Origin of the sequence: Geomonas limicola, from assembly GCF_014193675.1 — a bacterium.
In the GTDB taxonomy this organism is placed as follows: Bacteria; Desulfobacterota; Desulfuromonadia; order Geobacterales; family Geobacteraceae; genus Geomonas; species Geomonas limicola.
On sequence record NZ_BLXZ01000001.1, the window covers coordinates 230,686 to 931,772 of the forward strand.

Consider the following 701,087-nt stretch of genomic DNA (forward strand, 5'->3'; position numbering starts at 1 on the left):
TTGTTGCCGGTACCGGGCTGGGTGTCCAACAGGCAGATAACCTGGTACATCTTGAGATCGATAATGGGAAACGGGGTCAGCGGAATCTGCAGGGACTTCGCCATGGCGAGGTTTTCACTACGGCCGATCATCCCGGAGAAGGCGATCACCGCCTCCTTGTTCAGGCGGACCGCAAAGAGGTGCCGGAGTGCCATCGCCGAGGCGAGCGAGTCGGGGTCGGGATTGTCGTGCACGATGATCAGGATGCGGCCGCGGCCGCTGACCCAGGTGAGCATCGAGTTGGTATAGGTCAGAAGGTCAGGAAGTCGAGCATTGAGTGTCACGAAATCACCCCCCGAAAAGCGTCTACCATGTGTGAGTGTAGCCCACCGGTACCGGTTAGGCAAGACTCTCATTATGACAGAGAGGGGTGGCTGCACGATGAAGGGCTGCGAGCGGAAAAGCCCGCGATATGCGGTGGGAATGCCATCCTGATCGGGCTTCAAAATTCCGGAGAAATTCATTAAGCAGTTTCATCGGGTGTCCCGCCTGCAGCGCCCTTCCCGGCAAGGTGTCATAAACCATACGGGTCCTCGGGGGAGTTTCCGAAAGTACCAACGAAAAAGGGGGGGCAATCGCCCCCCCTTTGAATCTAACCGCTGGTTCGACGACCTTAGAACCGGCCGCGAATCAACTCCGCCGTAGCCACGATGGAGGTCTGCCCCTTGGAGTTCGCTTCACGAATTTCCGGACGTATGGTCGGCATGGAGAAGTGCACCGTGCCATGATCGTACTCGGCCAGCGACCGGGTCGCCATGATGGTACCATAGGTCGCGCCAGCAAGTACCCCAGCCGCGGCCCCGTAGCCGATGTAATCGAAGTGCTTGCTCGGTTTCTTGGTAAAAGCCATCACTGCGGCACCGACCAGCCCGCCGGAGAGTCCGCCATAGAGGCAGTCCTCGAAAAACGACTTGAGACTGGTATCAGCCGCCAAGCAGGGCGTCGCGAGAAAAACCAGGGTGAGCGCCATGGCGATGCTGCGTTGAAGCTTGTACATGCAAAAACCCCTCGTCTGCTGGTGTGGCACTTCGCACACCGTATTAGCAAAAAAGGGGCCATAAAACAAAAACATAGCCAGAGAGATGGGTATCCACCCGGTATTTAAGGGTTTTATTTTGATGCCACATGAGTGACAATTATAAAAAAGGGTGCTGAAGGATTCTCATGTGTCCTTTGCGCCTCACCTGTCGGCAAGATTGACTGAAAAGTGACTGATTTTCAGCTATTTGGCTAACCAACGTCAAAGCACGGCAAGGTGTGTCAATTTTGCTACAGCCCTGCAATGAGCCCCTGTACCAACTGAAGCTCATCCTCCCGACTGTGCACCGAACCGTTCAGCCGCGCGCTCAATACCGCGTCCAGGATCTCGCGGTAGCGCGGTCCCTTGGCCAAGCCGAGCTTTTTCAGGTCGTCCCCGCGGACCAGGGTGCGTACTCCCTGCAGCTTCGTGAAGTAGAGCGAGATGCAGCGCCTGAGCTCGGCGTTTCGGGTTTTCGCCATCTGGTAGAGCAGCACCTCTACCGGAAGCCCGCGCAGGAAGAAGTAGATCTCGCTGTTGTCGAGTTTTCCCTGCTGGATGAGTTTGCGTTCCAGGCCCGCCAGCAGTTCGTTTCCCTGGCGCCGCGCCAGGGCCAACTTTTCCTTGAAGTGCTCGCTCACCGCAAGCCGGTTGCAGGTACTCAGGAACTCATCGTCGTTCAGGCTGTCGCACAAGACCAGGAAAAAAACTGACCAGCTCTCGTAGCTTGCCTCGAGGTAGAGCATGTCGTACCAGGAGACCACGTAACGGGCGTCTTCCAGCATCTCCTGCAGGGTAAGGGAGAGTTCGAGGTCGGGGTGGATGAAACGCAGCAGCCCCAAGGAGGCCATGCGCCCGATCCCCTTGAGGGGTTCCTTCTCCTTGAGGATCTGGATCAGTTCGGTCAACAGGCGACGCCCGCCCAACTTCTCGAGAAACTCCATCTTCACCGCGTTTTTGATCAGGTCCTCGGTGTGGCGCGCTATCTTGAAGTTGAGGCGCTGTTCGAAACGGATGGCACGAAACACCCGGGTGGGGTCTTCCACGAAGGAGAGGTTGTGCAGCACCCGGATCACCTTGGCCTGCAGGTCCCGGTAGGCTCCGAAGTAGTCGATGAGGGTACCGAACGAGGCGGCATTCAGGCGGATGGCGAGCGTGTTCACCGTGAAGTCCCGGCGGTAGAGGTCCATCTTGAGGGAGGAGTGTTCCACGGTCGGGAGCGCACCGGGTGATTCGTAGTATTCCAGGCGCGTGCTGGCGACGTCGATCTTGCTGCCGTCCGGGAGGACGATTACGGCGGTGCCGAACTTCTGGTGGCTTTTGACACGACCGCCGTGCTGCACAGCAAAGGCCTCGGCGAAGAGGATGCCGTCACCCTCGACGGTGACGTCCATGTCGGCGTTGTCGTGCCCCAAGAGGAGGTCACGCACGAAGCCGCCCACGGCATACACCGGAAGCTCCAGACGGTCGCCGACCCGCCCGAGATCGTGCAGGACCCGCACGGCAGCCGGCGCGAGGTTGCGGTTCATCAGGCTCTCGATCTCGCGGTTTTTCACCTGCTGGGCATCCCGCGCCAGGTCGTAGAGGGCCTCGCCCCCCAGGCTGTAGCGCAACAGGTCGGTGCGGGTGATCACCCCTACCAGTTGCGCGTCCGAGAGGATCGGAACCAGTCGCACGTCGCCCCCCACCATGTACGCCTGGATCTCGCTGATCGGCGTATCGGGGGTGGCGGTCAGGAATTCGGAGTGCATGTAGTCGGCAACCGGCACCTGCCCCAGGTTGTGGTAGAGCGCCTTCTCCACGATCTTGCGCGAGATGATGCCACGCACCTTCTTGCCGGCGACCACGGGCATGGCGCTTACGTTGTAGCGCACCAACTGCTCCTGGGCCTGCTCGATAGTGCAGGTAGGCGGCAGGGTCTTGACCGGCGAGGACATGATGTCCCGGGCCAGGCGACGCGGGTCGACACGCTGACGGAGCACCGTTTCCAGACGCTCCAGCACCTGAATCAGCGTAAGGCCGCGCACGGTGGCCGAAGCCGCGCTGGCGTGGCCGCCCCCCCCCAACTCCTGCAGGATCTCCCCTACCCTCACCTCGGGGATCCGGCTGCGAGCGATCACGTAGACCCGATCTCCCATGCCGACCACCAAAAAGAGCGCCTGGAGGTTCTCCATGTCCCGGATCATGTGGGCGAGCCCCGCAATTTCCCCGACGTAGCGATCTACCGAGGCCTGCGCGATGGAGATATCCACCCCCTTGTAGGAGGTGGTTTTCAGGGAGTTCAAAAGGTCGTTCAAAAGCGAGACCTGCTCGGCGGTAAGCTCCTTGCCGATCGAGTTGGCCACCTCGTTCAGGTTGGCCCCGCGCTCCAAAAGCCAGGCAGCTGCCGCGTAGTCCTCCGCGGTGGTCGAGGGATAGGTGAGGTTGCCGGTATCCTCGTGGATGCCGAGCATCATGAGGGTCGCCTCGAAGGGGGACACCTCGATGGCGCGCTGCATGAGGAAACTGACCAGGATGGTGGTAGTCGAGCCGCAGGGGCGCACCACCCCCCCGGTGGGATTCAAATCCCCGGTGGAGCGCGGGTGGTGGTCGAAGATATGGATCTCGAGCCCCCCCGCCTTGGCGAGTTCGCCGAAGCGGGCGATGCGCGAGGAGTGCTGGCAATCGACGATGATCAGGCGGGTTATGCGGGAAAAGTCGATCTCTTTCAGGCGGGTGAAATCCGGAAGGGGGCCGGGCTGTTTCTGGAAGAAGTCCCGCACCCCCTTTTCCTGCGCCCCCGAGAAGACCAGCAGGGCCTCGGGGTAGAGTTTCTTGGCTGCAACCATGGAGCCGATGCAGTCGAAGTCAGCGTTGACGTGGGTAGTGATTATCTCCATCAATTAACCGTCAGTCCGGCGTAGGCCACGACCCGGTTCAGGTCGCCGTTCACCTCGCCGCTCGTGGTATAGCGCAACAGGCGCGCTGCGCTGGCGCCCAGTTCCTTGGCAGCCACCAGCATCACCGCGGCCGGGACCACGCCGCACATGGTGATGTTGCGCTGGCGGCACACCCTGAATAGCCCCTCCGGGTCCATGGCCGCGATCTCGGCGAGGGCGAGGTCGTCTTTTTCCTTGGCGGATCGGGCATTTTCGTAGTGAGTCATATCGGAACTTGCCACGATGAGGACCGGGGCGCCGTACTCTTTGATCGCCTCGGCGATGCCGTGCCCCACCTCCTGGATCGAGGGGAAGTCGCTTAAAGAGAGGCAGAGCGCGGCGATGCAGACCTGGGGATTGCGCTGCTGCAGAAAGGGGAGCTGGACCTCGAGGGAGTGTTCGAAGCGGTGCGCCGAGGGGTCTTCCTGGACCCGGGGGGTGTGCTTCAGGATCAGCCCGGCGAGTTTGCTATTGATGGGAACCGGCCCCAGCGGAGTGAGCCACTCCCCGGCCGGGGCCAGGGCGACCGGCGCACCAAAGCCGGTATGGTTGGGGCCGAGTACCAGCACTGCATCGGGGACTTCCACCACGCCGTAGACCTCGCCGGCCACCTTGCCGGAATAGATGTATCCGGCGTGCGGCACGACGATGCCCAGCACCGGGGTCGGCTCTCCCGGGGCAATCATGGTATTCACCTCCTCGCGCAACTGGTCCGGGTCTTCGGTGTAAAACTTACCGGCTACTGCGGGCTGACGTATCATGGAAGCCTCCCTTGGTGCCGTGAAACCGGAATGGGCGCGGCCTAAGCAGCCGGGCATGGTGCTTATTCTAACAGAGGGCTACGGGGCTTCAACAGGATCGAGCGGCAGCGCCGGCTGGTCCGCGAACGGGTCGGGTGGCGCCAGTTCCTGAATCTCCTTCAGGGTGGGGAGCGCGTTCAGGTCCTTAAGCCCGAAGAGTTCCAGGAACTCGCGGCTGGTACCGTAGATGAGCGGCTTGCCCGGCACGTCCTTCTTCCCGAGAATGCGGAGAAGCTTCTTTTCCAGAAGGCTCTTGAGCACCCCGCCGGAATCTACGCCGCGCAGGTACTCGATCTCGGCACGGGTGATGGGCTGGCGGTAGGCGATGATGGCGAGCGTCTCCAGCGCAGACTGGCTGAACTTGACGCCGCGGCTCTTGGTGAGCCTGCGGATGTAGTCGGCGTGCTCGGGTCGGCTGCGCAACTGGTACCCGCCGGCCACCTGGGCCAGCACGATACCGCGCTGTGCCTCCTCGTACTCCTGCACCAGCTCCTCGAGCGCACTGCGGATCGCCGAGCGTTCGAACTCCTCCAAAAGGAGCGCCAGGCGGTCCAGGGTAAGCGGCTGGTCGTACACGAAGAGCAGACTCTCGATGATGGTTTTCAGCGTCCTAGCCGACAAGAATCTCCTCCTGTTCCAGCTCTTCCTCGAGATACTCGGATTGAGCCGACGAGGTGAGCCAGATGGATCCCAGGCTCTCCGCCTGGGTGATCTTGATGAGTTTCAGCTTGCAGAGCTCCAGGATGGACAGGAAGGTGACCACCAGGAGGTCCCGGGTCATCCCGTCGTGAAACAGCGAGTCGAAGCTGATGGTCTTGCCGCCGTGCAAAAGCGTCAGCACCTGGCTGATGCGGTCGGCGATACTGATGCCGTCGGTGATCACGCTGTGGAAGGTTTCCACCGACACCCTGCCGAGCACGCGCCGAAAGGCGTCGATCAGCTCGAAGAGTTCCACGTCGATCGGCTCTTCCTTCGGGGCGTTCTCCGAGATCTCGTCCGAGTCGAATTTCCGGGCGAACACCTCGCGCCCCAGGAGGTTTCGGCTGGTGAGCTGGTAGGAGGCGTCCCGGTAGCGCTGGTACTCGAGGAGCCGGCGCACCAGCTCGGCGCGCGGGTCTTCCGGTTCGGCGTCCTCTTCCTCCGGGGTGACCGGCAAGAGCATGCGGGATTTGATCTGCAAAAGCGTCGCTGCCATCACCAGGAACTCCCCCGCTATGTCCAGGTTGAGTTCCTTCATCAGGTCGAGGTATTCCAGGTACTGCTTGGTGATCGAGGCGATGGGAATATTGTAGATGTCCAGCTCATTCTTCTTGATGAGGTGGAGCAAAAGGTCGAGCGGCCCCTCGAACTCCTCGATCTGCACCCGGTAGGCGTTCTCGAGGGAATCGGCAAACAGGTTGGATTGCATCGTTTCCAGGGGCAAAGGCAACTCCGGGGAAAGGCGTTGGGTGGTTGAGTCGTTGAGCAGGTTGACGGCAGTTCTTGCCCCTACTCAACGACTCGGCACGTCTACCGTGGTTCTAGACCTTGAGCGCGGCGCGAACCTCGCGCATGGTTTCCTTGGCCACCGCTTCCGCCTTGCGGCTTCCCTCGGTCAAAACCTCCTCGACCAGGCCATCCTGCGCCGCCAACTCCTCGCGCTTGGTGCGGAACGGCTCCAGGGTGTCGATCATGCACTGGGCCAGGATCTTCTTGCAGTCCACGCAGCCCAGGGTCGCGTTGCGGCAGTTAACCACGATCTCCTCGCGCTTCTCCTGGGGAACGTACAGAGAGTGTAGCGTGAAGGCGACGCAGCGGTCCGGCTCGCCCGGGTCCTTCTTGAAGGGACGCAGGGTGTCGGTCATCATCGAGAGCACCTTCTTGCGGGTCTCTTCCGCGCTATCGGAGAGGAAGATCGCGTTGCCGTAGGACTTGCTCATCTTGCGGCCGTCCAGGCCGAGTACCTTCGGGGTTTCGGTCAAAAGCGCCGCCGGCTCGGGGAACACCGGGCCGTAGAGGTGGTTGAAGCGTCGGGCGATTTCGCGGGTGATCTCCAGGTGGGGGATCTGGTCCTGCCCCACGGGGACGCGCGCAGCCTTGTAGACGATGATGTCCGAGGCCATCAGGACCGGGTAGCCCAAAAAGCCATAGGTGGAGAGGTCCTTGGTCTCCAGGTTCTCCTGCATCTCCTTATAGGTAGGGTTACGCTCCAGCCAGGCGACCGGGGTGATCATGGAGAGGATCAGGTTCAGTTCGGCGTGCTGCGGCACCATGCTCTGCTCGAAGATCACGCTCTGCTCGGGGTCGATGCCGAAAGCGAGCCAGTCCAGCACCATCTCGCGGATGCTGTCCTTGATGCCATCCGTGTTCGCGTACTCGGTGGTCAGAGAATGCCAATCGGCTGCAAAGAAGAAGCACTCGAAGTTTTTCTGCAGTTCCAGCCAGTTGGACAACACCCCGTGGAAATGTCCCAGGTGCAGTTTCCCGGTGGGTCTCATGCCGCTTACGATACGCTTGTTGTTCATGGGTACGGACTCCTTTGTGGCTGTTGCTATCGTTAAGACGATGAGGTCGAAATTTACCTCATCATCAACTTGGTTACGCCGAAGACTAGGTTAGCGTGCGGACCGGCCAGGAGGCGAATCCCGAAGTTGAGGGCCGGAAAGATCACGTAGCTGAAGGCATCGGTAAAGAAAACCAGGGCGATGATGATGATCATGCCGAAGGGTTCGACCCGCGCCAGGAGCATCGAGAGGCGGTACGGCAAGATCCCCACCGCTACCCTCCCCCCGTCCAGGGGCGGCACCGGAATCAGGTTGAAGACCCCTAAGAGCAGGTTGACGTAGACCGAGAAGGCGAGCATCAGGGTGACCGGATCGACGATGCTGGAGGCCGGCGAGTGATCCGGCAGTCCTGCGCTTGCCGCGATGAGTCCCCGCATGGCCAGGGCCGAGACGCAGGCAAGGGTGAAGTTGGTGATGGGGCCCGCGATGGCGACCCAGATCATGTCGCGTTTGGGATGACGCAGGTTGTGAAAGTTGACCGGCACCGGCTTCGCCCAGCCGATCCCCACCACGAACACCATGAGGGTACCGAGGATATCCAGATGCTTGAGCGGGTTGAGGGTCAGCCGTCCCAACATCCGCGCGGTACTGTCACCGAATTTATCCGCGATGAAGCCGTGGGATACTTCGTGGCAGGTGATGGCCATCAGTGCGGGAACCAGCATGATGGAGAGTTTGACGAAGAATTCTTCCATGTTGTCCTAGCCAAAATTCAGTATAAACATAGTCCTCTAGCAGATTGGTGTCGGAAAGTCAACGAAAGCCCCGGCCACCTGGAAGGGTCGCCCCGAAGAAGCAGAAACGCTTGCGTATAGATCAATACCGTCCGGGACGTGACCACCGCGGGGTGGTATGAAACGGGAACAGCTTGCTCGTCTGGCAGAGAGGATTGTATCTGGCAAGCAGTCGGGCAAGCAGAACTGTGTCCTCTTAAATAGTAGGTAACAGTTACGTAACAAAGAGCTCAAGAGATGAGCAAGGTCGTCTCCACGAGAGACTTCCAGAGACATTTTATCTGACAATACGCGTCCTTAGAGGTCCAATCCCGACTCAGCACGGCCGTTCACCGTAGAAACTGTAAGCACAAGAAATATTTGCAAGAAACCCCATTTTGTATATGATGAGTCTTCACGCTGATACACAACCTCGGCACAACCCTTTACCTGATAGAAAGGATCCTCTGGTACTACCGGAATGAATATCTCTAACAGCAACACTTCTGTTGAAAATCACGCGGGAAAGAGAGCAAACGAAACCAGCAGATCGACCGTCCTCGGCAGCGTCTCCCTGCTTGCCGCGGTGCTGGCCCTTTCGGGCTGTGCGGTCGGACCTGATTTTCGGAAACCTGCCTCCCCTGCGGTAACCAGCTTCACCGCGCTCCCCCTCCCCGCCTCCACAGCATCGGCGCCGGTCCCCCAGGGCGAAGCACAGCGCATCGTCAGTGGGCGGAACATCCCGGCCGAGTGGTGGACACTTTTTCACAGCCAGCCGCTCAACGACTTGATCACCCAGGCGGTGCAGCAGAGTCCGAACTTGGCGGCCGCGCAAGCGGCGCTGCGCGAGGCGGCCGAACTGCGCCGCGCCCAGTACGGGACACTGTTCCCCACGGTCGACGCAGGTTTCTCGGCGACCCGGCAGAAGATCTCGGGGGCCTCTTTCGGCCAGCCCAACGCCGGGAGTTCCCTCTTCAGCCTGTACAACGCCTCGGTGAACGTCTCGTACAACCTGGACCTGGCCGGCGGCACGCGCCGTGCGCTGGAGGCCTCACAGGCCCAGCTCGACTACCAGCGCTACCTCCTTGAAGGGTCCTATCTCACCCTCACCTCGAACCTGGTGACCACAGCGGTGCAGCAGGCCTCGCTCAAGGCGCGCATCCAGGCGATCAACGAGATGATCGCGGCCCAGGAGGAACAGGTACGGCTCACCGAGCGGCGCCTGGAGTTGGGAGCCGGGACCCGTCCCGAGCTTTTGGCGCAGCAGTCCCAACTGGCCCAGACCCGCACCAGCCTCCCGCCATTACAGAAGGAACTGGCGCAGTCCCGGCACCAGATGGCGGTTTTGGCCGGCCGTTTCCCGTCCGAGGCGGCTGCCCTTCCCGAGTTCGACCTGAACGGATTGAAGCTCCCCGAGGAAGTCCCCTTGAGCCTCCCCTCAGAGTTGGTGCGCCAGCGCCCGGACATCCTGGCGGCCGAGGAACAGCTGCACCAGGCGAGCGCACAGGTCGGAGTCGCGACTTCAAACCTCTTTCCGAAGATCACCCTCACCGGAGGCTTCGGGCCGCAGGCGGTCTCCTTCGCCGACCTTTTCACCAGCACCTCGCTCTGGTCCATCGGGGCCAACGTCTTGCAGCCGATCTTCCACGGCGGCGAACTGCAGGCCCGGCGCCGCGCTGCCAACGCGGCATTCGAGCAGGCCGGGGCCCAGTACCGCGTGACGGTGCTGCAGGCGTTCCAGAACGTAGCCGACGTCTTGCGGGCACTCGAGATGGACGCCCAGGCGCTCAAGGCCCAGGCCGAGGCGGAACAGGCGGCACGGGCCAACCTGGAATTGACCCGCAGCCAGTACGCCCTCGGGGCGGTGAACTACCTCTTCCTGCTCGACGCCGAGCGCCAGTACCTGCAGGCACGCATCACCCTGGCGCAGGCCCAGGCGGCACGGCTTGCCGATACGGCAGCGCTCTTCCAGGCACTGGGGGGCGGCTGGTGGAACAGGGATAGAGGGGATACGGCACATCAGGACCAGAACAAACAGGGATGAATGGGATACACGGGATACTGCAAGATCCTTTAAGCGACCCGGGAAGCCTTTACACAACAGAATCTATTCCACCATTGGAGCCGTAGCACATGAAGAAACGGATCATATACGCAATCATCCTCCTCATTCTCGTCGTCGCCGTCCTTGCCGGTATCAAGGCCCTCCAGATCAAAGCCATGATCGACGGGGGCAAGAAGTTCGTGATGCCGGCCGAGACGGTCACCACCACTACCGCCCACCCGGAAACCTGGGACTCCAGCCTTAATGCCGTCGGAACGCTGACCGCGGTCCAGGGGGTAACCATAGCCGGTGAACTTGGCGGCAAAATCGTCAGCATCGGTTTCCAGCCCGGCAGCCTGGTGAAGAAAGGCGACATCCTGGTGGCCCAGGACGTCAGCGCCGAGCAGGCGCAGCTCCAGGGGGCGCTCGCCCAGGTACAGCTCACCCGCTCCACGCTGGAGCGCGACAAGAAGATGCTCGCCGAGCGGATCATCTCGCAGGCCGACTACGATACCGCCCTGGCCCAGAAGGAACAGGCCGAGGCCCAGGTGGCCAACATCCGCGCCACCATCGCCAAGAAGACCATCCGCGCCCCCTTCACCGGCAGGCTGGGAATCCGCCAGGTGAACCTGGGCCAGATGCTGCGCGAAAACGACCCGGTGGTGACCCTGCAGAGCCTCAACCCGATCTTCGTCGACTTTGCCCTCCCCCAGCAGCAACTGGGACAGCTCAAGGTAGGCCAGACCATTCGCGTCACCTGCGACGCGATTCCCGGGCTCAGCACCACGGGCAAGATCACCGCGATCAACCCGCTGGTCGATGCCGACACCCGCAACGTGAAGGTGCAGGCCACCATCGAAAATGCCTTGGAGCGACTGCGCCCGGGAATGTTCGTCAACGTGGCGGTAGGACTTCCGGTACGCCAGAAGGTGCTCACGATTCCGACCACCTCGGTCCTCTACAACCCGTACGGAGATTCGGTCTTCCTGGTGGTGGACGCCAAGGAACAGCAGGAACTGGAAGCCAAGGAGGCCAAGGCGTCCAAGGTGCCGGGCAAGCAGCCGGGACCGCAGGGCCCGCCGCAGGCCCAGACCGGCAAGGTACTGCGCCAGCAGTTCGTGCGCCTGGGCGAGAAGCGCGGCGACCTGGTGGTCGTCACCAGCGGGCTCAAAGAGAGCGATGTGGTGGTCAGCACCGGCGTCTTCAAGTTGCGTAACGGGCAATCGGCCATTATCGACAACAAGCTCGCACCGAATTTCCAGAAGGCACCCAAACCGGAGAATAATTAGCCGTGAAGATAACCGATCTTTTCATACGCCGCCCGGTCCTGGCCGCGGTGGTGAGCCTCGTCATCATCATTGCCGGTCTGCAGGCGATCAAGACTCTGCAGGTGCGCCAGTATCCGCGCAGCGAAAACGCCACCATCACCGTCAGCACGGTGTACGTCGGCGCAAGCCCGGAACTGGTACGCGGCTTCATCACCACCCCGCTGGAGCGCGTCATCGCCGCTGCCGACGGCATCGAGTACATCTCGAGCCAGAGCACCCTGGGTCTCTCCACCATCTCGGTGCGCCTCAAGCTCAACTACGATTCCACCAAGGCGCTCGCCGAAATCTCTTCGAAGGTGGACCAGGTGCGCCGCGACCTGCCGCCGGAAGCGGAGGTACCGACCCTCAACATCGAATCAGCCGACAGCCAGTTCGCTTCGGCCTACCTCACCTTCAACTCGGAGATCCTGAAGCCGAACGAAATCACCGACTACCTGGTACGCGTGGTGCAGCCGCGCCTCTCGGCAGTTCCCGGCGTGCAGCGCGCCGACATCCTGGGCGCCCGAACCTTCGCCATGCGCATCTGGCTCAAGCCGGACCGGATGGCGGCCCTTGCCATCACCCCTGCACAGGTGCGCCAGGCCCTGGCCGCCAACAACGTCCTCTCCGCCCTGGGGCGCAGCAAGGGGTCCTACATCCAGGTGAACCTCACCGCCGACACCAACCTGAGCACGGTCGACGAGTTCAGGAAGATGGCGGTGCGCCAGTCCGGCGGCACCATCGTGCGCCTGGGCGACATCGCCGACGTCACCTTAGGCGCCGAGGACTACGACACCGAGGTGCGCTTCTCCGGGCAGAATGCCGTCTTCATGGGGATCTGGCCGCTCCCCAACGCGAACTCCCTCGACGTCATCAAGGCGGTGCGCGCCGAGATGGCCAACATCCAGCGCGACCTTCCTACCGGGCTTAAAGCCGGCATCGCCTACGACGGCACCAGCTACATCTCCGACGCGATCCACGAGGTCTTGAGCACCCTGGGCGATACGCTGCTGATCGTCATGCTGGTGATCTTCCTCTTCCTGGGCTCGTTCCGTTCGGTGCTGATCCCGATCGTCGCCATCCCGGTCTCGCTCATCGGCGGGGTGTTCCTGATGCAGTTCTTCGGGTTCACCGTGAACCTGCTGACCCTTTTGGCCGTCGTTCTCTCCGTCGGCCTGGTGGTCGACGACGCCATCGTCGTGGTGGAAAACGTCGAGCGCCACATGCGCGAAGGAAAGACGCCGCTCGAGGCGGCACTCGTCGGCGCGCGCGAACTGGTGGGTCCCATCATAGCAATGACCATCACCCTTGCCGCCGTGTACCTCCCGATCGGCCTGCAGGGTGGTCTCACCGGAAGCCTGTTCCGCGAATTCGCCTTTACCCTCGCCGGTGCGGTTACCATCTCCGGCATCGTCGCCCTCACCCTTTCGCCAGTGATGTCGGCGACCCTGTTGCGGCCGGGCGCCGAGGAGCGCGGTCTTGCCGGGCGCATATCGCGCGACTTCGAGCGGCTCAAGAACCTCTACGGCCGGATGCTCAGCTGGACCCTGTCGGCGCGTCCCGCGGTCTACACCGTCTGGCTGGTGATCTCGCTTTTGAGCATCCCGATGTTCACTATGTCGGCCAAGGAACTTGCCCCGATGGAGGACCAGGGGGTCATCTTCGGCATCCTCGATTCCGCGGCTAACTCGACCATCGACCAGAACGTCCACTTCTCGAAGGCGATCAACGACATCCTCATGAAGGTCCCGGAACGCGAGTTCACCTTCCAGATCACCATGCCCAACTCGGGCTTCAGCGGCCTGGTCACCAAACCGTGGAACGAGCGGCACCGGACTGTGTTCCAGATCCTCCCCGAGGTGCAGGCGAAGCTGCAGGCACTCCCCGGCGTGCGGATCTTCCCGGTGACGCCCCCTGCCCTCCCCGGTGGCGGCGACTTCCCGGTGGAATTCCTGATCACCTCGACCGCCGACGCACCGGAGATCCTGGGTTTTGCCCAGCAGCTGCAGGCCAAGGCCGCGGCAAGCGGCATGTTCGCCTTCCCGCCGCTCATCGACGTGAAGATCGACCAGCCGCAGACCGATATCAGCATCGACCGCGACAAGGTGGCGTCGCTTGGGCTCAACCTCTCCCAGGTCTCCAACGATCTTGGTGCCCTGGTGGGCGGCAACTACGTGAACCGCTTCGACATCTCCGGCCGCAGCTACAAGGTGATCCCGCAGGTGCAGCGCACCGACCGGCTCAACCCCGACCAGATCGAGAACGTCTACGTAACCGGTCCCAACAACTCCGTGCTGCAGCTCTCCACCATCGCAAAGCAGCGTGACTCGGTAGTTCCGCGCTCCTTGAACCGGTTCCAGCAGAAGAACGCGGTAAAGATCAGCGGCGTCGCCATCCGGCCACTGGACGAGGCGCTCAAGTTCATGGAAACTGAAGCTGCCAAGGTCCTGCCCCAGGGCTACCTCATCGACTACACCGGGGAGTCGCGCCAGCTGCGCACCGAAGGGAACAAGTTCCTGCCGGCGTTCGGTCTCGCCATTATCCTGATCTTCCTGGTGCTGGCGGCGCAGTTCAACAGCTTCCGCGACCCGTTCGTCATCCTGGCCGGATCGGTGCCACTGGCGATGTTCGGCGCCCTGCTCTTCACCTTCCTGAAGATCCCGGACCCGAACACTCCTTTCTGGACCAAGGGGTGGACCACCACCCTCAACATCTACTCCCAGGTCGGCTTGGTCACCCTGGTCGGGCTGGTATCGAAGAACGGTATCCTGATCGTCGAGTTCGCCAACCAGTTGCAGATGAAGGGGTTGAGCAAGCTCGAGGCAGTGCACCAGGCGGCCATGACCCGTCTGCGCCCGATCCTCATGGTTGCCGCTGCCACCATTGCCGGCCACTTCCCGCTCACTCTGGTGACCGGCGCCGGCGCCGCCGCCAGGAACTCCATCGGTCTCGTGCTGGTGGGCGGCATGGCAATCGGCACCATGTTCACCCTGTTCATCATTCCGTCGATCTACATGCTGATCGCGAAGGACCACGAGAAGGACCGCAAACGTACCGAGGAGGTCAACGCCGCCGCGGCACAAGGGTAAGAGAAAAACGTTTTGTTACATAAGAAGGGGATGCAGGGGGGTAACCCCGGCATCCCCTTTTTTTGTTTTGCGATGATACCGATAAGTCTGATCAGCAGGCCCCAGAAAGCTATGCTTCGTTGACGGTAACCCTGCGCCCATTGCCCCACAGTTGCAGGACCACCGCACCGGCAAGCAGCGTGGCGCCCCCCAGCCCTTGCAGGGTGCTGATGCGTTCCCCCAAAAGGACGGCGGAGAGCAGCACGGTGATGAGCGGTTCGAGGGTGCTGATAATGGAGGCGTTGGTGGCACCGATGAGGCGCAGGCCGGCGAAAAAGCCGATGACACCGAAGATGGTGGGAAACACCGCGATGCCAACAATGGCGAGCCAACCGTTCGGGCTTACCCGGTAGATAAGATCCCCGGTCGCAGCGCCGTAGCACAAAAAGGCCAGCCCAGCAGCAGTACAGACGTAGAGCGAGGTGACCAGCGGATCGATATCCTTGAGTATCCGGTTGCCGATCAGGATGTAGCAGCTGTAGATGACGGCCGCCCCCAAGGCTGACAGCACCCCCTCCAATTGCACCCCATCGAACGACGCCCCCAGTAAGAGCACCAGTCCTCCGGTACACAAAAGCAGTGCCGCCCCCTTGGTCAGGTTGAACTGCTCCACACGGGTCAAAACGGCGAGGACGGTAACCAGCGCCGGATAGGTGTAGAGCAGCATTCCGGTGAGCGAAGCGGGAAGGAAGTGGATGCTGTTGGCGTACAGCCCTGACATCCCCCCGTACCCTACCGCTCCCATCAGGATGAGCTGCACCGCAGTCTTTCGGCTAACGGTGAGTCGGGTCCGGTTCAAACGCAGGATGCAGAACAGGAAAGCGCCGGCCAGCAGGAACCGGCCAGCCAAAATGGTGGTGATGTTCGCGCCGCCTTGGAAGGCGAATTTGATCAGGATGCCAAGCGTGGCAAACCCGGCGGCTGATGCGACGATGAACCAGGCACCGCGGTTTTGGTCGGTCATAACAAAGGTTTGTCCTTCCTCATGAAATTAGCTCGGTGGTTATATTTATCCACCCAAGGGTGACGATGATTGCTGATGGTGTAGAGTGAGGCTTCGAAACACAAAACTCATTTTTCAGTGGCGAAATGAAGTTTCGTGAGGCGAAGTGAAGTTTCGAGTCTTCGAAATGAAGTTTCGCGGCGCGAAGTGAAGTTTCGAGTCTCCGAAACGAAGTTTCGTGGCGCGAAGTGAAGTTTCGACCTTCCTAAATGAAGTTTCGCGATGCGAGGTTTGAAGTTGTCTCCTCCCTCAGGCGCAACGGGTTCCCCGCTTCAATTTTTTGGTGGTTCCAGGTGGATCATCTGGTCGGTGATCTCGGTAAAGCTCACATCGTGGCTCACCAGGAAAAGCTGATCATACCAGTGCTCGGTGACCTCTTCTTTTCCCACGTCGATGGCACGGAAGGCGCGCGCCAGGTTTTCCCTGCGCTCGGCGTCGAGGTTGGAGGTCGGTTCGTCAAAGAAGGCGATGCGGGCGCCGATGGTCTGCAAGAGTGCCAACCTTAAGGCAACCACCGCGCTCATCATCTGGCCGCCGGAAAGCTGGTCGTCGCTGCGCTCGCGCAAAGCGCCATCCACCATGTCCTTCAGGATGATCTGGTAGTTCTCACCCCAGAAGAGCTCCTCGTCGGACTCGGCTATGCTGCGATAGATCCGATCCGCACGGAAACTGATCTCCTCGCGAAACCGCTCGGACAGCTGGCTGGAAACATTCTTGAAGAGTTGGGTGCGCAGGAACTTGACCAGGTTGCCCTGCTCCCGCAGATCCTCGACAGCGGCCAGTTTCTCTTCTATCTCTGCCGCGATCCGGGTGAGCACCGTGATCTCTACCTCAAGCCTCTTCGTCTCGCCCTGCGCAGCTGCGATCTCTGCCTGCAGCCTGGCCACAGCCGCGGTCAGGCGCTCACGCTCGCCCTTCGCCAACTGGTGGGCCTCCGCCTGATAGCTATCCTGGAGTTCGCGCACCTCGGCGCTCTTCGCCGCCAGATCTTTTTCCAACGCTGCCAGGCGCTCCTGGTACTTGCCCAAGGTCTCCTGACGTTTCCCCAACTCCAGGGCCGCCTGCTCATGGGCGATGAAACGGTCACGATCGGCCTGGTAGCGGGTCAGTTCGGCTCCGGCCTCCTCGATCTGCCGGTCCAGTCCAATAAAGGCTTCCAGCGAGGAGCGCTTGTGGTCGGTACTCACCTGTAGCTCGGACAGCCTCTGCTGCTGGGCGGCAACTGCCTGCTGCCGCTGTGCAAGTTTCTCACGGTTGCCTTGCAGATCGCGCTTCCTGCGCTCCAGTGTCTCGCCGCGCACCCCGAGTTCCCGGAGTTTCAGGAGGCAGGACTGCACGGGTTCCTCGGCCGTTTTCACGGCCGCGACGACCGCCGCTTCGACCTTGCGGAGGGTCTCGCCCCAGGCACCGCTCCAGTCGGCAAGCTGCTGACAGCGCTCGGAAGGGGCATCTTTAAGTGCCAGCTGAAGAGGCGCAACCGGAGGCTCGGGAACTTCGAGAGAAGCCAGGAAGGTACGCAAGGTTTTCAGGAGATCCGCAGGTTCTATCTCGGCGAGGCGGGCCTGAAACTCCTTTTCCAGGGCCGCACGCTCCCGAACACCCTGCTCCAGTTCCCGTGCTACCTGATCGATCCCCGCCAGCTCGAGTGCGGCTTCCTGGGCCTTCTGCACCAGCGCTGCAACCTCGCACGCCTTAGCATCCAGACGAGCCAGCTCGGCTTCGGTCTCGGCAATGCGCGACGCGAAGAGCGCGGTGCCTCCCAACTCGTGCAGGTTCTGGCAGGGTTCCTGGAAAAACGGGCAGTCCCCCTCCCCTATCTGCTGGCAACCTTCCACCAGGGCCTGGTGCCGACCGGCGAGCAACGACTTTTCGTGTTGCACCCGCTCCAGATCCTCCCTGCGGGTGGCAAGTGCTGCGGCAAGATCCTTCAGCTCGGCTCCGGCATTTACCCGTTTCTGCTTCTGCTCGAGTTGCGTGTCGAGGGACTGGATCCGGTCCAGGGCTACCTCAAGGTACGGCAGGGTGTTCTCGATGCGCTGGGCCGGAAGCTCCCGGAAGCGTGACTCCTTCCGGGAAGCCGCCTCCAAAGCGGCACGTGCGGCACTCTCCTCTTCCTTAAGCCCGCTCTGGAGGCTTCCATGCTCCTGCTCCTCCAGGGCCAGCTTTTGTTCTTCCGCCGTGATGGTGCCTGCCAGCGCATCTATCTCGCGCTGTTCGATCCCCAAGGCAGCCGCTAGACCGGACTGTTCCTTCTCCAGCGCAGCCAGCTCCTTTTCCAGGCGATTTTTCTGCGACTCCGCCTCCCGCAACCCTTTAAGCCGCTGCTCGGTTGCGACGTACGCCTCTTTGCCGGCACGTGCCGCCTCCACCACCGAGCTGGCTTCGACCGCCTGCTGCACCAGGAGCTGCTGGTTCGCCACGTGATCGTTCCCGGAACGGACCCGCTCCTGGATTGCCTGGAGACCGCTTTGCGTCTCATCCAACTTCGCCTTGTGCGCATCCCAATTAGCCACCTGCGCGGCTATGGCATCATGTGCGGCACGTTCCCGTTCGAGCTCCCCACGCTTGGCGGCCAAGGAAACCGAAAGGGTGCGCAGTTCGACTTCCTTGGCGGGGAGTACGGCGACCTGGTCCTGCTTGCCGGCAACCTCGGCCTGCAGGGTCTCGATCTTGGCAGCGATGGCGCTGTTCAGGCTCTTGGTGCCGTCGAAGGTCTTGCGCCAGGCGTCGATGCCAAGAATCTCGTCGAAGGCATCCTGCCTTTTGGTGGGCTGGCGGATCACGAAAGGTCCCAGGAAGTCGTTCTGGAACGGGCCGATGACCAGCTTGAACTGGTCGGCGAGCGAGCGGTTCCCGGAGAGGCCCAAAAGCTTCGCGATGCGCGCCTCGGTCTCCTGCAGGTTCGCGTGGTCCTCGACCTCGAAGCCGTCCCCCAGTTGCTTGGCAAGGAGCCACTTGCCGGCAGTTCCCACGGTCCGGGTCACCCGGTAGGTCTCGCCATCAGCCCCTTCGAACACCACACCTATCTCGCCTTTCTTGGCGCCGATGGAGAGGAAGCGTTCGGCCTTGGTCACGAAATCCTGGGCGCTCACACCGAAGAGGGCATAACCGATCGCCTCGAAGATGGTGCTCTTTCCCGAGCCGTTGGCGCCGCTCAGGACATTGATCCCCGGAGCGAAGGCGAGATCGGTTTCCCGATGAGACTTGATGTTCCTGAGCTGAATGGAGATCAGTCGCACGAGCCACCTCTGCGAGAGAGCAGTCCAAGGAGCTCCTCCCCTTCTGCGTCCCCTTTCAGCACCAGGTCGCGCAACGCCAGCGACAGCTCGATGAGCTCACTCTCCCGGTCGCGGTAGCTGCTGTTCGCCCGGATCAGCTCGCCCAGCACATCGCGCTCGATCTCGGCAAGGCTCTTCTTGACCTTCTCCTCGCCACCCGAAGACGCGATCTGCGACAGGTGGTTCTTTATTTCCAGGTGCAGCGGCTGGCGGATCTCCTCCAGGGCGCAGCGCAGTCGGTCACGGCTCAGTTCGAAGGGATGGAAGGCCACCTTGCCGATCAGGCGCACCTCTATGAGCGGTGCACGATCGTCGGCCAGCGTTGCGAGTCGCTCGCGCATCCGCGCGCCGAAACGCTCCAGCGCCTCGCCTGCAGTCAGGGCGCCATCGAGGTCGACGGTGAGCACCAGCATCGGACGTGGCGAGCTCGCCTTGAACAGGTGACGTATCCCATCATCGTCCATGGTAACGAGGTAGTACCCCTTGTCGTAGCGCTCTTCCCCGAAGTTGACGCACTCCGGCGAACCGGGGTTGAAAGCGTAGGGGCGCCCCTCGGGGGTCTCCACGATGTACGGCTTGTGACCGTGTCCCAGCGCCACGTAGTCGAAGCAGTCGGCAAGCGGCAGGGCTTCTTCGGGCTTTATATTGCCGATCTCGACCGGTGAGTAGCTCCAGACCCCGACATGGAAAAGCAGGATGTTGCGCCGCGTGGTGACCGCCTGGCAGATCCGCTCGATGTGGGTTCCCGCCTGGGAGCCGATGTAGCCCAGCCCATAGACGTTAACCCCGGCAATCTCCAGGTAGCCCCCGCTCCCCTCTTCAGGATCGAAGGGGTCGAAGCAATAGCCGCTGTCGGGTGTGCGCGAGGGGCGCAACAAGGAGAGGTACCCCAACTGGGAAAGCGCCTCCATCCAGGAGACCGAGTCGCGCCGGTGGATCCAGTCGTGGTTCCCTTCGACCGCCACGCAGGGAATGCCGGCATCCTTCAAAGGCTGCAGGATTTCGATGGTCTTCGCAAAGGTCTTGGGGAGGATCTGACCGGTGTGGAAAAGGTCGCCTCCGATCAGCAGGAAGTCCACCTTTTCCCGGATCGCGTCGGCAACGATGGCAGCGAAGGTGGCGAAAAAGTCGCCGTAACGCTCGCCAGCCGCACCGCCGGAGCGGTAGGTTTTACCCAGGTGGATGTCGGAGGTGTGGATGAATCTGATCGGCAAAGAGATGCTCCCGGAAGGTGATGTACTGGTATAACGCGTCGGGCAACGTCAAGTCAAGGAGGGGGACAAGCCACCAACGACATTCATCTGCACTACAGCGGGAGTGAACGGGCTTCAGCTAGAGTCGAACCGGTGTAGCGGCGTCGGCACCGACCACCGTGGTCCAGGGACGCACCCGCCAACTCAGCACCAGACCATTCCTGACGTAAGGATCTGCCTGGGCAAAGCGCTCGGCCACGTCGGGAGAATCTCCCTTGAACAGCAGCAGCGCACCGTCCACCGGGTCGGCCAAAGCGCCACCCAGCACCAGTTCTCCCTTCTCATGTGACTGCCAGGCAAGTTGCAGGTGCTCTTCCCGGAACTCGCCGCGCCGGGAAAGGTAATCTTCAGAAACCTCGTAAAACAAAAGGTAGTGCATGATCATCTCCTCGCTTCTGGTTGTTGCCGTAACTCCTCGGCTGCCGGTACCGTGAACTCGAAACTCTGGGACCAGGTCGTGCCGCCATCCCCCCCGTCGGAACCGCGATAGCGATAGGTGAACTGGAGCCTGGTGCCGGGCGGCAGCGCCAGCGGCAGCCTGATGGCGAACTGGGCGGTATCGCCCTGCCTGAGCAGGTTTGGCAACAGGTAGCAGACCTCCCGCGCCACGTTTTCACCGGTTGCGTCAAGTGCCGTGATCCAGAGTTCCGCCCCTTCCAGGTGAGCCCAACGTAGATTCTTGACCTCTCCTGACAGTAGCGTCCCGGTACCGGTCGTCGAGACGTTCCAAGCCAGCTGCAGATCGAACTCCGAGTGGCTGAAGGGGAGCGGAACGGCTGGCTCCTTTTCGGTGACACGATCCTGAAAAAGCCTCTGGAAGAATCCACGAACTCCCACTACCACACCTCGAACTGGAACCATGCTCTGTTGATACTATAGGACTGTCGGAATGTGACGTTAAGGGACGTTTATCACACAATTTATCCCGGGGTCAATTGCAGAAGGTTGATGACCATGAGTATCGCGAGGCTCCGATCCAAAAATCCCCAAAGGAACCAAAAAGAAAGGGGGAACTGCCAGGCAGCTCCCCCCGTGGGAATGAGGTACGTAGAGGTCTACTTGCCAAAGATCTCGTTGAAGAACAGCTTCATCTCGGCCCAGGATCTGCGGTCCGCTTCTGCATTATAGGCTGCCCCTTTGGAGTTGTCGTTTCCGGAGTCGGGGTTGGTGAAGCTGTGCACTGCTCCACCATAGAGGACCATCTCCCAGTCCACCTTCGCCTGCCGCATCTCGTCCTGGAAGGCGGCAACCTGGGGCGCCGGCACAAAGGGATCGTCGGCACCATGCAGTGCCAGGACTTTCCCCTTGATGCTTCTGGCGTCCGCAGGATTAGGGGTATCAAGCCCGCCGTGGAAACTCACCGTCCCCTTGAGGTTTGCTCCGCTGCGCGCCAGTTCGAGCGCTGCGGTGCCACCAAAGCAGTAGCCCATGACTGCCAGCCGATTGGTATCGACGTTGGGGGCCGCAGCCAGGGTGGCGAGGCCAGCGGCAGCACGGGCCCGGATCAGGCTGCGATCCTTGCCACGATATTTCGCCGCCTCTTTAGCGGCAAGCTCAGGCGTAGAGGGGCGCACCCCCTTGCCGTAGATATCGGCAGCAAACGCGACGTACCCAAGACCGGCCAGTTGATCGACCCGTTTTTTCACATAGGCGTTGACGCCGGTCCACTCGTGGATGACCAGGACTCCCGGGCGTTTTCCTTTCACGGCATCGTCATAGGCCAGGTATCCTTCGAGCGTGGTCGTCCCCTCCTTGTATTCGACAGTCTTCGTTATCAGGCGGCCCTGTGCCGACTGGGCAATCAGGAGCATCATCAAAGCAAACAGACACTGTTTCATGGCTTAACCTCCGGGTGGTAAGGCTTTTGTTCAAACAGCACGTAGGCTGAATTTTACCAAAGAAACAGGGAGATGCAGCAGAGGGTACCCGATTGAGCTGAATCGGTTTCATTGACTCTGCCAGATTGTTATATATTCTTAATCCTCGTAATTCTGCACGGTCGCTGTTCCATTCCTTTCCCAGCCCGGCAGGCGAAGACGCGTGCCAGGTAGTCGTCGGCGGGGAGAACCTGTCACTACCGTCCCTGCAGTGACAGCAAAGGAGTTACCCAATGAAATCATCCACGAAAGGCCGGGCAATTTTGGTGTTCCTTCTTACCGCACTCGTTGCCGGGTGTGCCGGAACCGGTGCCTCACGCAATACCTCCTCCCCTTACGGCAGTGCCACACTGCAAGGAATCTCCGACGACTACCTCTGGGCCCTCCATCAAACTCAGGCTACCGAGGAGGCACTCCTGGGAATCACCCTGGCCGCCCCACCGGACTTGCGCCAGGCCTTCCGCTTCTACCTGGCGAACGCCGAGCTCATGATCCAGGCCGGGGATCACCTGCTGCACCACGCGGACGGGATGTTCTATCGGGGTACCTTTTACCTGGTCGAGTCGGGGAGATCGCTCGAGGCGTGCGCCCTGCCACGGACCGGCAGAAACGACGAGCAGCGGGTGATTGATTTGGGGGATGATTTCGACCGGGTTTCCGAAGCGGGGGGGGAGATAAAACGTGCCTACCGGGCGTTTCAATTCGACGTGGTACAGTTGCGCGATGTTCTGGACAATAACCTGACCCTCGCCATGGTCGATGAGCTCGACCCGATCTTCGAAAAGGCTCAAGTGGACAGTACCAGCCTGCAGGAAGCTCTGGAGCGGGGGCTCGGGGTTCTCGAAGAGACGCAAGCAACCCTGGCCAGGCGGCAAGCGCTGCCTGCTTCACCACTCCCTATGCCGCTTGTTCCTCAACGATAGGCGTCACTGCCGTAGGGGTCGGCGGTATCCTGGGCAGCACCGCCGGCCTTGAGCGCGCCTCCCTCTTTAGGGTGTTTTTTCTCTCCCCCACGAACCTTGGACTCCCGCCTACCCTCAGTTTCTTCAAAAGCCCCCGCCTCGCTGTCTGACCGCCTCGCCTCAGGTGTGGCAACGGCAAACGGTTTCAACGGGGTACGATCCTTCACCGCGAAAACCTCGATACCTGATTTACCTTCCAACGGACAGACGTTCTCGCAGATGCCGCAGCCATTACAGAGTTCCTCCACCACGTAGGGCTGTTGCAGGCGGACCGGCTTCCCCTCAAGATCGAGAGCCTCCACGATCTCGGAGCGGATCGCTTTTTGCGGGATCGGGCAGTGTTCTTCGCAGACGATGCAGTTGCTGCGGCGTGCGAAAGGGAGACAGTGGTTCTTGTCGAGGACCGCCTTGCCGATCACTGCCCGGCGCTTCTCGGCAACGGGGAGGCTGGGAATGGCGGCGGTGGGGCATACCTGGCCGCACAGGGTGCAGTTGAACTCGCAGTATCCCAGCCGCGGCGTGACCACCGGCGTATAAACCCCTTCGATGCCGGCTTGGTCGATGGCCGGGTAGAGTGCCCCGGTCAGGCAGACCTTCAGACACTCGCCGCAGCGCACGCACTTTTTCAGAAATTCGTCCTCGGATCTGACTCCGGGCGGGCGCAGGAGCCTCGCCTCGGCCTCGGGCCGCCGGAACCTGAAGAGCCCGGAGAGCAGAAAACCGGAAACCATGCCGCCCAGTAGCACGCGCCTCTGGGGGACGAAACCGGCACTGAGCGTGGCGGATGGTTTCCAGGCGAAGCGGGCCCTCCCCTTCTCGCACCCTTTCAGGCACTCAAGGCAAAGGACACACTCCTCCTGGAGCAGTTCATCCCTTTCAAACGAGGTGGGACAGACGGAGCGGCAGTTCGAGCAGTCGCCGCAAAGGCGGCCCGGCAGACGTTTGAAGGGAGAAAACCGGCTGAAGATCCCCAGGACCGTCCCCAGCGGACAAAGGTTGCGGCACCAGTTGCGGGTCTCGTAGCGTTCGAGAAAGAGGATACCGAAAAAGAGCAGTGCGGAGAGAAAGGCAAGCGGGTAGAAGGTTTCCCGAAACGGCAGCAGGTTGCTGCGCACCACGTTGAACCCGGGCTCGAGGAGGTCCCGGTGCTCGCCGATCAGGCGGTAGAGACCGACCCAGCCACCGCGCAGCGTGTTGCCGAAGAGCGGGTACAAAAAGAAGGTGAGCGCCCGTACCAGGATGGCGAGCGGATCCAGGATCCCGGCCAGGTTCACCTGAAAAAGTGCCGCGGAGAGCAGCGGTAAAAGAAGATAGTACTTGAGGTTCCCCTTGAGGAAGCTAAGGGGGACGGTCTTGCGGATCCGCCCGGTTACCAGGTCGAGCACGGTACCGAGCGGACAGATCCAGCCGCAGAAAAAGCGCCCCAAAAGCAGGGTGAACCCCAGCATGAGGAGCGCCGGAAAAAGCAGCCAGGTGAAACTGCGGTTCGCCGCCAGGTAGCTTGCCAGCACCAACGGATCGGCGCGGAAAAAGCTGTTGATGGCGGCGGAGATGGTATCGGATCCGCGATACTCGGTCTTTACGAACAGGACCACGAAGATCAGCAGAAAGAGCCACTGGGAAAGACGCGCGGTGCTCGGTCGTTTCATGCGCAATCAGGCCTTTACGATGCGGATTTTCTTGAGGTCCATCTCGCCCAGTCCGCGCCGGTGGGCGGCAACCGTGACGGCGATCTCGTCGGGACGATGCCCGAAGAGCGTGGTGGCGTAGGCGTCCGCCGCGACGATGTCGGTGGAGGCGATCACCTTGTGCAGGTACTTCACGTCCTCGAGGCTGCCGCCCTGCGGGCCGTGGGCCACCAGCACCCGCGTCGCGTCCACCAGTACCAGGTGGCTCTTGAGCACCCTGTTCACGTCGGTCAAGGCCTCGTCGATCTTCTTGTGGATGGCGCCGCGCTTGCCCCCCATCACCCCCATGACGTTTTTAAGCCCCAGGGTCACCTTGGTAAGCTGGTGGTGCTTGGCGACCGGAACGTTGATGAACACGTCGGCGTTCAGGGCCTCGTCGTAGAGTTCCCACTCGTCCAGCACCTTCCCCTTCAGGTCGACCTTCTTGAAACGTTCATTCTCGATGTACTTGAGCTCGACGTTCTTCATCCCCTTGAGGGCCGCAACCATCCCGGAGTTGACGTAGCAGCGCCGGTCATCGTTGCAGGTCCTGTCGAAGACCTTAACCTTACGGGCGCCGGCCTTCAGCGCCTCCTCAACCACGGTGCGCACCACCACCGGATTCGTGTTGGCCGCCTGCTCGGGACTGCGGTCCCATCCCATATTCGGTTTCACCACGACCACGTCGCCGCTCTTCACGAAGCGCTGCATCCCCCCCAAGGCGGCAATGGCGTTGCGGGTGATCTGGGCGTGGTCCTTGCCACTAGCCACGACAACCACCGGCCCCTCGGCGGCAGCCACGTTGCGCAGCAGCCACTGGTGGAACAGGGCAGCAAGCCCCATCAGCTTCAAAAACGCTCGTCTTCTCATCGTTCACCCCCTGGCTCTGGTAAGACGGGAACTGCTCCAACGAAAAAACTCAGACGAAACCTGCTGAAGAAATTGGAACTACGGCGAAGGCTTGGGCAGAAACTTACGCGGGTTCACCAGCAGGATATTTTAGTCGGCAAACGAGAGTTGTCTAGAGAAATCGGCGAGTGCACGGTTTGAACCTTATTTCTCATCCTGGTGAGTACTGGTCGTCCGCCAGTGGGTCCCTCCCCTGAAAGGGAGGGAAATTTACGAGCGAAAGATGGGCATTAATCAGATTTCTTATGGTCAGCGGCAAGAGGAAGCTGGCAGTGCAGGCAGCGGCGCAGGTACAAAAGCATGAGGCCGTTTACGTGGTAGTAGTTGCCGCAGCGCGGGCAGCGAACCGTGGCGGACCAGGCAGTCGCCACGATCAGCAGGAGCACCCAGGCGAAAAAGACCGGCAGTGCCCCCTGAAAAGATCGGGTGATCTGCTGGGCGGACCACATGGTGGGAAGGTAGATGATGAGTACCGTCCAAAGGGCCCAGCGCCTGAGGCGGATCCGGCGCAGACCACGGGCGATCACTGCTGGATCGGGAGTTTCAGAGCGGTTGGTATCCACAGTTTCCTCATGGGGAGAACGCCGGTTCGCCCCCCTCCCGTCCGACTCAATTCTGTGCGGCATTGTCGCGGTACTTCAGGGTGAGCCCCTTGAGAAAGTTCCTGAGCAACTGGTCGCCGCACTCCTTATAGTTGGCATGCCCCTTGGTGCGGAACAGGGCCCCCAATTCTGACTTCGAGGTGGGGAATCCGGCCAGCTTGCAGATCTCGAGGAGGTCCCCTTCCTTGAGTTCCAGTGCCACGCGCAGTTTCTTCAAGACGTCGTTGTTGCCGATCTTCCCGGTGCGGGGGACCGGTGCGGCATCCTCGCGTTTACCGCGGCGCAGGGCGATAAGGCCGTCGAGAAAGGCCTCCAGAAGAGCATCACCCAAGGGAAGGTACCCTTCGTCCTCTTCTTTTTTGAGAAAGGCAAGGAGTTCCGTCTGTGATACATCCTGGTCGGCCAGGCGGAAGATCTGCAGTGTGGTGGGATTACTGAGGTCGAGGGCGTAGCGCACCCTGCGCAGTACATCGTTGTTAGTCATCAAGACTCCGGGTTCTGAGAATGGGACCGTCTTTCCTGCCGCCATTCATAGCATGGAGCGCCCAAAGCGGCAACGGTTTTGAAGCGACACGTCCCAGAACCTGCCGGACTTGGGCAGGCTCAGCCCCCCTGTGCTCTCCGAAAGCCGCTACCCGATGGGAAAGCCGAGTGTTTCCCGGGGGACACGTGGTACCAGCCACCGTTTGATCACCTCGAACAGTTCGTCCAGGTCGATCGGCTTCGCCAGGTGATCGCTCATACCGGCAGCGAGGCAGCGCTCCCGTTCATCACCGATGCCGTTCGCGGTCATGGCGATGATGGGGATGGTCTGTCCCTGGGGCTCTTCCCGGATCAACCGGGTGGCCTGATAGCCATCCATCACCGGCATCTGGATATCCATGAGTACCAGGTCGAAAGGCTGGCTCGCCTCAAGCACCGCCTGCACCGCCTCCTCCCCGTTTCCCGCGATGCTGACCTGCGCCCCGCTGGTGGTCAGGATTTCGCGGGCGATCTCTTGGTTGATCGGGTGATCCTCAACCAGTAACACGCGCGCGCCCATGAGCGGGTTTCTCCTCGCGGCGCGCGCATCCCGAGCCTCGCGCAGTTCACGGGTCCGTTCGCGGTCGACAGGGAGTTCGAAATCGGGAGTGAGCGGCGTTTCCAGATTCATGGCTGAAATACTCCATCGGATACGGCCAAAGCTGTCCTAAGGGGGCGCGTTCCGGGCGCCTGCCGGTGCATCTCAGGGGTCGAACACCACCGCGGTGGTCAGGTTCCGCCCCTCGTCCTTGGACCGGTACAGGGCGGCATCGGCCTGGGCGAGAAACCAGTGGGCCTTACGCTCTTCGGAGGCGTTGGCGCTCACCACGCCGACGCTCAAGGTGACACACGCGGCAACGTCGGAATAGGCATGGGGGAGCCCCTCCTCAACCATGGAGCGACGCAGGTGCTCTGCCAGATGCGTGGCCTGTTCGGATCCGGTCTCCGGCAGGATTACCGCGAACTCCTCGCCACCGTAACGGCAGGGGAAGTCGCTCCCTCTCTGGAAGACCCGCTGCAGCAAGGCACCGATGCGACGCAGGGCATCGTCCCCGGCCTGGTGGCCGTAGCGGTCGTTGAAGCGCTTGAAGAAGTCGATGTCACACATGATGAGTGACAAGGGGGTACCGCAGCGCTGGGCCCGGCGTACCTCCGAGTCCAGGGTCTCGTCCAGGAAGCGCCGGTTGGCGAGTCCGGTAAGGCCGTCCATGCGGGCAAGCATCTGCAACTGCCGGTTCTTGCCCGCCAACTCCTCGCTCAGGGTCTCGAGCATCCGGCTGCGCCGGGTAAGTTCCAGATGGTTGCGCACCCGAAGGGCCACCACCGGCGGGCTGATCGGCTTCGCTATGTAGTCCGCGGCGCCGCACTGCAGCCCCCGGACTTCTTCCTCGTGGCTTACCGCGGCGGTGACGAAGATGACCGGTATGCGCGCGGTCAGCTCGGTCGCCTTGAGCTCCCGGCAGACCTCGAAACCGTCCATCTCCGGCATCATGATATCGAGGAGAATGAGATCGGGTTCCAGGGTAACGGCGACCTGCAGTCCCTCGGACCCACTTATCGCAAAGTAAACGTCGTACTCGTCTTTGAGGGTTTCATTAAGGATGGCGATGTTGGCGGGGGTATCATCAATGATCAGAATCTTGGGTCTGGGGTGCTTCCTCTGCATGGCCACCTCGGAATCATCAGTCTGATCGACCTGTTGCTCCGAAGCACGAGCACAGGTAAACGGGGTCCCCGAAAGTATAAAACAAAAATTGTAAAATACTCGGCTCCGTCTTCATTATATTACAGCCCCCCTAGAAGAGTCCACGGGGCCGGAATTCTGCACTGCAAAGGCAGGTAGGAATCCCCGCGGTCGACCAAGCAGCAGGCCCTCAAGTTCCAGAAACGACAAAGGCGCCCCTGGGGGCGCCCTGTCCTGAGACTGAATAGCGGTGAATGGCTATTTGCGCAGCAGTTTCACGATGGCGGAGAAGTCCTCCTCGCCCCTGCCGTCCTCTACCGCCTGGGCGTACACATCGCGCACCGCCTTGGCAGCGGGAAGTTCCAGGCCGAGGCTCTCCGCGGTCTCCAGTACCCGGTTCATCTGGCTGTGCACGTACTTGAGCGCCAGGTTGCGGCTGAAGTCACCACGCTGGATGCTGCGTCCCTTGGAGTGGAACAGCGGCGAGGCGACCCCGCCGGAGTCGAGCACCTCGAGGATTTTGTCGGCCTTGAACCCCATCTTCTCGCCCAGCACCAGTCCCTCTGAGAGCGACTGCATCATCTCGGCCTGCAGCAGGTTCACGATCAGTTTCATCCTGGTGGCGGCGCCGATCTTGCCGACGTGAATGATGTTCAGGCCGAAGTAGGAGAAGGGCTCGCGGCAGCGCCCCAGCAGCGACTCGTCGCCCCCGGCGATGATGGTGAGAAGGCCGTTGGACGCGTGCTCCTTGGTGCCCCAGACCGGCGCCTCCAGGAACATCACCCGGCGTTTCACCGCCTCCTGGCTCATCCGCTCGATGGTCTCGATGCAGTGGGTTCCCATGTCGACCAGGATGGTCCCCGGATCGATCCCCTCCAGAACCCCATTCTCCCCGAAGACCAGGAACTTGCTCTCGGGAACGATGACGATGACCAGGTCCTGCCCCTTGGCGGTTTCCGCCGGAGTGGTGCCGACCTTCACCCCAAGCTTGGCGAGTTCGCCGACCGCTTGGGAGTCTTCGTCGAATACGGTAAGTTGATAGTCCGACTTGGCAAGGTTGGCCGCCATGTGTACGCCCACAGTCCCCAGCCCTACAAAACCGATCTTTCTCAGCATAGCTTCCCCCAAGGTGCTGATGCGCCGCATCAGTAGATCACAGCCAAACCCGCCCGGGGCGGATCTGATCATGTTGAATTTAAAACAGGGTTTGCATTATAACCGCATTGCGCTAACTATGCAACGTTAATCAGCGAAATTTCTCCACGCCGACCCGGTCGCAGAGCGCCGTCAACGGACAGCTGCTGCAGCGGGGAGATACGGGTGTGCACTGGTTCTGGCCGAAACAGACCAGCAAATCGTTGATCACGATCCAGTATTCGGGGGGGAGCTGGGCGCGCAGGGCGAACTCGGTCTGCTCCGGGGTGCGGGTCTTCAGGTACCCCCAGCGGTTGGTGATCCGGTGCACGTGAATGTCGACGCAGATCCCGGGCTTGTTGTGTCCCAGGGTGATCACCAGGTTGGCGGTCTTGCGCCCTACCCCCTTGAAGGTGAGCAGCTCCTCCAGGTCGTCGGGGACCAGCCCCGCGTAGCGCTCCACGAGGAGCCGGGAGATCTCCTTGATCTGCTGGGCCTTGTTGCGGTAGAAGCCGACCGGGTAGATCGCCTCCTCGATCTGCTCTACCGGGACCAGGGCGAGCGTCTCCGGGGTGGCGGCGAGAGCGAAAAGCCGGGCCGAGGCTTCGGCTGTTACCTGGTCGCGGGTGCGCAGCGAGAGTATGCAGGAGACGAGCACCTTGAAGGGGTCGTGGTCCTGGGTCGCCACGATGGTGACCGCCGGCGTGACCCATCCCCTGACCTTGACCGCCTCGGCCAAAAGCGCCATCGCCTGGTGAATCTGGTCGCCGTGCATGGCTAGAACCGGTTGCGGCAAAAGCGCATGATGAGGACGCCGAGGATGGAACCGAAAAGACCCATGATGATGAGGGAGATGCCGATGCTGCGCCCGTCTCCCATGCCGAGCACGTCCTTGTGTTTCATGAACCCGACGAGCGCGAGCCCCGTGAAGGTGGCCAGGCCGCCAATGACGAAGGTGACCAGAGCACTGATCCCCAGAAAAAGTCCCATCTTATCCTTGACCACAAAATACCCCTCTGCACCCAGTGGGTGCGCGTGTCGCTGACAGTCAGCCCCGTTATACAAGAAGCGGCGGGCTCAAGGCAACTGATAAGTGAGCCGGCGCTTAAGAGGTTGCACATCGAGGCAAAACCCCTATAATGGCCGGGCTGGAAAAAGGAGACATCATGAATGGTCTGATCGATTTACACCTGCACTCGACCTTTTCCGACGGTGTGCGCACCCCTTCCGAGTTGGTAGCCATGGCCTGCAAGCTGGGGCTTTCCGCCATAGCACTCGCCGACCACGACGCGGTGGACGGCATCGACGAGGCGCTCGAGGCAGGCAGGGCCTGTAACCTCGAAGTGCTGCCTGCCCTGGAACTCTCCGTCGCCTTCGGTCCCTACCGCGACGTCCACCTCCTGGGCTACCTCCTGGACCACCGCGACCCGGAACTGCTCGCGACCCTCAAGGAGTTCCGGGACAAGCGCGAGCGGCGCAGCGAGGCGATCGTCGACAAGATCAACGAGAAGCTCTCGGTGGAAGGGCGCGCCCCCATCGACAGCCAGGAGGCGGCAAAACTTGCTGGCGGCGCGCTCGGGCGCCCGCACATCGCGCAGGTGCTGGTCGCCAAGGGGTACGCTACCAACATGCAGGACGCCTTCGTGCGCTACCTGATCCCCTGCGACGTTCCCAAGCGGTATTTCCCGGTCGACGAGGCGCTCGCCACCATCCGCAGGTTGGGCGGGGTCGCCGTGCTGGCGCACCCGACCAGCATCACCCAGGAGCGCAGCACACTGCTCCAGGTCATGGACCAGTTGTGCGCCCTGGGGCTTCAGGGGGTGGAGGCCTACAACAACATCTGCAACGACCAGGACAGCGCCTGGCTGGTGAACTTCGCCGGGAAGCGGGGACTGGTCTGGACCGGCGGCTCCGACTACCACGGCATCGAGGAGGGGATCATGATGGGAACCGGCCGCGGGTCGATGGCCGTCCCCTACTCCTGTGTGGAGGAGTTGAAGCGGCGCCGGGCCTGAGGTACCGTGGTCACCTGAAAAAAAAAGGGCCCCCGGATCTTCCGGGGGCCCTTTTACTTTCTCTAACGTCTACCCGCTTAATCCTTGGCAGGCTTGAAGCTGATCACATCCATGGCGCTTTCCGCGTCGGACACGCCGTCCACCGTCAAGGCCAGGCGCAACGCCTCCTCGATCTCTTCCTCGGACTGGACGTGACCGGAAATGGTCACGACACCGTCCTCGGCGGTGATCCGGGACTGCAGGATGCGCACGCTGCTGGAGCGCAGGATCTCCACCTCGACCCGCTTGGCGAGGATGATGTCCTCGAGAAGCGCCATCGACTCCTCTTCGTGCTCCTTGAGCCGGGGATCCTTGACCGCCGTCATCACGCAATCGATCATGGCGCCTTGCGAGATGCGGGTGGTGTTGAACACGATGTCGTAGGCCAAGGGATCGTTCCAGTCCCGGTTAAAGTAGAAATGGATGAACCCGCCCAACTGGTGATCGCTCTTGCGGATCAGGTCGCGCGCCAGTTCGGGGTCGATCCACTCCCTCTCGGCGAATTTCTCGACGCGGTCCTCGAAGGGAGCCACGAAACGGACCTTCAATACGTTCTTGAGCCCCTCGATGAGATCCTGGCCGCCACGACCGTACAGGATCACGTTCCCCTTGCGGGCGCTCTCCAAAAGGATCAACTCCATGGTGCTCAGGTAGGCCGCCTGCAGCCGGTCTTCCGCGGTGCGGTAGGAGGGAGGCTTCTCATCGACCCTCTCCAGGATTTCAGTGGTCAGTCCATAGGCAGGAGCCAGTTCCTCGATCTTCACCCGGTCCACCAGGGTGTACTTGAGTTTCTTGGCCAGTTCCTTGGCGATGGCGTAGGCGCCGGTGCCCATTTCACGGGAAATGGTGATGATTGCCATGCGTGCCTCCTTTGCTAATGAAAACCGGGGCCATCATAGCACGCCAGGTTGCTCGTATACAAGGCTTTAGTAAGGATAAGTTGGGGAAACCCAAGTGATGCAGGGGGGATGGAGGGTATGGCGAGGGGGGTGGATTCCCCTCGCCGGATCGGTTAGAAGTTGTCGGAAGCCCGCTCGAAATGTGCACGGGGGTGCAGACAGACCGGGCAGAGCTGGGGAGCCTCGGTCCCCTCGTGAATGTGGCCACAGTTGCGGCACTTCCAGCGCACCGGTTCCTCGGCCGTGAAGACCGTGCCGTCTTCCAGCGAGGCAAACAGTGCCTTGTAACGCTCCTGGTGCTCCTTCTCGATCTTGGCGATGTTCTCGAACATCACGGCGATGGCGGTGAACCCCTCTGCGCGGGCCTCCTTGGCCATGCGCGGGTACATGTCGGTCCACTCGGCGAACTCGCCGGCCGCGGCAGCCTTCAGGTTGGTGAGGGTATCGCCAATCCCGCCCAGCGCCTTCAGGTGCAGCTTGGCGTGCTCTCGCTCGTTCTCGGCGGTCTCCATGAAGAGCGCGGAGATCTGCTCGTACCCCTCCTTTTTCGCCACGGCAGCGTAGTAGGTGTACTTGTTGCGCGCCTGGGACTCGCCGGCGAAAGCTTCCAACAGGTTCTGCTCGGTCTTGCTTCCCTTGAGTTCTGCCATGTACATCCTCCTTTGATGGTCCTTCCTTGTGCCGTCCGCTACTCCTCGTCCAGGCTCAGGGCAAGCGTAAGCAGCACCGACTTGGTGCGCGCCCCGCAACGGATGGTGAGCGGGACCTCGATCTTGCCACCGGCCAGCGGTCGCGCCGTACCGCCAAGCTCCAAGGTGAGCGGCTCGTCCGGGCCAGCACCCGCCGCGTCCCCCCCCCCTTCCCCGGGCGCAGCCGCACCGGTCGAACCGGCGGCAGCTTCCGGGGTCTCCATCAGCCCCTGCAGCGTATCGGTTCCGGCAACCCCTTCAAGACCCTTGGTGCGCAGTTCGTTCAAAACCGCCTTCACCAGGGCAAGCAGGGTCTGCAGGACACCCTCGCCGCTTTGGCTGCTCGCCTGGAAGCTGGGAAGCCGGGACGGGTTCAATAGGCGGTCCAGGTCCTGCTGCGCCACGGCGTCGGGAAGGTCCGACTTGTTGTACTGGAACACCAGCGGCACGCTGGAGAGGCTCTGCCCGTACCCTTTTAAAAAGGCGTCCAGGTTGTCCAGGCTCTCACGGTTGGCGGCGGCTCGCCCGGGAGCGACGTCGGCCACGAAGACCAGGCCATCCACCCCCTTGAGCACCATCTTCCAGGCCGCCGGTTCCACCACCTCACCCGATACGGTGTAGACGTGGAAGCGGACCCGGTAACCGAGCACGTTGCCATCGCCGGGCGGGGTGAAATCGAAGAAGAGCATGCGCGCTTCCTGGACGCTCATCACCTTCATGGCCCCCCGGAACTCGGGTCTGAGCTTGCTGTGCACGTGCTTCAGGTTGGTGGACTTTCCTGAAAGGCCGGGCCCGTAGAAGACGAGCTTGGCGTTGATCTCGCGTTTTGCCTGATTAACCAAGGCCATGACGATCTCCTTAGATTACCTGTCTTTGTTTTTGTTCAGCAGAATGCGTCGTGCCTGGCCGGCAATTACCGACGAGATGTTCTTACTCTTGGCCATCAGGGCGAGGTCCTTCTCGGACAGGGTCGCCACGAAGCGAAGTGCGGACGGCAGCGGAGTCTTGTTGTTCTCGGCGAGCGCCTTGCGGATCTGGGCGTTTTTCACCCACTCCTTGTTGGCGCAGATGAGCCGCAGGATCTCGTCGTTTTGCACCGCCGACTTGGCGATGGTAAGCACCTCGGCGTCGGTGATGCGCGGGTTTTTCATCACGGCCGAAGAGACCAGCTTGTTGGAGTCCTTGATCAGAAGGCCCCGCCACTCCTTGTCGCCGGTCATGGCCATCTTGATCTTGTCGCCGATCCCCATCTCCTGGGCCATCTGGAACTTGGACTGGTACTCCTCCTCGTTCAACTCCTGCTCGCCGTCGGTCTCGGCAGCCTCCTCGGGTGCCGCCTCCGGGTCCACGTCTGACTCCTCAGCGTCACTCTCGGCTGCGGGCTCGGGCTCAGAGAGAGCTGACACGGAAGGGGAAGCTGTTACACCCTGGGCCGGCTGGGCAAGAAACGCAGCGGCAGCCGGGGTGAGCGCGGGGTGCGCCAGGAAAAGCGGGACCAGATCCCCTTTGTCGCGGTGCAGCTTGACGAGCAGGTCCAGGATGCGCGGGTGCAGGTTGGGATCTTGGAGCAGCTGGCGCAGGAAGTCGGTGGAAAGCCCCTTGAGCGTCTCGAGAGCGGTCCTTTTCACCGCGGGGTCCGCGTCGTGGCAGAGGTAAAAGACCAGGAGCAGCGCATCGCGCGCCGGCAATCCTGCCTTGCCGGCTGCGGCCTTGAGACGCTCGGCGAGCGGCTTGTCCGCACCGATGTACGGAGCAGCCGCCGCCGAGACCTTGAAGGTGACCTTATCGGCCGGTTGACTCATTACTTCGCCTTGGAGGCTTTAACCACACCGGCATCCAACCCGGATTTTTTCAGTGACTTTGCCGCCTTTTCGGCTGACGCCATATCGGCGAAAGCACCGGCGCGCAGCTTGTAGACCGCCACCGGCAGGGTGGCAGTCTTGGGCAGCAGCTGGACCCCCTTGGCCTGGAGCCGGTTCTGCTCGCTGGCTGCCTTGCTCTCGCGCAAATAGGAGCCGGCATAGACGGCATAGCGGCCGTTTTCCTTGAGCATGAAGGCGTCCGGTGCGGCAAGCTTCAGGCGCTCCAGCTCTTCGAGCGCCTCGTCGCGGTTGGCGAAGTCGGCAAGGAAGAGCCGGTGCATCGGTTCGCCCTTCTGGCTCTTGGTCTTCACCACCTGCGCGATCCCGGCCTTTTTCAGTTTCGCCAGGGCCGAGGTTACCTCGCTCTCGGCGAGGTCGCCGTTGATCTCCAGGGCATAGGCTGCCGCAGCAACCTTCTTGACCGGTACTGCAGCCTCTTTCCCCGCCGCTTTCGCCGCGGTCTTCTTCTCCTTAGCCTGAGCGGGCTTGGCCTCCTTGGCGGGCTGTCCCGGCTTGGCAGCGGCAGCCTTCTTCTCCTCAGGCTTACCGGCCGGAGCCTTGACAGCTTCCTTGGGCGCCCCCGGCTTGGCAGCTTCCTTGGCGGGAACCGCGGCGGCCTTCTTCTCTTCCGGTTTGGCCTTCTTCTCCTCGGGCTTGCCGGCTGCTGCTTTCTTCTCTTCGGGCTTGGCAGCAGGCTTTCCTGCCTCAGCCTTCTTCTCTTCCGGCTTGGCAACAGGCTTTCCAGCCTCGGCTTTCTTTTCTTCAGGCTTGCCGGCCGTTGCCTTGGCGTCCTCCGGCTTGCCCGGCGCAGCCTTGGAGGTATCGGGACGCGGCGGCAGCGGTTTTTTCACCGGTGCTTCGGCGGCCGGCGACGGCAGCGGCTTGGGCTCCTCGCCGCGCGGCTTGATGAGCCCGGTGAAGAAGTAGAGATAGGCGAAGACAAGGATGAGCAACAGGAGGATGAGCAGGAGCAGTTGCTGTGAACTCTTTTTTTCCGGCAGCTGATCCTCTGCATCCGGGTTGAAATCTTTGGCCATGTTGCTGATCCTCCTCTTTGTAAATGGTAGTACTCAATGTTCAGCCGGAAAGAGACGTCTGGTAGACGTCCCGCCCCGGCCGCCTGGTCCCCGCGAGGTTCAGGCGGCCGGGAGTTCCGATAAATTAAAGCAAGGTGCCTGCAGCAAATCGAGGAGCCACGCGGTTTTTAGTGGGCACCGTTACCGTTCCCCTTCTGGTTCAGCGACTCGGTAATGATCTTTTGCGCCAGGTGACTCGGCACCTCCTCGTAGTGCGAGAATTCGGAGGTGAACAGGCCGCGGTCACTGGTCATCGAGCGCAGGTCGTTGGAGTAGGTGAGGACCTCGGACATCGGGACCACCGAGCGGATGATCTGGGAGTTCGCCTTGGGCTCCACCCCGACCACCTTGCCGCGGCGCGAGTTGAGGTCGCCGATCACGTCACCCATGTTCTCGTCGGGAACCGTGACCTTCATGTTGACGATCGGCTCCAAGAGCACCGGTTTGCAGAGTTCCATCGCCTTTTTGAAGGCCATGGAGCCGGCCACCTTGAACGCCATCTCAGAGGAGTCGACCGTGTGGAAGGACCCGTCGATGAGCGCCACCTTGAAATCGACCACCGGGTTGCCGGCGAGGAACCCTTCCTTGGCGGCATCCTGGATACCCTTGTCGACCGCCGGGATGTACTGGCGCGGGATCACGCCACCCACGATCTTGTCCTCGAACAGGTACCCTTCACCGCGCGGCAGCGGCGAGAGCTCGATCCAGCAATCGCCGTACTGGCCGCGGCCGCCGGACTGCTTCTTGTATTTCCCCTGCACCTTGGCGCTCCCCCTGATGGTCTCCAGGTAGGGGACCTTCGGAGTCTTCAGGACCACGTCCACGCCGAACTTGCGCTTCATCTTCTCGACGATCACTTCAAGGTGCACCTGCCCCATGCCCGAGATGATGAACTCCTTGGTCTGGGTATCGCGGTGCGACTCGAGGGTGGGCTCCTCCTCGATCATCCGGTGCAGCGCGTTGTGGATCTTGTCCTCGTCGGCCTTGGTCTTGGGCTCGATGGCGTAGGAGATGACCGGGGCAAGCTGCTGGGCCGGCTCGTAGAGGATCGGCTTGGCCTCGGCGCACAGGGTATCGCCGGTCACCGTCTCCTTTAACTTGGAGACCGCAACGATATCGCCGGCGACCGCCTGCTGGACCGGGTGCTGCTTTTTCCCTTCCAGCTCGTAGATCTGTCCGATACGTTCCTGAACCCCTTTGCTCGGGTTCCAGACCGTGGAGTCGGAGTTGAGTACCCCCGAGTAGACCCTGAAGATGGTGATCTTGCCGGTGTAAGGATCCGAGGTGGTCTTGAAGACCAGCGCCGAGAACGGCTCGTTCTCGGAGGGGGCGCGCTCGATGATCTCCTGGCTCTTGGGATCCATGCCGACCGCGTTGGTGCGGTCCAAGGGGGACGGCAGGTAGTCGCAGACCGCGTCCAGCAACTGCGCCACGCCGATGTTCATGGCGGCGGAGCCGCACAGCACCGGGGTGAAGGTGTTGCGCATGGTGCCGACCCTCAGGCCGTCCAGGATCTCCGCCTCGGTGAGCTCCCCAACCTCCAGGAACTTCTCGGTGAGCGCGTCGTAGGCCTCGGCCACCGTCTCAACCATCATGTCGCGCAGCCGGTTCGCCTCGTCCAGGTACTCGCCGGGGATCTCCTCTTCGCTGAACTTGCCGGAGAGGTCGTCCTTGTAGACAAAGGCCTTCATCCGGATCAGGTCGATGACCCCCTTGAACTCTGCCTCCAGCCCCAAGGGGATCTGCACCGCGACACCGCGGGCACCCAGGGCCTTTTCCATGTCATCGATGGCGCGGAAGAAGCTGGCGCGTTCCCGATCCAGTTTGTTAACGAAGGCGATGCGCGGGATCTCGAACTCGTTGGCCCACTGCCAGACCTCTTCGGTCTGCACCTTCACCCCCGAGATGGCGGAGAGGATGACCACGGCGCAGTCCAGGGCGCGCATGCAGGCGCGGGTATCGGCGATGAAGTTGCCGTAGCCCGGGGTGTCAACCAGGTGAATGGAGTGCCCTTTCCACTCGCAGTGGTCCAGGGAGGAGGTGATGGAGATGCGACGCTTGATCTCCTCAGGCTCATAGTCCATCGTGGAGGTGCCATCGTCGACGCGCCCGAGGCGGTCGATCATCCCGGCGTCGAACAGGATCGCCTCGGCAAGCGAGGTCTTCCCGGCACCCCCGTGAGCTACAATTCCCAGATTGCGCAGTTTTGCCGTTTCATACCTTCCCATAGTGCCCCCCGTTGGAATTTAATCAGTCACTGACCTACTTCGAACGAAATACGAGCTTTGAGAGAAACGAACTCCAGTTTCCGGTACTATCCTCCTGCCGCGACCTCCTTTGAAAAGGTTCTCTGTGGTGTGTGTTCTCCGTTTAAAAAGCATGGGCTCATCTTGCAGCCTGCCGGTCGTTTCCATCCGTCAGTTTAACTTTGGCACCGAAGCGGTTCAGATGTTCACCATAAAACAAGAGAACGTAGAACTAAGAACCGCTTTATTTGTTCCTGCGGTAGATGATGCGCAGCCCCTCCAGGGTGAGGAACTCGTCCACATTCTCGATAGTGGTCGATTCCGGCGCGATCAGCGAGGCGAGACCGCCGGTGGCAATGACCTTGGGGTTTTCCTTCCCCTCCCCTTTCATGCGCTGCACGATCCCGTCCACCAGGCCGACGTAGCCGAAGAAGATACCGGCCTGCATCGAGTTCACGGTGTTCTTGGCGATGATGCTGGCCGGGCGGGCGATCTCCACCCGGGGGAGCTTGCTCGCCTTCTGGAAGAGCGCCTCCATGGAGATCATGAGCCCGGGGGCGATGGCGCCGCCGCAGTACTCGCCTTTCTTGTTCACGTAGTCGAAGGTGGTGGCGGTGCCGAAGTCGACGATGATGAGCGCGGTTTTGTACTTCTCATAACCGGCAATGGCATTGACGATGCGGTCTGCCCCCACTTCTTTGGGGTTATCGTAGTGGATCGGCATACCGGTCTTGATGCCGGGGCCCACCACGTACGGGGTTATCTCGAAGTACTGGCGGGAGAGTTTCTCCAGGACGCCGGTAAGGGTTGGCACCACCGAGGAGATGATGATGTCCTTCACATCCGAAAAGACGATCCCGGCGAGCCTGAACAGGTCGTGAAACAAGATACCGTACTCATCGGTGGTCTTGAACTTGTCGGTAGAAACGCGCCAGTCCTTAACCAGCCGCTCTTCGTGGTAGATACCCAGTACGATATTGCTGTTTCCAACGTCGATAACCAGCAGCAAAACAGACCCTCCAACAGGGATTGATAGAAAATCTCAAATATGAACAGGGATGAACAGGATAAAGGGGATAAACCCAAAATCTTCAGGGTCGAGCCAAACCTGAAAAGACCAGGCAGTAAAGACTGACAGCTTCAGGTCGTACTAAAGGATGTCGTGGTTCAAGCCTTGTGCTTTTATCCCGCTTATCCCGTTCATCCCTGTTGGTTGTTTTTTGGTTAGGTATCCCTGTCCAGCAGGGTTACGTCCCCGGAGAGCACGGTTTCCAGCGGCCCCTGTTCCGGCTGTACCAGGAGGGCGCCGAAGGCATCCACCCCCTGCACGGTTCCCCGGAACTCACGGTCGCCGGAACTCACCTTGACGCGACGCCCGCCGATTGCCGAACGCTCCAGCCATTCGGCCCGTATAGGGGCCTCCCCCTCCACCAGGAACCGGTCGTAGAGTACGTCAAGTTCTTCGAGGAGCGCCCGGGTGAACCCGACGCGCTGCACCGGTTGGCCCGAGGCCTCGAGGAGCGAGGTGGCAGGATGGCGCAGGGTGCTCCCCAACTGCCCCAGGCGCATGTTCAGGTTCACCCCGATCCCCAACACCACGAAGTTCACCTTCTCGGTCTCGGCGTTCATCTCGTTTAACAGCCCCGCGACCTTCTTCCCGTCTACCAGGATGTCGTTGGGCCACTTGATCTGCGGCGAAAGCGTCGTTACGCGCTCGATGGCACGCGCCACGGCGACCACGGAAAGAAAGGTGAGCTGGCAGGCGGCAACCGGAGAGATCGGGGGACGCAACACCACCGAACAGTACAGGTTAACACCGGGCGGAGAGAGCCAGACTCGACCGAGCCTCCCCTTCCCCGCCGACTGCGTGTCGGCGATCACCACAGTGCCCTCGACGGCACCATCCTCGGCCATACGGAAGGCGACGGAGTTGGTCGAATCAGTCTCTTTCAGGCAGACCACGCGGCCGCCGACCCGCCTGGTGGCGAGCCCGCGCGTCAGGTCCGCCGGGGTGATCAGGTCGGGCGCAGTCACCAGGCGGTATCCCTTGGCAGGCACCGACTCGATCCGGTACCCCTGACTGCGCAGCCCCTTGATGTGCTTCCAGACGGCGGTGCGCGACACCCCGAGTTCACGGCTCAACGCTTCGCCCGAGGCAAAGCCTGCCCCAGCCAGCATGATCTCCAGGATCCTGGCGTCGACACTCTCCTCTAGCAACACTCCTCCATCAACATGGAAATGTCGGCGGCCCTTACCGAGTGGGTGAGCGCTCCGACCGAGATGATGTCGACTCCGGTGAGGGCGATGCCGCGAATGGTCTTCAGGTTCACCCCACCGGAGGCCTCAACCAGCGCACGCTTGTCGATCAGGGCCACCGCCTCGTTCATCTGCTCCAGGGTCATGTTGTCCAGCATGATGATGTCGGCACCGGCCTCGAGGGCCTGGCGCACCTCGTCGAGCGACTCGGTCTCCACCTCGATCTTCAGGGTGTGGGGGATGAAGGCACGCGCCCGACGGACCGCCTCGGCGATCCCGCCAGCTGCGGCGATGTGGTTTTCCTTGATGAGCACCCCGTCGTAGAGGCCGGTGCGGTGATTGGTACCGCCGCCTACGCGGACCGAGTACTTCTCAAGTACCCGCAGGCCGGGGGTCGTCTTCCTGGTATCGACCACACGGGCACCGGTCCCCTCGAGTTCCTTCACGAAGGCAGCGGTCTGCGTGGCGATGCCGCACATGCGCTGTAACAGGTTCAAGGAAACCCGTTCTCCCTGCAGAAGTGCCGCGGCGTCACCCTCGATGCGGGCGATGACCGTTCCTGGCTCGACACGGGCGCCGTCCTCGTATACTGCCTGGAATTCTGTGCTGGGATCCAGTCGAGAGAAAACACGCGCGGCTACTGAGAGACCGGAAAGAACCAGCGGTTCCTTGGCAACCAGGCGTGCCCGCATGCGACGGGCCTGGGGAAGCATGGCTTGAGTGGTGATGTCGCCGGTATGAATGTCCTCGGCGAGTGCTACTTCGATTATCTTGTCAATTCCGTTCATGTATTTAGGCATCTCCATCGTCTAAAGCGGCAGTTTTTTATAGCACAGCTTAACCAACCCCGCAACCGCTAATAGAGTCGGGCAAACCGCTACTGACGCAGTTCTGACGGCACCCCGGCCTGGGTTGCCTGACGATCGAGATCGGCCAACTGTTTCTGCAGTTCTGCGATGTGCAGTTCATCGGCCGAGACCTCGGCCTGCATGCTGTTTACCGCGACCCGGTCTTGCACCCTGGTATAGATAATCCGTTTGCGCCTGAGTTCGGCAAGCTTGTTCTGCTTTTCAGGGAGCCCGTCCTGGAGGGTTTTCAGCCTGTTGCGCAGCGCGGCGAAGGAGTCGCGCCACCAGCCAGCCGACTTTCCACCGTAGCTCGCAGGCTCCGCCTGCAGGACGGAATCGGTCTGCGTGGACGGTCCGGAAGGGCTTGCCGGCACCGGCGGTTTCACGGCGCTGGGCTCGTCGGCAATATTCATTTCTTTGGCACGGTGACGGTACTTGGCGGGGATAGTATCGGGGTTATCGGTGAAGTGGGTGACGCCCTGGGCATCGACCCAGGTGTAGAAGGCTGCCTGTGCGTCCGGGGAGTGAATGGTCAATAGAAACAACAACGCGACGAAAGTCATCTTCATACTTCCCTCCAGAATCTCCAGTGCAAAAAATCGGCTAAACATGAAAAACGATAAAGACTTTTGAATTGACGCTGGTGCGATCCGTGTGTATATTATGGCGGCTTCTGCCCGGGTCGGCAAAGCAAATCATAACTTTCAACGTCAGAAGGAGTGTACCATGCAGTTTCGCCTTTCCGTTCTAACGCTGTTCATTCTTTGTGCTTTGCCGATTTCTGGTTGGGCTCTTGAGACCAAGGACATCAAGTTCCCTATCAAAAACGCCGATCCGGTTACCTTCAGCCACGACGTTCATCTGAAAGCCTATAACAACAACTGCAAAATCTGTCACAACGCCATCTTCAACCTGAAGGACAAGCGCCACTATACCATGGCCGAGATGGAAAAGACTAAATCCTGCGGCGCCTGCCACACGGGCGTCAAGGCTTTCAGCGTTGCCGATGGCAAGAGCTGCAACCGCTGCCACAAAGGCAAACCGCGCAACGTCGAGTACAAGGTGAAGGGCGCTGGGGAGATCGTGTTCAGCCACGCAAACCACCTGGCCAAAGTCAGCAACGATTGCAAGGCCTGCCACAGCAAGATCATCACCGGCAAGGACGGTCGCGTCACCATGGCGCAGATGGAAAAAGGGAAAACCTGCGGTGCCTGCCACAACGGCAAGCGCGCCTTCACGGTGGCCGGTAACTGCGGCAACTGCCACAAAGGGATGAAGCCCCACGACATCACCTTCAAGATGAAGGGGATCAACCAGGTGGTGTTCAGCCACGATGTCCACACTTCGGCCTACAGCTGCAAGGAGTGCCACACCAAGGTCTTCGCCTTCAAGGCCGGTGCAAAACACTACACCATGGCCGAGATGGAGAAGGGTAAATCGTGCGGCACCTGCCACAACGGCAAGGACGCCTTCTCGGCGGCCGGCGATTGCAACAAGTGCCACAAGGGCTTCAAGCCGGGCACCATAATCTTTAAAACCGACAGCGGTGACGCCAAGTTCAGCCACGACTTCCACCTGGAAGCCTACAAGTGCGCCGACTGCCACACCAAGGTATTCCCCTACAAACGCGGCGTCCAGCGCGCCACCATGGGTGACATGGAGCACGGCAAGTCCTGCGGTGCCTGCCACAACGGCAAGGACGCCTTCAGCGCCGCGGGCGATTGCGAGAAGTGCCACAAGATGTAAGCTGTCGAAAATCGACGAGCACACACAAAAAGCGGGGTCCCCAGGGACCTCGTTTTTTTCATGCCTACCCTCCTCCCCCCGCCAGTTCTCACCCGCTACCGCACTAGCCTGAGCCCCCTGCGCGAGTATACTTGAGCTGGCCTGCTCTCGTCTGGATGCGGACCGACCCTGCAAAACAGTCTTGCCATTATCAGGTACCCGGGAGGTAGGTCATGGCAGAACTCTATATAGGATGCAGCGGCTTCAGCTACCGCCATTGGCGCGGCAACTTCTACCCCGAGGCTCTCCCTACCAAATCCTGGTATGCCCACTACCGTAGTGCCTTCTCCACGGTCGAACTGAACGTAACCTTCTACCGCACCCCACGGGCGGAAGCCTTCGACACCTGGTACGCCAACAGCGAGCCCTGGTTCAGTTTTGCCGTCAAGGGGAGCAGGTACATCACCCACCTCAAGCGCCTCGTAGATACCGAGAGTTCTCTCGAGCACTTCTTTACACCGGTGCTTCATCTCAAGGAAAAGCTGAAGATGGTGCTCTGGCAGCTGCCGCCGGACTTCAAATGCGATCCGGGACGCTTGAAGGGCTTTATTAAAGAGTTGATGAACTACCCGGTGCGCAACGTCTTTGAGTTCCGCAACGAGAGCTGGTTGACGCCTGAAATCGTTGCGCTGTGCCGGGAACACCGGGTGGGTCTTTGCATGGCTGATCGCCCCTCGTTTCTGGACGCGCCCCCGGTGACCGCGGACTTCGTCTATCTGCGCCGGCACGGCGCGGAAGGGAACTACATCGGCGAGTATTCCGAGGAGCAGGTGACACGTGATGCAGAACGGATCAGGCGCTACCTGGCCGATCAGCTCGACGTCTTCATCTACTACAACAACGACGCCGGAGGTGCCGCACCACGCAACGCCCTGCAACTGCGCTCCCTTTTAGGCGCTGCGGGCACCCCCCACCCTGCCCCAGGTATTTCTAGGCCTTCGCGAGAAAACTGACCGGCTTTTCCGCCGGTATCTCAGCGCACAGCTTTGCGACCTCACCTCCTTTCGCAGCATAGGCAACCACGATCTCATCCGAGAGTTCCACGATGAGCCGGTTTCTCTGGCGACACTTGTCCCTGCAGGGGTGGGAGACACTCTCCGCGTATCGGGTTACCACAAGTAGATCCCCCTTTGCCAAGGCTCGATCCGCTCCGGGGAACGAGGGTAGAGCCAGACCGCGAGCCAGCACCCAGACCAGCGGGTGTCCCGCAACGAGTAACCAGTCAAGCAGCACCTTCTCCAGCGGGACCTGAAACCCGGAGACGATGCAGCCATTATCCCTGCAACGCTTTTCGAACCAGCCACGGGCCAAGGTGACCGCTTCGCTCGGGCTACTTCGAGAGGCAAAAAAGGCAGTCTTGTGCAGGCGCAGCAGTTCTGGATTCCCCAACATTGCCCCCAATCCCACCAGTTCCATACCCCCTCCGGGCTGCCTGTTTCCGAAATCATAACGCTTCAGTGTAGCAGAGGTCTGCTGTCGAAAAATGAGGTGCGTCCCAGGTTTTCCAGTTTCCAGTAGGATAAAAGGCAAGGGCCTGCCCCTTTTAGGACAAATGCTTATTTTTGAGCACCCCTTAAAACGCTCCGAATTGCCATGAGTTAGCACCTGCACCAGTGCGCGACTGTCGTGATATGGGCACCATTCATCCGGAAGAGCATCGGCATATTTGAGGCCATTCCCATGCTATTCCGGTTACTTATATTAAATTCCGGGCTCTGGCATGACTGTTGTAGAACAGATTGTGCTTTCACTCTGGCGCTTCTGAAACTGACAGCAACGGTCACTCAACACCAGGAAACAGTGTAAGGAATTTCGACAGAGTAGCGAAGGCTCTTACGACCCTCTCCCGAGCGCCTCACAAAGACCACGAACAGCCAAGTATGAAGTAAATCCTAATTTATTACCATTTAATTAGGATTTGCGCATTATTGCGTCAGCAATACGCCTACCCCCTACTTTTTCCCTTCCAATCCCACTGTAAAAGTTTGTAAAGAAAATCGACAATTCGTAAGAGAATGTCCCACTGATATTTCTCCTAAACAGTGCCCCAGTTCAGAGCCCCTCATCTCTATTTATCTAAATATCCACAGAAAAACCAATCCTTACGATATCTTTCCCTGAGTTACACCCGGTTCTTTTGTGTCGAATAAGTTAACAAACCAACCGTCCAAGACCATTGTGAGCGCGATTTACAAGCTCACGCCACACTTAACTCGACACAATTAAAAGAAATTTTACCCTTGGCACCGAACTTGCTCAGGGGTTGCAAAACAGTAATCAACTTTTGTGAAGGCTGGCACACACACCTTTTTTTGGAATGAACAGCTGTAATTACCAGGACCTGTTGTCACCGGCAGGAACTACATCAAACAGGAGGCAGAAATGAAGAAGACCACCGGAACCGTTTTAGCACTGCTTACATTGATCTGTGCACTTTGGGTCGCGCCAGCCTTCGCGACCAACTACAACATCACGGGCTACACCGCCTCGCTCTTGGTCACTGACCCGGTCGGTAACGTCCTGGGCGGCGATACTGGTCTAAACGGCTACTACAGCCTTGATCTGGTGGGCAGCGGCGGGGCAAACCTCTCTGGAACCCTCACCCTGTTCCAGGCAAATGCCGATTACAGCCGTAACTTGGTGATTCCCGCCGTGCTCTACAGTGCCGCGCTGATCGACAAGTTTTATTTCACCCTGGTAGGTGACGACTTCACGTTGGGTAGCGACCTAGGGGGTGACATGCTCCGGTTTAACTACGCCGCACTTCCCACAGACCCTAACTACCCGGATGTCTTTACCGCCCGCGCGCTGAATTTGGGCAACGGTAATGTCTTCGTAAACCAGTTCTTCAACGAGCAGTATTATGCCAGTGGTCCTGATGGCAATCCGACCAACCCTATTACCGCCTACGGCGCCATACTTTCTGACGGTTTCACTGCCACTGACGTGAACGGCAACTTCATCGACATGGTCATCGACGATGCGTCTGCCCCGGTTCCCGAGCCGTCCACCTTCCTGCTTTTGGGCTTGGGCCTCGCTGGCCTTGGCGTGCTGCGGCGCCGCAACTCCTGCGCCTAATGCCCCGCCGTAGGTAACAACTGGCACGCAGTGGTATTCAGCTAACGAACGATTTTCTTGACCAACGAAAGGAGTCGCATATGAAAGAGATTTCCCGGAGAAAGTTCCTGCAGATATCCGCACTGACGGCCGGCGCGACCATGCTCCCGATGCCGCTTAAGTGGTTGGGAACGGGCAAAGCACATGCCTTCGCCCAGAGCAACAACACGCTTTTGAAAAAGGACGCCTACCCGCTGCGCGGCCTTGCGTTCTCCGGCAACGTACTGGGCGCCATCCCGCCCGATGCCTTTTACGCCAACGACCCCAACGGGATCCCGGTATTAACCGGCGCTCCTGACAAGTACTTCGCGAACACCATGCAGTACGACATTACGTTGGGAGAGTACCAGGACCAGTTGCACCCCGGCATGCTGCCCACCACCCTTTACGGCTACCACGACACCAACAACCCGGCGGCGAAAAAGCACCTGGGCGGCATCATTATTGCGGCGCGTGGCACCGCTTCGCGCCTGCGTTTCACAAACAAGCTCCCTTCCACCCACATCATACCCTTGGACACCACCGTGCCGGGCGCCATCCAGCGTCCGGACCGCACCGCGACACACCTGCACGGCGGCTTCATCCCCTGGGTGAGCGACGGCGGGCCGTTCGACTGGTTCTCCCCGGACGGAACCAGCACCGGATCCACCACGGGCAGAGGGACCGCCTGTGCAGGGATGAGCTTCCAAAACGGCAAGGGTGGCTTCCTGGATATCCTGACCGAGAACACCATGAAGGCCGGCCAAGGCGACTACTACTATCCCAACGACCAGAGCACCAGGCTCATGTGGTACCATGACCACGCCTGGGGCATCACCCGCATCAACGCCTACGCAGGTATCGCCACCGGCTACCTCTGCCTCGACCTCGCCCAGGAAATACCGTTTGCAGCCGGCGCCGTCCTCGACATAGTAACCGGCACCAAAGGTAACGCAGACGGTCCCAAGTGCGGTCAGATGCCGCAACTCACCCGCCTGGTCCCGCTCGTGTTCCAGGACAAGATTTTCGTGAACAGCACAACTACAGCAACCGACCCTTCTTGGGCCAACGTGGCACCCTCCCGGGTCCAGGGGGACGGAAGCCTTTGGTACGCCCACATCTACGAACCGAACCGCTGGCGCCTCAAAACTGGCCGCGGCTACAAGACCCCGCCGAACCCGTCCTGCATCGCGGAGTTCTTCGGCGACACCATGCTCTGCAACGGGACCGTGGCTCCAGTAGTCCAGGTGGAAGCGAACCGTTTCCGTTTTATCCTGCTCAACGCCTGCAACGCAAGGTTCCTCAACATCAACCTTATGAAGGTACAGCCGGGATGCGAGATCACCACCGACCCGGTCACCCTCGTACCCAACGGTCAGTACGACTACATCAACAACGTTGCCGTTCCTGCTCTCCCCACTCCGGGACCCAAGATCATCCAGATGGGCACCGAAGGTGGTTACCTGCACAAAGCGGTCGAGTTCCCGGCCACCGCTCCGACTACGGCTAACGGCAACATAATTCCCTTCAACCCGGCAACCTTCTCCGGCAACCTGATTGTCGGGTGCGCCGAGCGCGTGGACTGCATCATCGACTTCACCGGCGCGCAGGATGGTGACGAATTCATCTTCTACAATGACGCCGCCGGCCCCTACCCCGGTGGTGACCCGCGCAACGATTACTTCGTCGGCAACCCGAACACCCCGGCAGCGCTTCCCGGGAGCATCATCGACACCCGTAACATCCTGCGTTTCCGCGTCAAAAAACAGGGTAATTCGGACCCGCAGCTCGTTCCGGCTTCCGGGATCGAGCTCCCGCCGCTCGACCCCAAGGAGATCGCTCCCTTTGGCGCCCCGGGGGCACCGCTCCAGGTTCCCGCGGGAACCTTCGTGCGCGACCTGACCCTCAACGAGGACTTCGACGCCTACGGCCGTCTGCGCCAGGTGCTGGGGACCACCAAAAAGGCACTGGTCGGTTCCGGCTTCGGCTTGGAGTACCTCGCCCCGGCGACCGAGATTATTGCCCAAGGAACCACCGAGGTCTGGCGCATCTTCAACACCACTGCTGACACGCACCCGATGCACTTCCACCTGCAGACAGGACAAATTATCTCCCGCCAGCCTTTCAGCATCGTCAACGGCATCTTCGTCCCGACCGGCACGCCGCGCGGCCCCGAGCCCAACGAACTGGGTTGGAAAGAGACTGCCAAGTGCAATCCGGGCGAGGTAATCTCCATCGTATTCAAGTGGGACCAGGTACCGGTACCTTTCGACGTCCCCTACTCCGACCGCCAGATGGGCTCCCTGGGTGCCGCCATCGCTCAAGCGAACGAGTACGTATGGCACTGCCACATCCTCGAGCATGAAGAGCACGACATGATGCGCCCCTTGGTCATAACCGGAAAGAACCCGATGCGGCCGAACATCGTCCCCACCGGTGGCACCCTTGCCAAAGCACCGCAACTCTTCAAGGTAACCTTACCGGCTAACCACAGCTTCACCGTTACTTCAAGCGCAGGCGCCCCGGCGGTCGTGGGACAAAGCGCTACCAACTTCACGGTTGACTTCACCGGCGCTACCGGTACCTTCACCTACACAGTTACGGACAGCGGAACCGGTCTGAGCTCCACGGTTACCGTAACCGTCTAACGGTCTCTCCATATTCAATGGGCACTGCCAACCCCGGCGCTTCCTGCGCCGGGGTTTCTTTACGCCAAACCCCAGCCTTTCATGAAGGCTTCAGACTTACCCCTACCCCAAACCGCCTGAAATGGTTGACCTTTTTTACGACAATGGTGAAAAAAGAGCAGCATCAGAAATCCTCCCACATCGGGTGTTTTTTCACCGTCAGAGAATCGGGAAGCTATAGTTCCGGAGCACCCCTTTCCCCAACGGTGATGTGCCCCGTGTCCCGGTAACCCTGCACCAAAAGGACTTTTTTGATCCGGTTTCTCTCCTTGGCATGTTTTCTGTATTCAGTCGAATCAGACTTCGGCCCATCAGCATCTCCCGGCGTCGAAATCAGCAATACCTGTTGCACCTGTACCTATTTCATGCCATCAAAAGGAGAACTACCATGGTCAAAGAGATGTCGCGCAGGAAATTCTTGCAGATAACAGCGCTGGCTACCGGAGCCACCATGCTCCCGCTACACTGGATCGGATCTACCCAGGCCCAGGCCTTCGCCCAGAGTCTGCCGCTTTTGAAGAAGGACGCCTACCCGCTGCGTGGCCTCGCCTTCTCCGGCCCGGTGCTGGGGAGCATCCCCCCCGCCGCGTTTTACGCGAACGACCCCAACGGTATTCCGGTCCTCTCCGGCACCCCTGACCCCTACCTGGCCAACACGCTCAAGTACGACGTGACGGTTGAGGAGTTCCAGGATCAGCTGCACCCGAAGATGGGCCCGACCACCCTGTACGGCTACCGCGACACCAACAACCCCACGGCTCGTAAGCACCTGGGTGGGATCGTGATCGCCTCTCGCGGGACCGCGTCGCGCATGCGCTTTACCAACAACCTGCCGTCCACCCACATCATTCCCGTCGACACCTCGGTTCCCGGCTCCAACCAGGCACAGAACCGCACCGCGACCCACCTGCACGGCGGCTTCATCCCCTGGGTGAGCGACGGCGGCCCCTTCGACTGGTTCACCCCGACCGGAACCAGCACCCTCAGGGGTACCGGAGCGGCAGGTCTTAGCTTCCAAAACGGCCAGGGGGGCTTTCTGGACGCCTTGACCGGCAACACCATGCAGCCGGGGCAGGCCGACTACTACTACACCAACGACCAGAGCACCCGGCTCATGTGGTACCACGATCACGCCTGGGGCATCACCCGGATCAACGCCTACGCAGGCGTCGCCACCGGTTACCTCTGCCTGGACCTGGCACAGGAAGCGCCCTTTGCTGCCGGCGCGGTGCTGGACCTGGTCACCGGGACCACCGGCAACGCAAACGGCCCGAAGTTCGGTCAGGTCCCCCAACTCACCGAGCTGATCCCGCTGGTGTTCCAGGACAAGATCTTCGTCAACTCGACCACCACGGTCACCGACCCGACCTGGGCCACCGTGGCGCAACCCCGGGTACAGACCGACGGCAGCCTCTGGTACGCCCACGTCTACGACCCCAGGCTGTACCGGCTCAAGTCCGGCCGCGCCATCGCTGCGCCCCCCAACCCCTCCTGCGTGCCGGAGTTCTTCGGCGACACCATGCTGTGCAACGGCACCGTGGCGCCGGTAGTACAGGTGCAGGCGCGCCGCTTCCGTTTCATGATGCTGAACGCCTGCAACGCCCGCTTCCTGAACCTGAACATGCTGCAGGTGAACCCCGGGTGCGAGGTGAGCACCAATCCGAAGACCGGACTGCCGGTCGGCCAGTTCGACTACGTGAACAACGTAGCCGTGGCGACGCTCCCTGCCGTGGGTCCCAAACTGATCCAGCTCGGCACCGAGGGGGGCTACCTGACCAAGCCCGTGGTCTACCCGAAAGTCGCCCCCACCGCAGCTACCGGCAACATCGTACCCTTCAACCCGGCGACCTTCACCGGTAACCTCCTCTTGGGCTGCGCCGAGCGCGCCGACATCATCATCGATTTTTCCGGTTATCCGGTTGGGACCGAGTTCGTGCTCTACAGCGACTCCCCGGGCCCCTTCCCGGTGGGCGCCCCCACCAACGACTACTACGCCGGCAACCCGGCGACCCCGAGCGCCGTGGCCGGTTCCACCGTAGACACCCGCAACGTGCTGCGCTTTAAAATTGTGGCCGGCGGTGCCGCCGACCCGCAGCCCGCAGCCACCGGCATCCAGCTCCCCGCCATGGACCCGCCGGCCCTGGCCAGCGGAGCGGGGGGTATCACCCCGCTTACCGTTCCGGCTGGCGCGGTGGTACGCAACCTGACCTTGAACGAGGACTTCGACGTCTACGGCCGTCTGCGCCAGGTGCTGGGCACCACCACCATGGGTCTGGTCAACAAGGCCTACGGGCTTGACTACCTGGCCCCGGCTACCGAGGTGATCGCCCAGGGGAGCACCGAGGTCTGGCGCATCTTCAACCTGACCGCGGACACGCATCCGATCCACTTTCACCTGCAGACTTGCCAGATCGTGTCGCGTCAGCCCTTCAAGCTGCTGGGCGGCGTCTTCACCCCGACCGGCGTGGCCCGCGGCCCCGAGGCCGAGGAGCTCGGCTGGAAGGAAACCGTCAAGATGCACCCCGGTGAGGTTACCAGCGTCATCTTCAAGTGGGACCAGGCCGCGGTTCCCTTCGACGTCCCGTTCAGCGATCGCCCCATGGGTTCGGCGCTCGCGCCGCTCATCGCCCAGGCCAACGAGTACGTCTGGCACTGCCACATCCTGGAACATGAGGAGCACGACATGATGCGGCCGCTGGTCATCACCGGCAAAAACCCGCAGCGCCCCAACGTGGTCCCCACCGGCGGAGTGGTTCCCAAAGCGGCGCAGCTCTTCACCGTGACCCTCCCCGTCGGTTCCGCCGGCTTCACGGTCACCGCGAGCGCCGGCGCCCCGGCACCGATCGGTTACAGTGCGAACAGCTTCAGCGTCGACTTCAGTGCCGCCGCCGGAACCTTTACCTACAGCGTCCAGGACACCACGACAGGGCTTGCCTCGACGGTAACGGTAACGGCTTAATGAGCATCGGCGGGGGACTTGGAACGTCCCCCGCTATTCCCTGTTGGGTTGGCTGGCCCCGGTGCTCCTGCATCGGGGCCCTTTTTTGGCGGAATACCGCATACTAAGCTTGACAAATGTGAAGGAAAACAATATTGTTTTCATTAGCTCAAACTACACCACGAGTAGCCCCACCCCTCGGAGATGCCATGAAACGACAGTCGACAAAGAACGTGCTCAAGAAGGTGTTTGACAATCTGGACTGGCCCATTCTGGAAAGTGGGACGGACATGCCCATGATCCGTATTCTGTCCGATTACAAGAACAAGTCGCACTTCAAGTACGTCCCGGACAAGGAGCAGAACAAGAGCAGTGATCTCGACCACCTGCACGAACTGGGGCACGCAACATTCTGCGAAAAGGTGCATCCGGTGTTCGCCACCAACAGCCAGTTCCCTGCCCTGGCAAACAAGAAGCAGTTCCTGCCGATGCTTCCCGCCTTGAGCACGGCAAGCGACTGGTTCGTCTGCCATTGGCAGCAGGAACTCCTCCCCGAGGAGATGTGCGGGGTGATTCGGGAGAGTATGCCGCTGGTAGAGGAGATCCTCGGCAAGGAGGAACTCCCCCCCATCGAGATCATCCTGGATGCCTCGCTCCTGATCGCTCAGGCCAAGCGCTACCTTGACGAACCGATCGACTGCGGCGGCCCGCTCAAGGACCTGGTGGACGCCTTTCTATCCGTCCCCCCCGAGGCCCCCTCGGCCGAAAACCTCACCCTGCTCATCAACAAGCTGATGGCAACCTACAGCGAAGAGCGGGTGTGCCTGGTGCCGGAGGCTGACGCCCTCGTCTGGAACATCGAGAAACTCGAGGCCGTTGCGCCGGCGGGCATCGTGTCATGAACCGGCTGCTGGCCGGCGCCGCGCTTCTCGTCCTGGTCGGCGCCTCCTTTTTGGCCGGCGCCTGGGTAAGTCATCGCGCGGCACCGCAAGCCGGGACAGCCGCAGCTCGCAAGATCCTGTACTGGGTCGACCCGATGCACCCCTCCTACACCTCGGACAAACCCGGGATCGCCCCGGACTGCGGCATGCCGCTCGAGCCGGTGTATGCCGACGGCAAGTCTGCCAGTGCGGGGAAGGAAAAACTGCCACCGGGGACGGTACAAGTCTCGGCCGGGCAGCAGCAGCTCATCGGGGTGAAACTCGGGACGGTGGAGCGCAGTGGTGCGAACCAGACCCTGCGGCTCAGCGGCCGGGTGGTCCCCGACGAGCGGCGCACCTACGTGATCAACGCCACCATCGACGGTTGGATCACCGGGGTGGGCAACAACACCACCGGCTCGATCGTGAAAAAGGACGAGGTGCTGGCGACCTTCTACAGCTCCGAGTTCCTCTCGGCCGGGCAGGCGCTCATCTATGCCCTGACCTCCATGGACCGCTCCATGGGGAGCACCGCCACCACCCAGGCCCAGAAAGACCAGATGCAGCAGTTCAACGTAAGCCTCAAGCAGTACCGTGACGCCCTGCGCAACCTGGGGATGGGCGACGCCCAGATCCAGCGCATGATTACGACCCGCAAGTACATGGAGAACATCGACGTCGCCTCGCCGGGAAGCGGCCTGGTGCTGGTTCGCAACGTCTCCCCGGGCCAGCGCTTCGAGCGCGGCAAAGAGCTCTACCGGATCGCCGATCTCTCCCGGATCTGGGTACTCGTCGACACCTACGGCGCCGAGGCCGACCTGATGAAGCCCGGCAGCACGGTTGCCATCTCCCTCCCCAACCGCAACGCGCATTTCACCGGCAAGGTATCGGCAACCCCAGCCATTTTCGACCCGGCCAGCCGAACCCTCAAGGTCCGTGTCGAGGTCGACAACCCCCACTACGTTTTGCGCCCCGACATGTTCGTGGATGTGGAACTCCCCAACCGACTCCCCGACCTTCTGGCCGTCCCCGCCGAGGCCGTTCTCGATTCCGGGCTCAGGAAGGTGGTCTACGTCGAGCGGGCCCCCGGGCAGTTCGAGCCGCGCGAGGTGGAGACCGGCAGGAGCTTCGGTGGGCGCGTGGAAATCATCTCCGGCCTCAAGCAGGGGGAGCGCATCGCCCTCTCCGGCACCTTCCTGCTCGATTCCGAGAGCCGGATGAAGACCTCGGCGGCCGGCATCACGAGCGTGGCACACCAGGACCCGTTCTGCGGCATGTACGTCGACGAGGCGAAGGCGACGGCCGCTGGGCACCAGCTCCAGCGTGCCGGAGTCACCTACTATTTCTGTTCCGACGACTGCATGAACAAGTTCCGGAAAAACCCCGCCGCCAAGGCCCCCCACCAGTCGATGTCGCCCTCCCCCGCCCCGGGGCAGGCAACGGCAAAAGAGCACGGCGAGCACCGGATGCCCCCAAAGGGCGCAGCGACCGGCCACCCGGATCATGAACCGGGGAAAAAGGATCACCCCACGAAACAGGAGAAGGGGCAGCCGGGGCACGACATGGGCCAGATGGAGATGGGCCAGATGGACCACAAGCCATGATAGACCGGATCATCGAGTTCTCGGCACAGAACCGCTTCCTCATCCTCATCCTGGCGACAGTCCTTGCCCTGTGCGGCTGGTGGTCTTTAAAGCACCTCCCTCTGGACGCCATCCCCGACCTCTCCGACACCCAGGTGATCATCTACTCGCGTTGGGACCGCAGCCCCGACCTCGTCGAGGACCAGGTCACCAACCCGATCGTCTCCTCCATGCTGGGTGCCCCGAAGGTGAAGACCGTGCGCGGCTTCTCCGACTTCGGCTACTCCTTCGTCTACGTCATCTTCGAAGAAGGAACCGACATCTACTGGGCGCGCTCCCGAACCCTCGAGTACCTCTCCGCCGTGCAACAGCGCCTCCCCCAGGGGGTGCGCACCGAGTTGGGGCCCGACGCGACCGGCCTTGGCTGGGTGTTCCAGTACGCCCTGGTCGACACCACCGGGACCCGCAGCCTGGCCGAGATCCGCTCCTACCAGGACTGGTACCTGCGCTACTACCTGAAGTCCGTTCCCGGCGTAGCCGAGGTGGCGCCGATCGGTGGTTTCGTACGCCAGTACCAGGTGAACGTCGACCCGAACCGGCTCCAGTCCTACCGGCTCTCCATCAACAAGGTGGTGGAGGCGGTGCGCGGCGGCAACGCCGAAAGCGGCGGGCGCCTGGTCGAGTTCGGCGGCACCGAGTACATGGTGCGTGGCCGCGGCTACGCGAAGAGCCTGGAGGATTTCGGCAACATCGTGGTTTCGGTGAACGAGGAGAGCGGCTCGCCGATCCGGGTCAAGGACCTCGGGACGGTAACCCTGGGGCCCGACTTGCGCCGCGGCGTCGCCGACCTGAACGGCACCGGCGACGCGGTCTCCGGCATCGTGGTCATGCGCGAAGGGAGTAACGCGCTCCAGGTCATCGACCGGGTCAAGGCGAAGCTGAAGGAGATCGAACCGGGGCTGCCGCACGGGCTCAAGGTGGTCCCCATCTACGACCGTTCCGACCTGATCCTGCGGGCCATCGACACCCTGAAGGGGACCCTGGTCGAGGTGATCCTCACCGTCATGCTGGTGATCGTGGTCTTCTTGTGGCATCCCCCCAGCGCCCTTATCCCTGCGCTCACCATCCCCTGCGCCGTACTGATCTCCTTTATCCCGCTCAGGATGATGGGGGTGAACGCCAACATCATGTCCCTAGGCGGCATCGCCATCGCCATCGGGGCGCTGGTGGACGCAGCTATCGTGGTGGTGGAGCAGACCCACAAAAAGCTCGAGGCCTGGGAGGCCGGAGGGAGGGTCGGCGACCAGCGGGCCATCGTGCTGAGCGCTCTCAAGGAGGTGGGGGGGCCGAGCTTCTTCGCCCTGCTGGTGATCGCGGTCGCCTTTCTCCCGGTCTTCGCGCTGGAGGCCCAGGAGGGGCGTCTCTTCAAGCCGCTCGCCTACACGAAGACCCTGGCTATGGCAGCGGCCGCCTTCCTGACCATCACCCTCGACCCGGCGCTGCGCGTCATGCTGAGCACCACGCGCCACTTCTCTTTCCGGCCGCGCCCCTTGAGTCGGCTGCTCAATGCCGTCACTGCCGCCCCCTTCAGAAACGAGCAGGATCACCCGGTAAGCCGGACCCTGATCCGGATCTACGAGCCGGTGGTACGCTGGGTCCTCTCCCAGAAACAGCTCGTATTGGGGACCGCTCTGCTGCTCGTGCTCCTTACCGTCCCCCTCGCGCTTAAACTGGGGAGCGAGTTCATGCCCCCCCTGGACGAGGGGAGCCTCCTCTACATGCCGACCACCATGCCCGGCATATCGGTCGGCGAGGCCCAGAAACTTCTGCAGGTAACCGACCGGATCATCAAGGGCTTCCCCGAAGTGGACCAGGTTTTGGGTAAGGCCGGTCGCGCCGAGACCCCCACCGACCCAGCGCCTCTTTCCATGCTGGAGACGGTGATCACCCTGAAGCCGCGCGAACAATGGCGACCGGTGGAGACCTGGTACTCCGGCTGGGCGCCCGAGCCGCTCAAAAAGGTGTTGCGCCGCATCACCTCCGACCGGCTCTCCCAGGAGGAACTGGTCGACCAGTTGAACCAGGCCCTGAAGATCCCGGGGGTATCCAACGCCTGGACCATGCCCATCAAGGGTCGCATCGACATGCTGACCACCGGCATCCGCACCACCCTCGGGCTCAAGATCTCCGGCGCGAACCTGGTGGAGATGGAACAGATCGGCGCCCAGGTGGAGGCCACGCTGCGCCCCATCAAGGGGACCCGTAGCGTCTTCTCCGAGCGCACCGGCGGCGGCTATTTCCTGGACATCACCTGGAACCGCGAGGAGCTGGCCCGCTACGGCCTCAGCATCGACGAGGCGCAGTCCGTGCTGCAAAGTGCCATCGGCGGCGACAACGTGACCACCTCGATCCAGGGGCGCGAGCGCTATCCGGTCAACGTGCGTTACCAGCGCGACTTCCGCACCGATCTCCCCGCCCTGCGCCGCGTGCTGGTCCCCGTGGCCGGCGGCACCCGGCAGGTCCCCCTGGGTGAGCTTGCCGAGGTGAGCGTGGCGAGCGGCCCGTCGATGATCCGCAACGAGGACGGCCTCCTGACCGGCTACGTCTACGTCGACCTGCAGGGGCGCGACCCCCAGGGGTACATCGACGAGGCGGCACCGCTTTTGCGCAAGCAGGTGGAGCTTCCGCCCGGCTACGCCCTCTCCTGGAGCGGCCAGTACGAGGCGATGCAACGCGTGAAGGAGCGGCTCACCATGGTGGTTCCGGTGACCCTCTTGCTCATCATGGGGCTTTTGTACCTCAATACCAGGAGCCTGGTGAAGACCTCCCTCATCCTGCTGGCGGTCCCCTTCTCCGCGGTAGGGGCCTTCGTATTCCTCTGGCTTTTGGGGTATCACCTAAGCGTCGGGGTCTGGGTCGGTCTCATCGCGCTGTTGGGGGTGGATGCCGAGACCGGCGTCTTCATGCTGCTCTATCTGGATCTCGCCTACCAGGAGGCCAAGAAGGCGGGGAAGCTGAACAGCCTGGTCGAGTTGCACGAGGCAATCGTCGAGGGTGCCGCCAAGAGGATCCGCCCCAAGTTCATGACGACCGCGACCATGTTCCTGGGGCTGGTTCCGGTGATGTGGGCAACCGGCAGCGGTGCCGACGTGATGAAACACATCGCGGCGCCGATGATCGGCGGCATCTTCACCTCCTTCTTGCTGGAGCTCCTGGTCTACCCGGCACTCTACGAGATCTGGAAGTGGCACTTCGAGTTAAAGGGGGCCGTTGCGGCAGCCTTGCCCGAGGCAGAGCCGCCACGTGCCGAACTCGCCTAAGGGCGGTCCCGTTGAGAACGGAAAGATGCCAGCCAGGGTCTTCCGTATGAGGAATGAGTTATGGAATGGAAAGTCTTGAGACGTCTCGCTGCTGCGCTACTGCCGTTTTGTGCCGCAGTGGTCCTCGCCGGCACCCTCTCTCCAGTTGCCAGCGCCCGTACCCCGTTGCGCGTCGGTGACCCGCCGCCGGCGGTGAGCCTCCCCGACCTGGCGGGCCACTCCTTGCGCATACCCGACGATGTGCGGGGCAAAGTCGTGGTTATCCATTTCTGGGCTGCCGGCTGCAGTTCCTGCAAGGAGGAGATGCCGGCCATGGAGAGTTTGTACCGGAAGTTTCAGAGCAGGGGACTTGCGATTCTGGCGATCAATGTCGGACAGCCGCGCGCTGCGGTAAAAAGCTACCTCCAGGGGTTGGGGGTGAGCTATCCGATCTACCTCGACCAGGATACCCGCGCGGCACGCGAGTACGAGGTGGTGGGAGTCCCGAAAACCGTGATTCTCGATCGTAACGGCGTGGTGCGCTACAAGATCATGGGGAGCGCCACCGCCGCGGCACTGACCAAGCTGGTGACGAGCCTTATGTAACTTCCGCGTCCACCGGAAACCGGAGCGCCACGGAGAAACCACAGCGTAACCGAGCGAAGCCCTACCTCGAAAAAAACCTTTGCTGCCGTATTCCGTGCTCTCCGTGACTCCCTGGCAAAAACAAAAAGGCGCCTGCAACCGTTACGGTGCAGGCGCCTTTTATGTCTCGTGAAGGTAGCTGCTCTGGGTGAGCCTCAACCCCGGACCGGGGTCCTCAGCCTCATCAGGCGCCCTTCCCCGTCGCCTGTTTCTCACACTGTTCGACCACTTCCTTAAGCCAGGCGATCTCCGCCGGGATGAACGGCTTGGCAAATTCGGTCTCCACGTTGAGCGCCCAGTGCAGCGGATCGGCACTGGTGGCCGCCAGGACATGCCCCGGCACCTCCACGTAGGTTACCTCCTTCTTGGCCCAGCCGTTGAGCCGCTCCAACGTGTCGAACAACAGAAGGTAGTCGTTCCCCTCGTATTCCAGGATGAGCGGAGCCACCCGGTTCTCCCCTTCTGGGGCCACCTCCTGCGTGGGATCTTGCTCCTCCTCCCAGGTCGGCACAAAGAAGCTGGCGTTGAGGAAGAGGTCATAGTACTTGGATTGGCACTTGGGGTCGTCCATATTCTGGCGCAGTTCAACCAGCGCCTCGTCGAGTTTGGTCATGGGATTCCTTTTAAAGAAGTTCTGGATTATGCGTTCTAGATTGAAAGTATGGGGAGCCAGAGGGCGCTCCCCCTGGCCTTCTGCGTTAGCAGGCATCAACCGGCACGGTAGCGGTATACGGCATCTTTGTCAAGCGAATCCCGGTGATTGCGAGGCCTCCCCCTCCTCACGGGACAGCACGCTGGCAAGCTTTCGGTAGCCGTCTTTCATGACCACGCGGGCCAGTGCGAGCGCCAGCGGGTTGATCTTGCAATAGGCCGGCAGGTTGAGCAGCTTGCATCCTTTTTTCGATTTCGAGTTGTCCAGGGTAGGCACCCCGCTGGGAAGACCGGTGAAGACGTAGCGGGCATCGGTTTGCGCGGCGCCCAGGCGCAGTTCATGGGTGATGAAGTCCACCACGTTGAGTTTAAGGCTCACGTCGTCGGAAAACAGGTTGTCGCCAAAGATCACGTCTTCCACCTGGTACGAGGTTTCTACCGCACAGAGCCTCCCCTCCAGGTAGATGCCGAGCTTGTAGATCCTGGGATGACAGTAGAGGTTTTCCGACCACGCCCTGAACCTGTCTTTGATGATCCGCTCCTTCTTGTACCAGTACCCGGTACGCCGGTAGAAGTTGCGGTACACCTGGTAGCCTGCCTCCACGAACTCCTCGAGATCGGCAATGGGTCGGGCGGTGAAATACGAGAGACTGTCGCGGGTGATCTTGCGGCGGCGGGTGCTCAGGGTATCGAGGGAGTAGTTCCTCAGGTCGTCGTGGACGTGGAAATTCATCGTGGTTGCCTTGGCGTACTCCGGCGGCACCAGGTGCATCACGCCCCCCAGCAGGGCTTTTGTAGGATAGCGACGGCTCCAGGGGCGGATCTCGTGAAATAGGAACAGCGGTAGAAAGAAACAGGGACGCGGCTCCATCCACCAGACACCATCGACCTTCACCAGCTTGAGTCCCTCGCGCAGCCGGTAGCCGGCATACTCATCGACGGTCATCGGTTCCCAGTGCATGCAAACCTCCAGGATTAGACCTTTACAACCCAGGGAAGTCTACTTTATGGCTTCCGCGGTGTCCACCTCGACGACAGGAATCCCCAATTGAGATCCGCAACGCGAAGGGGTTCGCCTGACGGGAAGACAGTTCTTGATGGTGATACCATCCCCCTCGTCGGACCGGCAGCAGGATCACCTACCGGTAACTAACAACACACTCAACTGAACCGACACCGGTTCGGCATAAACGGAAAATGCCACTGTCACCCTTCAAAAGCCGGTTTTGCTCGACCGAACAGAAAAGCCCTGTCACAGCGACAGGGCTTTTCTTGTTTCGCGATCCTGAGAGGCTTCCGGTTACCGGAACGTCAGAACTTCTTCGGGAACTGCTTGGCAAGGCCGCCGGCCAAGGCGTCGGCGATCATGTACATGTGGTCCTTCATCATTTCCCAGGTCCGGGCTTCCGAAGCGTAATCCTTGGCCGCGAAGGCATCGATCTGCTGCATGTGGTGCGCACCGTGGGCGTAGAGGAGCCCTTCCAGGGTTTCCTGTGGCCAGTTCTTCGGGTTCGCTTTACTGAGGAAGCTCGCGATCTCCGTCGCATTCCCCTTGATCCTGTTGACCGCGGCATCTTTACCTGCCTGGCTTCCGGCATAGGAGGCCGTCAGGTACTCCTTGATCGCGCCGTAGTGGCCGGCCAAAAGCCCGAACAGCTTGTCGGCGGCCGGTTTGCCGTAGAAGGGGACCACGGCGTCGGCGATGGCCCGCGCGTTCTTGACCACGTTCTCCTCAGCTACCTTGGCGGCGGCGGTGTCGCCCACCCTGGTGCTATAGGCCACGTTGCGCACCCAGAAGATGTGCCCGGCCCACAGGTCGTGGAGCACCTGGCGGGTTTCTACCAGCTTGGGAGACTCGGAAGCCACCTTTCCCTTGTCCTTGGCGAGCGCCGGTGCTACTGCCACCACTACCAGCGCCGACAACATCAGAACCGATTTTAAAGCATGCCGTAACATGGTGATTCCTCCTCTTGCTGCGCGGGGAGAGCGTCCCGCTCCCCCGCACGTTCCTTGGCACCGGCCTCAGACGGTCTACTGTGACCGCCCTTCCCGGCAACCGATCTCCAACCGCAGCAGCACCTTGTGGACGATTCGGTCACAACGGACCCCGTCGAAGGAGAAGGCATCCACGGCCGAGGTATCCAAAAGCTCCAGAAGCTGCTGCTGCAGGATCTTCTTGGCCCGGTGGTACCGGGTCTTCACCGTATTTTGTTCCACCCCAAGGCATTGCGCCGTTTCCGCCACCGACATCTCCTCGACGCCGCACATGATAAATGCCATTCGGTAAGCCTCCGGGAGCGCATCGATGGCATTCTCCAGTATCCTGCGCATCTCGCCTCGAGCAGCGAGCAGTTCCGGGCTGGGTGGGGTGTTAGAAAGCTGAGCCATATAGTTCGCCTCCTCGCTCCGGATCGGGTCGTCGAAGGAGACCCCCTCGCCCGCCGGTTCCGCGCGGCGCAGGCGCCCCAGCGCCACGTTTACCGTTATCTTGGCGAGCCAGGCCGACAGCGGCCCCGTCCCCTGGTACTCCCCGAGCTTTTGGTAGGCGTGGACATAGGCGTCCTGTACCGCATCCTCTGCATCAGCGTCGCTTTGCAGAAGGCCGCGGGCGATGCGGTACAGGCGCCGGTTGTTCCTGCGCATGATCAGTTCGAAGCGGCGCGGATCCTCCTCGAGGACCTGACGGACGATTTCCCCATCAGAAAGTGCTGCTGTCATATCCAACCCGCCCTTCTCTGCCATGAGCCTAACCTCCCTGGTTAACCCTTTCACTACCATAGATGCATGGAATACCAAAAAGGTTCCCGTCTGCGAAACTTTATTTTCGCGTAGCGGTGTACTTCATTCATTGGGGTGATTCAAATGGGCGATGACTTCGAGTGGGCCGCCAGGTTCCCGGTGCTCTGACCAGGTTTTGATCTGTAGTTTATAGGAGGAGTTTCAGGAAGAGTATGACACGGAAACGGATAGGGCACCCCAGGGGAGCACGGGACTACCTCTGCCCTCTGCGGACCTCGTGACCTATCTCGTCCAGACAGGCACGGATCGCGGTGACCAGTGCCTTAAAATCGATCGGCTTCAGTATGTAGTCGTTTATCCCCAGTTCCATGGAAAGGCTGAGGCGCCTCTTGTCACTGTGGGCGGTGAGCAGGATGATCTTGGTCTCCGGTTGGAGGGCCTTGATCTCCGCTGCCAACGCGATGCCGTCCATCCCCGGCATGGTGATGTCGCTGATGACGATGTCCGGAAGGTGTTCCCTGAAGACCTCCAGCCCTATTACCCCATCCGCAGCCTGCAAAACGGTGAGGTAGGCAAACTCGTGGGAGATCAGGCGACAGCTGAGCTCCAACGACTCCGCATCATCCTCAACCATTAACAGCTTCATCCGGGTCTCCCTTCCCGACGGCGCTGCGGCAGGTTATGCTTACCAGCGCCGCCTGGCGAACATCTGCTCGACTCGTGCGTCTGCGGTTTTCAGCTGAACTACCTGTTATACCCATTATCTTCCGATGGCCCACGTTTTGCCATGTATCCGAACAGCCGGGTCGCGCCCGGCCGCTCACAACTCCCAGTGAGGTCGGTACGCTCAGGATTTTTCACGACGAGGTTCGCGGTACTTGATCGTGGAAATGTACCAGGCGGGGTGAATTGAGTGCGATGGAGAAAAGCTGACAGCGGCAATCGGTGGTTGCAGGCGCCGTTACCGCTGTCAGGCTGGCTGCTGAAGCGGATCAGATGCATTCCGGATCGGAAATCCTTGGTGAGTGCTGGGGAGTGCCAGGTCTTGATACGCCTGCTCCGGAATTACCGAGCATTCAAGACCTGGCACCGCAGAGCCTTCGGCGGGTGGTCCTTCACGGCCGCCCTCGTGCCGGTGCGACTTCGTTAGAGCATCATTTCCCAGTTAAAGGGATAATTTCCCGTGCTGCTCTTCCCGGATGCGCCAAGGTATATCCCCTTTGCTTTCAGCCACCAGGAGCCTTTACGGTCATAACCGCTTTTGAAATGGAATGCCAGATGATCCCGCCCCAGGGACGGGTGGTTGTCGTCCCAGCAGTCGTCACTACGGGTGCTGCTGTCGACGTCGATCTTGATGTAGCAGACGATGGAGTTGGTACCGGGTGCCCAGCTGGGATACCACTCGCGATACCCGACATGCCACCCTTGGTGGTACTCCGTGTTGAAGGTATCGCCCTTGCTCGGCTTGAAGATGTCGTCATCGACGACCTTGCTCAGGTAGTACGACTTGAAGCCGCTCTCCCGCGCCTGGTGCTCGGTGTGGTAGGGCCAGTTTTTCTGCAGCTGTACCAGTTTCAGGAAGAAGGACTGCCGGTCGATGAGGGCCGAGTACTTGTCCAGCGCGTCCTTGACGTTTGCACCGTAGCTCTCGATCAGCGCCCTGTCCTTGAATATGGTCTGCCGGTTGTCGCTTATCTCGTTGACCAGGTTGTCATAGGCAACTGCGTAGTCGTTCTGGACTCCCGCCTGGAAGGTACTGGGATCGAGCCCCACGATGGTCTTCATCCGCGAGGAAAGCGCCAGGTAGTCCTTGGTAAGGTTCCGGGTCGCACTGAAAACACAGGAGTTGACATTGATCTCGGTGGCGACGGCAGCCCCGTCCGGCATCTGGTTGAACCTGAGCATGTAGGCATCGAGCGGCGCGCGGTTTTCCTTGGTGCAGGACTGGATGAACGCCTTCAGCTCGTCGAACATCTGGTCCGGGGTGGTTCCCGCGGAAAGCTTGGTCTCATCCCCCCCGATGGTGCTGCGCTTCACCTCGACGGTAGAGTTCTGCGTCGCCTCCCTGAACTTGGCCTTGAACTCCTCAGTGGCATCGAACTTGTAAGTTTTCGACGCCTCGGTCAGCTTCGTCTCGATGATCCGGAGCTGTTCTGCGGAGGCGGCGGTGATGTGGAGGGTTGCGATGTACTGTGCGCCGTACCGGGCACCGGCAATGAAATAGTCGCCGTATTGGTTCCGGAAGTCGCTGTTATTTTGTGCCAGGTACGTCTTGGCGGCGGGAAGCAGGGTGTAGGCACCGCCAGCCGGATCGAAGAGGCGGTATTCGGTCTCCTTGATGTAGTACTTGAGAATAAGCGTGGCTTCCTTCTCGGAGTACTTGATGTTATCCGTGTACGAGCCGGAGGCCTTGAAGGTTACCCCGAAACTGCTGAAGGTCGTGTTGAGCCCGGCCTGGATCTCCTGGGTGTAATCTGAATCGGTCTTGATGAAATAGATGTTGGTGTCCGTCTTGGTGCTGGCATTGACAGGGGCCGGTGGGGTGAACGAGGAGACGGCCTGCAGCTTGTTCGCCGGAAGCCCGGTGGTCGCATCGATCCCGTACCCGAACTTGTAATCGGAGTTCCAGGGGATATCCGCAACAAACGGGCTCAGGGAGGTCTTGTCGTTGCACAGGGAACCACTATGGGCGACGGTCAGGTAGGTGACCGCTGCGTCGAACGCCGGTTTTGCCGAGGCCAGGAAGGTCTTGGGGCTGCCGTCACTGTACCACTGGTCGACATGCTGCCGCATCTCCCCCCTCAGGTACACGATATCTTCCGGCGTGTAGGTGCTCCCGTCCGGCGCCAGGTAGTCGACCGCCAGTCCGTTTTTGTTCTCGTCCTCGATGAGGTCGAAGCGGTACTGGCTGAGTTCGCCCAGGTCATTTGGCTGCTCGCTTTTCACCGAGAGGTAGTGCACCCGGCTCTCCTGCGCAGTAAAAGAAAGGACCACCATCTCCTGACTGTCACCGGACGAGTTGGTAACCGGGAGCATCTCGGTGTCGCCGACTACGCTGGCGACCCCCTGGATCATCTCCTCATCATCCGGGATGCCGAGCAGGTAGCCAACCTTCCCCGTATAGACGCTGAGGTCAGGGGCGAAGGTCAGGGCGCGCCCGTCCAGCTTCTGTGGATCGTAGAAGACCACGCTGTAGGTCTTGCCCGCCTCCAGCTTCACGGCGTAATAATCCGGCGTGTTAAGTGCATCCACCGATCCCTTGAAGGTGGTCTGGGCAGGGTACGGCGCGGCTTTGCCCAGGGCGGTGTCCATGGTGTCATGCGTTGAGGTTTGATCAGCCTCGCTGCAGACCGCGAAGGCGGTGTTGCCGGAGTCGGCCGGGTAATCGTCCAGGACGTCCGGCGTTCCGTCTCCGTCGGCATCAAAGGCAAGCGCCACCGCCTTGACTGTTGTTGCAGCGCCCCCCCCTCCTCCGTCGCTGCACCCTGTCAAAGCCAGGGGTACAGCGATCAGCAGCATGAGAATCGTACCCTTAACGTAGCTTCGTCTCATAGGTCACCCCCACCTTACTGCATGGCAGCGCTGCGGGAACGCTCGCCAGGTAATGGTGGACGCCCTGCAACTGGTACAGGAAGCTCGCTCGTATCGGCTCCGGGTCTGTAAAGTGTTCGACAGGGGAAGGTGGTGGGGGAAGCAAGGGGCGTGCGGTACCGGGGAGAGGCGTCCTGATCGAAGAAACTGCAGTTACCAAGGGCCAGAGCCGCTCAAGGCGGGTGACTCTCAAGGCTTGCCGGGCTAGGGCTTGGCAACGACAGCCGGGCAAGCCGGGATGTGTACCGGTCAGGAGGCGCACGGGGAATCGCCCTCATTCCAAAACTCCCGTGTCCGGCGAGAGCTTGGAGATAGACCTGGTGTTCATCGGGCACGACATATAAGACAAATCTTACCAAACCTGAAACAAATAACAACTCTTCTTAAATAAAAACAAGAAAACAGAGAGCGCTAAAACGGTCACTGACAGTGGGAAAAACTTTTCTCACAGCAGGCGCCCTCTCCTTCTTGCCTGTCCGACTTCCTGAGTATCTTTCCCCTACCCCAACAAGTTCGGAAAGGTCGTTGAGAGACCGGTAAGGATAAACTGGACTCCCAGGGCCAGGGTGATGAGGCCGAAGATTTTGGTGAGCACGTCGAGCCCGGTGGACCTGAGCACCCTGGCAATAATCGGCGCTTTCAGAAAGGAAAACCAGATGACTGCCGTAACGATAGCGATAGCCAGCAAGATCAACAACTGGGTGTTGATGTCCCGGGTACTCGTCGAGGAGAACAGGATGATGGTCGACATGGTGCCAGGCCCGGTAGTCAGCGGTATGCCAATCGGGATGATGGCGGTGGAGACCACATCCGAAAAGCTGTTATTCACCACCGACGGCTCCAGCTTCTCGTTGCTGACACTCATCATGGAAAATCCGGTCTTAAGAAGCAGCAGTCCACCTGCAATCCTGAAGGCAGGAATGCCTATCTCGAAAAAATTGAGCACCGCAACACCGGTAAAGAGCGAGACAACCATGGTGGCAAACGAGGTCAAGGTGGCGATGTTGCAGACCTTCAGGTGTTCCTTGGGAGAGAGGTTCCTGGTAAGCGCGAGGAAGAGAGGAATTGCCGCTACGTTATTTGCTACCGCGAACAAGGCAAGTACGTAGTGTTGCAGAGAGGTTCCGATCAAAGTTCTTGTCATAGTAGAGTTACTTTCTTTATTTTCATGTGCGCCAAGCTGCGCATCTTTCCCGCCCCTCATTTAAGCGGCGGTTCTGCTGTCCGACGTTACACTCCTACCCATCGGCAGAAGGCCATGTAACATAAAGGTCGCTGCCAGTGAAGTCAATAAGGGAGAATCGCTTAGCCATAGCGCTTTTGGGAGCAGTCCTCCTCGCGCCGCGACCGTCACGTGTTGGAATCGACGTTCACGGGTATCAGTATTTCGTTGCGCCGCAGGAACCAGAGGGTAAAGGGAGGATTGTAACGGGCCCAGACCGGTTCACCGACCGCGCTGAGGTTGTTTTCGCGCAACCACCCCTCCAGCAGGTTCCTGTGCGCCAGATACCTTTTCTCACTCCAGAAACCGGAATAACGGACAGCGGCAACCTTGCGAGCCGGCACCCAACGCAGCTTCAGCTCCGGATTATCCGGCACGGGGATGGTTTCCATGGTGTACGAAGCCGGCATCACGAAGCTGACGGCCCATTTGCCCTGACGCGGTTCCTGGCTCACCGGAGCAGTCATGGCAATTTTTTCACCTGTGGCCCCCTGCGCTACCGGTGCGGTCATGGGAATTTTACTCCGTGAATGGTTTTTGCCCGAGATGTAATCGAACAACGGCCGGAATGCCTTCCGGCCGGCATCCTCAAGATCCCCGTCGACCGCGATCTCAACCAGGATCTGCGCTTCATAGTGCCGCAGTTCAAATATCCCGTCACTCTTCAACACCGTGTAGGGTGCTTCTTCCGTTGCCATAGCCTTAGGTACCCCCGTCAGCAGAAGTGCCACCATACCAACTACCGTAAGAAGATGTTTCATGTCACCCCTCTCCTGGCGCCCGTGCAGGCTCGTGAGATATTTCCAGCGACCTAACTTCTCCATCCACGTTTGTTCCCTGGCCCGGGTGTCGCTAACGCCGTTCCCGCTTACTAAGGGAAACGAAACACCGCAACCTCCTGAAAGGAGGTAACCAGATTGATGCTGACAATCTGCACCCGAAACAGCGCATTGCCTGGAGACCGGGCGAAATCGCACAGATCGGGGTGGCGCTCAAGGTAGCGTTCCAATGCCTCTTCGCGCAGGCCATCGACCAGTTCCTCGGCGCTTCCGAGCAGGGTTGCTGCCGCCGCCCGTTGGAAATCGAGGGCGGTATTGCTGCGGTTGTCGATGAGGAGCGAAACCTGAGGGTTACTCGACAGGTTGGCCCATTTGCGGCTGGAGCGTGGCGTGACAAAAAAGAGCTGGTGCAAATCCTCGCTCATGGCAAAAGCGACCAGGCTGGCATAGGGGTGCTGTCCGGCAGCAGTGGCCAGTACAGCCAAAGGTTGGCTGGTGCAAAGATCACGCAGCACCTGGTTTACTAGTATTTCCGTCATCGATCTCGTTGCTCCTGACTGTTCGGCTACCTGCGCATCCTGTATCACTCAACCAGGGCAGGATAGTCGGTGTAGCCTTCCCTGCCAGGGGTATAGAAGGTCGCCTGGTCCGCAGCCGCAAGCGAGGCACCGGCCCGGAAGCGCTGCACCAGGTCGGGGTTCGCTATGAAGGGCCTTCCGAAGGCCACCAGGTCCGCCGCGCCGCGCTCCAGGTCGGCGGTCGCACGCTCAGGAGTGTACCCACCGCTTAAAATGATGGTTCCCCCTCCGGTGTTGCGAAAGGCCTCACATAAGGCGGACATCACGACTCTATCCGGTTCGGGCGCCCCCATGTCGGAATGATCCACCAGGTGGAGGTAGGCCAGCTCCAGGGCACCGAGCCCCGCCACCAGTTCGGTGTACTGTTCGGCAATACCCAGGTAGGCTCCGCTCATGTCGTTGAACACCCCGTACGGGGAGAGACGGATACCGGTTCTGGCGGAGCCGATGGTGTCGACGACGGCCCGAGCCACGTCCAGGGCGAACCGGTTGCGACAGGTGGCATCCCCTCCGTACCCGTCGTCCCTGTTGTTGGAGCCGGGGTCCAGGAACTGGGTGATGAGATACCCGTTGGCGCCGTGGATCTCGACACCGTCGAAGCCAGCTTCAATGGCAAATTCTGCGGCACGGGCGTATTCGGCGACCGCCACCGCGATGTCATGCTCGGTCATGGTCCTCGGGACGTCGTACGGGACCTCCCCCTTGACGTCGCTCCAGACCTTCCCTGCCAGGGGGATTGCAGAGGGGCCGATAATTTCCGCGCCTGTCTTCAGGTTCACAAGCGAACCGACCCGGCCGGTATGCATGATCTGCAGGAAGATGCGCCCCTCACGTGCGTGAACCTCATCTGTCACCCTACGCCAGCCTGTTCTTTGTTCCGGGGTAAAGATGCCCGGGATACGCGCGTAACCGAGGCCATTTGGGGAGGGAGAAGTCCCTTCGGTAATGATCAGCCCCGCCGATGCCCGTTGCCCGTAGTACTCTGCCATGAGGGGGCCCGGGATGTTGTCGGTTGCCCTGCTGCGGGTCATGGGAGCCATGACGATGCGGTTTTGCAGCGGAATGCCGCGAAGCGAGAATGCACTGAACAGTTTCACGTAAAGCCTCCTTGGATGCAATGCACAGGACCTGAGGCCATCTATAGCCTTGGCAGGTGATAGGCAGCCGGAACGATAGGATGAAGTCAAAAGCGCCTGTGACAATAATTCCTACAGTGCAGGACCTTGTACCACAGAATAATGTCTACACAAGAATACAGACCAGTACTTCAGACAGAAATCGGGGAGCCACCATAGATAAAGTCCCCCTCGATGTCTGAAAAACAGCGCTAACCCGGGCACTGCGTGGCCAGAAGTTGCCCCTTCAGTTGATTTCCTGGCCTACAGTGCGTTTGCTAAATTTGACAGTTTCCGGTAAATTGCACTCATGGTCCGGTCCCGCCGGTGCCGTTTGACTTTGTAGCATCATTCCCCTGCATACCCTGCCGATGAGGCGATCACACCAGGAGGCACTACTCGAAAATGATCTGCCCGTACTGTAAAGAAACGATTCTCGATGGAGCCATCAGGTGTCGCTACTGCGGCTCGATGCTGAACACTGCGCCGGACGGGTTCAGTGCCGATTTGGTCGATGACGCAGAACTCCGTGCCTTCATCGGGAAGAACTCCAATTACTACACCGACCAGTTCGAGAAGTTCACGGTAACCGGCCGTGAGGAGTTCGCCCCTACCTGGAACTGGTCGGCCTTTGGCTTCACCTTCGTCTGGATGCTGTACCGCAAAATGTACTGGCAGTCGGGGATCACCTTCCTGATCTTCTGTGTTCCAGGCGTCAACCTACTGCTCCACATCGCCGTGGGTATTGTCAGCAATTACCTCTACTACCGCCATGTGATGGGGAAGATCACCGAGCTGAAACAGACCTCGACGCCGCAGAACCTGGCCCCTGCCCTCCTGCAGTTCGGCGGGGTTCACAACTGGGCCATCACGGTCGGCATCGTGGCACTGGTGATTCTGGTACTGTCGATGTCCTTCATGTTCGCCATGTTTTCGACACTCGTCTTTGGTGGTATGCACTGAGAATAGGCCCGTTCCTTACCGCGAAACCCCACTTGCACCCGTTCGGATTCCCGCAATTGGCAAACCAACAAAAAAGGGGACAGGCACCTTACGGAGCCAGTCCCCCTCTCCCACCGCTAGTCGCCCTCTTCAGATCATCTCCTTAAGGACTCTCCAGCTTCAGCTTACGATACAGTGTCGCCAGACTGATGCCGAGCTTCTCCGCGGTGCGCGCCTTGTTGTCGCCTAAGGCATGCAGTACCGACTGGATGTACTCCCGCTCCACGGATTCCAGGGACCGGATACCGCAGGCAACGGAAGGCCTGAAGGTGGCCTCGCGTACCTCGGGCGGCAGGTCCTCGACCTCTACCTGGTTGCCCCGACACAAAACCACCGCGTACTCGATGGCGTTTTGCAGCTCGCGGATATTCCCGGGCCACGAATAGCCGAGCAGCTTGTCGGCCGCCTTGTGGGTGAAACCGGTGACCTTTTTGTTCATCCCCTTGGCCAGCGGCGTCAAGATGAAACGGGCCAGGGGCAAGATGTCCTCGGTCCGCTCGCGCAGGGGCGGAATCTTCAACTCGATCACCTTTAAGCGGTAGTAGAGATCCTGCCGGAACGTCCCCGCAGCTACGGCATCGTTCAGGTTCCGGTTGGTCGCCGAGATGATGCGCACGTCGATCTTGCGCGACGCGTTCTCCCCGATGCGCCGGATCTCCCTTTCCTGCAGGGTCCTCAAAAGCTTGACCTGCATGGCCGGCGAGACCTCGCCCACCTCGTCCAAAAAGAGCGTCCCTCCGGCCGCCGCCTCGAAAAGTCCCACCCTGTCCCGGTCGGCTCCGGTAAAGGCCCCCTTGACGTGACCGAAGAGCTCGCTGTCCAGCAGGGTCTCCGAGAGAGCGCCGCAGTTGACCGCCAAAAACGGTTTCTTGGAGCGGTTCGACTGCCGGTGCACCTGCAACGCCATCTGTTCCTTGCCGACGCCGCTTTCTCCCGTGATGAGCACCGAAGAATCCACCTCGGCCACCAGTGCGGCGAACTCGAGCACCTTCTGCATGGCGGCACTCCTTGAGATGGAATAATAGGAACCCTCGCACTCGTTGCGCAAATAGCCGAGGTCGTGCCGGTAGTTCTTGAGGCGTTTCTCTGTCCCCAAAAGCTTCCTGCGCAGGTCGTCGCAGATCGACTCCACCGGCTTCATCTGGTAGTACGCCAGGTGCGGCTCCAGCTCCGGTCCCCACTGCTCCCGGAATTTCCCCCTGATCCTGCAGAACTCGTCCCCCTTCGCGATGCACTTGTCCTCGATGAAATAGACCTCGCGCCCCTCCAGGTACGATACGTAGCCGCTGGCAAAGGCAGCATGCCGCCAGCAGACCGCCTCCTTGGAAAGCCCGGAGAGCATCAGGTGCTGCTCGGCTTCGTAGGAGTCCTTCATGACGGTCTCGACCAAGGGTTCGTCACCCAGACCGTCGGTACGACGCCGGCCGATGACCTCGCCGATCCCGTGAAAGGCGCTGAGCATCGGCCCCAACTCCCCCTGCTTCGCCTCCGCCCAGGCCTCCGGCATCTCCTTCTGGACGGTCTGCGCGAGCCGCCAGCCGTGGGCGTACGAAGCCCGGGTGAAGATGATGCGGAAGGTCTCCGGTCCCAGGACCTCCAAAAGATCCTTGCGCAAGAGACTCTGCGCCGCGGCATCCACCAGGTAGACACGCTGTCCCAGGAACCGGATGACTCCTCCCTTGGGGTTGAAAGAGAAGAGTTCGCGGAAATCAAGAAGGGATGTTTTCATCGATGATTCTCCATGCCGTATACAAAATAACCTGATTTTGAATGGTTATAAGACTTCATTCTCAAATTTGAGAAGACCTTTCTCAGATTTAAAGTCCCAGGTCAATAGGAAATTTTGAAAGTCACGTAAAGACAACCACCTACAAGGGAGGGGGTTGCTGGCACAGCTGGTGCTATCTCCAGTGCACCGCCCGACTCGAAAGTAACTGCCAGCGCCCGCTTTGGGTGTTCGAGGTGAGTACCCCAAAGGGGGTGCGGATCATCACTACACAGGAGGAAAGAATGGATCAGGATACTCCGCAGCATGAAAAGGAAATGGACAACTACACACAGGAAGTGCTCGAGCGCGGCGTCTCGCGTCGAAGCTTCCTGTCGCGCACCGCGCTCGGTGCAGCCGGCGTAGGTCTGCTCGGGGTTGCCGGCTTTGGGGCCAAGAAAGCCGAGGCGGCCGAAGGCAGCGAGGCGCTCGAGTTCGCCAAGAGCTCGGACGGGGGTGCCACGCTCTCCTTCATGCCGAAGCCCAGGCCGATCTCCGAGAAGGAGATCAAGACGACCCTCACCTTCGACGTGATCGTCGTCGGCGCTGGTGCCTCGGGCGTACCGGCGGCCCTCTCCGCCGCGGAGAACGGCGCCAAGGTGGCCGTGATCCAAAAGCACCCCATGCCCGTTTCACAGGGGAACACCGGCTCAGGCATCGATCTCGCCACCAGCGACAAGGCGGGTATCGAAGCACTGGTCGCGAAACTGATGTCGGACAACAACCACCGCTGCAACCCCGCGCTCTTGAGGCAGTGGGCCTACAACTCCGGAGAGGCAGTGCGCTGGGTGATCAGCCGTGCCAAGCAGGCCGGCTCGCCGGTAGTGGACCAGGGGACCGCTCCGCAGCACGGCATCGCCAAGGTGAACGGCTACACCTTGAACTACGTCACCTCGTTCTTCGGTCCCAAGCCCTACACCGCCGGCGACGGCATGCGTCACCTGGCGAAGACCGCTGAGAAGGCCGGCGTCAAGTTCTTCTTCAACACACCTGCCCAGCAGCTGGTGCAGAACAAAAGCGGCGAGGTAATCGGGGTCATCGCCAAGGGACGGGACGGCAAATACACCAAGTTCCTTGCCAAGAAAGGGGTGATCCTGGCGACCGGGGACTACCAGAACAACGAGGCGATGTGCAACTACTTCATCCCCGACCTGAAGCACTTCGGACGCAAGCAGATGGACCGCACCGGCGACGGCTTTGCCATGGCGTACTGGGCAGGAGGGGTCATCGAGCCTATCGGGCACACCAAGATGCTGCACGACTTCGACGCGGGTCCGGCATCCATGTGCGACATGCCGTTTCTCGCCGTGAACCGCGAAGGCAAGCGTTTCGTGAACGAGACCGTCGACATGTCCCTTTTCAACAACTACCTGCGCGATGCCAAGAACGCCGGGCACTACTGCCAGGTCTTCGACGCGAACTACATGACCCAGGCTGCCAAGTGGCCGGGCAAGCTGGTACCGCCCGAAGGGCTGAAAAACTACATGCCTGACGACCCCAGCCCGAAAAAGGGTGTCTTCGATTCCCTGATCAACACCCACGTAGCCGACACCCTCGAAGAGCTCGCCAGGAAGCTCGAGATCGACCCGAGGAACTTCGTCACCACCGTCAAGCGCTACAACGAGGTGGTCGCCTCGGGCAAGGACAGTGATTTCGGCAAGCCTGCCGACCGGCTGATCCCGGTCCTGCAGCCCCCGTTTTACGGCATCCACCGCCGGGTCCGCGTGTCGACCATCTGCTCCGGCATTCTGGTCAACGAAAACCACCAGGCGCTCGACGCCGACGGAAAACCGATCAAGGGGTTGTACGCGATCGGCAACCTGGGAGGCGGATTCTACGGTGGCGTCGATTACCCCCTCACCGTGTTCGGGCTGTCCCTCGGGCGCTGCTACACCTTCGGGTACCTGACGGGAAAACACGTGGCAAAGCTGTAATCGAGGGCGCCTGACCTTTACGAGCTAGAGGTCGATGTGAGCCGTCGACCCAAATTTACTGATCGGAGGAGTAATGAAGAACACAACTGAACAAAGGCGGGGCTTTCGCTATGGTCCTGCACTGATTGCCCTGGTGATCGGGATCTGCGCCGGTGGAGTTGTTGCGGCCCACGCAGCTGAAGCGAAAGGTGAGGAGCTGGGTAAGGTGCACGCCGGTGCCGGCATTGCCTGCGCGATGTGTCACGTCGACGCCCAGCACCCCCAGCCGGTACCGATGGAGAAGTGTCTGAGCTGCCACGGCGAGACCAGGAAGCTTGCCGAGAAAACGGCCAACGTAAAACCGCGCAACCCGCATGAGAACCGGCACTACGGTACCGAAGCCGATTGCAACATCTGCCACCACCAGCATAAAAAATCGCAGAACTTCTGCCTCCCGTGCCATGAGCGGTTCGACTTCGTCGTCCCCTAGCCATCCGGTTCAGAAGAGCATTCCCGCCCAAGGGACCGACAACCGTCTTAGATTGACCACTACTTTAAGGATTACGGGAGAACGATAGATGAAAAAGCAGCTTTTAAGTGCGTCCCTTATCGCAGCAGCCCTTGCCATGACCACACCGGCCCTCGCCCTGGAAGTCACCCCCTACGGCGCGGTGCGGGTCGGTACCTGGTACACCGCCAGCACCTATTACGCCTATCCCGGCAGCGCCACCGCAACCAGCCCCGCACGCGGAACGGCACAGCACGACGGCGACTTCAGTCTCGACCTGCAGGGGGACAGCCTGTTCGGTTTCCGCGCCAAGGAGGGCGAATTCTCCGGTGTGGCCGAAATCGGTGCCTACAACCCGAAAAACCGCAGCGCCGGACTTGAGCTGCGCCTGTTGTTCGGCGAATGGGACTTCGGCGGCGGCAAACTGCGTGTCGGCTACGCGCCGAGCCCGTACGTCTTCCGCTCCGAGCAGACCTTCGACAGCGACGGCGGCTTCAACGGGTACGGCTCTTTGTGGGACGGCCGCTGGGCGCAGATCAAGGTCACCGCGAATAACGGCCTCTATCTCGCCCTCATGAAGCAGGGGACCGGCACCGCGCCGCCAGCTACCGGCAACGACCTCATCGTGGTCCCGGGAAGCACCACCGCCGCTGTGAACGGCAACAACTGGAACGGCACCGCCTTCACCAATACGGCGACCCAGTACGCTGCAACCAATACCAACTACGACACCTTCATGCCGAAGACCATCCTCGGCTACGAAGGGAAATCCGGCGTGGTCAGCTACGGCGGCGGTGTCGCGGGTAACTTCTTCAAGGTGACCTCCAGCACCAATGACGCGGTCGCGTACCAGGACGAGATCTACTCGTACCTCGCCTTCGCGCACTGCAAGATCGATCTCGCCCCGGTGGAGATCAAGCTGAACGCCTACAGCGGACAGAACATCGGCAACCTGATGAGTAACCCCGGTGCGGCCAACGGCTCCCTGTACTTCAGAAACAACGCCGGCCAGACGGCCAACGCCTATACCTACGGTGGCTGGGCCCAGGTAGGGTACCTGATGAACGAGAAGGTCAAGATGTTCGCCGGTGCCTCGTACGAGTCCAACGACACCCATCTGACCTCGGCTGACGAGCGCATGGCGGCCTTTGCCAACGTGCAGTTCGCGGTGACCAAGAACCTGAAGATCGTTCCGGAGTTCTCCTTCCTGAACGACATGACCAACCGCCTGGGCCAGAAAGAGCCGCGCATCTACGCTGCCGGCGCCAAGTGGGAGATGACCTTCTAAACGTGTTTCACGACGGTTCACCCTAGGTGAGCCTCCTCGGTTCCGGGGGGAGCGATCCCCCCGGCTTTTTTCCCCGGGATCTCGAGATTCCGGGGAGCACCCGAGTTCGACCGGCCCCAACCGGCCGGTCACAGCAGGAGGTAGTATGCTGCGCCGCACACCGTGGTTCCTTTTCGCACTGCTGTTGGTCATCCTGGTCAGTGCATCCGTACAGGGGGCCAGCCTGGGTCAAGAGGTTGCCGACGACTTCGCCCCCCGCTCCGGTTACCTGGTCCGGCCGGCAGGGGACAATTACCTGATCGACCTGGACGCGCGGCAACAGGTTGTCGCCGGCGACCTCTTTGCGGTGGTGGTGCCGGGCGACCCCGTCGTGCATCCGGTCACCAAGGCACTGCTTGGCAGTGAGGACATCGTGAAGGGGCTCTTGCAGGTGACCCGCGTGAAGGCAGGGTACTCCGAGTGCCGCGCGCTGGGGACCGTCTCCGGCATGAAAGGGGGCGATACGATCCGTCGCTTCCAGAATATCGAGGCGAAGTTCTGGGACTACACCGGCAAGGGTAAGAGCCTCTTTCGGGAATTGCAGGCCCGCTTGCCGCTTCTGCAGTGGCAGGATTACCGCTCGACCCAGGAGCACCGCCCTGCCCAGCCTGCTCTTGCCGCGGGCGAAACCGCACTCTACTTCATCTTGGCGGGGTCAGGACTCGAAGTCCGGGCCCCCGATTTTTCGCTGCTGCACCGCTATCAGCTGCGTGCTGAAACCGGAGCAGCCGACACCTCCGCAGCAGCAACCGTCCCGGTGCCGGCAGCCGGGTCGGCAGCGACACCAAGCACTCCGGCGCCCTCTCCTGCCTCCTCGACCGTCCCACAGCGCATCTGGAGCGGGCCAATGGTACAGGGAACCCCCGTCGGCCTGGAAGTCGGCGATTTCGACGGCGACGGCAGGCAAGAGATAGCGGTTGCCTTCGGGGACCACGTGGAGATCTTCCGCCTGGTCAGGGAGAACCTGCAGCAGCTGGCAGTGGTTCCCATCGAGAGCTCACTCAGGGCCTACCATCTGGACGGTGCCGACCTCGAGAAAACCGGCAGGATGCAACTCTACCTCTCGGCGCTCACCGGCTCCGGGAACCCGGCGGGTCTCGGTATCGCCTGGCAGGACGGGAGCTATCGTATCACCCGGACCAAGATCCCCTGGCACCTGCGCCGCATCAGCGTACCCGGCGAGGGACCGGTGCTGGCCGCCCAGAAGATGGGGATCCAGGGGCGGGAGTACGCCGGCCCGGTGTTTCGGGTAGGGCTCGCAGGAGGCCGATTGGTCGAGGGGGACCGCATCGCAGGGCCCGCACACGCGAACCTCTACGACTTCATTCCGGTGGGCACCAAGGAGCTAGCCTCCTTTGCGAGGTTAGCTGCCGACGGCTATCTGAAGCTCAGCACGGCAGATGGTCAGGAGCTTGGGGAAACGGTCGAAAAAACGGGAGGGAGCGAAGCACATCTGGAATTGGACGACGAGGCCGCAAGCGGTGGAGAGACCCGCATCTCCTACCTGCCGGCACGGTTCGAGGCAACTGAACGGGGCGAGATCCTGGTGCCGGTGAACAGCTCCCCGAGCCTGCTCGCCCGGGTTAGGAGCTTTTCCAAATCCCAGCTGCAGGCCCTGGTGTTGCGCGGCGGGACGCTGCAGGAGGCCTGGCATACCGAGCCGGAAAAGAGCTACCTGGCAGATTTCCGGCTGGCGGAGGCAGCCAACGACGGGAAGCTGCGTCTTATTACCGTGGCAGCATTTCCGGAACGCGGGCCGTTCACCTTCTCGCGCAAGGCCGCGTTGCAGGTCTACTCGCTGCCTCAAACCGGCACCACACCCTGATCCCGGAGCACCTGGCGCTAGCCAGGACGTCTGCAACGTCCGCCTAACAAAAGAGGCGGGGAGCTACTCTGGCTCCCCGCCTCTTTTGTTGTGTGCAGCAACGCGTGCCTCAGTATCCGCCGTTGGGGGCGTTCCTGTCGAGGTACTCGCGCATGGCCTGGTACTGCTGCAACTCCTTCTTCAGGTAACTCAATTCCTCGGCACTGTAGACCTGGTTTCCCTTGGCAATTTCCCGCTGCAGCCGTGTGATCCGGTTATCAATGGAGTCAACATGGTTGGAGCAATCGGCGTTGTCGAGCCTTGCCACCAGCAGGCATTCATCCCGCTGGGGCTCGGGTTGTCCGGGCTCCGCGCTTGCGGGCCACACTGGCAAGATCCAGATGCCAAGTGCCGCCGTCACCGACAGTAATCGGGCAGTTCGCATCGTGATGCCTCCTTATCCACTGGTTCAGTGGGTATTTCCGGAGGAGCGTAGAGACGGTTGGGGCCCTGCGCTTACAGCCGGCCAAGCGTCCCCCCTTTGCGAAGGGGGAGGGAAATTTGCCGGTAGGTGAGCTCTCCGAAATTCCCGGATGAACCTCATAAATAGGGGAACCGAGAGCTCCAAGAGCCTCGGGACCCGCGTTTGGATGCTTCCAGGAATTCATGGTAGGAGTGTCGTTGACGGTTGTCAAGGAAGCGGTTCCCGGGAGCGTGGAGCTCGGGTCTGTCACCCCCGACTCATTTCATGCTGTTTGCCAGGTCGAGCATCACCTGGTCGGCGCTGTCGATGCGGATCAATCCGGCACGGGGGAATTCGAGGTCGAGTATGACATACACGGTGAGCGAGATGATCGCGGAAAAGCAGACCACGTGGAGCAGGCTGCGGCGCTTGCCGCAGGCCATGCCGTACCCGGCAAGGAGTGCCCCCGCCAGGCTCAGCCCGCACAGCATGATGAAGACGATCCGGGGTGGGTGGTTCTGGGTCGCCACCTGGCGGGTGGTGGTTATGTCGATCATGTCGTTGAGCGCCGGCAAGAGGAGCATGGCGGTCTGGGACGGTACGCCGGGCTCGTGGCTGGCGCGAACTGCCTTGTCCCAGATTTCGCCCTGCAGGCGCCCCGCTTCGGTCAACTTGGGGCCCCACTGTGAGACCGGGCTACGGTAGGTATCCGTGCGCAGTTTCAGGTAGCGGCGCATCAGGTCGCGCAGCTCAGGCTGCCTGTCCTGGGGTACCAGGTCCAGTCGCAGGTAGGCGGTGCCGATGCAGTTGGCCTCCTGGCCGATCAGGTGGCGCCGGTCTTCGAAGCGGCTGGCAGCCCCGGAGAAGGTGAAGGCGATCAACAGCCCCAAGAGACCAAAGACCGCCCCCTCGATGGCGCTCACCCCCTGGTTGGCCGCCGGATCGTGCTGTAGAAAGGCAATGCCGATGCGGCGCCCCACTTCGAGGCAAAACAGCATACCGACGAAAAGCGCTGCTGCAGTTGACAGCGCGAGGTAAACCTGGTCCATGTGGATCCTCCCAAAAGGCCCGGAAAATGCGGGGCCGCAAGCCGCGTCTCGGCTCACTAGGCGGTAACACCCGGAGCGCCGCTGGCCTCTTCGAACATGCGCGCCAGACGCGCGATGGCGGGCCAGTCGGCATTGGCTATCTGCTGGCCGTGGGCCAGGTTGTTGCGCAGTGACTCCAGGTCCGCCACCACCCGCTTGGCTGCCTTCACCGAGGCAAAGCCCAGCACCTCAAGGAATCCGTCGTTGTCCATGAGGATCTGCAGCTTGTCGGAAAACTGCAGGCAGTCCAGGAGGGTGCCGGGCATCTTGCGCCGCTGACGTTCCAGGTAGAGGGCTTCGGCCTTGCTGCGCCGTCCTTCGGTGAGCAATTCCTGCCAGGCCGACGGGTGCCAGTATTCCCTGATGGCGCCGGTGGCGAGGTTATCGATCACCATGATGAGACCGAAGAGCCACATGCGTGCCGCAGGTTTTTCGATATCGAACCGCCCGATCACCCCGATGATCTCCCGCTCCAGGGTCACGAAGCAGTGCGAATGGTAGGTAAGGGAGTGGATAATTTCCGCAAGCGGTGTTTCCAGAGAGACCAACTGCAGCGAAGCAAAGCCGCGCGGCTCCCCTACCCCACCCTCGTCGTCAATATCCTCCTCGAGGAGGTATCCGGTAAGGTACCCCTCTTCGCGAACCCCCACTACGCCTACGCCGGGCTTGCTGAAGCTTTCCCGCAACTGTTCCCAGGACACGCCGCGGTCGAAGGAGCAAAGCGGCTCGAAGATGCTGCGGGCGCTGAAGCTTTCGGTGAACAGTTGCAGGCCGCGCATCTGCCCCAGGGCCTCACTCAAAGGGGACACGGGGGTCGCGTCCCGCACCGCGACCGGCAGCAGGGCCGGCGGCACGTCGAGCCCCAAGCTTCGTGCACATTCCGTCACGGCACGCTGCGCTTTCTGGTACAGCTTGGTGTTCCCCTCGGTGAGCACCTCGAGAAGCTGGAACATCTCCGGGAGGTAGGTACGTGCGAAGCGGGGATCGTGGCGGGCGATATCACGCGTGTTGTCGATGATGTCGGCAAGCTTCACCGTCTTGGCGCGCGGCGAGGCCGCGGCCAGGTGCCGGCGGTCGATCTCCTTGCGAGCGGCACGGTTGCCGTCGCTGACTCGGCTGATGTCAGTGAGTTCCGCAACCAGGGTCATCACCACTTTCCCGAAGTCCCGTTCCAGTTCCTCGAAGGTAGCCGGGGTGTCCTCCACTGTGTCGTGCAGCCAGGCAGCCGCGACGACTTCAGGTTCACAGCCAACCTGCGCCACCAGATCGGCGACAGCTTTAAGGTGCACCGGGTAGGGCTGATGCGTGTACTTGCGGCGCTGGTTGATGCGCTCGTGCATTTCGGTGGCGTAGAGTCGTGCGCGCTGTATCAGGTCGTTAGTCATAATCTATCCTGCAGTGGTGTTTATAAAAATCGGCGTTACTCTGGACAATTGTGCTAATCAAGAACCGTGAGTGACAGATATGTAAAGTTCAGCCACTTCTAGCACCAAGCTTCTGTAAGCAATAAACAACCGGAGCGGAAGTTTATGAGTATGGAAAGTCGTTCAATAGTAACACGTAGTGAAGAGGACTCAAGGTAGATGTTGTACTGTTGTAGGAGCAGGATAGACGTGGTGGGATCAGAAGTGATTGGTGCGGAGGGAAAGAATCAACAACCTAGCGCAAGAGGCCCGTGCCGGAACGGGTTGAGCCCGGAATTTCAATGCGGAATTCAGCACCTTCTTCTGTATTGTGGGCCGTGATACTTCCGGACATGTTGTCTTCGATTATGTTTTTGGTCATAAATAGACCAATACCGGTGCCCTGGACAGCCTTGGTACTAAAATACGGCTCAAAAATTTTCTCTATTATCTCTTTAGGAATTCCCCCGGCGTTGTCGGTGATAGTGACAACTGCGTGGTCACCCTGCATCGAGGATGCAATAACAACTTTTCCGCCTTCTACTTGTCGTTCCAAAAGGGCATCGCGTGCGTTTTGCAGGATGTTGAGAAGGGCATGGCAGAACTCATTGAAGTACCCGGTGACGGTAGCTTGCCCCTGCAACTGGGTCACAACAGCAATGTGATTGTTCCGCAAACTGTCACCGACCAGCGATAGTGTCCGCTCAATAGCTGCATCAATGCTGAAGGTGGTCTTCTCTTTGTTCGATACAAAAAAGTTCCTGAAATCGTCTATCGTCTGTGACATGTGCTTGAGCAGCAGCATGGCCTGCTCTGTGCTCCTGCGCACCCTGCCCGTGTCCAGAAGCCCCAACTCGTAATCCAACTCCAGTGACTGGATGTGCAGACCAAGAACGTTCAGGGGTTGCCGCCACTGATGGGCGATGTTATGAACCATGTCTCCCATTGCCGCCAGGCGGCTTTGTTGGATAAGCAACTTGTCCTTCTGGCGGCTTTCCTCCACGGCCTTCATGCGCTCGGCATACTCTACCTGCAAAGAATTTACTGCTTGCGCCAGCTCCGCTGTACGCTGCTCCACCCTGCTCTCCAGCTCTTGGTTTATCCTTTGCAAATCACTCTGCGCCTGCCGCAACGACTCCGTTTGCACCTGTTCCAACTCCCTCGACGCCGCCAAGGCGGAGTTCATTGATGCAAAGCTACAGGCAAGTTGGCCCAGTTCGTCCCGACCTTCCATCTCCCCACGAAAGTTAAGATCTCCGGCTGTAATTGCCTGCGCCCAGCGGTTGAGGGAGTGGATAGGGCCGCTGATGCTCTGCACCGTACGCAAGGCTACGTACAGCATGGAGGCCGAAACGGTGACCATCAGGAAAAAGATGGCGTACTTTGCCCACTCCTGTACGAGTTCGAGACGGTTAGTGCTCGATCTCGACAGGCGGAGGGCGTCGCTCGTCAGGTCGCGGCTTTTTACCAGGAGTTGGCCGACCACACGGTCCTTGCGGTCACGTAACACCTGATCAATAGGGTCCACGTTGATCTGCTGCTGGATCGCCTCGAGGAGGGTAAAAAGTTCGGTCTCCACCTCATGGCTCTGGCGCAGGGTGCCGACCAAACTGCGTTGTTCTGCAGTGCTCGACGGGTACTGAGCCAAGCGCAGCCGTAATTTGTCTAGTATGGCATGGCACTGAACCCGGGGACGTTCTTCAGGCTGGCGCAGGTATTCCTGGAGCGAGGCGTTCAGCTCGAATAGGTTTTTAGTAATATCGGAGGAAGTTTGGTCGGCGACCCGCACTTTAGCCGCTTCTTTGTTTGCCAAAAAAACAGCCAACGCAGCAACCAGCGCCAGCACCACAGGCAAAAAAGCAAGTACGTATAACCTCGCACGGATCGTCATGATTTTCCTTGGTACACTGCCGATGGGGTATAATGCGGACGGCTAGTGGATGATCGTCACCTCACCTGGAGCTACCGATTCAAGGCCGTTGAAGCTGATGTAGTCAAGAAAGTTCGGAATCTGCCCCCCCGACGTCAACTCCTTCTTTACGGCCCAACGCGCCTCATTTTCCAGGTTTTCAATGAGCAAGGGGTTCAGCGACAAGGCCAGCTTAACCCGTTGCCAGGTTTCTCGCGCGGCTCCAGGCTCCATTTCGGAATACTTGGTGGCTATTGCCAATGATTCTTCCCCATGTTCCTTTATGAACGCGCAAGCCGTTGACAACGCGCGCAGAACCCGTTTGACATCCTCGGGATTTTTCCGGATGTACTCATCCGTGGCGACCAGGTTCCAGGTCTGGGTGTAGATTTGCTGCTCATCACCGTCAAAAACCACCGCTTTGTCTCCAAGCTGCCTTATAAGTCTCGCCAATGGAGGCCCCCATAGAATAGCCGCCTGTATTTGCCCCTTCTTGAGGGCTTCGGCCATCCCATCTGCCGTGAGGTCCACCAACCTCACCCTTCCCTCGGGTACTTTGTGATAGAGGAGGAAGCTGTCCAGAATGAAGTGCCCGTTGGTTCCCAGGGAAACGCCGATATTTTTGTCTGCGAGATCCTTCGGGGAGGAGATATTGTACTGTTTGAGGGCTACGATAGAGTGGGTTCTGGACTGGCGGGCGATTGTGGCGATTACGGAAATTTTCCTGCCTTTCAGGGCCTCCATGGCAATGGGGTAATCCGCAACCGTGCCGATATCAGCTTTCCCCTCAATAACAGCCTTCAAAGCCTCCTTGCCAACCCAGAAAAAGGCATGCGAGACCTCAATTCCCTCTTGGCGGAAGAGATTTTTTTCCAGTGCAGCATAGATGGGAGCGGAGCCAAGAAAGCGGACATCGGCCACCCGGACCTGGTGCAGCCCGGCACCAGAGGGAGCGACACGCTGCAACAGCAGGTAGCCGCCAAGGGCAGCCAACAGAAGGATGATGACGATAAGGGCTTTGACCTTTCGCGCGTGTTTTTCGATCATCAGTATGACCAGTGACATAGCAACCTTCCTGCATAGCGCCTTGTACAAAGTTCATCGCGTAAGTTACCACAGCCAGATATTGTGATTCAATGCATTTGTCTTAACAATCCTGAGACCTACATCTATGTACGAAAATAGCTCACACCTGAAGTAGTATTTGGATGTGCCGAGTATTACGGATAGAGAGATTCTTGGATATGACAGTTACGAAGCGGGAGTTGGAGCACTGAAAGGAAGGACAACCGCCCTGCAGATTGATATGAGCGGCGCTGGTTAGCTGAATAAGAGTCCTCTCGCCACTCTATGGAAGTTGTGGGAGCGACTTTTGAATAAACATTGATACAAGGGTACACCGACTTATACGGCTACGGCGCCCTCAACCGGACCGGGAAGGAGCTGCAGAATCGATGAGAGAGATTGCGTAGTCAGCGGCTTTTGGAAACAGCCAAGGACACCGAGGCTGCGACAGGTCGCCAAGACGTGGGGTTCTTCGCTGGAACTGACAATCACGACGTTTAATCTGCTGGTCGCAGCCTCGGACCTCAGTTTCCGCAGCACCTCGACTCCGTCCATTTTCGGGAGTTTCAGATCGAGCAGGACCAGGTCAGGCAGAACCGTCACATTCCGCGCCGCCGAAGACAGCCACGAGATAGCCTCGCAGCCGTCGCGCACTACGGCAACCTCCTGCATCCCCGCTTTTCTTAAGGCCCTCAGAGCAAGCCATTCGTCGTCAACGTTGTCTTCAACCAGCAAAACTGACAGGTTGTCCATCACCACCTCCCCTGGGTCCAAACCACTCTACAAAATCGCCGGTGCCAAGCGTGAAAAAGAAGGTAGCCCCCTCACCTGGCGCCCCCTCGGCCCAGATCGACCCGCCGTGCCGCTCGATGATCCTCTTCACGATGGTCAGTCCCATGCCGCTTCCTTCAAACTGGCTATCGTGATGCAACCTGGAAAATGGCTCGAACAGCCTGTGGCAAAACTCCATATCGAAGCCGACGCCACCGTCGCGGACGTAATAGGCGCCGCTGCTTTCTTGCCAGCCGACCTCGATCGTCACAGTCTGTCTGGTCCCGCTGTACTTCACCGCGTTATGCAGGAGATTGCGCAGACAGATGTTCAGCATCCCCTGGTCCGCCTGTGCCGTGAGTGCCGGGGTTACCCGCAACAGTACCTCGCGCCCGGGCAACTCGGTGCACAACTCGTTCACGATCTGACTCGCCAACTCCGACAGGTCGATGGCCTCCCGCGACAGGTGCGCCCGGGACAACCGGTTTATCAGTAGCAGGCTGTCGATCACGGTGCGCAGTCGCCGACTGGCAACTTCAATACGATCACTCAGATAGGGAAGCTCTTCCGTATCCCCCCCAGCCACGGCCTCTTTCACAAGTCCGCTAAAAGCGTTCAGCCGCGCGATCGGCCCACGCAACTCGTGGGAAATGGAGTGGCAAAAGCTCTCCAGGTCGGCATTGAGCCGGGAAAGTTCCGCCGATCTTTCGGCCACCCGCTGTTCCAGGTTCGAGTTGAGTTGCAGCAGCTTGCCTTCCATCTGCTTTCGGCTGGTAATGTCGGTACACATGGCGAAGGTGCCATCCACGTTTGCGCCGTCCATCCTGGGCGCTGCCGAGACCTGAAGCCAGATGACGGAGCCGTCGCTGCGAGGTATCCGCACCTCGAATCTGGCTACGCCACCCTGCCGCAGGGCCTTCAGCTGGTGCAGAAAAACTGACCGATCTTCGGGGTGCACGAACCCCTCGGCGGGCCGGCCGAGCACGCTGTTCTGATCGAGAATCCGAATCATCCGCTCATTCACATAGCTGCTGGTTCCATCGGCCTCCACTACCCAGATACCCTCGTTGGCGGTGTTGACCAGCGTGGGAAAATACTGCTCGCTCTGCTTAAGTCGGGAGGTAGTCTCACGGAGCTTCTCTGCGGCCGCGGCACGATCCGAGGCGTAACGGGCTTCCGCTTCAGCCTCCACGACTTTTTGTTGGTGCTGGTGAATGCTGTGCCAGCCCCACGAGAAGGCGCCGCCGAGGCCCGCAAAGGCTAATAGACGCAGGGGGTGGAAGGTCTCTGCTCCGAAGGGTATGCCGGCAGTCAATTTCATCCAGAAAAGCATCCCGATCGAGAGGCCGGTTGCGGCGAGTCCGGGGACGAGCCCTCCGTATGCCGCGGCCACCAGGACGGCAGGGAAAAAGGTGGCTAAGGGAAGTTTCCTCCCAGGTAGGGCAGCAACAGGAGACGGGCCGCCGCACCCATGCACACCAAAACCGCGGCAATGGCGGCAGAAATTGCCCACTTCTGCCGCATCTCGGTAAGAGCCCTCCAGAAGGGAACTCCTTCGGGTAAAGGCACCATGTGTGACACCAGTGCCCCTATTACCAGGTAAAACCCTCCCAGCGACTGGGTCCCGCGTCCCAGCCAGCCAACCCAACCGCCGTTGACCTTCTGGACCAATACTCCTGTGACCCCGATAGCCAAAAGCATGAGTGCGGGGGGGTACCAGCGCAGTGCAGAAGATGCCGACCGGTTCAGCCAGAGTAGGATCAATGCCGCCAAAGCGAGCATTGCAACCGCTGAACCGAGCACAAACTGCCGCACCATGGTTCCCCCCTTCCCTGCGATGAAGAAGACGGGAAGCCCCCCCGAGTAGGCGAGCACCACAATCAGGCCGGCTACCGCTCCCGCCAGGAGGTAGGTCGTGGCCAACGCCGCGCGGCCGTTACCCTCGGAGAGTTGCCACTTCGGTGAAAGACCGGCACCGGCAAGATGGCAGAAAGAGGATCCCCAGAGGCAGCAATTATGCATGGTTATCAGGCTGTTGATGTCAACCGTCTCCCTGAAGAGCCCCAGTCCACTCACCGTTCCCACGAGTCCGGAGCAGTTCCAGATTATCGCCCCGCATCCCATCATCAGCAGGCCCGGCCGACGCTGTTCCAGGAAGGTTTTGGCAATAACAGCCGCGGCAATGGCATTGAAAAGGGTATAGCCCAAGAAGGCGTTGGCAGCCATGAGGCCGAATGATTCGTGGGAGGCGAGCGGGGCGGGTTGCCAAGGTGAGGTGAGCAGAACGACAAGAAGCACCGGGACCGGTAGCCAGAAGAAGGGTTGAACCATGGAAGCATGTTGGACGATTTCTTGGAGGAACCTGCTGAATTTCATCCTTGTAGGCCTTATGAAAGCATTTTTTGCGCCATCACCTGAGACGGAAAGCGTAGAGTGTATTGCAAGAAGGCAATGAGATGCAGTTCATTTTAGGACGCATCTTATATCAAGCGCGACCGGTAAAAGTCAATATATATCCTCCGAAAAAATATTTAGAAATTCAGGGAGAGTTGGAGAAGAAGCACGAGATTCGGCAGGAAACAGCGAGAGGAAAGGTTGTACTGCGAAAACGCAGAAAAGCCCCGCAGCGATACGCTGCGGGGCTTTCTATATGGTGGCGGTTCAGGGACTTGAACCCCGGACACTACGGATATGAACCGTATGCTCTAACCAACTGAGCTAAACCGCCGAAACTCATAATTATTTCTTAGCTTTTAACACCGCAGTGCAGCGCCTCAAGAGTTTTCCTTTATAGACGAGCAGGCCTTTTTTGTCAATTAAAAAATCTGGGTCGCCGTTTTTTTCCAGCTAACGGCTACGGCGACCCAAATCGGCTCTATTTGCTGACCTCGAGGAGCTCGACGTCGAAAACGAGGGTGGAGTTTGCCGGTATCGCCCCGGAACCGCGCTCGCCATAGGCCAGGTCCGGCGGGCACACCAGTTTCGCCTTGCCACCCGGTTTCATCATCTGCACCCCTTCGGTCCAGCACTTGACCACCTGGTTCAGCCGGAATTCGACCGGCTGCCCAGTCGCATAGGAGCTGTCGAATTCCTTGCCGTCCACAAAGGTGCCGCGGTAGTTCACCTTCACCTTGTCGGTCGCCGCCGGAGAAGTGCCGGTGCCTTCCTTGACCGGCACGTAGACCATGCCGGAAGCGGTCTTGACCGCACCCTTCTCTTTGGCCGCCTGATCGATCACCTCTTTGGACTTGGCGGCAAGCTTGTTGCCTTGGGCATCGCGACGCGCCACGGCAAGCTGCTGGATCTTGTTCTTGTAGGCCTCCATCTCGACGAGGGGCTTGCTCCCCATGACGCCGTCGCTCAGCCCCTGCTTCACGATTTCGAGTTCCTGGGGGGTGAGATCGAAGACACTCAACTGGCGCGCTATAACCTGACCGACGGCGTAGAGTGTCTTCTGATCATCGGTTTGAAGCGATTTCTGATCCTGGCCGGCTGCACAAACAGGCAGAGCCAGAACCGTAACGAGTGCTGCTGTGACGAATGAACGCATTGTCGTGGTCTCCAGTGTCATGAAAGTAGGTATGCCATACGCATGAGAGCGAATTATAGCAAGGAGCCGCTCTGTGTAAAGGTATTAGCGCCTGTGACAGGATTGGTTAAGACTGAAAAGGCAAATCCCCCCTGCCCCCCCCTTCGCAAAGGGGGGAACTCTTGGGCTGCTTTTAGCCGTTGTGGGGATGGAGCTGAGCTCCCGGCTGATTCGGCAAAACTGTATGAGCAGCTATGCGGGCGTAAAAAAAAGCACCCCGTGAGGTGCTTTTTCTCGATCTGGTTACCAAGCTCAGGCTATTTCTTTGCCTTGGGGGCCTTTGCCTTGGGTGCTTTGGGAGCCTTGGCTGCGGGCTTGGCAGCCCCACCCTTCTTGGCCTCGATGTTGGCCATGCGCACCTCGCGCGCCTTGGCGAGGTTGTCGGCCAGACCGCGGTCCTGGGCCATCTTCCTTCTCGCCTCGGAGTAGCTCTTCGCGGAAAGCGCCTGCTTGCTGGATATGCCGAACTGCTTCTTGTAAGCACCCGGCTTCATGCTGTGGGCAGTGCTCAGGTGACGGGCCAGGGTCTTGAAGCCCCCTTTGCCACAGATAAGACAAACTACTTCGTTCTTCTTGAAGGCTTCCTTGACGCTCACCGACGGTTTGGCCTCCTCGGCACCCTCCACCGGCTGTCCCGCCTCGAGACCTTTGAGTGCTGCATGTACTTTGGCGATTTCGGCGAGAAGCTCGTCGGAAGTCATCGGTGTACTGGAAGCGTGCGATGCTACAAGTTGTGCTGCGATTTCAACTAAGGTCGCCATCCGCTACCCTCCTTTATATAGAAAATAATGAGGAAGATTATGGACAGTGAAAATACGAATGTCAATAGCTATTTGGTAGATAAACTGTCAGAGAGGATCAATAGAAAGGAAAAAGTTGTCTCAAAGAGGTGACAGCGAGCTGTTAGAGTGTCAGGGCTAGATCATTTACGGTAGAGCAGTGGTTCATTTTGATACATCTCGGTTTCGGACAGAGGGTGACTCAGAGGATATAGCGGGGAGTTTCAGACACGACCTGCAAAGATTTGTTAGCCAGGTACTCTCCATTTCTTCCATTGTCAATTGTCGATTGTCAATCGTCAACTGCTCTGAACCAGATACTGTCCATGTTCAGACAAGCGCTGCGCATGCGGCACCAAGGAGTGCCGTGCGGTCGTTGAGGATCACCTTTACCGGGATGGTGGTGAGCAGACTTCCCAGGCGCCCCTTGGTGTGGAAGGCGTCCCAGAAAACCGGTTCCTGCAGTTTGGAGAGGATGCGCGGCGCGATGCCTCCCCCCAGGTAGACACCGCCGGTGGCCAGAAAGCGCAGGGCGGCGTTTCCACACTCGGCGCCATAGACGGCGACGAAGATCTCGAGCGTCCAGGCACAGAGGGCCGAGCTTCCGGTGAGGGCCGCGTGGGTGATTACCGGGGCCGGATCCCCCTGACTGAGTGCCGCCGCGACTGAGGGATCTTCGCTCGCGTAGCGCCGGTCGCGCAGGAACCGGTAGATGTTGACCAATCCCGGACCAGAGACGATGCGCTCATAGCTTACCCGCCCAAACTCACCTTTGAGGTACTGCAGGAGCTGCGCTTCCTCGTCGGTGCGCGGCGCGAAGTCGGCATGCCCCGCCTCGCTGGGAAGGGGCCGATGCCGTTCCCCGTCCCAGTAGGCGAGCGACTCACCCAGGCCGGTGCCGGCGGAGACCACGGCAATGGTTCCGGTCGGGTCCGGGGTGCCGGCATTGAGAACCACCACATCCTCGTCCTTGAGCGCGGCGATGCCGTAGGTGTTGGCAGCGAGATCGTTGATGAGGAGCACCCGGGGAAGCCCCACCTCGTGTGCCAACAGGGCGCCGTCGATGTGCCAGGGGAGGTTCGGAGTCTGGACCGCCTCATCGAGGATCGGCCCGGCGATGCCAAAGCAGGCGCGCTCCGCGGTGAATCGGTGTTCGCCCATGAAACGCGCCACGATCTGATAGAGGGTTTGGTACTGGGCACTGGGGTAGTGCGATTCGGCGAGCGCCACGAGTGCGCCCTCCTCCACCCGAAAAAAGGCCAAGCGGGTCGAAGTCCCCCCCACATCCCCGGCGAGAATCACCATGACTGCCTCCTTGTCTAAACGCCCTGCCCCGCCGCCTCGAAGGTGACGAGATAGTCGGTACCTTCCCAGGTACCGGCATCGGGCCAGTAGAAGGTGAAGATAACCCGTTTGCCTGCCGCAAGCGCCGCCGTCTCCAGATCGGTCATTTCGAGACCCAGACCGGTTGCGCACGAGGCGGCGTGACGTACCGTTTCCCAGCCATCGCAGCTCCAGTAGATAAGGGCCGGAGCCAGCGTCTCGATACGCAGGTCGAGGCCGGCATCCATGGTGCGCAGCTTGTGATTGAAACGCCAGATGCGGCGCGGTGAGTTGACCTTATCCTTCAGGTAACGCTTTACCGTCTGAGGTGGCAGATCGAACACCTTGCCGTCGGCCAGGGAGCGCACCAGTTTCAGGTACTCGGCGTGGGCCCAGACCAGCGGCTGGGCAGAGCCGGTCGGCCCGCCGCGGTAGAGTTTCCGCGCCGGGAGGTCCCGGTCGTCCCAGATCTGTTCGGACAACAAACCTTCCCGGGAAGCGAACCCCTCGAGGGTCCCCTTGAGACGCCTGGCCTCCTCCTGACGCCCGGCTGCCAGTTCGAAGTGGGCCCGCTCGCCGGTCAAAAGCGGCCACGGCCGGCCGCGACCGGTGCCGTCGAAGGGGGTGCCGTCCTCGTGCTCACCGTAGCCGTCGCCGTTGTAGCGGTACCAGGCGGGCCCCTTATCGGTCTCGAGCTTAAGGAGCGCATCCACCAGGTGCAGGGTCGCCACGATGCGCGGATCGTCTGCAGCGCGCAGCCCGAAGCGGACCAGGGCCAGGGCGTCCGGGCTCACCAGGTGCGCCACCGGGAGCATCGCCTCGGCCGCGGGACGATTGCGCAGCGGCACCAATTCCGGGGTGCGTCCTGACTCGACCGCGGGATCCCGAACCGCTACCCTGACGTAGTAGCCGGGGAGGTCGAACTCCCGGCACCAGTCGCTGTCGGTCTGGTACATCCAGCGCTCCAGCGAGTCGTTCCAGACATCCGCCGTCTCACGCAGGTAGCGGCCAAGTGAAGGTTCGCCAGCAGACTCGGCCAGGTCGGCACCGGCCAAAAGGGCTGCCACTTGAGCTGCGACGGTGAAGGGGGAATAACCTGGATCCTCCTCCCAGCGGTCCTGCCCACTCACCGGGCCGACACGCACCAGGTAACCAAGGGCCTTGCGCACCATGGGCCAGAAGCGCTCCAGGTCGCCCGGCTGCAGCCCCCCTTCGCGCCGGGCCAGGTCGACCAGGAGCACCGGGAGCGCGGTCTCGTCCAACTGGATACCGTTTTGCCCGGGGGTACCGTCCAGCCAGAGGTTCTGCACCCAGTGCCCATCGGCTTCCTGGGTCGCCTCGAGAAAACCGAGTGCCCGGCGCGCATCATCCCTGGCGCCCACGGCCAGAAAGCCTCCCGCTGCCTGCACCAGGTCGCGCGGCCAAGCCAGATGATATCCCCCGAGATCGTTATCACCACGGTTTTCTCCCCAGGGAATCGAGAGGCTCGCGATGACGCCGCCGGGAAAGTGCCCGGCCTCATGGCAGCGCAGAAGCGCCGTGCTCACCCGGTACAGGGCGGGGAGCGGCGCCGGCTCGTCCAGGGGGAGCAGACCTTGTTGCCACCCGTTCCAGCGTTTCAGGTACTCGTCGCGCGCCGCAGGAAATCCCTCGCAGAGGGCGGATCGGGCACGCTGACCGGCCTCGGCCGCACCTTCGCCGAAACCGAGGGCGAGCAGGAAGGAGCCTTTTTGCGCCGCCAGGTCGATCTCGGCGCAGAGCGCTACGTTCCCGTTATCGGCACGGCTGTACTGCCAGGAAAGGGAGCCGTGCTGCTTGAGATCCTGCCAGCCGTCCGAGCGACCGACATAGCCTGCCGAACGCACGAGCCAGGGGACCGAGCAGGCCAGTGCAAGCGCCAAACCGTTGCGCTCGGCGCAGAGCAGTTCCACTCCCTTGTACTCGCCGAGCCACGCGTTGTTGCCACCACCCTGGTTTCCCAGGTGCGGGGCCAGGAGCACGAAAAGCCGGTAGCCGTGCAACCCTCCCTCAAACGGCCTGAAGCTGGTCTGTTGCAAAAGCACCGGGCGGCGTGGGTCGCTCAACAGCTCTTTCTCGACAAGGTAGCGCCCTTGGTTGCAGCGGGTCACCACCCGAAACGCAGGGACTCCCGGAGCAAGCCAGGTAAGTTCGGCGGAGGTGTCGCGCTGTTCTTCGGAGAAAAAACGGGCGCCGTCGGTGACCACGAGCCCCAGGTCACGCACGCAGGCGCGATCAATGCGCGGGTAGTAGATTTCGTTCACGATGCCGTGCCCCACGGTAAACCAGAGCGGACTTGCTCCGCTCAGCGCGGTTCCCACCCCGGATTTGGCACTGGAGGTCCAGCGTGCCGCAACTCCCGGCCAGCCAGGTGCATTGTACTCGTCAGGTCGCATGAGGTTCTCCCGGACGACGTTATCATTAGCATTTGTCTATTTTTACCTCCGTTATGATAGCGGCAATTAGCGGCAAGGCAAGGGATTGGGTCGGCGGGATGGGACGGCAAAAAGCCGCCAAAGCGGTTGCTTTGACGGCTCAGAAAAAGGGGGCGGAATCGGCTGTTGTTAGTCGGACCTCGCCGGGCCCAATAAGGGAGGGAGTGCGGCGCGGCGAAACCTAAAAAACGAATCCCCCTTGCCCCCCCTTTTCCAAAGGGGGGAACGTGAGGGCTCGGTTACCGGCTGAAGCTCGGGCATGCCTTAGTCCCCATCTATCAGGGGGCGGTACCCGGGGCTTTCGCTATTGCCTGGGCTATTGCTCGGCTGAGCGCGGAGAGGGCGCGACTGTAGGCTGCTACCAGGGAATCGTACCCCTCCCCTGCCGCCTCCTTGAGCTGCAGTGATCCGCTGCGCGGTGCGCTGTCCGGGGCACCGCGTAAGGTCCAGGAGATCTGCAGGTCGATCCCCTGCCCTGGCAGGGCCTCGAAACGTTCCACGTCGAGAAGCAACCGCAGATCGGCGCTGGCACCTGCATGTTCCTGGTGGGTGAAAACTCGCCCCGGTCCGAGCAGGCGCCCGAGATCAGCGGCAACCACTCGCGCGATCCCTGCCTTGAGCGGCTCGGCCCAGCGCTGCTGCTCGAGGATCTCGACTCGGTTGTCGGCTTGCCGCACCACGAGTTGCGGCCGATCGACCAGTTCGGGAAGGGTCACCGGACCGACCGCGACACGCGGCTCGGCCAAAGCGGCAGCGGGAGCCGGGATCGGACGACCGGGAAGCCGCCCGGCGGCCGGCGCCGGCTGCCCCTGAGAAGCGAGCGAGGGGGCAAGGGGCTCAAGGGTGTAAAAGCTCACCTGGGGCGACCTCGAACAGCCGGAAGCAAGCGTGAGGAGGGCCAGCGCCCCCGCGAAGTAGATGCGCCTCATTTCTTGTCCTCCTGTTTGCCGCGGACCAGCGATTCGGGGTGCTGCTCCAGATAGTCACCCAGAACCCTGAGCGACTGTGCGGCACGGGAGACCTCACGCAGGGTGTCGCGCAGGTCGAGTTGCAACGGCGCGTCGGGGGCGAGCACACCGTTCGCCTGTCCCAGCGTACCGCGTGCCTGGCCCAGGGTGCGTTTCAGTTCGTCGAGGGTACCGCGCACGTCCTCGAGCGATTTGCGGGCTTCAACCAGCGTGGAGCGGGCCTCAGGGACCACCGACTGGTCGACGTTCTTCAAGAGCCGGTCCGCACTCTTGAGCGTGGCATCCAGCGACTGCACGGTCTTGCGGGCGTCGCCACCCAGCTCCTCGAGCGGCATCTTCTCGAACTTCTGCACGATGCGCATGAGCTGTTTCTGCAACTCACCCATGGAACCGGGCACGGTCGGGAAGTGCGGAGGGTTTGTGCTCCAGTCGATGTGAGCCACTTTCGCCTTCGGGAAGAAGTCGAGCGAAACGTAGAGCTGCCCGGTCACCAGGCTGCCGCTTTTGATCTCGGCCCGAAATCCATGCGCCACCAGGGAGTCGATGAGTTGGCGGGAACTCAGGGGTGCCACCTGGCGGTTCTTGTCGCGCCCCTGTGCCTTGAGCCGTTCCGGGTAGAGCTGGATCTCCACCGGGATGGCCACGTCGGAGTTGTTGGCGTTGAGGGCGACATCGATCCGGGTCACCTCCCCTACCGTCACCCCGCGCAGGTCGACCGGCGCGCCGACCGCAAGTCCGCGCACCGATTCCTGGAACACCAGGGTGTACCGCTCGGCGACCTCGGCATGCTTGAAGGCTTCTTCCTTGGTGCCGTAGAGTGCAAATACCGAGTTCCCCTGCGCAGGCGGGGCGTTGAAGCGGTCCTCCGGTGTCTGGAAGGCAATTCCGCCCAGGAGGATGGAGACCAGCGACTCGGTGTTCACCTTGATGCCGCTTGCGTTGAGCGATACATCGACGCCGCTGGCGTGCCAGAAGACCGAGTTGGTCTTCACATACTGGTCGAAGGGGGCCCTGATAAAGGCACGGATGGTGACCCCCTTGCCGTCCGGGTCGAGTTCGGTACCAATCACGTGCCCCACCTGCAGGCGCCGGAAAAAGACCGGGGCCGAGGCGTCCACCGAGCCGACGTCGTCGGCATGCAGCACGAACTGGCGTCCGGGGACCTCGAGGGAGACCGCGGGGGGGGCATCCAGCCCCACGAACTCGTCGCGGCGCTCGGAAGAGGTGCCGGCGTCCACCCCGATGTAGGAACCACCGATCAGGGTACCAAGCCCGGTCACGCTCCCTCCGGAGATGCGGGCACGCACCACGTAGAAGCGGGTGTCCTTCACCAAAAGTCCCCGGGCATCCTTGGTCATCTCGGCGGTGACCACCACGTGCGAGCGGTCCTTCGAGATGGCAAGCCCCTTCACCTCGCCGATCTGCACGTCCTTGTACTTGATCTTGGTTTTGCCCGCCTCCATCCCCTCGCCGGTCTTGAAGATGATGGTGATGGTCTCCCCGCGATCCAGGATCGCCTTGGCGGCGATCGAGAGCCCTACCAGAGCGGCGACGATGGGGATGATCCAGACCAGCTGGATCGAGAAGCGGCGGCGCGGTTCGCTGACCGCTTCGGGGATCTCCGGGAGTTCCGGATTAGTGGGCGTCTCGTTCATGGCCTCTCTCTTTGTACAGGGGATCCCAGATCAGCCGGGGATCGAATTTCAGTGAAGCTAACATGGTGAGCACCACGACAGCGCCGAAGGCGACCGCGGCGGGACCCGCCTTCACCGTGGCCAGCGCCCCCAGCTGCACCAGGGCTGCCAAGAGCGTCACCACGTAGATGTCGAGCATGGACCAGCGTCCCACGAGTTCCACCATCCGGTAGAGCCGGGTGCGCTGGCGCGGCTCCCAGGTAGAGCGGCGCTGCACCGAGATGAGCAGCACGGTGAGCGAAACAAGCTTCATAAGCGGGATCAGGATGCTCGCGATGAAGACCACCGCGGCGATACCCCACGAACCGGTCTTCCAGAGGTGGATCACCCCGCTCATGATGGTGTCCTTGCGGTAGCTGATCAGCGAGCCGGTCTCCATCATGGTGAGCAGGTTCGCCGGTATGTAGAGGATGTAGCCCGCGATCAGAAAGGCCCAGCAGCTGGCGATGGAGCCGGGCTTGCGGGCGTGCAGGTACGCGCCGCAGCGCGGGCAGTGCGCGGCCTGGCGCGGGTTTCTGACCCGGGAGACCAGGTTGCAGACATGACAGGCACAAAGACCCAGGCTGGCGGCGCTTCCGGAGAGCCCGTTCATGGCGCCACCCTGCGGCCGTTGATCCGGTCCACGCAACACCAGACGTCCCGCGTACTGAAGGAGGCAGCTGCGGCGGCGATGAGCAAGGTCAACACAGCAAAGGACCAGAGCGCCACCCCGGGGATGACCCGGAAGTTGCTGGTGAGCTTCACCAGGGAGACCAGGATCCCCAGCATGAAGACCTCCACCATCCCCCAGGGTTCGGCGAGGCGCAGCAGGCGCAGAAGCTGGTTGTAGCCCGGCGCCAGCATGGTCAGCCGCAGCGGCAAAAGCAGGTAGACCAGGGAGAGGATCTCCAGAGCCGGGATGACGACGGCGGTGATGAAGACCACCGTCGCGACCGCCTGCATATCCTGCCCCCACAGCGAGTGCACCGCACCCATGAGGGTAATCCCCTTGAGTGAGCCCTGGCTCTCGATAGCGAAGATGGGGAACCCGTTGGCGACCAGGAAGACCAGCGCGGCGCTCATCGCGTAGGCGAGTGTCCGGTTGATGCTGTCGGTGGCGTTACGGTACAAGACCGCACCGCAGCGCGGGCAGGTCGCCGCGCATCCGGGTTTGAGCGTGATCTCGCGCTGCAACAGGTCGCAGTCGTGACAGGCTATGAGGGGTGCAGGTTGGGACATAATGTATAGGCTCGGTTCAACCGGGCGCGTTCTTGAATGACAAAAGGGCCGCAGCCTGAGCAGCAACCCCGAAGACGAAGGACATTATAGCCACGGAGCCACCAAGGGCACGGAGAAAAACCGTTCTCAGTCACTAACAAGAGGGACCACAGATCCGGGAAGATAACCGTATAACGTTCAAGCTTAAATATCCAAAGATTGAGTATACCTTCAAAATGTTTTGCTTACAGCCAAGCCGAAACCCTTTTATGCCTGGAGGTTTCTCTCCGTGTGCTTGGTGGCTCCATGGCAAAACAGATTGTTCCCGAAATTCTGATTCATCAGGAATTTCTATTACCGTATTTCATGATAACAGGCAAGCGGCATTTACTGCCAGCCTGAAGCGCTAACCCCTATCTTAGGGCGGGGTTACTCTTCCTCCGACGGGCACACCTCGTCCATGAGCTTGCAGGCGGTCTCCCACCAGATCGGCTCAACCCGCACGAACGCCTCGACCACGTCCGGGTCGAAGAGGCTCCCCTTGCCGGCCACGATGATATCAACCGCAACCTGGTGCGGTATCGGCTCCTTGTAGACCCGCCGCGAAATAAGGGCGTCGTAGGTGTCAGCGATGGCCATGACGCGCCCCGCCCAAGGGATCTCCTCCCCCTTGAGCCCCTGCGGATAGCCGGACCCATCCCAGCGGTCGTGGTGCGAATAGGCGAGGTCCTTGGCAAAGGCGAGCAGTTGGTCACCCCGCATCCCGGCGCGCTCCTCGGCGCGGGCGATGGTATCCCGCCCGTAGGCCGTGTGCCTTTTGACCTCCTCGTACTCCTCTGCACTGAAGGGGGTGGTCTTGTGCAAGAGGTGATCGGGGAGCCCGACCTTGCCGATGTCGTGCAGCGGGGCGAGTTTGGCGAGGAGCTCGATGGTCTCCGGATCGAGCAGCGCCCGGTAACGCGGTGCGTTTCTGAGTTCCTCGCAGAGTACCGTCAGGTAGCGCTGGGTGCGCAGGATGTGGGCGCCGGTCTCGGTATCCCGGATCTCGGTGAGTGCGGAGAGCGAGGTCATGATGAACTCCCGGGTCGCCGCAAGGTCGCGCGTCTGCCCGAGCTCGCGACGCTCTCCGAAGAAGAGCCGCACGGGGAGTGCTGCACAGAGGGCACCGCCCAACGCACAAAGTGGCAGAACCGGAGAGAGGAAAAGGCCGTGGGCCTGATAGATCGCCCCGGCGCCGAACCAGGCGCCCAGGCCCGCCAGCGAGCTGAGGAGGGTCGCCGCCAGGATCGGGATCCAGGCTCCTGCCAGGCTCCCCAGGGTGCCGGCCACCAGCGTCGCCAGCGGACGGAATAGCCAGGGTGCTCCCCGCGCAACGTCGCCGTTCAACAGGTTCTCCACGGCGATGGCGTGCACCTGGACCCCGGAGAGCAGCGCATCTGTCTGAACCGGCGTGGTGATCGTCTCCCCCATCCCGGTCGCCGTCGCGCCGACCAGCACCAGCTTCCCCCTGAGCGTGTCCGGCGCCAGGGTACCGTCCAAAAGCCCCCGCGCAGAGACCGGTTGTCGTACCCCCTGCCAGCCCCGGTAACGCAGGAGCAGCCGCCCCCGCTCGTCCAGCGGGATCTGCCGCGCACCGACCCGAAGCTGCACGTCGCCCAGCCAGCTTGCGCTCAGTACCGGTTCCGTGAGCGCCGGGTCGGCCCGCAAGAGCGTTGCCAGCGCGAGGCTCGGGTAGACCCGATCGGCCTGGCGGATCAGTACCGGCATGCGGCGCAGGACCCCTTCGGACTCGAAGGAGGCGTTCAGGAATCCGGAACGGGCCACGCTCCGGGTGAACTCGGGGCGGCTGGTCAGCGCGCCGCGTGCATCCCAGAGACCGGACAGGGGATCCGCTCCGCCGGGAGCGGTGAGCGAGGCGAGGCTTAGGTGCTGGGGTGGCTGCCGGGTATTGGAGCGGCGCTCCTTCGGGTCGAAAGACATCTCGTAGCCAAGAACGAAGGGGCCCGAGCGCAGGGCACGCTCCAGCGCAAGGTCACCCTCCGCCCCGGCCCCCTCCGGTTCGGCAAAGATGATGTCGATGCCGACACTCGCCGGGCGCTGGGCGGCGATCCGTTCCAGGAGTTCCGCCACCCGGGTGCGCGGCCAGGGCCAGCGTCCGTAGCGCGCCAACGTGGCGTCGTCAAGGGCAACCACTACCGGGAGTTGCTGACCGGCAGGCGCTTGCTCGTTGCGAATGAGGTGATCCTGAAACCGGCCGTCCAGGTTATCGACCCAGGAGAGCTTCACCAGGGATACCAGGGTGAGGAGCAGGGTCAGGGCGAGTCCCGCGGCAAGAGCGGCCGGCTTGCCGCCGGGATAGCGGGCGCGCCAGCCGGTGGAGGGGGAGTTGCGGGGGATATCGCTGTGGGATCTGGCTGCCACCGTTACAACCTCCGGCTAGCGGATGGTGATCTCGGCCCGCCGGTTGCGGGGTTCCGGGGTCTCATCGGGTGTCTTTACCTGCGGGTCGTTCTTGCCGCGCGATGCCGCATCCACCCGCACCGGAGCTGCTCCGAGCGCGGCGAGCCTTTCGGCTACCGCCGTCGCCCGCCTGAGGCCGAGGTTGTAGTTGTACTCCAGGGTTCCTACCGTATCGGCATGACCTTCCACGGATACCTCGGCGGGGCGCCGGGCGTTCACCGCGCGGGCAATCTCGGGGAGGAGCTGTTCAGACTCGGGCAGGAGTTGGGCGGAACCGAACTCGAAGTAGAGGAGGTAGTGCAGGGGAGGCTGCGGCAGGGAGGCCATGAGCCCGCCGTACTGCTGGCGCACGGAAGCAGGGTCAAGTTGCACCGGCGGGCTCGGCTCGCGGTGTGTTCCCTCCACCTCGACCGACTGGAAAGGCCTGGTCAGGCGTTCGTCCCCCTGCCGGTTTTGGATAATCACTTCGCCGGCAGGATGGTTCTCTTCCGGAAGGAGGATAAATGATGCCTTGGGTCCCGCGCAACCACCGCTGACAACCAGGAAAAAGAAGAGGAACAGATGGAGTTGGCGGGGGAGCGGATTCATGGCTCGACTCGCGCAATGAGGTGGGTGCCGCGTATGCCCAGGGTGGCCACCGGCGTTTCGATGTGCACGGACCCGGGCGAGAGCTTGGAGATCTTTCCGGAGAGGTACTCGATGAGGCCCCGGCTGAGCCGCAGCACCATCGCGAAGGCGCCTCGAGCAGGATCGAAGGTAAACCGCTCGATGCTGATGCGGCTCGAAGAACCCAGGGACAGCAGGGTATCGTCGCTCAGGATGACGCCCAGGGAGCCTTGGGCTCCGGTCATGAGGACATCACCCTCCCTGAGGCCCGCGCCCGGAGTGGCTCCCAACCGCTGCCCGTCGCGGATGATGAATGCTTCGCCGTCGGCGGATTTCACCAGCCCGACATGCGGCCGGTCCGCTGCTTGGAGCAGGCCGGTGCTCGCCAGGAGGGCTATCAATAAAAGGAATATGGTGCGCATCGGTTTTGCCCTGCTGCTGCATTAGGACCATTCGGACTACGTTCGTCTTTAATGTAACGCTTTTGGCACGGGCAACGCTAGACCTTTTCAGGAAGGCTGGATCTGCCCACGGAGACACGGAGGGCACGGAGAACAATCGAAAGGGACAACCGGGGAACCGAGGATCAAGGAGGACCAGCTTCCGGCTAGCCTGAGGTGGCAGTTTCCCCCCTCCCCCTGGCCCTCTCCCGCAAGGGGAGAAGGGACGTTTCACCGAGGGACAACGGTTAGAGAACCGGCTCAGGCGGATACGAAGTAGACGTCGGTCACCTTGAACTTGCAGTTGCGCAGGAAACGGGCCCGCACCTTGAGACCGATCGAGACCTCTTCGGGAGCCGCACCGACCAGGCGGGAAAGAAAGAGGGTGTCGACGCCGGTGAACTCCACCAGGATGAGGGTGTAGGGAGTCTCTTTCAGGAAACTTTCGCTTCCGTAGTAACAGGTGGTGTAGGTGTGCACCCGCCCCTCGTGGGGAAGCTCGCACCAGGTCGTGGCGCTTCCGCACTCCATGCAGTGACCGCGCGGCGTTGCATACCGCCTGCCGCACCCCTGGCAGTGACTCCCCATGAGTTTGCCGCGTGCCAGCCCTGCGAAGAAGGGGGAATCCTGCGCGTAGCTGTGCCGATAATCGATCTCGTAGTGGTCCTTGATGACGATGGGGTCGGTATTGAAGAGGACGGTCCCCTCTTCGCTCTCGGGGAGCTTGGCGCGCGGATCCATGTCACACCCTCTCCATGATGGTTACGGTGATGGTGGTGCCGGTGCCTGCATGGCTGTGGATCAGCCCGCGGCGCGGCTCGGGGAGTTGCAGCATGGAGTTCCCCAGGTGTTTAGCCAGGCTCCCCTGCAACTGCCAGAAGGCGAACACCGCCTGCATGAGCCCGGTGGCGCCGATGGGATGGCCGCAGGCCAAAAGTCCTCCGGAGGGGTTGACCGGGACGGGGCGCCACTGCTCGGAGCCGGAAAACTTGAGACCGTAGTTGAGGTTGGGGAGAAAGCTCGCGCCGGAATCGATGTAACTCCCCCCCTCGCCGTAGCGGCAGAGCCCCAGGTCCTCGCAGGTCTGGATCTCGGACGAGGTGAAGGCATCGTGCAACTCGACGAAATCAAGGTCGGTACCGGGATCGGTGATCCCCGCCATCCGGTAGGCGCTCCTTGCCGCCATCCGCCCGCCGCGGAAGGAGTGCACGCCCGGAAAACGCAACCCCTCGTAGTCCTCAGGATTTTCGTGCGGCAAGATGAGCACCTCGCTGTGCGGGCGATCTGCCAGGCGCATGGCGTCGGAACCGCTGCCGATGCCGGTGATGCGCACCGGGGTGCCGCCCAGCGCCGAGGCGGCCTCCTCGGAAGCCAGAATAGCCACCGCGGCGCCGTCGGACATGGTGCAGCAGTCCAGCACGGTAAGCGGCGTGGCAACCATGGGGGCGGAGCGCACCTCGTCGACGGTGAGCATGGCGGGGCTTTGGGCGAACGGGTTGTGCAGGGCGTTGCCGTGGTTCTTCACCGCGACCTTGGCCATCTGCTCGACCGTGGTGCCGAACTCGTGCATGTGACGCCGGACCATCATCGCGTAGTAGCCGGTGTAGAAGCCGCCCAAGGGGTAGTCGAAGTTGGTGTCGGAAGCGAGGGCGATGAATTCGTTCCCCTTCCAGGTGTTCACCCGGCTCATGGTCTCGAATCCCATGGCGAGGCAGACCTCGTGGCGCCCTGAGGCAACCGCCTCCCAGGCGGACTGGAAGCAGATGCCGCCGGTGGCACCGCCACCCTCGACGCGCCGGGAGGGTTTCGGGTTGAGCCCCAGGTAATCCTGCACCATGGCGCCAGCCATAACCTGCCGGGTGAAGTGATCCGAGAAATAGGAGCAGACGCTGCCGTCGATCGTTTCGGGGGTGAGGCCGGGAAGGTCGGCCAGGGCGTAATCGTAGGCCTCGCGCACCATGAGCCGGAAATCCTTGTGCGGCTGGGCCTTGACGAACTTGGTGATGCCACCGGAGATCATGTACACCGGCCTCATGACGGACACTCCTCACGCAAGAGGTGGCGGGCGATAATCAGGCGCTGGATCTCGCTGGTCCCCTCCCCTATCTCGCAGAGTTTGGCCTCACGGAAATAGCGCTCGACCTCGAAGGAGCGGGTGTAGCCGTGACCGCCGTGGATCTGTACGGCCTTCAGTGCGGCGCGCATGGCGCTCTCCGAGGCGAACAGCTTGGCCATAGAGGCCTCGGCGCTGAAGGGGCGACCGGCGTCGCGCAGGCGGGCAGCGCGCTGCAATAAAAGCCGCGCGGCGTCCAGTTCGGTCGCCTGGTCGGCGAGCATCCACTGGATTCCCTCGAATTCTGCCAGAGGCTGCCCGAAGGCGTTACGCTTGCGGGCATAGACCAGGGACGCTTCCAGGCAGGCCTGCCCAATGCCGATGGACATGGCCGCCATGCCGAGCCGTCCAAGATCCAGCACCTGCATGGCCTGGTGAAAGCCCTGGTCCGGGCTGCCGATCAGGGCAGCTTCGGGAAGCCGGACCTCTTTGAAAAAGAGGGGAACGGTATCGGAGGAGCGAAAGCCGAGCTTGTCGAGGTTTTTGCCGTGGCTGAGGCCGTTAGTGTCGGAGGGGACGATGAAGGCGGCAATCGCCCTGTCGCAATCGGCGAGATCCCCCGTCCGTGCCATCACTACCAAGGTCCGGGCCCGGGAGCCGTTGGTGATGAAGTACTTGTTACCGTCCAGGCGCCAGCCGCCGGCATCCCGGAGCGCCACGGTCTGGATCCCTCCGGCGTCGCTCCCCGCACCCGGCTCGCTGAGCGCCCAGGCCCCGATCCCCTCGCCCCGCAGGAGCGGCTCGAGAGCCCGCACCTGCTGCTCCTCGCGGCCAAAGGCCGCCAGATGGCTCAGGCAAAGGGTGTGGGCCAAGAGGGTGATGGTTAAGGAGGCGTCGACCCGGGCCAGCTCCTCTACGGCCACCAGGTAGCTCACCATGTCGCGCCCTCCTCCGCCGTACCGGGTCGGGAACGGGAGGCTGAAGATACCCATCCGCTGCAGTTGCTGCACGAGCTTTTCGGGAAACTCCCCGCTCGCGTCGCGCTGCGCCGCCCCGGGACGCACCTCGACTTCGGCAAAGGAGCGCACCCGCTCCCTTAGTGCCAGCTGCTCCCCGTCGAGTTCCCACGCTGTGTCAGGCATGGTGCGGCACGCTCGAAAGGACTTCCCGCAATCCGGAGATGCATTTCTCCAGTTCGGTCAGGTCCGCCTCGATGGTCTGGATATCATCCCCCATGCGCAGTTTCCGAGCCGCCTGCTGCACCATCCCGATATGAATCCCGATGGTCTCGTTCACCCTCGAACTTTCCAATCGTGTCATCGCGGTCCTCCTTTTAGCGCACGGGCTGACCCGCTAGTTCTTGGCCCCGCCACCGAGTGCGGAGCGCACCGTTTTGAGGGTATCCAGGTTCTTCTGCATGGCGCTCAGATGCTTCTCCATGTCGGTAATGGCGCCGCCCAGTTTGGCTACCGTGCCGATGGTGCCGCCGCTTTCCGAGGCGCGCTTCATGACGTCGCTGCCGATCTCGCCCAGGTCGGCCTCGGCGCGTTGCGGGGCAACCGACCCGCAGAGATACCCCGCGCTAAAGACGGCGGTGAGGACAACGACGCGAACCAGGTTCCAGGTTGTACTGTTGGGCATGGGACACCTCCTTTGCTCATGATTCCTCAGTGAATACCGGTAAAGCCGTGCAGCGGAACCCCCTCGCCGCAGCGGGACGGACAGGTTGAGGGAGCAGGCGCCGCATCGTTCTCGATGATGGCTTCCCCCTGGGCCGTCCCGACGGCATCAGGCTCAGGCCCGGCAGCATGGCGTGCCCTTGCAGTGGTTTAAGGTCGGGGGAAGCCGGCTCGCGCAAACGTCCCCCTTCCCAAGGCACGTTTTCAGACGCCAAGACACGGGGTTTTGATCAGGTACGGGATGCTATCAGGCGGTGAAACGGGAGATCAGCTCCTGGCACGCCCTCTCGCAGTTCTGGCAGGCATTGCGGCAGATGCGGCAGTGGGCGTGCATCTCTGCATGGTTGCCGCACTCCTCGGCACAGACGCGGTAGGCGGTCACGCAAGCTTCCAGTTGAGAACGCACCAGTTGCGCGTTGAACTGGGTCTGGCGCCCCAGAACCCGGGCGGTAGCTTGGCAGATGTCGGCGCAGTCCAGGTTCAACCTGATACACCGGGTCAGGTTCTGGACCATCTGCTCGCCCAGGCAGGCGTCTGCGCAGGAGGTGCAGACCACGGTGCAGTCCCAAAGGGCCTCGATGCATTGGGTGAGTCCGGAGATTTCAACGGCGGGGCGCTGGGGGTGAGTACTCAACATCTCTTGTGTCTTCATGGGTATTCTCCTTGTTGGCGAGGGCCAGGTCATTGGGTCAGAAAACATTGGAGTATGCTAACACAGGCGACCGGATGCGCAATGAATGGATGTCAACCAGTGGGAGGCTGGCCTCTTGAAACGGTTGGCACTTTTTTCGCGCCGACGGCTTTTCACCCACCGTATTGCGCCTATACTGTACCCGTTATAATTTCCTAACCTTTTCTTTGGAGGCGTGCATGGCAAAAATCGTGTGGATAGTCGGCGGCGGTCTCTGCCTGCTGCTCGCCTCGGCAGTCGCCACGGCGTGGGCCGAAGAGGGTAAAGAACTCTTTCAGGGCAAGTGTTCCAGCTGCCACAGCATCGGCGCCGGCCCGGGCGTCGGTCCGGATCTCAAGGGGGTGACCGCACGGCGTTCCGCCGAGTGGCTGGTCCGGATCATCACGGAGCCGAACAAACTGACGGCAGAGAAGGACCCGACCCAGACCGCGCTGGTGAAACAGTTCGGCATGGAGATGCCGAACCTGGGGGTGAACCGGGAAGATGCCCAGAGGATCGTTGCGTTTCTGGGAGGGGTGGCAGCACCTGCTGCGGCCGGTGCCCCCGAAGGCGCTGCAGGAGCCGGCAGCGGTGCCGAGACACCGACCGCCGCGCCACCACCCGCTCCCGTAGTTCCCACTCCGGCGCTGCTAACCAAGGGCCGAGCCCTATTTACCGGGGCGGCCCGTTTCGCAAAAGGTGGCGCCCCCTGCGTTTCCTGCCACCGGTTGCGCTATCCCGGCATCGAGGGGGGAACGCTGGCCGCCGACCTCACCGACATCTACACCAACATGGGTGACGCCGGTGTACGCGGGGTACTGCAGAGTCTCAGCTTTCCGGTCATGAAGCGGGTCTATGCCGATCGCCCGCTGGCCGAAGGTGAAGCCGAGCCTCTAATCGCGCTCTTCAAGGACGCCTCGGCACGACATGCCCAGGCCTCCAACAGCTACCCCTTTATCGGGCTGGGCTTTTTCGTCCTGTTCATCGTGGCCGCCATCGTCATCAGGAGGAGGATCAGATAATGTCGTCAGACCGCTTCAAGGACGAAGAGTGCCGCGGCAGGTGCGGCTGGGAGGAGTTTTACCGGAACCGCGCCCAGTACGACAAGGTGGTGCGCAGTATCCACGGGGTGAACTGCACCGGAAGCTGCAGTTGGATGGTCCACGTGAAGGACGGCATCGTCGCCTGGGAACTGCAGGCCACCGACTATCCCCAATTCAATGCGGAGATCCCGAACACCGAGCCGCGCGGCTGCGCACGGGGCATCAGCTTCTCGTGGTACCTGTACAGTCCGCTCCGGGTGAAGTATCCCTACGTGCGCGGGGCCCTCTTGGACCGCTGGGAGGAGGCCAAGGGGCGCAATCCGGACCCGGTGCTCGCCTGGCAGAGCATGGTGGAGGACCCGCAGGCACGCGCGTCCTGGACCGAGCGGCGCGGCATGGGTGGCTTTAGGCGCGCCAGCTGGGAGACGGTCGAGGAGATCATGGCCGCTTCCACGGTCTATACCGTAAAGAAATACGGCCCGGACCGGGTGATCGGCTTCTCTCCCATCCCGGCCATGTCCATGATCAGCTACGCGGCGGGGACCCGGTTCCTGTCGCTTTTGGGTGGTGTGGCGCTGAGCTTCTACGACTGGTACTGCGACCTGCCCCCCGCCTCGCCGCAGGTCTGGGGCGAACAGACCGACGTGCACGAGTCGGCCGACTGGTACAACGCAAGCTACATCGTGGTGAGCGGCTCCAACGTCCCGATGACCCGCTCCCCCGATACCCACTTCCTCTCCGAGGTCCGCTACCGCGGCGCCAAGGTGGTGGTGATGTCGCCGGACTACTCGATGGCAAGTAAATTCGCCGACAACTGGCTCCCGGTGGCACAGGGGCAAGATGGCGCCTTCTGGATGGCGCTTTGCCACGTGATCCTGAAAGAGTACTACGTCGACCGCCAGGTCCCCTTCTTCACCGACTACGTCTCGCGCTACTCGGACCTCCCCTTCCTGGTGAAGCTCCAGCCGGGCGAGGAAAACGGTAGCTACCTCGCCGGGGAATTCCTGCGCGCCGAAGAGCTTGAGCGCGGGGCCGGCCTGGAGAACGCCGCCTGGATCCTCTGCATGGCAGACCGCTCAGGCCAGGTGCGTATCCCCAAGGGGAGCATCGGATCGCGCTGGAGCGAAAAGAAGGGGGACTGGAATCTCGACCTGGTGGACCTGGTGGACGGCGCTCCCATCGATCCGGCCCTCAGTTTTCTGGGAGGCGAGACTGCACCGGTCCTGTTCCGCTTCGCCGGAAGCGCGGACGCCGTCCGTTCGGTACCGGTACACCGGGTGGCAACCGTCGCAGGCGATACCCTGGTCACCACGGTGTTCGACCTGTTGCTCGCCCAGTTCGGCGTCTCGCGCGGCCTTCCCGGCGACTACCCGGCCGACTACGACGCCGACCTCCCCTTCACGCCCAAGTGGCAGGAGAAGTACAGCGCCCTGAGCGCCGAGACCGTGATCACCATGGCCAGGGAGTGGGCCGAGAACGGCATCGACAGCGGCGGCCGCAACCTGATAATCATCGGCTCGGGGGTGAACCACTGGTACCACAACGACCTTCTGTACCGCGCGGCGATTACCGCCCTCATCCTCACCGGGAGCGTGGGAAGAAACGGCGGAGGGTTGGCGCACTACGTGGGACAGGAAAAGGTGGCGCCCTTCGCCTCCTGGATGGCGCTCGCCATTGCCTACGACTGGGTGAAACCGATGCGGCAGCAAAGTGCCCCCAATTTCTATTACCTGCACAGCGACCAGTGGCGCTACGACCGCCCCATCGGCGACTACTTTCCCGGCGAGTTGGGACCTGAGTTCCCGCAGCACCTGGCCGACCTGAACGCCAAGGCGGTCCGGATGGGGTGGTACCCGTTCGCGCCCCACTTCAACCAATCGACCCTGGCGCTCATGCGCGAGGCCCAGGCCCAGGGGTGCCGCAGCGACGAGGAGATCAAGACCTGGCTTGCCCAACGCTTGAAAGCGGGAACGACGAAGTTTGCCAGCGACGACCCGGACGACCCGGTCAACTTCCCGAGACTCTGGTTCATCTGGCGCGGCAACGCCATCGCGGCGAGCGCCAAGGGGCACGAGTACTTTTTAAAGCACCTGTTGGGAACCACCAACAGCTCGGTGAGTGCCAGCGAGGCCGCCAAGGGAAAGGTTAACGACGTGCGCTGGCACGAAGAGGCGCCCACCGGCAAGGTCGACCTGGTGGTCGATCTCAACTTCCGGATGGACACCTCTGCCGTCTACTCGGACATCGTGCTCCCCTCCGCCACCTGGTACGAGAAGAGCGACCTGAACACCACCGACCTGCACTCCTTCGTGAACTGCATGGACGCCGCGGTGCCACCGGTATGGGAGTCGCGGACCGACTGGAAGATCTTCACGAACCTGGCCCGCAAGGTGAGCGAGCTTTCGGAAGAGCACCTCCCCGAGCCGGTGAAGGACGTCATCGCCCACGCGCTTTCCCACGACTCGCCGGCCGAGATCTCCCAGCGCACGGTCTGCGACTGGAAGCTCGGCGAATGCGAACCGGTGCCGGGGAAAACCATGCCGCAGCTCTCCATCGTGGAAAGGGACTACCCGAAGCTCTACCAGCGCTACCTGTCGCTGGGCCCCAAGATGACCCGACTGGGCGCCCACGGCATCAGCTACGACACGAGCGACGTCTGCGAGAGCCTGGCGCGACAGCTCCCGACCCGCAGCTGGCAGGGGGAGCGCTACGTCGACCTCTCTGACGAGCGGGTGGTGGCGGACGTGATCCTTTCGCTTGCGCCGGAGACCAACGGCGAACTCGCCCGGCGGGCCTACCAGAACCTGGGCGAGCGGGTCGGCAAGCCGCTGGAGGAGTTGGCCCGGGGCTCGGAAAACTTCCGGCTCTACTGGGAGGACATCGTCAAGAAGCCACGCCGGGTGATCAACTCCCCGGTCTGGAGCGGCCTGGTGAACGGCGGGCGCTGCTACGCCCCGTTCGTCCTGAACGTCGAGCACGGCGTCCCCTGGCGCACCCTCTCGGGGCGGCAGTCGGTCTACCTGGACCACCCCTACTACGCGCTGTTCCACGAGGGGCTCCCCACCTTCAAGGGGAAACTGGATCCGGCCATGCTGGACGAGACCCAGGGGGAGACCGGGCTCATCCTCAACTACCTGACGCCGCACGGCAAGTGGAGCATCCACACCACCTATCGCGACAACCTGAAGATGCTCACCCTGTCGCGCGGCGGCGTGGAGCTCTGGGTGAACGACCAGGACGCCGCCGGCGCCGGGATCGAGGACAACGAGCCGGTCGAGGCCTACAACTCAAACGGCGTGGTGACCTGCCGTGCCATCGTCTCCTCGCGCATCCCGCGTGGGGCCTGCATCCTCTACCACGCTACGGAGCGGACCGTGGACATGAAAAAATCGCGCAAGACCGGCAAGGTGGGCGGGGTGCACAACAGCCTGACCCGGATCAGGCTTAAGCCGACGCTCTTGGTCGGGGCCTACGCGCAGTTAAGCTACAACTTCAACTACTGGGGCGCCACCGGGGTGAACCGCGACTGCTACGTGGTGGTCAGAAAGCTAAAGGGGTGAGGCATGGATGTCAGAGCTCAGATCGTGATGGCGTTTCACCTGGACAAGTGCATCGGCTGCCACACCTGCTCGCTTGCCTGCAAGAACATCTGGAGCGACCGGCGCGGCACCGAGTACATGTGGTGGAACAACGTGGAGACCAGGCCCGGTGTGGGATATCCCAAGCGCTGGGAGGACCAGGAGCGTTTCCGGGGGGGGTGGAAAATCGACGGCAAGAAGGTGACGCTGAAGTCGATGCCCAAGGGGCGCACGCTGGCGAACCTGTTTTTCCAGCCCAACCTGCCGCGCATCGAGGACTACTACGAGCCCTTCGACTTCGACTACGGGAACCTGGCAGGCGCGCCGGAAGGTAACGACCAGCCGGTAGCCGGAGCCCTCTCCCAGGTCTCAGGGGAGCCGATCGAACAGATCAAGGGGAGCGCCAACTGGGACGACGACCTCGGTGGCTCTACCCTCTACGCCGAGTGGGACCCAAACCTCCCCAATCGCGAGCTGGTGCAGAAGTTCGACACCATCTTCATGCAGTACCTGCCGCGCATCTGCAACCACTGCCTGCACCCCTCCTGCGTCGCCTCCTGCCCGTCCCGCGCCCTGTACAAGCGCGGCGAGGACGGCGTGGTGCTGGTGGACCAGAACACCTGCCGGGGGTGGCGTTTCTGCGTGAGCGCCTGCCCCTACAAGAAGGTCTACTTCAACTGGAAAAGCGGCAAGGCCGAGAAGTGCATCTTCTGCTATCCGCGCGTGGAGACCGGACAGGTGAACGCCTGTGCGCAGAGTTGCGTAGGGAGGATCCGCTTCGTCGGTGTCGTGCTCTACGACGCCGACCTGGTGGAAGCGGCACTCTTGAAGAAGGACGCCGAATTGGTGGAGGCGATGCGCGGCCTCATCATGGACCCGCACGACCCGCAGGTGCAGCAATCGGCCGCGCGTAACGGCGTGAGCATGCAGTGGCTCGATGCCGCCAAGAATTCGCCCATCTATGCCCTGGTGAAAAAGTTCCGGGTCGCCCTCCCCTTGCATCCCGAGTTCCGCACCCTGCCGATGACCTGGTACATCCCGTCGCTTGCACCGGTCCTCTCCGTCTTGGGCGACACGCACCGGCTCCTGGACCAGGGGATCATCCCCAAGGTCGAGAACCTGCGGGTGCCGGTCCAATACCTGGCGCGTCTTCTGGCCGGCGGCAATGGGGCGGTGGTCGAGGAGGTCATGCAGAAGCTCCTTGCGCTTCGGACCTTCATGCGCGGCGAGAACCTGGGGAAACCCGCGGACCCGGAGGTCCTCAGCCGGGCCGGGCTGGACCGGGAGGCGGCGCTGCAGCTCTACCGGCTCTTCACCACCGCCGGGTTCAACGAAAGAAACGTGATTCCGCCGCAGCAGCGCGAAGACCAGGCACCCGAGTTGCGCAGGAAGGAGGCGGGCTTCGGGATCCTGACCCGGGTAAAAAGCGAGCGGACCGATCTCACGCAGCGGGGAGGCAAGGATGACTAGCGCAGAGAGTTACCAAGCACTTGGCGAGCTCTTCGCCTACCCGCTGGAGCTTGCCCGGGTGCGCGCCTGCCTGAACAAGGTGGCAGCCGGTATCGAGGAAAACGGAGCCGAGAAACCGCTGCAGCCGTTCGCGACCTTTCTCGAAGATGTAAACCTGGGGCGCCTCCAGGAGAATTACGTCGCGACCTTCGATTTCGACCCGGCCCGCGCGCCGTACCTCGGTCACCACCTTTTCGAGGACCACGAAAAGCGCGCCGCCTTCATGATCAGTGTGCGACAGCTCTTCGCACGGCACGGGTTTACCCCGCGGGGGTGCGAGCTTCCCGACCACCTGTCGGTGCTGCTGGAATTTTTGGCCCACCTGGGGCGGAGCGCGGTGCCCGAGGTGCGGCGCAGCGTGGCCGCCGAACAGGTGCTGCCGGGGGTCAAGAAGCTCGTGGCGCGTGCCGAATTTCGGGACTCCCCCTGGTACTCCCTGGTACGCGCCGCCGAACTCATCCTCGAGGCCGATACTCAGGAGGTGGAACCATGCTGAATACGCTCATCTTCGTGGCGCTCCCCTACGTGGCACTGGCGCTCCTCTTCGGCGTCAGCATCAGCCGTTACCTGACCAACCGGCTCACCTGGTCGGCCTATTCCACGGAACTTCTGGAGAGGAACCTGCTCTACTGGGGGTCCAATCCCTGGCACTACGGGATCATCCCGCTTTTGTTCGCGCACCTCATCCCGGTTATCTTTGCCACGGCGGTAGCTCTGCTGCTCGGCAACCAGGCAACGCTTCTCATCCTGGAGGGGATCGCTCTCGGTTTGGGGCTGCTGGCGCTGCTGGGGATCCTGCTGCTCTTGTTGCGCCGGGTCAACTCGTCCATCCTCAAGCGGGCCACCTATTTCTCCGACTGGCTCATTCTCATCCTGCTCCTGGTGCAGACCGGCACCGGCGTCTACATGTCGGCCTTTTTGCGCTGGGGATCGTTGTGGTACCTGCACGCGGCGGTTCCCTACTTCAGATCCATCTGGTACTGCAACCCGCAGGTCGAGTACCTGGCGGATTTCCCCCCAGTCGTGAAACTGCACGTTGCCTGCGCCATGGTGATCCTGGCCGTACTCCCTTTCACCAAGCTGGTGCACCTGCTCTACCTACCCATCGATTTCCTGAAGGATGCCCCTATTTTGTACCGCTGGCGAGGCGGGCGCGTGGCAAAAAGGGAGTTTTAGAGCCCATGATTCGCGCCGTCACGTCGGGTTCCCCTCTCCCCCCCACCCCTTGCGGGAGGGGGTCAAGGGGGGTGGGGGAAGCTGCTGCAACGCAGGGCCGCCGGTTTACGCGATGACAGACGACATCGGCGCATGGCAGCCCCCTCACCCCAGCCCTCTCCCGGAGGGCGAGGGGGAGTTTGGTCTAGGGCGGTAACGGTTCTGTACTCAAGGAAGCGAGGAGCATGAAATGGCGTCACGCGAATTAAAAGACTGGGACCCGGAAGACGAAACGTTCTGGAGAAACGAAGGGAAGGCCATCGCCAGCCGCAACCTCTGGATTTCCATCCCCTGCCTCTTTCTCTCCTTTGCCGTCTGGATGGTCTGGAGCGTGGTGGTGGTGAACCTGGAAGCGGTGGGTTTTGGGTTCGATGCCGACAAGCTCTTCTGGCTGGCCGCCCTCCCCGGCCTCTCCGGCGCGACCCTCAGGATCTTCTACGCCTTCATGGTCCCCATCTTCGGAGGCCGCACCTGGACCACCCTCACCACTGCATCGCTTTTGATCCCTGCGGTGGGTATCGGCTTCGCGGTGCGCGACCCGCATACCAGCTACGGCGTCATGCTTCTCCTGGCGCTGCTTTGCGGTTTGGGGGGTGGCAACTTCGCCTCCAGCATGTCCAACATAAGTTTCTTCTTTCCCAAGTCCCAAAAAGGGATCGCCCTCGGCCTCAACGCCGGTCTCGGCAACCTGGGGGTGAGCGCCATGCAGTTCCTGGTGCCGCTGGTGATCACCACCTCTATGTTCAGCCACCTCTGCGGGGATCCCCAGATCTGCATCGTCAAAGGGGAACAGCGCACGGTGTGGATGCAAAACGCCGGGTTCGTCTGGGTCCCCTTCATCATTGCCGCAGCGCTGGCCGCCTGGTTCGGCATGCACAACCTGGCCAACGCCCGCGCCTCGTTCCGGGAACAGGCGGTGATCTTTAGACGCAAGCACAACTGGATCATGTGCTGGCTCTACCTGGGAACCTTCGGCTCCTTCATCGGCTACTCGGCCGGCCTGCCACTGCTCATCAAGGCGGAATTCCCGGGGGTGAACCCGGTGCAGTACGCTTTTCTGGGACCGCTGGTCGGTGCGGCGCTGCGCCCGCTCGGGGGATGGATGGCGGACCGGTTGGGAGGCGCCCGGGTCACCTTCTGGAATTTCATCGCCATGGCCGTTTCGGTGTTCGGGGTGCTCCACTATCTGCCCCAGCAGGGTTCTCCCGGTAACTTCGCCGGTTTTCTCGCCATGTTCATCCTGATCTTCGTCACCACCGGGATCGGCAACGGTTCCACCTTCCGGATGATCCCCATCATCTTCCTGACCGAACAGCAGCGCAAAGCCGCGGGCCTAGGTGCCGAGGCTGAACGGGCGGCGACCGCGACGGCAGCCAAGGAAGCTGCCGCAGTCCTCGGGTTCAGTTCGGCCTTCGCCGCCTACGGAGCCTTCTTCATCCCGAAAGGTTTCGGCAGTTCCCTCACCCTCACCGGTTCGCCGGCAGCCGCCCTCTACGGGTTTGTCGCCTTCTACCTGAGTTGCATGGTACTCACCTGGTACTTCTACTCCCGCAAGAACGCTCCCATGCCCTGTTGATCGCCACGGCCTGCGCGCTCAGCACAAGGTCCGCAAAGAGTTTCGCTTTCTTGACCTGGATCATCATCGGAATCGCCATTGGTGCTAGGATAGACCTTGAAGCGACGCATGGACTGGGGAGGTACCCTTCCCAGCTGTGTGCGCACCAGGGACCGCCTTTTGAGCGGATCCCCCAACGGTGAAGGAGACTATTACCATGACAGATACAGTACGCAGGGATAACGAAACGGTGGGTGAACTGGTAGCTCGGGATTATCGCACCGCGCAGGTCTTCGAGAAACACGGCATCGATTTCTGCTGCGGCGGCAACGTGGAGATCGCCGCGGTCTGTCGGGAAAAGGGGATCGACCAGGACCGCCTGCAGCAGGAACTGGCGGAGGCGACCTCGACGCCGGTCGAGCGCAGCCAGAACTACGGAAGCTGGGAGCTGCCGTTCCTCGCCGACTACATCGTCAACACGCACCACGCCTACCTGAAAGAGAACACCGCCCGCATCGTAGGGTACGCGAACAAGATCGCCGAGGTACACGGCCCCCACCATCCGGAGGTGATCGAGATCGCCAAAATCTTCCGGAAGATCGCCACCGACCTGGGTGCCCACCTGCGCGAGGAGGAAAACGTCCTCTTTCCGGCTATCAGAAGGCTAACTGAACTTGCCAAGGGAGGCTCGGTAGAAAACGCCCAGGAGGTTGCCGCTCTGAAGAAATCCTTAAGCACGCTCATCCATGAACACGACGAGATCGGCGCCGCCATCCACGCCATCAGGGACCTGGCCCACGGGTACCAGATTCCCGACGACGTCTGCCCGACCTTTGCCACGACCTACCGGATGCTCGAGGAGTTCGAGGACGACCTGCACAAGCACGTACACCTGGAAAATAACATCCTCTTTCCCAAAGCAGGCAAGATCTAGCTGCGGGAGCAGGGTAACCGATACGATAGGACGACCCGACCAGTGCACGCGCGGCGACACCACGTGACGTTTCTCTGCTGGTTCGGGGGCCGAGACAACCTGGAGATTCAAGAACAAGGGTCCAACCCCAAGGGAAGGACCCTTTGTCGTAGCTGTACTGCCACAATTTGCTCGGCTACCAAAGTACCTCCCGGCGCAGTGGCTCCGAACGCCTGGCCTGCCCCTTTTTGCCTACCGACCATTTCACTTCCCGCCGGATTCGACCAGTGACCACTCAAGAGAAACATCACGCTCCAAGGCACCTCGCAGATAAAACGCTAACCTTTTTCTGGTACCGGCCGATACTACCATAAAGCACACCCGACTCTAACCGACGCAGATCCAGCACACTGTGTCGCTGACTTAGGGGTGTCGCAGTCGAAAGGACGGGATATGGCCATCAGCGATAAAGATTTCGAGCAGCTTCGCGATTTTATCTACCGCCACTGCGGGATTTATTTCAACGCTGCCAAAAAATACTTCCTGGAGAGTCGAGTCACGCACCGGTTGGCGGCTACCGGCATCAAGACGGCGGCGGAGTACCACGCCCTGCTGTCCTCGCCGGCCGGCGCGAACGAGCTCAAGTTCTTCATGGACGAGATCACCACCAACGAGACCTACTTCTTCAGGAATCCGGCGCAGCTGAAGGCGCTGGAACAGAAGCTCTTCTCCGACATCGTGGAAAAAAAGAACAAGATCGGTTTCCGCAAGTTGCGGATCTGGAGCGCCGCCTCCTCATCCGGAGAGGAGGCCTATACCCTGGCGATGGTCCTCCTGGAGCACCGCTCGACGCTGTTCAAGGACTGGATCATCGAAATCGTTGGTACCGACATCAACGAAACCGTCATTGCGCAGGCCAAGGAGGGGGTATACAACGCCTACTCTGTGCGCAACGTTCCGCCGCACCTGAAGAGCAAGTACTTCAAGGAAGACGGCGGGAAATTCATCCTGTCGGCCGAGGTGAAGAAGTTCGTCACCTTCAACAAACTGAACCTGTTCGACGACACCAAGATGATCTTTATGAAGAGCTTCGACCTCATCTTCTGCGCGAACGTACTCATCTATTTTGACCTGGCCGCGAAGGCGAAGGTCGTGCAGCACTTTTACAACAACCTGCAGCCCTACGGTTACTTCTTCATCGGGCAATCGGAGTCGCTGCACGGTGTCAACGAGATGTTCAAGCTGGTTCACTTTCCCGGAGGCTTTGCCTACTGCAAGTAGTAGAGGTATCGAGGAGGTTGCATATGAAAGAGACGACGTTGGCCGCCAGGGCCGAGCACCTGATCGGGGCTTCCGATACCTTGCCCACCATCCCGACCGTCGCCACGCGCATCCTGGCGCTTCTGGACCAGGGGGAGGTGAACCTCGACGAGGTGGCGGACCTGATGCTGGCGGACCAGATCCTCACCGCCCGGGCCTTGAAGATCATCAACTCGCCGGTGTTCCGTCCCGCCGCTCCCATCACCTCCTTGAAAGCCGCCGTGGTCTACCTGGGTGTGGCACACATCCGGGAAATCATCCTGACCACCTCGCTCATCGACATCTTCGACGGCGGTTCGGCCATTGGACTGAGCTCCTTCTGGGAGCACTCTTTCGGGGTGGGCATGGTCGCCAAGGTCATCGCGGGGAAAGCCGGTTACCGCGACGTCGACAAGGCGTACATCGCAGGGGTGATCCACGACATCGGGATCGTCTTCTTGAGCAGCTATCATGGGGACGGCGTCAAGCGGGTGCAGAGCCGCGTCGAGAAAGGGGCTGACCTTTTAGCCACGGAAGTGGAGGAGTTCGGGGCGACACACTGCGAAGTCGGCCTCTGCCTCGCCCAGCGCTGGAACTTCCCGGAGGCCTACTGTGAGGTCATCGCCTGCCACCACGATCCCTACCAGGCGACCCTCGACCCGGTGCTGAGCGCACTGGTGAACCTGGCGAACCTCTTCTGGAGCATGCACCTCCCCGATTACGGCGGCTGGGTGAGCTTCAACCTGGCCACGGAACCCGCCTGGAAACTGTTGAAGGAGCGCTGCCCCGACCTCAAGATGGACGAGGAGCGCTTCCGCTACGAACTGGAAGAGGCCGTGCAGGAAGTGCAGCAGCTGGTGGCCTCCATCTTCAGCAGTTAACCGGCAGCGCATACCCCGTACAACAACAAAAGGGTCCGCCCCCCAGGGGAACGGACCCTTTGTTTTTTCGAAACTGATCTACCCCGTGATCATCTGGGGTTAAGCCGCCGGTTCTCGCCTCTCGGGGCTACCCGAACACGTTGTGCAGCGCTCCGTCGACAAGTACCGAGATCTCCCGGGCAACGGGATAGTCGCGCTGCAGCCGGTCGGCGCGCTCCCGGTAGGGTGCCAGGAATTCCGGACGAGCTTTACGCATAAGGCGCAGGGTCTGCGCGTAGAGCATCCGGACCGTGGGGTTGCGCGGCTGATCGAGGCACAGGCGGAAAACGCCATCCAGGATCTCGCGCTCACCGCGCAGCACGGCCCCCTCGAGGAAATCCAGGTTCAGGCAGGAAAGGCGCAGTTGCTGTTCCAGGCGCACCAGGTAATCGGCAACGTAGGCTTCTACCGGGAGGTAGTACCAGGAAGGTGCCGAAGCCATCCGTACCCCGACCTTGGCAGAGAGTAACTTGCTCATCTCGGTACACAACTCGTAGATCCACTCTCCTGAGCCGTCATTGCAGGGGATGGCCTTCTCCGCCAACCGCTCGGCATCGGCAGCCCGAATCAGGCTAACCTCCAGCTTCCCTTCAGGCGACGACCGATCAATGGTGACTCCAATCACGAAATCGGGGACGTCCCCTTCGCTGCCGGCCATCCTGCAGAGCACTTCGTCACTGCAGGGTGTGCCGAACCTGGCGAATCCCTCCCTTTGCCTCCACGGGATGAGGGCGACGCCGACCGCATCGGAGGCGATATGGATCACCTCTGCCAGCAGCAGGGGCACGGCGCGGCTCAGATGATCGGCAGGTCCCTCCTGTGCGGCCTGATCCCCCACTACGGTGCTACCGATGACCATGAACCGCGGTGCGCCCGTTGATTTGAGACCTAGGAGCCTGGCGAAGGGTGAGCGTTGCCGCATCCACAGGGGCCCCTCGATGGTCAGGGTGGTGAGCCCCGTCTCCGTAGCGGGGAAGGATGCAGGATCGACCGTTTCCTCCTCGTGTTCACGCTGCAGCTCCTGGAGCAGGCACCGTGCATCATCCAGATCAGGCTCAACCTCCAGTGCGGCCACCAGACTCGCTTCAGCAGCTTCCCGGTTGTCGAGCTGAAGCTGAACCTTGGCCAGCATGGTCAAGATATCGCTGTCCTCTCCCTCCTCATCCAGGTACTCCTCGAGAAGCAGTTGAGCGTCCTCGGGTCTGTCGTTGGCGAGGTAGACCTGTGCCAGCAGCAACGTGCCACGCGAGGGAAGCAGGTCGGTGTGGAAGAGATGCTCTGCATAGGGGACGATTTCCGCGCCGAAGCCGTCGTCAAGCGCCTTGACCAGCAGACCGTGAAGTTCATCCGACTGGTCGCGGTGCCGTTCCAGATCTGTCAGCAGTACGTTGTCGAGCCACTGGTTCCTGGAGATGAAAAGCTCCCGACCCGTTTCGTCGAAGACCTTGATGGTCCTAGCTTCGTCGGCCGGCGCAGGTGCTTCCTTCCGTGCGGCAGACTGGGTGAGAGGTGAAGGTTCCTGCGGCTTTACAGGATCAGGCTTCTGCCCGAAGAATTTGCTGAAGATGCCCATCGATAGCCCTTCCAATTAAAGAGGTAGCATGCCAACGGTGTGCTGCGCCTGTGACTATATGAACTTTTGTCGGGCATTTCAATAAGAAGCTGTTCTTTTTCATTCAGACTACCGCTCTCTGGAGTTCGTCTGCGGTGGCAGCTACTCCATGGAATCACGTAAAAACAGCCACCGAGGTTAAAGCTCGGTGGCTGTTTCATGTCCTGCGCGGAGCAAGCCAAGACGGTTGCCTCACCAGAAGACGCGGGTCACGATCGTAGCCCCCGCGCCACTACCTCGGCAACGTCCCGCACCTCGATCATGCCACTGGCCAACTCCTTGACCCCGTCCTCGATCATGGTCATGCAGTAGGGACAGGTAACGCAGATGGTATCCGGGTGGCTATCGAGGGCCTCCTCAACACGGTTCAGGTTGATCCGTTCCCCCAGGTGCTCTTCCAGCCACATGCGCCCGCCACCGGCACCACAACAAAAGGACTGTTCCCTGTTTCTGCGCATCTCGAGCGGCGCGTTGCCGGTGGCCAATTCCAGCACCGCCCGGGGAGCCTGGTAGACGCCGTTGTGACGCCCCAGGTAACAGGAGTCGTGGAACACCACACTCCCTGCATCGACCTCCTGAAGTTGCAGCCTCCCCTCACGCAGAAGACCTTCGATGAATTCGGCGTGCGGGATCACCTCGATTTCCAGGCCATACTGCCGGTAGTCGTTTTTAAGCGTCGTGAAGCAGTGCGGGCACTGGGTGATTACCTTGGTCACCCCTCTTGCCTGGAAAGCGGCTACGTTGTCACGGGCAAACTGGTCAAAGAGGTACTCGTTCCCCAGTCGGCGCAGGCTGTCGCCGCAGCACTTCTCCTCCTTGCCGAGGATGCCCCAGGACACCCCCGCCGCGTTCAGTATCTGCGCCAGCGCCAGGGTCACCTGTTTGCTCCTCGGATCGAAGGAGCCGGAGCAGCCGACGTAGAGCAGGTACTCGGTCCGGCCCGCCTCGTAGGTCGGCACCTGCAGGGAGCCCGACCACTTGGTCCGCTCAGCGGGGGCAATACCCCAAGGGTTGCTGCGCTGCTCCAGGTTCTCGAAGAGCAAGAGCAGTTCCCGGGGGAAATCGGCATGCATCTGAACCTGGTGCCGGCGCAGCTTGGTGAGTTTCGGTAACTGTTCGATGCAGACCGGGCAGGCGGCCAGGCACGCCGCACAGGAAGTACAGGACCAGATGGCGTCGGCCGCCACGCTCTGCCCCCCCTCTCCTACCAGCGGGATGGAGCGGGAGCCACCAGCCTTGATGAGCGGGCCGCTCACCAGGAGGTTTTCCTTGATGCTATGCATGACTAGGCGCGGGTTGAGCGGCTTGCCGGTCGTGGTTGCCGGGCATTGCTGCTGGCAGCGACCACACTCGGTACAGGAGAAGGAGTCAAAGAGATCCTTCCAGGTGAAATCATCGATTCGACCGGCACCCAACCTTCCACCTTCGACGAATTCCTCGCGCGGAGGTACCGGGATACCGTCCAGCTCCTTGAGGTAGCAATTGGGGAGCGCCGCCAGGATGTGCAGGTGTTTGCTGAAGGGGAGATAGTTGAGAAAGAACAGAAGGGCTGCAGCGTGCAGCCACCAGAAGCAGGCTCCGGCCAAACCAAGCTGGCTTGCGCCCAGGTGGCCGCCGAGCAGTCTGCCGGCGGCCGAACTGACCGGCATGGCTGCCGCTGCGGGTTCGGTCCCTGCTGCTATTTCGGCGCCGTGCAGACCGAAGTAGGCAATCATGAGTACGCCGATCAGGGCGAGGATGCCGAAGGCCTCCAGGCTGCGCGCTTCCCGGTAGGGAGGATTAATTGCGCGGCGACAGGCGGCGACGCACACCGCAACCAGGGCGGCGAGGGATACCAGGTCGAAGACGGTCAAAAGCGGCCCGTACCATGCGGCGGGCAAGAGCGAGAAGCGGGCGGGCGGGAAGATTCCGGCCAGCAGGAATTCGCCGTTGGCCAGGGCCAGGACGAGAAAGGACCAGAAGATCAGCAGGTGGTTCAGGCCAAAGGGACGGCTCAGCACCCGCTGCTGCAAGAGGGCGAGGCTGAACATCGCCTTGAGACGCTGCCCCGGGTTGGAGAAGCGGTCCTCAGCGCCACCCAGGGCGACCAGCCCCAAGCGGGTGTAGCAACTCCAGCAGAACAGGAGACTTGCGCCAATCAGAAGCGGTGCGAAGACAATGGGATCAGGTTGCATAGGGTTCCTCTTTTTCTGGGCTGGGCGACGCGGTGCAATCTCACCTGACGCCCTTCAGCTCCCTGAGGTAGCTGGTGATTGCCGGAACGACCTTGAACAGGTCGCCGACGATACCGTAGCCTGCTACCTCGAAGATGGGGGCCTGCGGGTCGCGGTTGATGGCGATGACCAGGTCGGAATCCTGCATGCCGACCAAGTGCTGGATAGCCCCGGAGATCCCGCAGGCGAGATAGATCTTCGGACGCACCGTCTTGCCGGTCTGCCCCACCTGGCGCTCCGCCGGCATCCACCCGGCGTCCACCGCGCTGCGCGAGGCAGCCACAACCCCGCCAAGCTCGTCCGCCAATTCCTGCAGAATGCCGAAGTTCTCCTTGGACATCATGCCGCGTCCGCCGGAGACGATGAACTCGGCGCCGGCGACATCCACCTGGTCACCCCGATTCTCCCGGATCACCTCGAGCACCTTGGTGAAAACCAGTGCCTCGTTGATGGGGAGGGTCTCGTGGACGATGCTTCCGGTAGCGAAAGGCTGGCGTTCGGGGAGTGTCATGACGTGGGCACGCACGGTGGCCATTTGGGGGCGAAACCGGTCGCACATGATGGTTGCCATGATGTTGCCGCCAAAGGCCGGGCGGGTCTGCATCAGGTTGCGGTGCTCATCGATGTCGAGACCGGTACAGTCGGCGGTGAGCCCGGTCCCGACCCTGGTCGCCACCGCACCAGCCAGATCGCGCCCAAGGCCGGTCGCCCCCATGAGAACCACCTCCGGGCGGTGTTTCTCAATCAGGTAGCAAAGGGCGTCCAGGTAGGGATAGGTACGGTAGTGGCGCAAGACCGGCTGGTCCATGAGGTAGACCTTCTGGGCACCGTAGCACAGGGCTTCCTGGCACAAATGCTCCACCCGGTCGCCAAGGACCACCGCGCAGAGCTCGACACCGAGCTTTATTGCGAGCTCGGCACCTTTGCCGAGGAGTTCCCAGGAAACCCGGGCGGCCTCACCGTCGGTCTGCTCGACGAAGACCCAGACACCGCGGTATTGAGCCACCAGGTCGCGTCGGGCCTTTTCCTCCGGATCGGCATCCTCTTCCGCCAGGGTCTTTTGGCCATCCAGGGCTGCAAGGATCTCAAGCTCCTCCGGCGAGTAGAAGATCTCCAACGCGCCGCCCGGACAGGCTTTCACGCACTTCAGGCAGCCGATGCACTTGGCAAGCAGGATCTCCGGCTCGCCCGCAGCGTTCATCTCGATGCCGTCTACCGGGCAGCTCCCCTGGCAGCGGGCACCACAGGCGATGCACTTGCCTTCTAAAAGGCGCACCTTCCCGCGTGGCTTCTTGATTTTCGTTGTGACCTCGGTCATAGGGATTCCTTCGTTACAATCTGTTTTGCCACGGAGGCACGGAGCTCACGGAGTACGCCAACGGCAATCACCCCTGCCCTCCCCTGCGCAATGGCTCATCGAGGTATTACGGCAAAGAACGTCTCCCCCTCCCTTGACGGGAGGGGCCGGGAGGTGGGTGAAGCTGCCATCTGCACAGATGTGGCACCTGCCCCCTCACCCTGTTCCTCTCCCGCAAGACCGTTTTCCGAAATTCCAGAAGAACCTGCGCAAGGGGGATGTGAGATCACCTGCCATTTACACGGTCAAAAGGTCCCGCGCCAGGAGACGCTCGACCAGGTCGCGCGCGGTGCCGGAGGGGTCCTTGAGCCCGTCACCCACGATCTCACCCTGGCTGCGCTCCGGCGAGAAGATTCGGCTCACCCAGGTCGGGGACCCCTTGAGGCCGATGCTGTTGGTATCAAGTCTCAGGACACCGTTGTCCCAAACATCAACGTCGCTCTGCACGGCCTTGAGCCGCATGGGAACCGTCGGATAGCGCGGCTGATTCAACTCCCTCACCACGGTAATCATGGCCGGAAGCTTGGCCTCGACGATCTCGTAACGCCCCTCCAGCTTGCGGCGCACCCGGATCTTGCGAGCAAGGAAATCCAGGTGCTCGATCCGATCCACCAGGGTGAGTTGCGAGATGCCCAGCCGCACCGCGATTCCCGGCCCCACCTGCGCCGTGTCCCCATCGATGGTCTGCTTGCCGCAAAATACCAGCCCCACTTCGTCCTGCTCGGCCAGTTTCCTGATCGCGGCGGCCAGGACGTTACTGGTAGAGAGGGTGTCGGCGCCGCCGAAGGCACGGTCGGAGAGCAGGATCGCCCGGTCAGCACCCAGCGACAGCGCCTTCCTGAGGGTGGCTTCGGCATTGGGGGGCCCCATGGAGAGTGCCACGGCCTTGAAGCCGTAGCGGTCTTTCATGCACAGACTCTCTTCCAGAGCGTGGCTATCGTAGGGGTTGACGATGAATGGGATGCCATCGCGCACCAGGGTGTTGGTGACCGGGTCGATCTGCACCTGCGTGGTGTCGGGAACCTGCTTGATACAGGCAACTACGTACATGGCGTGCCTCCTGGATGGTCGATCAGTTCTCTGTCGCCGTTTCCAAGCGCCGGGAGCGCTCCCACTGCTCCTTGAAGAGCGTCAAGGCTTCGCGTAACACAGCCGAGGCCTTGGTTTTCCGTGCATTCATGATGGTCTGAAAAACACTGAATTCCTCTTCGTTCATCCTGATCGAAACGATATTGCTCTTGATCCTGCGCTGCACTCCCATGGTCCCGCTCCTCGTTTTTGATTTCGCCGTGTGGTCACAGCAGAATTAGTTCGTCTCCCGGCCGGATTATCCCGCCGCTCACAACCTTCGCAAAAACACCTTCCTTGGGCATCACGCAATCCCCCGCCTGGTAGTAGATGGCACAGCGGGTATGGCAGACCTTGCCGATCTGGGTTATCTCCATCTCAACCAGCCCCACGGCCAGGCGGGTTCCCACCGGAAGTGCCACCAGATCGATACCGCTGGTGGTCAGATTTTCTGCGAAATCACCCGGCCCCACCGACAACCCGAGTTGCCGCATCTTCTGGATGCTCTCCTGCGCCAGCAGGCTCACCTGCCGGTGCCAGTCCCCGGCATGGGCATCGCCGATGATGCCGTAGTTCTCTCTGAGGTGCACCGCGTCCTTCGGGGTCTTTTTCTCCCCTTTCGACTCGCTGACACTTACCGCCTCTATGCGTCCTTTCTGCATGCGGACCTCCTGAAACGTCAAAAACTTTTGCCACGGGGACACGGAGAACACGAAGTAAATCCAGATTCGGGGAAGCAGTAAACCCATGCGAGGCGTTCACTTGCCTGCGATTTTCTCAGCAGCCTCCGTGGCATCGAAAGCGCCGAACGCTACACTCGGCACGGACCTGCAGCAGAAAGTCTTTCTCCGTTTATCGCCTTTCTCCGTGATCTCCGTGCCACCGTGGCAAAATAATGCCTCTATCCGCCGATGCGCGACATCGCGATGCTGGCCGCCTGCACCCCCTCTTCAGCCAATTTGTGCTGCCCCGGTTTCTCGCGCACGATGCGTCGCAGCGTCTGGCGCAGCAGCCCCGAGTCTCCGTAGGCCAGGAGTGCCTTCAGGTCTGCCGATTGTTTAGAAAAGAGACAGCCACGCACCTGGCCGGACGCACTCATCCTGATCCGGTTGCAGCTCTCGCAAAAGTGCCCGGACACCGGGGTGATAATCCCGATGGCACCGGGCGCCCCTTCGATTTTGAAATTCCGTGCCGGTCCGGCCATCTCACCGCTCACCAGCGGCAGCAAGGGATACTTCTGCGCAATCAGCTGCAGTATTTCGGCGCCGGGCACCGATTGAACGTCCCAGTCCTCGTCGCGCAGGGTCGGCATGTATTCGATGAAGCGAACCGTACACGCCTTTCTCCTGGTGAGCGCTGCGAAATCGAGTATCTCGTGGTCGTTCACCCCGCGCATCACCACCATGTTGATCTTTACCGGTGGGAAGCCAGCCCGTTCAGCCGCCTCGATCCCTGCCAGTACCCGGAAAAGGTCGCCGCCCCTGGTGATTCGGGAAAAGTTTCCCGGATCAAGAGAGTCCAGACTCACGTTGAGGCGCGCCACTCCGGCATCCCGCAGAGGGAGCGCCAACTCCTCGAGAAGGATTCCGTTGGTGGTGAGGACCAACTCGTGCAGGCCCGGTATCTCCGTCAGGCGCTTCAGGAACGACACCAACCCCTTGCGTACCAAGGGCTCGCCACCGGTGATCCGGATCTTTCGAATGCCACAGGCCAAGCTGGCACAGGCCATCCGGTACAGCTCCTCATAGGAGAGCACCTCCTGGTGATCGAGCTTGGCTACCCCACCGGCCGGCATGCAGTAGCGGCAGCGCAGGTTGCAACGGTCGGTAACCGAGAGTCTCAGGTAATTAATCCGCCTGCCGTAGCCATCGATCATTTCCATGTCAGATCCTCCGCAAACTCCGCCCCCACCTTGCCATGACCATGCGGGCCGTTGTTCGCTTGCACATGGCAATTTCGATACCAACATGCAGCCAGAATTCACCAAGGAAGTCGTAGAGCGGACGGAACAGGGTTGCCAGGTACCTTATCTGACTATGTTTTTGCTCTTTTTAACCGGAAAGGCGTTGGAAAGACCAGGGGGGAAATCGGATCAGGAGCAAGGGGGAGAGCGCACGTTCCACAATGTAGCATGCGTTCCGCTTTGGAGCATCGCAAGTGTTCTATTCTGGAGCGCACCCTTTTCGGTCACCACCCCACCGCACCGTTGGCAATTGCATGTAAGGTGCCGTTTTAAAACCCCTTTTCCATAAACACTGCATCTTAACGGCATTCTGGTATGCGGTTTGCGATGCCCTAGAAAACCGTTTTACGAAACCGTATGCACAAATTCACACCAGGCAGGACAGACACGGGTGGTGACGCCCGAAACTACACGAGGGGGACAGACACAATGGCATTAGGAAAACAGACGTACGGCTTTTTCATCCCGACAGTATCTCTTATGGGCATCGGTTCGGCCGAGGAGACCGGCCCGCAGGTGAAGGCGCTGGGCGCGTCCAAAGCGCTTTTGGTCACTGACAAGGGGATCAAGGCCATGGGTATGGCCGACAAGATCAAGGAGCAGGTCGAGGCGGCCGGCGTCCAGGTGGTGATTTTTGACGGTGCCGAACCGAACCCCACCGACCTCAACGTAGCTGACGGCGTGAAGGTGTACCAGGAAACCGGCTGCGACGCCATCATCACCCTGGGGGGCGGCAGCTCCCACGACTGCGGCAAAGGCATCGGCCTGGTGATCGGCAACGGCGGCGTGATTCGCGACTTCGAAGGGGTCAACAAGAGCACCAAGCCGATGCCCCCGTTCATCGCCATCAATACCACCGCCGGCACCGCCAGCGAGATGACCCGTTTCTGCATCATCACCAACACCGATACCCACGTGAAGATGGCAATCGTCGACTGGCGCTGCACCCCGAGCGTCGCCATCAACGATCCCTTGCTCATGGTCGGCAAGCCGGCGGCACTCACCGCAGCTACCGGCATGGACGCCCTGACCCACGCAGTCGAGGCGTACGTCTCCACCATCGCCACCCCGATCACCGACGCCTGCGCCATCAAGGCCATCGAGCTGATTGCCCAGTACCTCTCCCCCGCAGTCGCCAACGGTGACGACCTGGAAGCCCGCGACAAGATGGCTTACGCCGAGTACCTGGCCGGCATGGCCTTCAACAACGCAAGCCTCGGCTACGTGCACTCCATGGCGCACCAGTTGGGCGGCTTCTACAACCTGCCGCACGGCGTATGCAATGCGATCCTTCTGCCGGCCGTTTCCGCCTACAACCTGATCGCCTGCCCGCAGAAGTTCGCCGACATCGCGGTGGCCCTCGGCGAGAATATCGACGGGCTCTCGGTGACCGAAGCGGCCGAGAAGGCCATCGCCAAGATCCGCAGCCTGTCCGCCTCCATCGGCATCCCGACCGGCCTCAAGGCGCTGAACGTGAAGGAAGAGGACCTGAAGGTCATGGCGGAAAACGCCAAGAAGGACGCCTGCCAGTTCACCAACCCGCGCAAGGCAACACTCGAGCAGGTTATCGACATCTTCAAAGCGGCGATGTAGTTCGTCGTCGCCACGGGCGGCAAATCCCCCCTGTCCCCCCTTCGCAAAGGGGGGACGCGGGGGCGCCAGCGGCGCTTCGTGGCAACACCTCGGTGTCCGACAAGCTTTGAATGGCGGCCCCGGCAGCAACTTGGCAGCGTACACCGGGCACGGTGTGCGGCACCCATATCTGACAGACACGGAAATCTCCGAGCCATGCAGCCTACAAGGGAAACCTCAGGGCGCCAGGCCAACGGGTTTCGCTGGAAACGGCGGAGCCTCCCTTTTGGAAAGGAGTGCCCGCGCGGGCGACGCGCGGCTATTACATATTTAACAGGGAGCTCGATCAAGCATGGACAAGATATTTCGCGTTAACATGACGGACCTCAGCACCAAGATTGAAGCGGTACCGGCAGCCTGGGCTGGGCTAGGTGGCCGCGGCCTCACCTCGACCATCGTGGCGGCCGAAGTCCCCCCCACCTGCCATCCGCTCTCGGCACAGAACATCCTCTGCTTCGCACCGGGGCTTTTGACCGGCACCCCCGCCGCCAACTCCGGCCGCCTCTCCGCCGGCGCCAAGAGCCCGCTTACCGGCGGAATCAAGGAAAGTAACGCAGGCGGCACCGCGGCCCAGATGCTGGCAAAACTCGGCGTCAAGGCCCTGATCATCGAGGGCGCACCGAAGGACGGCACCTGGTACAACCTGAGCGTCGGGGTGAACGGGGTCACCATCAACGAGGAGAAAGAGCTTTTGGGGCTCGGCAACTTCGCCGTCATCGACGCCGTGGAGGCGCGCCTGGGCAAGAAGACCGGCGTCCTCACCATCGGCCCGGCCGGCGAATTGAAGATGACTGCCGCGAACATCTCGGTGAAGGACCCGGATTCCAAGATCCGCAGCCACGGCCGGGGCGGCTTGGGCGCGGTCATGGGCAGCAAGCAGATCAAGTTCATCTCCATCGATGGCGAGGGCGCACCGGGCGTTAAGATCGCCGATCCGGAGAAGTTCAAGACCGCAGCGCGTGCCTTCTCGAAGGCCCTCCTGGAGCACCCGGTTTCCGGCGAAGGGCTGCCGACCTACGGCACCAACGTCCTGGTCAACATCCTGAACGAAGCCGGCGGCCTCCCCACCAAGAACTTCAGCATGGGGCAGTTCGAGGCGCACGACAAGATCTCCGGCGAAACCATGAACGAGGTGATCGCCTCCCGCAGCGGCAAGGTGAAGCACGGCTGTCACGCCGGCTGCATCATCCAGTGCTCCCAGGTCTACAACGACAAGGACGGCAAGTACATCACCTCCGGCTTCGAGTACGAGACCATCTGGGGGCTGGGCGCCGACTGCTGCATCGACAACCTGGACGATATCGCCCGCGCCGACAACCTGATGGATGACATCGGCATCGACTCCATCGAGACCGCGGTCATGTTCGGCGTCGCCATGGAGGCGGGTATCCTGAACTGGGGTGACTCGAAAGAGATGCTGCGCATGTTGCGGGAGGAGATCGGCAAGGGAACCGCACTGGGCAGGATCCTCGGGGGCGGTGCCGCCTCGGTGGGACGCACCTATGGCGTGACCCGGGTCCCGGTGGTAAAGAACCAGGGGATCCCGGCCTACGACCCGCGTTCGGTGAAGGGGATCGGCATCACCTACGCGACCAGCACCATGGGTGCCGACCACACCTCGGGCTACACCATCGCGACGAACATCCTGAACGTGGGCGGCTACGTCGACCCGCTCAAGAAAGAAGGCCAGGTGGAGCTGTCCCGTAACCTGCAGATCGCCACCGCAGCGGTCGACTCGACCGGCATGTGCATCTTCGTCGCCTTCCCGGCCCTCGACATCCCGGAGTGCCTGCCGGCCCTGATCGACATGATCAACGCCCGCTTCGGCATCGCCCTGACCGGCGACGACGTGACCAACCTCGGCAAGCACATCCTGAAGCTCGAGCGCAAGTTCAACACCGAGGCCGGTTTCACGAACGTGCACGACCGCCTGCCGGACTTCTTCAAGAACGAGCCGGTAGCTCCGCACAACGCGGTCTGGGATTTCACCGACGCCGAGATCGACGCGTTCTGGGACTTCTAACAGCGGCGCAAAAACAGGCGGACGGGGCGATTGGCGTCCCCGTCCGTCAGCGAATCTCATCGGTTACCGGGCGTTAGCAGCACGGCGTCCGATTACCGCCCGATCGTTCAAGCTGCCTGTGCCCATCGATCTCCGGGGGTCCTCTCCCTCCCCTTCAAAGGGAGGGCCGGGGTGGGGATGGGGTCAACCAGGTCACCGCTGGCCCATCCCCCGCCTATCCTCCCCCTTGAAGGAGGAGGGACGCGCTGCCGACGGATTGGCTGGCCGGGTTAACCTGTTTCACGCAACAACCTAAGGTACCGCCATGCAAGTAACGGTTAAGCTGTTCGCCACATTCAGAAACGGCAGGTTCAAGCTCGAGGAGCGCGAACTGCCTGAGGGGACGCTGGTCCGCCAAGTGGTGGCCGACCTGAGCCTCACCGACGACGAGATAGGGATCATCATGATCAACGGCCGGCACGGCATGTTGGACCAGGAACTACTGCCGGGGGACGTGCTGTCGCTCTTCCCCCTGGTGGGCGGAGGCTGACATGAACGAAGCCCTCACCTTTCTTGAGGAGTGGTCCCGCGAGGGGATGCTCCCCTGGGCGGCACACTGCGCCGCCGTCAAACACTTCGGACTGAGTCACGCCGCAGTGGAGCGTCTTGCACTGCAAAACGGACTTTTCCCCGCGCGCTACCAGCGTAACCGGATGATGATCGACGTCCACGAGCAGTTGCGGCTATTTTCCAGCGGGGTTGCCGTCATAGGCTGCGGTGGCCTGGGTGGCTACGTCATCGAAGAGCTGGCTCGCCTGGGGGTGGGTCACCTGGTGGCTGTCGACCCGGATGTCTTCGAGGAGCACAACCTGAACCGCCAGATCCTCGCCACGCCCAACAACCTGGGGCTGGCCAAGGTGGAAGCGGCCCGGCAGCGGGTCGAGCAGATCAATCCCGCGGTCACGGTAACGGCGGTGCAGGATGCCTTCGGTCTGGCCAATGGACGCGAACTGCTGGCCGGGGTCGAGGTGGCGGTTGACGCCCTGGACAGCATCTCCTATCGCCTGGAATTGGCCGAAGTAACCGGCGCGGTAGGCATCCCCATGGTGCACGGCGCGATCGGCGGCTGGTACGGCCACGTCGCCACCCAGTTTCCCGGCGAGGAAACGGTACAGGGCATCTACCGGCACTGGGTCGCCGGCAAGGGGATCGAGCAGCAGTTGGGCAACCCCGCCTTCACCCCTGCGGTCATTGCCAGCATCGAGGCCGCCGAGGTCTGCAAGATACTGCTGGGGAAGGGGGAACTTTTGCGCAACCGCAAGCTTTCCATCGATCTTTTGGAGATGGAGGTCCACGAGATCCCCTACGACCAACCGGTCAAGCTGGTCCGCGCCGCCTAAGGAGCTCCACCGTCGGCAACGTTGGAAATATTTTTGCCACGGAGACACGAAGTACACGGAGAACGGCAAAAAAATCTGAGAGGAACCCTACGTCTTTAGTTTTTGCTTTGCTCCGTGCTCTCCGTGTCTCCGTGGCAACATAGATTGCAGGTAGGTTTTTCGCACATGCCTGCTGGTATTATCCCCTCTTCATACCTTCGAAGCGCTTCCATTTGATTCCAGGTTTGTGTATTCCCCCGGTTGTGGTTTCTCCTTGCCGTCCGTGCCTCCGTGGCAAAGCCGCTTTTCGAATCCTGCACCCTCGGTATACTCATTTGAGCCCGATGCACCTCTTGTGATAGGTTGAAGTTGCAGCCGTGCTAGAACCTTGTGCGCTGCGGTCAAAGGAGAGGGTATGCTACTGGAACAGCTCGTGGAGAGGGAACAGAGAAAACCGGAGTATGACTGGGAATCCTACTACCAGTGGTTTTTCAGCGCGCAGGCCGGACACAACGTCGACGCCTACACGTTCTGGGAATGCAAGAAGTGCCTGACTATCAACCTGCTGCTTTTACCGGCACGCTATGGGAAATGCCGCTGCTGCGAGTTGATCTACCTGCCGGGCACCTCCCCAGCCTGACAGGTCAATCGCGCCAGCGCAAACCCCGCAGGCTCAAAAAACACCGATCATACCAGCCAAGGGACGTGCGCCCTGCCCTCCCCTACTCGGTCAGCTCGAATTCCTTGATCTTGCGATAGAGGGTGTTGCGGGCAATCCCCAGGGCCCGTGCGGCCTCGGTGATGTTGCCGTCGCACTGGGCGAGGGCGGTACGGATGGTGTGAGCCTCGCTGTCCTTAAGATCGAAGAGCGGCGGCGCGATACCTTTTCGCGCCATCACCGCCAAAAGCCCCGACTCGGCCTCGCGCAGGTTCACCAGGAGCCGGTCCAGTTCCCCGTCCCCCATCTGCTCCAGACAGCGTCCCTGGGCGTAGCTTTTCAGCAGCGCCTCGACCCCCTTGCCCTCCTCAAGCAACCCATCCGACCCGGCCGCGGCACCCATGCTGCGCGGCGTAAAACTGGGGCCGTACATGAAGGTCCCCCCCAGGTGCTCGGGGAGGATGCTGCCACCGTTGCAGATGACGACCGCCCGCCGCATTACGTTGGCAAGTTCGCGGATGTTCCCCGGCCAGGCATACTGCTGCAAAAGCTCCACCGCCTCCGGGCTCAGCTTGATGCTGCGGTTTAACTGCTGCACGAAGTGCTCGGCCAAAAGCGGTATGTCCCCGGAACGGGCGCTCAAGGGCGGGATCTCGAGCCGGACCACGTTGAGCCGGTAGTAGAGGTCTTCCCGGAAGCTCTTGTCGCGGATCGCCTGTTCCAGGTCCACGTTGGTTGCGGCGATCACCCTGACGTCGGTCTTGATGGGGCGCTCGCCCCCTACCCGCATGAACTCGCCGGTCTCCAGAACCCGCAGGAGTTTGACCTGGATCTGCGGCGTGGCGTCCCCGATCTCGTCCAACAGGAGGGTGCCGTGGTTGGCCAATTCGAAGATGCCGCGCCGGGTCTGGTTGGCGCCGGTGAAAGCGCCCCTTTCGTGGCCGAAGAGTTCGCTCTCCAGGAGGTTCTCCGGCAGCGCCCCGCAGTTCACCGGAATGAAGGGCTGGCCGGCACGCTCGGAAGCGGCATGGATGAAGCGCGCCAGTACCTCCTTGCCGGTGCCGGTCTTGCCCTGGATCAGCACGCTGATGTTCTTGCCGGCGACCTTGTAGGCAAGCCCCACCATCTGCCGCATCGCCTCGGTTCTACCCACCCGGAAGCCGACCCCCTGGGCCACCTCGGCCCACTCCTCGTGCCCTCCCTCGCCCCGCGTCGGGTTGACGCCGGAACTGGCGGCCCGGGCCACCAGCCGCTCGATCTCCGCGATATCGTCGAAGGGCTTTTCCAGATACTCGTAGGCTCCCATCTGCATGGCGGCGACGGCGGTCTTCACCGTGCTGTAGCCGGTCATGATGATCACCTCGCAGGCGGGCTGGCGCGCCTTCACCGCCTTGAGCAGGGTGAGGCCGTCGGTGTCAGGTAGCTTCAGATCCACCAGGGCCACGTTGAACGGTCCCCCGTCGAGCGCGGCGAGCGCCTCCGGGTGGTTCGAGGCGGTCACCACCGCGTAGCCGGCCCTGGTCAAGAGCCGCTTGAAGAAGGTGCAAACGTCAGATTCGTCGTCGATGATCAGGACCCGCACGGGCAACTCTGGCATGCTGGCTCCCCCCTTTTCACGCTGCATTATCATTTTCTACCGGGAGGACCAGGCAAAACCGGCTCCCTACCCCGAGTTTGCTGTCCACCTCGATGCGCCCGCCGTGGGATTCCGCGATCCCCAGGCTCACCGAAAGCCCCAGCCCCGTCCCCTTGCTCGATTCCTTACTGGTGTAAAACGGGGTGAAGATCTTGGAGAGGTTCTCGGGGGCGATGCCGGTACCATTGTCCAGGACACTCAGGACCACCCAGCTCTTGCCCCCTTCGATCCGGACACTGGTCGACACCTCGATCACCTTCTCTGCGCGCTCGACATCGGACAGGGCGTCCCGGCCGTTGATCAGGAAATTGGTCAGAACCTGCTGGATCTGCGGCCCATTGGCGAAGACCCGCGGCAGTTCCGGGTCGAGATGCTCGATGATCAGGATCTGGCTGCGGTTGATCTGGTACTGGATCATGCCGAGCACCCGGTCGATCTCGGCATTCAGGTCGATGGCTGCCTGAGGCGCCTGGTCCTGGCGCGAGAAGGTGAGCAGGTTCTGGATGATCCGCTTGCAGCGCAGCCCGCAGTTGATGATGTCCTCCAGCGCCTCGCCACGCTCCCGCTGCCCCTCGTCCTGGAGTTCCCGCGCCAGCATCTGGGCCGTGCCGATGATAACGGTCATCGGGCTGTTCAGCTCGTGCGCGACACCCGCCGCCATAACCCCGAGCGCCACCATTTTGGCGGACTGCACCAGTTGGGCTTCCATCTTGAGCTTCTTGGTGACGTCCTTCAGGATGATGGTGACGGCGGAGAGCTGCTTCTCGTCATTCAAGACCGGGTAGTAGGAGAGGTCCACGAAGGTGTCCCCCTCGGTCTGCCAGCGCTGGAACACCGGCTTGCCGTTTTTCTTGATCTCCTCGATCGGGCAGTTCTCGCAGGGTCGCTCGCCGCCGCGCAGGCGGGCGAAACACTTGTCGGAAATGGCCCGGTTCCAGGCCTCAGTCATCTGGGGCGGCAGCCTGTCGTTGTGCAAAAGGACGTTGTAGTCGGTGTCGATCAGGAAGATCGGGTCGGTCACCGCCTGGAAGGTCTCCTCCCACTCCTTCTTGGCACGCGATACCTGTTTGTAGAGCCGGGCATTCTGCAGGCTGATGGCCAACTGGTCCGCAAGGTGCTGCACGAAGTTCAGCTCCGCCGCGGCATAGGCCGACTCGCGGGTGGAACCCAAGAGCAACAGCCCGGTCACCTCGGCACGCTCGAAAAGCGGTGCCACGGCGAGCGAACGCAGCTGGTCAGGGTTCTCCGGGTTGGCCTGGCCGAAAAAGACCGGGGCGTCCTCGGGCCGGTAACAGGTGGCGCCCACGCCGTTCAAGGCGTCCCTCAGCCGGGAATCCTCCGCCACTAGCGGATTGCTGAAGAAATCACGCGGGGCCATGGCGAAGATCCTGAGCTCGCCCTTCTGCATCTTGGCGAGCCCCAAAAAGTCGCAGGGGAGCGCCTTGGGCAGCTGCTTGAAGGCCCGCTCGATGATGTCCCCGATGGACATGTCGATGTTGATGTCCCGGGTCAGCTGCTGCAGAATCTCCAGGCGGCTGTTTTGGGTCAACACGTCCTGGTTTCTCTTTTTCAGCTCGACGTAGTAGTTGAGCTTGGAAGAGTCGACACCAGTCAGTTGTTCGAGCAGTTTGCCGCGGTCCGTCACCTGTGTGGCCCCCCTTTGGCGCCTGAACCTCTCGATACCTTGTCCATCATGATTGTTGCGGGTGCGTCTTCGGTGGCACCGGCCGTGATCGAACGGTTGAAGACGCAGCCTGCGGCGAATAAGCCTCTAAAGAGCGGCGTGAAAGATCTGCTCGATGTCGGCACAGGTGGCACTGCGCGGGTTGGTAACCAGGCAGGCGTCCTTGGTGGCGTTGCGGCTTAATATCGGGATGTATTTCTCCTCGAGCCCCAGCTGGGCCAACCCCTTGGCCAGCCCGATGTCGGCGATGAGCCGTTGTACCGCCTCTATGGAGCGCTCTGCGGCCGGCAGCAGATCGAGCCCGGTCACGTCTTCTCCCATGGCGATCGCGATGTCACGGAAGCGCTCGGGGCAGGCAGTGAGGTTGAAGCGCATGACGTGGGGCAGGATGGAGGCGTTGGTTTCGCCGTGGTGCTGGTCCAAAAGACCGTCCACCTGGTGGGTCATGGCGTGGGCCGCCCCCAGGATCGCGTTGGAAAAGGCCAGCCCGGCGGTGAGGCTCGCCATGGCCATGCTGGCGTTGGCCTCCATGTCGGCGCGGTCGGCCACGGCCTTCCTCAGGTTGAGCGAGATGAGCTGGAGTGCCTTCAGGGCGTGGATATCGGTAAGCGGCGTCGCCGCCAGCGAGACGTAGGACTCGATACCGTGGGTCAGCGCATCGACGCCGGTGGCCGCGGCGAGTTTGGCGTCCTTGGTCCTGAGCAGTTCGGGATCGACAATGGCGATATCCGGAATAAGGGAGCGGGAGATGATGGACATCTTGAGTTTACGCTCGGTGTCGACGATGATGGTGAACTGGCTCACCTCGGAGCCGGCACCGGCCGTGCTGGGCACGATGACCATCGGTGGCAGTGGCATGGTGATCCGGTTGATCCCCTCGTAGTCGCGCAGTTGGCCGCCGTTGGAGGAGAGGATGGCGATCGCCTTGGCAACGTCCGTGGGACTGCCCCCCCCGACCGACACGATGCCGTCGCAGCCGGACTCCAGGTAGCGGGCAGTTCCCTCGCTGACCTCGCAGTCCTTCGGGTTGGTGGTGAGCGACGAGAAGATCACGCTGTCCAGCCCGACCGCGTCCAGGTATTCGACAGCGCGATCCACCCATCCGGAAGAGATGACGTCCTGGTCCGAGACCAGGAAGACCTTGGAGACACCGAGTCGCACCACGCTCTCGCCGATCTGGCTTAGGGAGCCCCGGCCGAAGATGATTTCAGGTGCGACGAATTTACTGATTTCCATGGGTTCTCCTTGGCATGCCCAGCGGTTCCGCGATTCTGGCGCAGCAGTGCGTGCATGGGGCAACGGCGCCTGTTGCATAATAAAACAGTAGACGCGAAAATGCGAGAAATGATGTATACAGAACCATCTCCCTTGGCAAGATGTATACCTAATCGGGCCGAAGCGAGGAACAGAGGAAACCGCGCGGTTAACAAGAGGGGACGACGGGGAAGGATTCGTTTCTGCGAGACTTTTCGGGCTGCGCGCTGCGCTGCCGACCTCCAGGGGCACCTTACCTGGTGGCGCTTTACTGTTCCATAGTGGAACGGCCTGTTAGTTTTTGGAGCGCTGGGCGTTCCATTTTAAGACATCGGCATCGCTGGGGCGTCGCAAACCTGTCACACGGAAACAGGGTCGGCAGTATAAAAAAACAAAACAGCCACCCCGTCGTTATCCTGGGTGGCTGTGCTGCACAAAAAAAGAGGGGCTACGAATTTCTCGTAACCCCTCGTTTAATGGTCGGTGCGACTGGATTCGAACCAGCGACCACTAGACCCCCAGTCTAGTGCGCTACCAGGCTGCGCTACGCACCGATTATGCCTGTTACTGTAGCAGGTCCCGCAATGCCTTCAGTTCCCCTTTCACCTCCTGGAGCAGGACGGCGAGTGTTTCAGGGGGCTGTTCGGGCTTGTGGTACCTCTTCCTCACCTCGAGACGCTTGCGCGCTCCTTCGATGGTGAGTTTCTCGGCGTACAGCAGCTTTTTAATTTCTGTTACTTGCTCGATGTCTTTCTTGGTGTAAAGACGCTGGCCGGTCGAGCTCTTCTTCGGCCGTAAAAACTCGAACTCCGTCTCCCAGTAGCGCAAAACCGAAGCGGGAAGTCCCGTAACGTGGGAGACTTCACCGATCCTCAGGTAATGCTTGTCCGGGATCCCGGTGTCCATTACTGCTGGGCGTTGATCGCGCTCTTCAGAACCTGGCTGGGTTTGAAGGTAAGGATCTTTCTCGCCACAATGGTGATTTCTTCCCCGGTCTGGGGATTCCTGCCGCGACGATCGGACTTCTCTTTCACAACGAAGTTACCGAAGCCGGCAATCTTGATCTTGTCCCCATCTTCCAGGGTCGTCTTGATCAGGTCGAATACAGTTTCAACGAGTTCGGCGGATTCTTTTTTGGAAAAACCGACCCTCTCATAAATCTTCTCAACGATGTCCGCTTTGGTCATAACCCCCTCAACAGGTTCAGCATTTCAATAGTTTTTCCACAACGTTCACGGCGGCTTAATCTAATACCATAGCGTTTCTATTTTCGCAACCCCTTTTTATCTAAAGGAAACATTTAATTTTTTCTGCAGGGTAGCGATGACACGCTGGTGCAGCTTGGTCACCTCGTCGTCGGTCAGGGTGCGCTCTTTGGAGCCGTAGCGGACCCTGATGGCGATGCTCTTCTCCCCCTTGGGGATGTTGCCGCCGGTGTACAGGTCGAAGAGTTCCACCCCCTCGAGTTCGTCGGCCTTGACGCTCTTCACGCTGGCCAGGATCTCGGCTGCGGGAGTGGTATCCGGCAGGAGCATGGCGATGTCGCGGAAGGTGGACGGGAAGCGCGAGGGGACCTGTGCGGAGCCCATATCCTTGCGGCAGCCGATCAACTTCTCGAAGTTGAGCTCGAGGTAGTAGAGGGGCTGGTCGATGCCGTAGTTCTCCTGGACGCTTGGGTGCAGCTCGCCGAAGGAACCGAGCTCGCGGTTGCCGCTCTTCACCCGGCAGGCCTTGCCCGGGTGGAAGTAGGGATCCAGCTCGTCGGCTACGTAGTTGACACCCCCGATGTTCAGCTCTTCGAGGATGCTCTCCACGACCCCCTTCACGTCGAAGAAGTCGATGTTCCCCTTGGCCTGGTTCCACCCTTCCGGATCGCGACGTCCGGTGAAGAGGGCGGCGAGGCACATCGGCTCGTCCGGCAGCCCCAGATCGTTGGTTTCACTGGGGATGTAGATGCGACGCATCTCGAAGATACGCAGATCGAGAGTACGGAAGTTGATGTTCTTGACCGCGGTCTCCAGGAGGCCCGGCAGGAGCGTGGTGCGCATCACGGAGAGCTCGTCGGAGATCGGGTTCAGCAGGGGCACCCCCTTGCGGCGGAAGTCGTCCTCGGCAAGCAGGATCTTCTCGCAGCTGGTGGGGGCCACGAAGCTGTAATTGATCACCTCGGAGAGCCCGTGCGAGACCAGGAGGTCCTTGATGCGGCTTCCCAGGCGCAGCTGAGGCGAGGGGAGATCGGAAAGAACCGAGGCCTGCGGCAGGGTGGCCTGCACCTTCTCGAAGCCGTTCAAGCGCACCACCTCTTCGACCAGGTCAATCTCGCGCTCGAGGTCGACGCGGAAGAGCGGTACCTGTACCTTGAAGACGCCCGGCTCGGTCTCGGTGACCTGGAACTCGAGGCGCTCGAACATCTCCTGCACCTCGGCGGCCGTGAGCGAGAGCCCGGAGACCGCGTTGATGCGGGCCAGGCGCGCGGGAATGGTACGCGGTGCGATCGGCTCGGGGTAAACGTCGATGACACCCTTGGCGATCTTGCCGCCCGAGAGCTCGGCGATAAGCTGGGCGGCGCGGTCCAGGGCGCGGGTCAAGCCCGCCACGTCGGTGCCGCGCTCGAAGCGGTGCGAGGACTCGGTGTGGATACCCAGGCGCTTGGAGGTGCGACGGATGGCCGACGGGTTGAAGTAGGCGCTCTCGAGGAGCACCTCGGTGGTCGCGTCGTTGATCTCGGAGTTGCCGCCCCCCATGATGCCGGCGAGCGCCACGGCCTTCTCGCCGTCGCGGATGGTGAGATCCGACGCGGAGAGGGTGCGCTCCTGGCCGTCCAGGGTGTGGAACTGCTCGCCCTCCCCTGCCGCGGCGACCACGATCTTGCCGCCGGAGAGCAGCTTGAAGTCGAAGGCGTGCAGCGGGTGGCCGTACTCGAGGAGCACGTAGTTGGTGACGTCGACGATGTTGTTGATGGAGCGGATACCGGCGTCGCGCAGACGGTTGGCGAGCCAGGTCGGCGACGGCGCCAGGGTGCAGCCGGTGATGTGGCGCGCGGTGTAGCGCGGGCAGAGATCCGGCGCGTTGATGGCGACCTGCGCGATGCTCGCGATAGGTGCACCGGTCTCATTCACCTCGAGACCCGGGTAGTGCACCTTCTTGCCGAGTTTTGCGGCGATCTCGCGAGCGACACCCACCACGCTCAGGCAGTCGGCGCGGTTCGGTGTAAGGCCGATTTCGAAGATGACGTCCTTAGTCCCCAGGGCGTCGAAGAGCGGCATGCCCAGTTTGAAGTCCTCAGGGAGGATCATGATACCGGAGGACTCCTCAGAGAGCGCCAGCTCACGCTCGGAGCAGAGCATCCCGAAGGACTCCTCGCCGCGGATCTTGGAGCGCTTGATCTTGAAGTCGCCGGGAAGCGTCGCGCCGATCTTGGCCAGGGCCACCTTGTCGCCGGCCTTGAAGTTCTGGGCGCCGCAGACGATGGAGAGGAGCTCTCCGCCGCTGCCGTCATCCACCTTGCAGAGCGAAAGCTTGTCGGCGTTGGGGTGCAGGTTTCTCTCCACCACCTGGGCCACCACCACGTCGTCCATGCCGCCGCCCACTTCTTCCATGCGCTCGACCTCGAGGCCCAGCATGGTCAGAAGGTGGGAGAGTTCGGCCGCCGGCAGATCGCAATCGACGAATTCCTTGATCCAGTTGTAGGTAACTATCATTTCGAATCCCGTGAACCTTCCCTCGCCCCGTCCCTCTCCCGGAGGGCGAGGGGGAGTTCGAGTGAGTTAGTTGAAGTGTGCGCGTTTTGTATTCGGGGGAGGAGCATCACCAAGTGGCAGCCCCCTCACCCCAACCCTCTCCCGGAGGGCGAGGGGGGATCGGATCTCGAGAGGCGGCAGAAGATAGGGCGGTTTCCCTAGCCCCTAGTCCCTAGCCCCTTGTCCCTGCGGTTAAAACTGCTTCAAGAACCGCAGGTCGTTCTCGAAGAGAAGCCGCATGTCGGCAATGCCGTACTTGAGCATGGCGATCCTCTCGATCCCCATGCCGAAGGCGAAGCCGGTGTACTGCTCGGCGTCGTAGCCCACGTGACGGTAGACTTCGGGATCGACCATGCCGGCGCCGAGAATCTCGAGCCAACCGGTCTCCTTGCAGACCCGGCACCCCTTGCCGCGGCAGATGACGCAGGCGATGTCGACCTCGGCAGAAGGCTCGGTGAAGGGGAAGAAGGAGGGACGCAGCCTCACACCGATGTCAGATCCGAAGAGCTGGCTGGTAAACAGGGTCAGGATCCCTTTCAGGTCGCCGAAGGTGATCCCCTTGTCGACCATGAGTCCCTCAACCTGGTGGAACATGGGCGAATGGGTCGCATCGGAGTCGCAGCGGTACACGGTCCCCGGGGCGATGATGCGCACCGGCGGCGGCTGCTTCAGCATGGTGCGCACCTGGACCGGCGAGGTGTGGGTACGCAGAAGCACGTTCTCGGCCACGAAGAAGGTGTCCTGCATGTCGCGCGCAGGGTGATCCTTCGGGAAGTTGAGCGCCTCGAAGTTGTAGAAGTCGTGCTCGATCTCGGGGCCCTCGGCCACACCGAAACCAAGCGCGGAGAAGATGGAGCAGATCTCCTCGGTCACCAGGGTGATCGGGTGCTTGGAGCCGGTCACGCTGCGGCGGCCCGGGAGCGTCACGTCGATGCGCTCATTGGCCAGACGCTCGTTTTTCACCTGCTCGCGGATCAGCGAGGCGCGGCTGTCGAAGGCCTCCTCAAGCTGCCCCTTCACGGTGTTGACCACCTGGCCGATGACCGGGCGTTCTTCAGGGGTAAGCCCCCCAAGCCCCTTCATGACGGCGGTCAGCTCGCCCTTCTTGCCCAGGTACTTGACCCTGAGTTCCTGCAGCCCGGCCTCGGTAGAGGCGGCTGCCAACTCGGCCAAGGCATCCTTCAAAAGTCCTTCGAGTTTTTCCTTCATGATTTGACCCTTGATGCGTGGAGTTGTGTGGCTAGGTATCAGGCAACCAAAGCTGCCGGCTTCCCCCCCCCTACCCCCTCCCGCAATGGGCGGGGGAGAAAAGCGGCGAAAAGCTAACCCTGTGTAAATACACCATTGGATAAAAAAAAGAAATGAGATATCGCTATCTCATTTCTTTTTCGATGCCCGCGGTATGTATTAGAAGCTGGCTTTGGCAGCCGCCGCGATTGCTGCGAAACCTTTCGGATCGGAGACGGCCAGGTCGGCCATCACTTTCCGGTCGATTTCAACCTTGGCCACTTTGAGGCCGTGGATCAGTTTGCTGTAAGACAGGCCGTTCAAGCGGGCCGCAGCGTTGATCCTGGTGATCCACAGCGAGCGGAAGTCCCGCTTCTTGACGCGACGGTCGCGGAACGCGTAGTTAAGTGCGCGATCCACAGCCTCGGTCGCGCTGCGGAACAATTTGCTCCTCGCGCCGCGGTAGCCCTTGGCAAGCTTCAATACCTTGTTTCTTCTCTGTCTCGCTTTAAAACCGCGCTTTACTCTTGGCATACATACTCCTTCTGGTTTTTAATTTGCCGGATCCGCAAGGGGAGACGTTTCCTCACGGTTCTCGGACTTCGTCAAAGGGACAGGCACCAAAAGGTGTCGATCCCTGGTAGTACAGTCTCCGGAACGAGAAACGCAGACAACAAAAGAGAGCCCGCAGGCTCTCGTAGGTTCTGTTTGTTCTAGTCCCTAGTCCCTAGCCCCTAACCCCTGGGTTACTTGTAGGGAATCAGTGCAGCGATGTTCTTGTGATCGGAAGCAGCAACGATCGCGCCCTTACGCAGGTTACGCTTGTTCTTCCTCGTCTTGCTGGTGAGGATGTGGCTGGTGAAGGCGTGATTCATCTTGATTTTGCCTGTGCCGGTCTTGCGAAAACGCTTGGCGGCGCCCCTATGGGTCTTCATTTTAGGCATTGGTTACTACTCCTTTTCCTGGTGGTGTTTATTTTTTTGCCTTGGGGGCGACGATCATGAACATGCTGCGCCCTTCCATTTTCTGGCGTACTTCCACTACGGCGATGTCGGCGAGTTCGGCGGTGATCCTCTCCAGGGCGGCCATGCCGAGTTCCTGGTGGGTGATCTCGCGGCCGCGGAACACGACGGTTATCTTCGCCTTGTTCCCTTCCTCGAGGAAGCGGCGCACGTGCTTCACCTTGAACTCCAGGTCGTGCGTGTCGGTCTTGGGACGGAGCTTTACTTCTTTAAGCTCGACCTGGATCTGCTTCTTCTTGGCTTCCGCCTGTTTCTTGGCCTGCTGATATTTGAATTTGCCGTAATCCATGATGCGGCAAACCGGAGGTACGGCGGTCGGCGAAACCTCTACCAAATCCAGTTGCTGGCTCTCGGCCAGCGCCAGGGCCTCGCGCAGCGGAAGGATTCCCAGCTGCTCGCTGTCGGCACCTACTACCCTTACTTCTCTGGCCCTGATGGTCTGATTGATGTTGACTGTAGGTTTAGCTATGACGCCACCTCCTGTAGCAAGCTTTTATCTGAAGCTCTTGGTTTCTGACTCGATGAACGAGACAAACTGTTCCGGGGTCATGCCGTCGAGGTTCTTGCCATCGCGGAAGCGCGGTGCCAGAAGGCCGCTTTCCACCTCTTTATCCCCTACGACCAGCATGTACGGTATCTTCTGCAACTGGGCCTCACGGATCTTGAAGCCGAGTTTTTCGTTACGGAAATCCTTTTGAACGCGCACGCCCGCAGCCCTAAGCGTATTGAAAGCGGCTTCGGCGTACGGGATCTGGTTATCGGTGACCGTAAGAACGATCGCCTGAACCGGTGCGAGCCAGGTCGGGAAGTTACCTGCGAAGTGCTCGATGAGGACGCCGATGAAGCGCTCGATGGCACCCAGGATAACGCGGTGCACCATGACGGGGCGCTTCTTTTCACCGTTCGCATCGACATACGTGAGGTCGAAACGCTCGGGCAGGGTAAAATCGCACTGGATTGTAGCACATTGCCATCTTCTGTCAAGGGCATCGCGCAGCTTGATGTCGATCTTGGGACCGTAGAAGGCGCCGTCGCCCTCATTGATTTCGAAGGGGCGGCCGGAATCTTTCAGTGCCGAGAGGAGCGCACTGGTGGCAAGTTCCCAGGCATCGTCGGAGCCGATCGACTTCTCCGGACGGGTGGAAAGCTCCATCTCGTACTCGAAGCCGAAGATCCCCATGACGTCTTTGACGAAGCCGAGTACACCCTTGATCTCGGCATCAAGCTGGTCCGGAGTGCAGAGGATGTGGGCGTCGTCCTGGGTAAAGCCGCGGACGCGCAAAAGGCCGTGCAGCACGCCGGCGCGCTCGTGACGGTGCACGGTGCCCAGCTCGAAGTAGCGCAGCGGCAGGTCGCGGTAGCTTCTCAAGGAAGACTTGTAGATCATCATGTGCGCGAGGCAGTTCATCGGCTTCACGCCGTAGCCCTGCTCGTCCACCGTGGTGAAGTACATGTTCTCGCGGTAGTTCTCGTAGTGGCCGGAACGCTGCCAGAGCTCGGTCTTCAGGATCTGCGGACCCAGGACGATGTCGTAGCCGCGCTTTAAGTGCTCTTTGCGCTCGAAGTCTTCGAGGATGGTACGGAGCATGGCCCCTTTCGGGTGCCAGATGACCAGACCCGCGCCGACTTCGTCGTTGAAGGAGAAGAGATCGAGTTCGCGGCCCAGTTTCCTGTGGTCGCGTTTCTTGGCCTCTTCGATGCGGGCGAGGTACGCCTCGAGCTCCTTCTTGTCGGTGAAGGCGGTGCCGTAGACGCGCTGCAGCATGGCGCGCTTCTCGTCGCCGCGCCAGTAGGCACCCGCGATGGAGGTGAGCTTGAAGGCCTTGCAGAAGGAGGTGCTGGGCAGATGGGGCCCGCGGCAGAGGTCGGCGAAGTCGCCCTGGCTGTAGAGCGAAACCGTCTCGGCGCCCAGGTCTTCGATGAGCTCGACCTTGTAGTCCTCACCCATCTTCTTGAAGAGCGCGATGGCCTCGGCGCTGGACATGACCGAGCGCTCGATCTTCAGGTTCGCCTTGGCGAGTTCTGCCATCTTGGCTTCAATCTTCTCGAGATCTTCCGGGGTGAAGGGATGATCCACGTCGAAATCGTAGTAGAAGCCAGTCTCGATGGCGGGACCGATGGTAACTTTCGCCTGCGGGAAAAGCGCCTTCACCGCCTGGGCCATCAGGTGGGAGGTCGAGTGCCGAACGATCTCCAGCGCCTCGGGGCTCTTCTCGGTGATGATTTCCACCTTGTTGCCGTCGGCAAGCTTGGTGTTGAGGTCGACCAGGTTGCCGTCCACCTTGCCGGCGATGGCAGCCTTGGCGAGACCTGCGCCTATGGAAGCCGCCAGATCGTAAATCGTGGCGTCTTTCTGGAGGGATCTTTCTGAACCGTCGGGAAGCGAAACCTTAATCTGATCCATGTCAAGCCCCTTTGTACAAACAGAAAGAGGCATCGAAACTCGATGCCTCCGTCGAACCTCGCTATGAAGGTTTTCTTTGATGGTAGGCGCGGGCGGTTTCGAACCGCCGACCCCTAGCGTGTCGAGCTAGTGCTCTACCCCTGAGCTACGCGCCTGCTTTGCTGCTTCGTGGAACTCGAACTTTGTACCAATTCGCTAATACAAAGTCAACACTTTTTCTCGGGACGCTCTTTTTTTCTCATTGGACATTGCTTCCCCTCCGCACCCCCACCGGCACCTTTGACTAACCCTACCTGAAAATTCTCAGGAAATTACGGAGTTGCTTTACAAATACATTTTTTGTCATATATTTCCTACAGCACTCTGCGTTGAGCACCCATAAACAAAAAAGCAGCCACACATTCACTCATTCCGCCGCCTGCAGCATCAGGGTCAACCCCGGTAGCACCTGGTATCACCCGTATCCTTTACCGTCTCACCCGTCGTCGTCTGTCAGGCCATGTACAGTAAGGAGAGAATCATGTCGAAGAATATCGTCTTCTGTGCGGATGGAACCTGGAACAGTCCCAGCCAGGACGAGAACCACGATCAGTTGCCGGATCAAACCAACGTGTACAAACTCTTTCGGATGCTCGAAGGCGAGCTGTCCGCTCAGACACCGGATAATTCCAAAGAACAGGAGAAGGTGCTTACCTCGGGCACCATCATCCGACAGGTAGCCAAGTACCTGCATGGTGTGGGTGATGACAGCAACGCCCTAACCCGCCTGCTCGGCGGCGCCTTCGGAGCCGGGGTCATCACCCGAATCGTGCGCGGCTACACCTTTATCTCGCGCAACTACAAGCCCGGGGACCGCATCTTCATCCTCGGTTTCAGCCGCGGGGCCTATACCGCACGTGCCCTGGCCGGATTCATTGCCAGCCAGGGGCTGCTCTCCCCTTCCCTGGCCGCTAATAAAGAAGATGCCTACCGCGCAGGGGCCCAGGCCTGGTACCGCTACCGCGACCAGTGCGCCAGACCGGACTTCTGCGCACGGCTTGCCGAGGTGGCCACAAATCTTCCCGCCTTTATCACCCGAGCGTCTCTCGAAGCAACGGATTTTGCCGCCGTGCCCGAGATCGCGGCCGTTGCCGTGTGGGATACCGTAGGTGCCCTGGGAATCCCGCTCTTCGTCGGCGACGCCCGCATGGACGCTTTCCGGTTCTGCGACACCAAGTTGAGCGATAAGGTCACCTGGGGGTTGCACGCCCTCGCCCTGGATGAGCGGCGCTGCGATTTCACCCCCACCCTGTGGGATACCCGGGAGCAGATCAAGCAGGTGCTCTTCCCGGGGGCCCATGCCGACGTGGGGGGCGGCTACCCGACGCTGAACACCGAGAGCAACCTCTCCGATGGCGCCCTCGAATGGATCCTGGAAGAACTTCTTGCGCTCGGTTTGATCGCAAACGACCTGGCATACCCCGACTTCTTCCCGAGTGTGGGCGGTGTGGCACACCAGCCTTGGCGCGGCACCTTGTACAAGACCGCCGCGCGGGCCTTCCCCGAGGACCTGGTGGGGCACCATTCCCTGGCGCTTCGTACCAGACTCACCGAGGTGCAGTCCGACCCGGGGGCAGCGGCGGCTCCCTATCGACCTGAGAACCTCCCCCGCGATATCTGCACCGTCGGCCTCGACCCTGTCACTCCAGACACCGCCGGTATCTGCGCTCGGTGCGTGTTGCGGGATTGACCGACAGTCGACCAGGATTTCACCAGCCACGCAAGGATCAGCCATGGGCAAGAACATCATGCTATCGTGCTGTGCTCGGACGGTACCGGCAACCAGGATATCACGAGCCGCGCGACCAACCTCTTCATGATCTCGCGGGAGCCTGCACCGCGAGTAACCAGTCGATGCGCGGAGAAATGCAAGGCGTGGTTCGATCCGGGAAAGGGTCCGACTACGCCTTTTTCGCCCTCACCCTCCTCTTGTTCGGCACTGTTATCACCATGCTGATCCTTTCCTGGTGCTACTGTGACACCAGTGCCTGTGGCTGCTGGCTGGGCTCTGCAGGAGCCGTACTCGCGATCTTCCTGTTGGGAAGTGCCGTGATTCACCGGTGGGCCGACCAGTCGATACCGCCCTTTGCAAGCACTACACAGCTTTCTGGCATAAATTGAGAGGCCACCTGCGCAGGATGCTGGCAGTTCCCTGACAGGTACGACCACCTGCTGATTGAGAGAGTCCCTCCCGAGAGTGACAATCTGTCAGTTCTCCACTCCCCCTCTCTGTCGTTCTCACTTCGTCCACTGCATCCCTATAATATATTCATCCGGTTATTTTGAACTATCCCGTAATCCTGTTGCCTTTTAGCTTAAATCGCACTATAAGCAGAATCAGTCAAAAGCGAAGACATCGTAGGCACTGGAGAAGCAATGAAGATTGAGTGTCCCTCCTGTCATCTCACCGGAACCATCAACGAGGTAGAACTTCCACCCTATGGGCGCCGGATGAGCTGTCCGCGCTGCAAGCACGAGTTCCACGTCGAAAAACCCGCCGCGCCAGCTGCCAATGCACGCCTGATGAACAGTTGCCCGGCCTGCCAATACTCCACCTTTACCGAAGAGATGTTTGCCGTCTGCCCCAAGTGCGGCATGAGCGCCGAGCAGCACCAGTCGCTGGCCCGCAAGCAACAGGAGCGGGAACAGGACCGTCGCAACCAGGAGGCGTTGCAGCGCTCGTACCGAAACCCTGACCTGGTGGTGCCCACGCCGCACGATGCGCAGCAAGCAGCCGAGACTCCTCGCGCTGCGAAACCTGTCGAAATCACCTCATGGAGTTGCCTGGCTGCCGGCGCCATCCTCTTTTTCTATGCCGTCTCCGGCATCGTCAAGTACTACAGCCGCGACTGGCAGGCGATCCTTTCCGAACCGGTACTGGAGCCGTTCTCCAAGTTCTACGTGTTTGCCCATCTGGGACTGGTCCCTTGGCTGGTGCTCTTGTTCAGTCTCTATCTCTGCTGCGCAGCCTACCTCTTTGGAAGGCTCAAGGACGGATCGCTGCGGCGCCTGACGGAGGCCGCCTGGTTCGGCGCGGCAGTTGCCGCCGTACACCAGTCGGTCGCCTTCTATGACTGGGTCACCATCTCCTCGAGCAGCCCGGGGTTCTCCTACTACGCGATAGGCATCTTCAACGCGCTGTTATTTATGGCGCTGCTGACCGCTCCCTGTGCCGTCCTGCTCTGGGTCCTGAGAAGCGACCTGATCACTCGCGAGTTCCGCTAGGCGGACCGGTCCGCGTCGGCCCTCCTCTGAAAGCCCCGGCAGTCTCCGCAGAGCCCCGGATTATCCTTGCAGAAGCAGTGTCCTTCGGCTAGATTCAGTGGACCCGTCGGTCCCCTGTCCGAACCGGGCCACCTACCCCCGAGGAGATCCCATGCTGAAAAACGTCGTCACCGCGTGCCTGGCCGTTACCATGTTGCTTTCCCTTTTCCTGGTACCGCAGGCCCTTGCCTCCGAGAGTGCCGCCGGCAACCTCCTTGGTTCCTGGAGCATCACGCACCGCCCGGTAAACGGAGCAGGCAAGCCCTGTCCTTTCATCCCCGAGGGGATCGAGTTCTTCAAGGATCAGACCCTGGTGATGTCCAACATGCCCGGCCGGCACTTCCCGTTCAAGTTCGAACTGAGCGCCGAGGAGCGCAAAGCCATCGAATCGAGGTCTGCAGAGTTCCAGGGTAAACAGCTCTTACTGGTGAAGCCCGTGCCGAACATGCCCTGGGAGAAGACCCCCATGGCCTACGCCTACTCGGTTACCGCAAACGAGCTTACCCTCGAGGTACTCGGCTGGGAACCGGCAACCTTCAAACGCAGCAAGTAAGCAATGGTCCCAGTACCTGACAAAGGCCCTACCGCGAGGTAAGGCCTTTTTTGCGTCAGCGCCATCCCGCTCCCTTGCACAACCGAGGAACCCCTATGGTCTTGTCCCGTATATCCCCCCTCCTGCTGTTGCTGTTCACCCTGACCGCAAGCGCCTGCTCCACGGTAAAACCATCCCTGACCGCGCAGCCCCCGGATGCAGCACCGTTTCGATCGGCCCTGCCCAAGGAGCTCTCGAGCATCAGCGTCCCGATAGAGGCCTCCGCCGAGGAAATCGGCAGGACCCTTAGCAAGGTAGTGCCCGCACGCCTCTACCAGGGAGCAACCAAGACCGTCGGGATCAGCGCGGACCTGCGGCGCAACGGCCCCATCGAGGTCGCGGCACAGGACAATGCCCTGTTCCTTACCCTCCCCATCACCGCTTCGCTCAGCTATGCCGGGTTCCAGACCCCTCCCCTCCCCCTCAAACTACGCTTTCGTGCAGCTGCCAGCATCGGCTCCGACTGGAGGGTAAGCGTGGACCTCCGCTACCTGGGACTTAGCGAACTGCTTACCGAGCAGATCGGCAGTGGGCCGTTTGCCATCAAGCCGCGCGCGGCTATCGAAGGGTTGACCCAGCCGCTGCAACAGCTGCTCAGTAACCAGGTCAACAAGCAGCTCAACGACAGTTTCTCCCTGAAAGCCAAAGTTGCCCAGATATGGGACACCGCCCAGAAACCGATCTTGGTGGACCGAAAGCTGAATGCCTGGCTGAAGCTTTCACCCCGCGAGGTAACCCTTTTTCCTCTCAAGGCGCAGGGCAACCGGGTGAGCCTGGCAATCGGGATCATCACCTATGCAGAGGTGGTGCTGGGGCAGCAGCCCGAGACCGGTGCGCCGCTCCCCCTGCCGCCGCTCAGGCTGGTCAACAGTCTGGACCGGACCTTCCGGCTTACGGTCAATGCCGATCTCTACTACAAGGATCTCAGCTCGGCAGCCGCCCCGTTTCTGCTCAACAAGGAATTCAACTCGGATGGAAGAATGATCGTCGTGAAGAGTTTCGAGGTGTACGGTAACGGCGACAGGTTCGTGATCAAGGTGGTGACCGAGGGCTCACTGGACGGCACCTTTTACCTCACCGGCAAGCCGCGCTTTAATGCCCGCAGCAAAGTCCTATCGGTCGAAGAGGTGGACTTCGATCTGCAGAGTAAAAGCCTGCTGGTACAGTCGGCGGACTGGCTCCTGCACAGCACCATCCGGGATCGGATCCAGGATAGACTGAACCTCGACCTGTCACGGCAACTGGAAGAGTCGCGGGAGTTGGCAGGAAAGGCGATCGCACAGCGCAAACTGCTGGACCAGGTAAGTCTCAAGGGGGAGATCAAGACGTTGAAGATTGGTGAGTTTCTGCTGGGGCCGGACAGGATTTCCTTGCAGGTCGTGGCGGAGGGAGAATCGGCGCTGGTGCTGCACTGACAGGGATATACAAGACTGAACCTGAACAGGGATAAACAGGATTGAATCTAAACAGGGATGAAGGGGATGAATGGGATAAAACCTTAAAAACGAGGACGGGACCTACGGAGCCTTCACACTCAAACTACGACATTAAATGGGTAACCTAGAACCAGAAACGAAGAAAATAGAACCTAGAACCTGACGCTGAGCAGTTCCTGCGCAGCGGCCAGAACCTCGTGCACGGCGATTTCGGAGAGGCAGCGGGCGCCCTCCGGGCAGCGCGGCGTGGTGCCGAAACGGGTGCAGGGGGAACAGGCAAGATGGCGGTTGACTATGCGGTGCTGGTCGCCGCGGGGTCCCCATTTGGCCTCCATGCCGGGACCGAAGAGTGACACGGCAGGAACACCCAAACCGACCGCAATATGCAGTACTCCCGAATCTCCCGAAATGAGCAGCCGGGTCCTCGCAAGGACGGCCGCACTTTCGACGAGGCTGGTCCGGCCCGCCAGGTTAAGACCGCCGCAACCTGAGACGATCAATTCCCCTTCCTCCCGGTCACCGGGGCCGCCAACCACCGCAATACGGAATCCTGCCAGAGTGAGCCGCTGGGCAAGTTCGGCAAAGCGCGCAGCCCCCCAACGCCGCTCCGGAATACTGGCACCGGGAAAGATGGTGACCAGCCGCCCCTCGTCCCCCCTGAGCAAGGCCTCGGCACGGACAGCCGCCTCGTTGGGGACGGTCAGAAAGGGCACGGTGAAGCTCTCCGGGGCAGTGATTCCCAACGGCGCCAGGAGCTTGAAGAAGCTGAAGAGTTCGTAGTCATCGTGCGAGTAGGGAACGCCGTTGGAGAAGAGGCGCTTGCGGTTGTTGGTAGCGTACCCGATGGAAAGCGGCGCACGGGCCAACCGCGCCACCACCGCCGAGAGGCGGTGCCACTGCTCAGTATCGATGACAAGGTCAAACCCGCCCCGCAGCACCTCAAGGAGATCGCCCGGCCTGTCGTACAGCATCAGCCTGTCCACCTGCGGACACAGAGCAAACGTCGCTCCGTTGCGCCCTTCGGCCAGCACCACCAGTTCGGCATGGGGATAGCGCTCCTTCAAGGCAGCGAGCGCGGGAATCAGCAGGACGGCGTCGCCGATGCCGCCGGGCCGGATCACCAATAGGCGCTTTGGCGTCACGGTTTCCGCGGCACGGGGAGCAGGAAGCATGGCAGCCGCAACCCCGCCGATGAGCTTGTCGATCTGCTTCAAAAGTGCGATGCGCACGCGGTTACCCCTTGCCGTTCCAGGTCGGTTCTACCCCACCCGCCAAGATCCGCTCCACCACCTCCACACCCTGCATGAAGCTGTGGTCCATGTTGCCGACCTCGTACCTCCAGGCTCCGAACCTGCCCCGTGAATAAATGCCGCGCTCTGCCAGGTAGGGTTGAATTGCAGCCAAAGCCCGGTCGCGCCCAAGCGTCGGCACCGGGTAGGAGTACGGGATGTCGATAAGGTAGCGGCTCACCACCTTCCCCCGCTCCGGTATTGACAGCAACCCGGTATTCACCAGTCCCAGCTCCGTGGTCTCCACGATGCGCGCCTTGTCCTCGGGCTTGTGCTGCGAGTAGGTGGTTTCACACATGAGCGCACTGAAGCGCTCGGTTGCGCCACCAGGGACATTTGCAGAGGCGTAGTTGTGGAAGTTGGTGACCCGGTAGAAGGGAGAGTTCGACTCGGGGAAATACATCCAGCACTTGGTGTCGTTGCGGGGCGCCTCAATACCAAGACCTACGATGAGCCCGCTGTTGTGCACCAGGTCGCGGGCTGCCTCGTGCAGTTGCTCCGGGGCGGCGCAGGCTGCGACCAGAAGGTCGAGCGGCGAGGTGTTGATCAGGATGTCGTAGTTCTCGACGCGGCCGTTGGCGAAGCTGACCTGCTTCAGGTCGGTATCGACGGATACCATCGCGTGCTGCAGGTGGATCCGGTCCCGGAACTTCGCGGAAATCCCCTCATAGATCGCGCCAGTGCCGCCGGCCTTGGGGAACTTGAAGGTGTTGTTGGGACCCCAGCTCAAATCGTCGCGCTTTTCGGCGATGTTGCGCTCTATCCGCGCCAGGTCCACCACGCTCACCCGTTCGGCAATCCACTGTTTGCTCATCTGGGAGAGCGGCACGCCCCAGACCTTGCGGTTATAGGGTTCCATGAAGTGCTTCACGATCCCCGCGCCGAAGACTGCGTCCATCCAGTCCCGGAAGTGCAGTGCCCGGTCCGGCGCCCCCGCAAGATTTTTAAGCCCTTCCACGCACTCCTTGAGGGCATGGTCCGGCAGGTAGCGCACGTTGTTCTGGAAGGGGTACGGGACCCAGGTCTCAAGGATGCGCACCCAGCTTTCCCGCAGGTGTTCGTGGTACGCCTCGCCCAGAGCATCGGCGACCGCCCGGTCGAAGTAGTCGTAGTGCGAGAAGAGCACGTGCCCGCCCACGTCCCAGGTGAAGCCGGCAGGGTCGACAAAGGAGGCCGAGAGCCCCCCGACATAGGACTCCTTTTCGAAGAGCTGCCAGTCGGTTTGACCCAGTTTTTCCAGATGGTAAGCAGCACCCAACCCGCAGGGGCCGGCGCCGAGGATGAGGATCTTTGTATTCATAGAGTCTGAGGTCGAGACTAGTTAAGGGTAAACGAAGGACTTTCGACAACGGTTAGCAGATCTGTCAAGACAGCAGCACCTTCACCGAGAACATGCTGAGGCGCTGATCTTCAGTACCGCGAATAGATACTCCAATACAGCTTCGCAACCAGGCTATCGTTGTCGTTGAGCCAGCGGCGCAGGCTTTCGACCCGGTGCCCGCCAAGGAGCAGTTTTATGCCAACCACCAGGACATCGATGTAGAGGAAGGGGTACCTTACCAAACCCTGAACCAGCAGTTTCAATGCCTGGCCACTTTTCCCCGCATGCACCGATCGGTCGGCATTAAGGCAGTAAATTTTTGCCAGCCGTTTGCGAAGTGCCCAAGCGGAGACACCAGCCGCATTTTTCTGCACCGCGGCAATCTCGTTGTTCAGCATCCTCGGTATGTTGAGGCTCATGTTGGAGCCATGCTGCCTGATCCACACCAGGTGCGCCGTCACTCCCGCAACTTGGGAAACCCTGGCCACCCTGAGCCACATATCGTAGTCTTCAGCAGATTTGAGTGAGGTATCGAAGCCACCGACCTGCTCAAGCACAGTTCGACGCACTATGACCGTAGAGGGATACATGAAGTTGTTTCGGCTGAATAGCTGCGAAAACTCGGGCAGACTCAGTCGCTCCAGAATGGCCTGGTTCTTCTGGGCCGCGATGGTCCCTCGGTCGTCGAAGGTGGCAAAGTCGGAAAACACCAACCCGCACTCCGGCAGATTGCCGAACACCGTGAGCTGGCGCTCAAGCTTCTCAGGCTCCCAGATATCGTCGGCATCGAGCAGTGCCACGAACTCGCCTCGCGACAGTTCGATCCCCTTGTTGCGTGCCGCGGAGAGCCCCTGGTTGTCCTGACGGACGTAACGCACCCGGGGATCCTTGAGGAAAGAGGCGGTAACCTCGGGGGTACTGTCGGTCGAGCCGTCATCAATTACCAGCACCTCCAGGTCCTCACAGGTCTGGCCGAGGGCGGAGGCAATGGCGTCACCGAGGAACTGCGCGGTGTTATAGCAGGGTACAATGACGGATACGGCAGGCGCGGAATTATCCTTCCCCGGTGGCATGTCCTGCACAATCACCCCCTTGAGGCACTCAGCCACCTGCGCAGGTCGTTGTACCGAATGAGACACTGACTGCACATGGTCAGGAAGAGATTGACATGCCAAGCAGACCGCACTCTGCTGCCATGCAGCCAAAAGGTAAGGCCGAACCGGTCCAATCCTCCAAAGCGGCGTATGTAGCTGACGGATTCGCCCAGGCTAAGGGGCGGGGCAAAGGGCCTGAGCACCGTTTCCCCTTGGTCACTGGAGAAGCGGTACTGCCCAAGCGCAAGCGCTTCGTCAGGGGTCGGGGTGAAGAAAAGTCGCTTCATCAGGGAGAACATGCGCTCGCGCAGATCGCTGCCACGGTGCCACCCGTCGGGTGAAAGCGCCTCGGCAAAGCTGAGCGCTCCGGCCCTTAAATGGCAAAGTCCCCAATCATCGATCCACTCGGAGCGGTCTTTAAGGACCGGGGCGTAGCTGCTCCCCTCGTTTCGGTAGCAGAGGGTGCTGCCGTGGTCACCGGAAGCAAAAAGCTCGGCAATCTGAACAAAGCAGGAGCCCAGTGCAAAGCGGTCGGAGTCCGAGGTCGGCGAGAACAGAAACGGATGCTTTAACTTGCCCGGCTGGGGCTGCTTCAACAACCCGAAGTAGAAGCCGCGTACTTCGGTCCGACAGCCGGTCTCATTCAACATCTTCTGCAGAGAGTCCTGCATATTGCCGAACCAGCCGAGATCGACCAGTGCCCAAGGGACCTCGTCGAACAACCCTTCCTGGCGCAGGTAACCCACCGCATCGTGCCGTAAATCAGCAGCCCGAGCCTTCACCCTGGTGGCAAGTTCGCCCGGCTTCACCAGAATCTCCCGGAGCAGACGGATGTCCCGATCATCGAAAACGATGTCCACGTCACGGTCCAGGCCATCGGCCCTCAAGGCTTCCTGTACCACGAGTGGGTCCAGCAGCAGCCTGCCGGCCAGCACCCGGATGGACAGGTGCGGGTCGGCGATGGTGATCCAGTACAGCTCCTGCTCGGTTATCTCAGTGAGCGCAGGAAGATGCCAGGCCTGACGCGAACCGTAGAGATAGCGAAGCTCCAGGTCCTCGTTGCGGAAAAGGACCTGAGCAAGTTCATGCAGGATCTGCCCGTCACGCGACACGAAGTAGAGCCTGCGGACCCCGGTTTCTCGAATACGCGCGGCGATCCAGAAGAGATAGGAAACAAAGACGGGCCCGGCTAGGGCAGCACCGAGTTGGTAAAGGGCCTCGTGGTCGGCCCGGGAAGGGCCACGTTCTTTAAGTCTGGCCAGTCGTGCGGCACCCGCCAGATACTGTCCGGCAAGGTCGCCTTCACCTAGCAAAATCTCCTCGTTTTTGGTGAGAAAGGCGCCCGTAACGTGGACCGCGGAGATCCCCAGCGCCTTGGGTACGGTGAAGTCGCTGTGTCGATTGTCGCCGATATGCCACAGTTCTTCAGGTCGGCACCCCTCATGCTCCAGCACCACCCGGAAAAGGCCGCCCCCCCCTTTGGTTTGCTGCTGCTCCGAGGAGATGTAGAGGGTATCCCCAGAGTCGAACAGTCCGAGTTTCTGCAACATCCCCTGGACTACGGAGCCGGGAAGGTACATATCTGAGACGAATATGACCTTTTTTCCCAGTTCGCGGCAACGCTCGACGCACCGCTTCAGGGCCGGCACAGCAAAAACCGACGCGGTCTCGAGTTCGATTTCCAGGTGGGCGATCCGGTCCGCGAGGTGAGGGTCGAGGCCATGAGACTGTGCCAGTACCTGATAGATCTCCCGCAGGGTAACCTCTGCAACGCCGTTGTTGCGGGCCGTACGCTCCGCAGCGATGCGGTAGGCGCAGAAGTTCTCTACGAAGGGACCACTCAGCGCTTCAAGCCGGTCGGCCAGGCACCGGGACATGATCTGGAAGATCCCTTTCGGTTGGGCGGTCACCCTGGTGAGGACGGTGTCGAACACATCGAACGACACGACCCGAACCTTTTCGGAAGCTATCAATGTCTCAAACATGGGATCGGATCCTGTCAAAGGTACCTGGCGACCCAGCCGAACCGGGTGCGAGACAACACCCTCTTGAAGTTTTGCCAGCTGGCAATGCTGTCGAAGCCCTCGTACTCCTTGACCAGGTTGACGAGAACCCCCAGCCCGGTTTTGTTCTGGCGCAGGTCTTCTCTTAGCAGCCGATTGCGAACCATCGCGTCGTAGGACTTGTGGGAGCGGTCACCTTGAAGCACCGAATTGCCGTAGGTCGAGGTCTGCTCCACCCGGTGGTGGTAGTTCGCCAACAGCTCTTCGATTACGTGGATGTCGTGTTCGAGCAGGAAGCGGAGATTGAAGTCCCAGTCGCCCAGCACCGGGAGGTTTTCATTGAAACCGCCCACTTCGTCATAGACCGAGCGCCGGAACAGAAAGGATATGGGAGGAAAGCTGTTACTTTTTGCCATGTCTACCAGATACACCACCTGCATCCAGCGGTTAAAGTCGTGCTTGCTGACGAATTCGCACACCCCGTTGTGAATCTTTTCCTTTACGAGCACTGACTGGGTAACCACTCCGCCGAACCGCTCACCGGCCGGACTGTCAAGGAAGCCTGCCGTGCGCTCCAGGAAGGTGGGTTGCCAGGAGTCGTCGTCGTCATGAATGACCAGGTACTTGCTCTGGCAGGCCGCAATACCAGCATTCGAGGCTGCTTCCATCCCCAGCGAGACTGGATGATGGCGCAGATTTACCTCCAGCTCACCGGATACCGTCGCGACGATCTCCTCTACGGGACCGGGGTCACCTCCATCGTTGACGACCATCCAGACAAAATCGCGCATCGTCTGCCGCCTAACGCTCTCAGCTGCACGTTGCAACAGAATCGGCCGATTCTTGGTCCTCGTTATCACGGCTACTTTTTTCATATCGGTACCTTTCCTCGCTGATTATTTCCGGGCAACTGCCATGAGATTGAGCGACAGCGGGATGTTTCTCCCCTCTTCACCCAGTTCAGCCAAAAGCTCCATGCGCCGCCACGAACGAACGACCTTGAGCCTCAAGGTCGACACGAACCGCGCCCAGGATTTGTACACGATCTTGAGCGGCCACTCTGCAGGAGCGATGGTGATATCCGAGAAGCCGGCCTCGCGCAGCAGATAATCCAGGGTGCATTCCGTGAAACTGGTTCGGTGGGTGGGGTCGATGTAGCGCATCCGTTCACCGACTACAGAGTTCGCATTAGGTACCGTGCAGATAAAGACCCCACCTGGCGCCAGTGCGGCGTGGAAGGTACCACACAACGCGGCTGCAGTCGCCGAATCGAGGTGCTCGATCACGTCAAGGCAGGAGATCACCTGGAATTCGTTCCCCAGTTCCCGGACAGCCTGTCCGTCCTGCCCGTGCATCACGTGATAACCGCGCTCGCGACAGGTGCGCACCATCTCCGGCTCGGCATCGAAACCGGCGACCGGCGTAAAACCGGTACGTGTCAGGTACTCGAGCATCAACCCGGTGCCGCACCCGGCATCAAGGGCGGGTCCGCGCGGGTGATCGTGGAGGGTGTTCCAGAAAAGCCCGGTGTAAAATTCGATCATTTTTTCCCGGTCCGCGTCGTCGTCGGGATGCCACCGGCGGTAGTGCGAGATATACGACATAGGATCCTCAACCAATGGAATAGCTGAAAGGCTGGTAGACTTTGGTACTTTGCGGATTGAAGTTGTAGAAATAGTCGACTTCGTGATTATGGAGCACGTCAAAACGCAGGCAGTTACGGTCCCAGAAGTACTCTTCGATCCGACCTCCCTGCCCCAGCCAGACCCCGATCGAGTAGGAACCGGGATAGAGGTTGAGGGCATCCACCCTGCAGGTCAGCTTCACCGGACAGTTCGGCTTCAGTTGGAGGTACTCGCGCTGCGGATAGAGCCAGAACAGGTTGTGCCCCAACTGATCGATGACCTCGATGCCGATCTGGGTCGACATCCCCCGCCGGGAGCACACCTCGACCACCACCTCGACCGGGTCTCCGATACGGACAGCCCCTCCGTTGCTCCCCAGAATTGTCACACGACTCGGCCAACAGTCGGCATCGGGGCGCACGGCGTCCGGCCCGGCCCCGACCGAGGAATCTAGGTAACATTCGATGGCCTGATCCATTGGCCCTGTCAGGCGAACCTCCCCCCGGTCCAGCACAACACCCCGGTCGCACAACTGCGCCAGCGCCTGAATGTTGTGGCTCACGAACAGGATGGTGCGCTGCTGCCGGGCGGAGATCTCCTGCATCTTGCCGAGGCACTTTTCCTGGAACTGGGCATCGCCCACCGCCAGCACCTCATCGACCACCAGGATCTCAGGCTCCAGGTGAGCCGCCACCGCAAAGGCAAGCCGGACGTACATTCCGGAAGAGTAGCGTTTAACGGGGGTATCGAGGAACCGCTCGATCTCGGCAAAGGCGACGATTTCGTCGAATTTCTTTTTGAGCTCCGCGCGAGACATCCCCAAAATAGCGCCGTTCAGGTAGATGTTCTCACGGCCGGTCAGTTCCGGGTGGAACCCGGTTCCTACCTCAAGCAGGCTCGCAACCCGCCCCCTGAGTTGGACCGAACCGGTGCTGGGCTCGGTTATCCGGCTGAGAATTTTAAGCAGCGTCGATTTTCCGGCACCGTTACGTCCAATAATCCCCAACCGTTCTCCCTGCTGAACCTCGAAAGAGACGTCACGCAAGGCCCAGAACTCTTCGGGGGCTCCGGTGTGCTCTCCCCCGGTTAAACGCCGCCCGATAGACCTCATCCCTTCAGTGAGCGTCTCCCGAAGCGTTGGCTGTCCCTGACCGGTGCGGTGCTGCAGGAGGTATTTTTTGCCGAGGTTATGTACGCTGATCGACGTCGACATACGCTACACCAGATCCGCAAAGCTGCGTTCCATGCGCCGGAAGAACACGATTCCTCCGATCAACACGGCAAAGACCAGCAAGGCCGAGACGAAGAGCCCTGCCCCGTTGATTTTGAAGGCGGGTCCCAAAAGGGCCCAACGAAAGCCGTCGATGACGCCGACCATGGGGTTCAGGTAGTAGAGAACACGCCACTGCTCGGGAACAATGGCACTCGAGAAGCCTACCGGGGACACGAAAAGACCGAACTGGACGAGAAAGGGAACGACATAGCGGAAGTCGCGGTAGCGAACATTGAGCGCGCAGAACCACAGGCTGACCCCGAAGGAGGCGAGCAAGGCCAGCAAGAAAAACAGCGGAAACAGGATGGCATGACCGTCCGGTGTGAACCCGTACCAAATCATGATCCCCGCCAAAATGACGCAGGAGATCGCGAAATCGACCAGATTCACCAGTATCGAACTTGCCGGGACAATCATACGGGGGAAGTACACCTTGGTAAGGAGATTGGCATTGTCGACCAGCGAGTTGCTCCCCTCGCTGAGGGCATTGGCGAAGAACTGCCAGGGGAGCAGCGCGGTGTACACCATAACCGGGTAAGGTATCCCGTTGGAGGGGAGCTTCGCCAACTTCCCGAAGACCACCGTGAAAACCAGCATGGTTAAAAGCGGACGGATCACACTCCAGGCGATGCCGATAGCTGTCTGCTTGTAGCGCACCAGGATGTCGCGCCAGGCAAGGAACAGGAACAGCTCTCGGTAACGCCAAAGGTCGCGCCAGTAGTGAGCGGCCCCCATTCCTGGCCTGATGGTAATTTCGTGCTGGTCGCCCATATCAGCCGTACCGGAACCCTTTCCTTTTAAAGATTGCCGCCAGCGCCCCTGCCAGGAACCCCAGGCCAAAGCGCCCCATCTCGCGGCTTCTGCGGCCAGGCAACAGGTAGAGCGGCGCGTGGCGGGAGCAACTGGCCAGGACCGCCAGCCACAAAACCAGCGGGTAGCGCCGCTTCAGACGGAAAAAGGACTGCCCCACCGCCATGGGCTTGCGGAAATTGCCGACCAGAAGCGGCGGGTGGTAGTACTCGAGGCCCGGGCAGTTCGCACTTTTGCGTCCGTCCATGACGAAACGGATCACGAACTCCACGTCCTCCTGACCGATGAACTGATCAACGAACCCGGAGAGGTCGGCCAGCACCCCGCGCCGATAGGCGGTGCAGCGGCTGGTCATGAAGTAGGGATCGTGATAGTCGTAGCGCCCCTCGACAACGGCGAAGCTGGCGCGGCCGTGGGGCACCAGGGCGTCGGCCTCGGGATGGGCGTCGAATTCCGCAAGAACCCGGCTCAGGAAGTCCGTTTGCAGCAGTACGGTGTCGTCGTCCAGGAAGAGCACAAACTCTCCCCGGCTTGCGGCCAGCCCGTGGTTGCGGGAATACCCCATGGAGCCGAAGTTTTCGGGGAGCGGAGCGTAGACGACCGGCAGGTGCTGGGCAAAGGCGTTCGCCATGGCCTTACCGGCGTCGGTGCCGTTACGGTCCTCAACCAACACCACTTCGAACTGTTCGCGGGGCAGATCCTGCTGGGCGAGCGAGTAAAGTATTCCCGACAGGAGGTCCAGCCGTCCGTAAAAGTTGATGACGCAGGAGAGCCGTATCCCGTCGCGAGCCGGGGGAACGCTACAGTCACCCTTCAGGTCGAAGGGGAAGGCCTGGTATAGTTTCCTGAGAATTGCCGTGCGCATCTATTCCACCTTCCTGCCTTTTTGCGGTACTCCGCCTTTAGCGACCGTACAATCCCCACCCGGTCATGGCTGCCCACAACACCCCCACGACGAAGAGCGGGACGTCGGTGAGCAACGATTCGGTCGGGTCCCCCCCCTGCCCGCTTTGCACCCTGAGAATCAGCCGCAAAAGCCCGAAGCAGCAAAGCGGCACCGTGTACACCAGGACGTGTCGGGCGATGACATACTGGGTATAGGTGACCAGTACCGCACCGCCGGTCATGTACATCGCCCCTTGCAGAAACCCCTCCGGATAGTGCAGCAAGGACTTGCGATGCCCACCCGCCTCTTCCCCCAGGGATTGCTTCTCGCCGAGCCTTTTTCCGGTAGCCAGAAATATGGCCAGCAAGAAGACCGAGAGAAAAAGCCACTCGGAGATCTCGATGCCGAAGGCGACGCCCCCTGCCTCGAGCCGCAACAGGAAGCCGGCGGCGATGCAGAAGAGGTCGACCACCGGGAGCTCCTTGAGCTTGAGCGAATAACAGGAGGTGATAACGAGGTACGCTGCCAGGACCTGAAGGAAAAGGGGCGAGATCTTGAGCGCCGCGACAAGCGCCACGACGAGACAGACCGCGCCAAGTAGCAGCGCAGCCCAAACCGGGACACGACCGGAAGCGATGGGACGGAACTTTTTACGCGGATGCCGGACGTCGCGCTGCCGGTCGAGAACGTCATTGAGGATATAGGTCGCACTGCTGCCCAAGGAAAAACTGACCAGCGGAAGGATCCCCTTGTACACCACACCCGGATTGAGCAACACTCCGCCGAGAAAGGGGGGGAAGAACAGCATCAGGTTCTTCAGCCACTGGTGCGGGCGCAGCAATCTTAGATAGTTTTTCAAGGCAACGATGGCGTGCTTACCTCATGAAAATTGCGTGGGTGCGAGTATGCCACAGCGCCGCCGCTTCGAGCAAGCGTTTCCCACGGAAAAGCGTGGAACCAGCGAAGAAACATCAGGGACTTACACCGCGGTCCCGGTGACGATCTCCAGAAAGAAATCCTCTAGGCTCTTGCGCCTTGGTTCGAGGAGCGTGATCTCAACTCCCTGAACGGCCAACTCCCCGACAGTCGTGGTCAGCTGCTCGCGCGGCACGTAGAGTTCGCGACTCCCCTCCCGATCTTTCAGCGTCAGCTGGTAGCCGACCACGCCTCGCTCGAGAACCGCCTCTACACGCTCCACACTACGAAGCTCCCCTTTGGTGATGATCCCGACGCGGTCGCACACCGATTCGACATCCGAGACGATGTGGGTACTGAAAAAGACGCATTTGCCGCGCTGTTTCAGCTCGGTCATGATCTCCTTGACGAGCGCACGTCCCACCGGGTCAAGGCCGCTCATCGGCTCGTCCAGGATATAGACCTCCGGGTCGTGGATCAGCACCTGGGCGATGCCGACCCGCTGCACCATACCCTTGCTGTAGCTGCGCATGGGGCGCTTGCGGGCATCCCAGAGCTGAAGCCGCTGCAGTACCTCTGCGCAGCGCTGCCCGAGCAGTCCTTCCGGCATCCCGAAGCTGCGCCCGACAAACAGGAGATACTCCTCGGCGTTGAGGTAGTCGTAGAAAGCGGGGTTCTCGGGAAGGTAGCCGACGTGCTTGCGGGCAGCGGCAGTGCCGATGTCCTCACCCATGAGGCGTGCGGACCCCGAAGAAGGGCGGATGAGCCCTAACAGCGTCTTGATGGTGGTGCTTTTACCGGCCCCGTTGGGTCCCAGGAATCCGAAGATTTCACCTTGGGCAACCTCGAGACTCAGATTCTTGAGTGCGTCCACCCGGGTCCATTTCTTTCCGGTATAGGTTTTGGAGAGCCCTGCTATTTCAATTGCGTTCATAGGATCCTCATTGCGGTGCAGACTTCGTTTTTTTGACTGGGGAGGCATAGTTGCTGGTGGTCTTCACCTTGCCGTCCGGATCCAGGTAGAACTTCCCGCCGTAGGGATCCCGAGGAACTTCGGGCAGGTAGCCCTGGCGCACCAGTTCCTCGACCGATTCGGCAGGAATGCCCGTGGCCTTGGCATAGGCAGCCGCGGCAACTTCGATGCTGCGCGCTTTTTTCAGGGCCTCGAGCCGCACCTGCAGGGTCTTTTTGATCGAAGGGTTGGTGGCGCTCAGCACCATGGTGTTCAGGTAGGCGATAGCGAGGTCGCTTTGTCCGGCATCGTTCAGGTACCGCCCGGCAAGGGTGGCGAAGAGCGGGTTCTTGCTCAACTCCGCGGCGCGCATGTAGTTGCTGGCGGCCTTCGGGTAGTCCTTCAGGAAGTAGCCGTAGTTGAAACCGGCGAAGAAGGGAAGGTAAAAGTCCCAGGTCCGGTACTTCATCCCGTACTCAAGGAGCGCATTGGCGATCTTGATCTGCTTCACGTCCCACACCAGGATCGACTGGGCGAAGTAGTAGTCGTCCATGTTGTAGGGGTCGAGTTTGACCGCGGCATGCAGCAGCCGGGACATGGCCTGGTAATCGGGGGGAAGCTGGAGCTCGTTATTGCGCTTTTCCGCGAGGGTCCCGAAGTAGAGCAGGACCTTGAGGGTAAGTCCTTCCGCGACCAGCTGTTTCTGGTCGGCCGAAACCAACTGCAGGAACTCGGCCTTGGGAACCACCCCCAGTTTCTCCTGCACGGGTTTTTGGTGCAGGTAACGAGCGAACGGGAAGATCAGCGCGAGATAGCACGCCACCAGGATGCCGGCGGACACGGACCAGACAATCGGCCTGGGCAAGGAACGATTGGCAGCCATCTATTTCATTTCCCTGCGCGAGAACAGCACGGTGGCAACCAGCAGCAGCATGGCCACATAGACCGCGAAGTACAACACGGTAAGGAGGGTCCCCTGGCCGGAGAGCGGCACGCCGTAGATCGCGTTGACCTTGAGATCAAAGGCGCTGAAGTTGGGGAGGACGTAGTACAGGGCGTTGGCACACTGGCGCAACAAAGGAGTCAACTTTTCGCCGGCCGGGCTTTGCACGTACTCGTAGACCTGCTGCGAAGCGCTCCCGACGAGCATGGTGGCTATGGTGCCAAAGACCGGGAGAAAGAACGAGGTGCTGACCGTGGAGAGCGCCACGGCGGCAGCTACCAGCAGGATGTATTTCAGGGCATCGAAAACGATGGCTGCAAACACGTTGCCCCAGACTACCGGGCGGTCCGGCGGATAGTTCCCCGCAGTGATGGAAACCACCACGCAGGCAACCACCCCAAGGACGAGTGCTGCAAGGAGCAGGAAAGCGGCAAGTCCCAGGAACCGTCCCAGGAGAAACCTGGTCCGGCTGATGGGGAGGGAGAGCACGCTAAAGGTGTAACGGCGGTCGATGTCCTTCCACAGCGAGGTCCCACCCAGAAAAACGGAAAGCAGCAGCAGGATAAACGATATGAGCGACAAGGAAAGCGTAATGGAAAGCTCGGTTACCTGGCGCATGGAAAGCTGACTTACCGAGGGGACCAAGGGGAGCAGCACCGCCGCCACCAGGATCCCGTGGAACACGCGATCCCTGAAGATCCCTTTGAGGGTGATCCGAAAGACTTCGAACATGTAGAAACGCTCCTGTGGCGGTCACTCCGCCATTTTTTTCGCGAGTTTGAGGGCCGGCTGGCGGTACACGGCGTTTGCCGGGGCATGGGCGGCTGCCTGGGCAAAATTCACCTGGGCGAGCTGCCGCTTTTTTTGCATCATGTGCACCACGCCAAGCCGGTAATGGTAGAACGGGTCACGGGTGAGTTCATAGAGTCGGCTGAGCAGCCGCACCGAATCCGGGTACACCTGGGCCCTGGTGGTACGCCCGGCGTCCACCTGCATTTCATAGAGCTTCAGTATCTGGTTGCACACCGCGATTTCATGCTGCCCGGGGTCTTTCAGGACCTCCTTGAGCACGGCCACCGCCCCCTCGAAATCCCCCGCCGCGGCCAGTGCCGACGCCTTGGTTCTCAGGCCGTACTGGTAGTTGATGAGGCTCGCATTGACCTGCATCGAACTGACCACCGCCCGGGCTTCGGCGTCCCGCCCTTTCTGGTACAAGGCGTTGGCAACCTCGTTTTGAGCCGGGGTGAAGTTGGGAGATTTCTTAAGGGTGTCTTGAAACAGCGCCAAGTTATCCTGCCAGAGCAGGGTGCGCTCGGCAGTTCCGTACCCGGCAACCGCCAGAACAACAAAAACACCGAGCGCAAGCCACTGCCTGCCGCGCTGCGACAATTCCAGGGTCTGCACTGCCAAAACGCCCCCCACCACGAAGAAGGCGCCAGGTATGTACATGTAGCGCTCGGCAAGCGGCGTCCAGGTAAGCCCCAAAAGGGGAATCATGAGCGCAGAGCAGCCGACAGCCGCGGCACTGACAAAGAAGAAAGCGCTCAGGGTGCGTCTGAATACCAGCCACACCACAACCAGGCAGACCAGGACCCCGAGAGGAAGATAGAGATCGGAGACCTGGATGATCCCGAAATTAAGCGGAAAGGGCTGGACCAGCTTTTTAAGGTAAAAGCCGGCAGCCTTCAGCGGAAGTTTCAAAGTAAAGAAAAGACCGACGCTTTTTTCACCCACAACGTGGGTGACAACCCGCGCCACCCCGGCGTCCCGGACCGGAGCTGCCAGGGCGCGGAACGCAAAGAAGCCGACGCCGGTCCCCACCCAGACAAAAAGGTGGATCCAGTGCTGTTTAGCGACCTGGAGCAGCGAAGGACGCTCGGACGAGTCGGCAAAATAAGGATAGATAAGCGCTGCGGGGAGGAAGAAGATCGCCGTTTCCTTGGCGAGGCAGGCAACCAGCAGACTCAGGGCGGCCAGCAGGCTCGACAGCGGAGTGAGCCGGGATCTGACCAGGAGGAAGACCGATAGCAACACGAAGATGCACGCCAGGGGATCGGTCCGTCCGGAAACCCAGTTGACCGACTCGGCGTTGATGGGGTGCAGACCGAAAAGCAGACTGGCGACAAGCGCCCACAGCGGGGTTTCGATCCCCCGCAACCTGCTCAAACGCAGGGTAATGGCAAAAACAAGGAGTGCATTGACAAGATGCATCAGGATGTTTTCCAGATGCATGAAACTTTCCAGGAGCCCCCACAGGTAGTTGTCGGCCCAGAAAGTCAGGAAGAGCAGCGGACGATAGTAGGTGTTGCCCGGCGTGAAGACTTCGCGCAGCGTCAGGTTATCCGCGTTGAGCAGAAAGTTGACGGTGCCCGGATCGTCCATCGAGTTGAACGGGGAGAAGATCGCGGGGTAATAGGTCCCGAGCACCACAAAGGTGAGAAGCAGCAGGCAGCTGCGCGTATTCAGGTCACGGCTCATACAATCCAAAAAAAAGGCGGGGTGCCAGAACACCCCGCCGAGGTACGTGCACCTTTAATGCTACATCGAAGTCCAGCCGTCGAACTCGGACTTATCGGTTTTCGAGACGGTGGTTTTTACGGCGGTCCCGGCAGTAGCTTCCTTGTAGAAGACGGAGGTGCTGTCGTACGCGGTAGCGAAAGCCCTGGTGCCGGATTTGTGCTGGGTGACGACAGCGTAGCCGCCTGCACCGGTTTTAGCAGCAACGGAAACGCCGGTGGAGGTCTTGCCGATCAGCACGGCGGCGGTGTTGGTAGCGGTAGCGTCGGTCTTGTCGCCGTAGACGGATTTGCCGTTCAGCGAAGCGGAGTCGGTCAGTGCCGAGGTCATATCGATGTTATCAGCGGCCAGAACCTGCCCGGAGATCATCAGTGCGAGAGCAACAAAAGCAGCAATCTTTTTCATGAGTTAACCCCTCTTAGATAGTTTAGTCGCGGTAAGCAATAGCAGACGGATATTCCTGCTTGTCGGCCATGTAGGCTTCCATGCCGGTCTTCAGGTTCTTCAGGTCGGCATTAGAGGCGCTGTTGTAGGCCTTGGCGCGGTAGGAGGAGAACTGCGGAATAGCAATTGCTGCAAGGATGCCGATGATCGCAACGACGATCAAGAGCTCGATCAGGGTGAAGCCTTTGTTGCTTCTGAGTTTACGTAACATGAGTCTCTCCTTTACGGGTGTGGTGTTACCGATTGTTGTAAGGTCGCGGACGACCTGTCCTCCGAATTCGTAACCACGACCACTATAGCAACATGCACGCCAAGAAAGAGGAACCCGTCACTCCACAATATTACAGACACTTACACGGACACCGTCTCAAAACACCGCAACCGATGGCCCAAAATGGACACCTGGAGCCGCCAAAGGTGACAAATTTCGTCACTTCACTCGTCATCCATGCCGAATTTTGCCAGCCGGTACCGGAAGGACCGGAAGGTCATCCCGAGCAGGGCTGCAGCCTTCTTCTTCACCCCGCCGCTTTTCTCCAGCGCCTGTACCAGGAGCCGGCTCTCCAGGGTGTCGAGGTAGGCCTGCAGGTCGATCCCTTCGGGCGGAATGTCGACCGGATCGAGTTGAGTACTGACCGGGACGAAGTTGCGCACCTTGGGCGGCAGGCAGTCGAGCGTGATGACCCGGCTGCCGAGCACGACGCAGCGTTCCACCAGGTTTTCCAGTTCCCTCACGTTGCCCGGGAAGGGGTAGTTGAAGAGGGCCGCCGCCGCGTCGGGGGTTACGATGTCGCCACTGCCCGACCAGATCGCATACTTCTTGTAGAAATGCTCCACGAGCGGCAGGATGTCCTCGGCCCGCTCGCGCAGGGACGGCATGCGCACCTGGACCACGTTGAGCCGGTAAAAGAGGTCTTCGCGGAAGGTCCCCTCGGCGACCTGCTCCTCGAGGTTGCGGTTGGAGGCCGCCACGATGCGCACATCCGCCTTGAGCGAACTGCTCCCCCCTACCCTGCGGAATTCCCGTTCCTGCAAGACCCGCAAGAGCTTGGCCTGAAGCTGCAGCGGGACCTCGCCGATCTCGTCGAGGAAGAGCGTTCCCCCTTCGGCCTGCTCGAAGAGGCCGGGGCGATCGGCTATGGCACCGGTGAAAGAGCCCTTGGTATGGCCGAAGAGCTCGCTCTCGATGAGCGTCTCGGGAATGGCACCACAGTTGACCGCGAGGAAGCTGCGGTCGCGGCGCGGGCTGTTGAAGTGTAGCGCCTTGGCTGCCAGTTCCTTGCCGGTGCCGCTCTCGCCGAGGATCAGGACGTTGGCCATGCTCTCGGCGACCTTGGCAATGAGGTCGTACACCTCGCGCATCTGTTTGCTCTTACCGACCAGGCCGCTAAAGCTGAAACGTTCCTGTACCTGGGCCTTCAGGCGCTGGTTTTCCTGCACCAGGGTGCGCTGGTCGAGGGACTTCGACACCAGCACCTTTACTTCCTCGACCTTGAACGGTTTGCCGATGTAGTCGTAGGCCCCGAGCTTCATCGCCTCCACCGCCTGTTCCGCAGTAGAGAAGGCGGTGATCATCAAGACAGCGGTCTCAGGGGTCTGCGCCTTGATGCGCGAGAGCAGTTCGATACCGTTGAGGCCGGGCATGCTGACGTCGGAGATCACCAGGTCGAACTTCACCTGTGCCAGCAGGTCAAGGGCGTCCTCGGCACTTTCGGCCTGGTCTACCTGGTACCCCTCACCTTCCAGCAGAATCGCCAGAAATTCCCGCATACTCAGTTCGTCATCAACAATCAAAATCCTGGCAGGCATGTGTACCTCGTAAAGCAGGGGCTAGGGTAGTAAAAGCAGGGATTAGGGACCAGGGACTAGGGGGTGGTAAAAACCATGCACCAGTCGCTTCATTGTCCCGCACCACCTGTAGCACCGCTCGTCCCGTCTCCTCTAACTATTTCGTCCTATCTATAAATCATGTCGCATCTTCCGCGACCTATCACCTATCCAGTCGGCAAGCCTCAGTCCCCAGTCCCCAGTCCCCAGTCCCCAGTCCCCAGTCCCCAGTCCCCAGTCCCCAGTCCCCAGTCCCCAGTCCCCAGTCCCCAGTCCCCAGCCCCCAGCCCCCAGCCCCTGCCCCTGCCTCTAAGCCGGCAGGAAAAGGGTCATAGTGGTCCCTTTGCCGGATTTGCTCGAGACGGCGATGCGGCCGCCGTGGGTTTCCACGATGCGGTACACGGTGGCGAGCCCCAGGCCGGTCCCCCCCTTCTTGGTGGTGAAGAAGGGTTCGAAAACGCGTTTCACATCGGCATCGGACATACCCTGGCCGTTGTCTTTCACCCGGATGCGCACCTGGTCGGCTTCCCCGCCGCGCTGTACCGAGGCGTCGATCACGATCTTCCCCTGCCCGGACATGGCCTCGGCACCGTTCACGATGAGGTTCCAAAAGACCTGCTTGCACTGGTCCTTGTCGAAGACGACCACGACGTGGTTGGGCACCCGGTTTTCGATGTCCACCCCCTCAAGCCGGGGATCCCTGGCCAGCAGCGGGCTCAGCTCGGAGATCAGGCCGCTCAACTGCAGGGGGACCTTGGCCGGGGTGGCGGGCTTGGCATAGAGGAGGAAATCACGCAACAGGCCGTCGAGCCGATCGGTCTCCCTCAGGATGATGGAGAAGAGCCGTTTGTCCTTCTCGTCCGCCCACTCCCGCAGCGCTACCAGTTGGACCGAGCCACTGATGGCCGCCAACGGGTTGCGGATCTCGTGCGCCATACGTGCCGAAAGGGCACCGACCGCAGCGAGCTCGTCGGCACGCTTCAACTCGCCGGCCAGCCGTTTCATCTGGGTCAGGTCGTGCAGGTCGAATACGGCGCCGTTGGGTTCGCCGTCCGTGCCGGTAAGCGGGACCGATTTGAAGGAGAGCAGCATCAGCTCCCCGTCCGGCCCCAGGTGCTCGAACTCCCCCTGGCGGGCCGCCTGGGCAAGGAGAGCCTGATCGGCCAGCCCCGGAAAGACCTCGTTCAACGGCCGATCGTAAGCCTCCTGCTGGGTCAACCCGGCCAGGGTTTCCGCGTACCGGTTGAAGACCCTGATGCGCAGCTTCGGCGTGACGGTCACCAGTCCGCTTTGGATGGTGGACACGATCGAGCTGTTCAAGCGCTCCAGCTCGGCGTAGTCGATCTCCTTCTCCTGCAGGGCGCTCTCGCTGCGCCGGGCACGTTCGGCGAGGCTGCCGGCCAGAAACGCGGTGAGGAAGAAGGAGGTAGCGTAAAGAAAGATCAGGTAGAAGATGTAGCCGGGACCGCTCGATTGCGCTGCCGACGGCGGAAGCCCCAGTCCGGTCAGGCGACCGTAGAACTGGAAGTCGAGGATCGCTCCGTAGAGGATGACGCAGAGCGAGGCCGTGTAATAGGCCTCCGATCGGGCCAAGAGCACGCTCGCACTGACAATGGAAAGAAAATAGAGAAACGCATAGGGGGAACTGACACCGCCGGTAACCAGGATGAGCGTGGTCACCAGCAATAGGTCCCAGACGATCTGCGCGTAGCTCAAGGTCCGGACCTGGCGCGTGGAAAGCTTCAGGACTGCGTAGGAAATAAGGGAAAACAGGTAGGTCGCCAGGACCAGCCGGATAACGACGCTGCGCGCCCCTTCCGCGGCACTGTCCAGGTGCAGGTCGAGGAAAAGGGTGGAGGCGAGAAATGCTGAGACGACCACCACCCTTAACAGGATGAACCAACCGATCCTTCTGCGATCGGGCATACCCTACCCGCCGACCGTGCCGGCCAGCTTGAAGATCGGCAGGTACATCGCGATGACCAGGCCGCCGACCGTGGTCCCCAGGAACACCATCAGCATAGGCTCCATCATCGAGGTGAGCGCGCCCACCGCGTCGTCGACCTCGTCATCGTAGAAGTCGGCGATCTTGTTCAGCATGGCGTCCATGGCACCGGTTGCCTCGCCGACCGAGATCATCTGCACCACCATGGGGGGAAACACCCCGCTCTCCGCGAGCGGCTCGGCGATGGTCTTACCTTCGGAAATCGACTGGCGCACCTTGTAGATGGCCTCCTCGACGATCTTGTTCCCCGCGGTCTTGGCAACGATCTCCAGGCCATCCATGATGGGGACGCCCGAGCTGATCATGGTTCCCAGGGTACGGGTGAACTTGGCGACGGAGACCTTGCGGACCAGGGGACCGATCACGGGAGTCTTCAGGGCCAAACTGTCGATTACCCGGCGCCCCTTGACCGTCTGGTAGTACCTGCCGAGGGCGTACTTGATCCCGAAGATCATGGCGATGATCACCAGGATGTACTTGGTGAGGAAGTTACTCAGCGCGATGACGATGCGGGTAGGCGCCGGGAGCTCGCCACCGAAGTCGGCAAACATCTTGGCGAAGGTCGGGATGACGAAGACCAGGATGACGCCGACCACGACCACCGCGATGGCCATGATGGTGGCCGGGTAGACCATGGCACCCTTGACCTGCTTGGCGAGCTTCATCGCCTTCTCGATGTAGGCCGCCAGGCGCGACAGGATGGTGTCGAGGATACCGCCCACCTCGCCGGCGGCGACCAGGTTCACGTAGAGCTGGTCGAAGACCTTGGGGTGTTTGGCAAGGGCATCGGCGAAGGTGGAGCCGCTCTCCACGTTCTCCTTCACCTTGAGGAGGCAATCCTTGAAGGTCTTGTTCTCCTGCTGGCTACCGAGGATGTCCAGGCACTGCACCAGCGGCAGGCCGGAGTCGATCATGGTGGCAAACTGGCGGGTGAAGACCACCAGGTCCTTGGTGTCGACCTTGCCACCCTTGCGGCCCGGGAGCTTGAGCTCCATGTTGAGCCCGCGCCCCTCTTCCTTTACGGTGATGCCGGTGAAACCGTATCTCTTAAGCTGGGCTTCGACCTGCAGGGCGCTGCCGGCCTCCATAACACCCTTCTGGGTGCTGCCGGCCTTGCTCCTGGCCTCCCAACTGAACTTAGGCATAGGGTTCTCCTTTGGTAGTAACTGGTGCCAGGCCTAGCGCGACGGACGGGGGCGCGGCTGTCCCAGCACCGCACTCCCCGGAGACAGCATCTGCTTCAGTTCGTCGGGCTCGGAGGAACGCGCCAGGGCGTCGTCCACGCTGATGATGCGCTTGGCCAAAAGCGCCATCAGGCTCTGGTTCATGGTCTGCATGCCGAACTTGTCCTGGCCGACCTGCATCTGCGAGTAGATCTGGTGCACCTTGTCGTCGCGGATCAGGTTGCGGATCGCGGGGTTCGGGACCATGACCTCGAGGGCGAGCGCCCTCCCCTGCCCGCTGGCCCGGGGAATCAGGGTCTGCGAAAGCACCCCCTCGAGCACGAAGGAGAGCTGCACCCTGACCTGGGTCTGCTGGTAGGGGGGGAAGACGTCGATGATCCTGTTGATGGTCTGGGCGCAGGAGTTGGTGTGCAGGGTCGCGAAACAGAGGTGGCCGGTCTCGGCAAGGGTGAGCGCCGCCTCGATGGTCTCCAGGTCGCGCAACTCGCCCACCAGTACCACGTCGGGGTCCTGCCTCAGCACGTACTTGAGGGCGTGCTTGAAGCTCTTGGTGTCGGCGCCGACCTCGCGCTGGTTCACGATGCACCCCTTGTGCGGGTGCAGGTACTCGATCGGGTCCTCGATGGTGACGATGTGGTCGTGGCGCTCGGTGTTGATCCGGTCGATCATGGAGGCGAGCGTGGTCGACTTGCCGCTACCGGTCGGGCCGGTGACCAGGATGAGGCCGCGCGGCTTGTCGCAGAGTTCCTTGACGACCGGCGGCAGCCCCAGTTCCTCGAAGGTGAGGATCTTGTAGGGGATGACGCGGAAGACGCCGGCCACCGCGCCGCGCTGCACGAAGATGTTCCCCCTGAAGCGGGACAGCCCCTTGACGCCGAAGGAGAGGTCGAGCTCGTTCTCCTCCTCGAACTTGTGCTTTTGGCTGTCGGTGAGGATCGAGTAGCAAAGCTGCTTGGTCTCGACGGGGGTGAGCGGCGGGATGTCCATCGGGGTCAGCTGACCGTCGATACGGATCTGCGGCGAGGTGTTGGTGGTGATGTGCAGGTCCGAACCGCCCCGTTCCACGAGTTCCTTCAGCAACTGATGAAAATTGATCATGATATCCTCACCCGGTTATTCATCGGAAACGGTGACCCTGAGCACTTCCTCAAACGAGGTGACACCTTCGGCAAGCTTGGTAAGACCAGACTGGCGCATGGTTTTGACACCGAGCCGCATCGACTCGCGCTTGATTTCGGCGGTATTGGCGCCGTTTAAGATCAGTTCGCGGATAGGTTCGAGCATCGGCATGACCTGGTAGAAACCGACGCGCCCCTTGTAGCCGGTGTTGTTGCACTTGCCGCAACCGGCACCCCGGTAGCAGACGATGTGCGGCGCGTCCGCCTCGGGGACCCCGGCGGCGATGAGCGAGGCTACCGGGATCTCCTCCACCACCTTGCACTCCTGGCAGACCCGGCGTGCCAGGCGCTGGGCCGTGATCAGGTTCACGGCACTCGCCACCAAAAACGGCTCGATCCCCATGTTGAGGAGGCGGTTGATGGTGGAGGGGGCGTCGTTGGTGTGCAGCGTGGAGAGCACCATATGGCCGGTGAGCGCGGCCTTGACGCCGATCTCGGCGGTCTCGAAGTCACGGATCTCGCCGATCATGATGATGTCCGGGTCCTGGCGCAGGAAGGCGCGCAAGGCGGCGGCGAAGTTGAGCCCGATGTCGTCGTGCATCTGCACCTGGTTGATGCCGGCGAAGTTGAACTCGACCGGGTCCTCCGCGGTGGAGATGTTCTCGGTCACCTTGTTCAGTTCGGAGAGCGCCGAGTAGAGCGAAACGGTCTTGCCGCTGCCGGTCGGCCCGGTGACCAGCACCATGCCGAAGGGCTTGTGGATCTCCCGCTGGAAGGCCTCGAGCGCCTCGGGCTCGTAGCCCAGCTTGGTCATGTCGAGCTGGAGGTTGGACTTGTCCAAAAGCCGCATGACGATCTTCTCGCCGAACAGGGTCGGGAGCACCGAGACGCGGAAGTCCATGTCCTTGCCGCCCCCGAGCTTGATCTTGATCCTGCCGTCCTGGGGGAGCCGGCGCTCGGCGATATCCAGCTCGCTCATGATCTTGATGCGCGAGGTGATGGCGTTTTTCAGCTTCAGGGGGGGCTTCATCACCTCGTAGAGCACGCCGTCGATGCGGTAGCGCACCCTGAAGCTCCGCTCGTAGGGCTCCACGTGGATGTCCGAGGCCTTCTTCTTGATGGCGTCGGTGAGGATCAGGTTCACCAGCTTGACGACCGGGGCGTCCTCGGTGGCGCGCTCCAGAGAGGAGACGTCGACGTCGGTCTCCTCCCCCACCACCTCGAAGTCCTCCAACTCGGAGAGGTCGTTCATGACGTCCGCAAGCGAAGCGCTCTGGTCGTAGAACTTGTCGATGGCGGTCTTGATGGCGCTCTCGGACACCACCACGACCTCGACGTTGTAGCCGGTCATGAACTTGATGTCGTCGATGGCGAAGATATTGGAGGGGTCGCTCATCGCGATGATCAGGGTCGAGCCGGCGCGGTTCACCGGGACGATCTGATACTTGTGGGCGATCTCGGCGGGGATGACCTTGACGACTTGGGGATCGACGTCGTAGTCCGCGAGGTTGATGGTCGGCACGCCGTACTGCTTGGAGAGAAACGAGGTCAGGTCGGCCTCGGTGATCAGGTTGTCCCGGATCAAGATGGAGCCCAGGCGCAGCTGCCCGCCGGAGGACTTCTGTTCGGCAAGCGCCTGCTGCAGCTGCTCCTTGGTGATCAGGTTGTTCCCGACCAGCAGCTCTCCCAATCTACTGATATGCATGAAAAACCCTCATTGGCGGCGTTAACACCCCGTGAATGGTATTTTGTAACGGCGGTATTGTCAAGGGTTACCTGGACTTGGCAGCGCCGCGAGGGCCTGTGCCATGCACCCCTCGGGCGGCGTGCGGCCGGTCCAGATGGCAAAGGCCGCCTCCCCCTGGGCCACCAGCATGCTGAGCCCGTTGGCGCAAGGCACCCCGCAGGCGGCAGCTTCCTTCATGAGCGGGGTGACCGGCGGGGCGTAGACCATGTCGTAGACGCAGAGCCCGGGCTTCAACCCGGCAAGCGATAGGCCGGGGAAGGAATCATGGGCCATCCCGACGCTCGTCGTGTTGACGATGAGGTCGAACTCCGCGAGAAACGCCGGATCGCCGAGTGCGCCGAGGCCGTGCTCGCTGAAGGCGGTCCCGGTAAGCCGGGTACCGAGCTCCTGGGCAAGTCCGTAGGCGGCAGCGAGGCTGCGGTTGGCGAGCGCGATGCGGGCAGCCTGCGCGCTCCCCAGCGCGGCAGCCGCGGCGCGCGCCGCTCCGCCGGCACCCAGCACCAGGATTCTTTTTCCCGCCGGATCGAAGCCGAACTCCTGGTGCAGCGCCGCCAGGAGCCCGATCCCGTCGGTATTGTAGCCGGTCAGGACGCCGTCGCGGCTGTCCACCACGTTCACCGCGCCAATCAGTTCCGCCTCGGGGGAGATCCGGTCCAAAAGCGGCATGATGGCCACCTTGTGGGGGATCGTCACGTTGAAGCCGATGACCCCCAGCGCGTTGAGCCCCGCGACCGCCTCAGCTAGCCGCTCGGGAGCGACCGCGAACGGGACGAACCTCCAGTCGAGCCCCAGCGCCTGGAATGCGGCGTTGTGCATGACCGGCGACAGCGAGTGCCTGATCGGCCAGCCGATGATCCCGGTCAGCATGGTCTTGCCGGTAATGGGCGTCATCAGCGCACCCCGTAGGTGGTACGCAGCTGGTCGATCTGCTTCGCCAGGTCGGGCTGGATGCGCTGCGCTGCTGCCAGTTCGACGATCCCCTGCGGGTACCCCATCTTAAGGAGGGTTTCTCCGGCCTCCAGGTGCGCCGCGGCATAGATCCGGATCGCCGTGCCGGTGTCGAGGTCCCGGAAAAAGAGGTCGTCCCCCAGTACGCCACGCAGGGTATAGATCTGCCAGAGATCGGTGGGGGGCGGGGCAAGCGGCTGCGAAGCGGGGAGCAGCTGGTAGCAGATGCCGTTTTGGTGCGGCTGGTAGTGGGTGAACTCGACGGAATAGCGCGTGGAGAAGTCGATGTACACCGGCCTTTTGTCCATCATCTCGGAAGCCGACAGCATGACCGCGTCTTCCGGTGCGATCTGCCCGGGAGGGATAGTGCGCAGCCTCGAGTTCTTGAAGAGTTCCGGAAAGCTGTCCAGGTACCACTTGAAGACCAGGTGCGGGGTGTGCAAGAGGTCGAGGTCCTCGCGCATCCGCTCCACCCCCTGGATGTACCAGAGCGGGAAGGCACCCGAGTCGCCCCAGGTGTAGAGCGCGGTCCCCTCGGGGAGCGACTTCAGCACGTTGGAGGCGTAGTCGAAGGCAACGTAGTTTTCGTGCTGGTCGTTCTCCTGGTAGTGCAAAAGGCAGACGGAGACCGGCAGCACCATGAGCAGGGAGAGGAGCGTGCGGCACAAGGGGCGTTTCTCGGCCCAGGCAGCGGGGAGCCGGGCCGCCAGTTCCTGCACCAGGTGAAAGGTGCCGAGCGCGATGAAGACGGCGCTCAACAGGTAGAGCGGCGTGAAGAACTCCTCGGTCAAGAAGATGAACTCACGGCCGGTGTTGAAGTACCCGACGATCACCAGCAGAAACGAGGCGAGACCTATGAGGTAGGAGAGGACCGCGTCGCGCTGGCGCTTGGCGAAGCTCATGAGGCCGATCAGCAAGAGCGCCAGACCGACGACCGTGAACTCCCGGGGGACGTTGAGTGCGTTCACCTGGTCCCAGAGCAGGGCAAGGTCCCGGTCCGGCTTCACCGTCGGGTACCCCTTGCGGAGCAGGGTCCAGAGGAACTGGCTCAGGGTCTGGGGATCCCCCCAGTTCAAAAGCGGCCGCTGCGTGGCGCGCACGATCAGGTGCAGGTGGATCCCGAAGCCCAGGATCCCGAAGGCCAGGGCGATCACGAACTCCTTCACCCTGAAGAGGATGCGCCAGTTCTTGGAGACGATGAGCCAGCCGTACACCGGGATCATCAGCACCATGATTTGGTGGGCGCCGGTCCCCAGGCCGCACAAGAAGGCACCGAGGTAGACGTAGGCCGGGCACTCCTCGCCACGGTCGTAGCTGTCGCGCCACAAGAGCATGAGGTAGTAGACCACCGCGCAGATAAAGGCCAGAAGCGGATAGGGCTTGTCGTGGTTGGACTGCAGCCAGAGCCGGGAGGTGCCGGCGAAGGTCACCGCGGCGCAGAGGCCGGTGAAGCCGCGGGCGGTGCGGAAGAAGTTACCCGGGATCTCCTCGTCCTTCAAGAGGTGGGTGACCAGGAGGTAGACGCCGTAGCAGGCAAGCGCCGCCGAGATCGCCGTGGCCAGGTTCACCCTGAAGGCGATGGAGCCGAACGGGAGCCAGGTGAAGGGCTTCGCGTAGTTGATGAACAGCGGGTAGCCCGGCGAGTGCGAGGCCCCCAAGGAGGCCGTGGCGGTGATGAACTCCCCGGAATCGAAAAAGGTGACCGAGGGCGCCAGGGTCAATAGGTAGAGGAAAAGGGGGATCAGAAACGAGAGGATGGCAAAGGCGTCGAGCCTTTTAAGGGCGACCCTGGTGCTCACGCGGAGGCTCCTGACTGGCTGTCGTTTGCAGCGCTTATGTTCTTAAGGCTCAGCTTGTCTCGCCACACGCAGTACAGGCCGGCCACGATCACCGGGAAAAAGCTGAGGCCATGGGTCACCAGGGCGATGCTGAGCGCCTTCTCGGAGCGCAGTTCGAACGCCGAGAGCGCGGTGACGCAGGCGAAATGGTAGGTGCCGACGAACCCCGGGGAGGCCGGGACCATGACGGCGAAGACCAGGAACACCATGATGAACATGCTGGCGGTGATGGGGAGTGCCACCCCGAAGGAGCGCAGCACCAGGTCGACCGGCCAGATCGCGCTGGCCCAGATGAGAAGCGAGCTCACGACCACGGCACCGATCTCGCGGGGACGGCTGGGGATGAGGATCCCGGAAATGAAGTGGCGCAGCTGGGTCGCCACCTGCTCGGCGAAGCGCGGGGCCACCGGCTGGAGGATCCGGGTGACCAGGCGGACGGTCCACTCGGTGCGCGTTTTCAAAAGGGCCAGGAAGGCGAGCACCCCGACGTAGAGCCCGAAGGTCACGTAGCCGCCGGTCACGAGCCCCCTCTGGATGTGCTCCATCCCGGGGGGCAGCTTGATGGTGAAGAAGGTGACCAGCAGCACCAGCAGGATGGTGAAACCGTCGCAGAGCCGGTCGACCACCAGCGAGGCGAACACCGCCGAGGTCCCGATCCCCTCCTTCTGTCCCAGCGAGTAGGCACGCACGAACTCGCCAAGCCTGGCCGGCAGGAGGTTGTTGGCCATGTAGCCGATCAGGGTGGAGGGGAAGAGATTCCCCATGCTGGTCTTTTTGATGGGGAGTAGCAGGTACTTCCAGCGCACCGCCCGCAGGTAGTAGCTCACGAAGGTCAACAGGATGGCCGGCGGGATGAAGCGGTAGTCCAGCTCGCGGAAGGCGGCGCCCAGCTTGCTGAAATCAATCTTCCTGAACAGCAGGAACAGGAAGAAGACGCTGATGCCGATGCCGATCCAGAGCTTTAAATCCGGTTTTTTCTTCAAAAGGTACTCCCTAACGGTAGACCGGACCGGCCGGGTGGACGGCTCAGGCAGGTGGTCTCAGGTTACTCGGTGTCGTGGTACTCGATGATGGAAGCGTCCCTGAGGATCTCCTTGCAGTGCGCTACGTCGGCGGCGATGGCGGCCTTCAGCGCGTCGAGGTTCGGGAAGCGTTGCTCGCCGCGCAGGCGGTCCAGGAAAAAGACCGAGACCTCCATGCCGTAGAGGTCGCCGTCGAAGTCGAAGAGAAACACCTCGAGGGTGACCCGTTCGTTTTGGAAGGTCGGGTTCGAACCGATGTTGCAGGCACCGTCGAAGAGTTCGGTGCCGATGCGCACCTTCACCGCGTAGACGCCGACCTCGGGGAGCAGGTCATCCTCGGTCTCGAGGTTCGCGGTGGGGAAACCGAGTCCCCGCCCCCGGTGCTGGCCATGCACCACGGTCCCGGTGATGAAGTAGTGCCGTCCCAGGACCGCCACCACGCCCTTCACGTCTCCCCGGGTCACCAGCTCGCGCACCTTGGTGCTACTGTAGACGGTGTCGCCGTTGGCGACCGCCGGCAGGAGCTCCACGGTGTAGCCGAAACGTCCCCCCAGCTCGCGCAGCAGGGTAACATCCCCTTCCCTTCCCTTGCCGAAGGCGTAGTCGTAGCCGATCACCAGGTGGTCGATACCCAAGGTTTCGACCAGGACCCGCTCCACGAACTGGCGGGCCGACAGGGCGGCAAAGGCCGCGTCGAAGGGGATTTCCAGCAGGTAGTCGATCCCGGAGGCCTCGATGAGGGCGGCCTTCTCGCGGGGGCTGGTGATCAGCTTGACGCCGCGCTCGGGGGCCAGGACCTGCAGCGGATGGGGGGCGAAGGTGATCACCACCGAGACCCCGCCCGCCTTCCTGGCCAGTTCGCGCACGCGCTTGAAGATCTCGCGGTGCCCCAGGTGCACCCCGTCGAAGTTGCCGATGGTCGCCACGGGATGCCGGAGTTTTTCCGTTACCTCGGCGATGCTCTTATAAATAATCATCTGCTGCAGACCTTTAAGGACTAAAGCGCGCTCCGTGAGGGAACGCGCGCATCGCTAGAATAGTTGACCGGCATGGCAGTGGCGAAATGCCTTTCAAAAGGACATAGACCGGGGTCGGAGCTCATTCTCCACGCAGCGTTGCAGCCGAATTCTCGTTCCCCCCTTTGCGAAGGGGGGACAGGGGGGAATTTAACGCGGCGGCAAAGGTGGAATTGGAAGCAAGCTGCCTCAAATCCCCTCTGTCTCCCCTGCGCAACGGGGAGGGCGTGACGCCAGCTGCGTTGCCTCATTTAGCCGTGAGCCCTCGGAATCCGGTTGTCTTACCGGAAGCAGGGACACCAACACTATGCCTCGGCCGGCTCCACGTCGTCATCGTCGGTTACCGCCGGCGCCCGCTTCTTGCCGAACACCAGCGCCACCCAGATGCTGATCTCGTACATGAGGTAGAGCGGGATCATGATGACGAACATGGTCACCAGGTCGGCATGGAAGGCGGCGATGATGGAGCTCGCCAAAAGGGCGTACTTGCGCCGGGCGGCGAGCATCCGGTAGTTGACCAGGCCGAAGCGGGACAGCATGAAGGCCAAAACGGGGAGCTCGAAGATCAATCCGAAGATCAGGATGAGCCTCAGGCAGAAGTTGATGTACGCCGAGATGTTGAACCAGCTCTGCAGCCCGAGTTCCTCGTAGGAGAGCGAGAAGTTGATGATCACCGGCCAGATCACCACCAGGAAGAACAGGGCGCCCACGCAGAAACTCACCGAGGCGACCGTGACAAAGGGGACCACGTAACGTCGTTCCTTGCGGGTAAGCCCCGGCGCCACGAAGAGCCAGACCTGGTAAAAGATCACCGGCAGTACGATGACCATCCCGGCGAGCATGGAGATCTTGCACTGCACGAAGAACGGTTCGAGCGGCGCGCTGTAGTTGAGGGGGCGGACCTTCTCGGCGACGCCGTGCTCCTCGCCCAGCTTGTAACGCTGGTAGGCCGCCGGGTAGCGCTGCTTCACCTCGTCGTACACCTTCTTCTTGATGTCGTTCAGGTAGGTTTTGCCGGTAAGTGGTTTTTCCACGAAGCCCAGGAGGTCGTTGGAAAAGTTCCAGGCCACCCCCATGCCGATGATGATGGCGAAAACACATACAATAAGCCGCTTGCGAAGCTCAACCAAGTGCTCCATGAAGGGCAGGACTTTTTCCTCAGCCATATTGGGGAGTTCTCCTCATGAGTACCGAAAAGTTCAAACAAATTCTATACCACAGCGGCCAAAGCGAGTGCAACCTGTTTCAGCGACGCCGCGGCTTGGGACGCTTCCCCTTGATCGGGATGCGCGCGTAGCTCTCACCGCCAACCGGCCGCTGGATGGGACGCGACTCGAGTGAGCCCACCAGGGCAAACTCCACCTGCCGGCGCGCCTCGTTGATGGCCGCCACTTTCACCCGTACCTTGTCGGCGATCCGGTAGCTCACCCGGCTCCGCTCGCCTACCAGCGAATGGCTTTTCTCCAGGTAGACGTAGTAGTCCTGGGGGAGCGTGGCGACCGGCACCATCCCCTCCACGAAGAGATCGACCAGTTCCACGAACAAGCCGAAGGAGGCGACCCCGGTAATGAAACCGTCGTACTCCTCGCCGATCTTGTCGCGCATGAACTGCATCTTCTTCAGGTCGACCATCTCGCGCTCGGCGTCCATGGCGATCCGCTCGCGCCGGCTGGTGTGCAGCGCGGTCTCCGGCAGCCTCGCTTCCAGCGCCCCGCGTTCCTTCCCGGCGAGTTTGCCGGAGAGCACCCTTCTCAGGATGCGGTGCACCACGAGGTCCGGGTAGCGCCTGATGGGGGAGGTGAAATGGGTATAGGAGGTGGCAGCGAGGCCGAAGTGCCCCAGGTTCTCCGCCGAGTAGCGCGCCTGCTTCATGCAGCGCAGGAGCACCTCGTTGATGAGGCGCTCCTCGGGTTTCCCCTCCACCTCGGCCAGAAGCTTCTGCAGCGCCAGCGGGCTTACCTTGTCATCCTCCACCGTGAGCTGATAGCCGAAACTGAAGACGAACTCGGCGAGGTCCTTCAGCTTCACCGGGTCGGGGTTCTCGTGCACGCGGTACAAGGCGGGGACCGGGATCCCCTCGAGGTGGCTTGCCACCGCCTCGTTGGCCGCCAGCATGAACTCCTCGATGATCCGGTGCGCGAAGTTGCGTTCGGCCTTGACGATCGCCGTGGTCTCCCCCTGCAGGTCCAGGACGATCTGGGGCTCGGGGAGGTCGAAGTCGATGCTGCCGCGCAGGTTCCGTTTCTTGTTGAGCCGCAGTGCCAGCTCCTCCATCACCTTGAGGTGCGGCACCAGGGTCCTGTGCTGCGCGATTGCCTCCGGGTCGGCGTCCACCACGATCCGCTTCACGATGGTGTAGGTAAGCCGGGCGTGGCTTTTGATGACGCTCGGGTAGAAACGGGACTCGACCATCTCACCGGCGCTGTCGAAGAGCATCTCGGTGGTCATGGTAAGCCGGTCCACCTGGGGGTTCAGGGAGCAGATCCCGTTGGAGAGCTCTTCAGGGAGCATCGGGATGCAGCGGTCGGGAAAGTAGACCGAGGTTCCCCTTAGGTAGGCCTCCAGGTCGAGGGCCGACCCTTCCGCAACGTAGTGGGAGACGTCGGCGATGGAGACCCAGAGCCTGATCCTTTCCCCTTCGCGGGAGACCGAAACAGCGTCGTCGAAGTCCCGCGCCGTCTCGCCGTCGATGGTGACCGTGACCCGCTCGCGCAGGTCGACCCGTCCCGCGGTCGCCTCGGCCGGAACCTCCTGGGGCTCCTTGCTCGCCTCGGCAAGTACCGCAGGGCTGAAGACATGGGGCAGGTCGAACTTCTTGATCACCGTGAGCACCTCGACCTCGGGGTCGTTCACGTCACCCAGCACCTCGGTGATGCGCCCCTCGAGGCCGCGCACCTTGCTGGGATAGGTGGTGATCTGCGCCTGCACCACCTGGCCGTCGCGTGCCCCGCCCAGGGCGTTGGGGGGAACGAAGAGGTCGTGCCCCAGACGGTCGTCGTCCGGGATAACCCGCCCTCCCCTGCCGACCGACTCGAAGCGCCCGACGACGGAGGTGACTCCGCGCTGGACCAGGGCGGTCACCCGCCCTTCGCGTTTGCCGTCCCGGCGCACCGAGACCACCTGGGCCTCGACGAGGTCGCCGTTCATATAGTCGCGCAGGTAGCGGGCCGGCACGTAGAGATCGCCGTTGCCATCCTCGGCCATGACGAACCCGTAGCCGTCGCGGTGCATGGAAAGCTTGCCGCGCAGCGCACCGGCCGCACCGGGGAGTGCGTAGAACCGCCCCGGGAGTTTTACGATCTCGCCCGCCTCCAAGAGGTTGTCCAAAAGTTCGTCCAGCCGGTTGCGCTCTTGGCCGCGCGCCACCCCCAGCATCTTGAGGAGTTGCCGATACGGCACCGGCTCGCCGTTTCTGAGAAGTTTTAAAACCGCATCTTTTCCTTTACGCATGGGCTACCCTTTCGGACCGGACGGTTTATGGGAAACGAGGACGCAGCCGGCCAATGAAAACGCCCTCTCATTTCGGATAATGCAGAACCCCCTGACCGATGTCAACGATTTAACCCGGTTGCGCCGACAGTGCCCGGAAACTGGCCGCACCGTCACGCTTTTTAGCGGCAAAAAAGCTTTGCTATTTCCCGGCAGCTCCGCTAATAATGTCGATTTAGCTTCCGCATTTACGCGCATGGAGTCCACGATGTTGTGCCGCACCTTGGCAGGAGCCGCCTGCCTCATCTCTCTTTCCTTTGCAACCTACGCCGCAGGCCTTACCCCCCCCGGCGATGCGGCCCTCAGCCAGGCCGCCGGCAGGATGAAACAGAAGGACTTTGCCGGCGCCCGCGAGGCCGCCTTGAAAAGTACCGCTACCGGCCCGCGTGCCTTCCTGCTGGGGATGGCCTGCACCAAGCAGGAGAAGTGGCAGGAGGCAGCGGACTACCTTGCCCAGGCGGCCGAGAACTACCCGCTTTTGGCCGACTACGCCCTGTACCACCAGGGCAGCGCCCTCGCCAAACTCGGTCAGGTCGATCAGGCTCTTCAGCCGCTCTACAAGCTGCTCAAGAACTACCCGGACAGCCGGCTGACCCGCCAGGCGACCCTCCTCTACGCGGACACCCTGGTCGCCGGCAACTACCACAAGCAGGCCCTGGACAGCTACACGGTGTTCATTGAGCGCTACGCCTCCGGATCCGATGCGCTCAACGCGCAGTTGGGGGCCGCCTTGTGCCGTGACCGGCTGGGCAACCCGGCGGGCGCCGCCGTCATCCTGAGAAACCTCTGGCTCAACCACCCCTCGTCGCCGGTCGCCGAGCGCGCGGCGGCGGAGTTGCAACGTATCATCCAGGCCGGGACCGCGGTACAGCCCTACAGCCGTGCCGAACTCTTCAAGCGCGCCGGGATCCTCTACGACCTGGGACGCTATGCCCAGGCGGCCAAAGCCTACCAGGAGATCACCCTTACCGGAGAAAGCGCCGAATTTGCCGGCAAGGTGCGGTTCAAGGCCGGGCAGGCCCTGGTGAAGGCCAAGAAAGGTCAGGACGCTGAGCAACTGCTCAAAGATCTCACCCAGCAGGCCGGCAGCCCCTCCGAAGCGAGCTTTTGGCTTGCCAAGGCACTGGACCGAAACGGCAAGACCGACCAGGCCCTCGAGCTCTTCCTGAAAATTGCGCAGGCTCCGGGGCCCCTAGCCGACGACGCACTTTTGGAGGCTGCCTACCTGAAGCGCCAGCAGAAGCGCTGGGGGGAAGCGGTGCAGCTGTTCCAGAAGTTCCTCGCCGGCCACCAGGACCCGCAGAAGTTCGGCGGCACCTACTGGGACGCCGCCTGGACCAGCTACCTCGGTCGCGATTTCCAGGCCGCCACCGGCTTTCTCAAAAAGTCGGCAACCAGCCCGGAGTACCGCGAGCGCTCGCTCTACTGGCTGGGGAAGGCCCTTGCCAACCTCCAGGACGCCAAGGGGGCCCAGCAGGCCTTCGACAGCCTCGCCAGCGAGTACCCCTTCGGCTACTACGCCCTGATCTGCAACCGCTGGTGCGACCTCGGGTCCTTCCCGGCTCCGCCGAAGAACGTGGTCGAGGAACTCCCGATGCCCGGCGGATTCGAGCGCGAGAAGGCGCTCATCGCCCTGGGGCTCTACGACGAGGCAGCGCGGGAGCTCTGGGCTTCCAAGAAGAAGAATCCCCTGGGGATTGCCCGGCTCTTTCTGGAGATGGAGAACTACAACGGCGCCTTTCACCAGGTCGCCCGGGACAACGGCAAGCTGCCGCCCGAGCGGAACAACCTGACCGCATGGGCGCTTACCTACCCGCTCGCCTATCGGGAGGAGGTCGCCCGGAACGCTGCGCTGACCGGGCTGCCGGAAAGCCTGATCTGGGCCATCATGCGTGCCGAGAGCAACTACCATCCCGGCGCGCTCTCGCCGGTAGGCGCCGTGGGGCTCATGCAGGTCATGCCGGGAACAGCCGAGGCGATGTCCAAGGGGGACTCCGTGCGTCTTGCCCGTCCCGAGCTGAACATCAAGCTGGGGGCGCGGTACCTGAAGGACCAGATGAACAGCTACGACCGGAGCATCGTCCTCACCGCCGCGGCCTACAATGCGGGACCGGGGAACGTGAAGCGCTGGCAGAAGGCGTTTGGCGGGCTTCCCCAGGACGAGTTCATCGAGAGCATCCCCTTCAAGGAAACCCGCGAGTACGTGAAGAAGGTACTGAGCAACATGGAACTCTACCAGAGGCTCTACCGGCTCCCGGTGGAGAAGAAGAACTAAGCAGGACCGCCGGCAATAAGAAAAGGGGACGGGCACCATCAGGAGCCCGTCCCCTTTTTGCGTTTAACATGGTGAATCAGGCTGACGACTCCTGCTCAGGCCCGCGTTCCCCATCTTCAATCGTCAATTGTAAATCGTCAATTGCCTTCCTACCCCTGCATCTCCAGAAGCGAGTGATCCCCGATGTTCATGCGGCGGGTCGAGCCGATGAGGTGCACCGAGTCCCCCAGGATGGAGTCGTGCAGGACGATGTTGCACACGTGGGAGTTGCCGTTCACGATGGAGTTCTTCAGGATGCTCGACTCGACCACGCTGCGTGCCGCGATGGAGACGTTGGGTCCCAGGATGCAGCCGCGCACCACCGCCCCCTTCTCCACGTGCACCGGCGGGATCAGCACCGAATCCACCACCTCGCCGTCGATGTGGTGTTCCCGCGCCAAAAGGTAGCTGTTGGTACTGAGCAGCGTCTCCGGGGTACCGCAGTCCAGCCAGGCATCGATCTCCGGCGCCCGGAAGCGGCGGCCGTCGCGGATCATGCGCATGAAAACCGCCGGAAGGTAGTACTCACCCTTCACGGTCTCGCCCAAGCGGATGGTCTCCTCGAGGTACCTCATGAAGTCCTGGCCGTCCTTCAGATAGTAGAGCCCCACCTGTGCCAGTTTGGAGATCAGGGTTTCCGGCTTTTCCACCATGTCGACAATCACGCCGTCGCGTACCACGTTGACCCCGAAGCGCTGGTAGTCCTCGACCTCTTTCGAGTAGATGAGGCCGTCGCAGTCGGCGCTCAGTGCGGGGATGCGGGTCAGGTCGGCGTCGAAGATGGTGTCGTTGAAAACGATGAGCAGGTCCTCGCCTGGCCCCACGTGCGGTGCGGCCAGGGAGACCGCGTGCGCCGGGCCGCGCCGCTCCTTCTGCACCAGGTAGCGGCAGGTGAGCTCGGGGAAGGTGCTGCTCATGAACTCCTGAACCTGTCCGCCGTTTTCGTCGGTTATGAAGAGAAACTCGCTGGCGCCCAGCGGCACCAGGCGACTGATGATGTGCTCAAGAACGGTTTTCCCCGCGACGTGCACCAGCGATTTCGCCTTGGTATGGGTGTGCGGTCTGAGACGGGTGCCTTTACCGGCGACCGGAAGCAGTATCTTCATTGACATTCTCCTTGAGAGCCTGAGGCATAACAACATGCAGAACAGGTGCTACTGACAGAGCAGCGACTTTCGAAGCAGGTGCTGCCACCAGCGCACGACATAACCGCGGCATCCTACCACAGGTCCCCGGGCATTTGCCAGTGACGAATTGGGAAATGTCGGAGTGAAGACGGCACGTCAGGAGAAGGTATGAACTCTGCCGACGACCTGCACGGTACTTCGTCGAACCCGCACTCCTCGCAAAGGCGGCCCCCCAATACACGCACGATCATGTCAACTTTATCCTAATTTTTTCTTTACCTTTTAACTATTTTTATCTTGACCATTCTCGACCGAACAGGTTAATAATGTCCCCACGTCATTTTTTTGCAACTCACGGGAGGACACTTGAAACCACGGGCATTGAGAGCATTGTTGACTATTACACTTGTTTTATCTATCTCCACCTGGGCATCGGCTGCGCCGGCAAAACCCGGGTACAAAGGGTACGCCCGTGGCAATGCCCTGATCACTCCCAAGGAGCTCAAGGCGCTCATCGACTCCCATGATCCCAAGCTGGTGGTCATCGCAGCCGAGAACGAACTGGAGTACCGTCTGGGTCACCTGCCCGGCTCGTTCAAGGTGGATAGGCCCGATTACGAAGCTCCTGCCGAAACCCAGAATGGCATCACCGGGAATCTCATCGATGCAGCGGGCTTCAGCAAACTCGCGCAACGGCTGGGGATCAACAAGGATTCCAAGGTCGTGGTCTACGACACCAAGTACGATGCTACCCGGTTGTGGTGGGCTATTTACTACTACGGCAAGACCGACGTGCGGGTGCTGGACGGCGGGGTGAAGGCCTGGAAGGAGAGCGGATACGACACCGATCTTCTGGCGGCTGAACCGAAGCATACCGGCAACTTTGTCGCCAAGGTGGCCTACCCCGCCCTGCGGGTGGATACCCCGGAGATCGTGGCACTGAGCGATCAGGCCAAGGGGCAGCTTTGGGACGAGCGCGACACCAAGGAGTTTTGCGGCGAGGAGCTGAAGAAGGGTGCCTACCGCAAGGGGCACATTCCCTGGGGCAAGCACGCGGATTGGGAACTCTTCAAGAGAAAGGACAACAAAGCGGAGTGGATCCCGGCGGCCGAGGCACAGGCACTGCTCCACCGGCTCGGTGCGGACACTAAAAAGCACCAGTACTTCTTCTGCCAGTCGGGCGTGCGTTCCACCCAGGCACTCTTCACCTACTACCTCCTGGGCTGGTCGCTCGACAAACTGCACAACTACGACAGTTCCTGGATCGGCTGGTCCAAAGACCACGCCCTGCCGATCGTCAACAGTTGCAGCGAGCCGGCTGTTGCAGGACTGAGATAATCAACCGAACTGCCTTGTTCCGACTACTCAAAAGGCCCATCTGACACAGGTGGGCCTTTTGTTGTATCCGGTAGCTTTGCACCGTTTGTCCGCTGAGTGACACTACCTCACCTGCCGGCGTGAACTGTGCCACGCAATTGCTCTTCACGAGAGGAGTGTCGAGCTACTAAGAGCCTGTCGTAGGAGCCCTCTGGCATAACACTAACAATCATTGACAGTATACTGATTGTATGCATAATGGCCTAATTAGCTTCGATTCGGCACTTTATTAAGGATTCCAGCCACTCGCCGGACTGGCACGTTAGTCCGGCCTTGCCCGCAAGACTTCCAATGAAAGCACATGAGCCCATCTGACAATCGACAGCTCGACATCGGCAAGAGCGTCGGATTCCTGCTTGCCAAGGCGTACCAGCGGGCCAGCCTCCTGTTCAAGGAGACCTTCGAAGGTCACGACCTAACACCTCAGCAGTTCGGGGTGCTTGGCTTTCTCTGGCAAGAGGATGGCCTGAGCCAGTCGGAGCTTTCTGCCCGCAGCCAGATCGACCGGACCACGATGGGTGGACTGATCGACCGACTGGAAAAGGAAGGACTGGTGTCGCGCCGCAGTCATCCCGACGACCGGCGTGCCTACCGAATCTGCCTTACCCCGCGCGGCAAGGCCCTCCAGTCCGAGCTAACCCCGCTTGCCTACTCCGCCCTTGCCAAGCTGACCGCCAAGCTCGACCCGCAGGAAATCGAGACCCTGAAGTCCCTTTTGGAGAAGCTGCGCAGTTGATCCCGGAGAATCCCATGCGTACCACACTGCTTTCCCTGGCAGCGCTGCTGCTCTTTATCGGCACTGCCTGGGCCGACCCGCTTACACTCAAGGAGTGCCTGAACCGGGCAGCCACCCAGAACCAGGCCCTGCGCGCCACCTCGCACGACACCGCGATCGCGCAGCAGCAGGTGGAGATAGCCCGCAGTGCCTGGCGGCCGCGCATCGACCTGCAGGCCGGCTATCAGGCCCAGCAGGCGGCACAGGCGGTCCAGTTGGGCCCGATCGTCGAAGAAACCCAACAGGCTGATTTCCCCTTCCTGAACCTGACCCTGAACAGCACCCTCTACGATTTCGGCAGAACCGAGGCCCGGGTCTCGGCCGCGAGGATGCAGCGCGAGGCCGCCCGGCACAGCTACTCCGGTTCCGAGCAGGACCTTTTCCTCCAGGTGGTGCGTGCCTACTACGGCATCCTGGAGGCGCATAAGGTGGTACAGGCCGCCGAGGACGAGGTGGTGCAGATGACCTCGCACCAGAAGACGGCCCAGGCACTCTACGACCAGGGTGTGGTGACCCGGAACGACCTGCTCCAGGCCGAGGTGCGGGTCGCCGCCAGCCGCCAGAAGCTCTTGAGCGCACAAAACGCCGTGGAGAACGGTTGGCTGCTGCTCAACTACCTGACAGGAACGCCGCCCCAGCAGCGCGCCGAGCTGCAGGAAGACCCCCTCCCCTTGCTGGCCCCGACCGTCGAAGCTCCCACCGACATCTCCCGGCGCGGCGAAATCCTCGCCCTGAGAAGCGCGGTGAGTGCCAGTGATTACGCGGTCCAGGAAGCCAAGACCAACTACTACCCGGAAATCTTCGCCAGGCTGGGGCTCGACTACGTGCAAAACGACAGGGTGCGCGAGCAATCGATCATGTACGCTACGGTCGGCGTGAAGGTGAACCTGTTTGACGGTCTGGCCACCACCTCCCGGCTGCGACAGGCGGTTGAGGCGAGATCGCGCGACCAGGAGCGCCTGCGAGACCTGGAGGCGCGCGTGGCTCTCGAATTGGCCCAGGCGCAAAACGATGTGAAGGTTGCGACGGCCCGTATCAAGGTGGCCGAAAAGGCGATCCAGCAGGGGATTGAAAACCTGCGCATCACCAAGGACCGCTACCAGGAGAAGGTCGGTACCGCGACCGAGGTCGTCGACGCGCAGACCCTGCTCACCCAGACCCGTACCGATTACTACCAGAGCGTCTTCGACCTCCAGGTAGCAGATGCCCGGGTGCGTCGTGCGGCAGGCAACTTGTAGCAGCGTTTAACGGCAATGGACAATTGACGATGGGCAATTGACAATTATCGCCATTGGTTTAGCGCCGGCTTCCCAAGTTACCTCATCATCGCCACGGTCACTCTTGTTCACTTAAACCACTACCAATTGGCAACACCATTGCCAATTACTTGTAAAAAACGTTGTCAATTGTCAATTATCAATTGTCAATTGCCTCTCCTCGGGGGTTGTAATGGCTGAAGGAAGTGAACTGTCTGCAGAGACCGAACAGGCTCCCGCGGACAGGAAAGGTCTCAACAAGAAACAACGCGGAGGAATCATCCTCCTTGTCATAATCATCTGTGCCGGGGTCTTCGGAGCCAGGCAGTGGGTCAAGAGCAAGACGCATATCGAGACGGATAACGCCTTCGTGGAATCCCACGTGCACTCGATCTCCAGCCGCGTCCCAGCCCTGGTGAAAAAGGTGGCCGTGGTCGACAACCAGTTCGTCCACAAGGGCGACCTTCTGGTGGAACTCGACGCGTCCGATTACCAGGCGAAGCTTAGAACTGCGGCGGCATCCCTCGAGATGGCCAAGAACGAGACTTCGGGCGACTACGCCCAGGTGGAAAGCGCTCGCGCCAACGTGGGTCTTGCCGCCGCCAAGCTGGACCAGGCCAAACTTGACCTCTCGCGGGGCGAGGCGCTCTTTGCCAAGGAAGTGATTCCCAAGGAGCAACTGGACCGTTTGCAGACTGCCAAACGGGTCGCCGAACTGCAGCTCAAGGAAGCCCAGGAAAGCGAACGCCGCGCCCAGGCGTTGATCGGCATGTCCGGCAACGGGTCGAAGGATGCCCGCATTGCCCAGAAAAAAGGGGAGCTTGACACCGCATCCCTCAACCTTTCCTATACGCGCGTCGTTGCCCCCAGCGACGGCTACGTCACCCGCAAATCGGTGGAGCCCGGCAACTACATACAGCCCGGTCAGGCCCTGATGGCCCTGGTTACCCTCGAAGACTCCTGGATCACCGCCAACTACAAAGAGAGCCAATTGACCGACGTGCGCCCTGGGCAGAAGGTCGAGTTCACCGTGGACAGCTATCCCGGCAGGACCTTCACCGGCTACGTCGAGAGCATCATGGCCGGCACCGGCGCCGCCTTCTCGTTGCTTCCCCCGGAGAACGCCACCGGCAACTACGTGAAAGTAATCCAAAGGATCCCGGTGCGTATCGCCATCGACAAGAACAGCGATCCGACCCACCTCCTGCGCGTCGGCATGAGCGTCGTCCCCACCATCCTCACCGGCAAGAAATATCAGGACGTCATCAAGGGATATTGAGTGGTTGAGTGGTTGAGTGGAGGTTACCGTTGTAATTGTCAATTATTCATTGTCAATTATCAATTGATTCTATTATGGCTGCCGAGAAAACTGTCAACAAGTGGCTGATCACCCTCACGGTGATGCTGCCGGCGATCATGGAGATCGTGGACACCTCGGTGGCCAACGTCGCCTTGCCCCACATGCAGGGCAGCCTCAACGCCGGCACGGACGAGATCACCTGGGTACTCACCTCGTACCTGGTGAGTAACGCCGTCGTGCTCCCGATGACCGGCTGGCTCGCCCGGATGTTCGGCAGGAAACGCTTCCTCATCACCTGCATCACGCTCTTCACCATGGCCTCGTTCCTCTGCGGGGCTGCCCCCAGTCTCGGCTTGCTCATCTTCTTCCGGGTGCTGCAGGGAGCAGCCGGCGGCGCCCTTATCCCGATGAGCCAGGCGATCATGATGGAAACCTTCCCACCCTACCAGCAAGGCATGGCCATGGCCATCTTCGGGGTCGGCGCCATGTTCGGCCCGATCATCGGTCCCGCACTCGGCGGCTGGATCACCGACAACATGACCTGGCGCTGGATCTTCTATATCAACATCCCCATTGGCATCGTTGCCGTCATCATGGCGACCTTCTTCATCTATGACCCAAGCTATCTGAAACGTGCCAGGACGAGCATCGATTACTGGGGGCTTTCGCTGCTGGTGGTTGGTTTGGGCGCCCTGCAGATCGTGCTGGACAAGGGGCAGCAGGAAGACTGGTTCAATTCTCCCTTTATCCTCGTGTTTTCCGCGGTATCCGCGATTGCCCTGCTCTGCCTGGTCTACGTGGAACTCACCCATCCGCACCCAATCGTGAACCTGCGCCTGTTCAAAAACGTCTCATTCTCGGCCGGGAACCTGATCATGTTCGCGGTGGGTTTTTGCCTGTACAGCTCGATCATGCTGATACCGCTGTTTTTGCAGACCCTGATGGGCTACAACGCGACCATGGCCGGCATGGTGCTCGCACCGGGCGGCGTTGCCACGCTGGTCTGCATGCCCTTTGTAGGGGCCATCATCCAGCGCTATGACGGGCGGAAGGTCGTCCTGATGGGGTTACTGGTGGGGGCCTGCTCGATGTTCATCATGCAGCGCTTTTCGCTCGATGCCGCCTACGCCGACTTCGTCTGGCCGCGCATCGTGCTCGGGGTGGGACTTGCCATGACCTTCGTTCCGCTCACTACGGTGACCCTGTCGACGATCGCGAAGGAGGAGATGGGAAACGCCACCGGCATCTTCAGCCTGTTACGCAACATCGGCGGCAGCGTCGGCATCGCCATTTCGGCGACGTTGCTCGCCCGTTACAGCCAGTTCTACCAGACCAACCTGGCCGCACAGGTCACCCCGTACAGCCTCATCGTGCAATCCCGGATCAACCAGTTGAAGCAGGCAACCATGATGCGCGGGGTCGATCCGATAACCGCCGAGAAGAGCGCCTACGCCATCATCTACGGCACCGTCCGCAAGCATGCCGCCATGCTCTCCTACAACCGGATCTTCTTCATCGTCGGCATCGCCTTTCTTATCATCATCCCGCTGCTACTGCTCCTCAAGAAACCGGTACGCCACGTCCGTCCTGCTGCACACTGACGTGCCGAGTTCGCACCTCCTGCTCGATCTTCAACCCATGCTCGTTTTCAGCAATTTTCAGATCGTAACTCGTTTGGAGATTCATCCAAAACTGCGCCGTTGTCCCAAAGTAGCGAGCTAGGCGCAGTGCTGTATCAGGCGTAATGGCGCGACGCTCACGCACGATGTCATTGATACGAGGGGCTGGCACTTTCAGTTCCAAGGCAAGTGCATGAGCAGTCAAACCGAGCTCTGCCAGGAATTCATCCCTCAAAACCTCCCCGGGGTGGATCGGACGCATTTTGTTAACGGTTTCCATGTTCGACCTCAATGGTAATCGACCATTTCAACATCGAAGGCGTTGCCCTGACGAAAGACAAAACTGAGCCGCCACTGATCATTTATTGGAATGCTCCACTGGCCAAAGCGATCGCCACGCAACGCTTCAAGCCGGTTGCTGGCGGTGACCGCACATCCTCAATCGATGCCGCGTCGTTAAGCATCTGCAGCTTGCGCTCGGCAACGCCAGCAAAAGCTCGGAACTCCTTGGGGCATTGTCCCTCAAAAAGAGCCCGTGCCTTCTTGGATTTGAACGATGATCATCCTGACAGCATAACGCGCCGCGTTAAACGTCAACATCCGGGCCGATACGAAAAAGGCGGGGAGTTGTCTCCCCGCCTCGTTTTCACTGCTCTTTTTTCTTGTCCCGCTGTTCTGCTTCCAGGCGCTGCTGGTGTGCGTCGTGCAGTCGGTTGTGTTCCGCCCAGTGGGCGTCCCAGTCCTTCTTCTTCACAAAGTGCAGCGCGACGCTGCCGCCGACTATGCACAGCCCGAAAAAGAACTGCATCACCTTGAAGCCATCGGCCAGACCGTAGACGATGCAGGCGACCCCGATGCAGAAGATGGCACCCTCGGCGGAAAATAGCCGACCCAACAGGGACTGTTTAGGCTTCGTGGTGTTTGGCTCTTGAGCGTCCATGCTTTCCCTCGTGCCGCCTAGGCGGTGCGGCTGGTAACCTCGACCAGGTGGTAGCCGAACTGGGTACGCACCGGCCCGAGTACCTTGCCGACCTCGCCGCTGAAGACGACTTCATCGAATTCGCGCACCATCTGACCGGGGCCGAACTCACCCAAGGCACCACCCTGACGGCCGGAAGGGCAGGAAGAGTACTGGCGTGCTATCTCCGCGAAATCCGCGCCCTCTTCGATCTGTTTTTTCAGCTCGAGGCACTGGGCCTCGGTGGATACCAGGATGTGACGTGCTGCCGCTCTGGACATACGATCTCCTTTGAAAGGCAATTGACAATTGACGATTGACAGTTGACGGTGAGAAAGCCGATAAGCAATTGCCACTACCTAGTTGGCAATTGGCAGAGGTTAAATGTACAGGGACACTTTGACAAGGAAAACTGTGCGGGACGCCGCACGGACTGTGACGTTAGTTGTCCATTGTCAATTGTCCATTGCTTTACGCGTAGCGTACCAGTTCGGACATGTCGCGCACCGCGCGGTCCAGGCCGACGAAAATGGCCCGGGACATGATGGAATGGCCGATGTTGAATTCCTCGATCCCGCCGATGGCCGCGATCTTCTTCACGTTGGTGTAGTTGAGCCCATGACCGGCGTTGACGCCGAGATCGAGCTTCTTGGCGAGCTTCACCGCATTCTCGATCTTGATGATCTCCTGCTGCTCGGTTTTCCAGTCTACAGCATCGGCGAAGCTCCCGGTGTGGATCTCGATGTAATCGGCACCGGTCTTGTTGGCGGCCTTGATCTGGTCCGGATCTGGATCGATGAAGAGGCTCACGATGATCCCCCCCGCCTGCAGCCGCTCGATGAACGGCTTGAGCGCCTCCTGGTGAATCCTCACGTCCAGCCCACCCTCGGTGGTCAACTCGGCGCGCTTCTCGGGCACCAGGGTGCAGCACTCGGGCTTCACGGCAAGGGCGATGGTGACCATCTCCTCGGTTGCCGCCATCTCCAGGTTCAACCGGGTCTTAACGGTCTGGCGCAAGAGTTTCAGGTCGCGATCCTGGATATGACGCCGATCCTCGCGCAGGTGAATGGTGATGCCGTCGGCACCGGCCATCTCGGCCAGCGCTGCCGCGGTGACCGGATCCGGCTCGACGCCGCCCCGGGCCTGGCGCAGGGTCGCCACATGATCGATATTCACGCCTAATCTAGCCACGAGCTTCACCTCCCAGGGCGCAGGAAACCGCACCAGCGATCTCGTTGGCCCAGTCCTTGATCTGCCCTGCATCACTTCCTTCAAGCATGATGCGCAAGAGCGGTTCGGTCCCGGAGTAGCGGATCAGCACCCTCCCCTCCCCTTTGAGTTTCTCCTCCACCGAGCGGATCAGGTTGGCGATCTCGGGAACCTGCATGATGTCGGACTTCTGGGCCAGGCGTACATTCACCAGCACCTGGGGCAGCGGGTCCATGACCAGCGCGAGCTCCGAGAGACGCTTTTGGTGGCGCTGCATGATGGCCAGGACCTGCAAGGCGCTCTGCACGCCGTCGCCGGTCGTGTTGTGATCCAGGAAGATCATGTGGCCGGACTGCTCGCCCCCCAGGTTGTAGCCACCTTTGAGCATCTCCTCGACCACGTAGCGGTCGCCCACGGCGGTCTTGATCACTTCGCCACCGGCACGCTTAAGGGCGATGTCGAGCCCCATGTTGCTCATCACCGTGGCCACCAGGGTGTTGTGCTTCAGGGTTCCTTGCTTGAGCATCTCGGTGCCGCAGATCGCCATGATCCGGTCACCGTCGACCACGTTGCCATACTCGTCGACGAAGATGACCCGGTCGGCGTCGCCATCAAGCGCGATCCCCAGGTCGGCGCCATGCTTTTTGACCGCCTCGCTCATCACCTCCGGGTGCAGCGATCCGCATTCGGCATTGATGTTGGTGCCGTTGGGCTTGACGCCGATGGTGATAACCTCGGCGCCCAGTTCCTCGAACACGGCCGGAGCGACCTTGTAGGCCGCGCCGTTGGCGCAATCGAGCACGATCTTGAGCCCGGAGAGGTCGAGATCCTTCGGGAAGGTGCTCTTCAGGAACACCACGTAGCGCCCGGCGGCGTCATCGATACGGTAAGCCTTACCGACCTCTTTCGCGGTGGGGCGCAGCGAGTCGATACGCTTGGAGAAAATCAGCTCCTCCATCATGAGCTCCATCTCGTCGGGCAGTTTGAAGCCGTCGCGCGAGAAGAACTTGATGCCGTTATCCTCGAAGGGGTTGTGCGATGCGGAGATGACCACGCCGGCATCGGCGCGCATCGAAGAGGTGATGTTGGCAATCCCCGGAGTCGGCAGCGGGCCGACCAGGAGCACGTCCACCCCCATGGAGCAGATGCCGGCCACCAGGGCGCTTTCCAGCATGTAACCGGAGAGTCGGGTGTCCTTGCCGATCACCACACGGTGGCGGCGCTTGCCGTTTTTGAAGATGTAGGCCGCGGCCCGGCCGATCTGCATCGCCATCTCCGCGGTCATCGGGTACACGTTGGCAACGCCACGCACCCCATCCGTACCGAAAAGTTTTTTCATGTGATATCCACCTCGAATTTATGTGTGTGCAACGCCGCTGGTACTGCGGCTCTCAACATCCTGTCATCCGGAGCTGCCGGAAGACCTGGTTTTGCGCACTGTCCGGCTATTTCGCATCTACCGCCGCGAAGTCCAAATGAATCGTCTGGGGGATGGCCCGCACGACTTTGAGCTCACCATCCATGTCGTACCGGCAATCGTTGGTGGTGAAGCTCATGCTCCCCGGAACAGCCGAGGCAAGGTCCAGGGTGCAGCGTGCCCCGAGCAGAAAGGGACGCGCCAGCAGGATCCGGGGACCGGACACGGTGACCTGCACCACGCCGGGGGGCGGCGAGACCATCCTGATCCCGCGCGGCAGGCGCTCGAGGTTCACGGGGACCGGGATGGTCACCTCGCCGGAACGCTCTACCGCTACGGTGAGCCAGATGAGCAGCGCCAGCAGCACGGCGAGGAACTTCACCCCGTAGACCTCTTCAAGTGGTCTGGTTTCACTCATTTAAGCCACCTCTGTTCCACCAGCCTTCTCAGCAACTTGCCCAGCGCAGGAGGGTCAAGGTTGGTAGTTTTCTTCCCTCCGACGAACACCGAAACCGTGCCGGTCTCCTCCGAAACCACGATGACCACCGCATCCACCAGCTCGCTCAGCCCCATCGCTGCGCGGTGCCGGGTTCCCAGGCTCTTGCTCACCTCGAGGTTCTGGGTAAGCGGCAGGAAGCAGCCGGCGCGGGTCAGCTTGCCCCGCTGGATGATGACGGCTCCGTCATGGATGGGTGAGTACGGCAGGAAGATTGAGGAGATCAGCTCGCTGGTGACCTTGGCGTCGATCTCGGTGCCCACCGCGAGGTAGCTGTCCACCTGGATGCTGCGCTCGATGACGATGAGGGCGCCGATCCGCTTCTGTGCGAGCCCCGAGACCGCGAAGACCAGCTCGTCGATCAGGTCGGACATCTCGACGTCCTTCACGGCACGGCTGCGGATCAGGGCGGCAAAGGCGCGCCGGATGTCGGTCTGGAAGATGACCGCAAGCACCACGACCGAGGAGACCAGGAAGGTATCGAAAAGGAGCCGGACGGTATGCAGGGAGAGAAGCCGCGCCAGGAGGTGCCCGACCACCAGCGCCGAGAGGGCCGTCAGGATACGCAGGGCCAGCACGGTCTTCATGAGCCTGGACAGGCGCACCAGGATAAGGGCCGTCAGGGACAGGTCCAAGAGGTCCTGCAGCACGCCTATGTTTTGCAGGAAAAAGGTCATCTGCTCCGGGTTGGCTGGCAAAAGGCGTTAGGCGAGCGCCCGCGTCATCAGTACGATATCCCGCATGGCCGCCACGTCGTGTACTCGCACGATGGCCGCGCCGTTTAAAATCGAGACGGCGACTGCCGCCGCCGTTCCGTAGGTTCTGTCCCGGTCCCGGTCCCCGAGCACCGCGCCGATGAACGACTTGCGGGAGGGGCCTACCAGTATCGGGCAGCCGAGGTCCTCAAGCTCCCGAAGCCGGCGGATCAGTTCGAGGTTCCCTTCGACGCTCTTGGCAAACCCGATGCCGGGATCGACCACGATACGACTTTTCGGGATGCCCGCCTGCCGCGCCAGCTCCAGCGATTCTGTAAGGTAGAGCTTCACCTCGCCGAGCAGGTCGCGGTAGCCGGTGTCCTGTTGCATCTGGTCTGGTGTCCCCCGGGTGTGCATCAGCACCACACCCGCCCGGGCCTCGGACACTGCAGCTGCCATCCCGGTATCGAAGCAGAGGCCGCTTACGTCGTTGACGATCTCGGCTCCGGCAGCGCAGGCGGCGCGGGCCACCTCCGCCTTGTAGGTATCTACCGAAATGGGGACCTTTAGCTTGCCGGCGAGCCCCTCGATGACCGGGACTACCCGGGCCAGTTCTTCCTCCAGACTCACCTTTGGCGCGTTGGGGCGGGTACTCTCACCACCGATGTCGATGATGTCGGCCCCCTCCCCCTCCAGCTCCAGTGCCCGCTCGACGGCGCGCGCCGTCGAGAAGTAGCGGTTGCCGTCCGAGAAGGAATCCGGCGTAACGTTCAGGATCCCCATCACCAGGGGACGCTCAAGCGACAGGGTGCGCCGGGAGAGATCCCAGCTCATACAGCTTCCCGACATCCTAGGCGGTCGCCTCGGGTGCGGGGTCCTTGCCGGCCATGATCTGGTCGATCTCCTCGCCGGAGAGGTTTTCCTTCTCGATCAGGGCGTGCGAGATCTTGTGCAGGTTCTCGAGGTTTTCCGCCAAAAGCGTCTTGACGCGGGCGTAGTTCGACTCGACGAGCAGCCTGATCTCGCTGTCGATCTCGACGGCGGTCGCCTCCGAGTAGTTCTTCTGGTGCGCCATGTCGCGCCCAAGGAAGATCTGCTCGTCCTTCTTGCCGAAGGAGACCGGTCCCAGCTTGTCGCTCATCCCCCACTCGCAGACCATCTTGCGGGCGATATCGGTGGCACGCTCGATGTCGTTGCCGGCGCCGGTGGTCATCGAGTTGAAGATGATCTCCTCGGCAGCGCGCCCGCCCATGAGGACGGCGATGCGGTCCAAAAGCGACTCCCTCGAGTAGCTGTGCTTGTCCTCGATGGGGAGCTGCATGGTGACACCCAGTGCGCGACCGCGCGGAATGATGGAGACCTTGTGCACCGGGTCGGTCCCCGGGATCAGCTTGGCGATCAGGGTGTGCCCCGCCTCGTGGTACGCGGTGTTCTTCTTCTCTTCGTCCGAGATCACCATGGAGCGGCGCTCCACGCCCATGAGCACCTTGTCCTTGGCATCATCGAAGTCGATCATCTCGAGGCAGCTCTTCTCCTTGCGGGCGGCCAGAAGGGCGGCCTCGTTCACCACGTTGGAGAGGTCGGCGCCCGAGAAGCCCGGGGTACCGCGGGCGATGACGCCGAGGTCGACGTCCGGGGAGAGCGGGGTCTTCTTGGTGTGCACCTTGAGGATCATCTCGCGCCCCTTCACGTCGGGACGCGGCACGACCACCTGGCGGTCGAAACGACCCGGACGCAAAAGAGCGGGGTCGAGGACGTCGGGACGGTTGGTGGCGGCGATCAGGATGACCCCTTCGTTGGACTCGAAGCCGTCCATCTCAACCAGCAACTGGTTCAGGGTCTGCTCGCGCTCGTCGTGGCCGCCGCCCAGGCCGGCACCGCGGTGGCGCCCCACCGCGTCGATCTCGTCGATGAAGATGATGCAGGGAGCGCTCTTCTTACCCTGGACGAACAGGTCACGCACGCGGGAAGCACCTACGCCGACGAACATCTCGACGAAGTCGGAACCGGAGATGGAGAAGAACGGCACCCCTGCCTCGCCGGCGATGGCGCGGGCCAGGAGGGTCTTGCCGGTGCCCGGAGGGCCCATGAGCAGCACACCCTTGGGGATACGGCCCCCAAGCTTGGTGAACTTCTTGGGGTCCTTCAGGAAGTTGATGATCTCTTCCAGCTCGTCCTTGGCCTCTTCGATGCCGGCCACGTCCTCGAAGGTTACGCGACCCTGCGCTTCGGTCAGCAGTTTGGCGCGGCTCTTGCCGAAAGCCATGGCCTTGCCGCCGCCACCCTGCATCTGGCGCATGAAGAAGATCCAGACCGCCACCAGGAAGATGATGGGGAACCAGGAGACCAGGAGCGAGAACCAGGAGAAACGCTCCTCTTCGGGGCGAGCCGAGGTGGAAATATGCTTCTCGATCAGCTTGTCGGTCAGGTTCGCGTCGGCCGGCTTGTAGCTTCTGAACTCCTTGCCGTCCTGGAACTTGCCGATGATTTCGTTACCTTGGATGACAACCGAGGCGATCGGGCGTGCAACGTTCTTGACCTTGCCGGTCTCTACTGCCTCGATGAAATCGCTGTAGTCAAGCTTCTCCATGGAAGGCTTCGGCTTGTTGAACAGGTTGAACAGCAAGATCATCATGAGACTGATCACCAGCCAGAGCGCCAGGTTCTTATAGAATTGGTTCAAGTTTCCTCCCGATGATGTGTATGCGGCAAGCTCCGACAGTCAACACGTTGCACTGTGTCAGCCGGAGCTGGTTGACGTTTCAGATCGAGTTCCGCTGCTAGAATGGGACCTCGCCCAGTGTATTCAAATGAAGAAAAGGATTACCACAAAGGGGGCGCATTGACAAGAGCTTTAGAGCGTAATATCAAGAATTTCAGCCTTTAGAACCAGTCCCAGACTACCTGTGACGCGAGCCTGCTCCCCCATTTTCACACCGCCCAACCAGATAATCCTGTCCCGGCTGATCAGCACCGGGATACGCCCCCGTTCCGGCACCGGGATCTTGGAGTTTATGAACACGTCCTTCACCTTCTGGCTACCGGCCATCCCCAGCGGAGCGAAACGATCGCCGGGACGAAACGAGCGCACGGTCCAGGGGAAGGTAGCCGCCTCGGGATCGAAATAAGCCACCGTCGACGCTCCCGCGAGGCGCTCCGGGCGCTCCACGAGGGATACCGTGAGCATCCTTTCCCCGGGAAGCCGGTAGCTCCCCGGCCCGGCAACGGCGAACTCGAACGCCCCTCCAGCAGGCACTGGGGCAGCGAACCAGAGCCGGTCGTAGCCGCGCCACACCAGGCAGGCGCCGGGGAGTTTCAGTTGGGCGTTGGGGCGCTCCGCCAGGACCAGGTGGTCGATGGCCTCCAGGTGGGAAAGTGCGATGCGCTGCAGGTCGCCGCGCTGCGCAGCGAGGGCACGGCGGTAGAGACGCAGCCTGAGACCGCGCGGTTCGGCGGCCAACCCCGCTACCGAAAAGCTGGGATCGGTTGCTCCGGGAACCGTCAGCCGCCGGTAGGCGCTTTCGGTCACCTGCTCGAGCACCTCTTCGTCGGCGGCCAGTATCTCGGCGGTCGCCGCCAGGCGTTCTGAGACCTTCGGGTTGTACCGGCCAAGGATCGGCAACAACTCGTGGCGGATGCTGTTGCGCAGGATCGCGGTGTCGGCATTACTCGAATCGGTACGCCAGGTTAGCCCCCTTCCCTTCAGGTAGCACTCGATCTCGGCGCGAGAGAGGCGCAGCAAGGGGCGCTTCAGCATGCCGCGGCTCAGCCCCATGCCGCGCAGGCCGGTCGCCCCGGCACCGCGCAGCAGACGCATCAGCACCGTCTCGGCCTGGTCATCGCGGTGGTGGGCGAGCGCGATGCACCCGGCCTGGTACGCCCGGGCCACCCGGTACAAGAACTCGTAGCGCGCCCGTCTTCCGGCATCCTCAAGCGAGGTCCCCCACTCTTTGGCCAGCGCGGCGACCTCCCGGCGCTCACCGGCAAAGGGGAGCCGATAGCCGGCGGCAAGCCCGGCCACGAACTCCTGGTCCTTATCGGCGTGTTCGCCCCGCAGGGAATGATTGAGGTGGGCAACGACTAGTCTCAGGTCCCCATCGAACCGGTGCAGCAGATCGAGCAGGGCGACCGAGTCTGCCCCGCCGGACACGGCGACGACAACGGTGGCGCCCGGTGCGAAGAGCTTCAAGGCTTTGATGTGGGCTAAGAGGTCAGTCAAGCAGGCAGGCTCCTGTCGGACGACGGCCGCGTGCTTTCGGTGGGACGGGTCGAGCGGGTAAAGGTTTCAGGCATTCTTGAGCGTGCACTCCTTCTCCCAGGCGAGGTAGCCGTCGCCGGTGATGGCCCAGAAGGATTCGATACGCCCTTCGTAGTAGTCGCGTTCCGCGCATTCCGCCTCGATCGCCTGCAGGAACTTGAGCGAAATGAGCTGGTGTCCGTGCAGGAAGCGGTAAAAGGCCTTGATCCCCGCGAGAAACCGGTCGATCTCGGCAATGAGGGGGTCAATGGTATTGACGATGTACCAGTTGCCGGCGAACTGGCGCACGATGCCGGGGCGCTCATCGAAGATGCTGCGGGACTTGATGGAGACCACGAAATCCCTGACGAAGTAGTCGGCGGCGCCCGCCAGCGCGGTCGCCTCCTCCGGAGAGAGGCCGGCATCCATGCTTTCGTTATAGAAGCGGTGCAGGAGGTCCTTGCAGAGCCTGTCCACGCGCACTTCGTCGTCAAGCGTGGCCGGTACGAACTCCCGCTTGTCCACCTTCAATAACTCGAAACCTTCCTGGCAACGCTCTCCCATGAAATCCTCGCGCAAAAAAATCTAGGTTCTACGTTCTATGTTGTTGGGGACTAGCTCCGCAGGTGCCTGTCCCCTTTTGTTGAACTTTTACCGGCTGCCCTCGCAGTAGGGGCGAATATTTATTCTCCCCTACGGAGTGCCAAGCCAAGGCCCGTGGTTTCTCCGTGTCTCCGTGGCTAACCCGCCTCTACTGCTGTTTCCTCGGATCCAGCGCGTCCCGGATCCCCTCCCCCACCAGGTTGTAGGAAAGGACGGTGACCAGGATGGCAAGACCCGGGAAGAGCGACAACCACCAGGCAAACTCGATGTAATCCTTCCCCGAGGTGAGGATGTTCCCCCAACTCGGCGTGGGGGGCTGCACCCCGATCCCCAGGAAGGAGAGTGCACTCTCGGTAAGGATGGCACCGGCCACCCCCAAGGTCGCCGACACCAGCACCGGCGAGAGCGCGTTGGGGAGGATATGCCGGAAGATGATGCGCCGGTCCGACGCCCCCAAAACCCGCGCCGCCGAGACGAAGTCACGGCTTTTCAGCGAAAGTACCTCGGCACGTACCAAGCGCGCGACCCCCATCCAGCCGGTGAGCCCGATGATCACCATGATGTACCAGATGGAGGGCTCCAGCATGGCGATCACGGCGAGGATCAGGAAGAAGGTCGGGAAGCAGAGCATGATGTCCACCAGGCGCATGAGCACGGTGTCCACCCACCCGCCGTAGTACCCGGAAACGAGCCCGACCACGGTCCCGATGGCAACGGCAATACCCACCGCGACGAAACCGACCTTGAGCGACACCCGCGCGCCGTACACCACCCGGGTGAAGACGTCGCGCCCCAGCTCGTCGGTCCCGAAAAAGTGGGCAGCCGACGGGGGGAGCAGGACGTGCCAGGCATCGATGGCATCGGGGTCGTAAGGGGTCAAAAACGAGGCGCACACTGAAAGCACGAAGAGCGCCACGATGATGCAGAGCGCCGCGACGGCAAAGCGGTTCGCCGTGAAACGCCGCCAGAACTCCTGGAAGGGTCCGCGCCCGGGTTCGCTCATTTCAGCTCCTCCCGTGCCGGATGCGCGGATCGGCAACCGCGTAGCAGAGGTCGGCCAACAGGTTGCCGACGAGCGTCAGGCAGGCACCGATCACCAGGATCCCCATGACCAGCGGGTAGTCGCGTGCCATCACCCCCTGGTAGAAGAGCTGCCCCATCCCGGGAATGGCAAAGATTGTCTCGAAGATGACCGAACCGCCGATCAGCCCGGGGAGCGAAAAACCCAGGAGGGTGATCACCGGCAAAAGTGCGTTTTTCAGGGCGTGCTTGAAAATCACCACGCGCTCCTGCAACCCCTTGGCGCGTGCCGTGGTGATGTAGTCCTGGGAGAGCACCTCGAGCATGGTCGAGCGCATGTAGCGCGACAGGCCCGCCAGGCTTCCGAAGGTGGCGATCGAAATCGGAAGCACCAGGTGCTTGGCGAGGTCCCAGACCCGGCCGGCTGCGGAGAACTTTTCGTACCCCAGCGAGTGAATCCCGGAGATGGGGAGCCAGGAGAACTTAACGCCGAAGAAGTACATGCACAAAAGCGCGAGCCAGAAGGTAGGCACCGCGAATCCGACGAAGACGAAGACCGAGATGCCGCGATCCAGGAGTGAGTCGCGGCGTACCGCGGCAAGGATGCCGATTGGGATGGCCAGCCCGAATTCCAGGATGAGCGCGATCACGTTGAGCGACAGGGTGATCGGGATGCGCTCGACGATCTTGTCGGTCACCGGGCGGTTATCGGGTGCGAAGGAGCGGCCGAAGTCGAGGTGTGCCAGGTGGCCGAGCCAGCGCAGGTACTGCACGTGCAGCGGCTTGTCCAGCCCGTAGAACTCGCGCAGGCGGGCCCGCGAGGCCGCCGAGACCTTGGGGCTCATGGCGGTCTGCATCTCCACCGGCTCGCCCGGGGCAAGGTGGATCACCGTGAAGGTGATCAGCGTGATCCCGAGCAGCAGCGGAAAGAGCATGGCGATGCGTTTTATCAGATAGTTGGCCATAAAAACCTAAGAAACTGTTCTAAGTTCTACGTTCTACGTTAAACCCGACCTGATTGACGCCAATCTTCCCTTCGCGAAAACGCTCCCCCCTTCAAGGGGAGGGTCGGGTGGGGATGGGGCAAACGCCGACACGAATTAGTGCTGCTGTTCCGCCTCGGGCACGTACCACTTGATCAGGTTGTACATGATCCCCGCGGGTGCCGGCTCGATCCCCTGGAAGCGAGAGGCGACCGCCGGCAGCGCGTCGGGGACATAGAGGAACGTGTAGGGCTGCTCCTGGGCCAGGATGTCCTGGATCCCCCAGTAGCACCGCTTGCGCTGCTCCTGGTCGAATGTCCCTCTCCCCTCGATGAGCAGGCGGTCCACCTCGGCGTTTTTAAAGCCGATGAAGTTAAGTTCCTTGGGCTCGGTCTTGGAGGAATGCCAGACGTCGTAGAGGTCCGGGTCCTGACCGATGGTCCAGCCCAAAAGCACCGCCTCGAACTTCCCCTTGTCGATGAAGTTGGTGAGGAAAGAGGCCCACTCCATGACCCGGATCTTCACGTCGATCCCCACCCGTTTCAGGCGACGCTGGATGATCTGGGCGCACTTCATGCGCTGGTCGTTTCCCTGGTTGGTCATGATGGTGAAGCTAAACGGCTTGCCGTCCTTCGCCAGGATGCCGTCGGGTCCCATGACGAACCCCGCCTCTTTGAGAAGTTGTTGCGCCTTGGCCGGGTTGTACTCCGGATCGGCCACCTGCGGTTTGTAGGCCCAGGTCCCCGGCTTGTACGGCCCGTGGGCGATCTGCCCCATGCCGAGCAGGACCCCCTGGATGATCTCTTCCTTGTTGATGGCGTGGCTGATCGCCTGGCGCACCCGGCGGTCCTTGAACAAGGGGAGGCGCAGGTTGTAGCCGAGATAGGTATAGGCCGAGGCCGGGTAGCGGTACTTGTTGAAGCGCGCCAGGAACTCCGGGGTGTTGGTCTGGCGCTGGTACTGCACCGGGGAGAGCCCCATGGTGTCGATGCCGCCGGCCTTGAGCTCCATGTACATGGTGGAGTTGTCCGGGATGATCCGGTACACGAAGCGGTCCAGGTAGGGGCGCCCCTCCCAGTAGGCCGGGTTTGCCTCCAGGGCGAGCTTTTGCCCCGGGATCCATTCCTTGAAGGTGTAGGGACCGGTGCCGATGGGGCTTCGGGCGAGCGGGCTCTTGGTGATGTCCTTCCCTTCCAGTAGGTGGGCGGGAAGGATCGCGATCCCCCAGGAGGCGAGCGCCGGGGCGAACGGTTTATCGTAGGAGACCTGGAAGGTGTAGGTATCCAGCGCCTCGGCCTTCTTGACCTGCTTGAAGTCCTCGGAGTAGGCGGTGGGGGTCTTGGGATCGACGGTGACCCGGTAGGTGTAGAGCACGTCGCGGGAGGTGAACTCCTTGCCGTCGTGCCACTTCACCCCGGGCCGCAGGTGAAAGGTAATGGTGAGGCCGTCCGGGGAGACCTCCCAGGAGCGGGCCAGGTCACCCTCGAGCTTGAGGTTCTTGTCGTAGCGCACCAGCCCGTTGTAGACCAGGCCGGCCACTTCGTGCGAGGCGGAATCGGAGGCCAAAAGCGGGATCAGGGTGTTGGGCTCACCAATACTCCCGGTGATCAGCGCATCGCCATAGGCCGGTGCCCCCCCCTTGGGGCGGGCCAGCGACTTCTGTTCGGGAGCACTCTGGCCGCAGGCGGAAAGCTGCAGGGCGACCAGAAGCAGGGTGAACAGGCGACGCAGGGTCATTTATCGCTGCTCTCCTGACGGCAGTGCTTGATCTTCTCGGCCAGGTCGGTACGTTCCGGCTCGAGCTTCTGCAGCTTTTTGTAGATGGCAATCGCCTTCTTCGCGAGATGACCCGCGCAATAGGCGTCGGCCAGGTGCCCGAGCACCGTGGCGTCCTCGTCGGAGAGTTCGGCCGCGCGTTCCAGCTGGTAGATCGCCTCCTCGTAACGCTTGAGCTTGAAGTAGGTCCATCCCAGGCTGTCCAGGATGAAGCCGTCGTCGGGCTTCAACTGCACCGCCTTTTTCAGGTAGCCCAGCGCCTCTTCCAGGTTCACCCCCATCTCGGCGTAGGTGTACCCGAGGTAGTTGAGCGCCTGCGGGTCGTTCGGGGTCGCGGCAATGGTCTTCTTCATCATGGCGACCGACTGATCCCGCTCACCGAGCTTGTCGTAGAGGATCCCCAGCCGGAAGGTGACCCGCGGATCGGCCTGCATGGTCTCGTTCATCGACCTGAGCACCTCGACGCCGTCCTTGAAACGCTCCAGCGACTCGTAGAGACCGGCGAGCACCAGGTAGGGTTCGATCTTGGTGGGATCGCGCTTCACCTCGTCCTTCAAAAGCCGCAGCCCCCGGTCCACCTCCCCCTTCTCCTTGTAGAGGTAGGCCAGGTGTCCCAGCGCGTCCAGGTAGTAGGTGGAGCCGACCGGGACCTGGGCAAACTCCGCAATGGCCGAATCAGGCTCTTCCATCTCCTCGTAGGCGGACCCCAGGTAGAAGCGGACCTGGTGCGCGTTCGGCTCGACCGCCAGGATCCCCTTGAAGGTGGTCACCGCCTCGTCGTAGCGCTCGAGCTCGAGGAGCAACAGGCCGATCTTGCGCTGGGTCTCCAGGCTCTCGCCGCCGTCGCGCTGCAAAAGGGCGAGCGCCTCGTCCAGTTGGCGCTGCTGGATGTAGAGCTGCGCCAGGTGCTGCACCACGTTCACGTTGGAAGGGTTCACCTCGAGGAGGTTCTTATAGGTCTCGACGGCATCGGCCAACTGCCCCTGGGTCTCCTGCTGGATCGCCATCTCGATGAGGGCCTGCTCGAAATCGGGCTTGAGTTCGACCGCCTTCTTGTAGTAGGTCAGCGCCTCGCGCGGCAGCCGCATCTGGTCGTAGGTCTTGGCCAGGTAGTAGTAGCCAAGCGGCGAATCCGGCGCCGCCTTAATGAGTGCCTTAAGGGTGTTGACCGCCTGCTCGTACTCGAAGTTCTTCAGGTAGAAGATGGCGACGTGCAGGTAGACCTCTTCGCGGGTCGGGTCGAGTTCCATCACCTTCTTCAGGTAGGGGATCGCCTCCTTCTCGCGCTGCATGGTCACCAGGATATTACCGGCCAGAAGCTGGGCCTGCACCAGGGTCGGGTCCAGCTTGATGGCGGCCTCGCACTCGGCGAGCGCCTCCTCGGGCTTACTCTGCTGCAGGTAGATCTGGGCCGCCGCGGTGTGCAGCGAGGGTGCGGTCGGGTCCGCTGCCATGGCGCTCTTCAAAAGGGTGAGCGCCCCCTCGGTGTCCCCCGCCCCGGCACGCAGCCTGGCGAGTGAGAAGAAATAGAGGGTGCGTCCCTCGGTGGTGGTCGCCTCGTAGGGGATCTCCTGGGTGGGGACGGCAGCGGCATGTTCGGTGGCGCAGGCGGTGAGCAGGGAACACATCAGCAACAGCGCGAGATACTTCGTGGTCATGGGGTACCTTGGATTCCGTGGTAGGTATGGGCGCGAACCAAAAAAACGCGACACCGGCCAGGACACATTATCCTGCAGATGGCGCGATATCACATGAAAAACTAGCATAATTAGGTAGCAGCGTCAAACACCAATTGCTTTCCAATTAGCGACTTGCGACGCGTCGCTACCGTGGTACAATTCTCAAATAAAATCATCAGGTTAAGGCCAGCCATGATCCGCAAGCTGAAAAAATCGCTACTTAAACCTACCGCATATCCGGCACCGACGACGGCCGTTTCTCTCATTGAGACGCATGTTTCGTATATTTTCATTACAGATGAGCTGGTGTACAAGGTCAAAAAGCCGGTGGATTTCGGTTTTCTCAACTTCACCACCCTGGACCGCCGCCGCTTCTACTGCGAAGAGGAAGTGCGCCTGAACCGCCGGCTCTGCCCCGATATCTACCTGGGTGTCGTGGAACTGCGTCAGGGGCAGGAAGGGCTCCGCTTCGAGGGGACCGGGACCCTCGTGGACTATGCCGTGAAGATGAAGCGACTCCCCGAGGAGCGCATGCTGCAGCGCATCGTCGAGCGCGGTGAGCTCGCCCTGGAACAGCTCGATGAGCTCGCCCGGGTAATCGCCGCCTTTCACCTGGAAGCGGCGCGCGGCCCCCACATCGACGAGTTGGGGAGTGTCGCGGCCATCCGGGCCAACTGGACCGAGAATTTCCAGCAGATCGCACCCTACCTGGGACGCACCATAAGCCGCGGCGACCTCGCCTTTATTGAGCAGTGGATAGCGGAGTTCCTCGATACCCGGCAGGGGCTTTTACAGCAGCGGGTCGCCGAGGGGTACATCCGCGAGTGCGACGGCGACCTGCACCTGGGCAACATCTGCCTGACCGACCGGGTCTGCATCTTCGACTGCATCGAGTTCAACGAACGTTTCCGCTACAGCGACACGGCGGCCGACGTGGCCTTCCTGCTCATGGACCTCGACAACCTGGGACACCCGGAGTTCTGCGAGCCGTTTCTCCAGCGCTACCAGGAGACGACCGGCGACCACGGTCTCACCGAGGTGCTCGACTTCTACCGGATCTACCGGGCCTTCGTGCGCGGCAAGGTGACCAGCCTGAGGCTTTCGGAGGAGCTTTCCGAGGAGGAGGCCGGCAAACTCGCGGCAGCGGCGAACCGCTACTTCCGCCTGGCCCGCGGCTACTGTCTGCGCGAGCGTCTCGCCCCCATGCTCATCGTCACCTGTGGGGTGATGGGAAGCGGCAAGAGCGCCCTGGCGGGCGAACTGTGCCGCGACCTGGGGCTCACCCTTTTGAGTTCCGACCGGGTGCGCAAGGCGCTTGCCGGCCGCGCCCCCACCGAGAGGGGCAAGGAAGGTTACGGCGCAGGGATCTATTCCCCGGAGAGTAGCGAGGCTACCTACCGGGCACTTCTGGAACGCGCACGGGAGGAGCTGGTCCGGGGACACGGCGTGGTGGTGGATGCCACCTTCCGACGCCGCGGGGACCGCGCCGCCTTTCAGGCACTGGCCGAAAGCCTCGGGGTGCCCTACCACCTGGTCGAGATCCGCTGCGAGCGCGAAGTGCTGGCCCGGCGCCTGCGCGAGCGCAGCCTGGATCCCAGCGTCGTTTCCGACGGCCGAGTGGAGTTCCTGGAGCGCCAGCTGGCCGAGTTCGAGGCACCAGGCCCGGGAGAGGCGCTGGTGGTGGACAGTGGCCTGCCGCTTGACCAGGAGGTGGACCAGGTGCTCGAGGGGCTGGGGGTATTGCCATGAAGACGCGGCTGAGGGACGGGGTCATCAAGAAGCTCAAGCTCACCGACAGCTGGGTGATCTGTTTCGTCCTGGGCTTCATCATGATGAACTACCCCTTCATCAGCATTTTCAACAAGCCGCTGCGCCCCTTCGGCATCCCCCTGCTCTACCTGTACCTGCTGTTAGGCTGGGTCTGCTCCATCTTCATCGTGTACCTGTTCAGCCGCGCCGAGCGGCATAAAAGCGACAAGGAACGCAGCTGATGCTGAATGTCGATCTGGTCTGGGGCACCGCGCTCCTCTACATTGCGCTTTTATTCCTGGTCGCCTACTACGCCGACCAGCGCCAGAAGCAGGGGCGCTCGCTCACCGCGAACCCGACGGTCTACGCCCTCTCCATCACGGTCTACGCGACCTCCTGGACCTACTACGGCAGCGTCGGCAAGGCGGCCACCAGCGGCATCGACTTCCTCCCCATCTACCTGGGCCCCACCCTCACCGCATTCTCCTGGTGGTTTTTGCTGAAGAAGATCGTGAGGATCTCCAAGCAGAACAACATCACCTCCATCGCCGACTTCATAAGTTCGCGCTACGGCCGCAGCCAGTGGCTGGGCGCCCTGATCACCGTGATCACCCTGATGGGGATCATGCCCTACATCGCCCTCCAACTGCGGGCCGTCTCCACCTCGTTCGCCATCATCACCGGGTACCACGACTTCCACTTCGGCTTCTTGGAGAGCATCTCCCCCTTCTCGCCGCATCCGGGGATTTTTTCGGCCCTCCTGTTGGGGATCTTCAGCACCATCTTCGGCGCGCGGCACCTGGTCTCGGCCGAGCGTCACGAGGGGCTCGTCGCGGTCATCGCGCTCGAATCGATCGTCAAGCTGGTCGCCTTTTTGAGCGTGGGGATCTTTCTCACCTACGGCGTCTTCGACGGCATGGCGGACCTCTTTGAGCGACTGTACGAGCGCGACCCGGCACTTCTCGTCCGGCTCACCACACTGGGGAGCCCCGGCGGCAACTCCTACGCCTCGATGTGCACCGTGCTACTCCTCTCCATGAGCGCCGTGATGCTGTTGCCGCGCCAGTTTCAGGTGATGGTGTTGGAAAATTCCGACGAGAGCCACCTGAACCAGGCAGCCTGGCGCTTTCCCGCCTATATGTTCCTGATGAACCTCTTCGTGATGCCGATCGCACTTGCCGGTATCCTGTTGACCGGCGGCGTGCGCGGGGCGGACTACTTCGTGCTCACCCTCCCCATGCAGGAAGGCCACCAGTGGCTTGCCCTGGTGGCCTTCCTGGGGGGCTTCTCCGCCTCCGCCGGCATGGTCATGGTGGAAAGCGTCGCCGTGTCCACCATGCTCTTCAACCACGTGCTGATGCCGGTGGTGACCAGCTTCAAGCCGCAGAACTGGTTCCCGGCGCTGCTCATCACCCTGAAGCGGGCCGGCATCATCCTGGTGGTGCTTTTGGGGTACCAGTACCAGGCCATCGTGGGTGACAGCTACACGCTCGCGAACATGGGGCTCATCTCTTTTTCGGCGGCGACGCAGTTCGCCCCGGCGCTCATCGGCGGTCTCTACTGGCCGCGGGGTAACCGCACGGGCGCCATCGCCGGGCTCGTATTGGGCTTTGCCATCTGGTTCTACACCCTGTTGCTCCCGTCACTGGTACACGCCGGCTGGTGGGACACCAACCTCCTGGTCTCCGGCCCCTTCGGGATCGAACTGCTGCGCCCCCAGGGGCTCTTCGGGATGACCGCCCTCGACCCCTTGAGCCATGCCCTGTTCTGGAGCATGTTCCTGAACATCTCGGCCTACCTTGCCTTCTCCATCCTCTGCGGCCAAAGCGAGAAAGAGCGCGACCAGGTGAAGAAGTTCGTCCAGGTCTTCGCACCGGAGAACGGCTCGCCACACCGCGAAACCAAGAGGCTCTCCAAACCGGTCACCATCGTACAGTTCGTCAACCTCATGTCCAAGTTCATCGGAGAGCCCCAGGCCCACGCGGCGATCGCCGAGTACCTGGGCGAGCGGGAGATCGACGGGCGCGGCGGGGTCTCCGAGTTCGAACTTCCCAACCTGAAGCGCTTCGTGGAAAAGACGCTGGCGGCGTCACTGGGTGGAGCTGCGGCCGGCGCGGTAGTTGAGAGTTTTCTCTCCGACATCGGCAGCCGCATGGAGTCGGTCTACGATATCTTCTCGACGGTGCGCACCTCGCGCGACCAGAGCCGCGAGGCCCTCTACGTGCGGCTGAGGGCCTCGGAAATCATGAACCGCTCCCTGGATCTCGACATCATCATCGAGGACCTGCTCACCCTGATTCTGCGCGAATTCAAGCTCGACCTGTGCGTGGTCAGGCTTTTGAACGAGACAGGGCGCCTGGAGGTGCGCACCTACAAGGGCGAAGGTGGCGCCGAGCTCACCGCCGAGGAACGCCTCCTGGAGATCGACACCCACGTGGGGGAGGCCTTCTTGGGACGGCGCCCGGAGTTTTTCAACGACACCGCCTTCATCAGCAAACCCTTTGCCAAGGAGATCTTCCAGCGCGAGGGGATCAAGTCGTTTGCCCACATCCCGATTGCCAGCGAAGGCGCACCGCCGGTGGGGGTCCTCTCGGTGTTCTCCCGTTCCATCGTAGGGCTTTTCACCGAACAGTTCGTGGAGCTTCTGGAGAGCCTTGCCGGGCAGCTCGCCCAGGCAGTGCATATCGTCAACGAACGCGAGGCGCGCGAACGGGAACGCGAGCAGAAAGAGGCGGCACTTCTGGAGAACGCCCGGGTGACCCGGGACCTCGAACTCGCCAAGCAGATCCAGCTGTCGCTCTTGCCCCTCGAGCCCCCCGGCGTCCCCGGGGTGAGCCTCGCCTGCCGCTGCGTGCCGGCAAGCCACGTGGGGGGCGACTACTACGACTTCTTCCCGCGCGGCGGGGAACTCGTCGACCTGGTGATGGCCGACGTCTCCGGGCACAGCGTCGGAGCCGCCCTCATCATGGTCGAGACCCGCAGCGTGTTGCGCGCCCAGATGCAGGCGATCCGCTCCCCGAGCGAGGTCCTGGGGGTGTTGAACAACCTGCTCTACGACGACCTGAGCCGCGCAGAACTCTTCATCACCATGTTCTGCGGCAAGTACGACACCGCACGCCGGGTCCTCACCTTCTCCAACGCCGGGCACACCCGTCCCCTGCTCTTGCGTGAGGGGGGATGGCAGGAACTCGACGCCGACGGCCTGATACTGGGGGTGGAGAAACGGGTGGTCTTCGAGGAAAAGACTGTGCAACTCGCCCCCGGGGATCTCCTGTTCCTCTACACCGACGGCATCATCGAAAACGAGAACAAGGAAGGCGAGTTTTTCGGGGTTCCCCGGCTGTGCGACCTGTTGACCGAACTGCACCACGAGCCCGCCGAGGCGATCATCGAGGAAGTGCTCGCAAGGCTCAATGCCTTCTCCGCCCCGCGTCCTTTACAGGATGATGTTTCCATGGTAGTCATGAAGGTGCATTAGCCGGAGGCTTTAGGCGTCCTTGCCAAAAAGCACCGGTTATAGCACAATGATTTTGAGCTTATCGGACCTCACAAAGGAGAATGCCATGAATCTGGAACAAGAAACGAGGAACGACATAGTCATTCTCTACGTAAAGGAGGAGCGTCTGGATGCGCACAACTCGGTCGATCTGAAAGCTGCGGTCCAGAAGCTGTTTGAGGAAGGCAAGAAGAACGTACTGGTAGATCTTAAAGAAGTGCGTTTCATTGACAGTTCCGGATTGGGTGCATTGGTCTCCGGCTTCAAAAATGCCATCTCGCACCAGGGCAACCTGAAACTGTCGTCGCTGCAGTCCCAGGTCAAGTCGATGTTCGAGCTGACCCGTCTGCACCGGGTTTTCGAGATATTCCCCTCCGCACCGGAAGCCGTCGAGAACTTCCAGTAAGAGCGAGGCACCAGATGGAAGGCAATGCGATCGAGGTGGACATCAAGGTCCCCAACAAGACCCGGTACCTGAGCCTGATCGGCAGGATCGGGGAGGACATCGCCCGCGAGCTGGAGCGCTACAGCGGGGACCGGGAGACCTTGGCCTACCACCTGAACCTGGTGCTCACCGAGGCGATGGTGAACGCCATCAAGCACGCCGGCCCCAAAGAGCCGGAGAAGCTGGTCCGCATCGTCATCACCATCCGCCTCGATGACCTGACCATCCGGGTCTACGACGACGGCCAGGGTTTCGACATCAACTCGATCCCGCCGCCCAACTTCGAAGAACTTGAGGACCGGGGGCGCGGCATCTTCCTGATCCGCTCGCTGATGGATTCGGTTTCCTACCGAAAGAACTGCAAGGAGAACATCCTGGAGATGAAGAAGAAGCTGGTGTAACCCACCTACCCCTTACGCACGCGGTAGATCACCATCGCGACCCCCACGAGAAACATGGGAAGACTCAAAAGTTGCCCCATGGAAAGCCCCCCCGCCAGAAAGCCGAGCTGAGCGTCGGGTTCCCGGACGAACTCCACCAGGAACCGGAAAAGCCCGTAGAGCCCGATGAAGGACCAGAACACCACCCCTTCCTGTTTCACCCGGTGCGAGATGATCCAGAGCACCAGGAACATCACCGGCCCTTCCAAGAACGCCTCGTAGAGCTGCGAGGGGTGCCGCGGCAGCGGTCCGCCGGTCGGGAAAACCATACCCCAGGGGACGTCGGTGATCCGGCCGTAGAGTTCGCCGTTGATGAAGTTGCCGATGCGCCCAAGCCCCAGCCCCACCGGACCGGCCAGGAATCCGATGTCGGCGATCTGGTAGAAGCGGATCTTGCGTTTGCGCAGGTAGATGAACCCGCCGACGATGGCGCCGGTGAGCCCGCCATGGAAGGACATCCCCCCTTCCCAGACCGCGAAGAGTTTCAGGGGATGCTCGAGATAGTAGGAGAAGTTGTAGAACAGGATGTAACCCAGGCGCCCGCCGAGGATGACCCCCATGGCCACGGTGAAGATGAGGTCAGCGACGTCGTCCTTGGTAAGCGGCAGCCCCTTCCGCTTCACGCCTGCCGAGATGATGAAGTAGGCGGCGATGAAGCCGCAGATGTACATCAGTCCGTACCAGCGAAATTCCAGCGGTCCCAGTTTGAGGAACACCGGGTCGATATGGGGAAAAGTCATGCACGTGCTCCAGGTTGTAGTGGGGCTGCTAAGCTAGCAGCAAACTGGCGGGGTGTCAATCGCGGCCGCCAACAGGCACCCCGCCGTTACAACGACGGCGGGGGCACCCTTTGGAAAACTGGCGAGAGAGGTAGGGTCTGCGGCTACTTAGCGTCCAGGCTCGCACCGGACCGGGCAGCGCTATCGCGCAACTGTTCCACCCGTTTTTTCTGTTCCAGTACCCGGTACTCTTCCTGCTTCAGGGTGTTCTGCAGAGAGAGGTACTCGGAGCGCGACATCTTCGAGTTGTCGGCGAGGCGGGCTTTCAGGTCGGCCACGTTGTTCTCCATCGCCTGCAGATTCACCTTGGCACTCAGGTACTCGTTGCGCTGGGCCGCATCTTCCTTGGCGCTGGTCCCCGTTTTCTCCTTGCCCGCCGGGGGGTGGGCCACAGGATCCTTTCCCTTGCCCTTGGCCGACTCCACCGAATCGATGATCTGCGGCGCGCCGCTCTCGTCGACCCCCAGCACCTTCACCTTCTTGCGGTATTTCTTGGGCACCTTACCGAGGTCCTCGGTGAAGTTGATGGTCCCCCGGCTATCGGTCCATTGATAGGTGACGGCACCGGCGGTAAACGGGCAAAAAAGGAAAAGCAGCACAAGCAGTTTCTTCATTTCCCTCTCCTTTGGCGTAGCGGCTACGGGATGGTACCACTGCAGTCAAGCAGGTGGCCCCCTCCCCTTACGGGGGGTTCTTCCAAGCCCGGTTAGCCCGGAGGCCACCCGAGGTTGCGGCCGGCCAGCAGGTGGAAGTGGATGTGGAAGACCGATTGTCCCGCTCCGGCGTTATTGTTGTTCACGATGCGGAAGCCGTCTTCGGCGACGCCGCGCTCCCGCGCCAATTGCGCCGCGGCCCGGTAGACCCGGCCGATCAGTTCGTCGTTGGCCGGAGCGAGATCGAGCGAGTTCACCAGGTGTTCCTTGGGGATCACCAGGATATGGACCGGCGCCTGGGGGTTGATGTCCTCGATGGCGAAGAGCGCATCGTCCTCGAACACCTTCTTGACCGGTATGGCCCCGCTGGCCATTTTGCAGAAGAGACAATCATTCATAAAGCCTCCTTGAACTCAATTGACAGTTGACGATTGACAATTGACTATGAATAAGCCGAAAAAGCACCCAATGGCAGGTTGGCAGGGAACAGTAGCCGTGCCAGTTAACTGCGGCAGAAAAGGGGACAGACACCCTGCGGAGCCAGTCCCCTCCACCAGCGCAAACATTGTCAATTGTCCACTGTCAATTGTCAATTGCCTTTAGAGTCTTCTTCAGGTAGATCAGGAACTCTTTGTTCCCCTTGGGTCCCAGGATCGGCGATTCGCAGACGCCCAGCACTTCAAGCCCCAGCCCCACGGCGAGCTCGGTGATCCCTTCCACGACTTCCTCGTGCTTCTTGGCGTCGCGCACCACGCCACCCTTCCCCACCTGGCCGCGCCCCACCTCGAACTGCGGCTTGATGAGTGCCACGATGCGCCCGGTCGGGCCGATCAGGCGCAGGGTCTGCGGCAATACCTTGTCCAGCGAGATGAAGGAGGCGTCGATGACCGCCAGCTCCGGCAGCTCGGGGAGTGTTTCCGGCTCCAGGTAGCGGATGTTGGTCTTCTCCAGGTTCACCACCCGCGGGTCCTCGCGCAGCTTCCAGGCGAGCTGCCCGTAACCCACGTCCACCGCGATGACCAGGCGCGCCCCGCGCTGCAACAAGCAGTCGGTGAATCCGCCCGTGGAGGCTCCCACGTCGATGGCGGCCAGCCCCGCGACCACGATGTCGAAGTGCTCCAGTCCCTTGGCGAGTTTCAGCCCACCGCGGCTTACGTAGGGAAGCGGCTCCCCCTTGAGGCGGATCTCCGCCTCGACCGGCACCATGAGGCCTGCCTTGTCGGCTAGGTGGTCGTCCACCACCACCTGCCCGGCCATGATGAGTGCCTTCGCCTTCTCGCGCGACGGCGCCAGCCCACGCTCGAAGACGAGTTTGTCCAATCTCTCTTTAGTCACCGTCTCCCTCGCTAGTACAGGCCGTGCAGCGGCCCGCCCGGGGCAGCCAGTTGATCCACGCGACGCTCCACCTCCGGATCCTCGACAAGCGGCGGCGCGTGGTGCGGTTTCACCCGCGCGTCGATGACCAGGGGGCCTCGGCAGCCCCAGTGCTTGGCAGCGGTAAAGGCGCCTACCCCGTAGAGGTCGGCAGCCGGATCGGAGCGGGTGAAGGTAACCCAGAGGAAGTTGTTGAGACTTTCGGCCGTGAAGCGGCTGTCGTCACAAGCCACGATGAGCGGGAAGGCCTCGAGCCCCGGCACGCTCTCCAAGAAGCTGCAGAGCTTTTCGAGTTCAGGATCCGCCTCACCCTTGGCAAGCCGGCAAGGCGGGCCTTGCAGTGCCAGCACGCCGGGAAGACAGATGCCTGGGGCGCTCCACCCTGCCGGGAGACGGAAGTCGGCGGGAAGCTCGGTCCCCAGTTCGCGACGTTTCTCACCCACACCGGCGAGCACCAGTTTCGAGCCGCTGTTCAGCCCCGATCCCGAGTAGTCCAGGGTATCCATGGTGGTGGCGGTCTGGAAGTGCAGGTCGCAGCGCGGGTCGAAGCGCTCCAGCACGTGCGAGAGGAAGGCCGGGATGTCGTGGATATCGAGCTGCGGCGCATCTTCGTGGGTCGCGATCATCAGGTACTTCGCCAGGGAGAGCTGCCCCTGCCCGAGGATGGCGTTCGCGATGGTGAGGATCTCCTGGGGGGTGCGCTTTTCGCAGTAGGGCACGTAGCGCTCGCTCCCTACTGCCAAAAGCAGCGGGTGCACCCCCGCGGCGTCCACCGCGTGGACCGCGCGCACGCCGGGGACCACGGTCGGGATGAGCGGACCGGTCAGTTCGTGAATGAAGGCGCCGAAGGAGGTGTCCTCCTGGGGGGGGCGTCCCACCGTGGTGAAGGGCCAGATGGCGCCATCGCGGTGGTAGACGTTCTCCACCTTAAGGACCGGGAACTTGTGTGCCAGGCTGTAATAGCCGAAGTGGTCACCGAAAGGACCTTCGGGGAGGGTTTTCTCGGGGTCGATGATGCCGGTGATGACGAAATCGGCCTCGGCGGGCATGGGCAGTCCCCCCTCGCGCTCGACCATCTCGATGCGGTGCCCGGCCAAAAGACCGGCAAAGGAGAGTTCCGGCATCCCCTCGGGAAGCGGCATCACGGCAGCCACCGTCATGGAGGGGGCGCCCCCCACAAAGATGCTCACCCGGAAGGGGGCCTTCTTTTCCAGAGCCTCGGCGTGGTGAAAGCCGATGCCGCGGTGGATCTGGTAGTGGATGCCGATCTCGGCGTCCTGGCGGTACTGGCCACCGGAGAGTTGCACCCGGTACATGCCAAGGTTCGAGTGGCGCACCCCGGGTGCGTTGAGGCTTTCCGAGTAGACCTGGGGGAGCGTGATAAAGGCGCCGCCGTCGTCGGGCCAGGATTTGAGCTGGGGGAGGCCGCTTATCGTGGTGCGATTGGCGAGGATAGGACCGTCCGTCACCTTCTTGGGGAGCAGGTGCCAGGCCGCGGGCAGCACGGAGGCGAGCGCGGCAGGTTCCTTTAAAAGGTAGCGCGGGTCGATCTTGAGCTGAACCAAGCGTTCGATGGCCTTCAGGGTGTCGCGGAAGATGAAGCGGGTGCGTTCCAGGGTGCCGAAAAGGTTTCCCAGCATCGGGAAGTTCGAGCCTTTGACCCTGGTGAAGAGGAGTGCCGGGCCGCCGGCCTGGTAGACCCGTCTCTGGATCGACCCGATCTCCAGGTCTGCCGAGACTTCCTGATCGATGGGGATGAGCGAACCGTTACGCTCCAGATCCGCAACGCACGCGGCAAGATTTCGATATCCCAACCGTACCCTCCGGGGAAAATGATGGCTAAAATTGCAGGGTTATTTTTAAAGCACCCCCGCTGGCAAGTCAACCAAAACCTGAGCAGGGATGAAGGGGATAAAAGGCAAAACCGTTAACAGGGATGAAAGGGATACAGGGGATAAAACAAAACCCTGTCAAACTGGACCGGCCTTAACCGCCAACGATCAAGGCCGAATGGTTGGCGGGTATTATTTAACAGGGATGAAGGGGATACATGGGATAAAGCAAAACCTTGTCAAACTGGACCGGCCTTAACCACCAACGACCAAGGCCGAATGGTCGGCGTGGATTTTTAACAGGGATGAAGGAGATACATGGGATAAAGCAAAGCCCGGTAAAACCGGTCCGGCCTGTACCGTCAACGATCAGGGCCCAACACCTCGCCGTGTTTTTATCCCATTTATCCCATTCATCCCTGTTAGATTTCTGAAGTTATCCTCCCCTTCATCCCATGCATCCCTGTCAGGTTTACGTGGTTTTTATCCCATTCGTCCTATTTATCCCTGTTAGATTTTCCTGGTTCTCATCGCCTTCATCCCATGCATCCCCGTTAAAAACTTGACCGCACCGCGACATAAGTAGTATCAAGCAGATACCCCGAACGACAGAACCCTTTGCCGTACCGGAGTCTCTTTGCCGCGCTACACGATCTTCAGAAAGATCCTGATCATCACCCTGCTCCTGTCGCTGGCGCCGCTCCTTGTCACGTCCACCATTCTGCTCATCAACCTGCAGTCCATCAGCTCCAGTCTCTCTGCCGAAATCTCCGAATCCGACGACCTCCAGGCCTCCGAATCATTGAAGATGCGCGCCCGACAGGTGGCGGAGAACGTCTCAGATTTTCTGCACCAGTGCGAAAGCGACCTGGTATTTCTATCACGCACCAAGCTGGACCGCCCCACCCTGCTGGAGTTCTACCGCACCCGGCGTTCGGAGGTCTGGCAACGTAACGGCAACGGCAAAGCCCCCCAGGAGGTGCGCGGCCTCTTGCCGCTCTACCGGTCGGTAACCCTCATCGACGCCACCGGGCAAGAGCAGATGATGATCAAGGACGACCGGTTCGTCCCCGCCGCCCAGTTGCGCAACATCGCAGACCCTGCCCGCACCGAGTACCTGAGCGAGGATTACTTCAACCGTATCAAGCGGCTCAAACCCGGCGAAATCTACGTCTCGCATTTAACCGGCTTCCACGTTTCACGCCAGGAGCAGTTGGCCGGCGCCACCACCCCCGAAACGGCCTACAACGGTACCACCTACCAAGGGGTGATCCGCTTCGGCGCGCCGCTCTTTGACCCGGACGGGCGCTTCGCGGGAATGGTGCTGCTCTCGCTGGACCACCGCCACCTGATGGAGTTCACCCAGCACATCGATCCCGGCAAGAACTTCTCCACGGTGTTCCCCTCCTACAACAGCGGTAACTACGCCTTCTTGTTCGATGACGAGGGATGGATCATCACCCATCCCAAGTTCTGGGACATCAGGGGGCTCGACCGTAACGGCAAACCTGTTCCGGCCTACACTGAACACTCCAGCAAGATCGACATCGATACCGGTCGGATCCCCTTCAACCTGGACCGGGCCGGATTCGTGCACCCAAGTTACCCCAAGGTGTCGGCCGCGATCCGGCACAAGCAGATCGGCTACGTCGACATCACCAACGTAGGGGGAGCCAAGAAGATCATGGCCTACGCCCCGATCCCCTACGACACCGGTGACTACCAGAAGTACGGGATCTTCGGCGGAGTTACCATCGGCTTCCAGGTGGACCAGTTCCACGAGGCGGCCCGCAAGGGGAGCCGGCTCATCAACCGGCAACTCGGCCGGCACCGCTCCACCTCGGCCATCATCATCCTGGCCACCGCGCTGGTCTCGGCGCTCACCGCCTGGCTCCTGTCGCGCGGCATCAGCATCCCGCTCAAACAGTTGAACGAGGGGGCCCACAAGCTCGCCGCCGGCGACAGCCACGTGCGCGTCCCGGTCACCTCGGCGGACGAGATCGGCGAACTGGCCGGGACCTTCAACTTCATGGCCGACGAGTTGGAGTCACGCAAGCAGAGCATCCTCTCGACCCTGGACGAGCTCAGGAACTCGCGGCTGGAAATCCTGGACGAGCGTAACTTCAAGACCAGCGTCCTCGAGAGTATCTCGAGCGGCATCGTCACCTTCTCTCCCGACGGGAGGATGACCTCGATCAACCGGACCGGACGTCTGTTCCTGGGGGATTCGGCACAGGAAGGGGACCATTACCGAGAAGTGTTCGCCGGGTGGGAGGGGCTTGCCGAGCACATCGACCGGGTACTCTCCGGCGCGCAAGGTTTCGGGCGCGAGCCGTTTCGCTTCGAGCGCGGAGCCGGCCGGACTAACTTCGATGTCGGGTGCTTCCCTATCGGCGCCGAGGCGGAGAAGGGGCTCACCGTTACCCTGCGCAACGAGACGGAAAAGGAGAAACTGCGCGAGGAGATGATGCGCCTGGATCGCCTCGCCTCGCTCGGCAAGCTCGCGGCCGGCATCGCCCACGAGGTAAGAAACCCGCTCACCGGGATTTCGCTGCTGCTCGACGACCTGCACGACCAGGCCGCCGCGGGTTCCCAGGACCAGCTCATGATCAGCAAGGCGCTCGAGGAGATATCCCGGGTGGAGGGACTCATCAACTCGCTGTTGAACTACTCCTCCCCGGCGCGCGCCGAGTTCCGTGAGACCGACCTGAACCGGGTGGTGCACGACACCGCTCTCCTGATGCGGCGCCCTTGTGAACGCGGCGAGGTGTTCCTGACGCTGGAAGAGCAACCGATCCCCCCGTTCAAGCTGGATCCCGAAAAGATTAAGCAGGCCCTCATGAACATCATCCGCAACGCCCAGGAGGCCCTGCCGCAGGGTGGCAGGATCACCATTAGCACCTTTACCCGTGGGGAGTTTGCCATCATTGAGATCGGAGACGACGGCCCCGGGATCGATCCCGAGGATCTGCCGCTCATCTTCGAGCCGTTCTTCACCAGAAAGGGTGCCGGCACCGGTTTGGGGCTATCCATCACCCAGCGCATCGTGGAAGAACACCGGGGAAGGATCAGCGTGAAGAGTGACCCCGGCAGCGGCACCCTCTTTAGCCTCGAACTGCCGATGCGACGGGGACAGGAGACGTCTCCGGGACAGGTGCCAACGCCACCTGAGACAGGGGAGCCTCGGTGACGCCAGGTCCCAAATAAGTACAGGCTGCCAAGCTCGGATGATTTCTTTTTACTGAGCAGTAACGACGCTGAGAGGAGAAAACTCGAAGCTGTGGCCCACGGACTTGAAGCAGAGGTCTGCTGACTTGAAGGCAAGGTTAACCTGTTACCCGTACAGCCGCCGGGTTGCCAGGGCACCAGGCAACCGCTGAAGGAATAAACCATGGAAAAAATCCTCATCATCGACGACGAAGCCTTCATCTGCGAAAACGTGGAGCGGATTCTCTCCAGCGAAGGATTCCAGGTTCTAACTGCAGCCTCCGGCCAGCAGGCACGCGACATCGTCTCCAGCGAGGAGATCGACCTGGCGCTACTCGACCTGAACCTGGGGCGCGAGAACGGCATCGAGATCCTGAAATCCCTGAAAGAGCTCGACCCTGAGCTCCTGGTGATCATCATAACCGGCTATGGATCGGTGGAGAGTGCGGTGGAGTCGCTTAAACTGGGCGCCTTCCACTACATGAAGAAGCCGTTCAAGTCGGACGCCCTGCGCCTCATCGTCAAACTGGCCTTGAAAACCCAGACCCTGAAGCGCGAGGTGCGTAAACTCAAACAGACCGGCGGGATGTTTCCGGGGCGCTCACCCATCATCGGCCGCAGCGAGGCCTTCCACGAGATCGCAGCCCAGGTGAGGGAGATCTCCCGCATCCCGTCCACGGTCCTCATCACCGGCGAGTCGGGAACCGGCAAGGAGTTGGTGGCTCGCGCCATCCATGATTACTCCGACCGCAAGGACGCCCCATTCATCGCCATCAACTGCGCCTCAATTCCGGCCGCACTTCTGGAAAGCGAACTCTTCGGGCATGAAAAGGGCGCCTTCACCGGTGCCAGCAGTCGCAAAAAAGGGCTTTTCGAAGAGGCTCACCAGGGGACAATCTTTCTTGATGAGATCGGCGAGATGGACATGGCGATGCAGGTGAAACTCCTGCGCGTACTCCAGGAGCGGACCTGCCGCCGTGTCGGAGCCGTGAAAGATATCGGCATCGACGTCCGGGTGGTCGCAGCCACCAACCGCGACCTGAAGGCGCGCATCGCCGACAAGAGCTTCCGCGAGGACCTCTACTACCGGCTCAATGTCTTTCCCATTCACATCCCGCCGCTTAGGGAGCGCCCGGCCGACATCGCCGCCCTCGCCTCGTACTTCCTGGACAGCTTCAGCCGCTCCTTCGGCCGGGGCTTCCGGGACGTTTCACCGGTAGCAGAGCGCCTGATGGAGCTCTACAGCTGGCCAGGCAACATCAGGGAGCTGAGAAATGTCATCGAGCGCATCTGCATCATGCGCAGCGGTCCTACCCTGCTCCCCGAGCATCTCCCCCAGGAGATCAGGGGCGGCCAGCCGGCGCAGACCAGCGAAGGGCTCGGTTCCATCACGCTTGCCATGCTCCCCCCGGACCTCGGTCTCGAGGAGGCCATGGGCGCCATCGAAAAGGCCCTGATTGCTGAGGCCTTGCAACAGACTGCCGGCAACGTGCTGCAGACGGCACAGATCCTGAGAATCCCGCGCGGCACCTTGCGGTACAAGATGGAGAAGTACGGGCTGTAATTCACACCACCGACATGGACGCCCTGTTACCCCCGTCTGATTTTAAAGCCACGACCTCACGTGCTGAGATCCCCGTGAGACACGGCAGGCGAACTAACGCCCTCCCCTTTGCGAAGCTTCCTCCAAACTCTCGGTACGTATCGATCCTTTTACCGTGCAGCGCTGTAGGGCCCCCCAGGTTCTCCCCTATAGAAATGGGGAGCCAGAGGGTATTCGTTTCCCTTTTCCTAAGAGGAGAGCGCACGGAATCCATCAGCACCTTGTTCTATTTTTTCACACCCCATCCAAAGCTCCCAGACTTCAATTAGTCACCGTTTATTGGTGAGCCTGTGGCTCCGGTTTTGGCAACTATCCGCCACAGGGTTGGCCAATTTCCGCCACCACACCCTTCCTCCAACCTCCCTAAACCGTCTTTCTGAACTTTTCAACTCCACCTTTTAAGCTACTTAGCGAAGATCAACGATGGTACCGCAATTGCAATAGAACCATGTCTCGTATACGCATTCAGCACTCCTCACCTAGCCGCACGTTTTAATGTTGAATGTTGCACCTGCACCTCAAAAAATAAAACAACGAGCCATTTCACCATCACACCAAGGAGGAAGACAATGAAATTTAACGCCCTGCTGAAAAGCCTGGTCGTAGGCGCCGTAGCTCTCGCCCTGCCGATGACCGCAGCCGCCGCACCGATCGTCATCAAGTTCAGCCACGTGGTAGCCCAGAACACCCCGAAAGGCCAGGCAGCAGATTACTTCAAGAAGCTCGCCGAAGAGCGCACCAAAGGGCGCGTGAAGGTCGAGGTCTACCCGAACAGCCAGCTCTACAAGGACAAGGAAGAGATGGAAGCCCTCCAGCTGGGCGCCGTACAGATGCTGGCACCGTCGCTCGCCAAGTTCGCCCCCTTGGGCGTGAGGGAGTTCGAGGTGTTCGACCTCCCCTACATCTTCGACAACTACCAGGAGTTGCACAGGGTAACCCAGGGTCCGGTCGGCCAGAAGCTCCTGAAGAAACTCGAGCCCAAGGGGATCCTGGGGCTCGCCTACTGGGATAACGGCTTCAAGGTGATGAGCGCCAACAAGCCGCTCAAGCACGTCGCCGACTTCAGAGGCCAGAAGATGCGCATCCAGTCCTCCAAGGTGCTCGACTCCCAGATGCGCTCCTTAGGCGCCATCCCGCAGGTCATGGCGTTCTCCGAGGTGTACCAGGCACTGCAGACCGGCGTCGTGAACGGCACCGAGAACCCCCCTTCCAACCTGTACACCCAGAAGATGCACGAGGTGCAGAAGTACGTGACCGTATCGGACCATGGCTACCTGGGCTACGCCGTTATCGTGAACAAGAAGTTCTGGGAAAGCCTCCCCAAGGACATCCGTGCCGCACTGGAAAGCGCCATGAAGGACGCCACCAAATTTGCCAACGACGTGGCTAAAAAAGACAACGACGAGGCCCTGGAAGGCGTGAAGAAGTCCGGCCGCTCCCAGATCATCACCCTGACCGCCCAAGAGAAGAACGAGTGGAAAAAAGCGATGGACAAGGCCCACAAGGAAAACGTGAGCCGTATCGGTGCCGACATCGTCAAAGAGGTCTACCAGGCCACCGGTTACACCTCAAACTAAAGAAACAGTGCGTAAAAGGCCGCTGCCGTAACGGCAGCGGCCCCAGGTATTAGCGATCGTTCCAGGAGACACGTCATGATGAAATACCTTGACCACCTAGAGGAGTGGATCATCACCTTCCTCATGGGCGCAGCAACGCTCGTCATCTTTCTTTCGATTATTCATCGGTATGCCGCGGGATTTCCCATCCCGGGGCTCCAGGACTGGCTGATCAACATCCGCTTCAGCTGGGCCCAGGAACTCTGCATTTACATGTTTGTCTGGATGGCGAAGTTCGGGGCCGCCTACGGTGTGCGCTCCGGCATCCACGTGGGCGTCGATGTCCTGGTGAACCGTCTCCCCGTCGACTGGCGCACCAAGGGGGTCATGGTTTCCATCATCTGCGGCACCCTCTTCACCGGCATCATCGGCACCCTGGGTGCCACCTTCGTGTGGGAAAACGGGCTGCACTACGCCCTGTTCCACAAGCTGGGGCTGGCCACCGGGGACATCCCCGAGGGTCCCATCACCCCGGACCTCGAGTGGCCTACCTGGTTCATCTACTCGGCGGTTCCTCTCGGCTCCTATCTCATGTGCTTCCGGTTCATACAGGTCGGCTGGCGTTTCCTGAAGACCGGGCAGTTGCCGCACAACCATCATGACGAAGCCCACGTCGAAGGGCTGGAGGAAGAGTCCATCGAGAAGTCCGAGCTGTACCCGGCCAATTCCGATGCCGCCGCGGGAGGTACCGTAAAATGAGCATGGAGAATATCGCAGCATTACCTCTTATGAGCAAACCGAAGGCTGCGGGCTGGCTGATCGGCATCTCGGTCGTCCTGCTGGGCGTCGGGTTCATCTATGGAAACGTCGGCATCGTCTTCGCCCTGCTCCTGGCACTGATGCTGACCGGGGTTCCGGTCTCCATCGCGTTGGGCCTTACGGTACTGACCTTCCTCTACCTGTTGACCAACGTCCCTATCGAGGCCGTGGCACTCAAGCTCTTTACCGGCATCGAGAAGTTCGAGATCATGGCGATCCCTTTCTTCATCCTGGCCGGCAACTTCCTGACCCACGGCGGCGTGGCGCGCAGGATGATCGAATTCGCCACCAGCATGATCGGGCACTTAAACGGCGGTCTCGCCCTGGCCGGCATCGTCGCCTGCGCCATGTTTGCCCTGGTCTGCGGATCGAGCGTCGCTACCGTGGTCGCGATCGGCTCCATCATCCTGCCGGCCATGGTGCAGCACGGCTACCCGATGCGCTTTGGCGCGGGGGTGATCGTCTGCGCCGGATCGCTGGGGATCCTGATGCTCCCATCCATCCCCAAGGTCATCTACGCCATCTCGACCAACACCTCCATCGGCGCGCTCTTCGTCGCCGGCCTCTTCCCGGGGATGCTTTTGACCGCCATGCTCTGCGTGGTGACCTGGTACGTCGCCAAGAAGCGCGGCTACCCGCGGCTGCCCAAGGCCAGCTGGGGGCAACGACTGGTAGCGTTCCAAAAGAGTGTCTGGGGGCTCATGCTGGTGGTAATCATCATCGGCGGCATCTACTCCGGCATCTTCACCGCCACCGAAGCGGCCGCCATGTCCGCCGTGTACGCCTTCTTCATCTCGGTCTTCATCTACAAGGACATGGGGATGAAGGATGTGCCGCGCGTGCTCTTGAAGTCCGCCAACCTCTCCGCGATGCTGCTCTACATCATCACCAACGCGGTGCTGTTCTCCTTCCTGATGTCGCATGAGAACATCCCGCAGGCGATGGCCGACTGGATCCTCGGTAAGGACCTGGGTGTGGTCACCTTCCTTATCTTCGTCAACATGGTGCTGCTGTTGGCCGGTAACGTCATGGAGCCCTCTTCCATCATCCTGATCTTCGCGCCGATCCTGTTCCCGGCGGCGATGAAACTGGGGATCGACCCGGTGCACTTCGGCATCCTGATCGACGCCAACATGGAGGTGGGCCTGTGCCACCCGCCGGTCGGCCTCAACCTCTACGTGGCGAGCGGCATCTCAAGGCTCAGTATCACAGAGTTGACAGTGGCGGTCATGCCATGGCTCATGACGATGGTGGTCTTCCTGATCATCGTCACCTATTGGCCGTCACTGTCCATTTGGCTACCGAAGATGATGGGGATGATGTAAGCGAGGAAACGCCATGTCCAATGCAGCAAACAACCTGTCCATCTACCTCATCGTGCTCTGTAACGCCCTGTGCCACGCCATGCTGATCTGGCGGCTGAAGCTCGATACCGCTAGCAAGCTCAGGTTCTGCGCGCTAGGCGGCGGTATTCCCCTTGCGGTCATCCTGGCCATGCGGCTCATGGTCGCTATCGGGGTGATGCACGCACGGGTTGCCGAGCAGGGGATGTTGGAGCGCAGCATCACGATGCTGGGGAGCGTCCTGCTCCTGGCCGGGCCGTTTCTGGCCACGGGTGCGGCCCTCATGTACCGGAGGAGGAGCCAGGTGGAGGTCTCAGCAGGTTGAAGAGGATTTGAGTAAGTTGCAAATTAAAGGGGCACCCTGGTCACTACACTGGGGTGCCCCTTTAATTTGTCATCAGGGAAGTCCGGTAAATATTGCCCTACCCACCACGTCACTCACTATGTCCCACACCCCGCTTTCCATTGCAACGGGAAGACAGCAGGGTGTTGCTCGTTCTTGACCTGAGTTTCTGTGGCCTACTCTCTGAATTGCTTCAGCGCCTTTCGGTTTGACTGGCATTACTGCGCCTCAATGAGTATAGTAGCCAGACTCAGGGGCCCTGTGTCCCTTCCCGAGCCTCACTTCCCTGCCGCTATCGGCCCGTGCTGGAGTTTTTTTGATGTCGACATTGCTGGTGGTCATCTTCGTCGTCGCCTATGCCGCAATCGCCCTCGAGCACCCCATCAAGGTGAACAAGTCCTCGTCGGCGCTTCTGGGGGCCGGCCTGCTCTGGACGGTGTACGCGATGCTTTCCCCGGACCAGCACCTGGTGGCGGAGCAGCTCGGGGCATCGCTCTCTGCGACGGCCCAGATCGTCTTCTTCCTGATCGGCGCGATGACCATCGTCGAGGTGGTCGACGCCCATAACGGGTTCGACATCATCACCGCCCGGATCAAGACCAACCGGCTTGCCACGCTGATGTGGCTGGTGGGCTTCGTCACCTTCTTCCTCAGCGCAGTGCTGGACAACCTGACCACCACCATCGTGATGATCTCGTTGATGAAGAAGCTTTTGGATCGTCAGGAAGATCGCCTGTTCTTTGCCGGAATGATCGTGATTGCTGCCAACGCGGGCGGAGCCTGGACCCCGATCGGCGACGTTACCACCACCATGCTCTGGATCGGCGGGCAGATCACCAGCGTCTCCATCATCAAGAGCCTGTTCCTCCCCTCGCTGGTGAACCTGGTCCTGCCGCTATGCGCGGTAGCCTTGATGCTTCGGGGGCGCGACGTCGTGGCACCGCTGCGAACCGACGAGAACGGGCTTTATCAGACGACCCTCTTCGAGCGGAACCTCATGTTCTGCACGGGAATCGGCATCCTCGTCTGTGTACCGGTCTTCAAAACCGTCACCCACCTCCCGCCCTTTATGGGGATCCTCTTCGGGCTCGGGATCCTCTGGCTGGTCGGAGACCTGGTGCATCGCAAGAAGGAAGAGCTGGACAAGCAGCACCTCACCCTGGCCCACGCCCTCATGAAGATCGACATGAGTTCCATCGTGTTTTTCATCGGGATACTGCTTGCCGTGGCTACCCTGGAGCACACCCACCTGCTGGCGGCCTTGGCCAGTTGGCTGGACCACAGCTTCGGGCGACTGGACGTCATCGTCACCCTGATCGGCCTGGCAAGCGCGATAGTGGACAACGTCCCGCTCGTGGCAGCCTCTATCGGGATGTACCCGCTCGCCCAGCACCCGGTCGACAGTTTCCTGTGGCAATTCATGGCCTACTGTGCCGGCACCGGCGGTTCGATCCTGGTAATCGGTTCCGCTGCAGGGGTGGCGGCGATGGGACTGGAGAAAATCGAATTTTTCTGGTACTTGAGAAAGTTCTCGGTACTTGCCCTGCTGGGGTATTTCGCAGGGATCGGAGTCTACCTGGTGCAGCGAGGAATGGCACCCTAAACGGCAGGACTAGGCGCTGGGCGCCCACAGCAGGCGAATCGATATGACCAACATCGGGACTCAGGTCCAAAAGTTCAAGCAACTCTTCCTCGACTTTCTGGCGAACGAGCAGACCTCGGGGATCTTGCTGATCATCTGCACGGCGGTTTCGGTTGCGCTGGCAAACTCACCGCTCGGACACACCTACCAGGAGTTCTGGCACACGACGCTAGGCTTCGATCTTGCCGGCATCGAGGTCCGGCAGTCACTGGTACACATGATCGACGACGGTCTGATGACCGTGTTCTTTCTGTTGATCGGCCTGGAGATCGAGCGTGAAGTGTACGTGGGTGAACTCTCCAGCCTGAAGCACGCCTCGCTCCCTATCTTCGCTGCCCTAGGCGGCATGGCCGTCCCGGCGCTAATGCACTACCTCTTCAACGCGGGGATTCCCACGCAGGCGGGATTCGGCATCCCTACCGCCACCGACATCGCTTTCGCCCTCGGGATCCTGGGGCTTTTTGGCAACAGGGTGCCGCTCTCACTCAAGGTTTTCCTCACCGCCCTCGCCATCATCGACGACTTGGGAGCCATCCTCCTGATCGCCATTTTCTACGTCAGCGACTTTTCCTTCTGGTATCTCTCGCTGGCCCTGGGAATCTTCGCTTTACTCGTCGTCCTGAACCGGATGAGGGTGCTCTGGCTCCCAGCCTACCTGCTCCCCGGCGCCGTCATGTGGTACTTCATGCTGAAGTCCGGGATCCACCCGACCATTGTCGGCGTGCTGCTCGCTTTTGCTATTCCCTTCGGCGGCGGGAGCGAGAATTTCCCCTCCTACCGACTGCAGCACGCCCTGCACAAACCGGTTGCGTTCCTCATCATGCCGATCTTCGCCATGGCCAACACCGGCATCGTGGTAGACCGTGAGGCGTTCACGCAGCTGCTCTCTCCCAACGCCCTGGGTATCCTGTCCGGCCTGGTCCTGGGCAAGCCGTTGGGCATCGCGCTGTTCAGCCTGCTCGCGGTGTCGCTGGGGCTCTCCCAACTTCCCAGCATGGTGAATTGGAAGCAGCTGATCGCTGTCGGATTCCTGGCCGGCATCGGGTTCACCATGTCCATTTTCATCACCCTGCTCGCCTACAATGACCCCGGCACGGTACAGGTCTCCAAGCTGAGCATCCTGGTAGCTTCCCTCATTGCCGGTAGCCTCGGTTTCCTCATTCTGCACCGTACCACCTCATCTGGTCCCCCCTCGACATAGGCACCTCCAATGCGGCCCTTCCGTAGGGTGGTCGACACGGATGAATCGGTTATCCGTTCGCACACCGGCTACCTCTACTAACACCAGCTGCACTCTTGACTTTGGAAAGCTTCCCTTTAAGTTTCTTAAGTCGCGCTAAAGATGGTACAGAGCCAAGGTGTACGGGAGAAGCATGCGCCAGCGCATAGCTCAAGACATCTACGACCGGATCAACAACGGCATCTACGATTCGGAGCGGGAACAGTGGTGGGAACCAGGCTCGGCGCTCTACCTGATCAAGGGGTCACTCAACCCGGCGCGCCTCGGGTTCGTGAAGCGGGTGCTGGAGCGTGAGCTGCGCTGGAGCCTGCCGGGGCGCTCCGCACTCGAGGTTGGCTGCGGCGGGGGGATCCTCACCGAGGAGATCGCCCGCCTCGGCTTTCGAACCGCGGGTGTGGACCCAGCCGAGCACTCGCTGCGCATCGCCGAAGAGCACGCCACCCAAAACGGCCTCGCCATCAGCTACCGAAAAGGAAGCGGCGAGGCCCTCCCCTACCCTGACGCCAGTTTCGATGCACTCTTCTGCTGCGACGTCCTGGAGCATGTGCGCGATCTCCCCCGGGTCGTCGCGGAAATCTCCCGGGTGCTGAGGCCGGGCGGCGTCTTTTTCTACGACACCATCAACCGGAGTTGGGCCTCGAAGCTCATCGCGATAAACCTGGCGCAGCGCTGGAAACGCTGGGCCTTTTTGCCGGAAGACCTGCACGTCTGGGAGATGTTCATCAAGCCGACCGAGATGAAGGCGCTCCTGGCCTTGAACGGGCTGGTCTGGCGCGAGCACCGGGGGCTCCGTCCGAACGCCTCGCCCCTCACCGTGCTGCGCTGCCTCAGACAGCGCGCCCGGGGCGAGCTCGATTTTGCCGAACTCGGCAGGCGCCTGAGCCTGGTCGAGTGCGGGGCTACGGGGCTCATGTATCTCGGTTACGCGGTGAAAGGGTAGAGGGCGCAGAAACACCCGCCCTTCATGTGAGTAAAGCTGACTCCCGTAGACACGTCCCCTCTCCCAGAGAGGGGGGGGAAACGCCCCCGAGATCGTCCCTTGCCTGAAGAACAGGGGTGAAGGTGTCGGCCAAGGCACGGAGGGATTATGAAAGCACAGGAATTTCAAGAAGCTGCAGGCTGCACTGACGAGGTCCTCAGCACCGCGCACAACTGCCGACACTACGCCATGTGTAAGGTGGACTTCCTGGGCAACGGCGTCTGCGCCTCGGGGCCGCAACGCGGTTTCGTAGCATTTTACCCCCAGGGGCACATGGACCTCTACGCGGCGCTCAGGGACGGGGGAGCACCGGTCACCTCCGGTGCCCTGGCGGTGGCGGACAGCTGCGACCTCTGCGGCAAGTGTGATCACCAGTGCTATTTCGTGACGGAGTTGCGCCCCACCCGGGTAATGCGAGCCTTGAAAGAGCACCTCGCCGCCTATCTCCAAGCCGGGGGACGCGTGGAATCCGAGGCCGAGGATCCGGTATTGGCGAGGATCCGCGAGATCGTGGGGGACCAGTGGGCGACGAACGATCGGGCCATCGCCGTCACCTACTCGCACGACCCCAGCCCCATCGCGGTCCCCAAACTTCCGGCCTACGTGGTGCTGCCAGGGTCCGCCGAGGAGGTGGCGTCCCTTTTGCGGCTCTTCAAGGAGACAGGTATCCCTTGGACGGCACGCGGCAACGGCAGCAACATCCTGGGCTTCGAGCTTGGCGAGGGAGCCATCATCGACTTGAACCGAATGCGGGAGATGAGCTTCGACGAGAAGAACTGGTCGGTACGCGTCGGCCCGGGAGTGTCGGCCTTCGAGCTGCAGAGCGCGGCTGTAGCCCGCGGCTTCCGGGTCCACGTCGCCGAACCGGCGGCACTGGTCCTGGCGAGCATCATGTGCTCAGGGATCCTCTCCCTGTTCGCGACGAGCTACGGCACTTCCGCCGAGGGGGTGCTTGATGCACGCTTCGTCGCTCCGGACGGTAGCACCTTTTCCATGAACCAGAAACAGGGCCCGAACCTCTTCGCCTTCGCCCCTGCTCCCCAGACCACGCCGGGAATCTGCGTATCCGCAGACCTGAAGCTGCACCCGAAGACGGACGACGAAGAGGGAGCCCTGATCCCCTGCAGCACCCTGGCGGCCGGGCTCGAGCTCTCCCGGGAGCTGGCCCAGCGGCGCATCGGCTTTGCCGTCGGTGTCCTGGGAATCGAGTACGTCGCCTCTTTCATGGCGCCTACCCAGGAGCTTGCCAACCAGGCGAAGCAGGTCTTCGGGGAGCGCCTGGGGATGGCCTGCCTGGTGTTGGTCCTGGGGGACCGCTACGCAATGGGAAGCCTGAAGCAGATGGGGCACCCGCTCATCGACCAGCGCCTGTTCCGAACCCTCAACCTGGGACTCCCCCACCTGGCGAGCGCCCCCTGGCTCGACCTTTTGACCCAGCTTGCCCTGGACGAGCCCTTTGGGTACCTGAAGGCGGAAGGGTTTGCCGAACTCGCCGAAACGGCACTGGCCCCATCACCGCAGCGGCTCGCCCGTGCGGTGCACCCGGAGCTGCGCGAGTTCCACGAGAAACTCTACGCGCGTCCCGAGCTCACCGACCTGGTCTGGCTCAACATGTTCCGGATCACCAGTTCGCGCATCGGCCGAGAGAAGCATTTCTTCCCGATCCTTTTGTACCTGCCGCTGGAGGCCGGGCTCATCGAAGAGCTCTGCGCGCGGTTCCAGGCGATCGCCCAGTCACGCGGCATCAAGCACGAGGTCGGATTCCTGGCCCCCATCGACAGCGGCAAGCGCTGCATCTTCGAGTACGACTACTACGTGGACCAGTGTGATGCCGGGGAGATCGAACGGGTGCGTGAGGCGGTAGGTGCGGTAGCCGCCGTCATCGACGAGGTTGGTGCCAGGACGGGGACGCTGCGCTGGATGCGCTACGTGCTCTACCAGGGATTTTGCCGGATGGAGAACCTGCTCTATACCGAAGTACCGCGGGGGTGACTCCAACAAGAATAAGGAGCAGATCTGATCTTTAGCCAGCGACAGGGTTCTCGCGTCTCCCCCTTTGGAAAAGGGGGGACAGAGGGGATGCACCTTTCTGACTACCTTACTACTGAGCAGGGTGAATCTATGCTCGTCGAGGTTTTCCTCTGGCAGGGCTTGGGATTGCTGGGTTGCGATTTGTTAGGCAGGTGCTGTTAGAGACGGAGGCTGTGCTTGAGACGATTTCTCAAATCAGCAGGAAAAAGCGAATCCCCCCTGTCTCTCCTTTTTCAAAGGGGTGAACGTGAGGCTGCCTGCAGTGCAGCGGGGAACCGACACGCGCAGGCAAAATTCGTCCTGACAGGCGCCACCGGTTTCCTGGGTAGCCACCTGATGGCGGAGTTATTGCGCCGCGGCCATGCGGTGCTGGCACTGGGAAGGTCGGCGGGGGGATCAACCCTTCAAGAGAGGATCGCCCGGCAGCTCGACTGGTTCGGGCTTCAACCGGCAAGCGAGCAGTTACAGTGCGTCGAGGCGGACCTGCTCAAGCCTCACCTCGGACTGGCCCCGGCTGCCTACCGCGCTCTCTGCCGCCCGGCAACCTTCGTGCACCTCGCCTCCGATACCAGGTTCGCCGCTGCCAACCGGGCGGCGTCCCTGGCTACCAACGTCGGAAGCCTCGCCGCCGTCCTCGACTTCGCCCGGGACTGCTCAGCCCCCTTCTTCCACTACGTCAGTACCGCCTACGTCTTCCCCGCCGAATCCGCCCTGTGCCGCGAAGAGCCGGTGGCACTGGGGGAGTTCGCCAACATCTACGAGGAGAGCAAGGCGCGCGCCGAGCTCGAGGTGATCAGCCGCTGTCGAGATCTTGCCCTCCCCTACAGCATCCTGCGCCCTTCCATCGTCTACGGCGACTGCCAGACCGGCCGGTCCAACAGCTTCACCGCCCTCTACCACCACGTCAAGGCCCTCGAGTTGATCCGGGACATCTACCTGAACGACCTCACCAACCAAGGGGGCGCCAAGTCCCGGTTAAGCGGCATCGAACGCGCTCCCGACGGCACCTTGAAGCTCCCCTTGCGTATCGTGCTCCCCCGCAAAGGGCACCTGAACCTGATACCCATCGACTTCTTCCTTGCCGCGACGCTGCAGATCCTCAGCGCCCCCCGCCCTGACACCATCTACCACCTCACCAGCCGCACCCCGAGCACGATGGAAGAGCTGGCGAGCTTCTGCGAGAACTTCCTCGGCATCGAGGGGATCGAGATCTGTTATGGCGCAGAGCCCGGCAACTGGCGCCCCAACCCTGCCGAGGCGCTCTTCAACAAGCTGATCGAACCCTACCGCCCCTACCTGAGCGACACCCGCAGCTTCGACAGCGCGAACCTGGATGCCGTTGCCCCAGAAATCGTGGCACCCACGCTCAGCTACCCGATCTTCGAACGCTGCATGCGCTACGCGGTCGAGGTGAACTGGGGTGCCACTCACAGAAACGGCAGCGGTTTTCCCGTCCGATAGGCCAGGGCCTGGCAAACGGCCATGAGGCGTCCCTCCTGGTCGGTGACCCTGATCTCGTAGTTGGCGGTCTTGCGAGTGGCGGATATCTCGCGCGCCTCGGCACGCAGCCTCGCCCCGCTCTCCGGGCTCGCCACGAAGTTCACGTTCACGCTGAGCGCCACGGTCACCTCGCCCGAGGTCTGGCAGACCGTCTCGAACGCCTCATCGATGAGCGAGAAGATCGCTCCGCCGTGGGCTCTGCCGAACAGGTTGTTCATTCGTTCGGGGTGATACTGCATCTCCACCGCGGAAAATCCCGCCTCCAGCTCCTGCAGTTCGAGGCCAAGCGTCCGTGCATAAGGTTCCTCGATCACTGACCGGAATATCGCCTCGCGTATCTTTTGATCCATTGGTTCCCCCCATTCAACGTTCGTCCTGGCGCACAGTAACACAGGACGCCATGCCTACCAAGCAATGGTGACTTCTACTGCGGTCACCTCATCAGTCAATCGGCGCAATTGCCGTTCTCTTATTAACAAATTATTGAATCAGGCAACCTCTTCCTGTATAAGGGAAAAACCGGAAACAGGCAGCGCCCGAAGCCCCCCTAGTAACCACTCCGGTACCATTCTCAGAAGCTACGCATCATGTAACGAGTGGCGACACCACACAGACGTGGGTTACCGTGCTAAAAATTTGAATTTCTGCGCCATTTAGGATAACATCCAGCCCGATTACGGGAAGAGGATATGCCAGAGAGCCCACAGACAACCATCCCGCAGAAGGTATCCAGTGCCACCGCAACAGCGTACCGTACAGCGCTGGCGGCCACCTACAAGGCACTGAAGGCCTACACCTTCTACCCGGAGGGGCATCCCCTCAGGGACCGGATACTTGCGGGCGCACACCAGGCAGTGGCGAGCGCAGCCAAGGGGGGCGCCCTCTCTGTCCTGGTTTCCCGCAACGGGTTCACCTGTGCCGACGGGCGCACCCCGGTCCCCAGCACCCCGATGACCAAGGCCCTGGTCCAGGAGCTCTTCGCCCGCGAGATCCAACGGCTGAACATCCTCGTCGGCGTAACCCTCGCCGATTACCTCAGCTTCCTCTCCCTGCTCTCGCTCGATCCCCCCAGGTTGCTGGCCTCCGGCGGACTCGCCCGGCTCATGCAGCAGCAGGGGATCATCAACATAACTCTCAACGAAATCGATATCAGCGCGGTTTTCACCAAGGTGCGCGGCGAACAGGACGCGGAAGGGGCCGAAGACGGCAGTGCCCCGGGCTCCGGCAGTACCGCTTCGGCCCAAGGCAGCGCCACCCCCGGTTCCGGCAGCGCGTTCGACTACCCGGGAGTCAGCACCGACCGACTGAACCAGCTCTCGGTGAGCGAACTCGTCGAACTGATGGCGCAGGAAACCGATGACGACAAGTACCGCCAGATCGGCCGGATCCTGCTGGTCAAGGTGCAGCCCCTGCGCCAGGAGCGCGACTTCGATGCGCTGTTCTGCGTGCTGGTCGCCCTGCTGGAACAGCACAGCGACCCGACCCGCCTCGAGCCCAGCCGTGACGAGGCGCTGGTCCTGCTGAGGCAGCTAAGCGCTGGAGACCTGACCGAACACCTCTTAGATCACCTGGAGGACGGCGAGTTCACCCAGAAGGAACTGGTCTTCCTGATTCTCAAGACGATCGGGCCCGAGGCAGTCGACCCGGTGATCCGCCGCCTGATCGCGGTCGGACTCAAGGCCGCGCGCCGGACGCTCAGCACTGCGCTGCTGCGTATCGGGGCACCTGCCGAACCTGCACTCATAGCGCTTCTCAAGGATGGCCGCTGGCAGGTAGCCTTGAGCGCCGCCTCCATCCTGGGTGAACTGGGGAGCCGGGAAGCGGTGAAGGGGCTCAGCCAGGCGGCGGTTCAGCACAACGACAGCCGGGTGCGTCTCGAAGCGATCCGGGCCCTGGCGCTGATCGGCGGCAAGGAGGCGAACGTCCAGCTCCTGGCCTTCCTCAACGACCCGAACCCGGCGGTGGCCCAGCACACGGCGTTGTGGCTCGGAAACACCAAGAACGCCCGCGCGGTCGATCCGCTCTGGCAGTTGGTGCAGCGCAGGGACCTGCGCGGCAAGCTCACCCCCCTCAAGAAAGAGGCGCTCCTGGCCATCGGCCGGATCGGCGACCGGCGCGCCCTGGAGCCTTTGGACCACCTGCTGCGCCGCAGGTTCATCCTCTTCCCGGGGCGCTGGAACGAGTTGAAACTGGTCGCCCTGGAGGCGATCGGCACCCTGGGCGGCGAACAAGCACGCCAGTCCCTGTCCCGGACCGCCGAGTTGGGCGGTCACCTGGGACGCGTCGCCTCGGCCGTCCTGGACGCCATGGCCAAAAGGAACACGGAACACCATGAGTGAGATTTCCCCGCAAATTGCGCAGCGGGTCGCCATACTGCTCGCCTCCTCGGTACGCACCGTCATGCTCTACCCCCTGGCACACCCCGCGGTGGGGCAGCCGCTCCAGGAACTTACCGTGATCCTGGGCGAGTTGCTCGAAGAACACGGCCAGCTCCACCTGGGGCAGGTCGAAGGGACCTTCTTCCTCAACAACCGCCTGCTGGTCACCCCTCCCCCCGCCGTATCCGACCTGGCCGAAAGGCTCACCAAGAAGAAGATCGAGGCGCTCACCGTGTTGCGCGGGGTGACCCGGGACGAGCTGTTCGGCTTCGCCACCCTCTTGGGGCGTCGCGAGGTGGGGGTGGAACAGCTACCCGAGGAACTGGAACACAAGGGGATCCGCAGCATCCGGGTCGGTATCGAGCAGGAGGATCAATCAGCTGAGGTGGATGCGGGACTTCCTGCGCGCACCTACCACCAGGCACTGCAGGCGGTAAAGGAAACCATGCGCGAGGTGGAATGCGGGCGCATTCCCAGCGGCCACTACATCAACACGGTGGTCGACAACATGGTGTCGGTCACCATGCGGGATCCCACCACGCTCCTTGGCCTCTCCATGATCAAGGACTACGACAACTACACCTTCAGCCACAGCGTGAACGTGGGGATCCTGGCCCTCAGTCTCGGTTCCTTCCTGGGGATGGCGCAGGAATCGCTGCGCGACCTGAACACCGCGGGTCTTTTACACGACATCGGCAAGACTACGGTGGACAAGGCGATCCTCAACAACCCGGGCAAACTCTCGGCCGAGGAGTTCGAGCAGATGAAGCGCCACGCCGAGGCGGGTGCCGAGATCGTCGGCAAGATGAAAGAGATCAGCCCGCGGGTCGCGGACGCCGTGCTTGGCCACCACATCAGGTTCAACCGCACCGGCTACCCGGAGTGGGCCTGCAACCGGGAATTCAGCGAGTTCACCGAGATGGTGGCGGTCGCCGACTGCTACGATGCCATCACCACGCTGAGGACCTACCAGGTGCCGACCCTCCCCAAGGAGGCGATGGACATCATGCGGCGCCTGGCCGGCACCACGCTGAACGCGCGGCTGGTTGAAGAGTTCGAGAAGATGATGGGAGAATACCCGGTGGGGACCTTGGTCAGGCTGGACAACAACGAGATTGCGCTGGTGGTGAAGCCGCACCCCATGGAGAGCCAGGTGCCGGCGATAAAGGTTGTTATGGACCCGCAGGGGAAGCTTTTAGAACAACCGAGGCTGGTGAGCCTTGCCGAGCAACGCGGGGAACGCTACGCCAGCATCGTCTCGCCGGTGGACCCCCTTTTGAAGAACATCGACGTCGCGGGCTACCTGCTCGCCTGAAACTCGAGCTTCTGCGGACCAGAAAAGCCGATCAGCGCCCCCGGCGTCACCCTGGCCGTGCTCCCCGGCAGGGTGAAGTAGATGGTGGCACCCTCGTCCACCGCCCCTTCGGCCCAGACCCGCCCCCCGTGGCGCTTGACGATACGCTTCACCGTCGCAAGCCCGATGCCGGTTCCCTCGTACTCCGGCCCGTGCAGCCTCTGGAAGGCGCCGAAGAGCTTGTCCCGGTACGCCATGTCGAAACCGACCCCGTTGTCGCGCACGAAGTAGACCGCTTGGTCCCCCTCCCCGTCTCTCCCCACCTCGATCCTGGCCGCATTGCGTGTCTTGGTGTATTTCCAGGCATTGTCCAACAGGTTCACCAGTGCCTGGTGCAAGAGCACCCGGTCCCCGTGCACCACCAGTTCCGTGGCCACCTGAAACTCCACGCGTCGCTCAGGCTCCACATTTTGCAGCCGCCGACAGATCTTCCAGACCATTTCGCTTAGATCGACACTGCTCTTCTGCATCTGCGAGCGCCCGATCTTGGAGAGTTCGAGCAGGTCATCGATGAGTTGCCCCATGCTGCGACTGGAACTGCGAATCCGCTCCAGGTAATCGCGCCCCTCGGGAGGGAGGTGGGCCGCGCACTCTTCCACGAGAATCGCGCTGTAGCTGTTGATGTGACGCAGCGGCGCGCGCAGGTCGTGGGATACCGAGTAGCAGAAGGCCTCCTGCTCCTTGATGGCGGCTTCCAGGCGCAGGGTGCGCTCGGTCACCCGGAGGTCAAGCTCGGCGTTCAAAAGGCGGATTTCCTCCTCCACCCGCCGGCTGTCGGTTACGTCCCGGGAGATCCCGAAGACCCCGACGACTCGGCCGTCTTCATCGCGCAGCGGCCCCTTGGTAGCATGCACCACCACGGTCTGTCCGCCGCCGTTGGTCAACTGGTGCTCGGGATGGCAGATGGCACCGGTGCGCAGGATCTCCCGGTCCAGCTCAGTAATCTGCCTAGCCTCATCGGCGCGGAACAGGAACCAGTCGTCCCGCCCCAGGATCTCCTCCACTGACTTACCGGTCAGCTGAGCTGCCGCCGAATTGATGAGGATGTAGCGACCCTGGGCGTCCTTGGCATAGATACAATCGGAGGTCCCGTCGATGATGGAATGCAGCAGCTCGCGGTTTTGGCGCAGCGATTGCTCCGCCTCCACCCGTTCGGCGATGCTCTGTTCGAGATCCGCGTTCGCGGTTTTCAGGTCGCGGTGTTCACGGTCGTAGCTCGAGAGCAGTGACCCGAGCATGATGGAGCAGGAAGTGCCGGTGAGCCCGATGGCAATCATCAGGTCGATGAGACGCGACGCGCTGCCGGGATAGCCGATTATCCACTCGGGATGGAGGTACTCAGCCAGGAGCAGGAGCGCGATGTCGCCCATGGCGGCGGCAAGGCAATACCAGCGTTCACGGCCGCGGAAGAATATGAGGGCGTAGACGAATCCGGTGAAGTAGAAGAAGGGAATACTTCCTTGCGACCCGTTCACCCCGAACCAGCAGAGGCTCAAGTCGACCAGGTAACAAAGAAGCAGGGTCTTGCGCAGGTAGCGCCCCCGGCGGGCTTGCCGGTACAGGACGAGGGCGCACAGGCCGAAAGCGACGTCGAGAATGACGATGTGACGCGGCAGATCGATGGTAAAATCTATCGGCGCGATGACTAACAGACTAAGGAGGGCTGCGCACAGACACAGCAGCCGGAAAAGACTCTGTTCCATATCGCGCTCTTTCAGTGATCGCGGCTCGGGTCTTTCACTCATGACAGCACTACCCCGCAGGTTCGACCTGGCTGCCATAGCACAACCGAAATTCAGAGTTGCCATGACAACCTGAAGGTGAAGTAACTCAAAGCCACTTTTGATGTACCACATGAAATTACTTTTACAAAGCTAATTTTTATCCCCTACGAGAAAATCCCCCCAAATCGCGCAAATCACCTACTACTCCGTAGGCTTTCCCTTACTTTATTCCAAAAATATCAGAGATTGTCGCAAGTTGTAACGTTATGCACCTCCGTATTCCTGTTGCCCATTCGCCCCCCGCCGGGCTATACTTCCCCTTGACCTGGCAGGAGCGGAGACATCTCATGAGTTCACCGATACAGGACAGTTTTCATCCCCTTATCAGGAGTTGGTTCGCCGCAACCCTCGGTAACCCGACCGAGATTCAGCTGCGCACCTGGCAGGAGGTGATGCAGCGCCGCCACGTGCTGGTGAGCGCACCGACCGGCAGCGGCAAAACGCTCGCCGCCTTTTTGTGGTCCATCAACCAGTTGGTGAGCGGTTCCTGGCCCAGGGGGGCCACCCGGGTCATCTACGTCTCACCGTTGAAGGCCCTCAACAACGACGTGAGGCGCAACCTGCTGGTGCCGCTGGAGCAGCTCAGGGAGCGTTTCGCAGCTGAAAAGGTCCCTTTCCCGCAGTTGCAGGTGGTGACCCGGAGCGGCGACACCCCGGCCGGGGAGCGGCGTCGCATGCTGCGCTCCCCCCCCGAGATACTCATTACCACACCGGAAACCCTCAACATCCTGCTTGCCTCGCGTGGCAGTCGGGAACTTTTGACCGGGATCGAAACAGTAATCCTCGACGAGATCCACGCCGTCGCGGGCACCAAGCGGGGCACCCACCTGATTACTGCCGTGGAGCGGCTCACCCTGCTAAGTGGCGAGTTCCAGCGCATCGCCCTGTCGGCCACGGTGCGCCCGCTGGAGCCGGTGGCGGAGTTCGTGGGGGGCTACGAGGAGCACCACGGCAGCTACCGCAGGCGTCCGGTCGCCCTGGTGCGCGGGGAGCGGACCAAGCGCTTCGAGCTCACGGTGAGCGCACCGGAGGCATCCCGCGAGGGAGACCGGGAGCTCTGGCCCCGCCTGGCGGCACGTTTTGCCGAGATCATCGCCGCACAACGCTCCACCCTGCTCTTCGCCAACAGCCGGCGCACCACCGAGCGGGTGACCCGGCTCATCAACGAACAGGCCGGGACCGAACTCGCCTACGCCCACCACGGTTCACTCTCCCGGGAGATCCGGCTTGCGGTCGAGGAGCGCCTGAAGCGGGGCGAGTTGAAAGCGATCGTGGCGACCAACTCGCTGGAGCTCGGGATCGACATCGGCCAGCTCGACTCGGTGGTGCTGATCCAGACGCCGCGCTCCATCTCCTCGGCCATCCAGCGCATCGGCCGCTCGGGGCACGGGGTCGGCGAGGTGAGCCGCGGCCGCCTGTTTCCCACCGTCGGCCTCGATTTCGTCTCGGCCGCCGTGATGGCTCGCGCCATTGCCGACGGCGAGATCGAGGAACTGCACCCCGTCGAGGCCCCCCTCGACCTGCTGGCACAGCTCATCCTTTCCATGGCGCTCACCGAGCCCTGGGACCTGGACGAGCTCTACGGCTTCCTGAAAACGAGCTACCCGTACCGGCACCTCTCCCGCGCCCAGTTCGACCTGGTGATCGGCATGCTCGAGGGGCGCTATGCCGACTCGCACATCCCGGAGTTGCGCCCGCGCGCCAGCGTGGACCGCCTGGAGAACACCATCGCCACCCGCCCTTCCCTGTCACTGCTCATCTTCCTGCAGGGAGGCACCATTCCGGAGCGCGGCTACTTCGACCTGCGCCTGAAGGAGAGCGGCGCCAAGATCGGGGAACTCGACGAGGAGTTCGTTTGGGAGCGCCGCCTGGGGGAGACCTTCGCCCTGGGCGCCCAGGTCTGGCAGATCACCGAAATCGGACACTCGGCGGTGCAGGTGGTCCCGGTCGCCCAGAGCCACCAGGTCATCCCGTTCTGGCGTGCTGAGGAACTGGACCGGGATTTCTACTACTCGGAGAAGCTCGCCCTCTTCCTGGAGCACGGCGCGAGCCTGGCTCCCGACGCCCTGGAGCGCGAACTCACCGAGCGCTACTTCATGGAGGCCGAGGCGGCGCGTGCCCTGGTCGAGTTCCTGATGCGCCAGCGCGAGGCGACCCGGGCCGAGTTGCCGCACCGGCACCACCTCCTCATCGAGGAGTACCACGATCCCAATACCCACGCCGGCGAGCGCCAGGTCATCCTGCATACCCTGTGGGGCAACGCGCTGAACCGCCCCTTCACCCTGGCCTTGCAGGCGGCTTGGGAGAAGACTTTTTCACACCCCCTGCAGGCCTTTTACTCGAACGACGGCATTGCGCTGTTGGTACCGGCTGATACCGACCCGCGTCGCCTTTTGGACCTGGTGCTTCCCGAACAGCTGGAGACGCTTTTGCGCGCCTCCTTGGAGGGGAGCAACTACTTCGGTGCCCGCTTCCGGGAGAATGCCGGACGCGCCCTGCTGCTCCCCAAGAACAACGTGAAGCGTCGCATGCCCCTTTGGCTGAACCGGCAGCGTTCCAAGAAGCTCCTGGCCGCGGTGCAGCGCTACGGCGACTTCCCGGTGCTCTTGGAAACCTGGCGCTCCGCTTTGCAGGACGACTTCGACCTGGAGCATCTAAAGCAGCTCTTGCGGGAGATCAAGGACGGCGAGATCCAGATCACCCGCTGCACCACCAACGCCCCCTCCCCCTTCGCCCACGGACTCATCTGGAACCAGATCAACAGCTATGTCTACCAGGATGACAGCACGGTGCCCAAGGATTCCGGACTGGGGGGCGACCTCTTGAAGGAGCTTGCCGGCCAGGCCCAACTCCGCCCGCGACTTCCTGAGCCACTTATCCGCGAGTTCCTGGCCAAGCAGCAGCGCACGGCACCGGGGTACCCACCAGAGAACACGCAGGAGCTGGTTGATTGGGTTAAGGAGCGCCAGCTGATTCCCGAAACCGAGTGGCACGTCCTTCTCGAGGCAGTGAGCCGGGAGCATGGGCTGGATCCGGCAGACCTGCAGGCGGAACTCGCCAGTCGGCTGGTACGACTGCTGCTTCCCGGTGCGGCGCTGCCGCTCATCTGCGCAGTGGAGCGGCTTCCAGAGCTGGCACGCGGCCTGAGGCGGCACCGGGATGAACTTGGGCTCCTCCCCCTGGTCGAAGAGCCCGCGGCGCACCGGGCCCTGGCGCGCTCCCTGGATAAGGTCGCCGGCTGGCCCGGAGCGGAGGCAGGCACACAGAGCCAGGAACAAGGGGAGTTGGCGGCTACCCGGCTGGTGGGAGCCTTTCTGAGCTACTACGGGCCGGTGCCGGTCGACTGGGTGGAAAAGACGCTGGCGCTGCCGGAACTCGTGCTGGCCGAGGTGCTGCACGAGCTGGAGGAGAGCGGGCTGGTCCTGGTGGACCGGTTCGGGGAGGAGGCACGCAGTACCGAGGTCTGCGACGCAGCGAACCTCGAGGCCCTGCTGCGCATGCTGCGCCGCTCACGGCGGCCGACGTTCCAGGCACTGGAACCTGGCGCCCTGCCCCTTTTCCTGGCCCTGTTCCAGGGGATTGCGCGACCCGGCAGGACGCTCGAGGAGTTGAGGGAGCGGCTCGACCAGTTGCTCGGCCTGCCGCTTGCGGCGAGTCTGTGGGAGCAGGAGGTGCTGCCGGCGCGCCTGGAGCCCTACTTCGGCTCCTGGCTGGACAGCTTGATGCAGAACAGCGACTTGATGTGGCTGGGCTTCGGCGAGCAGCGGCTCTCCTTCGTCTTCCCCGAAGAGCTCGTCCTCTACCGGCAGGACACCGAGACGCAAGGCGAGGATCCGGAGCCCCTGCAGCGCCTGTTCCCGGACCCCAACGGCCGCTACAGTCTCAGCTCTATCTGTCTGGCCAGCGGTATTTCTTCGGCCCAGGCGGCTGCCGAGCTCTGGGAACACGCCTGGCGGGGAGAGGTGAGCAGCGACGGTTTTACCAGCGTGCGCAAGGGGATTCTGACCAAATTCAGCGTGCAGCCCACCCGGGAACGGAGCGGCTTCCGCCCCACCCTCGCCCGGCGCTGGCACAGGGAGCAGGAGGGGACGGGAAACTGGTTCCTGGTGCCGCGAGAAAAGCAGCCCCTTGATCCGCTGGAGCGGGAGGAGTTGAACAAGGAGCGGGTGCGAGTGCTCCTGAACCGCTACGGAGTCCTCTTCAAGGAGCTTTTGCAGCGCGAGCCGGCCACCCTGCAGTGGCGCGCCCTGCTCCGGACGCTGCGCATCATGGAGCTCTCGGGCGAGGTGCTCGCAGGGCACTTCTTCGAGGGGATCCCTGGGCTGCAGTTCGTCTCTCCGGATGCCTTCCGGATGCTCAACGAAGAGTTGCCGCAGGATGTCGTGTACTGGATAAACGCCGCCGACCCCGCATCCTTATGCGGCAGCGGACTGGAAGCTCTGCCGGATCGCCTGCCGCCGCGGCTCCCCTCCACGCACCTGGTCTACCTGGGAACCCGGTTGGTGCTGGTGTCCCGGCGCTACGGTAAAGAGCTTGATTTTCTGGTGGGACCGGATCATCCCAGGGTTAACGAGTACCTGGAGCTGTTCCGGGCGCTCTTAAGCCGCGAGTTCAACCCGGTGAAGCGCGTGGTGGTCGACACGGTGAACGGCGTCCCGGCAGCGACCTCCCCCTACGCCGGCCCCCTCAAGGCCTTCGGCTTCCAGGCCGCCTACCAGGGACTCGAACTGTGGCGGCAGTACTAGGAATGGCGAGTGTTTCGGTGTACAGTCAGGTTAGTCGGGAGGGAGTGAGATGACCGTAAAAGAACTTGAAGAAAAGGCTCTCGGTTTGGGGTGTGAAGAACGGGCGCGGCTGGCGGCACGACTTCTTCTTAGCCTGGAAGAATCGACGGAATCGGATGTGGAGAAACTGTGACAGGATGAAGCGGAACGGCGCCTGGATGCCTACCAAAAAGGTGCCGTTCAGGCGATCCCAGCTGAGGATGTCTTTGCCCGAGTACTCGAAGAGATAAAATGAGGGCAAATTTTTGCCCGAGGCAGCCGAGAAATTTCGTGAAGCCGCCAAATACTATGAGCAGAAAGCCCCCGGCGTTGGATTTACTTTTGTAGCTGAGATCCACCGAGCCGTGGAAATAGCGAAATCCCATCCCTTGTCCGGCAAGGCAATCGGCCGGCACCTGCGTAGCACCCCACTGCATAACTTTCCCTTCTCCATTATCTATGCACCAAATCCGGAGTTGGTTCTTATCGTCGCCGTAGCTCACCAGAGGCGGCGTCCGGGCTACTGGAAACACCGCATCTAATCCAGCCCCCCCCTTTAGTGGCTCTCTCCCCTGAGCAGCAACTGCTCGGCGTCAGTGAAGGCGTGGCTGCGGACCAGCATGGTGCACAAAAGCGAGGTGAGGCCGGAGGAGGCGAAGATCATGGCCATCACCACGAACTGGTAGATCGCGGCGTAGATCGGGCGCGAGCCAGACACGAGCATCCCCGCCATCATTCCGGGGATCCAGACGATCCCCAGCGAGCGCAGCGAATCGATGGCAGGGATCAGGCTGCTCTCGAACGAGCTCTGCACGTAGGGCGCAATACTCTCGTTGGGCTTGGCACCCAGGGCGAGCGCCGTCTCGATCTCCCCGACGTGGGCCAGCACATCGGAGCGGAACCGGTTCAGGGCAAGCCCGGTGGTGTTCATGGCGTTGGCGATCAGCATGCTCCCCACCGGGATGAGGGCAGTAATGGCGGTGTCGATGACCCCCAGAATGGTCATCACGGCGATCACCGAACCGGCGCCGCAGCTGATGGACCAGGCGGCGATCCGGTAGCTCCCGGGGATCCCCTTGGCGCGCTTGGCGGAGATGGCCGCGGCGGCCAGCACCATGGCGACCAGCAGAAAGATGCTGGTCCACTGGGGTCCGCGCAAAAGCGCTACCAGCACCGAGCCGACCGCGACGATCTGAACCAGCCCGCGCAAAAGCGCCACGGCCGCCTCGCTCTCCAGGTGCACCTTGCGCGAGCGGGCCAAAAGGACCACCCCGAAGGCGACCAGCCCGGCTGCTGCCGACTGTGCCAGTCCAAGGTAGAGCTGGTCGGTAAAAAAACGATTAAGCATGGAGCACCTCCCCTACCGTACCGTGCCGCTGCACCCGTCCCTGCTCCAGCACCAGTACCGAGGTTGCCATCCGCTCGGCCTGCGCCACGTCGTGGGTGACCATCACGCAGGTAAGCTCGCGCTCGGCGATGATCTCCTTGAGGAGGCTCTCCACCCCGGACTTGCTCGCCTCGTCGAGCGCGGAGGTCGGCTCGTCCAGAAGCAGCACCGTCGGCTCGTTGGCTAGGGCACGGGCGATGGAGACACGCTGTGCCTCGCCCCCCGAAAGGTGCGCCACATCGTGCTCCAGGTAGCCGGGAAGCCCTACCCGATCCAGAAGTTTCCGGGCGAGCTCCGGGGCCAGTTGCTCGCCGCGCTGTCTCGGTCCGAAACCGAGGTTGTCGTAGACGCTCCCCGGAAAGAGGACGGCACGCTGGGTGACCATGCCGACCCGGCGTCGCAACTCGCTGGGGGGAAGCTGCCGGTAATCGGTCCCCTGCAGGAACACGGTGCCGGAGCTCGGCTCGTCCAGGCGGTTCAACAGGCGCAGAAAGGAGCTCTTTCCCGAACCGCTCGGCCCGACCACTGCCAGCACCTCACCGGCACGAATTTCGACACTCACCCCGTCCACCAGCTTGCGCTCGCCGATTAAGCGGGTAAGCCTCTCCGTCCTCAACACGACGGGCATCATGTTCTCCTTATCGCGTCGCTGAGATCGTGCTTGCGCCGACCTCACCAGCAACCGTTCCCTGGCCATGACCTAGCTCCATCGGCAGCGCATCGAGTCCCAGCCACTCCAGCGCCTCATCGATACTCCGGAAGGTTTTGGTGCTGACCGGGATCTCCTTCGCCTCGCCGAGGTTGTTCAACATCCTGCCGAAGCCGAATGCAAGGGTGGCCTCGGCAACGAAGGCGGTTTTCCCCTCTTCGCGCCCTTGAAGGTTGTCCTTCACGAAGTCCGCAATCCGCCTGAGGTCGCCACCGTTTAACTGCAAGAGAGCGCCTTGCGGTACGATCCATATCACGAATTTGGTAGGTTCACCTTGGTAAAAAAGTCGGAGTTCGTTGAGAACTTCCTCGCAGGTCACAGTACCTTCCAACCTTTTTACAGTGAGGTCCTTGGTACAGAAAGTAGTTATCGACATCTGGGGCAGCCTCTTCAAGAATCTGTTAGCATACCTGCAAGCAGCAACAATCTATGACTGTGAAGTTATATCACAGGATGCCCGGCAATGCAGCCAACGATCGGTCTGAGACAGTATTCGGAAGAATTTAAAGAGAAGAACAACTGAAGGAAGCGCCAAACAGGTTCCTTACCGTTCCGCATCTGGCGTTTTCAGGATGATCAGAACGCAAAAAGGGGTGAGCCTTTGGAGCCCACCCCTGTGTTTTCTGCTACGCTGTCGACAGGTTACTGCTTGGCGAGGAATTCCCGGCCAAACGGGGACATGTCGCGCAGCCGCTTGATGATCGGGGGGAGTTCGCGGATCACGGTGTCGATCTCCTCCTCGGTGGTGAAGCGGGAGAGGGAGAAACGGATCGAGCCGTGGGCACAGGTGAAGGGAACACCCATGGCGCGCAGCACGTGGGACGGCTCCAGAGAGCCGGAGGTGCAGGCGCTGCCGGAGGAGGCGCAAATCCCCTTCTCGGAAAGCAGCAGCAGGATCCCTTCGCCCTCGACGAATTCCATGGCGATGGAAAGGGTGTTGGGGAGCCGGTCGGCCCCGCCGCCATTGATCCGGGTGTTCGGGATGAGGGCGGTCAGCTCGCGCTGCAGGCGGTCGCGCATCTCGCGCACCCGGACGCGCTCCTCTTCCATGTGCACGTGGGCCAGTTCGCAGGCCTTGCCCAACGCGATGAGGGAAGCGGTGTTCTCGGTGCCGGCGCGACGGCCGCGCTCCTGGTGACCGCCGACCAGCAGCGGCCTGAACGGGGTGCCACGACGCACGTAGAGGACGCCGATCCCCTTCGGGGCGTGCAGCTTGTGGCCAGAGAGGGAGAGCATGTCGATGGACGACTCCGCCATGTTGAGCGGGATCTTGCCCACCGCCTGCACGGCGTCGGTATGGAACAGCGCACCGTGCTCCTTGGCGATCTTGGCGGCTTCCTCGATCGGGAAGATGACGCCGGTCTCGTTGTTGGCGTACATGAGCGTGACCAGAGCGGTGTCGTTATCGATGGCCCTCTTCAGCTCTTCGAGGTCCAGACGCCCCTCGCTGTCCACGTTCAGTTCGGTGACCCGATAGCCGCGCTTGGTGAGGTTGCGGCACTGGGTCAGGACCGCCGGGTGCTCGATACGGCTGGTGATGATGTGGCGCTTCTCGGGGAACACCTCAAGCGCCGAGCGGATCGCGGCGTTGTCGCTCTCAGTGCCGCAGGCGGTGAAGACGATCTCGTCCGGGAGGGCGCCCAAAAGCGCCGCCACCCGGCTACGCGCCTCGTCGACCTTCTTCTGCACCTGGCCACCGAAGAAGTGCATGGAACTCGGGTTGCCGTACAGCTCGCAGAAATACGGGCGCATCTCCTCGAAGACTCGCTCGTCCACCTTGGTGGTGGCGTTGTTATCGAGATAGATCTCCTTCATCCCTGAACCTCCTGGACCACGATATCGTTGGAAACCAACTCGCGCAGCTTCTGCTCAACGAACTTGGCGGTGTAGCCGGAAGAGGCGCAGCCGGCGCAGGCCTTGCGGAAGGCGACCTGAACGGTGGCGCCGTCGATGTCGATCAACTCGAGGTCGCCGCCATCGGCCCACAGCTGGGGACGCACCTCGTTCTCCAGCACTTCCTGGATCAGCTGCATTTTTCTCATGTTGGTGAGCTTGACCGGTTTTTCCTGGGCTGCTTTCTTCTCTTCGCCCAGCACCTCGGAAATGAGTTCCTTGATCTTGGGAATGCAACCGCCGCAGGCGCCGCCGGCCTTGGTGAAGTGGGTGACCTGCTCCGCGGTGGTGAGTTTGTTGGACTGGATCACCTTCTTCAGGAAGACGTCGGTGAGCCCGAAGCACTTGCAGACCAGTTGGCCGCCGCCTTCGACGTGGTCGTGGTCATGATCGTGACCGTGGACCGGGGCTTCCACGCCGCGGTACTTGGCTATGGCAACCTCAAGCGCCTCCTGCCCCATGACCGAGCAGTGCATCTTCTCTTCGGGAAGTCCGCCGAGGAAATCGGCGATCTCTTGATTGGTGATCTTCAGCGCCTCTTCGAGGGTCTTGCCTTTCACCATTTCGGTGAGAGCCGAGGAAGAGGCGATGGCGCTGCCGCACCCGAAGGTCTGGAACTTGGCGTCGACGATGCGCTCTTTGCTTTCGTCCAGTTTCAAAAAGAGCTTGAGGGCATCGCCGCAGGCCAGGCTCCCCACCTCGCCGACCGCGTCAGCATCAACTATTTCGCCCACATTCCTCGGGTTGAGGAAATGTTCTTTAACCTTATCAGTATAGTCCCACATAGACCCTCCTCTAATTTGTTCCGGTAATCATAGCGTAAAGATCAAATAAAGAGAACCCCTAAACCGGCCTTGAACTCCAGCAAATCACTGGGGTATCTTGTTTGATCCTCCACCTGCTACCAAGCAATTCCCGTTCCGCGGGAAAGGCGGGATTCAGTATACCCACATGGAGGCACTTCAACAAGACAAAAAAGGACCGAATTGCGAGATAGTGCTACCAACGTCTCGCTTGCTACCCCCGCGGCGGCCTCCAGGGTCCCGTATCTCCAGCCATTTCGGCTGCTCATTTCCGCTCCAGCTGCCTCTTTAAGCGGCACCGTTAACACCAATCGGGGGATCCCGGCGGCCTGCAGAGGCAGGAGGTGGGGTTCACTCTACCGGAACAAAAAAGAGCGGCCCCGACCGCATCCGGTCAAAGCCGCTCCCAATTTACCATCTCGTTACCCGTTACCGCTAGCCGACGATGAACTCCCTACCCGCGGCGGCGAGTGCCTGCAGGCGCTCCTCGCTGGCGGCCTCGCAGTAAAGCCGCACGACCGGTTCGGTTCCCGACTTGCGGAACAGGAGCCAGCTGCCGTCCTCGAGGAGGAACTTGTTGCCGTCCACCGTAATGAGCTGCTTCACCGGCACGCCGGCAAAACTCGCGGGGGTGGCCTTGATCCGCTCCGGGAAAGCCTCTTCCAGCTCGGGCGAAAGCGTGATGTTGACCCGTTTGGTGAGATAGCGCCCGACCTTCTGGTAGAGCTCCTCGAGGAGCACCTTCACCGGTTTTCCTTCATGGGCCACCATCTCGGCCGCCAAGAGGCAGGCGAGGATGCCGTCTTTCTCGGGCACGTGCCCCTTGATGGTGAGGCCGGCGCTCTCTTCGCCGCCGATGATGATCTTGTCCTGGGTGATCAGCTCCCCAATATACTTGAAGCCGACCGGCGTCTCGTACACCGGAACGCCGTGCAGTTTGGCAACGGCGTCCACCAGGTGCGAGGTGGCCACGCTGCGCCCCACCCCACCGGTCATCTTTTTCACCCGGATCAGGTAGTCGAGGAGCAACGCAATGATATAGTTGGGCTCGATGAAACCGCCGTCACCATCCACCACGCCGAAACGGTCGGCGTCGCCGTCAGTGGAGATCCCCAGGGGGATGGCGGGGTCGTTTTTCACCAGGGTGATGAAATCCTGGATGTACTTTTCCGAGGGTTCCGGCGGGAAGCCACCGAAGTAGGGATCGCGGTGGGCGTTGATCTGCACCACCTTCACGCCGTGCGCCTCGAGCGGCTCCGCAAGATAGCCACGGCCGGTACCGTAGAGCGGGTTGACGGCGATGGTCCCGAGCTTCGCGATGGTCCGGAAATCAACCTTCTTCGCCAGGTCGTCAAGATAGGGCTGCATCGGGTCGATCTCTTCCAGGAGCCCGTCAGCCGCGGCCTTTTCCAGGCTGCACTCCTTGTAGCAGATCTCGCCCAGCATCTCGTTGGCGCGCCGCTCGATATCCTTGGTGGTCTCGGGGAGCGCCGGGCCGCCGGAGGAAGGAGAAAACTTGATGCCGTTGTACTCGGGAGGGTTGTGGCTCGCGGTGAAGTTGATGGCACCGGCCGCCTTGCGGCGCAGGACTTCGAAGGCGATGACCGGCGTCGGCGTGTCGCGCGTGCACAGGAAAACTTTGATACCGGCGCCCGCCAGCACCCGGGCGGCTTCCCGTGCAAAGCCCTCACCCATGAAGCGGGAGTCATAGCCGACGATGATTCCCTTGCCGGCCTCACCCGACGCCTTCACGTTGTCGGCAATGGCCTGGGTCACAACTTTCACGTTTTCAAAGATAAAATCCTCGCACAAAATACCGCGCCAGCCCGAGGTGCCAAAGGTGATGCGCTGCATAAAAACCCTCCTAATCTAATGAATGGACCTTTTTGGAAACGACTCGCGGGGGTGAAACTGAGTGTGATCCAGCCCCTACGAAATCGGTCCTAAAATGAGAATTGGTAAAGGTTACTGCATCCCCCTTGGAGAGTCAAGTAACTGCAAAAAAAGTAGAAACATTTTGGGTTGACATTTTTCTTTCGAAATTGGTAGAGTAACTTTCGTCAACGATTTCAAAGTAATTCAGGAGGTTTTCCCATGCAGTGTCAAACAGTTATTCCTGGTGCCGAGTGCACGTTCTGGGGCAAACAGGGTTGCGTCTTTACCGAAGGCTCGTGCCAGACCATTGTCGAGAATTGCGAAGGGTGTGACCGCGTCGTGACCGGCAGCATCGGTCAGGTATGCAGCGCCTATCCGGCCCCGGAGAAGAAGTGGGCCAACGGTATTTGCAACTTCGCGACCCACGTCAAGGTCGAGATCAAAACCGACGATGCCAAGATCAACCCGCTCAAGGCATCCAAGAAAGCAGCCGGCGCCAAGAAGAAGAAGTAATTCCGCTTCGGCAAACGCTCTCGAAGGGAGGACACTCGTCCTCCCTTTTTTTGTGCCCAAACAGGGATAAACAGGATAAAAACAAGAACCTAACAGGGATACATGGGATGAATGGGATAAAATCTAAGCTTAAAACAAAACATCTTAAACAGGTTCCAAGATTGTAAGACAATAAGATTCCAAGATTTAGGCTTTAAGGCTTTACGACTTTAAGGCTTTAAGGCTTTAAGGCTCTAAGGCTCTAAGGCTCTAAGGCTCTAAGGCTCTAAGGCTCTAGGTTTTATCCCATGTATCCCATTCATCCCTGTTTTTTTAGGTTTTATCCTGTTCATCCCATTCATCCCTGTTCTATCGGTTTATCCCTGTTACACTACCCCCGGAGGAGGAACTTATGGCCTACGATTACCTTACCTGTCCTGCCTGCGGTGCTCGCGTCAAGGACTACCGCAACCCGCACCCCACCGTCGACATCATCATCGAACTCACTGAAGGCATCGTGCTCATCGAACGACGCAACGAACCTTTCGGCTGGGCGCTCCCCGGCGGCTACGTCGACTACGGCGAAATGCTCGAGACGGCTGCCATCCGTGAAGCCAAGGAAGAGACGGACCTCGACATCAGCGACCTGCGACTGCTCGGTTGCTACTCGGACCCCAAACGCGACACCCGGGGCCACAACATCTCCACCGTCTACGTCGCCAAGGCTCAGGGCACTCCCCGGGCGGGCGACGACGCCGCCGGGCTCAAGGTGTTCCCCCTGGAAGCGCTCCCCGAGCCGCTCTGTTTCGACCACGCCCAGATCCTCGCCGACTACCGCGCCCGCAAGGCTGCCGGTGCCCTTTAAAACAAACGGGGCGGAAGTTTCTGACTCCCGCCCCGTCGCATTCTCGGCTGGTTTACCTGGCTAGCAGTACCCCCCAACCCTGGCATGTTCGCAGCTACCCCTATCTCACCCGGCCAGTTCCTCGAGAAAAACCAATTCGGGCTGCGAGGGGACCAATCCCATCTCGAATGCATGGCGGAAGAACGTGCGCGCCCCTTCCAGGTGAGCCGGGGTCAGTTCATAGGAGATGGTCTGCCAGTAGTCGACCAGCTCCGGCGAACTCATCCAGGCGTTCTCGGTGCACCCTGCGGCGATCTCGGCGTAGGAGGCGTAGGCCAGTTTCTTCGCGGCCACCAGGTCCCGCCCCAGGGCGACCAGTTCGGCAGCCTTGCCGCGTACCGCGTCGCGGCGCACGATCCAGAGCGCGAAGACAAAGGGAAGGCCGGTGAACTCGTGCCAGAGCTCACCTAAATCGTAGACGCGCCAGTCACCTACCAGCCGGGCCCCCTTCAGGGCGGCATCGCCGATCAGAAGCACCGCGGGGTACTCCTGCAGGGCCATGGTGAGCGGCGACTGGGTGCGTTCATAGGTGTTGGTAAAACCGTACTTGCGGGCCAGGAGCACCTTGAGGAGGTTGACGGAGGTGTCGGATTCGGCGCTCAGCCCCACCGTGGCGCCGTCCAGCCGCTCGATGGGGACGCGGGAGAAGAGCAGCACGCTCTTCACCGGGCCGATGGCGCTTATCGAGAGCTCGGGGAGCAGGCAGTACTGCTCATGGGCCGAAGCGTACTCAATGGAGGAGGAGGGGCTCAGATCTAACCCACCCGACCTCAACAGGGCGTTCAGGTGGGCCGGGACGCCGGGAACGAAGCGGTACCCGGAACAGTCGAAATGGGCGGCAAGCGCGGTGAAAATGGGGGTGCAGTTGGCGTAGCGGATGTGTCCGATGTTAAGTGTCATGTTGTACATCCAATCTTTCAAAGAAATCGAGGCCAGACTATACCAAGGCCCGGTCAATATCAAGACGAAACTGGCTTACTCACTGAGCCGCACCGGGTAACAAATAACTGGCAACCGTGGCTCTTTTCGATGCAGAAACCGCACGGTACGACTCAGTGCCGGCAAAAGAAAAAGACGGAAGGCACCTTCCGTCTTTTTCAGCACTGCACCAAGTTGTACCGAGCTACTCGCCGTTGGTCACGTAGTCTTCGTAGACGTCCGCAGCCATCAGCAGGTTCATCTCCTCGGCGTCCGGGACCTCGAGAACGACCAGCCAGCCGGCGTCGTAGGGGTCGTCGTTGATGAACTCCGGGGCGTTACTCAGTTCCGAGTTCACCTCGAGCACCGTCCCGGAGAGAGGTGCGTACAGCTCGGCGACCGTCTTGCGCGCCTCGATCGAGCCGAAGGAATCGTCCTGCTCCAGTTCGTCGCCCGGTTCGGGAAGTTCTACGGAGCTGATGTTGCCCAGTTCCGCCTGCGCGTAATCGGTGATGCCGATGACCGCACGGTCCCCTTCCAGACGTACCCACATGTGTTCCTTGCTGTACTTAAGTTCCTCGGGAAAATCCATACGTTACTCCAATACTAATCGTTCGATGAAGCCTGTGTCGATGTTGCCTTCGATGAAATCCTTGTTGGACATGATGCGCTTGTGGAACGGGATGGTGGTCTTGATGCCGTCGACGATGTACTCGTCGAGAGCGCGGGCCATCCGCTTGATCGCCTCTTCCCTGGTGTCGGCATGCACGATGAGCTTGGCGATCAGGGAGTCGTAGTGCGGCACCACAGTGTAGTTCGTGTAGACGAAGGAGTCAACACGCACGCCGAGTCCGCCCGGGGTGTGGTGGTCGGTGATCTTGCCGGGGGACGGGGTGAACTTCACCGAGTCCTCGGCGTTGATGCGGCACTCGATGGAGTGGCCCTTGATCTTGATGTCGTCCTGGGTGTAGCGGAGCTTCAACCCGTAGGCGGAGCGGATCTGCTCCTTCACCACGTCGACGCCGGTAACCATCTCGGTGACCGGGTGCTCGACCTGGACGCGGGTGTTCATCTCCATGAAGTAGAAGTTGTTGTTCTTGTCGACCAGGAACTCCATGGTGCCGACCGAGTTGTAGTTGACCGCCTTGGCGGCGGCAACCGCTGCGGCACCCATCTTCTCGCGCAGCTCGGGGGTGGTCACCGTGGAGGGGGCCTCCTCGATCACCTTCTGGTGGCGGCGCTGGATGGAGCAGTCGCGCTCGCCCAGGTGCACCACGTTACCGTGCTTGTCGGCCAGGATCTGGATCTCGACGTGGCGCGGGTTCTCGCAGTAGCGCTCGATGTAGACCTCGGGGTTGCCGAAGCCGGTCTGCGCCTCGGCACGCGCGGTGGCGAAGGCATTGGGAAGCGCCGCCGGCGAGTGCACGATCTTCATGCCACGCCCGCCGCCGCCCGCGGTCGCCTTGATGATGACCGGGAAGCCGATCTCCTTGGCTACGCGCACCGCCTCGTTGACGTCGTGCACCCCTTCCTTGGTACCGGGGAGGATGGGGACGCCGACCTTGATCACCGCCTGGCGGGCCGAGATCTTGTCGCCCATGATGCGCATGCTCTCGGCCGTCGGTCCGATGAAGGTGATGCCGCACTTCTCGCAGACATCGGCGAAGACCGGGTTCTCGGAGAGAAAGCCGTAGCCGGGATGGATCGCTTCGGCGTCGGTCAGTTCCGCGGCGGAGATGATGGCGTTGATGTTGAGGTAGCTTAAGAGGCTGGGAGCGGGTCCGATGCAGACGCTCTCGTCGGCAAGTTTCACGTGCAGCGAATCCTTGTCGGCGGAGGAGTAGACGGCGACCGTCTTGATCCCCATCTCTTTGCAGGTCCTGATGATCCTCAGGGCAATTTCACCCCGGTTGGCGATAAGAACTTTATGAAACATGTTGATCTCCCGGGGAAGCGACGACGGGACCGCAGGCGCGGGAATCGGATGATCCTCCAGGCGCGGGCTGCCGGTACGGGTCGCCTCCCTGTTCCTTGTGGTAGCGGCGAGGGTCCACTCGCCCTCCCCTTGTGGCACGCGCCTCAGGCGGTGCTGCCGTCAGGGGCCAGCTAGGGCAGGAGGGGGTAAACCGTAAACCGGGTCCCCCCCCTCCTCAGCCGACTAGAGTTTTTCGACGATGAAGAGCTGGTCGCCGTACTCGACCGGCTGCGCGTTTTCTTTGCAGATGCGCACGATCTTGCAGCGGTACTCGGCTTCTATCTCGTTCATGAGCTTCATGGCCTCGACGATGCAGAGGACCTGCCCCTTCTCGACGACCTGGCCGACTTCCACGTAGGGGGCTGCTTCCGGAGACGGCGCGCGGTAGAAGGTGCCCACGATCGGGGAGGTGACGGCATCCCCTTCCTCTGCGGAAGCAGCGGGGGCGGCGGCCGGAGCTGCGGCGGCCGGAGCGGCCGGTGCGGCAGCCTGGGGAGCATACGCGAAGGGAACCGCCTGCGGCATCTGGAACTGGGGTGCGGCCACGGTGCAGCCACGCTTGATGACGATCTTGTCTTCGGCGTTTTCCAGCTCGAACTCGGTGATGTCGGTTTCGGTTACCATCTTGATCAGGGTCTTCAGGTCTTTTATATCCACGTTGCTCTCCTTTTCATTCCAGTGTTAAACAATCATCAACTGCTTGGGTACCTGCGTTATCCTGCGGCAGCCATCGGATTCGACGACCACGCTGTCCTCTATCCTCACCCCGCCGAATCCGGGGAGGTAGATCCCGGGCTCCACGGTGAATACCATCCCTTCCTCGATGACCTGGGTGCTGCGCGGCGACGCCGTGGGGGGCTCGTGGATGTCGATGCCGATCCCGTGCCCCAGGCCATGCCCGAAGTACGGGCCGAACCCCTTGGAGGCGATGTAGTCGCGCGCCTTGGCGTCCACGTCCTTGAAGCTTACCCCGGGGCGCACCGCCTCGATGGCCAACTCCTGCGCCACCCGCACCGTCTCGTAGACCTCGCGCTGGCGGCTGTCGGGCTCGCCCAGGCTCACCGTCACCGTCTCGTCGGAGCAGTACCCCTCGAAGAGTGCACCGTAGTCGAAGGTGACCAGCTCTCCTGCGGCCAGCCGCTTTTCCGAGGCCCGGCCGTGCGGCAGGGCGCCGCGCTCACCCGAGGCCACGATGAAATCGAAGGATTTTCCCTCGGCGCCACGCTCCCGCATGGCAACCTCGAGTGCCCAGGCGAGTTCGCTCTCCACCGCTCCGGGCTTAGCCAGCGGGAGGATCTCCAGAAGCGACTGGGAGGCGATCTGCGCCACGCGCTCCAGGGTCCGCAACTCCTCGGCGTCCTTGACGGCCCGCAAGAGGGTGAGTTCATTGTCAGCCGGTATGAAGCGCAGACCGGGGAGGCGCCCTTCGAGGTCGCGGAAGGCCTGGACGCTCATGTGCCCCGCCTCGAAGGCGAGGCTTGCGGCGCCCGACTCACGGACCAGCGCGACCACCGAGTCGAGCCGGTTCGAGAACTCGACGACCTGGGCTCCCTTCACCTGGGCGCCGGCCTGGGAGGTGTAGCGCGAGTCGGTGAGGAACCACCCGGCGCTCTGGGATACCAAGAGTGTCCCTTCACTTCCGGTGAAGCCGGTGAGGTACCTGATATTGCTGAGGTTGGTGATCAACAGGAGATCCGCGCCGACGTTCTGCAGGGCCCCCCGGGCCTTCAAGACTCTGTTTGATAGCATAAAAGCCGCCTCGATGACAATCTATTTCTCCAGCACACTTACCAGCGCGCGAAGCCCCAAAAGGTAGCTTTCCGGGCCGAATCCGCAGATCTGGCCGACCGCAATGGGAGCCAGGTAACTGTGGGTGCGAAACGCCTCGCGGGCGTGGATGTTGGAGAGGTGTACTTCGACGGTGGGGAGCGCCGTGGCCGCCACGGCGTCCCGGATGGCAACGCTGGTGTGGGTGTAGGCTGCCGGGTTGATCAGGATCCCCTGGCAGTCCCCCATGGCCTCTTGGATGGCGTCCACCAGGGCCCCTTCCGAGTTGGACTGCAGGGTTTTAAGCTCGACCTCCAGTTCGCGGGCCAGCGCGGAGAGAGCGCTGTTGATCCCTTCCAGGGTCGTGCTGCCGTACACCCCGGGTTCCCGGACACCCAGGAGGTTCAGGTTGGGGCCGTGCAGGACCAGGATCCGCTTCGGGGCGACACTCATGGCGCTCATTGCAGCGACTCCCTAAGTCCGGGGGCCTCGCGTTTGAGGAGGTAGCGGGCCTTGCCGAAGTTGCCATCCGAGGCAAGGACCAGCGCGACGAAGAACTCGTCGCTCACCCCGCGCACCAGGACGATGCAGTTGTCGGCGATGATGGAAACCTCCTGCAGCTCACCGGTCTTGAGGACGCCTACGGTCCGCTTGATCTCCTTGAGCACCGAGGCGTACTCAACCGCCAGGGTCGGCACGTCGAGCTCGGTGGTCGCCGCACTGTATTCCTCGATGGCGATGCCGTCGTAGCCCATGATGACTCCGCCCAGCGCGCCGATGTTATCCTCGACCAGGGCCTGCAGGATCTTCTTAAAGCCCATCTTTTCTTCTCCTTATGTTGTCCAGCCAACGGGAAAGTTCTGTCACCAGTTCGGCCTCCTCCCCTGCCCCTCCGGTTGCCGCAGCAGATACGGCAGCGGGTTGCACGGTTGCCGGCTCGGCCTCGAGTGCGCCCGGCGCGGGAGACGCCGTAACGGGCTCCGGCTCTTCAAGGATACCGAGATCTTCAAAAGCGGGAAAGGCATCGTTCGCGGTGAACTCGTCGGGTCCCGACGCGTCGAGAGGTTCGGGATCGGACAGCACGGGAGCCACGGCAGGTTCGGGCTCGACCTCGAAGACAGGGGTTTCGAACAGAGCAGCGGCAGGTGCTGCGCTCGGGAACGCCGGGGCCTCGACAGGTGCAGCGGAGAGTGGTGTCGCGGGCGGGGATGCCGGTTCATCAGGGGTGAAGAGGGCATCGAGGCCGGACTTGGGAGCGGCGACCGGCTCCCAGGCGGGGGCGTCCTCGTCCAGTTCCAGTTCCTCATCGGAGGCGGGAAAATCGAACGTGACATCGGCGGCGGGAAGCGTGCCTGCCTGCTGGTGGTCCAAGGCCGTCTTCAGCTCGGCCCAGCGCAGACGGTACCCCTGGTTGGCCGGAGCCGCGGCGGAGAGCTCCTGGTAGATAGCGATCGCCTTATCGAGAAAGCCCTGCGAGACGTAGAGTTCGGCGAGGGTCGCCGTGGTGAGCGGATCGCGCACCCCCGTTCCGGCTGACGGGAACTCCTCCGGCTCATCCTCCAGAGGTTCGAGGTCCTCGATGACCTCGACATCCTCGATGATCTCCTCCTCGTCTTCTTCCGGGGCGGCGCTTACCAGGGCAGGCGAGAGATCCGGCATGCTCTCCAGGGACTGCAGGAGCAGTACGCTCTCGGCATCCTCCGGGTTTTGCACCAGTACCTGGTTCAGGACCTTCTGGGCGAGCCGCAGATCGCCCTCATCCACGTAGAGTTGTGACAAGAGCTTCAAGGCCCGGACATGTTCGGGGTTGAGTTCGGCGGCCCGCTCCAGTGCGCTGCGCGCCTCGTCCTTGATCCCCTTGTCGAAGAAGGCGGCCCCCAGGGCGAAGAAGCCTCCCGGGTAGTCGGGGTGAAGTCTGCAACCTTTTTTGGCGACCAGGATGGCATCGTCCAGCAGTCCCAGTTTGCGGTACAGCTCAGAGAGCGGTGCAAAGCTGAGCGAGCGCGGGTCGGCCTCCAGCATGTTCTCGAAACGCTGGATCTCGCTCCAAAAAGAAATTGCCTCTTCTACCATGTCACTCTCCTATGCCACAGATCTCCAAAAGCGCGTTCAGGTCTTTCACTCTCTCCATATGGTAGGCACCGATTCCCTGGTTGCAGATGAAAAGCAGTCCCTTGTCACGGACCTTCTTGTCGTGGGAGAGGGCCTCGGCATAGGCTGCGGCCGGGAAACACGGGAGTTCCCGGGGGAGCCCGAAGCGGGCCAGGAGCGCCTCGATGCGCTCACAGTCCGCCTGGCTGCAGGTGCCGAAGGCCTTAGATATCCTGGCTGCCTGGACCATGCCGATGGCAACCGCCTCGCCATGCAGGAACTGCGAGTAGCCGGTCAGGGTCTCGACGGCGTGCCCCAGGGTGTGCCCGTAGTTGAGGACCGCGCGCACCCCCCCTTCCCGTTCGTCGGACTCGACGACCCGGGCCTTGATGGCGCAGGACCGTCCGACCGCGTGGATCAGGGCCTCCTTGTCGCGTGCCAGGAGACGCTCGGCGTTGTCCTCGAGGAAGCTGAAGAAGTCGGCATCGAGCACCGCCCCGTACTTGATGATCTCGCCCAGCCCGCAGAGGAACTCGCGTTGCGGCAGGGAGTCGAGCGTGGTCACGTCGATGAGCACGGCGCGTGGCTGGTAAAAGGCGCCGATCAGGTTTTTCCCTTTGGGGTGGTTGATGCCGGTCTTGCCGCCGACGCTCGAGTCGACCTGGGACAACAGCGTGGTCGGCACCTGGATGAACGGGATACCGCGCAGGTAGCTTGCTGCCGCGTACCCGGCCATGTCGCCGATCACCCCGCCTCCCAGGGCGACGATGAACGAGCCACGGTCGAGGGCGGCGTCCACCAGGCCGTCAAAGATGAGATTCAAGGTGGTGCTGTTTTTGTGCTGCTCGCCATCGGGGAGTTCGATCAGGACGCTGCGGAAACCCGCCTGCTCCAGCGCAGCGCGGACCCGGTCGTAGTAGAGAGGAGCCACGGTAGTGTTGCTTACCACGGCTGCGCTACCCGAGAGTTCCAGTTCGCGGCAGACCCGGCCCAGGGTATCGAGGTTTCCGGCCCCCAGGGAGATGTCGTAGCTGCGCTCTCCGAGAGCAACCCTCACCGTATCTGTTCGCACATTCCCCCCTGTGACACTGCGGATGATCTCATCGGCTACGGCCTCGATGCTCTTCGCGTCGGTCGCGATGCGCAGGTCGGCATCGGCGTAGCACCCCTCCCTGGCCTCCAGCATGGTGCGGATCCGCTCCAGAGACGGGTCGTTTTGCAAAAGCGGTCGTTCGCTGTCCCCCGAAACGCGCGCGGCGATGGTTTCCACCGAGGCCGTCAGGTTGACAATGGTGCCCGAGGCGCGCATCAGGGTCCGGTTGGCACTCGAGAGCACCGCGCCACCGCCGGTGGAAACTACCAGGCCGTTTCCGGCGACAACCCGCCCCAGCACCCGGGATTCCAGCTCGCGAAAGGCAGGTTCACCCTGGTTGGCGAAGATCTCTTTGATAGTGACGCCGGCTTCCTGGACGATCGCCTCGTCGAGGTCGAGGTAGCGAAACCCCAGGCGCGTGGCAAGTACCCGCCCCACGCTGGTTTTGCCGCACCCCATGAAGCCGGTGAGGATGATGTTTTTCAAGGTTCTGGTTTCCGTTTGTTCAGCGGCCCGATCCGTCGACCGGTCGGACCGGGCTAACCGGACAGTTAAGGTCGAGACCCTAGAACTCGCGCAAATACTCGATGTACCCGGCGTAGTTGCGGGCGGTCTCGGCAATGGAATCGCCGCCGAACTTCTCCATGAAGGCGTTGGCTACCTCGATGGCCACCACCGCCTCGGCAACCACCGAGGCTGCCGGCACCGCACAGACGTCGGAGCGTTCCACGGTTGCCTCGAAGGGCTCCTTGGTGACGATATCCACCGACTGCAGCGGGGTGTACAGGGTCGGGATCGGCTTCATGGCGCCGCGCACCACGATCTCCTCGCCGTTGGTGATCCCCCCTTCGAGGCCGCCGGCGTTGTTGGTGGTGCGGTAGAAGCCGGTCTGGTCGCCACGCAGCACCCGCTGCGGATCGAAGAAGAGCTCGTCGTGCACCTGGGAGCCGGGTTTGCGGGCCGCCTCGAACCCGAGCCCCACCTCGACCCCCTTGAAGGCCTGGATACTCATAACGGCTGCGGCCAGCCGGGCATCGAGCCGGCGGTCCCACTGCACGTGGCTCCCGAGGCCGACCGGAGCCCCGGTCACGCGGACCTCGACGATACCGCCTAGGCTGTCGCCCTTGGCCCTGGCCTGGTCGATCACCTCGATCATGCGGGTCTCGGCCTCGGTGTCGTAGGTGTAGAGCGGGGAAACGGCGATCAGGTGCTGCAGTTCCTTGAGGCTTACCTCGGGGCGGGTGGCAACGATGCCGCAGAGTTCCACGACACATCCGGTGACCGAGATGCCGAAGCGGTTCAGGTAGCTCTTGGCAACCGCACCGACCGCTACCCGGACCGCGGTCTCGCGGGCGCTGGAGCGCTCCAGGATGTTGCGCACGTCGCGGTGCTGGTACTTGAGCGAACCGGGCAGGTCGGCGTGCCCGGGCCGGGCACGGGTTACCGCGATGCTCGGGTCGCGGTGTTCCTCGAAGGGAGACATCCGTTTTTCCCAGTTCACCCAGTCCGAGTTTTCCACCACGAGGGTGACCGGCGAGCCAAGCGTCTCGCCCCAGCGCACGCCGGAGAGGATCCGCGCCTTGTCCGTTTCGATGAGCATCCTGCCGCCGCGGCCGTAGCCCCCCTGCCGGCGCGCCAGGTGCTGGTTGATCTCGCTTTCGGTCAACTTAAGTCCGGAGGGGAGTCCTTCCACGATGGCCGTCAACTGCGGCCCGTGCGACTCGCCTGCGGTTAGGTATCTCAACATGCCTGCTCCTTAAGAAGGGTCCTCAGCCAGGGGTAAGTGCCCGGAGTGCACGGGCGAGGAGGCTGGTCCCCAGACTGCCGTTCGGATACTAACAATATTTTTAATTACAATCAAAAAGAAAGTGCCAATTTTACTGTCTGCCGGACTGACTGGAATTTTGCAGCCCCACAAACAAATGCCAGGGATTAACCTGGCATTTGATACTGCGGTTACAAGTTGTCGTTCAACTACCGTGGAAAGCGTTGCTGTCCCAGGTTAGGCCCTGACGCTGCGCCGCACCCTGAAGGTACGCCTCAAGCCCCTAAACAGGCCGGCAAACACCAGTGCCACCAAGGCCAGCGGGTACTTCACCGCGAAGATGAGCGGGGTGAGTGCCAAGCGGGTCAGGACCCGCAACAGACCATGCTCGCGGATGAAATCTGCGACCGGAGGACTGTAGCGATAGTAGAAGTGCACGAAGGCGGTACCCGGCTTGGTCTGCAGCAGGACATCGTCGCGGAAGTGACGCAGCACCATAACGTGCGGGTCGAGATAGCTGCCATAGGCGGCGGTTGCGATAAAGCAGCCGCTCTTGCCACCGGAGGAAGCAGGCGCCGCATTGGCTCCGCCGCCGCTGTTGGTTCCGCCACCACCGCTGCCGCTGGGAGCAATGGCCAAAGCCATCTGCTTAGACACGGTCCCCCCCACCGAATCGCCTACCGAAATGGAGAAGCTATAGTTGCCGGCAACGGTCGGCTTGCCCGAGATAATTCCCGAGGCCGAGTCGAGGGTAAGCCCCGGCGGGAGTGCCGGGCTGACACTGTAGACCAGGGGCGAAGTACCGCCGGTGCCCTGAATCTGCTGGGTGTAGTTAATGCCGACGATTCCGTCGAAAAGGGTCGTCCCGGTGCTGATTCCCAGGGGGCCGTTGATTATTATGGTGAGGCTACGGGTGGCGGTGTTGGCGTTGCCATCGGTAGCCAACGTAGTGAAGGTATAGGTCCCCGCGGTAGTGGGCGTACCTGAAATTGTGCCATTGGTAGCATTGAGAGTAAGACCGGGCGCAGGAGACAGATTACCGGCGCCGCCAGAAGTTATCGACCAGATGACCGGATTGGCCCCACCGGATGAGAGGAGTTGCTCGGTGTAATTGGAGACAGCTACGGTCCAGGTTTTAAGGCTCGTGTTGGTGATACTGAGGGAGGCGATCTTCAAGGTGAACGCCTTGGTAATGGTGCTCCCGGCATTGTCCGTAACCGAAACCGTAAAGGTGTACGAAGGGAGCGGGTTGCTGGACGCCAGGACGGTGCCGCTGATCACCCCGGTAGTCGGATTAAGGGTCATGCCGGGAGGCAGGCTTCCGGAAGTGACCGTCCAGGTGCCGTAAGGCACAACACCTCCGGCGGCAACGAGGGTGTCAGTAGTGTTGGCACCCAAAACGATGTCCGGCAGCTGCGTGGTGCTGATGGATAACGCCTTATTGCCAATTCCCGCGCCGGAGAGGTAGATGACGGACTCCCCACCATTGGAGTTGAACACCATCTTGTACCCGTTTGCAGGACTTCCCGAGAAGGAACCGGCACCGGTCGGCGCAAAGCGGATGGTCATATCGGCACTGGTACCCGGGCTGATAGTAACCGGCTTGGGTGTAGTGAAGGAGAACGGCGCCGTCGGTTCCAGAATCGAGTTGATGGTGAGAATGGCGTTGCCGTTGTTCTGAACCTTGAAGTTGTAATCCTTGTACGGAGTCGCTGACGTGATGTCGACATTGCCGAAATCAATGGAACCGCTGGTAATGGGAATGGAAGTGCTGTCGGCAATTACCAGTTGCGGCGAAACGGAGAACTCCAGAAGCTGTGCATAGATATCAGAGTTGTTGTTGAGTCGGCCATCTTTCCAGACCACCAGGAATTTCCGGAAGTAAACATCACCGAAGATGACCGCGGGTGCCAATTGGTTGCCCGGGGCCACGGTAACAATGGCGTTGCTACCGGAAAGCTGCCCCTGAGGGTCGATAAACTGGCTGTAGATATCCATGTTCGAGATGTTGACGTTCTGGTTTCTGGCATCTTCCCACGCCACCAGGAAGCGCTGGTTGACGTTGTCGAACGCGGCAACCGGTGAGGTTTGATCGCCTGCTATGGCAGATACGTTGATCCCGTTTCCGTAGCTGGTGAAGCTGTTCAGGTCCAGCAACTGGGCGAGGATATCCTTCCCCGTGGCATCCACGTTGTCTTCCCAGGCAACCAGCATCCTCATGGTGTTGGGATCAACCGCAAGGGCAGGATAGGTAGCGGTGCCTCCCAAACTGATGTCTTTGACGAGTCCCAGTCCCTGATCACGCCGGATCTTGATTTTGGTGGCGGAATCGGCATTGGAGGTTGCAAACCCAGCCGAGCTGTAGGTACAGCTTGTAGCCGGATCGGGATCCTTGGAGTAAAGAACGTTTACCGTCACCGTTTGATTAATCCCACTCCAGACACGATAGACCTCGCCAGTACTGGGGTTACACGCCAGCTTCGCTTTCGATTCGGAAGTCTGTACCGAGTAACCAAGGGCGATCACGCTTCCGTTATCGGTGGCACCGGTACTCACCAGAGTCGAAACCCACTCCGGGTTCCCTACCGCACCGCCTACAGGGTTGACCTGAATCATCCTTACTACGTTGTTGTCGACGTACGGGTACGGAATGATGTTGAGGGTCGCCGAATTGCTGCAGACCTGTCCCTGTACCGTAATGGTGTGGTTGGTGTCGATGTCGCTCGTTTCGACGTACCCGATGACGAAGCGCTTGGTGACCGGATTGTAGAGGATGTCCGGTTCACCCTGAGCCTGGTGAGTCGTTATCTGGTAAGAGTATCCGCTGGCCGTGTAGTTGTACTCGGCAGGCATGGTAAGGGTAAGGTGCGTCTCGTCCTCGACGGAGGCCACGTCATAGTAGAAACCACCAACAAATAGTGCATCACCAGGAAGCACGTGCTCCGACACAAACTTCGTACCGGTGCCCGTAATGGTCGCAGAGGGAGTATTGCCTCTATAGGCAGTGAACCCGTAGGTCCCGGTGGCACCTGTAAAGGTGCTCGTCAAGGTGAGCGAGGTATTGGACAAAACTGAATTGACAAAGTAAACGCTCTTGCCAATAAGGAAATAATCACCGACCTGCACGCTGGACAGGAAGCTAGTTCCAACACCGCTGACCGTGGCTGCATCCTTTGTTAAAGTCACAAATCCAGTAACCGGTGCGGATCTGGAACCCTGGACACTCACTGTCCCCGAAACTGAAACGAGGTTATTAGTTATTGCGAAATTGTCGGGTGAATTGGAAGTAGTTGTGCCGTCTTTGGCCAGATAACTGCCGTCCGGCGCAAGGAACTGGCCAAAAATCTGGCTGCCGCCATTACGGGAGTCCACCCAGATAACAAGGTACTTTCCAGTTTTGCCCTGATAGTCCGGATAAAAGGCAACTTTGGGCAACCTCTGAGAGGAACCGGTAGGCCCCTCGCTTATTTTGATCTCCGGCGATACAAAGGACATCGGGGGGGTCGAAACTTTGGGCACCGACGAGGTGGTGTTGTCGAAACGCAATTTCCCGTCGGAATGAAGGTTTTTGCCCAGGGTAATTCTTCCGTAGATATCGGTGGAACCATCGGGGTTCCGCGAATCGGTCCAGACGGACAGGTACTGATGGTTGATCGGGTCGAAGGCAACAGCGGGCTGCGACTGGTCGTTGCTATCGGTCGTAAGTTGTTGATCGCTGGTGAGGACTTTCCCCAACTTTCCCTTGCCGCTGGCAGAGCTCACCGTACTCTTCCCATTGCATCCAAACAGCACGCAAAGTGCCAGAAGCAGTAAAATCCAGCTTTTCCCTCGTCCTAAAGTCATCGTAGTACCCCATTCAAAGTGCAACTAAGTTAAAAACAGCCGAAGGTATCGATCCTGAACCGTCGCCGCTTACCAACGCGGAATTATCAGCTATTGGTAAAGGTAAGTTTGAGCGAGTTGTTGAAGGTGATGGTGCCAGGCTTGCCGGTGCCATGTTCACGGACGTCAAAGGTCACCACTACCCAGTAAGAGGCACTCGCACCGGCACTGAGCACACCCTGCAGGTAGCTTTTTACCGAATCGGTGTCGATATCGATGGCAACAGTGGTCGTGGCACCAGGTGCGATAAGAATCGGGTTGGCTGCTGGATACTGCGGGGTAGCGGACGCCGGAAGGGTGAGTGCGACGTTGCCGGCAATGGCGGGGACCAAAGTAACGGTGGTCTTTTCGATGGTAAGATTCTCCGCCGTGGTTGCCGAAGGGTACACCGTGGTCGTAATAACGAGGTTGGCGGTTACCGGGCTGGTGGTACTCAGGTTAACGGCTCCGCCTCCTGTGACAAACGTTCCGCTGGTGGGCATAGCGTACACCGTGGCGAACTCGGCGGTACTACCGGACTTGCCGTCACCACACCCGGCTACGGCAAGAACACCTATAACAAGCATCAATCTAGCAAGTCGGCTCAACAACATAGTATCTCCTTAGTTCACCAGCTTGGGCGTAATGAAAATGAGCAGTTCGGATTTGGTCTTGCTCTTCGCGTTGGACTTGAACAGCCAGCCCAGAAGCGGGATGTCTGCCAGGAACGGCACGCCGGTGTCGGACTCGGTGTCGCTGTCCACGTAGATGCCGCCGATGACCGTGGTCTCGCCGTTGGCGACCACGAGCTCGGTGGTTGCTTCCTTCTTGTTGATCGGCGGCGGCGACCCGGTACCCGGGGAGTTGTTGCTCGCCTTGATCTTCATGCTCACCGAACCGTCGGCGGTGATGTGCGGTGTCACCTCGAGGGTGAGGGCTGCCTCGACGAACTCGGTCTTGGTACCCTCGGCGGAGGTGGTCTGGTAGGGGATCGACTGCCCCTGGGAGATCTTGGCGGCCTTGTTGTTGAGCGTCACCACTTTCGGGGTGGAGATGATCTTCACCTGGCCGATGGTCGCTGCAGCGGCAAGACGCATTTCCAGCTGGATGTTGCTGGTCAATTTGCCGAAGGACATCCCCATCCCGATGCCGCCAGCGCCGGTGGTGCCGGGGCCGGTGGTGGAGACCACGCCGCCGAAGGTGGTGTCGACGGCGTTGATCCCGAGGGTCGAGGCCGAGCCGTCGCGGTAGGTGAGTCCCCACTGGACACCGAGGTCCCGGGTGAAGGAGTTGGTCGCCTCGACGATGCGGGCCTCGATCATCACCTGTTTCTCGGGGGTATCGAGGTTTCTCAGCAGGGACCGCATCTCGTCGAGGGCAGTCTGGATGTCCTTGACGATGACCCGGCTGGTGCGGTCATCCTTGGTGATGGTCCCCCGCTCGCTCTTAAGGGCGGCGAACTGGGTGGCGACATCGTTGGTCGAGGCGTAGTTCACCTCGAAGACCATGGTGCGCAGCTCCATGTTGCGCTCGGCAGCCTTCTTGGCAGCCATGTCCTCGTCGGCCTGGGTCTGGATCTTCGCCCTGGGTTTAATCTGTACGATGTTCCCCTCGCGCTGCATCCCGAGCCCCTTGGCGTCGAGGATCACGTCGAGTGCCTGGTCCCAGGGGACGTTCACGAGCTTGATGCTGATGGTACCGGTGACGTCGTCGGCGATCAGGAAGTTAAGGTTACTCACCTCGGCAATAAGTTGGAAGATCTTCCTGATGTCCGCGTCAGAGAACTCCAGGGTTACCCGGCGCCCCTTGTACACCTTCTTATTGTGGTGCTGCACCGAGGGGATCTCGGTCACCATGTCGTCCTGGCGCGGGGCCGGCAAGAGCTCTTCGGCAACCTGCGGCTCGACCGGCTGCGCTTCATGGGCACGCGCCGGTGCAGCCGGAAGCTTGGCGGCAGGGAGCGGACCCGGATTGGTGATGTCCCAGAACAGCATGTCACCTTCGCGACGCACGCTGTAGGGCGGGTTGCCGCGCAGCCGCACCAAAAGCTTCGCGACGTTGTTCCCCTTCACTTTCACCTGGTAGGGGGTCACCGAGAGGACCGGGGAACCGAACTGGGTGGTGTCCAGGGCGCGCTGCAGTTTCTTGGGAACCTGGCAGTTCGCGATGCTCAGCGAAATCCCCTGGACGCCGTGCACCGGTTTACCTGCCTCGCAGCCGCCGGTAAGTTTCATGGTGATGCGGGAGACGCCGTCCACCACGTTGAAGTCGAGGGATTCCAGGGTCCCCTTGCCGTGCGCGGCATCGGCTGCAGCCGCGGTCTTAGTGACCTTGGGAGCCGGGGCAGCGGCTACCGCCTTCGCAGGTACCGCTTTGGGGGCGGCGGCCGGTTCGGCAACCGGAGCAGGTGCTGCGGCTGCAGCCGGTACGGACTCGGCAGCCGGTGCAGCGGCAACCGCTTTCACGGCCGGTGCCGGCTTGCCGGTGGCGGCACCCAGACGGATTTTAAGCCCTGCGTCGGTCTTCACGACATCAAAGGCCGGGGTCTTTTCATCGGCGGAATCAAGAACGATGCGCAGCTTGTCGGGGGTGCTCCCGATGCGCACGTTGGCGATTCCCAGCGCGCCTACCGGCACCACCTTTTGCCCGATGGCGTTCTTCACACCGAAGAGGTCCACCACGATGCGGTCGGGCTTGGCAAGCTTGAAGGAGTTGAAGGTGAGGACGCCCCCGGCCACCTGGAGCTCAACCCCGTCGGTTCCGGCAGTTACCGCGGTGAGCCGCCGGCCGCTTTCCTGGGCTGCGGGCTGCGGGGCAGCTTCGCTCACCACGGAACCGGCAGCGACGCCAGCGGCGGCTGCCACGGCGGCGGGATGGTCGGCCGGTTTTTCCGGAACTGCGGGGGAGTTGGCCGGATCGGCCGCCGCGACTGCAGGTTTTGCGCTTTCGGCTGCGTGGGCGGCCTGTTGCTCGGCCGGGAGGCTCTTCTCCTCGATACGCGCCTCGGCAAGCGGCTGCTCCTTCGCTTCCGGAGCCGGTTTGGTCTCGGCAAGCGCCGGTTTCGCGTCGGGTTCCGGTGCCACCATTGCCACGATGAGCCGGGTCTTGTCCGCGGGGTCGGTCGCGACGGTGAAGTCGGCATCCTTGAAGAGCGAGATCTCCACCCGGGTCAGCAGACCTCCGCCGACCGGTTGGCGAACGACGTCGATGCGCCGCACGTTGCCGCGGTTCACCTCGACCGAAGAGGCTACCTGGCCGGGATCGGTCTGGGAGATGTCCACGACCACCTTGGCCGGGTCACCGGCCTTATAGGAGGTATAGGTAAAGGGTTTGTCGCTGGCCAGTGCGATCTGCGAGGCGTCAGGGGAAACGGTCACCGAACGCAGGGTTGCGAAGCCGGGGCTTGTCGCGCGACTTGGCTCGTTGGCCGCCGACATCCTTTTGACACAGCCGGCAGATGACATGACCAACATGCTGAGTGCCATGGAAACACATATGACCCTGCTCGGAAACACTCTCATCAGAAACGCTCCTTACCTTTTCTTGGCCAGCGTAAGTACTATAGTTCTCTTCCGGATCTTGCCACGGTCGCCCTTGAAGGTTTCCACCACCTCGACGCTGTTCGCCGTGATCCTGCTGATGTGGCCGTTACCGGAACCGACCTGCATCCCGACCTGCACCACGTACCCCTTGCCGTTGGGATCGATGATGAGGGCGCGGTTTTCCTTGAGCCCGGCGATGATGCCGGACACCTTGAACTTGCTCGCATCGAAGCTCTGGATCGGCAGGACGTCCTCGGAAGGACGCTGCACCGGCGCCTCACCCGCCTTGGGCGGCGGCGCAGCCACCGTCGGTGCGTAAGGCTTGAAGGGATCGGTGCGCCGCCCGAATTCGAGCTGGGTAGTGATCCTGGTGGCACTGGACATCGGCTTTTGCACCGGTGCCGCCGGGGCCGGAGCCGGGGTCGGCTTGGCCGGCGCGGCCGGCTTGGGGGGCGGAGGCGCAGGTTTCTCCTCCGTCTTGGAACAGCCGGACCAGACCAGGCAGACCAGCGCTGCGACGACGAGCAGCCTGTTATTTGGGTTTCTTTTCATCCTTGATCTCTTTTTTGTCGAGGAATCGGAAGGTGGTGGCAAGGCAGTTCACCCTCACCGTGGTTCGGCCGTTGGCGGTCCTGATATCGGAGAAACTGACGTTGTTGATGTTGACGATGCGCGGCAGCTTGCTGACCGCAACGAAGAAGTCGGCCACGTTGAAGAAGGTGCCCGAAACGGCGATGTCGACCGGCACCTCGGCATAGAAGTCCTTGGGCACCTCGGGCTTTGGCCTGAACAGAAGGAACTCGAGCCCGGCACCCTTGCCCGCGCTGGAGATGCTGGTAAGCAGCGACGGGATCTCCTTCTGGTTGGGAAGCTCGGTCAAGGCAGCCTCGAGATCTTTCTTGAGCTGCTCGTACTCGGCCTTGAAGCGAGGCAGGTTGTTGGCGATGCGCCGGTTGTCCTGGATCTGGCGCTGCAGATCCTCAAGCTTGTTCTGGAGCTGGGCATAGGCGTCCATCTTTGGCTTGTACAGACCGTAGAAGAGCCCGGCCGCTTCGAGCAGCAAGACCATTACCAGGAGGGCCACTCTCTGCTTGACCGGGAGTTTGAGAACCTTTTCTATCTGTGGATCCATAGTAAAGCCTCAGCGACAGCAAGACGGTTGATGTGTGACGCGGCGCGTTACCAGCCAGCGAGGTGCGCGGCTGTTACGGTTTCTTCAGTTGGAAAACGATGTCGAACCGCTTGGCGAGCTCGGTGCCGACGTTGGCCTGCTCCGAGACCTGCAGTTCCACGTTGCTGAAGGCACCCGAGGCCTGAAGGTTCTTCATGAACACGGCGATGAGTTCCTCGCTTAAGGCAAAACCCGAAATGCTCACGTTGCCGCCATTTTCCACGTACTTGGTAAGCCACAGCTTCTCGGGTACCGAATCGGAGAGAGCCGCCAGGCGACTGGCCGGGCCGGTCTTCTCACGACGCAGCTGGCTCAGGACGTCGAGCTTCTTCTTTACCTCTGCCTGCAGCTTCTTGATGTTGTCGATGGCGCCGATCTTGGTCTTCAGGGCACGCAGCTCGCTTTCCGAAGACTCGATCTGGGTGGTGGTGGCGGAGATCTTGGCCACCAGCATGAAGTAGAGGGAGAGGCCGACCAGCAGGACCCCCCCGACCGAGAGGGCCAGGATCGAAATCTGCTGGCGGATGGTTTCCTTTTTCTTGGAGGCCCTGACGGGCAGGAGGTTTATGCGAATCATTTATCCCCGACCCTCCTTGTGGCAAGTCCCACCGCAACGGCCATTACCGGGGCGATCTCGTCGAGGAACACGGTGTCGAACTCCTTCTCGTTCACCGCAACCCGCAAAAACGGGTTGAGCAGTTCCACCGGCATGCCGAGTTTCTGCTGCACGGTCTCCACCAGTTGGGAGGTTTTCGCCCCGCCCCCCGAGAGGTAGACCTTGCTGATGCGGTCCTCACCGGCGGTCGAGTTGTAGAAGTCGAGCGAGCGGCGCATCTCCATGGCGACCGTTTCGTTGACCCGCTGCAGCACCTCGGCAAGGCGCGGGTCCTCCACGCGGCCCGCGGTGACCTTTTTCACCTCGGCCTGCTGGGTGTCGATGCCGAACTGCTTCTGGATCTCCTCGGTGTAGAGGCTGCCGCCCAGCTGCACGTCGCGGGTAAAAAGCGAGACCCCGTCGCGCACCACGTTGAGGTTCATGATGCTGGCACCCAGGTTCACCAGGGCCACCACCTCGCTCTCGGCGCCGTAGTTGCTCTCGTAGGCGCTCTGCACCGCAAAGGCATCCACGTCGACCACCACCAGCTTGAGACCCGCCTCGGCAAAGACCGTCAGGTAGTCGTTGATGATGTCCTTCTTGCTCGCGACCAAAAGGACGTTCATCTTGGAGAGGTCCTGCTCGTCCGGGAAAAGGATCTCGAAGTCGACGTTCACGTCGTTGATGTCGAAGGGGATGTACTGCTCGGCTTCCCAGTGGATCTGGTCCTCGAGTTCTTCGGCCGGCATGACCGGCAAGGAGATCTTGCGGATGATCACGGCGTTGCCCGAGATGGAGCAGGCCGCATCCTTCACCTTGACGTCGAGGCTCAAAAGGAGCTTCTTCACGGTCTCGACGATCGAGGAACTGTCCATGAGGGTGTTGTCGACGATGGCCTCGGGGGGGAGCGGGAGCACGCCGACGTTCTGCAGCTGCCAGCCCCCCTTGAGCTCGCGCAGCTGGACCAGCTTCACGGCGCTCGAGCCGATGTCTACTCCCACAATATCCTTGTTCTTTGCGAAAAGCATCACGCGGTCCTATCCCTTAGTCCTGAAACACCTTGGTCTTCTCGGCGAGGGAGAACCCCAGGGCAAGCAGGATCTTGCGCTTGGTCTCCATTCTGCAGTCCTCGCCGCGCTCGATGCGGTCGATCGTGATGGGAGAGACACCGGCCATACGCGCCAGTTCGGCCTTGCTCATCAGACGCTCTTCGCGCAACTTTTTGACGCTGTTCGTGATCGTAACGGGCATGCGGTTCACCTGGACCCTACGGATTTTGGGGTACATTTGCACCAAATAGAAGATAAGTCAAGAAATTATTCCAAGTTATATGTAATTATATTTCAGTGTGGGTAATTGTTGCATTTTTAAGCCCAGATCTACTTACTTTGACGCGGCTGCCCAGACCGTCAAAGTGGCCCCTTCCTGGAAACCCATTGGTGACAGGGAGTTGACTCCGCGGCGCCACAACGGGGAACTCAATTTTGGACCCAGCCGAATAGCGGAGCACCATGCCAGGTCACTCCTCCTATCGGATGGCACGCGAGGGACTCAAGGGAAATTGTGGGGGGTCAGTAGGCGTAGAGCAGCGAAAGACGGGCCTTTTCCCGCGGAGCTCCCCCCACCCCCTGAACGGCGATGTTGAAAAGCCCCGGGACGTGCTGCGGGCGGATCCCCTCTTCCGTTCCGGTAACCGCACTCCCCGGGTCCAGGAGGTCGTTGGCGGCGCTGTCGGTGTTACCGGGGACGCTATCGAGGATCTTCACGGCAACCTGGTATCCCCCCTGGTGGGAATCCTTGGCGCCGCCGAGGCTGAAGGCGAAATCGGGGGAGAGCGCCGGGTCGGCGTTACGCTGGGCGGGGGAACAGGCGCTCCAGGCGCCAGGTGGTAAGGCGAGTTTCTGCTGCAGGCAGCTGTATCCGGGAAGCCTGAGGCTGATCAGCTCGAACTGGTTCTGCAGGGAGTTTGGGGTCTCGAGGCTGTTTTGCAGGATCCGCGGCATCAGTTCCTGGGTCACCAGCTCCACCCCGCCGTGCGCCGCGGCGAGTGCGGTCCGGTAGCGTTTCTGGCTTGCCGAGATCTTGGTCCCCGCGGTGATGGTGTACAAAAGGGCGAGCGCGATGACCAGAGAGAGGACCGTCAACATGAGCGCGGTAACCAGCGCGGCACCCTTTTCCCGTTCCCGGACCATGCTCCCCTCCCCTACAGGTTCTTGGGATACACCACGATGCTGTAGACCTTCCAGTGGTAGTGGCGCCACTCCGGACTGATCTCGCGGGAGAGGCGGGAATCGCTCCAGATGCCGCCGAGCTCCGCACCGAGACGGGGATCAACTACCATGATGGCGTGCTCCGGGTCCTGTACCGGATACCGGTAGCTTACGTCCTTGCGCCCCTGTTGGGCCAGCATGTAGACCCGGATCTCCTTGATCTGCTCGCGCAGGACAGCGGCGGGGTACTCGTCTCTGCTCAGGAGTTCCGCGTTCGTGTAGTAATCCTTCTGCCCATCGCCGTTGGTGTCCAGGAAGAACACGACCTGAAGGTCGGCGACACAGTCGAGCAGCGGATAGTAGGTATGCCATGGGCTGTTGTGGCTTATCACCTTCTTGTAGAGGACACCCGTGCCGTGGCTTTTGTCGACCCCCGCGCAGTAGGCGGGGATGGTGTCGGGACGGCTCAGGTAGTACTCGGCGCGATTGAAAGGGAATTCCAGGGGTTCGGGGGGCAGGTTCTCTACGGGGTCCCCGGGGGGCGCAATACCGTAGACCAGGAAGCTCTCCCCCCGGCTGGTCGGGGTGAAGGGGGGCGTCAGGGGCGGAACAAAGAAGAGGGAAAAGCTCGTGCCGCCGGGGACGGTGACGAGCTCCCGGGTGATCTTCCCGTCGCTCGCGGCCCCCTGCTTGACCACGATGGTGCGGTCGCCGCTCCCCAGGACCAGCTCCGACCCGGAACCGCTCGACTTGAGCACGGTCCCGGTCGAGGAGTAGCTGAGGTAGGCCCAACTGCGCGACGTGGTACTCATCCCGAGGGCGCTCCCCTTCAGTACCAGGTAGTCCGAGCCATTGAACCCCTTGTTGTCCCCCACGACGACGGCGCGCGGTGGTTCGTCCGGTGCATCGTAATACTCGCCACAGTTGTTGTGGCAGCCGGCCTCGCTGTAGGTGAACCCTTTGGGTAGTTGCCAGGGGAGGCCGAATCCGGCCAGTTCGAGGTCCGAGCGGAGCAGTTCGAGCCCTATCAAGCCGCCGATGTCGGTCTCTGCCGCCTTGACGAGCATCGACGAACTGGCCAGGATCCGGTTGAAGGACGACGAGATGAGCAGCATCACGATCGAGAAGATTAGGATCACCACCACCAGTTCGACCAGGGTGTAGCCGCGATTTCCGGTCATCCGCCTCACGAGCGCATCCTTTTCATGGTGTAGATCTTGTGGGTGGTGCTGAGGTTCTTGAAGTGCCAGGTCACGCTCACCGTGAGAAGGTAGGTCTCCCCCTGGGTGCTGCGGTCCCTGATGACACCGAACGACTTGGTCCCGCCACCGATTCGGCGGGTTGCGGTGGTGGTGGTGGGAAAGGTCGTGCCGCTATCGCTTGCCCTCCGGCGCAGCAGGTTCATCTGCTCCTCCCCCACCTGGAGCGCCTGTTCCCGGTACATTGTGCGCAGGGAGTAGTCGTAGGCCACGGTGACCGTCTGCAAGAGCCCCAAGAGTCCCACCGTCATGACGAGCATCGCCATCATCAGCTCGACCAGGGTAAATCCCGGTTCACCGCTTGGTAATGCAGGCGCTTTTGCAGTCATAGCCCAAGTCCCTCTGACCGATGCTGAGCCTGGTGGAAGAAATCACCACGCTGTCCAGGGCGCCGGTAGGCCCGGCAGAGTCCACACAAATGGAGAAATCCTGGTTGGCGAGGCCCCTCTGGTCGAAGTCGACGTAGTTCTTCTCGCATTGTACCGGGAAGCGCAAGAGGCAGCTGCGCAGCGGTTCCGGGCTGTTGTCGGCTGCCGAGGAGTAGATATCGTAGCGTGCCGGGGAGAACTTCACCCGGGTAGCCCGTCTCTGGTACAGGGCATCGGCCCGCACCTGCTGCAGGTCGGCCAGAAGCGCACGCGTCTGGGACTCCATGCGGTAGTGCGTCAGTAGACGGGAAAAGGCCGGGACGGCGATGACGGCCAGTACCGAGAGGATGGCAATAACCACGACGGTTTCTATCAGGGAGAAGCCACGCTGCCACATCTGAAGCCCCCCGGCACCGGTACCGCTGCCGCATCCGTTTGGACCCGCCAAAATTACAGCTCACCAATATTACCATCGGGCCGTTGAATGAAAAGCGCTCCTGTCTCGAACTGGGAGGCTCTGATAGTACTGGGGAGACAGCGCCGGTGCCGGCGCTGGCCGTGCAGGGATTGATTGTGTCGCAGTGGTGGTTGGGGGTAAGGGCGTGCGGTGGGGGGATTGGAGCGTTTAAGGGGCGAAAGGGGCAAAACGATCTGCCAGATGGGCGGGGCCACAGCCCCACCCCGGGGCGTTCCTGCTACTTGGCCTGGAGCCCTTCCAACCCGCTGTCGTTGGTCGACTGCGCCGGCGTTCTGCTGTTCAGAAAAAAGATCGCCCCGGCCACCAGGACCGTCACGACCGCGTACAGCACGAGCATCCGCTTCGAGAAAACGGCCAGAAACAGCCGCTCGACGGGGGTGTACAGGCGGGACTTGCAGATGGGGCAGACCTTGCGCCCATGGGGGACTTCGCCGTTGCAGCGCGGGCACCGGAAGGTCTTTTTCAGCTCCGCAGTGCGCTGCATCTTGATGGGCGCCTCGCGCAGGGGTTGTCCTGCGTCCTGACGCTTTTGCTGCTCCCGCTCTGCGGCGTGGTAGGTTACCGAGCCTCGGATCTTCTCGTACATCGCGTTGACCTGCTCGAGACTCTGGCGGGCCTCCTCCCGGTTGGCCGGACTCCCTACCGAAAGTTGTTTGCGGTGTTCCTCGCTCAACGCCTTGTACAGCTTCTCGATCTGAGCCGGCGAAGCATCCATGGGTAATCCCAGTGCCTGGTAGCACAGGACCACGTCGGTCAGTTCGTTCTCTTGCTCGGTTCCCATCAGGGGACCTCCTCGGGGCAATGGTATCTGCGGCCAGGTTATTTCTTCGAGAGGGTGACCCTTCCCGTGGCCGTCATCTTGAGCTGGTACAGCTGTCCATGTGCATCGTTGATCGACACGTAATTGTCGCTGGTACTTTTGTCGGGCGCCACGAATGCCGCGGTGCCGTTGGGATAGAGCTGGACATAGACGTTGGCCCGGGAGGCTCCCGTGCTGCCGCTGCGCAGCACGACCGAACTCGAGGTCACCGTCTTGCTGTCGGCTGCGGAGAATCCGGTGGAGGGGGTGTTGTACGCCTGGTTTCCCTTGAAGACCTGGAAACTGCTGCTGTTGGGCTTGAACACCACCATGTACTGGATGTTGTTGGTGATCGCCTTGGAACGTGACTCCCGGACCGACATTTCCATCAGTTTGGCGCTGGCACGACAGTTCAGCTGGCCGCGCCACACGACCAGGTTTGGCAGCGCGATGGCGGTCAGGATAGCCATCAGCACCATGACGACCACGAGCTGTATCAGGGTAAATCCGGCCTCGGATGCAAGCTCCCCAACGAAAGGAGCGGACGAGCGTTCCGGAAGCGCTGCTGTAAGGTGCCCCGTCCTCATCGCTGTCTCCAGTAAAGCGGGAAGCTGATCAGCCCCGCCTTGGGCTTGTCACTGGCAAGACCGCCGCCGATACCGGTCAGGATGTTGACCTGGCCGCTGGTCGGAATCATCAAGACGACACTGGACGGTATGCCGGAGCCGGTCGTTTTGACGCGATCGCTGCGCAACAGCCTGCTGAAGGTGGCCGTGGCACCGGAGCCGCTCAGGATGGGCCCTTGCGAGCGGGGGTTGGCGACCAGCGTGCTGTCGTTGGTCGTGTCGTAGTTGAGAACCGCCTCGCCGGTCAGGTAGTTGAGCGCGTACTGCCGCGAGGTGCCGAGATTGCCGGTAAGGCAGACGTCCGTGCTGGCGGCGCCCGGGGCGTAGGTGGTGAAGTAGGCGACCTTGCTGAAGACCAGCGGGGCTGCCAGGACCTTCTCACCGGAGTTCTGGTTGAGCTTTATGTACCAGCCGTAATTCGTCGAGGCGTTCAATTTGCTCATGATATCGGAGATAGACCCGGTACCGCTGGCCACCGTGGTGCTCTGCAGCTCGTCGCCGGTGACGTCCAGCATGCTCGATTCGGTGACGGTACCGGTTTGCCCGACGTCCTTCAGCGCATAGATCCTGTCGACCACGTTGGTATTGAGCGGATGCTCGCGGTCGCCGGTTCCGAAGTAGATCATGGTGTACCCGGGCTCCACGACAACCGACGGCTTATAGAAGATCTTGCGCCCGACGTCCGAGCTCCCGCCCAACCCGGGATTGGAACTGAAGAGCTTGCGGGCGCTCCAGCTGCCGGTACTGGAGGCCCCCACGTCGAAACGCCAGATATTGCCGCCGGTATCGGCAGCATAGAGCCGGTCCGCGAAGCCGCTGCCGGTCGAATCGATCGCTGCCACCTCTCCCGGGAAGGAGAAGGCCAGGGCGGAGTTGTCTGCGTTGGTATAGCCCCAGATCTTGCTGCCGCCGTTGGTGAAACTCGGGACGCCGGCTGAGTTGAGGGTGGCCACTTCGACGACGTAGAGGCCCCGTCCCTTGGGAGTGCCGGGGCTGGAACTCCCCGAACTGGTCACCGCACCGGAGCCGGTATCCGTGAGGTTCAAGGCGGTGCCCGTGAAGGTCTGGGTAGCGCCGTAGCGCTGGTCTTCGTTCACGTTGTCGTAGCCTCCGCCGAGCACGGCTACGATCTTGGTGGCTCCGCCGATCTTCATGCGCAGCAGTTTGGGCTCGCTCCAGGTCTCGGCAAGTTCCCCGAAGATAGGTGAGCCACTTGCCGTCGGGCTCGTGTTCGAGATGCGCCACAAAACGGTCGGGCTGGTGGAGGCACTGCTTACGTCCAGCGCGTAGTAGGAGCCGGTCGTGGGACCGGTGCTGCTCCCGCCGCCCCTGCGGGTCCCGAAGACCAGCACGACCTTGTCGCCCGACTCGATGTTGCCGTTGTTGTTGGCGTCGTAGACGTAGGCCGCCGCCGTCGAATCAACGAAGTACACGTGGTTGCCGCTGTTGATGTACTTCAGGTTGGGGAGCAGGTCCGGCGGGATGAAGGACCACACCTCCTGGCCGTCACAGTCCCTGATTGCGTGCAGCATCCCGTCGTTCGCACCGACGTACATCATGGTCTTGTTGGTGCTGCAATTCGTCTCGTTGGTCGAGTTGAACGTGTAGGAGGAGTAGTTGATGACCATGGGGCGCGAATGCAACACGTCCCCCATGATCCAGCCGCGGTTGGCGCTGGTCACCCCGTTCAGGTTTTCATCGTAGGAGTCCAGGCCGTAGATGAAGTTCACCAGGTTGTTGCGCGAGGTGGTGTCCGTGGCGTCGTACCCGAGCATGTCGGGGGTGACGTTGGCTGCGTTGAAGGCGACCAGCGACCCGGCGGAGTTGACCGTGTAGATCTTCCTGGTGCTCGTGATATTTGAGAGCCCCTGGAGCACCTCGCCCGCTCCCCCCTTGGCGACGTCGCCGCCGTCGGCACTGAGACTCCAGAAGGACTGCGACGTCGACTTGAAGGAGCCGTTCACGGCACCGGCAGGGAGCGCGGTACTGGAATTATCGTCCACCTGGTCGTTGTTCATGTCCATGTAGGTGGCCAGCGCCCCGTTGGCGTCGATGATCCGGTTACTTGAATCGATGCCGAACTTCTTGAGGTTGCCGATCCAGTAGGAACCGTTGACCGGCTTGAAGAACCCCATGAAGACACGGCTGCCGCCGTAGGTGCGGTTCTCCGGACTCACCGGGACCACCGGCGCCACGTAGGACGAGTTGACGGTGAAGATCTGGGCCATGACCTTGTTGAAGGCGGCGCTCAGGTCCATCTGGTTCAGCGCCGAGTAGTAGGCCCCTTTGCCGTGACTAGTGTCGGCTGCCCGCTGCAAAAGCGCGACGGCGGGGTCGCTGGCGGCCAGGCCGTAGCCGATGGTGAAGGTGGTGATCTTCTGGGTTCCCGCGTTGAGGTACTTGGCGACGTCGTCCAGCGAGTGGTTATAGGTGTAGGTGTACCCGGTGTAGTAGGAGTAGGTGGAGACGGGCTCCTTGCCGTCACCGTCGCAGTCTGCTGTCGGGTGCCCGGCAGCATCGGTGCAGATGGTCCCGAGGACGCTCTGGTCGTCTGCGTTGGCCATGCCGTCGGTTACGAAGACCACGTAGTTTTTCTGGCAGTTCGCCTCCATGGGGGAGACGTAGGTGGAGTTGCCTCCGGCATCAGTGGAGACACCGACCGTGGAGCCAAAGGCGGGTGCAGCTCCGGCGAAGTAGCGTCCCGCCTCGTAGAGCGTGGAGGCGAGCGGGGTATTGCCGATGGTGTCGATGCTGTCGACCGCCTCCAGAAGCGCGGTGCGGTTGGTGATCGTGCCGGTGAAGATGTCGTCCATCTTCTTCACCTCGGTCACGTACTTGGCGGTGCCCGCCCCCGTCACGCTGGAAGAGACCAGCCGTCCGCCGTTGGGGTTCGTGCTGCTCGTGCCGCTGCCGTATTCGTAGTTGAACACCATCAGGCCGAACTTGACCCCCGAGGTGCTGGTGATCAGGTTCTTCACGACCTCCTTGGCGATGTCGATTTTCGGCCTGGGTTGCAGATCAGGGTTCTGCAGCCAGTTGATGTAGTTCCCGGTAAAATAGCTGCCGCTGCCGGACTTGTTGCTGCCGCAGGTCCCGTTGGCGTTGAGCGTCCTGCCGCTGTACTGCCCGGTTGTCGTAAGGAGGCTTTGAGGGTTTTTGTTGTTGCACGAGGTGGTTATGCTGCTGACTGCGGAGTTGAGCAGGGTGTAGACGCCGTTGTTGTACGAATAGACGGCATTGGTACTGCACGCGGTCCCGTTGGTGCCGCAGCTGTTGGTGCTGTCGTAGTTGGTCGAGGGTGTATAGGTGCTCCCCCCGATGTTGTCGGCCATACTCCCCGAGTTGTCGATGATGATGAGTACGTTCGCCTCCAGGGTGGCGGGCGTGCCGTAGATCGAGGAGTCGCCGCTGTAGGTGTCCGGTGCAGCCAGGGTGGGTGCCGCAGGAAGCGTCAAGGCGAGCCCGAAAGACATCAAGGTTAACAGTTTACGCATAGTACACCCCGAGATAATGATAGATGCGGCGCCCTTACGGATTCACCGGAGCCGGTGCTTGTTGCGCGTCGTAGTTGAGCCTGTTGCCAAGGGCCCAGGACGAGGGCTCGTAGGGGGTACCGCAGGCCCCACCCTTTTTGAGGTGACCGCTCCAGTAGCCGGTGCTCCTCAGCTTCTGGAGCGCATCCGGGCAGGTTACCACGGCGGGAAAACGCCCGGCGATCCCGGGTGCCCAGGGGTCGATATCCCTCGCCCGCATGTAGACCACATCGACCCGGTAGGGTCCCGGGTAGCTCGCGCTCGGGTGGTACACGCGTTGTGCCGCCGCGGGGAGCGGGTTCGCCGCAAAGGCCGGCACGGCACCGGTTAAAAGTCCGGCCATGGCGACGACGCGGCACAGATAGATCCATGTATCAGGTAGCTGGTTCATGACTCCCCCCGGGTTCTCACTGCTGGGCCAGCCGGGCCACCCCGGCCTCGAGGCTGGTTTCGTTCGAGCTGTTGTCCCCCGGCCCCTTGGCGATGACCGTGACGACGAAGTTGTTCACCTTGAGCGTGTTGCCGGGACTAAGCCCCGCGTCTTCCTGGGTTCCGGTTCCGGCAGGCATCTTCCCCGAGCCGACCAGCTCCACCTTCACGTAGGCCTTGTCGCTCGTGCCGGGAATGGCGATCTGGTTGTAATCCTTGTACTTCATGGGCGTGGTCGTGGTGGTCTCGGCGAAGCTGCCGTCGAGGACCTTCCCCTGCCCTGCGACCGGCCAGGTGGTGGAGACCGCCCCGGGGAAGAGCTTGGCATAGATGTCGGTGAAGCTCTCCCCGAAACTCAGTGCCGCCTCGGCGGAGTAGAAGGTCTCCTGGGAGTTGCGGTAGTTGCCGGCAATCTTGATGTCGCTGGTCGAGGAGGCGAGCATGGTAGTTCCCAGGATGGTCAGTAACAGCAGCATCCCCATCACGACGATGATGGCGACCCCTCGCTCGTTCCCGACGACCGCCGCGACCCCGGCGCTTGCCACCTTAGGCGTAGCGTTCATTTAGTAGCCTCTCCTGTTGCGCAGCCCAACGACCGTGCTCAGCTGCTTGGCGGATGCCGCGGAGCCCCCCCTGGGGGTGGTTCCGGTAATCGTCACCCGCACCGCCTTGATGCTCGAGAGGTTGCTGCTGGTCACCGCGTTGGTCTCGGCTACGCCGCTTACGTCGTCGAACAGGTAACTGAACCGCAGGCTCTTAATGTTGGAGGCGACGACCTCCGCGGTCCGGGAATTCACCGAGCGCGCCAGGCAGGCCATCCCGGTCGGGCAGTCCGGGTTGCTGGCCGAGGTCACCAGCGAGTAGTCCACGGTGTCGAAGGCCCGGGATCCGGCGGCCTTGGCGAGCATGTCGCTGCTGTTGACTGCGCTGCCCACGGGGAAGGCGGCACCGGAGCCGTACTGCAGCGAGATGCTTCGGGTGACGCGGTTCGGGGCCAGGACGGGAGAGATGACCATGGTGCTGTAATTGGCCTGGACGACGCTCCCCAGGGGCTGGCTGTTGTCGAAGGGGCGGATGAGCCGCACCCGGTCGCCGACCTGGAAACCGTCCACGGCCTCGGAGGTGTCGAGCTGGGTGCTGAAGTTGCTGTAGCCGGAGGTCGACCTGCTGATGCCGATGCGGGCATAGGTCCCCGTGGGGGAACTGGTGTTGATCCGGAGGCAGCTCGAGTAGGCGCCCCAGACCCCGGCGGCCAGCGGCGGGGTGGTGATCGGCACCAGCATCCCTGCCATCTTCAGGTCGCGGGTCAGCGCGTCGAGGGCAATCCGGAGGTTCTGCTGGGTTTCCACGGCATCGTCCTGCTTGTAGGCGTTCTTCATGTGGGTCAGGTACACGGAGAAAACCGAGGCCATCACGATCCCGAAGATGGCTACCACCACCATGATCTCCACAAGCGTGAAGCCGCTGTCGCGTCGCACCTTCTTCATACTCTCCTCTTGAACCCGGTAATGCTGATCGATCTCCCCGCGCCGGTCACGGTTACCACCACCTTGGTCACCCCGGTCGGGACGCCGTTGCCTCCGGTGCCCAGGGTCGTGGTGTAGGTGGGGGTGAAGGTCCCGGCACCGGGTACCGTATAGGTCGCCGCGCTGGGGTTGTTGGGGTCGGCGTAGTAGGGATAGGTCCCGGCGCTGACGAAGCACTGCCCCTTGGCCGTCGCCGGGTCCCAGAGCATGATGTCCTCGAACACCTGCTGGGCGAGCGAACTCGCCACCGTGAGGCGGTGGGCGATCCGGTCGGAATTCATCGAGAAGAGCTGCATGCCGATCACGGCGAAGATGCCGATCGCCATGAGGCTCATGGCGACCAGGAGTTCCACCAGGGTGAACCCCTGCTGCCCCCCCAGAACCGGTTTTGTGCCGGAACAAAGCCGGGTGCGCAGGCACCGGTACAGGATGCTTATCGATGTTGATTCAGCTGCCACGTCGCCTCCGGTTGGCGGTGCTCGCCCCACCGCGCCATTAAGGGGCTGAAGAGTGGGTTGAGGGTTCGGCTGGGCTCGTCGTCCAGCACCCGGAGGCGATTGAGCAAGTTACATGCCGAGCGGCGACTAAAGGGGGTGCAAGGGTAAAACCCCGCGAAATCAGGCCATCACCTGACCAAATACTGTAGCATTCCCAATCTAGCTATGAATTTTTTTCACACCTGGGGAGTTGCACTACGCAAAAACTGCTGGAACTGCAGGGGAGTGACACGGGGGGCTTGAGGGCTCGGCTGGGGCGTGATGGATCGGGAACGGAGCGCTGCTGATGAGGGGGAAGCTCGAGAAGGACCCCGGGAACGGGAAAGGGGAAAAGAGCGGAGGGCCGGGTCGGGCCGACCCTCCGCGGGTGCGACGAAGTGGGATCAGTAGGCGTAGACGACCGAGAGGCTCGCCTTTTCCTTGGGGTTGGTCGCCTTCTCCCCCTGGACCTCGATGGTGTAGATGTTGGGGGTGCGCATGGTCTGGGTTGCCGAGCCGGCCCCCGCTACCCCGATACCGCTGTCCAGGTAGTCGATGCCGCTGGCGTCGACCAGCCCCACCCCCTTGGTGGTGTCCACGATCTTGGTGTAGACCTTGTACCCTGGGGAGCCGTTTTGTCCGGGCAGGGTGAAGGTGATGTCCGGCGACTGTTTCGGGTTGGTGGTCTTCATGGCGAGACCGCTCCAGTCGGCGGTATCGGTGAACATCTTCTCCTTGAGGACGCTCTTGCTCCCGATGGTCATGTTCAGCGTGTTGCTGCCGCCGAAATCCTGCATGAGCGAGAGGTACCCGGTGGAGTAGTTCGAAAAAAGGCGCGGAATGACGGTCTTGGTCAGGAGATCGGTGCCGCCGTAGGAGGCCTCGAGCGAGCTCCGGTACCTGGTCTGCGCCCCGGTGTTCTTCGTGGTTGCCAGGACGAAGTACAACAGGGCGAGAATCATCGCCAGGCAGATCAGGGCGAACATCAGGGAGACCACCAGGGCGACGCCCTTTTGATTTTGCAGCTGTTTCATACCGATTCCTTGCCAGTTAGAAGAGGTTCTTCGGGCGCACCACGATGGTGTGCACCTTCCACCGGTAGTGCTGCCAGTCCGTACCAACCTGGGTTTGCAGATCGAAGGTCCTCCCCTTGACCGAGCCACCAAAGTTCTCACCCACCGTGACGTAAGGCGACGGATAGGTGTAGCCGAGGTCCTTCTTCCCCTCGTGGGAGAGCAGGTACACCCGGATCTCGCACACCTGGTTCCGGATGTCCTCGGCGGACTTGCCGCTGAGATCCGTGAGGTGATCGTTGACGGTGCCGGTCCCCGAGAGGGAGGCGTCCACGCCGTAGACCACCTGGAGATCTGCCACGCAGTCGAGCAGCGGAATCTGGGTGAAGCTGCCGGTGGCGTGGTTCAACACCCCCTTGTAGAGGATCCCGGTGTGCGGTGCACACTCCGCGGGCATCCCGGAGGCAGGGGTCATCACGTAGAAGTCGGCCCGGTTGAAGGGGGCACTGGGGTCGACCCGGTCCACCCCGTACACCTCGTAGGAGTCGCCGTCCAGGTGGTTCGTGGTCAGGGTGGTGAAGTTTGCGAAGGTGGTGGAAAAGGTGCCGGCGCTGGTCAATAGCTGCCGGGCGGGCGGAACCGAGGTCAGCGAGTTTTTCACCACGACGACCCGGTCGTCGCTTGCGAAGTTGCGGCTGCTGTCGGTCCACTGCAGGGTGGCCTTGCGCGTGCCGTTGGCATAGGCGACGTTGGTCCACTTCCTGGCCGCGGTGCTGGTCCCCACCAGCATGCTCTTGATCACCAGGTACTTGGAGCCCTGACCGTCGCTCCCCACGTTGAAGGCGGTGTTGGCGCTCTGCACCGCACGCGGCGCACTGGAGGGGGCGTCGTTGAACGAGGTGACCCAGTTGGTCGCGGAGCCCGGCGGGGTCGTCGCGGGCCAGAAGCCGGCCGCGGGGTAATCGCCCGTGGCGATCTGCGCCTCCTTGTAGCCGGCGCCGATCCCGGTCACCGTCCAGGGGAGGCCGAACCCGGCCTGCTTCAGGTCCGAGCGCAGGACCTCGAGCCCCACGATTCCCTCCTGGAGCGTCTCGGCCGACTTGGACTGCTGGACCGTGTGCTTGGCGATCGACTCGAACGAGCTGGCGGTGATCATCATGATGGTCAGGAAAATCCCCATCGCCACCAGCACCTCGACCAGGGTAAAGCCCCGGTTGTTTCGCAGATACATCGTCGTTTCCTTGTCTTGATCGTGCTCTGCCCGGCAAGCCGGACGGTTCCGGCGCAAACGCCGGGTGCGGCCCGGGGTCAGGAGGGCGCCACGGACACCGTCGCAGTCACCCGGTTCTGGTACTCGACCTGCTTGAAGGTCCACTTGACCGTCACGATAAGCAACTTGGTGAGGTTGTCCGCGGAATACTTGTCGCCGGTGCGCTCCACGGTGTAGCGGGTCCCGCCCCCACGGACCCCACTCCCCACGGTAAACGGCGTGTAGGGAGAGGAATAGGGATCGAACGTGGCGTCGAAACGCTTCCCCCTTAATTCGTTCAGGTACTTCTCGCCGAGGAAGACCGCTTCCTCGCGCTGCTGGTTGCGCAGGTTGTGCTCCAGGGCGATGCCGATGGCCTGGAGCAGTCCCACCAACCCGACCATCATGATCACCAGGGCCACCATCACCTCGGTCAAGGTAAAGCCGGCCTTATTTTTGAGTGATGGCGGACACGTCACAAGTGGTCCCCCCCCTTTTGCCTAGTTTGATGCGGGCGGTCGAGACGACGATGCTGTCGACCGACCCGGTAGTTATGCCGAGGCTGCCGTCCGGGTCGACACACAGCGGCAGGTCGGTGTCCCCGGTGTAAAGCCCCGAGGCATCGAAGGTCACCGTGAGGGAGCTCCCCCCGCCCCCCCACTTGAACGGGTACTTGAAGGGCTTCTTGGTGCTGGCCGGCTGGATCCCGCTGCCGGTCTCGGTCGAGGAGTAGATGGCAAAGGTGGAGCCGGAGAAGATCACGCTGCGCGCCCTCTTGGTGAACAGGGCATCCGCGCGGACCGACATGAGGTCGCTGTAGGTCTGCCCGGCCTGGCTCTCGACCCAGTTCTTCTTCTGCATGCTGTTCCAGTTGGCCGTGGCGATCGACAACAGGATGCCGATGATCACGATCACAATCAGGACTTCCACCAGGGTGAAGCCGTTGCGAGCCATGTCAGTGCTCCTGGATGTGCAGGATCTTCTTCACCGGCTTGTTGCTCGAGCTGCTGATGATCGGCGGCGCGTCTGAGGGTGGCTTCCCGGTAAGCGGCTGGGCCATCCTGCGGAAGAGCTTGTCGGTAAAGGCCGTGGCCAGGTCGACCTCCTTGAACTCGCCGGTGGAGAGCTGGATGAGCGCCTTGCCGGTAAGCGCCTTCGAGGGGGGGGCGTCGCCGGTGTCGTACTTCACCCCCCACAAAAACGAGTTGCCGCCGTACCCGCAGGCGTCCATCGTGGGCTCGAAGGTGGTGAAGTAGACCGTGCCGTTCACCAGTGCCACGGTATCGGTTACCAGTCGCTCGGCCCCGGTGGTCGTAGTGTTGGCGTCCAGGTCGATGCGCCAGCCCGGGTCGCCCGAAGAGAGCGTCGAGATAGAGCTGGTCTGGTTCACCAGAGAGCCGCTCACCGGGTCGGTGCAGCTTGCCTGGTGGTTCATGTAGTTGCCGATGTTCCCCTTGTTGTAGCAGGGCTCCTTCACCCCGAAGAGCATCCGGGAGCCGCTGTAGTCGTCCAGGGCGATCGAGTCGCGGAAGTAGTAGCGGCCGGTGCCGCCGTAGAGCCAGAGGTTGCGGTTCTTCTTGTCCTGCAGCTTCGCGATGGCGACGGTCACCGGGCCGACCCCGTCCATGACCTGGCTCCAGTGCCAGGCGTTGGCCACGTTGGCATCGGTCGGGTCGCTCACCGGGTCGATCAGGATGCGCCCCAGCCCGCCGTCGGTCCAGGAGTTCCCCGAGGCGCTCTTCTTCACGTACCCCGCGTAGACCGCGTCGTCCTGGTAGTTGCCGGTGACGGTGGGGTCCCAGCGGTCGGTGTCGATGGCCGAACCGATCAGGGAGCCGGAGAAGGCGTTCTGGATCCCGGTTTCGATGGTGGTGACGAGCGCGCCGGTGCGCAGGTCGACCACGAAGAACTTGAGGCTCTGGCTGGAGCGCCCCAGGAACTGGTGCGAGACGGTGTCGATGGGGCCGGTGGGGCCCGAACCGAAGATGGCGAACCACCTGCCGTTTTTCTGGGACGCGCCCAGGCGCACGATGGCCGGCCCGCTGGTGGCAAAGCCCAGGTCCGGGTTGCTGAATTCCCACAGGAGCTTGGGGCTTCCCGGGTCGGTCACGTCGAGCGCGAAGTAGGACGAGTAGCCGAGCGCCTTGCTGGCATCGGCAGGGTCGGCGGTCGGGGCCGTCACCTTGTTGGTGCCGGTGCTTGCCGCGGAGGCCCCCCCCAGCCCCATGCCGCCGATCACGATGGTGCGCCAGGTGTTCAGGGTGGGGTCCAGGTCACCGGCCGCGGTGGTCACCTTGAGCGAGATCGGCTTGTCGCAGGTCCAGTAGTCGTCCTTGGTGCACCCCGAGATGTCGCCGATGGCGGCGTCCACCAAGAGCGTCCGGCCGTCCACGGCGTAGAGGTGCTGGTAGGCCGGGTCCTGGGAGTACTTGAGGTACGGGAGGAACTGCTTCGGGATGAAAGCCCACTCCTCGCGCCCCAGGTTGGTCCCCCCCAGGGTCGCCTTGGTGAGCCCCGAGGACTTCACCGAGAGGATCCCCAGGTTGAAGGCGTGCAGCATGCCGTCGTTCGCCCCCACGTAGACCATGCCGCGGTTTTGGTACTGGTTCGACTCGACGAAGTAGCGGTAGGACTGGTCGTTGTAGCCGCCGGGCGCCGTCAGGTTGTAGGTGCCAAGCCGCACCGTGGACTGCACGCGCGGCGTCGAGGTGATGATGTCACCCAGCTTCCAGACGCCGAGCCCCTTGTCGCGGGGGTTCGTCACGTACGCCGAGGTCGGGTCGGTGCTCACGGTAGCCGCAGGGATGGAGCCGATCTGCACGGTCCGGCTGCGCATGGTGCTGTCGCCGGGGAAGTCGAAGCCGTGCACGTACTTCATGATCTTCTGCGCCTCGGAGTTGCTGGAGGCCTGCAGGTAGGGTTGCAGCACGCTCGAGTTGTCCGGGCTGCTCCAGGAGAACTTCATTAGCCCGGTACCCGAGACGGCGCTGCCCCCCGAAAGGGCCGGGGTGTAGATGGTGCGCGGGCTGAGACTCAGGTCCCGGCTCCAGAGGAGCTTCCCGGCGCGCCAGAGGCTCTTCACCTGGTCCGGGTCCACCAGGCCGCCGATGGCGGTGTCGCCGGAGCCGTCACCGTTGGAGTCCTTGAAGAGCTGTACCATGGTCCGGTTCGAGGCGGTGTCGAAGGTAAAGCGGACCACGTTGTCGTTCACCAGGTTCAGCTTGTAGTCGCCGTCGCTGTCCTCGCGGATCGTCGAGTTGTTGATGTAAGGATCGATGTAGTACCAGAGGTTCTGCATCTCCCCGATCCAGTTGGCGGCGGTCTGGTTGTCGAAGATCTTCTTGGGATAGAAGACCGCCTGCATGATGTTGGCGCCGCTCCCCTCGCTGTTGCTGAGGATCGAGGCGGCGGTGCCGGATGCCGCCTTGGCGGCGACGTCGGTGAACACCGAGGTGAGGGCCGCCTTCAAGTCCTCGGGCCTGCTGGCCAGTTTCAGCGAGGTGCCGCCGCTCGCTGCGGTCTTGGTGAGCAGGGTGAGCGAGTTGCAGTCGCCCGAGGCGCCGTTGGCCTCGCCGTTGAAGACCACGTAGCTCGTGAAAGAGTCGCGGGCGTTACTGGGGGACGCGGTCGAGGCGCTGCCGCTCGTGTTGAAGGTGGCGATGTTGCGGTTCTTGGCGATCCAGGACATGATCGGCAGGTTGTTGTTGCCGCCGTAGTCCGCGCTCGAGCCGCTGGAGGCACCGGTGCAGCTTACCTGGGTGATGCCGGCCTGCCCCGCGTAGAGCGTGGCCAGGGCGCCTACCGAGGCGTTGCGGTCCGCCGTGGAGGAACCGTCGCTGATCAACAGCGTGTAGTTTTGCTGGCAGCGGTACTCCGAGGGGTTCAGGTTCTCGTTGAAGTCGATCGGCGGCGAGCTCACCCCGGTGAAGTCGGTACTCGAGGTGGAGTACGCGTTGAGACGCAGGTCGGTGCGGCTCTTGCCGGCGTTGGCACCGCTGGCGATCTGGGCATAGTAGCCGATGGCATTGTAGTAGGCCTCGGCGAGCGGGGTCCAGGTGTTGGCGACCACGTCGTCGATGGCGCGGGTCAAGGTGCCGGCAGTATGGGCGCCCACGTCGTTGGCGATGCAGGCCTGGTTCGAGCCGCTGCAGTTGCTCACCGTGGTGCAGTCCGTCGTCCCCTTGGTGCCGCAGTAGTTGTTGAGGCAGGTCCCCACGCTGCAGTCGCTGTCGGTCAGGCAGGCGGTGCCGGTCATGGTGGCGCAGACGCCGAGACCTATGGGGTAGATCACCTTGCCGCCGTCCAGGTTGCCGGTGCCGGCGTCCACGCAGTTTTTGTTGCTGCAGTCGGCGTTAACGGTGCAGACCTGGCTGGTGCCGCTGCAGACCTTGGTGGTAAGCGCAGTCGCCAGGCCGGAGAGGCTCTTCTCGGTGGCCGAGCCGAACTGGTTGAAGCTCATGGCCCCCAGCCGGATCTGGTTGCCGAACTGCTGCACCAGCCCGGCGGGTGCGGTCGCGGTGGCAAGCTTTACCCGCATCTTGCCGATGGGGGGACCCACCTGGGCCTCGACCCCTACCCCGCTGATGATGGCGGGGAGGTTATCCGCCACGGTGGTGTCGGACGGGGCGTCGGTCGGGTCGGTGACGTTGGGGGTGGACATGTCGTTGCAGAACTGGGTGTGGGTCGCGATCATGTTGGCCGTGGTCGCGCTGGAACTGAGGACCCAGGCACCCGAGGAGTTCTGGGTGTAGTACTGCCCTTCGTAGGTGGCGCCGCACAAAAGTGCCGGGTTCCCCGGGCCGATGGCCTGCGGTCCCCCCTGGCAGGTGTTGCCCGAACCGCAGTTGGCGTCGGTAGTACAGGTCTGCAGGTGGTTGTTGGAGCAGGTCTTGAAGCTCCCGTAGACGTCGGAGCACTGGTTGGTAACCGTGTTGATGTCGTCGGTGCCGATGGCGTGCCCGTTTCTCAGCTGCCAGCAGGCCTGCATCGACTGCTGGAAGGAGACCTTGGTCTTCACCACGGCCGCGGACGCCGGGAGCACGCAGGGGCCGGTGTAGTTGGCCACGCAGCTGCCGTAGTCGGGGGCCAGCGTGGTACAGGGGCCGTAATCGGTGGTGCTGGATGCCGTATAGCCGTTGCAGGCCGCCGTGTAGGTCTTCCCCTTGTAGGTGTAGCTACAGGGAGCGCTGCAGGTGGTGGGCACCTTGCCGGAGATGGCGTTCGGCAGGGTCGGCGACCAGGTGCCGCAGGTACCGGCAACCGCAGCGGTGGTTATCTTGCAGCTGGTGGTATCGGTGGCGCCGGTGCAGCTGAGGCTGTTTTTCAGGGAACAGATGTTCTGCGCGGCCGGTTTGCAGGTGGTGGTATCGGTGAGGCCGGTGCAGGCAAGCGAGGTGTTCAGGCTGCACAGAAAGCTCACCTGGGTCTTGGCGCTGTTGTAGACGCAGTCGGTGGAGGTCGTGCAACTCTGCGTGTTGAGCTGTTGACAGTAGCCGGTGCTGGGCGAGGCGGACGCAAGGCAGGCGGCGACCGTCTGCTTGATGTCGGCGTTGCCGCCGGTCGCCAGGGCATTGACTGCCGCCTGGCAGTCGGCGTAGCGGTAGGCGTTGCCGGCAAAGAGGTTGATATAGGTGGTTCCGCCGGTCGAAGGGGCCGAGGCGTTCAGCGTGTTGCTCGGCCCTGAAATGGTAAAGGTGACCCCGAGCGGAACGTTGTCGTCGTTGGTGGCGTCCCCCGAGAAGTTCACGAAGTCGCCGGACATGGCGTTCTTCACGTACCCCTGCCCCACGCAGCCGCGCGATTCGGCAATAATCCCGGCACCGTCCCACTTGCCCCCGGTCAGGATCTTCTTTTCGATGTCGAGCTTCGAGGCGGTGAGCCAGTTCAGGTAGTTCCCCTTGGCGGCGAAGTGGGTGAGCGTGCCGCTGGCGGCAACGTACTGCACGCACATGGCATTGGGGAGGGTCTTCACCGTCTCGCCGGTTGCCCCCGGGCAGCCGGTGGCAAAGTCGGCCAGCACCGCGAAGTCACCTTCGGAGAAGTTGGTGGCGCCGGAACGGTAGTAGTAATAGGTGGCGGGATCGAAGTAGCCGGTGTAGGTATTGGCGCTGCTGTAGGTCTCGTCGTAGCAGTAGTAGGGCTGCCGGTCGAACACCGAGCACTTGTCCCCGGTCGTGGTGCAGTCAGCATCGTACTGGCAGGTTTTCGTCGTCTCGATGGCGCAGTGTTTGAGCCCCTTGTCCACGAAGGAAAGGTCGTACATACTGGCCGAGTTGTCGATCATCAAGAGCAGGTTGGGCTTGATGCTCGCCGTGATGAACGCCGGCGTCACGCAGTAGTCGTTACCCGGATCGGCTGAGGCAGTAAGGGGTAGCCCCCAGAGGACCAGGGCGAGCAGGAAACCGTAGCGCCTGTTTCTGACCGTGTGCCTGTTCAAGAAAGTATCCCCCTTCGTTAGGTACCCGAGCGGAATCTGGCCTGCCCCTTCTCAGGGAAAACGCATCAGGAATTCCGCATCCAGTCGTAGTACTTTATCCACGCATTTATAGTGAAATGGAGCTGAAGAGCACTACTACGGTGCACGAGCACTAGTTACAGAATCTTTACAAACTCTTGCGCAGCATTAACACTGCCTCGTTACTGACGCTGCATTGATTGATCCGCCATTTCGCGGGACAAGATATCACAAAGGAATGCGGAAAATCCATGCCTTTGTCCTTTGGAGGGGGGTAAAACAGTAGGTATTTTGGAAGGATGCACATTTTTTTACATCTAATTCAGCAATTAGAGCAGCTGTGATAAGCATATCCCTGATAGCCATTTTACTCGATACTATAATCCTTCAATTTATAGAGCAAGGCGCGGTGGCTGATCTCCAGCAGTTTCGCGGCATGGGTGCGATTGCCCCCGGTCTGGGCCAGGGCACGCCGGATCAGTTCGCGCTCCAGTTGCTCGGCACCCGCCTTTATGGAGAGCGATTCGGGCTGCGGCGGCTGCTGCCTCCTGCGCTCCAACCCGATGCTGCGGCGCACCGCGTCGGGGAGGCTTGCCAGGTCGAGAGCCTCATCGCACAGGACCAGTCCCCGCTCGATGCAGTTCTCCAGTTCCCGGACGTTCCCGGGCCAGGGGTACTGGACCAGGACCCTGAGCAGTTCCGGGGTAGCGACCACCCCCCGCTTGCCCATCCGCTCGCCGTGCTTTTCCAGGAAATGCTCCACCAGAAGCGGTACGTCCTCCAGGCGCTCCCTCAGCGGCGGCACCGTAAGGGAGAAGACGTTCAGCCTGAAGTAGAGGTCTTCACGGAAGCTACCGGCGGCGGCCAGGGCCCCGAGATCCTTGGCCGTGGCCGAGATCACCCGGACGTCGACCTTCTTCGAGGTGCCCCCCCCTACCCTGCGGATCTCCTCGTCCTGCAAGACCCTCAAGAGCTTGACCTGCAAGGGGGCGGGCATCTCGGCGATCTCGTCCAGGAACAGGGTGCCGCCGTCGGCCTCCTCGAAAAGCCCCCGCTTGTCACTGGAGGCGTCGGTGAAGGCCCCCTTCACGTGGCCAAAGAGCTCGCTTTCCAGAAGCTGTTCCGGGATGGCCCCGCAGTTCACCGCGACAAAGGGGGCCTCCTTGCGCGAACCGTGGTAGTGCAGGGCGCGGGCGATCAGTTCCTTGCCGGTTCCCGATTCTCCCAGGATGAGCACCGTCGTCTTGTAATCGGCGAGCTTGCGGATCAGCTGGAACACTTCCGCCATCCGCTCGCTGCGGCTCACGATGTTCCCCAGCGATCCAGCCTCCTGCATTTCTCGCCGCAGCCGCTGGTTCTCTTCCTTGAGCCGCTCGCGCTCCTCGGCTTTCTTGAGCACCAGCGCGATCTCCTCCGCGTTGAACGGTTTCGAGATGTAGTCGTAGGCGCCCAGCTTCATGCAGTCGATGGCGTCGTCCACCGATCCGTAGGCCGACATCATGATGATGGTCGCGCCGATCCCCTGGCTGGCGCACTCCGTTAAAAAGGCACGGCCGTCCATGTTGGGCATCCTGATGTCGCACAGGATGAAGGTGGGGTCGCCGCGGCGCGCCTTCTCCAGTGCCTCCGCACCGTCCGCAGCCGTCTCCACCAGGTACCCCTGCTTTTTCAGCATGACCTGCAGCATGTGGCGCAGGTTCTCCTCGTCGTCCACCACCAGGATCCTGGTTTTCTCGCTCTTGTCCACGCTCATCTTCAGGCACCTTCCTGGTTAGAACTGATCTCTTTTGTACCTGACTGCTGGTGCTCCGAGGGGCGGCGCAGCGGTATGCGGTACACGAAACGGCTCCCCTTGCCGAGGGCGCTCTGCACGGTGATCCTCCCGCCGCAGGATTCGGCGATGCGCGCCACGATGGCGAGCCCCAGCCCGGTCCCCTTCCCCGGCTCCTTGGTGGTGAAGAAGGGATCGAAGACGCGGGAGAGTTGCTCCGGCGGCATCCCCTCGCCGTTGTCGATGACCTCGACCAGCACCTCGTCCCCTTCCTGGCTCCCCTTGAGCCAGAGGTCGCCACCTTTGGGCATGGCATCGCGGGCGTTCATGATCAGGTTGATGAGGACCTGCTGCAGCTGGTGCGGGTCGGCGGCGAAGCACGGGAGTGCCGGGTCCACCTCGACCCGGACCCGGAGCAGCTTCAGGGCCCCCTGCGCCTGCAAAAGTTCCACCGTCTTCTCGATGAGCTCCCTCAGGGCGACCTCTTCCTGGAGCACCCCCTTGGGGCGGGCGTAGTCCAGAAGGCCGCGCACGATGCGGTCGATGCGGCGCGATTCGTCGGCAATGCGGCGCAGGTAATCCGCCTTTTCCGTGTCCTCCGCCAGTTCCTCGGAGAGGATCCCGGTATACCCCATGATGGCGGCAAGCGGCGTGCCGATCTCGTGCGCCATGCCGGCAGCCAGGAGCCCCACCGAGGCCATCTTCTCCGAGCGGATGGTTTCGTTGCGCGCCTCCAGGATCTCCTGGTTGGCCCGGTTCAGGGAGGCGACCTTCTCTTCCACCTCCTCGCGCTTGCGTCCCAGCGCCAGCACCATGGTGTTGTAGGCGTGGCAGAGTTCGGCGACCTCGCTGCTTCCCGGCACGTGCACCAGCCCGCTCAAGTCACCGGCCTCGATGCGGCGGGTCATGGCGACCAGGCGTCGGATCGGGGTCACCACCGAGCGCGACAACAGGAAGGAGCCCAACAAGAGCAGCAGCAAAAAGTCGAGTACGAAGTACCAGAGCATGAGCCGGCGCGAAGCCTTGAGCCGCCCCTGCTCGGCTGCCAGCGACACCGTCAGGCGCGCGGCGCCGATGACCGTACCGTTTTCGGTGACGGGGGCATTGAAGCGGAGGAACAGGCCATCCGGCGAGAGCTGGGAGCTCTCGTGTGCCGCACGCAGCGTGGCGACCAGCGGGGCATCAGGCTCCCCCTGGTCGGATATCTTCACCACGGCCCGCCCGGAGCTGTCCACCACGGTAAGCCCGCCGAAGCTCTTGTCGCTATCGAGCAGTGCCAGGTACTTCCCCGCCGGAGTGGCCGGACCAGGCAGGCCGAGCGGGCGCGGCAGCAGTTCGACGATGGCAGCGAGTTGCAGTTTGCCGGCATCGCGCTTCAGGGCGATGAGATCGTTCTCCGAGGTCTTGAACCAGATAAGGGAAAGCAACAGCCAGGTGAGCACCAAAAGGCAGCTCAAGGCGGAGAGGATATAGAAGGTGAGGCTGAAGCGAAGGGTCAATTGATCCTCAAGTACCAGTTGACGATCTCACTGCCGAAGAAGATGAACAGCAGGGCACCGCTGGCCAGGAAGGGGCCGAAGGGGATTGCCAGGGTGGAATCCTTCTTCTTAACCAGCATCAGCGAGAGGCCTATCACGGAGCCCAAGAGGGAACCGGCAAAGACGATGAAGAGGACCCCTTTCCACCCCAGAAAGGCTCCCAGCATCGCCAAGAGCTTGATGTCGCCGCCCCCCATGCCGTCTTTCTTGGCGATGGCCTGGTAGCCGTAGGCCACCAGCAGCAGCGAACCGCCGCCGACCAGGATGCCGATGAGCGAATTGAGCCAGCCGAAACCGGTGATGAACGAGCAGGCAAAACCGACCACGATGCCGGGAAGCGAGATGACGTCGGGAATGATCTGGTGTTCGAGGTCGATGAAGGTGATCACCACCAGCGCCGAGCAGAGCAGGAAGAGGACCAGGAACCCGATGCTCAACCCGAACTTGAGGAAAAGGGCCAGGGTGAGCGCACCGTTCAAAAGCTCCACCAGCGGGTACTGAAGCGAGATAGGGTCTCCGCATTGCCGGCACTTGCCGCGCAGGAGGAGGTAGCTCAGGATCGGGATGTTGTCGTACCAGCGGATCTTGTAGTCGCAGTTCTGGCAGTGCGAGGGGGGGAAAACCACGGACTCCCCCTTGGGAAGGCGATAGATGCAGACGTTCAGAAAGGAGCCGACCACCGCGCCGAAAACAAAGGTGATGACACTAAAAACGAAAACAGGAGCAATCAAAGAAGACCTCGCAAACAGGCATAGGGTGCCGGCGAAACGGTGCAGGATCGCGGGCTGAAGCGCATTATACAGAAAGCACCAATCATTTCATAGGAATAATGACAGAAACGGGTAGGAGCGATAAGTCAACCAAGGGTTCCTGTAAGTGCCCAAGCGTCCCCCCCTCCCGCAAGGGGCGGGGGAGAAATCGTTGTCCCTGTTCCGACCTCACAAAAGGGGATGGGGATTCAAGGTTCTTGATCACCTTCAGGAAAAACCGGATAGCTTTCCTCCGAATAAAAAGACCGCCGTCTCCTCTTCGGAAACGGCGGCCTCTCTCATCCTGCATCTATCACGCGTTACCAGCTACTTCAGTCGCTGGATCTTCACCAGGTTCTCTTCCAGAAGGCGCTTCTTGTTGGTGAAGTCGGCAATCTTCTCGCGTTCCTTCTCGACCACCTCGGCAGGCGCGCGGTCGATGAAGCTCGGGTTCTCCAGCTTCTTGGAGAGGAACTCGATGTCCTTGTCGATCTTGGCGATCTCCTTGTTGAGGCGCTTCTCCTCTTCCTCGACGTTCACCAGCCCCTTGAGCGGCACGATGATCTCGACGTCACCGGCCACCTGCAGGGAGGCCTCGGCGGGACGCTCGATCCCCTGACCGATGGCGAGGTCGGAGAGGCGCGCGAGGCTCATCACGTACACCTCGTTGCGTTTCAAAAGTGCCAGGCTCTCGGCCGAGCCGCAGTCCAGGATGGCGGCGATCTGCTTGCTCGGTGCCACCTCCATCTCGCCGCGGATGTTACGGATCCCCTTGATGACGTCCATCACCAGTTCCATTTCGGCGGCGGCGCCGGCAAACTCGGCCCAGGCGGCGCGCGGCGTCGGGAACTCGGCGACCATGATGGAGTCCGCCCGGCCCGGAAGCGCCGGCAGAGCCTGCCAGATCTCCTCGGTGATGAACGGCATGAACGGGTGCAACAGGCGCAGGAGGTTTTCCAGCACCAGCCAGAGCACGTACTTGGCACTCGCCTGGCGGTCGGCATCACCCTTGTAGAGGTCGTCCTTGGCAAGCTCGATGTACCAGTCGCAGAACTCGCTCCAGGTGAAGCGGTACAGGTCGCTCGCCGCCTCGTTGAACTTGTAGGAGGTAAGCCCCTCCTCAACGGTGCGGGCCACCTCGTTCAGGCGGAAGAGAATCCAGCGGTCCGCGTTGGAGAGTTTCAGCTGCGAGAGCTCGATGCCGGCGGGATCGAACCCTTCCAGGTTCATCATGGCAAAGCGCGAGGCGTTCCAGATCTTGTTGGCGAAGTTACGGTAGCCGGCGATGCGCTCCTCGGCAAGCTTCACGTCGCGCCCCTGCGCCGCGAAGGCTGCCAGGGTGAAACGGAAGGCATCGGTGCCGTAGGCGTCGATCACGGTCAGGGGATCGATCACGTTCCCCTTGGACTTCGACATCTTCTGCCCCTGGGCGTCGCGCACCAGGGCGTGGATGTAGACGTCGGTGAAGGGAACCTCGTCCATGAAGTGCAGCCCCATCATCATCATGCGGGCCACCCAGAAAAAGAGGATGTCGAAGCCGGTGATGAGGCACGAGGTCGGGTAGAAGGCTGCCAGCTCCGGGGTCTTCTCCGGCCACCCCAGGGTCGAGAAGGGCCAGAGGGCCGAGGAGAACCAGGTGTCCAGCACGTCGGTTTCCTGGCGGATCTCGTCGGAGCCGCACCCCGCGCAGGTGCTCGGATCTTCCTTGGCGACGGTGATGTGACCGCAGTGGTCGCAGTACCACGCCGGGATCCGGTGCCCCCACCAGATCTGGCGCGAGATGCACCAGTCGCGGATGTTCTCCATCCAGTCGTAGTAGGTATTCTCCCACTGCGCCGGGACGATCTTGGTCTTGCCGTCCTTCACCGCGGCCAGGGCGCGCTCAGCGAGGGGGCCCACCTTCACGTACCACTGCAGCGACATGTACGGTTCGACCACGGTCTTGCAGCGATAGCAACCGCCTACCGACAGGGCATGATCCTGGATCTTTTCCAACAGGTCCTGGGCCTCGAGGTCCGCCACCACCTGCTTGCGGGCGGCGAAACGGTCCATCCCTTCGTACTGCTTGCCGGCGGCGTTCACCACGCCGGACTCGTCGAAGACGTTGATGCGGTCCAGGTTGTGCCTGACCCCCATCTCGAAGTCGTTGAAGTCGTGGGCCGGGGTGATCTTCACCACGCCGGTGCCGAACTCCATGTCGACGTAATCGTCGGCGATGACCGGGATCTCGCGGTTCACCAGGGGGAGCAGCACCTTCTTGCCCACCAGGTGGCTGTAGCGCTCGTCAGCGGGGTTCACCGCCACCGCGGTATCGCCCAGCATGGTCTCCGGACGGGTGGTCGCCACGACCAGGTACTCGTCGGTCCCCACGACCGGATAGCGCAGGTGCCAGAGGTTCCCCGCCTTGTCCTCGTGCTCGACCTCGATGTCCGAGAGCGCGGTGTGGCAGCGCGGGCACCAGTTGATGAGCCGGTTGTCGCGGTAGATGAGCTTCTCGTCGTAGAGGCGCACGAACACCTCGCGCACGGCCTTGGAGAGCCCGGCGTCCATGGTGAAGCGCTCGCGCTCCCAGTCGCAGGAGGCGCCCAGCCGCTTCAGCTGGCCGATGATCTGCCCCCCCGATTCACCCTTCCACTGCCAGACCCGCTCGATGAAGGCCTCGCGCCCCAGTTCGAAGCGGTCCTTCCCTTCGGCAGCCAGCTGGCGCTCCACCACGTTCTGGGTGGCTATCCCGGCGTGGTCGGTGCCCGGCATCCAGAGCACGTTGTAGCCGCTCATCCGTTTCCAGCGCACCAGGATGTCCTGCAGGGTGTTGTTGAGCGCGTGCCCCATGTGCAGCACACCGGTGATATTGGGGGGCGGGATGACGATACTGTACGAGGGTTTCTCGCTGGGGACGCTGGCATGAAAATACCCTTCGCGCTCCCACACCTGGTACCAACGATCTTCCACGCTCTTCGGCTCGTAGACCTTTTCCAGCTCTTTGTTTGCCATCTGCCTTACCTCTTTTTGAATAGCCGGATCGACCTGGGCACCGTTTCGTCATCCGCGTCGGAGTTACCGGCGGGGTGCGGGCGAATGAATCGTTCGCGCCTACGGGTGGGTCAGGTTGAGTCGGCTTAGTTATCTTGTTTAGGGCGTTCCTCCCTCCCCCCTGGCGGGGAGGGGGAGAGCTGGGACCTGTCGGCAACGCCTCACACGCCACCATAAAAAAAGGGGATCGGAAAATCCCCTTGTGAGACGGGTGCCGCGGGACCGGCGGGGTTACTCCTTGATACCGGCCTTGAGCTTTCTGATCTCTTCCTTGATGATCACCTCGGCCAAATCCGGCACCACCTCCCAGACGATGCGCTCGATGACCTCGCGGGAGACCTTGGAGAGCGCCGCCACCAGGTCGGCCTCGCTCAGGGTCGCCGGACCTGCTGCCGGTGCCGCCTGGGCTGCGGGAGCCGGCACGGGCTCGCAAACCGCCGCAGCCACAAATTCGGGTTGGGGCTCGGGGGGAGCTGCCTGGGGAGCCACCGTTTCAACCGGGGCGGAAACGGCCTCGGTAGGCGCGGTAACCTCCGGTTCGAAGGAGAACGGCTCTTCTGCCGGGAAGTTGAAGGGATCGGGTTGGGCTGCGCTGGGCGCCGGTTGGTCGAGATCCCCGAGACTGAAGAGCTGCTCCGGCGAAGGCTGTTCCATCGGGGTGACGACGCTGTCGAGGTCGAGCGCGGGGCCGGTTTCCAGGACGTCCTCGTCATCTTCGAAGCTGAAGAGCTCGGCCTCGAACTGCGGCTCGACAACCCCTACCTGCACGGGCTCCGCGGGGGCTGCGGCCGGGGTGGGAATCTCCTCGAGGTCGAAGGCACCCCAGAGATCGTCGTCCGGCGTCGCCTCCAGCACCGCCTCGAAGGCGGCAGCCGGCGCGGCAGCAGGAGCGGCCGCTGCTGCGGCAGGAGGAGCCTGGGGAGCTGCTGCGACCGGTTCCGGTGCGACAGGTGCCGCGAAGAAGGCTTCCGCCTCGGAAATCGGCTGGGAAGCCGCGGCCGGGGCAGCGGGTGCCGATACATCGAGGGAGGAGAGATCCCCCCAGAGTTCCTCGGCGGCGGCCGCGTCAACCGCAGCTGCGGCGGGTGCGGCCGCGGCGGGGGCCGCAACCGGGGCACTCGGCCGGTTCTTGCCCAGCTCCAGGAGCTCCTTGACCCGGTCGATGAGCTGCTGGGACTCGAACGGTTTGGTGATGGAGGAGTCGGCGCCGCACTCGCGGGCCTTGGCCTCGTCGAACGGCTCGAAAGCGCCGATCAAGAGGAGGACGGGCGTACCGGCCAGCGCCGGGTCGCGCCGGATCTCGGCACAGACCTCGTAGCCGGACTTGCCGGGCATCAGGGCGTCGACCAGCATGACGTCCGGACGCATCTCGCGTGCCTTTTCCAGGGCCGCGATGCCGTTGTCCACGACGGTCAGCTCGAACAACTCCTCATTGGCAAAGATGATCGCCACGACCTTTTGTATGGTGATGCTGTCATCTGCCAGGAGCAGTCTATTGCCCATCTATCCCTCCTCCGCGTGAATCTTCGTTTTCTGGCCTGTTTAGAGACGAAAATGGTCGCAAAAAGCTAACATACCCGCAGCTAACCTGTCAAGGTTTTTACCCTTTCCGATTAGTCCACCATCATGGAAGCGGCCATCTCGCGCAGCTCGGCCGGAAGCCCGAAAAGCTCCGAGGCCAGGGTGGATAGTTCGCCGCGCAACCTGCTGAACTCCTGAACCTTCTTGTAGTCGAGCCGAGCGGAGAGGAGCACGACGAAGGTGTCGGAGACCGGGTCGATCCAGATGGAGGATCCCGAATACCCGGTGTGGCCGAAGGAGACCCGGGAGAACTTCTGCCCCCGCGGCGAAGAATACGGCGAGGCGATGTCCCACCCCAGCCCGCGCACCACCTCGCCGCCGCGCGAGAAGTAGGGGGCCGTCATCTGGTCCACGGTGCGCTGCGCCAGGACCCGCCTCCCCTCGAGGCTCCCGCCCCCCAGCATCATGCGGCAGAACCGGGCCAGGTCGTGTGCCGTGGAGAAGAGTCCGGCGTGCCCGGCCACCCCGCCGAGTTGGCGCGCCAGGTAGTCCTGCGCCTCGCCGGTCAGCACCCGGTCCTCGCAGACGGTCGAGGAGCAGCGCTCCCGCTCCTTCGGGTTGAAGCCGGTGTTGGACATTCCCAGCGGCTGGTAGAACGAGGCGTGGGCATAGAGATCGAGGCCGGCTCCGGTGGCCCGGCGGGTCAACTCGGCCAGCAGGATGAAGTTGAGGTCGGCGTACTTGAAGCGGCTCCCCACCTCCCCTTTCAGCCTCTGGGCCGCGGCCCCCTCGATGGCACTCGCCAGGGCATTCCCGGAGACCAGCGGGATGTCGTCGAGGCCGGAGGTGTGGGTGAGCAGGTTCAGCACCCGGATCTCGTCCTTGCCGCGGCCGACGAACTCCGGGAACCACTTGGTCACCGGGTCGAGGAGCGAGATGCGCCCCTCCTCGGCAAGTTTCAGGACCGACGGGGTGGTGGCGACCACCTTGGTCAAGGAGGCGACGTCGAAGACGGTGTCGACGCTCATGGCGCGCGCCTCGGGGCTTGCGCCCACGCGGCCGTAGGCGCGCTCGAAGAGCACCCGGTCGTGGCTGCCGATCAATACCACGGCCCCGGCCACCAGGTTGCGCGCCATGGCGTCGGCAACGAGGGCGTCGATGCGGGCGGTGTCGGCGGCAAAACAGGGACCGGCGAGGGAGATCAGGAGAACGAAGAGGAAACTTCTGAGAAAAAGCATGACGTGCCTGGAGGAAGATCCGTGCTGCGGCGGGAACGAGGGCGCCGCGCGGTACGAGTTACCCGCGCGGCGCCGATCCCGGTGTCGGTTGAGGTCAAAACTGGAGACTGCTGGCGGGCCGGTCAGTTTACCCGGAAGCTCACCGACTTGAGGAGGGTGCCGTCGGCATCCAGCGCCTCGCAGCGCCACTCGCCGGCCTGTCCCTTTTCCATCCCCTTGCGGCTGTAGGTGCGCCAATGGGCACCTTTGACCGGCATGGTGTCTTCGGCCACCTGCTCGTCGTTGATGTACCAGACGTGCTTGATGGTGGTTTCGGTGTCGGCGGGGGCGCTGATCCGGGTGAAGCAGTAGAGTGCCTTCACCGAGGACGAGGAGATGCGGCGCACGGAGTCGATCGGGTTACCCTTTACGATCTTCGTGGTGACCGCCATCTCGGTGATCTTCATATCGCTTGCCAGCGCAGGGGCCTGGCCGATCGCGATTGACAGAAGAACCGCACTCAGCGCGCCAAGAAGCCTGGAATGAATCATCTATGCCTCCAGCAATCAAGGTACGGGCCAGGGCCCGATCACATCACTGCACAGCTGATCAGGTCCGGTAGTCGGCGTTGATCCGGACATAGTCGTAGGAGAGGTCACTGGTGTAGACGGCGGCCTCGGCGGAGCCCAGGTGCAGGTCGACGGCAACGGTGAAATCGGGGCGCTTGAGCACCTCGGTCCCGTCGGCCTCGGCACTGCCGCCGACGAAGATGCCGTTTTTCGCCATCACCACGTCGTCGAAACGGATCTCCACCCGGTCCTGGTCCACCTGTACCCCGGCGTAGCCCACCGCCGCGATGATCCTTCCCCAGTTGGCGTCCTGCCCGAAGAAGGCGGTCTTCACCAGAAGCGAGTTGGCGATGGCGAGTGCGGCCTTCTTGGCGTCGGGCACGCTGTGAGCCCCGCGCACCTTGACGGTGACGAACTTGGTGGCCCCTTCGCCGTCTTTCACGATCAGCTTGGCAAGCGAGAGCGTGACCTCGTTCAGCAGGGTGAGGAACTCGGCCGCTTCGGGAGTCCCCTCCTTGATGACCGGGTTGCCGGCGGCACCGTTGGCGATGATGAGCGCGGTGTCGTTGGTGGACATGTCGCCGTCCACGGTGATCGAGTTGAAGGATGCCTCGACCGCCTCGCCGAAGGCCTTACGCAAGAGGGCCGGCTCGACGGCGGCGTCGGTCACCAGGAAAGAGAGCATGGTCGCCATGTTGGGCTGGATCATCCCGGCACCCTTGGCGACCCCTTCGATCTGGTAGCTCACCCCGCCGGCCTGGCCGGTGCGGCGCTCCAGCTTGGCGAAGGTGTCGGTGGTCATGATGGCGGCGGCCACGTCCTCGAGGGAGCCGTGGTCCAGGGCGTCCACCAGGGGCTGGATGCCGGCCTTGAAGCGCTCCATGGGGAGCGGCTGGCCGATGACGCCGGTGGAGGCGATCAGGAGCTCCTCGTCGGGGAGCCCGAGAGCCTCGGCGGTGCGCCGGCCGCAGGAAAGCGCGTCGCGCATCCCCTGCTCGCCGGTGCAGGCGTTGGCGTTACCGGAGTTCACCAGCACGGCGCGGGCGATGCCGTTTTTGGCCCGCTCGCGGGAGATGATAACCGGCGCCGCCTGCACCTTGTTGGTGGTGAACACCGCGGCGACGTGGGCCGGCTGGTCGGAAAAAAGGAGCGCCAGGTCGCGGCGTCCGGGCTTTTTAATGGCCGCCTCGACGGCGGCAAAGCGAAAACCTTTAAGTGTCATGTGAAACCTCTCCTAACTTCGCGCCCCTTGTGTGGCAGGACCGGACCGAGCGGTCCGATCACAACGACCAGGCCGCCCCTACTTGCCGCAGCACTTCTTGTACTTCTGGCCGCTGCCGCAGGGGCACGGGTCGTTCCTGCCGACCATGCGGCGGCTTTTGGCCGGCTGTTTCTGGGCCGCTGCCTGCTCCTGCTCGTCGTAGTTGTCGCCCAGGTTGAAGACCATGCGCTGCGGCTGGCGCTGCTGCTCGATCTCGATCTCCTCCATCTCGTCCTCGTGGGCTACCTGCACCCAGAAGATCTTCTCGACCACCTCGGCCCTGATGCGGGTCATCATGTCCATGAAGAGCTGGTAGGCCTCGCGCTTGTACTCCTGCTTGGGGTCCTTCTGGCCGTAGCCGCGCAAGCCGATACCCTCTTTCAGGTGGTCGATGGAGAGCAGGTGATCCTTCCACTGGGCGTCGATGACCTGCAGCATGATCACCTTGATCAGGTGATCCATGAGCTCCTCGCCGAACTCGTCGAGCTTCGCGGTGAAACGCTGACGGCAGCTCGCACGCAGGAACTCCTCGAAGTTCACCGGGTTGAGCCGCGACAGGGTGTCGGCGGTCAGGTCGAGGTGGTAGCCGAAGGTCTTGCCGATGGTGTCCTCGATACCCGGCCAATCCCACTCGCGCGCCGGCACCTTGTCGATGGCGTAGACGGTCACCACGTCGGTAACCAGGTCGTCCACCATCCCGATGAAGCTGTCCCGGATGGCGTTGCCCGCCAGGATCTCCTTGCGCTGGGTGTAGATCACCTCGCGCTGCTTGTTCATGACGTCGTCGTACTCGATGAGGTGCTTGCGGATCTCGAAGTTGTGCGCCTCGACCTTCTTCTGGGCGTTTTCGATCGCGCGGGTGATGAGCCCGTGGGTGATCGCCTCGCCTTCCTCGATTCCCAGCTTGTCCATGATCATGGAGACGCGCTCGCTGCCGAAGATGCGCAAGAGGTCGTCCTCCAGCGACAGGTAGAAACGCGAGGAACCCGGGTCGCCCTGACGGCCGGAACGGCCACGCAACTGGTTGTCGATGCGGCGCGACTCGTGGCGCTCGGTCCCCAGGATGTGCAGGCCGCCCAAACCGACCACCTCGTCGTGCTCGGCCTGGCAGGTCGGCTTGTACTTCGCCACGATCTCGTCGAACTGCTTCTGGAACTCGGCGCGCACCACCTCCTGCAGCTCGTCGTAGTCCGGCTCCTCGGTACTGTTCAGGTACTCGCTGACCACCTGGGTCACGCCGGGGAACTCGTTGTCCAGCGCCTGCACCTGCTCGGGCTGGGGGCGGTCGCTGTCCGCCATCTTCTGGAAGGCCTCGATGAACTGCTCGGCGCGGGCGTCCGGGGTGCCGCCGAACTCCTGGCGTGCCAGGCCGTCGGGGTTACCACCCAAGAGGATGTCGGTACCGCGGCCGGCCATGTTGGTGGCGATGGTGACCATCCCCTTGCGGCCCGCCTGGGCGACGATCTCCGCCTCGCGCTCGTGCTGCTTCGCGTTCAGGACGAAGTGCGCGATCTGGTGCTGTTTCAAAAGGTCCGAGAGCACCTCGGACTTCTCGATGGAGATGGTACCGACCAGGATCGGCTGCCCCTTCTCGTGCAGCTCCTTGATCTCGTTGATGACCGCATTGAACTTCTCGCGCTCGGTCTTGTAGATGACGTCCGGGAAGTCCGGGCGCAACAGCGGCCGGTTGGTCGGGATCACCACCACGTCCAGGTTGTAGATCTTGTGGAACTCGACCGCCTCGGTGTCGGCGGTACCGGTCATGCCGGAGAGCTTCGCGTACATCCTGAAGTAGTTCTGGAAGGTGATGGTGGCGAGCGTCTGGTTCTCGTTCTCGATCTTCGCCCCTTCCTTGGCCTCGATGGCCTGGTGCAGGCCGTCGGACCAGCGGCGCCCCGGCATGAGACGGCCGGTGAACTCGTCGACGATGAGGACCTCGTTGTCGCGCACCACGTAGTCCACGTCGCGCTTGAACAGGGCGTGGGCACGCAGGGCCTGGTTGGTGTGGTGCAGGATCTCCATGTTGCGCGGGTCGTAGAGGTTATCGACCTTGAGGAGCTTCTCGACCTTCAGGACCCCTTCCTCGGTCAGGGTGGCGCTCTTCGCCTTCTCGTCCACGGTGAAGTCGCCGGTGTAGGTCTTCCTCTTGCCGGAGAGGGTATTCGCCTCGACCTCGATCACCTCACCCTTCTTCAGGAGCGGGATGATGCGGTCGATGATGTAGTACTTGTCGGTGGAGTCCTCGGTCGGGCCGGAGATGATGAGCGGGGTACGCGCCTCGTCGATGAGGATGGAGTCCACCTCGTCGACCACCGCGAAGTTATGGGGACGCTGGACGTAGTCGCCCAGGTCGAACTTCATGTTGTCGCGCAGGTAGTCGAAACCGAACTCGTTGTTGGTGCCGTAGGTGATGTCCGCGGCATAGGCATCGCGACGTTCTTCGTCGTCCAGGCCGTGCACGATGACCCCCACGGAGAGTCCCAGGAATTTATGAATGCGCCCCATCCACTCGGAGTCGCGCTTGGCCAGGTAGTCGTTCACGGTGACGACGTGCACCCCCTTGCCGGAGATACCGTTCAGGTAGGAGGGGAGCGTCGCTACCAGGGTCTTACCCTCGCCGGTCTTCATCTCGGCGATTTTTCCGGAGTGCAGCACCATGCCGCCGATCAGCTGTACGTCGAAGTGGCGCATGCCGAGGACGCGTTTACCCGCCTCGCGGCAGACGGCGAACGCCTCGGGAAGCATCGAGTCGAGACTCTCGCCACGGCTGTAGCGCTCCTTGAACTGCGCAGTCTTGCCCCGCAGTTCCGCGTCGGTGAGCTTGACCAGCTCCGGCTCCATCTTGTTGATCTGATCCACGATGGGCCAAAGTCGCTTCAGTTCCCGCTCGTTCTTACTCCCGACGAATTTCTTAATAAGCGCACCGAACATCTATAAAATCTCCTTAGAATTTACAAAAAGGGATGTAAAAACAGGGTAACCTACCACACCTGTGAAGATCGCTCAATAGAAAAGGCGCCCACCAGTCCCTGCCCCGGCGGCGCCCGGTCATCGAACGTCCTCATTATACATCAAAGGCGTACGCGATTCTTGCATTAATGGGAGGCTCTCCCTATAATGGCCGGCTTGAGGAGAACACCGTGCCAGCCACTACCCCGTTTAGTCCAGACCTGCTCGACAGCCACCTGCCCGTCGACGTCCGCACCCCGCTCGAGTTTGCCGAGGACCACCTCCCCGGCGCCGTCAACGTCCCACTTTTAACTAATGAAGAGCGGGTCGAAATCGGCATCCTGCACAAGCACGAGGGGCCTCCCGCCGCCCGCAAGCGCGGGCTCGAGCTTACGGCGCACCGTTTCCCGGAAATGGTGGCCACCATCGCTCAGGCAGCCCAGGGGAGACCGGTTCTCGTCTACTGCTGGCGCGGCGGCCTGCGCAGCAAGACCGTCACCTCCATCCTGGACCTCACCGGGCACCAGGCCGTGCAGCTGATCGGCGGCTACAAGAGCTTCCGCAACCGGGTCGCCGCATACTTCACTCCGTTCCAGCCGCCGGCGCCGCTGGTGGTCCTGCACGGCATGACGGGGATCGGCAAGACCACCCTGTTGCAAAAGCTTGTGGACAAAGGGGAGTCGGTGATCGACCTGGAGGGTCTTGCCTGCCACCGCGGTTCAGCCTTCGGGCAGTTGGGGCTTACCCAGGACCTGACCCAGAAGCGTTTCGAGACCCTCCTGTGGGATGCCTTCCGCAAGGTTCCCGCAGGCCGTCCCCTGTACCTGGAGGGGGAGAGCGAGCGGATCGGGCGGGTCTCCCTTCCCGGCGACCTTTACCAGAAGATGGCTGCGGGAATCCGGGTCTGGTGCTACGCCGAGTTGGAGACGCGCGTGGACCGGCTCATCGAGGAGTACGGCAGGTTCGAGTACCGGGAGGATATGGCGGCGGCCCTGCAGCGGATCCGCAAGAAACTGGGCGGGGTGAAATGCGAGGAGTTGGCGGGCCACCTGGAGCGCTGGGACCTCAGGCCGTTCATGAGGGGGCTCGTGCTCGATTACTACGACAAGGTCTACTATAAAAACCGTGACTGGGAGGGGGACTTCGACCTGAGCCTGGAAGACTTCGACGCCGCGGCCGACGAGCTGATCATAGAATCGGTAAAACGGACGAACAGCTCAACTTAGCCACGGAGTCAGCAAACCCACGGAGAAAAACAGGTCTTTGGCACGACCGGCAGCCTCCGACGCCCCCCCTGAAACCCATGAAAGGTTCGGCCTCAAGCGTTAACGCACGAGGCCGAACCGTCATTCCCGTTTCTTGTCCCTTCGTTTTTCCTTTTTACTCTCTTGCCAAGGTGCGGAGCAAACTGCACGGCCTTGCCTTTTCTCCGTACCCTTGGTGACTCCGTGGCAAAAAAGCCTTTTAGTCTTTGCGCCTCACCCGGTACTTCTGCACTAACTCCACCGGGTGGTAGGAGAGCTTCGTCTGCCTCAAGGAGAGTTCCCCCAGGTCCTGCTCACGGTTCACGAACTCGCAATCCATAAAGAGCAGCCGGCAGAATTCCCGGTCCACCAGCTGGTACAACCCCTCCATGAAGAGGTCGGCCTTCTCGAAATGGCAGACCGCGGTATTCCGGTTCAAGAGCTCCCCCAGGGCAAAACCCTTCACCTCCCCTTCCACCAGCACCACGATCCCGGAGAGCCCCAGTTCCCGGTAGAGCCTCAGCGCTTCCGCCGCTCCCTCCACCTCGCGCTCCAGCGAACTCGGCCCCATCGAGGTCCTGATCCGCTGCCACTCGTCGAGAACCTTAAGCGCCCCCTCCAGATATTTCTCTTCGTAGGCCTCCACCGAATAACGGTGGCGCACCGCGAAGTAGTTCACCCGGTTTTTCTTCTTGTGGTAGTTCTTGCCGGAAAGCTCGGCCATCTCCTGGCGCAGGTGCAGGTAGTCGAAGTTGTCCCGGTCCTCGAGCACCTCGAGTGCGTCCCAGTCCGGGAAGTGGCACTCCAGGAAGCCCTGGTCCGCCCCGTAGAGGGTGCGCCCCGCCCCGATCAGGGTGCGGGATGCGGCACCGCGGTCTCCGGAAAAGGGGGGGAGAAAATAGGGGGTGCCGTCCCAGCCGCAGCCAAGCGCCACCACCGAGTCGCCGACCCGGGTGAGCCGGTAGTCGTGGACCAGCCGAAAGAGGTACAGGTTCGCGAAGGTGAGCTCGGAAACCCGGGGCTGCAGTTCCCACAAAAGCGGGTCAAGCTGTGATTTATCCTCCAGGAGCAAGGGCCTGGACTCGGGATAACGGGGGATTTCCATGATGACTCCACGGCAAGAGCAGGTTCTCTGGCAAGCAAAACGGGCGGCGCCCCACAGGTGCTGGCGCGAACCGCCAATGGTCCCGGCAGCTTCCGGATTTGCCCTGTCAGACAGTACCAGTTTTTGCGGCAACTGAGAAAAGAAATTTAAGGTGGCGCAGCCCCGCGTGCCACGCTCCGCGCTTTTTTTGCAGATTTGCGAAAAAGGGCTGGCGTTTTACCCATCCCCTGAGCTAATATCCCGTTTACGCTATGCGTTGAATCTCATGAGCCCCCCTTTTCCACCGGGCGATTGCCCTCCGGACCTCTGGCAGCCGTTTCCCGAAGCTCGCATGCCGCATGAACCGTCGCCGGTAAAGGACCCCGATGCAAAGCCTCTTCAGCTACGTGAACAACCTGAAACTGCGCTGGAAGATGATGGTGCTGGTGCTGCCACTGGTCACCATCCCGATCTTCATCGTGGGCGGGGTCATCGGCTACATCTCCACCAAGCAGGCCTATCTCGGCATCACCCAGACCAGCAAAGACGACCTGGAGCACATGGCCGGCTTCACGCTGGACCTCTTGAACTCACACTACCAGCAGTTCCAGGTCTACAAGCAGGACAAGGAGAAGAGCTTCAACCAGGAACTCGCCACCCTCACCGACCTCTCCTACAAGGTGCTCGAGTCGCAACAGCGCCAGGTCCGCCTGGGGCGCATCGATCTCGCCACCGCGCGGCGCGAATCCCACAACGCCCTGGTCAAGGTGAACGTCGGGAAAACCGGCTACATCTACGCCATGAACAGCAAGGGCGACCTCATGGTGCACGTCGCCATGGAGGGGAAAAACGTCTTCAACAGCCAGGACGAAAGCGGCCGCTACTTCATCAGGGAGATGTGCGAGAAGGCGGTGCGCTCCAAGCCGGGCGAGGTCCTCTACATCGTCTACCCGTGGAAGAACACGGCACTGGGCGACAAGGTCCTGCGCAAGAAGGTGGTCGCCTACCGCTACTTCCGCGAGTGGGACTGGATCATCGCCGCCGGCGGTTACCTCGAGGAGACCTACGACGACATCGATTTCGAGAGACGCTCCTTTGCGGCCCTCAAGGAAAAGATCAAGAGCAAGAAGGTTGGAAAAACCGGCTACATCTTCTGCCTGGATACCGCCGGCAACTTCATGATCCACCCCACCGGGGAGGGGAAGAATTTCCTCAAGGCCACCGACACCGACGGCAACCACTTCATCAAGGAGATGTGCCAGACCAAAAGCGGCTGGATCCGCTACCCCTGGAAAAACGCCAGCGACCGTGCCCCCCGCATGAAGATCGTGCGCTACGAGTACTTCCAGCCCTGGAACTGGATCGTCGCCGTCGGCTCCTATGAGGACGAGTTCTACCAGGAGGCCAACGCCATCAAGGGGCGCATCATGGAGAGCATGGTGGTGCTCACCATCTTCGTCTCCATCCTCGCCATAATCATGGTGTTCCTGGCGGCGCGGATCTTCACGGACCCGATCGCCGGCATGATGACCGTGATCCGCAAGGTGAAGCAGGGACGGCTCGACGAGCGGATCGAGGTGACCACCAACGACGAACTCGGCGAACTGGCCACGGCCTTCAACCGGATGACTGCCATCATCAAGCACAACAAGGAGCTCGAGGCGAACCTGGCACAGCAGGGGAAGATGGCCTCGCTCGGGGTCCTCTCTTCGGGGGTGGCGCACGAGATCAACAACCCGCTCGGTGTCATCCTGGGCTACGCCGGGTATATCGAGGGGAAGATCGGCCCCGACGACCCCAACTACAAGTACATCCACGAGATAAAGCGCGAGAGCAAACGCTGCAAGAAGATCGTGCAGGACCTGTTAAGTTATGCCCGTACGCCTCAACCGGTACTCGAAGAGACCAACATCAACCAGCTCCTCGAGCAGATCGTCGATTTCGCCGCCAACCACACCGATATGCACCACGTCTCCGTGCAGAAGGAGTTCGACCCTGCGCTCCCGGTGATCATGGTGGACGGCGACCAGCTGCGCCAGGTGGCGATCAACCTGATCCTCAACGCGGGTGCTGCGATGCAGAAAGGCGGCAAGCTGGTGGTCTCCTCCACGCTCGGCGTGGACGGCTGCGTGAGCCTCAAGTTCAGCGACAACGGGGGCGGGATCCCGCCCGAGCACATGGAAAAGATCTTCGAACCCTTCTTCACCACCAAGGTGAAGGGTACCGGCCTGGGCCTTGCCATTACGCGCCAGATCATCGAGCAGCACCACGGCAAGATCGCGATCCAGAGTAACGTCGGCCAGGGGACTACCGTCGAGGTCCGCCTCCCCATCAACCGCGACGCCTACTGATTCCTGGCGACCCAACTGTTCGGGTCCCCCGATCCAGGAATCCGGGAGAGATAACTCCCCTCGCCTACCGGGAGAGGGCGGCGGTGAGGGCGCCGGCAGCTGCGGTAATCTGCCCCGGTACGACCTCAAACGCACCACCTGCAGTACTACTTTCGACCTGCCGAGGTAATAAAGCGTGACTGCACAAAAAAGGATCATGGTGATCGACAACGAGGAGGGGCTGTGCCGCATGATGGAGGCGGTCCTTTCCGACAACGGCTACGCAGTAACCGCGCACACCCGCTCCTTCGAGGCGGCCGAGTCGTTTCAGGCCGGCCAGTGGGACCTGGTGGTGACGGACATCAAGATGCCGGGGATGGACGGCCTGGAACTGCTGCAGCGCGTCAAGCAGAAGGATCCCGGCATCCCGGTCATCATGGTCACCGCCTACGCTACCGTGGAGATGTCGATCCAGGCCCTGAGAAAAGGGGCCTACGACATGCTCACCAAGCCGTTCGAGCCCGAGGAACTCCTCTACCGGGTCAAGAACGCCCTGCAGCACACCAAGCTCATCGAGGAAAACCGCGAACTGCGGGAGGAGCTGGTGGGCCGGTTCCACTTCGACAACATCATCGGCGCCTCGAAGGGGCTCAAGGACGTGCTCGAGAAGGTGGAAAAAATCGCGGTCCGCGACACCTCGGTGCTGGTCACCGGGGAATCCGGCACAGGGAAGGAGCTGATCGCCCAGGCGATCCACTACAACTCGCCGCGCAAGGACAAGAAGTTCGTGGCCATCAACTGCGGCGCCCTCCCCGCTTCGCTTCTGGAAAGCGAGCTCTTCGGCTACCGCAAGGGTGCCTTCACCGGTGCGGCCGAAAACCGGCGCGGCCTGTTGGAGACCGCCGACGGCGGGACCCTCTTTCTCGACGAGGTGGGCAACCTCCCGATGACGGTACAAAAGACCCTCTTGCGCTTTCTCCAGGAGCAGACCTTCAACCGCCTCGGTGACCCCACCCCCACCCAGGTCGATGTGCGGGTGCTCTCGGCAACCAACGCCGACCTGAAGGTGGCGGTGAAGGCCGGAGAATTCCGCGAGGACCTCTACTACCGGCTCAACGTGGTGAACATCCAGCTCCCCCCCTTGCGGGAGCGCCGCGACGACATCCCGCTTTTGGCAGCGCATTTCATCACCCTGCAGAACCAGAAGTTCGGCACTCAGATCCGCGGGCTGGACCAGCAGGCCCACGATGCCGCGGTGGACTACGCCTGGCCCGGAAATATCCGCCAGTTGCGTAACGTCATCGAGGCCTCCATGGCCATGGAAGGGAGTAGCTACATCACCTTGCCGGTACTCTCCCAGTTCATTGAAGTTGCCGTACCGGAAGGCGAAGCAGAAACGGCTAGCGTCGAGGAGGGAGATTACAACCAGGCGCTGTCCCGCTTCGAGACTGATTACCTCCGGGGGCTTTTGCGCAAGCACAACGGCAACATCGAGGCCGCCGCCAAGGAGGCGGGGACCAACATGGCAACCATTTACCGCAAGATCAAGAAGTACGGCATCCGAAAGGACGAGTACAACGCTGCCGGCTAATGCAGCAGCCACCCGGCCCGCCAACTCGGCGGGCTTTTTTTTGTCCCACCAGGGTTCGATACCAACCTTTTGCAATGCTGCAAAAACGTGCGTTTCTCTCTTTGCACATCTGCAAATAGCCGTAAATTCGCGCCCCTCCTCAATGCAAGCCATTTAAATACCAAGCTTTTTGACCACCACCCTCCAACTGCCTCACCCTCCAGGTGCAAGAGAACTTTAGGAAATCCTTCACAGGATCTTTTGCGAATTTGCAAATACGCATGAATCCCCCCCTACCCATTACCTCCGGCGATTCTTGCCAAACGCCCGTAAATGCAGCCATTTTAAGCTACACATCACTTTTCTCATCATTTGGTACGGTCGTTGCTGAATGAGACACGTCACCTTTTTTGGTCAGGTATTTCTTTAGTGGATGCAAAGGGGTCGAGGTCTTATGCCCAAAGATACCGTCTGCCCTTTCTACGGCATTAACGATGATTACTGCGATGTGGGATGTGGTTACATCTCGCCCCACGACGTACGGCAGATCATCAGTTTCTGCAGTTGCCGCTACCATGAATGCCTGAAGTACCGGGAACTCTCCGACCGATTCCCGATTGCAGCGATGGAATCCGGGCTCTGCGCGGTCTAACGACACGGCGTGGGGCGGCTGGTTGCGGCGACGGCCGCACCAGCCCGGCTTCCCACCTCTTGCCCTTGTTATCCTGAGCCCGGGGAGAACGGCGATGAGCGAAAAAGAACTGGAACTTCTGGCCCGCATCGAGGAGCTGGAGCGACACACCTGGCGCAACAGCGCCATCCTGCGCGCGGTAGCCATGGTGGCCCTGACGGCCCTCATCGGGGTCGTGGTCGCCTCCGGCATAGCCGCCGGCGGCCGCGGCAGCCACTGGTCCGGCCCGGCCTGGAACACCATGTGGATCTACGGCCTCTTCGCCGCCAACGCGGTCTCCATGTTCTGGACCACGCACAAGGAGTAACCACCACCCCCGCTGAGGGTGCGACATACCGAGGTAGAAACGGCGCCCGAGGGCCCGCACCAGGAGGAACGATCCATGCCGATGAAACTATCGAACGTGATGCTCTTACTGGTTGTGGTCACCATCTGCGCCGTTTTTTCGTTGCGGATCTTCCAGGGGATCGACGAGATGATGGGAGATCAGTACTGGGTCGTGGACACCACCCAGGGAGACCACGGCTGGTACGCCATGGGGCTCCTCCCCTGCGTCGTGAAAGTCCCCAAAGACGTGGTACATGCCGCAAACAGTAACCCTGCCTCTCCCACCAAGTACCTGATCTACGCGCAAAACGGCGACTTCGCGGGTAATACCGTCTACGGCATCTCGCTCGGCATCCCGCTCATCATGTACCTGATCTGGTTCGCCTGCATCCTCGGTTTTCCGGACCGGGTGGATCCCTACCTGCTGCCGCGCCGCATCTTCACCACCACCGTCATCATCACCTGCTCCATCGTGGTTAACCTGTTCCTGATGCGGGTTGCCGCCGACTTCTCGCGCGATCCCCTTTCGCGCATCGCCAACGTGTCCGGCACTCAGGCCTCGCTCTTGTTTCACAGCGCCGGGATCTGGTTCGCCATTCTCTTCTCCGCCCTCGGGACCACCAACCACAGTGCCCGCGAGACGCGTGCCCCCGACAGCCGCAACTGGCAGCCCCAGGCAAACGAGAAGTTCAACTGGATGTTCGTGCTCCTGTTCGGCGCGACCATGCTCGAGGTAGTCTTCGTACAGAGCCGCCTGGCCCTGCCGGATGCCGCACTGGACTACGCACTGTGGCTCATGGCCACGGTCATCTTCATGCGGATGTTCGGCTTCTCGCCCAAGTACTGGGTCAAGAGGGGCCGCGGCATCGCCATCGCGCTGACCGGCACCCTCTGTACCCTCCCGGTCTTCTACCTCCTGGAACGCGCCACCGGTACCCTGGGCGCCGGTTTTGCCTCACCTATCCTGGCGGCGACGCACGGCCCGGAAAACGCCAACATCGGACTGTCGCTCATGCTTTCCATTTACCTCATCTTCTGGATGGAGTTTGCCGCGGCAATCCGGCGCAACGGCCCGGTACGCCCCCTGAGCGGAACCAGGAGCTGAGTTTTGGCTGTTTTATTCCTGCCTGCCCTACCCTCGAAACAGTTGCCACGCGCGCCCCAACGCCTCGTTTTCAAGCCCCTTCCCACCCGAGGATAAACCGAAGTTCTACGAATTGCCCTCGCTGCGACCTATAGCCAGCAGCCCAAACTAAAACAGTGTCGCAAAGTTTCCTGCCTAAACCTTTCCTGCAAAGCCTGCCAAAACGTAAGAAATCGCCTCACCAGCCCGAACCGCCGCCCCCCGTGCCGCCCTGACCGTACCCGTCACGTCCACGCGCCTACCCCGCGTTTTGCGGTGCAAAACCGTCAGTTTCACCCCGGCCTACCCCCTGGTCCACTGCCAAGTTCTGATTATTTTTGGTGATAAATTTACTTTTGGCAGGAACCGGTTATCATTAGCTGTAACGCGCTCCGATCCTTATGAGAACCAAACGCGGAAATTAATGCGACACTGTTTTGTATACGTGTAGGGCATTTTCACCCCCTTTGGCGCCACGGGGCCTACGGCCGCCCTTCACGAGGGGAGATAAAAATATTTTTCCGGCAAAAAGTCGAATATAATCCGTGTTTTCAGGTTATTATGCCAGACCAGATACCGCCGGTTTTCTACAAAATGTATGACGTTTGTTTAAAACGGTGTTTATTTTTTGTTGTGGTTTACGAAATCTTGTGGTAAAAGAAAACCATCCGAGGCCCCAGAAACGAGCCAAAACGAGACTTCCCGGACGGTTTCAAGGCCCCGAACACAAGCACAACACCCTGTTTTCACATCTGTTTTATTGCTGGCGTCTTTATCAAAACAGCTTGACATTTTTTAAGACGTATTGAAAGCGCAGTGTTTACCAAAAAACAAAATGACGAAAGGGGGATCTATCGAGAACTGAACCACGTGGGCGGGACGCCGCTCAGACAACCGGGCATCTTTACCAAGAAAGGAGTGACAAACCATGGCAGAGAAAAAGTACGATTGGTCGGCAATCGCCAAGAACCCCAAATTTGTAGAACTGCACCATAAGAAAACCGCCTTCCTTTTCGGCTGGTGGATCTTTTCGTGCGTCTACTACTTCCTCCTCCCTATCGGAGCGGCCTACACGCCCGGGATCTTCAAGGTGAAGATCATCGGCGCCGTCAACTTCGGCTACCTGTTCGCCCTATCCCAGTTTTTCGTCTCCTGGGGTTTGGCTCTTTACTATGCACACGTAGCCAACAAGGACTTTGACCGCCTGACCAGGGAACTGATCGACGAGTTACATCTCTAACGTAAAGGAGGATAGGACATGACCATGAAGAAGATCATCATCGCCGCATCGTTGGCACTCTCCGTCGCCGCCGTCGCCTTTGCCGAAGAGAGCAAGGCACCCGCCGGCGCCCCGGGTGGCGCACCGGCCGCGAGCGCACCGGCCGCAACGTCTACCCCGAGCGCCCCCGTCATGAAGGTCGAGACGGCACAGCCCGCAGGCCCCGCAGCCGCGACTCCCGCCGCTCCCAAGAAAAAGGAACTCAAGGCTGACCGCACCATCACCATCTCGATGTTCGCGATCATCATCGCTATCACCATGGGAGTCGTGGTCTGGGCTGCCAAGCAGACCAAGTCCGCTGCCGACTTCTACGCCGCAGGTGGTGGCATCACCGGCACCCAGAACGGCTGGGCCATCGCCGGCGACTACATGTCGGCTGCGTCCTTCCTGGGTATTTCCGGCCTGATCTCGCTCTACGGCTACGACGGGTTCATGTACTCGGTCGGCTGGCTGGTAGCCTACATCACGGTACTCTTGATCGTGGCGGAGCCCTGCCGTAACGCCGGCAAGTACACCCTGGGGGACATCCTCTCCTTCAGGACCTCGCCCAAGCCGGTGCGCGCCTTCGCCGCCATTTCCACCGTTTCGGTCTCCACCTTCTACCTCACCGCCCAGATGGTCGGTGCCGGTAAACTGATGGCCCTGCTGGTCGGCATCCCCTACAAAACCGCCATCATCGGCGTGGGCATCCTCATGGTCGGCTACGTCGTGTTCGGCGGCATGGTCGCCACCACCTGGGTACAGATCATCAAGGCAGGCCTCCTTATGTCTGGCGCCTTCCTGCTCTCCTTCCTGGTCATGATGAAGGCCGGCTTCAACCCGATCGGCTTCTTCGACCAGATCGTCGCCAACCCGGATATCCAGGACCACGTCTCCAAGATGGTCCTCAAAGACGGCGTCATCCTCGCCGGCATGGACGCAGGCCAGCGCTTCCTGGAGCCGGGCCTCTACCTGAAGAACCCGCTGGACCAGATCTCCCTGGGTATGGCCCTCGTGCTTGGCACCGCAGGCATGCCGCACATCCTGATGCGCTTCTTCACCGTACCGACCGCGCAGGCGGCCCGTAAATCCGTCATCATCGCCATGTTCATCATCGGCGGCTTCTACGTGCTGACCACCCTCCTGGGCTTCGGCGCCGCCATCAACCTGACCCCGCAGGGGATCATCTCAGTGGACCCGGGCGGCAACATGGCTACCCTGATGCTGGCTCAGCAGATGGGCGCCGAGATCGCACCGATCCTGGGCGACCTGTTCCTTGCCTTCCTGTGCGCCGTCGCCTTCGCCACCATCCTCGCCGTGGTCTCCGGCCTGGTGCTGGCGGCCTCCGCGGCCATCGCCCACGACATCTACGTGAACGTGATCAAGGACGGCCACGCCGACCAGCACGAGCAGGTCTTCGCAGCCCGCGTCACCTCCTTCGTGGTTGGCGCCTGCGGCATCCTGATCGGTATCGCCGCCGAGAAACAGAACGTCGCACACCTGGTGGCACTGGCCTTCGCCGTGGCCGCCTCGGGCAACCTCCCGGTCGTCGTGCTCTCGCTGTTCTGGCGTAAGTTCAACACCGCCGGCGTCATCTCCGGCCTGGTGGTCGGCACTGTCGCTTCCATCGCCCTGGTGATGGTATCCCCCAACATGACCTACCCGAAAATGGAAGCTGCCAAGGCCCACAAGGTGGTCGTGGCCATGGAGAAGAAGATGGCCTCCCTCGCTCCGGGTGCAGTCCTCCCCGAGAAGGACCTGAAGGCCCTCGAGAAGGCCCGCAAGGACGAGAAGCAGGACGGCTCCTCCGTCGTCGGCCTGGACAAGCCGCTCTTTACCCTGAAGAACCCGGGTATCGTGTCGATCCCGCTGGGCTTCATGGCCGCCATCCTTGGCGCGCTCGCCTTCCCGAGCCGCCGCTCCGAGGAGATGTTCGACGAGGTGTACGTCCGTCAGAACACCGGACTGGGCATGGCCAAGGCCGTAGAGCACTAATAAAAGCTCGTTCGATCTGCTATCATGGGGAAGGGAAACCTTCCCCATTTTTTTATTGGAGCAGTCATGCCCCCGCTTTCCCCTCCCCCGATGCTTACCGAGAAAGACCTGGTGCAGGATCTCATGGACCGGGTGCACGCCTTTTTGCCCCTTCTGGAGCTCAACGAGATTACCCCGCTCCTCGAGGGGATACGCGCCAGCGCCGAGCAGGAACTAGCCCAACTGCGCGGGTTTACCAAAAGAGAAGCCGAACTCCTGGGCGCGATTCCGGTCACGACCAGCTATCCCGAGCTGCTCGCCCTGCACGAGGAGCTGAACCACCTGGAGATGGAGCGCTTCCTGCGTTTTCTCTCGGTCCCTGCGCTGCACGACAACTGCACCCACTACCGTGACCTTTTGGCGCGCCGGGCCCAGGAACTGGTGCTCAAGGAGATGCCCACGGCCGCGCCCCTCCCCTTCGCACTGGTCAGCATGGGAAGCGACGGCCGCGAAGAGCAGACCCTCATTACCGACCAGGATTACCTGATCGTCTACGGCGACGGCGGCACCGAGGAAGCCGAGGCCTGGTTTCGGGACTACGCCCTGATCCTCGTCGAGCGGCTGGCCGAGATCGGCTTCAAGAAGTGCACCGGCGGCATCATGCCATCCAACGACGACTGGCGGGGTTCGCTCTCCCAGTGGCAGCGCCGCCTGCTCTCCATCGTGCGCTACGAGTGCGAGGACATGGGGAAAAACCTCATGGACCTGATCGTCATCTCCGATGCGCGCTACGTGGCGGGTGACCGCCCCCTCGCCGACGAACTGGTGAGCAGGATCCGCTCCTTGGGCCAGGACTATTTCATCGCGCTGTGGGGAATGGCCAAGGCGGCCACCGAGATGCGGCTCGCCCTTGGTTTCCTGAAGCGGATCTGGACCGAGGGGAGCGGCGAACACAAGGGTGAATTCAACCTGAAACTCCTGGCCTGGGCCCCCCTGGTCATGAACGTGCGCATCCTGGCGATCAACCAGGGGATCCCGGCCACCTCCACGGTCCAGCGCATCGAGCACCTCCAGCGGGAGAAGAGCCTCTCGGCGACGACGGCAAAGGGGCTCATCGAGGCCTACCGGATCCTCACCAAGCACCGCATCCTGTTGCAGGTGAAGGTCATCAAGGGGATTCAAAGCGACGCCTACCACCTGAACCCCTACGCCCTGGACAAGGACGAGCGCGAGCGGGTGCGCCAGGCGCTGTTGCTCATCGAGGAGCTGCAGAAGATCATCCACACCAATTTCTCGATCATGTAATGAGGGAGCGGGGCCCGCACCGGGCTTACGCCCCCTTTTTCGCCTTCACCCGCGCCGGCGCCTGTGCTATGCTGCCCGCACCGTAGGCAGGACACCGACAGGAGGGAGATCATGAGCCGCCAGGACCCGCGCTACCACGTCAACCTGTTCCGCCCCAAAGAGGGACACATGAAGGATGAGGTTCTCATCATCCTCATCGTCCTCATCGGCTGGGCGACACTCACCTTCGGGTTCCAGGTCCTCCTGGCCTTCAGCCGCGGCAGGGGGATCGGCGATCTGCTGACCGGCCTTACCCTGTTCGGCCTCCCCCTGCATTTCTGGTTCACCGGACAGTTCCTGCCGCTTTGGTTCATCATCCTCTGCCTGGTGTTCAACGTCTACATCGACCGGATCACCGCCTACCACAGCCGCAAGAGGGACCGTACCTATGACTGATTCCCAGTGGACCATCGGCATCGTCATCCTGGTCCTGGTCTCCTTCATCCTGGTGGGGCTCAAGCAGAAGGCGCGCGAGAGCATGGAGTACGGCTTCGGGGGGCGCTACACGGGGCGCATCGGAGGGGGAGCTGCCATCGCCAGCAACTGGATGAGCGCGGCAAGCCTCATGGGACTCGCCGGGCTCATCTATCTCAACGGCTACCAGGCCCTCGCCTACGTGGCGGGGTGGACCGGCGGCTACGTCCTCTTACTAGTGCTTCTGGCCAGCCAGATCCGGCGCTTCGGCAAGTTCACGGCGCCTGACTTTGTGGGGGAGCGCTACGGATCGCCTGCAGCACGCTTTCTCACCGCGGTCATCTGCATCGCCATCTCGGTCATCTACTGCGTCGCCCAGTTCAAGGGGATCGGGATGATCTTCTCGTTTCTCTTCGGAATCGACTACCGGCACGGGGTGATCTACGGGGGGCTCGCGGTGATCTCCTACCTGGTGCTCTCCGGGGCACTCGGGGTACCGCGCAACCAGCAGCTCCTCTACTTCGTGATCATCACCTCCTTCATCGTGCCGCTCATGTGGCTGGCCCACCGTTTGGGTTACTTCTGGCTGTTGCCCCAGTTCGGCTACGGCGAGGCGGTGTCCGACCTGTCGCGCCAGTTCCAGGTTGACTTCGCAGCCCCCTTCGGCACGGGGAGCGTCTACGAGTGGTGCGCCCTCTGCTTTACCCTCATGGTGGGGACCGCCGGGCTCCCCCACGTGCTGTCGCGCTTCTACACGGTACCCAACCTGCGCGATGCCCGCTGGAGCGTGGTCTGGGGACTCTTCTTCATTGCGCTCGTCTACTGGTCCGCGCCGGCCTACGCGGTCTTCGGCAAGCTCATCGAGGCGCGCATGGGGCACGTGCTGCCGCCGGCGGCTGCACGCACCATGGCGGACATCGTGGTGCTGAAGACTGCGGTCCTGGCCGGGGTTCCGGGCTGGCTTGCCGGGGTCCTGGCGGCCGGTGCCCTTTCTGCGGCCTTCTTCACCGTGGCAGGGCTCCTGATGAACGGGGCCGCTTCGGTTTCCTTCGACCTCTACTACCGGGTCTTCCACCCCCAGGCGAGCGAACTCTCCCGCATGAAAGTCGCCAAGGGGGCGACCCTTGCCCTGGGGGGGCTGGTACTTCTCTTGGCGCTCAACCCGCCCGGGCTCATCGCCGAGATCACCGCGGTCGCCTTCGCCCTGGCCGGCAACACCATCTTCCCGCTCCTGCTCTTGGGGATCTGGTGGGGACGCGCCAACGACGACGGCGCGGTGGCAGGGATGCTGGTTGGTGTGGTGTGCACCTTTGCGCAACCGCTTTTCGGCTCGCTGTCACCCCAGGTGGCCGCCCTCTTCCCCCTCACCTCCTCGGCACTCTGCGGAGCTCCCCTGGTGATCCTGGTGATGATCGCGGTAAGCCTCGCCACGCCGCCCCCTCCCGATGAGATGCAGCGGTTCCTGGCGAGCGAGGTGCATGGGCATCTGGATTAGGGGGCACATCGGACTATGAAACGGTGGGTGGCGCTGCCGCAAAGGAGGCGCCGCAGGATGGTTTGACCAGACCGGCCAGGTCACCACGAGCCTGTCGCTGGGGGAAGTTGGCGGAGGCCTTTCGAGCAAGGGGAAGAGTCGAACGGTTCCCTTGAAGAACCTTGAGGTTGCCCAGCCGCTTCCGGGGTTGCTGCAACCTTGACCTCGTTTTTGGAGTGTTTGTTATGCCGATGCTGCTGGGGAGCAAAGGGAGCGACGTACTATCGTGGCGGGCCAGCACGGAACTGCTGGCGGGGCTTAAGGACGCCCTGACCCGACACTGGGAGCAAAGCCCGGTGCACTCGGCCGAGTCGTTGCTCGAGCAGTTCATCGCCGCCCTGGACCAGGAGCTCGCCTTCGACAAGCGCCTGGAAACCGCGCGGGCGGCCCTGGAGCGGGATCTCGAGGCCGCGGCCACCGCGGCCGACCTGCTGCTGGCCGCGGGACGGTTCCGCGACGCGATCACCCGGCACTTCAAGAGGCGCCGTTCGGTGCTCGCCCTCTGCGGGCTTTGCAACACCCTGCACGACCTTCTGGTGTCCCGGGCCGTCACCCTGGTCCAGGAGCGCCTGAGCGCCTCGGGTCGTGCCGGCGCGCCCCCCTGCGCCCTCCTGGTGGCCGGCGACCGGGGCCGGGGGGAGAGCACCCTTTTCTCCCGTAACCGCTACTACCTGCTGCACGACGGCGCCCCGCGCCTGAACCAGTTCCGCGACCAGCTCGAGGGGCTTTTCCAGGAGCTCGGCCTGGTCGACCCTGAGCGCCCCCTCTGGCACGGCTCGCTCAGGGAGTGGCAGGCCCAGTTCGAGTTGGTGCCCGCGCCCAGCGTACCCCCACCACAGGAAGAGTTTCTCGCCGCCCTCCCCCCGTTTGCCGCCCCCAACAAGAGCACAGCCCCGGTACGCGCCGAGCGCGACTGGCTGATCGGCCTGGCCGACCTGGGGTACCTGTGGGGGAGTGAGCAGCTGGCCTCCCCGACCCTCGAGGCGGCGGCAGCGGCGCTGGCCGCCGAGCGCGACAGCGAGTGGTTCCTGCAGTACGCACGTCGCGGCATCTCGCAACCGCTGGGAGTCGGGCGTTTCGGCCGCTGGCGCCTGGAGCGCAGCGGCGAGCGGCGCGCCCTGCTCGACCTCAAGCGCTACGCCCTGGATCCCGTGCAGGGGACCCTGCGCATCCTTGCCCTGGCCGCGGGGTCGACCCGGACCGGAAGCGTGGCGCGCCTCACCTTTCTCCTGGAGCGGGGCATCCTCGACGTGGACCTGGCCGGACGACTTTTGAACGGCTACCAGTGCATCATGCAGCTCAAGGTGCTCCTGGAGATCCGGGGAGCGCGCAACGGCCTGTTCCTGAACCCCGAGGAGTTCAGCGACGAGACCGAGACGCGCTTTCGCGCCGCCCTTGAGGCCGTGCTCGGCCTGCAGAAACTGGGCTACCAGTTCCTCATCGGACCGGTGTAGGGGGAATCCGCCATGCGCATTTCCATCTCTGCCGGTACGCTGTTCATCTTCCCGCTGGAAAAGGTCTTCGATATCGCCGCGCAGGTGGGGTTCGACGGGGTTGAACTGGTGATCAACCAGGAGTTTCAGAAGGTAAACTGCCGCAGGCTCATCCAGCGCCTGGCGGAGGTCCACCCCATCCTCTCCATCCACGCCCCCTTCATGCCGCTGGACGGCTGGGGGAACCCCAGTGATTCGCTGAAGCGCTCGGTGGAGCTCGCCGGAGAGTGCGGCATTCCGCTGGTCAACTTTCACCCCCCCTCCTGGCTGGGGTGCGAGCTGGGCTACTGGCGCTGGTTGTACCGCATCGGGGATTTTCAGAGGGAGATCGGGGGGGACCGGGTCACGCTTACCCTGGAGAACATGCCGTGGACCGGCAAGTACCGGATAAACGGCTACATCCTCTCGGACACCCGGAAGATGATCGAGTTTTTAAACGCCCACAACGTCTATCTCACCTTCGACTGCACGCACATGGGGTCGGGGCGGGCCAACTTCATCAACGACTTCTACCTGTTCTACAACTCCGGGCGCATCCGCAACATCCACTTCTCGGACTACGGTCACGGCCGGCAGCACCTGCTGCCGGGTCACGGCATCCTGCCGCTCACCCGTTTCTTGAACCACCTGAGAAACACCGACTACAACGACACGGTGACCCTCGAACTCTCCCCCCACGAGTTCCCGAAAGGGGAGCAGATCATCATCGAGAGCCTCAAAGAGATTCTCGCCTACCTAAGGGCAGAGACCGAGCGTCCCGCTACCCCCTGACCACGTAGACCGAACACTTCGCATCGCGCACCACCTTGTGCGAGACACTCCCCAAAAGTTTCCGCTTCAGAAAACCCTTTCCGGTGCTGCCGATCACGATGACGTCGATCTCCTCCTTCTCCGCGAAGTGCAGGAGCTCCTGGGCCGGGTCGCCGTAGACCACCGCCATCTCCAGCGGCACCCCCATCTCGCCGGCGATCTTCTCGATAACGAAGAAGATCCGCTCCTTCAACTCGGCCCACTGTTCCTGCTCGGTGATCGGGCGGTTCGGCACGAAATCGGTGAAGGTGCTGCGCGGCGCGTTGGGAAGTACCAGGAGCCCGTACACCTTGCTCTTGAACTGGCTCGGGATTCCCGCGGCAAAGCGGATCGCCTCCTCGGCGGCCTTGTCGGAAAGCGGCGAGCCGTCCACGGCTACCAGGATCTTCTTGCGCAGATTGAGCATTCGGGGTCACCTCGTAGGTAGGTGCAACACCAGGAGTTGGCTCGGCAAAAAACGGCTCCACTATAAAACATGTCCTTCGATTTTTCAAACAGGTATTTCGGTGAGCTGACACGAGAGGGTGAGGCAGGGGAACGGGAGAGGACGCGGCTGTGCTGCCAGGTTCGGCAGCACAGCCAGTCGGTGGGGTGGCACCCGGGGGTGCCCTGAGGGCTAGTCGGCCAGTCCGTGCTTGATGGCGTACTTGATGAGCTCCGCGTTGTTGGAGAGCTTCAGCTTGGTAAGCACCCGCGAGCGGTAGGTGCTCACGGTCTTGATGCTGAGCGAGAGCTCGTCGGCAATCTGCGACGGGGTCTTGCCGGACCCGATCATGCGCAGGAACTGCGCCTCGCGACTGGAAAGCGCGTCGTGGGGGAGAGCCCCCTTGTCGAGGCCGGAACCCAGGTGCACCGCCACCGTCTCGGCAAGCGAGGGGCTGATGTAGCGCCCGCCGGACAGCACTTTCTGCACAGCGGCCTCGATCTCATCACTGGCGCTTTCCTTGGTAAGGTACCCGCAGGCGCCCAGGCTCAGGGCCCGGATCGCATAGTCCTCTTCGGGGTACATGCTGAGCATCACCACCGGCAGGGCGGGCTGTTCGCGGTTCAGCTGTTTCAGGACGTCCAGGCCGCTGCGCCCGGGAAGCGAGATGTCCAAAAGCACCATGTCGTACTTGCGGGACGCCACCTTTTTGAGCGCTTCCTCGCCGTTGGACGCTTCGTCGCAGCTGATACCCAGGCGGGTATCCTCGAGGCTCCGGATCACCCCTTTGCGCAGAATCGCGTGGTCGTCGACTATTAAAATAGTATGCATAGGCTCTATCCTCTCTTGGTAAGCTCGAGTACGGCCGAGTCCGGGCAATGTGTGCGGCGGGTCGGTCCTTGGTGACTTTCCATCAATAGCACCCCTGAACGCAAAAGTGAATCAGAGCTCAGCTGTATTTGGGAGTGGATTGCGCGAAGCGTCGCGTAAGGAAAAGACCTACTCTTCGGGATGTTGAGTGATCCAGTACCCGATCAACTCCGCGTTGCTGCGCAGCCGCAGTTTCTCCAGCACCCGGCTGCGTACCGTACTGATGGTCTTGACACTGAGGGAGAGTTCGTTGGCGATCTCGTTGGTGGTACGCCCCGCCGCCAGGAGTGAGACGAACTGGCACTCGCGGTCGGAGAGCTGCCGGTGCAACGGTGCCCCCTGGGGTTCCTCCACCAGGGCCTCGGCCAAGAGGTCCGCCTGGCTCGGGGTGATGTAGCGGCCACCGGAGAGCACCTTCTCGGCCGCGGCCTGAAGTTCCTCGGCAGCACTACCCTTGTTGAGGTACCCCGCGGCACCGCCACGCAGGGCACGCACCGCGTAGTGTTCCTCGGGGTACATGCTGAGCACCAGGACCGGAAGCTTGGGGTTCAGGCGGTGCAGCTGTTTCAAAAGGTCGAGCCCGTTGCGCCCGGGAAGGGAAAGATCCAGGAGCACCATATCGAAGGGGTGGGCGGCGATCCGCTCCAGGGCCTCGGCGCCGCTGGCGGCTTCCTCTATGGCCACCGGCTTCGGCAACAGGTCCTGCAAGAGCCGGATAATCCCCAGGCGCACGATGGCATGATCTTCCACGATGAGAATCTGTTTCACCTAACCTCCATTCTCGGCCACCAGGACCGAGTCAATCGGGACCGTCAGGGTAACGGTAGTACCTTTACCGGGGCGACCGGTAATCTCCAGCTCCCCTTGACACAGCCTGGCACGCTCCTGCATCCCCATGACGCCGTAGGCCGTGGTGGAACCGATCTCCTCGGGAGAGATCCCCGAACCGTTGTCGGCAATCTCCAGCTCGAGGTACCCCTCTCCGAAGTAGAGCGATACCTCCACGAGGGTTGCGTGGGCGTGACGCAGGATGTTGGTCATCGCCTCCTGGAAGATACGCATCACGGCCGTAGCGGTCTTCTCATCCAGGGGGTGCGCCCCCTCGGGCGGCAGGTAGCGGCACTCGAGGCCGCTGCGCTTGCGGAACTGGCGCACCTGCCATTCGATCGCGGCAACCAGACCCAGGTTGTCCAACAGGGGGGGGCGCAATTCGGCGGTGATGTGCTGTGCCTTGGCAATCAGGTAGTCGAGCCCCTTGCGCATCTCGGTGAGGCGTTCTTTCAATTCCGGGTGCGGCTTGGCCACGCGGTTTTGGATCCAGGAGAGATCGAGCTTGAGCGCCGTGAGGGACTGTCCCACCTCGTCGTGGATTTCGCGGGAGATGGCCAGCCGTTCCTGCTCCCGAACCGTTTCCAGGTGCGCGTTCAGGTCGCTCATCTTCTCGTGGAGTCGTTTCAGGTCTTCCTGGGTTTTCTTTTGATCAGTGATGTCGCGTACCGTCCCGATCAACCGCAACGACTTGCCGCTTGCGTCGTAGCTGGGCCGGCCGCTGTCGCTTACCCAGCGCACCAGTCCGTCCGGGCGGATCATCCGGTATTCGGCCACAAAGTCGGCATGGTCGGCAAAGGCTCGGTCGATGGCGGCCAACACCCGGGGGAGATCATCCGGGTGCACCATCCTCGTGAAACTGTTCACCGTACCGTCGAAGTTCGCGGAACCGTGCATGGCGAGGCACTGGGGCGACCAATACACCGCGTTGGTCTGCACGTCCCACTCCCACACTCCCATCTGGGTGGCATTCAAAGCGATGTTGAGCCGCTCCTCGCTGCTGCGCAAGGCAGCCTCGGCCTGTTTCAGCGCCGAGATGTCGCGTCCCACCGCCTGCACCTCGATCAGGTGTCCCTTTTTGTCGAAGAAACCGCGGTTCACGAACTGAAACCAGTGTACGGCTCCGGTTCCGGAGTAGACGCGGTTTTCCACCACGACCACCGGGTGGTCCGGGGACAGGGTGGCAAGCTTCGCCTCGATCATCGGGATATCTTCGGCGTAGGCTACCGGCTGCCACCTGCTCCCCAGAAGTTCCTCGCTCGACTTTCCGAAGAAGCGGCAGTAAACCTCGTTGACGAAGCTGTAGGTGCCGTCAGCGTTGAAGCGGCTGATGACCTCGGTGAGATCCTCGACAACCAGGCGGTAACGATCCTCGTCGTTTGAACACTTCATGGGGTACCTCGACTGATGACAAAAGAACAGGGGGTGGCCACAGAAACAGGTTCTCAGTACTCCCCCACGCTCTCATGTGTCTCTTCAAAGTAGCACAAAGTTTAGTGGTATACAACCTGCATATTTCTTACAAATACCGTCATCCTATTAGAACCATTAGCACTTCAGCCCCCGAGACCACTCCGGGGTATTCCTGAGACGCACATTGGAACCCCGACCCGCGGGGTACTGCGGGCACCGGTTCCCTGTCGCAAGAAAGATCATGATTTGTCCCGGAGAATCCGCTATACTGCGCCCCACTTACCTCCGCCCAGGATTTCCCATGAATACCGTCAAGCTCCAGATTGCCGGCACCGACCGGGTCGGCATCGTCGCCAACATCGCCACGGTCATGTCCGACCGGGGGGCCAACATCCTCTCCATGGAGGTCGAGGTGGTCGGCGACCGTGCCATCGTTTACCTCGAGGCGCAGCTCACCCCGCCGCTTGACCTCAACGAGCTCTTGACGGGCCTGCGCACGATCGCAAGCCTCACCGAGATCTCCCCCATTCATACCCTGCCGCTTGAAAAACGCGAGAAACGGGTGCAGATCGTTCTGGACAACATACGCGACGGTATCCTCGCCGTCGACGAGACCGGGAAGATCACCATGGTGAACCAGGTGGCGCGGGAAATCCTCGGTACTCCCGAAGACGACCTGATCGGTCGGGAGCTGCGTGCACTGGAACTGAGCGGCTCCCGCATCCTCGACTGTCTGACCGGCCCGGGGTACCGCCAGGTGAATCGCGACCTGATCACCGAGCGCGGCCGTTTCCAGTTTCTGGCGACCGGCAAACCGATCCGGGACTCCCGGGGACAGGTGGTGGGGGCCGTGGAGATCCTCAAGGAGCTGCGCGAGATCAAGGAGATGGCCCATGCCGTCTCGCACCCCCTCCAGGTGACCTTCCGCGAGATCATCGGCTCGAGCCCCGCCTTGCGCGACGTCATTTCCATCGCCCAGAAGCTCGCCCGCACCGACCCGGTGGTCTCCCTGCGTGGCGAAAGCGGCACCGGCAAAGAGCTCTTTGCCAGCGCGATCCACGCGGAAAGCGGCCGCCCGGGCCCCTTTGTGCCGGTGAACTGCGCGGCACTTCCCGAGACGCTTCTGGAAAGCGAGCTGTTCGGCTACGCCGGCGGTGCCTTCACCGGTGCACGCCGGGAAGGCAAACCGGGACTCTTCGAGATCGCCCAGGACGGCACCCTGTTCCTCGACGAGATCGCCGAGATCCCGCTTACCCTGCAGGCGAAGATGCTCCGGGTCCTTCAGGAGCGCCGGGTGCGCCGCATCGGCGGGACTCGGGAGATGCCGGTCAACGTGCGCATCATCACCGCCACCAACAAGAACCTGGAACGGATGATGGATCAGGGGCTTTTCCGTGAAGACCTCTACTACCGGATCAACGTTTTCCAGATTCAGATACCGGCGTTGCGCGAGCGTATCGAGGACATCGGCCCCCTGGCCGAGCACTTCCTGTTTCACCTGAACTCCACCCTGGGAAAGACCGCCCAGCGTCTCGCCCCGGCCGCCCTGGCCAAACTCGCCGGACACCGCTGGCCGGGAAATATCCGCGAGTTGCGTAACGTCATCGAGCGGGCCTCCATCCTCTGCCCGGGCGCGGTGATCGAGGCGGAGCACGTGCTCTTCGGTGCCGGAGCCCCCGCCGCCCTCGCCGGAGAAGCGCTACGCAGCGACACGGAGCAGCCCGGCGATTCGCTCGGCCAGCAGGTCGACCAGTTCGAACGCCAGGTCATCTCCCAGAGGCTCCAGATGTCAGGCAGCATTCGCGAGGCGGCACGGGCCCTCGGGGTGTCGCACACCACCTTGCTGAACAAGATCAAAAAGCTCGGCCTGACACTGGCACGATAACTTTCCACTGGTTCATTTTATTGCCACATCGCAAGATACTGTAAAGACGTGGTTTAGCAGTTACCACCAGCCATATTGGCACGTTTTCGTTCCATTCCTCAGATACGATACCTCACCTCCCACGCCCCCTCAAGCAGGCAATCACTGCTGCACCATTTGAAAAAGAGGTTATATTTAGGTCATTTGCACCACATAACTCAGAAACCGTGTGGCGAGTCGCGTCCCGTGACGCCTGGTTGGCATCCGTCTTGTAAACAGGAGCGTCAGACAATGACAGCGCCCCTTGCGGGCAATTCCAGTGAAGAAGGAGAAGCGATCGTGATCGTCGGGATTTTGAAGGAGATTAAGACCGAAGAAAACAGGGTATCCATGACACCGGCCGGTGTGGAAGTGATGACCGCCAAAGGTCACCAGGTGCTGGTCGAGTCGCTTGCCGGCGTGGGGAGCGGGTTCAGCAACGAGGCCTACCAGGCAGCCGGCGCTGAGATCGTGGCGACTGCCGCCGAAGTCTACGCGCGTTCCGAAATGGTGATGCACGTCAAAGAGCCCCAGCCCAGCGAGTACGAACTGATCCGTCCCGGCCAGATCGTCTTCACCTACTTCCACTTTGCGGCCTGCGAGGAGCTGACCCGCGCCATGCTGAAGACCGGCGCCATCGCCATCGCCTACGAGACCATCGTCGACGCCGACAACACCCTGCCGCTGCTTACCCCGATGAGCGAGGTGGCCGGGCGCATGGCGGCTCAACAGGCAGCCAAGTACTCCGAGCGGGCCCAGGGTGGGCGCGGTATCCTCCTGGGTGGCGTCCCCGGCGTGCCGCCGGCGAACGTCCTGGTCATCGGCGGTGGCGTGGTGGGCACCCACGCAGCCCAGATGGCCTGCGGCCTGGGTGCCAAGGTGTACCTCCTGGACACCAGCCTGAACCGTCTGCGGCACCTCTCCGAGGTGATGCCCAAGAACTGCTTCCCGATGATGTCGTCGCCGGCCACCATCCGTGACCTGGTACAGCAGGCCGACGTGGTGATCGGCGCGGTCCTGGTGCACGGGGCGAAGGCCCCCAAGCTGGTGACCCGCGAGATGCTGAAGACCATGAAAAAAGGCGCGGTGCTGGTGGACATCGCCATCGACCAGGGGGGCTGTTTCGAGACCTCGCGTCCGACCACCCACACCACCCCGACCTACGAAGTGGATGGCATCCTGCACTACTGCGTCGCCAACATGCCCGGTGCGGTACCGCTGACCTCGACCGTGGCGCTTACCAACGCCACCCTCCCCTACGCGGCCGCCATCGCCGCCGAAGATTGGCGCGAGGTGGTGCGCAAGCACGCCGGCATCCGCGCCGGGGTCAACGTGGCCTGCGGCAAGGTGACCTACCAGGGGGTCGCGGAGGCCTTCGGCCTTGAGTACACCCCGGTCGACCAGCTGCTCATCTCCATCCCCTAGCTCGGCACCGCATCGTCACACACCAGCGCCCCCTCCACCCGAGGGGGCGTTTTTCGTTCAAGCTGCCACCAGGTGCCGGCCGCTCCAGGGCTCACCGGCAAGCCCCCCTACCAAACTATGTGTTTAGGGCGAGGCTTCCTAAGGTACGGAAAAACCCCTGCGCCGCGCGGGCGACCAGGGGCGATGAAGGGGGGACTCTGCGGCACCGGCCGCTGCTCGACTCAACGAGCAGACCCGGCCCGTTTCAGGGCCTCGAGCATCTCGTCGTGAATCCCGCCGTTACTGGCGAGAATCCGGTGGTCGTAGACGGTGTACCCCGCTCCTTCCTGGTTGGTGACCCGCCCCCCGGCTTCGAGGACCAGGAGCGTGCCTGCCGCCACGTCCCAGGGTTTCAGCTTCACCTCCCAGTAGCCGTCAAGCCGTCCGGCGGCGACGTAGGCCAGGTCGAGCGCCGCGGCTCCGGCGCGCCGAACGCCGCGCGCCGCCAGTTGCAGTTCGAAGAAGTTCGCGAAGTTGTTCTCGTTGTCGCGGGCCACGTCGTAGGGAAATCCCGTCGCCACCAGTGCCCGCCTCAGCGGGGTCCGGGTGGAGACCCGGATCGGCCGGCCGTTCAGGAAGGCGCCCCCCCCTTTGCAGGCCGTGAAGAGTTCGTCCATCATGCAGTGGTAGATCACCCCGACAGCCAGCTCCCCCTGGAACTCCAGTGCTATCGAGACGCAGAACCAGGGGAAGCCGTGGGCAAAGTTGGTGGTGCCGTCCAGGGGATCGATGATCCACTTGTAGCGGGAGTCGCTGCGCTTGGCCCCCTCCTCCTCGGCGAGAAAGCCGTGCCCCGGGAAGGCGGCCGCAAGCCGGGAGATGATGAGCTCCTCGCAGGCCCGGTCCACCTCGGTCACCAGGTCGATATCCCCCTTGAAATCAATGGCAAAATCGCCCCAGAGGCGCTCCTTCTGCAGCTTGCCTGCCTCGAGCGCGGCCGCGCTTGCGGTTGCGAGAAATTGCTCCAGTTCCTGCTCGGTCGGCATCCGGTACTCCATCAGTGTTTGGGTAGGTCCTGCACGTCCTCGGGGAGAATTTCCAGAAGCTCCCGCATCTGCTCGAGCAGGGTAAAGTGCATCTCGTCATCGGCGGCTATCTTCAGGTAGAGTTCCTTCTCCCAGTGGTGCTGGGCCTCACGGGCCAGTTGACCGTAGAGCCTGACGCTGGCAGCCTCGAAATCCATGGCGCGGCTCACGCAAACCAGTTCTTCGTCGAGCTGCTCGAGCCCGGAGAGCTGCACCGCCAGGTTGCGCAGGATGAAGCGCGCCCCGTCCAGGGTACGGGATTGGGGGAGATCGACCAACACACCCTCCTGTTGAGCCTTGAGGGCCTCGGCGTGCCGTTCTTCATCCTCGGAGAGCAGGGCGAACATCCCTGCGACCCCAGGCAGACCGACTGCGGTCTGGCACCCCTCGTAGTAAGCTCTCCCCTCGCCAGTCTTTCGGAGCACCACGTCATGTGATTCCATACGCCCTCCCATGCGAAGATTTGCGGCTGGAAAACAGTACCAGAAATTCTGTCAAATACAAAAAAACCAGAAATTCTGGATCAGGAGTTCCACTGACAGAGAACAACTGGCACTACCGACAGCCAAGCCTCCTCTAGTGCCGACCGTGCTGCCTCCTGAGCCAGTGCGCCGAGGTCCTGTGAGAGCCCCGGCCGGGAGAGCAGCATATAGTTATTCCGGGAGCACACCCTTTGCCAAGGAAATGCTCCGCCACAGGAGGGTGCGCCCGACGCCGGGCACAAAAAAAGGAGGGATCCGAAGATCCCTCCCGTTGGGGGGAAGCCTTTACTGAAGACCGGTTAGTTGTACGCGGTCTCGGAGTGCTGGGTCTGGTCGAGGCCCATGATCTCGTCTTCCTTCTCGACGCGGAAGCCGATGGTCATCTTGATCGCGAAGCCGATGATGAAGGTTACCACCACTGCGTAGGCTGCTGCGGCGCCGACTGCGATCAGCTGGGTGACGAACTGCTTGCCGTTGCCGGAAGTAAGGCCGGTGGCGCCGACGGTAGCAAAGACGCCGGTCAGGATGGCGCCGGTGGTGCCGCCGATGCCGTGCACGCCGAAGGCATCCAGGGAGTCGTCGTACTTCAGTTTCGCCTTCACCAGGACGCCGAGGTAGCAAACCAGGCCGCCGGCGATACCCATCAGGATGGCGGCACCCGGCTGTACGAAGCCGGCTGCGGGGGTGATGACAACGAGGCCTGCCACGACGCCGGAGCCGAAGCCCAGGGCGGAAGGTTTGCCGGCGTGGATCCACTCGGCGATCATCCAGGTAAGGCCTGCCACGGCAGGGGCCACCATGGTGGTGGTGAAGGCGAGGCCGGCCAGGCCGCCTGCTGCGTCAGAGCAGTTCGGACCGACGATGGCGGAACCCGCGTTGAAGCCGAACCAGCCGAACCAGAGGATGCCTACGCCGATCAGGGTCAGCGGGAGGCTGTGCGGAGCCATGCGCTCCTGCGGGAAGCCGTGACGCTTGCCGAGGAAGTAGAGGATGACCAGGGCCGAGATACCGGAGGAGAGGTGTACGACGGTGCCGCCTGCGAAGTCCAGTGCGCCCAGCTTGAAGAGCCAGCCGTCGCTCATCCAGACCCAGTGTGCGATCGGGTCGTAGACCAGGGTGGTCCAGAGCAGCACGAAGACGCAGTAGGCGGAGAACTTGATGCGCTCGGCGAGAGCGCCGGAAACCAGGGCCACGGTGATCATGGCGAACATGCACTGGTACATGGAGAAGACGAACTCGGGGATGGAGCCCGGCTCGGTCGGCACGTTCTGGAACAGCGCGTAGACCGGGTTGCCGTCCTTGAAGGTGATCAGGCCGTTCAGCATCGCCTTGCTGAAGTTACCCAAGAGCCCGTGACCCAGGTCGGGACCAAAGGAGAGCGAGTAGCCGATGATGACCCACTGCACGCCGACGATCCCCATGGCGACCATGGAGTGCATCATGGTGGAGAGCACGTTCTTGGAGCGCACCATGCCGCCGTAGAACAGGGCGAGGCCGGGGGTCATGAAGAGCACCAGCGCGGCGGAAACCAGCATCCAGGCAGTGTCGCCGGTGTTGAGGACCGGGTCGACGTTCTTGGGAGCAGGGGCTGCGGCCGGTGCGCCCGGAGCCGGGGCTGCTGCGGCTGCGGCCGGTGCTGCGGCCGGGGCACTTGCTGCCGGTGCGGCGGCGGGAGCTGCCGGCGCTGCGGCAGGTGCGGCAGCGGCAACCGGAGCGGCTGCTGCGGGAGCTGCCTTCTCTTCGGCCTGGGCCAAGAGCGGCGCAGCCATCAGGCAGGCGAGCAGTGCGTACTTGGAAAGGGAAAGGACCATCTTACCGCTTGCAGAAGCGGTGTCTCCTGCCACCCGGGCAGCCACGTTGCGGATACCTCTTCGTATCATTGTCTTCTCTCCTATAGGGATTTTTTCTGGTTCGAAAAAATGGTGATTGAATTAAATAGCCTCGTCGCCTTTTTCCCCGGTCCTGATCCTGATCGCCTCGTCGAGGGGCATCACGAAGATCTTGCCGTCGCCGATCCGGCCGGTCTTGGCGGTCTGTTCCACAGCGCCCACGACCTTGGCAACCAGTTCGTCGGCAACCGCGATCTCGATCTTCACCTTGGGGATGAAATCCACGACATACTCGGCGCCGCGGTAGAGTTCCGTGTGCCCTTTCTGACGGCCGAAGCCTTTCACCTCACTGACCGTGATCCCTTCGATGCCGATCTCGTTCAAGGCATCTTTTACTTCGTCCAGCTTAAACGGCTTGATGATCGCTTGAATAAGCTTCATTGCTTGCCCCCTCCCCTTTGATGTAGTTGCCTCGCTGCAGTCAAATGATTAGCACGCCGCGTGCCAGTTTTTAAAATGGCGTCGTTACAGCACCTTACAAATAATGCCCTCCGGGGCGCACCAGTGCGTGCACATTTTTGAGGCAGGACGCTGCATCGCAAGGCAGTCGATAGCGGTTTTTTTAGGCTGTCGCTTTTGTAGGCAGGAGGTAGGCGGGGGGGAGGAGGGGAGCACGGCGGCGCAGGGGAACGGGTTCCCCTGCGGCCATCAGGCGCCTGAGGAAAGGGAGCTGAAACCGGTCAACAGGGGGGGGATGCCCTCCGGGGGGAGCGGCCGGCTGAACAGGTAACCCTGGTAGGTGTCGCAGCCGTGGCTCACCAGGAACTCGAGCTGGTCGGTAGTCTCGACCCCCTCGGCGATCACCTGCAGCTTCAGGGTGTGCGCCATTTCGATGGTGGCGAGGGTGATGGCGGCGTCGTCGGGGTCGGTAGTGATGTCGTTTATGAAGGTGCGGTCGATCTTCAGGACGTCGAGGGGGAACCGTTTCAGGTAGGAGAGCGAGGAGAAGCCGGTACCGAAATCGTCGATCGCCAGGCGCACCCCCATCTCCTTGAGGGCCTTCAGGGTCTTCACGGTCTTCTCGGTGTGGGCCATGAGCACCCCTTCGGTGAGTTCCAGCTCCAGGAGCCCCGGGTCCAGCCCGGTCTGTCCCAGTACCGCGGTCACCGTGTCGAGCAGGTCGTTTTTCAGGAAGTGCTGCCCCGAGATGTTGAGCGCCAGGGTAACAGGGGCGAACCCCGCATCGATCCAGGCCTTGTGCTGCCGGCAGGCCTCGCGCATCATCCACTGGTCGATCTGGATCACCAGGCCGATCTCCTCGGCAAGGGCAAGGAAGCGCCCCGGTTCGACGATCCCCAGTTCCCGGCTGTTCCAGCGTACCAGGGCCTCCAGGCCGACCACCTCGCCGGTGCGCGCGCAGACCTGCGGTTGGTAGTACACGGTGAACTCGTTGTCCTTCAGCGCCTTGTGCAGCTGGCTCTCCAGGATGATGCGCTCCAGGGCCTTGGCGTTCATCGACTCGTCGTAGATCTGGTAGCCGTTTCTCCCCTGTTCCTTCGCCTGGTACATGGCGCCGTCCGCGTTTCGAATCAGGTCGCTCGCGGTACAGGCATCGAAGGGGTAGAGGCTGATGCCTATCGAGGTGGAGAGGAAGACCTCCTGCCCTTCCAGCGAGTAGGGGAGCGAGATCGCCTCCAGGATGCGCCGGGCCACCTTGGCGACGTCCTGGAAGTGGTCGATATCCGAGAGCATGATGGTGAACTCGTCCCCACCCAGGCGGGAGACCAGCGAGGGGGGGCCATCCTCGTCACCGCGCGCCAGGCAGTCGCTGCGCCTCACGCAGCGCAGCAGGCGGTCCGCCACGTCCTGCAAGAGGCGATCCCCCACCCCATGCCCCAGGGTGTCGTTCACCAGCTTGAAACGGTCCAGGTCCAGGAAGAGCACCGCGAGCAGCCGGTCGTTGCGGTTGGCATAGACCAGCGCCTGTTCCAGCTGCTGCAGGAAAAATCGCCGGTTGGGAAGGCCGGTGAGCGCATCGTAGTAGGCAAGAAGCCGGATCTGTTCCTCGGCGTGCTTTCTCTCGGTTATGTCCTGGATGGTGCCGGTGAGCGAGACTGGTTTCCCCTCGTGGTCAAGGACGGTCACCAGTTCGGCGTGCAGGGTGCGCTCCACCGCATCGTCCAAAAGGATCCGGTAGTCGAAGCTCAGCGGCGCGCGCCTGGCGATGGCGTCCTGCACGGAGCTCTCCACGAAGCTGCGGTCCAGCTGGTGCACCGGGTCGAGGATCGGGTTGACCAGTCTTAAGCGGTCCGAGCAGCAGATGTTGTAGACCTCCTCGGAGCAGTGGATATCCCCGCTGGTGAGGTCCCACTCCCAGGAGCCGATGTGGGCGAGGCTCTGGGCGTGCGCGAGCCCCTCCCGGCTTTCCCTGAGCTGGTCCAGCGCCGTGCTGGCCCTCAGCATGTAGTTGACCCGATAGCGCAGGATGTGCCAGTTGATCGGCTTGGTGATGAAGTCGGTGGCGCCGGCCTCGTAGGCGCAGTTGATCGACTCCAGGTCGTCGAGCCCCGTCATCATGAGAACGGGGGTATCGCGCCCAGCCAGGGTGCGCCTGATCGCACTGCAGACTGAGAACCCGTCGATCCCCGACATCATCACGTCCAGCAGGACGATATCCGGACGACTCTCCTCGAAGGTTTCCAGCGCCTCCTCGCCGCTACCGGCGTCGCGCACCGTGAACCCCGAGTGCTCCAGGGTCTCCCTGGCCAAGAGCCGCACCGCGTGGTCGTCGTCCACCACCATCACCAGCGGGGTCGCCCGTTTTGTCTTCCTGGTCAGCATAGTGCGCCTCCCTGCAAGGCCTCGCGTACCATCCGGTACTCTTCCTCGACTTGCATAAGTAGCGGCAGGGCCCCCTCGGTGGAACCGGCGCGGCCCAGCGTCTCCAGTTCCAGGCAGACGTCGGCCAGGCGCAGGGCACCCAGGTTGGCACTGCTCGATTTGAAGCTGTGCGCCGCCGCCTTGAGTTTCTCGGGATCCTTGCCGGACTCCGCCTCCCGCAAGGTCTGCAGCAGCGTTGGGGTACTCAAGAGGTAGAAGTCCACCACCTTGCGCAGCACCTCCTTGCCGCGCTCGCCGGGGAGCATCGTGATCATTTCGATGGCACCGCTGTTGTGGCCCCGGCTGATCGCCCCCTCTTCCGGCAGCGCGGCCACCATGTTCAGGTACCGGCGCATGACCCGGGAGAGTTCCTCGCGGCTGAAGGGCTTGGAAAGGTAGTCGTCGGCCCCCGAGGCGATGCAGTTCTCGCGGTCTCCCTTCATGGCGAAGGCGGTGAGCATGACGATGGGGAGCCGTTTGCCAGACGTACCCGGGCTGCCGCTCACGGTTATGGGCTGGTCCCCCTTTTCCGCCGTGCCGCACCCCCCGGGTTTCCCTCCGGCCGCTTCCCACTCCCTGATGCGCCGCGTGGCTTCAAGTCCGTCCAGTTCCGGCATCTGGCTGTCCATAAAGACCAGGTCGTAGGGGTTGCGCCCCACCCAGTCCAGGGCCTCCAGCCCGTCCTGGGCCAGCTCCACGCTGCACCCCAGGCTCTCCAGCATGCCGCGCCCTACTTCCTGGTTCACCGGGTTGTCCTCGACCAGCAGCACGTGGGGCGCCCGTCTCAGGCAACCGGCGCCCGGTCCGGCTTCGCTCTCCGGTTCCATCCCGAGGGCCCGGACCAGGGTGGCGTAGAGTCTCTGCGGGGTGAGCGGCCGGGAGAGCGCCACTGCGACGCCGCTCTCCCGCTCCAGGAGTTCCCGGCGCGGCTTGCGGTCGTCGGGCAGGAGAACCAGGCGCAGCGAGCGACCGGCCGGCAGGGCGCGCACCGAGGCGGCCAGTTCCAGGCCGTCCGCCCCCCCCAACACCTCGTCGATGATCACCAGGTCGAAAGGTGCTGCGACGACCCGGCAGAGCGCCCGGGAGGCGTCTTCGGCACGCTCGACGTCGACTCCCCAGCCGCTCAGCTGTTCGAGGAGCGCGTGGCTCACCAAAGCGTCCGCCGAGGCAAGGAGCGCCCGCTTGCCGCGCAGGGCACCCAGGTTGCCGGTCGCGGGCCAGGTGAGCGGTTCGGGCGGGGTCTCGGTCAGGCGCACCGTGAAAGAGAAGGTGGAGCCGCACCCGGGGGCGCTTTCCAGGGTGATAGCCCCCCCCATCAGCTCGGTGAGTTGCCGTGCGATCACCAGTCCGAGTCCCGTACCGCCGTAGCGCCGGGTGATCGACTCGTCGGCCTGGGCAAACTGTTCGAAGATACGCCCCTGCTGCTCGGGCGGGATCCCGATGCCGGTGTCGCTGACCCGGAAGCGGACCAGGGTCGCCTCCACCCGCGAAACCTCGAGGGTCACGCTCCCGGCCGGGGTGAACTTGATCGCGTTCCCCAGGAGGTTGATCATCACCTGGCGCAGCCGGCCCGGGTCCCCTTGGTACACCCCCGCGACATCCTCGCCCACCAGGCAGCACAGCTCGAGCCCCTTACGGGCGGCGTCCTCGGCAAAAAGCCCCACCGTCTCGGCCACCAGTTCGCGCAGGTCGAAGGGGATCGACTCCAGTTCCAGGCGCCCCGCCTCGATCTTGGAGAAGTCCAGGATGTTGTTGATGATGGTAAGCAGCGCCTCCCCGGAACGGCGCACCGTATCGACGAACCGGGTCTGTTCCTTGCTGAGGTCGGTGCTCTGCAAAAGCTCCGTCATCCCCAGCATGCCGTACATCGGGGTGCGGATCTCGTGGCTCATCTGGGCCAGGAAGCCGCTCTTGGCCTCGTTGGCCGCCTGGGCCGCTTCCATGGCCCGGCTGGCACGCTCCAGGCTTTCCTCGAGCCGCCGGTTCACGCTGGAAAGCTCCCGGGTCCGCTCGGCCACCTCGAGCTGGAGTTCCTCGGAGTGCAGGGCGAGCCGCTCGTCGCGCACGGCGATCTCGGCAAGCATGCCGTTGAAGCAGTCGAACAGGAGCCCCAGTTCGTCGTCATGCCAGCTGGTAACCCGGACCTGGTAGTCCTGGCGCTCGGAGACGATCTCCATCTTTTCGGTGAGGTGACGGATCGGGTCGGATATCAACAGGGTGATGCGGCCAGCGAGCAGCTTCAGGGAGCCGAACACGGCGAGGGCGGAGAGGGCGAGAAACCAGGCGCTGAAAACCAGGGTGGAAGGCTCCAGGGACCGGAAAGCGAGGGAGCCGGTGAGCAGGATGAGGCAGATGAAGGTATTGGTGGCGAGCAACAGGGTCGAAAGCTTCCCCTTGATGGTCTGCGTGGAAAACCAACGATCAGTCACAGCCCCCCCTTCCCCCGCTCAAGCAAACGGTGTCATGGCGCCGCCCCTCGCGGTGAGGGGCGGCAGGTAGGTCCGGCGCGAATCGTTAGAACTTTACAATAATCGGTTAGGAATTCAAGGGCGGCGCAAACCTGCGGCGAGGCGGACGAAATTGGCGAGTATGGTGCGGGAAGCGGCGTCGAATACCGCTTTTTGGGCGAGGAAGCCGGTGAGGAGATCCAGCTGCGGATCGGGTAGGTTCCCCCAGCAGGCGACGATCTCCGGGTCCACCTCGGGGTGAAACTGGACCCCGTAGGCACTGCGGCCGAGGCGGAAGGCCTGGGCGGGGCAGGCGGGCGAACTGCCGAGCAGCAGGGCCTCTCCGGGAGGGGTGAAGCTGTCATTGTGCAGCTGGAAGGTGACAAAACTCCCGGGCAAGCCGGCGAAGAGCGGGTCGGCCGCGCCGCGGTCGTTCAGGTCGACGCGCTGGATCCCCTTTTCTCCGTGGGGTGACGGGGAGGCGACGCTGCCGCCGGCGACCTGCGCCAGGAGTTGCCCCCCCAGGCAGATCCCCAGGAGCGGAATCTCCGCGTCGAGTGCCCGGCGCATGAACCCGCGCACCCCTTCCAGGTACGGGAAGCGCTCGGTCTCGTGCACCCCCATGTCCCCCCCGAGGACGATGATACCGGTCACCTCGGCCAGTTCGGGGAACGGCTCATTCGCAAAGGCGGCGACGGTCTGCACGGCAAATCCGGCGGCCGCGATGAGCTCCGGGCAGCTGCCGGCGGGACACTGGGGATCGTTCTGGATCAGGACAAACATCTGGCGTTACTCCTTGGGTTTTGGGGTGCCTGCGGCACGGAACTCGCCGTCGGGGCCGAAGCTCAGGGGCGAGCCGGGGAAGTCCTCGGTGCTCAGCCGGCGCATCAGGCGGTAGGCGCGCTGTTTGGGGTCACGCACCGGTCCGCGCTGGAAGGTCTGCAGGAAGGAATCCACCCTCCCCTTCTCGAAGGAGCCGTCCCGGGAAAGCTGCACGGTGATAAGCGGCGCGTAACCGCTCTCCCCGACCACGCTCACCCCGCCATAGGTGGCGAAGTTCCCCAGGCTGTAGGCGATCAGGCGCCCCTTGTAGAGCTCCAGGGCGCGCGGCACGTGGGGGCCGTGGCCCAAGACCAGCGCGGCGCCGCGGTCGATGGCGGCATGGGCGAAGCGGACCAGGTCGCCGCGCGGCTCGTTCAGGAAGGTCTCCGGCCCCGGGGCGACGTGCAGCGCGCCGCGTCCCTCGGCCCCGGCATGCACCGAGAGGATCAGGATGTCGTAACGGGGCGCCAGTTCCGCCACCTCGGCGAGCGCCCGTTCCGGATAGACGATGGAGCGCGGGCCAGCGCCGAATCCCAGGGCCAGCACCGCGACCTTCAGCCCGCGCACCTGGAACTCGGCCACCTGGCCCGACTTGCCGGCGTAGGCGACCCCCGCCGCGTCGAGCGCCTCCCTCGTGGAGGTAAGCCCGTCGCGCCCGAAGTCCAGGGCGTGGTTGTTGGCCAGCGAGACGAAGGAGATCCCGGCCTTTTTGAGGTTTCGCGCGTAGGAGGGGGGAGTGCGAAACAGGTAGCGGCGCCCCTTGAGGGGTTCCTTGGCCGGGTCACCCCCCGAGAAGAGAGGTCCTTCCAGGTTGGCGAGCGCGAGGTCGGCACCCTGGAAAAGCGGAGCGGCCGGGGTAAGTAGGTTGCGCCCCTGGTCCTTGGGGAGCCGCGGCGTGGGGAAATCGCTCCCCATCATGACGTCGCCGACCGCGGCCACCGTGAGACCGGCGGTCTGGGCGCTGGCGGTACCGGCCACCAGGAGCACCAAGAGCGTGACGAGAACGAGGCAACGGCAGGAGTGCCGCAGGGTAAACGGAACAGGCAGGGGACGGGAGTCGGACTGGGGTAACGGGGTGTACAAAGGTTTCTCTCGGGGCAGTTTCTGTCCGGGGCACGGCAGCTGCACTAAATATAAGATGAACCAGGTTCCGATCTGCGCTCCTGCTGCCCCGTTGCACCAGGAGGCGACGCTTTCCGGATCCTGCCGGGCGCGGGATGCAGCACCCGCCCGACCGGCTGATGGGCCGGCCGGGCAGGAAAATACCTTACACCTTGCGCAGACTTTCGGCAATCACTTCCGCGATGTCCCGGACCTGCACCTTCTCGGCGCCCCGGTCCTTCAGGCCGTCCTCGAACATGGTGAGGCAGTAGGGGCAGGCTACGCAAACCGTGTCCGGGGTCTGGGTAAGCGCCTCGTCCACCCGGGCGTGGTTGATCCGCTCACCGGTCAGCTCTTCCATCCACATGCGCCCGCCACCGGCACCGCAGCAGAAGGAATTTTCCCGGTTGCGCTCCATCTCCTTGACCGGTTTCCCGGTCGCCTGCTCGATGAGGGTCCGCGGTTCGTCGAAGACGCCGTTGTGGCGCCCGAGATAGCAGGGGTCGTGGTAGGTGACGGTCCCAAGCCCCGCAGCACCACCGGTGAGCTTGAGGCGCCCGGTCTGCACCAGCTCCGTGATGAGCTCGCTGTAGTGGCGCACCTCGAGCTCCAACCCGAACTGGCGGTAGTCGTTTTTCAGAGTGGTCAGGCAGTGCGGGCAGAGGGTGATCACCTTGGTTACGCCGCGCTCCTTGAAGAGCTCCACGTTCTCCCGGGCCATCTTGTCGAAGAGGAACTCGTTACCGAGCCGGCGTAGGCTGTCCCCGCAGCACTTCTCGTCCTTGCCCAGGATCCCCCAGGAAATACCGGCCGCATCGAGGATGGTGGCGAGCGCCACGGTGACCTGCTTGGTGCGCGAGTCGAAGGAGCCGGCGCACCCGACGTAGAAGAGGTACTCAGTCTCGCCTGCGGCAAACGGTTTCACGTCGAGGGTGGAGACCCACTTGGCGCGCTCGCCGGGGGCGATCCCCCAAGGGTTGGAGCGCTGCTCCATGTTCTCGAACAGGTTCAAAAGCTCCTCGGGGAAGTGTGCCTTGGTCTCCACCAGGTGCCGGCGCATCTTGATGATCTTGGGCATCTGCTCGATCAGGACCGGGCAGGCCTGCATGCAGGCGCCGCAGGTGGTGCAGGACCAGATGGACTCTTCGGTGTTGGTCCCCTCCCCTTCGTCCCCGATGAGCGGCAGGGTCCCCGGGCGTCCCTCCTTGAGAGCCGGCCCGTTTTCCAGCAGGTTCGTCTTGATGGCGTGCACGATCTGGCGCGGGTTCAGGGGCTTGCCCGTGTTGGTGGCCGGGCAGGCCGCCTGGCAGCGACCGCACTCGGTGCAGCTGTAGGAGTCGAAGAGGTCCTTCCAGGTGAAGTTCTCCACGCTCCCCACCCCGAAGGTCTCCCCCTTCTCGAAGCGCTCGCGCGGCTGGGTGTTGGGCCAGTCGAGACTCCCGAAGTAGCAGTTGGGGATGGCGGTCAGGATGTGCATGTGCTTTGAGTGCGGCAAGAAGCAGATGAAGGCCAGGAGCACCACGGCGTGCAGCCACCAGGAGATGAGCACCACGCCGTCGAGCCCTGTTCCCAGGGGGGCAAGCCAGGAGCCGACCAGGGTGGATACCGGCATGGCAGCGGTCGCAGTTTCTACCCCTTGCGCGATCAGCGCGCCGTGCATCCCGAAGTAGGCGATCATCAAGAGCGCGATGAAGCTGAGGATCAGGAACGCCTCGGGGCTTCTCCCCTTCACGTAGCGGCTGTCCAGGTACGGGGGTTGGATAAGCAGACGCCGCCCGAAGGAAAAGGCGATGGCGACCAGGGTAAAGAGCGAGACCAGGTCGAAGAGGAAGAGGAGCGCGTGGTGCACCCCCGCCGGGAGCAGCCCCAGGTTGATTCCCGGGACGACCCCGGCCACCAGGAACTCCCCGTTGGCGATCGCCAGGATCATAAAGGACCAGAAGATCACGAAGTGGTTGAGGCCGAAGGGTTTTTTAAGGACGCGCGCCTGGGCGAAGGCGTAGAGGAGCATGTCCTTCAGACGGCGCCCCGGCTGGTCCAGGCGCTCTTCCGGCTGGCCTACCAAGACCAGCGAGAACCTCCGGTAGACGCTGAAGAGAAAAAAGACCAGCGAAGCGGCCAGCAGCACGGCAAATAGGGGGGGATGCGGCATCATGAAAAACCTCGTATGCGTCTATGCGGCCCGGGACCGCGTTATATCAAGTAACAACGACTCGTCCACGCTCAATACTGCGTAGCCGGCCTGGGAAGATTCTGCAGGGGGCACCCGATCATGCGCCCTCACCAACCGGTTCCAACTCTCCCCCGCCCCTTGCGGGAAGGGGTCGGGGGGTGGGGGAAGCCGCCATGCAGCAATCACCTAACCACCTGTTGCAGCCCGGCGTCCCCCATCGCGAAGTTCTCGCTCACATCCAGGGAAGCCGTAGTTCGATCCACCTTTCAGCCGGCCTCACGTCCACCCCTTTGCGAAGGGGGGACAGGGGGGATTTGCCTTGGAGATCCGCAGTTGCAGACCCAAGCTTACGCCCGTTTCCCCGAGCGCGCCTCCTTGAGCGTCTTCAGCTTGCGGGTGAGCGCCGGAATCACCTGGAACAGGTCCCCCACGATGCCGTAGCTCGCCACCTGGAAGATCGGCGCCTCGGGATCACGGTTGATGGCGATCACCACGTCGGAGTCCTGCATGCCGACCAGGTGCTGGATCGCTCCGGAGATGCCGCAGGCGATGTACACCTTGGGGCGCACCGTCTTACCCGTCTGCCCCACCTGGCGGTCCTGGGGCATCCAGCCGGCGTCCACCGCGCTGCGCGAGGCCCCCACCACGCCACCCAGGACGTCGGCCAACTCCTGGAGCATCGAGAAGTTCTCCTTGTTCATCATTCCCCTGCCACCCGAGATGATGAAGTCCGCGCCAGAGATGTCCACCTGGGAGCCGGAGCCGCCGTCCATGAGGATCTTCAGCACCTTGACCTTCATTTCCTCCTCGGTCACCGGCACGCTCTCGCGCACGACCTCGCCGGTCAGCGCCGCGTCGAAGGGGGGCATCGGCATCACGTGGGGGCGCACGGTGGCCATCTGGGGGCGGAACTTGTCGCAGATGATGGTGGCCATGATGTTGCCGCCAAAGGCAGGGCGGGTCTGCATCAGGTTCCCCTTGTCATCGATGGAGAGCCCGGTGCAGTCGGCGGTGAGACCGGTAGAGAGTTCGGTGGCGACCACGCCGGCCAGGTCGCGTCCGAGCCCTGTCGCCCCCATGAGGATCACCTCGGGACGGTACTTCTCCACCAGGGCGCAGACCCCGCGCTGGTAGGCGTCGGTCCGGTAGTGGCGCAACACCGGCGCGTCCATCGAAAAGACCCGCTGCGCGCCGTAGCCGATCGCCTGGCGGCAGAGCTCCTCGACCCCCTCGCCCATCACCACGGCGGCGAGTTCGCAGTTGCGCGCCTCAGCCAGTTCCTTCCCTTTGCCGAGCAGCTCCCAGGAGACCTTGGCGGCCTCACCCTCGGTCTGCTCGATGAATACCCAGACGCCGCGGTAGGCGGAGAGCTTGCGGGCGAGTTCCGCCTCCTCGGCGTCCACCTCCACTACCGGCGCGCCGGCCGCAGCCGAGGTGGCCGCCAGTTCCTGGAGGATCCGGAGTTCCTCCGGGGTAAAGGACATCTCCAGCGCCTGGGCCGGGCAGACCTTGACGCATTTCACGCAGCCGATGCACTTGGAGGTATTGATGATCGGCGCGCCGGCGTCGTCCATCTCGATGGCGTCGACCGGGCAGGCACTCTGGCAGCGCGCACCGCAGGCGATGCACCGCCCTTCCAGAAGGGAGGCGACGCCGCGCGGTTTTTTGGGAGGTTTCACAGCATCAGTCATGTCAGGTTCCTTGGTGGTCCGTCAATAGCTTGTAAAGTTCGGGGACTGGCTCCGTGAGGTACCTGTCCCCTTCCCCCACCTCTCCCTTAGCCTCGCCTCCCGCTCGTCGAAAAAATGGCGGGTGCGTCAACTGGAAAGGGGCCGGGGCGTTTAACTCTGGTTACAGCGCCAAGAGGTCTTTTTCCAGCATCTTGTCGATCAAGAGCTGCGCGGCCCCTTCGGGATCGCGGGCGCCGTCGCCCAGCATCTCCCCCTTGGCCCGCTCCGGGGAGAAGATTCGGCTTACCCAGGTCGGGGAGCCCTTGAGGCCGATCTGGTTCACGTCGAGGTTCAGGACCTTGTTGTCCCACAGCTCCACCTGGGCGTCCACCGCCTCCAGACGCTGGGCCACGGTCGGGTAGCGCGGCCGGTTCAGTTCGCGCACCACGGTGAGGAGGACCGGCAGCGGCGCCTCGACCTCCTCGTGCCGCCCCTCAAGCTTGCGGCGCACCTGGATGCTGCCCCGGGTGGGGTCCAGCGCCTCGACCCGGTCCACCAGGGTGAGCTGCGCATACCCCAGGCGGGTGGCTATCCCCGGGCCGACCTGCGCCGTGTCGCCGTCGATGGTCTGCTTGCCGCAGATCACCACGCCGACCTCCTCTTCCTGGGCCAGCCGCTCGATGGCTGCGGAGAGCACCTTGCTGGTGGCCAGGGTATCGGCGCCGCCGAAGACCCGGTCCGACAACAGGATGGCGCGATCCACCCCCAGCGCCAGTGCCTTGCGCAAGGTGGCCTCGGCATTGGGCGGGCCCATCGAAATGGCGGCCACCCTGAAACCGAAGCGGTCCTTGAACTTGAGCCCCTCCTCGACGGCATGGGTATCGTAGGGATTCACGATGAAGGGGACCCCCTCGCGGATCAGGGTGTTGGTGACCGGGTCGATCTGGACCTGGGTAGTATCGGGAACCTGTTTGACACAAACGACAACCAGCATAGTAACCTCGAACGTTGGGGTGCCTCTGAAGCTACAGCAGTGCTGTTAAAAGGAATTGATCTAAGTCAATAAATGGCGATCCAAGCAATGCTGGAATATGTACCATCATTTACACGGTGAGGCAACCGTGAAGCAATATCAACCAGTTCGCTCTTGCAATTTGAGGGTCGATCTTTTACCATTTCGATTCGTGCCCGCACTCTAAGCGTCCTAGCGCGCTTTCTGCCAGCCTTTCATACTGTTAGTGTCCTTTCCTCCCCGGCGGAGCTGATGTCCGACAAATATATAGAAAAAACTTTTCTCTACCTGGTCCTGCTCTCCGTCCTGCTGCACGCAGCGGCGTTTTGGGCGGTGTCGAAACTCCCCAAGGAGCCGCCGCACCCCGAAGAAGCGACCATCGTGGACCTGAAAGATATCCCAGACCTCCCCCTGCCCCCCCCTCCCGCCCTGCAGCCGGGACCTCCCAAGGCTGCGCCGCCGCTCACCCGCCAACCCCGTCCCGTTGAGCGCCCGCGCCTCTCCCCTGCCCCGGTACTGCCCCGGCAGCCCCAGCAGGCACCCCCCCAGAGCGAGACAAAAAGCGCCAAAGCACTCCCAAGCAAGGGACTTCCCGCGCAGCCCAAGGCAGACCTCGGGACCCCGGCGCGCCCGACCGGCAGGGAGGAAGCGCCGCGCCGCGAGAATGCGGGTCGCGAACCGAGCCGCGGCGAAGGGCTCTTCAAGCCGCAGCGCGGCAAAAGCGATGAATTGGCCCGGCTCTTCCCCTCGGCACGCGGGATCCAGCGCATCGAAGAGAACTTCCGCAAGAAGTACGAGGACGCCGAGCAGGGTGACACCCGGCTCATGGACACCGATGATCCGAACATCGGCACCTTCACCCGGCGCTTCGCCATTGCGCTGCGTGACCGGCTCAATTCCATCGACCGCTACGAGAAAAAGGGGGTGGGGATGACCGTGCTCAACATCCGCATCGGCCGGGATGGCATGGTGGAGGGGACCCGGATACTCTACACCAGCGGCAACGCGAAGCTCGACGAACTGGCCACCAAGGCAGCCAGTTCCGCGAGCTACGTGGGACCACTCCCCAGAAGGTGGGAGCACGACACCCTGAACCTGATCTGCTCGTTCGTGATCCGGGAAGGTGGCGGGATCTCGGCAAGCTGGGAACTCACCAACCAGTAGCGCTTTCCCGGAAACGAAAAAAGGGGACCGGCTCCCTTGGTGCCCGTCCCCTTAATCAACATCCCCTATGCCAACCGGAGCTGCCGGAGCCCGTTCAAACGCGCGTCCAGTTTACCCGAAGTACTGCAGCCGCCCCTGGCCCCCCCTTTGAAAAAGGGGGGCCAGGGGGGAGGTCGCCTTTACCCTGCCCGCCCCTCCCCCATCCCCTACCTGCAGAGCCGCATCCTCAGGTAATCCTGGAAGGCCCCGTTGAACTCGTCGCGCTTCAGCGCCATATCCACCGTCGCCTTCAAAAAACCGAGCTTGTCGCCGCAGTCGTGGCGCAGCCCCTCGAACTGGCAGCCGAAGATGGACTCCTGTTTGCTGAGCCGCACCAGCGCGTCGGTGAGCTGGATCTCGCCCCCCTTCCCCGGCGCCTGGTCCTCGAGGATCGGGAAGATACCCGGGGTCAGGATGTAGCGGCCGATGATGGCCAGATCAGACGGGGCGTCGATGATGGCCGGCTTCTCGACCAGGTCGAGCACCTCGTAGACGCGCTTGGCAAGCTGGTTCGCCCGCACGCAGCCGTAGGAGGAGATGTTTACCATGGGGACCTTCTCCAGGGCGAGCACCGGCGCGCGGTAGCTTTCGTAGACGTCGAGGAGCTGTCCCAGGCAGGGCACCGGGGCGTCGATGATGTCGTCGCCCAAAAGGACCGCGAACGGCTCCGCCCCCACGAACTCCTTGGCGCACAGGATGGCGTGCCCAAGGCCCAGGGCCTGCTTCTGGCGCACGAAGAAGATCTTGGCCATCTCGGCGATCTGGCGCACCTCGTGGAGTTCGGCGGTCTTACCCTTGTCCTCGAGCAGGGTCTCCAGCTCGAAGGCATGGTCGAAGTGGTCCTCGATGGCCCGCTTGCCGCGCCCGGTGACGAAGAGGATCTGTTCGATGCCCGAGGCGACCGCCTCCTCGACCACGTACTGCACCAGCGGCTTGTCGATGAGCGGCAGCATCTCCTTGGGGGTCGACTTGGTGGCCGGCAGAAACCTGGTGCCCAGGCCTGCTACCGGGAAAACCGCCTTTTTCACCCGCATGACACCCTCCTCTGCAAGAATTTTCTAATGCAGAAAGATAATAAGGAGTGCCGTCGGGTTTGTAAAGAGCTGCGCGGGGCGGGCAAAAAAAAACCCCCGAAGACGGGGGCTCTTTTTCATGGGTAGCAGGTGGTTTAGCTGGCCGAAGGGCAACCGGCGCAGCTGCCGCCGGAGGGGCAGGCAGGGGCTGCCGCGGACTTAGTGCCGCCGTAGCCGTCACTGTACCAACCCTGCCCTTTCAGGGCGAAACCGGTCTGCGATATCAGCTTCTCGACCTCGCCGCCGCACGACGGGCAGGAGGAGGCCGGAGGATCGGAGAATTTCTGGCGCAATTCGAACGTGTTGTTGCAGCTTTTGCACTGGTATTCATAAAGTGGCATAGCTTGTACTACCTCCTGTCGCATACTGCGGTGTAGAGAAAAACATTGCTGCGCTTACTATAGGAATCCCACCCCGTTTTTGTCAAGGGGTCGGTTGTTCCTCGAGGCTGCGGGTCATGGCGAAGAGCAGGCGGGAGCGGTAGATGATCCCCACCACCTTCTTGCCGTCCACCACGGGAACCCTCTGGAAGCGGTGGGTCAAGAAGAGCGAGGCGACGTCGCTCACCCGGGCGTCCTGGGTGACCGAGATCGGCTGGTGCTCCATGATGTCGGACACCGGCAGGTCCTTGATCTTCGCGCAGAGCGACTCGAAGTACGGCGCGTCCGAGCCGCCGGTGGGGGCTCCGTCCATGAGGGCCGTGATGATGCTCAAGGGGGTAAGGATGCCGGCCAGCCCGCCACGCTCGTTGAGGACGATGAGGCCCGGAGCGGCATTAAGGAAGCTTTCGTCCCCGAAGTTGCGCTTCATGGTGCGGACCGCCTCGGCGACGGTAGTGCGCACCGAGATGGTGGGGACATCGGTTACCATTATGTCTTTGGCTTTCATCAAAGGGTCTTCTCCTCTTCCCTGAAAAGTATGGCGAGCGCGTCCGGGGCGATTCCCTCGACCTGGACTACCTTGTGCCGGGACTTGCCACCCGACCGGATCGTGACACGGGACTTGGCGATCCCCAGCGTCTTGGCTATCAGTTCCACGCACTGCTTGTTGGCGGCGTCCTCGACCGGTGGCGAGGTGAGCCTCAGCCTCAGTTCACCGTCCTTGGGGCCGCAGATCTCGGCGCGCGAGGCCCTGGGCTGGACGTGCACGCCGAAGCATACTCCATCCGGCGTCGGGGTCACACGCACAACGTCACTCATCTTTCAGGGCAAGCAGCTTGTAGTAGGTATCGAGCAGCGCCTTGAAGCCGGACTCGAACTGCACCTTCTCGCGGCGCAGTTCCTGGATCTGGTTCGAGAGTTCCACCAGCTTCTTCTCCGCCTCCGCGACGATCCGCTCCCCCTTCAGTTCCGCCTCCGAGATGAGCAGCTGCGCCTCTTTCTGGGAGTTGGCCTTCATCTCCTCGGTGACCCGTTGCGCGGCGAGCATAGTCTCGCGCAGTTGCACCTCGCGCGCCTCCATCTCGGCCACCTGGTTCGCCTGGCGGTTCAGGCGCTCCTTGAGGTCGTTGTTCTCGCGGATCAGCTCTTCCAGCTCGCCTGCCACGGCCTGCAGGTAGGCGTCGACCTCCTCGGCGTCGAGGCCGCCGAACATCTTCCCCTTGAACTGTTGTTGCTGGATGTCCACCGGGGTTATCTTCATAGTGCTTGTCCCTTGAGCTGGCTGCTGAACATCATCAGGTAGGTGTACGCCGTGTCGAACACCACGATCTGCACCAGGTAGATCAGGATGAAGACCACGACCGGAGAGAGGTCGAGCATACCGGTGTCCGGCATGTAGCGACGCACCCGGCGCAGCACCGGTTCCGTAGTACGGTAGATGAAACTGACAATGGGATTGTAGGGGTCGGCGTTAACCCAGGATATGATGACATTTGCCAGGAGGATGTACTTATAGATCGTCAAAATCCCGCTTGCCACTTCGACTATCTTTGCCAGGGCCAAGAGGACATTGGCTAGCAGAATCATTAACCCTCCCTTATCAAACATTGGATAGCATGCCAAGCTATACAGAAATTCGCATAGTTTGTCAAGCCGAGGTCCCGCCTGAGAGAGCGGCCCCGGTAACTTTCAGAGGGTACTACAGAACCGTTGCGGCTGACAACCTCTTCTTGGCTTTATACAAGAAAATCAGCCAGAAAATCCACGCCCTGAGGCGATACTACCTTGCCTGATTCAACATTCTGGCAGAATGGTCGAAGTAGCTAAGACCTGCGCCGTAAAAGCCAGCTGGTAGAGAGCCGGCAGCGCAGCCATTATTCCCGGTCCGGGAGTCACAGGAGTTAGCAGTTGACTTAGCATCGGCGATGTTTTAAAAGAGTCGGGCTGGGTGCTCCACTGCCCGCGTCCTCAAAAGATTCGATCAAGATGGAAACGCAACCGTCGCTGGTGGGCGGCCCGGTCTTCAAAACCGGTGTGGGGGGTGAGAAACTTCCCAGGTGGGTTCGATTCCCATGCGTTTCCGCCATCCTGCTGTAACGCCACGGCTTTAGTCCCCCCCCTCCTCTTTACCACTATGCGCTCCACAGAAAGAAAGTCCCCTGGTTTTGGCTTGTCGTTTACCGTAAGAAGAGAGGCAATCAACCGGCTTCTTGTTACCTCGTCGCCTGGTAGTATGCAGCTATCTCGGCCCCGGAACGCAGCTTTTTACTGATCCTCAACTCGTCTATCACGCCTAAAAGTTGATGGTCTGGACCTTCGCCGATGTCTGCTACATAGAGAGTGTTGTAGTTGGTCGGAATCTGGTAGGTTATGTTGTTCGTTGCATCGGGGGCACCGTCGATATAGAGGGTGGCGAGTGTGCCATTGTAGGTAACCGCAACGTGGTGCCAGGCTCCAGCGGTCAACACCTGGTTGCCCAATATCACGCTCTTCCAAAGGAAATTGTCATTTACCGCCAATTCCAGTTTCCCGTTGTTGATCTGGAATCGGAAGGAGGTGAGTCCTCCGTCTCCACTGCCGACTATCTGGTGTATGCTGTTGAGGCTTATACTGTCCAGGCTGATCCAGGAATCGATGCTGATCGTGTTTGTCTCGAAAGGCAACTGGAGATAGTATCCAGGCTGGCCGGCTTTGTTCGGATCGAGCATGGGGATCTCCACCCGTGCACCAGAACTGCCGAAGTGTAGAGCGTTACCACTTTTGCCCGCGACCCTGTTGGCGCCATAAATGGTGCCATTGAAGAAACTGGCACTCGAGTTTGCAGCCGTTGCCCCGCTGCTCTCGTCAAATTTGTAGGTTAAATCGGTAACCCCCGTAGCAGAGTTGCTGCCACCACCTCCTCCGCATCCCACGATCAGGCTCAAGATAAAGCAGATCACCACCAACCTCATTTCAACCTCCTCAAAAGAAATTATCAGCCCGGCAGTCTGGGGGACATAACCTGGTACCCCGCCGTCCACCAGTACGTCATGGCTAGGTCCAGGCGGTACGCCAGAGTGTCAGGCTTTTGGAAACCAGCTTCTCCCCTACCTCAAGATACTCACTTACTCATTTATCGGCAGAGAACTTTATGGGCTGTAGGGAAAGGTAGAGAATGAACAAACATCGGACTCCCATTTCCAACGTCAAATTGCACACTCCCCTATTGACTAAAACTGAACATGTTTCCGTTCCTGCTTGATTACCGTTAGCGACGGCCCAACTTCCCCGTAAGGAATAAAATCAGCAGATAAATGAGGTAGATCTGGAATGCTATTGACGCAGCAAAGCCGCCTGCCAGAACCAGGATTTCTCCCAGTGGTATGCCATCCCCTTTGGGGTTAGAAAGAAACAACGCCTTGCATATCACCAAAGGCCAGAAAAAAAATTGAAAAAGTAATTTTGAGCCAGCCTGGACATACAAAATGGAGAAGAGAGTGAACCCGCTTATCAGGCCGAGAAAAGTGGCCAGCACCTTTTCCTTCGTAGTTGATGTTGTGCCTCCCGTGGAGCCTACGTTGCTCTCACGACCAGAAGTTTTCGGCGGCAAAACCTCGCGTTGGACCGGGATCCCGTCGCCAGTTTTCACGGGCTCAGCGGGATTGACCAGGAACACAGCCGAGCAGCGTGGACATGTGGCCCGCGCAGTTTGGGAGGGAATCTTCTCAGGATTCACATCCGTAGAAAAACCGCACGAAGGGCACTCGATCATCATACGTGAAGTACCTTCATTACGTGATTCCTCCATCTGAAATAGAATCGACTGGCGCCCCAAGGCGGTCCCGCCGTTTTCCCTCGATTTTTATTTCGCTAGGGGGGCCTGAGAAAAAAGGGCCCATGCCTTCAGGCGTTTCATTGCCAAGGCATGTCAGAAACGCATCAGCGCATGGACGTCCCCTCCTGCTTCCCCAAAGTCACCTGGCCTGAGGGCCGGAGCACGACAACTCTCATCCCCCAACTCTTCTGTCTGAAGCCTCTTATGCAGTTGACATCTCAGCGTTAATTCAATTATAACTATACTTCATGTTAACGGGACCTCAGGTCACAGCAAGAGTCATTCTTACTGTGCTTTCGTGCCGTTAGCGCCCCCCCACTATCAAGACTCACTCCCGGAGGAGCAAAATGGCAGACTGCGAACTTGTCACCAAATGTCTTTTCTTCAACGATCAGATGGCCAACATGCCTTCTACCAGCAACGTCTTCAAGCTCATGTACTGCAACGACAACTTCCCGGCCTGTGCTCGGTTCATGGTGCGCAGCCAGCGCGGCCCCGACGTCGTGCCCGGTGACCTTTTCCCCAACCAGACCGATCGGGCCAAGGCCATTATTGCCGGCTAGCTAGTAAGGGCTGCGGGGACGTTGTTAAGCGGACAACATCCCCCTAGCTCTGCCCTGTCATGCACCCTTCCAAGGCTTTCTCACCGTTCACAAGCTACCAGCGTCTCTCCACCCCTCGCAATGAAGCCCCCCCCCACTGACCAGTAGTGAAGGAAAAGGTCGCTTGCTCAAGCGCATTACCAAAGATGTCCGTGAGGCTGCGTGCGTGTCCCGGCGTATTCAGGGTGCATTGGATCAGCGTCTCAGCCGGCAAGAGGGAGGTCGAGTTGTCTCGCGAAATGAAGAAGGCTGTGTGATCCGCCGACCACCTGGCTGGCGTTGAGTTGGAAAGAGCCCAACTGGCGTCACAGCTTATGTTGATATCAGGTCCCATTTCCTTGTTGAACTGGAACTTCAACTCCTGAAGGCTCCTGGAAACACCGGTGGCCCCGCGGGCAGGGACGACTGCGGCGACCACGGGATTGTCGTGAGCCGCAACCTCGCCGTAGTTGGCGAGTATCCCCAAGTCGCCGGCCCCGGCACTGATGGATTCTAGGCTGCTCCAGGTGGAACCTGCGTATCTTACGAAACTGGCATTGCCAGCATCGAGGTGGCTGTCGGTGCGTAAGAAGAAGGCATTGCTCCCCGAAGCGGAAGCCAGGGGCTTGGTGACCCACTCAACAGCGATATAGAAGCTGCCGCTGGAAATAGTGGTGGGAGGAATCGTAATGGTCTTGGCAGCATAGGCACCCCCGGTGTCCGGAATAGCCTGGTTCAGCACGGGTGGGAACATCTCTGTTTGCGCGGAGAGGTCGCTGAAGCCACGAACATTGAATGCCTGATCCGAGCCGGTGGTATTGGAGGGATAGATGGTTACCGATGTGAAGGTCACCGGATAGAAGGAAGGGGTTAATTTAACAGCCATTGCAGGCTGCAAGGACGCCGAGCCATCACCCCAGGGAGAAGTGAAGGTGCCGTTCTGCCCAACGGAGAAATTCCTGATGGTGCCGCTACTGGCGGAGCCGCCATTTTGCCCCCCACCGCAGGCGTTCAAGCTAAATGCAAGCAACAGGCAGAAAAAGTCTCTAAAGCAGACAAATCTCATTCTCATACCATCCTTTTATAGATGTGACATCTGCAGTACGGCTTTTATCGGCTCGTCCCCGCTAGGTAAAATGGGCCCCACCAAGTTTTTACCGTCCCTCGGAAAGTTCCGTGAGTCTGCAAAACCCAATAAAGCGACTCTTTTTTACAAAAATAAGCATCCTTTGCAATGTCCGTATAGCTATTTGCAGCGGGCAGCGTAAAAAGTAACAATGGTGTTCCATCATGGGGACATTTATGCTGCCCCAACATGGTGAAATCATCTTGCGATGGGTGGCGGGTGCGAAAATCCGGTTTTTTCTTTTGGCCTTGCCAGTCCTTATAGATTGAAGTGATCAATGCCTGATCCTGTTCACCTTGCACCAGCGAAGCCATGGGGAACAGGATTGCGGTAAGAAGAACGACTGTACTGGCCAGGATTTTTTTCATAGTCCTTCCATTTGCCTCAACGCCCGGATACTGCAGACAACTGCTACCGTTACTTCGGTTGATCCACGTAGAATATCTTCATCTCGGCCCCTATCGGGGTATTCACCACCCCATCGGTGATGTAGATGCCTTTGCCGTTGGTGACCGACACATTCCTGATGCTCGTTGCCGTGCCTATCGTTTTCACCAACACAGGAGACTTCGGATCGGTAATATCGAAGATCCGCAACCCTCCGGTTCCGCAGGCCACATACAGGTTGTTGCCGTGGGATGTCATGGCGTAAATCGAGTCGGGCAAGGTAACCGTGGTGACTAGGGACGGGGCCAGCGGGTCGCTGAGATCGACGACCCGCAACCCTTCGTCTGAAACGTAGGCGATATTCTCCTTCACGACGATGGGGGAGAACGTGATGTTTGCGGAAACTCCGGGATCGGCAGGTCCGATGAGAGCCGGTGCCGAGGGATTTGATACGTCGATCACCCTGATGTTTTGCCAGTCCCAGCCAAACGTATCGGACACGAGGCTGAGGTAGACAAGGTTTCCCACTTTGGCCAGGCGACCTGCACCGTGAATATCTACCGCACCGACCTTTTTGGGGGCTTTGGGATCGCTGATGTCGACGACCGCGAATTGATCGTGGGACATTCCGTAGGTTCCCGTTACGTAGAGATAGTTCCCTTCAGCCAACAGTACCTCTGGGCCGAGAGCATCGGCAAGCGTTGCCAGGTACGTGGCCTTGGTTCGGTCACTGATGTCATACAGCCTGAGTTCTCTTGTTTCCCCGGCGCAAAAGCCGACGCAGCCGGGAATTACGGCGACTGCAGCGATGTTTCCGTCCAGTGCGACGGAGAGCATTTCGTCGAAGCTGCCATGCACTCCATCCGAAATTTCTGACGCAACAAGTCGCCTGGGAGCCCCGACCTGCTCCAGATTGCTGTCGTCCACCAGACTTAGTCCGTTGTAGGTATCGCTATAGAAGACTGCATCTGCGGTCTGTGTTGCGGTGCGTGTGGAACTGTCCACCGCGATCACCTGCACGGTCGACCAGTTAACGAACTGTTTGGCAACGGGGGGTGGGGGCGACTGTGTGCCGGCAGGTGAGGTGCCGCCGGAACACGCTTGAAGCACTAGCAATCCGCATAGACTGGCAAACATCTTCAACCACATGAGTCACCTCCAGTAGTTCTGATTTGCTGGGAGCGCGGGACGTTGGCAACGTAAAACACATCATTTGGCAAGCTTTATCACCTGAGCTTTGAGCCAGGGAAGGCAGAGGGGGACGCGTATAAGAATATAAGATTCCGGTGACGGAGGGTCAGGTCTGGACATGGACAAAGCTACAAGCTTTTCGTTCAGTCTTGTCAGACTGTGTCAATGTCCAGACCTGACCTTGCTAGATCCTCCCAGTATCAGACCAGACTCAGGAAACTCCTTTGGGGATGCAGTCGGTAATCATCAAGAAACTGGTCATCCTCGTGTTAGTTCAGCCGGTGGCTTTGTTGAAGCACGGTACTTACGGCCCCATTGACCAAAATTGATATCGTGTTTTTCGCTTCAGCGCGTATGTAACCGGCGGCAGTGATGCGGCAACCACAGTGAACGAGGATTTGGGTGGTGGAAGGTTGGAGAACCGAAACCATATGCAGCTTTCTTTCTCTACCAGGACTGGCTTAGACAAGTCCACGACGATAGCAGTTTTCTCTCCGCCACAAACTGCCCCCATTTTTGCTTCTGAAGGTTTATGTAGATGTCCATTCGCATCTACTTGAAGCGTAGGGTAGAAAGTGGCTTTATCCCTTTTGGGTTTTACCCATAAATTGACGGTTACTCGAAGATCATCCTTGCCTATGCCTGTCAGCCACTTCCACTGCCCAAATGGAATGAACGGTACAATAATCCCTACCAGTCCAAAATCAGGGGTGTAGCCTTCCACTTCTTGAAAGGCCTCAAAGTCTCCACCGTCGAGTTTCGCCATTGTATTCTTTTCTGGAACGACCTCAACTCCGGAGGGGTACGGAAACCTACCGGTAGTTAAACCGGCACAGCCGGACATATATAGTATGACCATCAAAAGAAAGAGGGGTTTCATCATCGTTCCTATTTACGACCAACGCCTAAGTGAGCACCGGAGCAACCCAACTATCATCAGCTTCTCTCAACTTCCGTAGGCTGCGGAGTGTGCTCTACCTTTTGTGGTTGGCGCGTTTTCCTGTTACTGGCTTTGGCTCAACCTCGCCCTTCCATTCACTTCCATCAGCTTGATCAGCTCTCACAGACTTTCACCGACATCTACAGACTCAGCCTGCTTAATTCAGCGAGCCTTTGAGCCGACAGTTTTCTCGTGGGGTACAGGGAGACGTTGTTAAGCTCGTTGCGATCTCCAGTTACTTAACACCTTCACAACGTCCAACGTAGCCCCCCAATGACGTGTTAAACGTTCCGCTTCAGCTTTGGCTCGAATTTCCGATATGCTCAACGGAGCAGGCGATCACGGTTCAGGTGGTTACCAGGGACGAACCAAGTGCGAAAAGGATCTGACATGAAGAAATGTCTGATAGTTGACGATGAAATCCTCTGCGGCGAACTGCTTGCGCATATGTTGAGAAATCATTTCGAATGCAAAACGGCAACCAGCGGCAAAGAGGCCTGGGAGATTATTGAATCGAGTTGGCACAGAGGCGAATTTTTCGAGTTCATCTGCTGCGACCTCGAAATGCCGGGGTTAAGCGGTCACGGATTGATCAGAAAAATCCGCTCGTTGGAAGATACCGCTTGCCGACCGGGAGTGGCGGCGGCCAAGATATTCGTGGTGACTGCCGGCACCTCAGTCTGGGAGTCTGGGAAGACGTTGCTTGACGAGGCTGCCGACGGCTACATCATCAAACCCTGCGAACCCGGGCACTTATTCGAGCAACTGCAGGAACATGGCCTCCTTGAGTAAGGAAAAGACGTACATAACCTCCCTCCCTGTTCTTTCGCCAACAAGTTATTATTCATAAGAAAAAAGCATCTAATATTATATACCGGCATCTAATATTAGATGCATGTTTATAACTTTAGATGCTTTTGTGGTATCTAATATTATATCCTTTTATCCGGCTTCTCTGCCGTGGAGGCATCTAATACTATATGCTATTCAAGGTCGCTACCCTTGATCTTGCCATAAGGGATGCGCCACACTTTCGCATTGGAATCCCACTTTCCACTGGCAGCCTTAGCCATGGCCTGCAATGGTTTATCTTCTCTACCAATCCGCACCGAGACAATCTGCTCGGCCGTTAAATGCGGCGCTGACTGTTTCCACGGCTTGCGCTCCACGATTATCTCTGCCGTCTTGATACGCTGACCTGCCTCTGCTTCGTACCGGTAGCGTAGGCACACCAGATCATCACCGTACGTGGCCTGCAACTTCCAGGTCCCCTTCTGGCCCGGCTTCAGTTTCAGCCGGATAGTCATATCTTTCCCTTCGGCGGCAGGTTCGCCACGTGACTATATGTTAATATTTACACAGTGTAAATTAAAATTTACGAAGGTCGCTCTCATCTATTCCTAAATGACCTTATTTCGTGATCATGCATAATCTCCGAAGCTAGCTACGGATGCGTTCGCTCATTCTGCATCAGTATGAGTCTCCGCTCTGCCTCAGAGAAGAGGCGCCTGTTGCAGTACTGCAGGTACGGTGCTGACAGAACTTGCGCCGGGAACAGCTCGTAGCACGGTGTACTTCGGTCACGAGCCGAGGAATCCCTTCCTTCAAAACTAAAAGCCCAAGATCATCGGCAACCGCTTTCACCTCCCATCCCAGGTCCCAAACGACACCGAAACCTTTTAAGTTCTTTCTAACCGTCCTCTTGCAATTCCCTTCAACTCCTTTTACCCTTCTTGAGCCCCTTAGGGGACCCCCCAACTCAACAACGCCAAACCGGAAAAGGAGACGGGATATCTGCCTCCGCATGCAGCAAAAAGAACTGGGGCGAGGCAATGGCGTCCACCGGACTGGGCTCCCTCCCTTTTGCGCAACCGACTCAGCAGGAGATATCGGCCATAACCGGTGGCCGGGTACGTCAACTCCGACCCCATCCTCTCCCCTCCACCGGACCGCCCCCCCTCACAGCCGTTATACGCGCCACCTTATGTACACGTGTAGCTTTATCTTTGAATAACCGTCGTGTGATCGATACCCACAAGGCAACCCCCCCCTGTTCCCCCCTCGCAAAGGGGGGGAACGCGGCGGCGCTGGCATTAGGTGCACAGCTACCGTCTCGATGCTTCACCGGAAATCCCTGAAGGGCTTTGACCAAGAAGTCATGCGGATCCACCGGGGTCTGGCTAGCCGGATACTACAGGCTTCGAACTCCCCTTGATTGAACAGTCTCAGGTTAATAATGAATTAGGTTGTCAAGCTCCACTAATAATAAACTGATATCTTGTGCAATAATGAATAGAAAAAAGTTATGTAAGCTGTTGCAAACTTCTCAATACCTATTAATCTCATCTCTCGTAATGCAGTAACCAAGACCGTTCGCAATTCACACACGGCACAGTATTAATTCAGCAGCACTATAAGGGCTGAGGGTAGAGGGAGATGAGATGGTTAAAACACTATCCTCGATACTGTGTATCCTCTCTTTCCTTGCCGGCTGTTCTTCGGCGCCACGTACCGTCGTGCCGCCGGCCTGGAACTTCGAGCAGGGTGCCATCGATCTGAACCTTGACAGCACCTCTCAGCTCAACCTGTTCCAGAAAAACCCTCACTCTCTTTTGGTCTGCCTCTACCTATTGAAAGATCCCACCGCTTTTAACCAGGTCGTCGGCGAGCAGGACGGCCTCGTTAAACTGCTACAGTGCACGCCGTTCGACCAAACCGTCACCTATTCCCGGCGCCTGGTGCTGCAACCGAGTCAAAGCCTCCACGAACAGCTCGACCGTAGCGATGGGGCACGTTTTGTCGGGGTGGTGGCCGGCTACTACAACCTGCACCGCGAAACCTCGGTCCGCTCGTTCGCCATACCACTCACCGAGATGGAACAGGGCTCGCAACTGGTGCAGCGCCCCGCACGACTCGCCATCGACCTCACCCTCGGAGCCCAGCAGATCGAAACCGGAACCACAAGCAGCACCCCCTAGCCAAGCCGGAGAGAGCCATGCACACCCCACTGTTCTGGCAACAGGGAACCCTGCTGCAGCCGCAGCACTTCCAGCTGATGGAGCAAGCTGCCGCGGAGCGCCTGTTCCCGTACCACACCTACCTGCAGCCGTACCTCTGGGGAGTGGGATCCTTGAAAATCAGGAAGGCGGCGCTGAACCTGGGGAGTTTCGAGGTGACGGAGGGGGAGTTCCTCTTTCCCGACGGCAGCTTCGCGGCCTTCCCGCTCAACGCCCGGCTCGCCCCGCGCAGCTTCGATACGAACCTGCTGGAAGACGGCAAGCCCTACCCGGTCTACCTGGGACTCAAGAAATGGCAGGAGCACGCCGCCAACGTGACCCCCTCAGCGGACCACGATATTGCAGCGACAGCGACGCGCTTCGCCGCAGGGACGCAGGGGGCCATGGTGCCGGACCTCCACGCAGGGGGACCCGAGGTGGAGGTGCAGCGGCTCGATCTGGTGCTGCGCATCTTTTGGGAAACGGAGCTTGACCAGTTGGGGGAGTACGAACTTATCCCCCTGGCACAGCTGGAGAGAAACGGCGCGGAGATCGTCTGCTCGGAGCGCTTCGTACCGCCGAGTCTTTGCTGCTCGGCCTCGTCGGTGCTCAACCAGTTGATCCGCGAAATCCGTGACCAGGTCATGGCGCGGGCCCGCCAGCTCGAGGAGTACAAAACCAAGCGCCGCATCCACGGCGCGGAGTTCGGCTCGCGCGACATGGTCTTCATCTTGGCCCTGGGAGCGGTGAACCGCTATCTGCCGCTTTTGGTCCACTTCGTTGAGGCGCCCCGGCAACACCCCTGGCAGGTCTTCGGGGTGCTGCGCCAGCTGATCGGGGAGTTGAGTACCTTCTCCGACACCATCGACCTGCTGGGACAGGGGCCGGGCGATCAGGGGCTGCCGGGCTACCGGCACCGCGACCTCTGGGGGTGCTTCGCCGCGGCGCAGCGCCTGATCCTCAGGCTCCTCGACGAGGTGAGTGCCGGGCCGGAGTACGTGATCGGCCTGCCGTTCGACGGCAGGAACTACAGCTGCGACCTGAAGCCAGCCATCTTCGAAGGGCGCAACCGGTTCTTTCTGGCGGTGAAGACCGAAGAAGAGCGCCAGACCGTGTTGCAGGAGTTGGAGCAGGGAGCCAAGGTGAGCTCTCCGATCCACCTGGAACTCCTGGTGAACCGGTCTTTGCCGGGAATCCCTCTGCAGTACCTGCAGATCCCGCCGCAGGAACTTCCCCGGCGGGCAGACACGCTGTATCTGGCCATCGATCACAGCGATCCCCAGTGGGACGGCATCCGCAAGGAACGCAGCCTCGCCCTGCACTGGGCCGGGGCCCCCGAAGGGGTGGTTGTCGAGCTGATGGTGGTGGGGAGGTGAAAGGCCATGCACCTGGTGGAATGTTTCCTGCCGCTCTTTAACTTCCAGCTCCGCCTCCTGGAGCGCCTGGACGCCGAGCAACCCGAGTACCCGGAGGTTCGCGCCGAGGTCGAGCGCCTGATCGGGCACAGCCAGGAGCACCCCGCACATTCGGTGGTGAGCGCCAAGGAGTACGCCGACGCGCGTTTCGCCGTCTGCGCCTGGGTCGACGAGGGGATCCTCAACTCCGGGTGGCGGCACAAGGAGCCCTGGCTTGCAGCCCAGCTGCAGCGGGTCTACTACGGTACGAGCGATGCCGGTGAGCTCTTCTTCAAGCATCTCAAGGAACTCGGCGCGGAACAGCAGGAAGTACGCGAGGTGTACTATCTTTGCCTGGCCCTCGGCTTCTCGGGTCGTTTCTGCGATGAGGAAGCCGCCTGGCACCTGGAGCAGGTGCGGGCATCCACCCTCAAACTTCTCCAGCACGGGCACCTGGCGGCTCTCGACCAGGAGGCGCCGGGACTCTTCTCCGCAACCCGCCCCGTCCCCGCAGACTCCCCCTCCCTGCAGCGCCCGCGCAGCGTGTTCCTCGCTCCCGGCCCTCTCTGCGTCGCCGCCTCGCTGCTCCTCTTTGTGGTCCTGTACCTCGTCTATTCCTTCATCCTGAACGGCATCGGCAACAATTTCCTGAAAACGGTGGGGACCTGAAGATGCAAGCCCTTCGTGGAACGTTCGGTACCTCCTTGCGCTGGTTTCTTACCGGCACCCTCTTGTTTCTGACCGGTTGCGCGTTCGCACTCGTGGTCGCCTGGCCCTGGTGGGTCGGCGCCTGCCTGGCGCTCACCACCCTGGGCCTCGCCCTGGGTGTTCTCATTCTGGTGAGGTTCTGGAGGCGCCGGCGCGGTGCCCCGGTTGCGGAGGAGCCGGAATCGGCCGACACACGGGCGGCGCTGGAGGCCAAGGATGCGGATCTGCGCAGCGTGGAGCACTGGTTCGCAGCAGGAGTTGCCGCATTGCGCCGCACGCAATTGAAGCGCCTGGGGAACCCGCTCGACGCCCTCCCCTGGTACCTGGTGCTCGGGCCGACCGGCGCGGGAAAGAGCACCGCACTCAAGGAGGCCCGGCTCGCCGCACCGATTCCGGAACCAACCTGGCAGGAGGAGAGCGCGGCACCCTGGAACTGGAGTTTCCTGGAGCGGGCGGTACTTCTCGACCTGCCGGGGTGCTACGCGAGCGCGACCGGGAGCGCGGCGCACCGGCACAAGTGGCATCGCCTGGTGGCCCTCCTGGCGCGGCACCGCAAAAAGCCGGTCAACGGCGTGCTGCTCATGGTAGGGGCGGACCACCTGTGGGAGGCCACGGCGGAGCAATTGGAAGAGGACGCCCTGACGGTGCGGCAGCGCATCGACGAACTGATGGGATCGGGCAGGGTCCGGATCCCGGTGTACCTCGTGGTGACCAGGTGCGACCTGATCCCGGGGTTCGGCGACCTCTCCCGCCTGTTGCCCCCCGGCCGCCTCGGCGAACCGATGGGCGAGCTGGTCCGCGAACCGGCCGCTCCCAACCTGGTCGTCGCGGGTCTCGTGGAAGCCCTCCAGGAGCGCCTGAGAAGCCTGCGTCCCGTGCTCCTGGCCCGCGCGGCTGCCGACCCGGCACGCTCCGCTGTGTTCGAACTCCCCGAGGCGTTCGGCCAGCTGCAACTGGGTCTGGAGAACTTCGCCGGCCATTGTTTCGGGACAAGTCCCTACCGCGAGACGCCGCTTTTGCGCGGTATCTTCTTTACGGCATCAGCGCTCGAAGCTGCACCGGGCCCGGATGCCTCAGCCGGCCAGCGGCGTTGCGGGCTCTTTCTCCACGACCTGCTCGGGTCGCTGATTCCCGCGGACCAGGCAGGACTCAGGCACACCGAAAGCTGGCTGCGTTGGCGCCGGGGCACCTGGCGCCTTGCCCTCGGCGGTACCCTGGCCTTGAGCCTTGCCCTGAGCGGCCTTTTGACCTTTTCGTTTGTGAAGAACCTGGAGGTGCTGCGCTCCCTGGGCGGTTTGGCAGCGGTATCCCCCTCGTCGGGAAGCACACCAGGCGGGGCGGCACGGCTCGAGCGTTTCCGGCAGGGGATCGTCGAGGTCGAGGCGCAGAACCGGGCGTGGTGGCTGCCGCGTCTCGGCCTCACCGCGAGCCTCAAGGTCGAAGAGGATCTCAAGGGACGCTACTGCAGGGAGTTCCGCCAGACGGTGCTGAACCCGCTGGACGAACAGCTGCAGAGTACCGCGGAGCCCGCGCTCCCCAGCTCTTCCGACGCGGACTACGGGCGCCGGGTCATGTACCTGGTGCGGCGCGCCAACCTGGTCCGGCAGGCCCTGCTGGTCCGTACCCCCGAGCAGCTGGCCCGCCTCCCCCAGCCAGATTTTGTTCCCTTGCAGGGGCCGACCTCCGCGTCTGGAGTGCAGCTTGCCACCCTGTACCGCTACTATATTGCCTGGAACCGTGACCGGGGTGCCGTCGGAGAGGAGCTCGCCCGGCTGCAGGGCTCTGTGAAGCGCCAGTTGGCGGCCCGGGGGGGGCGGCTGGAGTGGTGCCTCGCCTACCTGGAACAGGATGGCGGAATACCGGGAGTGACCCTCAAGGAGTTTTGGGGCGGCAGCCGCGAATTCAGCGCTGCGCCGACGGTCGCAGGCCCCTGCACCGGGCAGGGACGCCAGGCGGTGGCAGCGCTGCTTGACGAGCTGGAAACGACGCTCCCCGACCGGCAGGAATTTGCTAGAACGCGCGGAGCCTTTCTTACCTGGTACCAGGGAAAACGGTGGGAGGCCTGGTACCGGTTCGCCGCGCAGTTCGGGCAGGGGAGCAGGCGACTGGCCGGCAGGACCGAATGGCAGCAGGTGGCGGCGCGCATGGCAACGGACCAGGGTCCCTATTTCGCCCTCGTAAACCGCATCGAGCGCGAGGTGGGAACCGACGGGCAGGCGCCCGATTGGCTGGCAACGGTCCGCGAGTTCGGGCGCATCCGGCGCGAAGCCCAGACCACCGCGGGGGTCAACCGGATGGCAGAGACCGGGAAGCTGGTCCTCACCACGGTGCGCAAGAGTGCGGGGCAACAGGCGGGTGCGGAGCGCCTGGAGGCCGAGGTCGCCACGGCGCGCGCGGGGCGGGACTACCTGGAGGCCCTGGCGGCCCTGGCCGCGGCGAGCGCTTCCCGCAGCGAATCCTTCAGACTGCTCGCCCAGGCCTACCAGGAGGACCCCGCGACCGGGACCTCTTCCCTGGCCGGCGCACTGCGGGCCGCAGCGAGGCTCAAGAAGGGGCTGCCGCAAGGAGGCGGGGATACGCTGGCCGCGACGCTGGTCAGCGGGCCGCTCGACTATCTCCTGGGCTACCTGCGCCGGGAGGGGGCCAGCCAGCTGCAGGAACTCTGGGAGGAGCAGGTACTCGCGGCGACCCAGGGCCTTTCCGGGCAGCAGGCTGCAGCGCTATTGTTGGGGCCGGATGGTGCGGTGTGGCGCTTCGTCAAGGGTCCCGCAGCCCCCTTCCTGACCGCGTCCCTCTCCGGTTTCCGTCTCCGGGAGCTCACCGGGGCCAGCCTCCCCATCGATGCCGCTCTGCTGCGCTACCTCGGCAAGGGGGTCGAGACTCGGGCGGCAGTTGCCGCGCTCGCCAAACCCGTGAGCTACCCGGTTGGGATCCGGGGACTTCCCACCGACAGCAACAGGGACGCGAAAGTGCGGCCGCACGCCACCCGGCTCGAGCTCCTCTGTAGCGGATCCAGCCAACAATTGGTGAACCAGAATTACCCGGTCGCCAGGACCTTCCAGTGGTCGCCGGAGAATTGCAGCGATGTGACGCTGCAGATCGAGGTCGGCGACCTGGTGCTGACCAGGCACTACCCGGGGGCGCAGGGATTGCCCGATTTCCTGCGGGACGTGCAGGGAGGCAGGCGCAGTTTCCCGGCGCACGAGTTCCCCAGCGAACAGCAGGCCTTGAAACGGCTGGGGGTGAAGACCATCACCGTCAACTACCAGATCACCGGGAGCGCGCCGCTGCTCAGGCAGGCGGTGGTCTTGAGCGGCCAGGCGCCGCGGGTCATCGCGCAGGGGTGGTAGCCGGACCCCACGAGGGATTGCCATGGAGCACGAGCTTTCTCAACTAGGCCGTCACCCGATCAGCCCGGAGGCTCCCGCCGGAACCGAGGTCCGAGAAGACCCCCTCTTCGAGGCATTGCAGGCCGAGGTGGAGAAGCTCTCGGCACCGGCTGCGGCGGAACCGGTGGACTGGCCCAAGGTGGCGCGCCTCTCCGCGGGGCTCCTGGCGGAGAAGTCCAAGGACCTCCTGGTGGCAAGCTACCTCTGCGTGGCGCTGGTCCACACCGAGGGGTGCGCCGGATGTGCCCGCGGGCTTACCTGCTACCGGGAACTCCTGGAGCATTTCTGGGAGAAGCTCTACCCGCAGAAGAACCGGCTGCGGGCCAGGGTGCGGGCCCTGGAGTGGTGGGTCGAGAAGACGTTGTGCGCCCTGGAACAGCTGGGATCGGTCAGCTGGTCCTCGCAGGTGCGCGATGGGGTGCTCGACGAGTTGACCCGCCTGGAGCGCCTGCTGCACGACCACCTGGAAACCCCGCCGTCGCTCGCCCCGCTAATCGACTATTTCTGCAGCGTGCAGCTGGTGACCGCCGGCGAATCGACGGAACAAACCATCCCCGCGGAAACGGAGCGGGCTTTCCAGCCAGCGGCACTGCGGGAGGGTGCGGCTGGCCGGGAAGGCACGCCGGAGGAAGTCGGGAGCATCGAGGCGGCCATTACGGCGCTCTCCCGTGCCACCTTCCAGGGCTGGCAGCACAACCTCGCCAACCCGCACCCCTACCGCCTCAGGCGCCAGCTCGCCTGGTCCGCGCTCGAGGACCTGCCGCCGGCACAGAAGGGGCGCACCAGGCTCGCTCCCCCGCCCCAGGCGCTGTTGACCCTTTTGGAGGACCTGCAGCGCAGCGGCGAGCCGGAGGCGCTGCTGCGGGCCGCCGAGACCCGGCTGGACGAGTACCTCTTCTGGCTGGACCTGAGTTTTTACGCCTACCGGTCCTTGCAGCGCCTGGGGGAAGGGTACCTGCAGGCGGCAGAGGCGGTACGCCAGGAAACCGTCTTCCTGGTGCGGCGGCTCCCCGGCCTGGAGGAGCTCTCCTTTGCCGACGGCACCCCCTTTGCCCGCAGCGAAACCGCCGGCTGGCTCGCCGCGGGAAGCGCGCTCGCCCCCCTCACCTCCTCAAGCGACGCACCGGAGCCGGCGCTCACACTGCAAACACACGCGGCCGGCGAAGAGCAGGTCCGGCACCTGGTCAGGTCCGGGAGGCTCACGGAAGCGATCGAGCAGAGCCAGCGACGACTCAAGGAGTGCGGCTGCGGCAGGGAGCGGCTGTTCTGGCGGGTCACCATGGCCGGGATGCTCATGGCGGCCGGTCAGGGGCGCATCGCCCTCCCCTACCTCGACCAGGTACTCGAGGAGCTGGACCGCCACCACCTGGAGGAGTACGAACCCGAGCTCGCCCTGCGTGCCCTGGAGCTTGCCTGGCGCGCCTACCGTGAGCAGTCGGAATCCCAGGCCCAGGAGATAGCCAACACGCTGTTACTCAGGATCGGGAGGCTCGACCTCCCCGAGATGCTGAGACTCACCCACCGCTCGTGAACATCGCCGCTACAGGCCGCCTGAGGGGGCCGGGAGGTTTCCATGACCAAAGAGACAACGGTAGCACCACGGGAGCGGGTCAACATCGTCTACCGCCCCGCACTGCAGGACGCCCGCGAGGAGGTGGAGCTCCCGCTCAAGATGCTGGTGTTGGGTGATTTCACCGGCAGAGCGGACGAGCACCCGGTGGAACTGCGCACCCCGATGAACGTCGACCACAATTCGCTGGATGAGGTACTCAAGGCGCAGCAGGTCAGCCTCGCCATCACGGTGGAGGACCGGATCTCTGGTGCAGGAGAGCTCACGGTGCAGCTCGACATCGAGTCACTGCGGGATTTCACCCCTCAGGCCATCGTCGAGCAGGTTCCGGAATTACGACGGCTCGCCGAACTGCGCGAGGCACTGCGGGCGCTCAAGGGACCGCTGGCGAACCTCCCGGAATTCCGCAAGAAGCTCCAGGAGGCCATCGGCGACCCGGCGACCCGCCAGAAGCTTCTCGGCACCGCTGCGCCGGAATAGGGGGACACCATGAATAACAACTATCCATTCCCGACGCAGACCCTGGACATCCCGATCCCGACCGTCGACTTGGTCCAGGAGATCGTCCAGTCCACCCGCATCGAGCCCGCCGACGAGGCCTATGCCCTCACCTGCCGCGGGGTCGAGACGCTCATCACCCAGCTGGCCGCCAGGGAGAGCGGGCCGGTCCGGGTCTCCAGCGCGAGCCTCGACCAGCTGATCGCCGAGCTGGACCTGAAACTAAGCCGGCAGCTCGACGAGATCCTGCACCACGAACAGTTCCAGAAGCTGGAGTCGGCCTGGCGCTCACTCGAGTTCCTGGTCAAGCGGGTCGATTTCCGGGAGAACATCAGGGTCGAGATCCTGCAGGTCAGCAAGGAAGAGCTTGCGGAGGACTTCGAGGACGCACCCGAGGTGGTGCAGTCCGGCCTCTACAAGACCGTGTACAGCGCCGAATACGGCCAGTTCGGCGGCACCCCCTACGGCTGCCTGATCGGCAACTACCAGTTTTGCGCAGCCGCCGCGGACGTGAGACTGTTGCAGCAGGTGGCCCAGGTGGCAGCCCTGAGCCACACCCCGTTCATCGCCGCCGCGGCAGCGCAGTTTTTCGGGGTGGCAGAGTACGGCGCCCTTCCCCTGCTGAAGGATCTTTCCTCGACCCTCGAGGGGCCCCAGTACCTGAAGTGGCAGGCCTTCAGGGAGACCGAGCCGGCACGCTACGTGGGGCTTACCCTGCCGCGCTTCCTGCTGCGCCTCCCCTACGGCCCGGACGGGATCCCGGTGCGCCACTTCGACTACCGGGAACAGGCAGGGGCCGACCCGCGCCACTACCTGTGGGGCAACGCCGCCTTCGCCTTGGCGAGCTGCCTCGCCGAAAGCTTCGCGCGCTACCGCTGGTGCGCCAACATCGTCGGCCCGCAGGGGGGCGGCGCGGTCCGGGACCTGCCGCTCTACCACTACCAGGCGCTCGGCTCCCTGCAGACCAAGATACCGACCGAGGTGCTGGTCTCGGAGCGCCGCGAGTTCGAACTGGCGGAGCAGGGTTTCATCGCGCTCACCATGCGCAAGGGGAGCGACAACGCGGCCTTCTTCTCCGCCAACTCGGCGCAGAAGCCGAAGTACTTCGGCAGTTCGGCCACCGGCAAGGAAGCCGAGCTCAACTACCGGCTCGGGCTGCAGCTCCCCTACCTCTTCGTGGTGAGCCGGCTCGCCCACTACCTCAAGGTGATCCAGCGCGAGCAAATCGGCACCTTCAAGGAGCGCGACGACCTGGAACAGGAGCTCAACAGCTGGATCAGGCAGTACGTCTCGGACATGGACAGCCCGATGCCGGGGGTACGCAGCCGCCGCCCGCTGCGCCAGGCCGAGGTCTCGGTGGAGGAGGTCCCCGGGGAGGCGGGGTGGTACCGGGTCTCGCTGCAGGTCCGGCCGCACTTCAAGTACCTGGGAGCCTACTTCACCCTGGCACTGGTGGGCCGGCTGGACCGCGAGAAACGCTAACGCACGCAGATAAGGAGGAAGCACCATGGCCATGCCGGCACACCTCACCCTGGAGGGGGAAAAACAGGGGAAGATCGAGGGTTCCTGCGACATGCAGGGACGGGAAGGGAGCATCCTGGTCTACGGGATGGACCACGCGGTCAACATCCCGCGCAGCCCCACCGACGGGCTTGCCACCGGCAAGAGGGTGCACGGGCCGCTGTCGGTGGTGAAAGAGTACGACAAGAGCTCACCCAAGCTCTACCAGGCGCTGTGCACCGGCGAACACCTGAAGAGGGTGACCCTCAAGTGGTACCGCATCACCAAGCAGGGGACCGAAGAGCACTACTTCACCCACACCCTGGAGGACGCCATCGTGGTCAGCGTGAGCCCGTTCATGCCGACCACCCTGCTCTCGGAGAACGACCCCTACCGCCACATGGAGAAGGTCTCCTTCACCTACAAGAAGATAAAGTGGACCTGGGAGCCCAGCGGCATCGAGGCGGAGGATTCCTGGTCGGCACCCAAGTGAGGTGAAGAAAGATCTTAGGGATTTTCTGGAGCTGCCCGTGGCTGAAGCTGCCACCGGCGGTGAAATGGCACCTTCCCCCTCACCCTGTCCCTCTCCCGCAAGGGAGAGGGGACCCGAGCTGGCCGGTTTTCCCGGAGATCCTGGCAGCCTAAAAAAAGCGGGGCCGCCTTGAAGGCGTGCCCCGCTTTGTCGTTTTCTCTTCGCTTCGAACACCTACAGGGTAAGCGCCTTCGGGCGGTCGTACTCGGTTCTCAGCGGCACAAAGGGGCCGGAGGACGGTGCCGGCCCCGCATTGGGGTCCGGGAAAAGGATGGCCAGGGCAAAGTAGCCCAAAAAGAGGTAGGCAAGCAACAAAGCGGCAAGCACCATGGCGAGCGGTGAAGGATCGCTGGCCAGAAACCACCAGACAGCTCCCCCCAGCGCGCAACTCACCAAGGTCGACGTCCCCCCTACGCTCTGCTCTTCGGCACTTCCCCGCATGTTCTCCCCTTGTGCACCGCAGGCGTCCCGTTACCCGCAGGTAGTTGTGAATTTGCGAAAACTAGTTCGACTCGGCCTGCTGCTCGTCCAGGTAGCTGTAGAAGGCCTGCAGGAATTCGGCGGGGTGCATCCCGGAGCTGTGCAGGAGGTTGCTGAAAAAAAGCAGAGTCTCCGGATCGAGTTCGTTACAGCTGCAACCGATGCCGGAGCCCGAGACCCGGGCCACCGAGCACGGTACGGTAACCGACAGGGAGCGCCCGGCGTGTTTCAGGATGATCGAGACGGACGCGCTCCCCCCGGCCCCGCTCGGCGCCGGCATGTCCACAAAAAGTCCATGCCTGCTGATGTCGCGGATCTCGCTGGCAAAGGCACTGCCGTTTTGTACCACAAAGGCCGGCGCCTTGAAAGGAATCCTTGTTGATTGTCTGCGATCCATGACTGTCTCCCTTCTTAGTACCGGAATTGCTCCTACTCTAGCACAATCCCCGCCCAGAAACAGTCATTAGTTACTCAAAGAGCGCTCGCTCTGTCAGAAATCGTTCCCAACGTTGAGATTAGAGGGGCCGCCGCCTCGGGAGAGACCTCCCTAAAGATCGCTATCGGCACGGCTCGAAGCGTACTGAAGCAGAATTCCCGACAGTGTCGGGTGAGCCTTTGACAATGAGTGAAGCAGGTAAAAAGCAGATAGGCAGGTGGGAACGCCGCGGAGGGAGCAAGGGGAGCACGGCCCGGAGGCTTGTGGATCAGCTGGGAGTATAACCGGTGCTGTCTTCCTCGACGATGAGCTGGTTCAGGTCGGTACCGGTTTCCAGGTGGCGCACGACCAGCTTGATCGCGACGGAGACCTCGTTCAGGCAGGTCTTAGGACCGTGGTGACAGGCGATGCCGGAAAGGGCCTTCACCGCGTCGCACGGGTCGAGACCGGAGCGCAGCCCGTAGGAGACCAGCCGGGCCACGCCGTCTGCCATGGCGGAGCTGCACCCCCCCGCCTTGCCGAAGCGGATGAAAACCTCGAAAGGTTTCTCGTTGCGGGTGGTGACCGTGATGAAGAGTTTGCCGCAATGCGACCTGCGCTGCACGGTAAAGCTCAGCGTGGCCGAGGGGCGCGGGGCCTTGCGCGTCATGTGCCCTCCCTGCGAGCGGGTAACGGTCCCGCCCGCGCTACCGGGTAACCATACCACCTGACGCGGCTTTTGGCAGCAAGTTTCGCAGCTCCCGGCTCGGTGCGCGGGGAGTTGTCGGGCTCGCTAGCGGGGCCGCGCCCCCGGTCACCAGCGCTACGCTTTCCCCTAGGCGATTCACTGTCAGATAATCCGACATAGCGCATCATCATGTAAGGTTTTTCGACATTCGAGACTGAACCGTCACTCACCTTTTCGGCGATTAGCCGGCGCACCGCGTGCCGGCTCGCGAAAAGGACGGTCACGCAGCAGGTTAGCACCCCCACCTCGGCATTCCCAATGAGCGACCGGACGGCCTACCTCGCCAGGTGAGGCTACCGGGCCGGGAGCCGCACCCGTGAGCCGGAGGGGAAAACAGGGGCGCTAGGGAGGTTTCCCTGTCGGTTTTTTTTACACGCCACCTGCACCGCCTGCCACGCCGGCGAAAAGAGGCGGGAAAACGGGATATTCCGAAGGTGGCACTGCACTTGCTTACATAACGCTAATGGCAGCACAGGGCAAAGGAGCATCCGGGCTTCGCAAAGCCGTACCGGATACCTTACCCGCCACTTTGTTGGAGGAGGAAATCATGAGAAGAGGTCTTGAACGAGCCTTGAGCAGCTGCTCCGCGGCATCCCGCGGCTGGACGATCCTCATTCTTGCTGTCCTGGTACTTGCCTGCGCCACGCCGGCCCGGGCAACACTGATCGGCAGCCCGGTGTCCCATCCGGACCTGACCATCTCCTACCTCGAGGTAACCCCCAGCGCGGGTACCATCTCTGCGGCGAGCAGCAGTTTAAACCCCTACCTCGACCTCTGGTTGAACCCGTTAGTCGATGTCTTCCTCACCGGCAGCTACCTCCTGAGCTACAACGAGATCAGCCATTCCGGGCACCTGACCATACAGGGGACCATCGATGACACCCAGGAAAACTTCCTGATCTCGGGTGCCATCATCCAGTTCGGCAGCTCCGGGGACGGCAAGGCCTACGACTTCCTGGTGCAGCTCGACGCCATCGACCCGGTGCTCTCCGCCTGTGGGTTCGGCGGGGTCGGCTCGGTGATCTACACCGACCTCTTGCACAACGGCGACATCTGGCAGTCGGACACCGTGCCCGCCGCGGTTCCCGAGCCCGGGACGGTCATGCTGGTGGCAAGCGGGATGACCCTGGCGGCCCTGTGGCGTCGCCGGGAATCCTAGCCCCACTTTTTACCGCAGCACGAGCGCGGACAGTTGAAAGCTGCCGCGCTTTTTTTACGCGCATCGTCACGGCGTGAGTCACGCCGGGGAGGCCCTCCATGATCCGACTCAGATTCCTCTTCGTTTGCCTTGTCCTGCTCCTGACCGCCCAGCCCGCCTGGTGCGACATCCTCGGGGTGACGCCGGGCTACCCGAACACCACCTTCTCGAGCGTCACCGGCACGAGTTTCTCGCCGACCAGCGGGCTCTTGAGCGTCGCCACGACGCCGCAACTCACCACGCTCAGCTCCGGCACCACGGCAGTGAGGGTCGGCACGCCGCGCTCGCTTACCATCGCGGTCCAGGTGGACAGCTCCGGGCGGCTGGTGGGCGGGGTGAACGGCGACGACCTGGTGTTGATCGGCACGGTCGGGAGCTACACCGGCACCCTGTTGACCGGGGAGATCATCGAGTACGGCATCACGAACTCGGGGGCCATCGACTACCTGGACTTCAGGTTCCGGGTGACCGGCGGCGCCCTGGCCGGGCTCTACGCCGGGCAGGACATCGGGGTGACCCAGTCGATCGAGAACTCAAGCTTCAACGGCTCCTTCCTGGCGGCCTTCGCGGGAGGGGCCAAGGGGAACCTGGGACCCATCCCCCAGAAACCGGTCTGCAACGGGGCGATCGGCGACTTCGTCTGGAACGACCAGAACCGCGACGGCATCCAGGACGCGGGGGAGCCGGGACTCGACAACGTGCGGCTCACCCTTCAGGACGCCACCGGCAACCAGCTGGCCAGTACGCTGAGCGGCCCCAACGGCGCCTACCTCTTCAGCGGGCTGTGCGCCGGGAGCTACACGGTGAGCGTCGACGCGACCACCCTCCCCGCGGGCTTCGTCCCCTCGCCGGCCTACCAGGGTGGCGATACCACCCGCGACTCCAACCCGACAGGCACCCAGGTGACGCTCCCCACCGGGAGTACGGTGGAGCGCAGTATCGACTTCGGCTACAACTCCCCCTGCACCGGTTCCCTCGGCGACCTGGTCTGGCACGACCAGAACCGTAGCGGCATCCAGGATCCGGGCGAACCCGGGATCAACGGGGTGACGGTGAACCTCTACAATCCGGCGAGCGGGGCCCTTATCGGTGCCACCACGACCAACGGCACGGGCAACTACCTGTTCACCGGCCTGTGCGCCGGCAGCTACCGGGTGGAGGCGCTCCCCCCCGCAGGTTTCGTGGCCTCCCCTTCTCTCAAGGGGAGCGACCGGGCGGCGGACAGCAACCCCAACCCGGCCGAGATCACCCTCCCCAGCGACTTCACCAGCGAGCCCACCGTCGACTTCGGATTCAACACCCCCTGCACCGGGTCGATCGGCGACTTCGTCTGGCAGGACCTTAACCGTAACGGCATCCAGGAACCGGGCGAGCCCGGGATCAACGGGGTGCGGGTGCTCCTCAAGGACAGCTTCTCGAACCTGATCGCCAGTGCGAGCACGACCGGCAACGGCTTCTACCAGTTCACCGGCCTGTGCGCCGGGAGCTACCGGGTCGAGGTGGATGCCACCACGCTCCCCGCCGGCCTGGTGGCCTCGCCAGTCCAGGCCGGGGGCGACCGTGGCGCCGACAGTAACCCGAGCCCCGCCCCGGTTGTCCTCGACAGCGACGCGAGTAGCGACGCGACCGTCGACTTCGGCTTCAACACCCCCTGCTCCGGGTACATCGGTGACCTGGTCTGGCTTGACGCCAACCGCGACGGCATCCAGAACCCCGGCGAGACCGGCATAAACGGTGTTACGGTCCTCCTGAAGGACGCCGCCAACACGACCAGCGCCACGGCCACGACCGGAACGGGCCCCCTGGGGCAGGCGGGATACTACGGTTTCTCCGGCCTGTGCGCCGGCAGCTACACGGTCGAGGTGATCACCCCGGCGAACCTGGTCCCCTCGCCGAGCCTGGCAGGCGCCGACGTCAGCGTGGACAGTAACGGCAGCCCCGCCGCGCTCTACCTCCCGGCCGACGACAGCGTGGAGCCCACCATCGACTTCGGCTTCAATCCCCCCTGTTCCGGGAGCATCGGCAACCTGGTCTGGGACGATGCCAACCGGAACGGGATCCAGGACGCCGGCGAAGCAGGGATCGACGGCGTCACGGTGAACCTGCGCGACGCCTCCAACGTCCTTATCTCCTCCACCACGACGGCCGGCGGCGGGCTCTACCAGTTCGCCGGCCTGTGCGCGGGGAGCTACCAGGTCGAGGTCATCCCCCCCGCCGGGCGTGCCGCCTCACCGGTACTTGCCGGCAACGACCGTGCTCTCGACAGCAATCCGAACCCCGCACCGGTACTGCTCGCCGGCGATTCCAGTTCGGACCAGAGCATCGACTTCGGATTCAACACCCCCTGCACCGGCACGATCGGCGACCTGATCTGGCACGACACCAACCGCGACGGCATCCAGGGTGGTGCCGAGCCGGGGATCGCCGGGGCACAGCTTGTCCTGAAGAACGACCAGGGGACGGTGATCGCCACGACGAGCAGTAACGCCTCGGGCGCCTACCGGTTCGCCGGCCTGTGCCGCGGCAGCTACACGGTCGAGGTGGCCACCCCGGCCGGCTTCGTCCCCTCGCCGAGCCTCGCCGGGAACGACCGCGCCCTGGACAGTAACCCCGTCCCGGCGCCGGTCGTCCTCGCCGACGACGCGAGCCAGGACCTCGGCATCGACTTCGGCTTCAACACCCCCTGCACCGGAGTCATCGGCGACTTCGTCTGGAACGACCTGAACGCGGACGGCATCCAGGATGCCGGGGAACCCGGACTCGCCGGTGTCACCGTGAACCTGCGCGACGGGCTCAACACCCTCTTGCGCACCACCCAGACCCTGGCCGACGGCTCCTACCGCTTCATCGGGGTGTGCGCCGGCGACTACCGCGTCGAGGTGGTGCCCCCGGCGGGGCTTACGCCTGCTCCGGTCCAGGCCGGCAGTAACCCCGCGCTCGACAGTAACCCGAACCCCGCGGCAGTCAGCCTCTTCGAGGACAGCGCCAGCGACCTCAGCATCGACTTCGGCTACTTCCGTGCCCTGCCGGGGCTAAGCGTCAAGGCCTCCTGCCAGAGCGCCCCGGCTCCCGGCCTCCCGATCTCTGTCACGGCGCTCGTCACCAACACCGGCAACGAGACGCTCACCGGGCTCGGCTGCTCGGACAGCCAGGGGAGCCAGCTTTCCGGGATGCCGACCAGCCTCGCACCGGGGCTTAGCTTCACCCTGACCGGCAGCTACCTCCCGGCGGGAAGCGGCTCGCTCGACACGGTAACCTGCAGCGCCACCGGGGCCCTCGACCAGGCCGGCGTCTCGGCCTCCTCAAGCGCCAGCTGCGGCATCCTCACCGCGCCCGCCTTGACCGTGACGGCGAGCTGCGCCAGCGCCCCGGTACCCGGCCTCCCGGTGACCGTGAGCGCCGTCCTGACCAACGCCGGCAACGAGACCCTGGCCGGCTTTAGCTGCACGGACAGCCAGGGCGCTTCCCTCTCCGGGATCCCGACCCTGCTCCTCCCCGGTGCCAGCGCGACCGTAACCGGCAGCTACCTCCCGGCCAGCGCCACTTCCAGCGAGACCATCAGCTGCAGCGCCCGCGGCACCATCAACGGGGTCACGGTGAGCGCCGACTCGAGCACGAGCTGCGGCACCGACGGCACGGTCTGCATCAAGGTGAAAAAGCAGGTGAGCACCACCTGCACGGTAACCGGCGGCAAGGACAAGCACTGCCGGTCCGACGAGGGGAAAGAGGAGCACTGCAAGCGCCACGATACGGACCACGGCTACTGCCGCGACAGTGCCGCGACCAAGGCGAGCTACTGCCACGAGGTCTCCCGCAAGCAGGCCCACTGCCAGGCATACGAAACGAAGGCGAGCCACTGCGCCAAGTCCGACTGCGACAAAAGCTACTGCGAGCGCCCCGACCTGGACAAGGACGACTACTGCAAGATCCCGGCGGTGCCGGTCTGCGTGCCGGTCTGGCTCGACGCCGACACCCAGGACACCGGCGCCCCGGTACTTCCGGTCCTGAAGGGCGAGCTGGCGAACGGTGATGATCTGCTGGCCAAAATCTCCAGCGGCTCGCTCGCCGACAGCATCCCCGGCTGGCTCGCGAAGATCCTCCAGGCACTGTCGCGCGACGACAGCGACCAGGCCGAGGTGAAGGAGAGTACGGAGAGCGAGGCGACCGTCTCCCTTACATGCGACAGTTCCGAATACTACCAGGGGCACCAGCGCCAGTCCGGCCTCGCTTTCCGCTTCATCGTCGAAAACTGCGGCACGAGCGACCTGACCCAGGTCTCCCTGGACGACCCGCGGCTGGGTATCGCCGGTTACCAGGTGGGTGCCCTCGCCGCCGGGGAGAGCATCACCATCGGCGCCGACGCCATCCCGAAGCTCGCGCAGCCCGATTTCACCTGCACCAGCTCCTTCGTGAACACCGTGACGGCGACCGGCACTGACCTCTTCGGGCACAGCGCGAGCGCAAGCGACGACGCCTTCGTAATCTGCAACACGAAGAGTTGCACCTTCACCCAGGGGTACTGGAAGAACCATCCGGCGCACTGGCCGGTAACAAGCCTCAAGCTGGGGAACACGAGCTACACCCAGAGCCAGCTGATCGCCATCTTCGAGACCCCCAACGCCGGCAACGGCCTCATCAGCCTCGCCCAGCAGCTGAGCGCCGCGAAACTCAACGTCGCCAACGGGACCCGGCTGCCGAGCGGCGTACAGCAGGCGATCACCAGCGCCGACCAGTTGATCGGGGCACTGGTGGTGCCGCCGGTGGGGAGCGGCAGCCTCTCGAGCGCCCAGACCGCGGCGCTCACCCAGACTCTCGAGAGCTACAACAGCGGCAGCTACCCCGGCGGCCCGAGCCACTGCGGCGAGGCCCCGCCCCCCAGCTGCAGCGGGGTGATCGGGGACTTCGTCTGGAACGACCTCAACAAAAACGGCAGCTACCAGGCCGGGGAGCCGGGGCTTGCCGGGGTGAAGGTGACCTTGAGTAACGGCAAGAGCACCACGAGCGACGCGACCGGTCACTACCAGTTCACCGGACTGTGCCCCGGGAGCTACCAGGTGAAGGTGGTCCCCCCCTGCGGGTACCAGCCGACTTCCCCGGGTACCGTGAGCGTCACCCTGACCGCCAGCGCCGCGAGCAACCTCTCCGCCGACTTCGGCCTCGCCAGGCCGGGCGTTTCCTGCAGCGGCAAGATCGGCGACTTTATCTGGAAGGACCTCAACAAGAACGGGATCCAGGACTGGGGCGAACCGGGTCTCGCCGGTGTCACGGTGAGCCTTGGTAACGGGGCCTCCACCACGAGCGACGCGAACGGCTACTACCAGTTCACCGGGCTGTGCGCCGGCGAATACCAGGTGAGCGTCGCCACCCCGACCGGCTACACCCCGAGCCCGGCGGGTCAAGGGACCAACAGCGCGAGGGACAGCAAGCTGAGCCCGACCAAGGTGACCCTCTCCAGCAACGCGAGTTCGGTGCAGAACCTCGACTACGGGTTCTTCAAGAGCACGGCCCCCGAGTGCACCGGGGTAATCGGCAACTACGTCTGGAACGATGCCAACAAAAACGGCCTGCAGGACTGCACAGAAAAGGGGATCGCGGGCGTGGTGCTGCGGCTTAGTACCGGCCAGAGCGCGGTGACCGATGCCGAGGGTCACTACCAGTTCACCGGCCTTTGTGCCGGGAGCTACACGGTCAGCGTGCTGACCCCGGACGGCTTTACCCCCTCGCCGACCCTGCAGGGGGGAAGCCGTGCCTCGGACAGTAACCCCACCCCGGCCACGGTGACCCTGGGCGACAACCGCGGCTCGGATCTCGGCATCGATTTCGGGTTCTGGAAACTCCCGAAACCCGGACAGGGTGAGGGGTGCAGCCTCGGGTACTGGAAAACCCACAGCGCCAGCTGGCCTGCGGCACACCACGGCTACGACAGCTTCGACGGCACCTTCGGGGTAAGCGCCTTCAGCCCCGACCTCACGCTCTTACAGGCAGTGAACCTGGGGGGCGGCGGCCTCAACAACCTGGCCCGCCAGGCCGCAGCGGCGCTGCTCAACGCCGAGGACGGCCGGATCAAGGGGTTCCCCCTCTCGGTGAGCGAGCTCAAGGGGGCATTGGCGGCGGCCCTGGCGTCGGGAAGCTACGACGCCCTGGCGGCAACGCTGGACGCCTACAACAACCTCTGCTGCCCGCTCAAGTAGCCGCGAAGAGGGGTGCCGGAAACAAACGAGGCTCCCGGGAAACCGGGAGCCTCGTTGCGTGTAACGTCTCAAGCGATGGGAGAAAAAGGGGGGAGGTTGCGGCACCGCAGCGGCAGGTCCGCGTCCCCTAGACCTCGATGCAGAACTGGGCACCCGAGGCGGTATTGCGCACGGTGAGCCTGCCGTTCATGTTCTTTTCGATGATGTTTTTGGACATGAAGAGCCCGATCCCGCTCCCCTGGGGCCCCTTGGTGCTGAAGTGCGGCTCGAAGATCTTGGGGAGGTGTTCCTCGGGGATGCCGCCGGCGTTGTCCTCGATGGTGAGCAGCGACCTGCCGTCCCGTGCATCGAGGGTGAGCAGGACCCGGGGCTCGGCAACCTGGCGCGTCTCGAAGGCGTCCTTCGCGTTATTAAGGATGTTCACCACCACCTGCGAGTACTCGCCCGGATAGCCGTACACCACGCAGTCCGCCAACTCGGCGACCTCGATCTGCGCAGAGCGACTGTTAAAAGCACCCTCCATGAGCTTGGTGGCGGCAGTCACCACCTCGCTCAGCCTGAAGTGGCTCTTCTCCTTGTCCGGCTTGAAGAAGTTGCGGAAATCGTCGATGGTGCGCGACATGTAGAGGATGAGCTCCATGCAGCGCTCGGTGGTCTCCCTAATCACCTCCGCGCTCGCCCCGCCGGTCTCCTCCATGAGGGCCAGCCCCTGGATGTTGAGCCCCAACAGGTTGAGCGGCTGGCGCCACTGGTGCGAGATATTGCTGAGCATCTCTCCCATGGCGGCAAGCCGGCTCTGCTGCAAGAGGAGGTGTTCTTTTTCGTGCAGCGCCTCCAGGGTGTTCTCGAGTTCGGCGGTGCGCTCCAGGACCCGGATTTCCAGGAGTTCGTGCGCCTTGCGCAGTTCGTCCTCGGCTCGCCTGCGGTCGGTGACATCCCGGGTGGTTCCGGCAATCAGTTCGACCCCGCCGTCGGGTCCCAAAACCGGGGTAAAGATGTACTCGTAGATGCCGTAGACCCCGGTCAGCGGCGCCTTGAAGGGGACTTCCCCCTTGAGCGGGCACCTGGTCCGGATGACCTCCCGGATCTCGTTCATGTGCATGTCGTGGTGCCAGCGCTGGTACCCCAGTTCCAGGCAGGTCTTCCCCACCACCTCGGGGAGCTGCATCCCCAGGACCTCGAGGAGCCTCTTGTTGGCATAGAGGAAGCGCCCCTGGCGATCGAAGACATAGACGAAATCGGGGGTGGTGGCGGCAACACCGTCGAACAGGCGCACCTGCTGCTCGTAGCGCTCCTGGATGCGTTTGCGTTCCGTGACGTCGATGAGACAGGAGACTACCACGGTCTGGCCGGCGACCTCGATGAGCTGCGCGGAGAGCTGGGTACTGAAACGCTCGCCGGACCTCTTGAAAAAGTCCTTTTGCCAGCCGTTGAGTCTCCCCCACTGTTTCAGTTCCGCGACAAAGTGCGCCGCCTCGGCGGGGTCGGGCCAGATCCCCAGCTGACGGGCCGAGACCCCCAGGACCTCGTCGCGCCGGTACCCAACCAGCTGGCACCAGGTATCGTTGACATCGAGAAAGGTGCCGTCTTCGAGCAGGGTGAGGGCGATGGCGGCAGGGTTGGTGGAGAAGATCTTGGCGTATTTTTCCTCGGACAGGCGCAGAGATGCCTCGGCCTGCTTCTGCACGGTGATGTCCCGGCTGAAGCTCACCACCCAGGCCACCCTCCCCCCGACGTCCCGGACCGGCGACAGGCTGTGGTGGAAGGCGATCCCCGTGCGCTCGTCCTCGAACTCCAGCGGCTCCCCGGTTTCCAGCACCTGGCGAATCATGGCCCAGCGAGCCTCCCACAGCGCAGGTTCCAGGAACTCCGCGGGAGAACGGCCATTCATCTCCTCTTCGCTCTTCCCGAAACGGCCGAAGGCGGTAGGGTTCGCCAGCCGGATGCAGCCGTCCTTGTCAAAGAGCACGATGGCTTCCTCGATGGCCGCATCCAGAATGCCCCGCAACATCACATTTTCAGCCTGGTCTGCCTGCACCGCCGTTTCCTCCCCAGGGTCCCGAGTCCCAACCCCGGCATTCTTACCAGATCTTACAGAAAATGTGGCGGGATAGGAAGCAAAAACTGGTGAAGTTGTGAACGTTTTCATCAAGAATTGTTACCTGCTTCGCCACCTCCCGACGGAGCGACCGGCGACAAAACGCCGTGTTTCACCCTGCGTTCCGAGGAGAATTACCCCAGGTTTATGAAGTGACCACGCTGGAAGGGGTAGAAAAAAGAGAACGATTCCCGTGACCTGGGGACCACGCCCCAAGCCGCCCCTGCACCAGGAGCTGCCAGTTTGCCAGCGAGGAACTGGTGGACCAGGCCCGGGCGTCGCTTTGGGGTGCGTCTTCGAGGTGGAGCCGCCGGGAACCGGAATCGACACGACAGGCTGCAGCAAACTGGCTATCGTGGATGCACCTACACCGGCTATCGGACCCGCAACCTCAACCGGGTGCGTTTTCCCGTAAGGCAACGAATCGGCTTACATATTCCTACAAATATTCAAAATTGCTAAAGTTTTTGAAACTGAGGCCGACAAGGGAGGGAACCGTTTACAGAAAACGGTATCGTTTTTCAAGGGGTAACAACCGTTTCCAGGGAGGATGCAGATGTCGTTTGCAGATTTGAAGATGAGCCTGAAACTCGTGTCGCTTTGCTCAGTGGGCATTCTCGGGATGCTGATCATCGGGATCACCAGTACCAGCAACCTGACCCGCTCCACCCACCACCTCCAGGAACTCAACAGCGGCATCAACCAGGTGGTGGGTTTTTCGGAACTGAAGAGCCGCCTTTTGACCACCCGGCTTGATGTCGTGTACATGATGTCCCTGGAGGACGACGCCAAGCTCAAGGAAAAGCACCAGGACATGAAACAGCAGCTCACCAGGATCACCGAGTTGGTCGCTAAACTGGAGGCCGACAAGCTCGAAGGTGAGGAGAAACAGCTCCTGACCGACTACAAAAGCGGTGCCGAAGCCTATGCCGCGCAGGGGGAGAAGCTGGCCGAACTGCTGCTCGCCGCGCACCGGACCAACGACGGCGCGGCGCTCAAGGAAGCCATCAGCTTCGGGGTCGGGCAGGTGGCGCCTTTGTACCTGAAACCGGCCGAGGCGATCGACGCCCTCCTGAAGTTCAACATCGCCCAAAGCGAAAAGGCCTACCAAACGAGCAGCGCCGCGGTCCGTCGCGGTATCGGGATGAACCTGGCCATCGTCGGGATCATCCTGGCCGCCACGCTGGCGGTCGGGGTACTGATCAGCCGCGGCATTACCGGAGCCGTGACCAAGGTCTTCGGCGCCATGGCCGCCATAGCCGAGGGCGATCTCACCGTCGACCCCGGAGTGCAGTCGAAGGACGAGATGGGGATGCTCGGGCGGGAGATGAACCTGATGCGCGGCAAGCTCTCCGACATGGTGCGCCGCCTGTCCGGCAACAGCCTCTCGGTCTCCTCCGCGGCAGTGCAGATGCACTCAACCGCCCAGCAGATGGCGACCAGCAACGAAGAACTCGCCTGCCAGGCGACCACCATAGCCACCGCCTGCGAGGAGATGTCGGCCACCTCGCAGGACATCGCCAGCAGCTGCCACCGGGCCGCCGAGGACTCGGCCCACGCCAACGACGCGGCACGGCACGGGGTCCGGGTGGTCGAGGATACCCTGGGGGTGATGAACCGGATCGCGGTCAAGGTACAAGCTTCGGCAGCCACCATCGAGGGGCTCGGTGCCAGCTCCGACAAGATCGGCGCCATCGTGGAGACCATCGAGGACATCGCGGACCAGACCAACCTGCTGGCCCTGAACGCCGCCATCGAAGCGGCACGGGCCGGCGAGCAGGGGCGCGGCTTCGCCGTGGTGGCGGACGAGGTGCGTGCCTTGGCCGAGCGGACCACCCGGGCCACCCGGGAGATCGCCGAGATGATCAAGACCATCCAGTCCGAAACCCGCGAGGCGGTAAGCGTCATGGACGAGGGGGTTCAGGAGGTCGAACAGGGGACCTCGGAGGCGGCCAAGTCGGGGGCGGCGCTCCAGAAGATCCTGGAGCAGATCGGCAGTGTGACGCTGCAGGTGAACCAGATCGCGGTGGCGGCCGAGGAGCAGACCGCCACCACCCTCGAGATCAACAAGAACGTGCAGCAGATAACCGACGTCGCCAGCCAGACGGCCAACGCTTCGCACGAGGAGGCGGCCGCGGCGAACCAGCTGGCCCGGCTTGCCGAGGATCTCAAGGGGATGGTGCAGCAGTTCCGCTGCTGACCGGCTCTTCTCGCGCGGGGGAAAAAGAAAACGGCACGGGTAATACTACCCGTGCCGTTTTTCGTGCCCGGTGCGAGGCCGGGGGGTGCAAGGCCCCGGGGCACGGCAGCTGCCGAGGCCGGGGGGGACTTGGAGCCTGCCGCAGAACCCCCGGGGCGCCTTCTAGTGGATGAAGTTGAAGTAGGTCTTCGGCTCCTGCTGGGGCGCCGGAACCGCACCCTTGCCGTGCTCCACCAGTTTCATGAGCCAGGCCATATTCTTCCCCAGAACCCGCATGATCTGGGTCCCTTCGCTGTCCTGGTGCACCTCGCCGGGGCGGGTGCCGTGGATCACGTTCCAGTAGTTGGAGGTGGGGAGCAGCATCTCCGAGTAGAGCAGGTAGTTGTTGAGCTGCTGGAAGGTGGGAAGTCCCCCGGAGCGGCGCACCGCGACCAGCGCGGCACCCACCTTGTGGCGGAACAGCCCGCCGTTTGAGCCGCTCACGTAGAAGGCGCGGTCCAGAAAGGACTTCATGGTGCCGGCGATGGCCGAGTAGTAGACCGGGGAACCGAGCAGGATGCCGTCGGCCTCCTTCATCTTCTGGATCCACTGGTTCACCTGGTCGCCGGGGAGCACGCACCGCTCGTTCCTGTTCTTGGCGCACTGGCCGCAGGCGATGCAGCCGCGTACCTCCTGGCCTCCCACCTGGAGGATCTCCGTCTCGATCCCCTCGTTAGCCAGTTCTGCCGCCACCAGGCTCAGTGCCTGGAAGGTGTTTCCGTCGGTCTTGGGACTGCCGTTGATTGCCACTACCTTCACGCCGATGCCCTCCTGTTCGGGGATGTGTCTCAAAGAGAGCCTTCCCTTTTGGAATAGTTTGGGCTACATTCGCTCATACGTGCCGATCGGTCAATAACGAACTTATTGGTAACGTAGTATGTGTTTCAATACTGAGTACCTTTTTGGTAACTATGAGAGACGGAGCAAGCTATGCAGGCAAACCAATCAGTGGCAGACGTCATGACCTTCCGCGAAAGGGAGTACAAGTGCGGCATCGACATCACCCTTGCCGTGGTGGGAGGTAAGTGGAAGGCCTCCATCCTGTGGCACCTGGCCCAGGGCACCATGCGGTTCTCGGATCTGCAGCGCCAGTTCTCGGACACCACCCGCAAGATGCTCACCCAGCAGCTGCGCGAACTGGAAGAAGACGGCCTGGTGTACCGCAAGGTGTACGCGCAGGTCCCCCCCAAGGTGGAGTACTCGCTCACCGAAAGCGGCAGGAGCATCCACCCGATCCTCGAGCAGATGTGCAGCTGGGGCAAGCAGTTTCTCAAGGAGAGTTCTTAAGACAGTGAGGGAGGTTTCAGGTACTTCTTGAAGCTGTAGCGCAAGGGTCTGTCATAGGCGTCCCGGTCGCTCTATCCTGTGTCACATGCAGCCGCTTGACACTCTCTTCATCTCGGCTTATAAAAGACCTCTCAAGTTTGTCGGTTGAACGCCGATAGTACCGGAAGGGTGCGAACACAGCCCGCATGAAGAGCGAAGATGTCATTTCTGCTTGAGGAGGGATTACCGTGCAAAGCCTGACCGAGATGCTTCCCAATACGACCCCGGCCAAACCGACAACGACTGTTCCCAATGAACTGATTATCACCGATCCGAAACTCAGACTCAGCCTGCTGGCCCAGATCGTCTCGAAATAACGGGAACAGCCGGCCGATCAAAGAGAGGATCGTCTCTCTGTGCCGTGCGCTCCGCTTCACCCACCCGCGCTGGTAAACGGACCACTACATCCACACGGGAAGCGAAGCACGATGCGCCTCATCGTTTTAAGCGTACTTATCCTCCTCCTCGGCACCACCCCCGCCCGCTCCGCCTCGCGCTCCGAGGCGCTCATCATCCTCAACAACCTGATGGAAGAAGGTGCGTCCACCCGGCATCCGGAAAGCTTCAAGGTGCTCATCGAGACCTATTTCGCCGGGGTGAAGTGCCTCGAGGAGAAGCAGCCCGAGCTGGCCGCCAAGTACTTCGCGCTCGTGGAGAAGTACGGCAAGATCCTGGCACCCTACTTCCTCACCCTGCAACCCGGCCAGCAGTTGATCACCCCGTCGCGGAACAAGGCCAAGCCGGTGCCGGCAGCACCGCTTCCAATCCCGGGCCCGGCCTCTCCCCAGGCGGTGCGCAGCCAGGAGGCGCAGCTCTCCGCCCTCGGGCCGCAGCCGGCGCTTACCGGTACGGGGACCGGCGCCGCCACAGCCGCCCCGGAAGCTCACCTCCCCCCCGTCGTGCCGCCTAAGCCCGCCGGTTCGCCCGTTTCCACGGCACGGCCGGCTGCCGCCACTACACCGTCCCCGGTAGCTGCAGCTGAACCCGCCGCCACTAAACCGCCCCAGCTACCCGCACCAGGGCCTGCCGCCAGCTCCCCCTTGCACCCGATCGCGGTCGTCCCCCCCCTCGCCCCGTCACGCGGTCCGCTCCCTGCGGCGCCTGCACCCCTTCCCGCAAACGCCGCGACAGCCGTGCCGGACGTGGAGCAGCAGGTGCGCGCGGAGAGCCCTGAGGAGGACGGGGAGGACGAACTGGTCGAGGACGCCCCGACCGAGAGCGCCGGCCAGGAGGGTTCCCGGCCGGAACCCCAGCTCTTGGGGAGGGTCCTGGGGGGCGAGACGCTCTACCGGGTGCGCCCCAACGACACGCTCTTAAAGATCGCCGCGCGCTTCAAGATCAAGGCGCCCCTCTTGGCGCGCCTGAACCGGCTCACCCTTACCTCCCTGTTGCGCGAGGGTCAGACACTCCGCATCGTGAACCGGCGCATCGTCCCCTCCCCCCTGGACCAGGGGCTGGTCATCAACATCGCCGACTGCACCCTGTACTGCTTCAAGGACGGCAAGCTGACCCGGACGGTCCCCATCGCGGTGGGGCGGGCCGAGTTGAAGCAGAACCGCTCCTGGCAGACGCCACTGGGGAGCTTCACGGTGGTGGACAAGGTGAAAAACCCGAGCTGGCGCGTCCCCATCTCCATTCAAAAGGAGATGGAGCAACAGGGCAAGGAGGTGAAGGCCCTGGTCCCACCCGGCCCCGAGAACCCGCTCGGCAAGTACGCCCTGCGCACCTCGCTCCCCGGGATCCTGATCCACGGCACCAACCGCCCTTCCTCAATCTCGAGCTACTCGAGCCACGGCTGCATCAGGGTGTCCCCGGCCAACATCGAGCTCCTCTACAACGAGGTGCCGGTGAACACGGCGGGGAAGATCGTCTACCGGCCGGTCAAGGTGGCCGTGAGCGAGGGGAAGACCTACCTCGAGGTGCACAAGGATATCTACGGCAAGCTCGAGGACCTGGAGCGGGAAGCCCGCAACCTCCTCGCGGCGGCCGGGAGTACCCCCATCGACTGGCGCAAGGTGCGCCGGATGGTGCAGGAGCAGACGGGGGTTGCCGAAGAGGTGACCCGGGTCCGCTGACGCTCCCTGGCTGCGCGCCCCGGGGCTAGTGCGTAAGCCTCCCCCACCCGGTCCGGTAGCGGAAGACGGCCAGGGCGAAGGCGTTGGGATCCCCCATGTGGGAGGAGCGCCACGCCTCATCCAGCCGGTGCTCACGCGCAAAGTCCGTCCAGAACTCCTGCCTCTCGCACCAGTCCGCCAGCTCCCTGAACCCGTCGGGTGAGAGCACGTCCAGATCCGACAGCGCGGTGAGGCTCACGAAAAATTCGTTGATGACCGATCGGGTTATCTGCATGTTCTTCATCCTTTCCCTCGTTTTCGGGCGCCGCGGCACCCGTCCCTGCCAGCGTCACTCCTCCCGCAGGCCCCCAGCCGGGACGCGCCACCGGCACCTCACTACCGCCTAGTGCCCCACCACCGCTTGAGCCCCCGGCCTGGGACGCTTGATCAGCACCAGGAAGGGGATCACCGCGAGGAAGGCGAAGCCGAGCATCCAGAAGACCCGGTTGAAGGTCAAGAGCGCCGCCTGCTGCTGCACCATCCGGTAGATGCTGGCAACCCCCATCTTGCCGGCGAGCTCGGACTCGATACCGCGCCCGATGAAGGCCTGGGTGAGCCCGGACAGGGTCTGCTGGAACTGCAGGCTGAAATTGTTGACCTGTGCTGACAACGTGTTCTGGTTGAACTGGTTGACACGGGCCAGCATGGTCGAGGTGGCCGCGATCCCCACGCTGCCGCCGATGTTGCGCAACAGGCTGAACAGACCGCTGGCATCCCCCATCTGCTCGGGGCTCATCTTGCTCAGGGTGAGCGTGGTGAGCGGCACGAAGATGAGGGCGAGCCCCACCCCCGCCACCAGGCGCGGCCAGAGGAAATCGTCGTAGGAGACCCCCAGGGAAAAGCGCTGCCACAGGAACATGGACCACGCCGAGACCACGAGCCCGGCCAGCACGATCTTGCGCCCGTCGTACCTGCTGACCGCGAGTCCCACAAAGGGCATCAGCACCAGGGTGGCCACCCCGCCCGGGACCATCACCATCCCGGCGCGGGTCGCCGTGTAGCCCAGGAGGGACTGCAGGAACTGGGGGATCAGCATGAGCGAGCCGTACAGGCCAAAGCCCACCATGAACATGACCAGGTTCCCCGCCGAGAACTCCAGGTTCTTGAAGAGCCTCAGGTTCACCACCGGATGCGGGTGCCTAAGTTCCACCAGCACCAGCAGCACCAGGGAGACCAGCGTCACCACGCTGCAGGCCACGATGAAGGGGGAGCTGAACCAGTCGTCCTGCTGCCCCTTGTCGAGGACGATCTGCAGCGCCCCGATACCGAGCACCAGCAGGCTAAGCCCCCAGTAGTCCACCTTTTCCTTCAGTTTTCGCGCGTACACCGGATCGGAGATCACGCTCCCCACCATGATGAGGGCCATGAGCCCCACCGGGAGGTTGATGTAGAAGATCCAGCGCCAGCTCAGGTTGTCGGTGATCCACCCGCCCAGGGCCGGACCGATGATCGGCCCGAACATCACCCCCACGCCGAAGATGGCGTTCGCCATCCCCTGTTCCGCCGCCGGGAAGCTCTCCAACAGGATCGCCTGGCTCATCGGGATGAGCGCTCCCCCCGCCGCACCCTGCAGGATCCGGAAGACGATCAGGGCGGCCAGGGTCGGGGCCGCGCCGCAGAGAAAGGACGACAGGGTGAAGAGCGTGATGCAGGTCATCAGGAAGCGCTTCCTGCCGAAGCGGCGCGCCAGCCATCCGGTCATCGGGAGCACCACGGCGTTACTGACCATGTACGAGGTGAGCACCCAGGTCGCCTCGTCGGTCCCGGCGTTCAGGCTCCCCTGGATGCTGGTGAGCGCCACGTTGGCTACCGAGGTGTCGATCACCTCCATGAGCGCCGGCAGCATGACCGCCAGCGCGATGATCCACTTGTTGGTTGGAGTTGCCTGTTCCATTGAAAACCTCGTGTCCCGGCGCCTCAGGAGAGGTGCAAGAGATCCCTGATGATCGTCTGGTTGGAGCGCGGCACCTGGATGCTGGGGACCACACTCATGCCGACCCGCAACAGGTGCTCGGGATCGCTCGAGCGGTCGATGACGATCTTCACCGGCACGCGCTGCACCACCTTCACGTAGTTACCGGTGGCGTTCTCCGGCGGCAGCAGCGAGAAGGCGGCCCCGGTACCCGACATGATGCTCGCCACCGTGCCGCTGAAGGTGCGCCCCGGGTAGGCGTCCACCCGGATCGCCACCTTCTGCCCCGGGCGCACCTGCCCCAGCTGGCTCTCCTTCAGGTTTGCCGTGATCCAGGCCTCGGAGAGCGGCACCACGGCCAAAAGCGCCTGGCCCGCCTGCACCCGGTTCCCCACCTCGACCGACTTGCGGGTCACGTAGCCGTCGGCCGGCGCGTAGATCTTCGTGTAGGAGAGGTTCAGCTCCTCTTCCTGGACCTGGGCCTGGTGCTTCGCCTCGCGCGCCCCCTGGCGTCCGGTCCCGGCGAGCCCCAGCGCCGCCTGGGCCTTTTTCAGACGCTGCTCGGCCTCGCGCACCTGTGCCTCGGCGACCTTCAGGTCGGTCGTGCGCCGGTCCAGTTGATCGCGCGGCATCACCTCGCGCTCCACCAGCGCGCTGGCCCGCTTCACGTCGAGCTCCGCCTGGGCCAGTTGCGCCCGGGTGCGCTGCACCTCGGCCCTGGCCGCCTCCACCTGGGCCAGGTCGCCCGAGGTGTCGTTCCTCGCGATGTCGAGCCCGGCCCGCGCATCGGCGAGGCGCACCGCAAAGTCGCGCTCGTCCAGGGTGACCAGGACGTCCCCCTTGTGCACGAACTGGTTGTCCTCCACCAGCACCCGGACCACCGTCCCCGGCACCCTGCTGGCCACCGAGTGGATGCGCGACTCGATGAAGGCGTTGTCGGTCTCCACCACCTTCTGCCCCTCCAGCCAGTACCAGCCGCTGCCGGCGACAAGCGCGAGGACCGCGACGCCCCCCATAATCCGGGTAAGCCACGCTCTGCCGGTGCGCGCCACAGCTACCTCCTTTTCTGCTACCTCCTGCTCGACTGCCTCGAGTACCTCTTCCATGGTCATCTCCTCCTCTGGTTACCTGTCGTTTCCGAACGCATATGGCGTCGCTCTTTCCGCCCCTACAGCACCCCCAGCGCCTTCTGGACCCTCGCCTGGGCCACCCGGGCGTCAAAACTCGCCTGGAAGAAGTCGCTTCTGGCCTGGGTCAGCAGGGTCTGGGCGTCGATCACGTCCGTGGAGGTCCCCATCTGTTCCTCGTAGCGCCCGCGGTTCAGGCGCAGGTTCTCCTCGGCCTGCCCCACGGCCTTCTCGCAGGTCCCGATACGCTCCAGGGCCACCTTCAGGTCGTTGTGCGCGGTCTGGTACTCCAACTGCGCCTCCTGTTCAACCTGGCGCAGCCTCTCCTCGCCGCGGGAGCGGGACTCCACCGCCTGGCGCAGCCGGGCGCTCGTGGCGAAACCGTCGAACAGGTTGAAGCGCACCCCCACCGTGGCTGCCATGATCACCGGCTCCTTCAGGTAGCGGTTCTGGGTGTAGTCGGCGCCGACGTGCAGGTAGAACTCGGGCCGCAAGCCGCTTGCCTGTTCGTTCACCGCGGCGCTCGCCGCCGTAAGTTCCAAGCGTGCCGCCAGCACGTCGGGGCGCACGGCGAGCTCGTCTTTTGCGGCCGGTACCGCTTGGGCCGGGGGCTGATCTTCCAGGGTGCCGCGCCCGCTGTCCTGACGACCGGTCAGGTGGTTCAAGAGCAGCCAGCCGTTTTCGAGCCGGCGCGCGATGTCCAGGCGCCGCTGTTTCGAGTTGGCGAGCTTCACCTCGGCCTGCAGCACGTCGTTGCGGGTCACCACCCCCTGGCTGTACTTGCTGGTGGCGTCCTTTAAATGCCCCTCCATCTGGTGCACCTCCTCGTCCGCCGCGGCCAGGAACTTCTCGTTTTCCAGGATCCCGTAGAAAGCCTGGACCACCTGGAGAAACACCTCCTGCTCCTGGCTGCGGTACCCCTGGCGGGTCGCCTCGCTCACGGCCCGGGCCTGCTCCAGCCGCGAGGCGGTGCGCCCGAAGTCGTAGAGGCTCTGCTCGACCGAGAGCGAGAAGAAACCGTAGTCGGCTTGCTGGGTCGGGGCGGAAAAGCCCCCCACCGACATCCCCTGGGCGTCAAGCTGCGCGGTGTAGCCGCCGCTCGCGTCGACGCGCGGCAGGTACCCACTCGCCGCGATCCGCTCGTTCTGGGCGGCCACCCGGCTCTCCAGGGAGGCGGTCTTCAGCGCCTGGTTGTTGCGGGCGGCACTTTTCAGGCACTCTCCCAGGGTCAGGTTCTCGGCGGCGGCCGAGGTGGTCAGTGCCGCCAGCAGGAGTGCCGCGGCTGTCACGGTGATCATCTTCATCGTTATCCCCTTCAATTGCGTGCTCAGGTCCAGGGCCCCGCACCGGTACCAGCCGGTTCGGGCGCCCCTATTCGTCGTTGGAATTTCGGTCGCCGCGGTAGCAAAAGGCAACCAGGGCGACCAGCACCCAGACCGCCAGGGTGGCCGCCACGATAAATTTCATCATCCTCTTCCCCTTTCCCGTTCGACCTTGTGCAGCCTAGAAGAGCTGCGCCAGGCCGATGAGCCGGGTGCGCTCTTCCTCGTGCACCCAACCCTGGACGGAAGCGGGGTCGTCCCCGCCTTCCAGAAGCACCGTGGTCTGCCGGGTCACCCCCAGGAAATTCAATAACGAGCTCAGGTACCCGGCACCCAGGTCGCGCTCACTGGCAAAGCGGTGCGACGCCAGCGCGTGCAGGTGCAGCGATTTCTTCTGCGCGCTGTGCAGCATCCCTTCAGCGCCGAGCTCCGTGATCCGATAGGTCTTCTCGACCTCGCAGATCGCATCGATGTAGTACTTGAACTCAGCCGGGAAGAAGAGATTCCAGCTCGGTGTCACGAAGACGTACTTGTCGCAGGCGATGAACTGGTCGGCGAGCCACCAGATGCGCCGCATCTTGCGCTGTTCCTCCGGGCTCAACTGGGGAAGTCTCGCCCCCTGGGCCAGCTTCTCGCGGGCGGAGATCACGTCCGCATCGATGTGCTGGATGTTGTCGCGGAACAGGTCGAGGGAGTAGACCTGGTCGCGCGGGTTCCAGCGCAGGTACTCGTCCAGGAACTGGGCGCCCAGGGTCAGGCAGCGCGAGCGCTCGACGGGGTTCAGGTTGCAGGATATGTAGAGCAGGTTCGCCATGGCGGTCTCCTTGTGGTGAGCAACGCACTCCCCATTGCCAGGGGCGTGCCAGCGTCAAGGTTCACGTGGTTTCAGTCACTTACGCAAGACCCGCACGAACAAATCACAACATGTCACAATTTATGTTGTGGTATGTTGTGATTTGCGGCTATATTGCGGCATATTGTGATTGCCCGGCAGCGGGCGTGGCTTGGGGAGCGCGGGAAGGTACGGTTTCGGCCGGTGCGTGGGGAAAACTGTAGGGAAATCGTGAGTTTTTTGCGAATGCGGAGCCGGAGTGCCGGCACGGGAGGAGAATGGCCATGGTGAGCCGGGACGAATTTGTCCGCGAGGTGACCTTGCGGATCTGCAGCAGCCTGAAGATCGAGGAGTCGCTCGAGACCACCTACCGGTACCTGTGCGAGCACCTCCCGCTGGACGACCTCTACTTAAGCATCCTCGACACCAGCCTGAGCGCGGTGCGGCGCGTCGCCTACGTGGCCGCCTCGGCGAGCACCGCCCACCAGGAGATCACCCCGCTCAGCGCGGAGATGCTGCAAACCCTCATGGCGCGGGAGTTCGTGGAGCCGTTTATCGCCGGTTTCGACCACCACGACGACCTGGTACGCAGTATGGCGCCGCTCTTTCGCCTCGAGGGGCACTCGGAAATGGTGGTGCCGCTCTGGCTCGAGGAACAGCGCATCGGAGGACTTTCCCTGAGGACCAAGGGGGAGGGATGCTATACCCCGGAGCACCTGGAGCTCATGAGCCTGGTGGCACAACCCTTCGCCATCGCCCTCGCCAACGCACTGGCCCACGAGGCGGTCCTCAGGTACCGGGACATCCTGATCGACGACAAGCGCTTTTTGAACCGGGAACTGAACCCGCTCTCCGCCGAGGAGCTGATCGGCGGGGTCTCGGGGCTGCGCAACGTGGTCGACATGGTGCGCCAGGTGGCGCCGCTCAACAACACGGTACTCCTCTTGGGAGAGACCGGCACCGGCAAGGAGCTGATCGCCAACCTGATCCACTTCTCCTCGCCGCGCAAGGAAGGCCCCTTCATCAAGGTGAACTGCGGCGCCATCCCCGAGAACCTGATCGACAGCGAGCTCTTCGGGCATGAGCGCGGCGCCTTTACCGGCGCGGTCGCCGAGAGCCGCGGCCGCTTCGAGCGCGCCGAGGGGGGGACCATCTTCCTGGACGAGATCGGCGAACTGCCGCTCACCGCCCAGGTGCGGCTTTTGCGCGTGCTGCAAAACCGCGAGGTGGAACGGGTGGGGGGCCACCGCCCCATCCCGGTGAACCTCAGGGTGATCGCGGCCACGCACCGAAACCTGGAGAGCATGACCGCCGCCGGGAGCTTTCGCGAGGACCTCTGGTTCCGGCTGAACGGATTTCCCCTCATCATCCCCCCGCTTCGCCAGCGCAAGGAGGACGTCCCGGCCCTGATCCGCCACTTCGTCAACCTGAAGAGCCGGGAACTCGGCCTGGGGTTTCCCCCCGCCATCGCACCGGGGGCGCTTACCCGGCTCATGGAGTACAACTGGCCCGGCAACGTGCGCGAGTTGGAGAACCTGGTGGAGCGCGAGCTGATCCGGCACCGCGGCGGCACACTCAATTTCGAATCGGTGCTCCCGGGCGAGGCGGATCGGGGGGCGGAAACGACGCTGGGTGCCGCCCCGCGCTATCCGCTCAACCTGGACCAGGCCATGGCCCAGCACATAAGCGAGGTGCTCAAAATGACCGGCGGCAAGGTGCACGGTCCCGGCGGCGCGGCCGAACTGCTCGGGATGAACCCGAACACCCTCAGCTGGCGCATGGACAAGCTCGGGATCAGCCGTCCGCGCAGCCGGGCGCGCAGCGGCACCTAGCGCTTGCAGCGTCACAAAAAAAGCCGGGGAGAACCCTCCCCGGCTTTTTTCTCGTGGTGCCCCCCTGTTCGCGGGGCCTGCGCGCCAACAGACTACAGGCGGAACTGGCCGATCAGCCCCTGCAACTGCGCCGCATCCTGGTCCAGGCTCGCCGCGGCACCCTCGGCCTCTTGCGCTCCCTGCGAGGTCCGCTGCACGAGCTCCGTTATCTGCACGATGTTCCCGGAGATCTCGCTGGTGGTGGCGGTCTGCTCCTCGGCGGCCACCGCGATCTGCTGCACCTGGGCCGAGACCGCGTTGATGCTCTCGAGGATGCCGCGCAGCGCGACGCCGGAGCGGTTCGCCTCGCCGGTCCCGAGTGCCACCTGTTCCACCCCCAGTTCCATGGCGGCCACCGCACTGTGGGTTTCCTGCTGGATCGCGCCGATCATGGCACCGATCTCCCTGGTCGCCTTGGTAGTCCGCTCGGCGAGAGCCCGCACCTCGTCGGCCACCACCGCGAACCCCCTCCCCTGCTCCCCGGCGCGTGCCGCCTCGATGGCTGCGTTGAGGGCGAGGAGGTTGGTCTGGTCGGCGATATCCTCGATGGTCCCGATGATGGCGCCGATCTGGTCGCTGCGCGCCCCCAACCCCTCTACGGTCTGCGCCGACTCCTGCACCTTGGCGGCGATGAGCGCCATCACCTCCACCGTCTGTTCGACCACCCCCGCCCCCTGCACGGCCGCCTGCGAGGCGTGGCGCGCCTCCTCGGCCGCCAGCTGGCAGCTCTGGGCGATGCTTCCGGAGGTGCAGGACATCTCCTCGCTGGCCGTCGCCACCGATCCCGCCTGGGCTGCCGCCCCGCAGGCGTCACCGGCAATTACCCCGGCCGTGCTGCGCAACTGGGCCGAGGCCGCGGAAAGACCGCTGGAGGTAGCCGAGAGACTCAACACGGTGCCGCGCAGCTTCTCGACGAACTGGTCCAGCTTGCGGCTCAACTCCCCGATCTCGTCCCGCGCCCGGGAACCCGCCAGGTTGCCCAAGTCGCCGGCAACCAGCGCGCTGACCTGCCCGATCAGGAGGTCCAGCGAGGAAACGATCGACCTGCGCAGGAACACCATCATGAGGATGATGACGACACCGAGCAGGGTGGCCAGCGCCCCCCCGGCGTGCACCTCGTAGGTGAGCTGGTCCAGGTGACGGGTGACCATGGCCATGGCACTCTTCCCGCTCCCCCTGCTCTTCACGGCAAATTCGGCGGCGTCCTTGATGACGCGGTCGCAGGCGGCGTCGTACTGCTCCATCACCTTGTTCCCTTCTGCCGGCCCCTTGCCGTAGGCGTCGTACATCGCCACCCCGGTCTGCCACATTACCGGCAGGGCCTGCTCGATCGCCTTGAGTTTGGCGGTATCGACGGGGTCGTCGCGGTTTAACTCGCGCAGCTGGGACAAAAGCTTGAGCGCACTGTCGTAGGCCTGTTTGCCGTCCTTGTCGATGGAGGCCCGTTCCCGGGTGAGGCTCGCATCGGTGAGAAACTGCCAGACGTTCGCCACCTGCAGCTGGAGCTCCTGGGCCAAACCGACCTCGTCGAGCAGCTGCTGGTTACTGGCGAGCTGGCTGCGCACGCTGTCGAGCTTTGAGGAGGTCGTCAGGGGGATCAGCACGCAGATCAGCACGATGACGGCGGTCATACCAAGGGCGGTCAACAGTTTCCTGGCAATACTCATAGAGGCTCCCGAGAAAGACATGGTCTGACCCCACAGGGGGTTCTTAACCTTATCGGCAACCTACAAGCAAGCTATTGTAGGATTTCCTTGACCCGACATTGCCAATTTCCCCCACGGCATAGCCGGGATAGCACGCGCCCTGGTGCGGGAGGCAACTCCTCTCTCCCGCAGGACACGGCAATCCGGCAGCGGCTTTCCCCAAGCCTTTCCAGGAAATAAAAAAGCCCCGCCTCTTCGGGAAGCGGGGCCTGACATTTATTCGGTGGGTACTCGGGAAGGCTACCCCGGCGGGGAAGCTCCCAGCATGAGCCGCATCTGGGTAAGCAGCGTCTCCGGAGAAAACGGTTTCTGCAGGATGGTGACCTCGCTGTCGAAGATCCCGGAATGGTAGCCGCTCACCAGGATGATCTGCAAGCCGGGCCTCAGCTTCTTGATCTCGTGGTAGGCCTCCAGGCCGTTTTTGCGCGGCATCGCCACGTCCATGATCACCAGGCTGATGTTCTCCCCCTGCTCCTTGACCAGTTGCACCGCGGCCATTCCGTCCTCCGCTTCGAGGACCGGGAACCCGTAGGCCCGCAGCAGTTCGCAGATCACCTCGCGCACCTGCAGCTCGTCGTCTACCACCAGTACCGTCTCGGAGCGCTCTTCGAGCTGCGCACCTTTCATGTGACTCTCCAGGTTACGGATCCACTGTTTCTCGATACCAGGCCCCCCCTTGGGCAGCCGCTGGGACGAGATGAGGTTTAAAACGATCTCCACCTCGGAGATGATGTCGGAAGGCAGGACGTTCAGGGCACTCGCCAGGGCAAAGAGAGAGACCATGCTCGGCTGCTGCTTCCCCCCCTCGATATGCGAAATGAAGGTACGGTCCAGAAAACTTGCCAGGGACAACTGTTCTTGCGACAGTTTGCGCTCCCTGCGCAGTCTGCGGATCACCGCACCGAAAGCTTCTTCTATGGTCACTTCCCCTCCCATCTGGCCTGCCATTTTATAGCAACCTTTAAAGAAACTTTCTGTTGACAATTAACCACAAAATACCAGGTTTGGGGCACCAGGGGGGCCGACCCGGGGACGCGAGAGGCGGCAAGCCGCGCTGCCGCGGGCAAAACAGACTATTTCCCGGGTACCAGGTACGGTATTTCGTGACGTCACTTCTGCTAATCTTGGCAGCCCGCGCTACCTTAATCCTACAACTACTGCAGTCGGCACCCCACCTCCCCCTTCACGAGCCTCGGAACACGCTATTAAGACCGATTCGGCCCGGGCGTCGGAAACCTTGAGCCGCATCTCAGGGAAAGATCCCTTCGCCGACACGGGCCGGGCGGCACCTTGCCCGAGGAGTAGTTCCGACAAAACGGGGCGCCATCGAGCACCCGAACCGCTAAAGGCCCAGATTCTTATGAGAATCTACTGACAGGATTTCGCTGGACAACCTGAGGCAGATGCCTATACTGGAGCTCCCTTACCATCCCCCCCTACGTGAGGAATGCTGCCATGTCCGAGCCCCCCGCAGCGGATACCATCCGAACTTCCGACGCCCCGTTGACCGTCCCAGGCGCGGATCCCTTGTACCGCGAGCTGTTTTTCTCCCACCCCTCCCCGCTTGCCCTGCTCGATGCCGGCACGCTCCAGGTGGTCGAGATGAACCGCGAGGCTGGCGAGTTCTTCGGGATCGCCGCACCCCAGGCGACGCTGCAGCTTGACGAGCTGGTGAGCTTTGCCGATCCGGCCGCCTGGCAGGCCTTTCTGGCGGCCCCCGGTTCCCCGTGGAGCGAGTTCGCCGCGACCCTGGTCCGAAACAACCGTACCCCCTTGTCGTTAAAGGTACGGCGCGCCGAAGATGCTCCCGGGCGCCTCTTCGCCCTCTTTACCCCCGTGCAGGAGGACTCCGCCAGTAACGGGGTGTACGCGTCAATCTTCACCCACGCCGGTATCGGGTTGACCGTGGTGGACACCTCGATGCGCATCCTGTCCATGAACCCGACCATCCGCTCCTGGTTCCCGCAGATCGACCCGGCAGAGCACCCCTACTGCTACCAAAGCTTCAACACCCCGCCCCTTGATGCGCCCTGCTCCTACTGTCCCGTGGTGCAGGTGCTCGAGGACGGCCAGCCGCACCGCGCCACCTCGGCGACCCCCACCCCCGAGGGGATCCGCCACTACAGCATGATAGCCACCCCGCTCCTCGACGCGCAGGGAGAGATCGCCAGCATCGTCGAGACCGCCGAGGACGTCACCGACCGGATGCTTCTCGAGCAGCGCGTGCTGGAGAAGAGCCGCAACCTGCAGGCGGTCCTGGACAACGCCCCCATCGCCATCTGGTACAAGGATGTCGCCGGGCGTTTCCGCTTCGTGAACAAGACCTTCTGCCGCCAGATCGGCATCCCCGAGGAGCGCCTTCTGGAGGCCCGGCATTTCAGCGAGCTGCTCCCGGAACAGATGGCGGCTACCTGCGCCGTTTCCGATGCGGTCTGCCTCAAGGAGGGGGGTCCCTGCACCTCCCGGGAACACTTCCCCTTCAGCGACGGCAAGGAGCACCTGCTCTCGGTCACCAAGGGGCAGGTCCGCTCCGATGAGGGGGAGGTGCTCGGCGTGGTGGGGCTGGGGATCGACATCACCGAACAGCAGCTCTACGCCGCACGGCTCGAGATCCTGACCAAAAACTTCCTGCGTTTCGGCCCCGACTTCAACGCCAACATCAATATCCTGACCGAGGTCGCCGGGCGCCTCCTGGGGGCGCGCTGGGCCGCGTTCAACCTCCTCGAGCAGGGGGAGCTCCACTCTCTTGGGTGCTGGAACGTTCCCGAAGGCTTCGCCACCCGGCGCAGCCCCGAAGGGTCCTGCTGCCACGAGGTACTCTCCTCAGGTTCCAGCGAACCGGTGGTAGTCGCCGACCTCGCCGCCTCCCCCTTTGCCGGCTTCTTCAAGGAGCAGCTGGCAGCCGGCATCACGAGCTACCTTGGGATCCCGGTCTGCTGGGGAGAGCGCACCGTCGGGGTCCTGTGCACCCTGTTCGACCACGAGTTCCATCCCACGGCGGCCGACCTCTCCTTTGCCAGCATCATCGCCGCGGCCCTTGCCATCGAGGAGGACCGCCGCAGCTCGGTGCTCTCCCAACAGCGCAGCGAGCGCCTCTACCGGACCCTCTTCTCCGAGGCCGTCGAGGGGGTCTTCATGATGACCACCGACGGGGTGATCCTCGAGGTGAACCAGGCCTTCGCCAACATGCACGGCTACCGCTGCGAGGAGATGGCCGGGATGCGGCTGGCGACCCTGGACACCCCGCGTTCGCTCGAGCGGGCACCCGGGCGGATTGCCCGACTCCTGGCGGGGGAGCACCTGACCTTCGAGGTGGAGCACTACCATCGCGACGGCCACACCTTCTCCCTGGAGGTTTCCTCGAGCCTGCTGGAGTGCGACGGCGAGCACCGCCTCATCTGCTTCCACCGGGACATCACCGAGCGCAAGCGTCACGAGGAGGCCCTGCGCAAAAGCGAGCACGAGTTCCGGCTCCTGGCCGAGGCGATGCCCCAGATGGTCTGGATCTGTGGCGCCAACGGCGAGAACCTCTACACCAACGAAAACTGGATGCGCTACACGGGAATGAGCCTCGAGTCGAGCCGCGGCGGCGGCTGGCAGGGGTGTTTTCATCCCGATGACCTGGAGACGGCCTGGGAGAGCTGGCAGCGGGCGGCCCAGGGGTTCGGGGAGTACACCATCGAGGCGCGCCTGGGACACCGGGACGGCTCCTACCGCTGGTTCCTGGTGCGCGGCGTGCCGGTGCGCGACGACGCGGGCACCCTCGTCAAGTGGTTCGGCACCTGCACCGACATCGACGATCTGAAGCGCGCCGAAGAGGAGCGCCGCACCCTGGAAAAACAGTTCCAGCAGGCCCAGAAACTGGAGAGCCTCGGGGTCCTGGCGGGCGGGGTGGCCCACGACTTCAACAACATCCTCGCCATCATCTCCGGCTACTGCTCCCTCCTGGCGCTCGAGCCGGAACGCTGTCCGGACTACCTCCCGGAGATCACCAACGCCACCGAACGCGCCACCGAACTCTGCCGCCAGATGCTCGCCTACGCCGGCAAGACCCAGTTCGCCATGAGTATCGTCGACCTCACCTTCCTGGTCGAGGATATGGTCCGGATGCTCAAGGCAACGCTCCCCCAAAACGTTCAGATCCGCCTCGACCGGCCCCAGGAGAACCTGGTCATGATCGCCGACGCCGGCCAGCTCAGGCAGGTGCTCATGAACCTGATCATCAACGCCTCCGAGGCGATCGGCGCCCTCCAGGGAGAGATCACGGTCTCCCTGCAGCGCACCCGCCTGGCACCGGGCGCGGGAGGGGGGGACCATCTGGGGAAGGAGATCCCGGCGGGGAGCTACCTCTGCCTCGAGGTCACCGACACCGGCTGCGGCATGGACGAGGAGACCCGCCTGCGGGTCTTCGAGCCGTTTTTCAGCACCAAGTTCTCGGGACGGGGACTGGGGATGTCGGCGGTGCTCGGCATCGTCAACGCCCACGGCGGCGCACTGCGGATCGAGAGCACCCCGGGGACCGGGACCTCGTTCCGGATCTACCTCCCCCCCCCCGAGGAGACCGCCAGCGGCGTGCCGGCGGGGCAGCAGCCGGCGGCCACGCCGGCATGGCAGGGGAGCGGCCGGGTGCTCCTGGTGGAAGACGAGAAGATGGTGCGGGGACTCGCGGCGACCATGCTGAAGAAGCTCGGGTTCGAGGTGGTCGAGGCGCAAAACGGGGCGGAAGGACTCGGCAAGTTCCAGCAGGGGGACGCGGCGTTTCGCCTGGTGATCACCGACCTCGGCATGCCGGTCATGGACGGCTACCAGCTGGTGCAGGAGCTCAAGCGACTCGCCCCGGAGCTCCCCATCCTGATCACCACCGGCTTCGGCGAAGTGGACGTCGCCTCGCGCCTCACCCTGGACCGGATGGACGGCTTCCTGGCCAAGCCCTACGACTTCGTGAAGCTCAGGGAAGCGGTGAACCGGCTGGTCGAGGCGGCGGGGTAGCGGGAACCGCTAGGACTTTACGGCGGGGGAGCAGGCCGGGCGCCGGAAGCGGCGCAGCAGCATGGGGACCAGCAGCATGGCGGCGAGCACCAGGCCGACGGTAGTGGTGGGATCCTTCAGGTAGTGGTTCAGCTTCAAGGTGGTAAGTGCAATGACGGCGAAGTAGAGCAGGTCCCCCGCGATGGCTAAGGCCCACCCGGCGATAAAGCCGTGCCCCGCGGCCAGCGCCGTGCTGCGCCCGGTCATCGGGTCCACGCCGAAGGAGACCAGGACCAGGGCGAGCGGTCCGGTGCTGGTGCCGGCGAACTGGTTCACGCTGCGGGCGTTGGCGGTCTTGAGGGCCGCGGCGAACCGGGAGAGTGCCGGGACCTTGCTGAAGCACCATGCGAAAAACCGCAGCACGGGCTCGAAGGCGAGCGCCAGCACCAGGTCGGAGACCAGGTAGGTACCGGCGGTGACCGGCCAGGCGACCCCGCTGTCGCGGGCCAAGAGGACACCCGCCGGGATGCCGCCCCCCACCGGGAGCAGGAACAGCTTGAATACCTCGAGGAGGTTCGGGTAGTTAAGGTGGAAACCGGACATCGGGCTCTCTTCGGGACAGGTTTGGTCGGCACACGGCAGTGGCTCATGCTACCACAGGTCGCCGGTCATGATAAGGGAATACCCTATCCTGCCAGAAATTGCTTCCCTTCCCGAGTTGGTATCCGTATAATTCTGACACTTGTCGACAAGTCACACCTACAAGGTCACCCAATGGGCGTCGACACGAAGAGCTTGGGCTTCAGACTCATGGTTCCCAGCCTGGTCATCATCGTGGCCTCCTTTTCCCTGGTCCACTGTGTGAGCCGCTGTTTCCCCACCCTCACCTCGCACTGGCTCACCTTCCACCCCATCACCCGCACCGGTGCCCTCAGCCTGATCACCTTGGCCGGGCTGGGGTGGGCCATCGCCAGTATCGGCATCGCCCTGGTCTTCAAAAGACGGCTGTTGCGCCCGCTTAACGGCATGATAGCCAGCGTGAGGTCCGGCGAGCACCTCGCCCCCACCGGTCTCAAGGAATTCGACATCCTGGGGAGCGCCGTCAACGATTCGCTCACCCGCGAGCGCCTGAGCCAGGAGCGGCTGCAGACCTGTCTCGGCAACGCCCCGGTGATCCTCTACGCCATGGACCGCTTCGGGGTGTTCACCCTGTCGGAAGGTAAGGGGCTGGCCGCCCTGGGACTCGCCCCGGGGCAGGTCGTCGGAAAATCCGCCCTGGAAGTCTACCGGGACTATCCCCTGATCGTCGCGGGGGTGGAGCGCGCCCTCGCCGGCGAGACCTTCTGCACGGAAAACGCGGTCGGCAGCAAGGTCTTCGAGACCTGGTACAGCCCCTTGAAGGACGAGCGGGGAGCCTTCGCCGGCAGCATCGGCGTGGCAGTCGACGTGAGCGAGCGCAAGGCGGCCGAGGCCGAGAGGGAGCTTTTGGGCGAGCAACTGCTGCAATCCCAGAAGATGGAATCGGTGGGGCGGCTGGCGGGCGGGGTGGCACACGACTTCAACAACCTGTTGACCCCCATCATCGGGTACGCCGAACTGCTGCAGCTGGACCGTCCTGGCGAGCGGGCCCATGAGCGCCTGGACCAGATCCTCAAGGCAGCGAGCCGCGCCAAGGACCTGGTGCAACAGCTTTTGAGCTTCAGCAGGAAACAGGTCCTGGAATTCAAGACCATCGACCTGAACCGGGTGGTCGGCGATTTCACCGGGATCCTGGGCCAGACAATCCGGGAGAGCGTCGATTTAAGGGTGCAGCTCTGCGACACCCCCTGTCCGCTGCACGGCGACCAGCACCAGCTCGAGCAGGTGATCATGAACCTCGCCGTGAACGCCCAGGACGCCATCGAGGGGCACGGCATCATCGCCATCGAGACCCGACACGTCGAGCTTGACGAGAAGTTCGCCGAGCTGAACCACGGGATCGTTCCCGGACCCCACCTCGCCCTGGTCTTCAGCGACAGCGGCTGCGGCATGGACCGGGAGACCCAGGCGCACATCTTCGAGCCGTTCTTCACCACCAAGGGACTCGGCAAGGGGACCGGCCTCGGCCTCGCCACGGTCTTTGGCATCGTGCGGCAGCACGGCGGCATCGTCACGGTGCAGAGCCAGCCGGAGCGCGGCTCCACCTTCACCTGCTACTTCCCCGAGGCGGGAAGCCTTCCGGTGCAGGAGCGGCTCGCCAGCCTGGAGCAAGCGCTTCCCGAGGTGAAGAGGCGCTGCATCCTGCTCGTCGAGGACAACACCATGGTACGCACCCTGGTCCAGGAGCTCCTGACCCGGCGCGGCTTCCAGGTGCTGGTGGCCGACGAGCCGACCCAGGCGCTCTGGCTTAGCAAGGGGGTGTCCCTCGACCTCCTGGTGACCGACGTCATCATGCCCAACATGACCGGCCCCGAGCTGCACGCCGCGCTCAAGAAGAGCCATCCCGCGCTGAAGGTCCTCTACATGTCCGGCTATACGAGGGAGGCGATACCGCATCCGGACGGGCTGGAGGACGATTTTCCCCTGATCCAGAAACCGTTCGCCATCAGTAACTTCGCCCGCAGGGTGGAGGCTCTCCTGAACTAACGTTAGCCGAGAACCAGCGGCAAGCGTAGCAGAGCCCCCTCGAGCGCATCACGCAAAAAGGCCGGACCCATCTCGAGGTCCGGCCTTTTCATCGTTTCCAGGTTGGTCGCTGCCGCAGGGCACGCCGGACCGGGGAGCCCGGTTACATGGCGTGCTGCTGTTCCTGCCGGATCAAGGCGGCGATGGTTTCCAGGGCGTCGAGAGCGGAACGCGCCCCCTGCTCCCACCCCGCCACGATCTGGGCGATCTTCGGGAACACACCGAAAGCGGCTTCGGGTTCTTCCTCGACATCGTGGCTCAGGCAGGCGATAACCTCCAGAACCCGCTGCGGCTCGCGCCCCCTCGCTTCGTAATCGGCCACTATACGTTCCACCTGCTCGATCATCTCTGCCGTCCTTTGGGGTTTTCCCCTTTTCCCGGGCGTCCTCAGGCGCCAACCTTCCCCGCGTCCCACAAAACCGTGGGCGTTTTCCCACCGCCGGTTCCTGTCAGGCCGAAACCAGGGCCGCCAAAAGCACCGCGGCCAGCACACCGAGGATCGTACCGATTATTTTCTGCACCATGACGTACCTTTCTGTGTAAGTAGCACCTGCTGTGGCATTTGCACAGCCAGTGCCACCGCAAAAGAGCCGCCGTTACGGGAAAGTTTACCTGCCGGGCGCCGGAATCGTGCCGCAATTCGGCAAAAGGTTGCCTCGTTTGCGGCATTCCCCCGGTCCGATGGCGCGCCCCTCTGGGCACCTACTGGAGCACGTACCCCATCGGCTGCAGCACCTCGGGGAGTTGCTCCTCACCCAGGGCCGCCCTAAGGTCCCGCTCGATGGTGCGGCACATGGAGGCCAGGGCAAGGTTGTTGGGGCGCACGCCGAAGGGATCCTCGATCTCGTCACCCAGGGCATCGAGCCCGAAGAAGGTGAAGGAGACGATCCCCACCACGAGCGGGGTCATGAAGCCGATGGAGTCCACTAGCCCGAAGGGGAGCAGGAAGCAGTACAGGTACGCCGTCCGGTGCAACAAGAGGTTGTAGGCAAAGGGGATCGGGGTGTTGTTGATCCGTTCGCACCCGGCAACCACGGTGGCGAGCATGGTCAGGTTCTGGTCGATCCCGGCGGCGAAGTAGTCGTAGAGCTGCTTGTTTTCGATGCAGCTGCGCAGGTCCTGGGCCATGCACTGCAGGAGGTACTGGGGACGGTTGTGCGAGGCGAGCAGGTGCATCACCTCATCTTCGGGGAGGTAGTGGCGGATCTCATCGGACGGGTCGGTTCCCCTTAGGTGGTGCCGCAAGGCGTGGCTGAAGGCGATGAGCCGGTACACCATGGTGATGCGCCGGTCTTCGGGGTCGTAGGGGGGCCACTCGCTGGAGCCGGCGCGGTCCGACGAGATGAAGGTGAGGATCTGGCGCGTCGTGCTGCGGCACACCACGATGAGCTCGCCCCACAGCTTGCGCCCCTCCCAGTAGCGGTCGTAACTGGTGCTGTTGCGAAACCCGAGGAAGATGGCGAGCGCCAGCCCGATCAGGGTGAACGGGATCGGGGTCATGGTGATCTTGAGACCGAAGAGGGTCCCGTCGGTGACGGTGCCGATGACGGCGAGCAGTACCGTGATGCAGATCGGCCAGACGATGCGCGGCAGCACCGATCCCCTGATCACGAAAAATAGCCTGAGCCCGTTGGGGCGCTCCCTGACGATCATGAACCTCGATCTCCGGTAATGGGTGTGGGTGGCGAAACGGCCCTGAACGGCCGACCTGGTTCCGGCTTCCGCGGGGTTCCCGCCCGGGTCCCGAACCGCTGGAAAAGGATGATACAGGAAGCCTTTTTCCGGTGCAAAGGTGTATACCTGTATACTTTTCGCCAGCCCCGCAACCGGCGTCGAGGTGCGCCACACCCTCCCCCTGGCAAGTGCCCGCCGCAATCGCTCGGCCGAACCGGTACCTGGAGGGTCACGAACGATAAAAGCCGCGACGGCAGGACCGTGTCGCGGCTTTTTATTGAACGTCTCCGGCAAGCATGCTCCGGCAGTTCCGGCCCGTAGTGCCGCCTCCTAGCGTTCCCCTCTCGGCAGAAAGCGCAGGCTCGAGAAGAAGCGCCAGTGGCTCTTTTTCTCCTCGATGTCGGTCCAGACCGTCCCGAAGTTGTTGCACTGCATGATCACGCCGAAGTCGTCGGCCTCCGGGTGCACGCAGAGGTAGCCGTAGATGCCGCCCAGGTGGAGTTCCCCCTTCTCGGTGCTGAGCCGTTTCTCGGTGGAGACGGCCTGGTATTTCAGGCAATCGAGCCCGAGATCCCGGTCGTACCTGGTGCGGGTCGCCTTCTGGTGCAGCTTCGCCAGGTAGCGTTCCAGGTTTTGCTGCAGCGCCTGGGTAGCGCGCTCCTGGTCCGTGCGCGCCGTGATCGCGGGCTTCAGGTGAATCGCCACGGCAAAGGCGTTTTCCCCTTTGACGTACACGGCGTTTCGGGGAGCAACCTCCGCGTAGTAGAGCCCCTCGCCCCTGACAAAAGCGATTCCCCCCGGGTTGTTCCCCGCCACCCGGTTCCAGGTGCTCCCCTCGGGGGCCAGTACCGAGAACCCGGACCTGTTCCACCGGAACTCGGGATCCAGCACAGCCCCTGCCACGTCGCGCTGTGCGACGCAACCGGCGCTCCCCAGGGACGCCAGCAATAGCGCAGCGAGCCCCACCCTGCCCAGCAGACCTTTCACCGTTCCTCCCTTTCCTTTAAAGGATCAGATCACCGAAGTGATCTCGACGATGTCGCCGTTGAAGCGCAGCAGCGTCCCATCGGCGCGTACACTGCGCTGGTCGACCCTCTCGAGGTTCTCTGCCAGCACCTCGACCGAGTCGCGGCCCGTTTCGTCCCCTTGACTGGCGAAATAGACCGTGAAGAGCGTCTTGTGCTCCCCCTGATCCCAATCGTGGTGTCTCATCACCTCATCAGCCATTCTCGCCTCCCCGCTGCGCGTGGCGCTTTCCGCATCGTGGCCCGGTCCGCTCCGGCCCGGTGGCAAGCTTCACCCGTTCCCGACCAGGCAACCTGCTGACGCCTTATTAGCACAGCCCCACGCGTAACACAATGCGACTTTCTCACAGGACGTACCGAAACTGTCACGGGAAATCGTTTGGAATTCCGGTTTCCCTCAGAGCAGGCCCCACCTGATGCGCGGCAGAGTCTTAGACAAGCGTTAGAGACACGCTATACTTGTCAACTCATAGCCGTTCGATCTCACACGATGAAAGGAGCCGAACATGGATACCGAAAACAAGTGCCCGGTAACGGGCAACGATCGCAATAGAGCCGGCGGCACGACGAATCGTGACTGGTGGCCCAACCAACTGAACCTCAAGATACTGCACCAGCACTCCCCCCTGTCAAATCCGATGGCCGAGGACTTCGACTACGCCAAGGAGTTCCAGACTCTCGACCTCGCTGCCGTTAAAAACGATATCCTCGAACTGATGACCACGTCCCAGGAGTGGTGGCCGGCGGACTACGGGCACTACGGTCCGCTGTTCATCCGCATGGCCTGGCACAGCGCGGGAACCTACCGCATCGGCGACGGCCGGGGCGGCGCCGGCGCCGGTACCCAGCGTTTCGCCCCCTTGAACAGCTGGCCGGACAATGCGAACCTCGACAAGGCGCGCCTTTTGTTGTGGCCCGTCAAGCAGAAGTACGGCAGGAAAATTTCCTGGGCCGATCTTTTGGTCTTCGCCGGCAACTGCGCCCTCGAATCGATGGGCTTCACGACCTTCGGGTTCGCCGGCGGCCGTGCCGACATCTGGGAGCCGCCCGAAGACATCTACTGGGGCGCCGAGGACACCTGGCTCGGCGACAAGCGCTACTCCCCGGACCGGCTCCTGGACAATCCCCTGGCCGCCGTGCAGATGGGGCTTATCTACGTGAATCCCGAAGGCCCCGGCGGCAACCCCGATCCGCTCGCCTCCGCAAAGGACATCCGCGACACCTTCGCGCGCATGGCGATGAGCGACGAGGAGACCGTCGCCCTGATAGCCGGCGGGCACACCTTCGGCAAGTGTCATGGTGCGGGACCGGCAAGCCATGTCGGCCCGGAACCCGAGGGGGCGCCGATCGAGGACCAGTGCCTGGGCTGGAAGAACAGTTTCGGCACCGGCAAGGGGGCCCACACCATAACAAGCGGCCTGGAAGGCGCCTGGACCCCCAACCCGACCACCTGGGACAACGGCTACTTCGACACCCTCTTCGGCTACGACTGGGAACTCACCAAGAGTCCCGCCGGAGCCCACCAGTGGATCCCCAAGGATCCCGCGGCGCGCGGCACCGTGCCGGATGCCCACGACCCGTCCAGGCGGCACGCGCCGATGATGCTCACCAGCGACCTGGCGCTCAAGATCGATCCCAACTACGCCCCGATTGCCAGGCGGTTTCACGAACATCCCGAGGAACTCGCCGACGCCTTCGCCCGGGCCTGGTTCAAGCTGACCCACCGCGACATGGGGCCCCGCGCCCGCTACCTCGGCCCGCTGGTCCCCAAGGAGGAACTCATCTGGCAGGATCCTATCCCGCCGGTAGGCCACCCACTCGTCGACCAGGCGGACATCGCCACGCTCAAGGCCGAGATTCTCGGCTCCGGGCTCAGCGTTTCCCAGCTGGTGGTGACCGCCTGGGCCTCCGCGTCCACCTTCCGCGGCTCCGACAAGCGCGGCGGGGCGAACGGCGCGCGCATCAGGCTCGCCCCGCAGAAGGATTGGGCAGTGAACCAGCCAGCCCAGCTGCAAACGGTCCTGGCGACCCTCGAGGGGATCCAGCAGCGTTTCAACGGGGCATCGAGCGGCGGCAAGAAGATCTCTCTCGCCGACCTCATCGTCCTGGGGGGGTGCGCCGCCGTGGAGCGGGCCGCCCTCAATGCCGGTCGCAGCGTGACGGTCCCCTTCACCCCGGGGCGCAGCGATGCGAGCCAGCAGCAGACCGACGTGCCGAGCTTCGCGCCGCTCGAGCCGGTAGCCGACGGGTTCCGCAACTATCAACGGGCCACCTTCTCGGTGACCGGCGAAGAGCTTTTGGTGGACCGGGCGCAGTTACTGACCCTGACCGCTCCCGAAATGACCGTCCTCGTCGGCGGTCTGCGTGTGCTCGAGGCCAACGTCGGGCAGTCCCGGCACGGCGTCTTCACCAAGCATCCCGGCGCGCTCACCAATGACTTCTTCGTGAACCTCCTCGACGCCGGCACCAGGTGGCAGTCCATCAACGAGGCCGGCGAGTTTTTCGAGGGGCGAGATCGCAGCTCCGGCGCTCTCAAGTGGACCGGTACCCGTGTCGACTTGGTCTTCGGTTCCAACTCCCAGCTCCGCGCGCTGGCCGAAGTCTACGCCTGCCAGGATTCCCTCGCCAAGTTTCAGGACGATTTCGTGGCAGCCTGGAACAAGGTCATGAACCTGGACCGGTTTGACCTCCGTTCCGTCTCCCGGTAGCAAAGTAAAAAGCGGCGCTTCAGACATCTGAAGCGCCGCTTTTGCAAGTTCCCACCGGTTCGTTTGGTTTTATCCAATCGATCCTCTTCGTCCCTGTCAGGTTTTCAGGTGTATCCGATTAATCCCCTTCATCCCTGTTTGTTTCAGCGTGTTATCCCGTGTTATCCCTGTCCCTAGGGGGGTGAGATGCCGTCCATGATGGCGAGGTGCGCCGCGTAGTGCTGGTCGGACTTGAGGATGTGATTTTGCAGCCAGGATCTCAAAAAGCTGGCGATCTCCAGGGTGAGCACGAAGCCGTCGTTCTCCACGCGGCGTTTCAGCTCCAGCGCCTTCTCGCTAAACTTCTCGTGCTCGACTTTGTGGTCGTTGAAGCCGGGATAGAGGAATCGCCGCATGTAGCGCTCCTCGGTCTCGAAGTGAATGGCGGCATAGTCCACCATCCCGACGATGATCTCTCTTTGCAGATCCCGTCCGCGGTTACTCTGCAACGCGTTGTGCAAGGTGTTGATCATCTTGACCAGGGTCTTGTGCTGGTCGTCAAGCTCCTTCACCTTGACGCTGAAGGAATCCTGCCACTCCAGATACTCCATATCATCTCCTCTACACCAACCGCAGCCGCCGCTGCGTGAACTTCCGGTGCCTCGTGGCGACACGACGTGGCTGGAAGCGCAAGACATTCCCAAGCGGCTTCCAGCTTCAGCTGTGCGCTCTGCTCCCCGGGTGCCGTACCGACACCATGGCCTCTTCGACGCTCGCCACGAGATCCTTGAGCACAATCGGCGTCCCCGGCACCCGACACAGTTTCACCGAGGGGGTATCCTCGTACGGCAGGCGCCGGCGCACCGCCACCTCGCCCGAAACGAACACGACCGGCATCTCGGGTTGCAGGCGGGCCTGGCGAAACATCCGGGTGCCACAGGTCGTCGGCATCAGCAAGTCGCAGATCACGATCTCGTAGCGGTTGGTGCGGAACAGTCGTTCGGCATCTGCCATATTTTCAGCTACTTGGCAGACCAGCTGAGGGAAAAAACGTTGGAGCACCTTCTGGAAGATTTCCAGGGCATCTCCATCGCTTTCGACCAACAAGACACGAACCTTTTCGGCATGAGGCATCGGATTTCTCACTTTCGAACGTAATCTGGTGGTCACTGGCTGGGAGGACGGGAGGGAAGTGCTGCGAAGTCGGCTGCACTATAGCAGACCTTTTGAGGAAATGGGGTTACACTTTATTACAGAATATGCTGCAATCGCTACTGTTATTAAGTATCGGCTGCTGCCTTTACATTAACATCAGGGCAAAGCTGACAGTTTCCTTTACTTCTGATGTCCCTGATACATACAGTGCACCAATTAAACGAGGTTCGGCCAGAGTCGCTATAGTCCGGCGATAATAACGCCACAACCTGCCTCTTCTTGCCATTCATAGTGTTTCCACGATAATCAATATCTTTCGGCCTGATCGTGTGGGTGAATATGCTTGATCGCTAGTGCAGTCCTGCTATGCGCGCGTGGCTCTACCGTTTTTCGACAGTGCCACCGCGAAGCAGATCCAGGCGCTGCGCAGCAACCTCGGCAGCACGCGGGCAGCTTAGCGGGATTTTTCCAGTTCCATGTCGAGGCGCTTCATCTTCTCGATGTTGCCGTTCTGCTCCTCTACCTCGGCAATCGTTGGTTGCCTTGAGATCGCGGTTATCTCGCGCAAGCTCGTCCGCTATCTCGTTCAGTTCGGGGATCGGGGCCGATTCGGCAGTCCAGGGACTCCCCGGGTACTCTCCGTGTCCTTCATGGCTCCGTGGCTAAAATAGATGTTCCTCGCTTTTGCCTTCCTCTGCTTTTCCCCCTGTCTCCCCCTGTGCTGAAGATTTTTGGTGTTATAGTCTATTTCTCCCCATCCCTTTACCTTTTGAGCCAGAAAGGAGCACGAGATGAAAGCTTTTGTCTATCAGAAGGCCCATCCCTTAACTGAATTCGCACTCAAACAGCAGGAGCTCCCCGATCCGAAGCCGGGCCCGCTCGATCTCCTGGTACGTGTAAAAGCTTTTTCCTGCAACCCCGTCGACTACAAGATCCGCCAAGGCCGCAGCTCGGAGGACACACCCATCATTCTCGGCTGGGATGCCGCGGGCATCGTCGAGGCGGTCGGCAACGAAGTGCGCGACTTCAACGTCGGCGACGAAGTCTACTACGCGGGCGACCTGAACCGGCCGGGCAGCTACGCCGAACTCCAGACCGTCGATCACCGGCTCGTGGCCCAGAAACCTGCCCTCCTCGACTTTGCCGATGCGGCCGCCCTCCCCCTCACGGCACTGACCGCCTACGAAGCGCTCCTCGAGCGCGGCGTCCATTACACCGGGGCCACCAAGGCACTCATCATCGGCGGGGCCGGCGGTGTCGGCTCCATCGCGATCCAGTTACTCAAGGCGGAAACCGCGGCAACCGTCATCGCTACGGCGAGCCGGCCGGAAACCGTCGCCTGGGCGAAAGAGATGGGGGCCGACCGCGTCATCGGGCGCAACCTGAAAGACGAACTCCCCACCGGAGGGCCCGGAATCGACGTCATCTTCAGCACCACGCACACCGCCGATTACCTCGAGATGATTCCCGACCTGCTGCGTCCGTTCGGCCATCTCATGGTCATCGACGACCCCGCAACCCTCGACATTGTCCCGTTCAAGTGGAAGGCGCTCTCGGTGCACTGGGAGTTCATGTTCAGCAAGTCGGTGTTCGGTTTCCACCTGGAAACTCAGGGAGACATCTTGCGGAAAGTGGCCGCCATGGTCGACACCCACCGTGTGAAGACGACCCGCAGCAAGACCTACGCCGCCAACCTGGACAACCTGCGCTCCGTGCACCAGGAACTCGAACAAGGAACCATGATCGGCAAAGCAGTACTAGAATGGTAGACGTCCTGGAACACTGTTTTCCGGAGGATCGATGATGAGAAGAGTTTCGCTAATCCTGTCGCTGCTGGTCTTGTGCTCGTTCCCGCAAGCCTACGCTGCCGGGCCTCCCGATGTGAGCGTCGGCTACGTCCAGCAGGGGATGGTCCCGCTTCCGGACAGTAAGGTGCTGCTTCCCCCACCGCCCGGCAAAGACTCGGCGACCTTGACGGCAGACGAAGTGGTTAGTCTCAACGCAATGCCGCTCAAGGGGGGCAAGCGCTGGGAACTCGCCATCCGTGATGCCGACCTGAGCTTCCCGGCTGCCGCCGCGACCTTTTCCTGCGCCTTGAACGTCCCGGTCAGCGAGAAGGAGACCCCGCATCTCTACACCCTGTTGCGCAGGTCGCTCGCCGATGCTGCCAATGCCGATGACGCCGCCAAAGCATTGTACAACCGCCCCCGTCCCTTCCTCGTCAACCACCAGGGGACCTGCACACCCGATGTCGAGCAGTTTCTGAGGGGAAGCGGTTCCTACCCATCCGGTCACTCCGCCATCGGCTGGGCCTGGGCGTTGATCCTGTCCGAGGTCGCCCCGCAGCATGCCGACGTCATTCTGCGTCGCGGTCTCGCCTTCGGGGAGAGTCGCATCGTCTGCAACGTACACTGGCAAAGCGACGTGGCCCAGGGCCGCATCATGGGAGCCAGCGCAGTTGCGCGCCTGCATGCAAGTCGGGAATTCCAGGAAGACCTAAAAGAAGCGAAAAAAGAAGTGGAGTCGCTGACGAAGAAAGGTTTATTACCAGACCAGGCAGCCTGCACTGCCGAAGCCGATACGCTCCGCCTGTGGTAATAGGAGGCGGTTGGTATCGTTATTTAGACGAGTCGTTGTGGCAGCTACTGGAGGATTTACCTGTTATAAGCTAAATTGGAACTTGAAATGCCAAGGGGGCAGGCACTATGTGTGCCTGCCCCCTCATCGTTGACAGCTCGAACAGTTCCCTATACTAGTTAAGAGCGATGTTCCCTGAGACCTGCTCGAATTATCTCTAAGACCTACCCGATACCGCGTTAAAACCTACTTGATGCTGCAAGCTAGCGCTGCAGAATCCCCCCTTGGAAAAGGGGGGACAGGGGGGATTCGCTTTTAAAGTTCAGTAACCATCCTGATGATGTCGCGAATCGAGACTCAACGGTCCCGAGCCAAACTGGGTTATGAGCAGCGCCCCGCCCAGCATCGCCAGATTCTTCATAAACATGATCATCTGAATCTGCGCAGCCCCCGGGTCATCCACCTTCCAGAAAGCGTGCATCATCAGGGTGACCGGCACCAGGAAAAGCACCAGGAGCCAGCCGCCGATCCTCGCATGGAAGCCGAAGAGCACACTGAGGGCCCCGACGAAGGCAATGATCCCCGAAACCGGCACCAGGAAGGACGCCAGCGGCACCCCTTGCGCTGCCGCGTACTCTATGGTCTGGCTACTGAAGTGTTGCGGCGCCGAGAACAGAAAGATGGCGGCGAAGAAAACCCGGCCAAAGAGGACGACGGCCTCGGTCACGTGGGTCTGGTGATGCTCATGCACCCCTTTCTCATCGAGGTGGAGCATGTGAAGCATGTCGTGATACATGTTGCTAACGGTGTTCATGGCTAACCTCCCTCTGAGCAATTGACAATTGGCAATTGACAATGGACGATGAAAGCCTAAACACCTGACCTGTCGAACGTGATCTTCTTATCGGTGATGCGTTCCTTGACGTCAATCGTCCACCGTCAATGTCAATTGTCTCACTCCTCAATTGTCAATCGTTTCCCATTCAATTGTCAATTGTCAATTGTCCACTGTCAATTGCCCTCCATCAAAGCTCTGGATCCAGAACGCCGACCCCTCTATGTCGTCGACCCCGTTGTAGCGGTAGGTGAAGGCCAGGTGCGAGCCGGGCTGGGGACGCACGGGGATCCTGATAGCGAAACTCCCTTGGTCACCCAGGTTGAGCACACTGGGAGCGATCAGGGCTCCCTCGGTCCCAGCAACCTTGCCGTCCGGACCGACCACCGATACCCAGACCACCAACCCCTCGGCGAACAGCCAACGCGTACTGCGAATCACCCCCGAAACGAGGACCCCGTCGTCGGAAACCTTGGTATCCCAGGCGAGTTTCATGTCGAACTGGCTGTACTTCTGCGGCAGCGTGGTGAACGGGTCCGGCGCAATCGGGCCCGTAGTGGCGCAACCTGCAGTTAAGATCAGCGCTGACAGAAGAACAGCTGCTACTGTCTGTTTCATAGTATCCCTCCCATAAAAACGCAGTCATTGTACCTCATCTGCACCGTTCCTCTCCACAAAATCTTCCTTTTCAGAGATACCAGGCCGTCCGGATAGCGAACCGGGTGATTGAGGGTGCGTCGTGCCGCGTCCATAATTTTTGCACGATTCACTGCTAGGGTGACTGGTACACCTGAAACTGCATCCGAGGGACAACGGAATGGATTCTGCCGCAATTGGAAAGATTATCGCCGCAAAGGCCAAGGCTTCAAAAGCGGGGAAGAGGCCGTTTTTACAACTTGGAGCGGGTGGTAACTGCACCCTGTGGGACAAGGATCCCCACAGGGGACGACGTGCCGTGATCCTGGGACACTGGGTGCTCGACGACACGCAGATCGGACTCATCCAGTCAATGGGCCTCATCCAATGCCCACAGCAGTCTGACGAAGATACCAAAGCTCGAGAGTAGCCGGCCGAAGCGGACCCGAGCCGCCCAGGTGGTCTCCATTCAACGTAAAAGGGTGCAGCGATCTCTCGCTGCACCCTTTTTTTGTCTCTCAACCAGGACTCCCTCTACGCGGCGACTCTCCACGCTAAGCCGTCACAGGGGAGACGTGTCCACCTGGTCTCCGCCAGTGTGATGCAGAGCCGGGAGTTCGTCCCTGACCCGCTCCCGTTCCCGATCGATCTGCTCCTCGGTCGCCCCGAGCCGACGCAGCATGAACTCGGTCATGTTCAGAGCGATCTCCCCCTCCCCGGAGAAAACCGCTGCGGCCCCGGCCTTCCTGAGTTCGGGGACCTCCCGCAGGTAGATGCTTCGGGCGATGATCTGCAACTCGGGGTTGAGATCCCGTGCAGCCCGGATCACCTCTGCGGTCCCCTGCATTCCGGCCGAGGTGATGATGAGAGCGGCGGCCCCACGTACTCCAGCTGCCTCGAGAACCGTGGGATCGCTCGCATCTCCCAGAAGTGCCGAGATCCCCTGGGCCTGAAGCTCGCGCACCGTCTGCAGGTTCAGCTCGATCACCACCGGTTCGATGTCGTTCTCGGTAAGCAGCCGGGTGAGCGTTCTGCCGGTAGGTCCGTAGCCGATGACCACCGCCGCAGCGCGGGACGCAGGTGGCAGCGGGGCCAGTTCCGCGTGCTTCCCGCTCCGCCGGGAACGTGTCTCCAGGTACTGCCAGAAACGGGTCGTCCTGGCCCGGCGCTCCATGGGCTGGATCAGCCGGTAGAGCAGCGGGTTGAGACTGATGGAGATGATGGCGGCCGCCACGATGGCATTGGAACCCTGCTCCCCCAAAACGCCGAGTCCCCGCCCCACGCTGGCCAGAATAAAGGAAAATTCGCCTATCTGCGCCAGTGCAAACGCGACGGCCAGCGCAACCCGCGGAGCGTACCCCAGGGCAAGGACCAGGATGAGCGCGGCAAGCGGTTTTCCCACCAGGATCACGGCCAGGGTGGCCAGTACGAGCCCCGGGGCCTGCAGCAACTGGCCGGGATCGAAGAGCATCCCCACCGAGACGAAGAAGAGCACGGCAAAGGCGTCCCGCATGGGGAGCGCCTCGGTTGCCGCACGCAGGCTGAAATCCGATTGTTTCACCACCATCCCCGCCAGGAACGCCCCCAGTGCCATGGAAACCCCGAAGATCTTGGCGGCGCCGACGGCGATTCCCAGGGCGACCACCAACACCGTAAGGGTGAACAACTCGCGGGAGCGGGTCCGGGCCACCTGCTCCAGCATCCAGGGGACCAGCCGGCCGCCGACGTAGAAGATCACGGCGACCAGGAGGGAAATCTTGACCAGCGAGGTCCCGGCCGCCACCAGGAGCCCGGTCGGCCCGGTGTTCCCCGGTGCGAAGAGCGCCGGAAGTATCACCAGAAGAAACACCGTGAGGATGTCCTCGACGACCAGCCACCCCACGGCGATGTGCCCGGCCGGCGTGTGCAGCTCGTTGTTGTCCACCAACACCCGCAAAAGGACCACGGTGCTGGCGACCGAAACCGCGAAGCCGAAGACGATCCCGGCGGACCAGCTCCACCCCAGCCAGCGCGCCACCAGGCAGGACAAAAGCGTTGCCGCCGCGCTCTGGCAGAGGGCGCCGGGAACGGCCACCCGGCGCACCTCGAGCAGTTCCTTGAAGTGGAACTGCAGCCCGACCCCGAACATGAGCAGGATGATGCCGATTTCGGCCAGTTGTTCGGCGAGGACCCGGTTCGCGACAAATCCCGGGGTGTGCGGGCCGACCGCAATGCCGGCTACCAGGTAGCCGACGATGGAGGAGAGACCGAGCCGGTGGGTGAGGTAGCCAAAGACGAGTGCCGCGCTCAGGCCGCCGGTGACGGTCAGTATCAGGGTGAGATCATGCATGGATCAGGTTCACCTTCCTCTCGTGGGTAGTGCGCTCCCCATGCGTCTCTCCAACTCCGCGACAATCGGGGCAGCGATGAAGATCGAGGAGTAGGTTGCGATAACCACCCCGGTTACCAGGGCCAGGGCGAAGTCGTGGATCACCTCACCGCCGAACAGCAAGAGCGAAGCGGCCGCCAGGAACGTGGTGAGGGAGGTAATTACGGTGCGCGGCAGCACTTCGTTGATGCTGAAGTTGAAAATCTCCGCAAGCGGCTGGTCCAGATTGCGCTGCATGTTTTCCCTGATCCGGTCGAAGACCACCACCGTGTCGGTAAGCGAGTAGCCGGCGATGGTCAGGATGGCAGTCACGAACAGCAGGTTGATCTCCTTGTCCAGCACGAAGAACAGGGCGACCATGGCAAGGATGTCGTGCAGCGTGGCGACGATGGCGCCGATGCCGAACCTGGTGTCGAAGCGCCAGGCGATGTAGCCCACGATCCCCAGCATGACGAAACCGATCGCCTTCAGCGTGTCCCCCTTGAGCTTGTCCCCGATGGCGGGGCCGATCTCGGTGGAACTTTCGACAACGAAGGCGTTCTGCGGGAACTCCTTCTGGAACGCTCCGGTAATCTGCTCGGCCAGGTTCGCCGTCTCGTGGCGCGCCTTGCCCACCTTTATGAGCAGCCGGTTCCCGTCCGCGATCTCCTGGAGCTGCGCCTCGGGGATGCCGCTGCGCCCGAGAAGCGCCCTCGCCTGGTCCAGCGGCACCGGCTGCTGGAAGCTCAGCTGCACCGAGGTCCCGCCGGAGAAATCGATCCCCATGTTGGCGGCGTTCCTGGCGATCTGGACGACGCCGATTATTCCAATGATGGTAATGATAGCAGAGATGAGGAAACTGATCTTCCTCTTTCCAATAAAGTCAATGGCTGTATTTTTCAGAAGTTCCACAACGAGTCTCCTTAAGGGCACGGGCGCGGAAGGCCCAGCCCGGTACACCGGCTGATTGCCGGGACAAGGGGGTACAGGGGGCTCGGCCGGCACGCGACGCGCATGCCCAAAAGGAGATCGCAGCGCGAACTGGACCGTCGCTCTGGTGCAGAAAAAGAGCGTCGTCTCGACTGAAGGAACAGCGCAGAGTAATAGCGCCGGACCAAGCGGGATGTAGACGTCGGAGTGGTTAGGCTGGCGGTGCGCGCGCGGGGAGAGACGCGAGGGAGCTGGATCGGAAAGAGTCGTTTCTGAGATCAACGCCGCTAACCAGCAGGAACCGGGAATCGGCGCACGGCGCTGCGGCGAGAATCAGGAACGAGGTGGAGGATTTGCCCAGTTTGAAATGGGCGGATTTGTGGGAGGTCTTGCAGACCGCCGCGCTGTCCGCATGTTTGGCGACCAGCGAGAGCCCGGAGGTCAGGTCCGACGCACCGTTCCAGGCGGGAAGGTTAACGCCCTGCGCGACGAAGAAAACCGTCAGCGCCACGATCAGCGGCAGCAGGAAATTCCTGGATGTGAAATTACGGGAAGGATGCATCGTGCCCCCACCCTATACGAATTTTACCGGGAGGGCAAGCTTCGGCCGCGAGAATGTCCGACATGATCCAGCGAAAGTGAACAGTTTCGACAGGAGAGGTGATACGTTCCGGCAGATGTGCATCACATTTTTGCAAACGTCGAAACTTTTTTATCAAAGTGACTTACTTTCCTTTAGAAGTCGGCATTTTTCCGGCGACGTAGCACATCTTTCAGCAGAAGTGGGTGACTTCCCCCTGAACGTGGAAAGCTTTCAGAAATGATTTCAACTTTCCGCGAAAAGTGACCACATCTGCAGGACAGTTGAAACATCTGGGGGAAACATAGTCATTTTCTGCCGGAATGTTGGCACGTTTACCGGGGAGTTGTACCAAAATGCCTGCACCGGGATCCCGATGCAGGCACGCTGGATTAACGTTGCAGATACGTACTACGACAGTTGGGGGAGCGCCGATCGACAAGGCCACCCCGGAAACCTTTCAGGTAATGATTAACCTAGCTTGAACTGACTGACGAGGCTGCGCAGATCCTCGGCCAGGCCTGCCAGTTGTCGGGCTGCTTCCGCTGACTGTTGGGCTCCGCACGAGGTATCGTGTACCACCTGGGTGATCTGCTGGATGTTGCCGGTTATCTCCCCGGTGGTCGCAGTCTGTTCTTCCGCCGCCGTTGCGATCTGATTCGCCTGCAGGGTAACCTCGCTGATGCGGTTGAGGATTTCTTGCAGGGCCTCACCCGATTTGGCCGCCTCCGCGGTTCCCGCCTCGACTTCCTGGACGCCCTGCTGCATCGCCTCAACCGCTCCCTTGGTCTCCGTCTGGATCATCTTGATCATGTTGGAGATTTCCCCGGTGGCCCTGGTGGTGCGTTCGGCCAGTGCCCTCACTTCATCGGCCACCACCGCGAAGCCACGCCCCTGCTCCCCTGCCCGGGCAGCCTCGATAGCTGCGTTCAAGTCGAGGAGGTTGGTCTGGTCCGCAATATCCTGGATGGTGCCGATGATCTCGCCGATCTGGTCGCTACGCGACCCCAAACCTGCCACCGTGGTGGCAGAAGAAGTTACCCGCGCGGCGATCTGCTGCATTACGGTTACGGTTTTGTCCACAATTGCGGCGCCGGTGAGGGCCGTGTCTGTCGCCTGTTTACTCCCCTCGGCGGTCTGGTGGCAGCTGTGCGCGATCGTCATAGAGGTGGCAGCCATCTCCTCGCTGGCGGTGGCAACCGTTGCGGTCTGTGCCGCAACCTCCTCTGCGCCTGTCGCGATCCGTTCCGCTGTGGAGTTGAGCTGTCCGGCCGCCTCCGCCACCTGCAGGCTGCTCTGCACCACCTGGTTCATGGTTTGCTGCAGTTTATCTGTCATCTCGTTCACTTCCCCCGCCAGCATCCCCATCTCGTCGCGGGTCCGGACCGAGGAACGGGCCGTCAGGTCGCCCGCCGCCACCTGGGACAAGGTGTCGTAGACCATCTGGAGCGGACGGCTGATGGAATTGGCAATGAGCAGCCCTATCAAGGAGAGGAACAGGGCTGCGAAGATGGCCACCCCGACCATCACCTTGAAAGAAACCCGGTAGGATGCCAAATCCCTGGTGTAGCTCGATTGAGCCTCGTTCACATTCAGGTCGACCAGGTCGTCAATGGCCTTGACGGCTTCACGCTGAGAGGTGCCACCGTATCAGTGGCAAAGAGTAGTGCGGCGGCGCGGCCCTCGGGGTTACCCACGCTATCCTTCGCCATCTGCTCCAGTTTGGTACCCTGGACCAAATACTCTTCGCATCCCAGCCGAAACTTTTCGATGAGCTCTTTTTCCTGCGGTTCCAGGTCGAATTTAAGGAAGTCGGCAATGCCCTCCTTGATCGCCTGCTTTCTTTTTACGATGTCTTCTGCCTTTGCGGCAAACTTCGCCGGGTCATGGAGTATCAGCATGTAGACCAGGTTCAGGCGTATCCCCTGCAGGTTGTTTTTCAGGTCGTTGAGCATGTCGACGTGCTTTACCGCGGTACTCAATTCCTTCTCGTCGTCGGCCATGGCTCCCATCTTCGAGAGCCCCAACCAGACGACCAGGGACATGACACACACCGCCAAGAAAACCATGACCTGCAATTTTGTTTTAACCCTGAGATTCATCCAAATGTTCACGTAGTCCCTCCTTCGCCGTGTGTGCCGCAAAACGTGCTGAATCCGTCAAAACTCTCACCCCTCTTGTCGCCACCACATATTACAAACTTGAGGGATAAATCTTACATTTCTTTCCTATAGCACCTCACCCACCGGCGTTGGTCTCGCAATGGACTGCACAGAGAATCTCGATCCCCCTCTCTTGACTCACGTATGAAAATTACCTACACTGCTCAACGTATACAAAACATTCACATCTCCCCTATCTTGCAAGCCCCCCATGTCGAGATATGTCATGCCACTAAAGAACCTGACAGACAACGAGTACCTCAGAGCAGTCATCGATGCCATTCCTTCACTCGTGTTCATAGTCGACACCGACCTGAAGGTTCTCGATGTTAACCGAGCTGCCCGAAAGGTACTTGGTTCCGAGTCGGAGCTCATATTAAAACGACTCTGTGGGGAAGTACTACACTGTATCCATGAACTGGATTCTCACAAGAAGTGTGGGCAGACACCCTTCTGCGAAGACTGTATACTTCGAATCGCGGTTACCAGGGCGAGCGAAAGTAGCCGCATGTTCCGAGAAAAGTACCGAATGGTGCACCGTCGTAACAATACCGATTACCAAGCTGACTATTTTGTCACCGCATCACCGTTCAACCACAATGGCAGCACCCTCCTGATCATGGTACTGGAGGACGTCACCGAACTGCTTGCGCTAAGGTGTCTTTCAACGATCTGTTCCAACTGCCACAAAATAAAGAATGAAGAGGGAACTTGGGAGAAGGTGCACGAGTACCTGGCAAGGAAGGAAAATATTCTCTTCTCTCATGGGATCTGCAGAGACTGTGCGAAACAACTCTTCCCGGAATTTGCCGAACGAATGGAGGAGCCTGGCTAGATAGGTGTCGTGTTCCTGCCCCCAATTCCAAAGGGGGCGTTCCCCTGCCCCACTTGTTTCCTTCCCTAAAAAGAAAAGGGCGCTGCCGAAGCAACGCCCTTCTTTCGATCCCGTTTGCGGTACAGGCCGCACCATTCCGTAAAAATCAGCTGTTCCAGGCAAGGTTTGCCGCAATCCCCCACATGGTGCAACCGACTACGGTGTCGAGCACACGCCAGGCAAGGGGCCTGCGGAACAGAGGGGCGAGCACCCGAGCACCATAGCCGAGACCATAGAACCAGGTACAGGAGGCGGAAATCGCCCCCAGGGCAAACAGCATCCGGGAGGGAACCGTATACTGACCAGCCACGCTGCCGAGGAGCAGGACCGTGTCAAGAAAGACATGGGGGTTGAGCAAGGTGAGCATGAGCGTGGTAACGGCGACCTTGGCCAGGGAGTCGGCATCGGTTTCGGCGTCATCGGTCGTGAGGGTTCCCGGCGAGGCCGCAGATTTGAAGGATCGTAGCCCGTAGAAGAACAGGAAAGCGACTCCCCCCCAAAGCGTTGCCTGCAACAGGCGCGGCGAAGAGGCCACCAGCGAGCTGAAGCCACCGGTCCCCAGGGAGATCAGCAAGGCGTCGCAGACGAAACAGATGCTACAGACCGTAAAGACGTACTGGCGCCGTAACCCTTGCCGTAACACAAAGGCATTCTGGCTGCCAATAGCCATGATCAGGCTCGCGCCAAGTCCGAAGCCGCTGAATGCCGGGGAAAGAGAAGAAATCAGGGTCATCGTTATCCAATCTTTTCAAAATGAGCTAGGCCGTCCTGCAAGTGAACCTGGCAGGACCGGCCGCGGGCAAAATCAGCTCAACGTTTCACGAGTTTGTGGCAGATGAGGCACTGTTCCTTGGGAGGATGGTGCTTGAGGTACTTGATGGAGTGGCATTCGCTGCACCCTTTCTCCAGGGCCTCGCGCCCCTCCCCTGCCAGCTGGCCACGATAGGCCCCCCAGTGCGCTTCGTCGAACGGGGTGTCCTGCCCCCTTCCCCTCAGCGCGCCGAAGGCAAGCACCAACAGCAGCAGCAACACCCCCACGGCAATACCGGCATCTCGTTTGTTCAAAGCCATATGGTTACCTGATTAACGCCCATCGTCCGCTCGCAAGGATTTCCCCCTCCCCTTCAAGGGGAGGGTCGGGTGGGGATGGGGCCAGTGCTCATTGGCGCCTTCCCCGAGGGAGCCTAAATTAGGTCAAAGCGACGCCGGAGGCAAGAGGAGTTTTTCAGGAGGGGCTGGTTCAGGAAGCAGACGCGCCGGTGGATCTCGTTCCAGAGGAAGATTCTTCAGCGATTTTCGGTGAAAGCGTCAAGAAGGCCTTTTGTCCAGCCATTGCGACACCTATAAGCAAATACCACTGCCCCCCTTCGCAGAGGGGAACGCGGGGCCGCCTGCGCTGGCAAAACGGTCGCCTTCGCTCAATCGGGAGGGGGAATTGTTGGGAGCGGAAAGATTCGCGACAATCAGGAAGGCTTTTAAGTAAGGTCTCTCCTGATGAGCGTTGAACTTCGGCCAGTGCGTCCCTCCCCCTTCAAGGGGGAGGACAGGAGGGGGATGGGGATCGACACCGCCTGTAAAGAAAAAGGGCACTGCCGAAGCAGCGCCCTTTTTGTCGACTCCGTGTGCGGTACTGACTATGCGTTCTTCCGGCGCTTTCCGGCAACCGCCAGGCCGAAGAGCCCCGCTCCAAGAAGCAGCAAGGTGCTCGGTTCAGGAACGGGGGCAGGTCCGACCTGGGCTTGCACGTACTCCTTGCCGCCATTGCTGTCCAGGGAGTAGGGAGAAATCCAGTAGAAGTCGGCGACATAGTTGGCGGTGCTTAAATCGGCCTCCGTGACGAGCGCCTGCGCAGTTGCGGAAAGCTGGCCGAAGGTCCAGTAGCCCAACTCTTCCCAGATAGCGGTCTGCAGGTTGTCTTGTGCCCCTCCCCTGCCGTTCTGGGCATAGTTGTGAAGGAGATAGGCTACTTGCCGGACATTTGCCGTGCTCGCACCGTACAGGATGCCGTCGGTATTGACGTCAGCCCGGTACGTGCCGCCCGCGTTGATATGGCGGGGATAATCCATGCAATAGTCCCACGCCAGGGGGGACCCGTTCAGGGAGGATTGGTCTATCGACCCTCCACCATATCCCGAGAACTGATTACCCAGCGTGAAGGTAGCAGTAAAAGAGGTCGCGTAGGATGTTGATGCGACCAGAACCATCAGGCATACGATAAAGAGAATTTTTTTCATGGTGGTACCCGCCCCGTTCTCAAAAGTTGCCAACGACGGATAAATAGCAACCACCATGCCAGCAGGTAACCACCCTATTCAGCGCACCTTTCCATTTTCATCGATCATTTGGGGAATGGCATCTGTAAACAATCCCGACACCACACTGTAAAGTTTTTCATCACATCCCTTAGGTAAATGGAGGGTAGGCCTGGGGATTTGGAGCGGAGGAAAGCGACCTGCCACCGTTGAAGTGTGAGGCGATTCCCCGGCTCAGGGGGTGGTGTGGAGCGGTGCGAGGATGTGCCGCAGCGCTTCACCTTGCAGGACGCCCTGAGCCAGTAGCGCGTGGGCCAGTGTTTCTATCACCTGCCAGACCCGAGCGTCTTCCATCCACCGGTGCAAGCGTTCCATGATGCTGCTGCTGACCATGCCGACCCTCCGGTCATCACCCAGCACGCTCCAGGCCTGTTCCTGCCAGAGGGCCAGGTCACTTAACGGGAAGATCGCCTCGCCTCGGTGGGGAGTCTCCTGCAGGTAACGCTCTTCCGCGGCCAGGCCGGCCAAGGTCACCAACCCGAATTCGTACAACCCGAGGAAGGCCTCCCGGTCGAGCTGGGCCTCTCCCTGTGCAGAGTAGCCCCGCCAGGAACCGCAATCCTCGGCGTCCATGGCGACCCGCTCCACGGCAAAACGCCCGCGGGCGACGAGGATCTGCACCACCGCGTGTCCGGCATGGTGGATCGCCCTGCGGCGGGGCTCAGGGAGCGTCATAGCCGCCACCCCAGCCCAGGCATGCTGCGCGCCTCCGGTTGGTGGCCGAAGACGCGCAGCATTCCCAGGTACCGGGCGCTGTCGCGATACCCGTAGTTTTCCCGTGCGGAAACCCTGGTCATCGACTTCCCCGGATGGTCTACTTCGGCTTGCGCGGCGACTCTTCCTTGTCGCACAGGGTACGAACCGACGACACCATGTTCCAGTCGTAATAGGTGTTGATTGCCTCTTTCTGCCCCTCTTCCTCCGAGATCCTCAGGAACTCGTCACCCAGAAAGAGCGTGGCCTCGGCGTACACCTTCCCTTCGTTGACCTGTACCTTGATCCCCTTGCGCAGTTTGCGCGACAGGCTGCCGTGCACCGGCATCGATGCGTATTCAAAGACCTTTTCCCAGACAGCTTTCATGACCCTTCCTCCTTGTAGTGCAGTTGATGGCAAAAAAAAGCCGGCTGGTCGTTATGACCTGCCGGCATCGTTGCAAGGCTGACTGAAGACTATGATGTTGGTGCTACGGGGTTCTTGGGTTTCAGCCGTAACGGGGAACCTGTCAGACCGGGGGATTAAGCGGCCCGAACCAATCGCCGTTCAAGGTCTCGATCGGGGAGGTGTCGGCAATGCCGTGCAGCAGCGCCACCAGGTTTCCGTTGGCATCGGGGCGAATGGCGACGATCCTCAGTTCGTGTTTCTGGCGCCCCTCCTTATGGTGGCCGTTGGGGTCGTACCAGTATTTTCCTGCGGCGGTCGGTTTTTCAGCGGTCCATGACATAATCATCCCTCCCCTGTGGCGTTAGTGAACTGCTTGGCAGATGAAACACGTGCTCCAGGATGGTGCTTTACGGTGAAATACCGGCCCAATAACGAAAAAACTCGACATACCGTAAAGGCATACCGAGCTTCGTTGCTGGCGGGGTAAACATATTTGGCGCAACTATGCCAGACCGGCAGGCATAATTCAAGCTCTTTGGTGGTTCGTGCCGGAAAATATCGTACACGGGGTGCTCATAGGCCCGATGCCTGAACCCGGTGGTGGTTTCCGGGACGCACGAGCTTTCTTCCACCCCTTCTTTCTCTGAGCTTTGGTCCAGTGAGCTTTCCAACTGTTTCTCTAAATACCTCGCTGGCTGGCAGATACTGAGTGCGATGGTAGTATTGTTCTCATGAGCAAGAAAACCATACTCATAGCCGAGGACGACGACACCACCGCCTCGCTGATCGCCGCCTACCTGGAGCGGGAGAATTTCGCAGCGGTTATCGCAGCGGACGGGGAGACCTGCCTGAGAGAGTTCCAGGCACGCGCCCCCATTCTGGTGATCCTCGATATCATGCTCCCCGGGATCGATGGCTGGGATATCTGCCGGAGCATCCGCAAGGAGTCCGACGTTCCCATCATCATGCTCACGGCACGTATCGAGGAGATCGACCGGGTAGCGGGGCTGGCCATGGGTGCCGACGACTACGTGGTGAAGCCTTTCAGCATCAGGGAACTCGTGGAAAGGGTGAAGGCGATACTGCGCCGGACCCGACCGGTTTCCCCCCTCCCCGTCCCGGAAGTGCTCCGGTACGGCACCCTCACGCTCGATCCCGTCAGGCGCACGGTAACACTGGACGGAGAGCCGCTCTCGCTCACCGCGCTGGAATTCTCCCTGCTCACTACGCTCATGGCGACACCAGGCCGGGCCTTTTCCCGGGCCGAGCTCCTCGACACCTGCTACCAAGGGGACATCGAGGTGGTCGACCGGGTGATCGACGTGCACATCAGCAAGTTGCGCCAGAAAATAGAGAAGACCCCGTCTGCCCCGCGCTACATTCACACCCTAAGGGGGTTCGGGTACCGCTTCGGCGACGGCAGGGATGCCTAGGGGGGCGGGATGAAACGGAAACTTCTCTGGAAACTCCTCCTCGGCAACATCATCCCGGTTATCGCGGTCATCGTCTTGTTGGTCTGGCTCTTCGTGGACCGGCTGGCAGCCGACTACTTCGCCTCGCTCATGAAGCAGTACCACATCGATCCCATCGACTCCCACCGCATGTTCCTGACCGCGATCCACCGCTACCTGATCAGTGCCTCGCTGGTCGCCCTGGCCCTTGCCTTCATCCTGAACTACCTGATGACCCGCAAGCTTTTGCGGCCGCTGTTCCAGATGACCGCCATCACGCGCCAGATCGCCAGCGGCAACTACACGGAGCGGGCGGATGTCGTCACCTCTGACGAGGTCGGGGAGCTGGCCCAGTCCTTCAACCTGATGGCGGAGAGCCTGGAAAAGCTGGAGAAGTTGCGCAAGAACATGGTCGCAGACATGGCGCACGAGTTGCGGACTCCCTTAACCAACCTGCGCGGCTGCCTGGAAGCCCTGGCCGATGGGGTGGTGCCGGTCTCGCGGGAGACCTTTGCCACCCTGGAAAAGGAAACCCTGCGCCTGGTCCGCCTGGTGGAAGATCTCCAGCAACTGGCACGCGCCGACGCGGCCAAGGCGTTTTTGCACCGGGAGTCTCTTTCCCTGCACGAGCAGTTGCGCCAGATCGTGGAACTCTACCGGTTCAACCTGCAGGAGAAGGGGGTGCAGGTTACCTGGCAATTGGAGCCCGGGACCGAGACGGTCTACGCGGACCGGGACAAGCTGTTGCAGGCGATCCGCAACCTGGTGGACAACGCCTGGAAGTACTCGCGGCCCCAAGGGACCGTGGTGATCTCGACCAAGCTGACTGCGGAGGGGGTCAGGACCGAGTTGGCCAACCAGGGGGAGGGAATCGACCAGGCGAGTCTCCCCTTCATTTTCGAGCGGTTTTTCCGGGCCGAACGTTCCCGGTCGCGCCAGGTGGGCGGCGCCGGGATCGGGCTCGCAATAGTAAAGGAACTTATCGAGGCACACGGCGGACAACTCGGAGCAGAGAGCGACCAGGAGTGGACCCGCGTCTGGTTCACCTTGCCAGGCCGTGCCCCCTCTTTACCAAAACTTTAAGGTAACGGAATAATCCCTTCACACATCCTTGCTACCATGCACACATGAGGCAGGCAAAACCGGGAAAGGGGGATTTTCACATGATCAGCGGTAGATTTGGTTACATACTAGTAATCGTGGTAGTGGTTCTCGCGGCCACGGCCGTGTTGGCAATGAGGTACCAAGGATCCCCGGGTACCCAGCAGGGAGGAAAGGAGACCGGCATGACACGGAAATATTCGGAGGAAGAGTTGAAGAAACGACTGACTCCGCTTCAGTACAGCGTTACCCAGAAAGAAGGGACCGAGCCCCCCTTCAAGAACGAGTTCTGGGACGAGCATCGTGACGGGCTGTACGTCGACATCGTGAGCGGAGAGCCGCTCTTCTCGTCGAAAGACAAGTTCGATTCCGGCACCGGTTGGCCCAGCTTCACCAGGCCGATCGAGGGGACGAGCCTCGTCGAAAAGCGGGATCTGGGGTTTGGTTCCATCCGGACCGAGGTGCGCTCCAAAGAGGCGGACTCACACCTGGGGCATGTCTTCGAGGACGGCCCCCGGGACAAGGGGGGGCTGCGCTACTGCATCAACTCCGCAGCCCTGCGCTTTGTCCCCGTCGATGACCTGGAGAAGTCGGGTTATGGCAAGTTCCTGCCGGTTTTCGGTAGGCCGGCCCCGGCGGCGCCGGCCAAGCAGGTGGCGACGCTGGCTGGGGGATGTTTCTGGGGGATGCAGGACCTTTTGCGTCAGCAGCCCGGCGTACTTGGGACCGAGGTTGGTTATACCGGGGGTGAGGTAGCGAACGCCACCTATCAAAACCACGCGGGGCATGCCGAGGCGGTGCGCATCGAGTTCGACCCGACCAAGACCAGCTACGAGGCGCTCTTGCGTTTCTTCTTCCGGATGCACGATCCGACCACCTTGAACCGCCAGGGGAACGATGTCGGTTCCAGTTACCGCAGCGCCATCTTTTACCACAACGAAGAGCAGAAGCGGGTTGCCGAGCGGGTCAAGGCAGAGGTCAATGCCAGCGGCAAATGGCCCAGGCCGGTAGTCACCGAGATAACCGCAGCAGGCCCCTGGTGGCGTGCCGAGGACTATCACCAGGACTACCTGGTGAAAAATCCCGGTGGGTACACCTGTCATTGGGTGAGGGAGTAAGGGTCAGCACAGCTGAAGCGAACGCAGAATAGGGCAGAGTTACACTCTGGACAATGAAATGTGGAGCTCTAACCCCATATATCTCATGACTACAACACGGGGCGGCCATTTGGCCGCCCCGCTTGTTCTTCCACTGGTTCTGCAACACCCATCGACTGTCAACCGCCGTCCATTTAGGGGAGGTTGAGCTGCCAGGTAACGGTAGCACCCGCAGTAACTTCCGCGGCAGAGAACACTCGGAGGTCAGAGCCGGTTTCGCCTCCTTCGTAATCAGGATACTCCCATTCAACGTGCATCACGTAGCCGACACCTGACGGTACCGCGAAACTAGCCCAGGTATGGTGTTCGTCGGAAGACCACCCACCATCGGCGATCGGTATGGTATCGGTGGCATCCATCAACCAGAAGTGTGTGTAGGGGTGGTTGCTGCCTGAATTATTGTCCCCAACCAGTGTCGTGGTCCCTCCGGTAGCCACTGGCACCAAGGTAAAGGTCACCGTTTTGGTACCCTCCTGATTTCCGGCTGCATCGAACGAATACCAGTACATCGTGTGTGATGCGCTTCCCGAAGTCGGGGCGGCAACCGCGACCGAGGTGCCCTGGGTATACGACGTTGCCCCGTCAAGTTTGTACCAGGTACTTGCCACGCCTGAGCCACTATCTGTCGGACTAAGGGTAAAGGTTTGGTTCCCCGTATAGGTGATTCCTGCCTGGGCACCGTTTGTCGTGACCGGCGCGACGGTATCAATACGGAACGAGTTTGAAACGTGGGCGGTCTCAGGGTTATTGGCGTTGTCCACTGAGTAGTAGCTGAAGGTGTGCAAGCCATCAGTCATGGTAAAGGAGGCCCCCGCGGTGAAGGCGCCCGAATCGATCTTGTAATAGGTAGCCTTGACTCCGGAACCGGTATCGCTAGCGGTAAGGGTTACGGTTTGACTGGTCTTGTAGATGGCATTTGCCGCCGGGTTAAAGTTCGAGGTTGTTACCGGTGGAGTAGTATCGGCCAGGGCCTTAACGGTGAAGCTGACCGACTTGGTCAATTCCTGGTTGCCAGCTGCATCGGTTGAATACCAGGAGATCGTGTGGGATGCGCTACCCGAGGATGGGGCTGCCACCAGGACAGAGGTGCCGGAGGAGAAGGCGCCAGCGTCAAGTTGGTACACGGTGCTGGCTACGCCGGAACCGCCAGTATCTGAAGCGGAAAGCGTGAAGGTCTGGGCGCCGGCGTAGCTGGTTCCAGCCACAGCACTGCTTGTCGTCACCGGTGCAACGGTGTCAATTCTGAATTGATTGGAGACGTGGGCGGTTTCGGTGTTGTTGGCAGTATCCACCGAGTAGTAGCTGAAGGTATGGAGACCATCACCGGAGACGGTGAAGGAGGTACCGGTGGTGAAAGCCCCCGAATCAATCTTGTAATAGGTAGCCTTGACTCCAGAACCGCCGCTGTTGTCCGCGGCAGTAAGAGTTACCGCCTGGCTCGCCTTGAAATTTGCCCCAGCCGCCGGGTTGAAGCTCGAGGTCGTGGTGGGTGCGGTGGTGTCGGGTAACGGAACGGCTGACACGGTAAAGGAAACAGTATGCACAGCCTCGACATTCATGGCGTGGTCGGCTGAGTAGAACTGCAGTGTATGATTTCTCGATCCTGTGATCGGTGCTGCAACATACACATCCGCTGTGGCTGCGACTTCGACCCCTTTGTGGCCATCAAGCACATAGCGGGTGTACGAAAGACCGGAACTGCCTTGATCGAATGCCATCAGGTGGATAGTGGCGGCACCGGTATAGGTACTTTGTGCGTCCGAGGTCGTTACCGGAGCAACATTGTCTCCAACTGCTGCAACCGTCAGGTCCGGGTTATGGCAGCGTGCACAAAAGTCACCCGGTCCCGGGTACCCACCGCTGGTATCATGACATCTGTCACAACTGGAAGAAGAGCCGTTGTAGATTCCATTGTGATTACCGGTCATTTTCGTATGAATTGCAGGGTGGCACGATCCAGCCGAGCAGGTCTTATTCCAGGCACCAGCAAAGGAATTCCTCGGCGGGTTGGTTCCTTCATGGCACAAGGAACATTTGCCGCCATGTTGCTGAACAAGGCTCTCATAGTGACACAGTGTGCAATTTTCACTGATGCTTAACGGGGTAACGTCGTGGTTACTGTCGGCAGTGAACATCACGATATCGCCGGAGCTCAAAACTGCCTTGTGGTCGGGCATTTTTGCAGTAAACGACCCTTTGGCATCCCCATGGGTGTGGCAGTTGTTGCAGACCCTTGGATCGTTGCTGGCGTGGTCGGCGATGGTGTTCGGAAGAGCATGACAGCCCTGGCAGACACCGTTGCCATCGGCATTCTTGTATTCCCTGCGTGCTCCGCTATAGCGATAGAATATCTGACTCGGAGCACCGTTAATGGTCACATTTCTCCTGATCAGATTGATGTTTGTCCCTTTGGTATTGTTCGGGTCATTCGGATCGTACTCCACATGGGCAGCATGGCAGTCAAGGCACTCGATGTCCTGACCCTTGGCGTTGTGGTTGAATTTGCCGGCATGGCAGTTGGTGCAGATATTGAGGGTATCAGCCGTTCCGGAAGCAACACGTTCACCGCGGGGGTTGGTGCGCAACAGGTTGCCGTCGCCGAGTTTTCCGGTGCTGTCGGCAACCGGCGGGGTGGCGCTTTGCGAGGTGGCATTGTGTACGGCGTGGCAGGTGCTGCAGAGCACCACACCACTGGATGCGGATAACCTGGCACCGAGGTCGGAGCCTGGATTGCCGGGGTTGGCATTGACCGGGGGGGCGTTATAGCCCGCCGAGTTTGCTGCCACGGCATCCGCATAGGTGACATGCACCGGATGGCTCGCCGGGTACTTGGTCGGATCGACGCGATGGCTCTTTACGTCGCGGGACCGATGGCAGTCCAGACAGAGTTGATCACTGCCATTGGCAATGCGCCGGTATTTATCATTGCTGTCGTCGTGGGGATTATGACAGAGAACGCAGGCCAGCTCACTGCCGGTGTAGTTCTGCACCAGTGTCAAGGCACCGGTAGTTGGTGATTGGGCCCCGGCGGCCGGTGCGGTAACACTCCCGGTCCATTTGTGCGAGGTCTGCTGTGCAGCGCTGTTCGTGCCGGTAGAGAAATCACTATGGCAGGACAGACAGTTGCTGTTAAACACCGAGCTGTTTGAGGGTACGTCCTCGTTGTGGCAGACGGTACAGGAGTTGTTCGCTACTTTACTCGGGTCAACATGGGGGCCGTCTATGGCCCGGACGTTTAAGGGCGTGACAAGGGCAAGCACGGCGAAGCCGAGGATTATGGAAAACAGTTTTTTCATGGCGGGGCTCCTTGAGCTGCAACGTAACACTGCAGGTAAGTACGTTTCCTTCCGGCGCGTTATCAGTGGCAGCCGAAACACTTGGAGGTGAACTTGGCTACAACGTCAAGCGTGCCGTTTGCGTGCTGGCTCGGAGCCGTCAGATAGTTCGAGATGATTGTTTTGCCATCCGGTCCCACATTCGATTTTGCATCGGGATGGCAGAGCTCGCAGTTGTTCCCACCGGGAATCGTATTATTGGTATGCGTGCCGCTGTGCCAGACGTTCTTGGAGTAAGGGGGGATTTTGTGGCAGCTGTTGCAGTTGGTGTCGGGGCTATCCTGCCAGAGGGCCGTGGCGCCGCTCATGCCACCGTAGTTGTAGTTGACGGGGGTGAACTCATCATTACCCCAGTCATAAACGTAGTAGGTATAGGTGCCAGCCGGTATGTTGTGACACGCTATGTTCGAGCAGGTGGCTGCAGTGTTGGTCTTGGGAAAGGTCCAACTGCCTGATTTGGTAAAGACCGGGGCAGGACCGCCCGGATAAAAAGCTCCCATCGAGCTGTCACGGAAAAACGACTTTGGCGCGTTGAACGAGAAATTCAGGTTATGGCAGGTGGTGCAGTCTTTCATGTATGCCTGGTGCTTGAGATGAATGGAGTCCGGGCAGAGTTGGTTGTTCCTGGAGTCATAACAATAGGTATTCGCACCGCTGGCCACGGTACTGAACAGGGCCACGGCAAGAAACGCGAGGCTGAGTGCCACAGTAAGCAGACGGTTCATTTGGAGACTCCTTGATTGGAAGTACTGGTACCATTGCTGTCGGGGGTCTTTTTATCTTTGGCCTTCTTGTACTGTTTAAGTTCGTAGGTGTCGATCGATGCATCATGGGGCACCCACTCTTGGCCGTTGTAGATGTATTCGCGATTATCAGTGGTGTTGAAATAAACCTGCAAGATTCTGGGATTATTCGGTTCATGAGGTAACCGCTGCACTTCTTTGGCAATGGCAAAAGCAGTCGGGAGGGAGAATAAAAAGACCAACATCAGTGAAATAATCGATACTGCGTTTTTTCTGAAAAGTTGCCGCAGCTGTGTGTTCTGGAAAATTTTCAATTTTGGTGATCTCATAAACAGAAGTCTCCTTATTATGTAATGTGGCAAAATAACTCTGCGGTGGCGATAACAGTGCGGGATTATGCAGGTGAGGCTTTATTGGGAAAGTAGTCAGTATTGAGATTGTCAGGTTGCTGTAGGGAACGTGGTATTCGAGATATGGAAGGTAGCAGGATCGGCTCTACGAGGTGGGTAACTGCTACAGGAAGGACATTATAATCAGGCGCTTGATCACGATGTGCATCGGACAGTTCAGGTTTCTTGGGTATGTCGTTGTGAATTCGATGGAGAGGGTCAGCAGAGTCGTACCAGGAATTGGCAAAATTGTGGTGCGACAAGGGTATATCAAACTGCAAATTCAGTATGAGAAGCGGTAAAAGGAGACTTATACGATATTTTGAATAGAAATGGTGCAAGGGAGTTCCCTCATTCATTTCATTGCAGTTTGGCAATCAGTTTTGAGCCCTTGGGACCTGTGGCTTAAGGGCAACACGGATGAAGGCACTTCAGAATCCTCTTTTCTACTGCTTCCAGTAGGTACAGTCTTACAATCTATAGGCCGTCCCCTTTGTTCTTCATATAACAGCAAGAAAAACATTAAATAGAAACCGCTTCAGCTAATCAGCATGGACCATGCCGGCTGGTAAACTGCTGAAGCGTAGCGGATTGTGGCGGTGGGTGCAGGTGGCGTGACGGCCAGGCATGTAAAAGCTTTCGACAGATGTGTCGGTATTCGATACAGGAAAGGCCCCGCCCCCTTTGAGGAGCGGATGCTCGGGGACAGCGATTTTGTCTAACAGGGATTCCGAACTCGGTATGACAGCCGAAGCAATCAGCAGATCAGTTGGCATGACCGCAGCGGCGCCTGTTTGTACGGAACAACGTGACGGCAGTTACCAGATCCCTTTATCTTGTTGCGTAAGACATCTCCAACAGTAGTACTAACTGGGAAATTCCGGATTACCGGGGCGCCCCCCGCAGAGGCCCAGGATTACTAGATCAGTTGAAAAAAACGGGGATGACGTCATTGTCATCCCCGTTTTGTGTCAAGGAAACCGACAGATTACTTGCGCTGCTTCCTTCTCCAAAGGGCCAAGCCCCCCAGACCCGCGCCGAGCAGGATTAAGGTTGACGGTTCGGGAACTGTCGGCGGTTCATACGTGGTGCCAATCCCATCGAGGAAAGCAAAGCCACCATGGCCACCGTAACCACAATCGGCGACATTCATGGAGATCGTCAAGGTATCCCCTAAATCGAACGAGCTGAAGTCATACGCATAAGTATCTTGTTTGTAATACATATCACCAGTCCCGCCATAACCACCGCCAGACCAGCTTGCATAACCGGCTAGTAACCAGCCGCCGCCTTGCCTGTTAGAGGCATCGGCATAGAAGCTATCGATCAGAGACCCATTTTTTAAAATATCGATGCTGAAGTACGGTGGCAATTGGCCGATGTGGCTGTCGGGATCGACCAACACTACCCCCCAGTTTACATACAATTTGCCGCCACTGTTCAGATCGGCTTGGGTAATCGCCCCTGTCTGGGAGAGTTGCGTGGTGTGGAAAAGGCCGGAAACATCCTGGAGGCGAGCCATATACAACCCGTTATAGGGGTTGATATCCAGTGTTTGTCCCGGCTGCATGGCTGTGCCGGCAGTTATTACCTGGGAAAGCGATGTCCCGGTTCCGGTGAGCGTCCACCCGCTAAAATCCCCGGTCTCGAATCCACCATTGGTAAACAGCGCGAATGCCGGTACGGCGGTGGCTAATAACGATGCTGCGGCTAGCGATGCGATTAACTTTCTCATGGTGTTTCCCCTTTTCTGTTGGTGAATAAGACAGTGAAAGCGGATACATAAGAATATTGCAACAATGGAGCCAATATGTAATGTGCTGATTTCCTTACAGTTGCTTATTAGACCTCCGTTTGGTGTAAACAAAATCGACAGAGTGGTTGATCCTGACAGGTGTACTGTCGGATTTCGGGTTGGGGAAATCCTCGTGAGGAACCGATACCGGGTAAGGTTACCCGTTCGGTGCTGGGCTGGTTAGCACGCTACAGGACCTGGAGACAGTATCCCTTCCCTATTCCGGCCACCGCGCCATCCTCGGCAGGGACACTATATTTTGCAAGAAATACTAGAAGGACTTTGGAGGTTCACGGAAGACCTAGAGTTAACTCCGCAGCGCTAAATATAAGATCAACTGGGAATTACCGGATTATCGGGGCGCCCCAAATACCCCTGTCCCCCTGAGAGCAATATCCCCGTTAATGATGTTGCAATCCGGAGTACCGGCTACATCTCCGCGTTATTCTTAGCAGGCCAACCGACTTTATCTGTCAGATAACTTACCATTGAAAAATGATCGCCAGTGACCTAATGTATTGTATTGTCACAGCTCTACAAGCATTAGAGGTCACGCATGCTGAAGCCCGATTACATCACCCTTTACGAATACACCATTGACAATCGCAACCACATTGTCAGGGTCAGTGACAATTGGGATTCCTTTGAAACGACCGACCAGACTCCTGATAGGTTCTCAGCGAGCCGGATACTCGGGCTATCAATCTGGGAGTTCATCGATGGTGATGAAACGAGTCTCTTATACGAGACAATTTTCAAGAAAATCAGAAAACACCTTTCCTCGGTAATTATCCCCTACCGCTGCGACTCCCCGACTGTCAGGCGCACGCTGGAGCTCCACATCTCGGCCAACATCGATGGCAGCATTGACTTTCACAGCTACTTATTGCAGGAAGTTGGTCGGGAGAAAGTCGACCTGCTCGATCCGAGTTTTGATCGGAGCAATGAACACATCAGGGTTTGCAGCATATGCAAAAAAGTAGCGGTAACAGACAGTGAATGGGTTGAGATCGAGACGGCAATTTCCGATTTAGGACTCTTTACCACCGTGAAGCTGCCACAAATCACCCACGGTCTTTGTCCGGGATGTTACGCGGCGGCAATGGCCGAGTTAGATGCGTCCTCTCCCGCCCAAGGATCATCCTTCAGTAGTCCAGGCAACTGACCCTTTCTCGTGCAGTTGAAGCAGCTGGTTGTTTCGCGGGGTCTGCCGGCCTTGAGCCCGTCCAAAGTTCGGCATTCGCTCTACTTCAGCTGGTCTTTGGATCGGCAAAAAATGTGGTAGATGATTTGTAAGAACATCATTCCAAGGAAAGCGAAGGGTTTTGCTATGCCTATTTCGTATTCAATTGACCGTGAGATGGGTGTTATATTTGAGCTATGGGAAGGAGACATCTCGAAAAAAGACCTCGCAGAATACTGGAGTACGTTTCTCTCTGACCCTGAGGTTCTAACAATTAGAAAGACGGTCGCTGACATCCGCAAAGCAACACCAATGTTTAACGGTGATGACTTGTCAGATTTGATCCACGCAATTGTCCACCCTGCCATTGACGGACTTTCCTGGAAAACAGCATTAGTTGTTGAGAATCCACATCAATTCGGGGTTTCCAGACAGTATCAGGTGTTTGCCGCGCGATATAGCCAAGATGCGATCTTCAAGGATCAAGCATCAGCCCTTCAATGGCTTATGCAAAAGTAGCTCACTGCTGTAGCCGTAGATCCTCCGGGATAACCTCCTAACACATTAAGAGCCATCCTTACTTCTTTCTCGGCCGCCCAGGCTTTCCCTTTCTCAGTTTTCGCCCGGTAAGTTCCTCGATCCTACTCAGAAAGCTATCACCACCCAGTGGCCTGCCGATCTTTGAGCCTGTCCGAATTTCTGCATTCGCTCTACTATCCTCATCCACCAGCAGTTCCGGCCAGTTTTGTACCATCCCCATCAACGTACGATCTGTGACCAAGACATCGCTCGACCTGATGCCCATATGAAACTTCGCACTGGACCACTTCGTAATCCCAAGCATTCTGAACCATCCCTGCCCTTACCGGATTCTGGTCCACGTAACGCCTCTATTGTGTCAAGATTTAATAGGTATTGTGTCCCCGCGAAAGAACCCTGAAAAGAACCGAAGTTTTCATCCGGGTATTCGAGCAGGGGAGGGTTTTCCGCAGATTGACTCACTCGTTTGGTTCCTGTAGCATGAAACACATTTTCCATCTTTTCTGCCATCTTAGGGGACAGTAGAGCAACAGGATAAAGCCCCGTTCCCTTCTCGGCAAAAGGACCGCAGGCATGAACTTTGATAGCAGATCCATCCTCGATGCCATGCCGCAAGGGTGCCAAATCATCGGGTTTGACTGGCGATACCGCTATATCAACCTTCTCGCCGAGAAACACAATGGAAGGCCTAAGGAAGAGCTGCTTGGACTGACCGTAATGGACTGCTGGCCCGGAATAACGGCCACTCGGGTCTTCGCCCTGGAAAAGAGCTGTATGGAGGAGCGGACCACCCATCAACTGGACAACGAATTCATTTTCCCCGATGGCCATCGAGGCTGGTATCGACTCACCATTCAGCCCGTAGCGGAAGGTATTGCCATCTTCTCCGAAGAAATGACCGGGCAGGCGGCACTGCCGGAGATTGCGGAGCGGCTGGAGTTCGCCCTGGAATCCTGCCAGGTCGGGGTGTGGGACATCTCTTTGGTAGACCACACCGCCTATCGGTCGCTGGAACACGATCGCATCTTTGGCTACCAGGAACTGCTCCCTCAGTGGACCCTGGATGATTTCCTCCGGCACGCATTGCCGCAATACCGAGCCGAGGTGGAGGCGATGGTGCGCGAGGCTACGGCCGCAGCGACCGGGTGGACCTACCAGTGCGAGATCCGCCGCGCAGATGGCGAGATTCGTTGGATCTGGTTCACCGGACAACATCGCGTGGACGGTTCGGGCCGCAGCCGAGTGGCTGGTGTCGTTCAGGACATCACCGAACGCAAGCGGGCCGAGATGGCGCTCCAGGAAAACGAAAAGAAAATTTCCTCGATCATGGGTTCTATGTCTGAGGGGCTTATGCTTTTCGATGCGGAGGGGAACGTGGTCTACCAGAATCCCGCGTCTTTGCGCATTCATGGCTACCAACTCGACGAACCTATTGAATACCTCGCATTGCAGGGTACCTGGAAGGGCTGGGATGAGCAGGGGCGACCGCTGGATTTCACTGATTGGCCGATTTCCAGAGTTATTCGAGGTGAACACGTTCAAGAACAAGTGCTGCAGGCGCAACGCACCGACACAGGACATAAGTTCTTTGCCAGTTACAACGGCACTATGATCCACGACAACAGCCAAACGTCCGCTTTCGGCTTTATTACCATTCACGACATCACAGAGCGTATGAAGGGCGAGGAGGCGCTGAAGGAGAGCAAGGAGAGGTTGTGCCTGGCGCTGAATGCCGCCCGGATGGCGGCATGGGAGTACGACCCGGCTACCCTCAAAGTCACCCTCTCCGAGCATGCCGAGGAGGTCTTGGAACTGCCGACGAGGCTCGATACCAGCGATACGGGCTACAGCCTCATCCATCCCGACGACGTGGAGCGTCACCGTGCGCTGGTCACCGAAGCGATCACGACCGGAGGCGGCTACAGGAGCGTCTATCGGCACGTTCATGGAGAAAAGACGATCTGGTTGGAGGAATGCGGCCGCACCACGGTTAATCGGGAGGACAACACCTTCCGACTCGCAGGAGTTGTGCAGAACATCAGCGAACGCAAGCGAGGCGAGGAAGCAGAGCGCCATCTACTTGATGTCATCGCGCAGGAAAAGGATCGGTTGTCCGCACTTGTGGACAGCATCACGGACGAAGTCTGGTTTGCTGACACAGCGGGGCAATTCAGGCTCGTCAATCCGGCAGGCCGTCGGGGATTTGCCTTGCAGGGGACCGGAGCGATCGATGTGCACGATCTGGCGGCAAGCCTCGAAGTGCGCCGCCCCGACGGCAGTCCTCGCCCGATCGAAGAAGCGCCGTCCTTGCGCTCCTTGCGCGGCGAATTGGTGAGGGGCCAGGAGGAGTTGATCCGCCTCCCCACGACCGGCGAACTGCGCTGGCGGCAGGTCAGCTCCTCGCCGGTGCGCGACTCCAGCGGCTCGATTATCGGTTCCGTTGCCGTCGTGCGCGACATCACCGATTACAGGGAGGCTGAGCAGGCGTCCAGGGAAAACAAGGATCGTCGCCAGCGTGAGTTCCTGGAATGCGTGATTGCCAACGTAGGCGCGTGCATCGGGGTGATGCAAGGGCGGGACCTGCGCTACACGATGGCAAACCAGGCTTACCAGGCCTTTTCCCCTGATAAACCCATTATTGGCCGAACCTACTGTGAAGTGTTCCCGGAAGCGGCTGAGGATGGCACCGAAAGACTTCTGCAGCACGTATTGGAAACTGGGGAACCGCTGGAGTTGGAAGCCTACCAGGTAGCTGGGCCAGGAATGGCCGGCGCGATATGGCAGGGACAAGTCGTGCGCCTGCCCGCCGTGCCGGACGAGGAGGCTTCGGTCCTTGCAGTAGCATGGAACATAACCAAGCTGAAGCGGACAGAGGATAAAGCCAACAATTATGCCCGACGCCTCATTGAAATGGAAGATGACCTGAGGAAAGGCATTGCTCGAGACCTGCATGATGACGTCGCTCAGGAACTCACCGCCCTTAGTTTCAATCTTGCCTATGTCAGTAGGCATATGGGTGGTGAGGCTGCAAGCAAACTGAGACCAATCCTTGCAGATTCCAAGGAGATAACGAAAGGAGTTACCCGTAGCGTCCGCATGATGATGGCCGAACTGCACCCCCTGCAACTGGAAGATAACGGATTGGTCATTGCCATCCGCATGCATGCGCAACAATTTGCCAATCGGTTCGGCATCGAAGTCGTCGTGAACGACGACCCGCAATTCCCTAGACTTACCATAATAAAGGAAACGACAATATTTCGTATAGCCCAAGAAGCAATGAGCAACATAGTGAAACATGCCGCTGCTACCAGGGTGACCATTACCTTGGGCAAGGTGGGGAAGTTTGTGCGGCTCACCATCACAGATGACGGGAAGGGGTTCGAAGCTACGGAGGCGTCACCAAAGACAACGGAAACTGGTTGGGGACTCACGAATATGCGAGAGAGGGCCAGGCTTATTGGCGGCGTTCTCGAAGTAATTTCGAACCTGGGGCAAGGGACCACAATCAGCCTAAAAGTCCAGGAAGCGCGATAGGTGCCATAGGGGTTCGATGTCAAATGTGGAGCTTTGACCCCTTGGTTATCCCCCTTGCCGTTGCCAGAAAGCTTTAGTCTTGACTAGTAAGATACTGGCAACAGAAAAAACAGAATTGATTTGAAAATAACAGGATTACAAGGGCGTCCCCCTCAAACACTCCACGTCGATGGTGCATGGAAGAAAGTGCGCAAGGAGGTAACACGCAGCGGTTGGGGGAGAAGATGTCGGAACCGAGGACTCTGAATATGTGCGAGGAGACCCAAGTATTGCAGTGAGTGGACCACAACGAAGGGCGGCCAAACGGCCGCCCTTTTTGAATGCAGGAGATGTCACTGAGCACCCATGGGTACCGTGTCCCCGGGAAAAAGCCATCCTCTTACCGAATGCGTCAATGTCCAGACCTGCCCCTCCGCCCCCTCCATCCGGGAGGGTCTGATCATCATGATTGTCTTGTTGAATCGTTCTAGCGCCTTATCATGTTCGCCTTTTCCCAGGAAGTGCGCAAGGGTGCCTTTTAGATGATTGTCAGAGCTGGACATTGCCTTGGTGGGCAATGTCCAGCTGCATTTCATTTACTACCTCTAAAATTTCAGGTCATGCTTTATAAAATCGACATATTGAATTGCTCCAACACCTGAATTAGTATAGACTTTTACTTTATCTGAATAGCCCGTTTTTTTGAATACGGAAAAATTGTCGTTATCTGTGACAAGTTCAAATGCTTTGTCCTTTTTTACTGCATTGTATTTATCTATTGCCGACTGGCTCCCTCTCGGCAATGTTTCTACGCTTTGGATTAAAACCTGTTTTTCTTTTGTGAATTTTATAAACGAGACATTCACAAACCTGTCATCATTTGTTAAGTTAAAAAACCAGAATTTCACATTACTATCTTTCACCTTTGATCCAGATAGGGTATCGTTGGTATAACCATCGTACTGCCAGTTTTTTTTGTTGAGGTGCGCTTTTACCTCTTCAAAAAGATCATAAGCATCACTCTCGTTAATCTCCAAATTTCTGACGAGAGCATCAGCAAGTTCCTTTTCGTCGCCGCTTAAACTTTTGTACCCCCCCAGTGCAAACACACTCGTTGAAAAAAATGCTGAAACGATAGTAATGACAACCGCCAGTCTCAGAGACAATTTTTTTCTCATATCAATCTCCTTTCTGTTAATAGAATTCAAATTGGTTAGAAGTGCGCAAGGGCCGGAGCTGGACATTGCCTTGATGGGGCGATGTCAGGCTCTGACCCTTGTTTTTTCACTCAAATTTGTTTTGGCACTATGGTGAATTCGATGCGGCGGTTCTTTTTCCGCTTCTCGGGGGTGTCATTATCGGACACCGGCTTGCTGTCAGCATATCCGACGGCAGCCAGGATCTTTGGGTCGAGCCCTTGGCCGATTAAGTAACGAACGACGGTAGCGGCCCTAGCGGCAGAGAGTTCCCAATTCGACGGGTACAACTTCGATTTGATCGGAACATTGTCGCTGTGCCCTTCGACACGCATCTCTTTTATTTTGGCGGACTTGAGGGTATTGGCAAAAATGGAGATCCACTGCGAGCCGTTATTCTGAATTTTAGCTTCTCCGCTGTTAAAGACACCTTCGACCGGCATGGCGACAAGTACGTTGTTACCATCGTAGGAGACCTTGATATCTTTGAAATTCGCCAGAACCTTTGCAAGATCGACGTAGACCTGCGGGACGGTGTCTTCAAATTCTATATCTATCGAGGCTCCTTTTACATTTTTAGAGTAAAAAGAATAGGTATTACCGACATTTTTCCAGGTACCATCAACACTCGAGTCATATTTCATAACTTTAAATTTTTGAGGCAGCACCGCAACCACTATATTTTCAGTCATTATACAGCCATCTCCAAAGCATTCACTTCCATCAATATGTACTCGGTAGTGATTAGGTGATACCTCAGTCAGAAACTGGACTTTACTGTATGTTTTTTCAAGGTATGAATAACTAGCTGTATTGGGGAATTTGAGAGATTGGTAAGGCTTTTCGTCATAGGTGACATCTGCCCAGTTGTAATTAACAGGCCTGGCATGCATTATATTTGTTCTATTATAATTGTCATTGAACAAAAACTGTTTATTTCCAATTTCACCCCTGGAATTGTAATACTTGACTGCGGAGTTAAGGTCGTCAGCCACAAAGAAAATGGTTTCCGAGGTATTTTCCGCGAATACTACCGACGGAGCGATTACATAAAGACAAACGAGCAAGTTGAAAATTTTCAGCACTGGTTCCTCCCTTAGAGTAAGTACTGCTAGTATGGTCCTGCCACATTCCAAATTTTCCAATGATCACAGAGAGTTGAGGTCAGGTTTCTAGCATAAATAAAAACTATCGTCAAAACAGAAAATCCGCACTCATTCATTGTTTTTTTCAAACATTCCAGAGGATCAGGACACTACGAGCGTGCTCGCATAGGTTATTCTCTTTAACTCCATACTTAGGGAACCGTCCGGCTACGTCGGCATGGGCATGGGTCTGAGCCGCACGTTGCTCGATGTCAAAATATGGTGTTTTGATCAGCCTCGCCCTCCGCCACCCTGGTGGACATCGACGTCGGACTCTCAACGAGTCCGGCGTTTACATTTCTCTCTCCACCTAAGGCACACGATTTATCAGGGTTTAAACTCCATCCTTTTTTTGCGGCCAGAGTTGTTCCACGAGTAACTGCACGCGACACCGGGTTGGGTGAGTTTGCAGGCCTCAGGGGGACGCCCCTGTAATACTGTAATTCTCGGGGTCGATGGAGTTGCGAAAAGGAGGCCCTGTGCCATCCCTTCCCCCATGCCACGTCAATCCCGCATAGACGCGCTAGGCGCGCTGCATCACATCATCTGTCGGGGGGATCGAGCGAAGACAAATCTTCCTGGACGATCAGGACCGGGGTGATTTTCTGGAGCGATTGGCCAACTTCTTCTCAGAACCCACACCAAATGCTTTGCCTGGGCCTTAATTCCGAATCACTTCCATCTCCTGCTGTGCACAGGTACCTCCCCCATCGCCACAGTGAGGGAGCGATTTCTTACCGGTTATGCCATCCATTTCAACCACCGGCATGATCGTCACGGCCACCTCTTTCAAAACCGTTATAAGTCGATCCTTGCCAGTCTGAAACGTACCTGCTGGAACTGGTTCGATGCATCCACCTGAACCCGTTCCGTGATGGAATGGTAAACACGCTAAATGATCTGGAGACATATCGCTATTCCGGCCACCAAGCCCTCCTTGGCAAGAGCACTACCCCTGGCAAGAAATAACAGGAATACTTTCGAGGATCTCGGAAAACCGAGGGCTAGCTCAGCAGCGGTATGTCGCATACGTGGCGGATGGTCTGGCATTAGGAAACCGCCCAGACTTGATAGGCGGAGGACTCCTGCGTAGCGTAGGTGGCTGGGAACATGTCAGATTAGCTTCTAAATATGGCGAACATCTAAAAAGTGACAAACGGATTCTCGGAGACAGTGACTTTGTCGAACAGGTACTAGCGCTTGCAAGCGAGCATTTGGAAAAGAAGGAAAGTCTGCGCTGCAAAGGAAGGGATGTTGACGCCTTGGCGCAGAAGGTAACGGAAGTTCGGGGATCCGCGTCGACGAGATTTGGGGAGGTAAAAAGCCCGTTACGGTTATGGGCAGAAGCCTTTTTTGCCATTGGGCCACATCCGAACTCGAGCAAATCAGTTGGCATAACAGCAGCGGCGGTCGTTCGGGCGGCACAAAGTGGCCAGACACTTGCGGTTGCCAGAAAGCTTAACCTTGACTAAGACACCACCAACAGAAATACAAGATTAATTGAGAATTACAGGATTACAGGGGCGTCCCTCCCTGAGGACCTGGAGTATTTAGGGCCGGTTCCTAATCAACTCGTAGTACCGTAAACCTGTCGACACGCGTGTTACCCCAAAGCCATGGCCAGTAGCCGAAAACGTTAGAGAAAAAGCCTGCTCCAATTGTTTGGCTCATTACTCGACCACCGGGCGTGTAGTCCTCAATGTGCGTGATCGGGGTCATCCGGGGATATTTAGCTGCTACCATGTTGAGCACAGGTTCGCTTAACGCGGTTTCATGGCTCATCACAATGACATCATTCTGGTCAGGATATGGGGGAGTCAATGTCACCGGTCGTGCACCAGCATTTTCCGCATACCATTGGTACCCTCAGTGCCCGATATACCAAACGTGCTGACCAGAAGCCACGTTGGGGGCGACTAGCTCTATCGCAGCTCTGCGCCCAATCCGTGTGAAAGTTTCATCCGCTCGCAGGATAGCAATACCGAGGCCGATTCCAACCACAACAGTGGTACAGAGAATGAACCAAGCCTTCTTAAGTTCAACTTGGACCATTTCACGGACAAGTAATAAGGCGGCTGCAGGCGCAGATACAACTAAATACTTTGCGGGCAGATGACAGTAAGGGACTGTCGGAAGGGCAATCAGGAGCCAGAGACCAAGCCCTAGCTGTGTTGAGTCCCGTCGTTTCCAAGCATCAGAAAGAACATCACATAGCACGGCAACACCGATACCAGATACGATTGATAAAGTTATCGAAAACTTTTGCATGGCCGCAAGCACGATTGCAGTTGTAAATGTGCCGAGAAGAGCGAGAAGTAAAGATAACCTATCCCAAAGAATTCGTTGCCAACGCAACGCAAGCCATGGCAAACCGAACGCCATGGCAAGTACCCAGTGGATCGGGAGGGCGATAACATTCGATCCAATGTTTGATACCGAATTAAAACTGTATTTAAGTGCGGAACTAGAGATGCTACCCGAGTCGGGGGCGGGGTCTTTTGTAATGAGAGCGATAACGAATGAAATGACAGGTGCTAAAATAAGCGGCGTTAAGGCTTTGAGTCTGTTGCGGAACGGTGAGAGTGAGAAAGATGGACCGTTTATCAGAACAGCCCCAATTACTACAAGTACAATGAGATGAGGACGGAGAAGAATTCCAATTCCAACTAGAGTTGCAGATAACGTTGCTTGAGAAAATTTTCTTGTCTGATTCCAAGATATAAAACGCTCGATGCCAGCAACTCCGAAAGCCATTGCTGGGACATCGGGCATAGCGGTCCCCGCCATAGCTAGCACAGTCGGCATGGCAACCAGAATAACACCAGAAAGGGTCGACCATGGTTCCTTTATTTCGAATGCACGTGCAATCGAAATTGTTGAAAAGACTGCAATCCATAGCATCACTAATTGCATCAGATGGGCACCAAGCTCATTATTCGCAACTAGGACAGCTGGTACAAGTAGCCATGCCATGATAGGTCCAGTTGGAGCTAATTTGGACACACGCTCGGGGTAACAGTGGAGAGTCATCTCAAAGGCTGTAGGATGAAGTGGGTCGGTTAGTGCGTGACGCGCTTCGAAGAGGAAAAAGGGGTCATCAATAGTAAAACCTTTGTTAAGGAATGGCGCTAGTATTATGAACGACAACAGAAGGGCTGGTAACGCAGATTTAATTATAGAACTTCTCATATTTAAAACCTCGAAAATAAGACTATCGAATCAATTATCAAATCATATAACAATGCGGTACTCGCACGCCTGTGACTTAAGAATAAGAACTTCGAGAAGGGTGTGATGTGATGCTAACTGCATTAAGCCTATAATCTGATTGCGTTACCAAGAGGGTGACGATGTGAAGTGCCCGTGAATTGAACAATAGTGATCAGGTGTCAACTAGGAGTCGAAAGGAGTTCGGAGTAACGGTCTGCTACGCGAAGAATATTTGATATGAATTTAGAAGTGGAGACCTTGCTGAGGGTGCTTTTGCTAAGGAGGCGGGAAAAACTGCTTAAGATATAAGCTTCTTAGGGGGGAGCGGTCAATACTATGTTTTTCCGATGAGAGCTTGAGGGTCTTTCAGGATATGTTCATTTGTTTTAACCTAATGACGCCTAAGTAATCAAGAAGAAACTGGGACTAGCACCGCACCTACTGCCGTCGTATAACAAGTGGCACGGGATAAAGGGGGGATGTCCATGCGATCATGCGTTTATCAGATTCTCTAAAAGCATGTTTTTTTCTCCAGCTAGCTGTTGGCCCCGCAGGATTGCCCGACTTGCACTCGGCTGCGATATCGCCAACCTTTTTCCGACTTCAGTGCCGTCATACCAAGTTCGTTCGTTGCCCAGTAGCAGACCAAGCTCTTAGCTTGCACTACAGCGGATCGCTTCCCCACACTCCAGACATCTTTGGGAGCAAGACCCAGCAACTTGGCTGCGATACGAACCAGATCGTCAAGGTCGAGGTCTTGGTGCTGCATTTCGCGACAAGCCACTAATTTTTCCTGGGCGCTATTAAGAACCTCTTCGACGAAAGCGCTATCACCGAGGATACGTTCGTCTCCTTTCCGATAGTCGCCGAATTTTCGGTTCACGGTCAAGGCTTGCCAACCGCCAGAGCTTCTAACCAAACCACCACCTGTCAGCTCTGGACGTGATGGACGTCCCCCCTGCCCCCACCAAGATACAGCCAACAGCACAAATAGGATTGACCTAAGTATTACAGGATTACAGGGCGTTCCTCTCAGACTGCCCAAGAAAGACGCGCCATACCTACACGAGACGGCCAACCTTTATTGTGTCAACGTTTAATAGGTATTGTGTCCCCGGAAAAAGACTACAATAGGATGTTAACGTTTTTCAAATCTCATGCTGCCATGGGTGCAGGAGGGTGATGTATGGGCGCCTACAGAGGGATGCCTATAAGAAAATAAGTTTCTGAGGACAGAATCTTATAATCTTATAGGCGTCCCCTTCGCCCCTTCTTTTTCGGCCTTCCGGCCCTTCCCTTTCTAAGGTTACGCCCGGTGAGATGCTCGATTGATTCCAGAAAGCCATCGCTGCCCATGGGCCTGCCGATCTTCGAACCAGCCCTAAGTACCGCATTGGCGTTGGTATCCTGTTCCGCAAGCAGCTCCTGCCAGTTATGCACCAGCCCCATAAGGGTACGATCGGCCACCAATATGTCGATTGTCCTGATTCCCATATGAAACTTGGCGCTTGACCACTCATAATCCCAAGCGTTCTCAACCATCCCCGCCCGCACCGGATTCTGGTCTATGTAACGTGCAGCAGCAATTAAGTGCGCTTCGTCAAGCACACATGACCCGAACCTGCCCTGAAACAGGTATCCTCTAACGTTCTGGCTGAAGTTTTTCATCCGGGTGTAGAGTCTGTTCGCTTCGCCAAATGTCCTCGCCAGTGACTCGACTTCATCAGGAACTGCGACGAAATGGACATGGTTGGTCATCAAGCACCAGCCGAGGATGGTAACACCATGAGAACACGCTTGGTTTTTGAGAAGATGCAGGTAGGTCAGACGGTCATCACGTTATGAAAGATATCCATTGAACGGACACCTCGCTGCGTGACGTGATGAGGATGTTTGGGTACCACGACCCGAGAAAGGCGTGCCATACCTACACGATACGGCAAGCCTTTAATGTGTCAAGGTTTAATAGGTATTGTGTCCCCGGAAAAAATCCCCGGCAACAGAAATACAAGATTGAATTGAGAATTACAGGATTACAGGGGCGCTCCCCTCAGAGGCGTGCAGATCTTTGGATTCTTGGGGCGTCCCCCTAGGTTCCCAAAAACGAGGTTGACTTGAGGGGGGCCCTCAGAGGCGTCCCCCTCAGATTGACTTAAGACATTTGCTTTATGCTTTTTGACGACGCGGGATCAAATCCGGATCACGGATTGAAACGCGGCTCCAATTATCAGCAATAGATGCCGTGCCACTCCATTCAACATTGCCCGGGTATTGCAATCCGGTACTCTGTTACCATAATCGCTTGTTACATTAATGGATCAATACTATAAGCAAATGACTGAACTGAATTAAAATCTAGAGCCAAGATAGAATCATTTAATATGGGTATGCCTTGTAAATTAGTGTTGCCATTTAGCCAATCATTCAATACACTTAGATTGTTTGAAATTATCTTATGTGGATACGCTTGAATCGCCTGCTCTAAGTAATTTAAGGCTTCATCATATTTATTTTGAGTAATTGATATACAGGCGCGTTGGTTCAAAATAATATTTTTAATAGGAAATCCTAGTTTATCAGCTTTATCCAACTCATTTATAGCTTCATCCATTCGGCTACAACGAAAATAGGCATTTGCAAGTTCGAGGTGTGCGAGATGTGATTCAGGTAATTGTTCAATAACCGACTCCCGTTCATAAACACTAAAATCAAAACCATGAATAGATCCAATATCACATTGCACTTGAAGCATTAATTGCTCAAATTCCTTTTCACGATTATTAGCTACACCCAGTTCTATAAAATCATTCATAAAGAATATGCTTGGTGTAATTCCCTGGCTGTCACACAAAACCTCCCAGTCTTCAGTTCCAGGGTAAAAACCTAGTGAACAGATAACATATTCATTTGGTTTTCCTGCTTTTATCAAATCTATGCTTTGCTGTAAGGTCTCTGGCGTTTCCCCCTTATTTGGCAAAATCATGTAATATCGAACATAAATTCCATATTTCTTTGCTATACGGGATACTTCCAATACTTTTTCAGGCGTGGTGCCCTTTCGCATGGTTTTAAGGATTTCGGGAGACCCAGACTCCACTCCTAAACTTATCATTTGGCAACCAGCAAATCTCATTTTCTTAAGAATCTCATCATCCAAACAGTCAACGCGACTATCACACCCCCAGATAAAATTGAGTTTATTTTCGACTATTAAATCACATATGGATATTACTCGCTGCCTATTGGCTGTAAAAGTATCATCTTTTATAGCGAGATATGGTACGGGGAGGCGGTCTAAGGCCTTCTTTATGGTTGCCAGGCTTGATTCCGCTGAAAGAAAACTCACTTTCCTGCCCCATGTGGCATAACCACCGCAAAATGAACATTTACTTGGGCAACCACGGGAAGTCATGACAATTGTACTTGAAAAATAATCAAAAGGTGATGCCAAGGAATCAAGATCTTGGATACGTGGACGTTGTGGCCCCCTAATAATATCCTTTCCATCACGCCAAGCTGTACCGGGAATACCTATAGGTTGCCGCCCAGAAACAAGAAAATTCAGCAGCTCCATAAAAGTATCTTCGCCCTCTCCAATTACTACTGTATCAATGTCACTATAATATTCCAGGGTCTCTTCTGGCAAAGCGGTAGCAAATGGACCACCAACTGTAATGTGTGCATACGGATGAAGCTGACGAATAAGAGCTGCAATTGCTGCCATCCCCCGCCTGTTGCCAGTGAAGGCTGAGATGCCAAAAACGTCTGCCTTTGTGGAAGAAATCAGAGTCACAATGTCTTGCCAAGGGCAGCTGCAGAGGTTATAAACATTCACCTCATGTCCTGCGCGTTTGGCCTGAGCAGCAATTGTCATTAGTCCATATGTAATTGTACGAAAATCACCGTCAAGGTCACGCAAACTGTTTCCATGGGATGGGCCAAATGGCATCTTGTGTGAGTCGCCACTTGATTCTATCTGCCAAGGAGGAGGGTATATAAGAGCTATTCTAAGATGTTCTCGATCTTCAGGCAGTTGGTTTTTAGGCTTTGATGATGACTCTTTGTTTATTTTTGATCGAATTATTTGCCTTACTTGTTTTTTAATTGTAGATAGTAATTGATGTGTTTCATAAATACTTTTTGAGTTTGCAATGAAAGGCATATCTTCAAACAGAACCATAGGTGATGTTAAATGATGCAAAACATCGATTATACAACGATTGGCCTCCAACGCTAATTTGTAGCATGACAATGTCTCATCATGCCTGCCCAACTCCTTAAGAATAAATCCTAAATTTTTATATCCATTCCCATTGCCGTAGTTCGGATTTATTTCCAATGTCCTGCGATAACATACTTCAGATTCCATATATCGGCCAGAATCTCTTAATATATGCCCGAGACAACTATGAGCCTCTGCAAAGTCCGGTTTAATTTTAATTGCTTGACGGAAACAGTCTTCTGCCTCATTCAACCGCCCCATATCCAATAGTGTATTACCTAGATTGCTGTGACCTTCAGCATAATCTGGGTTTATTCTCAAAGCTCGCCGAAAGCATGCCTCAGCTTCCGTAAGAAATCCTTTCCCTCTTAAAGTGTTACCGAGATTGATATGCGCATTAATATATTCCGGGTTCAATTTAATGGCTCGTCGATAACTTGCTTCAGCATCATTTAACCGCCCAAGCTCGAATAAGGTGACACCTAAATTGCTATGAACATCAGGGTCGTTTGGTAAGAACAAGGCGGCCTTTTGCATTGGAATAAGGGACTCTTCAGTATAACCTTGTATCTTCAAAACCGTTCCTAAGACTTTCCAACTAAAGCCATGCTTTGGGTATCGCTCTGTGTAGTTTATGGCGGCTATTTCTGCCTCATTATATCGATTTCGTCTGAGCAAGCCAATCAGAGAACTAATCTCTTCTAAGGTTGGTTCATTATATTTGTTAATGTTAGTTTTCATAACTATCGTTTCCTCGGTTTTCAGCTTATTAATTATATACACGGATCATACACGGATCAGGAATTATCACAGTAAACTGTGAACACGTTGCATAAAGGGGTCATCAATAGTAAAACCTTTGTTTAGGAATGGGGCTAGTATTATGAACGACAACAGAAGGGCTGGTAACGCAGATTTAATTATAGAACTTCTCATATTCAAAACCTCGAAAATAAGAATATCGAATCAATTATCAAATCATAAAAATGCGGTACTCGCACGTCTGTGACTTAATGAATAAGAACTTCGAGAAGGGTGTGATGTGATGCTAACTGCATTAAGCCAATAATCTGATTGCGTTACCAAGAGGGTAACGATGTGAAGTGCCCGTGAATTGAACAATACTGATCAGGTGTCATCTAGGAGTCGAAAGGAGTTCGGAGTAACGGTCTGCTACGCGAAGAATATTTGATATGAATTTAGAAGTGGAGAATCCTTGTTGAGGGTGCTTTTGCTAAGGAGGCGGGAAAAACTGCTTAAGATATAAGCTTCTTAGGGGGGAGCGGTCAATACTATGTTTTTCCGATGAGAGCTTGAGGGTCTTTCAGGATGTGTTCATTTGTTTTGTCCTAATGGCGCCTAAGCAATAAAGAAGAAACTGGGACTAACACCGCACCTACTGCCGTCGTATAACAAGTGGCACGGGATAAAGGGGGGATGTCCATGCGATCATGCGTTTACCAGATTCTCTAAAAGCATGTTTTTATCTCCAGCTAGCTGTTGGCCCCGCAGGATTGCCCGACTTGCACTCGGCTGCGATATCGCCAACCTTTTTCCGACTTCAGTCGCCGTCATACCAAGTTCGTTCGTTGCCCAGTAGCAGACCAAGCTCTTGGCTTGCACTACAGCGGATCGCCTCCCCACACTCCAGACATCTGTGGGAGCGAGTCCCAGCTCCCAGACTCTCAGGAGAAACCTATAAACTTATGACCGTCCCCCTGGTACTGCTGTCGCATAGTGGTGGATGGCCTAGGAAACCGCCCAGACTTGATAGGCGGAGGACTCCTGCGCAGCGCAGGTGGTTGGGAACAGATCCGATTGGCTACCAAATATGGCGAACATTTAAAAAGTGACGAACGCATTCTCGGAGACAGCGACTTCGTCGAACAGGTACTAGGGCTTGCAAGCGAGCAGTTGGAAAAGACCGAACGTCTGCGCTGCAAAGGAATGGATCTTGATGCCTTGGCGCAGAAGGTGGCGGAAGTTTTGGGAATCAACGTCGACGAGATTTGGAGAGGAGGGAAGAAACCAGTTACAGTTACCGGCAGAAGCCTCTTGTGTCATTGGGCCACATCAGAACTCGGAATGACAGCGGAAGCAGTAAGCAAATCAGTTGGCATAACGGCAGCGGCGGTCGTTCGTGCGGCACAACGTGGCCAGGCAGTTGCTGTTGCCAGAAAGCTTTATCTTGACTAGTAAGACCCCGCCAACAGAAATACAAGATAGAATTGAGAATTACAGGATTACAGGGGCGTCCCCCTCAGAGGGCCTTGTGTCCCCGGAATAGACTGCAATAGGATGTTAACGTTCTTTAAATCTCATGCTGCCATGGGTGCAGGAGGGTGATGGTATGTCAGTACAGTAAAATTTAACACCAGTACAAAACGCCAGCCATGTATGTTTGGTACTGTCATTGATTACTATTTCATCTGGCTTACAGGTATATGAGCCTAAATGGATAAGGGTTGAAGATAAATTTTGTCTCGATTCTAAGGTCGCAGAACATCCGGTTAAAAGTAGGCTCAATGACACAATACATAACGTAATTTCAATCATTTTTTTGAGAAATGAACAGATGCGAGAGCTAATCTGAAGCTGGTAGTTCATGGTATATGCCTTTCTTTTACAAAAGAGATGAATGCCAGAAGTCGACTTTTGCAGTAGGACGCTGGCCACAGGCAGGAGAGGATAAAGAGGGGGACACCGCTGTAAACTGATGCCATTTTCTTGGTGAAGGAAGGTGGCGGGATCTCGCTTCGTAGCATCGGCGCCCCCCCCTGCCCAGTATGGGTACTACTCAATGCTGAGGAACTCGACCTCAAAGATAAGGGTAGCGTTTGGCGGGATATCCCTCCCTGTACCACGGCTTCTATATGCGAGTTCAGGCGGACAGACTAGCTTTGTTCTGCCGTCGACTTCATCATTTGGAGCCCCTCGGTCCAGCAGGGGATCACACCCGAAAGAGGAAACTTTACCACCATCTTGCTTTGTAAGAACTGTCTATCTCATGGCCGTTTGGCATAGTCCCCTGTAGTCCACTCCGACGATATTGGTGCCCTTCGAAGAACAGCCGCTGCCGTCCTTCATCGGAATGAAAACCATTCCTGATGATGTCTTTATGGCCCCTTTCTCCTTGGCGGCAGCATTCATGGTGTCGTTTCTGCGGCAAGCGAAGAGAGGGTCAGAGCGAGGAGGGTACTTGTAATCATCAGTTTATTATGCGGATTCTTTCCTTGGGGTGAGTGGGTGTCTTGGTCCTTCGACACCGAATACAGAAAGCCCTTGCTGAAAAGGTCTCATAAGAGGTCACATTTTCTGGCAAGGGCTCTCTACTGCTATTATTGCCAACTACTTAAATAAAAGTGGCGTCCCCGAGACGATTCGAACGTCCGACCCCTTCCTTAGGAGGGAAGTGCTCTATCCTGCTGAGCTACGGGGACAAAATAGACGGACTTTATATCCTAACCGCATCGGCTTTGCAAGGGAATTCCTTAAAACTTGAGTAACGAGAAGCATTTACCTTCGGGCAGCTTCTTCTTCCCGTCCAGGAACTCGAGCTCGGCCATGAAGCAGCACTCGACGATCTCACCACCCAACTCTTTCACCATGTCGACCACGGCTCCCATGGTCCCGCCGGTCGCCAAGAGGTCGTCGGCGATCAGGATCCGCTCGCCCTTTTTGATGGCGTCGGTGTGGATCTCGAGGGTGTCGGTGCCGTACTCGAGGTCGTAGGTCTTCTTGAAGGTCTCGGAGGGGAGCTTGCCCGGCTTTCTCACCAGGACGATGCCGGCACCAAGCTTGTACGCGAGAGCGGCGCCAATGATGAAGCCGCGCGCCTCGACGCCTACTACCTTGTCGATCTTCTCGCCGACGTAGCGGTGCGACAACAGGTCGACCATGCGCTGGAAGGATTTGGCATCAGCCAAAAGTGTCGTGATGTCCTTGAAAAGGATCCCCTTCTTGGGGAAGTCGGGGATGTTGCGGATGATGCTCTTTAAATCTTCCATGCTCGCCGGTCGCTCCTTTGGTCCTATTGAAATACACAATTATTTGTTCATTACAGTTGCGGTACCACGTTATTCGGTTGGCAAAACCGGGCCGACGGTGGGCTGCCCCATGACGTCGGTCGCCTCCACGATCTTTCTCAACTTTTCCAGGCTCTTCGCCTCGATCTGGCGGATGCGCTCGCGGGTCACCCCGAAGCTGCGCCCGATGGTGTCGAGGGTCTGGGGATCTTTGTCGTCCAGGCCAAAGCGCAGGGTGAGGATCTTCTTCTCGCCGTCGGAGAGGGTCTCGAACCACTTGCTGACCAGCTCGTACTTGTTGAGATCCTCCAGCAAAACGGCCGGCGACACGGTGGAGGTGTCCTCGATGGTGTCGATGAGGAAGTAGTCGTTGTTCTCCCCCATGGGGCGCTCGATGGAGTAGGTCTTCTTCAAGAGCACCATGAGCCGCCGGACGTAGGTGATGTTCACGTCGAGCGCATCGGCTACTTCCTTGATGCTCGGCTCGCGGTTCATCTTCTGCACCAGCTCGCGGGTCACCCGCAGCATCTTGTTGATGTCGTCGGAGACGTGCACCGGGAGCCTGATGGTGCGCGACTGGTTCACCAGGGCACGCTCGATGGACTGGCGGATCCACCAGGTGGCGTAGGTGGAGAAGCGGCACTCCTTGGAGAGCTTGAAGCGCTCCACCGCCTTGATGAGCCCCATGTTCCCCTCTTCGATCAAGTCGAGGAAGGGGAGCCCGCGGTTTATGTAACGCTTGGCTATCTTCACCACCAGGCGCAGGTTGGAGACGATCATCCGGTCCCGGGCTGCCTTGTCGCCCAGGTCGATCTTGGCCGCGAGCTCTTTCTCCTCGTCGGCGGTCAAAAGCTTGGTCTTCTGGATCTCGCGCAGGTAGAGCTTGATGGCGTCGTCGAAGTGCTCGACCACCGCCGCCTTGATCTCTTCCTCCTCGACTTCGGGTTCCACCTCTGCCTCGACGTCCTCTAGCTCGAGGGCGTCCGGGTCCTGCTCGGTATCAAGGAAAAGCGGGTCTTTCTCTTCCAACATTTCTTCGTTTTCCATGCAAGACTCCTATCTTCACAACAAGCGGGTTCAGTGGTGGTCAGGTGCCGCCGGTCAGGCCTCGTCGCTCCAGCCGTGCCTGCCGATCAGCTTCACGAAACGGCAATCCTCGGACTCCTGCCGGGTTACCTTCCCCTCCAGGTCCTTGACGACCAGGGTGAGGGTCTGATCCTGGCGGTCGCCCACCGGGATCACCAGCCGCCCGCCGGGGGCCAACTGGTCTATCAGGCACTGCGGAACCTGGGGCGATCCCGCGGTGACCAAAATCGCGTCGAAGGGGCCTTCTTCGGGCCACCCTTCGGTACCGTCACCGATCTTCAGGTTGACGTTCAAAAGCCTCAAGCTGTCGAGCGCGCGGCGCGCCTTCAACGCCAGGGGACGGATCCTCTCCACCGTGCAGACCTTGTCGGCCAGGGTGGCGAGCACCGCGGCCTGGTAACCGGAGCCGGTGCCAAGTTCCAACACCCGCTCGCGGCCGGTGAGCTTCAGCATCTCGGTCATCTTCGCCACCGTGTAGGGCTGGGAGATGGTCTGTTTCTCGCCGATGGGGAGCGAGCTGTCGCTGTAGGCCTGGGCGGACATCGCCTCTTCTACGAAGATGTGCCGCGGTATCGACTGCATGGCGCCCAAAACGCGCTGGTCCGTGATGCCGCGCTTCACCAACTCGGCGACCATTCTCTTGCGTGAAACTTCAAAATTCAATTACCGCCCCCTCGATTCCATTAGAAGGGCGGAATATAGCAAAACAAGGGCCAAAAGTCCAGCTTCAGCGCACTTCCCACGCCTTCAGTGCCTCGATGGAGGCGTAGTTGGTGAGGTCGATGTGCAGCGGCGTGATGGAGACGTGGCCGCGGCTGATGGCGTGGTAGTCGCTGCCGGGGATGTCCTCAAAGCTAAGATCCACGGTGCCGATCCAGTAGTAGCTGCGCCCGCGCGGGTCCACCTTGTCGACGATGGTCCCCTTGTAGCTCCTTTTCCCCTGATGGGTGACGAGCGGCACCTTCAGAAGTTCTGCCGGCAGGTCGGGGACGTTCACGTTCAAGAAGGTGTCCGGCGGCAGCCCTTTGGAAAGGACGTGCTCGGCGATGCGCGCGGCGCAGCCGGCTGCCGCCTGGTAGTTGGTCCCGGCCTCGCGGGTTACCAGCGACACGGCGATGGCGGGGATCCCCATGAGTGTCGCCTCGAAGGCGGCGGCCACGGTTCCCGAGTAGGTGACGTCGTCACCCACGTTCGCGCCACGGTTGATCCCCGAAACCACCAGGTCCGGGCGGAAACTCAGGAGGCTGTGGATCCCCAGGTTGACGCAGTCGGTGGGTGTGCCGTCCACCGAGTAGATGTTGTCCGCGATGCGTGCGGCGCGCAGCGGATGGTGCAGCGTGAGCGCGTGCCCCACCGCGCTGCGCTCCCTGTCCGGTGCCACCACGACCACTTCGGCAATTTCGGCCATGCGTTCGGCCAGAGCGGTAAGTCCCGGAGCGTGGACCCCGTCGTCGTTGGTAAGGAGAACCTTCACGACACACCTCGTTACCTGCCGAGCACGGCTTAAACGAGAAAGCGGCCCAGCGAAACGGCAGGCGGCGCCTCACCCGTTAAGGCGCTGCCGACAGCTCGATCGGACCGTTTTCCCATGAGACACCTTTCGGCTCGAGCAGGGGTTACTTTAACATAATTTAATTTTGTGCGGCATTTATTAACATTAGAGTTGCCGGTGCTGCAACGCCCAAGGACGTAAGGGACGAAAGGTCACCAAGGACCAAAGGATGCACTGCCCGGAAGCAACTGAGGGTGCGGTGGCGGTGGCGAGTGCAGGATAACTGCTCCCCAGTCCCCAGTCCCCAGTCCCCAGTCCCCAGTCCCTAGTCCCTGCCTTTCCTCGCGTAGTGCACTTTCATCGCAATCAAGAAGCTGTAGCAGGCGATGGAGAAGGTGTTCGCCAGAATCAACGGACGGTCGCCGATCTGCCAGCCGTAGATGAGCCACAAGAGCATACCGAAGTTGAGCATGACGAGCTGCCACATGGAAAGGTCGCGGGCGTGCTTGGTCCGATAGGTCTTGATCACCTGCGGTATGGCAGCAGAACTGGTCAGAAAGCCGGCTACGAGCCCTATGTACGGGGTGAGCGGGGTCATGCGCCCTTCTTCCCTTTGAACTCGGCACAGGCCCAGTCGATCTGGCTCAGCATGCCGCGCAAGGAGGCTACTTCGCGCTCATCCAACTCGGCTCTCGCGTAGATGCGGCGCATGGTGCGCATCATGTGCTCGGGATTTTGCGGGTTGAGATAGCCGATGCGCAAAAGGGTCTTCTCCATGTGGGTGTAGAGCGGCTCAAGCGACGCGGTCCCGGCGATCTCGCGCACGGGCTTGTCCTCGGCATCGGCGACGGGAGCGGCCTCTTTGGCACCTTTGAGGAACTCGTAGCAGAAGATGAGCACGGCCTGGGAGAGGTTCAGGGAACCGTACTCGTCGGCGGTGGGGATGGTGGACTGCCAGCGGCAAACGGCGACTTCGTCGGTGGTAAGCCCGCTATCCTCGCGGCCGAAGACCAGGCCGAGACGACTGTGCGGGGGACAGGCGTCGAAGCGGGTGACCACCTCGTCCGGGGTCCAGATTTCGTTGCGGTACTTGCCGTGGCGGCGGGTGGTTGCAACGCTGAACTCGCAGTCGGCGAGGGCATCTTCAAGAGAGGTGTAGATCTTGGCCTGTTCGAGGAGGTCCTTGGCGGAGACTGCGAACTTGAGGGCTTCAGGGTGATCGACCTGGCAGGGATTTACCAGCCGGAGGTCGTAAAGGCCCATGTTCTTCATGGCCCGGCAGACCATGCCGATGTTGCCGGGGCTTTGAGTACCAACGAGGACGACGGAGATTCTTTCTTTGAGATCCATGCAGCTTCCTTAGCTTCAAAAAATAAAAACAACGTCAAAGGCGGTGGGACGCGGATGACGCGGATTGCTGGCCCAGCGGGTTTCCGCGGATCAGGCTACACGATTTCAGGCTTGTTGCCTTGGCCTTTACCCCAAGAGGTTAGGTTTATCCGCCCAGTCCGCGCAGTTTTCAGATGTGATCCGCGTGCTACGACTTATGCCTTTGACGTTCGTGCCAGTGGTTAACCCATCCCCACCCCTACCCTCCCCTTGAAAGGGAGGGAGGAGTCTTTGGGAGTGGGAGATTGCGTTATCAGGAAATACAACGTCAAAGGCGGTCGGACGCGGATGACGCGGATTGTTCTTTATGTCATAGCCTTGGGCGCAGGCCCAGCGGGTTTCCGCGGATCAGGCTACACGATTCCAGGCTTGTTGCCTTTACCCAACGAGGTTAGGGTTTATCCGCCCAGTTCGCGCAGTTTTCAGTCGTGATCCGCGTGCTACGACGTATGCCTTTGACTCAATCGATATCGTCTTCGTTCTCGACGTTCTCTTTCTCGGCCTGCCAGGCACGCATACGCTTCAGCCGGGCACGCGCGCGGCGGCGACGCCAGCGGTGGGCGAAGAAGTGGCTCAACCACATGCACCCGGTGAGCCCCGCCAACACCAGCAACAGGAACGGCTCGTACTTCTCGAGGTCGTCGAAAAAGAGCTCGGCCCCCTTGCCGAACAGGTACCCCGCCAGGGAGAAGATGATCGCCCAGGAGAACGCGCTCAACAGGTTCAACACCAGAAAGCGCCGCGCGGAGAGGTTGGTCATCCCCAGGATGATGGGGAGCAGGATCCGAAAACCGTAGGTGTAACGGGAAATGAAGGCGACAAAGGAGCCGTAACGCTCGATGAGCTTCAACCCCTTGCGGAACTTGCGCGCGAACCTCGTGAAGAACCGCAACAGGGCGGGGCCCTTGAGACGCCCCATGTGAAAGTAGAACTGGTCACCCAGGAAGGAGCCGGCAAAGGCCGACAGGATGACACCGTAGATGCTGAGATACCCCTGGAAGGCCAGGAAACCGGCGAAGATGAGGATCGCCTCCCCTTCCAGAAAGGTCCCGACAAAGAGGACCCAGTAACCATGAACCTGCAGATATTCCCTGAGAAACTGCTGCACTGGAAACTCCGAGAAGAGACAGGTTAAGGTTTAGGTTGAGGAAAAACTCTCAGTTTCCAAGGATTCAGAGTATACCAAATCGGGAAACCGGTCTAGTAAGCCGGTACTACTGAACCAGTCGCGCCGCAATGAGGCAAAGGACGCAAAAAACGCGAGGGACTTACTTCCGGTAGACCGGCAGGCTGCCGCGCACCTCTACCATGGGGGCGTCCTCGAGGAGTTCGGCGCTGCCGGGATCGTCCTCGTACTCCTCTTCGCCTACTGCCCAATCGTAGAAGCGCTGGGAATCGAGCAGCACGGGCTTCTCAGGGGCACCGTACACCCGGTTCTGCATCTCCTCGTCGTAGAGGCCGACACAACCGTGGGAGGCGGGCTTGCCGGGGAGGTCGCGGGCGTGGATCCAGTAGGCCACGTCGTCCTCACCCACGTGGAAACGCATGGCGTTGTCCATCGGGTACTGGTCGCTTTGGTCCTCAGTCTTGTACAGGGAGGAGGAGTGGGTCTGGTCGCGGGCATCGATCTGGAAGAGTCCGGTCGGGGTCTCGTGCCCGGCCGCTCCGGTTGCCGCCGGGGCGGAGATCTTCAGCTTGCCGTACTCGTAGCCGGCGATCCACTGCTCGGTGAGGTCGATGAGGATGTACTTCTCGTGGCGCTTGGCGGGCTCGTACTCAGCCGGCAGCGGACAGTAGCTGCGGCAGGCCGCCATGTCGACCGGCACCTTGATGGTCATGCCGGGATAGACGTGACGCCGGTCGATCCGGTTGAAACGCGCCACGTAGATCCAGTCCTTGCCAAAGAGGGACTCGAGGGTTTCCTCGGGCCGGATGAAGTGCGCCTTCCAGGCGATGGTGGCGTGACTGGGATACTCGATGCGGGTGAGATCTTCGTGGGCCGGGTCCTTCGGGTTGGGACCGGCCACCGAGGTGGTCTTGGGTTCGTAGACCACGATGAGGCCGAATAAAACGATAACCACCAGGTGGGGCAACTTGCGTACTACCTTTGCTAACATCTTGGGGCACTCCCTGTCTTCAAACAGCTAATGGGGCCCTGGGCCCCATCGACCCCCTAATTAACATTATTAGTTCGGGGGGTCAAGAAAAAGCATGTGCCGCCAGCACTTGCTCCACCGCGCTGTAGGGGTCGGTGCTCCGCTCGCGCAACCCCTTGAGGATCTCCTGGTAGCGGCCGTTGTCCCGGATCGCCCCGAAAACCGTGTCGAAAAGTTCGTCGCGCAGGGTGTCGGCGAAGAGCTTCGCGTTTCTCTCCTCGATGAGGCGCTGCAGGTGCCCGGAGGTTTTCAGGTAGGCACGGTGCGCCTCAAACTCCTCGACGAGTTCCTCGATGCCGACACCGCGTGCCCCTTCGGTCCTCACCACGTGGGGCAGCCAGGCCCCCGGCTCGGGGTGCTTCATCTCGAGCATGGTAGTGAGTTCGCGCGCGGTGCGCTCGGCCCCCTCCCGGTCCGCCTTGTTGACCACGAAGACGTCGCCGATCTCGAGGATCCCCGCCTTGATCGCCTGGATGTCGTCGCCCAGTCCCGGAACCATGACCACGGCGGTGGTGTGCGCGGTGCTCACAATGTCGACCTCGTCCTGCCCTACCCCCACGGTCTCGACAATGACGACGTCCATCCCCATGGCGTCCATCACGTTGACCACGTCCATGGTGGAGCGCGACATGCCGCCCAGGGCGCCACGAGTGGCGAGGCTGCGGATGAAGACGCCGGGGTCTTCGGCGTGGCGGTTCATGCGAATCCTGTCCCCGAGGATGGCGCCGCCGGTGAAGGGGCTGGTGGGATCGATGGCGACCACGCCGACCAGGAGGTCCTTTTTGCGGTAGGCCGCGACGATCTGGTCCACGAGGGTGGACTTGCCGGCGCCGGGAGGGCCGGTGAGTCCCAGGATGTAGGCGTTGCCGGTGTGCGGGTAGAGAGCCTTCAGCTCGGTTACCGCGCTCTTCATACGATCGTCGATGTCGCGCATCAGGCGCGCGGCGGCACGGATGTCGCCGTCCAGCACGCGTTCGGCAAGTGTCATGCACAGCTCCCGGAAAAAGTGGTGTGGTTTAAGGTGGCCTGAAGGCCGCGCTCCAGGGCGCAGCCGTTTTTCAGGTCGACCTCTTCGGCGCTGTTCACCAGGCGTTTCAGCGCGGCGAGCGCCGCCGCGGGTTTTTCGGCGATCCCCTCGGCGTAGGCCTGCACCTCGTCCCAGAAGCGCTCGGCGGGGACCACCCGGTTCAGGTACCCCATGGCGAGGCCGTCCTCGGCCCGGTAGGTCTGGGCGGTCATGAAGATCTCGAGGGCGCGGTTGCGGCCGATGAGCCGGGGGAGTTTCTGAGTCCCGCAGAAGCCGGTGAGGATCCCCAGGCGTGCGCCGGGATGGGCGAAGTTGAGGGAATCGGAGGCGATGCGCAGGTCGCAGGCGAGCGAAAGGTCGCAGCCGCCCCCCATGGTGATGCCGTTTAAGGCGGCGATGACCGGCTTGTCACAGTCCTCCATCATCTCGAAGAGCGCCTGGCCGGCCTCGCCGAAGGCCAGGGCATCGGAGGGGGAGAACTCAAGCATCTCGGCGATGTTGGCGCCGACGGCAAAGGAGTCGCCGGGATATCCGGAGATGACGATGACGGCGACCTCGGGGTGCTGGGCGAGATGCGCGAAGGCATGGCTCAACTCACCCAGGGTCTCGAGGGAGAGGGTGTTGAACCGGGAACCGGAGTCGAGCATGAGATAGCCGACACGGTTCCCGATGGTTATGGAGAGCTTGGTGTACACCATTTTAGAAAACCTGTTTTTGCCACGGAGACACGAAGGGCACGGAGAAAAGCAAATCAGAAACTCTTAAACCGATCACCACGAAAAACCAAAGCTCGAACCACAGAGGCACACAGAGGAACGCAGAGGAAAGACAAAGACTTTCAAACTTCGTGTACATCCGCTAAATTCGCGTTGCAGTGAAGTTGCTTTTGTCGTTTCTCCGCGCTCTCCGTGGCTCAATCTGGTTTAGGCCCGGGGATGGACGTTGGTGCGGACCCAGTCCACGATGACTTCGGTGGAGGTACCCGGGGTGAAGATCTCGGCGATGCCGGCTGCCTTGAGACCCGGGATGTCATCCTCGGGGATCACGCCGCCTGCCATCAGCATGATGTCCTCGGCCCCCTTCTCCTTCAGGTTGCTGTAGACTGCCGGCAACAGGGTGTTGTGGGCGCCGGAAAGAATGGAGAGCGCGATGAGATCGACGTCTTCCTGGATCGATGCGGCAACAATCTGCTCCGGTGTCTGGTGCAGACCGGTGTAGATCACCTCGAAACCGGCGTCGCGAAAGGCACGGGCAATGATCTTCGCCCCCCGGTCATGACCGTCCAATCCAGGCTTCCCTACCAGCACACGCAGTCTTCTCTCAGCCATGGCACTCCCTCCTGTATCTATTGATGTGTCGTTGGAAAACCTAAAGGCGCAAAAACCTGTTAACTTGCCACGGAGGCACGGAGAGTACGGAGTTACCGACGAAAACCTTGAGACCCAAAGCGAAAGAGATTTGCGCTTCCCTTTGCCGTCGACCTCTCCGTGTGCTTGGTGCCTCCGTGGCTACCGTGTCTTTTATTTCTCGATGCCGATCCGGGACGGGACGCCGGCCTTGTAGTAGTGCTTCACCTCGCGCATCTCGGTGACCAGGTCGGCGGCTTCCATCACTTTTTCGTGGGCGTTTCTCCCGGTCAGCACGAGCTCAACGTGACCGGGCTTGCCGGCCATCAGCTCAAGCAGGTCCTCGACCGGCAAAAGCCCCATGGAGACCGCTCCGTTCACCTCGTCGAGGATAACGAGATCGTACTCGCCGCTTTGCAGCTTCCCCTTGGCAAGCTTGAGCGCTTCGGCGGCCAGGTCCTTGTCCTCTTGCGCCGGGTTGTCCTTGTTCACCCAACCGGGCCGACCGGTCTGCACGATGGTGAGGTACGGCGCCAACTTTTCGGCGGCCATCTGCTCGCCGTAGGGACCGCCCCCCTTCATGAACTGGATCATGCAGACCTTCAGTTCGCGACCGACGGCCCGAAGGGCAAGTCCCAGCGACGCGGTGGTCTTCCCTTTGCCGTTGCCGGTATACACCTGAATGAGACCCTGTTCCAGTTTCACGCGTTACTCCTCTATCTTCCCTTGAAATTGGCAGGTCGGCGCTCGAGGAAGGATCCCATCCCCTCGCGCTGGTCGAGTGTGGCAAAGCACAGGGCAAAGGCGTCGCGCTCCATGAGGCAGGCGGTCTTCAGGTCGATCCCCTGCCCCGCGTCGACGATCTCTTTCGCCATCCTGATGGCGAGCGTCCCCTGGCGGCAGATGCCGAAGATCAGCTGCTGCGCACTCGCCAACAGTTCGGCGTCTTCGTAAACCCGGTTCACCAGCCCGATGCCTTGCGCCTCCGGTGCACTCACCGCGTGGCCGGTGAAGAGGAGTTCCTTGGCGCGTGCCTTGCCAACCGCTCGGGTCAGGCGCTGGGTGCCGCCGAAACAGGGGATCGCGCCGGACAGGATGCCGGGAAAGGCGAAGCTGGCGGAACGGCCGGCCACGATGAAGTCGCAGGAAAGCGCGAGTTCCACGCCGGGACCGCGCACGGCGCCGGCGGCTGCGGCGATTACCGGTTTGCCCAAGGCGTCGAGCGCGAACATCACCCGCTGGCCGAGCGCCGAGTAGGCAGCGACTTCCATGGACGTCGCACCGCTCAACTCGGCGTCACCGTCGAGTCCGGTGATCAAAACACCCGCCACCTCGGGGTCGCTCTTCAGCCCGCTGAAGGCGGAAAACAATAATTTAAGAAACTCCGCGTCGAAGCGGCTCCCCTTCAAGGAGAGCGTGGCGATACCCTCGACTACCTGGAGATCGATCAAATCACTTTTCTTGTACATCGCCCCCCCTAAGAAATTTGCAATATAGCAACTGCTCACGGAAGGTGTCAAGGCGAATCCTAGTAATTAAAACGATGTTTATGGCACATCCCGGAAGGCGAATGTCACAGGATTATTAAAGAAGCCTTGACACACAGAAACCATTCTGCTATTTACTTGGGGACATGGGCGATTAGCTCAGCGGGAGAGCACTGCCTTCACACGGCAGGGGTCACTGGTTCGAACCCAGTATCGCCCACCATGAATGAATTACAGGCCAGGTAGAGATACCTGGCCTTTTTGCGTTCCCGGCCGCGACCTCCCGTGCCCCGCTGGACAGCCTCCGCCCAACGCTCAACCTTATCCGGAAGGAATACTCCCTCCCCCTACCCGTCTCTGCCGCTTCCAGCCATCCGCCCCCTCATCCAGCCGCTCAATACCGGTCCCAGGATCCCTACTCGTCCGAACCTATCCTGTTCGCCCCAGACACTCACCGTCCTGTCGTCCCACCACGGCGCTGCGCCAAAGATTGCGAGATGCGCAATGGTAAGAAATTGGATCTGGTGGCGACGACCACAGCAGAGGAAGAACCATCTTGAGTATCAATCAAAGCGTCATTTTCCGAAGTTCTGTTAATAGCAATTGTAGTATGCACCGATTCATGTAATATGCCCCAATATCGCGGGAACTCTCTGAGTTTTACACCTAAGCTATAATGAAATACCAGCGTTGTCTGCCAGTAGCCATGGTGATTTCGATCAAAGACAGAGAAGAGCAACCGGACACAGTTCACCGCAGGTTTTAACTCTGCAGCGCCCAGGCGCATGACGAAGTTTTCAGCTTCCCCCCGAGACCCGACATGACACAGAAAGAGAAACCGATGGCAACCTCTGCAGCACCCCGGCAGGAAGCGGCACCGGCCGAATTTGCCTCGGAAGCCTTTCCCGTGGTCGGCATAGGTACCTCCGCGGGTGGGCTCGACGCGCTGGAGCTTTTCCTGGGGCATACCCCGCCCCACTGCGGCATGGCCATCGTCATCATCCAGCACCTGTCACCCGATCACAGCGGCAGCCTCCCCCAGCTTTTGCAGCGCGCCACAACCATGCTCGTACAAGAGGCAACCCACGCGCTGAGGATGCGCCCCAACCAGGTCTACGTCATTCCCCCAAAAAAGGAGCTGATCGTCCGCAACCGGATCCTATACCTCAAGGAACCTGCGGAAAAGCACGGTCTGAGGCTCCCCATCAACACCTTTTTCTGCTCGCTGGCCGAAGACTGCGCCGAACTCGGCATCGGGGTGATTCTCTCCGGCATGGGGAGCGACGGCACCGAGGGGATGCACGCCATCAAGGAAAAGTCGGGGCTGACGCTGGTCCAGGACCCGGCGACGGCCAAATTCGACAGCATGCCGCAAAGTGTCGTCAACGGGGGGCTGAGCGACATCGTGGCCCCCGCGGAGGAGCTGCCGGCCCACATCATTGAATACCTGGCCAGTACCCTGGCCATCCCCAACCCCGCCAGCGTCCCGAGCCAGGGAGAGGGTTACCAGTCCGGATTCCAGCAGATCATGGCGCTTTTGAAGCAGCGGGTGCACCACGATTTCGCGTCCTACAAGCCGAGCTCCGTTTTGCGCCGCATCGAGCGGCGCATGAACCTGCACAACTTCCCCACCCTCTCCGATTACGCCAACTTCCTGCAGATCAACCCGCACGAGGTGGACCTCCTTTTCAAGGAACTCCTGATCGGGGTCACCTGTTTCTTCCGTGATCCCCAGCTTTGGGACGAGATCAGGGACGTGGTGCTGCCGAAGATCCTCGCCTCATACCCGGACGAGGGGATGCTACGTGCCTGGTCCTGCGGCTGTTCCACCGGGGAAGAGGCCTACTCGCTCGCCATCCTGTTCCGGGAGGTGGTGGACCAGTTCCCCGAACCCGAACGTTACGGGATGCAGATCTTCGCCACCGACCTCGACCTCGACGCCATCGCGAGGGCGCGCCGGGGGATTTTCTCCCTGAAGATCGCCAACGAGGTATCGCCGGAGCGGCTGTCGCGCTACTTCACCCGGGAGGAGTACGGCTACCGGATCGACAAGCAGATCCGCGACATGGTGATCTTCGCGCACCACAATGTCACCACGGATCCTCCCTACACCAAACTCGACCTGCTCATCTGCCGCAACCTCCTCATCTATCTCTCCGCGGAGTTGCAGTACCGGCTCATCCCGCTTTTCCACTACAGCCTGAAGCCTGGGGGACTCCTTTTCCTGGGGAGCGCGGAATCGGTCGGCAATGGTGAGGCGCTGTTCCGTCCCGCCGGCGGCAAGTCGAAGCTTTTCTGGCGCAGCGACTCGGTGCTGCCCAAGGGGGTGATCACCTTCCCCACCGCCCTCACCTCCCAGCACACATTCTGGCCCCAGGAGCACCCCATGCCCAGATACACCGACAACATCCAGCCGATCGCCGACCGGCTGATTCTGCGCCACTTCTCCGCACCGACCGTCATGGTCAACGAGCACGGCGACATCGTCTATATAAACGGCCGCACCGGCAAGTACCTGGAGCCCGCGGCGGGCAAGGCCAACATGAACATCTTCGCCATGGCCCGCGGGGAACTGCTCTACGAAATGGGCACCACCTTCGCCCTGGCGCAGGAGAAGAGCGACCCGGTCACCGTGCGGGCGAAGCTCGTGACCGACAACGGCTCCAAGCAGGTCGTGGAGATTACCATGGTGCGGGTGGAAGCACCCGAGGCCCTCAGGGGGATGGTACTGATCTCCTTCCGGGATGTGCCTACCCCTCCCATAAAGCACCGGCGCGCGGGGGCGCCCCCCGACCCCCGTCAGTACGAGGAGATGGAACAGGAGCTGTTGAAGCTGAGAAACGAGCTGCGCCTGTCCCACGAGGAGACCCAGACCACCCAGGAGGAGCTCAAGGCAATCAACGAAGAACTCCAGTCCACCAACGAGGAGCTCCAGTCCACCAACGAGGAGCTCACCACCTCGAAGGAGGAGATGCAGTCCATGAACGAGGAGCTGCAGACCGTGAACGCCGAGCAGAACTCCCGGCTGGAGGAGTACATGCGGGCCAGCAACGACATGGAGAACCTCCTGGACAGCACCGAGATCGTCACCATCTTCCTCGACAGCAAACTCATGGTGCGCCGCTTCACCACCGGGGCGAACCGGCTCTTCAAGCTGATCCCCGCGGACGTGGGGCGCCAGCTCACCGACCTGGTCTCGGAACTCAGCTACCCGGAGCTCGTGGACGACGTGCAGGAGGTACTGCGCCGGCTGATAACCCTGGAAAAGCAGGTTCCCACGCTGGACCAGCGCTGGATGCAGGTGCGCATCATGCCCTACCGGACCATGGAGAAGCGTATCGACGGGGTGGTGCTCACCTTCACCGACATCACCGCCAGTAAGAGGATCGAGCGGGAGCTCAAGGAAAAGATAGCAAGGCTCGAGGCACAACTAAACGGCTGACCACGGAGGGGCCATGTCCGGCGACCAGAAGCACCACGGCAAAGATGCAAGTTTGCGCGAAAGGGCGGAACGGCAGCTGATCTCCCAAGGACCGTCACAAGCATCCCGGGAGCATTGGGACGCAAAAAGGCTTCTGCACGAGCTCGAGGTGCACCAGATCGAGCTCAGCATGCAATACGACGAGCTGGTGCAGACAAAGCAGAACCTTCTGGCGGAGATGACCTGGAAGGACGAACTGGTGGACTGGCTCGCCCACAGCTCCCAGCCCTCCGGGGAGCCCTTCTTCGAGAGGCTGGCGCGCTACCTGGCCCGGGCGCTGTCGGTGGACTTCGTCTGCATCGACCGGCTAGAGGGGAACGGGCTTACCGCCAAGACCCTCGCGGTCTGGTGCGACGGCGGCTTCCAGGACAACGTCGTCTACTCCCTTAAGGACACCCCGTGCGGGGATGTGGTCGGCAAGGCCGTCTGCTGCTTCCCCGCCAGGGTGCGCCACCTGTTCCCCAAAGACGAGGTGCTCCAGGACCTCAAGGCCGAAGGGTACCTCGGGGTGACGCTCTGGAGCCACCTCCACGAGCCGATCGGCCTCATAGCGGTCATAAGCCGCACCCCCCTTAAGGATTTCCAGATGTCGCGCAGCCTCTTGAGCATCATCGCCACGAGGGCCGCCAGCGAGCTCGAGCGGGTGACCGCCGAAGAGGCCCTGCGCGCCAGCGAGGCCAACTTCAGGAGCTACTACGAGCTCGGCCTCATCGGGATGGCGCTCGCCTCCCTGGGGAAGAGGTGGCTCCAGTGCAACGACTGCCTCTGCGAACTCCTGGGCTACCCGCGGGAGGAGCTGCTGCAGCTAAGCTGGTCCGAGCTTACCCACCCCGACGACCGCGAGGCGGACGACCGGGAGCTGGAGCGGGTCATCCTGGGGGAGGCCGAAGGGTACACGCTCGACAAGCGCTTCATCCGCAAGAACGGCAGCATCGTGCACACGGTTTTCTCCGTGCGCTGCATCCGGGACCGGGTCGGCACGCCGCACCACTTCGTGGCCCTGGTGCTGGACATAAGCTACCGCAAGGAGGCCGAGGCCAGCATTCGCGCGATCGAGCTGCAGCTGCACCAGAACCAGAAGCTGGAGAGCCTCGGGGTGCTCGCCGGGGGGATCGCCCACGACTTCAACAACATCCTGGGGATCATCATCGGGTACTGTTCGCTCATGGAGCTGAACCCGGGCGATACCCGGATGTATCTGCCGGAAATCGTGAAGGCGGCGGAGCGGGCCGGGGGACTCTGCCAGCAGATGCTCGCCTACGCGGGGAAGGTGCGGGTATCCTCGAGCACCTTCAGCCTGTCCGAGCTGGTGCGCGAGGTTGCGGGGATGTTGAAGACCACCCTGAAGCACAACGTGACGCTCACCAAGCGGGTCCCGTCGGATTTCCCGAGTGTGACCGGCGACGCGAGCCAGATCAGGCAGGTGGTCATGAACCTGATCCTGAACGCCGCGGAGGCGATCGGCACCGAGCAGGGAGAAATCCGGGTGACGCTGCGGCACGCGGTACTCACGGCGGGGGAACCCGAGTTCGACTACGGTGGCCAGGCGGTCCCGGCGGGGAGCTACCTGCTCCTCGAGGTGGCCGACAACGGCTGCGGCATGGATGAGGAAACGAGGGCGCGGGTATTCGAGCCGTTTTACACGACAAAGTTCGCGGGGCGGGGTCTGGGGATGTCAGCGGTTCTCGGCATCATGAAGGCGCACCGCGGCGCCCTGCAGCTGGAAACCGAGTCGGGCCGGGGTACCAGCTTCAGGGTGTACCTGCCGGTGTCCGGCGCCTCCGAGGCAGTTGCGGCTGTCGAGCCCACTCCCCCGCAGTCGGTAGAGCCCTGGCGGGGTGAGGGGTGCGTGCTCCTGGCCGACGACGAGGAACACGTGCTTTTGGTGGTGCGAACCATGCTGACGGCGCTTGGTTTCAGCGTAATCGAGGCGGTGAACGGCCAGGACGCCCTGGAGAAGTACCGGATCCATGCCCGGGAGATTTCGCTGGTGGTGGCCGACCTGGGGATGCCCGTCATGGACGGGTACCAGTTGATCCGGGAGTTGAAGAGCCTGCGCCCGGATCTTCCCATCGTGGTTTCCAGCGGGTTCGGGGACGCCGAGGTGGCGGCAAGCATCCCTCGCGAGCAGATCGTGGGGGTCGTCTGCAAGCCCTACACCTTCGAACAGTTGCGGGAGGTCCTGCGCTGCGCGACGACGCAGGGGGCGGAACCCCTGTTTTCAGGAACCCAAGGTACCCCGGCCCCTACGCCCTGACGCTACCGGGCTGCCCTTTTTGCCTTTTCGCCCCTCGCGTTACCCGCGACAGCCATCAGCGATCCCGGCGGGGCACCGCCTCGCCGGGACTCCTGCCGACACCGGACACCCGGTCGGCAAGGTGTAGAAACCCCAGATCGTCCAACTCTCCGATATCGCCCGTCTGGTACCACCCGTCCCGCAGCACCTCTGCGGTCTGCTCCGGTTTCCCCAGATAACCCGCCATCACGTTGGGCCCCTTCACCATGACGAGTCCGGACTCCCCCTCGGGAAGCGTTCGGCCGTTTTCCAGATCGACGATCTTCACCACCACCCCGGGCACCGGCAGGCCGACGCTCCCCGCGCGAAAACCGGCCTGGCGCACCCCGTCGATCTCCACGTCGGGGAGGCTTAAGGAGATGACCGGCGCCAGTTCGTTCGCGCCGTATCCCTCCAGGGGACGGATCCCGAACTTCTCCTGGAAGGCATCGGCCAGTTTCGGCTTGAGTCTCCCGCCACCGGTAACGACCAGCTGCAGGCTCCGGAAATCCTCCGCCGCGGCCCGCCGGAGATAGGCAACGAGGAAGGCCGGCGTGGCGATGAGCATGGTGGAGCGGCGCTCCCGCACCAGCTTGGCGATGGTCTCGCCGTCCAGCGGATTGGTGTGGTAGGCGGCGGAGAATCCCGAGACCAGGGGGAGCCACAAGGTGCCGGTAAGCCCGAGGGCGTGGCAGAAGGGGAGCGCCGAGCAGAGGTTGTCGCGCCGGGTGGCACGCAGGACCATCCTGAGCGACTCCAGGTTGGAGATGATGTTGTGATGGGTGAGCATCACCCCGTTGGGGTCCCCGGCGTTCTCGGAGAAGATGACGGTGGCCAGGCGGTCTGGGTCGAAGCCGGAGGGACGGGCGAACCAGCGTACCGGGAGCAGCCGGGCCGTAAACCAGGCGCTGCGCTTTTCTGAAAGCGTGCTGGCGGAGAGCAGGTCCTCGACGCAGAGGGTGCCGGGAAACTCATGCAGGGTGCCCAGGTCCTCCAGGAACTCACGGGAGGTGATGACGGTCGTGACGGCGCACTGGTTCAAGGCCGAACGGATCTGGTCCCGGGAGGCGGTGTAGTCGAGATTCACGGGAACGCTGCCGTTGAGGGTGAGTGCTATGTTGACCAGCGCGCCGGCAACCGAAGGCGGCAGGCAGACCCCGACCAGCTCCCCTGCATCGCTGAGGGGCTTTAGCTTGCGGGCCAGCGCAACTGCACCGGTCAACGCCTGGCCGTAGCTGAGTTCCCCGCCGGCGCTGTCGCTCAGGGCGATCCGGCTCCAGTTTTCCCGGGCGCTGCGCGCGAACTGTTCGCCCAGCGAGCACCGGGTCCTTTTGCGGACCTCGAACCAGGCGCAGGAGAGCTCCAGCACGGCGCGGCGTACCTCGTGGGCCGAGCAACCGGCCGCGAGCGGCGCCCCGAAGAGCACCGTCACCCGGTAGGGGATAAGCGAGGGGAAGCGCGAGAGGAGTTTCCCGTGGGCATAGGAGAGGATGCTCCCCCAGGCGCCCCCGATGTAGACCGGGATGATGGGGAGCTCGGTGCCGCGCACGATGCGCTCGAAGCCCCCCTTGAAGCGGTTCAGCATGCCGTTGCGGGTGATCTCCCCCTCGGCGAAGATGCAGACCAGGTGACCTTCCTCCAGCGCGCGGCGCGAGGTGGCGATGAAGTCGAGGAGCCCTTTCTTGCCGTCCTTGGCCGAAACCGGGATCACCTGCATGAGTTTGCAGAGCTGTTTCAAAAGCGGGGTGTCGTAGATCTCGCGCTCCATGACGAACCGGATGCGCCGCCTTTGGGTCGCCATCAGCAGCAGGGCATCGAGCCAGGAGACGTGGTTCGCGACCAGGAGTGCTCCCCCTTTCAGGGGAACCTGCTCCTTACCGATCACCTCGAGCCGGTAGCAGATCCGCATGGCGGACCAGGCGAGGAACCGAAGCAGCAGGTCGGGAACTACCTTGAGGGTGGCCAGGTACCCGGCCAGGGTTTCCATCGCTGCTATTCCTTGACCACCGGGTTCTCCAGGACACCGATCCCCTCGATCTCGATCCGGACCCGGTCACCCTCCTTGAGGAACTTCGGGGGCTGGAACCCGATGCCAACGCCGACCGGGGTGCCGGTGGCGATGATGTCGCCGGGGTAGAGGGTGATGCCGGCGGAGATGGTCTCGATGAGGGTCGGGATGGAGAAGATGAGCGCGCTGCTGCGGCTGTCCTGGCGCAGTTCGCCGTTCACCCAGCAACGCACCCGGAGGTCAGAGCCGTCGAGCTCGTCGGCGGTTGCGATGCAGGGTCCCATGGGGCAGAAGGTGTCAAAGGACTTCCCCAGGTGCCACTGCTTGTGGCGCTGCTGCCAGTCGCGGGCTGTCACGTCGTTCACAATGGTGTAGCCTAAGACGTGCTCCAGCGCCTTTTCTGCCGTTATCCCCCTCCCCCCCTTGCCGATCACCACGGCCAATTCCGCCTCGTAATCAATCGAATCGGAAATCCCTGCCGGAATCCTGATGGCTACTCCCGGCCCGACGACCGCCTCGGGTACCTTGCTGAAGATGATCGGGTACTCGGGGATGTCGTCGCCCCCCTTCACGCTGTTGTCAAAACCGCTCTTGGCGAACTCGCGTGCGTGCTCGTGGTAGTTCTTGCCGACGCAGAAGATGTTACGCCGCGGCCTAGGGAGCGGCGCCTCCAGGGTCACCTGGTCGAGGGGAACCGGCGCCTGCCCGGCGGGAAGCGGCTCACCTGCCGCCAGGCGCTCTAAAAGGGGGAGTGCTCCCCGCTCGGACACCCCTGCTGCGAGGTCGAAGGGGAGGACATGGCTGCCGTCGTCGGAGATGCGGCCCACCCGGCGCACGCCTTGATAGCTGAAGCAGACAATTTTCACGGTAGTTCCTCCTGAGTTCCATGGTACGGCCATCCCAAAAAACAGGGGCGGTTGCCGAGGGCGCCCTGACGGAAAACGGCAGGTCATCCCCCCGTTCCCCCTCGCGCCCTGCGACTCTCCGCCCCTGCCGGTTTACCGCAAAGTTTTCAGACCGTCAATCTTTTAGCTGACTTCCTCGACAGTCTCCACCACGAGATCGCCGTAGCGGTCCTCGACACGGTCGGTGATCTGCAGCAGTTGGCGCCAGCGCACGAAGGCGGCCGCGAAGACTACCGCCATGAGCACCATGAGGATGACGGAGAGCGCCACCAGGAGCATGAGCCCCTTGGGGAGGAAGTTCTTGGTGACGTTGAGGTACCCCGCACTCATGGTGACCGGGATCATGAACACGCCGGGAACCGCGGTGATCCAGGCGTACTTCGCCTTGCCGAGCCGGATCAGCATGGTGGTGCCGACGATGAGGGCGCAGGTGGCGAGCAGCTGGTTGCTCATCCCGAACAGGGGCCAGATGGTGGTGATGTCGCCGGTGTAGACCAGGTACCCCCAGGCCGAGGTGAAGAGGAGGCTCGTGACGATGACGCCAGGGGTCCACTTGTTGTCCAGGAACTTGGGCGAGAGTTTGCCGAGCATCTCCTGCAACAGGTAGCGCCCGACCCGGGTGCCGGCATCGACGGCGGTCAGGATGAAGACGGCCTCGAACATGATGGCGAAGTGGTACCAGTAGGCCATCATCCCCTTCATGACCGGGATGGTGGAGAAGATGTAGGCCATGCCGACGGCGAGCGATACGGCGCCGCCGGGACGCCCCTGCACCTGCTCGCCCACCTCGCGGGAGAGCTCGGGGAGGTTCACCGGCACCATGTTGAGCGCCTGGAAGGCCTTGGGAGCGGCGTTGATGGCGAAGTAGTCGGCCGGCACCAGCACGCAGGCGGCGATGAGCGCCATGATGGCGACGAAACCTTCGGTGAGCATGGCGCCGTAGCCGACGAAGAGGATGTCACGCTCGTGCGCCACCATCTTCGGCGTGGTCCCGGTGCCGATGATGGCGTGGAACCCGGAGAGGGCACCGCAGGCGATGGTGATGAAGATGAACGGGAAGACCGCACCCGGGATGATCGGGCCGCCACCGGCGATGTACGGGGTGAGCGCCGGCATCTGCAGCTGGGGATGCACCACTACGATCCCCAGGGCCAAAAGCCCGATGGTGCCGATCTTCAGGTAGGTGGAGAGGTAGTCGCGCGGCACCAGAAGGAACCAGACCGGCAGCACCGAGGCGAAGAAGCCGTAGATCGGGATGAAGAGCGCGATCTGTTTCTTCGAGAAGGTGAAGTACGGGGCGATGGCCGGGTTGGCGGCGATGTAGGGACCGGTGGCCAGTGCCAGGAACAGGAGCACCACGCCGATCACGCTGCCCCCCTTGACGTCGCCGGGACGCACCTTCTGCATGTAGATCCCCATGATCATGGCGATCGGGATGGTGCAGAACACGGTGTAGGTGCCCCAGGGGCTGTTGAACATGGCGTTCACCACCGCAATGGAGAGCCCCGCCAGGGTAAGGATGAGGATGAAGATGATGGCGACCGAGGCAACCTTGCCGGCGACCTTGCCGATTTCCGCCTCGGCTATGAGCGAGAGGCTCTTACCCTTGTGGCGCACCGACGCGAAGAGCACGATGGAGTCGTGTACCGCGCCGGCCAGTACGGCGCCAACGATGATCCAGAGCGCTCCCGGAAGAAAACCGAACTGCGCGGCGAGCACCGGCCCCAGCAACGGCCCGGCCGCGGCGATGGCGGCAAAATGGTGCCCAAAGAGGACGTACTTGTTGGTCTCGACGTAGTCATGGCCGTCGGCCATGGTCACGGCCGGGGTAGCCCGGTCATCGTTCAACCCCATCACCTTGTTGGCCAGGAAAAGACCATAGTACCGGTAGGCCAGCGCAAACACACACAGTGCCACAAAGATCAACGTCAATGCATTCATCTCTTCCCCCCTGCGAGATTGGTCACTGTGCTACAAGCACCTGAAATCATACTTGCATCACAGTGTTGGAAAACTGTTGGATTATACAATACCAACAAATTCTTGCAAAAAGCTATGCAGTATACGTTGTGAAGAGATGTTTGATCTGCTTGAAATGCGGAAGAGATGTCATCAGGGAGGCAGGTCTACAGTCAGTAGCGCCCAGGTGCGAAGGCTTTAAGTGCACGGAGCAAAGTGAACGGGTAAAGGAAACGGATAGAACAGCACGGCCCACTGCCTTTGCAGCATCTGCCACATCCCTTTGCCGGGATGTGCTGCCTCCCTTTGCCCCGTGCGTTGGTGCCTTCGTGGCGGTCGCCTGGTCATTTGAAGGGGATGACCTCGAGCTTGCCGTAGTCGCCGCGCTGAGCCTTATAGGCGTAGCGTTCGACGTCGACGCGGTCCCGGTCGTCATGGTTCCCCTTGTGAGCCTTGCGCAACAAGGTGCGCTGCAGCACCAGGCCCACGGCACAACAGGAGGCGAGCAGGAACTTGCGACGCAACAGGTACCTCAACAGCGCCCCCACGAGCGCCGCGGTCGGCACCCGCATCAGGACCTGGCGCACCCCCCAACGCAGGTTCAGACGCCGCAGCTTGGAGCCGATGTCGGGCAACTGGTCGTCGTAAAAGTTGAGCGGAGCGTCGGTCAAGTCCTCTTTCCCAGGGATCGCCTGTCGATTGAATGTTTCTTGCCGTGCAGTGTTTGCCATAGCTGCCACCTTTTGGCGTGCAGGTCGCCTAGGCGCCTGCCGCAACATTTTATTACCAGCCTTTAATGCATTATCGATCTTCTTGATCGCGGGCGTCAATCCGAGCTTCATGAGAAGATTCAACTAATGTTTTCTCCTACAGTGACGATAACGGACAGGGGAAAGCTGTTGGCGCTTACCACGAGACAGGCTGCCGACGGCCCGCCCGCTGGATTCCTCTTACATCGACCGCAAACGCTGCCAGGATGCGGGCCGATGCACGAACCTTCCGGAGCTGCCATGCCGTTATTCCGAAATGCCTCCATTCGATCCAAACTACTGGCCATCATGCTGGTGTGCAGCGTCCCGGTGCTCTTTGTGGTCACCTACTTCATCGTGAACCAGTACCTCGACAAGCGCAAACAATCGGAGCGCGAGGTACTCTCGGCGGTGCAGTCCATCGCCTTCGAGCACGTGGCCCAGGTGGAGGGGATCCGCAGCCTCTTGATCGCCCTGTCGCAGTATCCGGATATCCGCCTGAAAGACCAGGCCGGTTGTTCCCGGATCCTGAACCTCATCCTCGAGAAGAGCCCGACCAGCCTGAACGTCGGCCTCGCGGACACCAGCGGCAAGATCGTCGCCACGGGGCTCAAGCAACCGCTCCCGATCAAGTACCGGGTGGACGATCGCAAGTACTTCCGCGAGGCCCTGAGAACCGGCAAGTTCAGCGCCGGCGAATACACGGTAAGCCGTGCGGCGCTGAAGAAACCGACTCCGACCCTGCATTTCGCCCTGCCGGTCTTGGGGCACGAAGGAAAACCGGAGGCGGTGCTCTATGCGGCCTACGACCTGAACAGTTTCGGCAGGATCTTCGACGCCCAGGGGCTGCCGACCGGCGCCATCATCAACCTCACCGACCACCGCGGCACCGTGCTCTACCGCTATTCGCGCTTGGGAGTGAGCGACCTGGTGGGAACCTCGGATCACCCCGACCTGCGCCAGCACATGACCGGCCCCGCCGAGGAGGGGGTGCTGACCGGGATCGGCATGGACGGGGCCAAGAGGCATTTCGGCTTCAAGCGGCTGCGCCTGAACCCCGGAGAAACTCCCTACCTCTACATCCGCGTCTCCATCCCGGAACAGGTAGCGACCTCCAACACCAGGAAAGCCTTCCTGATCTCCCTGGCGGTCTTCTCAGTTGCGGCGGTGATCACCTACTTCCTGACCCGGATCATCGCCGGTCACTACATCGTCCGCCCGGTCCGGCGCCTGGTGAATGCCTCGAAATCGGTGCAGGACGGCGATCTCACCGCGCGAAGCGGCCTCCCCTACTCCAGCGACGAACTGGGACAGCTGGCCCGCTCCTTCGACGAGATGGCGGCCTCGCTGGATCAGCGCATCCGCCAGATCAGCCAGGCCGAGTCCGAGAAGCACCGGCTCGCCTTCTACGATCCTCTCACCGAGCTCCCCAACCGGCGTCTTCTGCGCGACCGGCTGCAGATCGCCATGCTGCGCAGCCGGCGCCAGTCCACCGGGTTCGCCCTGGCCTACCTCGACATCGACAACTTCAAGCACATAAACGACAGCCTGGGGCACTCGGCGGGAGACCAGCTCCTGAAGATCGTGGCGGGACGCTACCAGGCCGCGCTGCGCGAGGACGACTTCGTCTGCCGTCTGGGAGGCGACGAATTCGCCGTGATCCTGCACGACATCCAGCAGGAGAGCGCGGCGAGCACCGTGATCCAGAAGCTTTTGGAGGCGACCTGTGCCCCGATGGTGATCGAAGGGCGCGAGCTGTTGATCACCGCCAGCATCGGGGTCGCCTTCTACCCCAAGGACGCCGAGGATACCGCGACGCTCGAGAAGGATGCCGACATCGCGCTGTACCACGCCAAGGACGAGGGGAAGAACACCTTCCGGATGTTCTGCGAGGAGCTCACCAGGTCCTCCCGCGAGCGGATCAACCTGATCCACGCCCTGCAGCATGCCCTGGACCGCAACGAGCTCTGCCTGCACTACCAGCCCAAGATCGACAACGCCAACGGCAAGGTAACCGGGGTCGAGGCGCTTTTGAGGTGGACCAGCCCGGAAGTGGGGAGCATTCCGCCGGACCGGTTCATCCCGCTGGCCGAGGAGAGCCGGCTGATCATCCCGATCGGCGAGTGGGTGGTCCGGACCGCCTGCAGCCAGCAGGTCGCCTGGAAGCGGGCTGGCTGCGACCTCTCCATGGCGGTCAACATCTCCGCCGTGCAGCTCAAATCGCCGGAACTGATCCAGACTATCCAGCGGATCATCGAGGAGACCGGAATCGAGCCGGAGCAGTTGGAGCTGGAACTCACCGAGAGCTGCCTGGTGGACCGGCCCGACGAGGTCATCAAGGTCCTCGAGAAGCTGCGCGCCCTGCGCTGCAGCATCGCCATCGACGACTTCGGCACGGGATACTCGTCGCTGAGCTACCTGAAGAACTTCCCGGTGACCGTGCTGAAGATCGACCGCTCCTTTGTGAAGGACCTGACCAGCAGCTCCAGCGACCGGGCCATCGCGCAGTCGGTAGTGAACCTGGCCAATAACCTGGACATGGTGACGGTTGCCGAGGGGGTGGAACACCAGCACCAGCAGGCCGTGCTGGAAGAGATCGGCTGCAACTTCGTGCAGGGGTTCCTGCACTGCGAGCCGGTCCCGCCGGAGGAGATTCCTGACATCGTGCGGGCACGTAACGGGGAAGAAGAGAGGGTGAGAAAGGCCAGCATCAATTGACAAGTGCAACTGCAATTGACGATTGACGATGGACAATTGACGATTGGTACGCAACTGCAACTGCAATTGGCGATGGACGATTGACTTTTATTTGGGCATCGAGGGTTGCCGACGGTCATTCTGCTGTCAGGGTGGTGGAAGTCTCAAGGGGGAGATACCGGAGGGATCGGTGTCTCCTTTTTTCGTCGCAGGTCCGATCTGCCCACGGCTGACCTAGCGGACCGGATGCCGCCGGGTAGTGTGGCGCAACTGCAACGCGGCGTTGCAAATCTGCAAAGGTCTTTGCAGCTACGCGAAACTGCGTGGGCGCGGTTGGGAGACCCGGCGCGAGGCGCCCCCCGCGTCAGGCAGGTTTTCCGCATACGCCTCTGAACAAAAAAGTGACGCAAAAGTAGCCACCTGCACGAGAAGTGTGCAGTTTTGACCACTCCCCCGGATCGCCCCGATGCTGTAAATCTGCCGACTTGGCTGCAGAGTGCACGCTGGTACGAATTCTGCTATATGACCGGCATGGCAGCACTCGACATTCCCACGTGAATTCGATAAGGAAGTGACATCATGGATACCTACACGATTGACGTCGAACTGGAACACTACTACGGCGACCGCATGGCGATGTCCGGCAAGGAGGCCTGCCGGCGCTTCTACCTGCGTGCAGTGGCGCGCTGCAACGGGGCGGAACTGGAGAAGTACCTGGACCGGGTAAAGGCACACGCTGCCGCCTACTCGAGCCTGAACCACGTCCTGAGATCCCCGGTGATGCACATCGAGACCCCGCTGTTTCTGTCCGGACTGGTGCTGCTGCTGGCAAGCTTCGCCATGCTCTTTAGCGGTGAGTTGGGGACCATGGTGGCGCTGGGTGCCTCGGCGGGCATGGTGGGGATGCTGCAGTGCCTGAAGAAGCTGTCCCAGTACTGGCAGGAGTATTCGGTACGCGAAGCGGTGTTCCGGGAACTTTCGCAACTCCTGGAGGAGCCGTCACTGTAAAGGCTGCGGATCATCCAGGCAAGGTAACCAATAAAGAAAAGGCCAGGTCAAGCGACCCGGCCTTTTCTCTTTTTCACTCCCTGGCAACAAAGCGAAGGGGCGCCCAAGCACAGTCCCTCAGGCGTCACTCCCGGTTGCGGTCCAGAGTCCCGTATCCGTCACGCGCACTGCTTGAAGTTGTCACCGGCACTGAAACGGACATAGTCCGCATCGGCGATGGTGATGTCGTAGGTGAGCCAGTTCTGCAGGAAGCTGAGCATTTCCATGGGGAGGTTCTTCCAGACCTGGGTGAGGTCGTGCTCCATGGCGGCCACCTGGCCAGAGAAGTTCCTGTGGTATTCCAGGTGCTCGGCGTACCCCGCGTAGCCAATTTCCTCCATGTACTGCTCCTCCATCTTGAAGTGGTACATGGCGTAGTCGAAGAATTCGTGCAGTGTGGCAGTCAGCTTTGTCACATCGGCATCGGAAAGGTAGCCCTGGTAGGCTCGGTTCAAAAGCTCTACCAGGTGCCGATGATGATTGTCAAACTGCTCGATGCCCAAGGTGAAGCTTTCTTTCCATTCCAGTATCGGCATGTCATCCTCCCGTTGGAGCACAGGTGATCAAGTGTTTCCAGTGTTGCTGGTGCTTGGAACATGCCAACCATAACTACTCAATATGACAGGTTCTACTTTTCACAGACAGGCTCTGCTGCTCAGAGTCGGTACGTTTGCTGTTCAAACTGTGCCACCTGCTGTCACGGCCCTTAGCGTCTCAGTGAAAGAACGGCTCTCCCTCTGTTTGAGTCAAAGCTAATACAAAACTCGTTCCAAGAACTGAGCCGATGCGCCGGGGGAACGAATCCTCAATGCAGCAGGAAAGACCAACGCAAATTCGGGGGTTTGTCACCAGGAGCGTTCTGGGGAAGGGACCGCGAAGGAGCTTGGGGAGATTGGGCAATGTCGAATATTCTTACAGGGGCGTCGGCAGTCTTTACACCGACTTTGGCCGAGGTTACGGTCGGCAGGATGGTTGGAAAGGCATGAAAAAAGCGGGCCCGCAGATGATACCGGGTCCCGCATTTAGGATGCCTGCAGCGCCTCTGGGTTACTTGAGAACCCGGCTTGCCAGCACTTTCTGTACTTCGTAGACGTTCACCTCTTTGGTGAACTTCTTCTCGAGGGGGATGCTGTCGCTTCCGATCCAGATGCGCAGCTCTGCCTCGGGGTCGAAGGCACCGCCGGTGCGCACGCTGAACCTGGTGATCTTGCTGTAGGGAATGGAGAGGTACTCCAACTGCCGCCCCGAGATACCTTGGACGTCCACCAGGATCAGACGCTTATTGGTGAACAGAAAGGTGTCGCGAAACACCACGAAGCCGACCTCGATGATCTCCCCGTCTGCCAGAAGCGGCGCATAGGTGTTGTGGAATTTCTTGGTTTCCGCTGACCCGGTATTCTTGTCCACTCCCGAAAAAAATCCCATACGGCTCGTACTCCCTACCTCAAGATGGCATGCTGTCGAGCCTATCGGCGTTTTCCGCGCAAACTTTAGCCCCGGACGAAGCGGCGTCAGGAAGCAAGCGCCACCGCCTGGACCTCGCTGGCCAGCACGATGCGCTCGTTCTCGAGGGTCACGGGGTGCGCGCTGTGCTCCAGGCGCTCGTAGAGGTGCAGGTACTTGGCGACTTCGCCGGCATGGCCGGTCTTGCGGCCGTGGTACTTGCCGGTCTGCACGAAGACGGCCGTAACGGCCCGCTCATCGTAGATGGCAAAGTCGAAGGAGCTGTTTACCTCGGAGCCGCCGATGTCGATGGTAGAGGGGAGTTCGTCACGGAAGGCGAGTCGGACCTCGATGTTGTCCCGGTACTGGGCGAGGAGCACCTTCTGCACCTCGGGGTCGCCCAGGTCCTCGCGGCTGGTCACGAAGATGCGGGTGATCTCGAGACCGCGTGCCACGCCGCGCAGGTTGGCCTGGTAGAAGTTGATGACCGAACCGCGGCTGAGCCACCCCGGGGAGAGCGGATCCACCGCCTTGATCCGGTGCAGGGCCTGGTCGGCAAGCCGCGCCCCCTCCAGGTAGAAGTCCATCTCGTCCAGGGGAATGTACCCCTGCTGCAACAGCGCCATGTTTTTCAGGGTTCCGGCCACCAGTTCCTGGGCCTTGACCTGGCACTCGGGATCGCTGATCTGGGCCAGTGCGAACGGGATGGCGTGCACCTGCTGGTACTGGGTGAAGAGCTCCGACTTGGTCTTGGCGATGTCTTCACGCACCAGGTAGGTCACCAGGGAGAGCAGGATACCCACCCCGAAGGTAAGGTAGGCAGCCATCTCATTGTGCAGCACCAGGTGGAAGAAGATCGCCAGGCCGGAGCCTGCGAAAAATTCGATGAATACCGCCATATCGTGAATCTTTTTGTTCATGCTGGTCATGAAACCTCCTTGTGTTGGGCAACTGCAGGGCCCGGCCCCGTCAGTCAGACCGGGACATCTCGAAGCGAAAAAGTTGTGTTGGTGAGATCGGCGCTGGGGAATGCGGCACACGGGCCAGGTGAACCTGGCATCCACTCCCCTCCGGAATCCCTGATCCTTGGAGGGGCTCGTGACGACACTGGTTACGGGGGAATGGCGCTTGGAAAAAAAAATAGCCGCGTCGCGAAATGCGTCCTGACATTTCGGCGACCCGGCTATCTCGAAGAGACCCTTAGGCTTTCCGTCCCACCCTCGCGGATGGTTTAGTATTGTCGTCTATCGTGCTGCTCTTATGCTGCGTTGTTCCGGGAAAAATAGCGGAAACCAATCTCACTGTCAAGTTAAATGTGTGTCACGACCAGTTTAAGTGTTTGGTATTACGATGTTTATTTTTCTTTTCCTTTGAGCTGCGTCATTAAAACGGAGTCCCTGCCGGGTTGGCCGGAACAGACCCCAATGGGTCTCCCTCCTAAGATTCCGACCCCCGGCAGTTTCTCCGCTCCACTATCTGAAACCTACTTGCCCTGTTCGATTTCCACCTGTTGGGCAGCGGCAGAGGTGTCGCTCGAATTCCAGCGTGCCTTCACTATGGTCACCCCGGCGGTTACCTGGGCGAAGAAGGCGCTCTTGGTGACCGCCTGATCGGCGGAGGTGCTGCTTATCCTGAACTCGGTCCCGGAGTTGGTCGACACCGTGAGGCCGAGGATACTGAGGGTGCCGGCGGTGGCATCTTTAGCGCTGACCGGTCCCTGGATAAAGGTCTGCGAGCTGGCGCCTTTCACGATGACGCGACGGGCGACCAGGTTGCCGTCGCGATCGGCGATGGCACGTACTTCGACATGCTGTCCGTTGGCGAGCGGGCCGCCGTCGATGCGGGTGAATTCGTTCAAGGTAACGGTCTTGCCCGCTACCGAGAAGCTGGTGGAGCTCAAGGCCGAGAGATCCGCCTCGATCTTGATGTTGCTGCGGTACGAGATCTTGCTGGCAACCAGCGCGCCGCTGCCGTTGAGGGCACCCTCGGCCTCCAGCTGCACGCCGATGGCGAAGTCGGTCTTCAACCCACCTTCGTAGATGGTGGCGCTGTTGGTCAGCACCTGCTGGCCGTTGATCGTGAAGTCGTCGACGCTGCCGGAGGTGACGATCCCTTCCACCTCGACCTTTTCGCCGGCGGCGGCCAGCTTGTCCTCAAGTTTGACCAGGGTCGCGGTGAGGGCACCGGCAACCGGGGCGGCGTTCGAGCGGACCTCGACGAGCGAGCCGATGGCGGCTCCGGCCGGAAGGGTTCCGGTAACGGTCAGGATGGCAGCACCACCCGGGGTAAGACTGATATCGAAGGTGCCGCTCCCCAGGGCGACGAGGTATCCCTTGATTTCGAAATCGTTGCTGGAGACGACCTTGGCTACCCGGGTTGCCCTGAGCCCCCCCTGGTCGTCGGGAAAACCGTGGACTTCGACCCGGTCACCAACTTGGAAATTGGCGGCCGAGAAAACCTTGACGGTGTTGTCGTCGTTGAGCCTGGTGACGTTATCCTCGATGTGCACGGTCTGACCCATGACGGTGATGGTGTTGGCGCCCACGGCGCTGATGTTCCCTTCCAGGGCGTCGTGGGCCTCAACATCGTGGGCCACGCCGGTACGGGTGCTGTTGTCGGCGGTGCCGCGCACCTTGATTACCATGCCGACCTTGAGCTGGCTGGCGCTCCCGGGGTTGTCATCGATCTTGATGGCCGCATTGTCTATGTTGTACTCGATACCGTTGACGATCACGCTGCCAAGGGCGGTAATGACCCCCTTGCTGACCCCTTGGGCGGGCGCGCTGGAGCCGGAGCCTCCACCGCAGGCGGAGACCAATAGGGCAGCACCGAAAAGAAGCGACAAACGAACGAGCTTTTTCATGACGTGTCTCCTTTTTCACAGCCAATTGAAGTTCCAACGTAACAGGTGCCGAGCCCCGGGTACGAAATCCCTTCCAAGGGTAACGTCACTTACTCCGGGTGATGGATGGCGCACCGGGGCATCCGGCAGTTGTCTGAACCCAGAGCAACTGGCGGGCCAAGTGTGAGCCGGCAGAGAGGAGGCTGTCTTTTCAGCTAGTTGGGTCTAAAGGGAGAAGCTTGGGAGGGGATTACCGGTTGCCAAGAAAAAGAGGTGAAATCCAAGATTTTGGCTTCGAAAAACCGGCCGACCCGGAAAAGGATCGGCCGGCCGGAGCTCAGTCTTCACCCACCATGTCGTGGAACCAACTGACCACCGATTCCGCGGAACGGGAACCGGCAAGCTGCGCCTGGGTCGTGCCGTTCTTGAGCAGGTGCAGCACCGGGATGCCGCGCACCCCGAAGCGGGAGGCGAGGTTGGGACTCGTGTCGGTATTTATTTGCAGAACCGCAGCCTGCCCCACCAGCAGTTCGGCAGCTTTTCGCACCGCCGGTGCGAATGAGGTGCAGTGCGGTCACCAGGGGGCCCAGAACTCCGCGATGATGGGACCGGGGTAGTCGGCGAGAAAGGCATCGTAGTTGGCATCGGTGATCTGCTGTGGCTCGAAGTAAAGCGGCGGCAGCGCGGCGCGGCAATTACCGCAGTGCCCGGCGATCCCCTGTTTCTCGGCGGGGACCCGGTTCGCGCTGCCGCAGGACCTGCAGGTGATCAGGTAGCTGGACATGGCATCTCTCCTTGACGAAAGTTGGGTTCCGAGGCTGTCAGCCATTGTACCAGTTTTCCGGACAGGGACGAGTGGCGCTCGTCGGCCCGGCTTAGGGAACTTCCTTTACTTGGCAAGGGCGATTCTTGCGTTTCACATTTTTTCCATTTCTGTTATGGTAGGAAATTGCTTCGCCCGGCGAGGCTAATTAACGGAAAGTCCGGAGGTTTTCAATCAATGCTTAAAAGCCGAACCCTGATCTTTGTACTGTGCGCGTTCCTGCTGGCGCTCACCTGCGCCCAGGCAGCACCCACCCCCGCCAAAGCCGGCGCTCCTGCTGCAAGCCAGGAAGTGAGCGTTCCGATACTGCTGTACCACCGTTTCGGCCCGACCGTCGCCGACGGAATGACCATCAAGACCTCCGTTTTCGAGGAGCACCTGAAGTACCTCAGGGACAACGGCTACAAGGTGATCCCGCTGCGTACCCTGGTGGACTACTACCTGAAGAAGGGGCCGGCCCCCGCACCGAAATCGGTGGTGATCGTCGAGGACGACGCCCACAAGTCGGTCTACAGCGACATGCTCCCGCTGGCAAAGAAGTACAACGTGCCGGTGACCGTGTTCGTGTACCCCTCCGCAATCTCCAACGCGAAGTACGCCATGACCTACGAGCAGCTGCGTACCCTTAAGAAAAACGGTTTCGACATCCAGTCGCACACCTTCTGGCACCCCAACTTCAAGAAAGACAAGAAGAAGATGACCCCGACGGAGTACGAGAAATCGGTTACCACCCAGCTGAAGAAATCCAAGGAGCGCCTGGAGAAGGAAGTGGGCGGCACCGTGGATCTCTTGGCCTGGCCGTTCGGGATCTACGACGACTACCTCCTGAAGCGGGCCGGCGAGCTCGGCTACAAGGCGACCTTCACCATCGAGGCGCACCATGCCTCGCCGCGCGACAACGTGATGAAGCTGCCGCGTTACCTGCTCATCAATTCCGACCAGGGGAAAAACTTCGCCCGCATCCTGGAAGGGACCGCGCCGAAGCGCAACGTGGTGTACTAAAGAGGCAGGCTGAGGTGAAGCTTGGGGACGAGAAGGGCTGAAGCGACCCCGACGTCACGGCAGGAGAGCCGGCAGCAGGCCGCACGGGATCAGCGGCAGGTGGAGATTTTCTGAGTATGGCGAGCGAGTTGCACGAGAACAAGAAGTACCCCTGCCCTGACTGCACCTTCTGCCAGTGGTGCTCGGACGACCGCTGCAGGAAGTGCCGCAGCGGGGCCAAGTGCCCGCGCAAGCTTTCCACGGCCGAGCAGATCGAGCTCTACGAAAAGCTGAACAGCTCGAAAGAGCCCACCGAATAAGGGAAATGCAGGAACGATAAAAAAGGAGACGCACGGCACCGCCGGCGTCTCCTTTTTATTTTGACTCTCTGTGACTATCCCCTCTCCCCTTGCGGGACAGAGCGAGGGTGGAAGGTGCCACGTCACAAGAGATGGCAGCTTTACCCACCCCCCGGCCCCCTCCCGTCAAGGGCGGGGGAGGTACGTCAGGTCTCCTTCCCCTGCCGCACGCGCACTTTCTGCACCTTGAGGCGCACCTTTTCTCCGGTCACCTCCCCGTAGAGTTCCTCCAGGTAGCGCACCGTGACGATTTTGTGCAGGTAGGCCTGGGTGAGCCGGTAGAGCAACCGGCGCAGCAGCGAGGGGCGCGCGCTCCCCAACAAAAGCGGACAGTAGTCGGAAAGCTGCACGGTAACCCGCACCCCGCCCGGCTCGCGTTCGGCGAACAGCGAAAAAAGACCGCGATCGCATTCCTTGGGCTGCACCAGGATCCCGCCGTTGACGCGCAGGTGCACCTCCCCCTCCCCTTCCCCCTTCGGGTACTCGGGCGGCTGGAAACTCAAAAGCGCCAGCGAACTCCCCAGAAGCCGGAACTGGACGCCCTCCTCGTTCTGCATGGGGCGGATCAGCGAGAAGGTCCAGTCGCGCACCAGGCGCAGGTAGCGTTCAAAGAGGAAACGGGGGGTCACCGGACGCAGCAGCGGGTCCGGCAGCACCAACCACTGCACCGAGTACACCGAGGCATCCGGCTCCAGTATCTGCTGGCAGGCCACCTCGCGCGACGTATCCGGCCTCCTCACCATCGTCTCCCCCTACAGTGTCCCTTTCACCGAGATAGCATACTTCAAGTAGCGCCCTTCCGGGAAGGTCACCGGATAGGGGAAATCCTCGGGCTGTCCGAAGAGCTGGACCACCTGCAGCGAGAAACCGGTCTGGAGGGCACCGCGCCGCAGCTCCTTAAGGTAGTCCGCCAGATCGACCTTCTGGTGGTTAGAGCAGGTGATCAGAAGTCCACCGTCCTTGAGCAGTTTCAGTGCGGCCGCGACCAGATCCGAGGTGCCACCGCGGGTGGTGAAGCGGCTTTTCGAGGTGGTGGAAAAGGAGGGGGGATCCATGACGATGACGTCGAAGACCCGCTTGTTACGACCGAGCTCCTCGAGGATGGCGAGGCAATCCCCCTGCAGGAACTCGTGGCGCTTGGGGTTCAGATGGTTCAGGGCGAAGTTGTTGCGCGCGATCTCCAGGTAGCTCGGCGAAAAGTCGACGCTGGTCACCTGGCTCGCTCCAGCTGAGGCAGCGGCAACCGAGAAGGCACCGGTGTAACAGAAGAGGTTCAGGACCCGTTTGCCGGCAACCCGGGCCATCAGGTCGCGGCGGTTGTTGCGCTGATCGAGGAAGAGCCCGGTGTTGAGACCGCGCTCCAGGCTCACCTGGAAGCTCAGGCCGTTTTCCTTTACCGTGAGCGGCTCGGGAGCGGCGCTCCCCACCAGGAGCCGCCCGTACTTTTTGGAGTCGCTCTCGGCCTCCAGCTCGCGCGTTTTCTGGGGCCGGGCCTTCTCGTAGATACCCGCCGGTTCGAGCAGTTCCTGGAGTGTTTGGGTGACGAGCTTCAGGTGCCTGCGCCAGGCACCACAATAAAGCTGCACCATGAGGTAGTCGCCATAGCGGTCCACGGTGAGGCCGGGAAGCCCGTCCCCTTCGGCGTTCACCAGGCGGTAGGCGGTGGTTTCCTCGAGCTGTGCGTGGTTGAGGCGCAGGGCGATGGCGGCCTCAAGCCTTTTCTTGATCCAGCCGCGGTCCAGGACCATGCGCTGGCGTGCCAGGACCCGCGCGACGATCCGCTCGCCGGGATCGAGAAGCGCCATTGCGACAAAGCGCCCGGAGGTGTCAGTCAGCTCGATCAGGTCGCCCGCCTGCCCCGCGGGCCACTTTTTGGTGTAGGCGTCGGCGATGATCCAGGGGTGACCGAGTTCCAGCATCCGGACCGACTCGGAGCCGACGATAAAGCTAGCTGCCATAAAACCTGTTCCTCTTGTGCGTTAGGTGGTGCGGTTTCTGAGGTGAAGCGGGTTGTGCCTGAGAATGAGGTCGCGGTTTACCAAAATAAAGGGGCGGCGGCTTGCGGTACTCGGGATGTCCCGAATGAGCCGAAAACCCCGCCCCCCATGTCTGTACTGCCCGGGATTCCTAGTGGGTGGCCTGTGACTTGCCCTGCTCCGCCGCCATCTCCTCACGAGCCTGCTGGATCGCTTCCATCTGCTTGAGCTGCTCGCCCAGCCAGTAGTGCAGCTCGCGGGCGGTCTGGTAGTTGAGCACGACACCGGTGGTGACGTGACGCACCAGGCTGCGGCCCAGATCCTCAGGCTCGACCTCGGTCTCGGGACCGATGGTGCCGGTCGGGGTGATCTGGTGCGAGATGGAATTGGGGAGCGGCTGACGCTCGAGGTAGAAGTTCATCACCAGTTCGCCGCGCGGCGAGATGCCGCCGTGGGCACCGTTGACATAGGTCGGACTGTAGTCGTAGGTGAAGACGTATTTAAAGGTCATCTCCTGCTTGTTGTTCGACATGATTCGCTCTCCTTTTCCATGAAAACTGTGAAATTCGTAACCCAAGCCTTATAGCACGGAGCGGTGTTCAAGGCAAACCTGGATTTATAAAATGTTCGTGAAGGATTGATGAAGAATCAGTGCACCGTGTGATGTGTCTTGGAGAGGTAGTAGTCGTAGTTCCCCTCGTAGAGCCGCATCTCACCGTGGTCCACCTCGATGACCCGATCGACCAGCAGGCGCAGGAAGTGACGGTCGTGGCTCACCAGGATGACGGTTCCCGTGAAGTTGGCCAAGGCGTCCAGAAGGATCTCGCGGCTGCGGATGTCCAGGTGGTTGGTCGGCTCGTCGAGGACCAGGAAGTTGACCGGGCGCGCCAGGAGGGTGGCCAGGACCACGCGGCTCTTTTCGCCGCCGGAAAGCATCTCGATCCGCTTGTCGACGTCGTCTCCCTGGAACAGGAAGGATCCCAGGAGGTTGCGGATCACCCCGATGGTGGCGGTCGGCATGACGTCCTGCAGGGTCTCGAAAACGGTCTTTTTCGGGTCGAGAAGCTCCATGGCGTGCTGACTGAAGTAGCCGAGCTCCACGTTAGCCCCGAGGTTCACGCTCCCCGCCGTCGGCTCGGTCTGTCCGGCCAGCACCTTCAGGAAGGTGGACTTGCCGGCCCCGTTCACCCCGACCACGGCGATCTTGCTCAGGCGCTTGATGACGCCGGTCACCCCGGAAAAGATCGGGTGCACGCTGCCGTCCGGGTTCGGCCAGCTCTTGGCCAGGTTCTCCATCGCCACCACGTCGTCGCCGCTGCGGGGCGGCTCGTTGAAGACGAAGCGGACCACCTTCTCCTCGGGCGGGATCTCGATCCGCTCGATCTTGTCGATCTTCTTCACCCGTGACTGCACCTGGGCCGCGTGCGAGGCGCGAGCGGCGAAACGGGCGATGAAATCCTCCTCCTTGGCAAGCATCTCCTGCTGGCGCTTGTAGCTGGCCAGGAGCTGGTCGCGGCGGATCTCGCGCTCCTTCTCGTAGAAGTCGTAGTTGCCGCCGTAGGTGGTGATGGTTTTGTTGGCAACCTCTATGATGCGCCCGACCACGCGGTTCATGAAGTCGCGGTCGTGGCTGGTCATGAGGAGCGCCCCCTTGAACTCGCTGGCGATCCACTCCTCGAGCCAGATGATCGACTCGACGTCCAGGTGGTTGGTAGGCTCGTCCAGGAGGAGGACGTCGGGGCACAGGGTCAGGATGCCGGCCAGCGCGATCCTCATGCGCCAGCCGCCCGAGAAGGATTCCACCGGGTTGTGGAAGCGGTCCGGTCCGATTCCCAGGCCGGTCAGCACCTCCTGGGCGCGCGAGTCGAGGTCGTAGCCGCCGCGGTGCTCGAACTCCTCCATGGCAACGCCGTAGCGCTCCAAAAGTGCGGCCATGTCGTCGTCCGACATCGGCTCGCCCATCTGCTCCTCCATCCTCTTCAGTTCGCCAGCCAGGCGCACCGTCTCCGCCGACACCGCCATCACTTCCTCGAGTGCCGAACGTCCCTTCATCTCCCCCACCGTCTGGGAGAAGTAGCCGATACTGGTCTTCTTCGCCAGGGTGATGTCGCCGGCGTCGACCTCTTCTTCGCCGGTGATGATGCGGAACAGCGAGGTTTTGCCCGCGCCGTTGGGGCCGACCAGCCCGGTGCGGGTGCCGGGAAGGATCTGGAAGCTGGCGTCGCGGAACAGGACCTGCGAGCCGTACTGCTTGGTGATGTTGGACAGATGAATCATGAACGGGTCTCCTACCGGGCTAAGTCACAAACATTGAGCGTTAGCATGAACCGCCTGAGGCTTACAACTTAATTTTTGCACAGGCTTTCAGGAAGGCGGCAAGGGGGCAGCCGGAGAAGAGCGGCAAGCCCGAGCAACCCGGTGCGACCTGCAGACAGCGGGCTGTGCAACTGTTGTACAGTAGCTGCCCCCAGGAATACTCCGACAGCAATCATGCTGCACGCCCTGATCAGATAAACAACGGTAATTACTGTAAAAAAAGAATTTATGGGAAATAATCTTACAGGGGAGAGTTTCGGTGCCTTTTATGCTGAGGACTTTTTGCGACCGATTCTTTCATGAGGAGGGGGGACATGGCAAACCTGTTTGAGAATTTCATGTTGACCATCATCCTGATGCTGGTGCTGACCATGGTACCGCGCATCGTCTGGGCCTACCTGAAGGTGGAGGAGAGCTGGCAGCACCATGACCTGGCGACCCTGCACGAGTTGCAGCACGAGCGCAACACCTGGCTGCTGCGCCACTTTAGCTGCGGAGCGGCGGCGATGCTCCTGCTCTGGATCCTCCAGGCGCAACCGGCCCTGGAAATCTCGCACAAGGTCACGGTTGCGGTGGGGATCTACGCCGGGTGCTGCCTGGTCTTCGCGGCACTGGAATGCCTGCTCTGGTTCAGGATCCACCGGTACCTGTCCCTGGTGCCGGTGAAGGTAACCGAGCGCAATCAGCGCTGAGTCTTCCTTTTGAGCAGGGCCTCGACCAGGCGCCGCAGCAGGTTCGCCAGGTAGATGGAGACGAACATGATGAGGGCGACGTTGACGAACCGGGTCCAGATGGGATCCGGCACCAGCGTCGTCCTCTTCACGTTGAGCACCAGGTACCAGATGCTCAGCGCCACCCCCACCAATGCCCCCGCCGCAACAAAGGGGCGCCTGAGTGGCGATATCGGTTTCTTGTCATTCTGCATTTTCAGTCCCTGACCAAGACCAAGGGCCCATTAGTCCCCAGTCCCCAGTCCCCAGTCCCCAGCCCCTAGCCCCTGCCTCTGACAGTCCCTAGTCCCCGCCTCACCTCACCCGCGCGATCCGAAGAGCGCCGAGCCGACCCGTACCAGGGTAGCACCCTCGGCAATCGCGGCCTCGAAATCCCCGGACATCCCCATGGAGAGCTCCCGCATCTCGACGCCTGGGATGCCGGCAGCCTCTATTTCTCCGGAAAGCTCCTTCAGTCGCCTGAAGAAGGGGCGCGCCGCCTCCGGATCGTCGAAGAACGGCGGCATGGTCATGAGCCCCTTGATGCGCAGGTTGGGAAGTTGAGCAATCACCCGCACCAGGTCGATCAGTTCCTCGCAGCTCGTGCCGCTCTTGGTCGCCTCCTGCGCGATGTTCACCTGGACCAGGATGTCGCAGACCTTGCCGATTTCGCCCCACTGTCGGTCGATCTCGCGGGCGAGCGAGATGCGGTCCACCGAGTGGATGAGGTCCACCATGCCGGCGATCTGACGCACCTTGTTGCTCTGCAGGCTGCCGATGAAGTGCCAGGAGATCTCCGCGGGAAGTTCCTTCACCTTGGGGACCAGTTCCTGGACGTAGTTCTCGCCGAAGATGAGCTGGCCGCACGACCGGGCTTCGGCGATGTCGGAGGCCGGCTTGGTCTTGCTGACCGCCACCAGGCGGACCGACTCGGGATTACGGCCGGCGTGACGAGCGGCCTCGGCGATGCGCGTGCGGATCTCCGCAAAGTTCTCTGCTATCGACACAGTCCCCTCCTCACCAGGTTCCTACTCGAGCGCGCCCAGGGTGCGCAGGGTTTCCACCACCTCGCACAGGGGGAGGCCGACCACGTTACTGTAGGAGCCGTCGATCTTCTGCACCATGTGCGCGGCGCCCCCCTGGATGGCGTAGGCACCGGCCTTGTCGAACGGGCAGCCGGTGGCGATGTAGGCGTCGATCTCCTCCTGCAGCAAGCTCTTGAAAAACACCTTGGTGCGTACCGCCTGGCTCAGCGCGGCGTCACGCTCACGGTCGTACACCGAAAAGCCGGTCACGACTTCGTGGGGGACTCCGGAGAGCTTCTTGAGCATCCGGTCGGCATCGGCGGCGTCCTTGGGTTTCCCCATGATTTCGCCGTCGCACAGGACGATGGTGTCGGCACCCACGAAGAAACGCCCCTCGGTGCGGGAGGCGGCGGCGCGGGCCTTCCCTTCCGCCAGGCGCAGGACGTGATCCACCGGTTCCTCATCGGGAAGCGGGGTCTCGTCGATGTCGGCGGGGGCGACCACGAAGCGGATACCTGCGGATTCCAGAAGCTCGCTGCGCCGGGGCGACGCCGAGGCGAGCACGATCGGTTTACTGTTCATGCACAAACTCCTTGACTGCTATTTGGCCTGGTTGCGGCGACACCAGCGTGTCAGGACCAGGATCGCACCCAGTACCGCCACTCCAATGATGATGCTTACTGCCTGGGCGGTCACCACGCCGTAAACCAGCGATACCACCCCCATGATAACAACGAGCGCCTCCAATGAAAAGAGGCGCCCCACTACGCAGATCTCCTGGTGCTCCTTGTTACCCGGCATAGCACACCTCCGAGGAGAAACAGGTTAAGGTTGAGTTTTAAGGCTGTTTCCACGTTTCCAGCGCTTCCAGGCCCCGCTGGGCCAAAAGGCCTCGTTTTTCCTTCTTCTTGACCCGACCAGGAAGCGCAGGGAAGAGGCCGTAGTTCACGTTCATCGGCTGGAAGTGAGCCGCCTCGGCGTTGGTGATGTGCACCGCCAGGGCTCCGATGGCGGTCTCGGCCGGCGGCACGGTAAGCGGCTCGCCCAAGGCTTGGCGGGCTGCGTTGACGCCGGCTACGAAGCCGCTCGAGGCAGACTCGACGTACCCCTCGACGCCGGTGATCTGGCCGGCGAAGAACAGGCGCGGGTCGCTCTTCAGGCGGCAGGTCGGTTCCAAAAGCGTCGGGGCGTTGATGAAGGTGTTGCGGTGCATGGACCCAAGGCGCACGAACTCGGCATTCTCGAGCCCGGGGATCATCCGGAAGATGCGCTTCTGCTCGGGCCAGGTGAGCTTGGTCTGGAAGCCGACCAGGTTGTACATGCTGGCCTCGCGGTTTTCCTGGCGCAACTGGATAACCGCGTGCGGCTCGACACCCACCCGCGGATCCACGAGCCCCACGGGCTTCATGGGGCCAAAGCGCAGGGTCTCCGGGCCACGGCTCGCCATCTCCTCGATAGGCATACACCCTTCGAAGTGCACCACCTTTTCAAAGCTCTTGGGCTCCACCTTCTCGGCGTTCAACAACTCGGTCACGAAGTTCTGGTACTGCTCCTGGTCCATCGGGCAGTTCAGGTAGTCGTCGCCGTCCCCCTTGCCGTAGCGCGAAGCGCGGAAGGCCTTTTCGTAGTCGATCGACTCGGCGGTGACGATGGGAGCGATGGCGTCGTAAAAGTAGAGGTAGTTGCCAGCGAGTCGGCCGATCTCCTCTGCCAGCGCGCTCGAGGTAAGCGGTCCGGAGGCAATTACCACGATCCCCTCGGCGGGAATCTCGGTGATCTCTTCACGCACCACTTCGATGAGCGGGTGTCCCTCGATCTTTTCGGTGAGGTAGGCCGAGAAGAGTTCGCGGTCCACGGCGAGCGCGCCGCCGGCCGGCACCTTGGTCGCCTCGGCCGCTTCCATGAAGAGCGAGCCCAGGCGGCGTAGTTCCTCCTTCAAGAGCCCCACCGCGTTCTCCAGCGAATCGCCGCGCAGCGAATTGGAGCAGACCAGTTCGCCCAGCCCGGGAAGCTCGTGCGCCGGGCTGAACCGCACCGGTTTCATTTCGTAAAGCCTGACCGGCACACCGCGGCTGGCCACCTGCCACGCGGCCTCGCACCCTGCCAGGCCACCACCTATTATCGTTACTGTTTGCGTCAAACGTTTCTCCTTAGTGTGGAACCCCATCCCCACCCTGTCCCTCCCCTTGAAGGGGAGGAGACGCAAGGTTCGAGATCTTCGAGGTATGCAACTAGTTGTAGCTTAAATCAATCCTAGCTGCCTTTGTTGTTTACAGTTCTCTTGCTGTTCAAGCCTCTCCAAGGGGGAGGGGACGCAAGGTTCGAGATTCTCCAAACATGCAGCTACAAGCGTTAACTCCTGGTTACCTATGCTTTATCTAGTTCTCTTTCCTTTTTAACTCTGCTCAAGCCCCCTGCCCTTCAAGGGGAGTGGACGCAGGCCTCAAGATTCTCGAGGTATGCAGCTGTAGCTTTAAATTCTAGTTACCTTGCTATCAATCTAGCTCATAGCCTTTTTCTAACTCAACTCTCCTCAAGCTCCCCCTCCCCTTCAAGGGGAGGGTCGGGGTGGGGATGGGGCTCTTGTTCCTGTAACACCTGCCAAATCCTCTCCCGGACAGCCTCTGCATGCTGCGGCGACAAGACTTCGTGATCCCAAAACCTCAGAACCGTAAAACCAGCACGCACGAGAAAACCAGTACGTTCCCGATCAAGCCCCTGCTGCAGTTGATGTTGCCCGCCATCCAACTCGATTACCAGTTTTGCTGTCAACGAGACGAAATCGAGTATGTAGTTCTCAAAGGGGTGCTGCCGCCTGAATTTGAAGCCGGCCATCTGATGGTGTCGCAGTATCTTCCACAGAGCACGCTCCGCATCCGTCATCCTTTTCCGCAAGGCACGCTGCAGCTGGCTCCCCAAGATTTTTTTGTTGGTCTGCCCGAGCATGTAAGGCCCCCCATCCATCCCATGCCTTTCCCCCTTAAGAGGAGAGCTCTGTGGTGAACAGTCAAAAACCTTCCGCACTTCGGTATTCCTACTGCACTACTCGAGGCCCAACGGGTACGACACCCTCCAAAACGTCAAACGGGGTCCAGGGACCCCGCCGACGGTACTGCATGCCTCTCTCTCCATGCCTCAACGGCCTCGCGCTATTCGGAACTCCAGTCGCACCCTTCCTTGGGGCACTTGAGGAATTCGCCCTTGCGCTTGTACACCTTCTTCACCAGCACCGGGAAGCCGCACTTGGGACAGGGCTTTTGCACCGGGAGATCCCACAGGGCGAACTTGCACTCGGGATAACGGTTGCACGAATAGAAGAGCTTGCCGAAACGGGATTTCTTCTCGATCAACTCACCCTTGCCGCACTCGACGCAGGTGATCCCGGTTCCTTTGGGCTTCACCAAAGGCTGGATGTTCTTGCAGTTGGGGTACGCCGAGCAGGCCAGGTACTTGCCGAAACGCCCGTCCTTGATGAGCATCTGGCTGCCGCACTTGTCGCAGACCTCCTCGGACAAGACCGGCTCGACGACCTCGCCGGTCTCCTTGTCGAGGGCCCTGATGTAGCGGCACTCGGGATACCCGGAGCAGGCGAAGAACTTGCCGAACTTGCCAAGCTTCACGACCAGGGGCTTGCCGCACTCGGGACAGACCTCGTCGGTTGCCTCGGTGGTGAGATCCGACTTGTTGAGCTCGGACTCCTTGTGCTTCAAGAGATCGATGAAGGGGCCCCAGAACTGGTGCAGAAGCGGCCGCCACTGCTTTTCGCCGCGCGAGACCATGTCCAGCTCTTCCTCGAGGTTCGCCGTGAAGTTGTAGTCGACGTACTGGGTGAAGTGGTTGGTCAAGAGGTCGGAGACCACCATCCCGACGTCCTCGGGGAAGAAGCGCTTCTTGTCCAGCCGGGCGTACTTCCTCTCGGTGAGCGTGTTCATGATGGAGGCGTAGGTAGACGGACGGCCGATCCCGTACTCCTCCAGGGTCTTCACCAGGCTCGCCTCGGTGTAGCGCGGCGGCGGCTGGGTGAAGTGGCGCTCGGGAAGGAGCTCTTTCAGATCCAGTACCTCGCCCTCGGTCAAGGGGGGAAGCATCCCCTCCTTCTCTTCGACCTCGTCGTCGACCCCCTCGATGTAGAGCTTCATGAAACCGGCGAAGCGGATCACGGTGCCGGCGGTCCGGAAACGGAACCCCTCGCCTGCCGAGATCTCCACCGAGGTCTGATCCAACAGCGCCTCGGCCATCTGGCAGGCCACGGTGCGCTTCCAGACCAGGTCGTAGAGCTTGAACTGGTCCGAGGTAAGGTATTTCTTCAGCTCGATCGGGGTCTTCGCGATGTAGGTCGGACGCACCGCTTCGTGCGCCTCCTGGGCGTTTTTCGACTTGTTCTTGAAGACGCGCGGCTTGGCGAGCGCGTAGTCCTTGCCGTAGAGCGAGGTGATCAGGGTGCGGGCGTCGTCGAGCGCCACCTGGGAAAGCGCCACCGAGTCGGTACGCATGTAGGTGATGAGACCGACGGCCCCTTCCCCGATGTCGATGCCCTCGTAGAGCTTCTGCGCGGTGGACATGGTCTTCTTGGCGGAGAAGCCGAGCTTGCGGGCCGCCTCCTGCTGCAGGGTCGAGGTGGTGAACGGCGGTGAGGGCTGGCGTTTGCGCTCGCTCTTGGTGATCTTCTCGACCCGGTACACCGGATTGACCGGGTTCTGAACCATGCGGGGCTCGCCGGCGCTACCGCGGTTTGTCCCCTCGCCGTCAGCCGCCTCCCCCTCGCCGCGTGCGTTCAGCGGCTGGAATTTCCGCCCGCCCAACTGGCCGAAGAGCCGGAAGGCCACGTCCTGGTCCGGGATATCGAACTTGCCGAGCTTCTTCCCCTCTGCCTCGAAGAGCGAGGCGCTGAAGTCCTTTTTCTTGCCGGTCTCAAGCTTCGCCGAGATGGACCAGTACTCGCGCTCCTTGAAGGCCTGGATCTCCTTCTCGCGCTCGCAGATGAGCCGCAGCGCCACCGACTGCACGCGGCCGGCGGAGAGCCCGTAGCGGATCTTCTTCCAGAGAAACGGGGAGAGGGTGAAGCCGACCAGGTAGTCCAGGATGGAGCGGGCCTGCTGGGCATGCACCAGGTCGAGCGCGATGTTGCGCGGGTTCTGCACCGCGTTGACGATGGCGTCCTTGGTGATTTCGTGGAACACCACGCGCTTGATGTCGAAGGGCGGCTTCTTGCCGTTATCGAGACCAAGGGCGGCCAGAAGGTGCCAGGAGATCGCCTCCCCCTCGCGGTCGGGGTCTGTCGCCAGCAAAAGCGAGTTGATCCCCTTGAGTTCCTTCTTGATGGCGTCGATGTGCTTCTTGCTTTCCGGCAGCACCGCGTACTTCGGCTCGAACTCGTGGTCGATGTCGACCGACCCCTGCTTGCTGGGGAGCGCACGCACGTGGCCGAAGGAAGCCAACACCTTGTAGTCGGGCCCGAGAAATTTTTCTATGGTCTTCGCCTTGGCGGGAGACTCTACGATTACGAGATGCTGAGACATGTGACCACCTGGGTTATCGGATTGATCTGGATCAAGCCCCTAGTGTAATGACCATTCGGGGAAAAGGCAAAAAAGCTTTTTTTCAGACGACGCTGAAGTGTTTGCCGGGGAGCTGCACGACGGCCCCTTTCAGCTCGAGGCTCAAAAGGGTGGCGGAAACCTCGCCGGGGGAGAGCGCGCTCTGGACGATGATCTCGTCGATCTGCAGCGCCCCCCGGCACAGGAGCACGTAGAGTTCGGCCTCCTGCGGGGTGAGCGAGAACTGGGGCGGCGCATCCGGCTCGGCGTCCGGACAGGGGAGCCGCAGCTCCTCCAGGATGTCCTCCACCCGTTCCACCAGCTTGGCCCCTTCCTTGATGAGGCCGTTCGCGCCGCGACTGCCGGTCAAGGTGACGTTGCCGGGGACCGCGAACACCTCGCGCCCCTGCTCCAGCGCGTAGCGGGCGGTGATGAGCGATCCGCTCTTCTCGCCCGCCTCGACCACCACCACGCCGCGCGAGATGGCGCTGATGATCCGGTTGCGCCGCGGGAAGTTCTCGGCGAGCGGCTCGGTCCCCAGCGGGAACTCGGAGACCAGCGCACCGCTTGCCGCCACCGCCTCGCAGAGCGCCTGGTTCTCGGGGGGATAGACCACATCGATGCCACAGCCAAGGACCGCGATGCTGCGCCCGCCCCCTTTTACCGCTCCCCAGTGCGCCGCGGTGTCGATGCCGCGCGCCATCCCCGAAACGACGGTGACCTGGCAGCGGGCCAGGTCCCTGGCGAGCCTGGTGGCGGTGCAGAGTCCGTACTGCGAGGCGCGCCGCGAGCCGACCAGGGCCACCGCCGGTTCGTTTCCCTTCAGGTCCCCTCTCACGAAGAGAAAGGGAGGCGGGTCCGGGATCTCCATGAGGGGCTTCGGGTAGCGCTCCGAGAGGATGTCCACCACGCTCGCCCCGCAGGCGATAAGCCGCTCGCATTCACGCTCCGCGGCCGGGCGCCAGTCGAAGAAACCCAGCGACTCCCGCGCCGCGGGGCCGAGCCCCTTCACCTGGGCGAGCTCCTCGGCCGTCGCCTTAAGGGCGCGCTCCGGGCTCCCGAAGTGCGCCAAAAGGCGCAGGAAGGTGACGTTGCCCACCTGGGGGACCGACTTCAGGGCGAACCAGTAGTAGTGTTCCAATGGGGTTCCCCCCCAAGGCGGCTACCTGGCCTTTTTGAGTTCCACGCGGTCGCCGCGGTAGACGGTATCGACACACTTGACGATGAGCGCGGTCGAGGTATTGGAACCGGTCCGTACCACCACCAGGGCCCCGATCACCTCCACGGGGAGCTGCTCGATCTTGGCCAGGGTGTAGCGCTGGTCCGGTTTCACGTCGCGCACGATGTAGAGCAGGTTCCCGGCCTTGAGGCCGTGGGCGGTCCCCAGGTCGAGGTAGACGGCGTCGCCTACCGAGAGGGCCTGGTTGCCGGTCTGGCTCTCCACGATGTAGCCGACCAGGTCGCGGTCCGCAGCCCTGAGCGGGACGTTCACCCGGCGCTCCTGGTAGGGGAGCAGGAAGGCGCCCGCACTTATCTCCTGGAACGACTTGGTTATGATCGCCTTGGAGACCTTCGGGTCAACCTCGGAAAGCTGCAGCTCACCCAAGGGGAGCACGCGCTCGCCCAGGATCTCGTGGGTGACCGGGTGGCTCACCGGCCCCATCTTCTGGTAGACGGTGAAGCGGTCCCCTACGTTGGCGCCGTTTATCCGGCCGATGTCCGCATAGACGATATCGTCGGTGCCGACGATGGCGCGGTTCTGGTGGGTCGAGACGATCACCCCGGCCGGGACGATCTGGCGCTCCATCAGGAAACCTTCGGCACCGGTGATCTTGAACTCGCGCGGTGCGGGCGGCTCCTCAGCGGCTGCCGGTGCCGGTGCCTTCGCAGTGATGGGCGGGGACACCTGAGGCTGGTTCGGCCTGGGCGCCTCCTCGATCTCGATTCGGTCGCTGTAGACCTTGATGCGCTGCCCCGGGTAGATGAAATGCGGGTTGCCGACCGTCGGGTTGGCCGCCCAGAGGTTGGGCCAGTAGTAGGGATCGTTCAGAAACCGCTTGGAGAGCCCCCACATGGTGTCACCCGGAACCACCGTGTAGATGGTCGGTTCTTCCTTAGTGGTCTGTGCCAGCGCCAGGGTACCCGTCAGACAGAAAAAGAGCAGTGCTAAACAGACAGGCTTTTTCATACGCTCCTCGTGGGGCTTAGGCGCCCCGGCCTCTCCCCTCGTCGCGGTGGACGAGGTCATTCAATAGACGCAGTTTTCAGTCCGAGCGGTTACCCCGGTTTGCACGATCGGCTCATGAAGTGGTGGTTGAGCGGTACGTCAACAGGTCGAAATCGAGCCATCAATACCGGCAAAACCTCAGTAAAAACGGGCCTTGAGCGCCTCCCCCGGGCAAAAATTTAACATAATTAAAGCTTTTTGGATGGCAATGTCAAGGAGAAAGCGCCCTTTTGGGGGTTCATTATAAAGGCCATCTGTGCTACCATCCGGCTCCGGTTTGCAGGGCACACCCCCTCCGTTTCCGGCGCTATTTGAACTATTGAAAGGTCGTCCCCTTCGTGAAAAAACCCGAACTCCTGGCACCGGCCGGGAACATGGAGAAACTCAAGGTCGCCATCCGCTACGGCGCCGACGCCGTCTACCTGGGCGGCAAGGCCTTCGGACTGCGCAACCTCGCCGACAACTTCACCACCGAGGAACTTGACGAGGCGGTCGCCTACGCGCACCGGCACGGCGTCAAGGTCTACCTCACCCTCAACGCCTATCCCGGCAATGACGGCATCGACCAGTTGGGCGATTACTTGAGAGAGATCGCCCCGATCCCGCTCGACGCCTACATCGCCGCGGACCCCGGGGTCATCGACCTGATCCAGGAGATCTCCCCGGAGCGCGACATCCACCTCTCCACCCAGGCCAACACCACCAACTGGCGCAGCGTCCGTTTCTGGGAAAAGCAGGGGATCCGCCGGGTCAACCTGGCCCGCGAGATGCCGCTCGAGGAGATCCGCGAGACCCGCGCGCGCTCAGCGATGGAGCTCGAGACCTTCGTGCACGGCGCCATGTGCATCTCCTACTCGGGGCGCTGCCTGCTCTCCAGCGCCATGACCGGCCGCGACGCCAACAAGGGGGAGTGCACCCAGCCCTGCCGCTGGAACTACGCCATCGTCGAGGAGACCCGCCCCGGCGAGTATTTCCCGATCCAGGAGGATGAAAGCGGCAGCTACATCTTCAACTCGAAGGACCTCTGCCTCATCGAGCAGCTCCCCGAAATGGTGCTAAGCGGGGTCGATTCGCTGAAGATCGAGGGGCGCATGAAGGGAATCTACTACGCGGCCAGCGTGATCCGGATCTACCGCGCCGCCCTGGACAGCTACTGCGCCGACCCGGAGCGCTACGAACTCAAGCGCGAGTGGCTCGCCGAGCTGAACAAGGTGAGCCACCGCGGCTACACAACCGGGTTCCTGCTCGGCAAGCCGCGCGACGTGGACCACGAGTACTGGTCGGACTACGTGCGGACTTACCACTTCGTGGCCATGGTCGAGGAGCAGACCGATAAGGGGACGCTCCTCGGGGTAAGGAACCGGCTCGAAGTCGGCGAACAGCTGGAGCTGATCGGCCAGGGCGCCAGCTTCACGACCTTCACCCTGACCGCGATGCACAACGAGGCGGGGGAACCGCTCCAGGTGGCCCACGCCAACCAGCGTGTCGTCGTCCCCGGGATCCCGGAAGCCTGCCGGTTCGACCTGATCAGGCGCGAGAAAAAAGCCGAGGTGCCCTCATGATTTCACCCTTCAACGGACTGATGCGCTACCTGCGCCAGGAAACAGAAACCTTGCTGCGCGACCTGGGACTGCTGGCCATCGTCTTCGGCACCCTGTTTTTCCAAGGGCTGGGGAACCTTCCGCTCATCGACCCGGACGAGGGGCGCTACATCGAGATCCCGCGCGAGATGCTCTTGCGCCACGATTTCGTGACCCCCCTGTTAAACGGCGTGAAATACTTCGAGAAGCCGCCCCTGCTCTACTGGCTGAACGCACTTTCGCTCACCCTCTTCGGGGAAAACGAGTTCGCGGCGCGTTTCGCCGGCACCCTGTGCGGCCTTTTGACCGTGCTGGTCACCTACTACCTGGGGCGCCGGCTCATGGGGCGCCGGGTCGGGCTCTACGCCGCCGTCATCCTGGGGAGTTCTGCCGGTTTCATGGTGCAGTCCCGCATCAACTTCACCGACATGATTCTGAGCTTCCTCTTGACCTGCGCCTTCGGCTGCTTCGCCCTGGCCCAGCGTGAGGAGGAGCGCCAGAAGGGGCTTTGGTACTACCTCTTCTATATAAGTATGGGGCTCGCAGTCCTGGCCAAGGGGCTCATCGGCATCGTGCTCCCCGGTGCCGTCATCTTCCTGTACCTGCTATTGGCCAACAGGTGGCGCCTGCTCAAGGAGATGCGCCTTTTCAGCGGCGCCCTGCTCTTTTTCGCGGTCTGCGCCCCCTGGTTCGTGCTGGTGTCGCTGAGAAACCCGGAGTTCGCGCAGTTCTTCTTCATCCACGAGCATTTCCAGCGCTTCCTGACCAAGGTGCACCACCGCTACCAGCCGGTCTGGTTCTTTTTCCCGGTGCTCCTGGCAACCATGCTCCCCTGGGCACCGCTCATCCCGGCAGCGCTGAAGAGGGGATGGACCGAGCGCCGCAGCACCGGGGCCACCCTCTTCCTGGTGCTCTGGGCGGTGGTGATCTTCGCCTTTTTCTCCAAGTCGAGCTCCAAGCTGATCCCGTACATCCTGCCGGTCTTTCCTCCGCTGGCGCTCCTCATCGGTTCCTGGCTGGAGCGCGGCAGTTCGACCCGGAGCATGCGCTGGCATGCCGTCGGCATCGGGATCCTGCTGCTTGCCCTGGGCGGCGCTGCCATCGCCTACCCGCTTACCTTCCCCAAACCGGAAATCGGAGTTCCCGAAGGGGTGCTGGTGGGCGGGCTCTTCCTGTGCCAGGGGGTGGCCGCACTCCTCTCCGGTTTCAGGGGTGAGCCGGTCCGTTTCCTGGCCACCATGGCCATATCTGCCTACTTCTTCTGCCTCATCGCCCCGCCGGTGATCTACGCTCGGATGATCCCCGAGGTTGCCAACAAGGAGTTCTCGCAGGTCATCAACCAGAAGGCCGGCCCGGAGGTACGCATCGCCTGCTACAGCGGCTATGAACAGGGGATCGCCTTCTACACCCACCGCCGGGTCATCGTGGTGGGAGATCCCGACGAGCTGAGCTTCGGGCGGGACCAGGGGGGACACGCAGAGTGGTTCCTGGACTACGACGCCTTCCACAAGCTCTGGGATTCCGGCACGCCGCTCTTTACCGTCATCAAGCAGCGCGACCTCCCCAAGCTGCAAGCTGCCGTGAAGACACCGATAACGCTCGTGACCCAAGTGGGGAGACGGCTTTTGGTGAGCAACCGGCCGGTGGAAACTGGGCAGGCTCCACAAAAAAAGTAGGGCCCATTCCCTATGCCGTATTCATTACCGCACGTTGCCCGAAATTATTTGACCGCCCAGACGGTTCGTGCAATATTGGCAGGTTGAAATTCCAGTGAACCGGAGGATCCCCATGCGCGAGAAATTTCTCCCGTTTTCCATACCGACCATCGGCGACGAAGAGATCAACGAAGTCGTCGATTCTCTCAAAAGCGGCTGGATCACCACCGGCCCCAAGGTGAAGCGCTTCGAGGAGGCCTTCAAGGCCTACGTCGGCGCTCCCTACGCGGTACCGCTCGCCTCGGCAACCGCCGGCCTGCACCTGGCCCTCCTGGCGCTGAACCTGCAGCCGGGTGACGAGGTGATCACCACCCCGATGACCTTCGCCGCCACGGTGAGCATGATCGTCCAGGGGGGCGGCACCCCGATCCTCGCCGACATCGAGCCGGGGACGCTCAACGTCGACGTGAAGGCGATGCGCGCCAAGATCACCCCGCGCACCCGCGCGCTCATCCCGGTACACTTCGCCGGCCAGCCCTGCGACCTGGACGAGATCTTCGCCCTGGCCCGCGAGTTCAACCTGACCGTCATCGAAGACGCCGCCCACGCCATCGGCACCGAGTACAAGGGTGCCCGGATCGGCTCGCTGGACAGCATCTCGGTCTTCTCGTTCCACCCGATCAAGAACATCACCACCGGCGAAGGGGGCATGGTCGCCACCCGCGACGAGCGCCTGGCCGAGGAAATCTCGCTCATGAAGTTCCACGGGATGAACCGCGAGGCCTGGAAGCGCTACGAGGCGAGCGGCACCCCCAACTACGACATCATGATGCCGGGCTTCAAGTACAACATGATGGACCTGCAGGCAGCACTCGGGCTGCACCAGTTGGACAAGCTGGACCGCTTCATCGAAATGCGCACCGTCATCGCGAACCTCTACAACGAGGCCTTCGCCGAGGTCCCCGAGATCGTGACACCCAAAGAGGTCCCCTACGAGCACCGCCACGCCTGGCACCTGTACACCCCGCTCGTCAAGATCGAGGATTTGACCATCGACCGTGACGCCTTCATGGCGCAGCTGAAGGCGGAGAACATCGGCACCGGACTGCACTTCAAGGCGATCCACCATCACCCCTACTACCGCGATCTTCTGAAGATCCAGCCGGGCGAGCTTCCCAACGCCGACTACGCCTCGGAGCGCATCCTGTCCCTGCCGCTCTTCCCGCTCATGACGCTGGAAGACGCCAAGGACGTGGTCGCCGCGGTGAAGACCGTGATCGCCCGCAACAGACGCTGAGCCAGAGCCAGCGCCGAATTCTACTGCTCGGAGAATCTGGAATCAGTTATGGAAAAACCGTACATTTCTATCGTCGTCCCCGCCTATAACGAGGAGGGAAACCTGAAGCCGCTCATGGAGCGCCTGCTTCCGGTCATGCGCGGCATGGGCAAGCCGTTTGAGATCATCTTCACCGACGACGGTTCCCGCGACCGCACCCTCGCTATCCTGAAGGGGATGCTGCCGGAGGTCCCCGAGCTGAAGCTCATCGAGTTCAACGGCAACTTCGGGCAGCACATGGCGATCCTGGCCGCCTTCGAGAAGAGCAGCGGCGAGATCGTGATCACCCTGGATGCCGACCTGCAGAACCCGCCCGAGGAGATCCCGCGCCTGGCGGCCGAGATCGAGAAGGGGCACGACGTGGTGGGGACCATCCGGCTCAAGCGGCAGGATACCTTCTTCCGCAAAACCGCCTCGCGGATCGTCAACATCACCACCAACAAGATGACCGGCATGAAGATGAGCGACTACGGCTGCATGCTGCGCGCCTACCATCGCGACGTCATCGACAACATCAACCACTGCCAGGAGACCACCACCTTCATCCCGGCCCTGGCGCAGACCTTCGCGGCGAACCCGACCGAGATCGAGGTGGGGCACGCCGAGCGCGGCGAGGGGGAGAGCAAGTACTCCCTGTACCGGCTGATCCGGCTCAACTTCGACCTGATGACCGGCTTCTCCGTGGTGCCGCTGCAGCTCTTCGCGCTGATGGGGATCCTGACCTCGCTCGCCTCGGTCGGTTTCGCCCTGTTCCTGATGATCCGCCGCTTCATCATCGGCGCCGAGGTGGAAGGGGTCTTCACCCTGTTCGCGATCCTGTTCTTCTTCGTCGGGATCGTCATCTTCGGCATCGGCCTGGTGGGCGAGTACGTGGGAAGGATCTACCAGGAAGTCCGCAAGCGTCCGCGCTACGTGGTGCGCCGGGTGCACGGCTTCAAGAGGTAATCAGTGGAAAAGAAAAAGACCATCGTCGTCTGCGCCTATCACAACGTCGGCTACCGCTGCCTCGAAGAGTTGCTGCGCCAGGACGCCGACGTTGCCATGGTGTTCACCCACGACGATTCCCCCAGCGAGGAGATCTGGTTCGCATCGGTTCGGGAACTCGCGGAACGCCACGGGATTCCGGTGATGACCTCGGACATCAACCTGAAGGAGAACATCGAGCTCCTCAAGGAACTTGCCCCGGACCTGCTGCTTTCCTTCTACTACCGGAACATGATCCGCGAGGAAGTGCTGGAGATCCCCCGGCTGGGCGCGCTGAACCTGCACGGTTCCTACCTTCCCAAGTACCGCGGCAGGGTGCCGGTGAACTGGGCGGTAATTAACGGCGAGCGTGAAACGGGCGCCACGCTGCACTACATGGTGGCCAAACCGGACGCCGGTGACATCGTGGACCAGGAGAAGGTGGCCATCGAGTTCACCGACACCGCGTTTGACGTCTTCAACAAGGTGACCGAGGCAGCGGTAAAGGTGCTGGGCCGTTCCTACCAGCCGCTCATCGAGGATCGCGCTCCGCGCATCCCGATGGACCTGGCGGCGGGGAGCTACTTCGGCGGCCGCAAGCCCGCCGATGGCAGGATCGACTGGCAAAAGAGCGCGGTGGAGATCTACAACCTGATCCGCGGGGTGACCCACCCCTACCCCGGCGCCTTCACCAGCCTGAACGGCAAGAAGATCCTGATCTGGAGCGCACGCCCCACCGAGGGACAGGGCGAGCCGGGAAGGATCGTGAGCAGCACCCCGCTTCTGGTCGGCACTGGATCGGGTCTGTTGCAGATCGAGCGTTTGCAGGAGGAGGAAAGCGACGAGCTCGACGCGACCTCCTTCGCGGGGCAGACCGATCTCACCGGAAGCAGCTTCGGCGCGAACTGATCAGCTGCGCCGCACCATAATCGCACCATCCGTGTTCCGGCAGGACCTGCCTTGGGCACGCCACCTGCCCCGGCCTTAGGGCAACCGGCAGATATCTATCACGTTTCAGATTGGAGACCACATGAAAGTTCTTATCCTCGGCGTCAACGGCTTCATCGGCAACGCGCTCACCAGAAGGATCCTCGATACCACCGACTGGGAAGTCTACGGCCTGGACATGAGCTGCGACAAGCTCGAGCACTCCATGGGACATCCCCGCTTCAACTTCCTCGAGGGTGACATCACCATCAACAAGGAATGGATCGAGTACAACATCAAGAAGTGCGACGTGGTGCTTCCGCTGGTGGCCATCGCCACCCCGGTCACCTACGTTAAAGACCCGCTGCGCGTCTTCGAACTGGACTTCGAGGAGAACCTGAAGATCATCCGCCAGTGCGTGAAGTACAAGAAACGGGTCATCTTCCCGTCCACCTCGGAAGTCTACGGCATGAGCCCGGATGCCGAGTTCGACGAGGAGAACTCGCCGCTCATGCTGGGTCCGATCAACAAGGAGCGCTGGATCTACTCCTGCGCCAAGCAGATGCTGGACCGCGTCATCTACGCCTACGGCGAGCACGAGGGACTGCGCTACACCCTGTTCCGCCCCTTCAACTGGATCGGCCCCAAGCTCGACTCCATCTCGACCGCCAAGGAAGGGAGCTCGCGCGTCCTTACCCAGTTCCTCTACAACATCCTGGCCGGCGAGCCGATCCTCTTGGTGGACGGCGGTAACCAGCGCCGCTCCTTCACCTTCGTCGAGGACGGCATCGACTGCCTGATGAAGATCATCCAGAACGAAAACGGCTGCGCCGACGGCAACATCTTCAACATCGGCAATCCGACCAACGACCTGTCGGTCAAGGAACTCGCCTACAAACTGCGCGACATGGTGAAGCAGTACCCTGACTACGCAGAGAAGGCAGAGAACTGCACTATCGTCGAGACCACTTCGGACAGCTTCTACGGCAAGGGGTACCAGGACATGCTGACCCGCGTGCCGTCCGTGAAGAACGCCAAGAATAAGCTGGGTTGGGAGCCGAAGACCACCATCGACGACGCTCTCAAGCAAACCCTCGATTTCTACCTCATCGAGCAGAGAGAGAAGATCGAGCATCTGCTGTAAATCAATTGACAAATGACAGTGGACAATTGACAATTAAAACCTGAACACCGCTGTTTGCTGCTGATCAAGTAGTATCACTGACTAAATCGTTGACATTAAAAGGGGGACAGGCACCTGTGGAGCCCGTCCCCTTTAACTTTGTGAGCAGGTAAAAACCGTGAACGAAACCGAGAACGAAGTGTCCAAGCACCAGAAAGCCGGCAACTCAACCGACTCATCGTCAATTGCGTCCGACTTGTCAATTGCTCTCAAGGTTGACGTCGACACCTTTGCCGGAACCCGCGACGGTGTGCCGCGCCTGCTGGAGATCATGGAGCGCGCCGGGATCAAGGCGACTTTCTACTTCTCCATGGGGCCGGACAACTCGGGGAAGGCCATCCGGCGCGTCTTCACCCGCAAGGGCTTCCTGAAAAAGATGCTGCGCACCGGCGCCCCCAGTGCTTACGGCCTGCGCACCATGCTCTACGGCACGCTCCTCCCGGCTCCGGATATCGCCGCCTCCTTCCCGGGGATACTGAAGGAGACCGCGGCCCGCGGCCACGAGACCGGCGTGCACTGCTGGGACCACGTCTACTGGCACGACTACCTACCCCGTCTCAGCCGCGACCGGGTCGCCTCCGAACTCAAGCGAGCCGCGGAGCTGTTCCAACGGATCATCGGCACGGCTCCCCAAAGCACGGCCGCCCCGGGCTGGACCGTCTCCGCCACCTCGCTGGAACTGCAGGACGCCATGAACCTAGAGTACTGCAGCGACGGCCGGGGCTATGCTCCCTTCTACCCGGTCTTCGACGGCAAGCGCTTCAATACGCTGCAGATCCCGAGCACCTGGCCTACCCTCGACGAAATCCTGGGTGCGAACGGCATCGACGCCGGCAACGTGAACGACTTCTACCTCTCTCAAATGAAAAACGGCCTGAACGTCCACACCATCCATGCCGAAATGGAGGGGGGCGTCATGGCCGAATCTTTCATCGATCTGATCGAGCGTCTTAAGAATAAGGGCGCCCGTTTCGTCACCCTGTACGAGGTCGCCCGCGCCTGCCGCGACAGCGCCCCCGATGCTCCGCTCTCCATGGGTGAGATCCCGGGTCGCGCCGGTTTGGTCGCCATCCAGGGTTAAACAGAAACGACACCTCCCCCTCCCTTGACGGGAAAGGGGCCAGGGGGGTGGGTGAAGCTGCCATCAGCGCTGACGTGGCACCTTCCCCCTCACCCTGGGGCTAAGGCCAAGTGTTAATTCGGTAGGGGCGAATAATCATTCGCCCAACCTCTCCCGCACGGGAGAGGCGGCCGAAGGCCGAAGCAGGGTATCAGAGGGCACGAGCGGACCTTACGCGCCTATTGGCGCGCCGGGCGAATGATTATTTGCCCCTACAGATCCGAGATCCACGACAACACAAAGGGGACTGACACCGTGAGATCCCAGTCCCCTTTTTCCGTTTTTCCCCTTCCCTTCCCCCCGCCCTCTCCTACTCCGCGATCACCTTGTTCCTGCCGCCGTGCTTGGCATGATAAAGCCGCTGGTCGGCACTCGCCAGCACGTCCTTGGCATCGTTGCCGTCGTCGGGATAGCTCGCTACCCCGATACTGATGGTCACCCGCCCCAACGGTTGCCGCTCCCGTCCCGGGAAGTGCTCCTGCTCCACCTTCGCCCGTAACGCCTCGGCGATCCGAATCGCTGCCTGCTTCGGCGTATCCGGTAACAGCAGCACGAACTCTTCGCCGCCGTAACGGGCAGCCAGGTCGGAGCAGCGCAGCTGCGACATCAAGAGTTCGGAAAGCCTGCGCAACAGTTTGTCCCCATCGGGATGCCCGTGGGTGTCGTTGTATGCTTTGAAGTTGTCCACATCCATGAAGGCGATTGAGCAGGGCCTACCCGAGCGGTTCGAGCGGGCGATCTCCTGGGCAAGTGCCTCTTGGAAGTGCCGGTGGTTGTACAGTGCAGTTAATCCGTCGCGCATGGCCATCTCCTTTAGTGTGCAGTTCACCTCTTGCAGCTCGCTGTTCGCCCTCTGTAACTGGTCCAAGAGCTCCCTGTTTTGCGCCACCAGGCGCGCTTTCTCTGCCGCCCTCCCGGCCACAGCGGAGATCAGATCCAGGCTCTCGAACGGCTTCACCAGGTAATCGTAGGCACCGTTACGGATAGCGGAGAGTGCCGTATCCAGCGAGGCGTGGCTGGTCATGATCACCACCTGGGTGTCCGGGCTGTGCCGTTTGATCTCCGCCAGAAGCTCGATGCCGCTCATCCCCCCCATCCGGATGTCGGTGATCACCAGGGGGTGCGGCTTCTCCTTGAAGATCGCCAGCGCCTCTTCGCCGCTGGCGGCCTCCACCACCTCGAAGCCGTCGGCACTCAATACCTGAGAGACGACGCTTCTCAAGGTTTCCTCGTCATCTACCACTAACAGTTCCATAGCTCCTCCCCGGCCGCAGGCCGTGTCTCAAACTGCCCCCGTCGCTGCGGGCAGCGTAATGATGAAGGTAGTTCCCGTTCCGATGGCACTCTCCAGCCTGATCTCTCCGCCGTGGTCCTTGACGATGCCGTAGCTCACCGAGAGCCCGAGCCCGGTCCCCTGCCCCACCGGCTTTGTGGTGAAAAAAGGCTCGAAGATCTTCGCCTGGATCTCCTCCGGGATGCCGGGACCGGTGTCGCTCACCCGCAGCTCGACTCCCTGGTCGGTCTTCCGAGCCGCCAGGCGCACGGTGCCGCTGTTCCCCGACATCGCCTGCTGGGCGTTGATCATCAGGTTCATGAGGACCTGCTGCAGCTGGTTCGCGTTGCCCCGGCAGGCGGGGAGATCGCAGTCGAGCTCCTGCTCGACCTTGATGCTGTGGATGCCGAGCTGGTGGTCCACGATGGCGACCGCATCCGCCACCACCTGCGGGATGTCCACCTCGTCGAAGGCCACCTGCTCCTGCCGGGCGAACTTGAGCAGGTTCTCGATGATGGTCTTGCAGCGCTTGGTCTCCTTCTCGATGATCAGCAGGTTCTTCTCCAGCAGGTGCCCCTTTTCCACCCCGCGCAGCGAGAGCTGGGTTATCCCGAGGATCCCGGCGAGCGGGTTTTTAACCTCGTGGGCGATCCCCGCACCCAGCGAACCAAAGGCGGCCATTTTCTCGGACTGCACCAGCTGCCCGTAGATATCCTTGAGCGCCTTCTCGCGGGTGTGCAGCTCGGAGGCCATCCGGGTGAAGGACGCGGCAAGCGCGCCGATCTCATCGCCGGTATCCGCCTTCACCTCGATGTCGAAACGCCCCTGTCCGACCATGCGGGTGGCCTTGGAAAGCTCCTCGATGGGGCGGGTCAACCGGCGCGACCAGTAGAGGCTCAAAAGTGCTGCAGCCCCCAAAAGGGAGAGTGACAGGAGCAGAAGATCCCCCAACAGTTCGCGCGAGGTGAGGTAGGCGGCACTCTTGCGGATCTGCACCCCCGCGGTTAGTCCGCCGCAACGCACCGGAGAGAAGCCCCCCACCATTCCATTGCCATGCTCCTGGTATTCCATGGTCATCCCCGGGGTGCGCAGTCCCCTGACCCGCCCCCACCAGGCGCCCGGTGCCGGGGTCCCGATGCGTGAGCGCTCGGAGTGCGCCAGGAAGCGCCCCTGGCCGTCCAGGAGGAAAGTTTCGAAGACCCGGGAGCGCCGTGCCAGTCCCTGGAGCTTGTCGAAGCGGATCACCGCCTGGGTGGTCACGTTGAGTGCGCCGTCCGGGGTCGGCTCGGTGACGGTCAGGGTGAGCGTGGGGAGCTTAGCCGAGACGGTGGAGTTCTCCAGGTAGGGCTCTCCCATCTTGAGCCCGGGCGGAAGCGGATGGGCTGCGTGGTAACCCAGAAGCATGTCCTTGGAGAGCCCCGCCGCGGTGAGCGCCGCCTGGTCGAACACGGTCTCCTCGCCATTAACATCGCTCCGCGTCACCATGAGAAACTCGCCGAATTCCTGGAACAGCCCGTTTAGGACCTCCTGGCGCCCCTGCAGGTCTTCGCGGCCCATGATCCGGGAAAAGAGCCGCAGGCGCTCCAGGTAGCCGACCATGAGGGCGTTGGCCTCCTGGGCGGTGTGCAGCACCACGGTGGAGGTGAGGTCATGGATATAGGCGGTCTTGTCGACATGGAACAGGCGCGCCATGGTGAAGGTGATCAGGCTCAGCACCACGGTGACCCCGAGCAACTGGGCCAACAGCACCTTGAACCGGAGCGGGAACTTGAGTTTGCCGTGCATTTCGGATCTCCTTGTGCTGCGCGACTCGTGCTACATCCTGCCGTAGACGATGCGGGAGGCGTAGCTTGCGTTGCCGGCCGCGTCGAGCGCCTCGACCCGGATCAGGTTGACCCCGGCCTTGAGCACCCCCTGATAGCTGAAGCTGCCGCGCTGGTTCACGGCAACCTCGCCCCCGTCTACGAAGATCCGCGAGCCCGGTTGCACCGTACCGGAAAAATTGTAGGGTCCGGGAACGGAGTCCTCGGGGGGGAAGTTCACGCTGAGCCCCGGCGGCTTAAGGAGCTGCTCGAGCTCCAGGCGCCCGGTCGCGCTGTAGGGCCCCTCGTGCCCGAAGTCGACGCGGCAGACCCGCCAGTAGTAGCCGCCACGCTCCAGCCTGCTGCTGCGGTATTCGGTGCCGTTCAGCTTCTGGTCCACCAGGGGCTTTGCGAAGCGCGGGGTGCGGTCCAGCTGGAAGCGGTACTGGCCGGGAGCGCCACTCCAGGCCAGGCGGATGCGCGGCGGCAGGATCCGGTACAGGTAGCGCACCGGCTGTGGACCGACAAGCTGCGGCGCCGGCGGCAGAGGACGTGCCGGCCCCGCCGGCATCCCCTGGCGCAGTAACAGCGCGTGGTTCGCCGGGACGTGCAACTCGGCGCCGTCCACCGCGTCGACCTCACCGGAGAAGACGGTGAGGCTCGCCGAGTTATCGTCGTGGTGCACCACCTGGAACCTTGCGGCTCCCGGCTTGAGGCGCGCCACGTGGCCGGCCGCCGCCAATTCCAGTTTCAGTTTGCGCGCTGCGGAAAGGTGCCCGCGCACCTCCCCTTCCACCTGCACCCGGTAGCTGCGCGGCCCCGCCTCGTCCTGGGCGTTCAGCCGGGTCACCACCACGAGGGAGTTACTCCCCACGGCAATGCGGTCCCGGTCCCCGAAGGAGATCAGCGCACCGGAGTTGTCCAGGGTCTGCACCGCGTCCTGGCTGTAGAGCTTGAGGCCGTCGCTTGCGCCGGTCCAGGCGATGGAGTTGCCGCGCCGGAACCGCACGTCGCGCCTGAGCTGCGCCAGGGTCGCCTCGACGCTGCGCCCCGGCGCCTCGGCCGACGGGTCCGGCGAACCCTCGAAGAGCTCGCGCAACGGCGTGCCGGTCGGAAAGAGCGTGTAGAGAAGCACGATGAAGAGGCAAAACAGGGCAAGCACCATGATGAGCGCCCCGCCAGCCTCGAACAGCACAAGTCGGAATTTCTTGATCCTCATCCGGGGTCTCATGGTTCGCCTCCCGGTAGAAAGGTGAGCGTGTTGTCAAGCCTCAGGTTCAATAGCCTCGCCCAACCCGGACCGCGTAGCACCAGGCCGAGCACCTGGCGGTTCCCCTCGAGTGGCACCTCCACGGCGAAACGCCCTTCGGCATCGAGCGGCACCGGTTTGCCGTCCAGTTCCAGGCGGTGCCGCGGCGGGCACTGTCCCGAAACCCGGCAGCGACCGCTGCCGTCCGGCGCGAGCTTCAAACCGCCCAACTCGGTGCCGAAGCGGACCAACTGTGCGCCGGCCGGCTGGGCCAGCACCAGCTGGGGCACCTGGATCTCGGTCGCCAGGAAGCGTCCCGAGGAGTCACCCATCTGGATGGAGAGACGCCCCACCTCGGCAGGGGCCGAGGTCTCGAAACGTCCCAGGGCGTCCACCGACACCGTGGAGTCGTTCACCGTGAGGAAGGGGGCCCCGCGGTAGCGCTCCTTCTGGGCAGCCGCGATCGACTGCTGGAAATCCGCCTTCAGTTCCACCCGGCGATTTTTCTCGCGCCCCTCCGCGCTGCGGTTGTCGGCGATGGGGCGCGACTTGCCGTACCAGCGTCGGATCAGCCGGCCGGCGGGGATCTTCTCCTCGCGAACCAGGAAATCGGCGGCCGCGTCGCAGCGCCGCTTGGAGAGCCCCATGTTGTACGGGACGGAGCCGACCCAGTCGGTGTGTCCTTCCAGCATCACCTTGTCCTCCGGGTGCCGACGCAGCTCCTCCGCGGCCTGACGCAACAGCCGCTTGGCTTCCGGAGTGAGCTGGGCGGAGTCGAAGATGAAGGCGCCGCCCGATAAGGTAAGCAGCACCACCTCCTTGCGGCTCACCCCGAAGAGCTCCGGCCCGGTGGCAAAACGCGAGCCGTCACGATAGCCGACCTCGAGCCGATACTGGTAAATGCCCCCGGGGACGAGTGGCTTGCCACCCTTCAGTGAGTTGCCGTCCCAGGTTAGCCGCGGCGGCGGAACGCCGGTTCCCTTCAGGATCGCTACCTGAGCCCCGGTTTCGTTCACGATGCTGAGTGTCCAGGCACTCACCAGTTCAGGGTGCTCCACCTTGGTCAGGAAGGTTAGCGGCTGGGCGAACCTTCCCTGGCGCAGCTCGAGGGAGCCGAGCCGTTCCCGGTTCACGGTCACCGAGGTCGAGGGGAGCTGAGCACGCTCGCCGTTGATGAGCAGGGTGAAGAGTTCCGCACTACCCGAAAGCCTGAGCGGCTCGTCCTGGCGCGTCGCTGCCACCAAGAGGGCCGGGACCGGCGGCACGGGCTTGCGCTTGGGCGGCTCCACCGGGGGGGCTATCGCCTGGAGCGGTTCCGACGCCGGCGGGGACGGTGCCGGGAGCGCGGCGACCGCGCGGTTATCGAACTCGAACATCTCCTCGTCGAACTTCACCTTCACCCCGACAAACGGCCCCTGCCCCTGGAAGCTCTCGCCGGAGAGGTCGCGGTCGTCGAGCCGGGCGTAGTTGTACCCCGCCGAAAGCACCACGTTGCGGTAGACCCGGTAGCCGGCGCGCAGCACAGCACCCGCGCTGCGCTGGTCGGTGTCGTACTGGTTCAGGAGTTTAAGGTAGGCGGCAAGCTCCCAGCGTTCGGTAAGGTCGTAGCTCACCCCGGCCAGCACCAGGTCGCTGTACCCCTCATAGCTCCGCCCCGCAGGGTCTTCGATCCAGCTCTTCTTCCCGGCGTACTTTCCGGTGAGCGTCCAGGTACTCACCAGCCGGTAGGTCGGCTCCAGGGAGAGGATCAGGCTGCGGCTTTTGTCCGTGCCGGGGAGGCTCTCGCGGCGCTCCACCTTGTAGCGAACCAGGGACAAGAGCTGCAGCGGATTGCCGGCCAGGGGGCGCCAGGAACTTCCCAGGTAGCCGTCAAAGATGAGGTCGTGTCCGGCGTCCAGGTCCCGGTCCCAGAGGGAGAGTTTCCCGAGCAGGGTGAGCGCCTGGTTCAGCTTGTAGCCGCCACCCGCGCCATAGAGCGCCGCCGTCTCACCCGGCCCGGTGCGAATTTCGTAGCGGCCGGTGAGCTTCAGATCCTTTTGGCGCAGGTACTCGGCCGCCAGCGTGAAGGCAGTACGGGTTCCGGCGCTTCCCTGCACCGTTTCCACCCGCTCGAGGCTCGAATCGAGGAAGAGCCCCGGCGCCGCCTGCAGCCGCGAGTTGAGCCCGAGGATCGCCTGCCCGCGGTTGCCCGAGAGCGAATTCTCCAGCTGGTAGCCGCTGCGCGAACTGAGGGTGAACCCTTCACGTTCCAGGAGTTTGGTGTTGAGATCGATGCTGCTTTGCTGGGTGGAACCCGCGGCGCCGTTTGACAGGGCATAGCCGGTGGTAAGCCGCATCCGGTCGTTTATACGGCTCTCCAGCCCGAAGCGGGTCGACTGGCGCAGGTCGGGATGCCCCTCCTGGTACTCCTCGGTGACAAAAGCGCGGGTCGCGTCGCTCACCCGGTAGTCGAGCTTCAGGAAGCTGCGCGACTGGTACTCGGCCACGCTGGAGGAGCCCAGGAGCTGGTCGCGCCGCAGGGTGAGGTCGAGCCGGGAGGCGAGCGGGGCGTGGACCCCGGCGTAGAGGAGGTTCGAGGTATCGTCCACTCCGGTCCCCTCCTGGTCGATCCGCTTGAACCCCGCCTCCCCTTCAAAGAGCGAGAATTTGTGCAGGACTCCCGCCTGGTTGCCGAAGATCCGCCTGCCCGGTAGCACCTGTTTCTGCACGAAGCTCTCGGCAAAGAGTTGCGTCGCAGTCAAGCCCCGGTAGTCAAGACGACCACCGTACTTTTCGGTGCCGAGCTCGGTCCCGGTCATCGAGGGGTTGTAGAAGTCGCTGTCCACCTTCCGGTAGTAGCCCGTTGCCTCCAGCGCCTCGGTTGGCCGCCCGCTCACCCCGATCTTCCAGGCGCTCCCCCTGCCGCGCTCCAGGCTCTCGCTCACCGCCCCCTCCCCCTTCAGGGTGATCCGGTCCCCGAGCTGCCAACCACCATCCAGCCCGAACAGGGTGGAGTTCTTGAGGAGAGCCTCCTCGACCACCGCGGTGCCACCCAGGTATGAGCCGTTGTTCGCTCGCAGCACGCCCCTCCCGCCGTACACGTAGCGTTCGGCCCCGCCGGCGGAACTCTGGTACACCACCACGATGGTCACCGGGTTGAGGTTCTGGTCCAGGGAGGGGACCGGCTCCTTAAAGAGGATGGCGCCGCCTGAATAATCGATGGAGTAATCGGCGTAGCGCAGCTTCTGAACCACCGAGAGCACCCGCTCGGAATGGTAGCGGTCGCGCACCTCGATGCGGATCCGCTCGCTGTTCTCGAAGACCGGTTTCCTGGTAACGAAGTAGTAGCCCGAGGTGCCGTTACCCGGGAACTCGTCACGGATGAGCTGCTCTTCGCTGCGGCTTTCGAAGCCGACCACGCTGCCGCGCTCGCCGTGTGCCTCCAGCTTCACCCCGTTCAAGGCCCGGTCGTAGCGGGAGAACTCGTTCTCCGAAAGGTCGGTGCGGTAATCGCCGGCCAGCAGGTAGGAGCGCCCCGCTTCCAGCTTCAGGTAGATCTTGCTGCGCGACTGCGCCTCGTAGCCGATATCCGAGGCGTCGCCGTAGACCGGGTAGTACTTCTCCGGGTCGAGGTACTGGAACACCCCCTCGCGGCGCTCCTTGTCCGAATCGTAGGCGGCGGTCAGAAGGTACTTGCCGAGGATCTTGCCGCGGGCGAAGAAGGCGAGTCGCTCCTCGTGAAAGAATCCCTCCTCGAAACGATCCTCCTTGTCGATCTTCTCGAGGTGTCCCTGGACCGCGCGGGCACCGAGGTCAAGGCTCCCAAGCCCCACCACGATCCAGTCGCGCAACTGGGCGCTGTAGTAGAGATCGACCTGGGCCACCATCCCCTTCTCGCCAGTCACCCGGACCGGGTCCGGCCCCGGCTGCTGCGCCGCCCGCACCCGGAAGACCCCCATCCCGTCCATCACCCGGACCTGGTGGCCGGCACTCTTTGTATCCTGATCCTCTTCCAGGATCGTCCCGCGTGCGATGGAGACCGTCACCATCCGCGCCCCCGCCACCCGGCGTCCCTGGGCGTTCAAGAGTTCCACGGTAACCGGCAGGATGCTGGTGCCGTCAGCGGGGAGATCCACCCGCTGCGGGCTCACCCTCAGGCGCGCCACTTCGCCGGGAACAGCTGGCAAAGGAGAAACGGGAAGGATCGTTTCAGGGGAAGCCGGTGCCACGTCTGTCGAGGTGGGCGCCGGAGGAGCACCAGCAGCTGACACCGAAGGGGGCGCCGGCCCATCAGGAGAACCCGACCCGACCAGCGCGAAGTCGGCGCGAGCCGGCCCCCCGAAGGGGACCGTGACGAACTGGGACCAGCCGACCCCGGCGAAGGCGGTGTTGAAGGGGACCGGCTTCAGCCGCGGCGCGAGCGTAGCACGGTCGATCTTCACCACGTGGTTTCCTGCCGAGACCCCTGTGAAGGAGTACTGGCCGTCGGGGTCACTGAAGGTGAAGGAGCCGTCCTCCAGGTAGATGCGCACCCCCGGTACTCCCGGCTCTCCGGGGTCCGGGATGCCGTTGCCGTTTTTGTCTTCGAAGAGCCGCCCGAGGATGATGGCCCGGTCCGCCAGCAGCGAGGAGCGCACCCTCACCGAAGCGGTCGCCGTCGAAGAGAGACTCGCGCTGCCGGCGGGTGTCGTGCCGCTGCCGCTGACCCGGTTCACCGCGGTTCCCACTGGGGCATCCGCGGAAACGGTGCAGCGGTAACCTAAGATACGCACCCGCCCCGCCTCGAGGCTCCCCAGGTCCCAGACCAGCTGCTGGCCGCCTCCGGTTGGATCCAGATAGCTGGAGCCGTCCAGGAGGGTCGATCCCTTCAGGTAGCGAAAGCCGCGCGGCAGCAGGTCAATGATGCTCGCATGCTCCAGGGTCGCCTGCCCCTGGTTCTCCACCCGCACGGTGAAGGGGACGATATCCCCCGCCTCGACCAGCTGGGTGCCGGCGACTTTGCTCACCACGAGCTGCGGCTGGGACTGCTGCAATTCCTGGGACAACACTACGAGTTGATCGTTGAGGCTCGCCTCGCGCCCGGGGCTCCCCTGCGAGCTGGCGGTAACCACCAGGGTGGCAACCCGCCCGGAGGAGCCGCTAGGGGGGATTACCTGCAGCACGAAATCGAAGGAGGCGCCCGAGGCGAGTAAAGGGGTAATCTGGCTGCCCGAGGGGTCGGTCGGCAGAGGGGTCACGCCATCTGCGGTGAAGAACTGCAGTTTCGGGGGAGTTGCGCCGGCCGCAACCAGAGGCTGCAGAAGGGCTGTCCTGAGCAGGAAGCGGTCCGCGGCGTTCCCCCGGTTGGTCACGGTGTGCTGGTAGGTCGCCGGCCGCCCCGGTTGCGTGGCGCAGTCGCGTACCGGACCAAGCGTCGGGTCGTTCAGGTCCTTCACGGTGACCGCGCTCTGGTTGGAGCCGACACTGCGCGCTGCCCCCTGGACCAGGTAGCTCACCGTGAAGGCGTGCCGGATCACGCTGCCGGAAGGGGTGAGCGCCAGCCCCCGCGCCGGAACCAGGAGCACCAGCACCGCAAGGCAGAGCGCCACGAGGGCTGCCATGTCTTTGCCTGAAGCCATAGCACGCTTTCTCCGTCCCGCGTGTCACTCCACCTGAACTCTGAAAAAGACGTAGAGGGTCTTGCCGGGTTGCAGGGTGCCGCCACTGGAGTCGGTCGTCCCCTCCCCGAGCCGGGCCACCAGGTTCCCCTCCGCACCCTGTACGGTACCGCACAGCGCCGCTGCGCAGGGAGGACCGTCGCCGGAGGGGGAAGTGGCGATCCTGAGGGTGCCGGGGACCGCGCTGCTGTTGCCGGGAAGGGGGCTGGTGAGATTCACCGAGGAGGCAGGGAGGGTTCCTGCGTTGGTGACGGCCATGCGGTACTCGAGGAGTTCGCCCGGGAGCACGTTGGCGTTCGCAGCGAAGGCACCTCCCGTGGTGAGGTTGCGCACCGCCTCGCTCACCAGGATGCTGGCGTTTACCGCGCTGGTGGTTACCTGATCGGCAGCGGTGGTCCCGAACCCGGTGACGGAGATCTGAGTATCGCCGTGGGCGCCGTCGCTACTTTCCGAAGGGATGGTTACCGCGAGGAAAAAGGGAAAGGAGGTACCGGGGGCCAAGGTGCCGGTTGCCGTGACCGGTGCCGTTTCGCCTGCCTGACGCACCGCGTCCGCGGCAACTCCCCCCCCGGCCCCGTCGTCGGCAAAGAGGGCGCTGTTCCAGCCGGAGGGGGCACTTACCGAGAGGGTGTAGCTGTTGGTTGTGTTACCGACATTGGTGAGGGTGTAAGGGTAGTTGACCACCGAACCCGGGGGGCCGAAGCCGTCTGGCGGCGTGGAGAGGATGACCGCCGCCGTGCTGCTGCAGGCGACTGTTTCGGTCTTCACCTGGTCGAGTTTGGAGCCGTCCCCCAGCGAGGTCCCCTGCACACTGACCCGAAAGCTCGCGCCGAGCTGGAACAGGGTGGGAGTCACTTGCACCAGGTAGCTGCGCGACTCGCCCGGCGCCAGTTGCGGAGTCGCAAAGCCTGCGCCTAACTGCGCGGTCCGGTCGACCCCATCGGAGTCGATGAAGCGGATCTCGGTGCCGCTGAGCGTGCCGGTCCCCTGCAGCAAAATGGTGTCCGGCTGGTCCCCGGCATTCTTCACCAGCACCCGGAACAGGGCCGGGGTTCCGGGAAAGGCTGGTTGCGACTTCGACTGCAGCTGGGCCGTCGACTCGAAGACGCCGGCACCCAGATAAGCGCCGTCGGGTTCGGTCGCCAGTTTCACCAGGAGGTCGGGCTGGAACCCGGCGTGGGCAAGTGACGGTGCAGTGAGAAACACCGTCAAGCTCAGTACCCAGAGCCAGCTAAGAGTTCTCCCGAGCAAAACATATACATTAATATCTGTTAATTTCATAACGGAAAAAATAACAGATGATTGGTGAGAGGCAAGGCCTAAAGAAAATTTGTCTTTTGACAACGGGAGTGGTATGTACTTGCAGGAAAAGAGTCTACAGTGTCACGTTGTGAGACTTGCACTGACAACCAAGGAGCCCGCCGTGGCACAACTGATAGATAAAGCACTTGAAACCGAAAACCGGTACTTCCAGCTTGCCAGCAAGGATATGGTCTACTTGAAGTTCGTTCTCGAGGCCTACGAGGGGCTCTGCACCATGAGCACGGTCGACGGCAAGCGGGGCATCGTCAAGGTGAACTATCCGCTCCCCTTCGCCGAAGATGTCCACGACCTGCTCGAAGCGCTCTGCGGCGAGATCGCACTCACCGAGGTCTGCGCAGGAGGGGAGCCATGCTGCACGAGTTAGACGTTGCCGCCATCTTGCGCCGCGCGCTCTCCCAGGGGGGCGACTTCGCCGACATCTACTACGAAGACGGCTCCTTCACCGCGGTGGTTTGCGAAGACGGCAAGGTCGAGCGGGTGCTCGCAGCACAGGATCGCGGCGTCGGGATCCGGGTCATCTCCGGTGTCTCTACCGCTTACGCCTACACCAACGAGGTGAGCGCGGCCTCGCTCCTGCGCCTGGCCGAGACGGTGAGCCGCGGGGTGCGCGAAGGAAATGCCTTCGACCGGACGATCGACCTGAGCGAGCGGAGGGTGGGAACCGGCTTCCCGATCCGGATCCAGCCCGACCAGATTCCCCTGGTCGACAAGGTGCAACTGGTGCAGCGTGCCGACCGGGCGGCCCGCGGGTTCGATCCCCGGGTGCGTCAGGTGATGGCAGTCTACCGCGACGCCCGGATGGTCACCCAGATAGCCAACTCGCTTGGGGAATTCAGCGAAGATCACAGCACCGCGACGGTCTTCCTGGCCCAGGTGGTGGCGCAGGACGGCTCGGTCACCCAGACCGGATACGAGCCCCTGGGAGCGCAGTACGGCTACGAGGTGTTCGACCAGGCATCACCCGAGGAGGTGGCACTCATCGCGGCGCGGCGTGCCGTCCTCATGCTGGGTGCGCGCCCCTCGCCGGCCGGCGTCATGCCGGTGGTGCTCTCCTCCGAGGCGGGTGGCACCATGGTGCACGAGGCGATCGGCCACGGGCTCGAGGCGGACCTGGTGCAGGCGGGAAGTTCCGTGTACCGCGGAAGAATCGGCGAGCGCGTCGCCTCCGAACTGGTCACCGTGCGCGACGATGCCACCATCCCCAACATGCGCGGTTCGTTCTCCTTCGACGGCGAAGGGACACCGGCCCAGGACACGGTACTGGTGGAAAAAGGCATCTTGAAGGGATACCTCTACGACCGGCTCAGTGCGCTGAAGGACGGCTGCGTCTCCACCGGCAACGGCCGGCGCGAGTCCTACCGGATGCGCCCCATCGTGCGGATGACCAACACCCTGATAGCTCCGGGCGAGAGCGACCCGCAGGCAGTCGTTACAGCGGCGGGGAGCGGCCTGTTCGTCAGGAAGATGGGGGGCGGACAGGTAAATACCGTGAACGGGGATTTCGTGTTCGAAGTGACCGAGGGGTACCTGATCGAAAACGGCAAGGTGGGAGAACCGGTACGGGGAGCGACCTTAACCGGCAACGGTCCGGAAGTCTTGAAGAACATCACCATGGTCGGCAACGACCTGGGTTTCGGGATCGGGACCTGCGGCAAGGACGGCCAGGGAGTGCCGGTAGCCGACGCCCAGCCGACCCTGCTTATTTCGGGGATCACCGTGGGTGGGAAAGCGAAAGGGTAAACCTGAGAATCTGTACCTGAAAAGGTGAGGTTCGGCAGACCGTTAGCCACCAACCCTTCAAGAGCTGCTTTCCAGTTTTGAATCCTGATGTTCCTCGGTGAACCTTTGATTCCTCGGTGGCCACCTTTCCCATTACCGGTCAGGGTCGTGCCTTGACCTTCGTCTTACCCGCCAACTCCGGCTCCATCTGCCTGAGCTTCCTGCCGATTTCGCGTCCCACCCAGATCTGCGGGTTCGACGGCGTTTCCCCCTGTTCCTCCTCCCACTTGCGGATGATCGCCCGCGCCTTCACGAAGGCATCGCTGAAGGAGAAGCTCGATTTCAGCCCGCGGTCCAAGAAGGCCTCCCCGAACCAGGTGAACTTCTCGCCGAAACCGCAGCCGAAGGACTCGCTCCTCGCGTCCGCAGCGGTGATGATCAGGGTATCTTCACCTTTCAACGGGTCGATGAAGCCGCCCGAGAAGCAGGCGGAAACCACCAGTACCTTCCAGCGGATCCCGGATTTCGCCAGCATCTTGCGCACCATTTCGGGCGTCACCTGGTCCAGGTCGAGCGGGGGGTTGCTCACCTCCAGTTCGTGGTCCCGCGAGCCGTGCGAGGTGAGAAAGAGCACCAGGACATCGCTGTCGCGGTTCATCACCTGTCCCAGCCGTACCAAGGCCTTTTCCAGGTTGCTCGCGCTGGCGAAGGGGAGCGTACTCGCGCTCTGCGGGTTGTTGGCCAGGACCAGGCTGCGTCCGAAGGTCCGGAAGCGCCGGTCGAAGACCTGCTGCGCCGCCAGCACCTCTTTTAAGAAGACGTCCTGCGTGGCGTCGCCGGCAAAACCGACGAAGTAGAAATGCGACCGGCCGCGCTCGCCGGGGAGCAGGCTGGCAAGCTGGCTGTCCAGAAGCCTCCCTTGGGCAGCCAGGACGCTTTCGTTGAGCTGCAGCTCTCCGCTTTCGCTCCCCCCCTGCCCGGCGCTCACCCAGAGGTCGGCACGCGAGAAGAACCAGAGCGGTACCAGCGCAACGAGCACCAGCAGCAGGGCGCTCTGTACACGTCGGGCAACCGGAGTCCCCGGGACGCGCAGCAAAAAGAGCAGCCCGCAGAGCCCCCACCAGCCGTAGAACCGGTAGTAGTGCGGTGCGTCGAGGTAGGGCTGCAGCCATTCGAGCCACCTGAATAGTGCCAGGCGTTCCAGGAGTGCGTGGCCGAGTTCGATGGGGATACTGAGCGACACCAGGGCCACGGCGAGGCCGCACCCCAGGACCGGTCGGGAGAGCAGTCGCGCGGCCAGGTAGCCGGCGAAGAGAACCAGCGGCAGGTGGAAGAAGAACCCGGGAACCGCCGATGCGGCGAAGCTGCCGGAGCGCCCGACCAGGAGGTAGGAGACCCCGAGGTTGCACAGGAAGTCGAGCACGGCCAATAGAGCCAGTGCGCCAGGGGTGACGCAGAGTTGTCCCGGCGTAACCCGGAGCAGCAGGGAGATTCGCAGGCCGGCTTTCAGGTTGCACAAGAGGTTGCGCAGGGGATTACCCGAGACGGCAGTCTCGGCCGCTTCGGCCGCTTCCACAGGCGAACTGCTGCGCTCTTCGGCTGGTGTGCCGGATGGCTGCACTGCGTCAGCCGCGCTGTCATCTTGACGTGAAGTGGTGGGATCGTGGGGGTCGGTACTCATGATTGATGGATAATACCACGGCACTTGCTGTTTGGGGAGACGGCTTTATTCTTTTTCTCCGGATTCATTGATGTTTTTGACCGATTCTGCTATTAGCTTTCTGTCATGTCCACGCCGCGCAATGCCTGTGGGCCCGCAAGCCGTGAGTTCGAGCGCATTTGGCTTCTTCAATCGGGCCTTTCCTGATACCATGGCGGAGTTCCCGACACCGTCTTAGAGAGGTAGCATTATGACCACCCATGACTGGAAGAAATCCAGCTGGCACTCCTTCCCGGCCCAGCAGCAGCCCAATTGGCCGACAGGCCCGGTTTTCGACGATACCCTGAAGAGCCTCTCCCAGCTCCCGCCGCTCGTCTTTGCCGGCGAGTGCCAGACCCTCAAGGCAAGCCTCGCCGAGGCGGTCGAGGGGAATGCCTTCGTGCTGCAGTGCGGGGACTGTGCCGAGGATTTCTCGCGCTGCACCGGCCCGGACATCCGCGAGTTGTTGAAGGTCATCCTGCAGATGTCGGTGGTGCTCGCCTTTGCCGGCGAGAAGAAGGTGATCAAGATCGGGCGCATCGCCGGACAGTACGCCAAGCCGCGCTCCAGCGACACCGAAATTGTGAACGGACTGGAACTCCCGAGCTACCGCGGCGACATGGTGAACAGTCCCGAGCCGAACCTCGAGTCCCGCACCCCGGACCCGCGGCGCATGCTCGAGGGGTACTACCGCTCCGCTGCCACTTTGAACCTGGTGCGCTCCTTCACCCTGGGTGGCTATGCGGCGCTAGAACGGGTCCAGGCCTGGCATCGCGCCTCGCTGGACGCCCTCCCCGCCGGGCAGAAGTACGAGGAGTTGGTTCGCCAGATCTGGAAGACCATCAACTTCATGTCCGCCATAGGTCTCGACCCGCAGCACGTGCCGCAGCTGAACCAGGTAACCCTCTACACCTCTCACGAGGCGCTGTTACTCGACTACGAGCAGGCGCTCACCCGGATGGATTCCATTTCCGGTGGCTGGTACGACACCAGCGGGCACATGCTCTGGATCGGCGATCGCACCCGGCAGCTGGAGGGGGCCCACGTCGAGTTCCTGCGTGGCATCCAGAACCCGCTCGGCATGAAGATCGGACCGAAGTACGACATTGACGACATCAAGCGGATCATCGAGCGTTTGAGCCCCGACAACGAGCCGGGGAGGCTCACCCTGATCACCCGCTTCGGCGTTCATAAGATTGAGGAGTATCTCCCTCCCCTGTTGCGGGAGTTGAGCCGCGAGGGGTACAAGGTGGTCTGGAGTTGCGATCCCATGCACGGTAACACCTACCAGAACCAGTACGGGCAGAAGTCGCGGAACTTCGAGGTGATCCTGCAGGAGATCCGTTCCTTCTACCAGATCCACAAGGCCGAGGGGACCGTACCGGGTGGCGTGCACCTCGAGTTGACCGGCGACAACGTGACCGAGTGCACCGGAGGCAGCCGTCAACTCATGGACCAGCACCTGCACTTAAACTACCAGACCAACTGCGACCCGCGCCTCAACGCCGAGCAGGGGGTGGAGCTCGCCTTCGAACTGGCCGACCTGCTGCACCCGCATCTCTGACAGGGATACCTGGGATAAAACCGAACTTGAACAGGGGTAAATGGGATTAACAGGATAACGGCAAAACCAACAGGGATGAATGGAATTAAGGGGATAACGGCTAAATAACAGGGATGATGGGTTTAAGGGGATAAAGGCTGAAGCTGGCAACGGGGTTTGCCCACGTCTGATGGTATTTGCCTTGTTTCTATTTTTTCTAGGTTTTCATCCCATTCATCCCATTCATCCCATTTATCCCTGTTATGCGTTGTTTTATCCTTGTTAAAAACGGAGGACAGATGAAGATCGTCTGCCTGCTGGGGAGCCCCCGGCCTGCCAGCAACAGTTCCGCAATCGCCAACCGATTCCTGCAGACGGCCCGGGAACTCGGTGTCGAGACCAGGAGCTTCACCCTCAACCGCCTCACCTATCGGGGCTGCCAGGGGTGCTACGTCTGCAAGACCACCCTCGACCACTGCGTGCTGCAGGACGACCTGGCCCAGGTGCTCGACGCGGTGGCCGAGGCCGATCTCGTGGTGCTTGCTTCGCCGGTCTACTACGGGGAGATCACCAGCCAGCTCAAAGGCTTCCTGGACCGGACCTTCTCCTACCTGGTCCCTGACTACCGGTCCAGTGCCACCCCTTCCCGCCTCTCGCCGAAGAAGCTCGTCTTCGTGCTCACCCAGGGGCATCCCGACGAGGAGATGTTTGCCGACATCTTCCTGCGTTACGAGCACTTCCTGAAGTGGACCGGTTTTACCGAGGCCACCCTGATCCGTAGCTGCGGCATCGGGCCGGGCAGCGTCGACGCCGCCCCCGAAGAGGTGCTGCGCGAAGCCGAGGAAGTGGCACGCCGGCTGGTCTCATAAATCAAAGCCAAAAGCCCAAAACCATCTCACCAACAAAGACGCGAAGACGCGAAGAAACCTTTTAGCCACCAAGACACAATAAGCCCTCAAAACTTGCTCGGCCCTCCGCGTTAACGCAGAAGGCCGAACAGATTTACGTATGTATTAAGTTTTTTTGTGTTTTTATGATTTTCCGCGGCTAACAAGCCTCTGAAGTTTCTTCGCGTCCTTTGCGTCTTTGCGGTGAATAAGGGGTTTAGTTTGTTCAGAATTCGATACTGAATTCCGCACCGGCGTCGTTGTTGCGCACCGACAGCAGCCCCCCCATGTGCTTCTCGATCATGGTCTTGGACATGAACAGCCCTACCCCGGTACCGGACTTGGGTTCCTTGGTGGTGAAGTAGGGATCGAAGATCTTCCCCATGATCTCCTCCGGAATGCCACCGGCATTATCCGAAATGGTCACCACCGTCCTGCCGTTTTCTCTCCCCATGGTAATCCACACCCGCGGATCCAGGACCGCCTTCTTGGCAAACTCCTCCTGGGCGTTCATCAGGATGTTGAGCAGTACCTGGGAAAACTCCGCCGGATACCCGTAGATGTAGGGATCGTCACCGCCCTGCACCTCTATCCCGATCCCGTGCTTGGCAAAACTCCCCTCCAAAAGCATCAGGGTGCGCTGCACCTCCGCGTTCACCCGAAACTTCACCTTTTCCTTGTCGGTCCTGAAGAAGTTACGGAACTCGTCCAGTGTGCAGGACATCTGGTTCATCAAGGTCCCCGCCTTGCGCGCCACCTCGTCCAGGTACTTCTTGGTGAGATCCCCCTTGGTGAAGGTGATCGGTACCTGCTGGATCAGTTGCCCCAGGTCGTTCAAGGGTTTGCGCCACTGGTTGGCGATGTTGCCGATCATCTCGCCCATCGCCGCCTGGCGCCCCTGCTGCACCAGCAGTTGCTCCTTTTCGCTCAACTTCTCCAGGGCGTCCAGGCGCTCGCGCGTCTGCTTCTCGAGATCTGCGATGGTATAGAGCAGCTCGCGCTCTGCCTGGTCGCGCTGCGCAGCCCGGGTCTGCAGTAGCTGGTAGGCCTGTTCCAGCGCCACCGCCACTTCTGCGGTCTCCTTCACGGCAAAACTCCCCAGGGCCGGGACCATCTCCGCCCGCCCCAGGGAGAGCGCCGGCTCCACCAGCGACTGGATGGCATCGGCGATCTTTCTGGCATACCCGAAGATGAGCCCCAAGACCAGCCCGGTCAGCACCAGCGCAGCCAGAAGCGTCCAGCCCGCCCAGCGGTACAACGCCGCCAGCACCGCCGCCTTGGGTACCTCGATCAGCACCGACCAGTTGGAAAGGGCGGAGCGGCACAGGGTGGCCATGACCGGCGCCCCCTCCAGGTTGGTGCTCTCAACGATCCCCTCCCGGGCCGCGTCACCCAAGGTCGCGGGTATCTTGCTCCCGATGCTCCGCTCCGAGTTTCCGGTCCTGGCCACCAGGATCTGGTTGCTGTCCAGGATGAGGCCGTACCAGTCGGGGCGCAGACTCGCCTGCCGCAAGACCTCGGCCATCGGCTCGGAGCGCAGGGTGAGGGCGAGGTCGTACTTCACCACCCCGTTCACGTACACCGGCACGTCGACGCTCACCTGGGGCTGCTGGCTGACCGCCCCGGTGTGCAGCCCCGATACCGACGGTTTGCCGGTCTGAAAGATACGGCGCACCGAGTCCAGGTTGTTGCGGCGCGGTAGAGTCGAACCAAAGGGACGCGAGGTGTGCAGCAGCTCCTGGCCGTAGCCGTCGGTCACCAGGATGTCGGCGGAAGGATAAGACCTGAGCACCTGCTGGGCCTGGCGGTGCACGGCGCCCAGGTCGCCGGCCGCAAAACTCGGCGAGGTGGCCAGGGTGGACAGGGAGGCCTCGATGCTGCCCAATTCGCGGTCCACCACCCGGGTCAGAGACCGCGCGGTTTCCAGCATGCTCCGGTTCAGTTCTTCGCGCTTGGTCAGGAAGGCGTGGTACACCAGAAGGCTCGCGATGAGCCAGACCGGCGCCACGGCGGCGACCACCAGGCGGATCAGGTGGAAACGGATGCTCGAGGCATCCGAAGGGGTGACAGGTCTGGTTGTGGCGCTGTGCGGCATGTTGTTCCCTCACGATAGATTCTGAACCGGGTACCTTCCAGCTGGCCCCCCAGTGCGGCGGCAGGCTCCCCTGGGTGTGCCGGAATACTCTACCATCCGGCACACCAGACAAGACGGTGCAGCTAAAAAAATTACAACTTCTTAATTGTTACTACAGACTCCCTCAGGCGCTTCGGCTCGTGCTGGCGCGCATCCAGGACCGCAAATCGCGATGGACGGAACCGGCACTTGCCGTTATAGTAAGTCTAATGAACCACACCACCTCATCAGGGAGGCTCCCATGAACATAGCTGTCACTTCCGACAATCCCCTGCAACTCACCTGCTCGGCCCTGGTAGTCGGGATCTTCGAAGATGCCCAGACCGATCTCACCCGCGACTGCAACGCCGCACTGGACGGCTTGCTGGACCGGCTCGCTTCCGGTCGGGAGTTTACCGGCAAAGCCGGCAGTTCGCGTCTGCTGCACAGCTTAGGCCGGCTTCCCGCCGAGCGGATCGTGCTGGTCGGACTCGGCAAGCAGGCCGAGCTTACTGCAGAGAAGCTGCGCCAGGCAGCCGGGGTCGCGATGCAGGCGCTGAAAACCGCGCGGGTCGCCAGCTTCGCGAGCGCCCTCCCCTGGGCCGCAACCTTTCCGGAAGCGCTGGAAGCGATCGCCAGCGGCACCTACCTGGGGAGCTACAGCTTCGACGCCTACAAGACCAAGGACAAGGAAGAGCGTTTCGGCTTCGAGGCAGCTACCCTGTTGCTCCCGCCGGATTTCGACCAGGATGCGGCTGGCGAGGGGCTCCGGCGCAGCGAGATCCTCTGCGGCGGTGTGAAGCTCGCCCGGGACCTGGTTTCCCAACCGGGGAACGTGGTCAACACCGGCTATCTGGCCGACACCGCACGCGAACTTGCCGGGAGGCACGGCCTCTCCTTCCGGGTCTACGAACTGGACGAACTGACCCAGATGGGGCTCAACGCGCTCATCGCGGTCGGCAAAGGCTCCGTCGAACCGCCGCGCCTCATCGTGGTGGAATACCAGGGGGCACCGGAACCGGGGAACCCGGTAGTGCTGGTCGGCAAAGGGATCACCTTCGACTCGGGCGGCATCTCGCTGAAACCGGGTGCGGGGATGGAGGAGATGAAGACCGACATGGCCGGCAGCGCCGCCGTGCTCGGGACCCTGGAGGCGGTTGCAGGGCTCAAGCTCCCGGTGAACCTGGTCGGCATCATTCCGACCGCGGAGAACATGCCGGACGGCAAGTCGTTCCGCCCCGGCGACGTGCTCACCTCCTATTCCGGTCTCACCATCGAGATCACCAATACCGACGCCGAAGGACGTCTCATCCTCTGCGATGCCCTGCACTTCGCCCAGCAGTACCAGCCGGCGGCCCTCATCGACCTGGCTACCCTGACCGGCGCCTGCGTGGTAGCACTCGGCCACGAGGCGACCGGCCTGATCGCCAACGACGACCAGCTTGCCGAAGCCCTGAAGAGTGCCGCTGGCCGGACTGGCGAGAGGGTCTGGCAGCTCCCGGTCTTCGACGAGTACGGCGAAAACATGAAAAGCGACATCGCCGACCTGAAAAACGCCGGTAGCCGGGATGCCGGCGCCAGCAAGGCCGGCTGGTTCCTGAAGCAGTTCGTGGGGCAATCCCCCTGGGCCCACCTCGACATCGCCGGCACCGCCTGGAGCGACAAGGCCCGCTCTTACTGCCCCAAAGGCGCCACCGGCGTCGGGGTTCGACTCCTGGTCGACTACCTGCAGAACAGATAAGCGCCTCTTTCCCGAGCGCCACCTCCCCGCGCCCTGGGAGGTCATCCGGCGTCGCAGCCGATGCTACCCTGGTGGAGATCGTGGGTGAGTGAGTTGCGGGTTCATGAGCTGTTGCTTGCAGTTAATTACGATGCTTTGAAGCAGTACTTAAAGACTGGGCACATCGTTTCAAGCAGAGATCCGGCAGCTCCGGTCAAGGTCACCCCGGAGCTGCCGGATCTTTCTTTTTCATGAGGTGATGGCGTAGCACCGGCGCCAATGCCAGCAGGGCCATCAGCATCAGTCCCTCCAGTATCCGTGGCGTAGCCAGATCGCGCAGTTCCTTGACCTGACGCAACTGGGTCCCCAGGTAGGCGTAGATACAGGAACCCGGGAGTAACCCCAGCGACGTTGCCCAGATGAAGGTGCGCAGGCGGATGTTGCTGATGCCGGCGCAGTAGTTCACCACGAAAAAAGGGAGGACCGGCAGGATACGCAGGGTGAGCAGGTAGCTCCCGCCGCGTTCGGCGAGTTCCCGGTTGAGCCGGGCGAGCGGTTCCCGGTAGCGCCGCTGTACCCAGTCCCCCACCAGGTAGCGCCCCGCGAGAAAGGCGAGGACGGCCCCGGAGGTGGCGCCGAGGTTCACGTACAGGACGGTAGGGAGCGTCCCGAACAGCATCCCGCCGGTCAGGGTGAGTACCAGGGCACCCGGCAGGAAGAGCGCTGTCGCCAGGTAAAGCGCGACGAAACAGAGCACCGCCTCCAGGTAGTGCTCCTCGATGAAACCCAGGAGGAGTTCCCGGTGTTCCCGGAGCCTGGCCAGGCTCAAAACATCGTGCAAAAGCAAGGCGGCCAAGGTCGCGAAGACCAGCACCGCCAGTGCCACGAGTAGTCTCACCTTGTGCGTCATAATGAAGACCCTCGCCCGTTGGCCTTATCGATTTCTGTTTCCAACCGTTTGAAAGCTTACCCCCGCGCTGCAGCCGGCCTCGCGGCTGGTCCTTCCGTTTGACATCTGCCCCGGTTTATGTACCATCTCTAATAAACCTTGCAAGGGTGCCGTTTTAAATTTCTCCAACCACCAACCTCCGGCCGCATGACCACATCGATTTCCATCATGACCTACAACGTGCACAGCAGCATCGGCATGGACGGCAAGATATCCCCTTTGCGTATCGCCCGGGTCATTGAGCGCTGCGCACCGGACGTCGTCGCCCTGCAGGAGCTGGACAGCGGCCTGACCCGCACCGCCTTGGTGGACCAGGCGCACGTGATCGCCCACCAGTTGGAGATGGCCTACCACTTCCACCCTTCGTTCCGGGTCGAGGAGGGCGGCTACGGCAACGCGGTGCTGAGCCGGCTGCCGATGCGCCTGGTTAAGGCCGGCCCGCTCCCCTCGCACCCAAAGCGCAGCTTCGAGCGGCGTGGTGCGCTGTGGGTTGAGGTGGAACACCAGGGGAAGGCACTGCAGGTGCTCGCCACCCATTTCGGCCTGGACCGTCGGGAGCGCATTTGTCAGGCGGAGGCGCTCCTCGGGCCGGAGTGGCTGGGACACCCGGAATGTCGCGGCCCGGTTGCCCTCTGTGGAGATTTCAACGCCCTGCCCCGGTCAGCAGCCTACCGCTGCCTGATCCGACAGCTCAAGGACGCCCAGTGTTCCCTTAAGGGGTGCCGCCCCAGGGGAACCTTCCCGGTCCGGCTGCCGCTCATGCGTATCGACCACCTGTTCATCTCCCCCGAGCTCAAAGTCCGCGACATTGCGGTGCCGCGCACCGCCCTCACCCGTCTCGCCTCGGACCACCTGCCGCTATTGGTCACCCTGGAGCTGCCATGAGCGTACTGAAGCCGGGAGCAAACTGCCTGGGGATCTTCGAGGCGCAGGAGACCGGGCTGCTCATCGATGCCTGCGACTACTACCGGGCCTTCTATCACCAGGCCCGCAAGGCGCGTCGCTACATCCTGATGGCCGGCTGGCAGTTCGACTCGGAGGTGGAACTCTTGCGGGGGGCCGAGGCGGAACAGGCGGGGGGCGAGGTGCTGCTGCTGAACTTCCTCGACGAGCTCTGCACCAGGAACCCGGACCTCGAGATCTACATCCTCGCCTGGGACTTCAGCGCCTTCTTCGCCCTTGAGCGTGAGTGGTTCCAGGATGTGCTCTTCGACTGGACCACCAATGACCGGATGCACTTTCGCTTCGACAACCAGCACGCCGCAGGGGCCACGCACCACCAGAAGTTCGTGATCGTCGACGGGTGCCTTGCCTTCGTGGGGGGGATGGATATCTGCGCCTCGCGCTGGGACGAGCGCCGCCATCTCAACGAGAACCCGCTGCGGGTGGACGGCAACGGCAAGCCCTACGGCTCCTACCACGACATCCAGTCCTACCACACCGGTCCTGTCGTGCAGGAACTGCTCGCCCTGTTCCTCGAGCGTTGGAGTGAGTCGGGCGCAGAGCCGTTACGCCTCCCCGTTCTCGAGCCACAGCGGGTCCCCGAAATTGCCGGCGCGATCCCGCTCCCTACCCGCCGGGTGGCCGTGAGCCGCACCCAGGCCAGGTCCTCTGAAGTGCGGCCGAAGCAGGTCTTCGAGATCCGCCACCTCTTCGTGGACGCCATTCTCTCCGCGGAGCGTCTCATCTACCTGGAAAACCAGTACTTCAGCTCGCAGGCAATCTACTGGTCCCTGGTCTCCCGCATGGCGCTTCCGGACCGGGGACGGATCCAGATCGTGCTGATGCTTCCGGACCGGCTGCCGCTCACCGAACAGCTTTTCCTGGGACTTCCCCAGATGCAGATGCTCTCCTCACTCGAGCAGGTGGCGGCGAAGACCGGCCATGAGTTTGCCGTTTACTGCACCGCGTGTCTGGACGGCGGGCAGCGCAAGCTCACCTTCATCCACTCGAAGCTCCTGCTGGTAGACGACCGATTCCTGAGCGTAGGATCCGCCAATGCCACCAACCGCAGCATGGGGCTGGATACCGAGCTCAACGTAAGCTGGGAGGCGGCCCAGGACGAGCCGGAACTCACCCGGACCCTGCAGGCGGTACGCGCGTCGCTCTTGGCAGAGCACGCCGGCCTTTTCGGCCAGGGAGCCGAGGAGCGATTCGCGCCGGTGGAAAACCTGGTGCAGCGTCTGAACGAACTGGCCGACGATCCCCTCTCGCGCATCTGCCGCTACGTCGCCGATCCCACCCATGAAAACGTGGAACTCCTCAAGACCCTGGAGCCGATCGCCCGCGTGGTCGATCCGGAGCAACCGGTGGATGGCGAGTTCATCTTCGAAAGCCTCACCAGCTACGAGACCAGTTCCTTCGCCAAAGGTATCCGCCGCCTGAGCCAGATCCTGATCACGCTATAGCTCCGAAGGAAGCTCTCCCTCGACGGCCAGAAGCCCCGTCGACTCCTCACCATCAACCTTTTCGCCCCCTCTTCGTCCTGCCTTCCCGCCCGTGATCCTTCCCATAATTACCCACCAGCCGGTCCCAAGGCGCTCGTGCTATAATGGGCTGTCACCAAAGGAGGTAAGGCCATGGAATTAGACAAGGAGACGAAAGAGAGGTCCGAAGAGCCACGTTGCGACACCAAGATATGGAGTCCGGCCTGCGAGCGCCACGATTACCGGGCCCAGGGAGACAAGTACCTCTGCGTGAGTTGCGGCAAGATAGGTGAACTGACCCACGAGATCGGCCACGACCATTTCCCGCACCTTAAAGCAGAAGACGAGTCGAACCTGCACTGATGCCGGCCGCGGCAAGAAAAAAGGGAGAGCAGCCTGAGCTGCTCTCCCTTTTGTGTGTCGAGCTGGATTATCCCGCCGGGCTGTTGGTGGCCTGGACCGTCCCTACCGCCGAAAAGGGGACAGGCACCTGCGGAGCCAGTCCCCGGTCCCCGGTCCCCAGTCCCCCTCATCTACTCATACAGCACCTGTTCCTCGGTATAGTAGGTCTTCTTCTGCCCTACCATCTCGTTTTTGATAGGGGCTCCGGTCGGCGCCTGGCGTGCCTTGGGTTTGTGCACCGCGAGGTGCTCCCTGAACTCCCCCGCTATCATGCCGGCATGCTGACGGCGCAGGTATTCGGTCGCCTCGTTCAGCACGGTGGGAATCGCCCGGGCCAGTTGAGCGATGACCTGCTCGGGGAGCCGACCGGCCAGCGACTTGGGGGCCACCCTGGCCTGCCAGAGGATTTCGTCGGAGTAGGCGTTGCCGATTCCCGAGATCAGGCTCTGGTCGATCAGGCACTCCTTCACCGTCAGTTTCGGCTTGCTCAGCAGGATATCCCGCAAAGACTCCTCGGTCACCTGCAGTGCATCGAGTACCGACTTCCCCGATTTGGGATTGAGCGTCACCGTCGCCAGACCACGGGGATCGAAAAGAGCCAGCGCGTGCCCATCGTCGAAGGAGAGCGTGAGCACCGCATAGGCGACCTCTTCCCCCGGCGGGGTCCGCTGAAATCCTCCCGAGAGCATCAGGTGCACGAAGAGCCGGTCGCCACGGTCCAGGGAGAACAAGAGCCCTTTCGCCTCGCGGCGCACCCCCACGACCCGTTGCCCGATCAACGTCTCGCGCAACTGTGCTGGATCGACGTTGAGACGCGACCGGCGGTGGTAGCGAGCGTCGGTCACCTTCTTACCCCCCACGAGCTGCGTCAGCGATTCGGCAAATACCGTCAGATCAGGCAACTCCGGCATACTCCTCTCCTCCCACGCCTGCGTCCGTCTTATCCAATACCGTAAAGGCAACATCCGGTATCGAACTCTGGCTATTCGCATTTCCTGCTACCAAAAGGGGACAGGCACCTGCGGAGCCAGTCCCCAGTCCCTGCCTCTCATCCCCGGTCTCCCCTCATCCTCTGCTGCACCCGCCAGGTGTGGCCGGTCTGCTTTTCATGGTTGTGGCAGACCGCGTGGGCCGCCTCATTGCTGGACATCCAGTCGTGGAGTGCTCCGCAGCCGTCTTTGCATTCTGGCAGATACTCATAATCGGTGTAGTCCGCGTCCATGTTGGCCCCCTTTAGCTGAAAATTCCCTAACATCATTACCGGGGGCTCCCGCAATGTCAAGAAACGCCCCGGTTGCTCCCGAACCAGGTTGACATCGTGAGCACGGCTCTTACACTTCTGCGGATTAGCATTTTCACATCAAAAGGAGAGAGCCATGGCTACCAACACGAGTGACTTTCTGGTCCAGCGTCTCTATGACTGGGGCGTGCGCAGGGTATATGGCTATCCCGGTGACGGCATCAACGGTGTGATGGGGGCGCTCAACCGCAGCAAGGAACGCATCACCTTCATCCAGACCCGGCACGAGGAAGAAGCAGCGTTCATGGCCTGCGCCCACGCCAAGTTCACCGGTGAGGTCGGCATCTGCATCGCCACCTCCGGCCCGGGTGCCATCCACCTCTTGAACGGGCTCTACGATGCCAAGTTGGACCACCAGCCCGTGGTCGCCATTGTCGGGCAACAGGCATCCACCGCCCTGGGCACCGATTACCAGCAGGAGGTCGACCTGATCTCGCTGTTCAAGGATGTGGCCGCCCCGTACGTACACATGGCAACCTCGGCAAGCCAGATCCGTCACCTGGTGGATCGGGCCATCCGGATTGCGCTGGCGGAGCGGACCGTGACCTGCATCATCCTCCCCAACGACGTGCAGGAGATGGATGCGGTCGCTTCCCCCGAGCGCAAGCATGGCACCACCTACACCGGCCTGGGCTTCAGCCGCCCCGACGTGGTACCGGCCCGGGACGACCTGCGCCGGGCAGCCGAGGTGTTGAACGCCGGCAAAAAGGTGGCGATCCTGGTCGGAGCCGGAGCACTCGGCGCCGGCGAAGAGGTCGCCGAGGCAGCCGAGCGGTTGGGTGCCGGGGTTGCCAAGGCCTTACTCGGCAAGGCGGTGCTCCCCGACCACCTCCCGTTCGTCACCGGCAGCATAGGGCTTTTGGGAACCAAGCCGAGTTGGGAACTGATGATGAACTGCGACACCTTCCTGATGATCGGCAGTGGCTTTCCCTACGCCGAGTTCCTCCCCAAGGAGGGGGCGGCACGAGGTGTCCAGATCGACCTCAATCCGCGCATGCTCGGTCTGCGCTATCCCATGGAGGTCAACCTCCAAGGGGACGCGGCGCTCACCTTAAGGGCGCTCATTCCGCTTCTGGAGAAGAAGCCGGACCGGGAGTGGCGCGAGACCGTTGAAAAGGAGGTGCGCGAGTGGTGGCAGGTCATGGAGGCACGCGCCATGATTTCCGCGAAACCGATCAATCCGCAGCGTCTTTTCTGGGAGCTTTCGCCGCGCCTTCCCGAGAACTGCATCATCACCTGTGACTCCGGTTCCGCGGCAAACTGGTATGCCCGCGACCTCAAGATCCGCCCCGGCATGATGGCCTCCCTTTCCGGAACGCTCGCCACCATGTGCCCCGGTGTCCCCTACGCCGTGGCCGCCAAGTTCTGCCACCCGAACCGGGCGGTGCTGGCCCTGGTCGGTGACGGGGCCATGCAGATGCTCGGCAACGCGGGACTCATCACCATCTCCAAGTACTGGAAAACCTGGAGCAACCCGAACCTCGTCATCCTGGTGCTGAACAACCGCGACCTGAACCAGGTGACCTGGGAGCAGCGGGTGATGAACGGCGACCCGAAGTTCGACGCCTCACAGGACCTTCCCGCCTTCTCCTTTGCGGCCTACGCCGAGCAGCTGGGGCTGATGGGGATCGAGGTGAGCGATCCCAAGCAGATCGCAGGAGCCTGGGAGCGCGCCCTCAACGCAGACCGTCCCGCGGTCATCGATGCCCACTGCGACCCGGACGTGCCGCCCCTGCCGCCGCACATCACCTTCGAGCAGGCGAAAGGGTATCTCTCCTCGATCTTCAAGGGGGACCCGAACCTGGGTGGCATGGTGCGTCAGTCCGCACGCCAGATGATGTCTTCCTTCCTGACCCGCAACGAGAAAAACGAGAAATAGCAGACGGGTTAGCCACGAAGACACGGAGAAAGTCAACCCTGTTAAACTGGTACGGCCTCCTGCACTAACGCGGGAGGCCGTACCAGTTTTCAGTATCTTTCACTCGATTTTCTCTCGGAAATTTAGCCGTGGCCCCTGCTTCCAGGCTTCCTTTAGTTTGCCCTTCTCCGTGACTCCGTGACTCCGTGGCAGATACCAAAAAAAGGGGCGGATTCCGATTCCGCCCCAGCACCGACCGCCCAGCAGAGGTGATAGTTACCGTTTCTTCGCTGCCACCGTTTGTACCGCCTCGCGGATGTACGAGAGATGGCGCTGCTCGTCGGCCAGGTTGGCCTGGATGATCGAGGAAATGTCCGTCGGCCAGACCATCTTCACGGAATCCTGGTACTTGGTGGTGGTCAGCTTCTCGTTGGTCTCCATGGCCTCGAGGGCGCCTTTGGTGCCGGTCAGGCTGCGCAGGGCGGTGAAACCGGAGATGAAGAAGCCTTTGAAGTCCGAGGTCAGTTCAGGGGGGGTGCCGCCCATTTCCAGGACCTTCGCGGAGAGCAGGTCGATATGTCTGCGGTGGTCGCCCTGGAACTGGATCAGCTTGTCCTTGATCAGTTGATCGTCCACATTCTTGATCGCCTGATCATAGGCATGGGTGGCATCGACATCGAGTTGGATCAATTTCTCCAGTTGGCTCAGGATCTCATCACGGGTCATGTGCTACCTCCTTGGTTAGGTTTTGTTAATACTAGCATGGCGGTTGCTGATGGCAATCAGGCCAATAGATTTTAGGAAATCGGCACTTAGCTGTCATGACACTGAGCACTCGGCTCGTTCATCTACCTTTGGTCCTCTCATTCACCCAGTTCCAGATCGGCATCCTCTACTGAGATCATATCCACCTCGAAGGTGAGATCGGACCCCGCCGGCGGGCGTTCGCGTACCGAGCGCATCGGCGCTTCCGGTATCGTGAGGTAGACGTCGTCATCGCCGCCTTCGCCGGGTCCGAACTCGTAGCCGTAACCGCCTCCCGCGGCACCGGCAGGAAAACCTTCGTCGGTCGGCGCCTCGTCCACATCGAAGGTAAAGTCTTCGACCTCGGCCGCGGGGACACGGATGGTACGGGCATCCCCTGGCTTCATTCCCAGGACCCCCATTTCGAGGCTGGGGAGCGTGTTCCCCTGTCCGATGACGAACTCTAGCCGATCGCGGGAGGAGAAATCGTAGATGGTCCCGTCTTCAAGCTTGCAGATGAAACTAATGGTCACCCTCTTCCCCTCTTCCGCTTCCATAAGGACCTCCTTGGCAGCTCCCGATGATGGCAACGACAGAAAGGATAGTTGCTTTGATTTATGAGTCAAGGCTAATGCTAACTTCAACGGGTTCTTACCCGCCGTCCCACACATGAATGGTTCCGAAGCCCCTTCCGACCCGCAAACAATCCTTGCAAAGCCCCCGGATATTCCATAGCATTAATATGTACCAACAGTTAGGAACCCAACTAAGGGCAGGGAGGCCGACATGCCAGAGAGAGAACAAAAAACCATCGGAGCACTTTTCTCCGAGTTGACTCGGGAAGTGCGTACACTATTCCGGCAGGAACTCGAACTGTTCCTCACCGAGATGAAGGGAAAGGCGATAGATATTGCAAAGGACACGCTCGCTATCGGACTTGGTGCTGCGCTTCTTTATTATGGCAGCTTTGTCTTGATCGCAGCCATCGTGCTCGGCCTGGCAACCGTCATGCCCGCATGGGGCGCCGCGCTTCTGGTTGCGGCGGTATTCTTGGGAGCAGGAATCGTGCTCGTGCAGAGGGGGCGCAAGAACTTCGCGCAATTGGATAAAAAGCCTGAAGAGACGGTTGCCACACTGAAGGAGACGGTACAATGGGCGAAAACACTAAAGAACTCCAGTCGGCGGCGGACACGCTTCGCGAACAGATCCGACACACGGAAAGCGATATAGCAGAGACGGTGCAGGACTTGGAAGCAAGGCTCTCCCCGCGCGGGTTCGGCCGGCGTGGCCTGCACAAGGCAGGAGAGTTGTTCTGGCAGGGAACCGCACGATTGTTGACAGTCGCACAGCGTACCCCGGTCCAGGCGTCGCTGGTGGGAGGAAGCGCACTTTGGCTGGTGCTGCGCAGCCGCAAGCGGCACTCGACCTACGCAACGCCCCTCCAGAACCAGCATCCCGAACAGCATGCAAACCACAAGGCAGCAAAGATGGCAGGGGCCACCGGTGGCCTCTTGATGTTGCTGCGTAAGGCCAGGGAACGTGAGGTCAGGCCGCCAGTTTCCGGCCTGTTGCTGGCACTGACCGCGTCCAAGGCATTTCTCAGTGGCGCCCGTTCCTCAAAGAAAAGTGGTACCACGCAGCCAGGGCGCAAGATTGCGTGGCGAGCGCTCGCGACGGCGCTTGGCGCGGCTTTGGGGAGTTATTGGTACAGCCACAGGGGACAGCGGGCCTGACATTCGGGATAGCAAAGAGGAAGGTGCAGCTAACCAAGAGATTCAAAGGAGGTTTTCTATGAGACGACACGCAAGTACCACTGCCGAGCTGGTAAGTTTTTCCGCCGGGGCCATAGTGGGTGCAGGGTTGGCCCTTCTGTACGCGCCTAAGCCGGGGCACGAAGTAAGAAAGCGGGTCTCCAATGCCACCGACGAGGCTATCACTAAAATGAAAGATCTCACCACCGACGTGCAGCAGAAGGTTAACAGCAAGCTGCAGCGGGGGCGCCAGTATGCCGAGACAAAGGCCGCTGAGTTTACCGCGACGGCCGAGGAAACCACTGACCAGCTCCACTGAGCCGGCGCCGAAGTTAAAACCGTGATTTTCACCTTGAACAAGGGCTATCGACCGGTAGCCCTTGTTGCAGTCACCGTAACAACTCCCCTCGGGCACCTCGGGCCCAAAGTGGCTCACCGTAGCGTTTTCCTTCCTGGTAGTGCATATCTCAATCAAGTTGTGTATACTCCCGCCACCGCAGGCCGAAATCCCCCCAAAGTACAGGAGACGACATGAATGTGCGTCCACGCCGCTCCGTTTTATACCTCCCCGGCTCCAATCCCCGTGCCTTGGAGAAGGCCCGTACCCTCCCTGCCGATACACTCATCCTCGACCTTGAGGATGCTGTTTCACCCGTTTCCAAGGATGCAGCCCGCGCCCAGGTGGTGGAAGCACTTGCGCTGGGTGGTTTCGGGCAGCGCGAGGTGCTGGTCAGGGTGAACAGCCCGAGCACCTCCTGGGGTGCCGCCGATATTGCTGCCGTGGCACAGGCGCGGCCGGACGGCATCGTCATCCCCAAGGTGGAGTCCGCCGAGGAGGTGCACAGCGTTACCGCGGCACTGGACCAGGCGGGAGCACCTGCCGAACTACCCATCTGGGTCACCGCCGAGACACCGCGCGGCATCCTGCGCATCGAAGACATCGCCGGTGCCAGCCACCGCCTCGCCGGCATCATCATGGGGACCTCGGACCTTGCCAAAGACCTCAGGGTGCGCCACACCCCGGATCGCTCCGGATTCCTGACGGCCTTAAGCCTTTGCGTCATTGCCGCCCGCGCCCATGGTCTGGAGGTCCTGGACGGCGTACACCTTGACCTGGCAGACGATGCCGGGTTCGAGGCGGCCTGCAACCAGGGGCGTGACCTCGGCTTCGACGGCAAGACCCTGATCCATCCCAAGCAGATCGAGGTGGCGAACCGGGTCTTTGGGCCGAGCGAGGCGGAAATACAGGAAGCCCGCACCATCATCGAGGCCTGGGAAGCGGCACGGCAGGAAGGTAAAGGGATCACCGTGGTGAACGGCAGGCTCGTCGAGAACCTGCACGTCGAGATAGCCCATCGCACTCTCACGCTCGCTGCGGCCATCGAGGCACTGACACCCTAGCCGCTCGGGTACCGTAACAAAAAAGAGCACCTACCCCGCTGAGGAGTAGGTGCTCTTTTTGTTGCTGCAGGGACCACGGGAACCCCTGTGTCAGGTGCCCCGGGTACCGGTCATGATGCTCTCGATCTTTGCCGCCAGATCCCTTCTGGAGAACGGCTTCTGCAAAAACTCGACGTCGGGCTCCAGCACCCCATGCTGGGCGATGACATTGGCGGTATATCCGGAGATGAACAGCTGCTTCAGATTGGGATAGAGCCCGGCGAGAGTCCGCGCCAGTTCCCGGCCGTTCACCTCGGGAAGGACCACGTCGGTGATCAGGAGATCGATCGCGTCGGCATGCTCCTTGGCCATCTCGAGCGCCTTACTGGGCGCATCCGCCGTCAGCACGCGGTACCCGAGCCCCTCAAGGATCTGGCTGGTGACCATCAGTACCGCTAACTCGTCCTCAACCAGCAAAATGGTCCCTCTGCCCGAAGGTACGCTGGTGACCTTCGGATCCTGAGCGGTTTCGATCAACTCCGGAGCGTGGGCCGGCAAGAAGATCGTGAAGATCGTCCCTTTGCCGAGCTCGCTCTGCACGCTGATGAAGCCGTTATTTTGCTTTACCATCCCGTACACGGTCGACAAGCCGAGCCCGGTCCCCTTGTTGGCATCCTTGGTGGTGAAGAAGGGCTCGAAAATATGGGATAGCGTCTCGGCGTCCATGCCGCAGCCGTCGTCCCCGACCGCCACCGCGGTATAGCGCCCCGGCAGGAATCCGACGTGGTTGGCGCAAAAGGTCTCATCGAACTCTGCCATTTCACTCCGGATGGTGATCGCCCCGTTGCCGTCGATGGCGTCGCGGGCGTTCACGCAGAGGTTCATCAGGACCTGGTCCACCTGCGAGGGGTCCATGAGCACCAGCGAGAGATCCGACCCGGATTGCCAGGTCAGGTTGACGTCCTCGCCCACCAGTCGGTTCAACATCGGCAGCATGGTGGCTATGCAGTGGTTCAGGTCCAAAAGTTTCGGGGCGACGACCTGTTTTCTGGCGAAGGCGAGCAACTGCCGGGTCAGGTCGGCGGAGCGCTGGGCGGCCATCATGATCGGGATCAATTCGTTGTGGATCAGGCTGTCGGGGGGGAGTTTCGCGGCGAGGATCTCGACATGCCCGATGATCACCACCAGCATGTTGTTGAAGTCGTGGGCGACACTCCCGGCCAGGCGACCGATCGCTTCCAGTTTCTGGGCCTGGATCAACTGGGCCTGAAGCCGCTCGCGCTCGGCCTCGGCCTCCTTGCGCGAGGTGATGTCCTTCAAGCTCAAAACGATCATCGGCTGGCTGTTCTGGTTGTCGATGTTCTTTGCCGAGACGTCCAGGTAGCGCACCCCTTCGTCGCGATGCCTGAAGCTCACCTCGAATCGGGTTACCGAACCGCTTACCGCCAGGACCTCCTTCAGGTTCTTGCCGGCAGTCGCCTGGTCCGCCTCGTCGAGCAAGTTGAGGAAACTGTTAAAGACCACGTCGACGTAGTCATAACGAAACTGGTCGAAAAAGGACTGGTTGGCGTACCGAATCACGAGCGTGGAATCCAGGAAGACCAGGGGATCGGCAAAACTCTCGATGATCTCGTAGAAACGGTGGTGGTCGTTGAGAAAGGGCGCTGCCATGGTCAGGACCCGGTTTCCAGGAAAGCGCGGATCGCCTGGTTCACCTGTTCCGGCGCGCTCAACTGGGGAAGATGGCCCTCGGCGTCCAGCAGAACCAGCCGAGAATCGGGGAGCTTGTCGTGCAGGTAGCGCCCGACTTGCTCCGGAACGGCAAGATCGTTGTGAGCCTGGAGGATCAAAACAGGGAGCCCGACGTTTTCCAGGTGGGCACGATAGTCGAGTTCAAAGATGGCACGGGCCACCAATTGGGCAACATCCGGCCGCATCGAGGAGAGCTTCCCGGCAAAGAATTCACCCAGCGAAGGGCAGCCGGGGTTGGCACTGACGGCCTTCCCGAAGCCGTTGGCCCACTTGAAGTAGTCTGCGGCCATGGAGGAGTAGAGACGGTTCAGTTCGTCACGGCTAAAGCCCCCCAGGTAGTTGTCGGTATTGAGGTAGCAGGGGGACCCGGCAACGAAGATCATCCGCTCGAACAGTTCGGGCCGGGCCAGGTAGACGGCAACCCCCAGCATGGAGCTGACCGAGTGGCCAACGAATACCGTCCGCTGCAGGTTGAGGGCATCGTAGATGGCGAGGATGTTGTCACGATGGAAATCTAAGGAAGAGAAGTTGGCAAGATCGTTGTCTGCGGCATCGTTCGCGGCACAACCGATGTGGTCGAACAGCACGATCCGGCAGGTCTGCCTGAAGGCAGAGACCTGGTGCTCCCAGACGTGCTGGCTGGCGCCAAAGCCGTGCGCCAGCACCAGGGTCGTGTCGCCGGAACCGATAACCCGTACATTGAATCTGCCGATAGTAGCTTGGCTCATGGAATGGACCTCCCACCCGGAAAGGTCATCTTGCTGAGGTTGGCCACAGTTTAAGACGACGCGGGTCCTCCTATTTTAGAATCAACGCAAGGTTATGCAAGGAGATACCTCTCAAAAACAGTCCAAAAAGTGCTGATGAGTGGTTAAAAATCGATTTATGCCAGTGGGAAGCAACTTCCACCCAGTGCAGTTAGAGTAACTACATGATCAAAAGCGAATTTTCGGTTACCGTTGTAGGAATATTACATTGCAGTGATGACACTATGACTGACAACAAAGTACATCACAGTCCCAAAGCCTCTTCCTTCCACGCGGTTTAGGTGAGGAGGGGAGACCCGGGAGGCGTCAGGCCACCACCCGTTCCTTTTCCTGATTGCACCGTGCCTGCTGCACCATCGTCTGGTCCTCATGGTAGATGTGCTCGACCATCCACCGGTAGGTGAGTTTGAGCGTTTGGCTGACCACCGCCAGCGACGCCCCCTCGTGCAGAAACTGCCGATCCAAGGTCTCGAGGCTGGCAAGCAACTGGTCGTGCTGCCGTTTGTGCGCCTGGTACCCCGGGCAGTTATTCAGACGCTGGAACGTCTCTTCGTCCTCGAAGTGGCTCCGCACGTAGCCGCGCAGAAAACCGAGCAGCGGTGCCAGTTGCTCTTTCTCGGTCCCCTCAGTGCAGCACAGCAAGAGCTGGTTGATCTTCTCCAGCAACTCCCGATGCTGGCGGTCGATGGCCACGTCACCCGTTTCCAGGGACGTTCTCCATTTCGGATTGTGCGACTGCAAACTCACCATAGCGGAACATTTCGTGAACATGGGTCATCCTCCTTCGCCTGGGTGCCTGGTGTCGAGGGGGAGCTCCCGTTGTGCGGTCATCCCCCTGGTTGGATCCTGGGCAAGCAGTATCAAGTTCCGTACCGGCGGGCCTGAGGGGGGTGCAGATGGCGGGAATGCGGTGCGCGGGCGAGACGAAAAAAGGCGTATAAATGAGGAGTTGAGGAGGGAAAGGACGTTACGGGGCAGGCGGTGCCGGGGCCAGTGTTCCCCCTGTCCCAGCGGTTAGCGGGTGTGGCGTGCCACGGTTTTGTGTGCCGCAGCTGGGGCGCGTGCCACAGGTCAGTTGAGCCCAAGCTCGTGCAATTTTCGGTACAGTGTCTTGCGGTCCATCTTCAGCATCCGGGCCGCCTTGGCCTTGTTGCCAGCGGTCGCCTCGAGTGCAGTGCGGATCCGATCTTCCGGGGAAGTTTCCGGCTCCTGGCGGTACTTGGCAAGATCTCCAGGAAGGTGTTCCGGGAGAACGGTATTTCCGGCGCACATCACCAGGGCATGCTCCAGGGCGTGCTCGAGTTCGCGCACGTTGCCGGGCCAGCTGTAGTCCCGGAAGATCCGCAGCACCTCGTCCGAAACGCCGGTCACGCTGGTGGAGAGCCGCCCGTTCAGGGAGTGGATGAAATAGTCGACCAGTTGCAGCACGTCTTCGCTCCGCTCCCGAAGCGGCGGCACCACCAATTCCACCACCTTGAGGCGATAGTAGAGATCCTGGCGGAAGCGCCGCTCCTGAACCTCACGGGCCAGGTCCTTGTTGGTGGCGGTGATCACCCGCACCTTCACCCGGATCGGAGTGTCCCCGCCCACCCGCTCGAATTCCTGCTCCTGCAGGACACGCAAAAGCTTCACCTGCATGGCAGCCGAAATTTCCCCGATCTCGTCCAGAAAGAGGGTCCCGCCGTCGGCCTTCTCGAAAAGTCCCGCCTTGTCACGGACCGCTCCGGTGAAGGAACCCCGCACGTGTCCGAAGAGCTCGCTTTCCAAAAGGTTCTCCGAAAGTGCCGCACAGTTCACCTTGACGAGGGGACGTCGCTCCCCCTTGCCGCAGTCGTGCAAGGCCTGGGCAACCAGTTCTTTCCCGGTGCCGTTCTCGCCCATGATGAGCACCGTCGAAGGGAGTTCGGCCAGGCGCTCGATCATCCGGTAGATGTGCTGCATCGCCGCACTCTTTCCGATGAGGCCCGCAAACGAGGGAAGCGGCGGCTGGCGTTTCTCCAGTCGAAACAGCGAGGTTTCGTCCCGCACCACCAGGACAGCCCCGCGCACCTGCTGGTTGGCAAGCTTCAGGGGAGCGGCCGATACGCTGATATAGCGTTCATCCTCGTTTCGGCCCCCGTCGCACTTCAGGTAGCGGCCTTCAGCGGCCTTTTTGGTGAAGATCGCGGTTTCCAGGGCGCCCCGGCAGACCTTGCCGCAAGGAAGCTCGCCAAAGACGCTCCCCTGCGCCGCGCCGGACAACCCGCAGAGCGAGGCAGCGGCCGCATTGTAGTTGACGATGGCGAGGTTCTCGTCGAAGGAGATGATGGCATCCTGCACGCTGCTGAAGATCGCCTCCAGGTCGCTTTGGTAGCGCTCCACCTCCCGGGTGACCCTGTGGTACTCGAGGGCCTTGCGCACCACGTGGATGATCCCTTCGCGCAGTACCGGCTTCGAGATATAGTCGAACGCCCCCAGCCGCAGCGCCTCCGAGGCACTCTCGATCATCGGAGAACCGGTGATCATGACGACCGGGCAGGCATTGGGACGGCATCGGACCTGGCGCAGGATATCGATGCCGGTACCGTCACGGAGGAAGATGTCGGAAATGACCAGGTCGTACTCGAAGGCTTCGAGCAGCTTGAGCGCGGTGGGGACATCCCCAGCCGGTGTCACGAAACACCCTTCATCCTGGAGGAATCTGGCCAGACAGGAACGGATTTCGGGTTCATCGTCTACCAGGAGTATCTCGGGTGTCATGGCACCTCCCCCACCGCAGGGTCCGAAGACTCGGCAGGTTCCCTTCGAGTTGCAGCGGCAGGTACGTCAAAGTGGGATCTCATCCAGAAATAATGGGCCTGGGACTCATATCGGCAGTATCTGGTTGAGACTTGACTTCCTTTGGCGACTCGGGCCCAGGTTCCGGTGTGGCGTGCCCCACAGCTGTCCTTCAAATACTGCGGCGTGCCACACCCAACTGTCCCGACAGGCGGCTTTGACAGCTCCAGGGTCAACCTCCCGGCGCTTACAAACCTTTCAATTTCTTTCAAGAAAACGACCACGGCTGTTTTTAAAGGTGGCGCCGCACCATATTGGACTGCATTTTGTACTGCTATCGGCAACACGCGGCGCTTGTCGCGGTACCGGCAGAAACATCCCCCGCAGCAAAAAGCACCAGGGAGGTACACCATGGTACGCCACTTCGAATCGTTGGAAGACATGCCGGGCCCCTTCTCCAGGGCCGCCTTTCGAGCCGTGCAGGAAGCACGGGAGCTGCACAGTCTGGCCAAGAGGATGCACGAAGCAGCAACCTCGCTTACCTCGGGGCTGGCGCCCCTGTCGAACGCGGCTGCACAGCTCGCCTCCCGCCGCAGACCGGTCAGCACCCGGATGCCGACCGCGGTTTTAACACCCCTGCCCCGTCCCCTGTCCCGCGGGTGACCCACCACGGCGGGCAGCACCACAGGGTGAGCTCAAACGAAAAAGGGCCAGCCTCTCGGCCAACCCTTAAACGTGCGAATACCAGGATGTAGGTGCTGCGTAAGATTCCTCACCAGGAAGTACCGCAGGAGCCTCCCACGGTGCTCCTTTGGGCTGTTTCGCGCGGCGCCACCGATCGGCCCACCGCCGGGCATCACTCCAGGAGTTCGCGCAGTTTCCTCAACAGGAGCGCCGGCGAGACCGGCTTCTCGAGGAGATGCAGCCCCTGCATGGCCAGTCCCGACTTGTTGATGATGTCGTAGGTGTACCCGCTGATGAAGAGCGCCTTGACGTCGCTGCGCAACTTGCGGATCTCGTTGAAGGCCTCCCAGCCGTTCTTGCGCGGCATGATCACGTCGAGCACCAGCATGTCGATGGCAACCCCCCGTTCGCGGAAGGTCTTGATACCGTCGGCACCGTCCACCGCCTCGATGACCTGGTACCCGTGGTGCACCAGGACTTCACGGAACAGGGACCTCACCTCGGCATCGTCCTCGACCAAAAGGATCGTCTCACCCCTCCCCTGGTGCAGGTTTTCAGTGGGGGCCACGGCCGCCTGCACGGTGCCGCGCGCCAACGGGAGGTAGATCCAGAAGGTCGTCCCGACGCCCGGCTCGCTGACCACGTTGATGAAACCGTTGTGCTGCTTCACGATGCCGAACACGATGGAGAGGCCAAGCCCCGTCCCCTTGCCGACCTCTTTGGTGGTGAAAAACGGTTCGAAGATCTTTTCCAGCGTTCCGGCCCCCATCCCGCAACCGCTGTCCGTAATCGACAGGATGGCGTAATCGCCGCTTTTGCCGTACCCCTGCGTTTGAATGAACTCCTCGCTCACCGATGCCCTGCCGGTCGCAACGGTGAGGCGCCCCATGCCCGCCATGGCATCACGTGCGTTGCCGATCAGGTTGAAGAGCACCTGCTCGAGCTGCCCCTGGTCCGCCTGAACCAGGGTCATCTCCCGACAAAGCTCGAGGCGCAACTCGATGTTCTCTCCCAGGATGGGAGGGAAAAACTTCTCGGCATCTTTTATCAACTGGTTCAGATCGAGGAGTACCGGGTTGAGGTCCTGCTTCCTGCTGTAGGCCAAAAGGCCTCGGGTCAGATCAGCTGCCCGCTCTGCAGAGGTGACCAGCAGGTCGAGGTACCCGGTCAACTGTGCGGACAGACCGGCCTCCGACTTGATCAGGGAGCCGTACCCGATGATGGCGGTGAGCCGGTTGTTGAAATCGTGGGCGATCCCTCCGGTCAGGGTGGCAAGCGCCTCCACCCTCTGCGAGTTGCGCAGATGGTTCTCTACCCGGCGCTGCATGGTGATATCCCGGAAGTTCAGCACGATGCCGGCCACCCGGTCCCCGATGAGGTGGGGACAGGCCACCCGCTCCACGATCCTGCCGTCGATGAACTCCATGAGTATGGTCGACAACTGTTCCGGATGCGCCATCTGCTCGGTCAGCTGTTGCTGAAAGCCGATCGGATCCTTTATTTCCTGGAGCACCTGGTCCAGCATGGCCTGGTACCCCTGCGCCAAAACCGAGTCGGGAATCCCCATGAGATCAGGATACTTCCGGTTGTACATCACCACCTGTTTCTCAAGGTCGAGCACCAGGATCCCGTCGACGATCGATTCGAGCGTCGCGGAGAGGATGGAGAGCGCCTGCTGGTTCTTCTCCTCGAACTGCTTGCGCTCCGAGATGTCCCTGATAAAGGAACAGACCAGCCCCCTGCCGTGGTACATGAGCAGGCTCGAACTGACCTCGATGGGGATGCGCCTCCCCTTGCGGTCCAGCGCCAGCAGCTCGGTAGACTGGGGCCCCTCGTCCTCGAGGAGGTTCCAGCGCTTTTGCCAGAATTCCGGCGTGTATTCGGGGACCAGGTCGAAAATGGTGAGTGTCGCGACTTCCTCCGGCGTCGCGGAAAAGATGCGGCAGAGGCTTTCGTTGGCAAAGACCAGGTTGCCGTCTTGCGCCACCCAGCCGATGCCGTCGGGAGACCACTCGACGCTGTAGCGGGTGAAGCGCAGTTCCTCCTCGGCCAGGCGACGCTGCGAGATGTCACGGGCGATGCCGGTCGTTCCGACGATCTCGCCACGGGCACCGAAGATCGGCGTCTTGATGGTTTCCAGCCATACCAGCCCCCCGGTGCCGGCCAGCTGTTCTTCGACCTGCCTGCTGCGGCCGCTTTTCATCACCTCGAGGTCATCGGTTCGGTAGGCTTCGGCGAGTTCCCGGGGCCAGATATCGAGATCGGAAAGCCCAACCAGCTCTTCGGGAGTGCGGGAGCAGGCGTCGGCAAAGGCCCGGTTCACCGCCAGGAACCGACCCTCACGATCCTTGATCCAGGCCATGTCCGGGATGTTGTTGAGGATCGCCTTCATCTTCCAGTCGCGCATCTCCAGGGCCCGGGCGCTTTCGTTTCTCAGGCGCATGAAGAACAGCGAAAAGCAGATGAAGAGGACGTTGAGCAGCACGCAGCTTATGACGACCTGCGTCTTGAGGTTGTTGTAGAGCTCGAATATCTCGCTCTTCTTCATGCCGACGTAGATGGCGCCGATCACCTGGCCGGTACGGTCCTTCAGGGGATCATAGGCGGTGTAGTACGGCTCGCCGAATAGGAGCGCTTCTCCCAGGTAGCGCTCTCCCCTTTTGAAGAGGGCATCGTGGGGCGGACCGATGAGCTTGGTGCCCAGGGCGCGCCGGCCGTCGGCGGTGGGCACGTTGGTGGCGACCCGGACGTCGCCGTGGAAGATGGTCGCCGTCCCCCCGAAAACCTCCCGTACCCGGTCGGGTAAAGTATTGTCGCCGCTGAGCTGATAGCTGCCGACCCAGAGCTTGCCGTCGTGGACACTGAAGGAATTGCCTTTCTCCAGGAGCAGGACCCTGAAGGCCTTCAGCCGCTCCTCCTGCTCATGCTGAGCGTCGGTGACCGCGTGACGGTACAACTGCGAGAGAAAAAGCACCGTCGATGACGTTATGGCAACGACCACGACAAGGGCATTGATCAGCGGATAGCGCAATCGGAATTTCATTTCATCTCCGCATTGAATTAGGATGGATCAATCCGCGTCATTTCAAGATAAGAGCACAGCAGAAAGCTCTATAGCTGTCTTTTGTACTGGATTCAAGAAAAATGTATACAGCGGAAGTACCGGTAACATCGGGTTTTCTTCAGAAATGTTTAGCGAAGAATAAGAGTGCAAAGCTTCATGAACAGCATCAATTTCAGCAACAGGGGGAGACATGTTTCCTCCTAGGAAAAAGCGAAGGACGCTCAACAAGCCTCACACATAATGAGTGATTCTCCCTACAATGCCAGCGGCACCCTACGAGTCGTGCATAGGAAAGCATTAAGATTGAGAACGAACTCAAGCATGGGCGAAATTCAGCACCTGCGTCAAAAAGATGTACTCGGGCTACCTGCGAAAGAGAGGGGACGGTGGGGAAACTACCAGGTGAGCTGAGGAGGTTTGCAGGGATGCCCATAAGCCCCCCGCCATCTTGGGCAAGGGTGACGAAGGGATTTCCCGGAGGAGCTCGGTGGGGACACGGAGGGGACGGCAGCTCCCCCCCGTGGGCCTGCACCTTCTTACAACCTGAACCGGCTCACCAGCTGCTTGAGATCCTGGGCCTGGGCGGCGAGCGTCCCGGCCGATGCCGCGGTCTCCTCGGCACCGCGGGCGGTCTCTTGGACCACCTCAGAGATCTGCAGGATGTTGCTGGTGACCTCGCCGGTGGTCGCCGTCTGCTCTTCGGCCGCCGTGGCAATCTGGCTTACCTGCAGGGAGACCTCGTTGATGCTGTTGAGGATCATCTCCAGCGCCTCTTCCGAGCGAGAGGAGGCCGCCGCCCCTTTCTCGACTTCCAGCACCCCCTCTTCCATGGTGCAGACCGCCGTCCTGGTCTCTCCCTGGATCGCCCGGATCATCTCCCCGATCTCGCGCGTCGCCTTCGTGGTGCGCTCCGCAAGGGCACGGACCTCGTCGGCCACCACGGCAAAACCGCGCCCCTGGTCGCCCGCCCTGGCAGCCTCGATGGCAGCGTTAAGCGCCAAAAGGTTGGTCTGATCGGCGATGTCTTCGATGGTCCCGACGATGGCACCGATCTGGTCGGAACGGGTGCCGAGAGCCTCGATGCTGACCGAGGTCGCCCGTACCCGCTCGGCGATGACCCCCATGCCGACGATGGTCTCCTCCACGATGGCGGCCCCGGCCTGGGCCGCCTGGGCCGAACGCGCAGATGCCTCGGCCGCCACCGTGCAGTTGCGCGCGATGTCGCCGCTGGTCGCCGCCATCTCCTCGCTGGCGGTCGCCACGGTATTGGACTGGGCAACGGTCTCCTCAGCGCCGGTGGCGATCTGGTCCGAGGTCGAGCGCAGCTGCCCCGAGGCGGTGGCAACCGAGCCCGAGATGTCGATGATCTGCGACACCATCTGGCGCAGGTTTCCAACCATCTCGGCGAGGGCACCAAGGATCATGCCGACCTCGTCCTTACTGTCGCTACGCACCTCGCGGGAGAGATCGCCCGCGGCCACCGCCTTGGTGATCTCCACGGCATAGTTGATCTGCCTGAGCACGGCGCGGCTCACCGTGAGACAGATCCCGCCGACAACGAGGGCGATGAGCAACGTGCCGGCCAAGGAAAGGAACATGGCGCTGCGCTTGATCCCCAACGCCTCTTTGGCCATGGAGCGTCCCTGTTCGATGTTGAAATCGATGTGGCCGTCGAAGGCCTTGCCGACCTCGGTAAGAATCTTCTGGTTGGCCATGAGCAGGTCGCGCGCCTCGGTCTTTTTCCCCTGCCGGGAGAGGGCCAGGACCTGGTCCCGGATCGCGACGTACTTGGCGAGCGAATCCCGGTCCACCGCCAAAAGGAGCTTGTCCTTGTCGTTGGAAAGGTCTTCTTTCTCGTACTTCTTCAGTGATTCCTCGACGGTCACGGTGTTTTCGACGATCTTTTTCTCCAGCCTGGCCATCTCGGCCGGGTCGGTCTGCGCTACGTGCTGCCAGACGCTGACCCGGATGGTGGTGAGCGCATTGACCGCGTTGGTAAGTTCGTCAAGACTGGGAACCGTATTGATGTTGGCGTAGTTTGCCGCCTCGAAAACTTTCCCCGTCTGGACTTGGCTCATACCCGCGAGCATGATGAGGCCGAGCAGTACGGCGACAAAGATGATCTGCATCTTTCTTGCTATGGTCATTGCGATACTCCTGGAAGGTGTCCCCGCTGCACCGAGGTCCCGAGGTTAAGGCCAGAAAAGGTTCTAGCGTGTACCAGATCGTATCGGCAGGGGCAGGAAAACCTTGAGCGAATGGTCATTGCATACTCCTGTAATCACTAGTTGAATTCGAGAGTAGGATCACACCGGATGGGGGAAGTAAGACGGAACAGATCGTGCGCCGGCGTAATCGGTCCGCCGGATTCCTGTCCAGCCCGCAGCCTGGTATTCGGGAATTTTGACTCCAGAGCTTCCCCTCCCCCCAACGACGCAAACGCGGTATGATCGTGGTTAGTTGCCACCCTGTCCTAACGGGAGATCCGCCGATGCCGATCCGCTACCTTTTCGACCAACAGGGCCTTGACGACCTGGCCCGGTTCAGCACCCCACGCACCTTGTTCGCCTTCGACCTCGACGGGACGCTGGCGCCCATCAAGGTCCACGCCAGCGAGGTGAAGCTCGCCCCCGAACTCTCGGCAGCCCTTGAACGCCTGGACCAGATCGCCAGCGTCTGTGTCCTCACTGGCCGTTCGCGCAAGGATGCCTTGGCCATACTAAACCTGGACCTGCGCCTGGTCCTCGGCAACCACGGCTGCGAGTGGCCTCCCGAGGTGCGTCCCCGAAACCAGCGCTACCTGGAGATTACCGGGGCCTGGAGAGAGCTTCTGGAGAGAGGTTTTGCACAAGAGAGCGGAGTTGAGATCGAATACAAAGGCGAGACGCTGACGATCCACTACCGTGGGGCACCTGATCCGGAGGGGGCACGGGTGCGTATCGAAAAGGTGGTGGGAGAGCTCATTCCGGCGCCGCGCGTCATCGGCGGGAAGTTCGTCATGAACCTCTTGCCCAGGGAGGCGGAGACCAAGGGAATTGCACTGGTCGAGGCCATGGAATTTCTGGGAGCAGGTCAGGCAATTTACCTGGGCGACGACGTGACCGACGAGGACGTCTTCACGATGTCCCTTCCGAACCTTTTGGGGGTGCACATCGGCCAGGAACCCTGGACCGCCGCCTCACACTACCTCGAGAGCCAGTCCGAGATGACCTCCCTCGTCCAGACCATGGTGCGACTTCTCGGGGGATGACCGGACCTCGTGTAACGGGAGCATCGGGCAATTTGAAAAGGGCCAACTTTTAGTTGGCCCTTTTTGTATCTGTGGCAGGCGACAGGCGCAACCTGAGCCAGGGTTCTGTGCACACCGCGAGCACCTCCTGCCCAAACTTGGCACTTCCGGGAACCCACAAACATTAACACCCGTTAAATCTCGCCCAGTTCCACTGGCACGACCGATGCGAACAGGATTAAAGGTTCCACACCTTTAACGCGTCGGTCATGTTCCCCGTATTGATCCGCGCTTCAAATATCCTGCAACCGAGACTACCCAGTCGTTGTCCCGAGGTAAGCCAGCCACCTCTACCGTCGTGGGCTGTTGAGAAGGTACGGGGAGCCCTGCGACGCGAGACGCAATCTGCAAGGAGGTACACCATGATACGAAGCCTGCTCCTAACATCCTGGTTACTGTTACTGATGCCACTTTGCGCAACCGCCGCCACGATCACCCTGCCCAAAACGGGGCAGACACTCTGTTACGACGCGAGCGGCCCTATCGACTGCGCCAACACCGGGCTCGATGGAGAAACGCAGATCGGGGCGGACTGGCCTTCCCCCCGTTTCACGGACAATCAAAACGGCACGGTCACCGACAACCTCACCGGTCTCATCTGGCTCAAGGATGCGGTCTGCGCAGCGATCAACCCCCCTCCCCCCAACCCGAGCCAGGGCCTGCAAGGAGGGTGGAACTGGACTGCCGCGCTCGTCGCCGCGAAGGGGCTGCAAAGCGGCAAGTGCGGACTCAGCGACGGATCGGTCGCCGGCACCTGGCGGGTTCCCAACGTGAACGAATTCGAGAGCCTGATGGATCTTTCCCAGGCGAACCCGCCCTTGCCTGCGAACCACCCGTTCACCAACCTCCCGTACCCCTGGCCCATTTACTGGACCTCCACCATCACGGCGGACTACTTTCCCGGCATCAACGCCATCGGCGCCGACATGTACACCGGAACCATCCAGGGGGACGACAAGGCCAACCTGAAATACATCTGGCCCGTGAAAGGCGAATCCACCACCCTGGCCAAGACCGGGCAACACGGGTGTTGGGATGCCAACGGCGAGGTGACCCCGTGCAACGGCAGCGGGTCGGACGGCGATCTGCAAAAAGGGGTAGCCATCCCCTATCCCCGTTTTTACGACAATGGCAACGGCACCACGACCGACTCCCTCACCGGACTGATCTGGCCCAGAAACGCGGGGTGCTTCAGCAACATATCCTCGCAGCAGCAGGCACTCAGCTTCGCGAACAACCTGGCGAACGGCGAGTGCGATTTAAGCGACGGCTCGCAGCCAGGTGACTGGCGCCTGCCGAACCGTAAGGAAATGCGCAGCCTGACCAACTACGTGGGCGGCTGGCTGCAGGAATTTGTCAACGCTCCCAACCACGGCTGGTACTGGACGTCCGATTCCTTTCCCGTCCCCAGCTCCACCGCCGACACCTGGATGGTGAAGTCCCAGGGGCTGGACTGGCTCAAGAGCACGCTGCTGACCTATCAGCAACTCCCCCCGTACTTCGCGCTTCCGGTACGCGGCGCCCTCAAGGTGCAGCGCATAACCTTCCACGACCCCACCATTATCAGCTACGGGGATCCACCCTTGAACCTGAGCTCCATCACCACGGGAGGCGGATCGGGCAACCCGGTGATCTTCACCCTGGTAAGCGGCCCCGCCACCTTGAACGGCACGACCTTGACCTTCACCGGTGGGGGAAACGTCGTCGTGAAGGCATCCCAGGCGGGGAACGCCGTGTACTACCCTGCGGCTGCCACGCCCCACACCTTTGCCGTGGCGAGTCCTTCCGGAGCCGTGGTCATCACCCCCGCCGACTTGACCCGAACCTACGACGGGACCCCCAAGGCGGTCACCGCCACAACGTATCCCCCTGGCTTGCGCGTGGTCTTCAGCTATGCCGGAAGCCCCACCCCCCCGACCAACGCGGGGAGTTACCTGGTCGAGGCAACCATCGACGATACTTCCCACCAGGGGAGCGCACGCGCGACCCTGGTCATCGGCAAGGCAGTCGGCACCCTGACCTTGAGCGGACTGAGCCAGGTCTATGACGGCGCCGAGAAACGACCTACCGCAACGACGGTTCCCGCAGGGGGGAGCGTCGTCTTCAGCTACGCCGGCAGTACCACGGCTCCCATCAACGCGGGGAGCTATCCCGTCGTCGCGACGATTAACGATCCCAACTTCCAGTCCGGCAGCGCGAGCGGCACCTTGATCATCGCCAAGGCACCCTGCAGCATCACGCTCAGCGGGCTGAGCCAGGTCTCCGACGGGACCCGGAAAACGGTTACCGCGACAACCGATCCTGCCGGAAAAACCGTCAGCATCAGCTACACGCCGGAGAACCCGGTCGAAGTAGGGACCTATACCGTCCTGGCAACCGTCTCGGACGACAACTACGTCGGGAGTGCCAGCGGCACCCTCACGCTGAGCGCCCCAAGCCCCCCGAGCAGTTTCCTGGTAACCGGCAGCGTCCCCGGCGGTAACGGCAGCATCTCCTGCACCTCGCCGGTGCCGTACGGGACCAACGCGCTCTGCACGGTGACCCCGGCATCCGGGTACCACCTCTTCGCCCTGACAGACAACGGTATCGACCAGCTTGCCGCCGCTTCCGGTGGAACCTATGTCATTTCCGGTGTCATTGCCAACCACACCGTCAGTGTTGTCTTCGCTCGGCCGGACGGCATCCTGAACCAGGCAGACGGCAAGACGACAGCCGATATCGGCGACGCGGTGACCCTTTGGAGCCTGGTGCGGGCAGAAACAGCGAACAGCAATGCCAGTCTTGCGCACGGCGACATCGCTCCGCTTGGTGCTGACGGGAAACCCATGGGAGATGGCAAGCTGGACATCTACGACGTCATCGGGCTTTTGAGACTGGTGGTGGGGTTATGACAAGGGAAAACAAGCTCTGGAGGACACCATGAAACGCATTGAACGGTTCAGCGCACTTCTGTTCATTCTGGTGCTTGGCCTGCTTGCCGGGTGTGGCGGCGGGTCATCCGCGCCAGCGTCACCCCCGGCAACGACCACGACCACCACAACACCCCCGACGACGCCGACGACACCCGCAACGCCGCAAACCTCGCAGGTCTCGACCAAGGCAACCGTCAAGCTGAGCACCCAGGGGGTCTTGCCTCAGGGAGCCCTGCTCTCCGGGCTCGCGGTCACCATCCAGCTGCCGTCGGGGACGACCATCGCCACCGATGCCAGCACCTCCGTCGCCACCGGTGAGGTGAGCGTTTCCGGGGTCGCTGCCCAGGCGGGAGGTAGCGTGATGTTGCCGCCGGTGTACGCCCCGGCAACTGCCACAACACCGGCCACGCTCCAGATCATCATCGCCGGCAACTTCGGCGTCGGTGAATTCGCAACGTTCAGCTGCAGCACCGCCCCGGGAAGCACCCTCCCCAGCAGCTCCAACCTGAGCGCCATATCCTTCACGCCGACCGATCAGCAACTCCGGCCGGTAACCGGTCTCAGCGCAGGGGTAAGCGTGACGCTGCTCCAGTGACCTCAAAGAAAGCCCTGCAGAGGGCTTCGAACATCTTCTGGTCAGGGAACGCGTCTGGTTGAAGCGGGAAAGGACAGCCGAAGGATTGCCTCAGACGACGAAAGGTCGGGGGAAAAGATCACCATTTCGAGGTCAGTAGCAGAACACTTCGAACCGGAGGGAAACCGCCTCCGAAGAGACGAAGGCCCTTGGCGCACTGCCAAGGGCCTTTTTTGTGCACTGTTGCAACGAAAGCATGCGACCCATGGCGTAGCCTTCCCTGTAAAAAACTCCGACATCACCTGTCGGCATTGTTTACACCCCCAAAGTTACTGTCATAGAAATTCAGGAACTTACAATCGCGTCTCTAACGGCATACGGCTTGCAATTTTTTAACTTTTTGGTGAGTCCAGAACTCTCAACAGAGAAATGGTGAAAAGTATGTGATGTTAGCTTGAACAGTAAAATTAGCAACAACTCCCGGGGCAGGTTGTCACAAGCACTCGGAAATAAAATCTGAAAAAGGAGAGCCATACAATGCACACTATCCGGAAAGTTTGATTAGCGTAAGGCTCATGAGCCAATGATACAGGCCGCTCTTTTCCTTCAGCTAAACGCTACACCACATCAAGGAGGCTGTCATGCGGATCACCACCAAGTTAATCCTGCTATGCTGCATTCTTGCTTCTTGCTTTTCGCCATTGTTAGGCTGCAGTAGCTCAGATCCTACACCCGTCACGGTCACCTCCACCGCTCCACAGTTTACTACCCATCCGACGAACGCATCAGTGACCGCACCGAACACGGCAACCTTCACCGTTGCAGTTACCGGAACCCCGACGCCGACCCTGAAGTGGCAACTCAGCACTGACGGCGGGTCGACGTGGGGCGACATAAACGGTGCGACCTCAACCTCGTATACCACTGCTGCCACGACGAGTGGGAACAATGGCCACAAGTACCGGGCAGTGGCAACAAATAGCGCCTCCAGCGTCACGAGCAATGTGGCGACCCTTACCGTAGCCAATCCCGCCGCCTGGGGCGCCGCACCCAACCTCAGGTTTGCCGACGGCACCAGCAACCTGAACGCTGTGTATGTGGATTTCGCGCTGAATTCGACGGGAGACGCCATGGCCGTCTTCGTCCAGAATGACGGTACCAATGACAACCTGTTGGCCAACCGCTACACCGTTTCCGATGGATGGGGCACTCCACAGTTGATCGAGACGAGTTCGGCAAACGTGCAGGCAAGTATCAATCCAGTTGAGGGACCACGGGTCGCAATCAATGCCAGCGGTTCCGCAGTCGCGGTATGGGCGCAAAATGATGGCTCAGGCAACATCGGAATCTGGGCCAACAGTTATACCGTTGCCGGCGGTTGGAAAACTGCCCAGTTGATCGATACGACCGATGTGAACCCCGGCCGCCACTCCGACGTCCCCCAGGTAGGCATCGACGGCAACGGCAATGCCATTGCGGTCTGGCATAAGTATGACGGGACCTTGAGAAGTGTCTGGGCAAACCAGATGTCCAGTAACGGCACCTGGGGAAGTCCCTTCAAGCTGGAAAACAATGATACTGATCCCGCCGTCTACCCCAGTATTGCAATGAACGCAGCCGGACAGGCCGTAGTGACCTGGACCTGGACCGACGCAACACAGGTGAACTACGGGCTCGTTGCGGCGCGGTACTATAACGGAAGCAGCTGGGGCACGGTTCAGACTATAGCCACCGGTACGGATACTACGGGAAGCATTCAGAAATGTTCGGTCGGGATCGACCCGAATGGGATTGCTCTTGCCGTATGGCCGCAGATGGAGGGAGGCGTACTGAAGATCAAGGCAAACCGCTACTCCGGTGGATGGGGAAGTCCCCAGAATGTAAGCGCAGGCACCGAGCACGCCTTAGATGTCGATATCGCCATGAACGCCTCCGGCAGTGCCGTTGCTGTTTTCCTGCAATATTCTTCCTCTACGCCCAACGTCTATGCAAGCCGCTATCTGCCCGGCAGTGGGTGGGATACGGCGGTTTCCGTGGAAAGTTTTGCCGACCAGGCAGCGATCTCTCCCAGAGCAGCGATAGATAGCAACGGCAATTCCTTTGCCTTGATGGGAAGGATCATGAATGCGAGTGCAGGACGCCTGAGGGCGAACCGTGCACCGGTCGGCAGTTCCTGGGGGAGCGATGTGAGTGTTGACGGAGTCTCGTACACAGGGGCCCCCATGAGTTGGCGCATTGCGGCTGACGGCAGCGGAAGGGCAATGGCGCTTTGGGTCCAGGAGGGGCCTAACGGTGCGTTCAACCGCGTCTACTTCAACCGGTACGAATAGTTTCCTCACGTTTGGCACAAGGTGAGATGAACCTCGACCGAAGGGGCTACAGCAAACGTAGCCCCTTCTTCTATTCGGGAAGCTCCCTATCTGTTGGGTCCCCATCTGTGACAGGTTCTCGTGATGTCGCTCTGTACGTGTCTCCCCTCGTTAGGCCTAATACTGCGCACCAGCACGTCCAGAAAACACAAAAGGCACCTACCCTGGAAAGGTAGGTGCCTTCTGAATGTGGCAGGGGCGACAGGGATCGAACCTGTGAATGCCGGAATCAAAATCCGGTGCCTTACCGCTTGGCGACGCCCCTATTCAAATGTTAAATGTTGCGAACGGCGGCGGTGAACCAGCCGTACTCCTCGGCAAGCTCGGCTGCCGCCTGCTTGGCCGTCCTCTCGTCAGCAAAGAGCCCGAAAACGGTGGAACCGCTGCCGGACATCAAAACGCCCCGCGCACCGGCGGCACTCAAAAGCTCTTTCAACTCGCCGACTTTCGGGTACCTGCCGATGGTAACCGGCTCGAGATCATTGGAGAGTACGCCACAGATCTCGTCGAGGCTCCCGTAGGAGCTGGAAACTTTAACGGGTTCACTTTTGTTTGTCAATCTCAAATTTTGGTACACCCAGCCGGTGGAGACGTGGATGCCGGGGTTCACCAATACCACCCAGACCTCGGGCACCCGCTCCAACGCAGTGAGCAGGTTGCCGATCCCCTCGGCAAGCGCGGGTCTCTTGAAGATGAAGAAGGGAACGTCGGCTCCCAGCCTCACCCCGATCTCCATGAGTTTCTCGTCGCTCAACCCCAGTCCAAGCAGGTCATTCACTCCCATGAGCACGGTGGCGGCGTCGGAGCTGCCGCCTCCCAGTCCGGCGCCCACCGGGATATGCTTGGTGATGGCGATGTCGATGCCGACGTCCCTGCCGGAGAGCTTAACGAGTGCGTCGGCCGCGCGCCAGGCTATGTTCGCCGGTCCGTCCGGAACGCCGCCACCGTCGCAGGTGACCCGCACGCCCGGGGTGTCGCTCAGGACGATCTGGACGTCGTCGTTCAAATCGACCCGTTGCATCAGCATGCGCAGATCGTGGTAGCCGTCCGGTCTCTTGCCAAGAACGTCCAGCCGGTAGTTCACCTTGGCGGGCGCCTTCAACTGCAGTTTCTTCACTATCTTCTCCCCTTTTTCATCACCTTGCCGCGGTGCTGCATCCCGCCAGACCACCTTTGGCAAAGGGTGACTCTCCAACTGCACCGGATAAGGCTGCGCCGGTGGTTAGCGATTCTCTGGTCACTTGCCTCGGCGCGGCCCGGAACTCTCCTTACCCAAAAACCGGCAGCGCAGCAGGCGCTGCAGTTGCCGCACCGATTCGAACGCTTCCTTTAGCCGCTCGCGATCCGTCTCGGCGAGCGCGGCGGGGCTCAGGTAGGGATGTTCGAGTGCAATCTCGCGACGCACCTTGAACCCCGCCAGCACATGGTAGGCGGCGCTGAAGCGCTCGGCCTGTGCCACGGTAAGTCCCCCCAAGGTGGCCAACGCGGCGATCCGGTCCAGGGTCGGGCCGGACTCGAGGCCGTGCCGGGCCGCCAGGAGGCGCACCGCTTCCACCAGCGGCTGCAAGCCACCTTTTTCGGGATTGAGGTGGCCGGCATGCTCGCCCGTCTTCTCGACCCGCAGCCCCCCCATGATACCGAGCGCCACCGGCTGCTCGACCACGCCACGCGCCAGTTCGAGCATCTCCTCGCTGTCCCGGCTGCGCGTCAGGAAGACGCGGGCAAGCCGCACGGCATCGGCGCCGATGGACTCGTCGCCGCAGACGACACGCAGGTCGGCGATGGTCTCCAACCGGTTCGGCTGATCGGGGGGCTGGACCTCGCAGCTGAGGTAGTGGGCCCACTTTTCCAGCGAACCACGCCAGAGCGCCTTGCCCAGAAAGGCCCCCTCTTTGCCGATCAGGCCATACTGGTCGAGAATGGCGATGATCCGGTAGGCGAAGGGCTCGAAGTAGCCGGTGTCGTCCTCGTCCTTCCAGACCAGCACACAGCGGTCGCTCTCCTCAAGCGTCTGCTCGCGGCGTCCCAGGCTCCCGGACGCCAGGAGCGCAAAAGGTGCCGGCGCATGCCCCAGGTCGTTGAGTTCGGGCCCTTCTTCGGCAAACTGCAACACGCGGCGCAACACGCCGTCACGCCAGGCGTTACAGAACCCCTGGAAGGCGATCACCGAGCCGCGCCGCACGTAGTAGGCGGCAACCAGACGCTCGAAGCGGTTCAACAAGGGGGGGAGTTGGTCGAGATACTCCGCGTGCCACAGTTCGGAGAGCACCCTGCCGAAGGACGCGGATGCTCCCTCCTCGAAGGCCAGCTCCTCGGCAACCCAGGCCTTGAGATCCTCAATCGCCTCGAGGGTCTGCTCCGGGGTAAGCTGGCGGGTCCGCTCGAAGAGACTTTTTCTTGCCCCGGTCACGAGTTCCGCGTCGCTGTTTATTTCCTCTGGAAAAGCCGGCACATGGACACCTGGTAAAGGGGTGGCTGGTTAGGAGCTGTGATCGAGTCGCTGCTCGGATTTCATGATCTCGCTCATGACGCAGGTAGCGTAGGAACCGCGCGGGAGCGCAAAGGAGATGAGCAGGTCGCCCCCCTCCTCGACAGCCTCGACGCCGCTCAGCGGCACCCGCAGGGGACGCCGTTCGCCTTCCATACGCAAGCCGCCGCTAAGATCGAAACTGGTGAGGCTCAGCCCTTCGGCCGCAAGGAGTTCCTGCTCCAGTTCGCCCTGGGCCCCGGTCGCCTGCAGCATGGTGCAGCCGAACATGGGACCGGTGGGAGAGATCTCGAAGCTGCCGGCCCGCGGCGCCTCGGCTGCGGCGTCCTCGGCCTTGAAGCAGGCGCCGTTGGCGTGTTTGAAGGCGACGTCCCCTGGTTCCACCACGTCCAGCCGGTCCAGGCGCGCCTCTACCACGCGGTCGAAGAGCGAGGACTGGAAGGCGGAGAGGTAGAGGCGCTTCAGCCTGGGCTGCACCGCGTGAAAGGCCCGGGTGAAATCGTCGGGGCGCTGCAGCAACCGGCTGATGATGTCGCGCTCGGTCCGGCAGTAGCCGGGAAAGAGTTCCAGGCTCTGCGCCAGGTCGCCGCGCCGGTAGGCTTCGATCCCCTCGCGCCAGCGTTCGTCGCTCACCTGCCGAGGGTCGCCAATGAGGATGGCGGTCGCCTCCCGGTAATCACCGCGCAGCATGGCGGCACCGATAACGTGCGAGTTCCCCTGGACGCCGTAGCGCTGGGAGCCGAAGCGGTTGGGAACGCCGCGTTTCTCGAGGATGGCGAGGGTCTGCTGCGCGCGCTCCAGGGCGTCCGGTTCGACGGCGCGCACCCGGATCCGGAAGCGGTTTCCCTTAAGGTGGCCAAGCCTCAGCTTGTTGCCGTGCTTGGCGGCGTTCACCACACGAAGTCCCGGGATGTCGAGGGCAAGCACCTTGTCGGGGCTCACTCGCGGGATGGAGACGTACTGCCGGGTGATGCCGACCGAGTCCTTCATCCCCGCATAGCCCAGGTCGCGCTCCGGGACCCCGAGTGCCTTGGCGAGGCGGCGCAGCATCTCGAGCGTGGTGATGCCGCGTTTCTCGATCCAGGCGAAGCAGTGCTCCCCCTCCCCACTGGGAAGGTACGCAGGGACCTCCTCGACCTCGAAATCCTCGGGACTTCCCTTGATGCTTCCGCCGGTTCCCGGTACCTCCGCGGTCAGATATCGCTGCACCCGTCCTCCCCTTGCTGCCGATTTGAACCGCCGCATCATACCTGCTACGGTGTTCTCTTTCAAGGATTTCCTTAGAGTTACTCAACTGGCTTTTGAGCAAAGAAGACTGAACGAACGTCGGTACCTGACTGTCAAGGTTTGCAGCGGCACACCGAAAAGAGGGTAAACAGCTGTCAAAGCATTTTTTCCACGGAGCCACAAGCACGCGGAGAGACCACCTGAGACATCGTAGCTGCAAAATATGCTGTTACGATGTGTAGTGACACTAAAATCTGAACTGCTTGAGAACGGTTCACCCCGATGGCCCACGCGGGACGGGCCGCAAAAGGTGGAACGGAACTCTCTTCGGATAGCCTGTTGCGCCACCAAGACAGGGCAGGCACGCAGAGCGACAGAAACAACGGCGATAAAAGGACTTAGATCTCCTCACTGAGCCTAGTGCAGTGGGTGTTCTCCGCGAACTCCGTATCTCCGTGGCGTAATCCCTGGTCTTATAGTCAGCACACCTCACAACGTCAGTTTACTTGAGCCGATTGGAAGGGAGAGGGAGTTTGCTGTGAGTAAACTTTTTTGCCATCTAAATAAAATTAGTGTAAACAAGATCTGAAAACCACTGCTATACTGTCGCGCAGCATAGCTAACACGTCCGGAAAGGGGTACATCATGGGTAGCACGGCAGCAACGAGCAAGGACAGGCACGCCGAAATCGTCGCCAATCGGAAATGGCTCAAAGAGCAGCTCAATCCCTACTTCTTCACCGCCATGCAGGACGAACCGGAAGCACTCAAGCTCCTGGAGCGTGAGCTCGGTTCGCTCCAGCACAACCGCCGGCTGATCCTGACGGACCGCCAAAAGACCCTGGTCCTCGCCCGTGTCAACGCTCCGGGTTCGCTCTACGATACGCTGCGCAACTTCCCGGACATGGAAATCTCCTACGCCATGATCTCTCATTCGGAGGGGGAACTGCCGGGGATGGGGCGCTCGCTGGAGATCCAGCGCTTCGAGTTCGACCGCAAGACCAACGGCGACGTGTTGGGATGGAAGGACGTCGAGATCCCGCCGAAGATCTCCCGCGAGGTGGCACGGGACCTCAGGAAGCACTACCCCGAGTTCGACATGAAGGAACTGGACCGGCTGCTGCGCATCCTGTGGCTCAACAACGAAAACTACGTAAGAGTATCCTCGCCGCTCAGGGTGGCGCAGGTGCTCCAGCTCTTCCAGAAGGCCGGACGCAGCGGCGGCATCTACCTCTACGTGGAGCCGACCATCAATCCCCTGGAGTCTCGGGTGCACTTCGCGGTGGGCAACCCGCCCCAGAAGGAGTTCCTGCTCCAGCTCATGGAGGTGTTCAACCGCCTGGACCTGGGGGTGAACCGCGCCTACTGCCTCACCATCTCAAACGGCGTGCACCCCTACTTCCTGGGGACCTTCTACGTCAGACGCCGCTCCGGCGAGATCCTGGAACCGGGCTCCGAGCTGTACACCCGCCTGCAGCAGGAACTCTACAACTCGCAGATCGTCGCCACCAAGGGGTACACCTACCGCGAGTTCGTGACCACCGGCGTCATGACCGGCGAGGAGGCGACCCTCACCAACGCCTTCATCGCCTTTTGCCACAGTAACCTCGCGCACAACCGCCCGGACCGCTTCGGTCTGGACGACGTGCAGAACGCCTTCCACCTGCACCCGGAGATGGCCCTGCAACTGGTGAAGCTGTTCCGGGCACGCTTCGACCCCGCTATCGAGAACCGCGACCAGGTCTACCCGGCCGTCCTGGAGGAGACCACCCGCGCGGTCACCGGCTACAATACCGGCCACCGCTACCTGGACGAGGTGCGCCGCGCCATCTACCGCTGCTGCCTGATCTTCATCAGCCACACCCTGAAGACCAACTTCTTCGTGCTGGAGAAGCAGGCACTCGCCTTCAGGCTGGATCCCGCGTACCTGAAGGAGCTGGGGCCCGAGTTCACCTCGGACCTGCCGGCCGCCACCCCCTTCCGGGTCACCTTCTTCTTCAGCCGCTTCGGCTTTGGCTACCACATCGGCTTCTCCGATATCGCCCGCGGCGGCTGGCGTACCGTCATCGCCCGCAACTCGGACGATTTCATCACCAACGCGAACACCATCTTCCGCGAGAACTTCGTACTGGCGCACACCCAGCACCTGAAAAACAAGGACATCTACGAGGGGGGCTCCAAGCTGGTGGTGATCCTCGACTCGGCCGACCTGCAGCGAAGCGGCGAACGGAACATGGAGAACTGGCGCCTCTACAAGCTGCAGCATGGTGTGACCAACGCCTTCCTGGACATCTTCGTGACCGAGGACGGGGTCGCCAAGAACCCTAAGGTGGTGGACTACTACCGCGAGGACGAGCCGATCGAATTGGGGCCGGACGAGAACATGCACGACCTGATGATCGAGAACATCGCCCGCATCTCCAAGCGGCGCGGCTACATCCTCGGTATCGGCATCATGTCCAGCAAGGGGGTGGGGATCAACCACAAGGAGTACGGGGTCACCTCGGCCGGGGTGGTCAAGTTCGCCGAGATCACCATGAAGGAACTGGGGATCGACATCTATAAGGATGCCTTCTCGCTGAAGCTGACCGGCGGCCCCAACGGCGACGTGGCCGGCAACGCGCTGCGCATCCTTTTGGAGCGTTCCCCCAAGGTGGCGGTGCGCCTGATCCTGGATGGAACCGCGGCCCTCTACGATCCGCAGGGGGCTGACCGTGGCGAACTGGCCAACGTAGTCCTCAAGGCCGACCTGGATGCCTTCAGCCCCGAGGCGCTCCACCCGGGCGGCTTCATGATCTTTAGAAGCGGCAGCCGGCGCGAAGGGTTCCGCGAACTGTACCGCAAGGTGAGCCGCGGCGAGAAGGGGCTCATCGAGGAGTGGCTTTCCACGGACGAGTTCTCCCGGGCCTACGCGAGCCTGCCGTTCAGCGTCGAGGCGGACCTGTTCATCCCGGCGGGGGGACGTCCGGAGACCATCGACAAGGACAACTGGAGCAACTACCTGAAGGCCGACGGCACCCCCTCTGCACCGGCGATCATCGAGGGGGCCAACTCGTTCATCACCCCCGAGGCGCGCATCCAGCTCCAGAAGAAGGGGGTCATCATCATGCGCGACGCCTCGGCCAACAAGTGCGGGGTGATCTCCTCCTCTTACGAGATCATCGCGAACCTGCTGTTGTCCGAGGACGAGTTCCTGTCCGAGAAAGAGCGTTACGTGAAGGACGTGCTGCAGATCCTGGAGCAGCGGGCGGCGGACGAGGCACGACTCATCCTGAAGCGGCGCCGCGAGAACCTGGGCGCCTTGTGCACCGAGATCTCCGATTCGCTCAGTAGCGAGATCAACGAGCACTACGCGATGATTTACCGGTTCTTCCAGAACCGCCCGCAGCTCTGCCTGCAGCCCATCTACCGTCGGGCGATCCTGGCGCACCTTCCCAAGATGCTGCGCGAGGAGCCGAGGTTCGCGCGGCGCATCAAGAACCTGCCGACCAAGTACCTCTTCGCCATCCTGGCCGCGGAGATCGGTTCGTCGCTGGTCTACCGCGGCGACAAAGAGGCGGACTTCGAGGCGACCATCAAGGGTCACCTGTTGCGAACCTTCCCGGAAGCGTAAGGGGATTGCACAAAACTCAAAGAGGGGATCGCTTTCGGCGACCCCCTCTTTTTTGTAGCTACCCATCCTGACGGCGACTTTGCGTCCCTAGGCTGCCTGCTCGGCGTTCCCCTCCTTCGGGTTGGCTGCGGCGGCCGCTTTGCACACCTTGTAGTGCACGAAGTAGATCTCCTTCCCCTCGGCCATGAACTTGCGCATGTACTTGGAACGGTGATACCCGGGGAAGTCGTGCCGGTACAGGTCCGGGGCGAACTGGTTGGTGAGCCCTGCGACATCGGGGAGGAAGTTGGCCACGTCCTCGCCGTAATCGACAAAATCGGTCGCGAAATAGAAGTCGGCACCGTCATGGAGGTACTGGAGCAGGAACTCGACGAACTCCTGCTGCACCAGGCGCCGTTTGCGGTGACGCTTCTTGGGCCAGGGATCGGGGCAGTTGATGTAGATCGCCGAGAGGCTCTCCTTGGCGATCCGCTCGGTGATGAACCCACGCGCCTCGTCGCGCAACACGCGCACGTTGGTCACGCCGTGGCGGTCCAGGCGCCGGCAGGTCTTGTAGCACCCCTTGTTGTAGAAATCGATGGCGATGAAGTTGGTCTCGGGCTTCTCCAGTGCGGTCTGCAGCATGAAGTCGCCAACCCCGCAGCCGATTTCCAGGGCCAAGGGCCGGTCGTTGCCGAAGACGGCGGCCCAGTCCGGCTGGCTGGGGAGATCTTCGAGTTTAAGGTAGTTCGGTGATTCGATCTGAATGAAAGATTGCGTCATCTGTCCCTCGTACTGAAATTTTCGGGCGTCACCATAGCACAGCTTGTGCCCGTCGGTGAAGGGAAGAATGCAAACGTGGACGAGATTGCCGTGTTGAGGTGATTCAACGGTCTCCTCCGGCGCCGGGGCACGACGTCTCCCCCACCCTTGGCGGGAGGGGGCCGCGGGGTGGGGAAAGCTGCCATCGGCTATGATGTGGCACCTTCCCCCTCACCCTGTCCCTCTCCCGCAGGGGGAGAGGGGACCTAAGGCAACGGCTTCGGTAGAAAGGTGAAAAAGCCCTGAGCACCGGCATTTGGACCGGGTCAAGAGCTGTGCGCTGCCCGACAGGCCCCCTCACCGCGTTCCTGGCAGCAGAGTTAATTAATATTTCACGCTTTTCTTGCCATACCCCGCATTGTATGCTAAGTATATCCTCTTGAAATAACGACAAGATGAGGCAACCAGCTACTATGAAATTCACCGAACTGCCGATTCCGGCCCAGGTCCTCAAGGGGATCGAGGAGACCGGATTCACCGATTGCACCCCCATTCAGGAAAAGGCGCTCCCCATCTCGCTCTCCGGCAAGGACGTCGCAGGCCAGGCCCAGACCGGCACCGGCAAGACCGCGGCCTTCCTGATTTCCGTGTTCACCCGCCTCTTGGGTCAGCAGAAATCCGGGGGTGCCCACCACCCGCGTGCGCTCATCCTGGCGCCGACCCGCGAACTGGTGGTGCAGATCGAAAAGGACGCCCAGGCACTGGGGTGCCACACCGGGTTCACCATCCAGGCCATCTACGGCGGCGTCGACTACATGAAGCAGCGCGACGCCCTGAAGGCCGGAGCCGACGTGGTCATCGGTACCCCCGGGCGCCTGATCGACTACCTGAAACAGAAGGTCTACTCCCTGAAGGACATCGAGGCCCTGGTCATCGACGAGGCGGACCGGATGTTCGACATGGGGTTCATCGCGGACCTGCGCTACATCCTGCGCAAACTCCCCAACTACGACAAGCGCCAAAACCTCCTGTTCTCCGCGACGCTCAACACCCGGGTCATGGAGCTCGCCTACGAGTTCATGAACATGCCCGAGAAGGTCTCGGTGACCCCCGAGCAGATGACTGCCGAAAGGGTCGAGCAGGTGCTCTACCACGTGGCGCGCAAGGAGAAGTTCCCGCTGCTCTTGGGCCTTTTGCGCAAGGTGGGGATGGAGCGCACCATGATCTTCGTGAACACCAAGCGCGAAGCGGAGTACCTGCAGGACCGGCTGAACGCGAACGAGTTCCCGGCCAAGGTGATCTCCGGTGACGTGGAGCAGAGAAAACGCCTGAAGATCCTCTCGGATTTTAAGGCCGGCATCCTCCCCATCATGATCGCCACCGACGTCGCCTCGCGCGGCATCCACATCGACGGCGTGACCCACGTGATCAACTACGACCTCCCCCAGGACAGCGAGGACTACGTGCACCGCATCGGCCGCACCGCCCGCGCCGGCGCCGAAGGGATGGCGATCTCCTTTGCCGATGAGGACGGGGCCTTCTACCTGGAGGGGATCCAGGAGTTCATCAAGCAGAAGATCCCGACCGAATGGGCCGAGGACGACATGTTCGTTCACGACTACAAGAGAACCAAGCGCCCGCCCCCCGCCGAGAAGCCGAACCGCGACAAGGGCGGCAGATCGGGGAGCAAGCCCGGCGGCAAAGACAGTGCGAGGGGCCGCGGTCGGAGCGACAAGCCCGCAACCAAGCCCGCAGCCAAGGCCGCCCCCGCCGAGAGGGCGGCAGTATCTGCCGAACCCGCGAACGGCGCGTCCGGCGAAGCGGGGTCCGATGCGGCGAAGAAGCGCAAGCGGCGCCGGCGCTCCTCCAAGCCGAAATCCGACCAGCCCGTGGAGCAGAAGCCCGAATAATGGGAGTCGGTCGTCCGGCCAAGAAGTACTCGCAGGCGGGTCGCATCCACGATGTGATCCGCCTGATCGAGGCACGCCACGGCATCACCCTCGACGAACTCGCCGAGGAGACCGGCGTCAACCGACGCACCATCCAGCGCGACCTCGACGCCATCGAGGAAGCCGGCTACCCACTCATCTCCGACTGGCAGGACCGCGTCAAGGTCTTCCGGTTCCTCACCCGCTTCAAAGACGTTCCCCCTATCAGCTTCACCCTCCAGGAGCTGATGACCCTTTCCCTGTTGCGCTCCCAGCTCGACCAGTTAAACGGCACCCCCTTTCTCGAGGACCTGCAGAGCGTCTTTCGCAAGGTGAACTCCGTCTTGCCGCCGCGCCTTGCCGCGCACATGGAGCGCATCGCCGACGTCGCCCACCCGCTTTTGCAGGGCAAGCGCGACTACAGCAAATCCGCCCAGCCCCTCGCCGTGATCCGCCACGCACTTTTGCACCAGCAGGGGATCACCCTGAGTTACCGTTCCTCGGGTCGCGGCGAACCGCAAAGCTACCGCGTCGATCCCTACACCCTGGTCTTTCAGAAAGGGGGGATCTACCTGTTGGGCTGGGCCCACAACCGCAAGGCGCTACGCACTTTTGCCGTTGAGCGCATCGTCTCGGTCGAGCCGGAAAAGGAGCGTTTCGAGATACCAGAGGGGTTCAACGCCGCACAGGCACTGGAAGGCGCCTTCGGTATCGTCGCTGAAGCGCCCCGGGAGGTACGGATCCGTTTCGGCAAGGCTGTCGCCTACACCATCAGGGACCGCGTCTGGCACGCCTCGCAAAGGATCGAGGAGCTGGAAGATGGCGGCGTTATGCTTTCCTTTCGGGCCGGTGGCAAGCTTGAGATCCTCTCCTGGCTGCGTTCCTACGGCTCACAGGCGGAGCTCCTCGCCCCGCAGGAGTGGCGCGAGGAACTGGCACGAGAAACGCGCGAGATGGCGAAGCTGTATCAAGACGAGGCAATTTAGCCACGGAGCCACCAAGCACACGGAGAACTGCAGGATACCTGAGACTGCCTCTCCTTCCCCAACAGCAACCCCGGTATAAGCACTTTTCAGACTGTTCGGCCTTGTTCGCCAACGGGATAGGCCGGTCAAGATCAGAGAGTACTTGCCCACCACCTGCCTGTGGGCCCCAGCAACCCGCATTTCTCCGTGCCCTTGGTGGCTCCGTGGCAAAAATCGATTTTCCCTCGTCCCTCTCCTTTCCCCGGCCGCCGCTTCGTTGACAAAAAATGCCCCATACCTTATATGTAGACACTTTGGAGGGGCTCATGGGAGAACAGGTGGAAAAGACTGAACTGGCTAACATCCTGGCACAACGCATCGCCGCCGAGGGGGATCTCACCTTCGCCTCGTTCATGGAGGCGGCGCTCTACGAGCCGGGACTGGGCTACTACACCTCGGCTGGGCGCAAGGTCGGGGCCCAGGGTGATTTCTATACCAGCATGAACGTGCACAGCGCCTTCGGCCGAATGATCGCCAAGGAGATCTCCCGGTTCTGGGAACTTCTGGACAGCCCGGCGAATTTCACCATTGCCGAGGCCGGCGCCGGCGGCGGCCAACTCGCCTTGGACATCCTGGACGCCCTCGCCGAACTGAACCAGCCGCTCTACCAGGGGATCTGCTACCGGCTCATCGAAAAGGAGCCGAGCCTCAAGGAGGCCCAGGAAACGTTCCTGGCGCGCCACGGCGCTCACCTTGCCTGGAGTACGCCGGAGGAACTCGCCTCCGGAAACCTTTCCTTCACCGGTTGCATCATCTCCAATGAGCTCTTCGACGCCATGCCGGTGCACATCGTCGAGATGACCGGCGAGGGGCTCAAGGAGCTCTACGTCGGGGTACGAAACGGTGAACTCGTGGAGAAGCACGGGCCGCTCTCCGACCCGCAACTTGCCGAGTACTTCACCAAATTCCAGGTGGCCCTGATGCCCGGCCAGCGCGCCGAGGTGAATCTCTGCGCCGCAGGGTGGATCGCCGCGGCCGCCGCAACCCTTGAGCGCGGTTTCGTGCTCACCGTCGACTACGGCTACCTTGCCGAAGAGCTCTACGCCCCGCAGCGCAAGGACGGCACCCTGATGTGCTACTACCAGCACCAGACCGGGGAAGACCCCTTTGAGCTGGTGGGACAGCAGGACATCACCACCCACGTCAACTTCAGCGACCTCATGGCCGCCGGGGTTGAGGCCGGCCTGCAAAACGTCTGGTACGGCGAGCAGTACCGTTTCCTGTTGGGGACGGGCATGGTGGAGGAGCTGATGCGCCTCGAGGCGGCGGCCACCAGCGAGCAGGAGCGGATCGCCCACCGGCTCAACCTGAAGAAGCTGATGCTGCCCGAGGGGGGGATGGGGGACACCTTCAAGGTGCTGATCCAGGCCAAGGGGGTGGAGAATCCGCAGCTGCTCTGCATGAGAAAATGGGGCATGGGACTGTGACGACGCCCGGTTTGGACAGGAAGACGGTGTGGGCCATCGTCTTCGACCTGGACGGCACCCTCTACGTCGACGACCGGCTGGGCGAGGAGGTGCACCAAAGCGCTTGCCGCTACGTCGCCGACCTCAGGGGGATCTCGCCTGACCAAGCCCAGGACGAGCTTCAAAGGGCCCGTTCCTGCCCAAGCGACAGCGGCGGCACCCTGAGCCGCGCGGTGGTCGCCCTGGGCGGGACGCTTCAGGAGCTGCACCGCAGGTTCAGCGAGGACATCCATCCCGAACAGCTGCTCGCCCCCGACCCTCGGGTGCAGCGGCTTTTAGAGCACCTCGGCGAGCGCTACGAGTTATACGTCTATACCAACAACAACCGCTCCCTTTCCGGCCGCATCATGGCCCAGCTCGCCATCCGAGGCTATTTCAAAGAAGTCTTCACCATCGAGGATTCCTGGCGCCCCAAGCCGGACCGCGCGGTCCTGACCGGCATCCTCGAGAGCATCGGCCGCACCCCCGGTGAGACCCTCTTCGTGGGGGACCGCTACCAGGTCGACCTCGAGCTTCCGCAATCCTTAGGGTGCGCCATCCTGGAGACCCGCACCATCGAGGAGTTGCTCACCCTGGGACAGTTGCTCGACTGACCCTGCCCGCCCTTTCATGGAGTCATCCCCTTCGCCCCCACGAGGGCTGTTCAGTGACCCAATCACCTCCCTTGTCCCGCAGCAAGCCGGCTCACGGCGTGCACCAGTAGTTGTCTCCCCCTTGGTTCCCGAATCTCCCTTCCAGCGTTGTCTCAGTCATTATGAGATCTTCCGGCTCTCCTCACACATTAATGTGGTGCATTTTGTGGTATTCTTAGTAACGGCCGGCGACCCAGTTGCCTCGGCAGAGCAGCACGCCGACCAAAACCGTGGCCATACCAGACCAGCACCGGGGAAGCAGCAACCGCCCCCGCAAAGGAGCCGACATCATGGCAGTGCGTATCGAGAAGGACACCATGGGGACCGTCGAAGTCCCGGAGGGAGCCTACTACGGCGCCCAGACCCAGCGGGCAGTGGACAACTTCCCCATTTCGGGCTTAAAGCCCCACCCGGCGCTGGTGCGGGCCACGGTGCAGATCAAGAAGTGCGCGGCCATGGCCAACATGGCGACCGGGCGGCTCAACAGCGAACTCGGCAACGCCATCGTGAGTGCGGCCGACGAGGCGCTCAAGGGGGACTTCCCGGACCAGTTCGTGGTCGATCCCTTCCAGGCCGGCGCCGGGACCTCGCACAACATGAACGTGAACGAGGTGCTGGCCAACCGGGCCAACGAACTCTTGGGGGGCGAGTTGGGGAACTACGCCAAGGTGAACCCCAACGACCACGTCAACATGGCCCAGTCGACCAACGATGTCTTCCCGACGGCGATGCGCCTGGCGGCGCTGGACCTCGGTGACCAGCTGGCCCAGGAGCTCCAGGAGCTGGTGGTGGCCTTGCGGCGCAAGGCGATCGAGTTCGACGGGATCCTCAAGTCCGGGCGCACCCACCTGCAGGACGCGGTCCCCATCCGGCTCGGGCAGGAGTTTGCCGCCTACGCCCAGGGGATCGAGAACAACCTCACCGGGCTCACCCGCACCTTCCCGGGACTGCGCGAGTTGGGGATCGGCGGTACCGCGGTCGGCACCGGCCTGAACGCCGAAGAACAGTACATCGACCTCATCGTCGAAAAGCTCTCCCGGGAAACCGGGCAGGAGCTCTCGCGCGGCAAGGACCTCGTGGAACGCATGCAGAACATGGAACCGCTCTTGGCGCTCTGCAGCAGTCTCAAGGGAATCGCAGTCAACCTGATCCGCATCGCCAACGACCTGAGGCTCCTCTCCTCGGGGCCGCGCACCGGTCTGGGCGAAATCACCCTCCCCGCCATGCAGCCCGGTTCCTCCATCATGCCGGGGAAGGTGAACCCGGTCATGGCCGAGGTGACCAACATGGTCTGTTTCCACGTGGTGGGGGCCGAAACCGCGGTCACCATGGCGGTGCAGGCCGGCCAGTTGGAACTCAACGTCATGATGCCGGTGATCGCGTTCAACACCCTCTTCAGCCTGGAGATCCTGAAGAACTGCCTGCACCAGTTCACCAGGCTCTGCGTGGCGGGGATCGGGGTCAACGAGGAGCGCTGCCGCAGCTACCTGGACCAGTCGGTCGGGCTTGCCACGGTGCTGGCTCCCAGCATCGGCTATGCCGCGGCAGCCGAGGTGGCCAAGGAGTCGGCCAAGAGCGGCAAGAGCATCCGCCAGGTGATCCTGGAGCGCGGCATCCTCACCGAAAAGGCGCTCGACGAGGTGCTCGCCCCCTTCCCGCTCACCACCCCCGGGGTGCACGGCGAGTAGCAGCAGCGCCCTCCAAGGGCAAGTTATGCTTTGCAAACGAGCTGAAAGTTGCTAAGGTTATTTCCGTTCACTTTCCATCTGTCGCGATGCTAAGATGGGGACTGGCACAGACACCGAATACATCCTGGAGGATCCCATGGTAGAAGAGGTAAAAACGGTATTGGATCAGATTCGGCCAGCGCTGCAGGCTGACGGCGGCGATGTCGAACTGGTAGAAGTTGGTGATGACGGTGTGGTGAAGGTACGCCTGGTTGGTGCCTGCGGTCACTGCCCGATGTCCACCATGACCTTGAAGATGGGTATCGAAAGAACCCTCAAAGACAAAATCCCGGGTGTCAAGGAAGTCGTCTCCGTCTAAGACCCATCCCACCCGAAGTGTAACGCTCTCTGTGAAGCGCGGAAGTAATGCCTATTGACGACGTTATTTTCCGCGCTTCTTTGCTTTGCCAAGGTCCCCTGATCCAGCCCCCGCGCAAGTAAAGAGCAGACCATGACCAGCACACGCCACAAAAGAAGAAAGCTGCTGTTCCGGACGCCGAAGTTCTTCGACTTCTTCCGCCGCAACACCGCCGCAGTCTCTTTCCAGGGTAACCAGACCACGCTGTACCGCTACGGCTCGCAGTTCTTCCCGGCGCTTCTGGAGAGCATCCGCGAGGCGCGCTCCAGCATCTGCATGGAGTTCTACACGGTCTGCGACGACGAAACCGGACGGATGGTGGCCGATGCCCTCATCGATGCGGTTCAGCGTGGCGTCAGGGTCTACTTCCTCTACGACTACATCGGCTGTTTCGAGACCCCCGCCGCCTTCTTCAAGCGGATGGCCAAGGAAGGGGTGCACTGTTGCGCCTTCAACCCGCCTCCCTTTGCCCGGGGCATCGGATGGTTCGACAAGCGCGACCACCGCAAGGTAGCCATCATCGACGGCTGCTGCGCCTTCACCGGCGGGATCAACATCGCCAACGTCTATTCGGGGTACGGCAGCACACCGACCAGCTGGCGCGACGTGGGGATCCGTATCGATGGCCCGGCGGTGCAGGAGCTGGTGCACCTGTTCTGCCAGTTCTGGCACGAGGAGAGCGGCGCAGCCCCCTCGGTCTGCCACGAGGAGAGGTTCTACAGCGCCGAGGGGGACGCCAAGGTGATGATCATCAACGGCGGCCCGCACCACGAGCGCTCCTTTATCCGCAGCTCCTTCCGGGTCGCCATCGCCGGCGCCTCGGAGTCGGTCACCATCGCAAGCCCCTATTTCATCCCGGGGCCGCGGGTGATCCGCTCGCTGTTGCGCGCGGCCGGGCGCGGGGCCCGGGTCAGGCTCTTACTGCCGCACAAAAACGACGTCCCGCTGGTACGCCTGGTGAGCCGCACCTGCTACGCGCAGCTCATGCGCAACGGGATCGAGATCTACGAGCTGGACAGCGCCGTTTTGCACGCCAAGGTGCTGCTCATCGACGGAAACTGGGTCATGGTCGGCTCGGCGAACCTGGACCAGCGCAGCTTCCACCGCAACTACGAGCTGAACGTGGTGGTGGACAGCCCGGAGTTCGGCATCCAGGTGGCCGAGATGCTCGAGGCGGACCTGCTGGGCGCGCGTCGCATCGTGCTGGACGAGCACGAGCGCCGCGGCTGGTCGATCCGCTTCCTGGAACGGCTCTTCAGCCCGGTGAGCTGGTTTCTTTGAACGGCAGTTCCAGGTTCCAGGCCATTAACCCGCAACACCCTGGTTCCTGAACTCCGGCATGGGAACGGGAGATGCTCTGCCAAGGGGTTTTCCCCCGGGGGCAGCGCACTCCCCCCTCACCCCTGCCCCCTCCCGGAGGGCGAGGGTGAGTTGGCAGGAGCTTGTTTGGATAGTGATGTTGTCCCTGTGATGATGCACTGTGATGTACCTATTCACCCGCGATAGCGTTGGCAGCACCAGCGCGTCTTGCAGCTTTGGAGAAGGAATGATCAGCAAGGAAACCCTGAAGCGCCTCGAGTTTGACCGGATCCTGGAAACCGCCGCCGAATTCGCCCACTGCGAGGCATCCCATACCGGCGTCCTCACCATTGCACCGCTTGCCGAGAAGTCCCACATAGAACTGCGCCTGGGGCTGGTGGAGGAGATCCGCACCCTCACCCGCCTGGGCATCTCGCTGAAGATCGCCAGCTTCGAAGACATAAGCCGCCTGATCCGCGCGGTCCGCCCGCGTGGGGCGGTACTCGCCCCCATCGAACTGCAGCGCTTCATACCCACGCTGCGCGTCATGGCCGCCGTCTCGGCACAGCTTAAGTTCCGCACCGACATCCCGCTGCTCCTCGCCGAGGCCGGGCACATCACGGGCTTCGCCGACCTGCTCGACCCACTGGAACACACGGTCAACGCGGAAGGCGAGATCCTCGATACCGCCTCGCGCCTGCTGGCCGACCTGCGCGGCCGCAAGAAGGGACTCACCTCGCGCATTAAAAAGCGGCTCGAGGAGATCGTGCGCGAGCGCCACACCGCCATCTTCCTGCAGGACGACTTCATCACCCAGAGGTCGGGACGCTGGGTGATCCCGGTGCGCATGGACTCGAAGGGGATGGTCCCGGGCGTGGTGCACGACGTCTCCAACACCGGCGAGACCGCCTTCATGGAGCCGCTGGAGATCATCGGTCTTGCCAACGAACTGGAGAACCTGGTCGCCGACGAGCGGGCCGAGGAAATCCGGGTGATCCGCCAGATCTGCGACTGGATCCGCGAGGACGCCGACCTGATCTCGGAGCAGTTCGAGGCCCTGGTGCGCCTGGACATCGTGAACTGCATCGCCCTTTTCAGCGACAAGCTCAAATGCGAGACCCCGGCACTCTCCGAGAGCCAGCAGCTCTCCCTCAAGGGGGCGCGCCACCCGATCCTCACCCTGATGGGCAAGGAGGTGGTGCCGCTCGACCTGGAACTCTCCGAGGAGAGCCGGGTCATGGTGGTGACCGGCCCCAACACCGGCGGCAAGACCATCGCCATCAAGAACGCCGGCCTTTTGAGCGTGATGGCGCTCTGCGGCATGCCGGTGCCGGCCCTGCCGGGTACGGTGCTGCCGCTGGTCGACAACATCCTGGTGGACATCGGTGACGAGCAGTCCATCGCCGAGAGCCTCTCCACCTTCTCGGCCCACATCTCGCAGATTTCCTCGATCATGGCCCAGGCGGGCCGGGGCACCCTGGTGCTCCTGGACGAACTGGGAACCGGGACCGAGCCGGGACAGGGGGCGGCGATCGCCTGCGCCGTGCTGCACCAGCTGAAGATCCAGGGGGCGCTGGTGGTGGCGACCACCCACCTGACCGAGATCATCGGATTCGTGCAGCGCGAGGCGGGCATGCTGAACGCCGCCATGGCCTTCGACCGCGAGCGCCTGGTGCCGCTCTACCGCCTGGTGGTCGGCGAACCCGGCGAGTCGCACGCCCTGGAGATCGCCCGGCGCTACGGGCTCCCCGAGCACGTGGTCACCTTCGCCCGCGGCATGATCGGGACCATGGAAGCGGATTTCCACGCCCTGTTGCGCGAGCTGAAGGAAAAACGCGAACTGCTGGAGCGCAAGCTCGACGACCTCGCCGAGCGCGAGTCGCGCATCGAACGCGGCGAACGGGACCTGGCAGCACGCAAGTCAGAAGCGGACCAGCTCGTAAAAGGTGCCCGGGAAAAAGGGTACCAGGAAGCCCAGGAGGTGCTCCGCAAGGCGCGCCGCGAGGTGAACGCCATTCTCGAACAGGCACGCCAGGACAAGGCCCGCGAGGCCCGCGCCCAGCTGGACCAGGCCGAGGAGCAGGTGCAAAAGGTGCTCGAGGAATTGAACCCGGTGGAGGAGTTGCCGCCGGGGCAGGTGGAGGTAGGGAAGAGCTACTTCGTGAAGCCGCTCAATACCGACGCCGTGGTCCTCTCGCTGGACGCCAAGGCGGGCCGCGCCCGGGTGCGCGCCGGAAGCATGGAACTCGAGGTCGCGCTCTCCTCCCTGGCCAAGAAGACCGGCAAGGAGGCGAAGGTACAGCAGAAGCGGCGCCAGCAGCAGGAGGAGCGTCCCGACCCCGCCAGCTCCATCAATCTTTTGGGGATGCGGGTCGAGGAGGCGCTCGACGCGGTGGAGCGCTACCTGAACCACGCCTCGCTCTCCCACACCCCCGAGCTGCACATCGTGCACGGCAAGGGGACCGGCGCCTTGATGCGGGGGGTGCGCAACTACTTGAACGGCCACCCGCTGGTGGTCTCCTTCCGCTCCGGCGAGAGGTTCGAAGGGGGCGAAGGGGTGACGGTGGTGACGCTGAGGTGAGGCAATTGACGATTGACGATGTGGAGCCGGGCACTGTGAGGCTGTATCTGACAGCCGCTCTTCCCGCGTCTGACAGTGCTGATACTGTGGCTTTTAGTCATGGTTTTCCTCAATGAATGGCTCAGACTGCCGATAAAGTGAATTGAGCATTGACAAATTTTTAAATTCGTTGTCAATTGTCCATCGCCAATTGTCAATTGATTCTCATCGAGGTCCCCATGATCATCTCGCTTATCGCCGCGATGTCTGACAACAGGGTTATCGGCTACCAAGGCAAGCTCCCCTGGCACATCCCCGCCGACCTGACCCGGTTCAAGGAGATCACCATGGGGCACACCGTTGCCATGGGGACCCGCACCTTCCACAGCATCGGCCACCCCTTGCCCGGGCGGCGCAACATCGTCGTTTCCCGCAGCGGCGCCAGGTTCAACGGCTGCGAAGTAGCCCGCTCCTTAAAGGAAGCGGTGGACCTGGTAACCGGCGACGAAGAGCTCTTCATCTGCGGCGGCGCCGGGTTGTACCGCGAAGCGCTGCTCATCAGCCAGCGCATCTACCTCACCGTCATCCACGCCAGCTACCCCGGCGACGTCTACTTCCCCGAAATCCCGGCAACCTTTGCCGAGGTGCACCGCGAAGAGCGCCCCAACGCCAATCCTCCGCTCACCTACCTGGTTTTCGAGCGGGTGGACCAGGAAGGGGGCGGCCACGACCCGGCGGACCTGCGCCGCAAGGGTTTCGATGCCCTGGGACGCAAGCTCTACTTCCTGGCCCGCAGCTGTTTCGAGGAGGCCTACAGCCAGCAGGAGTCCCCGGAGATCGCCTCGCACCTGGCCTACTGCCTCGCCAAAAGCGGCGGCGACATCAAGCGGGCACTGAACCTGGCGGAAATGGCACTGGGGAGCGAGCCGCACAACCTCGGTTTCCTGCTCAACCTGGGCCGGGTGCAGGTCATCGCCGGCAATAAGGAGCGCGGCCTCACCACCCTGCGCCGCGGCATCCAGCTGGGCGGCGGCGAGGAATTCCATACCGAGATCGCCAAGTGGGGTACCCGCTCGGCCCCCCCCATCCCCTCGCTCCCCAGGAGCCACCCCCTCAACAAGTACCTCGGCATGCTGAGGTACAAGCTGCGCCGTCACTGACGCCAGGGGAGTTGACCTGGCCCCCCAAGCGGTGCTACTTTCGGCGCGATGAAAAAACTTCAGACCGAAGCCATAGTCCTGAGGCTCACCGATTACGCCGAGGCCGACCGCATCGTCTCGCTGTTCACCCTTGAGCAGGGGCGCATCTCGGGAATAGCCCGCGGCGCCAAGAAAAGCCGCAAACGCTTCGGCGGCGCACTGGAGTCGTTCGCCCACCTGAACCTGCAGATCCAGCAGGGGAGCGGCATGGCGACCCTGGCGTCGGCCGACATCCTCAGCATCTTCCCTTCGATCAGGACCGAGCTGGAACGGATCGGCTCCGCTGCCTACGCCTGCGAGCTGGTGGAGCGGCTGACCCCGGAGGCGGAACCGGCCCCCCGGCTGTTTCGCCTGCTCTTTTGCTACCTGGAACACCTGGACCGCGCCTCCCCCTCCCCCTCGGACCGCCGCTTCTTCGCGGTAAACCTCCTGAAGATCCTCGGCTACCAGCCGGAACTCGACGGAACCGGCATCTCCGGGCAGACCGCCGAACTGCTCGCCCGCGCCATGCAATCGGGGAGGTTCGGATCCATCGTCTTCCCCGAGGCCTGCCTGAGAGAAGCGGACCTGCTCCTCAACCCCGCCATCGACCTGCACCTGGACCGCCCCCTGAAATCGCTCGCATTTTTGCAGGCCTGCGGCGGGTGATCCGTTGCCAAAAGAGTTGACCCGAAGGCTGGTTACGGATACAATACCGACCTTTTGCACCACCGTTTTTTCCCGAGGCACTCCCCATGAATCAAGCAGACCTGAGAAAATTGCCACCGCAGAGCGTGGAGGCCGAGATGTCCATCCTCGGCGGCATCCTGGTTGACAACGAAGCTATCAACCGGGCGCTCGAGATCCTCAGGCCGGACGATTTCTACCGCGAGAGCCATCGCAAGATCATGCAGTCGATGATCGAGTTGAACGAGCGCGGCGAGCCCTGCGACCTCATCACCATGTCCACCATCCTGAAGAAGAAGGGGGAACTGGAGGAGGTGGGCGGCGGCGCCTACCTGGCCACCCTGGTCGACTTCGTCCCGATGGCGGCGAACATCGCCTACTACTGCAAGATCGTCAAAGAAAAGAGCATCACCCGCAAGCTGATCAGCGCGGCGACCGATATCGCCACCCAGGGGTACGAAGACAAGGTGAACGTCGAGGAGCTCCTGGACGGCGCCCAGAAGGTGATCTTCGAGATCGCCGAGAACAAGATCCAGCGCGCCTACTTCCCGGTCAGCGAGATCCTCAAGGACACCATCAAGAACATCGAGCTCCTCTACGAGAAAAAGGAGCTGGTGACCGGGGTCCCCACCGGCTATCTCGACCTTGACAAGATGACCGCCGGTTTCCACGCCGGCGACCTGGTGATCATCGCGGGACGCCCCGCCATGGGGAAGACCACCTTCGCCATCAACGCCGCCGAGTACGCGGCCATCGACTCGGAAAAGACCTACCCCGCCGCGATCTTCTCGCTCGAGATGCCCAAGGAACAGCTGGTGGAGCGTCTCTTGTGCTCCCTGGCCCGTGTCGACCTGAGCCGTCTGCGTACCGGCCACTTGAACGAGAACGACTGGCCCAAGCTGACCAAGGCGGCGGGAAGGCTGCACGACTCGAAGATCTTCATCGACGACACCCCGTCGCTCAGCATCATGGAGCTGCGCGCCAAGGCGCGGCGCCTCAAGTCGGAGCACAACATCGGCATCATCGTCATCGACTACCTGCAGCTGATGCGCGGGGGGCCCAACCCGGAGTCGCGCCAGCAGGAGATCTCGGACATCTCCCGGTCGCTCAAGGGTCTCGCCAAGGAGTTGAGCATCCCGGTCGTCGCGCTCTCCCAGCTGAACCGCGGCCTGGAGCAGCGAACCGACAAGCGCCCGATGATGAGCGATTTGAGGGAGTCCGGCGCAATCGAGCAGGACGCCGACATCATCATGTTCGTTTTCCGCGAGGAGGTCTACGACAAGGAGAACGAGGATCTGAAAGGGAAGGCCGAGGTCATCATCGGCAAGCACCGCGCCGGCCCGACCGGCACCGTGCACCTCGCCTTCCGCGGCGAGTACACCCGGTTCGAGAACCTGGCGCGCGATGATTTCTAGGGAGTCCAAGCGCTACCCGGTACGGGAAGCCGCACCAGGGGCGCCGTCCCCGAATTCCCTGGTGAACCATTTTATCTTTTGAGCCTGTGCACCCGGCTCCTACCATGCACCTATAAAAAGAGAGGATAGTTTCCTATGACACGTTACCATGCGATGCGCGAAGTACCTGCCGCGGCGGGATTCAAGGAGGGGGACGTGCTGTTTCTCTGCGGCGAGCTGTTTGGCCGCGGTTACGCCAACGGCATCGTCGACGAGGCCCGCGCCAAGGGGATGACCATCATCGGCTCCACCGTGGGCCGGCGCGACTCGGACGGCACCCTGCGCCCGCTGAACGCCGAAGAATTGGCCAGCGCCGAAGCGCTTTTGGGCGGCAAGATCATCAACATCCCGCTGGAAGCCGGCTTCGACATGGAGCCGGGCAAGGACGGTCTCACCCCGGTGGACCGCTTCAAGGGGGTGAAACCCGACGACTGGAGCAAGGTCACCCTGGACCAGGACGAGCTCAACTACTCCAAGGAGCGCGGCACCGAGCGTTTCCGTAGCAACCTCTCCTCCGTGATCGCCCAGCTCGAGACCATGCTCCCCCCCCAGGGGAACCTGGTCATCGTGCACACCATGGCAGGCGGCATCCCGCGCGCCCGCGTCTTCATGCCGATCCTGAACAAGCTCTTCAAGGGCCAGGGGGACCGTTTCCTCTCCTCGGAAGCCTTCTGGAACTCCGACATGGGGCAGTTCTGCAACATGAGCTTCAACGAGGTGACCGCCGACACCTTCTCGTACCTGATCCAGGCGAGCGCCGGCCTGCGCGAACGCTACCAGGTACGCTATGCCGCCTACGGGTACCACGGCACCGAGGTGCTGATCAACGGCGCCTACACCTGGCAGTCCTACACCCCGTACCTGCAGGGCTGGGCCAAGATCCGCCTGGAGAACATCGCCACCGCCGCCTGGCAGCAGGGGATCAAGGCGACCGTGTACAACTGCCCGGAGATCCAGACCAACTCGAGCGCGCTCTTTCTGGGCGTGGAGAACTCACTCTACCCGCTGCTCTCCTCGTTGCAGCAGGCAGGCGAAAAGACCGTGGTGAGCGAGTGCCAGGGGCTCCTGAAGGCCGGGGTGACCCTGAACGACCTGCTCTCCTGTGCCAACACCTATCTCTCCTCCGAGCTGGTGACCAGCACCCGTGACTACGACAGCTGGCCGCAGCACAACAGCCCGGCACAGCAGGAGTACATGCTGAACTCGTCCGCGCAGCTGATCGGCATGAATGAGGAAGGCAAAGAGATCATCTGCGCCGTGCTCTCGCGGGGCGTGTTCCGCGGGGTGGGCAAGCTGATGTTCGACTCATCCTGGGATCCCCAGGAACCGGTGTTCTGGCTGAACCACGACGTGATCGCCAAGAGATTGGCAAGCTAAGGCAACCAGAAGCTGCCCCGGAGCCGGGGCAGCTTTTTTTCACCCGACATGGCACAATTCCGTCAGCACCTGAACTACTACATCCTACGAGCACGTTCGGCAGCTCTCCGACAAGCGTGCTCATCTGTAGAGCACCAGAGCCGGCAGGTCGGCGCCGGGCAGCACCGCGGAGAGGTTCCTCTTCAGATTTGCCAATGATTACCGATGAGATGGTGTGGGGGCGGGTACGGCCCTCGGTGATATAGGGGCTTTCCCGACAAAGAGGAAGGGCACATGGCCAAGAAGGTTTTGCTGGTGGACGACGTCAGCATGTTCATAGAGCTGCAGAAGGACTACCTGCAGTTTTCGGCGGTCGACATTCTCACCGCGCGCGACGGTAAGGATGCGCTCGCCATCTGCCAGGTGGAACAACCGGTGCTGGTCTGCATGGACCTGAACATGCCGGTCATGAACGGCGCGGAGTGCTGCCGGGCGATCAAACAGAATCCCCACTTGCGGGAGACCAAGGTCATCCTGATCACCTCGGAAGGGAGGGATCCGGACCGCCGGATCTGCTTCGAGGCCGGCTGCGACGAATTCATCACCAAGCCGCTGGATCGCAACATCTACCTGGAGACCGCGCGGAAGCTGCTTCCGGCGATCGATCGGCGCGACAAGAGGGTCGCCTGCCACCTGAACGCGAAATACCGGGCGTTCGGGGTTACCCTTTCGGGAATCGTGCTGAACCTGAGCCAGCACGGCGTCTATCTCGCCACCAACCACGACATGGCCGAGGGGAGCATCGTCGACCTGATCTTCGCCCTTCCCGACCCGTACGGTTCCATCATCCAGGTGCGCGGACGGGTCGCCTGGCTCAACACCAAGACGACCCGTCTCAAAGATTCCATCGCCGAAGGGGTCGGCATTGAATTCCTCACTCCCGACGAGAACACGACCAGGGATCTGGCGCATTTCGTAGAGAGCGAGCCGGGAATTACCTGACCAGTTTCGAGAGCTTCTTGAACTCCTCGGTTCCCGCCACCTTGAGGAGTTGAAAGAGGACCGCCTCGGTCGAGGTCAGCACCACTCCGGCCTGCTGCATGGTCCTCATGGCGGTCTTCCAGTTTGCCTTACGCCGGCTCATCACCGCATCGCACACCAGGTGCACCACGTAACCCGCGTTCAACAGTTCCAGCGCCGTCTGCAGCACGCAGACATGGGTTTCCATCCCGGTCAGGATCACCTGACGCCGTCCGGTTTTCGCCAGGGTATCCAGGAACCCTTCCCCTCCGCAGCAGCTGAACGTCATCTTCTCGAGGCTCGCCGTCGTCAGTTTTTCTTTGAGCGCCGGGATCGTCTCCCCCAGCCCCTTGACGTACTGTTCGGTAGCGATGGCCGGGACACCCAGTTCCTGCGCGGCCTCCAGCAGGATGCCGATGTTGCCGGTCAGCTGATCCAGCACCGTGGGATCCATGGCCCGGCAGAGCTTTTCCTGCACGTCGACCACCACGAGCTGCGCGTTGTTGCGATCCAGAAAGAATCTCTCCATCAAGGTCATAGACGCTCCTTGGAAGCAATTGACAATTGACAGTGGACAATTGACGATTAACTTCCTGTTCTTATAGCTTCGGAATACCTGCCGGATTACACATTTCTAGAAGTTCATCTCGCTCAGCAACCTCAGTAGTGCCCTTTTGATTCTAACTGTCAATGGTCAACGGCCTTGTCATGTTTCTCATTGTCAATCGTCAACTGTCAATTGACAGGTATTCTTGTCAATCGCCAACTGTCAATTGCCTTCCCTACTCCTTGCGCAGCTCTATCCCCAGTTCGGTTATCTTCTTGCGCAGGGTGTTGCGGTTGATGCCGAGGATGTCGGCGGCACGTACCTGGTTGCCGCGGGTCTTCTCCAGGACGAAGCGGATCAGCGGGCGCTCGACCTGCTCCAGCACCATGGCATAGACGTCGCCGCTTTCCATGCGCTCCATGTTGCTGAAACTGCCGCGCAGCTTGACGTCCACGATCCCTTCCAGGGAGAGCTCCTCCCCCTTGCCGTCCTCCTGGCGGGTGGTGAGCCCCGGGAAGTCGCCGGCCACCAACAGCGGATCGGGCGAGAGGATCACGGCACGCTTGATGGTGTTCTCCAGCTCGCGGATGTTGCCGGGCCAGTTGTAGCTGGTGAGCAGGTTCAGCGCGTCGTTGGAGCAGCGCTTGGGCGGTACGTCGAGCTCGTTGCAGATCTTGCCCAGGAAGTACTCGACCAAAAGCGGCACGTCCTCGGCACGCTCCCTCAAGGGGACCAGGTGGATCGGGATCACGTTGAGACGGTAGTAGAGGTCTTCGCGGAACTGCCGCTTGCGCACGCTCTCCTCGAGATCCTGGTTGGTCGCCGCCACGATGCGCACGTCGACCGGGATGCTCTGGTTGCCGCCGGTGCGGGTAATCTCGCGCTCCTGCAGGACGCGCAGGATCTTGGCCTGCAGGTCGAACGGCATGTCGCCTATCTCGTCGAGGAAGATGGTGCCGCCGTTGGCCTGCTCGAACTTGCCGAGTTTGCGCTCGGTGGCGCCGGTGAAGGCCCCCTTCTCGAAGCCGAAGAGTTCGCTTTCCAGCAGCTCGCTGGGGATAGCGGCGCAGTTAAGCGGCACGAAGGGCTTCCCCAGGCGCCTCGAGTTGTAGTGGATGGCCCGGGCGATCAGCTCCTTGCCGGTACCCGATTCACCCTGCACCAGCACGGTCACGTCGCTCGGGGCTACCTTGCCGATGGTCTTGTAGATCTCGCGCATGGCCGGCGAGTTGCCGATGATGGTCTTCTCGAGCTGGTAACGGTCCTTGAGCTCTTCCTTCAGAAGGGAGACCTGGCTGGTCATCTCGCGCGCCCGGCTCACCTTCTCGACCAGAGCGTCGATGACCCCTAAATCGAAGGGCTTGGTGAGGTAGTCGTAGGCGCCGCGCTTCATCGCCTCGACGGCGTTCTTCATGCTCGCCTCGGCGGTCATGATCACCACCAGGAGATCGCTGGAGGCCTCCTTGATGCGATCCAGGAGATCCAGACCGGTCATCCCCGGCATCTTGATGTCGAGAAGCGCCAGGTCGTAGACGTTCTCCTTGATCAGACGCAATGCTTCCTCGCCGTCGCGGGCCAACTCGACGTTGAAGCCTTTCTTGCGCAGGGCCTTGGAAAGGACCCAGCGCATGCTCTCTTCATCGTCGGCCACTAAAATGTTGTTGATGGACATGAGACACTCCTCGAGTCGGGGTCAGCATCGGGATCGTCGTTGATCCCCGCTCTGGGTCCGGCGACTGCGGTTGATAGGTGCATTGCAGTGAGGCAGAACGAGCACGACACACTCCGGCTACAAACCGGAGACGCAGCTACTGAATCAGGGGAAGCATCACGGTAAACACGGTACCGCGAGAGGGATCGGAATCGACCTTGATCATCCCGCGGTGCTCGGAGACGATCTTCTGGCATATGGCAAGGCCAAGTCCCGTCCCTTTGGACTTGGTGGTGAAAAAGGGGGTGAACATGTTCTCCAGCACCTCGGCCGGGATCCCCGGACCGTTGTCGGCGACCTCGATGGCCACCATGCGGGCACGCCGTTCACCCTTCTGGTTCATGCTGTAGTCGGACAGGACACGGCTGCTGACCTTCACCATGCCGTTTTCCCCCACCGCCTCCTGGGCGTTCTTGATCAGGTTCAAAAAGAGCTGCGTCAGGAGCGACTCGTCGGCCAGGATGGGGGGGATGCTCGGGTCGAAGTACTGCTGGATGGAGACCTTGCGCCCCTCTTCGACCGCCCGGCGCTGCAGCAGCACGATGTCGGAGAGCACCCGGTGCAGGTTCACCTTGGTGAGCTTCAGGCGCCCCGGGGAGGCCAGGGCCAAAAGCTCCTCCACGATGAGGTTCACCCGCTGCACCTCCTTGAGCATCACCCGGATGTACTCGCGCAGGTCCTCGTTTTCCGGAAACTCCATCTCGAGCAACTGCGCCGCACCCTTGATGCCGCCCAGGGGGTTCTTGATCTCGTGGGCAAGTCCCGCGGCCAGGGCCCCCAGCGACGAGAGCCGGTCGGCCTGGCGCACCGCATCCTCCAGCTCGCGCACGTTGGTAAGGTCGCGCATGAGCAGGATGGTGCCGATCCGTTCGCCGCGGGAGTTCAACAGCGGCGAGGTGCTGGCCCCCACCGGGGTGAGCCTGCCGCCGCGCTTGAGGACTATGTTCTCGTGGTCGGAGACCGACATCCCGGTTGCCACGGTCTTCGCCACCATTTCGTTGAGGGCTTCCTCACCCTTGAAGATATCCCGGAAGGGGCTCCCCAGCGCCTGGCGCCGCGACACTGCAGCCATCTCCTCGGCGGCCGGGTTCACCAGGGTCACCACGCCGTCGTTGTCGAGCACGATGACACCGTCACCGACGCTGTCGACTACGTTTGCGTAGTAGGCCTCCATCCGATCATCCATGAAAGAAGTTCTCCATAGTCTCGATGAGTTTGGGCAGGGTATCGATGGCGTTCACCGCCGCGCGGAACTGGGCCGCCCCCGGGACCCCCTTGGAGTACCAGGAGAGGTGCTTGCGCATCTCCAGAAGGGCGACCCGCTCTCCCTCTTGTTCGATGAAGAGTTCCAGGTGGCGCTTGGCGACTGCGTAGCGCTCCGCGACGCTCGGTTCCGACGCCTCGCTCCCCTCTAAAAGCTTAAGGGCCTCGCGGAAGATCCAGGGGTTCCCCATGGCGCCGCGGGCGATCATGACGGCGTCGCAGCCGGTCTCGTCGAGCATGCGCTTGACGTCGTGGGCACTGAACAGGTCGCCGCTGCCGATCACCGGGATCGTGAGTGCCTGTTTCAGTTCGGCAATCCGGGACCAGTCCGCCTTACCGTCGAACATCTGGGAGCGGCTTCTCGGGTGCAGGGTCACCGCGTCGCACCCCTCTTCCTGGGCGATCCTGCCGATCTCCAGGAAAGTCTCGTCGCCCGCGGCCCAGCCGGTGCGGATCTTGACGGTAAAGGGGAGCTTCGTGGCCCCGCGCACCGCGCGAATGATTCCCGCTACCTTCTGGGGATCCTTCAAAAGTGCACTGCCGGCGCCGGTACCGACCACCTTGCGGACCGGGCACCCCATGTTGATGTCGATGAGCTCGCCGTACCCTTCCACCAGGCGGGCTGCTTCGGCAAGCATCTCCGCCTCGTCGCCGAAGAGCTGCATCCCGATGGGACGGTCGTCAGGAACCGTCTTTAACAGCTCGAAACTCTTACGTCCCTCGCGGGTGAGACCGTTCACGCTCACCATCTCGGTAAAGGTGAGCGAGGCTCCGCAGGCGCGGGCCATGAGCCTCATCGGGAGGTTGGTGATACCCGCCATCGGGGCGAGAAACACCGGATTTGCCAAGCAAAGGGAGCCGATGGCTACCGTTTTCTGCATACAGGTTCTCTTTCTATTCTGCCTAAAAATTGGGCATTCTAGCACAGCGAAATTAAAAGGCAAGGCTTATTTACGGGGGATCACCTGGAAGTTTCACAGCAGGTATGGGGACTTAAGGAGTGGAAGGGGTCGCAACCGGGACGCAGTCGGGATTCTGACACCCCAAAAAACGGCGGGACCTGGCATCGCACAGCGTCCCGCCGTCCTGGTTGGCCTGTGGGACCCGAGAGCCTGAGCCCGTCAGGCACGCAGTTCCGCGTCGATGCCGGCAAGCCCTTCGAGGGCCCCGCAGGGGAGCGGAAGGTGCGGCGGGGGGACCTGGGGCTCACGGGTGTTGATCCGGATCACCCTCGCGCCGCGCAGGCTCCCGAGCCGCTCGCTGGTAGCCCGCACGGTGGGTACGGCCGTCCCGGCGCCCAGCTCTATCACCACGAGTTTCCGGTCATGCTGGGCATTGAGGAAGCTGTTGAAGTGCTCGCGCTGGCGCCGGGTGCGCTCTTCCACCCAGCTCCAATCCCCGAACATAAGAATATTGGGTCGTGCCACGGCCCCGCAACGCGGACACAAGGGGAGCTCCTCGGCACGCATGGTCTCCTCGTCGATTATAAAGCTCGCCCGGTTCTCCCAGATCCGGTCGCTGCAGGGACGGGTGCACTGCAGGTGGTGAATCGAGCCGTGAAACTCGAGAATCTCAGCTTCGGCAAAGCCCGTCTTTTGGAACTGGCCGTCCACGTTCGAGGTAGCCACGAAAAAGGGGAGCCGGAAGCGCCCGATCCAGTCGAGCAGGATCCGGAACCCGTCGTGCGGCACGGTGTCGCGGTAGAGGTTGGTGCGGTGCCCGTAGAAGCCCCAGCCGAAGTGCGGATCGCGCTCGAAGTGCTCGGGGTTCGCGGCGTCGACGAAGCTGAGACCGAGTTTCGCGTAGAGCGGATAGGCGCGCCAGAAGCCGGCGTCGCCGCGGAAGTCGGGAAGCCCGGAATCGACCCCCATCCCCGCCCCCGCCGTGATGACCAGCGCCTGCGCCTCGCGCACCAGCTGTGCCCCCATCCGAAACCGCTCGGCAAGCTCCATCACAGCCTCCTTTTTAGATCGCCACGTTCACCACCGTCGGTTTGAGCACCCGGACCAGCTCCGCAGGGGTAAGGGAAACCAGAAAACCGCGGCTGCCACCGTTTATGTAGATAAGCGGGAGTTCCAGGATCCCCTCCTCGAGGTAGACCGGCATCTGCTTCCGGGTGCCGAAGGGGGAGGTACCGCCGACCATGTACCCTGAGTGGCGGTTGGCGGTGTCAGGCGTACAGGGCGCCACGCTCTTTGCCCCGATCTGGCGCGCGAGCTCCTTGGTGGAGACCTGGCGGTCGCCGTGCATCAATACGACAAGCGGCGCCTTCGTCTCGTCCTCCATGATCAGGGTCTTCACCACGCAGTGCTCGGAAACGCCCAGTTCACGCGCCGAAACCGCGGTCCCCCCCTTCTCTTCGTAGGTATAGGGGTGCTCGCCGAAGGAAACCTTTTCCTGGCGCAGCACCCGGATCGCCGCCGTCACCGGTGACTTCACTTTTGCCATCAGTTGCTCCTTTGCTTCCGCCGGCATCCCAAAAATGGGCTTGCCAGCCGGATTCATAAACGTTATAGATACATATCACGACTCTTTCAGCCATACAACAGCGCAAAGGGGTACCCGTTCTATGGTCAGTGGCAATCCGGATACACCAGCCAAAGTCCTGGTAATGGATGACGATGAAATGGTCCGCTTCGTGGCAGGGGAGACCCTGAAACGCTACGGATTCGCCGTCGAGTTTGCCAGCGATGGCCTGGAAGCCGTGGAACTGTACCGGGAACGCCGCCAGGCGGGCGACCCGTTTGCCGCCGTGATCCTCGATCTGAACATCCCCGGAGGGATGGGGGGCGAGGAGGCCATGCAGCGCTTGCTGGAGATCGACCCGGAGGCCAAGGGGTACGTCTCGAGCGGACGTACCGACGACCCGGTCATGGTGAACTACCAGGATTTCGGCTTCAGCGGCACCATCGAGAAGCCCTACTTCTACCTCAACAAAGAGCTGATGCACTCCTTCTGCAAGGCGCTACAGGGAACCGACTAAAGGCCATGCCCGGACTGGACAACTACCGCGCTCTGCGTGCCCGCATCGACGAGATGTATCGGAGCACCGCAGAGCGTTTCCATGAGCAGATCGTCTGCCGCCCCGGCTGCGATTCCTGCTGCCGCCATCTTTCCATCTTTGCCGTCGAGGCTGCCGCCATTACCCGGGCACTCCACGAACTCCCCGTCGAACAGGCACAAGAGATACGCGCCGCCGCGGCCCAGGCCGCAGCAGACGGTCCCTGCCCGCTGCTTAAGGGCGGGCTGTGCCTTTTGTACCAAGCGCGCCCCATCATCTGCCGCACCCATGGGCTGCCGCTTTTGTTGAGCCGCGAGGGAGCCAACCAGATCGACTTCTGCCCCGAGAACTTCCGCGGTCTCACCAGCATCCCGGGCAACGCGGTGCTGGACCTTGAGCGCCTGAACGAGGCGCTGGCTGCCATAAACGCCCTCTACCTGCGCAGTTTTCCCGGCCCCGAGCGGCTCACCCTGGCCCAGGCCCTGCTCGCCGAGTCCGATTGACTTTTGCCCCCACTAACGGTATAGAACCAGATGCTTTCGGTCCGGATTCCTCAACGCCGGGAATCTGCACCGAAAAGTACCTATTTTCCTACAAGGAGTAGTAGATGCGCATCAGTTACCAGACCTCGGGAAGCTGCGCTTCCCGGATCGAGATCGAAGTAGACAACGGCGTCATCGTCGCCACCGAATTCATCGACGGATGTGCCGGCAACACCCAGGCGGTATCGGCACTGGTGCGCGGCATGCAGGTGAGCGAAGCCATCACGCGGCTCAAGGGAATCGCCTGCCAGGGTGACACCTCCTGTCCGGACCAGTTGGCACGGGCACTGGAGCAGGCACTCTAACAGTCAATACGGGAGGAGCTCATGGAAATTTTCGGCGGTTTCATGATGATGCTCAGCATCCTCGGGTTCTTCCTGACGGTGATCTGGTTCATCCTCCCCTTCGTGATCTTCAACATCAAGGGTCGGGTCGAGCGGTCGCTGGTTATTCTCGAGGAGCTGGACCGGCGACTGGTGGCGATCGAGGCGACGCTGAAGGCACGCGAGGTAGCGACCGTGCAGGAACAACCGGTGCACGCTGTCGAGGTGGCTGCACCGCACGAGTAAGCACACCCGTCAGGAAGACCGTGCCAAGGGGACTCAGGCAGCTTGGCCAGCAAGGGGCGAATCCGGTATTCGCCCCTTGTGCGTTCAGGGCTTCACGGCCAGGAAGGGCGACAGGCCAGCAAGTCTTGCAAAAGTTAACGTTTTTCATTACTATCTGCTGTTATGCGCCAGCAGCCTACTAGAAGGTTTTAATCTGCCACGTGGGGCAGGAGGGAGATTCATGGGTTTACTGGAAGGAAAGAAGGCACTTATCTTCGGCGTCGCCAACGACAAGAGCATCGCCTGGGCTGTGGCGGAGGCTTACCGTCGTGAAGGTGCCGAAGTGGCGCTTGCCTATGCTGGCGAGGCGGTAGCCAAACGGGTACAGCCGCTGGCTGAAAGCATCGGGGCGAGCCTGGTACTCCCCTGCGACGTGCGCAGCGACGCGGACCTCGCAGAACTCTTCGCCAAGATAGGCGAGAGCTGGGGCGGGCTCGACATACTGGTGCACTCGGTCGCCTTTGCCAACAAGGAGGAGCTGAAGGGGAGCTTCCTCAACACCACCCGCGAAGGGTTTGCCACCGCCCTCGATATCAGCGCCTACTCGCTCATCGCCATGGCCAAGGAAGCCGCCCCCCTCATGCAGGGGAGAGACGCCAGCATCCTCGCCATGACCTACTACGGCGGACAAAAGGTATTTCCCAACTATAATGTCATGGGCGTCGCCAAGGCAGCCCTGGAGATGACCGTGCGGTACCTGGCCGAAGCGGTCGGGGCGGACGGTACCCGGGTGAACGCCATCTCGGCCGGCCCCCTGCGCACCCTGGCCTCGGCGGGCGTGGGCGGCTTCGGCCAGATCGCCGGGCACGTCGCCAGCAAGGCGCCGCTGCGCCGCAACATCAGCCAGGAGGAGGTGGCGGGCGCCGCCGTCTACCTGGCAAGCGACCTGTCCCGCGGGGTAACCGGCGAGATCCATTTCGTCGATGCGGGCTACAACGTCATCGGCCTGTAGCAGGAAGCCGGAAAGCTAGCGAATTCGAGCGGGAGGAGCAGGCTTCACGGCCTGCGCCCTTCCGGGCAGCGCGCCATCGACCTTGGGAGGAAGCGCCATCAAACAGCTACACGGAAACATGACCGGACTGAAGCCGAACCAGGTCAATCGACTCGAGCGTCTCTACCGCCGCCGCAGCAACCACGGCGAGCTGATCTCGCTGGAACTGGCACGCGAGCTGGTCGAGATCTCCCTGGAGATACGGCGCCAGGTCGGCATCCTGATCAACCGGATCGGCGAGATCGCCTACGTCATCGTGGGTGACGAGCGCGCCATCATGATCCCCAACCTCACCGACTACCCGCTGGGCAAACGGCTGTTGCGCGGTCTGCGCCTGGTGCATACGCACCTCAAGGGTGAACCGCTCTCCGACGACGACCTAACCGACCTCTCCCTTTTGCGCCTGGACATGATCGCCGCACTGCAGCTCACCCAGAGCCCGGAGCGCTTCTCGATCCAGACCGCGGCACTGGTCCCCCCCGAATCGAACTCGCGCCCTTACCAGGTGGAACCATCGGTTCCCTTCGCAAAGTTCGACCTGCACTTCAAGAATTTCATCGAGATCCTGGAACAAACCCTGGAGCGCGGCCTGCAGGAAGGAAAGGCCGTCACCACCAGCCAGGAGCGCGGCATCCTCATCTCGGTGACCCGCTCTTCGCAGGAGGAGGCCGAGGACTCCATGGAGGAGCTGAAGGAGCTCGCCCGCACCGCCGGGGTCGGCGTCCTCGACACCGTGATCCAGCGTCCCAAGGAGTTCAACCCGCGCTACCTGCTGGGTGAAGGGAAGATCCGCGAGGTGGTCATCAAGGCGCTCCAGTTCGGGGCCACCATGCTGGTCTTCGACCAGGAGCTCTCCCCGGCCCAGGTCCGTTCCATCTCCGAGCTGACCGAGATGAAGGTCATCGACCGCAGCCAGCTGATCCTGGACATCTTCGCCCGGCGCGCCACCACCCAGGACGGTAAAGTACAGGTTGAACTTGCCCAGCTGAAGTACCTGATGCCCCGGCTTACCGGGCGCGGGGTGCAGATGTCGCGGCTTATGGGGGGGATCGGCGGCCGCGGGCCAGGCGAGACCAAGCTCGAGATCGACCGGCGGCGGATCCGCGACCGGCTCGCCCACCTGGAGCGCGAACTGAAGGAGCTCTCCAACGGGCGCTACCAACGGCGCCAGAAGCGTGTCAAGGCGGGGATCCCCATCATCTCCATCGTCGGCTATACCAACGCCGGGAAATCCACCCTTTTGAACACACTCACCAAGAGCGAGGTCTTTACCGAGGACCTGCTCTTCGCCACCCTCGATACCTCGTCGAGGCGGCTGCGCTTCCCCATGGACCGCGAGGTGATTATCACCGACACGGTCGGTTTCATCCGCAGCCTGCCGAAGTCGCTCATGGGCGCCTTCAAGGCGACTCTCGAGGAACTCAAAGACGCCGACCTGCTGATCCACCTGGTGGACTGCTCCAACCCGCGCTTCGAAGAGCAGATCCAGAACGTCGACGCCATCCTCGCCGAACTGGAACTCGCCAACAAGCCGTGCCTGGTGGTCTTCAACAAGATCGACCTGATCGCCACCCTGAAACAGCGCGACCCGCTGGCCTTCATGAAGGTGCGCCAGGCGACGCGCAAATACCACGCTATCACCATCTCCGCGCAGGACCGCAAGAGCCTGGAGCCGCTTTTAAAGGAGCTGCAGCAGCGCTTTTGGCACGACGTCGTCGACTACCAGTCGGCCCAGGATGTCCCGCTGGAGCTGGACGAGTAGGAGCGACGCATCCCATGACCAGCCAATTCGAAATAATCTACGCCCTGGACCTTCTGGGGACGGTGGCCTTTGCGGCTTCGGGCGCGCTCGCCGGTGTGCGCCGCGGCATGGACCTCCTCGGGGTCGTGGTGCTGGGCATCGTCACCGCGACCGGCGGCGGTGTGGTGCGCGACCTCCTTTTGAACGACACCCCCCCCTTCTGCTTCAAAAACGAGCTCTACCTCTACCTGGCGCTCGCCGCCTCCATCGTGGTGTTCCTCACGCCGCGCAGCTTCGAGCGGATGAACCGCGCCATGCTGCTGTTGGACGCCCTGGGGCTGGGAACCTTCCTGGTGATCGGCACCTCGAAGGCGCTCAACTATCACCTGGGTTTCATGGGTGCGGTGATCATGGGTGTGATGACCGCCACCTGCGGCGGGCTGATCCGTGACACGCTCAGTAACGAAATTCCGCTCATCCTGCAGCGCGAGATCTATGCCTCGGCCTGTGCCGTGGGGGGTGCACTCTTCTACCTGTTCTACCGCCTCGGCCTTCCCTCTGAGGTAAACCTTACCGTTTCGGCCGCCACGGTCATCGCCATCCGCTGCACTGCGATCCTGAAAGGGTGGCAATTGCCGCGCGGCAAGGTGCTGTAGCGGATCTGGTTCCCTGATGCGCAGACGAAAAAACGCCCACCGATGTAATTCGGTGGGCGTTTCTGTTTTCAGCACCGCAGATTAGTGTCTCTCCCCCTACCCTTTCCTCATTCCGGACTGGATGTGGTAACAGATCATCTCGGCGATCTGTTCCACCGAGTTGGTGGCGCGGTTGAAGATGACATCGTAGAGGGTAGGATCTGTCACGTCGCGGTTCAAGAAGTCGGTGATGAAGGCGTTACGCTGCTTTTGCTGCTTGATGATGAGCTTGTGCGCCTCGTCCTCATCCATGTGGTGGCGCTGCGCGAAGGACTTCACCTTGAACTCCATGGGGGCCACGATGCGGAACTTGTGACAGTTGGGCATCTTCTGGGTGAGAATACCGGCACCCACCCCGATGATGATCACCTGCCCCGCCCGGGCGAAGGGGATGATCTGGTGGCACAGGTGCTGGTAATAGTCCCTGTCGCTGGTCCAGTCGGTGAGGATGGTGGACATCGCCTCGTCAAGGAAGCTGTTTTTGCCACCCAGGTTCCTGAAGATCTCCTCCGAGACCTCCCGGTTCTGGGCCATCTTGTCCAAGGTGGCGCGGTCCAGGATTCCCCAGGCAGCACCGGTGCGCTCTTGGAGCAGCATCTGGACCCGTGCGGCGACCGGCAACCCTTCACACCCGAATTCCCTGGAAATGGTGATGGTTGGCTGGTCGGGAACCGGTTCGGTCCTGACGTTGATGCGCTGGTTCCTGCGACTGAGTTCTACAAGGGCATCGAGTCTCTTTTCAATGGATGCAACGAGTGAAAGCGGTGACATAGGCTACCTCCTGTTGATTGTCGCAATGTCAGTGTCCATTCAAACAGACGCTCGCATCCTATCAGCTGACCGATTCCGGTCTTGAAGCCAGATTGTTTACGCTGGTATTTCTTATACAGCTAAAGATCTCCTTTTCAAGCTGACGTTTCTGTCAGAAAAACGGCAGCAAGGGGAGTATCAGAAGCCCGGTTCAGTCATGGTTGGGGCAGCTCCGCGAGCCGATGCACTCCGCTACCTCGACCCGGTTGCGCCCCTTTGCCTTGGCTTGATAGAGGGCATCATCCGCCGCCTTTAAGAGCCCACGCGCACCATCGCGCCCCGCCACGACCCCGCTGGCGGCCACTCCGAGGCTCATGGTGACCTTCAGCGCCCCCTCGGTAGTATCCATCGGGCGGTCGGCGATGCCGGCGCGCAACCGCTCGGCAAAGGCCCGGGCGCACCCGCCGCAACATTCCGGAAGTACCATGAGAAACTCTTCCCCGCCGTAGCGCCCCACCGAGTCGTAAGGGCGCATGAGCCTCAGCATCCGCTGCGCAGTGGTCCGGAGCACCTCGTCGCCGGCCAGGTGACCGTGGGTGTCGTTCACCTGCTTGAAGTGGTCCAGGTCGGCCATGATGATGGTGAAACAGCCGCCATCGCGCTCCACCCGGGCAAGCTCCTTGTCCAGCGCGTCCAGGATCTCCTCGCGGTTCTCCAGACCGGTCAAGGCATCGTGCGTCGCCTTCTCCTGCAACACGGCCCGGGCCGCCAGGAGTTCCTCGTTCAATTCGATGATGCGCCGCCCCGCCCTGAGCCTTACCCTCAGTTCGTTCAGTCTGAACGGTTTGATCAGGTAATCGTCAGCGCCCGCCTCCATCCCCTGCACCAGGTCCTCCTCGCGCTGCTGCGAAGTGAGCAGGATGAGGTACAGGTAGTGCTCCGGCTTTTCGGCGCGCATCCGGCGGCAGATCTCCACCCCCTCCATCCCCGGCATCTTCCAGTCCAGGATGGCCAGCCGCGGCGCGTCCTCGCCGGAGAGGATCCGGTAGGCCGCGCTGCCGTCCTCGGCGACCTGGACCTCATAGCCCCAGCCGGTCAGGATCTTTTCCAGGATCTGCCGGAAGGCCGGCTCGTCTTCGGCGATCAGTATCCTCACGCCCCCGCCTCCTTGCCCCCCGTGCCGAGTCCCCCTGCGGGAGGCAGAGTAAACGAGAAAGTGGCGCCGCGGTCCGGCTCCCCCTCGGCCCAGATGCTGCCGCCGTGCCGCCGGATGACGCGCTCCACCGTGGCAAGGCCGATGCCGAAGCCACGGAACTGCTCCGCCCCCGGCAACCTCTCAAACGGATTGAAGATCTTTGCCGCCTGCTCCTGGTTGAAACCAGGGCCGTTATCCCGCACGTAGTAGACCGGTCGGCCGTTAACATCGCGAGAACCGAACTCGATGACGGCACTCGCTTTACTGCCGGTGTACTTCCAGGCGTTGCCCAGGAGGTTCAAAAGCACCACCCGCAGCAGGTTGGCATCCCCGTAGGCCACCGCACTCTTGGCGATATGGACCTCGACCTGGCGCTGCGGTTCGGCGACCTGCATCTCCTGGAGTATCTCGCTCGCCAGGGCCGAAAGGTCGACCGGCTCCCGGCGCAACTCCGCGTGGGCCAGGCGGGCAAAGTCGAGGAGCGCGTCGATCAGCCGGTTCATGCGCTGCACCCCGTCCAGCACCGCCTGCAGAAAGTCCCGACAGTCGCCGGGGAGTTGGGTGCCGCAAAAGGTGTCGATGGCCTGGCAGAAGCTGCTGATCACGGTGAGCGGTTGGCGCAGGTCGTGCGCCACGCTGTAGTTGAAGGCCTCCAGGTCGCGGTTGGCCAGTTCCAGCTGTTTGGCCCGGGTCGCGAGGTCGGCGTTGAGTCGCACGATCTCCTGTTCCGCAGCCTTGCGCTCGCTGATGTCGCGTGCGATGGTGGAGGCGCCCACGATACCCCCCTGTTCGTCGCAGATCGGCGAGATGGTGAGGGCAACCGGTATCTGGCTGCCATCCTTTCTAACCCGCAGCGTCTCCAGGCGCTCGATCCGCTCGCCGCGCCGCATCGCCTTGAGTATCCCCTCGATCTCGTCGGGCATGGTGTCGGGGGTCAACAGCGAGATGTGCCTACCCTTCACCTCCTCGGCCCGGAAACCGTAGATCTTCTCGGCACCGCGGTTCCAGCTGGTGATGATGCCGTCCAGCGTCTTGCCGATGATGGCATCCTCCGAGGATTCCACGATGAGCGCCAGCCGGTTGCGCTCCTCCTCCGCGCGTTTGAGTGCCGTCACGTCGCGGGTGATGGTGAGCAGGCATTCGTTCCCCTCTATCTCGATGATCTCTAGCGAGAGCAGCCCGTTTATCGACCTGCCATCCCTGGTGCGCAGCACCGTGGGGTAATCCCTGACCATCTGGTTGTCGTGCAGCATGGCAATCAGGAGCTCCCGGTCGCGGGGAGAGTCCCAGATCCCCAGTTCCTGCGAGGTGCGCCCCAGGACCCCCTCACGCTCGAAACTCAAGGTGCGCAGGAACTCCTCGTTCACATCGAGGTAGCGCCCCTCCGGCAGCGTGCTTATCGAGATGAGGGTGGGGGCGGCGTGGAAGGCCTTGGAAAATTTTTCCTCTGATTCGCGCAGTTTCTGGTCGGCGAGTTTGCGCTGGGTGATGTCGGTGAACTGGATGCCGACCTGCCGGCGCTTCGCGGCGCCGAACCGGAAGGCATAGACGGAGAACCAGCGCCCCAGCGGCTTGGAGCGGTTTTCGAAATGTACCGGTTCTCCGGACTGGGCCACGGCGGCGTAGGTATCGACCCAGTGCTGTTCCAGGTCCGGCAGCAGTTCCCGAATCCGTTTGCCGCTGGCACCGACGAGACCCGCGTGTTTCTCGAATGCCTGGTTGGTCTCCAGGAAACGGTAATCCACCGGGTTGCCGGCCTCGTCGTAGAGCATCTCGATGATGCAGAAGGCGTCGTCGATCGTGTTGAAGAGGATCCGGTAGCGGTTTTCCGACTCGCGCAGCACCTCCATGTCCCGTTTGCGCTGGATCGCGTTGCGGATCGAGCGTGCCAAAAGCGCGGCGTTGAACTCCCCCTTGATGAGATAATCCTGGATATCGAGCTGCCAGGATTTCAGGGCGATCTCCTCGTCCTCCAGCCCGGTTAAGACCATGATCGGCGTCAGCGGCACCCGGGCACGTACCCTGAGTGCCGCCTCAAGCCCCTGCCGGCAGTCGGGAAGGCCGAGGTCAACGAGGACGATGTCGTAGGACCGGCTCTCGAGAAGTGCCAGCCCGTCGCGCAGCAATTCCGCGACCTGCACCGCAAACTCGGGGTCGCGGTTTTCGGCCAGCATCCTACGGATCAGGTCCGCGTCGGACGGGTTGTCCTCGATAAGGAGAATTCGCAATTCGCCACCAGGCATGCGGTACCTCGGGTTTTAAGAGGGGTGAACGGTTGCACTGCAGCGCCGGAAGCTCCCCGGAAATGCAGCACGACCCTTGGGAAGGAGGTGGACCAGTTGACCTCGACTGCCGGAAGCGGCGCTGGCGAGCCGGGGGCCCAGGCACTCGAACCAGCTCTCGGGAGGCCTGTTCCCCTCTCCCCTGCTGTCGTCGATCTCGATCATCCGCTAGTAGAGGAACATCGGCTTGCCCAGGACGTGGCGTACCTTGGGCCGGTACTCGAGGGTGTCGTAGAGCTCGGGGACGTCGACCCGTTTGAGCCCCTGCATGATGGAGCTGATCGGGATGTGCCGGTAGGTCCCCCCCTGCAGGCAGACCATGCGCCCGCTCATCCCCTCGGCCACCAGGTCCATGGCCATGTTGGCGTAGTTGAAGGCGACCATGAGGTCGAGCGAGTCCGGGGCGCCGCTGCGCATCAGGTAGGAGAGCTGCTGGTAGATGATGTGCGAGCCGGTGAGCCGCTTCACCGCCTCGCTCACCACCACCCCGATCCCCCCCAGCTTCTTGTGCCCGTAGGCGTCCTCCTGGCCGTACTCCTCGATCTGGCCGCCGATCATCGAGGCCCCCTCGGAGACGGTCACCATGGCGTAGTTGCTCCGGTTGCTGCGCTTGTCCTCGATAAGGAGCTGGGCCAGCTTCTCGATATCGAAGGGGACCTCGGAGATGAGCGCCCGGTCCACACCGGAGAGGTAGGCGGAGATGAGCGAGGTCTCCCCCGAGTTGCGCCCGAACAGTTCGACGACGGCGATGCGCTCGTGGGAGCCTGCGGAGGTGCGCAGGTTGTGGATGAAGTTCACGCTGCGGGTCACCGCGGTGGAAAACCCGATGCAGTAGTCGGTACCGTAGACGTCGTTGTCCATGGTCTTCGGGATGGCCACCACCGGGAACCCCTCCCGGTGCAGCCGTTCGGCGTAACTCAGGGTGTCGTCCCCGCCGATGGCGATGAGCGCGTCCACCCCGAGGTGCTCGAGGTTCGCCAACACGTGGTTCGTGTAGTCGCAGGTCCCCCCCTGGGTGGAATCAGGCTCCGCACCGCGCAGGAAATCCGGGACCTCGGCACCGGCCACCTTGGCAGGGTTGGTGCGGCTGGTGTGCAGGAAGGTGCCGCCGGTGCGGTCCACGGTGCGCACCACCTGGCGGTCCAGCGGAATCACGAACCGGTCCCGCGAGTCGGGATCGCTGCGGTCCAGGTTGAGCAGGCCGCCCCAGCCGCGCCGGATCCCCAAAACCCGGTAGGAATTGTCAAAGGCGCGGTACACCAGAGTCTTCAGCGCCGGGTTGAGACCGGGAACGTCCCCCCCTCCCGTCAGGACAGCCACCGTTTTTTGTCGCTCTGCCATGGGTCGCTCCTCGTGCGGAGTTATTGGAAAATTCTCAGAGAGTATAGCAGAGGGACTTGCCGAAGCAAGAAAGGTGCGGCCAGCTATCTGGCCGATTCGAGGAAATGTTAAAGAGAGCTCTGACGGGGCTGGAGAGTGTGTCGGGAGATACCTGAGAGAACGCCATTCCCCGATGGATCACGGAGCAGCGTTCTGGAGAGGACACCGGGAGATCAGCGGGAATCCGGATCCTTGTCCCGGTTCAGGCGGGAGATGAACTCGCTGGCGTCCCGGGCGCTCAAGGGGCGGGCGAAGTAGAACCCCTGCATGAGCCGGCAGTCGATGGAGGCGAGAAACTCCTTCTGGGCCTCGTTTTCCACCCCTTCGGCGATGGCTTCCATGTCCAGGCACTTGGCCATGAACATGATGGTGGTGGCGATGGCGGCGTCGTCCGAAGAGGTGACCACGTCGCTGACAAAGGAGCGGTCGATCTTGAGCGCCTGGAAGTGGTAGTGCTTCAAGGAGGAGAGCGAGGAATAGCCGGTGCCGAAGTCGTCGATCTGCACGTGGAGCCCCATCTCCTGGAGCCGCTCCAGTATCTCCAGAGGCTCCGAGGCGTAGGTCATCAGGGACTGTTCGGTGATCTCCAGGGTGAGCCGGTCCGGGGGGAGCCCCCCCTCGGAAAGGGCGCGCACGATCACCTGCTCCAGGTCCTCGTGGTCGAAGACCGAGGGGGGCATGTTCACCGCCACGTTGACGTCGAGCCCCTGGTCGCGATACCAGCTGCCGGACTGGCGGCAGGCGGCCTTGAGCACCCACTCGGTGAGCGGCCAGATGAGCCCGGATTTCTCGGCGATCGGGACGAAGCTCGCCGCCCCCAGGGTCCCCAGGTGCGGGTGGTTCCAGCGCACCAGGGCCTCCACCCCGATGACGCGCATGCTGGTGGTATCAAGCTTTGGTTGGTAGACCAGGAAGAGTTCGTCGTGGGTGATCGCGCGCAAGAGCCCCTGCTCGAGTTGCAGCCGCTCGTCGCGCTCCTCCTGCCAGGTGCCGCCGTAGAAGCAGATGGTGCCGCGTCCCTGCTCTTTCGCCTGGTTGAGCGCCAGGTCCGCCATCTTGTAGAGCTGCTTCGCCTCCTTGCCGTCCGAGGGGTAGAGCGCGATGCCGACGCTCGCGCTGGTTTTCAGCGGCGAGCCGTCCACCTGGTAGGGCTGGGAGATCGCCTTCTGGATGCGCTCGGCCACCACGCTCGGGCCGTCCGGGAGTTCGGGCTGGCGCATCAAGACGGCGAACTCGTCCCCGCCCACCCGGGCCACCAGGTCCTCGCCGCGCAGGGCGCAGCACTCGGTGAGGCGCCGCGCCGTCTCGATGAGCAGGGCATCTCCGGCCAGGTGACCGCGCCGGTCGTTGACCGCCTTGAAGCGGTCCAGATCCATGAACAAAAGGGCGAGCGACTCGCTGTGCCGCTTGGAATGCTGGAGCGCCTGGGCCAGGAGCTCGTCGAAGGCCTGGCGGTTGTAGAGCCCGGTCAGCCCGTCGTGCGCCGCCTGTTCCCGGATCAGCTCTTCGCTCGCCCGGTGGCGCGCCTGGATCTTGCGGTTCAGGAAGTAGATGATCACCGCCATGCTGAGAACGCCCAGTCCGTCCACCACCGCCGAGGCGCCCGGCCAGTGCTCGGGTCGCCCGGCCAGGATACGAAAGAGCACCAGGTCCGCGGCGAAGAGCCAGCAGACGCTGCCGGTGAGAAAGATCGCGGTGAGCGCGGCGGGGCTCAGGCCGCCGATCCAGCCGAGGAGTCGGGAGAAGGTGCCACGGATCATAACGTCTCCGCGAGCCGTAAGGTGGGTGTTCGAGGGACCCGGTGCGGCAGTGAGCCGCCGCACCGGGAGTTTAGGGTCAGAAGCAGGAACGGACCACGCCGCCGTCCACGCGCAGCGCCGCTCCGTTGGTCGCCGAGGAGAGTGGGCTTGCGACGTAGGCGACCAGGTTAGCCACCTCGTCGATCGTGGCGAAGCGCTTTAAAAGGGAGCTTGGGCGCACCGTCTGGAAAAATTCCTTCTCGAACTCTTCCAGTGTACGCCCGCCGCTTAACTTGGTGGCAAATTCTTCGACGCCGGCCGAGAGGGTGGGCCCGGGGAGCACCGCGTTGCTGGTCACACCGGTGCCGGCGAGACTCTCGGCGATGCCGCGCGACACGGCGAGCATGGCCGTCTTGGTCATGCCGTAGTGGATCATCTCGAGCGGGATCTGGACGCCGCTTTCGCTGGAGATGAAGATGAGTCGTCCCCAGTTCTGCTCGCGCATCGCGGGGAGGTACTGGCGCGACAGGCGCACCGCGCTCAAGACGTTGACCTCGAAGAGGTGCCGCCAGTCCTCGTCGGAGATCTCCTCGAAGGGGGACGGCTGGTAGATCCCGAGGTTATTGACCAGGATGTCGACGGCGGGGAAGCGCTCGAGGAGCCGCGCGGCCTCTGCCGCCTTGGAGAGGTCGGCGGGAAACGCTTCGAGCCGCGCGCCGGGGACCTCATGGGTGATGTTATTAAGGGCCTGGGCGACCGCCTCCTCGCTGCGGCCGTTCACGATCACCCGGGCCCCCTCCCGGGCCAGCAGCCGGGCGATGGCGAACCCGATCCCCTTGGTGGAGCCGGAGACCAGGGCGAGCTTGTCGGTAAGGTGCAGATCCATGGCTGTCTCCTTCTTCGGCTTCCAAAAAAGAGACCCCCGGCAACCGTCGTCGGGTGCCAGGGGTCGTGGTCTTTCAAAAGCCAGGGTCAGTAGCCGCGCTCCAGGACGTCGTCCACCCAGGCGAGGGCTGCGGCGACGGTGGGGAAGCCGATGGTGCTGGTCAGGACGGTGACCGCGTGACGGATCTCGTCCGGGGTCGCACCGGCTTCCAGGGCGCGGATGGCGTGGCTGTGCACCGAGCCGTGCGACCGGATGGCGGCGGCTGCGGCCAGCTGGATCAAGAGGCCGGTCTTCGCGTCCAGGGGACCGGAATTCGCGGCCGCCTCGCGCAGCGCCTCGACTGCGCCGATCAGCGCGCCGTGACGTGCCTTGAGTCGTTGGTAGTGCTCGTGCGGTTCTCTACTCATGTTGCCTCCCTCCTCGTGAGTGCGGCGCCCGATGCGGGCTCATGGGCCGCTGGAAGGAGTTTAGCCGTTTTCGCGCACCGCGCAAATTTTGCGCGAACTTTTTGCCGAATGGGAGGGGGCCGCGGGCCAGGGCGAGGCATCGCTGCGGCTGTCGAACCACTCGGTAACCTCGTGCTTGCCGACGCGCCGGCCGTGCTCGCGTCCCAGGCTCCCCTCGAGTGCGTCGGCGGGCATCGGCATGGCGAGGTAGAAACCCTGCACCTCGTCGCACCCCAGCTGGCTTAAGTGGTGCAACTGGTCCGAGTTCTCCACCCCCTCGGCCAGCACCTTGAGGCTCAGGCTCTGGGCCATGGTGATGATCGCCTCGACGATGGCGGCGTCGTCGGTACTGCGGCTCACATCGGCCACGAAGGAGCGGTCGATCTTGATCCGGTCCACCGGGAAGTGCTTCAGGTAGTTGAGCGAAGAGTACCCGGTGCCGAAGTCGTCGATGGAGAGCTGCACCCCCATGTCCTTCAGGGCCTCCAGGGTCTCGATGGTCCGTTCGGCGTTCTCCATGATGACGCTCTCGGTGAATTCCAGCTCGAGGCTCTTGGGGTCCACGCCGGTCTCCAGGATCACCTGGTTCAGCATCGCCACGAAGTCCTGCTGCTTTAACTGCTTGCTCGAGACGTTCACCGCCACCCGGAACTCGGGGTGCCCTTGCCGGGCCCACAGGCGCGCCTGCTGGCAGGCCGAGCGCAGCACCCACTCGCCGATCCCCAGGATGAGCCCGGAGTCCTCGGTGAGCGAGATGAACTCGGAGGGGAGCATGAGCCCGAAGTCGGCGCTCTGCCAGCGCAACAGGACCTCGGCCCCCACCATCCTGTTGGTGCGCAGGTCCCACTGGGGCTGGTAGTGCAGGAAGAATTCGCCGCGTTCCAGACCCTGGCGCAGGGCGTTTTCCAGGGCGACCCGGTGCAGGATCTTGTGGTTCATCTCCTCGGAAAAGAAGCGGAACCGGCCGCGCCCCTCGCTTTTGGCGTGGTACATGGCGGTGTCGGCGCTCCTGAACAGGCTCGAGGCGTCGTGGCTGTCGTCGGGGAAGAGTGCTATCCCGATGCTGGCGCTGGAGTAGACGGTGCGCCCCTCGATCTCAAAGGGTTCCTGGAAGATGTCCAGCATGCGCTGCACCGCCGCGGCGACCCGGTCCTGGCAGGAGATGGAGGTCAGAAGCACCACGAACTCGTCCCCCCCAAGGCGCGCCAGGAGGTCCGATTCGCGGATGCACTCGGAAAGCCGCAGGGCGACCTCGTAGAGGAGCTTGTCCCCCGCCCCGTGCCCCAGGGTATCGTTGATGTCCTTGAAGTTGTCCAGGTCCAAAAAGACCAGGCTCAGCACGTCGCCGTCCCGGCCCGCCTGGGCCAGGCACTGGTGCAGCCTCTCCAGGAACATGCTCCGGTTGGGAAGCCCAGTCAGGTTGTCGTAGTAGGCGAGACGGTTGATGCGCTCCTCGTTTTCTTTTCGTTCCGAGATGTCTTCGCAGGTGGTGACGATCCCCAGGTAGCGCTGTTCGCGGTCCAGGACCGGGATCGAGGTGAGCAGCACCGGGAACTCCTCGCCGTTTCTCCTCACGTTCACGCTCTCGCGGCGCCAGGTGGTACCGTCGGTGAGCCTGTTGGGCGGGGTCTGGCGGCGGTGCGGGGTTGCGGCGAAGGCGCGCGCCTCGCGGCCGATCAGTTCCTCCACCTCGAAACCGTGCATGCGCGCCTCGGCGGGGTTCAGGTAGACGATGCGGCCGTGGGCGTCGGAGAAGGTGATGCCGATTTGCAGGCTGTCTACGGCCTCCTTGAGCATCCGGCTGCGGGCCTCGCTGCGGCGCACCTCGGTCACGTCCTGCAGGGTACCCAACAGGTGCACGCTGCGCGGCGCGCCGGTCGGCTCACGTCGACCGTAGATCCAGACCAGGCGCTCGCTGCCGTCACCGCGCACGATGCGGCACTCGAAGTCGCACCCGGCCGGGTCGTCCAGGGCCCGCTCGAAATGTTCGCGTACCAGGTCGCGGTCCTTGGGGGCTACCTGCTGCAGGAACCCGGTGAGGGTTCCGGAATCGGCTTCCTGGGAGGTCCCCAGAATAGCGAACATCTGCTGCGACTTCCAGAAGCGCCCGTTCTCCGGGCTCCACTCCCAGTCCCCGAGCCGGGCGATCTGCTGCACCCGCGCCAGGCGGTCCTCGCTTTGCTGCAGGTTCTTCAAAAGCCGGCCGTTACGCATCAGGCAGCGTGCCCGGTACACCAAAAGGTCCGGGTTGCCGCTCTTGGCGACGAAGTCGCTGGCGCCTGCCTCGAAGGCACGGTGCACCAGGTCCCCCTCGTCGTTGCCGGTGACCACCAGGATCGGGGTGTGCCGTCCGAGTACCAGGGAGCGGATGCGCCGGCAACTCTCCAGCCCCGTGCAGCCGGGCCCTTCAAGCTCGAGGAGCACCAGATCGGGTTGTTTTTCGATGAAAAGGGGGAGCGGATCAGTATGGTCGGGAGCCCGTACAGTCCTGAAGCCACCTTTTTCAAGGCTCTTCTGGACCATGCCGTGGCTTAGATCGTCGTGGTCAACGATGAGGATGAGCGGCAGGTAGTTTGGTGTGGTTTCCGTCATACACGGATCTCCTTCCATCTGGAACTGCAGCTACGGAGAAACTGTATAGCACGTAACGAGATACAGTACCAAGGTGACGGTTCCTTATTGGGGAGACAATTTAAATCAATTTGCACCTTAGCGCAATCACATTATGTCCTTACTAATGCAACAATTTGATTTAATTGACTGATTCTGGCCTCTTCTGGTTCAGGAATTCACGGCAAACCCAGCCGTCAGCGTGGTAGGCAGGAGCCGCAGGAACCTGGAGCGGCGGTTGCACGGCCGAGCACCAGTACGCAGACGGTGCAGGCATCACGGTTTTCTTGACCTGGGTCATACCCGCGCACGGTGCAGCTGCTAGGATAGCGACAGAGTAACGCCCCCACCGAGCCGGGCAAGAGGAGGTTTACCATGGAACTTGTCGTGATCGTTATGGCCCTTGCCTGGATGCTTGCCGCCGCCGTGTCGCTCTGCCCGCTGCGCCACGACCCGCAGGAGTGATCCCGCTTGCCAGATCGGTCCACGGTGCTGGTCCGGATCCCGATCCCAACCCGTTCTGCACGCCTCGCGGAGGCGCCGCCATTTCCCGAATCCACAAAAAAGGGCCAACACCGTGTACCGGCGTTGGCCCTTTCTTTGTCATGCGTTACTTCCGGTAACCCTTAGGCGGCGCCCAGCGCCACCTTCAGGTCGGTGTCGACGTCGCCCACCTGCGAGATGTTGAAATTCTCCACCAGGAAGTTGAGGACGTTCGGGGAGAGGTAGGCCGGCAGCGCCGGACCGAGCTTGATGTTCTTGATCCCCAGGTGCAAAAGGGACAACAGGATGACGTGCGCCTTCTGCTCGTACCAGGAGAGGATGAAGGAGAGCGGCAAGTCGTTCACCCCGCAGTTGAAGGCGCCGGCGAGTGCCAGTGCGATGCGCACCGCGGAGTAGGCGTCGTTGCACTGCCCCACGTCCAGAAGGCGCGGGATGCCGCCGATGTCACCGAAGTCGAGCTTGTTGAAGCGGTACTTGCCGCAGGCGAGCGTCAGGATGACGGCGTCCTTGGGAACCTTCTCGGCGAACTCGGTGTAGTAGTTGCGCCCCGGCTTCGCGCCGTCGCAACCGCCGATCAGGAAGAAGTGCTTGATGGCGCCCGACTTCACCGCCTCGATTACCTTGTCGGCCACGCCCAGAACCGCGTCGTGACCGAAGCCGACCAGGATCTCCTTGCCGGGTACCTCGGGAAGGTCCGGGCACTCCAGGGCCTTGTTGATCACCTCGTCGAAGTTCCAGCCGCTTAGGTGCTTCACGCCGGGCCAGCCCACCTCGCCCCAGGTGAAGAGGCGGTCCTTGTAGCTCTCGGCCGGGCGCTGGATGCAGTTGGTGTTGAAGATGATCGCGCCGGGGAAGTTCGGGAACTCCTTGTGCTGGTCCTGCCAAGCGCCGCCGAAGTTGGCGTAGAGGTGGGCGTACTTCTTAAGCCCCGGATAGCCGTGGGCCGGGATCATCTCGCCGTGGGTGTAGATGTCGATCCCCTTCCCTTCGGTCTGCTTCAAGAGCTCCTCGAGCATGCGCAGGTCGTGCCCGGATACCAGGATCCCCTTGTTCTTGCGGCTGCCGAGAAACACCTTGGTCGGCGTCGGGCTGCCGTAGCGCTCGATGTGCCCTTCGTTGAGCATCGCCATCACCTTGATGTTCAGCTTGCCGCACTCCATGGCGATCCCCACCAGGTCCATGAGCCCCTTCGAGGGGTCGCAGGTCGCCGCGAGGGCGCGGTGGAAGAAGGCGAAGACCTCCTCGTCGGTTTTGCCGAGGATCATGGCGTGGTCTGCGTAGGCGGCCATCCCTTTGAGCCCGTAGATGATAATCTCGATGGCGGAAAGGAGGTCAGGGTCTGCCTGCTGGCTCTTCACCCCGTGTTCGCGTCCCTGGGCCACCAGTGTCTCCAGGTCGTTCGCGATCACCCAGGCCGCCGGCCCCTCGGCTATCTGCGGGGCGTGCCCGCCGGTTTTCTCGCGGTAGGCGGTCTCGTAGAGCGCCTTCACCTTCTCCTTGAGATCGAAGCACTTGCGGAGCTTTCCTGCCAGCTGGACCGGGTCGAAGTCGACGTTGGTCACGGTGGTGAAGAGCCCCTCGATCAGGAACTTGTCTGCCACTTCGTAACGGGTGTCGAACTCGCGCGCCTTGTCGGCGTAGATGGCGAGCCCCTTGAGCCCGTACAGCATCAGGTCCAACAGCGCCGCCACCTCCGGATTTTTGCCACAGCCCCCCATCACTTCGCACCCGGTCTCCTTGGCGGCCTGCTCGCACTGACGACAGAACATAGACATAAGCTCCCTCCTGTGAAATAATCGATTAATAGGGTTTGATTCAAGCGAGGCCTAGTATAACGTGCCGCTTCCCGGTTTCAAGTATCCCGCTGCGGTTTCTGGCATAAAATTATCGTAAATACTGGCACGTAGGTCGGCATCCGACATGAGGTAGGACTAAAGAAGGAAAGGTGATGTGCTATGGCTAAGGACAACAAAACGCTCTGCAAGTGGGACAAGGATGAAATAAAGGACAACCTGAAGGAGCTCAAGAAAATCGTCGCGGAGCCGCGCTACGTGTGCCGCAAATGTGCACGGGTCGCCAAGAAGGAAGACAACCTCTGCAAACCGGAGGAGCTCTAGGGACCGAGGGGTGGGAAAGCGGGGGATCAGCCCCGGTTTGCCGGGCCCGTTGCGAGGCCGGGGTTGGATTGCGCCTTGAGCCCCTCGAGCAGGACGGCGCCGGCGCGGTTGTTGCGATTCTGGAACTCCCTGCGAACCAGGTCCATCACCTCGGTCACCTGGTCCTCCAGGCTTGACCAGTGCTGGCGGATCTCCCGCTCCTTGCTCCGCTCGGCCTGGTCCTTGCGGTAAAAATCCCACTCGAGCTGCTGCAGAAGCTCCATTTGCCGTGCGCCGAAACTCTCCACCCGGGCACAAAAGTCGTCGGAGAGGTGCAGGCTCTCGCGCTGGTACTGCTCGGCGAAGCTGCGGCAGGACTCCCCCATGCGGCGCAGCTTCTTTTCCTGAACCAGTGGATCGTCCTTGGCGCAGCTACCGCAGAATTCCCGTCCCTCGCGCAACACCTCGATGAGCGTCGTATAGAGAGTCGCCAGCGAGTCCGACGTATTCCCCTGTTCCACGATCTGCTGGCAGACCCCCTCCCGAAACACCGTGAGCGCGCTCTCCACCTCTTTTGCCAGGTGTTCCCTGAATCGGTCCAGGGCCTGCTGGCTCAGTTGCTGGATAACGTACTGCCCCACCCAGTAGCCAATTCCCAGGAAGAGCACGAGTCCGGCGCCCCCACCCCCCACATACCACAACATCGTCGAGGTATCCATGCTCTGCTCCCGTGCTGCCAGCCACCGGCACTATGAGAAATTGCCAACCAGAACAATTCTAGAGAGAAGCAGGTAAGTGACAAGCTGGGGCGGCCGCAGTTCGGACGCGGGCATAAAAAAAGGCCGCATCCGAGGACGCGGCCTTTTTTCCTACTCTCGAGAGAGTGGAATTACTTTGCAGCCGGAGCGGCTTCTGCAGCCGGAGCAGCTTCTTTCTTCTCAGCTTTTTTAGCTTTAGCAGCTTTCTTTGCTTTTTTTGCTTTCTTTGCTTTTTTAGCCGGAGCTTTTTCTTCTTTTTTCACTTCAGCAGCCGGAGCAGCAGCCGGAGCCGGGGTAGCATCAGCAGCGAAAACAACGCCAGCGAAAGCAACAGCAACGAGAGCAGCAACTACGGAGGACAGAACTTTCTTCATGGTGAATCTCCTTAAAAAGGTGAGTGGTTACTATGACCTCTCTATAGCATCACCCGTGCCAAAACTTTCAGAACCTGCAACGCCGGTCTCCACGCGGTTTCCCCCCGGACGCCCTCCCCAGGCACCGCAAAAACGTACCCCTAATGCGACAGCCGGCACCTCAAATGAGGTAAGCCCCGCCTGATCTCTCATGTGTCCCCTTTCCCGCGTGCCCTAAGCAGGTTCAGGTGGTAGCGGACGTGCTGGGCCAGAAAGTAGAACCACTGGTACAGGTCCAGCTTCCCGAGCTCATGTACCGACATCCTGATGGTGCACAGGCGCCCGGCGCCGGCAGGGAGCAGCTCCAAGAGCTCCAGGCAGTGCCCCAGCTGGCCACGCAGTTGCCGGCGCAGCTCAGCCAGGTCCCCGACCGGTCCGGGGAGCATGTGCTGTGGCGGCAGCCACGGGAAGGCATGCGGGTCCGCGATCGGTGCGAGTGGCGCGAGTTCGCTCGTTGTCCTGGGAATCGGCTGCCGCGCCGCCCGTTTCAGCGCCTTGCGGCACCCCTTGTCGATGGTCAACAGCAGGTAGTGGTTCGCCAGGCGCAGGTGTTCCAGGTGCTCGGCGACACTCCAGGCCTCCGGATACTCCGGCCGTGTTCTCAACCACTCTTCGGACTCATCGAAGCAGTGGTCGAGCGCGGCGAACACCTCTTTGAGACTGGCGGCAACCTGTGCAGACACCGGGTCCGGCATGACAATCCTTTTCGTGGTAATCATTGAAAAATATTTGGCGCGCAGCTTGATTAATACGAAATATACCATACACTCACTGGCGGTGCTGGCCTTGGGTGTAGTATCCGTGGTGACTGTCGTGGGATTCCCCATGCTGTATCACGCTGCTACCTTGACACCACCGCCAGAAGTCCTCCAGAAAGAGATATTTCCGAAAGAGCACCAACCCGATGGCCTCACCCTGCAGCCTGCAAAATTGGTAAAGAACGCGGTACCGGAAATAGTGCACAGGGCGTCGGTCCGATAGTATTTTACGATGGATCATACAGTTTTTGCTGCATCAACACCAGGAGGCAGACATGAATCAACCGGAAGGGTACGCAGACGACATCGTCAAGGGATTCCTGATCTCGAGCATGGTCTGGGGTTTCGCCTCAGTCCTGCTCGGGGTACTCATCTCGCTGCAGATCGCGTTTCCCGATCTCAACTTCCCACCTTACTTCTCCTACGGCCGGTTGCGCCCCATCCATACCAACGCCGGGATCTTCGGCTGGGGCATCGGCAGCTTCATGGCCTTTTTCTTCTACATCACCCAACGGCTCACCAAGACCCGGGTCTGGAGCCATGGCCTGGCCCGTTTCCAGCTCTGGCTCTTCAATATCGTGATCGCGCTCGCCGCGGTGACGCTGCTCCTGGGGATGAACCGCTCCAAGGAGTACGCCGAACTGGAGTGGCCGGTGGCGCTTTTGGTGGTGGTGCTCTGGGTCATCTTCTCGGTCAACATCATGATGACCATCGCCAAGCGTCGCGAGGAGCAGATGTACATCTCGCTGTGGTACATCGTGGCGACACTTGTTGGGGTTGCGGTGCTCTACCTGGTGAATAACGCCATGATCCCGGTCTCGCTCACCAAGTCCTACTCCGCCTACGCCGGGGCCAACGATGCCAACGTGCAGTGGTGGTACGGGCACAACGCGGTCGCCATGGTGCTCACCACGCCGCCTTTGGCAATCTTCTACTACTTCCTCCCCAAGTCGACGGGGGTGCCGATCTACAGCCACCGCATGGGGATGATCGCATTTTGGAGCCTCATCTTCATGTACCTGTGGACCGGCGCACACCACCTCTTGTGGACCCCGGTGCCGGACTGGGTCCAGACCCTCGCCATGGCCTTCTCGGTCATGCTGATCGCCCCCTCCTGGGCGGCGGTCTTCAACGGCTACTTCTCGATGAACGGCCAGTGGCACCAGATGCGCGAGAACTACCTGGCCAAGTTCCTCATTTTCGGGATCACCTTCTACGGCTTGCAGACCCTGCAGGGCCCCTCGCAGGCGGTCAGAACCTTCTCGGCCTTCATCCACTACACCGACTGGGTGCCGGGCCACGTGCACATGGGAACGCTCGGCTGGGTCTCGCTGGTGCTCTTCGCGGCCATCTACTACACGGTCCCCAAGGTCTACGGACGGGAGATCTACAGCGTACCGCTCGCCAACCTGCACTTCTGGCTCGCGGTGACCGGCCAGTTGATCTTCTCCATCACCATGTGGATCGCCGGAGTGCAGCAGGCCACCATGCTGAACGCCTCCAACCCGGACGGTAGCCTGCACTACAGCTTCATGGAGACCTTGATCGAGCTCTACCCGTACTGGTATGGCAGGGCGCTGGGCGGCATCATCTACCTGGTGAGCCTCTTGATATTCCTGTACAACATCGGGAAGACCATTGCCGGCGCGCCCAAAGCAGTGGCGCAGAACGCCTAGGGAGGAGATCACATATGCTCGAGAAAAATGCCCTGCTGCTCCTGCTCCTGGCAACGGTGACCATCCTGGTCGGCACCGTGGTCACCATGGTGGTCCCCTTCAAGTGGATCAACGACCCCAAGCTCGCCATCGCAAGCGTAAAGCCCTACACCCCGTTGCAGCTCGAGGGGCGTGATATCTACATCCGCGAGGGGTGCAACAACTGCCACACCCAGACGGTGCGGCCGCTGCTCTCCGATACCGAGCGCTACGGCGAGTACTCGAAGACCGGCGAGTTCGCCTACGACCAGCCCTTCCTCTGGGGTTCGCGGCGCACCGGGCCGGACCTGGCGCGCATCGGCGGCAAGTACCCGGACGCCTGGCACGTGAAGCACATGAAGGATCCCCAGTCCATGGTGCCGCGCTCCAACATGCCCAAGTACGCCTTCCTGGACCGGCCGCTCGACACGAGCCTCACCGAGAAGAAGATGCAGGCGCTCAAGTTCCCCTACACCCCGCAGGACCTGGCCGAGGCGAAGGGGAAGACCGAGCTGGCGGCCCTGGTGGCCTACATGCAGAAACTGGGTAACGACATCCCCTGGCGCCAGGCCAACAAGGCGGCCGTGGTGGGCGAGTTGAAGAACCCGTTCCAGGACAACCTCTCGGTGCTCCCGGAAGGGAAGGCGCTCTACAAGGAGCACTGCGCCCAGTGCCACGGCGACAAGCTGCAGGGTGAGGTGGGACCGAAGCTCTCCGACATGGACAAGCCGGACGCTCAGGTCTTCACCACCATCTTCTCCGGCTCCCCCAACGCCGGGATGCCCGCCTTCGGCGACACGCTCGGCAAGGAGCGCACCTGGAAGCTGGTCACCTTCTTAAAGCACCAGCAAAGGCACTGACATGGACCTGGCCAGCATCTACTACCTCGGCGTCACCCTGGGCCTCTTCGGCATCTTCGCCGCCATCGTGGTGCGCACCTGCCGCAAGAGCGCCCGCGAGCGGGGCGAGGCACCCAAGTTCCGGATGATGGACGAGGATTAACGGTTGCAGCACCCGGTTCCCCCGGCTCGTCGCTCCCCTCCCCCGGCGGAAGCGGGCCGGGGGGAGTGGGAAACTGACCCAACGCGCACACCACTACAGGAGGCTTCCTCATGGCTTTGGAGCATAAGGATTACGACGGCATCACCTACAACGCGCAGGACAAACCTCCCCTGGTCTTCAAGCTCCTCTTCGCGGGCCTCGTCATCTGGGGGATCTCCTTCATGGGGCACTACCTCTTCGGGGGGTGGACCTCACAGGGCGAGTACGCCCAGAAAAAGTCGGCCAAGGAGGCGATGCTGAAGGCCCAGCAGCTGAAGGACGTGGCCCCCCAGGCCGCCGTGCCGATCCCCGAGGCGAAGAAGGTGGAGCTGGTGGCCGCCGGCAAGAAGGAGTTTGCCGAGCGCTGCGCCGCCTGCCACGGCGCCTCGGCCAAGGGAGGGATCGGCCCCGACCTCACCCAGGTGAAGTACAAGTTCGGCAAGGCACCCGATGCCATAGCCCAGAGCATCGCCGAAGGGCGCCCCGGCGGCATGCCCTCCTTCAAGAACGATCTCTCCAAGGAGAAGATCGAGGGGCTGGTGCAGTACCTGCTGTCGCTTTAATGCCGGCAAACCCCAAGCGTATCGGGCCCCAACGAAGGCTCGTCCAGTGGCTTGCCACCCTTTTCATCCTGGTGCTCCCCTTCATCAAGGTGGGTGGCGAGTCGCTTTTGCGCTTGGACGCCGAGAGCCGCAGCCTGCTCTTCTTCGGAACGAGCCTGAGGATCGAGGAGTTCTACCTCTTCCTCGTCGCGGTCCTTATCTTCGTCTTCGCCTTTTTGTTCGTCACCATGCTCTTTGGCAGGGTCTGGTGCGGCTGGCTCTGTCCCCAGACCACCCTGGGGGATTTGGCCGACTGGATCGACCGGCGCCTGAACCGGATCGGGGTTCCGCTCCTTCCCCAGCTCTTGCGCCAGGTAAGCTACCTTGCCATCTCCTTTCTGGTCGCCTCCAACCTGATCTGGTACTTCATCGCCCCCGCCGATTTCGCGGCCCGGCTCGTCGCGGGGCAACTCGGGGCGGTGGCCGGTATCTCCCTTGCCAGCGTTGCGGTGCTGGTATATCTTGACCTCGCCTTCGTACGGCGCAGCTTCTGCAAGACGGTCTGCCCCTACGGCAGGATCCAGCTCCTGACCATGGAGCGCAGCACGCTCACCCTCGAGTTCGATCCGAGGCTCAAGGGGGAGTGCCTGCGCTGCGGCGCCTGCGTCAGGGCCTGCCCGACCGGCATCGACATCAGGGACGGGCTCCAGATCGAGTGCATCAACTGCGGCCGCTGCCTGGACGCCTGCCGGGGAGTCATGGAAAAGCGCGGCCGCGACGGGTTGATCCACTACACCTTCGGAACCGCCGAACAGGGGGGTGGCACCCCCTGGAACCGGCGCAGCATGCTCTTTGCGGCGGTCCTCGTGCTCTTGTGCGGGATCTTCGCCTGGGGGGTCGGCCACCGCAGCGAGGCGACCCTCAAGGTGCAGCGCTCGGCCGGCGGCGAGGTGAAGCGACTCCCCGACGGCGTGGCCAACTTCTACGCCGTCTACCTGGAAAACCGCGGCACCCGCGCCGCCCGCTACGACCTGGAGGCCGGCGCGCTCCCCGGATACCGGGTGGAGCTCATCGGCCCGGTGCGCGGGCTCGAGGTTGCCGCCAACGCAAACCGCCGGGTCGACCTGGTGCTCAAGGTGAGCCCCGCACCGGCCGGGACCAGCCGGGTACCGCTCAAGCTCGTGCGCGAGGGAAAGCCGGTGGCCGAGGCACAGTTGCCGGTGCTGGCGCAGTAAATTTCAGTTTTTTCATCGGACCGGTCCGACCGATCGAATCCGATCACACAGAACAGGAGCAGCCCAACCGATGTCCCCGAAACTCCAGGCAGGAACCCGCTGGCAGCTGGCACTCGCCGTCTTGGTGGGGCTTTTCGTCGTCGCCAGCCTCGCCAGCTTCGGCATTGCCGCACGCCGGGTGAGCCGGGTGGTGGACCCCGACTACTACCGCCACGGCCTCAACTACGGTGCCACCCAGGCCGCCAACCCCGGCCGCGACTGGAGCATCACCCCGCGCCTCGAGGCGGGTGCCCTCCTGGTCGCCGTCCTGGACAAGAGCGGAGCGCCGGTTGCCGGCGGCAAGGTCCTCTTGACCGCTCCGGACCGTCCCGCCCTGTCGCTTGCCGAAGGGGAACCCGGCCTCTACCGCGCCCCCCGCCCCAGCGCACCCGGCGGGGAATTGCGCGGCACGCTCACCATCACCCGCGGCCCGGCGAGCGCAAGCCGCCCCCTGGTACTCATCGACTGATGCCCGGCGCCGAACCCTGCTTTCACTGCGGAGCACCCATCCCCCCGGGACAGCTCGTCACCGAGAACGGCTCCGGGACCACCCTTTCCTTCTGCTGCCGCGGCTGCCACGGGGCCTACCTCCTGATCAGCGGCGCGGGGCTCGCCGAGTTCTACCGGCGCCGCGACTGGCAGGATACCGGTGTCGCCGCCGAAGACTTCCAAAGCAACCTGAGCGCTGCCTACCTTGCCCGCTTCGTACGCCCGGAAGCCGACGGCGCCACGGTCGACATCATCATCGAAGGGATCCGCTGCGCCTCCTGCGTCTGGCTCAACGAGAAAATCCTGGCCGGGCTCGAGGGGGTCCAGGAAGCCCGGGTCAACTACGCTACCGGCCGCGCCCGGGTCCGCTTCGCACCGCAGCGCATCGACGCCGGCACCATCTTCTCCCGCATTGCGCAGTTGGGCTACCGCCCGCGCCCCTACACCGCCTCGGCCGCCCAACAGGCCGCCCAGCACGAGCAGCGCGACCTGCTCTTCCGCTTCGGGACCGCATTCTTTCTCACCATGCAGCTCATGGCCTACGCCTTCGGTCTCTACGCCGGGTACTTCCAGGGGATCGGCGCGGGGATGAAGAACCTCTTGCAGCTCTTCTCCCTGGCAGTCACCACCCCGGTCATCTTCTACTGCGGCTGGCCCTTCCTCGCGGGAGCCTGGCGGGCCCTGAAAAACCGGGCCGCCAACATGGAGGTGCTGATCGCGCTGGGCGCCCTCGCCTCCTACGGCTACAGCGTCTACGCGAGCTTCACCGGCGGCGAGGTCTACTTCGAGACCGCCGCCATGATCGTCACCCTGATCCTGGCCGGCCGGCTCCTGGAAAACGCCGCCAAGCGCCGCGCCTCCGGGTCCATCGAACTGCTCCTGGGGCTCTCCGCCGGCGAGGCCCGGCGCCTGAAGGGCGACACGCTCGAGACGGTCGAGGCGGCGGCGCTCGAGGTGGGCGACCGGATCGTGGTGGGTGCCGGCGAACGCTTCCCCACCGACGGGGAGGTCATCTCCGGTTCGAGCGAGGTGGACCAGTCCCCGGCCACCGGCGAATCGCTCCCGGTCGCCAAGGGGCCGGGGGATCCCGTGATCGCCGGGAGTAGCAACCTGACCGGGACGCTCACGGTGCGCTGCGGCAAGGTGGCGGCCGAGAGTTTCATCGCGCGGGTGGCGCGACTGGTGGAAGAGGCCCAGAGCCGCCGCGCCCCGATCCAGGGGTTGGCGGACCGGGTCTCGGCGCTCTTCGTCCCGCTGGTGCTGGCGGCGGCGCTCGGCACCCTGTTCTGGCAGACTAGCCACGGTTCATCCGGGGAAGCTGCACTCTTGAACGCGCTCGCCGTCTTGTTGATCGCCTGCCCCTGCGCCCTGGGTCTCGCCACCCCGACCGCCATCCTGGCCGGTACCGGGGCGGCCGCCGCGGCAGGGGTGCTCTTTCGCGGCGGCGACATCCTGGAGCGCCTGAGCCGGGTAGACCAGGTGGCCTTCGACAAGACCGGCACCCTCACCCTGGGCGACCCCGAGCTCGTTGCCCTCCAGCCGGAGCCGGGGTACGCTGCGGACCGCATCCTCGCCCTCGCCGCGGCACTGGAGCACGGCTCTCGGCACCCGGTGGGCCGGGTGATCTGTGCTGAGGCGGTGCACCGGGGGGTAGCCGTGCCGCAGGCCCGGGAGCTGGTCACCGTGGCCGGTGGCGGGGTGACGGGATACCTCGACGACGAGTTCCTCGCGGTGGGGAGCGCGCGGTTTCTCCTGGAGTGCACTCTTTCCGACCCCCCGCGCCCCCGCGACTACCCGTCGGGAACGCTGGTGGTGCACCTCGCCGCGGCCGGGCGCCTGGTCGGCACCCTTTTATTCCGGGACCGGTTGCGCCCCGATGCGGCCGAGGTGGTGCGCTACTTCACAAGCCAGAACATCACCGGCTGGCTGTTAAGCGGCGACCGCCGGGAGGCCGCCCAGCAGGTGGCGCAAACCCTCGGCCTCACCCGGGCCCTGGGGGAGCTTACCCCGGCGCAGAAAGCCCAGAGTCTCGAGGAGTTGCGCCGTCAGGGGGCGGTGGTGCTCATGGTCGGCGACGGCATCAACGACGCCCCGGCACTCGGTACGGCCGACGTTGGCTGCGCCGTCGCGGGAGGAACCGACATCGCCATCGAGACCTCCGACCTGGTGCTGGTGAAACCCGAGCTCTCGCGCCTGATCCTGGCCCACCGCCTGGCCCGGCGCACCATGAGGATCGTGCGCCAGAACCTTGCCTGGGCCTTTCTCTACAACCTGGTCGGCGTCCCGCTGGCGATGGCGGGACGGCTCACCCCGATCTACGCGGCGGCGGCCATGGCCTTGAGCTCGTTGTGCGTGGTGGGGAACTCGCTGAGACTATTGCGGAGGACCGATGGATAGCTCGCTCGTTGCCTTGATCGTCCTGTCGCTGTGCCTTGGGTGCGGCTGCTGGCTGGTATTTCTCTGGGCGGTAAAAAAGGGGGAGTTCGAGGATATCGAGCGGCCCAAGCACCGGATGCTCGACGACGAGGACAAGCCCTAGGAGGAAAAGCTTGCTGACGATCTGGTTTGCCTTCCTGGCCGGCCTGGCCGGGAGTTTTCACTGCATCGGTATGTGCGGCGGCGTGGTGGCGGCGCTCTCGGTTACCCGGGGGAGCCGCCCGCTGCCGGCGCGGCTCGCCACGCAGCTTTACTACAACCTGGGAAGAATCACCACCTACACCCTCTTGGGTGCGCTGGCGGGGTGGCTCGGTGCCGCCCTGGACCTGGCGGCCCTGCGCCCCTTCACCCGCTGGTTCCTGGTCGCCGCCCACAGTTTCGTCATCCTGGTGGGGCTCGGCTCGCTCTTCGCCTTCGGCCCCTTCGGCATCGCCCTGTTGGATGGCCGCGGGGCGCGCTGGTTTGCCGCTCCCCTGCGCCTGGTAGCCGGTTCCAGCTCGGCACTCGCCGCCTACCCGCTCGGCCTGGTCCTGGGATTCATCCCCTGCGGCCTGGTCTACGCGCCGCTCATCAGTGCGGCAGCCGGCGCCGCCCCCCTCGAGGGCGCCCTCATGCTCGCCGCCCTGGGGCTGGGCACCCTGCCGGTGCTCTTTCTCTTCGGCAGCGCGACCAGTGCCATCTCTGGGGGCCTCAGGAACGTCATGCTGCGCCTGGCCGGGTTGTGCGTAGCGCTCATGGGTGCCGCCGGGCTCTGGCGTACCCTCGCCGCCCGCTGCTGCAATTAGGGCGGCGCTCCCCACAAGCAAAAGGGGAGCGGCACTCGTTCCCGATACCGTCCCCCCTCCCGTCGCCGTCACTCGTCAATCTATCATCTGCAAATCTTCAATCTTCAATCGTCAATTGTCGTTAGTTTCGTCAATTGTTATCTCCGCCAGCGTCACCCGGTTTCTCCCCTGTTCCTTGGCGAGGTAGAGCGCCCGGTCCGCCTGGGCCAGGAACCACTGCGGGGTGCGCTCCCCCTCGACCTGGGCACCGACCACACCGATACTCACCGACACAAGGGGCACCACCTCGGAGGCGGCGTGCGACATCCCCTGGTCCAGCACCTTCTGGCGCAGCTTCTCGGCGAGGAAGTGCGCCCGGTCCGGCGGGGTCTCCGGCAGGATCACGGCGAACTCCTCGCCGCCGTAACGCGCCGCAACGTCGCCGGCCCTCATGAAGGTGGAGCGCAGGGTTGCCCCGATGCGCCTCAGGCAGCCGTCGCCCGCTACGTGGCCGTAGTGGTCGTTGTAGCGCTTGAAGAAGTCGACGTCCAGGAGCAGCAGGGAGAACGGCTGTCTGCTGCGGAAGGCGCGCTTGAGTTCCAGCTCCAGCATCTCGTCGAAGTGACGCCGGTTGGCAAGCCCGGTGAGCCCGTCCTCGCGCGCCAGTCTTTTGAGCGCCTCGTTCTTCTCGGTGAGTTCCTTCCCCAGCGCTTCCAGCAGGTCCCGGCTCCTCTTCAGCTCGAGGTGGTTGCGCACCCGGGCCTTCACGATGGGGGGTGAGATCGGCTTGGTGAGGTAGTCGATGGCGCCGCACTCGAGCCCGCGGGCCTCGTCCTCCTCCCCCCCCATGGCGGTTATGAAGATGACCGGAATCGCCGCCGTGGCAGGGTCCGCCTTCAGGGCCTGGCAGACCTGGTAGCCGTCCATCTCGGGCATCATGATGTCCAGGAGAACCAGGTCCGGCAGCTCGCGCTGCACCACCTTCAGTCCGTCCCGGCCGTTCTTGGCGAAGAAGACGTCGTAGTCTGACTGCAGGATCTTGTACAGGATCTCGATGTTGGCAAGGGTGTCGTCCACGATGAGCACCCGCTGTCGCTGCCGCGACCCGTCCTGGAGTTCCCGGTTCTGCTGGTTCATAGCTCGATCTCCAGGTAGGCGGCGAGTTCGCCCAGTGCCCGGCTGGCCAGCCGGAAATCGAGCCCCTCGAGAGGACCCTCGAGCCGGGCCGCCTGTTCCACCGGCACGAGCGGTTTGAGCTCCTCCCAGACCCCCAGCGCGTTCAGGTTGTCCGCCTTGAGCAGGGCCGCGAGCTTGCCGCACAAAAGGGCCACCTTTTCCAGGTCCACTGCCACCTGGTCTGCCGGAGCGCCCGGCTGGGGTTCCTCCCCCACCTCGAGCAGCAGTGCCGAGGTGAAAAGCTCCTCAAGCCGCCCCTTAAGCGTGTCCAGGGCAGAGCGGAGCGCGGGGTCGTCCTGCACCAGCAGAGGCTCCAGCTCGCGGGCCGCCCGGGACACCTCCAGTGCCCCCAGGTTTCCGGCCACTCCCTTCACCGTATGCACCAGACGCCGGGCCCGTTCCAGGTCGCCGTTGCCAAGGGCCTGGCTGATATCGTCCATGAAGTGCAGGTTTTCCCGCCGGAAACTCTGCACCAGCTTACGCACCAGGGCCGGGCTCTCCAGGGTGGCGAGGGCCCGGCGCAGGTCGAGCCCGGGGAGCCGCTCCGGCAGTCCCCCGGCGCTCTCCTCCTGCCTCGTTCCGGGCAGTAGCGGCTCGGCGGGGAACAGGACGGCCGGGACCCAGCGCAAGAGGGTCGTTACCAGTTCGTTGATGACGATCGGCTTGGTAACCTGGTCGTTCATCCCCGCTTCGCGGCAGCGCTCGCGTTCCCGGGACAGGGCACTCGCGGTCATGGCAATCACCGGCAGGTCCGCCCAGGCCGGGTTCTGCCGGATCCGGCGGGTTGCCTCCAGGCCATCCATCACCGGCATCTGCACGTCCATCAACACGGCATGGAACTGGCTCCCCGGCTCGTTCAGGCGCTCGAGCGCCTCGGCGCCGTTGCCGGCCAGTACCACCCGCGCCCCGTGGCGTTCCAACAGTTCGCGGCCGACCTCCTGGTTTATCGGGTTGTCCTCCACCAAGAGGATGCACATCCCGCGGCAGCCGTCCGTGGCTGCCGTCGCCGGCGCCAGTTTCCTCGTCTGTTCCGCCAGGGCCAGGCGCTCCTCGTCCGTGGGGTGCCTGAAGCTTGCCACGAAGCTGAAGGCGCTCCCCTGCCCCGCCTCGCTCCCGACCCGGATCACCCCGCCCATGAGTTCCACGAGCTGCGCACTGATGGTGAGCCCCAGGCCGGTACCGCCGTAGCGGCGCGTGGTGGAGGAATCGGCCTGGCTGAAGGCGCTGAAGAGCCGCTCCTGCTGCTCGGGGGTCATGCCGATCCCGGTATCGGTCACCGTGAACCGCAGGGTGCTGTGCCCCCCCCGGGTTGCCAAGAGGTCCACGGCAAGCTCGACGCTGCCGCTCTCGGTGAACTTGATGGCGTTGCTCAAAAGGTTCAAGAGCACCTGGCTGAGCCTCAGCGAGTCGCCGAGCAGGTACTCCGGCACCTGTGGCCCGCAGGTAAGACGCAGTTCGACCGGCTTCTCCTTGACCGTCGCGCTTGCCACCGCACAGAGTTCCTGCAGCACGGCGTTCAGGCAGAAGGGGGCACACTCGAGTTCCAGCTTCCCCGCCTCGATCTTCGAGAAGTCCAGGATGTCGTTGATCACCCGCAACAGGAGGTTCGAGGCGCTTTTGGCCTTCTCCAGGTACCCCTTCTGGGCCGGGCTGAGCTCGGTCTGCTGCAAAAGGTAGAGCATCCCGATGGCCGCATTGATCGGGGTGCGGATCTCGTGGCTCATGTTAGCCAGGAACTGGCTCTTGGCCCGGGTGGCCGCCTCGGCGACCGCGATGGCCTGGCGCAGCTGCTCTTCGGCGCGCCGGCGCTCGGTCACGTCCTCCTTCACCGCCACGAAGTGACGGATCTCGCCCCCCTCCCCCTTGAGCGGGGTAATCGAGGCCGCCTCCCAGTAGAGCTCGCCGTTTTTCCTCTTGTTGCGCAGCTCGCCGCGCCAGACCCGGCCGGCAAGTATGGTCTGCCAGAGCTCCTTGAAGAAATCGTTCTGGTGCCAACTGCTGCGCACCAGGCTCGCGTTGCGACCGACCACCTCGTCGAAGCGAAAGCCGGTGACCGTCGTGAAGTTCGGATTCACGTACTCGATCATCCCGCGCGGGTCGGTGATCATGACGGTGACCGGGATCTGCTCGACGGCCAGCGAAAGCTTTTGCAACGACTCCTCGGCCTGCTTTCTCTCGGTGATGTCGCGCAGCGTCTCGATCACGGCGATCACCTCGCCGCCCGCGTTGCGGATCGGCGCCGCGTCGAAGCACAGGAAGCGTTCCTGGCCGTTGAGTACCCTGAACCACCCCTCGCCGTAGAGCCCCTCCGCGTTCAGCTGTGATCTCCCATAGGCCCCGTACAGCTCGCGCAACGCGCCCCGGCTCTCGTCCAGGACCAGGTTGGCGAGTACCGGGCGCGCCGCCGGGTAGAAAGCCCGCCAGGGTTCACGGCTTCCGAGCATCTGCTCGGCGGCAACCCCGGTCAGCTCCTCGAGGGCCCGATTCCAGATGATCACCCGGTGCTCGCGGTCCAGGACGAAGGTGGCAACCGAGGAGTTCTGGATCAGGTTTTCCCGGAACGCCTCGTGCTCGCGGGCGGCTCGCTTCTGGCGGTGAACCTCGTGGACCATCCGGTTGAAGGCGGCAGAGAGGGTGCCGATCTCGTCGTGGCTGGTGATCAGGATCGGCTCGGGCTCCTGTTCCAGCCCGGTGATCGCCTCGACGTGCCGGATGAAGCGGACCAGGGGGGCGCTCAGCTGGCGCATGGCGACCCGGGTAGCCAGGGTCGTGCAACAGAGTGCGACGAGGAGCGCGGATACCAGGTACCACTTCGCCATGTTGAGCGGCGCGTAGGCCTCGGCCCGCGGGGAGTTTCCCACCAGGATCCAGCCATTGGTGTTGAGCCTTTTAGCGGAACTGACCAGGGGGGCCCCACGGGAGTTCACCGTCTCCATGGTCCCCTCGAATCCCGCCAAAGCGGCGTCGATGATCCGGTTACTTCCCGGAGGGATGTCGTGCTTCAGGATCCGGCTGCGGTCCGGGTGCACCAGGAGGTCACGGTTCTGGTTCACGAGGTACAGGTAGCCGCGCTCCCCGAAGCGGGCCTCGGCCAGTTTCCCCAGGTAGTTGGTCTTCAAAAGGTCCAGCGAACCGCAGAGCATCCCGGCCAAATGCCGGTCCCGGGTGTAGATGGGGGCGGTAACCATGATGATGGGAAGTTTGCGGCGCAGCGAGAGGAAGGGCTCGGAAATGACCGACTTGCCGGTGGCCACGGTCTTTTGGAAGTACTCGCGGTAGGCCATGTTGCTGCCGACCATGTCCCGACGGGGGGGATTGCAGGCGACCACCGTCCCCTGGGCGTCCAGGAGTAACAGACCGTTGTCGAAGGTCTCCAGCTCGTCGGGCTGCAGCCCCAGGTAGCGCTCGGCCTGCACCGGGTCATGGAAGAGCTCCGGGCGAACCGTGCCGGACAGGGCGACCAGCTGGCGCTGGGTCAGCAAAAGCTTGCCGTCGATCTCGTTGGCGACCAGGCTCACCAGGCTGTTCTGCTGGCGCGCCGTGGTGTTCATGAACTGCCGCTCCAGGTACAGGTAGGTGCAGAGCACCATGACCGAGAGCACCCCGGCTACCACGAGGCAGGTCATCACGCTTATCTTGGTGGCAAGGCTGAATTTGGGCATGACAAGGGACTCGCAGTGGACTCGCCCCCCCCGCCGGCGTGGAGGGGGGCGTTACTGCGTTCCTTATCGGAGTAAGCGGGAATGTCTTTAATGGGAGACGCGAAAAAACGGGTCAGGCAAAAACGGACAGGTTGTGGGGAGTACGGTACGGCCGCCGGGGGAGCCGCGAGCGGTCAGGCAGGCTCCACTCCGCGGATCGCCTCCTGCACCTTGGCACACAAGGCCTTGGCGTCAAAGGGCTTCTGCACGAAGATCACCCCCTGCGCGAGCACGCCGTGGTGGGCGATCATATCGGCGGTGTAGCCGGACATGTAGACCATGCCGACCGAAGGACGCAGCGCCCGGACCGCCTGGGTGAGTTCCACCCCGTTCATCCCCGGCATGATCACGTCGGTCAACAGGCAGTCGATGCGCTGCTCGGGTCGCTTGCAGAGTTCCAGGGCCTCGACGGGGGTACCGGCCACCAGGACCGAATAGCCGGCGCTTTCCAGCATGAGCCTCGCCATCTGCCGCACGCTCACCTCGTCCTCCACCAGGAGCACCACCCCTTCGCCGACCGCGAGCGCCTGGTCGGCCGGAACCTCACGGGACTCCTCGCGGTTCAGACGCGGGAAGCACAGGGCAAAGGCCGCTCCCCGTCCCGGTTCGCTGCACACCTCGATGAAACCGTCGTTTTGACGCACGATGCCGTACACGGTGGCAAGCCCCAGACCGGTCCCCTTCCCCACCCCCTTGGTGGTGTAGAAGGGCTCGAAGATGTGCCCCAGCATCTCCCGGTCCATCCCGATGCCGCTGTCGCTCACCGTGAGTTGCACCCAGTCGCCGGGGCGCGCCTCGGGGTTGTTCTGGCAGTACACGGCGTCCAGGTGCAGGTTGCGGGTTTCCAGGGAGAGGGTCCCCCCGGAGGGCATGGCGTCGCGGGCGTTCACCGCGAGGTTCATGACGATCTGGTTGATCTGGGCCGGGTCGATGAGTACCGGCCAGAGCCCCTCGGGGAGGGTGAGCTTCAACCGGACGTCCTCGCCGATCAGGCGCAACAGCGTCTTGTGGGTCTTGCGGATCAGGTCGTTCAGGTCGACCCGGCGCGGCGCGATGATCTCGTTGCGCGAGAAGGCGAGCAGCTGCTGGGTGATGTCGCGGGAGTGTTCGGCCGCCTTGATGATCTCTCCAAGGTAGTCGTGGAAGGTGTCGCTGCCGATGGCCACCAGCCGGGAGAGCTCGGCGTAGCCCAGGATGACGGTCAGGTTGTTGTTGAAGTCGTGGGCCACGCCGCCGGCCAGGCGCCCCACCGCCTCCATCTTCTGGGCCTGGATCAGCTGGGCCTCCAGCGAGCGCCGCTCGCTGATGTCGCGGTTCAGGCCGATCATGCGCAAAGGGTTCCCCTGGGGGTCCCGGACCACCACGGCAACCCCCTTGAGGCTCTTTACCTTGCCGTCGGGGTGCACCACCCGGAATTCGATATCGAACTCGGCGCTCCCTTCCAGCGCGGCATTCCCCGCCGCCAGGGCGCGCGGCAGGTCCTCGGGGTGCAGGCACTGCATCCAGAAGGCACGGGTGCCGTCGAACTCCTCCGAGTTCACCCCGTAGAGCTCGAACATCCGTGCGCTCCAGACCAGGGTGCCGCTTTGCACGTCCAGGTCCCAGATCCCGAAGCCGCCGGCGCTGATGGCAAGTTCCATGCGCCGGGAGGCCTCGCGCAACAACTCGTCGCTATGCTCACGATCGCTTATGTCGCGCACCAGCCCCAGAAGGATGGTCTGCTCGTTCTCCAGGTAACAGCCGAGGCGGATCTCCACCGGGAAGCTGGAGCCGTCCTTGCGCATCTGCCGCCCGCGCACGGTGCGGAACTCGCCCGGCTTGAGCTGCCGCCAGTGGCCCAGCACCGTTTCGCGATCCAGTTCCTGCTCTAAATCGAAGACGTTCAGCTGCAAAAGCTCCTCGCGGCTGTAGCCGAGCGACTCGCAGGCGCGCCGGTTCACGTCCAGGAACCTGCCGTCCAGGTCGTGCACGAAGAAGGCGTCGCCAGCCTGTTCCACCAGCGTCCTGAAACGTTCCTCGGAACTGCGCAGCTCCTCCTCGACCAGCTTGCGGTCCGTGACGTCCCGCACGATGCCGATGACGCCGACCGTGCGCCCCTGGGCGCCGCGCAAGGGGGAGAAGCTCTGCGAAACCCAGCAGGTCCTCCCCTGGAGCTCCGAGTAAAAGGCAGCCTCAAGTGCTGCCCCTCCCCCCCCTTCGAGTACCCGCTCCAGATGCTCAAGCACCTCGGCACAGCCGAGGAAAGGGCAGACCTCGCAGGGATGCCGCCCCAGCACCTCGGCGGCGCGGAGCCCGGTGAACCGCTCCAGGTAGGGGTTCCAGACCTGGTAGCGCAGGTCCGGGCCGAATACCACGATCCCCTCTTCGGCGCTGTCGATGATCTGCCGGTTGAACTGGCTCGAGGCGCGCAGCGCCTGCTCCGAGAGTTTGCCGTGGGTGACGTCGTGCAAAAAGCCGTGCCACAGGGTAGCGCCGTCCGGCTCACGCTGGGGTACCGAGTGCCCCTCGACCCAGATCACGCCGCGCCGGGGGTGGTTGATGCGGAACTGTTCCTGCCAGGGTTCCAGGGTACGCGCCGAGAGGGCGATGCTCCGCTTGAGCCTTTCGGCGTCCTCCGGGTGGATCAGGTCGAGTACCGGCTGGGCATCGCGGAGGAGCTCGGCGGGGGCGACACCGTAGAGCCTCTCGAGCGCGGGGCTTGCATAGGGAAAGCACGAGGAGCCATCCGGCCGCATCAGGTAGGAGTGGATCACCCCCGGCACGGTAGCCGCCACACTCGCCAACTGTTCGCGCAGTGCAAGCCGCTCCCCCAGGCTCTGAACCGCCTGTTTCTGCTCGGTGATGTCCTGGCAGTAGGCAATGCCGTGACCGTCGTCAAGGAACACCGCACGCAGCGAGACCCAGACCGGGACGCCGCTGGCCCGCACCAGCCGGGTCTCCAGGTCGATCCTCCCGGTGCCCAGGAGCGCGGCGAACTGCTCGAGTACCTGGGGCTGCTCCTCGACCGGGTGCAGTTGCGGGACCCGCATCCGCTTCAGCTCGTCAAGCGGGTATCCAAGCAACGCCACGGCGGCGGCGTTGCAGTCCACGTAGTTACCCTGGCTATCCACCACAAAGACGGCGGCAGGGGAGTTCTCGAAGTAGGAGCGGAACTTGAGTTCGCTCTGCTGCAGGGCCAGGCTCCCCTTCTCGCGCTCCTCGGCCAGCCTGATCTGCGCTTCGGCCTCGCCGGCACGGAGCTGGGCCCGGCGCGCCACCTCGGTGAGCGCGGAGATCATGAGGCAGGTGACCAGGAACAGGGCGAGCGCGATGAGGTCGGGGGTATCCCGTGCAGCGAAGCTTCCCAACGGTTCCATGCTGAAGTACAGGGAGTAGAGCGCGGAGAGCAGCGTAGTAAGTAAGCCGGCGGCGACGCCACCGTACAGGACGGCGACCATCACCGCGGGAAAGAAGGTGACGTAGGGAGCCCGGGTGCCGAGTCCCCCCAGAAGAGCGAAGCGCAGCAGTGCCGCTGCGGCGAAACAAGACAAGGCTACCAGGTAGGGAAACCAGGAACGGCGGGGGATGGTGGGAAAAATCATGAGCACCTGCAAGGGGTCGGCAAATTTCTCATTATAATACCAGCCCCCGCAAGAAAGGGAAAGTGAATTTATCCGATAACTACGCGGACCTGAACGATTGTCGGACAGCTCCCCGTGCTGGGATCCCGGAGCATTCCAAGTCCCAGCACCCAGGAGAGCGACGTTACCAGCCGGCGGGGCGCAGGGTGCCGCTGTGGGTGACGAGGTGGCCGCGCTGGGTCAGCTGGCGGCGCCGGTACAGGCTTTTCAGGCGCTTCCCCTGCTGCAGCAACCCTGCTGCCGCACCGGTCTCCGACGACCCCGCGCAGCATGAGGTGTGTGCTTCCGGGTGCGCGGCGGCGGGGTTTTCCTGGACCGGGAAAAGGTAGGGGTGCACGAACGGGAAGACCTTACTGAAGTGGAAAAGTGAGAACATGACGCAGCTCCTGGATAACCGTTCTTTGAACCTGTCATCCGGCTTTTCATGCTGCGTGCCAGCAGCCAGCTCAGGCTAGGTACCTGAACCTGCACGCAAATGGAGAGAGGCCGAGTCCTCTTCTTTGTAAAACCTGTGCAGCTCGCGAACATCCTCTCTTCAGGGTTTGCACAGCTCGGCATCGCGACGAGAGGTGTGCCCGGACCGTGATCGCGCTGTCCAAGGAGGGGCATTAAGAAACACTCAAGTTCTCCCCTGCAGCGACCGAGTCTTTAAAATTAACACTAGTTAATTTATTTCGACGAGGTTGTCATGGCCGATACGAAACGGGCGGAATCGCTCCCCTACCATCAACTCGTAGAGCGCATCAACCGCTTTCCCCAGGGAGCTCCCGCCTCGGAGCTTTTGGAGCGGATCCTGCGCATCCTGTTCACCGAACGCGAAGCGGCCTTGGTCGCCCAGCTCCCGCTGCGCCCTTTTTCGGCAGCCAAGGCCGCCAGGGTCTGGCGGGTGAGCGAGTCGGAGGCACGGCGCCAGCTCGAGGAACTGGCCGCGCGTGCCATCCTGGTCGACCTGGACCACGACGGCGACACCAGGTACTTCTTGCCGCCCCCCATGGCCGGCTTCTTCGAGTTCTCCCTGATGCGGGTGCGCACCGATCTGGACCAGGACGAGCTCTCCCGGCTCTTCTTCGAGTACCTCAACGTGCGCCAGGAGTTCATCGAGGAGCTCTTCGCCCGCGGAGAGACCAAGCTTGGTCGGGTCTTTGTGAACGAGACGGTACTGCCGCCGGAGCTCACCGCGCAGGTGCTCGATTACGAACGGGCCAGCGAGGTGATCCGCAGTGCGAGCCACATCGCCGTGGGGCTTTGCTACTGCCGCAACAAGATGGCACACCTGGAGCGGGCCTGTGAGGCGCCGCTGGACAACTGCATGACCTTCAACCAGGTGGCGCGCTCCCTCATCAAAAACGGCAGCGCCCGGCAGGTGGAGGCGGCCGAGGGGCTCGCCTTGTTGCAGCAGGCGCGGCAGCTTAACCTGGTGCAGTGCGGCGACAACGTGCAGCGCGAGGTGAACTTCATCTGCCACTGCTGCGGCTGCTGCTGCGAGGCGCTGCTTGCCCTGCGCCGGCTCGCCATCCCGCACCGGCAGTACAGCACCAACTACCAGGCCAAGATCGAGACGGCCCGCTGCAACGGCTGCGGCAACTGCCTCAGGTACTGTCCGGTCGAGGCGCTAACGCTCGAGAAGGGGGAAGTTCAGGCAGGGAAGAGGGGGAATGCGCGGCTTTTAGAGGAGCTTTGCCTGGGGTGCGGGGTCTGCGTGGGAAACTGTCCGAGCCGGGCGCTGGTGCTGGTGGCGCGGCCCGAGCGGATCGTGACGCCGGTAAACGCGGCGCACCGGGTGGTGTTGATGGCCATCGAGCGCGGTACCTTGCAGCACCTCATCTTCGACAACCAGGCTCACTTCAGCCACCGCGCCATGGCCACCATCTTCGGGGCGATCCTGAGGCTCGGCCCGGTGCAGCGGCTTTTGGCCAGCCAGCAGCTCAAGTCGCGCTTTCTCGAGCGGATCTTTAAGGACGTGGACATCACCGACTTTTCGGAATGAGGGCTGGCAACGGGGGGCTAACTCTTCTTGCCCCGCGTCGATTTACGCGCAGGCTTCGCCGCCGTCTTCCCGGCAGCGCTTTTCTGGGCCGGCTCCGCCTTTGCCGGGTTCTTCGCCGCGTCGATCCAGGCCGAAATCTCCCGGCCGCTTTTGAGGACGCTCTCCGGCAACTCCAGCTTGAGCTTGTCGGCGAGCGCCCGGGCGTAGCGCAGCTGCCCCTCGCTCGGACTGCTCCCCTCGCCCCGCTCCACCGGTTTCGCGTAGCCCATCTTGGCGTGCACCCCCTTGCAGAAGCGCTGCCAGGTCTCCTTGTTCTCCACCACCAGGTCGAGAAACCCCTCCATGCGGCGGGTGAGGTCGTAGTCGATCACCCAGGGGTGCTTCTCCCTTAAGTAGTCCACCAGCGTTTCACCCGGCGGCAGCGGCACCACCTTCCCCTTCTCCTCGCGCACGTAGCCGCGGTCGGTGATGTTCTTGGTGATCGAGGCGTAGGTCGAGGGCCGGCCGATCTCCAGCCGCTCCAGCTCTTTCACCAGTGAGCCGAAGGTGAAGCGCCCCGGCGGCTTGGTCTTCTTCTCGTCCAGGCTCTCCCCGAGCTTGGGGACCAACTCGCCGACCGCCACCTCGGGGAGCGCCTGCAGCGGATCCTCCTCCCCGCGCGGTTCCTTCTCCTCTTCCGAATCACTGTAGACCTTCAGGAACCCGTCGAACTTGAGGACCCGGCCGTTCGCCTTGAACTTCTCGCCGGCCACCTCGAAGAGGAGCGTCGTCGCGTCGTAGAGCGCCGGCGCCATCTGGCTCGCCACCGCACGGCGGAATATGAGGTCGTAGAGCCTCGCGTGCTCTGCAGTGAGCCCCTCGCGCGAAATCAGCGCCGCTATCTCGTTAAGGGAATGCATGTGGGTGGGCCGGATCCCCTCGTGGGCGTCGGCCTGGCTGTTCTTGGAGGCGAAGCGGTTCGGCTTGTCGGGGAGGTAGTGAGCTCCCAGCGTCCCGGTCAGAAAGGCGCGCAGCTCGGCGATGAACTCGTCGGCCATGCGCACCGAGTCGGTGCGGTGGTAGGTGATGAGCCCCTGCTCGAAGAGCGCCTGGGCGAGCCGCATGGTCTGCTCGGGAGCGAGCTTGAGGCGTGCCGCGGCGGCCGCCTGCAGGTCGACCGTGGTGAAGGGGGGCTTGGGCGATTGCCGGGTCTCCCGGCGCTGCACCTTCTCGGTCAGGGCAAAGCGCTCCCCCTGTATTGCCTCGACGATCGCCTGGGCCTCGGCCTGCACCTCGAACTTGCCGCGCAGGTGGCGCGCGCTGAACCGGGTCCCGTTTTTCTCCAGGAGGATCGAGAGTATCCAGTAAGGGGCCGGCACGAAGGCGCGGATCTCGCGTTCCCGGTCCACCACCAGGCGCACCGCGGGGGACTGCACCCGTCCGACGCTGAACTTGCCCCGCAGGTCCCGGCTTGCCTGCGGCGAGAGGAGGTAACCCACCAGCCGGTCCCCGACCCTGCGCCCGAGAAAGGCGTGGTAGAGCCCGGCGTTGGTCCTTTCGAAGGGGACCGCACGCGAGAGCGCCTCCTTGAGCCCCTTCTCGGTCACCTCGAAGATCTCCAGGCGCAGACAGGCCTTGGCGACCTGGTGCACCTCCTCGAAGACGTGGTTCGAGATCGCGTACCCTTCGCGGTCGGGGTCGCCCGCCAGCATCACGGTCTCCCCCTGGGCCGCCTTGCGCAGTTCGCGGGGGAGGTCCTTCTTTCGGTCGTGGTAGACGAAGTTCGGCTGGTAGCTTAAAAGGTCGACTCCCAGGCTCGACTCCGGGAGATCCTTGAAGTGGCCGACCGTGGACATGGTCTTTGACTTCAGGATCGACTGTATCTTGCGCGCCTTGGTGGGCGACTCGACGATGATGAGCATGAAAGGCTCCGCGGTGGACAGATCGGTTCGGGAATCTTGCCGGCTGAAACCTGCTGTGGTACAGTGAGCTGTACAACAGAGCAACGAGGTATTACATGAAATTGATAACCTACACATCGGTACGAAGTAATCTTGCCCAGACCATGGACAACGTCTGCGACGACCACTCCCCGGTCATTATAACCCGCAAGGCTGCTCAGTCCGTCGTGATGATGTCATTGGAGGACTACCACGCCCTCGAGGAAACAGCCTACCTGCTCCGCAGCCCGAAAAACGCCCGACGCTTGCTGGAGTCGATGGCTGAGCTGGAAGCCGGTAAGGGAACGGAGAGGGAACTTTCCGAGTGAAGCTTATCTTTTCGGAACACGCCTGGGAGGACTACCTCTACTGGCAGGCTAACGACAAGAAGATCCTCAAGCGTATCAACGCCCTGCTCCGTGAAATACAGAGGACACCGTTCGAAGGCATTGGCAAACCGGAACCACTACGCCACGCGCTCACCGGTTACTGGTCCCGCCGGATCAATGATGAACATCGAATCGTCTACCAGATCGATGACGATGCGCTCCTCATCGCCCAACTCCGCTACCACTACTAACGCCATCCCCTACCGCAACGAATCTGCCTGCACCCACGGATAACAGTTTCCCCCCTCAGGACGCCAGCCTCCCCGCCAATTTGGTGAGCCGGCGCTGGGACTTGTGGTTCTTGACCGCCATGGCGAGCGCCTTCGGCTCGGCGATCAGCACCACCAGCTTCTTGCCGCGGGTGACGGCGGTGTAGATCAGGTTGCGCTCCAGCATGGTGTAGTGCTGCAGGGCAAGCGGAATTACCACCGCGCCGTACTCCGAGCCCTGGCTCTTGTGGATGCTGGTGGCGTAGGCAAGCGAGAGTTCGTCCAGTTCGCCGAACTCGTAGGGGACCAGGCGCTCCTCGAACTCCACGGAAAGATTCCCCTCTTCCAGGTCCACCGAAACGATCCTGCCGATGTCACCGTTGAAGACTTCCTTGTCGTAGTTGTTCACGGTCTGCAGCACCTTGTCGCCGGGGGCGAAGCTGGTGCCGAAACGGGTCACCTTGGGTTCCGCGCCGCCGTTTAACGCCTGTTGCAGTTCGGCGTTCAGCGAACGCGCGCCCAGTCCCCCACGGTTCATGGGGGTGAGCACCTGGATGTCCCGCACCGGGTCGAGGCCGAAGCGCTTCGGGATCCGCTCGGTCACCACCTGCATGAGTTTCGCGTAGAGGTCCTCTGGTCCGGTTGCCGGTATCAGGTAAAAGTCCGAGAGCTCCTTGGTCTCGTCCTTCATCGGCAGCTCGCCCGAGTTGATGCGGTGCGCGTTAACGATGATCTTCGAGGTGGCGGCCTGCCTGAAGATCTCGGTGAGCCGCACCGTGGGGATCGCACCCGAGGCGATGACGTCGGACAGCACGCACCCCGGACCTACCGAGGGGAGCTGGTCCACGTCCCCCACCAACAGGAGCGCGGCCCGGTCCGGGATGGCCGGCAGCAGCTTGTTCATCAGCACCACGTCGACCATCGAGGATTCGTCCAGGACCACCAGGTCGGTCTCCAGCTGCAGCTCACGGCCCCGCTTGAAGTCGAAGCGCTGGGGATCGAACTCCAACAGGCGGTGGATGGTCTTCGCCTCGATGCCCGTCGATTCGCTGAGCCGCTTGGCGGCACGTCCGGTCGGCGCGCAGAGCGCGATGCGCAGGTGGCGCGCGGCGAGGATACTCAGGATGCTGTTCACCAGGGTGGTCTTCCCAACCCCCGGGCCGCCGGTGATCACCAGGACCTTGCTGGTAAGGGCCAGCCGCACCGCCTCGCGCTGCGATTCCGAAAGGGTCAGTCCCGTCTCCTTTTCAACCCAGGGGAGCGCCCGTTCCGCCACGATCTCGCCCCAGGGGGGCGCACCCGGAGTAAGGCGGGCAAATCCGGCGGCGACGCCGATCTCCGCGCGGTAGAGCGGCATCAGGAAAAGGCACTGTCGGCCGGAGATCTCCTCCTCGACCAGGTTTTCCTCGGCGACCTCCGCATCGATGGCGGCATCGATCACAGCTCGTGGTATCTCCAGAAGCTCTGCCGCCTGCCCGGCCAAATCGTCGCGGGGTGCCGCGCAGTGGCCGCTCCCCGACAGCTCCTGCAGGACGTGGCGCACGCCGGCCCGGGCCCTGAGCGGCGAGTCGGAGGCGATCCCCAGGGTGCGCGCCAGGGTGTCGGCGGTCTTGAAGCCGACCCCGTGGATGTCGAGAGCCAGCCGGTAGGGGTTCTCGGTCACCCGTACGATCGCCTCGTTGCCGTAGGTCTTGTAGATGCGCACGGCGCGGGAGGTCCCCAGGCCATGCGACTGCAAAAAGACCATGATCTCGCGTACCGCCTTCTGCTCGACCCAGGCCACCGCCACCTTTTCGGTCCGTTTGGGCCCGATCCCCGGCAGCTCCAGGAGCCGTTCCGGGCTCGCCTCGATCACCTCGAAGACCTGTGCCCCGAAGGCCTGCACCAGCTTTTTCGCAAAGTGGGGCCCGATCCCCTTTACCATCCCCGAGCCCAGGTACTTCTCGATCCCCTCCAGGGTGGTGGGCTGCACCACCTGCAGATGGGTCGCCTTGAACTGCAGCCCGTGCGTCTTGTCGTTGTACCAGCTGCCGGTGCACTCCAGGTACTCCCCCGGCGTCACCGAGGCGGCCGACCCGGTCACCGTCACCAGTTCCCGGCGTCCGGTAACCTTCACCCGCAAGACGCAAAAGCCGGTCTCCTCGCTGTGAAAGGTGACCCTTTCCAGGGTCCCGGCCAGGCGTTCCGCGGGGGTGTCTGCAAAACTGGTCTGCTTCATCGAGCCTCTTGCTAAGTAGTCTGTGTCAGCTGGTAGCGGATTATAGGCGAAAAGAGCCGTTGCGTCCGCAATTATTGTCAAAAGGATCGCACCACGGCAACCGGGGATTAAACTTGCCCAGCTTCACTCCCTATAGTACAGTAACCCGCATTAGTATACAGACAGGAACACAATGAAATCAATCAGCTACCCTTCCGCCCGGTACTCTTAGCAGCAACCACGGACAGGGTCTGCGACGACCACGCCTCGACACTAAACACCCGCGCTGCGCCGGGCTTACGAATCACTCGTGCAGATAACGGGAGGGACACTCATGGAAATAGTCGGCAAGCAGTTCATCGACGGCAAACGGGTGGCGGAATCAGGGATAACGTTCTCCTCGTACGATGCCGCTACGGGCGAAGCGCTCCCCTATACCTTTTTCCAGGCGAGCGAGTCGGAAGTGCGGGCCGCAACGTCTGCCGCCTTCCGGGCCTTTGGCCGGTACCGGAATATCCCCTTGGAAGAGCGGGCGCTCTTTCTGGAAACCATTGCCGCCGAAATCGATGCCCTGGACGACGAATTCGTGCGGTTGGTGATGCGGGAAACGGGCCTGCCGGAGGCGCGGATTCGCGGGGAGCGCCTGCGCACGACCAACCAGTTGCGCCTCTTCGCCACCGTGGTCCGACGGGGCGACTTCCTGGGCGCGCGCATCGACACGGCGCTCCCCAAACGCGAGCCGCTGCCCCGACCGGACATCCGGCAGTACCAGGTCGGGGTGGGGCCGGTGGCGGTCTTTGGCGCCAGCAACTTCCCGCTGGCGTTCTCGGTAGCGGGGGGCGATACCGCCTCCGCGCTCGCGGCGGGTTGTCCCGTGGTGGTCAAGGCGCACTCCGGGCATTCGGCCACCGCCGAAATGGTCGGGCAGGCAATTACCCGGGCGGTCGAGCGTAGCACCCTGCCGGCGGGGGTCTTCGGCATGGTATTCGGCGCGGGGGTCGGCAGGGCCCTGGTGCTGGCCCCGGAAATAAAGGCGGTTGGCTTCACCGGGTCGCTGCCGGGGGGCCGTGCCCTGTGCGACCTGGCCGCGAGCCGTCCCGACCCCATTCCGGTCTTCGCTGAGATGTCCAGCATCAATCCGGTGATCCTGATGCCGCAGGCGCTCAAAGCGCGTGGCGCGGCGATCGCCGCCGGCCTGGCCGGTTCGGTCACCCTGGGCGCCGGCCAGTTCTGTACCAACCCGGGGCTGGTTATCGGGTTCCAGGGGGAGGCTTTCGAAGAATTCGCACGGGAGTTCGCCCGGGCCATGGAGAGCAAGCCCCCGGCCGTGATGCTCAACAGCGGAACGTTACAGAGCTATCTCGAAGGGCTGGCCCGGATGGAAAGCACCCCTGGGGTCGAACGCTGCGCCGCCGGCCCGGGTGAAACGAAGCGGGCCCACACCTGCGCCTTCCGGGCCGATGCCCGCCTTTTGAGCGCAACCGGGCATCCCCTGGAAGAGGAGGTCTTCGGGCCGTCCACGGTACTAGTCGCCCTGGAAAACCTCCACGAGCTGGTGCAGATCGTCCCGACGCTCAACGGCCAGCTTACCGCGAGCCTCTTCGCGGAGGAGCAGGAACTGGCGGGGTGTGGGGAGTTGCTCGCCGCCCTGGAGCACCGTGTGGGACGGCTGATACTGAACGATTATCCGACCGGCGTCGAGGTCTGCGACGCCATGGTCCACGGTGGGCCCTATCCCGCCACCTCCGACAGCCGCGGGACCTCGGTGGGAACCTTGGCGATCGACCGTTACCTGCGCCCGGTCTGCTACCAGGGGTATCCGGACCAGCTGCTCCCCCTCCCCCTGCAAGACGCCAATCCCTTGGGGTTGCGCAGGCTGGTGAACGGCCAGTGGTCGGAGGGCCCGGTCCCGGCCTAGCTCCTGCTTCACGCCCCCGGTCAGGCGCCGCCTCGCCAGGTTTCGTAAGGGGGGCGCCTCCCTAATGTGCTGCCGATAAGTCTTGCGGGCTTCTGGAAGAGGTCCCCTTCCCATGACGGGGAGGGGATTTTTTCGTGGTGCGGTCCCACGGTCGCGGCCGGTGGGCCAGGGGAACCGTCAGGTAACCAGGTTACGGGGTATTCCGGCGTGGAAGGCTTCCAGGTTGTCGATCAACCGATCGGCCAAGGCGCGCAGCGACTGCTCGCTCACCCAGGCGACGTGGGGGGTGATGATCAGGTTGGGGAGTTTCAGCTCCAGGAGCGGGCTGCCGTCGCGGGGCGGTTCCTGGGACAGGACGTCCAGGCCGGCGCCGGCAATGTCGCCGCGGCTTAGGGCGCGGGCCAGCGCAGCCTCGTCGACGATGCCGCCCCGGGCGCAGTTGATAAGCAGCGCGTTGCGGGGCATCCGGCCAAGGTCCTGCGCCCCGATCATGCCGCGGGTGGCGGGGGTGAGCGGACAGAGAACGACCAGGACGTCGCAATTGGCCAGCACCTCGTCAAAGGGAGACCGTCCCGGGCGCAGCTGTGCCGCGCCCTTTTGCTCGGCGACCAGCACGTTCATGCCAAAGGCGCTGGCGAGTCCGGCTACCGCACGGCCCAGGGCACCGTAGCCGATGAGCCCCAGCGTCGCGCCGGCAAGCGATTGCGGCAGGGGCTCAAGCTGCACCAGGTAGCCCGGCGCATGTTGCCAGCCGCCCCCCTGGACTGCCTCGTGGTAGGCGATCAGGTTGCGCCTGAGGGCCAGGATCAGGGCGAAGACGTGCTCCGGGACGCTGAGGGCCCAGTCGCGCACGTTACTGACCGCGATGCCGCGCTCCCGGCAGGTATCGAGGTCGATGCCGTCGACGCCGGTCGCGGCCACGGCGATCAATTTTAGTTCGGGGAGTTGCTCGAGTGCCTCGCGGGGGAAGAATACCCGGTCGGTGATGGCGATGGAGGCCCCCCGGAGCCGCTCCACCAGCTGTTCCGGTGCGGTATCGGGGTAGTCCAGCCACTGGTGCGGAAAGCAGGGGGGGCGCAGCGCCACCGGGATGGCGCTGCGGTCCAGGAACACGATCCTTTCCATCGAGGGCCTCTGGGGATCAGTGGGACATCAATACCGGCACGGTCATGTGGCGCAGGACGTGTCGCGCCACCTCCCCCAGGGCGGAGGTCCCAAAGTGCAGTTCGGCGTAGGCACCCATCACCAAAAGATCGCTCCCCTCGTCGGCCACCCGGTTCAGGAGCACGTCACCCACCTTGAGAGCCGTGATGGCGCTCGTCTCGACCTCGGCGCTGATCTGGTGGCTCGCCAGGTAGCCGCGCAACCGCTCCATGTCGACTACGTCTTTTTCGTTCGGGTTTACCTCGAAGACCCGTACCGTTTCCGACTTCTTCAGGACCGGCAGTACGTCGGCCAGGGTGCGTGCCGACTCGCGGCCGGTCTTCCAGGCCACCAGGGCGCGCTTGCCGATACTGGAGAACTGCCCGGCGTAGGGGACGATGAGCACCGGTTTCCCCGAGCCGAGCACCACGCGCTCCGGGAGGTGGTCGTCGACGCGGCGCTCCTTCGAGCCGTACTCGGTCTGCCCCACGACCACCAGGTCGGCGAAGGTCGCGTAGTAGTTGATCGTCTCGACCATACCGCCGTGGGTCTTGGCCTCCACGTTCACCCAGTTGCCGGCAACGCCCAGCTCCCGGGTCCTGCTCAGGAAGAGCTGTTTCAGTTCGTCGCTCACCTCGCGGTCCTGGCTCCGCTTGGCCGGCAGCAGGTGGGGGGCAGCCGCGAAGAGCCCCGTTACGCTCGCACCGTGTTCGATGGCCAGTTCGAGAGCCAGGGCGAGCCGGTCGGCTGCCTGGGGCAAGGTATCCATCAGCACCAGCATGTTTTTCAGCACCATCGTGTACGCCTCCTTGTCAACGTTCATCCCGTGGTTCGGGAAACCTGTCGCTTCTCAACAACTGCAGGTACAAATCTGAATTATTCTGGAAGATTGCGCACCAGGTGGCCGGTTATCATCTCCTGGTAGTCCCCCTCGCCGTCGCCGCGGTACACCAGGGACGAGGCGATCTGCGCCGCCAGTATGGCGTACAGGCACTTGGCAGGGAGCCGTCCGATCCTGCCGCTGTAGGGTTCCTCGCGCAGCATGCGCGGCAGGTGCGCCAGTATCGCCCGCCGGAACAGCTGTTCGCCGACCAGCTCGGGGTGGCGCTGGAAGAACCCGAAGAGCCGCGCGTAATGGGCGTTGATGTCCCGGCTGATGGCGTCGGAGACCTCGGTATAGGTGAGGCTCCCGCCGGCTTCGCGGTGCCTGCGGAAGATGAGCCGCGCCTCGTCCCGGGCCCGCAGCTCCAAAATCTCGAGGACGTCCCCCACGTAGCGCTCCTTGTGGGCCAGGAACTCCTCCTCGGACAACAGCAGGTTGGCGATGATCTCGTAGGAGGACGATATCACGCCGCACTTGTTGGCCGAGAGGTCGCGGATGATCACCACGCCGCGGCGCTGCAACTGGCTGCGTGCCTCGGGGCTGATGAAGCCGTTGGCCCCCTCGACGATGGCCCGGGTGGTGGGGGTACCGTCCTCGCGGAAGAAGCGCTGCCAGTTGTGATCGTCGATGCTTTCGGGCTCGCCACCGGCCGGGATGAACAGGTCGGTGGGGACCGAGCAGAGCAGGTTGCCGAACTCGCGGTGGAACTGGTCCGCGGTCACCCACTGTTCCTCTACCCCGAGCCCCGTGCTCACCACCCGTTTGAAGAGCTCGCGCAAGCCGTCGCTGCGCTTCACGCCGCGGTAGAGGATGAACCCTCCCGGGTGCAGCGCCGCAGGGTCGAAGCCATCAAGACTCTGACTCAGCAAAAGCTGGCGCAGCTCGAGGTGGCGCATCCCCTCCGGATCGAAGATCGCCCCGCTGCCGTCCAGGATGAGCTTCAGCCGCGCCTTCGGGCAGCGCTCCAGGATGAGTCTCAGGGCGTTGCCCGCCAGTTCCCCGTTGGGCCCCCCGGTGAGCTTCACCGAGAAGGGGTCGCAGCGCATGTCGATGCCGAGCTGGGCCAGGGTCACCTCGGCGAACTGCAGGATCCCGGTCGCGGTCACCCCGTACTCCCGGTGGCTGATCCCTACCCGCTTGCTCGAGATGAGCCCGATCCCCAGGAGGTAGCCGCGCTTCAAGCTTTGGCGCGCGATCATCTCGATCATCACGTCGTGCAGGTTCTCCTCGGGCCCCAGCTCGATCGGTTCATCCTCGCCGTAGTAGTCCACCACGCGCGGATCGCGCGCCTTGCCGTTCTGGGTCACGAAGATGTCCAGGAAGGCGTTCACGAACCCGAACTGGAGCTTGTAGAGCCTCTGGTTGATAAGGTCCTGGGTCTCCATCCCCACCGCGTCCAGGACCACCACCAGCTTGGAGCCCCCTTGGTAGACGTCCTTGTTTTTCAGGTGCTGGCTGTGGGCCAAAAGGTAGGTGTCGCGAAACAGCGAGCCGGCGGCGCGCAGGTACTCTTCGGGGGTGTGCGCGATCATGGTGCGCCAGCCACCTCGAGCGATGTCCGAGAAGCCTACGTGGTAGCCGGTCCCGTAGCGCCCGAAGAAAAAGGTGATCCTGAAAGGGGTTTGGGGAAGCCCCGCGAGCGCCTCGGGAACCAGTTCCGAGAGGTAGGCCGGGTCCAGCCGGAAGGCCAGCGCGTGCTTCTCCGGCACGTAGAAGTTGGTCTTCAAGGTGTTGCGGATCAGGGTGAGCACCAGGCGGAAGACGCTGCGGCGCACCTCGTCGGTGGCGCGGTGCCCGGTGTTGTAGTCGTCCACGAACCGGCCGGCCGTATCGAGGGTGCGCCGGTAGCGCTGTTCGCGCCCGGGCAGATCCGGCTCGAAGCGGATACGGAACAGCCCGATGAGCCTCAGCGCGATGTCCGGGTGGGCATGGAAGGTCTTGAGCACCTCGTCGTAGGAAAAGCGCACCGGGTCCTGCAGGGCGAGCGTGGTATGGCAAAAGGCGGCGAAGGCATTCACCAGCGAAGCCTCCTCGCCGGTGAAGACCTGGTTCACCACGAACTCCCGGTAGGTAGGCGAGGCGGTGGAGAGGATCTGGGTGTTGTAGAGCTCCTGTTTCAGTCGCTCGAAGAGTTCGCCCCCCCTGGCCAGCGAACCGCTATCGCGGTGCCGCACGTAGAAGGTGCCGAGGAAATAGGGGTGCACCCCGTTGGAGATGGTGAGGCAGTAGGCGCGCTGCACCCCGAACGCCAGCCGGTTGAACACCTCCATGGTCTGCAGCAGGAAGTCCCGCTGCGGCGGATTGCCTACCGCGAACATGACCCGTGTCTCGGGCGCCTCGCTGAGTCGCTCGTTCTCCTCGACGTCCAGGAAGATGCCACCCAGCCGGTTCCCCTGCTGCAGGACCCAGAGGATCTGGGCCACCCGGTTGGCGGGCGAGATGCGCACGTACTCCTCGTTGTTGAGCCACAGAAGGCGCAGGAGAGGGTCGAACTCGCTGTGGTCGAAGTCGGGGTAGCGGCCGGCGAGTGCCTGGGCGATCCCCTCCCTGATCGTGGGGGGGATCTCGGGTTCCGATGCTTCCAGGATTTCCCGGTGCTCCTTGCGGTCGAAGTCGAAACGCTGCACCTCCAGCCCGTGCTCGAGACCGGGGATGGTCGAGCGCGAGTGGGTGAACTCGGCATAGGAGATATCGCGCTCCTTGAGGGTGCTGAGCGTATCGTAGAGAGAGCCGGGCTGGTTCTGACGGGCGAGGATCAGTGTCTTTGCGCGATCGGCCAAGGTGAGGCGCTGGTTGCGGGCGAGGCTTCCCAGCCCCTGGGCCAGGTTGCAGACCGCACCGACCTCCTGCTGCATGGTGATGAAGAAATAGGAGTCCATCTGGGCCTGGAGCCAGGCCAGGTTTTCCATGGTCTGGGCACCGCTCGCGGTCACCATCTCGTGGACCTGTTGAAACATCTCGCTGCTCGTCACCAGCGTCATGGTGAAGCCCCTTGAGAAAAGGAAATCCAGGTGCCGTTACAAAAACGGGCCGGGGACGTGGTCCCGGGCCCGGGTGCTGCCGTCCTTCTCACAGCGGTAGCTACTTGTCAGGCAAAAGTCCTTCCATCTCCGGCAGGAAGACGCTCCAGACCTTCTTGCGCAACTGGGCCAGGAACTCCTCCGTGATGAAACTTGGGAGGGTGATCTTCGGATTGGGACTTGAAAGTACCTGGGGCGGGAGCGTGTACTCCTCGTCGCTGTACCCCTGGCGCAGCTCAAGGGCGAGCCCCCTGAGGTAGGCGCGCCGCACCGCGGCGATCACCTGTTCCGAGCTGATCTGCAGCCCGGTGGTCTCCCTGATGCCGGTGACGATCAGGTCGTGCCCGATCCCCAGGCCGACGAACTTGCACAGGCCCACCATGTCGTATCCCACCTGGAGCAGCCCCGTGGTGGTGATGGCCTGGGTCCACTCCTCGACGGTGCTCTTCCCCTCCTTGGCGTAGAGCATGTGGGTCCCCATGGACATGTGGCCGCCGGCGATGGCGAACAGGTAGCCGGGGTTGGTGTCGGCCAGGTAGGCGGGAATTTCCAGCCCCTTGACGTGCATGGCGTAGGCGGTCTCGCCGACCTCCTCGGAAAGGCGGCGCACACCCTGCCCCAGTGCCGGCGCCTGGCCGCGCCCGGTCTGCTCGATCAGCTCGCGCACCTTCTCGAAATCGCCGAAGGTCGCGCCGTTCAAGAGCGGTTTTTCAGGGTGCCGCTCGTTGTAGTCCAAAAGGTAGGAGATGGTGGTCCCCAGCGAGATGGCGTCCATTCCCAGCGAGTCGCACAGGTGGATCAGCTCGGCAACCTGTTTGGGATCGTGCACCCCGAGGTTGGAGCCGAACAGGATGAGCGGTTCGAAGTCGAACTTGGCGGCAAGTTTCCCGCGGCTACCGTCCTCGTTGCGCACGTAGAGGTTGTTGTGGCAGCGGATACCGCAGCGGAAGCACCCCTCGGAGGCGATGTCGAAGACCTTCTCCACCTGGTCGCGGTAGAGCTTCTTGACGTCGTCGTTCCCCTTGGGGCGGAAGTTGTTGAGCGGCACGGCATGGAAGGCCTCGAGCACCTCGATGTTGGCCCAGGTGCCGCCGCCCCCCCCCTGGCTGGCCGGCTGGAAGCGCGCCGACCCGGGGCTCTTGACGATGTCGCGGTTCACGTCCCTGATGGCGAAGGTGATCTTGTCCAGTTTCAGGGAGCTGATCGCCACGATGGCGATCAGGTTCTTGTACCCCATCAGGCTCCCCAAGCCGCCCCGGCCGGCAAAGCGCATCTTGGGCTGGTCGGATTTGAGCTGTCCCTCGGTACTGAGGGCTATGGCGCCCATGCGTACGGTGCGGTAGTTCTCCCCGGCGGGTCCGATGACGGCAAAATGGCCGCCGGGATGGGCCGCGGCCAAGCTCATGATTTTCTGGTGGGCGTTCAGCCCCAACAGGTGCTCGGCCGAGTGGAACTCGACCTGGGGGCCGGACTCGCCGGTGCGCAGGACCACGTAGATCGGGATGTCGGCACACCCTTCGAAGATCACCTCGTCAAGGCCAGTCCACTTGAACCGGTTGCCGAAGTCCCCGCTTCCCGCGGACCACATCGCACCCGGCAGCCCCTTGCCCGACTTCTTGAGCGGGCTGTAGGCCGAGAAGTAGCTGCGCATGCCGGTCATGACGTTGCTGCCGGTCAGCAGCCCGGTATTGAGAATGAGGGGGTTTTCGGGAGAGTAGGGGTCGGTGATGGTACGCTCGGCGAGCACCTGGAAGGACCGTCCGAACCCGCCCAGCACATCCTCGACGTTACGGCAGGGGACGTCCTCCATGCGGACCGCCCGGGCAGGAAGGTCGATGGTGCATCGCTGATAGAGTATGCTCGAAGGGTCATTGGCGGGATCGTTGCCCCGGATTTTCATAGTGTCCTCCACGTCGTTGTGCGTTAACAGCGGCGGTTTCCGGCGTCCCGCAGCCCCCGCAAGGGGACTTACGGAGCGTCCATCTCCCCCCGTGCCAGGGGGCGCGAGAGCGGGTCCACACCCTGCAATCGATGGCAGGCTTCGGGCAGCGAGGCTACCCTCCCCCGATCGGGGGCATAAGGAACACCGTATCGCCATCCTGCAGGACCTGCTCGAACGGGCAGTGGCGGCCGTTCACCAGCCGGATCCCGATTTCCGGCGCCGGGATGCCGAGGTCGGCGGCCAGTTGGGCGACTGTCGTCCCCTCCGGATATTCCCGGACCTCTTCTTCAAAAAGCTTCCAGCGCAAGGCCGCAAAGAGCTTGATTGTCACCTGCATGATCGGCCTCTTCCCAAGTCCCGTGTACCCCCCTGACCTGTCAGGAGAGGATCCGGTCCTTGGACTGCTTCCCCGAGATGCTCTCGATCTCCAGTTTCCAGACTCGCACCTTCTCAAGCGACGCGGCAGTGAAGCTCCAGTCCTGCTGGCTGTACTGCTGCATCACCTTGAGCAGTCCCTCGTGCTTCCCTTCGAATCCAGTCATTTCCTGAAGCCTGCCGGACCCGATCACGCACTGGTAGGAAAAGGTCCATTCGCACGGATCGCTCCCCTGGTTCACCAGGGTGACCCCGTCTTCCAGCTCGAAGCAGACGGTGGGGTTTGCCTCGAAGAACGCGATCTTGCGCCCGACGAGGGCCGTGTGAAAGTAGAAGGCGCTGCCGTCGTACCCAAAGGAAACCGGCACGATGTAGGCCTCGTCCTTATTGGCAAGGCCCAGCCTCAGCACCTGGCAGGCAGCGATGATGCGGTCGATGGACTCGCGCTCTTTGATCTCTTTGTCGGTTCGTCTCAAACTGATCTCCCTGCTCCGGCCGGTAGGCTTGGATGCGTTGCGGATTCCGGGGCAGCTACCAGCAATCTGCATCCCCGACTACCTGCACGCTCTCGTGATGACCGAAAAGCGCAAAAAGCTTAGCACAGCTGGATAACATCCCGCAATCACTAGAAGCCGAGATACGCCTCGCGGATCGACTGGTCGGCCTCCAGGTCCTTGCCGGTCCCCTGCCCCACGATGCGCCCGTTCTCCATGACGTAGCAGTAATCCGCCACCTTGAGGGTCTGGTGCACGTTCTGCTCGACCAGGAAGATGGTGAGCCCCTCGCGGTGCAGCTCCTGGATCACCTTGAAGACCTCCTGCACCATGATGGGCGCGAGCCCCAGGCTCGGCTCGTCGAACATGATCACCTGCGGGTCCTGCATGAGCGCGCGCCCGATGGCCACCATCTGCTGTTCGCCCCCCGAAAGGGTCTCGGCGGTCTGGGTGCGCCGCTCCTCCAGGCGCGGGAAGATCGAGTAGATGCGCTTCAGGGTCTGGGCGCGCTTCCCGTGGGCCCTTTTCAGGTAGGCACCCACCAGGAGGTTCTCTTCCACCGTCATCTTGGGGAAGAGCTGGCGCCCCTCGGGCACCAGGGTGATCCCCTGGTCCACCACCTTGTGCACCGGCAATCCGGTGATGCGGCTCCCCTGGTAGTGGATGGAGCCCGCCGCGGTGGGGATCAGGCCACAGAGCGCCTTGAGTGTCGTGGTCTTGCCGGCGCCGTTCGCGCCGATGAGCGCCACGAGCTGCCCCTTGTTGACCGAGAAGGAGATGTTCCAAAGGGCCTGGATGTCCCCGTAGTTGACCGAAATATCCTGAACGTCGAGTAGATTCATGCCGCTGCCTCTCCCAGATACGCCTGGATCACCTGCGCGTCGCCGCAGACCTCGGCGGGGGTACCTTCGGCGATCTTCCTGCCGAAGTTGAGTACCACCAGGCGGTCCGAGATGTTCATGATGACCCTCATGATGTGCTCCACGATGAGGATGGTGAGCCCCTGCCCCTTTAATTTCATGATGAGTTCCACCGTGCGGTCCGCCTCGGTGGGGTTGAGCCCCGCCACCACCTCGTCCAAAAGCAGAAAGGCGGGCTCCAGCGCCAGAGCCTTGGAAATCTCCAGGCGTTTCCTGCCGGCCAGGGTGAGCCCGGCGGCCGAGACGTGGGCGCGGTCGGCAAGCCCGGTGGTCTCCAGAACCTGCCAGGCGTGGCGCTCGGCGTCGGTGCGCTTGGGGTGCTTCAGAAACGAGGCGATCACCACGTTTTCGAGAACGGTCAACCCGGCGAAGGGTTTCACCACCTGAAAGGTGCGGCCGATCCCCACCCCCGCCAGGTGGTAGGGGGGCTTGCCGCTGATGTCGTTACCCTGGAACACCACGCTCCCCTTGGTGGGTGAGTAGTAGCCGCTGATCACGTTGAAAAGGGTGGTCTTGCCGGCGCCGTTGGGGCCGATGAGCCCGACGATCTCCCCCTTTTGTACCGTAAAGCTCACGTCGTCCACGGCGGTGAGACCGCCGAAGCACTTGGTGACCGAATCTACCGTAAGGATGGTCTCTGACATGTTTAGTTTCCTTCTTCCGGTGCCACCACGGCGGTTAGGGCGGGCTCTTCGCGGCGCGGCGGGGCCGCCTTGCGCTTGAAGAGGGTGCCCCACAGGCCGTTGGGAATGAAGATGACGCTCACCGCGATCAGCGCGCCCAGGATGATGAGGTAGAGAAGCTGGAAGTCCGACAGGTAGGCCCAGAAGATGGTCTTGAAGGCGAAGATCAGGAGCGCCCCCAGGGCCGGCCCGAACAGGGTCCCCATGCCGCCGAACACCACCATGACCACCGCCTGGTCGCTCACCAGGTCCCCCAGGGTGGAAGAGGGGTCGATGAAGGTGATCCAGTAGGCGTAGATGCCGCCCAGGATGCCGGTGGGGAGTGCGGACAGGATGAAGGCCTGCATCTTCAGCTTGGTCGGGTTGAGCCCCAGCGCCTTGGCCCCCTCCTCGTCCTCCCGGATCGCCTTAAGCTTCAGCCCGAAGGGGGCGCGCTCCAAAAGGTACCAGAGGATGAGAAAGGTGAGCCCAACGGTGATCAGCATCAGGTAGTAGAAAAACTGCGGGTTCAAGAAGGCGTTCAGGCGCATGCCGTCCGGCCCGCCGGTGAACTCGACGTTCAACGCGAGCTGCTGGATGGCGCGCGACAGGGCCCAGGTGGCGATGGCGAAGTAGGCCCCCTTGAGGCGCAGGGTCGGGATGCCGGCGATGAGCGCCACGACACCTGCGGCCAACCCGCCGGCCGGCAGCGCCGCCCAGAACGGGAGGTTCGCCTGCATCATCAAAATGGCGATGGTGTAGGCCCCGATGCCGAAGAAGGCGCCGTGGCCGAAATTGAGGTAGCCGGTGTAACCCGCGATCACGTCGAAGGCGATGGCCAGCCCGATCCACATGATCCCCTCGGTGAGGACGCGCAGCACGAAGGTGTCGTGCACGACGAGGGGCAGGATCAAGAGGGCGGCAACCAGGATGCCAAGAATTGCGGGGCCGCGGCTGTTGGTGGTTTTCATCTTTAGACCCCCTTGCCGAACAGACCGCGCGGCGAAATCAGCAGGATGACGTAGAGGATGGCGAAGACCGCGAGCAGCGTGTGGCTCGGGTTGAAGTAGATCATGAAGATCGACTGCACCAGGCCCAACAGCAGTGCCGCCCAGGGAACTCCGGCCAGGTAGCCCATGCCCGCCAGAACCACCACGAAGAAGGCGAAGATGGTGTACTCGTTACCCATCTGGGCCCCGATGGAGAGGATACAGCCCATAAGCACCCCGGTCATCGCCGAGATCCCCACGTAGATGCCGTACACGAACGAGCCGGTGCGCTTGCTGTTCACCCCCATGAGTCCGGCGGCGTCCTTGTGCTGCGCCAGCGCCCTCACCCCCAGCCCGAAGTTGGTTTTCTTCAGGAGGTAGTGCAGGAAGCCCGTGATGGCGAGCGCGTAGCAAAGCCCAACCAGGCGCACCGCGGGGATGGTCACCGTGATGCCGAACTGGTCGATGTTGAAGGAGCCCTCCGAGAACATCGAGGGGATCGAGTTCGAGTAGAAGCCGAAGACGGTCAGCGCCAGCCCGCGGAACATGATGGCCAGGCCGAAGGTGAAGACCAGGCCCATCAGGAAGGGGTTCCCCTTGGTGCCCGAGAGCACCCGGTGGATCACCGGCTGGATCAGGTAGCCGATGCCGAAGTAGAGGACGAAGATGACCGGCAGGAAGATGAAGGGATCCAGCCCGGTCCACTTGTTCAGGTAAAAGCCGGTGAAGGCCCCGAACATGATCCATTCGCCGACGGCGAAGTCGATGACGTGCATGACGCCGTAGGTGAGGGAGAAGGCGATGGCGATGGTGATGTAAATCCCGCCCAAAAGTATCCCGTCGGTCAGGGCTTGTGGCAGCAATTCCATAAAGCGAAGTCCTCCAGTGATGCGTGTGCGAATCGGTACCGTCTCGAGCAGGTGCAACCGTCCCTTGCCGTTTCCAGCGTGTGCGGGCGAGGGAGGTGAATGATGTTGATTGCTTTCAGCAGGTCGTCAGCTGCCGCCCCCTCTCCCGATGGGCGAGGAGTCAGTGGTTCTGCAGAGGCAGCAGGTGATTTCGGTTCAAGCGGAAATGAGATCGTTGCAGTTATCATGTGCCCTGCGAAGCGCTGAAGCACTTAGTTCCTTTCCCCCAACCGCTGCGGCGGAACTCAACGCCCCCCCCTTAGCGAAGGGGGGACAGGGGGGATTTAGCCCCAAAAGGAACTGCCAGCAGCAGCCAGCCATCGTCCCCCCAGGGACCCCGGTCCTTCCCCCCGCGCACGGCGGGGGGAAGGGAGGGTTGACTGAACGAACGGCCGTGCGTTCCCAGCGCCTAGCGGCTCTTCCAGTCCTTCATCGGGTACTGTGCGGCTGCTTCTACGGAGGCCTTCGGGCCCACGGTCATGATCTTGCCGCTCTGGATCTGGACGGTGAGCGGATCGAGGCCGATGTTGGCGTGGTAGTACTCGCCGGAGGTGGCGAACTTGACGCGGCCGTAGAAGGTCTGCACGTCGACCTCTTCGATCGCCTTGACGAGTTTGTTGCGCATCTCCTCGTTCATGCCCGGCTTGGCGCCGATCTTCTGCAGGGCAACCTGGAAGGCGATGCCGGCGGCGGAGCAGCCACCCTGGGTGTAGTCGCCCGGGTTCTGGTAGGCCTTCTGGGAGGCGGCGGCGTAGGCGGCTGCGGTCGGCCAGAGGATCTTGCTCTTGGTTTTAGCGGTGCCGGTCCAGCAGGTGGTGCCGAAGATCTGCTCGCCGTCCTTGCCTACCGCGTCGGTGAAGGCCTTGTCGGTGATGCCGCAGTGCATGAGGAGCGCTTTCGGGGTGTAGCCGATCTGGCGCAGGGCCTTAACGAACTTCACGTGCTCTTCGTCATGGCCGCCGAAGGCGATGATGTCCGGCTTCATGCTTCTAACCGCGGAGAGCAGCGGGGTCATGTCCTGCCCGGAGGGGACGATGCTGAACTTGAGAACCTTCAGTTTGGCGGCCTCGGCAGCGGTCTTGTAGGCCTCGGCGGTCGCCTTGGAGAAGGCATCGTTGGAGCCGATGATGGCGATGGTCTTGGGGGCCGGCTTCAGCTGGGTCAGGGTCTTGATGGAGGTAGCGCCGGTGAAGTTGATGGGGGGGATGGTGCCAAAGGTGTACTTGAACTTGTTCCTCCAGATGAGCGGGCTCTCGGCCGAGCCGGTGATCATCGGGATCTTGTACTTGTCGACCACCGGTGCCACGGCGAGGGTGACGCCCGAGGAGTAGGGGCCCAGGATGAAGTCGACCTGCTCCTGGGTGATCAGGCGCTCGGCGGCGGCAGCGCCGGCTGCCGGGTTGGACTGGGCGTCCGCGTAGACCAGCTTCACGGGGTACTTCTTACCCTTGATGTCGATGCCGCCCTTGGCGTTTACTTCCTGCGCCCAGAGGTCGTAGCCGCGCTTGGTGATGTTACCGCCGGTGACCAGGTCACCGGAGAGCTCGGTGATGACACCGATCTTGAAGAAGTTCCGCTCCTCCGCGTGCAGCGGGCTGGCCACGAAAAGGGCGACCAACAGCAGCAGTACCCTGACCATTACAGATTTCATTGTGCTACCTCCTTTGATGTGATGTGGCAAAGTGGTTACCACGGCAATAGCAGTTCAGAAGGTCCAGCGGCTCCCGCCGAAAGCTGACCGGCGCACGGTGAGCGGGGCTGCCGGCACCGAGTTCGGCACCGGCGGGCTGTATACAGCAGAAAGCATGCCAATGAAATCACATCCAGAAATCGAGCGGCTACCACGGGCGGAAACGGTGGGGAAAACTCCGCAAGCTGCTGTTCCCCGAAGGGATGGGCGGCGCTGCCGTCCCGGTTCAGGCGGAAACCCTGCCCAGGGGAGCGACCGGGACGCTGCCCACATTTTATTCAGATCTGAATAATTATCAAACCTCCGGCGCGGCCCTTCAGCTCAGGCCGTATTTCTTCAGCTTGCGGGCGATGGTGGGCTGGCTCACCCCCAGGGCCTCGGCCATCTCGGCCTGGTTGTTGTGCTGCTTGAGCGCGTGGGCCAGAAGGGAGCGTTCGGCACTCTCGACCATCTGGGGAAGCGTAATGGATTCGGGCCATTGCGAGGGGATCCCCGCTTGCGTCGTGTCACTTTGGGCGACGTCGGCAGGAAGATCCTGCAGGCCGATCAACTCGGTCTCGGTCATCACCACCAGCCGCTCGCAGAGGTTCATCAGCTCGCGCACGTTGCCGGGAAAGGGGTAGGCCAAAAGCGTGTCACAGGCTGCCCGGGAGAGCCGCTTCACGGTCTTGTGCTTCTTGGCGTACCACTCGATGTAGTGCAGGATGAGCGGCAGGAGGCACTCCTTGCGCTCGTTGAGGGAAGGGACATGGATCGGGATCACCTTGAGGCGGTAGTAGAGGTCGAGCCGGAACTTCCCCTCCTCCACCATCTGCTCGAGGTTTCGGTGGGTTGCGGCGAGGATGCGCACGTTCACGTGGCGCGACCGGGTGCTTCCCAGGCGCATGATGGTTCCGTCCTCCATGAAGCGCAAGAGCTTCACCTGCGAGGGGAGCGGCAACTCGGCGATCTCGTCCAGAAACAGGATACCGCCGTCGGCGAGTTCGAAATAGCCCGGTTTTCCGCCGGATTGCGCGCCGGTAAAGGCCCCCTTGTCGTAGCCGAAGAGCTCCGATTCGATGAGCGACTCCGGGATCGCGCCGCAGTTGATCTTGATGAGCGGCTTATCGCTTCTCTCCGAGTTCTTGTGGATCAGGTCCGCGAAGAGCCCCTTTCCCACCCCCGAAGGCCCCAGGATCAGCACCGTCGATTCCACCTTGCTCACCTTGAGCGCCTGGCGCAACGCCTTGATCATGGAGGGGCTGCGGGCGATGATCTGCTGGTTTTCCAACTGCTGTTCCTGCTGCATCTCCAGCATCTGGTTGCGGAACTGGTCCTTGATGGCTTCCTGGTCCTCGAGCTCGCGCTGCAGGCTGTCGATTTCCGTGATATCCCGCTCGCTTACCACGACACGGGTGATCCGCTCGTATGCGTCGTAGACCGGGGTACCGGTGGTAATCAGCTTGCGCCCCTCGCGCTGTTGCAAAAGGTTCACCCGTGATCCGGTGCGCAGCACCTCGAGGGTGGCCGAACGGTCGAAAACCCGCGCGTTTACCAGGTCGCGCATGTTGCGTCCCACCACGTCGGCGGCCTTTATGTTGTTGATGCGTTCCGAGGCCGGGTTGATGCGGATCACCTTGGCGTCCGCATCGCAGATCCACAGACCGTCCGAGGAGGAATCGATGATGGTGTCGAGCTCCCGGGTAAGACCCTGGAAAAACTCCATCTGTTTCGCCATGTTCTCAAGTTCGGTGCTCTCCACGAAAACGCAGACCGCCCCCACCTGTTCCTGGTCGACCAGCATGGGGCTCACACGTGCCAGGAAGTTCGACTCGGTGCCGCGCACCGAGATCTCGGCCGCATTGCGGCTGCGCCCCAAGAGCCTCTGGGCGACCTTGGGCCACAATTCGGGAAGCACGTCGTTGAGGTGCACCCCCTGGTAAGCGCCGAAACTTTCGCGGGATACCCGGTTGGCCAGGATGACCATCCCCGAGGTATTCACCGCGAGAATGCCGACATCCATGGCGTTCACCAGCGCCTGGTAGAACTCCTCGGCGCGCAGGGGGTCGCCGCTGGGCGACAAACCGATGAGCTGTGCGGGATTTATCGTGGACATACAGCCAGTTCCCTCCAGTTCCCTCACACGGCCGCGCGAGAGCCTGCGACCGTGAGCGAGCAGTAGGCCGGGCAGCATCTGAGGGGAGTTCCAGCTCATGCACCGGCCGCTTTTCAGGCATTATGCAAATTTGAATCAAATATTCAAGAATAAATAACGCGGCGGGTCATTTCTCCGGGCTTTCGGAAAAGCCTCCGGCCCCTGCCTGATGCGCTGCTGCGGCCGTTTTCGCAGGTCCGGGACCCGCCGGTGCCACGGGTACCACCCCGACGGCCGCCCCGCTTCGCCCGCTTCAACGGGAATCCCCTTGGCAGGCCAGCGTGCTATCCGGCACGGCCCTCTCGGCAGCTAACCTGCCGAAACTTTGTGAATTACCTTGTGATCCCCGAAGGAGCCGGGTGGTTTTGCCGCAGCGCGCCTGTGGATTGGTATGGACTTTGTAATGAAGCTCGGGCCAGGGAGTGATCGATTCGGTTTCCGCGGCACATCTGCACAGGACCTCCCTTCCGGAGGATTTCCTGAACCCATACCAGAAGGCAAAGGAGTAGAGCATCATGACATCTCGCAACGAGCAGTTGATGGAACTGCGTAACCAGCACGTTCCGGCCGGGGTGTCGCTGCTGAACCCGGCGTTCATCGCACGGGCCCAGGGCGCCATCATGACCGACGTGGACGGGCGCGAACTGATCGACTTCGCCGGCGGCATCGGCGTGAACAACGTGGGGCACAGCCACCCCAAGGTGGTGGCCGCCATCAAGGAACAGGCTGAGAAGTTCATTCACACCTGTTTCCACGTTGCACCCTACGAGCTGTACATCGAACTGGCCGCCAAGCTGAACGAGCTTTCTCCGGGCAGTTTTCCCAAACAGACCATGTTCGCCAACTCCGGCGCCGAGGCCGTCGAGAACGCGGTGAAGATCGCGCGCATCGCCACCAAGCGCAGCGGCATCATCTCCATGGAGCACGGCTTCCACGGCCGCACCCTGATGACCATGTCGCTTACCAGCAAGGTGAAACCCTATAAGTACGGCTTCGGCCCCTTCGCCCCCGAAACCTACCGGACCCCTTCGGCCTACTGCTACCGCTGCCCCTACGGGATGAGCTATCCCTCCTGCCAGTGCGCCTGCGCCGATAAGCTCGAGGAGTTCTTCACCGGCTACGTGGCCGCCGAGCAGACCGCCGCGGTCATCGTCGAGCCGATCCAGGGCGAAGGCGGTTTCGTCACCCCGCCCAAGGAGTACTTCGCCAAGCTGCAGGCCATCTGCAAGAAGCACGGCACCCTGCTCATCATCGACGAAATCCAAAGCGGCATGGGGCGCACCGGCAAGCTCTTCGCTATCGACCACTGGGGCATCGAGCCGGACCTGATCACCACGGCCAAGAGCCTGGCCGGCGGCATGCCGCTCAGCGCGGTCACCGGTCGCAGCGAGATCATGAGCGTCCCGCACCCCGGCGGCCTGGGCGGCACCTACGGCGGCAACCCGCTCGCGCTGAGTGCGGCGCTGGCGGTCCTCAAGATCTTCACCGAGGATGGGCTCTTGACCCGTGCCGAGGCGCTCGGGGTGAAGCTCCAGACGCGTTTCAAGGCGATGCAGGAGAACTACGAGGTGATCGGGGAGGTGCGCGGCAAGGGGCCCATGCTGGCGCTCGAACTGGTCCATGACCGTGAGACCAAGGCACCTGCCGGCGACCTCGCCAAGAAGCTCACCAAGGTCTGCTTCGACAAGGGGCTGGTGATCCTTTCCTGCGGCGCGTTTGGCAACGTGGTCCGTTTCCTGATGCCGCTGGTCATCACCGACGAGCAGTTGGAGCGCGGGCTGGGCATCCTCGAGGAGGCCTTCCAGGAGGTGTGCGGCAAGGCCTGATACCCAGGTTTTGACGACTGCCGAAAAACTGCGGCCCCCGCCTCAATAATGAGACGGGGGCCGTTTTTATTTCCTTAATTGTATCGTTTCCGCTTACCGAGCCGCCGAGGAGAGCAGCACGTCGAAAACCTGGCCGTTTCTGGAGAGCCTGACCCGGTCCTCCCTGATTTCCACCACCCGGGCGCCGGCCACCTGGGCCCCCTCGCCGACCAGGTTGCCGTTCAGCACGGCACGGCGCAGGTTGCGCTCATCCTGCCAGGCGATTCCCGACACGGTGATATCCCCACCTCCCGTCGGCACCGTTTGCTGCACCGCCTGGGAGGCAGCAGGAGCCGGACGCTCGCGTCGCACCGAAGGGATTGGGCGTTCCGGGGCAACGGAACGTGCCTCGCCTGGGGCCTCGCTGGCGGCTCCCGGTACTTCCTTGAGACCGGCAGCAAAAGGAGGGCGGACCGGCTGGGGAGCAGCCTTCGAATTCGCTACCGGAGCGGGAGCGGGGAGGTTCGCGGCCGGCTGCGGAACGGGGACCGGCGTAGCCGGGGCGGCAGCGGCCGGCGCCTGCTCGACGGGTGCCGCGGAAACGGGCATGGCAGCGTGACGTCTGGCACCCAGGCCTCCCGTGACCAGATACCCGGCGCCGAGCCCGGCAACGAGCAGCACAACACCGAGGCTCACCCAGCGCAGCGGGAACCGGCGCTCGACGGCGGGGGCCCGCCGGTAACGCAGCACCTCGGGACGCAGGTCGTGGGCGGCGCCGCGGCGGCTGTTTCTGTCCTGCTCCATCTTCCGCAAGGCATCGAGGATGAGGCTCATGGCTTAGGCGCCCCCCTTGCCGCGGACGGCGGCCGACGACTCCCCTGCCCCGCCTCCCTGCAACGTAGGCGGGAAGAATCCACCGGCTCTTCGGTATAACAGCATGAGCGTGAGCCCCTTCGCCTTGCCATCCTCGGGCAACCCTTCCCGGCGCTGGAACTCGCTGACCGCCTCGGCGACCTTGCTGCCGGCGACGCCGTCGAGCGCTCCGCGATAGACCCCGGCCCCCAACAACAACCCCTGCAGACTCTTCAGGCGCGCCGCCTGGTCCGCCCCCTTCCTGGTGGAACCGATGTTGTGGAAATCCTTCCAGAACAGGTAGGCGGTGCCGCTCCAGACCTGGGCGAGGTCGCTGCGGCCTAGCGTAGTGCGGCCGTCGAGCGCCGGTGCAACCTGGACCGAATCCGGCCCGAGCCCCGTCAAGGCCACCACCCGGCTCCCCCCCGGGACAGTCACCTGCAAGAGGGCCGGAGCATCGAGCCGCGCCAGCGCATCCAGGTTCCCGGTGACCCGGGTCGCGTTCATGCCGCGGGATCTCGCCAGCACCGCGAGGTTCACCCCTTTAAGCGGCTCCGAGTCGAAACCCGGTACCCGCCAGATCTTCAGGAGCGCGTTAACCGCGCCGCGCAGGTTTTCCTCCTCGGACGTGGCAGCCAGCCCACGGAGCGCCTGCTCTTTCGAGAACGTCCTGGGCGGGTTCGCAGTCCCGCCCGCCGCTTTCGGGCTCCCCGCTCCAGCGGGCGAGGTGCCGCCGCCGGTTGTCACCGGCGCTGCGGTTCCGGGTGCTGCAGCGAGTTGTTGTTCAGGGGGGCCGGAGCGCTGCGGTGCAGGCTGGGTGGCACCTTTCTGTGTCGCTGCCGCGCCACTCTGCGGTTCCGAGGCGCTGGGGACTCCCGGATTGGTTCCAGAGGCGAGCCACCAAAGAGCCACCGCGAGAACTGCCACGAGCGCCAAGGCCGCGCCCGCCCTGCCCACGGGAAACGCCCGGCCGGGTTGATCCTTACGCAGGTCGCGCAGCGAGGCAGCCGCCATGGCAGGGGTCACCTCGCGGTACTCGCTCGTGTAGGCAAGTAACAGCGCCCGGTCACAGGCAACATTGACCAGACGGGGGAGCCCACCGGAGAAGGCAAAGATCTTACGTACGGCACCGGTCGAGAAGCTCAAGGGCTCGCTCCCTCCTGCCGCGAAGCGGATCCGGTGCCGAATGTAGTCGCAGGTGTCGGTGAAGCCCATCGGTTTGAGGTGGTAGCGCACCGTGATGCGCTGGTCCAGCTGGCGCAGTTCCGGACGCGACAGGAGTTCCCGCAGTTCCGGCTGCCCCACCATGACGATCTGGATCAGCTTGGCGCGGTCCGTCTCCAGGTTCGAGATGAGCCGCAGCTGTTCCAGCACCTCGACCGAGAGGTTCTGGGCCTCGTCGATCACCAGCACCACGGTGCGACCGGAGCGGTTTTCCTCGAGCAGAAAGGCGTTCAGCGCCTGGTGCAGTTCCTGGAGGTCGTTCGAGGTTGCCGGGAGTCCGAACTCGGTGTTGATCTCGCGGAAAAGCCCCAAAGGGGAGAGCGTCGGGTTGAAGATGAGGGCGCTGCGGTGGGTCTCGCGCTCCAGCTGGTTCAACAAGGTCCGGATGATGGTGGTCTTACCGGTGCCGACCTCGCCGGAAAGCTCGATGAACCCGGCGCGGCTTTCAATGGCGAAGAGCAGGTGGGCGAACGCCTCCTGGTGCGGGGTGCTGAGGAAGAGAAACGCGGGATTCGGGGTGAGTGCGAAAGGCGGCTCCTTGAAGCCGAAATATTCCCAGTACATGTTCGAAACCAATGGATAATGGACGGTGGACGATTGACAATTAACTACAAAAGTCAAACCTCTTCAGCCTGGGGCGTCCTTCTCTCTGAGAGCGTTACGCCCCCAAAGATCTAACGGCAACCACACTGGCACGAGAACAGCGGAGTACAGAGTTACGGCAACCGGGGATAATTGTCAATTGCCAATTGTCAATTCTTCACCTGCCTTTGGTGAATCCTGCGGCGAACTCCATGACGCACATGTTTCGATATACCGCGTGCACTCCGCAGGCGGCACCGGCCTCTTTGAAGGCGGAGGTGAAGATGTTTTTGCGGTGCCCGCGCTCCGGCACGCCGTCGTCGATGATGAGCTGCATGACCATCTGCCGTGCGGTGTCGGGTCCGTAGCCGATGTTCTCGGCAATCCGGCCACGCCAGGTACCGTGACGCTCGATGCGCTCGCGCATGTCGCCACTGCGGTTGCCGGTGTGCCCGATCTCCCCGGTTGGCCCCTGGTCCCGCACCAGGTCAGCCGCCGCCTGGGCCATACCCGGCGACCAGGAAAGCGGAGGCAGCGGCTTTTGCTTCTCGAGAAACCGGATCGCCTCGTCGAGCGCGGCGACCCCCTCGGTGGTCACCACCAGGGCCGGCGACCCGGGCACCAGGTAGCCCCGCCCCACGAAGTGCCGGCGCAGCTCCTTGATATAGCCCACGTAACGCAGCGGCTCCCGGCGCGCCAGGTTGGTCTCCGCAAGCATCTGCCGGGCCATTTCCTCCCGGGTCGCGGTACTCTGGGCCGTGGCACCTGTGGCGGCAAGGAGCATCCCTGCCAGAAGCAGCAACCTCGCCAGTCTTTTCATAACGTCCCCCCGGGGCTGAGCGACCTTTGGGAACGGCAGTTCTCAGGCCACAAAAAGACCTCGCTCAAAAGGAGGGAAAGAGCGAGGTCAACTACACATCCCCATGGATGCCAGTATAGATCAATGGAGCGAAAAGGTGAACCGTGCCTAGGGCTTCCCCAGCCGTGCCTCGAAGACCTTCAGGGCCTCGGCAAGCGTCCCCTCCATGTCGTCACCGTACACGGTGAAGTACAGGTAGGGGCCCGCGTAGTGGTGCCAGTTCAGGTCCTCCACCTGCAGCGTCCCGAGGTAGCGCTCCATCTTTTCGTACGGATAAAATGGGTCACCATTGGGCCAGGTCCGCCTCAGTTTCTGGACCTGTGCCTCACTGAGCTCGATGCGATAGCGTACCGAAACCACCTCCGCGTTCATGCGACCTCCCCTCTCACGGTCAAAAGTCCGTCCTCATACCTCAAACAGGTTTCCCATCGTCAACTGTCCATTATCAATTGTCCATTGCTTCACCAACTCTACACCATCGTTTCTCGGGCTGTTGGCAAGGGGCGAAACCGTCCACCCCTCCATCTCCTCGGCGCCACAGGGGCGCAACAGCGGCTTGAGCCGCGCCGGGTCGGTCACTGTGCGGTCCAGCCAGAGCTCCCCATCAGCGGGTTTGAGCAGCACCGGCATCCGTTCGTGCAGCCGGGCCACGTAGGCGTTCGCCGCGGTAGTGACGATGGCGCAGGATTCGACGACCTCCCCCTGCGGCGCGGTCCAGCTCTCCCAGAGTCCCGCAAAGACCAGGGGCGCCTGGTCCTTCAGGCGGAGAAACTCCGAAACTTTACGCCCCCCCTGATTATTCCACTCGTAGAAGCCGGAGGCTGGGATCAGGCAGCGCCGAAACCTGAAGGCATTTCTAAAGGCCGGCTTTTCCTCGAGGGTCTCGCCGCGGGCGTTGATCATCCGGCTCCCGATGGAGGGATCCTTTGCCCAGGGCGGGATCAAGCCCCAGTGCAGCTGATCCAGGCGGTTCACTCCCGGCTCAACCTGACGGATCACCGTCACCAGTTGGGTGGGGGCTATGTTGTAACGGTCCGGGACGCAGCCGGGCTCTACGACCCCGAAGAGTTCGGCGAGAAGTCCCGGAGGGAGAAACAGTGTGAAGCGACCGCACATGGTGCAGCTCCTTTCTCGGCACTGATTCGAAACACCGCGGTGCGCGGTTTGTTCATGGTAGCTCAAGGCGCTGCCGACACACAACACCAAGTCGAGGTTCGCGAAGCAGATTTCTCTTCAACGATGACCACCCTTCCCCGATATCTGGTGCTGGCAGGTCCTCAAGACTCTTTCAGCGTTGTAAGAGGGACAGCGACAGCAATCCCCTTGACATATCTCCCCAAAATAGGAGAATCTGGCTCATTAGGCCGGCTCATCGACAGCAAGGTCTCAACGATACCCACCAGGAGACGGTCATGACCAGGGTGTACCTCGCCTCGCCGCTGGGCTTTTCCCCCGAAAACCGGGACTACCTCACCCGCATCAAAGACCGGCTGGTGAGTCTAGGGATCGAGGTATTCGATCCCTGGGCACAGCCGCAATTCTCCGCAGAGCTGGAGAAGGCGTTCCAGGAAAAGGACCACCAGGCGCGCGTTGCCGCCTTTGCCGGGCTTGCCCGTCGCATCGGCGTCTGCAACGAAGCGGGTATCCGGGAGGCCGACTACCTGCTTGCCGTCGTGGACGGGGCCGAGGTCGATTCGGGAACGGCAGCCGAGGTGGGCTTTGCCTGCGGGCTGGGGAAACGGTGCTACGGCCTGCGCACCGACCTGCGCGACAGCGGCGATTTCGTCGGCATACCGGTAAACCTGCAACTACTCCACTTCATAGAGACCAGCGGTGGCCAGCTCTTTCGCAGCATCGCCGAGATCATACTCCCCGGATGTTTAGCCGAGGCCCCTCATGCCTGAACGCCACACGCCGGAAAAGATCGTCCTGATGTATGCGGTGACCGGGTGTCTCTGGATCCTCTTCTCCGACCGGGCAGTAATTTCACTGTTTCATGACCCGGAGACCGTGCTCTGGATCTCGCAGCTCAAGGGGTGGGGGTACGTCCTGGTCACCTCGCTGCTTTTGTACTGGCTCATCAGGGGGTCCACCAGCCGGCTGCTGCACACCGAGGCGCTGCTCAGGCAGCAGGCGGAGGAACTGGAGGTCCGAGTCCAGGAACGCACCCAGGAACTATCCCAGGCACTGGGCGAGTTGCAGGTACAGACCGACGAACGGCTGCGCGTGGTGGAGGAGCTGCGGGAGAAAGAGCGCCTCCTGGCTCAACAAAGCCGCCAGGCCGCCATGGGAGAGATGATCGGCAACATCGCGCACCAATGGCGTCAGCCGCTCAACGCCTTGGGCCTCACCATCCAGCAGCTTCCGCTACTGCACCAGACGGGGGAGTTCAACCAGCAGGTGCTCGAGGAGAACATCAATAAGGCGATGAAGCTCATCAAGCACATGTCGCGTACCATCGACGATTTCCGGGACTTCTTCAGCCCGGACAAGGAGATCACCGAGTTCCGGATCGACCAGGCGGTGCACAAGGCGATCGAACTGGTACGGGACAGCCTCCTGGAGCGTTCCATCACCGTCGAGGTGACCGGTACCGACGAACTTACCGCCAAGGGATACCCCAACGAGTACGCCCAGGTCCTGCTCAACCTCCTGGTAAACGCCCGCGACGCCTTCGACAGCAACCAGGTTCCGCAGCCGAAGATCATCATCTGCATGGAGCAAGCTGCGGAAAAGACCGTGGTGACGGTCACCGACAACGCCGGAGGGATTCCCGTCGCGATCCTCGACAACATCTTCGACCCCTACTTCTCCACCAAGGGGTTGCAGGGGACCGGCATCGGACTCTACATGTCGAAGGCCATCATCGAACGCAACATGCGGGGCACCTTGAGCGTGTCCAACACGGGCAGCGGCGCACAGTTCAGGATCGAAATATGAAACCTTTTCTCACCGCAAAGACGCAAAGAGCGCAAAGAAACCAGAAGGCTTAAGAACACTACGGCTTTTGCCGTAAAAAGGCACAAACGACACCAAAAAATCGGCTCTTACACGTTCGGCCTCCTGCATTAACGCAAGAGGCCGAACATGTTTGAGAGGTTTTCTTTGATGAATTTTGTGCCTTTTTGTAGCTGAAAAAGTTTTCTTAGCGCCCTTTGCGTCTTTGCGGTGAGCGGTTTTCCTACACCGTCAGCCCCGCCATCTTCTGCTGCAAGAGCTTGACCTGGTCAGAGAGTCCGGTCACCGCACCGTCCATGATCCGGTTCACCTCCACCGTGGTCTGCGACGATTCGCGGATGTTCTCCATTGCCCGCACGATCTGCTTGGTGCTCTCCGCTTCCTCTTCGCAGGCCCGACGCACGTTCCTGATCATCTGGGTGATGTCTTCGGTTGCGTGCACGATGTGGCTGCTGGTGGCGGTCTGGGCCCGGGTGGTGCTGCGCACCTGCGCGGTGAAATCCTTCATCCGCTCCACCGCGGAGACGATCTGCTCGCTGCCGCGCCCCTGTTCGCGGGTCGCGCGCACGATCTGCCCCACCATTTCGGCCACCCGATCCATCGCCTGGCGCATGTTCTCGCTCAGTTTAGCCTGGTCCTCAGTGGTCTGGGCAATCTCGTTGACCCGCGGGGTCGACTCCTGCACGCCGTCCACGATCTTGCGCAGCGCCTCGCCGGAGCGCTGGGAGAGCAGTTCCCCTTCCGTGATGCGTTCCTCGGAGGCCTTGATCGCCGTGAGCACCGTCGTGGTTTCCTCCTGGCCCCCCTCGACGATCTCCGATATCTCGCGGGTGGAACTGCTGGTGCGCCGCGCCAGTTCCTTGATCTCGTGGGCCACCACCGCGAACCCTTTCCCCTGCTCCCCCGCCTGGGCCGCGATGATCGAGGCGTTCAGCGCCAAGAGGTTGGTCTGCTCGGCCACCTCGTCGATCACCAGGAGGATCTTCCCGATGTCCGCGGCGCGCAGGGAGAGGTTCTGCATCGCCTCGACCGTGGAGCGTGAGGAACGCCGGATTTCATCGATCCCCGAGATGGTCGCCGCGACCGCCTGGGCACCGCTTTGGGCATCCTGGCGGACGATCTCGGAGATCTTCGCGGCATGCACGGCGTTCTCTCCCACCTGCTTTATGGAGACGTCCAGTTCCGCCACCAGCGCCGACGCGGCGGTGGCCTCGCCGAGCAGGCTCTGGGCACTTCCGCCGATCTGCTTTTCGGCTGCGGTCATCTCGATGATCGAGGAGCTCACCTCCTCCACCGCCTCGGACAGGGTGTCGACGTGCTGGTTCACCTGCTCGATACTTGCCGACATCTCGAGGATCGCCGAGGCGTTATCGGTGGCGGACCCCGAGAGATCGTCCACCCACCTGGCGATCTGCTGCACCGACTTGTCAATCTCGCCAACCGCCTGAGATGCCTCGGCAACCCCCTCGGACTGCAGTACGGCAGAGGTAAGCCCCTTCTTGGAGACCTCGTCGATGTCGGAAGCGATCTTCTGCAGTTCGCTGATGGACTGCGCGACCCGGCTCACCACTCCCGCCAGCTGTTCCATCATCACGTTGAAATTGCGGTGCAGTTTCCCGAACTCGTCATCCGAGGCGGTGTCGAGTCGGCAGGTGAGGTCGCCCTCGGCCCCATGGTTCAAGGCATCCGCCAGGACCTTCACCCGCTTGGCGAGGTTTCGTGCGGCAAAGACCGCGAGGGCCGTGACAAAAAGCACCGCTTCGGCGACCATGGCCCAGAGGGTGCCCAAGGCATACCCTGCCGGTGCCGGCCCCGTGGCTGGCGCAGCGACCACCTGGTAGGCACAGTAGCTGCCGGCCAGGCCGACGATACAGCCGGCCGCCAGCGAGTAACGGATGACGTGATACCCGAAACGCAGATTGTTCTTTGCCATGCTGGTCCTCGGAGAACGACGTTGTTGACAACGGGACGCAAAAGCTTAAAGCGCCGTCATGGTACTCTCAGCGGAATTTACCTAATGAGAAGAAAAAAGCAAGAATAATCGAATGGCGTTCTATTCTTCCTACAGGGGAGAGGTGGGGCTGGGGGCTGAAGATCGGGAAAGGTGCGAGATGTTGCGTCCTTTGAGCGGTGTCCGGGGCACAAACAGGAGCGCGCCGCCCCCTAAAAAGGTGGCGGCGCGCACGGGCAGGTTGGTGAGTGGTGCTAGATCGACTTGCGCCAGGCCAGGCGCTGCTCCAGCCAGCGCGAGAAGCTGGTGAAGGCGAAGCAGAGCACGAAGTAGACCGCGGCGATGAAGATGAAGATCTCGGTCGGATAGGACATGGTCCGGTTGTTGACCTGGGTGCCGACGTGGGTCAGTTCGGAGACGCCGACGATGAAGGCGAGCGAGGTGTCCTTGATGAGCGAGACGAACTGGTTCACGAAGGACGGGATCATGTTGCGCATCCCCTGGGGGAGGATGATGTAGAGCATGGTCTGCCACCCCTTGAGTCCGGTGGAGATGGCCGCCTCGGTCTGCCCCTTGGGAACCCCCATGATGCCGGCGCGCACGATCTGGGACATGTAGGCCGAGGTGAACACGGTGAGCCCCATGATGACGGTCTGGCTCTCCGGCACCGTCTTGCCCATGAGGGCCGGCAGCAGGAAGTACATCCAGAAGATCACCATCAAAAGCGGCAGGCCGCGGATGGTGTTGATGAACAGGTTCACCGGGTAGCGGATCACCGCGTAGCGCGAGAGGCTCAAAAGCCCGAGGATCAGGCCGCCGAAGAAAGAGAGGATGCAGGAGACCACCGCGAGGTACATGGTGAGCCCGAGCCCGCCCAAGGGACCGTTCGGGTAGCGGCCGATCATGAAGTAGGTGAAGTTGTCGAGTATGACCTGAAAATCGAGATCCATGTGATTCTCCATTCGCCCGAGGCGAAGTTACGAGTTTAACGTTTCATCCTGCGGTGGCGCGTCCTCCCACCCGGGGGCGGGACGACCAAACCACTCAACGCCGTGTTCCGGCCGTTAGCTCCTCTGCGGGTTCAGCACCTTCTTGTTGTACAGGTCCATGAGAAAGGTGATGGAGACCGAAAGCGCAAGGTAGACCACGGTCGCCGCAGTGAAGGCCTCGAAGCCCTTGAACGAGTAGCTCTCTACCTGGCGGGCCTGGTAGGTGAGTTCCATGACGCCGATGGTCATGGCGAGCGAGGAGTTCTTGGCAAGGTTCAGAAACTGGTTCACCAGGGGCGGGATGGTGATGCGCACCGCCTGGGGCAGGATGATGTACTGCATGGAGCGCAGGAAGGAGAACCCGGCGCTGCGGGCCGCCTCCATCTGCTCCTTGGGGATGGAGAGGATGCCGCTGCGGATATCCTCGGCGATGAAGGCCGAGGTATAGATGATGAGCGCGATGGCAGCGGCCGCGAACTCGAAGTTGGTGTTGTTGAGCCACTCGTTGACCGCGGTGGGGAGTATCTTGTAGGAGCCGAAGTACCAGAAAAAGATCTGGATCAAAAGCGGCGTGTTCCTGAAGAACTCGAGGTACACCGAGGCGAGCCAGCGCAGCGGCTTGAAATTGCTCATCTTCAGGACGGCGATCACCAGGCCGAGCACAAAGGCGCCGACGATGCCGACGGCGGAAAGCTCCAGGGTGATCTTGAGGCCGGACACCAGCCACTCGAAGTACTTGCCTGAGGTGATAATGGACCAATCGAAATGATACTTGAGCACACGAGCCTCACAGTGGTCGGATACCGCATGGCATAGCGCTGCGGTCCAACAAAGGTTGATCTAGACACGATTGACAATTGACGGTTGGCAATTGGCAACGAAAGGGCTGGAGACCGCACAAACACCGGTTGTTCCAGCAAAAGCCGTTTTCTGACCTGCTCTTTGCGTCTAGTTATAACAGAACTTGGCAAACAGAAAACAGAGAAACTAAAACGGCTGCTTGTTTTTTAGTGCATCGGCGACAAGAGCTGCTTCAGGAACTGCTTGGCGCGGTCGTGCTGCGGGTTGAGGAAGAACTCCTCCGGCTGCGCCTCTTCCAGAATCACCCCGTGGTCCATGAACACCACCCGGTCCGCCACCTCGCGGGCAAAGCCCATCTCGTGGGTGACCACCACCATGGTCATGCCGGTCTTGGCCAGATCCTGCATGACCTGGAGCACCTCGCCGATCATCTCCGGGTCGAGTGCCGAGGTCGGCTCGTCGAAGAGCATGATGCGCGGCTTCATGGCGAGGGCGCGGGCGATGGCCACACGCTGCTGCTGGCCGCCGGAGAGCTGGGTCGGGTAGGCGTCGCGCTTCATGGCGAGACCGACGCGCTCCAGAAGCTGCATCGCCTGCTCCTCGGCTTCCTTCTTCGGGGTCTTGCGGATCTTGGTGGGAGCCAGGGTGATGTTGGACAACACCGAGAGGTGCGGATAGAGGTTGAACTGCTGGAACACGAAGCCCACCTCGGCGCGCAGCCGGTTCAAGTCGGTCTTCTTGCTCAACAGATCCATGCCGTCCACGGTAAGGTGCCCTTCGTTGATCGGTTCCAGCTTGTTGATGGTCCTGATCAGGGTGGACTTGCCCGAACCGGAGGGGCCGCAGACTACCACCACTTCGCCTTGCTTGACGTGCAGGTTGACGTCGTTCAGCACGTGGAGGGTCTTGAACCATTTGTGGACGTTTTGGAACTGAATCATCTGCTACTCCTTTTCCATAAAAGACACGGGGTGAATGATCTTGTGGTATGAACCGCGGCGTGGCCGGACCCGAGCGGGGCGCCCTGACGACAGGCGCCCGCTGCTCCGGGAAGCTGCTGAGAGGCGAAGGGAGGAGGTTCAGCAAATTCCGTGGCAACCGGTACAACGCGGAGGAAGAAGTCTTCCTAAGAGCAAGGCGGGTGCCAACGTGGCAGAATTGCCACAACTATGCTAACCCGTGGTGTTTACGGGAAATTCCCGCGGGGGAAAGGGTTATAACTTTTGGAAAGGACGACGCTACGGGAAGGTATAACTACTTGAAAGAATTGAAGGCACGAAGCGTTATAACAATTGTTATGGAGTTGCCAAAAGTTATACCCCCTTGAGCAACCCCTATAACCTTACCTGGTTAGCGCCTCTATCCGCTCGCAAAAGCTCCCCCTCCCCTTCAAGGGGAGGGTCGGGGTGGGGATGGGCATACTGGCAGGGAGTTGCTCCCCATCCCCCTCCTGTCATCCCCCTTGAAGGGGGAGGGACGCACTGGCGAAATACCAGCGCTCATCAGCCAACCGTAAGCTCGCCTGCTGCTGCCCGGGCAGGAGCCTGGAACGAGAGAGTGAAGCCCCCCCTACTCCTTGCGCAGCAGTTTGAGCCTCTTGCTGAGTGCCGGCTGCGAGATGCCCAAGATCCGGGAGGCGATGCTCTGGTTGTGCTCGCAGCGGCGCATAGCTTCGTTCACCAGCTGTTCCACGGCCTCGCCAAGCGTCGGCAGTTCGTCACAGCCGTAGAAGACGTTCTCACCGGATCCTGCGGCGCTGGGCGCCGGGCGCTCCCCCTGCTCTTCCATGGCATTGAGGAACGGTGTCATCGAAAGCATGCGCGAGTTGTGCACGCTCATGGCGTCGAACACCATGGAGCGCATCTCGCGCAGGTTTCCCGGGAAGCTGTAGGTGGAAAGCAGGGTGACCAGTTCCTTGGGGTACGAGGGAACCTTCTTGTCGAACAGGCGCGCCGCCTCCTCCAGGAAGTTATCCAGCAACAGGGGGATGTCGTCCTTGCGCTCCCGCAGGGGGGGGATATGGACGTGATGGGCACGCAGGCGGTAGTAGAGGTCCTTGCGGAAACTGCCGGCCGCCCGCTTCTGGGCCAGGTCCTGGTGGGTCGCCACTACGATGCGCGCCTTCATCTGCTTGGGAATATCGCTCCCCAGCGGGTAGAACTCCCCCTCCTGCAACAGGCGCAACAGTTTCACCTGGCAGGAGAGCGACAGGTCCCCTATCTCGTCGAGGAACAGGGTGCCCTCCGCGGCCTGCTCCACCATGCCGCTGCGGGTTTCGTCCGCACCGGTGAAGGCCCCCTTTCGGTGCCCGAACAGGGTATCGGCGAAGACGCTGTCATCGAGCCCCGCCACGTTGACCGAAACCAGCGGACCGTCGCTGCGGCTCAGGTTGTGCACCGCTCGCGCCACCAACTCCTTCCCCACTCCGCTCTCGCCGGTGATCAGGATCGGCTGGGTGCTTTTCGCGACCGCCTCGATGTACTGGAAGATGGAGCGCATCGCCTTGTTCTGGGTGACGATCTGGGCGAAGGCCTGCGGGCACTCCAGCCGGTCGTTCAGGAAGCGGCGGCGCATCTCCTTGTTCTCGCGCTGCAGTTCCTGCATCCGGATCGCGCGGCGCACCGCGTCGATTATCCGGTCCTCGTCGTCGGTCTTCACCAGGTAGTCGAAGGCGCCCAGGCGCATGCAGCGGACCGCCGTCTCCACCTGGTTCAGTCCCGACATGACCAGCACCGAGAGGTCGGGGTGCTCCTCGGCCAGCTTCGAGAGGAGCTCCTCGCCGGAGAGGTAGGGCATGGTGAGGTCCAGAAGGACCAGGCCGAAGTCCTGTTGTTCCAAAAGCGCCAGCACCTGACGGCTGTCACTTACCTGGGTGATATTGGTGATCCCGCCGGGCCCCTCCAGCGACATGGAGAGACTGCGCAGCCAGGGGGGCTCGTCGTCCACCAAAAGCACCCCGAACGCGGGATAGAGAGCTTCCTTCATCCTGATAACTCCTCGAGTTCTTGTGCCAGGAAGGCACGGGGGACACGGGAAAACCCCACATCGACGTCCCTGCCTTCGGCCTGAAAGGTCCTAAAAAAACTTCTGGTCGGTTATTTTGGTTCTGCCCAGCAGCCCGGAGTCCTGCTCCGTGCCCTCCGTGTCTCCGTGGCAAGGTTTCACCTATCACCCGGCAGGCAGCGCCAGGGTAACCGTGGTCCCTTCTCCCGGCACCGAGGCAAAATCGAGCGTACCGCCGTGCTCCTTGACGATACCGGCAGAAACCGAGAGCCCCAACCCGGTACCGCCGACTTCGCGCTTGGTGGTGAAGAACGGGTCGGTAAGCCGCGGCAGGTCTTCCGCAGCGATCCCTCTCCCCTCGTCCTGCACCGCCAAGACCACCAGGTGGTTTGCCGTATCGAACGAGGTGCTGACCACGATGCGTTTCCCCTGCCCTTCCAGCGCCTGGCTCGCATTCACCAGCAGGTTGACCACGACCTGCTCCACCCGCTGCCGGTTGCCGCGCACCCTGGGGAGGTACTCCGCGTAACAGAGCTCCAGGTGGTGGGTACACTTCACGATGGACTTGTCGACCAGGCGTACCGCCGCCTGGACCACCGCGTTCAGGTCGAAGAACTCGGACATGTCAGCGGTGTCGGGGCGGGCGAAATCCTTCAGTTCCGAGACGATCCGCTTGATGCGCCGGGCAGCGTCCTGCGTCTCGATCAGCATGTGCGGCAACTCCTCGCGCAGCCGGGAGTAGTTGTGGCGGCCCAGGCTGAAGTCCCCGTTTTCCCGGTAGTATTCCTCAAGTATCGGGAGCGAGCGCCGCAGCGTCTCCTCGAAGCGCTGCAGGTTCAAGAGGATGAGCCCGTTGGGGTTGTTGATCTCGTGGGCCACCCCCGCCACCAGGATCCCCAGCGAGGCGAGCTTGTCCGCCTGCACCAGCTTGTCCTGGTGCCTGCGCAACTCCCGCAAGGCCCGCTCTTTCTCCGCCACCTCGCGCGCCAGCTCCCGGGTGCGTTCGGCCACCTGCTTTTGCAGGGCACGGGACCAGGCCACGGTACCCACCAGGATCAGGACCAGCGGCAGCGCCACCAGCGCCACGTAGCGGAAGACCCGCTGCCAGGAAACCGGCTGCGGCTCCAGGACCCCCAGCCAGCGCCCCCGGATCTCCTGGTACTGCCCCGAACGCTTCAAGACGGCGAGCCCTTCGTTGAACTTGTCCAAAAGCTCCAGGTTCCCCTTCCTGACGGCATAGCCGTAGGACTGGGTGATGATCGGCTGGGCCACCGGAATGATCCGCTTGAGCCCCAGTTCCTTTTCCAGGTACTTGCCGGTGAGCTTGGAGACCAGCGCGCAGTCGTGGCGCCCGTCGTTCAAAAGCTTCAGGGCATCGGTAAGCGTGTCGGTCAGGACCAGCTTGGCACTCGGGTCGAACTTCGCCATGAAGTCCTGCATGATCGAGTCGCGCATGACGATGACCGTCTTGCCGTGCAGATCCTCCAGCGACCGGATGCGCCGGTCGTCGCGCCTGATCCAGATGGACTGGTACAAAAGGGCATGCGGGGTGGAAAAGTCCACCTCCTGGGTCCGCTCCGAGGAATAGGCCATCCCCTGGACGATGTCGATCTTGCCGTTGTCCAGCCCCTCGCGCATCTCGCTCCATGGCCCCAGGCGGATGTCGACGTCGAGCCCCATAACCTCCGCGATCGCCCGGGTCAGCTCCACGTTGAAACCGGAGGGATTTCCCTGCTTGTCCAGGAACTCGTAGGGGGGGTAGTTGAAGTCCCCACCCACCATGACCACCGGCTTGTGGTTGCGCTCGGCAAACGCAGCACCGTTGTCGAAAGCGAGCAGGCAGAGCGCGGCCAGCACCAGGTACAGGAGCGCCCCCGGCAGCCGGAAGGGGCCCAGACGGCAACATCCGGCGTGACGCCTTCGGGGCGGGAGAAGAGCGGGAGAGAGTAAAGGGGCAAAAGCCACGGTGAAGGCACCTGTAACGGGAGACTCGGACCACGCGTCGGTGCGAAGTCGCGTGAATTTAATGGCATAGAACGCCCGACAAAGTCAACAGAAGTTACCGCACGGCACAGCGCAAGACCGCGTGCTCATTGGGTGCCCGAGCTCCTTGCACTAAAATATTTTAGTTGTTGGCAGTTAAGCTGCGTGGTATCTTTTGCGCGCTGTTGCTGCGATTTCGATGCTTTTTTTGGCACCATCCAACCACCATTTTCTGCCAAGGAGACTCGGATGAACCGTTTTTCTGCCGCTGGTTTTGGCTTGACCCTGCTCGCTGCGGTCTCGGCAACTGCAGCCCCGACCCTCTATACCGGAGAGATCGCGGTCATGCGGGTATCGGGAACCTACTGTGCCTCGGATGTCTACGAGCGCTTGCCCCAGATCGACCTGGTTTTGGACCGATCCGGAGACGGAACCGTCACCGGCTTCTACTCGATCGAGGGGGTGAAGGTCGGCAAACTGAGCGGCCCCTCCCCTGACCGGTTGTCGGTCGAGTACCCCATCGCCGACCCGGCCCGCTCCAAGGGACACACGCTGTCGCTTGACCTTGCCAAGGATCCGGTATCGGGGATCTTGCAGGAAAAGGGGCTGGCGGAGAAGGCGGAAGGGTGCGCCATCGAAGTCGGCGAGGTGCGGCTGTCGCCGGTCCCCGATGAAGACGCGGCGGACTGGTTTAAGCGCACCGAGAAGAGTTACCAGGCACAGGCGCTCAGCAGTGAAGCCTTAAGCTTCATGAAAAAGGACCAGCCGGCCAAGGCGATTCCCTTGTACCGCGAGGCACTCGCTCTGGAGGAAGCAGCGCAAGGAGCGGGATCTCCGCTCTCCATCCTCTACGTCGACCAGTTGGCCAACGCCTACGGGAAAAGCCGCCAGCCGGACCAGGGGATAGCCCTCCTCGAACCGCGGGTGGAGCAGTCCCAGGACCCGGAAAAGCGCTTCTACTCCGAGGCCCTGGCCCGGTTGCTCCAGATGAAAGGGGCCACCTTCTCTCGCGAGGGGCGCTACAGCGAAGCGCTGCCGGTGTACCGAAGAGCAATGACCCTGGATCCCTCGGAAAGCGACTACCCCGCGGGGCTGGCCCGGACCCTCATCAAGCTGAACCGCATCGAGGAGGCCGCGGCCCTGCTCGACGAAGTCACCCCTCTTTTTACCGAGGAAAACGACCGCGAAGAACTGAACCGGGTCCGTCGCGAACTCAAGGCGGCAAAAAAGAAACCGTAGTGCCTCCCCCCCGCCCGCCGTTACCGGGCTGGAGCATCGTTTTGAGACAGACTTGCCGCCGCTCCTGTGCTATGCTGCGCGGCCGTTACTGCCACGACCTGGATGAGGGAAAGAGCTATGAGCGCCAGCAGCGGACCGATCGAACAACTCCTTGAGTTGGTCAAAGAACAACAGGCTTTTTTGGAGATGTTTGCACGTTCCTGGGTGAGCGACTACCGCGCCAACGACGGCTCGATCTTCTGCGCCAAGGGATGCCGCAACTGCTGCAGCCTCGCGGTACATACCGGATTCGCCGAGGCCTTGGCGATCGCGAGTTCCCTTAGCGACGAGCTCAAACAGGCGGTCAGCAGGTACGCGGCAAAGCTCAAGGGGGTGGTCGGTTCGGTACGGGAGCTTCCCGACTATCTGCGTCTGCACCGCGGGGAGATGGGGTTTTGTCCGCTCCTCGACCCTTCGGGCGCCTGCAGCGTCTACCCGGTGCGTCCCCTCACCTGCCGTTCGCTCATCTCGACCAAGGAGAGTTGCTGGTGCGGCACCGACTTTGCGACGCTTCCCGCAGCCGAGCGCGAGAGCTATCTGGCCAGCCTGGACCGCCAGGTGGTCAGTTATCCCAGCCACTACATCGCCGTGCTCCAGGATACCGCGCAGGAACTCGAGGCGGTGGAGACCCGGAGAATGCGCGATCTCTTCGGCTTCTCGCTCTACGGGAACCTCGGGGTGCTGCTTGAGCTCATCTGCCAGCACCGCCTGGCCGAGGCCTGCCTGGACGGTCGTTCCTCGGCGGAAGCCGTCATTGACGCGGCAGGCTTCCAGCACCCGCTCTTGCTGACTCTCGCCTGATAGCGCGCCCTGCGCTCCGGCCGGTTTGAGGCGCAGCGTCGCCGGCCGTTTTAGCGCCCTTTGCCCTGCCCCTTCAAGGCGTTGCCTCGTCGTGCCGCCCCCGGAAAAAGCACGACATTTGCGTTGTTGACACCTAAGCCACATGGTATTCTTCGCAGAGTCGCCGCACCTGTGGCGCGACCTGCCATACTGCCTGCCCACGCATCCCCCGGGAGGAACCATGCTCGAATTGGTACAGACTCCGGTAACCGGCAAAGAGGACCCCAGCGAGCTCACCCCTCAGCTGGCGGCGCTGTCCGAGTTCTACAGAGCTCTCAACAACCGCGACCTCGAGCTTATGTCGCACAACTGGCTTCAGGGGGAGCAGGCAGCGATGGACAACCCCCTCGGCGGGATCAGGCGCGGCTGGGAAGAGATCAAAACGGTATACCAGCGCCTGTTCGCCAGCCCTTCCGAGTACTGGTTCGAGTTCTACGACTACAGCCTGCACGAGCAGGACTCGCTCTTCTACGTGGTGGGGCGCGAGCGCGGCCAGTTCACCGCGGCCGGGATTTCGCTCGACATGGCGATCAGGACGACCAGGATCTTCACCTTTGCGCAGGGGCAATGGCGGCAGGTCCATCACCACGGCTCGATCGAGGACCCGGAACTGCTCCAGCGCTACCAGCAGGCCGTGCGGGGAAACCACCCGTGACAGGGTGTTCCCGGAAAAGAGCTGCAGTTTGGGGGCGAAGATGACGGCTAACGACAGCCCAGGAAATCGGGATGCCGCTTCGGGGCGCAGGCACTCGCGCTGGCCGGCGCTCTTTGCGCTTTTGGCCCTGGGAGGGCTCTACGCGGCGCTCCCCCCCTCTTTGGTCCTCGGCGGCCCGCGCTGGCTTCTTTTGCTGCTCATCTCGCTCTTGTTGATCCCGATGCTCATCTCGCACTTCCGTGGGGACCACATCACGAACCAGGTGCTCGGCTACGTCCTCAACAGCCTGGTGACCCTGGCCATGATCATCTCGCTCGCCCTTTTGATCCTGGCCCTCCCCGCCCACCTCGAGAAACCGCAGGAACTGCTCAGGTCCGCCGCGGCGCTCTGGCTCTCCAACATCCTGGTCTTCGCCTCGTGGTACTGGCGACTCGACGCCGGCGGTCCGCACAAGCGGGCGCAGCGCGGGGACCACGCCAGCGGTGCATTTCTGTTCCCCCAGATGACCCTCCCCCCCGAGAAGAAGCATGCGGCCGGGTTCCAGGAGTGGAGCCCCAACTTCGTCGATTACCTCTTTCTGGCCTTCAATACCTCGACCGCCTTCTCGCCTACCGACGTGCCGGTGCTCTCCCGCTGGGCGAAGCTTCTCATGATGCTGCAGTCGATCATTTCGCTGTTGGTCATCGCCCTGCTCGCTGCCCGGGCCGTCAACATCCTGTAGTACGCCGCCGTCGGATTTGGGGGCCGAAATCGTGCCCCACCGGGCCCGCCCTCGCGACCTGCCGCCATGCGGCGGAACTGCCTTGGAGGGCCGCAGCTAACCTCTCTCAGTATCGAGAGTTTGCCTCATTCCGCAGAGGTTTTCTGTCTCATCCTCCCCCCGGTGACCTTCCTTTTACATCATGTCCTCCTGCTTTCACACACTGGTGCACGCTCAATCATGAGCCGTTCGGGTACTTTGTCATTTAAATGGTACAATTAATATGGTATACACAATACCGTCACACAGTACTACCCCCACTGACCGACAACTCCGACAACTTCAAGAGGAAAAGGAAGAGCCACAAGGTAGCCACGCTATGACAGCAGCCCGAGGGACCGTTTCCTGCCTCCCCTCGAAAGGAGCCTGCAGTGGTCTGGAAAATTTACTCGTGGGTTTTTACCGGAATTCTCACCCTGTCCTATGCCTCCATGCCGCCCGAAGCGGTCTCCTCACGCGAACTCATTGACATCCCCATCTCGACCATCTCTCTGGTCGGACTCTTCTGCTTCGCCTTCAAGCGGCGCATCGGAGCGCGCACCTTCTGGCAGTTCTGGCTCTTCACCGCAATATCCTGGGACCTCATCTACAACTTTTTGCTGACAACGCATGCTGCGGTGACGCTGACCAAGGTGGCGATCGGCGCCCTGATCTTCGTTCCTCAATACGTGGCGCTCTACAAGTACTCCTTTCAGCCACAGCCGGCAGAGTAACACCTGGAGCACCCGCGGCCTCACTACTTCCTCACACATCGTCTCGATCACCTGGTGAGTCATGCTCTCCTGCGTGCTGGCGCAGTGCATCTTGTGTCAGTGGACAGCTGGCTTCACCGTCGATGCCATGCCATGAAATTTCCACCTTACCGTTAGCAAGCCTTTCCTGATTTAAACCTCCCTGTTTTCCTCTCAACATGTCATCAAAATCTCACATCCATGATCCACCCAGCTTGTGTAGTGGTAGAAAGCCTGTATAATCTGGTCCCAATACTTCTCTAAGAGAGAAGCTGGCAAATATCAACTGACACAAGCTTCCTTCACAGCCATGGCTAGTTAAGCCCTTACCGTCACCAGAGGAACCACATGCCTGACAACCTGTTCATACCATCAGTTGATCTGAGAATAGGGTCCTTAGAGGAGTACAACCGAAAGCAGAAAGAGAAAGCGGCTCACGACTTCAAGCGGCCCAAGGCACTCCCCTGCATCACCATTTCGCGCGAGTACGGTTGTACCGGCTATCCTGCCGCCGAGGCGCTTTTGGAGATCATGACGCAAAGGACCGGCGAACAATGGGTCATGATCGACAAGGACATCCTCGACGTAGTGGCGACCCGCCACAACCTCTCCACCGATATCCTGCAGACCCTCGGTGAAGACAACCGCATCCTGGACGAGTTCCTGGCTACCTTCTCGCCCCGCTGGAAAAGCAACTACGACTACTTCAAGCCGCTGGCAAGCCACATTGTCGCGCTCGCCGAACAGGGGAACGTGATCATCGTGGAGATGGGTGGAGCGGTCATCACCCGGCACATCGAGGACTCCTTCCATTTCCGGCTCTACGGCTCCGAAGCCTTCCGCATCAACTCCATAGCCACCCGGCTCCAGATGGACCGGGAAGAGGCGGAGAAGCTGATGCGCCACCGTCAGAAAGTACGCGACAAGTTCAGCAGGGACTTCCTCAATCACGACAACGGAGACCCCCAGCTCTACGACCTGCAATTCAACAACGACCGCTGCACGCCTGAAGTCATTGCCGCAACCATTGCCGATTTCGTGCTGCGCAGGCTTCAGTAACAACTGGACCGGACTGGGAGCGTTGCCAGTCGGTCAGGAGAAGAGACTATGAGGATAGTGCGTTTCGTCAAGATAGTTGCAGTGGCCTTTGGCACCGCGTTGGCTCTGTACGGCTGCGGTGGTGGCGGTGGCGGGAAAAGTGCTGCGCCTACCCCAAGCGACAGTGTCGCATTCACCAACGGGGCAAGCATGAGCCTCATCCCCGCAGGTAGAGGCAATTACCAGATCCAGGGGAGCGGCTTCCAGAACATCCTCGGGATCAGTATCGTCATCGATTACCCGACCGCTCGCATGTCCTCGCCCGCCATCACCGTCGGCAACTTCTTTACGCAAGCCATCTCCTTCTCCAACGTCTCCACCGCGGGGGTCGCCAGGCTGGCGATCGTCGGCACCACGCCGGTGAGCGGCACCGGAACCATCGGCTCCATCAGATTCGCCAACTTCAGCGGGACGCGGGGACCGACCTTTGGCTCGGTAACCCTCGCCGACAGCCTCTTCCGCCAGTACAGCACCCATGGATTGGGGCCCCAGCCCTGACCGTGGTGCCTGCCTCGGGTCCCTGATGAGCTGGAACCCGAAGCATCGGTTGAAAACGAAGGTTCATATGGTACAACTGCCAACGTGTTAGCCAGCCCGGACCCAAGGCCCGCAAGCCAGCACCAACCAAGCGAATGAATTCCAGCCGAAAAGGAGGAAGAGACTGTGGGATCTAAGGGACGTGAAATCATCGGTATGGACGTCGAGGAGCTCTTGACGCTGTTGAACAAGGCGTTTTGCGACGAGTGGCTGGCCTACTACCAGTACTGGCTGGGCGCCAAGCTGGTCAAGGGGCCGATGAAGGATGCCGTCGGTGCCGAGCTCCTGCAGCACGCAACCGAGGAGCTGGGGCATGCCGACCTGGTCGCCCTGCGCATCATCCAGCTGGGCGGAACCCCGGTGACCAAGCCCGCCGAGTGGTACCAGCACAGCAACTGCGGCTACGACGCGCCGGACGACCCGTTCGTAAAGACCCTTCTGGAACAGAACATCAAGGGCGAGCAGTGCGCCATCGGCGTCTACAAGCGGCTCATGGACATCACCCGCGAGAAGGACCCCATCACCTACAACATGGTGCTCACCATCCTGCAGCAGGAAGTGGAGCACGAAGAGGACCTGCAGGCCCTTTTGGAAGATTACGAGTTGATGGTGAAGATGATGAAGGAATAGGCGCACCCCGACAACCCCGGGACCCGCCCTGACAGACCAGGGGCGGCTGGAGCAGCGATTCCCATCCGCTCCGGCCGCCCCTTTTCATTACGATTAGCCCTTCCTTATCTCCCCTCAAGAAAATTCCTCTCTTAACAGGATTTAAACATAAAAAGAGTGATTCCGAACTGATTTCGTGCTAGTTTCCCCGCGTCAAAAGGTCGTTTGGTGAACGTATACGCCGAACGTGTGTCACAGCAGGGAAACGACACACAGTTTCGGCATTGCAGAGCTTGTTATGAGTGCCTTTGGATGCAGGATCGATTGTTTCATCCTTCCCCGATGTCAGGCAAGCTGCAGCACCGAGTTCCACACACCTTTCAGGCAACCTCGACTTAAATCACTAAAGCCATTTTCCAGTACCAGACAGGGAGCTTTTTCAGCGGGAGTACTCCGTTCGCCTTGTGGCTTAAGCGTCGCAGGGTGAGCCGCTCCTCGGGACGGTGGCTGCGGCCGGCACGTTTCACCTACCATCAGGTAGTCAGCTTGATTCAAAGGAGAGTACAAGATGAAGAGATTCACCCGCAGCACTCTGTCCCGCAGCCTGAGCGTCCTCACCTTGGCAGCCTCCCTGCTGCTGCCGCTCGCCGCGGCGGAAAACGCCCACGCCGGTGCCGCCGCCTGGCAGTCCACCAACTTCCAGTACATCTGGGGCAGCGGCTACCGTAACCCGAGCTTTGTTCCTGACGCGAACGGTCACATGGCCTCGACCAAGGACAACAACCGCTCGACCATCACCGTCGAGCACGCCGACGCCTGGAAATACGGCGACAACTTCGTCTTCTTCGATATCACCAACGGCGAGGTGAACCGCAAGGGGACCGACAAGAAGACCTCCATCTACGGCGAGCTCTCCCCGCGCCTGAGCCTCGGCAAGATCAGCGGTCAGGATCTCTCCTTCCTCTTCGTGAAAGACGTCCTTTTGGCCGGCACCCTCGAGGTCGACGGCGGCGGTGGTGGCGGTTTCCACAACTACCTCTACGGTCTGGGCTTCAGCCTCAACCTGCCGAAGTTCAACTTCGCCGACCTCAACGTGTACGTTCGTAACGACACCAACCAGTCCGGCGTGACCTACCAGATCACCCCCTGCTGGCAGCTCCCCTTCACCGTCGGCAAGGCCGACTTCGTCTTCGAAGGCTTCGCCGACATCGCCGGTCCGGAAGGGGACCTCTCCTTCAACGTCGACTTCCAGCCCCGCCTGCTCCTCGACCTGGGCAAAATGTGGGACAAGCCGGGCAACCTGTACTTCGGTACCGAAGTCATGATCTGGCACAACAAGTACGGCTTCAAAGGCGTGAACGAGTTCGTGCCGCAGGCCATGGTGAAGTGGGTGCTCTAGTCTGAGCCCTTAAGGCCGTGACTATCGGCCATGAAGCTAGCTAAAAGCCCCCGGATCCCAGCGATCCGGGGGCTTTTTTCGTGTTACCTGTCATTCATCCCTCGGCAGGTCGACCTGGGTACACTCGCCGGATTCGTCGTGGTGGCTTGCAGCTGGTATAATGAAGGCCGAAACGGGCAGGAGCCGATTCCGCTTCTGCCGCCACTTTGGCACAGGTCGCCGCACATGAAAGCCCAGGTGAGTCGCCATGAATGCTGACCTCAAAGCCCCACCCTACCGCATCCTCACCGCTGTGGCCGCCTACGATGGCCACGACGCCTCGATACTCGCCCTGAACCGTGCCCTGCTTTCCGGAGCGGTCCCGGTCGAGGTGATCTACCTCGGCTTCAACATGACCGGAGCACAGATCGCCGCGGCGGCCCTGCAGGAAGGGGTCCACGCCATCGCCGTGAGTTCCTACAACGGCGGCCACCTCCAGTTCTTCCCGCACCTGGTGCGGCGCCTGGCCGAGCTGGAGATCCCGGATACCCTGGTGGTCGGGGGCGGCGGCGGAACCATCCTCCCGGCCGACGCCGAGGCCCTGGAACAGGCAGGTGTCGAAAAGATCTACGGCCCGGGATGGGCGCTCGACGCGGTGGCCGCCGACATCTGCGCGCGTATCGCGGCTCGCAGCGCCGACCGCACCCTCGCCGACCTGCCGCCATCCGGCTCCGGGCCCCTGGCACCGGTGAGCCTTGCCCGCCTGCTCAGCCTGGCCGAGTTCCCGGACTCCGCAGCGCCGCAGCTCGCCGGCTGGCTTGCCGGACCTCCGCCGCGCAAGGCCAAGGTGGTGGCGGTTGCCGGAGACGGCGGCGCCGGGAAGAGCACCCTGATCGACGAGCTGATCCGGCGCCTTTTGGAGAGCGTCCCGGGGCTTCGTATCGCCATCCTCGCCAACGATCCGACAACCGCAAGCCACGGCACCCCCACCGCCTTTCTGGCGGACCGGGTGCGCATGAACCAGATCTACCACGAGCGGGTCTGGCTGCGCAGCGTGGCGACCGGCAGCCCCTACGCGCCGCTCAGTCCGGCGCTCCCCCCGCTGCTTACGGTGCTGCGCCGCGCCGAGTTCGACCTGATCCTGGTCGAGACGCCGGGCACCGGCCAGACCGGGCTCGACCTCGCCGCGCTGGCTGCCGATCTCCTCGTCTACCTGAAGACGCGCGAGTACGGCAGCGGGCTGCAGCTCGAGAAGGACCAGCTCTTGCGCGACGCCGACCTGGTGGTGCTCAACAAGGCGGACCTGGAGGGGGCCGAGGCGGCCTTCGGCGAGATGCAGGGGGTGCTCTCCAGCTTCGGGAAGCCGCCGGCACTCTTTGCAACCACCGCCAAAGCGGCGCGCGATCCCGGGCTGGACCAACTGGCGGCCGAGTTCTGCCGTCGCCTGGGGTGGGACTACCCACAGACGCCGGCGACCACCGACATCTTCAGCTATGCGAAGCAGAGTGTCCTGGTGCCGCACCGGCGCCGGGCCTACCTGGCCGAGATCGCCGACAAGGTGCGTGGCTACGACCGCTGGACCCGCGAGCAGCTGCGCCTGGTGCGGGAAAACCCGGGCGACCTCTCGCGTCTTGACCCGGAGTGCGCCCGGCTTCTCACCGAGTGGCCGCGGCAGTGGCAGGAGCTCTCGCTCCAGGCGGCCGGCGCACAGGGGATCGAGCCCTGGGTCGAGTCCTTGAACGGGCTCAAGCTCCCCCGGGTGGCGCTCCCCGATCCGGAGGACCGTCCGGAGTCGTTGCGTTTCTTGCTCGAGGAGGGTCTGCCGGGATCGTTCCCCTTCGCAACCGGCTGTTTCCCCTACCGTACCGCGAGCGCCGGGGAGACCACCCGGCAGTTCGCCGGCCTGCGCGGTCCCGAGGAGACCAACAAGCGGCTGCATTTTCTCGCCCGCGGGGTCGCCCGCCCGCGCCTCTCCATCGCCTTCGACGGCGTCACCCTCTACGGCGCGGACAGCGACGAGGACCCCGGCAGCGTCGGCAAGATCGGCGAAGGAGGGGTGGCGATCGACACCTGGGAGGACCTGAAGCTGGTGCTCGAGGGGTTCAGCATCCCCGAGATCAGCAGCTCGATGACCATCAACGGTCCGGCCCCCATACTGCTCGCCATGTACTTCGTGGCGGCCCAGGAGCTGGAACTGGAACGCGCCGCACGCGAGCGGGGAGCCCCGCTTGGCGAGAAGGAGCGCGAGGAGCTGAAACGGCGCACCGTCCAAGAGCTGCGCGGCACGCTGCAGGCCGACATCCTGAAGGAGGTGCAGGCGCAAAACGAGAACATCTTCCAGCCCGACTTCGCCATCAAGCTTTTGGGCGACATCCAGGAGTGGTTCATCGCAAACGGGGTGCGCAAGTTCTACTCGCTCTCCATCTCGGGCTACCACATCGGCGAAGCGGGGGCGAGCCCGGTGCAGGAAATCGCCTTTACCCTCGCCAACGGCTTCACCTACCTGGAGAACTTCCTGGCCCGCGGCATGACCGTCGACGCCTTCGCGCCGAGCTTTTCCTTCTTCTTCCGGGTCTCCCACGAGGCGGAGTGGCTTGCCTACGGAGCGGTCTGCCGCAAGATCTGGGCGATCGCGCTGCGCGACGTCTACCGGGCCTCGGCACGCTCGCAGCTCTTCAAGTTCCACACCCAGACCTCGGGCCGGGCCCTGCAAGCCGAGGAGTGGGACACCCTGAACCCGCTGCGCATGTGCTACCACGCCCTTCTTGGCCTTCTGGCGAACACCAACTCGCTGCACGTCGATTCGGCCGACGAGCCGATGACCACGCCGGGGGAAAAGTGGGTGCGCCAGGCGACCATGGTCCCCAACTACCTGCGCGAGGAGGCCGAGGGGTTCCTGATCCAGAACCTGCTCTCCGGTTCCTACGCCTTCAGGGCCCTGGTGGCCGAGGTGCAGGCCAGGGTCCTCCAGGAATTCGACCGGCTGGACCAGCTGGGCGGGGTGCTGCCGGCCACCGAGCTTGGCTACCAGCGCCGGATGATCGCCGAACAGAGCACGCGCTACGAGGAGCAGCGCAGGCGTGCCTCGCCCGAGCACCCGGAGGCACCCCGGCGCCGCATCATCGGCTACAACGCCTTCGAACTGGCGGGCGGTGACCCGGGGAAATATCCGCCGGTTGCCGAGTTGGCCCGTCCGGGGGCCGAGGACGCCGAGCGTCAGCTGAAGCGGCTTGCGGATTTCAGGGAGCGGCACCGCGAGGACGCCCCGCGCTACCTGGCCCGCCTGAGGGAGGTGGCGCTCAGCGAGGGGAACGTCTTCGGCGAACTGCTGGAGACGGTGCGACATGCAAGCCTCGGGCAGATTACCCGGACCCTGGCGCAGGTGGGAGGACGCTATCGGAAGATGGTGTAGGGCGAAGGGAGATGGCACCGATACGACAACAGCATCCTTTGGGATGCCTTTCAGGAGAGAAGAGATGATAGAAGCGGGCGACGAGGTGGTAAGCGAGGCGGAGGTTGTTGACGAGGAGATCCCCTGCGTCAGGGTGAGACGCGGCACGCTGCCGGACAAGATCGACCGGCTGGAGCCCAAGGAGCGCCAGGGGCTTACCGTGGTCATTACCGGCAACGGCAAGGGAAAAACCACCTCGGCACTGGGGATGGCGGTGCGGGCCTGCGGTCACGGACAACGGGTCTGCATCATCCAGTTCATGAAGGGCGACCTGTACGCAGGCGAGTGGGACGGGGTGCGCCAGCTTACGGGGGTGGAGCTGCATACCACCGGCAAGGGTTTTTGCGGCATCCAGGGAAACCCCTACCCTTTCAGCGAGCACCGCGACAACGCTCACGACGCCCTGGACCTCGCCCGCGAGAAGATGGCCTCCGGAAAGTTCGACCTGGTCATCCTGGACGAGATCAACAACGCGCTGAAACTCAAGCTGGTAGACCTGGAGCCGGTACTTGAGCTGCTCCGCAGTAAGCCGGCGCTCTTGCACCTGGTGCTGACCGGCCGTGACGCGCATCCCGAGGTCGTGGAACTTGCCGACACGGTGAGCGAGGTTAACGAGATCAAGCACGCCTACCGCAAGGGGATCGAACCACAACCCGGCATCGACTACTGAGTCCCGGCTGGTGTAACGGCCGGTGTGCCGACACCCCGGTCCGGCACCGCGGTAACGGATCGCCCCGGGACACCTGCAACAATAAGGGGGACGCAGGCTACTACCTGTGTCCCCCTTTTCTTGCATCCCGCGATCAACACATTCAGGCGGGCTGGTGCGTCACGACTTCTGCAGGGTCTTCTCCTCCTCGAGCGCCTGCATCACCGCCTCGTTAAACGGGGTGAGCGGAAACGGGATGAGCTCCCGGATCCGGTTCTCCCGGCAGATCACCTCGCTCGCCAGCCCCTCGATGAGGGGGATCGCGATAGACGGTTTGACCGGCGTGATGAGCCCCACCCAGTAGGAGGAGAGCCGCGGCGTCAAAACCGGCACCGGCACGATGGCCAGGCGCCGCCCCGCCAGTGCCGCGAAACGCTCCATCATCTCCCGGTAACTCAGGATTTCCGGCCCGCCGATATCGAAGGTCTCCCCGGCGGTCGCCTCCTCGAAGAAGCAGCCCACCAGGTAACGGATCACATCACCCACAGCGATCGGCTGGCACCGGGTACTCACCCAGCGGGGGGTGATCATCACGGGGAGGTGCAGGACCAGCGCCCTGATCATCTCGAATGAGGCGCCACCGGCCCCGTAGATGATGGCCGCCCGCAGGAACGTGGTGGCATAGCTCCCCTGTTTGAGGATGCTGGCCACTTCGAGCCGGCTGGCCAGGTGGCCGGAGAGCCCGGCTCCGGTCTCGCCGAGCCCCCCCAGGTATATGACCCGGCGCACCCCGGCCTGTTCAGCGGCGCGGCGCAGGTTTTCCGCGGCCTCCCGGTCGCGACGCTCGAATTCGGTGCGTCCTCCGGCCATGGAGTGCACCAGGTAGTAGACCGTGTCCACACCAGCCAGGGCGGGTTGCAGCGTGAGCGGCTCCAGCAGGTCGCCCTGCACGATTTCCACCGGTACCGGAAACTGGACCGGACTGCGCACCAGGCAGCGCACCGGTACCCCCCGGGCCGCCAGCGCCACGACCAGCCGCCGTCCGATGAAACCGGATGCTCCCGTCACCAATACCCTTCGATCCATGACTCCTCCCCTCCCCTTCGTACCACCTTTGCACGGCGACGGCTGGCACCGACTATACCACAGCGTTTTGCCCCATCAACCGCTGCCCCTGTAAACAAAAGTACTTCAGTCAACTAATGAATGTGACGAAGAGGAGTTAAGGATGCCGCCATCTCCTGGCCGCAAGCCCAGCAGATTCAAGATAAACCCGCATGGAACCTGACGTTACGGCTACGACAAAAAAGCCAGCCGAGAAACGGTGCTTCATGAAGAAGCGCGCTTGGCCTCGAGAATAACCATGTCACTACCTGCAGCACTTCCCGAGGCGAGCCCCCAGGCCCTCCCCTCACCCGGCACCGGCCGCCCGGCCGGCAAACTGATCGAGTCGACCCCGGAGACCCGCGCGCTCACCCTGCTGATCGCCGAAGACGACCCGGTCAGTCGCGGTCTGCTCTCCTTTTGTACCCAGGAACTCTTCAAGGAGGTGCTCCTGGCGGATAACGGCCTGCAGGCGCTGACCCTGTTTCGGGAGCGCCAGCCCGATATGGTGCTCACCGACCAGGTGATGCCCGGGTTGACAGGCCTGGAGCTCATGGAGGCAATCCGCGCCGACGGGGACCGGACCCCGGTGATCCTGATGACCACGGTGCACGACCGGGTGCTCTTGCAGGCGATCAACCAGGGGGTCGACCGCTTCGTTCCCAAGCCCTTCGACCTCGCCCACCTGGTCCGTACCCTGAGCACGGTGGCCGCTGAAGTGGTGAACCGCAGGGTGGTGGAGCGGCACCGGGAGCAGGAAGTGGAGCTGCTGCGCTACCGGGATACCTACAACGCGCTGCAGCAGGAGTCCGCCCGGCGCAAGGAGCGCCACGTGGTGCGCCACGACCTCCTGCACCAGGTGATACCCGGCAGCAGCGCCCGCTGGGCCATCAACGTCGCCTTTACCCCCCGCGATATCATGTGCGGCGACGGCTACTCGGTGCGCCAGCTCTTCGACGGGCGCCAGCTGGTCTTCCTGGTGGACGCCATGGGCTCGGGAATGTCCGCCTCGCTCACCGCCATGCTCACCACCTCGTTCTTCAACTACCAGGTGGACCACCTGCACCGCTGGCGCAACTTCGACCTGGCGACGCTCCTGGAGCGCTTCCAGGAATACCTATCGAGCGTCCTGTTCGAAGAGGAGGTGCTCTCCTGCGGCTTTCTGCTGATCGACCTCAAGCGCGAGGAGCTCGAGGCGGCCCTCTTCGCCCTGCCGCCGCTTCTCTTGCGCCGGGTCGACGGGAGCATCGAGAAAATCCCGGGAAGGAACCCACCGCTGGCGAGCTATTCCACACCGTTTCGGGTGAACCGGGTCTCGCTCAAGGACGCCGCAAACCTGCTGATCATCACCGACGGGGTCACCGATGCGCCGCTCAAGGAGGGGGGGATCTACCGGGAGGTGCTGGAGGAAGATTTCCTCAGCACGCCGACGCTCTCCGGCCTCAAAAAGCGCTTCCTTACCCGTATCGAACCAGGCAATCTCGACGACCTCACCGTGCTGCACCTGCGCCGCCTGGACCTCCCGTCGCAGTGGACCTGGAGCGGACGACCGGAGCTGAACCTAGCCGGCCAGGGGCGGCTCATCGAGGCATTTCTCGCGGCCCTGGCCCGGGAGATCCGGGTGCCGCAACAGCAGCTGGACGAGGTGGAGCTCATCCTCAGCGAAGCCCTCACCAACGCCTTCGAGCACGGCTGCCTGGGACTCGAGCGCGACGAGAAGCAACGGCTCGTGGAGTCGGGGGATTTCGAGGCACTCCTCTCGGAACTCCCGCTTCCCCCCGGCGCAAGGATCAGCCTGAAGGCCACCCTGTGGCGCGGGGCCCAACAGCCGCTGTTGCTCATCGAGGTGCTTGACTCGGGGCCGGGGATCCCGGCCGCCGCGCTCTACGCAGGGTGCGCACAGAAAAGCCTGAGCGGACGCGGACTCGCCATGATCGGCAGGCTCTGTGACTCTCTTTTTACCGGTGGCCCCGGAGGCCACCTTTTCATCCTGAAGACGCTCGATCAAGGAGAAAGCGATGCAGATTGAGGTATCCGGCAGCAGCGAATTGACCATCCGGGGCAACATCAAGTCCATCGAGGACAGCACACGCATCAAGGAGGCGATCGTCGCCCTGAAGAAGGGAGAGGCCGGGATCCAGCTCAAGGTCCCCGAGTCGTTCTCCATGACCTCGACGGTGATCGGCTTTTTGATGAAGCTCGTCAACGTCGACCGGGTACGCATCGCCCTGGCGGTGGGGGACCAGCGGCTCTACCAACTCATGGAGGAGTTGAGCCTGGTGGAAACCTTCAACGTAAGCCTCTTGCATGGGCAGAGGTAACAGTACGACGTAGAGCGGGAGGGGAGTATGACTGCATTACGGGACTGGAAGATCCGCAACAAGATCATCGTGGCACCGGCGCTCATGGTCTGCATCATGACCGTCTGGGTGATCGCCTACCTCTTGCCACTCTTCGAAAACGGGCTCCTGAAGGAAAAACAGACCGCGACCCGTCACGTGGTCGAGCTCTCCTTCGGGATCCTCTCCGAGATCGATAGCCAGGTAAAAAGCGGGGCCCTGAGCCCCGAGGACGGCAGGAAGCTCGCCGCCAACCGGCTCGGCGCACTGCGCTACGGGGATAAGGACTACCTCTGGGTGAACGACCTCGCCCCGCGCATGGTGATGCACCCCTTCAAGCCGGAATTAAACGGCAAGGACCTCGCGGGGGTCAAGGATCCCGACGGGAAGTCGGTCTTCATCGAGTTCGCCCGGGTCTGCAAGGAAAAGGGGGCCGGTTTCGTGGAGTACCGCTGGCCCAAGCCTGGCGCGGAAAAACCGGTTCCCAAGGTCTCCTACGTGAAGCTCTTCGAGCCCTGGGGTTGGGTGGTGGGAAGCGGCATCTACGTGGACGACCTGTACCAGCAGATGTTCACCATAAAGATGATCCTTTTGGGTGGCGATATCGCCTTCGCGCTGTTCATCATCGCCTTCTCGGTAGTGGTGAGCCGCCAGGTGACCGTGCCGGTCAAGCAGATGGTGCAGATGGCCGACGACCTGGCCCACGGCGAGGGGGACCTCACCAAGCGACTGGGGCTCACCCACAAAGACGAGGTGGGCGAGGCGGCGCAACTGATCGACCAGTTCATCGCCAAGGTGCAGGACAGCGTGGCGCAGTCGGTGGAGAGCTCGCAGGAGACCGCGCTGGCGAGCCAGGAACTCTCGCACATCGTGGGGAACCTCACGGAGAACGTCCAGCGCCAGACCGAGATGATCGGCGAGAGCAACCGGCTCACCATGGACGTGGCGGGGAACCTGGACATCACCGAGGAGATGGCGGTATCCACCACCGAGACCATCGAGGCGACCCGCGCCACCTTGCAGCGCTTCGTGGAGGACCTGAACCGGGCCGGCGGGATCATCATCGGCGAGAGCGAGCAGCAGGCAGCACTCACCGCGCAAACCCAGGAGCTCGCCGCGCGCGCCGCGGACATCGGCCAGGTGCTCGAGATCATCGCCGACATCGCCGACCAGACGAACCTTTTGGCCTTGAACGCCTCGATCGAGGCGGCACGGGCCGGCGAGGCGGGGCGCGGTTTTGCCGTGGTGGCCGACGAGGTACGCGCCCTGGCGGCCAAGACCCAGAGCTCGCTCTCCCAGATCGACGCGGGGGTGCAGGCGGTGGTGAAGGGGGTGGACCTGGTCTGCGGCGCCAACGTGAAGAGCGCCGGACGGATGCGGGAGATCGCCGAGGAGACCCGGCGCCTGATCGTGAACGTGGGCGAGACCGACCAGCGGCTCGAGGGGGCGGTGAACATCGCCTCGGACCTGGTCAACAAGAGCACCTACATCGCCACCCGGACCAAGGAGCTCATCGAGCACCTGGGAGAGATCATCGTGCTCTCCGGTCAGAACAACCTGGTGGCCGGCGAGGTAGGGGGCGTCGCGGCGGGGCTTGCCGAGAAGTCCGAGCAGCTGCGCGGCGTACTCTCCCGCTTCAGGGTGTAGGGGCGAGTTCCCGCGCCAGGCGTCCCAGGGTCTCCACCCCGCGCTCGATGCGCTCGTCCCAGAGCGCCGAGCAGAGCCGGATGCAGTTTTGGTACTTGTCGGAGAGCGAGAAGATCGAACCGGGGGTGATGCCGATGCCGTGTTCCAGGGCGCGCTGGAACAGGCGCACCGAGTCGGTCCCCTCGGGCATCTCCACCCAGAGCATGAAGCTTCCCGCCGGCTGGGTCATCCGGGTGCCCGCCGGGAAGTGGCGCGCCACCGCGTCCGCCATGAGCGAGATGTTGCGCGCGTAGATCCGCCGGATGGCGCGCAGGTGGTGGTCGTAGCCGCCCGTGGCCAGGAACTCCGCCAAGGCAAGCTGGGGCGGCGACGAGGTCGCCAGGTTGGCCATCATCTTGAGCCGCTCCATCTCCCCCTGATACCTCCCCCCGATTGCCCACCCCACCCGGTACCCCGGGGCCAAGGTCTTGGAAAACGACGAGCAGTAGATGACGAGCCCCTGCCTGTCGAAGGCCTTGGCCGCCAGGGGGCGCTCCGCTCCGAAGGTCAGGTCGCCGTAGATGTCGTCCTCGATGAGCGGGATCTCGTGGCGCGCCAAGAGCTGCACCAGCTCGCGCTTGCGCGCCTCGGGCATCAGTCCCCCCAAGGGGTTGCTGAAGTTGGGGATCACCAGGCAGGCGCTCACCCGGTTGTGTTCGAGGGCGTACTCGAGCGCCTCGATGCTGATCCCCTCGCGCGGGGTGGCGGGGATCTCCAGTGCCTTGAGCCCCATGTCGGCGATGAGCTGCAGGAAGTTGAAGTAGAAGGGGGACTCCACGGCGATGGTGTCGCCGGGGCGGCAGGTGGCGCGCAGGGCGAGCTGCACCGCTTCGACGCACCCCGAGGTGATCAGCACCTGGTCCGGGCGCACACTGAAACCGGCGAGGATGGAGCGCTGGGCTATCTGGGTGCGCAGCCGCTCGCTCCCCGGCGGCATCATGTAGGAGACGCTCTGCGCACCGAAACGGCGGGTCACCTGGCTCATGATCCGGTTCAGCTTCTCCACCGGGAGGTGGCTTGGGTGCGGTACCGCGCTTCCCAAGGGGAGCAGCTCCCGGTTGGCCATGTTGCGGATCACCTGCTGGCAGAGTTCGCTGTAGGTGGCGGCTACCGGCACGCTCGGCTTCTGGGCGGTAAGGGGAGCCGCCGTGATCTCGGGGACCCGGGGCGCCACGTAGTAGCCGGACTGCGGGCGCGCCTGGATCACCCGGCGGTCCTCCAGGACGGCGTAGGCCTGCAGCACCGTGTTGATGCTCACGTTCATCTTGGAGCTCAACTGGCGCACCGAGGGGAGCCGGTCCCCCACCCGGTAGGTCCCCCCTTCGATGAGCGCCGCGATCTCGCCCCCCACCCGCTCGTAGAGCGGCCGTGCATCTGCCAGGTTCTCCACTGTCCCCTCCCTTGCGATCCCACCTCCGGATCATTAACGGCATGCTCATAGTAGCGCAGAGAGCCCGCCTCCCCCAGGCACAATCCTGCGTTTTTCAGACGGGCACAGTCATCCTAGGCGAGAACTGTCACGGTTACAAATCATTTTTGCTGTGTCTGTACACCAAAGTCCGCCGGCGCTACAGTAAGCCAACAACGTAGCGAGGAGGTGCCGACATGGAATGCGGCTTGGAACGAGGAGAACTGGTGCGGCTTTCGGGCGGGAGCTGCGGAACCGAGATTGCCTGCCGGACCGGGACGCTTTGGCTCACCCGGGGCGACGGCGTGGATTACCTGGTGCACCAAGGAAGCACCTTCCGGCTGGCGGCCGGGGAACAGGCCGTGGTCGAGGCGCTCGGGCGGGCCGAGTTTCGCCTGAGGGAGAGCGTCGGGGGGACCACCCCGATTACCTGGCGCAGCTCCCTGGTGCAGCAGTGCTGAGAGCGACCCATCCAGGGGGGTGCGGCCGAAGGTTTACGCGCCTGCACGAAACGGCGCACAATTTTATGACACGAAGGAGGATGCCATGAGAATTACCCAATACCAGGTGGATGCTTTTGCGACCCGGGTTTTCGAGGGAAACCCCGCTGCGGTCTGCCTTCTGGAGAGCTGGCCCGAAGATGGGCTTTTGCAGGCCATTGCCGCCGAGAACAACCTCTCGGAGACCGCCTTCGTGACAGGGGGCGGCGGGCGCTACCAGCTGCGCTGGTTCACCCCGGTCGCGGAGGTGCCGCTCTGCGGCCACGCGACGCTTGCCGCCGCGCACGTGCTCTTTCGCCATGCCGGCGCGGCTGAGCCGGCACTTCGTTTTGCGACCTTGAGCGGCGAGCTGCTGGTGAGCCGGGAGGGCGCGGGGTACCGGATGGACTTTCCGGCCCAAAAGGTCACCCCCTGTCCGCTCCCAGAGGCCCTGGTTGCGGGCCTGGGGAGAAGACCGCTGGAGCTGTACGCGGCCGAGGACTACCTGGCGGTATTTGATAGCGAGGAGGAGGTTCGTGCCGTCACCCCGAACTTCGAGCGACTGGGCGAACTCGGGCTACGCGGCGTTATCGTCACGGCACCCGGGAGGGAGCTCGACTTCGTGAGCCGGTTCTTCGCTCCGAAGCTGGGGATCCCGGAGGATCCCGTTACCGGATCGGCTCACTGTGCACTGGCGCCGTACTGGGCCAAACGGCTGGAAAAGGGGGTCCTTAAGGCAGCCCAGCTCTCCCGCCGCGGTGGCCGGATCGATTGCGAGGTGCAGGGGGACCGGGTAGTGATGGCCGGCATGGCCGTAACCTTCATGAAGGCAGAAATTGTCCTGGAAACTTGAGCGTCGCATCATGGCTACCCCATCCATTCCGGGTGCTTCGCGGTTGAGTCAAAGTGCCCGGTGGTCTTGAAAAGCTCGTATTCGCCTGAGCGGGCGAAGCGCTCGGTACGCGCCAAAAGCGCCACCTGCTGTTCCCGGGTAAGCGGCGTGAAACAGCGCACCGCCTCGATCGCCCGATCGAGGATCGCCAGGCTGTCGATGCCGGTCACCACGCTCCCCGGGTTTACCGTCATGGCGTAGTGCAGGCATTCGATGGCGCTCACCGCTTTCGACTGCAGGATGATGGCGTCGCCCAGGGGCTTCATGGAGAGGACGCCGATCCGTTCGGAGATGAGCCGCGGCAGCACCTGGTGCTGAAAGCTGCGGAAATGGGCATCCATCACGTTGAGCGGCATGAGCACCGCGTCGGGTTTGAAGTTGTGGGCCCGGGCCAGGTCCAGCATGTGCAGGTGGATGGCGGGGTCCTTGTGCCCGGTGAACCCGAGGTAGCGGGTCTTGCCGGCCTTTTGCGCCTCGAGCGCCGCCTGCACCGCACCGTCCGGGCCGAAGAAGCGGTCCGGGTCGTTCATGCGGATCACCTCGTGGAACATAAGGAGGTCGACGTGGTCGGTCTTCAGGCGCTTGAGCGACTCGTCGATCTGCTTCAGGGCCGCGTTGCGGGTCCGCCCGTCAAACTTGGTCATCAGGAAGACCTTGTCGCGGTAGCCGCCCTCAAGCGCCTTCCCCATGCGCTTCTCGCTCTCGCCGCCGTTGTAGTCCCACGAGTTGTCCAGGAAGGTGATGCCGCGGTCGATGGCCCCTTTCACGAGGGCGATGGACTCTTTTTCGTCGGGCTGCCGACCGATGTGGGCACCACCAAGGCCCAGTACGGACAGCTTTTCGCCGGTGCTCCCCAGGGGGCGGTAGAGCATCTCGCCGCGCTTTTCTGCCGGGGCCGCGCCCGCCAGTCGATCGAGATCCACCAACTGCTGTGCCAGTACCGCACCTGCCACCAGCGAGCTCTGTTTCAAGAATTCTCTCCTGTTCATGTGAGCCTCCTCGACAGCCCGGCTAGATAGGGGCCAGGTTGGTCCGGGCGTAGGTTCCGATCAACTCGGTCGTGGCCATGACGTGGCTTGCCATCGCCTCCTCCAACTCGCTGCGCCCTGCAGTCGGTGCGAGGTCGAGCTTGCAGTCCAGGGCGTAGAGCCTGAACAGGTAGCGGTGCGGAGCGGGGTCCTGGGGGCAGGGACCGAGATAGCCGTGTTTGCGCTGCACATTCACCCCCTGCTGCGCGCCGTGCGGTGCCGAGTGTTCCTTGATCTCGCCCAGCTCGGGGTTGATGTTCCAGACCACCCAGTGCACCGATCTCAGCGGCAAAACGTCCAGATCTTCCAGGAGCAGGGCGAGCGACCTGGTCCCCTTGGGAACGCCGTGGATCACCAGGTACGGGTTTATGTTGTCGCCATCGCAGGTGTATTTGGAGGGGATCTGGGTTCCGCTGTTGAAGGCGGGGCTGGTCAGTTTGAATTCCACGGGGCACCTCCTCGGGTCGTTACTGCCTTTTGGGCGGCCCTGGCGCGATTCGAGGGGGGGGCCGGAAAAGCACCATTAGATAATACTAATTTCACCTAGGGCGTCAAGCTGATTCTTCACTCCCCCGTCCGTGGCGTCGTGACCTCGCCCCCTGCACTCCAGCCTCCCCAAGTATCTGGCAAAGCCGTCCTAGCTGGCCACCTCTCCCCTTGCGGGAGCGGGCCAGGGTGCGCGGGAAGGCGCCACCTTAAAGCAGATGGCTGCTTCCCCCCGGTAAAATGACAATAAAAAAGCCCCCCTGAAATCAGGGAGGCTTTTTTTGTTGGACACCTTTAGACCTAGCGGCGTTCGATGATGACCCGCTCGCGGTAGGCCGGGCGGTGCATGCGGCCGTTGTAGTGCCCCCGGTCACGGTCGTAGCGACGATACTCCACGTCGCGGTAGTGCCGGATGCTGTCGATGCGGTAGCGCACGAAGACCGAAGGGTAGCTCCTGCGCTGCAGCGGCATCCAGGGACCGTTATAGTAGGGGCCGTGGTACCAGCGGCCGGCGTAGAAGTAGAAGAACTCGCTGCCGTTGTACATGAGATCGTAGGGAACGCCCACCGCCACGTACATCCCCAGGGGGGGCGAGTAGATGAACTGCGGCGCCTCGTTCACGTAGACCTCGGCCGGTGCCGGGTACACCTCGGGTTCGGGCGGTGGCGCCTGGATTATCTCGACCGGCGGCGGGGGCGGTGCGGGAGCGACCACGACCGGGGCCGGTGGCGGCGGTGGCGGCGCTGCGGCAACGGTATGGGTGACGGCGGGCCTGCTGCGGCCGGGTATCTGGTTACCGTAGGAGTACATGCACTGCAGGTAACTGTTGTCGTAGCGGCGCTGCGCCTCCCTGCCGTAGACCTGTCCCGACTCGGACCCCACCGCGGTTCCCAGCAACAGGCCGCTGGCGGCACCGATCAGGGCACCGGTTCCGGCGTGCCCGGAGGCCGAACCCAGGGCCGCACCGACGCCGGCGCCAACCGCGGTACCCGCGACGGCACCGGCGGCGACCTTCTGGTCCAGGGCCTCCTGGCTCGGTGCGCCGAGCTGTCGCTCCGCCCACTGGCGGCAGGTGGCGTCCTCTCTCTGGAAGGTCTCGAAGGATTTGCCGGGGGCCGGCAGCACGTTGACGCTCGGGCCGCCGGGGACCGTAACGCACCCCCCGAGGGCCAAGAGCAAGGAAAATGGCAGGATCTTGTAACCGAACCGCATGGTCGCCACACCTCCAATTATTAAGTTAAGCTATTGTTTCCACAAACCTTTTGACTGCAGACATTTTGTACCACTTCCCGGCACGCCCTGCAAGGGGAAACGGCCGGCCCTGCCCCCCGCCGGTCCGGCGCAAGGGGAATTGGGTCCTGGCGTAATAACGCACCAGGGGGAGGAAGGTTTACCTCCCCCTGTCCTTTGCGCCGACCGGTTACTCCTGCTCCATACCGTGGTCCCGGTGTTTGGCGCCCCACTTTGCCTTGAGCTCCTTGAGCTTCACCTGCTGTTCCGGGGTAAGTAGCGCCATCAGCTTCCTGACCGTCTGGGCGCGCTGCACCGCGAGATCGGACTGCAGGGCGGCAACCTTGGCGGACTGGGCCCGAACCGCCGCCTCATCGGCCGTGCCGGAATGGATCAGGTCGCGCAGCTGGTGTCTCTCCTGCTTGAGGCTTGCCATAAGCGGCTTCGCCTGGCTGCGGCTTGCATCCAGGACCTCTTTCGCCTGCGTTCTCTGGGCGGGGGACATCCCCAGCTTGTCCGCCAGGCGCTTCAGGAAGTGCTTGCCGTGCCGCGCCTCTTTCCCCTTCGGGCAGCCGTGCCCGTACTCCCCGGCGGCGCCCGGTGCCGCGCCGGTTTGTTCGGCCAGGGCCACATTGCCCAGTGCGGTGACCGATGCCAGCCCGGCAGCCACAACCAGTGCTCTGAGTGAACCTTTCATTTTTGTCTCCTTGGGTAGAGTTGGTTCCTGCGATGCAACCAACTCTACGGGAACAATGAGGAAAAAATGGGGAGGAAATGGGGAATCATCCGTCTAAAAACGATGCGGCCGCCAGGCGCGGTAATCCCGCCTGGCGGCCTGTTCTCTGCCCGAAGCTGTCGTCCGGCACGGCCCCTGAAGGGCCAAGCCGCACCATCTCAGTGGCGCTTGAGTTCCTCGAACTCCTGGGTCGGACAGCAGTAGTAGTCGTGGCTGCACCAGATCATCACCCGGTCCCCGGGTTCGGGGGGCTCGCAGCCGTCAATGGCGTACTGGTGGTTGTCGCACATAACGGTGCCGTCGGGCTGCACGGTTGCCAGGTATCGCCCGTAATAGAGCTGGGTAAGGGCCGGCGGAGAGATCTCCTTGAGCTCGGTGAGGTGGTAGACGTGCATGGTGTCCTCCCGCCGCGCGCGATGGGTGGCCGGTGAACCGGCGGGTGCGCGGCATCGAAACACCTCACAGCCAAGTTCGTGCCAGCGCTAACCCGCTTATTTCACGAGAATAGAGCGGTCCCCCTCCGGGTGAGCTGTGCAAAATTGGAACAACCGCAGTCCAGATTATGCTCTCTTACCCGGGGAACGGGGACGCCGGGGCTGGGAGCTGGCTAAAGGGGGGGGGGCGGGGATGGGATCAGCGGCGGGAATGGGGTCAGGCACGGCGGCCGAAAGCAGCGCCTGCTTCTGGGCCCGCTTGTCGCCGTACATGCGCTGGTCCGCGAGGCAGAGCGTCCCTTTGAGTTCGTGGCGGTTGTGGGCCACCGCATGCCCAAGGGCGACGGAGAGTACCGGCGCCTCCTTGCGGCCGCGGCGCCGGTTGTCCCGGCCGATGAAGTCGCGGATGCGCTCCAGGGACGCGGCGAGCGCCTCCTCCCCGGCCCCCGGCATGATCACCGCGAACTCGTCGCCGCCGATGCGCGCCACCACGTCGGCCTCGCGAAAGGCCCCCTTGAGGACCTCGGCACCGCGCTGGATCAAGCGGTCGCCGACCGGGTGTCCGTAGCGGTCGTTCACCTCTTTGAGGCCGTTGAGGTCCGCCACGATGATCCCGGCCGGGAAACAGCGTCCGGCCGCCACCCGGGCGAGTTCGGTATCGAAGTAGGAGCGGTTGTAGAGCCCGGTCAGGCTGTCGTGGGTACTCAGGTGCACCAGCGCGGCGCAGGCCTCCTGGAGGCTCTCCACCATGCTGTTGAAGGAGCTGGAGAACTCCCCGAAGAAGTCGATGCGCTGGCTTAGATCCCCTTGCGCTATCTGCTTGGTCTGCCAGGTGAGGTGGCGCAGGTTGGCGTTCAGGGCCTTGAGGCTGCCGGCCAGCATCCCCTTCAGCTGGCCGTGGTTGTTGGAGAAGTCGCCCCGGGCAATGTCCATGGCGAACTGGTAGCAGCCGGTCAGGTGGCCCGAGAGGGCGCGCAACTCGGCCGCGTACTGGCAATCGTCCGGAATCAGAGTGGGAATCCGCCCCTCGGCAAAGGCCACCAACAAAAGCCGGGTCCGCTCGTCCATGACCGCTCCTAGGGGGCGACCTGCGCGGAGAAGCGGCAGGTCCTGTCCCCGGTGCACCAGCAGTCGACTTCCTTCACCACGAACTTGCGCTCAGTGAAACTCTCCATGAGGGCCGCGATGAACCCCTCGTCGTAGGTACAGAACTCGTGATCCCGCATCGGAAGGCCCGAGCAGTCCAGGTCCTCCGACACCGTGACCACCAGCCGCCCTTGCGCGATATCCATCTCCTCGATGCGCAGGATCCCCATCTTGAGTTCCTTCAAGAGGTACTGCAGCTTGGCTACGAACTGGTTCTGGTCCTGCACCGGCCCCATCAGGTTCGCGTAGAAGTGCCGGCCGGCCAGATACCCCGCCTCGTAAAAGAGCCGGTCCGCCTCATCCGAGCCGTAGGTCCGCTCCAGCACATCCCGGAAGCAGAACTGCATCAACCGGTACACCTCCAGGCGGGTCTGCGGCCCCAGGTTGGGGCGCCCCAGTTCCAGGTCTCCCAAGAGGTCCCAGGAGAATTCGTACTTGCGTTCGTCATTCATCGGGTTTCTCCTCGATGTGCTCCCACCGTACACTCTTCGACGGTCGCAGCATAAACTTTAAGGCAAATGACATTAAGAATGACGAACCTTACAAGAACCTCCGTGTTACTGGCAATGGGCTGTAGATGTATGTCTTACATGCAAACACAGAGCGTACCAGAGTAAGTCTACCACCAAAATTTAACCTTGCCTGTTATAATGTTCCCACCAGATAATGAGTGTACTGGGAAATCCGTAAACAATATCTGGCCTTGACAATTTCAGACATTAGCCTCTTGACATAGAGTTCCTTTCCGACATATTTAGACAGGAAATATTATCATCAAGGACTGGTACCGAGACTGGCTACACCGGAAGTCGGGCAGTAAGTGCCCCCCACACACCCGGCCAGCTGCCGGCAGGTTTACGATGTTTTTTTTAATTCAGCTGTTATCACCAGCCACTCCAGGCACGGTGTACAGCGACAAAGGATGCTCGACGCTCGATGTCCAAACAAGGTCCCGCCCTGCCACCAACCGACCACGAACCGCTTCCCACCGACGAACTGCGCGAGCAGGTGATGCTCGAACAGCAGCTGCTCCTGGAGGCCCTGGAACGAAGTCAGGAGCGCGTCTTTGCCCGCAACCAGGAGCTGGTGGCCCGCCAGCGAGCCCTGGAAGAGGACATGCTGCGCCAGCTTACCGAGCGCCAGCTCACCGAGTCCAGGCTGGCCGCCTCGCGCCGTCAGCTTGCCAGTCTCGCGGCGGAATTGAACCTGTGCGACGAGCGCGCCCGGCGCCAGATCGCCCGCCAGTTGCACGACCAGGTGGTGCAGCGCCTCGCCTGTGGCAAGATCAAGCTCGACCTCGCCCTGCAAAAAAGGCAGCTCCCCGAGAGCCCGGCCCTCGCCGAGTTGCTCCAGATCCTCCAGGACTCCATGGCGGACCTCAGGGACCTAAGTTTCGAGCTGAGCCCGCCGATCCTCTACGAACTGGGACTGCAGGCCACCCTGGACGGGCTGGGGAGCCGGCTCGCCCGGGAGCACGGCTTCGCCTTCGAGCTCTTGGGGGCCCGCGACGAGCCGAACCTCGGTGAGGAGTTGAAGATCGTCCTGTACCAGATCGCCCGCGAGCTGCTCATCAACGTGGTGAAGCACGCCCGGGCCGCACGGGTGACGGTCGAACTGGAGCCGCAGGAGGACCGGGTGCGCCTGACGGTAACCGATGACGGCATCGGTTTTGACAGCGGTCGCAGCAGCATGGGTTTCGGCCTGAGCAGCGTGAGGCAGCGCCTGGTGCTTATGGGGGGAGAGCTCGCGATTCAGGCCGCTCCCGGCAAAGGGTGCCGCATCGAGCTGTCGCTGCCGACCGGAGCCGAAGAAACGGGAATGCCCTGGGGGGTACCATGAGTATTGAGATCATCATTGCCGACGACCACCTGATTCTGCGCGAAGGGCTCAAAGCGCTGCTCGCCTCGGAGAGCGACATCCGCGTGGTTGCCGAGGCGGACAACGGCGCCGAGGCCATCGACCTGGTACGCACCCTGCGCCCCCGGGTGCTGGTGGTGGATATCACCATGGAGGGGATGAACGGTCTCGAGGTGACCCGCCGGGTGAGCCAATCGTCCTCCGGGGTTTCCGTCATCATTCTCAGCATGCACGACGACAAGCACTACGTCGCCGAGGCGCTGCGCGCCGGCGCCAAGGGGTTCGTACTGAAAAGCGCGGCGTGTGCCGAACTGGTCGGTGCCATCCGGGCCGCCGCGGCCAACAAGCGCTACCTGAGCCCTTCTTTGTACGGCGTGCTGATCCCGTTGGTCGACACCCCCGCCCCCCCTGCGCTGTCGCGGCGCGAACAGCAGGTGCTGGTGGCGCTGGCCGAGGGGAAGTGCATCAAGGAGATCGCCTTCGCCCTCAACATCGGGACCAAGACGGTGGAGACCTACCGGCACAACCTGATGAAGAAGCTGAACCTCGCCAACCTGGCCGAACTCACCAAGTACGCGATCCGCAGCGGCCTGGTCTCCCTGAGCTGACCTCCAGCACCATTACCGGAGGCGGAAGCGACGGTTTCCCCGAGAATATCCCACCCCGATTCCTACCGCAGATTCAGACATCCATGGTATCAAGCAAGCTTTTGTAAGAACCGATAGGTTTCCTTGTGCGCAGCTCTTACGATTGGCGCACCACAAGGAGACACCATGAAAATTGCCGACTGGAAGCTGGGAACCAAGATCACCCTCTGTGTCGTACTGAGTATCCTGTTGCTGTTGGCCGTGAACCTGACCCTGACCGCCCGCGACGCCAGGGAGGTCCAGTACCAGGCCCTGGTGGACCGGGCGCGCACCGCGGTCATGCAGGCGGAGAGCACCCGCGAGTACGTGGCGGGGTTGCGCGGCCGGGCCATGTTCAACGACGAGCAGATGATCAGCGATCTCGCCAGCCGGGTGGCAAGCGAGAGCGACAAGCTGAAAGCGGTGCGGGAGACCAGCTACTACCGCAGCATCCCGATCATGGCGGCGCTCACCATCGGGTCCGAGAAGGCGCGCGAATCCGGTTTCCGGTTCCGGGTCCCCAAGGTCCAGGCGCGCAACCCGGAAAACGAGCCGGATGCGGTGGAACTCGCCATGCTCAAGAAGATGGAGGCCGGGAACCTCGCTGAACTGGTGTTCGAGGACAAGGCCAAGAACGTCCTGCGCTACATGCGCCCCATCAAGCTCACCAAGGACTGCATGCTCTGTCACGGCGGGGTGACGGACAGCCGCAACAGGGACGGCCTGGATCCCATCGGTGTCCGGATGGAGGGGTGGCGCGTGGGGGAGCAGCACGGTGCCTTCGAGCTCATTGCCGACCTCGCTCCCATCCAGCAGAAGATCCGCGCCCAGATACTGACCGCTGCCGCCCTCACCCTGGTACTCACCGCGTTCTGCGTAGCACTCATGCTGGTGGCCTTGCGGCGCATGATCGTGCGCCCGGCCGCCTCCATCCTGGGCGCCCTCAAGGACATCGCCGAAGGGGAAGGTGACCTGACCCGCCGGCTTGCCTGCGTGAACCAGGACGAGATCGGTGCCATCTCCTGCACCTTCAACGACTTCGTCGGCAAGCTGCAGCGCATCGTCGGGAAGGTCGCGGTCGATACCGAACAGGTCGCCTCGTCAGCCACCCTCCTGCATCAGACCGCGGGCCAGATGGCGCAGGGGACCGAGGAGGTGGCCGCACAGGCGGCGACCGTCGCCACGGCCGGCGAGGAGATGGCCGCGACCGCAGCCGATATCGCCCGCAACTGCCTGAGGGCCGCCGAGGAGGGGAGCAAGGCCAACGACGCGGCCCTGGCCGGTGCCGCCGTGGTGGAGAAGGCGGTGGCGACCATGGACCAGATCGCCGAGCGGGTCAAGGAGACCGCGCGCACCGTCTCGAGCCTGGGGGCGCGCTCGGAACAGATCGGGGAGATCATCAGCACCATCGAGGATATCGCCGACCAGACCAACCTTTTGGCCCTGAACGCGGCCATCGAGGCGGCACGTGCCGGCGACCAGGGTCGCGGTTTTGCCGTGGTGGCCGACGAGGTGCGGGCCTTGGCCGAGCGCACCAGCCGGGCCACCCGGGAGATCGGCGGCATGATCCACGCCATTCAGCAGGAGACCCAGCAGGCGGTGGCGGCGATGGAGGAGGGGGTGGCGCAGGTCGCCCAGGGGACCGAGGAGACCGGGCGCTCCGGCGATGCGCTGGGACATATCGTGGCGCAGATCGCCACGGTGACCGGACAGTTGCAGCAGATCGCCACGGCAGCCGAGCAGCAGACGGCGACCACGTCGGAGATCAGCAGCAACATCCACCAGATGACGGAGGTGGTCCAGGAGACGGCACGCGGTGCGCAGGCCTCGGCCCAGGCGGCGACGAAGCTGTCGTTTTTGGCCGAGGACCTGCAAAAGGCGGTGGGGAATTTCAAGCTGTAGGTTGAATCGGTGGGAGCGCTACCGGACCAGGGCGAGCACCAGGGCGGCGCCCGCAAAGACGATGGCAAATCCGGAGATCTTGGCAATGAGCGAGACCCGGGCGGTGAGCTGCTTGAGTTGCAAGGTGGTGCGCAGGAGGTCGGCCGAGAGGCGGGCGTTCTCCTCGGCGAGCGCGTGCAACTGATCGTCGAGGGATTTCTGGGCGGCCTCGCCGGCGCGGGTCCTCAGCTTGACCCGGTCCAGCACGTCGACCACGAGCGGGGCGTTTTGCACCACCTTGGACCACGGGATACGCGTGGCAGCCTGCCTCAGAACTCCCCATACCATTCCAATACCCACGTCACCCTCCGGAAACCTTGTCTTTGATCGGCAAACAGAGGCCTCTGAGTCAGTGCGAACTCAGGGGCCTTTGTGCGTCAGGCTCCAGTATGACATGAATGGTTGCTTATTCAACAACAGACTCTCTGAGAGTCAGCGCTGGTCAGTCTCCATCTTGTAGCCGAAGCCGCGCACTGTCTTGATTAACTCGCCGGCCTCACCCATCTTGGTGCGCAGTCTTGTTACGTGGGTGTCCACGGTGCGGGTGTCCTCGACGAAGTTGTAACCCCAGACATCCCGCAACAAGACGTCCCGGCTTTGCACCCGTCCCAGGCGCTTGACCAGGGTGTGCAGCAGTTTGAACTCGGTGGTGGTGAAACCGATCTCGACGCCGTTGATGGTCACCTGGTGGCGCTCGGTGTCGATGCTCAGCGGCCCCACCGTGATCACCGGCCCCTCGCTCGGCTCCCCGGCACTGCGGCGCAGCACCGCCTTCACCCGCAAGAGGAGCTCCCGGGTGGAAAACGGCTTCACCACGTAATCCTCGGCTCCCACCTCGAACCCCACCACCTTGTCGATCTCCTCCCCCTTGGCAGTCAGCATGATGACCGGGATGCGCTGGGTCGCTTCGCTCTTCTTCAGGAGCTTGCAGACCTCGGTCCCCAAAAGCCCCGGGAGCATCAGGTCGAGCAGGATCAGGTCCGGCAGGATGCTGCGCGCCGCCTCCAGTCCCTTGATGCCGTCGCAGGCAACCTCGGTGCGGTAACCCTCCTTCTCCAGGTGAAAGGCGAGCAGCTCGGCCAGATCCTGTTCGTCCTCTACTATCAATACCGTTTGCATGGGTCCCTCAGCTTGTGAATTTAGCCTCGCAGCCCTTCATACAACTGTTTTGTGAAGAAATCGTTACAGCGAGGTAAAAAGTGGCCGAACTTGCCGCGACCGGCGCGACGCACCCGGGCCGCCGCCCCGGCTCTTCAGGAAACCTTCAGCCACCCGTTACCGGATCGTAACAAAGCCCCGCTACCATGCCCTCACGTGCCGGACACGTTTCGGCCAAGGACAGCAACCGGTAAGGAGATCCCATGTTTTCAGCTGCAAGATTCGCCCGCATCGTCATCGTCGCCCTCATTCTCGTGGCCGCCGGCATCTGCCAGGCGCGCGCCGAGGTAACCCTCACCGGGGCCGGAGCAACCTTCCCCTACCCCCTGTACCAGAAGTGGTTCAAGGACTACGCCTCGCTCGACCCGGGTGTGAGCTTCAGCTACCAGGCGATCGGCAGCGGCGGCGGGATCAGGGAGATCCTCGCCGGCACGGTCGATTTCGGCGCGAGCGACAAATACCTCAGCGACGCAGAGCTGAAAAAGGCCCCGGGAACACTCCTGCACATCCCGACCGTCCTCGGCGCGGTGGCGGTTTCCTACCAGCTGCCGGGAGTGACCCGCACCCTCAAACTCACCCCGGACACCCTGGGGGCCATCTTCATGGGGACCATCAGCAGCTGGAACGACCCGCGCCTTTTGCGCGACAACCCGGAGCTCGCCCTCCCCGACCAGCCGATCGTGGTGGTGCACCGCTTGGACGCCAGCGGCACGACGAGCATCTTCACCGACTATCTGAGCCGGGTGAACGAGCTGTGGGGGGCAACCCTGGGAAGCGGCACCAGCATCTCCTGGCCGGTGGGAGTCGGCGCCAAGGGTAGCGGCGAGGTGGCTCAACAGATCAGGGCGACCCCCTACAGCATCGGCTACCTGGAGATCGCCTACGCTGTGGAAAACGAGCTCCCCACCGCGGCGCTGAAAAACCGCAGCGGCACCTTCGTCAAACCGACCATGCTCTCCACCCGGGCCGCGGCCGCGCACCTGAAGAAGATCCGGGGCGACCACCGGGTCTCGCTGGTAAACCAGGCGGGCAAGGACGTCTATCCCGTCGTCGGGCTCACCTGGCTCCTGGTGTACCAGCACCAAAAGGACGCCGCAAAAGGGAAAAAGCTGGTGGAGTTTTTGAACTGGGAGCTGAAAAAAGCGGAGAAGATGACCTCGACGCTCTACTACACGCCGCTCCCCAAGAACCTGGCCGACGAGGTGGCCAAGACCATCAGGAGCATCACCTGGTAAGCGCCACCGGGGTGAAGCGCACCGCCTGCCAGCGGGGGGCGTTTCACCCCGCTCCTTACTCCCCCATCCCACCCCGCCTTAGCCGCCTTCACAACCTCTCTTATTCAGTTACCCGATCTACCGCAACTGTACCTGGCCCACAGTTAGAAGTTATCAGGATTTTTGGGGTCAATCTTCACAGAGTTGTAACATTGGCGTGATAGAGTCTTTTCCAGGCGAGATGAGGTCTGATTCTGCGACCGACCACCATTAACAATAGCCAATTTTTACAGATTCAGAGAGCGCCGGTACTTACTCGGAACCCGGCGTCCCCTTTTGAGAGAGCCCCACGGAGGGAGGATCTTATGAACAACCGAAACCACGTACGTTACGGCTCAGAGCAACTGCCCGGCATCTACCGCAAAGTCACCCTGTCCTGGCAGGGTAGTGCCCTGGAGGGGAGCTACGCCGTCAACTACTCTGCCCAGGGGATCACGGTGGTGATCCCGGCCCCGGCGCATCCCCGCGAGATTCCTGTCGAAAGCGCTACGATTCGGGTGCAGTTGCCGGTCAACCAGAGATGGTTCAACGGCAGGTGCGTCCACTGCCACCGCGAGGCCGACGGTTCGCTCAGCATGGGGATCCACTTCGACGATCCCGGCGAGGGGGAGTACCTGCAGACCCTGCTGTTCAACGCGCTCAAGGTCCCTGAACACTCCTTCGTCAGCTACGAGTGGGAGGAACTGGTCGGCAAGCTGTGCAGCTCCGACGACCCCAAGTTGCAGCAACTGGGGATGCAGCACCTGGCCCAGTTGCGGGCCCGCCAGGGCGAACACCAGGCCGTGTAACTCCCCACCCCAGCCACCATGCTAAAAAGCCTCTTGACAAGCGCAACAGGTTCGGTCTAATAGCCCGAGCCGTTGCAGGAATAGTGAGGCCACGCTCCAGTCGCGCCCACCCTTCCGCCACACTCCCTGTAACTCCACCAGAGCCGGTACTCCCGGCTCTTTTCGCTCGGGCAGCAGGTCAGCCGTCAGGCTCGCCGCCAGGGACCAGGCCCAGGACGCCGTAGCTCGTCCCCAAAGCCCCGGGTGCCCCCGTAGCCTTTTCCCCGCCTCCGCCTGTTCGGAGCGCGCGCTTTTCGCCAGGAGAAGACCATGCCGTTTATCCGCATCGATATCGCCAGCAAGCTCACCAAGGACCAGAAGGCGCTCCTCTCCCAGAGGATGACCGACGCCATCGTGGAGATCGCCGGGGCGCCCCGGCAGGCGACCTACGTGATCATCAATGAACTGGAGCGCGACGACATCGCCCAGGCCGGGACCCTGCTCTCCGACCGGGGCTGACCGCCCCCTTGCGCGCCACAACCTGACCAGGAGGGACCGCACATGGACACGAGATTCCAAGCGTTGGTAGTGGAGAAGAACCAGGATCAGACGTTCCAGCGCAGCATCAAGGAGCGCGCCATCGACGACCTCCCCCCGGGGGAGCTCCTGGTGCGGGTGCGCTATTCCTCGCTCAACTACAAGGATGCCCTCTCGGCAACCGGGCACCCCGGTGTCACCCGCGGGTTTCCGCACACCCCGGGCATCGACGCAGCCGGGGAGGTGGTTTCCGCAAGCGACGGGAGTTTCGCTCCGGGAGCGCCGGTGATCGTCACCGGCTATGACCTGGGGATGGAGACCGACGGCGGCTACGCCCAGTACATCCGCATCCCCTCGGCCTGGGCGGTGCCGCTCCCCGAGGGGCTCACCCTGCGCGAGAGCATGGTGCTGGGAACCGCCGGCTTCACCGCGGCGCTCTCGGTCCTGAAGCTGGTCCAGGCGGGAGTGAGGCCCGACCAGGGTGACGTCCTGGTCACCGGGGCGACCGGCGGGGTGGGGAGCGTTGCGGTCTCCATCCTGGCGCGCGCCGGCTACCGGGTGGTGGCGGCCACCGGCAAGACCGCCGAGGAGTCCTTCCTCTACGACCTGGGTGCCACCGAGGTGCTCCCGCGTGAGCAGGTGACCGCGGGGGGCGAGCGGCCGCTCCTCAAGGAGCGCTGGGCCGGGGTGGTGGACGTGGCCGGTGGCCCGACCCTTGCCGCCGCACTGAAGGCGACCCGCTACGGCGGCTGCGTCACCTGCTGCGGAATGGTAGCCGCGCCCGAGCTGCCCCTCAACGTCTACCCGTTCATCCTGCGGGGGGTGAGCCTGCTCGGGATCGACTCGGTGCAGTGCCCGGCGCCGCTGCGCCGCGAGGTCTGGGGCAAACTGGCCGGGGAGTGGAAACCGCCCAAACTGGAAGAGCTGACCAGCGAGGTCGACCTGAACGACCTGGAGCGCGAGATCCAGGCGATCCTCAAGGGGGCGGTGCGCGGCCGCGTGGTGGTCAGGCTCCCCTGACGGCGACGCAAGAAGAACGCATCATTTATTAACGTGAAGGAGAACACGATGAAACAGTCCCTCGGGGCGAAGACCCTGCTCTTTCCCACGCCGGTCCTTTTGGTCGGCACCTACGACGCGAACGGCAAGCCGAACCTGATGAACGCCGCCTGGGGTGGCATCTGCAACTCGCAGCCCCCCAGCGTCGCGGTGTCGCTGCGCAAGGCCACCTATTCCTATGCCGCCATCATGGAGCGCCAGGCCTTCACCATCAACATCCCCGGCGAGGCGCAGATGCAGGCCGCGGACTACGTGGGGATCGTCTCCGGGCGCGACCAGGACAAGTTCGCCGCCACCGGCCTCACCCCGGTCAAGAGCGAGCTGGTCGACGCCCCCTACGCGGCCGAGATCCCCTTCGTGCTCGAGTGCCGGCTGGTGCACAGCTTCGAGCTCGGGCTGCACACCCAGTTCGTGGGGGAGATCGTCGACGTCAAGGCCGACGCCTCGGTGCTCGCCGCCGACGGGCTTCCCGACATCCTCAAGTTGAAGCCGATGCTCTTCGACACCGCCCACCGCGGCTACTACGGCGTCGGCGAGTACCTGGGGCAGGCCTTCTCGGTCGGGAAGAAGTAGGCGAGGCCACCCGCCTGGGAGAAATACGTGATTCCCGTACCTGTCAGATGGATATAAAAAAGGGGCGCCCAAACCCAACGCCCTTACTTAAAGTGTTGAAAAACTCGTAACGTAAGGTATACTCCCTCTAATCTTCGGGTTAGGGGGAGTATTTTTATGACTGAAGCTCAACAACCTGCCCAAATCACTCGCATTCCTCCTGCCTGCGGGTCCATCCAGGTCAACTTTTGCAAAAACCCGACTTGCCCCAACTTTGGCGTCCCAGCTAGTGAAAAGCCACAGTCACGTGGGAAGTACGTCAAGCCCGGTAACGACCGTTATAAGCTGACGGGAACTCCCCCGGCCATTGNTATTTTTATGACTGAAGCTCAACAACCTGCCCAAATCACTCGCATTCCTCCTGCCTGCGGGTCCATCCAGGTCAACTTTTGCAAAAACCCGACTTGCCCCAACTTTGGCGTCCCAGCTAGTGAAAAGCCACAGTCACGTGGGAAGTACGTCAAGCCCGGTAACGACCGTTATAAGCTGACGGGAACTCCCCCGGCCATTGTTTGCCTTTCTTGCGGCGAGCATATCCCTGTCAAATCGAACGTAGGCATTGCTGAAGAGCTGAACAGGCTCATGGCGCCGCTTGTTCCGTCGCCTCAACCGTCTTGCCGAACAGAGGGATGTCCCAACGTCGGGGTGCCGCCGACAGCTGCGCCAAGTCGGTACTGGTCTCACACAAAAACGAAAGCCGGCACACCCAGGTACCGTTGCAAAGCGTGCAAAAAGACGCTTACCCTTCGCGGGGCCCCGACCTTGCGGCAACGGAAGAGTCACCTGAACTCAGAGATCTTCAGGGCACTGACTCAAAAAATGCCTCTGAGTTGCGTCGCAGAGTTCTCACGTGTCTCCCCGAAGACGGTGTACCGCAAGATCGACTTCATCCACCGCCAGTGTCTTCTGTTCGCCTCCAACAGGGAGCGCCGACTCCCCTCGATGACCCTCGATCGCATGTACATCTGCGTTGACCGTATGGACCACATCATCAACTGGTCTAACCGTGCGGATAAACGCAACATCACCATCCAGGCCGTGGGGAGTGCCGACCTAAAGACAGGGTATGTGCTGGCGCTGCACGTGAACTACGACGATACGCTATCTAAGGACGAGATTGCGCTTGCCGCCATCGAATGCGCGGATCACGAAAAGCAGCCGCCTTTCAGGAGGTTTGCGCGACTGTGGCTCCCAGAGGAGTACGAGAAGGCAGTAACGGTGGCAAAAGGGGATATCCCCAGCACCAAAGGGATGACTAGCCTTGATGACTGGATAGAAACCGTCTACGCCGCTGCGGTCGCCCGGGGCGACATTGAGCAGCCAGACTCGCCGAGGAGCGAGTGGCAGCCACCCGGACGCGGCCTGCTGGTGCACGCAGAATACACGCTCTACGCACATTTCCTGTACCTCAAAAACCTTTTGGCTGGAGTGGGCAAGGTGAGGTTCTTCCTTGACCAGGAGTCGGGCATACGGGCAGCTTGCTTGTCGGCCTTCGCCGATCAGGTCCTCGCCAAGGACTGTGACGCGTTCTACGTCAGCATTAGCAAGGGCGTGACGAAGGAGCGCGCCCTTGCTCTCGTGGGCGAGAGCCAGCGCAGACTCAATGAGTACGTAGCCGAATGCGGTTACGAGGACCTCTACCTGCAGGAGCAGCGAAGACAGTACCTCAAGGACAAGATGCACACCTTGTGGAGCGCGAAGGGCAAGTGGGGCGATCGCTGGTTGGAGTACCCCTTCCCGAACATGGCCGAGCCTGAAAAGCGTGTCTGCTACCTGACCAGCCTCAAGAAGGACTGGTTCGATTACGAGGACGAGCATCTGGCCAATCTGCTGCTGAAGGCGACCCTGCACCCCATTGATCGGTTCTTCATGCAGACGCGTCGCAAGACCTCGATGCTGGAGCGTCCGATTACCTCTTCGTCCGTCAGTGGCCGCAAATGGTACGGTTACAGCGCCTACGACCCCGCCATGGCTGCAAAAACGCTCGAAATCTACAGGGTTTACTACAACTTCATCAAGAAAGGAGATGACGGAAAAACACCGGCGATACGGATGGGGTTGGCCAAGGGGCCTTGCAGTGTGGAAGATATCATCTACTACAGCCCAGAAGCGTAGTCAGGAGCCAGGGGGACGGAATGCGAGTGATAGTGATAGCAGTCGTAGTGTTGGCTTTGGTAGCTGCTGCGTTGCCATCAGTGGCCTTGGCGAAGGAGTGCACAAAGTTTGAGGCGTATGCGGCAGACTCGGTAACTGCTTACCTTGACTCGTGGAAGAACGTCCACCGTGCATTCACCGAGTTCGGCCATTGCGATGACGGCGGGATTGCAGAGGGATTTGACGAGGCCATATCAATACTTTGGGCTGAGCAGTGGCCTAAACTTCCACAAATGCTTAAATACAGTGAAAAAAGCAAAGACTTCAGGGCTTTTGTGTATAAGAGAATTTGGAGTGAAACCGTGCCGGAAGAGCGTTGGAGGAAGATCCTGAAGAAGGCACAGAAAGACTGTCCAAATGGCGGGGAAGGCTTTTGCCGGGAGATAATCCGGGCAGGCAAGTGACACCGGATACCCACCATTGGCGTAGCCCGAAGGCCTTGAAAGCTGAGTTCAAAATCCTTGGGAAGATATTTTCCGAAGAAAAACAAAAACTCCCACCTTCCTTAACATCAGGAATAGTGGGAGTTTTTGTTTCTTTACAGGGTCACCGTTTCAACACTTTAAGCAAGGGCGTTG

588 protein-coding genes, 7 tRNA genes, 2 pseudogenes and 2 riboswitches (1 of these 599 running past the window's edge) are annotated in these 701,087 nt (G+C 61.8%); of the genes and pseudogenes, 212 read left to right on the top strand and 385 right to left on the bottom strand.

Annotation, left to right across the window (positions count from 1 at the left end; all coding sequences use genetic code 11):
• The 8 genes from H7688_RS00915 to H7688_RS00950 all read right to left on the bottom strand — a co-directional run.
• Positions 1–323 carry the beginning of a DHH family phosphoesterase gene (locus H7688_RS00915; RefSeq protein WP_281379379.1) on the bottom strand. The gene continues 718 nt to the left of window position 1, outside the view, so 323 of the gene's 1,041 nt are visible here — the first part of the coding sequence; the start codon lies at positions 321–323; the stop codon falls past the left edge of the window.
• Between the two features lie 329 nt (positions 324–652).
• A complete protein-coding gene (locus H7688_RS00920) occupies positions 653–1,036 on the bottom strand; it encodes a hypothetical protein (protein WP_183359149.1) in 384 nt (127 codons plus the stop codon).
• A gap of 272 nt (positions 1,037–1,308) precedes the next feature.
• Positions 1,309–3,936 (bottom strand): A-adding tRNA nucleotidyltransferase, encoded by a 2,628-nt coding sequence (locus tag H7688_RS00925; protein ID WP_183359150.1) that lies wholly within the window; start codon positions 3,934–3,936, stop codon positions 1,309–1,311.
• Complete coding sequence (gene amrB, locus H7688_RS00930; RefSeq protein ID WP_183359151.1) at positions 3,936–4,736, bottom strand: AmmeMemoRadiSam system protein B; 801 nt, start codon at positions 4,734–4,736, stop codon at positions 3,936–3,938. Before amrB ends, H7688_RS00925 begins: the two co-directional genes overlap by 1 nt.
• Positions 4,737–4,814: 78 nt before the next feature.
• Complete coding sequence (gene scpB / locus H7688_RS00935) at positions 4,815–5,396, bottom strand: SMC-Scp complex subunit ScpB (protein ID WP_183359152.1); 582 nt, start codon at positions 5,394–5,396, stop codon at positions 4,815–4,817.
• Positions 5,386–6,183: a segregation and condensation protein A gene (locus tag H7688_RS00940; protein WP_246329665.1), complete on the bottom strand. Its 798-nt coding sequence runs from the start codon at positions 6,181–6,183 to the stop codon at positions 5,386–5,388. Before H7688_RS00940 ends, scpB begins: the two co-directional genes overlap by 11 nt.
• 112 nt (positions 6,184–6,295) lie before the next feature.
• Complete coding sequence (gene trpS / locus H7688_RS00945; protein WP_183359154.1) at positions 6,296–7,279, bottom strand: tryptophan--tRNA ligase; 984 nt, start codon at positions 7,277–7,279, stop codon at positions 6,296–6,298.
• Between the two features lie 53 nt (positions 7,280–7,332).
• Positions 7,333–8,013 carry a site-2 protease family protein gene (locus tag H7688_RS00950; RefSeq protein ID WP_183359155.1) on the bottom strand — a complete coding sequence of 227 codons (681 nt, stop codon included), beginning with the start codon at positions 8,011–8,013 and terminating at the stop codon, positions 7,333–7,335.
• 499 nt (positions 8,014–8,512) lie between these two features.
• Between H7688_RS00950 and H7688_RS00955 the strand changes: the two genes are divergently transcribed.
• From H7688_RS00955 to H7688_RS00965, 3 genes are all read left to right on the top strand, one after another.
• The gene (locus H7688_RS00955; RefSeq protein ID WP_183359156.1) at positions 8,513–10,075 is read left to right on the top strand and encodes an efflux transporter outer membrane subunit; all 1,563 of its coding nucleotides are present in this window, start codon (positions 8,513–8,515) and stop codon (positions 10,073–10,075) included.
• Between the two features lie 89 nt (positions 10,076–10,164).
• Entirely contained in the window at positions 10,165–11,364 is a 1,200-nt protein-coding gene (locus tag H7688_RS00960) for an efflux RND transporter periplasmic adaptor subunit (protein WP_183359157.1), read from the top strand.
• A gap of 2 nt (positions 11,365–11,366) precedes the next feature.
• Positions 11,367–14,471, top strand: a complete 3,105-nt coding sequence (locus H7688_RS00965; RefSeq protein WP_183359158.1) for an efflux RND transporter permease subunit — start codon at positions 11,367–11,369, stop codon at positions 14,469–14,471.
• Positions 14,472–14,580: 109 nt separating this feature from the next.
• Here the strand turns inward: H7688_RS00965 and H7688_RS00970 are convergent, their stop codons facing one another.
• The 6 genes from H7688_RS00970 to H7688_RS00995 all read right to left on the bottom strand — a co-directional run bounded on the left by H7688_RS00970 (position 14,581) and on the right by H7688_RS00995 (position 21,882).
• Complete coding sequence (locus H7688_RS00970) at positions 14,581–15,474, bottom strand: DMT family transporter (RefSeq protein ID WP_183359159.1); 894 nt, start codon at positions 15,472–15,474, stop codon at positions 14,581–14,583.
• 311 nt (positions 15,475–15,785) lie between these two features.
• A complete protein-coding gene (locus tag H7688_RS00975; protein WP_183359160.1) occupies positions 15,786–18,752 on the bottom strand; it encodes an AAA family ATPase in 2,967 nt (988 codons plus the stop codon).
• Positions 18,743–20,005, bottom strand: a complete 1,263-nt coding sequence (locus H7688_RS00980) for a metallophosphoesterase family protein (RefSeq protein ID WP_183359161.1) — start codon at positions 20,003–20,005, stop codon at positions 18,743–18,745. The genes H7688_RS00975 and H7688_RS00980 overlap by 10 nt, the downstream gene beginning before the upstream one ends.
• A gap of 118 nt (positions 20,006–20,123) precedes the next feature.
• Complete coding sequence (locus H7688_RS00985; protein ID WP_183359162.1) at positions 20,124–20,423, bottom strand: YciI-like protein; 300 nt, start codon at positions 20,421–20,423, stop codon at positions 20,124–20,126.
• A gap of 2 nt (positions 20,424–20,425) precedes the next feature.
• Positions 20,426–20,881: a hypothetical protein gene (locus H7688_RS00990; RefSeq protein WP_183359163.1), complete on the bottom strand. Its 456-nt coding sequence runs from the start codon at positions 20,879–20,881 to the stop codon at positions 20,426–20,428.
• Positions 20,882–21,099: 218 nt separating this feature from the next.
• Positions 21,100–21,882, bottom strand: a complete 783-nt coding sequence (locus H7688_RS00995; RefSeq protein WP_183359164.1) for a dienelactone hydrolase family protein — start codon at positions 21,880–21,882, stop codon at positions 21,100–21,102.
• Positions 21,883–22,154: 272 nt separating this feature from the next.
• Here H7688_RS00995 and H7688_RS01000 point away from each other — a divergent pair, with 272 nt between their 5' ends.
• Complete coding sequence (locus H7688_RS01000) at positions 22,155–22,844, top strand: hypothetical protein (protein WP_183359165.1); 690 nt, start codon at positions 22,155–22,157, stop codon at positions 22,842–22,844.
• Here H7688_RS01000 and H7688_RS01005 read toward each other — a convergent pair.
• The 9 genes from H7688_RS01005 to H7688_RS01045 form a co-directional block, all read right to left on the bottom strand.
• Positions 22,835–24,532: a 4Fe-4S binding protein gene (locus tag H7688_RS01005; RefSeq protein ID WP_183359166.1), complete on the bottom strand. Its 1,698-nt coding sequence runs from the start codon at positions 24,530–24,532 to the stop codon at positions 22,835–22,837. The genes H7688_RS01000 and H7688_RS01005 overlap by 10 nt on opposite strands.
• A 6-nt stretch (positions 24,533–24,538) precedes the next feature.
• Positions 24,539–25,420, bottom strand: a complete 882-nt coding sequence (locus tag H7688_RS01010; RefSeq protein WP_183359167.1) for a DUF362 domain-containing protein — start codon at positions 25,418–25,420, stop codon at positions 24,539–24,541.
• A 269-nt stretch (positions 25,421–25,689) separates the two neighbouring features.
• Positions 25,690–25,986, bottom strand: coding sequence for a hypothetical protein (locus tag H7688_RS01015; RefSeq protein ID WP_246329666.1), 297 nt, complete (start codon positions 25,984–25,986; stop codon positions 25,690–25,692).
• 82 nt (positions 25,987–26,068) lie between these two features.
• Positions 26,069–26,545 (bottom strand): YehS family protein, encoded by a 477-nt coding sequence (locus H7688_RS01020; protein WP_183359169.1) that lies wholly within the window; start codon positions 26,543–26,545, stop codon positions 26,069–26,071.
• 147 nt (positions 26,546–26,692) lie between these two features.
• Positions 26,693–27,214, bottom strand: a complete 522-nt coding sequence (locus tag H7688_RS01025; RefSeq protein WP_183359170.1) for a response regulator — start codon at positions 27,212–27,214, stop codon at positions 26,693–26,695.
• Positions 27,215–27,286: 72 nt separating this feature from the next.
• Positions 27,287–28,249, bottom strand: coding sequence for a diguanylate cyclase (locus H7688_RS01030; RefSeq protein WP_183359171.1), 963 nt, complete (start codon positions 28,247–28,249; stop codon positions 27,287–27,289).
• Positions 28,250–28,525: 276 nt separating this feature from the next.
• On the bottom strand, positions 28,526–29,383 hold the full coding sequence (locus H7688_RS01035) for an NAD(P)-dependent oxidoreductase (RefSeq protein ID WP_183359716.1): 858 nt from the start codon (positions 29,381–29,383) through the stop codon (positions 28,526–28,528).
• Between the two features lie 130 nt (positions 29,384–29,513).
• Entirely contained in the window at positions 29,514–30,176 is a 663-nt protein-coding gene (locus H7688_RS01040) for an endonuclease III domain-containing protein (RefSeq protein ID WP_183359717.1), read from the bottom strand.
• 2 nt (positions 30,177–30,178) lie between these two features.
• On the bottom strand, positions 30,179–30,406 hold the full coding sequence (locus H7688_RS01045) for a hypothetical protein (RefSeq protein ID WP_246329667.1): 228 nt from the start codon (positions 30,404–30,406) through the stop codon (positions 30,179–30,181).
• 161 nt (positions 30,407–30,567) lie between these two features.
• On the opposite strand from H7688_RS01045, the gene H7688_RS01050 reads away from it, so the two are divergent.
• On the top strand, positions 30,568–31,416 hold the full coding sequence (locus H7688_RS01050) for a PHP domain-containing protein (protein ID WP_183359172.1): 849 nt from the start codon (positions 30,568–30,570) through the stop codon (positions 31,414–31,416).
• A 77-nt stretch (positions 31,417–31,493) separates the two neighbouring features.
• Here H7688_RS01050 and H7688_RS01055 read toward each other — a convergent pair whose 3' ends face one another.
• The 10 genes from H7688_RS01055 to H7688_RS01100 all read right to left on the bottom strand — a co-directional run bounded on the left by H7688_RS01055 (position 31,494) and on the right by H7688_RS01100 (position 41,900).
• Positions 31,494–32,315, bottom strand: a complete 822-nt coding sequence (locus H7688_RS01055) for a cytidylate kinase family protein (protein WP_183359173.1) — start codon at positions 32,313–32,315, stop codon at positions 31,494–31,496.
• Between the two features lie 152 nt (positions 32,316–32,467).
• A complete protein-coding gene (gene rbr / locus H7688_RS01060; RefSeq protein WP_183359174.1) occupies positions 32,468–33,004 on the bottom strand; it encodes a rubrerythrin in 537 nt (178 codons plus the stop codon).
• A gap of 38 nt (positions 33,005–33,042) precedes the next feature.
• Positions 33,043–33,891 (bottom strand): GTP-binding protein, encoded by an 849-nt coding sequence (locus H7688_RS01065; protein WP_183359175.1) that lies wholly within the window; start codon positions 33,889–33,891, stop codon positions 33,043–33,045.
• Positions 33,892–33,906: 15 nt separating this feature from the next.
• A complete protein-coding gene (locus H7688_RS01070) occupies positions 33,907–34,845 on the bottom strand; it encodes a hypothetical protein (RefSeq protein ID WP_183359176.1) in 939 nt (312 codons plus the stop codon).
• Complete coding sequence (locus H7688_RS01075; RefSeq protein ID WP_183359177.1) at positions 34,845–35,942, bottom strand: SPOR domain-containing protein; 1,098 nt, start codon at positions 35,940–35,942, stop codon at positions 34,845–34,847. Before H7688_RS01075 ends, H7688_RS01070 begins: the two co-directional genes overlap by 1 nt.
• A gap of 167 nt (positions 35,943–36,109) precedes the next feature.
• The gene (gene fusA, locus H7688_RS01080; RefSeq protein ID WP_183359178.1) at positions 36,110–38,209 is read right to left on the bottom strand and encodes an elongation factor G; all 2,100 of its coding nucleotides are present in this window, start codon (positions 38,207–38,209) and stop codon (positions 36,110–36,112) included.
• A 262-nt stretch (positions 38,210–38,471) separates the two neighbouring features.
• On the bottom strand, positions 38,472–39,236 hold the full coding sequence (locus H7688_RS01085; RefSeq protein ID WP_183359179.1) for a type III pantothenate kinase: 765 nt from the start codon (positions 39,234–39,236) through the stop codon (positions 38,472–38,474).
• Between the two features lie 215 nt (positions 39,237–39,451).
• Complete coding sequence (locus H7688_RS01090) at positions 39,452–40,444, bottom strand: biotin--[acetyl-CoA-carboxylase] ligase (RefSeq protein ID WP_246329668.1); 993 nt, start codon at positions 40,442–40,444, stop codon at positions 39,452–39,454.
• On the bottom strand, positions 40,438–41,271 hold the full coding sequence (gene nadC, locus H7688_RS01095) for a carboxylating nicotinate-nucleotide diphosphorylase (protein WP_183359180.1): 834 nt from the start codon (positions 41,269–41,271) through the stop codon (positions 40,438–40,440). Before nadC ends, H7688_RS01090 begins: the two co-directional genes overlap by 7 nt.
• Positions 41,272–41,360: 89 nt before the next feature.
• Entirely contained in the window at positions 41,361–41,900 is a 540-nt protein-coding gene (locus H7688_RS01100) for a DUF4124 domain-containing protein (RefSeq protein WP_246329669.1), read from the bottom strand.
• Between the two features lie 157 nt (positions 41,901–42,057).
• Between H7688_RS01100 and H7688_RS01105 the strand changes: the two genes are divergently transcribed.
• Together H7688_RS01105 and H7688_RS01110 are read left to right on the top strand one after the other, a co-directional pair.
• The gene (locus tag H7688_RS01105; RefSeq protein ID WP_183359181.1) at positions 42,058–43,077 is read left to right on the top strand and encodes a cytochrome c3 family protein; all 1,020 of its coding nucleotides are present in this window, start codon (positions 42,058–42,060) and stop codon (positions 43,075–43,077) included.
• A 212-nt stretch (positions 43,078–43,289) separates the two neighbouring features.
• Positions 43,290–44,069, top strand: a complete 780-nt coding sequence (locus H7688_RS01110; protein WP_183359182.1) for a DUF72 domain-containing protein — start codon at positions 43,290–43,292, stop codon at positions 44,067–44,069.
• Here H7688_RS01110 and H7688_RS01115 read toward each other — a convergent pair.
• Positions 44,047–44,532 carry a DNA-processing protein DprA gene (locus H7688_RS01115; protein WP_183359183.1) on the bottom strand — a complete coding sequence of 162 codons (486 nt, stop codon included), beginning with the start codon at positions 44,530–44,532 and terminating at the stop codon, positions 44,047–44,049. The genes H7688_RS01110 and H7688_RS01115 overlap by 23 nt on opposite strands.
• A gap of 966 nt (positions 44,533–45,498) precedes the next feature.
• Here H7688_RS01115 and H7688_RS22450 point away from each other — a divergent pair.
• The 7 genes from H7688_RS22450 to H7688_RS01150 all read left to right on the top strand — a co-directional run bounded on the left by H7688_RS22450 (position 45,499) and on the right by H7688_RS01150 (position 58,245).
• Entirely contained in the window at positions 45,499–46,194 is a 696-nt protein-coding gene (locus H7688_RS22450; protein ID WP_198424444.1) for a PEP-CTERM sorting domain-containing protein, read from the top strand.
• 80 nt (positions 46,195–46,274) lie between these two features.
• Positions 46,275–48,860 carry a multicopper oxidase domain-containing protein gene (locus H7688_RS01125; protein WP_183359184.1) on the top strand — a complete coding sequence of 862 codons (2,586 nt, stop codon included), beginning with the start codon at positions 46,275–46,277 and terminating at the stop codon, positions 48,858–48,860.
• A 427-nt stretch (positions 48,861–49,287) separates the two neighbouring features.
• Positions 49,288–51,858, top strand: a complete 2,571-nt coding sequence (locus H7688_RS01130) for a multicopper oxidase family protein (RefSeq protein ID WP_183359185.1) — start codon at positions 49,288–49,290, stop codon at positions 51,856–51,858.
• A 188-nt stretch (positions 51,859–52,046) separates the two neighbouring features.
• Positions 52,047–52,739, top strand: a complete 693-nt coding sequence (locus H7688_RS01135) for a hypothetical protein (RefSeq protein ID WP_183359186.1) — start codon at positions 52,047–52,049, stop codon at positions 52,737–52,739.
• Complete coding sequence (locus H7688_RS01140; RefSeq protein ID WP_183359187.1) at positions 52,736–54,361, top strand: efflux RND transporter periplasmic adaptor subunit; 1,626 nt, start codon at positions 52,736–52,738, stop codon at positions 54,359–54,361. Before H7688_RS01135 ends, H7688_RS01140 begins: the two co-directional genes overlap by 4 nt.
• On the top strand, positions 54,358–57,660 hold the full coding sequence (locus H7688_RS01145; RefSeq protein WP_183359188.1) for an efflux RND transporter permease subunit: 3,303 nt from the start codon (positions 54,358–54,360) through the stop codon (positions 57,658–57,660). The genes H7688_RS01140 and H7688_RS01145 overlap by 4 nt, the downstream gene beginning before the upstream one ends.
• A 60-nt stretch (positions 57,661–57,720) precedes the next feature.
• Positions 57,721–58,245 carry a TlpA family protein disulfide reductase gene (locus tag H7688_RS01150; protein WP_183359189.1) on the top strand — a complete coding sequence of 175 codons (525 nt, stop codon included), beginning with the start codon at positions 57,721–57,723 and terminating at the stop codon, positions 58,243–58,245.
• A 223-nt stretch (positions 58,246–58,468) separates the two neighbouring features.
• Here the strand turns inward: H7688_RS01150 and H7688_RS01155 are convergent, their stop codons facing one another.
• The 10 genes from H7688_RS01155 to H7688_RS01200 all read right to left on the bottom strand — a co-directional run bounded on the left by H7688_RS01155 (position 58,469) and on the right by H7688_RS01200 (position 68,941).
• Entirely contained in the window at positions 58,469–58,897 is a 429-nt protein-coding gene (locus H7688_RS01155; protein WP_183359190.1) for an SseB family protein, read from the bottom strand.
• A 129-nt stretch (positions 58,898–59,026) separates the two neighbouring features.
• Entirely contained in the window at positions 59,027–59,896 is an 870-nt protein-coding gene (locus H7688_RS01160; RefSeq protein ID WP_183359191.1) for a hypothetical protein, read from the bottom strand.
• A gap of 350 nt (positions 59,897–60,246) precedes the next feature.
• Positions 60,247–60,891: a hypothetical protein gene (locus H7688_RS01165; RefSeq protein WP_183359192.1), complete on the bottom strand. Its 645-nt coding sequence runs from the start codon at positions 60,889–60,891 to the stop codon at positions 60,247–60,249.
• A 75-nt stretch (positions 60,892–60,966) separates the two neighbouring features.
• Entirely contained in the window at positions 60,967–61,677 is a 711-nt protein-coding gene (locus H7688_RS01170) for an RNA polymerase sigma factor (RefSeq protein ID WP_183359193.1), read from the bottom strand.
• Between the two features lie 250 nt (positions 61,678–61,927).
• The gene (locus tag H7688_RS01175) at positions 61,928–62,320 is read right to left on the bottom strand and encodes a response regulator transcription factor (RefSeq protein ID WP_183359194.1); all 393 of its coding nucleotides are present in this window, start codon (positions 62,318–62,320) and stop codon (positions 61,928–61,930) included.
• A 500-nt stretch (positions 62,321–62,820) separates the two neighbouring features.
• Positions 62,821–65,226, bottom strand: a complete 2,406-nt coding sequence (locus tag H7688_RS01180; RefSeq protein WP_183359195.1) for a hypothetical protein — start codon at positions 65,224–65,226, stop codon at positions 62,821–62,823.
• Between the two features lie 538 nt (positions 65,227–65,764).
• Positions 65,765–66,409, bottom strand: coding sequence for a MarC family protein (locus H7688_RS01185; protein ID WP_198424445.1), 645 nt, complete (start codon positions 66,407–66,409; stop codon positions 65,765–65,767).
• Positions 66,410–66,615: 206 nt separating this feature from the next.
• The gene (locus H7688_RS01190; protein WP_183359196.1) at positions 66,616–67,248 is read right to left on the bottom strand and encodes an SOUL family heme-binding protein; all 633 of its coding nucleotides are present in this window, start codon (positions 67,246–67,248) and stop codon (positions 66,616–66,618) included.
• Between the two features lie 110 nt (positions 67,249–67,358).
• Complete coding sequence (locus tag H7688_RS01195) at positions 67,359–67,805, bottom strand: pyridoxamine 5'-phosphate oxidase family protein (protein ID WP_183359197.1); 447 nt, start codon at positions 67,803–67,805, stop codon at positions 67,359–67,361.
• 44 nt (positions 67,806–67,849) lie between these two features.
• Complete coding sequence (locus H7688_RS01200) at positions 67,850–68,941, bottom strand: alkene reductase (protein ID WP_183359198.1); 1,092 nt, start codon at positions 68,939–68,941, stop codon at positions 67,850–67,852.
• A gap of 489 nt (positions 68,942–69,430) precedes the next feature.
• On the opposite strand from H7688_RS01200, the gene H7688_RS01205 reads away from it, so the two are divergent.
• Entirely contained in the window at positions 69,431–69,922 is a 492-nt protein-coding gene (locus H7688_RS01205; protein ID WP_183359199.1) for a DUF2628 domain-containing protein, read from the top strand.
• Positions 69,923–70,064: 142 nt separating this feature from the next.
• Here H7688_RS01205 and H7688_RS01210 read toward each other — a convergent pair whose 3' ends face one another.
• Complete coding sequence (locus tag H7688_RS01210; protein WP_183359200.1) at positions 70,065–71,690, bottom strand: sigma-54-dependent Fis family transcriptional regulator; 1,626 nt, start codon at positions 71,688–71,690, stop codon at positions 70,065–70,067.
• Positions 71,691–71,971: 281 nt separating this feature from the next.
• Between H7688_RS01210 and H7688_RS01215 the strand changes: the two genes are divergently transcribed.
• From H7688_RS01215 to H7688_RS01230, 4 genes are all read left to right on the top strand, one after another.
• Positions 71,972–73,660, top strand: a complete 1,689-nt coding sequence (locus tag H7688_RS01215) for an FAD-dependent oxidoreductase (RefSeq protein ID WP_183359201.1) — start codon at positions 71,972–71,974, stop codon at positions 73,658–73,660.
• A gap of 73 nt (positions 73,661–73,733) precedes the next feature.
• The gene (locus H7688_RS01220; RefSeq protein WP_183359202.1) at positions 73,734–74,129 is read left to right on the top strand and encodes a cytochrome c3 family protein; all 396 of its coding nucleotides are present in this window, start codon (positions 73,734–73,736) and stop codon (positions 74,127–74,129) included.
• Between the two features lie 88 nt (positions 74,130–74,217).
• Entirely contained in the window at positions 74,218–75,435 is a 1,218-nt protein-coding gene (locus H7688_RS01225) for a hypothetical protein (RefSeq protein ID WP_183359203.1), read from the top strand.
• Positions 75,436–75,580: 145 nt separating this feature from the next.
• Positions 75,581–77,299, top strand: a complete 1,719-nt coding sequence (locus H7688_RS01230) for an FG-GAP repeat domain-containing protein (protein WP_183359204.1) — start codon at positions 75,581–75,583, stop codon at positions 77,297–77,299.
• A 109-nt stretch (positions 77,300–77,408) separates the two neighbouring features.
• Here the strand turns inward: H7688_RS01230 and H7688_RS01235 are convergent, their stop codons facing one another.
• From H7688_RS01235 to H7688_RS01360, 26 genes are all read right to left on the bottom strand, one after another.
• On the bottom strand, positions 77,409–77,723 hold the full coding sequence (locus H7688_RS01235; protein ID WP_183359205.1) for a hypothetical protein: 315 nt from the start codon (positions 77,721–77,723) through the stop codon (positions 77,409–77,411).
• Between the two features lie 296 nt (positions 77,724–78,019).
• Entirely contained in the window at positions 78,020–78,790 is a 771-nt protein-coding gene (locus H7688_RS01240; protein ID WP_183359206.1) for a bestrophin-like domain, read from the bottom strand.
• A gap of 56 nt (positions 78,791–78,846) precedes the next feature.
• Positions 78,847–80,214 carry an HD domain-containing protein gene (locus H7688_RS01245; protein WP_183359207.1) on the bottom strand — a complete coding sequence of 456 codons (1,368 nt, stop codon included), beginning with the start codon at positions 80,212–80,214 and terminating at the stop codon, positions 78,847–78,849.
• 274 nt (positions 80,215–80,488) lie between these two features.
• The gene (locus H7688_RS01250; protein WP_183359208.1) at positions 80,489–82,123 is read right to left on the bottom strand and encodes a sensor histidine kinase; all 1,635 of its coding nucleotides are present in this window, start codon (positions 82,121–82,123) and stop codon (positions 80,489–80,491) included.
• A gap of 42 nt (positions 82,124–82,165) precedes the next feature.
• Positions 82,166–83,206 (bottom strand): ABC transporter substrate-binding protein, encoded by a 1,041-nt coding sequence (locus H7688_RS01255; RefSeq protein WP_183359209.1) that lies wholly within the window; start codon positions 83,204–83,206, stop codon positions 82,166–82,168.
• A gap of 339 nt (positions 83,207–83,545) precedes the next feature.
• A complete protein-coding gene (locus tag H7688_RS01260) occupies positions 83,546–83,959 on the bottom strand; it encodes a response regulator (protein WP_183359210.1) in 414 nt (137 codons plus the stop codon).
• Complete coding sequence (locus H7688_RS01265; RefSeq protein WP_183359211.1) at positions 83,931–85,298, bottom strand: sensor histidine kinase; 1,368 nt, start codon at positions 85,296–85,298, stop codon at positions 83,931–83,933. The genes H7688_RS01260 and H7688_RS01265 overlap by 29 nt, the downstream gene beginning before the upstream one ends.
• Positions 85,299–85,393: 95 nt before the next feature.
• Positions 85,394–86,308 (bottom strand): hypothetical protein, encoded by a 915-nt coding sequence (locus H7688_RS01270; RefSeq protein WP_183359212.1) that lies wholly within the window; start codon positions 86,306–86,308, stop codon positions 85,394–85,396.
• Positions 86,309–86,628: 320 nt separating this feature from the next.
• Positions 86,629–86,705, bottom strand: a tRNA-Met gene (locus H7688_RS01275).
• A gap of 147 nt (positions 86,706–86,852) precedes the next feature.
• On the bottom strand, positions 86,853–87,527 hold the full coding sequence (gene bamJ / locus H7688_RS01280; RefSeq protein ID WP_183359213.1) for a BamJ family beta-barrel-assembly machinery protein: 675 nt from the start codon (positions 87,525–87,527) through the stop codon (positions 86,853–86,855).
• Between the two features lie 296 nt (positions 87,528–87,823).
• On the bottom strand, positions 87,824–88,327 hold the full coding sequence (locus H7688_RS01285; protein ID WP_183359214.1) for a Ros/MucR family transcriptional regulator: 504 nt from the start codon (positions 88,325–88,327) through the stop codon (positions 87,824–87,826).
• 348 nt (positions 88,328–88,675) lie between these two features.
• Positions 88,676–89,650: a glucokinase gene (gene glk / locus H7688_RS01290; protein ID WP_183359215.1), complete on the bottom strand. Its 975-nt coding sequence runs from the start codon at positions 89,648–89,650 to the stop codon at positions 88,676–88,678.
• A 14-nt stretch (positions 89,651–89,664) separates the two neighbouring features.
• Positions 89,665–92,082 (bottom strand): glycoside hydrolase family 15 protein, encoded by a 2,418-nt coding sequence (locus H7688_RS01295; RefSeq protein WP_183359216.1) that lies wholly within the window; start codon positions 92,080–92,082, stop codon positions 89,665–89,667.
• 317 nt (positions 92,083–92,399) lie between these two features.
• Positions 92,400–93,050, bottom strand: coding sequence for a PqiC family protein (locus H7688_RS01300; protein ID WP_183359217.1), 651 nt, complete (start codon positions 93,048–93,050; stop codon positions 92,400–92,402).
• Complete coding sequence (locus tag H7688_RS01305; RefSeq protein WP_183359218.1) at positions 93,047–94,744, bottom strand: PqiB family protein; 1,698 nt, start codon at positions 94,742–94,744, stop codon at positions 93,047–93,049. Before H7688_RS01305 ends, H7688_RS01300 begins: the two co-directional genes overlap by 4 nt.
• Complete coding sequence (locus H7688_RS01310; protein WP_183359219.1) at positions 94,725–95,375, bottom strand: paraquat-inducible protein A; 651 nt, start codon at positions 95,373–95,375, stop codon at positions 94,725–94,727. The genes H7688_RS01305 and H7688_RS01310 overlap by 20 nt, the downstream gene beginning before the upstream one ends.
• The gene (locus H7688_RS01315) at positions 95,372–96,001 is read right to left on the bottom strand and encodes a paraquat-inducible protein A (RefSeq protein WP_183359220.1); all 630 of its coding nucleotides are present in this window, start codon (positions 95,999–96,001) and stop codon (positions 95,372–95,374) included. Before H7688_RS01315 ends, H7688_RS01310 begins: the two co-directional genes overlap by 4 nt.
• 408 nt (positions 96,002–96,409) lie before the next feature.
• Entirely contained in the window at positions 96,410–98,401 is a 1,992-nt protein-coding gene (locus H7688_RS01320; RefSeq protein ID WP_183359221.1) for a CHASE2 domain-containing protein, read from the bottom strand.
• A gap of 15 nt (positions 98,402–98,416) precedes the next feature.
• The gene (locus tag H7688_RS01325) at positions 98,417–99,028 is read right to left on the bottom strand and encodes an OmpA family protein (protein WP_183359222.1); all 612 of its coding nucleotides are present in this window, start codon (positions 99,026–99,028) and stop codon (positions 98,417–98,419) included.
• Entirely contained in the window at positions 99,025–99,468 is a 444-nt protein-coding gene (locus H7688_RS01330) for a FecR family protein (protein WP_183359223.1), read from the bottom strand. The genes H7688_RS01325 and H7688_RS01330 overlap by 4 nt, the downstream gene beginning before the upstream one ends.
• A 279-nt stretch (positions 99,469–99,747) precedes the next feature.
• On the bottom strand, positions 99,748–100,227 hold the full coding sequence (locus H7688_RS01335) for a Zn-ribbon domain-containing OB-fold protein (protein WP_183359224.1): 480 nt from the start codon (positions 100,225–100,227) through the stop codon (positions 99,748–99,750).
• Position 100,228: 1 nt separating this feature from the next.
• A complete protein-coding gene (locus tag H7688_RS01340; RefSeq protein WP_183359225.1) occupies positions 100,229–101,521 on the bottom strand; it encodes a thiolase C-terminal domain-containing protein in 1,293 nt (430 codons plus the stop codon).
• Positions 101,518–102,681, bottom strand: a complete 1,164-nt coding sequence (locus H7688_RS01345) for an acyl-CoA dehydrogenase family protein (protein WP_183359226.1) — start codon at positions 102,679–102,681, stop codon at positions 101,518–101,520. Before H7688_RS01345 ends, H7688_RS01340 begins: the two co-directional genes overlap by 4 nt.
• Positions 102,674–102,859: a hypothetical protein gene (locus H7688_RS01350; protein ID WP_183359227.1), complete on the bottom strand. Its 186-nt coding sequence runs from the start codon at positions 102,857–102,859 to the stop codon at positions 102,674–102,676. Before H7688_RS01350 ends, H7688_RS01345 begins: the two co-directional genes overlap by 8 nt.
• 33 nt (positions 102,860–102,892) lie before the next feature.
• Positions 102,893–103,180 carry a hypothetical protein gene (locus tag H7688_RS01355; RefSeq protein ID WP_183359228.1) on the bottom strand — a complete coding sequence of 96 codons (288 nt, stop codon included), beginning with the start codon at positions 103,178–103,180 and terminating at the stop codon, positions 102,893–102,895.
• 285 nt (positions 103,181–103,465) lie between these two features.
• A complete protein-coding gene (locus tag H7688_RS01360) occupies positions 103,466–103,870 on the bottom strand; it encodes a four-helix bundle copper-binding protein (protein ID WP_183359229.1) in 405 nt (134 codons plus the stop codon).
• A 218-nt stretch (positions 103,871–104,088) separates the two neighbouring features.
• On the opposite strand from H7688_RS01360, the gene H7688_RS01365 reads away from it, so the two are divergent.
• The 9 genes from H7688_RS01365 to H7688_RS01405 all read left to right on the top strand — a co-directional run bounded on the left by H7688_RS01365 (position 104,089) and on the right by H7688_RS01405 (position 115,881).
• Entirely contained in the window at positions 104,089–104,910 is an 822-nt protein-coding gene (locus H7688_RS01365; protein WP_183359230.1) for a c-type cytochrome, read from the top strand.
• The gene (locus H7688_RS01370) at positions 104,910–108,491 is read left to right on the top strand and encodes a nitrate reductase subunit alpha (protein ID WP_183359231.1); all 3,582 of its coding nucleotides are present in this window, start codon (positions 104,910–104,912) and stop codon (positions 108,489–108,491) included. The genes H7688_RS01365 and H7688_RS01370 overlap by 1 nt, the downstream gene beginning before the upstream one ends.
• Positions 108,492–108,494: 3 nt before the next feature.
• Positions 108,495–109,979, top strand: a complete 1,485-nt coding sequence (gene narH / locus H7688_RS01375; RefSeq protein ID WP_183359232.1) for a nitrate reductase subunit beta — start codon at positions 108,495–108,497, stop codon at positions 109,977–109,979.
• Entirely contained in the window at positions 109,972–110,514 is a 543-nt protein-coding gene (narJ, locus tag H7688_RS01380) for a nitrate reductase molybdenum cofactor assembly chaperone (RefSeq protein ID WP_183359233.1), read from the top strand. Before narH ends, narJ begins: the two co-directional genes overlap by 8 nt.
• Entirely contained in the window at positions 110,508–111,194 is a 687-nt protein-coding gene (locus H7688_RS01385) for a respiratory nitrate reductase subunit gamma (RefSeq protein ID WP_183359234.1), read from the top strand. The genes narJ and H7688_RS01385 overlap by 7 nt, the downstream gene beginning before the upstream one ends.
• Positions 111,195–111,423: 229 nt before the next feature.
• Positions 111,424–112,809 (top strand): NarK family nitrate/nitrite MFS transporter, encoded by a 1,386-nt coding sequence (locus H7688_RS01390; protein ID WP_183359235.1) that lies wholly within the window; start codon positions 111,424–111,426, stop codon positions 112,807–112,809.
• Between the two features lie 196 nt (positions 112,810–113,005).
• Positions 113,006–113,722, top strand: coding sequence for an iron-sulfur cluster repair di-iron protein (gene ric, locus H7688_RS01395; RefSeq protein WP_183359236.1), 717 nt, complete (start codon positions 113,006–113,008; stop codon positions 113,720–113,722).
• Positions 113,723–114,154: 432 nt separating this feature from the next.
• Complete coding sequence (locus H7688_RS01400; RefSeq protein WP_183359237.1) at positions 114,155–114,982, top strand: CheR family methyltransferase; 828 nt, start codon at positions 114,155–114,157, stop codon at positions 114,980–114,982.
• Positions 114,983–115,005: 23 nt separating this feature from the next.
• Positions 115,006–115,881 (top strand): HDOD domain-containing protein, encoded by an 876-nt coding sequence (locus tag H7688_RS01405; RefSeq protein ID WP_183359238.1) that lies wholly within the window; start codon positions 115,006–115,008, stop codon positions 115,879–115,881.
• A gap of 127 nt (positions 115,882–116,008) precedes the next feature.
• Here the strand turns inward: H7688_RS01405 and H7688_RS01410 are convergent, their stop codons facing one another.
• The 7 genes from H7688_RS01410 to moaA form a co-directional block, all read right to left on the bottom strand.
• Positions 116,009–117,493: a tetratricopeptide repeat protein gene (locus H7688_RS01410; RefSeq protein WP_183359239.1), complete on the bottom strand. Its 1,485-nt coding sequence runs from the start codon at positions 117,491–117,493 to the stop codon at positions 116,009–116,011.
• A gap of 248 nt (positions 117,494–117,741) precedes the next feature.
• A complete protein-coding gene (locus tag H7688_RS01415; protein ID WP_183359240.1) occupies positions 117,742–119,706 on the bottom strand; it encodes a (Fe-S)-binding protein in 1,965 nt (654 codons plus the stop codon).
• Positions 119,707–119,746: 40 nt separating this feature from the next.
• Positions 119,747–121,063 (bottom strand): electron transfer flavoprotein subunit alpha, encoded by a 1,317-nt coding sequence (locus H7688_RS01420; protein ID WP_183359241.1) that lies wholly within the window; start codon positions 121,061–121,063, stop codon positions 119,747–119,749.
• A 276-nt stretch (positions 121,064–121,339) separates the two neighbouring features.
• Positions 121,340–122,152 carry an electron transfer flavoprotein subunit beta/FixA family protein gene (locus H7688_RS01425; protein WP_183359242.1) on the bottom strand — a complete coding sequence of 271 codons (813 nt, stop codon included), beginning with the start codon at positions 122,150–122,152 and terminating at the stop codon, positions 121,340–121,342.
• A gap of 22 nt (positions 122,153–122,174) precedes the next feature.
• Positions 122,175–122,363 (bottom strand): hypothetical protein, encoded by a 189-nt coding sequence (locus H7688_RS01430; RefSeq protein WP_183359243.1) that lies wholly within the window; start codon positions 122,361–122,363, stop codon positions 122,175–122,177.
• Between the two features lie 34 nt (positions 122,364–122,397).
• Positions 122,398–122,832: an MOSC domain-containing protein gene (locus tag H7688_RS01435; RefSeq protein ID WP_183359244.1), complete on the bottom strand. Its 435-nt coding sequence runs from the start codon at positions 122,830–122,832 to the stop codon at positions 122,398–122,400.
• Positions 122,833–123,071: 239 nt separating this feature from the next.
• The gene (gene moaA / locus H7688_RS01440; protein WP_183359245.1) at positions 123,072–124,052 is read right to left on the bottom strand and encodes a GTP 3',8-cyclase MoaA; all 981 of its coding nucleotides are present in this window, start codon (positions 124,050–124,052) and stop codon (positions 123,072–123,074) included.
• A 510-nt stretch (positions 124,053–124,562) separates the two neighbouring features.
• Here moaA and H7688_RS01445 point away from each other — a divergent pair.
• The 5 genes from H7688_RS01445 (at position 124,563) to H7688_RS01465 (ending at position 129,786) form a co-directional block, all read left to right on the top strand.
• Positions 124,563–125,726, top strand: a complete 1,164-nt coding sequence (locus H7688_RS01445; protein WP_183359246.1) for an iron-containing alcohol dehydrogenase — start codon at positions 124,563–124,565, stop codon at positions 125,724–125,726.
• 175 nt (positions 125,727–125,901) lie between these two features.
• Positions 125,902–126,018, top strand: a riboswitch (molybdenum cofactor riboswitch).
• 39 nt (positions 126,019–126,057) lie between these two features.
• Complete coding sequence (locus H7688_RS01450; RefSeq protein WP_183359247.1) at positions 126,058–127,788, top strand: aldehyde ferredoxin oxidoreductase family protein; 1,731 nt, start codon at positions 126,058–126,060, stop codon at positions 127,786–127,788.
• Between the two features lie 304 nt (positions 127,789–128,092).
• On the top strand, positions 128,093–128,317 hold the full coding sequence (locus H7688_RS01455) for a MoaD/ThiS family protein (protein WP_183359248.1): 225 nt from the start codon (positions 128,093–128,095) through the stop codon (positions 128,315–128,317).
• 1 nt (position 128,318) lies between these two features.
• The gene (locus H7688_RS01460) at positions 128,319–129,167 is read left to right on the top strand and encodes a HesA/MoeB/ThiF family protein (RefSeq protein ID WP_183359249.1); all 849 of its coding nucleotides are present in this window, start codon (positions 128,319–128,321) and stop codon (positions 129,165–129,167) included.
• A gap of 394 nt (positions 129,168–129,561) precedes the next feature.
• Positions 129,562–129,786 (top strand): hypothetical protein, encoded by a 225-nt coding sequence (locus H7688_RS01465; RefSeq protein WP_183359250.1) that lies wholly within the window; start codon positions 129,562–129,564, stop codon positions 129,784–129,786.
• 82 nt (positions 129,787–129,868) lie between these two features.
• Here the strand turns inward: H7688_RS01465 and H7688_RS01470 are convergent, their stop codons facing one another.
• From H7688_RS01470 to H7688_RS01530, 13 genes are all read right to left on the bottom strand, one after another.
• On the bottom strand, positions 129,869–131,401 hold the full coding sequence (locus H7688_RS01470) for a sigma-54-dependent transcriptional regulator (RefSeq protein ID WP_183359251.1): 1,533 nt from the start codon (positions 131,399–131,401) through the stop codon (positions 129,869–129,871).
• Positions 131,402–131,417: 16 nt separating this feature from the next.
• Positions 131,418–133,085 (bottom strand): GAF domain-containing sensor histidine kinase, encoded by a 1,668-nt coding sequence (locus H7688_RS01475; protein ID WP_183359252.1) that lies wholly within the window; start codon positions 133,083–133,085, stop codon positions 131,418–131,420.
• A 126-nt stretch (positions 133,086–133,211) separates the two neighbouring features.
• A complete protein-coding gene (locus H7688_RS01480; RefSeq protein ID WP_183359253.1) occupies positions 133,212–134,360 on the bottom strand; it encodes an iron-containing alcohol dehydrogenase in 1,149 nt (382 codons plus the stop codon).
• Positions 134,361–134,855: 495 nt separating this feature from the next.
• Positions 134,856–134,932 (bottom strand) — tRNA-Pro (locus H7688_RS01485).
• Between the two features lie 10 nt (positions 134,933–134,942).
• Positions 134,943–135,284: a MerR family transcriptional regulator gene (locus H7688_RS01490; protein WP_183359254.1), complete on the bottom strand. Its 342-nt coding sequence runs from the start codon at positions 135,282–135,284 to the stop codon at positions 134,943–134,945.
• A complete protein-coding gene (locus H7688_RS01495) occupies positions 135,284–135,565 on the bottom strand; it encodes an integration host factor subunit alpha (RefSeq protein ID WP_183359255.1) in 282 nt (93 codons plus the stop codon). The genes H7688_RS01490 and H7688_RS01495 overlap by 1 nt, the downstream gene beginning before the upstream one ends.
• A 96-nt stretch (positions 135,566–135,661) precedes the next feature.
• Positions 135,662–138,079, bottom strand: a complete 2,418-nt coding sequence (gene pheT, locus H7688_RS01500) for a phenylalanine--tRNA ligase subunit beta (protein ID WP_183359256.1) — start codon at positions 138,077–138,079, stop codon at positions 135,662–135,664.
• A 231-nt stretch (positions 138,080–138,310) separates the two neighbouring features.
• Entirely contained in the window at positions 138,311–139,327 is a 1,017-nt protein-coding gene (gene pheS, locus H7688_RS01505) for a phenylalanine--tRNA ligase subunit alpha (protein WP_183359257.1), read from the bottom strand.
• A 198-nt stretch (positions 139,328–139,525) separates the two neighbouring features.
• Positions 139,526–139,879 (bottom strand): 50S ribosomal protein L20, encoded by a 354-nt coding sequence (rplT, locus tag H7688_RS01510; protein WP_183352787.1) that lies wholly within the window; start codon positions 139,877–139,879, stop codon positions 139,526–139,528.
• Between the two features lie 212 nt (positions 139,880–140,091).
• Positions 140,092–140,289, bottom strand: coding sequence for a 50S ribosomal protein L35 (gene rpmI, locus H7688_RS01515; RefSeq protein WP_183352788.1), 198 nt, complete (start codon positions 140,287–140,289; stop codon positions 140,092–140,094).
• Positions 140,290–140,317: 28 nt separating this feature from the next.
• Positions 140,318–140,836: a translation initiation factor IF-3 gene (infC, locus tag H7688_RS01520; protein WP_183359723.1), complete on the bottom strand. Its 519-nt coding sequence runs from the start codon at positions 140,834–140,836 to the stop codon at positions 140,318–140,320.
• 24 nt (positions 140,837–140,860) lie between these two features.
• Positions 140,861–142,771 (bottom strand): threonine--tRNA ligase, encoded by a 1,911-nt coding sequence (gene thrS, locus H7688_RS01525; protein ID WP_183359258.1) that lies wholly within the window; start codon positions 142,769–142,771, stop codon positions 140,861–140,863.
• Between the two features lie 80 nt (positions 142,772–142,851).
• Positions 142,852–142,926: transfer RNA gene (locus H7688_RS01530), tRNA-Val, on the bottom strand.
• Positions 142,927–143,291: 365 nt separating this feature from the next.
• Between H7688_RS01530 and H7688_RS01535 the strand changes: the two genes are divergently transcribed.
• The 4 genes from H7688_RS01535 (at position 143,292) to H7688_RS01550 (ending at position 148,081) form a co-directional block, all read left to right on the top strand.
• Positions 143,292–144,500 (top strand): T6SS phospholipase effector Tle1-like catalytic domain-containing protein, encoded by a 1,209-nt coding sequence (locus tag H7688_RS01535; protein WP_183359259.1) that lies wholly within the window; start codon positions 143,292–143,294, stop codon positions 144,498–144,500.
• Between the two features lie 686 nt (positions 144,501–145,186).
• Complete coding sequence (locus tag H7688_RS01540) at positions 145,187–146,035, top strand: zinc-ribbon domain-containing protein (RefSeq protein ID WP_183359260.1); 849 nt, start codon at positions 145,187–145,189, stop codon at positions 146,033–146,035.
• Positions 146,036–146,186: 151 nt separating this feature from the next.
• Positions 146,187–146,627, top strand: coding sequence for a hypothetical protein (locus tag H7688_RS01545; protein ID WP_183359261.1), 441 nt, complete (start codon positions 146,187–146,189; stop codon positions 146,625–146,627).
• A 95-nt stretch (positions 146,628–146,722) separates the two neighbouring features.
• The gene (locus tag H7688_RS01550; RefSeq protein ID WP_183359262.1) at positions 146,723–148,081 is read left to right on the top strand and encodes a DUF4403 family protein; all 1,359 of its coding nucleotides are present in this window, start codon (positions 146,723–146,725) and stop codon (positions 148,079–148,081) included.
• Between the two features lie 173 nt (positions 148,082–148,254).
• On the opposite strand, the gene H7688_RS01555 is transcribed toward H7688_RS01550, so the two are convergent.
• From H7688_RS01555 to rnr, 27 genes are all read right to left on the bottom strand, one after another.
• A complete protein-coding gene (locus tag H7688_RS01555; protein WP_246329671.1) occupies positions 148,255–149,331 on the bottom strand; it encodes a glycosyltransferase family 9 protein in 1,077 nt (358 codons plus the stop codon).
• Between the two features lie 4 nt (positions 149,332–149,335).
• Positions 149,336–150,691: a protoporphyrinogen/coproporphyrinogen oxidase gene (locus tag H7688_RS01560; RefSeq protein ID WP_183359263.1), complete on the bottom strand. Its 1,356-nt coding sequence runs from the start codon at positions 150,689–150,691 to the stop codon at positions 149,336–149,338.
• Between the two features lie 110 nt (positions 150,692–150,801).
• The gene (locus tag H7688_RS01565) at positions 150,802–151,821 is read right to left on the bottom strand and encodes a glycosyltransferase family 2 protein (RefSeq protein WP_183359264.1); all 1,020 of its coding nucleotides are present in this window, start codon (positions 151,819–151,821) and stop codon (positions 150,802–150,804) included.
• The gene (locus H7688_RS01570) at positions 151,797–153,752 is read right to left on the bottom strand and encodes an HAD family hydrolase (RefSeq protein WP_183359265.1); all 1,956 of its coding nucleotides are present in this window, start codon (positions 153,750–153,752) and stop codon (positions 151,797–151,799) included. The genes H7688_RS01565 and H7688_RS01570 overlap by 25 nt, the downstream gene beginning before the upstream one ends.
• 53 nt (positions 153,753–153,805) lie before the next feature.
• Positions 153,806–154,684 (bottom strand): glycosyltransferase family 2 protein, encoded by an 879-nt coding sequence (locus tag H7688_RS01575; RefSeq protein WP_183359266.1) that lies wholly within the window; start codon positions 154,682–154,684, stop codon positions 153,806–153,808.
• Positions 154,685–154,705: 21 nt separating this feature from the next.
• Entirely contained in the window at positions 154,706–155,413 is a 708-nt protein-coding gene (locus H7688_RS01580; RefSeq protein WP_183359267.1) for a class I SAM-dependent methyltransferase, read from the bottom strand.
• A gap of 7 nt (positions 155,414–155,420) precedes the next feature.
• Positions 155,421–156,647: an ABC transporter ATP-binding protein gene (locus H7688_RS01585; RefSeq protein ID WP_183359268.1), complete on the bottom strand. Its 1,227-nt coding sequence runs from the start codon at positions 156,645–156,647 to the stop codon at positions 155,421–155,423.
• 3 nt (positions 156,648–156,650) lie between these two features.
• A complete protein-coding gene (locus H7688_RS01590; protein ID WP_183359269.1) occupies positions 156,651–157,478 on the bottom strand; it encodes an ABC transporter permease in 828 nt (275 codons plus the stop codon).
• A 1-nt stretch (position 157,479) separates the two neighbouring features.
• A complete protein-coding gene (locus tag H7688_RS01595; RefSeq protein WP_183359270.1) occupies positions 157,480–158,382 on the bottom strand; it encodes a glycosyltransferase family 2 protein in 903 nt (300 codons plus the stop codon).
• A 37-nt stretch (positions 158,383–158,419) separates the two neighbouring features.
• Positions 158,420–159,262: a decaprenyl-phosphate phosphoribosyltransferase gene (locus H7688_RS01600; RefSeq protein WP_246329672.1), complete on the bottom strand. Its 843-nt coding sequence runs from the start codon at positions 159,260–159,262 to the stop codon at positions 158,420–158,422.
• A 120-nt stretch (positions 159,263–159,382) separates the two neighbouring features.
• Positions 159,383–160,252 carry an ABC transporter ATP-binding protein gene (locus tag H7688_RS01605; RefSeq protein WP_183359271.1) on the bottom strand — a complete coding sequence of 290 codons (870 nt, stop codon included), beginning with the start codon at positions 160,250–160,252 and terminating at the stop codon, positions 159,383–159,385.
• Between the two features lie 7 nt (positions 160,253–160,259).
• On the bottom strand, positions 160,260–161,153 hold the full coding sequence (locus H7688_RS01610; RefSeq protein WP_183359272.1) for a hypothetical protein: 894 nt from the start codon (positions 161,151–161,153) through the stop codon (positions 160,260–160,262).
• A complete protein-coding gene (locus H7688_RS01615; RefSeq protein WP_183359273.1) occupies positions 161,154–161,945 on the bottom strand; it encodes an ABC transporter permease subunit in 792 nt (263 codons plus the stop codon).
• Positions 161,946–161,966: 21 nt separating this feature from the next.
• Positions 161,967–163,691 carry a tetratricopeptide repeat protein gene (locus H7688_RS01620; protein WP_183359274.1) on the bottom strand — a complete coding sequence of 575 codons (1,725 nt, stop codon included), beginning with the start codon at positions 163,689–163,691 and terminating at the stop codon, positions 161,967–161,969.
• 60 nt (positions 163,692–163,751) lie between these two features.
• Positions 163,752–164,135 (bottom strand): hypothetical protein, encoded by a 384-nt coding sequence (locus H7688_RS01625; protein WP_183359275.1) that lies wholly within the window; start codon positions 164,133–164,135, stop codon positions 163,752–163,754.
• 22 nt (positions 164,136–164,157) lie between these two features.
• Positions 164,158–164,385 carry a type IV pilin protein gene (locus H7688_RS01630; protein ID WP_183359276.1) on the bottom strand — a complete coding sequence of 76 codons (228 nt, stop codon included), beginning with the start codon at positions 164,383–164,385 and terminating at the stop codon, positions 164,158–164,160.
• 224 nt (positions 164,386–164,609) lie between these two features.
• Positions 164,610–165,983, bottom strand: coding sequence for a sigma-54-dependent transcriptional regulator (locus H7688_RS01635; RefSeq protein WP_183359277.1), 1,374 nt, complete (start codon positions 165,981–165,983; stop codon positions 164,610–164,612).
• A 327-nt stretch (positions 165,984–166,310) separates the two neighbouring features.
• Positions 166,311–167,927 carry a two-component system sensor histidine kinase NtrB gene (locus tag H7688_RS01640; RefSeq protein WP_183359278.1) on the bottom strand — a complete coding sequence of 539 codons (1,617 nt, stop codon included), beginning with the start codon at positions 167,925–167,927 and terminating at the stop codon, positions 166,311–166,313.
• 3 nt (positions 167,928–167,930) lie between these two features.
• Positions 167,931–169,151 carry a type II secretion system F family protein gene (locus H7688_RS01645; RefSeq protein ID WP_183359279.1) on the bottom strand — a complete coding sequence of 407 codons (1,221 nt, stop codon included), beginning with the start codon at positions 169,149–169,151 and terminating at the stop codon, positions 167,931–167,933.
• 33 nt (positions 169,152–169,184) lie between these two features.
• Positions 169,185–170,288, bottom strand: coding sequence for a type IV pilus twitching motility protein PilT (locus H7688_RS01650; RefSeq protein WP_183359280.1), 1,104 nt, complete (start codon positions 170,286–170,288; stop codon positions 169,185–169,187).
• Positions 170,289–170,303: 15 nt separating this feature from the next.
• A complete protein-coding gene (pilB, locus tag H7688_RS01655; RefSeq protein ID WP_183359281.1) occupies positions 170,304–172,013 on the bottom strand; it encodes a type IV-A pilus assembly ATPase PilB in 1,710 nt (569 codons plus the stop codon).
• A gap of 60 nt (positions 172,014–172,073) precedes the next feature.
• Complete coding sequence (locus tag H7688_RS01660) at positions 172,074–172,946, bottom strand: shikimate dehydrogenase (RefSeq protein ID WP_183359282.1); 873 nt, start codon at positions 172,944–172,946, stop codon at positions 172,074–172,076.
• Positions 172,946–174,802 (bottom strand): glycosyltransferase family 117 protein, encoded by a 1,857-nt coding sequence (locus H7688_RS01665; RefSeq protein ID WP_183359283.1) that lies wholly within the window; start codon positions 174,800–174,802, stop codon positions 172,946–172,948. The genes H7688_RS01660 and H7688_RS01665 overlap by 1 nt, the downstream gene beginning before the upstream one ends.
• Positions 174,799–175,824, bottom strand: coding sequence for a lysylphosphatidylglycerol synthase transmembrane domain-containing protein (locus H7688_RS01670; RefSeq protein WP_183359284.1), 1,026 nt, complete (start codon positions 175,822–175,824; stop codon positions 174,799–174,801). Before H7688_RS01670 ends, H7688_RS01665 begins: the two co-directional genes overlap by 4 nt.
• A 62-nt stretch (positions 175,825–175,886) precedes the next feature.
• Positions 175,887–176,840 (bottom strand): bifunctional riboflavin kinase/FAD synthetase, encoded by a 954-nt coding sequence (locus tag H7688_RS01675; protein WP_183359285.1) that lies wholly within the window; start codon positions 176,838–176,840, stop codon positions 175,887–175,889.
• A gap of 344 nt (positions 176,841–177,184) precedes the next feature.
• Entirely contained in the window at positions 177,185–178,045 is an 861-nt protein-coding gene (gene tatC / locus H7688_RS01680; protein ID WP_183359286.1) for a twin-arginine translocase subunit TatC, read from the bottom strand.
• 79 nt (positions 178,046–178,124) lie between these two features.
• On the bottom strand, positions 178,125–180,329 hold the full coding sequence (rnr, locus tag H7688_RS01685; RefSeq protein WP_183359287.1) for a ribonuclease R: 2,205 nt from the start codon (positions 180,327–180,329) through the stop codon (positions 178,125–178,127).
• A gap of 247 nt (positions 180,330–180,576) precedes the next feature.
• Here rnr and H7688_RS01690 point away from each other — a divergent pair, with 247 nt between their 5' ends.
• Entirely contained in the window at positions 180,577–182,643 is a 2,067-nt protein-coding gene (locus H7688_RS01690; protein WP_183359288.1) for a transglycosylase SLT domain-containing protein, read from the top strand.
• 149 nt (positions 182,644–182,792) lie between these two features.
• On the opposite strand, the gene H7688_RS01695 is transcribed toward H7688_RS01690, so the two are convergent.
• Positions 182,793–183,788 carry a sugar nucleotidyltransferase gene (locus H7688_RS01695; protein ID WP_183359290.1) on the bottom strand — a complete coding sequence of 332 codons (996 nt, stop codon included), beginning with the start codon at positions 183,786–183,788 and terminating at the stop codon, positions 182,793–182,795.
• A gap of 414 nt (positions 183,789–184,202) precedes the next feature.
• Between H7688_RS01695 and H7688_RS01700 the strand changes: the two genes are divergently transcribed.
• The 5 genes from H7688_RS01700 to H7688_RS01720 all read left to right on the top strand — a co-directional run bounded on the left by H7688_RS01700 (position 184,203) and on the right by H7688_RS01720 (position 190,118).
• Positions 184,203–185,147 (top strand): sulfurtransferase, encoded by a 945-nt coding sequence (locus H7688_RS01700; protein ID WP_246329673.1) that lies wholly within the window; start codon positions 184,203–184,205, stop codon positions 185,145–185,147.
• Between the two features lie 340 nt (positions 185,148–185,487).
• Positions 185,488–185,922, top strand: coding sequence for a MarR family winged helix-turn-helix transcriptional regulator (locus H7688_RS01705; protein ID WP_183359294.1), 435 nt, complete (start codon positions 185,488–185,490; stop codon positions 185,920–185,922).
• Between the two features lie 14 nt (positions 185,923–185,936).
• Positions 185,937–187,199 (top strand): TolC family protein, encoded by a 1,263-nt coding sequence (locus H7688_RS01710; RefSeq protein WP_183359296.1) that lies wholly within the window; start codon positions 185,937–185,939, stop codon positions 187,197–187,199.
• 211 nt (positions 187,200–187,410) lie between these two features.
• The gene (locus H7688_RS01715; protein WP_183359298.1) at positions 187,411–188,496 is read left to right on the top strand and encodes an HlyD family secretion protein; all 1,086 of its coding nucleotides are present in this window, start codon (positions 187,411–187,413) and stop codon (positions 188,494–188,496) included.
• 74 nt (positions 188,497–188,570) lie between these two features.
• Positions 188,571–190,118, top strand: a complete 1,548-nt coding sequence (locus tag H7688_RS01720; RefSeq protein ID WP_183359299.1) for a DHA2 family efflux MFS transporter permease subunit — start codon at positions 188,571–188,573, stop codon at positions 190,116–190,118.
• On the opposite strand, the gene H7688_RS01725 is transcribed toward H7688_RS01720, so the two are convergent.
• The 17 genes from H7688_RS01725 to H7688_RS01805 form a co-directional block, all read right to left on the bottom strand.
• Positions 190,078–190,416 carry a HigA family addiction module antitoxin gene (locus H7688_RS01725; protein ID WP_183359300.1) on the bottom strand — a complete coding sequence of 113 codons (339 nt, stop codon included), beginning with the start codon at positions 190,414–190,416 and terminating at the stop codon, positions 190,078–190,080. The two genes, H7688_RS01720 and H7688_RS01725, sit on opposite strands and share 41 nt — an antisense overlap.
• Positions 190,417–190,424: 8 nt before the next feature.
• Complete coding sequence (locus tag H7688_RS22970; protein ID WP_246329674.1) at positions 190,425–190,538, bottom strand: type II toxin-antitoxin system RelE/ParE family toxin; 114 nt, start codon at positions 190,536–190,538, stop codon at positions 190,425–190,427.
• A 244-nt stretch (positions 190,539–190,782) separates the two neighbouring features.
• The gene (locus tag H7688_RS01735) at positions 190,783–191,076 is read right to left on the bottom strand and encodes a hypothetical protein (protein WP_183359301.1); all 294 of its coding nucleotides are present in this window, start codon (positions 191,074–191,076) and stop codon (positions 190,783–190,785) included.
• 17 nt (positions 191,077–191,093) lie between these two features.
• Positions 191,094–191,375: a peptidylprolyl isomerase gene (locus H7688_RS01740; protein ID WP_183352828.1), complete on the bottom strand. Its 282-nt coding sequence runs from the start codon at positions 191,373–191,375 to the stop codon at positions 191,094–191,096.
• Between the two features lie 190 nt (positions 191,376–191,565).
• Positions 191,566–192,285 (bottom strand): pyridoxine 5'-phosphate synthase, encoded by a 720-nt coding sequence (locus H7688_RS01745; RefSeq protein WP_183359302.1) that lies wholly within the window; start codon positions 192,283–192,285, stop codon positions 191,566–191,568.
• Entirely contained in the window at positions 192,278–193,642 is a 1,365-nt protein-coding gene (gene glmM / locus H7688_RS01750; RefSeq protein ID WP_183359303.1) for a phosphoglucosamine mutase, read from the bottom strand. The genes H7688_RS01745 and glmM overlap by 8 nt, the downstream gene beginning before the upstream one ends.
• A 106-nt stretch (positions 193,643–193,748) precedes the next feature.
• Positions 193,749–194,138, bottom strand: a complete 390-nt coding sequence (locus H7688_RS01755) for a YbbR-like domain-containing protein (RefSeq protein WP_183359304.1) — start codon at positions 194,136–194,138, stop codon at positions 193,749–193,751.
• On the bottom strand, positions 194,135–194,893 hold the full coding sequence (gene cdaA, locus H7688_RS01760) for a diadenylate cyclase CdaA (RefSeq protein ID WP_183359726.1): 759 nt from the start codon (positions 194,891–194,893) through the stop codon (positions 194,135–194,137). Before cdaA ends, H7688_RS01755 begins: the two co-directional genes overlap by 4 nt.
• Before the next feature lie 27 nt (positions 194,894–194,920).
• Positions 194,921–195,745 carry a dihydropteroate synthase gene (gene folP / locus H7688_RS01765; RefSeq protein ID WP_246329675.1) on the bottom strand — a complete coding sequence of 275 codons (825 nt, stop codon included), beginning with the start codon at positions 195,743–195,745 and terminating at the stop codon, positions 194,921–194,923.
• 16 nt (positions 195,746–195,761) lie between these two features.
• A complete protein-coding gene (gene ftsH / locus H7688_RS01770) occupies positions 195,762–197,594 on the bottom strand; it encodes an ATP-dependent zinc metalloprotease FtsH (RefSeq protein WP_183359306.1) in 1,833 nt (610 codons plus the stop codon).
• 171 nt (positions 197,595–197,765) lie between these two features.
• Positions 197,766–199,130: a tRNA lysidine(34) synthetase TilS gene (tilS, locus tag H7688_RS01775; protein ID WP_183359307.1), complete on the bottom strand. Its 1,365-nt coding sequence runs from the start codon at positions 199,128–199,130 to the stop codon at positions 197,766–197,768.
• A 66-nt stretch (positions 199,131–199,196) separates the two neighbouring features.
• Positions 199,197–199,712: a hypothetical protein gene (locus H7688_RS01780; RefSeq protein ID WP_183359308.1), complete on the bottom strand. Its 516-nt coding sequence runs from the start codon at positions 199,710–199,712 to the stop codon at positions 199,197–199,199.
• 187 nt (positions 199,713–199,899) lie between these two features.
• Positions 199,900–200,754, bottom strand: a complete 855-nt coding sequence (gene opp4C / locus H7688_RS01785; RefSeq protein WP_183359309.1) for an oligopeptide ABC transporter permease — start codon at positions 200,752–200,754, stop codon at positions 199,900–199,902.
• Between the two features lies 1 nt (position 200,755).
• Positions 200,756–201,736 (bottom strand): ABC transporter permease, encoded by a 981-nt coding sequence (locus H7688_RS01790; protein WP_183359310.1) that lies wholly within the window; start codon positions 201,734–201,736, stop codon positions 200,756–200,758.
• 135 nt (positions 201,737–201,871) lie between these two features.
• Complete coding sequence (locus tag H7688_RS01795; RefSeq protein ID WP_183359311.1) at positions 201,872–203,491, bottom strand: peptide-binding protein; 1,620 nt, start codon at positions 203,489–203,491, stop codon at positions 201,872–201,874.
• Complete coding sequence (locus H7688_RS01800) at positions 203,488–205,188, bottom strand: tetratricopeptide repeat protein (protein ID WP_183359312.1); 1,701 nt, start codon at positions 205,186–205,188, stop codon at positions 203,488–203,490. Before H7688_RS01800 ends, H7688_RS01795 begins: the two co-directional genes overlap by 4 nt.
• A 110-nt stretch (positions 205,189–205,298) precedes the next feature.
• On the bottom strand, positions 205,299–205,475 hold the full coding sequence (locus H7688_RS01805) for a hypothetical protein (RefSeq protein WP_183359749.1): 177 nt from the start codon (positions 205,473–205,475) through the stop codon (positions 205,299–205,301).
• A gap of 40 nt (positions 205,476–205,515) precedes the next feature.
• Between H7688_RS01805 and H7688_RS01810 the strand changes: the two genes are divergently transcribed.
• The 5 genes from H7688_RS01810 (at position 205,516) to H7688_RS01830 (ending at position 211,300) form a co-directional block, all read left to right on the top strand.
• A complete protein-coding gene (locus H7688_RS01810; protein ID WP_246329676.1) occupies positions 205,516–206,958 on the top strand; it encodes a bifunctional aminoglycoside phosphotransferase/ATP-binding protein in 1,443 nt (480 codons plus the stop codon).
• Positions 206,955–207,200 carry a hypothetical protein gene (locus tag H7688_RS01815; protein ID WP_183359314.1) on the top strand — a complete coding sequence of 82 codons (246 nt, stop codon included), beginning with the start codon at positions 206,955–206,957 and terminating at the stop codon, positions 207,198–207,200. Before H7688_RS01810 ends, H7688_RS01815 begins: the two co-directional genes overlap by 4 nt.
• On the top strand, positions 207,200–210,436 hold the full coding sequence (locus H7688_RS01820) for a SpoIIE family protein phosphatase (RefSeq protein ID WP_183359315.1): 3,237 nt from the start codon (positions 207,200–207,202) through the stop codon (positions 210,434–210,436). The genes H7688_RS01815 and H7688_RS01820 overlap by 1 nt, the downstream gene beginning before the upstream one ends.
• A gap of 85 nt (positions 210,437–210,521) precedes the next feature.
• Positions 210,522–210,860, top strand: coding sequence for an STAS domain-containing protein (locus tag H7688_RS01825; RefSeq protein WP_183359316.1), 339 nt, complete (start codon positions 210,522–210,524; stop codon positions 210,858–210,860).
• 14 nt (positions 210,861–210,874) lie between these two features.
• Complete coding sequence (locus tag H7688_RS01830) at positions 210,875–211,300, top strand: ATP-binding protein (protein ID WP_183359317.1); 426 nt, start codon at positions 210,875–210,877, stop codon at positions 211,298–211,300.
• A gap of 5 nt (positions 211,301–211,305) precedes the next feature.
• On the opposite strand, the gene lgt is transcribed toward H7688_RS01830, so the two are convergent.
• The 5 genes from lgt to H7688_RS01855 all read right to left on the bottom strand — a co-directional run bounded on the left by lgt (position 211,306) and on the right by H7688_RS01855 (position 215,959).
• Entirely contained in the window at positions 211,306–212,079 is a 774-nt protein-coding gene (gene lgt / locus H7688_RS01835) for a prolipoprotein diacylglyceryl transferase (RefSeq protein ID WP_183359318.1), read from the bottom strand.
• 143 nt (positions 212,080–212,222) lie between these two features.
• Positions 212,223–212,732, bottom strand: a complete 510-nt coding sequence (locus H7688_RS01840; protein ID WP_183359319.1) for a DUF4124 domain-containing protein — start codon at positions 212,730–212,732, stop codon at positions 212,223–212,225.
• Positions 212,733–212,824: 92 nt separating this feature from the next.
• Complete coding sequence (locus H7688_RS01845; RefSeq protein ID WP_183359320.1) at positions 212,825–213,169, bottom strand: histidine triad nucleotide-binding protein; 345 nt, start codon at positions 213,167–213,169, stop codon at positions 212,825–212,827.
• Between the two features lie 184 nt (positions 213,170–213,353).
• Complete coding sequence (locus H7688_RS01850; protein WP_183359321.1) at positions 213,354–214,106, bottom strand: TlyA family RNA methyltransferase; 753 nt, start codon at positions 214,104–214,106, stop codon at positions 213,354–213,356.
• Between the two features lie 11 nt (positions 214,107–214,117).
• Positions 214,118–215,959: a UbiD family decarboxylase gene (locus H7688_RS01855; RefSeq protein ID WP_183359322.1), complete on the bottom strand. Its 1,842-nt coding sequence runs from the start codon at positions 215,957–215,959 to the stop codon at positions 214,118–214,120.
• A gap of 655 nt (positions 215,960–216,614) precedes the next feature.
• On the opposite strand from H7688_RS01855, the gene H7688_RS01860 reads away from it, so the two are divergent.
• The 11 genes from H7688_RS01860 to H7688_RS01910 all read left to right on the top strand — a co-directional run bounded on the left by H7688_RS01860 (position 216,615) and on the right by H7688_RS01910 (position 232,201).
• Positions 216,615–219,167: a PAS domain-containing sensor histidine kinase gene (locus tag H7688_RS01860; RefSeq protein ID WP_183359323.1), complete on the top strand. Its 2,553-nt coding sequence runs from the start codon at positions 216,615–216,617 to the stop codon at positions 219,165–219,167.
• A gap of 201 nt (positions 219,168–219,368) precedes the next feature.
• Entirely contained in the window at positions 219,369–220,748 is a 1,380-nt protein-coding gene (locus H7688_RS01865; RefSeq protein WP_183359324.1) for a sigma-54-dependent transcriptional regulator, read from the top strand.
• Between the two features lie 608 nt (positions 220,749–221,356).
• Positions 221,357–222,364: a TRAP transporter substrate-binding protein gene (locus H7688_RS01870; protein WP_183359325.1), complete on the top strand. Its 1,008-nt coding sequence runs from the start codon at positions 221,357–221,359 to the stop codon at positions 222,362–222,364.
• A gap of 75 nt (positions 222,365–222,439) precedes the next feature.
• Positions 222,440–223,102 carry a TRAP transporter small permease gene (locus H7688_RS01875; protein ID WP_183359326.1) on the top strand — a complete coding sequence of 221 codons (663 nt, stop codon included), beginning with the start codon at positions 222,440–222,442 and terminating at the stop codon, positions 223,100–223,102.
• Positions 223,103–223,131: 29 nt separating this feature from the next.
• Positions 223,132–224,487, top strand: a complete 1,356-nt coding sequence (locus H7688_RS01880; protein WP_281379380.1) for a TRAP transporter large permease — start codon at positions 223,132–223,134, stop codon at positions 224,485–224,487.
• A 13-nt stretch (positions 224,488–224,500) separates the two neighbouring features.
• Positions 224,501–224,830 carry a hypothetical protein gene (locus H7688_RS01885; protein ID WP_183359328.1) on the top strand — a complete coding sequence of 110 codons (330 nt, stop codon included), beginning with the start codon at positions 224,501–224,503 and terminating at the stop codon, positions 224,828–224,830.
• 337 nt (positions 224,831–225,167) lie between these two features.
• Positions 225,168–226,451: a sodium:proton antiporter NhaD gene (gene nhaD / locus H7688_RS01890; protein WP_183359329.1), complete on the top strand. Its 1,284-nt coding sequence runs from the start codon at positions 225,168–225,170 to the stop codon at positions 226,449–226,451.
• Positions 226,452–226,494: 43 nt separating this feature from the next.
• A complete protein-coding gene (nhaA, locus tag H7688_RS01895) occupies positions 226,495–227,691 on the top strand; it encodes a Na+/H+ antiporter NhaA (RefSeq protein WP_183359330.1) in 1,197 nt (398 codons plus the stop codon).
• Positions 227,692–227,863: 172 nt separating this feature from the next.
• Positions 227,864–228,670 carry a bifunctional 2-polyprenyl-6-hydroxyphenol methylase/3-demethylubiquinol 3-O-methyltransferase UbiG gene (gene ubiG / locus H7688_RS01900; RefSeq protein ID WP_183359331.1) on the top strand — a complete coding sequence of 269 codons (807 nt, stop codon included), beginning with the start codon at positions 227,864–227,866 and terminating at the stop codon, positions 228,668–228,670.
• 147 nt (positions 228,671–228,817) lie between these two features.
• The gene (locus H7688_RS01905; RefSeq protein WP_183359332.1) at positions 228,818–230,701 is read left to right on the top strand and encodes an FAD-binding oxidoreductase; all 1,884 of its coding nucleotides are present in this window, start codon (positions 228,818–228,820) and stop codon (positions 230,699–230,701) included.
• 339 nt (positions 230,702–231,040) lie between these two features.
• Positions 231,041–232,201: an SDR family oxidoreductase gene (locus H7688_RS01910; protein ID WP_281379392.1), complete on the top strand. Its 1,161-nt coding sequence runs from the start codon at positions 231,041–231,043 to the stop codon at positions 232,199–232,201.
• On the opposite strand, the gene H7688_RS01915 is transcribed toward H7688_RS01910, so the two are convergent.
• Complete coding sequence (locus H7688_RS01915) at positions 232,168–232,590, bottom strand: PaaI family thioesterase (protein WP_183359334.1); 423 nt, start codon at positions 232,588–232,590, stop codon at positions 232,168–232,170. The two genes, H7688_RS01910 and H7688_RS01915, sit on opposite strands and share 34 nt — an antisense overlap.
• A gap of 339 nt (positions 232,591–232,929) precedes the next feature.
• On the opposite strand from H7688_RS01915, the gene H7688_RS01920 reads away from it, so the two are divergent.
• A complete protein-coding gene (locus H7688_RS01920) occupies positions 232,930–234,579 on the top strand; it encodes a HEAT repeat domain-containing protein (RefSeq protein ID WP_183359335.1) in 1,650 nt (549 codons plus the stop codon).
• Positions 234,572–235,933, top strand: a complete 1,362-nt coding sequence (locus tag H7688_RS01925; protein ID WP_183359336.1) for an HD-GYP domain-containing protein — start codon at positions 234,572–234,574, stop codon at positions 235,931–235,933. Before H7688_RS01920 ends, H7688_RS01925 begins: the two co-directional genes overlap by 8 nt.
• Here H7688_RS01925 and H7688_RS01930 read toward each other — a convergent pair.
• On the bottom strand, positions 235,918–237,675 hold the full coding sequence (locus H7688_RS01930; RefSeq protein ID WP_183359337.1) for a sensor histidine kinase: 1,758 nt from the start codon (positions 237,673–237,675) through the stop codon (positions 235,918–235,920). The two genes, H7688_RS01925 and H7688_RS01930, sit on opposite strands and share 16 nt — an antisense overlap.
• A 368-nt stretch (positions 237,676–238,043) precedes the next feature.
• Between H7688_RS01930 and H7688_RS01935 the strand changes: the two genes are divergently transcribed.
• From H7688_RS01935 to H7688_RS01945, 4 genes and pseudogenes are all read left to right on the top strand, one after another.
• The gene (locus tag H7688_RS01935; protein WP_183359338.1) at positions 238,044–242,501 is read left to right on the top strand and encodes a DEAD/DEAH box helicase; all 4,458 of its coding nucleotides are present in this window, start codon (positions 238,044–238,046) and stop codon (positions 242,499–242,501) included.
• A 49-nt stretch (positions 242,502–242,550) separates the two neighbouring features.
• A complete protein-coding gene (locus tag H7688_RS22755; RefSeq protein WP_281379381.1) occupies positions 242,551–242,673 on the top strand; it encodes a hypothetical protein in 123 nt (40 codons plus the stop codon).
• Positions 242,674–242,682: 9 nt separating this feature from the next.
• Positions 242,683–242,775: pseudogene (locus H7688_RS22865) on the top strand (addiction module protein); the annotation flags it as partial.
• A gap of 10 nt (positions 242,776–242,785) precedes the next feature.
• Positions 242,786–243,061, top strand: a complete 276-nt coding sequence (locus H7688_RS01945; protein ID WP_183359339.1) for a type II toxin-antitoxin system RelE/ParE family toxin — start codon at positions 242,786–242,788, stop codon at positions 243,059–243,061.
• 14 nt (positions 243,062–243,075) lie between these two features.
• Here the strand turns inward: H7688_RS01945 and H7688_RS01950 are convergent, their stop codons facing one another.
• The 6 genes from H7688_RS01950 to H7688_RS01975 all read right to left on the bottom strand — a co-directional run bounded on the left by H7688_RS01950 (position 243,076) and on the right by H7688_RS01975 (position 249,165).
• Positions 243,076–243,867 (bottom strand): ABC transporter permease, encoded by a 792-nt coding sequence (locus H7688_RS01950; RefSeq protein WP_183359340.1) that lies wholly within the window; start codon positions 243,865–243,867, stop codon positions 243,076–243,078.
• Entirely contained in the window at positions 243,860–244,534 is a 675-nt protein-coding gene (locus H7688_RS01955; protein WP_183359341.1) for an ABC transporter ATP-binding protein, read from the bottom strand. The genes H7688_RS01950 and H7688_RS01955 overlap by 8 nt, the downstream gene beginning before the upstream one ends.
• A 10-nt stretch (positions 244,535–244,544) precedes the next feature.
• Positions 244,545–244,991, bottom strand: coding sequence for a hypothetical protein (locus tag H7688_RS01960; RefSeq protein ID WP_183359342.1), 447 nt, complete (start codon positions 244,989–244,991; stop codon positions 244,545–244,547).
• Between the two features lie 266 nt (positions 244,992–245,257).
• Positions 245,258–246,430, bottom strand: coding sequence for a cysteine desulfurase NifS (gene nifS, locus H7688_RS01965; RefSeq protein WP_183359343.1), 1,173 nt, complete (start codon positions 246,428–246,430; stop codon positions 245,258–245,260).
• Positions 246,427–247,293 (bottom strand): Fe-S cluster assembly protein NifU, encoded by an 867-nt coding sequence (gene nifU / locus H7688_RS01970; RefSeq protein WP_183359344.1) that lies wholly within the window; start codon positions 247,291–247,293, stop codon positions 246,427–246,429. Before nifU ends, nifS begins: the two co-directional genes overlap by 4 nt.
• A 453-nt stretch (positions 247,294–247,746) precedes the next feature.
• Positions 247,747–249,165 carry a phosphoglucomutase/phosphomannomutase family protein gene (locus H7688_RS01975; protein ID WP_183359345.1) on the bottom strand — a complete coding sequence of 473 codons (1,419 nt, stop codon included), beginning with the start codon at positions 249,163–249,165 and terminating at the stop codon, positions 247,747–247,749.
• A gap of 240 nt (positions 249,166–249,405) precedes the next feature.
• Between H7688_RS01975 and H7688_RS01980 the strand changes: the two genes are divergently transcribed.
• Complete coding sequence (locus H7688_RS01980; RefSeq protein WP_183352874.1) at positions 249,406–249,699, top strand: PxxKW family cysteine-rich protein; 294 nt, start codon at positions 249,406–249,408, stop codon at positions 249,697–249,699.
• Between the two features lie 391 nt (positions 249,700–250,090).
• Entirely contained in the window at positions 250,091–250,543 is a 453-nt protein-coding gene (locus tag H7688_RS01985) for an NUDIX domain-containing protein (protein WP_183359346.1), read from the top strand.
• A gap of 105 nt (positions 250,544–250,648) precedes the next feature.
• Here H7688_RS01985 and H7688_RS01990 read toward each other — a convergent pair whose 3' ends face one another.
• From H7688_RS01990 to secA, 44 genes and pseudogenes are all read right to left on the bottom strand, one after another.
• Positions 250,649–251,482: a menaquinone biosynthetic enzyme MqnA/MqnD family protein gene (locus H7688_RS01990; protein WP_183359347.1), complete on the bottom strand. Its 834-nt coding sequence runs from the start codon at positions 251,480–251,482 to the stop codon at positions 250,649–250,651.
• A 223-nt stretch (positions 251,483–251,705) separates the two neighbouring features.
• The gene (gene gcvH, locus H7688_RS01995) at positions 251,706–252,092 is read right to left on the bottom strand and encodes a glycine cleavage system protein GcvH (RefSeq protein ID WP_183359348.1); all 387 of its coding nucleotides are present in this window, start codon (positions 252,090–252,092) and stop codon (positions 251,706–251,708) included.
• A gap of 3 nt (positions 252,093–252,095) precedes the next feature.
• Entirely contained in the window at positions 252,096–253,436 is a 1,341-nt protein-coding gene (accC, locus tag H7688_RS02000) for an acetyl-CoA carboxylase biotin carboxylase subunit (RefSeq protein ID WP_183359349.1), read from the bottom strand.
• A 222-nt stretch (positions 253,437–253,658) separates the two neighbouring features.
• Entirely contained in the window at positions 253,659–254,132 is a 474-nt protein-coding gene (accB, locus tag H7688_RS02005) for an acetyl-CoA carboxylase biotin carboxyl carrier protein (protein ID WP_183359350.1), read from the bottom strand.
• A 24-nt stretch (positions 254,133–254,156) separates the two neighbouring features.
• Positions 254,157–255,224 carry a M24 family metallopeptidase gene (locus H7688_RS02010; protein WP_183359351.1) on the bottom strand — a complete coding sequence of 356 codons (1,068 nt, stop codon included), beginning with the start codon at positions 255,222–255,224 and terminating at the stop codon, positions 254,157–254,159.
• Positions 255,225–255,245: 21 nt separating this feature from the next.
• The gene (gene aroQ, locus H7688_RS02015) at positions 255,246–255,695 is read right to left on the bottom strand and encodes a type II 3-dehydroquinate dehydratase (protein WP_183359727.1); all 450 of its coding nucleotides are present in this window, start codon (positions 255,693–255,695) and stop codon (positions 255,246–255,248) included.
• Between the two features lie 5 nt (positions 255,696–255,700).
• Positions 255,701–256,063 carry a roadblock/LC7 domain-containing protein gene (locus tag H7688_RS02020; RefSeq protein ID WP_183359352.1) on the bottom strand — a complete coding sequence of 121 codons (363 nt, stop codon included), beginning with the start codon at positions 256,061–256,063 and terminating at the stop codon, positions 255,701–255,703.
• Positions 256,053–257,315: a tetratricopeptide repeat protein gene (locus H7688_RS02025; protein ID WP_183359353.1), complete on the bottom strand. Its 1,263-nt coding sequence runs from the start codon at positions 257,313–257,315 to the stop codon at positions 256,053–256,055. Before H7688_RS02025 ends, H7688_RS02020 begins: the two co-directional genes overlap by 11 nt.
• Position 257,316: 1 nt before the next feature.
• Positions 257,317–258,405, bottom strand: coding sequence for a 3-dehydroquinate synthase (gene aroB, locus H7688_RS02030; protein ID WP_198424450.1), 1,089 nt, complete (start codon positions 258,403–258,405; stop codon positions 257,317–257,319).
• Between the two features lie 24 nt (positions 258,406–258,429).
• Positions 258,430–258,885, bottom strand: a pseudogene (locus H7688_RS22460) (shikimate kinase); the annotation flags it as partial.
• Positions 258,886–258,991: 106 nt separating this feature from the next.
• Entirely contained in the window at positions 258,992–260,173 is a 1,182-nt protein-coding gene (gene aroC, locus H7688_RS02035) for a chorismate synthase (protein WP_183359355.1), read from the bottom strand.
• 255 nt (positions 260,174–260,428) lie between these two features.
• Positions 260,429–263,953 carry a CFI-box-CTERM domain-containing protein gene (locus H7688_RS02040; protein ID WP_246329678.1) on the bottom strand — a complete coding sequence of 1,175 codons (3,525 nt, stop codon included), beginning with the start codon at positions 263,951–263,953 and terminating at the stop codon, positions 260,429–260,431.
• 167 nt (positions 263,954–264,120) lie between these two features.
• On the bottom strand, positions 264,121–264,639 hold the full coding sequence (locus tag H7688_RS02045) for a hypothetical protein (protein WP_183359357.1): 519 nt from the start codon (positions 264,637–264,639) through the stop codon (positions 264,121–264,123).
• Between the two features lie 36 nt (positions 264,640–264,675).
• Positions 264,676–267,537, bottom strand: coding sequence for a type IV pilus secretin PilQ (locus tag H7688_RS02050; protein WP_246329679.1), 2,862 nt, complete (start codon positions 267,535–267,537; stop codon positions 264,676–264,678).
• Positions 267,538–267,585: 48 nt separating this feature from the next.
• Positions 267,586–268,146, bottom strand: coding sequence for a pilus assembly protein PilP (locus H7688_RS02055; protein ID WP_183359359.1), 561 nt, complete (start codon positions 268,144–268,146; stop codon positions 267,586–267,588).
• Positions 268,127–268,726, bottom strand: coding sequence for a type IV pilus inner membrane component PilO (locus H7688_RS02060; protein ID WP_183359360.1), 600 nt, complete (start codon positions 268,724–268,726; stop codon positions 268,127–268,129). The genes H7688_RS02055 and H7688_RS02060 overlap by 20 nt, the downstream gene beginning before the upstream one ends.
• 73 nt (positions 268,727–268,799) lie before the next feature.
• On the bottom strand, positions 268,800–269,342 hold the full coding sequence (locus tag H7688_RS02065) for a PilN domain-containing protein (protein WP_183359361.1): 543 nt from the start codon (positions 269,340–269,342) through the stop codon (positions 268,800–268,802).
• Positions 269,339–270,388, bottom strand: coding sequence for a type IV pilus assembly protein PilM (gene pilM, locus H7688_RS02070; RefSeq protein WP_183359362.1), 1,050 nt, complete (start codon positions 270,386–270,388; stop codon positions 269,339–269,341). The genes H7688_RS02065 and pilM overlap by 4 nt, the downstream gene beginning before the upstream one ends.
• Before the next feature lie 16 nt (positions 270,389–270,404).
• Positions 270,405–270,611 carry a helix-turn-helix transcriptional regulator gene (locus H7688_RS02075; RefSeq protein WP_183352893.1) on the bottom strand — a complete coding sequence of 69 codons (207 nt, stop codon included), beginning with the start codon at positions 270,609–270,611 and terminating at the stop codon, positions 270,405–270,407.
• Between the two features lie 320 nt (positions 270,612–270,931).
• Positions 270,932–271,552 (bottom strand): pilus assembly PilX N-terminal domain-containing protein, encoded by a 621-nt coding sequence (locus H7688_RS02080; protein WP_183359363.1) that lies wholly within the window; start codon positions 271,550–271,552, stop codon positions 270,932–270,934.
• An 11-nt stretch (positions 271,553–271,563) separates the two neighbouring features.
• The gene (locus H7688_RS02085; protein WP_183359364.1) at positions 271,564–272,751 is read right to left on the bottom strand and encodes a prepilin-type N-terminal cleavage/methylation domain-containing protein; all 1,188 of its coding nucleotides are present in this window, start codon (positions 272,749–272,751) and stop codon (positions 271,564–271,566) included.
• Between the two features lie 5 nt (positions 272,752–272,756).
• Positions 272,757–273,158: a type IV pilus modification PilV family protein gene (locus tag H7688_RS02090; protein WP_183359365.1), complete on the bottom strand. Its 402-nt coding sequence runs from the start codon at positions 273,156–273,158 to the stop codon at positions 272,757–272,759.
• Positions 273,124–273,594 carry a pilus assembly FimT family protein gene (locus H7688_RS02095; protein ID WP_183359366.1) on the bottom strand — a complete coding sequence of 157 codons (471 nt, stop codon included), beginning with the start codon at positions 273,592–273,594 and terminating at the stop codon, positions 273,124–273,126. Before H7688_RS02095 ends, H7688_RS02090 begins: the two co-directional genes overlap by 35 nt.
• A 298-nt stretch (positions 273,595–273,892) precedes the next feature.
• Positions 273,893–274,456 carry a hypothetical protein gene (locus H7688_RS02100; protein WP_183359367.1) on the bottom strand — a complete coding sequence of 188 codons (564 nt, stop codon included), beginning with the start codon at positions 274,454–274,456 and terminating at the stop codon, positions 273,893–273,895.
• 38 nt (positions 274,457–274,494) lie between these two features.
• Entirely contained in the window at positions 274,495–274,953 is a 459-nt protein-coding gene (locus tag H7688_RS02105) for a pilus assembly FimT family protein (protein ID WP_183359368.1), read from the bottom strand.
• 104 nt (positions 274,954–275,057) lie between these two features.
• On the bottom strand, positions 275,058–278,594 hold the full coding sequence (locus H7688_RS02110; RefSeq protein ID WP_183359369.1) for a pilus assembly protein: 3,537 nt from the start codon (positions 278,592–278,594) through the stop codon (positions 275,058–275,060).
• Positions 278,595–278,628: 34 nt separating this feature from the next.
• Positions 278,629–279,024 (bottom strand): hypothetical protein, encoded by a 396-nt coding sequence (locus H7688_RS02115; RefSeq protein ID WP_183359370.1) that lies wholly within the window; start codon positions 279,022–279,024, stop codon positions 278,629–278,631.
• 16 nt (positions 279,025–279,040) lie between these two features.
• Complete coding sequence (locus H7688_RS02120; RefSeq protein WP_183359371.1) at positions 279,041–279,625, bottom strand: PilX N-terminal domain-containing pilus assembly protein; 585 nt, start codon at positions 279,623–279,625, stop codon at positions 279,041–279,043.
• Complete coding sequence (locus H7688_RS02125) at positions 279,626–280,549, bottom strand: PilW family protein (RefSeq protein WP_183359372.1); 924 nt, start codon at positions 280,547–280,549, stop codon at positions 279,626–279,628.
• Positions 280,546–281,046 (bottom strand): type IV pilus modification PilV family protein, encoded by a 501-nt coding sequence (locus H7688_RS02130; protein ID WP_183359373.1) that lies wholly within the window; start codon positions 281,044–281,046, stop codon positions 280,546–280,548. The genes H7688_RS02125 and H7688_RS02130 overlap by 4 nt, the downstream gene beginning before the upstream one ends.
• Before the next feature lie 422 nt (positions 281,047–281,468).
• On the bottom strand, positions 281,469–282,098 hold the full coding sequence (locus H7688_RS02135) for a pilus assembly protein PilX (protein WP_183359374.1): 630 nt from the start codon (positions 282,096–282,098) through the stop codon (positions 281,469–281,471).
• A 16-nt stretch (positions 282,099–282,114) separates the two neighbouring features.
• A complete protein-coding gene (locus H7688_RS02140) occupies positions 282,115–283,308 on the bottom strand; it encodes a PilW family protein (RefSeq protein WP_183359375.1) in 1,194 nt (397 codons plus the stop codon).
• Between the two features lie 77 nt (positions 283,309–283,385).
• Entirely contained in the window at positions 283,386–283,805 is a 420-nt protein-coding gene (locus H7688_RS02145) for a type IV pilus modification PilV family protein (protein WP_281379383.1), read from the bottom strand.
• Positions 283,777–284,280, bottom strand: coding sequence for a prepilin-type N-terminal cleavage/methylation domain-containing protein (locus tag H7688_RS02150; protein ID WP_183359377.1), 504 nt, complete (start codon positions 284,278–284,280; stop codon positions 283,777–283,779). The genes H7688_RS02145 and H7688_RS02150 overlap by 29 nt, the downstream gene beginning before the upstream one ends.
• 1 nt (position 284,281) lies before the next feature.
• Positions 284,282–289,762: a pilus assembly protein gene (locus H7688_RS02155; RefSeq protein ID WP_183359378.1), complete on the bottom strand. Its 5,481-nt coding sequence runs from the start codon at positions 289,760–289,762 to the stop codon at positions 284,282–284,284.
• 385 nt (positions 289,763–290,147) lie between these two features.
• On the bottom strand, positions 290,148–291,533 hold the full coding sequence (locus H7688_RS02160; RefSeq protein WP_183359379.1) for a sigma-54-dependent transcriptional regulator: 1,386 nt from the start codon (positions 291,531–291,533) through the stop codon (positions 290,148–290,150).
• A 2-nt stretch (positions 291,534–291,535) separates the two neighbouring features.
• Positions 291,536–293,050, bottom strand: coding sequence for a sensor histidine kinase (locus tag H7688_RS02165; RefSeq protein ID WP_183359380.1), 1,515 nt, complete (start codon positions 293,048–293,050; stop codon positions 291,536–291,538).
• Positions 293,047–293,820 carry a prepilin peptidase gene (locus H7688_RS02170; RefSeq protein ID WP_281379384.1) on the bottom strand — a complete coding sequence of 258 codons (774 nt, stop codon included), beginning with the start codon at positions 293,818–293,820 and terminating at the stop codon, positions 293,047–293,049. The genes H7688_RS02165 and H7688_RS02170 overlap by 4 nt, the downstream gene beginning before the upstream one ends.
• A gap of 345 nt (positions 293,821–294,165) precedes the next feature.
• A complete protein-coding gene (locus H7688_RS02175) occupies positions 294,166–296,832 on the bottom strand; it encodes a valine--tRNA ligase (protein ID WP_183359381.1) in 2,667 nt (888 codons plus the stop codon).
• A gap of 270 nt (positions 296,833–297,102) precedes the next feature.
• A complete protein-coding gene (locus tag H7688_RS02180) occupies positions 297,103–298,374 on the bottom strand; it encodes a response regulator (RefSeq protein WP_183359382.1) in 1,272 nt (423 codons plus the stop codon).
• Between the two features lie 110 nt (positions 298,375–298,484).
• Positions 298,485–299,630 (bottom strand): serine hydrolase domain-containing protein, encoded by a 1,146-nt coding sequence (locus H7688_RS02185; RefSeq protein ID WP_183359384.1) that lies wholly within the window; start codon positions 299,628–299,630, stop codon positions 298,485–298,487.
• A 122-nt stretch (positions 299,631–299,752) separates the two neighbouring features.
• The gene (locus tag H7688_RS02190; protein WP_371873156.1) at positions 299,753–300,076 is read right to left on the bottom strand and encodes a DUF2914 domain-containing protein; all 324 of its coding nucleotides are present in this window, start codon (positions 300,074–300,076) and stop codon (positions 299,753–299,755) included.
• Between the two features lie 142 nt (positions 300,077–300,218).
• A complete protein-coding gene (gene argJ / locus H7688_RS02195) occupies positions 300,219–301,400 on the bottom strand; it encodes a bifunctional glutamate N-acetyltransferase/amino-acid acetyltransferase ArgJ (protein ID WP_183359386.1) in 1,182 nt (393 codons plus the stop codon).
• A gap of 78 nt (positions 301,401–301,478) precedes the next feature.
• The gene (gene secA, locus H7688_RS02200) at positions 301,479–304,370 is read right to left on the bottom strand and encodes a preprotein translocase subunit SecA (protein WP_183359387.1); all 2,892 of its coding nucleotides are present in this window, start codon (positions 304,368–304,370) and stop codon (positions 301,479–301,481) included.
• 209 nt (positions 304,371–304,579) lie between these two features.
• Here secA and mnmH point away from each other — a divergent pair, with 209 nt between their 5' ends.
• The gene (gene mnmH / locus H7688_RS02205; protein ID WP_246329680.1) at positions 304,580–305,614 is read left to right on the top strand and encodes a tRNA 2-selenouridine(34) synthase MnmH; all 1,035 of its coding nucleotides are present in this window, start codon (positions 304,580–304,582) and stop codon (positions 305,612–305,614) included.
• Positions 305,615–305,852: 238 nt separating this feature from the next.
• Here mnmH and H7688_RS02210 read toward each other — a convergent pair whose 3' ends face one another.
• Positions 305,853–306,737, bottom strand: a complete 885-nt coding sequence (locus H7688_RS02210; RefSeq protein WP_183359389.1) for a DUF2156 domain-containing protein — start codon at positions 306,735–306,737, stop codon at positions 305,853–305,855.
• A gap of 365 nt (positions 306,738–307,102) precedes the next feature.
• On the opposite strand from H7688_RS02210, the gene H7688_RS02215 reads away from it, so the two are divergent.
• The 12 genes from H7688_RS02215 to H7688_RS02270 all read left to right on the top strand — a co-directional run bounded on the left by H7688_RS02215 (position 307,103) and on the right by H7688_RS02270 (position 321,545).
• Positions 307,103–309,067 (top strand): cache domain-containing protein, encoded by a 1,965-nt coding sequence (locus tag H7688_RS02215; RefSeq protein WP_183359390.1) that lies wholly within the window; start codon positions 307,103–307,105, stop codon positions 309,065–309,067.
• 175 nt (positions 309,068–309,242) lie between these two features.
• Positions 309,243–310,637 carry a sigma-54-dependent transcriptional regulator gene (locus H7688_RS02220; RefSeq protein ID WP_183359391.1) on the top strand — a complete coding sequence of 465 codons (1,395 nt, stop codon included), beginning with the start codon at positions 309,243–309,245 and terminating at the stop codon, positions 310,635–310,637.
• Between the two features lie 433 nt (positions 310,638–311,070).
• A complete protein-coding gene (locus H7688_RS02225) occupies positions 311,071–311,268 on the top strand; it encodes a hypothetical protein (RefSeq protein ID WP_183359392.1) in 198 nt (65 codons plus the stop codon).
• A gap of 94 nt (positions 311,269–311,362) precedes the next feature.
• On the top strand, positions 311,363–311,614 hold the full coding sequence (locus H7688_RS02230) for a hypothetical protein (RefSeq protein ID WP_183359393.1): 252 nt from the start codon (positions 311,363–311,365) through the stop codon (positions 311,612–311,614).
• A gap of 75 nt (positions 311,615–311,689) precedes the next feature.
• Positions 311,690–312,739, top strand: coding sequence for a hypothetical protein (locus H7688_RS02235; RefSeq protein ID WP_183359394.1), 1,050 nt, complete (start codon positions 311,690–311,692; stop codon positions 312,737–312,739).
• Between the two features lie 946 nt (positions 312,740–313,685).
• The gene (locus H7688_RS02240) at positions 313,686–313,997 is read left to right on the top strand and encodes a DUF485 domain-containing protein (protein ID WP_183352926.1); all 312 of its coding nucleotides are present in this window, start codon (positions 313,686–313,688) and stop codon (positions 313,995–313,997) included.
• 24 nt (positions 313,998–314,021) lie between these two features.
• A complete protein-coding gene (locus H7688_RS02245; protein ID WP_183359729.1) occupies positions 314,022–316,010 on the top strand; it encodes a solute symporter family protein in 1,989 nt (662 codons plus the stop codon).
• A gap of 90 nt (positions 316,011–316,100) precedes the next feature.
• Positions 316,101–317,294: a putative nucleotidyltransferase substrate binding domain-containing protein gene (locus H7688_RS02250; RefSeq protein ID WP_246329681.1), complete on the top strand. Its 1,194-nt coding sequence runs from the start codon at positions 316,101–316,103 to the stop codon at positions 317,292–317,294.
• Positions 317,295–317,405: 111 nt separating this feature from the next.
• Positions 317,406–317,729, top strand: a complete 324-nt coding sequence (locus tag H7688_RS02255; protein WP_183359396.1) for a DUF4212 domain-containing protein — start codon at positions 317,406–317,408, stop codon at positions 317,727–317,729.
• Positions 317,722–319,242: a VC_2705 family sodium/solute symporter gene (locus H7688_RS02260; RefSeq protein ID WP_183359397.1), complete on the top strand. Its 1,521-nt coding sequence runs from the start codon at positions 317,722–317,724 to the stop codon at positions 319,240–319,242. The genes H7688_RS02255 and H7688_RS02260 overlap by 8 nt, the downstream gene beginning before the upstream one ends.
• A 224-nt stretch (positions 319,243–319,466) precedes the next feature.
• Positions 319,467–320,735, top strand: coding sequence for a putative nucleotidyltransferase substrate binding domain-containing protein (locus H7688_RS02265; RefSeq protein WP_183359398.1), 1,269 nt, complete (start codon positions 319,467–319,469; stop codon positions 320,733–320,735).
• Between the two features lie 12 nt (positions 320,736–320,747).
• On the top strand, positions 320,748–321,545 hold the full coding sequence (locus tag H7688_RS02270) for a sugar phosphate isomerase/epimerase family protein (protein ID WP_183359399.1): 798 nt from the start codon (positions 320,748–320,750) through the stop codon (positions 321,543–321,545).
• Here H7688_RS02270 and H7688_RS02275 read toward each other — a convergent pair.
• The 4 genes from H7688_RS02275 to H7688_RS02290 all read right to left on the bottom strand — a co-directional run bounded on the left by H7688_RS02275 (position 321,535) and on the right by H7688_RS02290 (position 325,098).
• Positions 321,535–321,990 (bottom strand): universal stress protein, encoded by a 456-nt coding sequence (locus tag H7688_RS02275; protein ID WP_183359400.1) that lies wholly within the window; start codon positions 321,988–321,990, stop codon positions 321,535–321,537. The two genes, H7688_RS02270 and H7688_RS02275, sit on opposite strands and share 11 nt — an antisense overlap.
• 210 nt (positions 321,991–322,200) lie before the next feature.
• Positions 322,201–322,839: a response regulator gene (locus tag H7688_RS02280; protein WP_183359401.1), complete on the bottom strand. Its 639-nt coding sequence runs from the start codon at positions 322,837–322,839 to the stop codon at positions 322,201–322,203.
• Positions 322,840–323,007: 168 nt separating this feature from the next.
• Positions 323,008–323,646 carry a response regulator gene (locus H7688_RS02285; RefSeq protein WP_183359402.1) on the bottom strand — a complete coding sequence of 213 codons (639 nt, stop codon included), beginning with the start codon at positions 323,644–323,646 and terminating at the stop codon, positions 323,008–323,010.
• Positions 323,647–325,098, bottom strand: a complete 1,452-nt coding sequence (locus H7688_RS02290; protein ID WP_183359403.1) for a PAS domain-containing sensor histidine kinase — start codon at positions 325,096–325,098, stop codon at positions 323,647–323,649.
• A gap of 322 nt (positions 325,099–325,420) precedes the next feature.
• Here H7688_RS02290 and H7688_RS02295 point away from each other — a divergent pair, with 322 nt between their 5' ends.
• On the top strand, positions 325,421–327,004 hold the full coding sequence (locus tag H7688_RS02295; protein WP_183359404.1) for a sigma-54 interaction domain-containing protein: 1,584 nt from the start codon (positions 325,421–325,423) through the stop codon (positions 327,002–327,004).
• Between the two features lie 270 nt (positions 327,005–327,274).
• Complete coding sequence (ald, locus tag H7688_RS02300) at positions 327,275–328,447, top strand: alanine dehydrogenase (protein WP_281379385.1); 1,173 nt, start codon at positions 327,275–327,277, stop codon at positions 328,445–328,447.
• A 221-nt stretch (positions 328,448–328,668) separates the two neighbouring features.
• Here the strand turns inward: ald and H7688_RS02305 are convergent, their stop codons facing one another.
• The 11 genes from H7688_RS02305 to H7688_RS02355 form a co-directional block, all read right to left on the bottom strand.
• The gene (locus H7688_RS02305; RefSeq protein WP_246329682.1) at positions 328,669–329,484 is read right to left on the bottom strand and encodes an inositol monophosphatase family protein; all 816 of its coding nucleotides are present in this window, start codon (positions 329,482–329,484) and stop codon (positions 328,669–328,671) included.
• On the bottom strand, positions 329,484–329,954 hold the full coding sequence (locus H7688_RS02310; protein WP_183359405.1) for a ferritin family protein: 471 nt from the start codon (positions 329,952–329,954) through the stop codon (positions 329,484–329,486). Before H7688_RS02310 ends, H7688_RS02305 begins: the two co-directional genes overlap by 1 nt.
• Before the next feature lie 338 nt (positions 329,955–330,292).
• Entirely contained in the window at positions 330,293–331,873 is a 1,581-nt protein-coding gene (locus tag H7688_RS02315) for an ammonium transporter (protein WP_371873153.1), read from the bottom strand.
• A 51-nt stretch (positions 331,874–331,924) separates the two neighbouring features.
• Positions 331,925–332,263 carry a P-II family nitrogen regulator gene (locus H7688_RS02320; protein ID WP_183359406.1) on the bottom strand — a complete coding sequence of 113 codons (339 nt, stop codon included), beginning with the start codon at positions 332,261–332,263 and terminating at the stop codon, positions 331,925–331,927.
• 267 nt (positions 332,264–332,530) lie between these two features.
• The gene (locus tag H7688_RS02325; protein WP_183359407.1) at positions 332,531–334,663 is read right to left on the bottom strand and encodes a putative bifunctional diguanylate cyclase/phosphodiesterase; all 2,133 of its coding nucleotides are present in this window, start codon (positions 334,661–334,663) and stop codon (positions 332,531–332,533) included.
• Complete coding sequence (locus H7688_RS02330; protein ID WP_183359408.1) at positions 334,657–337,131, bottom strand: response regulator; 2,475 nt, start codon at positions 337,129–337,131, stop codon at positions 334,657–334,659. Before H7688_RS02330 ends, H7688_RS02325 begins: the two co-directional genes overlap by 7 nt.
• A 114-nt stretch (positions 337,132–337,245) precedes the next feature.
• Positions 337,246–337,932 carry a type 1 glutamine amidotransferase gene (locus H7688_RS02335; protein WP_183359409.1) on the bottom strand — a complete coding sequence of 229 codons (687 nt, stop codon included), beginning with the start codon at positions 337,930–337,932 and terminating at the stop codon, positions 337,246–337,248.
• A 6-nt stretch (positions 337,933–337,938) separates the two neighbouring features.
• Complete coding sequence (locus H7688_RS02340) at positions 337,939–339,054, bottom strand: CapA family protein (RefSeq protein WP_246329683.1); 1,116 nt, start codon at positions 339,052–339,054, stop codon at positions 337,939–337,941.
• A 184-nt stretch (positions 339,055–339,238) separates the two neighbouring features.
• On the bottom strand, positions 339,239–341,227 hold the full coding sequence (locus H7688_RS02345; protein WP_183359410.1) for a (Fe-S)-binding protein: 1,989 nt from the start codon (positions 341,225–341,227) through the stop codon (positions 339,239–339,241).
• A gap of 365 nt (positions 341,228–341,592) precedes the next feature.
• Complete coding sequence (locus tag H7688_RS02350; RefSeq protein ID WP_183359411.1) at positions 341,593–342,936, bottom strand: FAD-binding protein; 1,344 nt, start codon at positions 342,934–342,936, stop codon at positions 341,593–341,595.
• A gap of 160 nt (positions 342,937–343,096) precedes the next feature.
• Positions 343,097–343,909: an electron transfer flavoprotein subunit beta/FixA family protein gene (locus H7688_RS02355; RefSeq protein ID WP_183359412.1), complete on the bottom strand. Its 813-nt coding sequence runs from the start codon at positions 343,907–343,909 to the stop codon at positions 343,097–343,099.
• Between the two features lie 270 nt (positions 343,910–344,179).
• Here H7688_RS02355 and H7688_RS02360 point away from each other — a divergent pair, with 270 nt between their 5' ends.
• Positions 344,180–345,091: an energy transducer TonB family protein gene (locus H7688_RS02360; RefSeq protein WP_183359413.1), complete on the top strand. Its 912-nt coding sequence runs from the start codon at positions 344,180–344,182 to the stop codon at positions 345,089–345,091.
• A gap of 206 nt (positions 345,092–345,297) precedes the next feature.
• Here the strand turns inward: H7688_RS02360 and galU are convergent, their stop codons facing one another.
• The 6 genes from galU to H7688_RS02390 form a co-directional block, all read right to left on the bottom strand.
• Positions 345,298–346,164 carry a UTP--glucose-1-phosphate uridylyltransferase GalU gene (gene galU / locus H7688_RS02365; protein ID WP_183359414.1) on the bottom strand — a complete coding sequence of 289 codons (867 nt, stop codon included), beginning with the start codon at positions 346,162–346,164 and terminating at the stop codon, positions 345,298–345,300.
• Positions 346,165–346,298: 134 nt separating this feature from the next.
• Positions 346,299–346,544 carry an FmdB family zinc ribbon protein gene (locus H7688_RS02370; protein ID WP_183359415.1) on the bottom strand — a complete coding sequence of 82 codons (246 nt, stop codon included), beginning with the start codon at positions 346,542–346,544 and terminating at the stop codon, positions 346,299–346,301.
• A gap of 82 nt (positions 346,545–346,626) precedes the next feature.
• Complete coding sequence (locus tag H7688_RS02375; RefSeq protein WP_183359416.1) at positions 346,627–347,091, bottom strand: CBS domain-containing protein; 465 nt, start codon at positions 347,089–347,091, stop codon at positions 346,627–346,629.
• Positions 347,091–347,402, bottom strand: a complete 312-nt coding sequence (locus tag H7688_RS02380) for a DUF167 domain-containing protein (RefSeq protein ID WP_183359417.1) — start codon at positions 347,400–347,402, stop codon at positions 347,091–347,093. The genes H7688_RS02375 and H7688_RS02380 overlap by 1 nt, the downstream gene beginning before the upstream one ends.
• Complete coding sequence (locus H7688_RS02385; RefSeq protein WP_183359418.1) at positions 347,395–347,844, bottom strand: DivIVA domain-containing protein; 450 nt, start codon at positions 347,842–347,844, stop codon at positions 347,395–347,397. Before H7688_RS02385 ends, H7688_RS02380 begins: the two co-directional genes overlap by 8 nt.
• Complete coding sequence (locus tag H7688_RS02390; protein WP_183359419.1) at positions 347,841–348,170, bottom strand: YggT family protein; 330 nt, start codon at positions 348,168–348,170, stop codon at positions 347,841–347,843. Before H7688_RS02390 ends, H7688_RS02385 begins: the two co-directional genes overlap by 4 nt.
• A gap of 401 nt (positions 348,171–348,571) precedes the next feature.
• Here H7688_RS02390 and H7688_RS02395 point away from each other — a divergent pair.
• Positions 348,572–348,669 (top strand) — tRNA-Sec (locus H7688_RS02395).
• A gap of 127 nt (positions 348,670–348,796) precedes the next feature.
• Here the strand turns inward: H7688_RS02395 and H7688_RS02400 are convergent.
• Both H7688_RS02400 and H7688_RS02405 read right to left on the bottom strand, forming a co-directional pair.
• Positions 348,797–349,534, bottom strand: coding sequence for a LamG domain-containing protein (locus H7688_RS02400; RefSeq protein ID WP_183359420.1), 738 nt, complete (start codon positions 349,532–349,534; stop codon positions 348,797–348,799).
• A 296-nt stretch (positions 349,535–349,830) separates the two neighbouring features.
• Entirely contained in the window at positions 349,831–350,337 is a 507-nt protein-coding gene (locus H7688_RS02405; RefSeq protein WP_183359421.1) for a zinc-ribbon domain-containing protein, read from the bottom strand.
• 407 nt (positions 350,338–350,744) lie between these two features.
• On the opposite strand from H7688_RS02405, the gene H7688_RS02410 reads away from it, so the two are divergent.
• Positions 350,745–350,960: a hypothetical protein gene (locus tag H7688_RS02410; protein ID WP_183359422.1), complete on the top strand. Its 216-nt coding sequence runs from the start codon at positions 350,745–350,747 to the stop codon at positions 350,958–350,960.
• Between the two features lie 94 nt (positions 350,961–351,054).
• Here H7688_RS02410 and H7688_RS02415 read toward each other — a convergent pair whose 3' ends face one another.
• The 4 genes from H7688_RS02415 to H7688_RS02430 all read right to left on the bottom strand — a co-directional run bounded on the left by H7688_RS02415 (position 351,055) and on the right by H7688_RS02430 (position 354,448).
• Positions 351,055–352,044 (bottom strand): hypothetical protein, encoded by a 990-nt coding sequence (locus tag H7688_RS02415; protein ID WP_183359423.1) that lies wholly within the window; start codon positions 352,042–352,044, stop codon positions 351,055–351,057.
• A gap of 44 nt (positions 352,045–352,088) precedes the next feature.
• The gene (locus tag H7688_RS02420; protein ID WP_183359424.1) at positions 352,089–352,472 is read right to left on the bottom strand and encodes a hypothetical protein; all 384 of its coding nucleotides are present in this window, start codon (positions 352,470–352,472) and stop codon (positions 352,089–352,091) included.
• A gap of 49 nt (positions 352,473–352,521) precedes the next feature.
• The gene (locus H7688_RS02425; protein ID WP_183359425.1) at positions 352,522–353,640 is read right to left on the bottom strand and encodes an LVIVD repeat-containing protein; all 1,119 of its coding nucleotides are present in this window, start codon (positions 353,638–353,640) and stop codon (positions 352,522–352,524) included.
• Between the two features lie 346 nt (positions 353,641–353,986).
• Positions 353,987–354,448 carry a hypothetical protein gene (locus H7688_RS02430; RefSeq protein WP_183359426.1) on the bottom strand — a complete coding sequence of 154 codons (462 nt, stop codon included), beginning with the start codon at positions 354,446–354,448 and terminating at the stop codon, positions 353,987–353,989.
• Positions 354,449–355,012: 564 nt separating this feature from the next.
• On the opposite strand from H7688_RS02430, the gene H7688_RS02435 reads away from it, so the two are divergent.
• Complete coding sequence (locus tag H7688_RS02435) at positions 355,013–355,414, top strand: response regulator (RefSeq protein WP_183359427.1); 402 nt, start codon at positions 355,013–355,015, stop codon at positions 355,412–355,414.
• Positions 355,415–355,605: 191 nt separating this feature from the next.
• Here the strand turns inward: H7688_RS02435 and H7688_RS02440 are convergent, their stop codons facing one another.
• Positions 355,606–355,929, bottom strand: a complete 324-nt coding sequence (locus tag H7688_RS02440) for a hypothetical protein (RefSeq protein WP_183359428.1) — start codon at positions 355,927–355,929, stop codon at positions 355,606–355,608.
• Positions 355,930–357,063: 1,134 nt separating this feature from the next.
• Here H7688_RS02440 and tssJ point away from each other — a divergent pair.
• From tssJ to H7688_RS02480, 8 genes are read left to right on the top strand one after another with little or no spacing between them, the layout of a single operon-like run.
• The gene (gene tssJ / locus H7688_RS02445) at positions 357,064–357,600 is read left to right on the top strand and encodes a type VI secretion system lipoprotein TssJ (RefSeq protein ID WP_183359429.1); all 537 of its coding nucleotides are present in this window, start codon (positions 357,064–357,066) and stop codon (positions 357,598–357,600) included.
• A gap of 17 nt (positions 357,601–357,617) precedes the next feature.
• Positions 357,618–358,994: a type VI secretion system baseplate subunit TssK gene (gene tssK / locus H7688_RS02450; RefSeq protein ID WP_183359430.1), complete on the top strand. Its 1,377-nt coding sequence runs from the start codon at positions 357,618–357,620 to the stop codon at positions 358,992–358,994.
• A 6-nt stretch (positions 358,995–359,000) separates the two neighbouring features.
• Entirely contained in the window at positions 359,001–359,681 is a 681-nt protein-coding gene (locus H7688_RS02455) for a DotU family type IV/VI secretion system protein (protein ID WP_183359431.1), read from the top strand.
• A 2-nt stretch (positions 359,682–359,683) separates the two neighbouring features.
• A complete protein-coding gene (locus tag H7688_RS02460) occupies positions 359,684–363,070 on the top strand; it encodes a type VI secretion protein IcmF/TssM N-terminal domain-containing protein (protein ID WP_183359432.1) in 3,387 nt (1,128 codons plus the stop codon).
• A gap of 22 nt (positions 363,071–363,092) precedes the next feature.
• Entirely contained in the window at positions 363,093–364,640 is a 1,548-nt protein-coding gene (gene tssA, locus H7688_RS02465; protein WP_183359433.1) for a type VI secretion system protein TssA, read from the top strand.
• A 42-nt stretch (positions 364,641–364,682) separates the two neighbouring features.
• Positions 364,683–365,159, top strand: coding sequence for a type VI secretion system contractile sheath small subunit (gene tssB / locus H7688_RS02470; protein ID WP_183359434.1), 477 nt, complete (start codon positions 364,683–364,685; stop codon positions 365,157–365,159).
• A gap of 9 nt (positions 365,160–365,168) precedes the next feature.
• The gene (gene tssC / locus H7688_RS02475; protein ID WP_183359435.1) at positions 365,169–366,659 is read left to right on the top strand and encodes a type VI secretion system contractile sheath large subunit; all 1,491 of its coding nucleotides are present in this window, start codon (positions 365,169–365,171) and stop codon (positions 366,657–366,659) included.
• Between the two features lie 25 nt (positions 366,660–366,684).
• Complete coding sequence (locus tag H7688_RS02480) at positions 366,685–367,170, top strand: Hcp family type VI secretion system effector (RefSeq protein WP_183359436.1); 486 nt, start codon at positions 366,685–366,687, stop codon at positions 367,168–367,170.
• Between the two features lie 213 nt (positions 367,171–367,383).
• Here H7688_RS02480 and H7688_RS02485 read toward each other — a convergent pair whose 3' ends face one another.
• The 3 genes from H7688_RS02485 to H7688_RS02495 form a co-directional block, all read right to left on the bottom strand.
• On the bottom strand, positions 367,384–367,650 hold the full coding sequence (locus H7688_RS02485; RefSeq protein ID WP_183359437.1) for a hypothetical protein: 267 nt from the start codon (positions 367,648–367,650) through the stop codon (positions 367,384–367,386).
• Between the two features lie 61 nt (positions 367,651–367,711).
• Positions 367,712–368,086 (bottom strand): PilZ domain-containing protein, encoded by a 375-nt coding sequence (locus H7688_RS02490; RefSeq protein WP_183359438.1) that lies wholly within the window; start codon positions 368,084–368,086, stop codon positions 367,712–367,714.
• A gap of 307 nt (positions 368,087–368,393) precedes the next feature.
• Positions 368,394–368,774 (bottom strand): TSCPD domain-containing protein, encoded by a 381-nt coding sequence (locus H7688_RS02495; protein WP_183359439.1) that lies wholly within the window; start codon positions 368,772–368,774, stop codon positions 368,394–368,396.
• A 625-nt stretch (positions 368,775–369,399) separates the two neighbouring features.
• On the opposite strand from H7688_RS02495, the gene H7688_RS02500 reads away from it, so the two are divergent.
• Both H7688_RS02500 and H7688_RS02505 read left to right on the top strand, forming a co-directional pair.
• Positions 369,400–370,011, top strand: a complete 612-nt coding sequence (locus H7688_RS02500; protein WP_183359440.1) for a PEP-CTERM sorting domain-containing protein — start codon at positions 369,400–369,402, stop codon at positions 370,009–370,011.
• A gap of 98 nt (positions 370,012–370,109) precedes the next feature.
• A complete protein-coding gene (locus H7688_RS02505; protein WP_183359441.1) occupies positions 370,110–376,241 on the top strand; it encodes an SdrD B-like domain-containing protein in 6,132 nt (2,043 codons plus the stop codon).
• Between the two features lie 127 nt (positions 376,242–376,368).
• Here the strand turns inward: H7688_RS02505 and H7688_RS02510 are convergent, their stop codons facing one another.
• Positions 376,369–378,252 carry a PAS domain S-box protein gene (locus H7688_RS02510; RefSeq protein ID WP_183359442.1) on the bottom strand — a complete coding sequence of 628 codons (1,884 nt, stop codon included), beginning with the start codon at positions 378,250–378,252 and terminating at the stop codon, positions 376,369–376,371.
• A gap of 643 nt (positions 378,253–378,895) precedes the next feature.
• Between H7688_RS02510 and H7688_RS02515 the strand changes: the two genes are divergently transcribed.
• Entirely contained in the window at positions 378,896–380,539 is a 1,644-nt protein-coding gene (locus tag H7688_RS02515; protein WP_183359443.1) for a methyl-accepting chemotaxis protein, read from the top strand.
• Between the two features lie 162 nt (positions 380,540–380,701).
• Here H7688_RS02515 and H7688_RS02520 read toward each other — a convergent pair whose 3' ends face one another.
• Entirely contained in the window at positions 380,702–381,337 is a 636-nt protein-coding gene (locus H7688_RS02520) for a flavodoxin family protein (protein WP_183359444.1), read from the bottom strand.
• Between the two features lie 189 nt (positions 381,338–381,526).
• Between H7688_RS02520 and H7688_RS02525 the strand changes: the two genes are divergently transcribed.
• The 3 genes from H7688_RS02525 (at position 381,527) to H7688_RS02530 (ending at position 383,979) form a co-directional block, all read left to right on the top strand.
• Complete coding sequence (locus H7688_RS02525; protein ID WP_443093450.1) at positions 381,527–381,865, top strand: winged helix-turn-helix transcriptional regulator; 339 nt, start codon at positions 381,527–381,529, stop codon at positions 381,863–381,865.
• Between the two features lie 227 nt (positions 381,866–382,092).
• Entirely contained in the window at positions 382,093–382,221 is a 129-nt protein-coding gene (locus tag H7688_RS22760) for a hypothetical protein (protein WP_281379386.1), read from the top strand.
• Between the two features lie 111 nt (positions 382,222–382,332).
• Positions 382,333–383,979: a L,D-transpeptidase family protein gene (locus H7688_RS02530; RefSeq protein WP_183359446.1), complete on the top strand. Its 1,647-nt coding sequence runs from the start codon at positions 382,333–382,335 to the stop codon at positions 383,977–383,979.
• Positions 383,980–384,004: 25 nt separating this feature from the next.
• Here H7688_RS02530 and H7688_RS02535 read toward each other — a convergent pair whose 3' ends face one another.
• The 5 genes from H7688_RS02535 to H7688_RS02555 all read right to left on the bottom strand — a co-directional run bounded on the left by H7688_RS02535 (position 384,005) and on the right by H7688_RS02555 (position 389,193).
• On the bottom strand, positions 384,005–384,253 hold the full coding sequence (locus H7688_RS02535; protein ID WP_183359447.1) for a hypothetical protein: 249 nt from the start codon (positions 384,251–384,253) through the stop codon (positions 384,005–384,007).
• Positions 384,254–384,361: 108 nt separating this feature from the next.
• A complete protein-coding gene (locus H7688_RS02540; protein ID WP_183359448.1) occupies positions 384,362–385,912 on the bottom strand; it encodes a DHA2 family efflux MFS transporter permease subunit in 1,551 nt (516 codons plus the stop codon).
• A gap of 23 nt (positions 385,913–385,935) precedes the next feature.
• Entirely contained in the window at positions 385,936–387,036 is a 1,101-nt protein-coding gene (locus H7688_RS02545) for an HlyD family secretion protein (RefSeq protein WP_246329684.1), read from the bottom strand.
• A gap of 62 nt (positions 387,037–387,098) precedes the next feature.
• Positions 387,099–388,361, bottom strand: coding sequence for a TolC family protein (locus H7688_RS02550; protein ID WP_183359450.1), 1,263 nt, complete (start codon positions 388,359–388,361; stop codon positions 387,099–387,101).
• Between the two features lie 199 nt (positions 388,362–388,560).
• Positions 388,561–389,193 (bottom strand): FMN-dependent NADH-azoreductase, encoded by a 633-nt coding sequence (locus tag H7688_RS02555; RefSeq protein WP_183359451.1) that lies wholly within the window; start codon positions 389,191–389,193, stop codon positions 388,561–388,563.
• Positions 389,194–389,495: 302 nt separating this feature from the next.
• Here H7688_RS02555 and H7688_RS02560 point away from each other — a divergent pair, with 302 nt between their 5' ends.
• The gene (locus H7688_RS02560; protein WP_183359452.1) at positions 389,496–391,043 is read left to right on the top strand and encodes a sigma 54-interacting transcriptional regulator; all 1,548 of its coding nucleotides are present in this window, start codon (positions 389,496–389,498) and stop codon (positions 391,041–391,043) included.
• A gap of 92 nt (positions 391,044–391,135) precedes the next feature.
• Here the strand turns inward: H7688_RS02560 and H7688_RS02565 are convergent, their stop codons facing one another.
• Complete coding sequence (locus H7688_RS02565) at positions 391,136–392,749, bottom strand: methyl-accepting chemotaxis protein (RefSeq protein WP_183359453.1); 1,614 nt, start codon at positions 392,747–392,749, stop codon at positions 391,136–391,138.
• Between the two features lie 279 nt (positions 392,750–393,028).
• Entirely contained in the window at positions 393,029–393,712 is a 684-nt protein-coding gene (locus H7688_RS02570) for a response regulator (protein WP_183359455.1), read from the bottom strand.
• 531 nt (positions 393,713–394,243) lie between these two features.
• Between H7688_RS02570 and H7688_RS02575 the strand changes: the two genes are divergently transcribed.
• On the top strand, positions 394,244–397,777 hold the full coding sequence (locus H7688_RS02575; protein ID WP_183359457.1) for a PAS domain S-box protein: 3,534 nt from the start codon (positions 394,244–394,246) through the stop codon (positions 397,775–397,777).
• A 9-nt stretch (positions 397,778–397,786) separates the two neighbouring features.
• Here H7688_RS02575 and H7688_RS02580 read toward each other — a convergent pair whose 3' ends face one another.
• Positions 397,787–398,359: a hypothetical protein gene (locus H7688_RS02580; protein ID WP_183359459.1), complete on the bottom strand. Its 573-nt coding sequence runs from the start codon at positions 398,357–398,359 to the stop codon at positions 397,787–397,789.
• 207 nt (positions 398,360–398,566) lie between these two features.
• Between H7688_RS02580 and H7688_RS02585 the strand changes: the two genes are divergently transcribed.
• The gene (locus tag H7688_RS02585; protein ID WP_183359461.1) at positions 398,567–400,381 is read left to right on the top strand and encodes an ATP-binding protein; all 1,815 of its coding nucleotides are present in this window, start codon (positions 398,567–398,569) and stop codon (positions 400,379–400,381) included.
• Between the two features lie 142 nt (positions 400,382–400,523).
• Here H7688_RS02585 and H7688_RS02590 read toward each other — a convergent pair whose 3' ends face one another.
• The 4 genes from H7688_RS02590 to H7688_RS02605 form a co-directional block, all read right to left on the bottom strand.
• Positions 400,524–400,766 (bottom strand): hypothetical protein, encoded by a 243-nt coding sequence (locus tag H7688_RS02590; protein ID WP_183359462.1) that lies wholly within the window; start codon positions 400,764–400,766, stop codon positions 400,524–400,526.
• A 356-nt stretch (positions 400,767–401,122) separates the two neighbouring features.
• The gene (locus H7688_RS02595; protein ID WP_183359463.1) at positions 401,123–402,073 is read right to left on the bottom strand and encodes a bestrophin family protein; all 951 of its coding nucleotides are present in this window, start codon (positions 402,071–402,073) and stop codon (positions 401,123–401,125) included.
• Positions 402,074–402,424: 351 nt separating this feature from the next.
• A complete protein-coding gene (locus H7688_RS02600) occupies positions 402,425–403,081 on the bottom strand; it encodes a hypothetical protein (protein WP_183359464.1) in 657 nt (218 codons plus the stop codon).
• Between the two features lie 24 nt (positions 403,082–403,105).
• Positions 403,106–403,306: a hypothetical protein gene (locus H7688_RS02605; protein ID WP_183359465.1), complete on the bottom strand. Its 201-nt coding sequence runs from the start codon at positions 403,304–403,306 to the stop codon at positions 403,106–403,108.
• A 319-nt stretch (positions 403,307–403,625) separates the two neighbouring features.
• On the opposite strand from H7688_RS02605, the gene katG reads away from it, so the two are divergent.
• Positions 403,626–405,827: a catalase/peroxidase HPI gene (katG, locus tag H7688_RS02610; protein WP_183359466.1), complete on the top strand. Its 2,202-nt coding sequence runs from the start codon at positions 403,626–403,628 to the stop codon at positions 405,825–405,827.
• Between the two features lie 173 nt (positions 405,828–406,000).
• Here katG and H7688_RS02615 read toward each other — a convergent pair whose 3' ends face one another.
• Positions 406,001–406,417, bottom strand: a complete 417-nt coding sequence (locus H7688_RS02615) for a bacteriohemerythrin (RefSeq protein ID WP_183359467.1) — start codon at positions 406,415–406,417, stop codon at positions 406,001–406,003.
• 106 nt (positions 406,418–406,523) lie between these two features.
• Positions 406,524–406,940 carry a response regulator gene (locus H7688_RS02620; protein ID WP_246329685.1) on the bottom strand — a complete coding sequence of 139 codons (417 nt, stop codon included), beginning with the start codon at positions 406,938–406,940 and terminating at the stop codon, positions 406,524–406,526.
• An 812-nt stretch (positions 406,941–407,752) separates the two neighbouring features.
• Here H7688_RS02620 and H7688_RS02625 point away from each other — a divergent pair.
• Both H7688_RS02625 and H7688_RS02630 read left to right on the top strand, forming a co-directional pair.
• Positions 407,753–408,730, top strand: a complete 978-nt coding sequence (locus tag H7688_RS02625) for a zinc-binding alcohol dehydrogenase family protein (protein ID WP_183359469.1) — start codon at positions 407,753–407,755, stop codon at positions 408,728–408,730.
• Positions 408,731–408,761: 31 nt separating this feature from the next.
• Positions 408,762–409,559: an acid phosphatase gene (locus H7688_RS02630; RefSeq protein WP_183359470.1), complete on the top strand. Its 798-nt coding sequence runs from the start codon at positions 408,762–408,764 to the stop codon at positions 409,557–409,559.
• A 301-nt stretch (positions 409,560–409,860) separates the two neighbouring features.
• Here the strand turns inward: H7688_RS02630 and H7688_RS02635 are convergent, their stop codons facing one another.
• The 7 genes from H7688_RS02635 to H7688_RS22870 form a co-directional block, all read right to left on the bottom strand.
• Positions 409,861–410,352 (bottom strand): DoxX family protein, encoded by a 492-nt coding sequence (locus H7688_RS02635; protein ID WP_198424446.1) that lies wholly within the window; start codon positions 410,350–410,352, stop codon positions 409,861–409,863.
• A 183-nt stretch (positions 410,353–410,535) separates the two neighbouring features.
• Positions 410,536–410,991: a hypothetical protein gene (locus tag H7688_RS02640; RefSeq protein ID WP_183359471.1), complete on the bottom strand. Its 456-nt coding sequence runs from the start codon at positions 410,989–410,991 to the stop codon at positions 410,536–410,538.
• 580 nt (positions 410,992–411,571) lie between these two features.
• Positions 411,572–413,338 carry a cation:proton antiporter gene (locus H7688_RS02645; RefSeq protein ID WP_183359472.1) on the bottom strand — a complete coding sequence of 589 codons (1,767 nt, stop codon included), beginning with the start codon at positions 413,336–413,338 and terminating at the stop codon, positions 411,572–411,574.
• Positions 413,339–413,347: 9 nt separating this feature from the next.
• Positions 413,348–414,268 carry a protein translocase subunit SecF gene (secF, locus tag H7688_RS02650; protein WP_183359473.1) on the bottom strand — a complete coding sequence of 307 codons (921 nt, stop codon included), beginning with the start codon at positions 414,266–414,268 and terminating at the stop codon, positions 413,348–413,350.
• Positions 414,269–414,497: 229 nt separating this feature from the next.
• Positions 414,498–414,848, bottom strand: a complete 351-nt coding sequence (locus H7688_RS02655) for a hypothetical protein (RefSeq protein WP_183359474.1) — start codon at positions 414,846–414,848, stop codon at positions 414,498–414,500.
• Between the two features lie 489 nt (positions 414,849–415,337).
• Positions 415,338–416,456, bottom strand: coding sequence for a methyl-accepting chemotaxis protein (locus H7688_RS22545; protein WP_371873154.1), 1,119 nt, complete (start codon positions 416,454–416,456; stop codon positions 415,338–415,340).
• 2 nt (positions 416,457–416,458) lie between these two features.
• Positions 416,459–416,980 (bottom strand): MCP four helix bundle domain-containing protein, encoded by a 522-nt coding sequence (locus tag H7688_RS22870; RefSeq protein WP_183359475.1) that lies wholly within the window; start codon positions 416,978–416,980, stop codon positions 416,459–416,461.
• Between the two features lie 259 nt (positions 416,981–417,239).
• On the opposite strand from H7688_RS22870, the gene H7688_RS02670 reads away from it, so the two are divergent.
• Complete coding sequence (locus H7688_RS02670) at positions 417,240–417,863, top strand: PAS domain-containing protein (protein WP_183359476.1); 624 nt, start codon at positions 417,240–417,242, stop codon at positions 417,861–417,863.
• Between the two features lie 145 nt (positions 417,864–418,008).
• Here the strand turns inward: H7688_RS02670 and H7688_RS02675 are convergent, their stop codons facing one another.
• The 7 genes from H7688_RS02675 to H7688_RS02700 all read right to left on the bottom strand — a co-directional run bounded on the left by H7688_RS02675 (position 418,009) and on the right by H7688_RS02700 (position 421,656).
• Positions 418,009–418,635 (bottom strand): LysE/ArgO family amino acid transporter, encoded by a 627-nt coding sequence (locus H7688_RS02675; protein WP_183359477.1) that lies wholly within the window; start codon positions 418,633–418,635, stop codon positions 418,009–418,011.
• A gap of 77 nt (positions 418,636–418,712) precedes the next feature.
• Positions 418,713–418,967 (bottom strand): cytochrome C, encoded by a 255-nt coding sequence (locus H7688_RS02680; protein WP_183359478.1) that lies wholly within the window; start codon positions 418,965–418,967, stop codon positions 418,713–418,715.
• A gap of 569 nt (positions 418,968–419,536) precedes the next feature.
• A complete protein-coding gene (locus H7688_RS02685; protein ID WP_246329686.1) occupies positions 419,537–420,193 on the bottom strand; it encodes a PEP-CTERM sorting domain-containing protein in 657 nt (218 codons plus the stop codon).
• 195 nt (positions 420,194–420,388) lie between these two features.
• Positions 420,389–420,889 carry a hypothetical protein gene (locus H7688_RS02690; RefSeq protein WP_183359479.1) on the bottom strand — a complete coding sequence of 167 codons (501 nt, stop codon included), beginning with the start codon at positions 420,887–420,889 and terminating at the stop codon, positions 420,389–420,391.
• Positions 420,886–421,011, bottom strand: coding sequence for a hypothetical protein (locus tag H7688_RS22765; protein WP_281379387.1), 126 nt, complete (start codon positions 421,009–421,011; stop codon positions 420,886–420,888). The genes H7688_RS02690 and H7688_RS22765 overlap by 4 nt, the downstream gene beginning before the upstream one ends.
• A 17-nt stretch (positions 421,012–421,028) precedes the next feature.
• Positions 421,029–421,295 (bottom strand): hypothetical protein, encoded by a 267-nt coding sequence (locus H7688_RS02695; protein ID WP_183359480.1) that lies wholly within the window; start codon positions 421,293–421,295, stop codon positions 421,029–421,031.
• A 142-nt stretch (positions 421,296–421,437) separates the two neighbouring features.
• Positions 421,438–421,656, bottom strand: coding sequence for a hypothetical protein (locus H7688_RS02700; protein WP_183359481.1), 219 nt, complete (start codon positions 421,654–421,656; stop codon positions 421,438–421,440).
• Positions 421,657–422,047: 391 nt separating this feature from the next.
• On the opposite strand from H7688_RS02700, the gene H7688_RS02705 reads away from it, so the two are divergent.
• The 3 genes from H7688_RS02705 to H7688_RS02715 all read left to right on the top strand — a co-directional run bounded on the left by H7688_RS02705 (position 422,048) and on the right by H7688_RS02715 (position 424,986).
• Entirely contained in the window at positions 422,048–422,749 is a 702-nt protein-coding gene (locus H7688_RS02705; protein WP_183359482.1) for a response regulator, read from the top strand.
• Positions 422,750–422,758: 9 nt separating this feature from the next.
• Positions 422,759–423,850 carry a sensor histidine kinase gene (locus tag H7688_RS02710; RefSeq protein WP_183359483.1) on the top strand — a complete coding sequence of 364 codons (1,092 nt, stop codon included), beginning with the start codon at positions 422,759–422,761 and terminating at the stop codon, positions 423,848–423,850.
• 203 nt (positions 423,851–424,053) lie between these two features.
• Entirely contained in the window at positions 424,054–424,986 is a 933-nt protein-coding gene (locus tag H7688_RS02715) for a bifunctional methionine sulfoxide reductase B/A protein (protein ID WP_183359484.1), read from the top strand.
• A 173-nt stretch (positions 424,987–425,159) separates the two neighbouring features.
• On the opposite strand, the gene H7688_RS02720 is transcribed toward H7688_RS02715, so the two are convergent.
• From H7688_RS02720 to H7688_RS02735, 4 genes are all read right to left on the bottom strand, one after another.
• On the bottom strand, positions 425,160–428,321 hold the full coding sequence (locus tag H7688_RS02720) for an OmpL47-type beta-barrel domain-containing protein (RefSeq protein WP_183359485.1): 3,162 nt from the start codon (positions 428,319–428,321) through the stop codon (positions 425,160–425,162).
• A 62-nt stretch (positions 428,322–428,383) separates the two neighbouring features.
• Complete coding sequence (locus H7688_RS02725; RefSeq protein WP_183359486.1) at positions 428,384–429,085, bottom strand: CxxxxCH/CxxCH domain-containing protein; 702 nt, start codon at positions 429,083–429,085, stop codon at positions 428,384–428,386.
• Complete coding sequence (locus H7688_RS02730) at positions 429,082–429,432, bottom strand: hypothetical protein (RefSeq protein ID WP_183359487.1); 351 nt, start codon at positions 429,430–429,432, stop codon at positions 429,082–429,084. The genes H7688_RS02725 and H7688_RS02730 overlap by 4 nt, the downstream gene beginning before the upstream one ends.
• A gap of 1,048 nt (positions 429,433–430,480) precedes the next feature.
• The gene (locus H7688_RS02735) at positions 430,481–431,227 is read right to left on the bottom strand and encodes a PEP-CTERM sorting domain-containing protein (protein ID WP_246329687.1); all 747 of its coding nucleotides are present in this window, start codon (positions 431,225–431,227) and stop codon (positions 430,481–430,483) included.
• A gap of 616 nt (positions 431,228–431,843) precedes the next feature.
• Here H7688_RS02735 and H7688_RS02740 point away from each other — a divergent pair.
• From H7688_RS02740 to H7688_RS02750, 3 genes are all read left to right on the top strand, one after another.
• The gene (locus H7688_RS02740; RefSeq protein WP_183359488.1) at positions 431,844–432,452 is read left to right on the top strand and encodes a hypothetical protein; all 609 of its coding nucleotides are present in this window, start codon (positions 431,844–431,846) and stop codon (positions 432,450–432,452) included.
• A 120-nt stretch (positions 432,453–432,572) separates the two neighbouring features.
• Positions 432,573–432,989, top strand: a complete 417-nt coding sequence (locus tag H7688_RS02745) for a hypothetical protein (RefSeq protein WP_183359489.1) — start codon at positions 432,573–432,575, stop codon at positions 432,987–432,989.
• Positions 432,990–433,583: 594 nt separating this feature from the next.
• Positions 433,584–436,547, top strand: coding sequence for a PAS domain S-box protein (locus H7688_RS02750; protein WP_183359490.1), 2,964 nt, complete (start codon positions 433,584–433,586; stop codon positions 436,545–436,547).
• Between the two features lie 584 nt (positions 436,548–437,131).
• Here H7688_RS02750 and H7688_RS02755 read toward each other — a convergent pair.
• The 6 genes from H7688_RS02755 to H7688_RS02780 form a co-directional block, all read right to left on the bottom strand.
• Positions 437,132–437,704, bottom strand: a complete 573-nt coding sequence (locus tag H7688_RS02755) for a hypothetical protein (RefSeq protein WP_183359491.1) — start codon at positions 437,702–437,704, stop codon at positions 437,132–437,134.
• A gap of 110 nt (positions 437,705–437,814) precedes the next feature.
• Positions 437,815–438,807 (bottom strand): OmpA/MotB family protein, encoded by a 993-nt coding sequence (locus H7688_RS02760; protein WP_183359492.1) that lies wholly within the window; start codon positions 438,805–438,807, stop codon positions 437,815–437,817.
• A gap of 1,926 nt (positions 438,808–440,733) precedes the next feature.
• Positions 440,734–441,840 carry a glycosyltransferase family protein gene (locus H7688_RS02765; RefSeq protein ID WP_183359493.1) on the bottom strand — a complete coding sequence of 369 codons (1,107 nt, stop codon included), beginning with the start codon at positions 441,838–441,840 and terminating at the stop codon, positions 440,734–440,736.
• 772 nt (positions 441,841–442,612) lie between these two features.
• Positions 442,613–442,960 carry a hypothetical protein gene (locus H7688_RS02770; RefSeq protein WP_183359494.1) on the bottom strand — a complete coding sequence of 116 codons (348 nt, stop codon included), beginning with the start codon at positions 442,958–442,960 and terminating at the stop codon, positions 442,613–442,615.
• A 365-nt stretch (positions 442,961–443,325) separates the two neighbouring features.
• On the bottom strand, positions 443,326–443,904 hold the full coding sequence (locus tag H7688_RS02775; RefSeq protein ID WP_183359738.1) for a transposase: 579 nt from the start codon (positions 443,902–443,904) through the stop codon (positions 443,326–443,328).
• A gap of 478 nt (positions 443,905–444,382) precedes the next feature.
• Positions 444,383–447,040, bottom strand: a complete 2,658-nt coding sequence (locus H7688_RS02780) for a tetratricopeptide repeat protein (protein ID WP_183359495.1) — start codon at positions 447,038–447,040, stop codon at positions 444,383–444,385.
• Positions 447,041–448,117: 1,077 nt separating this feature from the next.
• On the opposite strand from H7688_RS02780, the gene H7688_RS02785 reads away from it, so the two are divergent.
• Positions 448,118–448,495, top strand: a complete 378-nt coding sequence (locus tag H7688_RS02785; RefSeq protein ID WP_183359496.1) for a hypothetical protein — start codon at positions 448,118–448,120, stop codon at positions 448,493–448,495.
• Positions 448,496–449,092: 597 nt separating this feature from the next.
• Here H7688_RS02785 and H7688_RS22550 read toward each other — a convergent pair.
• From H7688_RS22550 to H7688_RS02860, 15 genes are all read right to left on the bottom strand, one after another.
• Positions 449,093–449,245 carry an FKBP-type peptidyl-prolyl cis-trans isomerase gene (locus tag H7688_RS22550; protein WP_183359739.1) on the bottom strand — a complete coding sequence of 51 codons (153 nt, stop codon included), beginning with the start codon at positions 449,243–449,245 and terminating at the stop codon, positions 449,093–449,095.
• Positions 449,246–449,662: 417 nt separating this feature from the next.
• Positions 449,663–449,739 (bottom strand) — tRNA-Arg (locus H7688_RS02795).
• 51 nt (positions 449,740–449,790) lie between these two features.
• Complete coding sequence (locus tag H7688_RS02800; RefSeq protein ID WP_183359497.1) at positions 449,791–450,306, bottom strand: adenine phosphoribosyltransferase; 516 nt, start codon at positions 450,304–450,306, stop codon at positions 449,791–449,793.
• Between the two features lie 69 nt (positions 450,307–450,375).
• A complete protein-coding gene (locus H7688_RS02805; RefSeq protein WP_183359498.1) occupies positions 450,376–451,371 on the bottom strand; it encodes a sigma-70 family RNA polymerase sigma factor in 996 nt (331 codons plus the stop codon).
• A 54-nt stretch (positions 451,372–451,425) separates the two neighbouring features.
• Positions 451,426–452,073, bottom strand: coding sequence for a protein-L-isoaspartate(D-aspartate) O-methyltransferase (locus H7688_RS02810; RefSeq protein ID WP_183359499.1), 648 nt, complete (start codon positions 452,071–452,073; stop codon positions 451,426–451,428).
• A gap of 64 nt (positions 452,074–452,137) precedes the next feature.
• Positions 452,138–452,884 (bottom strand): 5'/3'-nucleotidase SurE, encoded by a 747-nt coding sequence (gene surE, locus H7688_RS02815; RefSeq protein WP_183359500.1) that lies wholly within the window; start codon positions 452,882–452,884, stop codon positions 452,138–452,140.
• Positions 452,885–453,227: 343 nt separating this feature from the next.
• On the bottom strand, positions 453,228–453,500 hold the full coding sequence (locus H7688_RS02820; RefSeq protein WP_183359501.1) for a SemiSWEET family sugar transporter: 273 nt from the start codon (positions 453,498–453,500) through the stop codon (positions 453,228–453,230).
• Positions 453,497–454,252: an RNA methyltransferase gene (locus H7688_RS02825; protein ID WP_183359502.1), complete on the bottom strand. Its 756-nt coding sequence runs from the start codon at positions 454,250–454,252 to the stop codon at positions 453,497–453,499. The genes H7688_RS02820 and H7688_RS02825 overlap by 4 nt, the downstream gene beginning before the upstream one ends.
• Positions 454,253–454,751: 499 nt before the next feature.
• Entirely contained in the window at positions 454,752–455,399 is a 648-nt protein-coding gene (locus tag H7688_RS02830; RefSeq protein WP_183359503.1) for a DedA family protein, read from the bottom strand.
• 160 nt (positions 455,400–455,559) lie between these two features.
• Positions 455,560–456,408, bottom strand: coding sequence for a L,D-transpeptidase (locus H7688_RS02835; protein WP_183359504.1), 849 nt, complete (start codon positions 456,406–456,408; stop codon positions 455,560–455,562).
• 82 nt (positions 456,409–456,490) lie between these two features.
• Positions 456,491–457,435, bottom strand: a complete 945-nt coding sequence (meaB, locus tag H7688_RS02840; RefSeq protein WP_183359505.1) for a methylmalonyl Co-A mutase-associated GTPase MeaB — start codon at positions 457,433–457,435, stop codon at positions 456,491–456,493.
• Positions 457,432–458,172 carry an enoyl-CoA hydratase/isomerase family protein gene (locus H7688_RS02845; RefSeq protein ID WP_183359506.1) on the bottom strand — a complete coding sequence of 247 codons (741 nt, stop codon included), beginning with the start codon at positions 458,170–458,172 and terminating at the stop codon, positions 457,432–457,434. The genes meaB and H7688_RS02845 overlap by 4 nt, the downstream gene beginning before the upstream one ends.
• 225 nt (positions 458,173–458,397) lie before the next feature.
• Entirely contained in the window at positions 458,398–458,802 is a 405-nt protein-coding gene (locus H7688_RS02850; RefSeq protein ID WP_183359507.1) for a cobalamin B12-binding domain-containing protein, read from the bottom strand.
• Positions 458,803–458,994: 192 nt separating this feature from the next.
• On the bottom strand, positions 458,995–459,525 hold the full coding sequence (gene cobO, locus H7688_RS02855; RefSeq protein ID WP_183359508.1) for a cob(I)yrinic acid a,c-diamide adenosyltransferase: 531 nt from the start codon (positions 459,523–459,525) through the stop codon (positions 458,995–458,997).
• A gap of 11 nt (positions 459,526–459,536) precedes the next feature.
• Entirely contained in the window at positions 459,537–460,289 is a 753-nt protein-coding gene (locus H7688_RS02860) for an enoyl-CoA hydratase/isomerase family protein (RefSeq protein WP_183359509.1), read from the bottom strand.
• A 166-nt stretch (positions 460,290–460,455) separates the two neighbouring features.
• On the opposite strand from H7688_RS02860, the gene H7688_RS02865 reads away from it, so the two are divergent.
• Positions 460,456–460,530: transfer RNA gene (locus H7688_RS02865), tRNA-Val, on the top strand.
• A 228-nt stretch (positions 460,531–460,758) separates the two neighbouring features.
• On the opposite strand, the gene H7688_RS02870 is transcribed toward H7688_RS02865, so the two are convergent.
• The gene (locus H7688_RS02870) at positions 460,759–461,094 is read right to left on the bottom strand and encodes a hypothetical protein (protein ID WP_183359510.1); all 336 of its coding nucleotides are present in this window, start codon (positions 461,092–461,094) and stop codon (positions 460,759–460,761) included.
• A gap of 54 nt (positions 461,095–461,148) precedes the next feature.
• On the opposite strand from H7688_RS02870, the gene H7688_RS02875 reads away from it, so the two are divergent.
• Positions 461,149–463,749, top strand: a complete 2,601-nt coding sequence (locus H7688_RS02875) for a chemotaxis protein CheB (protein ID WP_183359511.1) — start codon at positions 461,149–461,151, stop codon at positions 463,747–463,749.
• Between the two features lie 13 nt (positions 463,750–463,762).
• Positions 463,763–466,045, top strand: a complete 2,283-nt coding sequence (locus H7688_RS02880) for a hybrid sensor histidine kinase/response regulator (RefSeq protein WP_183359512.1) — start codon at positions 463,763–463,765, stop codon at positions 466,043–466,045.
• Between the two features lie 55 nt (positions 466,046–466,100).
• Here H7688_RS02880 and H7688_RS02885 read toward each other — a convergent pair whose 3' ends face one another.
• The 4 genes from H7688_RS02885 to H7688_RS02900 all read right to left on the bottom strand — a co-directional run bounded on the left by H7688_RS02885 (position 466,101) and on the right by H7688_RS02900 (position 471,666).
• Positions 466,101–468,050, bottom strand: a complete 1,950-nt coding sequence (locus H7688_RS02885; protein WP_183359513.1) for an AMP-binding protein — start codon at positions 468,048–468,050, stop codon at positions 466,101–466,103.
• Between the two features lie 5 nt (positions 468,051–468,055).
• The gene (locus tag H7688_RS02890; protein ID WP_183359514.1) at positions 468,056–468,937 is read right to left on the bottom strand and encodes a fumarylacetoacetate hydrolase family protein; all 882 of its coding nucleotides are present in this window, start codon (positions 468,935–468,937) and stop codon (positions 468,056–468,058) included.
• A 162-nt stretch (positions 468,938–469,099) separates the two neighbouring features.
• Complete coding sequence (locus tag H7688_RS02895) at positions 469,100–470,917, bottom strand: carbon starvation CstA family protein (RefSeq protein WP_183359515.1); 1,818 nt, start codon at positions 470,915–470,917, stop codon at positions 469,100–469,102.
• 362 nt (positions 470,918–471,279) lie between these two features.
• Positions 471,280–471,666 (bottom strand): hypothetical protein, encoded by a 387-nt coding sequence (locus tag H7688_RS02900; RefSeq protein WP_183359516.1) that lies wholly within the window; start codon positions 471,664–471,666, stop codon positions 471,280–471,282.
• 279 nt (positions 471,667–471,945) lie between these two features.
• Here H7688_RS02900 and H7688_RS02905 point away from each other — a divergent pair, with 279 nt between their 5' ends.
• Positions 471,946–474,402, top strand: coding sequence for a bifunctional diguanylate cyclase/phosphodiesterase (locus tag H7688_RS02905; RefSeq protein WP_183359517.1), 2,457 nt, complete (start codon positions 471,946–471,948; stop codon positions 474,400–474,402).
• A 558-nt stretch (positions 474,403–474,960) separates the two neighbouring features.
• Complete coding sequence (locus H7688_RS02910) at positions 474,961–475,389, top strand: GSU0071 family protein (protein WP_183359518.1); 429 nt, start codon at positions 474,961–474,963, stop codon at positions 475,387–475,389.
• 158 nt (positions 475,390–475,547) lie between these two features.
• On the opposite strand, the gene H7688_RS02915 is transcribed toward H7688_RS02910, so the two are convergent.
• The 5 genes from H7688_RS02915 to H7688_RS02935 form a co-directional block, all read right to left on the bottom strand.
• The gene (locus H7688_RS02915) at positions 475,548–475,964 is read right to left on the bottom strand and encodes a bacteriohemerythrin (RefSeq protein ID WP_183359519.1); all 417 of its coding nucleotides are present in this window, start codon (positions 475,962–475,964) and stop codon (positions 475,548–475,550) included.
• A gap of 511 nt (positions 475,965–476,475) precedes the next feature.
• Positions 476,476–476,853 carry a PH domain-containing protein gene (locus tag H7688_RS02920; protein ID WP_183359520.1) on the bottom strand — a complete coding sequence of 126 codons (378 nt, stop codon included), beginning with the start codon at positions 476,851–476,853 and terminating at the stop codon, positions 476,476–476,478.
• An 86-nt stretch (positions 476,854–476,939) separates the two neighbouring features.
• A complete protein-coding gene (locus H7688_RS02925) occupies positions 476,940–477,800 on the bottom strand; it encodes a hypothetical protein (protein WP_246329689.1) in 861 nt (286 codons plus the stop codon).
• A 241-nt stretch (positions 477,801–478,041) separates the two neighbouring features.
• Positions 478,042–478,117: riboswitch (cyclic di-GMP riboswitch) on the bottom strand.
• Positions 478,118–478,354: 237 nt separating this feature from the next.
• Entirely contained in the window at positions 478,355–479,734 is a 1,380-nt protein-coding gene (locus H7688_RS02930; protein ID WP_183359521.1) for a DUF5666 domain-containing protein, read from the bottom strand.
• A 316-nt stretch (positions 479,735–480,050) separates the two neighbouring features.
• Positions 480,051–480,497, bottom strand: coding sequence for a thioredoxin family protein (locus H7688_RS02935; RefSeq protein ID WP_183359522.1), 447 nt, complete (start codon positions 480,495–480,497; stop codon positions 480,051–480,053).
• Positions 480,498–480,713: 216 nt separating this feature from the next.
• Here H7688_RS02935 and H7688_RS02940 point away from each other — a divergent pair, with 216 nt between their 5' ends.
• Together H7688_RS02940 and H7688_RS02945 are read left to right on the top strand one after the other, a co-directional pair.
• Complete coding sequence (locus H7688_RS02940) at positions 480,714–481,538, top strand: polysaccharide deacetylase family protein (RefSeq protein WP_183359523.1); 825 nt, start codon at positions 480,714–480,716, stop codon at positions 481,536–481,538.
• Between the two features lie 116 nt (positions 481,539–481,654).
• Complete coding sequence (locus H7688_RS02945) at positions 481,655–481,837, top strand: hypothetical protein (protein ID WP_183359524.1); 183 nt, start codon at positions 481,655–481,657, stop codon at positions 481,835–481,837.
• Between the two features lie 185 nt (positions 481,838–482,022).
• On the opposite strand, the gene H7688_RS02950 is transcribed toward H7688_RS02945, so the two are convergent.
• The 4 genes from H7688_RS02950 to H7688_RS02965 all read right to left on the bottom strand — a co-directional run bounded on the left by H7688_RS02950 (position 482,023) and on the right by H7688_RS02965 (position 486,129).
• Positions 482,023–482,619, bottom strand: a complete 597-nt coding sequence (locus H7688_RS02950) for a hypothetical protein (protein ID WP_183359525.1) — start codon at positions 482,617–482,619, stop codon at positions 482,023–482,025.
• 9 nt (positions 482,620–482,628) lie between these two features.
• Positions 482,629–483,834 carry a class I SAM-dependent rRNA methyltransferase gene (locus H7688_RS02955; RefSeq protein WP_183359526.1) on the bottom strand — a complete coding sequence of 402 codons (1,206 nt, stop codon included), beginning with the start codon at positions 483,832–483,834 and terminating at the stop codon, positions 482,629–482,631.
• A gap of 169 nt (positions 483,835–484,003) precedes the next feature.
• Positions 484,004–484,384, bottom strand: a complete 381-nt coding sequence (locus H7688_RS02960; RefSeq protein WP_183359527.1) for a hypothetical protein — start codon at positions 484,382–484,384, stop codon at positions 484,004–484,006.
• Positions 484,385–484,500: 116 nt separating this feature from the next.
• Positions 484,501–486,129 (bottom strand): ABC-F family ATP-binding cassette domain-containing protein, encoded by a 1,629-nt coding sequence (locus H7688_RS02965; RefSeq protein ID WP_183359528.1) that lies wholly within the window; start codon positions 486,127–486,129, stop codon positions 484,501–484,503.
• 353 nt (positions 486,130–486,482) lie between these two features.
• On the opposite strand from H7688_RS02965, the gene H7688_RS02970 reads away from it, so the two are divergent.
• Positions 486,483–486,860 (top strand): hypothetical protein, encoded by a 378-nt coding sequence (locus tag H7688_RS02970; RefSeq protein WP_183359529.1) that lies wholly within the window; start codon positions 486,483–486,485, stop codon positions 486,858–486,860.
• Here H7688_RS02970 and H7688_RS02975 read toward each other — a convergent pair.
• The 9 genes from H7688_RS02975 to H7688_RS03015 all read right to left on the bottom strand — a co-directional run bounded on the left by H7688_RS02975 (position 486,851) and on the right by H7688_RS03015 (position 495,628).
• The gene (locus H7688_RS02975) at positions 486,851–487,093 is read right to left on the bottom strand and encodes a hypothetical protein (protein WP_183359530.1); all 243 of its coding nucleotides are present in this window, start codon (positions 487,091–487,093) and stop codon (positions 486,851–486,853) included. The genes H7688_RS02970 and H7688_RS02975 overlap by 10 nt on opposite strands.
• 105 nt (positions 487,094–487,198) lie before the next feature.
• Positions 487,199–487,885: a YggS family pyridoxal phosphate-dependent enzyme gene (locus H7688_RS02980; protein WP_183359531.1), complete on the bottom strand. Its 687-nt coding sequence runs from the start codon at positions 487,883–487,885 to the stop codon at positions 487,199–487,201.
• A 21-nt stretch (positions 487,886–487,906) separates the two neighbouring features.
• Positions 487,907–488,485 carry a Maf family nucleotide pyrophosphatase gene (locus H7688_RS02985; protein ID WP_183359532.1) on the bottom strand — a complete coding sequence of 193 codons (579 nt, stop codon included), beginning with the start codon at positions 488,483–488,485 and terminating at the stop codon, positions 487,907–487,909.
• An 18-nt stretch (positions 488,486–488,503) separates the two neighbouring features.
• Positions 488,504–488,704, bottom strand: a complete 201-nt coding sequence (locus tag H7688_RS02990; RefSeq protein ID WP_183359533.1) for a hypothetical protein — start codon at positions 488,702–488,704, stop codon at positions 488,504–488,506.
• A gap of 37 nt (positions 488,705–488,741) precedes the next feature.
• Positions 488,742–490,043 (bottom strand): methylenetetrahydrofolate--tRNA-(uracil(54)-C(5))-methyltransferase (FADH(2)-oxidizing) TrmFO, encoded by a 1,302-nt coding sequence (gene trmFO / locus H7688_RS02995; protein WP_183359534.1) that lies wholly within the window; start codon positions 490,041–490,043, stop codon positions 488,742–488,744.
• Positions 490,044–490,426: 383 nt separating this feature from the next.
• Positions 490,427–490,849, bottom strand: a complete 423-nt coding sequence (locus tag H7688_RS03000; RefSeq protein ID WP_183359535.1) for an endonuclease domain-containing protein — start codon at positions 490,847–490,849, stop codon at positions 490,427–490,429.
• Between the two features lie 203 nt (positions 490,850–491,052).
• Positions 491,053–493,422: a type I DNA topoisomerase gene (gene topA / locus H7688_RS03005; protein ID WP_183359536.1), complete on the bottom strand. Its 2,370-nt coding sequence runs from the start codon at positions 493,420–493,422 to the stop codon at positions 491,053–491,055.
• Positions 493,423–493,504: 82 nt separating this feature from the next.
• Entirely contained in the window at positions 493,505–494,581 is a 1,077-nt protein-coding gene (gene dprA / locus H7688_RS03010) for a DNA-processing protein DprA (RefSeq protein ID WP_183359537.1), read from the bottom strand.
• Between the two features lie 21 nt (positions 494,582–494,602).
• A complete protein-coding gene (locus tag H7688_RS03015; RefSeq protein ID WP_183359538.1) occupies positions 494,603–495,628 on the bottom strand; it encodes a LysM peptidoglycan-binding domain-containing protein in 1,026 nt (341 codons plus the stop codon).
• 377 nt (positions 495,629–496,005) lie between these two features.
• On the opposite strand from H7688_RS03015, the gene H7688_RS03020 reads away from it, so the two are divergent.
• The 7 genes from H7688_RS03020 (at position 496,006) to H7688_RS03050 (ending at position 504,392) form a co-directional block, all read left to right on the top strand.
• Positions 496,006–497,229, top strand: coding sequence for a peptidase U32 family protein (locus H7688_RS03020; RefSeq protein ID WP_183359539.1), 1,224 nt, complete (start codon positions 496,006–496,008; stop codon positions 497,227–497,229).
• A complete protein-coding gene (locus H7688_RS03025; RefSeq protein ID WP_246329690.1) occupies positions 497,226–498,923 on the top strand; it encodes an ArnT family glycosyltransferase in 1,698 nt (565 codons plus the stop codon). The genes H7688_RS03020 and H7688_RS03025 overlap by 4 nt, the downstream gene beginning before the upstream one ends.
• Positions 498,924–499,035: 112 nt before the next feature.
• Positions 499,036–500,199 carry a DegT/DnrJ/EryC1/StrS family aminotransferase gene (locus H7688_RS03030; RefSeq protein ID WP_183359540.1) on the top strand — a complete coding sequence of 388 codons (1,164 nt, stop codon included), beginning with the start codon at positions 499,036–499,038 and terminating at the stop codon, positions 500,197–500,199.
• A gap of 48 nt (positions 500,200–500,247) precedes the next feature.
• On the top strand, positions 500,248–501,183 hold the full coding sequence (locus H7688_RS03035; protein WP_183359541.1) for a glycosyltransferase: 936 nt from the start codon (positions 500,248–500,250) through the stop codon (positions 501,181–501,183).
• A 3-nt stretch (positions 501,184–501,186) separates the two neighbouring features.
• Entirely contained in the window at positions 501,187–502,110 is a 924-nt protein-coding gene (locus H7688_RS03040; RefSeq protein WP_183359542.1) for a formyltransferase, read from the top strand.
• A 121-nt stretch (positions 502,111–502,231) separates the two neighbouring features.
• Positions 502,232–503,272 carry a bifunctional UDP-4-keto-pentose/UDP-xylose synthase gene (locus H7688_RS03045; RefSeq protein WP_183359543.1) on the top strand — a complete coding sequence of 347 codons (1,041 nt, stop codon included), beginning with the start codon at positions 502,232–502,234 and terminating at the stop codon, positions 503,270–503,272.
• A gap of 157 nt (positions 503,273–503,429) precedes the next feature.
• Positions 503,430–504,392, top strand: a complete 963-nt coding sequence (locus H7688_RS03050; RefSeq protein ID WP_308470298.1) for a 4-deoxy-4-formamido-L-arabinose-phosphoundecaprenol deformylase — start codon at positions 503,430–503,432, stop codon at positions 504,390–504,392.
• 349 nt (positions 504,393–504,741) lie between these two features.
• On the opposite strand, the gene H7688_RS03055 is transcribed toward H7688_RS03050, so the two are convergent.
• The 5 genes from H7688_RS03055 to H7688_RS03075 are packed head-to-tail and all read right to left on the bottom strand — an operon-like array spanning position 504,742 to position 515,597.
• Positions 504,742–505,686, bottom strand: coding sequence for a GGDEF domain-containing response regulator (locus tag H7688_RS03055; protein ID WP_183359544.1), 945 nt, complete (start codon positions 505,684–505,686; stop codon positions 504,742–504,744).
• Between the two features lie 27 nt (positions 505,687–505,713).
• Positions 505,714–507,489 (bottom strand): sensor histidine kinase, encoded by a 1,776-nt coding sequence (locus tag H7688_RS03060; protein ID WP_183359545.1) that lies wholly within the window; start codon positions 507,487–507,489, stop codon positions 505,714–505,716.
• A 30-nt stretch (positions 507,490–507,519) separates the two neighbouring features.
• Positions 507,520–508,737, bottom strand: coding sequence for a hypothetical protein (locus H7688_RS03065; RefSeq protein ID WP_183359546.1), 1,218 nt, complete (start codon positions 508,735–508,737; stop codon positions 507,520–507,522).
• A complete protein-coding gene (locus H7688_RS22770; protein ID WP_183359547.1) occupies positions 508,734–514,352 on the bottom strand; it encodes an OmpA family protein in 5,619 nt (1,872 codons plus the stop codon). The genes H7688_RS03065 and H7688_RS22770 overlap by 4 nt, the downstream gene beginning before the upstream one ends.
• A 24-nt stretch (positions 514,353–514,376) precedes the next feature.
• Positions 514,377–515,597, bottom strand: a complete 1,221-nt coding sequence (locus H7688_RS03075; protein ID WP_183359548.1) for a COG1470 family protein — start codon at positions 515,595–515,597, stop codon at positions 514,377–514,379.
• A gap of 217 nt (positions 515,598–515,814) precedes the next feature.
• On the opposite strand from H7688_RS03075, the gene H7688_RS03080 reads away from it, so the two are divergent.
• Together H7688_RS03080 and H7688_RS03085 are read left to right on the top strand one after the other, a co-directional pair.
• Positions 515,815–516,078 (top strand): DUF4911 domain-containing protein, encoded by a 264-nt coding sequence (locus H7688_RS03080; RefSeq protein ID WP_246329691.1) that lies wholly within the window; start codon positions 515,815–515,817, stop codon positions 516,076–516,078.
• Positions 516,063–517,454, top strand: a complete 1,392-nt coding sequence (locus H7688_RS03085) for a TldD/PmbA family protein (protein ID WP_183359550.1) — start codon at positions 516,063–516,065, stop codon at positions 517,452–517,454. Before H7688_RS03080 ends, H7688_RS03085 begins: the two co-directional genes overlap by 16 nt.
• A gap of 139 nt (positions 517,455–517,593) precedes the next feature.
• On the opposite strand, the gene H7688_RS03090 is transcribed toward H7688_RS03085, so the two are convergent.
• The gene (locus H7688_RS03090) at positions 517,594–519,114 is read right to left on the bottom strand and encodes a C13 family peptidase (protein ID WP_183359551.1); all 1,521 of its coding nucleotides are present in this window, start codon (positions 519,112–519,114) and stop codon (positions 517,594–517,596) included.
• A gap of 229 nt (positions 519,115–519,343) precedes the next feature.
• On the opposite strand from H7688_RS03090, the gene H7688_RS03095 reads away from it, so the two are divergent.
• Together H7688_RS03095 and H7688_RS03100 are read left to right on the top strand one after the other, a co-directional pair.
• Positions 519,344–520,696, top strand: coding sequence for a class II 3-deoxy-7-phosphoheptulonate synthase (locus H7688_RS03095; protein WP_183359552.1), 1,353 nt, complete (start codon positions 519,344–519,346; stop codon positions 520,694–520,696).
• A 278-nt stretch (positions 520,697–520,974) separates the two neighbouring features.
• Positions 520,975–521,544 (top strand): flavodoxin family protein, encoded by a 570-nt coding sequence (locus tag H7688_RS03100; protein WP_183359553.1) that lies wholly within the window; start codon positions 520,975–520,977, stop codon positions 521,542–521,544.
• A 244-nt stretch (positions 521,545–521,788) separates the two neighbouring features.
• Here H7688_RS03100 and H7688_RS03105 read toward each other — a convergent pair whose 3' ends face one another.
• Positions 521,789–523,657 carry an ATP-binding protein gene (locus H7688_RS03105; protein WP_183359554.1) on the bottom strand — a complete coding sequence of 623 codons (1,869 nt, stop codon included), beginning with the start codon at positions 523,655–523,657 and terminating at the stop codon, positions 521,789–521,791.
• 280 nt (positions 523,658–523,937) lie between these two features.
• Here H7688_RS03105 and H7688_RS03110 point away from each other — a divergent pair, with 280 nt between their 5' ends.
• A complete protein-coding gene (locus tag H7688_RS03110) occupies positions 523,938–525,416 on the top strand; it encodes a leucyl aminopeptidase (RefSeq protein WP_183359555.1) in 1,479 nt (492 codons plus the stop codon).
• Between the two features lie 199 nt (positions 525,417–525,615).
• Here the strand turns inward: H7688_RS03110 and H7688_RS03115 are convergent, their stop codons facing one another.
• Positions 525,616–526,305 (bottom strand): TVP38/TMEM64 family protein, encoded by a 690-nt coding sequence (locus tag H7688_RS03115; RefSeq protein WP_246329692.1) that lies wholly within the window; start codon positions 526,303–526,305, stop codon positions 525,616–525,618.
• Positions 526,306–526,491: 186 nt separating this feature from the next.
• Between H7688_RS03115 and H7688_RS03120 the strand changes: the two genes are divergently transcribed.
• The 3 genes from H7688_RS03120 (at position 526,492) to H7688_RS03130 (ending at position 529,133) form a co-directional block, all read left to right on the top strand.
• Positions 526,492–527,229 carry an endonuclease/exonuclease/phosphatase family protein gene (locus tag H7688_RS03120; RefSeq protein WP_183359556.1) on the top strand — a complete coding sequence of 246 codons (738 nt, stop codon included), beginning with the start codon at positions 526,492–526,494 and terminating at the stop codon, positions 527,227–527,229.
• Complete coding sequence (locus H7688_RS03125; protein ID WP_183359557.1) at positions 527,226–528,752, top strand: phospholipase D-like domain-containing protein; 1,527 nt, start codon at positions 527,226–527,228, stop codon at positions 528,750–528,752. The genes H7688_RS03120 and H7688_RS03125 overlap by 4 nt, the downstream gene beginning before the upstream one ends.
• A gap of 171 nt (positions 528,753–528,923) precedes the next feature.
• Entirely contained in the window at positions 528,924–529,133 is a 210-nt protein-coding gene (locus H7688_RS03130) for a hypothetical protein (protein WP_183359558.1), read from the top strand.
• 170 nt (positions 529,134–529,303) lie between these two features.
• Here H7688_RS03130 and H7688_RS03135 read toward each other — a convergent pair whose 3' ends face one another.
• Both H7688_RS03135 and H7688_RS03140 read right to left on the bottom strand, forming a co-directional pair.
• Complete coding sequence (locus H7688_RS03135) at positions 529,304–530,083, bottom strand: DNA-formamidopyrimidine glycosylase family protein (RefSeq protein WP_183359559.1); 780 nt, start codon at positions 530,081–530,083, stop codon at positions 529,304–529,306.
• 137 nt (positions 530,084–530,220) lie between these two features.
• Positions 530,221–530,394 (bottom strand): hypothetical protein, encoded by a 174-nt coding sequence (locus tag H7688_RS03140; RefSeq protein ID WP_183359560.1) that lies wholly within the window; start codon positions 530,392–530,394, stop codon positions 530,221–530,223.
• 154 nt (positions 530,395–530,548) lie between these two features.
• Between H7688_RS03140 and H7688_RS03145 the strand changes: the two genes are divergently transcribed.
• Positions 530,549–532,351: a thiamine pyrophosphate-requiring protein gene (locus H7688_RS03145; protein ID WP_183359561.1), complete on the top strand. Its 1,803-nt coding sequence runs from the start codon at positions 530,549–530,551 to the stop codon at positions 532,349–532,351.
• A gap of 255 nt (positions 532,352–532,606) precedes the next feature.
• Here H7688_RS03145 and H7688_RS03150 read toward each other — a convergent pair whose 3' ends face one another.
• Together H7688_RS03150 and H7688_RS03155 are read right to left on the bottom strand one after the other, a co-directional pair.
• Positions 532,607–533,056: a DUF2383 domain-containing protein gene (locus tag H7688_RS03150; protein ID WP_183359562.1), complete on the bottom strand. Its 450-nt coding sequence runs from the start codon at positions 533,054–533,056 to the stop codon at positions 532,607–532,609.
• Positions 533,057–533,193: 137 nt separating this feature from the next.
• Positions 533,194–533,631 (bottom strand): FKBP-type peptidyl-prolyl cis-trans isomerase, encoded by a 438-nt coding sequence (locus tag H7688_RS03155; protein WP_183359563.1) that lies wholly within the window; start codon positions 533,629–533,631, stop codon positions 533,194–533,196.
• Positions 533,632–533,860: 229 nt separating this feature from the next.
• Between H7688_RS03155 and H7688_RS03160 the strand changes: the two genes are divergently transcribed.
• The 4 genes from H7688_RS03160 (at position 533,861) to H7688_RS03175 (ending at position 536,226) form a co-directional block, all read left to right on the top strand.
• Positions 533,861–534,304: a phage holin family protein gene (locus H7688_RS03160; RefSeq protein WP_183359564.1), complete on the top strand. Its 444-nt coding sequence runs from the start codon at positions 533,861–533,863 to the stop codon at positions 534,302–534,304.
• Positions 534,226–534,807, top strand: coding sequence for a DUF3618 domain-containing protein (locus H7688_RS03165; protein WP_183359565.1), 582 nt, complete (start codon positions 534,226–534,228; stop codon positions 534,805–534,807). Before H7688_RS03160 ends, H7688_RS03165 begins: the two co-directional genes overlap by 79 nt.
• Before the next feature lie 58 nt (positions 534,808–534,865).
• A complete protein-coding gene (locus H7688_RS03170; RefSeq protein WP_183359566.1) occupies positions 534,866–535,144 on the top strand; it encodes a YtxH domain-containing protein in 279 nt (92 codons plus the stop codon).
• Positions 535,145–535,356: 212 nt separating this feature from the next.
• Positions 535,357–536,226: an HpcH/HpaI aldolase/citrate lyase family protein gene (locus H7688_RS03175; protein WP_183359567.1), complete on the top strand. Its 870-nt coding sequence runs from the start codon at positions 535,357–535,359 to the stop codon at positions 536,224–536,226.
• Between the two features lie 90 nt (positions 536,227–536,316).
• Here H7688_RS03175 and H7688_RS03180 read toward each other — a convergent pair whose 3' ends face one another.
• The 4 genes from H7688_RS03180 to H7688_RS03195 form a co-directional block, all read right to left on the bottom strand.
• Positions 536,317–537,876, bottom strand: coding sequence for a hybrid sensor histidine kinase/response regulator (locus tag H7688_RS03180; protein ID WP_183359568.1), 1,560 nt, complete (start codon positions 537,874–537,876; stop codon positions 536,317–536,319).
• Between the two features lie 2 nt (positions 537,877–537,878).
• Positions 537,879–538,685: an alpha/beta fold hydrolase gene (locus H7688_RS03185; RefSeq protein ID WP_183359569.1), complete on the bottom strand. Its 807-nt coding sequence runs from the start codon at positions 538,683–538,685 to the stop codon at positions 537,879–537,881.
• A 345-nt stretch (positions 538,686–539,030) separates the two neighbouring features.
• Positions 539,031–539,495 carry a bacteriohemerythrin gene (locus H7688_RS03190; RefSeq protein ID WP_183359570.1) on the bottom strand — a complete coding sequence of 155 codons (465 nt, stop codon included), beginning with the start codon at positions 539,493–539,495 and terminating at the stop codon, positions 539,031–539,033.
• Positions 539,496–539,795: 300 nt separating this feature from the next.
• Positions 539,796–541,463, bottom strand: a complete 1,668-nt coding sequence (locus H7688_RS03195) for a sigma-54-dependent transcriptional regulator (RefSeq protein ID WP_183359571.1) — start codon at positions 541,461–541,463, stop codon at positions 539,796–539,798.
• 429 nt (positions 541,464–541,892) lie between these two features.
• On the opposite strand from H7688_RS03195, the gene H7688_RS03200 reads away from it, so the two are divergent.
• A complete protein-coding gene (locus H7688_RS03200) occupies positions 541,893–542,144 on the top strand; it encodes a hypothetical protein (protein ID WP_183359572.1) in 252 nt (83 codons plus the stop codon).
• A gap of 193 nt (positions 542,145–542,337) precedes the next feature.
• Here the strand turns inward: H7688_RS03200 and H7688_RS03205 are convergent, their stop codons facing one another.
• The 3 genes from H7688_RS03205 to H7688_RS03215 all read right to left on the bottom strand — a co-directional run bounded on the left by H7688_RS03205 (position 542,338) and on the right by H7688_RS03215 (position 547,376).
• A complete protein-coding gene (locus tag H7688_RS03205; protein ID WP_183359573.1) occupies positions 542,338–545,208 on the bottom strand; it encodes a PAS domain S-box protein in 2,871 nt (956 codons plus the stop codon).
• Between the two features lie 42 nt (positions 545,209–545,250).
• Positions 545,251–545,421, bottom strand: coding sequence for a hypothetical protein (locus H7688_RS03210; RefSeq protein WP_183359574.1), 171 nt, complete (start codon positions 545,419–545,421; stop codon positions 545,251–545,253).
• Positions 545,422–545,765: 344 nt separating this feature from the next.
• Positions 545,766–547,376, bottom strand: a complete 1,611-nt coding sequence (locus H7688_RS03215; protein WP_246329693.1) for a methyl-accepting chemotaxis protein — start codon at positions 547,374–547,376, stop codon at positions 545,766–545,768.
• Between the two features lie 344 nt (positions 547,377–547,720).
• Between H7688_RS03215 and otsB the strand changes: the two genes are divergently transcribed.
• The 4 genes from otsB (at position 547,721) to H7688_RS03235 (ending at position 554,334) form a co-directional block, all read left to right on the top strand.
• Positions 547,721–548,479, top strand: a complete 759-nt coding sequence (gene otsB / locus H7688_RS03220) for a trehalose-phosphatase (protein ID WP_183359575.1) — start codon at positions 547,721–547,723, stop codon at positions 548,477–548,479.
• Positions 548,480–548,880: 401 nt separating this feature from the next.
• Entirely contained in the window at positions 548,881–551,409 is a 2,529-nt protein-coding gene (locus H7688_RS03225) for an MBG domain-containing protein (protein WP_183359576.1), read from the top strand.
• 28 nt (positions 551,410–551,437) lie between these two features.
• Positions 551,438–552,025: a hypothetical protein gene (locus H7688_RS03230; RefSeq protein WP_183359577.1), complete on the top strand. Its 588-nt coding sequence runs from the start codon at positions 551,438–551,440 to the stop codon at positions 552,023–552,025.
• A gap of 620 nt (positions 552,026–552,645) precedes the next feature.
• Positions 552,646–554,334, top strand: a complete 1,689-nt coding sequence (locus tag H7688_RS03235) for an immunoglobulin domain-containing protein (RefSeq protein ID WP_183359578.1) — start codon at positions 552,646–552,648, stop codon at positions 554,332–554,334.
• 229 nt (positions 554,335–554,563) lie between these two features.
• On the opposite strand, the gene H7688_RS03240 is transcribed toward H7688_RS03235, so the two are convergent.
• The 4 genes from H7688_RS03240 to truD form a co-directional block, all read right to left on the bottom strand.
• Positions 554,564–554,638: transfer RNA gene (locus H7688_RS03240), tRNA-Gln, on the bottom strand.
• A gap of 9 nt (positions 554,639–554,647) precedes the next feature.
• Positions 554,648–555,490, bottom strand: a complete 843-nt coding sequence (ispE, locus tag H7688_RS03245) for a 4-(cytidine 5'-diphospho)-2-C-methyl-D-erythritol kinase (RefSeq protein ID WP_183359579.1) — start codon at positions 555,488–555,490, stop codon at positions 554,648–554,650.
• Positions 555,491–555,610: 120 nt separating this feature from the next.
• On the bottom strand, positions 555,611–556,825 hold the full coding sequence (locus H7688_RS03250; protein ID WP_183359580.1) for a putative nucleotidyltransferase substrate binding domain-containing protein: 1,215 nt from the start codon (positions 556,823–556,825) through the stop codon (positions 555,611–555,613).
• Between the two features lie 27 nt (positions 556,826–556,852).
• Positions 556,853–558,106, bottom strand: coding sequence for a tRNA pseudouridine(13) synthase TruD (gene truD / locus H7688_RS03255; RefSeq protein WP_183359745.1), 1,254 nt, complete (start codon positions 558,104–558,106; stop codon positions 556,853–556,855).
• 627 nt (positions 558,107–558,733) lie between these two features.
• Here truD and H7688_RS03260 point away from each other — a divergent pair.
• On the top strand, positions 558,734–561,700 hold the full coding sequence (locus tag H7688_RS03260) for an NAD-glutamate dehydrogenase domain-containing protein (RefSeq protein ID WP_183359581.1): 2,967 nt from the start codon (positions 558,734–558,736) through the stop codon (positions 561,698–561,700).
• 87 nt (positions 561,701–561,787) lie between these two features.
• On the opposite strand, the gene trmB is transcribed toward H7688_RS03260, so the two are convergent.
• Positions 561,788–562,462, bottom strand: a complete 675-nt coding sequence (gene trmB / locus H7688_RS03265; RefSeq protein WP_183359582.1) for a tRNA (guanosine(46)-N7)-methyltransferase TrmB — start codon at positions 562,460–562,462, stop codon at positions 561,788–561,790.
• 452 nt (positions 562,463–562,914) lie between these two features.
• Here trmB and H7688_RS03270 point away from each other — a divergent pair, with 452 nt between their 5' ends.
• The 13 genes from H7688_RS03270 to H7688_RS03330 all read left to right on the top strand — a co-directional run bounded on the left by H7688_RS03270 (position 562,915) and on the right by H7688_RS03330 (position 579,113).
• Positions 562,915–564,351, top strand: coding sequence for a DEAD/DEAH box helicase (locus tag H7688_RS03270; protein WP_183359583.1), 1,437 nt, complete (start codon positions 562,915–562,917; stop codon positions 564,349–564,351).
• The gene (locus H7688_RS03275) at positions 564,351–565,355 is read left to right on the top strand and encodes a helix-turn-helix transcriptional regulator (RefSeq protein ID WP_183359584.1); all 1,005 of its coding nucleotides are present in this window, start codon (positions 564,351–564,353) and stop codon (positions 565,353–565,355) included. The genes H7688_RS03270 and H7688_RS03275 overlap by 1 nt, the downstream gene beginning before the upstream one ends.
• A gap of 305 nt (positions 565,356–565,660) precedes the next feature.
• Entirely contained in the window at positions 565,661–566,821 is a 1,161-nt protein-coding gene (locus H7688_RS03280; protein WP_183359585.1) for a class I SAM-dependent methyltransferase, read from the top strand.
• An 11-nt stretch (positions 566,822–566,832) separates the two neighbouring features.
• Positions 566,833–567,453: an HAD family hydrolase gene (locus H7688_RS03285; protein WP_246329694.1), complete on the top strand. Its 621-nt coding sequence runs from the start codon at positions 566,833–566,835 to the stop codon at positions 567,451–567,453.
• Positions 567,454–567,782: 329 nt separating this feature from the next.
• A complete protein-coding gene (locus H7688_RS03290; protein ID WP_183359587.1) occupies positions 567,783–569,180 on the top strand; it encodes an aspartate ammonia-lyase in 1,398 nt (465 codons plus the stop codon).
• Positions 569,181–569,316: 136 nt separating this feature from the next.
• Positions 569,317–569,538, top strand: a complete 222-nt coding sequence (locus H7688_RS03295; protein WP_183353119.1) for a NifU family protein — start codon at positions 569,317–569,319, stop codon at positions 569,536–569,538.
• A 132-nt stretch (positions 569,539–569,670) separates the two neighbouring features.
• Positions 569,671–570,858, top strand: a complete 1,188-nt coding sequence (locus H7688_RS03300) for a phospholipase D-like domain-containing protein (protein WP_183359588.1) — start codon at positions 569,671–569,673, stop codon at positions 570,856–570,858.
• A 265-nt stretch (positions 570,859–571,123) separates the two neighbouring features.
• Complete coding sequence (locus tag H7688_RS03305; RefSeq protein ID WP_183359589.1) at positions 571,124–573,457, top strand: endonuclease MutS2; 2,334 nt, start codon at positions 571,124–571,126, stop codon at positions 573,455–573,457.
• A 218-nt stretch (positions 573,458–573,675) separates the two neighbouring features.
• Positions 573,676–574,596, top strand: coding sequence for a dihydrofolate reductase (locus H7688_RS03310; RefSeq protein WP_183359590.1), 921 nt, complete (start codon positions 573,676–573,678; stop codon positions 574,594–574,596).
• Between the two features lie 48 nt (positions 574,597–574,644).
• Positions 574,645–575,283, top strand: coding sequence for a DNA repair protein RecO (gene recO, locus H7688_RS03315; RefSeq protein WP_183359591.1), 639 nt, complete (start codon positions 574,645–574,647; stop codon positions 575,281–575,283).
• 86 nt (positions 575,284–575,369) lie between these two features.
• Positions 575,370–576,716, top strand: coding sequence for a replicative DNA helicase (gene dnaB / locus H7688_RS03320; RefSeq protein ID WP_183359592.1), 1,347 nt, complete (start codon positions 575,370–575,372; stop codon positions 576,714–576,716).
• 135 nt (positions 576,717–576,851) lie between these two features.
• Positions 576,852–578,132, top strand: coding sequence for an enoyl ACP reductase FabMG family protein (locus H7688_RS03325; RefSeq protein WP_183359593.1), 1,281 nt, complete (start codon positions 576,852–576,854; stop codon positions 578,130–578,132).
• Between the two features lie 273 nt (positions 578,133–578,405).
• Entirely contained in the window at positions 578,406–579,113 is a 708-nt protein-coding gene (locus tag H7688_RS03330) for a response regulator (protein ID WP_183359594.1), read from the top strand.
• Here the strand turns inward: H7688_RS03330 and H7688_RS03335 are convergent.
• The 6 genes from H7688_RS03335 to ybaK all read right to left on the bottom strand — a co-directional run bounded on the left by H7688_RS03335 (position 579,106) and on the right by ybaK (position 585,100).
• Positions 579,106–579,669: a hydrolase gene (locus H7688_RS03335; RefSeq protein WP_183359595.1), complete on the bottom strand. Its 564-nt coding sequence runs from the start codon at positions 579,667–579,669 to the stop codon at positions 579,106–579,108. The two genes, H7688_RS03330 and H7688_RS03335, sit on opposite strands and share 8 nt — an antisense overlap.
• Before the next feature lie 244 nt (positions 579,670–579,913).
• Positions 579,914–581,350 carry a sigma-54-dependent transcriptional regulator gene (locus tag H7688_RS03340; RefSeq protein ID WP_183359596.1) on the bottom strand — a complete coding sequence of 479 codons (1,437 nt, stop codon included), beginning with the start codon at positions 581,348–581,350 and terminating at the stop codon, positions 579,914–579,916.
• A gap of 136 nt (positions 581,351–581,486) precedes the next feature.
• On the bottom strand, positions 581,487–582,575 hold the full coding sequence (locus H7688_RS03345; RefSeq protein ID WP_183359597.1) for a two-component system sensor histidine kinase NtrB: 1,089 nt from the start codon (positions 582,573–582,575) through the stop codon (positions 581,487–581,489).
• Positions 582,568–583,533: a tRNA dihydrouridine synthase DusB gene (dusB, locus tag H7688_RS03350; RefSeq protein ID WP_183359598.1), complete on the bottom strand. Its 966-nt coding sequence runs from the start codon at positions 583,531–583,533 to the stop codon at positions 582,568–582,570. Before dusB ends, H7688_RS03345 begins: the two co-directional genes overlap by 8 nt.
• A 240-nt stretch (positions 583,534–583,773) precedes the next feature.
• A complete protein-coding gene (locus tag H7688_RS03355) occupies positions 583,774–584,604 on the bottom strand; it encodes an SIR2 family NAD-dependent protein deacylase (RefSeq protein ID WP_183359599.1) in 831 nt (276 codons plus the stop codon).
• A gap of 13 nt (positions 584,605–584,617) precedes the next feature.
• Positions 584,618–585,100, bottom strand: a complete 483-nt coding sequence (gene ybaK, locus H7688_RS03360; RefSeq protein ID WP_183359600.1) for a Cys-tRNA(Pro) deacylase — start codon at positions 585,098–585,100, stop codon at positions 584,618–584,620.
• 163 nt (positions 585,101–585,263) lie between these two features.
• On the opposite strand from ybaK, the gene H7688_RS03365 reads away from it, so the two are divergent.
• The 7 genes from H7688_RS03365 to H7688_RS03395 all read left to right on the top strand — a co-directional run bounded on the left by H7688_RS03365 (position 585,264) and on the right by H7688_RS03395 (position 590,191).
• On the top strand, positions 585,264–585,635 hold the full coding sequence (locus H7688_RS03365; RefSeq protein WP_246329695.1) for a response regulator: 372 nt from the start codon (positions 585,264–585,266) through the stop codon (positions 585,633–585,635).
• A 5-nt stretch (positions 585,636–585,640) separates the two neighbouring features.
• On the top strand, positions 585,641–586,156 hold the full coding sequence (locus H7688_RS03370) for a YkgJ family cysteine cluster protein (protein WP_183359602.1): 516 nt from the start codon (positions 585,641–585,643) through the stop codon (positions 586,154–586,156).
• A gap of 104 nt (positions 586,157–586,260) precedes the next feature.
• Positions 586,261–586,500 carry a TIGR03905 family TSCPD domain-containing protein gene (locus H7688_RS03375; protein WP_183359603.1) on the top strand — a complete coding sequence of 80 codons (240 nt, stop codon included), beginning with the start codon at positions 586,261–586,263 and terminating at the stop codon, positions 586,498–586,500.
• A gap of 21 nt (positions 586,501–586,521) precedes the next feature.
• Positions 586,522–586,764 (top strand): hypothetical protein, encoded by a 243-nt coding sequence (locus H7688_RS03380; RefSeq protein ID WP_183359605.1) that lies wholly within the window; start codon positions 586,522–586,524, stop codon positions 586,762–586,764.
• 220 nt (positions 586,765–586,984) lie between these two features.
• Positions 586,985–587,755, top strand: a complete 771-nt coding sequence (locus H7688_RS03385; protein WP_183359607.1) for an enoyl-ACP reductase FabI — start codon at positions 586,985–586,987, stop codon at positions 587,753–587,755.
• Positions 587,756–587,873: 118 nt separating this feature from the next.
• Positions 587,874–589,556 (top strand): GTPase HflX, encoded by a 1,683-nt coding sequence (hflX, locus tag H7688_RS03390; RefSeq protein WP_183359609.1) that lies wholly within the window; start codon positions 587,874–587,876, stop codon positions 589,554–589,556.
• Positions 589,557–589,570: 14 nt separating this feature from the next.
• On the top strand, positions 589,571–590,191 hold the full coding sequence (locus tag H7688_RS03395; RefSeq protein WP_183359611.1) for a trimeric intracellular cation channel family protein: 621 nt from the start codon (positions 589,571–589,573) through the stop codon (positions 590,189–590,191).
• A 96-nt stretch (positions 590,192–590,287) separates the two neighbouring features.
• Here H7688_RS03395 and H7688_RS03400 read toward each other — a convergent pair whose 3' ends face one another.
• From H7688_RS03400 to hcp, 9 genes are all read right to left on the bottom strand, one after another.
• A complete protein-coding gene (locus tag H7688_RS03400) occupies positions 590,288–591,001 on the bottom strand; it encodes a cytidylate kinase-like family protein (protein WP_183359613.1) in 714 nt (237 codons plus the stop codon).
• Positions 591,002–591,191: 190 nt separating this feature from the next.
• On the bottom strand, positions 591,192–592,136 hold the full coding sequence (locus tag H7688_RS03405) for a GGDEF domain-containing response regulator (protein WP_183359614.1): 945 nt from the start codon (positions 592,134–592,136) through the stop codon (positions 591,192–591,194).
• Positions 592,133–594,403, bottom strand: coding sequence for a PAS domain S-box protein (locus H7688_RS03410; RefSeq protein WP_183359615.1), 2,271 nt, complete (start codon positions 594,401–594,403; stop codon positions 592,133–592,135). The genes H7688_RS03405 and H7688_RS03410 overlap by 4 nt, the downstream gene beginning before the upstream one ends.
• Positions 594,404–594,625: 222 nt before the next feature.
• A complete protein-coding gene (locus tag H7688_RS03415) occupies positions 594,626–595,798 on the bottom strand; it encodes a 6-phosphofructokinase (RefSeq protein WP_183359616.1) in 1,173 nt (390 codons plus the stop codon).
• 212 nt (positions 595,799–596,010) lie between these two features.
• Positions 596,011–597,597, bottom strand: coding sequence for a putative bifunctional diguanylate cyclase/phosphodiesterase (locus H7688_RS03420; RefSeq protein ID WP_183359617.1), 1,587 nt, complete (start codon positions 597,595–597,597; stop codon positions 596,011–596,013).
• A gap of 76 nt (positions 597,598–597,673) precedes the next feature.
• The gene (locus tag H7688_RS03425) at positions 597,674–598,462 is read right to left on the bottom strand and encodes an SDR family NAD(P)-dependent oxidoreductase (protein WP_183359618.1); all 789 of its coding nucleotides are present in this window, start codon (positions 598,460–598,462) and stop codon (positions 597,674–597,676) included.
• Positions 598,463–598,548: 86 nt separating this feature from the next.
• Positions 598,549–598,869: a carboxymuconolactone decarboxylase family protein gene (locus H7688_RS03430; protein WP_183359619.1), complete on the bottom strand. Its 321-nt coding sequence runs from the start codon at positions 598,867–598,869 to the stop codon at positions 598,549–598,551.
• A gap of 60 nt (positions 598,870–598,929) precedes the next feature.
• Positions 598,930–601,500, bottom strand: a complete 2,571-nt coding sequence (locus tag H7688_RS03435; RefSeq protein WP_183359620.1) for a two-component system response regulator — start codon at positions 601,498–601,500, stop codon at positions 598,930–598,932.
• Between the two features lie 644 nt (positions 601,501–602,144).
• Positions 602,145–603,797 carry a hydroxylamine reductase gene (gene hcp / locus H7688_RS03440; protein WP_183359621.1) on the bottom strand — a complete coding sequence of 551 codons (1,653 nt, stop codon included), beginning with the start codon at positions 603,795–603,797 and terminating at the stop codon, positions 602,145–602,147.
• Positions 603,798–603,977: 180 nt separating this feature from the next.
• Here hcp and H7688_RS03445 point away from each other — a divergent pair, with 180 nt between their 5' ends.
• Positions 603,978–604,139, top strand: a complete 162-nt coding sequence (locus tag H7688_RS03445; RefSeq protein ID WP_183359622.1) for a hypothetical protein — start codon at positions 603,978–603,980, stop codon at positions 604,137–604,139.
• 26 nt (positions 604,140–604,165) lie between these two features.
• Here H7688_RS03445 and H7688_RS03450 read toward each other — a convergent pair whose 3' ends face one another.
• The 3 genes from H7688_RS03450 to H7688_RS03460 form a co-directional block, all read right to left on the bottom strand.
• Positions 604,166–604,837, bottom strand: a complete 672-nt coding sequence (locus H7688_RS03450; RefSeq protein ID WP_183359623.1) for a hypothetical protein — start codon at positions 604,835–604,837, stop codon at positions 604,166–604,168.
• A gap of 170 nt (positions 604,838–605,007) precedes the next feature.
• Positions 605,008–605,250: a hypothetical protein gene (locus H7688_RS03455; RefSeq protein WP_183359624.1), complete on the bottom strand. Its 243-nt coding sequence runs from the start codon at positions 605,248–605,250 to the stop codon at positions 605,008–605,010.
• Positions 605,251–605,438: 188 nt separating this feature from the next.
• Positions 605,439–605,984, bottom strand: coding sequence for a DinB family protein (locus H7688_RS03460; RefSeq protein WP_183359625.1), 546 nt, complete (start codon positions 605,982–605,984; stop codon positions 605,439–605,441).
• Between H7688_RS03460 and H7688_RS03465 the strand changes: the two genes are divergently transcribed.
• From H7688_RS03465 to H7688_RS03510, 10 genes are all read left to right on the top strand, one after another.
• Positions 605,983–606,270, top strand: a complete 288-nt coding sequence (locus tag H7688_RS03465; protein WP_183359626.1) for a hypothetical protein — start codon at positions 605,983–605,985, stop codon at positions 606,268–606,270. The two genes, H7688_RS03460 and H7688_RS03465, sit on opposite strands and share 2 nt — an antisense overlap.
• 52 nt (positions 606,271–606,322) lie before the next feature.
• A complete protein-coding gene (locus tag H7688_RS03470; RefSeq protein ID WP_183359627.1) occupies positions 606,323–607,723 on the top strand; it encodes a cbb3-type cytochrome c oxidase subunit I in 1,401 nt (466 codons plus the stop codon).
• Positions 607,724–607,737: 14 nt separating this feature from the next.
• Positions 607,738–608,601 (top strand): cbb3-type cytochrome c oxidase subunit II, encoded by an 864-nt coding sequence (locus tag H7688_RS03475; protein WP_183359628.1) that lies wholly within the window; start codon positions 607,738–607,740, stop codon positions 608,599–608,601.
• Between the two features lies 1 nt (position 608,602).
• The gene (locus H7688_RS03480; RefSeq protein ID WP_183359629.1) at positions 608,603–608,743 is read left to right on the top strand and encodes a hypothetical protein; all 141 of its coding nucleotides are present in this window, start codon (positions 608,603–608,605) and stop codon (positions 608,741–608,743) included.
• Positions 608,744–608,853: 110 nt separating this feature from the next.
• A complete protein-coding gene (locus tag H7688_RS03485) occupies positions 608,854–609,345 on the top strand; it encodes a c-type cytochrome (protein ID WP_183359630.1) in 492 nt (163 codons plus the stop codon).
• A complete protein-coding gene (locus H7688_RS03490; protein WP_183359632.1) occupies positions 609,345–610,559 on the top strand; it encodes a 4Fe-4S dicluster domain-containing protein in 1,215 nt (404 codons plus the stop codon). The genes H7688_RS03485 and H7688_RS03490 overlap by 1 nt, the downstream gene beginning before the upstream one ends.
• A gap of 70 nt (positions 610,560–610,629) precedes the next feature.
• Positions 610,630–611,067 carry a FixH family protein gene (locus H7688_RS03495; RefSeq protein ID WP_183359634.1) on the top strand — a complete coding sequence of 146 codons (438 nt, stop codon included), beginning with the start codon at positions 610,630–610,632 and terminating at the stop codon, positions 611,065–611,067.
• Positions 611,067–613,484, top strand: coding sequence for a heavy metal translocating P-type ATPase (locus tag H7688_RS03500; protein ID WP_183359636.1), 2,418 nt, complete (start codon positions 611,067–611,069; stop codon positions 613,482–613,484). The genes H7688_RS03495 and H7688_RS03500 overlap by 1 nt, the downstream gene beginning before the upstream one ends.
• Positions 613,477–613,626, top strand: a complete 150-nt coding sequence (gene ccoS, locus H7688_RS03505; RefSeq protein WP_183359638.1) for a cbb3-type cytochrome oxidase assembly protein CcoS — start codon at positions 613,477–613,479, stop codon at positions 613,624–613,626. Before H7688_RS03500 ends, ccoS begins: the two co-directional genes overlap by 8 nt.
• A 10-nt stretch (positions 613,627–613,636) precedes the next feature.
• Complete coding sequence (locus H7688_RS03510) at positions 613,637–614,308, top strand: sulfite exporter TauE/SafE family protein (protein WP_183359639.1); 672 nt, start codon at positions 613,637–613,639, stop codon at positions 614,306–614,308.
• Positions 614,309–614,419: 111 nt separating this feature from the next.
• On the opposite strand, the gene H7688_RS03515 is transcribed toward H7688_RS03510, so the two are convergent.
• From H7688_RS03515 to H7688_RS03530, 4 genes are all read right to left on the bottom strand, one after another.
• Positions 614,420–615,424 (bottom strand): diguanylate cyclase, encoded by a 1,005-nt coding sequence (locus tag H7688_RS03515; protein WP_183359640.1) that lies wholly within the window; start codon positions 615,422–615,424, stop codon positions 614,420–614,422.
• The gene (locus H7688_RS03520; protein WP_183359641.1) at positions 615,421–619,125 is read right to left on the bottom strand and encodes a PAS domain S-box protein; all 3,705 of its coding nucleotides are present in this window, start codon (positions 619,123–619,125) and stop codon (positions 615,421–615,423) included. The genes H7688_RS03515 and H7688_RS03520 overlap by 4 nt, the downstream gene beginning before the upstream one ends.
• A gap of 173 nt (positions 619,126–619,298) precedes the next feature.
• On the bottom strand, positions 619,299–622,745 hold the full coding sequence (locus H7688_RS03525) for a PAS domain S-box protein (RefSeq protein WP_183359642.1): 3,447 nt from the start codon (positions 622,743–622,745) through the stop codon (positions 619,299–619,301).
• 163 nt (positions 622,746–622,908) lie between these two features.
• A complete protein-coding gene (locus H7688_RS03530; protein ID WP_183359643.1) occupies positions 622,909–623,160 on the bottom strand; it encodes a hypothetical protein in 252 nt (83 codons plus the stop codon).
• A 312-nt stretch (positions 623,161–623,472) separates the two neighbouring features.
• Here H7688_RS03530 and H7688_RS03535 point away from each other — a divergent pair, with 312 nt between their 5' ends.
• On the top strand, positions 623,473–624,771 hold the full coding sequence (locus H7688_RS03535) for a 4Fe-4S dicluster domain-containing protein (RefSeq protein ID WP_183359644.1): 1,299 nt from the start codon (positions 623,473–623,475) through the stop codon (positions 624,769–624,771).
• 17 nt (positions 624,772–624,788) lie between these two features.
• Here the strand turns inward: H7688_RS03535 and topA (H7688_RS03540) are convergent, their stop codons facing one another.
• Positions 624,789–626,672, bottom strand: coding sequence for a type I DNA topoisomerase (gene topA, locus H7688_RS03540; protein WP_183359645.1), 1,884 nt, complete (start codon positions 626,670–626,672; stop codon positions 624,789–624,791).
• Between the two features lie 95 nt (positions 626,673–626,767).
• On the opposite strand from topA (H7688_RS03540), the gene H7688_RS03545 reads away from it, so the two are divergent.
• Both H7688_RS03545 and H7688_RS03550 read left to right on the top strand, forming a co-directional pair.
• Positions 626,768–627,019 carry a type II toxin-antitoxin system Phd/YefM family antitoxin gene (locus tag H7688_RS03545; RefSeq protein ID WP_183359646.1) on the top strand — a complete coding sequence of 84 codons (252 nt, stop codon included), beginning with the start codon at positions 626,768–626,770 and terminating at the stop codon, positions 627,017–627,019.
• Positions 627,016–627,270: a Txe/YoeB family addiction module toxin gene (locus H7688_RS03550; protein ID WP_183359647.1), complete on the top strand. Its 255-nt coding sequence runs from the start codon at positions 627,016–627,018 to the stop codon at positions 627,268–627,270. Before H7688_RS03545 ends, H7688_RS03550 begins: the two co-directional genes overlap by 4 nt.
• Positions 627,271–627,325: 55 nt before the next feature.
• Here H7688_RS03550 and recD2 read toward each other — a convergent pair whose 3' ends face one another.
• Positions 627,326–629,506: an SF1B family DNA helicase RecD2 gene (gene recD2 / locus H7688_RS03555; protein WP_183359648.1), complete on the bottom strand. Its 2,181-nt coding sequence runs from the start codon at positions 629,504–629,506 to the stop codon at positions 627,326–627,328.
• 313 nt (positions 629,507–629,819) lie between these two features.
• Here recD2 and H7688_RS03560 point away from each other — a divergent pair, with 313 nt between their 5' ends.
• Complete coding sequence (locus H7688_RS03560; RefSeq protein WP_183359649.1) at positions 629,820–631,403, top strand: aldehyde dehydrogenase (NADP(+)); 1,584 nt, start codon at positions 629,820–629,822, stop codon at positions 631,401–631,403.
• A 177-nt stretch (positions 631,404–631,580) separates the two neighbouring features.
• Here H7688_RS03560 and H7688_RS03565 read toward each other — a convergent pair whose 3' ends face one another.
• From H7688_RS03565 to H7688_RS03620, 12 genes are all read right to left on the bottom strand, one after another.
• The gene (locus H7688_RS03565; RefSeq protein WP_183359650.1) at positions 631,581–632,528 is read right to left on the bottom strand and encodes a D-2-hydroxyacid dehydrogenase; all 948 of its coding nucleotides are present in this window, start codon (positions 632,526–632,528) and stop codon (positions 631,581–631,583) included.
• Positions 632,529–632,544: 16 nt separating this feature from the next.
• Positions 632,545–633,369, bottom strand: coding sequence for a universal stress protein (locus tag H7688_RS03570; RefSeq protein WP_183359651.1), 825 nt, complete (start codon positions 633,367–633,369; stop codon positions 632,545–632,547).
• Positions 633,370–633,422: 53 nt separating this feature from the next.
• Positions 633,423–636,410, bottom strand: a complete 2,988-nt coding sequence (locus tag H7688_RS03575; protein ID WP_183359652.1) for an NAD-glutamate dehydrogenase domain-containing protein — start codon at positions 636,408–636,410, stop codon at positions 633,423–633,425.
• 100 nt (positions 636,411–636,510) lie between these two features.
• Complete coding sequence (locus H7688_RS03580; protein WP_183359653.1) at positions 636,511–638,349, bottom strand: aldehyde ferredoxin oxidoreductase C-terminal domain-containing protein; 1,839 nt, start codon at positions 638,347–638,349, stop codon at positions 636,511–636,513.
• A gap of 154 nt (positions 638,350–638,503) precedes the next feature.
• Positions 638,504–638,728, bottom strand: coding sequence for a MoaD/ThiS family protein (locus H7688_RS03585; protein ID WP_198424447.1), 225 nt, complete (start codon positions 638,726–638,728; stop codon positions 638,504–638,506).
• Positions 638,729–638,768: 40 nt separating this feature from the next.
• Complete coding sequence (locus H7688_RS03590; RefSeq protein WP_183359654.1) at positions 638,769–639,242, bottom strand: pyridoxamine 5'-phosphate oxidase family protein; 474 nt, start codon at positions 639,240–639,242, stop codon at positions 638,769–638,771.
• Positions 639,243–639,391: 149 nt separating this feature from the next.
• Positions 639,392–640,102 (bottom strand): ABC transporter ATP-binding protein, encoded by a 711-nt coding sequence (locus H7688_RS03595; protein ID WP_183359655.1) that lies wholly within the window; start codon positions 640,100–640,102, stop codon positions 639,392–639,394.
• Positions 640,099–640,824: an ABC transporter ATP-binding protein gene (locus H7688_RS03600; protein ID WP_183359656.1), complete on the bottom strand. Its 726-nt coding sequence runs from the start codon at positions 640,822–640,824 to the stop codon at positions 640,099–640,101. Before H7688_RS03600 ends, H7688_RS03595 begins: the two co-directional genes overlap by 4 nt.
• Positions 640,825–640,826: 2 nt before the next feature.
• Entirely contained in the window at positions 640,827–641,813 is a 987-nt protein-coding gene (locus H7688_RS03605; RefSeq protein WP_246329696.1) for a branched-chain amino acid ABC transporter permease, read from the bottom strand.
• A 2-nt stretch (positions 641,814–641,815) separates the two neighbouring features.
• Positions 641,816–642,700, bottom strand: coding sequence for a branched-chain amino acid ABC transporter permease (locus tag H7688_RS03610; RefSeq protein WP_183359657.1), 885 nt, complete (start codon positions 642,698–642,700; stop codon positions 641,816–641,818).
• A 448-nt stretch (positions 642,701–643,148) separates the two neighbouring features.
• Entirely contained in the window at positions 643,149–644,390 is a 1,242-nt protein-coding gene (locus tag H7688_RS03615) for an amino acid ABC transporter substrate-binding protein (protein ID WP_183359658.1), read from the bottom strand.
• A gap of 355 nt (positions 644,391–644,745) precedes the next feature.
• Positions 644,746–646,524 carry a sigma 54-interacting transcriptional regulator gene (locus H7688_RS03620; protein WP_183359659.1) on the bottom strand — a complete coding sequence of 593 codons (1,779 nt, stop codon included), beginning with the start codon at positions 646,522–646,524 and terminating at the stop codon, positions 644,746–644,748.
• Between the two features lie 554 nt (positions 646,525–647,078).
• On the opposite strand from H7688_RS03620, the gene gabT reads away from it, so the two are divergent.
• Positions 647,079–648,389, top strand: a complete 1,311-nt coding sequence (gene gabT / locus H7688_RS03625; RefSeq protein ID WP_183359660.1) for a 4-aminobutyrate--2-oxoglutarate transaminase — start codon at positions 647,079–647,081, stop codon at positions 648,387–648,389.
• 93 nt (positions 648,390–648,482) lie between these two features.
• Here the strand turns inward: gabT and H7688_RS03630 are convergent, their stop codons facing one another.
• From H7688_RS03630 to H7688_RS03650, 5 genes are all read right to left on the bottom strand, one after another.
• Positions 648,483–649,202, bottom strand: coding sequence for a hypothetical protein (locus tag H7688_RS03630; protein ID WP_183359661.1), 720 nt, complete (start codon positions 649,200–649,202; stop codon positions 648,483–648,485).
• Between the two features lie 3 nt (positions 649,203–649,205).
• Entirely contained in the window at positions 649,206–651,008 is a 1,803-nt protein-coding gene (locus H7688_RS03635; protein WP_183359662.1) for an AAA family ATPase, read from the bottom strand.
• Between the two features lie 196 nt (positions 651,009–651,204).
• Positions 651,205–651,846 (bottom strand): CAP domain-containing protein, encoded by a 642-nt coding sequence (locus tag H7688_RS03640; protein ID WP_183359663.1) that lies wholly within the window; start codon positions 651,844–651,846, stop codon positions 651,205–651,207.
• 147 nt (positions 651,847–651,993) lie between these two features.
• On the bottom strand, positions 651,994–652,257 hold the full coding sequence (locus tag H7688_RS03645; protein WP_183359664.1) for a hypothetical protein: 264 nt from the start codon (positions 652,255–652,257) through the stop codon (positions 651,994–651,996).
• 33 nt (positions 652,258–652,290) lie between these two features.
• Positions 652,291–653,001 carry an SOS response-associated peptidase gene (locus H7688_RS03650; protein WP_183359665.1) on the bottom strand — a complete coding sequence of 237 codons (711 nt, stop codon included), beginning with the start codon at positions 652,999–653,001 and terminating at the stop codon, positions 652,291–652,293.
• A 296-nt stretch (positions 653,002–653,297) separates the two neighbouring features.
• On the opposite strand from H7688_RS03650, the gene H7688_RS03655 reads away from it, so the two are divergent.
• Both H7688_RS03655 and H7688_RS03660 read left to right on the top strand, forming a co-directional pair.
• Positions 653,298–653,789, top strand: a complete 492-nt coding sequence (locus H7688_RS03655) for a nucleoside 2-deoxyribosyltransferase (RefSeq protein WP_183359666.1) — start codon at positions 653,298–653,300, stop codon at positions 653,787–653,789.
• A complete protein-coding gene (locus H7688_RS03660) occupies positions 653,782–654,825 on the top strand; it encodes a sensor histidine kinase (RefSeq protein ID WP_183359667.1) in 1,044 nt (347 codons plus the stop codon). The genes H7688_RS03655 and H7688_RS03660 overlap by 8 nt, the downstream gene beginning before the upstream one ends.
• A gap of 241 nt (positions 654,826–655,066) precedes the next feature.
• Here H7688_RS03660 and H7688_RS03665 read toward each other — a convergent pair whose 3' ends face one another.
• From H7688_RS03665 to H7688_RS03690, 6 genes are all read right to left on the bottom strand, one after another.
• Entirely contained in the window at positions 655,067–656,776 is a 1,710-nt protein-coding gene (locus H7688_RS03665; RefSeq protein ID WP_183359668.1) for a methyl-accepting chemotaxis protein, read from the bottom strand.
• A 272-nt stretch (positions 656,777–657,048) separates the two neighbouring features.
• Positions 657,049–657,744, bottom strand: coding sequence for an amino acid ABC transporter permease (locus H7688_RS03670; protein ID WP_183359669.1), 696 nt, complete (start codon positions 657,742–657,744; stop codon positions 657,049–657,051).
• A gap of 114 nt (positions 657,745–657,858) precedes the next feature.
• Positions 657,859–658,563 carry an amino acid ABC transporter permease gene (locus H7688_RS03675; protein ID WP_183359670.1) on the bottom strand — a complete coding sequence of 235 codons (705 nt, stop codon included), beginning with the start codon at positions 658,561–658,563 and terminating at the stop codon, positions 657,859–657,861.
• Between the two features lie 227 nt (positions 658,564–658,790).
• Positions 658,791–659,525 carry an amino acid ABC transporter ATP-binding protein gene (locus tag H7688_RS03680; RefSeq protein ID WP_183359671.1) on the bottom strand — a complete coding sequence of 245 codons (735 nt, stop codon included), beginning with the start codon at positions 659,523–659,525 and terminating at the stop codon, positions 658,791–658,793.
• A gap of 628 nt (positions 659,526–660,153) precedes the next feature.
• Positions 660,154–661,569, bottom strand: coding sequence for a sigma-54-dependent transcriptional regulator (locus H7688_RS03685; RefSeq protein WP_183359672.1), 1,416 nt, complete (start codon positions 661,567–661,569; stop codon positions 660,154–660,156).
• A gap of 183 nt (positions 661,570–661,752) precedes the next feature.
• Positions 661,753–663,552: a transporter substrate-binding domain-containing protein gene (locus H7688_RS03690; RefSeq protein WP_246329697.1), complete on the bottom strand. Its 1,800-nt coding sequence runs from the start codon at positions 663,550–663,552 to the stop codon at positions 661,753–661,755.
• A 267-nt stretch (positions 663,553–663,819) separates the two neighbouring features.
• Between H7688_RS03690 and H7688_RS03695 the strand changes: the two genes are divergently transcribed.
• The 11 genes from H7688_RS03695 to cobO (H7688_RS03745) all read left to right on the top strand — a co-directional run bounded on the left by H7688_RS03695 (position 663,820) and on the right by cobO (H7688_RS03745) (position 675,577).
• Positions 663,820–664,809 carry a tetratricopeptide repeat protein gene (locus H7688_RS03695; protein ID WP_183359673.1) on the top strand — a complete coding sequence of 330 codons (990 nt, stop codon included), beginning with the start codon at positions 663,820–663,822 and terminating at the stop codon, positions 664,807–664,809.
• A 117-nt stretch (positions 664,810–664,926) separates the two neighbouring features.
• A complete protein-coding gene (locus tag H7688_RS03700; protein WP_183359674.1) occupies positions 664,927–665,649 on the top strand; it encodes a YkgJ family cysteine cluster protein in 723 nt (240 codons plus the stop codon).
• Positions 665,650–665,869: 220 nt separating this feature from the next.
• Positions 665,870–666,343, top strand: coding sequence for a YybH family protein (locus H7688_RS03705; protein ID WP_183359675.1), 474 nt, complete (start codon positions 665,870–665,872; stop codon positions 666,341–666,343).
• 40 nt (positions 666,344–666,383) lie between these two features.
• A complete protein-coding gene (locus tag H7688_RS03710) occupies positions 666,384–667,064 on the top strand; it encodes a DUF1345 domain-containing protein (RefSeq protein ID WP_183359676.1) in 681 nt (226 codons plus the stop codon).
• A 410-nt stretch (positions 667,065–667,474) separates the two neighbouring features.
• Positions 667,475–667,816 (top strand): hypothetical protein, encoded by a 342-nt coding sequence (locus H7688_RS03715; protein ID WP_183359677.1) that lies wholly within the window; start codon positions 667,475–667,477, stop codon positions 667,814–667,816.
• Positions 667,817–668,182: 366 nt separating this feature from the next.
• Positions 668,183–668,893: a cytidylate kinase-like family protein gene (locus H7688_RS03720; protein WP_183359678.1), complete on the top strand. Its 711-nt coding sequence runs from the start codon at positions 668,183–668,185 to the stop codon at positions 668,891–668,893.
• Positions 668,894–668,941: 48 nt separating this feature from the next.
• Positions 668,942–669,430, top strand: coding sequence for a hypothetical protein (locus H7688_RS03725; protein WP_183359679.1), 489 nt, complete (start codon positions 668,942–668,944; stop codon positions 669,428–669,430).
• A gap of 165 nt (positions 669,431–669,595) precedes the next feature.
• Complete coding sequence (locus tag H7688_RS03730; protein ID WP_183359680.1) at positions 669,596–670,099, top strand: ferritin-like domain-containing protein; 504 nt, start codon at positions 669,596–669,598, stop codon at positions 670,097–670,099.
• Between the two features lie 547 nt (positions 670,100–670,646).
• Positions 670,647–671,477 carry a DUF5020 family protein gene (locus H7688_RS03735; RefSeq protein ID WP_183359681.1) on the top strand — a complete coding sequence of 277 codons (831 nt, stop codon included), beginning with the start codon at positions 670,647–670,649 and terminating at the stop codon, positions 671,475–671,477.
• 247 nt (positions 671,478–671,724) lie between these two features.
• Positions 671,725–674,868 (top strand): methylmalonyl-CoA mutase family protein, encoded by a 3,144-nt coding sequence (locus H7688_RS03740; RefSeq protein WP_183359682.1) that lies wholly within the window; start codon positions 671,725–671,727, stop codon positions 674,866–674,868.
• Positions 674,869–674,932: 64 nt separating this feature from the next.
• Positions 674,933–675,577: a cob(I)yrinic acid a,c-diamide adenosyltransferase gene (gene cobO, locus H7688_RS03745; protein WP_183359683.1), complete on the top strand. Its 645-nt coding sequence runs from the start codon at positions 674,933–674,935 to the stop codon at positions 675,575–675,577.
• Between the two features lie 159 nt (positions 675,578–675,736).
• Here cobO (H7688_RS03745) and H7688_RS03750 read toward each other — a convergent pair whose 3' ends face one another.
• Positions 675,737–676,642, bottom strand: a complete 906-nt coding sequence (locus H7688_RS03750) for an NAD(P)H-binding protein (protein WP_183359684.1) — start codon at positions 676,640–676,642, stop codon at positions 675,737–675,739.
• Between the two features lie 277 nt (positions 676,643–676,919).
• Here H7688_RS03750 and H7688_RS03755 point away from each other — a divergent pair, with 277 nt between their 5' ends.
• The 3 genes from H7688_RS03755 to H7688_RS03765 are packed head-to-tail and all read left to right on the top strand — an operon-like array spanning position 676,920 to position 680,646.
• Complete coding sequence (locus H7688_RS03755) at positions 676,920–678,689, top strand: SpoIIE family protein phosphatase (protein WP_183359685.1); 1,770 nt, start codon at positions 676,920–676,922, stop codon at positions 678,687–678,689.
• Positions 678,679–678,981 carry a hypothetical protein gene (locus H7688_RS03760; protein WP_183359686.1) on the top strand — a complete coding sequence of 101 codons (303 nt, stop codon included), beginning with the start codon at positions 678,679–678,681 and terminating at the stop codon, positions 678,979–678,981. Before H7688_RS03755 ends, H7688_RS03760 begins: the two co-directional genes overlap by 11 nt.
• A gap of 27 nt (positions 678,982–679,008) precedes the next feature.
• Positions 679,009–680,646: a methyl-accepting chemotaxis protein gene (locus H7688_RS03765; RefSeq protein WP_183359687.1), complete on the top strand. Its 1,638-nt coding sequence runs from the start codon at positions 679,009–679,011 to the stop codon at positions 680,644–680,646.
• Here H7688_RS03765 and H7688_RS03770 read toward each other — a convergent pair.
• Positions 680,636–682,075, bottom strand: a complete 1,440-nt coding sequence (locus H7688_RS03770) for an aminotransferase-like domain-containing protein (RefSeq protein WP_183359688.1) — start codon at positions 682,073–682,075, stop codon at positions 680,636–680,638. The two genes, H7688_RS03765 and H7688_RS03770, sit on opposite strands and share 11 nt — an antisense overlap.
• 215 nt (positions 682,076–682,290) lie before the next feature.
• On the opposite strand from H7688_RS03770, the gene H7688_RS03775 reads away from it, so the two are divergent.
• Both H7688_RS03775 and H7688_RS03780 read left to right on the top strand, forming a co-directional pair.
• Entirely contained in the window at positions 682,291–682,554 is a 264-nt protein-coding gene (locus H7688_RS03775) for a DUF2917 domain-containing protein (protein WP_183359689.1), read from the top strand.
• A gap of 85 nt (positions 682,555–682,639) precedes the next feature.
• Positions 682,640–683,425: a PhzF family phenazine biosynthesis protein gene (locus tag H7688_RS03780; protein ID WP_183359690.1), complete on the top strand. Its 786-nt coding sequence runs from the start codon at positions 682,640–682,642 to the stop codon at positions 683,423–683,425.
• A 14-nt stretch (positions 683,426–683,439) separates the two neighbouring features.
• Here H7688_RS03780 and H7688_RS03785 read toward each other — a convergent pair whose 3' ends face one another.
• The 7 genes from H7688_RS03785 to H7688_RS03815 all read right to left on the bottom strand — a co-directional run bounded on the left by H7688_RS03785 (position 683,440) and on the right by H7688_RS03815 (position 688,976).
• Complete coding sequence (locus H7688_RS03785) at positions 683,440–684,453, bottom strand: aldo/keto reductase (protein ID WP_183359691.1); 1,014 nt, start codon at positions 684,451–684,453, stop codon at positions 683,440–683,442.
• A 22-nt stretch (positions 684,454–684,475) separates the two neighbouring features.
• Positions 684,476–684,940, bottom strand: coding sequence for a YbhB/YbcL family Raf kinase inhibitor-like protein (locus H7688_RS03790; RefSeq protein WP_183359692.1), 465 nt, complete (start codon positions 684,938–684,940; stop codon positions 684,476–684,478).
• 338 nt (positions 684,941–685,278) lie between these two features.
• Positions 685,279–686,190 carry a glycine zipper family protein gene (locus H7688_RS03795; protein WP_183359693.1) on the bottom strand — a complete coding sequence of 304 codons (912 nt, stop codon included), beginning with the start codon at positions 686,188–686,190 and terminating at the stop codon, positions 685,279–685,281.
• Positions 686,191–686,398: 208 nt separating this feature from the next.
• Positions 686,399–686,905, bottom strand: a complete 507-nt coding sequence (locus H7688_RS03800) for a Spy/CpxP family protein refolding chaperone (RefSeq protein ID WP_183359694.1) — start codon at positions 686,903–686,905, stop codon at positions 686,399–686,401.
• A gap of 197 nt (positions 686,906–687,102) precedes the next feature.
• Entirely contained in the window at positions 687,103–687,339 is a 237-nt protein-coding gene (locus H7688_RS03805) for a hypothetical protein (protein ID WP_183359695.1), read from the bottom strand.
• A gap of 165 nt (positions 687,340–687,504) precedes the next feature.
• Complete coding sequence (locus tag H7688_RS03810; protein WP_183359696.1) at positions 687,505–688,446, bottom strand: sensor domain-containing diguanylate cyclase; 942 nt, start codon at positions 688,444–688,446, stop codon at positions 687,505–687,507.
• 8 nt (positions 688,447–688,454) lie between these two features.
• Positions 688,455–688,976 carry a V4R domain-containing protein gene (locus H7688_RS03815; protein ID WP_183359697.1) on the bottom strand — a complete coding sequence of 174 codons (522 nt, stop codon included), beginning with the start codon at positions 688,974–688,976 and terminating at the stop codon, positions 688,455–688,457.
• 484 nt (positions 688,977–689,460) lie between these two features.
• On the opposite strand from H7688_RS03815, the gene H7688_RS03820 reads away from it, so the two are divergent.
• The 3 genes from H7688_RS03820 (at position 689,461) to H7688_RS03830 (ending at position 692,909) form a co-directional block, all read left to right on the top strand.
• Positions 689,461–690,363 (top strand): sensor histidine kinase, encoded by a 903-nt coding sequence (locus tag H7688_RS03820; RefSeq protein WP_183359698.1) that lies wholly within the window; start codon positions 689,461–689,463, stop codon positions 690,361–690,363.
• Entirely contained in the window at positions 690,360–690,989 is a 630-nt protein-coding gene (locus tag H7688_RS03825) for a response regulator (RefSeq protein ID WP_183359699.1), read from the top strand. The genes H7688_RS03820 and H7688_RS03825 overlap by 4 nt, the downstream gene beginning before the upstream one ends.
• Positions 690,990–691,154: 165 nt before the next feature.
• Positions 691,155–692,909, top strand: a complete 1,755-nt coding sequence (locus H7688_RS03830) for a methyl-accepting chemotaxis protein (protein WP_246329698.1) — start codon at positions 691,155–691,157, stop codon at positions 692,907–692,909.
• A gap of 18 nt (positions 692,910–692,927) precedes the next feature.
• Here the strand turns inward: H7688_RS03830 and H7688_RS03835 are convergent, their stop codons facing one another.
• Together H7688_RS03835 and H7688_RS03840 are read right to left on the bottom strand one after the other, a co-directional pair.
• A complete protein-coding gene (locus tag H7688_RS03835; protein ID WP_183359700.1) occupies positions 692,928–693,248 on the bottom strand; it encodes a hypothetical protein in 321 nt (106 codons plus the stop codon).
• A 132-nt stretch (positions 693,249–693,380) separates the two neighbouring features.
• Entirely contained in the window at positions 693,381–694,067 is a 687-nt protein-coding gene (locus tag H7688_RS03840) for a response regulator (protein ID WP_183359701.1), read from the bottom strand.
• A gap of 242 nt (positions 694,068–694,309) precedes the next feature.
• Here H7688_RS03840 and pstS point away from each other — a divergent pair, with 242 nt between their 5' ends.
• The 7 genes from pstS (at position 694,310) to H7688_RS03875 (ending at position 700,913) form a co-directional block, all read left to right on the top strand.
• Entirely contained in the window at positions 694,310–695,341 is a 1,032-nt protein-coding gene (gene pstS / locus H7688_RS03845) for a phosphate ABC transporter substrate-binding protein PstS (protein ID WP_183359702.1), read from the top strand.
• A 344-nt stretch (positions 695,342–695,685) separates the two neighbouring features.
• Positions 695,686–696,168 carry a PilZ domain-containing protein gene (locus tag H7688_RS03850; protein ID WP_183359703.1) on the top strand — a complete coding sequence of 161 codons (483 nt, stop codon included), beginning with the start codon at positions 695,686–695,688 and terminating at the stop codon, positions 696,166–696,168.
• A 309-nt stretch (positions 696,169–696,477) separates the two neighbouring features.
• Entirely contained in the window at positions 696,478–696,666 is a 189-nt protein-coding gene (locus H7688_RS03855) for a tautomerase family protein (RefSeq protein ID WP_183359704.1), read from the top strand.
• A gap of 42 nt (positions 696,667–696,708) precedes the next feature.
• Positions 696,709–697,704: a YhdH/YhfP family quinone oxidoreductase gene (locus H7688_RS03860; protein ID WP_183359705.1), complete on the top strand. Its 996-nt coding sequence runs from the start codon at positions 696,709–696,711 to the stop codon at positions 697,702–697,704.
• Positions 697,705–697,752: 48 nt separating this feature from the next.
• Entirely contained in the window at positions 697,753–698,316 is a 564-nt protein-coding gene (locus tag H7688_RS03865; RefSeq protein WP_183359706.1) for a flavin reductase family protein, read from the top strand.
• Positions 698,317–699,222: 906 nt separating this feature from the next.
• A complete protein-coding gene (locus tag H7688_RS03870) occupies positions 699,223–700,470 on the top strand; it encodes a hypothetical protein (RefSeq protein WP_183359707.1) in 1,248 nt (415 codons plus the stop codon).
• 20 nt (positions 700,471–700,490) lie between these two features.
• Entirely contained in the window at positions 700,491–700,913 is a 423-nt protein-coding gene (locus H7688_RS03875) for a hypothetical protein (protein ID WP_183359708.1), read from the top strand.
• The last annotated feature ends 174 nt before the right edge of the window (positions 700,914–701,087 follow it).

Excerpts from the sequence above, each read along its gene's own strand:
- pheS (WP_183359257.1), bottom strand. The coding sequence starts at position 139,327 with ATGAAGGAAAAACTCGAAGGACTTTTGAAGGATGCCTTGGCCGAGTTG.
- H7688_RS03190 (WP_183359570.1), bottom strand. The coding sequence starts at position 539,495 with ATGTTCACGAAATGTTCCGCTATGGTGAGTTTGCAGTCGCACAATCCG.
- H7688_RS01535 (WP_183359259.1), top strand. The coding sequence starts at position 143,292 with ATGTCGAAGAATATCGTCTTCTGTGCGGATGGAACCTGGAACAGTCCC.
- H7688_RS01885 (WP_183359328.1), top strand. The coding sequence starts at position 224,501 with ATGTCCAATGCAGCAAACAACCTGTCCATCTACCTCATCGTGCTCTGT.
- H7688_RS02540 (WP_183359448.1), bottom strand. The coding sequence starts at position 385,912 with ATGGAACAGGCAACTCCAACCAACAAGTGGATCATCGCGCTGGCGGTC.
- H7688_RS03865 (WP_183359706.1), top strand. The coding sequence starts at position 697,753 with ATGAAACAGTCCCTCGGGGCGAAGACCCTGCTCTTTCCCACGCCGGTC.
- H7688_RS03545 (WP_183359646.1), top strand. The coding sequence starts at position 626,768 with ATGAAATTGATAACCTACACATCGGTACGAAGTAATCTTGCCCAGACC.
- H7688_RS03860 (WP_183359705.1), top strand. The coding sequence starts at position 696,709 with ATGGACACGAGATTCCAAGCGTTGGTAGTGGAGAAGAACCAGGATCAG.
- H7688_RS02495 (WP_183359439.1), bottom strand. The coding sequence starts at position 368,774 with ATGACGCGCAAGGCCCCGCGCCCCTCGGCCACGCTGAGCTTTACCGTG.
- ric (WP_183359236.1), top strand. The coding sequence starts at position 113,006 with ATGACAGATACAGTACGCAGGGATAACGAAACGGTGGGTGAACTGGTA.
- H7688_RS02355 (WP_183359412.1), bottom strand. The coding sequence starts at position 343,909 with ATGCTGGTTGTCGTTTGTGTCAAACAGGTTCCCGATACTACCCAGGTC.
- H7688_RS02620 (WP_246329685.1), bottom strand. The coding sequence starts at position 406,940 with ATGCCTCATGCCGAAAAGGTTCGTGTCTTGTTGGTCGAAAGCGATGGA.
- H7688_RS01980 (WP_183352874.1), top strand. The coding sequence starts at position 249,406 with ATGCAGTGTCAAACAGTTATTCCTGGTGCCGAGTGCACGTTCTGGGGC.
- H7688_RS03855 (WP_183359704.1), top strand. The coding sequence starts at position 696,478 with ATGCCGTTTATCCGCATCGATATCGCCAGCAAGCTCACCAAGGACCAG.
- H7688_RS02710 (WP_183359483.1), top strand. The coding sequence starts at position 422,759 with ATGAAACGGAAACTTCTCTGGAAACTCCTCCTCGGCAACATCATCCCG.
- H7688_RS02605 (WP_183359465.1), bottom strand. The coding sequence starts at position 403,306 with ATGAGACACCACGATTGGGATCAGGGGGAGCACAAGACGCTCTTCACG.
- H7688_RS02105 (WP_183359368.1), bottom strand. The coding sequence starts at position 274,953 with ATGGTGCTGATGGCTATCCTGACCGCCATCGCGCTGCCAAACCTGGTC.
- H7688_RS03415 (WP_183359616.1), bottom strand. The coding sequence starts at position 595,798 with ATGGCAGAGCGACAAAAAACGGTGGCTGTCCTGACGGGAGGGGGGGAC.
- H7688_RS03475 (WP_183359628.1), top strand. The coding sequence starts at position 607,738 with ATGCTCGAGAAAAATGCCCTGCTGCTCCTGCTCCTGGCAACGGTGACC.
- H7688_RS01815 (WP_183359314.1), top strand. The coding sequence starts at position 206,955 with ATGAAGACGCGGCTGAGGGACGGGGTCATCAAGAAGCTCAAGCTCACC.
- H7688_RS03710 (WP_183359676.1), top strand. The coding sequence starts at position 666,384 with ATGACGGCTAACGACAGCCCAGGAAATCGGGATGCCGCTTCGGGGCGC.
- pilB (WP_183359281.1), bottom strand. The coding sequence starts at position 172,013 with ATGCATATCAGTAGATTGGGAGAGCTGCTGGTCGGGAACAACCTGATC.
- H7688_RS02895 (WP_183359515.1), bottom strand. The coding sequence starts at position 470,917 with ATGAATGCATTGACGTTGATCTTTGTGGCACTGTGTGTGTTTGCGCTG.
- H7688_RS03825 (WP_183359699.1), top strand. The coding sequence starts at position 690,360 with ATGAGTATTGAGATCATCATTGCCGACGACCACCTGATTCTGCGCGAA.
- H7688_RS03585 (WP_198424447.1), bottom strand. The coding sequence starts at position 638,728 with ATGCAGGTGACAATCAAGCTCTTTGCGGCCTTGCGCTGGAAGCTTTTT.
- H7688_RS02370 (WP_183359415.1), bottom strand. The coding sequence starts at position 346,544 with ATGCCACTTTATGAATACCAGTGCAAAAGCTGCAACAACACGTTCGAA.
- H7688_RS03495 (WP_183359634.1), top strand. The coding sequence starts at position 610,630 with ATGTCCCCGAAACTCCAGGCAGGAACCCGCTGGCAGCTGGCACTCGCC.
- rbr (WP_183359174.1), bottom strand. The coding sequence starts at position 33,004 with ATGGCAGAACTCAAGGGAAGCAAGACCGAGCAGAACCTGTTGGAAGCT.
- H7688_RS02210 (WP_183359389.1), bottom strand. The coding sequence starts at position 306,737 with ATGGAAATCCCCCGTTATCCCGAGTCCAGGCCCTTGCTCCTGGAGGAT.
- cobO (WP_183359683.1), top strand. The coding sequence starts at position 674,933 with ATGATAGAAGCGGGCGACGAGGTGGTAAGCGAGGCGGAGGTTGTTGAC.
- H7688_RS01185 (WP_198424445.1), bottom strand. The coding sequence starts at position 66,409 with ATGACAAGAACTTTGATCGGAACCTCTCTGCAACACTACGTACTTGCC.
- H7688_RS03665 (WP_183359668.1), bottom strand. The coding sequence starts at position 656,776 with ATGGCAAAGAACAATCTGCGTTTCGGGTATCACGTCATCCGTTACTCG.
- H7688_RS01695 (WP_183359290.1), bottom strand. The coding sequence starts at position 183,788 with ATGAAGATACTGCTTCCGGTCGCCGGTAAAGGCACCCGTCTCAGACCG.
- H7688_RS02675 (WP_183359477.1), bottom strand. The coding sequence starts at position 418,635 with ATGACCCTGATTTCTTCTCTTTCCCCGGCATTCAGCGGCTTCGGACTT.
- H7688_RS03435 (WP_183359620.1), bottom strand. The coding sequence starts at position 601,500 with ATGACGGAAACCACACCAAACTACCTGCCGCTCATCCTCATCGTTGAC.
- H7688_RS03620 (WP_183359659.1), bottom strand. The coding sequence starts at position 646,524 with ATGTCCACGATAAATCCCGCACAGCTCATCGGTTTGTCGCCCAGCGGC.
- H7688_RS03695 (WP_183359673.1), top strand. The coding sequence starts at position 663,820 with ATGAACCGTTTTTCTGCCGCTGGTTTTGGCTTGACCCTGCTCGCTGCG.
- H7688_RS02425 (WP_183359425.1), bottom strand. The coding sequence starts at position 353,640 with ATGTGGTTGAAGATGTTTGCCAGTCTATGCGGATTGCTAGTGCTTCAA.
- H7688_RS01360 (WP_183359229.1), bottom strand. The coding sequence starts at position 103,870 with ATGAAGACACAAGAGATGTTGAGTACTCACCCCCAGCGCCCCGCCGTT.
- H7688_RS02970 (WP_183359529.1), top strand. The coding sequence starts at position 486,483 with ATGGCAAACCTGTTTGAGAATTTCATGTTGACCATCATCCTGATGCTG.
- H7688_RS01465 (WP_183359250.1), top strand. The coding sequence starts at position 129,562 with ATGCTACTGGAACAGCTCGTGGAGAGGGAACAGAGAAAACCGGAGTAT.
- H7688_RS03135 (WP_183359559.1), bottom strand. The coding sequence starts at position 530,083 with ATGCCGGAGTTGCCTGATCTGACGGTATTTGCCGAATCGCTGACGCAG.
- H7688_RS03170 (WP_183359566.1), top strand. The coding sequence starts at position 534,866 with ATGAGACGACACGCAAGTACCACTGCCGAGCTGGTAAGTTTTTCCGCC.
- H7688_RS02315 (WP_371873153.1), bottom strand. The coding sequence starts at position 331,873 with ATGATACGAAGAGGTATCCGCAACGTGGCTGCCCGGGTGGCAGGAGAC.
- H7688_RS03065 (WP_183359546.1), bottom strand. The coding sequence starts at position 508,737 with ATGAGACCCCGGATGAGGATCAAGAAATTCCGACTTGTGCTGTTCGAG.
- H7688_RS03165 (WP_183359565.1), top strand. The coding sequence starts at position 534,226 with ATGGGCGAAAACACTAAAGAACTCCAGTCGGCGGCGGACACGCTTCGC.
- H7688_RS02950 (WP_183359525.1), bottom strand. The coding sequence starts at position 482,619 with ATGGTGAGGAGGCCGGATACGTCGCGCGAGGTGGCCTGCCAGCAGATA.
- H7688_RS01845 (WP_183359320.1), bottom strand. The coding sequence starts at position 213,169 with ATGAATGATTGTCTCTTCTGCAAAATGGCCAGCGGGGCCATACCGGTC.
- H7688_RS03395 (WP_183359611.1), top strand. The coding sequence starts at position 589,571 with ATGACCAGCCAATTCGAAATAATCTACGCCCTGGACCTTCTGGGGACG.
- H7688_RS02440 (WP_183359428.1), bottom strand. The coding sequence starts at position 355,929 with ATGACTATCCGGCTGAAACTGAAGCCGGGCCAGAAGGGGACCTGGAAG.
- argJ (WP_183359386.1), bottom strand. The coding sequence starts at position 301,400 with ATGACACTTAAAGGTTTTCGCTTTGCCGCCGTCGAGGCGGCCATTAAA.
- ubiG (WP_183359331.1), top strand. The coding sequence starts at position 227,864 with ATGCGCCAGCGCATAGCTCAAGACATCTACGACCGGATCAACAACGGC.
- H7688_RS00950 (WP_183359155.1), bottom strand. The coding sequence starts at position 8,013 with ATGGAAGAATTCTTCGTCAAACTCTCCATCATGCTGGTTCCCGCACTG.
- H7688_RS02380 (WP_183359417.1), bottom strand. The coding sequence starts at position 347,402 with ATGAGTGACGTTGTGCGTGTGACCCCGACGCCGGATGGAGTATGCTTC.
- H7688_RS01230 (WP_183359204.1), top strand. The coding sequence starts at position 75,581 with ATGCTGCGCCGCACACCGTGGTTCCTTTTCGCACTGCTGTTGGTCATC.
- H7688_RS03185 (WP_183359569.1), bottom strand. The coding sequence starts at position 538,685 with ATGAGCCAAGCTACTATCGGCAGATTCAATGTACGGGTTATCGGTTCC.
- H7688_RS03195 (WP_183359571.1), bottom strand. The coding sequence starts at position 541,463 with ATGACACCCGAGATACTCCTGGTAGACGATGAACCCGAAATCCGTTCC.
- H7688_RS01165 (WP_183359192.1), bottom strand. The coding sequence starts at position 60,891 with ATGTTACGGCATGCTTTAAAATCGGTTCTGATGTTGTCGGCGCTGGTA.
- H7688_RS01800 (WP_183359312.1), bottom strand. The coding sequence starts at position 205,188 with ATGACCACGAAGTATCTCGCGCTGTTGCTGATGTGTTCCCTGCTCACC.
- H7688_RS00955 (WP_183359156.1), top strand. The coding sequence starts at position 8,513 with ATGAATATCTCTAACAGCAACACTTCTGTTGAAAATCACGCGGGAAAG.
- bamJ (WP_183359213.1), bottom strand. The coding sequence starts at position 87,527 with ATGCGTTCATTCGTCACAGCAGCACTCGTTACGGTTCTGGCTCTGCCT.
- narH (WP_183359232.1), top strand. The coding sequence starts at position 108,495 with ATGGATGTCAGAGCTCAGATCGTGATGGCGTTTCACCTGGACAAGTGC.
- H7688_RS01215 (WP_183359201.1), top strand. The coding sequence starts at position 71,972 with ATGGATCAGGATACTCCGCAGCATGAAAAGGAAATGGACAACTACACA.
- H7688_RS01660 (WP_183359282.1), bottom strand. The coding sequence starts at position 172,946 with ATGACGCCCATTACCGGCAAGACCATGCTGACCGGGATCATCGGCTGG.
- H7688_RS01355 (WP_183359228.1), bottom strand. The coding sequence starts at position 103,180 with ATGCCCAACAGTACAACCTGGAACCTGGTTCGCGTCGTTGTCCTCACC.
- H7688_RS02820 (WP_183359501.1), bottom strand. The coding sequence starts at position 453,500 with ATGACCCCGCTCACCCCGTACATAGGGCTCGTAGCCGGCTTTCTGACC.
- H7688_RS02800 (WP_183359497.1), bottom strand. The coding sequence starts at position 450,306 with ATGGAAGATTTAAAGAGCATCATCCGCAACATCCCCGACTTCCCCAAG.
- H7688_RS03430 (WP_183359619.1), bottom strand. The coding sequence starts at position 598,869 with ATGAGTAGAGAACCGCACGAGCACTACCAACGACTCAAGGCACGTCAC.
- H7688_RS03700 (WP_183359674.1), top strand. The coding sequence starts at position 664,927 with ATGAGCGCCAGCAGCGGACCGATCGAACAACTCCTTGAGTTGGTCAAA.
- H7688_RS03650 (WP_183359665.1), bottom strand. The coding sequence starts at position 653,001 with ATGTGCGGTCGCTTCACACTGTTTCTCCCTCCGGGACTTCTCGCCGAA.
- H7688_RS02065 (WP_183359361.1), bottom strand. The coding sequence starts at position 269,342 with ATGATTCGCATAAACCTCCTGCCCGTCAGGGCCTCCAAGAAAAAGGAA.
- H7688_RS03215 (WP_246329693.1), bottom strand. The coding sequence starts at position 547,376 with ATGACCATAGCAAGAAAGATGCAGATCATCTTTGTCGCCGTACTGCTC.
- H7688_RS01545 (WP_183359261.1), top strand. The coding sequence starts at position 146,187 with ATGCTGAAAAACGTCGTCACCGCGTGCCTGGCCGTTACCATGTTGCTT.
- H7688_RS03580 (WP_183359653.1), bottom strand. The coding sequence starts at position 638,349 with ATGAAAATCCGGGGCAACGATCCCGCCAATGACCCTTCGAGCATACTC.
- tatC (WP_183359286.1), bottom strand. The coding sequence starts at position 178,045 with ATGGCTGAGGAAAAAGTCCTGCCCTTCATGGAGCACTTGGTTGAGCTT.
- H7688_RS02835 (WP_183359504.1), bottom strand. The coding sequence starts at position 456,408 with ATGTTAGCAAAGGTAGTACGCAAGTTGCCCCACCTGGTGGTTATCGTT.
- H7688_RS01130 (WP_183359185.1), top strand. The coding sequence starts at position 49,288 with ATGGTCAAAGAGATGTCGCGCAGGAAATTCTTGCAGATAACAGCGCTG.
- H7688_RS02985 (WP_183359532.1), bottom strand. The coding sequence starts at position 488,485 with ATGAACAGTAAACCGATCGTGCTCGCCTCGGCGTCGCCCCGGCGCAGC.
- H7688_RS03125 (WP_183359557.1), top strand. The coding sequence starts at position 527,226 with ATGAGCGTACTGAAGCCGGGAGCAAACTGCCTGGGGATCTTCGAGGCG.
- secA (WP_183359387.1), bottom strand. The coding sequence starts at position 304,370 with ATGTTCGGTGCGCTTATTAAGAAATTCGTCGGGAGTAAGAACGAGCGG.
- H7688_RS01370 (WP_183359231.1), top strand. The coding sequence starts at position 104,910 with ATGTCGTCAGACCGCTTCAAGGACGAAGAGTGCCGCGGCAGGTGCGGC.
- H7688_RS03480 (WP_183359629.1), top strand. The coding sequence starts at position 608,603 with ATGGACCTGGCCAGCATCTACTACCTCGGCGTCACCCTGGGCCTCTTC.
- H7688_RS02410 (WP_183359422.1), top strand. The coding sequence starts at position 350,745 with ATGGCAGACTGCGAACTTGTCACCAAATGTCTTTTCTTCAACGATCAG.
- H7688_RS03105 (WP_183359554.1), bottom strand. The coding sequence starts at position 523,657 with ATGCCGCACAGCGCCACAACCAGACCTGTCACCCCTTCGGATGCCTCG.
- H7688_RS02530 (WP_183359446.1), top strand. The coding sequence starts at position 382,333 with ATGCGCCTCATCGTTTTAAGCGTACTTATCCTCCTCCTCGGCACCACC.
- H7688_RS01345 (WP_183359226.1), bottom strand. The coding sequence starts at position 102,681 with ATGCCTGACACAGCGTGGGAACTCGACGGGGAGCAGCTGGCACTAAGG.
- H7688_RS22450 (WP_198424444.1), top strand. The coding sequence starts at position 45,499 with ATGAAGAAGACCACCGGAACCGTTTTAGCACTGCTTACATTGATCTGT.
- katG (WP_183359466.1), top strand. The coding sequence starts at position 403,626 with ATGGATACCGAAAACAAGTGCCCGGTAACGGGCAACGATCGCAATAGA.
- H7688_RS02250 (WP_246329681.1), top strand. The coding sequence starts at position 316,101 with ATGCTTACCGAGAAAGACCTGGTGCAGGATCTCATGGACCGGGTGCAC.
- narJ (WP_183359233.1), top strand. The coding sequence starts at position 109,972 with ATGACTAGCGCAGAGAGTTACCAAGCACTTGGCGAGCTCTTCGCCTAC.
- H7688_RS01235 (WP_183359205.1), bottom strand. The coding sequence starts at position 77,723 with ATGCGAACTGCCCGATTACTGTCGGTGACGGCGGCACTTGGCATCTGG.
- H7688_RS01020 (WP_183359169.1), bottom strand. The coding sequence starts at position 26,545 with ATGACTAACAACGATGTACTGCGCAGGGTGCGCTACGCCCTCGACCTC.
- otsB (WP_183359575.1), top strand. The coding sequence starts at position 547,721 with ATGCCGATCCGCTACCTTTTCGACCAACAGGGCCTTGACGACCTGGCC.
- H7688_RS02905 (WP_183359517.1), top strand. The coding sequence starts at position 471,946 with ATGCCGTTATTCCGAAATGCCTCCATTCGATCCAAACTACTGGCCATC.
- tssB (WP_183359434.1), top strand. The coding sequence starts at position 364,683 with ATGACCAAAGAGACAACGGTAGCACCACGGGAGCGGGTCAACATCGTC.
- H7688_RS02505 (WP_183359441.1), top strand. The coding sequence starts at position 370,110 with ATGATCCGACTCAGATTCCTCTTCGTTTGCCTTGTCCTGCTCCTGACC.
- H7688_RS03570 (WP_183359651.1), bottom strand. The coding sequence starts at position 633,369 with ATGAACGTTGACAAGGAGGCGTACACGATGGTGCTGAAAAACATGCTG.
- H7688_RS01420 (WP_183359241.1), bottom strand. The coding sequence starts at position 121,063 with ATGACCGAGGTCACAACGAAAATCAAGAAGCCACGCGGGAAGGTGCGC.
- H7688_RS01790 (WP_183359310.1), bottom strand. The coding sequence starts at position 201,736 with ATGGCCAACTATCTGATAAAACGCATCGCCATGCTCTTTCCGCTGCTG.
- H7688_RS02500 (WP_183359440.1), top strand. The coding sequence starts at position 369,400 with ATGAGAAGAGGTCTTGAACGAGCCTTGAGCAGCTGCTCCGCGGCATCC.
- H7688_RS01140 (WP_183359187.1), top strand. The coding sequence starts at position 52,736 with ATGAACCGGCTGCTGGCCGGCGCCGCGCTTCTCGTCCTGGTCGGCGCC.
- H7688_RS03370 (WP_183359602.1), top strand. The coding sequence starts at position 585,641 with ATGCCCGGACTGGACAACTACCGCGCTCTGCGTGCCCGCATCGACGAG.
- H7688_RS03345 (WP_183359597.1), bottom strand. The coding sequence starts at position 582,575 with ATGGATGATCGGATGGAGGCCTACTACGCAAACGTAGTCGACAGCGTC.
- H7688_RS01935 (WP_183359338.1), top strand. The coding sequence starts at position 238,044 with ATGAGTTCACCGATACAGGACAGTTTTCATCCCCTTATCAGGAGTTGG.
- H7688_RS03515 (WP_183359640.1), bottom strand. The coding sequence starts at position 615,424 with ATGAACCAGCAGAACCGGGAACTCCAGGACGGGTCGCGGCAGCGACAG.
- pstS (WP_183359702.1), top strand. The coding sequence starts at position 694,310 with ATGTTTTCAGCTGCAAGATTCGCCCGCATCGTCATCGTCGCCCTCATT.
- H7688_RS01620 (WP_183359274.1), bottom strand. The coding sequence starts at position 163,691 with ATGAGCCGTGACCTGAATACGCGCAGCTGCCTGCTGCTTCTCACCTTT.
- H7688_RS02690 (WP_183359479.1), bottom strand. The coding sequence starts at position 420,889 with ATGACGCTCCCTGAGCCCCGCCGCAGGGCGATCCACCATGCCGGACAC.
- H7688_RS02280 (WP_183359401.1), bottom strand. The coding sequence starts at position 322,839 with ATGCATACTATTTTAATAGTCGACGACCACGCGATTCTGCGCAAAGGG.
- H7688_RS02845 (WP_183359506.1), bottom strand. The coding sequence starts at position 458,172 with ATGGTGTACACCAAGCTCTCCATAACCATCGGGAACCGTGTCGGCTAT.
- H7688_RS01575 (WP_183359266.1), bottom strand. The coding sequence starts at position 154,684 with ATGAAAAAAGTAGCCGTGATAACGAGGACCAAGAATCGGCCGATTCTG.
- H7688_RS02245 (WP_183359729.1), top strand. The coding sequence starts at position 314,022 with ATGAAGAAGATCATCATCGCCGCATCGTTGGCACTCTCCGTCGCCGCC.
- H7688_RS02405 (WP_183359421.1), bottom strand. The coding sequence starts at position 350,337 with ATGATGATCGAGTGCCCTTCGTGCGGTTTTTCTACGGATGTGAATCCT.
- H7688_RS03000 (WP_183359535.1), bottom strand. The coding sequence starts at position 490,849 with ATGCTCGGGCAGACCAACAAAAAAATCTTGGGGAGCCAGCTGCAGCGT.
- H7688_RS03230 (WP_183359577.1), top strand. The coding sequence starts at position 551,438 with ATGAAACGCATTGAACGGTTCAGCGCACTTCTGTTCATTCTGGTGCTT.
- H7688_RS02925 (WP_246329689.1), bottom strand. The coding sequence starts at position 477,800 with ATGACCAGCATGAACAAAAAGATTCACGATATGGCGGTATTCATCGAA.
- H7688_RS22770 (WP_183359547.1), bottom strand. The coding sequence starts at position 514,352 with ATGGCTTCAGGCAAAGACATGGCAGCCCTCGTGGCGCTCTGCCTTGCG.
- H7688_RS01830 (WP_183359317.1), top strand. The coding sequence starts at position 210,875 with ATGGAAGGCAATGCGATCGAGGTGGACATCAAGGTCCCCAACAAGACC.
- H7688_RS02050 (WP_246329679.1), bottom strand. The coding sequence starts at position 267,537 with ATGGCACTCAGCATGTTGGTCATGTCATCTGCCGGCTGTGTCAAAAGG.
- thrS (WP_183359258.1), bottom strand. The coding sequence starts at position 142,771 with ATGGATCAGATTAAGGTTTCGCTTCCCGACGGTTCAGAAAGATCCCTC.
- H7688_RS03295 (WP_183353119.1), top strand. The coding sequence starts at position 569,317 with ATGGTAGAAGAGGTAAAAACGGTATTGGATCAGATTCGGCCAGCGCTG.
- H7688_RS00920 (WP_183359149.1), bottom strand. The coding sequence starts at position 1,036 with ATGTACAAGCTTCAACGCAGCATCGCCATGGCGCTCACCCTGGTTTTT.
- H7688_RS02455 (WP_183359431.1), top strand. The coding sequence starts at position 359,001 with ATGCACCTGGTGGAATGTTTCCTGCCGCTCTTTAACTTCCAGCTCCGC.
- H7688_RS01265 (WP_183359211.1), bottom strand. The coding sequence starts at position 85,298 with ATGAAATTGACTGCCGGCATACCCTTCGGAGCAGAGACCTTCCACCCC.
- H7688_RS02415 (WP_183359423.1), bottom strand. The coding sequence starts at position 352,044 with ATGAGATTTGTCTGCTTTAGAGACTTTTTCTGCCTGTTGCTTGCATTT.
- glk (WP_183359215.1), bottom strand. The coding sequence starts at position 89,650 with ATGGTGATTCTCGCCGGGGATGTGGGGGGGACTTCGACCCGCTTGGCC.
- H7688_RS01210 (WP_183359200.1), bottom strand. The coding sequence starts at position 71,690 with ATGAAAACATCCCTTCTTGATTTCCGCGAACTCTTCTCTTTCAACCCC.
- H7688_RS02750 (WP_183359490.1), top strand. The coding sequence starts at position 433,584 with ATGAACTTTGATAGCAGATCCATCCTCGATGCCATGCCGCAAGGGTGC.
- H7688_RS03875 (WP_183359708.1), top strand. The coding sequence starts at position 700,491 with ATGCGAGTGATAGTGATAGCAGTCGTAGTGTTGGCTTTGGTAGCTGCT.
- folP (WP_246329675.1), bottom strand. The coding sequence starts at position 195,745 with ATGAGCTGGGATCTCTCCCGGCGCACCCTGTCGCTTGAGCGTCCCCTG.
- H7688_RS01480 (WP_183359253.1), bottom strand. The coding sequence starts at position 134,360 with ATGGAAATCAGTAAATTCGTCGCACCTGAAATCATCTTCGGCCGGGGC.
- H7688_RS03235 (WP_183359578.1), top strand. The coding sequence starts at position 552,646 with ATGCGGATCACCACCAAGTTAATCCTGCTATGCTGCATTCTTGCTTCT.
- H7688_RS01415 (WP_183359240.1), bottom strand. The coding sequence starts at position 119,706 with ATGCAACCTGATCCCATTGTCTTCGCACCGCTTCTGATTGGCGCAAGT.
- H7688_RS02535 (WP_183359447.1), bottom strand. The coding sequence starts at position 384,253 with ATGCAGATAACCCGATCGGTCATCAACGAATTTTTCGTGAGCCTCACC.
- H7688_RS02585 (WP_183359461.1), top strand. The coding sequence starts at position 398,567 with ATGGTTCCCAGCCTGGTCATCATCGTGGCCTCCTTTTCCCTGGTCCAC.
- H7688_RS02875 (WP_183359511.1), top strand. The coding sequence starts at position 461,149 with ATGGCAACCTCTGCAGCACCCCGGCAGGAAGCGGCACCGGCCGAATTT.
- H7688_RS03805 (WP_183359695.1), bottom strand. The coding sequence starts at position 687,339 with ATGCACGTCTACCACCTCACCGAGCTCAAGGAGATCTCTCCGCCGGCC.
- H7688_RS03280 (WP_183359585.1), top strand. The coding sequence starts at position 565,661 with ATGGGAGAACAGGTGGAAAAGACTGAACTGGCTAACATCCTGGCACAA.
- H7688_RS02490 (WP_183359438.1), bottom strand. The coding sequence starts at position 368,086 with ATGGATCGCAGACAATCAACAAGGATTCCTTTCAAGGCGCCGGCCTTT.
- H7688_RS03535 (WP_183359644.1), top strand. The coding sequence starts at position 623,473 with ATGGCCGATACGAAACGGGCGGAATCGCTCCCCTACCATCAACTCGTA.
- H7688_RS03355 (WP_183359599.1), bottom strand. The coding sequence starts at position 584,604 with ATGGAGCTTGCCGAGCGGTTTCGGATGGGGGCACAGCTGGTGCGCGAG.
- H7688_RS02480 (WP_183359436.1), top strand. The coding sequence starts at position 366,685 with ATGGCCATGCCGGCACACCTCACCCTGGAGGGGGAAAAACAGGGGAAG.
- H7688_RS01825 (WP_183359316.1), top strand. The coding sequence starts at position 210,522 with ATGAATCTGGAACAAGAAACGAGGAACGACATAGTCATTCTCTACGTA.
- H7688_RS03145 (WP_183359561.1), top strand. The coding sequence starts at position 530,549 with ATGGCTACCAACACGAGTGACTTTCTGGTCCAGCGTCTCTATGACTGG.
- H7688_RS00985 (WP_183359162.1), bottom strand. The coding sequence starts at position 20,423 with ATGCACTACCTTTTGTTTTACGAGGTTTCTGAAGATTACCTTTCCCGG.
- H7688_RS02295 (WP_183359404.1), top strand. The coding sequence starts at position 325,421 with ATGAATACCGTCAAGCTCCAGATTGCCGGCACCGACCGGGTCGGCATC.
- H7688_RS01240 (WP_183359206.1), bottom strand. The coding sequence starts at position 78,790 with ATGGACCAGGTTTACCTCGCGCTGTCAACTGCAGCAGCGCTTTTCGTC.
- tssJ (WP_183359429.1), top strand. The coding sequence starts at position 357,064 with ATGGTTAAAACACTATCCTCGATACTGTGTATCCTCTCTTTCCTTGCC.
- H7688_RS01930 (WP_183359337.1), bottom strand. The coding sequence starts at position 237,675 with ATGGAACAGAGTCTTTTCCGGCTGCTGTGTCTGTGCGCAGCCCTCCTT.
- H7688_RS03560 (WP_183359649.1), top strand. The coding sequence starts at position 629,820 with ATGGAAATAGTCGGCAAGCAGTTCATCGACGGCAAACGGGTGGCGGAA.
- H7688_RS03225 (WP_183359576.1), top strand. The coding sequence starts at position 548,881 with ATGATACGAAGCCTGCTCCTAACATCCTGGTTACTGTTACTGATGCCA.
- rplT (WP_183352787.1), bottom strand. The coding sequence starts at position 139,879 with ATGCCAAGAGTAAAGCGCGGTTTTAAAGCGAGACAGAGAAGAAACAAG.
- H7688_RS03755 (WP_183359685.1), top strand. The coding sequence starts at position 676,920 with ATGTCACTACCTGCAGCACTTCCCGAGGCGAGCCCCCAGGCCCTCCCC.
- H7688_RS03340 (WP_183359596.1), bottom strand. The coding sequence starts at position 581,350 with ATGTCCATCAACAACATTTTAGTGGCCGACGATGAAGAGAGCATGCGC.
- H7688_RS01035 (WP_183359716.1), bottom strand. The coding sequence starts at position 29,383 with ATGCTGAGAAAGATCGGTTTTGTAGGGCTGGGGACTGTGGGCGTACAC.
- H7688_RS02575 (WP_183359457.1), top strand. The coding sequence starts at position 394,244 with ATGTCCGAGCCCCCCGCAGCGGATACCATCCGAACTTCCGACGCCCCG.
- H7688_RS03115 (WP_246329692.1), bottom strand. The coding sequence starts at position 526,305 with ATGACGCACAAGGTGAGACTACTCGTGGCACTGGCGGTGCTGGTCTTC.
- H7688_RS02390 (WP_183359419.1), bottom strand. The coding sequence starts at position 348,170 with ATGATTCTGCTAGCCAATGTCCTCTTGGCCCTGGCAAAGATAGTCGAA.
- H7688_RS02685 (WP_246329686.1), bottom strand. The coding sequence starts at position 420,193 with ATGGTGGTTGCTATTTATCCGTCGTTGGCAACTTTTGAGAACGGGGCG.
- H7688_RS02360 (WP_183359413.1), top strand. The coding sequence starts at position 344,180 with ATGTCCGACAAATATATAGAAAAAACTTTTCTCTACCTGGTCCTGCTC.
- H7688_RS01435 (WP_183359244.1), bottom strand. The coding sequence starts at position 122,832 with ATGCAGAAAGGACGCATAGAGGCGGTAAGTGTCAGCGAGTCGAAAGGG.
- H7688_RS03565 (WP_183359650.1), bottom strand. The coding sequence starts at position 632,528 with ATGGAAAGGATCGTGTTCCTGGACCGCAGCGCCATCCCGGTGGCGCTG.
- H7688_RS02940 (WP_183359523.1), top strand. The coding sequence starts at position 480,714 with ATGCTTAAAAGCCGAACCCTGATCTTTGTACTGTGCGCGTTCCTGCTG.
- H7688_RS01605 (WP_183359271.1), bottom strand. The coding sequence starts at position 160,252 with ATGAACGCAATTGAAATAGCAGGGCTCTCCAAAACCTATACCGGAAAG.
- H7688_RS01595 (WP_183359270.1), bottom strand. The coding sequence starts at position 158,382 with ATGCGCACGGCAATTCTCAGGAAACTATACCAGGCCTTCCCCTTCGAC.
- H7688_RS02715 (WP_183359484.1), top strand. The coding sequence starts at position 424,054 with ATGACACGGAAATATTCGGAGGAAGAGTTGAAGAAACGACTGACTCCG.
- H7688_RS01175 (WP_183359194.1), bottom strand. The coding sequence starts at position 62,320 with ATGAAGCTGTTAATGGTTGAGGATGATGCGGAGTCGTTGGAGCTCAGC.
- H7688_RS02185 (WP_183359384.1), bottom strand. The coding sequence starts at position 299,630 with ATGCTTTTTCTCAGAAGTTTCCTCTTCGTTCTCCTGATCTCCCTCGCC.
- H7688_RS01550 (WP_183359262.1), top strand. The coding sequence starts at position 146,723 with ATGGTCTTGTCCCGTATATCCCCCCTCCTGCTGTTGCTGTTCACCCTG.
- hcp (WP_183359621.1), bottom strand. The coding sequence starts at position 603,797 with ATGTCTATGTTCTGTCGTCAGTGCGAGCAGGCCGCCAAGGAGACCGGG.
- H7688_RS02880 (WP_183359512.1), top strand. The coding sequence starts at position 463,763 with ATGTCCGGCGACCAGAAGCACCACGGCAAAGATGCAAGTTTGCGCGAA.
- H7688_RS03305 (WP_183359589.1), top strand. The coding sequence starts at position 571,124 with ATGATCAGCAAGGAAACCCTGAAGCGCCTCGAGTTTGACCGGATCCTG.
- H7688_RS01145 (WP_183359188.1), top strand. The coding sequence starts at position 54,358 with ATGATAGACCGGATCATCGAGTTCTCGGCACAGAACCGCTTCCTCATC.
- meaB (WP_183359505.1), bottom strand. The coding sequence starts at position 457,435 with ATGACACTTGCCGAACGCGTGCTGGACGGCGACATCCGTGCCGCCGCG.
- H7688_RS03180 (WP_183359568.1), bottom strand. The coding sequence starts at position 537,876 with ATGGCAGCGCCCTTTCTCAACGACCACCACCGTTTCTACGAGATCATC.
- H7688_RS01155 (WP_183359190.1), bottom strand. The coding sequence starts at position 58,897 with ATGACCAAACTCGACGAGGCGCTGGTTGAACTGCGCCAGAATATGGAC.
- recD2 (WP_183359648.1), bottom strand. The coding sequence starts at position 629,506 with ATGAAGCAGACCAGTTTTGCAGACACCCCCGCGGAACGCCTGGCCGGG.
- H7688_RS03300 (WP_183359588.1), top strand. The coding sequence starts at position 569,671 with ATGACCAGCACACGCCACAAAAGAAGAAAGCTGCTGTTCCGGACGCCG.
- H7688_RS01305 (WP_183359218.1), bottom strand. The coding sequence starts at position 94,744 with ATGAACGAGACGCCCACTAATCCGGAACTCCCGGAGATCCCCGAAGCG.
- H7688_RS02270 (WP_183359399.1), top strand. The coding sequence starts at position 320,748 with ATGCGCATTTCCATCTCTGCCGGTACGCTGTTCATCTTCCCGCTGGAA.
- H7688_RS02275 (WP_183359400.1), bottom strand. The coding sequence starts at position 321,990 with ATGCTCAATCTGCGCAAGAAGATCCTGGTAGCCGTGGACGGCTCGCCG.
- H7688_RS03500 (WP_183359636.1), top strand. The coding sequence starts at position 611,067 with ATGCCCGGCGCCGAACCCTGCTTTCACTGCGGAGCACCCATCCCCCCG.
- H7688_RS02235 (WP_183359394.1), top strand. The coding sequence starts at position 311,690 with ATGCCGATGAAACTATCGAACGTGATGCTCTTACTGGTTGTGGTCACC.
- H7688_RS01110 (WP_183359182.1), top strand. The coding sequence starts at position 43,290 with ATGGCAGAACTCTATATAGGATGCAGCGGCTTCAGCTACCGCCATTGG.
- H7688_RS02780 (WP_183359495.1), bottom strand. The coding sequence starts at position 447,040 with ATGAAAACTAACATTAACAAATATAATGAACCAACCTTAGAAGAGATT.
- H7688_RS01490 (WP_183359254.1), bottom strand. The coding sequence starts at position 135,284 with ATGGACACCGGGATCCCGGACAAGCATTACCTGAGGATCGGTGAAGTC.
- H7688_RS01250 (WP_183359208.1), bottom strand. The coding sequence starts at position 82,123 with ATGACGATCCGTGCGAGGTTATACGTACTTGCTTTTTTGCCTGTGGTG.
- H7688_RS03720 (WP_183359678.1), top strand. The coding sequence starts at position 668,183 with ATGCCTGACAACCTGTTCATACCATCAGTTGATCTGAGAATAGGGTCC.
- H7688_RS01365 (WP_183359230.1), top strand. The coding sequence starts at position 104,089 with ATGGCAAAAATCGTGTGGATAGTCGGCGGCGGTCTCTGCCTGCTGCTC.
- H7688_RS01270 (WP_183359212.1), bottom strand. The coding sequence starts at position 86,308 with ATGGTTCAACCCTTCTTCTGGCTACCGGTCCCGGTGCTTCTTGTCGTT.
- H7688_RS02430 (WP_183359426.1), bottom strand. The coding sequence starts at position 354,448 with ATGGCGAAACTCGACGGTGGAGACTTTGAGGCCTTTCAAGAAGTGGAA.
- H7688_RS01610 (WP_183359272.1), bottom strand. The coding sequence starts at position 161,153 with ATGGCTGCCAATCGTTCCTTGCCCAGGCCGATTGTCTGGTCCGTGTCC.
- H7688_RS01100 (WP_246329669.1), bottom strand. The coding sequence starts at position 41,900 with ATGAAGATGACTTTCGTCGCGTTGTTGTTTCTATTGACCATTCACTCC.
- H7688_RS01495 (WP_183359255.1), bottom strand. The coding sequence starts at position 135,565 with ATGACCAAAGCGGACATCGTTGAGAAGATTTATGAGAGGGTCGGTTTT.
- H7688_RS02175 (WP_183359381.1), bottom strand. The coding sequence starts at position 296,832 with ATGGCAAACAAAGAGCTGGAAAAGGTCTACGAGCCGAAGAGCGTGGAA.
- H7688_RS03035 (WP_183359541.1), top strand. The coding sequence starts at position 500,248 with ATGGAAAAACCGTACATTTCTATCGTCGTCCCCGCCTATAACGAGGAG.
- H7688_RS02320 (WP_183359406.1), bottom strand. The coding sequence starts at position 332,263 with ATGAAGCTTATTCAAGCGATCATCAAGCCGTTTAAGCTGGACGAAGTA.
- H7688_RS02345 (WP_183359410.1), bottom strand. The coding sequence starts at position 341,227 with ATGATGCCGCATCCCCCCCTATTTGCCGTGCTGCTGGCCGCTTCGCTG.
- H7688_RS02735 (WP_246329687.1), bottom strand. The coding sequence starts at position 431,227 with ATGAGAAAGTTAATCGCATCGCTAGCCGCAGCATCGTTATTAGCCACC.
- H7688_RS02900 (WP_183359516.1), bottom strand. The coding sequence starts at position 471,666 with ATGGCAAACACTGCACGGCAAGAAACATTCAATCGACAGGCGATCCCT.
- gabT (WP_183359660.1), top strand. The coding sequence starts at position 647,079 with ATGACATCTCGCAACGAGCAGTTGATGGAACTGCGTAACCAGCACGTT.
- H7688_RS01920 (WP_183359335.1), top strand. The coding sequence starts at position 232,930 with ATGCCAGAGAGCCCACAGACAACCATCCCGCAGAAGGTATCCAGTGCC.
- H7688_RS02725 (WP_183359486.1), bottom strand. The coding sequence starts at position 429,085 with ATGAACCGTCTGCTTACTGTGGCACTCAGCCTCGCGTTTCTTGCCGTG.
- H7688_RS02885 (WP_183359513.1), bottom strand. The coding sequence starts at position 468,050 with ATGGAAACCCTGGCCGGGTACCTGGCCACCCTCAAGGTAGTTCCCGAC.
- H7688_RS02920 (WP_183359520.1), bottom strand. The coding sequence starts at position 476,853 with ATGGGATTTTTTTCGGGAGTGGACAAGAATACCGGGTCAGCGGAAACC.
- H7688_RS00995 (WP_183359164.1), bottom strand. The coding sequence starts at position 21,882 with ATGAAACAGTGTCTGTTTGCTTTGATGATGCTCCTGATTGCCCAGTCG.
- H7688_RS01325 (WP_183359222.1), bottom strand. The coding sequence starts at position 99,028 with ATGAATCCGCTCCCCCGCCAACTCCATCTGTTCCTCTTCTTTTTCCTG.
- nhaA (WP_183359330.1), top strand. The coding sequence starts at position 226,495 with ATGACCAACATCGGGACTCAGGTCCAAAAGTTCAAGCAACTCTTCCTC.
- H7688_RS01285 (WP_183359214.1), bottom strand. The coding sequence starts at position 88,327 with ATGGCGACCTTAGTTGAAATCGCAGCACAACTTGTAGCATCGCACGCT.
- H7688_RS03150 (WP_183359562.1), bottom strand. The coding sequence starts at position 533,056 with ATGACCCGTGATGAGATCCTGAGCCAACTGGAGAAATTGATCCAACTC.
- H7688_RS01260 (WP_183359210.1), bottom strand. The coding sequence starts at position 83,959 with ATGGACAACCTGTCAGTTTTGCTGGTTGAAGACAACGTTGACGACGAA.
- H7688_RS01460 (WP_183359249.1), top strand. The coding sequence starts at position 128,319 with ATGAACGAAGCCCTCACCTTTCTTGAGGAGTGGTCCCGCGAGGGGATG.
- H7688_RS02260 (WP_183359397.1), top strand. The coding sequence starts at position 317,722 with ATGACTGATTCCCAGTGGACCATCGGCATCGTCATCCTGGTCCTGGTC.
- H7688_RS01615 (WP_183359273.1), bottom strand. The coding sequence starts at position 161,945 with ATGTTCGAAGTCTTTCGGATCACCCTCAAAGGGATCTTCAGGGATCGC.
- H7688_RS03025 (WP_246329690.1), top strand. The coding sequence starts at position 497,226 with ATGATTTCACCCTTCAACGGACTGATGCGCTACCTGCGCCAGGAAACA.
- H7688_RS01880 (WP_281379380.1), top strand. The coding sequence starts at position 223,132 with ATGAGCAAACCGAAGGCTGCGGGCTGGCTGATCGGCATCTCGGTCGTC.
- H7688_RS01135 (WP_183359186.1), top strand. The coding sequence starts at position 52,047 with ATGAAACGACAGTCGACAAAGAACGTGCTCAAGAAGGTGTTTGACAAT.
- H7688_RS03275 (WP_183359584.1), top strand. The coding sequence starts at position 564,351 with ATGGGAGTCGGTCGTCCGGCCAAGAAGTACTCGCAGGCGGGTCGCATC.
- H7688_RS01735 (WP_183359301.1), bottom strand. The coding sequence starts at position 191,076 with ATGGACGCTCAAGAGCCAAACACCACGAAGCCTAAACAGTCCCTGTTG.
- H7688_RS01650 (WP_183359280.1), bottom strand. The coding sequence starts at position 170,288 with ATGATCAATTTTCATCAGTTGCTGAAGGAACTCGTGGAACGGGGCGGT.
- H7688_RS01385 (WP_183359234.1), top strand. The coding sequence starts at position 110,508 with ATGCTGAATACGCTCATCTTCGTGGCGCTCCCCTACGTGGCACTGGCG.
- H7688_RS02460 (WP_183359432.1), top strand. The coding sequence starts at position 359,684 with ATGCAAGCCCTTCGTGGAACGTTCGGTACCTCCTTGCGCTGGTTTCTT.
- H7688_RS03725 (WP_183359679.1), top strand. The coding sequence starts at position 668,942 with ATGAGGATAGTGCGTTTCGTCAAGATAGTTGCAGTGGCCTTTGGCACC.
- lgt (WP_183359318.1), bottom strand. The coding sequence starts at position 212,079 with ATGACTTTTCCCCATATCGACCCGGTGTTCCTCAAACTGGGACCGCTG.
- H7688_RS02350 (WP_183359411.1), bottom strand. The coding sequence starts at position 342,936 with ATGACTGATGCTGTGAAACCTCCCAAAAAACCGCGCGGCGTCGCCTCC.
- H7688_RS03525 (WP_183359642.1), bottom strand. The coding sequence starts at position 622,745 with ATGATTTTTCCCACCATCCCCCGCCGTTCCTGGTTTCCCTACCTGGTA.
- H7688_RS02670 (WP_183359476.1), top strand. The coding sequence starts at position 417,240 with ATGTCGAGATATGTCATGCCACTAAAGAACCTGACAGACAACGAGTAC.
- H7688_RS03595 (WP_183359655.1), bottom strand. The coding sequence starts at position 640,102 with ATGAATCTACTCGACGTTCAGGATATTTCGGTCAACTACGGGGACATC.
- truD (WP_183359745.1), bottom strand. The coding sequence starts at position 558,106 with ATGCGGCGGTTCAAATCGGCAGCAAGGGGAGGACGGGTGCAGCGATAT.
- H7688_RS03380 (WP_183359605.1), top strand. The coding sequence starts at position 586,522 with ATGGAAATTTTCGGCGGTTTCATGATGATGCTCAGCATCCTCGGGTTC.
- H7688_RS01990 (WP_183359347.1), bottom strand. The coding sequence starts at position 251,482 with ATGACACTTAACATCGGACACATCCGCTACGCCAACTGCACCCCCATT.
- H7688_RS02310 (WP_183359405.1), bottom strand. The coding sequence starts at position 329,954 with ATGGAATCACATGACGTGGTGCTCCGAAAGACTGGCGAGGGGAGAGCT.
- H7688_RS01455 (WP_183359248.1), top strand. The coding sequence starts at position 128,093 with ATGCAAGTAACGGTTAAGCTGTTCGCCACATTCAGAAACGGCAGGTTC.
- H7688_RS02335 (WP_183359409.1), bottom strand. The coding sequence starts at position 337,932 with ATGTTTGTCCTGATCCAGAACGATCCCCAGTGTCCCGCCGGCAGCTGC.
- H7688_RS03030 (WP_183359540.1), top strand. The coding sequence starts at position 499,036 with ATGCGCGAGAAATTTCTCCCGTTTTCCATACCGACCATCGGCGACGAA.
- H7688_RS01585 (WP_183359268.1), bottom strand. The coding sequence starts at position 156,647 with ATGTCGACGTCGATCAGCGTACATAACCTCGGCAAAAAATACCTCCTG.
- H7688_RS02045 (WP_183359357.1), bottom strand. The coding sequence starts at position 264,639 with ATGCTTGTTATAGGTGTTCTTGCCGTAGCCGGGTGTGGTGACGGCAAG.
- H7688_RS03530 (WP_183359643.1), bottom strand. The coding sequence starts at position 623,160 with ATGTTCTCACTTTTCCACTTCAGTAAGGTCTTCCCGTTCGTGCACCCC.
- H7688_RS01220 (WP_183359202.1), top strand. The coding sequence starts at position 73,734 with ATGAAGAACACAACTGAACAAAGGCGGGGCTTTCGCTATGGTCCTGCA.
- H7688_RS02565 (WP_183359453.1), bottom strand. The coding sequence starts at position 392,749 with ATGAGTATTGCCAGGAAACTGTTGACCGCCCTTGGTATGACCGCCGTC.
- H7688_RS03120 (WP_183359556.1), top strand. The coding sequence starts at position 526,492 with ATGACCACATCGATTTCCATCATGACCTACAACGTGCACAGCAGCATC.
- H7688_RS01340 (WP_183359225.1), bottom strand. The coding sequence starts at position 101,521 with ATGAGGCCGGTGTACATGATCTCCGGTGGCATCACCAAGTTCGTCAAG.
- tssA (WP_183359433.1), top strand. The coding sequence starts at position 363,093 with ATGGAGCACGAGCTTTCTCAACTAGGCCGTCACCCGATCAGCCCGGAG.
- H7688_RS02550 (WP_183359450.1), bottom strand. The coding sequence starts at position 388,361 with ATGAAGATGATCACCGTGACAGCCGCGGCACTCCTGCTGGCGGCACTG.
- nifS (WP_183359343.1), bottom strand. The coding sequence starts at position 246,430 with ATGAAGGAGATCTATCTCGATAACAACGCCACCACCAAGGTGGACGAG.
- H7688_RS02740 (WP_183359488.1), top strand. The coding sequence starts at position 431,844 with ATGCTGAAGCCCGATTACATCACCCTTTACGAATACACCATTGACAAT.
- H7688_RS02135 (WP_183359374.1), bottom strand. The coding sequence starts at position 282,098 with ATGAAACAGCTGCAAAATCAAAAGGGCGTCGCCCTGGTGGTCTCCCTG.
- H7688_RS03095 (WP_183359552.1), top strand. The coding sequence starts at position 519,344 with ATGACCACCCATGACTGGAAGAAATCCAGCTGGCACTCCTTCCCGGCC.
- H7688_RS03850 (WP_183359703.1), top strand. The coding sequence starts at position 695,686 with ATGAACAACCGAAACCACGTACGTTACGGCTCAGAGCAACTGCCCGGC.
- nhaD (WP_183359329.1), top strand. The coding sequence starts at position 225,168 with ATGTCGACATTGCTGGTGGTCATCTTCGTCGTCGCCTATGCCGCAATC.
- H7688_RS03740 (WP_183359682.1), top strand. The coding sequence starts at position 671,725 with ATGAATGCTGACCTCAAAGCCCCACCCTACCGCATCCTCACCGCTGTG.
- H7688_RS01710 (WP_183359296.1), top strand. The coding sequence starts at position 185,937 with ATGCGTACCACACTGCTTTCCCTGGCAGCGCTGCTGCTCTTTATCGGC.
- H7688_RS01315 (WP_183359220.1), bottom strand. The coding sequence starts at position 96,001 with ATGTCCCAACCTGCACCCCTCATAGCCTGTCACGACTGCGACCTGTTG.
- H7688_RS02765 (WP_183359493.1), bottom strand. The coding sequence starts at position 441,840 with ATGGCATGGCTACTTGTACCAGCTGTCCTAGTTGCGAATAATGAGCTT.
- H7688_RS01960 (WP_183359342.1), bottom strand. The coding sequence starts at position 244,991 with ATGTCGATAACTACTTTCTGTACCAAGGACCTCACTGTAAAAAGGTTG.
- H7688_RS03460 (WP_183359625.1), bottom strand. The coding sequence starts at position 605,984 with ATGCCGGACCCGGTGTCTGCACAGGTTGCCGCCAGTCTCAAAGAGGTG.
- H7688_RS01025 (WP_183359170.1), bottom strand. The coding sequence starts at position 27,214 with ATGAATCTGGAAACGCCGCTCACTCCCGATTTCGAACTCCCTGTCGAC.
- H7688_RS01740 (WP_183352828.1), bottom strand. The coding sequence starts at position 191,375 with ATGTCCAGAGCGGCAGCACGTCACATCCTGGTATCCACCGAGGCCCAG.
- H7688_RS02060 (WP_183359360.1), bottom strand. The coding sequence starts at position 268,726 with ATGGATCCACAGATAGAAAAGGTTCTCAAACTCCCGGTCAAGCAGAGA.
- H7688_RS02705 (WP_183359482.1), top strand. The coding sequence starts at position 422,048 with ATGAGCAAGAAAACCATACTCATAGCCGAGGACGACGACACCACCGCC.
- H7688_RS03600 (WP_183359656.1), bottom strand. The coding sequence starts at position 640,824 with ATGTCAGAGACCATCCTTACGGTAGATTCGGTCACCAAGTGCTTCGGC.
- H7688_RS01430 (WP_183359243.1), bottom strand. The coding sequence starts at position 122,363 with ATGGGAGTGCAGCGCAGGATCAAGAGCAATATCGTTTCGATCAGGATG.
- H7688_RS02910 (WP_183359518.1), top strand. The coding sequence starts at position 474,961 with ATGGATACCTACACGATTGACGTCGAACTGGAACACTACTACGGCGAC.
- H7688_RS02825 (WP_183359502.1), bottom strand. The coding sequence starts at position 454,252 with ATGGATCTCAAAGAAAGAATCTCCGTCGTCCTCGTTGGTACTCAAAGC.
- topA (WP_183359645.1), bottom strand. The coding sequence starts at position 626,672 with ATGCTCATCATCGTCGAGTCGCCCACCAAGGCGCGCAAGATACAGTCG.
- H7688_RS03155 (WP_183359563.1), bottom strand. The coding sequence starts at position 533,631 with ATGGAAGCGGAAGAGGGGAAGAGGGTGACCATTAGTTTCATCTGCAAG.
- H7688_RS03795 (WP_183359693.1), bottom strand. The coding sequence starts at position 686,190 with ATGCGGTTCGGTTACAAGATCCTGCCATTTTCCTTGCTCTTGGCCCTC.
- H7688_RS02400 (WP_183359420.1), bottom strand. The coding sequence starts at position 349,534 with ATGAGGTTGGTGGTGATCTGCTTTATCTTGAGCCTGATCGTGGGATGC.
- H7688_RS01335 (WP_183359224.1), bottom strand. The coding sequence starts at position 100,227 with ATGGATCCGCGCGCCAAGCTCCCCGAGAGCGAAGAGGGGACCGTCCTC.
- H7688_RS03465 (WP_183359626.1), top strand. The coding sequence starts at position 605,983 with ATGACAATCCTTTTCGTGGTAATCATTGAAAAATATTTGGCGCGCAGC.
- H7688_RS02375 (WP_183359416.1), bottom strand. The coding sequence starts at position 347,091 with ATGAAAGCCAAAGACATAATGGTAACCGATGTCCCCACCATCTCGGTG.
- H7688_RS02265 (WP_183359398.1), top strand. The coding sequence starts at position 319,467 with ATGCCGATGCTGCTGGGGAGCAAAGGGAGCGACGTACTATCGTGGCGG.
- H7688_RS03085 (WP_183359550.1), top strand. The coding sequence starts at position 516,063 with ATGCTGCACGAGTTAGACGTTGCCGCCATCTTGCGCCGCGCGCTCTCC.
- H7688_RS03520 (WP_183359641.1), bottom strand. The coding sequence starts at position 619,125 with ATGCCCAAATTCAGCCTTGCCACCAAGATAAGCGTGATGACCTGCCTC.
- H7688_RS01820 (WP_183359315.1), top strand. The coding sequence starts at position 207,200 with ATGCTGAATGTCGATCTGGTCTGGGGCACCGCGCTCCTCTACATTGCG.
- H7688_RS02615 (WP_183359467.1), bottom strand. The coding sequence starts at position 406,417 with ATGGAGTATCTGGAGTGGCAGGATTCCTTCAGCGTCAAGGTGAAGGAG.
- H7688_RS02140 (WP_183359375.1), bottom strand. The coding sequence starts at position 283,308 with ATGTATCTGCGAAACAACCGGGGCTTTACCCTGGTCGAGGTGCTGGTG.
- H7688_RS02755 (WP_183359491.1), bottom strand. The coding sequence starts at position 437,704 with ATGAGAAAAAAATTGTCTCTGAGACTGGCGGTTGTCATTACTATCGTT.
- H7688_RS01625 (WP_183359275.1), bottom strand. The coding sequence starts at position 164,135 with ATGAAAAAGATTGCTGCTTTTGTTGCTCTCGCACTGATGATCTCCGGG.
- H7688_RS03140 (WP_183359560.1), bottom strand. The coding sequence starts at position 530,394 with ATGGACGCGGACTACACCGATTATGAGTATCTGCCAGAATGCAAAGAC.
- H7688_RS02730 (WP_183359487.1), bottom strand. The coding sequence starts at position 429,432 with ATGAGATCACCAAAATTGAAAATTTTCCAGAACACACAGCTGCGGCAA.
- H7688_RS01195 (WP_183359197.1), bottom strand. The coding sequence starts at position 67,805 with ATGACGGAAATACTAGTAAACCAGGTGCTGCGTGATCTTTGCACCAGC.
- H7688_RS01755 (WP_183359304.1), bottom strand. The coding sequence starts at position 194,138 with ATGAGTGAAACCAGACCACTTGAAGAGGTCTACGGGGTGAAGTTCCTC.
- H7688_RS02580 (WP_183359459.1), bottom strand. The coding sequence starts at position 398,359 with ATGTCCGGTTTCCACCTTAACTACCCGAACCTCCTCGAGGTATTCAAG.
- H7688_RS03645 (WP_183359664.1), bottom strand. The coding sequence starts at position 652,257 with ATGAACGCGGAGGTGGTTTCGGTACGCTATCGCATCGAGCTCAGTGAG.
- H7688_RS03310 (WP_183359590.1), top strand. The coding sequence starts at position 573,676 with ATGATCATCTCGCTTATCGCCGCGATGTCTGACAACAGGGTTATCGGC.
- H7688_RS03610 (WP_183359657.1), bottom strand. The coding sequence starts at position 642,700 with ATGGAATTGCTGCCACAAGCCCTGACCGACGGGATACTTTTGGGCGGG.
- H7688_RS01875 (WP_183359326.1), top strand. The coding sequence starts at position 222,440 with ATGATGAAATACCTTGACCACCTAGAGGAGTGGATCATCACCTTCCTC.
- H7688_RS02640 (WP_183359471.1), bottom strand. The coding sequence starts at position 410,991 with ATGAAACAGACAGTAGCAGCTGTTCTTCTGTCAGCGCTGATCTTAACT.
- H7688_RS01170 (WP_183359193.1), bottom strand. The coding sequence starts at position 61,677 with ATGGCAGAGAAGGGCGGGTTGGATATGACAGCAGCACTTTCTGATGGG.
- H7688_RS01055 (WP_183359173.1), bottom strand. The coding sequence starts at position 32,315 with ATGGCAATCATCACCATTTCCCGTGAAATGGGCACCGGCGCCTACGCC.
- H7688_RS02955 (WP_183359526.1), bottom strand. The coding sequence starts at position 483,834 with ATGGCAGCTAGCTTTATCGTCGGCTCCGAGTCGGTCCGGATGCTGGAA.
- H7688_RS02590 (WP_183359462.1), bottom strand. The coding sequence starts at position 400,766 with ATGATCGAGCAGGTGGAACGTATAGTGGCCGATTACGAAGCGAGGGGG.
- H7688_RS02055 (WP_183359359.1), bottom strand. The coding sequence starts at position 268,146 with ATGAAAAGAAACCCAAATAACAGGCTGCTCGTCGTCGCAGCGCTGGTC.
- H7688_RS03375 (WP_183359603.1), top strand. The coding sequence starts at position 586,261 with ATGCGCATCAGTTACCAGACCTCGGGAAGCTGCGCTTCCCGGATCGAG.
- H7688_RS01150 (WP_183359189.1), top strand. The coding sequence starts at position 57,721 with ATGGAATGGAAAGTCTTGAGACGTCTCGCTGCTGCGCTACTGCCGTTT.
- H7688_RS03830 (WP_246329698.1), top strand. The coding sequence starts at position 691,155 with ATGAAAATTGCCGACTGGAAGCTGGGAACCAAGATCACCCTCTGTGTC.
- H7688_RS01030 (WP_183359171.1), bottom strand. The coding sequence starts at position 28,249 with ATGCAGAGGAAGCACCCCAGACCCAAGATTCTGATCATTGATGATACC.
- H7688_RS02625 (WP_183359469.1), top strand. The coding sequence starts at position 407,753 with ATGAAAGCTTTTGTCTATCAGAAGGCCCATCCCTTAACTGAATTCGCA.
- H7688_RS01405 (WP_183359238.1), top strand. The coding sequence starts at position 115,006 with ATGAAAGAGACGACGTTGGCCGCCAGGGCCGAGCACCTGATCGGGGCT.
- H7688_RS01225 (WP_183359203.1), top strand. The coding sequence starts at position 74,218 with ATGAAAAAGCAGCTTTTAAGTGCGTCCCTTATCGCAGCAGCCCTTGCC.
- rnr (WP_183359287.1), bottom strand. The coding sequence starts at position 180,329 with ATGCGTAAAGGAAAAGATGCGGTTTTAAAACTTCTCAGAAACGGCGAG.
- H7688_RS03775 (WP_183359689.1), top strand. The coding sequence starts at position 682,291 with ATGGAATGCGGCTTGGAACGAGGAGAACTGGTGCGGCTTTCGGGCGGG.
- H7688_RS03450 (WP_183359623.1), bottom strand. The coding sequence starts at position 604,837 with ATGGATACCTCGACGATGTTGTGGTATGTGGGGGGTGGGGGCGCCGGA.
- H7688_RS03330 (WP_183359594.1), top strand. The coding sequence starts at position 578,406 with ATGGCCAAGAAGGTTTTGCTGGTGGACGACGTCAGCATGTTCATAGAG.
- H7688_RS01645 (WP_183359279.1), bottom strand. The coding sequence starts at position 169,151 with ATGCCTAAGTTCAGTTGGGAGGCCAGGAGCAAGGCCGGCAGCACCCAG.
- H7688_RS02025 (WP_183359353.1), bottom strand. The coding sequence starts at position 257,315 with ATGGTAGAAGAGGCAATTTCTTTTTGGAGCGAGATCCAGCGTTTCGAG.
- H7688_RS02255 (WP_183359396.1), top strand. The coding sequence starts at position 317,406 with ATGAGCCGCCAGGACCCGCGCTACCACGTCAACCTGTTCCGCCCCAAA.
- H7688_RS01190 (WP_183359196.1), bottom strand. The coding sequence starts at position 67,248 with ATGAAACATCTTCTTACGGTAGTTGGTATGGTGGCACTTCTGCTGACG.
- H7688_RS02990 (WP_183359533.1), bottom strand. The coding sequence starts at position 488,704 with ATGCCGGGTAACAAGGAGCACCAGGAGATCTGCGTAGTGGGGCGCCTC.
- pheT (WP_183359256.1), bottom strand. The coding sequence starts at position 138,079 with ATGATAGTTACCTACAACTGGATCAAGGAATTCGTCGATTGCGATCTG.
- opp4C (WP_183359309.1), bottom strand. The coding sequence starts at position 200,754 with ATGAGCGAACCCGGGCGCGGACCCTTCCAGGAGTTCTGGCGGCGTTTC.
- H7688_RS02435 (WP_183359427.1), top strand. The coding sequence starts at position 355,013 with ATGAAGAAATGTCTGATAGTTGACGATGAAATCCTCTGCGGCGAACTG.
- H7688_RS01445 (WP_183359246.1), top strand. The coding sequence starts at position 124,563 with ATGGCATTAGGAAAACAGACGTACGGCTTTTTCATCCCGACAGTATCT.
- H7688_RS03110 (WP_183359555.1), top strand. The coding sequence starts at position 523,938 with ATGAACATAGCTGTCACTTCCGACAATCCCCTGCAACTCACCTGCTCG.
- H7688_RS02115 (WP_183359370.1), bottom strand. The coding sequence starts at position 279,024 with ATGAACCAGCTACCTGATACATGGATCTATCTGTGCCGCGTCGTCGCC.
- tssK (WP_183359430.1), top strand. The coding sequence starts at position 357,618 with ATGCACACCCCACTGTTCTGGCAACAGGGAACCCTGCTGCAGCCGCAG.
- H7688_RS02975 (WP_183359530.1), bottom strand. The coding sequence starts at position 487,093 with ATGCAGAATGACAAGAAACCGATATCGCCACTCAGGCGCCCCTTTGTT.
- H7688_RS03290 (WP_183359587.1), top strand. The coding sequence starts at position 567,783 with ATGGCAGTGCGTATCGAGAAGGACACCATGGGGACCGTCGAAGTCCCG.
- H7688_RS02090 (WP_183359365.1), bottom strand. The coding sequence starts at position 273,158 with ATGACTGCAAAAGCGCCTGCATTACCAAGCGGTGAACCGGGATTTACC.
- H7688_RS03630 (WP_183359661.1), bottom strand. The coding sequence starts at position 649,202 with ATGAGCCTCATCCTCGATGCCTTGCGGAAGATGGAGCAGGACAGAAAC.
- aroC (WP_183359355.1), bottom strand. The coding sequence starts at position 260,173 with ATGTTGAGATACCTAACCGCAGGCGAGTCGCACGGGCCGCAGTTGACG.
- H7688_RS01590 (WP_183359269.1), bottom strand. The coding sequence starts at position 157,478 with ATGGGCGACCAGCACGAAATTACCATCAGGCCAGGAATGGGGGCCGCT.
- H7688_RS01975 (WP_183359345.1), bottom strand. The coding sequence starts at position 249,165 with ATGCAGCGCATCACCTTTGGCACCTCGGGCTGGCGCGGTATTTTGTGC.
- H7688_RS01780 (WP_183359308.1), bottom strand. The coding sequence starts at position 199,712 with ATGGGAGAGCGTTGCCAGGAAGGTTTCGAGTTATTGAAGGTGGACAAG.
- H7688_RS02120 (WP_183359371.1), bottom strand. The coding sequence starts at position 279,625 with ATGAACGCTACGCCTAAGGTGGCAAGCGCCGGGGTCGCGGCGGTCGTC.
- H7688_RS02850 (WP_183359507.1), bottom strand. The coding sequence starts at position 458,802 with ATGGCTGAGAGAAGACTGCGTGTGCTGGTAGGGAAGCCTGGATTGGAC.
- trpS (WP_183359154.1), bottom strand. The coding sequence starts at position 7,279 with ATGAACAACAAGCGTATCGTAAGCGGCATGAGACCCACCGGGAAACTG.
- H7688_RS01070 (WP_183359176.1), bottom strand. The coding sequence starts at position 34,845 with ATGAGTCAACCGGCCGATAAGGTCACCTTCAAGGTCTCGGCGGCGGCT.
- H7688_RS03015 (WP_183359538.1), bottom strand. The coding sequence starts at position 495,628 with ATGAAAAAGCCTGTCTGTTTAGCACTGCTCTTTTTCTGTCTGACGGGT.
- H7688_RS03605 (WP_246329696.1), bottom strand. The coding sequence starts at position 641,813 with ATGAAAACCACCAACAGCCGCGGCCCCGCAATTCTTGGCATCCTGGTT.
- H7688_RS01115 (WP_183359183.1), bottom strand. The coding sequence starts at position 44,532 with ATGGAACTGGTGGGATTGGGGGCAATGTTGGGGAATCCAGAACTGCTG.
- H7688_RS01870 (WP_183359325.1), top strand. The coding sequence starts at position 221,357 with ATGAAATTTAACGCCCTGCTGAAAAGCCTGGTCGTAGGCGCCGTAGCT.
- H7688_RS02485 (WP_183359437.1), bottom strand. The coding sequence starts at position 367,650 with ATGCGGGGAAGTGCCGAAGAGCAGAGCGTAGGGGGGACGTCGACCTTG.
- H7688_RS02545 (WP_246329684.1), bottom strand. The coding sequence starts at position 387,036 with ATGGAAGAGGTACTCGAGGCAGTCGAGCAGGAGGTAGCAGAAAAGGAG.
- aroQ (WP_183359727.1), bottom strand. The coding sequence starts at position 255,695 with ATGAGTGTCGCCCCGAAGCGGATCCTGGTCCTGCACGGCCCCAACCTG.
- gcvH (WP_183359348.1), bottom strand. The coding sequence starts at position 252,092 with ATGGATTTTCCCGAGGAACTTAAGTACAGCAAGGAACACATGTGGGTA.
- H7688_RS01105 (WP_183359181.1), top strand. The coding sequence starts at position 42,058 with ATGCAGTTTCGCCTTTCCGTTCTAACGCTGTTCATTCTTTGTGCTTTG.
- H7688_RS22755 (WP_281379381.1), top strand. The coding sequence starts at position 242,551 with ATGACCGTAAAAGAACTTGAAGAAAAGGCTCTCGGTTTGGGGTGTGAA.
- H7688_RS03270 (WP_183359583.1), top strand. The coding sequence starts at position 562,915 with ATGAAATTCACCGAACTGCCGATTCCGGCCCAGGTCCTCAAGGGGATC.
- H7688_RS02700 (WP_183359481.1), bottom strand. The coding sequence starts at position 421,656 with ATGTCATGGACCGCTGAAAAACCGACCGCCGCAGGAAAATACTGGTAC.
- H7688_RS01390 (WP_183359235.1), top strand. The coding sequence starts at position 111,424 with ATGGCGTCACGCGAATTAAAAGACTGGGACCCGGAAGACGAAACGTTC.
- H7688_RS03575 (WP_183359652.1), bottom strand. The coding sequence starts at position 636,410 with ATGACGCTGGTGACGAGCAGCGAGATGTTTCAACAGGTCCACGAGATG.
- H7688_RS02080 (WP_183359363.1), bottom strand. The coding sequence starts at position 271,552 with ATGGTCCGGGAACGGGAAAAGGGTGCCGCGCTGGTTACCGCGCTCATG.
- H7688_RS02945 (WP_183359524.1), top strand. The coding sequence starts at position 481,655 with ATGGCGAGCGAGTTGCACGAGAACAAGAAGTACCCCTGCCCTGACTGC.
- H7688_RS01720 (WP_183359299.1), top strand. The coding sequence starts at position 188,571 with ATGGCTGCCGAGAAAACTGTCAACAAGTGGCTGATCACCCTCACGGTG.
- H7688_RS03780 (WP_183359690.1), top strand. The coding sequence starts at position 682,640 with ATGAGAATTACCCAATACCAGGTGGATGCTTTTGCGACCCGGGTTTTC.
- H7688_RS01840 (WP_183359319.1), bottom strand. The coding sequence starts at position 212,732 with ATGAAGAAACTGCTTGTGCTGCTTTTCCTTTTTTGCCCGTTTACCGCC.
- H7688_RS03680 (WP_183359671.1), bottom strand. The coding sequence starts at position 659,525 with ATGATTCAGTTCCAAAACGTCCACAAATGGTTCAAGACCCTCCACGTG.
- moaA (WP_183359245.1), bottom strand. The coding sequence starts at position 124,052 with ATGGAAATGATCGATGGCTACGGCAGGCGGATTAATTACCTGAGACTC.
- H7688_RS01310 (WP_183359219.1), bottom strand. The coding sequence starts at position 95,375 with ATGAACGGGCTCTCCGGAAGCGCCGCCAGCCTGGGTCTTTGTGCCTGT.
- H7688_RS01245 (WP_183359207.1), bottom strand. The coding sequence starts at position 80,214 with ATGACTAACGACCTGATACAGCGCGCACGACTCTACGCCACCGAAATG.
- H7688_RS02010 (WP_183359351.1), bottom strand. The coding sequence starts at position 255,224 with ATGCTATCAAACAGAGTCTTGAAGGCCCGGGGGGCCCTGCAGAACGTC.
- H7688_RS01985 (WP_183359346.1), top strand. The coding sequence starts at position 250,091 with ATGGCCTACGATTACCTTACCTGTCCTGCCTGCGGTGCTCGCGTCAAG.
- amrB (WP_183359151.1), bottom strand. The coding sequence starts at position 4,736 with ATGATACGTCAGCCCGCAGTAGCCGGTAAGTTTTACACCGAAGACCCG.
- H7688_RS01955 (WP_183359341.1), bottom strand. The coding sequence starts at position 244,534 with ATGCCCGTCGTGTTGAGGACGGAGAGGCTTACCCGCTTAATCGGCGAG.
- H7688_RS03760 (WP_183359686.1), top strand. The coding sequence starts at position 678,679 with ATGCAGATTGAGGTATCCGGCAGCAGCGAATTGACCATCCGGGGCAAC.
- H7688_RS02555 (WP_183359451.1), bottom strand. The coding sequence starts at position 389,193 with ATGGCGAACCTGCTCTACATATCCTGCAACCTGAACCCCGTCGAGCGC.
- H7688_RS01050 (WP_183359172.1), top strand. The coding sequence starts at position 30,568 with ATGAATGGTCTGATCGATTTACACCTGCACTCGACCTTTTCCGACGGT.
- H7688_RS03045 (WP_183359543.1), top strand. The coding sequence starts at position 502,232 with ATGAAAGTTCTTATCCTCGGCGTCAACGGCTTCATCGGCAACGCGCTC.
- ybaK (WP_183359600.1), bottom strand. The coding sequence starts at position 585,100 with ATGGCAAAAGTGAAGTCACCGGTGACGGCGGCGATCCGGGTGCTGCGC.
- dusB (WP_183359598.1), bottom strand. The coding sequence starts at position 583,533 with ATGCAGAAAACGGTAGCCATCGGCTCCCTTTGCTTGGCAAATCCGGTG.
- H7688_RS01075 (WP_183359177.1), bottom strand. The coding sequence starts at position 35,942 with ATGGCCAAAGATTTCAACCCGGATGCAGAGGATCAGCTGCCGGAAAAA.
- H7688_RS01255 (WP_183359209.1), bottom strand. The coding sequence starts at position 83,206 with ATGTCACTGGTCATACTGATGATCGAAAAACACGCGCGAAAGGTCAAA.
- pilM (WP_183359362.1), bottom strand. The coding sequence starts at position 270,388 with ATGCTTTTCGCAAAGAACAAGGATATTGTGGGAGTAGACATCGGCTCG.
- H7688_RS02150 (WP_183359377.1), bottom strand. The coding sequence starts at position 284,280 with ATGGCTCGCAACGGCTTCACCCTGGTGGAAGTCCTGATTGTGATCGTG.
- H7688_RS03210 (WP_183359574.1), bottom strand. The coding sequence starts at position 545,421 with ATGTCTCCCCCTGTTGCTGAAATTGATGCTGTTCATGAAGCTTTGCAC.
- H7688_RS03130 (WP_183359558.1), top strand. The coding sequence starts at position 528,924 with ATGGAATTAGACAAGGAGACGAAAGAGAGGTCCGAAGAGCCACGTTGC.
- topA (WP_183359536.1), bottom strand. The coding sequence starts at position 493,422 with ATGTCTCAGCATCTCGTAATCGTAGAGTCTCCCGCCAAGGCGAAGACC.
- H7688_RS02085 (WP_183359364.1), bottom strand. The coding sequence starts at position 272,751 with ATGACCGGAAATCGCGGCTACACCCTGGTCGAACTGGTGGTGGTGATC.
- H7688_RS01160 (WP_183359191.1), bottom strand. The coding sequence starts at position 59,896 with ATGCACTGGGAACCGATGACCGTCGATGAGTATGCCGGCTACCGGCTG.
- H7688_RS02290 (WP_183359403.1), bottom strand. The coding sequence starts at position 325,098 with ATGAAGTGTTCAAACGACGAGGATCGTTACCGCCTGGTTGTCGAGGAT.
- H7688_RS01125 (WP_183359184.1), top strand. The coding sequence starts at position 46,275 with ATGAAAGAGATTTCCCGGAGAAAGTTCCTGCAGATATCCGCACTGACG.
- trmB (WP_183359582.1), bottom strand. The coding sequence starts at position 562,462 with ATGACGCAATCTTTCATTCAGATCGAATCACCGAACTACCTTAAACTC.
- H7688_RS03810 (WP_183359696.1), bottom strand. The coding sequence starts at position 688,446 with ATGGACGAGCGGACCCGGCTTTTGTTGGTGGCCTTTGCCGAGGGGCGG.
- H7688_RS01330 (WP_183359223.1), bottom strand. The coding sequence starts at position 99,468 with ATGCGCACCATATTCCTTTTATTGATAGCCCTCCTGGCGAGCACCGGC.
- fusA (WP_183359178.1), bottom strand. The coding sequence starts at position 38,209 with ATGGGAAGGTATGAAACGGCAAAACTGCGCAATCTGGGAATTGTAGCT.
- H7688_RS03840 (WP_183359701.1), bottom strand. The coding sequence starts at position 694,067 with ATGCAAACGGTATTGATAGTAGAGGACGAACAGGATCTGGCCGAGCTG.
- H7688_RS03685 (WP_183359672.1), bottom strand. The coding sequence starts at position 661,569 with ATGAAGGAAGCTCTCTATCCCGCGTTCGGGGTGCTTTTGGTGGACGAC.
- H7688_RS03090 (WP_183359551.1), bottom strand. The coding sequence starts at position 519,114 with ATGAGTACCGACCCCCACGATCCCACCACTTCACGTCAAGATGACAGC.
- H7688_RS03705 (WP_183359675.1), top strand. The coding sequence starts at position 665,870 with ATGCTCGAATTGGTACAGACTCCGGTAACCGGCAAAGAGGACCCCAGC.
- H7688_RS02095 (WP_183359366.1), bottom strand. The coding sequence starts at position 273,594 with ATGTGGCAGCGTGGCTTCTCCCTGATAGAAACCGTCGTGGTTATTGCC.
- H7688_RS02655 (WP_183359474.1), bottom strand. The coding sequence starts at position 414,848 with ATGCATCCTTCCCGTAATTTCACATCCAGGAATTTCCTGCTGCCGCTG.
- H7688_RS00940 (WP_246329665.1), bottom strand. The coding sequence starts at position 6,183 with ATGCAATCCAACCTGTTTGCCGATTCCCTCGAGAACGCCTACCGGGTG.
- cdaA (WP_183359726.1), bottom strand. The coding sequence starts at position 194,893 with ATGACCTTTTTCCTGCAAAACATAGGCGTGCTGCAGGACCTCTTGGAC.
- H7688_RS01040 (WP_183359717.1), bottom strand. The coding sequence starts at position 30,176 with ATGCACGGCGACCAGATTCACCAGGCGATGGCGCTTTTGGCCGAGGCG.
- H7688_RS03765 (WP_183359687.1), top strand. The coding sequence starts at position 679,009 with ATGACTGCATTACGGGACTGGAAGATCCGCAACAAGATCATCGTGGCA.
- H7688_RS02240 (WP_183352926.1), top strand. The coding sequence starts at position 313,686 with ATGGCAGAGAAAAAGTACGATTGGTCGGCAATCGCCAAGAACCCCAAA.
- H7688_RS01560 (WP_183359263.1), bottom strand. The coding sequence starts at position 150,691 with ATGAATACAAAGATCCTCATCCTCGGCGCCGGCCCCTGCGGGTTGGGT.
- H7688_RS22765 (WP_281379387.1), bottom strand. The coding sequence starts at position 421,011 with ATGACCAGGGTTTCCGCACGGGAAAACTACGGGTATCGCGACAGCGCC.
- H7688_RS02560 (WP_183359452.1), top strand. The coding sequence starts at position 389,496 with ATGGTGAGCCGGGACGAATTTGTCCGCGAGGTGACCTTGCGGATCTGC.
- H7688_RS01010 (WP_183359167.1), bottom strand. The coding sequence starts at position 25,420 with ATGAGAAGACGAGCGTTTTTGAAGCTGATGGGGCTTGCTGCCCTGTTC.
- H7688_RS03750 (WP_183359684.1), bottom strand. The coding sequence starts at position 676,642 with ATGGATCGAAGGGTATTGGTGACGGGAGCATCCGGTTTCATCGGACGG.
- H7688_RS01715 (WP_183359298.1), top strand. The coding sequence starts at position 187,411 with ATGGCTGAAGGAAGTGAACTGTCTGCAGAGACCGAACAGGCTCCCGCG.
- H7688_RS01065 (WP_183359175.1), bottom strand. The coding sequence starts at position 33,891 with ATGGCCTTGGTTAATCAGGCAAAACGCGAGATCAACGCCAAGCTCGTC.
- H7688_RS03660 (WP_183359667.1), top strand. The coding sequence starts at position 653,782 with ATGCCTGAACGCCACACGCCGGAAAAGATCGTCCTGATGTATGCGGTG.
- H7688_RS03335 (WP_183359595.1), bottom strand. The coding sequence starts at position 579,669 with ATGACCTTGATGGAGAGATTCTTTCTGGATCGCAACAACGCGCAGCTC.
- H7688_RS01690 (WP_183359288.1), top strand. The coding sequence starts at position 180,577 with ATGTTGTGCCGCACCTTGGCAGGAGCCGCCTGCCTCATCTCTCTTTCC.
- H7688_RS02595 (WP_183359463.1), bottom strand. The coding sequence starts at position 402,073 with ATGATCGTCAGGGAGCGCCCCAACGGGCTCAGGCTATTTTTCGTGATC.
- H7688_RS03400 (WP_183359613.1), bottom strand. The coding sequence starts at position 591,001 with ATGTCACCGCTTTCACTCGTTGCATCCATTGAAAAGAGACTCGATGCC.
- H7688_RS03385 (WP_183359607.1), top strand. The coding sequence starts at position 586,985 with ATGGGTTTACTGGAAGGAAAGAAGGCACTTATCTTCGGCGTCGCCAAC.
- H7688_RS01905 (WP_183359332.1), top strand. The coding sequence starts at position 228,818 with ATGAAAGCACAGGAATTTCAAGAAGCTGCAGGCTGCACTGACGAGGTC.
- H7688_RS03815 (WP_183359697.1), bottom strand. The coding sequence starts at position 688,976 with ATGAATGACGAACGCAAGTACGAATTCTCCTGGGACCTCTTGGGAGAC.
- H7688_RS01805 (WP_183359749.1), bottom strand. The coding sequence starts at position 205,475 with ATGAGAGAAACGGCCGTCGTCGGTGCCGGATATGCGGTAGGTTTAAGT.
- H7688_RS02305 (WP_246329682.1), bottom strand. The coding sequence starts at position 329,484 with ATGGAGTACCGGATGCCGACCGAGCAGGAACTGGAGCAATTTCTCGCA.
- H7688_RS01350 (WP_183359227.1), bottom strand. The coding sequence starts at position 102,859 with ATGACACGATTGGAAAGTTCGAGGGTGAACGAGACCATCGGGATTCAT.
- recO (WP_183359591.1), top strand. The coding sequence starts at position 574,645 with ATGAAAAAACTTCAGACCGAAGCCATAGTCCTGAGGCTCACCGATTAC.
- H7688_RS03490 (WP_183359632.1), top strand. The coding sequence starts at position 609,345 with ATGCCGGCAAACCCCAAGCGTATCGGGCCCCAACGAAGGCTCGTCCAG.
- H7688_RS02915 (WP_183359519.1), bottom strand. The coding sequence starts at position 475,964 with ATGCCGATACTGGAATGGAAAGAAAGCTTCACCTTGGGCATCGAGCAG.
- H7688_RS02745 (WP_183359489.1), top strand. The coding sequence starts at position 432,573 with ATGATTTGTAAGAACATCATTCCAAGGAAAGCGAAGGGTTTTGCTATG.
- H7688_RS00960 (WP_183359157.1), top strand. The coding sequence starts at position 10,165 with ATGAAGAAACGGATCATATACGCAATCATCCTCCTCATTCTCGTCGTC.
- H7688_RS01450 (WP_183359247.1), top strand. The coding sequence starts at position 126,058 with ATGGACAAGATATTTCGCGTTAACATGACGGACCTCAGCACCAAGATT.
- rpmI (WP_183352788.1), bottom strand. The coding sequence starts at position 140,289 with ATGCCTAAAATGAAGACCCATAGGGGCGCCGCCAAGCGTTTTCGCAAG.
- H7688_RS02965 (WP_183359528.1), bottom strand. The coding sequence starts at position 486,129 with ATGATTCATCTGTCCAACATCACCAAGCAGTACGGCTCGCAGGTCCTG.
- H7688_RS02325 (WP_183359407.1), bottom strand. The coding sequence starts at position 334,663 with ATGCTGACCAGGAAGACAAAACGGGCGACCCCGCTGGTGATGGTGGTG.
- H7688_RS03175 (WP_183359567.1), top strand. The coding sequence starts at position 535,357 with ATGAATGTGCGTCCACGCCGCTCCGTTTTATACCTCCCCGGCTCCAAT.
- H7688_RS02125 (WP_183359372.1), bottom strand. The coding sequence starts at position 280,549 with ATGAAGAAGGTGCGACGCGACAGCGGCTTCACGCTTGTGGAGATCATG.
- H7688_RS00925 (WP_183359150.1), bottom strand. The coding sequence starts at position 3,936 with ATGGAGATAATCACTACCCACGTCAACGCTGACTTCGACTGCATCGGC.
- H7688_RS03160 (WP_183359564.1), top strand. The coding sequence starts at position 533,861 with ATGCCAGAGAGAGAACAAAAAACCATCGGAGCACTTTTCTCCGAGTTG.
- H7688_RS01540 (WP_183359260.1), top strand. The coding sequence starts at position 145,187 with ATGAAGATTGAGTGTCCCTCCTGTCATCTCACCGGAACCATCAACGAG.
- H7688_RS02515 (WP_183359443.1), top strand. The coding sequence starts at position 378,896 with ATGTCGTTTGCAGATTTGAAGATGAGCCTGAAACTCGTGTCGCTTTGC.
- H7688_RS01915 (WP_183359334.1), bottom strand. The coding sequence starts at position 232,590 with ATGGATCAAAAGATACGCGAGGCGATATTCCGGTCAGTGATCGAGGAA.
- H7688_RS02635 (WP_198424446.1), bottom strand. The coding sequence starts at position 410,352 with ATGAACACCGTTAGCAACATGTATCACGACATGCTTCACATGCTCCAC.
- H7688_RS01300 (WP_183359217.1), bottom strand. The coding sequence starts at position 93,050 with ATGAGGCGCATCTACTTCGCGGGGGCGCTGGCCCTCCTCACGCTTGCT.
- H7688_RS02215 (WP_183359390.1), top strand. The coding sequence starts at position 307,103 with ATGCAAAGCCTCTTCAGCTACGTGAACAACCTGAAACTGCGCTGGAAG.
- ccoS (WP_183359638.1), top strand. The coding sequence starts at position 613,477 with ATGGATAGCTCGCTCGTTGCCTTGATCGTCCTGTCGCTGTGCCTTGGG.
- H7688_RS03670 (WP_183359669.1), bottom strand. The coding sequence starts at position 657,744 with ATGGATCTCGATTTTCAGGTCATACTCGACAACTTCACCTACTTCATG.
- H7688_RS02225 (WP_183359392.1), top strand. The coding sequence starts at position 311,071 with ATGCCCAAAGATACCGTCTGCCCTTTCTACGGCATTAACGATGATTAC.
- H7688_RS03615 (WP_183359658.1), bottom strand. The coding sequence starts at position 644,390 with ATGAAATCTGTAATGGTCAGGGTACTGCTGCTGTTGGTCGCCCTTTTC.
- H7688_RS02110 (WP_183359369.1), bottom strand. The coding sequence starts at position 278,594 with ATGCGTAAACTGTTAACCTTGATGTCTTTCGGGCTCGCCTTGACGCTT.
- H7688_RS03800 (WP_183359694.1), bottom strand. The coding sequence starts at position 686,905 with ATGAAAGGTTCACTCAGAGCACTGGTTGTGGCTGCCGGGCTGGCATCG.
- H7688_RS01705 (WP_183359294.1), top strand. The coding sequence starts at position 185,488 with ATGAGCCCATCTGACAATCGACAGCTCGACATCGGCAAGAGCGTCGGA.
- H7688_RS01205 (WP_183359199.1), top strand. The coding sequence starts at position 69,431 with ATGCTGAACACTGCGCCGGACGGGTTCAGTGCCGATTTGGTCGATGAC.
- H7688_RS03785 (WP_183359691.1), bottom strand. The coding sequence starts at position 684,453 with ATGAACAGGAGAGAATTCTTGAAACAGAGCTCGCTGGTGGCAGGTGCG.
- H7688_RS02510 (WP_183359442.1), bottom strand. The coding sequence starts at position 378,252 with ATGTTGCGGGGCATTCTGGATGCGGCCATCGAGGAAGCCATCGTGCTC.
- H7688_RS01005 (WP_183359166.1), bottom strand. The coding sequence starts at position 24,532 with ATGAAACGACCGAGCACCGCGCGTCTTTCCCAGTGGCTCTTTCTGCTG.
- accC (WP_183359349.1), bottom strand. The coding sequence starts at position 253,436 with ATGTTTCATAAAGTTCTTATCGCCAACCGGGGTGAAATTGCCCTGAGG.
- H7688_RS02930 (WP_183359521.1), bottom strand. The coding sequence starts at position 479,734 with ATGAAAAAGCTCGTTCGTTTGTCGCTTCTTTTCGGTGCTGCCCTATTG.
- H7688_RS02695 (WP_183359480.1), bottom strand. The coding sequence starts at position 421,295 with ATGAAAGCTGTCTGGGAAAAGGTCTTTGAATACGCATCGATGCCGGTG.
- nadC (WP_183359180.1), bottom strand. The coding sequence starts at position 41,271 with ATGAACGGAATTGACAAGATAATCGAAGTAGCACTCGCCGAGGACATT.
- H7688_RS02420 (WP_183359424.1), bottom strand. The coding sequence starts at position 352,472 with ATGAAAAAAATCCTGGCCAGTACAGTCGTTCTTCTTACCGCAATCCTG.
- H7688_RS03205 (WP_183359573.1), bottom strand. The coding sequence starts at position 545,208 with ATGAAATTCCGATTGCGCTATCCGCTGATCAATGCCCTTGTCGTGGTC.
- H7688_RS02805 (WP_183359498.1), bottom strand. The coding sequence starts at position 451,371 with ATGGAAAACGAAGAAATGTTGGAAGAGAAAGACCCGCTTTTCCTTGAT.
- H7688_RS03420 (WP_183359617.1), bottom strand. The coding sequence starts at position 597,597 with ATGATCCGTGGCACCTTCTCCCGACTCCTCGGCTGGATCGGCGGCCTG.
- H7688_RS01425 (WP_183359242.1), bottom strand. The coding sequence starts at position 122,152 with ATGTACGTAGTTGCCTGTATCAAGCAGGTTCCCGACACCACGCAGGTG.
- nifU (WP_183359344.1), bottom strand. The coding sequence starts at position 247,293 with ATGTGGGACTATACTGATAAGGTTAAAGAACATTTCCTCAACCCGAGG.
- H7688_RS02180 (WP_183359382.1), bottom strand. The coding sequence starts at position 298,374 with ATGGGCAATAGACTGCTCCTGGCAGATGACAGCATCACCATACAAAAG.
- H7688_RS01865 (WP_183359324.1), top strand. The coding sequence starts at position 219,369 with ATGGAAAAAATCCTCATCATCGACGACGAAGCCTTCATCTGCGAAAAC.
- H7688_RS02860 (WP_183359509.1), bottom strand. The coding sequence starts at position 460,289 with ATGTACAAGAAAAGTGATTTGATCGATCTCCAGGTAGTCGAGGGTATC.
- H7688_RS02100 (WP_183359367.1), bottom strand. The coding sequence starts at position 274,456 with ATGGGAACCGAGCAAGAGAACGAACTGACCGACGTGGTCCTGTGCTAC.
- H7688_RS03470 (WP_183359627.1), top strand. The coding sequence starts at position 606,323 with ATGAATCAACCGGAAGGGTACGCAGACGACATCGTCAAGGGATTCCTG.
- H7688_RS02720 (WP_183359485.1), bottom strand. The coding sequence starts at position 428,321 with ATGAAAAAACTGTTTTCCATAATCCTCGGCTTCGCCGTGCTTGCCCTT.
- ald (WP_281379385.1), top strand. The coding sequence starts at position 327,275 with ATGACAGCGCCCCTTGCGGGCAATTCCAGTGAAGAAGGAGAAGCGATC.
- H7688_RS03425 (WP_183359618.1), bottom strand. The coding sequence starts at position 598,462 with ATGGATCTGCACCTTACCGACAAGCTCGCCCTGGTCTCCGGCTCCACC.
- H7688_RS02075 (WP_183352893.1), bottom strand. The coding sequence starts at position 270,611 with ATGCCCGTTACGATCACGAACAGCGTCAAAAAGTTGCGCGAAGAGCGT.
- H7688_RS03635 (WP_183359662.1), bottom strand. The coding sequence starts at position 651,008 with ATGTACTGGGAATATTTCGGCTTCAAGGAGCCGCCTTTCGCACTCACC.
- H7688_RS01640 (WP_183359278.1), bottom strand. The coding sequence starts at position 167,927 with ATGCCCGATCGCAGAAGGATCGGTTGGTTCATCCTGTTAAGGGTGGTG.
- H7688_RS03820 (WP_183359698.1), top strand. The coding sequence starts at position 689,461 with ATGTCCAAACAAGGTCCCGCCCTGCCACCAACCGACCACGAACCGCTT.
- dnaB (WP_183359592.1), top strand. The coding sequence starts at position 575,370 with ATGAATCAAGCAGACCTGAGAAAATTGCCACCGCAGAGCGTGGAGGCC.
- H7688_RS02230 (WP_183359393.1), top strand. The coding sequence starts at position 311,363 with ATGAGCGAAAAAGAACTGGAACTTCTGGCCCGCATCGAGGAGCTGGAG.
- H7688_RS01410 (WP_183359239.1), bottom strand. The coding sequence starts at position 117,493 with ATGGGCATCTTCAGCAAATTCTTCGGGCAGAAGCCTGATCCTGTAAAG.
- H7688_RS03640 (WP_183359663.1), bottom strand. The coding sequence starts at position 651,846 with ATGAAAAGACTGGCGAGGTTGCTGCTTCTGGCAGGGATGCTCCTTGCC.
- H7688_RS03735 (WP_183359681.1), top strand. The coding sequence starts at position 670,647 with ATGAAGAGATTCACCCGCAGCACTCTGTCCCGCAGCCTGAGCGTCCTC.
- H7688_RS03060 (WP_183359545.1), bottom strand. The coding sequence starts at position 507,489 with ATGCACGGCAAACTCAAGTTCCCGCTCCGGTTCAAGGTGCTGTTGGCC.
- H7688_RS03445 (WP_183359622.1), top strand. The coding sequence starts at position 603,978 with ATGGCTAAGGACAACAAAACGCTCTGCAAGTGGGACAAGGATGAAATA.
- H7688_RS02645 (WP_183359472.1), bottom strand. The coding sequence starts at position 413,338 with ATGCATGATCTCACCCTGATACTGACCGTCACCGGCGGCCTGAGCGCG.
- H7688_RS01400 (WP_183359237.1), top strand. The coding sequence starts at position 114,155 with ATGGCCATCAGCGATAAAGATTTCGAGCAGCTTCGCGATTTTATCTAC.
- H7688_RS03100 (WP_183359553.1), top strand. The coding sequence starts at position 520,975 with ATGAAGATCGTCTGCCTGCTGGGGAGCCCCCGGCCTGCCAGCAACAGT.
- H7688_RS02160 (WP_183359379.1), bottom strand. The coding sequence starts at position 291,533 with ATGAGCGTGGACAAGAGCGAGAAAACCAGGATCCTGGTGGTGGACGAC.
- H7688_RS01795 (WP_183359311.1), bottom strand. The coding sequence starts at position 203,491 with ATGACCCTGCGTCGCCTGTTCACCCTGCTTCTGGTCGCCCTGCAGCTT.
- H7688_RS02020 (WP_183359352.1), bottom strand. The coding sequence starts at position 256,063 with ATGGGCTTTAAGAAGATCCTGCAGGCCCTGGTCGAGGATAACATCGGC.
- H7688_RS03200 (WP_183359572.1), top strand. The coding sequence starts at position 541,893 with ATGGTACGCCACTTCGAATCGTTGGAAGACATGCCGGGCCCCTTCTCC.
- H7688_RS02630 (WP_183359470.1), top strand. The coding sequence starts at position 408,762 with ATGATGAGAAGAGTTTCGCTAATCCTGTCGCTGCTGGTCTTGTGCTCG.
- H7688_RS01180 (WP_183359195.1), bottom strand. The coding sequence starts at position 65,226 with ATGAGACGAAGCTACGTTAAGGGTACGATTCTCATGCTGCTGATCGCT.
- H7688_RS01580 (WP_183359267.1), bottom strand. The coding sequence starts at position 155,413 with ATGTCGTATATCTCGCACTACCGCCGGTGGCATCCCGACGACGACGCG.
- H7688_RS02190 (WP_371873156.1), bottom strand. The coding sequence starts at position 300,076 with ATGAAGATCACCGAGATGGCGGTCACCACGAAGATCGTAAAGGGTAAC.
- H7688_RS03485 (WP_183359630.1), top strand. The coding sequence starts at position 608,854 with ATGGCTTTGGAGCATAAGGATTACGACGGCATCACCTACAACGCGCAG.
- H7688_RS02960 (WP_183359527.1), bottom strand. The coding sequence starts at position 484,384 with ATGTCGAACAACAAGCAGGAGATGACCTTTAAATACGTCTTCACCTAC.
- H7688_RS03260 (WP_183359581.1), top strand. The coding sequence starts at position 558,734 with ATGGGTAGCACGGCAGCAACGAGCAAGGACAGGCACGCCGAAATCGTC.
- H7688_RS02870 (WP_183359510.1), bottom strand. The coding sequence starts at position 461,094 with ATGCGCCTGGGCGCTGCAGAGTTAAAACCTGCGGTGAACTGTGTCCGG.
- H7688_RS01000 (WP_183359165.1), top strand. The coding sequence starts at position 22,155 with ATGAAATCATCCACGAAAGGCCGGGCAATTTTGGTGTTCCTTCTTACC.
- H7688_RS01950 (WP_183359340.1), bottom strand. The coding sequence starts at position 243,867 with ATGCTTAATCGTTTTTTTACCGACCAGCTCTACCTTGGACTGGCACAG.
- tssC (WP_183359435.1), top strand. The coding sequence starts at position 365,169 with ATGAATAACAACTATCCATTCCCGACGCAGACCCTGGACATCCCGATC.
- H7688_RS01470 (WP_183359251.1), bottom strand. The coding sequence starts at position 131,401 with ATGCCAGAGTTGCCCGTGCGGGTCCTGATCATCGACGACGAATCTGAC.
- galU (WP_183359414.1), bottom strand. The coding sequence starts at position 346,164 with ATGCGGGTGAAAAAGGCGGTTTTCCCGGTAGCAGGCCTGGGCACCAGG.
- H7688_RS03365 (WP_246329695.1), top strand. The coding sequence starts at position 585,264 with ATGGATGACGATGAAATGGTCCGCTTCGTGGCAGGGGAGACCCTGAAA.
- H7688_RS01630 (WP_183359276.1), bottom strand. The coding sequence starts at position 164,385 with ATGTTACGTAAACTCAGAAGCAACAAAGGCTTCACCCTGATCGAGCTC.
- H7688_RS03325 (WP_183359593.1), top strand. The coding sequence starts at position 576,852 with ATGACACGTTACCATGCGATGCGCGAAGTACCTGCCGCGGCGGGATTC.
- H7688_RS01295 (WP_183359216.1), bottom strand. The coding sequence starts at position 92,082 with ATGCGACCTGACGAGTACAATGCACCTGGCTGGCCGGGAGTTGCGGCA.
- glmM (WP_183359303.1), bottom strand. The coding sequence starts at position 193,642 with ATGAAAAAACTTTTCGGTACGGATGGGGTGCGTGGCGTTGCCAACGTG.
- H7688_RS01725 (WP_183359300.1), bottom strand. The coding sequence starts at position 190,416 with ATGGAAACCGTTAACAAAATGCGTCCGATCCACCCCGGGGAGGTTTTG.
- H7688_RS01925 (WP_183359336.1), top strand. The coding sequence starts at position 234,572 with ATGAGTGAGATTTCCCCGCAAATTGCGCAGCGGGTCGCCATACTGCTC.
- H7688_RS02385 (WP_183359418.1), bottom strand. The coding sequence starts at position 347,844 with ATGAAGATAACCCCGGTGGACATCCAGCAACAACAGTTCAAGGGGAAG.
- H7688_RS03055 (WP_183359544.1), bottom strand. The coding sequence starts at position 505,686 with ATGGAACTGTTAGTGGTAGATGACGAGGAAACCTTGAGAAGCGTCGTC.
- hflX (WP_183359609.1), top strand. The coding sequence starts at position 587,874 with ATGACCGGACTGAAGCCGAACCAGGTCAATCGACTCGAGCGTCTCTAC.
- H7688_RS03655 (WP_183359666.1), top strand. The coding sequence starts at position 653,298 with ATGACCAGGGTGTACCTCGCCTCGCCGCTGGGCTTTTCCCCCGAAAAC.
- H7688_RS03455 (WP_183359624.1), bottom strand. The coding sequence starts at position 605,250 with ATGAAGAAAGTTCTGTCCTCCGTAGTTGCTGCTCTCGTTGCTGTTGCT.
- H7688_RS00970 (WP_183359159.1), bottom strand. The coding sequence starts at position 15,474 with ATGACCGACCAAAACCGCGGTGCCTGGTTCATCGTCGCATCAGCCGCC.
- H7688_RS01675 (WP_183359285.1), bottom strand. The coding sequence starts at position 176,840 with ATGATTATTTATAAGAGCATCGCCGAGGTAACGGAAAAACTCCGGCAT.
- H7688_RS01635 (WP_183359277.1), bottom strand. The coding sequence starts at position 165,983 with ATGCCTGCCAGGATTTTGATTGTTGATGACGAACTGAGTATGCGGGAA.